The organism is Chitinophaga sp. 180180018-3, assembly GCF_037893185.1.
GTDB lineage: Bacteria > Bacteroidota > Bacteroidia > Chitinophagales > Chitinophagaceae > Chitinophaga.
Window position 1 is genome coordinate 3,228,662 of sequence record NZ_CP140772.1, and the last position, 922,746, is coordinate 4,151,407.

The window sequence follows — 922,746 nt, forward strand, 5'->3', positions numbered from 1 at the left end:
TGCTAATGCCAGTGGAAAGAAGAAAGGTGGCGCATCTGTTACTTTTCCCATTACTGCTGATGTAAATACCGGTGCTTCCGATGTTCCGGAAGCATCCAGGGCATTGATTGCCGGTGAACTGAAAAAACAGGCGCTGGCTAATCTGAAAGAGATTAAAGTGGACGGGTTTGAGGGAGTACCGGATGGCAATATTCCAGTGCACAATTCGTTTGGTATTCAAACGGCAGCTTCTTTTGAATCGGGTGGAAACCTGGTATGCGAACTGGCGATCCCGCTGAAATTGTTAGGAATTCCGGCAGGAAGTACACAACCCGTTGCTTACCGGTTTAAGGTAAACGCTGTGAAGCGGGAAGACAAAAAAGAGCTGGAGGCCAAACGGGCAAAAGGGGAGCAGCCACCTAAGCCGGGAGAGTACCAGGATAATTTTGCCTTGTACTATTCTTCTGACTTCTGGACCAGGCAAACACTGGCTACTCATAAGCCGGAGTAATACATGTCTTAATCATTTTTATGTATAATAACTTGTTTTCTGCAGGAACTAAAGCCATGGTGGCCGGAGCATTCTGTGTGGGTATATTTATCTCTTGTAAGAAAGATAAAGGCAACAGCCCCAATCCCCCAACATCCGGTTATGATACCTCTGCTACCGTTAAGGAAGATTCCCTCAAATACCTGATGTACCAGATCATGCAGGTAACTTATGGCGATGGAGGGCGGACTGCCTCAAGAGGACTGCCCACTTATTACTGGTACTCGCAGGTGCCCCAGCTGAATCTCAAGGATCCGAATTTCGGAACCGCAGATAATCTGCTTACAGCCATGAAAGGGTATGCTATCAACCCTACCACGAATGCGCCTTACGACAGATACAGTTTCCTCGACCGGACCGGAGCCGTTACCAACCAGCTGATGAATGGTGTTTCCGCACAAAACTATGTGGAGGGCACCGGTAAGCTCGGTCTCGATTACGCTCCCGTACTGGATCAAAGCGGTAAGTTACATCTCTTCGTGCTGTATGCAGATAAGAACAGTCCTGCCGGACTGGCCGGGCTGCAACGAGGCTGCGAGATCACTTCCGTAAATGGAAACAGCAGTTTCTCCAATACCCAGTCGTCTCTTCAGAGCATTTATAACGCTATTTCCGTGTCCACCAGTGTAACCCTGGGCGTAGTGAAAACGCCGGGCGCTGCGCAGCAAACCGTTACACTGAATGCAGTCAGCTACAATGTCAACCCCGTAGTATTTGATACCGTATTCACCGTTACCAATAACACCACAAAATTGCAGGAGAAAGTGGGCTACTTCGTGATGTACACTTTCACCAGCGTAAATAACTCGAAAGGCCAGCCAACTGCTGCTAAAGCGGCACTGGATCAGACTTTTGGTAAATTTACATCGCAGGGTGTGAAACATGTGATCGTGGATTTAAGGTATAACGGTGGTGGATCTACGAATACTGCTGAATACCTGGATAGCGCGCTGGCGCCTTCTTCCGCTGCAGGCAAGGTAATGTATACGTACAAGTATAACGATAAGATCACGGCCAACCTGAATACCGTTGGACTGGATGTACAGGTGAATTTCCCGTCCAATACCGGGGGAGCAGTGCTGAAGGACGTTTTCTTTATTGTATCCAGGTCAACAGCATCGGCCAGTGAGCTGACGCTTAACAACCTGAAACCTTACATGCCTGTACACCTGATAGGAGATACTACTTTCGGTAAGCCGGTAGGGTTTATTGACTTTAATATCACCATGTACGACGCTAATCATAAGCCGTCTATCTACCTCGCAGATCTTTATGCCATCAACTTTGAAACAAGAAATGCAAATGGTGAAGGGGGGTATTATACAGGTATTCCAATTGATAATGGTGCTAAGGCCCTTGATTATGTAAACGTCCCCTGGGGAAATACCGCTTTGGATCAGAACCTGGAACAAGCACTGAACTATATTTCTAATGGTTCTTACATTTCCAATCTCGGCGCCAGAATGGCTGTTACAGAACTCGCTCAGAGCCCGTATGGCCAGCTGAGAACCGCTATCCCGAATGCTAAACCAATGAATGGTTTCAACGGTATGGTGGATTTCAGATTAAGTCGTGCTGCATCGCGCTTAAAATAGCATAACATGCCATAGTGATCAACTTCCATAGACAAGAGAGTGTATCAACTTTGATACACTCTCTTTTTTATTTAAAAGACAAACGACCCCATCAATTCCCAGAATCCGCCGTACGTCTGCATTAGAAAATAATATAAATTGCAACCATACATCTGTCAGGTTACCTGGTGTAACCATCTTCGTTTTCAGAAACTCCTTTATTGATTTTTATTAACACCCAATCGACTTACTATGAAAAGAATGACCTCCATCTTGCTGCTGTCAGGTGCTCTTTTGACCGGAAGTATAGCCGGCTATGCACAGAACGCTGCCCCACAGCAGACCATTGAAAAAGCGTCTAAAGCAGAAAAGAAGAAAAAGAAACAGGCTGAAGACAAAGCAGCCGCCACACAGGATCAAGCTGCCACCGCGGTTAAAAAGACCAGAGCCAGGGCTGCTAAAGAGGAGGCAAACGCTACCAACGCTGCCACCGAAACAACGAAAAAGGCGAAAACCCAGGCAGCTAAAGAAGAAGTAAATGCCACTAACGCCACCACTGAAACAACGAAGAAAGCGAGAACCAAAGCAGCCAGGGTGATTACCGCTCCGGTATCTGCCCCAACAGCCCCTGCACCTGCAGCGGCGGCACCTGAAAGACCTGTTCCTGCTGCGCCGGGAGTAACTACCGCTAAGAAAACGGCTCCAGCCAGTAGCGGTGACCAGGTAGTGGGTACCGATGCAAAAGGCCGCACTATCTATCAGGGGCCCCGTGGCGGACAGTACTACATCAATAAAAACGGTAACAAAACTTATCTCAAAAAACAATAACAACGATTTGTAAAAAATACGAAGCTGACTCAATTAATTTGAGTCAGCTTTTTTATGATGACATCTACCTAAAACATAAGAGGACGTCTCATTTATTTTTGAAACGTCCTCTTACATTTATTTGATAGGAGAGACAGATGAACCAACCGGATAACTCTTCAAAAGGAGCGGAGCCTGGTGACCTCATCGGAATAATATCTCCCGTAATCTCCGCCCCTTAATACGCTACCGGATCACTGTTACTTCTCCTTTCAGTACATTGATCGGTCCTCCCGGTACTTTCTTGTAGCTGAGCCACCATACATAGGTGCCTACTTCCACCGGTACGCCCTTGTACTTACCATCCCATCCCTTGTGTGCATCTTCAGAGAGGAAGATCAATTCGCCCCAGCGGTTGAAGATCCTCAGCTGATAGTCGAACATCTGTCCTCTTACCACAGGTCTGAACACATCGTTACGGCCGTCGCCATTCGGTGAGAAGGCGTTGGGAACTACCGGTTTGGGTTCGCACTGTACAACTGATACGGTGATATTGTCGTTAGCAGTTCCGCAATCGTTGGATACGGTTACGATATAAGTGCCTGCTGAGCTTACGGTGCGGGTTGGGCCATAGGTGCCATCGTCCCAGCGGGCGCTCGTGATGCCGCCACCTTCCGCGCGGAGTGTGAGCGTTTCACCTACGCACAGTGTGGTGTCTCGGCCGAGGTTGATAACAGGCAGGCCGGTAGTATTTACATTTACGCTGGCGGTGTATACACGTTGACAGTATTTATCCATCACTGCCAGTTTATATTTACCTGATTGCGACACCTGTTTCACCGGGTTCGGGTCACCGTCGTTCCAGAGGTAGGAGATGGCATCCGGATTGGTACCATTGAGGGTGATAGTAGCACCCGGACAGATATTGCGATCAGGTCCGAGATCCAGTTTCAGCTCCGGTTTCAGACGAACATTCACGGTGTCTTTTACCACACAATTGTCTCTGCTCACCGCTACCCAGTACGCGCCAGGCTGATTCACCACAATGGAGTTGCCGGTTTCGCCGGTCTGCCATCTGATACGGCCGCCATTGGAGCTGACTGTCAGCATTACCGCCTGGTCGGGGCAAATAGCTGTATCGCGACTCAGGCTGATATCTGGTGGCGGGTTCACACTTACTTTCACGGTATCGATCGTAATACATCCTGCTTTCATCACCTTCACCCAGAATTGTTCCTGTGTGCTTACGAGGATGGATGACGCTGTAGAGCCGTTACTCCAGAGGTATTGAGCGCCGTTGACGTAAGCATCCAGTTTCACGGACTGGCCACGGCAGATGGTGGTATCCGGGATAGACACCAGCGGGGTCGGTATCAGCGCCACGTGGATGGAATCCGTAGTAGCACATTCGCCGTTGCTTACATTCACCCAGTAGGTGCCAGCCTGTTTCACCACGATTCTCTGTGTGGTTTCGCCGGTTGACCATTGGATCTTGTACGCAAAGTTAGCCGGGCCTGCATCCAGTACGAGGCTGTTGCCGCCGCAGATGGTGGTATCGTTACCGAGGTGTACTGCCGGTTTCCTGATGTAGGAAAGCTGATAGGTCACGGTATCTGAAGAGCATCCGGTTCTGCCATCAGTGATGATGAAGGAGGCCGAAGTAGCACCGTTCAGATTGAACACGTTGTTATTCTGTGATCTGGGCAGACCAGGTACAGCGTTGGCTGGTGTAACCGCTACCAGTGTATAGGTAGGCAGATATACCTTACCAACTTTGCGCAGGGCGATGCGGCCGTTGTCCGAGCAATTGGACGGCAGGGTAGCTTCCAGTTTCGGTTTATCGCAAGGGTTGATGATCACCCGCTGGATCACATCATCGGCCTTATTACCGCAGGCATCTGTAATACTCCATCTTCTTATAATCGTATATCCGTTACAGATATCTGCCACGTATGGATCTTCAGTATAGATGGCATTTTTCGGGAAACTGTTATCGCAGTTGTCCGTAGCCGTCAGTACCGGTGGTGCAGGGATCTTATCCTGACAGTAGAGTACCACATCGGCCGGAGCTGGCATGATCACCGGTCTGGTGGTGTCTTTTACCGTAAGCACCTGTTTCACAGTGTCGGCGTTGCCGCAGGCGTCTTTGGCGATCCACATCCTGATGATGCGATAGTTGGATGCACATGCGCCTGGTATGGACTCGGTGTAGATCCGGCGACTCAGCACAAGGCCGTTTCCAATAGTGCTGCAATTATCGGATATCTGCACGTTGGTGGCAGGTGCCGGGATATTGTCGCAGCTTACCATGGTATCGGCTGGCGGTCTTACAGTGAACACTGGTCGGGTTGTATCCTGAACAGTGATCACCTGTTTCATTTCTGATTTGTTACCACACTCGTCGGTGGCAGTCCAGGTGCGGATTTCCTGGTAGTTATTGGCACAGTTACCGGATTGTTTGATGGTTTTACTGTTTGTGAATACCTGTATGTTGCCGCTGCAGTTATCGGATGCGGTAATCACAGGCCATGCAGGAACTTTGTCGCAGTCTACCACAGTATCCTTAGGTGCAGGCATGCTGAACACCGGTCGGGTGGTATCCTGTACCTGGATCATCTGTTGTACTGCACGCGAGTTACCACATTCATCAAAGGCGGTCCATTTCCGGTAGATCACATAGTTGCTGTTACAGCTACCCGGATTGTGTACAGCGGAATCTTTAGGTATTACCGTGATGATACCTGGTGTACAGTTGTCAGTAGCGGTGAGGTTGATGCCTGCAGGTATTTTGTCGCAATCCACGGTGGTATCAGCAGGTGTCGGAACATTGAATACCGGAGCAGTCATGTCTTTCACGGTTACTACCTGCCTGAGGGTAACCCCGGTGTTGCAGGCGTCTTTTGAGGTCCACGTGCGGATCAGCAGGTAATTATTGGAGCAATTGCCCGGAAGATCCTGACGTACTTCTACGAATGGTATGATCACTTCTCCGGCACAGTCGTCCATTGCTTTCAGGGCAACGCCAGCCGGCACCTTGTCGCAGTCTACCGTTGTATCTGCCGGAGCAGGAGAGGTGAATACCGGCGCTTTGGTATCCCTGATGGTAATTGTCTGGGAGGTTGTTACCGAGAGATTACATCTGTCGGTGGCGGTCCATGTGCGCGTGATGGTGCTGAGGCAGGGCGAAGTCACTACCGTTACATCACTGTAGGTAACCGTCAGCGGTTCATTATCATAAGGCAGGTGGCTGAACACCGGCGTACCGAAGTACGTGGTATAGTCCTTACCTTTTTCACATTCCACGGTCATGGCCGGCGGAGTGAATGTCACTACCGGGTTGATGGTGATGATGGTGATCTTCACCACGTTGCTGATATTATCGATACATGCACCTGATGTCACGATCCTTCTGTACCAGGTATTAGCGCTGAGTACGCCCGGCTGGTACACATCAGCATTAGCACCCGCGATATTGGCAAACGGTCCGCCTGCGCCAGCGGTGCTTTGCTGCCACTGGTAGGAGTAAATACCGTTACCGCCCGACAACGCATTACTACGTATAGCCATTGGCGTTTCAGTGATACATACATTCTGATCGCGTTGAATGGTATTTCCGAGGATAGGCTTGCGGTTGATCAGCGTTACGCTGGAGCTGGTTGCGTTACATACGCCATTGCTTACCACCCAGGTGAGTTGGGCAGTTTCGCCAGCAGGTACAGTGATCACGGCTTTCCGGTCGTTGATATTGCTGATACCGATCAGTGACGCGTTGTTGCTGGTAACAATCCAGGTACCTTTAGCGCCCGGTACGCCCGGATCGCTGGCATTCATTGTGAACGAGGAGTCGTTACAATGTTCCTGGTTAGTACCGGCATTGGCGGCAACGGGGAGCTGGTAGTTGATGAGTGTTACATCGCTCCAGGTAGCGCTGCAGACGCCGTTTGTTACGGTCCAGCGAAGTACTACGGTGTCGCCAACGTTGATGTTGACCGCGGTAGCAGGATTATTGATGGCTTTGATCACGGCATTGCCTTTTACGATCGACCAGAATCCTTTAGCGCTTGGAACAGACGGTGGATAGGCGGCCATGGTGAAATCACCGTTGTTGTTACACATGGAAATATCCGGGCCTGCATAAGCACTGTCAGCTTTTTTGTAGTTGATCAGCGTAACGGTGCTGCTGGTGCTGGAGCAGGTGCCATTGGCGACAGTCCATTTGAGTATAACGGTATCGCCTATAGGTACTGTCACAGCGGAGGCCGGATTGTTCTTATCCTTGATGTTAGCAAGACCGGGAACACGGCTGACGTCTGTCCAGGTGCCGGTGGCGCTGGCAACACCGGGTTGGCTCGCATTCATGATGAAGTCGGCATTGGTATTACATTTTTCCTGGTCCGGACCTGCATAAGCGGTGATGGCTTCCTTATAGTTGATAATGGTCACCCTGCTGAAAGTGGTATCGCATACGCCGTTGGCGATGGCCCACTGGAGAACGGCGGTATCGCCTACAGGCACGGTTACAGCGGTTGCCGGGTTGTTAGGTGATTTAATAATAGCCCTGCCCGGAACGCGGCTGATATCTGTCCAGATACCAATAGCCGTTGGTACACCCGGACTATTAGCAGTCATGATGAAGTCGCCGGTGTTATTACACAGCTGCTGATTGGCGCCCGCATTTGCTTTGCTGGCCACTGCATAATTGGTGAGATTCAATGTGGCGCTGGTTGAATCACAGAGCCCGTTGGTGATCCACCAGGTGAACGGGACTGTATTGCCGGCAGGCACCATTACAGTGGTATTGGCGAGGGTGCTGTCGGTGATACGGATAACACCGCGGAAAGTGGTGGGGTAACGCCATACACCGTGGGCACCATATTCAGTAGGCGTATTACCGCTAAGCGTGAACAGGGAATCGTTACAGTGTGCCTGATCCTTTCCTACAGTAGCCACAGCCGGCCGCTGGAAGTTGGTGATCTTCAGCGAGGCACTGGACGAATCGCAGTAGCCGTTGGTGATCCACCAGGTGAAGTTGGCCGTTTGTCCGGCTGGCACAATCACCCGCGAGTTGTACAGGGTACTGTCGGAGATGCTGATATTGGTACCAGTGAATCTCCACACGCCTTTAGCGCCGAGTGCCGTAGGCTTGTTACCGGTTAAAGTGAATACCGAGTCGTTACAGTGTGCGTTTATCGGCTGCACGGTTGACTGGTTTACTTTATCATAATTGGTGATGGTCACTTTGGCACTGGACGAGTCGCAGTAGCCGTTAGTGATCCACCAGATGAAGTTGGCCGTTTGTCCGGCTGGCACAATTACCTGTGAGTTATACAGGGTACTATCGGTGATTTTGATATTGGTACCAGTGAACCTCCACACACCTTTGGCACCGAGTGCGGTAGGCTTATTACCTGTTAAGATGTATACGGAATCGTTACACTTAGTTGCAATCGGCTGAGTAGTAGCGGTATTCACCTTGTCGTAGTTGGTGATAGATACTTTAGCACTGGACGAATCGCAATAGCCATTGGTGATCCACCAGGTGAAGTTGGCGGTTTGACCGGCAGGTACGATCACCTGTGAGTTGTACAGGGTACTGTCGGTGATTTTGATATTGGTACCAGTGAATCTCCACACGCCTTTGGCACCGAGTGCCGTAGGCTTATTACCTGTTAAGATGTATACGGAATCGTTACACTTAGCCACAATCGGCTGAGTGGTAGCGGTATTCACCTTGTCGTAGTTGGTGATAGACACTTTAGCACTGGACGAGTCGCAGTAGCCGTTGGTGATCCACCAGGTGAAGGTGGCGGTTTGACCAGCTGGTACAATCACCTGAGGATTATACAAGGTGCTGTCGGAGATCCTGATATTGGTACCAGTGAACCTCCACACGCCTTTGGCGCCGAATGCCGTAGGCTTGTTACCTGTTAAGACATATACGGAGTCGTTACACTTGGCCGTAACTGGCAAAACAGTAGCGGTGTTTACCTTGTCGTAATTGGTGATAGACACTTTGGCACTGGACGAATCGCAATAGCCGTTAGTGATCCACCAGGTGAAATTGGCTGTCTGTCCGGCAGGTACGATCACCTGTGAGTTATACAGGGTACTGTCGGTGATTTTGATATTGGTACCAGTGAATCTCCACACGCCTTTGGCGCCGAGCGCGGTAGGCTTATTACCCGTTAAGATGTACACGGAATCGTTACACTTAGCCGCAATCGGCTGAGTGGTAGCGGTATTCACCTTATCGTAGTTGGTGATAGACACTTTAGCGCTGGATGAATCGCAGTAGCCGTTAGTGATCCACCAGGTGAAGTTGGCTGTTTGACCGGCAGGTACGATCACCTGTGAGTTATACAGGGTGCTGTCGGTGATTTTGATATTGGTACCAGTGAACCTCCACACACCTTTAGCGCCGAGTGCTGTAGGCTTGTTACCTGTTAAAATGTATAAGGAATCATTACACTTAGCCACAATCGGCTGAGTGGTAGCGGTATTCACCTTATCGTAGTTAGTGATAGACACTTTAGCACTGGAGGAATCGCAATAACCGTTGGTGATCCACCAGGTGAAATTGGCGGTTTGTCCGGCAGGTACGATCACCTGTGAATTGTACAGGGTACTGTCGGTGATTTTAATATTGGTACCAGTGAATCTCCACACGCCTTTGGCGCCGAGCGTTGTAGGCTTGTTACCCGTTAAGATGTATACGGAGTCGTTACACTTAGCCACAATCGGCTGAGTAGTAGCGGTATTTACCTTATCGTAGTTGGTGATAGACACTTTAGCACTGGACGAATCGCAATATCCATTAGTGATCCACCAGGTGAAATTGGCGGTTTGTCCGGCAGGTACAATCACCTGTGAGTTATACAGGGTGCTGTCGGTGATTTTGATATTAGTACCAGTGAACCTCCACACGCCTTTAGCACCGAAAGCTGTAGGCTTGTTACCTGTTAAGATGTACACGGAATCGTTACACTTAGCCACAATCGGCTGAGTGGTAGCGGTATTCACCTTGTCGTAGTTGGTGATGCTTACTTTAGCACTGGACGAATCGCAATAACCATTGGTGATCCACCAGGTAAAGTTGGCGGTTTGACCGGCAGGTACGATCACCTGTGAATTATACAGGGTACTGTCGGTGATTTTGATATTGGTACCAGTGAACCTCCACACGCCTTTGGCGCCGAGCGCTGTAGGCTTGTTACCCGTTAAGATGTATACAGAGTCGTTACACTTAGCCGCAATCGGCTGAGTAGTAGCGGTATTCACCTTGTTGTAGTTGGTGATAGATACTTTAGCACTGGATGAATCGCAGTAGCCATTGGTGATCCACCAGGTGAAGTTGGCGGTTTGACCGGCAGGTACGATCACCTGTGAATTATACAGGGTACTATCGGAGATTTTGATGTTGGTGCCAGTGAATCTCCACACGCCTTTGGCGCCGAGTGCTGTAGGCTTGTTACCGGTTAAGATGTACACGGAGTCGTTACACTTAGCTGCAATCGGCTGAGTAGTAGCGGTATTCACCTTGTCGTAATTGCTGATGCTTACTTTGGCACTGGAGGAATCGCAATAACCGTTGGTGATCCACCAGGTGAAATTGGCGGTTTGTCCGGCAGGTACGATCACCTGTGAATTATACAGGGTACTGTCGGTGATTTTGATATTGGTACCAGTGAATCTCCACACACCTTTGGCGCCGAGCGTCGTCGGTTTATTACCTGTTAAGATGTATACGGAGTCGTTACACTTGGCTGCAATCGGCAGGGTAGTAGCGGTATTCACCTTATCGTAGTTGGTGATAGACACTTTGGTGCTGGATGAATCACAATAACCATTAGTGATCCACCAGGTAAAGTTGGCGGTTTGACCGGCAGGTACGATCACCTGTGAATTATACAGGGTACTATCGGTGATTTTGATATTGGTACCAGTGAATCTCCACACACCTTTGGCGCCGAGCGCCGTCGGTTTATTACCCGTTAAGATGTATACGGAGTCGTTACACTTAGCTGCAATCGGCTGAGTGGTAGCGGTATTCACCTTATCGTAGTTGGTGATAGACACTTTGGCACTGGATGAATCGCAATAACCGTTGGTGATCCACCAGGTGAAATTGGCGGTTTGACCGGCAGGTACAATCACCTGTGAATTATACAGGGTACTGTCGGTGATTTTGATATTGGTACCAGTGAATCTCCACACGCCTTTGGCACCGAAAGCGGTAGGCTTGTTACCTGTTAAGATGTATACAGAATCGTTACACTTAGCCACAATCGGCTGAGTAGTAGCGGTATTCACCTTGTCATAGTTGGTGATAGACACTTTGGCACTGGACGAATCGCAATAACCATTAGTGATCCACCAGGTGAAGTTGGCGGTTTGACCGGCAGGTACGATCACCTGCGAGTTATACAGGGTACTGTCGGTGATTTTGATATTAGTACCAGTGAACCTCCACACGCCTTTAGCGCCGAGTGCTGTAGGCTTGTTACCTGTTAAAATGTATAAGGAATCATTACACTTAGCCACAATCGGCTGAGTGGTAGCGGTATTCACCTTGTCGTAGTTGGTGATAGATACTTTAGCACTGGATGAATCGCAGTAGCCATTGGTGATCCACCAGGTGAAGTTGGCTGTTTGACCGGCAGGTACGATCACCTGTGAGTTGTACAGGGTACTGTCGGTGATTTTGATATTAGTACCAGTGAATCTCCACACGCCTTTAGCACCGAGTGCCGTAGGCTTGTTACCTGTTAAGATGTATACAGAATCGTTACACTTAGCCACAATCGGCTGAGTGGTAGCGGTATTCACCTTATCGTAGTTAGTGATAGACACTTTGGCACTGGACGAATCGCAATAACCGTTAGTGATCCACCAGGTGAAATTGGCAGCTTGTCCGGCAGGTACAATCACCTGTGAATTATACAGGGTACTGTCAGTGATTTTGATATTGGTACCGGTGAATCTCCACACGCCTTTGGCGCCGAGTGCTGTAGGCTTGTTACCTGTTAAGATGTACACAGAATCGTTACACTTAGCCGCAATCGGCTGAGTAGTAGCGGTATTCACCTTATCGTAGTTAGTGATAGACACTTTAGCGCTGGAGGAATCGCAATAACCGTTAGTAATCCACCAGGTGAAGTTGGCGGTTTGACCGGCAGGCACAATCACCTGTGAGTTATACAGGGTGCTGTCGGTGATTTTGATATTGGTACCAGTGAATCTCCACACACCTTTAGCGCCGAGTGCGGTAGGCTTGTTACCTGTTAAAATGTATAAGGAATCATTACACTTAGCCACAATCGGCTGAGTGGTAGCGGTATTCACCTTATCGTAGTTAGTGATAGACACTTTGGCACTGGACGAATCGCAATAACCGTTGGTGATCCACCAGGTGAAGGTGGCGGTTTGACCGGCAGGTACGATCACCTGTGAATTGTACAGGGTACTGTCGGTGATTTTAATATTGGTACCAGTGAATCTCCACACGCCTTTGGCGCCGAGCGCTGTAGGCTTGTTACCTGTTAAGATGTATACGGAGTCGTTACACTTAGCCACAATCGGCTGAGTGGTGGCGGTATTCACCTTATCGTAGTTGGTGATAGACACTTTAGCACTGGTTGAGTCGCAATAACCGTTGGTGATCCACCAGGTGAAATTGGCTGTTTGTCCGGCAGGTACGATCACCTGTGAGTTGTACAGGGTACTGTCGGTGATTTTGATATTGGTACCAGTGAATCTCCACACGCCTTTGGCGCCGAGTGCCGTAGGCTTGTTACCTGTTAAGATGTACACAGAATCGTTACACTTAGCTGCAATCGGCTGGGTAGTAGCGGTATTCACCTTATCGTAGTTAGTGATAGACACTTTAGCACTGGACGAATCGCAATAACCATTGGTGATCCACCAGGTGAAGTTGGCGGTCTGTCCGGCAGGTACGATCACCTGTGAGTTATACAGGGTGCTGTCGGTGATTTTGATATTGGTGCCGGTGAACCTCCATACACCTTTGGCACCGAAAGCGGTAGGCTTGTTGCCTGTTAAGATGTATACGGAATCGTTACACTTAGCCGTAATCGGCTGAGTAGTAGCGGTATTCACCTTATCGTAGTTGGTGATAGACACTTTAGCACTGGACGAATCGCAATAACCATTAGTGATCCACCAGGTGAAGTTGGCTGTTTGTCCGGCAGGTACGATCACTTGCGAATTGTACAGGGTGCTGTCGGTGATTTTGATATTGGTACCAGTGAATCTCCACACGCCTTTGGCGCCGAGCGCTGTAGGCTTGTTACCTGTTAAGATGTATACGGAGTCGTTACACTTAGCCGTAATCGGCTGGGTAGCAGCGGCATTCACCATGTCGTAGTTGGTGATAGATACTTTAGCACTGGACGAATCGCAATAACCATTGGTGATCCACCAGGTGAAGTTGGCGGTCTGTCCGGCAGGTACGATCACCTGTGAGTTATACAGGGTGCTGTCGGTGATTTTGATATTGGTGCCGGTGAACCTCCACACACCTTTGGCACCGAAAGCGGTAGGCTTGTTACCTGTTAAGATGTATACGGAATCGTTACACTTGGCCACAATCGGCTGAGTGGTAGCGGTATTCACCTTGTCGTAGTTGGTGATGCTTACTTTGGCACTGGACGAATCGCAATAACCATTAGTGATCCACCAGGTGAAATTGGCAGTTTGTCCGGCAGGTACAATCACCTGTGAATTATACAAGGTGCTGTCAGTGATTTTAATATTGGTGCCGGTGAATCTCCACACGCCTTTGGCGCCGAGCGCTGTAGGCTTGTTACCTGTTAAGATATACACGGAGTCGTTACACTTAGCCACAATGGGCTGAGTAGTAGCGGTATTTACCTTATCGTAATTGGTGATAGATACTTTAGCGCTGGAGGAATCGCAATAGCCATTGGTGATCCACCAGGTGAAGTTGGCGGTTTGTCCGGCAGGCACAATCACCTGTGAGTTATACAGGGTACTATCGGAGATTTTGATGTTGGTACCAGTGAATCTCCACACGCCTTTGGCGCCGAGTGCTGTAGGCTTGTTACCTGTTAAGATGTATACGGAATCGTTACACTTAGCCACAATCGGCTGAGTGGTAGCGGTGTTCACCTTATCGTAATTAGTAATGGTGACTTTCGCGTTGGTAGAATCACAGAAGCCATTGGTGATCCACCAGGTGAAAGTGGCCGTTTGTCCGGCAGGCACAATCACCTGTGAGTTGTACAGGGTGCTGTCGGTGATTTTAATATTGGTGCCGGTGAATCTCCACACGCCTTTGGCGCCGAGTGCTGTCGGTTTATTACCTGTTAAGATGTATACGGAGTCGTTACACTTAGCCACAATCGGCTGAGTAGTAGCGGTATTCACCTTATCGTAGTTGGTGACGGTCACTTTAGCACTGGTTGAGTCACAATAGCCGTTGGTGATCCACCAGGTGAAGGTGGCCGTTTGTCCGGCTGGTACAATTACCTGTGTGTTATATTTTGTGCTATCGGTGATGCTAATATTCTTATTGGTATATCTCCACACACCTTTAGCGCCAAACATGGTTGGGTTGTTACCAGTGAGGGTAAATACCGAATCATTACAATGTGCAGGAATAGCCGCGGCAGTAGCTGTGTTTGGTTTGTCGTAGTTAGAAATGACGGATTTAGCGCTGGACGAATCGCAGACACCATTGGTAATCCACCAGGTAAAGTTGACTGTTTGTCCGGCTGGTACAATTACTTTCGTAGTACCCAGGGTACTGTCAGTGATGGTGATGTTTTTGCCATTATATCTCCATACACCCCTTGCTCCTGTACCTACCGGGGTATTACCGGTCAGGTAGAATACAGAATCATTACAGTGTACCTGATCACCGGCGGTAGCAGCGAGATTAGGTTTCGGGAATACGGTTACTATAATGGAAGCACAACTGGTGTTAGCACAGGCGCCGGCGCCTTCAGCCCTTACATAGTAGGTAGTGGTGCTGGTAAGATCAAACACCACCTGTGAGCTGTCGGCGTTTGCCGATTTCGGTGTGGCCTTCACACTGCCCGGATTGCCGGGGCATGCTCCGGTATACCATCTCCATTTAACAGATTTGCCGGTAGAATCAACCCCCAGTGAGCCTCCCGTTACGGTCAGGGTAGTAGTACCGGAAACACAAAGACTGTCGACCGTAGCCGTGATCCCCGTTGGGGCAGTGGATGGTTTTTCCACACCTACCGAGAAGGGCACATCAATGGAACAGCCGTGCAGGGTATCTTCTTTCGCCGTTAATATAAAATCATAACTACCGGCAGGAGTACCGGCGGGCAGTTTTATTTTGAAGCTACCGGAAGTATTGGCATCTGGCCAGGTGCCTGTGATGGTACTGAAACCTGGCATTACGCGGGTAGTGGCAGGTTTAAGGATATAATCCTTGATAGTATCTGATACAGCGCTGTAGTTGACGGTAAAGGAATCGGTGGTATTACATACCGGCGAGGCGGTAATATTTACAGTTGGAACACTCTTTACCTTCAGCTTAATGGCGGCCGAAGTACTACCCGGACAAACACCGTTGGTAATACTCCAGATCAGTCCAACTGTTTTGGGTGTTGTGGTACCCAATATAGTAGCTATCGCGTTATAATTATTAGGATAATCGATAGATACATCCGCAGCGGTAGTACCTGTAGCCAGGCTCCAGGCACCGGTTTCGCCGGTACCTGGCCGTGTGCCATTCAGCTGAAAGGCTCTTTGTCCGCATTGTGTAACGTCGTTTCCTACCGTAACCGGCGTAAGTGCTTTGGTATTGATCAATGTAACGCGGTTGGTATCGGTACATGCCGCCATCGCATTATTGGTGATCACCCAGAACAGGCGAACGGTATCACCAGGCTGTACGCCTTTGACGGTGGTTTGTGCCGAATTCGGACTTACAATCACCGCTCCTTTATTGTTGCCGTTGAATATCCATACGCCGCTTTGGTCGGCAGGCGGCGTGCTTCTCCTGATATTGAAATCATTGAGGGTACATTGCCTGTATGTGGTATCCACATCTGCTTTTGGCATCGATCGTACCTTCACCCATAAAGTATCGTAGGCGTTACAGGTTTTGTTGTTCAGCACCACGTTGTAGGGAATGTTGCCGGTATCGGTAGGGGTGTGGGTAATTGTAATGATGCTGTCGATGAGAGTGGCGCCGTAATACCATTTCCAGGAAATACTGTCAACAGGTGCACCGGAATTGGTGACCTGCAAGGTGACAGATCCGCCCTTACAAAGTTGAGTTGGGCCACCGGAGATCTTTGTAACGGGTTTTGCATCTACAATTACCTGAGCCTGACCACTGTCCATACATTGCCGGGGCAGACCTGTTAAGGTATCCAGGCCATAATTCGCTATACCTACTGCCCGGTAGCTGGTGGTAACGTTAGGGAAAACTGTGATCGACGGCCCTACGACCTCGGGGGTTACCCTCCATTTATAGGTACTATATCCGCCTGCTGCGGTCACCGTTACCGGATTGCCCTGGCAGATCCTGCCCGAGGAAACGGTTACCTTAGGTTTGGGTAGTACCGTGATTTTAGTGTATTCGGAAGGAGCGGCACAGTTGCTGGCATTGCCCTGTTCCAGGATATTGACGCGGAAGTATATGTCCTTCGGAATAGTACTGGCGCCGGTAAGTGCGCCGGTTTTGAAAACCAGTACAGAGTCACTGGAGCCTGTGATGAGATTTAAAGAGTCAGTTCTTTTCTGCCAGTTAACCGCATCATAGCTGTATTCCCATTGGAACACGGGGTTCTGGAAATAGTTCGTTGGGCTATAGATCGCTTTGATGGTAACAGGAGCGCCTTCACACAACGAAGCCACCCTCAGGGGTGGTTTACTTTGGCCATCGATAAAAGAATAAATATATGGGCTACAATACGTGAACGAGATATCATCTATCGCAATATCGTTACCGCAGCCTCCGGGCCTGTCGTTACCGATCACCAAATCTACCTGCGTGACGCCCCCGGGCGTTTTAAAACCGCCGCCGTACATCTGCCACTGAGGCCCGTCGAGGTTCATGGATACATCATAAGTTTTGAACCGGGCGATGGTATCTTTAGTTGCCGAATTTACTATATAGAAAGTAACGCCGGCATAGTGATAACCATCGGAGTTGCCGGCTGCACAGGTGGCGTTGAATACCTGCAGGCTGTTCAGGTTCATGAACCAGGCACTGAAGTTATACAGAGAACCAGGACAAACCGGTACTTTAGGTTTTACAAAGAAAAATTTAGGATCGTAGGAAGCATTGGCAATAAGCATACCGCCAACAGAGTCGGGACTGTTGCTGCCGGTATGGTCGAGGGAATATACCCATTCAGGTCTGATCTGTGATTGCCAATATACAGTGTAGCTGTTATCAGTGAAATTAGCTCCATTTAAGGGTATAGGTACATAGTTATATCCGTTTTGAGTAGTAGGAGGTACATTAGGATTGGAAACGCTGTTAGGGTCATTCACTTTGAAGTTGCCAAAGTTCTCTTTAAAATCTCCGACACCGGTGTTCTTACCCTGACAGGGAATAATGGAACAATCCTTCACATAAATGGATTTATATACCCGGTACTTTTTGGAGCCTACATATAGCACCGCAGTAATGGTATAAAGGCCTTTATCAAGAAATTTAATGGTCAGCGCATTTTTACCATAAGCCGGGTCAGGAGCTTGTCCTGTAAGAGAGCTGCTATTAGGATCGGAGGTATATAGTATTGTATAGTTTCCCCCGGTGATGGTCCAATCTGCTGAACTGGCGCCTGTGGAGTTCCACAGGAAAGCGTTCACACTGGCAAAGCTGTTCCAGCAGGTGGTGTCCGGCAGGTTGATAAAAGCGTTGCCGTTTGACGGATATTTAGGGGATGGGCCATTGGTAACATACTGGGCATCCACCTGAATGCTGTACAGTACTAGTCCCAGGACCAGGTATAATAAGGTTAGTAGTCGTTTCATAGGTGTAAACAGTTAAGAAAAAAAAGTATCAGGACAGAAACTGGATAAGTTCCTCAGATCCTACTGTACTTCAATTCTTTACATAGAAATTTGCCGCCATGGATTTCAGGTAGGCAAAGGGTTAAGGGAGTGTAAATTGATTTCATAGGCTTCAGGTGTTTATGCATAGTATGGTTAAAATATATGATTAAACTTAAATTAAAATTAGTGATAATATAGAACAATAAAAAAAGTGCAATTAATCATAATGTATTAAAATGTCCAGATAAGTTGGCGATAGGAAATGATGAAAATTGATTCTCAACAGCTTAATAGATGATAAAAAAATATTAGAAAGTTATCCACATTGAGGAGCGAGGGGTTTTTATTTGCACAAGTCTGTGCTTTATTGAATTATTTTCCTACCTTTGCAGACCAAATTTGATGTAAGATGCCCAAAGTAAAGACACATTCCCGTGCCAAGAAGACATTCAAGGTAGGTGGGAACGGACAGATTAAGCGGTTCAAGGCCTTCAAAAGCCACTTACTGACTAAGAAAGCTACCAAGAGAAAACGTAGCCTGAGAGGCAGTACGCTGGTTCACGAAGCCAATCTTAACCTGGTTAAGAGAATGCTCGGAATGCGCTAATTGCTGTCAGAAAATCGAATTTTATAACCTGAGAAAAAACAAAACAAATGCCTCGTTCAGTTAACGCCGTAGCGTCAAGAGCCCGGAGAAAAAGGATCTTAAAGCAAGCCAAAGGCTTCTACGGTAAGAGAAAAAATGTTTACACAGTAGCGAAGAACGTTCTTGAAAAAGGGCTTACTTACAGCTATGTTGGTCGTAAATTAAAGAAAAGAAACTACCGTCAGCTGTGGATCGCCCGTATCAATGCTGCCGTTAGAGCAGAAGGGTTGACCTACTCTGTGTTCATGAATAAATTAGCTTCCAAGAACATCGACCTGAACAGAAAAGTTCTGGCTGATCTGGCTATGAATGAACCAGAAACATTCAAAGCACTGGTAGCTTCCGTTAAGTAAGATTTACCTGATAGTAAATACCCGATAGCTGGCATCCCAACGGATGTCAGCTATTTTGTTTTTAGGGAAGATGCCCAGTATGGCCGAGCCGCTTCCGCTCATGGCCGCATATACCGCTCCTGCCGCATACAGTTGTTCCTTTATACCAGCCAGCACAGGATGTGCTTCGAATACAGGCGCCTCAAAATCATTTACGATTGTATTTTTCCAGGTTTCCACCGGGGTTTGGATCTTTTCCCGGAGGGAATAGTCGGGCTGTTTCGGGGTCAGCTGCCGAAACGCCCAGCCGGTATTTACATGGATCCCGGGATGCACGAGCAGAAACGAATACCCCGAGAGGTCCAGTTCCACTGGCTCCATGACCTCGCCACGACCAGTGGCGAAACAGGGCTTATTGAGAATAAAGAAGGGGCAATCACTGCCCAGTTGGGCTGCATACGCCACAAGGGCGTCGGTAGTTAGTCCTAATTGGAACTTCTGATTCAACAGTTGCAGCATAAAGGCGGCATCGGCGGAACCACCGCCCAGTCCTGCGCCGATCGGGATATGTTTATGCAGATGAATGTTGACGGGCTGTATGTGCGGAAAATCCTGCAGCAACAGATGAAATGCTTTCAGGCATAGATTATCCGCCTCGTTTCCCGGCACGGCAATACCGCTGCTGGCAAAGGTCAATGTAGCAGCCGGAAGCACTTCCAGCGCATCCGTAACCGGTAATGGATAGAATATAGTTTCCAGGTCGTGAAAGCCATCCGTTCGTTTGCGGAGGATATGCAGACCCAGATTTATCTTACAATTCGGAAATACGATCATGTAATTATTATTGCATGGCAAACCTACAGCAACGGCAGGAAATATGAATGCCGGCTGCACATAAATAATGCGGAAATATTATTTGCTTTTGCGGCTGTTTATTTCATCGCGGATAGCGATAGCGCGTATATAGTCTTCCTGCTCCAGTACTTCCTGTAACAGGGTAGTCAGTTCTTCTACATTCATGGACTTCAGATCATCTTCTGTTCCCTTTTCGTGCTCGGAGATGGTAGGGGTAACCGGTTTGCTGCTTTTCTTTCCGGCGGGATCGTCCAGCAGTATACCTGCACTGTTGAGAATATTCTCATATGTGTAGATCGGGCAACCAAAACGAACTGCCAGCGCCAGCGCATCGGAGGTACGGGAATCTATCTCAATGGTTTCATCATTATTGGAACAGATAAGCTTGGAGTAAAAGATGCCTTCCTGCAGGTTACTGATGACAACTTCCTGCAACTCCACATTGAACGCGTTCATGAAGTTCTTCATCAGGTCGTGTGTTAAAGGTCGGCTGGGTTGCATTTTTTCCAGAGCCACAGCAATTGCCTGCGCTTCAAAGCCCCCGATTACGATTGGTAAACGGCGTAGCCCGTTTACTTCCCCCAATACCACGGCATATGAATGTGTTTGCGTAATACTGTGCGATAAAGCAACTATTTCCAGTTCTATTTTTCTCATATCTGTCTTGCGTTGTCGCTGAATAGTTTGTAAGACCGTGAAGTTAGAAAAATATTCCTTATCTAAAAAAAATCTATAATGATAAATACAATATGAGAATTAAAAATTATAAATCAGGCATTACGAATAGTGACGTGCTGTTGATAAATGATCTACCCGTTGCCACCATTCGTAATGCCTGATACCTGACAGCTTTAATTCTTTAATTTTTTCACTGCTTCCGTCAGCTTGGGTACTACTTCAAAGGCATCACCTATTATGCCATAGTCAGCAGCTTTGAAAAAAGGCGCTTCAGGATCTTTATTGATCACTACTATCACCTTACTGCCGTTAACGCCTGCCAGGTGTTGGATAGCGCCGGAAATGCCTACCGCAATATAGAGGTTGGGGCGTACGGTCAGCCCTGTCTGGCCCACATGTTCGTGGTGAGGCCGCCAGCCTGCATCGGCTACCGGGCGGGAACTGGCAGTAGCTGCACCCAGTGCTTTGGCCAGGTCTTCCAGGATACCCCAGTTTTCCGGGCCTTTCATACCACGTCCGCCACTCACAATAATTTCCGCTTCAGTTAAAGGAACATCACCGCTCACGGTTTCTGTTTTCACCACTTTTACTTTGAAGTCTGCGTCATTGATAGCGGGAGAAAACGCTTCCACCTGCGCTGTTGCCGTATCCGGCGTCAGCGCGAAAGTATTCGGAATAACTGAGATGACTTTCTTATCGGAGGTGATATTGATATTCGCAAATGCCTTACCGGAGAAAACATTCTTTTTCACTACAAAACCATTTGCAGTATCAGGGTAGGAGATGGCGCCTGCTACCAGACCAGCTTTCAGCCTGGCAGATACTCTCGGCGCAATGGCTTTACCGTCGAAATTGTGAGGGAAAATAACCACTTTGCTGCCTTCTTTTTCCGCTGCTTCTGCAATTATTTTGGTGTATACGATGCTTTCCACTTCATGCAAACGGGCATCTGCGGCGTGTAATACCTTCTGAGCGCCGTAATTACCAAGCGCCGTCAACTCGGCAGAATCAACAGGGCCCAGCACCAGCGCGGTGGCCGTAGTGCCCAGCTGTTGTGCTACTTTGGCGCCGTATTGTATTGCTTCCAATGCCGCTTTCTTGATCTTTCCCTGTGCCTGATCTGCAAATATTAATATAGACATGAATAAGTTAATTAGTAGTTGAGAAATTTTGTACAGTAAACCTTAGATGACCTTTGCTTCTTCGTGGAGCAGTTTCACCAGCTCGTCCACGTTATCCGGACTAACCAGTTTCACCCCTGCCTTTGCCGGAGGCAGCTCAAAGCTAACCACCGCTGTAAGCGTATCGGCCGCAACAGGCTCTACTACTGTTAATGGCTTGGTTCTGGCAGCCATGATACCACGCATATTGGGGATACGCGCTTCGGCCATACCCTTCTGGCAGGATACCACCACCGGAAGCGACACTTCGCATATTTCTTCTCCTCCTTCAATCTCCCGGTTTATAGTAGCCACCGTGCCATTCAGATCAAATTTAGCTGCAATCGATACATAAGGCAATTCCAGTAATTCCGCTACCATTCCCCCGATGCCGGAGCCATTGTAGTCGATGGTTTCTTTACCGGTGAAAATAATATCGTATTGTTTGCTCTTTGCATGAGCTGCTATCTGTGAAGCGATATAAAAGCTGTCCGCGCTGTCGGCATTAATGCGGAAAGCTTCATCGCCTCCCAACGCCAGGGCTTTGCGGATAATAGGTTCGCAATCAGCACCGCCTACGGTCACAAGGTGTACATCAGCCCCGATCGTTTCTTTCAACTCCAGTGCCCTTACCAATGCATACCATTCGTCATACGGGTTAATAATAAACTGTACGCCAGCCTCATTGAATTTCGTGTTGTTGTCCGTGAAAGCTATTTTTGCAGTCGTGTCCGGAGTTTTGCTGATACATACTAAAATCTTCATGGCCATAAACTGTTTTGGTTTAAAATGCGGTATTAGCAAATATATTTAAATAATATACGCCAACCGCAGCCTGGAATATGATTTTAATCAGCATAACAATTGATACATATTGAACATTTAAATAATAAACCGGATGGACAGGATTGAACAGATAAAACAGTTCCTGAAAGCAACACCGAGCGACAGCTTTCTGAAACATGCACTGGCATTGGAGTATATCAAGATCAACGACGACGGGGCCGCAAGACAGCAGTTTGAAGAACTGCTCGCACATGAGCCAGGATATGTAGGTTCCTATTACCATCTCGGAAAGTTGCTTGAAAGGGCAGGAGATAATGTCGGCGCTATCAGTATTTATGAAAAGGGCATGGCAGTGGCGAAAGCAGCCAATGAAAGGCATGCTTATAATGAGCTGCAATCAGCATATGAAGACCTGGTATATTGATTTATTCACCCAACAAGAACGGAATGCCTCAGCAGTTATTAACGCATCTTTCAGCATTTATTAATCAACAACATTTATTTGATCCTACACAGAAAATACTGCTCGCAGTCAGCGGGGGAGTGGATTCTGTAGTCATGGCACACCTCTTTAAGGCAACTGGTTTTCAAACAGGCATTGCTCATTGCAACTTCCAGCTGCGGGGCGAAGAATCGGCGCGCGATGAAGCATTTGTGCGCGAGCTGGCTGCCAGTCTGGATTTGCCTTTCCATCATATACAATTCGACACCGTCGCATATGTGGAAGAAAATCGTGTAACCATTCAGGTAGCCGCGCGGGAACTGCGCTATCATTGGCTGGAGGAAGTGCGGGCCGCAGCAGGATACGCATTTATTGCCACTGCCCATCATTTGCAGGACAGTGTGGAAACTGCCCTGATGAACTTCGCGAAAGGCACTGGTATAGCAGGTTTACACGGTATCCTGCCGAAGCAGGACCGGCTTATCCGTCCGCTGTTGTTCGCGGAAAAGGAAGCACTGATTGCATACGCCGCACTGCATAACCTGAGTTATGTGGAAGATAGTTCAAATATAACGGATAAGTATACACGTAATTTCTTCCGGCACCAGATCATACCAAAGCTGCAGGAAGCATTTCCAGGTGCAGTGAAGAACATGGCGGCTACAACAGACCGGATGAAGGAAGCGGAAATGCTTTACCAGGAGGCAATGGCACGGCATCGGAAACGTTTGTTGTTCGCCGAAGGGAAAAACTGGAAAGTACCGGTACTGAAATTACAGAAGAGCGTACCCTTGCAAACAATTGCCTGGGAACTGTTTCGTGGATTCGGTTGTACGGCAGCTCAGACGCACCAGGTGCTGACGCTGCTCGAAAGTGAATCCGGCAGATACGTGGAAACAACTTCTCATCGCATCATCCGCAACCGTCAATGGCTGCTGATTACACCCCGTGAGCAGGATGATGCAACGCTGATTGTTATTGAAGACGGGCAACACCATGTCCGTTTCGGAAACCGACAGCTGCAGATAAAGACCCTGGAACGCGGCGCCGGAATTATCCCCGCTGCACCCGAAATAGCCTGGCTGGACGCTTCCCGGGTGAAATTTCCGCTGTTGCTGCGGAAATGGAAACAGGGCGATTACTTCTATCCACTGGGGATGACCCGTAAAAAGAAAGTGAGCCGCTTCCTCATAGATCAGAAAGTTTCCCTGCCCGAAAAAGAAAACACCTGGGTATTGGAATCAGATAAACGTATTCTCTGGATCGTGGGTATGAGGGTAGACGACAGGGTGAAGATCCTGGATAAGACGCAGCTCGTGCTCAGCCTGGAGCTGAGAAATGCCAGCGAAATATAACATCCCGGTATATTAAAAATGCCTTTATGAGCAAGGATTTACAAGCTACGAAGGAGTTGCTGGATCAGCTGAATCAACAGATACGCGGCGCCATTACAGCGGGTAAGCGCGATACGAATTATCCACAGCAGATACTGTTTGTATTGCTGGCCGCGTTCTTTTATCAGCATGTAACGAAGGGCGGGTTTGCCCAACTGCTATACAACGCAAAAGGTGCTTACCTGGACGATATGGAAGGTATGCGCATTGAAGCAGAAGCTTCGGTTGCGCATGAATATTATACACAGGCAATACAGGCATGCCGTGAAAGCCTGGCTGGATGAAGGTTCGCGGGGAAACTAAGTTGCCTGCCGGTCCGCACAAAATGAAAATGGACAAACCGGAAACCAGCTTGTCCATTTCTTTGTGACCCCGTCAGGATTCAAACCTGAAACCTTCTGATCCGTAGTCAGATGCTCTATTCAATTGAGCTACGGAGCCATATCGTTTGTGATTGGATGGCAAAGGTAGGAGTTTTTTTGAAACTACCAAACAGTTATTAAAAAAAAGTTCTCCAATCTTCTGATTTACACTTACTTTTACAGCCGTAGTTTAACATATTATAAGAAGTGAAAATTCAACTCTGGAGCATAGGAAAGGAACATGATCCATATATTCGTGATGGAATGGCGGTTTTTCAAAAGCGTCTGCAACATTATGTTGATTTTGAAGTGAAGCTGATCCCGACGGTGAAACAGGCTGCCAGCTTATCTGTACCGGAGCTGAAAAAACAGGAGGCGAAAGTGATATTGGATATGTTGCAGCCGACCGATTATCTGCTGGCGTTGGACGAATACGGGAAAATGATGACCACTGTGCAGTTCGCGGATTTTTTGCAGCAACGTACGAATGCAGGAACCAGGCAGCTCATCATCCTGATTGGCGGCGCCTATGGCATTGATCAGAGCCTGTTGCAACGTGCGCAACTGAAAATGTCGTTGTCGCAGCTGACCTTTCCTCACCAGCTGGTGCGCCTTATTTTCACCGAGCAGTTGTATCGCGCTTATACGGTGTTAAATCGTGAAAAGTATCATCATCAATAATTAAATTTACGAATCACATAACCCTTTTTGTATATGACGCTTTCTATTAGTCTGATCATTATCATTATCACCTGCCTTATATCTTATACCGCTTTATCGAACGAAAGCCAGCTGGATAAACTCAGTTTGCAGCCTTACATGGTAAGCCGCTACAATCAATACTACCGCTTTGTAACATCAGGTTTTGTGCATGCGGATTTTCAGCACCTGCTTTTTAATATGCTGACGCTTTACTTTTTTGGCAGCTTTATAGAAGAAGTTTTTGTCGGCCTCTTTGGGAATAAGCTGGTGTATGTTATTTACTATCTGCTGGGGATCGTTGTAGCTAACCTGCCTTCCTATTTTAAACACCGGAACGATTCCTATTATTCTTCGCTGGGAGCCTCCGGGGCTATATCTGCGATCGTGTTCACCAGCATCCTGATCAGTCCGTGGAGCTCTATTTATCTATTCTTTGCACTGCGTTTGCCTGCGGTTATTTATGGCCTGTTATTCCTGGCAATATCTGCGTACCTGTCGAGACGGGGAGGAGGAAATATCAATCACGATGCGCACCTGTGGGGAGCTTTGTATGGATTGGTTTTCCCATTGGTATTCCATCCTGAACTGGGAACCAGGTTTGTATACATGCTTACACACCGCGGGGGCATTTTGGGATAGGCGTTACCGTTATCAATTAAGAATATCGCATTTTCCCCGGCATACCTTGTGACCGGTAATCTGCTTAAACAATCTGACAGGATTACCGGTTAAGCAATTATAAAATTCAAACTTATATGGAAATTAAACGTATCGGCTCTCAACCTTCTGCGCAGGGCCCTGGAGAATATTTTACGGGAACAGTCAGGATCGATCCGTTAATCAGTCCGCCTGATCCGGCGCGGGTAGCGATGGCACTCGTTACATTTGAGCCGGGTGCACGCACCGCCTGGCATACTCACCCTTTAGGACAAACGCTGATCGTTACTGCAGGCTGTGGCTGGGCGCAACGCGAAGGTGGCCCCCGGGAAGAGATCCGGCCCGGTGATGTAGTGTGGTTTGCCCCGGGTGAGCGGCACTGGCACGGCGCTACTGCCACAACAGCCGTGAGCCACATTGCTATCCAGGAAAAAGAGAACGGCTCTCCGGTCGACTGGATGGAGCATGTATCGGATGATCAATACCAATCCCGCTAATAACATCTATTTAAAAACAATTGAAAATAAAAATGGACAAACTGATTACAGTTTGTCCATTTTTTTGTGACCCCGTCAGGATTCAAACCTGAAACCTTCTGATCCGTAGTCAGATGCTCTATTCAATTGAGCTACGGAGCCTTTTCCCGCTTGGGATGGCAAATGTAGAATAAAATTTTATTCTAACAAATTATTTTTCAATTTTTTATATCTGAATACTTTTTATCAGATAATTTTCTTTGATAGAAAATGCTGCAATACCATTGCAGCATTTTCTCTTTTGTGACCTCATCAGGATTCAAACCTGAAACCTTCTGATCCGTAGTCAGATGCTCTATTCAGTTGAGCTATGAAGCCATTTCCCGTTTTGGGATGGCAAATGTAGGAATAGTTTTAAATTAAACAAAAAAAGTGTAAAAAATATTTTACTACGGTAACGGATAAACGTAATTAACTGGTAAAGTGAGGATTGACCGGCATCGCCGGATTGTTGTATATTTAGCAGGTATCAACCGTTAAACATATGCCCGCAGGTTATTCCACCAACCCGCTTTATAAGAAGCTTGGTTTGAAAGAAGGACAAGTGATCCGGGTGATTAATGCGCCAAAGGATTACGATGTGCTTATCGGAGAGATAATTGGGAAGGTAACGATGATAAAGAAACCCGGCGCTGAGCCCGACTTTATCCATTTTTTTACCAATAGCGTAAAGGAGCTGGAAGCTACTTTGCCGTTACTGAAGAAGGAAATTAAGAAAGATGGAATGATATGGGTATCCTGGTATAAGAAAAGCGCGGGATTGAAAACTGAAATAACAGAAAACCTGGTCAGGGATACGGCATTAGCTATTGGCCTGGTAGATGTGAAGGTATGTGCCGTTGATGATCATTGGTCGGGGTTGAAGCTGGTATTCCGTCTGAAAGACCGATAGATTAATTAAGAATGGAGAGCGAATTAACAGAGATAGCCATGTTAATCCGTTCTCCATCCGGAATAGCAGCCGAAATTTATCGTTGCAGCAATGCCATTGCTCTTTCACAAATATGTTCTACGGTGAAACCAAATTCACGCATCATCACTGGTCCGGGGGCTGAAGCGCCGAACCTGTCTATCGAAATTATATCTCCCTTATCTCCTGTATAACGGTGCCAGCCCTGTGATACACCGGCTTCCACTGAAATCCTTGCCGTTATGGCCGGCGGTAACACCTGATCGCGGTAAGCCTGCGATTGTGCTTCAAAAAGTTCCCAGCTGGGCATGGATACTATACGCACCGCTATATGAAACGCCTGTAATTTTTCCCGGGCTTTTACAATCAGATCCACTTCGGCGCCTGTTGCCATCAGTATCAGCTCCGGTTTTGCATCCTGGGCATCCGCCAGTATATACCCGCCGTATCGCAGTCCATTGGCGGCGGCGTACTTGCTGCGATCCAGTGTCGGCACGCTCTGGCGGGAGAGGATCAATGCCACCGGCTTATCCGGCTGCAACACTGCCACCTGCCAGGCGCATAGTGTTTCATTGGCATCGCCGGGGCGTATCACCACCAGATTAGGTATGGCTCTTAGCGCCGCCAGCAATTCTACGGGTTGGTGCGTAGGGCCGTCTTCACCCATAGCAATACTATCGTGTGTGAATACATAAAAAACCTTCAGATCTGATAACGCCGCCAGCCTGATAGCCGGCCGCATATAATCTGAGAACGTAAGGAAAGTAGCACTGTAAGGCAAGATGCCACCATGCGCAGCCAGTCCGTTTGATATGGCGCCCATCGCGTGCTCCCGCACACCATACTGAATATTCCTGCCTTCATAACTCCATACACCACCGGCGGCCCCCTGCAGATCTCCCTTTTTCATCAGCGGACTTTCAAAATTGCCGGCATCCTTTAGTTCCGTATTGGTGGAGGTGTTCAGATCCGCCGATCCGCCAATGAAACCCGGCAGATGTTTGAAGAAGGCCTGTATCACTTTCCCTGAGGCTGCCCTGGTGGCAATTCCTTTAGGATCGGCTGCAAAAGGAGTGAGGTCTTTGTCCCAATCTTCCGGCAAAATTTCGTGTATCAGTGACCGTAGTTCCTTCGCCAGATCCGGATATTTCTGCGCATAAATGACCATTCGCTCATCCCATTTCAGACTATGCTGTTTACCTTCCTCCACTGCCTTGCGGAAATGTGCAAGGGCTTCATCCGGAATCAGGAAATCGGGCGACACGGGCCATCCCAGGTTCTCCTTTGTTTGCTTCACTGCCTCAACACCTAACGGCGAACCGTGGGCAGCACAGGTATCCTGCTTGGGCGAGCCATACCCCAGATGCGTACGCACGAGGATAATAGAAGGCCGGTCTATCTCCATCTGCGCTGCGCGGATCGCCTGGTCAATAGCTTCCAGGTCATTTCCATCTGCTACTTTCTGCGTATGCCATCCATACGATTCAAACCGCATAGCATGATCCTCTGTAAACGTCACCGGTGTGGCAGAGGCCAGTGTGATCCGGTTGTCGTCATACAGGTAGATAAGTTTGCCCAATCGCAGATGTCCGGCAAGGGAAGCTGCTTCCGCCGCTACTCCCTCCATGAGGTCGCCGTCGCTGACGATGGCGTAAGTATAGTGGTCCACTACCAGATCGCCCGGCCGGTTATATTTCGCCGCCAGATAGGCCTCCGCCATCGCTACGCCCACGCCATTCGCAAATCCCTGCCCCAATGGCCCAGTTGTTACTTCTACTCCCGGTACCAACCCACGCTCCGGATGCCCTGGTGTTTTGCTGCCCCATTGCCGGAATTGCTTTATTTCCTCCAGCGGCAGATCATATCCCGTCAGGTGCAATAAACTGTACAGCAACATCGACCCGTGACCGGCAGATAATATAAACCTGTCGCGATTAAACCACTCCGGATCCGTAGGATTATGCCGTAAAAATCTTGTCCATAAAACATATGCCATCGGCGCCGCACCCAACGGCAAACCCGGATGCCCGCTGTCGGCTTTTTGTACTGCGTCTATCGATAAAAAACGGATGGTATTGATACATAATTGATCCAGTGCCGTTGGATTAGGAATCACGGAGGTAATGGTGCTCATGGGATTTTCGTTTAGCGTGAAAAAATAAACACACTTAACTCAACAAACTTTATGCTCATAAGGTTGCCTGGTATTTTTTAATTAGTCTACCAAAGTTATAGACTTTTAAAAAAATATTGTATTATTGTAGTCTTGACAGCTTTCCGGTCCACATCGGACAATTTCATCCACCTGTTAACATTTACTCATCTTTTTCAAAAAAGCGGACATGGATACATCATTACACTTAGTGGGGAAATTCTGTTGTGTGAAATATGCTACAGATCGATGTTGGGAAATATAACTGTAGAATAAAAAAAGCCGGAACTGTTGGCGCAGCTCCGGCGGGTAAAACGTAAAACAAGGCGGCGGATCACTTTTCAATGATCGTATTGGCGTACGGTCACCGGCCTCATTTTTTCATACCAAAGTAAAGATAATGAAAATTGCTATTGCATGCAGCTGCGGGCTGCTGCTGGCGGCAACCTCATGGTCGCAGGAGCGACATGCCGACACTTCTCAACATGGCCACCGGGCCATTATCCAGAACAACATCTCTCTTTCCGGACGAATTATTGATGCCAGCACCCAGCAACCTATCGGGGGAGCGCTCGTTCACATCAAAGGCACTACCCATGAGGTGCAAACCAGCACCAACGGGGAGTTTGCCTTTCTCACCGGGCAAAAAGTACCTGTTATTTACCAGATATCTTCACTGGGTTACAAACTAAAGGAAGTGTACGCTGATAAATCAAATATGGGCAATATTCCATTGGAAGAGCTCAGCACGCAGCTGAATGATGTGGTGGTAGTAGGATATGGTACCCAGAAGAGAAAAGACCTCACCAGTGCTATCGCTTCCGTGAAAGGGAGTGAAGTGGCTATCGTGCCTGTAGCCAGTTTCGACGCCCAGTTGCAGGGAAAGGCCGCCGGGGTACAGATCAATTCCAACACCGGTGTGCCGGGAGATGGGGTGTTCGTAAGGGTACGCGGCACTACTTCCATTAATGCCGACAATAACCCCCTGTATATCATCGATGGGGTTTTTATGAACAATACCAGCCTGCAAACGGTGAACACCGGCGGCCGGGCTACTTCTCCACTGGCGGATATCAATCCGGCTGATATTGAAAATATTGAAGTATTGAAAGACGCCAGCGCAACGGCTATTTATGGTTCCCGGGGCGCCAACGGCGTGATTATCGTGACCACCCGCCGCGGCAACTATAACAGCAAGGCTAAAGTGAATGTAGATGTTTCCTCCGGTACCGCCTGGGCTCCGAAACTGTGGGATCTCACCACCGGTCCTCAACATGCGGAATTGATCAACGAATTCTACAAAAACTCCTACGCCGATGCCATAGCCGCCGGCGATGCGGCAGGCATACAGAAATACAAATACCTCCCTTTCCGTGCGCTGAACGATAATCCCAATGCGACTCCTGCACCGAGAGGTCTACCGCAGGATCAGCAAACTTACGATCGCCTGGGACGCATCTTCCGCAATGCCAGCCTGCAAAACTATAATCTTTCCCTCTCCGGCGGAAACAAGGAAACCAGGTATTATTTCGGTGGTGGATATGCTAAACAGGACGCCATCCTGAAACCCCTGTCTTTTGAACGGGCCAGCTTCAAGCTGAATATAGATCAGCGGGTGAACGACAAAATTACGGTGGGAGCCAGTAACAACTTTTCCCGCACTGCCCGCAGCCAGGGCAGGGCAGGCGACGGTCCGCAGGGAGGTTTGCTGCAGGCTGCCCTCCATACGCCTACCTACCTGCCGGAAACCAATCCGGATGGCACTCCCGCCCGCTGGGCCGGATTCGATAATGTACAGGTGCTCATCGATAACTACGACGTACACACGACCAGTGTTCGCTATATCGGTAATCTTTACCTTGATGCAGCCTTGCTGCCTGATCTGAAATTCCGCAGTACCATCAGTATCGATTACAACAACTACAACGAGTCAGAATACTGGAACAATTTCACCCAGTTGGGCGCCAGTCCTACCAATGGCCTTGCCACTTCTGCCATTACGCAGAACACTGCCTGGATCAACGAACAAACATTATCGTGGCGAAAACACATCGGCAGTAAACACTTCTTTGGGGTACTGGTGGGAAATACTTTACAGAGCAACACCCTGGCGCTTACCTCTGCTCAGGGAACGGGGTTTCCGAACAATGCTTATAAGGATATATCGTCAGCGGCTACACGAACTTCGGCACAAACCTGGACGAGGAATAATCTGTCGTCGTTCTTCTCCCGTATCGACTATAACTATGCTGGCAAATATTATATCGAAGCCAGTCTCCGTGCCGACGGCTCGTCCCGCTTTGGCAGCAACTACCGCTGGGGCTACTTCCCGGCAGTGAGTGCGTCGTGGCGGCTGAAGGAAGAAGGCTTCCTCAAAACAGTAAACACCATCAGCGACCTGAAACTGCGTGCCAGTTACGGTATTACGGGAAACCAGTCTGGCATCAGCGATTTCGCTGCACGAGGCCTCTGGTCCGGCGGATACGGCTACCCGGATAACAGTAGCGGCGATCAGCCTGGCACGGCTCCGTTACAGCTGCCCAATGCAGATCTGCACTGGGAAAAAACGAGTCAGCTGAATGGTGGTGTCGACCTGGGGTTATTCAACGGCCGCATCAATCTTACCGCTGATGTGTACTACAAATATACCAGCGACGTGTTGCTGCTGTTACCCAAAGCCGGCGCGACCGGCTTCAGCAATGCCTATAGCAATGCCGGAGAAATTAGTAACCGCGGATATGAGATCGGACTGAATACGACTAATATCACTTCCCGCAACTTTACCTGGGCCAGCAATTTTAATATCGCAGGAAATACCAACCGCATCGAGAAATTGCCGGTACCGGTATACCAGTATAACCGCGACTGGATCATCATGCAGCAGGGATCACCGATGTATTCGTTCTGGTTATACAAACAGCTGGGAGTGGATCCGCAGACGGGGAACGTGATCTTCGAAGGCGCGAAGGATGGGAAAATCCCGGTAGCCGCCCGCCAGGTAATGGGAAATGCAATGCCAAAGTTCTACGGCGGTTTTAGCAACACCTTTACCTATAAAGGTTTCGACCTGAGTATACTGTTATCCTTCCAATATGGCAATGACGTTTATAATCTCAATCGTTTCTTCGGAGAAGGAGGCGGTACCCGCGATGCCAACAGGGTATTGTTTGCTGATCAGCTGAATCGCTGGCAGAAGCCGGGCGATATCACTGATGTGCCCCGCCTCACTGCATACGGGCTGAATTATACAGTGGACCAGAATAGCCGTTTCCTGGAAGATGGTTCTTTCCTCCGGCTTAAAACGCTCACTTTCGGTTACACCATACCTAAATCTGCCAGCGAGCGATTACGCATACAGCAACTACGTGTATACTTCACCGGTACCAATCTCTGGTTGCTGACGAAATATACCGGTGCTGATCCTGAATCCAATGTAACGGGGATACAAACCGTACAGGGACTGGATCTCGGCACTCCGCCGCAGCCGCGTAGTGTACAATTTGGACTGAATGTAACTCTCTGATTTTTTCAACGATTCATTATGAAAGCTTATCTGAAATATATCATCGTAATACTGACACCGGCAACTATGTTGTCGTGCAGGAAGTTTCTGGACGTGACTCCCAGAGATGCTGTGTCAGATGAAACTACCATCATCGATAAAACCTCTGCCAGCACTGCGCTGCGGGGAGTATACCGGCGCCTCGGCGCCGATGGTTACTACGGCACGCTGTTCCAGACTTTCGGCTACCTGCCTGGCGATAATGTGCAATGGACCGGCTCACAGTCTATCATCCAGCAATTTATCACACACAGGATTGCTGCAGATAATGGCAACCTGCAAACAGTATGGTCGGCCATTTATGCCACCATCAATGGTGCCAACAACGTTATCGCCAAAGTGCCGGCGGTAAAGGATGCCTCTTTTACGGAGGCCGACCGGAAGCAGATCACCGGCGAAGCTTATTTTATCCGTGCACTATGCTATTTCGATCTGGCCCGCACGTGGGGAAATGTACAGATAACGCTAACGCCTACACTGAGTAAAGCAGATAAGACGGATATTGGCAATAGCACACAGGCGCAGGTTTATCAGCAGGTATTGAGTGACCTGAATGCCGCGGATTCACTGCTGCTGCCGCCATCAGTAGCCAATCCGGTACGGGCTAATCAGGAAACAGTGTGGGCATTGAAGGCCAGATATTACGGCTATCAATCGGGATGGGCGCAGGCAGAAGCCTATGCGACAAAAGTGCTTAGCGACGTGAAAAACTACAGCCTGCTAAAGCCTTACAGTGCATTCTTTACGCCAGCCAGTGCAGTTGCCACACGCGAATCGGTGTTTGAACTGTCGTACAGCGCTACTTATCTGAGCGGGCATCGTAGTAACTGGCAGCCGCCGGCTAATGGAGGTACACGGCAATGGGCACCGTCGGATGCTTTTGTAACGCTGGTAAATGATCCGCAGACAGGAGGGAACCGGAACGCACTGATTGCAAAAACAGCCGCTGGCCTGTGGTATGGAAATCTGTATTACCGGAGTCCGGCTACCGACCCTGCGTACGTCATCCGTATTGCGGAACTGTACCTGATACGCGCGGAAGCGCTGGCGGAACAGGGCAAACTGGCAGCAGCCAAACAGGATCTCGATCAGATCCGCGACAGGGCAGGGCTGGCGCCTTCAGCAGCTACTGGGAAAGAAGAACTGCTGCTGGCAATAGAGAACGAGCGGAGAGTGGAATTTGCCTTTGAACCGCACCGGTGGTTCGACCTCGTGCGTACCGGCAGGGCCGCGGCCGTACTGAATATCACCAACCCCCGCTTGTACCTGTTCCCAATACCAGCTAACGAAATCAGCTTGTCGAACGGACATCTCAAACAGAACGATGGTTACTGATTACATCACGCTATAACAATATTCAACCATGAGCTATACAATTACGGGAGAAACTCCCGCCTGGAAAAATTACTGGAAAACAGGGTTCAGGGTATGTTTTATCTGGTTCCTGCTACAGGCATTGCCGCTGGACTGGAAATTCTTTCAACACCTGTTTTCGTCCGGTATTTTTTACCTGCATTACGAAGATATTTTCACGCTGGCGAATTATACAACACGCTTTTCGGCAGGACCAGCCACATTCACAGACTGGACGATACTATTCCTGATCGCTGTTGTTGGTGCAGCATTATGGACCTACATAGATAATAACCTAACGCGTTCATATGATGCTGCCTGGTACTGGCTTCGCGTATTGCTGCGTTACCGGCTGGCGCTGGCTTTGCTGGCATACGGATTCCTGAAATTCTTTGCCCTGCAGGCGCCTTATCCTTCGCTCAGCAGCCTGAATACACCATACGGTGCTTTTACACGATGGAAGTTATTTTCTCTCAGCCTGGGCATCGTACCGTCTTATGAATTGTTTCTGGGCCTTGTGGAGATCATACTGGCGTTATTGCTGTTGTATAGGAAAACAGCGGCTATAGGCGCTTTTATCTTTCTCATCTTTTGCGGGAATATCTTTATTTCAAATCTGGCCTATGAAGGTGGTGATGTGGTATACAGCCTGTTACTGATCACCTATGCTATAGCCATATTGAGTTTTGATCTGCAAAGGATCATCCGGTTGCTGGTGTTGCAGCAACCAACGGCGGCTGCCACTTTCAGGCCGGTATTCGACGGCATAAAAAGATACGGAAGACTTTTGCTAAAGACGGCATTCCTGTTATTTTTCGTTGTTGTATACGGCATTAAAACCGGCGCCGGTGCAAAAAAAGATCCCTATCAATATCCCGCTGCCAAAGGATTGCCGGCGATCAGCGGATTGTATAATGTTGCTTTATTTGTATGGAACAATGATACATTGCCTTATTCGCAAACAGATACTATCCGTTGGAAAGATGTGGTGTTTGAAGAATGGAATACACTTAGTATCCACACCAATGTACCGGCTTTGATAGATTCTAACAACCAGCATCTTGTTTTGAAAGATAACGGAAACCGGTTGTACGAAATTGAAGGCAGTAACGGCCGGCATTATTATAGTTATGCAGCAGATACGGTACATCAGCTGCTGGGATTGCGTAACCGGCATCCCCGGCTGGAAGCCGAAACCCTTTCCCTGCGCTATTCACGGCCCGACAGTAATCGTGTGATTCTGACAGGAATTACTTCCAGGTATGACTCCGTTTATGTGGTACTGGAAAAAATACACAAGCGATACCTGTTGGAAGAAGTAGCAAATGGAGGCGGTAGAAACAGAAAACTGAAACTTTAAATTTTTTATCATGGAGCAGATTACATCACCACTGGCGCCGGCAGCAAAGCACCGTACATCCGGTACGCTGCCGGAAACACAGCTGCCTGCATGGAAAACATATCAGCTGATCCTTTTCAGGATAGCGTTTATTTTCTTCATTGCGATTGCTGTTCCTAACAGCATAGAATGGTATAAACAGTTGGCGCAGTTGAATTGGCTGCACCTGAACTACCGCGATCTGTACGATATTGCGCGCTTCGGATCAGGTATCAATTTCCTCGGCAGCACTATTTTTGGCAGCACCTTGCTGGGGTATGCCAACTGGATCACCACCTTGCTGATTGCCGTTGCAGGAGGTCTGCTGTGGACTGCCATCGTAAAGGTCCGCAGGCTGCCGCGTAAAGAGTATTACAACGCCTGGTATTGGCTGCGGGTAGTAGTGAGATATCGTGCTGGTATCGGCATCATCGGTTTTGGGTTCACAAAGCTATTGCCGCTGCAGATGCCTTATCCATCTTTCGGTATTCTTAATACCAACTTCGGAGATCTGACGGCACAGAAAATCTATTGGTTGTCGATCGGTATTGTGCCCTGGTACCAGGTATTTGCGGGAGTAGTAGAGGTAACTGCCGGTACACTTTTATTTTTCAGGAAGACAACCACGCTGGGGGCCGTGCTGTTGCTGGGAGCATTGGGAGATATTGTTTATGTGAACTTTGCCTATGATGGCGGCGTACATGTATACAGCAGCTATTTCGTACTGCTGGCGGCTTTATTGCTGGTGAACGATGTGCCTAAGATCTATCGTTTGTTAGTGCAGGAACAGTTTACCATACCAGTGAATTACTATCCGGCATTTCCGCAAAGGTGGCAACAGTATATTCGTATCGGTCTAAAATCCTTTACCCTGTTCCTTTTCCTGGGAGTGCTCTTTTATCTGCAGCTGATCAACTTTTTATATGATCCTTATAAACAGCCGTCTGTGGCGGGTGTAAAAGCACTGCGTGGTAACTACCAGATAACGGAATTCCGACTCAACGATCAGCTGATTCCTTATTCGCCGCTGGATACCCTGAGGTGGCAGGAAGCAACATTCGAGAACTGGTCAACATTCACTTACCGCGTAAATAAGCCGCAGCCGCTGGATTTGTCGAATGGTGGCGGTGATCCGCAACGTGATGTGAACCGGACTTTCGAAATCACCGGACTGGCTGGCGGACAGCGGGCATTTCATTATTATGCTGATGAGGTAGATAAAGTACTTTATCTGGAAGACAAATACAAACCGGTGCCCGATCGCCGCAATCGTACGGCAGGTGTAGGTGGGGATGGTGGTGCAGTTATCGATGAAGCAGCTGAAAAGGCAGCAGCATTGGAAGCTGCCCAGGAGAATGCCGATTGGATTCCCGCAGAAGCGAAGACGCATATTGGCAATGAAGCCCTGAAGATAGCACCCGTGGCTTTGTCAGCACGCAGGGCAAAGGATTATGCTACCACGCCTAAGAACGAAAGCAGAAAGCGATTTATCGTGCACTATGCCACTACCGATGGCGCGCGTGTAATATTGACCGGTACAGATGAAAACAGGCAGCGTATATATGTAGTGCTCGACCGGGTAAACAAACACTATGCCCTTGAACCGGCTAAACTGCAGGCAGGAAATTATTAAATGAAGATGTTAAAAAAGAGCGGTTACCTGGCTGCGATATTGGCAGGATCCATGCTGGCCTGCCATACCCGAAGCGGGCCTCCGGAATTGCCGGAACGCTTTGGTCTTGGCCGGCCGGCCACCCAAAGGGAAATAGATTCGTTGAATATTTCTATTGCTCCCGATGGGAAAGGGCTACCTCCCGGTAGTGGTAATGCTGGTGGTGGCGCAAAGATCTATGCCGCCAAATGCGCGGCCTGTCATGGCCCTACAGGTGCGGAACCCACACCTAACCGGCTGGTGGCACCGATGGGAGATACGGCCCGCGTTAAAACTATCGGTAACTACTGGCCTTACGCCACCACTGTATTCGATTACATAAGGCGCGCCATGCCGTTCAATGCTCCGGGTTCGCTCAGTAATGAGGAAGTTTACCACCTCACCGCATGGCTGCTGTACCGCAACCGGATCATCGACAGTACCCTGGAGCTGAATGCACAAAATCTGCCGGACATTGTAATGCCGGCAAAACAATACTACGTAAACGATGATCGTAAAGGCGGTGACGAAGTGAAGTAAAACACCGCCTTCTTCTTTCTTAATTCTTCATACGCTATGTCAGATAATTCGGGCAAAATGCCCAGGAGAACGATGTTAAAAGCGGCTGCTGTTTCAGCCGCAGCCGCGCTGATGGGGGCCGCGGGCGGGCAACGCATAGCTGAAAATGACGGGGCAGCGCCGTTGCCGGATCCGGTGAAAACGCCCGGTGCGCCTCCCGGTAAGCTGGGCACCCGTTCCCGGTTCGAACAGCCGCAAAAGCTGGCCTCCGATATTTCAGCCCGTACACCGTTGCAGGATCTGTACGGCATCATCACTCCTTCGGATCTGCATTTTGAACGGAGCCATGCCGGAGTGCCTGTCATTGATCCGGATAAATACGAACTGCTGATACACGGCATGGTGGACCGGCCTACAATCTTCACATTGCGCGATTTAAAGCGATTTCCGGCCGTTTCCCGGATCGCTTTTATCGAATGCTCAGGAAACTTTCGTTCGGGCCGGGAAACCATGTCGCCGCAGGAAATCTGCGGGCTGACCAGCCAGAGCGAATGGACTGGCGTGATGCTGTCGACCCTTTTCCGGGAGGCCGGGGTAAACCCCAAAGCCACCTGGTTCCTCGCGGAGGGCTCCGATGCAGCTGTGATGACAAGAAGCATTCCGGTGGAGAAGGGCTGGAAGGATGCCATGATCGCATACGGACAAAATGGTGAGGCCATACGCCCTGAACAGGGTTATCCGGCGCGACTGTTCCTGCCGGGATGGGAGGGGAACACCAATGTAAAATGGATACGCCGTATTGAGCTGTCGGACCAGCCTTTTATGACCAGAGAGGAAACCTCCAAATACACGGAAAACATCCGGGATCATAAGATTCGTCAATTCAGTTTTGATATGGACGCACGATCCATTATCACGTCTCCTGCCTATCCCGGGCACGTGGAGAAAGGCTGGATGGAAATCCGCGGCATTGCCTGGAGTGGCCGTGGAAAGATCAGTAGTGTGGAAATAAGTACCGACGCAGGTAAGCATTGGGTTAAAGCGGCTTTGCAGGAGCCGGTGCTGGATAAGGCGCATACCTGTTTTCGTTACCCCTGGTATTGGGATGGGCGTACCACAGAGATCATGAGCCTGGCGATAGATGATACCGGTTATCGTCAGCCTGCCATGAAACAGCTGATTGCTGCCCGGGGTACCGACATGGGTGGATACCATTTGAACCCGGTTACAGCATGGGTGCTGAAAAGTGACGGACAGGTTTTATTCAGACCGGAGAAATGGAAATAACATTTAATCGAACAGGGAAAGATCGTCGCGGGTAACAGCGTGGAAGAGATTCTGCAGCTGGTGTACATGAACAATCGGGCGTCCGTAGGGAATCAGTCCCCCCGGGGCATCTGTCAGCGGCTGGAATACGCCATTTTCCAATCTTACGTGAATACTGTTTAAACGGTTATATTTCAGCGAAAATACTGTCGGATCTTCTCCATAATCCGGGTCACCACAAAGAAATCCCATTCTTGTCAGCAGGTCCACGTCCAGCACCACCGGGTTTACTTTTGCAAACGGAAGCCGGTTGCGGGGAAGCCCGGAATTATACACATAGCCATCCAGTATGCCTTCTACTTCAAAAATCGTTTCTTCCATGTTATAGTCGAAGTAGGACACACAATTCCCGATCCTGATATCTGTGCCTTGTATCATGGCTGCAATTTAATAAGTACAGGGGAGATTTACACTGGTATAACATTGCTGATCGGAAAGTCCCGGTTAGCATAGCTTCTCCCATAGCCACGCAACTACTAACGCCAGTACAGTGCCTACTGCATAGCATACGCAGTCGCTCCACAGGAAACCATGCCCGAGCAGTATTCCCAGCGGGGTATTGCGGAGTTTTACTGCCCATTCAGCCTGGTACAGCTGCTGCAATTCTATGGCAAAACAAACCAGATAATTACTGATGCTGATTTTCCACAACGGGGTAACCGGATACAGGAAACGTATTCCGAAAAAAATACAGGTAGCGGAAAATACATCTCCGCCATATACTCTTATCAGTTCAGGGAAGTATTGGGGGGCCCACCTTGTGGCTAATCCCAGTGGGATGTTGAGGAGGATGAGGAACAAATAAAGCCAACGCCTTTTTCTTACCATGGGTTAAAAAAGCGGTAAATATAAAGCGTATCTGCAGAAAATCGCAAAAAAAAAAGCAATAACCCGTCTGGGTTATTGCTGATTATCGCTTTCTACGCTACTTTTCTTTTTTCCGCGGTTGGTGCCACCTTTACGGCCTATAGCCGCCATGTGTTCCCGGTTCCTGCTCACAGCTTCACCACCTTTTTTGCCCGCAGCACGGGCTTCATCAGAGGTAAACTTGTGGGCAACACCCTGCTGGTGTGCTGCTTTTCCACCTTCTCTGGAAATGGCACGCTGCTGTTCAGGGTCCATAGAAGCGAATCCACGTTTACTGTGCTTTGGTTTCTGTTCGGGAGATTTCTCCTGTACGTGTGTTACCTGCTCGGCATGTTGAAATCTAATGTCTTCCATAATCCTGAGGTTTTTTAAGTGATAGTAGTTAAACATTTACGCTATGGTGGATCAAGATATGTGCCATCGGTCGTTGACCCTACTGGTGGCTGTATGACTGGTGTAGTGAGTTGTAGACAGGGCAATACATTCCACAATCCATAGAATTTTTAACACACTTTTGAGTGATGTTCCCCAGTTTTTATGCCGGAACTCCTTCATTTTCCATGGCTTACAATTTGTTCTGCCAATATTGTTAATTCTTTTCTTAACCCATCTAAATTTTTTTGTTATGGCAAGGTATTCAAAAGAATCTCAGAGGAAAGTAAAGAAAAGTATGCATGAAATGCATGAAGGTAAGCTGAGAAGTGGCCGGAGTAACAGGAAAGTTACGAATCCTAAGCAGGCGATCGCCATCGGATTATCTGAAGCAAGAGAAGAAGGTGCAAAAGTTCCCCGGAAGAAAACTACCAGGAAGTCAACTGTAAAGAAAAGTATGGCTATGAAGTCTCCTGCCAAAAAAGCGACTGCTAAAAGAGCTGTCGCCAAAAAATCTCCGGCGAAGAAAACAACAGCCAAAAAAGTAATGGCTAAAAAGATGACTGCGAAAACAGCAGCAGGAAGAAAAATGACCGCCAAAAAGACAACTGCCAAAAGGGCAACTGTCAGAAAAACCACCCGTACTACTAAAATGGGTGCCCGCAGGAAATCCGCTGCAATGGCGTAATGCATAACACACTATCCCGGCTTTTAGCTTTTGACGGGCCTGGCGGGTTGCCAGAAGCTAAAAGCCAATACTGTACATAGTTCCGCAATACCCCTGTTTCAACAACGTTTTTTTAACATTACATCGCCCGATTTGGTCTTCCTCTTGCAGTTGTGTTAGTATGGAAATACACAGCATCACCGTGATCATAAGAGGTAAACCTTATGGACTCGTCATCACCATCGACGAAGGGGCGCTGGAAACCGCTTTCCAGGTAGTTCCCGATGTAGGGGAACATGTACTGGAAGATTACGAACCCCATACCGATACCTTTACCGCTGATCATAAAGACACACTGGAGGGAAGTCTGCGTACCGTAGAAACAGAGCAGATTGCCCGCATTATCTGGGAAGATATCCTCGATAAAATGAAATAACCGGCGGTTGCCCCACAAACCTTACCTTCGCAAAAAAAGCGGGCATTACATTGCTATGATAGTTACCGATAAAACGTATAAACGTACTAATCGACGGGAGAGGGTATTGTTCCTGGTAAAACTGCTGATTTATGCAGCCCTCGTGTTTTTCAACCTGGAACATCCCGATCAGTATAAGGATTTTGCATGGCTGTTCAAATTAACAGAAGCCCTTTCTTTTTTCCTCGGCGCTAACATTGTTATCTCCTTTGGCTGGCTGGTGGTGATGTCGTGGTACTCACGGCGCCAGCGTACAAAGCCCATGGAAAAAGACAATTTCATACTCGGGATCAATCGTATCACCTCCGTATTGAATACCGTTTTTCTGTTGCTGGCGGTGGCCATCTTCCTCGGCGTAAGGCTGAGGGAATTTGTTTCCAGTATCACGATCGTTGCCGCTGCAATTGCCCTGTTAACGAAAGACTATATCACCAACATGATCAATGGACTGATCATTATGTTCTCTGATCAGTTATCGCTCGGCGATCATGTACGCATCGGCGATACCAGAGGAAAGATCCTCGATATTACCCTCATCAATGTAGTACTGCAGAATGATGATGATGAGATCATGCTCATCCCCAATACGGTTATTTTCAGTACGGTGGTCCTGAACCAGTCGAAACAGAATATCCGCAAACTGGCGCTGGAATTTGAACTGGATCACAAGCATTCCTTTACTATCCAGGGATTGGAAGACAGGCTCCGGAAATCGGTAGCGCCCTTCTCCGACAGCTTTGTGCCGGACAGCTTCCTGCTGAAAACCATTGAAATCAGAAAAGACTTTGTACAATTTAAAGTGCAGCTGGTAATGCCCCGCACCAATCGGGAGGTAGAACGCCAGATCAGGCGCACCCTCAATACAGAAATTCTCGCGATAGCAGAAGGAAAAGAGTAGTGCCCGCTAACGCCTCAGTACCCGTACTCCGCCGACGGGATGATCCTGCACTACCATCGTGTAGGCGTTGGGGTTAATATCCGTTTCTTCAGACAACGGTATGGTGAACGTAAAGCTGCTGCCACTGCCGGGCATACTGTTGAACCATATTTTACCATGATTGCGTTCCACGAAATCTTTTGAAAGATGCAGCCCGAGGCCGCAACCCTTTTCATTTTGCGTACCACTGGTAGAGTAGTAGATATTGGAGAAAATACGGTGTTGATTCTCTACAGGAATACCGGTACCATTGTCTTTTACCGTAATTTCAGCAAAGTTAGCACGTTGTTCCGCAGTAATCAATACTTCACCACCAGAGGGCGTGAATTTGATGGCATTGTTGATGAGGTTGCGCAATACCAGTCGCATCATATCCGGATCTGCGTATACCAGAATGCTCTTATTCAGTTCCTGCGTAAGCTTTATTTCCTTCTGCCGGGCAAGCGTTTCCAACAGGTCAAATTCCCTGTTCATCAGCAGGGTAACATCAAAATCATCTGCTTTAACGCTGATGCCTTTCATCTGGTTACTGGCCCACTGCAACATGTTGTCCATCATGTAGGCAGTGTTCTTCACGTCGCGCCACAGTTCATCGGTATACATCCTGAACTGGCTGGCATCTATCTTTTCATCTTTCAATAAAAAAAGTAACCCCTCAAGAATAGCCAGCGGAGAGCGGAGATCGTGAGATATCACAGAGAAGATTTTATCCTTTACCTGGTTGAGGTTTTCCAGTGCTGCGTTCTGTTCAAGTATAATCTTATTCTGAAGCGATACTTCCCGGGTTTTGTTATTCAGTTCTGAATATAGTTCCTGTTGCCGTTTATATAGGCGGTATACCATGACGGTGATCAGCAAAAGGGCCAGGAACAGGGCGGCGGCGGACATTACCAATACACGCTGTTGCTGAATGGTTGCCAGGTGCATATGTTGCTCTTTCAGCAGCAGCGAATTTTCCCGCTGTTTCTTTTCCGCTTCATATTTTTCCTGGGAACGGGAGATCTGACGGCTTTTTTCGGCGTTGAAGAAATCCATATTGCGGCTGCTGTATTCCTTGAAACTGTTGAATGCTGCGGGATAGTCGCGGCGGGCGGAATCCAGTTCGTAACGGATTTTATAATAGATCATTTCGTTCTTAACGTTACCGAGACTGTCGTTCAGATGTTTGGCCTGATCGAGATTGACCTGCGCTCCATTAAGATCGCCCAGCAGCGTTTGTATTTCGGCCAGATTCAGGCTAGATTTAACAATGCCGGGCAGGTTGCCATCGTTCCGATAGGCAGCGGCCGACAACTGATGAAAGTGCAGGGCATCTTCATACCGGTGACGCAGCATCGATACGATGCCCATGTTTTCGTAAGTGTAGGCCAACCCGCGTTGGTCGTTCAGTTCCAGCTTGATCTTTTCCGCTTTCTCGAGGAAGAACATGGCGGAGTCGGGATACTTCATCGCAATGTATGCAGACCCTATATTGTTCAACGCTTTTCCGATTTCCAGTTTTTCGTGTCGCCGGATCCTCATATCGAGCGATTTCTTCAGGTATATCAGGGCATCGCCCGGACTGTTCATCTCGGTGAAAATATTTCCCACATCGTTATTCAGCACAGCCAGCGTGTAGTCATCTCCCAAAGTTTCCGCCAGATTAAGGGCATCAAGGGTTAGCTTCATTTGCTGGTCGAGGTGACCTTTAGTATTTTCCACGAGCGCCAGATTGCGCCAGGCCCAGATCTTTCCCTTGTTGAAATGCAGACTGTCGCTTAAATGCAGGGCTTCTTCGGCATACCCGGTAGCAGTTGCGGCATCCCGCGTGAAATAATTCCTGGCTATTTTGTTAAGCAGGTTCACTTTCACCGTATCGCTTTCGGGATGTTGACGAAGAGCAGCCAGCAAACTATCGGGAACAGCCTGCCCGGCTGACACCAAAGGTGACAGCAGCAATAAGCATAAGAACAGCAGCACGTATTTACTCAAGGGACCGGCCGGCAGCATAAGAATTAGATGTTGGCATTGATAAGAGTGGAGCGTCTGGGGCGGTCCACCTTACGATTATAGGTTAAAATTAAAGATAATGTGGCACGATTCAAAAAATGTAGCAATAAAAAGTGCAGATGTACACCTGTTTTCTTCAACTTATCGGGATAGAAATCAAATAGGGTTGTATCTTTCAGACAATAATTTTATTTTCCCGTTTCGGGATTATCAATAAAAATGTATACACCGATGAAACCAGAAATATCTATTGAATATTGTCCTAAATGTGGGTGGTTACTCAGGGCCGCTTATATGGCCCAGGAACTGCTGACAACTTTTACAGACGACCTGGGAGGAGTAACTTTACGTCCCAGTGAAACGGGCGGAACTTATATTATCCGGCTGAATGAGGAGGTGATCTTCGACCGGAAGGAAGCAGGGCATTTCCCGGAAATCAAAGTACTCAAGCAACATGTAAGAGACAGGGTAAACCCGGAAAAAAGCCTGGGACATTCGGACAGGTAAAGGAATGAAAGAGGAGCACTTTATCGTGTTGATGTGCTCCGCTTAAATTCTTTACATTTGCAGCCTATGCGTAAAAACTTCCATATCACGGCTTTATTGATTTTATTGGCAACCGGTGCAAAGGCTCAACAAGACAGTACTACCACTATCACTTCACGCAAAGGTGTAAACGATAGTTTATTACTCCGCAGGCGGAGTTTTTTCCCACTGCCGGTACTTGGCTATTCCCAGGAGAAGGGGTTGGAGATTGGGGCAGCCATGCTTTATTCTTTTTATACCGATAAGCGGAACCCCGATATAACTACCCGGAATTCCACGATCAACCTGATTCCGGCCTTTACTACCGAAAGTCAGTTTAAGGTGGATCTTAAAACTGATATATGGACCCGTGCCAATACCTGGCATTTTAAAGGAAACCTCCGGTACCAGAATTATCCGCTTTATTTTTATGGCATAGGCGATACCACTCATTACGACCAACGGTCGCTTGTGAATAATATCCGGTATAAAGTACAACTGGAAGGAGAAAGACGGGTAGGCGGTCATTTCTACGTAGGTGCTTCACTGTTATACCAGCATGATAGCTACAGCAGCCGCGACAACAAAGGCATTTATCCGGGTATGTCATTGGTAGATAAGGACGGCGGACATGTAACATTTATCGGGCTTACCGGAATTTTCGACAACCGCGATAACCAGAATTATACCCGCAAGGGCTGGTGGCTGCGGCTCAACACAGCATATGCGCCGGCTTTCCTCAGCTCTCAGCCGCTATTTAAACTGGAAGCGCAGGGCGTACATTTTATCGCTTTGTCTCCCAAGAGTACACTGGGCCTCAACGGTCTCTTTAACAGTCTGCAGGGTAAACAGCTGCCATTTTACCTGTTACCGGAAATGGGAAATGACCTGATAATGAGGGGATATTATACCGGAAGATATCGCAATCAGAACTACCTTGCCGGACAGGCTGAGTACCGTTACCTCGTAGATCCCAGGATGCATATTCATATCTGGTTCCTTGATTTCAAACCAAAATTTGCATTGGCGGCATTTGCAGGTACCGGCACTGTTTTCTCCAATCGCGATTTCAGGCTTGATGGGTTTAAGCCGAGTTATGGAGCCGGGATCCGTTATTTTTATGATGAGAGCGCAAGGCTTACAATTCGTATAGACTATGCCGTAGGAGAGAAGCGCCCGGGTGAAGCACGGCAGAAAGGGCTTTATCTGTCGCTGGCAGAAGCGTTTTAATTTAGCGGGGCCTTCGATGGTTATTTGGTAACATTTCGTTAACTTCCAACAGCTTAACGCACCAAAACCACAGTATATGAAAAAACTATTTGTGTTACCCGCAGCTGTCATGCTGATGACGGCAACCCTTGTTACCCAGGCCCAGGATAAATCAGGTTCAGCGCATTCGAGATTCTACCTTAAAGTTACCGGAGGCTATTTTTTCAGTGTCTCACCGGGGCAGTTTCCCAATGTGGGGCCCTATCCGCCGCAAGACCTGCATACCCAATATACACCCGGCCGGCCCAATCCGTTGGATACCATCAGCCGTAAGGTGCTGACAGGATCGTATGGTGAAGGTTTTCGTACAGGGGTATCCGTTGGGTACGACATCAACAAATACATGTCGGTTGAAGCCTCCTTTAATTACTTCCACAGCCAGAAGAACCTGATGACCCGCCAATCAACCACCCTGGCTGGTTCTTCAACAGAACTGGGGCATGTGGAATCCCATGGTTATGTAAACGCCGTGGATTTTGCCCCCAGCCTGGTGGTGAGCCCGGGTATGGAAAAGGTCAATCCTTATGTACGTTTCGGCGTAGTGGTACCGCTTTGGGGGCGCCTTTATATAGAAACCGACGCCATGCAGACTTCCAATCCGCCGGCCGGAGCACCGGTGCCGCCAGGTACCCAGGTTGTAACTACCATCAGCCGTAAGGAAGAAATAAAACCAAATGTAACTATCGGCTTCCAGGGCGCATTAGGCGTGTCGTTCAAGGTTGCTTCCCGCTTTGATATATTTGTAGAAGCGGAGTACCGGAATATCCCGGTTAAGAGTAAAGAAAAGGAGATCACACGCTATAACGAAACCAATACGCTCGTTGGTCCGGCAGTGCACACTATTGCAGGCACCCGTAACCTGCAAGACCTCAGCACGGCGGAAAAGAACACGGTATACGTGACTACACTGGATGTAAATTCCAATACGCCGGTGAACCAGCAGGGTACCAAGGTGATCTATAAGTACAACGATCGTCCATCGAATGATCTCAAGTCTTATATCAACATCGGAGGGCTCGGACTGAATGCCGGACTGAAGTTCAGATTGTAATATGCTATTGTTAATCTGCGTATATTCGTTCCCGTAGGTACAGCAAAGCTGTAGTTAATGGAAAGGAAACCGGACATATCATGGTATGAAGAAAACAAATTTTATCTGGATCAGCGGTGCTATTAATTCAGGAAAGTCTACAGTGGCGGGTGCACTATCAAAGGTGCTTCCGGCGGCTGTGAATATTGAGCTGGATGCGCTGGCTTCATTTGAGCAGTCGCTGGATATCGATCAGAAACTGGAATTCATTATACAGGATGCGTTGGATCTTGCGCGTAACTGGATATCGAGAAACTTTATTCCGGTACTGAACTGGCCGTTGTATGGAAAGGAGGTGATCTATATGCTGGAGTACGCGGAAAAGCTGGGGTTACAGCCCATATTGATCAACCTCACGCCACCTTATGACGTGGTGGCTGGCAACAGGAACGAACGAATACTGGAAGAATGGGAGTTGCAGCGTATCAGGTATATGTACGACGTATGCCGCATGCACGAGCCGGTGTATGGCCATCGTATCGACAATAGTGGATTGACAGTAGCGGAAACTGTAGAGAGGATTGTAGCGCTGCTGAATTAAGAATTGGGAATGTAGAATTAAGAATAAAGAGCGAAGATCTAAGCGGATGAGAATATACTACCTCATCCTATCCGCTTAGATCTTCGCTCTTTATTCTTAATTCTATATTCCCAGTTCTTAATTCAATCACGTACTCGCCTTATCCAGCACTTCCACTGCGCTCTTATCCAGCTTCAGCTGTACTCCATTGATGAGCTGCTGCAGTTGTTCCTTATTGGTAGCACTGGCGATGGGGGCTGCTATGGCGGGGCGGGTCAGCAGCCAGGCAAGCGCTACACCGGCAGGAGTAGCATGATATTGCGCCGCTACTTGGTCGAGTGCATCCAGTATACGGAAACCCCTGTCGTTCAGATAACCGGCAGCTTTTCCGCCACGCGCCGGGCTTTTCGAAGTATCCGCCGGCTGACGGTATTTCCCGGAAAGGAAACCGCTGGCCAGCGAGTAATAGTTGATCACACCCAGATCATGTTTTTCACAGATCGGAGCGTAGTTACGTTCGTAGGCAGCCCTGTCGTACAGGTTGTATTCCGGCTGTAGCGTTTCATACCTGGGATAGCCGTGCTTTTCGCTGGCATTCAGGCTTTCGAGCAGGCGGGCCGGACTCATGTTAGAGGCGCCAATAGCACGTACTTTTCCTGATTTTACCAGGGTGGCATAAGCTTCCAGCGTTTCTTCCACAGGCGTGTTTTCATTATCGTAATGTGTCTGGTACAGATCAATATAATCCGTTTGCAGGCGCCTGAGCGAATCTTCTGCAGCCTTTATCAGATAGGCTTTGGTGACATTCATACCGGCGCCCATATCTGCACCTCCTTTAGTAGCAATGATCACCTGGCTGCGATTGCTGCGTTGCTGTATCCACCTGCCAATGATGGATTCTGATTCACCACCTTTGTTGCCCGGCACCCAGCGCGAATACACATCTGCCGTGTCTACCAGGTTGAAACCGGCAGCCACGAATTCATCCAGTAAATTAAAAGAAGTGGCTTCATTGGCTGACCAGCCGAAAACATTACCACCAAATGCAAGAGGGGCCACCATGAGCCCGGATTTTCCCAGTTTCCGTTTTTCCATAATCATTTTTTTTATCGATTCATACAATGGGTACATCCCGTCCGTAAATTAATTACTTTTGTTTTGAAGCGGAATTAATTTATGCCGGATCATATGCCTGAAATTTCACGGGAAGATTTTAACTGGTTGACGCAAACCTATGGAAAAACAGATGGCTATTCCCACATCGATACCGAAGAAGAAGTGATACATGAGATTTTCCATGACAAAATACTGATAGGTTCAGGCTTCCTGAACTGTGCTTCTTATGAACTCAGTTACGATAAACACCGGCTGCTGGTGCGTAAGAACAGGTTGGATGATTATCGCCTGGAAGAAAAAGCGGTGATGATAGCCGATGACATGAGCAATGAAGATGAAAAGGAGCTGCTCTACCGCTGGCATTTGCTGATAGCGGAGCTCCGGGCGGTGGAAAAACTGAATGGGCTTGTCAATGCCAGAGAGCCGCTTGCGCAGCTATTGCTCGATATCCTCAATGAAGAAGAGGCAGAGGAAGAAATTGCGAAGTTGCCTGATCTGGTACCTGCTGATACAGAGATCATATGGGAGAAATTATACGTTGCCTTATTATCGAAGGGATATGTAGCCGCCTTTGACTGGGAAGAACTACCCAATGAAGGCATACAGCTGTTGAACGAACTGACTCCGTTGAGAAATAAACGCATCCTGTTGCATGCACCGGATCCCGGTACATGGAAAGATATGACCGCCGGTGATTTTGCCAGATCTGTGCTGGATTTTCTGAATCGTCAACTGGCGGATTACAAACTGAAGATTGTCGCGGCCGGCCCGGAGCTGGATGAATACCAATACTTTATATGCCTTAACGAGCAAGACTTCCGCCTCGCTAATGCCCGTAGCAAACTGGAAGAACTCTGCCTGATTTGCTTCTTTTAGATATTAAAATTTGGTTAAAATGCCTCCCGGCATTATACTAAAGAAGCAGGTATGCAATAACTTAGTACATCAATTGAATTGAATTATACCCAATGAAATTATTTCGGCAATTATTTTTTACGCTGATCGCGGTGATGCTCCTGCCTCAATTGCGGGAACATAGCACCCCGATTCAAAAGCGGATTGCTGAAAGTATTTTTGCCTCAAAAGTAGCGGCTTACAATGCTGCCATAAAAGCGCCGGCTTATCAAACCACTATCACAAAATTTAAGCGCCGGCCTGTAGGGATCAATGACGGTTATGGCCATGACAAAATTTGTCCTTCGTGCCTGGAGTTAGTTACCGATCAGTTTATTTATGTAGACAGGATCCTTAAAGGATACTATGCAAATCCCTACCTCAGTGTGGCAGTGCCGCTGAGAAGCTGGAGAGGGCCTCCCGTAGCCTGATACCCCGATTTTACATTCTTTTTTATTTCATTTTTTTTTTCAGCGATATATGAATTTAGATATGATCGCGAAGAAGTGGTGTTGGTGGTTGCTATGTGTTTTTCCCTTCACTTCTTCCTTCGCACAATCTGCAGCGGATAATTTTTCGCTGCATCGGGCAATTGCGCTTACACTGGATCATTATCCGGCCATTAAGGCCAAGGAAGCCCAGGTAAAAATGGGACAGGCGAATCTGACGGATGTGAAACACAACTGGTATCCGTCTCTGAAACTTCATGACCAGGTGGATGCCGGTACCGACAATGGTATTTACGGTTCTTACTTTACACTGGGAATGATCCCTTCCACTTCCGGCGGGATCCGCCCGGAGAACAACAGTACATTGATGAGCGGCAATATTGCTATGGCTGCCATGCAATGGGAGATCTACAATTTCGGTGCATATGCCAGTGAACAAAAAGAAGCAACCCAGGCATTGAATGTACAGAAAACAGACCTGAACAACACTTCTAACCAACTAACGGTAACGGTTATACAGGATTACCTGGAACTATTACGGCTGCAGGCGTTACAGAAAATCGAGCAGGATAATATAGCCCGGAATGCAGAGGTGGTGAAAGCGGTTACTGCTATTGTGTTGCATGGCCTGAAACCCGGCGTAGACAGTGCCGTAGCCGCCGCAGAGCTTTCCAGGGCGAGGCTGAACCTGCTGGATATCGATAACAGGTATAATCAGGTACGTATACAGATGGGTACATTAACTGGTTTGGATACAGCCCTGGTACGGCCTGATACGGTCAATAATAACAAGCTGCCGGGTTTACTCGGAGAACAGACGCCCGACAGCATTGCCGGGCATCCGATGCTGGAATACTATAACGCCGTCTATAACCAGGAACGGGCTGCAGAGCAGGTGATCCGGAAATCACATCTGCCGAAGTTAAACCTTATGGCTACAGGATGGATGCGCGGTTCCAGCGGCAGCTTCAATGATGTATATGATAAGAATCTTTGGAGTGGATTGGGATACAGCAGGTACAACTACCTGCTTGGACTGGGCATTACTTACAACCTGACCGATCTGAAACGTACCCGCGAAAAAGCAGCTGTACAACAGTACAGGTCGGAAGTAGCCAGGCAACAGCTGGAAACTACCCGTACCACGCTGAATGGTTTGTTGCAGGAAGCGGAAACGGATATCCGGACGTCGAGAGATAAACTGAAAGAACTGCCGGTGCAGCTGAGCGCTGCAAGGGCTGCCGCCCGCCAGAAAATGGCACTGTACAAGGGAGGGCTTACTAATATCATTGACGTGGTAACCGCTCTGTTTGTGCTGAACCGGGCGGAAACAGACCTGGTACAAACCCGTGATGCTGCATGGAAAGCATTGTTCCGGGCAGCGTATGCAGGCAATACGATATCTCAACTTTTACCTGATCTGAATTAAATATATAGGATTATGTCATTTGTGTCTTCGGCACTGAAGAAACCAATAGCCGTGGTAGTTATCACGGGCGGATTGCTGCTGTTTTCAGTGCTGGCTATCTTCAATATACCCATCGATATTTTCCCGAAGCTTAATCTGCCAACCATATACGTGATTGAGCCGTACGGAGGGATGTCGCCCCAGCAGATGGAAGGCTTCTTTGCCACGCGTATGCAGGACCAGTTCCTGTATGTGAACGGTGTAAAAAGTATTAGTACAAAAAATATACAGGGATTAACCTTACTGAAACTCACCTTCTACGAGAGCACCGATATGGCGGAAGCCTCCGCCCAGGTGGCGTTGCAGGTGAATCGTGTAATGAGTTTCTTTCCGCCCGGGGCTTTACCTCCGCAGGTAATGCGTTTCGATGCCTCGTCGCTTCCGGTGGGAGAGCTGGTGTTCAGTAGTCCCAAACGATCTCTGAAAGAAATATATGACCTGGCGGCAACCCGTATCAGGCCTATGTTTGCGACAGTACCAGGATTGTCGGCGCCGCCGCCATTCGGTTCCAATACGCGTTCAGTAATCCTGAACGTGGACCCGCAGAAACTGCGCAGCTTCAATCTTAGTCCCGATCAGGTGGTGGAAGCCGTGGCGAAAAACAACGTCATGACGCCTTCCGGTAACATACGCATCAACAATACGATGTTTGTGACCACCGTAAACTCTCTTGAAAAAGAAGTGAATGATTTCGGAGATATTCCTATCGTCACCAATGGCGGCAGTAATGTATTTATCCGCGATGTGGCCCGGGTGGCGGATGCAACGGATGTAACGGTCGACTATGCACTGGTGAACGGGCACCGCTCTGTTTACATTCCGGTGGTAAAAACCGCGGATGCATCTACCTGGGATGTTGTAAAACAACTGAAAGGAAAGCTGCCTGAAATGCAAAGCCTGTTGCCGGATGACGTGAAAATCTCCTATGAGTTCGACCAGTCGGTGTTTGTAATCAATGCCGTGAAAAGTCTTATTTCAGAAGGTATCATGGGTGCATTGCTCACCGGGCTGATGGTGCTGTTGTTCCTGCGCGATCTGCGCAGCTGCCTGGTGGTAGTGGTGACGATTCCTGTAGCAGTGCTTTGCGCGGTATTGGGCCTGAAGATGGCCGGACAAACCATCAACATCATGACGCTGAGCGGGCTCGCACTGGCTATCGGTATCCTGGTGGATCAGGCAACGGTGACCATTGAGAATATACACCAGCATTTGGAGATGGGAAAGCCCAAGCGGCAGGCGATCTACGAGGCCTGTGAGGAAATTGCTTTCCCGCTGCTGCTGATTTTGCTCTGTATTCTTGCGGTATTTGCGCCTTCCTTTATCATGACAGGCGTACCACGCGCTATGTTTCTGCCACTGTCGCTTTCCATCGGTTTTGCCATGGTGGCTTCTTATTTTGCGGCGCAAACACTGGTACCCGTGATTTCGAACTGGTGGCTGCAGGCACATAAATTTCAGCATGCACACGTTGGACTGACACTGGATGCGGAGGAAATAAAAGAAGCCAATGAACACCTAAAGTTTGAGCATGAACACCCTGAAAAGGCTGGTGGATTTGAGCGTTTCAAACTCCGGTTCATGGGCGTCCTGGAAGGAGGAATGAAAAGATCGCGTTTGATTGTGACGATATACGTAATAGGCGCGTTGATTTTAGCAGGAGGTTGTTATATGTGGATAGGAAAGGATTTGATGCCGCACATCAATGCGGGCCAGTTCCAGTTGCGACTGCGCATGCCGGATGGTACCCGCCTCGAACGTACGGAAGCAGCCCTGCATGATGTGCTGGGTGTGGTAGACAGTACCGTGAATGGCCACGTAGCTATCAGCTCCGCATATGTAGGCCTGATCCCCAGCAGCTTCGGAAGCAGCAACCTGTATATATTCAACAGCGGTACACATGAAGCTGTGTTACAGGTGAACCTCGACGAGGACTATAAAGTAAAGATTGATCAGTTGAAAGACGAACTACGAAAGAATATTACAGCTAAGATCCCGGAGATGCGCCTTTCGTTTGAGCCAATAGATCTTACGGAAAAAATCATGAGTCAGGGTGCAGCTACGCCCATCGAAGTAAGGGTAGCAGGGAAAGATATGAAGCAGATTTCAGACTATGCAGAAAAGCTGGTAGACAATCTGAAAGACGTGCCTTTCCTGCGGGATGTACAGATTGCGCAGCCGCTTCATTTCCCGGTGATCAATATTCATATCGACCGGCTGAAACTGGCACAGATGGGGCTGAATATCTACCAGGTGGCGCGTTCCGTAACAGCGTCTACCTCTTCGAGCCGATTTACTGAAAAGAACCAGTGGCTCGATGAAAAGGTAGCGTATACGTACCAGGTACAGGTACAGATACCGGAATACAGCATGACGGCTATCAACGACCTGAAAGAGATCCCACTGGTGAGAGGCCAGGCCAGGCCTGTGCTGGCAGACGTGGCTACTTTTACGACTACCGAAATGCCGGGAGAATATGACCGTGCCGGTCCTCGTAGGTTCGTTACCGTTAGTGCCAATATTTCCGGTAAAGATCTGGGTGCTGCTACTGCAGCCGTGCAGAAGGCAATCAAAGACGTAGGCACACCTCCGAAAGGATTGGTGGCTGAACTGAAAGGTGCCTCCAGCCTGCTGGTGGAAACACTGAGTAGTTTGCAGAATGGATTAACCATTGCCATCCTGGTCATCTTCCTGTTACTGGCAGCAAACTACCAATCGTTCAAATTATCTTTTGTGGTGTTGACTACCGTGCCTGCGGTAATTGCCGGCGCACTGATTGCGCTGCTGCTGACCGGGGCTACACTCAATCTGCAGTCGTATATGGGAATGATCATGTCTACCGGGGTATCGGTGGCTAATGCTATCCTGATTGTCACGAATGCTGAGAAATTAAGGCTGGAGTACAAGGATGTGCCGAGAGCTGCCGTAACAGCAGCCGGCTTGAGGTTGCGGCCTATTCTGATGACGAGCCTGGCGATGATAGCGGGTATGATCCCCATGGCCAGCGGTCTTGGTGAAGCCGGTGATCAGACAGCCCCGCTGGGGCGCGCGGTAATCGGTGGACTGATTGCGTCCACACTCGCTGCGCTGCTGATCCTGCCCCAGGTGTACGCGCTTGTGCAGAAGAAGTCGAGCTATGAGTCGCCATCCCTGATGCCGGACGAAGAATAGGGTTTAATAAACATCATATCATCTCGCTATAAAAAGCTAAAAGCTGCAGGCTAACCGCTAAAGGCGCTTAAAGAACATACAAAGAAATTATGAAACAACTAACATATTATTTATCAGCTCTCTCCATCATATCCGGACTGGCCGCCTGTAATTCAGCGGCCATGCCGGAGAAGAAAGCGGCTTCCGATCATGGGAAGCGTTATACGCTGTCGCAGGTTGTACAGCGGCCACTGGGAGGCACTATCCGCCTGCCGGGTACCCTGCAGGCCTTCCAGGAAGTTAGTATCTATCCAAGGATCAATGGCTTCGTGAAAAGCATCATGGTGGATCGCGGAAGCAAAGTGAAAAAGGGACAGGTGTTGCTGGTACTGGAAGCCCCAGAGGTAACTCAGCACTTCTACGCGGCACAATCGAAATACCTGCAGGCAGCGGCTATGTTTGCTTCCAGCAAAGACAACTACGAGCGTACTGTAGCCACCAGTGCAGAGCCTGGCACAATTTCCCCGCACGACCTGGAGTTGTCGAAAGCCAGGATGCTGGCCGATAGTGCCCTGATGAACAGCGAGCAGGCCAATTTTCGTGCGCAGGAAGTGAATAAAGGCTATCTCGTGGTAACGGCGCCGTTTGATGGTGTGATCACGGAGCGTAACATTCACCCCGGCGCATTGGTAGGGCCGGATACTAAAGTAGACGATAAGCCTATGCTGATGCTCGAACAGGAAGACAAGCTAAGGCTGGTCATGCAGGTACCTGAAATGTATAGTGCACAGCTGGCGGAACAATCCGTGGTGAACTTTGACGTGGATGCAATACCAGGGGAACATTTTCAGGGAAATATAGCCCGGCAGGCCGGAACACTGAACGATAAATATCGCTCCGAAGCCGTGGAAATAGATGTGCCTAATCCCAAACGCCAGCTGAAAGCCGGCATGTATACCGAAGTAGTGCTGCCGTTAAAAGGCTCGGCGCAGGCGATGCTGGTACCTTCCAGCGCAATTGTGATGTCGACCGAAAAGAAATACGTAGTAGCGGTAAAAGATCATCATACAAAATGGATTGATATAGAAGAAGGTAATCATCATAACGATTCAACAGAAGTATTCGGCCACTTACAGCCCAATGATCAGGTGATTGTAAATGCCACAGATGAGATCAAAGAAGGGATTACCATTCCATAGCAGTTCTTTCAACACACGTTACGGCAAGCAGAATGGTGTAGTTGAAAGTCGGCCGTCCCGATGAGTCGGGACGGCTTTTCTGCTAACTGTTCCGTCTATATTGATTTTTTTAGTGTTCTTATTAGAAAAAGAGAACAATAACATCCACCTAGTAATCAATAACGGATTTACCTGTTGTTCAACTAAAAAAGTTTATATAGCAGACAATAGTATATAACCGCGTTACACACGTCAAGTCCTCCGGGAGTAATAAATTCAGGATTAGTTATTAGTTACTGTCGACAACCATAGCGGGTTAACGCTATGGGGATATTGGCTGTTGCTAAACTATTGTGTTCAAAGGCTATCGGATCATCATATTAATAATAATAACAAGGAACGATTTAAAATTGTTTTGGTGATTTTTCTAAAAGTTGAAAAGCTCGCGTATGCCAAGTGCCAGCATCTGAACGCCGATCACCGCCAGTATCAGTCCCATCATTTTAGTAACCACCATCATTACATTGGTACCGATGATTTTCACAATACGTTCTCCGGCAATAAAAAGCAGGTAGGTAATAAAACAAATAGCCCCATAAATAATAATTACGATGGCCAGGTGGGTTAAGTCTTTAGCCGCGGAATAGCTCATGGAGGTGGTGATACTGCCTGGTCCGGCAAGGAGTGGCATTGCCAGGGGCGTGATCGCCACACTAATACCCTGGTCGGCCTTTACAGGCTGCGAGCCAAGCTTGGGGTTTTCCTGCCTGTTTTCCTTTTCGCCCCGCACCATCTCATAACCGATCATAAATACGAGTATACCACCGGTTACGCGCAACGCTGCCAGGGTGATCCCGAAAACATGAAAGATCAGTTTGCCGGCCACACTGAAAACAAGAATAATACAAAAGGCAATTAAGACAGATTTACTGGCAATATTTCTTTTTGCTTTTCTGTCCATATTGGAGGTCAGCTCCATAAACACAGGTATTGCAGAGATGGGGTTTACAATGGCCAGTAAGCCCATGAATACAGTGGTGGCAAACGGAATGTAGTTATCAAATAATGTCATCATATCAGCAATATAACGAATTTTACTTATCGTTTATGCCCGTAAACGGGGAAGTTGCCAGTTATGCCGAAGACTTACCAACCGGATGGTAACAATAACGGCAACGGCTATACTCTGCGCTACTTCTCCGGATATACCGGTGAAATGTCCGGCCGCAACATACAATATGCCACCTGAAATTGAGGCTACGGCATATATTTCCCGGGTGAAGAGAATAGGTTGTTCGCCGCAGATAACATCCCTGAGCAGTCCGCCGAAGGTGCCCGTAATGACGCCCAGAGCCACGCATACAGGCACTGGCAGATGTACAGCTATCCCTTTGTTGATGCCGGTGATGGTGAACATTCCGAGTCCTATTGCATCGAAAGTGCTGAGTAAGCGCGTGAGTTTTTTTACATAGGAGAAAAACACGGCGGCAATGATAGCGGCAACAATAATAGCGGTATTGGTCAGTTCGTCCGTCATCCAGGCAACCGGCGTGGCGCCGATAAGCAGGTCGCGTATGGTTCCGCCGCCAATGGCTGTTACAAATGCCAGGGCAAAAAGCCCGATCACATCGTATGATTTATTGATTGCTGCCGTTGCTCCCGAAACCGCAAATGCAAAAGTGCCCAAAAGTTCCAATACCTGTATGTAGGTAAGCTGCATGCGTTTGTTTGATTTGGGCCTAAGGTAACGATACTTTGCGTTAACGCAAGCTATTCCATATCGTAAGCGTATTCCCCTCTCAATGTACGCTCTATTTTAGTGCGCAGACTATGACTGAATCCCTGTACTTCTATTTTGGGATGAGAGTCGAGATAGATCAAAAAGCGGCCTGTTTCTTCCATGACAAGATCGTAAATGTCTTCCAGCAGGGCACAAAGCAGTCTTCTTGTTGTTTCAGCTATCTGGGCCAGGCGAGAGTCTTCAAAATGCCTGTATTCACGGTTTTTATAAGATAAGGTAATCTGAATCATAACTAATGGTTTTCCAGGATTGAGTTTGCTGTTTCGGCTAGTTAACGCCTAACCGATTGGTTTTCAAAATTTAATTTATTAAAAATGTTGTAAAAATAGGAAAAAAGTATTTTTTTTCTATCATAATCTTGGCTACAATTGCAAATTATTTATAGGTAATGAAACGAATCACATTAGTCATTGTTTTTACTGCATTGTACCTGATACAGGTGCAGGCCCAACCCGGAAAAGGCATCAGATGGAGCCGCGACGGGAAATCGTACTATAAGGCTACTGCAGCCGGTATTGAAACGGTTGCATTTGAAGGATCTTCTGCTGTGAAGGTACCGGCCAGTGCTTATAATGGAATGCCGCTCCGTGATTTTTATTTTTCGGCAGATGAAAAGAAACTGCTGCTATATACCAACAGCAAAAAAGTATGGCGCTATGAAACCCGCGGCGATTACTGGGTGCTGGATCTGGCCAGCGGAAAGCTGCAACAGCTGGGGAAAGATAAACCCGGTTCTTCGCTGATGTTTGCCAAGCTGTCGCCCGATGGAACGAAAGCCGCCTATGTAAGCGGGCATAATATTTTTGTGGAAGACCTGGCAACAGCGCAGGAAACAGCTATGACAACGGATGGTACGCGTCGCTTTATCAACGGTACTTTCGACTGGGCCTATGAAGAGGAATTTGGTTGCCGCGATGGTTTTCGCTGGAGCCCCGATAGCAAAAAAATTGCTTACTGGCAGATAGACGCTACAAAGATCAGAGATTTCCTGATGATCGATAATACAGATTCTATCTACTCCTTCACCGTACCGGTAGAATATCCGAAAGCAGGAGAGAGCCCTTCAGCATGCAGGGTAGGAGTAGTGGAGGTGGAAACTGCTAAAACAACCTGGATGCAGGTTCCCGGCGATCAGCAGCAGCATTATATTCCCCGTATGGAGTGGGTGCCCGGCAAAAATACACTCATCATACAACAGCTCAACAGGAAGCAGAACAATAGTAAGCTGATGCTCTGCGAAGCGGCTACCGGCAAAGCCCGCACTATTTATGAAGAAAGCGACAGCGCCTGGATAGATGTGAAATCCCGTTGGGACGATGATAATATCGCTGGTTGGGATTTTGTTGGTAATAATAAATCATTCATCTGGGTAAGCGAACAGGATGGATGGCGTCATCTGTATAATGTTAATACGGAAGATGGAAAAGCAACGTTACTCACTCCTGGCAATTATGACGTGATCAGCATCGCAAAAATTGATGAAGCTGCAAAGGCGATTTATTTCCTGGCATCTCCTGAAAATCCTCAGCAGCAGTATCTTTACAAGGTATCGTTGAACGGAGGGAAAGCAGAACGTATCACACCAGCCAACGAACCTGGTACACACGATTATAAGATTTCACCGTATAGCAACTGGGCTATTCATGATTTCAACAACGCAGTAACCTATCCGGTTAGTGAAAACCTTCAGGTGCCTGCTCATAAAAGTACCGGCGATGTGGTCATCTCTGCCATCAACAGATCGGCAAAGATGACGAACAAGCCGGAGTTCTTTACCATCACCACTACAGATGGCGTAACCCTGAACGGCTGGATGAGTAAGCCCCGGAACTTTGATCCCACAAAGAAATACCCGGTGGTGTTTTATGTATACGGTGAGCCGGCAGCAGCAACATCGCTGGATGCCGTAGGCGCCGGCCGCAATTTCCTTTATGATGGTGATATGGCCGCTGATGGTTATATCTATGTATCAATGGATAACCGCGGTACGCCTTTGCCTAAAGGCCGTACCTGGCGTAAATGTGTTTACCGGAAAGTGGGCCTCATCAATGCGCGCGACCAGGCAATGGGCGCTCAGGCATTGATGAAGAAGTATTCCTTTATAGATCCGGAACGCGTGGCAGTATGGGGCTGGAGCGGTGGAGGCTCGATGACGCTGAACCTGATGTTCCAGTATCCGCAGATCTACAAAACAGGCATCGCCATTGCTGCAGTAGGTAATCAGTTAACATACGACAATATTTACCAGGAACGCTATATGGGATTGCCGGAAGAAAACCGGGAAGATTTTGTAAAAGGATCTCCGATCACTTATGCAAAGAACCTGCAGGGCAACCTGTTGTATATTCATGGAACCGGCGATGATAACGTGCATTATCAGAATGCAGAAATGTTGCTGAATGAGTTGATCCGCTACAATAAGCAGTTCCAGTTCATGGCATATCCTAACCGTACGCATAGCATTTCGGAAGGACAGGGAACATTTGAACATCTGTCTACCCTGTACACAAATTATCTGCGTGCACATTGTGAACCGGGGGCAAAATAGTCTACCTTTGCCACCCAAAACAGAAAGTATGTCCAGAACAGCTATTATCGGAATATTGGCAGTGCTGCTTGTAATTGTATGTGCGTTTTTCCCCTGGTCCGCGGTGGAGAGCCGGCATCTGGTATTTACAGGATTGAATGGCACAGGATCGAACTATGGAGAGCCGGGGAAGTTGAGTATTATTCTGGCTGTATTGGCGATTGTATTCTTTCTGGTAAAACATAAATGGATATCCAGAATCAACCTTTTCATATGCGGGTTTCTGCTGGCATGGACATTCAGAAATATGCTGCTGTATTCGCGTTGCGAGCTGGGCGAATGCCCGCAGGCGCAGCCGGCATTGTACCTGTCGCTCGCCGGCGCCATAGTCGCTTTCGGAGCGGTTTTATTTACCCGCACGCCTGCTAATAAACAATCATAAAATCATTGATATGGATCTGACACAACCGGACCCGGAGCTGCTCAGGCAGCTGGTAGTGATGAAAATGCCCTTTGGAAAATATAAGGATGTTGTTTTGTGCGATCTGCCGGTAAGTTACCTGGAATGGTTTCAGCGTAACGGTTTTCCCAAAGGCAAGCTGGGGATGTTACTGGAAACCATGCTGGTCATAAAAATGAATGGGCTGAGCCAGTTGCTGGCGCCGCTTAGAAAGAAATAGCACTACCCGCAAAAAATGCAGCGAAGATGATGTGGTATTTAAACCAATATCATCTTCGCTGCATTTTTATTAGTAGTTGGTAACTAAAACCAGCTCGTATTCTGCTCTTCTTCAACATCCGCCTGAGTGGCTTCGGCAGCAACCGCAGTTTTCTCTTCTTCTGTTTCAGACACTGCTTCTGTTTTTTGCACCGGTTGTACATTTTTCCGGATGGCACCTTCTACCACTGCACCTTCTTCGATTTCGAGCACCATCGCATTTACGTCACCCTTTACCAGTGCTTTGTTGCTGATATGCGCTTTGTTGCTGATGTATACATCGCCATACACTTTTCCCTGTACAACCAGGTCTGTAGCATATATGTGGCCGCGTATGTTTGCTGTTTCACTCACCACCAGCTTGCCGGTGGTTTTTACATCCCCTCTAACGTTGCCGTCTATACGACCGGACACGGAGGCATCAATACTCCCATTCACGGATACTGTTTTAGGGATACGAAAAGCTCCGGGGACAATTATATTTCGGAAAAAATGTCTGACATTGATCACAATACAAAATTAGTGGGTGATGGGATTAGGAGTGGTTGCTGTTGTAGGTTGCGCATGGTCATCAAAAGTTGAAATAATCGAACTTGCATTACCTAGGTCGAGGCCTACACAGCGTTGAGGTTTATTGTCTGATATTCTTAATGAGTTATAGAGATAGCCAACGCTCATGAGTTTTTCGGGCTCCGGCGCTACTTCAACAGGTACGAAATCGCGAAACTCTTCCACGAAAGCGTCTGTCAGTTCCCGGTAATACGCGCCACCGCCCATCAGGTAAATCTTCTCACAGGTCTCAAAATCCAGGTCAGTGAAATAGCTGCGCATCAGGGGAGATACCACTTCTTTGTAATATTGTGTCAGCACGCTCTTGCGCATTTCCCTGAGGTCGATCCGCTTGCGGTTGGTAAAGATAGAACCTTTCATAAACGCATCGTCTACCTGGTGTTCGTTCTTCATTTCCAGGTAATGCTTCTGATTCAGTTCGCGGGTCAGGTTGTTGATGGCATAACGGATACCGTGAGAGCTGAAGCAGGTGCGGTGAATCAGTCCATCGCCGGTGGCCATGCCTCCTTCGATAGTACCGAATCCGAAGCTGACAGCAATAAAGTTATCCAGCTGAGGTTCGTTGATGGTCTTTTTCAGCCCGATGATGCCTCCTACAATTTCCGGGATCACCTCATATTTTTCAATATCAAACATGGCCTTTTTGAAAGAGCCTTTGGTATTGTAGGTTTGGGTGTCGTAATCGATCAGGAAATGACGTTTACTGAGAAACTGCTCCGCATTATTTTTGTAGATGTTGTAGGTAGAGAACGGGAAACCTACAGTAAGGGAGATAGGTTGTTGTACTTTGTCTATTGTATTTAACAAAGCAGCTTTAAAGAGTATTTCATAATCTTCTTCGGAAGGCGCTGCATTGGTGATCCTGTTAGGGTTGATGCCGCCTCTTTTGGCCAGATTACCCACGAGGTACCAGGTGTCATCTTTCTTAATTTTTAATCCACTGAGCAGATCCTTACTTGAGTTTTCTGTGTTTCCGAATGCGGTTTCAAATACGCTTGGGAAGCTGGTTGTAGATACTTTCATAGTGCTTTGTTGAATATAACGGATGTAACCCTGTGTTTCCCTGCGGAGGGTTTCCATCGGGATTGAAAATAGTGGTTTAAAGATATAAAATATTAAAAATTAAGGGGATGACAACCAGTGAATTTATGTTAAATTTAATACAGCGCTCTTAATTTTCAAAACCCGACTGAGATAATAAAAGGTTTGGAGCGGTCGTTTAAATCATAGTCCGTTCCCTTACCTGCACTCATTTCAACTTTCACATGAGATACCTCTTATTTGCCGCATTGATCTGGTTGCTGGCCTGTCATCCCTCCCAGAAAATATACCAGGCTCCCGCTGTGGGCGCGGAAGCCCAGTTCGACCGTGGATTACGGCCGGAAAAGCACCCAAAATACCTGTTTGATAAGAAAATGATGAATGATCTGAAAAAGCAGGGCGAGATTTCATCCTATACCCCGAAACGGCACCACACCGGCCCTACGGTCGCAGTGCCGGGAAAGGGTGGTAGTGGCAAAGACAGCACGGCCGCGGCCACGGATAGCCTGCATATGGGCGTTGACTCACTGAAAGCAGCTCAGCCGCTGACAGATACAGCCCGGAAATTACCGGCAGACACCACACATGTTCCCTGAGGTTTGATGTACGGAAGCGTATTATTAGCGCCACTCCTGTCGCAAAAACGCCTTTCATGTCCATCTTTCGGCCGGCCGTTTCCGCTTATTTCCCTACATTTGATACCATTGTTTTCAGATCAGCTTAGCTTATGGTGAGAATTAGTATTTTATGCTGTCTGCTGACTATAATGCAGCAGGCAATGGCCCAGACCCCGTTATATATGCCAACTAATATCAAAAAGGCTTACGACAGGCAGACCCGCAGCCATACGGGGGCACCTGGCGCACGATACTGGCAGAATAAAGCCGCCTACGATATCAGTGTAAGATTCGATACTGCCTCCAACCGGATTGCCGGATCGGAGCAGATCAGGTATACTAATAACAGTCCGGATACACTGCGGATGCTGAATTTCAAGTTATTCCCGAACCTGTTCCAGAAAGGAGCCGTCAGGAATATGCCGGTTTCGGCAGACGACCTGTTCGATGGGGTGGTGATCAGGAATATGAAGATAAATGGCATCGATAAACCAGTGCCGGTGCCACCCCGTGGCACCAATATGCCTGTTAGCGTGCCGGACCTGCTGCCGGGCCAATCGCTGCAGTGTCAGCTCGACTTCTCCTACACGCTCAATGAAAACACGCATATACGTACGGGCTCCGTGGATACCGGCGCTTATTTCATTGCTTATTTTTTTCCACGTATAGCCGTTTACGATGATATCAATGGCTGGGATATGATCCCGTATACAGGCGCGCAGGAATTCTACAACGACTTCTGCGATTTCCGCGTAGCGATAACGGTGCCTGGCCCTTATCAGGTATGGGCCACCGGCGACCTGAAGAATGCAGCAGAAGTATATAACGAAAAGTACATCAAACGCATCGCCCAGGCCGAAAAGAGCGATGATATCATTGCGGTGGTGGATAGCAGCGATATCCGCCAGGGCAGGATCACCCGGCCCGGCCGGACGAATACCTGGCGCTTCGAAGCTGAGAACGTTACAGACTTCGCTTTTGGTACCAGCGATCATTATTGCTGGAACTCCACCAGCGTGGTGGTCGACAGTACTACCAGGAGGCGCGCCCGGGTGGATGTAGCGTTTAACCCGCTCCATACAGATTTCGTGGAGGTGATCAGCTATGCCCGGACTACCGTCGACCGGATGAGCCACTATTTCCCGAAATGGTCGTTCCCGTATAATCATGAAACAGTATTCGATGGCCTGGATCAGATGGAGTATCCGATGATGGTGAACGACAACCCGTTGGCGAACAGGGCGCAGGCTATTGAACTGACCGATCATGAGATTTTCCATACCATGTTTCCGTTCTATATGGGTATCAACGAAACCCAATACGCCTGGATGGATGAAGGCTGGGCTACCATCGGGGAATGGACGATATCCCCCTGCATCGACAGCAGCATCGTGGACGACTATGGAATGGCCCCGTACAATAGCATCGCCGGCAAGATGCAGGATCTGCCCATTATGACGCCATCCAATCAAACTACAGAAGCATATGTAACTAATTCTTATCCGAAACCTGCGCTTGGGTATTTATATGTGAAAGATATGTTGGGCGATAGTCTCTTCCTGAAAGCGCTGCATTACTATATTTCACAATGGCATGGAAAGCATCCGCAACCATACGATTTCTTCAATTGTATGAATACCGGGGCCGGAAAAAATATGAACTGGTTCTGGAAAAGCTGGTATTTCGATAATGGCTATCCGGATCTTGGCATCACCCGTGTAACGCAAAAGGGCAAAAACGGCAGCGTGGAAATTACTTCCATTGGTACCAAGCCGGTACCAGTAGATGTTACCCTTTATTTTGATGACGGCAGCACGATGAAACTCCACAGAAGCATTGCCTGCTGGGAGAAAGGAAACCGGCAGGTAACGCTTGATTTTACATCCGGCCATAAGGTGAAAAAAGCCGTGTTGGGTAGCACCTGGGCTGCGGATGTAGATAAGAGCAATAATGTAATGGAGAATTAGGAATACTTTGCTATAGGCTATCGTAATAGAGATAATACACTTTCTCATAAACTCCGCCAACAACCCCGAGGCCATTCTGGGTATTGCTGCGTAGCTGAATAGCCTGAATCAGGCTGTTCAGGCCTGGATTTCTTTTTACCTTTTCGTAGGTCATGAGAAAATCATAATACTCTTTTGAAACGGATTTAACGTACACGAGTACACGCCCAACAGGCGCGATGGCCTCTGTTGGATTAGAGCTGAGTGCAATGGCGTTAATATAAAAATTGGTCTCCAGCGGGCGGCCGTATTGCGTGAACAGGATACTGTTATAGTTTTCGTTCAATCCGCCAATCTGGTTGTTATCCGCGTTTTCATCCTGTGTATAACAGGGAATGCGGAGATAATCATTCAGGTAGATGGTATCTTTTTTCGGGTTGGCACCGGGAAGATCTTTTACCTTGTTGTATAAAGAGTCGTTCTGGCTTTTGCGGTAACGACGCCCCTGGTAAGAGAAGGAAGTATCAACAGTAGCGCTTTGTTTCAGGGCTTCCATCACAATATACTGGCGGACGTTTGGTGCTGTAGTAATAGAGAAATGAAAGCGCAGTACCGGCCGGCCGTTGAGCAGTGAGCGCAGGGTATCGAGCAACTCTACTCTGAATGAAGTGGGAATAGTAGTGTTGCCGGTTACCGGTTTCATATCAGGAATCCTGGTTTGCAATTTGTACGTTCTTCCGGCGAGTAAAGTGGTCTGGCCGCGGTACACGCTCATTACATTGCTGGAGTCTTTCACATACTCGAGTGTTTCCAGTTCCTTGCCATTTTTATCCAGTAGTTTTACTTCTGCATTCGCCACCAACTCAAAATTATTGTTCATGCCGGGCATCACCGGTTTACTTTTTCCTACGCGCACCTCTGGCTTTTCATTCGCCACCAGTTCGCTGTACATCACCACCCGGGGAGAAACTTTGATGTAGGAGGGCAGCTCCAGTTGCCGTTGACAGCCAGTTATGATCCCCAGACACATCACCGGTAATATTATTAGAAACAGGTACTTCATAACTAAAATTTGAAAGTATAACTCAGATAAGGCAGCGTCCTGAATATACTGTATTGATATAACTGTAACGGATACACGTCGTCGTACGAAACATAAGAAAACTGGTCAAAGCTTACTATAAACGGATTGCTGCGGTTATATATATTATACAAGCCGCCGCTGATCACATGCTTGAAGCGCCGCTCGTTACCGAGATTAAGGGTGGCGCCGATATCCAGATGATGAACAGGAGGCAGGCGATAATTATTTAGATTATAAATATAGGGCAGATAATTCAGCTGGAAGCTGGTGAACGGCGAATAGCGTTCATCCAGGTAACCTTTGATATTACGGGCCCAGTCGTAATCCGGAAAGATCGCCAGCGGCAGCGTGAATGGGGCTCCGCTCGCGTATTTCCAGGTGGCGGAAATCTGCCATTTCGGATTAATGCGGTATTTCAATGCCAGCGATATATTATGCCTGCGGTCTTCCTTATAGGGGAACCGCTTGCCGCCATTCAGGCGATCGAACTGGCGCCACGACCAGGAGAGGGTATACGACAGCAGCCCGGTTAGTTTTCCGCGTGTTTTTTCGATCAGCACTTCACTGCCATAGTTATAACCGTTACCGGAGATTACTTTCTTTTCCCACAGATCCGAGTTATCGAATATATTAAGCACCGTATTGGTGGTCACCAGGTCTTTCAACTGTTTGTAGTAGAAGTTGGTGTTGAACCGCCATTGATTGTTCCACTGGCGCTGATAAGACAAGCTATAAGAATATGCGTGCTCCGGTTGAATATTATCGGTGCTGGGTACCCACAGATCGGTCGGGAGGTTGATCACCGGTGTAGTCAGCTGGTGCACAAACTGCGTCATTTTAGAGAAGGAAGCCTGTATAAACTGTGTCTGCGGCAGTTTCCAGCGGATCATAAACCTGGGCTGTGCGCTTAAATAAAAAGAGGATTTCTGTGCCAGCGCACCGATGTATAAACCAGGGCGTATAATGAGGCGGTCATTCGCTGCACTGATCTCGTCTTCCGCATAAACGTTTACTTCAGACATATAATAGATAGGCGCCTTTCGCTTGGTGGCTTCTCCTGCGGATATATTCGTCTGATAAGCCGTAGGTGCAAAGTTGTGATAAACATAACCGGCTCCGAGAGACACGTGGTGGTTGTTGCTTACCATATATTCTGTTTCATTCTTGATAGCGATATCCCGTACCCTTGAAACGCCTTTCCCTTTAACAAAAAGGGAATCGGAATAGGAGAGTGGGATAACGGAATTTTGAGTGAAGATGTTATTAAACCGGCTATAGGTAAGCGTAGTATTGGAGAAGACTTTAGGCGTTACCACCCTGGTCCATTTCACTGCTGCGCTGATATTGCTCCAGTCGAAATTGTAATCATCAAACAGCTGGATGATCGGATTGCTGCTTTGAATGAACATCCTGTCGTAACCGCGGTAGAAGCTTATATAGATGCGGTTCCTGTTATTGATGATCTGATTTAGTTTGAAGTTGACATCATAGAGATAATATTTACCATAGTCCTGTAGATAGATCCTGCCATACAGGAGATCTACCAGCGACCTGCGGAACGAGAGGGAAACAGAACTTTTGTCTTTTACGATAGGCCCTTCCAGCAATGCGCTGGCGGATACCGGGCTAAGCGTGGTGCTGCCGTGCCATTCTTTCATATTCCCATCTTTGGTACGGATATCCACCACAGAGGAAAGGCGGCCGCCAAAACGGGCAGGGAAAGCGTCTTTGAACAGGGACACATCTTTTACAGCATCTCCGTTAAAAATTGAAAACAGACCAAACAGGTGACCGGTATGGTACAGGGGAACGCCGTCGAGCAGGTAAAGGTTCTGGTCGGCGCCGCCACCTCTGATCAGCAGGTTGCTGCTGCTCTCCAGGCTGCTACTCGTTCCGGGGTACAGCTGCAGCGATTTTAATACATCTTTTTCGCCCAGCAGTGCCGGAAACTGCGACACATAACCAACCGGCATGTTCACATAACCGGGCTGAGAGTTCAGGGTATCATGCTCGCCATTTACCACTACCGTTTGCAGCATACCTCTGCTCTCCATATGAATATCGAGCTGGCCTTCGTCCGGGGGAGGCAGGCGCTGAAACACAGGTTTGTAGCTGATATGCGAAAACACAACACCCTGGCAGGTATCAGGTACCTGCAGGTTGTAGAACCCATAGGCATTGGTTTCTGTACCTCTCCGGGTTACCGGATCATACACCGATGCCCCGATGATAGCCTCATTACTATTGACCTCTTTTACAAAACCGCTGATGGTGTAATACTGTGTTTGCGATGTTTCCCGGAGGAGGAATATTTTACCATTCAATGCAGCGGCCTGTATGCCGGTACCCTGAAGAATAGTATTTAATACCGCGCCGGTTGTGCGTTCATTGCCGGTCAGCTGTACTTTCTTGTTGAGATGAAGAAAGCTGGAACTATAAGACACACTAATCCCGGTGGTTTTTTGTATGTCTTGTATGTAAAAGAGGATCGTTCCCTGCCGGGAGGGAGGTGCGTATCGTGTCTGAAGAATATTATCACGCCCCTTCTGGGCCAGTACAGGCTTTATAGACGCCAGTAACAGAAATGAAAAAATAACTAATGTGTTTCTGACTGATCTATTGGCTGATAACAATAGTGTCGCCTGTCTGTTTGTAGTTGAATCCCAGCAATAGTTGTAATTCATGCAAAACTTCGTCACAAGATTGATCCCGGAATGTGATCGTAGCTTTCTGCTGCGAAGCTGTTTCCCGGTACTTTTCATCAATCCTGATATCTTTTGCGTAAAAGTCGGCTAATTGTGGCAATATATCAACAAGTGGCAGGTCATTAAATTGCAAAATGCCAGTTTTTCAGGCTATATAGTTAGGATTATTATTATTCTGAGCATATAATTGTCCATTTCCCCAAACACCTCTTTGTCCACTGGCGAGTACGATAGCCGTGGTATCATTTTCCAGGCCCAGCTTTACGGATCCGGAGGCAACGGTTACTGCTGTACTATCAGCTCCTGTTTGAACAGTAAAGGAAGTACCCAGTACTTCGATAATAGATTTATTAGGTGTTCTCACCAGGAACGGGTGATCCGGATCATTGGCGATATCGAAGAAGGCTTCGCCTTCCAGTTCTACGATACGCTGATTGTGATGGTAGCCGTTTACGTAACGGATACGGGCACCCTGGCGAAGGGTAACAGTAGAATGATCGGGCAGTTCAAGGCTTTTTATCTTGCCATCGTTGGCGGCTAGTTCATGTTTTTTCAGGGAGGAGCGGGTTTCCAGCCACCATGCACCGGCTGTCAGTAGAATCAGCACTGCTGCCGCAGCTGCATATTTGGCGTAAAGGGATCGGATCCTGGAAGGTACAGCCGGACGCACCACCCGGTCGGTCTTTTCCCAGGCAGCTGCTACATCGTACGTTCTCGCCGGAACAGCGGCTAATGGACTGTCTTCCCATATCTTAGACAGTGCATCAAACTCCGTTTGGTTTTCGGGAGCAGCTTTCAGCCAGTCCTGTAAGGCGACTTCCTCTTCGGCCGTGGTCTGGCCTGAAAGATGCCTGGCTATAAGCTCATAAATGTAGGTATCAAATTGGTCCATAAAAAGTGTGCTCTACTTGGATAACGCGCTTTGATCAGATAACCCTCTATCAGGGCATTAAAATTTTCCATAATAATAATAGTGCCGGCAAACCATACTTCTGAAGGTATTTCCTTAGCAGTTTAAGTGCCCTTCCCATATAGTTCTCGACAGTCTTTGCAGAAAGCCCCAGCTTTACTGCTGTTTGCTGGTGGGTCATTCCTTCCAGTCTGCAACAAGTGAATACTTCCCTGCACTGCGGAGGGAGGTTGGCAATAGCTTCCCTGAGCAGTTGCTCATAGTGTGGCCGGGCATTCTCTATTTCCCTGTGTTCAGGATCGTCAGCATAGTCCGCCACCCATTCAAATCCTTTATTACCCGCCTCTTCCGTATTTTGCTTTCGAAGCACGGATATGGAATTGTTGCGTACAGCCCGGAATAGATAAGCTTTTATATTTGGTATTCCTATTAGTCCCTGGTGCTTTTCCCAAAGCCTGATAAAAGTTTCCTGTACCACATCTTCTGCCGCCGCATCGTCTTTAAGGAAACTGTAGGCGTAGTTACATAAATCGTTATACTGGGAATGGAATAGTTCCTTATACGCCTGATAAGAAGGTGATGTAATCATTTAACCTTCACTATGTTTTTACGAAAAGTGATTGATGCGAATGTAGGAAAGAAATTACGAATTAGAAACAGCTTTTAGCTTTTAACCATTAGCATTTTGATAAATACAGCAAAGATTAACAAAATATATACTTACCTGTTAATCTTTACTGCATTTGCTGAAAGCAAAAGCTAATGGTTAAAGACTAGGGGGTATTTCTCTTTTTGGCGTTACCATATAACAGCCATGCCTATATGTTTGTACAAGATCTCGTTTTTTTAGTTGTGTTTTTGAAACCAGGGTTGCATGCGGTTTTATGCAACCCTTTTTTATGACCCTGCCTTTTATTTTATTTCGGGAGATGGGATATTGCCCAGGTTCTTTACCCGGAAGAGATCGCCTGTAAGGACTATTTCATGTATTTTAGTGCAAAACCATGTAAGATGTCCGGAACCTTCTCTAAATTGAAAAATGCTTTTCATCTGCTCAAAAGTATTGATCTGAAAGCACTGGCCCGGCTTTCAGAAAAAGTAGACCTGCCCGCTGTAATGGAATCAGTAGCAAAGATGGACGACGCCCAGCTGAAAGGATTGATGACGATGCTGGGTAGCGGCCATGGTCCGAAAAAGGAACTTCCCCCGATAGACGGAGATTTTTATGACCTCGGAGGAAGGCTCAGCGCCGATGACCGGGAGCTGCAACTTAAAGTCCGGGCATTCATGGAAAAGGAAATTAAACCTATCGTAAATGAATACTGGCTGAAGGCCGAATTTCCATTTGAGATCATCCCGAAATTCCGGGAACTCAATATTTGCGGGGTAACCTATGAAGGATATGGTTGCCCGAACCGTTCATTTCTCATGGAAGGGATTATTGCTATGGAGATGGCAAGAATTGATGCTTCCATTGCTACGTTCTTCGGCGTACAAAGCGGACTGGCAATGGGATCCATTTATATGCTGGGCTCAGAAGAACAGAAGCAGGAATGGCTGCCGGGGATGCAGCAGTTGAATATCATCGGGGCATTCGGACTTACAGAACCGGAAGTAGGCTCCGGTGCCGCAGGCGGACTTACGACCACGGCTAAACGGGATGGAGATACCTGGATACTGAACGGGCAGAAAAAGTGGATCGGAAACGCCACTTTTGCCGATGTGATCGTGATATGGGCCCGTGATGTGGATGATAACCAGGTGAAAGGATTTCTGTTGAGAAAAGATACGCCCGGTTTCAGCGTAGAAAAGATTCATGATAAGATGGCGCTGCGCATCGTGCAGAATGGCCTCATTACTTTAAAGGATTGCCGCATCGCAGAATCGGATCGTTTGCAACGTGCCACCAGCTTCAAAGATACATCGCGCGTGCTGCGTATGACCCGCGCCGGCGTTGCCTGGGAAGCCGTAGGTTGCGCCCGTGGCGCCTATGAAAATGCACTCGACTATACCCGTAAGCGCCGGCAGTTTGGAAAACCTATCGCATCGTTTCAGCTGATTCAGGGCCACCTCGTGGAAATGCTCTCTAACCTGACGGCCATGCAAACAATGGTATATCGACTGTCGGAGATTCAGGATGCCGGCCGGCTGAAAGATGAACACGCCTCTCTGGCCAAAGTATTCTGTACCCTCCGTACGCGCGATGTGGTAAGCAGGGCGAGAGAGGTGATGGGCGGCAACGGTATCCTGCTGGAGTACAATGTGGCGCGCTTTGTGGCAGATGCGGAAGCTATTTATTCCTATGAAGGCACCAAAGAGATCAATTCCCTGATCGTAGGAAGGGCTATTACCGGGTCCAGTGCTTTTGTATAAAATCCGGGATCTTTTTTATAGTTTAAGCGCCCGGTTGCGGAATGTACCCGTAACCTGCTATAATTTTCTTCGTTATGAATACATCGAACCGTCGGAATTTTCTTAGGAACGTTTCTCTGGGAACCGTTGCTGCTATCAGTATCCCGGACATTGTTGCCGCCGCTGTGGCCACTGAGAAAACAAAAAAGATTGCCCTCAAACAAAACGCGGTAGTACTTTTTCAGGGTGATTCCATTACAGATGCAGGTCGTAAACGCGATAACGATCAGCCAAACACCAATGCCATGCTGGGAAACGGTTACGCATTAATGGCTGCTTCCGCGCTGCTGCTGAAGAACGCCGGAAAACAACTCCGCATCTTTAATAAAGGCATCAGTGGCAACAAAGTGTTTCAGCTGGCCGACCGCTGGGATACGGATTGCCTGGCTATCAAACCGGATGTGCTGAGCATCCTGGTAGGGGTAAACGACTATTGGCACACACTGAATAATAATTATAAAGGCACCGTTCAGACCTATCGCGAAGATTACGATAAGCTGCTGACCCGCACCAGGCAACAGCTTCCGGATGTGCAGCTGATTATCGGGGAACCGTTTGCGGTAAAAGGAGTGAGGGCCGTTGACGATAAGTGGTATCCCACTTTCAACGAATATCGCGTTGCTGCCAAAGAAATGGCGGCAAAGCACCAGGCAGTTTTTATTCCATATCAATCCATTTTCGATAAGGCTGTACAATCGGCACCAGGGGAATACTGGACGGGCGATGGTGTGCATCCCAGTGTAGCAGGCGCCCAGCTAATGGCTGAAGCCTGGCTGCAGAGCGTAAAATAAAAGCAGGCCAATAAGCCATTATCTGCCAGCCATTAGCCTTTAGTTACCGGCGGCTGTCAGCTAATGGCGATTTACTCGCTCTGATCACTAAAAGCTAACAGCTAAAACCTATTTATGAAACATTTATTTTTTCTGCTGATGCTCGGACTCAATACAACTGTGATAGCGCAACATCAGGTTATTCATCTGTGGCCCGGAACTGTTCCCGGAGAAACAGCCGCACGAAAGGAAGCGGTCGTTACACCGGATGGCAGTAACAACGTAACCCGTTTGACGGATGTCACAGATCCGGTACTGGAAGTGTTTCCTGCCAAAGGGAACAGCAATGGTATCGGCGTGGTGGTTTGCCCCGGGGGAGGATATAGCATTCTTGCTATCAATCTCGAAGGTTATGAAATAGCTAGCTGGCTGAACAAGCTGGGATATACGGCGTTTGTGCTGCAATACCGTGTTCCGAAAAAAGAAGCAGGTGCCCTGCAGGATGCGCAGCGTGCGATGCGCCTCGTTCGCAGTCGCGCGGCGGAGTGGAAACTCAGACCGGAGAAAACAGGTATCATGGGATTTTCTGCAGGCGGTAGCCTGAGTACCCGGACCACCACACTATACAATGAAGCCACTTATAAGCCGGTGGATAAGGCAGATGAACAGTCGGCCCGTCCTGCTTTCTGTGCGCTCATTTATCCGGCTTATCTTGATAAAGGTGAGAACAGGTCGCTGACACCGGAGTTAAAGGTAAACGGCAGCACCCCGCCGATGTTCCTCTTTGCTACGGCCGATGATCCTTACGGTAACAGCGCGCTCGTGATGGCTGGCGCCATGAGGGATGCCAAAGCGCCGGTAGAACTGCATTTCTACGACAAAGGTGGTCATGGTTACGGATTACGCAAAGGTAATCCTGCTGCTGATGTATGGCCGCAGCTGATGGAGAAATGGCTGGCTGTGGTAACAAAGTAATTATCTAAATTTGATGCAGTTTAAAACCTGTTATTATGGGAATATTTGATAAACTCAGAAATGAATTTATTGACATTATTGAATGGACGGACCCCTCCACAGATACCATTGTATGGAAGTTTCCCCGTTACCAGAATGAAATAAAAATGAATGCTAAACTCACCGTGCGTGAGTCGCAGGTAGCTGTTTTTATGAATGAAGGTAAGATTGCAGATGTATTTCAGCCTGGAATGTATACCCTTACCACGCAGAATATGCCTATACTAAGCACTTTGCAGGGATGGAAGTACGGGTTTAACAGTCCGTTTAAAGCAGATGTGTTTTTTGTAAGCATGCGGCAATTCACCAACCAGAAATGGGGAACAAAAAATCCGGTGATGTTGCGTGATGCGGAATTCGGACCATTGCGGCTCCGCGCATTTGGCAGCTATGCTTTCCGGGTAAAGGATGCCGGTCAGTTCCTGAAAGAAGTAGCAGCTACAAATCCGGAATTTACCGTGGAAGGTATCAACGAACAGTTGCGCAACCTGGCGGTATCCCGTGGCATGGAAGCTATTGCAGAAGCTAAAATCCCGGTGCTGGATCTGGCCGCCAATTATGAAGAGGTATCGAAGCTGATCACCGGAAAGATCGGTAACGAATTCAATGAACTGGGACTGGAATTAACCAAGTTCCTCATAGAAAATATCTCTCTGCCGCCTGAAGTGGAAGAAGCACTGGATAAGCGCAGCAGCATGGGCATCGTAGGGAACCTTGGTGCATATGCGCAGTTCCAGGCAGCGAATTCTATGGAGAAGGCAGCGGAAAATCCCTCTGGCGGCGGACTCGCAGCAGCAGGATTGGGTGCCGGCATGGGCGCAGCCATGATGGGACAGATGGGTAATGTCTTCCAAAACAATAATCAAAACACGCAACAGGCTGGTGGTAATACGCCTCCGCCATTACCCGGTGCCACACCTTTTTATGTAGCCATAGATGGCAAACAAAGCGGGCCTTACGAGATGGAACAGCTCCGTCAGCTGGCCGCTTCAGGCGCACTGAATGCGCAATCGCTGGTATGGAAAACAGGCATGGCCGCCTGGGCGGCTGCTTCCTCCGTGCCGGAACTGGCGCCGGTACTGGCTACCATTCCGCCACCTTTACCCTAGCCGCTTAATGTAAAAAGTAATTCGTTGCATGTCTTTTGAAGAAAAAACAAGTGAAACCGTCAATTCGTTAAAATGTCAGAATTGTGGGGCTGTACTGCATTATTCACCCGGCACCAACAGCCTGAAATGTGAATACTGCGGCACGGTGAATGAGATAGAGGATCATACCTCTCCTGATGATGTTCACCCCATAGATTACGATACATTCCTCAACAACGAACTGCATCATACACAGGCCACCCAGGAAGCAGTGGTCGTTAAATGTAACAATTGTGGCGCTGCTACTACCATGCTGCCAAATGTCACAGCGGATGCCTGTCCCTTCTGTGCATCGCCGCTGGTGGTAGCTGGCGGGCAAACCACTACTATTACGCAACCGCACTATGTATTGCCTTTCGTGGTGAACGATAATGAAGCCCTGCAGTATTTCAGACGCTGGATGGGGAAACTCTGGTTTGCCCCGTCAGACCTGGTAAAGAAGGTCAGGGACAGTTCTTCGCAACAACTGAAAGGTATATACATTCCGCACTGGAGTTACGATACGGATACTGCTACCGATTATACCGGTCAGCGGGGAGAATATTACTATACCACTGAAACGTATACTGAAGAAGTAAATGGCAGAACGGAAACACGTACCCGGGAGGTCAGGCATACCGCCTGGTATCCGGCTGCGGGCGCCGTCAGCAACAATTTTCGCGATGTACTGGTTTCTGCCAGTCCATCACTGCCATTGAAAATGGCGCAGATACTGGAACCCTGGAAACTGGAGCTGTTGAAGAAATATGACGGGCGTTACCTGAGCGGTTTCCGGGCAGAGTTGTATCAGACGGATGCCAGTCAGGGACTGGAGATAGCAAAAAAAAGAATGGACCCCATTATTCGTAATGAGATCTGTAGCGATATCGGAGGCGACGAGCAGGTAATCGATGATTACCAGGTTGCCTATAACCACCTCGGTCTGAAGTACCTGTTGTTGCCCGTATGGATCAGCGCCTACCGCTACAATGGTAAGCTCTATCATTTTGTGGTAAATGCCTGTACCGGCGAAGTAACGGGCGACAGGCCATACAGTGTGTGGAAGATTGTTGGGCTGATCGTAGCTATTATTGTGGTAATTTATGTTATCTATTCCGCCAGTCGGTAGAAGAATTACGAATTAAAAATTACGAATTAAAGCGAAGACCCAAGCGAATAATTACAACTATGATAGTTATTATTCGCTTGGGTCTTCGCTTTAATTCGTAATTTTTAATTCTATAGTGTCCGGGGAAAATTTAAGAGATCTTAGCCTAACGATTCGGGGCTTAACAAAATAGGGAATGAGTGCCCTGAGAATTGAATATTTGCCTAAATCGGCAATTATGTATTTCAAATATTCAATTCTCAGGGTGCCTCTAAAAAGTAAGCCCCTTTTCTAAGGAGAGAATAATTTCAGTTGTATAAAGTCTGCATCTTTATTATTACAAAGAAGTGCTTTCTCCGGTTCGGTTAGAAATTTAATTAGGAGAATGTATGTGGAGAGGTGGAGTCTTAGAAAACCTGCCAGGTTGCTAAACGACCACATTCTGCAGCCCAGTTGCTTTAATTGATCTTTCACAATCTTTATAAGCAGATCTTTTATTAAAGCGCACCATACCTGTATACTAATGGCATTCTCATTGTCTCCCAGAAAATTACTTAATTGAGAGGTCTGCTTAATTCTTTTGAATAGCAGTTCTATATCCCATCTCTGTTTGTACAATCTCCTAATGGTAGAACAAGCGTAGGTCTGATTGTTAGTGAGTAAGTGCACCTTCTTTTGGGTCTTTTTATCATAAATACTAATGACTCTGGCCTGCTGCACCGGACTTTTTTTACAGGTCTTTGGGTTGCCAAGTCGGATGATCCAGTCTTTTAAAATTCCATTCTTTTTATCAGCCGATGTTATTTTTTTGCGCTCAAGTACCTTTATTTTCATCCCTTTAGTAACCCTGGAGATCCAGGTAATATCATTTTGGGTCCAGTCTTTCATTACCGTGTAATTTACATAAGCTCGATCCATGGCAATTATGGAGCCTGGCTCCAGGGGCAGCTTCTGCATAAATTTCCTGTCACTACAAGCGGCCTCTGTCAGTACAGTAAAGCAGGGTAACTCATCTTTGGCTCGCATCAGCACATGAGCTTTAACACCTCCTTTTTTCCTGCCATTTAACCCTTTTACACCCGCACCCTTCATCACAGTTGAAAACAGACTAATTGTTGTTGAATCCACTATAAATAATCTATCATGCAACCTGTTTCTTGTTCGGCTGTCCGGGCAATGTTGTGGATAATGGTGTTGGTATAGTAAATGATAGAGTTGGCTGAAAAAATCTACAGGGCGGTTCCTGTTGGCATCTGAAATAGTACTACGGCGAGGTGTTTTTTTAAGGCCTAGATGATTAAGCCGATGCTCATTAGCCAATAGCCCGGTAACTAGCTCTCTAAGAGAACTACACTGATGAAAGCTGCTGAATAGCATGGTTACCAAATGGTCAAAGGCCTTAAATTGCTTGTAATAGCTGTCTGCATTAGTCTCCCTGGCCGCTTTATCGATTAAAGTGGCGGGCACAAAAGAAAGTAACTGATTAAAAATCGGCTGTCCGGAAAAAAATCTACTTTTGCTCATAATGGTAAGTTGTAGTGTGGTAACTTAAACTTACTAAAAAAGGAGGCCACATCGGCCTCCTTTTATTTATCCTTACCTGTATTTTCCCCGGACACTATAGATTTTTAATTCGTAATTTCTTTCATCGCGCCATATACCCAGGTACCGGCGATGGCACTTAATAAAGTGATGAAAACAACTGTAAATCCGCTTCCAATCTGGGCAAACAATGGGCCCGGACAAGCGCCGGTAATGGCCCAGCCTATGCCGAAGATCAATCCGCCGAATATCTGTCCTTTATTGAATGTTTTAGGGGGTACGCTGATAGGCATACCATCCATTGATTTAATATTAAAGCGTTTGATTAGTTGTAGGGAGATGATACCCGTCACTACAGCTGTACCAATTACCCCGTACATATGGAAGGAGGTGAGCTGAAACATTTCCTGTATCCTGAACCAGCTGATTACCTGGGCCTTTACCAGGATGATACCGAAGAAGATGCCTGCTATGAGATACCTGATATTTTTCATCGTCATATTAATTGAGCCATTTAAAAATCAACGGGATGATCACATTGGCGCTGAAGAAGCCTCCAGCCATAAAGCAGCAGGTAGCTACCAGCGAAGGCCACTGCAGATTGGATAATCCCATGATGGAATGCCCGGAAGTACATCCACCGGCATAGCGGGTACCAAATCCCACGAGGAAACCTCCGCATATAAAGAAGATAAGCCCCTTCCAGGTAAACAAATTGGACCAGCTGAATATTTCCGGCGGCAACAATGCCCGGTAGTCATGTACGCCGTAACCGGTCAGTCGTTGCTGTGTAGCAGCAGCCACCTGTATCTCGCTGCCATCCTGAAGGAAATGCGCTGCCAGGAAGCCTCCCAGAGCAATACCCGCTACAAAGAACAGGTTCCATGACTCTTTTTTCCAGTCGTATTTAAAGAAAGAAATCCCCGCCGGGAAACATGCTGCGCAGATATGCCGCAGCGACGAGGAGATGCCAAATGCCTTATTCCCCAGCAGTAAAAGCACAGGCACTATCAGGCCAATCAGTATCCCGGAAATGGACCAATGCCAGGGGGCGTTGATGATGTGCATGAGTTTTTTCTTTAAAATTACGAATTACGAATTAGGAATTACGAATTGGAGCGGAGACCTAAACGGATATATTATTGTTGTCTGTTTAGGTCTCCGCTCCAATTCGTAATTCCTAATTCGTAATTCGTAATTCTACAACAAGTCGTTGTACTCCGGATGCCTTTTCATGTATGCATTAATGTACGGACAATAAGGTTTCACCTTCAGGTGGTTGGTTCTGGCATAGTCGAGTACATATTTGGCGAGTTGAGAGGCGATGCCTTTTCCTTCCAGTTCTTTCGGTACTTCGGTATGCATGAAGGCGATGCCACCGGAGAAGAGTGTATAGGCAACGAGTGCGGTATGCCCGTCTACAACGGTTTCGAACTGGTGTTTGGTAGTATTATTCTGAATGTTAAGTTCCATAATTCAAAGTCAGGATTTGTCAGAAAAATTGATTTTAGTATGGGTGCCATCACAGTAAGGCTTGTTAGACGAACCTCCGCAGCGGCAGAAGGCGGTGACTTTATTTTTATGTGTTTCGTTGCCGTTTGCATCTCTTACAATGAGATTGCCATAAACCAGCAGCGGACCATTGGGCATAGGCTCAACGATGCTTTCCGCCGATATCTTCGGGGTCGCACCGGTATCGGGATCCACTTCAGCGTTCATAAAAAAGGAAAGCGCGCCTGAAGGACATTGCTTTATCTGTGTAATGATTTGCTCTGTAGTAGCACCCTCGGCATTGATCCACGGTTTCTCATGCGGATTGAATACCTTCGGTAAGCCGTGGAAGCACATTTCAGAATGTATGCATACATTTGGCTTCCATACAATAGTTACTTCGCCGTTGGTGTAATGCCTGGTGATGTCTTTCATTATCAAACTGCTTTAGTGTTTATCAGAATAGGATTGCTCAATACTTTGTGAACAGGGCAGGAGTGGGCGATCTCCATGAGCCGTGTCAATTGTTCGGGGCTCAGATCACCGGTAAAATGCACTTCCATGTCTATCACGGTTGTCAGCGGATCTGGTTTGGCGGCTGAATTGAACCTTAGTTCCACTTCTATGTTTTCAACCGGCCATTTCTTACGGTCGGCGTACATTTTCAGCGTGATGGCGGTACAAGCTCCCAAACTGCTCAGCAGTAGTTCTCCTGGCTGTGGGCCAGTATCTCCGCCTCCTACATCTTCCGGCTCATCAGCGAGCCAGCGATGATCTCTCGCGGAGATCGACGTCTGGTAGGGATGGCCGGATAAATTCACTTTTACTTCCTGATCCATATTGTTTATTTACTGAAATATTGCTGTATCCATTGTGCGGCAAGAATGATATCCTGCTGTACGAGGTTGTGTCCTGTGGCTATTTCGTGGGTGCTGACATTAAAGCCGTTGGCACTGAGAAGAGCGGCATAGGCGGTGGTGGCGGCAGGATCTACGGTACCATCGAGGGTGCCGGAGCTCATAAAAACCGGTTGCTGACGCTGCGTTTCAAATCCGTTTTCCAGGCCACTGAGTGGCTGCATAGGCCTGAACAGCGCTGCGCCCGCGAGTAGTTCGGGGTAGAGCATCAGCATGGCTCCTGCGATGTTGGCACCGTTCGAATAACCAACAGCCAATAGTTGGCTGATATCAAAGCCCTCGTTGGCCGACAGCTTTTTCAGGAAATGTACCATTTCATGTGTTCTGAAATGTACATCTTCCTCATCAAATACCCCCATGCCTAAACGCCGGAAGAACCTGGGCATGCCATGCTCCTGCACATTTCCCCGGAGGCTCAGCACATTAAAGCCCTGGCCCAGGGTACCTGCCAGTGGCAGCAGATCCCGTTCGTTGCCACCCGTACCGTGCAACAGCAATAACGTATAAGCATTCACGTTACCTACAGGCTGATAAATATATTGCAGTGGTTTAAAGTCCATAGTTGTCATCTCCTTTGATGGCCGGTCAGAGCACGACCAGTTTCTTTTCTATCTCTGCCCGTTGCGGCTCAAACTGCGCCGGCAACATCAGATGCGTACCCAGTTCAGCCAGGGGCTCATCTACCGTAAAGCCCGGATTGTCGGTAGCCAGTTCAAACAAAACCCCACCTGGTTCACGGAAGTAAACGGAACGGAAATATTTCCTGTCGAGCTGCGGGGTGGTATTCAGGCCCCGGTCTTCCAGCAGCTTTTGATAATGAAGCTGCATGGCCTCGTCTTTCATGCGGAAAGCAATATGATGTACCGAACCTCCTGCTACATGGCCTCTGGGCTCGCCTTTCGCTTCCACGAGGTCTATATAATTAGCGGTTTCTCCGGCCGGACTTACAAAACGGTAGCGGTTAGCATGATTTTTTTCCAGCTGGTAACCGAATACCGATACGAGCAGATCTGCTGTGCCCTGTATATCCTCCAGGGTGAGGGTAACATGATGAAAACCCCGTGTGGCGTTTGCTTCATCTACCTCGCTGGTTTCCCATGGAATGCGGGAATCAGGTTTTTCCGGGACAGTCAGTTCTACTTTCAGTCCATCAGGATCGAGGAAGGTAAGGTATATTTCCCCGAACTTGGAAGAGGGCTTATTGTAAATGATATTTTCCTTCTCTAATCTTTTTAACCAGAAGTCGATGCTGCCTTCCGGAATGGAATATCCTACCTCTGTCACCATATGTGTACCCCTGCGGCCTGCCGTAATATCTTCCCATGGGAAAAAAGTAAGGATGGTACCCGGTGTGCCATTTTCATCTCCATAATAAAAATGATAGGTATGCGGGTCATCAAAATTGACGGTCTTCTTCACAAATCTTAGTCCCATTACCCGGGTATAGAAATCATAATTCTTTTTTGCATTCCCGGATATCGCTGTAATATGATGTAATCCTGTTATCTCGTTCATATCCTGGTTTTTTATAACGCTGGCTGCAATCTGCAGCCAGCGCTTCTTTCAGTTATTGTTTTTTTATCAGCTGCACTTCACAGTTTATTTTTACGTCGTCGCCCACCAGCACGCCGCCTGTTTCGGTAGCTGCGTTCCAGTTAAGACCAAAATCTTTGCGGTTGATCTTGCCGTTAACAGTAAAACCAGCCTTTGTATTACCCCAGGGGTCTTTTACAACGCCCCCGAATTCTACCGCCAGTTTTACATTTTTGGTCACGCCGCGGATAGTAAGATCACCGTATAATTCATACGACCCGTCATTATCCACGCTTTCATATTTTGTAGCAGCAAAGGTGATGTTCCGGTGCTGGTTCACGTCGAAAAAATCGGGAGAGCGCAGGTGCTTGTCCCGGTCGTCGTTTCCGGTAGAAATAGAATCAACATCTACAGTTACTTTCACCTTTGCTGTGGTAAAGTCTTCACCTTCGGTTTCTGCTTCCACCTCGAAGTTGCCGAACTTACCGTTGATGTTCGTGATCATAAGGTGACGAATTTTGAATCCCAGCTCACTGTGATTGAGGTCGGATACCCATTGTTGTTTTGCCATAAGTAATTGTAGTTTTAAATAAATGAACTGATATTTTCAGGTAACGTGTAACCTGCTACCGGATTATATTTAACAAGCTTTAAAATTTATTGTTCAGCTTTCATAATACAAATATCGCCTGGTATTGTCAGAGGTAAAATGGATCAATTGCAGTAATTGGTGCACTTTTATAATGGTTATTAAAGATAACAATTTTGAGGCTAACCCTCTTATTATCAAATTATGTATATTTTATTTCAAATACTTCAAATATTATTCATGAGTACAAGTGTCACAATCCATATATTTGTAAAGGATGTATGCAATCGTAGATATTGAAACTACTGGCGGTCATGCCAGTGCCAATGGCATCACGGAGATCGCCATATTCCTGTATGACGGGAAGGAAATAACACATCACTACCAGACACTGGTAAACCCGGGTATTCCCATTCCATTATATATATCTTCCCTGACGGGTATTACCAATGAGATGGTGGCCGATGCACCACCTTTTGAAGCAGTGGCGCCGCTGGTGTTCGATCTGTTGAAAGACAAGATCTTTGTTGCGCACAACGTGAACTTCGATTACTCGTTTATCAAGCACCAGTTGGGTAACGCCGGGTTCAGCCTGCAGACGAAAAAGTTATGTACCGTAAGACTGGGAAGAAAGATATTCCCGGGATTGAGATCTTACAGCCTCGGAAATATCTGCAAGCATTTCGATATTGTTATCAACGGCAGGCACCGTGCAGGTGGAGATGCCGAAGCTACGGCCCATCTGTTCGGATTATTGCTGGCCAATGACAAGGAAAAAGCGATTGCGGCTGCCCTCAGGGCCGGATCAAAAGAACAGTTCCTGCCGCCTAACCTGCCACCGGAACAGGTAAAATCCCTGCCTTCGAACCCGGGAGTATACTACTTCCACGACCATAAGGATAAAGTGGTATATGTTGGTAAAGCGAAAGACCTGAGCAAACGGGTCAACAGTCATTTTACCGGACATAGTACGAGCCGGCAGCGTCAGAATTTCCTGCGTACCATACACCGCATCAGCTACCAGGAAACAGCTACGGAGCTGATGGCCTCCATACTGGAATCCATTGAGATAAAGCGTTTGTGGCCCATCTTCAATTACTCCCAGAAACGGATCGAATACCGTTACGGGTTTTATCTGTTCGAAGATCAGCATGGTTATATGCGCCTGGTGATCGAAAAGAAACGGAAGTATTCCCACCCCGTGCACAGCTTCAACCTGCTGATCGACGGGCACCGGCTTTTGCGCTCGCTGATACGGGAATTTGAGTTATGCCCCAAGCTCTGTTTCCTGCAGAAAGGAAACGGTACCTGTGCGGGTATCACCGCGGCCACTTGTAAAGGCGCCTGTGAACACACGGAAGAACCGGAACATTACAATGCCCGAATGAAAGCGGCTGTCGCCTTTCTCCAGGAACAACAACCCTCCGTGGTGATCGTGGATAAAGGACGCAACAGTAATGAAAAAAGCTGTATCCTCATGGAAAAGGGACGATTTTATGGCATGGGCTATATACCCACCAGCGTCAATACCGATGATGTGGAACAATTCCGGGAATATCTCACGCCCTACGCCGAAAACGAGGTGATCATCAGTTTGCTCCGCCCATACGCCGGCAATACCCGCCAGCTGGCAGGATCCCTTTGATAATTCCTGTCTGGAAAAAAATTCCGGGATTAAGAAGAAATGAATCGATTCCTGATTACTTTTGCACTTCGAAAAAAGCGATTTCATCTCTTAAATATTAATATTTTATAATTCATGTTAGAGTCAAGTTTCAAATTACCAGGTCAGACGGCCTTCTACAAAGGAAAAGTACGCGATGTTTACACCATTGAAGACAGGCTGATGGTTATGGTAGTAAGTGATCGTATCTCTGCATTCGACGTAGTATTGCCACGTCCGATCCCGTACAAGGGCCAGGTGCTGAACCAGGTAGCTGCTATTATGCTGGAAGCTACTAAGGATATCGTGCCTAACTGGGTGAAAGCAACACCGCTGCCTAATGTTACGATAGGTCTTAAATGTGAAACTTTCCCGGTGGAAATGGTAGTACGCGGTAATCTTACAGGTCACGCCTGGAGAACTTACAAGTCGGGCCAGCGCATATTGTGTGGTGTTACCATGCCGGAAGGGCTGAAAGAAAACGACTTTTTCCCTGCGCCGATTATTACACCAACCACCAAAGCGCATGAAGGACATGATGAGGATATTTCCCGTGAAGAGATCATTGCTCAGGGCCTGGTAAGCAAAGAAGACTACGAACAACTCGAAAAGTATACCCTGGCATTGTTTGAAAAAGGCCGTGAAATGGCTGCCAAACGTGGACTGATCCTGGTAGATACTAAATATGAATTTGGAAAGATAGGAGATCAGATTTATGTGATCGATGAAATCCATACGCCGGATTCTTCCCGTTATTTTTACGCAGAAGGTTATGAAGAAAACCAGAAAAATGGTGTTCAGCAGAAGCAGCTCAGCAAGGAGTTTGTGCGTGAATGGCTCATGGCAAACGGTTTCCAGGGAAAAGATGGCCAACAGGTGCCGGAAATGACCGATGAGTTTGTAAACAGCGTTACTGAGCGTTATATAGAGCTGTTTGAAAAAATTACGGGTCAGCAATTTGTGAAAGAAGAGGTGTCTGCTGCAGATGCAGAATCTACCATCAAAGCTGAATTGACAAAGCTGTAAATACTTTTGGCTGCCCCGGCATCTTGCCGGGGTAGTTTTATCCCTTATGTGTGCATGATGAAAGTACAAGTGATAGCTATAGTGATTTGTTTGTTAAGTGTTATTGCATGTAATAACACCGCTAAATCTCCTCAAAAAATTGATACCGCCGAAATCCTGGAAATGGCTGGTAAAGCGCCGGGAATGAATGCGGGCAAAGGAACCTTCACTGTAAAAACCCCGGATGGCTGGTCTACAAGAGATACCTTGATGAACCGTGTGGAGTACATGGTGATGAAAGCCGCTCCCAATGAAGACAGCTCCTTCCAGGCGAACGTAGTGATTGTTACGCAGGAAACCAAAAAAGGAGATGATGCTGCTAAGTTCATGGCGGCTACCCAGGAGCAGCTGGCCAACTTTTTCCCCGATTATAAAAAGATCGCTGAGGGAGAACGCACCGTGGCCGGTGTAACAGCGAAATGGGTGAAGAGCCGGTATTCGCTCCCTGATGAGGACGATATGGTGAACGCCGAGTCTGTCATACTGGTGAAAAATAATATCGCTTATGCGATTACATTAACCACTACGGAAGATGAACTGGATAAATACACACCCGACCTGGAAGTGATCCTGAACTCTTTCAACATAAAATAATTTTAAGCAGGAAGTTGTCCGCATAACTGATCGTTTGTCGCTTTATACTTTACCTGCTTCTTCGTACCTTAGGAGCCAAAAAATTGAACATTGGCTCATCTTGCTGCACTCAACAAATACTTTGTTACCTATAAATGGCGGCTGATCCTGGGATTGTTATTTACGGCCATCTCCATTGTATTCAGTGTGTTTCAGCCCATCATGGTACGGCAGATCTTCGATTTGCTTTCGCACAATATCGATGAATACCGCCTGCTCGATCATACTTCCCTGAAGATTGCATTCCGCGCTGATTTTACGCATGTGCTGGCATTTTATGGTGTCAGTATTCTGTTGTTCGCGCTGCTCAGCGGGTTTTTCCTTTTTCTTCAAAGGCAGACGCTGGTTGTGTTAAGCCGGCACATTGAATACGATTTGAAGAATGAGATTTATCAGCATTATCAAAAGCTGGATCTGAATTTTTTCAAAATGCATCGCACGGGTGATCTGATGAGTCGCATTACAGAAGATGTATCACGTGTGCGCATGTACGTAGGACCAGCTATCATGTATGCTTCGCGTACGCTTTTCCTGATTGTGATTATTGTATACCTGATGCTGCAGGTTAATCCGTTGCTGACGCTGTATACCTTATCGCCACTGCCTTTGCTGGCGCTGACAATTTACTACGTGAACCGTATTATACATCGTAAAAGCGAGAAGATACAGGCGCAACTATCTAACATCACTTCTATTGCGCAGGAGTCCTACTCAGGTATAAGGGTTATAAAATCTTATATACAGGAAGATGCCAGTGCGAAACATTTTGAAGAAGCAAGTGAGTCGTATAAAGAGAGTTCTATCAGTCTTGCCCGGACCGACGCCCTGTTTCAGCCGGCGATGGCGCTGCTGATCGGTCTGAGTGTGATACTGACCATCTTCGTTGGAGGCATCCAGGTAATACATGGCACCATCACTGTCGGGAACCTTGCAGAGTTCGTGATATATGTGAATATGCTGATGTTTCCGTTTGCATCCATTGGCCTGGTGGCCACTATGACGCAACGTGCGGCAGCCTCACAGCAACGGCTAAACGAATTTCTGCAGATACAGCCTGAAATTGTAGATGCTGCAGATGCCGGCGTTTCAGATTTGAAAGGAGAGGTAAAGTTGGAAAATGTCACCTTCACTTATCCGCATACCGGTATTACAGCCATCAGTAATTTCAATCTGAAGATAAAACCGGGTCAGAAAGTAGCGGTGATTGGCAGAACAGGTTCCGGGAAGAGTACGCTGGCACAGCTACTCATACGAATGTATGATCCGCAGCAGGGGCGTGTGCTGATGGACGGAATTGATATCCGGCAACTGCAGCTGTCCGGGTTACGGAATCAGATCAGCTACGTACCGCAGGACGTATTCCTGTTCTCAGACTCCATTGCCAATAACATCCGGTTTGGAGATCCTTCGGCCAGTTTGCAACAGGTGCAACTGGCAGCCAGACAGGCGTCCGTAGAAAAAGACATCCTGGGTTTCAATGAAGGATTCGATACGGAAATAGGGGAGCGGGGCGTAACACTCAGCGGAGGTCAGAAGCAGCGTATTTCCATTGCCCGGGCCCTGATCAAAGATCCGGGTATACTCATCTTCGACGACTGCCTGTCGGCCGTAGATGCCCGCACGGAGAAAGAAATCATCGGCAACCTTTATGCCTACCTGAAAAATAAAACAGCTATTATCATTACGCATCGCATTTTTGCGTTATTCGAATTCGATAGGATAATTGTACTGGATGAAGGGAAAATTGTGGAGACAGGAACGCATGAGGAATTATTATCATTGAATGGTTACTACGCAGAATTGTACGCTCGTCAGCAATCTGGCGATGAAGAAAGTGTAACTGAGTAACAATCACCTTCTTGTATAGACGCTACCGCAGCCGGTTACACGTAGTTTTTATCATTTTTTAAAATCATTTAAAAATATTTTGATATTTGTAAAACAATAGTATATTTGTCTCTTATTGTAACAGGATTTGATTCGTTAACACTTAAATCTATCAACTGTGGCGTACGAAAACAACAATCAACAGGAAAGAAACAATGATAGCATCTTTTCTAAACGATTGAAAGCGGGTAAAAGAAGAACGTACTTCTTTGATGTAAAGACCACTCGGGGAAACGATTACTTTCTGACTATAACAGAAAGTAAAAAACGTTTTAATGACAACGGTTATGACAGGCACAAGGTATTCCTGTACAAGGAGGACTTCAATAAGTTCCTGAACGCGCTAACCGAAACCATCAACTATGTTAAGACTGAGTTGATGCCCGATTTCGATTTTGATGCCTACAATCACGATTATGTGACAGAAGATCAGGATGATGCAGAAGCAGAAGGTGCTGAAGTACGCTCTTCAGCTGCTGTTCAGGCCGCGCCAGTTGAGGCCTCAGTTGCAGCAGCTCCTGCTTCACATAACTCTGAAGAGGTAGACAAATGGTAAGATTTTTACTTAGATTTACTTGATTGATTTACTTCGATCAATTGAGTATACATGGGTAAACAAGTTAACTTAAACTGATTTAATTCCTCCAGGATTTTTCCTGGGGGAATTTTTTTTTTAGTCTTTAGTAAAAATGCAACGGAGATTAACACACAATTATATGATGTTAATCTCCGTTGCATTTTTACTAAAGACTAATAACTAAAAGCTAAAGATTCTAACGGCTAAACGCTTTCCAGGCATTGATCAATCCGTTCGTAGAAGAATCGTGATTGAGAATGGTATCATTGTTTTGCAGTTCCGGCAGAATTTTGCTGGCCAGTTGCTTGCCCAGTTCAACACCCCATTGATCGAAGCTATAGATATTCCAGATCACACCTTGCACGAAGATCTTATGTTCGTATAGGGCTATCAGTGAGCCCAGTGAGCGGGGAGTGATTTGCTTCACCATGAAGGAGTTGGTAGGACGGTTACCACTGAATATTTTCGAAGGTAATATCTTGGCTATTTCTTCAGCAGGCGTACCGTCTTTTTCCAGCTTGGCACGTACTTCGGCTTCGGTTTGTCCGTTCATCAGCGCTTCAGTTTGTGCAAAGAAATTCGACAACAATTTCACGTGATGATCGCCGATCGGGTTGTGGCTGATAGCAGGTGCAATAAAATCGCATGGGATCAACCGGGTGCCCTGGTGTATCAGCTGATAAAACGCGTGTTGGCCGTTGGTACCTGGTTCTCCCCAAACAATCGGGCCGGTTTCGTAACTAACGGGATGGCCTGTACGATCTGCTGTCTTCCCGTTACTTTCCATATTTCCCTGTTGGAAATAAGCCGCAAAACGGTGCATGTACTGGTCGTACGGAAGTATGGCTTCGGTTGCACTACCAAAGAAATTACCATACCATAAACCGATCAGGGCCATGATTGCCGGGATGTTTTTGTCCAGCGGCGTGCTGGTGAAGTGGTTATCTACCGCGTGAGCGCCATCCAGTAATGCAGTGAAATTATCGTATCCGATGGTCAGTGCAATAGATAAGCCAATCGCGGACCAGAGCGAATAACGGCCTCCCACCCAATCCCAGAATTCGAACATGTTGTTGGGATCTATACCGAAAGCGGTTACTGCTTTTTCGTTGGTAGACAGCGCCGCGAAATGCCTGGCAACAAACTTCTCATCTTTGGCATGCTCCAGGAACCAGTTACGTGCAGTATGTGCATTGGTCATCGTTTCCTGGGTAGTGAATGTTTTGGATGCAATCAGGAACAGTGTTTCGTCCGGTGTGATTTTCTTCAGTGTTTCTGCAATATGGGTGCCGTCTACGTTAGATACGAAATAAGCCTGTATGTTCGGTTTCCAGTAAGGCTTTAAGGCTTCAGTGACCATCACAGGGCCCAGGTCGGACCCACCGATACCAATGTTCACAATATAACGTATAGGCTTACCCGTATAGCCCTTCCATTCGCCGGAATGTACCTGGCGGCAGATATGATCCATTTTATTCAGTACTGCTTTTACGTCGGGCATTACATCCCGGCCATCGAGCAATACAGGTTTATTGGAGGTATTGCGCAATGCTGTATGCAATACCGCGCGGTTTTCAGTGACGTTGATTTTTTCTGCATGGAACATTGCCTTGATCGCATCCGGCACACCGCATTCGGTAGCCAGGCTTAACAGCAGGTTCCGGGTATCCTCCGTAATGATATTCTTCGAATAATCAAAAAGGATGTCTTCAAACTGCAGGGAGAACTCGCTGAAGCGTTCTTTGTTCTCTAAAAATAAGGCACGCATGTGCACTTTTTTCATCTCCTCCGCATGCTTTTTCAGGGAGTCCCACGACTTGGTGGTTGTTGGATTAATAGATGGAAACATAGTAGTCGGTATATTAAATGCGTTTCAAAAATACTCTTTTAGATTTAAGATTTTTGTTTCCGGTATAATTGCCAGGAAATTGTAACGGCGATAAGGCCTATGGCGATGATACAGGTATGGATAATCGAATTTTCTTCCAACATGTCGGCATGCTTTCTTTTCAGCAGAATACCATACAAAGCCCATACGGTAACAAGTGCATAAACGATATTGTTGCGCAGTAGTATCATGCCCATACAAAGCAGGGTGCCGGCTCCGATCAGAATATCCGTCCATATTACCTGGGAATGCCGGTTGCCTTCCAGTCCGGCATATACCATCAGCGCCGAGATATTGGCAAGCGTTGCAACAGTGATCCAGCCCAGGTACATACTAAAAGGAAAATGCACCAGCAAGCGCTCTGCTGTGCTGACGGGTAATACACCTATGCCCAGGTTAATATGTATTATCAGCAGGGAACTTAATAATATCAGCATAATTACCACGCTCACCGGAATGAGGTGATAGTGCCAGGCAAACAGCCAGCAGGCGTTGGCTACAGAAGAAATCAGAAACCAGTCTTTCATTTTATGCATCAGCCGGTAAAGTATTTCCGGCTGCCTGCCTGAAAATGCCAGCCACAACTGATAGATCACAAATACCAGCAACCCCGCATATATAACACCCCAGATGGCATAAGTGAAACCTGCTGGTGCAAACAGGTTGGGATAATCTTCCGACACCTGCGCCGGTGTTTGCCCATTAATGGGAAGCAACGTTGCAAGGGCATTTACCGCAATCATCAGGATATAACCAAGGGTGTTGAAAATAGCTCTGTTCTTGAAATGTAGGGTTTCATGGAGCACCATAACAGATTGGTATATTTTATAATAAAATTGACATGATAACTGTGTTGCAACGCAAAAATTATGCTAAAACAGACAATAAAAAACAAACAAACGGGCATTAGAATATATCTGCATTTTTCCATACATTTGCCGGCTATGACATCTGAGCAACTTAAAGCTATGAGGGACCGTTTATATGTCCTGGGAGGTTTTCTTTAACGTACCTGACCGATTAGCAAAAATAGAAAATGACAAACAATTGAGCCTGGCGCCCGGATTCTGGGATGATAACGACAGAGCTACTTCGATTCTGAAGGAAATTAAGGTAAACAAATATTGGGTTGACCTTTACAACGACGTGAATGCCGCTATAGACGACAGCGCTGTTCTGAACGACTTTTTCAAGGAAGGAGAAGCTTCTGAAGAAGAGGTGGAACAGGCTTATCATGGTGCATTGAACGCATTGGACGACCTGGAATTTAAATCTACCCTTAATCAGCCGGAAGATGAAATGCCGGCGGTGCTGACCATCAACTCCGGTGCTGGCGGTACAGAAAGCCAGGATTGGGCAGAGATGCTGCTGCGTATGTACCGCATGTATGGCGAAAAGCAGGGCTGGAAAGTATCAGAGATCGATACCCAGTACGGCGATGGAGCCGGTATCAAATCAGCTACGCTGGAATTTGACGGTGATTTTGCCTATGGCCATCTTAAAGCTGAAAGCGGTGTACACCGGTTGGTCCGCATTTCTCCTTTTGACTCCAACGCACGTCGCCATACGTCTTTTGCCTCCGTATATGTGTATCCGTTAGTAGACAATACTATCGAGATAGCTGTGAACCCCGCCGACCTGGAATGGGAATTCTACCGTTCAGGAGGTAAGGGAGGGCAGAACGTAAACAAGGTGGAAACCGCCGTACGATTGAAACATATTCCCTCCGGTATTATCATCGAATGCCAGCAGGCCCGTACACAAGGTGAGAACCGTGAAAAAGCGCTCACTATGTTGAAATCACGCCTATACGAAGAAGAACTCCGTAAGCGTGAAGAGCTGAAAAATGCCGCCAACGCCAACAAACGAAAAATCGAATGGGGCTCCCAGATCAGATCGTACGTATTCCACCCGTACAAGATGATCAAAGATCACCGTACCGATTATGAAGTAGGTAACGTAGGTCCCGTAATGGACGGGGAACTGGATGGATTTATCAAGGCTTACCTGATGATGCAGAAAGAGGAGAATTCCTGACCTGATGAAGAATAGGGAATGAAGAATTAAGAAATAGGGCGAAAGTCTTGGCGGATAGTTATTAATTGCTAAGATTTTCGCCCTATTTCTTAATTCTTCATTCCCTATTCTTCATTATCCTGTTGGACAATAATCATTAAGTATCGACTAATAATTAATTAGTCCACAGTCTCTGTAACCCTTACTTTTGCTGCGGAAAACAAAATTTGTTAATAGCTTTTGCCTGCTGGTACTGACTTGAGTATTTTTACTGAAGCTAAGACTGGCAGACAGCGCTAAAAAACGGTTACAATGAATACAGGATACTTTGAGTATGCAGCGCCTGCTAATGAGCCTGTGCTGGCTTATGCTCCCGGTTCCCCGGAGAGGGCCGCTCTGAAAAAGCAACTGGCCGCCTATAAGGCAGAAGTGGCTGACATCCCCATGTATATTGGCGGAAAAGAGGTACGTACAGGTAACACAGTAGATCTGCGCCCGCCACATGAAATTGCGCACAAGCTGGGACACTTTCATATGGGAGATGCGTCTCATGTGAAATCAGCCATTGCTGCAGCGCTCGAAGCCCGCGAAAAATGGGCTAACATGGACTGGGAACAACGTGCTGGTATCTTCCTCCGTGCAGCTGATCTCCTTGCTACCAAATACCGCTATCATATCAACGCAGCAACCATGCTGGGCCAGAGTAAAAATGCCTATCAGGCAGAAATCGACAGCGCCTGCGAACTGATCGATTTCCTCCGGTACAACGTACACTTCCTCAGCGAAATCTACCGCCAGCAACCGGTATGCGCCCCCGGAATCCATAACAGGGTTGAGTATCGTCCGCTGGAAGGATTTGTACTGGCCGTTACGCCGTTCAACTTCTCAGCGATTGCCGGTAACCTGCCTACTTCTGCTGCGATGTGCGGTAACGTAGTGGTATGGAAACCCGCTAACACACAGGTATTCGCTGCACAGGTGTTTATGAAGGTGATGATAGAAGCTGGTCTGCCTGCTGGTGTGATCAACCTGGTATATGCCCAGGGCCCGCTCATTGGCGACATCTGCTTTGCTGATCCTCATTTCGCCGGCATCCACTTCACCGGCTCCACTGGCGTATTCCAGACAATGTGGAAAACCATCGGTGAAAATATACACAAATACAAAGCCTACCCGCGCATCGTTGGTGAAACCGGCGGTAAGGATTTCGTACTCATACATAAATCTGCTGATGTTGACATCGCTGCTACTGCATTAGCACGTGGCGCTTTCGAATATCAGGGCCAGAAATGCTCTGCCGCTTCCCGTGCATATTTACCAGACAATCTTGCTGACAATATAAAATCAAAATTACAGGCTGAACTGAAGACCATGAAAATGGGTACTACAGAAGATTTCAGCAACTTTATCAATGCAGTGATCGATGAGCGTTCTTTCGATAAGATCGCGAAGTATATCGACCATGCAAAGAAAGATCCTGCTGCAAAGATCATTGCCGGTGGTAACTATGATAAATCGAAAGGGTACTTCATTGAGCCTACTGTGATTGAGACCACTGATCCGGGCTATGTTACCATGCGCGAAGAAATATTCGGCCCTGTACTGACGATCTATGTGTATGAGGCAGATAAATTTGAAGAGATCATGCAGGTAGTAGACACTACTTCCGAATATGCGTTAACAGGTGCAGTGATTGCCCAGGACCGTTATGCTATTGAACTGGCAACACGTAAACTGGTGAACAGTGCGGGGAACTTCTACATCAACGACAAGCCTACCGGTGCTGTTGTAGGACAACAGCCATTTGGCGGAGCAAGGGCTTCCGGTACCAATGATAAAGCAGGTTCTATGCTGAACCTCTATCGCTGGTTAAGCGCAAGAAGTATCAAGGAAACTTTTGTGCCACCTGTTGATTACAGGTATTCGTTTTTGAAAGAAGCGTAGCCTTTAACTATTATCTATAATAAAAATACAGCGAAGATTACCAGATAATCTTCGCTGTATTTTTTTACCAAAGGCTAAAAGCTAAAGGCTAAAGACTTTTCGTACCTTGCGGGAATTATGCAAGCAGAGATTATACAGAATTATTTTGCCAGTCGCCCGAGCCAGTTAAGGGTGGCAGACCTTGAACAGTTGCTGCTGGCGGATGGATTGACAAAAGAAGAAGCCGGCAAAGCTGCGGCTGCGGGGTTTGAACAATACTTCCGCAAACAGCTGCGTACCAAAGGGCTTAAAGCATTACTGTTTTTTATAGTAGGATTGATTTTTCTGCTCCGGGTTATTACGCTTACCAATCGGGAGGAGGGTAGCTTCATGCAGGTATCACTTTCCCTTGCACTGGTGGCTTTTACAATAGTACTGGGGATTATCTGGGGAGTGCAGCTGTTTGCACTCAGGGAAGAGATCACTTCTTTCCGGGATATCAGAAAATTATAACCTTTCCCTGTCAAACAGCCGCCCAATCGGGATTATAGACGAATTTCGCTACGCCTACTGCATCTTCTGCAACGCAGCCAGTGACTCTGTCACATGCTTTTCTCCATCTTTCATGGAATTAAAAGTATGTACAACAACGCCTTTTTTATCTACCACATAAGTAACCCTGCCCGGAATAACAAATGTTTTGGGAACCCCAAACAGCTTACGGACCTCATTCTTAGGGTCACTTAATAAAGTAAAAGGAAGATGATGATGCGCTGCGAAGCTTTTATGAGACGCCACGTCGTCCGAGCTGATACCAATCACTTTAGCACCATATTTCTGAAAATCCTGGAAAGAGTCCCGGAATGAACAGGCTTCTTTAGTACATACACTGGTTTCATCTTTCGGGTAGAAATAGATCACCAGCGGCTGTTTACCCAGTACGGTATTAATATCGAATGTTTTACCATCCTGATCCTGCAAAGTGAAAGAAGGAACTTTATCTCCGGTCTTGATCTGGGCATTTACATCAGGGCTCCAGAATTGAAAAAAGGCTGCCATTGCTATAATTATCTTAAAGATTTTCATATCCGCTATATTGAGACTACTAAAGTACGAACATCCGGCATATGAAACGAAACAATCCCCGGTTATTCTATTAGGATTAATTTTAATACCCCGTCTTTTCTAATTTTCAACTTTTTATCTGTTGCATTTAATCATTATTTTTGGCTCCTAAAACATTGAGTTTTGAAAACCATACTTAATGGCAGGCAGATGGCTATTACGATAGACAGGCTTTGTCACCAGCTGATAGAAAATCATTTGCAGTTTGAGCAAACGGTGCTGATAGGATTGCAGCCAAGAGGAATATACCTCTCGGGCCGTATGCATGAAATACTGAAGAAATTAGTGCCTGGTGCGCGCATTGATTATGGTAAGCTGGATATCACGTTCTACCGCGACGATTTCAACAAAGGCAATACCCTGCATGTGCCTAGTGAAACCAGTATCGATTTTTCAATTGAAAATAAAAAGGTGGTGTTGATAGATGATGTGTTGTACACCGGACGTACCATACGTTCGGCACTGGATGCCATGCTGGATTTTGGCCGGCCTGCTTCCGTGGAGCTGCTGACGCTGATCGACAGGCGCTTCAGCAGGCAACTGCCTATTCAACCCGACTATACCGGTCGTACCATAGATGCCCTTATTTCCCAGAAAGTAAGGGTGTTGTGGAATGAAAGAGATGGTAAAGATGAAGTAATTCTGATCGACTAAACAAAGACGGATTTCAGAATTCAGATTTCACCCTTTATATTTGCACATTAATGTCACTTTCTGTAAAACACTTACTCGGAATTCGCGATCTGCAGCGTCAGGATATAGAGCTTATTTTTCAAACCGCCGACCAGTTTAAGGAGGTTTTACAAAGACCTATTAAAAAGGTTCCTACGCTCCGCGATACAACAATCGTCAATTTATTTTTTGAGAATTCTACCCGTACGCGCATCTCGTTTGAGCTGGCAGAAAAACGTCTGGGTGCGGATACTATCAACTTCTCCGCTTCCGGATCGTCTGTTTCAAAAGGCGAAACACTGATCGATACGGTGAATAACATCCTGTCTATGAAAGTAGACATGGTGGTGATGAGGCATTCCGCCAGCGGTGCTCCGCATTTCCTGGCAAAACATATAAACGTGCCTATTCTCAATGCAGGAGATGGAATCAATGAACACCCCACGCAGGCTCTGCTGGATGCGTTTTCCATCCGGGAAAAACTCGGCAGTGTTCAGGGAAAGAAGGTCGCTATCTGTGGCGACATCATGCATTCCAGGGTAGCGCTCTCTAATATCTATTGCTTACGCAAACTGGGCGCAGAGGTAACTGTAGTAGGTCCTCCGACACTGATCCCCAAGCACATGGCTGCTGCACTCGACGTTAACGTCAGCTACAATATCCGCGAAGCATTGGCATGGTGCGATGTAGCCAACGTATTACGCATTCAGCTGGAGCGCCAGAATACACCCTTATTCTCTTCGCTCCGCGAATATTCCCTGGCTTACGGCGTTACCCGCGAACTGCTCGACAGCCTCAACAAAGAAATTGTTATTATGCACCCCGGTCCAATTAACCGCGGTGTAGAAATAAACTCAGATGTTGCTGACTCCGGTCAGTCAATTATCCTGGATCAGGTAGAGAATGGAGTGGCTGTAAGAATGGCTGCTTTATACCTGCTCGCAGGAAAGAGAGAAATGGCAAATTAGGAATTACGAAATAGCTCGAAGACCTTAGCGATTGATAATGTAGTTATCCGCTAAGGTCTTCGAGCTATTTCGTAATTCCTAATTCTTCTCTAAAACCCTATCGCCGCCCCAACCGTGTACGACCTGAAAAACGGATATACGTTCCCGTTATATCCTCCGGCCTGCTCAGGGTCGTAGTATTTTATCTTCATCTTAGTACTTTCCCAAAGATCCTGTCCGGAGAAGTATACGCGGAAACTATTGATATGTATTTTCTTCAGCCACTTCGCTGGCAGTGTATAGCCCAGCTGCAGGTTTTTCAGCCGGATGTAGGAACCGTTCATTACCCAGTGCGACGAAGGCACCGTATTTTGCTGATCGTTCATATACAAACGCGGGAACATGGCATTGGGATGGTCAGGAGTCCAGTAGTCCTGATTGATGTCCCAGGGCTGTTGCCAGGTGTTCGTAAAAGGCACATTGTAACGTGGATCAGGCATTACTTTGCGGTTAGCTACTCCCTGGAAGAAGACGGAAAAATCGAATCCTTTCCAGGCAAAACCAGCGTCAATCCCATATGAGAAGCGGGGATCGGTGCTGCCCAGGTATACGAGGTCGGCATTGTCTATTTTGTGATCTCCGTTGATGTCTTTGTAACGAAGGTCTCCGGGGCCGGTATTGGGCCCCTGGTAAGCATGTTGCTGCACTTCTGCGGGCGACTGGAAGTAACCTTCCGCCTGATAGCCAAACAGGGAGGAATACGGGTATCCGGCAATGCCCTGGTTCCATCCGGCCTGAGGAAATACTCCGTCGTTCTTAAGTACTTCGTTCTTACTATCGTACAGGTTGGCGTTGACATACCAGGTGAATGGGCCACGGTCCTGGCGCCAGCCCACATTAAATTCCCAACCCCAGGTCTTCATTTCACCACGATGAAAGTCTATCGGCCACGCGCCCAGTGTCGACGCGGTCAGCACCGGAATCTGCATATCGCGGTTGTACTTGATGAAGTAATCCACCGCCAATGTGAGCCGGCCCCTGAACAGGGTGGCATCCCATCCGTAATTGGTGGTAGATATATTTTCCCAGCCCCGGGGTTGTAACACCGGATTTTTATAAACAAAAGGAGGGTAGTGGGGCAGCGGGTTGAACGTAAACGTCTGCAACCGCTCATCATTCGGGATCGTATTCCAGCTGTTCACGTTGCCCAACCGTCCCCAGGACCAGCGCAGTTTGAAATCGTTGAAGAATGGCAACGCGTGGTTGAACCATGTTTCATTATTCATGCGCCACCCCGCGGAGAACGACGGAAACACTTGCCACTGGCGTTCTTTGTCAAATGACGTGCTCGACTGCGACAATTGGGCGCCAATAAGATTGGCTTCAACCAGGTAGCGGTTATCGTAATTATAATTCAACTTGCCAAAGAGTGAAAGAAGGGAACCTCCTGCCGCCAGCATCTGCGTATATGCGGGAGCATTAGAGAACTGTTTGGCAGTGATTTCGGCCGGACTGATATTATACGAAGCGTCTGTATACTGTGTAGTATTGTAAGCCTCTTGTGTGGCGCCTCCCAGGAGGTGTATATAGTGTTTGTTATACTTAGTATCGTAATCTGCCAGCAGCTGCAGATTGCCGCCCTGGGCTACCAGCTTGCTTTTCTGCAGCATATTATCAGGCTGAATAAATCCGGCTGTATCTACGCGGTTCCATAGCGCAATGGACTGCCGGCCGAGGTTATCACGCAGGCTGTATTGGCGCGGGCTGTAAATCAGCCGCAGGGTAAGTCCTTTGGTCAGACTATCGGCCCGCAGTGTAAAAACGGCATCTATGTAATTGTTCTTCTCATCGCGCCGGCCTCCATCCTGAAGTGTAGCGTATACAGGGGCGCCGCCAAAGGCGTAGTTATGTGTATCCGGAACGTATACCGGAACGTTGCCCGGGCCGCGGAAAAGTCCTGCCAGTAAGCCATTGGGGCCTTCCACCGGTTGCGACGGGGAGAAGGTATTGGTTTGTGCATACGACAGGCGGGTTTCCAGGCTGAAATGTTTATTAAAACGATTATTGAGATTGATGCGCGCATTCATTCGCTGAGTTCTGTCGGGCCCTGTAGCGAAAAGTCCCTGTCGGCCAAAGTATCCGAGGGAAGCGGAGAACTGGTTAGAGCTGTCGCCACCTTTGACAGAAACATTGTAATTCTGAACACTGGTCCGGCTTTTAGTGAGCAGTCGCAGCGGATCGGTGTTATAGTAGTATTTGTAGAAATCAGGGTGATCGTAGTCGACCGCGTAGTGATTACCGGATTGCATGAGGGCTATTTCCATCGGGTTCCAGGGGGCAGACAGGCCGGCATTTTGTGCAGCGATGTTTTCCATAGTCGCAGCCTGTGCGGAAGAAACGCGGTTGGGCAGTCGTATCGGCGTTTCAAAGCCGCCGAGCGCATTCACATCTACCTTCAGTTTCCCCGGTTTCCCGGTACGGGTAGTAACAAGCACCACACCTCCGGCTCCGCGGGCGCCGTAAATAGAAGCCGCAGAGGCATCTTTCAGGATCGAAACAGATTCAATATCATCCGGATTCAGTACTGCCAGCGAACCGGGAACGCCATCTACTATCACGGGGGTATTACCGGAGGAAGAGCCAACGCCTCTTACCTGTATGTTGAAGCCCTCGCGTCCGGGTTGTCCATTGCTGCGGGTCACTACCAGGCCGGTGGCGGTTCCCTGAAGAGCCGCCATCACATTGGCTACCGGCCGGCTGCGAAGGCGTACGCCATCCACAAGGGCGATGGAACCGGTGATATTGGCGCGTTTCTGCAGGCCGTAACCAAGCACTACCAGCTCGTTCAGCTTGCGCAGGTCGGGCTCAAGCGTAACCGCAATATATTTTCTTTCACGTAAGTACACTTCTTTGGTCTCGAATCCAATCAGAGATATCTGCAGGGTAGCCTGTCCGTTTTGGAGATCCAGCCTGAAGGCGCCGTTTTCTGCCGTAGCAGTACCGTTGGTGCTGCCTTTCTCCCGGATCGATACGCCGCTGAGCGGCTGGAAGCCGTCGGTAACCAGGCCGGTGATGGTCCATTTGTTACTATCGGGACTTTTTACCCCGGGTTGGGGAGGTCCGGCGATGACCGCATTGAGTGGGATAACGATGATCTGACCGTCTTTAATCTCTACTTTATAACGTGAAGCAGGAAACAGTTGAGGGAGCACTTCTGCCAGTGTTGCATTATGTACGTGTAAGCTAACGCCCTTGCGGGTTTCCAGTTCATCAGAAGAAATAGCAAACGTATATCCGATCTGCCGCTCTATTTCGCGGATCACGGTTTTAAGGCTGGTGTTACTGAATTGCAGGGAAATTCGTTTCGGATGGGCAACAGGTTGCTGAGCGAAGGCCAAAGCCTTCACCAAAACCAGGATAACAATAAGAAAAACAGCAGGCACATACCCAAACCTGGTATTTGAGGAACGCGCCTGTTGCAAAAATTGCCGCATAAGCAAAAGTCAGGCGCGCATTAGTAGATTTCTACCAGGTCGTCTTTGTGTGTTATGTTAATTTGCAGGGTTTTCTTCATAATATACAGCACCTCGTCCAATGACATATTGGGAAAGGTTGCCAGCAGTTTCTTATCAGCCAGCTCAGGGTTGCTGATCTTAACCTGTACATTATAAAAATCTTCCAATGCCTCCGCTACTTCTTTCAGCGGAGTATCATCGAATGTAAGGGTCCGGGTTTTCCAGGCCAATACATTATTATTTTTCTTGTGAGTGCGTGTATCAATGGCGGTACCATTGTGTTGCAACGAAGCTTCTTCACCCGGGGTAAGAATCACTTTCTTTTCAGTGCCTTTATAAGCGGCACTGACTTTACCGGATTGCACGAATACCTTTACACCGTTGTTACCTGCTTTCACGTTGAATGATGTTCCCAGTACCTGTACTTCTACATCGGGTGCATTTACTATAAAGGGGAGTGCATCATTTTTGGTAACATCGAAGAATGCTTCTCCTTTGTCTATTTTGATCTGACGGCTGGCCTGGCCGAATCCGCGGGCATAACGTACCTGCGTATGTGCGTTCAGGTAGAGCATGGAACCATCGGGCAAGCGAAGACTGTCTTGCTGCTGAGCGGTGGCGAACGTTTTATATCCACCCGGACTTAACCACGTCCAGGTAACAGCAGCAGCCAGTACGGCGGCCGCTGCCCACCAGTATTTGCGGGGCATTTTAACAACCCTGGATTGGGTGGGAGCAGGAGTAGCAATTGCAGGAACCTTATCCAGTTTGGCATCCAGTGCCTGCCATTGTCCATGGGTATCGAAGGCGGAGGCAGCAGGAAGGGGATCGCCCTGCCACATAGCTTTCATGTCCAGGAAGATATCCAGGTTGCCGGTATCCTGTTGAATCCAGTTGTTGAGCTGCTGTCTGTTCAGCTCATTCTCCGGATCTTCCAGATAACGGATCACTACATCTATGTCAGTTTGATTATTCATGGCTACTTATTAGTAATACAACCAGAAAACATTTTACCATTAAGCGGGTTTTAAAAAAATCATAAATTTTTTATGAAGACAGCATAAAGCAATTATGATTTATTAATAAGATCTACGCGCAGCCGTTTTAAAGCGGTGGTAAGATGGGCGTATACAGTATTTATAGAGATGTTCAGTTGTTCAGCGATTTCGGCGGGTGACAATCCTTTCAGGCGGCTCATTTCAAAAACACGACGACATTGTTCCGGTAATTTTTCAAGGGCAGAGCGGTATTTGGCTTCCAGTTCCTTGTGTTCCAGCAGGGAGTGGGAGTTGTCGGCAGGAGTAGCAGTTTGCATTTGTTCCTTGGTATATACTTCCTGTCGCTGATCTTTCTTGATTCTGTTTAAACAGGTATTTACAGTTGCTCTTGCGAGATAATGATTGATAGGGGCACGCTCATCCAGGTTTTCCGCACCTTTCCACAGATTGAGGAAAACATCCTGTACCATATCGTTTGCATCTTCCTCACTCTTTACATACCTGACAGCAATATTATACATAGAAGGGGCGAACTGTTTAAAAACAGCCTCAAATACATCTTTATTCCTGTGCCGGATGCCTTTTACTATTTCTTCGTTACTCAGTTGCAACATGCGTTTATTCTTTTGTATTCGTTTCCGTAGTGCGAAGATAATTTTTAAAATTACTAATTGCGAATGCGAAGCTGTTTGAAGGTCCGTAAAACTTTTTTTCACTTTAACATTTCTTTGACTAATGGTAAGCCAATTGTCGGATGTATTCTTAGTATACGGCAGCCAACGATGAGGGCATATAACAAAAACCATGCACATTCATCATAGCCGGATGAATTTCATCATCATTATTCTAACCATACAAAAAATTGAAAGCCATGAAAAAGACAATTGTAGGAATGCTCGCGTTAGCAACAACGGTAATCGGAATGTCTGCCTTCAAAAGTGCAGATGCTACAACAGGAGTGAAGGCTGCCGACAGCATCGCTGTGATGGTAGATTCTATTGCAGGAGTAGATTCAATCGCAGCAGTAGATTCAGTGAAATTTTTGCGTGTTGATTCTTTACAGCGCTTCGATTCTTTACAACGTTTCGACTCTCTGCAGCGTGTAGATTCGTTACAGGGCCGGGATTCACTGGTGAGCCTTGATTCCGTAAAAACAATAGATACAGCGAAAGCTGTGGAAGCTGGTTCTATCACTGGTAAGATCAGTCCTGCTGATGGTGCTGCAGAAGTAGAAGCAATCAGCGCAGGTGAGAAGCTGAAAGGTGCAGTTGCACAAGGTGCTTTCACTATTCCGGCAGTAAAAGCTGGTACTTATACAGTAACCATCCTGGCTAAAAGTCCTTTCAAAAATGCTATACTGAAGGATGTGAAAGTGGAAGATGGTAAAGCTACCGACCTGGGTGAAATTAAACTCGAACAATAGTCTGAATTTAATGAAATAGCAACCAACAACAACACAGAATCATCCATAATGGAACCCATTTTGGTTTGATGCAGGGGGGCCCTTCTACGGCCCCCTTTTCTATTCTTAATTCTTATCTATTATCTTCGCCCCATGCGCACAATCATTTTGCTTACTGTTTCCAATACCTTCATGACATTCGCCTGGTATGGCCATCTCAAACATCAGGATGTAGCCCTCTGGAAAGTCATACTTATCAGCTGGGGCATCGCTTTCTTTGAATACTGTTTCATGGTGCCGGCTAACCGCTTCGGTATGCAGGACGGCTTCAACGGATTTCAACTGAAAACTATCCAGGAAGTGATTACGCTCACCGTATTCAGCATATTTGCGGTTACTTTTCTGAAAGAGCCACTCCGCTGGAACTACTTTGTATCCTTCCTTTTCCTGATAGGAGCCGTTTGGTTTATGTTCCGGAAATAGCCCCTGCGGTAGTTAGCAGTTAAGAGCTGGAAAAACATAAATAAATATTATCTTTATGGGTCTATTTTCAACCAAAAAAGGGTAATTATTGAGGGAGGAAGCTAATATACAGCTGTTGGTGGAGCGGGTGGCATCGCTGGGAGATGAACAGGCCTACAGGGCATTATTCCGTTTATTCTATAAGCCATTAAGCCAGTTTGCCTATTCCATCGTAAAATCATGGGAATCCGCCGAAGAAATAGCTTCAGATGTTTTTATGAACATCTGGAAGCACCGGGAGCGCCTGCTCCAGGTAGAAAACCTCAGGGTTTACCTCTATGTTTCCGCAAAAAATATTGCCCTCAATTACCTGAATAAACAGGCCCGTACCCAACATTTCAGTCTGGATGAACTGAGCGTCGACATTGGCGTAAGCCATGTTACTCCCGAGCAGATCTTTATATCCGGCGAAATGGTGAAAAGGATAGAAGCGGCAGTCAATGCCTTGCCCCCGAAAAGGAAAATGATTTTCAAGCTCATCCGTGAAGATGGGCTTAAATACAAAGAAGTAGCCCAGATTCTTGATATATCCGTGAACACCATTGATGTACATATGGCCCAGGCCTTAAAAAAGATCAGCGAGGCCATCCATCTCTCGTTTAAAAAATAATCCAAAAAAATTTTTTGAGGGGAGTAGTAGATTCCCCCAATTTCATTGTCCTTAGTTTAATCATGCTTTTGCAATCATAGAAATGGAACAGGAAAGAATATGGCTTTTGATGGGAAGAAAGGTATCGGGCGAAGCCACGATGGGAGAGTTGCGTGAGCTGGAAGAGATATTGCTGAAAGATCCTGACCTGCGGTATAAATATGCGGTGCTGAGCAACTGGCCGGCGACGGACAGTGCGGCATGGGAGGAGCGAACCAATTCCGCATTGGAGAAGCATATGGAGAGAATGAATGCGGCCCCCGCTGAAGAACTGCCTGTAAGAAAAGAACGACGGAATATCAGGAGAATAGTATCTGTACTGGCCATAATGATACTAGTGCTTGGTGGTTACTGCATATATCTGCTTATAAATAAAAACCCGCAGCAAAACAACAAAGCTGCATTGGCAGCCATCTTTACCCATGATGGCGTTCGTTCCAGGGCGCAGTTGCCCGATGGAACAGAGGTGTGGCTCAACAGCGGCAGCCATTTAACCTATCATCCTGATATGGGCAACCTGGATACCCGTGAGGTGACGCTCGATGGAGAAGCTTTTTTTGATGTAGCGAAGAATACCGGGAAACCCTTTACTATTCACACTTCCAGAATGAATATCCGGGTGTTGGGCACCTCCTTTAACGTGAAAGCCTATACGCAGGACAGGATCACTGAAGCTACGCTGATATCCGGCGCGGTGGAAGTGCAGCTCAACGATGGAGTGGAACGAACCATCCGGTTGCTGCCCAATCAGAAAATCATACTGCAACATGCCGGCGACGCGCCATCAACCCTGGTGGCTGGTTACAGTGTTGAAAATATACACCCCAACACGGCCGACAGTGTGGTAGCAGAAACTGCCTGGCGCAATAACTATCTCGTGTTTGATAATGACGATTTTGAAGAAGTGGCCCGGAAAATAGAAAGATGGTACGGTGTTAAGATACATCTCGAAGGAAAGAAGCTGAAGACATACCGTTTTACGGCAACATTTAAAAATGAAACGCTTCCCGAAGTAATGGAAGCGCTGAAGGTTACAACATCATTTCATTGCAGGATAGTGAGCAATGAAGTTTTTATCACCCAATAGGGGAAACATCGTTAAATCGGTACCTCTCTTATAAAGAGGGTAAATGCTGTGAACATTTACCCCTTGTTTGAGATCTGTAACGGCAGTCATCTGCACTTGGCAATGTAGTACTGTCGTAGTTTTATGACCTTTACAACCATAAATGTATGGAAAAAAATCCTACATTATGTAATCCTTTTGCTTCAAAAAACATTAGGAAAAGTTGTACTGACAATGAAACTGCTGTCCTTTATTATTCTTATAACCTGTTTGCATATAACAGGAGATGCCTTTGGTCAGCAAGACCGGAGGATCTCTATAAAAGCAGATTCGTTGCCGCTGACACGGCTGTTGAAGATGATCGAAAAAAAGAGCGGATACCGTTTTGTATACCGCAATGACCTGATCCCTGCCAACAGCAGAGTGTCTGTTGATGCCGATAATGCACTGACAGAAGATATTCTGAGAAAGATACTGAAGAATACCGGTCTTACTTTTAAGCAACTCTCCGCCGGCCTGGTGGCGATTGCTCCCGAAGAAAAAGAAATCAGGAATATCAGTGTCTCCGGAACGGTAACTGATGCTTTCGGGCATCCTTTACCAGGTGTGAGTTTACGTATTGCAGGCCAGAACAAGGGAACTGCCACCGACGAAAAAGGAGCATTCCGGCTGGATATGCCTTCTTCAGCTACGCTGATCTGTTCTTTCATCGGATATGAAGAACAACGTGTGCGGGTTACAAACAACACGCCGCTGACGATCATGCTGAAGGACGATGCCCGAGGGCTCAATGAAGTAGTGGTGGTAGCATATGGCATGCAAACCAAAAGTTCTTTGACAGGATCAGCTACTATGGTAAATGCATCCCTTTACGACAAAGCACCCCATAGCAGCTTCCAGGAAAGCTTACAAGGAAACGTACCCGGTTTACAATCAACGAATGGTTCCGGCCAGCCCGGCTCCATTCCAAGTATTCATATACGCGGTATCGGATCTATTACTGCCGGCAGCTCTCCGCTATATGTAGTGGATGGTGTGCCTGTAGTAACGGATAATCTGACGGATTATAACGTCAATTCCCTCGCGGGAATCAATAGCTCCGATATCGCGTCTATTTCTATCCTTAAAGACGCTGCGGCAGCCTCCATTTATGGATCCAGAGCGGCAAACGGTGTGATCCTCATCACCACCAAAAGCGGTAGCACCGGAAAAACAAGGATCAGCGCATCTGTACAAAAAGGTAACAACCAGCTTACCATCCCTAAAGCCGATTATCCGCTGAATACAAAAGAGATGATAGAACTGCTAAGGGAAGGCTGGGCAAACAGGGCCGATGGTACCGGCGAAGCAGGATTCCTGCGCGAGCTGCACGCCAGGGGAGTAGATACTACGGTTAATACCAACTGGATGCAGGCGCTCACCCGCCATGGGGCCTATACACAGGCTAACCTGTCGGCTGCAGGCGGAAGCAACAAAACAAAATTCTATGCTTCCGGCGGTTATTACGACTCTCAATCCGCCCTGCGGGGAGTGGACTATAAAAGGATGACCGGCAAACTGAATCTCAGCAATCAGGCTACCAAACGACTTTCGTTCGATGTTAACCTGTTGTTCTCCTACCAGCGGGCAAATGCTGTAGGCGATGTTGGACTCAATGCCAATCCGGTGCGATCTCTGGCCAGAATACAACCCTGGCTGAAGATCTATAATCCAGATGGTTCCTACGATCTTAGCTACAATAATACCTTCAACCCGGTGGCAGTGCTGAACGACAATTCCCGGACCGGCACTACTTACGGATTGCTGGGTGGCGTTGGTGCTAAATATGCGTTCACAGATTTCCTGTCGTTCGAAACAAAATTCAGCCTGGACTTCAACTACGCCCGCAGCAATATGTTTTTTGCACCAAGATTCGGAGATGGCAGAAACACCAATGGCTGGGTATACGTGAATAATAACTTATGGACCAATTGGGTATCTACCAATATCGTCCGGTTCAATAAACGCTGGGGATATCATGGTATCAATACTTTTATAGGGTATGAGGCACAGAAAACCACCAATTCCGGCAACGCTGCGGCAGCCTCCAATCTGCTGCCCGGTTTACATCTGCTGGCAGATGCTTCCAAACCGGAATCCGTGTCGTCTGTTTCCACTACGAATTCGCTGACAGGACTATTCCTGAACAACAGCTACGATTATCAGCAGAAATATTATCTCACCGCTTCCATCCGGAGGGATGCTTCCTCCAGGTTCGGTACATACAGGCGGAGCGCCATATTCTGGTCGCTCGGACTGGCATGGAACCTATACCGCGAAACTTTCTTCCAGAATGTCACCCCCATAAACGAATTAAAATTAAGAGCCAGCTACGGCAGCAACGGAAACCAGGCTATTGATAACTATGCCTCGCTATCGCTGTACAGCCCCGGAAATGATTATGATGGAAAACCGGGGTATGTGCTGACACAATATCCCAACCCTTATCTGACCTGGGAACAGAACAGACCATTCAATGTGGGGATTGATTTTGAAGTGCTGCAGCATCGCATTTCAGGAACCATAGAATATTATAACAGAACAACTTCCCGCTTATTGCTGAATGTACCGGTATCATCTACCAATGGTATTACTACTGTACTGAAGAATAACGGAGAGATGAAAAACAGCGGATTTGAAATGGCGCTGTCCTTCCGCAATATCTTAGCGAAAAATCCGGAAGGATTCTCATGGCGTACGGATATAAATTTCTCTACGCTGAAAAACAAGATCACCCGGCTCGATAATCCTATCACCAATACTGCTTATAGGAGACAGTTAGGAACGGACTTCTATCAGTTTTTTCTGGTAGGTTTTGCCGGTGCAGATCCGCAAACAGGAGAAGCGCTCTGGTATAAAGACGCATCGAAAACCGCTACTACAAAGGTTTATGGAGAAGCGCAGCGATTTAACCAGGGAAGCGCATTACCCGACTTCTACGGTGGAATTACTAACTACTTTAACTATAAAGGTTTTGAACTGAGTTTCCAGTTCTTTTATAACTGGGGCAACAAAGTATACGACAACTGGGGTACTTTCACCGAATCAGATGGCAGTGGAGGGTTTGGAAGCAGCGCAAAAATGTCGCGGCTTATTTATGAAAAACGGTGGCGCCATCCGGGCGATATTACCAACGTACCGAAAGTTGTTTTCGGAGGCACCCAGTCCGGGCTTAGCAACCAGGCTTCTTCCCGTTTCCTGTACGATGGTAGCTTCATCCGGCTGAGAGATATCATGTTATCCTACTCGCTGCCACAGCATTGGTTGAGAACGATCAATGTCAATGACGTGAAAGTATATGTACGTGGAAATAACCTGTGGACTTTTGTCAAAGATAAAGACCTGACCATGGACCCGGAAGTGCCTGTTACGGGCGACTACGACCAGCGTCCACCGGTATTTAAAACATTTCTGGTAGGGGTGGATGTAAACTTTTAGAAATTCATGCGGAAGAGATATACATACCTGTTAGTGCTGACAGCTGGTCTTTTCGGCAGCTGCGCCAAAGATTTTTTGAACCAGCGTCCGGATCAGTCAACAGAAACGAAGAATGCCATCAAAGACCTGCCGGGTCTTCGCGCAGCTATCAATGGGGTATACTCCCTCATGCAAAGCGAAAATTACTACGGACGTACGGTAACACTGCTCCCGGATCTGCGGTCGGATAATGCTTTCATCAGTATTATCAACAGTAACCGTTACCGGAATCACGATCAGTACATTCTGACAGCGAACGATCAGTATACTGCCGACTCCTGGAATACGCTCTATAGCGTGGTGGCAAATGCAAATATGGTCATTGCAAAAGGTCCTGGTGTATCCCTTTCGCCTTCCTCCACCGATTCGGTGGAAGCCCGGAAGATAGTGGCGGAAGCCTACGCTATCAGAGGACTGGCGCTTTTTGACATTGCCAGGATGTTTGCGCAACCTTTGAATTATACCGCTGGCGGCACTCATATGGGAATCCCCGTAGTGACTCAGGTGAACATAGATTCGGTGCAGTCGCCGTCGAGGAGCAATATAAAAGATACGTATGTGCAGATCGTCAATGACTTTAATACGGCTATCAGCAAATTTGCTCAAAGTGGCAGCACTGCCTTTACATCGGGGAGGATTAATATTTACGCTGCTATGGCGCTGTTATCGAGGGTGTTGCTTTACAGGGAAGATTGGGCAGGTGCGGCAGCAGAGGCAGGAGCAGTGATTAACGCGAACCAATATACGTTATTAGCCGGTAATAAACTCGTGAGCGATTTCAAAATAACCGGCAACAGCGAAACGGTTTTTGAAATTGTGAATACGCCGGTCGACAACAGGAATACGGACTTCATTAGTTATATGTTTAGTCAGGATGGTTATGGTGATGTGCTGGCGACCAATGATCTGTATAATAGTTATACCGCTCAGGATGTACGCAGAAATTTCCTGAAAATAGGTAAACGGGCAGTAAACGGAGGCGAGAATCCGGCAAACATTATTACAAAATACAGCGATGTAAGTACGTTTACGGAAAGCGTAAAAGTAATGCGGCTGGCGGAAGTATACCTGATCCGTGCAGAAGCGCTCGCACACCTTGAAAGAATTTCGGAAGCACAGGCTGACCTGGATATAGTTGCACAGCGTGCTGATCCTGCTGCCCCGCCGGCAACGGCTACAGGGCAGGCCCTCCTCGATGCTATTCTGCTGGAACGGCGGAAGGAGCTGGCTTTTGAAGGACACCGCTTATACGATCTTAACAGAACAAAAAGATCATTCACCAAATACCTGGCGAGTGACAAAACAATACAAGTGGTATGGCCCAGTACTAAAGTGATACTGCCCATTCCGCAACGAGAACTGGACGCTAACCCCAATATCCGCAACCAGCAGAATGAAGGTTACAATTGATCTGGACTGCCTTTGTTAATAATTGGTTTTTGCTTTAAGCTGGTTGGTTTTTGCTTATGAAGAAATAAAGTCCCGGTGGATTCACCGGGACTTTTTTAATTAGGAATAGGGAATGCGGAATTAAGCATGACTGAGAAGAGCTTAGGGGATAACAATCAATCGCTAAATTCTTCTCCTTCATGCTTAATTCCGCATTCCCTATTCTTCATTCATCATATTTCTCTTTCCCGCCAGCAATTAATTATTACTTTTGACGATCTGTAAACTCATGTGTCACCAAATGCTTAGAAGAAGTTACACTGCACTGGCGATCATCATATTGGCTGTAATAGGTTTACCTGCACTGGCGCAACCCTCACCAGTATGGAATGCAGCTGATATTAAGCTGCAAATGAAGAAACTTGATACGCTTGGAAGCGTGTTATATATTGCCGCTCATCCCGACGATGAAAATACCCGGTTATTGGGCTTCCTGGCCCGACAGGAGTTATACCGGACGGGGTATTTGTCGCTCACCCGCGGCGATGGCGGCCAGAACCTGGTTGGAAACGAACAATCGGAACTGCTGGGGCTCATCCGCACGCAGGAGTTGCTGGCGGCGAGGCGTATCGATGGCGCGGAACAGTTCTTTACCCGGGCCCAGGATTTCGGCTTTTCCAAAAACCCACAGGAAACCTTCACGATCTGGGATCGGGAACGCATCCTTGGGGATGTGGTATACATGATCCGCAAATTTCAGCCCGATGTCATTATCTGCCGCTTCCCGGCTGATAGCAGGGCCGGACATGGCCACCATACTGCCTCTGCGATGCTGGCAGCAGAAGCCTACACTGCAGCTGCCGATCCTCAGCGCTTCCCGGAGCAGCTGAAAATGGTGAAACCCTGGCAGGCTAAACGCATACTCTGGAATACTTTCAATTTTGGCAGCATCAATACCACTTCCGATGATCAGTTTAAACTGGATGTTGGTGTGTTTAATCCCCTGCTGGGTAAAGGTTTTGGGGAGATAGCCGCCGAAAGCCGGTCTCAGCACAAAAGTCAGGGTTTTGGTGTACCTGCTACGAGAGGAAGCTCCCAGGAATATTTTATTACCATCAAAGGCAGCGCGCCTAAGAACGGGTTGATGGATGGTGTGAATACCAGCTGGACGAGGATTCCCGGCGGGGAGCATATCGGCAAAATGGTAGACGCCATGCTGGCGGCTTATAATATAGAAGACCCGGCCGCATCGGTGCCCGCTCTGCTGCAGATACGGAGCAGTATTCAGGCACTTCCGGATGGGTACTGGCGTACGCAGAAGCTGAAAGAAACCGAGCAGCTTATTCTGGCCTGCGCCGGAATCTGGGCAGAAGCATACAGCGCATCCCCTACGGTAGTACCGGGTGCCTCTATGGAGGCTACAGTGCAACTTATTAATCGCGGAAATATAAATGCCAGCCTGCAACGGATAGACCTGCCCGGAAAATCGGACGCTACACCCAGGCAGGAGCTGGAATACAACAAGCTAACTACGGTTTCCCAGTCGCTCACCGTACCGGCCAACACACCGGAGTCGCAGCCGTACTGGCTCGACGGAACACATCCCGTAGGGATGTATGTGATAAAAGATCCGCTGCTGGTAGGCAATCCGGAGAATATTCCGCCGCTGCAGGCGAAGATCACGTTGCGTATCGGTGGGCAGGACTTTAACATCGACCGGCCGCTGCAATACAAGTACACCGATCCTGTGAAAGGAGAAATTTACCAGCCATTGGTAATTGCGCCGCCGGTAGTGGCCGATCTTAGCAACCAGGTATATATTTTTACGAATACAACTCCCCAGCAGGTACCCGTGAAACTCAGGGCCATGGCGGATCATGTACAGGGTACAGTGCAGCTTCGTTTGCCGCAGGGATTTGCTGCCGAAGGAGGCAGTCAGCAATTTACATTGAATGGAAAAGGCGACGAAACTGAATTGCGGTTTAATATTAAACCGGTAAAGGGAGTGTCTGAAAACCACGCCGATACATTGACTGTAGTGATGAATTGTAACGGGAAAGAATATACGCAAAGTATGCAGCAGATACGTTACGATCATATTCCGCTGATCACTTTATTTCCACAGGCGCAGGCCAGGCTGGTGTCCGTAAATCTGCAACATAACGGCAATCACCTGGGATATATTCCGGGCGCCGGCGATATGGTGGCGGCGGCTTTAAGGCAGGTGGGATATAATGTAACAGAGCTGGGAGAGAAGGAGATTATGAGCGGTCATCTCAGTCAATACGACGCCATTATCACCGGAGTGAGGGCGTATAACGTAAACGCACGTATGAAATACTGGCAGCCGAAGTTGATGGAGTATGTGAAGGATGGGGGTAAACTGATTATTCAATACAACGTAAATGGACCATTGGTAACCAGTGAGCTGGGCCCATATCCGTTTAGCCTTTCCCGTGACCGTGTAACAGACGAAAATGCGCCGGTGCATTTTATTGATTCAAAAGATCCGGTACTGCATTATCCGAATGAAATAACAGCGGACGACTTCAGGGGCTGGGTGCAGGAACGGGGATTGTATTATACTGTTAATGCCGACAAATCATACAATAAATTATTTACCATGAATGATAAGGGAGAAGCGCCACTGGATGGTTCTACCCTTGTTACACACTATGGTAAAGGATGTTATGTATACACCGGGTTATCATTTTTCAGGCAGTTGCCGGCAGGAGTACCGGGAGCTTACCGTTTATTTGTGAACCTGATCTCCGTTAAATAGCGACTGAAAGAAAAGAAAATGAGTAAAAAGCACGAACAACATCGCCCCCGGTTAAGAATTACAGCGGTGTTTTGTATCATATTAGGTTTGCTGATCGGGTTCAGCATTAAACGGGTACAGGTAGGATTGATTATAGGTATTGTCCTGGGCCTGTTAACGGGAGCCATGTGGAGTAAAAGCAGTTCAAACGATTAATTTTCTATGGCAGGCCACCAACTGCAGGATGAAAAGCCACCGGTATTTCCTTCATGGACTTACTGGTACGTGTTGGTAATAGCATGGCTGCTATTACTGATAGGGCTGTTTTACTTATTCACCAAAACGTTTTCATGAGTTTTTTAGATTGGCTTGTACTGGGATGTACGCTTACCGTTATTATATGTTACGGCATCTGGAAAAGCCGTGGCCAGCGGAATATGGAGAGTTATTTCCTGGACAACCAATCTATGCCCTGGTATATTATTCTGTTATCGATCATCGGTACACAGGCCAGCGCTATCACTTTCATATCCGCTCCGGGTCAGGCTTATACCGACGGGATGCGTTTTGTGCAATATTACTTCGGCCTTCCGCTGGCCATGGTAGTACTATGCGTCACCTTTGTGCCCATCTTCCATAAGCTCAAGGTATACACCGCCTACGAATACCTGGAGCAGCGTTTCGATCTGAAAACCCGTACCCTGGCATCGTCTCTCTTTCTCATACAACGTGGCCTTTCTACGGGCATCAGTATCTGTGCGCCATCTATTATATTATCGTCGTTGCTCGGATGGAACCTGTACTGGACGAATATGATCATGGGCGGGTTGCTCATTATTTACACGGTGGCAGGGGGAACCCGAGCGGTGGCCTATACACAAACATTTCAGCTGGTTATCATCTTCGGAGGAATGTTCCTCGCCGGCTGGATGGTAGTGCATTTGCTGCCTCCGGATATAGGATTCAAACAAGCCTTACAGGTATCCGGCAAAATGGATAAGCTGAATGTGATCGTCACCAAATTCGACTGGCAGGATAAATACAATATCTGGAGCGGGGTCATCGGCGGTTTCTTTCTGGCGTTATCTTACTTCGGAACAGATCAGTCGCAGGTAGGGCGTTATCTTACTGCCAAATCTATTAAGGAAAGCAGGCTGGGGTTGTTGATGAATGGCTTTGTGAAAGTACCCATGCAATTCCTGATACTGCTGATTGGCGCCCTGGTATTTGTATTCTACCTGTATTTCCGGGCGCCGGTGTTTTTCAATGAGGCGCAATTGGCGCGGGTACGGCAAACAGCGCAGGGGCCGGCGTTGACGGCATTGGAGCAACAATACAATCAGCTGGGAGCTGTGAAGCAACAGCAGGTCAGGCAGCTGGCAGCAGCATTGGAAACCGATAACCAGGCCCGGGTGGCAGCTGCTAAAAAAGATCTCAAGGCAACAGATGAGCAGGCGCAAAAGGTGCGCACGGAGGTGTTGTCGCTGATCAAAACTTCAGACCCCAATGCTGATACGAATGATACAAATTATATTTTCCTGCATTTCGTTGTGAATAGCCTGCCGAAAGGGTTGGTGGGGTTGTTGATCGCCATTATATTCCTGGCTGCCTGGGGTAGTATTGCCGCAGCCCTGAATTCCCTGGCTTCCACCACCGTAATTGATGTGTACAAGCGGTTGTATAATTCGAATGCTTCAGAAGATCATTACCTGTGGATCTCCAAATTATGGACGCTGATATGGGGGGTGTTTTGCATTGTGGTAGCACAGTTTGCAGGTAACCTTGGCAGCCTGATAGAAGTGGTGAACGTATTGGGTTCCTGGTTTTACGGAGTGATACTTGGTATTTTCCTAGTAGCTTTTTATCTCCGGAATGTAGGCGGTACAGCTACCTTCTGGTCTGCTATCATTTCAGAAATAGTAGTGCTCGTCATTCACTGGACCGGCACGGTATCTTTTCTATGGCTGAACGCGATCGGCTGTTTGCTGGTATTGTTGCTGGCGTGGTGTTTTCAGCTTTGCATGAGGAGAATTACGAATTAGGAATTACGAAATACGAAATAACTCGAAGACCTTAGCGATTGATAATACAATTATTCGCTAAGGTCTTCGAGTTATTTCGTATTTCGTAATTTTTTACTTAATCGTAGCCAGCAGTTTTTTATTCAGCGTCACATAATCGTCGTTCTTAGCGGCAGTGGCCAGTTCTATCGATTTTTGCGCAGCTTCTTTTGCTACGGCATTATTCTTTGCTTTAGCATTGATGCGGGCTTTTTGATACCATACCCAGAAAGCATCGGGGCTTTGAGCAGCTGCTTCGTTGATCCATTCAACGGCTTGTTTCAGGTCTTTGCCATTTTCAAAGTAGTAAACAGCTGCCTGGAAGTAAGGCTTTTTGTCGCCACTCTTCATCGCTTCATTGATCTGTGCAGTGATCTTATCATCAATGTTGGCAGTGATGCTCACGGGTACTTTGGTTTTATCCCAGGAAATGGCCAACTGCATTGAACTGGGCTTGATATCCTCAAAACCAATGGTAAAGCTTTCCTCGCTGGAGGGCAGGGAAACAGGTTTTACTTTTACCCGGGCTATATCGTTTTCCGGTTTATAGGCTGCAGGGCTGGTAACATCCAGGCTGCTGGTCAGTATCACGGTCCATGACCCGGCATCAGGGATGCTCAGCAGGCCGTATTTACCGGCTTTAACGGGTACGCCGCCGAAATTAACATCTTCTCCGAAAGTGATGGTGGTAGCACTGTTAGCGCCGGTTCTCCACACTTTACCATAAGGAACCAGATCGCCCATGATAATACGGCCATTTTTCAGTGGACGGGAATAGCTCAGCTCAATATCAGACAGGGCGAAGTCCTGTTTGATGGTCTGTTTAGGGCTCGGAGCGGGCATTTTGATTCCCTGAGCAAAGGTGGTACCCGCATACAGCAGCAGCATAGCGCCTGCCGTAGCGGCAAAGGTTTTGAAAGTTCTCATATCTGGTGGGTATTTTAATGGCTATTCAATAATTCCGTTCCGGAAAGCATACAGTACCAGCCCAACACTGTTCTTAACGTTGATCTTTTCCAGCAGCTTCTGGCGGATACCTTCCACTGTACGCGGACTGAGAAATATCTGTTCCGAAATCTCCTGTGTGGTCAACTCGCTGCAAATCAGCTTCAGCACCTCCTGCTCACGTTCATTCAGGTGAATTTCATTTTTAAGCGTTGGCTTGAATTGTTGTTTGTTTTTATGCAGTACTTTTTTGAGTAGTGCCAGGTTTACATTTTCGTTGAAATAAAAGCCTTTTTCAAAAGTAGTACAGATAGCTTCATATATTTCCTCTGGTTCCGCATTTTTTAAGAGATAAGCATTGGCGCCGTTTTCTACGAGATGTACAATGAAATTATCATCTTCATACATCGTCAGTATAATAATCTTTACATCCGGATATTTCTCCTTTACTTTAACAGTGGCCTCAATACCATCCATATTAGGCATTTTCAGGTCCATGAGAATTACATCCGGCACTTGCTTTTCCATGTGCTGCAACAGATGCAATCCATCATCAGCTTCAAAAACAAAGCTGATATTTTCGTAGGGGATCAGTGTATTAATTACTCCACTGCGGAAGATCTTATGATCGTCAGCAATGGCCACTTTAATGTGTGCCATAGGTGGACAGTTAGAAGATTTGCTTTTATTTTATTAAGAATAAATTACTATGAGTCATGCTGTTACAAGTGGGTTCAACACAACCGGATGGCAATTTAGTAATAAAACAAGATACCTCTCAACTATTCTAAGCCGGCAACTGATAATTCTCTACGTTAATGGTGGCGATTGTACCTTTCGTAATTGCAGGAGTGAAGTTAATACTTCCACCAATAATATTGAGGCGGCTCTCAATATTTTTAAGACCCAGGCTACCGGTTTTTTTCTGCGATTCGGGAAGTGAAGTCAGCAGCGCGCCATTGCCATTATCTTCCACGGCAATAGTCAGCAGGGAAGGAGTGGTCTGGTAGCTGATCTGCACTTCTGTTGCAGCAGCGTGTTTTAATATATTGTTGATCAGTTCTTGTACTACGCGGTATATATTCAGCGCCTTTTCTTTGTCGACAGTTTGCCCCCTGTCTGCAGTCCGGAAAGCAATATTCACCTGTTTATTTTTGTTCATCAGGTTGCAGAAAGAATCCAGGGCGTGGGCCAGTCCCAGGTTTTCGAGTGCCTGAGGATGCAGGCTCTGGGAGATAAATCGCAGTTGCTGAATAATAGTGTCAGTAAATTCCTTGGTTTCCTTCAGTCGCTCTACCTCGTTGTTGCCGGTTTTCAGCAGGGGTTGAAGGCCGCCCAGGTTCAGTTTGAGCACCGACAGCTGTGCGCCTACTTCATCGTGGAGATCTTCCGCTATGCGTTTTCGCTCCTGCTCCTGACCCTGCAATACTGCGATGAGGCGTTCCCGTTGTAACTGCAGATCCTTGTCGCGAATCTGTAATTTATGTTGAATTACCTGCTTCTGTTGCAACATTACCAGTATGATCACAATTACCCCCAACATTAACATTACTGTAGTCCCGATTACAATAATATCAACTGTTTGCATATCTCGTTTTTTTTAGTTTAGTAAGGCCAATATACAGAAGTATCATTGAAACCATACCAACAATATAATTGATACTGAGAATAGCCATGGTGGTCTTCATTTTCCCGGGTCCGGAGGTTTGCAGGCTTTGCAGGTAGTTATAACTGATGGAAAAAAAGAACTCGGTACAGGCGAACACAAATATTGCGGCGTTGTACCAGAATTCAGGGAGGGTATTAATATAGACTGCATTTTCGATCAGCTCCTTGTCTCTTAACATCTGCATAAATAAGTAAATACCATAGGTAATCAACACTACATGCTTGACGCCTGAAGAAATGGAATTATAGGCTCTGGGTCCTTCTATATAAAAGAGATCGAATATGAAAATGGCCAGTACAGCAATAGGAACAAATAGAATAATGTTTTTAACAACCGGATTTTTAATGCAATACCTGTAGAAAATAGAAAGTATCACAAACTGAATGAAATGCATCAGGCTGAAAAACCACATATTATTGAGCGACAGGTGTTGCAGGATTGCGGAGCCTCCGGCAAAAACCAGGCTGCTCAATATGTAGTAAAACAGGCATCTGGAGGGAATATCCAGGTTCTTGAACTGCAGGAGAAAGGGGATCAGAATAACAAATTCGACCCCCGTCATCCCGTAGTATATGCTGAATAGTAACGTTGTATTCACGTAGTTGTTTTATAATCAGGGCTCGATGGGTTTGGGTCTTGAGCAGAATTCCGGGCAGGGAATACCGGAATCCAGAATTTTAGCGGACATTGTTTTAGGCACAATACCAGCTGGGGCTGCAGCAGCTGCTGTGGCAGGCTCAGGAAGGATGTCGTTGCCATCTCCATCAACAGCAACAAGGATCATTTTTTTCTCTTTGATGTTATCTCCGTTGGTATCTATCTTAATACCATAATAAATTCTCAAAGCTACTGCTCCGGGTTGATCCAGTAACTCGAGTACTTTGTCTTTGCCAAAACACATGGCCTTTACATGTGTCCCAAACGACTTTTGTTGGGCATGGTCGTTATCATGGTTGTCGGTAAGTTCATTCATTTCTTCAAGAGAAATGAAGCCGCCCGCATCTGAAGGGATCGGCCTTTTAGGAAAGTTGCTCATAGTGGGTAAGTTTTAGTTTCGGGGTAAAATTATTATAAATAATTACATATCCAATCCGGGGATATCCACAGTACTTCTTTTGCAGGCAGTGGAACCGATTACGGAAACGCTGGCTGCTATTGGATTCTGGCAGTATTTAAATAGAGGTACGGACGGCGCTGAATCCGTACACTTCGCCCCAAAATGCGTATAAGTACGTGCTGCCGACCGGATGCCGGAAAGCAATAGCTGATTATCAGCTGTTCCGTATTTACCGGGTTATCATGCGTAGTTATACGCATTGCTTTTTTTCAGTTGTTTAACGCTTGACTGGTCGTATAAACTTCCCAATCTTTGTAACATGTATCGACCGGCTTTAGAAACTGTTCAGTCAGCGTTCATGTAAGCACAATGCCTTTCCGCCTTGTTTGTTTTTTGGGTTAGTATATGCAGAATCATTTTATCAGGTGATGCTAGTTCCCTTTTTTTCTTAAAAAGATTAATTTAGCATAAAGTGGCTAATAAAGAGTAGTTTACAAGAGTGGGAAACTCTATCGGTAACGATTTAGTAATGGTGCTTACTGCACTTGCTTTCATTTGATTACCTTGTAAATCATTAATGCAAATATAATAAATAAAGGGTAAAGTACATTAGTGCTTTACCCTTTATTTTTCCCTTTCCATTCTACGTGAAATATCAATAAAATCTCCCCATTGGGGGAAAACTGTGATATTGGTTTCAATATTATTTCCAAATTTTGGCATATCAACAATAGATGCAACTCCGAAACAATAGTGAGAACTTCTAAACGACTATGCTATGAAAATCGTGTTGAATAAAATATTAGCGCAAATTCATCATCAGGAAGAGAAATTTTCTTCTCAAATGATGCCAACGGCGGAAGAGGCTTATCAAATGACCCTGTTCCTAAAGGAAATGCTGTGTAACATAAAAGCAAAAGTTTTACAGGATGGATTTACATATGAGCAACAAGAAATTGATTTTTTCAAGAACATTAAACCACAAATCTTAGGAAAGCTCATTTATTACAACAAAGTCTTCCGCATTGAAACTACCTGCCCCGTTAGCAATGGCAAAATACATCAAAGTTATTATGAGAACCTGTTAAAAACCCTGAAATCAGAATACAAAGAAAGTATCTGCAACGAGGATTTTTATAGGTACTATCGGACTGGCAGGATAGACCGTGACCATAGTTATTTCAGGATCGGACAAGTCAATTACCACGATGGATTAAAGAGTGGCGTATTTGAAATTGACCTTAGTTTTTCTACATATTATGATAACAAAATAGCCCATATTATAGCGAACGAATTACTTTATACTTATATGCTTACTAAAATCAGTCCAGAAGAAAATCCAGATTTAATTTTATTAAATGGAGAAGCAAACAAGGATATTTCGTGGACAAATTCCCAAAACGCACTTATCGAACTGATATATGCTCTCTATGCTTCAAATTCTATCGCATTCGGAAAAATAGGCATCCGAAAATTAGCTTTGATTTTTCAGGTGCTATTCCAAACACCATTAAACGACATACATCACTCTTTCCATCGAATGAAAACAAGGGCAGGTTCCCGGACGGCTTTTTTAGACCAGCTCAAAATATCCCTCGAAGAATATATGGATAAAGACCTTTAGCTATATCAACACAATAAATTTAAAGCAGTACCTAAAACGTACTGCTTTTTTCTTTACCCATATCTGCCAATTGGCAAATGTTGGCAAAACTCTATTATAAAATATCCTCAATGCCCCAAAACCCTTACTAAACAAGAGGTTCCCCTGATTGTAAAAACTTTCAAAAAACTGCCAAACCAATTGGCAAGCATTGGCAGACAAACACTGCCACCCTTACCAATTTTGCATAGTGAACTTTAAAAACTGTGCAATGAAAATAATAACCATTGAAGAAGAAGCGTGGCAACAGCTAAACAGCCGTATCAATGCCATTGCCGACTACCTGAAAAGATTGGATGATACAAGCTATGATGACCTGTGGCTCAATAACCACGAGGTATGCCAATACCTGCACATCAGCGAAAAGACCTTATGGCGTATGCGCACCAAAGGAGAGATTGCTTATTCAAAAATCTATGGTCAATATTTCTACACCATAGGAGCAATTAAGGATATGCTCAATGCCAATGCCGTACAGAGCAGTGATGAATTTGTGCAGGAGCTTATGGCAAAAGGCAAAAGCTATATCGAAAAAGGCAGAAAGCTAAAGACAGATAAAAAATAGGTATGAACCCTTAAAAGTATATCCCTATGAATATTGACAGAATGGAATTTTTGGCGTGGATGGAACGCTTAATGGGTCGCTTGGATATGCTGGGCGACAATATAGATGAACTGCAAAAGAAACGCAACAGCATAGACGGCGAGGAATTGCTGGATAATCAGGATTTGCTTCAAATGCTTAAAATCAGCAACCGCTCCCTGCAACGGTATCGCTCCATTGGCAAACTACCCTATTATACCATAAGCGGAAAATTGTATTACAAGCTATCCGATGTACATCAGTTCATTAGAGAGAGTTTTAACCCACCCTCAAAATGAACGCCAATGAAAGACAAAGACTGCCTTTGAGTGCCACATTGGGCGATACAGCCAACGCTTCATTTACATTCGGCGGTAAACTTTAAATTTTTCAGATTATGAGCGAAGAAACAACAAATAAGCAGGAAATGCCCGAACAATTATCGGACATATTATTGGTGCTGGATAAAGAAAAAATGAAAATCCAAGCCGTAAAGAGTATTGACGAGAACGGAAAAATGGAAACCGTTGACCCCACTAAGAAAAACCAAAACCAGTTTATGCGTGTGGACAAAAGCGGTGATTTCTTTTCCAACTTCTTCTCTAATTTTTTCAGCCAGTTAAAGAACCCTACCAATTTTTCATTCTTCAAAGTGCCTGCACCTATTGCGGTTGAAAAAGCACAGGAAATGCAAAAGCAGGTGGATAAGCCCACTCCCGAAGGTGAAAAAGTGATGAAAGAACACGAAGTAAAAACAGAACCGCAACAGGATAAAAAACAAGAAAATCAAAATAATATGGCAACAACACAAACAACACCGGAAGCCAGCGAGTACCGCTACAAACCGGAACAGATTGATTGGGACACAATGAAAAATCTCGGATTGAGCAAAGAATATCTTGAAAAAAGAAACCTGCTTGACCCCTTATTAAGAGGTTACAAAACTAATGAGCTTTTACCGATTGGCATTAATCTCGGTAGTACAATTCTCCGCACGGATGCCCGTCTGTCTTTACAGCAAGGCGAAGACGGAAATGTTATCGTGGCAATACACGGTATCAAAAAAGAACCTAACCTGCACTTTGAGTTCTTCGGACACAAGTTTACAGATGAGGACAAGAAAAACCTGCTCGAAACAGGCAATATGGGGCGTGTGGTTAACCTGACCAATTCCAAAACGGGCGAACTAATGCCGTCCATTATCAGCATAGACAGGCTAACCAATGATGTGATAGCCTTACGGACGGATTTCATAAAAATTCCCGATGAAATTAAGGGTGTGAAGTTGAACGATGAGCAAAAGCAAACTTTAATGGAGGGCAAACCGCTAAAGTTAGACGGTATGATTTCTGCTAAAGGAACGGAGTTTTCGGCAACGGTACAGTTCAATGCTGACAAGCGTTATGTGGAGTTCCTGTTTGACCGCAATAATTCCAATAGGCAAACCCAAAACAACGGACAAAGTAATCAGCAAAGCCAGCCGCAGGAAGCTCCAAAAACATTCAGGGGCAAAGAACTTACCGATGAACAGCATAAGGATTTCAAAGCCGGGCAAACCGTTTACATTGATGGATTGATGGATAAAAAAGGGCAACCTTATCAGGGTTATATCACTTTCAATGCAGAAACGGGAAAAACAAACTTCCAATTTCCAAGCCAGGTTAAGGCACAGGCAAAACCTGCCGAAGCCCACAAAACGCAAACCGCCGTCAATTCAGAGGGCAAGACTAACGAAGCGACCAAAAATATCAACGAGCCTTTAAAATCGGGACAGCAAAGACCGAAAAACAAACAACAGCAGGAAAAACAAGAACAACAGGAAAAATCCGAAACACCTGCAAAATCAAAAGGTAGAAAAGTGAGTTAATTATGAAAACAATCATCGCAGAAAAACCAAGTGTAGCAAGGGAAATAGCGGGCTTGTTGGGAGCTTCCGATAAAAAGGACGGCTACCTGACGGGTAACGGCTATTTTGTTACGTGGGCATTCGGTCATTTAATAGGCTTGGGAATGCCCGAAGATTACGGCATTTCGGGGTTTGATAAGGCAGCTTTACCGATACTGCCCAAGCCATTTTTATTGACCGTCCGTAAGGTCAAAAAAGACAAAGGCTATACCGCCGATACAGGAACAATAAAGCAACTGAAAGTCATCGAACAGCTTTTTAACCGTAGTAACAGCATTATTGTAGCCACCGATGCAGGTCGTGAGGGGGAACTCATTTTCAGGTATATTTATGAATACCTGAAATGCAACAAGCCTTTTGAACGTCTTTGGATAAGCTCACTAACTGAAAAAGCTATAAAACAAGGCTTTGATAATCTAAAAGACGGGGCAACATTTGACGGATTGTATCAGGCGGCACAAGGCAGAAGCCGTGCCGATTGGCTTGTGGGCATCAATGCTACACAGGCATTGAGCATAGCCGCAGGGAATGGCATTTATTCGCTCGGAAGAGTACAAACGCCTACGCTGGCTTTGATATGCAAACGCTATCTGGAAAATAAAAATTTCTCGGTAAAGAAATATTGGCAGATACAGTTATCGCACAACAAAGAACTGATAGATTTTAAAAGCATTTCCAAAACCAAATGGGAAGACCAAAAACTTGCCGATGATACGCTGAAATCCATTCAGCGAAGCGAAACGGCAACAGTTACATCAGTAGAAACTAAAAGAGTTACAGAACAACCGCCTTTATTGTTCGACCTTACCGGATTGCAAAAGGAAGCCAATAAAAAATTGAACCTTTCTGCTGAAGAAACGCTGAATATTGCCCAAAGCCTCTACGAAAAGAAGTTTATCACATACCCACGTACCGGAAGCAAATACATTCCTGAAGATATGTGGGCAGAAATTCCCAACCTCGTAAGGGCTTTACAGGACAGGGAAACCTGTAAGCAAGCCGTAGCGAAATTGAGATGGGGACGGTTTAATAAGCGTATCGTTAATGATTTGCGTGTTACCGACCACCACGGATTATTGATTACTGACAAAATCCCGTCGGCACTGAATGCAAAGGAAAATGCCGTTTATGATATGATTGCCTTTCGATTGCTCGAAGCCCTTTCACAAGCCTGCATCAAAGAGATAACCGATGTAGGTTTACAAGCGTTGCATTATGATTTTATAGCAAAGGGTTGTAAGGTAATAGAAGCAGGCTGGCGTTCCATCAAAGGAAGTTTTTCTGATGATGATACCGAACCTGTACAGGATTTGCCCGAACTGAAAAAAGGCGATGAACTTAAAATCAAGGAAGCCTCCGTTTTGGAAAAGAAAACGAAACCACCTGTACTTTATACCGAAGCCGGGCTTTTGTCGGCTATGGAAAGTGCTGGCAAGGAAATCGAAAATGAGGACGAAAGGAAAGCCCTGCAAAATATCGGTATAGGTACTCCGGCTACAAGAGCCGCAATTATTGAAACCCTGTTTACCCGTAACTATATCCAAAGGGAAAAGAAATCCTTAATCCCCACTGAAAAGGGATTGCAAGTGTATGAATTGGTCAAAGACCGTAAAATTGCGGATGTGGCAATGACCGCCGAATGGGAACTCGCATTGCAGAAAATTGAGAACAACGAAGCAGATGCGGAGGCATTTCAAAAAGAAATGGAAACTTACGCCTCATCTATTACCAATGAATTGTTGCAAACTTCCATTGCCCAAAACAACCTGCCTAAATTGGTTTGCCCGAAATGCAAAAGCCACGGGCTCATTATCCGTGATAAAATAGTGAAGTGTCCTGATGAAGTTTGTAATTGGGTACAGTTCCGCAATGTGTGTGGCGTACAAATCGGCTTAACCGATATTGAAAACCTTGTCAATAAGGGCAAAACTTCCCTTATCAAAGGAATGACGAGTAAGGCGGGAAAGAAATTCGATGCCTATATCGTATTGGATGCGGATTGCAAAACCTCTTTTGAGTTTGAGAAGAAAAAGAAGAAATAGCTATATTAGCTTTTGGAAAACCTCTTTGTAATGTAATAATGACAGATAAACTTATAATAGCACAAAAGGAAATTGAAAACCTGATATACACCATAAGGGGCAAACAAGTGATGTTGGACAGTGACCTCGCAAGGATTTATCAAGTGGAAACCAAGGTTTTCAATCAGGCAGTAAAACGTAATGAAGAGCGTTTTCCCGAAAATTTCCGTTTTCAATTGACACAGGATGAATTTGATGCTATCAACTTGAGGTCACAATTTGTGACCTCAAGTTTGAATTATGGCGGAAGACGTTATTTACCCTATGTTTTCGCTGAAACAGGAATAGCGATGCTGGCTTCGGTACTCCGTTCAGAAATAGCCATAAAGGTAAGTATTGAGATAATGAATGCCTTTGTAGAAATGCGAAAAATGCTTATCAGCAACGCTTCTTTGTTCCATCGTTTGGATAAAATTGAGTTAAAGCAATTAGAAGCCGACCAAAAATTTGAAGAGATTTTTAAAGCTATGGAAAGCGACAAGCTCCACAGTGAAAAAGGTATTTTCTACAACGGGCAGGTTTTTGATGCCTACGCCTTTGTATCGGATATTATCCGAAATGCAAAAACCTCCATTATCCTGCTGGATAATTATGTGGATGATACCGTATTGACCTTATTGGGCAAGCGAAGCGACAATGTAACCGCAACAATTTATACCAAAAGCATCAGCAATCAGCTACGGTTGGATATGCAACGGTACAATAGCCAATATCCGCCTATTGAAATTGAGGCTTTTTCCGATGCACACGACCGCTTTTTGATTATTGACGATATGGAACTCTACCATATCGGAGCATCACTGAAAGACCTGGGCAAAAAATGGTTTGCCTTTTCGAGAATGGATATTGAGGTGGGCAGAATGCTCAAAATTTTAAACCAACAATAAACCCTCTAATTAAGAGGGTTTTCTTTTAGTTTTTTGATGCTTCAAAATGCTCTTGTACGTTCTTAAATTAACTTCAATAATATTTTTTCTTTAGCCATAAACTTGCCCTTACCAATAATATGAGTACCGGAACTTCCACCAGTGGGCCGATAACGCCCACAAATGCCTGTGGCGAATGAATACCGAAAACCGCTATTGCTACGGCTATTGCCAATTCAAAATTGTTTCCTGTGGCTGTAAATGCGATGGATGCGTTTTTATCGTAAGGAACTTTAAGGGATTTATTGATAAAGAAGCTCACAAAAAACATCAGTACAAAATAGATGATTAGCGGTATGGCTACTTTTATTACATCCATTGGCAACTCTAATATTTTATCGCCTTTCAGACTGAACATTAATACTATCGTAAACAGTAAAGCATATAATGTAATGGGCGATATTCGGGGTACAAATTTCCGGTTATACCATTCTATACCTTTTGATTTTACAAGGAAGTAACGGCTTAAAAAACCTGCCAAGAATGGAATGCCTAAATATATCAATACGCTTTCGGTAACATCTTTCATTGATACGCTTACATTGAAATTGGCTAATCCTAATTTTGCAGGTAATACATTGATGAATAACCAAACCAAGAAGCTATAAGAAAGTATCTGAAAGATGCTGTTTAATGCAACTAACATAGCTGTATATTCTCTGTTAGCTTTAGCTAAATCACTCCACACGATAACCATTGCAATACACCTTGCCAAACCGATAAGAATTAAGCCTGTCATATAATCGGGTTCGTTCCGTAAAAACAAAACTGCTAAACCGAACATCAGTACCGTGCCGATAACCCAATTCAGCAATAAGGATATACCGATTACTTTTTTATCCTTAAATGCCCTAGGTAACAATGAATAATCAACCTTTGCCAATGGCGGGTACATCATCAATATTAAACCTATTGCCAACGGAATGTTTGTAGTGCCTACGGATAGGGCATTTGTAATTTTTGAAATACCGGGAAAGATATATCCCAATCCTATACCTACTGCCATTGCAAGGAATATCCATAAGGTAAGGTATCTGTCTAAGAATTTTAGTTTTGGTTGCATTGCGTGGCTAATTTGTAAGTTCTTTATATTGGTTTGATGTCAATAATTTTTCTAATTCTGCAATATCTTTTATTTCAATTTTTATCAGCCAACCATTTCCAAAAGGTTCTGAATTGATTAGTGTTGGTTCTTTTAATAAGCGTTGGTTCGTTTCAATGATTTTACCCGATACAGGCATAAATAAATCACTGACCGTTTTAACCGCTTCAACAGAGCCGAATACTTCATCCTGCTGAAAACTATATCCAACATTGGGTAAATCTGCATATACGATTTCGCCCAATTCGATTTGTGCAAATTCTGTAATGCCTATTGTACCTGTGTTGTCGTGTACGCTTATCCACGTATGTTCTTTTGAATACTTTCTATCGGTTGGAAATTCCATTTTTATAAATTTTTAGATTAGTAACCTCTCCTTAAATTTTCCGCGTATTCGTTTGGTAAAATGCTTTCCTCTACTGCTTTTGCTGCTCTTTCAATATCATAATCAAAGCGTATAAATTCCACACTGATACTGTCTTTATCCAATACAGAACTTTGCTCGTTGATAGTAAGTATTACATAACCGCCTCTTACATCGCTGTCTTTCGGCTTTCCTACCGAACCTATATTGATGGCGTGTCTGAAATGGTTTTGTCCGTCAATTCCCGAATTTAAAATACGGTGGTATGGCTTATGCGTATGCCCGAAACACATAATGTCTGCGTCTGCCTGTTCCATAATTCTAAGCATACTTTTTTCTTCCCTTTCTTCAAATAAGTATTCGTTTATCTTTCTTGGGCTACCGTGTACCAATAGTAAATTGAGCTTGTCCTCGTTCAACTGAAATTCTACTTTGATATGTGCCGGAAGTGTACGCAAATAGGCTCTTTCTTCATCTTTCATAATAGAGTTGGTAAAGGAAATAGATACGCTGCCATTGCCTTTTTCACTATCGGTTTTATAAGCACATCCGCAATCATTGCTCATACGCCCGATGCCAAAATCATAATTCCCTGCAATGGTTGGTATTTTCCTTTTACGGATTTCGTTCACTACTTCATTTGCCCAAATGTTATAGCCTACCAAATCGCCTAAGCAATAAATACTGTCGGGATTTCTTTTTTCTACATCTTCAAAAAATGCCTCTAATGCAGGTAGATTGGCGTGAATGTCACTGAATAATGCAATTTTCATTTTATCTTATTTTTATGATTATACGATTAACAACATCCCGAATTTGGTGTACAACAAGCGGCACTGTTTAGCTCTGACAGCTTTACTTTTTGTTTCTCTGTTGGAATACCGCAAGCATCCTGAGCAAGACAAGCCGTTGTTTTACTTTTCAGTACGAATATTTTTCCGTTGAAATCCAAATCATATTTTCCGATAGTATCACTTTGATATTCTACTTCTATTTCGGCATCTTCAATCCCTAATTTTTCTTCAGATAGTTTGATGATGTTTAATAATTTGGTTGGCTTTAATCTGTGTTCAAAATCGTTAGCATTCCATAATTGGAAATTGACAACTTTTTCATTTCTGATTGTTCCGCCACAATCAATAAAATTCTTATTGATTTGTCCCACTTCGGTAACGTGGAAATGTTCGGGAACAAACGTTCCGTTCTCTAACTGAAATTCAACATTCTCTAATGTTGGCAAGATTTCTTTGATTTTTGATAGTTTCATATTAACTGAATTTTAAGTGGCACATTAAATGATATATTGCAATATAACGATATTGGATATTAAAAAAATGCTATGAACAGCACTTGGTTACTTTTACCTCCTGATTGAAAAACGCATTAAATTCCTGTTGAATTTCATTCCATACTTTTTCATCAATACAATAGCAAACAGATTTTCCCTCAATCGTACCCTGAACGATACCAATGTTTTTTAATTCCTTTAGATGTTGTGAAATGGTTGCCTGTGCCAACCCTAATTCCTCAACCAAATCGTTACAGATGCAGGCATCTTGATTGATGATATATTGAAGTATGGCAATCCTTGCAGGATGTGCCAAAACCTTAAACTGAGAAGCCAACTTATTCTGTTGGTCTGTAAATATTTCTGATTTAGTAAGTCCCATAGTTTACATTTTTACATCGCAATATTACGATAATAAATTTTAAGCACAAAATAGTTTGTGAAAATTTATGTTCCAATACCAATTCTTTACAAATCTTCATTTCGATTTTCAGCTACAAATAGTAAAACACTGCCTTTCAAAGCCAAACCCTGCCACTTCTTCAAAGGGGCTTATCTACTGCTATAATTTTAGGCTTCAAGCAAAATTCTAAACAAAAATTATAGTATGGATACACAGCAAAAAGACCTATCGTATTTCAGGTTACGATTACAAGAATTATTAAACACCAGCTTCCCCGAAAAAGCAAATGACCAAAAATTTATTGAGCAACGTTCTTCGTGGGCTACCAATGCCTACGAGGGGGCTTTTAGTTCGGGAAACGCTATTGAGCAATGCAACGAAATAGCCAATTACATACTTTTTGAGGGCTTGCATTTCTCCAAATTCGATACCGTGTTTCAGGTGGTATGCAATGAGTTTGATACCATAATGGCAGACGAGGAACTGCGACCGTTCGCCCTTAAAATGTTTTCTGTTTGCGAGCCTGTTTTCTCCGGCTATGAACTGACCTATGATTTCGCATACGGTTTTGAGTTTGACCTGCTCTATACCGAAATAACCGGAACCATCGCAATATGGATAGAGGAAAATGGGCTTCAGTAAAAAGCAACATCTCCAACAGAACATTGATGCCCTGCGAATTGCTTTTAAACTGGAAAAGGAGAAACGACAAGCCACCGTAGGCGAAAGACTGCTAATGATGCAATACAGCGGATTTGGCGGTCTTAAATTCGTGTTGAACCCCATAGCGAACGAAATAGACATCAATAATTGGAGAAAAACAGAACACGACCTTTTCCCGATTACGCAGGAACTCCACCAGCTGCTCAAAGAAAATTCAGAAGACGAAAAGCAATACCGCAGGTATGTGGATAGTATGAAAAGCTCTGTTCTGACGGCTTTTTATACACCGCCACAGGTCATAGATGCGATTTCCGCAACTTTGCGTGAAAGCGGTCTGAACATTGATAAATTCCTCGAACCCTCCGCAGGTATCGGGTCTTTCATACAATCCTTTTCAGAAAATAAAAAAGCCAGTGTTACTGCTTATGAAAAGGATTTGCTCACAGGCAAGATTTTAAAACAGCTTTATCCCGAAAGCATAATCCGTATAAGCGGTTTTGAGGAAATCCCCGAAAAGGGACAAAACAGCTTTGATGTAATCGCCAGTAATATACCGTTCGGCGATACTTCCGTCTTTGATTTATCCTATTCCCGAAGCAAGGACAGTGCAAAAGTACAGGCAGCCCGAAGCATACACAATTACTTCTTTTTGAAAGGTGCTGATATGCTCCGTGAGGGCGGTTTGCTGGCTTACATTACTTCACAGGGCATTCTGAATAGTCCGAAGAACGAGCCGATACGCAGGGCGTTGATGCAGGATAATAATTTGGTTTCGGCTGTCCGCTTACCCAACAACCTGTTTACGGAATATGCAGGAACGGAGGTTGGCAGTGATTTGATTATTCTGCAAAAGAACACAGCAAAACAAAGTCTGACCGAAAGGGAAGATCTGTTTTGCCAAAGCAGGCAAACAGAATACAATGCTCCGGGCAATGCACTCTTTCAGGACAGCACAAGAATTGTGCATACCGATAGAAAATTAGATACCGACCCTTACGGACAACCTGCACTCATCTATATTCATAAAGACGGCGTTAACGGAATTGCCAAAGACCTCAAACAAATGCTTTCCGAAGATTTTGGAAAACATCTGAATTTGAGTTTATATAGAGGCGAACGGAACGATGAGCCTGTAATACAAATTCCAGCTACTCCAAAGGTAACACCTCCAATTGTCGAACCTGTAACCATTCAGGCGGAAATACAACCTTTATCAATCAATCGGGAAAGCCCGCAGGAATTAAAACAATTAAGCATTTTCGACCTGTTTGAAAATGCGGACGAACCTGTAATGGTTGTTGCTCCGCCCAAAAGAACGACACAAGTTAAAAGGCAAAGCACCAATAAAAGAAGAGGTGCAATGGGTCGCCAACCTGACCTGTTCAGTAGTGCGATACAGCAACCTTATACACCTCCGATTACCAATAGAACTGCCAACGGAAGCCCATCTACCAATGGCAAAAAACAGGAAGCCATCGGCGACCTGTTTTCGGGTATCAACGGGAATGGCCAAGCTGATAAGCCAGCCGTTCCCGACACCATTCCCGAACCTGCTATGTATAGTGGCAAACTGCATCCGTTCCACCGTAACGATAGCCTTGTCGTGGATAATGGTTGGGTCGGTCATCTGCAAGATGTAGATACATCAGACGGTACGGCAGTTTTCCACCCTTTGCAATTACCGACCTTACAGAAAGCAAGAGCCGAAGCGTATATCGAGGTGCGTGATATTTACCAACAGCTTTACACTAACGAAGCAGAGCTTCAGACCGAACACAAAGAAGAAAGGGAAAACCTTAACCGTTTATACGATGCCTTTGTTAAAAGATACGGCAACCTCAACAGTGCCGATAATATCAAGCTCATTAAAACGGATAGTTCCGGTAAGGAAATTCCTTATTTGGAACGTGTTATTGGGGGTGTTGTACACAAAGCCGATATATTCAGCAGACCTGTTAGTTTTTCTACCATAACCATAGCAACGGATAATCCCGAAGAAGCATTAGCGGCTTCACTGAACAAATACGGAAGCGTGGATTTGGACTATATGTCCGAAATCAGCGGTATTACCGATGATGCTTTGAAAGAAGCCTTACACGGTCGTATTTACTACAATCCTCTGCAAAAGGAATACGAAATATCCGAACGGTGGATTGCAGGTAACGTAGTGGAGAAAGCCGAAGAGGTACGAACCTACCTCGAACGCAATCCCGATGACAGCGAAGCCAAAACAAGCCTTACGGTTTTGGAAGAAGCCCGCCCAAGACGAATTGAGTTTGAGGAACTCGATTTTAATTTGGGCGAACGCTGGATACCCACAGGCATTTACGCCCGATTTGCTTCACATCTTTTTGATACAGATGTACTCGTTCATTATTCTGAAAGCTCCGATGACTTTTCCGTAAAGTGTGACCGTAAGAATTTGCATATATGGGAGAAATACGCTGTCAAAGCAGAAAGCCGGACGTTTGACGGGGTTGCCCTGCTCAAACACGCCCTTGTCAATACTACGCCTGATATTACCAAAAAAATTACGGTTGGCGACCAAGAGGTCAAAGTACGGGATATGGAAGCCATACAAATGGCGAATACCAAGATTGACGAAATCCGTACCGCCTTTACCGATTGGCTGCACGCCCAAAACGATGAGTTTAAAAGTAGGCTGACCGACCAATACAACGATACCTTTAACTGCTTCGTCCGACCTAACTATGACGGAAGCCATCAGGACTTTCCGGGCTTAGACCGTAAGGCATTGGGCATTGAAGACCTGTATTCAAGCCAAAAGGACACGGTTTGGATGATTAAGCTAAACGGCGGTGCTATCTGCGACCACGAAGTAGGTGCAGGAAAAACGTTGGTAATGTGTACGGCAGCACAGGAAATGAAACGTTTGGGATTGGCACACAAACCGATGATTATCGGGCTGAAAAGCAATGTTCACGAAATTGCCGAAGCCTACCGCACTGCCTATCCACACGCTAAAATCCTGTTTCCGGGCAAAGAAGATTTTACGCCCCAAAAACGCCTGCGAATTTTCGGGGATATTAAAAATAACGATTGGGATTGTGTAATCCTCACACACGACCAATTCGGAATGATACCACAATCGCCCGAAATACAAAAGGAAATACTCGAAATAGAATTGGACAGCGTAGAGCGAAACCTCGATGCACTGGAATCGCAAGGCAAGGAAGTTACCAGAGGTATGCTTGCCGGAGTAATCAAGCGGAAAGAAAACCTCGAAGTCAAACTCAAAACCCTGCAACACGATATTGAAAATCGCAAAGATGATGTGGTGGATTTTAAGATGATGGGCATTGACCATTTGTTTGTGGACGAAAGCCACCAATTCAAAAACCTGATGTTCAACACAAGGCATACAAGGGTTGCCGGATTGGGCAATGTGGACGGCAGCCAAAAGGCATTGAACCTGCTCTTTGCTATCCGTACCATTCAGGAACGCATCAATGCGGATATGGGAGCAACTTTCCTTTCGGGAACGACCATAAGCAACTCACTAACGGAACTGTACCTACTTTTTAAGTACCTGCGACCAAGAGCATTGGAAAAACAAGGCATTCACTCTTTTGATGCGTGGGCTGCTATTTATGCAAGGAAAACGACCGATTATGAATTTTCTGTTGCTAACAACATTGTAGCAAAAGAACGTTTCCGATACTTTATCAAAGTGCCGGAGCTGGCACAATTCTACTCGGAAATCACAGATTACCGAACGGCAAAAGATATAGGAATTGACCGCCCCAACAAGAACGAGGTTCTTTATAACATATCGGCCACACCTGACCAGGAAGCGTTTATCCAAAGTCTGATGCAATTCGCCAAATCGGGAGATGCCACTTTGTTGGGAAGAGCACCTTTATCTCCATCGGAAGAAAAAGCAAAGATGCTTATCGCAACGGACTACGCCCGTAAGATGTCGCTCGATATGCGTATGGTAAGCGGTATGTACGAAGACCACCCCGATAATAAGGCTTCGCATTGTGCGGCAAACATTGCCAAGTATTACAACCAATACAATGCACAGAAAGGAACGCAATTCGTTTTCTCCGATTTGGGAACCTACAAGCCGGGCGAATGGAATGTGTACTCCGAAATCAAACGCAAGCTCGTGGAAGACCACGGCATACCTGCACACGAAGTCCGGTTTATACAGGAGGCTAAAAATGATAAGCAACGTAAGGAGCTTATCAAAGGTATGAACGAGGGAAAAATCAGGGTGTTGTTCGGTTCTACAAGTATGTTGGGTACAGGTGTGAATGCACAGAAAAGAGCCGTTGCGGTTCATCATCTGGATACGCCGTGGCGACCGAGTGACCTTGCCCAAAGGGACGGTCGGGCAGTCCGAAAAGGCAATGAGATTGCCAAGTTCTTTGCCGACAACAAAGTAGATGTGATTATTTATGCCGTAGAAAAATCATTGGATAGCTACAAGTTCAACCTGTTGTATAATAAACAGCTATTTATAGACCAATTAAAAAATAACAATCTCGGCAAACGGACTATTGACGAGGGCAGTATGGACGAAAAATCGGGAATGAACTTTTCGGAATATGTGGCTATCCTGTCGGGAAATACAGACCTGTTGGATAAAGCCAAGTTAGAAAAACAGATTGCAGGATTGGAAAGCGAAAAACAGGCGTTTAACCGTTCCAAGTTCAGTGCCAAATACAAGCTGCAAGACTTTACGGAATTGCTGGATAGTACGCAATCCCGATTAAACAGAATGAGCCTTGATTGGGGAAACTTACAGCAACGCATACAAAAGCGTTCGGATGGCACAATTGCAAATCCTGTACAGTTGGACGGTTTACCGCACAATGCGGATATTAAACAAATCGGTGCAAAGCTCAACCAGCTTTCGGACAAAGCCCGCACCGGAGGTCAGTATGAAGAAATCGGTAGTTTGTACGGATTTACGCTGTTGGTAAAAACCGAAATGTCCGAAAAGGAGGGCGTGGATATACGGGTAAACCGATTTTTGGTACAAGGCGAGGGCAATATCAAATATACCTACAACAACGGTTTAATCGCTAAAGATGAAAAGCTGGCTGCTGTAAATTTCCTTAATGCACTGGAGAAATTGCCCAGCTACATCGAGCAGGAACAAAAGAAAATTATAGAAATAAAAAAAGACTTACCTGTTCTCCAGGAAGTTGTCAATGGTACTTGGTCTAAGGAAAGCCGGTTGAGCGAACTCAAAACGGAACTGGCTGGCATTGAACGGAAGATACAGTTATCTATTACGCCGGAAACTAAAGAAGAACCTGCGGAACAAACCGAAAAACAAACTTCCAATATTTCGGAGAATATTGTACGGACTAAAGGTATTCATTTACCTCGTGGGGTATTGTAAGAATACTTATTGTATTTCGTCCTCTTCGTCCATTTTTTTAAGCAGGCTTTCTTTAAGGCTGTCAAGGAATTTGGTGCGGTTTATTTTTCGGGATTTAAGTTCCATAAACGTATGATAAAAGTCGCCTAAACTGATATTGAATGTGCTTTCAAATGTTTTGGCGATGGCTATTATATCTGCATTGCCAAATGCACCCTGCGAATGGAGTGAGTAAATTAACTCGGTTAATGCTGTTTTGCTTTCTATCCAATTTAAAGTAAAACTGTTAGACGGTTTCTTCTGATTGTTATTGTTTAGTTGGTCTTCGATATAAACTTGTATGAGGTCGTTGGCGATAATCTTTGCCGCTTTATAATCGTGGGAAGTAGAAAATCGATGGTCGGTTTCAAAAAACACAGTATCCAAGCTCAATTTTATATCGTGTTTGCCCCGTACAAATAGCTTATCATCAATAAATGAGTTATTCGTCCGGTAATATTTATAAAATTCAAGGTTGTTGTCAAAATACCTTTTAAGCTTTTTCAATTCTTCGTTTAGATATTTCCTGTTCGGTTTTGTACCGTATGGCTTCTTTGTTTCGATTTTATAAATAGCATTATAATAAATTAGTTTTGAAACGATAGCAGGTTTCTGATATTTGAAAAAATGTATTTCCTCATCAATATTTTTAAACCCTCTATTTAAAACATATTCCTTTATTTTAGACAAGCTTTTAAGGATGATATCTATAATCGCTTCTATCCGTTCAATAGAATAATCGGCTTCAATCTCTAATTCGTTGATTGATGTTTCCAGTTTCTTTATCGTTTCATTGTAATATTTATCCATTCAGTTTACTTCTTGATGTTTGAGTTATAAATGGAGAAGCCTAAATTTGTTATTATATTTAGGCATCATCCAGTTTATAGAAATAGAGAATGTTCAAGCATTTACTAATATCATACAAAGCATTCACGAACTGCACTTTTGGAATTACGATTACTCCAGTAAATTGTATTCTTGCTTTAAGTTGATATTGTTTCACTATAGTTTCTATTGAAAACAACCCACACATTTTACGCTGTCAGGGATAATGAGCATACGTTTATAAGGAATGGGGTGATGGCATTTAATACAGATACCAAAGCTCTCATCATTGATTTTTTGTAAAGCATTTTTTAATCTTATCAATTTGCTTTCAGCTTCACGTAAACTGGCTTCCAACACACTTTTATTGTTAATGGCATCCATTCTACTAATTCTTCCAATAGCAACATCGGGGGCTACAGGTTTGGTCATTTCCTTGTAGTCCGCAATGTCTTTTTTAGTTTTGGCTATTTTTTGCTCGATTGCAGTTTGCAATTCTGCTTTTTCTTCCTGTGTCATAAGAAATTATTTATCCAACATCACTTTGTAAGTGGGGTCTTCAATAATATTTATTTCGATAACACTTTCAGCATTTTTCAATAATTGTCTACAGTCCTGACTTAAATGACGCAAATGGATTTTTTTGTTTTGTTTAGCGTAGCGATGTGTCAGTACATTAAGTGCTTCAATAGCAGACATATCCACCACTTTACTTTCTTTGAAATCAATAATGACTTCTTCGGGGTCATTAAGGATATCGAATTTTTCAGTAAAGGCTGTTGTAGAACCAAAGAAAAGCGGTCCGAAAATTTCATAATGCTTTATTCCTGTTTCGTCAACATATTTTCTGGCACGAATACGTTTTGCACTTTCCCAAGCAAACACTAATGCGGAAATGATAACACCGATTAATACGGCTAATGCGAGATTATGTAAAACAACCGTAATCAGAGCGACCAGCATACCAACGAAAATATCGTGTCGTGGCATTTTATTGATGATGCGAATACTTGCCCATTCAAACGTACCGATAGCTACCATTATCATCAAACCTGTAAGAGCTGCCATAGGCACTTTTTCTATCAGACCACTGCCAAACATAATAAAAATTAACAAAGCCACAGAAGCGATAATTCCTGACAACCGTGCCCTTGCACCACTGGAAATATTGATTAAACTCTGACCAAGCATAGCACAACCGCCCATTCCTGAAAAGAAACCAGATAAAATATTAGCGGTTCCTTGTGCCACAGCTTCTCTATTACTATAGCCTCTTGTTTCAGTAATTTCATCTATGATATTTAACGTAAGCAAACTTTCAATCAGTCCCACACCCGCAACTATTGCGGCATAAGGAAAAATGATTTGAAGTGTTTCTAAATTAAAAGGAATAGAAGGAATATGAAACGGGGGAAAACCACCTTTTATTGACGCAATATCGCCAACGGTTTTAGTGTCTAATTTAAGAAAATACACCAGTCCAAATACAACCAAAATAGCAGTTAGAGATGCCGGAATAGCTTTGGTTAATTTTGGCAAACCCCAGATGATAAGCATTGTTAGAGCTACTAAGCCCAAAAGGATATACATATTCGAACCAGTAAGCCAATTGCCGGAAGCGTCTTTAAACTGGTCGAGCTGCGACATAAAAATGATAATCGCTAAACCGTTCACAAAACCAAAAATAACAGGATGTGGCACTAATCGAATGAGCTTTCCTAATTTTAGAAATCCCGCTAACATCTGAATAAGACCAGCAAGGATAACGGTGGCAAAGACGTACTCTACACCGTGGGTTTTTGCTAAAGCCACGATGACAACTGCGATTGCACCTGTTGCTCCTGAAATCATTCCGGGACGACCGCCTAATATAGAAGTAACCAGCCCCATCATAAAGGCGGCATATAAACCAACTAATGGAGAAAGTCCTGCAATTAAAGCAAATGCTACCGCTTCAGGAACCAATGCCAAGGCTACGGTAATACCTGATAACACTTCTGTTTTGTAATCTACCTTTTGTTTGAAATCAAACAAATTAATGATTTTTTGCATAATATATATAGAATTAAAATTGTTGAAAAGGCAATGAGCCGAAAGTGAAACTTTCGGATGCGACAAAGCGACCAATAAATTAAATTGGGAAAAAGAACTGCTAACCGCCTATCAAGGCGGAGTAACTTGAGAAGATATTTGTGTTGTTCTTTTCATTAAGTTTGCAAAACTACGGTTATTTTTTTACATCTACAATAACTATAAATGCTCTTTATCTAACCCTTTCTTCAAAAAAAAACGTAACCGTACTATTTTCTTTTCTTTCTGATAAATTAAAATTCAATCAGAATCCGAAAGAGAATACTTACGAAACAGCTCTTTTTTCATATTACCCTTGTTGCACCAAATGTTGCAAGTTTGGGTCATTTTTGATACGCTCCATTTCGCTTTCAATAATATTTACAATGTCTATTTTTATCTGACGGTAATTGCTTTCAATTTGCTGTTTCATTTTATCTTCTCCGTGTTCATTAACAAATGATAGGATTTCCGGTATCTTCTGATATACTTTAGTTTCTGCGGCAACTTTTTCATTGTCCACAACAATTTCAGCGTGAAATATTTTTTGCTCAATACGTTCATCAAAATTGTCCGAAACTGAACCCACAAACATTCCTTGTGTAAGTGTTGAGATTTTAGAAGCCGGAATAAGGCTGTCTAACTGTGTGGAGATAGAAGTAGATTTATCATTCCTGTTAATCGTCATACTTTGGCGTTTCTGCAATACTTTTCCGAAACGTTCCGAAAGGCTCTTTGCCGTTTCGCCAACCACCTGACCACTGAATATATTACCTACTGTATTTTGAATTACTTTGCTCTCTTTGTCGCCGTAATCCCTTGTTAATTGCGAAAAATCCTGAAAGCCCAAACACACAGCCACCTTATTACTTCTCGCAGTTGCGATGAGATTGTCCAGTCCTCTAAAATAAATTGTTGGCAACTCATCTATGATTACGGAACTCTTTAATTGCCCTTTTTTGTTGATGAGCTTAACAATTCTCGAATTGTACAAGCCCAAAGCTGCGGAGTAGATATTTTGACGGTCGGGATTATTACCAACGCACAAAATTTTAGGCTCTTTGGGGTTATTGATGTCGAGCGTAAAGTCATCGCCAGTCATAACCCAATACAACTGTGGGCTAATCATTCTTGACAAAGGAATTTTTGCCGATGCAATCTGTCCCTGCAATTGGTCTTGCGCTCCGGATTGCCACGCATCCATAAAAGGCGACAAATAATTTTCCAAATCGGGATAGGAAGTTAAAATCGTAAATACGTCCGAATACTTTTTGTTAAGCAATTCAATGGCGTGTGGGAAGGTACAATATTTACCGTCCTCATAGATTTTCAGATACCAAATAATGGCAGCTAATAGGATAATTGGGCTTTCCACGAAAAAATCCCCTTGCTTCTGTATCCAGCTTCGATTGAGGTTCAGCATTATGGTATAAGCCGCTTCATAAGCATCCGAAATGTCCGTCATAAAGTCTGGGTTCAAAGGATTACAACGGTGGCTCTTGCGTGGGTCATCGAAATTTATCACATAGAATTTTGGTTGAACTTTGTACTTATCTTGGTGCTTCAATAAATGATTGTAGGCAATGGTAGAAAGGTCGTCAAACTTGAAATCGTAGATGTACATTGCAAAGCCTTTCTCAATCTGTTGCTTTATATAGTTGTTTACAATTGCATAGCTCTTCCCCGAACCAGGCGTGCCCAGCACAATTGATGCCCTGAAAACATTGACTACGTTAATCCAGCCATTGTTCCATTTTCCTTTGTAATAAAACTTTGTGGGCAGGTTAACGGAATACTCGTTTTCCATCAGCTTGGTTTCTTGCTGAAAGCTCTCGTTTTCATTATTGAAAACATCGTCCATCAGGTTGGTACGAAGCAATCGGCTCATCCATACACCTGCCATCAGCAAAGCGATATAACCTAATGAGATAGTAAGAATATACAGAAATGTGCCTATTACCGGAGATAGTTTTAACAACAGTGTGTTCAGAAAGAAAAGCACAAAACCAACGCCCAAAGCCACGTAAATTTTAGACCAGGTTATCTTCTCATTCTTTACGCCTTTCGTTCCTAAACAACTTAAAGCAAGCAATACCAAAGCAAAGGCTTTAGTATATAAGGTATGTGAAAATAAACCTGCTGTTCTATCGAAGTTGCCTAATATTTTGTTGATTATTTCCAATGTCCAGCCACATTCCATAAAGAAACCGTAGCAGAACCAATAAAGGTGCATCAGTACCAAAAGAATACTTACTGCCCTCATAAAAGCCATTATTTTGGCTAAACCTCTTAAATCGTCTTCTCCCTGCATTATTTTTTAGTTTTAATGTTCGGGCGTGAATTTAAAGGCTCTACATAGTGGCTATAAGAATGTGGCAGTCAATGGCGGTGCGTGGCTGTGTTTGGCTGAATACTATTGCTGACCTATTTTGCGTTTACGTTTCTTCTTCATTTTGTTGGCAAAATCCTGTTCCTCGTAATCTTCGCCCTGTGCTTCGGGCAGTAAACCTCCCAATGCTTCAATCAAACCATCTTCGTGTTTGTCCGTAGTTAAGAAGTCGAACAAATGGTGTGGTTCTTCCGCAGGAAGATCCGCATTATTTGATGTGGATATTTTTGGTGGTTGTACGGCAGGTTCTTTAATATCGGGTTTGATGTTATTGTTCCAATAATCATTAAAGGTATTGGCAGAAAGTTCTGTTCCTAAACGTGAACCGTTCCAAACCGCTTTGGAATTATGGTCAATAAATGTGATACCATAAATACGCCCTGTATCATTCCTGCGTACCACTACATTAATGCCCTGTTCGCCTAACTGTTTTTTAAAAGCCTGCTCATCACTTGTGGTTTGCAGGGCAATAGTAACGGCAGCTTTAATGGTAGGTTTTGTCGGGTGGTCTTTTAAATTCTCTTTGCATTTTGCAAAATGCAATTCCAAAGCCGGAAGCCCTGCATTTTTACCAAACAACGAAGCCTTGAAAGGATGCCCGGCTCTTTCGCCTTTTTCATTTAAAGGAATGTACAGTAAACCCTGCCGTAGCTGTCCCTGCAATTCGCCCTCCACTTTTTCGGTGGTAACATTAAACAGGGAAAGCAAGGCATTGTATTCGCCCAAAGTCTGAAACTTATAATAATTCGGCAAGTGGCGGACTACTGAAGCAATTTGACTTTTTATATCGCCTGCTTTGTAATCTACCGGACGGAAAACCTTGTCGTTCTGCTTGTGTTCTTTATCGGTTGCGGGTATCAATTCGTGTTTCCTTTCGAGTTCACGGCACACATTCATCGACCGCATTTTTTCAAACTTGTCAGAGATTTTTTTACCATTCTCGTCCACACAAACCGATACGATATGAATATGCGAACGGTCAATATCGGTATGCTTAAAGACTACAAAAGGCTGTTCGCCGTAACCCATTTCCCGCATATATTCTTCCGCCATTTGCCGAAACCTGTCATCGCTAACCTTATCTTTCGGGTCGGGATTGAGCGAAATATGCAACGTATGCTTTTCCGTATTGCGGTTGGCAATCAGGTAAGGAGCAAAAGATTGTGCTAATTGTGCAACGGAATAATGACCGTTAGCGGTTTCAATCATCTTATGGGCAAACAAAATTTTTCCGTTTTCATTCTCCACTTTAAGCTGATTGTACGCCAATGCTCCGTATAAATTTCCGCTTCTGCCGATTTTCGCTATCATTTCTAAGGCTGTTTTTTCAGATGTTTTGCTTCAAATTCCTCACTTATCAGAATGATTTTTTGGCATAGCATTGCCATTTCAGCCGTTTGTTTTTCCAATTTGTAAAGGAACGCTGCGGCTTTTTTCTCGGAAAAATGTTTGTACAGCAGCTTTACAACCTGATTATAATTCACGCCTACGGAACGAAACTGGCTATGAAACGAGGTCAACCGCATATAAAAATCAACCGTTCCTTTGTCAATCTTAACCGATTTCATTTCCTTATTGAACAGTAGGGAAATGATAAACTTCGCTTTATTGGGCATTCCCGATGCTTCAAAAAGCGATAAAAGTTTGGCATTTTCTCCGTCTGTAAGACGGAAAACGTGGCGGTGGATGCTTGGGTCGGTTTTCGGTATCCGCCCGCCCTTATTCTGTTTTTTGTTACTGTTCTCGTTCATCACTAATCCATTTTTAATCCACACAAAACCTCGACTTCGGAGAGCGTTTTCTGCCCCCTGCTAAGGGCAAGTTGTTTTGAGGCACTAACTCGGTTTCGAGTGCCTCAAAACACAACTTGCCGTGTTCCGTTGAACACAAAAATCCGCCCTGCGGGACGGATTAAATGTAACAGGGAAAAACGGCTCGATGCCGTTCCCGTTACCCTCCGATTTGTCAAAAGAATTTTGCATAAATCCATTAATAAAAATCATTGTACAAAGTAAAGCCCTGTTTACGAAAGCATTGTATTGTATAGCAGTGCCAAACACTGCCTTTGAACGCCAAACACTGCCACACCGCAATCAGCGGGCAAATCAATCGCTTTATTTGCCGTATAATTTTAGTGCAGGTAGTAAAAAATGTATCTAAACAGAGAAGAAAATCAAGTTTGCAAACAAGCGGTTTGGAATAAAAGCATAGGGTTTTAAAAGCATAAAACAATAAAAGTGTAAAAGCATAAAAGCGGTAAAGCAATTTACCTGTTGCAAGGTTTGCCACTTACCAAAGAATGTACCTGACAAGGCAAAAATGAAAGCAGATACCTGTGCAGGAAAGTACCCAAAAGGGAATGCAGGAATATAGGAATGAGGTAATAATCAGATAAACCAATATTCAATCCTGCAAAACAAATAAAGTGTGTAACAATAAATTTTTAAATAATGGAAACAACAAAGAAAACTTTAAAAATCAGCTTCTCCACCCAAAAAGGCGGTGTGGGAAAATCTACAATGACCACTTTGCTGGCAAGTGTGCTTCACTACCGTTTAGGTTTTAATGTGCTGGTGATGGACTGCGACTTTCCGCAACACAGCCTGACCAATATGCGTGAACGGGATAAGAGAACCATAATGCAGAACGACTACCATAAAAAGGCGGCAATGAAGCAGTTTCAAGCCATCAACAAAAAAGCGTACCCGATTATTAAATGCAAAGCTGAAACAGCTTTGGAGAAAGCATCGGAATACAGAAGCCAGTCGGTGGTTGTACCGGATGTTATTTTCTTCGACCTGCCGGGAACAGCCAATACCAAAGGCGTACTGACTACCTTAAAAAAAATGGACTTCATCTTTTCGCCCATTACTGCCGACCGTTTGGTAGTGGAAAGTACATTGGGCTTTACCAAAGCCTTTCTCGGACTTCCCCAAACGGACGAGGGCAATCCCGAACAAGAGATGTGGCTATTTTGGAACCAAGTGGACGGCAGGGAAAAAACAGGTTTGTATGATGCGTATCAAAGTGTCATCAAAGAACTCAACCTGCCTATAATGGAAACAAGAATAATGGATAGCAAGCGTTTCCGAAAGGAAACAGACGATACAGGTAGTTATGTATTCCGGTCAAGTTTGCTGCCTGCCGAACCACAGTTAATGAAAGCAACTAAAATGGATTTGTTTGTCGAGGAATTTTTAAAAATCACTCATCTATAAAAATAGTAAAGTATGGCTTCAGATAACAAAAACAACGATTTTGAAAAGCCCAATGTTGATGAGGAATACCTTATGAACGTCATAAGCGGCGATGAGCCTGTTGCTCCACCGAGCAATAACAAAAAGCAGGATGTACCAAAGGAAACAAAGCCCAGGGAAAAAGTCCGTAACAGTTCATCAAAGAAAGCGGACTATGAGGAAACGTTTTTGGTCAATCGGTTTCCATCGGGGCGTAACGGCAAGGTGGTTTACATACGCCCTGAATACCACGAAAGATTGCTCCGCATCGTTCAACTGACAAGGGAAGAAAGAACAACGCTCTACTCTTACATTGACAATATTCTTGAACATCATTTCAGAGAGTACGGGGACGATATTACCGATTATTTCAATGAACATTTTAAACCCATTTTATAATGAAGAAAGATAAAAAGAACAGGAATACTGTTGCAGCCGGCAGCAACTCCGATACAGTTAGCAATACAGCTAAAACAACCTATGAAAATGCATTTATGCAAATGAATAAAATGCAGAAAAGAGGCAATAAAAGCATATACCTAAGTCCTGAACATCACGAGCGTTTAACCCGCATAGTCCAGATTATAGGCGATGATAAAATACCCTTGTTTGCCTATCTCAATAATATTCTTGAACATCATTTTAAAGTATTTGAAGATATGATTACAAAAGAGTTCAAGGAAAAGTACAAAGGCTTGTTTTAAAAAACCTACGTTATGGAAACAGTAATTGTGATATGCCTGCTCATAGTCATTGCCCTGCTGGTGCAGGACAAGATTGTCATTAAGAAAAGGTCGGAGCATAAGCCAATGCAGGAAAAGGTTAATCCGAACCTACCTGATATTATGGGCCAGCCCAAGCCTGTAAGAAACCTTTCAGTGCCAAACGCTGCCAATGAAAGCCAAATAGAGGAACAAGAGATAAACCCTGATAATTTAGACATTGAATACGACGAAAATGAAAGCGTGGGTATTCAAATTCCGCAGGAAGAGCTGGACGAAGTTTTCAGTAATATGCCTGATTTGGAGGAAGAGGAAGAAGAATGGAACAGGTACGGAATATCCGGTGGCGATGACGGTTTTGCCCAAGGGGTTACCTTTGAAGAACTAAGCTCCGTGGGGGTGTTGCTCCAAAAAGAAGAATTGGAACCAGCCCAAAAGGAAACAGCGATAGCGATAGTTCAAAAAATACAGGGAACCGAATTATTCAGCCTATTGGAAAATTCTATGGAAGATGCTTCCCGAAGAATAGCCGAGCTTTTGGATAGCACCCTTTCATCTGAAACGGAAGACAGTTCTTCAACTTTGCGGAAAAGTGATTTGAGTGATTTTGACATTGGGGAGTTTTTATAGACTTCCCAATGTTATTTTTAAGCACAAATAAATCACACTAAACTATGTTCTAACTTCTCTTTCCATTTCTTCCAGTCTGGCATCATTACCTCCTGTAAATCATAGAAAGCCTTTGTATGGTTGTGATGCACTAAATGGCACAATTCATGAACAACTACATACTCAATACTACCTTTAGGAGCTTTGATTAACTCTGGATTTAGAATAACCTTACCATTTGGCGTACAACTTCCCCAACGTTTTTCCATAGAGCGGATATGTAATTCTGGTTTATTGATTTTGTATTTCTTAAACATGGGATACACTTTACTCAATACCTCGTCAAAATGAACGAATGCCTTCTCTCGATACCACTTATCGAGAATATCTTTAACGTTATTTTCCTCTTTAGAAAGTACCGTAATATGCCCTCTGAAAAGCTTCACCTCATTTCTATTACCTATTTCTACACGTAGCTTATATTGTCTTCCCAAATACAGATGTGTTTCTCCATTGACATATATTCGTTCTGGTGTGTATGGATGGTAGGATAAAAATTCACGTTGTTGTTTGATGATCCATGGAGCTTTTTTTTTGATATGCTGTGTAATTTTTTCCACCGCTGTATCATACGGTGCTATTATTTTTACAATACAATCTGGATAGACTTTAATAGTCAAATTTTTTCTATCCTGAAATTCGAGTCTATATTCAATTGTAGCAGAACCAAATTGTATCTTATGGATATTTTCCACCATCATACAAACTTGATTTTAGCTACTTTTAATGCCTCTTCTACGGTCTGATCAATATCATCGAAAGACAAGTCAATGTCGTATTTGCTTTTCAAATCGAAGATGTAATCATCAATAGCGATGCGAATTTTACCTTCTATATCAGGTTTGTTCTGCCAATCTACCATCAATTGATCATTTTGATATACTACTGAACGGATTACTTGATCTATACCAAGAGCAAGCTCTGTAGCAACTTCGATTTTATCAGAAAGCACATCTTTAAAAATATCAGTTATAAGATTATAAATAGCAATACCTGTATCATTTCCTAGCAAAGCATTTGGAATATTCCCTCGTTCTCCTTTTAAAAATGCCTCCTCATACTCTTTAGCTTTTTTTAGGAATTCAGCTTCGTCAATTCTTTGCTGATGATATTCTTCAATCGCTTCACGAATGAGTTTAGACAGCTTTTTATAAAAGATGGGATCCTCATTCATTTTGATATTGATGGCTCGAATAGTTCTGCTGGCGATATGATCCGCTTTAGCAGATTTACTGCTTAATTTCTCAACTTCAGCTTCTCGTTGTTCTTTGTCAAAAATATCGACTAAATCCGTTATCCTAAGCACTTCGCCCTCTGTCGTGATATGCTTGTCAATTAATTTTTGTACCTGTGGCTCATATTCCTTGTAGTCAATATCATCAGAAAATCTCCTTTTGACAGAAACACGCAATGCCAAAAAGAATTTCAAATCAGACTTATACTTGTCAATTTGTTTTTCAGGGGTGTTGTTAGCAAAATCAATACTGGATAATGCCAGTTTTAGTAAACGTGCAAAAGCAGATACTTTCTCATAAAACTGATGCCGGATAGCTTCATCGCTAAGCAATTCTTCATAAGCCGGTTCATCATATTTGTTTTTAATAGTTTTGAAAATATCCCAAACCTCGGAATGTGCCTGAGGTAATTTTTTGATTTCTTCTACTATATTTGTCCAGCTTCCGGCTAAATCTTCTGCATCAAACATATTCTCACCGGAATATGTCTGAATGGCGTTGTCCAAGTTCTCCAAATTACCAAAATAGTCTATTATATAACCATAATCCTTTCCAGGATACACACGATTTACACGAGCAATAGCTTGTAACAAAGTATGTTCTTTTAATTGACGGGTCAAATACAACGCAATATTTCTTGGAGCATCAAAACCCGTCAGTAGTTTGTCCACCACTATGATAATTTCAGGAAAGTCTTGTTTTTTAAACGCACCGATTACAGACTTTTCATATTTATCCTGTGTGCCGTATTTATCCATTCGGACATTCCAGAATTTTTTCACTTTATCGTCCGATACATCAAAGGCGTCTTCTTCGCCTTCCCGAGTGTCGGGAGCAGACATGATTATTTCAGAGCTTACTTTGCCAATTTCGTCCAAATACTCTTTGTATTTAATTGCTGTGGCTTTATTGGGTGTTACCAGCTGCCCTTTAAAACCAGTGCCTTGAAAATTATCCACATAATGTTCAGTGATATCCCAGGCTCTGGCGTAAATAACCTGATCGGCTTTATTAAGGATATTTTTCGAACTGTATTTTCTCTTCAAAGCCGCTTTTCCGTAGGGTGTAAGTGGTTCCGAAACCTTGTCAAAATAATTATCCAACGGTTTTTCATTAACCTCAATAAGGTTATGCCTGCCTTCATATAACAAAGGGACAACGGCTCCGTCTTCTACAGCATCCGTAATCGAATACACATCGATAATGCCTCCAAACTTACTCGCTGTGCTTTTTTCTTTTTTCAACAATGGCGTCCCAGTAAATGCGATAAAACAGGCATTTGGAAATACTTTCTGCATTTTGACATTGAAAGAACCGTATTGTGAACGGTGTCCTTCGTCTATCAAAATGTAAATTTCTGAGCTATCAAATGATTGAGGGCTTGCATTAACAGCAGCTTCAAATTTATGAATTAGGGTGGTGATGACTGCATCGCCGGATTCTGTAATCAATTTTAAAAGGCTGGTATCCTTCTTTAATTTTTCCTGTTCGTTATCATCCAGTATTTCCCCTCTGAGTTTTTTAGCTATTTCCTTTGATGCTCCTTTATCAGCATTAACTACTGGCACATGACATTTTTTGAACGTTTCTGTTATCTGGTCATCCAGATCAATACGATCTGTTACCAAAAGTATCTTAGGATTTTTAATATTCGGATGTGAAGCAATTAATTGAGCTAGCATCACCATAGTCAAAGATTTTCCGCTTCCTTGTGTATGCCAAATCACACCACCTTCGTGATTACCTTTGGTATCGATTTTTAGGATTCTAGTCAACGTGTTTTTAATCGCAAAATACTGCTGGTATCGGGCTACTTTTTTGATACCGTCATCATACAAAGTGAAATCATATATAATTTCCAATAATCGTTTGGGATGGCAAAAACTAAAGAGTAGTTTATCCTGCGTAGTAATAACCTGTTCCTCTTGTTCTAAATTTTCAAAATATTGCCAGACCTTTCTAAATCGTTCTTTAAATAATACTGTACGCTCATTTTCTGGTAAAGCTTTGTGCTTTAAAATGTTGATTTTATTTTCCCAAAAACGTTCTTCTTCTTTAGTACGGAACATTTCTTTCCAAACTCCCCAAAATTCTTTGCTGGTAGCGGTTGTACCATATTTTGCTTCATTAGAGGCCAAAGCAAATGTAAGATTGGAGTACAAATACAAGCTTCGAATTCCGTCTTCTTGCTGGTTTCTTAAATGCTGTTCAATGGCTTTTTCTACAGGCTCTTTTATTTTAGGCGACTTACATTCAATAATGACCATCGGAATACCATTAATAAATAGTACAATATCTGGTCGGTAATGATCGGCTCTATCTGAACGTAGTACACTATATTCTTCAGTTATGTGATAGATGTTGTTTTCCGACTTTTCCCAGTCAATATAACGAAAAGAGAAACTTTTTTTATCACCTAAAACCGTTTGGTCAAAACTTTTCCCTAATGTGATGAGTTCGTAATAGGCCTTATTCGCTGCTATAAAACCATCTTGTACTGGTAAATCCCTGATTGCAAGTATTGCATTGTTGATGTTAGATTCGGAAAAAGCAAATTCCTTTTGCTTATAATCAATTTTATTAATCTTCTGTACTTGGCTTTTTAGAATATCTTCTAATAGCACATTCGAGCTTCTTCCTCCACGGGCTGCTAAAGCCTCCTCTGGCGATAGGTATTTCCAGCCCATATTCATCAGCAATTTTAACGCCGGAATTTGGGAAATATGGTCTTCTATGAATGAGGGTGTGTCCATGATACTTATATCTTCTTTGTAGAATTTATAATTAGTTCACTTGGATAGCCAAGCATTTTCATAATTAATTCTTGTGATTTGTTTTTAAAGGCAGGTATTAAATTGCCTATAAGACTAAGCCCCAACGCTCCAAAAATTGTAAAAGCGTAGTTGTATGTTTCAATAAATTGAATTGTTTCAGGACTGTACTTTGGAAGCTTAAGCAATAGATAAATTAACCCAGCAAATAAAACTGCTTGAATTATCCATGATAAGTATTTTATGCGTCTAATAAATTTGGTATTAAAGCTCCTAAACAAGTTTAATTCACTATTATCAGGTAATTCCTTTAGTAACAGTATTGAGTCATAAGCTTTTATAGAACACAAAATTTGAAAATCGCTACGACTTTCAAATAATTTAATATTCTCAGTCAACTTTTTATAGGTGAAGTTTACGAACTCGTTTGTAATTAGTGATTGATTGCTTATTTGAAGAAACACGAATACAATCTCTGGCAAATTACTTGTGCTATAATAATTTTCGTTTAAAATGTTTTCAAAAGTGATTGTTATTGCATTTCTGTTTCTGATAGAAACTATATAGTTTACCCAATCCTTGTTTATACTAAATATTGAAACACCCACAATAAACGAGAACATAAGAAAATCATCATTGACAAAAGGAGCTGGAGAGTCTTTACTCGGTTTACTTTTACATTTTTTTTCAAAATATTTTTCAAAATCTACTTTCTTGTTTTTCTGAATAGCATTTACAATTTCAAAATAATACTCCTCAGACTCATTCAAATCTTGACTTTCAGGTACAATAATAGTCTTACCTAACAACAAATTATTAAATGCTGTAAGTTTATGGCTTTCAGTGACTCTTGATAGATAACCTGTTTTTTCTTCTAAAGGAACCATTTCTTTCTTTTTAATCCATAGTTTAAGCTATCCGCATCCCAGCCAGGAACACTTCTCATTTTGCCGAGCAAGCGTGAAATAAGGTTGGAATACTTCATTGTTGCGGGTTCTTCTCCTGGTAAAAAACTACGCCAAGACAGGTAAGTGAATGAGAATATTTGCTGTGTGATATAACTCAAATCATGAAATATCAAATCATTCAATCCATTATTGTCATAATTGCCTTGTGGGGTGCGTATTTTAATTTGAATGGGCTTGCTCATCCCTTGCCTAGATGTTTTCAATTCATTCGGTCCCAACATTTGAACAATACAAGTTTCTGAATCCAAAAAAACATTACTTGCTCGGCTGGGGATAAACGCACCGATAACATTGCTGTTACCATACTTCTGTACACCCTGCTGAGTGGTGTCAAAAATCATATTTGGGTGCGATTGGCTAATTGTAACAAAAGCAAATTTTATCTTATACTGATTAATTTCTTTGACCAGTTGACTGATTACATCGAACTCTGTGTTTTTGATAGGTTTGAATATGTGAAAAATTAGACGTACAGTATCACCTTCTGCCCAACCATATTCTGATGATAGCCTTTCGATGGAATTTTTTAGGCTTTTAAGCAACTCCGAAAAGTAATTTTCAAAAGCTACATCTTTTACTTTATCTGATAATAGATACTGACCATCTCCCGAAAGAAAGGTTGTGATACCAACCACTCTGTTTTGTTCGGATCCTGCGTATTGATTTTTCCTGAGCCAACTATGCCCAATACCAATTACTATTTCTCTATCGACCGAACGCTGCGAAGGCAAAACCCAAGGAATACCGCCAAGCTTTGCATAAATTTGCAATGCAAGTGAATTTAAAATGTATTCATTATGGCTTTTTACTACCTCTGCAGTAACATATTGAACCGGAATTTCAAGAGCAAGTAATTTTGCTTTTATAGCATAATATGGATTATTTCGGTCATCATATCTTTTAAATGCTGCTGGGATTTCAATAATAGCTAAATCTGGTTTACTTTCATCATCACTTCTAATTGCATTTAGATATTCATTTATAGTATAATCCTGAATTTCCTTAATGTTAAATACTATATCTTGCAAATCGTATTTCTTTTGCAGTCCTTTTTGGAAATATCTGGATTGCGGAATACCATCTTTAAGACTATAAAGGAACTTTGTGAAATTGCCACGGGTATTCTTGTTACAGATAGAAAGGATGTTTGGTGATTTGATATCAAATGTATTGCTGTCATAAGGGCCATAATTAGACAGACCTGCATCTGGGTTATAATTATTGGTCTTTGTAACAGCATGGTCAAAAATAAACGTAGGATTTTTTAGTTCCATCGTATTTGAAACAGAGATCGGTTTGCTATCTACCGTAAAACAAAAACTTTCTTTATTCTGGAATAAAACCAGTTTTCCGTTTTCACTAAATAAGTGTTCTGCTATTTTACTAATTTCGGTATAGAGATTTTTGGGATTGTAGATATCAGATCGTTTACCCTCAATGATGTTCAATATTTCATCACTTTTATCTGGTGATGTGGCAAAACTCAGGTACTTCCCGATGTTGAATTTTGTTTTTCGAATTAGCAATTCACTTAATTCAAATTCTTTCAAACCTTCATTGGTTTCAACTTTTGCTTTGTTTCCTATTACTTCTTTTAGAACTCCAACAAATTCTTCATTGGGAGCGAGAATATTCGTTAATCCAGGCAAGGTTTCTGCATGCAATACATCAAGACCAATCAATTCAAATCCTTCTGAATGTAACTCAGCACAACTAATGTCAAAAATCCAGTTACGTTTGATATTGACCAAGAAACCGAAACGTTTTTTTCCATTGATCTCGGTCAAACGCAATTGCACTTCAATGAGCTTTTTATAACCTATCCTGTCTTTTAAACTATCTGGCAAGGCATTTTTAATGATATCGTCTTTACCCGAAAAGAAACGGAAAGGATAAAAATCTACGGGAGTGTATCTTAGGAAACGGTCTTTGAAAGTTCTGAAAAAGATATGCTTTATCAATGAGGCTGTGATCTGATGATCACTATATGTACTTCGTTCTGTTAATATACCAATTGGAGTGCTGTCATCACTGTCCTTGTTGGAAATGTATATAGAATCACCGTTTCTAAAAAAAGAATGCGTAGCATTGTACAAACCTCTTAATTCAGTAAGACGTTCATCGCTATATAATTCAGTATTGATTTGATATTTTTCAAACTCAATATTTATTGGAAAGTAATTAAGCTGCATATTCTTTTTAAAGTTTTATTGGTTAAGGGTTGATGTGCCTGATCTATTTCAATCAATTGATAAACTATAATTCTAATTCTTTCTCAAGCTTTCTGGTAAAAACTTATCGATTTCTGCATCTGAAAATGTAAACTCCTCATTTTGTTGAAGTGCTTTGGAAGCAATTTGATAAGCCTTATTAATTGTTTTAGGAGCACCTCGATATGTATTGATAAGTTCTTCGTTCAATTCGTCTCTGGTCTGCTGAAGATGTTCTATTGCTTTATTTCCAATCCTAATATCGACAAGTAATGAAAGTAGCTTTTCTCTTATTTCTAGAATATTTAAAGCTGCCTGTTTATGTTTTTCTGCTATCGCCAATAAATTGAAATCTTTGGAATAAAGTGTTATTCCAAGTAATATTGTTGAGCAAAGTGCAGCGATAAATTGAAATGCTTTCCCTTCACCGAGCACTACAACTAAAATACTGGTAGTAGTTGCTGCCGATAAGAAAATTTCAGCAAATTTTAAGCAATCACTTCTTTCCTTAAGAACATCGGCACATTTTTCATGGGTTTTGTGTGTATAAACAACTCTTCCATAAATTTCTCGAATTTGAGACTCTAATAAGTTTTTTTGCTCACTCATATCTATATTTTTAAACTATTCAGAAATAGGTACATCAATTAAATCTCTGGCAACTACTATATTATCTTTAATGATATAACATTCTACAAAATGACTACCTTTAAAACTTGTAGTTTCAGTCTTCTCACTAGAGTTTAAATCAATTATTTGTCCTCTAATGCAGTTTCTCTTGACTGCTTGTTCTCCGCGGTTAGTAACTTTCCATTTGATTACATAAGGAGCAGGCACATCTATTCTCTCAATATAAAACCTTAAAGATTTATTCGGCATCAATCTAATTTTCTTTAACAGAAATTCACGTAATAAACCATCTCTATAACCATTTTGCTTCACTTCACAATCTATTTTTAAATCGTATCTAATATCAATAGGGTATTTTGATTCAATAAATTCCTCGGTGTTTCTATAGCTGGAATTAAGTGATGCGGCTTCTTTTTCTTCGTTTACATATTTCGGGAAATCATTTCCAAAAATATCCCTCCATTTATTATGTTTCGTTTTATCAGAAGCAGCATCAATCGCTTCTTCAGCTAGATCATACGCCTTCTTTGCCTTCCTCTTAAAAGACTTTTTAACTTTCACTCGCTGCTTGCTTCCTAAAGCACCATATTCATTTTGATCCTTGGGCTGGTCATATAAATGTTTGAAAAAATCTCTACACATTTCATCATAATATGCAAAACTCTTTTCGTCATAACAAGTAGTTGATTTTAAAAAATTATAAGCAAGCGTGTCTATCAAAAGCCCACCCATACAAACCCCATGCTTATTTTTCCATGATCTGGCCATCTTACAGAGTCTTCTAAGGTTTCGATTTTTATTGGCTACAAACTCGACCATGGCATCCATTTCCTTTCTTGGCTTTGTAATTTTCCAAGTGCCATCAGCATAAGTATCTGGATATTTGTAGTCTTGATCGTCTAATTCAAAAACTGGCTGTACATCGATATGGGAATCTGTAAAATTTACCGTAACTACACATCTATCCACCTTAATATCAGAAGAAGAGTAGGTATTTGAAATTGCAGTTTTAGTATCTTGTAATAATTTACTTTGTCCTCCGGACTTGTTATAATCTGCCCATTTTGATGCAGGCATAATATATAGCATGTCTAAATCTGAAATCCCATTAATTCCCGTATACCTTCCATAAGAACCAACTTGCAAGCTATTTGCAGTTTTAGAATCTGTGTTGCGAAATTCTGTGTTCAAAGATTTTGTAATACGCCCATAGCGATAAGAAATTGTATCAGCCTTATCATCGCTTATTTTGATATTTGAGAGGAACTCCTTAAAGGTTTCAGATGTATTCATGCGTTAAATAGTATTTATTTTCAATCTCTTTTTCCCGGTTAATAATTGTTGCATCAAACCTTTTTTCTGTTGTTTAATCGCTTCTATTTTCTTCTTTTGTAGTTCGATTTCCTTATCTGCTGTATTTAGTAACCGAACAATTTCCTTCTGCTCCTCAATTGGAGGTACGGGTATTTTGAGTTTTAGGAATTCAGATTGCCCTAACGTCTTGTTTCGCCCTGCACCACCGGGAGAAGCCAACTCTAATAAGTTTTTCCCTTTTGCTGATTTAAAAAAGTACAACAGGTAATCCAGATCTAAAACCCCTTCTTTAGGTTTGTACATAGGAAAACGATGTGAAGCTATCATTCCTCTCTCTGCTTCCGTTGTCTTTGCTATTGCTTGCTCCCATGCAAAAACAATATTTACAACAAAGCAATCGGGTTCTATCCAAAACACGGATTTGTTACCTAAACTTTTTCCTGTTACTGGTTCTTTATGAAAAATGCCTTTAGCATGAGATCTTATACCAATTTCTTGATAAAAAATTTCTTTCTCAGGAATAAAACCTGTTTTAACTTTAATAACTCCTTTTGCAAGCGGTGTTAAAACTACGTTCATTCCGATGTCAGAAGTCAATTTTAAAACAAGAGCACGTCTGCGATTTATAAAATTTTCAAGTAATTGCTCATTATATCTAATTGACCTATCCCAAGTAAATGAAAGTTTTGCAATTTCATTTTGCTCGTTAATTGGCGGCAACGCTATAGCTATTTCTTGAAATTCTGAAATCCACCGTCTTTTATGATCTTCAGTATTAATCTTTACTAGCTGAAGTCTCTCATATAAGAACTTTGTGTCGTTACCCGCCTTTGCTATTAAAATTTTTATGGCTGAAGATTTAATTTTAAAGCGAAAGTCAATATACCTGCTAGCAGTAGTAAAATCGTCAAAAATTATTACAGGATTATCAGGGTTATATATACCATCCTGATCTTCGGTATAACCTAAAACAAAAGCTTTATTAGCTGTTAATACAGGCATGTTGTTCAAGTTGTTTACCTTGTTGATATTATTCGTTAAATATTTGCTCGGCTGTTCATATTCTAGAACCTCAAGTATTTCAACGATATTCCAATTAGAGGGAACTGTTCCTAATGGTGTTTTCTTATATCCAGTCTTTTTATCCATACTAGTATCCCAGATCTTTTAAATAGTTAGCCATTTCTGCTTCCACATCATCAATCTGTTGCTTTAGTGTATTAATCTCTGATTGTACCGCTTTAATATCCACCTCTTCCTCTTCTTCAAACGTATCCACATAGCGAGGGATATTCAGATTAAAATCGTTCTCTTTAATTTCGCTCAAGGGCGCTCGATAAGCATATTTGTCTTCAATTACACTACCTTTATCAGTAGCAAGAGGAACACTGATTTTAAAAGCTTTGTATGTTTCAACAATGTGTTTTATATCTATATCTCTCAGTTTGTTTTGATTTTTACCTGTTTCAAAACCTTTGCTCGCATCAATGAACAAAACATCTTTATTGGATTCCTTTGCTTTGTTGAAAATCAGAATAACAGCTGGAATACCAGTCCCGAAAAATAAGTTGGCAGGTAAACCAATGACAGCTTCTAATAAATTTTCTTCAATCAACTGCTGACGGATTTTACCTTCGCTGCTTCCCCTAAACAATACACCATGCGGCATAATCACACCAACACGACCAATATCTTCATAAGTGGTTTCAATCATATGACTAATAAAGGCGTAATCACCTTTGCTTTTTGGAGGAACACCTCGATGGAAACGATTGTATTGATCAGCGACCGCATTTTCCGCTCCCCATTTATCTAATGAAAAAGGTGGATTTGCAGCCACAATATGAAACTTCATTAATTGATCACCTTCCAAAAGGCGTGGGTTATTTATGGTGTCTCCCCATTCAATGGTAGCGTTATCAATCTCGTGCAGAAACATATTCATACGAGCTAAAGCCCAAGTGCTTCCGTTTACTTCCTGTCCATATAAAGAAAAGTTTCCGGATCCTACTTCTTTGGATAGCTTAATCAATAAGGAGCCCGAACCGCAGGTTGGGTCATTTAATCTATTACCCGCTTCAGGAGTAAGGAGCTTCGCTAATAGGGTAGAAACCTCACTTGGGGTATAAAATTCTCCTGATTTTTTTCCTTCATCACCCGCAAACATTGAAATCAGGTACTCATAAGAATCACCGATCACATCATTACCTTCCAAATGCGAAGGCTGTAAATCCATTTCAGAAAAATCGACAAGCAAATTTTTCAGTCTTCTGTTACGGTCTTTTGTTTGCCCAAGATTTGATTCTGAATTGAACGTAATATTTCTGAAAACACCTGCTAATTTCAAGCGGTTGGAATCTTCAATTTGTTCCAGAACACGGTCGATTAAATCACCTAATTGTACATCATTACGATTTTCAAATAAATAATCGAAAGTTGCATTTTCAGGAAGCTTAAATCGTTCATTTGCCAAAGCCCGTTCTATACGCACATTATCACCTTTGTACTTTTCGGTGTAAAATGCTTTCTTGTCTTTCCATACATCAGAAACATACTTTACAAAAAGCATCGTCAGCACATAATCTTTATACTGTCCGCTACTTAACACTCCTCTGAATGAATCACAGGCTTTCCATACTATATTGTTAATCTCTTTTTGAGTGAGCTTCTTTTCCATTTTATTTTAAAATATCATTTATTACTGCTTGAAATAATTTATTTTTTTCGTCTATCAACCTTCCTGTCAAAGCTAATTCTGCTCGATGCAAATCACTTAGCTTGGCTATCTTTTTTTGAACTTCTAATGGAGGAAGAGGGATTTCTACTGCTTCGAGTTCATTTTTACGAATAGAAGGAATAGAGCTACCTGCACCAAGGGACTGAAAAAATGATTGATACTTAGTCGAATTAAAAATCGTAACCAAATAGTCTGAATCAACAAGATCAGACTTCGGCTTGATAACAAAAAAGATAGAGGAAGCAATTGCTTTTCCTGTATCAACACTGTATTTCCAAGCAAAATTTCGCATCCCTTTCCCCACAAATAAAACATCTCCCTCTTCTAAAAGATGGCTTTTGGACTTTTCTGTTATTTCAACCCATCCATCTCCATTACCATCAAACAGCCCAAAATCATTAAAATTTTTAGCCTGAAGATAGATAACTGCACCTTTTTCTTTTGGCTTGTCATAAAAGCCAAATTGCAAATGGGATATATCTTTTAATTGCATTTTCAATTTTGTATTCCGTTTCAAATTTAAGCAAATATACAGGATAATATTTAAATACACAAATATATTTCTTTGTAGATAGTTTCAAATAATAAAATTATCTTCCCTATTTCATGAAGAAGATCCAGCAATTCAGCCACTCACTGCCAAATCATTCCTTTGACTGCCACTTTATTATAACGCCCTGATTTCTGAAACACCTTTGTCCCGAAAGTCCGCAAGGTGCGGGATAACAATAACAAATTAATGTGTTTCAATTATGGAAAAACAGAGAAAAAAAGTTTTGCTGGCAGCCGTGGCAATTCTGTCAGGAATTGGTGCGTTCGCACAGGGAAACGGTTCGGCTGGCATCAACGAGGCTACTCAAATGGTAACGTCTTATTTCGACCCCGCAACCCAATTAATCTACGCCATTGGTGCGGTCGTGGGCTTGATAGGGGGCGTTAAGGTTTATAACAAGTTCAGTTCGGGCGACCCCGACACATCGAAGACTGCAGCATCCTGGTTTGGTGCGTGTATCTTCTTAATTGTTGCAGCTACCATCCTGCGTTCATTCTTCCTTTAATCCGTTGCCTTATGAGTAATTATAACATCAACAAAGGCATTGGGAGAACGGTGGAATTTAAAGGGCTGAAAGCACAATACCTGTTCATTTTTGCAGGCGGACTGCTCGGAACCCTTATCCTGGTCATGATACTTTACATGGCCGGGGTTAATTCCTACATCTGCCTTTTTCTTGGGGCAGGCGGTGCTTCGCTCATTGTATGGCAGACCTTTTCGCTGAACAGGAAGTACGGCGAACACGGGCTGATGAAAATTGGAGCCAATAAAAGGCATCCCCGCTACATCATCTGCCGCAAGCCTGTACACCGCTATTTAAAATTCACACCTAAACAGAATGCCGTATGAGAAATGTAGCAAAGACCACCACACTGGAAAACAAGTTCCCTTTGTTGGCAGTGGAGAACAACTGCATCTTATCCAAAGATGCGGACATTACCGCCTGCTTTGAAGTACGCTTGCCGGAATTGTTCACGGTAGCTTCTGCGGAATACGAAGCTATTCACTCCGCCTGGCACAAGGCTATCAAAACCTTGCCTGATTTTACGGTCATTCACAAACAGGATTGGTACATCAAAGAAAGCTATGCGCCCGATTTGGCAGAGGATAACCAAAGTTTTTTGGCAAAATCCTATCAACGCCATTTCAATGAGCGACCGTTCTTAAATCACTACTGTTACTTGTTCCTGACCAAGACCACTAAGGAAAGAATGCGGATGCAAAGTAATTTTTCATCGCTATGTAAAGGTACGCTGATACCAAAGGAAATCAGGAACAAGGAAACGATACACCGCTTTATGGAGGCGGTCGCCCAGTTTGAGCGTATCGTGAACGATAGCGGTTTTGTAACCCTGAAACGTCTGACCGAAGATGAAATCATCGGAACAGAAGATACACATGGATTACTGGAACAGTACCTCACGTTATCAAGGGAATCTGGAACACCAATGCAGGACATCGCACTCGGAACGGAAGAAGTCCGTATCGGAAACAAAAGGTTGAGCCTGCACACCTTGTCCGATACAGACGATTTGCCCGGAACGGTATCGGCTGATACCCGTTTTGAAAAGCTATCCACCGACCGGAGCGACTGCCGTTTGTCGTTCGCTGCTCCCGTGGGATTACTCCTTAGCTGTAACCATATCTACAACCAATATTTGTTTTTGGATAACAGCGAAGACAACCTGCAAAAGTTTGAAAAGTCCGCCCGCAATATGCACTCTTTGGCAAGGTATAGCAGGGCAAACCAAATCAACAAAGAGTGGATAGAAAAATACCTGAACGAAGCCCACAGCTTCGGTCTGTCGTCTATCAGGGCACACTTCAACATTATGGCGTGGTCGGAAGACCCTGCGGAGCTGAAACAGTTAAAGAACGATTGCGGTAGTGCATTGGCACTAATGGAGTGTAAGCCTCGCCACAACACTACGGACGTAGCCACTTTGTTTTGGGCTGGAATGCCCGGCAATGCAGGCGATTTTCCGAGTGAGGAAAGTTTTTACACTTTTATCGAACCTGCCTTGTGCTTCTTCACAGAAGAAACCAACTATCACAATTCGCCCTCGCCGTTCGGTATCAAGATGGCTGACAGGCTTACAGGAAAACCTATCCATTTGGATATTTCCGACCTGCCTATGAAGCGTGGCATTATCACGAACCGCAACAAATTCATTTTGGGGCCATCGGGTTCGGGAAAATCGTTCTTCACAAATCATATGGTAAGGCAATACTACGAACAGGGTGCTCACGTCCTGTTGGTGGATACAGGGAATAGTTATCAGGGCTTATGCGAACTCATCAAAGGAAAGACCAAAGGCGAAGACGGCGTGTATTTTACATACACCGAAGACAATCCCATTGCCTTTAACCCTTTCTATACCGATGATGGCGTGTTCGACATTGAGAAGCGGGAAAGTGTCAAGACTTTGATACTGACACTCTGGAAACGTGATGATGAACCGCCAACCCGTTCTGAAGAGGTTGCTCTTTCCAATGCCGTAAGCGGCTATATCGAACGTATCAAAACGGACGATGTTTACCCATCATTTAACGGTTTCTACGAGTATGTCAAAGGCGATTACCGCAAGGTACTCGAAGAAAAACAGGTAAGGGAAAAAGACTTTGACATAACAAATTTTTTAAACGTTCTCGAACCCTACTATAAAGGCGGAGAGTACGATTATCTGTTGAACTCCGATAAGCAGTTAGACCTGCTTTCCAAACGCTTTATCGTGTTTGAAATTGATGCGATTAAAGACCACAAAATCCTCTTTCCCATAGTCACAATCATCATTATGGAAGTTTTTATCAACAAGATGCGGAGGCTGAAAGGTATCCGAAAACTCATCCTGATTGAAGAAGCGTGGAAAGCGATTGCCAAAGAAGGAATGGCGGAATATATAAAATATTTATTTAAAACCGTCCGCAAATTCTTCGGAGAGGCGATTGTCGTTACGCAAGAGGTAGATGATATTATCCAGTCGCCCATTGTAAAAGAAAGTATCATCAACAATTCCGACTGTAAAATCCTCTTAGACCAGCGTAAGTATATGAATAAATTCGATGACATACAGGCAATGTTGGGGCTTACAGATAAGGAAAAAGGTCAGGTACTTTCAATCAATATGAACAACGATGCAAGCCGACTGTACAAAGAGGTTTGGATTGGCTTAGGTGGTACGAACTCGGCAGTCTATGCCACCGAAGTTAGTTTGGAGGAATACCTCGCATACACGACAGAAGAAACCGAAAAAATGGAGGTAATGCAATTAGCTTCCGAATTGGACGGTAACGTAGAACTCGCCATTAAGCATATCGCAATGCAAAGGCGTGACAAAGCAAATCAATAGTCATTAACATTTTAAAATTCATAAAAATGAAAAAGTTCCTTTTTATGGTGTGTACGGCACTAATGCTCGCCGTAGCACCGTCCGCAAAAGCACAATGGGTAGTAACCGACCCCACAAATCTGGCATCGGGTATTCTCAACAGTGCGAATGAAATCGTACAGACTTCTTCCACGGTATCCAATGTAATTAAAAATTTCAAGGAAGTGGAAAAGGTGTATAAACAGGGTAAGGAGTATTACGACAAGCTACAAGCTGTAAATAATCTTGTAAAAGATGCACGTAAGGTACAGCAGACTGTATTGCTTGTCGGTGACGTATCCGAAATGTATGTTACCAACTTCGGTAAGATGATGAACGACCCGAATTTTTCTGCACAGGAATTGGCAGCTATCAGCAATGGTTATTCGGCATTGCTGAATGAAAGTACCGAACTGCTGAAAGAACTCAAACAGATTGTAACCTCATCAAGCCTTTCGCTGAACGACAAAGAGCGTATGGATATTATTGATAGAGTGTACAAAGAAGTAAAGGAATACCACAGCTTGGTACGCTACTATACCAATAAGAATATCTCTGTAAGTATTCTAAGAGCAAAAAAGCAGAACAATACCAAAAGAGTGCTTGACCTCTATGGAACTCCTAACCAAAAATACTGGTAGTTATGGAATTTCAAAATCTTCACGAAGTCCTACGCTCATTATATGATGAGATGCTCCCACTGTCCGCCGATATGGCGGCAGTGGCTAAAGGGATAGCCGGATTGGGGGCTTTGTTCTATGTTGCCATAAAAGTATGGCAGGCTTTGAGCAGGGCTGAACCCATTGATATGTACCCCTTGCTCCGTCCTTTCGCTTTGGGGCTTTGCATTATGTTTTTCCCAACTATCGTATTGGGAACAATCAATGCCGTGTTAAGTCCGGTGGTACAGGGTACTCACACAATCCTCGAAAATCAGGTGCTTGACCTCAACGATTTGCAGGCGAAAAAAGACCTGTTGGAACGGGAAGCTATGCTACGAAATCCTGAAACAGCCTATCTCGTATCAAATGAGGAATTTGATAAAAAGCTCGAAGAATTGGGCTGGTCGCCCGGCGATTTGATTACGATGTCGGGAATGTATATGGATAGGTTTGCCTACCAAACCGAACAAGCTATTAAGAATTGGTTTCGCAATCTGTTAGAGGTACTGTTTCAGGCGGCAGCTTTGGTTATTGATACCATAAGGACGTTCTTTCTCATCGTCCTGTCCATACTCGGGCCGATAGCCTTTGCGATAAGCGTGTGGGACGGTTTTCAGTCCACGCTCACGCAATGGCTGACCCGATACGTCAGCGTTTACCTGTGGTTGCCCGTGGCAGACCTGTTCAGCTCTATGCTTGCCAAAATACAATCCCTCATTATCGAAAAGGATATAGCAATGCTTGCCGACCCGACCTATATACCCGACACATCCAATACCGTGTACATCATCTTTATGATAATCGGTATCGTGGGTTACTTCACTATCCCAACGGTAACAGGCTGGATTATTCAGGCAGGCGGTGCAGGAAACTTTACCCGTAACGTAAACCAAGCGGCAATGAAAACCGGAAATATCGCCGGAGCAGGAACAGGTTCGGCTGTTGGAAATATCGGTGGCAGGTTAATGGGGAAATAAAAACAATCAAATCATTTAAAAATGGAATTTAAAACATTAAGAAATATCGAAAACAGTTTTAGGCAAATACGGCTGTATGCCATTGTATTTGCCGTTCTCTGCCTAAGCGTGGTAGGATTTTCACTTTGGAAATCTTACAGCTTTGCAGACGAACAACGCCAAAAAATCTATGTGCTGGATAATGGAAAATCGTTGATGCTTGCCTTATCGCAAGATGCAAGTATCAACCGACCTGTGGAAGCAAGGGAGCACGTCAGACGTTTTCACGAGCTCTTTTTTACGCTTGCTCCCGACAAGAACGCTATCGAAAGCAATATGAGCAGGGCATTCAACCTTGCCGATAAATCAGCTTTTGATTATTACAAAGACCTGTCGGAAAAGGGTTATTACAGCAGGATTATTTCGGGGAATGTACAGCAACGCATTGAGGTGGATAGTGTCGTGTGCAATTTCGACACCTATCCGTATGCGGTGCGTACTTACGCCAAACAATTCATTATCCGTTCGAGCAACGTGACCAGGCGTAACCTGATTACTTCCTGCTATCTCGTGAACTCTGTCCGTTCGGACAACAACCCGCAAGGCTTCAACATCGAAAAGTTTGCAGTGATAGAAAACAGGGATATAGAAGTTATCGAACGCTAAAAAAACAATCTTATGGAAGCATTATCAGATTTAAACACGTTTGCAAAAATCCTTACCGATAAAGGATATAACGGCTATTTCCATACGCAGGGAGCGTATGCCGGAAAGTTGAAGAAAAGTATCGGCGAATACCTCGAAAACTGCCAAAAAGGTACAGATAGTTTGCCTAAACAGGACTTGTTGCTGACGGGCTACCTGCAATGGTCGGGCGAAGACAAGCCAAGTGTAGAATGCAGTATGTGGGTAAAATACCTGAACGGCAAATTCTCGCTCAACAGAATGGAGGTTACAAGGAAAGACCAATTTGGGCAACTGCTGAAAAAATCGGAACTGACAAACCTGTCTGTAATATCCGCACCCAAAGCGGTTGAGGCAGTCGCTTTGGTCAATGAAGAACCGAAGCAAAAGGCAGGTCAAAGTCCTAAGCGTTTCAAGCTATAACAACAGAAACAGTAAGGTTATGAAAAAACTAAGAGCAAATATGGACAGGTACTTTGACAAGCTGGACGAACGCTGGCGGGCATTGCCCTTGCGGAAACAGCACCAATACACACTTTACTTTTTTGTGGGGTATCTACTGCTTACGGCAGGGGTCATTTGCAAAGTATGGTACGATACCTCAAAGTCGGGTAACGATATGGTCATTGAGCATATCGAAAACCCTGTCCTCAAAAAAAGTGAAAGCCCTGCAAGATTGCAGGACACATTATCAACAATTCTAAAAAACAAGATTTATGAAAGAAAATGAGAACAAAAAGTCGGTTGTTCGGGTAACGGAAGGGAACCAGGCAGCAACCGCTGATGTACCGCAAGACGGTACACAGAACAAAGCCGAAAAGCTCAAAAAGCCGCTCATCTTTGGCTTAATGGGAATTGTCTTCGTAGGTTGTATGTACCTCATATTTAAACCATCCGCAGACAAAAAGGAAATCGAGAACATTGGGCTGAACGATGCAGTACCAGAGGCTACCGGAGCAGGAATGCCTGCCGACAAAGGCAAGGCTTATGAGTTGGAAATGCTGGAACGCAAAGAGCAAGAAAAACGCAATGCACTTACCACGCTTTCTGACTATTGGAATACTGAAGACAAAAAAGAGCCTAATGATGAATTTCCCGAAGAAGACGAAAGCAACAGCTATGGCGGTGGCAGAGGTTCGGGCAGAAACGGCAATCCGGCATTGAGCAGTTACCGCAATGCACAAAGCACATTGGGTTCATTTTATCAGGATAACAACTCTGAAACAACAGAACTCCGCAGGCAATTGGACGAACTAAAAGAACAATTAGCCGAGAAAGATGTGCCTAAATCTGTAACCGTTGATGACCAGCTTGCCCTAATGGAGAAATCCTACCAGATGGCGGCAAAGTATCTGCCAACGGGTACAAATTCGACAGAAGTTCCACCTGCTAAGGATGCAGGTACGGCTACCGCAGGTTCAACTCAAAAGGAGCATTTTGTGGCATTCACACCTACAAGAAAGAACACCGTTTCCGCTTTGTATCGTGAGCCTACGGACAGTGCCTTTTTAGCCGATTGGAGCGAAACAAGAAACCGGGGCTTTTATACCGCAGGTTCTATTGAGCAAACGGCACAACCGAAAAACAGTATCAAAGCCTGTGTACACGATGCGCAAACGGTTATCGGCGAAACAGGGGTACGATTGCGATTGTTAGAGCCAGCCCAAACGCCTCAACGTACCATTCCGAAAGGAACGATTGTAACAGCTAATGCCAAATTTCAGGGAGGTCGATTACAGCTAAAGATTACCTCCGTAGAATTAGAGGGCAACATCATTCCGGTTGATATAACCATTTACGATTTGGACGGACAGCAAGGCTTGTACGTTCCGTATTCGCCGGAAATGAACGCCCTTACCGAAATGGCGGGCAATATGAGCCAGACTTCGGGAACAAGCATAATGCTCACGCAGAATGCAGGACAACAGGTTGCTGCTGATTTAAGCCGTGGCGTGGTACAGGGTGTTTCGGGCTATTTCACAAAAAAGGTGAGAACCCCAAAGGTTACGCTAAAAGCAGGGCATCAGGTCTTCCTTGTATCTAAAAAATAATGTTGAACTCAAATAAATAAAACAATGAAAAATCATTTAAAAATCTTTTGGGCATTTGCCCTGATACTCGGCTTTGCCGTACAGTCTTACGCACAGGATAGTGCAAGAACTAAACTTGCATTGGGCAAGATAGAACCGTATAAAATGGAAGTGACCTACGATAAAACTTCGCACCTGATTTTCCCGACTGCCATTCGTTACGTGGATTTGGGTAGCGAATACCTGATTGCAGGGAAAGCGGAAGATGCGGAAAACGTGTTGCGTGTAAAAGCATCGGTAAGGGATTTTGAACCCGAAACCAATTTTTCTGTCATTACCAATGACGGGCGTTTTTACAGCTTCAATGTGTATTACAGTTCCTATCCGGAGGCAATGAGCTATGACCTGCTCACGATGCAAAAGGCAGTAGATAAAGCCAATGGTAACGATGTGCTTTTTGAAGAATTGGGCAACAATTCTCCGTCATTGGCAGGCTTGCTGTTGGAAACGATTTACAAGAAAGACAAACGTATTGTAAAGCATATCGGGGCTAAGAGCTTCGGTATTCAGTTTATCCTCAAAGGCATTTACATACACAACGGCAAATACTATTTCCATACGGAATTGAGAAACCGTACCAATGTGCCATTTCAGATTGATTTTGTGAATTTCAAGGTAGTGGATAAAAAGGTAGCCAAACGTACCGTAGTACAGGAACGCCCGATGATACCGCTTAGGACTTACAAGCCACTGGACGACATTGCCGGAAAAACAATCGAACAAAACGTCTTCCTGTTAGACCAATTTACCATTGCCGATGACAAGGTACTGCTGATTGAGATTTTCGAGAAAAACGGAGGCAGGCATCAAACGCTCCAGATAGAAAATTCCGACTTAATCAAAGCCCGTTTGATTAACGATATGCACCTGAAATTTTAATAACCTTTTAAAGTAAATAATATGAAAAAGTATATCTATACCGTGATGCTCATCTTTATGGCCATCACGGTCACACAGGCACAAAGAATGTTACCTAAACAGAAAGGATTGGAAGTGAGTACGGGTGTGCTGTCCAATGATAAAATCGGTAACGATTATTATATCAATGTAGCAATGACCGTAAACGGCAAAAATGGTAACTATCAGCTTTGGGCGTTGGAATACACTCATCAATACCACGATTATAAAGCCCTCCGCATACCGCAGGAAACTTATACCGCAGAGGGCGGTTACAGCTTCTTCCTCTTGGGCGATGCCCGTAAGAACATCACGCTGAACTTCGGAATAACAGGTGTAGTCGGTTACGAAAGTATCAACCGTGGCGAAGCAATGTTGTATGACGGAGCAAAAATTTTGAGCGAGGATAATTTTATCTACGGAGCTGGTGGACGGCTCACATTTGAAACGTACCTGTCCGACCGTTTTGTGTTAGTCCTGCAAGGGCGTACAAAGGTTTTGTGGGGTACAGACTTGGAACAGTTCCGACCGTCCGCAGGCGTGGGATTAAGGTTTAATTTTTAAAACGTAAAAACAATGATAGCAATATTCAATAAATTCAGGATAGGATTAAGCTCAATATATGTACTCTTGGCAATCCTCACAGCTTCGGTTACGTTGGTATCTTGTAGCAAAGACGATGAACTCGAAATACAGAACGATTTCCCTTTTGAGGTCAAAGTAATGCCTGTACCCAAAGATGTTGCCAGTGGGCAGACCGTAGAGATACGGATTACCATACAGCGAACAGGCAATTACAGCAATACGCAATATTTTCTCCGCTACTTCCAATTTGACGGTCAAGGCACATTGCGGTATTATGACGAACCACCGTATTTGCCAAACGATTTGTATTCGTTGCCAACGGAGCAGTTCCGGTTGTATTACACTTCGTCATCTACCGTATCACAATCCTTTGAGGTTTGGATTTCGGATAACTTCGGTAACGAAAAGCAGTTGAGCTTTCAGTTCAACAGTAGTGATTAATGCTACTTATATAAAAGCAAAACCGACTGTTACAGGTCGGTTTTTTGCTTTTCAGCTTTCGGTGTACGTTGTTTTTTGTTTAAATTTACTTGAATTATAATCTTAACGGGTATGGATACAGTTACGGCTCAATTGGTGTTTGGTATTATTGTTATCGTTATTGCGATAGTGCTTATTTATTGGATAAACCGCAGGAAATTTTACAGGCGTAATGGTATGGGTGCAGAGGGATTTTCGAGTTTTGAAGCATCTGTATTTACCCGTTTTATAGAACGTATCGGCAAATGGATTGCCTATGCTTTAATTGTTGTCGGTATTGTCTGTATATGGACTTACAGCCAAATGAAAAAGGAAAAGGAACTGCAAAAAGTGGAGATACAAAACCCTCGATAATCAATCTGCTCATTCAAGTTGCCACTTAAGATATTTGTATAATTTTGTAGTATCTTAAACAGCTTTAGGCAAAATATAATTTGAATGAAACTACGAATTGAAAATTGGATTGATAATAATAATTTTTCAGAAGATGTAAATGTACTATTTACAGATGCCGTTACTTGCTATAAAGCTGGAGCGAATAGAGCCTCATTATTATTTTCATATTTGGCTTTTCTGACGATACTGAAGGAAAGAATAATTGGAGGAACTAAACCAAACTTATTTCCCCAAGGGGAATGGGACAAAATAATCTCAAAATTACAAAATGAAGACTTGTGGGAAGCAAGTGTATTTGATGCAACTCAACAACAAGAAAAAACTGACCAGACTACAAAAGAACGCACTAAAGACCCAATATTTAACCTTAATGACAATCTACGATTACAAATAAAATATTGGAAAGATAGAAGGAATGACTGCGCTCATTACAAGGATAATATTATAGACACTTTTCATATTGAGGCTTTTTGGGCATTTATAGAGAGTAATATGTCCAAAATAACAATAGAGGGTGGAATGCAATCTCTGATAAATAAAATTCATAAACATTTTGACCCAACTATTACTCCACCGGATAAAGACATTTCTCCATTAATTCAAGAGATTGAATTTTCAGTAGAAAGGTCAAAATTGAAACATTTTTGGGAAGCATTATTAAATAATGGAGAATGGGATTTCGACTTATCTATAAGGAAAGAGGAACTAATTAGTAAAAGTTTAGAGGTAAATAAAGGTTTTGTAAACGATAGTTTGATTGCTATTGTCAAAGCCAATAAGTATTATTTAAAAGACTTTCTGTCGAACCATCCTGATAAAATTTTGAGCTTTAATTTTAATGAGGAAGAAGTCCGAAAATTTTGGAAAACACAATTAACTTCTTGCAACAACATTTTAGGATTATATACTTCTTTTTTAAGAAATGGTTTAATCCCACAAAATGAAATAGCAGAAGCAAATAAAACTATATTAAATGCTATAAGAGAATATTCTCCAACCATCAATGAGCATCAGATATTATCAGGAAATGGCATCTTAGATACTTTTAAACAAGTGATTTTAAACAACATTAGTTTTATTGGGTATAAGTCATATTTATGGGTAAACGATAGAGCTGATATTATTTCCGGAATAATCAAAAATTGCCCGTCCGATAAGGATATAATTATGAGATTAGTTGAGCACTATAATCAACGAGATAATTCTGATTGGTTATTGGAAAGATTTAATAATATATTTATTGATGGTAGTACCATTACCATTGAATATAAAAATATTTTGCAAACTGATAATGTAGAGATACCAGAGAAATTAAAAAAATACTTTGCTTAAATATTGTGAATAAGCAATATCAAATCGGATAGCCAAAAGGTTATCCGATTTTTTGTTTACAGAGGTAGTAAACCGCCAAACACTACCTTTCAACGCCAATCAATACTACATTTTCCAACCCTGTAACACCCCTTAATATCTTCGACTTCCACAGAAAAAATGAGCAAAAAATGGAAGTTATCGCAATACAAAAATCCGCATTGGACGGAATGAAAAATGAGCTAAGGGAAATTTTGGAAATGACCGAAAATGCTGTACGGAAATACACGCCGATTTTCAAAGAAGAGCAATGGCTCGACAACCAGGAAGTGTGTTTGATGATGAACATTACCAAACGGACTTTGCAGACCTATAAGGACAAAGGCTTATTGCCATATTCCAAACTGAACCGCAAGAATTATTATAAACGCTCGGACGTACAGGCTTTACTCGAAGCCGGACAGCCGTACAATACCAACGACAATGGATTTACTGACGAATGAAACGGAAGAAATCATCGCCCATCAGGAAATGATAATGCAGTTGAGAAACCGTATTGAAGAAATATTGAAAAACTACCGTCCTGTAATGAACGGAGAAATATACTTGTCGGGCGAAGATGTATGCAAGCTGCTCCATATCAGCAAACGGACTTTACAGCAATACCGTGACGATAATATCCTGCCGTTTATACAAATTGGGGGCAAGATAATCTATAAGGAAAGTGATATTCTGACCGTCTTAGAACAGAACTATATAGCCAATGACAGACATTGCTTGTAATTAATTTTGTTCTGACTATGTTTCAACGGAAGGACTTTAGTATATTTGCTATGTAAAATATAACAATACTTAAAGTGTTTTTGCTTTAGGTCTTGGTACTGAAAACTGGTAATTTTTTGTATCCCCAAGACAATAAGTAAGAACGCTCACGTCATAGGCGTGGGCGCTCGCTTATTCGGGGATTAAGGCGTACCAGTGCCTCAGTATCGGTAAGTGTGGTTGCCTGCGCTTCTTTTTTTTGTGCAGGGCTACATCAACTCAAAAAAGTAATGATATGGAAACTGGTACAGCACAAAAAAAAATTACCCTCGCCTTTATCAATGATAAAAGCCCGATTTTGGATTTGACCTGCAACGACCTCGCTGCTTCAGGAATTGAAGTATCGTTCCGCTCTGAAAACATTGAAGACGGACTATCCCAATTATCAGCATTAAAAACACTCCCCAACGTTTGTATTATTGACCTTGATTTTTACAATAAGAATGTGCTGGCACAGCTTCAAGAATTGAGAACACAATATCCAACCATTAACCTGATTGCACATAATGATATTGATGCAGAAAAAGCCGTAAAACCTCTTTTGGAAATTGGTTTTACAGGTTATTTGCTCATTGGTAGCGATACGGACGATTTTAAAAAAGCTATTGATGTTGTTACCAATGGCGGTAGATATTTTAGTGTGGGAGTAGCGGAAATTGCACAGGAATATTTCAGTAATAAGTAACGTTCCGATTATAATAGTATAAAATATCTGTTCTAATCAAGCGGCGTTCTTTTGCTTCTTTTCTTTGGTCGCTTATGTGAAAAGAAAAGAAGTCATTGCATACCTAATCATTGGGATAATGAATATCCCACACAATAATGTCGCAACCTGTTTGGTAAAAGGTAGAGAAAGGAAATTGTGTAGCGGTGCATTTTGACAAAGGGGTTGCACCGATTTGATGCAAAAAGACTGTCCCGACCATCGGGAGGATCTGTCTTTTTGCCGCCCGACTTTTCGGGTCAGGCGACTTTTATCGGGTGGGTGCGGAAATCTTTCAGATTGTGAAAAAATCCTTTGTATTCAGTCATTCCCCTGCGAAATAAGTTCCACAGCAAAGAACAACCCATTTGGGTTAATGAGGAATTGATAAACAAGTCCTGGTGTTCCAACGCTTCGGCAAGTGAGCAACTTGGCGTGTTATCCTCTTGTTCGGATTGCTTCAGCAATTCGCCAAATTCATCGGTAACAAATGGCAGGCTTGCCACCGTTTGGTATTTCTCTGAATTGGGTTGCTTTATCTCTCCGATAGTAGATAGTAGCACTTGTCCTGTATCTTGGCTGTTGCCAAAATCCAACCAATATTTCGGCTCATCTTGGTAGTGTCTGCGGTAACTTATTTCTTTAAGAATTTCAGCAACGCCAAACCTCGCCTGTACATTGTCCACACAAGTAATAGTAATGATTGCCCTTGCTTTTTCGGGTATTCTGCCAAACTTGTCCTTTTCAAATTTTACCGTTTCGGCTTTCCAATTTGTACCGATGCAACGATTGATACGGTTTATCAATGCAACCGATTTGTACAATCCTGTTTCACTTTCAAAAAAACGCTGTCTGCCTAAATTGGCACTCGTGATAACATCATCATCCCAAAGGCGGACTTGCAACCCTGCGTGTCCCAACGCTATCAAGCTCTCGTTTATTTCCATTAAAGCGGTCAATACTTTTGAGCCTGTGCCACCTGCCCCGATAAGGTTTACCGAAATTGGGTTTGTCGGATTGAGCAGATAATTGTCCGTAAAATGGATTGCTGTTTTTGCTGTATTCATCACAATAGATTTTTAAGGGTTTTGTTATTCTTTTTTAATACTTCTTTCGGAAAAGGTTTATCAGTATTGATAAGGTCTTTCCAAAGGTTTACAATGTTTTTTTTCGTGAGGTTCTCGCATAATGAATGGCTGAAATAGGAATTGAAAAAATAATGTTCCCACGCCTGTATAAATTCCTCAACCGAAGTCGAATTTTTAATGTCAATACTAACAGTACCCATACATACATTGCCCTTTTCATAGATATTGAAGAAAGGAACGTAATGCAATGGCGTTTTCTCGGTGGGTCTTCTGTCGTTTGCCAAAGCAAATACAGTAAGACTGCTTTTGCTCGCTAACCAAAGCATTGGCGGTACTTGTGCCTTTCCGTTGGGTATGCCCAAACTATCTACAAAATACAGTTGCCTTTGCTTTGATTTGGTGTACCAAAGTACCGCACCATTTTCTGCACTCTGATTGATATGCAAAATGTTTGTCGGCAAAATTCCCTTTGGCTTTAAAAAGGCTTTATTCTTTTCTTCATCGGTCTGTAAAGCCATTGATAATACGTTGGCTTCTTTTACTGTCAATGGGTGGGCATTGGTAGGCGTTCCGTTGCTATCCATATCGAAATGCTCCACGTACATTGCTGTATCTGTTCCTTTGGTTTCATAGAAAACCAAAGCGGATTTTGGATAGTACAATGTGCCGAAATCTTTGGTTATGTTGTTTATGGTGTTCATTTTTCTGTTGTTTTATAGTCATACAATAGAGTGCATAGGTCGTCCAATAAGGTAAACAGGCGGTTTTCAAAATCAAGGTTGTTTGTCTTTATTTTGCTTCCGTCAAAGGCTTTGCAAATGGTCGGTTCTTCCAATACTCCGCACTCGTTAAACTCGTTGTTGATGCTTTCTTTAAGGCTTTCATATAACCAACCTTTGGTATCGGAAATAAAAGAGATATACTTTTCCATTCCGATTGCTTCATTTTCGTAATCATCATTATAGGGGTCTTCTTCGGGCAATGGTGCATTTCTGAAAATGGTTGCGTTCGGATATTCCGTATAAAGGACAAAAGCATTACAAGCTATCTGCCAACATTCCCTGTCGAATGTATCAAGGCTTTTAAATCGGCTCAAACGCTGTTCAAATACCTTTAGATTGATACGGTTAAATAGCTTTTGTTCTATATTGTCGCCAATATATTCGGCATTTCTCAACTCACTTTTATACGTTTCGGTTTCGTCTGTTTCATCATCCTGTTCTACCCAATCTTTATGCGTTTCATACAACCAATACAAATAGCTGTCTTCCTGCCTGTAATACGGTACATCGGCAATATGGTACAGATAACTGCATACCGATAAAAGTACCTGTGCGGTCTTTTTACGTTTCGGGTCTTTGAGCATTTTAAAGAGTGGTGCAATAGGAATATAATACAAGGTTGTACCTACATTATACCTTTCCTCGCTCACAAAAAAGGTTTTCTTACTATCCTGTACCAATTTGAAACTATCCCAATTTATGTTGGTACGTTTTACTTTGGTTTCCATATCCCACATAGACAATGTTATATTGTATGGAAAATCAAAATCTTTGGTCTGCATTGGCTCAATGCTGTAATGTTCAGCAAGTCGGGAAAGGGACTTGTAAAAATCCCTCTCCGTTTTCTGACAAGCCTGTACGGATTGTGCTATTTTCAGTTTAGGCAGAAACGTACACTTTAGAATACCATTGGTAGCATTGCTATTGGTACGGATTTCTGTTTGTCTTTCTGCACTTGGTTTGCGTCCTTTGGTCTTTGTAGCCAATTTGCGAACTCGCCCAACTGTCGGTGTAACTGCTGTTGTCGTTTCTGTTCGGGTATGCTGATTGTTCCCGATATGATATTGCGTTGCATAATTCATCGTTTTATAATTTTTGTTTAACCTTTCGTACCCATTACGCTTTCAAATTTGTACTCTACCGCATCATCTTTGATTTGCGGTGCGGATGCTTTTGCTGTTGTCAAAATCGGGTACATATTGGCGTAAAAATTCATTACGGCTTCCACGCTCCAACGTGGTTCTGGGTCGGTCAGTCTGATGTCCTGTCCTTTATCATTGAGGATAAATACTCGCTCTAATTGGGTTGCTAATAACATAATGGTCGTTTTTAAGTGTTAATACTGTTCTTCTTCGTCCGCTTCATCAATAGGATAATCGGCAGTAACTTCTTCCTCTTTTTGCGGTTCGGGTTTTGCTTCTTCCATTGCCCCGAAAAGGCTTGGTGTGGCAAACTTGTCGGACAATGATGTTTTACGCTTGCGTATCTCGTCCGCTTTTTCGGGGAACTCCGTTATATCGGGTACTTTCATCCACGCATCACGGAACTTGCCCTCTTTCTCCAACTCGTCAGCCTTTGCCATAGCATCTTTAAACTTCTTGTCTTTGGCTTCTTTTTCCTTTTTCTCCTTTTCGGCTTTTTCTTTCTCGATTGCCGATTGCTTTTTAACTTCTTCCAATTGCTTTAAGAATTTCTCCATATCCACCATTAAGCCCGATACCTTTTGTATAGGTGTGGTTATCTGCTCAAAAAATCCCTCGTCAAACTCTTGGGGCGTGGCGTTAAATGTCAATGGGGGAATACCGTTTTTGGCACTATCTCCGCATTGTTCGTTGTTGAGCAATACTGTTACGATTAAGTTGCTTTCTATTCCTTTTGAAATGTTCAGTTGTAAAACTCCTGTAAAGTCCAACTGCTGTATCTGATTGAAAAAATTTGTGTTCATTGTTCTAAAATTTTAAAGTTTCGTCTAATCGTTTTTTGATTGTTGTCAGTTTCTCAAACATATCCGTCCAATAGGCTTTTAGCTTTTTGTCGAACTCTGAAAAACTTTTGTCCTCGTGTCGGTACTCTTTATATTGCCTTGCCATTTTAATGGCTTCTTTAAGGTTCGTTATCTCAATGGGGCAACCGTTCAAATCTGTTACTTGCATAGCTTTATGAGTGTGGTTTTTCAGCGGTATAAACTCCATTTTCATAATAGCCAAATAGCTGTTCCCAAAGTCGTATTAGGCTATTGGTATCTACATAGAAATACTCGGTTCTACTGCAATAGATGATGTAAATAGCTTCGTCTTTGTATTGTGTTTCAAGGCTCTTGTCTTTAGCCATACTTTTTGCTTCCTCTATTGTTTTTGCTTTCATATCCGTTGTTTTATAAGGCTACCACCGATTAAGGCGGTAGCCTGTTGTTATTTAATTAAGGTTTAGGATTTCCGCACCATCTAAGGCAAAATCACTACACAATTCAAATGCTTTTTGTGATTTGAGTTGGGCAGTACCACCCAATACAATACTTTGCAACTTGGCTTCATCGTTCTTGTAATTTCTCACGTTCTGATAGTACCCTGTCACAGCATTATACGCTCCGAACAACGTGCCTTTGGTAGTGTCCATTTGCTGTGTATCGCTTATCATCGCATAAGCAAAAGCATCCTCAACGGTGTTTTTGAACACGGTGGAAATTTCATCATCCGCACCTTTTTTGATTAGGTCAAGCGTTTCTTTATTTGGGCAAAGTGCCAACTGTATTAGCTTTCTTACCTCTCGGTCTGTTACCTTTACTTTTGCCCATTCGTTGAAAATGCCCTCTAATTGGTTGCTCAATGTGTTGGCAAGTCCCATAATCTTGTGAGCATTCTCGATACGTTGTTTTGCCCCCGAAGTGTGCTTGATACGGACTACATTGGTCATACTGCGTAACGAAGCGTTTAAGGTGTTTTGACAAACAATTCTGATAGGCGTAAATGCGGCTGTAATACTTCCGCTACCATCGTGCGAAGTGGTTAGGAAAATGTACTTTTCTGTTACATCATCGCCATTACCTACACGGATATAGTCGGGCAATTTGGCTGTGATAAAAATGCGTTCTCCGTTGCCTAACGCTCCTGCGGTTTCGTATAAAATCCCCTCGCCACCACCTACAATAGCATCAAAGAAATTAAAGGCTTCACGGTTTTGTACTATGTGGTAATCCTTGCCGACTACGCCCAATACTGCGTTGTTATCGGTGCGTATGTTGGCGAAATAGTTAGGTACTTCCAATTCGCTACTGCCTATCTCTATGCCGTTGGCAGTTTCGATAATGCCCGAACCTTTTGTAAATAGTGGGGATTTTATGACTTCGTAATCTAACCCTGCGTATTTGATAGCTTCCTCGCTTGTCGGGTATTGCTCCACGATTTGCCCCAAGTTGTGCCACGCTTTTTTTTGAACGCTGAAAAATGAATAACGCCCTGTTCTCTCGTTGAAATTGATATTATGTGCCATAATGCTTAAAATTTTGATGTTAAAAAATGATTGAATACTCGTTGTTAAAATGGGAGGTCGTCATCTACTCCCTGTGTTGTAAATCCGTTGCTTTCAGATTGTGCAGTAGCCTGTATGGTTTCGGCTCTCCTGCCTCCTGCAAGCGGTTTGAAGTCAGAGGTATGAAAGTTCAAACCTGCCTTTGCTTCTCCGTCTTTGCCTACCCACGCTCTTGTGCTTACCCTGCCAGTCACTTCTACCAATAGACCTTTGGTGAGTATCTTCACTGCGTTCGGGGTTCTCCAATATGAGCAGTCGAAATAGGCGGTTTGCTCCACTCGTTCGCCCTGTTTGGTTTTGTAGCTGTCGTTTACCGCTACTGAAAAGTTTACTACTTGTTTTCCGTTTGACGTTGTGCGTACTTCCGCATCCCTTGTCAGTCTTCCTGTGATGTTCATAATCGTCCTGTTTTAAAAGTTGTACATTTTGTTACGTTCGCTTTTCTCGTTTCCTGCTTCCTGTTGTGGTTTGCTCCGCTTCGCTTCGCATAATTTTTTCCAAAAGAAAAACCGGAAAAAAGAAAGCAGATAATCCAAGCGGGCAACAGCGAAGACCAAGAAAAAAAATGATTTAATGGGGGTTCCTTTAGGGGGAAACCGTTCATTCATTTTTTTTATTGGTGGGTGGGTGCGGTGGCTGCCCGCTATAACTTAGCTGCCTTTTTACCGGTTGATTGTGGAAATATTCTGTTCTAATTTTTATGGAATAAATGACCAGGCTATGAGAGCCTGAAATAGAGGTTGGAATAATCGAAAAGTAAGGGCATAAAAAAAGCAGAACCGTTAAGTTCTGCTCTGTAGTGAAGTAATAAAAGTTAATCAGATTGCGGCTAAAAATGCTTCTTCCATAGCCTGAAATTTTGGGGCAACTAAATCCATATCCTTACTGATTTTTTGGCTTGTGATTTTGGCGTAAATCTGTGTGGTGGAAATATTTTTATGCCCCATCATTTTGCTAAGGCTTTCAAGCGGTACGCCCTCGGTCAAAAACATTGTGGCGAATGTGTGACGGGCGGTGTGGAATGTAACTTTCTGTTCTGTAACAATACTCGCTTCCTCAATAAGTTTACCTATATGCGTGTTGCAAGTCGCATTGGATGGCATTGGGAATACAAAATCATTTCTTGTAACTCCACGATATTTCTCAATGATGCGTTTGGGGATTTCCAAAAGACGGACGTTGGAGGCAACATCTGATTTCTTCCTCCTGCTGATTATCCATTGGTGTCCATCAAAGAAAGACTGGATATTGCTCCATTTCAGTTTCTTAATATCAATGTAAGAAAGCCCTGTAAAGCAACTGAAAATAAAAAGGTCTTTTACAAGTTCATATCGGGGCTTAGATGGTTTCAGGAGCATTAAAGTTTCCACATCCTCTTTTAAAAGGTAGCTGCGGTCGGTTTCTTCCATACTGATTTCATAATCTTCAAAAGGATTATCCCGTATCAAGCCTTTCTTGATAGCCAATTCTGCCAAAGCAATAACTGGCATTGTGTAAACCCAAACCGTATTATGGGTACATTCCTTATCAATGCGAAGAAAGAAATCAAACTCACGGATAAAATCAGAAGTGAGTTCTCGGAAAGCCATATCGTCACGATGGTAACGCTCCCTTATAAATTCGCTAAGGTGATTGTAAACAGTGTTGTACTTGCTATATGTGCTTTGAGAGCGTTTTCCCTTAGCGACCATTTTTTCAAAGTCTTCGTTTTGGTCTTTAAAGACTTTTAGTACGGCATCTTCCATTACACCAACACCTAAAAACGAGAGCTTTACTTTTTGGGCGGTTGCAAACCCCTCGTGCTTCAGCATATCTTCGTAAATCTTGTCGATACGTCCACGTATGTTATCCAATTTTTGGTTAACGCTCAAAGCGGTGGCACTCTTTCCCTCAACTCTTCCGTATTTTAAATCCCAATTATTAGGATTGATTTCTAACTTTGTTCCGAAAGTTTTAGGTGTTCCATCAATGGTAATACGTGCCATAATTGGTGCATTACCGTTCTTTTTCAGTTCGTTCTTTTTCAGGTAGAAAAGCAGTTTGAACGTGGACTTTTTTGTCTGTTCCATAACTCAAATGTTTAATGTTTAAAATTAAATTACATTGAGTTACAAGGGAATATAAAAATGGGTGCAAAAGACTGAAATATAATCAGTTAAGCTATATCATTACCGTTATCAATCGGTAACGAATTAGTAACCTAACCTTGTGTTTTCACGACCAAAACCTATCAGACACCGAGTTCCAAACTAAGACTACTGTTTTATAAAGCATTGTATAGCAACGGGTTTAATCGTTTTGCTTATTTTTGCTTTTTACTAATCTTTTTTTCTTAAAAAAATTAAAAAGTATGAGTTACCTATTAATCGGAAACATATCTGCACTTATCAGCAACGATTGTGTAGAACCACTGGTCAATGCACGGATCAGGGTTTACCTGCCAGCAGTACGCCGCAACGATCTGAATGGTATGGCGGGGATCTTCAACGATATGAGAGCTTTATCAGCCCGGGAGGTACTGATGAAGGCGGATCAACTGCTGGCAGAAGCGGTGCTGGATGAAAAAGGTAATTTCAGTTTACTATGGGATGAGGTACATCTGTTTACGGAAGAGCTGGAAGTAGATCTGTGCCTCGACCGGTTACCCGGGAGTAATGGGATACTGCAGGCGCGTAACTTTCACCTGAGCCGGCTGATGCTGCCGTGGAAACGTCATAGCAACGGATATGTGGGCGCTTATGCCTATGTAATTCCTGCGGCGATCTGGCGCAGTATATACGCCAGGGCCGGAGCCTGGGTGATTGCCGGAGTCGTGAAACACCGGTCGGATGTCGAAGGCCGGGCTCAGCTTAAAGTGGAAGCATATAATGCTGTCACCGGACATGTCATCGGTCACGCGCATACACGGGAAAAGGGCAGGTATATCATGCATTTCTCCCGGCGTCAGCTGGAGCGGAGCGCGGTTCAGTCATCTATCGTTTATGGCCCGGATGTGTATTTCAAGATTTATCGCGACGACCGGTTACTATGGGCCGAAAACAAGCGGGTGGCCACTACTCCCGAGCGGAAGAACCTGGGCCCCTGCAGTCAGCTTAATATTATATACCGGCCTTCCAGGGTCAGAAGAGCTTCTGAGCAGATTGGAAACTGGCTCAATGAAGTGATTGCCCGGAGCCGCAGAAAGAATAAGAAGAGTGAGAATTACCGTTTGTTGACCCCACACAGCCTGATATAAAAACGGCGTGTGAATCTCCTTATCATGGCACAAATACCATTCGTTTGTTCCCCGATTAACAGCAGAAGCAAGCAGCTGTCACTCCCCGAGGCGGCTGCTTTGCATTTTAGGTAGTTACTAGAAGCGCGGGTGAAAACGCGCCAGCGTATCGCGGAGATATTCCCGGTCGAGGTGCGTGTAGATCTCTGTGGTAGTAATGCTCTCATGCCCCAGCATCTCCTGAACAGCCCGGAGGTCGGCGCCTCCTTCCACCAGGTGGGTGGCAAAGGAATGCCGGAAAGTATGTGGCGAAACGTTTTTCTGTATACCCGCTTTTATCACAAGATCCTTGATAACCAGGAAAATCATCACCCTGCTCAGGGGGCCGCCCCGGCGGTTAAGGAACAGGATATCCTCCGCGCCATGTTTAACAGGTAGCGCTATACGAACATCATTAAGATAGATATCAATCTGGTGCATGGCATCTTTACCAATAGGAACCAGCCGCTCTTTATCGCCTTTCCCGATCACCCGGATGAACCCCACATCCATATGAAGCTGGGAGATCTGGAGGTTAATGACTTCGCTGACCCTCAGGCCGCAGCTGTACATGGTTTCCAGGATGGCTTTGTTGCGGTGCCCTTCGGCAGTATCCAGGCGGATCTGGGCGATGATCTTTTCTATCTCCTCAAACGTCAGTACATCCGGGAGCTTGCGTTGTATTTTAGGGGCTTCCAGTAATTGGGTAGGATCTTCTTTGGTCATGTCTTCCAACAGGAGGAACTTATAGAATGCCTTCAGCCCCGAGATGATCCGTGCCTGGGAGGTGGCGGTCATGCCCAGCTGGGCGATCCATTGAACGCAGCCCTGGAGATCCTGGAGGGCAACATCTTTCGGGCCCAGATCTTCTTTTCCCTGCGCCATCAGGTATTGCTCCAGTTTCTCGACATCCCGTAAGTAAGCTTCAATGGAGTTGTCCGACATAGAGCGTTCCAGCCGGAGATACCCTTTAAACAATTTCCTGTACGATTCCCACATACCCGGCAAGATAGCCGCTTTTTAGAAATTAACGGAAACGGCTACCCGAAAATGAGGCGAAAAAGTGATTTTAAAGGCCTGAAAATGGGAGAGGAGTGTAAAATGCGCTTTTGTTTACTGTCTTACTTTAATAATATTTAATTAATATACTGTAAATGAGTATCTTATTTCAATGAAATTTTATGCTTTTTTGTATCGAGAAGGCGTTTTTCAGGCCATTTTTTACCCTGATTTCGCTTATCATATTCTTATTAAGCATTATGTAATTATGACGGTTTGGCAGTCAAATCCATATTGTCTAATGTAATGATTTAGGTAATTTATATAAATAATTGATAATGAAATAATTAATAGAATAATATTTTATGAAGACATAAAAAAGCCGGCCTTTTCAAAAAGCCGGCTTCTGAAGCAGATAATTGCTTAGGACTAGAATTTTTCCAGACCGCTGAAGAAGAAGTTACCTTCGATAACAGCGTTCTCATCAGAGTCTGAACCGTGAACTGCGTTACGACCGATAGACTCTGCATATTTTTTACGGATGGTACCTTCTTCTGCGTTAGCAGGATTGGTGGCACCGATCAGCTTACGAAAATCTTCCACTGCGTTGTCTTTTTCGAGAATAGCCGCTACGATGTGCCCGCTGCTCATGAACTCAACCAGCTCACCATAGAAAGGTCTTTCTTTGTGTACTGCATAGAATTCACCTGCTTTAGCAGTAGATAGCTGCGTCATTTTCATGGCTACGATGCGGAAACCTGCAGCGTTGATCATGTTCAAAATGCCGCCAATGTGCCCGTTTGCCACTGCATCAGGCTTAATCATAGTAAATGTTCTGTTGCTCATATAGTGTTTATGTTCCGAATTACAGAATAGGCCGCAAAAGTAATTACATTTTCTTTAGTGGTAAAAAATTTTGAAATTCTGGCTCAAATAAAGATCTTCGCACTTCGTTTTCTGTTTCAACCACTTGTTGTGATTGGATATCAACTCTTAACATTACAGTTTTTTAATGAAGCCGATCGAGGAAATTAAGCCTTTGCTGGAAAGCCCGAAAAAAGTAGTGGTTACGATGCATCAGAAACCGGATGCCGACGCTATGGGTTCTTCACTGGCCATGTACTATTATTTAATACAGAAAGGGCATCAGGTAACTGTAATCTCGCCAACTAATTTTCCTGATTTTCTAAAATGGATGCCTGGCGCAGATGCGGTGATAGATTTTGAATCATCGACCGATCGGGCCCTACAGGCCCTTGAAGGGATAGAACTACTGTTTTGCTTGGATTTCAATGCTTTATACCGTACGAAGAATATGGCTCCGCACCTCGAAAAGCTGAACTGTACCAGGATCCTGGTGGACCATCACCTGGAGCCCCAGCCCGACTTCGACTATGGAGTAAGTGATACTTCTGCCAGCTCAACTGCCCAATTAGTTTACGAAACTATTTATAAATTGGGAGATGAGCAGTATATTAACCTCGATATTGCCCAGTGTATATATGCGGGTACTGTTACAGATACCGGTTCTTTCCGTTTTGCCTCCACCACTGCAGCAGTGCATCGTATGGTGGCCGATCTGATGGAAAGAGGATTGAAACATGAGGTAATACACCAGGCGATCTATGATAATTTCCTGGAAAATCGCCTGAGATTCCTGGGCCATAGCCTGTTGAACAGGATGGAAGTATTCTATGAATACAATACCGCCATGCTGGCCATTCCCAATTCAGACCTGAAAAGGTTTGATCTGCAAACGGGCGACACGGAAGGGTTGGTAAACTTCCTGCTGTCTATCCAGGGAATCAAAATGGCAGCCCTGATCATCGACCGCCACTCTGAAGTGAAGCTGTCGTTCCGGTCCAAGGGTGGCTTTGATGTCAACACCTTCGCCCGCAGATATTTCGAAGGCGGAGGGCACTTCAACGCTTCCGGTGGCCGTAGTAGCGACACGCTGGAAAAAACGGTGGAGCGCTTCATCAAAGCGATAGAAGAGAACGAAACGCTGTTACAATAAAAATGTCTTTCAACCTTACTAATACAATCAAATGAAAAAAAACAATCAGTTTTTATTTGCTACCGCAGCTTTAGGCTTGCTGGTAGCCAGCTGCGGCACCGGCGTTAAAAAAACGCCAAGCGGTATTGAATATATCGTGCACAAATCAGGCAGCGGAGCACAACTGAAAGTGGGCGATACTGCTCTCGTGAATGTAACCCAGCGTATCAACGACTCTCTCCTGGGTGATTCCCGCAAAATGGTGGGTGCCGCTATTCCTGTTCTGGTACAGAAACCTCAGAACAAATACGACCTGATGGAAGGTATCGCACTTCTCCATGAAGGCGATAGCGCAACTTTCGTTATTCCCTGGGATTCATTACCTGCACAGGAGCGTCCTCCTTTCGGTAAAAAAGGTGATAAACTGAAGATCACTTTCGCTGTGGAAAACAAATATTCTGCTGCTGCCCAGAAAGAGAAAGATGAAAAAGTAATCAAGGAATACCTTGAGAAAAATAAAATCAACGCCACTAAGAACGCTGAAGGTGTATACGTTTCCGTTACACAGGAAGGTACTGGTGGTACACCTAACCCGGGTGATACCGTTTACGTGCACTACACTGGTAAACTTACCAGCGGTAAGGTATTCGATTCCAGCCAGGATTCAACCCTGCGCCCAGGTATGCCCCTGGAACCAATCAAATTCCCTATCGGCCGTGGTTTCGTAATCAGAGGCTGGGATGCTGGTTTATCCGGACTGAAAAAAGGTTCCAAAGCAATCCTGGTGATTCCTTCTACACTCGGTTATGGCCTGCAGGGTAGCCCTCCGGTAATCCCTGGTAACTCCGTACTGGTATTCGACGTTCAACTCGTAGATATCAAAGCCGGAGCTCCAGCATCAGCGCCTGTTGCTGCACCTGTTGCACCAGCACCTGCTGCTAAGAAGTAATTAAGTATATTAAGAAATAAAGAAAAGACCCTGGCGATATTATTCGCCAGGGTCTTTTCTTTATTTCTTAATACGCTTAATTCCCTCAGGCATAGCCATCAATCAACACCTCGTACAACTTCACCTTCAGATCTTCCAGCGATACATCCTGGGTTAAAACGCCATCCATGGCATAGGAAACAGTTCCTCTTTCTTCTGATACAATAATAGCGAGATTGTCGCTATGCTCGGTAATACCCACAGCCGACCGGTGCCGCAATCCGATCCGGGTAGGCAGATTGGGATTCTCTGATACCGGCAGTATAACTTTTGCCGCAAGGATTTTATTACCCACAATAATCAGCGCGCCATCGTGCAGCGGGCTGTGTTTTTCGAAGATGCTCTCTATCAGCTTGGCGCTCACGTTGCCGTCTATCGGTAAACTGGAGGCTGAATCAAACTTCAGACGATAGGTGGTGGCAATCACAATCAGTGCGCCGGTATTGGTGCTTTGCATCCGGCTTACCGCCACTATAATCTCGTTAATAATATTTTCTTCTTCTTTATAACTTTTAAACTTATCGGGAAGAAAGAGTTTAGTGAGAAAACTATCCTTGCTCAGCGGTGTTTTTTTACCCAGCACCAGCAGAAATTTGCGGATTTCCGGCTGGAAGATGATAATGATGGCAATGATACCTACGTTAATGAAATTTTGCAGAATACTGGTCAGGATCGGCATCTGCAGCCATCTTACGAGGAAATAGACGGCATATACCATCAGCAGGCCCACAAATATATTAAACGCCAGGCTGCCTTTGAGTAGCCTGTATAGCTGTATAATCAGAAAAACAACGATTATCAGGTCCAGTATACTCAACCAGCGAAACTCTACTCCATAAAATTGTATTACATCCTTCATAATTCTTCAGTGATTCAAATAGTAAGATTAATTATCCGTTCAGCTTCATTATTATTTTTACTGCTTCCACCGCTGCTTTTACGTCGTGTACCCGCAATATATGAGTGCCTTGCTGCAGGGCTACGGTGTTTAGTACGGTGGTGCCATTCAATGCGCCTGCAGGCGTGTTGTTCAATAGTTTGTAGATCATCGATTTCCGGGAAATACCGGTTAACACAGGTACGCCCAGTATATCAGCAAACAGGTGCAGGTTTTTTAGCAGGGTATAGTTATGATCGATGGTTTTTCCGAAACCAAAGCCGGGATCGGCAATGAAATCCTTTATACCAGCGGCCCTGCATACAGCGAGTTTCTCTTTTAAATAATCAAGCACCTCGGTCACCACATCTTCATACTGCGGACGCTCCTGCATGGTGGCCGGTTTGCCCTGCATATGCATGGCAATATACGGTACTTGCAGCTTTCCAGCAACCGGGATCATCTCCGGATCAAGATCGCCTGCACTGATATCGTTGATGATAGCGGCTCCCGCGTGGATCGCTTTTTCTGCTACCGCCGCATACCAGGTATCCACAGATATAATAGCCTTAGGGAACTGGTTAAGAATAGCATGTATAGCCGGAATCAGCCGGTGTATCTCTTCTTCCGGACCCACTACTTCCGCCCCCGGGCGCGTACTCTGTGCTCCCAGATCAAGTATGGCGGCGCCCTCTTCTATATGTTGCCGGGCGGCAGCTACTACCATATGCAGGTCGTGCATGCGGTTACCTTCATAAAATGAATCCGGGGTAATATTGATAATGCCCATCACCGCAGGCACTGATAATGATAATAGCTGTCCCCTGCAATTGATAGCCGGAGAAGATGCTGTTGTATGGATATGGTTTGATGTCATTGAATAGTGTTAAGAATTAGCAAGACGTACACAATACACGGCTTATCACTTAGTTCCGGCCTTTTGCCTGATTTTCTTTATTTTGCCTGCAAATCTAAAGAAGGAAAATCAATCATAGTCGAATTTAGGAATTTAGATATTCAATTTCTGAAATAGATCTGCAGTCATTATTAACTTGTCGTACTATTACGTACGCTCATCATATTTTAATGAGCCGTAAACGCTGTTTGTTCTTATCTTCATGGATTACTTAACCATTAAACTGTTTTATGAAGATTATCCTTAACCTGCTACGTATCATCGTTGGGGTATTGTTTATTTTCTCAGGCCTGATCAAAGCGAACGATCCGCTGGGCCTCAGCTATAAAATGGAGGAGTTCTTCGAGGTACTGCACCTGACCTTCCTGTCGCCCTATTCCCTGGCATTTTCCATTGTCATGAATGCCTTCGAAATCATTGCCGGCGTTGCCGTGCTGCTCGGATACCGCATGCGTATCTTTTCTGTACTGCTGTTGCTCCTTATTATTTTCTTTACCTTCCTCACCGGATACGCCCTTTTCAGCGGTACTATCCGCGAATGTGGTTGCTTTGGCGATTGTATCAAGCTTACTGCTACGGAAACATTCTGGAAAGATGTAGCCCTGTTGTTAATGATCCTCGTAATCTTCGCTTACCGCAAACGTATACAACCGCTCTTTAAGGGTGCAGGTATTACGCTGCTGCTGTTGGCCATACTCTCGTTCGGTATACAATGGTATGTGCTCAGGCATCTGCCGTTTATCGACTGCCTGCCTTACAAAGTAGGTAATAACATACCTGAGAAAATGAAACTGCCACCCGGTGCTACGCCTGATGTATATGAAATGGTGTTTGTATACGAAAAAGACGGGCAGAAGAAAGAATTTACAGCCGATAACTATCCCTGGTCAGATAGTACCTGGAAGTTTGTGGACCGCAAAGACAAGCTCGTGAAGAAAGGCAATGCAGAACCGGCCATCAAAGACTTTATTCTCACTGATGTGGATGGTGTGAACCAGACGGAGGCCGTGCTGAATGAAACCAGGCCGGTATACCTGTTCCTGGTGCTGAATGTACAGAAAGCAGGCAGCGGCTGGGACGAGAAGATGAAAGCATTGCAGCAGAAATGGAAGAACCGGCAGGTAGTCATCTATGGGGTTACTGCTTCTACAAAAGAAGAAATAGCGGCCTTTAAACAAACACACGGACTGGAATTCCCGTTTGTGCAGATGGATGGCGTGGCCATTAAAACTGCCGGCAGAAGTAATCCCTGCCTGATTCTGCTGGACAAAGGCACCATTAAAGGGAAATGGCATTATAACGATATACCCTAAACGCTGATCATCGTGTTCCGTTTTCTGCTCCGTAAAATAACTTATGGTTTGCTGGTGCTCCTGGGCGTGGTAGTGCTGGTGTTTTGCCTGTTTAATGTGCTGCCGGGCGACCCGGCCAGGCTAACGCTGGGACAACGCGCCGATGTGGCCTCACTGGAAAACGTACGTAAGGAACTGCACCTCGACCGACCGGTTGGGGTACAGTTCCTGTATTATCTGAACGATCTGTTGCCCGTTAGTGTCCATACACGGGAAGAAGCGGCTGCCAATCTCCGCTATGTAACGGTGGCGCCTATATCAAAAGATAGAATCCTGGTTTTGAAAGCGCCCTATCTGCGCCGTTCTTATCAGGGCAAAAAGCCGGTGTGGGACATATTGCTGGAAGCTTTGCCTGGCACGTTGCTGCTGGCAGTAGCTGCCATGTTGTTCGCTACAGTGGTGGGTATAGGGCTTGGGGTGCTCTCCGCCGTTAAACAGAACACCTGGATGGATACCAGTGCAGTATTTGCCAGCGTGGCCGGCATCTCGGCCCCGTCTTTCTTTGCAGGCATCGTACTGGCGTACCTCTTCGGCTTCGTCTGGAGCGATTATACGGGGCTGCATATGACCGGCAGCCTCTTTGACGTGGATCCCTTCCGCGGCCGTGTGCTCAACCTGCGTAACCTGGTGCTGCCGGCGATTACACTGGGAATACGACCATTGGCGATTATCGTACAACTCACCCGAAGTGCCATGCTGGATGTATTGCACCAGGACTTTATCCGGACGGCCTACGCGAAGGGGCTTTCCCGCCGCCGGGTGATCTGGCATCATGCCCTGCCTAACGCATTGAACCCTGTTATTACCGCAATTACCGGCTGGTTCGCGGAATTGCTGGCCGGCGCATTCTTCGTAGAATATATTTTCGGCTGGAAAGGCATCGGAAAAGTAACCGTGGATGCCCTGGACAAATTCGACTTCCCCGTGGTAATGGGGGCCATACTGGTTACCGCCGGTATCTTCGTAATAGTTAACCTGCTGGCCGATCTGCTGTATACAATAGTGGATCCCAGGATCAAGCTCGACTAGCATTTTCCTCTCCGGAAAAAATATTTCAGGTATTTTGTAACATCTGAATTTTACAGTCGTCTTCTTTCAAAACGCATTATTCTGCATGTCATTAGATAGGTTCCTTTCTCAGGTAGTACCGGTCCGGCAAAAGCTCTATCGCTTTGCGTTCCGCCTGCTTGGCAATGAGGAAGATGCCCAGGACATCACCCAGGACGCTATGATGAAAGTCTGGGATATGCAGGAGAAAATGGCGGAGCTGCAGAATATGGAAGCCTGGTGCATGCGCATCACCCGCAACCTGGCCCTGGACAAAATCAAATCCAGGAAATACCGGATGGCGGACGAACTTGACCGGGCCGGAGAGTTGCCGGCACAGCAACAGAAAAGCCCCCATGCAGTGGCCGAACAGAACGACGTAATGCAGAAAGTACATACAGCCATTCATTCCCTGCCGGAAAAGTACCGTACTATCCTCCAATTGAGGGATATCGACGGGCATTCCTACCAGGAGATTGCTGAAATACTGGAACTGGACATGAACGACGTTAAAGTGAATTTACACCGCGCCCGTAAGGCGGTGCGGGAGAAACTTCAAAATCTGCAGGTATATGGATTATAAAAAGATCAGTGAATTGGTAGCGCTGTATTGGGAAGGGGAAACAACCCTGGAGCAGGAGGCGGTGTTGCGGGAGTTCTTCAGCATACCGAGGCCCGATTTGCCGGAAGAGTTGCAGGAGGCTGCTCCCTTGTTCGGCTACTTTCATGCAGAGGCGGCAAAGGAATGGGAAGTACCCGCTGCAAAGGTAGTGACGCTATCGCCCTGGCGGCATTGGATGAAGTACGCAGCCGTACTGCTGGTAGGTGTCGGGATAGGATATGCCCTGAAGCAAACCACCGTAAAACAACATCAGGCTGAAATAGTCATGAGAGAAAAGGAAATGAATGATCCGCAGAAAGCTTTTGAAGAAACAAAGAAGGCATTGCAACTGCTGGCTAAGAACCTTAACAAAGGTGCCACCCGGATGCAGAAGCTTTCCTACTTTAATCAGGCCACTTCAGTAGTGGAAGGAAAAGAAGAAAGCCAGCCATTCTAAAACCTCTATAATAAAGTAAGAAGATGAAACGATTGCTGTTAATGCTGATTGCGGTCTTTGCCAGCTATCACCTCTCTGCCCAGCAGGCTAGTGTGATAGACCGGTTCTTTAAAAAGTATGAGAACGACCGCAATTTCACTGTTATTACTATTACGCCGAGGATGTTCAGCATGTTCGCCAAAGCAGATCCCGGCGACCCGGACGCCAAAAATCTGATGCGGGTTATTCAGAAGCTGAAAGGACTGCGCATCCTCACCAAAGATGACACACGCGACGGACCAAAGCTCTACCGGGAGGCCGCTTCCTTTCTTGGTTCCGATTTCGAAGAGCTGATGACGGTACGTGATAAAGACAGCGACCTTAAATTCATGGTAAAGGAAGACGGAAAGGGTAACATCAACGAGCTGATCATGCTTGTGGGAAGTTCAGATCAGTTCCTCGCCATGAGCCTCGTAGGTACGCTCGATCTGAATGAGATCTCGCAGATCGCCGGCTCAGTGAACATTCAGGGAATGGATAAATTGAAAAAGGTGAAGAAAAAACAATAATCATAAAATGATAATCCCATGAAATCAATCATCATCACAGGTTGCCTGGTACTATCAGCTGTTGCACTGAAAGCACAGGACAGGTATCTGAAGGAATTCCGCAACAAATACAGGGATGGGGCTGAAACCCATACCGTTACCCTGGGATCATTTGCTATGCGGCTGGCAGGTTGCTGCGTGAAAGTAAAAACAGAAACCGGCGACGCCGGAAAGGCACGCCTGGCAAAAAATGCCCTGAAGAATATAGACCGCATGAAGATCTATACGATCTCAAATCCGCGCGGCAATACCATCGATCCGCGCGATGTCGACGATCTGAAGAGCAATCTGGAAAGAAATGAAAACTTCGAGCTGCTCCTGGAAGCACGCGACAAAAACAGCCATGTACAAATACTCAATAAAGGAAAGGGCGATGAGCTGGGCAATGTAGTAATGCTGGTACAGGACGACGGAGATTTTGTAATGATCAACCTGCATACCACGCTTAAAATATCTGAAGTCAGCAGCCTGGTTCATCAGTTTGCCTCCAACTGATGCGGATCTATCGAATAATCACATCTCTAACAATGCTTTCTCCAAGCATTTCATTGACAAGTTTGATAATCTTGTCTTTCGAATAAGTCAATTCCTGTTTTAGTGGGGCTACCGTAGTAGTAACGATTAATTTATGATCAATGAGCTGTATACTTTGTGTATAGCGTGCAATGGTTTTGCCCATCAGCGACTCCCAGTTTTCCTGGATACGCACCTCAGTAAGACGCGGCTTCATTCTGCTCTTGTTCATGAACTCACGGAGAGCGTCTCCTATCGTGGTGGTGCCGTGACGCATATGTAAATTGGAAATTGAAAATGAAGAATTAGGAATTACTGCGAAGATAGTGAAGAAGATAGAAATGACGAAGTTTATCTTCCGTAATTATTCGCTAAGACCTCCGCTGGTATTCTTTATTCTTCATTTTCAATTCTTAATTTCTATCATTTGAATCGTTCCCTGTTGAAACGCCCCTTGCAACCGCTCCGCATGCGTATCTGTAATAAACACCTGTCCGTAGCTATCGCCTGTGACAAGTTTGATGAGGCGGGAAACGCGGTCCTGGTCTAGCTTTTCAAATACGTCGTCGAGTAGCAGGAGGGGAGGGAATTGTTTATGTTGACGGATAATTTCGTATTGCGCCAGTTTAAGAGCAAATAAGAAGCTTTTTCGCTGACCCTGGGAGGCATTGCTTTTCATAGGGTGGTTGTTCAGCAGGAACAGGAGGTCGTCGCGATGAATACCGGTAGTGGTACGCTGCAGCTGCATGTCGCGATACCTGGCATTGTTCAGCTGGGCTGCATAATCTTCTTCCAGTAAAGTACAGAGGTATTGGATATTCACCACCTCGTGGGTACCGGCAATATAATCATACAGCTCCTGTACCATTGGAATGAAAGAAAGGAGGAAGGCGCGTCGTTTTTCATGAACAGGCACACCGTGCATCACCAGCTGGAGATCGAATACATCCAGGAGGCTGTCCTGGTTCTGGCCGGTAGCCGCCATGTTTTTCAGCAGGGAGTTTCGCTGCGTAAGTATCTTCTGATAAACGATAAGATGTTCGAGGTACTCGGGGTACAATTGCGACAGGAGGCTATCGAGCCATTTGCGTCGTTCCTCACTGCCGCCGAGGATGATTTCGGCATCGTCCGGAGCGATCATCACGGCCGGAAACTGCCCTATATGCCGGGAAAACCGGTCGTAGCGGTCGTCGTTCAGGCTGATCTCTTTTTTGCCATCTTTCACCGTACAAACAATCTTTTCAGGCTGTCCGTTTTTTTCCAGCAAGCCTTCGAGCCTGAATCCGTTGGTGTGGTATTGGGTATTCTGGCTTTCGCTGCTGGTAAAGTAGCTGCGGGTAAAGCAAAGGTAGTAGATGGCGTCGAGCAGGTTTGTTTTGCCGGCGCCGTTCCGTCCGGTAATGCCCACTATCCGGCCGTTGAAACGGAAAGCGGCCTGGCTGTAATTCCGGAACTGAACGAGTGATATATTGTTTATAGTGAGCAACTAGTTAAAGATTAGCTATTAGTAATATGCGATTTTTTAAAATTTATAAGATGGAAAAGACGCTGCTCTTACGAGATGTACGCAATTTCCCTGCAATTAAATACAAAAGTGTTTGAAATTGATCAATTTGCATAATTTAATGGGAATTAGAATTGATATTTATATTTTAGGATTTTCCTGTTATATTTGCGGACAAATTTAGATAGAGTGCAAACTAAAACAGACGTCAAGACGAAATTCACCAAAGAGACATATCTGTATTGGTATGAATTGATGCTTTTGCTGCGCCGCTTTGAAGAAAAGACGGGCCAGTTGTACGGGATGCAAAAAATTCGTGGTTTTTGTCACTTGTACATCGGACAGGAAGCAATAGCTGCTGGTGCGATCACTGCTACCAAGCCGGAAGATAAATTTATCACTGCCTACCGCGACCACGCGCTGGCAATTGCAAAAGGTATCTCTGCCAAGGCTTGTATGGCTGAACTGTATGGAAAAGCGACCGGATGTTCGAAAGGAAAGGGAGGCAGTATGCACTTTTTCTCGAAGGAGCATGGCTTCTTCGGCGGACATGGAATTGTAGGAGCGCAGATTGGTACCGGGGCCGGACTGGCACTGGCCGAGCAATACAAGGGAACAGATAATGTTGTATTGTGTTTCTTCGGTGATGGTGCTGCCCGTCAGGGTATCCTGCATGAAACCTTCAATATGGCGATGACCTGGAAGCTTCCTGTTATCTTCATTTGCGAAAACAACATGTATGCGATGGGGACTTCAGTAGAACGTACCTCTAACGTATTGGATATCTATAAATTGGCTGATGCATACGAAATGCCGGCTGATTCTATCGACGGTATGAGTTGCGAAACAGTACATGATGGTATCGAAAGAGCAGTAAAACGTGCCCGCGAAAAAGGCGGACCAACCCTGCTCGAAATCAAAACTTACCGCTATCGTGGCCACTCCATGAGCGATCCGGCGAAATACCGTACCAAGGAAGAGCTGGAAGAGTATAAAGAGAAAGATCCTATCAATGAAGTACTGCGTGTAATCCAGAAAAACAAATGGGCTACAGATGCTGAAATTGAGGCGATCAGCGAGCGCGTTAAAGCAGAAGTGGAAGAATGTGTGACCTTCGCGGAAGAATCACCCTGGCCTTCTGACGACGAGTTGCTGAAAGACGTTTATGTTCAGGAAGATTATCCCTTCATCGTAGACTAAAAATAAATGAAGCTAATAGCTACTAGCGGCCGGCCGCTGGTAGCTATTAGCTATTTTTCACCAAAAGCAAACAGCCAACAGCTAAAAGCTATTCAAATTATGGCAGCAACTAAAGATAAAACCACTGCGCCCCGACCTACAAATGACTTTGACCTGGAGGTATCCATGCACAAGGCAGAGGATTTCTTCAACAAAAACAAAAACGTTATCTCTATTGCAGTGTTGGCTGTAGTAGTTGTGGTAGGCGGTTTCTTCGCCTATAACCGTTTCGTGAAACAGCCCAATGAAAACAAAGCACAGGAAATGGTGTTCCATGCACAGAATTACTTTGCGGTGGATTCATTTAAACTGGCCCTGAACGGCGACGGTAATAACTACGGCTTCTTACAGGTGGCTGACAAGTATGGCAGCACTAAAGCTGGCAACCTTGCTAAATACAGCGCTGGCGTATGTTACATCCGCCTCGGTGAATACCAGAAAGGTATCGATATGCTGAAATCATTCAGCTCTGATGATCTGTTGCTGCAGCCTACTGCACTCGGACTGATCGGAGATGCCTATATGGAACTGAATAAAACTGATGATGGTATCGAATCTTACAAGAAAGCAGGTCATTATAACGATAATGAACTGACTGCCCCTGTATACCTGTTCCGTGCCGGCCAGGCCCTGGAGAAAGCTGGTAAACAACAGGAAGCAGCTGTTATCTATAAAGAGATCAAAGAAAAATTCCCGCTGACCAACGAAGGTCGCGAAATGGATAAATACCTGGCAAGACTGGGTGAAGTAAGAAATTAATGAATCCTGTTGTCAGTCGGATCGCCGGCTGACAACGGAATATAAAGCTATTTACATGTCTGAGCATAATAAAAGCTTACTCAATGACGCTGGCATTCTCAACCTGGAGGATGCCAGTGTTGTTATGGTGTATACCGAATGGAACGACGCCATCGTGAATGAACTGGTAGCAGGCAGCGAAAAGGCCCTGGCAGCATACAAAGTATCCAGGTCTGAAAAAATAATTGTACCCGGCGCATTCGAATTGCCTTACGCCTGCAGGCAATACTGGGAAGCCACCAAAGGCACCGGTAAACAGCCTGGCGCTATTATTGCTTTCGGATGCGTGATCCGTGGCGAGACACCGCATTTCGATTATGTTTGTAAAGCAGTAACAGAAGGGATCCTGCAACTGAACCTTCAACTGCCGGTTCCTGTTATATTTGGGATTCTTACAGTAGATAACGAGCAACAGGCATACGATCGGCTGGGTGGCGCGCACGGCCATAAAGGAGAAGAAGCAGCTATCACCGCCCTGAAGATGATCGCGCTGCAGCGAAACTTATCCAGGATTTAAGCGTAAATACCCAGAAAATGAATGTACAGTTATTTATACCGTGTTTTGTAGACCAGCTCTTCCCCGAAACCGCTTTTAATATGGTGAAAGTATTGGAGAAACTGGGCTGTAATGTGATGTATAACACGGAACAAACCTGCTGTGGCCAGCCTGCGTATAATGCCGGCTACCAGGACGAATGCCGGAGCGTTGCCACCAAGTTTATCAAAGACTTTAAAACCTTCGACTACATTGTGGCGCCCAGCGGTTCCTGTACAGGTTTTGTGCGCAATTACTATGGTAAACTCTTCGATAACTCTGCGGCACATAACGATGTGAAACTGCTGAAAAAGAACCTCTACGAGTTTACCGAATTTCTTACCGAAGTACTGAACGTCACAGATGTGGGCGCAACACTCAATGGAGTAGGCACTTATCACGATGCCTGTGGCGCGCTGAGGGAATGTGGTATTAAAGAAGCACCCCGTAAATTACTGGAGAAAGTACGTGGACTGGAACTGAAGGAAATGAATGATAGCGAGGTGTGTTGCGGTTTTGGGGGCACCTTCTCCGTAAAGTTTGAACCTATATCTGTAGGTATGGGGGAACAGAAAGTGAACAATGCGGTAGGCAGCGGTGCCGAATATCTCATCTCTACTGATCTTTCCTGCCTCATGCACCTGGATGGCTATATACGTAAGCACGGCACCAATATCAAAGTAATGCATATCGCCGATGTACTCGCAAGTGGCTGGTAAGTACTAATTTCACGATCAGAAAAACTATTTGGTATGAATTATTGGTTGGTAAAATCAGAACCATTCAAATATTCCTGGGATCAGTTTGTAAAAGATAAAGTAACTTTTTGGGATGGTGTGCGCAACTACGCCGCCAGAAACAATCTCCGGGCTATGAAAAAAGGCGACATCGTTTTCTTCTATCATAGCAACGAAGGCCTCGAAATCGTAGGACTGGCCACCGTAGCCAAAGAAGCTTACCAGGACCCTACCACTACCGATCCGAACTGGGTGGCAGTAGATCTGAAACCCCTCAGGGCAGTTAAGAAACCTGTAACCCTGGCTGCTATGAAAGCAGAAAAAAGACTGGCTAAACTCTCTCTGATCCGTTTGGGCCGCCTGTCGGTGAGTGACGTGAAACCGGAAGAATTCGAAGTGATTATGGAAATGGCGGAAACGAAGCTGGCCGCTAAATAACTTTCATGAAACCACGACTGGTAGTACTCACAGGAGCAGGCATCAGCGCCGAGAGCGGTCTGCGGACGTTCCGGGATTCCGATGGATTATGGGAAGGCTACGATGTATACGAAGTGGCTTCTCCGAAAGGATGGGCCGGTAACCCCGGGCTGGTGCAGGACTTTTACAACAGCCGCCGCCGCGATGTAATGGCTGCACAGCCTAATGCCGCGCATACCGGACTGGCAAAGCTCGAAGAAAAATTCGACGTAAGAATCATTACACAGAATATCGACGACCTGCATGAAAGAGGCGGGTCGAGCAGGGTATTGCATCTTCATGGCGAGATTTTTAAGATGCGAAGCGTTACGGATGAAACCCTGATCTATGACATCCGGGAGGATATCAAAATGGGCGACCTCGCAGCCGACGGCGGACAGTTACGCCCGCATATTGTGTGGTTCGGGGAGGCGGTACCTATGATAGAGCCTGCAGTAATGGAAGTGTATACAGCGGATATATTTGTAGTAGTAGGAACTTCATTGCAGGTATATCCTGCAGCCAACCTGCTGAGTTATGTACCAGCTAATACACCCATCTATATCATCGACAGAAAGATTCCGCAGGTGGATTTTACAGCACATATGCACAAAATAGAGAAGCCGGCAACGGAAGGAGTAGCGGAGCTGCTGAAATTATTGTTATAAAAAAACCTCCCCGTTTCAGGGGAGGTATCCACAAGTCCTTGTTGCCCGATAGAGTCCATCATAGGAATTAATCACTTAGCCTATTCAAAGCTCTCTTCAAACCTGATATCATATTCTTCTAATTCTTTCAGGACAGGGTTGTATATTTCGGGTGTTACGGGTATATGCAGCCCTTTTAACGTTATTTTTTCCTGGAGTAGTAGTTTGGCAATGATACCCAACGGCAGGCCTACTGTTTTAGCCATTGCTGTATGTATATTATCATCTCCCTGAACAATCATGTAACTATGCATTTTCGTTGCCATATTACGGCGTTCGAATTCGATTTCATGCATCATAACGATCATGTCCTTGTCCGCAGGTTCCATTTTCAACTTGTTTTCCGCGAGGAACTGGAGTATAGCCGCATTGGTTTGCTCCCCTAAATTTATGACATCTGGACTTAATAAACCGAGAAATTTTAGCTGGCGGATTACTTTCGACTTGGTACTGACACCGAGGAACTGTGCCAGGCTTTCTTCCGGGGTGCCTGCAGGTTCTTTAACGGCCTGTGTTGCCCAATTAGTATAAGAAAGATCCTGTGTGTCAATTTTATGGCTGTCGTTCGTGAGACCGAGCTTTATCAGGGCATTCCAGCCTTCGCAGAAGTCGGGGTACCGCAGCGTGGCCCGCATAAAAGTAGCCAGCTCCTCCAGCCTATATGCTTCCATATAGGTCAGTGAGTCGCGGTTGGGATAGTAAGCCAGCTTGCCTAAACCAGGTAACTGTATCGTTTTCGTATGGTCAAAAAGTTGTTCGTAGTTCAGCTCTTTTATCTTTCCCTTCTCTTTATAAGTAGCGCCAGAACTGCCTGCCATCACAATATTTCGGGCATTCCAGGATATCTTGTACTGCCATGGATTGTCATTACTTTCGGGAGATATGAGTCCGCCACAGTATGATTTAAAAGAAAATATCTGCCCGCCTTTCTTCTCTATGGAATGTATCAGCTTCATAGCCGACATATGGTCAATCCCCGGATCGAGCCCCATTTCATACAAAAAGAGGAGGCCGGCTTTTTCAATCTCATCTTTTAACGCATGTACTTCGGAATCAATATAAGATGCGGTAAGCAGGTCTTTCCTGCATTCAAGACAATCTTTTGCAATAACGATATGTAATTGTGCCGGCAGCAGTGAAATAACAAGATCCGTATCTCTGATGAGTTGTTGCCGGGCGGCAGTATCTTTTATATCCAGGGTAGCAGCAGTAGCGTAATATGACTTGCCCGTTTTAGACTTGATAAGAGACAGATCATGATCTGCCACAGTAATATGCCATTTTTGTTTCGGTGCATTTGCCAGCAGGTAGTCGATAAGACCAGTGGCCGATTTACCGGCGCCAAACAACAGTATATTCTTCATAATGTTCTTTACAAAGTGATTAAGAATCAGGGGAATAACAGCTTTTTTGTTACTAATGTTCGATATTCAACGCTAATTCGGATTTATTCTTATTATATATATGTTTTCTGTTGATTCGACTAGTTGATTATCAGGGTCTTAAAAACAAATACTCTGCCAATATTTATTCCCTGATATATTATATTAAGTCTACATATTATGTAATTAAGAATTAGGAGGAGCGATCAATCGGGAATAAAATGTGGGTAATTATCCCCTTGTTTTTTTGGATAATTATTCGCTGATAATTCATGATCCGGTATTCCGGATACTTAATTGTTTTTTTCTCTTTCAGAGGCAAAATAAGGCTTGAAATGGCTATATTTGCCTTTATCTGTTTTGAGCAGAAAAAATTGTAAATCAACACACAAAATGACAGAGCATACGGAAAATCACCAGGAAGGGAGAGTTGTCCAGATTAACATCGAGGAGCAGATGAAAACGGCTTACATAGATTATTCTATGTCCGTGATCGTCGGCCGCGCCTTGCCGGATGTGAGAGATGGTCTTAAGCCTGTACACCGCCGGGTTTTATTCGGAATGAACGAACTCGGTAACCACAGTAACAAACCTTACAAGAAATCTGCCCGTGTGGTGGGGGAAGTAATGGGTAAATATCACCCTCACGGTGATGCTTCTATTTACGACACCATTGTACGTTTGGCCCAGCCCTGGAGCATGCGTTATCCAATGGTAGACGGACAGGGTAACTTTGGTTCGGTGGATGGTGATATGCCAGCGGCCATGCGTTATACGGAGATCCGCCTTCAGAAGGTAGCAGAAGCTATGCTGGAAGACATCGAGAAAGAAACGGTTGATTTCAACAACAACTTCGACGATACCCTCGAGGAACCTACTGTACTTCCCACCCGTATTCCTAACCTGCTGGTAAACGGTGCTTCCGGTATTGCCGTAGGGATGGCCACCAACATCATGCCCCATAACCTCAGTGAAGTGGTAGATGGCGCCATTGCCTATGTGGAAAACAGGGAGATTACCGTGGAAGACCTGATCAAACATGTGAAGGCCCCCGATTTCCCGACCGGTGGTATTATTTACGGTTTTGAAGGCGTTAAACAGGGCTTTGAGACAGGAAGAGGCAGGGTAGTGGTAAGAGGTAAGATCACCTCTGAAACCACCAAAAACGGCCGCGAAAGGCTGATTATTTATGAGCTGCCTTACCAGATCAACAAAGCCGTATTACACCAGAAAATTGCACAGCTGGTAAATGATAAGATCATCGAAGGCATTTCCGATGTAAGGGACGAGAGCGACCGCGAAGGTATGCGGCTTGTGATAGACCTGAAGCGGGAGGCCATCTCCAGTGTGATCATCAACCAGTTGTTTAAATATTCAGAACTGCAAACTTCCTTTGGTATCAACAACGTGGCGCTGGTAAAAGGCCGTCCGCGTATCCTGAACCTGAAGGAAATGATTGCGGAATTCATCGATTTCAGGCATGAAGTAGTTGTCAGGAGAACCAAATTCGACCTGCGTAAGGCAGAGGAGAAGGCGCATATCCTGGCGGGTTACCTGATTGCACTGGATCACCTCGACCAGGTGATTGCCCTGATTCGCGCGGCGGCCACACCAGAGGTGGCAAAAGACGGCCTGATGAGTGAATTCGGCCTCAGCGAGATCCAGGCCAAAGCCATCCTGGAACTGCGTCTGCAACGTCTGACAGGCATGGAACGCGATAAGATCCGTGCTGAATACGACGATATCATGAAGCTGATCGCTTACCTGAAAGACGTACTCGGTGATGAGTCTTTACGTATGAAGATCATCAAGGAAGAGCTGGAAGATGTGAAGAAAAGATTCGGTGACGAACGTAAAACTGAAATACAATATCTGGCCAGTGAAATGAGAATCGAAGATATTATCGCGGAAGAAGACGTGGTAATTACGATCTCTCACCTGGGCTATATCAAACGTACTTCTGCCTACGACTACCGTCAGCAGAAACGTGGCGGACGTGGCGCCATCGGCGGCCGTACCCGCGATGAAGATTACATCGAACACCTGTTCGTGGCTTCCACCCACCACACCATGCTGTTCTTTACCGAAAAAGGCCGCTGCTACTGGTTGAAAGTATACGAAATACCAGACGGCGAGAAGAGTGGTAAAGGCCGCGCTATCCAGAATATGATACAGTTGCCGCAGGACGATAAGATCCGCGCTATTATCGATATTAAGGATCTGGGTGATAAGGATTACATCAACAGTCACTACATCGTACTCTGCACCAAGAAAGGTATCATCAAGAAAACATTGCTGGAAGAATTCTCCCGTCCGCGTCAGAACGGGGTGAACGCTATTACCGTCAATGAAGGCGACCAGCTGCTGGAAGCCAAGCTGACTACCGGCGACAGCCAGATCATGATGGCTATCCAGAGTGGACGCGCTATCCGCTTCCCTGAAGCAACGGTTCGAGATACCGGTCGTGGTGCCATCGGAGTAAGAGGAATCGAGGTCGACAGCGAGAATGATGAGGTGGTTGGTATGGTTTGTGTGGAAAAAGATGACGATCAGAAAACCATCCTGGTGGTTTCTGAAAAAGGGTTCGGAAAGCGTACCAATATCGAGGAATATCGTATCACCAACCGCGGTGGTAAAGGGGTTAAAACCATCAATATCACTGAAAAAACAGGTAGCCTGATTGCGATCCTCGATGTAACCGAGAAACAGGATCTGATGATCACCTGTAAGTCTGGTATCACCATCCGTATGGCGGTATCCGACATCCGGGAAGCCGGAAGGGCCACTCAGGGTGTGCGCCTGATCCGTCTTGACGACAGTGATGAAATTGCAGCTGTAGCCCGACTGGATGAGCAGGAAGAAGAAACTGTACAGGAAGAGGGCGTAGAAGGTAGCGAAACGCCTGCAGCAGATAACAGTGAAACACCGGATACCGCCCAGGATAATGCCGGGGAAACCGCTGGTGAGCCTGAAGATATCAACGAATAACACATTGAAAAACAGGCAGCAGACCCATCCCGGGATCTGCTGCCCGTTTCTGGTAAAAAAAATGCAGCCGGCGCATAGTGGTAACAGCTGAGCTGGTTGTATTATAGTTTATCAGAGCACCATACTCTTATTGTAATCAGCAACTAAAAAACACTAAAGCATGAAAAAATTAATGGTATCTCTTCTCTTTTGCACGGCCGGCGTATCGGTAATGGCACAACGGGCAAAAGTTAGCAGTGCGGATGAGAACCTGAAGAAGCAAGACCTGGAAAAAGCCAAGGCAGACATTGACGCAGCATTACAGAACGATAAGACCAAGAATGATGCTAAGACATGGCTGGTAGACGGTAAGATCCTGGAAGCCATGGGTACTAAGGCTAAGAATGCAGCGCTGGCGCAGGAAGCGTTTGGTGCTTTCAAAAAAGCCCTGGAAATAGATCCTAAAATGAAAGAAGCGGTACTGGAAATGAACCAGCCGCTGTTCAATGTTTATGCTACCATCGCTAATGCCGGTTATGCTAACCTGAACGAACAGAAATGGGATTCTTCCGTGAGTCACTTCAAGAATGCATTTGAAGTAGCCGAATTCTACAACAGCAAAAACCTGGGTGGATCTATTCCTACTGATACTGCGCTTACTTTCTACACCGGTTACGCTGCTAACCAGGCTGGAAAGAAAGATGATGCTTTCACTTATCTGAAAAAAGCTGCTGAACTGCAATACAAAGGAGAGCCTGCGCTGTACGTAATCCTGGGTCAGCTGTATGAAGAAAAAGGTGACCAGGCTAACTGGCTGAAAACCATTGAACAGGGTAAAGCAACCTTCCCTAAGGATAAACGTTTCAACGATATGGAAATGGCGTTCTATAGCAAAACCGGTAAGACAAACGAATTACTGGGTATGCTGGAAAAGAAGATCGCTGAGAATCCTAATGATGAAGCAGCTGTGCTGGACTACGCTATCCGTGTAGATAATCTCGCTAATCCGCGTGATGAAAAAGGTGGTGATGCGCCTAAACCAGCTAACTATGAAGAGCTGATGGGTAAAGCTGAAGGTGCATATAAAAAGGCACTGGGACTGAATCCTGCTGATGCTACCGCTAACTTCCAGCTGGGTGCGCTGTTCTTCAATAAAGCAGTAGTGTTTAATAAAGAACTGAACGCACTGGATAGCAAACAACAAACTTCTCCTAAAGCAAAAGAACTGCAGGGTAAAGTAGAAGGCCTGATGGGCCAGGCACTGCCTTTCTTCGAGAAAGCTGATGCCAGCTTTAGCGCTAAAGCCAGCAGCCTCGAAGCAAGCGACAAGCAGACTTACGAAAGCTGCCTGTATGCACTGCAAAAAATCTATGCTATCAAAAACAACACTGCTAAAGTAGAAGAAACCAAGAAAAAACTGGATGCACTTCACTAAGCATTCAATAAATATAATGAACAAAGAAAGGAGGCTTATGGGCCTCCTTTCTTTGTTAGCACTGCTACCAGCTGGCAGCAAAAAAAGAACGGGTTCCTCTTTTGAAGGAACCCGTTCCAATTAACTCAAACGCTGTATAGTGCCGAATTATGCTTTCTTAGCAGCTGGTTTTTCTGCTTTCTTAGCATGTTCGTGTTTAGCGGCTTTCTTAGTAGTATCTGCAGCAGGTTTTGCTTCAGCTTTAGCTTCAGTTTTAGCTTTTTCTTTCTTTGCAGGTTTAGCAGCAGGTGCTTGTGCGAAAGATGCAGCAGAAATACTCATTACTACTACAGCGGCGATCAGGCTTTTTTTCATGATGATTGTCTTTTTAAATGATTAGATTAAGAATGTTTGTGTTCTAATTGATGGTGTAAAAATACATCGCTGCAGCAGGCAACTTCTTTATGTTTCGGTGAACAGGGAATTACTGTCGTTGAACAGGGAAAAATGTACGGTAGTGTATTGTATACCGTTAGAAAAAATGTTATAACAAAATGTTAATGGCCTCTTGTACAGCCTGTATACACAGCTGTTTCAGCGTATTGAACTGATTGGCAACCTGATTGGGATGATAGTTATTTTCCTGCAGTTTTTCAAGTGGTTCCAGGATAGGATAGAGGTTGTTTTCAAGACCAATGAAAGATACGGTTGTTTTGAGATTATGTGCTGATGCCCGTATAGCTGCGATATCTTCTGCTACCACTGCCTGTTTTAAAACAGACAGTTCTTCCGGAAGCTGTGCTATGAATTGCTCCAGCATGGTTTTCTCAAAACTGCTATTGCCATTCGATAAACCATGCAGATAGTTCATATTGAGTAAATGGAAGTGTCCATTTTCGCTGGGATGATGATGGTTTACAGATGACAGGTCTTTCGGAGGAAGTTTGCCTATATAAAGCTGAATGAGCCTGTACAGTTCGTCTTCATTGATCGGTTTTGAGATATATTCATTCATGCCCATCTGCAGGCATTTCTCCCGCTCGCCGGTCATCGCATGTGCGGTCATCGCAATCACCGGGATAGTGGAATGTAACTCGTTGCGAATGCCTTGCACTGCCATATAGCCATCCATTTCCGGCATCTGGATATCCATTAATACAAGGTCGAAGTGCTGCTTTTCCAGTGCCTGCAGCACTTCACGACCGTTGGTGACAATTTTATATTGCAATTGCCAGGTACCGAGCAGGTGTCGCAGCAGGTTTTGGTTCATCCGGTTATCTTCTGCCACCAGCAGCCGTACATCAGGGTGCATAGACAGTTGCTCGGTTTCCGTAAAATAGCTGTTCCCTTCTTCTGCGAGTGAATCGCTCAGCGTGTAGGGGAGTTCCACTTTAAATGAGGTACCTTCACCCGGTTTACTTTCTACGGAAATGAAACCATTCTGTAGTTCTATCAGTTGCTTCACAATCGTCAGCCCAAGGCCGGTACCGCCGAATTTACGGGTGGTAGAAGCTTCGCCCTGATTGAACCGGTCGAATATACTATCCAGTTTGGAAGCGTCTATACCAATTCCTGTATCACTAACGGTAAACAATATACGAACTGAGTTGTCTTCGGCCCAGATCTTTGTAACGCGGATTTTTACAGCGCCTTCATTCGTGAATTTTACTGCGTTGCTGGTCAGGTTAACCAATACCTGGGTAAGGCGCATCACGTCGCCGTACAGGATGTCCGGCACATCATCGTCGACGCTGACAGACAGCTGCAGTTGTTTTTCTTCTGCCTTAGGTCTGAACATGGTATTAACGCTGTGCAGCACACTGCGAAGGCTGAAGGAGGTAGGTTCAATACGCATCATACCGGATTCTATTTTGGAGATATCCAGTATATCGTTGATGATTTCCAGCAGGTTCTGGCCGGCGTTTTCGATGGCAGCCACGTATTCCCGCGATTTTTCATTCATCGGCTGGGTTTTCAGGAGATGGGTGAAACCCAGTACGGAATTCATCGGGGTACGTATTTCGTGGCTCATATTAGCCAGGAACTGATCTTTAACAGCGGTGAGTTTTTGCTCCTGTTGCCGCGATTGATCCAGCGCTTCAATCAGTTGTTCCTGCCGGTGTATGCGGCTGGTGATATAAAGAAAAGCAAGTAAGCTGGAAAGACAGGCGAATATCACCAGTACAGTGCCCCAGCTTTGTGCTTTCTGGCCACTGGTGTCGATCAGGTTGGTAGTACGGTTTACTTCCGATTGTCGCGTGGTATCCAGCTGGCGCAGGATGCTGGTAATAGCTTCACTGAGGCGTTTCCCTTTCTGGCTGTTAATCATTCGTTCGGCCGCCCATTTCCCTTTGCTATAGAAAGTATCCAGCACCAGCAGATTGAAATTATTTTTCTCATCTACGAGGTAGTTGAGTTGGGTCAACAGTTTTTCGGTGCTGTCATTTTTAATGATCTTATTAATTTCTTTGAGGTCGGATTTGATGATAGCGATTTCCGCTTCTATACCGGTGATGTGAACAGTATCCTGAGAAATCACCGCACCGCGTACTTTACTGTCAGTTTTGGCCATGTTGGTCTGCAGTTTCTGTAGCTCATTTTTTACATTGAGTTCCTGCAGCAGCTGTTCATTGCCTTTGATCAGCTTACGTATGTTATTAGAGGAATTGAATTGCAGCACTACGAATAATATCATCCCGGTGACGAACAGGCCAAGCAAGTAGTATTTAATCCGTTTAGGCTGCATGACAGTGAAGATACATAGTTAGAGATGGAAGCTGTTAAAAGTCCTTAGCTTTCAGTCTTTAGCCTTTAGCAAAAAGCAGCGAAGATGATCATATAAAACTATCTTCGCTGCATTTTACTAAAGGCTAAAAACTAAAAGCTAAAAGCTATCCGGCTATTTCGCTTTTGGTGCGGCAGCAGTTGCCGGTTTTGCTGCGTGATGATGATGATGTTTTTTGTGCATTTTAGCAGGAGCTTTTTCGCCTGCTTCTTTCTTTTCAGCAGCTTCTTTCTTCACTTCTTTCTTAGCTGGTGCGCTGGTTTGTGCAAATACTGATGCACTCATAAATAACATGGCTGCAGCGATAAGAATACCTAACTTTTTCATGGTCATATGTTTTAGATAGTGATCAATTTGTTTGACAACCTAAAGATACATTCCTCCTCAGCGTCAATTGATTACTAATGGCCCAATAGGCGGCAGCTGTCGGTCAAAACGGCGAAAGTGTCGTTGAACTATAGCAGATTGAGCTTGTTATTCAGGGCCGATCTGTAAGCATCGGCAATAGGTATTGTGTTCTTGTTAATAATGATGGTACCGTCTTCGATGGATTCGATTTTGTCGAGCGCAACGATATAGGAACGGTGTACCCGCATGAATTTAGCCGCCGGTAGTTTTTCTTCCAGTGCCTTCAGTGTCGTGTGAATGGCGTGAAACTTCTGAGGCGTATTCAGTTTTACATAATCGCCCATTGCTTCCAGGAAAAGAATATCTTCTGTGCGGATACGTTTAAGGATACCGTTATCGCGGATAAACACGAATTCTGAATCAACCACCTGTAGCTCGCGGCTGCCGCTGTCGAAGATCTCCCTGGCTTTGTCTATCGCCTGAATGAAGCGGGCTGGCTGCACTGGTTTTATCAGGTAGTCGGCTACATTCAACTCAAAAGCTTCTACTGCATACTCCTTTTTTACGGTGGTGAAAATGATTACCGGCCGTTTCTTTCCCAGGTTCCGGGTCAGCTCCAGCCCACTCATACCCGGCATTTCAATGTCGAGCAGGAGGAGGTCTATCTTCTCTTTCTGCAAAAGGTTATAAGCCTCCATCGCGCTGCTGCATTCAGCCACTACATTCAATTGTTCAACATGACTGGTCAGCTGCCTCATGGCGGTACGTGCCAGCTTGTTGTCGTCTACTATCAGGCAATTCATGGAGCTAATTTAACTACAATTCATAATATAAAATCATCTCTGCCGCAACATAGATGCAGTTTTTTCCGGCCGGTTTTTGGTTTTAATGGCTACATTTGTAATAATGAGGTGGCTATTTTACATATTAAGTTGTTATATGTTGCTGCTGTCCTGGCTTCCCTGCAATGATCATAGTTCGGAAGCAGGCGGGCAGGTGGTAATGGCCACTTCGCACGAACATGAATCCGGATTCGTTGATTTCTGTTCCCCGCTTTGCATCTGCAGCTGCTGTAATGTACAGGTTACCCCTTCTTCGTCTATTATCGTTTATTTCCATATAAAACAGGCTTTGATAGATTATCCTGTATTACCCGTTAATCCGCTTCCTTCTTTACCAGACAATATCTGGCAACCTCCACAGCTGGTTTAATACCCGATAACAATTGTTTCTGCTATGAGCATATCTGTTCCGGTATCAGGCTGGGCGCAGGATATGAAGCAATCCCTCTTTTTATTATTTATTGAATCAATCATGCTGGATAAGATTATTCGTTTCTCCGTGAGAAACAAATTGGTCGTAGGGATACTTACGCTCATACTGGCTGGTGCAGGTATATATTCCCTGCTGCGTTTACCGGTAGACGCCGTTCCCGATATCACCAACAACCAGGTACAGATCATTACGCAATCACCGTCGCTGGCCGCCCAGGAGGTAGAGCGGTTGATCACCTTCCCGATAGAACAAACCATGGCAGTGATTCCCGAATTGTCTGAAGTGCGGTCTGTTTCCCGCTTTGGACTGTCGGTGGTCACCGTGGTATTTCACGACGATGTAGATATATACTGGGCGCGGCAACAGGTGAACGAGAAACTGGGAGAAGCTAAAACCAGTATCCCGGGAGGCATTGGAAACCCGGAAATGGCGCCTATTTCGAGTGGATTGGGAGAGGTATACCAATACGTACTGCATCCTAAAAAAGGATACGAAAATAAATTTGATGCGCGGGAACTGCGTACTGTTCAGGATTGGTACGTACGCCGGCAATTGCTGGGAACACCTGGTGTGGCGGAAGTGAACAGCTTCGGTGGCCTGCTGAAGCAGTACCAGGTAACGCTGAATCCCGATAAATTGCGCAGCTATCAACTGAGTATTGCAGATGTATTTAATGCCCTTGAAAAGAATAACCAGAATACCGGGGGCGCTTATATAGATAAGAAACCCAACGCCTGGTTTATCCGGAGCGAAGGACTGATCGGGAGTCTTGCCGATATTGAAAAGATCGTTGTTAAAAACATCCCTAACGGATTGCCGGTATTGGTGCGCGATATTGCTTCGGTACAGATCGGCGATGCGGTAAGGTACGGCGCTCTTACCCGCAATGGAAAGGGCGAGGCTGTGGGTGGCATTGTGATGATGCTGAAAGGAAAGAATTCCAACGAGGTGGTGAAAACCGTTAAAACACGGATAGCTGCCATACAAAAAACGTTGCCGGAAGGCGTAGTAATAGAGCCCTTCCTGGACCGTAGTGCATTTGTAGGCAGGGCGGTAGGCACTGTACAGAAGAACCTTATAGAAGGGGCACTGATCGTAATTTTTGTGCTGGTATTATTTCTCGGAAACCTGAGAGCAGGGCTGATCGTGGCATCAGTAATACCACTGTCGATGTTGTTTGCAATATCGATGATGTACCTGTTTGGCGTTTCGGGCAACCTGATGAGCCTTGGTGCTATTGATTTCGGACTGATCGTGGATGGCGCGGTGATCATCGTGGAAGCCACGCTGCATAATCTGGCAGGGCGGAACAAAACAGGCGGATTAATGAAACTTACACAGGCAGAGATGGATGATGAAGTATTCGACTCTGCCAGCAAAATACGCAGCACCGCTGCTTTTGGCGAAATTATTATCCTGATTGTATACCTGCCGATACTGGCACTGACGGGTATAGAAGGAAAGATGTTCCGTCCGATGGCGCAGACAGTTTCCTTTGCGATCCTGGGAGCGTTTATATTATCGCTTACTTATGTGCCGATGATGTCGGCACTGGTGCTCAACAAAAAGCTTTCGTCCAAAGTAACGATCGCCGACCGTATCATGCAATTCTTCCAGCGTATATACGATCCCGTTATAAAGGGCGCATTGAAGCAGAAAGCGTTGGTCACAGGTAGTGCTATCGCATTGTTTGTGATGTCGCTTTTTATATTCAGCAGAATGGGCGGGGAGTTTATTCCAACGCTGGAGGAAGGTGATTTCGCAGTGGAAACCCGCTTGCTTACAGGAAGTTCGCTGTCGGAAACCATTGATAAAGTGAACCAGGCCTCGGCTATACTGATGAAACGTTTCCCTGAAGTGAAAGAGGTGATTGGGAAGATAGGAGCCGCTGAGATACCCACTGATCCAATGCCTATGGAAGCATGTGATCTGACCATACTACTTAAACCCAAAAGTGAGTGGACGAGCGCAAAGACGAGGGAAGACCTGGCCAATAAGATGCAGGAGGCCCTGGAAGCTATACCTGGTGTGAATTTTGGCTTTTCCCAGCCGATACAGCTGCGGTTTAACGAACTGATATCAGGGGTGCGTCAGGATGTAGGAATCAAGATATTCGGAGAAGATCTGCAGGTGCTGGCGGGGCTGGCAGAAAAGATCGGGCGTATTGTTAATCGCGTTCCGGGCGCTAAAGATCTGTATGTGGAGCAAACAGGCGGATTACCACAGATAGTGGTAACACTGAACCGCGACCGGATTGCCCGCTACGGCCTGGATATCTCTACCGTGAACCAGGCACTGAATACGGCATTCGCCGGACAGAGTGCCGGCCTGGTATATGAAGGAGAAAAACGTTTCGACCTGGTATTACGTCTCGATCAGCAAAGCCGCAGCAGTCTTGCGGATGTACAGAATCTTTATATAGCTACTCCTTCCGGCAACCAGGTACCGTTGCAGGATCTGGCGGAAGTGAAAATGGCGGTTGGCCCTAACCAGATACAGCGGGAAGATGCGAAACGCCGCACCATCGTAGGATTTAACGTGCGTGGCCGCGATATCTCCAGCGTGGTGAAGGAGATACAAAACGTTATCGATCAGGAAATCAGGCTACCATCGGGTTATTTTATCCGCTATGGCGGACAGTTTGAGAATCTGAAAGAAGCGAATAAGCGTTTATCCATTGCCGTGCCCGTGGCATTACTACTCATTTTCGGATTACTGTACTTTACTTTCCGCTCGGTAAAACAATCGATGCTGATATTTACAGCTATCCCCATGTCGGCCATAGGCGGCGTTTTCGCGTTGCTGATCCGTGGATTACCTTTTAGTATTTCAGCGGGAGTAGGATTCATCGCACTCTTTGGAGTGGCGGTGTTGAACGGCATCGTATTGATCGGAGAATTTAACCGGCTGAAACAATCAGGGCTGAGTGATATTAACAGCGTGGTACTAAATGGAACGGCTACACGCTTACGGCCGGTATTGATGACCGCCTTCGTGGCGTCGCTGGGCTTTTTGCCCATGGCCCTTGCCACCAGCGCGGGCGCAGAGGTGCAACGGCCGCTGGCAACGGTAGTAATAGGCGGGTTGATTACCTCTACTTTACTCACATTGCTGGTATTGCCCTGCCTCTATATTTATTTCGAGAAAGGACTTACAAAACAAAAGATATGAATATCAGGATATTGATTTTAATGCTGTTTCCGGTACAGGTATGGGCGCAGTTGCAGCCTCTTACGATGGAAACAGCCGTGCAGCTGGCGTTGCAGCAGAATAAAGGATTACAGTCCGCCGCTACGTCGGTGGATTATTACCGCAAACTGGCTGGCACCAGTGGCGACATTGGCAAAACTAACCTGAACCTGCAATACGGACAATATAACAGCTATGTTTCCAGCGATAATAACTATTCCGTTTCCCAGACCATTCCGTTTCCGACAGTATTTGGAGCGAAGAGGCAGTTGGGAAATGCACAGGTGGAAAGAGCAACCTGGTTGAAGGCTGCTACGCAGAACGACCTGGTGTACCAGGTGAAGCAGGTGTATGTACAGCTGCTGTATCTGCGGGAGGTCAGGACCTTGATCAATCACCAGGACAGCCTCTTCGCGGCCTTCGTAAAGAGTGCGGACCTGCGTTACCGTACCGGAGAAAGCCGTATGCTGGAGAAAACGGCTGCTGAAGGCAGGCTGAATGAAGTCAGGAATCAGCTGCGGCAGAATGAAGCCGACGGGAAGATATATACAGCCCGGTTACGGGCCCTGATGGGAACTACGGCCCCGGTGACCCTGGCCGAAACAACCATTCCTGAAGCGGTGCTGAAACTGGATAGCGATTCAGGCGCCATAGCCGGTAATCCGCAGCTGCAGTACCTGAAACAGGAAATCAGCATTGCCGAAAAGCAAAAGAAGGTACTGAAGGCTGGTATCCTGCCGGATATAACGGTGGGGTACTTTAACCAGTCGCTCATCGGCACAGCCTTGAATGGCACCGGCAAGCCATTGGCCACCGGCAGCAATCGCTTTCAGGGATTCCAGCTGGGGCTTGCCCTGCCGTTGTGGATGGGTCCACTCAAAGCAAGGGTTAGAGCAGAAGAAAAGCTGCAGCAGGCTGCCAGTTTGCAATTCGATAATAGCTCCATACAGCTTCGTTCGCAATATGAACAAGCCGTTCAGCAGTTTGTCAAGAGCCGCAACAGCCTTGAGTTCTATGAACGTACTTCGCTGCCCAATGCAGCATTGCTGCTGAAGCAGTCAGAAAAATCGTACAGCAGCGGGGATATCGGCTATGCGGAATATTTCCTCAACCTGGAACAGGTACTGGCTGCGCGTCAGGGATACCTGCAGGCAAGAAATGATGTAAAACAGGCGGAGTTGTATATGTCGTACCTCACCGGACGGCAGTAACCTGGCGCCGCCAGGGGCATGGCCGCAACAGCGCGTATGTGTCTATCTAAAAATAAAAGCAAACAGCAAAAAATTATATTATGTTTTCTCCATTAATAAAACGTATAATCTTCACCGTTATATTGCCCGGGTTGTTACTGGGTCTGGCTTCCTGCGGTAGTAAGTCCGGTACAGAAGCGCCGGCCGGCAAGCGTGGTCATGACGATGAACCCGGAGTAGTAGAACTCACCGCAGCGCAATTCAAAACAGCCGGTATCGCCTACGGCAAACCGGAGAACCGGCAGATCAGCGAAGCAGTGAAAGTGAACGGACTGCTGGATGTGCCTCCTCAGCAGCAGGTGAGCGTATCGGTGCCTATGGGCGGGTTTATCAGGCAAACGAACCTGTTACAGGGGATGCCGGTCAAAAAAGGACAGGTGATTGCGGTGTTGGAAAACCTGGATTACATCCAGCTGCAGCAGGATTACCTGGAAGTAAAAAGCCAGCTGGAATACGCCGCTAAAGAGCATATGCGGCAACAGGAGCTCGCCGCAGAAAATGTGAACGCGCTGAAAACGCTGCAACAGGCGAAAGCCACCTGGCAGGGGCTTGTTGCCCGGGAAAAAGGCCTGAGTCAGAAACTCGCGATGCTGAACATCAACATCGCTTCACTGGAGAAGGGAAATATACAGCGTACCATCAATGTATATGCGCCCATCAGTGGTTATGTTACCCAGGTGAATGTGAACCTGGGGCAGTCGGTAACCCCCGCCGATATACTGTTTCGCATTGTCAATACCGAGCATTTACACGCGGAGCTGACCGTTTTCGAGAAGGATATTCCCAAGTTGAAGATCGGACAGCTGGTGCGGTTCACGCTTGCTAACGAAAGTACGCCTCGTACCGCTACCGTACACCTGATAGGCCGGGAAATCAGCCCGGAGCGTACCGTGAGGGTGCATTGTCATCTCGAAAAGGAAGACACCCAATTGCTGCCAGGCACCTATTTGCAGGCCATTATCGAAACCGGTGCTGCTTCGGTTAAAGCGCTGCCGGATGCCGCAGTGGTGAATTTCGAAAACAAATCCTATGTGTTTGTGAAGCAACCGGGCACCGACAGCACCTTCCATTTCAATATGCTGGAAGTACAGAAAGGAAACAGCGAATTGGGCTATACAGAGGTTACATTCCCGACAGGAGTGCCGGATGATGGTTTTGTAATCAACGGAGCTTATGACCTGCTGGCGAAGCTGAAGAACAGCGGAGAAGAGGATTGAGCATAAGAAAAGAAGAAAAAGGGCGGAGATAGTAAACGCGAAGACCAAATTCGTTACTATTTCCGCCCTTTTTCTTCATTCTACCTCCTTTATTCTTAATTAATATTTTATATATTTGAAAATATTAATTCGTTTTTTATGCGTTTCTTTTTCTTAATAGCTGCGTTATTGATGGGTACCAGGGTATCGGCGCAGGTGCCAGTGGTGGCACTGGGGCCGGATATGGCTGTACCGGGCGATGGCTGGGATAAATTGTTGCAGCTGACAAACGGGAATACCGTGTATTTGCATTTTGGCCGGAAAGCCGGACTGGAAGTGAGTATTTACAATGAGAAGCGGGAGCTGGTGGCGGCTGATACGGTACATGCTACTATGTGGGATGCTGCTGATATGGAATCTACTGAAATAGATGGCATCTATGAGATAAACGGGCAACCGGTGATTTTTCTGCAACAGCTTGTAAAATATCATCCCGTGTTGTACCGCCTGATATTGGATGGGCAAACCGGCAAACTGGTCAGAGAAGATAAGCTGGGAGAGTTGTCGACCGTTGAACATCGCAGTGTATTCGTAGGCGATAATCTGGCCTCGCACGATATCTACGTTGAAAAAGACCCGCACAGCGATTACTATGCGGTAGCTATGTTCACCGGGGCTTTAATCCAGAAAAACGACAGTATCCGGGAGCGCATCCGGGTAATTCATTTTTCACCGACTCATGAAATAATTAACAGTGGCTGGTTCTATATGCAGGATACTACGTATAGCTATTTCAGTTATATCCATATGGCAGTATCCGGGAAACGGAATGTATACCTTGCCACTGTTGGATTCAATGCCAGAAAGAAAGACGGTGATGCGGGGGCTGGCGTGATATTTTCCTGCCTGTCGCCAGATTCCGCCACCTTCGCACACCAGGTACTGAAGCACACCACCGGCTTGGCTAACGTGAGCGGCTATATGCAGTTAGCAGGTATGCCTGCGCAGGTGCGCCTGTTGTTATATGTGCCGGGGCAGCAAAAGGAGGGGGCGTCCGGTATTTTCCTGAATACATTCAGCGAAACAGGCAAACAGCTGAAAGTTCATGTACCACTGTCGTTTCCGGAATTGTCGCGCAATGTACAAACCAACCTGGGATATAAAGAAGACTTTTCAGGAACGCCACAACTGTTACGGGTAAACGAAGATGGCAGCAGTGTACTTTTATTGGAGAACCTCTCGTTCTTTAAGCAGGGTAATTCTCAGGTGAATAAGCAGCATACTAATCTCGGTGATATCGGCATAGCGCTGCTGGATACAGCTGGCAGGGAAAGTACTACCCTGGCTGTTTCCAAGTATCAGACCATAACGGGCATCTGTGAACCATTTCAATTGCAGCGGCGAACAAAGAGTGAATGGGTATTCCGCAATAAAATTGCCGCATTGAATACCAATACCTGGTTGTCGTATTGCTTTATTCAGATTCCCGATGCTGATTTTGTATTATTCAACGACTATCTGCAATATCTTGAAACGGGCGGGCAGGATCGGGTCCGTAAGCCTTTGAAATACGCCACAGACGCTAATTTCGTTTGTTACCGTTTTTATAAAGGAAAGATGGAACGCCTGTTTCTTTTTGGTATGCCGGAGGTAACGAAAGGCTATGCCTGTATGATGGGGGCCGCAGATTATAATCCGCGTACCCGTGTTTACAGTACCCTGTTGGTTTCCCGGAGTAATGAAACGAGGAACGCGAAGATAGCGTGGATAACCTTCTAGTGAGCTTTTCTGAATTCGTTCACCTTATTATGCGCCAGCCGCGTTGGTTCGGGAAGCCTGTATCCTTTCAGGCATTGGCTGATTAGTTGCAGGCTGTCGGCGAAGCTGGTCAGGTGGCCAGGGGATATGAAGATGGGTTTTACTTTTTGTTTGCTTCTCAGTACGTAGCCCAGCTGCTGACCTTCCTTGTCGGTGAGCAGCGTATGATTGCCCTGGGCGATGCCAGGTTCTTCGTATTGGCCGAATAGTTTTTTCTTGGCGCTGCCGATGGTGGCCTGGCCTGTGAGCACGCCGAAGTGGCTGGCTATTCCAAGGCGCCGTGGGTGGGCAATACCGTGCCCGTCTACCACGAGAATATCGGGTTTTTGAGATAATTGGTTCCAGGCGTCGAGCAGGGCTGGCACTTCTCTGAAGGCAAGGTATCCGGGAACGTATGGAAAGAGTACTTCTTTTTTCACGAGGCTGGCATCCACCAGTTTGAGGGAGGGGAATTCCAGGAGTACGATACCGGCATATACGGTAGTACTGAATTTGTTGAAGGAGATATCAGCGCCGCCTACGTAACGGATCGGACCTTTCCAGGGAGTGAGCTTTACTTCATCGCGAAGTGTTCGTTGCAGTTCGGTTGCTTCAGGTATGCTCAGGTGGTTGTAGTTGATCATAATGTTCCGGTTATCAGAAGAGGCTTAATTGGTCGCCGGTTTTTGGCGGCGTTGGTTTGACGGCTTTCCCGAAAACAGTTCTGCCGCCGTATTTCCACGAATCCTGCCTTTCCTGTTCGATTACTTTATCGAAGTTAGCATTGGGTTCGAAATCTTTTTCTATTTCCTGTGCCAGCACATTCAGTTTCCGGATAGCTTCCTTTTTATCGGATTCGCCGATCTTAGCCTTCAGCAGCGCGTCTTTCAGTGTGTGAATGGTTTCGTCGTAGATCCGTGTGGGAACAGGGAACGGATGGCCATCTTTTCCGCCGTGGGCGAAAGAAAAGCGGGCCGGATCCTCAAAGCGGGAGGGAGTTCCATGAATCACCTCACTTACCAGGGTGAGAGATTGAAGCGTACGCGGGCCAACGCCTTCCAGCATCAGCAGCGATTCGAAGTTAGCCGGTTTCGTATCATGTGCAAGGGCGAGCACACTGCCAAGCCTCTTCAGGTTTACGTTTTCCGTTCTTACATCATGATGCGAAGGCATCACAATATTCCGGATCTCGGGCAGCAGATGTACGGGCTTTTCCTTTGTCAGTTCCAGGATGCCTGATTTGGTACTGTCGGCCGCCAGATCCGTCAGGTTGAGAATGAGTCCCTGGTTACGCCCGTAGATAAAGGTATGCGGTGCTTCAGTAAAGGACCGGAAAGCCGAGGAATGCCAATGGTATCTCCGTGCCATACTACTGGCATCGTTCATGCCCTGCTGTACAACCGCCCACTCGCCTTCGTCCGACAGGATGAAGGAATGCAGGTAGAGCTGGAAGCCATCCTGTATAGCGGTGTTATCGACTTTAGCAGTGAGCTTGCTGCTATATATCAGCTGATCGCCGGGGAGCCCTGTTTTATCGGCAATGATCCGCAGCTCGTCGGGCGTTTGTTTGCTGTAACGTCCTTTGCCTCCGCAGATGTAGATGCCCAGTTCTGCGGAACGGGGATTGATCGCTTTTTTCAACGCTCCCATTACACTCGTGGTAATACCGGATGAATGCCAGTCCATACCCAGCACACAGCCTAACGCCTGAAACCAGCAGGGATCGCTGAGTCGCCTGATTACTTCCCCTTTGCCATAATCCATCAGGATACTCTCCACTATAGCGCCGCCCAGCAGGCTCATTCGCCTGGCCAGCCAGGGTGGTACCTGACCGTAATGTAATGGCATGTCGGCATGTGATGGCATATCCTGTTATATTGGACTACAGGGGATTGGCCTGTACCTCGTATTGAAAAATATCCTTGTTACCCAACAAATACTCGTCCAGTTGCTGCATCTTGTTGCGCGGACCGCGGACGGTGTAATTTACTTCTATGATATCATCTTTCCTGACTATCATCATTTTTCGATACTTCAGCTGAAATCCCTGTAGGATATTTTCGACATCAGTATGTGGAAATTTTTCTTCATGAAAGTAAATAGTGTACTGGCGTTTATCATTAAAAGAAGAAATCCATTTCTCGGTATATTCCATCAGGATCAATATCACCAACGCGCTTGCCAATGCAGCAGCTGCCAGCCAGTACTGGCTCATACCTATAGCCATCCCGAGGGCAGCGGCGATCCAGATGGAAGCGGCTGTTGTGATCCCATCGATAGTGAAATCTCCTTTGAAAATAACGCCGGCGCCAATGAACCCCACGCCTGTAAGTATATTGGAGGCGATACGATCCGGGGAGCCGGGGAATCCCATTTCAGCGGAGAGTATGGTAAATACCGTGCTGCTTACACATATTAGGGTCATAGTACGCATACCGGCGGGCTTGCGTTTGTATTCACGCTCTACCCCAAGTATGGCGCCTGCTACCAGCGAAATAAGTATTTTGAGCAGCTGGTCTTCCTGTATAATCTGCAGTATATGCTTCATATATCGAAAATATCTTCCTACAAATGTAAGTGTTGGCATAATTCTTTCCTCAGGTAAAAAATAACCCAGGTATTTTTTACATAAAGATTATTTGTGATGCAACCCATTATTTACAAAAGCTGTATCGTGTTATGTGTGACAGGGATTCTTTGTTTGTTCCTGTTTGCCTGTAATAGTTCCAGGGAAGCCAGCCGGAAAGCCGATTCTGCTGCCGTGGCCATGCCTAAGGTCGACAGTGTGAGTGTGGTACCGGTAGACAGTCCCAGGACCCGGAGAGATACCCTGCACCCATAATTTTGAAAATGAACAGAAAACACCCCAAAATGAACAGCCTAAAGAGGCGGTGTGGTATGTTTTATCCCTGTTTTTTACAATATATTTGGAGTTGTTACGTCTACCTCAGTAATACAGACTATTAAAGACTATATCCGAATGCAAAACGACACTACAGCCCCGGCGCAGAAACAACCCATTACCAGGGCGTCATTGAAGAAAACATTCCGCCTGTTCCGTTATGTAAAACCTTACTGGCCGCAATTTTCGCTTGGACTTTTATTCCTGTTGATCTCGAGTCTTGCGGGTCTTGCATTTCCGCAATTATTAGGTGACCTGGTAAATCCACAGAGCAACAGCAGTTTATTCAAAGGAATGAATAAAGCAGGTGTGTTGCTGGTGGCGGTATTGATAGGTCAGGCTATCTTTTCATTTTTCCGTACTGTATTATTTGTTAATGTAACAGAGAAGACACTGGCCACCTTACGGCAAACGATCTATAATCACCTGATCAAATTGCCGATGAAATTTTTCCTGGAAAGGAGAGTAGGAGAGTTAAGCAGCCGTATTTCATCGGATATTTCGCTGCTGCAGGAAACGTTTACCACCACGCTGGCGGAGTTCATCCGGCAGATGATCATTATTGTAGGAGGAGTCGTAATTCTGCTGATCACATCGCCCGGGCTTACTGCTTTTATGCTGGCTATTTTGCCGGTGATGATGGTAGCAGCGGTGGTCTTCGGCAAGTTTATCCGGCGTTTTTCGAAGGAAGTACAGGAGCAGGTAGCTGCATCGAATACGGTGGTGGAAGAAACACTGCAGGGCATCCTCAATGTGAAGGCCTTTGCCAATGAGTTTTTTGAAATAGCACGCTACCGGCAACGCACCAACGAAGCAGCCCGTATTGGAATGAAGAGTGGCAAATACCGGGGTGCTTTTTCATCTTTCGTTATCATGGGTATTTTCGGGGCGCTGGTAGCGGTGATCTGGAGAGGAGTGGCGATGGGAATGCCCACTTCTTCGTTGTTATCTTTCGTACTTTATTCTCTCTTCATAGGCGGCTCCATTGCCGGGCTGGCGGAGGTATACACGAACCTGCAGAAAAGTATAGGGGCTACTGAGCACCTGTTGGAAATACTGGATGAACCTGCGGAAGATATTAATCCCGTTACGGCAATATCTCCGGAAAATCATCTCGAAGGACAGATCAGTTTCCGCGATGTATCTTTCCATTATCCGTCGAGGCCCGACCTGACCATTATGAACAATATATCATTCGATGTATATGCAGATCAGAAAGTAGCATTGGTGGGGCCGAGCGGCGCCGGGAAAAGTACAGTGGTATCATTACTGTTACGCCTATACGATCCGGTAGCAGGGCATATCTTTTTTGATGGAAAAGATAGTGCTGCATTTCCATTGTCGGAGCTACGCTCGCAGATGGCCGTAGTGCCGCAGGATGTATTTCTGTTTGGTGGAACGATTGCTGAAAATATTGCCTATGGCAAGCCGGGAGCAACTGCGGAAGAAATGGAAGCCGCAGCAAGGCAGGCCAACGCCTGGGAATTTATCCAGCGTTTTCCGGCAGGTATGGACACCGTGGTTGGAGAAAGGGGGATACAGCTGTCGGGCGGCCAGCGTCAGCGCATCGCCATTGCCAGGGCGGTATTGAAAAATCCACGTATCCTGATATTGGATGAAGCTACATCGGCGCTGGATTCTGAATCAGAGAAACTGGTACAGGATGCACTCGACAAACTGATGGAAGGCCGGACCTCTATTGTAATAGCGCATCGCCTTTCTACTATCAGGGAAGCTGATAAAATAATTGTGCTCGACAAAGGTCATATCATAGAAGAAGGTACGCATGGCGAATTGATAGAGCAGGATGGATTGTACCGTACACTTAGTGAAATGCAGTTTAGCAGCTAGTGGCTACATATACGGCTTCATTTCTTCGTCGATATCCTTTCTAAGGTCCATTAGTTTTTTTGCATATAGCTCCATATTAATCTCTTCATCGGTGTGAGGCGTCCATTTGGGTACTGGTATCGTTTTGCCGGTATCATCAACCGCAGCAAATACCATTACGCAGTGGGTGGTTTTATTTTTTTGCTGTTGTCGCGGACTGCCTGCAAATACATCTATAGAGATGTGCATGCTGGTGTTCCCCGTGTAAATGATCTTTGCATTGATTTCCACGAGGTCGCCGATAGCGATGGGCTTAAAAAAGCGAATGCCCCCCACATAAACTGTTACAGCATATTGCCCGCTCCAGTTGGCGGCGCAGGTATATCCGGCCTGATCGATCCATTTCATTACGGAGCCACCGTGAACTTTTCCTCCGAAATTCACATCGGAGGGCTCGGCGAGAAAGCGAAGGGTGATGGTGTGGTAGATAGAGTCCATGAGATAAAATTACGAATTACGAATTAGGAATTACGAATTATAAGCGGAGATCTTGGCGAATAATATCAATTAAATATATTCACTCGCTAAGATCTCCGCTTATAATTCGTAATTCCTAATTCTATAGTGTCCGGGGAAAATTTAAGAGATCTTAGCCTAACGATTCGGGGCTTAACAAAATAGGGAATGAGTGCCCTGAGAATTGAATATTTGCCTAAATCGGCAATTATGTATTTCAAATATTCAATTCTCAGGGTGCCTCTAAAAAGTAAGCCCCTTTTCTAAGGAGAGAATAATTTCAGTTGTATAAAGTCTGCATCTTTATTATTACAAAGAAGTGCTTTCTCCGGTTCGGTTAGAAATTTAATTAGGAGAATGTATGTGGAGAGGTGGAGTCTTAGAAAACCTGCCAGGTTGCTAAACGACCACATTCTGCAGCCCAGTTGCTTTAATTGATCTTTCACAATCTTTATAAGCAGATCTTTTATTAAAGCGCACCATACCTGTATACTAATGGCATTCTCATTGTCTCCCAGAAAATTACTTAATTGAGAGGTCTGCTTAATTCTTTTGAATAGCAGTTCTATATCCCATCTCTGTTTGTACAATCTCCTAATGGTAGAACAAGCGTAGGTCTGATTGTTAGTGAGTAAGTGCACCTTCTTTTGGGTCTTTTTATCATAAATACTAATGACTCTGGCCTGCTGCACCGGACTTTTTTTACAGGTCTTTGGGTTGCCAAGTCGGATGATCCAGTCTTTTAAAATTCCATTCTTTTTATCAGCCGATGTTATTTTTTTGCGCTCAAGTACCTTTATTTTCATCCCTTTAGTAACCCTGGAGATCCAGGTAATATCATTTTGGGTCCAGTCTTTCATTACCGTGTAATTTACATAAGCTCGATCCATGGCAATTATGGAGCCTGGCTCCAGGGGCAGCTTCTGCATAAATTTCCTGTCACTACAAGCGGCCTCTGTCAGTACAGTAAAGCAGGGTAACTCATCTTTGGCTCGCATCAGCACATGAGCTTTAACACCTCCTTTTTTCCTGCCATTTAACCCTTTTACACCCGCACCCTTCATCACAGTTGAAAACAGACTAATTGTTGTTGAATCCACTATAAATAATCTATCATGCAACCTGTTTCTTGTTCGGCTGTCCGGGCAATGTTGTGGATAATGGTGTTGGTATAGTAAATGATAGAGTTGGCTGAAAAAATCTACAGGGCGGTTCCTGTTGGCATCTGAAATAGTACTACGGCGAGGTGTTTTTTTAAGGCCTAGATGATTAAGCCGATGCTCATTAGCCAATAGCCCGGTAACTAGCTCTCTAAGAGAACTACACTGATGAAAGCTGCTGAATAGCATGGTTACCAAATGGTCAAAGGCCTTAAATTGCTTGTAATAGCTGTCTGCATTAGTCTCCCTGGCCGCTTTATCGATTAAAGTGGCGGGCACAAAAGAAAGTAACTGATTAAAAATCGGCTGTCCGGAAAAAAATCTACTTTTGCTCATAATGGTAAGTTGTAGTGTGGTAACTTAAACTTACTAAAAAAGGAGGCCACATCGGCCTCCTTTTATTTATCCTTACCTGTATTTTCCCCGGACACTATAGATTCCTAATTCGTAATTCTTTTTAATAGCTATCTCCGTTCATATCTCCTCCACCATTATCCTTCGACTTGTTGCTCTTACGTTTGAAGAGGTTCGAATCCAGCTTTCCGAAGCGCCAGGTGGCGTTTAACCGAAGTTCGCGGGTCAGGCGTTTGCGGTAAAATTCCTGTTCGGAATAGGTGGTATTGGTATAGCTAAGGTTACGATCGGTGTTGAAGATATCGTTAATGCCGAGGGAAATGGAGAGGGCTTTATTTTTGAGCATATCTTTTTTGATAGCTGCATCGGCCGACCATTTAGGCTCCCGTACTCCCTGCGGGAGGATTTGTTTTGATTCATATTCGGCGCTCACCTGGAAGGTAAGATTCCAGGGAAGTTTGGTGTTGCTGTTCAATTTTCCGAACCAGGTAAAGCCCTGGTTAGAGAGACTGCTGCCATTGCTGGAAGCGTCGATCTTTGTTTGTGCGAAATTGGCGTTGGCAGTGATATCCCAGATCTTAGTCAGCTGACCTCTGACGGTGACTTCCGCACCGTAGGAGTTGCGGGTGCTCGCATTGATAGGATAAGTGAGTACCACTTTCTGTGGCTGCCCGTTCAGCACGAGGGTGGTGTCGGCATAGAAATCCGTAATAGCGTTGTCGGTATTACGGTAATATAAAGATACCAGCACATTGTATTTATGAGCAATGTCTTTCAGATATGATAACTCAAAGGAGTTGGTGAATTCGGGCTTCAGGCCGGGATTACCGGTGTTGGCGCTTTGACCGCTGTAATCGATAGTAGGCAGCAGGTCGCGGAACCAGGGCCGGCGTATACGGCGACTGTAGTTCAGCTGCAGTTCATGATCGCCTTTGAATTTTTGGGAGAGAAAAACACTGGGAAAGAAGTTCACCGGGTAGTTGACTTTGTACGATGCCTTCTGACCCAAGCGGGTTTCTCCATCGTAGTTCGATTGCTCTGCCCTTAAACCTACCTGGTAGCCGAAGTTATTGATGCCGCCGGTATAGCTGGCATAAGCGGCGTTGATCTGCTCACTGTAGTGGTAACTGTTAGATAGTGATGAGTCCAGGATAAAATCGCCGGACGGGTAGCTCTGGCCGAATGTATTGGTGTAGCTGTCGAATTTGCGGGTATTGCTGCGCAGTCCCATTTCGAGCTTGGATTTTTCATTGAACGGTTTTACATAGTCTACCTGGGCAGTCAGGTAAGTAGTGGTTCCTTTTCCGCTACCATTACGCAGCTGTGGCTTTTTCGGATCATAGATCGGTTTGCCGGAGGGATCAAAGTATTGCAGGGAAAAGTCGGAGCCATTGTCGCCGGTGGCATAGTTATAGGTGAAGTCGGCAGTCAGCTCTTCACCTTCTGTGGCAAAAGTATGCTTATAGCCCAGCTGCGTGGTATAGTTGCGGAAACCATTGAGTGTATTATCGATGCCGGTGCCGTAGCGAACTTTCTGCTGATGTGCATCCAGTTCATTTACCACCTGCGTATTGTATTTATTGAAATTACCGCCGGTCAGGTTTTCCGAGAGGCTAATGGTATTGCGGTTGTCCATGAACCAGTCGAACCCAATGCGACCAGTTTGGAATTTACGATAGAAGTCGCCGTCTTCCAGTTGTTCCGTATAATTAGTGGTATCGGCGCCCAGGTTTTTCCGGAACAGCCTGCTCGTCATCGGCGACTTGCGGTTACGCATGTTATAGTTGATGAAGAAATTGAATTTCTCTTGTCGCAGGTTAAAATCGATACCAGCGTTGGTACTTCCTAGAGAAGAGGCGCCGGCATTGATCACGCCGTTGATACCTGCTTTCTTGTTTTTCTTCAGCACAATATTCAGGATCCCGCTCATACCTTCTGCATCATATTTAGCGGAAGGGTTGGTGATGACTTCGATATTCTGGATGGCATCCGCAGGGATCTGATCCAGGGTGAGGGTAGAAGGACGGCCATCTATAAAAATGGTAGGAGTCCCGTTACGCACAGTTACATTGCCGTCGATGTCCACATTCACGGAAGGAACCTGTTTCAGCACATCAGTAGCAGTACCACCAATACTGGAAAGGTTTTTTTCTACATTAAACACTCTCTTGTCGATGGCCATGGTAAAGGCTGGTTTTTCGCCAACTACATTCACGGCGCTGAGCGACTTCACATTAGGTTTAAGCTTCACGTTCCCGATATCGATACTACCGGATTTGCCCGACAGTGCTGCATTCCGGTATACGGTTTCGTACCCGATAAAGTTGATCCGGAGTATATACTTATTAAGAGGAATGTTTTCGAAACTGAAATCGCCGTTTGGTTTAGAGAGCATCCCGGTTTGCACAGATGAATCCGGTCGCAGCAGCGCCACAGATGCATACTCAATAGGTTTATTGCTTTGCGCGTCCAGCAGTTTCCCATATATAGTGCCGGCGGCGGCGCCCGGAGCTTTGCCGCCTCCCGGTTGTTGTGCCACAGCAGCGATACAAAATAATAAGAGCCAGCCTGTAATTAGCGATACAATTCTTCTCATAATAGCTTCCAACAATTTATTTATAGCGCCGTAAAATTAGTTTTTATGAATGAGGAATGGCCATTTTTTGGGATGAAAGGACTGTGTAAAAACCTCTACAGTACAGCGTTTTAACTACAGAATTGCGCAGGATTCTTTGTGGTAGCCGGTTGTAGGAACGCAAGCCGGCCCGGGCCACGACTGTTAAATAGTGTTAAAGGTGTTAGCAGAGTTTTTGGCCTTTAGTTTTTAGTCTTCAGAAAATGCAGTGGAGATGATGTTGTGATCTCCGCCACATTTTCTGAAGACTAAGAGCTATAGGCTCTTTTCCTTACATCAAATTTTGCGTATAAAAAAGTGGTCTTCATAAGTTTATCTTTTCCATTGTAACGGAGAGCTACGTATCTTTACAGCCCGCTGATGCGTTATTTTAATTTTTTTATATGCATAAGGATTACCGACCGGACTGGGATATTTATACGTGCCATATTGAAGAAAGTCCAGCTGTAATAGGCCTTGACCTTGATCTGAGACGATTTGCGCCATTGAAGGAAAAGCCTAATGCCATATATATAAGTGTGTATCTCAACCATCCACGTGAAGACGGATTCCCGCAGAATGATGAATTTGCCATGATGGGAGAAATCGAAGATAGCCTTGTGGAACAGTTACAGTCGAAGCTGGATGCTCACTTTGTGGGGCGGACTTTTTCCAATGGTGTACGTGATTTTTATTTTTATGCAGGCACTACGTTACTGCATGATAAATACATTACAGATGCGATGGTAAAGTTTCCTGAATACCGTTATGATTATGGTGTGAAGGAAGACAATAACTGGGAACTGTATTTTGATTTTCTGTTCCCGGACGTATATGAATTTCAGCGAATACAAAACCGGAAAGTGCTGCGTATGCTGCGGCAGCATGGCGATATTTCTGAAAAGGAGCGCCCGATAGAGCATTGGATACATTTCAGATCGGAGGAAGACAAGACAGCTTATTGGGAACATATTAAAGAAAATGGTTTTGCGCTTACCCGCGATGAGAAAACCGATAATCCGGAATTCCCGTTCAAGTTATGTATTTCCCGTAGCGACAGAGCGGATGAAGCAGCCATCGACAATGTGGTGATGAGCTTGTGGGAATTGGCCCAGCAGGTCAATGCGGAATATGATGGATGGGAAACCTCTATTATGAAATAGAAAGCATTCTCTTTTTATAACACAAACGCAAAGGGCGAAGGCAATATCACTTTACCCTTTGCGTTTGTACATTTGAGGGATGCCTGCTGTACTGTAGTGATAACGGCAACCTGATCATTGTTGTAACACTTTGCCCGTTAATCCGTTTCACCTTACAATATTGCCGCTGCGGTAAATGCAAAATTGCATTTGTTGCAATTTCATTTTTTTTCGATATACTTGTTACTGCTGCTAGAATTGATGAATTATCGCAAAATATGGCCTACAATAACTGTCCTGTGCTGGTTGATCTGCCTGCACATGGAAGTGTTTGCGCAGGTGCCTTTAGCAGCAGATACTGTTCCCACCCATCCGCACAGGAGCGGCTTGTTTAAGATGATCGGTGAATACCGGGATTCTATCCGTAACAAAGAATACCGCCAGTCGCTTATCAGGCGCATTACCCGGCAGAATGAGACCGTGGAATCGAATGACAACGACAGCACCATTATTAAGAGTGAAGCCTATTTTACCCCCTTTGCCGGAAAGGTGATCAGAAATATCAATTACCGGAAAGTAAAAGTGTTTGGTCCCAGCAATATCAACGATACCACTTTTACCACCAGTATGAAGATGATTCACCTGGCGAACCGCCTGCATTACGATTCGCGGGAATGGGTGATCCGGCAATCGCTTTTTTTCCGGGAGAACGATCGTTTGAATCCGTTTGAGATGGCCGACAATGAACGTTATCTGCGTAACCGCCCTTTTATCCAGGATGCCCGTTTGTATATAAAGAATGAGGTGGGCGACTCGATAGATGTGGAAGTGGTAACAAAAGACCTGTTTGAGTATGGGGCGGATCTGAGCCAGTTCAGCGCGAAGGATATCCGGGCCAGCGTGTCTAACAACGATCTCTTTGGGGCAGGGGAAGGGCTGAGATTTGGATTCCAGTGGCGTTCGGATTTTTCCCCGACATGGAATACAGAAGTGCGCTATACCAAATACAACCTCCTGGGATCGTTCGTGGACGTAGCATTGGGATATACCACGCTGAATAACTATGCCCAGCTGGACACTAACTCCTATGAAGGGGCCGTATACATTAACTTCACCCGGCCTTTGTACCGCAACTCCGCTAAATGGGTGGGGGGCCTGGCGTTATCGCAGAACTGGTCTATCAATATCCGGGGCGCCGTGCCACAACCGGATGATAGCACCTATCGAGATTATAAATACCGCATCATCGATGGCTGGATAGGTTATAACTTCATCAATCACTATAACAGTAATGGTACCACCGGACGTAAGCCCAACCTGGCATTGCTGGCCCGGCACTACAACCTGTATTTCCAGCGAAAGCCGGATCAGCTAAGGTACAAGGATGATCCCATCTACAATAACCACCGGCTATATCTGCTTCAGCTGCAGGCATACCAGGTCGACTATTTTAAAGCACACTACTTCTTCGGATTCGGGCGAACAGAGGATATTCCGCTGGGATATAATGTCAGCGCCACCGGGGGATGGGAAAGCTGGAAAGGCCGCCGGAGAATGTATTCGGGGCTGGAGGCACAGAAATACTGGACCACAAAGAACCAGGGACTTTTTAGTACAAGCGTTGGCGTTAGTACCTACTGGCTGCATAATGCAACAGAAGATGCCGTGATGCACGCCCGGGTTGAATATTACAGCCGCCTGCTTACCTTCCGTAAATCCAGGTTCAGGCAGTTCATTAACCTGGATTACCTGAACAGTCCTAATCCGTTTTTCAACAAGCCGCTGAACATAAACATGGAATATGGCATCTGGGGATACAGGAATACTTTACTGAACGGGTTTCAGCGGCTGAATATGTCGTCCGAAACTGTTTACTACAGCCCGCTGAAAATCATGGGCTTTAAATTCAACTTCTTCACCTCCCTGCAGGCATCTATGCTTAACTACAAGCACGACGACCTGTTACAGAATCCTATCAAACTGGGACTGGGCGGAGGTTTCCGGGTAAGGAATGAAAACCTTGCATTAAACACGATCAAAGTATCCGGATATTACTACCCCGATGCGCCCCCGCCCATGAAGGGTTTCCTGCTGGAGATCACCACCATAGTAGATTTCCGTTTCGATGTATCTCCGCTGAAAATGCCATCAGTGATCCTTTTCCGCTAACAAGGCTGGTGGGGTATAAAAATCCCTACATTTATAGTACTAAATCTCTCAGTCATGGAATGGAAGAATGAGCTGACCCGCCTGCTGGGTATCAATTATCCCCTGATACAAGCGCCGATGTTGGGAATTACAACACCTGCCATGGTCGCAGCTGTAAGTAACAGTGGTGGGCTGGGCTCACTGCCGGTAGGTGGTTTATCGCCGGAGAGAGTAACAGCCCTGATCCGGGAAGTGAAGGCACTCACCCCGCAACCCTTTGCCGTTAATCTGTTTACCTATGAACCGGCCGTATCTTACGAACGCAAAACTTTCGACGATATGCAGGACTTCCTGCAGTCGCTTTATAAGGCCCATCATATCACGGCGGCCAGGATCAGCTTTGATGAAGTGCCTTATCATTCCTGGCGGGATCAGCTGCCCGCGGTGCTGGCAGCGGGTATTAAGCATATCAGTTTCACGTTCGGAATGCCTGATGCTGAAGGATTCCGGATGCTGAAAGAACACGGCGTTATACTAATGGGAACGGCCACCTCTGTAGCTGAGGCGGTGGCGTTGAAAGAAGCGGGGAGTAACGTTATTGTGGCACAGGGAATTGAAGCAGGTGGTCACCGGGGAAGTTTTCTGCCCGGAGAACTTCCCCGGATCGGGACGATGGCATTGGTACCCCAGGTGGCAGATCGGGTAAGGGTACCCGTTGTAGCCACAGGCGGTATCATGGACGGCAGGGGAGTGCTCGCAGCCAGGGCATTGGGTGCTGCCGGTGTTCAGATGGGCAGCGTTTTTCTGCGTTCGCATGAAAGCCTCGCCACACCTGCACATAAAGCCGCACTCGCCGGTATAACGGATACGGATACACTATTAACCCGCGCTTTTTCCGGACGCTGGGCAAGAGGCGTACGCAATGCATTTATTACAGCCGTAGATGCTTCCGGGCTGGAGATCAGTGGTTATCCGTATCAGGACGTGCTTACTCAGGCAGGTCGTAAAGCTGCCAGGGAACAGGATAATCCTGAACTTTTCAATATGTGGGCCGGACAGGCAGCCGGCAAAGCCCGGGCCTGGAGTACTGCAGATATTTTCGCGGAGATAGTGAGAGAAGCTGGTAGCTCGCCGGCCATTGTATAGCCTCCCGGATTATAGGTTGCCTATATTAATTTTTTATGTTTGACGGTTTTATTTTGATGATCACCAGTTTAGAAGTGGGCGTATTACTTTTATCTGCAACACTGTCGACCGGCACCAATACATTCGTTTCCGGAAAATAGGTAGCGGTGCATCTTTCCGGAATGCTGTAGGCTACCACAATGAATCCCTGCGCCACGCGTTCGGAATGATTATGATAGTTAAACAGGTCCACGATGTCGCCTGCGTGGAAGCCGCCGGCTGCAATATCGGCGGGATTCATGAGGATCACCCTTCTTTCGTGGTAGATGCCCCGGTAACGATCATCGAGACCGTAGATGGTGGTGTTAAACTGATCGTGGCTGCGGATGGTCATCATCATATATTCGTCGGCCGCCAGCGGAGTAATGCTAACCGGTGCGATATTGAAAAGTGCTTTACCGGAAGAAGTGTTGAAACGTCCTTCCCTGGCGTTGTTCGGAAGATAGAACCCTCCGGGGTGCCGTACTCTTTTATTATAATCGTCGAATCCGGGAATAACTTTTTCAATATCATCGCGGATACGATCATAGTGTTGTGCATATTCTGCCCAGGGTACAGTGGAGCTGCTACCTAACAGGCTGGCAGCCAGTTCGCAGACAATCACCGGCTCACTTTTCAGTTCATCAGAGATGGGATGCAGATTACCTTTCGACATCTGAATGACGCCCATAGAGTTTTCGCAGGTAACGAATTGTTGTTCGCCCTGTACAATATCTTTATCGCTACGGCCCAGGCAGGGCAGGATCAGTGCTTCCCGACCATGTACGAGGTGACTGCGGTTTAACTTCGTAGATACGTGTACGGTAAGCCGGCAGTTGCGCAGCGCCGTGGCGGTGTATAGCGTGTCGGGAGTAGCGGAAAGGAAATTTCCACCCATGCCAATGAAAACTTTTGCATGGCCCCGATGCATGGCATGGATGGCAGCTACTACGTCGTAGCCATGTTGGCGTGGTGGAGCAAAACCGTATACTTCGTGTAGTTTGTCGAGGAATGCTGCGGAGGGTTGCTCGTAGATGCCCATGGTGCGGTCGCCCTGAACGTTGCTATGCCCCCTGACAGGGCAGGTGCCGGCGCCGGGCTTGCCCACGCTGCCTTTGAGCAATAGCAGGTTCACTACTTCACGGATCGTGTCTACTGCATTCTTGTGCTGGGTAAGTCCCATGGCCCAGCAGGCGATAATCCTGCGTTTATGAAGCAGCGCTTGTGCGGCCTGTTCTACCAGTACGTGATCAACGCCGCTGGCAGCAATCAATTCGTGGATATTAAGTGTTCTAAGATGATCGAGGTAGGCAGCGGCGCCTTCCGTCTGAGCTGCCATAAATTCGTGGTCAAATACGGACCCTGGCGCTTTTTCATCTTCCTGTAACAACAGCAGTGCAATGGCTTTCAGCAGTGCCATGTCGCCATTGATTTTTACCTGCAGAAAAATATCAGTAAGATGTGTGCGTATATTCAGCACGCCTTTTACCGTTTGAGGATTCAGGAAATTCAGTAAACCGGTTTCGGGAAGTGGATTTACCGCGATGATTACGGCGCCGTTTTCCTTGGCTTTCTGAAGGGCCGTCAACATGCGGGGATGGTTGGTACCCGGATTTTGCCCGAGAATGATGATCACTTCCGCATGATGGATATCATCGAGCGTCACAGAGCCCTTACCGATGCCCAGCGCGTCGGTAAGGGCCACCCCGCTGGATTCGTGGCACATATTGGAGCAGTCGGGCAGGTTGTTGGTACCAAATTCCCTGACCATTAGCTGATAGAGAAAAGCAGCTTCGTTGCTGGTACGCCCGGAAGTATAGAATACTGCTTCATCGGGAACAGTTAGCTGCCGGAGATGACCAGTAATAATTCCGTACGCTTTTTCCCAGGAGACAGGTGTATAGTGAGTAGCGCCGGCTGCCAGGTACATAGGCTGGGCTATGCGGCCTTTTTTACCTATTTCGTAATCGGTGAGTGCGCCCAATTCGGCTATGCTATGTTGTGCAAAGAAATCGGGCGTCAGCTTTTTGGTAGTAGCCTCTTCAGCAACAGCTTTGGCGCCGTTCTCGCAATATTCGGCGATGCCGGAGCGTTCGTTGTCGGGATCGGGCCAGGCGCAGCCGGGGCAGTCGAAACCATCTTTCTGATTGAGTTCCAGCAATGCTTTCATCCCGCGGAAGGCATTCATTTCCTCCAGGATATGTTTCATGCCGGAGATCACGGCGGGGATCCCCGCTGCAGTGGTCTTGGGGTGTGAAAGCCGGATACCGGTAAACCGTATGGGATTCTCTGCATTATCCATGTGGATGAGGATTTGAGGTGAAACTGATTCTTTCAGCAGCACTGTAGATGTTGAAGTGCTGATCTTTCAGGAAGCCGGCTAAAGTGATGTTCCATTGTTGCGCCATTTTCACGGCCATGCCGGAAGGCGCGCCTATGGCAGCAATCACGGGAATACCCGCCATGGCCGCTTTTTGTATGAGCTCAAAACCAGCGCGTCCGCTTAGCAGCAGCACGCATTGCTTAAGCGGAAGCAGTTGTTGTACAAGGGCTGTTCCAACGAGTTTATCGACAGCATTGTGTCTGCCTATATCTTCCCGGAGCAGCAGTAGCTCGCCGTTCGGGTTAAACAGGGCCGCAGCATGCAATCCACCGGTGCGCTCGAATAACGCCTGTTCGCCACGTAATATGCCGGGTAGGCCGAATAGTTTTTCTGCCGGAAAAGTAAAGTCAGATGCTATAACGTTAACGCCTGTATGAATATCATCGATCGCAGTTTTACCGCATACGCCGCAGGCGGCAGTAGCGGTAAAGTTCCGTTGTGTCCCCCCAAGCCTGGGCTGGGTACCGGGCGCCAGATGAACTGTTGCGGTGTTATCTCCCGTAATAATTATTTCGCTGATATCATTACTGTTGGTAATAATGCCTTCAGTATACAAAAAGCCGGCGGCCAGTTCCTGATCCTGTCCGGGTGTACGCATAGTAACAGCAATGTGTTGCAACCGGCGATTATGCGAAGGTCCGTGAACCAGTCTTATTTCCAGTGGCTCTTCGGCAGCCAACAGGTCACTGGCTTCGGTAATGCCAGCGCCGGCTACTTTTTTTACAAGGGTATAAACAACAGCATTTGTCATATCCAAAATTACACTTTCACCACCATCTTACCGCTGTTTTTGCCCGAAAATAATCCCAGCAGGGCGTCGGGCAGATGATCAAAACCTTCGACGATAGTTTCCGTGTATTTTATTTTGCCAGCCTTCACCCATTCCGACAGTTGTTTGATACCTTCCCCGAAACGGGAGGCGTAGTTGCCGATAATGAATCCCTGCATGAGCACACTACGAGTGACGAGGATGTGGAGCAGGCGGGGGCCCATAGACTCTTCCGTGGTGTTATACTGGGAGATCTGCCCGCAGAGCGGAATACGGGCAAAGAAATTCAGATGGTACATCACAGCATCCGTAATTTCACCGCCTACATTGTCGAAGTAAATATCGACACCATTCGGGCAGGCGGCGCCAATGGCCGCACGGATGTCGGGATTGCCTTTGTAATCGATGGCGGCATCGAAGTTAAAGTTATCGGTCAGCAGCTTTATTTTTTCTGTACCTCCTGCGATGCCCACTACGCGGCAGCCCATGATTTTAGCGATTTGTCCGGCTGCAATGCCTACGGCTCCGGCTGCACCGGATATCACTACTGTTTCACCCGGTTTAGGCTTACCTATATCAATGATACCAAAATACGCAGTGAGACCCGGCACGCCCAGTACTCCGAGGTAATAGGTAGGAGGCACGGCGGGATCTGTTTTCCGCAGCTGTTCCGCGGTGAAAATGGCAGCAGTAGCCCAGGGCAGAAATGGCCGTGCGCCGGTAGTCAGCACACGATCGCCTGGTTTGAACTGTTCAGCGCGACTCTCCACCACTTCGCCCACACCGGCACTTTCTATAGGTGCACCAACTACAAAAGGAGGAATGTATGATTTACCATCATTCATACGGCCACGCATATACGGATCAACAGAGAGATAGATTGGTTTTATCAGTACTTCACCTTCATTGAGGGCTGGCAGACTGGTTTCCGTAGTTTTAAAATTGCTGGCGGTGGGTAGTCCGTTGGGGCGGGAAGCCAGCAGGATCTGTTTTACCTTCATACAATGGGATTTTACAATAGTTAACAGGAAAATAATGCTTTTGTTTAGCAGGTGGAATGTCGGTAAATACATTTGAAAAATGTACATTCGGGTTGTAAATTTTTATCATTTAAACTGAATTCTACTATGCGTCTTGATGATGAAGAAATGAGCGACAACGTCGAGAAACGATCCGGTGGTGGTATGCGAACCGTTGGGATCGGCGGCGGTATTGGCGGCATTATCATTCTATTGCTGGCTTTGTTCTTTAAGCAGGACCCTAATCAGGTCATGCAGGCAGTTCAGCAGGCCCAGGGCTCTGGCCAGGGGCAAGGCGAAACGTCAGAGAAACTGACGAAGGCAAATGCGAGCCCTTTTGAAATCATGTCGGCCAAAGTGCTGCGGAGCACGGAGCGGGTATGGACAAAAGAGTTCCAGGACCACGGCAAGAACTATCAGGTGCCGGGAATGGCTTTATTTCAGCAGGGAACCACCTCTGGCTGCGGCCTTGCAGAATCTGCGATGGGCCCGTTCTACTGTCCGGCCGACCGAAAAGTGTACCTTGATGTATCGTTCTTTAATGAACTGGAGCAACAGTTCGGCGTAAAAGGCGATTTTGCCAAGGCTTATGTTATTGCACACGAAGTGGGGCACCATGTACAAAACCTGCTGGGGATCAGCGGTAAGATGCAGGCGATGCGCTCGCGGCTGAGTGAAAAAGAGTACAACAAATTATCGGTTATGCTGGAACTGCAGGCCGATTTCCTGGCGGGTGTCTGGGCTAATCAGGCGAATAAAATCAAGCCATTTCTGGATCCGGGCGATATTGAATCCGGTTTGAATGCCGCCAGCGCAGTAGGGGACGATCGCCTGCAAAAGGCAGCCACCGGCCAGGTAGTACCGGATGCCTTTACACATGGTACTTCCGCACAGCGTATGTTCTGGTTTAAGAAAGGTTTTGAATCAGGAGATGTGGCACAGGGAGATACCGGGATAGGGCTGGGAGCGTGGTGAGAATTACGAATTAGGAATTACGAAAAGCGTAGGAGATATAAGCGAGTTATCACTTTGTTCGCTTATATCTCCTACGCTTTTCGTAATTCGTAATTCAACTAAAGGCTCAGCAGCTGTTTCGCCAGTTCAATCATTTTTTCATCCCCGGTATATTTACCACTGATATCAGAAAGCTTCACTACTGGTGTCCAGCGGACATCATCATCGGGAAGTGCTTCGTACATTTTGATTACAATATTAAGAGCTGTCAGCCCTACGTCGTTCGTGAAATTGGTACCTATGCCGAACGACATTCCCACTTTTCCCCGGCAATAAGTGGCGATGTTGGCTACTTTTTCGTAGTCCAGTCCATCCGAGAAAATAATGGTTTTACTGAGCGGGTTAATGCCTTTCCCTTTATAGTGCATGATGGTACGGTCGGCAAACAGGATAGGGTCGCCACTGTCGTGCCGCACGCCGTCGAATAATTTCGCGAATTTCTTATCGAACTGTTCGAAGAATACAGGGGTGGTGTAGGTATCAGAAAGCGCAATGCCAAGGTCGCCCCGGTACACCTGTACCCAGTTTTCAAGGCCGAGCATATTCGCCATTTTAAAGCCGTATTTGGCAGCATGAAACATAAACCATTCATGGGCATGTGTGCCCACTGGCTTAATGCCGTTGCGCATGGCCAGGTGTACATTGCTGCTGCCTATAAAGCAGCCTTCGCCGTATTTGTGCAGCGTTTTCACTACCAGGCGGTGTACCTCCAGCGAATGCCTGCGCCGGGTGCCGAAATCCGCGATGGTGATGCCCATCTCTTTATACTTTTCTATCTTCTCTTTTGTAATGCGAATCACTTCGTCATCAGGTACGCGCTGTTGGCCGGTAAGCCGGTAATACAGTTCACAAATCAGCGACATCATCGGCACTTCCCAGAGAATGGAACGATACCAATAACCATCTACATGCACCTCCAGCGCTTCACCATGTTGGGCTATATGTACTTCATCAGGATTATAACGATAGCCCTGCAGAAAATCGAGGTAAGTAGGATCCAGATAAGGACAGGTGACAGCCAGGAAATTCTTTTCCTCGTCGGTCAGCTGTAACTGCGACATACTGTTCACTTCTTCTCTCAATGCTTCAGCAAAGCCCTGCGGAAAAGAATGCTGGCCACGATTGATAAAAGTGTAGCGGGCGCGGGCTTTTGGGAACAACTTCACAACACCATGCTGCATGGTGAATTTGTAGAAATCATTGTCGAGAATAGATGTCAGGATCATTATTGCTATTTTAAATTTAAGATAGTTTTATCTTTGAGTCTTATCATTTTCACAATTATGCAGAAGACTATTAAAGTTAAATGGCCGCTTAACCCAAAAGAAACCATACTATTGAAATTAAACGGAGTTTACCTCAAAAGTAAAATACAGGCCAAACAGGGAACGTTTTACCTGACCAGCGAAAGAATTGTTTTTGAAGCCAAACCCATGATGGCTATTTTTTTATTCGGCGTTATTGGCTGGCTGTTATCGAGAGGAAAAAAATTTCGCGAATTCCAGCTCGCCGATATTACAAACTTCCGCAGAGGTAAACATGGATTTAATAGTAAGATAGCAGAATTTGATTTAATCGATGGTACCAAACATCGTATAGGCATCAGCGGTAAATGGGAAGATTTTGAAACAGCTTACCAAAAGGCAATGCTGGATGTGCAACCACTTTTTAGTGTGAACTAGCCAGAAGTCGTAGCAGTAGCGTATTTACAGGGAATATTGTTATCCAGCGAATAACAAATGGTAAGGAGATTTGTTGATGTACGAATTTTTTCGTATATTGAATTAGTTTATTCAATTACTAAATCCTTACTATGCGTTACCTGTCATTGACGATTGTTATATGCTTTTATTGTATTGCATCAACGGCACAGGAGGTCCGGGAAAAGCTGGATAGTCTTTTTGAATCTATATATAAAGATCATGCCTTTAACGGCAATGTACTGGTAGTGGAGAAAGGGAAGGAGATATACAGGCGTGAGTTTGGTTATGCCAATGTGGAGGACCATCAGCTCAACAAGGCGGACACCAGGTTTCAGCTGGCGTCGGTATCAAAAACATTCACGGCAACGGCTATACTCCAGTTGAAGGAAAAGAACAAGCTGAAACTGGATGACCCGGTACAGCAGTATCTGCCTGATTTCCCGCTTACAGGGGTTACTATACGGCAGCTGTTGCAGCATACTTCCGGTTTGCAGGACTACCAGATATTCGAAAAGCCTCACCGGGAAGATACCGGCAGGATTTTTACGAACGCGGATATCATTCCTGCATTGAAACGGTATGAAATGGTGTTGCCGCCTCCAGGTGAGCGCTGGAGCTATTCTAATATCGGATATGGATTGCTGGTGCTTATCATTGAAGAATGTAGTGGCATGTCGTATCCGGCATATATGGAGCGTTACATTTTCCGGGCAGCAGGAATGACGCATACCTATCTGGCATCGGCCTTGTTGCGGCATCCTGATCCGGAGCGCAGTGTTAATTACGATTTTTATGGGTATGCGCCGGCCGATCTGTTGCGGGTTGATAGTTTGCCCCGGTACCGGATTCCCAATACCATACTGGGAGGAATATTAGGCCCTGGTTATGTGGTGAGTACAACAGATGATTTGCTGCGTTTTGATGAAGCACTTTATGGTAACCGTTTGCTCCGGCAGGAAACACTGGAAGAAGCCTGGACGCCGGGGACCCTGAATAATGGCCAGAAAGCAGCGATGGGATGGGGCTCCGGACAGTCGTATTACGGGCTTGGCTGGAATATATTGCGGGATACCAGTATCGGCAAAGTGGTCTGGCATTCAGGTGGCGCGCCGGGGATTGTAACCGTGTTCCTCCGCAACATTTCCCGTCGTCAGACAGTGATAGTATTGGATAACGTTACGCATCGCAATGTGCATGGCAACGGCATCAATGCCATGTACCTGCTGAACCATCGGCCTCCATTCCCGGAGAAGCGGTCGCTGGCTTCCGTTTATGCGCAAACCCTGGTCAGTGGTGGACCGGATCTGGCAACCGCGCAGTTCAATACGTTGAAAAGAGATACTGCCCACTACTACCTCGATGAAAGGGAACTGAATACGCAGGGGCTCGAATTGCTTTGGAATGGCTATCCCGCGTTAGGGCTGGAAGCTTTGAAACTGAATACCTTGTTGTTCCCGGGCAGCTGGAACGTGTACGACAGCTATGCAGCGGCACTGGTTATCAATAACCGGAAAGATGCTGCCATAGCGATGTACCGGCTTTCTGTTACAATGAATCCCGGTAATAATGAGGGAAGGACTGCATTGCAAAAATTGCTGGAACAAATGCCCCAAAATAAAAGCAGATAACATAGCTTTTGCTATCTTTATTGCATGCTTACCGGAATATTGATTAATCTATTTGAGCGGGACCTCAGTAAACTGGAGGAAGAAATAGCCGCTTATGGCACTGAAGAAGGGATATGGCGGGTACCACCCGGTATTAATAACAGTGCAGGGAATCTGTGTTTACATATCTGCGGAAACCTGCAACACTTTATCGGTGCTGTGTTGGGGAAAACAGGGTATATCCGTAACCGTGAGTTGGAGTTCAACGCAAGTCATGTTCCCACGGAGGAGTTGCTGGTGTTGATTGGCTCTACCCGAAGAATTATACTTCGTGTTATTGCGGGGCTTTCGCCGGAAGACATGGATAGCACGTATCCTGAGAAAGTTTTTTCGGGATCTATGTCTACCGGGCATTTCCTGGTGCACCTGAGTACTCACCTGAATTATCATCTGGGTCAGATCAATTACCATCGTCGTTTAACCCAATAGTATCTTTTTTATGAAACAGTTCGTTGATGTTTGCCAGCGGCTGAAGGTTTTTCTTATTGTATTTCTGGCAATAGTGATTTGTATATTAATTGCCCGGATCTTTTTTGTAAGCAGAACCACCGCATTTTTCTTCATCAACGGGTTGCATACACCGGCGGGAGACAAGGTATTCCCGTATATCACAGATTTGGGAAGTGTATCAGCGGCCGTGCTGATCTCTCTCTTATTGCTGGCGATCCGCCGGCGTGCCGGTCTGGTGATGGCTACGGCATATATATTCACGTCGATCATTAGTTTCAGTTTGAAAACCCTGGTAGGGTTTCCGCGCCCGCACCGGTATTTTGCAGATCGTTTATTGCAGATCTATTTTGTACCGGGGGTTACTGTATTGGATAATTTCCGGAGTTTCCCTTCCGGTCACAGTGTGTGCGCATTTACGGCGGCTACGGTGTTGGCGTATTACGCAAAAAATAAATACCTCTCGCTGGTATACCTCTTGCTGGCCATGCTGGTGGCTTATTCACGGATGTATATGAGCCAGCATTTCCTGGAAGATGTTACAGCGGGCGCACTGCTCGGTGTATTCGCAACCATGGTCTGGATCAGTCTGATGAACAGATGGTTTGCGAGGCCGTCACGTTAACAGGTCGCTTTTATCTTCCATTTCCCGGATCAGTGAATGCTGGTGCTGCCTTAGTAATTCGGTGGAAACCTGCTTACTCACAGACATACCGCTATATCCTTCCGGAGCCGGCACATACCGCGCCCAAAGAATCTCATAGCCGATAAAGATCTGGTATTTCCCTTCACGCACATGGTCGCTATGTCCGAGGCGCCGTTCTTCTCCCGGAGCGAGGTTTTCCATCAACTTCGAATGATGTGTGGTGCCCATTGCAGTGGTGATGACCTGGTCTACTGCGAGGGTGATAAATCTGCTGTCGGAAGTATTTCTGACACTACGCAGGTATTTTGAAACAGCAAACGTACTGTTCGAAACCCCCACAATTCTGACAGCTCTGATGGCATCTTCTCCCTTAACAGGGCCAGGCTTCCTGCCGCCGGAGGGCACAAAAAGAGCGCCCCTGACTCTGAAACGGGCATACCAAAGCAGGAAGAGAATCAAAATGATTACAGGTACATACATACTAATGGGTATTGAGGTATGGCTTTAACTAACAGGATCATTTTAAATAGATTGATGGGATAACATCGTCTCGTGTGTCTTTTTGAAAGCATAAAATTACCCCATCCATTGGATGCAATTGTAAATGCGATGTTAACGGCAGGGAAAAAGTTTTGGTAAGCGGTCTGGTGGCTATTATGCTACTGAAAGGGGGATTTTTTTCTTACGTTAACAAAATAATTGCGGATATATTCAGGAGAAACCTGCAACTTTGCTCAACTGTAAAATAACGGGTGTTCATAGTCTGGTCAGCTTTAGGGGTTAACCCCCACATAATTCCCTCTTAATATCTTCTTTATTTTTATAATATAAGTCAACGTAATATCCGTTGGTGGTATTGCTATGTTTTTAAATGCAATTAGCGTGGGAAGAAAATGAAGCTAAGCCCGGCGCTGTGAAATTCAGGATTATAATAGGGGAGTATAACCTTGCTGGATGCAGCGGTACTCTTATCTTTTTCCTTAAAGATCCACCGTTGTATGGTCGGATAAACCCAATACGCTGCTTTGGTGCTGAGGATACCGAATCCGGCGCCTGCAATTACATCGCTTACCCAATGTTTATTGTTGTAAACCCGGAGTGCACCAGTAGCGGTAGCTACGGCATATCCGGCAACGCCGATCCAGGGTGAAACATCTTTATATTCCTGCCGGAGGAATTCGGCAGAAGCAAAAGCAGTAGCAGTATGGCCTGAGGGAAACGAATAGAAATCGGATCCATCAGGACGTTCTTCATGGGTCACGTGTTTTATTCCTTCCACAGAACCTGCGGTGAACAATGCAGAAATTCCCAGAATGATGGTCCTGTCGCGGAAATTGTGTTTACCATGTACGCCGGCGGCATTGAGTACATACACGGCAACAGCCGGCGTAAATTGAAGAAAGTTGTCTATGCCCGTATTGAACCTGGGATGATCCTCTTTCAACTCGTCTTTGGTGCTGTTATTAAGATCTCTCAGGGTAGGATTGTTCAACGCAAGAAAACCATAGCCCATCAAGGCTGCAGGAACTGCGATCCCGGCTATAGTAGTATGGAAACGTCCTTCCGGCCTGGATTGCATTTTCGCAACCGCCTGGGTGGCGTTGAGATGAACCGTATCTGGTGTTGATGGAAGAGTATCTGTTTGTTGTGCTGATGCTGAAGTGCAGGTAAATGCGCTGATGGCCAGTCCTGCTGAAAAAATCATTTTCCTCATGTAACGCTCTATATCCCTCAAAAATAGCGCTAAATTCTGAAGAAATTCTGTTTTTTGTCATTCGCCGCCCCTGTCTTGCCCCGGAAGTATCATTTCAGCTGTTTGTCTTGCGTATTTATTATGGAAAACAAAGGTGATGAGCAATCCCAGTAAACACCCCGCCAACACTGATAAAACCCTTGCCACGGCGGTATCCCACACATGTTGCCCGGCTTCATGGGTCATTACAATAATGGTGGCGGCCAGCGCCGTTCTTGTAGCGGCCTCTACCTGCAACAGGTTGCAGGCAATGACGGTAATCACCACCGCGATGCTCATCATGACTATCAGGTTGGGATGTACAAGTATCAGCATGAATCCGGAGGATGCACCAATCAGATTGGCCTTAATTCGTGTAACCGCCAGCGTTACTGCATCTGATCCGTCGGGGGATAACACGAGCATAACGGAGATTAATACCCAGATGATATCGTTGTAGTTAATGGCCCAGGAGATCCCCATCACCAGCAGTACGCCAGTAACGCATTTGGCGGCGTATATCAGTATGCGTTTAATTCGTTGTTTATCGAGCATACTGCAATTTAAATTAAGAATCGGGAATTCTAATACCGCGCTGCTTCTCCCGGTTTCGGCAACGCTGCTTTAATGAATGCTCGTATATCGTCGTTGCCTGTTTTCAGGTCGTCTTTGCGAAGATACATCATATGGCCGCTGCGGTAGCCATGCCAGGAGAGGCGGTCTTTCAGTTTACCGCCGGGGTCCATTTGCCACATGCTGTATTTGGCGTTGAAGTAGTCGCAGGCACCGTCGTAGTAGCCCGATTGTATCATGACATGCAGCCAGGGATTGGCAGCCATGGCGCCACGGAGGTTTTCGCCGGTATTATCGCCCTTATTGTCCCAGGGATGTACCGGGCCAAACATCAGGTATTTCAGGTCTGTTTTGAATTTGAGCTCTTCCCGGAGGTAGATGTTGATAGCAGGAGTGAAGGCGTGTAACCAGGAGGTCAGTTCGGCGTTGTAATCAGGGCCGTTACCTGCATCTTCCCGGTCGAGGCCACGGTAGCGGGAGTCGAGCCTGCCTACAGTGAAACCTTTATCACGTAACAGCTCCTTCCAGAAAAAAGAAGTGGGAACATCCAGGTTGTGCTGCAGGATGGTTTTCTGCGGAAGACCGGAATAGCGGGCGATCCTGGCCGCCATGTTCTGCCGTTGTTGTTCGTCGAGGAAGCCGCCCTGGCTAATGGCCGGAATGAGTTCGTGGATGGTAAAGGATTCTACTTCAGGCAGCACCTCGGTGAGATCTTTCTGTTGCAGATCGGCCGGTAGCATTTTGTGGTACCAGGCGGTAGCTGCGAAATAAGGTAGCCTCAGTGCTGCATCTACCGGGCCGTTGCGGGAAATTCCCAGGTCAGTCGGAGATACGAGTATCACCCCGTTCAGGTACATCCATTGAGCATTTTGCAGCTCCAGTGCAAGGCCCGATACCCGGGTGGTGCCGTAGCTTTCGCCGATCAGGAACTTAGGCGATGCCCAGCGGTTTTGTCTCGATACAAAGGTGTTGATCCATTCAGCGAGGTACTTGATATCTGCATTAACCCCAAAAAACTTTTCCCGGGGTGCGTCTTTAGCAATGATCCTCGAAAAACCGGTGTTGGCCGGATCTATATAGAGTATATCAGCTATGTCGAGCACAGATTCCTGATTTTCGTGTATACCGTACGGTTGTACGGGGTAGCCTTCTACATCAATGTTCAGCAAACGGGGCCCGGTGTAGGCTATCTGCATCCATACAGAAGGAGTGCCCGGCCCGCCATTAAAGGAAATCAGCAGAGGACGGGTGCTACGGTCTTTTATATCGGTTCTTTCATAATAGGTATAAAATAATCCCGCCATCACTTTGCCGTCCTGGTCCCATACAGGCTGCGTTCCGGCAATGGCCTTATAGGGGATACGTTGTCCTTTTACGGTTACATCATGATAACTGACAACAGTTGTATCCGGGTTCAGGTTGACCGACCAGCGGGGCATAGGTTCTTCTTTTTCCTTTGCGGGTGCGGTGTCGCCGGACTTTTTTTGCTGGGCCTGAACAGGCTGATGGAGAACTGCCAGCAGGCAAGGCAGTAACAGTGGTTTTCTCATTAAGTTCATGAAGCAGATCTTGATTGAACTTAAAGATTATGTAAAACCGGGATAAATTCAAATACTTTCTATGAACGGCCGGTCATTGCTGAAAATCGCTGGGCCGTTTTCCCACCAGTTTAAAGAAGGTATTACTAAACGCGGAAACGCTGTTGTATCCTGTGTCCCAGGCTATTTCACTGATGGTTTTCTGTGTTTCCAGCAGGTAGCCCATAGCTTTGATCATCCGGGCCAGCTTCAGATATTGAAAAAAGGAGATATCCATGGCCGATCTGAACAACCTGGTCAGCGTGCGCTCACTGTAGTTGAACTGGTGTCCGACAGATTCGAGGGTAAGTGGTTCGCCCAGGTTTTCCTGTATATATTTCAGGACAGGCTGCAACCTCGGATTGTCGGTAGTGGGAAGCGTGATGGGAAGCGGCACCTGGCTGATCTTTGGCAACATATATTTGATCGCCTTGATGAAAACATAGCGTCTGTCATCCGGCATTATATCTCCATCCCATTTGGCCGTATAAAGAATCATTTCCAGCAGCAGGTTGCCGACCGGATAAATCCCTGTTCTGGTATAAAAGGGATCGTCTTTATCCTCCGGCTCGTTGAAAAAGTAGATCGTCCGCACGAAGTTCGAGGGGTACCGGTGTTGAAAATAATGTTCTACTCCTGCAGGTACCCACATATAATGCCGTGCAGGCAGAAAGTAAGTTTTATCCCGGGTGTATAAAAAAGCGGCACCGCCTTCAACATAGGTGAGTTGTCCTTTGTTATTATGTTTATGAAAGGGGAAGTGATGTTCAGTTTTCCAATGCCATACATAAGCAGATTCCGGTATGGCATCTACGTTTTCTAAAATCAGAGCTGGATTATTATTCATTTGGCCGGATCTAACAATTTTATGGCAATTTATAGAAAATAAAATAATTACGTTGATAAGAACTTTGCATTCTCATCACCATAAGTATGTTTATAATTAGTAATAAGTGGTTGACGGGAACAGTGTTCATGACACTTTTCTGCGCCAGTGCCGCTATGAGCCAGAACCCCGAAAAAAGTACCCTAACGTTAACGGATGTATGGAAGAAGGCGGAAGTTTACAGCAAGCAGCTGCAGATGCAGGAGCTGCGGGTAAAGAGTATGAACGAACGCACCCAGGCCGCCAGGGATGAACGTTTGCCCGAAGTAAAAGCAGAAGGGCTGTATGCCCGTGTATCTAATCTGGCTATCTATGAAGATGGTCTTTTTCATGCCCCTTCGCAGTTTCCGGTCGTGCATGGTTTTTATAAAGTTGGGGCAGATGCCTACCTGAATGTATATAATGGAGGAAAAACTACCAGGGAGATTAAGGTTCGGGAGACAGAAACCGCATTGGCGGAGGAGCAGAAGAAGCTCACTGCAGAAGATGTGCGCTATCGTGCTGCAGCCTTGTACCTCGACGTATACCGTGGACGTATATACGAAAAAGTAATGTTGCAGGATATTGCCGAACGAACAAAAGAGCTGGAGGAAATCTGCGCCCTTCATCGCAACGGCGTAGTGCTGAAGAGTGATTTGTTGCGCGCCGAGTTGAAGTTATCCAAACAAAAAATGACCTTACTGGAAATCAGGAATGGCATTCAGATCGCCAACCAGCGACTGAATATCCTTATTGGGCAACCTGATAGTACCGATAACCAGGTAGTCGTTGACACTCTTGACATTGGTAGCTCACAGGCACGCACCTACGAAGATTATCTGGCAGATGCGTATGAACATTCGTATGAGTTTAAAATTTCAGAGAAAGAAACTGCGTTGAGCGCGTTGAAACTGAAAGAAGTAAAGAGTAATATTCTCCCGAAAGCAGGCTTCTTTGCTGAATATGCTTATACCTATCCGCAGATCATGTTCTATCCTTATTCTATTGCCATGTATGGCCTTGGCCAGGTAGGCGTAAAAGCAGCCATGCCCATTTCGGCCTTATATCAGAACAGGCATAAAAAGCAGGAAGCAAAACTAAACCTGGAACGGCAGGAGATAGAGCATGCCGATATCAACGACAAAGTGCGTGAACAGGTGAAGGAAGCGTATCTGCGTTACACAGAAGCCCTTACAAGAATACACGTGGCGGAAGATAATATCGCTCAGGCAAAAGAGAATTTCCGGATCGTCAATAATACCTACTTCAATCAGTTGTCGCTGTTAACGGATCTGCTGGATGCAGAAACACAACTGCTGCAATCCCGCTTTGATCTGACTACCGCCCAGGTAACTGCACAATTACAATACTATCAATTATTGAAAGCAACAGGCAACCTTTAATATATGAGCAAAACGAACACTAACACATCTACGAATAAAACCGACAGGATCATCTCCAGAGTAACTACCATCATTGCCTCAGTGGTAGTAGTAGGCCTGGCGATATGGGGAATAAGAACGATGTTGTATCAATGGCAATTTGAAGATACCAACGATGCACAGGTCGATGAATATATCAATCCGGTTGTAGCCAAAGTAACAGGTTATATACAAGAAATACGTTACGAAGAAAACCAGGCAGTAAAGAAAGGAGATACCCTGGTAATCATTGATAACAGCGAGTATGCGGCTCAACAGCAGGAAGCAGCAGCATCTTTATTGAATGCCAAAGCCCAGCAGACAATCGTTGCCAGCAATGTGAATACATCGACGCAAACTGCGAAAGTGTATCAGTCGCAGATAGCCGCTGCAAAGGCAAAGCTGGTACACCAGGAACAGGAATACGATCGGTATAAGAAATTATTCGACGAAGAATCGGCCACCAGGCAACAGTTAGAGCGTGTAGAAGCAGCGCTGGCGGTAGCCCGCTCAGATTACAATGCGGCGGTGGACGCCTATCAGGCTTCCCTGGCAAAGATCAATGATGCAAAAGTACAGCAGAGCGCATTAGATGCAGAGATCAAACGAAGAGCAGCGGTGGTAACAAAGAACGATCTGAATGTTTCCTATACTATTATCACTGCTCCGTACGACGGCAAGATGGGGCGCCGTACTATACAGCCAGGGCAGCTGGTTCAGGCCGGACAGGTAATGGCCTATATTGTTGACTGGGAAGCAGGCAAATGGGTGGTTGCGAATTTTAAAGAAACGCAGATACGTCATATGCATGTTGGCGAAACCGCCAGCATTATAGTGGATGCCTTTCCGGGAAAGAAACTGAAAGGCAAAATAGAATCGCTGTCCGGTGCCACCGGAAGCCGTTTTTCGTTACTGCCGCCGGATAACGCTACTGGTAACTTCGTAAAAATAGCCCAACGGATACCGGTACGTATCCGCCTGGAAGGCAGTCCGACAGAGCTCCGGGACTTGTCTGCCGGTATGAATGTAAATGTATCCGTTGCAAAAGAGCGTCAATAATTATGGGACATAGCAAACAGGTGTTCAGGTCGTGGGTACCTGAGTGGTTGATAAGATTAACGATCATCCTGGTACTGTTTCCAACAGTGATGCTGTTCGCCTTGTCGACGGCTAACGTTAACGCAGCTACGGGATTTTATGGAGCCGAACCCCAGGACATACAATTTTCCATGTTGGTGTATTACGCTGCCCTCGTGGCTTTCACGCCATTGGAAAAAAGATTCTTCAGCCGCGTGGCTACGAAGGAGTATTTTCTTATCTGCCTGGTCAGCCAGGTATTTGTGACGTACTGGTGTTATCATACACGTGAGCTACCGGTGCTTTTCATTTGCAGATTTCTGCAGGGAATGATCAATTGCGGGGTGACGAGTATTTGTCTGACATTGCTTTTTAGCCGCTTGAAATCTGAGCACGCTAGGGAAGTGGGCTACGCTATTTTTTATGGAATGATCCTGTGTTCCGGGTCTCTGACATCTTTGGTCACTGCGCAGCTGGTAGACGATAATGAGTACAACGTATTATACAAGATGAACATATACGCATTTGTACCCGGGGCTATTTTGTTGCTGCTGTTGATGAACCGTGTGCACCTGGTAAGGAAAGTACCCCTTTATCAGCTCGACTGGACCAGCTTCCTGCTTTATTCGCCGATGCTGATTCTGCTGGGCTACATTTTTATATACGGACAGCAGTATTACTGGTTGGAAGATGCCCGCATTGTGTGGAGCATCGTTGGAATCATTTTCCTGGCGATGGTATTTGTAATCCGCCAGCAGCATCAGAAGCGACCATTTATCAATGTTAGTGTATTTAAGTCCAAAACGTTTCTGTTCGGCATCATGCTATTGGGAGGTCTTTATCTGATCAGGGGCGCATTTAATATAACAACCGGTTATTTTTCAACGGTATTGGGTATGGATCCGATTCACACGTATGAGTTGCTGGGCTATAATCTCGCGGGAATTGTGGCTGGAGTGAGTATTTCAGCGAGACTGATGGTAAAGAAACGGCCATTGCAGTTTATCTGGCTGGTTGGATTCTTCCTGCTGCTGGTCTTTCATGGAGGCATGTATTTCCTGTTCGCGTCAGAAGCGGATCAATCGACTTTTATACTGCCGCTTATCATTCAGGGCCTTGGCGCGGGGATGCTACTGACGCCAATTGTGTTGTTCATCATTTCATCGGTGCCGGATGCTCTCAGCGTGTCGGCATCTACCTCCGGTGTTTTTATCCGCTTTGCCTTTTTTGCATTGAGCACGGCGTTGATCAATTATTTCTCTTTGTACTACAGTAAAATTCATGGCATGCGGCTCAGCGACGGGATTTCCAGGATCGATAATGGTTTGCCGGAGAGGCTGCATACATATCAGGTGGCGTTGCAGTCGCGCGGGCTGATGGCAGATCAGGCGTCAAAGTTGGCGCCAGGGTTGCTGGATAGAGCTATCCAGAAGCAGGCGTTTTTGAAGTATGCGATGGATTATTATGAAGTGACGGCGGTATTTATTCTGTTGCTGATGTTGTTGATTGTGATGACGCCGTATATTAACAGGACGATTATTAATGTGAAGGCGAAGCAACCGGCGGCGGCAACGGTGTAAGGGGGATGTAGATTAATCTGGCTTCATGCTTTGGCAATGGGGTATAGGTTAAATAGCCAGAGTTTTCTATTAATTCTAAAGAATTGGACGTATGTAAAAGGGAAGTAATTGATAATCTTCTCTATTTTAGTTGAATATTGTATTTAACATAATATAAATTATAGGAATTTTAAAACACCGTTCAACTGATCTAATTATTTATAAGCACACTGCCTGTTCGCCGCCTTGTTCGGCTCCAACCTGCACATCGACATCTATATTTACCCATAACTCGTTATATTTATGATAATCAAAATTTCTTTCTGAAATTCGCCAGCAGAAATTAAAACTTTCATTACCCATTGACAGAAAAAGACAAAACTGATTTTAGGTATTAAGATGTGATTATTAATCCCTCATTTTTATTCCCCTATTATCAGTAATTATCGTTGCAAGACAAGAAATTTTACTAAACCTCGCTAGTGATGACTAGACCCATTATATTTGGAGAAATTGATAACATTAAAGAAGGCCATCATTTTAAAGACCGAAAAGAAATGATGCCGACGAGTTTTCACAGAAGCTGGGGCTCTGGGATTGACGGAAATGTACGGGATGGTGCTGCGGCAATTGTTTTATCCGGTGGTTATGAAGATGACTTTGATTATGGTGATGAAATTATATATACTGGAGCTGGCGGGAATGATCCCAACACCGGGAAACAAATAGAGGATCAAACCTGGGATAATAGAGGGAATGCAGCTTTACGTCGAAGCTGCGATCAAGGATTACCTGTTAGGGTCATCCGTGGTTATACTCATAAATCCGATTTTTCTCCCAAAAAAGGATATCAATACGCTGGATTATATAGTGTAGTTGATGCCTGGGAAGAAATAGGCCAAAGCGGATTTACAATTTGTAGATTTCGTCTGTTGTATAGTGGAGATAGTGAATCAAGGTCTACTCCAGAACAAAATGAATTAGATTATAGCCAACGGGTCAGTCGGCGAAAACAAGGAACTATCTTGCGCATTATGCGGGACACGAGTATCACTCGCGATATCAAAAAATTATATGATTGTAAATGCCAAGTATGTGGGTTCGCCATCGTCACTCCATCGGGACGATATGCTGAAGGCGCCCATATACGACCACTCGGCCGCCCTCATAATGGGGATGATAATCCTAATAACGTCATCTGCCTTTGTCCTAATCACCACGTAATGCTCGACAAGGGATTATTTTCAATTAATGATCAACTACAATTAATCGGCGTTTTATCAGGAGAATTAGCGATTCGTAAGGGTCATAGCATCAATAAATCTAACTTAAAATATCATCGAGATCATCATGGCTATAATTGAGGTTGTATGCGGTATTATCTTCAAGAGTAATAAAATTCTTCTTTGTAGAAGGAAACCTAATAAATTCCTGGGGGGCTATTGGGAATTTCCTGGGGGCAAAGTAGAAATTGGTGAACAGGAAGAAGATTCTCTACGTCGTGAGCTACAGGAAGAACTTGGCATGAAAGTCACAGTGGATCGACATTTTAAAACAATTACTCACCACTATGATGCTTTTACCATCAGGCTTATTTCGTATATCTGTACATTTGAAGAAGCTACTTACAGGTTAACTGATCATGATCAATACGAATGGGTAAACCAACGTTCCCTGAATACCTGGAACTTGGCTCCTGCCGATATACCTATTGCTAATGAACTTGTAGCATCTTCTAATGTTACTCCTTAATTACCACATACTCATTCCTCGCCAACGCCTGTACCAACTCCAACACAATTCCCTCCACATCCGCTCTTTTCGGCACAGGATTTTTCTGCAGATAAAATATCTGCGACTTATCAAAAAAATCTACCACATCATTAACCGTCGTAGGATCATTCTTTTTTGCATTGGAATAAATGAAAAAAAGTATCAACGAGTTAATCCAGTTGTAGTCAGATATTCTCACGATATCTCCTGAGGATTGCTTATATAAAACACCATATGGTTCTTCAAAAAATACGCGATCCTGGTTTAATATAATTGTTCCCTTCATGTCCATTATAGATTAATTTCCTGTTGATCGCCGACTCCGATTTTAACATCCGGATTTTTCGCGGTGTATCGGACAGCATTGTAATGCATATACAAAAATTCATATCCCAGCAGTTCATGCAACCGTTCCTTATGCGTGATCAATCTGTTCAGCATCATGTGCACCAGGCTCGACATCAGGCTGAATGGATCAACTGTCAGCTGTTGTTTTTCTTTCAGTGCCAGAATTGCCTGCAGTGCCTCTTTTAACGCCGCTTTACGCTGTTTAAATAATGGGATGATTTCTCTGAACTTCCCGGTATGATCATTTTCTCTATTCAGCAAGTCTGCTATGTCTTTTTTATGCAAGGCGTATTTTTCGTTGATTTTCTTCATGGAAGGCTCAAACTCTTTCTGGTATTCCTTCCTTACGGCATCTACAAAATTAATTTTTTCCTGTAGCGTTAATCCGAGATCTGCCAGCAGATCATCTGTGAGCCTCAACCCGATTAGAAATGCCAGGTTGGGATTATTCTTGCGCTGTAAGTAGCCAATAACAGGCAACGCGAACAAACTATCGATAAAAAATATGGTTTCACATATTTCCATAGATGTTGATCCATACCGTTCAATTTCCCTGGAGTAAGTATCGGGTTGTATTTTCCAGATCAGGTTGCCGTATTCTGATTCAGAGATGTCTGCATTTATGAGGCGCGACAGCTCACTTGCCTTATCCGGGCTTGTTAGCAGGAAACGAAGCCTGATATGATAATCCGGATCCTGGTATTTTATAAAGAACCATTTGGAAGCAAGCCCTGATTGGGCAATCTTGTTCATCATCGGATGAATGACTTCACTGAGAATCAGATCGGCTGAACTAATGCCACAATAAAGTTTTACATAAAGCCATTCACTGCCTAACCCAAAATTTCTTTGTGGCAAATCCGCGATGTCAAAAGGAACGTCTGCTACCCTGATCTTTGTAGTATTTAATATCGTGGCTACATATTGATGATTATACCGAGGCACTGCTCGTTCTTCATTTTTCCAAAGCACCTCTTTCAATACAACGGCAGTTTTATTCCTGATGACCTTTAACCAGTTATTAACGGATCTCAGATCAGAAAAGTCGACGTACAGCTCATTGTCACGGTCGATGTATAAAACCCGCTCTGCGATATTATATTGCGCTCTAAGCTTCGCCACTTTTTCAGCCAGCTTTTCCTTTTTCTCATTTTCCAACTCACTGATAGCCTGCATAGGTAGATTCCAGGTTGCGAGCGACAGAATTGTTTCTTTGTAACAGATCCGGGGCACAAAATTCAGCAGTGATGAAATCGTGTTGATGGAGAACCCGATCAGCCTGTTGCTGTATTCCTGTTGCAAGTCGCCCCAGAAATGATACAGCGGCAGACTGTTCAGGGAGCTATGCGTATGCATATGTGTTTTGCAGGGAATGATTCTTTTGTTCAGCGATTTAGAAAAAAGAATGATCTGATTGAACGCCACCTTTACATAAATATCATTGATTGGAATGACGTTCTTTTGATCAGTGGAGGCTATGGCCAGATAAGGCAGTTCATATCGTCTGAAACCGGGATACATAAGAATATTCGAAATCCGGTCATCCGGTAAATGTACTATTTCAACGTATATAGCATTCTCTATTACACTTTCTTCATGTTCAACAATCTTTTCCGCAACATCCCTGATCTCCTTATTTCCATAAGTAAATCTTGCCAGTAGTTGTGCAGCAGACGGACCGCCAAAGAATTCTGCAAAAACGGTTTGACGTTCATCATCCTGTAACCTGAAGATGGCCGATATTGACCTCGGCAACTGACTCCAGTCAACATTCCCAGGCTTATATCCTTGTGGCGGACTACATTTATCCAGGTGTATACTTTGCCTGTGTTGATTACCGGGCTGCTTCAGGATTTCCAGCAACCAGTTTTCTACCCGAGACAGCTCTACCTGTCTGCCTCCCCCCTCTCCCCCATTGCCCAGCGGAATATCATCTACTAATGGAGAGCTCTTCTTTTGTTTGTTTACCGGATAACCTATGCCCAGGTCCGTATCCAATACTTCTACCAATGGCACAAACGCCGTATCATACCTGCTTGTAAATTTCGATTTAAACTTCTCGATATTGTTATTAAACATCACACTCCCTCCATTCAGCTCAAGCATAAATTGAAGCGCCTCAGTCAATTCTTTCTTTATAGATTCCCGAATAGGTACTGTTGTTGTATCATAGCGCCTGTAGGCATCTACGTGAAAGGTTTTGTCTTCCACAATAACTGGCTGCAGCATCCTGATTTTATCGATGATGCGCTGGTATTCTTCCACTCTGTTGGCTGGTTGTTCATCCAACTTTTTTAGATCTGCAACTGTGCTATTGAGAATATCCAGTATACTCAAAGCATACCAGTTCTCTGATCTTTCATAAATATTTGTCAAATGCCTGATTACCTGTAAAATGTAATCCTCCTCGTTGGTTGTTGCCACTTCAAACTCAGATATCAATACCTGCGATGCGATCAGCTCTTCTACAAATTGCGTTGCAGCAGTTTCATCAACGTTTTCAGCGATGATAACTTTTGTCAGTTCATCTTTGGTAATCCCGTTTCGGCTGCACGCCAATACTTTCGTGATATACTGGTTTTGAACAATCGCAGATATTTTCGATTGACGGAATTCCCGGAGATAAGTGTATTCAATATACCGGATCTCTTTATTGGCAGGATAGATACTGTTGTTCGGAAAAAATAAGATGTATTTGGCCAGATATGGCATTTGTAAAAAAAGGCCGGTCATCCGTTGCAGGAAATACATATCGAGGCGTGTATGCCGGTACAGCGTTGCTTTTTTTGCCGTTTCCGGAACGTCGCTGTCATTGATCTTATTGAAACGCGCGACACCCACGGTTGAAAATAACCCGAAAGGCGTACAACGTGTGCTCATCCTGGAATAATACCGCAGCAAACCATTGATGATCTTTTGCTTGTCTTTTTCCTCTTTGATTAACCCTTGTTTATAAAGCAGGCATTCCTTGTACAGTACAGGTGATGCGATATAAATAGCTTCTAAAAAGAAATCATCATTCAACAGCCGGTCGATGTCTTCTTCTCTGAAAGCCGGCCTGAGTGGCAGGATCGGCGACCGCACGATAACTTCATCCAAAAACTTAATAGGAGATTTTGCCATGTCGATTTATCTGTTTTGAGATGATACCTTTATTGATTCCACAACTGCGAATAATAGCCATTCATTGTTACCAGATCATCATGAACACCCTGCTCCTCAACGGTGCCGTCTTTAATGACAATAATCTTATCTGCATTCATGATGGAGCGTAACCGGTGGGTAACTATGATGATTGTTTTATTATTTTTTTTCAGGTCGATGATGACATTTTGAACAACCCTGTCGCTGATACTGTCCAGGGAAGAAGTTGCTTCGTCCATGACCAGGATATCGAAATCACGGTACAATGCCCGGGCTATACTCAATCGCTGTTTTTGTCCCCCCGAAAGATTGGTGCCATTTTCGCCGATATAGGTGAGAAAACCACCAGGGAGCGTTTCAATAAATTCCAGCAATTCCAGTTGTCTGCAGATACCCACTACTTTTTCAATATCCGGGGAGGGATCGCCTACAGCGATGTTTTCAATGATGTTACCGGCAAACAGTGTAACGGTTTGTGGTATAACGCTAATGGCACTACGTAAGGATTCGGTAGCTACGTATTTCAGATCAAACTCCCCGATGAATATTTTGCCGTTATCGATGTTATATAATTTCAGCAACAGGGAAATGACGGTACTTTTGCCGGAGCCGCTAACACCTACGAGGGCTGTGATTGTTCCGGGCTCAATGCTGAAAGACAAATCATTCAACACTTTAGCGCGGGAACCGTACCTGAAATGAACATTTTCGAAACGGATCTTTTGTACGCCCGACTTCAAACTGATCTTGTCATCATCCGATTCCTTTTCAAGATCCATTATCTCAAACAAACGGTCGGCCGCAATCAATGCTTCCTGTATAGACCGGTTAGATGTTACAATAGATGCAATAGGGCCGGTAAAATATCCGATTAACGAATAAAGTGAGAACAGCTCTCCCGGGGTCAGGTTGTTTTTAAAAATATAGTAAGTACCTACCCAGAACAATACAATAGTCATCAACTTAGAGAAGACGTCTCCTGCAAAAAAGATCCTGAGATTATTAACGGAAACTTTGTAAATGCCTTTCAGCAGATCAACAAAACTTTCTTCTGTTTTTAGATTAGAGAATTGTTGGAGATTGAACACCTTGATGGTTTCCATCGCATTCACACTTTCCACCAGCTGGCTTTCCAGGTGGGCAGATCGTTCCATCACGGTTCGCGCTGTTTTCTTATTCAGCCGGTTCGATATAAAATAGAGCAGGGCGTAGAATGGAAGGCTAACTGATAAGATCAACGCCATTTTCACATTGTAGGTGAACATCAGGATAAATGAAAACACAACAATACATATGTTCACCAGGAAAGTCACCGCTACATCATTGATAAAAGTGCGAATCTTGATAGCATCATTGATGCGGCTGATGATTTCACCGGTCCGCATATTATTGAAAAACGACTGCGGCAATTCTGTCAATTGCTTGTAGTAGCCTAATATCAGTTTCACATCGATGATCTGTCCGACCTTGATATTGAGTACTCCCCTGAGGATACCTATCACCAGCTGGATGCCTGTAATAAGTATAAGAGCGATACTCAACAGGTTCATCAGGTTCCCGTTATAATTCGGCAGTACATAGTCGGTGATCTTTTCTATATAGATAGAAGTAGCAAGCCCAAGTACTGTATAAAGAAGTGCGCCGAGGCCAAGCTGAAACAGGTTGCCTTTATTAGGGCTTACGATTTGCCAGAATTTACTCCAGTGCGACTCTCCTATTTTTTTCTTTTCGAAGTTTTCGCCGGGCCTCAACAATACCATGAATCCCGTCCACTCTTCATAGAACTTTTGCAAGGTGATCGTCTTCAGGTCTCCCTTTTCGGGATCCATTATCCGGATCTTGTCTCTAGCCGCCTTATATACGACGATATAGTGTGGATATTTCCCCTGAGCAAGCACATGCGCAATAGCTGGCAGGGCAATTTCCGGAAACTTCCCGTCCTTTTCAATTTTTACACCCTTTCCCTCAAACCCCAGGCGCCTGGCACCTTCTACAAGCCCCAACAAAGTAGTACCTCTTCTGTCGGTATTTACGTATTGCCTTACTCTCGCAATCGGTATCTGTAACTTGTAGTAGGCACTGATACTAGCCAAAGCCGCCGCTCCACAATCCATGGGATCATGCTGTTGTATTTTTACTCCTCGCATATAATTATCTCAATGCACTAAGTTTAAATATTCTTTTTATGCGGTTTAATTCTGTTCGGGGCTAAACCAATCATTTACTTTCGTAAAGGCCAGCTGCCACAAGCTTTTGCGCCCGACATAGAAAAAGGTTTTGCCTGTCATGCCTTTGATCAGGCTTCCCTTATAACCGTTTTTCAGTTGCAGATAATTTTTATCCAGTTTGCATCTCACCATATAATACGGCTGATTATTGACAACAGTCACATCTTTGAAGATCTCAAAAACAGCGCCTTTCAAAGTGCCCCAGTCGTAATAGTTGTAGGCATCAATTTGTATTTTCACGGGCTGCCCCGTTTTGATATAGCCGATATCCTTTGGCTGTACCAGGCAGGCTGCTATCAAACCAGTATCAGGTACTATTTCAGCGAGTTGTTGTCCTGGTTGTACAAAAGAACCCTGTTGTATTCCCTCTGCTTTAAAACCAATCCCCATTGTATTAGCGATGACAATACTATTGGTGATTGGCTCTACCAGCTGGTTTTCCTTGATATTCAGGTTGCTTTTTTCTGTTGTATACTGATACCTGTCGGTTTCCATCTGTGACTTGAATTTGCTGGCCAGTAAATCCATATCCGACCGTGCCTGGTTATATTGTAACTGCGACTCTTCAAACTCGTTAGAAGAGATTACCTTCTCGCCAAAAAGCCATTTGTTACGCTCATAGCTTTTAGTGATTCTGTCCAGTTTGAAGACCAGTTGCTTCTTCTGATCCAGGTAATTTTGATAGGCCACCTGGTATTGGCTGGTGTGTAAGTTCAACAGTGAATCATGAGATAATGAGCGAAGTATTAAAGAGATATCGTACAGGGATTCTTCAATGATCGACTTCCTGCCCTGCGTCAGCATTAATTCAGTTCTGACAGCCGTATTATTAATTACCAGCAGGGTGTCACCTCTACTTACGTTTACGTTATCAGTAATATTCAATTTAACGATCTTGCCTGCCACCGGCGCAATCACCTTCTCCTTAAGCTTGATGGATTGTACAGTAGCAGCAGACGATGTGGTCACATCAACACGGATCACCGGAAGCAGCACTACTATTGCGATCACAACAAACAGCAGGAAATTATAGAGAAAATTAGAGCGCGAAGAAAGTGTACTCAGGTAAGAAAAACTGTCTTTTTCTGCATTTAGTAACAATACCTTTTTTTCTGCCGCTGGATGATTATTCATATTATACTCTTATAGTAACCCTGCATAGATTTAAGAAAAAGCCGGATAATTTATCCGGCCTTTTCTATTTCACGAAAAGCTGCTTAGTTAATGCATTACATACCAGAGGAATTTCCCCATCATGTAGCCAATGTAACTAACTGATATCAAAATAACGACTACACAAATAATCTGTGCAAAATCACTATTATTATCAAACGATATTCTTTTAAGAAAATCCATATAAGAGTAGTTTAACTTTGATTAATTGGTTTGTCGTGGTTTGAAGAAGCAGTTGCTAACTATTTCGCATTAGCCTCAGCTTCTTTATAACCCACATAAACGCTTACACAAAAAAGTGAAGTAGCAACGAGGGTGATTGTCCAGCTTCCGCCGCTGTCAACCATTTCCATCTGGTCGTCAGATAACTCGGTTACTGTTCTTTTTTCAAACATGGGTTGTGACATATTGGGTTTGTTGAATACCAATTCTTTTTCCATAAATCAAAGTTTTTGAATAAACGTGTAATTAAACAGAAACCTGTGGGGCTTAGTGAGTCGCGTAATAAAGCGCCTTACCACAGTAGTAGCCAATAGCAGCTGCACCTGCAGCAATGCCAACGCCGGCAGCGACAGCGCAAAGAACGGTAGTGCCGCCGTCAACTTCGAGCATTTCTTTTTCAGAAAGTTCGGAAACTGTGCGTTTTTGCATTAAAGCTTGTTTAGAAGGTACTGCTACAAAAGGTACGCTCTGGAGTTCCAATGTGGGATTGTACATTTTTTTTGATTTTTTTGGTTAAGAAATAACAATGTGTAAGCTTACAGACTTTATTATCGGACAGATAAATTACGCGTTTATAGTTAACATATACGTGCTCAGGTTTTTGTTTTTGGGTTCAGGGTTATTAGTTGCCGCTATATTTATGCAGCAGATCTAAAATAGTATATCCTGTCAATAAAAAACAAATTTTTTTTCATAAATATTTTCAGCGCGCTAAAAATATGATTACATAAATATCCGGAGAACCTGATCTGTCTTGTGTTTTTTTATTTATTATTGTGGTTAACAACCTTGTTATATTTTTTAACTCATGAGAAGTTTAGTTATTTGTCCCAACGATTTCCATTTATCATATGATTCATGTATTGCTTCCGGCTCCACTGAACTCCACGGGCAACCGATACATTTCGCACTGATCGAACGTCCGGAACCTGCATTCGACCCACACAAACAGACAGATCATGTTTTGGTGCAGAAGAAAGCTTTTTCCTGCAATTACCGTGATATAGCATATATGATCCTTGCGCAACAGAAGATCAATGAAGCCGGAAAGGAAATAAAATTTCGACCTATTGGGTCAGAATTCTGCGGCGTCGTTGTGGAAACAGGGAATGATGTTACACATCTAAAGAAGGGCGACCGGGTTATTCCGAATGCTTTCTATCCATCACCTCACCCGAAGGTTGCCGCCGGAGTGGCCACTAATTGTGCTTCTAATGAATACGAGATATTTCATGCAGAGAAACTAGTGAGCATACCAAACGTGATGCAGGATGAGATCGGCGCTGCTTTTACGATCGGCGCACAAACTGCATATGCCATGATCGACCGGCTTCAGATCAATGAGAACGGAAGAATATTAATTACAGGCGTTAATAGCAGTACCTCTTTATTCGTACTGAATATGTTGCATGGACTTGGCTTCAGAAATATTTCCGGTATTTGCAGAAATGATCAATTTATACCCCGGCTCAGAGCTTTGGGGCTAAATAACATTTTCCTGATACCTGCGCAGTCAAAAGATAGTTTAATTGATATACCAGCAATCAGGGAAGATATTATCCGTCATGGCAGGTTTGATTATGTGATAGATCCATTTGCCGATTCAAACCTGCTGAAATGTTTGAGCGTTATGGCGATGAACGGAAAGTATATATATTGCGGTATTTCCGATCAGGTGAAATTCTCCGAACAGATCATCAACTCGAGCCATTTCCAGCATATTCTGACTGCTAATATTTCAATTATCGGGAATTGCCTGGGTAGTTCAGAACACCTTGAAAAATCAATCAAGCTGTTTGAGCAACAGAAATTACCTGTATTGCTGGATGAAGTGATAGAAAATGATATAGCCCGTTTTTTTGAGAGATCGTTTGTTGCGCGTGATAAGTTCGGGAAAGTTGTTTTCAAATATAGATAGTGCTTAGCCTTTAGAAAAATGCAGCGAAGATGATCTTGTATTAGAAGTACTATACTTTGCTGCATTTTTCTAAAGACTAAAGGCTAAAGACGTTCACAAATTCAATCACCTCGCCATCCACTCCATACACCAGTGCGTTGTGCACTTCCAGCGGGGGATCTCCCAACAACAACACTGATGGCGCTATACAACTCGTTGCACCGGCTGCCAGTGCATCCTCATAAGCTTTCACTACATCCACAACATTTAGTGCCAGATGCAGCAATGCTCCAGCCACCGGCTCTTCGCCAGGTTGTCTTCTCCGGCCCTGTGCAGCAACGTTTGCATGTTGGTCAAAAATTTCGATGAAACTGTTGGTGCCCGGAATCCTCAGCAAAGCTGCATATTCGATATTGAACTCCGGCAAAGTCCAGTGATGATAAGGCTCCAGGCCAAGCGCCTCATAAAATCTGATAGTAGCTTTGTAATCTTTTGCCTGTATAGCTACATGATGTATTCCTGTTATATTTGTCATGATGCAAATGTAACAGGACGATCATTCTTAAAAAGGTACTGAGAAAATTGTTAGTGCCTTGTTAATGAAGTTTCCTTACCTCAAGGCGCTGGGCACTGTAGATCCCCGAATGTCCGCTGAAATAATAAGCCGTAAAACAGGCCACCGCGAAATACAACACGTGTGTGGTGCCAAATAATTCAATACCCATCAGTGTGCAGGCAATCGGAGTATTGGTAGCTCCGGCAAAAACGGCAATGAAACCAAGACCGGCAAAGAGATCTACCGGTGCGCCCAGTAACAACGCCAGTGTATGGCCCAGGGTGGCGCCAATAAAAAACAGTGGGGTCACCTCTCCCCCTTTGAAACCCATGCCCAGGGTAACTGCCGTGAAAACCAGTTTCCAGAGCCAGCTCCAGTTATTTATGTGACCGTTAGGGTCAAACGCAGCGAGGATACTAATGCCATCTGCTGACTTGCTACTGACGCCGAGTCCCAGGTAATCGGAGGTACCTGCCAGGTAGTTTAGTGCAATAATCATAACGCCCCCCACTACAGGAACCAGCCAGGGAATTTTAATATAGTCGTTTGCGTTAGCTTTGATGCTGTGTATCAATTTGGAGAAAAGAAAACTACTCAGGCCGAAAGCCACTCCGCCAACAATCACCTTGCCCAGTAACCAGCCGTCTATATGAATGAATGGTACCGCCTCCATCAACGCTTTCCCGGTATAAGTGATCTGGTAATGGGTGTGATGTATGCCCCAGGCACTGCAAACAATATCTGCAAACACGGCTGCTATCAGGCAGGGAATCAGGGCATCATAGCGCATTACTCCAATGGCCAATACTTCCAGTGCAAACACCGCTCCTGTCAGCGGTGTACCGAACACAGCTCCAAAACCCGCGGCGATACCGGTTGTCAGCAATATTCGTATATCCAACACCGATAGGCCCAGTTTCTTTCCTATCAAACCGGCCATGCTACCTCCGATCTGAACGGCTGTTCCTTCACGGCCCGCAGAGCCACCAAATAAATGAGTAATAATGGTGGTGAGTAACACCAGCGGCGCCATACGTGCAGGGACCCCGCCACCGGGCTGGTGTATCTCCTCCATAATAAGATTATTACCTCTCTCCGCCTGCTTCCCTGCCAGCCGGTATAACCAGTAAATCAGCACACCCGCCACCGGCAACAGGTACAACAACCATTCATGCTCCCAGCGGATATGCGTTACCTGGTCGAGCAGCCATAGAAACAATGCTACCAGCGAACCTACAACAATCGCAACTGGAATTACCAATACAGTCCATTTCAGCAACTGATAAGCAACCGTTAATTGTTCCGGAAAAGTTTTCGTTTTTTTCATATCCTACAAATAGCAGTAAAGAATGGTATCCTGTACCATCAAATATTTGTAGGCGCCATCAGACAGCGGGAGCTGCCGGTTTGGGTCAGGAAGACACCATTTCCTGTTGTCAAACAAAAATACATTTATTCTTTTAATAATCCAGCATAAAATGCTGCTCCCCATAAAGCCGTCTTATCATTATTGACGATATGTACAGGCGTGCTGGCTAATAATTCCGCCATCCGGTCGCCCTGCAGATAGTGATGATAGAACTCCCCGGTTTCCAGCATAACAGCGATCTTCGGAGGAATCCCTCCTCCCAGGAACAGTCCACCGGTTGATTTCATTTTCAACACCAGGTTGCATGATTCTCTCGCCAGATACCGTACAAATAACTCCATTGTTTTCATACATACCGGTACCTTTCCTTCCAGCGCAGCCTTACTGATCTCCGCAGAAGGATCGCCGGCATCCATCGCAGCTTTCAGTGCTGAAGGCTCTTCCATCCCTTTGATATCTCTCAGAAACTGGTAAATATCGTGTATACCCGGACCACTGATGAGGCGCTCCCAGCTTACGATTTCATATTTTTCCTGTAAATACCTGAGTAAAAGAATATCAAGGTCCGTTCTGGGAGCAAAATCCGTATGCCCTCCTTCTGTCGGGAACGGGTGATGGTATGTTCCATCCCAGTACAAGCCGGCCATTCCCAGCCCGGTTCCCGGAGCTATAATCGCCATATTACCGGCATGGTCTCCTGCTCCTCTGTGCAAGGTGGTCAGCTGCTGCGACGATAAAGTAGCCAGTCCGTATGCGGTGGCCTCGAGGTCATTGATCAGCGCTACTGCCTGTATTCCCGTCCCCTGGCGAATCTCCTCTTCACTTAACTCTCTGCTCAGATTAGTCAGCTCTACTTTTCCCCTGACCACAGGACCCGCAACGCCAATGCATATACGTTGAGGCGGCGTATCCTGGCATTCACCAAGAAACTGCCTAATCATGTCAGAAAAGTTCTTATACTCACGGGAGGCATATTTTTCCTCCCTGATCAGGTTTAATTCACCATTCTGAATACTGAATAACGCCAGGTTGGTCTTTGTTCCCCCCAAATCGCCAGCCAGCAAATAGCTTTTCCGGTCGCCATCGTGCGCCGGTTCAACAAAACGTGGAAGATATGACTGCTTTTTCAGTGTTTGCATCGCCGAGGAAGTTTGTTTAAAAATAAGGTTTATCTGAAGAAATTACGAACAGTCTTTAGTTTTTAGCTGTTAGCCGTTAGTAAAAATGCGGCGAATAGGATGTTATATTAAAAATAATTTGATATCCGAGACATTTTACTAACGGTTAAAGCCTTGGAACACCTTTTGCGTCGGGGAAACCGTACCATTCAAACAAAATGCGATATGGAAAGACACACGTATCAGACGGGAATTATCGGCAACTGCGCCTTCCTGGCGCATATCAACAAGAATACGAATATCGACTGGCTTTGCTGGCCCCGCATGGATAGCAGCTTTATCTTCGGCGGGTTGCTGGATCAGAAACGCGGCGGCACTTTCTCCATTTTGCCTGAGGAAAGTTATTCGTCCCACCAGTTCTACATGGAAAATACCAATATCCTGTGTACTGAAATTACCACTACGGCCGGGAGCTATCGCATCACCGATTTCGCGCCCCGCTTTATGCAATACGAGCGCTTCTTCAAGCCACTGATGCTGATCCGCAAAATAGAACCCATGGAGGGGTCGCCCAGGATTAAAGTGAAATGCGAACCTGTATACGACTACGGCGCCCGTAAACTCAGGCCCAGAAGAGGCAGCAGCCATGTGGAATATGTTGGAGGCGATGAAAGCATCCGGCTGACCACCAACATCGCAGTGAGTTATATCATCGACGAGGAATATTTTGTGCTGAACGACACCAAGTACCTGATACTTACTTATGGGCATCCGCTGGAAGCCCCACTGGCTAGTACCGCCGAACGGTTTCTCCGGGAAACAGTCCAGTATTGGCGTACCTGGATCAAGCATTCCTCTATCGCCAATTATTTTCAACCCTACGTGATCCGGTCGGCCCTGGCGCTTAAAATACACCAGTTCGAAGATACCGGCGCTGTCATTGCCGCCAGCACCACCAGCTTACCCGAATTTCCCGGCAGTGGCCGCAATTGGGACTACCGCTACTGCTGGATGAGAGACTCCTATTATATTATTACCGCGCTTAATCACATCGGGCATTTTGAAGAAATGGAGCGCTACTTCGGCTATATCACGGATATATCCTTTTCCGACGACCTCCGTTATCAGCCGCTTTATGGAATTACCGGCGAGCGGATACTGACGGAAACCATACTGCCTCACCTCGACGGCTATATGAATAATACACCCGTTCGTATTGGAAACCAGGCCTATGAGCACATTCAAAACGATATATACGGACAGGTACTGATTTCCATGCTACCATTATATACTGATCACCGCTTCGTATTTTCAGAGCGGAAAGATTCCGGCAGGTGGCTGGATTTATTATTAAAGAAGATAGAAAGAACGATTGATGAGAAAGATGCGGGCATATGGGAATTCCGCAATATGGCTAACATCCATTGCTATACGAATCTGTTCCAATGGGCAGGCTGTTCTGCTGCTGAGAAAATGGCACGCACTATTGGCAACGAAACGCTGCTGCAAAAGGCAATTGCGCTGAAAGAAAAAGCAGCCGCCCACATCGAAAGCTGTTACGATCCTGTACGGAGAGTATATACCAATGCAGCAGGTAGTCAACATCTCGATGCCAGTACCCTGCAGCTCATCATGATGAACTACCTGGACCCGACTTCTGAAAAAGCGCGCGACCATCTCGCCGCCTTGGAAAGAGAGCTCAAAACTCCGGAGGGGCTCTTCTACCGCTATCTTCATTCCGATGACTTCGGTAAGCCCAAGACCACTTTCCTGGTTTGCGCTTTTTGGTACGTAGAAGCACTTGCCTGTGTAGGCCGGCTGGACGAAGCCCAACAGGAATTCAACCGCCTGCTCCAATATTCCAATCACCTCCTCCTTTTCAGCGAAGACGTCGACGCTGAAAGCGGCGGCCAATGGGGCAACTTCCCCCAGGCGTACAGCCATGTAGGATTAATGAACGCTGCATATAGGATTGCGATGAAGCTGGATATGCCGATATTTTTGTAATTACGAATTAAAAATTACGAATTACGAATTATGAGCGAAGACCTAAGCGAGTAATATCATTTATTATTATTTGCTTAGGTCTTCGCTCATAATTCCTAATTCGTAATTTTTAATTCGTAATTCTATTCAGGGTTCTCAGCAAATGCCGCACTTCATGATAACTCCTCAGATAATACTGTGCGGCCGACACCTGACTGCCCACCTTAACTGTAATGGCTTTGTGCGGGAGCGCTTTAAAAATGTCTTCGTCGGTAACGTCATCTCCCATAGCCATTATAAAATCATATCTTTTGTGATTCATCCAGCTGAGGGCTGCTTTGCCTTTGTTAATCTCTATATTCTTTACCTCTATTACTTTATCACCGGGTAATGCCTGCAGACCTTTATCAACAGTATAATAACGGAGGGTGGTCATCAATTCATTGGCGCGTTGTTCTCCGAGGCCTGATTCTACGTTACGGTAATGCCACACGAGGGAGAAACTCTTTTCTTCGATAAAAGAACCTGGGGTACGGTCGGCGACCTGCTCTATGATGGGCTGGATTTCCTGTTTCCATTTATCGTTAAGTCCGGGTAACTGATACCACTCTCCTTCCCTGGTTTTCTGCCAGGCACCATGTTCCGCAATAAGATCCAGCTTCATATGGCCAAACCACTCCCCCAATGTTTCATGCTTCCTGCCACTAATGATCACCAGGTCATTCCCCGGGATAGCGGCCAGTTCCCGCAGCAGCTGATAGAGATCCGGATCAGGTGAGGCCATGTCTATATCCGGCTGAAAACCAACCAGGGTGCCGTCGTAATCGAGAAATATAATGCGCTTCTTAGCATGGGAATATTGCTGCCGGATCAATACGGCGGTTTCCTGGTTCACGCGCCGGGCAAGCATGTTCTGTTGCATTTCATTCACTTCCTGCAACCGGGTCGTAAATAACTTCACCCAGTGATGGATATTGAATTTAGCGACGATGGAACGCATTTGTTTCATCCGTCGCTGTTGCTCTTTGAGCGGCATGTTCAGCGCATCCACAATGGCTCTTGTAATAGCTCCTATATTGTTGGGATTTACGATGATCGCATCAATCAACTCTTTAGATGCACCAGCCATTTCACTGAGGATCAGTACGCCATCATTATTATTGCGGCTGGCTACATACTCTTTGCTGACGAGATTCATGCCGTCGCGCATAGGCGTAACAAGGCAAATATCGGCGAAGTTGTAGAGCGCAGACAGTGTTTCCAATGGAAATGAACGATAGAAATATTGAATCGGATGCCAGGTCAGCGTGCGGAAACGAGCGTTGATATTACCTACCTGTTTATCTATCTCATCTCTCAATTCCTTATACTGCGGCACGGTATCGCGGGATGGTACTACAATCATATATAATACCACCTTGCCTGCATATTCAGGATGCAGTTGCAGCAGCAGCTCAAACGCCTGCAGGCGTTGCAGTATGCCCTTGCTGTAGTCCAGCCGGTCGATCGACAGTACCATACGCTCCTGCTGGAAATTCTCTTTCAATGTTTGCATCTGGTGCAATACCCCCGAATCCTGGCCCATTGCGGCATACTTGTCGAAGTCGATGCCCATGGGGAATGTTTCCGCTACAATGGCGCGGTCGTTGTACGAAACTACATTCGCTGACGTGTTTGCCGGCAGCAGGCGGCTAACGGCGTCCAGGAAATGCCGGGTGTCATCGAACGTATGAAAACCCATCAGATCGGCGCCGAGCATGCCTTCCAGTATTTCTGTCCGCCACGGCAGAAGCCTGAATAACTCATAAGATGGAAATGGAATATGCAGGAAAAAACCGATGGAGATCTCCGGCATTTCTGCACGGATCATCCCCGGTAACACGAGTAGCTGATAGTCGTGTATCCAGATTGTATCGCCGGGCTCCGCTACTTTCATAATAATATCCCGGAATTTTTTATTTACCTGATAATAGGCGTCCCAATACACCTGGTCATAGTGGGCATAAACGGCCATATAGTGGAAAACAGGCCACAGTGTTTCGTTGGAAAAGCCCTCATAAAAATTGTTGATCTCCTCCTGAGTCAGGAAAACCGGCATCAGGTTCATTTTACGCAGTACCTTAGCCACTTTCTCCTGTTCTTTCTGCTCTGTGACTTCTTGTCCCGGCCAGCCTATCCATATATTATTACCTTCCTTATAGATAGATCCGAGGCCGGTTGCCAGCCCTCCTTCACTGGGTATCAGTGTGTAATCTCCGTCGGTTTCCGTCATCTTAACCGGTAGTCTGTTCGATACAATAATGGTCTTTCGCATAGTCAGTTTATATAATCTATTATCTAAATACATTCATCCGGACTGATGCTATGGAACAAAAAATGAACCCAAACGAAAGAATTAAGAATAGAGGATACAGAATCATAGTGTCGGAGGAACTACAGCACTAAGTTTTCCAACAGTCGGCATCATTGTTTTGGGTGAAGGCGTGGTTGTTACATTACAGATTTTCATCCCCCAAATAAAGCAGCATGCTGCCACCCAGGCAACATGCTGCTTCGGTATACTATCTCATTAGTAGGTATTAGTGACGATAATAGAATTAGTCATGTCATTAAAAGTACCAACCAGGCAAGGTGTACTTGCAGACACTGTATAATTCTTTCCCCCTGCAGTTGAATCAGCAAAATTACTGTTATACAAAATTGCGAGGCGCCCGGCAGGTGTCTTAACACTGGATAGATCATTCGGTTTTATACCTATTGTTGGGAATACCCCGGTGGGATATCCGCCGATAGCCAATGCAACCATATAACCACCGTATTGGCAATTCTGGTAAACCTGGACCCTTAAGGTGTCTGGCGTCGTTACGGTATTTGGAGTATTCAGCAAACTCACATACCGGGTAAAATTCTTAAAACGGCCAGCGTTGGAAGCATCCAACATTTTTATGTAAGGGTACAATTGATTCGGATATGGTTTAAGCCATACGTCCAGTGCATACACACCTCCGGTAGGGTTATAGCGCGCCAGCCTTGTGGTACGCTCACTTGTAAACATAGAGTTCGCAAAGTCCATATGATAAAGCCCGCAGAGAAACGTTTCCCAAAAGCTAATGGCATTTCCCAACTTTAAGCCGATCTTGTTGGTTTTATCCCTGAGCGTATTTCCGGCAGTGTTCCCTTCCATGGAATATACCGCTCTCAAAGTAAATGCAACATATTGCAGCCCATATTGCAGGTAAATTACTGCATCGCGATCTACAAAATCGGTGGTCTTACCACCGGACAGGAGATAGTTGTCTAAAAAAGTGCTATAAGACGACTTTGCTGTTGAGAGCAACGAATTGTCGCTCAGAATATAAGCGGAATAGAACAGAAAACAAATACGAATTGCTTCCCAGTTATTTACCTGATTAACGGTATTTCCATCCTGTAATGTCATATTATAGGCGCCCACCGTAGCCCTCCTCAGTATCCAGCCGTCAACGGTATCCCGGTCCGTTTGCCTGAAAGAGCTACGTACTACTGAATAAGCTTCATAGAATGGTAGAAACCCTGTTTCTGTTGGTCTGTGCCACGATTGTACATTCACTTTAGCCCAGGCTTTTAGTATTTGCGCTGCCTTGTCCAGGTATGGTTGCCTGGCTACTGAATCATCAGTTGCTTCTGACTTAAATGCCAGGGCCATCAGCCTGTTACCATCGGCCCCTGCAGCTGCGGCAGCTCCGGAAACACTGTAGATCGATGAGTATCCGGTAGGCGTATACGACAAAGCGGCATTTGAAGCTGTATCATACAAGTTCTGTACACCATTATTGGCAGCCACATCTGCCTTGAACTGGCTATGTCCCTGCTGGTCGAACAACAGGTTCGTCGAAAATGGTAAAGGAGCTGTAACAGTGCTGGCAAGTGACAGATCTCCACGTTTGCTAATTTTCTCCAATTCATTTTGGCGGCAGGAAATGGCCAGCAGCATTACACCAGCGACCCAGGATAGCCTTGTTGTAGATTTCAAAACGGACATCATATTAGTAGTGTTTAGTTAACAAATCATTCTAAATAAAAACAGCTGCAATACAAGGTCTTCTTCACCTTCCGGCAATTGCTACCAGGTGCTTGTCCTTCAATTGCGGAACTTTCCGGTGCTAACATAACAGATAGTATTGCTTATACTATATAAGACACCAAATAAAGCTAACAGGTGCAGTGCCTGGGGATTTTTTTTCAACGCCTTATTTCAGCCAGCAATCAGATGGCCGGCAAAGCGCAATATTCAGCTGGCGAGGCTATTTGTGTGGGGCTTATTTGTCACCAGGGGCATCGCGTTGTTGCTTAATTTCATATTTTCTATTCCTGACTCTCCTCGTCACTTTATCCACATCTCCGCAGGTGCTCATACTGCACCATTTGCGGGAACCATTGCGGCTATTATCCAGGAAAAGCCAGCCACAGGACGGACATTCCTTAATGGCCGCCTGCCTGCCGGAGGTATAAAGCTCCACGGCCGATTTCACCAGCCACCAATACACCTGTTCCAAAGCGGGTGCATTGAAAATGAGTTTACCATTCCCTTCCTGCCAGGTCATTTCCAGGTTCGCGAATGCTTCGCTGAGGTAGTTGTTAAATTGCAGCAGATCTGTTGCCGCCGGTTTCCTGCCGCCTGCCATCGCCACAAATAGCTGATGCAACAATTCCCTTAAACGGATACTTTTCTCAAAAACCATGGCCGCTTTCTGCGGATAATCTTTTCCCAGTCTTTCGAGCGTATGGAGAATTTTGGGAGATAGCGTCCCGGCATGTTGATACCATTTCAACAAGCCTGCATAGCTATCAAGATAATCAACGGACTCTTTTTTCTTCCGGTTGTCGATGGTGTTGATAAAATCAAGACACAATACTCCGCCGTCCAAACGGAGCTGATCAATGGATTTCCGGGTAGCCATTTCAGGATGATTTTATTGGATAAAACAAAGGTAGCAGAAATTATTAACCAGTAAAATTAGTTTTACTGGTTAATAATTTCTGCTACCTTTCAGGGCCAATTACCTTATTAAGGAAATACTTTAATAATATTAATATAGGAAGATGTAAATCAATTTATTACCACCATAAAAAGAGCGTCAAAAAAGCTGTTTCCAAAGTAATTCTGATACAATTTTACCATTGATCTTTTCATCAGCTCTCCCAATTTACCAGCTATCTGCCTACAAATACATTATTTACTTAACATATACTTCTATAATACCATTTGTGGGTCTTCTGGGAGCCAGGAAACTATCGATCTTATGATAATTTTCTTCCAGATCTTTTCTTAAAGCAAACGGGAAAAAGTTATTCAGGGTTGGGACATACTCATACAATACCAGGTCATAATGATGGTCCTTTACTTTCGATTTGAAGGTAGTCAGCTGGCGGTTAAACATGCCCACACCGAAGTGATACCACAAAGGGTAATCGGGCCCGGTTTCTTCTTTATAGGGCATCGCTGCTGCAAGCGGTGTCAGCTCTGTCATATTCAGTACTTTGATATCTCCCTTCTTCTCTTTTACCACCGGCAAAGCCATGATGCGTTCCATTCCTTTTACAGTAGATTCGGGCATGTATATTTTGCGGAAAGGTTTCAGGTCGGAAAATACCCACGACGACATAGGCACATCTGTAGTGTCGAGGTTGAGCATATAGTTGCGCCGGTTTACCACATTCTCACGCTCCCCGCTTTGCGTAGCTGCCATTTCCTGCGCAGGGAACAACCGGTCTGCAAACCTGCCTACATATTTCCACCAGGTGCCCGACCACCAGAAAAGGATCAGCAAAGTGCCTCCCAGCAGGGTACTGAATTGTTCTGTTTTAATTTGAAGAGATGCACACAAGCTACTGGCAATGAATGCAAATGCAAAACTGTGGAAGAAGATGTTGTTATCGGGCGGTGTATAACTGGTTACCTGGAAAATAGCAGCCTCTCCCAAAATGCCCAGTGTCAGCATTACGAACAGCACCTGCCTGCGGTTCTGCAACCAGGCCCCCCATTGTTTGATCTGAGTGGCCATGCAGAGTATCACCAGCACCACGTATCCTTTAATCCAGTTTGAACTGCCCAGTATTTCATCTGTAAAATCGTTTATGGCTAACCGTGAGCTATGCGGCGGCTGACCATGATTGAACCAATACGCAAATCCTGGCATCAGTGGCACAATGAATATCACAGCAATGATAAAAAACAGACCTATGAAAGCCAGGAGATCCAGCCAGCGCCGGGTTTGCCAGCAATTGTAGGCAGTAAAGGCCAGGCAAAGCATCAGCGCCATACCACCTCCATCCTGTTTTGTAAAAACAGACAGGAAGATGAAAAGTGCAGACGCAGCCATCCAGGCGTACTTACGTACACGGCTATCTGAAAAAAATGATTTCAGCAGGAAAGCGATACCCACCAGCTCGTATACAATCACCGTTTGGTTATACCAGGGCCAGAAGTTGAAGAAGGAATATGAGAGTACAAATACTAACACCGACAGCATCCGCACGCCTGGCGTTACATCCAGGCTACGCAGAATAGAGCGGAAAGCCAAACCACCTATAATATTAATGAATGCCTGTGCCTTCACCAACGTAATCAGCGCGGGACCAAACAGCTTAAAGAAAATGGCCGGTACAATCCAGAAGCCATATCCCAGCGGCGAACCGAAATCTTTAAAGGGTACTTGTCCGGATGAAATCCTGTATGCACCTTCCCATGAAAGAAAAATATTTACACGATAAGGGTATGTCACGAATAAAGGCACCAGGGCAAGAGCAACAATAATCAGTATTTCGATGGCGGCCAGACTGCGGCCTTTGGTAGTATTTACCGGCATATAGATTGGGATTCGCTATAATTTAGTAATGATTGTGTTACACGAGTGGCAGCAAATGTATAGAATTAATTGTAATTTGGCACCGTTAAACATCATCTTTAGATCCCCATGAAGTATATCGCGCTGCTGAGACCCGGCCAATGGTTAAAGAATGCTTTCCTTTTTATCCCGCTTTTTTTTGCCGGAGAAATCTTCGATATCGCAAAACTGAGCAGTATGGCGGTGGCGTTTTTGTCCTTTAGTCTTGTAGCCAGCAGCATCTATATCATCAACGACTTCCGGGATATAGAAGCCGACAGGCAACATCCGGTGAAATGTAAGCGTCCCCTGGCTTCCGGGGCGGTGTCGAAACAGGTAGCCATTGTGCTATTTGTTATCTGTCTGCTGGCGGGGTTCGCCACGGCTTTTCTGATAAGAGAGAAATTTGCGTTTGTACTGGGCATTTATTTCCTGCTGAACCTGCTCTACTGTTTCGGACTGAAAAACATTTCCATACTGGACATCATGATTATAGCCACCGGCTTTGTGCTGCGGGTGAAATGCGGCGGTGTGGCCGCCGGCGTAGCTATTTCGGAATGGCTGGTGATCATGATATTCCTACTGGCATTGTTTATGGCGATTGCGAAACGCAGAGATGATATACTCATTAAACTGGCTTCAGGAAAAGAAATGCGTAAGGCGGCAAAGGGATATAACCTCGATTTCCTGAACATCATGCTGGCCCTCGTATCGGCAGTGATCATTGTTTGCTACCTGATGTATACCATCGCGCCGGAAACACAGGCCCGCATGCATACCTACCGGTTGTATTATACAACACTTTTTGTAATTGGCGGATTATTACGATATTTGCAAATAACCTATGTGGAGAACAACACAGGTTCGCCCACTAAAATCCTATATAAAGACCGTTTTATTCAATTAACCATCCTCCTGTGGATCCTGAGTTTTTATGTGTTAATTTATTTACCGACAGATAAAACATTTTTTGAATAATGCAAAAACGGTTGGCCAACTGGGGAAACTTCCCGGTTGTTGCAAGTGACGAGAATTCCTTTACGCAGGAAGATCAGCTTCGTCAGTATGTGATGTCTCATACACACATTATTGCCCGGGGAAACGGGCGCTGTTATGGCGATGCTTCTCTTGGCAGGCATAGTATATCGATGCTGAAATACGACAAGATGCTGGATCTTGACATCGCAGCAGGTGTCATTGATGTGCAGGCGGGTGTAACGCTCGACCAGATCCTGGATATTATTGTGCCTAAAGGATGGTTTCTCCCGGTAACCCCAGGCACCAAATACATTACGGTAGGTGGTGCAGTAGCTTCAGATGTACATGGCAAAAACCATCATGTGGAAGGTGCCTTTTCCGGGCATATTGAGCATATGGATGTACTGACAGCTTCCGGGGAGAAGATCACCTGCTCGGCTACTCTTCACCCCGATCTGTTCTGGGCCACCTGTGGCGGAATGGGCCTTACCGGGGTCATCACCCGGGTGAAGTTCCGGCTGAAGAAGATATCCACTGCCTATATCCGGCAAACGCAGCTGAAGGCGCGTAACCTCGAGGAAGTGCTCCGGCTGTTCGATGAATACAAGCACTATACCTATTCCATGGCGTGGATCGATTGCCTCCAGAAGGGCGAATCATTCGGTCGCAGTATCCTCATTGTAGGTGAGCATGCCACTCCGGAAGAACTGGATGAACATCAGAAAAAGGCGCCGCTTACGTTGCCGGCTAAACGAAAACTCAGCGTGCCGTTCAATCTGCCGTCATTTATACTGAATACCTTTACGGTTAAAGCATTCAACTGGCTATACTACGCAAAGAACTATAAAAGGGAGATGCATAAGGTTATTCCCTATGAACCATTCTTCTATCCCCTGGACGCCATTCTTCACTGGAACCGTGGCTACGGGAAGGAAGGATTTGTGCAGTATCAATTCGTAGTTTCGCTGGAACAAAAAGACGGGTTGATCGCTATACTCCGCAGGATCAGTGAAAAGGGCTGGGGATCATTCCTGGCAGTGCTGAAAGTTTTCGGTAAGCAGGACAGCCTTATCTCATTCCCAATGGAAGGCTATACCCTGGCGCTGGATTTCCCTATCCGGAAAGGGCTATTTGAATTCCTGGATGAACTGGATGAAATTGTGCTGCAATATGGAGGACGTTTGTACCTCTCCAAAGACGCCCGGATGAAGCAGCATATTTTCTGGAAGAGTTATCCGAATGCCGGCAGGTTTGCCGACATCGTTAAACAATACAATAAAGACGCCCGGTTTGAATCCCTCCAATCCGAGCGCTTATTATTGACTAAATAAAAAATACCGGGAGTTACAAACACCTCACATGTCCACTGTACTACTATTAGGCGCAGGATCAGACATGGCAATAGCCATGGCCAGAAAGTTTGCGTCAGAAAAATACCAGCTCCAGCTGGCAGGCCGCCAGGTATCAGCGCTTATGCCGCTGCAAAAAGACCTGCAGGTACGCTACGGCGTATCTGCTACCGTACATGCCTTTGATGCAACGGATTTCAGCTCGCATGCCGCTTTTTACGCCAGTCTTCCCACTCCCCCCGATATTACCATTTGTGTATTCGGCTATCTTGGCGATCAGCAGAAAGGCCAGGAGCATTGGGAGGAGGCTGCTGCCATTATCAATAGCAACTATACCGGCGCTGTGTCTGTTCTGAATATCGTGGCAGCTGATTATGATAAACGAAAGCAGGGAATAATTATAGGAATTAGTTCAGTAGCTGGTGAAAGAGGTCGACAAAGTAATTATCTTTACGGAAGTGCAAAAGCTGGTTTTACAGCTTACCTAAGCGGACTAAGAAACAGACTTTTTCGTAGTGGCGTACACGTGATGAGCGTGCAGCCGGGCTTCGTGAATACAAGAATGACGCAGCACCTTTCCCTCCCGCCGTTGCTGACCGCGCAACCGGAGGAAGTGGCCAGCGCTGTATTCCGGGCTATGCTAAAGAAAAAGAATGTGCTTTATGTGAAGTGGCAATGGAAATATATAATGCTCATTATCAAATCCATACCTGAGGGTATTTTCAAAAAGCTTTCACTGTGACTATTGCTTTTTTTGATTTTGATGGTACTATCACTAAGAAAGACACCCTGTGGGAAATTATTCGCTACCAAAGAGGCGGTGCGTCTATGTATGCCGGCATAGTACAGCTGCTCCCCTCTTTCCTGTTATTTAAGCTGCGGTTGCTGCCCGCTCAGCAACTGAAAGAAACCGTGCTGGGGTATTTCTTTGAAGGGATGTCGGTGGCTGATTTCACCGCCGGCTGCGAGCGTTTTTGTCGCGAGAAACTCCCGGATATGCTGCGCCCCCAGGCATTGGAAACCATCCGCAGGCACCAGCAAAACGGACATCATGTGGTGGTGGTATCCGCCTCCGCACAAGATTGGGTGGCCCCCTGGTGCCGGGCCAATAATATCGTTTGCCTTGCTACCCGGCTCGAAGTAAAACATCGTTTTATCACCGGCAAAATAGACGGCGTCAATTGCAATGGCGAAGAGAAAGTGAACAGGATACGGCAGGCATACCGGTTGGAAAACTTCGAAGAAATCTATGCTTATGGCGATAGCAAGGGAGATCTGCCCATGCTGGCGTTGGCACAACATGCTTTCTTCAAACCATTCCGTGGACAAGCGCCGGACATGAACTAATTAAAAATGCCCCACCATAAAGGCGAGGCATTTTTATTATTGTAACAGATTGATTGTACGATGTTATGCTAATCAGGCTGCTTTAGCCTTCTTCAACTGAGCCGGAGTTATCATGGCTGGCTTCAGCTTAATAATCCCTACGAAGTTCAGTAATTTCATTACCTGATAGCTGGGATCCAGCTCATACCATTTTTTGGCAAAGTTCGGACTGTCTTTGAATTTGTGGTGGTTATTCTGAAACAATTCTCCCAACAGCACAATACCCCAGGGTGAAGTATTTCTTGAATGGTCGCCATTGTCGAAGTTCTGATAACCGTATTTATGTCCACACCAGTTAACCACAGCACCCTGTACTGGTCCCATCAGGAAGTGGATAGGTAACAGTAAATACAGATACCACATACCTGCCGGAACAAATATCACATAAAATGTAACATAAGCTGCTATCCAAAGCAAGCGGATAATGTTGTTGTCGCCGATTTTATCCATTGCATCCCACTTGGGTAAAGGCTCCTGCAGAAACTGCGGATCCACTGTACTGGTATCGGTTACGAAACCGTTGTATATTTTACGGGTATGCACCATCATGGTCCATACATCCTTAAAGAAATGCGGAGAATGCGGATCTTTCTCAGTATCGCTATATTCATGGTGCATGCGGTGCATTACACCATAGGCCCGGGGAATCAGATAAGATGAGCCCTGGAAAAGCCATGTGCAGAAATAAAAGAAACGCTCCCAGAACTTACTGGTAGTATACATCTGGTGGGATGCGTATCTGTGTAAATAAAATGTGTGGAAGAACAGTGAAAAGAACCAATGCACACAAAAGAATATCAGGATCGCCGTCATTTCGATACTTTAAATTGACAATAATCGTCAAAGTTACATTAATCGCACCGATATTTCGTCATCAAAAAGACCTTGTTAGTGAATGAAATGTTAAAATAATATCAAATTCACTTTTTCTTCGCCCATCGCAGCTCCAAAAGGTTCATACCATTGCCGGAGAAACCACTGATACCGGGTTGTACGAGGTGTATCGCCTCATCATAAAAGAGTGGCACTACAGCGGCATCTTCCATGATCATATTATCCATATCCTGATACATGGCATAGCGCAGGCTGTCATTACTTTCTTCCAGGGCCCGTTCATAAAGCTTATCGAAGGCCGGGTTGCTATAACGCGTGTAGTTAGGCGGCGCCGGGTTCCTGCTGTAAAACATGGCAAGATAGCTCTCTGCATCCGGGTAGTCGGCGATCCAGCTGGCCCTGAAAAACAGCGCCTGTGATTTGGCGGTCTGTTCCAGCAGCAGGCTTTTCTGCACTACCTCTACCTGTATGCGTATCCCGGCGTCCTGGAGCTGGTTGGCCACATAATTTGCCAGGTCGGCGTAAATAGGGATGGTGAGCAGCCGCAACACGGGCATTCCTTTGCCCTCCGGGAAGCCGGCTTCTTTCAGCAGCTGCCTCGTTTTTGCCGGATCAAATGTATAGCCTTTCACTTTGGTGGTGCTGAACGATGGCAGACCAGCAGGCACAAAACCCGCTGTGGCGGCCGTGCCGATGCCATTACGCAGATAGGTCATCATTTTCGTACGGTCGAAACCGTAGTTTACTGCCTGACGTACTTTCTTTAAACGCAGCGGAGATGATTTTACCAACGTATTGTTGCTGTCAGTCAGGAAACCCAGGTATTCTGTATTCAGATAAGGGTGCTTGTCGAGTACGATCTTACCCTCCCACTCTTTGCGCAAACGCCCTTGTTTGGTGAGTACTTCATCTTTAAATGAGGCGTCGATGTCGTTCATAAAATCGAGCTGCCCCTGACGGAACAACAGGAACTCTGCTGCCTTGCTGTCGAGGAAGCTCACCTGTACGGCGTCCAGGTAAGGTAAACGGCGCCCGGTGCTGTCTTTTTCAAAATATCCGGGGTTCCGGTGAAGCACCAGTGCCTGTCCTTCATCCCAGTAGAAAAACCTGAAAGGCCCTGTGCCACAGGGATGATTCCGGAAATCCTTCCCGTATTTTTCAATAGCCTCATGTGGTACAATGGAGCAGTATTGCATACTGAGTATTCCCATTACCGGGTGAAAGGGCCTGTAAAGATGCAGCTGGAAAGTAGAATCATTAAGGGCCCGGAATCCGCTGTCGATGCTCAGTTTATCGTTGAATATCCACGCTCCCGGCGAAGCCGTAGCCGGATCCATGATCCGCCGCAGGCTGTATACCACGTCCTGCGCGGTCATGCGCCGCCCTTTGCCCCCGGGAAAGATATCGCTGTTATGGAAGTACACATCCGTACGCAGATCGAAGGTATAGGTCAGGTGGTCGTCGGAAATATGCCATTGCTTTGCCAGCGAAGGGCGGATTTCGAGATTGCTGTCCGGCTCTACCAGCGTGTTATAGAGCTGTTTTACCGCCCATATCACTTCCTGGCTTTTGGCGAAAGCCGGATCGAGGGTAGCAAGACTATTCGTACTATTGTACCTGAATACCTGTGCATGTTGCCGTTCGGGGCCGGTGCAGGAGCAAAAGATGCCGATGGCAAGCAGCAACAGGGGCAGTTTTAACATAAACGACTGGCAATAACTACTTTTCATTTGGCAGTAAATTAATATCTTTCCGGTTAAAATATAAGAATAAATATGCGTGGCATAGCAATGCTTTGTATGGGCCTTATGGCCAGCCTTACAGCAGGAGCACAACATTTCAGCAGGGCCGATACCCTGAGGGGCAGTATTACCCCGCAGCGGGCCTGGTGGGATGTAACCACTTACGACCTGCATGTAAAAGTTAACCCGGAAGACAGCACCTTCAGCGGCTTTAATACCATTACCTATAAGGTGCTGCAGCCTGATTCCCTGCTGCAGATCGACCTGCAGGTACCGATGGTGATCGATAGCGTGATCCAGGACAAAAAAGCGCTTGAATTTACCCGCGACGGAAACGCCTGGTTCATCAGGTTGAAGTCGCCCCAGCAGAAGGACAAATCAAAGCAGCTGACCGTCTTTTACAGCGGCAAGCCCCGTCGCGCCAGGAACGCGCCCTGGGATGGCGGTGTAGTATGGGCGCGGGATGAGAAAGACAGGCCCTGGATAGCCACTGCCTGCCAGGGGCTGGGCGCCAGTATCTGGTGGCCGAATAAAGACACACAAAGCGATGAGCCGGATGATATGACGATCAGCGTCACTGTACCTGCGGAGCTGACGGACGTGTCTAACGGCAGACTGAAGAAAATAAAGGAGAACCCGGATGGAACGCGGACCTTCATCTGGCAGGTAGATAATCCTATCAACAACTACGATGTGGCCGTAAACGTGGGTTATTATAAAGAAATAAAAGACAGCTATTCCGGCGAAGGTGGGAAACTGGACCTGGGCTACTGGGTATTGGATTATAATGAAGACAAAGCCCGCGAACATTTCAAAGTGGTGAAACCTATGCTGAAGTGCTTCGAGTATTGGTTTGGCAAATATCCATTTTACAAAGACAGCTACAAGCTGGTAGAAGCGCCTTACCTGGGAATGGAGCACCAGAGTGCGGTGGCATATGGTAATAACTATCGGATGGGCTACAAAGGTAACGACCTGTCTGGTAGCGGCTGGGGCTTAAAATGGGATTTTATCATTATCCATGAAAGCGGCCACGAATGGTTTGGCAATAACATTACGGCTAAGGATATCGCAGATATGTGGATTCATGAATCCTTTACGAACTACTCCGAGACCTTGTTTACAGAGTGCCAGTATGGCCGGAAAGCGGCCGACGAATATCTGCAGGGCCTTAGAAAGATCATCAAAAACGATATCCCTATCATCGCGCCTTATGGTGTAAATGCCGAAGGCAGTGGCGATATGTATCCCAAAGGAGCAAACATGATCCACAACATCAGGCAGATCATGGAGAACGATGAGGCTTTCCGCAGTATGCTGAGAGGGCTTAATAAAACCTTCTATCATCAGACAGTTACCACCAAACAAATAGAAAATTATATCAGCAATGCTGTAGGTATGGATTTGAGCAAAGTATTTGACCAATACCTGCGTGATACTACCATCCCTACACTGGAATATCGCTTTAAGGGCCGGCAGCTGCAATACCGCTGGGTTTCCGATGTAAAGGATTTCAATATGCCGATAAAAGTAAAGCTGAGTGACGAAGGTTATAAGCTGATATATCCCGGTACGCTGTGGCGTACGTCCAATACAACCCTGACTGATCTTAGCAAGTTTGAAGTGGATAAGAATTTTTATGTGAAAGTGAGGGAAGTGAAGTAGGAAGAATTCTTAATTCTTAATTCTTTACTTCACTCCTTCAACAGCCGAAATGCATGCTTGCTGCTGTTATTCAGGAATCCGTATGCTGCCCATAAAATGGAAAGGGGTTCTATGCTGCGGCTCATTTCAATCCGGCCCATGTCGGCGATGTCGTACCAGCCAATTTGATGGAGGAGGTCTATTACTTCCTGTTTGGCATCGCCACTGTTTCCGGCGATGAACATGGTAGGAAAGCCTTCTTTGAATTCGGGAAGGAGCATTTTTTCATGACCGATACAGCTGAGAGCCTTGACAACGTTAGCGTCGGGAGGCAGCCAGGCCTGGATTTGTTCGCCGGCGGAATTGTTATGTCCGATCGTGAAGGTGAGGCGCCCGAATTCATCGGGGCCTTTTCCATCGAGCGGATTAGTGACATCCACTACGGTTTTGGATTTGAAGTTCCAAATACCGGCGGCTTCGATAGCCTTCTTGGTACCTATCCAGCTGGTACAGATGAGCAATAACTCCCCAAATTCAGCAGCCTGCCTGAAAGTACCGGCATTGGCTGGTTTTCCCTGCTTCTTTACCCATTGCTGTAGCGATTCTCTGGATGGATTACGTGTACCAATCATAACGTGGTGCCCTATCTGGATCAGCCCTTTACCCAGGGTTAATCCTACGGGTCCACTACCAAGGATACCGATTTTCATAAGAGAAGATTAAATTAAGCAGATCATCGTGTGAAACATGAAGATACTTAAAAAAACCTTTCTCTTTGTCAGCGTCAGACAGTTTGTTCCGCCATCAGGTATCCCAGGAATTTCTGCATACCCTGACGTTTTGCGGGAGTAAGCGGATAGCTGATATTATGCACGTAATAGGTAGTGAGATCATATACGCTGTACGGGTTCTCCGCCACTACCGCCGGGATATTCCTTACTCCCAGGCCGGTAGCATCATTGAACTGACGGGTGAATTCGTCGGGCAGCTTTTTGTTGCTGATCCAGGCAGCCATTACAAAAGGCAGGCTGGTAAAGCGCATCCAGTGTTCTGAAAGGTCATATATATAAGGAGACACCTTACGTTGTTCGAGGGCTCTGTCGCCAATCACTAATCCGGCATCTGTACCTTTGATTTTATCCTGGTACGGCCCGCTGGTATTCACATATTCTACATCCAGTTTCCAGAATTCCCGTACCAGCACCTTCAGGAGGGCCACAGAGGTACGGCTCTGATAATCGAGATAAATGCGTTTAATTTCGTTTAAAGGTACATCGCTGAACAAACAAACTGATGCTACGGGTCCTTCCGCGCCAATGCAATAGTCTGCAATAATGTGATATTCCTTCATCTTAGGGATGATCGCTACTGGTACCAGCGCTACATCCACTTCCCCGTCTATCAGCTGCTGGGCTATCTTTGAGGGATAGTCCATCGATAATTCCATCAGCTCCATCACCGGATGATTCCTGAATCCATACAATAAAGGCTTCGTATTCAAATAACTTACAGCCGCAACTTTTACTTTCCGTTCCAATTTCAGTAATTTTGAAGCTGCAAAAGTAATTAAATCCCGGTTAACAAGTTCCAAATGAATAATTCCCTTCTGGAAACAGGAGGCAAACCGAACCTGTTACCGGTATCACCTGTTAATTGTAATACGGAATATAAACATTATGCAACTACAACCATTAACTGCCATTTCTCCGCTGGACGGGCGCTATCGCAATCAACTGGAAGAGCTGGCCCATTATTTTTCTGAATTTGCGTTGATCCGTTACCGTGTGATGGTAGAGGTGGAATATTTTATTGCACTCTCAGAACAGAAGCTGTTTACACTGCCCAAGGCAAAACATGCAGCACTTCGTAAGATCTACCAGGACTTCTCCGTAGAGAATGCGCAGCTGATCAAGGACACGGAGAAAATTACCAACCACGATGTAAAAGCAGTGGAGTATTTTCTGAAAAACGAGCTGAAGAATCTCGGGCTGGAAGACAAGCTGGAATGGGTTCATTTCGGGCTGACTTCACAAGACGTGAACAACACCGCCACCCCGCTCCTGTGGAAAGATGCGGTTGAACACGTATACATGCCTGCCATGGCTAACCTGATCCTTGAGCTGAAGAAGCTGGGGCAGTCGTGGATGAAGGTGCCTATGCTGGCCCGCACCCATGGTCAGCCTGCATCCCCCACTATCCTCGGAAAGGAAATACTGGTGTTCGTAGAGCGCCTGGAAGGACAGGTAAATCTTCTAAGCCAGGTACCGTTTGCCGCTAAGTTTGGAGGTGCTACCGGTAACTTCAACGCGCACCATGTGGCGTTTCCTAAAATCAACTGGGAGAAGTTCGGTGAGAAATTCGTCAATAATACGCTGGGATTACAGCGCATGAAATACACCACACAGATAGAGCACTACGATAATATAGCCGCCCAGTTTGATGCGCTGAAGCGTATTAATACAGTGTTGCTGGATCTGTGCCGCGACGTGTGGACCTATATCTCCATGGATTATTTCAAACAGAAGATCAAAAAGAACGAAGTAGGGTCTTCTGCCATGCCGCATAAAGTAAACCCGATTGATTTTGAAAACGCAGAAGGCAACCTGGGATTGGCTAACGCCGTGTTTGAGCATTTGAGTGCGAAGCTGCCGGTATCACGCCTGCAGCGCGATCTGACTGATTCTACCGTGTTGCGTAACCTGGGCGTTCCATTCGGGCATACCCTGCTCGCCACTAAATCTATTCAGAAAGGCCTCGGTAAACTGATCCTCAATGAAGCCAAACTGAAACAGGACCTGGATAACAACTGGGCGGTTGTAGCAGAAGCTATACAGACAGTACTGCGCAGGGAAAACTATCCGCAACCATATGAAGCGTTGAAAGAGCTTACCCGTGGCGGCGAACAGATTACCCAGAAAACCATACATAAATTCGTAGACGGCCTGAGTATCAGCGCTGCGCTGAAGAAAGAGTTAAAGGCGATAACGCCGCATAACTATACAGGGCTGTGGTAATTAAGAATGTGGAATGTGGAATTAAGAAAATGCAGCGGAGATAGTAAACGCGAATACCAAATTCGCTGCTATCTTCGCTGCATTTTCTTAATTCCACATTCTATATTCTTAATTCTCTCCTGACTCCCGAAAGCAATTCATTCTGCGATTAATGCGTTTTGCGGCCCTTAGGCGCTGGTTTAACAAACGCTGATGTATTAATTTTTATCATCTATATACAAATTCCTACTCCTGCTATCAGCTGGTGGTATCGGCAATTTCAATTGTCTGTGGGATAAATTGTTTAGGTAACATCAGGGCGAAGGCCCATACAATTGTTGATATTGATATAATTTTATAAAGACAAAATTGCTTGAAATCTACCGGAATACCGGTGTATAAAACAGCTATGGGGTAGGTTTTAAAAGCAATACAAATATATGAAATAAGCTAGTATTATAGAATAATCACAAGCATTTTTTTGTTAATAAGTAGTTAAGAGAGCATTCAGAAGACATCTCTGAAATGCACCAGTTCATACTCTTTTTCCTGGAATGTGATAGCGATGATATCGAATCGGATTGTTGCGGGCGACAGGTTGAAATGATGCAGGTAATCGGTGGCTACACTACGGATATGTTCCTGTTTACGGCCGTTTACGGCTTCCTCCGGCCAGCCAAAGCGGTTAGTGTTACGGGTTTTTACTTCGATGAAAAACAGGTGTCCGTTTTTTTCGGCAATAATATCTATTTCCCGTTTCCCTGACTTCCAGTTTACATGCAGGATCTTGCAGTATTGGGCAACATAGGCCCTGGCAATTATTTCGCCTTGTTTACCAAGGCTTATATGGTTTTCCATAAAATATCAGTACGGGTTTTACAAACAATTATATACAGGTCTGAAATTGTTCAGCTTAACGCTTATTTTTGCAGGCATATAAATTTATTAAATCTCTGTTATTTAACAAGTTAAACAGATTACTATATATGAACTTATTTAGACTGGAAGGGAAAGTACAACACTATGCCTGGGGCGGATACAGGTATATTCCCGAATTGTTGGGAATAACGCCTGGCGACAAGCCCAGCGCTGAATACTGGATGGGGGCTCATGCCAGCGCACCTTCCACCATTACCACTGCTGAAGGTGCTGTAGCATTGAACCAGCTTATACAGCAGGATCCGGTACATATTACCGGCCCTGCAGTGTGGGAGCGTTTTAAAGAATTGCCTTTTTTGTTTAAGATACTGGATGTAAAGGATATGCTGTCTATACAGGTGCACCCCACTAAAACCGAAGCTGAGAAAGGTTTTGCGAGGGAAAACGCCGAAGGCATTCCATTGAATGCGCCACATCGCAACTACAAAGATGATAACCACAAACCGGAGATCATGGTGGCGCTGAGTGAGTTTTACCTGTTGCATGGCTTCCTGCCGCATGAGCAGTTACGCCAGGTGCTCACTACCGTACCTGAGTTCACCTCACTGGTAAGTATATACGAAAAAGAGGGATACTATGGACTTTATAAGAGCGTGATGGAGATGCCACAGTCGCTGGTAAATATTATCCTTCGCCCGCTTACAGACCGTATGATCCCTGCTTATAAAGCCAATCAGCTTCCTAAAACAGATCCGGGTTTCTGGGCGGCAAGAGCAGTTTTAAACGACCCTGGCAGCAAAGAAAAACTCGATAGAGGTATCTTCTCTATATACTTCTTCAATATCATGAAAGTGCAGCCAGGCGAAGCGGTGTTTCAGGATGCAGGCATTCCGCACGCCTACCTCGAAGGCCAGAATGTAGAGTTGATGGCTAACTCCGACAATGTGCTACGTGGAGGGCTTACTCCGAAACATGTGGATGTACCCGAGCTGTTGAAACACACCCGGTTTGAAGGCGTACATCCTGTTGTGCTCAAAGGTGATCTGAGCAGTGATGGTCTGGAAAGAATCTACAAAACTCCGGCTCCGGATTTTGAAGTAAGTAAAATAAATCTTCATGCCGGTCAGGTATATAAACACACTGCTAAAGCTGCAGAGATATTGATTGTCATCAGCGGAACTGCCACCATTAAAGGCGACGCCACATTGGATCTTCGCAAGGGACAATCTGTATTTACTGTTTACGGCGCGTCTTATGAGATAAGTACAGATGGAGAGGTTGAAATATATAAGGCAAGTAATTAATTAGGAATATAGAAAGAAGAATTAAGAAAATGCGGCGGAGATAGTAAACGCGAATATTGAATTCGCTACTATCTCCGCCGCATTTTCTTAATTCTTCTTTCTATATGCTTAAATTATTTTTATCACCGTTTTCCCCTTCCCTTTTCCCTGCCGGCTCAGTGCGATGGCGGCGGGAGCATCTTCCAGGCGGATTGTATTTTCCAGGGGAACGATCAGGTCTCCGCGGTCGATGATAAGAGATATGGTATCCAGAGAAGCAGCACTGCCGCGTGTTTCAAAGTTACCCCCCCGGATGTTTTTGGATTGGAGATCCTCATCTTTCGCTACAAATTGGGTAGTGAATGCCGCACCGCCGATTTGAACGAGTGTAAGATTGGCGGCGAAGGTATCGGCGTTGCCGACCAGGTCCATCAGGGCATCTATACCACCGGGATATTTAGCGCTGACCTGATCAATCAGCGGCGCTTCCTTGTAGTTAATGGTAACTGTGGCACCCAGCTTTTTCATTCTCTCTGCGGCAGCAGCATCGGATACCGTGGCAATTACTTCCAGCCCCTGCGCAGCGGCCAGTTGCACGGCAAAAGAGCCCACACCGCCAGTGGCGCCGTTGATCAGCAGGGTGTCGCCCTTGTCCAGGTCCAATTTATCCAGTAATTGCTGGGCGGTCATGCCAGCTGTAGGAACAGCGGCTGCTTCTACAGCCGACAGTGACACCGGCGCTTTTGTAATTCCTGACTTTTCTGGTACAATAGCATATTCTGCATAAGACCCTTCACCGATGGGAGAATGAATGAATTGCCCGTATACCCTGTCGCCTGCTTTAAAGCGGGTAACGCCCTCTCCTACTTCTTCTACGGTACCAGCACCATCCACTCCCATTATCAGCGGGAACTGGTGCGCTGTTTTTCCATCGTTCATAATCCCATCGATCATTTTCCAATCGAACGGATTCATTCCGGCTGCTGCTACTTTAATCAATACAGTGCCTGGTCTTACTACCGGTTTGGGCAGATCCATCAATACCGGAGTGTCTTTGAATTGCGATACGGCAACGGCTTTCATAATATTTGTTTTTATATCAGGATATATTACAACCTCGGATCAACCGGCTCACTTTCCAGTGCTAAAATACCGAATACGTATTGATGTACCGCCTGAAGTGGCTCTTTATTTACGAATCGTTCCAGCGCTTCCAATCCCAGCGCGAATTCTCTCAATGCCAGGGAACGCTTGCCTGATAATTTACGACTGCGCAGTCTGACCAGATTTCCTGGGGTATCATATTCCGGGCCATAAATAATGCGCAGGTATTCTTTACCACGGATCTTTATGGCTGGCTGGATCAATCCTTTTGCATCTTTTGTCAGAAAAGTCCACGGCTTGATTACCATCCCTTCTCCACCGGTAGCCGTAAGGCTTTCCCACCAGTGGATGGCTGTTTGTTCACTGGCTGCATTACCAATTTCCACGATCCGGAAAGGCGTAGCCATCAGGAATTGTTCGTCGCCTGCGCAGATCTTTGCGATAGTATTCATGTGCCACTCGTGATCCTGATGGAACCAGGTTTTACCTTCGGTGGCCAGGATATGAAATGGCGCCAGCTTATAATCGTCCAGCGATTGTACCGGCCAGCAGTATTCCTGGTAGGCCTTTATGTAGCTGTTGGTTTGTTCCAGGCGACGGGTATATTGTTCCAGCAGCGCCTGTGCAGGTACATTGCCGGTTACGGCCTGTTCCAGCGCAGTCACCACATCGGGCAGGGCGTGGCTTGCCGCACTGCCCACGGCAGCGTACTGCTGCTGCAGCAAAGCCTGGGCTTTGGCGCTCCAGGGCATCAGCTCCGCATCGAGGCATACCCAGTCGGTTTCAAAGGTATCGTAGAAACCCGTGTTGATCAGGGCCGCATTGACGCGGGCAATAAAGGCCTGTTCCATTGCTTTGTCAGTGAAAAAGCTACGGCCTGTTCTCGTATATACGACACCGTTACCTTCGTTCGTAACGCCGAAATGCTTTGTGGCGGCCTGTTCATCTTTACAAACAATTACTACGGCGCGGGAGCCCATATGCTTTTCTTCACAAACAACCTTCGTTACTCCTGCTTCCCGATAATACTGAATGCCTTCGGCGGGATGTTCCAGCATGTTTTCTTCCTGGCTTGTTTCAGCCGGCGACATCGTGGGAGGCAGATAGATCAGCCACCTCGGGTTGATGGCAAACCGGCTCATGGCTTCGAGCGCCGCCGCACTGTTTTCTTCCCTTATTGTAACGCTGTGGCTATAGCGGGTTTGCAGGATCTGGCGCCCTGTAAAGTTTGCTATATCCAGTACGTCATCGTACTGTTGTTGTGCACTGAGCGGACTTGACGCGTTATAGCCGATTGGCCGGGCCGGCGCTGCATATTGCTCCAGCGCAGGCACCGATACCAGCACCCGCTCTGGATATTGTAAAGCCGTCAGCGAAGCGCCGAATACGCAACCGGTATCAATGTCTATCGTATTGTTTAGCCATTGCGCTTCTGGTACCGGCGTATGGCCGTAAACCACCATTGCGCGGCCGTTGTATTCCAATGCCCAGTTGTAGCGGACGGGCAGGCCAAATTCATCTGTTTCTCCGGTAGTTTCTCCATATAAACAGAACTCTCTGACAGCACCGGAGCCGCGGCCGTGCATGCTCTCTTTCAAGCCGGCATGGGCTACTACCAGCTTGCCATCGTCCAACACGTAGTGGCTGACCAGCCCATCTATGAATTTCTTCACTGTTTCCAGGAACTCCGGGGGTTCACTCATCAGCTGCGTGACCGTTTGTTCGAGGCCATGCCTGAGCTGCACATTTTTGCCGTTCAGGTACCGAAGCAATTTGATATCGTGATTGCCTGGAACGCAGAAGCCCTGCCCCTTCCCTACTATATCCATCACGAGGCGCAATACCTGTGGCGATTTTGGTCCGCGATCTACCAGGTCGCCCAGGAAGAGAGGTTTGCGGAAAATCGTTTGTCCGTTATCGTTAGTCACCGCCGGAGCGCTGAGCAGGGTGTAATGCTGCCTGTCTACTTCATACTCTAATTTCTCCAACAGGTTACATAGCTCATCGTAGCAGCCATGTACATCTCCGATGATATCGAATGGCCCGTGCTCGTCTTTCTTATTGTTATATAAGGCAGTGCGTTTAATACTTTCCAGCTGATCCACTTCTTCCTGTGAGCGCAGTTCAAAGATGTGGCGGAAGCCTTCGTCCTTCAGCCCCCGCAGGCCACGTTTGAGCTGACTGAGCTGCTGCGGTATTACATGTCTTCCAAAATTACGATCACTACGCTGGTCATTTCTGTCCTGGCAGAGCCGCTCCGGCAGATTCAGCACAATGGCCACCGGCAGCACATGATATTCCCTTGCCAGGCGGATCCAGTCCCTACGCGCTTCTTCCTGCACATTGGTAGCATCTATCACCGTGAGTTTGCCCAGCTTCAACCGCTTGGCGGCGATAAAGCGAACCAGCTCAAAGGCATCCGGCGACACTAATTGATTATTGTCGTCGTCGCTGATCAAACCACGACAGGTATCTGATGAAATAATTTCTGTGGGTTTAAAAAACTTCCTGGCAAATGTTGATTTGCCTGCACCGGACGGGCCGATCAAAACGACCAGCGACAGCTCCGGTATAGTGATATTTGATAGTTTAGTATTTCTGCGAGCCATAAAACTCTTCTCGTATTCTTATCAGCAGTGATGCAGTCAGTTCAGCATCCGGTTGTTCCGGAAGATCTGATGCAGCATACAGCTGTTCCATGTTATATAATTTTTCTGCGGCCATTTCCAGCAGCGTATCATATGCAAATTCGCCGTTCCTGATGCGCAACAGGAAATCACGGTCCGTGCGGAATACCCGTACTTCCTTGTATTTAGCGATTTCCTCCGCCATAGTGAGCAGGCGGAAAGTATGCATCATGTGTTTACTGTCGTAATCGGCACCCAGAGCTTTGTTATGCTCATAACGGGCTTCATTCCGGTTCTCCCGCCACTCCTGATAAGCTGCAAACTCCTTGCAGTAAACGGAGTAGCCGTCTTTGTTGAAATGCATCACCGTGAGCGGTGTCAGGCCTTTCGGCACGGCGCTCAATTGTACATCGTTGGCATCATGTCCGGAAAAGATTCCTTTGAACTTTACCCCGCTGTCTTCGTGCGTATGATAGAGCGCGTAGGTATCCCTGAAATGATCGATCTTTACCAGACCACAATCTTCCTGCCTGTATGCATTTTCGTGTAGCCATTCACGTAATGGTGTGCTTTGACCATTAGTCAGCACATAACAAAACTCAAATACATCTTTCCTGGTATCAGGAAACTGCTGATTGATCTTTTTGTTGAGCCCCTTCGCCTTTTTTATCTGTGCTTTGGCGTATCCGGCAAAGGTTTCCAGACAAAGGCGCGACAGGAAGTCCTGCGGCCTGATGAGCTCCATCAGCGGGTGACGGTACAACTGGTTCTCCACCGGCGTACTCAACAGTTCCAGTATATTCGGATTGTTCTTTTCGAGCAGTTCCAGGAAGCGTTTGATTTCAAAATATACCTCATCATGACTTTCATTTTCCACCTGGGGGGTATAATGCATACCATACAGTTCTGTACGGGGTAAAATAAAGATGCCTTTTATATCTGTATCGGAAGTGGGCAGCTGCAGGTTATACGCCCTGCTGCCGCTGATACATTCCAGCAGGATATATTCTCTTTGTTGCCGCAATGCTTCAATTGTCATATGCGATATATTTCCTGAAAATGCCGTCGAGTTCCGCGATATCATTTTTCACAGGCTCCAGGTCGGCCGATTGTGCCCGGCATTCCTCCAGTGTGGCGGCCATCCATTGATGCAGCGGTTCTATGGGAGGAATAACGGTTTGCTCGTCGGACCGGGCTTTCAGTTCCAGGAGCTGATCTATTGCAGCCTGTATATCCGCGTTGGTGATCAGGGTACGCAGATGTGCAAACTCCATTGGCGGCACGCCTTTCCCGGCTTGTATCCAAAGGCAGGCCAGCAAAGGCCTGAGCACATAGAAATATTTCTTCAGTTTAATGGAACTACCCGATAGTTCATTCGTAAATACATTATGGGCCATCGACAAATAGTGATGACCTCCGGCACGGGGCGAAAAATACGCAGGCATCAGGCCGGTTAATGTCTCCCTGAAATCAGTATGTTCTATATAAACAATGGGCGATTGAAGCCATTCGTAAAGAGGGGCATTGGACTTCATGAAAAGCTGCAGGGCTTTCCGGATATCCCAGCCGCTGATATCGAGCACTTCATCCACCGGTAATTCAAGTACATCCCGCTGATCGACGATACTCAGGTAGCTATCCCGTTCCCGGGCATAGATATAACGAACATCGTAGTCGCTATCCGGCGATGCAAAGCCCCAGGCGCGGCTGCCCGACTCGCAGGCATATAATACCTTCACCTGATTTTCTTCTTCCAGTTCTTTTATTTTCTCGAGAATTATGTCTTTCATACATTCAATTTAAAAAGGGCCAGCTGGCTGGGTCCACCTAATTTTTCATCCACATCACCCAGGGGTCTGTAGGATACAAGATAACCAAATTGTTCGGCAACGCGGTTGCCCCAGGCTTCAAATTCTGCCCTTGTCCATTCGAAACGATGATCACTATGACGGAAGGCACCGGCGCTCAGTTGCTCATACATCACATTGTATTCCGCGTTAACGGTTGTCACCACTACATATTCCGGGCGGGCATATTCAAGCACCACCTTCTCCAGCGTAGCCAGCCGGTGTTCATCGAGATGTTCAATTACTTCCACCAGCACGCCGGCATCGAATCCTGCGAGGCGTTTATCACGATAAGTTAGTGAGCCTTGTATGAGATGGATACGTTCCCGTTGTTTTTCGGGCAGGCGGTCGAGTTTCAGTTTATCCTCGGCAATCCCCAGGGCATAGGGACTTACATCCATACCGAGTAGTTTTTTGAATACAGATTTTTCCATGAGGAGCCGCAGCAGCTTTCCTTCTCCGCATCCCATATCAGCAACAGATGTCACATTCAATTCCAGTAGCAGGTCTCTTACTGCCTGCAAACGAACATCATGCAGCCGTAGTTTATCTTTTGGCAGTTTGGTTTCTTCCGGCAGTCCTTCATCGCGGGTGATCATGGCGAGTGCCTGCCGGGTAAGCGGTGCAATATGACGCAGATAACGGCGGGTGATCAGTTCCTTTGCAGGGTGTGTATCCAACCATCCTTCGCCTTTTTCCATGAGTTTTTCCACTTCATGCCCGCTAACGAAATAGTGTTTATCGTTGTCGCATACGGGGATCAGCACATAAAGCTGGCGGAGCAACATTTTCAACGGCAGCGTATGGCAGAGTGTTACATTGAAGTAGCGGCTCCGGCCCCATTCGGGGTGCTTTTCATCCAGCAGATGCGACTGCACGGACAGCTCGTAGCCAAGCGGCTCAAAGAATTCGCGCAACAGCTGCTCTCCTCCTTTCACGGGTAGCACGGAGAGTGTTATTTCAAACGGAATCGCCTCATCTACCAGATGGGGCTTGTCTTTACACCGGCCATTCATTGCAGTGGCAAATGCCTGTGCAATAGCGGCGCTCATGAAAGATGATGCTACGTAAGGTCTGTCATTCACATACTGTTCCAGCGCAAAATCCTGTTGCCCGGCTTCCCGGCGTACAAGTCGTACCGGATCTATATCCAGCAACAATGCGGCGGTGCAATGCTCATCAGTAGCCTGCGGATAAAAAATATGTGCACTGCCGGCAGTCAGTTCTACCGTTTGTACTTTTGCGGGATGTTTATGCAGCAGATAGCCTAGGTCTGTAGCGGGGTAACGTTTAGTCGTAATAGTTAATAACATCGGTCAAATATGTTGCCCTTTGGCAACACCTCTTTTAAAATTACAATACCGAAGATATTATTTTATTTCTACATCACAAATTCCCCGGCCAATGGGCATATTATTTTCCGGAGGTATTTTATTATTCAAATTAGTCTACTATATTTGTAGACTTTCATTATACACCTTTTAAATTTTTTGCGGTTATGTCCGATAAGCCATTGCATTTCGATACCCTGCAGGTGCATGCAGGGTACCAGCCAGAATCTTCTACCCATGCGGCCGCGGTGCCTATTTACCAGACCACTTCGTATACATTCGACAATGCGGAGCATGCAGCTGATCTTTTTCAACTGAAGCAATTCGGGAATATTTACACCCGTATTATGAATCCGACAACAGATGTATTTGAGAAAAGAGTGGCAGCGCTGGAGGGTGGCGTAGGTGCGTTGGCGGTAGCCTCCGGGCAGGCGGCGCAGTTTATTGCGCTGCATAATATCCTGTTGCCGGGCGATAACTTCATCACTTCTTCTTACCTGTATGGAGGTACCTTTAATCAGTTCAAGGTATCCTTTAAAAGGATTGGAGTGGAAGCTCGTTTTGCGGATCTTGATAAGCCGGAGAGTTTTGAAGCGCTGATAGATGAGCACACCAGGGCTATTTATGTAGAAACCATTGGTAATCCAGGGTTTGCCATTCCTGACTTTGAGAAGATCAGTGCTATTGCGCGTAAGCATGATCTGCCATTAGTGGTAGACAATACATTTGGTGCGGGTGGTTACCTGGCCCGTCCGCTGGAGCTTGGCGCCAATGTGGTAGTAGAAGCAGCTACCAAGTGGATTGGTGGTCATGGTAACAGCATCGGTGGTATTATTGTAGATGGAGGTAACTATAACTGGGGCAATGGTAAATTCAAACAGTTCAGCGAACCGGACGAAGCATACCATGGCATGAAGTTCTGGGAAGTATTCGGCTCACATAGTCCTTTCGGCAATATTGCCTATATCATACGGGCGCGTGTTGCGGGGCTGCGCAGCTGGGGCCCTGCCCTTTCGCCGCAGAATGCGTTTTATTTCATACAGGGGCTGGAAACCCTTTCCCTGCGGGTACAGCGTACGGTAGATAATGCCCTGGAGCTGGCGAAATGGCTGCAATCCAGGCCGGAAGTGGAGTCAGTTAACTATCCTGGCCTGCCTGGAAACCAGTATCACGAGCTGGCTGTAAAATACCTGCATAACGGTTTTGGTGGTGTGCTGAGCTTCAAAATAAGAGGCGGCAAAGAAGCGGCTGATAAATTCGTACAGTCGTTGAAGTTAATATACCATCTTGCTAACGTTGGAGATGCCAGAACACTGATCATCCACCCTGCCACTACTACGCACCAGCAGCTGAGTGAAGAAGAACAACGCAAGGCCGGCGTAGCGCCGGGCGTGCTGCGTGTTTCGCTGGGACTGGAGCATATCGGGGATATCAAGGGAGATATGGAGCAGGCGTTTGCTACAATTTAATCCTGACCTTTCCATCGCTGCCCGAGACGGCGCGTAAGTGAAGAATAATTCCGCGGCGACTGCGGCGGAGTTTTTCTTCCGGGTCGGTGATATCGGCATCTTTGGCGGGATTACGAAGCGGAACATCCAGTGCAATATCGGTGCCGCCACTGAGGCCGTATACCCCTTTCATATCGATATTAATGGCACTGGAGGCAATGCGCATGGGGGGAATAATTATTTTGTTGCCCTGTACCTGGAAGGTATTTGAAAGATTTTCGAAGGTGATACTATCGAGGCGGCGTTTCCGAAAAGCATAGTTGCTGATTTCTACCAGCGGCTCGAAATTCACGAGGGCGCCATTTTTCAGGCTGAAGTTGATATTACCAAAGAGCGCATGTCTGGCGAGTGTGCCATTATCCAGTACGTTGCCTTTGAGATTTATTTTAGCAGACAAAGTACCTTTAACGTTGCCCGACTTCAGGGAGGTAAATCCGAAATTATCAAAGCCGTAGAACATCTGGCTGATATTCACATTGCTGATACTGCTGTTGATATTGAAGAAATTGTTATTGCCGCTTTGATGCAGGTTACCCGTCAATTGCATAGTTCCGCCTGCGTGCTGATAGCCGATCTGTTTCAGGAGTATATCCGACGACGTTAGTTCCACCATTGCTTTCACATTCTGAGCAATAAAGCGCTGATAGATCACCTTATCCAGCTGTACCTGCATATTTACATTACCGGAAGCCAGCACCTGATCGAGCTGTTCGGAGACGCGGCTGATCTTCACCTTCTGCTTGCTTTTACCGGACGCGGATTTCTGCCGGGGCGCCAGAAAGGCTTTGAATTCATTCAGGTCCACTAACGGGCTTCGTATATTCCAGTTGATAGTGATTTTTTCAGGCGTAGTAAAATACAGATTCAGCAGGTTCTTTATGCTGCCGTCCATCTGCAGGCTACTCTTCTGTGATTGGATACGGATATTTTCCAGCAGGAGATCCTGACCTGTAAAGCGCAGTGTAGCGTTACAGTCGTGGAAAGAAAGATTGCGCGGAGTATAGGTAAATCCTCCTTGTTTCACCTGCACTACGCCCTGCAATGAAGAGGGCGTATTATCGTCCTTGAGCACGGGACCTGTGTAAAAGAGATCTGCGCTGGCGTTACCATTGTTGAATGAGATGGGAGATCCGCCGGTGGTTTCATTAAGATCCGCCAGGGCGAAGTCGGACCGAAAATGCCCGCGCAACAGCGGTTGTTTCAGATTCACTACCCTGATCGTATCTGCGTGGATACCCACGCCCGCAAGGGTTGCCTTTAAGCCGAAAATGTTGACTGCCGAATTCTGGTCGTTATGTCCGTTACCGGAAAGTACTTCATTATTAAATCTTCCTGTAAAACTACAATTGCTCCACTCCCCCATGGAAGTAACCAGCACATTCTCCGTTGTTTTCCAGTGCACCACTACCCGTGGAGTATCCCGGTATTTCATGTGGCCTTCCAGATCAGCTTCTACATCGAGGGGTTTTGTCAGGCTAATACTATTCAGTTTGGTGCTGATATTGGGCGACAACCAGGACGCGGCATTTCCCAGTAAAACCTGTTTGGCATTCAGTTTCAACTGAAATACAGGTGGTTTTTCGTTAAATCCGAATTGTCCGGAGATCTGCACAGGCTGCTTATCGATACGTATTTCCTGTTGAGGTATTGAGAGTATGCGGGTTTGTTTATTGAAGCTCAATGCCAGGTTTAGCTCCAGCGTTTTATCTTTCAGATAGCTGCCTTTAGCTGTGTTGAAAGCAAAGCTTTTCGATAATACATCAGATTGCATCATAAACTTAACCGTGCTGTCTGTTGCGCTCAGCCGGCCATCCAGCTTCCGGATGCTGAGGTCGAACAGCTTTGCTTTCTGTCGGTTGTCGATTACGAAACTGACATCTCGTAACATCAGTTCTTTGATATCAAGATCTTTGGAGTCGTTACTTTTCTTCGCGGATTCCTTTCTCTGCAGCACATAAGTATTGGAATAGCCGGAGGTATCGGTAAAAAGATATATGGTACCCTGCTGAAGGGTAACCTCTTTCATTTTTACGTGTTTGCGTAACAGTGATAACGTATTCACCTGTACGAAAATATAATCTACATCCAGCAGAGCATGCTGATGTTGCTGCCACAGGCTATCTTTCAGCACTACCTTTTTCAGGCCGATGGATACATCCGGAAAGCTTTTCAGCAAGGAAGGCTCCATATCAGCGATGGTGATAGTGCCATTCAGCCGTTCATTCAGTTGCCCGGTGATCTGCTTCAGGAAATTGGCTTTATTGGCATGGATGTACCATGTCATGCCGAGGAATAACAAGATCAGGAGCGCCAGACAGATGCCACCGGCGAAAAGAAGTATCCGGAGCCATTTTCTCATTTAGTAAGGTTTAATTGCAATAACAATTAAAAGGTTAAACAGTTCACGGGGTGAAAATACGAATTAAGTGTCAGGAATAAAGAGGTAGTATAACTATTTCCCGTTACCTGCGATTCTTTTATACAACTGTAGTGGTTCCTCCAGATCATACCCCTGATAGTATTGCTGCAGATATTGTATCCATTGCGGAATACCGGATTTTTCCAATTCCCAGCCACCTTTTATCAGCGCACCGGACATCATACGCTCCTGAGCGTCGCGTCGGCTCATTGTTACCAACTGTATGCAGTCATCGTTACTCCCGGGGTAACGATTCAGCTGTCCGAAAAAAACTATTTCTCTCGACCTCAGACATTTCTCCCTATAAAAATTCTCTTCTAATCCAAACCAGGTGTTATAGGGATTACTACGATATGTATAACGTATAAGCACGCACTGTGATCCATAGCGTTGATGAATATACTGGCAGATATTTTTTCTGCCATTCCCGGCAGCTTTCATCGTTGTGGCTCCCATTGCCAGAGCATTCACGAACAAAAAGGGCATAGCGAGGCCTATTCTTAAAAATCGCGGTAGCTTTTGAATGCCTCCCTGCAATATATCATAGGACAGCATTAAAACCGAAGGCACGAAGTATATTAACGGGAAAAGAAATCGTCCTTCCTTGTGAGGTACAATAAAATGTACCAGTAGAAAGGGCAATAACATCCAGGTGAAGATGCTCTTTGGCCGCCTGATAATAACCAGCAGCAGACACGCCAACACCAGCGTACCACATAACGGATACATGGAATAGTAAATATATTGCAGGTAATAATACCAGGGAGATACTCCAAACTTAGAAGCAACATCATGCAGGATATTCACTTCAAAATAATTAACGTATGGGAATACTATATTTCCGTAAAAAAAATAGTCTGATATACCGCCCAGTAGCAATGCGATAATGTTACCCAGTGACAAGAAAAGAAAAAGAGACAGGCTGATTCTTCTCACTATCAACAGCCATAGTATAAGCCCGCCAATCATAAAAGCCATCTGGTATCTGAATAGAAATGCCAGTCCCATGCAAAAACCCGCGATTATATAATTCCTGTTAGCATGGTTGTTTCTTTTCACTAAAGCTACCGCCAGCAGGAAACTCAGCCCTGCCCATATTTCAGAAGAAAACCGGGTGCTTAGATAAGGCATATACCATAAAAAAAAGGACAGCAATATAAAAACTACCTGCTTATTCCGATGTTGTGCCGGCATATAGGTATGTACAAAAAATGAAACAATTAATACCGCTACAATCGCTGTCAGCATTCGGAGTGCAAACGCGCATTGATAAGGATCTGCGACATTCACCAGGGCCAGCGAACGAAAAACGAACAGGCACAGATAAGGCTGCAGCGACGGCCTCACCTGTGCTGCATATTCCCAGGGCAATTGCAGTCCACTGTTGGTACCGGTTTTAAGGCCCGCAAACTCTATTATCTGGTAGTGTTCATCCGGATGATAATAACCTTGACAATTATACGCAGCTATTCCAAAGATTATCAATGCTACAAGGGCTGTATAAAAAAGAAAACGACGGGCAAACATAAGGATAGGAATTATTAGCGAAATAAGATACAGCATTTTCTTAAACATCAGCTATCCTAATTAGTTTTAAATTCTATTAACAATTATTTCAGAAAATTCTTTTTATATTGTTTCAGCATTGACAGAACCCGTATTTGTGAAGCATCATCTCACTATATATTATTGCGCCTATGTAAACATGCAGTAGCCACAAAACCACGTTAACACATTAATATACCCTATTATGAAGCAACTCTTAACCACAACCCGGTTAGCTGCGGATCGTCATGGCCATATGGCTGAACCCAAATGGCATCAGTGGCTGTTTACCCTACCTTCTTCATGGAGCATATTTTTACTGGTAATGGTATCTGTGCTCACGTATTTTCCTGTATTCTCACATAGATTTCTGCAAACATGGGACGATCAGTGGGTGGTGCAAAACTACTATACCACAGCAGGTTTGAGCTTTTCCAATTGGTGGGCGGTAATCACAGAATATTACAATGGACAATATGCCCCGGTTAATGAAACCTGGTACCTGCTGTTGCATGAAGCTTTTGGCTACGATGCTTTCTGGTTCCACGCCGGCAGTATGCTAATCCACATTATAAATGTGATCGTGGTTTATTCTTTCGTCAGGCAATTGCTGAAGATGGCTGGAACATTTTCTCCTTTATCAGTGAATCGTATTGCGCTTGTCAGCGCGTTGCTTATTGCCATTCATCCCTTCCTTGTAGAATCTGTGGCATGGTTATCGGCTTCGAAAATCATTCTTTATGTATTGTTTTATCTGCTGGCGCTGAAAGGATATCTCCGGTACATCGATACAAAAAAATGGGGTTGGTATCTCTATACTATAGTCGCGTTTATTCTGTCATTTGGCGCAAAAGAACAGGCTGTTACGTTACCGCTTTGCCTACTGTTGCTAGATTATACACTGGGTCGCAACCTTAAAGATAAACGGGTATGGTTAGAAAAAATACCCTTCATACTGCTTACCTTATTTTTTGGTATAGTCACTATATTGTCGCAGGCCGACAATGGCCAGGGCGCGCTGGCAGCAGGTAAAGGCTATCCGTTTTATCAGAAAGTTATCTTTGCCTTTTATTGCCTGAGTGAGTATTTTGTTAAATCCGTGCTGCCTGTAAATCTGATGTACGTGTATCCTTTTCCCAACCAGATTGGCGATCCGGTACCTTTTCGATTCTGGCTTTATCCTTTTGCCATTATAGCTATCGCTATTCTATTTTATTCTTTCTGGAAACAACGATGGATATTTTTCGGCATTTGTTTCTTCACTATTCATCTGACTACGGTATTGCATATCATTCCTATGTCGCGTTACACCATTATAGCAGATCGTTATGTATACCTGAGTGCCATAGGCGTTGTATTTATGATGGCTTATTTATATGACAAATATATAACGGAAAAGCCGATCTATGCGGCTCCTATCCATGCTACATTGTTATGTTACCTGATTTACTTTGGTGTCTATACACACCTGCGTTGCCAGGTCTGGCATAGTCCTGAAACCCTGAAAAAAGAGGTGCAGGATATCATTAAACAGCGAAAAGATTATCAGCCACCGGGTGCACGGAGAAAACAGACAAAGGTTAAGAAGAGCTACCAGACAGCAGAGTAGTCATCTGATTTTCCTCATTTCAATATATAGTGTATGATTAAACCATTCCTCTTACAACGCTTGTAGCTCCCCATGGGGGAGCTACAAGATTCACTGGTACAAAACGGTTCGAAACATTTTACTACCAATTACTTAATCACAAAGTTATGAAAAAAAGAATCATCAAGATCAGCGGTATCGCTGTAGTGGCCTTCACGCTCTGCGCGAACCTGCAGTATGCTGTATTCAACTATGGTTTGAAAGATGCCAAGCTAAGTATGGCAATCATGGGTCAGTCTACCAGTTCCGACGGCACTGGTGGAAGCAGTGGTACCGGCGATGAAACCGGTACTGAAGCAGGCCTGCTTCAGAAAAAATCGCAAACCCAAACACCCTGTGAAACCACCAAAACGACTACCGTTAAAGTGGGCATTCCTCCCTTCGAAGTAACCCGTACCGTTACAATCAAATACAGTGGCAAACTGGGTGATTGTATCAAAGGCGGAATATTCTGCACTCAATCCTGTGATGGAGGTACTGCAGTTTCAACCTCTACTTCTGATTCAAGTTCCGGCTCCGGTACCGGTACTAACTAACAGGTAAAATTTCCGTGTGGTTATAAGCAGCTTTGCTGTTTATAACCACCTATCATATCTATTCTCAATTTTCTCAACTATGCAAATGCGTATCCCGCTCTTTCTTCTTGCCCTGTTCATTATAGCCTGCCAACACAGGAAAATTGGTGTGCCACCGGAATACAAAAATGCTGCCGAACAACTGGCCGATTCAGTTACTGATATTGCTGTTACCAGTGATCATTTCACGACGATCAGGATTCCCCAGCGATTTTCCGCCGACAACGAGATTCGCCTCAGTGAAGTAATAGACAGCGTATGGTATCTTCCACTGGAAACAAACGATTCTTCTATCATCAGCTATGTAGACCAGGTGAATGAGTATAAAGGCAATTATATTATCCTGGATATCCTTTCCAATAAGGTCTTAGCGTTTGATAAGAAGGGAAAATTCATCCGGCAGATCGGTCATAAGGGAAAAGGGCCCGGCGAATACCTGCATCCTACCTCATTCGTAGTTGATACTGCCAGAGATGAGATTATCGTACATGACGATCACACCAGTAAAATCATACACTATGATGGCCAGGGGAATCTTAAAAGAGAAGAAATTGCAAAATATCGCTTTGTTCAATTTGTTAAATCAGGGGATCAATATATTATCAACAGCGACCGCTCTGATAATGTCCATCTCGACAGAATACTAAACTCTAAACTACTCTTTGCCTCAGGGGCATGGAAAGTAAATCACACTGCATTTGGCTATGATTGGGAGACACAACAGGATCTTGCCACAAACAGGAGAGCATTGATTGAAACAGATGGCCATATCAATTATAATCCATCCTATAGTTACAATATATACCGTATTACAGATACCAGCATCAGGAAAACCTATTTCATTGATGCCGGTAACTATGCGCTACCGGAAGGATTCGATAAAAACCTTTCTATTGAAGACTTCAACCGGAAATATGAGAAAGACAACGGAAATAAATTATACATCAGTTCCGCGCCATTAGAAAGTAATAACCATATCGTGCTTACACTCAACATGAATAGACAATACATCTTTGCTTACTATTCCAAAAAAACAAATAAACTATTCTGTAACAGCTATTTCAATAATGATATTCCCTGGTGTATGGGCCCGGCTAATGTTGTGGATGTTATAGGCAACACCTTTGTAGGCTACCTGAATGCGGTTGAAGTAGGTGAGCATAGGCGTGATATGGAAAAATACGGGCTTACTAAATTACTTCCTCCTTCATTTATAGCTATGACTGATGCGGTAAAGGATATCGACAATCCTGTGCTTGCATTTTTTAAGTTAAAAGATTTCTGACATGACAGGCAATTACATGATTATATTGATTGTAACAGTACTGTGTTGCAGCTGTTCAGGCAAGAAGAGCGTAAAGCAGCGTATGGCAGAGAGCAGGAAAGAGATTGAAAATAGCCCGGAACAGCTACATCTGAATAATTGCAAATTGACCGGTCTGGATACAACTCATCCTAAAACGTTACAGGAAGCCATAGGAGGAAAGCCCAGGCTTATGATGAGGTTTTCTGATCAAAGCTGCGATGTTTGCGTAAACGATCTCCTGGATAAATTAACGGCAGCCAGCGACAAGATTGGCAACGAGAATATCATCATCCTTTCTTCGTTTAGGGTATACCGTAGTTTTTACCTTTTCTATAAAAAGTATAGCAACCGGTTTACCATCTATAACATGAAGGACAGCAAAATGGGCTTCAAAGCTGAATACTATGATGCTCCGTTTCTTTTTAAAGTAAATAGCCAATTGATCGGGAGCGATCTTTTTGTGCCATTTAAAGAAAATCCGTTACCCACCGTTGAATACCTCTATAATGCGGAATCTTTCTTTAATGTACCATCCTGATTACATCACAATTATTACGACATGGGCAGGTATTTTCTAACAATCTACTTAATATCGACCTCTTTATTGGCGGTAGCGCAGCATCAGCCTGTATTCAAAGCAGACTCGTTTCGTCTCGGAGGTAACATCCGGAACTATCACCCGGCCAGCAGTACTTTTCAGCTATTGAAAGTAGTGTATAATACGCCCTACGGTCAACAGGAGCAAGTGATTGCGCAGCTGGACAGTTCGGGACATTTCAATGCATCAGTGCCATTATTCAACCCCCAGGAAATAATGCTCGACTTCGATCATACCCTTATTTATTTGTATGCCGTTCCGGGCAAGGACCTTCAGATATCCCTGGATACAGCGGATATCCGGCACGTGCATACTGTGGAGGAGCTGGCAGAATTCCATAACAACAGGCAGGTGATTTTATTTAAAGGGAGCGCTGCAGCCATCAATACTAACCTGAACGACTATATGTACCGGCTAAACCGTATCATAAATCCTCTGAGCAACGAGCAGGCACAAAATATGACGGCAGATCAATACCTCAGCTGGCGTCTGCAGAAAATGCAGCTTCAGCAGGATACGCTCCATGCGTGGCAGCAGGCAGGCGTGGTATCCGCTTTGTGTTACCTGCGTACCACGAATTACATCCGCTATAGTGCCGGCGCCGATGTGCTGGCCTACTGGTATAACACCACAGGGAATCAGTCTTTTCCGCCGGTAGCTTATCAAAACTTTCTCTCTACCCTGCCGGTTAACAACAATGATGCGGTATTAACTGATGTCTATTACGACTTCATCAATAATTATCTTATATACCTGCAATTAAAGGAGCATAACAATCCCAAAGTACAGGAGCTAGCCTATATCGCCGGCCAGGTAAGCAAGGGAACAGGTCAGGACCTGCTGCTCGCCAATATGGCCGCAGATAGCCTGCACCGCAGCCTTCCCCTGCATCCGGCAACTATACAATACCTCCGGCAACATATCGGCAATACTGCTATCAGCAGACGTATTGCCTTTCTTAATCAACAGCTCCAGCAGAGCATCAATAATAATCTACCCGACAAAACACATCTATTGAACAACATGGCCGATACTATCCCTGACATATTACAGGTATTGGGTGCTAAATACAAAGGAAATGTAGTTTATGTAGACTATTGGGCGCCCTGGTGTGTGCCTTGTATAGAGGAAATGCGGCAGACCCCTATGTTAAAAAAGAAGTTTATCAATAAGCCGGTAGTCTTCCTCTATCTCGCCATTCACTGCGACCAGAGCTCCTGGGAAAAAGCCATCAAAAGAGAGCAGATACAGGGTGAACATTATCGTTTGAGTGACCAGGAGTTTGATCTTCTTAATAAAAGGATCCCCATTATAGGTATACCGCGCTATATGTTGATAGATAAAAACGGAACAATTACACAGCGGATAGCGCCAAGGCCGGGTGATCTCGAAACTATCAGTACAGCCATTACCCAACTGTTAAATCAATAAATATGAAAACCAGTTCTTCCTTCCAGCAAATATTAATACCCGGCATAACCGCCATTGTGCTGCAGGCATGCAGTACAGGACAGGCTACACTTCCGCCGGAAAAAACGGTAAATATCTTCAACGATACCACCAGCATCAGCTATTTTAAACTTACCCGCAAAAACTTTCACAAAGAACTGGTATGTAATGGTAAATTAAGCGCCCGTCGTAAAGCCCAGTTGCGCTTCCGGCAGGCGGGGCAGATTACTGCTGTAAACCTGCAAAATGGCATGCATGTGGAACAGGGACAGGTCATTGCGTCGCTGGATCGTAACCGGTTGGCGAACGCACTGGAAGCAAGAAAAATACATCTTGCGCAGTCGCGGTTGGATTATGAAGACCGTCTGCTGACAATGGGGTATAACGCGAAGGATTCCGCCTCGTTGCCTCCCGGCATCAACCAGGCCGCGCTGATCCGCAGTGGGTACAAACAAAACATGATCGAGCTTTCCGAAGCTGCTATGGACTATGACCAGGCCGAGATCCGTGCTCCCTTCGCCGGCATTATTGCCGGTCTTGATATACAGCCTTACAACATGAGCGACACCTATAGCAAAGGCTGCCTGCTGATAGACGATAGTGAATTCATTGTTGATTTCAACGTCATGGAATCGGAGCTGCCATTCATAAAAGCAAGTCAGGAAGTTAGTGTCAGCCCCTTTAACGATCCGATACTGGCACTTCCCGGGAGAATAGTGGCAATTAATCCGGTCGTAGAGGAAACAGGACTGATCAGTGTCAGGGCATTGGTACCCAATAAAGGCAGGCAATTGCTCGATGGTATGAATGTTCGGATTAAAGCACAACAGCAGCTCAAAAGGCAGCTGGTTGTCCCTAAAACAGCTATCGTAGAAAGACAGGGAAGGAAAGTTGTATTTACTTATGAGGGGGGATATGCTATATGGCATTATGTAGAAACAGGAACAGAAAACAGCGAATTCAGTACCATTTTATCTGGTCTTCAGGAAAATGATAACATTATATCCAAAGGCAGCTTCAATCTTGCTCACCATAAACCAGTGAAAGCAATGCCTGTTGCACAACCTTAATAACACCGCTGATACTTATGCCACAAGCATTACATCCACAAAGGATATCTCCTTTTAGCACCGTTATTATTTTTACAGTACTGACGGCTATCGGGGTATTTATAACGCCTTTGCTGGCTGTTAAGCTGATGCCGGAACATGACCTCAACAGCCTGGTAGTTCATTGTAATCTTCCCGGGAGTAGCCCTGAAGCCACAGAATTACAGGTCACCTCTCACCTGGAGGATGCTGTGGCCGGGCTAAATGGTGTGAAGAGCATCCGATCAATTTCGGGTGCCGGTACCGCCACCGTATATATCACCTTAGACAAATGGACCGATCCGGCGGTGTTCAGGCTGGAAGCCTCCTCCCTCCTACGTCAGCTCTATCCGCAATTGCCTTTGGGTGCAAGCTATCCCAATATCACAGTAAACAGATCAGGTATAGATAATGCCTATGAGGGATTCTTAGTATATGAGCTTCATGGCGCATCAGATGCGCAGACGCTCACTCAATATGCACAGGAACAACTGCAACCCCTGCTGGCCGGAATCAGGCATATCAAACAAATCAGCATAGCTGGCGCGCCTCCGCAATATTGGGAGCTCACCTGCATTGACACACTAATGCAGCAAATTCATATCAATACCAATGATATCATCAAAGTGCTCCATTCCCTGCTTACACGTGGTGATGCCGGCATCACCATACAATCCACCCGTCAGCTGCATCTGATTAAAAATGATAACACACAGGATCCTGTTCAGATACTGGACCTCCCGGTTAAACGGGTCAATAACCGTCTTATCAGGCTGGGCGATATCGCGAGGCTGCAACTGGCTGAAGCTCCACCTTCCAGTTATCAGCGTATCAACGGCCGGCCGGTGGTTACACTTAGTATCTCGGCTGATCCACAGGCAAACACCCTGCTACTGAAAAAGCAAATCAGCCAGGCAATGCAACAGCAGCTCCCTCCCGGATACTATTTACAGCTGGCCTACGATTCCACAGAATACCTGGAGGCTGAATTGAGTAGTCTCTATATACGCACTGGCCTGTCTGTGGCAATACTGCTGCTATTCGTATGGCTGGTTACCCGGAAACTCACCCACCTCCTGGTGGTGGTTGTCAGTATGATCGTGAATATCTTCCTTTCTTTTATCGGCTATTACATCTGCAGGCTTGATATTCACCTCTATTCACTTGCCGGCATTACTATTTCGCTGGGACTCACCATAGATAACAGTATCATCATCATTGAAGACCTGGAGCAACAGAAAAAGGGCCGGGTATTTTTTGCTATCCTCGCTTCCACACTTACTTCGGTGATAGCATTATCCGTCATATTTTTCCTCGACGAGCGGCAACAGCTAAACCTTGTTGATTTTGCCATTGCTATTCTTATTAATCTTATTGTATCGTTACCGGTTGTATTTTTCTTTACGCCTGCTTTATATCAATTAATGCATGTGTCGTTGAGGCAACAGTCTCAGCATAGTCGTCATATCGGCCGCCTGAGCATCAGGCTGCAGCGGGGTTATGATATCGTTATACTGTGGTTACTAAGGCATCGGAAAAAAATGATCATAGGATTTATTCTGCTCTTTGGATTGCCTGTTTTTCTGATCCCCGACGAGATACCTACGAGGGGGAAATGGTCGCACTGGTATAACAATATCGCTGAAAGCCGTGCTTACCGCCAGATTCGCCCCATATGTGATAAACTATTGGGAGGTACCTTACGACTCTTTGTTAATACCGTAGCATACAAACATCCTCCGGTAGAACACAGCAACGAGCGTCCCAGTTTACGGGTGGAGGTATTAATGCCACCAGGGGCTACCCTTACTCAGATCGATGAAATAGTACTTGAATTCGAAAAATATCTTTCTCAGTTTCATGAAATAGCACTATTTAAAACCGTTGTAAGTGATGCACAGAACGCCGGTATCACTATCTTTTATAAACCCGGTATTTTGAGGCATTTCCCAGGCCAGCTGAAGCAAAGACTTGAAGATAAAGCTATGACTTCCGGCGCTGCCGATTTTAAGATATACGGGGTTGGGGATGCTTTCGACAATACTGTTGGCAATACACAGATGGAAAGCAGTTTTGTAGTAAAAGGATATAACTATGCACAGCTTTATCACTTTGCAACCCGGCTAAAGCAGGTGCTGCAACGTATTCCCCGGGTAGATGATATCTTCCTGTCGCCCTTTACTGCTGTAAATCAGTCTTCGACCTATGCCTATCACCTACGCATATACGACAAACAGCTGATGCAGTTGCTGCAAACCACAGCCGGCAACCTCGCAGGGTCTTTAAACAGCCGGAATGAGCGTTCTGTTCCTGTCAATGATATGCTGTACGAAGACACCTATCTGCCGCTAAAAGTGCATAGCCATGCCTCAGGCGCCATAGCTCTCTGGGAGCTGATGCAGGCCCCCACCCCATTGAGCGACAGTCAGCACATCCGGATCAGTAACCTTGCGACTGTTGAAAAAGAAAAAACAAACCAGGCGGTTGTCAAAGAAAATCATGCCTTTGTATTAAACATACTGTACAAGTTTACAGGCACTTTTGAGCAGAATAAATTAATGCAGAAAGATATCATAAAAAGTATCCGGAAAGACCTGCCCTATGGATACCATATTGATACCGGGAGCAATTACTATTCCTCTTCCGATAGCGGTTATCATCGGTACATTTTGCTTATAGCAGCATTTGTTCTTGCTATTTACCTTGTATGCGCCATCTTACTGGAATCGCTGTTACTGCCACTGGCTGTGATCCTGATGATTCCTGTTTCTTTCATTGGAGTGTTTCTTACTTTCTACTACCTGGATATTGCCTTTGGAGACGGAGGCTATGCTTCCCTGCTTATGTTGTGTGGTATTGTCACCAATGGTGCGCTATATGTGGTTAACGACATGCAGCACCTGAAAAAACAACGTCCGGGCCTGGATAGAAGGCGAACCTTCCTCAAGGCATTTATGCACAAAGGAGTGCCTATTTTTATTACCACTCTTTCCGCTGTGCTAAGCATGCTACCCTTTATGCTGAACGGCAGTGAACAGGGATTCTGGTATACCTTGTCTGTTGGCACTACCGGAGGATTACTGTTTTCGTTTATTGGTACCTGTTTGTTATTACCACTATGCTTGCGATTAAATAAAGCTGTATGATGAAATTCTTAGTTGACCGGCCTGTGGGTGTACTGCTATCCTATCTTTCCCTGGTACTGCTGGGCATTGCAGCCTATCTTTATCTGCCGGTATCTCTCATGCCCAATCTCGACATTCCTACCATTACTGTACGGATAAAACAGGCAGAAGCATCTGCCAACGATATTGAGCAACATATTACCAGTCCACTCCGGGAGCGACTGCGTCAGTTAAGCGGACTGGAAGATATCAATAGCGTTACACAGGAAGGTAGCGCACAACTGCAGCTGCAATTCACACATGGTACCAATATTCACCTCTCATTTATTGAGGTGAATGAGCAAATAGACTTATCGATGAATGACCTCCCACGGGATGCCGCCAGGCCGCAGGTAATAAAAGCCAGCAGTACAGACATTCCCGCCTTTTTTTGTAATATCCGGCTGGCTGCGGAAAGCGACCCGACTGCATTTGGCCGCCTGTGTGATCTTGCAGAAAAAGTGATAAAAAAAAGGATTGAGCAGCTTCCTGAAGTGGCCATGACTGATATCACCGGGCTTAACAAACAACGTATCCTGATCGTTCCCGACGAGAATAAGTTACGCACCCTTAACATTCAACCCGGTAATATCCAGCAGTTGCTGCAGGAAAATAATCTGCAACTGGGGAATATTATGGTAAAGGACGGCCAATATCAATATTATCTGCATTTCAGCAGCAACCTGTATAGTTCTGATGATGCAGCCAATATACCTGTTAATATCAAAGGAAGATTGATACAACTGAAGGACCTGGGCGACATCCGGATCCAGGATATTCCACCTACCGGCGGCTTTTATGCCGGTAGTCAGCAGGCTGTTAATCTCGCTGTTATCAAACAACCGGGAGCCCGGATGGCAGATCTTCAGCATGATTTCCGGATACTGATAAATGTGATGCGTAAAGACTATCCGGATCTCAGGTTTGAAATTGCCCAGGACCAGTCGACGCTGCTGGATTACGCCATCAGCAATCTTCAGCAGGATCTTCTGCTGGGAGGCACCCTCGCCATAGTGCTCGTATTGTTGTTTATCAGAAAAGTCAGGCTGGCTCTACTGATCGGCCTGGTGATTCCGGTGTCGCTGGTACTCTGTCAGTTACTTTTCTATTGCTTCCATGTTTCCCTGAACATTATTTCGCTCAATGGCCTGATACTGGGACTGGGCATGATTATCGACAACTCGATTGTGGTGATTGATAATATTACCCAGTATATCGACGAAGGGATGCCTTTGCGTAATGCCTGTGTTATTGGTACTTCGGAAGTAGCCAAACCACTATTCACCTCGTTGCTGACCAACTGTTCTATTTTTCTGCCGCTTATATTCCTCAGCGGAATGGCTGGCGCATTGTTCTATGAACAAGCTATATCTATGACCACCGGCATTTTTGTTTCCATGATAGTGTCGCTGACATTGTTGCCTGTATTGTACCGGCTGGTAAAACGGACGCCTGTTATTCCGTCCGGACGTAGTGCGGTAGATCGTGACGGCTATCTGGACCGCCTATACGAAAAAGGATTACATCTGGCAATGAAATTGCCTCGTACGATGCTCATAGGTAATCTGCTAATGGTAATAGCAGCTGTTATAGCTTTTAACAAGATGTCATGGGAACGGTTTCCAGACCTTGATGCACACAATGTAGAGCTGCGTGTAAACTGGAATGAACCACTTTCATACGAGGAAAATAATGCGCGGATAAAAGCTATGATGGACCAACTAAGTAAAAACATCTCCCTATACAACTGTTGGATAGGCCAGCAACAATATATGATCAACCGGAACTATGACATGGATGCAACCCAGGCGCTGGTTTATATAGAAACTACAGAGGCCCGCCAGCTAAAAGAAATAAAACGGGAAGTAAGTAATTACTTTCATGAACATTATATATCTGCAGACTTCCGTTTTACCCCGGCAGCAACACCGCTGGAACAATTGTTTGGGCAACAACAGGCGCCACTGGTATTACAACTATATCATAATGGCAACCGGCAGATGCCTGATATTGCATCTTCCACAACAATGGTCGGAGAAATCAATCGCCTGGCTCCTACTGTTAAAATTCCTCCTCCGGCATTGCGTAAAAATCTAAAAGTACATATCAATTATGAACTACTGGCGTTATATAATATCCAGCCTGCTGCAATAATGAATACCCTGTCCTCAAAATTAAAGGCGAAACAAATTGATGAAATACAGGGTAGTGCTGCAATGATACCGGTAGTAATCGGCACTGATTCGGCGATAACACCCGATGAATTGCTAAGTGACCTGTTTGTTTACAATGGTTCGGGAAAATCCTTTCCCGTAAAGTCATTCGTCAGCATCACTGATGAATACGACTATAAATACATTACCGGCGGTGCACAGGGTTTGTATTATCCTATTGATGTCAGTACGCCTGATCCCGGAAAGGAATTAAGATTACTAAGGCCGCTCATAAAAAAGTATCCACCTCCGACCCTGGAAGTAAAAGGCAGCTATTTTTACAATCAGCAGCTGGTCCGCGAATTAGGGTTTATTCTCCTTATCTCTGTTCTGTTACTCTATTTCATTCTGGCGGCCCAGTTCGAGTCACTGCTACAACCAGTGATCATTTTGGTGGAACTCCCGTTGGATATGGCCGGAGCAGTACTACTGCTTTATGTTACCGGCTCCAGTATTAACCTGATGTCGATGATAGGACTGATAGTAATGTGCGGGATCATTATCAATGATTCTATCCTGAAAATCGATGCTATTAACCAGCTGGTTAATAGCGGAGTTGCGCTTGACAGTGCTATTCATACCGCCGGGAAGAAAAGATTGCATTCAATTGTAATGATCACCTTAACCACCACGGGCACCTTATTACCCACACTTTTTATGCGTGATCCGGGTAGTCTGTTGCAGCAACCATTGGTAATTGCCTTAATCGGCGGAATGATCCCCGGTATGTTTGTGAGCCTGCTGGTGATCCCTATGTTATACCGTTTCTTTTATCTCCGGAAAAACCGGCATCACATCACTCTTAAAAAAATCAATATACCAGATGAAGTGGCTTCACTATAGAAATTGGCTATTCTTTTTTTTCGGTATCCTCAGCCTGCAGCTGAATGCCCAGCAGGGTATTGCCACCATGGATCTGAAAGACGCCATTAATACTGCCCGGCAATACTCCCTGGATTACCAGGCAGCAAGACAGGCCTATGAATATAGCTATGTAGATTATAAAAGTTTTATTAGCAGCCGGTATCCCAATCTCAGTATGAGCGGCACCTTTCCTAACTATACCCGCGCTATAGGGCTGATTACACTTCCAAACGGAGAGCCTTATTTCGTGGGACAGGATCAGGCAGTCAGTAATCTGTCTTTAAACCTGTCGCAACCGGTGTTACCAACCGGCGGTACATTTACGCTCTCCTCTTCACTGAACAGAGCAGATGTATTTGGTAAAAACCGCAGCACTACTTATTCATCCGTGCCTGTTACCATTTCCTACATGCAAAATATGGTGGGCTACAATGCTTATAAATGGCAGCAGAAAACGGCACTGGCCAGGGTTGAAACTGCTGAGAAGAGTTTGTTGGAACAGGGAGAAGATATCAGCCTTAAAACGGTAGGCTACTATTTTGAAATGCTTCAGATACAATCTGCATTACACCTGGCTATACAAAACTACGCTAATGCCGATACACTCTATAAAATCTCCCAGCAACGATTTACACTGGGCACCGTCAGTAAGAGTGAGCTGCTGCAGTTACAACTCAATCTGTTAAATGTAAAAAACGAGTTATTGCAGGATAGCATTAACTATACGATGACTACAAAACGTTTCCTGGAATACCTTGTGTTACCGCCAGGCACTCCCGTGCAACTACGTATGCCTGATGATGTTCACTTTTTCCAGATAGATGTACAAACTGCGCTGCAACAAAGCCATAACAACAACAGATCTGTTTTTGATGCCCGTCAGATGGAGCTGGAGGCAGCCCAGCAGCTGGCGCAGGCAAGAGCTCAAAACAGCGTATACTTCAATATTAATGCGAACTTAGGGTTTACCCGTACAGCCAACGCTTTCAAGAGTTTGTATAGCGATCTGGAGCAACAACGCAACCTGGGTGTTTCATTCAACATCCCAATTATTAACTGGGGATACAATCGTCTGCAAAAACAAAAATTTATTACCAATCTGGCAATGGTAAAAACGCGCAATCGACAAACCCAGATCGCTATGGAACAGGAAGTATTCAACAGCGTTTCCCGATGGAACTTTCAGCAGCAGCTACTCTCTGCAGCTATCGTTGCCCGTGAAATTGCTGTTCAGCGATATGAGCTGGAGAAAACAAGATATCTCTCCGGCAACATCTCTCTGAACGACTTTAATATCGCGCAGCAGCAAAAGGATGAAGCGAGCAGCCGTTATGTACAGGTATTAAAAATCTATTGGGAACTATATTATTCCCTGAGAAAACTGACCCTGTATGATTTCGCCGCGAACAACCAGTTAAAACTAAGCATCCGCGATTAAGCAAATATGCTTAATGCGTTGTCGCAATCTTACTGAACCGTTCCCGGATAGCATCCAGCTCTGAGCGTTTCATGCGGGACGTTTTTTCGAGGATCCCTAAGAAATAGTCCACTTCCTCTTTTTGAGCCGGGCAGCCTACATTCTGTAATTTTCCCGTAGGACTTTTCATGCGGCTATCGGCCAGCAATGCCCCTTTGCTGTCTAATACCAGCCAGAACGGAATACCTTCCTGATCGCCATGATATTTGGCTAACAAATCGCCACCACCGGGGTTTTCGAGTGATTTTTTCGCACCGTTCTCCAATACCGTAATGTGGCGGATCTCATAATTGTTGTTAAACGCTTTTTTACAGGCAGCGTCATTCATGGCAGTGTCCATCCGATGGCACCAGCCACACCAGGAAGCATGGAAAATCACGAATACTTTTTTGTTGTTACCGGCAGCCTTTGTGCAGGCGTCCTGTACGATCTGTTCAGCAGCAGGCGGCGCATCCTGGGCTTTTAATGCGGTAAATGTACATGCTGACAATAAAAACGATAAGGTTACTACTAATGGGCGCATAATGATTGGTTTTATCAAATGTAATGATCATTTCCCTATAAATTACCCGGACACTGATGAGTGGAGATATCCGGGGATAAAAAAAGGAAGAGCATTTGCTCTTCCTTTTACTGTATGGTATTGAAAAAACTTAATCATCGAGTTTGAGTACTGCGAGGAAGGCTTCCTGTGGTACTTCCACGTTACCGATCTGGCGCATACGTTTTTTACCTTCTTTCTGTTTCTCGAGGAGTTTACGTTTACGGGAGATATCACCGCCATAACATTTAGCAGTTACATCTTTACGCATAGCACTGATGTTTTCGCGGGCGAGGATCTTAGCACCAACAGCGGCCTGAATAGCGATCAGGAATTGCTGGCGTGGCAGCAGTTCTTTGAGTTTCTCGCAGAGTTTGCGGCCAAAATCCTGTGCGCGACTGCGGTGGATCAGGGCACTGAGTGCATCCACTTTATCGCCGTTCAGGAGGATATCCATTTTAACAATGTCGCTATCACGGAAGCCAATTGGCGTATAGTCGAACGACGCATAACCGCGGGTCTGGCTCTTCAGCTTGTCATAGAAGTCAAACACAATCTCTGTCAGCGGCATTTCAAACATCAGTTCCACGCGGGTAGTAGTCAGATAGCTCTGGTTAAGGAGTATCCCGCGTTTACCGAGGCAAAGAGTCATGATGTTGCCGATATATTCCGGCTTGGTAATGATTTGTGCCCGGATAAATGGTTCCTCGATCCTGTCTAATGTAGTAGGATCGGGCATTTCGCTCGGGTTGTTCACATTAATCACTCCTTCGCGGGTAGTATGTGCGATAAAACCTACGTTTGGTACAGTAGTGATCACAGTTTGATTGAACTCCCTTTCCAGGCGCTCCTGGATGATTTCCATGTGCAACATGCCGAGGAAGCCGCAACGGAAGCCGAAGCCCAGTGCCTGGGAGGTTTCCAGTTCGTAGGTAAGTGAAGCATCGTTCAGCTGGAGTTTGTCCATACAATCTCTCAGCTCTTCAAAGTCCTCTGTTACCACGGGGAATATACCTGCGAACACCATTGGTTTTACTTCCTGGAAACCGTTGATTCCTTCTTCACAGGGGTTATTAGCCAGGGTGATTGTATCCCCTACTTTTACTTCTTTGGCGCTTTTGATACCAGTGATAATATATCCTACGTCGCCGGTAGTCACTTCCTTGCGGGGTTCCAGTCCCAGCTTCAGGATGCCTACCTCATCTGCCTCGTATTCGTCGCCGGTGTTCACAAATTTGATCTTATCACCCTTTTTGAGCGTACCGTTAAATACGCGGAAATAGGCGATAATACCACGGAAAGAATTGAAAACGCTGTCAAATATCAATGCCTGAAGCGGAGCCTCATTGCTGCCTTGCGGAGCGGGGATGCGGCTTACGATAGCTTCGAGGATTTCTTCGATACCGATCCCGGTTTTTCCGGATGCCAGCAGGATCTCTTCTTCCTTCACCCCTATCAGGTCAATGATCTGGTCTTTTACTTCTTCGATCATGGCGCCCGGCATATCAATTTTATTGATAACGGGGATGATCTCGAGGTCATTTTCCAGGGCCAGGTAAAGGTTGGAAATGGTTTGCGCCTGGATCCCCTGGGCGGCATCCACCAGCAACAGGGCGCCTTCGCAGGCAGCCAGGGCGCGGGAAACTTCGTAGGAAAAGTCAACGTGACCGGGAGTATCGATCAGGTTAAATTTATATTTCTCACCATTCTTAGCGTTATAATCCATCTGGATGGCATGGCTCTTAATGGTGATACCTTTTTCACGTTCGAGGTCCATGTCGTCCAGTACCTGGGCCTGCATATCCCGGTCCGAAATAGTCTTGGTAAATTCCAGCAAACGGTCAGCCAGGGTACTTTTACCATGGTCAATATGGGCAATGATACAAAAATTGCGAATATTCTTCATATGATGTTTTACAAATCCCAGGTGGCATGTATATCCAACCTTTTCAGCCGGCAAAGGTACTGAAATTAGTTTGTTCTTTGATATATTGCTTCCAAAGAATTAAGAATTGGGAATATAGAATTAAGAAATAAGGAGAAGATATTAGCGAATGATAGTGAAGGGCTTAGTTAATAAGCATAAAATTGATATAAGCCTGATTATTGATATAAGGTACATTTGTAAATCAGGGGGCACACCAGCCCTTTTTGTTAACTAAAAAATAACCGGACATGGAATTAAAAGATCAGTTTGAACAGGCGGTAGCAGCCAGTAAGACATTAGCCGAAAAGCCATCCAATGAGGTACTGTTGCAGTTGTATTCTTTGTACAAACAAGGTACTACGGGAGATGTTGACAGTGATCCTCCTGCCAATCCATTCGATTTTGTGGCAAAGGCGAAGCATGAAGCCTGGGCGGGTTTGAAAGGAAAAACGAAAGAAGCTGCGATGCAGGAGTACATTGCATTGGTGGAAAGATTGAAGAATTGAGCATTAAGAATGAAAGCAAAAATGTTATCGATTGAATACTTAAAGATGTAATAACCGCTAAGATCTTCGCTTTCATTCTTAATTCTTCATTCCTTATTCTTAACTTTGATTCATGGTACCTTCATATACAATTAGCGAAAAGACACAACATTACCTGGCACTGGAAGAGCAGTTTGGAGCCCACAACTATCACCCGTTACCAGTGGTGCTGGATCGCGGAGAGGGTGTTTATTTATGGGATGTAGACGGTAAGCGTTATTATGATTTTTTATCAGGATATTCTGCTGTTAATCAGGGGCATTGCCATCCGAGGATCATTGAAACGCTGATAGCACAGGCGCAGCGGCTGACACTTACTTCCAGGGCTTTTTATAATGATATCCTGGGAGAATATGCACAATATATTACTTCCTATTTCGGATACGATAAAGTATTACCGATGAACACCGGTGTGGAAGCGGTGGAAACAGCGTTGAAACTATGCCGGCACTGGGCTTATATTGTCAAGGGTATTCCGGAAAACAAAGCAAAGATTATTGTTTGCGCCAATAACTTCCACGGACGTACGCTGAATGTTATTTCCTTCAGTAACGATCCGCAGGCCCGTAATAATTTCGGTCCTTATATGCCGGGGTATGAAATCATCCCTTATAACAGTTTGACTGCGCTGGAACAGGCGTTGCAGGACAAGAATGTGGCGGGTTTCCTGGTAGAACCTATTCAGGGGGAAGCGGGTGTGATGGTACCGGACGAAGGTTACCTGTCGAAAGCCCGTCAGTATTGCCTCGACGCTAACGTGTTGTTCATCGCCGACGAGATACAGACTGGCCTGGCGCGTACGGGAAAAATGCTGGCATGTGATCATGAACAGGTGCGCCCTGATATCCTGATCCTTGGAAAAGCCTTATCCGGCGGTACATTGCCGGTAAGTGCCGTGCTGGCCGATGATGAAATTATGCTGACCATTAAACCAGGTGAGCATGGTTCTACTTACGGGGGTAATCCACTTGCATGTAAGGTAGCTATTACTTCCCTGCAGATATTGAAAGATGAAAAGATGGCAGAAAATGCCGCTGCTATGGGCCAGCTACTGCGCAGAGGACTGGAGGAACTTCATTCTCCTTATATCACCACAGTTCGGGGCAAAGGCTTGCTGAATGCCATTGTTATCAAACATAAAGATCCTGAAGCAGCATGGGATCTTTGCCTCACGCTGAAAGAAAACGGTTTGCTTGCCAAGCCAACTCACGGAGATAAGATCAGGTTTGCGCCTCCCTTATCTATCAATGAGGTGCAGATCAACGAATGTGTGCAGATCATTAAAAAAAGCCTGGAACAGGCATTCAGTTACTGAATCAGTGTATGATCACCTCCCATAAAGCCATTCGCAGTTCCGGCTGGAAAACCGACTTTATCATCGGCTTCCCCGATGGATTATTCCTTGTGTTTTTTACGACACAGGTATTACAGACATTTCCCATGGAAGTGCAAACCTTCTATAATATACACCTTGCGTTGCTCGGCCTGGGCTCTCTGTTGGTTATGTACAGCGCCTTCCAGGCTAATAAGGGAGATATGCAACACGACAGTCCCCTCTTATCTGATAAGGAAAGAGGGAAGCTGCAGCAGTTGGATATTAATGCTCCTACCATTGCACATATTGAAGAAGAGATGAAAAAAGATGCTGCCACCTGGGAGCAAACGCTGGAGACAGAACAGGTAAGGGAAACAAATTTCAGCTTAGTGAAGGCGATACGAAGCGGATTGTTTACCGGTATTTTCTTTCTCGTTGGCGGCGCCATATCACTCGGTCCCTACCTGGCCAATGAAAATTTCGGCGCTGCTTCGCAAACCAGTATACTATTGGTATTCCTTAGTTTAACGGCATTCAGCTTTATTAAATCCCGGATCACGGCGCAACGCCCGCTGCCTGTCGTACTCCGGTATTGGGCCATGGGAGCAGCTATACTGGTTGTTGCATGGATACTTCACCGTACCATACATCCTGCATAGATTTTCCAACAGCAACAAGGGCACCCTACTAACGTCGACGGGCACACGCTACCCGGTAAAATTCATATCCTTTTTCAGAACGTTCCGGCAGATACCTGTTGCGGTATTCATCTGCCCCCAGATCTTCTGTTAACATAAACTCATATTGCTGCAGATAAGCCGGCAGTTCGGCCGGGTCAAAACCAAAGGTCCATTTTTCTTCCAGGCCGGCTACATCCTGCAATAATTTTTCTCCACCGAAAAATACGCCCGGATTATCCAGCACCTGTTGGTGTACATACGTAAAGATCACCGTGGATCCGGCGGCAAAGCGCTGCAGAAATGCAAAGGTGTTATCTATGGCGGCGGCATCAAGATAATTTGTTACACCTTCCCAGATAATAGCTGCCGGTAAGGAGAAATCGAAATGATGGAGTGTACTGAGCTGATCCAGGCTTTGTTTATTGAAATCGATCTGATAATACAGTAAGCGTGGTGGAATTTTCAGGTCGCTTAACTTTTCAAGTTTATAGGCAGCTGTATTCGGATGGTCTATTTCTATCACCCTGATATTTTCCAGAAATGGCAGTCGCAGGCCACGCGTATCAAAGCCTGCCCCCAGGATAAATACCTGCCTGGCGCCGTTCTTAACAGCCTTTTCCAGGAGTTCGTCGATGTAACGGGTGCGGGCAATACCGGATGATAAAGCACCTGGGATTTTTTTCCGGATAATATTCTCTGCAATACCTTTCCAACCGGGCACCCTGCACAACCATACTCCCAGTTTCAGACCGGTGTCGAGAAAGCGGGCTGCAAAGGGATCAGTGAAAAGGCGGCTGTTGGCGGAACGGGTTGTTTCCAATGCTCTGAAAAGGGCCATATATTGAGCAGTTCTGCTGGTGGTGTTAGCCTTCATAGAGATATATTGATCACTAAATTTAACCAAAAAAAGTCTACTATTGGTACGGGATTACGTATGTACATCACCGTAGTCGCAACTGCGATGTTTTTTCCGCGTGACAACTCCGGATTTCTGGAAAGTACATTTTTTGCGATTATTTCAAAAAAATACCTAATTTTAGAAAATATTCTAAATCAACCAAGAAAAATGAGTCACTCATTAAATATTGACAAATTAGACTTACAGATTATATCAGAGATGTCCAATGATGCGAGTATCTCTTATGCAGAACTAGGTAAGAAGCTGTTTGTATCAGGCGGAACTATTCATGTACGTATCAAGAAATTACATGAAATGGGAGTAATCAAGGGAACCCGGTTGCAGGTTAATCTCCGGGCCATTGGCTATGATGTGCTGGCATTCATCGGCATATACCTGGAAAAAAGCTCCCTGTATGAAAACGTGGCGAAGCAGCTGCTAAAGATCCCGCAGATTGTGCGATTGAATTATACCACTGGTTCGTACAGTATGTTCGCGGAAATCATTTGCCGCGACAGTAGTGAGTTACGTAAGATATTGCAGGATGATCTGCAGCATATTAAAGGGATAGAAAGAACTGAAACTATTATATCGCTGGAAGAATCTTTTTCAAGACCGATAAATGTGAGTGAAGCTATTAGCCTTTAGTCTTTAGCAAAATGCAGCGAAGATTAGCAGGTATGTATTTGCTAATCTTCGCTGCATTTTATTATTAAAGATTATTCTTCGCCCTCGATCCAGCATAGAGTTCATATTCGAGGAGTCGGCAGTCGATGGTACTATTGTAAAATTCAATTCTTCGTTTGGCTTTGAGGCCTATCTTTTTAGCCAGTTCCAGATTACCGGTAAATATATAGCCGAAATATCCTTTGCATTGCTGTTTCATGAAATCACCAATACGGCCATAAGTTTCTTCCAGCTCCTGTATTTCCCCGAGGCGTAGTCCGTATTCGGGGTTCATATATACAACGCCATCTCCATTTTCGGGTACTTCGGTACGTGCAAAGTCGCATACACGAAACTCTATGATATCTGCTACACCGGCAGCTCTTGCATTCTTTTTCGCATTGTTTACAGCAGCGTCGCTGAGGTCGGTGGCAATGATCCGGAGCCCGGGTACTTCTTTGATTTGCTTCTCCAGCAGCCCTCTTTCTGTGAGGTATACCTCTTCGTTATAGCCCTGCAAATGCATAAAGGCGTAGTTATCCCGGAAAAGGCCTGGCCGGCTGTTAGTGGCGATGAGAGCTGCTTCAATGGCTACGGTTCCTGAACCGCACATCGGGTTGATGAAAGGCGCTTTCCGGTCCCAACGCGTGGCGAGGATGGTAGCCGCAGCGAGTGCTTCCAGCATAGGTGCGCGGCCTGGTATTTTCCTGTAGCCGTGGCGCGCCAGTGAATCGCCACTGGTATCTACGAAAACCTCGGCCTGTTCATTTTTCCAGAAGAGATGGATTACTGCGCCGGTCAGCTCAGCGCCCGTAGATGGCCGTTTGCCGGTTTTATCGCGGAGCCGGTCTACAATCGCATCTTTCACGCGCAGGTTGGCGAACATGCTGTTGTTAATCGTTTCGTTCTGCACGTTGCTCGTAATAGAGAAATAACCATTCTCTTCAAGAATGGTTTCCCAGGGATAATTCCGTAGATGCTGGTAAACGGCATCGCCATCGGCAGCTTCAAACTGTTTCAGGCTGTATAGTACCTGGCTGGCGCAGCGCAGGTTCAGATTAAGGCGGATACATTCGTTGATGGAAGCGTTCAGGCGCACCCCTGTTATAAACGTTTCTTCTATTACAAATCCAAGCTCTTTCACCTCCTCTTCCAAAAAAGGTGTGAGGCGTTTATTGCAGGTGATGGTTACGTTTCCTTTTGTTGTATATAGCGACATAAGGCCGCAAAGTTACCAATCATTTATGAGAATCGCTGGCGATTCCTTATTTTAACGGCTCACTTACCCTTGTATTTATGAAAGCATATACGATCCTGTTAGTACTGGCCAGTTTGGGAGTGCAGGCACAGCACAGTGCAAAACTGATACACAGCGAACTGGTGATGCCCGTAGCCGTCACCCGCTCCAGTCATGCTTCCACCATTGTTGCCTTACCCGGTGGACGGATGATGAGTGCCTGGTTTGGCGGCGACGAAGAAGGCGCCAGTAATGTGGAGATATGGGCCTCCCTGTACAGCGGTAAATGGCAGCAGCCGGTAAAGCTGGCGGATGGCGTGGTGAGCGACACAAAGCGCTATCCCTGCTGGAACCCGGTACTGTTCCGTACGCGGGCCGGATTGCTATGCCTGTTTTATAAAGTAGGCCCTAATCCACGGGAGTGGTGGGGCATGGCCCGCTATTCCAAGGATGACGGTCTGACCTGGTCATCTCCCGAAAAATTACCTGATGGCTTTTTAGGCCCCATTAAAAACAAATGTATTCAACTACCCGATGGGCGGTTGTTACATCCTTCCAGCACAGAAAGTGTGAAAGGCAATGAATGGGTATCCCATATAGAGATCAGCGACAGTACTGGTCATCAGTGGCAGCGTGTTGCTATCAACTCCGACAGCTTCAGCGTTATACAGCCTACTATACTCACACATAAAAACGGAAAGTTGCAGCTGTTGTTCCGCAGCAAACAACATGTGATTGCACAAAGCTGGTCGGACGATAACGGCGCCAGCTGGACGAAAGTAAGCCCTACTTCCCTGCCTAATCCTAACTCCGGCATTGATGCGGTGACCACTCCTCAGGGCAGGATGGTGCTGGTATATAATCCTACTAAGGGAGGTAACCAATGGTGGGATGGAAGAAATGAATTAAGGGTAGCAGTGTCCGACGACGGAGAGCATTGGAAGGATGTTTATCAGCTGGAAAAAAGAAAAGGTGGCGAATTCAGCTATCCTGCTATTATCGCCACCGAAAATGGGTTAGTGCATATTACGTATACCCATGACCGTAAGAACATCCGGGCAGTCACTTTACAACTGCCCTAAGGTTCAGTTCCATATTTCATTTGCAGCCGTTAGTATCACAGGCGCTCCGTCGGTTACAACGATGGTATGCTCGTGTTGTGCTACAAAGCCGCCGCTGTTGCCTATGAGCGTCCATCCATCCTTGCTTTCGGAAGCAAAGGAAGAGCTGGTGGAGATAAAAGTTTCCACTGCCACCACCGCATTTTTTTTGAAACGGTTACGGTTGTAGCGTACATAGCAGTTCAGGATATCATCGGGGGCTTCATGTAAGCTGCGGCCCACGCCATGTCCTGCGAGGTTACGGATCACAGTGAATCCGGATTTGTTTGCCTCTGCTTCAATCAGGCGGCCGATATCTGCGATGCGAGTACCGGTTTGGATGTTGTGAATAGCTTTGTGCAGGATTGCTTTTGAGGCATTCACGAGCTTTTGGTGGCCGTGAATATCTTCTCCTAATACGAAGGAACCTCCGTTATCGGCCCAGAAGCCATCGAGTTCTGCAGAAACATCTACATTCACCAGATCACCTTCCTGTAATATTTTTCCGGCAGATGGGATACCATGAGCTATCTCACTGTTCACACTGATACAGGTCCATCCGGGGAAGCCATAGGTAAGCCGCGGCGCTGATTTTGCACCCAGTTTGTTCAATATCTTCCCACCAAATTCATCCAGTTCTTTAGCTGTCATACCAGGACGGGCATGGTTCCTCATCTCTTTCAGTGTAAGCGCAACAGCTTCGCTGACCTTCTTCATGCCTGTCATTTCGGATTCTGTAGTAATAGACATGTTTATAATTTTCTATAAAAGTAGTGTAAAATCAGCTAGAAAGTGCAGGATGGATTATTGGATGTAAACCGAAGGCACATGATCAGTTAACCACACGCCGTTTTCAGACAAGAAGAAATGCATTCCGTTGCGGTGCATCTCTCCACTGCGTACGGTGAGTATCACCGGCACTCCCCTCCTGCTTCCTACTTTCTCTGCCGTTTTCCGGTTATCTGTCAGATGTACATGCTGACGGCTCATTTTGAGCAATCCGTTTTCCCTGATCAGGGATACGAACTTTCCGACGGTGCCATGATAGAGGAATTCCGGCGGAGCAACGGGCAGCAGATCCAGTTCTACCGTAATAGAATGTCCCTGGTTGGCCCTGATCCGGGTTTTGTCGTCACTGAAAGCGAAACGCTGTTTATCGCTTTCTGCCACCACTGTTTCCAGCTGCTCCAGCGTAAAACGTTTCCCATGTTGCTGTGCCTGTTTCAGCAACTCATTTACATTAGCCCAGCCATGGGCATCCAGCTGTAATTGTATAGATGCCGGATCATGCCGGAGAACATAACTTAAAAATTTACTGATCGATTTATTCTTATCCATTTTGATTCAATTGATCCCGTGCCTCCATCAGGGCATAACCTAAGAGGTTTTGTCCCCGCCAGAGCAAAGGGTTTTCGGCGTGCTCGTTCTTCTCGCCCAGTCCGATTCCCCAGATACGATCGAGCGGACTGGCTTCTACCAAAACGCGGTCGCCGGTGTTTAATAAAAAAGTTTTCAATTCGGGGTGCTGGCCAAATTTGTGAATGTTTCCATCTCTTACGAGGCTGAATTTATTAGCATCCCATACCGCAGCATCGAATCCTTTCACCTGGCGGCCGAGTTTCTTTACTTCCGCAGGCGTAGCTGCTCCCAGTATTTTAGCGAGTACGGCATTGTCGTTAAACATACTGGCTTTCCCAGCCATCATCCAGTGTTCGGCCGTTTTGTAGCTAACCCCGTTGACCGTAAAATTGGTGTAAGCCCATTGACTGAAACAACTTTTAGTGACACTGCCATCAGTGGATGGCTGGTGCCCCCAGAAGAAGACAAATTTTATTTTCTCGCCGGCTCTGTACTTTGCCATGAGCCATTCGTTATTATACTTCATGATATTCAAATTTATGCTGAAATGCTTTTTTGTTCACCTGTTTTTCTGAGCTGTCGTGTACTGCGAACACCACCTGGCGGAAGGCTTGTTTGAAAAGCGGATGTTCCAGCAGATAGCTGGCAAACCAGGCGGCGATAAGCTATCACGGTTCTCTTACTCTTGTTCATAATTTTAGTTTTTGACCTGTCCGTGAAATGCAGCTGGGATTAACAAATTCATGAAACAGGTAAAGGGTTATTAATTTGATTACGTCATTATGACGCAAAGTAAAGACATATTTATTGATCTACCAAGTTTTTCAGAAAAGGATGATGAGGGAGACAGGAAAGGCGGCCATTTGACAGAGTCTGCAAATGAATGGCAGTGCCTTTCCTGCTGATTGGTATAACCATACCCTTCATCTTCCTAAAAAAATTTGGTTTTAAATTGTACACAATTTAATTTTACACTATTAAAATAAATAACATGGAGCAATTAACAGTTTTATACACCGCCCATGCAACGGCCACAGGCGGTAGAAATGGCCACATCACTTCATCCGACAACGTATTAGACCTCGATGTACGCATGCCCCGGGAACTGGGCGGCAGCGGCGGCGCCTACACCAATCCTGAACAATTGTTTGCAGCAGGTTACGCTGCTTGTTTCGACAGCGCACTTAATCATATCATCAGATTAGAACGAGCTCAGACGGGCAATACCAGTGTTACAGCCAGCGTCAGCATTAACAAAAACGATGAAGGCGGGTTTGCGCTGGCAGTTAAACTGCAGGTAGCTATTCCGGACACGGACCTGTCGCTGGCGCAATCGCTGATGGAGAAAGCACATCAGGTTTGCCCTTATTCCAACGCCACTCGTGGAAATATTGATGTGATACTCGAATTGCTGTAGGAATCAGTAATGTGGGTATTCATTGAAACATAGCGTAATTTTATGCGGCTAAATCAATTACCTTGAAACCACTGAAATTATCTGATCAGCTCTGCTTTTCTGTTTATGCGGTGTCGCGGCTCATCACGTCGCAATACCAGCCTATACTGGCTGCGCTGGACCTTACCTATCCGCAGTACCTGGTGATGTTGCTATTGTGGGAACATCAGAAGCAATCGGTAAAAGAGCTGGGCCAACAGTTACTGCTTGATTCCGGTACCCTCACTCCCCTGCTGAAAAGACTGGAAGCCAAGCATCTCATCAGGCGGCAGAGGAGTAAGGAAGATGAACGTATTGTCAATATCGTTCTGACAACAGCCGGGCAGCAGCTGCAGCAACAGGCCGCAGATGTTCCCGAGCAAATAGCCTGCAGCATGGGCTTTTCGGAGAAAGAATACAAGACGTTGAAACCGATGATGGATCGGATTATAGAGAGAGTTACGAAAGAAGAATAGGAAATCAGCATTATATGCGAATAATCATATAGTGCTGATTTCTTCATTCATAATTCGTAACTTGTATCTACTCATTATTCCACGTATGGACAACTTTTCCATCAACCGCCGCCGGTTCCTGAAGGGAGCTACGACTACATTGGCACTTTCTGCGCTGGGCGCAAGTGCGCTCGACTTCATCAATCCTCCTAAACCCTTTCGGGTGGGGCTTATCGGTACCGGCTGGTATGGTAAGAGCGATCTATTCCGGCTCATGCAGGTGGCACCAATTACAGTGGTGTCTCTTTGTGATGTAGATAAACATCAGCTGGAAGAGGCTGCGGAAATGGTCAGGAAACGGCAATCGACCGGTGCTAAGCCCAGGTTGTACACCGACTACCGTAAAATGCTACACGAAAATGAGCTGGATATTGTACTGGTAGGTACACCTGATCACTGGCATGCGTTAACAGCCATAGAAGCCCTTAAAACCGGTGCTAATGTATATGTACAGAAACCTATCAGCGTGGATGTACTGGAAGGAGAAGCCATGGTGGCCGCTGCCCGGAAGTATAACCGGGTGGTGCAAGTGGGCACACAAAGAAAAAGCACGCCTCATTTGATAGATGCCAGGAAGAATATTGTGGATGCCGGATTACTCGGTAAGATTTCACATGTTGAAATGTGTTGCTACTATCATATGCGTAACAACGGTAACCCACCAGTGCAGGCTGTGCCTGACTATTTCGATTACGAAATGTGGACTGGCCCCGCACCGATGCGGCCCTACGATGGTATTCCGCATATACGCTGGTGGCGTACTTTCATGGAATATGGCAACGGGATCATGGGCGATATGTGTATCCACATGTTCGACACGGTGCGCTGGATGCTTCAGCTGGGCTGGCCTAAACGTATCAGCTCTACCGGCGGTATTTATGTACAGAAAGAAGGAAAGTCGAATATCGCCGATACACAAACAGCAGTTTTTGAGTATGATGAGCTCAATTGCGTGTGGCAGCACCGGACCTGGGGCGCACCGGCTGATCCGAAATATCCGTGGGCATTTAAATTATACGGGGAAAAAGGTACGCTGGTCGCAAGTACGATGTCGTACGACTTCATCCCCGAAGGCAACGGCACGCCGATTCATAAAGATGTAGTGTATGAAAGGGAAAAGTACCCCGAGGATCTGACGGAACCAGCCATAGAGCTCAATGCAGCTCCCGCTACCCGCCTGCATATGATCAATTTCCTGGGCGCCATTAAAAATGGCGGCAAACCGGTAGCGGATATTGAAGAGGGGCATATCTCTACTGCCAGCTGTATACTGGCAAATATTTCCATGCAACTTGGCCGGCCACTGATTTATGATCCTGTAAAGAAAATTATTCCGGGTGACCCCGCAGCCACAGCGCTTTTGAAACGTCCGTACCGGGGGCCATGGGAACATCCCTGGATGTAATTAAGAATATAGAATGAAGAATGAAGAAAATGCAGCGGAGATAGTAGCGAATTCGCGTTTACTATCTCCGCTGCATTTTCTTCATTCTTCATTCTTCATTCTTCATTCTATATTCTTAATTATCTTCACTTCCTTCGGCGCCTTTATCTCCGATTGTATTTTTCCGTTAGGAAGACGGGTATGCTTAATTTTCACCACTCCATAAGGCGTAGGGAAAGTACCTTCTGCAAATTTCAAATCGCCCAGGTGGGGTGTTACCCTGATCACTTTACAACCGGGTGCTACTACCGACACTCCCAGTACATGCTCAGTAAGCCAGGGCGTGGGGCCTGAAGCCCAGCCATGGCAGAGGCTATGACGATATCCTTTGTAGCAGTATGCACCATAATCGGCATGAATATCTTTCTGGCCGGGCTGAACCAGCGCATCTATCCTGGAAGCACCTGAGAGCCAGTCCATATTGAAGTCTTCCCAGAATGTAGTGGCTCCCAAGCCAAGCATCGCTCCCCAATAAGTGCGAATATCGTTTAGCCCTCCCTGATAGTCGCCCGCTTTGGCTTTAGCCTGCAACATATAATAACCATAGAAGGTAGAATAGTCTTTTACGCCTCCTACTGAAATCACTTCCTCATTGATCTTCTTTGCCGGCACCAGTTCCGACAATGCCAGCAATGCTGCCGCTTGTTTAGAGCCTCCCGCATCGGGTACATTTTTCTTCAACCGCGCAATGGCTTCTTCACATTTCTTCGCGGTATTTTCATCTTTTAATATCCTGCACAATTCTGCGCCGGCATTCAGTGTCATCACCATCATTGCCTGCAACCCTGCGTGGATAGCGGGCTTATTTTCGCTGGATGGCCAATCCAGGAAACGGGTGCCATCATTCAGTGCTTCGCTGTTATCAGCATCTATTTTTTCCACGAAATGCTCCAGCAGACCACGAAGATAGGTTCCCTGCTGCTGCAGATATCCGAGGTTACCGGTATGCATGTACCAGTCGCGCTGTATCAACACCCACCACATAGAATACGATACCATGCCATTCATATATTGCGGCAATGGCGTGATATCCTTCGACAAATCCAGGCTTTTGGGCACTACTTCATTATAGCCGAAAACAGCGCTGATAGTAGACGTTTCCGGATGCATGTCGCCAATCCATACGAGACGATCGCGCTTGATTCCATCCCAGAGATAATCCTGCATGTTGAGCTGTACGGTATAAGCGCCGGTCAGCCAGATTTTATTCAGGAGCTCATCGCTGCAATGAAAAGAGCCGAGGTATGGCATATCTCTGTAAACGAAGATGGCGCGCACTTCTTTAAGTTGCAGTTCTTTATCGTCGTCTAACAGATCTACCCTTACAAAGCGAAAACCGGTATTTCCTACCTCGAGCTTTCCCAGCCAGGGCACCTCTACGATCATATCTCTGATGGCATGGTCGTTGGTGGCGTTTTTTGAAGGCTCTATGTCACTCATTGCTTCACTTACGGATTCACCGAAGCGAATCCTTAGTTTCACCGGTTTGCCGCTTTTATACATGCCGGTTACAAGTTGCAGTCCACCGTGCAGCTCTTTACCGAAGTCGAACAGGATGGCGGGATGTTCTGATGCCGTACTTTTCAATACACACATATTCTGATTAGCCAGATCGGCCTGTCCGTTTCCTGGTAACAGGAAACGAACTGCGTTATTGATATTGCCTGTTTGCCATATTATTTTTTCGGGAGACAGGTAACGCCGCACTGTTGGCGTTGACTGGACCGAAGCCATGCGACTGCTGTCGAACACAGGTGGCAGCTGCGCAAAAGCGGATGTACCTGCGAGTAATAATGCACCTAAACAGAATAGCTTCATATGAATCATTTAATACTTAATGCTAATAATTTGTACAGGGCCCAGTAATCCGGCGGGCTGATATTCACTTTTCGGCGTATATGGGTTCACGTTACTCCACACCTTACGCTCACCGGCAGGTAGTTTGCTGTCGCCGATCATGCGGTTTACCCAGGTGTTCACCACCTCTACTTTTAGTATGTTCTTTCCTTTCTTCAACGCGTCTTTTACATTCACTCTCCAGGGAGCAGTCCACACAGTGCCCAGGTCTTTACCATTCAGATTTACGCTGGCAATGGCACTTACGTTGCCCAGATCCAGGTATGATGTTTCGTCGCCGCCCGGCAGTGCTGTCATTTCAAAGGATGTGGTATATACGGCGGTGCCTGAATAATCGCGGATCTGTTCGTTGCTATGGTGGCTCCAGTCGGTGAGCTGTTCAAACACTACCGGTTGTGCGGGGCCACGCTGGGCTGCGTCGAACTGAACGTTCCAGGGAGCGCTGAGCTGTTGTTTGATAGCTGGTTGCGGGAAATTTTTCTTTGTTCCTGCTACACCGGTGATTGTTTTTCCGAATACCACAAAGCCACTCTGATAAGGAGCTAACGTTAACGGCACTACGGTTTTATTGTCCTGCATATTGAATTCTGGTAATTCGCGCGTATCCCCGGTTACCGCATCCCACCATTCAGGCTGCCGTCCGGCTACCCGGAAGGCCGGTGAAAGGGAAACAGTTTCAGCGGATTGATTAGTGATGAAGTACAATTCACCGGTTGGGGTGCTGCGATGCGTATACAGTATATGCTCCGGCAGCTGCGCTACATCAGGCTGCAGTTCAATCTGATCGAGGGCCTGTTGCATGGCCATACCACTAAGCACCATACCTGCGCCGTATTTATGCGTTTGTTCGTTTCCGTTACCCCAGAGCTGGGCGGCCAGCTGCTGCACTTTTGTATCTGCCTGCGGATAATGCTGTAAGCTGGGAGAGCGTTTGGGCGCGGGTCCGAGTATGATAGCGCCCTGGTGTACCAGCGATGAAATTTTTTCCAGCAGCTCCGGACGTATGGTTTGCAGCTGCGGCAGCACCATCATACGATAGCTCATACCATCCGGCAGTACGAGGCGGCCGTTTGCCACCTGTAACCTTTCCAGGATCACTTCTGCATTGATATAATCGTAAGAATAACCTTTCGGTAACTCCGGATCTCTTACACCCGTCATTTTCGGCGCATCCTCACCTATAAAGTAAGCAACGTCATTCACCGGTTTCCCTTGCTGCAGCAGGAAGTTACAGCGTCTGATATAGTCTACAAATGATTTGCCTTTATAAAACCAGGTATTCTTCCGGTTGAACTCTGTTCCAAATCCGGCATTCACACCAGGGTTCCTGTCGTCGTAGGGCTGCTCTATGAATACATGTAACAAGGTATGATTGATCCCTTCTGTGAACGACCAGTCGCCCCTACGCTTGAGCAGCGCCGGATATCTCACATAAGCCAGGCCCCCGGCGGTAAATGATTCTGCCGCCACGCGGGTTTTGCCATAAATATGTGCGGCAGAAGAAGCCGCTCTGCATTCGATATTTCCCAGTGTTCCCTCATTCCAGAACTCGCCGGCTATTTCATCTGACTGACCGCCATACTTCAGGAACTCAGACGGGAAGCCCCAGTGGCCATAGTTTTCCAGCCATAGCCGGAGGCCGTCTTTATGACTGGCTTTGCGCAGACCGGCTACATACTTATATGCCACGCGATCTGCAATGAGGCGGCGGAGATCCCATAGGAAGCGGTCCGACTGATCAGGTGAACCTACTACCCTGCCGGTAAGTACCGGCAGCCAGGGCAAAGGGTCGTAACCATACTGACGCTGGAAATCGGTGGCCATATCGTCGGTCCAGTTTTGCGATCCTGTTTCGTAGCTATCAGCCACCACCCATTTAAGCGCAGTACGTTCTGCTTCGGGAATGCTTTTCCGGATGCGGCCTACAAAGGAATCGTAGTGGTATTGCGACCAGGCATCATTCAGTTTATCTATTTCCAGCCCCATACCTTCCGGAGAAGCCGGGGCATTGGTTACGCCGGTAGGCAGCATGCCGAAACATACCACTATCCATTTACCGGAGGGTACGTTCCAGGTTAGTTTGCCGTCGGCGGAAACATTTTTTGTGAGGTTGACAGCTTTGGCAGGATCTATTATCATCCCGGAGCCCTTTACCTCCACCTGTTGCGGCCATTGATACTCATTCCACAAAGGTAGTGGTGTCTGGAACATCTTGGCCAGCTGTTTTTCTTCAAATCGCTCCATGCGCGGAGCTGTCAGCAACCGGATCTCTGCCAGTGCAGGCTGCCCTTCGCTGATCAGTATGCGGAAAGCTTTTCCGGTTGCGGCGTTAAAGGAAACCGCTACCGGCGCAAAAGGTTTGAAACCCACATTGGGCTGAGGATTACTGCGATCCACTTCAAAGGTTTTCACCGGTTGCCAGTTATCGCCCTGCTTTACCTGTAGTTCGAACCGGGCTTTGAAAGGCCTGGCAGCCGGGTAAATGATCAGGCTTCTGGCGGTGAAGTTTTCTTTTACGGTGAAGTTGATATCGACGGCTGCCTGTTTATCGGCTGGTGCAGACAGGGTTGCTTCCTTCTCCGTATTTCCGTCCACCAGTGCGTGGATATCGGTAAATGCTGCGCCGGAAGTTATCTCCGGTTGATGTTTACCTATATCATCTCCATCAGCAACAGGCTCCGGGAAGGCAATTACCGCCACACGCTGGAAATCCGCTGGTGGCGCAGGTAACGCCTGATTATATTTTACGGGGCCTTTCACCACAAATTCCTGCCCGGCGAGATAGCGCATAGATTGTGACGGTTTAATCCATGGGCCGCCACTCTGGCTCCAGCCGGGGCTGTTGAATAAACCTATGTCAACTCCCTTTTCCGAGGCCTTGCTGATGGCTGCACGGGTAACGCGCCACCATTCGTCGGAAAATAGTTTCACGTTTCCATAAGGCACTTCTTCTTTCGGGTACCCGATATTCCCTATGAAAGCGCGGCCAATGCCAATTTCAGCCATCGCTTCAATATCTTTCTTCACTCCTTCCTGCGATATATTATCGCTCATCCAATACCAGTAAACACTTGGCTTTACGCTATCGGGCGGTATAACGAAACCGTTTCTGAATGGCTGTTCCTGGGCGCGGGCTATCATAGCCGCTGCCAGCAGGCATGTTACGCCAACGACTTTCTTTGTGATCAGATAACTCATGTGGAATGTATTGTATATTCAGCGGCAAGGGCGCGTGAAAAATTCGTTGGTACGTATCAGTTATACAGGTTGCCGCTTACAGCGTAGCGCTGTGAGTGGCAGCATAATATTTCAGTGCTATAAGATCATTGGGCATGGGCTTGCTGTTCCATACGTGATGTACTGCCAGCGCCGCTCCCATGGCGGTTGCCTGCGCCATGGAGGCAGCAAATATTTCTATATCCGGGAACATAGCGGCCAGCAGATTCATATAGATGGCATTTTTGCTGAATCCACCGTCAACGAATATACGTTTAACCGCAGCTCCTTTCAATACCCGGCTGGTAGCAATATATTGCTGCGTGGCAATATCCAGCATCAGCTGGTGATAGGCTTCGGTATCGTTGGCGAAAGAGGCCAGATCCCGCTGTCCGAACGGCGAGCTTTGCAGCTGCTTCTCCTGCTGTTGCCATGCAACCTCCTTTTTATTCCGCTCCTGGAGCTGTCTGATCAGCGCTTCATCATATTCAATGTTACGGTATTTACCGGTGTGCTGATGAAAATGATCGGCTATTCTTTTTACCTGCTGTTCATGTTCGTAGCCGGCAAATAAGCGGGAAGCTTTTACCGGTTTACCATGAAACGACAAATAGCAAAGGCAGTCGGCTTCCAGCTCTTCATTCGACAGCGGCGTGTCATTGAATGGATTCAGGCTGATGCACCAGGTACCGGTGGAGATCAATACAAATGGTTCGTGGAAATTAACCAGGTATGGAATCAGCGCGGCGGAGCTGTCGTGCAGCCCGGTGCCAACAGAGTAGTTATTCCCGGGGAATGCCGCTGGTACTACTTCCGCTGCAGAAGAAAGAGGCGCCAGCTTTTCCAGCACCCCTTCCCTTATTACCCACGTATGATAACTGTTTTTTTGAAAGTCCCATAAATTAGTATGACAGCCAATGCTCGTGATGTCCGAGCATGCCACGCCCGACAGCAGGTAGCTCATATACTGCGGCAGATGTAGTGAATACCTGATCTGTTCAAATATATCCGGGCGTTCATACTTCAGCCGATAGAGCTGCATACCGGAGTTAAGGCTACCCAGTACAGGTGATGCTGTTTGTACGGAGAAAGCTGTTTTCCCTCCGTAGGTATTATAGAATTGCTCGCTGAGCGTTTCCGGATATTCCTTGAGATAATTGTAAAGCGGTGTCAGTGGCCGTCCATCTTCATCAATATGTACCAGGCTGGCGCCATAGGCGGAGAAGTTGATTGCTTTTACAGCAACATCTTTCCGTCTGAATACTTCTCTTAATGAGTCGAACACCGATAGCCGGAGGCTTTCCAGGTTCTCACAGGTATCTCCATCTTCATCTATTGTTTCTGTGAAGCGGGCAGTTCGTTCAAAAATAATCCGGTACTGTTCATCAAACAGGAACAGTTTCTTGTTGGTTTTACCAACATCAAAAACAGCTATAACGGGAATTTCACTCATGATGTTCTTTTAATTACAAACCGGTAGCGAAGGTTTTCATACCTCGTTCCCGGATAAGGTGCTCCCGTACTTTTTCGGAGCGGTAAACAGCCAGTGGGTTCAATGCACCACCTGCCTGTATTCTTGCAGCGGCTACAAGTGGCCGTACATCGGTGCGGAATGCCTGTTGCAGCACTTCCTGTGCAGTCACAACATCGTTCTGCTGCTGTGCGGCGTATAGTTTTTTACGATCTACCAGCAGGGCCTGCGCATATGCGATCATGATAGCTTCAACAGATTGTAGCAGGTCTTCCAGCGGATCTTTCACATTATGCGACGCATCGATCATCCAGCCGAGGCCGGTAGCGTGGTTTAAGCCCCGTGCATCCATGCCATCTATCAGTTCGTTGAAGATGAGGAACAATTGATAGGGCTTGACGCTGCCTACCGTCAGATCGTCGTCACCGTACTTGGAATCATTGAAATGGAAACCTCCCAGCTTACCTTCCATCAGCAGCAATGCAACGATCTGTTCGATGTTGGCATTGGGCAGGTGATGTCCCAGATCTACCAGGGTATAGGCTTTGGGCCCAAGTTTGGAGGTAAAGAGGAGTGATTGTCCCCAATCGCCTACGGTAGTAGAATAAAAGTTAGGTTCTGCTGCTTTGTATTCCACGAACATTTTCCAGTGTTCGGGTAAGGCCGCATATATTTCTTCCAGGCTTTCCAGCGTATGCTGGAAGGCCTGGCGGAAATTGAGCTGGCCCGGGAAACAGGAGCCATCTGCCAGCCATACGGTCAGGGCATCAGAGCCGAGTGCAATACCATGACGGATGACTTCTATATTATGTTCGATCGCCTGCTGCCGTATCTCTTTTTTCACATGCTGCAGCGAGCCGAACTTATAGCTGAGTGGTTGTCCGGGTTGATCCTGGAATGTATTGGAGTTCATCGCATCGAAGCGGAGTCCGTGTTGGGCGGCTACTGCTTTGATATGAGCGGGGCTCGACGGAATATCCCAGGGGATATGCAGTGAGATGGCGCCGCTCGACTGGTTCAGTTGATGCAGCAGGCCTATGTCCTCGATTTTTTCTTCGAGGCTGCGGGGCTCACCACCGCCGGGAAAACGGCCGAAGCGGGTACCGCCGGTTCCCAGTGCCCAGCTGGGAATGCCCACCTGGAATGCGATCAGCTTTTCCAGTATTTCGGGTACATGCTTTATTTCTCCGGAAAGGAATTCAAAAGCATGTTGGTGTGCGGCCAGCCCGGCGTTATTATGTTCATCTATTTTATACTTCTCTATACGCATAGTGGTTGTTTTAGCAAGACATAAAATACGGTATTTATCTCACAAAAGCCATTGCCACACCTCCATCTACATTCAGCACATTTCCGGTAGCCTTGTTCAGGAGCCCGCCTACAAAGGCGTAACAGGCATTGGCGATATCTTCCGGAACAATCACCTCATTCAGCAAGGTGCGTTTGGCGTAGAAGGCAGGCAGTTCTTCCACGGTTACGCCATATGCTTTGGCGCGGCCTTCAGCCCAGGCTCCGGCCCAGATCTTACTGTCGGAGATCACTGCATCCGGGTTTACAACGTTAACGCGTATACGATCTTTTCCCAGCTCGGCGGCATTGAGTCTGCTCAGATGCAACTGAGCTGCTTTAGCTGAGCCATAGGCGGCGTTATTAGGCCCGGATACCAATGCGTTCTTGCTGACGATATTCAGTATATCACCGCCTGAATCCTGTTTGCGCATGATATCCACACCAATCTGCGTTACCAGGAACTGTCCTTTCACGAGTACATCGTATAACAGGTCCCAGTCTTTTTCCGTATGATCTTCCAGGGGTTTGGAGATAGAAAGGCCGGCGCAGTTTACTACAATATCTACTCCTCCGAAGGCCAGTATGGCGGCCTCGTAGGTTTTGCGGATAGAAGCGGCGTCTGTTACATCCAGCACCTCAGCAGCGAATCCGTCTTTGCCGAATGATTTACCGAATTCTTCCTTCGCAGATGCCAGTCGTTGTGCATCGTTATCATTAATCATTACCACAGCGCCTTCTTCTGCAAATTTCCTGGCGATAGCTTTGCCAATACCGCCGGCACTACCGGTTACCAGCGCCACACGACCGGTGAGGGCCTTAGGCTTAGGCATACGCTGGAGTTTTGCTTCTTCCAGTAACCAGTATTCAATATTGAACGCCTCCTGCCGGGGCAGTGCAGTGTATTCCGACACAGCTTCCGCACCGCGCATTACGTTGATCGCGTTGATATAAAATTCAGCGGCCACACGTGCAGTTTGTTTATCTTTTGCAAAGGTGAACATACCTACTCCCGGGTAAAGGATCACCACAGGGTTAGGATCACGCATAGCCGGACTATTCGGATGTTTGCAGCTGTTGTAGTATTCTTCATACATCGCACGGTAGCTGGTAAACAGTGGCGCCAGGGATGCTTTAACAGCGGCGGTATCTTTCAGGTCCGCATCCGGTGCCAGGTTCAGCACCAGCGGACTGATCTTGGTACGCAGGAAGTGATCAGGACAGCTGGTACCCAATGGCGCCAGGCGATCGAGGTCATTGGAGTTGATGAAATCTAATACACGCTGATCATCGGTGAAATGTCCTATCATTCTCTGGCGGGAGGAGCAGCAACCACGTAAAACAGGCGCCAGTGCAGCAGCCTGTTTAAGGCGTTGATCAGCGGGCAGTGCATTGAGTTTAACGCCGCCAAAAACCGGTTTACTTTTACCTGTATGCTCTTCAAGGTAAGCAGCACAACGTTCAATCACTTCCAGGGTATTGATATAGCTTTCATATGCAGTATCGCCCCAGGTGAAAAGGCCGTGCGAACCCAGCATAATACCGCGGATACCGGGGTTCTCGTCCAGGCATTGTTTCAATTGTAATCCCAGATCAAAACCGGGCTTTTGCCAGGGTACCCATCCTATTGTGCCGTTGAACAGTTCCTGTGTGATCTTCTTCCCATCTTTCGCAGCAGCGATGGCAATGGCTGCATCCGGATGCAGGTGATCGATATGTTTAAAAGGCAGAAAACCATGCAGGGGCGTATCAATGGACGGCGCTTTGGAACTGAGGTCATAAATACAGTGATTAAACAGCTCCACCATCTCATCTTCATGCTCAATTCCTCTGTATATATTCTTCAGGCTACGCAGCCGGTCCACATAAAGAGCGGCCAGTCCGCTTTTTTTGAGTGTGCCCAGATCGCCACCTGATCCTTTTACCCACATCACTTCCACCGGTTCGCCTGTCAACGGATCTTTTGCCATGGCCTTGCAGGATGTATTACCTCCACCGTAGTTAGTAAGACGGAGATCAGCGCCCAACAAATTGGAACGATATATGAGCAGGGCTACTTCATCACCAGCCATACCGGCTGCCGTTGCTTCATCCCATAAATAACTGACATGCCTGAATTGTGCAGTAGTTCCATCTAAAGACATACTCTATAATTTTAACGTTTTAAATTGCGATAATGCAGTGGGTTAATTTTCTAATGAATTGCCATAGCCCACCAGGATAACAGACAGAATAATTGTAAATATACCCAGGGAGATAGTGGCGAATGTTTTCTTACTGGCATTTTTCCATTCCTTCAACACAAAACCCCACATACCCGAAATCAGAATGATGAAAGCCATATGAAGGATCCAGGAACTGGCATCATTGCCGAGTTTACTTTCTCCCATACCATAGAAAAAGAATTGAAGGAACCAGGTAGTTCCTGCGATAGCAGCGAACAGGTAATTCTTCACCAGTGGGGTTTGCTTATTCGTATAATCGTTAAACGACCGGTTCCTGGTATTCAGGATCATGCACCAGATAAAATTGGTGGTTAAACCACCGAGCATGATCACTACAAAAATAACATTGTTTCTGAACAAAGGGTTCGCGTTATTGGCTTCAGCAGCCTTTCCCATACTGTTGCCAGCCGAGATGGCAAAGCTCATGCAGGCACTCAGTATGCCGGAAATAATGGCAACCACCAGGCCTTTACGCAGATTGAACTCCTGTATGCTTTCTGTTTTCTGTTCCTCACTCAGCTCCTTTTCCTTCATCATACCAGCTTTTCCGCAAATGGCGATCCCGGCAAGACAAACACCCACTCCCAACAGCACATATAAGCCTCTGGGACTGTGCAGCATAGCAGTAAAGTTATTGGGATCCGTACTGAAAAACTCCCGGTATATGGGTGGAATCAGCGCTCCGAAAGCAGAGCAGAATCCAAGCGCCACCGCCATTCCGAGCGACATGCCCAGGTAGCGCATCGATAATCCGAAAGTTAATCCGCCGATGCCCCACAGTACGCCGAGGAACCAGGTCCAGAAAAGCACCTGACCGTTGGTAGTGCTGATAATATCCATAAAGCCGGGCACTGTAAGCCAGGCTGCCACCAATGGAACCACCAGCCAGGAAAATATTCCTCCTACGATCCAGTAACTTTCCCAACTCCATCCTCTTACTTTCTTGTAGGGAATATAAAAACTACCGGAGGCAAAACCGCCTAAAAAATGAAACAAAACGCCTAGTAAAGCCTGCATAATGAATCTCTAGTTGTAACGTGGAAAATGAATGTTACATAAAAGTAAAACATGTATATTTTTCAACTGTCATGCACTGTCATGGTTAGTATTCATCTGGCTATATTGACTAAAAATTATTATCATTGCTGCTCCGATATATCTATTCCACGGGCGACCAAACAACCAGATCATGAAGCTACATCCGATATTTAAGTACCTTTTCATCGATGATTTCTCTGCCACGCCTAAGTATTACCAGCTGGCCAATTCCATTATCAAAGCCATTGTTGACAAGAAAGTACAGCAAGACGATATTCTGCCTTCTATCAACGAAGTAAGCTATGCGTTTGAAATATCGCGCGATACCGCAGAAAAAGCCTATAAATACCTGAAAAGCCTGGGCATACTGGGCTCTGTACCGGGTAAAGGTTATTATGTACAGCAAGTGAACCTCGACCGTCAGTTTAAGATCCTGCTACTGTTCAACAAATTGAGCGAGCATAAAAAGATCATCTATGATTCTTTTGCCGATACGCTGGGAGAACAGGCCAGCATCGATTTCTATATATACAACAGTGATTTCAGTTTGTTCAAAAAACTGTTGTCCCAGAATCTTAATGAATACACACATGTGGTGATCCTGCCGCATTTCAGGGAGCGCTGGGAACATGTGGATGAAGTCATTAATACCATTCCGAAAGAAAAACTGGTATTGCTGGATAAGAAGCTGAAAGGAGTTACGGGAGAATATGGCGCAGTGTATGAGAACTTCCAGGAGGATATTTACGGCGCACTCGAGCAGGCCAAAAACAAACTGCAGCAATATCACACTCTGAAAATCATCTATCCCGAAAATACCTACTATCCTGAAGAAATCTATGAAGGCTTTGCCCAGTTCTGCCAGAACTATGCCTTCAACAGTAAAAAAGTGAATGAGATTACGGAAGAAGACATACGCCCCGGAGATGTATACATCAATCTGCGCGAAAACGACCTCGTGTCGCTGATAGAAAGGATCATATCGCTGGATTTGAAGATAGGTAAAGATGTAGGGGTTATTTCGTACAATGAAACCCCGCTCAAGAAGTACATCCTGAACGGTATTACCACTATTTCTACCGACTTCCGGTCGATGGGAGAAATGGCGGCGCGCCTGATACTGGACCAGTCTACCGCACAGATCGAAGTCCCTTTTCATGTGACCATGCGGGCATCTTTGTAAAACTGTCCGCATGCGGACAATCATGCTATAAAAGCGGACAATTCCGTTGAATTATCAATTTATTATAAATTGATAATCATATATTTAGTTTATGGTCTCTCGTTAGTGGTAGCAGGCTGCACTTGTAATTGCTCATTCATGATCAGTAGCTATATCAAAACCGCCTCCAGAAACCTTTTACGGAACATTGGTTATTCTATCCTCAATATATCCGGCCTGACTATCAGCATTGCCGCCTGCCTGCTGATATTCCTCATTGTGAAAAATGAACTGAACTACGATAGCTGGCATAAAAAAGCCGACCGTATTTACCGGGTTACTATGAACGGGCTGGATTTTAATCCCAGTGTTTCGATGGCGGTAACGGAAGCGTTGAAGAATGATTTTCCTGAGCTGGAAAACGTATCACAGTACTGGTACCAGACCAACGGGCTGATAACTATCGGCGATACCAGGTACAATGAAGGGGGATATGCTTATGCAGATGAATACTTTCCCCGGGTCTTTGATCACCGGTGGCTGGCCGGGGATCCCCGTACGGCGCTGAGTGAGCCAGACGAAGTGGTACTCACGGAAAGTATTGCCAGAAAGTACTTCGGCTCTAAAGACCCACTCGGGGAAATGATCAACCTCAACAATCAGTTGAACCTGAAAGTAACCGGCGTGGTGGCCGATCCGCCACAGAACAGCAGCCAGCCTTTTATCTTCCTGGTTTCCTTTGCTACTGTAAAGAAAGATATACTGGCACATGTACAGTTCTTTAGCATCAATGGGGGTCATACCTATATTGTGCTTCCGGAACATTACAATCCGGCGCGACTGACAGCCCGCCTGCCTGATTTCATTTCCCGTAACTGGGGGGCCGATGTGGCCAAAGAAACCAAACTGCTGCTACAGCCTTTAAAAGAGATACACTTTGATCAGCGCTATCTCGGTAATCCTGTTCATACTACTACCAGTCGTGAAACATACTGGGGGCTTTCTGCGATTGCGCTCCTGATCATCATCACTGCCAGTATCAATTTCATCAATATGGCCACGGCGCAGGCTATACGCCGGGCCAAAGAAGTGGGCGTACGCAAGGTACTGGGTGCTTACAAAGGGCAGCTGATCGGGCAGTTTCTCATCGAAACCACGGTATTGGTAGTAATAGCAGTAATGCTGGGTACATTGCTGGCCGCCACTACCCTGCCGCTGATCAACACCTGGATGGGTATGAAGATCAGCGCTGCGCAATTCTGGCAACCGGCTATAATGGGCTTACTGGGAGGCATTACCGTTGTTGTTATATTGCTGGCGGGGTTGTATCCTGCTTTTGTTCAATCTGCTTTCCAGCCCGCCCTTTCTTTAAAAGCCAATACAGGAATAAAGATCAAAGGACTGGGTATCCGCAAGATACTGGTATCATCGCAGTTTGGTATTTCGCAGGTGCTGATCGCCTGTACCCTGATTGTTGGCTACCAGATGGATTTCCTGCAGAACAAAGACCTGGGCTTTGATAAAAATGCCGTGCTTTCCTTCAACATACCCAATGATAATAAAAGAGAGCTGCTGCGGGAGCAGTTATCGTTACTCCCGGGCGTACGCCAGGTGAGCATCGCTAATGGCGCTCCTGTAGGCCCAAGTGGCTTTGCAGCATTCAATTGCCCGGAGGCAGGTCTTGTAAAAAATGATGTAACAGAAATAAAAGCAGTAGATGAGCATTATATGGACATGTTCTCACTCAGGTTGCTGGCCGGAGAGCCTATCCGGAAACGTGGTGCCAACGACACATTACGGCGTGTAGTCGTGAACGAAATTATGCTGCACAAGCTGGGTATCCGGGATCCTGACCAGGCGCCGGGAAAGCGTTTCTACATCAACAATGCCCCGGTAACCATTATGGGCGTGGTAAAAGATTATCAGAGTGAATCCAGGCATAAGAAAAGAAGACCCTGTGTATTGGAATATGACCCGAATCACTTTGGCATGGCGGCGGTGAGGCTGGCTGCCACCGATATGCCTAACACCATTGCCCGTATAGATAAGCTGTGGTCTGGTATGTTCCCGGATTACCGGTTTGAGTATGAATTCCTGGACGATCGCATCGCCGGCATGTATAAGCAGGAGCAGAAAGTATATACGGCGTTTAAATTGTTTTCTTCGCTCGCCATCCTGATTGGTTGTCTGGGACTATATGGCCTTGTTGCATTTGCTGCTGCACAGCGAACCCGGGAAATTGGTATCCGCAAGATACTTGGTGCAGGACTTCCCCAGATTGTAAGTTTGTTCGCCCGGGAATTCATCCTGTTGATCTTTATTGCTTTTTGCATAGCGGGCCCGCTGGCCTGGTATACCATGCATCGATGGCTCGGTCATTTTGCTTATCAAACCAGCATTGGTGGTGGTACTTTCCTGATTGCCATCGGCATATCACTGCTGATAGCAGGGATTACTATCAGCTATCAGGCGGTTAAAGCTGGTCTTGCCGATCCGGTGAGGAGCTTGAGGAATTAGTTATCAGCTATAAAAAACATCCCGGAATACTCCGGGATGCTTTAACGCGCCTGCGTTAACGAACGTCTCATGGAGCCGACCGGGTTAAATCAGTGCTTAACCTCAGGTGTCCATGCATATGTCGTAGATAACATGAATACCTCCTTTTTTTTGGTGAACCATGAATTTACGGCAAAAAAAATATTCCCGCGTGAAAATTACATATTGCAGCAGCTGTACTATATAATTACCTGTTATTATTTTTGTTTTATATAGCAAGATGCCGTATCAGCAGTTGTTTCAGCAAAAAGATCAGGCCCCATTACTTCTTCTTCAAAGCAGCTGCAATGGCTTTCTCCGCCAATGGCCCCATTACCAGGTAACCTGCCTTGTTAGGATGTACGCCATCGTAAGTAAAATCAGCTTTAAGGCCTTTCCGTTCATCCACCATAGCGGTATAATAATCGAGATATACGCAACCGCTGGCAACAGCATATTTTTTGAGCCGCTGATTAAGGTCAGCTATTTTCTCTATCGGCTGCAGTCCTTTTCTCCAGGGGTAATCATATACCGGCAATACAGAGCTGATTACCACCCTGATACCGTTGGCTTTAGCCAGTTCCGCCATGGAAACCAGATTGCCGAAAATAGTTTCCACTGATGTATATCCGGTGTTACCGGCAATATCATTAGTACCTGCCAGCATCACTACTACCTTAGGTTTGAGATTGATTACATCCGGGCGGAAACGGATCAGCATCTGCGGTGTAGTTTGCCCGCTGATACCACGATTAATATAAGGCTTACCTTCAAAAAATTCCGGATTAAGATTCCCCCATCCTATCGTAATCGAATTACCCATGAACACAACGCGCTGTTCACCAGCCTTGGGAGGTGCCACCTGTGTATTTGCCTCCTGGAAACATTTCAAACAGGCCCAGTCCTGTTTCATCAGTTCTTCCTGTTGCTTCTTTTGCTTAGCTGCTTCATCGGTATCATTCGTTTGCGCGAAGGTTGTTGTTCCTGCGAGGGAAAGCATCACCAGTAATGTAAATCGGAGCATTGAGTAGTTCATTGGATTAATTATTAAAGATCAGAAAGTTAATATTTTTTTCTGCAGCGTTTTTAGAAAAATATATACAGGTTGTTTGCTGTAACAGGAATTGATGTTCCGTAACAGGACAGTACAGGACAGTACAGGACGCAACAGGATAGGAATGTATGATTCTTCTATTAAATTTAAAACCACAAAGAATCGCCGTTTTATCACCTCTAAAATTCCACTTGTTATGATTAAAGTTTTCCATCTTTATCATAAGGCACGTACCTGTATTGTAACGTACGGATTTACACTAGCACTTTTATTATTGTCGAAGAGTACTGTAGCACAAAAGGCCAACATTAGCGGACAGGTAACCGATGCCGCAACCGGCGGTGGACTTCTCAGTGTAACCGTTGGCGTTAAAGGGAGCAGCACAGGTACATTTTCCGATGCCAATGGCCGCTACACTATTTCAGCAGCGCCATCCGATTCACTGGTATTCAGTATGATCGGCTATCTTACGCGCACTGTTCATGTAGGCAGCCGGAACAAAATCAGTATTACACTGGAATCCAGCAACAAACAGCTGAACCAGGTAGTAGTGGTGGGTTATGGTACCCAGCAAAAGAAAGATGTAACCGGTTCCGTAGGACTGGTTACGATGAAGAACATCAAGGATATGCCTATTGCAGGTCCGGACCAGGCCTTAGCCGGTCAGATTGCGGGTATACAGGTAAGCACTTCCAACGGTATCCCCGGTGGCGGACCACAGGTACAGGTGCGCGGCATCGGTGCTGTGGGCGCCGGTAGTCAGCCATTATATGTGGTGGACGGGTTTCCGCTGGGTTCCACCTCCGACCAGGTGAACGACCCGATGAACGCGATTAATCCGCAGGACATTGAATCAATGGCAGTACTGAAAGACGCGTCTGCAACTGCCATCTACGGTTCCAGAGGCGCTAATGGCGTAGTGTTGATCACTACCAAAAGAGGTAGTTCCGGTATACCGAAAATACAATTGTCTGCCAACTACGGTATTCAGTCCATTCCACAGAAAGGCCGCCCGAACCTTATGAACGGACAGGAGTTTGCTCAGTTCAGAAAAGAGGCCATAGAAGATAATATCCGCTTTACACAGCATCGCGAGCCAACACTCGATGATATTCCCGAGATATACCGTTATCCTGAAAAAATAGGAAAAGGTACCAACTGGTTCGATGCCGTTACAAGAGTAGCACCCATGCAGGATATCAACCTTTCGCTGAGCGGAGGTACCGAAAAACTGCGCACTTATATTTCCGCAGGATATTTCAACCAGGACGGTGTAATGATCAACACCGGCTATCAGCGCTTCAGCGTTAGAGCCAATGTAGACGCTACCCTGACCGATCGCTTCAAGGTAGGTTTCAACATCGCTCCCTCCTACACCCTTCGTAAAGGTGGTTTTCTTGGAGAAGGAAGAGGGGAAAATTTTGGTATTGCCAGCCCTATAGAACCTATCTATAAGCCAGACGGTTCCTATAACGCTTACATACAAAGCCCTGGAACATTCGGTTTGCCTAACCCGGTGATGGTGATGAAAGAAACCACCAACAAGAGCAAAAGCAGCCGTATCCTCTTCAATGTGTACGGTGAATGGGAAATTATCAAAAACCTGAAATTCAAGTCTACCTTTAACGTAGATTATCAACAAGGCAGCAATGAGTATTTCCGGCCCTCTACGCTGGCTAACGTAAACGCTGCGCCACCAAGCATTCCGTCGGGCAGCTACAACTCAGGAGAGTACCTGAACTGGCTGAATGAAAATACTTTGACGTATCAGTACAACACCAGCAACGGACATTCCTTCACTGGTCTGCTCGGTTACACCGTGCAATCACAACGCGAAAACTACGCTTCGTTCAATGGCGCGAACTACCCTGATGATGATATCAAAACACTCAATGCTGCTGCTACCATTACCGGTGGTACAGATATTACCGACTGGGCGCTGTTGTCGTATCTGGCCAGGATCAACTATGGTTATAAAGACAAATACCTCGTTACCGCTACAGTGAGAAGTGATGGTTCATCCAGGTTTGGTCCCAAGAACCGGTGGGGAACCTTCCCTTCTGTTGCTTTGGGCTGGAGGATTTCACAGGAAGAATTCATGAAAAATTCTGCGCTGATAAGCGATCTTAAACTGAGGGTATCTTATGGTTTCACCGGTAACTTCAACATTGGTAACTATTCGTATATGAGCAATATCGGAACCAGCAATTATGTGTTCAATGGAAGCCTTGTTGGAGGCCGTGTGATGAACACCCTCGGTAACCCGGTACTGGGATGGGAAAAAATGCGCGAGTTGAATATTGGTCTTGACCTGGGATTATGGAAAGACAGGGTTTACCTCACTGCCGATCTCTATAAACGTAATACGCAGGATTTGTTGCTGAATGTAGAGATCCCGCAGTCCAGCGGCTTCGGCAACGTTACTGAAAACCGCGGTGATATGGAAAACAGGGGACTTGAAATCGGTATATCCTCCCGTAACATAGAAACTAAACAGTTTAGCTGGACCACCAGTTTCAACATCGCCTTCAACCGCAATAAAGTGTTGAAACTGGGTACTGACAATGCACCTATCTACTCCGGTAACAGTAGCGAGGGTAACCCCACCAATATCACTATGGTAGGCAAGCCGCTGGCCATGCTGTTCGGGTATGTATTCGACGGGATCTATCAGAACCAGGCAGAAGTGGATAAGGGCCCTGCATTCCCCGGTGCTATCCCCGGTAATATCCGCTACAAGGATATCAACGGAAATGGTGTAATCAACCCGGTGGAAGACTTTGCCATCATCGGCAATCCTTATCCGAAATTCAACTGGGGCATGACCAACACCCTCACTTATAAGAACCTGGATCTGCGCGTGCTGGTAGTGGGTTCTATGGGAGCCGACAGGATACATGCTACCAACGACTATAACGGAAATATAGATGGTGTATTCAACGTACGTAAAGATGTAGCCTACAGGTGGAGGTCTGAATCTAATCCGGGTAACGGAAAGGTGCCTACCACTAATGGTTCCGGACGAGGTAGAGTAATGTACAGAGATGTAAGCTCACTGACTGTTCAGAAAAACGATTACGCCTGGGTAAAGAATATCACATTGGGTTATACTTTCCCAAGCAAGAGTAAAGGATTCCTGCAAAGCGCCAGGGTATACGCCAGCATTCAGAACGCTATCCTGTTCACTAAATATGATGGCAACCCTGAAGTGACTAACTACATTGGCAAAGGCGGTAGTGGCGCACTGGTTCCGGGAGTTGATTATTCTAACTACCCTGTACCGAGAATCTTCTCACTGGGCACCAATCTTACATTTTAATTCAGCACCAAAAAAACTGAGACATGAAAAAAATCTTTTCTTCTATCATATTCGCGGGATTGACACTGAGCAGCTGCAACCATATGCTTGATGTAAAACCCAATTCGTTCTCCAGCGGTAACAACTATTATAACACGGAAGCTCAGATACTGCGGGCGGTAAATGGCTGCTATGGCGTGTTAAAGAATCTTTATACAAGCGACTACTGGGCCATGTCCGAAATGCGGGCAGACAACACCAATTACCAGTACGATGAAAGTGACCGTGGTGCACAGCAACGCGAAGAAATCGATGAATTCCTGATCACTACTACCAACAACTACGTTAATGCTGTATGGAGTCAGCTGTACAGAAACATACAGCAGTCGAATGTAATTGTAAGTCGTATTGACGGTGTAAAATTCTCCAATGACGCAACTAAAAAACAATACCTCGGTGAAGCCAAATTCCTCCGTGCGCTCTATTATTTTCATCTCGTTCGCCTTTTCGGTGGTGTGCCACTGATCGTGAAAGAAGTGACAGGCCCGGAGGAGGCTATCACCCCCAAGAAAGCTACTCCGGAAGAAGTATATGCGCAGATCATTGCAGATGCTTCTGAAGCGGCAGCTAATCTGCCGGCCACCTACGCTGCATCGGAAACAGGCAGGGCTACCAAAGGCGCCGCCCTCACGCTGCTCGGTGATGTATACATGACTATGAAAGATTTCCCGAAAGCAGTCAGCACATTGCAACAGGTTGTCGGGCTTAACTATGCCCTGGTAGGGAACTATGCCGATAACTTCGATCCGGCAAAGAAAAATAATTCAGAATCTGTTTTCGCTGTACAATTCGACGCCGGGCTGGAAGGACAATTCAGCAATTATATTTTCGTATTCGGACCAAGAAACGGGAAGAAAGATCTGACAGGTTTCAATGGCAACCTCGGTGGATGTAATATTCCTACACCCAGCATTGTAAATGCCTACGAAGCAAACGACAAAAGAAAAGATGCATCCATCGCTATGTACGACAGCCCCACCAATGCAGCTTTCCAGGAATCAGTAGCATTCGGTGGCAAGATGCCATTCATCAGGAAATTTTATCACCCGCCATACGCGCTGGACGGACGCGCCAACGAAAACTGGCCGGTGTACCGCTATTCACAGGTACTATTAATGCTAGCTGAAGCGATCAATGAAACCGGCAATGGAGACCCGCTGCAGTATATCAATCCTGTGCGCCAACGTGCCGGTCTTTCTCCACTGGGCGCCTTAAGCCAGGCAGCATTCAGAGATACAGTTTTTCATGAACAACGGGTAGAACTGGCCTTCGAAGATCAACGCTGGTATCAGCTGTTGCGTACCGGAAAAGCCGTATCCGTAATGACAGCACATGGCATTGAAGAAAAGAAAAGGCTATCAAGACTAAGTGCTGCGTCTTATAACATACAACCATATATGCTGCTGTATCCTATTCCTGAAAGGGAAGTACGGTTGAATAAATTTGGTCAGAATCCCGGTTGGTAAAAAAAATGCAGAAAACGGGAAAACGTTTGCTATATTACTACTGCTATAGTGACCGCGACCCTTACCAACTGTATCATCCAGCAAATATTCAAGTATATATATTATGACCACGTTAAAAAAGAAACCATTCAGGCTACTATTGCTCTTTTCCGCTGTTATCGCTGCGGGAGTTGCATGCAATAACGGAAACGAATCAACGTCGAAGAAAACGACCGGAAACCCGAAAATAGATGCCCTCAAACTGCCGGAAGGTTTCCATGCTGAACGGCTGTATAGTCCGGGCGACAATAAACAGGGCTCCTGGGTATCCATGACCTTCGATGATAAAGGCCGGATGATCGTATCCGATCAGTACGGATACCTTTACCGCTTAACGCTGCCCGCTGTCGGAGAAGACTCTGCCAAACTTAAAATCGAGCAGCTGATTATTGGCAGGGATACTTCCACCCAGCATGTATCGATGGGATATGCGCAAGGCCTGCTGTATGCCTTCAACAGCCTGTATGTGATGGTGAATCACAACAGCGATGACCGCTTTAACAAAGGCAGCGGCCTGTATCGCCTGCAGGACACAGATGGCGATGATCAATTCGATAAGATCACGCTGATCAAGGCGCTGGAAGGTGAAGGCGAGCATGGCCCCCACAGTATCGTACTGGCGCCGGATAAGAAATCCATCTATGTGATCGCGGGAAACTTTACCAAAATCCCGGAGATGAACAGTTATCGCGTACCTCCATCCTGGAACAACGACAACGTTTTTCCATTTATCAAGGATCCTAACGGTCACGATAATACGGTGAATACACATGGCGGCTGGATTGCGCACCTGGACTCTCTGGGCACCAACTGGGAGCTGATCAGCTCCGGTTATCGCAATCCTTTCGATATGGCGTTCAATGATGAGGGTGATCTCTTCACGTACGATTCAGACATGGAATGGGACATAGGCACGCCCTGGTATCGTCCGACCCGCATTTGTCAGGTAACAAGCGGCAGCGAATATGGCTGGCGCCCCGGAACAGAGAAATGGTCGCCCGCATATCCGGATAACCTCCCTCCGTTGCTGAATATCGGACAAGGCTCTCCTACCAACGTGATCTATGGCGGCAAAGCACGCTTCCCCGAAAAATACCGCAAAGCACTGTTTGCATTCGACTGGAGCTTCGGTATTATTTATGCGGTATCGTTGCAACCAGAAGGTGCTTCGTATAAAGCCTCCGCAGAGGAATTCCTTTCCGGCTCTCCCCTGCCGCTCACCGATGGCGCCATTGGTCCGGATGGTGCGCTGTACTTCCTTACAGGCGGACGCAGGCTGGAATCAGATCTTTACCGTGTGTACTATAAAGACAACAACGAAAGCAACGAACCACTGGCTGTTGCTGCGCCAACTGAAGAAGCAAAGCTGCGGAAACAACTGGAAGAATATCATGGTGGTGCCAAAGCGGGTGCAGTGGATTTTGCATGGCCTAAGCTGAATCACGCCGATCGCTTCATTCGTTTCGCTGCCAGGGTGGCGATAGAAAATCAACCCGTAAATCAGTGGCAGAGCAAAGTGCTACAGGAGAAAGATCCGGTAACACTGATTCAGGGCGCTATTGCGCTGGCGCGTCAGGGTAAGGAAGATGTAAAGAAACAACTGCTGCCGCAGCTCATGACGATCGACTATACGAAGTTATCTGCTGATCAGCAGATCGATCTGTTGCGCGCCATTGAACTGGTGCTGGTACGCATGGGTAAACCCGACGCTGCACTCAATGCACAACTGGCGGCTTACCTCGATGCACATTACCCGGCGCCTACCAATGATCTCAACCGCTCCCTGAGCAAACTGCTGGTATACCTCGACGCACCTAAGTCAGTGGAAAAAACCATGGCATTGCTCGCCAGCGCAAAAGACGACACTGCCGCCAACAAAACGGCCATGCAATCGGCCGACCTGATACTCCGCAATCCTCAATACGGGCTGGATATCGCCGGCATGCTGGCTAAGATGCCTCCGCTGCAGCAAACCTGGTACGCCACCGTGTTAAGCCAGGCAAAGAATGGCTGGACCCCGGCATTGCAGGATGAGTACTTCAAATGGTTCTATCATGCATTCACTTTCAAAGGCGGACATAGTTTCATAGGTTTCATCAACAGTGCGAGAAAGAATGCATTGGCCAATGTACCTAAAAATGAATTCGCTCACTTTAACCAGATCTCCGGTGACTCACTTGCCAACAACGGCGGTAACCTTGCCCAGGGCTTCGCTCAGCCTAAAGGCCCGGGACGCAACTGGAAAGTGGAGGAAGCGCTGAAAGTGGTAGACAGCGGGTTAACCAACCGCAACTTCGAACAGGGCCGCGCGATGTTTGCTACTTCGCTGTGCAGCTCCTGCCATGGTATGCGTGGGGAAGGCGGCGTAGCCGGACCAGATCTAACGCAGCTGGGTACACGTTTTTCCAACAAAGACATCCTGGAATCTATTATAGATCCGAGCAAAACCATCTCCGACCAATATGCTGCTACCGTTTTCACATTGAAGAATGGCAGCTCCGTACTGGGCCGGCTGGTAAGCCAGGATAAAGACAAGTATGTCATCTCCCAGAATCCTTTTGCACCGCAGGAACACCGTGAACTGCCCAAGAAAGACGTTGCGGCTACAAAAGTATCTACTGTGTCCGTAATGTTGCCCGGGCTCATTAACCGGTTAAATCCTGAAGAGTTGAAAGACCTGATGGCTTACCTGAAATCCGGTGGTAACAAACAGGATTCCATGTTTATCGCATCCAAACAACTTAGCGCTAAATAATTTTCCGGTACAACAAACGAACAGGGATGACTTGGGAAAATAAAATAGGCACGCATACACAACTAGGCGGTATTGAAACGGCTATACTGGATAATGGTCCCGGCAGGGGCACCCGTATAGCCTGGATCAATACCGGTACTGGTCTGAGATATAAAGTGGTCATCGACCGGGCTATGGACATCGTGGATGCTTTTTATCAGCAGCATAGTCTGGCCTGGCTGAGTCACACCGGGATTACGTTCCCCAATCACCACGCTGATAGAGGTCTGGAGTGGCTCCGGACCTTTGGCGGTGGTTTGATGACCACCTGTGGTCTGATGCATGTGGGCGGCCCGGAAACAGATGAATTCGGAGAGCGCGGCCTGCATGGACCCATCAGTAACACATCTGCCGAAATAATATCCATTATTCAGCCAGATCCGCTGGCAGGCAGCATGGAAATGAGTATTACCGGCATCATGCAGCAGGTAAGTGTACTGGGGCCAAAACTCGTGCTTAAACGTACGATATCCGGCCGCCTCGGTGAAGCGGTCATAAAGGTGCACGACGAAGTGATCAACCGCGGCAACACCACTGCACCGCACATGTTGTTGTATCATTTCAACTTTGGCTGGCCGCTGGTGGATGAAGGAGCAGACATCTGCTGGAAAGGCAGCTGGGTTTCCCGCGAAGGCAATCCGGATCACCTTTTCAGAGAAGGACATCCTTACAAAAAATGCATGGCGCCGATGGACAGCCACGCCGGCGGCGGAGAAGAAGCGGCCATCATTGATCCGGTAGCAGATACCGATGGATGGTGTGCCTGCGGCGTACACAATGCAGCATTGTCAATTGCTGTGTCGCTCCGCTTCCGTAAAGACCAGCTGCCGGTATTAACCAACTGGCAACACTGGGGCAAACAGGAATACGTGATGGGCCTGGAACCGGGCACCCATCCGCCTACCGGGCAGGCCAAAGCCCGCCGGGAAGGCACGCTGCTTTTCCTGCAACCAGGCGAAAGCAGGCAGTATGAGCTGGAAATAGCCGTGCTGCACACGAGTGAAAAAATCAAACAATTTATTACTGATCTTTTATAACCCACATTATTCAAGCCCATGGAAAAACAAAGTTTAGCAGCAAAAGCATTTGAGCAGGGACAAGGGATACTCCGACTGGCGCCTAACTGGGTGCCCAGATCTTTCTGCGTGCCGGGAAGACGGATCAAACTGCATCCTGATGATTATTATGTCCTGGGAGGTGAACGTGGCGGCATCGATGAACGTTGGCTGTCGTCGACCACACCTGCAAAGAATGGTCCGCTGACCGGCGAAAATGAAGGGATGAGCATGGTAGTAGCAGACGACAATGGCCAAACCCGGCAGCTACTGCTGAAAGACGCCATCAGCGAATTAAAAGATAAACTAATCGGGAAACGGCTGTGGGACGCTTACGGCGCATGGCCCATGTATTCCAAATTCTTTGATAACATGGGGCCACTCCCCCATCATATTCATCATAACGATGAAAAGGCAGCACTGATCGGGCAGGCCGGCAAACCGGAAGCCTATTACTTTCCGCCACAGCTGAATAACCATGGCGGCGATTTCCCGTATACTTTTATGGGCATCGCACCTGGCACTACCCGTGAGCAGATCAAAGAATGTCTGATGAATTTTACCAAAGGTGATAACAAGATCACCAACTATTCACAGGCCTTCCGCCTGGAACCCGGCACAGGATGGGATGTTCCGCCGGGCTTACTCCACGCGCCCGGAAGTATGTGCACTTATGAACCTCAGAAAGCCTCTGATGTGTTTGCAATGTATCAGTCGCTCGTAAACGAGGCCATCATACCTGAAGAACTGCTCTGGAAAGGCACTCCGCAGGAAAGCATTGGCGACTATGATGCCCTGATGGATGTGATCGACTGGGACCTGAATGTAGATCCGCTTTTATTTCAGCACCGGTACATGCCTCCTATACCGGCAGCTAACGGAGAAGGATATACGGAAACATGGGTATGTTATAAATCTGATGCCTTCAGTGCAAAAGAGCTTACGATAGCACCCGGAGCTACTGTAATTATCAAAGATGCCGCTGCTTACGGAATGATTATGATGCAGGGCCATGGCAAGATGGGAGTATGGGATGTGGAAACTCCGGCGCTCATCCGTTACGGGCAGCTGACTCATGACGAATATTTCGTCAGCGAACAGGCTGCAGTAGCCGGCGTGAAGATAGTAAACACTTCAGCAACAGATCCTATTGTGATGCTGAAACATTTTGGTCCGGGTAACCCCGACCTCGTGCTCTAATCCATTTCTGACCTAAAACCCGCGTTATGACAGAAAATAATTATCCAAAGCTACACAATGCCACCTGGCCGGGAATCGTAGGCAAGGGCGGCGATGCAGAGCCAATCATTTCTTTCGATACGCTGTTGCAGATGACTGCAGCAGCAGAAGTTGATGGCATGAAGTTCGACGGCATTGATATCGGACTATTCGATCCGCATGTACCGGTAGGCAGCAGTGATGACGACCTGAAAGAGCTGGCGGATAAAGTAGCGGCTCATCAGCTGGAAATTGGCAGCCTGGTTGCGCCTATCTGGCCTCCGGAAGGCGGCTCAGCGATGGGCAGCAAAGAAGAGCGCGCCCGTTTTGTAGAGCAGGTACGCAAGGCCTGCCATGTAGGTAAGCGGCTGCGTGAAATAGGCATACGGCCCAATGGGGTGATCCGCATCGACTCAGCCACTAATCCCGAAAGCTGGGCGAAAGATCCGGCGGGCAATACTAAACTCATTGCACAAACCTTCCGTGAAGCCTGCGACGTAGCAGCAGACTACGGCGAGAAACTGGCGGCCGAAGGGGAAATCTGCTGGGGAGGCATGCACAGCTGGAAAACCATGCTGGATACATTAGAAGCAGTAGACCGTTCCAATATCGGGTTCCAGGCCGATATGTCGCATACTTTCCTTTATCTGCTGGGATACAATCGTCCGGAAGACCGGATACTGCCGGCCAACTTCGAATGGAGCGACCGCGAAGCACTGGTGAATGGCCTGAAGCAACTCACCCATGCACTCCGTCCATGGACGATGGATTTCCATGTGGCGCAGAACGATGGCACCGTGCATGGCAGTGGGTCTCACGATAAAACCGGACGTCACTGCCTGGCTACCGATCCCAATGGCAAGCTGAACATCGCTACCGATGCGGGATTCTGGCTGCGCGACGATAAAGGAGCGTTGACGAAAGCATTCCGCCATATCTGTTGGGATGGATGTATGTTTCCCAACGAAGTGATGACCAAAGCACAAACCTGGAATGATATACTGGCGGCCATGATAGCAGTAAGAAGGCAACATGGATGGCGGGAATAGTATACTCATCCACAAATACCAAGAACTATGACTAATAAGAAAGCTTTAAGAATAGGATTGATAGGATGTGGCTTTATGGGCAGAACACATTCCAACGGCTACCTGCGGGTTAAGAATTTTTTTCCTGAACTGGCTTACCAGCCTGTATTGAAAGCAGTTTGTTCCCGCACAGAAAGCAAGGCCAGGGCCTTTGCAGAACAATGGGGCTATGAATCCGTTGAAACCGACTGGAAAGCGCTGATCGCCAGAGAGGATATAGATGCTGTTGACATTTGTACACCCAATGATAAGCATGCAGAGATTGCCATTGCAGCAGCAGCTGCCGGTAAAATGATCCTTTGTGAGAAACCGCTGGCACGCACACTGGCAGAGTCGGAAGGAATGGTAACCGCCATTGAAAAAGCGGGCGTGCCGAATACCGTCTGGTATAACTACCGGCGCTTGCCGGCAGTGACCCTTGCGAAACAAATTATCGACTCGGGGAAACTGGGCCGGATATTTCACTACCGTGCTAACTTCCTGCAAGACTGGACCATCAACGCCAACCTTCCGCAGGGTGGCGAAGGCCTGTGGCGGATGGATGCAGATGTGGCTGGTTCCGGCGTACTGGGCGACCTGCTCTCCCATTGCATTGATACCGCTTTATGGCTGAATGGCAGCATCGCCACCGTATCGGCGATGACAGAAACGTTTGTAAAAGAACGTATGCATCAGCTTACCGGTAAAGTCGAGAAGGTAAATATCGACGATGCCTGTTCCTTTATGTGCCGCTTCAGCAATGGGTCATTGGGGCTTTTTGAATCAACACGTTATGCCCGTGGACATAAAGCATTATATACATTTGAAATCAACGGTGAAAATGCCTCCATACGCTGGGATCTGCACGATCTGAACCGCCTGGAATACTTTGATAACGCCGACGCCTCTACGGTAAAAGGATGGCGCTCCATACATGTTACAGACGGTGATCAGCCATATATGAATAAATGGTGGGTACCGGGCCTGGGCATCGGCTACGAGCATTCATTTGTGCACCAGGTAGCGGATTTCCTGAAAAGCCTGGAAACCGGCGGTGTCTGCTCTCCTTCGTTCAGAGAAGCGCTGGAAACACAGAAAGTGTGTCAGGCTGTACAGGACTCCGCCAATACGGGTACCTGGAAGGAAACACATGCATCCTAACGGTGAAGGTCACACGAAGATTGTTTACCAGCACAGGTAAAACGGTGACGTCTAAACGAAAAAACAACAAAACATTATTTATGCTGAAAAGATCCGGCGCTCTTTCTTTATCTCTTGTAGCGGCTTCGCTGCTGTTTACAGGAACCAGTTGCCAGACAGGTAACGGAATGAGTAACAACAATGGCTTCATTAAAATCTTTGATGGCAAAACCCTCCAGGGCTGGGAAGGCGACTCCGTTCACTGGCGGGCAGAAAATGGTATACTGATCGGAGAAGTAACACCTTCTACCCTGCTGAAAACCAATAATTTTCTGATCTGGAAAGGCGGTCAGCCTGCCAACTTTGAGCTGACCTGCGAATTCAGGATCACTGAAGGAGGTAATAGCGGCATCAACTACCGCAGCGTGCGGGTAGAAAACGTACCTCATGCACTCAAGGGTTACCAGGCAGATATCGATGGCGCGAATCACTACACCGGTCAGAACTACGAAGAACGCGGCCGTACCACTCTTGCTTACCGTGGTCAGAAAACCACCATCCCTCCTACTAAATTAAGTTTGCAGGAAGGCGTGAAAAATAATGCATGGAGCGCGGCAGTTGTTACGGGTTCTCTCGGAAGTTCCGACTCGTTGCAAACGCTTATCAAAAAAGAAGACTGGAACAAATGCCGCCTCGTTATCCGTGGCAATCGTCTTCAACACTACATCAACGGTATTCTGATGAGCGACGTAACCGACAACGACAAAGTAAACGGCAAAGCCCTGGGCCTGCTCGGATTGCAGTGCCATGTAGGCCCGCCGATGAAGGTCGAATACCGGAATATGCTGCTGAGGAAATTATAAGTTGACAATTGGTTGTTAGGGATCAGAGGGAAGATAATTGCGAAGAAATTCTTCGTGTTTATTATCTTCGCTTTGATCCTTAATTGTTAATTGTCAACTCATAATTTTTTCTATGTTATCTATAGCCATCGACATGGACGAAACCATTGCAGATCCTATCAGGAAAGCCCGGGAATGGTATTACAGGGACTACGGAAAAACATTCACCACAGAAGACCTTCATGGAAAAACCTTATCTGACGTACTTCCACCCGAACATAAGGATAAAGTAAAAGAATACCTCAACACACCGGGATTTTTCCGCGACCTGGAAATCTTTCCTCATGCGCAGGAAGTGCTGAAAGCGCTGAATAAAAAGTATCAATTGTATATTGTATCCGCAGCAACGGAATTCCCTGCTTCACTAAAAGATAAATACGATTGGCTGCAGGAGTTTTTCCCTTTTCTGAATTGGCGTCAGTATTGTTTTTGCGGCGATAAATCCATTGTACAGGCGGATATTATGATAGATGATCTGGCTCGCAATTTCACCAATTTCAAAGGTAAGCCATACCTGTATCATGGGCATCACAATGTACATGTAGAAGGTTATGAGCGGATATTGAACTGGGAAGATGCGGCTGTAAAGCTCCTGTAAGGTTAATGCCGGATAATATGTCCGTCTTCCATTTCAATAATACGTTGGGTATGTTCTGCAAACTCCAGGTCGTGCGTAACAATAAGGAGAGTTTGCTGATATTGTGTTGCCAGCTCCTGGAAGATGTCAAAAACGATCTGTCCGTTCTTTTTATCGAGATTACCGGTAGGCTCATCTCCCATAATGATAGCCGGGTCGTTGATCAGCGCGCGGGCAATGGCAACACGCTGTTTCTGGCCACCGGAAAGCTGATTGGCGCTCTTTAATGCAAGTTCATCGATATGCAGCGTTTTCAGTCTTTCCATTGCACGGTGTTCTACTTCCTGTTCCGAATATTTATTCAGCTTTAACCCCGGCAGCATTACATTCCGTAATACGCTGAATTCGTTTAGCAGATAATGGAACTGGAATACAAAGCCGATCTTTTCATTGCGGATGCGCGCCAGTTGCTTTTCTTTTTTATTGGTTACAAGCTCCTGCTCTATCCACAGCTCCCCATCGTAATCCGTATCCATAGTGGAAAGTATGTACAGCAAAGTGGATTTGCCACAACCCGATTTCCCTACCACCGCTACGAATTCTCCTTTATTGACAGACAGGCTCAGATCGTTCAGTACCGGTACTGTTACCGGATCATGAAACGATTTAGAGATATGTTTTGCCTCCAGTATAATGTTGCTCATATTATTTTCCTCTGATAATAACGACCGGGTCTACCCGGCTTGCTTTTCTGGCCGGGAAATAGCCGGCGAAATAAGTGGTAACCAGTGAAAATACTGCTCCGATCAGATAGAAGACCGGATTATAATTCACCGGAAATGTGCTGATAGTAGGCAGGGCTGCTGTTTTGAAAGGGATGTGATTGATCACCACCGACAATCCGAATCCAAGCACCAGTCCTACCAGTCCGCCGAACCAGCCGATGCTCAATGCAATCACAATAAAAATGCGGTTTACATCTGTACCCGCGAAGCCGGTTGCTTTCATGATGGCGATGGCATCCATTTTCTCATAGATCATCATGTTCAGGATGTTATAGATCCCGAATCCGGCCACGATCAGCAGGGTAATGCCTACCGAATACGAGATCAGCGTACGGATAAAGCTCCCTGTTTCAAATTGGGAATTGGCGGTTTGTATATCCTCTGTATCCGCCTGGAACAGGTTTGCGTATTCCCGGGCTACTGCGGGCGCCGTGTTAAGATCTTTCAGTTTGATCTGAATATCAGTGATGTAATTATTAGGCTTGCCCAGCAACTTCTGTGCGGTATTGATAGAAGCATAGCATTGCACCTTGTCGAAGTCCTGTAAGCCCGACTGGAAATAGCCTACTACTTTGAGAGGCATAATATCGCCTCTGGACGTGGTGACCTGCACTACATCACCCGGGTCCGCCATTAGTTTCTCTGCGACGCCTTTTCCGAGGATAATGCTGTTAGGTATATTCTGCAGGTCGATGGAATTGCCGGTAACAATGTAGTCATTAAAATGAAACAGGCGGCTCTCTTGCTGCACATCGATACCATTTACCACGCCAGTGATATCCACCGTGCCGGCATTGAAGAAAACGGGAGCGATGATCTTCGGGGCAATCCCCAGCACCCGGTCATCATGTTTCAGGTAGTCGATGATAGCCGTGCTGTTATAGATTTCCTCACGACCGGTAGCCGACTTAATGGACCTGATAAAATTATGCCCGGAATCTCCTTCCTTGGCAGCGAGGTTTACTGGCTGATGTTTGCTGGGTTTAATATCGTTGTAGATGCGAACATGTGGTGTTCTGTTTAGTATAAGACCATCCAGCAGGCCATTCAAACCACTCATGAAACTCAGTAATGCAATGAACATCGTTATGCTGAAGGTAACGCCAATAGCAGCCACCAGTGTTTGTCTCCAGCGGGCCCTCATCAGGGAAAGCGATATGCTGAAAATCAGTTTGTAGTTCATGGCGCTGGTTTAATGATCACATCGGCGGCGGTTAAACCATCAACAATCTCCACCTGTTGATAATCTTTCAGCCCGGTAGTTACTTTCCTTTTTTGTTTGTTTTCCAACATTACATAGTCGCCTTCCTGCAGATAACTGCGGGGGATAGTCAATGCTTTTTCTTTTGTTTGAATAACAATATTGGCTTCCAGCGTGAGGTTAGGGTATATTACCGGAGGTTGCTTCACAAATCCTGCATCAATGGTAAATGAGCGGGATTTTTCATTCATGATCGGATAGATCTTTTCAACAACCGCTTCAAATGCCCGCCCGCGGTAGCTGTCGAGCGTAACGAATACCGGCTGCCCGACACGGATACGCGCAATATCGTATTCATCGGCCTGCAGCTCCAGGTAAAAATGGTGAGCATCACCAATTACAGCCAACGGAGTTTGTGTATTCGCCATTTCCCCGGTCTTTTTAGCGATACTGTATACCTTTCCATCGATGTCGCTGCGTATCACATAATCGTTTCGTTGGGTAGTGCTGATCTGCAGGCTTTTACCGGATTGCTTTTCGGCAAAGCGCAGTTGCTTTTGCAGATCTCTGTACTTATAGATGGTGGTGTTATAAGCGGTTTGCGAGTTTTCAAATGCCAGTCGCGCCTGTTCCAACTGTTGCTCGCTTCCGATACGCTGCTCCCATAGCCTGCGTTGCCGGGCCAGTAACAGGGAATCATTGCTAAGTTTAAGCTGTGCCATATTAACGCTTACCCTCCCTTCATCCAGTTTCTCAGCGTTGGCGTTCACCGCATTATAGGAAGCTGCCAGCGCAGCATTTTCCGCACTAAGCCGGGCCGTTTCATTGAGTATATAAATAATGGGATCGTTCGCCCGGACTGTATCGCCTTCCTTAACCGGTATGCTGACGATAACACCATTCACTTTGGGGAACACCTGGTATTGATGTCGGCTTTTTACAATGCCGGAAGCATAAACAGATTCGGTAATTTTGCCGACTGCCGGATGTGTCTTTTCTGATCTACTCTTGCAGGAAGATAATAATGAGAGTAGCAATAAGAATTTAATGGCCTTCATGCGATCTTTTTTCCGCCTGCATTAGCCGGCAGTGCTTCATGATTTTGTTAAATTTACGCCATCATTCATAAACAATCAATGATACTAATCATTCTTTTCGAAGATGAAATCAATATCTTCGGGGCCAAATATGCAGGAATATATGGAAACAACATTAGCACCGGAGATAGAACAAAGAGTCAGAGAGAGTTTTAGCAGACAACGGTTAATGGCTTTGTATGAAGCAACGATAACCGGTATGGGGAAAGGATATTTTGAGATCAGTATGCCCCCTTCGGAGCTGTTACTGCGGCCCTCGGGCATTTTCCAGGGAGGTGTTATTGCGGGTGTGGCAGATACGGTGGCAGGTTATTGCGCCAGCACGATTCCGGTGGAAGATCCTTATTTTGTGACGGTAGAATTCAAGATCAATTTTCTGCATCAGGCAAAAGGTGAGCTGTTGATTGGCCGTGGTAAAGCAATTAAAGCCGGATCTACACTAACAATAGTACAAACTGATATATACACCCGGACCGCCGGAGAAGAAACGCATGTGGCTACGGCGCTGGTAACGATGATGAGGGTCAGGAAGCGGTAAGGCCCGTACGATATTGCCGGATCATGAGGAATGGGCAACATTGCAGACATTGTTTCCGGATACGCTGCCGGCTATACGACAGATTATTGTGGCTGATGCTATTATACCGGCACCCGCCGCACAGCACGCTGTTTGACAACCTGCCGGTGTTGTTGTCCCCATCTTCTTAAAGCCTCTATTACTTCGTACAACGTTTCGCTGTAGGTTGTTAGCCGGTATTCCACTGTTGCAGGTGTGGTGTTTAATACGCGGCGTTCCGCAAAACCGTTCAGCTCCAGTTCTTTCAGTTCATGCGATAATACCCTGGCTGAAATCCCATTCAGCTTACGTTGCAGCTCATTAAAACGCATCGGGCCATCGATCAGGGCGGCAATAATTCGCAATTTCCATTTCCCACCAATGGCATACAAAGCGTCATCTACCGAGTGGATCCTGGAGGAACACTCTTTCTCAGTAAGTTTATTGCTGTTCTCAGCTGTTGTGTATTGCATAAGCAGATGCTAACTTTTTGATAGCAAAGATAGCCCGTTTCCGCAGGCGGTTATAGCAGATGCGATTACCTGCAAGTAAGCAGTAACCTGGAGGTAAGCGCTATTACAGGACTTTTTTCTTGTTAAATCAAAGGTCATGATCTGCTACGCAATAGATATGCGCAGTAAAAAAAACAAAATAAATTTTTATTTATGTAGTCAACTACGTAGTTTTATACAATAAATGTATATAGATGAGTGTAAATGTAGATTTAAAAAGAATTTATAATGATCAGTGCAAAGCTGTAGTAGACCTGATACTGCCTATACAGCAGCAGGAATTCAATGTACCTGTTACGCTGGCCGACCAGCCCGATCTGCTGGACATAGAGAAAAACTATCATCAGACGGGTGGCGGCTTCTGGGGAGCTTTCGTAGACGGACAGCTGGCGGGTACCATCGCGCTTATCCATATCGCGTCGCATAGTGGTGCTATCCGCAAAATGTTTGTCAGGAAAGAGTTCCGGGGCAAAGAGCTGAGCCTGGCACAACGGCTGCTGGATCATCTTGTGGCGCATTCCAGGCAAACAGGAATAACGGATATCTACCTGGGAACGGTTGACAGTATGGCGGCTGCTCATCGGTTCTATGAAAGGAATCAGTTCAGGAAAATCAAAAAAACAGATCTACCTTCCTATTTTCCACTTATGCATGTAGATACTGTTTTCTATCATCTGCACCTGAAAAATGAATAGTGATATGACCAATGTAATCGAAGCATCCGGTATACTGGCTATTGCCACGCGGCTACAGCGTTTGAGTGACCAGCTACGGAAAGACGGGCTGCTGATTTATAAGGCTAATGGTATTGACTTTGAGCCAAAGTGGTTTCCGGTGATTTATACGCTTCATCATAAACCCCTACTCAGTGTGGTGGAAATAGCAGCCGAGATTGGTTACGCTCACCCTTCTACCATCAGTCTGCTGAAGGAGCTGGAAAAGCAAAAGCTCATCCGTTCCAGGAAAGACAAGCTGGATGAGCGGAAACGTTTGATAGTATTGACGGAGAAAGGAAAAGACCTGGTATTGCAAATGCAACCGGTGTGGAAGAAAATGGAAGCAGCGCTGAGCGCGTTAACAGATACGAAGCACAACCTGATGAAAGCTATAGAACAGGCAGAGGCCGGGTTGCGCGTACAGAGTTTTTATGAACGGGCACTGCAATTGTGATCATTCAGACAATAAGCCTTTTACCAATGCCTTCCATTGCAAATTGGCGATACTGGAAACACCAGATGCTGCTGCATTCCGGACCTTATCACCAGCATGGGTGGCCTGCGTATTGGGTAATTCATTGCGCCCGAAAACGGCTGCAGTTACCCATACCCCGTTCCTGACCAACGCAAAGGTACTGCTGGCTTCTTTACGCAGAAAATGTGCGATGCCTGCGCTCTTCTGTATCGGATGTTCTGATGGCCGTGCCCGGATAAAAAACACTTCCTGATGTGGATTCAGCATCACATGTTCCTTCTGTTCTATCTTCACCCAGTCGAACCCCAGGCCAGCCTTTGTACCGGGCCCGGCAATGTCGATCCTGATATACATACCGGTTTCTGCAAGTCCCGTTGCGGGCTTGCCTGCCAGGTCGGTCAGCTGAAAAGCAGCGGGTAACAAACCATCACTCATAGTTGCCCAGCTATTCACATTCACCAGCCGTTCCATGACAACTTTAAAAAACACAGCTGCCTCTTCTTCCTGTGTTAATTCCCTGCTTTCCAAAATGTTAGTTGCTTCCCCTGTGTATTGCGCCGGAATGAACGGCGATGCAATATTCTCGGCCATGACGATTCTTTTTACTGGTGATAAAATACCGTTGAACATCAAAAAAGCTTGCTGCAAGGCTATATTGCGCTACCTTTGAGTAAAATAAACCGGACTACGCATGCTGATTCGGACCAGGTAACCATCGGGGATATAACATTCCTGCAATAATAAAATCCGGATCGATTTACTGTAAAGATACACGATATGAGCCACCTATACGCATTCGTACTTGCATTCATAATTAACCTTGGCTGTACCAACCTGCCCTCAGAGCAGAACAACGGTAATATCGCCGGCAAATGGATGCCGGTAAGGTCGGTTATGAGCGCGACAGAAAACGGCGAAAAATCGTACGAGAAAACGGATACCTCATTTAGCTCCATTGATCTGATGCACTTTAAACCAAACGGAGAACTGGAAGACGGAGGCCAACGATATGAAGGTTATACTTATAACAGACAAACCAAAGAGTTGACGCTTCATGAATCTAATGGTGATGGTATCACCTTTCTGGTGCGTACCCTTACTTCCCAACAGATGATAATTGTCCGGGAAGATGAGGAACAATATAACAATAAACGCCGCCACATGAAACTCGAAATCTATTTCAAAAAGAGATAGCTATTTCAATACCGGGAACATGGTAAATGTTCCCGGTATTTTGTTACTATCATGGATTCTGCGGGAAATTAACCGGATCATTATGAATATCAATTTCGCTCTGCGGAATGGGAAACAGCAACCGGGCAGGTGTTAGTACCGGTGAAGCCAGGTTGTACTCATTCTTCAGATGCGCCTGCATGATCGCCAATCCTTTGGTATAACGGATCAGATCAAACCAGCGGTTGTTCTCAAATGCCAGCTCTACTCTCCTTTCAGCAAACACCGCGTCGCGGAACGACGACTGATCAGGAAGATCCACCGGTCGTTTATCCGCCAGTCCTGCCCTTTGCCTTACCTGATTCAGAAAATAAAATGCGGTGCCCGAGCCGGTAGCAGCGCTGTAGCCTTGTTCATTGAGCGCTTCGGCCTGCAGTAAAAGGATATCGGCATAACGCAGTACGGGAAAGCTGCTGCCTCCATCGCCGGTAGCCCCGGGTGGATCCAGGTATTTTTTCACATAATTGCCCGGCTGCTTCGTAGCTGCATCGCGGTACGATACCGTATCCATAGAGGCAGGCAGGCGCTTGTCGCCCCCTTCATAGGCAGCCACCATATCATGTGTGGGCCGGTTGTTATTGGATCCCCCATAGGCGACACCGTTATAGTAGAAAGAAAACGGCACCATATCAGTGAAATAAGTATTGCCTTCAGAAGGACTTAACCCTTTCTTAAATCGTACTGTAAACAGGATTTCGCTGTTGACGGCGTTTGCCGGATTAAACAACGCGGCATAATCTGTCAGCAACGTATATCCGTTCACGTTTTTGAGTGAGGCACTGGCCTCCGCCCATTTCTTTTCTGTAACATATACTTTACCCAGCAAACCATTGGCGGAGCCGGCAGTCACCCTTCCGTAATCATTAGCATTCGTATATACTGCAGGCAGCAAGCCTGCTGCGGCCTGCAGGTCTTTTTCGATCTGGGCATATATTTCCGTCACGTCATTGCGCTTGTCTTTCAACGCTTCTGTAGTGGTTTCTGTTTTGATTACCAGCGGTACTTTGCCGTACAACCGCACCAGGTCGAAATACGTAAATGCTCTCAGGAAAAGGGCCTCTCCTTTGAATTGTTTTTTTGACGAATCGGGTATGGCGGCAGCATCTATCTGGTCCAGTACGGCATTGGCCCTGGAGATGGTTACATACCCTCCCGCATATACGTCGGTCAGGAACGGATTGGTGGTGGTTTCCGTGAAAAGGTCTATCTGAGAAGCAACTCCGCCCAATGCGCCTCTATCCAGTATATCTGTGTTATCGCTTCTTACTTCCATCAGGTAATAGGCAGATTTACCATAGCTACGGGCATTCTGTAATCCGTCGTAAATAGCATTTACACCCTGCTGGAAATCGCTGGTGGTTTTAAAGAACGTGGCAGTGGTTTGATTGGATACCGGAGCCAGGTTAATGAAATCCTTGCTGCAGGAAGATATTACTGTTACCAGCCACAAGCCTGCTATTGCTTTTGTGATATGTGTAGTCATCAGTTCCTGGTTTTAAAATGAAAGATTGATACCGGCTGTAAACGTTCTCGGAAGCGGGTAAGTACCATAGTCTTCTCCCTGTGATAAAGGAGCATCCGGCCTGGCATTTACTTCGGGATTATAACCGGTATAACGGGTCCATGTATAGATATTCTGACCGGAGAGATATATCCTCAGGCCTTGTATTTTATTGTGCAGCATGCGCTGATTGAATGTATATCCCAACGTGATATTACGTAAACGCACATACGAACCATCTTCCACAAAGAAAGAGCTGGGCTGGGTGCTGTTGCCGGTGGTTACCCTGTTAGGACGCATGGTGTTGCCATCTCCGGGATCTGTGGGCGATTTCCAGTACCCCATTTCTTCTATCATCTGATTAGCATTTCCTTCGCTATTATACAGGAAGCGACGTTGCAGGTTCATGATCTTGTTTCCATGTGATGCCTGTAGTGCTACAGTGAGGTCAAATCCCTTGTAACGGAATTCATTACTGAGCCCCCAGATGAACTTTGGAAAGTAACTGCCAATGTCGGTTCTGTCGTTCGCATCGATCTTTTTGTCTCCATTCACATCAATGAATTTCCGGTCGCCCGGCTTAGTGCTTGCATAGTGAGGATAAGCATCTATCTCCGCCTGATTCCTGAAAACGCCTCCATTTACATAGCCATAGTAGCTACCGATGGGCGCTCCTACTTTGGTGATGTACAACTGGGAAATGGTACCGTTTCCTCCGTCGGAAATAATCGGTGCATTGTTGGCGCCCAATTGCAGTACTTCGTTCTTATTGGATGAAATATTAAAGGCAGTGTTCCACACAAATGGTCCGGTAAGGTTGCGGGTATTTAGCGCAAATTCCACCCCGGAGTTCCTCACTTTGCCAATATTCTTTAATGCCACACCGAAGCCGGAACTCCAGGGCACGGGCACATTCAGCAGCAGGTCCGACGTGGTAGCCCGGTAGTAGTCGGCGCTGAGGTAAATCCGGTTGGAGAACAAACCCAGGTCAATACCGGCGTTCAGCTGTACAGTTTTCTCCCAGGTAAGATCAGGGTTAGCCGGCTGTGATATGCCTACGCCATTCACGGCTGTTCCTGTTCCGGGGCCCAGTACATATCCGTTGGAAGACAGCAGATCATAGGAAGCATAATTGGCGATCTGGAAATTACCGGAGGTACCGTAGCTCACTCTTGCTTTCAGTTCCGAAACAGGTTTTACCTTAAAGAAGGATTCGTTGCTCACCAGCCAGGCGCCTGATACAGCGGGGAAATATCCCCATTTATTGTTGGCCCCAAAGCGGGAAGATCCGTCTGCACGAATGCTGGCCGAGAGGAAATACCTGTCGGCATAATTGTAGTTTGCCCGGCCCAGGTAAGAAATCAGCGACCATTGCGATTCCGTAGAGGTACCACTGGTAATAGTAGCAGCATTCAGCGTTTGTACGGCATCGTTAGGGAAGCCGGTGCCATATGTTTCAGTAGCCCTGGTGGTATTCTTCTGGGATGTATACCCGGCGAGTACATCGAAATGATGTTTGCTGCCAAGTGCGAACTGGTAGTTCAGGGTGTTTTCCCAAAGCCAGTTCAGTGACAATGCCGTTTGTGCAGCACCTTTCGGTATGGTGGGAGCCGCCTGCTGTACCGGCTTGTAGGAGCCTAACACAGAGGGTCTGAAATAATTGCGGCTGAAATGATTGATATCTGTTCCGAAAAAAGTTTTGAACTTCAGTCCCTTTATGATCTCATATTCCCCCCAAACACTTCCCAGGGTACGGATATGATCCAGCTTATCTTTTATTTTCAGCGCCAGTGCTACAGGATTTTCTCCGCCTGAGTATCCGTAAGCCCAAACGTTTTGCCGGTTTGTAGCAAGAGAGCCATCCGCATTATACACCGGGAATACCGGGGCTGCTTTCAGCGCATTGCTGAGCACCCCGTCGAAGGTCCACGGTCCTTCACTGTTGATCAGATCGTAATGATCAAACGTTGGATTTACGGTAACGCCTATATGAAATTTTGGAGCCAGTTCAGCGTTCAGGTTGGCCCTTACGCCATAGCGCTTATATCCGGAATTGATAATGATCCCTTGTTGATCAAGATAATTACCCGAGATATAGTATTGAAATTTCTCGCTGCCGCCGGAAGCGTATACCGTATGACTCTGTACAGGCGCTGTTCTGAACAGGGCATCCTGCCAGTCGGTGTTGGTCAGACCGGATTGTCCGGCCAGGTAAGGCAATATTTCCGGAGCAATCTGAAAGTTTGGATTTCCACGCGTAGCGTTGTCGTCTGTAATACTACCATTGGGTTTAGCATCAAGATAGGCGTTATTCTTTGCATCAAAGCTATACTTGGCCCACTGGTATGCGTCCATCAGTTTTATCTTTTTGCTCACCTGCTGGAAACCTGCGTACATACTGTAACCGAATGAAGGCGGGCCGGCAGACTTTCCTTTTTTAGTAGTGATCATCACCACGCCGTTAGACGCGCGTGAGCCGTAAATGGCTGCAGAGGACGCATCTTTCAGGATATCGATGGAGGCAATGTCGTCGCTGTTCAGGGTACTGAGCGGATCAGGTGATTTCTGGAAGGACGCCTGTCCGGCTATATTGACCATATCCGTAGCTCCCTGTAAATTTTTCAGATCGTTGGAAAGCGGGATGCCGTCTACCACATAAAGCGGCTCTGTGCCTGCCGAAATGGAGTTCAGTCCGCGGATACGTACACTGATGCTCCCTCCCGGGGCGCCGGTATTCTGTAGCACCTGTACGCCGGGTACCTTACCCGCCATCGCCTGTTCGAAACTGCTGACCGGCTGATCTTTCAGATCGGCAGCACGGATAGAAGCCACCGCACCGGTTATTTCCTTGCGGCGCTGTACGCCGTATCCCACTACCACTACCTGGTTCAGCGAAGAGGTGGATTCTTTCAGCACAGCATTCACCTGACGCGGCTGACCAGCTTCCAGGATAATGTTAATTACCTGAGCCGGTTCAAACCCGATAGAAGTGAACTGAAAGCTATAAGGACCGCCAACAGGCAGATTACTGAAACGAAAGCCTCCGCCGGACCCCGTTTGTGCAGCTGCAGTAGCGCCTGTAGTCTCGTTCCTGGCAACTACCGATACTCCCGGCACTCCTTCGTGCCGTTCGTTCTGAACTATACCGGTAACGGCTGTACGTTTTTCCTGCGCCTGCAGGAACAATGGAAAAAGCAATGCAAGACATAGCATTACGCTCCTCCACTTTTTGCTGAGAGAGTAAAAAGTATCCATAGGTGATTTTTGAGGCCCGCCAGGCTTTGCCATGCCTGGATAAGTGACAACCTGTCCGCTGTCCGACATTATTCCGGGGCCAGTTTAAAAAACTATTAGCAACTGATTCAGGTCAATAAAAGCGATCTTAGATTTTAATTATAGCGTCAAAAGTAATAACTAGTTTTTAGTCCACCAAACCAATAGACTAATATAAATACTGGTAGATAAATTTACCGGTTGCATTTTAGGTGGAAGCGGGAAATTATTTGTACGGTAAATTACACTGTCCGGAACCGGACACACGATAACAAAAGCGGACAAACAGATACCAGATTACTCTTTAAAAATCAATTATTTATAAATTGGCATCTGGTTAGTCGATCTGCTTACACATCAATGCCATATGATTAGAAATCTATTAATAGTTTCCTGGCGGAATTTCCGCAAGCATACGGGGCATAGTCTGTTGAACCTTGCGGGGCTTATCATGGGGCTTACCTGTTGTTTCTTCATTGCGATATACATAAATGACGAAAACAGTTACGACCGCTGGGTACCGGAACACGAAAGGGTTTTCAGGATATCTGCATCAATAAAAACACAGGACAATGACCGGATCAATTTTGCGCTGACGCCGGGTACGCTGTTTCAGGCGTTCAAAGCATTTCCGGAGGTAGCTTCGTGTGTGCGCATTTTCGACTATGGCAGCAGTGCAGTGATCAGCACCGGCGATCAGAAAAAGATTGCTGAAAAGGCAGTTTACTATACCGACAGCACGCTGCTAACCGTACTCTCCTACCCGCTGGCCGCCGGAGATCCTCATACAGCAATGAACAGCGCGGATGGTATCATGCTGACAGAAGAAAAGGCGCAAAAGTATTTCGGTAAACAAAGCAATTCAGCAGACTACCTGAACAGATTGTTAGATATAAATGGCACAAAATACCGTGTTACCGGTGTGCTGAAAAATATTCCATTCAACACTTATTTCCGGCCGGATTTCGTTGTTTCTACGGTGGGTATTCTGAACAAAGATTGGTTTAAGGATATAGCCGGCAACTGGCATGGTACAGCAGTACATACTTTTGTAAAGCTGGGTTCCGGCGTATCCGGAGAAACCTTTGGCAGCAAAATACGTTTCCTGGCCTACCAGTATGTAGGCGATGAAATAAAGGCTAACGGTCAGGAATATACGTATGTTACGCAGCCACTGGCGGATATACATCTGCATTCCAATTTCCGTTATGAGCTCAGTAAGAACACTGATATCATGTACGTGCGTACACTTTCCTTCATTGCAATTTTCATTCTGATTATCGCGGGGATCAACTTTGTGAATCTTACTACTGCCAAAGCTGCCGGCAGGGCAAAGGAAGTGAGTGTCAGGAAAGTGATCGGTGCACGACGTGGACAGCTGATGCTGCAATTCCTGACAGAGGCCCTGATCATGTCGGGACTGGCATTTTTGGGTACCGTCGTATTGATTGCAGCGTTTCTGCCATTGTTCAATAACCTGGCGGACAAACACTTCGCGGTGGCACAACTGCTGGCGCCCCGTACGGTCATGAGCGGGATAGGGATTAGTCTTGCTATCGGCCTGCTCTCAGGCATTTATCCGGCTGTTGTTCTATCCGACTTCCATGTTTCCCGTATTGTTCAGCGTCATCACCTGCGGAAGCAGGGTACCTCACTCCGGAATGTATTGGTGGTTACACAGTTCTCTATTTCCATCCTGCTAATTATTGCTACAATAGTGGTATATAATCAACTCCGGTTTATGCAGCAGCATGATCTCGGCTTTGATCAGTCGCAGGTATTGGTGCTCCCTGTTAACGGAAAAGATGCAGCAGGTAGCGTACCAGCTTTGCTGGAGCGCTTCAAAACAACAGCAGGCGTTATGTCGGTTACCGCCTCCAGCTCCGTTCCTGGCGGGGAATTCGGCAACAACCTGATACCGTTGAAAGGCGATCATAGTAAGCAAACCGATACACGATTATTATCCGCCGATGATCAGTTTCTGCGCACCTATAATATTCAACTGCTGGCAGGCAGGCAATACAGTATGAAGCTCGACACAGGCCGGTGGATAAGTGATGTCATGATTAATGAAGCTGCATTACCTTTTTTCGGATGGAAAACACCGGAAGAAGCCATTGGCAAGGAGTTCGACTGGGGCTGGGGAAGGGTTTGCGGGGTATACCGAAATTTTAATTTTACTTCCCTGCAGCGTGGTGTAACTCCGCTGGCTATATTCTACAAACCAGGCTGGATAAATTATATCAGCGTTAAAATGAATACGCGCAATGCGTCCGGAATATTAACCCAACTGGAGAAAACCTGGCAACAAACAGTTCCTTCCATGTCGTTCAATTACTTTTTCCTGGACGATGAATTCAATCAGCAATACCGCGCGGAACAGCGGCTGGGTAAGCTATTCATACTATTCTCCATATTTGCCATTGCTATCGCCTGTCTCGGATTATTCGGACTTGCGTCCTTTACAACCGAGCAACGCACCAAAGAAATTGGTATCCGCAAAGTACTCGGGGCCAGTGTTACGGGCATTACCTGGTTGTTGTCGGGTGATTTCCTGAAGCTGGTATTATGGTCATTCGCCATAGCATTTCCGGTGTCCTGGTGGGCCATGAGCCGGTGGTTGCAGGATTTTGCATACCGGGTATCATTGAGTGCGTGGATATTTATTGTTGCCGGAGCCGGCGCCATCGTAATAGCGCTGCTTACAGTGAGTGTACAGGCAATTAAGGCTGCACTGGCTAATCCGGTTAATAGTTTGAGATCGGAGTAAAAAAGAATAGCCGCCAGCGTTTAATTAAAAACTGGCGGCTATTCTTCATTTGTAATACCTATTTCATAAAAATCACCACATCATCTCCTTCCGGCTCTGCATCAGCAAGAGATTCTTCCCAACCGTTGTGCAGCTTGAAGAATTGTGGCAATCCGCCGAGTAGTTCAAGCCACCCGCTCATTTCATCGGAAACCTCCAGCACATCTCCCTCACTGGTTTGAAATACGAGGAAAATCACTTCACCGGGATACGCATAAACTTTATATCCTGAAATACGAGTCACCTTTTCCCAGTAAAGGGTATCGTCGATGTCTTCATCATATTTAACAGAAAGCTCCTGTTCGTCAAATTGTATATCCATATCCCAAAGGTATGAGTTTTATGACCATGAAACGCCAGCAGCTATTTCAGCCGGCTGAGCACATCTTTGATGGCTTTGGCCCAGTCGTTTCCCAGTGCTGTGGCTCCTTCCACGTTCGGATGCAGCTGGAAAATGCCTGACTTACCATGCTCCTGTGCAAATAGTTCAGGATGCTTTTTAAAATAACGGAATCCGCCGGTATAACCAGTGAACACCTGTCCCGGGTGGCTGCGATGGTAGGCGGCTACGATATTGTTGAGCACCGGGTAATAAGTCTGCAATCTCGCAAGGCCTTCCGCCAGATAGCGGGCGCCGTTATGCGTGTTGGGGCTATACCAGATCGGGTGATGCAGTATTACAATACAGCCCGGATAGGCAGCCAGCAATTTGTCTACGATCGTAGTAACATTTGTTCTGTAATTTTCAGGCGATACAGGTGCACCATTAGGCCCTTCGATGGCGCTGTCGTTGGTGCCCAGCACCATAGAAAATACCAGGGTAGCATCTTTCGTCTGCTTAAATACATCAGCGGCCTTTATAACGTTATTGAATAAACGATTAGTAGCCGGCAGGAAATCTACCGTAGTGGAGCCACTCACTCCCTGATTGCTGAAGTCGAATGTTACGGCGGGCATTGCCTGTTTCAGCCATTCCGCAGCCCTCACAGGCGGAGCTTCCTGCAACGGGTGAGGCAATCCGGCTCCCTGGGTAATACTGTTCCCGATAAAAATGATGTTCGCCTTTCTGAGCTGAGCGTTGGTTAGTCCGGGTAACAACAACGCCAAACAAACCACGATAAAGTTGTTTTTCATTGCAACGTGTAATTGAGGAACGTAAAATAATATCTTCAACATTATTTTTCTCCGGAAAAATTTTTACAAAACCATTTGGTTATATATATTTGTAGCCGAATGGTAGCCAGCCATTCCATCTTCATCATTAAAAACAAATTACCATGAGCAACAAACCACTGGTCATTGAACGTACGCTTGATGCACCTGTAAAGGCGGTATGGGAAGCTATTACCGACAAAAACAAGATGAAGCAATGGTACTTTGATCTTGCTGCCTTTCAACCTGTAGTGGGGTTTGAATTCAGCTTCTTAGCCGGTTCGCCGGAAAAACAATATCTGCATCTCTGCAGGATCACGGCAGTTATACCTGAAGAAAAGCTCAGTTATACCTGGCGTTATGACGGGTATCCGGGCAGTTCAGATGTAACGTGGGAGCTGTTTCCGGAAGGTGACCGGACAAGACTGGTACTTACCCATACAGGTCTGGAAAGCTTTCCTTCCGGGGAAGATGCAGCATTTGGCGTGGAAAGCTTTACCAAAGGCTGGACTTATATCATCGGTACGAGCCTGATGGAATACCTGACCGCCAAAAGCTAAAGACTGTCTACAGTTACCAGTGCCGGAGATTCGAACATACTAATCGGGGAAATAATTTTTTCAGATAGCGGAATATTGTTTCCGTAGATCTTTTTCATTTGTGCTTTTACTTCGGGGCTTTTCAGGTCGAAATCCCGCAGTTCCTGCAGTTTCCCTATTTCCAGTCCGGTGGCGGATTTATATATTTTCCAGACAAGTTCTGAACAATAGACACGCTCATCCGACCAGCCAAAGTAGAAATCGTAGTCTTTCCCTTTAAATTGTTCCCCTGTTTTTTTCATGCGGCTAATGACATCCGGTGTTAATACTGCAGTAGCATTGCGTAATCTTTTGATCACATAATGTCCGTTCTTTCCCCGGGCAATCCATTGCTGCAAGGGAGTATAGCATACCGGCTGGATAGCTTCATAGACATACCATTCATTATCCCGTTTAAAAATTATTCCGCAATGACTATATTTGGAGTGTGTTGCGAGCTGAATAGCCTTACTCAAATCAGAAGTGGATATCTGGAAAATAATATCGCCTTCCTGAACGTCAGGAATCAGGCGTAGTGGTTGTTTAATAGTCTGTATATGTGGCAGCAACCTTTTTCCGGCCAGTATTCCACCAGAAGTAAGTATAACTGCAGTAATAGTAATGAGTATCCTTTTCGCCAACGACATAACCCTGTTTTTGAGTAAAAGTATCAAAATATATATAACCCGTAAAAAATGAATGAAGTTCTAATTGTACCCGCCATTGTTGCGGAGGCAGAAATGTTACAACAAATAGCCCGGCAGACGTTCCTGGAGAGTTTTGCGGAAAGCAACACCGAGGAAAATATGAAAATGTACATACAGGAAAGCTTTGCTATCCCTAAGCTGGCTGCGGAGCTGAACAACCCGGATTCCGAGTTTTACTTTGCAATGCTGAAAAATCAGCCAATCGGTTATATGAAAGTTAACCTGCGCGGAGCGCAAACAGAACTTTATAACAGCCGGGCGGTAGAACTGGAACGCATATACGTATTAAAATCACATCAGGGTCAGAAGATTGGTCAGCAGCTGTTTTCCAAAGCGTTGGATATTGCGCGGGAAGCCAAGGCGCCTTTCCTCTGGCTTGGCGTATGGGAACATAATACCAATGCTATCGGCTTTTACAAACGACAAGGGTTCACTGAATTCGACTCACACCAGTTCAAACTCGGTGGCGATATACAAACCGATATCATCATGCGACTGGATTTGCCGGCATAGTGAATCAGCGATAGATCGACAATAATACGGGTCGTTCTGCCTTATCGATATATGGTTGTATTGTAGCGAAATAATCAGGATTCAGGGTGGGGCAACCATCGCTGCGGCATATCCCCACCTCCTGCGCTGCAGCGGGAACGCAGGCATTACTGGATCATTCTCCGCCTTTCACTTTCATCTGCAGCGTATATATCGCTTTTTTGGCGGTGATAAAAAGAATATCATTGTTCTTACCCCCAAAACACGCGTTGGCTGTCCATTCTTCGGGAACAGGTATAAAGCCAATCTGGCGGCCTTTCGGGCTTACGACGGTAATTCCGTTACCACACAAATAAATATTTCCTTTCTCATCGAGCGCAAGGCCATCCACTGTTTTTTCCGCCATCAGTCGTTTCGCGGATAAGGTACCATCTTTGTTTACCCGGTAGGCATATACCTTATTATCGCCTATATCGGCAACGTATACACGCTTTCCGTCGCGTGTGCCGATAATGCCATTCGGTTTTTTGATGTCATCTGCAGCGATGACAGGTTCTTTGGCGCCCGGAGCCAGGTAATAGACTCTCTGCTCTTTGATATCGGGCTGCGTGCGGGTCCAATAGTCGCGCTGGTAATACGGGTCCGTGAAATAGATCCCTCCATTCGGAGCTATCCATACATCATTGGGGCCGTTCAGCAATTGCCCCTTGAAATTATTAACCAGTACATTTACTTCTCCTTTGGGAGATATGAGCCACAGCTGGTCTTTCTCATCTGCGCATGCTACCAGGTTTCCCTTACGGTCCATATACAGCCCGTTAGCGCGACCGGCTTTATCCATAAAAACGGATAAACGGCCTTCCGTATCATATTTCCATATTTTGTTTTCGGGCTGGTCAGTAAAATAAACATTCCCTTCTTTATCGGCAGCAGGACCTTCTGTAAAAGAGAATTGTTTTGAAACCAGCTCCACCCGTGCACTATCGGCCACAGTCGGAGGCAGGCCCTCCTGCGCTATTATAGGCGTGCAATACGAGTATAGCATCACTAACATGGAATAGATCCTGAATCGCATATTGTACCATTATTTTCACAATGGTACACAATCCGGCGGTAAATTTTTTCTAAAATAAGTAAAAGGGCAAACGCCGCGCAGCGTTTACCCTTCCGGTTATTGGTTTCTTCCATACAAAAAACCAAGATATGTCGGTCATGAAAATAACCGGCCCCATTAGCTATGCTTATGTCTTGGGGATAAACAGAATCGAGAATAAATTTTAGATATTGGTTGATGACAAATGGTAAAGAGTGTATAATACAGTGTGACAGTTGTGTAACTGCATAAGGTTGATAGTTTTCGTTGTGCTTAGTACATGTTAAAGCCCCGCGACAGATTGGCTGTCGACAGGACATTGGTTCGTAATATTTTGGGGTAACCAACGCTGGACGATATCTACCCGATTTTAGAATGGCGTCCTTTATCAGGCATAGTAAACTTCAGAGTAACAATTTTCTGCGCCCTGGAGTGCAGAACATAGGTAGTGCAATTATTATCATTTCTTTCAAATGAGGATCTTTACTTGCATGGTTTATCCACCGGGCATAGCCGCTACCCGTTGGATGCTACCTCATGGAGAAAGGTCGAGTACTGATTACGGGGGCAAAATTATCGTGATTAACGACCCTCTCATAGTACAAAAGCGACAACTTTTCTGTTTATTCCATTATTTTATGTAATCTGATTGTATTTTTCAGTTCGTCTTCATGAATAAAAGAGGGAGTGATTCCGGCAAATTTCTTGAAGTCCCGTATAAAATGCATCTGATCGTAATACCCGCTGTTATAGGCTATTTCCGTCCATGTTTTCTGCGGGAATAATTCTTTCAGCTGGTAGGCTTTGCAAAACCGGATAAGGCGGGCATATTGTTTAGGCGGCATTCCGAGCCGTTCGGTACACCTGCGTTCAAACTGCCGGAGACTGAGGCAGGCCAGGGAAGCCAACTCTTCCATCGTAACATTGCCGGCACTGTTTACCATTACTGCCATGGCTTTATCGACTGGCAGAACAGGCTTGAGTTTGGATATTTTTTTCAATAGATAAAACTCCGTTATGCTTATCATGTGATCCCAGTCTGTTGCTTCTTTCAGTCGCTCCGTAATCTCATCGATCTCATTGCCGAGCAGCAGGCGGGTATCAAAATCCTGTTCATAGATCTCGGAAATGGGAATCTTCAGGAGGCGGTGCAACCCGCTGGGTTGAAAGGCAATACACAGTGCCAGGTGGCGGCTGCCCATATCAAGGGTTACCGCCTGCTCCTGCGGGCCTATGGTCACGCATACAGGCTTAGTGATAAAACCGTCGTTGCCCGGCTTTAACACCTTGATGGGATCTTCCAGATAAAAAATAATATAACGTTGGTAGGCAGGCACAAACCTGTAAATATTCGTTAACCCCTGGCTTTGGGTAAAGTCAACCTGGTAGATACTTATACAGTTCACCAGATCCTGCAGCGCAGGATGCGGCTTATAAATTTTTGCTTTCATTATAGGTTTCGGCTATAGATACTCAGTACTTCATCTGCGAACAAATATAAATAAAAAGACAACTAAGCTCCCAAATTAACTTATCTTATGGCATCTAACTACAATTATCCAGATGAGAATTGCTATTACGGGTGCCTCAGGTTACATAGGAAGTGTACTGGTGCCTGTATTACTATCCGAAGGGCATCAATTACAACTGCTTACCCGCAAACCGGCGGCAGCAGCTACTGCTGCCGGGGTTACCTATATAACCGGAGATTTGCTGGACGAAAACAATTTGCGTACCCTGGTAACCGGCGCCGAGGCGGTGATACACCTTGCAGCAATGATTTCCGTGGATGACCGGCCTGATGAAACCGTTTTCAGGGTAAATACCGAAGGTACCCGGTTGCTGGCCGGGGCGGCCCGCGCTGCAGGTGTCGGGCGATTTATACATCTCAGTTCTGTAACAGCATACAACCAGGCTCCCTATGACGAGCGCATGGATGAAAAACGGGGTGCCACAACGGAAACCCGCTACGGGTACGACTACTCGAAGGCAGTATCTCAGGCCATTGCACTGGCACACAACGGGCCGGATATGGCAGTGGTGGTGCTGGCGCCTACAGCGGTAATGGGACCATTCGACCAGCAGCCATCGCTGATCGGCAAGGCTGTTGTTAAAATTTATCAGCGAAAGATCCCGGCATTATTTCCCGGCGGGGTCGACTTTGTAGATGTGCGGGATGTGGCCGGCGCGATAGCAGCGGCACTGCACCGTGGCACAGCGGGGAGTGCCTATTTGCTAAGCGGTACCTGGGCCTCGCTGGTAACGCTGAGCAGGGAAATAGGCAGGGTCAGCGGGCGGCGTATAGCCCTTCCCGTTGTACCGCTATGGCTGGTATTTGGGATGCTGCCACTGGTAAGGTTCTGGGCTCGTATTACAGGCGGGCCGCCATTCTATACCCGGCAATCGGTGTATAATCTTATATTGAGCAATAAAAAAATAGATCATGCGGCTGCTACAGCGGAGTTGGGATTCGAGCCGCGGGCATTTACAGCAACCGTTGAGGACACCATCAACTGGTTCAGACAAACAGGCGTTATCAGATGACACATCATTTACCGTTCGGGGAATACGTGGTTTTTATTTATTGCTGGGTGGCACTGGGTATCGCCGCCGGTATTTACCTGCTGTGGCGCGAAGCGCCCTACGGCCGTTACAGCAACAACCGCTGGGGACCAATGATCAGCAACAAAATGGGCTGGTTCATGATGGAAACCACTGTATTGGTATCGTTCCTCATATGGATCCCCTTTCGTACCTTTCAATGGCAATCCCCCGCGGGATTCATGATGCTTTTATTCATCATGCATTATCTGCACCGCAGTTTCGTATATCCGTTCATGATACGTACCCGGGGCAAGAAGATGCCGCTGGTGATTATGGCATCCGCCATATTGTTCAATACGGTGAATGGTTCATTACTGGGGATCTGGTTCGGCAGTTTTGCGCACTACCCTGATAACTGGTGGAGCAGTTTTCCTTTTATTGCCGGCACTATACTTTTCCTGCTGGGCATGGGAATCAACTGGCGCTCGGATTATCACCTGATCCGGCTCAGAAGCATTCATGAAACCGGCTACAGGATACCTGTAGCGGGATTATTCAGGTACGTTTCCTCTCCCAACCTGGCAGGTGAGCTCCTGGAATGGAGTGGTTACGCACTGCTGACCTGGAGCCTCCCTGCATTGGCCTTTTTAATATGGACCTGTGCAAACCTGGTACCACGTGCACTGGCTAATCATCAATGGTACCGGCAGCAATTCCCTGAATATCCGGGCGAACGAAAAGCACTCATACCTTTTATCTGGTAACTTTAACTGCTTATGTCGAAGAAATACAGTCAGCTGAAAGCATCGTTTGTAATAGCCAGGGCCAGTTTGCAGGCCACCCTGCGCAGTCCTGTTTCTATCGTGTTTGCCCTGTTGTTCCCTATCATCTTTGTAACTGTATTCGGTGCGATGGTCGACAGCACCGCTGTGAAGGTCAACATCAAATTATCGCCACACAGTGATACCAGTAATCCGATGTATCCTGCCATTAAAGCAGTGAGCATTTTCAACCTCACTACAGGTGATGATTCAGCAACGATGATTGCTGACCTGAAGAAAGGAAGGATTGCGGGGATCATCTGTCTGCGTTCACCGGTGATAGTGAATGGCATCCCCCACTTCAATACAGATCTGCTGGGCAGCAGTGCGGTAGCGGATAAGACGCCGCTGATACAGGCAGCCCTGCAAACAGCCGCCCACCAGGTAAACCAGCAAATACTGCCCGACGCGCCGGTAGCAGCTACTGTTCATAGTGTACAGGTACCGGGTAGAACTTATCGCCAGATAGATTTTATTCTACCGGGGCAGCTTGGTTTTTCGCTGTTGATGGCCGGCGTATTTGGCTCTGCCTTCCTGTTGTTCAATCTCCGTCATACACTGGTGCTGAAAAGGATATACGTTACTCCTGTTAGCCGTACTGCGCTGCTTTTCGGCGAAATGCTGAGCCGCCTGTTGTTCCAGATCATCTGCTTTATTATCATCACCGCACTCGGATATTTTGCATTTAAATTTACCCTCATCAATGGTTTACTTACATTCCTTGAAATGTTGCTGTTATCCGTTTTCGGCCTTGTTGTGTTCATGGGCATCGGCTTTATCATCAGCGGGTTAATCCGCCATGAGAGCTCCATTGCGCCGGTAGCCAACACCATCACGGTACCACAAATACTCCTGTGCGGATTGTTTTTCCCGGTGGAAAATTATCCCGTATGGCTACGCAGTTTCTGTGAGATGTTACCACTCACTTTCTTTGTAGATGGACTTAGAAAAATAGCTTTCGAGGGATTACATATCTGGGAGATTCCCACGCAGCTGGGTGGTCTCATGGTATGGGGCGCCGCCATAGCACTACTATCGGTAAAGCTTTTTAAATGGGAGTAAATATTGCATCCGCAGCTACATTCTCCACAGGCCGGCTCTTGTAACCCTCCGGCCTTTGTGTCTTCTTAAACAACCTGTCAGCAACACTTTCCGGATATTTAACAAAAGATACGGCCTTTGCTGTTAAACTTTCCGTATGCGCATTTGTTTAATCAACTTCAGTTTTGCAACAGAAACCAGTTGGAGCTTTGAATCAACTGGAAGTCAAATTTTTTCTTATGAGCAGATCTGTTATCGTTGTTTTTTTCCTGTTTACGCTGGGGGCGTGTAGCAACAACAAGGGCGCAGGAAAACAGGCTACTATTACGTCGTATCCTGTAATTGAGCTGAAGCCCCGGAACGCCGTAATTAACGCTGACTATCCGGCTACGATACAAGGGATTCAAAATATTGAGATCCGGCCTAAAATCGACGGGTATGTGGAAGCCATCTATGTTGACGAGGGGGCTGCGGTAAAGAAAGGGCAGCTCTTATTCAGGATCAATGCACCTCAATATGAACAGAATGTAAATACTGCTGAGGCGAACATCAAAATAGCTGTTGCCGACGTAAACTCAGCACAGATGCAGGTTAACAAGGTGAAGCCGTTGGTAGAAAAAGACATTGTAAGTGCCTATGAGCTGGAAGCTGCGGCGTATACCCTTCAATCTAAAAAAGCAGCCCTGGCGCAGGCCGAGGCAGCACTTAAAAATGCCCAAACCAATCTTAGCTATACAGTGATCACCAGTCCTGCTGACGGAGTGATCGGAATACTGCCCTATAAAATAGGCAGCCTCGTAAACAGTACCACTCCAAGCGCACTGACTACGGTGTCCAACATCTCCCAGATCTATGCTTATTTCTCCATCAACGAACGGCAGGGACTTAATTTCTTTCTCTCGTCCAAAGGGGTTACCATGCAGGAAAAGCTGGCAACGCTTCCACCGGTGACATTAGTGCTGGCGAACGGTGTGTTATTGCCGAAAAAAGGAAAAGTGGAAACGGCCAGCGGGCTGATCAATCCGCAAACCGGCGCTATCAACATGAGAGCTACTTTCGATAATCCCGATGGACTGGTCAGGAGTGGCAGCAGCGCGGTGGTGCGTATTCCCACTAATATCGACACTGCCCTGCTGGTGCCGCAGAAGGCTACTTTTCAGATACAGGGTAAACTATTTGTTTATGTATTGGACGCCAATAACAAAGTTAGATCTGTTGACATAGGATCCAATGCCAGTGAGGCAGGACAATCATTCGTAGTACAGCATGGCGTAAAAGCGGGAGATAAAATAGTGGTAGATGGCATCAGCAATCTGCGGGAAGACCTGGAGATCAAGCCTCGCATAGTCAGTGCCGACAGTGTTTATAGCAGTCTGTAACCATCAACCGATCCTTTTAAAAGTATATCATGTTAAAGAGATTTATAGAGCGGCCGGTGTTATCTACAGTAGTGTCGATCATTATTGTAACCCTGGGTATACTCGGACTGGTTTCATTGCCGATTTCCCAATATCCCGATATAGCGCCACCCACCATACAGGTACAGGCATCCTATGCGGGTGCAAATGCAGACGTAGTATTGAAAAGCGTGATCGTACCGCTTGAGCAGCAGATCAATGGTGTGGAGAATATGGATTACATCACCTCTACGGCTGGAAATGATGGTTCCGCCAACATCACGGTAAGTTTCAAGATCGGCAGTGATCCGAACATGGCAGCGGTGAATGTACAGAATGCGGTGGCAAGGGCCACTCCGCTCCTGCCGCAGGAAGTAACACGTTCAGGCGTTACCGTGCAAAAGAAGCAAACCAGCAATCTGTTGATCTTCTCTGTATACAGTACTAATCCTTCTTTTGATCAGACTTTTCTGCAGAATTATGTAGACATCAATATTATCCCGGTGATCAAGCGTATACAGGGAGTAGGCGATGCATCGGCGCCCGGACAAATGGACTACTCCATGCGCATCTGGCTGAATACACAGGCCATGGCCTCTTACGGACTGGTGCCGGCGGATATCACAGCAGCGCTGGCAGAGCAGAATATACAGGCAGCGCCCGGACAGTTCGGAGAGCGGGGCGGACAAGCCTTTCAATACGTTATACGTTATCCGGGTACGCTTACAGATACTACGCAATTCGGGAACATCGTGATCAGGTCCAGTTTGCGCAGCCGGTTGCTACGTCTGAAAGATGTGGCGCGCATAGAACTGGGAGCACTCAGTTACTTTAACAGTACACGCACCAATGGTTACCCGGCGGTATCAGTAGATGTGGCGCAGGTAGCGGGTTCCAACGCCCGCGATGTGATCACGCAAACGCTGAAAGTAATGGAAGATGCTTCCAAATCATTTCCAAAAGGAGTTAAATATGTGGTACTACAGAATGTAGATGATTTTCTGATGGCCTCCATCGATAAAGTATTGCATACCCTGTTTGAAGCCTTTATACTGGTATTTGTGGTAGTGTTCCTCTTTCTTCAGGATTTCCGGTCTACCCTGATCCCGGCTATATCCGTTCCGGTGGCCATCATCGGCACATTCTTTTTCCTGAAAGTTTTTGGTTTCACCATTAACCTCCTGACGTTATTTGCGTTGATTCTGGCGATCGGTATCGTAGTAGACGATGCCATCGTAATAGTAGAAGCCGTGCATGCCAGGCTGGACACGGGTTACCGGTCGGCCCGCAAGGCGAGTATTGATGCGTTGGGAGATATATCTGCTGCTATTATTTCCATTACGCTGGTGATGTCGGCCGTATTTGTACCAGTGAGTTTTATCGGCGGATCATCCGGTGTTTTCTACAAACAGTTCGGATTAACGCTGGCTATTGCCATCATCCTTTCTGCTATCAATGCGCTGACACTTAGTCCTGCCCTATGCGCTATTTTTCTCCGCCCACACGGCAACGGACATACGAAAAAAGGTTTCCTTCAGCGGTTTTACAGTGCATTTAATGCAGGGTTCGAAGGTATAACAAGGCGCTATACCACTACCCTGCACTTCTTTAGCAGACGCATTTGGATACCGATGTTGATCCTGTTATGCTTTTGTGCAGGGCTGGCAATAATTGCCAGGATAACCTCCACGGGGTTTGTACCGGAAGAAGATCTGGGCACCGTTAATTGTAACATCAGTCTGCCGCCGGATGCATCACTACAGCGAACAGATGTTGTTGCCAGGAAGATAGAAAAGATAGCCACCACCATTCCTGAAATCAACAATGTACTGGCGGTGACGGGCCGGGGCCAGTTGTCTGGTAATGGCAGCAACTATGCCATGGTGGTCATGCGCCTGATACCCTGGAGCAGCCGGCAGCGGACCATACAGCAGATCATTGCAGAGCTGAACAAAAAGGCCGCAAATATTACTGAGGCGGAGATCAAGTTTTTTGCGCCACCTACCATACAGGGTTTTGGCGCATCAAATGGCTTTGCCTTCCAGCTGCAGGATAAAACCGGTGGTGATATAGCCCGCTTTTACAAAGTGAGCAGAGATTTTCTCAGCGCGCTGACTGAACGGCCGGAGATCCAGTTTGCCACTACTTCTTTCAATCCTAACTTCCCACAATACCTGATGAATGTGAATGTACCGAAAGCGAAAGATGCCGGCCTGACAGTGACCGACATTACGAGTGCCATGCAGGGATATTTCGGGGGAATATACGCCTCCAACTTCAACCAGTTCGGGCAACAATACCGCGTGATGGTACAGGCTTCTCCCGAATACAGGATGACGCCGGAGAGTCTGAACGCCGTATTTGTTCGTACAGGCGCCGGCGTGATGGTGCCCATCACCGAGTTTGTAGACCTGACGCAAACCTATGGCCCACAAGCCATCACCAGGTTTAACCTGTTCAACTCTATTAGTGTAAATGGTACACCCAATCCATCTTACAGCTCCGGACAGGCCATAGCAGCTATCCAGCAGTCGGCCGCAGAAACGCTGCCTCCGGGGTTTGGGTTTGAGTTTTCAGGTATCACAAGAGAAGAGCTGGCAGGTAACAGCCAGACCATCTTCATCTTCCTGTTATGTCTCATTTTTGTGTACTTACTTCTGAGTGCACAGTACGAAAGCTATATATTGCCGCTGGCCATTCTGCTGGCCATACCGGTAGGAATATTTGGTGCATTCCTCTTTGCATGGCTATTTGGTATCAGTAATAACATCTATGTACAAATCACCCTTATTATGCTCATTGGGTTGCTGGCAAAAAACGCTATCCTGATTGTTGAATATGCAGTAGAAAGACGAAGAGCAGGTATGGATATTGCGGAAGCCGCCGTGAGTGGTGCACAGGCAAGACTAAGACCTATTCTGATGACGTCGTTTGCATTTATCCTTGGGCTGATACCGCTGATGATCGCTACCGGCGCGGGCGCCAACGGTAACCGGTCTATCGGTACAGGCGCTGTGGGAGGCATGCTCATAGGCACCCTGTTCGGCATTTTCATCACACCAGCATTGTTCATTATCTTCCAGACACTACAGGAAAAAATAAGAAAATCCCCATCAAGGGAAGATGAAGATGAAGGTACTACCATGCCCGCTTTGGCGGAATAATTTGGAGCAGCAGAGCGCATTATAACAAAAGAATAAAACATGAAGCAACCTATCAGATTACATATGGCCGTAGCCGTTATTATCGCAGGAATGCTGGGTGCATGCCGGGTTACGAAACCATATCACGCCCCCCGCATCACTGATAATAACCTGTACAGAGATGTAAGCAGCACAGATACCACCAACATTGCCGTTCTTCACTGGAAAGAAATATTTACCGATACGCTGTTACAGCAGCTGATAGATGAGGGCATCCGTAACAACCTGGATTTGCAGGTAGCCTGGTCGCGTATGCGGCAGGCAGCGGCGGTATACTCACAGAGCAGGCAGGCGCTTTACCCAACGATCAATGCCAATGCGGGCGCAACCCTGGCGGGCGCCTCCAATCAGGTGAATACGGGCAGAACAGTGATAGATCAGCAGTTTAGCGTGGGACTGGCAGCTTCGTGGGAGGCCGACATCTGGGGCAAACTGCGGAGTGCCAGGCGCGCCGGCCTGGCATCCATGCTACAGGCCACCGCCAATGCACAGGCTGTGCAAACCGCTCTGGTAGCGAATATTGCCGATGCCTATTACAACTTGCTGGCATTGGATCAACAACTGCATATCACCCAGCAGACAGTCATCAACTGGCAGGCAACCGTAGAAGTCATGAAAGAGCTGAAAAAAGCCGATGTGGTGACCGGAGCCGCAGTGGTGCAGAGTGAAGCCAGCAGGTATGCTGCGGAAGTAACGATTCCTGACCTCAGACAATCCATACGGCAAACGGAAAATCAGCTGAACCTTTTACTTGGCAGGACGCCAGGGCCGGTGGGTCGCGACAGTCTTGATGCGCAGCAGCCGATTATGCTGCTGCAAACAGGCGTACCGGCGCAATTGCTGGCTAACCGGCCCGATGTACGCGCAGCCGAAAACAACCTCCGTTATTATTTCGAGCAAACAAATGTAGCAAAGGCCTATCTCTACCCAACCCTGAGCATATCGGCCTCCGGAGGTTACACCAGCTATTATTCACTGACTGGTCCGGGGTCGTGGATCAGCAACCTGACAGCCGGCTTGCTGCAACCTTTATTCAATCAGGGCGTGAACAGAACAAGACTGAAGGTAGCGCAGGAACAACAGCAGCAGGCTGCCCTCGGCTTCCGCAGTGCGGTGCTGAATGCCGGCGGAGAAGTATCAAATGCGTTGTATACTTACCAATCGGCAATCGATAAAGCTAATACACGCAAATTGCAGTTGCAGAATCTGCAGCTGTCAGTAGATTATACACAGGAGCTGGTAAGATATGGCTTTGCCAATTATACGGAAGTACTGAACGCGCAGCAAAGCCTGCTCGCCGCGCAACTGGGCAAAATCAATGACCACCTGCAGCAACTACAGGCAATTGTGTTTCTATATCGTGCATTAGGCGGGGGATGGAGATAATATGGTTCACTGTACCATTACCAGCACGAGGCGAAAGCCATCAGGATCCAGCAGGTTTACAGCATTCTCGTTCCAGAAAGGATTTCTGGCTTTTACTTCCGTTGTTCCCGCTTTTCTGGCTTTGCTCAGCATGCGGGCAAATACTTCTTTCGATTCCGGATACAGTACAAGAAAGTCGTCTTCATCAGTCTCGTGTACAGGCGGGTCGGCCGATACCGTATAGGCCAGGTGCCAGTTCTCACCCGGGATGCCCAGGAATACACCATCGTAACCATGACGATCTTTGAAAGATCCAAGTTGCCGGAATCCAAGTACATCCTGGTAAAATTCGATGATCTTTTCTAAGGAGGCAGTATGTCGTGCTACTCTTAATCTCATATCTCTAATATACATATCCTGCCGAATAAAATAACCATCCCTTCCGTACCACTTAAATAGGATAAGGGAGATCACCGGATTTGTTATCTTAGTTTAGAATTTTCCGCTATGCACTATGCCATCTTTATCGTTGCTGTCACCCTTGCGGCTCCCTCCTGCAAGAATAGCCACCTACAGGGTTTCAGCAGGCCCACATCAGGAAATACTGCTGCAGTGGCTGCTGTACCGGATACTGTTGCCCCCGAACTATTGAGGGGCAAGCCAATGGAAGAAGCTATTGCCATAGCCGGGCCAGCAGATGATGCAACTGATTTTAATATGTCGGCCGCCCTGCCGGAGTTCAGAATAGTGTTATATAATTTTTTTGTTAAGGAAGACTACCGGCATAAACGCATCCCTGTAAAAGAGCTGACCTGGTATAACGGAGAAAGGAATATTACCATCTGGTACCGGGAGCAAAACTACACCTGGGTATATATCACCATGACGGTCTGGGATAAGCATACGGAGTTCTGATCAGTTCCCTATCAGCCAGGGTTGGCGAAAAGGCAGTGGTGGCAAGGCTTCCGTGCTGTTCAGTACTTCATCTACCAGGCCGAATGCTTTTGCTTCTTCAGCCGACAGGAAGTGGTCGTTCCTGAACGCAGCTGTTACCTCATCCAGGCTGCGACCTGCATTACGGGCAATGATCTGGAAAGTCTTATGCTGCAGCCGCTCCTGTTCGTTAAAAGCAATGCGTACATCTTCGGTATACCCCTTGGCGCCTCCGCTGGATGGATGCATATGAATAGTTGCATTAGGCAGGGCATAACGTTGCCCTGTAGCACCGGCTGTAAGCACCACCGTACCCATGCTGCCGGTGAAACCCACAGCCATCGTAGATACCCGCGATTTGAGCATTTTCATGGTATCATAGATGGCCAGGCCAGCATAAATCACCCCACCCGGACTGTTGATGTACATGCTGATAGGACGATGGCTTTCACTGTCGAGATAAAGTAATTGCGCCACTATGAGATTAGCTATCTGATCATCGATGGCCGTACCCAGGAAAACAATGCGCTCCTTCAGAAGCAGGCTGTAAATATCAAATGCACCGCGGCTGTCGCCGTCGATAACGGTTGGAACAAGGAAAGCCATGATTGGGAGAATTACAGAATTAAGAATTGGCGAAGACTGCCTTTATTCAAATATGGAAGTGACAGACCGATAGAACGCAGGTTCATTCATGAGTTGCTGATAGATGGTTTGCAGCTCCTCACGTTTTTTCTCTCTGCCCAGCCAGTGGACAATTTGCAGGACTTGTTGCTGTTGCCGTACCTTTTCCCGCAGCAATGGAGATACGAGCATACGAGCCTGAAAGATCAGGCGCGCTGCTGCCGGCATTTCCTGCAGCAGGTATTGATCTATTTCCTGTATGTCAGCTAGCTGTTTCCGCATAGTCCGTATGTTTTACCTGTTCCCGGATCTTTTCCAGGCATTTGTATTTCTGTACGCTGGCAGAATGCAGCGTCCTGAACCGGAAGCTGTTGGCTATTTCCTGCAGGGACTGGTGTTCGTAATAAAAAGCCTGTAACAGCTCCATACAACGACTGCCAGCGGATTTCAGATATCCGAGCAGGGATTTTTCCGCGGGAGGCGGATCGAAATAATTTTCCGGAACAGCATATTGTTCTGCCGCTTCCAATGGGAGTTCATGGCCTTGCCGTTTCAGTTTCCTGATACAAAGTATTCTGGCAATACCGGTGATATAAGCGCCCGCTGCAACGCCTTCCGGGATAGTGTTTTGTTGTTGTTTTTCGAGATAGATAATAACAGCATCCTGAAACACATCACGGGCCAGCTCCAGGTCGCCTCCCATCCGGCGCACCATCCTCGCCACTCTGGGGAGGGTACTGATGTACAGTTCCTTCAGCTGTTGCTCGTTGTCATGAAACATAACTCCTGTTTTTATATAAGTGTCAGGAACAAGGTAAATATCACCCAAAATTCAGGAAAAAATTTAAAATACAGGCCGGAGCCGGCTCTGGCTTGTATTTTCCGGTTATTTTCTTGTACAAATGCCTCAATACTATGACCGTCTGTTATTTTTTTTTACCTTTAACACGTGAAAAAAGCTGCTATAGTATTATTGGCGCTCTATTTTTTGGGCACTACTGAAGCAGGGCAGATCCTCAAGCTGCCGCTGCTGGTGGAGCATTATGTGAAACATAAAGCAGATGATCCCAATATCACTATCTTTTCTTTTTTGAAGATGCACTATACAGGGCCCGTGGTATATGATGCGGACTATGCGCAGGACATGCAATTACCATTTAAAACCTGTCTGAACTTTTTCACGATCACTCCTCCCAGTATTTTACCTGTCACGCCACAATATACATTCAAGGTTCCTGTTGTCAGGGCGCCGCGGCGAAAGATCATAAATGACGAAGTACCCCCTTATTTATATCAACCTGATATATTTCAACCTCCCCAGGCTTAATACAGCATCCGTTATATTTTATTATTTCAACAACAACCGCGCTGGCATTAGCTGCCGGCAGTATTGTTGCTGATCTGTCATCATTAACAATGACAAACATTTGCAGGCATCGCCGAAGCGGGCGTATATCCTGAACCGTTAGTGCTATAACATTCCGGGCATTCAGTTGTTGGGAATAAAGCAGTAGCTGTTCAAGTATACCTCCCTGATGCGCCATTTGTTTATTCCAATAAATAATCATGCTAAATAAGATCATTCATTTTTCTGTCAGGAATAAGCTGATCATTATACTTTTTATGATAGGGCTGATCAGCTGGGGCAGTTATTCTGTCACGCAGCTGCCGATCGATGCTGTTCCGGACATCACCAATAACCAGGTACTGGTGATCACTACGGCGCCTAGTCTGGGCGCGCCCGATGTGGAACGTTTCATTACCGTGCCAATAGAACAGGCTACCCGTAACATACCCGGGATTATTGAACAGAGAAGCTTTTCCCGCTTTGGCCTTAGCCTTGTGACGATTGTATTCAATGATAAAACAGATGTATACTGGGCCAGGCAGCAGGTCAGCGAACGGCTTGGTCCGGTGCGCGCACAGATTCCGCCGGGAATGGGAGATCCGCAGCTGGGGCCTGTGACAACGGGCCTCGGTGAAATATACCAATACATGGTAAAGCCCAAGCCTGGTTATGAAGGCAGATACGATCTGATGAAGCTGAGGGATATACAGGACTGGACCGTCAGGCGGCAACTGCTGGGCGTGGAAGGAGTGGCCGATGTGAGCAGCTTCGGCGGCGAAGTAAAACAATATGAAGTAGCCGTAGACCCGGAAAAACTGAGGGCGCTGGGACTAACGGTAACGGACGTATTTAACAGCCTGCAGAATAATAACCAGAATACCGGAGGTGCTTATATAGAGAAGGGACCCAACGTGGTGTTCATCCGCAGTGAAGGTCTTGCCAAAAGCATTGCCGATATCAACAACATCGTCGTAAAACGCATAAATAACGGCGTGCCGCTGCTGATAAGGGATGTAGCCAAAGTGCAGTTCGGACATGCAGTAAAGTATGGGGCGATGCTCTACAACGACCAGGGCGAGGTAGCCGGTGCAGTAGTAATGATGTTGAAAGGAGAAAACAGCGCGAAAGTAATTGCCGGTATAAAAGATAAAGTAAAAGAGATAGAAAAGACGCTCCCTGAAGGTGTGATGATCGAGGAATTCCTGGATCGCACCAAAATGGTAGATAACGCCATTTCAACCGTAGAGCGTAACCTGATAGAAGGCGCATTGATCGTGATCCTGGTGCTGGTGATATTCATGGGAAATATCCGGGCGGGGTTGATTGTAGCCTCGGTGATCCCACTGGCCATGCTGTTTGCCATCATCATGATGAACCTGTTCGGCGTGAGTGGCAACCTGATGAGCCTGGGTGCGCTCGACTTTGGCTTGCTGGTCGACGGTGCCGTGATTATCATCGAAGCCGTCATGCATAAGCTGACCAAAGGCGCTGCGCTGAGTGGCGCCACTACCCTCACGCAGGAACAAATGGACAATGAAGTGGAAACCTCCGCACGCACGATGATGAACAGCGCCGCATTCGGTCAGATCATCATCCTGATCGTGTATCTGCCCATCCTTTCCCTACAGGGCATTGAAGGAAAAATGTTCAGGCCTATGGCGGAAACAGTATCCTTTGCCATTATAGGCGCCTTCATATTATCGCTTACCTATGTGCCGATGATGGGCGCCCTGGTGCTGAATAAAAAACTCAATCATAAAGACAGTATCGCCGACCGGATGATGCGCAGGATACAACGCCTGTATGATCCCATTCTGAAGCGTACACTACGTGTGCCCGTTCCCGTTGTAGCCACTGCCTTTGTATTATTCGCCGGGGCAATACTGGTGTTGAGCTCACTGGGCGGGGAATTCATCCCTCAGCTGGAAGAAGGGGATTTTGCGGTAGATACCCGTTTACTGACAGGTTCATCGCTGACCAATACCATCAATACAACTCAGAAATCGGCGCGGGTGTTGCTGGATAAGTTTCCGGAGGTGCAGAAGGTGGTCACCAAGATAGGTTCCGGAGAGATCCCTACAGATCCCATGCCGATGGAAGCAGCAGATATGATGGTGATATTAAAGCCAAAGAAAGAATGGACCAGTGCTAAGTCTTTTCCGGAGCTGGCCGGTAAAATGAGCAGTGCGCTGGAAGAAATACCCGGCATTGCCACCGGATTCCAGTTCCCGGTACAGATGCGTTTCAACGAGCTGATGACCGGCGCCAGGCAGGATGTAGTGTGCAAGATCTTTGGGGACGACCTGGATACGCTCTCCCACTTTGCTGATAAACTGGGGAAGGTGATACAAACCATCAATGGGGCTACTGATCTGTATACAGAAACAGTAACCGGGATTCCACAGCTGGTGGTGACGTATAACCGGGAAGCGATTGCAAAATTCGGCGCCTCAGTGAATGATATCAATAACACCCTGCAATCGGCCTATGCAGGGGCGACCGCCGGATTGATATTTGAGGGCGACCGCCGCTATGACCTGGTCATCCGTATGAACGACCGGCAGCGGCGGGATGCAGGTGAAATCGGTAATCTGCCGGTGGGACTGCCCGGCGGGCAGCAGGTGCCGTTGAATATGCTGGCGCATATTGAATTGCAGGATGGCCCCTATCAGATCCAGCGCGAAGATGCGCGCCGCCGTATTACTGTGGGCTTCAATGTGAGGGGGCGCGACGTGCAGAGCATCGTGGAAGAGTTGCAGCAGAAAACCGCCGGGATCAGGCTGCCGGTGGGTTATTATATTACTTACGGAGGACAATATGAAAATCTGCAGCATGCTACGCGCCGACTGAGTATAGCCTTGCCCGTAGCCTTGTTGCTCATCTTCCTGTTATTATTTTTTGCATTCCGCAAATTAAAATACTGTGTACTCATCTTCTCTGCAATTCCTTTATCGGCCATTGGAGGCGTGCTGGCGTTATGGTTAAGAGGCATGCCTTTCAGCATTTCGGCAGGCATAGGTTTCATCGCACTTTTCGGGGTGGCGGTGTTGAATGGGATAGTATTGATCGGAGAAATGAACCAGTTGAAAAAAGAGGGTATGACAGATATTATGCAAATCATTATTCAGGCAACGCACGACAGGCTGCGGCCAGTGTTGATGACGGCCACCGTGGCCTCATTGGGCTTCCTGCCGATGGCACTGAGCAACGGCGCCGGTGCCGAGGTACAACGCCCGCTGGCCACCGTTGTCATAGGCGGACTTATCACCGCTACTATGCTGACGCTGATAGTACTCCCCTGCCTTTACTATCTGGCAGAAAGAAAATCGAAAAAACCGGGAGTTGGCGCAGCCGTTGCATTAGTGGTGCTGCTACTGGCTATTCCTTCCGTGGGCCGGAGCCAGGAAGTTAAATCCATCAGCTTAGACCAGGCCATACAAATGGCTACCGGACAAAACCGGCAGATTGCATTGGGGAAGCTACAGGAATCGTATTACGATGCCTTACGGCACTCCTCGCTGGATCCGGCGAAAACCAGTATCGTTGGCGAATTGGGCAGCATCAACAGTACTGCCTTCGACAACAAATTCACAGTAACGCAGATATTTTCCCTGCCCGTATTATACCAAAGGCAGAAGAATGTATTTGAGCAGGAATGGCTGGGTGCGAGACTGCAAACACAGTTGCAGAAAGCGGAAATCATCCGGATGGTAAAGCAGGCCTATCTCCAGCTGCAATATATTAATGGCCGCCGGGTACTATTGACGAAGATGGATAGCATCTACGCCCGTTATACCAAAGTGGCGGTGCTGCGGTACGAAAAAGGAGAAACTAATCTGCTTGAAAAAACGTCGCTCGACAACCAGGCACGCCAGATAAAAATGTTGTTACAGCTGACAGATGCCGATGAAGAAGTAGCCAGCATTCAATTGGGCACACTGTTGAATGATAAGGGCCGCTTCCGTGCTGCCGACAGTATGAACACCAACACAGCGCTATATGACACCACGTTGCTGGCCGGGCATCCGGAGCTGCAGCTGTATCAGCAACAGGAACGGATTGCTGCCGGCAACACCCGGCTGGAACGGGCTAAATTGCTGCCCGACTGGAGCCTGGGTTATTCCAATCAGTCGATCATTGGCTGGCAGATGGATAGAAACCAGGCAGATCACTACTACGGAGGCGGTTACCGTTTTTCTACCGCGCAGATAGGCATAGAAGTGCCCATTTTCACCCGGGCACAACGGGCGAAAGTAAAAGCAGCTTCGCGTATGCAGGATGTGGCAGCCATGACATCGGAAATTGCAGATATCAGGCTGCGGGCGCGACTGAAACAGAACCAGAGCGAGTACCTGAAATACCAGCAGGCCGTGAATTACTATCTCAATAGCGCATTACCTCAGGCTGATATTATGATAAGGACTGCTAACCTTACCTACAAAAACGGAGAGATCGGGTATATTGAGTGGGGAACGCTCATCAACAATGCCGTGACCTTACAGGGTCAATACCTGGATGCAGTCCGGGAGTTGAACCTGCGAAAAATTGAACTGGATTATTTATTGTCTTCCTATCAAAACTAACCGCATGAAAAAAATAATGATATATGGCCTGCTATTGATTGTTGCATGTAAAAACAAGGCAGCAACAACGGAAGTGGCAGAGAAGAAATCTGAAACAAGCGCCCAGAACAGTGTTACACTGGATAGTGTACAGAAACGAAATGCAGGTATTGTTATAGCTACTGCGCAGGAAGGCACTACCCATGTGACCATTCGCGCAACCGGCACAGTGGATGTTCCGCCTCAAAGCCTGATATCTGTAAGTTTTCCGTTGGGCGGGTACCTGAAAAGCACTTCCCTCCTGCCCGGTTCTCCCGTAGCAAAGGGGCAGGTGATTGCTGTAATGGAGGATCCTGCCTATGTACAGCTGCAACAAGACTACCTGACAGCCAAGGCCAAAATGCAGTACCTCTCCACTGATATGCAGCGCCAGAAAGAGCTCAGCGAAGCAGATGCCACCAGTAAGAAAAGCTATCAGCTGTCTCTCAGTGAATACAATACACAATATGTACTTATACAATCACTCGCAGCCAAACTTCGTATCATTCACATCAATCCCGATAACCTGGGTGCTAACAATATTTCAAGTACAGTTCCCATCTATGCGCCTATCAACGGGTATGTGAGCAAGGTGAATGTCAATATCGGGAAATATGTAAACCCGGCAGATGTACTGTTTGAGCTGGTGAATCCGGATGATATACATGCTGCCATTACTGTTTTTGAGAAAGACATCAGTGCATTCAGAAAAGGAATGCATGGGAAAGTGAGCCTGGTGGATAAACCAGATGAGTGGTATGATGTGGAAACGATACTGGTAACACGTAATGTAGATGAAAACCGGAGTGGCCTTTTACACTGTCATTTTGAAAAGCCTATGCTCCATTTGTTGCCGGGCATGTTTTTGAATGCAGTCTTTGAAATGGACAATGCCCGGGCAGCAGTGGTACCGGAAGACGCTGTAGTGCGCTACAATGGAAAAGAATATGTTTTCATCACCACTGATGAAAATCAGTTTCGTCTGGTAGCTGTAGCTGTTGGTAACAAAGAAAACGGAAAAGTAGCATTGCTTTCCGGCAGCAACGATTGGCTGCAAACCAAAATAGTTACCCAGGGAGCCTACGCGTTATTGGGGAAGATGAAAAACAAAATGGAAGACTAGCGGCTGGTAGTTACCGGCAGTTGCTTCATAATGGCTTCGTAAATTTCTCTCTCGCGGAAAGGTTTTAACAGCCAGCCATTGAAGCCGGCCTTTCTTAACCGTTCTTCATCGGAAGCCGTGATATTGGCTGTTAGTGCCAGCACAATGGTGGCGGCTTTTTCGGGGTCTTTATCTTTCCGGATATTTTCCGCCACCTCGAGGCCGCCCATTTCGGGCATATGTATATCCAGCAGCACCAGGTCGTAGTGATACTGGTGAAAGAGCTCCAGTGCGGCGGTGCCGCTGGTAGCCATATCGAAGCGGCATTTCCATCGGGTAAGAATCATTTTCAACAGCAGCAGGTTCATTTCCTGATCGTCCGCAACAAGCACATACCGCCCTTCCATGGATGCGCCCACCGCTTCATGGAGCTCGCTGGTATTTTTGGTCACCATCAGCGGTACTTCTACTTTTTCGTAGGGGATATGGCAGGTAAACACGGAGCCTTTATTCAGTTCGCTGCTAACGCTGATATCCCCTCCCTGCATCGTGATCAGCCGTTTGGTGATGGCCAGGCCCAATCCTGTACCCTTTGAGCTGCTCCTGGAATTGCCCGCCTGGAAAAAGCGTTCGAACAAATGCTCCTGGGCATCCTTACTAATGCCCTCTCCTGTATCGGATACCACAAGGCCAAACAGCCACCGGTCCGTTGGCTGCAATTCCAGTATAGCCGTTACCGTTACACTTCCCTTATCGGTATATTTAATGGCGTTACTGATCAGGTTCAGTAATACCTGTTTCAGCCGGAATACATCGCCGTTTGCCTGCCCGTGCTTGTCTCCTTCGAAACTGACATTTAATTCCAGGTTCTTTTTCGCAGCCTGCACCCTCATGATACTGATCACATCGTTGTAAACCTGATACAGTACAAAAGGCTGTGGTACCAGCGAAATATAATCCTGTTCGAGCTTGGAAAAATCAAGCACATCATTCACTACCTGAATGAGCATATCCGTAGCTGTTTCGATGGACTGTACCATTTGCTGCTGCTCTGTATTCATGCGGGTATACGACAGCTGCTCCGTAAAACCGGCCACCGAATTCAAAGGCGTACGCATTTCGTGACTCATATTATTCAGGAAATCGGTCCGCACCCGGGTTTGTTCCTCTGCCAGCATCTTACCTTTCTTTAGCAACCGGTTGTTTTCCCATACTTTCCACGCTGTAAAGGCAATCACAACAAGGCATATCAGCAGTGCCACCAAACCAGCCAGCACTATTTTCCTCATCTCCTGTGCACTGTCTGTTACAATAACGTGGGCGGCTACCTTCTTTTGCCTTCCCTGGCTGGCGGCATATTCCCTGAGCGACACCAACAGTTCTTTCATTTCCTCCATCATGGCGATGTTGGTACCTGCGAGCGTCGATTCCTCTTCGTTCAGCTTCATCCGGTTAGCCAGCTGCCGCCGTAAAACATCTTTGTAATAATCATTTACATTCGTCACCACTTTGCGTAACTGCTGGGCATCATACTTCTCTTTATCAATCACTTTACCATCGCGGGTCCGGACCAGGATACGTACCTGAGCTTTTACGGTATCGCCCGCTTTCTTATTGGCGAAAGCATTTCCAAGCCGCCTGAACAGCCCCTTTTTAGCGGTCGGCTGGTCCTGCGTCATGCTGATAGTATCTACCTTTACTTTATCCTTCTTTATCTGACGAACATTATAAGACCTGATACTATTCAGCAAATTATCCAGCATTTCATTTTTAATGGTGCGGGTGAGCATAGAATCGGTCGCTGATTTAAGTTTGGCAATCCGGCCCGACACCTGTTCTTTCTGCTGAATAAGCGTATCAAAATGTTTGTCTTTCCCGGACGCCCGGAACGAATGGCTGACCGTGTCGATCATTCCCAACACATTTCCCAGTTCATCGGAAAATGTTTGTAAATAATCCCTTTTGTAAAACACGGTATACAGGCGGAAATTGCTCTCGGCATCATTCAGAACAAATAGTGCCGAATCCATTAAATGAATCGACGGGTTTTCCATCATCAGCGTATCGGTGGCAGTAAGCATTCGCTGGGCACTGTTCCGGTGTATTCTGTATCCGGAGAAAAACAATACTACCAGCAACAGAAAGATCGGCACTAACGACAGCGCGAACAAATAGAGTGATTTTCGCATACTTCTGAGCGATTATTAGGGTAACTGAACTGGTTCCATTCATATATATGGCTAACGGGGTAAAATGGTACTAGGATACTTATCTGATGAAGATACGGAAATTAGATAAAAAACAGTATTAAGTCTATAGCTTTTAGTCCCTGGTAAGCGCTTATCAGGGACTAAAAGCTATAGGTTAAGGGCGCTACAGCTCGGGAGCGCCCCATGTCCCTTCTTCTTCAAAGGGGATTGTTTCCGACATCTTCAGCGGAAGCAGCCCGCCATCGGCGGTTAAATATTGACAGGTATTTCCAATACGGCACAGGAGCGGGAAATTATATTTAATACCAACGACGCCGAAACCGGCCCGTTCTCCCAACAGTATATCATCGAATTTAAGCGGGGATATAGGTTTGCCGGCAGGGCTGAGTACGGAGAATTTGCTGTTGTTCATTACCAGGTAACCATGGCCGGAAACTTCGGGCAATACCCGATCATGTACGGGTGGCGTAAGGATAACACCCTGCAGGGAGGCCAGCCCTATTTTGAGTATCTGTTCCTGCGGATCTGTTTTTGTCAGCAACAACACATCGTTCAGATCATATGAGATGTCGCCGGAAACGTCGTAATCGTATATCAATGGCACTATTTCTTTCCCTGTACTATCGGCATAGCCGTATTTTTCTCCCTTCACCAATTGGTATATCCCGTGTGGCAGCGCCTTCACCCGCTCGTAAATACAGGGTATTACCGCTTCGCCCTTTTCATTGACCACCCCTGCCTGGTTGTTTTTCTCCACGACCACCTGGCCTTCTACGCCAGGCATACCAAGATAAGAATAAGGCAACGGCGCCAATTTGCCGGTGCGGGCGTTAAACAAAGCATAGGTAGTGGCGTTCTTCTTTTCATCGCTCACCAGGTAAGTGCCTTTTCCTATCAATGATATTCCCCCGTATTTCACCGGAACAATTACTTCTCCCTTCCCGTTGTAAACGCCATAAACATAGCTGCCTTCCGGGGTTTTCTTTGTTACCCGAATCAGGCTGCTATCGCCGGCGAGCAGGTCTGCTTCCTCGAATACCATTGGAAGCACCAGCCGTTTGGCCCTGATGTCATAGACACCTTTGAGGCGCCCGTCTCTCACCATATACAACGATGGTGTTAATGCCGCGTATTCTCTATATGCAACCGGTAGCAACTGTTCACCTTCCACATTGTACAATCCCTTCCTGCCCTGATACTCCATCTCCAGCAATCCACCGGAATCATGAACGGATATGCCGAAGAAGGCCGGCGCTACCGTTTTTTTATTGACCGGGTTATAAAAGCCATACAAGGCCTGTTGTTTCAGGATGAATACCGGCGCGGCATCCGTTTCTCTACCCGCGCTAACGCCGGAAATATTATTGTATTCCCTGTCGAGCAGCTTTTTACCAGCGGAATCCACGAGGATATATTTTCCATTCACGGGTACTATAAAACAGTTGGCAAAACCGCCGATTTCTCCGTCGTATGAGAGCGGTATAATCACTTTGCCATCTTCCCCTATAATTCCGGTTTTTTTATGCTGAGTGACCGACAAATACGGACCATAAGTTCCTTCCGCATAGGGATCGTTGATATCGTCGTATATATAATCCGCCACCTGGCTGCCGTTTTCATTCACCAGTCCAAAATGCCCGTTGTGCTTCAACTTCAGCATACCGTTTCCGATAACATCCATCTGTGTATACTCCGGTTCCGCATATTCTTTCCGGGTGGCAATGTTTATAACAACCGGCTGATCATTCTTTTTAAAACAGCGTACCCAGTTATCACTACGCATGGCAAAATGCTCATGTTCATAGGTGAAAGGAACCAGCTCTTTATTTTCAAAACTGACTACTCCCCATTTTCCATCTTTCTGTGCAAATACATAATCTCCTTTAGCGCCACAACCACCACAATAATCGATATCTTCATACACAGCAGGCACCTGCAGACGTTTTTCACGGATGTTATATACGCCCCACTTATTGTTGCTTTTTACCATGAAGTAATCATCCTTCAGCAATTCCACTTCTTCAAATTCAAGTGGCAGTAATAATTTGCCCCAGCTATCGGCATAGGTGGCTTTACCATGCTGGCGAAGATAAAGATGAGATTTCCATCTGAACTCGATAGAGTCGTATACCGGCTGCAGCAGCCATCTCCCCGAATCGTTCACCACTCCCATTTTATCCTGCGTGCTTACCAGCATCATCTTCTGATCTTCTTTGATATCAATTTCAGCATCCGACAGCCGGATGGCCGGATGATAGGTACCGAAGATGGTATCAAACATTTTTTCGCCGGCTGCATTAATATACCAGCTATGGCCGTTGTTCTCCACGCGGGCAACACCATCTTTGAATGCAGAACCTTTCTGAGCGCTGCCCGTTATGCTGCATAACAATAACCCGAATGTTGTTATCAGGGAGAGATATTTAATCGTCATAACCTTTTCTTTTAGTTGATCTGTAGGGCAGCTGTTTCCCTTGTGCATCAAGGTAGAAATACCACTTATTTTCTTTTACCAGTACAGGGAAAATGTTTTTTTCATACCCGCGGCTGATTTGTAACTCATCGTACTTCACGGGGATCACCGGTTTGCCGTCCAGCGCCAGCAGCCCGGATTTGCCATCTTTTACAACTTCAAACAAGCGGCCATCTTCCAGGTAGTTAATAGTGTTATACACTACCGGTATTACCAGTTTGCCGCCGGTATCTATCACACCGTATCTTTCCCCGCTCTGCACTTTGTAATAAGGCAATTGGTAGAAGCGGTCGATCTGTTCATATTTCAGCGGAATGAAAATGCTGCCATCCATCCTGATCAGGCCCTGTAATTTGTCTTTTACCACTGTTATCAGGTTGTCTTCGAAGGCAGACATATCATCAGCAGTAATCGGGTATACCACGTCGCCCTTACGATTAATAATACCATAGTATTCTTTACTGTTGATTGCTTTAGTGGCCACTGCCAGGCCATGCCAGAAGTCGCCAACAAACGCATAGTCTTTAAATACTACCTCTTTTCCGTTGGTATCCAGGAAGACATTAGCGCGTGGTTCCCCCCAAAGTTTGAGCAGGCCGTCGCTGTAGCTGATATGGGCGCGTCTTTCCTTTTCAGGTACCAGCAGGCGGGAGTACCTGTCCGACTTAAACTGCCAGTGGGTGCCTGTATACAGCAGGTTGCCGGCCAGATCTGATAAAGTAGTTTGAGGGTTACCATCATTGAGATAGTTGAGCTCCACGATGCGGTTGGTATCTACGGCGGTATAAAACCCATCCTGTTTCATTTTTCTGATCATCCGTCCGGTGGCATCAGCCATACCGGTGCTATCTTCTCCCTGGCTCACCAGTAGCAGAGAACTGTTTTGCCATTCAATCCGGTTGTATGCTGTAGGAAGAATTTCTTTGCCTGTTGTGGTATTATACAAGCCGAATTTACCATTCCGGGAGAGGGCCAGGTAGTTTGCTTTCACAGGCCCGGCATTGGTGCTATCATAAGGATAACCGGGGCCATACTCATCCAGCAAATCGCCCTCGATAAAAGGCAGTACAAGGGCTCCGGCAATCTGTGGGAGTGCTGTTTCGCCGTCAGCCAGCTGAATTTCAATGACCGGCTTACTATTCGATACAATATGGATATTGCTGCAGGCCTGCGATAGTAGCGGTTTTCCATTGGCATCGAACAAATTCCAGCGATTATTTTTGCGGGCTGTAAACCAGCCGGGCATTTTAAAGATATGTTGGTTGCCCGATATAATAGTCGTTTGCGCAGCTTCTCCATTGGTATTATTGTAAGCATGTATTTCGTTGTATTCCACTGGCACAATGAGTTTGCCGGCTTCATTGATGATCCCCTCTTTCCCGTTTCTGCTCACAATGGCGGCGCTGCCGTAAGCTTTTATGGCCTCGTATTCCGGCGGCAGCAGCTCTTTGCCGGTGCTATCTGCCAGGCCCCATTGATCTTTTACGGCCACCATGAAAGTACCAGTGCTCAGGCCCCGCTCACATTTGTCGTAGATAGCTTTGGTAATCGCTTTTCCGTTGCTGTCCATGATCCCCAGTTTCCCGTTATCCTCCTCATAAACAAAGAAGGACGCGTTTTCGAAGCGGAGTGCTTCAAAGTTTTTGTAAGATGGCGGAACGAGCACGGTACCATCTTCGCGGGCAAGCCCTTTATGTGTTCCTTTTGTGATCTCCACCACATTATCCATTACATACGACCGATCCACGTCATCGTAAACGGGGGCCTGCAGGATCCTGCCGGTTTTTATTTCTCCCCAGCCCCAGCGGCCGGCCTTTCTGATTTTGAACAGATGGGGATGGAGGGATGTTACGTCGTCATATTCTATCGGGCAGATGATATTACCAAGCGTATCTATCGCGCCGCATTTGCCGTTGAGTTTTACAGTAACAAAGCAATAGCTCTGAGCAGGATACATATCATCCTTATTATTTTCTACCGTAACCTCATCAAATTTAAAAGGGGCGATCACCTTACCGGTAGTGCTGATGGCGCCATAGGCATTGTGTTTTACGCCCACTACCACGCCATAAAGACTGATATTCTCGAGTTTGTCGATCAGCACTGTACCGGCGCTATGGAGGAATTGTTCCTGGCCATGAATCTTAACTGGTGCTAACGTGCCATCGAATTCTCCCAGGTAGTCGGCTTCCGTGACCTGTTGGCCCCGGGCCAGGGCACAGGTGAGTAATAAGGGAGCAATGAGTTTCAGGTGCTTCATAAAAACAATCCGGATATGGAATAATATTTAATATATAATCATTGGGTTATTCTGCAAAGATGCTGTGTTTGTTATGAATGCCCAACTTTTGTACTGCTACACTATTACTACAGGCAGCTCTACAAAACATCTACATAGCAGATAGACTATTGCTGGTGGCTACTTTACAGGATTTCAGGAAAAACAGGCCGAAAAACAGGATCAGCGTATTCGTTTATACATCCGTTCAACCATAAAGATGCAGTCGTTTGTTAATTTTTTGTTACGTTTGCCGCTTCCCGAGGTGGGAGTTGTGAACTACAAAAAATGGAAAAAACTGTATTATGAATGGAATGACAAAAACAATGGTCGCCGCAGTACTGGGCGCGTTTAGCGCGTTACATGGACTTACAGCAGCGGCCCAGCAGCCAGAACATCCCAGGCTGGTAGTAGGAATAGTAGTAGATCAGATGCGCTGGGATTACCTGTACCGTTACTATGACCGCTATGAAGCAGGTGGTTTCAGGCGTTTGCTTGGAGAGGGCTTTTCCTGTGAGAATACTTATATCAGTCATCTTCCATCATTTACGGCTGTAGGCCACTCCACAATCTATACCGGCAGTGTGCCAGCCATCCATGGGATCACGGGCAACGACTGGCCCGACCAGCTCACTGGCAGGAAATGGTATTGTACAGAAGATACGATTGTGCAGCCCGTAGGCAGCAGCAGCAACGCCGGCCGCATGTCGCCCCGTAACCTGCTGGCCTCCACCATCACCGACGAGCTGCGGCTGGCCACCAACTTCCGTTCTAAAGTGGTAGGCGTTTCATTGAAAGACAGAGCCTCTATCCTGCCTGCAGGCCATACGCCCAGCGGCGCCTTCTGGTTCGACGACAACAATGGCAACTTCATTACCAGCACCTGGTATATGCAGGAACTTCCTGAATGGGTGAAACGCTTCAATGCTAAAAAGGAGCCCGAAGCACTGATGGCGAAGCCCTGGGAAACCTTGTACCCGATGAATACTTATATACAGAGTACTGCGGACGATGTGAGCTGGGAAGGCACCTTCCCCAATGAAAAGGCCGCCGTGTTTCCACATCACCTGAAAGAAGCCTATAAAAAAGATCCAGACAACCTGCGCTCCACACCGGGCGGTAATACACTCACGCTCGATTTCGCGAAAGCAGCAGTGGAAGGCTATGATCTTGGCAACAACACCGTTACCGACTTCCTGACAATCAACTGTGCCTCCACCGACTATGTAGGCCATAAATACGGTCCCAACTCCATAGAAGTGGAAGATACCTATCTGCGCCTGGATAAAGACCTCTCTGCTTTTTTCCAGTTCCTCGATGGCCGCGTGGGCAAAGGTAATTACCTGGTATTCCTGACAGCGGATCATGGCGCTGCTCATGCCATCAAATTCATGCAGGAACATCAACTGCCTGCCGGTCAGGTAGAAACCAGGAAGCAGCTGGAAGGCCTGAACAAAATACTGAGTGATCGTTTCGGTGTGGCGGGTTTAGCCACATCCTTCATGAACTACCATATCAGCTTTGATAAAGCTAAAATTGCAGCCTCGAAACTGGATTACGATGCCGTGAAGAAAGCTAGCATCAATTACTTTGAAGCGCTGCCTGGCATCCAGTTCGCTGCCGACCTCGATAATATTGGTACCAACCCATTGCCCGAACCCATCAATACCATGGCCATTAATGGCTACAATCGTAAACGTACCGGTGCAGTTATTGTAATACCTGAACCCGGATGGTTCGAAGGTTCGCTGAAAGGCACTACGCATGGCAACTGGAATCCGTTCGATATTCACATTCCGCTTGTGTTCATGGGCTGGCATGTAAAACATGGCGCCAGCAACGAAACCGTGCACATGACGGATATTGCGGCAACGCTTGCAGCGATGCTACATATACAGATGCCGAATGGATGTGTGGGGAAACCGGTGAAAGAAATTACGAATTAGGAATTAGGAATTACGAAATGCATAGGAGATATAAGCGAATTATTATGTTATTCGCTTATATCTCCTATGCATTTCGTAATTCCTAATTCCTAATTCGTAATTCTCAGACAGCAGCTCCCATAAATGGATCCGTTCTCCCCTCTTCTCCTGTTTCTACCCGGCCGGCATAGCGTTGGCTAAAAGTGTCAACTGCGGCGGTTTTAACGGTGAAGTCGTACCAATGCAGGCTTTTCTGCAACGGCAATATCAGATCGAGGGTGGCGCCTGCAGCAATGCTCCGGCGAATGTCTTTTCCGTTATATGCATTGTCGCTGATGATCAGGTCGTGGGCAGTGCTATCGTGATTGGCTATACGTAGCAGGATGTTTCCGGTGGCTTTCTTTTTGGCAACATCATAACTAAGCTGTATATCGAGCCGGGGATGCGAAGCGGCGCCTTTGAATTCGCGGTAGAAACCATTCGGGCCGCATAGATGCAGGTGATATTGCCTGCCCGGAAACGCGCTGACAGGCCATTCGTAGCTGATAGTATCGCCTGCAGCTACTGCAAAGGCCCAGCTACGGGCATTATCTGTTTCACCGGAGTGAGGATCTTTAAATGGAAGATGTGTGTATACCGTAAACGGAGCACCGGCCGACTGGTTGCCGAACAGTTGCGTACCCGCCTGCATACTTATCTGCAACTGGTCCTGATCGGGCTGCCAACGTGCATCGGCAAGCAGTTCATATGGCAGCGCACAGGATAAGCGGGTACCTTTTTCCTGTTGCAGGATGGGTAGCTTTTTCCCATTAAGATGAGCGGAGATATCGCTGGCCGATACTTTCTTAAAATCGCCCGGGGCGGGTTTGAAGCGCGCATTATTGATGCCTTCTACCATCTTCCGCTGATCCAGGTAGATCTGTTTATCCGGAGTGGTAGCTGTAAACGGACTAAACACCGAAGTAAGATCACCGCAGATCGTGCGCCGCCATTTGCTGATATTATCGATATGCACCTGTTTGTTTAGTTTCCTGCTGAAAAATGTTTCCAGGAATTGAAGCGTGGAAGTATGATCAAATACTTCAGAACAAACCTTGCCACCGCGGCTCCAGGGAGAGGCAATGATCATGGGCACCCGGAATCCCAGTCCTACCGGGGCTTCCCTGGCCTGTTTTTCACTGACCCCCTGTTTTAATTCGTGTGCCAGTCGAACGTGCTCTATTTCCGTATCCATACCAGCTGAACATTTTCCTGTGCCGGGTTTGTTATTATCGCAGATGGAGAACGGTACCACATGATCAAAATAGCCATCGTTCTCATCGTAGGTAACTATAAAAATGGTTTTCTTCCAGACCTCCGGGTTCTCTGTTAATATATCCAGTATTTCTGAAACGTACCAGGCGCCATACCAGGGAGCGCTGGGATGATCTGAAAAATTCTGTGGTCCGGCCAGCCAGCTTACCTGGGGTAATTTTCCACTGTTTACATCTGTCCTGAACTGGTGTAATACATCTCCCGCAGGCATGGTAATTTCTCTTTCAGTATTGCCATCCTTATAACTCACCGAGGTGATGCTCCGGTATTGCGGATCGTTGCTGTTAGTCACAAATGCCCGTTGATACAGGGCTTTCTGCGCAGGTGTCAGTTGCTCAAAACTTTCTTTATTCCATCGTTGTAACTCACGGGTTGTATTGTCGAGCACTTCCTGTTTTTTAGAGATGCTGGTCCGGATCTTTTCCGCCGCATCATCGGACGAAGGACTGGCTTCCTGAAGTTTATTGATCTCATCGGGTAGCGTTTCCACCTGACGCAGGAGGCCATTGATATAACGTTCAGAAAACTTCACATTAAAGGCCGCAAAAAACTCGAGCAGGTTACAGCCAAAATTCGCCAGCCAGGCTCTTTCTTCTCCCTTAAATCCGCCTCCACAGCTAATCTCGTTCTGATAGAATTTCCACGAGATGCTATTATCTTCCAGTACTTCAGGAAATGTTTTCCAGGGTAGTTTGGCGTAACTGTAGTCATCGTTACGGATATGTGCCTTGGGCAAACCATCCACGGGCTCCACAATTTTGCCGGTCCAGAAAAACGACCGGTTAGGTGTGGTGCTCGTCATTGCAGAACAGAAGTTCTGGTCGCATACCGTGAAAGCATCTGCCATGGCGTAATTGAAAGGAATATCTTCGCGGGTGTAATAGCCCATGGTAAGCGGCATACCTGCATATTCTTTATTACCTGGTCTTTTGGCGATCAGCCACTTGTCGTATTTACCCTTATTGTAAGCATCTACCTGGCTGGGCCGGGAATGCGGCAGGTCGCCCATCCAGGTGGCTTTTGTATCTTTTATATTGAGCCTGAACGGCGCAAACGTATCTCCGTTTCCGTTAGTCTGGAACCATACCGGTGTTGCACCAGGCTGCCAGGCTGCGCGGGGATCATTGAAACCACGCACTCCCTGCAGCGTACCAAAACAGTGATCAAAGGATCTGTTTTCCTGCATAAGGATCACGATATGTTCAGCATCAAGGAACGTACTGCCGGGACGCGGATCAATAGCGAGTGCGCGTTGCACAGAGGCAGGCAGCATGGTTGACAGGCCGGCAGCGCCGGAAAGCAATACGGATTTCTTTAAAAATTCTCTGCGGGAATCCATGGAGCGGTTTGAATAATTTAGTTCGTTCGAACAAAATAGGAAATATTCTTATTAATTCGTAATTCTTCGGAAAGCTTCCGGCGATGTTCCTGTATGCTTTTTGAAGAATGTGGTAAAATAAGAAATACTCTCAAATCCCAGCTCGGCAGCTATTTCTGTTACTGATAACGCCGTATGATATAACAAACGCTGCGCTTCTATCACTACTCTTTTCCTGATCAGCTCTCCACTGGACGTGTTCCTGCATAGCTGACATAATTTATTGAGATAATTGGTGGTGATATGTAACCTGGCCGCGTAGAATGATGGTATCCGCACGGTTTTGTAATGCTCTTCCAACAGCCATTCGAACTGGCGGATTCTTTCTTCCTTGTTGTCTGCGTGGGTGATGTTGTTGCCCCTGTCACTATGCTGATCCAGCATGCAAAGCAATATGTTTAAGTAAGAGCGCAGTACTCTTCTTGCCCCGCGCGATTGCGCCAGGAATTCTTCTTCCATCAGCTGGCATAATTGTATCCATTTATTCAGCTGATGCCCGTTGAGTGCTACAAAGTTGCTGCTGTCTTTAGCCAGAAAGGAAAACTGGTAGAGCACATTACTATTGTAGCGCAGCGAGAAAAAATCTTCCGTAAAACATACTACCTGCCCTGTGCCTTTTGGCAGGCTGCAGATGCTGTTTGGTTTCAGACATACTACACCGGTTCCTTCAATGGGGATGATTTCATTGTCTACCGTCAATGTGCCCGTTGCTGCAAACAGGCACAGTAACAGGTAGCAGCCAAGCCTGTGTGGCTCCCCGGCCCGGGGAATTCTTCCGTACAGTGCGTCCAGGCTACCTGTCCAGAAGGTATTCCCCTCAATGGTGATCAGCTCAATTCCGTCTGCTTTCATGCTAAAATAAATAGGTTACATGTACCATGGCGCGGTTGCCGGCTCTTACTTTCATGTCGGCCAGTTGTTGTGAGATGACCGGCTGGAAATTAGCACCTGCAGAGATGTTGCCCATGGTAGCTTCCAACCCTGCTGTGGCCATCAGGGAATATCCGCCGGAAACATCGACATTGATTTTCTTCGCTTCCCGGTCTTTTGCAGCTGTTTCGTAAAGCACGCCGGCATTGGGCGACAGCGTTACTTTCTCTGCTACTCTTATTTTATAATAGGCGAGCACATTGGCAGTGAATTTATTTCCGTACTGATAATCGTACCGGTTGTTGCTATTGATTTTGTAACTGACATTGGCATTGAGTCCCAGGTCCATCAACCGGATATCATAGGCTGCATTCAGCGTAAAGTCAACGCTCCCCGTTCCCAGCTGGAAATTATTGGGGGTGTCTTCACTCTCCTTTCGTTCCGCCGGTTCATATTTTCCGGTAGGCACTTTCATGCCCCCGCCTATCCACAGCGATTGTACCAGCAACTTGTTATGCCGCGTAGTATGCTGATTGCTCAGTAGCTGGTAGTAGCCTACCACCGCAATATCGCCGAGGCCGGATCTGCGGGTGGTAAGGCCCTGGTTTTCGCGGCTGTTGAAATTGACGGGTGCAAATCCCAGCACCCGAAACCTGCGGCCAATATTCCAGCCACCCCACAATTCAGCCGTCTGGTAAGTTTCGTCGGTAGTGAGGTAAGAGGTGGTACCACCCGGGCCCAGATGGGAACGCAGGGTTTTGTACTGATATCTGAGCCCTATAAACTTCTTCTTAAAATCAGGCAGTAGTCCGATGTAATAGCTGCCCACACCGCATCCACAGATATCGCAGGCTTTTGTAACAACTGCTGCGGAGAACAAAAATATCGTCAGTAATATTGCTTTTCTCATCTTGTTATATTTATTGTGCTTCCTCTGAAAATCTTTTATCATCGATAAAATGGCGGTCATTCAGCGTTTGAAGGAAAGCCAGCAACTGATCCTGCTCTTTGTCGGTCAGCGAAATGCCTGGTTTACCATTTTTCTTCAACAGCGGATCCAGTGTAGGCATATCCGTTATTTCAGACACATAATGCGTGAGCACGCCTTTCAATGAATAGAAGCGGCCATCGTGCATATAAGGAGCCGTATAGGCCAGGTTACGCAGACTCGGCACTTTGAATGCATATTTATCTTCCTCCCGGAGTGTAACGGCATAGCGGCCTACATCGTTGTTAGGCCCTACGCCGATACCATTGTTGCGGAAAGAATGATCCGTAAACAATGGCTCACGGTGACAACTATTGCAGTGCTGCTGAAACAGGGCGTAGCCTTGCTTTTCATCGGCCGTAAAAGCAGCATTCTGTCCGCGCATGACGCTGTCGTATTTCGACTGGTCACTGACCAGCATCACCATAAACTGCGACAATGCTTTCATCATCCTCGCACTCGTGATCTCCGGGCTACCAAAGGCTTTCCGGAACAATTCGGGATATGCGGAAGTGTTGCGCAGCTTCTTCAGAACGTTATCGATCGATTCATCCATTTCCACGGGGTTAGTGATCGGCGCCACTGGTTGCAGATCCAGGTCAAACACACCGCCATCCCACATGAACGAAGGGTTCCAGGCAAGGTTCATGATCGGTGGGGAGTTGCGGCTCCCCAACCGGTCGTCGATACCATGACTTACATCATGCCCGTGATGAGTGAACGCAGAAGATTGCATATGACAGAACCCGCAGGAGATCGTATTATTGCGCGATAACCGGGGTTCATAAAACAACTTCCTTCCCAGCTCAAACCCTTCCTTCGTCACCTGATTATTAGCAAACTTGTAGGCCGGTTCCGGGAATCCGGCCGGCGACCTGAATCCAATGAAAGCGATAATCTGTTCACTTTTACTACAGGCAAACAGGAATAATGCCAGGCTTGCCAGCAGACACCATTGCAGCTTACTCATATGGCTTAATTTTCTGTATGATCGTGATGGAACATCTGCGTATAGTTGTTAGCCACGATGGTGCTGAACTCGCTGAACATCACCGTTGGGTTGGCGGCAATGCTGATGTTCTTACTACCGTTGAACATCTTCAGAATATCCACCATCAGATGTATATTGGCTTCGCGGCCCTGACGTACTTTGGCAATACCACCCGCATTGAGATCGATGGTGATGGTTTTGATATTATTGAAAGTAACGGCATTGTATCCGCCAAATCCACCGATATGATAGCGGAACTTGTGCTGCCCGGAAGGATCGGCTGGCGCTGCATCAGAAATGCCTTCCATCTTGAAAAAGATATAGCCGCTGTTCCAGGTCCAGTACATACCTTCCATTCCACCGGAAGGATCCAGTACACCTGTTCTGCGGCTGATATCCATCGTGCTGCGCAGACTATCGACTCCCAACGTAAACGTCAGTGTACGATAATCGCCTTCAGGTACTTTCACCTTCACGAATTGAGATGAAGCGCTGGCTTCAGACACGAGAAAATAGCTGCTGTCCTGTGGCACTGCAAACTCCTCCCCGCTCGCATTCCGCACTTTAATATTGCTGATATAATATTGAAGCAGGGATACCTTAAATGATTCGCCTGCTGCGTTCACATAGGCGCCGGTATTGAGTTGCAGGTTCTTGTCGCCCGCAATATTATCGAACTGCACAGACAGCGTAGCTTTGACACCCGTATTTTCGGATGGTTTCACATCATCTTTTTTACAGGAGGCGAAAAATACTAACCCAAAGAAAGCGCTGAATATAGTTTGTTTAAAATGTTGCATGTAAAGAGTTTTGATAAAAGACAATAAGATGCCCCTGCCTCCAAAAGAGGCAGTTATGAAAAGGCAATAAACAGACTGCGGTACACGATGTATACCGAAAAAAGACGATAATAATGAGAGAACGGCGCTATGCGGCGGGAGGATGGAATACGGTGTCGGGACGGTCAACGGGAACGCCTATACTGTACGGATAGTAGTAGTCGCCAGTAGTTGCTGTAGCTATTGGTTTTATAACCTCCTGCTGAAACCAGGCAGCATAGAATATTTCGCTGTGATGATCTTTACGCTCAGGATTATCCTGATCTTTCTTTTCTTCTTCCTTCAGCTTTTTGTTAAGGTGGCATTTACCGTTACAGTGCATGGCAGGCTTATCGCGGTTAACGCAGAGGTTTTTTGCGATATACTCCTGGTTCATGTAAAATCCAAGCATCACCATGTAGCGTCCTGAGAGCTGGCTAAGCCAGATCAGCATTAAAAAGACCGCTACAATTTGTTTCCGCATGCTACCAGTTTGTTTTGTGGGTTTGCGCAAAGGTATGCTTTGCTGCGCAAAATTAGCAAGAAATGACAGCGCAGCCTTACGAAAAACGGGAATTTTATTTCACTTTTCACGCCATTAAGTAGGAGGTTAAAATGGATGTTACAACTGATATTTTAATTTTGAACAATTGTTTTGAAAAGTTGTTCAATTTCGTATTTTTGCATCAGAACCAGATTTCAATATCGTATGCCAGCACGTGAAAAGAAAGAAAAAATAGATGCTTCTACCGAGGAAAGGATCAAGGCGGCGGCCCGTATTGTATTTACCAGGAAAGGATATGCGGCTACCAAGGTGAGGGATATTGCTGCGGAGGCAGATATCAATCTCTCCCTGGTCAACTATTATTTCCGCAGCAAGGAAAAGCTGTTTCAGCTGGTTATGTCGGAAGTAGTGGAAAAGCTGATGAATGGCATCACCGTTGTGCTGAATAATGAGCAGCTGTCGTTACCCGAGAAGCTAACGCAGGTGGTAGACCAGTACATTACGCTACTGCTGAATAACCCCGACTTCCCGTTGTTCATGGTAAATGAGATCTTCGCGGGCAGTAATGAATTATTCAGCGGCAACCGCAGGAATGCCGTTTTCCAGTCGCACCTTTTTAAGCAATTGGCGGAGTTACAGGAAGAAGGCAAACTGAAATTTCATCCTTTGCAACTGATGATGAACATGATCGGTTTTGTGGTAATGCCGTTCCTCGCGAGACCGTTGCTGGAGCGGAACAAGGTATTGAAGCACACAGAATTTGTGGCGTTGATGGAAGAACGGAAAAAGCTCATACCGTTGTGGTTGAAAGGGATGATCGGTAAGTAATTTTTTTTGCGCTGAAATTGAACAACTTTTCAAAACAAGTATTCAAACACATCCAGCATCATGAATGTAGTTAAAACAGTCTGTTGCCTGTTATTGCTCGGGCTGTGCCGCAACACGGTTTCAGGGCAGCATGCGCCGCTCACCCTGGAAACCTGCTACACCCTGGCCCGGCAAAACTATCCCCTGATCAGGCAGTACGACCTGATACGTCGCAGCAGCGGGTATTCCGTTGAAAATGCCGGGAAGGCATACCTCCCGCAATTGAACATCAGCGGACAGGCCACGTATCAGTCGCAGACCATCAACTTCGGCGACGTGATCCCTCCCCTGCCCGGTGTGAAATTGCCTGAGTTCAGCAAAGACCAGTACCGGATACAGGCAGAGCTTACGCAGCAATTATACGATGGTGGTGTCACCAAACTACAGAAAGAAAGCGCCCGGGCTAATGAGGCCATGCAGCAGGAACAACTTGAAGTAAATCTCTATACTTTACGCGACCGTATTACCCAACTGTATTTCGGCGTATTGCTCATGGACGCACAGTTGCAACAAAATAATCTCCGCCGCGCCGATCTCCAAAGTGGTGCCGATAAAGCGCAGGCCTCATTGAATAATGGCGTAGCCTTCCGGAGCAATGTGGATGAATTCAAAGCAGAAATCGTCAATGCCGATATGACTGCCATTGAGCTGCGCACTAACCGGAAAGCCTATATGAAAATGCTGGGTACTTTCATCAACCAGCCGCTGGACGATAGTACCCGGCTTGCCTACCCTGCAGAGATGCTACCGGCAACGGATATACGCCGGCCGGAGCTGGCGTATTACGACTCGCAACAAAAAGCGCTGGATGTGCAGGAGAAGCAGCTGTCGACCGGATACCTTCCTAAACTAAGTGCCTTTTTACAGGGCGCCTACGGCCGCCCGACACTGAATATCGTCAACAACGATTTCGGCGCCTGGTGGATGGGCGGGCTGCGGCTTAGCTGGTCGCTCGGCAGCCTTTATTCCCTGCGCAACAACCGGCAGCTGATCGATATCAACCGACGTAATGTAGACATCAGCCGCGAAACATTTCTGTTCAATACAGGCCTGAGTATACAACAGCAACACGAGGATATGGACAAATACCACGCCTTGATACAACAGGACGATGACGCCATCGGCCTGCGCGCTGCCGTGTTACATTCCGCACGCGCGCAGCTCGACAATGGTGTGATTACCGTACATGAATATATCTCCAAGCTGAACGCAGAGAACCTGGCAAAGCAGTCACGTATTCTGCATAATATCCAGCTGCTGCAGGCCCAGTACAATTATAAAAACACTTCCGGTAACTGATCAATTCTTGTATATGAAATACAACCGCATATTAGGTGCTTCGATTGTGCTGATACTAAACGCCTGCGGATCAGGCCAGCCCTCCTATGACGCTTCGGGGAATTTCGAGGCAGATGAAGTGATAGTGTCGGCAGAACAGAACGGGCGTATCCTCGACTTCACTATAAACGAAGGCGACAAGCTGCAGGCAGGCCAGGTGGTGGGCCAGATAGATGTAACCATCCCTACCCTGCAACGCGAGCAGGTGGCGGCTTCCATCAACGCATTACACGAGAAAACGCAGAATCCACAACCGCAGACCGAGCTGGTACAACGTCAGCTGGCCGTGCAAACAGCGCAGCTGCAGCAGCAATACAGGGAAAGAACGAGAACGGAAAACCTGGTAAAAAGTGATGCAGCCACACAGAAACAGCTCGACGATATCAACGCACTGATAGATCAGCTGGAGAAACAGGTGAAAGTAACCCGGCAGCAGCTGGCCCTGAATAACTCCAACACAGCCACACAAAACCGCAGTATACTCAGTGAAAAAGCGCCGCTGGAGAAATCGCTGGCACAATACGGCGAACAGATACGACGTGGCCAGATCATCAATCCGGTAAGTGGCACCATACTCACCCGCTATGCGCTGAAAGGAGAAATGGCGGCCACCGGCAAGCCTTTATATAAGGTAGCTAATACGGATACCCTTTATTTGAAAGCCTATGTAACGGGAGTAACACTCCCGGAAATAAAACTGGGACAAACCGTCCAGACCCGTATAGACCAGGGAGAAAAAAATTATAAGACCTATCCGGGCATCATCACCTGGATCTCCGATAAATCTGAATTTACACCGAAAACGATACAAACGAAAAACGAAAGAGCCAACCTGGTGTATGCGATTAAAGTACGGGTAAAAAATGACGGGTATCTTAAAATAGGTATGTACGGAGAAATGCTGATCAATACATCCGCAAAATGAGCACAGTAGTACTGGAACATATTACTAAAACTTACGAATCCGGTAAGATCACAGCAGCGGATGATGTATCGCTACAGATCAGCGCTGGTGAGCTTTTCGGCCTGATAGGCCCCGACGGGGCAGGCAAAACCACGCTGTTCCGCATCCTGGCCACCCTCCTGTTGCCTGATAAAGGCAACGCACAGGTGAAAGGCTACGACTGCATCAAAGACTACAAAGCCATCCGCAATATCATAGGCTACATGCCGGGCAGGTTTTCTCTTTACCAGGATCTGACGGTGAAAGAAAACCTGGAGTTCTTCGCTACCTTATTCGGCAGCACCATCCAGGAAAACTATGCACTCATCAAAGATATCTACGAACAGATCAGGCCATTCAACGACCGGCGGGCCGGAAAGCTCAGCGGCGGTATGAAACAGAAGCTGGCATTATGCTGTGCCCTGATCCATAAACCGGAAGTATTACTGCTCGATGAGCCCACTACAGGCGTGGATGTAGTATCACGCAAGGAGTTCTGGGAAATGCTGAAACAGCTGAAGCAGCAAGGGATTACAATCATCGTATCCACCCCTTATATGGACGAGGCCATGCTTTGTGAAAGGATAGCCCTCATGCAGGGCGGTAAAATACTTTCCACCAACACACCCGGTAATATTATCGCACAATACCCCGTAAAGCTGTTTGCCTGCCGGGCCAATGACATTTACCGGTTGCTGATGGAGCTGCGAAATATGCCGGAAATAAGCAGCTGCTACGCATTTGGGGAATACCTGCATGTAACGCTGAGAGATGATACTACGGACACGCATACACTCCGGCAGGCATTGGAGCAGAAAGGACATGTTGGTATCGATATCAGGCCGGTTACGCCGGGTATTGAAGACAGTTTCATCCGGTTGATGAATCCCGCTTAAACGTATACGTATGAACGAAAAGGTAATTGTATGTAAAGAGCTCACGAAACGGTTCGGCGACTTCTACGCCGTTAACCGGATCTCTTTCGACGTGCATAAGGGTGAAATATTTGGCTTCCTGGGAGCTAACGGAGCGGGCAAAACTACTGCCATGCGTATTCTTTGCGGCCTCTCTCATCCCAGCTCAGGAGAAGCCATGGTGGCCGGGTACGACGTTTACCGGCAGCCGGAACAGATCAAGAAGAACATCGGGTATATGAGCCAGAAATTTTCGCTGTACGAAAACCTGACCGTGGCCGAAAACATTACCTTCTTCGGTGGTGTATACGGTGTTCCGGCCGCACAGATCCGGCAGCGCAGTGAGCAGCTTATACAAAAACTGGGACTGGAAGCAGAAGCTAATAAACTCGTTGGTACGTTACCGTTAGGATGGAAGCAAAAGCTCGCATTTTCTGTTGCTATCTTCCATCAGCCGCAGATTGTTTTTCTCGATGAGCCCACCGGCGGAGTGGACCCGGTAACCCGGCGGCAGTTCTGGGATATGATCTACGAAGCGGCGGCAGCGGGCATTACCATCTTTGTAACTACGCACTATATGGATGAGGCAGAATATTGTAACCGGATCACCGTTATGGTGGACGGAAAAATAGCCGCGTTGGATACACCCACGCGGCTGAAAGCGCAATACGGCTCCGATAATATGGATGAAGTCTTTTACCAGCTTGCCAGAGGCGCCAAACGTTCAGCTGATTAAAACCAGTTTATGAAACAGTTTCTTGTTTTCATTAGAAAGGAGTTCTACCATGTATTCCGCGACCGGCGGACATTATTGATTATGTTCGGCCTGCCGGTTGTGCAAATCGTATTATTCGGATTTGCACTCACCAGTGAAGTAAAAAATATAGCCCTTACCGTTATTGATCATTCGGGAGATATAAATACGCAGCAGCTGACCAGTAAAATAAAATCGTCCGATTATTTCATTGTCAGTGAAGCATTGAATGACCACGATATTGAAAAAAGATTCCGGAATGGCAGTACCCAGTGTGCATTGATATTTCCGCCTAAGTTCGGCGATGACCTGCAACACAGCAATGAAGCGCATGTACAGATCATCACGGATGGCTCGGATCCCAATACCGCCAAAACCGTTGTCAATTATCTTACTGCCATACTCACCACTTATCAGCAACAGGTAAGTCCTTCGCCTCAGCTGCCTTACAACATTATACCGGAGCAGCGTATGTTATATAACGAAGAAGGCAACGGCTCCCTGAATTTCATTCCCGGTGTGATGGCACTGGTACTGATGCTGGTATGTACCGCGCTGACTTCCGTTTCAGTAGTCAGGGAAAAAGAACTGGGTACCATGGAAATATTGCTGGTATCCCCATTCCGGCCCCTCTTGGTGCTCCTGGCAAAAGCGGTTCCCTACCTGTTGTTATCTCTCGCTAACTTCATCCTCATACTGGTGATGGCAGTATTTGTGCTGAACGTAGCCATCAAGGGAAGTATACTGTTACTGTTCCTTGAAAGCACACTGTTTATTATTACCTGTTTATCGGTTGGTTTGATGATCTCCAATACCACCAATTCGCAACAAACCGCGCTACTCATTTCCATGATGGGCATGATGATCCCTACGCTGATCTTCACCGGCTTCATGTTTCCGCTGGAAAATATGCCGGGCGTATTTCGTGTCATTTCCAACTTTATTCCATCGCGCTGGTATTTTCTGATCATCAAAGCTGTGATGCTGAAAGGGCTTGGCTTTAAATATATATGGAAAGAAACGTTGGTGTTGCTGGGTATGACCGTGTTATCGCTGGGCATTGCGCTTAAAAACTTTAAAACAAGGCTATCATGAGCGTGCTGAAATATTTACTGAAGAAGGAATTCAGGCAGATATTCCGGGATAAAACCATCCTGGCAATGATGTTCGCGATGCCTACTATTCAGCTGATCATCCTGCCACTGGCAATGAACTTCGATGTTAAGAATGTTAACCTGGCAGTGGTAGATAATGACCACAGCTCTTACTCCAGGCAGATGCTGGAGAAGATAGGCGCTTCCGGATACTTCAGGATCGTTGCCACAACGCCCTCTTACCAGGCGGCCCTGGAATATATTGAGCGGGAGCAGGCCGACCTGGTGCTGGAAATACCGCCGGGATTTGAGCGTAATCTTATCAGGGAAGGCCGTCAGTCCACCGGCGTTTCCATAGACGCTATCAATGGCACCAAAGCGGCTATTGGCGGGAGTTACCTGTTGGATGTACTGGCAGATTTTAATAAAACGCTGCCAGTGAATAATGGGCTGGCCACCACCGCCACTGGTAGCAACATCGATATTACTTTTTCCAACTGGTTCAACCCGTTGGCAGAATATAAATACTATATAGTACCAGCGGTACTGGTATTGCTGCTGACACTGGTTGGCGGATTTATGTCGGCCCTGAACATTGTACGGGAAAAAGAAGTAGGTACAATCGAGCAAATAAATGTAACGCCTATACGTAAATGGGAGTTCATCCTTGGTAAGCTGATTCCTTTCTGGCTGATGGGGCTCGTCGTATTTACGCTGGGATTGCTGGTAGCCTGGCTGGTATACGGCATCGTGCCGGCGGGCAGCCTGCTGACGCTTTATCTTTTTGCGGCCGTGTACCTCATTGCCCTGCTGGGTTTCGGGCTATTGATATCCACTTATACAAACAGCCAGCTGCAGGCGATGTTTGTTGCCTTTTTCTTCGTGATGATTTTTATGCTGATGAGCGGGCTATTCACCGCCGTGGCAAGTATGCCGCGCTGGGCACAGATAATCGCCAACCTCACCCCGGTAACACATTTCATCAGGGTGATACGGATGCTTGTGTTGAAAGGCAGCGGGTTTGCAGATGTACAGCGGGAATTCGTGTACCTGTTGTTGTTTGCGGGAGTGCTGAATGGCTGGGCAATATTGAATTACCGGAAAACAACGTAAGGACTTATTCCGCTCTCAGACTTTTCGCAGGATTCGTGAGCACAGCTTTGCCAGCCTGGTAGCCGATCGTCAGCAGTGCGGCTAACAACGTAAGCCCGCCAGCCAGCAGATATATCCACCAGGAAATGCTGATCCTGTAGGCATAGTTCTGCAACCAGATGCCCATCAGCCAGGATGCCAGCGGCGCTGCAATGGCCATCGCCAGCAGCACCAGTGCCACTGATTCTTTCGCCAGCAGGGCAAACAATTGCGCTGCTGAAGCTCCTAATACTTTGCGGATGCCTATTTCCTTAGCACGCTGTTCTGCCGAAAAGAGCGACAGTCCCAACAGGCCTATGCAGGAGATAAACACCGCCATCACTGCAAAGCAATCGCTCAGCTTTTCCACTATTTTCTCGTGCTGATACAGGCGCTGATAATCTTCATCCGCAAAGACGTATGAGAATGGGTATTTGGGATTCAGTTGTCTGCACAGGCGTTCCAGGGTATGCATACCTTCACTCGTTTTGCCGGTTTGCAGTTTTACCAGTATACTGCCCCATCCTTTTTCCCCGTAAGCTATTATCAACGGGTCGAGCGCAGCGTGCAATGATTTCAGGTGGAAATCCTTTACCATACCGATGATTGGGCCATGACGCCCGTCTTCCAGCGTTACCCATTTCCCGAGCGGCGCTTTGAAACCCATTTTGAACGCAGCCGATTCATTGATAACAAAGCCATTGGTATCAGTAGGAAAAGCGGTGGAAAAATCGCGGCCCTGCAATACCGTTACACCCATTGTTTGCCCGAAATCATACCCGGTATTAACCACCGCAAAGGTTGGCCGGGCGCCTGTTTCCATGCCTTCCCACTGAACGGCATCCTGGTAGTTGCCAATGGCCACCTGGGAACCTGTCATGATAGTGACCGATTTTATGGCCGGATCTGCAGCGGCCATTTGCCTGAATACCTTATAGTTCCGGGCCAGCTCCCCTTCTACCGGTATGCGTACCAGGTTCTCTCTGTTATATCCCAGGTTCTTCTTTTGTATATACCTTACCTGCCGGGAAACAATGATGGCTCCGATGATCAGCAGAATAGACAGGGAAAACTGGAATACCACCAGTCCCTTCCTGAATCCGGCCACACCTTTGCCGGAGCGGAAAACGCCCTTCAATACTTTCACCGGCTGGAGGGCCGACAGGAAAAGCGCCGGATAGCTGCCGGCAACAAGGCCGGTGAGGCATGTGAGCGCCATTAGCCTGCCCCAGAACGCCGGCGAGGCAAATGCTAATAGTATATGCTTCTCCGTTAGTTTATTGAACAACGGCAGTAACAGATACACTATTCCCAATGCCAGCACCATCGCCAGAATGGCCATCAGCAAGGCTTCCAGCATAAACTGCGAGATCAGTGCTCCCCGCCCGGCACCGATTACTTTACGAACACCGATCTCCTTCGCCCGTTTAGCGGCGCGGGCGGTCGTAAGGTTCATGAAATTGATACAGGCTATCAGCAATATGAAAACCGCCACAACACTGAAAAGGTGTACGTACTCCATACGTCCGCCTGCGAAGTGCCCGTTTCTGAAATTGCCGTTCAGGTATTTCTCATCATAACGTTGAAGGCCCAGCTCCACGCGAAGGCCGGGCCCCTGGTTAGTATAGTAGATATCGAGGAACCGGCGGATCCTGGCGCCGACAATGGCTGCATCTACATTGTCTTTTAACAGGAGGGCCGACTGGCAAACAGCACCATCCCATTTCATGCCGCCTGCATTGATGCGCCGGAACAGCTCCCAGTTGATGATATAATCGAATTGCAGGGAAGATTTCTCCGGAAAGTTGTCGAAAACCGCTGTCACGGACAAAGCCGGGAGCCCATCGCTGCGCAGCGTTTTGCCCATGGCTGCTTCCGGACTTCCGTAACAGGCCACTGCCATCTTGCGGGAAATTGCGATAGCCGTTGGGCCGGAGAGTGCATCGGCTGCATCGCCCAGCAGCAAAGGGAAAGGGAATATCCGGAAGAAATCGCTGCCAGCAAAAGCCCCTTCCATTCTCAGATTGTTGCTGCCCACCTGAAACAGCCGTTCATTATTGGCATAACCAGCCGCATAGCGGACCCCGGGAATTACCCGTTTCAGTTCATCGGCCAGCAATCCGGAAGTATAATAGCTGCCGCCCGTTTCACCTGCTGAATGCTCCAGCTGGTACACTACATACCGACGATCGGCGCTGGCCAGCAATCCATCCATGCTTCGCTCGTCCTGTACCCATAACAGGATAAAAAGACTGCAGGCCAGGCCCGCTGCCAGGCCAATTATATTAATCAGAGAAAATACTTTGTTCCGTTTGATGGTCCGCCAGGCGACGCGATAATTAATGAGCATAATGAAGGAAATTAACAACAGGCCGAAGAGAGAAAAAACAGCACCAGATTTCTATCTACCTAAATTCAATTTATTTAAATATAAAATTCAAAACAATATGTCCATTTCCAGGCGGATGATTGTCCACATACGGACATCCATCCTTATTACCCTGTTTTCCAAATCTCCAACTCATTTCCTGAAAATTTACAATCCATTGACTATCAGTCAAATATTTCTTTAAAAACCCTCAAACCCACACCTGTACGGCTATTTCCGCAGTTTTTTACCGTCATCTTTAGAAAAAATATTGAAATAAAATGGATTTTATGAATAAATTTGAACAATCAAGTAGCTACTTTTAAAATTTTAAAAAATGAGCAATAGACCTGCTACCTTATTTGACAAAGTATGGGATTCACATGTTGTGAGGAAAATTAACGACGGGCCGGATGTATTTTTTATCGACCGCCATTTTATTCACGAAGTAACCAGCCCTGTGGCTTTTCTGGGAATGGAAAACAGGGGTTTGAAGGTGATGTTTCCGGAGAAGACATTCGCCACAGCGGATCACAATACGCCGACCATCAACCAGCATTTACCTGTACAGGATCCGCTTTCTGCCAATCAGCTGAAAGCGCTGGAAACCAACTCCGGCAAATATGGTATCTCTCACTGGGGCCTGGGAAATCCTAAAAACGGGATTGTGCACGTAGTAGGTCCGGAAAATGGTATTACCCTACCGGGAATGACGATTGTGTGTGGCGACTCGCACACCTCTACCCACGGTGCATTTGGGGCTATTGCATTTGGCATCGGTACGTCCGAAGTTGAAATGGTACTCAGCTCTCAGTGCATTATGCAGCCTAAGCCAAAGAAAATGCGTATCAATGTAAATGGTATCCTTGGCAAAGGTATTACACCGAAAGATGTTGTTCTTTATATTATCTCTCAGCTCACCGCTGCCGGCGCTACCGGTTATTTCGTGGAATTTGCGGGAGATGTGTTCCGGAATATGACCATGGAAGGCCGTATGACCGTTTGTAACATGAGCATCGAAATGGGTGCACGCGGCGGTATGATAGCGCCCGACGAAACCACCTTTGCTTATATCAAAGGCCGTGAGAAAGCTCCGCAGGGAGCCGCATGGGACGAGGCCCTCGCCTACTGGAAAACACTGGCCACTGAAGAAGGGGCTGTATTCGATAAGGAGTATAATTTTGCGGCGGCCGACATTGAACCGATGATCACTTATGGTACCAATCCGGGTATGGGTATGGGTATCACCAAACAGATCCCCGGTGTTCAGGCAGGCGACAGCAAAACCAGCTATGAAAAATCACTGCAGTACATGGGCTTCCATGAAGCAGAACCTATGCTGGGTAAGAAAATAGACTATGTATTCATTGGCAGCTGCACCAACGGCCGTATTGAAGATTTCCGCGCCTTTGCCTCTATTGTAAAAGGAAGGAAAAAAGCAGATCATGTAACTGCCTGGATCGTGCCTGGCTCTCACATTGTGGAGCAGCAAATTAAAGATGAAGGTATTCTCGATATCCTTACTGCAGCAGGATTTGAGTTGCGTCAGCCCGGATGCTCTGCCTGCCTGGCGATGAACGACGATAAGATCCCTGCTGGTAAGTATGCAGTGAGCACCAGCAACCGTAACTTCGAAGGCCGCCAGGGACCCGGTTCCCGTACTATGCTCGCCAGCCCGCTGGTAGCTGCTGCAGCCGCCGTAACCGGTGTGGTAACTGATCCGAGAGAGCTCATTGCCTGATATCATCTTCCAATACAATTATTAAAAACGATCAACAACAAATGGCTTACGATAAATTCACCATATTAAAGAGTACCGCAGTTCCCATGCCTATTGAGAACGTGGATACCGATCAGATTATTCCTGCACGCTTTCTGAAAGCTACTGAGCGCAAGGGTTTCGGCGACAACCTGTTCCGCGACTGGCGTTTTGAAGCAGATGGTACTCCCAAAAAAGATTTTGTGCTGAACAATCCTATCTACACCGGTAAGATACTGGTAGGTGGAAAGAATTTCGGCAGTGGTTCCAGCCGCGAGCATGCTGCCTGGGCTATCTACGACTACGGCTTCCGTTGTGTAGTGTCCAGCTTCTTTGCGGATATCTTCAAAAACAACTCCCTGAACATCGGTATACTGCCTGTACAGGTGAGTCCTGAATTCCTGGATAAAATTTTCACAGCTATCGAAAAAGATCCGAAAGCAGCACTGGAAGTGAATCTGGAATCACAAACGATTACCATCGTGGCAACAAACGAAAGTGAGTCTTTTGCTATCAACAGCTATAAGAAACACAACCTGATGAACGGCTATGATGATATTGATTACCTCCAGGCTATGAAAGAAGATATCGGGCAGTTCGCCGAAAAGAGCCTGTACTAAACATTCTCTAACTATTATGCCAGTGACCCAGCGCCACGTTGAAATAATGGACACAACACTCCGCGACGGTGAACAAACCAGCGGAGTGTCTTTTTCACCATCTGAAAAATTAACTATCGCACAGCTTTTACTCACAGAAGTAAAAGTAGACAGGATTGAAATTGCCTCTGCACGTGTGTCCGAAGGCGAATTTGCTGCTGTAAAATCCATCACCAAATGGGCGAAAGCCAACGGCCTGCTGAACCGCGTGGAAGTACTTACTTTCGTTGACGGAGAAGTATCTGTTGAATGGATGTTACAGGCAGGCGCCAAAGTAATGAACCTGCTTACCAAAGGTTCATTGAATCACCTCACCCATCAGCTAAAAAAGAAGCCGGAAGAGCATTTCGCGGACGTTGCCGCAGTAGTGGCTCTTGCCAAAAAGAAAGGGCTGGAGTGTAATGTATACCTGGAAGACTGGAGCAATGGTATGCGCCATTCTCCGGATTACGTATTTCAGTACCTCGATTTCCTGCAGCAGCAACCGGTGAAAAGGATCATGCTGCCCGATACGCTCGGAGTGCTCACTCCCGATGAAGTAAAGGAATTCATCAGCACTATCGTTGCCCGCTATCCGAAAAGTCATTTCGATTTTCATGCACACAACGATTACGATCTCGGAACCGCCAATGTACTGGAAGGTGTAAAGGCGGGCGCACACGGTGTTCACCTGACCATCAATGGTATGGGCGAACGAGCCGGTAACGCTTCACTGGCCAGCGCTATTGCTGTGCTGAACGATTTCCTGCCTTCGGTGAAAACATCTGTTGCAGAAACATCTTTGTATACCGTCAGCAAACTGGTGGAAACCTTTTCCGGTTTCCGCATCCCCGCCAACAAACCGATTGTGGGTGAAAACGTGTTTACACAAACTGCCGGTATTCATGCAGATGGCGATAAAAAGAACAAACTTTATTTCAGCGACCTGATGCCGGAACGCTTTGGCCGTCAGCGTAAATATGCGTTGGGAAAAACCAGTGGCAAAGCGAACATCGAAAACAATCTGGCGCAACTGGGTATTAAATTATCCGACCCCGATCTGAAAAAAGTAACGCAACGGATCATTGAACTGGGCGACCGGAAAGAAGTACTCACACAGGCGGATCTTCCTTATATTATCTCCGATGTGCTGGACAGTAACAGGATTGATGAGAAAGTGAAGATAGAAAATTATGTGCTCACGCATTCCAAGAACCTGAACCCGGCGGTAGCGCTGAAGATATCTATAGAGGGAGAAATATACGAAGAGCATTCGCAGGGCGACGGACAATACGATGCCTTCATGAATGCGCTGAAGAAACTCTATAAAAAGCTGAAGCGGGAACTGCCGGCACTAACGGACTACGCCGTACGAATTCCGCCTGGTGGTAAGAGTGATGCGTTATGTGAAACTATTATCACCTGGAGCCACCATAATAAGGAGTTCAAGACCAGGGGCCTCGACAGCGATCAGACGGTATCCGCTATCAAGGCTACCCAGAAAATGCTTAACCTGATTTAAACTATCAATAACAACAGCATGGCAACCAAACATATTTTAGTCGTTCCGGGAGACGGAATCGGCCAGGAAGTAACAGCAGTAGGCAAACAAGTACTGGACGTGATTGCAGAAAAGTTCGGACATACATTTACTTATGACGAAGCGCTGATCGGACACGTGGCGATTGAAGCAACCGGCAATCCTTTGCCGGATGAGTCGCTCGAAAAAATGCGTAAATCAGACGCCGTATTATTCGGAGCTGTAGGTCATCCTAAATACGACAACGATCCCTCTGCGAAAGTAAGACCAGAGCAAGGCCTGCTGAAAATGCGCAAGGAGCTTGGCTTATATGCAAACCTCCGCCCTATCAAACTGTTTGATGAATTGCTCGGTGCGTCCAGCATCAAGCCAGAGATCCTTAAGGGAGCGGATATCCTGTTTTTCCGTGAGCTTACCGGGGATATTTATTTTGGAGAGAAAGGAAGAAAGAATGGTGGCGACACCGCTTTCGACATCGCGGAATACAGTCGTTATGAAGTAGAACGTATCGCGCGTAAAGCATTTGAAGCCGCGAGAACACGTAGAAAGAAACTCTGCTCCGTAGATAAAGCCAACGTAATTGAAACCTCCAGATTGTGGAGGGAAGTCATCCAGAAGATTGCGCCGGAGTATCCGGACGTTGAGGTGGAACATCAGTTTGTAGATGCCACTGCGATGTTGCTGATCAAGGATCCGCGCCGTTTTGATGTAGTAGTGACCGCCAACCTGTTCGGCGATATCCTGACGGATGAAGCTTCTCAGATTGCAGGTTCTATGGGTATGCTGGCATCCGCTTCTGTTGGCGATGGTACCGGCGTTTATGAGCCTATACACGGCTCTGCCCACGATATCACCGGTAAAGGCGTAGCAAATCCGCTGGCCTCTATTTTATCGGCTGCCCTGCTGCTCGATATCTCCTTTGGGATGAAAGCCGAATCAGCAGCAGTGATCAATGCAGTAGACCAGGTACTGAAAGCAGGTTTCCGTACCCGCGATATCGCTGATGCACAGACTCCTGCTGAGAAGATCCTGGGCACAGAAGCGATTGGAGCGGAAGTAGTGAAGAGAATTACGAAGTAAGAATTACGAAATAACGCGAAGACCTTAGCAGATAATGATAATCGCTAAGGTCTTTTTTATTTACTTTTATTCAGAAAGATGATAATAACGTAGTACTGCGTAATAATCATTATAATCAACAGGCTGGCTGCTGCTCATTCTGGCGCCTGGAATAATGGCTGCTGCGGGTGCAATAATGACCCTGATTTTTCTGAATGTCAACGGAAATCCGTAATCGCTTCCAGCTGCTTGAAATGCCCTGATACTCAACCGGTAATTGCTGGGGTCTATTGAGACCTGATACGTAAAAAAACGGGTCTGATACATAGTACCAGGACCGGCGCCCGGTACCGGATACCAGGCGGTAGCAGCTTCGCGAACAGGATTGTAATAAACGAGCACCAGGCTGGAATCCATTTTACCGGTTGAAATATTATTCAGGGTCAGGTCTAGTTGTACTGTGAAAGTTTGTGAGCCAAAAGTATAAATAGTAACATTCGCATTGCCCTGAGGCCCTTGTGGGCCTATATCTCCCTTTTTACAACCCATGAAGGCCAGCAGGATGCAGGCAAAAAGATATTTTTTCATTTTAAGCAACATTGTGGCCCAAAAATCCGACTTGAAACGCCGTAAAAAAAGCGCTGATGAGCCATTTACAGAAATGAGTGAGCCAATGGCAGGGCTGTCGGAATCTCCCCTCCATTTGTCATTTTCTCCCCTTTGTTGAATACGGTTTAGATAGTATGTTTGCTATGTAATCTTAATATAACAGTCAAATTACTCTCAAAACCTTAAACATACTGATATGAGAAAAGTCATTTCCTTTATGCATATCTCCCTTGATGGTTTTACTGCAACTACAAAAAATGAGATGAACTGGATACATGTAGATGATGAAATATTCGACTACGCCGGTGACAGGACCAATGTGGCGGATACCGCCGTGTATGGCCGGGTAACCTGGGAGATGATGGATGCTTACTGGCCTACCGCTGCAGACCAGCCAGGCGCGGGCAAACATGAAAGGGAACATTCCGCCTGGTATAAGAGGGTTGAAAAAATAGTGTTGTCTGATACCTTAAAAGACGCAAAGAAAGATAAAACCAGGTTCTTCGGAAGCGGGGATGTGGTGGAAAATATAAAAGCCCTGAAACAACAGCCTGGTGGTGAAATTGTACTATTCGGAAGTCCTGGCGCAGTACATTCGTTGATGGAGCACCAGCTGATAGATGAATTCTGGCTGTTTGTAAATCCTATATTATTGGGCGACGGTAATCCGATGTTCAAGGGTATTACGGAAAAAGTAAAGCTGAAATTAATCACCAGCAAAGCGTTCAGTTCAGGAGTGGTTTGTTTGCACTACGAAAGAATTACGAATTAATTAAGAATATAGAATTAAGAAATAGAGCGAAGAACGTAGCGATTAATGAGATGAATAATCCATTAGCCGCTACGTTCTTCGCTCTATTTCTTAATTCTATATTCTTAATTCTTATTTGATTCCCAGGTGTTCCAGTACGTGGTTCACTATCCTGTCGCAACGTACCAGGTGGAATGGGAATACCAGGTCGTTTTTGTAGTAGTCTGAGATTTTTCCTCTGAGTGCAAGGCGGGCGCGTATATGCCGTACTTTCACATTTACGGAGGAGATATCCAGCATACGAGCGGTTTCACCAACAGTCAGTCCTTCCATATCGCGCAGCATGAACACCAGCCGGTATTTTTCCGGCAGATTCAGCAGCGCTGTTTCCAGCGCTTTCCCAAGCTCCTTGTCGATTACTCTTGCCTCCGGAGTTTCCCTTCCCGCGGACTGCCCCGACGGGTGATGGCCCTCCAGCACGGTAACGTCTTCCTGTGCCATACGTTTACGTTTTTTCAGATGCTGGCTGCATTCATTGATCATAATCCTTTGCAGCCAGGTACCAAATGCCGCCTCCTGCCTGAACTTATCCAAATGCTGGTAGGCATTGATGTAAGTGGTTTGCATCATGTCTTCCACATCAGCATCATTATCCAGGATAGCCATCCCCAATCTGAATAACCTGGCGTTGTGCCGCCGCATCAGTGGCTCGAATTGCCGCTTATCACCGGCTAATACCTGGTTTACTAAATCATTGTCTATCTCACGTTCTGATAATACAGTTGAATTCATGTGTATGTGTATTGGATGAATAGTTGAAAAAAAAGTTACAAATTTTTTCATCTTTTTTGTAACCCCGGGTTCAGTATTTACTCTAATCATTATAGGAGACATTTTCCTTCTTAAACGAAACCCGTCATGAACACGAGAAAAATAACTGATATCCAAGGAATTAAGATGCCCGAATTAACCCCGGGAAAGATACAGGAGCTGAAAAGAACGCCTAAAGGCAGACATATTACCAGCATGCATCTTGATGCCTTCCCTGACCTGCTGAAAATGATGGAATCCGGTTTACATGAGCAGCTTGCCAGGTATGAGCACATTAAAAGCGCCGGCCGTGATGCTGCTACGAGCAAAATGCTGTTGCTGGAAATGCTTGAAAATCATTTGTACTGGGAGTTTGCGTATCATATTATGTTTGTTAAGTGGAGGGAACAACGTTTGAGTAAGGCTTCCTGATGCCAGTTATACGGGCAAAAAAAGCAAGGATAGGTATAGACAGGTCGTAATTTCATAGCAGTAGGTCTTCCATAAAGATATACATTTGTATGTAAATCTATATATGGAGAACTATAGCATCATTATTTTTATCCTGGCCATTATGATTATTTTGTCGGCTCTGGCCGATAAAATACGGCTCCCCTACCCGGTGCTGCTGATTTCCGCCGGTATAGGAATAGGTTTCATTCCCAATCTGCCTGTGATCTCCTTAAATCCGGAAGTAATATTTCTCCTGTTTCTGCCACCATTATTATTTGATGCCGCTTTTAATATCTCCCCTAAAGAATTCAGAACCAACTTCAATACTATCGGCACACTGGCGATAGGCCTTGTGTTTATCACCGCAGCAGCCATTGCTATCGTAGCTCATTACCTGATTCCGGGCATGACCTGGCCCCTGGCCTTTGTGCTGGGCGCAATCCTGTCGGCCACAGATGCTGTTGCCGCCATGAGCATCACCAAAGGCCTGGGATTATCGCACAAAACCATTACCATACTGGAAGGCGAAAGCCTTATCAACGATGCCTCCGCCCTGGTTACCTACCGCTTTGCCATTGCGGCTGCAACAGGTACAGCCTTCGTTTTCTGGAAGGCCAGTTTTGAGTTCATCGTACTCATGGCAGGCGGCGTTTTCATAGGCGCTTTAGCCAGCAAGGTGCTTTCAGCCATCCTGCTAAAGGTGCTCAGGAATGATATGGTTACCATTAGTTTTGTATTGCTGATGCCTTTTGTCACCTACCTGCTGGCAGAGGAGCTGCATGTTTCCGGTGTGATTGCAGTGGTGGTATTGGGGATTATGACAGCCAGACTGAGCAACAAAGTGTTCCCGGAGAAACTGAAAATGCAGTCCAGGTCCATCTGGGATATTATCATCTTTCTGCTGAACGGACTTATTTTCATTCTCATCGGGCTGGAATTTCCTTTTGTCATAAAAAGCATCGACCATAACATGATACTGCCGTATATCGGCTATGGCCTGCTGATCACCGTGGTAGCACTGGTGTTGCGTATGGGCAGGATCTTTCTGCAACAGATCAACCTGGAACAGGCCTTCCGGAAAGGCAGAGGCAGGATCACGGAAAACGCACTGCTCGATTTCAAGAACAGTCTTATCATCGGCTGGTCGGGTATGCGCGGCATTGTGTCGTTGGCTATTGCCATAGGCATGCCGCTGACGCTCGACAATGATCACCCGTTTCAGGAGCGTAATGCCATCATTTTTATTGCGGTCGTGGTCGTGTTATTCACGTTAATTGGACAAGGGATTAGTTTACCCTGGATCGTGAAAGCAGTAAAGCTGCCGGAGACGGAGAAAGCCCACCGGCAGCATGCATAATTACATAGCGCTGATATGATAATTTCCTGCGGGAAGTTTAAACACGGCAAAGCCGTTGCGCTCACTTTTCCGCTTCATATACCCACTTGATTCTGTGACCCTCCCAGCAGCCGCTGACGGCAATTCCAGCTCGGCCGTACAGTTAGGAGGCACCGTCACTTCCAGCGACAGTTTTCCATTTTCCCTTTTCCAGGCAGAACGGATGGTACCTGCAGAAGATTCAAAAGAAGCTTTTGCCCAGGTCAGCTCCGGCGAGTTCAACACGGGCGGGCGAACAATGAAATTCCGGAACCCCTTGTCAGAGCGGGGATCGCGACGTATACCCGAAAGCCCGTTGATATACCAGGCGCCGGGATAAAGAAAGGAGCTATGTAACAGGGAATGCCCTGGCAGGTCTTTCTCCCACATCTCCCATATGGTGGTAGCATCGTTGGCTTTCATGTAACCCCAGCCCGGATAAGTAGTTTGAGACGTCATGCTGTAGATCAGGTCATCGCGACCTTCATCCCTTAGCAGCCGGAATAACAGTGCGCCACCGGTGATGCCTACATGAATGTGCCCTTTTCTCACCACGAGTATTTCATGCTCCAGCCGTTTCATCACCGCTTCGCGCTGATCGCCACGGGGAACTTCGGCCAGCAATGCCGCTGCCATATTAGCCATAGAGCTGTCGGAATAGCTGTGATCGCCGGGATTATAGAACCGTGCGTTGATAGCATCGCTGGCTTCGGCTGCCTGTTCTTCCCATTTCCGGGCCTCTTTGTTTTTACCCAGCGCATGCGCAATTTTCGCGGCAGTACGGAGGTTAAATACACGATAGCAGCTGTTCAGGCAAAGCGTTTGTACTTTATCGTTATTCATACCTTCGGCGGTAGCTCCCGGCCAGAGCCAGTCGCCCAGGAAATCCCAATGACCGCCGAAACGCTGCAGCAGTCCATCTTTGGTTGCTGTATCCAGGAAGGCCAGCCAGTTGCTGATCATCTCAAAATTCGTTTCAAGTATACGCGTATCTCCTTCCTGTTGGTAAAGGAACCAGGGCAGCGACACGCAAATACCGCCCCAGGCGGGGCCTCCGCCGCCCATATAAGTAGGGGCAGTATGTGGTAATATGCCTTTATGAAGATGACGACCGCTCATGATTCCCTTATGGGCCCAGGTGGTGTCGTACATATTTCCTACCACCGACTCTGTTCCCTGCACATCCCGCCAGTCCTGCATCCATTTGGTATAGAAAGCACCCATATGGTAATTGAACATGCCGGTTTCGCAGGTAGCGTGTGCATCGCCACCGTAGCCCAGGCGTTCCCGTTGCGGACAGTCGACCACGTAGCCTCCCAGTGACAGGTTTTCGTAAGTCCAGCGTACCCGGTCGTAGATCCAGTTCTGCAGCGGATCCTGGCAGGTAAACGTAGCTGCCGGCTCATAAGCAGTACGTACCTGCCATCCGCGTATATCCGTTAACGTTGGTTTGTATTTCAGTCCGTGTATCGTAACCCATCTGCCGGAGCTGTAGTTGAAACGGTTCCTGAACGTGCCTTTGCCGGAAGCGCCGATAATATAGGTGCTATGCAGTCCGAAGGTCATATCCATCTGCCGGCGTTCCGAATACTGAAACCCGATGGTGTCGCCCGGTTGGCCATGTAGTTCCACGCTGGTCCAGCCGGCGAAATTAACGCCCATGTCTACACGATAACTGCCATCCGGACGGGCTTCGATCGCCACCGGCTTGATTTCAGTGAACAGGCGGTTTCTTTCCGTCATCTGGGCAGAGAGTTTCAGGGGAGGATGATATACGGTAACGGGCCGCCAGGTGCTTTCATCGCAGCTGCCGGTGTTCCAGTTGCTGATTTCCTTTGTAGCGTCCCACAATTCGCCACCCATGCGGTTGGAATCCCATACACCCAACAGCTTGCCGGGGCTTGGATGTGTGATCCAGGATGCATCCGTTTTCAGCAGCATGGCCGGCGTGGCAGCACCTTTGTTATAAATGGCTGCCTGCGCCGTTACGATAGGCGTTTGTGGTTTGCCCGGTGTGATATAAGGTCCGAATATCGACCAGGAGGTGCCCAGCCAGATCACGATCACATTTTTGCCGGGTTGTAAAGCCCCTGCAATATCATACGCCACATATCGCGCACGTTTGGTATAGTCTGTTACCGCAGGCGCCATCACATCATCTCCTATCTTCCTGCCATTTACATATAATTCGTGAAAACCTACAGAAGCAATAAAGATATTTGCCTTCGACGGCTTCGATGTTAATACAAAAGTTTTTCTCAGCCAGGGATCTGAGATATTACAGTCGCGCTGATGCGGATCAAATATTTCATCCGTACCTATCCAGTCTGCTTTCCACTCAGCAGGTTCCAGCATTCCCATGCTCCAGGATGCAATCGGGCTCCAGTCGGACACCCTTCCCTGTTCATCTTTCACCGCCACCTTCCAGTAACAAACCTGGTCAGATTGCAATGGCTGCCCGTCGTATACTATCTGCTGCATCTCATCAGCATTCATCCAGCCTGAATTCCACAGCGTACCTTTATTTTGCGCCAGCTCCTCTTTGGTAGCGGCTACCAGCACACGCCAGGCCGTTTGCTGCTGGGCAAAAGCTTTCTGATCAGTAGCATCCAGCACCCAGCTCAGGCGGGGATGTACTTCATCAATACCGGTAGGGTTCACCAGGTATTCGCAACGTAAATGGGCAGGCCGCACAGAACACATCTGCTGCGGCCTCTTTTCGCCATGCGCCAGTATAACCACCAGGCATAGCAATAAAATTGAAATCGACTTTTTAAGCATGATTCGACGATACGTTTACTACTAAGATAATCTTTAGCCTTTAGCTTTTTAGCCTTTAGTTTACTATTGCGTAATAGTAAACTAAAGGCTAAAAAGCTAAAGGCTAAAGACTGTTTTTAATCTCCCCAGCCCGGGTTCTGCCAGCTTTTGCCGGTGAACTGGAATATTTTATTGATCTCTGTCTGGTCAATCGGATACATCAGGTACTTGTCAGCAGCGGAAGCACGATCAGTAAATTTAAAACGTGTATACGTTAACGTTGTTCCGTTTTTAGTGATGCGCATACCGGTTACAAATTTATCTGTCTGGCTTAATATTTTCCAGCGGCGTACGTCAAAGAAGCGATGTTCTTCAAAGGCCAGTTCCACGGCGCGTTCGTTGCGGTATTTCTTTTCGAAATCAGCTTTCGGCATACCGGCGGGGAATGCCGGCATACCTGCCCGGGCACGTACGGCACTAACAGCATCGCGGGCACTCATGGAGAAGCTGCCAACAGTAACTGCCACATCCGGGCCCACTGACTGGTACGCTGCCTCTGCAAAATTCAGATATAGTTCTGCGAGGCGGAACAGGCGGATGGCGCCGTCGGCGTCGTTGTTCTGGCCCGACTGGAAGTTGTTGAATTTCCGGAGATAATAACCGGTACGGGTATTTTTACGGTTAGTAGCGGAAATTCCATCTGCGCCATTTACGAAGGTTTGTACCTTCTGCCCATTGGGTTGATCGAGGAAACGTAATGCATCATTATAGTAGATAGAAGCATAGAAACGGGGATCACGGCCAACATACGGACTATCGGGGTTATAGCCCGAAGCAGGGTTGATGATGGGCGACAGGTGAGCTGCATCATTGTATCCGAGCACAGCTGGCAGACCATTTGCCATTTCATACTTATCTACCATATCCTGTGTAGGATTGGGTCCTGCGTGATCTACGCCCGGCGTGCTGGGGAGACCTGCATTTTTCCAGACCTGCATCTGGTTTCCTACCTGCAGGATGGTTTCCTTATCGCGGCTACGTTGATCGTTGGAAGTAATGAAATGATACAGCGCGTAGCCGTTCTGTGCAACCGTGGGCGCAGGCTGTTCATCGAACAGTTTGTAGTCGTTTGCCAGGCATTGCGACAGCGCCTCCGCAGTGATGGCTTTTGCTTTATCCCAATCGTAGGTACCATCCGTCCACAACGGGCTGGCAGCATAGGTTACCGCTTCCGACCTGATCGCATATGCTACTGCACGCGACATGATGCCGTACTGGTTATCGTAGATATTCCAGGGAAAGCCCGGCTTCACCGCAGGCACCATCAATGCAGAGTCGCAGTCTTTGAGAATGAAAGTAACGATAGCACTGAAGCTGGCCCGGCTGTCTTTCGAATAATCATGCTTCAGCTCCAGTGGCTTGTCGAATAACGGCACGCCGCCATAGCGTTTGATCAGCTGCAGGTAATACAAAGCGCGTAACACATGTGCCTGCGCAATCCAGGAGTTTTTTTCCGCATCAGAGGCGAGTGTTTTGGAAGCACCGATATTCGCGAGGAAATAGTTGCATTTGCGGATCCCTTCATACAGGCTGCCCCAGGGGCTGCCATCCATCGATATGCTGCTGTAGTTTTGCGGAGAAACACCGCCGCTGTACCAGCTGCTCGATTTTGAGTTCGACGTGTTGTCGTCCGCATCCTGTGCCTCATCCGTATAATAAGCGCGATCCATATAAGGAGCCGGGCAATAGCCATAGCACGAGTTGAGATATCCTCTTACCCGGTCGTAATCATTGAATACATCGTTGAGCGTGATACGGCCATCGCTGGGCAGATCCAGTTGCTTCTGACAGGCAAACAGTCCAACGGCAGCCAGTAATATGATAATATATCTTTTCATACCAAAAAGTTAATTGAGTTAAAAACCAACACTGATACCGATATTATAGACTTTATAAACAGGGAAGCCTGTAAAGCCGCTACCTTCCGGACCAAAGTCGTGCGATTTCATATGATCCCAGGTGATGAGATTCTGGCCGCTGGCGATTATTTTAATATAATCTGCCGTGATACGTTTTGCTATGAATGACGGTAACGTATATACGATTTCTACATTCTTCAACCGGAGATACGAGCGGTTATAGCTAAAGAAATCGTTGCTTTCCTGATTAACGGTTTTTGCGAGCGACAGTGCAGGGTAGCTGATTGGCAGGTGCTGGCTGTATCTTTCGGGCGTCCAGGCATTTGCGTGCAGTGCGCCGAATACGCCATCATAGTCAGTTTCAGTTACACCGGGACCACTATAAATGGAAGAGAAACTTCCAATACCCTGGAACAGGAAGTTGAGGTTGAAAGCCTTATAGCGCACGCCTCCACTGATAGCGTACACGCTGCGCGGCAGCATTCCGTTACCGACAGGGGCCTTATCCCGGTCGTCGATAACATGGTCGCCGTTCAGATCCTTATATCTCAGATCCCCTGCCCTTACTGCAGCCATACCCTTGTAGGTAAGTCCGCTCTGGGTAATTTCATCGGCGGAGTTGAAGAATCCGTTGCCTTTACTGTAATCTACCAGGTAACCAAATTCCTGCCCTACAGAAAAGCCCTCTTTACGTTTACGATAAGCGTAATCTGCGGATCTGATAGCTTCGTTGGCGCTGATCACCATATTCTTCTGGTAGCTCAGCTGGCCACCCAGGGAAATATCTACATCGCGGTTAAGGCTCTTTGCAAAGTTCAGCGCCACTTCGAATCCTTTGTTTTCGAACACCCCGGAATTGGTACCCGGGAATGTGGTGGCGGGTATTCCCACATAAGAAGGTATCGCATCGCCGGAAGCTACCACCATGTTAGTCATACGTTCTTTGAAGAGATCCGCCGAAATGGTGATAGCGTTAAAGAGTCCGATATCGATACCAGCGTTTTGTTTGGTAGAAATTTCCGCGCGGATATCGGGGTTACCGAGTTTATTTTCGTGTATAACATATTGCAGGTAGCCTATTGGCCCGCCGCCGTTAACGCTCACATTATCGAGGTAGGCATAGCGATCGAGGCCGGTTTGGTCGTTGCCGGTCTGGCCCCAGGAAGCCCGTAATTTCAGCAGACTTAACCAATGCAGGTTTTCCATGAAGTGCTCGTTCGTGATGTTCCATCCTGCTGATACTGCCGGCGTAGCTACATAACGGTTAGCACGGGGATACTGTTCGGATCCGGAATAGCCTGCATCCAGTTTCAGGAAATAGCGGTTATCATAGTTGTAAGCCACTTCTGCACCGGAGTTCACCCTGTTGTAGGGCAAGAGGCCGGGAGGCGTAACATCTGCGGTACTCAGGTTCTGATAGAACATATAGCCCAGGGCGCTGATGTTATGACGGTTGAACTCACGCTTATAATTAAGCATGGCGTTGTAAGTGAGATGGTAATAATAAAGGGCGCTTTTGCTATAACCCAGGGGTATATTATTGTTTGAACCTTTCTTTACGAACTGTAATGCGCCATCAGTGCCTGTATTCACATATCGCTCATAATCCTGCGTGGTACCGAGGCTACCTACAGAATTGGTTTGATAAGCAAATGTACCCAGCAGGCTAAGTCCTTTTGTCAAGAAGCTGAGATCTACGTTTAGCCCTACCTGTGAGTAGATATTAGTAACAGTATGACGATAATACCCGGTGCGGTTCAACATACCGAAAGTGGGATCGCTTACTTTATCGGTAGTAATCACCTGACCACCCGGATCGGTAATTTTTCCTGACGACGGATCGGTTACCGGGGGAGTCAGCGGGCCATACATAGTAGGCGGCAGCAGGAACATGCTGCCATATACCGCGGCATTACCCGGACCTGGCGTGCGTTCTCTTTTAACGTTACCGCCTAAACGAAGGAATCCTTTGATGTATTTATTAAGAGTGATATCGAGATTACTACGGTAATTTACCCAGATGTTGTTGGCATTGGGGTTATACTTTGGCTGGTCTGTATTGAACTGACCTCCCTGATGCATGACGTTGATGTTGGAAAAGAACAGTACCCGGTCACTTCCGGCCGACAGGTTAACTGCTACCCTTTGCATGGAAGCCATCTCATTAAAATAGCGATCGTACCAGTTGTTGTTGGGATATGCGTTTCTGTCGCTGCCGGATTTAAAGCCATCGATTTGTTTTTGGGAGAAGAGATAATGATCTCCCAGCCCATCGTTAACAGCGGCCTGGTTGCGCATCATCGCATAATCGGCGGAACTGTACATGGTAGGTTTGGTACTCACCTGCTGGAATGATTGATCCATCCTGACATTTACTCTCAGCTTCCCTTTGGTACCTTTTTTTGTAGTTATTACCATCACGCCGCTGGCGCCCTGTATACCATACAAGGCTTCCGTAGAGGCATCTTTCAGTATAGAAATGGATTCAATTTCGCTGGCAGAAATGTATTCCAGTGTTTCATTGCTGTGATAAGGTGTAGGAATACCATCTATAACAACGAGCGGGCCGTTGTTGCGGCCGGATGATAATCCTCTTATATACAGGTTAGTAGTAGATCGGGAGAGTTCTGAAGATACCTCGAGGGTAGTTAGTCCGGGTAGCCTTCCGGGCAATGTTTGCGTCAGGTTAGCTACTGGTGAGCGTTCCAGCACCTCGCCACTTACGGTGGCAACAGCGCCGGTCACTTCTTTTCTCAGCTGGCTGCTATAGCCCAGCTGCACCACTTCTTCCTGCTGATGTACATCCGGCTGTAATACTACCACAGGAAGCTCTTCTCCTGCAATTTTAACGGATTGCCTGACATAGCCCCGGGCCTGGAAAGTAAGCCGTTCGCTGTTGTCATCTACCAGTAACGTATACTCTCCTTTATCATTCGTGGAAGTACCGTTCCTGCCACTTTGGGAATTGACGGCAATTCCAGGCAGGGGCTTATTATACTGATCCACTACCCTGCCTCTCAGAACGGCAGATGCATGCTGAGCTTGCAGGCACACAGGCAGGATGCTCAGTACCAGCAGGGCGCATGTAAATATTATGTTGACAGATAGTCTGTATTTCATGTTGTTGATATTACAAGCGTTTACAAAAGAGATCATTACCAACCGGGGTTCTGCCAGTTAGCGCCGGTGATAGACAACAAACGGTTCGCCTCTGCCAGTGGAATGGGCATAACGAGGAATTTATTGGTGTAGTTCCTCCGTTCATTGTCTCTCACAACACGGCGTTTATACGCATACGTGCCATCAGCGTTGCGGGTAATTTCCATAGCGGTTACCCACTTGTCCGTCTGGGAAAGGTCGCCGGAAGGCGAAGACCAGCGTCTTACATCAAAGAAGCGGTGTTCTTCCATCGCCAGTTCCACTCGACGTTCGCTGTGGATACGCTTTATCAGGTTCTCCTTTGAAAGTGGCGGCAGCGGCGGCATTCCAACTCTGGCGCGGATTTCATTCACAGCGGCAGCAGCTTCATCCAGTTTTCCATCTTCAGCAGCGGCTTCTGCGAAATTGAGTATCACCTCACCGAGGCGGAAGTATTTGTAATTAGCACCGCCTATGGGATTGTCGTTGCCGGAATTGGGATGCAGGAATTTTCGTTCGAAATAACCGGTGCGGGTGGCCTTTCTCACAGAGCCGGAAATACCTGTCTGTGGCTCTCCTACATAGGTGGCTATCACACGTGCGCGGTTGCCTGCAGGAGCCGGATAGTTTTCGTACGACTCTTTCACCTCTGAAAATCCCCACCAGGCCTTTCTTCTGGACCCATTGTAATAAATGGACGCATAAAAACGGGGGTCACGATTATCGTATGGCTTGTTAGGGTCATAAAGCGTATTTGCTTTGTTATAATTGGGCTGTGTATGCTTTTCATCGAGGTAAGGTTTATCCATGTCCAGTACCGGCTGTCCATCTGCGGTTTCATAAGCATCCACCAGCTCCTGCGTCGGGCAGGTACCGGCTTTATAGCCATCCTGTGCGCCAATGCCATCGATATCCCATATATTCCCTTGTCCGTCGCGGCTCTGATAAAGCGTTTCCTTATCTATGGGATTGGCAGAATACGCCATTGTTTGCGTGAAATACTCGTTATAGAGGGCGGTGTGTACCTCTTTATTTGGCCCCAGATAAGCATCGTCCGACAAATAAGTTTGCGGAAGATTTACTTTGTTATAGAGCGCAAAGCCTTGTGCTCTCAGGTTGGCCAGCGATGTTTTATTGATGGTATATGCTTCATCCCAGTGATTCTGTCCGTCGTTATAAAGCGGACTGGCAGCGAAAAGGATCATTCTCGATTTGAGCGCTTCAGCCAGGGCTTTGTTCACCCGGCCACCTTCAGCATTGGTGGTAATACGCCAGGGCAGTTCATCCGTTGCCAGGGCAGCGTCGCAGTCTTCCATAATGAACTTTACCACGTTGTAGTAGCTTTCTTTTTTCAGCTTGGAGAAGTCGTCCGTGAAATTATACACCGTTCTTTCAATAGGGAGCGACGCCCCAAACCACTTGAGCAGTTCTGCATAATAGAATGCTCTCAGGAGGCGGGCCTCTGCTTTCCAGCGTTTGCGGGTTCTGTCCGAGCCTACCTTAGCAGTATCGATGCGGCTAATGAATAATGCGCAGTTGCGTATAGAGTTCCAGTAGCGGCCCCAGTAATCGCCGTTGCCCATGTCGCTGCTGATATCGTTAATAGGATTGCTTCCTGCAGAAGCATCGCCATTGTACATACGGCCTGACATGATCCAGGGTTCCGCTTCCGCATCGGTGTCCCATGCCTCATCGCTCCACTCCACGGGACCTCGGCTCCAGAAAAAGTAGCGTACACCTTTTGCAGGCAGGTTATTATAACAGGTATTTAAGAAATCACCTACTTTAACACTGTCTGCAAAAACATCGTTAATCGAGATCTTGCCATCGGGAGCACTATCCAGGGCCTTTTTACAGGCGCCAGTAGCCAGCAGCAGTACCAGTATACAATATATGTAGATCGTTTTCATATCGTCAATTGTTAGAAGATCAGAAAGTAGCGTTTAGTCCGAAGCTGAACATCTTGGTTACCGTATAGCCGATAGAGTTATTGGTTTCCGGATCAAGGTGCCCCATCTTCAACTTATCCCAGGTGAAAAGGTTCTGGCCTCCTACGTATACCCGAATGCCCTTTATAGCAGCCTGTTTCAGCAATGAGGGCGGAATATTATATGCCAGCTCCAGGTTTTTCAGGCGTACAAACGACCGGTCCATGATAAAGAAATCATTGGCCTGGTGGTTGGTAGTGGTACCGGTGCTCAGCGCAGGATAAGTGATCTTCTCTCCTTTTGCATACCGCTCTGCCGTCCACGCATGCTCGTGATAGTCGAAGTACGTTCCCTGCTTGATATTCTCGTATACTCCCTGGTTCGCATAGTTCGATGAATACTGACCTACGCCCTGGAAGAAGATGCTGAATTCGAAAGCCTTGTAGCCGAGGTTCAGGCCCGCGCCATAAATAATACCTGGTATGCTACTGTATTTGATTGGCGCCAGGTCTTTGTCGTCTATCACGCCGTCGCCGTTCAGGTCTTTATAAATAAAATCGCCTACTCTAGGTGTTCCGAAACCATAAGTTGTATGTGAGAGGAACTTGTCGAGCTCTTCTTTTGAATTAAAGTAACCGTTACCGTTACTATAGTCTATTTTATATCCCCATGACTGTCCGATCGAGTAACCAGTATTGCGGTAGCGATAGGCGTATTTATCGCTGTTGATGGGTTCGTCGAGGAATTTCACGACATTATGATTATATCCGAAGTTGCCCTTGAACATTACCTGGAAATCTTTGGTGATATTCTTATGATAATTCAGTTCTATTTCAAATCCCTTATTATCAACCACACCGAGGTTTAGCTTAGGAATATTATTAAGCGGCACCCCCTGTAGCTGAGGTACGGTTCCACGACTGTACAGGATATCGGAGCGGTTTTCCAGGAAATAATCGAAAGTAATTCCCAGGTCGCCGAATAGCTCCAGGTCGATACCATAGTTTTGTTTTTTAGCAGTTTCCCAGGTAATCCTGGGGTTAGCCAGCAAACCCTGATTGATACCACCACCCAGGCTTGGCAACGGGCCGCCGCCTACGGTGATGTCACTTAAATAAAGGAAACGGTCTGAGGTGCCCAGTTTATCGTTACCTACTTTACCGTAAGAGGCACGCAGTTTCAGATTGGTGATCACGTTGTTACCTTTCAGGAAGGCTTCATTGCTGGCAACCCAGCCTGCGGACACCGCGGGGAAAAAGCCAAATCGTTTAGTGGGAGCAAATTGTTCAGAGCCATTATAACCGAAATTGAATTCCACCAAATAACGGTTATCATACGCATAGGTGGCCCTGCCGGAAAGACCGATTACATTGAACGGAATGTCGCCTCCCGTGGTTTCCCAGTAATCGCGTTGCGCCAGTATCAGGCCGCCTACAGCGTGTTTGCCGCCAAACGTCCGGTTGTAGAGGATGCTTCCCTGCATATTGATATTGTAGCGTGAGTCCGCTCCTTTAACCAGGGATATGCGGCCATCGTTGGCACGTTTCAGCGTGTAACTTAGCTCGTCGGTAGCATAATTAATAAGTGCGGTGTACAATTGTTCTGTTTTATATCCCTGCATGGCGGTAGTAGCCCTGGAATCGTAGGAGATCATTCCCTTCAGGCTCAGGCCGCGGGTAACAAGGCTGCTAAGATCCCATTGTAACCCAAGCGTGCTGTTAAGGTTGGAACGTACTTCCTTACGGTATCCCTGGCGGTTTATGACTTCGAACGCCGACCGGTCCAGATAACCCGGATCTACGACCTTTCCTTCCGGTACACCGAATCCTGCGATGGTAGTAGGACCTGGGGTAATAGGCAAAATGGTCTGGGCCTGATAAATGATGTCGGACATCATCCAGTCGGTGGACGATCCGGGGTAAGTACCAGCGGAAGGCATATTCACTTTTTCGATATAGGAACCGATGTTCAGGAATGCTTTCAGTGAAGAAGTAATCCTGTAATCGAGATTGGTGCGGAAGCTGTACCGGTCCATTTTAAAGGTGGGATTGTATCCCAGCTGTGAAGGTGACTCTGTTTTGATATTACCACCCTGGTGCAGGAAACCAGCATTGGCAAAATAAGATACCTTATCGGTTCCGCCGGAGAGGTTCATGTTCACCCTGGTCTGCGGCGCGAATCTTTTGGCGAATTCACGGTAGTAGTCGTGATCAGGGTACATATATTCTCTCACCTTTGCTTTCTGTGCGTAATCAGGATCTTTAGGATCCAGTCCGGCCAACGGGTTGGCGTATTTATCCATTATCTCCTTAGGAAAAGGCAGGGGCATATTATCGTTAGCGGAAGCTTCATTACGCAGAGCCATGTACTCGAGGGAGTGCAGGCGTTCGGGTTCCCGGGTAAATGCGGAGAAGCTCTGATCGGCAGTAACATTGAGTTCAGCGCGGCCTGGTTGTCCCCGGCGGGTGGTGATCAGGATAACGCCGTTGGCGCCTCTTACCCCGTAAACGGCGGTAGCAGAGGCATCTTTAAGAATGGAGATAGAAGCCACTTCGTTTGGATCGATGGTACGCAGGTTATCGCGGGGCACATCGTCGATAAGGATCAGCGGGCTTTTCCCATTAACAGTACCGGCGCCACGCAGGTACATGGTAGCATCATCGCGACCAGGCTGGCCGCCGGCCGACTGGATGGAGGTAAGACCTGGCAAACGCCCGGCCAGCGCGTTGGCGATATTGGCGGAGGAGCTTTGTTTCAGCTCCTTCGGGCCAACAGCAGCAACGGCGCCGGTAACGGATACTTTCTTCTGTTGTCCGTAACCTACCACCACTACTTCATTCAGTTTCTCGTTGGTGGCTGACAGTGGTACATAAAGATTGGTTCGGCCACCTACCGCTACTACCTTGCGGTTGTAGCCGATGTAGGTGAATACAAGAATGGCATCCGGCGAAGCATTAAGAGAGAACTTACCTTTTGCATCGGTTTGGGAGCCGGTGGCAGCGCCGTCTACTTTAACGGTTACCCCTGGCAGGGGTATGGTACCGGTGGAATCTACCACAGTTCCTGTAACATTGATCCTGACTTGTGCCAGTGATGGCCAGGAACAACAGACTGCTGCCAGGAACAAGCATAGCATTGCCCAGTGTTGTTTACACATGTTTCTCATGTCGTGGTCTTTTTTAGACTGTCGAAAGATGATTTTGGTCTGATAAACTTTTACTTAATAAAAACGTGGATATTTACTCTTCTTCTTTGTACAGGTAGTTAAAACGGCCGGAAGGCGCTGCATCTCCATTTACCAGGAAGTCCATGACATCTCCTTCCTGTTGCATATTATCCGACCATTTGAATTCAAAATTGAGGTGACTCTCTTTTCCTTCCAGCAACTTTCTTGGGATACGTAGTTCCAGCTGGTTACCTGTGTATTGATAATCTATCTCTGCCACTTTCTTCCAATTCCATCCCCTTATTGATTTTTCCAATATGGCTTTTTTACCCGGCGTGACCCTGTTAATGACATAGTCGTATCCTTCCCAACCTGATTTTTTGTTACGGTCGGTATCGATGAACAGCCGCATCCAGCGCGGGCTGTTGGCAGGCGTCAGGTTTTCCGCGGTTTCCACGTAGAAGTATACATATTTTTTATCCCGCGCTACCCTGGCAGCTATGATATCATTGCGGCCGGTATTATTAATATAATGAGTGCCTGCATAACCATCTGCGTCGCGGTGGAGAGTGCTGCCTTTGTGGGCGGTATAACGGGGTAATACGTCCTGCCAGTCGCTGAACTGTCCGTCGATCTGCAGGCTTTTTTCCGGTGAAACTTTCTCCGGTGCCGGCATTCCCTTAAAGCGGCGGATATTGGATACCAGCTGGTAATAATAATTATCGAGATGACCACCTTTCATTGGTTCAATATCCCTGCTGCGTTCGGTGTCAAATTCGTCGGGGAACGCATTGGGCTGTCCCTGCCAGGTATCATATCTTCCGGCCACCCATTCGTTCCAGCCGGTAACAAAAATCAGTTGCACAGGCTGTGTAAGGGCGTGATCCCACTGTTCCTGGAAGTTGAGCCCGTAGTTATGTGCATCGGGCCTGGGATCCTGGCCATGTTTGTCGGTATAGCTCCGGCCAAACGATCCCGGTGCATTCATTGCACTCAGTCCGTTGGCTTTGGTCCAGTTCTGGGAAACGCCCACCGTCATTTGTTCGAAGGTACCGTTGGCATCCTTCGCAAACCCGTGCTGAGGGTAGATTTCCAGCCATCCCCAATGGTCGTTTCGCTGTGGACCTTTATTATACACCGGCTGTCCGGGGCGGAAGGTGAAGAAATTTTTGATGTCGGGATTGTCGATGTTTTCTTCATAGGCCATGATCAGGGGCTTACCCTTCCACATAAACCACAGGTCTTTATACAAACCGGGTTTATACAAATCGTTATACAACTGATTGATGGCACTTTTAGAACCCTCTGTTGCGCCAAAAGGCAGCATAAACGCGATCTGCGGGGTTCTGATACCATTTTTCCTCGCGTCGCTGAACACCTCACAGAGACGCACATACGCAGATTTCCAGACCAGGTCGCCATTGGTACAATCGAACATGATCATATCCACACCTGCATCTGCCAGCATTTCCGCATGTTTCCAAACCACCCATTTATCGAGGTTGGAATAGAATCCGAATAAAGGCTCATTCCAGAAAAACTGTACATCCTTTTTCGGCCAGGCGGGATCATTGAAATTAGCCAAAGCACCGGGATGTTGCTGCAGGAAAGCAGTGGTATTGACCGGTTTCAGTTTCCTGGCCATTTCGGCATGCCAGGTCCAGTAGAACATACCTACGAAACGATCAGATTTAAGTGGACCGGCTTCTTCATAAGTTGGTAATTTCCTGCCCAGTGCGTCCGTAGCAGGCAATGAGGCGGAGTAATTTTCAAGAGGCTGCTGACCCAGCACACTTGCGCCAGTAGACATGAGTATAAGGGAGCAACAGCAATACTTTAGTAGCGCTTTTTTCATATAGTGGAATCTGAAGTGCCGATTGTTACCTGCTGCTGCGGCGAAAGTGCTCATTCCAAAATAGTGTGTACAAGAATTCCCAGACGGCAGATAAAGTACCCAATATTACCAGCAAAAAACCGCTTCAGCAACCTGCTCTGTCATGGACCATCCTGCACTATCCTGTAAAAAAGCAAAGGTCACGGGATAAGTGTACCCGCGACCTTTATTTATAGATTATATCAATCGAACGTCAATTAAACCTGTTCATCAGATCATCGAAGCGTATATGCTCTGTTGACATATGCGCCGGGCTTCCGTACCTTTTCAGGTATTTCCATTTGAGCCCTGGTTCGATGAATTGCGGAGCTATTGTTCCACCCAGCCGGTGAACAGTTCTGTTGGTTAGCCGATGGTAATCATTCTTATAGATTTCGAAAGTCTGGCAGGGAAAACCTTTTCTCAGGCGGAAATCAGCATCCCACAGATACAGGATATTGTCTTCTTCAAATTCCACCATATAAAGATCGCCTTCATCTTCATACTCTGGGGCAACAGCTACCTGCAAAGCTTTGACCAGGGTCACTTCCAGTTCATTATCCATCAGCAGCTGATTAACTTTCATCAGTCGTTTCTGACGCAGCCGGCGCTCTTTGAAAATTTCATAGGGCGCCATGATCACAAATATGAAGCACAGCACGGCCAGTGTTCCCATGACGAATAACCCCAGCCCTTTGCCTATCCACAGGGCAGCATCAGCAAACGCAATTCCTGTCAGCAATATGAACAGGAAGTGGTAAGCCCGGTACCTGGATTTTTTTCTCTTCGACAATAATCTTTTCAATTTATTCAAGGCACGTATTTCATCAGCATAGAGCGATCTCCGGATAAGTTTCATAAAAATTGTACAGGAATTTGCGTGGTTATCTCCGATGGATGCGTAACATAAAATTTGCGCCGAAAAGATAGTGAATTTTGCGGAGGAATCTGATATTCTGCGATGAAAATACAGTGGCTTACGATTTTTGCCGGATATATTTTTTCAGATAGATGCCTGTTTGTGAGTGTTCACAGTTGAGTATTCCGGCAGGAGTGCCTGCAAACACCACCTTGCCGCCATCGCGGCCGGCGCCCGGCCCCATGTCGATGATCCAGTCGGCCACACTGATCACATCCAGGTTATGCTCAATAGCGATGACCGTACTGCCGCCATCCACCAGTTTGTTCAGCAGGCCAATCAGGCGGTCGACGTCCGAGAGGTGAAGTCCGGTGGTAGGTTCGTCGAGCACATAAATGCTGCCGCTATTCCCCAGCTCTGTTGCCAGTTTGATACGTTGACGTTCTCCGCCGGAAAGTGAATCCAGTGGTTGCCCGAGGGTGAGGTAATCCAGCCCGGTTTCGTGTAGCCGTTGCAGTGTATTATTGATGTCTGTTTCCTCAAAAAAGCTCAGGGCTTCTTCTACATTCAGTTTGAATACTTCGTCGATGTTCTTTCCTCTGAGTCTATATTGCAGTACCTCTTCTGTAAAACGTTTGCCATGGCATACTTCGCAGGTACTTGCCATAGCATCCATAAATGCCAGATCGGTGTAGGTGACGCCCAGTCCTTTACAGGCGGGGCATGCGCCGGCGCCGTTAAAGGTAAACATGCCCGCGTTTACTTTATTGCTGCGGGCAAACAGCTGGCGGATCGCATCAGCCATTCCGGTATAGGTGGCGGGGTTAGACCGTACCGAACCCGGGATAGCATTCTGGTTGATGCAAACCGTTTCGGGGTACAGGCGAGGCAAAACGCCGTTAATCAGGCTGCTCTTTCCGGAGCCGGCTACACCGGTTACCACCGTCAGCACGCCGGTGGGGATATCGATATCCACGTCACGGAGGTTGTGCAGAACGGCGCCCCTGATTTCGAGGAAGCCGGAAGCCTTTCTGACAGGGCGGTTGACCGGTAGTTGCTTGCGTAAGCAGGCGCCAGTAAGGGTGGCTGATTGTATCAGTCCTTTTACTGAGCCCTGGAATACTATTTCGCCGCCGTGTTTACCTGCTCCCGGCCCCATGTCGATAATATGGTCTGCGATGGTAATCACATCCGGGTCGTGTTCTACAACGAGTACTGTATTTCCTTTGTCCCGGAGTTGTTGCATGAGCTCATTGAGTTGGTGAACATCGCGGGCATGCAGACCGGTGCTTGGTTCGTCGAAAATATAGAGCATATCGGAGAGGCTGCTACCGAGGTGGCGCACCATTTTCACGCGTTGCGATTCTCCGCCGGAGAGTGTAGCAGTTTCCCTGCTGAGGCTGAGGTATCCGAGGCCGATATTAATCATGTGGGTCAGCCTTTCCCTGATGGCCGCTACCATGGTTACTGCCAGAGGATCAGTGATGCTTTCTATTTCGTGAATAAGATCGCTGATTTGCAAGATGGCATAATCGGCGATATTTCGTTCGTTGATGCGACAACTCCTCACTTTTTCATTTAGCCGGGTGCCGCTGCATGTAGCACATTCACCTCTGGTCACCACCTGTTTCAGGGCTGCCTGCAGTGTTTTCTTATCTTCTTCCGGCTCCTTATCCAGGAAGCGTTTAGTAAAACGCGGAATAACACCTTCGTATTTAGCAGAAGGCCACCATCCGGGCGCCGGATTAGCGGGTTTGATCTCCTCCGAATAAAGTAACAGCTGCCACTCATTGTAAGAATACTGTTTCAGTGGTTTATTGTTATCGAAATAGCCCGACATGACGTACCGTTTCCACAATGCGGTACCGGGACCGAAAGCGGGGAAACGGATGGCGCCTTCATTCAGCGATTTATTCCGGTCGAACAATTTGTTGATATCGACGGTAGTTACTGAGCCTATGCCATTACAAACAGGACACATACCTTCCGGATGATTAAAGGAGAATACATGTGAGTATCCGACAAAAGGCCTGCCTATACGGGAAAACAGCAGTCGCAGCAACGATGCAATATCGGTAGTGGTACCTACCGTAGAGCGGGCATTTCCACGTATCTGTTTCTGATCAACAATAATAGCAGGGCTCAGGTTTTCCAGCAGGTCTGCCTCGGGCTGCCCGTAATGAGGCAATCTGTGACGGATGAAGCTACTGAAAGTTTCGTTCAGCTGGCGTTGTGCCTCCGCGGCAATCGTATCAAACACGAGCGATGATTTCCCCGATCCGGACACGCCCGTTAACACGGTGATCTGCCTCTTTGGTATGCTGACATCAATATTTTTAAGGTTATTCTCTCTGGCGCCTTTAACAATGATCATATCTCGTTTTCCCATCTCTCTAAAAAATTTAAATAGTTAACAAAGTTAATCATTAACTTTGTTAACAAATAAAAATATGCCGAAGCCACCAGTAGCAGATCAGTTCGAACAGGCTTATACAGATCTGCAATGTTTAATTATAGCGCAGGTCAATAAATTCAGTTCGGAGAAACTGAGTGCCACGCAATACCTGATTCTGGATGCGATCATCCGGAACGGGCACACCAGTACAGGCGATCTGGCGAGGCAGTTCCGGATCTCCCCTCCTGCTGTATCGCGTCATATAAAGAAGTTAATGGAGGATGGTCTTATTGTTCAGAAACGCGACGAAACCGACAGGCGTATTTATTACAACGCTGTGACGGCCAAAGCTGTAAAGCTGGTAAGCCAGGCTAAGAAGATGCGAAAAACGATGTCGTTGCAGATACAGCAGGTGCTATCGGAAAAAGATTGCAGGGAGTTTGTGAGGATTTGCAGGTTGATTACAGAGAAAATAGAGATAACCTAATCAATATGAAATCTTTTGACCTTTCCATCCAGTGGTACGTAAAAATTGTTCCCAATTGAGGGTATTTTGATTTATCCTTCTGCTCCACAGCAGGTCACGGTCTTCCCTGAAATATCCATATTCTACTGCATATTCTACCATCCCTGTAATTTCCTGTACCAGCATCTCATTTGAACTGAATTGCGGAAAATGATGCAACAATTCCTCCCGCGTAAATGCAGCACTATATACAGCTTTCCTGCCAGTTACGCTGATAAAAGTATCGACCATTTCCCGGGGAGAAATAAAATCCCCGATAACAGGGAGAGATTTGCCAGCATACAGATCCGGATTCGATATAATTTCCAAAACAGCGGGGCCAGTGGCAGTAAGAGGGTCAACAAAGGGTGCACGGAAGTCTTCAGGTAAATAAACAGGAAATACAAGCGTATCTCCTTTCATGACTGGTGTATAGAATTCAATCAGATTCGTGTAGAAGAACGCCATGTAAATAAAAGAACTACTGACTGGCAGTGTACGGATATATGCTTCGATGTTAGCCTTATCGGTAAAATGCGGGGCAAATTTTTTCCCGTTGGTAATTTTATCTACGTTCTCTAAACTGCTAAAAACAATATGTGGAACACCGGCTTCAACAGCAGCATCAGCCAGTTGTTTGCCCAACTCCAGCTCGTAAGTTGCCGGTGGCGCAATGTTAGGCGTCATTAAGAAAACGCTATCCGATCCCTGAAATGCTTCTGCAAACTCTTTTTCATGCCCAGGTTCAAGAGGTAAATTTATAAGCTCGGCTCCCAGTCCGGCCAATCTGAGTGCCTCCGGCGCATCCACCCGGCGCGTAATACCGCGTACCCGATAACGCCCACTCTGTAACAGCGTACGCGCGGTGCTAAGGCCTTGCTTGCCCAAAATACCGGTAACCGTGATTAACGGTTTATCTTTTTGTATCATTCGTCGTACTTTTTTATTCTTACTATAATTATTTTAGTCACAAAACTATTTTTAGTTAAATACATTTGCAATAACTATCGAAATGGATAGGTTAAAAAAGAAGCAAATGAAAACAGAATGTATTGGTGATTATGTGAAACTGAAAGGGAAGATTTACCCTTGTACAGTAAGCCTTACAATGGATTTGGTGGGTGGGAAATGGAAGGTGGTTATTCTTTATCATTTAAAAGATGAGGCAAAAAGATATAGCGAACTCCGTAAAGAAATGCCGTCAGTTACAGAAATGACATTGAGTCTGCAATTGAAGCAATTGGAGAAGGATGGGTTAGTGTCGAGAAAAGTCTATGGCAAAAAACCTCCCGTAAAGGTTATTTATAGCTTAACTGATTTTGGAAAGACATTTGTTCCCGTTCTGGAAGCCATTACAGCATGGGGTAATAAGATCGCCAGGGAGCATGGTGAATTTGTAAACGCTTCCTGATATCGGGTATCCTTCGAACTTTTTATTTTATCAGGCGTTAAAATACTATCAGAATTGTCTGACTTTTGGTAATATAACACTTTTTTCATATACGCGCAACTGTATGATGTACAAGTCATTGTAAGGTTCTCAATCTGGTATCTCTTACCTATCTCTTACCTATCTCTTACCTATCCTTTACCCCTCGATGTGGCAACCTTGTCTTTGCTCCATCCTGAAATCAGTACTTTTTTCTCTATTGAAAAATTCTCATTTGCTGCACATTTTTTCTCATTTGGTGTGGATTGTTTGATAAAAAAATTCATCAACTTTGAATTGTTAAGCGTTGGATGTTACAGGAGTATACGGTCAATCATTATTTCCCATTAAAGAGGAAGCCAACGTAAACAAGAGGAGAAAAAGCGTTGGACCAGGACCATTAGAGGAATACTTCAACTTCAGGTATACACCCAAAGAATAATTCGATTTTCAGCATTTACGATGCGGATAAACCAGCGCTTACTTACAACTTCCATAAGAGAAGTCATATACATTCGGACTACCACCTTTACCAGTAGACATCGCCACTGCTGCTACCCTTCCGGCTTTATCATAAGTATAAGATAAACTACGGGTAGTAATAATTTTCCGGTCGTCCATTTTCGGGACGTGGAATGTTTGCGTCATCACATAACTGGTTAACAAATGCGTATTGGTCATAGGAATAAACTGCCAGGGCATCCGCGCAAAAGCGGTCATGGGTCCTCCGCCTGATAGTACTTCCAACTTGCTGACATCAAAGCTGGGGATCAGTGTCGCTTCCGCGGTTACACCGTTTTCTTCTAAACTTTTGGATGTCCATTTTATAAGAGTCAGGTCGCCGCTGTTGTTATAGATGTAATCACAAAGCTGGATACTGTTGGGGGCATAGTTGTCGTACCTGACGATTTTCCCTTCCTTATTAATCGTTACTTTATGTGTTGTTCCTGTTTCGAAATCTTTAGTATCATTCATCGTAATAATAAAACCGCCAGTCCCGTTCCCGGAGACATTTACCTGCAACAGGCCACCAACGGGCAACTGCAGACCATTTAAAGTGCTCAACGGTACTGAACCGGCCATATCTTTCTGGCTGCTGATACCAGTTATAGCGTTTAACTTCGCTGTTTTATCGTAGTCGAGAACAACAGTGGCGCCGCTTCTTCCGGCTTTGTGAGAGGAAATCGTTACCTGGCAAACCTGGCTGTATACGGCATCTGATAGCAGGATATTAAAAAAGAACAGCCAGCCGTAATATTTTGTACAATTCTTCACTATTGATGAGATGATTATCATCCCACAATAATGGCGAATACCTGTGGCATGGAATAGTAAAAAAACGCAATTCTCCGCAACAAAGGTTAAAGATCGGGGGCTCCCAGCACGGTAATATCTTCCCGGAGCGTTGGCATTTGTTTGAGGAAAGTATTGGGCGTTTCGCCGGCAAAAGCTTTAAAATCTTTAATAAAATGCATTTGGTCGTAATACCCGCAGGCATGGGCGATGGATGTCCATCGTTCCGCAGGCATGGCCATCTTCAGGGCCAGGGCGTGGTTAAAACGGATAATACGGGAATACAGTTTGGGCGAAAGTCCCACCTGCCGGGAAAATTTATTTTCAAAGCTCCGAAAGCTCATATTCGCCTGGTTGGCAAGCCATTCCATGTTGACAAGTCCTTTTCCGCCAATAATATGGTTCACTACTTTATCAATGCGGCAGTCGCCGATGCCGGGATTCTTCCACAGGCAGGACAACAGGAACCGATCTGTAAACTCCTTTAATTCATGCAAGGTTCCTGCTTCCTGGAGCTGTTCCTGCAGCAATGCCAGCGGTGAGCCCAGCACGGCATCTCCTTCAAGCAATTCGTTTGTCATTGCCTGTACTTCCGTACCGAATATCCTATGAAATCCTCCGGCCTTAAATTCGATCCCGAATAGCTGATACCCGCCGCTAAAGGACAAGTGCCCTGCATAGCCGGTTTGCATACCCAATAGCTGTCTTTCCCGTGTATTCACTGCCGTTACCCGTCCTCCTGCAACAAAATAAACCGGGTCAGCACTCAGCCAAAAAGAAAGGAATATGCCCGGGGCAGCGGGAAGTGCTTTACACATTTCCTCACCATTTGTATCAAATTGCCGAAGGTTGTAACAGCGGATATGGTTCCGTAAAGCGGCAGCGGGGATTAGTTCAGTGGTTTGTACCATAGTTTTTTATGAGCACCACTTTAAATATACATATTTTACCTGCAAGTCTGATCCGGCATATCATTTTACCTGCAATGAGTATCTGTCATAATGCTGCATTTGAAAGTGGGGCATATGCCAGTTAAGCTATACGCCTGCTCTCAGACCTTCGCCCAATATTAAATTTAACGCCATTTTAAAACCTAATTTTGTTTTTTATGCTAAAACGTTTAACTTAATATTCAAATCGAGAGCATAGTTTCATTCCGAAGATTAATAACTCGTTAGCCTGATAGTATTTCAATAGCATTGTTTGTGTTTTCAACATCGGAATGACTCACCGGAAGAAGCGACTGGCAGCGCTTCCTGGAAGGAGCTTACCACAATTATTGTCAACTGATCAGCAATGAGTACCCGTTATCACGACTAACGGGGACGTTATACCCTTGTCATCACTTATCATTATTACTATACTTTAAAACTATCCACTTATGATTTACAGAAAACAGTTAACCTGGTTGGGAGTTATCATGACGGTGACTACCCTGCTGACCAGCTGCACAAAAACATTGCAAAACGCAGGTCCCGATCAGATTACCGGGACTAAGAGTATGGCCGCCCAGTTGACCGCTGGTTCCAGCAGTCTTATTACTTACAAGAACAGCCCTCACCACATATTTGTAGGCTTCCTGGTGGGCGATGGTGCTGATAGTCCGGATGCCTATAATCCTGCAAATTCGCCTGACAGTGTTGACTTCCTCGAATTTTTTGCCGGCAATGATCCCAACAGGGCCGACTGGCGCGCGGCACAGGCGAAAGGAACAAGGATTGTAGTCTGCCACTTTTTATCCGATGCCTGGTTCGATGGTTCTTCCAAAGATCCCGCAACGCCCAATTCAACAGCAACAATTCCTAATTCCGGCAGCACCTACGATCACTGGGCGCAGGCTATGTACAACAAACATATTGTAGCCGACTCGCTGGATGGAATAGATCTGGATATAGAATCTGGGACCATCGGAGGTCAGGTATCCGCTGCCAGTGTTCCTAACCTGTTAGCATCGGTAGCGAAATACTTCGGGCCTAATTCTACCTCCGCTCCTACCCTGAGCATGGGAAAAAAGCCGGTGTTCTTTTATGATACCGACGGATCCGCTGACAACAACACTTATATAGGCACGAAAAGTAATTATGACTATGTGTTATTCCAGGCATATGTGAATGGTAATCATTACTGGAGTGGCAGCGGTACGCAGGATTTTGGTCCATTGATAAGCGGGTATGGAGCCGACAAACTCATTTACCTGGTGAATGGCGACGACTTTAGCACAAGTATGACGGATGCCCCCACTGTATCTTTATTAAGTTACGCCCAGTGGGTAGTCCAGAACAATGGCATCGGCGTAGGTGCATACCGGATGAGCCGCGATTATCTTCATACGCCTCATTTTGCCGCATCAAGACAGGCGATACAAATCATGAATCCCGCCAATGCCGGCGGTGGTATTGTTTCCGGCGGCACCTACAAGATTATCTCAGCTGTGAACAATAGCAGTTTGCTCGATGTAACCGGGGGTGGTACAACAGATGGTACGCTTGTGGAACTATGGAGCAATAACACTCCTACCTCCACTAATCAGGAATGGGTGCTAACAAGCCTGGGCAGTGGATATTATAAACTACAACCTGCCAACGCCGCCGCTATGGCTATGGATGTCAGTAACTCAGGTACCGCTGATGGAACACAGGTACAGATTTATACCAGCAACAATACCAACGCGCAGAAATGGCTGATCTCTCCGGTAGCAAACGGATATTACACGCTCAGTCCTGCATGTGCTCCGGGTTCCAGACTGGATGTAAATGCGCAGGGAACTGCTAATGGCACCAAGATACAAATCTGGACAGCAAACAATACGGTAGCACAGAACTGGAAATTAGTACAACAATAAAAAAATTACGGACCAAAGCGAGTGATTTTAATGAAGATATATCACTCGCCTGGTCCGTAATTCGTCATTGTATTCCTGATGCTTAATTCTCCAGATTCAGAATTTCTATTTTCCTGAAGTCCACCGGCTGGCCTTCGCTTTGCAGGGCTATATAACCTTTCGATAACAATTTGCCATCTATTTTAATGGCGGGATCATAGTTATTTACAACACCACCGCCAATCTGAGGCTTGGAGTACTGCAGAACAGTATCGCCATTGATGATATGAGTGACGAGGGAATCGCCGAGTACGATGAGCTCACCTTTTACCCATTGATCGCCGTCGTAAGTTTTTGAGCTGGATTGAATACAATGATCGGGTTCCAGCCGGCCTTTGTAAACAACGTTTGTACCAGGGGAACACATGTTTCCGGTAGGACGGGGTTTGCCATCGCCGAGGCCACCGAGCAGCTGCATCTCCACGGAAATGGGCCAGTCCTGCTCTTTAGGCATGGTATGTGGATCCTGGGAATGAAACATCACGCCACTGTTCAGCAGCGTGTATTCGGGAGCGGTAGGCTCCCATTTGCCCACGAAGCGGTATTCGAACTTCAGGTGATAGTGGGAATAAGGTTGTTTGTAATAGAGATGTCCGAACTGCTCATTGAATTTGCCGCCGTATTGGTCGTACCGCACTTTGATGATGCTGTCTTCCACCCGGAAAGTATTCCCGAAATTATCGCCCACATCATGATGATGAATCTTCACGATCCAGTCGTTGATATCCTTGCCATTAAACAGCGATACCCATTGCTGCTGGTGCCGGGGTGCCTCCCCGCAAGCTGAGAAAAGAACCGCAGCAAGTACAGTCTTGAAAAGTTTGTTCACTTTGAAATAGTTTTTCATAACGCAGAGAATTAACCGGCTACAAAATAGGTTTTTAAGATTAAGATCAAAAGGATTTATATCAGAACCATCACCTATTATCCCTGATATTTTTCGAGCCAGGAAAATTACACTACGCCTGAGCCGGCTCCTTTTCCGTAAAGGATTTCTTATTTTAGATGCTGACCATTAACTGATACAGTATAACCATATCAACACCTGATAAGCACACCTATATGTTTTAACACCATATCCATTATTAACTTAAACCACATCAAAATGAAAAACCTATCTATTGTAGTTTTGCTGACCCTCGTGTCGCTAACCGCATGCGTAAAGGATCCTTCCTCCAACAATCCTCCGGGTGGCAATGAAAAAAAATATCCGGTAAGCCTGTCGGTAAATGCATGGGCACAGTCGCACGGCGACATGTACGCCCGCAAGCTTTCAACGGAGTCTGTTTTCGCCAGAGAAATCGACAGTTTACGCGGAAAGATCGGCTACCTGTTGTATCGTGTATGGGACGCCAACACGCAGAAAGGCATCAGGAGCATTTACCAGGATATCCGGCGTGATACCGGTTTCGGTCATATCCTCGATACATTGCCGGCAGGAAGATATATTATTACCCTGCTTGCCTCGAGAGATTCCGTATTCCCGGCAACCGCTACGCTGGCGTTCCGTGATCAGAACGGAGCCACGGATATATTTTACAAAAAAATGGAACTCAGTGTAACCGGTCCCGTTAGTCAGGCGGCCAACCTCGACAGAGTTATTTCTAAAGTGCACGTTACTATAAAAGACAGAATTCCTTACGATGCATCTAAATTCAGCTTCAGTTATGGTTATGAAACAATGTCAGCACATTTTGATATATTAATGGGCCAGGCAACCAATGGCAGCATGATGCCCTGGTACGATACCAAAACAATCCCCATCCCGGATTCACTGAAGGGGACCAGTAATTTTCAATTTGATGTCTACCAATTGAATAACGGTACTGTTACCACAACTATTGATATTGGATGTTTAGACTCAACTGGCAAAGGAATAGCCGCAAAGGGCATACAAAGTGTAATACTTAACCGGAACCAGGTTACTTACCTGAGTGGTAATCTGTTCACTAATTATCCCGGAGGAAGCGATGGCGTCTCCGTAGGTGTAAACGACCAATGGATAAAGGATAGCGTAAAAGTAAATTTCTGACGGTCAACTCAGTGATTGAAAATACCAGCAGGGCTTCCGGTTGGTGTTCCGGAAGCCGCTGGTATAAATATTACTTTACAGGTATTTCCCGAAGTATATGCAACAGATAATTATAGAAGCGCTCTACAGATGATATCTGCACGGTTTCATCAGGTGAATGGGCGCCATGAATAGTGGGGCCAAATGAGATCATATCCAGTTTGCCATTGAAGTGTGCACCCAGTATACCACATTCCAATCCGGCATGTACCGCACCTACTTTAGGTGTATGCGGGAAATGATCCTTGTAAAGCGCCAGCATTTGTTTCAGGATAGCGGAATCCGCGTCGGGCTTCCAGCCGGGGTATTCACCGCTTTGTTCTACCTCACAGCCCATATTTTCGAATGCCGCACTCACTGCATTGGCTACATCTTCTTTGGTAGAATCAACACTGCTGCGCTGCAGGGATTGCGTAATAAAGGATCCCTCTTTTACCACTACCTTCGCCAGATTAGTAGATGCTTCCACGAGTCCGGGTATATCCGGGCTCATTCTGAAAACGCCATTGGGCGCGGCATAAACAGCCCTCAGCATTTTCCGGAAGAACGAAGCTTCCATCACCAGCGCAGGATTTGCGGCGGGCTTGCATTCCATTTTGAATCCGGGTTCAATACTTTTGTACTCCTCTCTCATCACTTCTCCAAACGATTTTACGAAAGCCGTAAACGCAGGTGCTTCCGACGCGGAAACCGCCAGCAATGCGGTGGATTCGCGGGGAATGGCGTTGCGCAAACTTCCACCTTCAAGACTTGCAAGCTGAATACCAAATGCGTCGCTGGCCTTAAACAGAAAGCGGTTCATCAGTTTATTTGCATTTGCCCTGCCCTTATTAATATCCATACCAGAATGGCCTCCCATCAATCCTCTGACAGTTATAGCAAACGAAACAATATCAGCCGCAGGAGCTACCTGATTGTAAGTAGCGCTGGTATTGGTATCCAGACCGCCGGCGCATCCTATGGTCAGCTCCTCTTCTTCCTCGGTATCGAGGTTCAACAGTATGGTACCGGTAAATTGAGAGGCATCCAGCTGCTTGGCGCCGGTCATCCCGGTTTCTTCGTCGATGGTGAACATGGCTTCCAGTTGTGGATGCACAGCTGCTTTATCGGCCAGTATCGACATAATTGTGGCCACCCCGATACCATTGTCGGCGCCCAGCGTAGTGCCGCGGGCTTTTACCCAATCGCCATCTACATACATATCAATACCCTGTGTATCGAAATCGAAAACGGAATCGCTGTTTTTCTGATGAACCATGTCGAGATGCGATTGCAGGATCACCGTTTGCCGGTTTTCCATACCGGGAGAAGCGGGTTTGCGTATCATCACATTTCCTACGGCGTCCCTATGGGTTTCCAGGCCCAGGCTTTTACCGAAATCTTCTATGAAGGCAATTACCCTCGCTTCCTTTTTAGACGCCCTGGGAATGGCATTCAGTCGCGAGAAATTCTCCCATAAGTGTTTTGGTCGTAGATCTTTTAGTTCCATTCGTTTTACAAGTTATAGGCCGAAGGTAATTTTTTTAATGTATTTTGAACTGTAATAATCCAACCCTATGTCTTTTTTTAAGAAAATATTCGGAAGAAAAAAAACACCGGTAGCTACCGGTCAAGAGCCTGTGCCTGAGCCAATATGGATTCAGGCCGACAGTAATCCATGGAAAGTTCAGGTGCTGGATATACGCCCGGTCACTGATGGAATGCTATCGTTCTCAAAGGAAAAGGAGCACGCGGAAAATGCCATGTCTTACAGTGATGAAGATGGCTCTTCTTTCGAAGGCATACTTCCGGCTGAAGCCAGAAGCTTTGATATCAATATCCGTTTCAACACAGCCGGTATATTACCTGACGGCGTGATGTTTCTACCTACTGCCATGGAAGATAAGTGGGCGATTTTTTTGCACCGCGATAAGATCATTTTTGTACGCAGCTGGCTCCGGGATGTTTTCGCGATAGCAGATGTGGTGAAAGAACCCGATAATTTATACATCACTCGTATCACTGGTAGTTTCCCGGAAGATATGCAGCTGGATGATGTCACGGCTATGCTGCGTTTTCTGCTTATTTCCCATGTGATCGGCGAAACCTGTCCGGCTCCTGTGTCCCGGGAAATGGCGGAACATCCTATCCAGGCGGCCAATACAGCATTCTCTCTTTATGGCCGGCATGCCACTATAGCTGTTTTCAGCGCTTACCAGGCACAAACCAATACACCGTTGCGCACAAATACGCTCCTGCATATAGCAACAGCCCGGGGAGATATTGATGGTATCCGCCAACAACTGGCTGCAGGAATTCCTGTGGATTGCCCGGGTACTGATGGTATGGCGCCGATGTACTGGGCGCTGGTGCAGAACAATACCGACGTATTCCGGGAATTGCTGCTAAATGGGGCCGATATAGACACGAGGACCGGCGAAGGCAGCACTCCCCTGATGCATGCAGTACAACGCAAAAATGCCGGGCATGTAGCGTACCTGATAGCGTCAGGCGCGAATATAAATGCCATGGATAACCGGGGCTTTACCGCACTGCATAGGGCAGCCGAAATGGGATTGGTAAACATCGTCAGGCTACTGTTGGAAAAAGGAGCTGATAAAAATATTGTGGCACAGGGTGAAACAGCCATGTCACTCGCTGCTAAACGTAACGAAGAAGAAGTACAGCAACTTTTAAATTAATTTCGGAAGATATATAACGCAGCCGTTTACACGCTGATTACGTTCTATTTAGCGTATATTCTATACCTTTACCGGTATAAAGCATATCCGTATGCAATTGCAGGAAGCTATTTCACTGATAACATATGAGCAGCCGGCCAATGCAGCGCCACAGACCTGGGCGGACCTTGGTTGCGGCAGCGGACTGTTTACATACGCGCTGGCCCACCAGTTGCCGGTACACAGTACCGTATATGCCATTGATAAAACCAAATCGGTACTGGAGGCACATCCTAATCCCCGGCATGTAACCATACACCAGCAGCACCTGGATTTTGCAAAAAATGAGTTACACCTGCAGGACCTGGATGGTATCTTAATGGCTAATTCCCTGCACTATGTGGATCATAAAGTAAGACTAATCAACCGGCTTAAAGCAGCACTCAAAGAAAACGGTATCTTCCTGATTGTGGAATATGAAAGCCGCGCTGCCAATCCCTGGGTGCCCTACCCGGTTACAGAAGCCGCACTTAAAGATATGTTCAGGGAAGCCGGGTTTAACGATTTCCTGCACCTGGGTCAGCGGCCGTCTGTTTTTGGCGCCGGTGACATGTATGCAATGATTGCCCGGCAAAAATGACGCTGATAACTACTTCTTCCCTATTCTCATTAGCCAGCGCGCAAATGCACCTATTTTCCTCACACGACAGTTATGAAAAGAAGTCATTAACCAACGGCCGTCTGGTTGCTTTTCCCACACTGTAGTATTGATCGACTGGCGGCTTTGCGGAGCCTGTTTCTGCCAGCGGAAACGAATGGCGCCATGTGCAATTACTATAGCCACGTTGTTGTCCAGGAACCTGATGTCGTCGATGGAGCCTTCCAGATGGGCGCCCCGGAACATAAAATTATCCATCAGCTCTTCATGCACCTGTATATATTCATTTCTTCCTCTCAATAACATACCATTAAAGGTAACGTACGTGCAGTCGGGAGTCAGGTAATCAGCGGCAGCCCTGAAGTCCAGTGTTTCAAAAGCGCTGCAGACAGCGTTGTTTGCCTCGCGGATAGCGTTGGATGCAAGTTGTGTATTCATATTTGAATAATATGTACACAAAGCTAAAAAGCCCCGAAGCGGCGAGGAATATCAGTTAGGCTTATCGCCCGTTTTTATCGGTAAATGCCTTGCCTGCGCCGGTGAATATCATTTGTATAAATGCTGATCCTGTATGTAATCGATCCCGTGTTTTTTCAGATAGTCGATTCCCCAGCTACTAACAAATTCGTAAAGGGGCCCAAGCGATTTTCCATCTTCCGACAAAAAATATTCTACTCTGTAAGGTTTTTCTGACAACACCTCTTTTGCAACCAGGGAGTCATTTTCTCTATTGATTTTATTAACTTAGAAAAATGACAACAGGCAAAAACATTCCATCATTGTATGAATGGGCCGGCGGAATGCCGGTATTTGAAAAACTTACAGACGAGTTCTACAAGAAAGTGGTTCCCGATGAGCTGCTGGGCCCGGTATTCAAACATATGAGCAAGGAACATCAGCTGCATGTGGCACATTTTATTGCAGAAGTTTTTGGAGGTCCGAAGACCTACAGCAGTAGCGAAGGCTCTCATTTCGCGATGATTCAGAAGCACCTGGGCAAACATCTGACAGAGCAGCATAGGAAAAGATGGGTGGAATTGCTGCTGGAAACAGCGGATGAACTACAGCTACCGGATGATCCTGAATTCCGTTCCGCTTTTGTGGCGTATATTGAATGGGGTACCAGAATTGCAGTGATCAATTCGCAGGATGGCGTAGTGAATGCTGATCCGGAACAACCAATGCCCAAATGGGGCTGGGGAGAACCGGGAGGACCGTATGTTCCGTAGAGAATTCCTAATTCGGAATTTCTTTTCGGAACACCAATATTTCATCCAATGGTACATCAAATGTTTGCTTCGATGGACCTTTGATCAGCCGGCCTTTGTACCTCCATTTCCCTTTTGGGAAAACCACGCTGCGTTTATTGTCCGGTGTTACTACAGGAGCTACCATCAGCTCATCACCCAACAGGAACTGATCTTTTACTGTATCATAACCCTGACCGGGATAATCGAACTCCAATGGTTTTACAGCAGGCATACCAGTGCGTGCAGCGTCGCTTACTGCTTTCAGGATATAGGGCAGATACTCCTCCCTGATGGTAACTGCTTTCCTGACTGCCTGCTGGTCGGCATCATCGAGCACTCTCCAGGGAGCAGCAGAAAACTGCATCATAGGCATCAGGGCATGGCATTGCGCCGAGCGTACAAACAGCCGCTGATCTACTTTCGTTTTCTCGTTGAAAGAACCGGACTGTCCTCCGCCGATCATATCCGGACAGGTGAAGGTATATCCCAGCAGCTGTTGTGCAATGGTACCCGGAATCAACCGTTGCAGATCACTCCAGGTATGTTCCTTGTCTGAAAGGCGCTGTACCAGCGGCTGTCCGCCCATCTTCCACATGGCCCTGTATTCGTTGAGGGCGTATTTTAATCCAACGGTTGCCCAAAGGCGGCAATGCTCGGTTGGCAATACATTTTTATATGCCGTCAGGCCGGGATGATCGTAGAAATAAGGATCCCCAGCGTCGAATTTGAAACCATCCACCTGATATTCCTGTTGCAGTAAATCGTAACGCTGCCGGAGCCACTGCATGGCATCAGGATTCGTCAGATCGAGGCAGGCACTGAACCCATCCCACCATTGAATGATGTATGGTTTGGAAAGATGTTCCCATGCCTGCTGATTTTTACCTTCATTATCGAGCAGCAGGTATTTATTTCCCAGCAGTACCTGGTACATTTTGCTATCGGGAGCGATGAAAGGGCAGGTCCACAACATTACTTTGAAGCCCATAGCATGTAAGCTATCCATCATCCGTCGGGGCTCGGGGAAAGTGTTGCGGTCGAAGTCAAAGGCACCATGATAGGCTTCCCATCGGTTATCGATCATCAATACTCCGGGGGGATAATGATGTGCGAGCAGTTTCCGGGCATAGGCCATGACCTTGTCCTGCGTAGGATTATCGAGCAGCTCTATCCAAAGGTTGTATTGCGGGGCTTTCAGCAGGAGGCTGTCCGGCCATTTTCCGGAAGAAGGAAAGAAAGCAGTTGAGCTGTGCCGGTATGCCGATGCCAGGGAATTGCCGGCTGCTCCGGATTTCACCTCTCCCGAGGCGTGGGTGATTACCACACTGTCATTCCTGAAATGATAGGCAAAAGGCTGTTCGCTCCATATCCATCTTCCACGGTTGGAAATCAGCAGGCCGGCGCTTTGATTGTTAGAGACATCTCCATTGAGATCGAAACTAAATGAGTCGTGGCCATAAGGCGCCTTAGCGGCGTATTCAACGGCTCCACCCCACCAGGATTCACCGGGCAAACACTTCCAGGCCGATTGTGCATCTGCTGAAAAACTGCTGGCAAGGAGCGTACCCGCCAGAACACCTATACTGATTCTCATCTTGCTATAATTTTCAATGTTCACTTAAACGCTAAAGTAATCAAGAAAAAAGAGAATCAGCGGGTTATTTTTCCGGCAGATTTACCGGAGAAACAGATGCGCCAGGCAAATGATTGGCTTCAATGCTCATTGCGACTGGTTTCTCCGGTAAACAGGTGTGCTAACGGCAACGATTATACGATATTACCTTGCAGGAACTACTTTATACAAACCTGCGCCGTGAGGCCCGATGGCAGGTGCAAATTCACCGGAGAACCGGCCTACCGTTTTGTTTGTCCAGAGATCGATGATCCGGCACTGGCCGCTGATCCCCAGTTCTGATAGTGTAACCGCCACCGGGCTGGCTTGTTCCTGCAGATTAAACAATGCCAGGTAATGTGCTGTAGTGCCAGGCTCATCTGCGGTCCATGCGGCTTTATCCGGCTTGTTGAAAAGCGGCCGGTTGTTTGTACTGTAGTTCAGTACTTTCAAGACTTCTTTGTTGGTAAGCAACTGTAATGTAAATGAATCGTTATCCGGCAGGTTTCCTCCGAACATCAGCGGCGATCTGAAAATCGCCCAGAGGGTCATGAGTGTATATTGTTCGTTGCGTGTAAAGCGGGTCATCCTGGGATCGCCTCTTTCTGCCCGGATACCAATACGCCCGAGTGGCAGCATGTCGCCATCGGGATATGCCCCGAAGGCTCTCCACTTATTCCATCTTTCAAATACATCAAAATGCGCTTTCAAAGGCTCCCAGCTATCCCAGAAATCATCGACGGTACGCCACATATTCGCATGCTGCTGAACATGACCGGCATGCGCCAGGGGCGTTTCTCCGGGGGAAGTACTCAGCACGATCTTTCTGCCACACCCATCAATAGCCCGGCGGATCATTTCAATTTCCTGATCGAAATAAATAGGCGCCGACAAATCATCCACCTTAACAAAATCCAGTCCCCAGGATGCATACAACTCAAACAACGAATTATAATATTCCTGAGCGCCTGGTTTGCCGGGTACAATAGTATACATATCGTGCAGCCATTTACATTGATCAGCGGGAGAATAAATATCCGCTGCCTTTACATCTGTTCCTTTAACCGGCGTATTCTTTTTTACAGCAGCAACGGGGATCCCACGCATGATGTGGATACCAAATTTCAATCCTTTAGCATGCAGATAGTCGGCCAATGGCTTGAACCCCTTGCCGCCGGCCGCAGAAGGGAAGCGGTTCTCCGCAGGTAAAAATCTCCCGTAATCATCCATGTTACAGGCAGGATTATCTTCATTATAACCATGCGCTTTATCGTTGGCCACATACCAACGGATATCTACTACAATATAATTCCATCCATAAGGCTTCATGTAACGGGCCATGTAATCGGCGTTGGCTTTTACTTCCGCTTCTGTTACCGTAGGGCCGAAACAATCCCAGCTGTTCCATCCCATGGGAGGTGTGGGGGCCCAGCTGTGAAAATCATTCTTCTGCCCAAATGCGGTGCCGGATAGCAGGAAAAAAGGCAGTAGCAATAAGAGGATACCTGTTCGTTGTTTAAAATCTTTCATATTTCAACGTGGATTGATAATTAATTGTCAAATATACAATTAAAAAATTAAGAAATAGGAATGAAGAATTAAGAATGAGAGCGAAGATTGTAAACGCGGATTTGTTTTTTGCGTTTACAATCTTCGCTCTCATTCTTAATTCTTCATTCCTATTTCTTAATTAATCCCGGGTACACCACGCCATCCGCCTGTTTTAACGTTATGCCTAATAGCTTTGCTACTAACGGCGCAACGTCTTCCAGGCCAAGCTGTGGTACCGTGATGTTCTTCTCCAGACCAGCACCGCAAGCGATAAAACCGGTTTGTATTTCTCTGAAATCAGGATAGTACCCATGTGCGCCTCCATTGGACTTTTTAACCGCGTCGCCCTCCTTTGCAGCTGAGAACGCGATGCCCTGCACAGCAGCAAGCGCCAGCACTGCATCCGGGTCCGCGCCCGTTTTTGAAAGGGCAGGCTGCTCTATGATCCTGAACTGTTTGCGGATTCCTTCCGGTAACTCATTGAGCATGGCTTTAACCTGTTGCAGGGTTTGTTGATCATTCCTGTCTTTCAGTTTCAGGAAAGTGGATCCGCCGCCGCTGTGGAACAGGGCTTTCCAGCTGCCCGGATTATCTTTTGTTCCAGCAAGGCCTTTTTGTGCCAGCCAAACATTGGGCGCAAGAGAGGTGTGAATGTCCACAAAACCATGATCGCCGGTTACAATTACGGCGGTACTATCGCTGATACCAGCTTTTTCTATGGCTTCCAGTATAGTGCCGATGCCATGGTCTGCTGCTGCCACCGCGGTAGCTACTTCCAGTCCCTCCCGCCCTACTCTGTGCTGTACTTCATCTGTACAAGGCAGGTGCACGGTTAACAGGTTAGGCTTGTAACGTCCAATCAGGTAAGCAGCCATTCTGCTCAGCGTTTCGTTCATACCCAGGTAGCGAAGATTCATATCGGTGGATTGTAACTCTCCTGTGGCATAGCGTTGTACTTCTTCAAACAATCCTTTCGGGGTAGACTGCTCGCTGGTAGGCGCGCGGCGGTCGGCCGGATTGCTAAGCGAAAACGTTTCCGGTATATTGTAATTGACCGGAGCACCCACAGATACGGGCCAGGAAACAGATGCAGATATCATTCCGGCTTTACCCACCGCATCCCATAATGTTTCGGCTTTGATCAATTTCGATTCAGAGTTCCAGCGGCCGCTCGCTCCTGCAGGTTCAAAAGGAGTATTATAGCAGATGCCATGCCTGGCAGGCATCACACCGGTGATCAGGGTAGTATGGGATGGATACGTAATCGTAGGAAAAATACCTCTCACGCCCGTGGCATGTACACCATTCTCTTTCAGGTGCTGCATGTTAGGCGCCGGCCATGATTTATCGAGATAGAAATCGGGCCGGAAGCCATCTATGCTGATCAGTATTACATATTTCGCGTGTTGTGCCATGATGTGCGTTACTGATAACAGTAACGCACATACGAATAAAACAATTCTTTTCATTGCTCTTTTTTAATTAATGAAGGGGAAGATTTCCTTTGCGTGCTTATTCTTCACCAGCACGGCGTTCATGTCGTACTTCATCGTTACCACACCAGCGGCCTTATCGTACGTAAAGTCGTCCATGCCCCTGTTCAGCGGAATGAAGGCTGGTATCTGCGCTTTCAGGTGCTCCGGTTTTACATTCGGGTTATTCAGCTGCTCCGTCTGCGACACGGGGAACTTAATGCCCAGATCTGTCATTCGGCGCCCTTCTGCCATGAATATCTCCTGGCGCAGGCGATACAGTATATACAACAGCTGATCTTCCGTTACGGCCGCATCCAGGTCATTGTCGGTAACCATCGTGCCCGAAATCGTATAGGCTTTGATGTTACCTGCCTGACGGTTCAGCACATAGTTGCTGCGAAGAGAGTCTGCAGCATCAAATTTTACTTTTACGGCTGTTAAGGGATAGTCTTTCCTGTTACCACCGTTACGCGTTTCGTTCTTATCATCCAGCATTACCACAGGGCGGTTGGCAACAATCTTCAGCAGTTGCTTCAGCGTATTCCTGGCTGTATTCAGGTCGGCACCGGCAATCTGGGTTTCCGCGAGGATCAGCCACGCTTCTTCTGCTTTCACGATGGTAACAGGTTTCTGATCGCTTTCCGCCAGCCCTACGTGAAAGTATTTAGGATCCAGAAAATCCAGTCGCGGTAAGGGTGCGAACTCATTGTTGACAGAGGAGAAGAGATAGGTTTGCATATCATTCGATACGCCGTTTAATCCGTCGTATTTCACCTGACGCAGCAATGTGTTATTCGCCGTGGCAGCAGTAGCCAGCTTTGCGGCATTCGCCACATCACCGAGGGAGTAATACGCCCTGGCTTTCAGCAATGTATAAGCCGCAGTTTCCTCCGGCTTCGTACTGAGTGCAATGGCTTTGTTGAGCTGACCAATGGCGATCTGCAAATGTTCCGCAGGCGCCAGTACCGGGCCATTACCGCTGCCCGGCAGCCCTACAAACAGTTCCCCGCTGAGGAGGTGTGCAAAGGCACAGCTGAAATATACTTCCGCTGAATCCATAGCCGTAGCAGACGGATCGGCAGGCAATACTTTTGCCAGTCCGTATTCCGACATCTCACGCAGCCGCTGCACCTGCACCTGCATGTTGTTCACATCGAGATCGAAATAATCGATTTGCGGAATATCAAATACCTTACTGCTCAGCGTACGGTTATTATAATAATTATCTGATACCAGCTCTGATGATACCACCACCTGGTTCATGGTAAGCGCCAGCTGCCGGCGCAGGCCCACAATCCAGCTGGCGGCTGCATTGGGCCGGGCAAGGAAATCCGGTTCTGTAACATTCGGATTCAATACGGAGCAGCTGTCCAGCGCCATAACGGCCAATAGCAACACTGCGGATATATATCTTTTCATGACTATCATATTTAGAAATTTAAACGTAAGGTGCCTAAGAACTGCCGGGGTGCAGAATAAGTAGCATAGGAAATGCCGCCTGTGGTAGCGCCGCCCTGGCCCTGGGCACTGCCGCTGATGGTGGCTTCCGGATCAAAGGAAGAAGATGCGAAGTTGAGCGGATTCACGGCAGAGAATCCAACAGTGGCCGACTTGATCACTTTGTTGAACATTCCTGGTTTCCAGTTATAGCTGCATCCGATCAGGCGGATCTTGATATAATCTGTTTTTTCCGTGAACATATTGGTAAAGTTCAACCAGTTGCTGCGTTTGTTCTTATCGATTTCTCCCTGAGGAACACCTTCGTTATCCACGCCATAGTAGAAGCGGAACTGACGATCGAATGAGTTGGCATAAGCGCCTTTCTGATAGTCGCCGTTAGCGAAGAAGGTGAACTGTTTGTAACGGATATTCAGTCCCAGGCTACCGAACAGATTGGGGATAGTAGTACCCAGGTTCTGTTGTGCCGTGGAAGTTTTCAACACGCCATCCGGACCGAATACACCGTAGTATCCGCGCAGGAACCCAACAGGATTACCTTCCTGCACCACCGTCTGGATTGTTCTGGCGCTGAAACCATTGAGATTGAAAGGCGCCACACCTCCTGCACTTTCAACGTTATTAAAGAGTGTATTCAGGGAAGCATTCAATCGCAATGAGAAATTTTTTGTTTCCACCGGAATGGCCGTGATACTGAATTCCCAGCCCCGGTTAAGGATCTTGCCAACGTTGTACAATTGTGATACCGATTGACCGGTAGAGGGTGTCGGCGGCACATAAAAGAGTGCATCGGTAGTGACGGCGTTATAATACCCGGCAGAGAGCAACAGGTGGTCTTTAATAAACCCTAAGTCCAGTGCGGCTTCCAGCGTACGTGTTTTTTCCGGCTTTAGGTTATCATTTCCCGGTTGTCCGAAAAATGCGGCCAGGTCGTTGTTATAGCCCAACGATGCAATCGTTCTTTCATTAGAAAAAGCGGGAGGCAAATTACCGGCAATACCAAATCCGCCGCGCAGTTTAGCGGACGACACCACATGCGACACACCTTCGAACCAGGGCTCTGCGCTGGGGATATAAGAAAAGCCAACTTTCGGGTAGTACTGAATACCAATGTTGCGGCCAAATGCCGGATTACCATCACCACGTATACCCAGATCCAGGAACAGTTTATTTTTAAACCCGATATTTTCCTGGAGGTATATGCCATAATTGACTACTTCGAGATAGAACTCATCACTTGTTTTGGTAGCAGCTTCTTTAATATTGCGGGCGCCATCGCGGATATTGTTTCCGGTGTAGGCGATCTGCTGATCTTCATTGCGGAAGAACTGCGTACCTGCCGTGGTCACAAATGAGAACTGGCCTGTTTTCCACTCATGCTGTCCGTTTAATTCGAGCGTAATGCCCAGGTATTTACGGTCGTTGTTTGCGATGCTACCCTGGTTCCTGATCTGGTTGCCGCTGGTAGCAGTCAGGTACTGATTGGTAGTGATCACCTGGTTTTTCTGCACGCGATAGTCGATCCCTCCGGTGGCTTTGAATACCAGGTTTTTCAACGGGCGGTATTTGAACGACTGTGAGGTCTGGAACCTGTTAACTGTAATATCGTTATCCTGCAGGCGTTCTGCCTCACGTACATAAGCTTTCATTTTCTGAAAATCGGCGTCGGACAGGTTATCGATATCAGGATTGAATCTTGGTCCGGTGATGGAAGAAGCGCCGCTTTCTGTAAACCATAACCCCGTATAGCCGCCCTGGTTACCATTGCGGTTACGTTTGTATTTATTGTTGACGTAGGTGAAAGAGCTTTCGTAAGTTACCTTTGTGCCAAGCCCTGCCCGGAAACCCGTGCTGAAATCGATTTTGCGGTTCCTGTTCTGATTAAATATCTCTGTACCCTGTGCATTAAGATAATTACCGGAGAAACTATATCCGAAATTATCCTGACCACCGTTAACACCTATATGATGTTTCTGATAGAGCCCATTCTGCATCAACAGTTCTTTGGTACGCTTGAAGTGAAGGAAATCGGTAGTGGGTACTTCCACTCCCATTTGAGTTTCCGCGTTAACAGCAGTAGTACCGGCTCCGTTTTTCTTTGTAAAAATCTGGATCACCCCATTGGCAGCATCCGAACCGTAGAGCGTAGTAGCAGCACCACCGTTGATGTATTCTATCTTATCGATATTATCCATCGGGATATCGGCAATAGCGCTGACAGCCGCGCCCTGTGCACTTCCGCCGCCTAATGCAGAAACGGTGTTGAGGTTATCCATCCTTACCCCGTCTACGTAAATGATCGGCGTAGAGTTTATAAACGCAGAGTTAACACCCCGCGCACGGATGAGAGAAGTGGCACCCGCCTGGCCACCCGTGAGCTTGATCTGCGCATTGGGTAAGCGCGATTGCAGCAGCTGATCGAGTCGTGCTGCAGGGGCATCTTCAATATCCCGGGCGCCGATGCTCACGATATTGGACGACAGGCGGCGACGGGAGATATCGGCGCCCTGCCCTGTCACCACCACTTCATCGAGCCCAAGCCTGTCTTCATCGAGTTGTATAGCGATGTCGCTACTGTTACCTTTTTTCAACAGCTGCTCTGTTTTTTTAAATCCCAGGAAATATACTACCAACGTCACTTCTTCCTTATTAGCGGGAAATCCCAGCGAAAACCGGCCATCCACATCTGTTTGGGTGCCGGCGGAAGTACCCTTGATGCTGATACTCACGCCCGGCAAAGGTTCTTTGGTTCTGTTATCGGTTACCCGGCCGGAGATCCTGATGTTCTGCTGCTGCCCATTGGGCTGTATCAGCAGGTATTTGTCGCTCACCTGTACAATATCAACAGGGAAAGAACTTAACAGGTCTTTCAGTACCATAGCTACTGTTTTTCCGGAAGCCGTATAGCTGATCTTACTATCGGCCGGAATAGCGCTGAGATCGTACCCGATGCTGAAATCAGATTGCTTCTCGATCATCTGCAATACCTTTTTCATGGGTAATTCCCTGGCATTAATATCCACTCTGACTTTGTTCATCGACTGCCCGTCGATATGAGCCGCCGAAGCCATAGAGGTGGAAAGGAATGCGAAAAAGAGTGCTAGTCTCATTTTTAAAGAAAAAAGAGTTTTGACTGGTCTGATACAACCAGCGTAAAATTTTCTCATTTTTGTGATGTTTTTAATGTTACACAAGCCGTTAAAAATGCTGCCCCCTTCATTGGGCGCAGGTACAAGCCGGAGGTGTTGGTAGCACTTCCGGTTTTCTTTTTTTGATTACATATTACTTTGCATAGGTTTTACTGTAAATGATGATCTTATCTTTTGTTTGTTTATAGGTCATGCTGGTAAGACTGGTCAGCACCCGGAGGATATCGTCGATTTTTTCCCGATGGAAAACGATACTGTAATGTGAAGTATCTGCGGGAGTAGTATATAGTTGCAGGTTGACAGGATATTGACGTTGCAGCTCGGCTACCATACCCGACAGGGTATACCCGTTAAAATCCAGCACCTGCTTTTGCCACAGCCCTATTCTGGCGGTATCTTCCCGGCCTTTATGCGCATCGCCGCCGGAAATGTTGTATTGAAGTGTTTCGTGGTGTTCCAGCAGAAAGCGCCTGGTGGCTGCTCCTGCTATATCTACCTGTACCCGGCCGCTGGCCACAGCTACTTTTACATTTTCATCGCCGGGATAGGCCCGTATATCGAAAGTAGTTCCGAGAACGGTAGTAGTGAGGTTACCATGATGTATGGTAAAGGGATGAACAGGATCGCGCCTGACGTCAAAAAAAGCTTCTCCGCTCAGCGTGAGCGTCCTCTCCTTCCGGCCGAAGCCGGCGGGGATTTGCAGGGTACTGCCGGCGTTCAGCATCACCCGGCTGCTGTCGGGTAGTATTATACTTCGTGTGCTTCCGTTGGCTGCGGAGATGAGTGTGGGTGCAGTCATGCGACTGTAATAGGTATACATGACGCTACCAGCGCCTACGAGCAACAGTACAGCAGCGGCATATCGGATCCATTTCCGGTGTGCTGCCCGTACCGGTGTTGTTTTTTGTAATATGCCGGAGATGACGGACTGCCTGAGTACTTCTCTTTCCTCAGGCGATAGCCGGACTGGTGGCTGATCGCTGAGTGTACTATACCAATATTCCACCCGCTTCTTTTCCTCGGCGGTGGCAGTGCCCTGCAGATATCGCTGCAGCAGCACCTTTATATTATTATCAGATTCCTGTTGATGACCCATACAACGATATAATCTCCGCTGATGGATACAGGTACTTCAAAACTATGTTATGGAATTATTAACTCATTGTAAGACGGTATAGCCAGCAACAGCATCAATACTCCCAGATAATGTTCATTTTCGTGCAGGCGCGTCCGTAAGATATGAAGGGCGAGGGTAATATTGTTTTTTACAGTCTGTTCGGAAAGCGACATTTTCCTCGCTATATCTTTCATGCTGAGATTCGCTTCCCTGCTAAGTAAATAAGGAATCTTCAATCGTTCCGGCAGCTGCTCTACCTCCTGGCGCAAGTGTTGTTCCAGCTCTTTCAGGTATATCCTCGCTTCGGAATTATTCTCCATCTGCCTGCTTTCTGCTGCTTCCAGCAAAATATCATTGTAAACAGTAATACCAGGTTTCGAAAAGTAATCTATAATTGCATAGCGGGCCGCCTGATAAAGATAAGCAGTAAACCGGCCGTTTTCGGCGGCGTATAGCCGTTCCCGGTTGTTCCAGCAACTAATAAAAATATCCTGTACAATATCCTGCGCATCCACTCCCTGCTTTATCCGGCCCCTGACATAAGTATACATCTCTTCCCAATACCTGTTTACCAGTACAGTGAAAGCAGCATGATTTCCCTTCCGAATCAGTAGCAACAACCCGTGGTCCGATAGCTTTTCCATATCCGGAGGCAAACTTAAGGAGGAGATATGAACTGAATATTAAGTGAGAAATAAGAATAGGGAATGTGGAATTAAGAATGAAGAGCGAAGACCTAAGCGGATAATAATAATCGCTTAGGTCTTCGCTCTTCATTCTTAATTCCACATTCCCTATTCTTATTTCTTAAAACCCTATCTTTACACCGTAATCACTCATTTCATCAGGTATAATTTTTTCTCCTAATACATAGGTCTGTAAGGGCTATGCAGGTGGAGGATAACCATCAAATGCGCTAGTTTTCATGCGTAGTGTAACTATCAAGAAAATTGCCTTAAAGGCATTAAAGATTTTTTCCATATCCGTTGCTACTATTATCTTATTGTTGTTTTTGTTGCCTATTCTTTTCCCTACAACGGTATCAAATAAGATCAAGACCTGGACGAATAACAGTATTACCGGCGATCTTAATTTTTCGCGGGCAAGGCTATCGTTTTTCAATCATTTTCCCGCGCTCACACTCACTTTGTACGACTTCAGCCTGAAAGGCGCCGCGCCTTTTGAGAAAGATACGCTGATAGCTGCCAAAGAAGTAGCCCTCGGTATTAATCTCTCCAGCGTATTTTCGAATTCCATTAATATCGATGAAATATACCTGACTAAAGGCAATATTCATGTGTTGGTCGATACAGCAGGGCATCCTAACTACAACGTTTATAAATCCGGTCCGCCTTCTGCCACGCCGCAAAAAAAAGATAGTGGCAGCGCTACAATGAAGATAGAACGTATACAGCTGGATCACTGCAACATCGTTTATGACGATCAGTCGGTACCCATGTATATCCAGGCCATGGACGTCAACTACCTCGGTAAAGGAGACCTTGCGAAAGCACAGTTTGATCTTTATTCTAAGATCAGCATTGGTTCATTTGATCTGAGTTATGCCAGGACTCCGTATATCCTGAAGAAAAAGCTGAAAGGAGAGCTGATCACGAAGATCAATACCAACTCGCTAGATTTCGTTTTTGAACGAAACGATCTGAAAATAAATGAACTGCCAGTACGGCTAAACGGCTCTTTCGGGTTCCTGAAAAACGGCTACCGGATGGACTTCCGGCTCAGCTCCCGGGAATCGGAGCTGCATGCCATTTTTGGCGCCCTCCCACCGGAATATGCCGGATGGGCAGAGCACATGAACATCAGCGGTAAGGCCGATGTAAACGCCTCCCTCATCGGGGAATACCTGGCCGCCAGCAATACCATGCCGGATCTGACGTTCAATATGAAGGTACGGGATGGTGTGATCACCAATGATAAAGCGCCGGCGCCGGTGAAAAACCTGTTCCTGAACTTCCAGTCGAAACTCGCACAACTGAACACCGACAGCCTCTATGTAAATGTGGATTCCATCTTCTTCAACATCGATAAAGATTATTTCAGCTCCGTCATCCGCATCCGGGGCCTTAATACACCGGAAATTCATATGAAGATGAATACCGATATAGACCTGGATAAATGGAATAAAGCGGTTGGCTTAAAAACAATAGACCTGAAAGGAAGATTCAAAGCGCATTTGCAGGCTGATGGTAAATATGCCAAAGGAGTTGTTTATAAAGGGAATCTGCACAAACACGCAGATACCGTGATTACCAGTATTCCGGTATTTAATTTTGACGCCACCCTGCGCGACGGATATTTCAAATTGGGCGCCATGCCTGGTAGCGTCAATAACATTGGTTTCAACGTTCATGCGTCGTGCCCGGATGGCAACTACACCCACACGTATTTCAATATAGAGGATATCAACGCCAATATGCTGAGCAACTATATCAAAGGATATCTGCGGGTCAGCAATGCGCAGGCGCCGCTCATAGACGGCAAACTGGCGTCGGTGTTGCATCTGAGCGATCTCAGGAAAGTGTACCCGATGGACAGCATCGATGTCAATGGCGATCTGACGATGAACATTGATACCAAAGGCACCTATCTTCCCTCTAAACGGCTGTTTCCTGTTACCACCGCCACTTTGAAGATGAATAACGGTACCGTACAAACGAAATACTATCCCAAACCAATTGAAAAAATTAATATAGACGCAGCTGTTACCAATACCACCGGTACTATGCAATCCACGCGGATCAACCTCAAACCGGTTTCTTTCGAATTTGAGGGGCAACCGTTTGTATTAAAGGCCGATCTCAGCAACTTTGATAACCTCCAATATAATATTGCATCCAATGGTATCATAGACCTGGGACGTATCTATAAAGTGTTCGCAGTAAAAGGCTACGACGTGAAAGGCTTTATAAAAACAGACCTTCAGCTCCGCGGCTCTCAGGCCGATGCTATGGCCGGCCGGTACGGTAAGCTTCAGAACAGCGGTACACTTACTATCAAAGACATCACCCTCCTATCGGACCTGTTCCCACTTCCGTTCCTTATCAGCAATGGCGTTTTCCGTTTCGATCAGGACAAAATGTGGTTCGACCAATTCAACGCCAGCTACGGCAAATCGCAAATTACCCTCAATGGGTATCTTAGCAATGTAATCGGCTATGCTACCCAAAAAGACCAGCCGCTGCACGGCACCTTTGACCTGAAAAGCAGTTTCATACTCGTGGATGAATGGATGGTAAACGGCGCCGGCAAAAGCTCCGGCTCAGCCCCCAGCGCTCCATCAGCCACAGGTTCAGCCTCCCCTGGTGTGGTGATGGTGCCCGGCAACCTGGATCTTACTTTAAATGCAGCGGCTGCAAAGGTGCGCTTTAAGGGCATGGACATCAACGATTTCAAAGGACAACTGGTGATCGACAGCAGCAAGCTTAAACTAAATAAAACCGGGTTTAACATCATCGGCGCACCGGTGGAAATGGATGCCACCTATGTAAGCCTGCAGCCCAAACGGGCCAGCTTCGACTATCACATCACTGCAAAAGAATTTGATATCAAAAGAGCTTACAATGAAATAAAAATATTTCATGACATGGCCTCTTCCGCTTCCTCTGCCAGTGGTATAGTAGGACTGGATTATACGCTTAGCGGCAAGCTCGATGAGAACATGAGCCCTATATATCCTTCCCTGAAAGGAGGTGGCGTGTTATCTGTCAAAAAAATAAAACTGAAAGGATTCAAACTGCTCAATGCAGTAGGCAGCAGCACCGGTAAAGATGATGTAAAAGATCCGGACCTTTCCCAGGTAGATATCAAAAGCAGTATCAACAATAATATCATTACCATTAACAGGACGAAGCTGCGCATTGCCGGATTCCGGCCGCGTTTCGAAGGACAGGTAAGCCTCGATGGAAAGCTTAATCTGAAAGGGCGCCTCGGACTTCCTCCATTCGGAATATTTGGTATACCCTTCACCGTTAGTGGTACACAAAGCGCTCCTAAAGTGAACCTGCGCAGAGGCAGCGACAATAAACTGGAAGAAACAAAAGACACTGACGAAGAAGATAAATAATAAAACCGCCGGAGAAATGAAAGTTCTCCGGCGTCACTTTTTTACTGCACCTTCTTTCCGTGTGCATCAAACTTACCGTACTCCATGCTATATTCCCGGGTTTCGCCCTCTCCTGATTCATTGGAGAAGGTACTTGGTTTAAATGGTACGATTGCTTCATGATGGGTATTGATCAACCCCACTTCATTATGATCTCCAACTGCTTTGGTAACCATTGCAATACCCAGGTTAAATGAGTTGGCCTGCTTGTATATACAGGGAATTACCAGCTTACCGGTCACGTCAACAAAGCCATAGTCGCCGTTTTTGTTTCTCACGCTGGCCAATCCGTCAGCGAAAGGTTCTACCTTATCATACCCCGGGAGGTTGATTACTTTTCTGCCTTTGTTGTCAATGAAAGAGAAGTTTTGAGCTTTATCTTTCACCAGCAACAATCCGTTGTTGTAACCGCCATAAACAAACAATGGTGTTGGCAACAGGGGATGTCCGTTTTCATCGCATATCGTGGTGATGCCCATCAATGGCCCGTCTTCAGTGATTTTATTAGCCAGTATTACCTTGCCTGCTTCATCATAACTGATATCGGTGTACTCAGGCGGCAGTACTATTTGTCCGGCTGCATTCATGGCGCCTGCCTTGCCATCGTTGGCTGTTTTGTTGATCACTGCCAGCTGCTGTCCGAGTGCATTGGCTGTATAGTCGATCTTCACCAGTTTTTTTTCTGCCGTATCAAGCCGGTAGTAATAATGTCCATTGTAATCTTCATTGTGGAAAAAGAAAGAGTTCAGCTGGTCCATCTTCTTAAAAGTGGGCGGAATAACAAACTTACCGGAAACATCCGCAAAGCCTGTATTACCGCTTTTATCGTCCTTTGCCATCACGAGGTTTGCCAGTGCAGGTTCCAGGTTTATCAGTGTAAGATGCGTTGAAACCTCTTTCTCTTCATCCTTCATGTAAAGATTGACAGCAGCGATTTTACCCTTAAAGTACCCCTCTGCATAACCTCCGTTACGGGCATTTCCGAAAGGCAGTTCATCCGGCATGTTCGCCATGATATCGGCCTGCAGCGCTTTAACATCTTTATAACCGTTCTTATCCAGCCTGGCAATAAAACTGCTCAGTACTTTACTCATTTTTTTCAATGCACCAGAGGGATCACTATCATCGCCGGTACCGGAGCTCCAGCTACTATTATCGAGCGGCTTTCCATCCTTATTCAACGCTTCTGCGTGCAGGTAGCGATGATACAGGCTGTCACTGAAAGTTATCTTCACAAAATTATCTTTCAATTGCTTAAGCCTTATTTGTCCTCCCTGATAAGCTATCTTATCGTGTTCCTTATCGAGTTTCAGTGTGACTACTTTCACCGGGTATTTATAAGCGGCAACAGCTGCTATGCTGTCGATGACTTTGAGAGATGGGATCCGCGACGTACCATCCACTGCCCTGGACGTTGTATCGGTACTGCCGTCGTGGAAGTAAATCTTCGACGTACTGACTGTGGGTTCATCAAGTCCGTTCAGCACAGGCTTCGCCTCCAGCTCCAGCACAGCACCCGGAAACCTGAATTGCTGGCGGATTCCGGCGTGTTGCAGCCAGGTAGTATATTGCGCGGCTACATCAGCAGCAACGGGAATCTGGAATGCGGTAGTCACTTCTTCTTCACCTGCTTTGTACGACTTAGGCGTTGCCTTATCGAATTTCCCTATAAACGACAGGAAGTTGTCGACCTGTTCTTTTTGCTCCTCCAGCAGTGTTTTAGCTTCTGCCAGATTTTTACCATCAAATTGTTTTACGAATTCCAGCAATTCCGGAGATGGTTTTCGTTCTTTGCAAGCGTAAGAACAGCATACGGTCAACGCCAATATGGCAATGGGTTTAACGAATTTCATCATGACTGTTAGTTAAGCGCAAATTTCATTTGCCCGTTTTTGTCGATAAGAATATAATAATCCAATGGTGTCATGCTGTCTGCTTTTTCTGTATGAAGCACGGACATGGCGTTGTTGCCATTGGTTACAAGTCGCGCAAAACGCTTATCCGGCGTAATATACAGCGTGGAATTATCTTCCATTTTAAATTCCACTCCGTTGGCGGCCAGCCCCAGTATACTCATCCATTCTGCCGCTCCATCTCCGGGTTTGAACAAGTGATAGGCACGGAAATAATTTTGCTCCATCGGATACAACAATGCCTCCAGTTGTTTCGTATCATGCTGCTGATAAGCATCCAGCAATCGCTTGTAATGCGCTTTCACTTTGGCTTCCAGGTCCGTTACATTACTTAGATCAGTAGCCTCGCTGTAACAGGGCAGCTCATCAGCCACCGGAGGAATTTCAATGTCTTTTTCGATTATAGCGGATGATTGCCCCGCATAGGCCGACAGGTGAATAGCCCTGGAGCTATGTGGCGATAATCTTTCAAGGGTATCGGTAACGGGCGTACGAAATTGAAATATTTTCTTTCGCATGCATGACTGCTCACTCCATTTTTCTACGCTGATCCGGGCCTCCGCTTCCTTATGAAGACGGGCACGCGGCTTACCATCAAAGTCGTTACCGGGAATCAGTTCCACTTTGATATGTTGTTTGGCACCTTTTACGAGGTATTGATTGATATCGGTGGAAAGACCCGATACGTTTGCGCGGTTGTTCACCAATGCCAGAAAACCATTTACATATACCCGGCATCCCGACTCTCCGGTGCTCAGCTCCAGGCGATAATTATCGGCATTTGCTGTAGATGTTTTCTGCTTACTCAGGGCTGTAATACTGTTCCCTGGCGGATTGAAAGCGATATTCATAAACACTTTTTCCTTATTGCCCAGGTTGAGAAGATTACTTCCTGATGTAGCAGCATTGAAGATAATGTTCTGGTCGTCTGTTTTCCAGCTGAGATTATTTTGGGAATATTCTTTCCAGCCAATACCATTCGTGCTCTCAAGTGTTTTCAAAATATCCGCCGCTCCTTTTTCCGTTTCGAAATGTATCAGTGTCAGCAACTCGTTTTGGGCTTCGGCATAGAGCGTTTTCACGGGCGCACCGTAGTAGTTAAAATCTCCCTGTATACGAATATTAAGTATTCTCACCGGCAACGAATCCACCTTTACCTGCGATTTTGGCAACCGGGCGATCACGGAATCCAGTTGTTGCAGGTTATGTATATTTTCTATCCTGATGCCGGAACTGCCACAACCCGCTACCAGTGCGGTGCACAAGAGTCCCAGTATTGCATTTAACTTACTCATTCGGAACATTTTCTTCGGGTGTGATAAAACTGATATAAAGGTTTGGGGAAGCGCTCATTTTTCCTTCCGGGGTACTGTCTTTCGTCACCCGCAGTCCAATCAGGCGGTCCTTTCCTTTCCAGACCTGTATATCGCCATCGGATGGAAACTCGTGGGTAGAATCCTCTCCTGGTTGCCCATAAGCAGCTGTGAGTACCTTTTTCATACGGTCAACATCCTCCTTAACCGGAAAAAGATCCAGATGAATACTCTTGATATGCCCGTAGGAATCGTCCATGCTGAAAGCCATGCGCTCTAAGGGAATATCCGCATATCTCATAAAGCGCTCGTCGTTGAATTCATATTCATCGCTATACTTGCTGCTAAAATGCAACTGGGGATAAAGCGCCGGCACGTCTGCATCGCGGTTCAGTGCTTCAACACGTATCACGGAAACGCCGGACGAAGGCCCTGGGCCGTCTTTGCAGGCCAGTAACAGACTGGTCAACAGCGCCGTCAGAACGAGGTTTTTCTTCATATCATCTATCGGGTTAATAAAGGCTGAAATTATAAAAAAAAAAACGGATACAGGAGATTGGCCGATATCCGTTGGGTTTTCCCCTAAATCCGTATCGGGGATTTTTTGATTCGTTATTTTCTATACCTGTTCACCTTATCCAACAGAGAAGAAATCAGGTTCACACAATCTTCGAGGCGCTGATAGCACATACTGGCATCGAGGGCCATATCCTTTTTTGTGACGTCAAAGCCGTCCAGAAAGGCTTCCAGGTTAGAGGGGTAACGCCCCTCTTCTTCATACAGGATATGGTAGATTTTATCATTCAGCTTATCTCCTTCTGTGCGCAGCTCATCGTTTGTCAGATCGGTGACATCTCTCATGCGCTGCATAACGGTACTCATCTTTTCCTTCAGCATTTGCAGACTGGCGGGGTCTTTTTTGCCCGGAGCGATGTTGTTCCTGAACAGGCTGTCAGAGAGCCTCTTGCGTGCTTTCATATAGCTGGTCAGATCCTGCCGGAGCAATTCGAGATGCTGCCCAAGTTCTTCTGCTTTTTCTTTCGTCACATATTTATCGGCTGCACTGTTGAGGTGTTTTGTCCAGTCAAGCAAAGCGGGTGTTACATCTGTTACTGAGGCATGTTGTACCTGAGCGGATATGTTGTTAAAAGCGCACAATAACATCAATGCAGTAACTATAGCCAGGCATGGTTTTCTGAACATTTTTCTTATTATTTAGGAAGACATAAATATACTACTGTTTTTCTGATCTCCACGCCGGGAGAAGTTACACTACTGTTTTCATACTTTTTCTCTTATCGCAGATCAGGCATAAAGTCCACCGCTACAGGCCGGTTCAGCAGATTCTTTGGCGAACGTTAATTTTTGTTAACTATCTTCGGCAGATCTTATTGATCAATCATTCATGGCCAAATGGATGTAGTGCTGCAGTAATCAATGCTCCCCACTCAGTCGGTCAAATTCCTCCCGGGATATGGTCAGTACAGTGCCATGCCGGATGCCTTTCGGCATGGAAAGCTTATCCGAAATATCCTCCCATTGTTTGAGATCTGTTGACGTTACTGCGCCATAGCGATGTTCCATATACCTGTCGAAATACACGATCCGCCGGTTGCCAATTCTCAACACTGTAGGGCCTTCTGCCCAGTAAGCACCGGTAATGGGCGCCGATGCACTGCTGTAACTGCCCGTCAACCGGCGACTTTGGGCTATGCGTATATTTTTTGCAGGTGGTGTGCGGGTTTCATCTTTCAAAAACATAATAAAACGCCGGTTATCAGGAACGATGGTAGCATCAATTACATTAAACCCCGGGTCATAAAGCAGTTTAGCCCCGGAAAACTGTTGAAAATCTTTTGTGGTCATATAGTAAAGCCGGTGATTATAATGATCATCACCGGTAGTTTCACCGGCGGCAAACCTTCCGGGAATGGTAGTTGCCCAATAAATCATATACTCCTTATGCCGCGGGTCGTAGGTGATTTCAGGCGCCCAGCAATTGCGGGCCCCCGACTCATGCGCCATAACAGCTATTCCCCGCTGAGCAGACCAGTGCAACAGGTCGGGCGAAGAGGCATACCCAATTCCTTTTTCTTTCCAGCTGACCGTCCATACCATATGAAAAAGCCCGTCGGCCCCACGGATAATACAGGGATCCCGCATCAGTTTATCGTCTCCCACGGTTGGCGCCAGAAAAGAGCTATCGCCTTTCAATGCCTTCCAGTTATATCCGTCATGGCTATACGCCAGGTGTAAACCATCCTGGCCATTGTTTTTGAAATAGGCAAAGATATATACGGAATCCTGCGCCTGCAGCCGGATTCCGGCTGTCATCAGTAACCAGCATAAGGATAAGGCTCTGAGCATATAGTTGTTAATTTGACACTAAAATAGCAGTAAACCGGCCAAAATAATTAAATAATCTCCGGGTAATATATCCGGAGATTACTTACCTTCTTCTTTTTTGATCTCCTCCAATATCCTCCGCACAGTTACGCTCCATACTACAATGGAAGATACCAGCATCAATATTGTTGGTGGTTGCATGATGGCCCCGGAAGCACTTTTCCCTTCATGAATAAAATAAACCAGGTAGATGTATACCAATGGAATGATCCATGTTAGCAATGCAAACATAACACCGGTTTTGACGTATTGGTCTGGTTGCGCCAGTATCCTGACTGCAGCCAGTCGCCCGAAGAAATAGGCCTGGCCCAAGAGCAGGGCAAAAAGTAAAAGAAAATAAATATTTGCCTGCGCCGACAAAAAAAAGATCAGGTTATTGGCAAGGTCACCTCCCGCTGAAATCAACAGTACAAAAAACTCCACTACAATGATTGCTATCAGCTGTATGACGAAGCCTATCCGGCCTCCGATGGTACGGGCAGTATTGGGATGCATAGTACAGATTATTCGCATAAATATAATGAATCTAAACAGTTAGTGGTTACCGGCTATTTAAAACAATGACGTAATATTGTCTGAAACACACCCGATAATGAGAAAAAGGAATACAGACTCTTTGGCGGGCTGCATAGGGATACTCCTATGCTTTATCATAGTCAATACAACCCGGGCGCAGGAAGCATACAGGCGTACAACAGGCCTTGTTAACTGCGGCCCGGCTGTTAACTCAAAAGCCGGACTGCCAGTTTATTCCGACAGTGCCTGCAGGCATTTGATGCGATATATCAACATTGAAGCCACCAACTGCCCTACCTGCGACATGTGCGCAGAGCCTACCTCCTTTTATAAGGGGGATGCCCAACCTTTCGAGTGCTTTGCCGGCAACGTATGGTTCCCGGTGCAAAAGGTGCTACCCAACGGCTACCGGATAGCACTAAACGAAAAAGAGCAATCAGGATACATCCGGGCACAATCGGGTGTATACAAAACCTGGCGCGAATACATTGTTGCGCGAAGTAAAGCCGGCGATTTCCTCAACCTCTATCCGGAGGATAGTGTAATATGCTACCAGCAACCGGATCAGCATGCGCCACGGGCATTACATACCTACCTTGAAGGCCGGTTCCATCCCATAGATATAAAAGGCACCTGGATGAAGCTGGGATTTAGGAATAATAAGGGTAAAACAGTTTACGGCTGGATTGTGTGGTGTACTACGGAAAAGCTGGTGAGATGGTTTGCGTTTAATCCGTTCTAGGGTTTACCAAAGAGTTAGGAATTATAAAATAACGGGGAGATAGCAGCGAAGCAGATCTTCGCGTTTGCTATCTCCCCGTTATTTTATAATTCCTAATTCTCTATTTCGCTACGGTTATCGTTATATTCCGGAACTCGATCGGACCATGATCTCCCTGGAAATAGATCGGACCTGGTTCAGCTTCATTAGCATCCAGTGCACCGCCGGTGATACCGGGGATTTCCTGATTGCTGATGATAGTTTTACCATTAGCTACCACTGTTACCATCCGGCCTACCAGCGTGATATCGTAGGTTTGCCAGGTATTGGGTCCCAGGGCCGCCATTTCGCTGGGCACGAGGAATCCGTATATACCGCCAAACAGATGGCTGTTAGGATGATCTGTTTTAGGATTATCGATGATCTGTGTTTCGTAACGGCCTCTCAGGTATACGCCACTGTTGCTGCCTTCTTTATAGCGGAATTCCACATGCAGTTTAAAGTCCTGGAATTTCTGCTCGGAGATCAGGTTAGAACCGGAATGCGGACTGGTAAGGATACCGTCTTTTACAATCCATTGGTTCTCTCCCATTGCTTTCCAACCGCTCAGGTCTTTTCCGTTGAAGAGCCTGACGGGTTTTCCCCATACCGGTGCTGATTTCCTGACAAGGTCGGGCGCCCTCACTCCTTTGAAGGAGTAGCTATGCCCGTCGCTGGTCTGAATAGTGCCGCTGATGCCCGCATCTGTCAGGTTGCCTTCCAGTACCAGGTCGCGGTCTTCGTTTTCCCATTGTGGTGGAATGGCGAAGCTGAATTTATTATCATTGAACGTTACTTTGGAAATAGGCCGGGCACTTCCACCGGTGCTGACAAAGCGGCCTACCAGCGTTCTGAAACCGGAGAGCTCCACTTCCAGCCAGGAGGGCCTGTCTACCCCGTTTTCATTTACCGTGATGTCCCAGCGGCCGATCAGGGTTCCTCCCTTCACTGTGCTGTTCTTAATGGCTGATACCTGCGCAGTTACATGGGAAGGATTCGCTAAACCCAGGCCGGCAAAGCATACCAGGCCGGCGATAATACATTTTCTATTCATGTTCATGCTCATAATTGTTGAAGAAGAACATAAAGATATATATTTGATTTTTGTTCTAATAGAACTTTCACAACAAAATTGGGTGGTTTCTGTCAACAAAAAAATTTAATCCCCAATATTAAGATGATGATCTCCCAAACTAAAGGCTTAGTTGTTTGTGTCCTGGCTCTGATGGTTCTTGGGCTAATACACTATCTCAATTTCCGGAAAGTGACTTCCGGATCTAGTGATATGACCGGCCAGCTGGCGTTTGTTAAAAAAGTGCATCCCGCAGGCTCGTCCTTCCTTTCCGGGGGTAATAACTATCATTATTTCCGGATCAGTGGTGTATCAAAGTTGTTATATATATTGACAGGAACCAACGGACTTCCCTATGTTTACGATCATCGGATTGATCAACTTCCGCCGGGCGCAACACTGACTATTTTCGCGGACAACGCAGCGTTAAACCAGCCTGCTACCGTGGCTGATACCGCTGTTATTAACAGGAATCAATATCAGGCGGCCGTTAGGGTTTATGGGCTGACGGCCGACAATATCGAAATTCTTGGCAATAACTGGGGTGTCTGGAATGCCATTAACAGCACTTCCCTTGCATATGTGCTGAATATACTTGGAATTTATGCAGCGATAAACATCCTCTTTTACCTGATCAGGGGCAAATGGCGCCGGTAAAGGTTTCAGTTGCCAGCCACCTTTGCCGGGGCCGGCACGCTTTCCGGACCAAACCTTCTCAACTGTATCTTGTCGTATTCCTTTACATAATCAGGGTGCTCGGTGCCCATAACCCTGTCCCATATACGAAAATATAAGCCATAGTTCCCCTTGAATTTGCTGTGATGCAGGTTGTGGTATACCGATGAATTCAGCACGCCGAACAGCCAGCTATGGCGGAAGTTCCGTGGCATCAGTTCATATCCGAGATGCCCGTATACATTGATGCCAAAGGCCGCAATGGTAAACAGCAGCACTCCCAGCGGATGCATCGGCATTACACACACCAGTATCACCAGTACCAGGCCTTCTGCAACGGCTTCCAGCAAATGGAAACTGTAGGATGTCCAGGGAGATGGATTAGTGCTGCGATGATGCACCAGGTGGGTGAGCTTGAAAAGTTTATCGTGATGCAACAGCCGGTGCATCCAGTAGAAATAAGTATCATGTATAATCAGTCCGATTAACACGGTGGCGCCGAGGTACCACAGCGGAAAATCGTTGATGTTAGTATATACTTGTGTAAAACGTCTTAATGGGGTCAGCAATATGGCTACTGAGATCAGGGTAAATACCAGCGTACTCTGCATGGAATACCATATTTCCCGGAGGAAGTCTTTCTTTGTAGCCAGCCGCTGCTGTATTTTCAACCGGTTTACCTTCGAGGGCAGCGCTATATAAAATATGGCAAAGGGCACCCCTGCAATTAAAAAATATCTTACCGCCGAAAGGCCGAAAATATGGGCGATAGCTTCAGGAATAGTGTTCATGCACTGTTTGGTTTTTGATGACTCAAAAATAGCAACAGCGCCTGTCTTCCGTGGTTAACAATAGATAAGAAATGTAATTAACAAAAGATAATTTCCGTGCTACTTCCGGCCCTTGCTGTGAATGCGCTTCCTGATTCTGCTGAGGGATACCGGGGTAACACCCAGCATGGAAGCGATGTATTTATCGGATACGCGGTTAACAATATCCTGGCGTTTTTCCACGAGCTGCAGATAACGTTCTTCGGGCGACAGCAACACGAAATCTTCCACTACTTTAAGTGCCTCTCCTATCATCCGCTGCAGCACCTGTACACGAAGCGGTTCAAACTGCGGATGTTCCCGGAGTATATTATCCAGTTTATCATAATCTACTTCCAGCAGCGTAACGGGCTCCAAAGCGCGGTAGATAAAGCGGGCAGGCTGTTGATGCACAATCGTGTCGTGCGAGGCAATGAATTGCCCTTCCCACCGGAGAAACAGCGTCGCATCGTCACCATTCTCTTTGACGGCATAAGCCCGCATAATACCCTGCTCTATAAATGCAAGTTTACGGGAGGTATCACCTTCGCGGATATACACTTCCCCTTCTTCAAGGCTCAGGCGCCTGGTGAGTGCAAATAATGGCTGGGTATCGCCTGGTAATATGCCATTCAGGCTTTGTAAAATATTTTCCAACAGATCTATCGAAGCAGGTATCATGATATTATTCGTCCGGTTCTTGCATGCAAACCAGCTGCAAAATATAGAAAAACTGTTTTATTACATGGCTAAAAGAGGCTCATCTGGGTTTGCTGATGTGCCGTTAATCCAAAAAGATGCTGAACTTCCTGATAAAAACCGGCTTCATATTTACCATCATGAACATGCAGGAACAGGTATATATCTTCCAATCCCTTACCCTTCCATTCTTCTATACGTGCTTTCCACGTGATCAGGCGCGTCATATCGAGGGAATGGCCGCCCGGGGTTACAAAGCGCAGGAACAGGTGGGGTATTGTTAACCCGGCATGCAAACAATCCCTGCGGCCGGGCGTATCGGTGATCACCGCGCCTATACCCAGCTCATGCAGGGTGGCGAAAAATTCGCGGCGTTCGCTTTCATTGCTGAACCAGTCGGGATGTCTTACTTCTACATAAAATCTTATATCATCCGGTAATTGTTCCAGATAGCGGTACAGGTTCTGTTTACGCACTGGCGAAAAATATTCGCTTAGCTGCAGGAATACCGGTCCGAGTTGGCTTCCGAAGGCCCGGATGCCTTCAATAAAAGCGGTTGTTTCTGTGGCAGCGTTGAGTAAAGTGCTCTGGTGGCTGATCAGCTGGGGAACCTTTGGGCAAAACATAAAATCGCGTCCCCTGGTTTTCTCCACCCATTTACGGATATCGCCGGGGCTGTATATTTTATAGTGTGTGGCATTCAGTTCCACGCAGTTGAACAAACGGCTGTATTCCGTCAGCTGGTCCGCTTCACGGAGCCCTTTGGGATATAATGTACCTGCATATTCCTTCCTGCTCCAGCCCGATGTACCAATCCGCAATGTGCTGCCGGCTGCTCCGGTTAATACGTTTCCCGTCACCCATTCGTCGGCCGGGAGGGAAAGATCCAGTTGGTCATATATTTTCCAGTTAGCGCCAAAATCCATGCGCCAAAGATAGTTCAAAAAAAGGGCGCCTTGTGAGACGCCCTTTTTAATTACTGAATATTTCCGGAGACTTTAAAATGATACGTTCCCGATCCAATATTGTACAGTGCAAAGCGTCCCTCTTTTCCTGCAAAGCGAACATCTTTTATCTGACCAATGGGTTTTCCATCAACCGTTGGTGTACCGGCGGGCAGGTACACCGTAGCGGTAGTGTTTGCGGGTATTTCCACGGTCAGCGCTAACCCGTTGCCGTCTTTAGTCCATTCACTGCTGATAAGGCCGTATATGGATTCATAACGGGCACGGGCAAACGTAATATCCCCTACTGGTTGCGGATGTATCACAATGTGTTTGAATGCGGTACTGCCTTCCGCCTGACCTATCCCTGCCAGCCCGTTATAAAACCACTCCATCAAATGCCCGAGCATGAGGTGGTTGTTGGATACATAGCGGTAAGCCTGCCAGGATTCTGTCAGTGCAGTGGCGCCGTGCGCCACCTGGTAACCGTAGCCAGGCACATCGGAGCGGGCATTCATTTGCCAGATCAGATCCGACCTGCCTGCGGCCTGCAGTACACGAAGGAGATAGCTGTAACATACTTCTCCGGTAGTAAGACTATTATTCCTGTTTTGTATATCAGAGACGATATTGGCCACCACTGCCTCTTTGTAGGGTGGCTCTACCAGGTTCATATATACTGCCAGCGCGTTACCGGCCTGGCTTCCGGTACCGTATTGCTTACTGGCTTTATCGAAGAACCCTTTATTGAAGGCTGCTCTTACCTTTGTCATCTGCTCCTGATACTGACGGGCATCAGCAGGGTATCCCAATACCTGCGCTACTTTGGCAAGGATGCTAAGATCGTAGTAGTAGAATGCAGTGGCAGTGATGCCCTTTGGTGTGTTTTGCGACTCTCCTACTCCATTCGGCCCTATGTCGAACCAGTCGCCCAATCCGAAGCTGAGCGTGTCATTCAATGTTTTACTTTTGAGGTAGGCAGCATATCTGCGCATCATGTCGTAGTTGTCTTGCAGAATCTTTTTGTCGCCGTACCACAACCATGTATTCCACGGTACGATTATCGAAGCGCTGCCCCATTCCGGCGAATCGCGGAAGCCACCTGAAAACACCACGTATTCGGGTGCAATATCGGGCACCATACCGTTGCTTAGCTGGGCTTCTCTCATATCGGCGCTTACTTTATGCAGCAGCCGGGGTACATCAAAATTAAACTGGATACTATTCCCCATCAGGTGTGCTTCTTCGAGCCAGCCCAGTTTTTCCCGATGCGGACAATCAGTAAACACGCTGGCCATGTTGCTTTTTATTGACCAGTTGATCAGTTGGTAGATGCTGTTGAACAAGTTGTTCGAACAGGTAAACTCACCGGCAGCAGCAGCGGCGTTGCGGGTATGCCATCCCTGCACCAGCTGCAGTACAGGCAGGTGTTGCGGGTTGCTTTCAGATGCGGGCACGGCACCTTCTACCTGGAGGTAACGGAAACCATAGTACGAAAATGCCGGATGCCATTTTTCAACACCTTCGCCTTTCAATGTATAGTTATACAGGCACGGGCTTCCGGAGGCTTGCTGTGTTACTGTTCCGTCGTCTGCCACCAGCTCTCCCGGAGTGATCTTTACGGTGCTGCCTTTGCTGCCGGTCACTGCTATGCCGGGGATACCGGATGCATTCTGGCCCAGGTCATATATCCATACTCCCGGGCGAGGCTGGGTAACCTTTACAGGCAACAGCGTGTCCATTACCTTCAGCGGATCGGCCAACTGGCTTTGCAGGTTATCCGGACCGTTTACCGTTAAAGCCGCTTTCCATTGGTGTTCATCAAAATGCGGACTGTCCCAGCCTGGCTGTTCCAGATTAGCGTTATAGTCTTCCCCGCCATAGATGCTGGAGAACGCAACCGGCCCGGGGGCAGTCTTCCAGGAGTCGTTGCTGACAAGGTTTTCGCTGCTGCCATCTGCATACTCCAGATATAAACGGCATATCATTTTAGGATAGCCGAAAGTACCTTCCAGTTTATGGTATCGTTCCCGGGGAATGTGATAGAAACCATTTCCCAGCATCACGCCAACGGCATTATCGCCATGGGCGAGTTGCTTCGTAACATCGAAAGTAACGTACAGTGTTTTCTTGTCGTATTGCGTCCATCCCGGATCCAGGAAATGGTCGCCCACCTTCCTGCCGTTGAGACTCAATTCAAACTGGCCAAGGCCGGAAATGAACATGGTAGCCTGTTTCACGGGCTTGTTCACGGTAAATCCCTTCCGCAGCAATGGCAATACATTCCTGTCCTTTCCGCGGGCGGAATTGCCTTTCACACCAGGCAGATCTTCGTATGCAATCCAGCGGGCCTGTTGCCAGTCCTGCTGCTCCGGCAGTCCCATTTTCCAGGCGGCCGGTTCGCTCCACTCGGATACGTTGCCCTTGTTATCCCACACCTGCACCGTCCAGTAATAGGTTTTAGCTGCTTCCAGCTTCTTTCCGCTGAAAGGCACCTGCACCGATTGTGAACCGGGCATGCGTTTCGAATCCCAGATATTGGCGGTATGACGTTCCAGCAATACCGGATCGTCTGCCACCAGGATCCGGTAAGCGGTTTGTACAACGCCCCGCTCACCGGACAATAGCTGCCACGATAAACGGGGGCTCATCTCGTCGATCCCGATGGGGTTTTCCTGGTATTCGCATTTCAGTTTCGTAACACGTATCTTATCATGGCCTGTTGCATGAATTTCATTAAAAGCAAACAGGCATATAGCAGCCAACAGATATTTCAACATAGTTTCAGTTCACGGTTATTACTTATTTTCCAGTACTATTTTGCTCACAGCGCTTTGCTTTCCTGAAGGCGTTATTACAATTGCCTGGAACGTTCTTTTCTCCTTAGGTGGTACAATAAACACCATGGCGCTATTGAATTCACGATCGGTGATATCAGGCGTTTTTCCATCGAGGGTGAAATAGATCTTTGAGCCTGGCACAGCGGGTTTCAGCTTAAATGAAAAACGTTCTCCTATCATTGTGGTATCCGCAGGAAGAGAGGCCACCGGCACCCGGTAGTTATAACCCAGCTTGTCGAATTTTGCCAGATGCTGAGGTATCCTGTTTTCAGAAAAGCTCTTATAGTCCTTGGCTTCCAGCGGTGTCCAGCCCAGCTCTGCCAACGCCAGCATGCGGGGCAGTATCATGTAATGTATTCTTGGAACCGTTTTTATGAACTCGGTCCAGATGTTACCCTGCACGCCAAGTACGTAGGGTTTTTCTTCTGCACTCAGACTGTGCGGCACAGGATCATATTCGTAGAGTCCGGAGTAGCCACCGTCGCTCACCGGTAACATATCCGCAGCCGGTTCTCCATAGTCGAAATACAGTCCGTTGGTGTTGGGCGACATGATCACTTCATGTTTCAGTTTAGCGGCTGCAATGCCTCCCTTTTCGCCTCTCCAGCTCATCACTGCTGCATCTTTTGCCAGGCCACCTTCGAGGATTTCATCCCAGCCGATGAGTTTCTTTCCTTTCTTTTTCAGGATCTGGGTAAGACGGGAGGTGAAATAACTCTGTACTTCTTCGCCATCTTTGAGTTGTTTTGCTTTCATCATGGCCTGCACACCGGGGTCTTTGTCCCAATAGCCCTTATAGCACTCATCTCCGCCGATGTGGATGTATTCATAAGGAAACAAGGCGGCTATTTCTGTGAAAACATCATCGAGGAACTGATATACTTTTTCATCAGATGGATTCAGGGTATTATCGATCAGCATTTCATATTTGCCATCCCCAAACCAGTGCGAAAAATTACTGCCCGGGTTTACCCTGGTGCTGGTATCTTTTGAGCACGACAGGTAAGGGTAAGCGGCGATAGCGGCCATGCTGTGGCCCGGCACATCTACTTCCGGCAGGATCTGGATATAGCGATCGGCTGCATATTTAACCACCGCCCTGATCTCGTCCTGGGTATAGAAACCACCATCAGTAGCGGGTTCGCCAGGGATTGGCGCTTCATTGGCGCCATAGTGCAGGTAGCGTGGTACGCGCCATGCGCCGACAGACGTGAGTTTCGGATACTTCTTTATTTCAACACGCCAGCCATTGTCATCTGTCAGGTGCCAGTGGAAACGGTTAAGCTTATACGCACCCATCAGGTCGATCAGGTCTTTCACTTCCTGAATGGTGAAAAAATGCCGGGATACATCCAGCATCAGTCCGCGGTAACCAAAGCGGGGAGCGTCTTCTACGGTCATACAAGGTAACTTTACCGTTCCGCTCATATCCTGCGGGAAAAGCTGTATGAGCGACTGAATCCCATAAAAGAGTCCGGCGCCTTTACCGGTAACGGTTATACGTTCCGGCGTAATTGCCAGTTTGTAACCTTCGGCCGGCAGTCCTTCGGCGCCTTTGCTGGTTAATTCAATGACATTAGGTTTTCCGGATGCTGTTGGGCCGTTGCCTGTTTTACGCAAATAAGCATTCAGGAAAGCAACTGCTTTGTCGGCCGGGTTATCAGCTTTAACAACGGTTTGGCGGCTGAGGGTAAACGTACCACTGCTGTACTGCAGCCGGGCCGGGGCCGGAATGATTCCGGCATAACGATCCTGTGCCTGTAGGTTTGCGCAGGCCAGGAAGAAACAAAACAGTGACGCATACACGGTGTTTCTTTTCAAGTAATCATAACGGTTCATAATTAATCTGAGTTTGTTCATGATAAATGTTTTGCCCGTATTGGTATACGGGCAATTGCTAACATTACAATGATGGTTGTTACAGTAAAATAATAATCTGCGGTTTTTATTCATAAAAAAATTGATGAATGCAATCAGAATCCGTAAGCACTGATATCGCCCAGCACGATGTAACTCAGCGGGCCGGTCAATCCGATGAACTTAAAGTACCTCGCCCTGGGATGAGTTGGTATATCATAAGATTGTCCATCGTCGATATGCCGGTTAAAATTGAACGTGCCGAGGTCCGTCCAGTTCGTGTTATCGTTACTGACCAACAGTTTGAAGGTATCACAGGCCCTGTCATCCCCGGTTTTCCTGTAGAGCATGAATGAGGTAATCATCCGCTGCATCCCCATATCTACCGTAAAAAAATGCGGATAACTGGAGTGATCTACCCAGGCATGCCAGCGGGTAGCAGGATTACCGTCGATCACATTCGTCACCAGATTTTCATCGCCAGGATGCTGGCTGGAGAAATCTATGATGCGCCAGCTTTTCGGACTGAACAGGAAAGGTTTGCTGGTGACATAATCGGTATAGAAAGTATCTATGCTCGATGAGTCTGGCAGAAACACAGTTCTGTACTGATAAGTAGTTCCTGCTTTCATATCGGCAATTGCTGTAGTAACAAGGCTTACCGGGAAACTCTTCACCTGCGTGGCGCCCACGGTATCCGTATATTTTACCTGGGTGGCATAGGCACCATTTGAAATATCGGCGCCGCCCCATTTGATGGATACTGAATCAGGGTAAAGAACTCCGGCAATTACCGGCCGGCTGAGCAGGCTGGCCTGGTATACATCTCCATAACTCGCCCCAAACAATTCCACCGGCACTGATACATTACCTTTTGAGTCGTAGGTTTTGATGATGAATGAATAAATTTTTTCGGGAAGATTATTGATCATACAGCTGATAGTATCGCCGGCAGGCGGAATAGTGACACTGGCGGAATCGCCGTAATTATTCCAGAAGATCCTGGCGGATGTTACATTGGGGTCTGTTCCTCTGAGCCAGGTAATCTTCACCCTGTTATGACCAGCGTGCACCATTGGATTATTCGCCTTACCGGCATAAACGATACCATCAGGAACAACAAATTTTCTGTAGGTGCTATCCATTTTCTTACAGGCCGCCAAAGTAGCCAGCATCAGGATGAGCGCCATGATATAACCAGTTATATTTTTCATCTTGCTGATTTTAAAAATTCATAAACTCAGGGTACTATTTGTCCCCACAGATCAATTTCCGCAATCACTACCTGCCCGGACATACTATATGTTTCCAGTGTTTTGAACCGGATATAACGTACGGCAGGCAACAAATGATCGAATGGAAAGTCCTCACCTTTAAGCCAGGCGTAATTCAGATCTTCCGCAGAAGTTTGCCCCATCGGCAACCCCGAAGGCTTGAAGGAATTGAACGTGCCCAATAGCTGCCAGTTATCCCAGCTTCCATCCGGGCTCGGATTATTGGAGCCCCACAGTTCAAATTTCTTCACTGCGGAACCAGCATAGAAATGGTCTGATTGCATCTGATGTTCTACAATCCGGCTGAGCACCACTTTTTTACCGATATCGATAGTGAACCATTGCGGCAGCACGGAAGCGTTGGTGCTGGCAAAGATGCCGCTGTAACCCTGGATATTGTTATCCCACAGGTGATCGATAGTGAACCACTCCGCATTCTGCCAGGTATCGGTGGGCAGCTTCAAAGCGCTCCAGGTATTTTTAGGTATCGAAATTTCGTATATGGGTTTCAGTGACTTTATCAGCGTATCGGATTTATTATTCCAGCGGTCGCGCACGAACACAGCAAATTTCTTCACCGTAGTATCGAATCCTCTGACGGAGTAACTCCCCGAAGGCGCGCCAGTGTAGAAGGTATTGACGGTAGACCAGGTATTTTTTCCCGTTGAGTCCTGCAGCAGTGTGATGGCCAGGTTATCTTTTGCATCATTCTGGAACGAGACCTGTATGCCTCCGAAAGTAGGGTCTATCTTCAGCGAGGCGAATGTATTGAGAAATGGCGCGCGCCTGGGCTGTATCTGTAATTCAATCGGAGCAGAAGCTTTCTCATTTTTTCCTACGCTGAATAATTTCACTTTATGTACCAGCGTGTCACCGAATCCTACGAGGTGCAGGGTGTCTGTAAAATAAGAGGCTTTCGCTTCGCTGATGTTCCCCGGCTGAGGTTCGTACACTGCTTTTACATATGACAGGTGCGGATCAGCCGGAATTCTGTAAGTCAATATGGCGCCCCCTGGAGTTGCCGTCACGCTAACATCCGTTACTGGCACAGGGGCCGGGGCGTTGGCATCTGTATAATCAATTCTGCCATCCTTCTTACAGGAAAAGCTGAAGATCAGTAAAGCAGCTGCTATATAATGTAGTTGTTTCATGTTTGTAATTTTAATAGTTATTACCAACCCAGGTTCTGCACCAGACTCCTGTCTGTTGAAAGTGTAGTTTCACTGATGGGCCAGAAATAGTTCTTCAACCCAAACGACTGATTGAAAATGGTTTTGGGCCGGTAATAGGCATCCGCTGTTTCCTGTATCAGATCCCAGCCTTTCACTGGCCTGTTGTACACTGTTTGTGCTTCCTTCCACCTGCGCAGGTCCCAGAAGCGTTGTCCTTCGAACGCCAGCTCAATGAGTGTTTCCTGGTGAATGATATCTCTCATACCGCGTTGGGTAGCGTATTTCGTAGGGTTGCTGGAGTAGTTACCCCAGGAAGATGCCACCGACTGCAACCCTGCATTGCTGCGAACCATGTCTACATACTGCAAAGCCTCATTCGTAGGGCCCGTTGATTCATTCAACGCCTCGGCGTACATCAGGTATAATGCCGACAGGCGCATGATAGGCCAGGGATAATAAGTTACAGAGTAGTCGTTACCGTTACCTATCACATTCTGGAAATGTATCGGCTTTTTCAGGTAATAGCCGGTGATAGTGTTGAAGCCTGGCTTTCCGAAACCGTTCCGCTGCCGGTATTTAGCTTCCAGGTAAAACAAGTCGTTGGGATGGCTGTCGTCGTACTGACCCTGACCGTACCATACGCCGCCATCGAATCCGAGATCCGCGTAGAAACGGGGCTCCCGGTGGAAGTTCAGATAAACCGTCGTATAGCCGTTACGTATATACAGCGCGTCGCTGTCGCCGGCTACCCTCAGTGCATACCGGTTGCCATAGTCGAAAGTTCTGTCTTCAGAAATAGGTACTCCATGATCGGAATAAAACAACTCGGCCATGTGAAGCGGAGGCGACAGCAATCCGTGAATGGCGGTGATATCGCGGTGTACCGGATCCCAGAAGGTGGTAATCATTCTTTGCAGATCAGAGGAATTCGTTTGCGTATTGGCCCAGATAATGCCACTGTTCCATCTTTCGTCAAAACTGTTCCTGATGCCCATCTGAATGGTGATCGTATCAGTAAGATGATACTGCTGAAAATCGGGATGGTAGCTGTATAATTTAAGCCCCGCCTGCTGACAGGCATCTATAGCCTTTTTACATGCATCGGCAGCAGCGCTCCATTTCTCTTTGTTGAATACCTGATTGAAGAGCTGGGTACCATCCTGGTTTTTAAGCCCTGCTTCGTCGGTGTTACCGTTGAACAGCGGGCTGGCAGCGTATACCATTACCTTCGCTTTTATGGCGAGTGCAATAGGCTGGGTAATGCGGCCCAGTTCATTGGTAGGATCGGTGATTGACGAAGGCAGATTATCCACCGCACCGTTGATGAGCTGTATGATGTAACCGAAGCAGGAATCAACAGGAGCGCGGGCAATGCTGACATCTTTGCCATCGGCACTAACCGGCAGATTCGTTTTCATCAACGGCACCGGGCCATACATCATCACCAGATTAAAATTGTAATACGCTTTCAGGAACTGTACCTCCGCTATCCAGCGTCGTCTCTCCGGCTCCTCCAGATCGGGCACCTTTCCGATGTTTTCCAGGAAGATATTACAATCGCGGATGGCGCGAAAGAAGCTTCCCCATCTGTCGCCCAGCGGTGATACTACGTTCTGGTAGCCTTGCGCCATGCTGAAATAGCCCGCATCCGTAGCAAACCGCCACAACTCATCACCACCCACCATTGCAGGATCATCGCCGAGGTCGCCGTTCTTTGGCATATAGGAATAACAGGTAAACAGGTATTTCTTAGCCTGTATACGCGTTGTAAAGGCATTATCGAGGGTAGCCACATTATCCGGCACCACATCCAGGAATTTAGAACAGGCATTACATGCGCACAGGATAAACAACATGTACAGCCTTATCATTTTACGCTCTTTCATGTTAATATAATTTTATTCACGGAGCCGTGTGCTATTAATTGAAATTGATATTCAGTCCGATGTTCACCACCCGCTGTACCGGGTATCCCAGGCCATTTCCGCCCATTTCCACATCCCACAGTTTGAATTTGCTGAAGTTGAGCAGATTCGTAGCATTGAGATAGATGCGGCACAACGACGTATGCATCTTCTTCTGCCATGACTTCGGTAACGTATATCCCAGCTCTATTTGCTTGAGGCGCAGGAAAGCGCCATCGCGCATGAACCAGGTGCTGGTTTGTATATCGTTCTGATTGGCCTGCGGGCTTAAACGCGGCCACAGTGCGTGAACATTCTGATGCTGCTCCGACCAGTGATCATCTGCATAAGCCTTCAGCAGCTGATTCTGCAGTTTAGCAGAGATCTGTTCGTTAGGGTATGTATAAGATGCAAAAGGAGACGTAGCTGCCGGATCTATCCAGAAAGATTCGTTAGACAGTCCCTGGAAGAATGCAGAGAAATCCAGGCTTTTATACCCCAGGGAGAACCCGAATCCATATACGATTTCAGGCACTGTAGGATGACCTATGGGCACCATATCCGCCTGGGTAATCTGACCATCATGGTTCACATCCAGGTATTTGATATCGCCGCCGCCGTACTGGCCGAAGTTCTGCTTAGGAGAATTGGCGGCTTCGGCATCGTCCACGAAAAGTTTTTCTGCGATATAGCCGAATACCTGGTTGATGGAGTAACCGGTGTGATAGCGGTATGATTCCTTGTATTTCGGTTCTTCGTAGTTCTTATACTTGCTGGTAGCGTAGGTGAAGTTGCCCATCACGGAAGCCCAGAAATCATTCTTAAAAAATTGCTTGTAGTTCAGGGAAAGATCTACCCCTTCCGCAGTAGCTACTCCCACGTTCGCCATAATAGGCGCTGCAAAGCCCGCTGCTTCAGGGATGGCGGCACGTGTCATCAGGATGTGATCACGGTATTGGGAAAAATATTCCGCTGTAAAGTTCAGCTTATTGAACAGGCCCAGATCCAGCGCTATGTTTTTCTGTTTGGATGTTTCCCAGGTGATATCAGGATTTGAATACCGGGAGATGGAAATACCGTTAAGGCTGTACAGTGTGCCCGGATCACGGCCAAAGGTAGCCAATTTGTCTTTGTCGTTCATATTCACGTTCGACAGATAGAAGAATCTGTCCTGCGGCAAACCAATGGCATCGTTACCGATGATACCATAAGTGGCCCGCAACCGCAGGTTAGATACGATCTCATTCATTGGTTTCATGAATGGTTCGTTGGAAACGGTCCACGCCACGCCAAAGGATGGGAAGAAGCCAAAGCGATGGTGTTTATCGAACCGCTCGGACCCGTTATAGCCAAAGTTAAATTCCGCATAGTAGCGCTTATCGTAGTCGTAGGTGAGCCTGCCGGATACGCCCAGGTTGCGGAATGGCAACGATTGTTGCAGATCGCCGGCATTCGCATTCAGGCGACTTTGCGCCATGAACACCATCATCCCGCTTACGCCGCTTTTATTGAATACCCGGTCGTAGTTGAGGCGCGATTCCAGGTAAAAGGAAGTACTGATGAGTTTAGCACCTTCGCTGTAGCCCAGGTATTCGGTACCGTCGTTGGGATTGATATTCGTAATGAAGTAGCTGTTTGTTTGCTTATCGTAGGCATCCTGTTTATACCAGAACGGGTTGTAGTAGCGGCTTACATCGAAGTAAGAGGTCCGGTTGGTGTTCATCATCGCACTGGCTACCAGTCCGGGTGTGATGGCCTTCAGATTTTGTTTCAGCTCCAGCTGTGCCAGCATCAGGGAACGGGAGTAGTTCTTGTATCCTTTTACCATTTCAGCGTAAGGATTGATGTACTGTCCTTCTTCGTAGTTGCCGAACATAATATGCTTTACATATTTATGGGCGTCGTCGGCCGGGAAATAGGCCGGGAACAATACCGGGTTAGAACGCATTACTTTCTGGTACATGCTGCCGCCGCCGTCGAGCGGACCGGTATAATCGTCGAAGCTTCCGCTAAGTCGTACCGTCATTTCCGTTGTATTGGTGAGGTTCACGTTTACATTCGAGCGGAGGCTGTAACTGTTCAAACGTATATTGCTGTTGAAGTTGTTTCGGTGATCTACTTTCATGAGGCCATTATCGCGGTTATAGGCGCCTGACACATAGTATCTGGCAACACCGCCACCACCGCTCACACTGAGGTTGGCACGCTGGTTCATAGTATAGTCCTTGAACATCGTTTTCCTCCAGTCGTTGGCGGGATAGGCCACCGGGTTTGTGCCGGCGATGGTGTTATCGATTTTTTCGTCTGAGTATGGCAGCGCGCCCAGCGGATCCCGTGTCAGCACAGCTTCATTGGCCAGCTTCATGTAGGTGACCGGATCGGCGAGTTCAATATTTTTCGTAGGTGCGGACACGGAGTTTTCCACGCGGAAAGCCAGGTGCGCTTTACCTACGGCGCCTTCTTTGGTAGTGACGAGAATCACGCCGTTGGCGGCCCTGGAACCGTATAATGCCGTGGCGCTGGCATCTTTCAATATTGAAAAACTGGCAATATCATCTACCTGTAAACGGGCGAGGTCGGTGGTAGTCAGCTCAATACCATCAATCAGAATCAACGGATCTTTCTTGTATCCGAAAGTGGTGACACCACGGATAAAAAACTGCGCATTGTCCTGCCCTGGCTCTCCGCTACGCTGAAAGGCAATCACGCCGGCAGCACGACCGGCGAGGGCGGTGGTCAGGTTACTGGAAGGCACCTTCAGATCAGCCGGCCGGATGGTGGTCACAGACCCTACCACGTCGTTCCTTTTCTTTGTACCGAAGGCCACTACTACTACATCTTTCAGCTGACTGGAAACCGACTGCATCGTGATGTTAATAGTAGTTTGCACTCCTACCCTTACATGTTTTTCAACATACCCGATATAGCGAAAGATAAGGGAGTCGCCGGTTTTTGCTTCAATGAAATATTTCCCCTGTTCGTTGGTAGTAGTGCCCCGTGAGGTACCCATGACCTGTACCGTTACACCAGGGATAAACGAATTATCGTCCGAGGATGCTACAATCCCGGAAACGATACTATGTTGCTGTGCCAGCAAATCCAGGCAGGGCTGGAGAAGCAGTAACATAACAAATAAGGCGCTGTTCAGCAGCTTATTTTTTGATAAGAATAGAAGATCACGTGTTAATAATAACGTAGAATTTTCCATAGCACTGCGCTATTTACAATTTGATGTAAGTAAAAAGATGAATTGGTAATTTGTACCTGTTTTCCCCAATAATTCCCGGCTATTCTCTCATTCGGATTTGATTGATATATGACACGGGTTTCCCGGCGCCCTGTACAGGGTACGGCGATGGCAGCAGCTTACGCGCGATTGATCAATAGGCATGCAGCCTGTAGCCGAACCGGCAACAAGACGTAAAAACCCCAAATGGTTAATGGAGAGACCGCATTAATTACAGGTCATGTTCACCACATGCGGCGAACTGTAATTCCATTTTGCACGATGGCTACTTTTGGTTGTTCCGAAAAAACTAAACTAACATATCCAGGGAATGACACGCATCAGGCATCCGGGGCGACGGGGAAATCGGGGGGAGAGTCTGCAACTACTAATCCCACGTCTGCTTCAGACACATTAGTTCACTGTTTCTCTTAAATTTTTCCGATAGATTCTTCTCTCAAAGTGGTGGCAAATTAAACAACAAAATCGTTTCAGGCATCCTGTACCATCCTGTATGGGGTGTCATCTCAACATTTAAGCATATATACGGCTGATTTCTCAAACGACTGGCTACCCGCCGGCATGCAGGGTTTGCATGATCTTGGCATATAACTCAAGCGGATTGAAAGGTTTGATCACATAGTCGTTCATCCCTGCATCCAGTACTCTCTGTGGGATTTCTGCGAGCGCGGAGGCAGTAAGGGCAATGATCGGCAACTGGCTGAACTGTCCGTTATTCATCTCCCTGATCATTCTGCTGGCAGTATAACCATCCATAAGCGGCATCTGCAGATCCATCAATATGAGATCATACTGATGCTGTTGTACCTTCTCCACCGCTTCAATACCGGTTTTGGCATAGTCGACATCCATCCCCCATTTCTTCATAAACTTCCCGGCTACAATGATGTTCACCTCATTATCTTCCGCCAGCAGAATCTTATATCCGTTCAGTCGTCCGAAGTCGTCTGCTGTACCATCGTAAATATACACGGGAGTTCTCGCACTCTTTTTAAAGCGGAGATTGAAGCTAAAGGCTGATCCTTTCCCTACGGTACTTTGCACCGAAATCGTGCTTCCCTGCAGCTCTACAAGGCGCCTGGTAATAGCCAGGCCCAACCCGGTACCACCGTACTTCCTGGTAGTGTCGGCACTTGCCTGGGTGAAGATCTCAAAAATATGATCCTGTAGCTCAGTGGCAATACCGATACCGGTATCTGTAACCACAAAATTTATGTCCACGGATTCAGCTCTATTTTTCAGGAGAGAAAGATCAAGGATCACTGAACCTGCATTGGTAAATTTCAACGCATTGCTGACAAGGTTATTGAGGATCTGCGCCAGCCTCACCGGATCACCGATGACCACTTCCGGCAAATCAGGATCTATCCTTACTTTGAAGCCGATTCCTTTTTCTTCTGCGTATGGCAGATGCCCTCGTTTGATATTACTGACCAGTTCTTTGAGACTAAAATCAATTTCCTCGAATACCACTTTGCCGGATTCAATTTTGCTGTAATCCAGAATGTCGTTGATCAGGCTTAACAGGTTTTCGCTGGAGAATTTAAGTATTTTAAGATTTTCTTCCTGCTCGGGCAGATACGCTTCCTGGAGCAACAGATGAGTCATGCCGATAACGGCATTCATGGGAGTGCGTATCTCGTGGCTCATATTCGACAGGAACTGTTGCTTGGCAGTAGCCGCCTCTTCTGCTGCCTTCTTGGCTTTCAGCAGCTCTTCTTCCGCCAGTTTCCTGTCGGTAATATCCATGAGGGTACCTCTGATCTTCACCACTTTTCCGTCTCTGACAATGGGAACGCCAATCGTCCGGATCCAACGGTCTGTTCCTTTAGGACGCACTTCCAGGTCGAATGGCTTCTGGTGAAACATGGCTTCCTGGACATGCGTTTTAACCTTTTCTTCATCTTCATAAAAGGAGGCTCCGTCCAACAGGGATGTAGGTAACCTGCTACCGGCCCGTATAACATAAAAATATTTGGTAAAATAGAACGATTGGTTTTCCATATCGAACTCCCAGCCGCCGGTTTTGGTAAGCTCCTCGCCTGAATCAAGCAGGTCTATGTTTTTCTCCAGCTCCCTTTGCGCGGCGGTCAGCTCCTCTTCCGCCAGTTTCTGTTTGGTGATATCAAGGGCAAAAGCTATTACCCCGCCCGGATGATCCGGGTCGGGGAATATCGTGCTATGTAACCATGTTTTCTTCCCATTTATCTCCAGTGGTGTGGTAAATTCGCCGGTTTGGTCTGTCAGGGCCATATCCACCTGCTCCTTAGCACTGGGGAATACGTCTACGACTTTCTGGCCAGCGATTTCATTATCACTTAACCCGAGTGCCTTCAGCCCGGCTCCAATAGATAAACGGATTACTCCCTTTTTGTCTATCCGATAAATAATAACCGGCAGATTATAAAGTACTCCATTCAACAATCGGCTTATTTCTTCATTATTTGAGGGCGCATATTCCATTTTGGCTTGTTTAAACAGTAGGTGATCCACTAATTTAACAAAAAAGCCGCTGAATGGTTCTGTTAGCCTCCCAGGCTGAAGTTTTGAGGGTTATCCAGCGCCACGTCCGTCTTCTTTTCCTATCTTCCAGATCATATTTGTTTGTGCCAGCACAGATAAGATACAGCATTGAAAGAGGAAATAAAAAACTGATTTTTTCTTCATATAGAACAAGATACAAAAAAGCCTGGCTGATACACAAAGAAGGGAGCAAAAGCCCCCTTCTTTTTTGCATCCATCTTTACCGGGAATTATTACACCAGCTGGTGTAACAATCAGTTACTGCAACGGATCAAATGTACCGCCCCAATTATTATTCTGCAACAGTTTCGGATTCCTGCTGATATAAGTAAGCGGAATACCGTAAATGTAATAGTCGTCTTTGATGGCGATATCAGCAATATCGGTTTTCACTACGGTAGTAGAGAAACGGGTCCATACCTGGTTGATATCATCCATTGGTTTTACATCGGACTGTCCCTGTTTCAGCAGGATGGCTACACCATGCCGCTGCGGCAGACTTCTCAGGTAGCCAAACATTTTCCAGCGGCGCAGATCGTCGAGACGTTTGCCTTCAAATGCAAACTCCACGAATCGTTCCTTTTGGTAAGCAGCGCGGATATCAGCGGTACTGGTGGCACTAAGACCATAATTCCCTCCTGCTCCCGGCGTAATACCAGCCCGGCCGCGAATACTGTAGAGTACATTCAGCGCATCGGCTGTTTTTCCTGCTTCATTGGCAGCTTCTCCGTAATTCATCAGTACTTCTGCATACCTGATCTCCGGCCAGTCTACCCCGGAATTGTAAACAGAGGTAGCCATGTTGGCGGTTTTATCGATAGCTTTGATCCGGTAGAAACTGGAGTTAGACCACAGCGGATCTGTAGTGATGGAGTTATGTGTGCCGATGATTCCTGTGCCGGAATAATAATCAGTGATAGCGTCGAAATACGTCCACAGGTAGGTGTTCATGTTCTTCATCTTCGCCAGGTACTGGTACGGAGAACCGTTGTAGTAAATGGTTTCATAGAAGCGGTCATCACGACTTCTGAACAGCGTATCATACGACATCGTAGCCGGATTCCAGCTGGATCCGTCTTTCCGCGGGAATGCATTTACCAGTTCGAGCGAAGGACGGTCCTGGCCAGCCAGATCCTGGGAGAAATTAAGTGGAATCAATCCTCCCTGGAAATAAGTAGCCTGCGGATAATTATATCTTCTGACCATGATCACTTCTTTATTCAGCTCATCATCCCATATTTTATTATAGGGAGCATACAATCCCTTACCCTTTGCATCGCACTGATTTTTTGCGGCCAGGCAGGCATCGTAGGCCTGTTGCCATTTTGCGGTACTATTGGCTGGATTAAAGAGCGGGCTTGCGAAAAACAGGAGTACACGTCCTTTAAAGGCCATAGCAGCGCACTTATCAATCCGGCCCACATCTTCCCCTGCCCATACATCCGGCAGCATGCTGATGGCATCATCCAGGTCTTTTACAATCTGCGCAATGCACTCCGATGTTTTATTACGGGGCAATTGCAAAGCATTCAGATCTGTTGTAGCCGCCTGGGGTGCAGTGATAATAGGCACCCCGCCATAGCTTTTTGTAAGCGCGTAATAGGCCCAGGCGCGCCAGAACAATGCCTGGCCTTTCATTTGCTTCTTTGCCGCATCATCGAAGCTGGCATTATCCAGGCCGGAGAGAAAGATATTGATGGTGCGGATATTTTTAAACTGATCATTGTAGATATCATACGAATCGTAAGTAGCTCCGCCACGCATCCAGATATTGGTTTGCAGCTGATAAGACACTCCCTCGTCGGTATCGTTGCCGCTACCAGCCGGGTTACCCGGCATCATGTTCGCATATACATCATCCAGATAGGCTTTGGCAATCGCAGCATTCGTCCATACCTGCGAAGGATTCACCGCGGTTAAATTCGTTTTATCCAATACTTTGCTGCAACTACTCAGCAGCATGGCCGCACCGATCAGGGTGGATATAGTAAGATTCTTTTTCATTGTTTGATTTTTCCCGGTTTGAAAATTTACAGGTTTACGTTAATGCCAAGCGAGTAAGACTTCATCATCGGATAGCTCATGAACTGGCTTAATTCCGGATCATAGAACTTGAAGGCAGACAGGAGGAAAAGGTTGGTTCCTGATACGAAAACGGAAGCCGACTGTACGCCTACTCTCTTTGTCCATACGCTGGGAACGGTGTAGCCGAGCGACAAATACTTCAGTCTTACAAAGCTGCCATCATGTACATTGTAGGAAGAATTCATGTTAGCATACGTGGCATACTGGCTTCCCCAGGGGAACGGCTTAGGCCCTGAAGCGTTGGTATTTGTTTCTGTCCAGTAATCTTTCCAATAGTTGGTATATACCCAGTAGCTACCAACATTCCTGGAGAAAGCATCGTTGTAAGTAGTTTTAAACCCTGCCAATCCTGCAAACTGTGCATCGAGCGTGAAGCCTTTATAGCTGAGGGTGAGGCCGAGGCCATATGAAATGGGCGCCTGTGCGAGTTGGTAGTCGGCCAGCTTTACACGGTCCCAGGTATCTACTTTGCCATCCGGTTTTCCATCAGGACCGCTGATATCTGCGAAGCTCAGCATGCCCAGCACCGGCTTAACCCCATCAATGGTAAAGCCCTGAGGGAGCTTATCCAGATCCGCCTGGGTACGATAAATACCAGTAGCGAGATAACCGGAAATATAATTGAGAGTTTTCCCGTTGGGATCGTCTACCGGTACAGCACCTGCAGCTACATCCTTTGTAATCACTTTATTGGTAGCCAGTCCCACATTACCCCGTACTTTGAAAGAAAAGTCTCTTCCTATCTGTTTGCCATATCCCAGTTCCAGTTCAAACCCTTTGGCGTTTACCACGCCGTAGTTCACCGCCGGCAGGGAGGTACCAAATTCGGCAGGGATAGCCAGTATCCTTGATCCGAGGATATCATAGGTATGACGGCGCCAGATTTCGGCTGTCAGCGTCAGGTTGCGAAGAATACTAACGTCTACACCAAAGTTGGTGGAATTTGATTTCTCCCAGGTCAGGTTAGGATTGGGTATGCCACCATACGACAAGCGCGGATCGGTGGTACCGTTGGTGCCCAGGTAATAGCTGGAAGACTGGATATTGTACTGATCCTGCCATTTCCAGCCACCGATGGCGTCGTTTCCGGTAGCAGCAACAGAAAACCTTAGCTTCAGGAGATCGATGAACGAAAGTGATGTAATGTTTTTGAAGAATGGTTCATCAGAAATTTTCCATCCCACTGCTACTGAAGGAAACCAGCCCCATCTTTTGGAAGGTGCAAATTTAACAGAACCATCTCCCCTTACAGAGGCCGAAAACAGGTATTTCCCGGCGTAATCATAATTAATCCTGCCTATATAAGATAGTCTTCCATCCTGTGTTTCAGAAGCATTATTGCTCCAGTTTTTACTATCACCACTGGCGGCAAAGAACTGATCTGTCGGGAAGAGCGGGAAATTATACCTGTAGGTAGAAAAGTAATTGTAATTGTATTCGTACTGTTCATATACGGCCAGGGCATCTACATGATGTTCCCCAAAATGCCTGTCGTAATTCAATTGAGCATTCAGCTGGTAGGAATTGGATTTATCATAACGGTAACCAATATACTCCGTACTCGGATCTCCGCTCAGTTGTGTGCCCAGTGGCTTAGTAACATCTACTACACCGTTCGGCGACATCGCATAGTTATACAGTAATTGTTTCTTCGCAAAATCTTTAATGCCACTGTTATTAATGTTACGGCTATACACAAGCCGTGCGGATAACCCCGGTACCACAGGTACCTTGTACTCAGCGCTTATCAGGGCATCTATCTGTTGATTCCCATTTCTCCAGTAACCACCATTTCTCATCATCTCTGCCATATTACCCAGCCAGCCAGGGTTTACCGGCTTACCATCTACATACGGGCGGGTACCAAACGCGTTATAAAACAGCTTGCCCCAGAGATTATTCAGGTCAACTGAACCATAGTCATAAGTGAAATTAAAGCGCTGACGGGTGCCATTGCTGGTACTTAAATTCAGTCCTACAGTGAGGTCTTTCGTTACCTTTGCTGATACATTTCCACGAAGATTGTATTTATTGTACGAGACATTGGGCAGAAAGCCGTTCTCATTATAATAAGAACCGCCGATGTAGTAAGTTACACGCTCGCCGCCGCCGGCAATACTGAGAGCATGGCGCTGGTTGGTAGGATTCCGGTATACTTCATTATACCAGGCCCGCCCGTCGGCATTCCATGATCTGACATCTGCTTCTTCTGCCGCGGAAATATTGTTATCTCCGAAAACATAACGGTTCAGTTTTAACGATGTAGTCAGGTCGAGGTAGCCCGGTACTTTACCTGTTCTTTCCATACCAAACGTTGAACTGTAGCTCACAGTAGGCCTGCCGGAGTGGCCTGTTTTAGTAGTTACCAGTATTACACCGTTTGAAGAACGGCTACCGTAGATGGCCGCAGATGAAGCGTCTTTAAGCACTGAGATCTCATACACCTCATTAGGATCAAGCGCATCGAAACTGGTTTTGTCTCTTACCACTCCATCGATTACGTACACCGGATCTGTATTTGAAGAACTGAAAGTTGAAAGCGCCCTGATACGTATACCAGATCCTATTCCCGGAGTTCCTGTATTACTTTGTACATAAACACCCGACAGTCGTCCGGCGAGTACGTTCGATAAATTCGACGTAGGTATCAATGCTACCTCGCTTGCTTTCATGGTAGTTACCGCGGAAGTAATATTAGCACGTTTCTGGGTACCATAACCCACCACTACTACCTCATCCATTTTGCGTGTGGAAGGTTTCAATACTATTTTCAAATCAGTATTGCTGCCGGGTTTCATCTCCTGATCTTCGTATCCAACGAAGGAAATCACCAACACATCCGTTGGTTCAGCAGCCAGTTTGAATACACCCTGGTTGTTGGTTACCGCGTTGCGTTTGCCTCCTTTAATTCGTATAGTCGCCCCCGGTAGTGGCGTACCTTTATCGTCCGTTACGGTTCCGGATATCTCCACTGGTGGCGGAGGTACAACCGCCGCCGGTTGTTCTTTTTTCTGTATGACAACCGTTTTGTTCAGTATGACATAGCTCAATGATTCATCGCTTAAACAGGCATTCAATGTTTCGGTAAGACTGGCCTGACTCAGATCCAGTGTAATTTTTTTTACATTTTTCAGCAGACGGTCATTAATAAAGATCTGGTAATTGCTTTGTCTGCTGATTTCTCTAAAGACTTTTGGCAACGTAGCGTTTTTCACGTGCAGTGTGATGTTCTGGCCATTCCCCTTTGCAGCCACCTGCAAGCATACCGTCGTCAAAAGCAGGCCGGTCATTCTCATAATCGATGACATTTTGGTTGAGAGCGTGCCTCCATATCGCGGGCAGGCATCATTCTTTTGCATGAGGGCTTGCTCATGAAAGTTTAATTTCATAACTTCATTTTGTTTAGGTTGATAAAAACACTCTTAGCGGAATGTATATAGCATACCTGGACACTCTTCCGGCAGTGCACCACCACTGCCGGTTTTCATGCCAGCGTACTTTCTCTCTTATTTTGAATTCAAGGATTAATGAATACTTTCTTTCCGTCTATTTTAGCTGAAACCCCGCTATAACTTAGTATTTTCAAAAATTCCGAAAGGCTTACGTCGCGCGATATTGAGCCGGTAAAATGTTCTGCGGGTATCCCGTGAGGGTACTGCGTGGTAATCCCGTACCAACGCTCAGCTTCCCGCATCAGGGTTTGAATATCTGTGCTTTCGAAAATAAAGAGATTGTTTTTCCAGGCAACAACGGCATCCAGGTCCGGATCATTGTCGAGCACGAATCGTTCGCCGGCGCTGAGTTGCTGGCCGGCAGCCAGGCGGGCCTGGAGCCCCGAGCTTTTGCGGGATACGGCTACCGCTCCCTGCAATAAGGTGATCCGGGCGTCTTGTGCACCGGGATAGGCATTTATGTTGAATTGAGTTCCGAGTACCTGTATGGTCAGATCGCTCCCCTGACGTGCCACCACAAAGGGTTTGGTGGCATCAGCTGCTACATCGAAATAAGCCTCTCCGTTGATGGTTACTCTTCTTTCCTTCCCGGCAAAGGCGGCAGGATAAGTCAGCGATGACGCGGCATTCAGCCATACGCTGGTACCATCGGCCAGTACTACTGATATAGGCCGGCTGCCAACCGGTACTTTAATGGTATTGTATACAATTTCTTCTGAATTTCCTGCTCCCGAGTAAATGATCTGCCCCGCGGCATTTTTTGTGATTTTGGTGTTGGTTTGCAGTGCCAGTACGCCTTTTCCGGCACTGTCCAATTCTATTTGTTCACCGTTTGCTAATGTGAGTACGGCCTTTGTTCCGGCAGGGGACTGTACATCTGCCAGTGGCGGATGTATGACTGCCGGCTGCTGCGTATGCTGTATATAATAGATCCCGGTGGCAACAGCCACCACTACCGCCGCAGCAACAGCCCATTTCATACCAGCGTTCAGCAGGGTGCGGCGGGGCTTTTCAGCAGCTATTTTCTGCTTTAATGCCACCCAGCTATGCTCCCTGAATTCATCTTCCCGCTCATCAGTCAGGATCAGCTCCTTTTCTCCTGCGTTGACGGCATCGTACCATTGGTGCAGCAGAAGTATCTCCTCCCTGGTAGCGCTCCCATCCAGGTATTTCCCGGCAAGGCGACGTACTTCATCGGCGCTTAAATTCATTGTTCCTGTTTTTAACGTGGCAATAAGTGCTATATAATAAGTAGAGACATGAAAGAAGAAAGTGTACGCAGCAAAACGCCACTTTTTTTAAACTTTTTTTTGGAAGACTTACCAAAGGCTGCGCAAATGCCCTAATTGCTTGCGGATAAGAGACATTACCTGCGTTACATAACGTTCCGCAGTACGGGGCGAAACTCCCAGCCGGGCGGCTACTTCGGGGAGTGGTTTATCCTGTAGTTTATGTTGAATGAAAACAAGACTGTATTTTTCGGGCAAACTGTCTCCGGCATATCGGATAAGAATATCCAGCAGGTGTTTATTATCTATATCCGGACTTTCCGTTCTCTCCTGTCCGGCGGACATTTCGGCCATGCTATATACGTCAGTCCGCCTGTCTTCGTTGGCAAGATAACGGTATACCGCATACCTGGTCATGGCTGCGAGGTATTGCGACAAAAACTGAATGGAAATATTATCACGTTTTTTCCAGAGGTTTAAAAAGACATTCTGTACCACTTCCCTTGCATCTTCGGTATTACGCATGCGTTTGTGCGCTAAATACAACAGCCATTTCCAATACCTGTCATAGATTTCCCGGAACGCTCCTTCATCGCTCCTGTTCAGCAATTGCGCTAATTGTTCATCTGTATAATCAGTATACATGAATATGGAAAGACGTGATAAAAAAACGTGAAACAGTGCTTATATAAATGTATATATTAAAGATTGTAAAAAATAGAATAATCAAAATAATATTATCAATTGGCAATTTTTGATAACTACAACACGGTTACCATCGTTGAGGCGCTCCCTAACCCCGGGCTGGATGCCCTGACGATGATCTTCCCTTTACTGCCTTTTACAGCTTTTACAATGACCTGGGCCATCCCGTTATAAGCGGGGCGTTCACGTTCCGGGAATGCCACCAGGCAGGTAGCATCGCCGTTATCGGTAGCCACAATGTTACCCGGGCCTTCGATGGAGAATTTTACCGGGGGATGGGAACGCGGTACGGTATTCCCTGCTTTGTCTTCCACCCGGAGCGTGATGTAGCAAAGCGTTTCCCCATCACCCGGTATCACTTTTACCTCCGGCTGCAAGTGCAGTTGCGATGCCTCGCCGGTTGTTCGCACTACATCTGTTGCCCAGATTTTGCCCTGTTTATATGCCACTACTTTCAATTCTCCGGGAGTATACCTGATGCTGTCCCAGATCAGTCTGAACTCTTCACCGGGGCCTTTTGTTCTGATACCCATGCTTACTCCATTCAGGAAAAGCGCTGCCTTATCGCCCGAGGTATATACCTGTACAGGCACTATTGAATCCTTTCTTTCCGGCCAGTTCCAGTGTGGTAATATATGCGCCATCGGGTAATCCGGCCGCCAATGCGCCTGATAGCTGTAATAGCGGTCTTTCGGGAATCCGCAAAGATCCACTATACCGAAGTAGCTGCTTCTTGAAGGAGGGTTTTTCTTCTTTATTTCCTCCAGCGCCTGCTGCAACCTGGCCCTGCTGGCGGTATCAGTGCGAAAATTAAGCAGGTTGGTTTCATCAGAATTATAGGGTGTTGGTTCTCCGAGATAGTCAAAACCGGTCCATACAAATTCTCCGAGCAAATGCGGGTACCGTTGAAGGGTCCGGAACTGCTCATCCGGCGAGCATCCCCAACCGGGCCAGGCATTGTCGTAGGAAGAAACCTGCCAATGTTCATATTTATCATGGAAGAAGTACTCTCCCCTGGAGCTTACACAGGAAGATGTTTCACTTCCTATCGTTGGCTTTCCGGCATAGCGGGGATCCTTATCCCAACGGGCCTGCTGCCCAAAGAAATAGTTCACGCCCATGAGATCGAGCGCTTCAGCAGCGCCTGAGTTACGCCCTCCATCGGGGTCGTTATAAGCATTAGAAACCGGTCGCGTGGTATCCTCCCGGTGAACGATGGCGGCCAGTTCTTTCGTTATATCTACGTTCTGCTGATCCATTACTTCATTGCCTATTGACCATATCATCACCGAGGGGTGGTTACGATCGCGGTGTATCATGGCCTGCAGATCTCTTTCGTGCCATTGCGGAAACAGTTTATTATAATCGTTCTTCCGCTTACCGGTTTTCCAGGCATCAAAGGCCTCATCCCAGACCAGCATTCCCATTTGATCTGCCAGCTCCAGCAGCTCCGGTGCAGGCGGATTATGCGAGGTACGAATAGCATTGCAGCCCATTGCTTTCAATATGGTGAGCTGTCGCGCTATCGCACCACGGTTTACGGCCCCGCCCAATGCGCCAAGGTCATGGTGGTTACAGACTCCTTTTATCTCTACTCTCCTGCCATTTAACAGAAACCCGTCGCGGGCGCTGAAAACGATAGACCGGATGCCAAAGGGCGTATAGTAAGTATCTGTTATCTTTCCGGCTACTGTCACCGTGGTTTGCGCCAGGTAGAGGTTGGGCTTTTCAATGCTCCACAGACGGGGCTTCGGAACCGATAACAACATACCGGATGGCACACTGCCACCAGCCGGAATATGTAACACCGCACTGGCCTTCTCTGTAATCCGTTTGCCTTGTTTTCGTCCATCCGGCGATTCATAAATGACGGTGCGTACTACTGCATCAACGGGAGTTGTTCCGTCGTTGTTCACCTTTACCTGTATATCAGTTGATGCTGCTTCAGCCGTGATCTTTGGCGTAGTAATAAAAGTACCCCATCCGGCAACGTGTACATTGTTTGTTTTCACGAGCCATACATGCCGGTAAATACCAGCCCCAGGGTACCAGCGCGAATCCCAGCTTTCAGTATCCAGTCGTACGGCTATTACATTATCGCCGCCTGGTTTTATGAATGGGGTGATATCAAAGCGAAAAGAATTATAGCCATAAGGCCATTCTCCCGCAAATTGGCCGTTCACCCATACTTTCGCGTAGGCCATTGCTCCGTCGAAGTCGATGAAGATACGCCCGGCGGCATCTGTTTTTGAAATAGTGAATTGTTTACGGTACCATCCAATGCCCTTCCAGGGCAGCTTTCCGGTGTTACCTGCGAGCTCGATTCTGAAAGGTCCGCTGATAGCCCAATCGTGAGGAAGATCCAACTGCTGCCAGGCCTGATCATCAAAAGCCGGCATCTCCGGATGTAATGGTTCTGCTTTAATGCTGCCATCGGCCTGTGTGCCATAACGCGCAAAATGCCAGTCTTCATCAAATAATGTTGTGCCGGCAGCGCCACTTCTGTTAACAGTAATCTGCCCCCACGCAGTTCGAACGCAAAGGCAGATCACTGCCAGTAATAATATCTTCTTTAACATCTTCTATTTAAAAAAGTAAAGATAAATCACCCCCTACTCCTCCATTTCTGCTATATTGATATATGCCAATACTTTTTTGCTTTTCAAAGACATCAGAACATAATATGTGCCCTCAGGCCAAAAACATGCACAGGGCCTCTGTCTTTATTATACCCCGGATGATTCACGAACTGATAATCGAATGTCACCTGGAAAAACTTCGTCAACAGTGCATTATAATAGGCCTCTAATATATTCTCATGGCCGTAGTTAAGTGCACCGTCGCCAATGATGAAACCATATCCTCCGGCGGCCAGGAAATCGCGGTGCTCCCGGGAAATTCCATTCACTACATCAGCAACGCCGAATACATCGCCCGGCCGTTTCCATTTTGTGCCTTTTATGGCGATACCTCCGCTGACTGTTCTGTCGATTTCTGTAAAAGCCCAGGTAGCATACTTACCATCGTTCCAGCCTACGCGGCAAAAAGCGCCTATATCGTCTGTGAGCTGCTGATCAATGCTTAGCCCCAGGCCGTATTTGTGGCCGCCATAAGAGCCGCCCTTTGAGTTACCACGGATAACGCTGAGCACAGACGTATCTTTGCCATTCAGCAGCGCCTCCATCCCCTGCGCGTATGAAGGCGCCCTGGAATAGGTGGTGCTGCCAATTACTCTCACGGCTCCGGTACGCTTGCCGAATTTCAGCTTGTGCTCATACTCAAGGGTTTCAGAATGAGCGTCGATGTTATATTCCATCGTGTGATAATTGGCAATACTTGGTACTGCCACAGTAGATACTCTTACTGCATAGGTAGGTTTAATGAGCTCCACTACCAGGCCCTCCGTATAGCCGCGGGTGTTAGCCGGGTAATCCCAGGCGCCATTAGCCCAGAGAGCCCAGTTTAAGAACTGTGTTCTCGGATCTTTTGAATAACTATTATCATCATAGAAATCGGCGATGGCAAATTTACCTGCACTGATGGTGATCCTGCTCGTAGGGATCCTGTCGGCTACCTGGTTCACATCGTCGCTCACGTCTTCATAACCGGTATTTCCCAACGGGATATGTTGTTGCAGATAAGCCCGGGCAATAAACACCTGTGGCTGTACGGCTCCCACACGATAGGTTTCTCCATTCAATGCACCAGCCACACCGGATGCCGAACTAAGCCCCTTACCGCCAGACACTTCCGGGTTGAAATAGAAAGTGGCATTCTTCCATAATCTGCGCCCTATGAACAAGGTGGCTGTCAGGCTCTGCGCGGTAGGCTCTACGGTATCGGCCAGGGAATTGTCGCCTCTGTAAGGTGATTTGAAACCGGAGTGTCTTTGCCCGATGATAGTTGTCTGGAAATGGATACTCCATTTGGATTTAGGGGCAGTACTATCCGCGTTACTCTGCGCGGAAGCAGCTTGTGTAAAACTGAACAATGCTACAATAGCAGTAATTACCTGTAATTTGATAGCCATAAAAAAGCGACGTTTAGAAATTTGAATGCTTCAGTTTTAATACGGTTTTACAACCATTGATTGAATTTTCTGATATACCAATTCTTGATCAGTTGGGTTAATACGCAATAGCTGAAAAGGATGCCGAACAACCACGGGAAATATGCCATTGGCAAGGGTTGCATCTTTAGATCCGCTGCAAAAGGCGTAAAGGGTATGGTAATACCGATCAGCATAATGAGCGTAGTCAATGCCAATACCGGAGCAGTAGCCCAGCTTTGAATGAAAGGAATTTTCCTCGTACGTATCATGTGCACTATCAACGTCTGGGAAAGTAATCCTTCAATGAACCAGCCACTCTGGAACAGGCTCTGATGTGCATCGCTGTTGGCTTTGAAGAAGAAGTACATCAGTGCAAAAGTAGCATAGTCGAAAATGGAGCTGATCGGGCCGATGAAAATCATGAACCTGGCGATACCGGAAGCGTCCCATTTCTTGGGCTTCTGCAGGAACTCTTCATCCATCCTGTCCCACGGAATAGAGATCTGTGATATATCATACAACAGATTCTGGATCAGGATTTGTACCGGCAGCATAGGCAGGAACGGCAGAAATGCACTGGCGCCCAGCATACTGAACATGTTACCGAAGTTGCTGCTGGCAGTCATCTTGATGTACTTGATGATGTTCCCGAAGGTTCTTCTGCCATAGATTACACCTTTGCGCAGCACCATCAGGTCTTTCTCCAGCAGAATAATATCCGCACTCTCCTTCGCAATATCCACGGCAGTATCTACGCTGATGCCCACGTCTGCATCGCGGAGGGCGGCTGCATCGTTAATACCATCTCCCATAAAACCAACGGTATGCCCCTTCGCCTGCAGCAGCTTTACTACCCTGGCTTTTTGTATAGGACTGAGTTTAGCGAGGATAGCTACATCTTCTACCTGCTCCTGCAATTCCTCGTCGGTCATGCTTTCCACGGCAGAACCCAACAGGATCTTGTTATAGTCGATCCCAACATCGCGGCATATTTTCTTCGCCACGATTTCATTATCGCCGGTAAGCACTTTCACGCTCACACCCAGTTTCTGCAATGCTTCAATAGAGCTTTTGGCAGAAGGTTTCGCCGGGTCGAGGAAGCCGATAAAGCCAGTCAGTACCATGTCTTTCTCATCTTCTACTGAATAGGTAAGCGCACGATCATCAAACTCTTTGATTGCTACCAGCAATACCCTCAACCCTTCTTCATTCATCTTCCTGGAAGTGTTGAGTACAATTTTTCTCATGGTCTCATCCATGGGAATGATGGTATCGCTTTCGATATGCAGCTGCTTATCTTCACCTGGATCGAAAGCACGATTGCATAGTCCCAGCATTTCCTCCACAGCGCCTTTACAGATAAGCAAATGCCGGCCATTGCGCTGTTTCAGGATCACCGACATACGACGCCGGTGAAAGTCGAACGGAATCTCATCCACTTTCAGGAAGTACTCTTCTACTTTCAGATAATCATGCAACTCTACGTGCTCTAATACGGCATGATCCAACAGATTCTTCAAACCAGTCTGATGGTAACTGTTGAGGTACGCCCACTTCAGCACTTCATCATCTTCTGCGCCGAAAACATTCAGGTGCTTTTCCAGTACAATCTTGTCCATGGTCAGCGTACCTGTTTTATCAGTACACAGGATGTCCATCGCACCGATGTTCTGAATAGCATTCAGACGTTTTACAATCACTTTGCGCTTGCTCATGTTCACGGCGCCTTTAGCCAGATTAGCGGTAACGATCATCGGCAACATTTCCGGCGTCAGGCCCACTGCCACGGCAATCGCGAAAAGAAAGGCTTCCATCCAGTCGTGTTTGGTGAGCCCGTTGATCAGGAATACCAGCGGCACCATCACCAGCATGAAACGAATGAGCAGGTAACTCACTTTGTTCACGCCTTTATCGAAACTGGTTTCAGCCCGCTTGCCAACAATGGCGTTGCTGAGAGAACCAAAGTAGGTTTGATTGCCGGTGGTAACTACAATGGCGGTGGCAGATCCGCTTACCACGTTAGTGCCCATGAAGCAGATGTTGTCCAGTTCCAGTGGTGATTTAGTGTCGGTATCGCGGATAGGAAGATTGCGTTTCTCCACGGGCAAACTTTCCCCCGTTAGCATCGCCTGGCTGACGAAAAGGTCTTTCGACTGAACAATGCGACAATCGGCGGGTATCATATCGCCGGCAGAAAGGAAAATAGTATCTCCGGGAACGATTTCTTTGATGTCGATTTCTCTTTTGAAGCTTCCTTTATCGTCGGTATTACGCAATACAGTAGCAGTTGTTTTCACCATGCTTTTCAGCTGTTCTGCGGCCTTGTTGCTTCTGAATTCCTGAATGAACCGGAGCAGCACGCTGAACAATACCATGATCGATACTACGATGATCGTTTTAAAATCACGGTCTGCTGCCGGTGGAAGTACTACATCGGTGATGATAGATATGGCGGCGATCGTCAGCAGAATAAATATAAAGGGGTTAACAAAAGCCTTTAGCAGCTGTTTATACCAGGCTGGGGCTTTTTCATGCATGACTTCATTCAATCCATATTTCTTCAGCTTCTCTGAAACCTGCCACTCTGATAGGCCTTCGGCTCTGCTGTCGAGCATGGCATAGAAAAGGCCATCCTCGCCTCTGGCAACATTCCTCAGCTTTACAACCGCTTCATCATTCATTCCATTTGTGCTGGTGGAAAAAGAAAAACGGCTCTTGATATTGCTTGTTACTGTAGCTAACATCGGGTTTTATTTTATTTATTTCTCTTCTTATTTAATACCATAGGCGCCAGAACAACAACAATGACGCAAAGGCCGATAACATTATATTGAAACAAAGGCAGCGTGCTCTGCGGATTAAGATGATAGCCCAGGTTCATATCTGCCAGTATCACAACTATCGTCAATACTATTAGTGCAACTGCCCAGCGGGCTTCTTTCCTGGTTCTCATTTTAAATTTATTTGCTTACCTGGTGGTACACAGGATGCCAGCATAGTGAAAGCTGCTATGCAAACCGGTACCACAAAAATGGCGGATCACCTTCCCGTTATCTTCGTGCAGAACAGGATGCCTGCAGCCAGTCGTCCGGAATGAAGGGAAACAACATATTCAGGTGCTAAAAAAGAAATGCAAGGTTTGATCCCGGTTGCCGGCAGTTCATTGAAGCCGGTATGGTTCACGGGTTTCTTAAAGGCTCTGATATTAAACATGACTTTGATTTTTTTCCCATCAACGAGATAACCAAAGTCATCTGTACAATGGGAGGTTAATAATTAAGGTGGCTACTCGGAGGTTGCGAATCCATTGTATTTTTCAGTTTTTAATCGTTAATAATTTCTTTAACTGATTGCGCTGCAAAGCTAGCTAACCCATTGAAAATTGACATTAGAGCAGGGACAAAATTTTATTAGAAATTTATTAGAAGAAGATGGAGGGCCAGATTGGCCGGCCGATGCGGGCATCGCATTAGTAAACAAACTTAATTAATATATCTTTTTACTTATATTATATTATTGGGGTAGGAAGACAGCTGCCTCAGCAGCATTACTGTCATGGATTAAAAATGAATGTCCGCAAAGATAGGCGGAAATTATTATTAACAGGCTCAGCTTACCGGAAGTTTGCTGAGCCTGCATTCTATAGTGATGGGTCAGTTTTTTACGGGCAGCCATACCTTATACGCCGAAGGGTGCTCCCTATTGGCCAGTGTGAAGAAGGGCACTGCTATGAAAGCATCAGGGCCGGTGATCACATTCACTCCTCCCAGCATTCCCGGTTTGAATGTCATCTGCAGGGCAGCATTGTTGCTGATCGTGATGTTGTTCAACGCAGCATTGTCTGCCGCTTCCAGGCCATAAACGACAGGACCCGCTGCGATAGCTGCTTTTCCACGAATGGTTGCTATCGCCTGATTCGGGAAAACGAGTCGCGGCTGCACCGGTAAATGCAGCGTTATACGGTCGTTCTTCTTCCAGCGCCGCGTTATTACTGCATATCCGTTGACCGGATTTACCGGTATAGGTTCCCCATTTATTTGCATGGTAACGGTATCGGCTATACGTGAATAATATAAATCCTGGTTATTTTCCTTTCCCTGTGCCCAGCCTGGTATCCGGACCTTTATCGTAAATTCACCTGCTTTTTCTGGCAGCACCTGGATTTGTGTTTCGCCTTTCCAGGGATACTGCGTTACCTGTCTCAATACTACCTTACCTGCTTTATTCAGCTTGCTTTTGAACTCACTGCCAACAAAAAGATTCACATAGAGGCCGGCGCTATCGGATGCGTAAATAAATTCCGGCAGTGCCGACACCAGTTTGAGTATCATGGGCGGGCAACAGGGACAGCTATGCCAGGCCCAGCGCCGGTGGTCGGTGGCAGTCAGCGGGTTCTCGTAAAAATAGTGATCACCCGACAGTGAGATGCCTGAGAGCAGGTTGTTATAGATCACCCTTTCAAATTCGTCCATGTACTTTCCATCTGCCAGGAGCTGGTTCATACGTTGACTGAAGAACGCAGATCCAATGGCAGCACAGGTTTCGAGGTAGGCTGATTCGGGAAGAAAATAGTCGGGGCCAAACTTTTCCTGATCGGCAATGGCTCCTTCCCCGCCGGTAATGAACATACGTTTCCCGGTCATATTGTTCCAGTAGCGTACCGCAGTAGCCAGGTACCCAGGCTTATTATCTTCCAGTGCCATGGCTGCAATGCCTGTAGCCAGCAGTGTAGCACGCACGGCATGCCCCTCTATGGTTTGCTGTTCAGGAACTGGCGCCTGATCCTGATTATAAGCGCCATCACTTTTACGTGCATGGCTACCGTCACTGTTGCCATAGTTTCCGCGGTTGCTGATCCAGAAACGGGCAAGGCTGTCGTATTGCGCCGCGTGAACCGGCGCGCTCAGCCTGTTTTTCAGGGCCGGCGTATTTTGAAACAGCCAGCTGAGTTTCAGCAACGCTTCCTCCGGGCCGCCATGGCCCGGGATAATGTTCTGTTTTGGCAATGGGCCCATCTGTGTGCACATATAATTACTCAGTTTCACGGCTACGTTTAACAAAGCTGTTTTGCCTGTTGCCTGGTAGTAATGCACGGCTGCCTCCACGAGCATTCCGGCATTGTAAACATCGTGCTGCCATTTATCGTCGCCGTTGTTGGTACCCCAGCGCTGATCCGGTCGATTAAGGGTAGTATAGGTATTTAGATAGCCGTCGGGATCCACTGCCTGTGCAGCTGCGATCCGGCTGATATATGCGTCTATTTTACTTTCCAGCCGCTTATCGGGGTACTGGCGCAGCAGGTCGGCAGCGCCTCTGATGGTTTCATACACCAGCCCGTCGTACCAGGGCGGGCCATCGAAAACCTTTGTATTCTTATCTCCCCTGGCCACCCGGTCGAAATTCAGAAAAGCATTACGGGTTTTGCCTGTTGTTTGTTTTTCTGCTATCAGGTCGGGCCTGTCCGGCTCATAGTTTCCTTCGAGTTTATCGAAAACATCGTATACCGTTTTGGTGGTCCACACCCTGAATTTAGGCGACCAGAAGGGATCCTGTATGTGTACCTCCTGCAGGCTGGCCGGACGGATGATTCGCCGCTCCGGGGGCGTCAGCTGCGCGCGTGCCGGGATCGATATTAAAAATGGAACAAGTGGCAGTACAAAGGCCTTTAATCTGAAACATACAATCATGTCTATTGCTTTATCCTGGTGAAACGTAGAATGGTATAAGCGTGTGCGGGGAACGTATAATTCAGCTTGCCGGCAGTTAAGCTGGTGGCGCCTTGTACAGGCGCTATATCAGCTATACCGGGCCCGTTCTCCGCCTGAGGAGCACCGGCCAATGTTAAGCTGTATACTTCACTTTGCAAAGATTCAAAATTTTCCAGTTCCACTACGGTGGGTGCTGGTTGTGCATTGGTATTCACTACGTGTAATATCAGCGTATCTGCGTTCCCGTTAGTAGTAGCCGTAACATCGAGGTCACCTGTTACAGCTTCTTTTACCCGTAACGGCGAATGCTGGCCGGCAGCCATTTGTTGCGCATAGTAGGGAGGCATTCCCCAGACTTTATCGGCTGTAAAGAAGATCTGGCCCTGATCCCAGCCATTATCATTCTGCAGCCAGGGTTGTAACGCGTTAGCCGGACAGGAAGCAAATACGAAATCGCCGTGCCGGCGCACGGCATTCAGCGTAGTGGCATGCCCTAACGCCCGCTGCATATTATGCAGGTTGCCGTTTTCTTCAAAGATCACACATTTCATAGTAGTAGCCGGATCCCATTCATGAAAAAGTGTCCGCATCTTCGAAAGCTCCTTATCTGTATCTGTTCCGGCGTTTGCATTATCTGCGCCGGGATGAAAATCCCAATAAGCAGCTTTTCCGTTCACCCCACGAAACACTTTCGCCATGTTGGGAGATCCTGGCCGCCACCAGGCGGCGCAGATCAGTTTCACTGCTGTATCTTTCGATCTGATGGCATGGTGAAGTAAGTTAAACCGTTCGGTATAATGCGTGTAATCGTTTGCGTTATCGCCCCTGAAAATCCCCTCTTCATTTCCTATCTCTATATACTTTATACCATAAGGCCGGGGATGGCCGTTAGCAGCACGTTGCTGCCCCCAGGGTGTGGTTACCGCGCCATTCAGGTATTCCATCATATCGGCTACATCTGCTGGCGTTTCTTCGATGTTAATGGCAAAGGCAGGCGTTATGCCGGCGGCTTCACAGAATTGCAGAAATTCTTCAATGCCAAAGCCATTCGTGGAAAATTTGTTCCAGTGGCCTGTGTACGGAGGTCGCTGTTCCCGCGGGCCTATCATGTTCTTAAAACGATACCCTTCAGCATTTACCATAGAACCACCGTAACGCATAAACGTTATTTTTTCATTCCGGATAGCATGAGCAATATCGGCCCGTAACGGAAGACTATTAAACAGCCTGCCTCCTTCCGGCATCAGCGATACGGCATCTACATATATTTTCCCTTTCCTTTCTATATAAAGGGCCCATCTTGCCTGAGCATCAGTGCTGCCGGGCGTAAGCCGGAATGAGTATTTCCGCCATGAAGGATCTTTGATACTGATGACCTGCCGCGCATAGGTAACTGTTCCAGCACTATTCTCCAATGCAACTATTACCTGTGCCGGTACGTCGCTGCCGCGCAGCCAGAGGGATCCGTTTAGCTGCTCCCCTGCGGTTACAGCTATTCCCCAGCGGTTCAGACCCCGGTTAGCCACTCCTGCCCTGCCTTTGTTCTGTGCCTGCTCTATCACCTGCGCGGTAACACCATGCCATGCACTATCCTGTGTAAGCGTAAGCTTTGCTCCCGGATGCCCGTCTGAAACGGGATCCCAGCAATCGCTTACCTGCTGGCTGGCTGTATAAAGGAGTGGCAGTTGAGTGGTGTCGCTGCCGCTTATGAAAACGGTATTGCGGAATGCAGCAGGGCTTCGGCTGGTGATAAGACCGAGTTTACCGGCCGGTAAGGGATTGTTGGTATCTTCATAAACAATCACCGGTTCTTTATCATTGTTCAACCAGACTTTTATTAACTGGTCCTGCATGGATACCCTGATGCGGTTCCACCGGGTAGTATTCAACGCTATGGCAGCTTCTTTCAACAGCTGATAGCCACGCACGTGCCGGCTCAGCTGTAACTGCCGGCCATCACGACTCACACCAATTCTATATCCGGTAAATGCATGTTCGCCTATACCGGTGCCGGATACACGAAAAATAGCGCCGGCCATATCTCCTTTGGATTCCGGAAACCGGATATCGAACATATAGGTGCCATTCTTAACTATCAACGGGTCGTACACCAGCCTGGCGTGATCGTCGGGCTCTACTCCTATTTCTATACCACCAATGGAGCGCAGGGTATTTCTGCCCGGTACTATCGATACACTACCTGCACCATATTCCCTGTCAGCTGCCCAGTAACCGGAATTGCGCTGCCAGTCTTTGTAATTCACGCCTGACGCCGGTTCTTCAAAACTTTCTCCAAAAATCATCTGACTATAGAATCCTCCGTATATCTCGTGATTGACGTCTTCGATGCAGGAGCCGTAGATGGTGGATGGTATCTGATTCATTACCTGCCCGGCATTGATCCTGATCCGGTTCTCCTGTGCTGCAGTATCATGAAATAACAACAACAATGAGGCCTGACAAATCCATAGTGGCAACGCTGAAAACCTGACTGGAAGCATGTATGCTAATGTTTACAATAAAAAATCAACTATTTCCGCGGAGCAAATTTGCATTTTATATCAAATCCACGATAGCACTATCTTAGCCTGAAATTGAACCAGATTGACGAATATACATAGTAGTCCCCGGCAACCAACCTGCCATTATTTTTCCTATCTTATCCTTCCTATATTGTGCTCATGAAATTGTACAGGGAAAATATCATTCATTCACCCAATATACTCGTTGTTAAGGAAGAACGTTTTACGGTAAACGAGTTTCCGCTTCACTATCACCCGGAATATGAGCTGATACTGATTTTGAGCGGGTCGGGCAAGCGGTTTGTGGGAGATAATATATCAGAATTTTCCTCCGGCGATCTGTGTTTTTTTGGGCCTAACCTCCCGCATACCTATAGCAACAAACATCTCACCGGCAACCGGAATATCCACCAGATTGTTATCCAGTTCAACGAAGAGTTCCTCGGTAAGGGATTCTTCGACCGGCCTCCATTCAAACAAATCAGGATGCTGCTCGACCAGTCTGTACGCGGATACCGGTTCTCGGGTCATACACTGAAAACGGTCAGCGGCATGATACAGTTGTTGTTACAGCTCGACGAAGCCGCCACTATTATTCAGTTGCTTTCTATACTGTATACACTTTCATTATCAACAGAATTTAAACTTCTTTCCAGCAGGGGTTTTAGCAGCAAACTGGATCATGCTGAATCTGAACGCATGGGAGCAGTGCTGGATTATATCCTGAAAAATTTCAGGGAAGATATTACGTTGAACAAAATTGCTTCCATTGCTTGTATGTCGCCCGAAGCATTCTGCCGGTACTTTAAGAAATATACACGTAAAACATTTTCGGCCTTTCTGACGGAGGTGCGTATTGGTCATGCCTGCAAACTGCTGCAACAGCAAAATATAGTAGTAAACCAGGTTAGCCTGCAATCGGGCTTTAATAGTATTTCCTACTTCAACCGGAAATTCAAATCTATGATGAAGAAAACTCCTTTGGAATATCAAAAAGAACAAAAATCACTAGCGACCAATGATTAGTCATTCCTGTTGTGTTCCCGACCCCATGCTCTCATGGCATCAATGATTGGCAATAGTGTACTGCCGAGTGGCGTTATCCGGTATTCTACCCTGGGAGGTACTTCTGCAAAAACAATTCTCTCTATCACTCCATCTGTTTCCAGCTCGCGAAGCTGATTGGTAAGTGTTTGTTTGCTCGCCTCTGGCATACCTTTCTGCATCAGGCTATATCTGTTCACATTATTGCGGATAAGGTGTATGATCACCGGCTTCCATTTACCCCCAATTATATTCATGCAATAGGTTACCGCACAATTGGTGGGGTTAAAATTTTTTGTCTTCCTGACACCTGTATTTCCCATTAGTCTAAAATTATAGTCCAGGCCAATAATTCTGGTCTTAGACTGCAAGTCTAGCCAGAAAAGAGAAATTTGCCAACAAAATTTACCAGGAATAAAATTCAGGAAGATGACAAACCAACAGCCCCCTTCAGCTATACGAAGCTTTACAGCAGTTGCCAATGATCATATTAAAATCCTCGTAGTCACCGACGGAGATGTACGTTACAGCAGTGATTGTTTTGCCCCGGGAATAAAACGGCCGGCGCTGAACGGCATTCGGGCAGATGCCAGCGATTATATTAGTCTTGCTAATAATATTCTTGTACTCATTTCACCGCCACATGTAGTGCTGATAGACACCGGTAACGGCTATACGTCTGCTCCGGAAGCGGGTTACCTGCCCACAAACCTGCAGGCGACGGGAATTGATCCTGCTGATGTTACCGACATCGTACTTACTCACGCTCACCCGGATCATATCAACGGCCTGGTAAGCGGAACCGGGCAGCTGGTATTTCCCAATGCTGCTATACATCTGCCGGAAGCGGAATATGAGTTCTGGCAATCAGCAGCACCGGATTTTTCCAAAAGTAAAAACTCATTGGCAACGCTGCAGCAACTGCAACAGGGCATCCGGAAAGTACTGGCCGCCACCGGCAGCAAGCTCCGGTTGTTTAATACTTCGGCGCCGCTATTCCCTTTCCTGCGGCCGATTCCCGCGCCGGGGCATACACCGGGGCATAGTATGTTTGAAGTAACTGCCGGCACAACAACATTTATTCATATGGCAGACATCTGTCATGATGCCGAAATACTATTTGCGCGGCCGGAATGGGGAACCATCTTTGATATCGATTTTGAGCTGGCTGCGCAAACGCGCCGGCGGACGCTCGGGGAGCTGGCTGATTCCCGGCAACTGGTATTTGCTTATCATTTACAGTGGCCGGGGTTTGGGCGGATAGTGCGTGTTGATGATGGATTCAGATGGGAAGCGGGTTATTAAGGCTTTATTTTAGCCTCCAGCTCTTCAATGTGTTTCTTCTGTGCATCGGATGGCCCGATGCTACTTTCATTAATACTGGATAAAAAAGTTCGGTCTAATCGTCATCATCATCTCCCTCCTGTATCTTCACAAATGCGGCTCTACAGGGGGCAGGCATAGTACTATGCTCTCCTTTAACCGACTTCCAGATCACCTCATTCAACGGGCGATCAGGCACGCCATCAGCCTTTGAAAAATCGAATTGGGCGGAACGGATAGCGCTCTCATTCCAGGCTGTATTGCGTATGTTAATGTCGATCTGAGCAGGACGGGCGGTAAAGGCCGTGGTATCGGGCGTTGCCTGGAAGCAGCTCCACATCGGCATTGCAGCGGCATCGTACTGGCTCATCGGAGGCAGGCCGAGTATCAGCTCCATGGTGCGAAGCATGGCAGCGGTTGAATACATGGTATGGTTAACCTGCTTACGCCTGATATACGGGCTGATCACGTAGGCTACGGAGCGGTGGGCATCCACGTGATCAGGACCATCCTGGGCATCATCCTCCAATACGAAAATGGCAGACTCCTTCCAGATCGGGCTGTGCGAGATATGCTCCACAAGGCGGCCCAGTGCAAGGTCGTTGTCTGCTACATGCGCCATAGGTGTATAGCTGCCTTTAGATAAACCGGAAGTATGGTCGTTAGGCAGGTATACCGTGTTGAAACGGGGTACAGCGTTGATGCTCACCAGTGAATCGAAATCATGTTCGAATATCTGTTCACGGGCCACATCCTGTATCGATAAATTCCAGCCCGGATACCCGTGGCAATAGTTGCGCGGATCTTTCAGTACCGGCAGGGTTGGTACGCCGTTGTCCATGAATTCGCCATAGTTCCGGAAAGAAATACCTGCCCTGTGGCAATAATCCCAGATAAAACCCCTGGTAGGATTGGCGGCCGGCCGGCTTCCATCGAAGTCGTAGTTGCCACCACGACCGCTGTAATTAGCGGGCCAGTTCTTTTCTACAAAATCGGTAGCATAACCTGCCATCGACCAGTTATGACCATCAGCGCTGACTTCTGCATCCACATAAAAATTATCCAGCAACACAAAATCTTCCGCAAGGGCATGCGCATTGGGCGTAACTTTTCTTCCAAAAATACAGCGGCTGCTATCGCCATTCCCGCCGGGCATATCGCCGAGTATCTGGTCGTATGTGCGGTTTTCCTTCAACACATAAAATACGTATTTAATGGGCGACGCTTCTCCCTGACGGGTAGGTACCGGATTTCCGGACTCGCCCTGAGCAACAATTTCCTTTGCCTTATTATAAGGCGTATTCAGGTACACCTGCCGTGCATAGCGCTTCAGCAATGCTTCTCCCGGAACAGGGATCATTGACAGCGTGCCATGAAACATGCTACCAATGTATTGCATCGGTTTAGTAGTATCACTTCTTTTGTAAAAGGCTTCCTGTTTACCACCATAAGGATCTTCACCATCAGGATTGGGTAACGACGACATCCCTTTTCCATTGGTTACCAGTATCTGCTTACCCGATACCTTCACACAGGTAGGGTACCACCCGGTGGGGATGTATCCTTTGGCTTTACCCTGACCGGGCGCCGACACATCGAACACTGCCAGGCAGTTATTATCAGCATTGGCAACATACAAAGTTTTATTGTCCGGCGACAACGCCACACTGTTTGTAGTAGCGCCTATCGGCGCATCAGGGTACAATGCAGCGTTAAGCGTTTCCACCACTTTACGGCTGCTGCAGCTAATCACAGACACTGAGTTGGAGTTGGCATTGGCAACGTATAACCACTTCCCGTTATGGCTTACGGCCATATCATTGGGATGGTCTTCTACTGCAACGGAATCTGTTAATTGACCGAGTTTGGTATTATAAGTCCATATTTTTCGTCCGCCCCAGGCAGATATGTACAACTCTGGCAGCACCGGGTTGAGTATGCAGGTGTATGCTTCCGCAGAAAGCGGCACTCTTTTCAGCACCTTCATTGCCTGCGCATCGCAAATGTAGAGGGAATTGTCTTCCTTCGTAACAACGTACAGGCGTTGCTGTTGGTTTGCTATCGTCATCCCCGCAGGACCGATCTTATCTTTAGGCCAGGGATTTCCCAGCGCCAGTGTATCCGTCACCGTGAGTTTGCCGTTACGCAGTATGAACCGGGTGATTTTATTGTTGTTTCCGCCGGAAACGTAGAGGTACGGCGTGGTTTTAGCGAAGCAAAGTCCAAGCCAGGCAGAGCCAACGTCTACCCTTTGCACCAGCTTTCTTTCCTTTAATTGAATAAGATCAATGGTATGCTTGCCGTTGCCGTTATTGGTAACCGCCACATAATTTCCATCAGGCGAGAACGCCATATTCAGTGGAAGATCGCTGCTGAGTGGTACAGATGTACCTGCGGGCGTAAGCGACCAGCCATTAGGTAACTCAACTCTTACAGTGCTTTTGCCGGGAGCCTTTTGCGTGCTTAGTTTCGGCTGCTGCTGAAAATCCACACGCTCCGGATCATTGAAAACATCAGGCAGCCACCATCTTGCTTTATAAATCTTCAATCCCGGCTGCTCAAAAATTGTATGACCGTTGCTATCAATGATGGCGTCTGTCCACCATTGTTCCTTAGGTTTGGTAAGGATCACCGGAAAGCCTGCAGGGCCGGAAGATACGCTCTTGATATCAGGCTGATTGAAAGTTGCCGGAGTAATGCTTTTAGTAGCCGGATCAAAGACATACGCCCCGGCGGTGTTAGTAAACCAAAGCTGATCTTTGCCGTATACGGGGAAGAGATCATGGCCTTCCCTGCCTGATACCGGGATAGAATCGATCAGCACAAGATCCGGATGTTGACAATCGCTGTTATATCGAAACGATTTGATAGTAGTCATATCGGCCGACCATAGTACCTTTCTATGATTATCCCATACCACATTATGCCCGCTGGCAATAAATACCCGTTTGCGCCATACCTGTTCTGCTGCCACGGTGGTATCTACATGAAAAAGCGTGAGGTAGTTACCCGTACTGGAAGCAGTGACAATATTGCCATCGGGCAGCAGTGCTGCGGAATGTGTATTGCCACCGGCATAAGCATGGAATACTGTTTTCCGGTCGGCCACACGAATCAACGCTACCCCGCCACCGGAGGCAGTTACCAGCACATATCTGCGCCCATATACAGGCTTGGCTTCGTCTACATTACTGAACCACTTTACATGAGCTGACGGCAGATCCGATGCAGCCGGGCGCCATTCCCAGATTATCTGCCGGGTATCAGGATTAATGATGGCGATACGGGGCGCTTGTTGTTCCGTGATCACTATGCATTTTTTGCAGTCCTGTACTGTATCTTGTGCATAAATGCTGCTGGCGGAAAACAGGATCACCAGGGCATTTAGCAGATAAAATTTTTTCATCTCACTGTTTTTATAATTACTTTTTTACGCTGCGTTACGTGGCCAACACCAGGCATGCCATATGATAAGGGCAGTCAGGATGCTTTCCACTATGGCTAAAAATACATAAAATGCAAGCCATGCTTCCAGAGAAGTTACGGCTATCAGTAACATAATCAGCGTAAAAAATGAACCGAAAATAATATTCAGCCACCTGAGTATGGAGGGCCGCAGCAAAACATTCAAACAAACCATTCCTGCGGGGATAGCCAGCAATATACCAGCCGCCAGCAGCTTCACGGGGCTGTCCAGCATATTATAACCCTTTATGAGTCCATCTACTTTTCCCGGGACGTATAGTTCAAAATAGTCGCCATACAAATAGCATAAGGTTACAGAGGCCCAGAGTACTGATAGTTTAATTTTGGGATTTACAGGATAGTCCTGAAGCCTGTTTTCTTTTGGCATTGATTTTTTTCTCAATTTAAGATTTATATGTTTAATATGCCAGGCATCCAAAAATACATACAAAAAAATGGTTAGAAATAACAAAATGGCCACAAACCCGGTACCAACAGGTCAGCCGCTCCTTTCGGGGCGGCTGACCAATACAAATCGCGTCCTCTTGCGTTTATTACTACTCTTCGCTAGCCTTTTCATTTATATATTCCTCTGCAATACTTGTTAACATTGTGTCTGTAGCTTTTTCATTTTCCAATGTTCTATCCAGCAGTTTCGCCACTTTGGCGTGTCCCATTTGTTCAGCAAAGGTTTTCAGCGTACCGTAGGTCGCGATTTCATAATGTTCTACTTTCTGCGCAGCGAGAATAAGTGCGGCGTCTCTCACCATAGATCCTTCTTCCGTCTGTCCCATAATAACATTGACTTCTTCCAATAACCCAGCCATAGCATCGCATTTCTGAGCAACAGCTTTTTCATTCAATTCTTCAAATACCTGCTCTAACGTATTAATGTGTTCATTGGTTTCCTCTGTATGTCTTTCAAATGCGTCTTTTAACTCTTCACTTGTAGCCGCCTTTGTAAGTTTCGGTAATGCTTTGGCAAGTTGCTTTTCAGCCCAGTAAATGTCTTTAAGCGCGTCAAGGAAAAAGGTGTGGAATTCTGAGCCGGACATTTTCGCACGCGCGTTTTTTTCTTCTGAAGTTGCATGAGAATGCTTCATGTGCGTAGCCATAATCAGACAATTTTAAAGGTTCTCAATTGAAGAAAATGGCCTCAAAGGTCATGCCCTTCCCACAAGCAGATTGTGGCATAAAATTGTATGGTTGAATATACAAATCACTTTTTATGAAAACGTTTAGAAACGCTCTGACCAATATATTTGAAAAACTGGCAACGAAAGCGGTCAATGTAACCGGAAGTCCGGGTGCCTTTATTGTTGCAGTACTGATTATTATCGTATGGGCATTAACCGGCCCCATTTTCAAGTATTCAGATGCCTGGCAGTTAGTGATAAATACCGGCACAACTATTATCACCTTTCTGATGGTGTTCCTTATCCAGAAGGCGCAAAATAAAGATTCAAAATCCATTCAATTGAAGCTCAACGAGCTTATTGCCGTTAACAAGCTGGCAAGTAATCGCTTAATAGATGCAGAAGATCTGACAGAAGAAGAACTCAATGCTTTACATAAATATTACAGTAAAATGGTAGAGGTTACCAGAGAAAAAATAATCAGGGAAACTTATTCTACGGAAAAAAAAGAGTCTGGTGGGGAGAAAAACAAAAAGAAAAACGAAGAATGACAGCCCTGTGCCGGTTAAAGGCGAAATGTAGCGTTAGTACTACAACTGCCGATTTCATTCCACGTGTATAGCTGACTCAGACGGGATTGCAGCCTCTTCGGGCCTGCAGAATTATTATCTAACGGTACCGTATATACTTAGTGAGCAACCCCTGAACCAAGCTTGCTCACTAAGTCCTATACCCACTACTTCAGCGCTATTTCTTCGGCGGCTTCGCAGCGGATGTGTCTTTCATCATGGCAGTATCTTTAGTAAGAGCGGTGTCTTTACTGGCGTTGTTGTCGCCCTGCGGGGTATATTTACCTTCATTGATACTGCTGGAATCACTGACCTCTTTTTTGGAACCTCCTGTTCCGCATGCCTGTCCTACAACAATAGCGACAGCCGTTAAAACCAATAATGCTTTCTTTTTCATGATAGTCATTTTTAACCGTGTCACAAAAGTGGTACCAGTAAGGCTGGTACAGGGTCTGCCATAATCACAAATATTTGTACTTTAGCGGAACAGAACCATTGTGATCCGCATGAATAAAGAGGAATTAATAGCAGAAATCAGCGCAGCCTTTAAAGACACCAGGCTGGACGATGGCGTCGGGCTTTGGGAAGGACAGGGACTGGATGATTATGCTGACGCCAAAACTTTAATGGAGCTGAAAAGAAAGGATGAAAGAAAAGATTGGGATAAAATATCTATCCCCGATCTATCCCGGTGTGCCAGCTCACTACATTTTTTTGATGCCAAAGGAATGCTGTTCCATTTGCCTAAATTCCTTATTGCTGATATATCAGGCCACGAAATATACGCTTCGCTAAACATACAGCCACCAGATGTGCTTTTCACACTAACTTCAGATTTAAATGGCGATTATCAGCGGCAACGGTTTTCGTTATTAAATAACGCGCAGCTACATTGTATCATTCACTACCTCGAGTATAGAATAGATCAGATGATTCAATTATATAATGGTTATGCTGTTACTTATGGTTCGGATATTCATTCACTGGAGTATAATCCGGATTATAGGGAGTTGAAAAAAGCGCTGAGTATATGGGAGGAAAGGTTGAATTAGCAGGACGATATTGTATATTTATCTTTTATTATCATGTAACCGAATTAACCCATGGAAAAGATCACTCCCGGCGATATACGCTACCCTGATCTCGTAGAAAAAAGATTCAACAAACGTTTTAAAGGAAAGCCTGACTATATCCGTTTGCCTGCATCCACAAAGGAAGTGGTGGAAGCCCTTCAGGATGCTGTAGACACGAAACGACGGCCGGTGGTGCGCAGTGGCGGACACTGTCTGGAGGGTTTTGTAACAGATCCTGCGGTGCAGGTACTTATTGATATATCATTAATGAGCAATGTTTATTATGATACGGAGAAGCGAGCCTTTGCCGTGGAGGCAGGTACAACAGTAGGTGAAACCTATCGCAGGCTGTTCCTGGGCTGGGGCGTAGTGTTGCCTGCAGGCGAGCACCCCGGAATAGGCATGGGCGGTCATGTGCTGGGTGGTGCATTCGGTTTTCTTTGCCGCGAGCACGGACTGGCGGCGGACTATCTTTACGGCATCGAGCTGGTAACAGTGGATGCTTCGGGGAAAGCTCATGCTGTGGTGGCTACACGGGAAGCCACAGATCCTAACCGGGAGCTTTGGTGGGCCCATACCGGCGGTGGCGGCGGCAACTTCGGCATTATTACCCGCTACTGGCTGAGATCTCCCGACGCAACAGGAACAGATCCTTTTTCAGCATTGCCCAAAGCACCTGCATCCGTCACCACTTTCCGGGTAGCATGGAACTGGCAACAGTTTAACGAATCATCGTTTTCCAGTCTGGTACAGGATTTTGGAGCGTGGAGCCTGCAGCATAGCAGTCCGGATTCGCCTTACACATCATTATTCAGTATCCTGTTTTTGAATCATCGCAACATCGGCAAGATCGAAATAAAAGGACTTTGTATTAGTGAAAACGCACGCACACTTATCGATGCATACCTGAAGGCCATTGCTGATCCTGTTGAGCTCCCTTATTCATTGCAGCTCGAAGAAACGCCATGGCTACGCTTTGCACTCAATCCTTTTCCGGAATTATTTCAACCCGGCTTCGATAATGTGCAGGCAAAAGTAAAAGATGCTTTCTTCCGCAGGCCCTTTACAGACAGTCAGATCGCAACCGCCTACAGATATCTGACAGTAGAAGCCGGTATTGGCGGCGGCCTCGGCATGGCCACTTATGGAGGGAAAGTAAATACAATTGCACCCGATGCTACGGCCTCGGCTCAACGAAATTGTATGATGGATGTAGCCTGCAATACAGGCTGGATGGATCCCGCAGGCGAAGCGCCAAGTCTGAACTGGGTGCGCAATTTTTACAGGGATCTCTTTCCTGACTCGGGAGGAGTGCCTGTACCTAACGAACAAACGGATGGTAGCATGATCAACCATCCTGATACGGATCTCGCCGATCCGGAATGGAATCAATCCGGCGTTCCATGGCATACACTTTATTATAAAGAAAACTATCCCCGCTTACAGCGTGTAAAAGCCCAATGGGATCCACTGAATATATTTCATCATGCGCTATCTATACAGGCTGTTGATTGATCAATGATTTTAGAGAGACAGATATGGACAGGAATTCTGAGTACGAAAAAATGCCAAAGAGCCTGAAAGGCCTTCACCTTACTGAGAAAGAACAACATGAATTAAATAAATTGAAGTGGGTGGTAACCGAGAAGATACACGGCGCGAATTTCAGCTTTATATACGAACGCCAGCAATTGCTATACGCGAAACGAAAAGACTACCTCAAATGGGATGATGATTTCTTTGGCTTTCAAATCGTGGCGGCACGAATGGAAGACAACGTAATCAGCCTGTTTGAACAATTAAAACAGGATATTTCTGCCGATAGGTATATCATCTACGGAGAACTATTCGGAGGCGGGTACCCTCATCCGGAAGTCGCGCCGGATCAGCAGGTGCAGGCAATTCAAACCGGCGTGTATTATTCCCCCGCGATACAATTCTGCGCTTTCGACATTGCAGTGGAAAATGATACGGCAGGATCCAAAAAGTACCTGGATTACGATGTTTCAATGGCGTATTTCGAACGTTTCGGCATCCTATATGCCCAGGTGCTGTTTGCCGGAAAACTGAGCGAAGCCCTGAATTTTGATATCAATATAAACTCCGGTATTCCTGCACAGTTGCAGCTTCCTTCCATTACGCCCAACCTGATAGAAGGCGTTGTGATCAAACCTCTAAGCCATTCGGGGCTTACCGACTTTGAGACACGCCCCATTATCAAGATTAAAAATCCGCAATTCGATGAAGAAAAGAAATTTCACGAAGCTATAAAATGGTCGTTTATACCGGATGTTACATCGCGCGCGGAGGAACTCACTTTCCTGGTTGATGAAATGGATCGTTACATAACGAAGAACCGGCTGGATAGCGCGTTATCGAAAACCGGGCGACTGGACTTCAGCAACGAAAAGAGAATGCAGGAGATAAAACAGGAATTCCAGGAAGATATATTTACCGATTTCAACGACGATAATGGCAATATTCTCGCTTACCTCGACGACGCCAAAACCAAGTGGATAAAGGACCGGATAAACGCCCGCATTGCGGCTTTTATTGCTGACAAAGGAGATTAGCTGGTTCGGTGTCAGGTATAACAGGAGAAGTGTGTCTGTTGTCACTTTCCGGATGAGGAAGATAAGAAAAAAAATACCGCAAAGCATTTCGCGGATCAAATCTTACCAGCCTCCGAAGGCGACTGCCCGAACTGTTTTTTGAAGGCAAATGAAAAATGTGATAAGTCCTCGAACCCTAAATCAAGATAAATATCGTTAGGCCGCTGTCGTTTTTGCGTGATCAGGAAATAAGCTTCCTGCAGGCGCCGCTGCTGCAGCCAGCTGCGCGGCGACGTCTGAAATGCCTTTTGAAAATCCCGCTTAAACGTAGCCAGGCTCCGGCCGGTAAGGTAGGCGAAACGTTCCAGCTTAACATTGAAATGGTAGTTCTTCTGCATGAATTCTTCGAGATCAATTTTATGCGGCTCTGAAAAATCGAACAATACCTTCTTCAGATTTTTGTTGTACGCAAACAGCAACATCAGTACTTCTTTCTGTTTTAGCTTTAGCAATTCCGGTGCTTTATTTTCCAGCAGCTCCCGGTACTGCAGCAGGGATTCCATGAAATAACGCAGATGCTGCGCATCAGACAAATTAATAAAGGCAGGTGTTTTCAGTTTATCTTCCAGGTGGAATGCTTCCTGATCACAGACTTCTTTGAGCGTTGCTTCATCCAGCCATATAGACAGGGATTTGAATTCTTCCTTCTCTGTTGGCGTCTTCTCAAACTTCAACAAATTATTTTTCCGGGCCAGATAGAGGTCGCCTTTCCTGAATACCGTTCTTTGAGTGCCATCATTCAGTTCCATTTCTCCCGAAATAATCATCGACAAAGTATGATGTACCACAAACTGTTCCCCTTCCCGAAACGCGGCGAAATGGCAGGAGTAATTGATGTATTTATTATTATCAGACATATGATTTACCGGACTGCGTAAAGAACATCACCCAGGTAAAAACCCGGGCGATGCTCATAAATATAGAACTTTTTCGGCTGCTGGTTATACCAGTATTGATTTAGGTTCCAGGTAGGCATCCAGTCCGTAAGCGCCAAACTCCCTTCCTATTCCTGATTGCTTGAACCCGCCGAACGGCGCCAACGGATCATGTTTGAATCCATTGATGCAAACCCTTCCGGCATCAATCCGCGAAGCTACGCGCAGGGCACGGTTTTCGTCGGAAGAAGTAATATATGCTGCCAGTCCGTAGGTAGTATCGTTGGCGATAGCGATGGCGTCTTCCTCATTTTCGTAGGGAATAATAGAAAGTACCGGGCCAAAAATTTCCTCCTGCGCGATGCGCATGTTATTACGGACATTGGTAAAGATGGTAGCTTTTACAAAATTCCCGTTTTCAAGTCCTTCAGGCTTGCCGGTTCCGCCAGTCAGCAGGGTGGCTCCTTCATCCAGGCCAATTTGGATATACTGCTGTACACGTTCGAACTGTTTTTCGGATACCATTGGCCCTACGTTAGTGTTGTTGCTGGCGGGGTCCCCTACTACTATCTGTCCGGCGGCAGCCCTGGCCAGCTGATTCACCTCCGTTAGCTTCGTTTTGGGCACCAGTAAACGTGTAGGCGCAATGCACGCCTGTCCGCTATTCATATACGCTCCAAATACCGCCTGCGGGATGGCCTGTTCAAAATTTGCATCGTCCAGGATGATATTCGGTGATTTTCCACCCAACTCCAATGTTACGCGTTTTATCGTGTCCACGGCAGATTTAGCAATTAGTTTTCCGGTAACGGTAGAGCCGGTGAAAGATACCTTGGCAACGTCCGGATGGTTTGTAATGGCGTTGCCCACTACATTTCCCAATCCGTTTATCATATTGTAAAGTCCTTTCGGCAAGCCCGCTTCGTGGAAACACTCCGTAAGTACCTGCGTTTGCAATGCGCTCATTTCACTTGGTTTCACCACTACCGTGCAACCCGCAGCGATAGCCGTTGCCAGCTTGTTGCAAACAAAGCTGTTGCTGGAATTCCAGGGAGTGATGATGCCCACCACGCCTACCGGGGTCATCTGCACCACCGTGTTTCCTGCCTTTCGCTGAAACTCAAAATGACGAAGCGTTTCGATCATATTATCGAAAGAAGCGATAGCGTTTTGTGTGCTCATAGCGCTGAACTGCTGTGTACCGCCATATTCCAGGATCATTACGGAGGTCAATTCTTTTTCTCTCTTACTAACGGCATCCCGTAAGTTTTCCAGCAGCTTAATACGTTCTTCCACACTCGTTTTGGAAAACGATTTAAAAGCTGCTTTAGCTGCGGCAATTGCCCGCTGAGTATCTGTCTCATCGCCTAATGTTACTTCACCAATCTTTTGATGATTAGCTGGATTGATCAGATCAAAAACCGCTGTACCGTTGAGTGCTACAAACTCACCATTGATGTAGCCTTTGCTGATAGTTTTCATATCCTGTAGATTTTACAGGACAAAGTTCCGGGGATTTGGGAAGAAGTACTTTGTTGAATGGCTCAAATATGGTTTGTTGGACAGCTCATCAGATCACAATGAGAAAAATTTGGAGCAAACGGGTAATCAACCAATTAAACCCATGCCGGGAAGACTCCCGGCATGGGGGGGGTTATATTGCTTATGAGAAATACATCAAGCCATTCTTAATGGTTTAGCGTGCCAATCATTTGGACAATACTTTCTGCAAAGTTTCCTCCAATGTAGCGCCACGCAGGTATTTGGCAATGATTTTCCCATTAGGGTCAATAAGGAAATTCATAGGTATAGCATTTACTTCATATAGTTTTGCTGCTTCATTTTCCCAGGCTTTGAGGTCAGTAACCTGTGTCCAGGGCAGACCATCTTTTTCGATAGCAGCCAGCCATTTATCCCTGTCGCCGGCTTTATCCAAAGACACGCCCAATACGGTGAAGCCTTTATCTTTATACGCATTGTAAGCTTTTACCACATTGGGATTTTCTCTCCTGCAAGGCGCACACCAGGATGCCCAGAAATCCAGCAGTACGTATTTACCTCTGAAATCAGAAAGCTTCACCGGTTTGCCGTTGGTGTCAGTCTGAGTGAAATCAGGAGCCTCTGCTCCTTCCTGCGTTTTCTTCACTTTGGCAATTCTTGCCGCCAACTCCAGCCCCAGATCTGACTTTCTGATGGCGGGGTCCAGCTCATTAAATGTCTTTTCAGCTGCCACTGCATCAAACTCCGGCGGCAGCGTGGAATTAAAAGCCATTAATGCCATATAGCGCGACAGATTGGCTTTTACATATTTCATTTTAACGGCGATGATTTCTCCCTGTATCTCATTTGCCCTGCGATCGAGGCTTGCGATATACGCGGTATCCCGCTGCTTTTCGAGGGATTGCCCCTTGAACTCATCATTCAGCACGCCATACTTATCATAATAAGGCTTCAACAACGCGGTAATCTTTACATTGTCGTCATTAACAGGACTGCCTGTAATAGCCGCTTTTTTGATAGAATCACCGGCGGCTATCGTAATAGTTCTGTCTTCAATAAGAAATGGCAGAATATCTTCCACCGGGCGCGTAGTGGGGTCTGGTGGCAGATCACTGTGCTTTACCAGCAGGTGCGCTTCTTTAGGAGCGCCAACACTCCCACGAAAAACAAACTTTCCGTTTTTCATGATAGTAGAATCAATCTGCCGCTCTCCTTTTACCTTATAGGTAAGAAATACTTTCGCCGGAGTTTTTATATTACTTACGCTGCCTTTGATAGTATACCCCTGCTGTGCCATGGCGAGAGCCGGCATGCTCAACACCGCCAGAAAAAACATGCTGTTCAGATTCATATCTCTTTAGTTTTTCAATGTTGCTTACTTTTTTTTGTCGCTGTCTTCTTCAATATAACAGCATAATGTCCGGGCTGCTCCAGTAGCTGTAAAGCCTCCTGGAAGCTGGTATTATCAGTGTTGATAACCTGCTGATAATAATCATTGCCGGCAAAAAGCTGACTGGCTACCTGGCCTTTTATTTCCAGCGACAACAAGCTGATGATCCTGTCTTTACTGGAAGGATGTAAGGGCAATCCGGCCTTTTCCGCAGCGCCAATCACCTGCTGTACGAGATAATCGGGCACGTTGTAATGCCGGTTGAAGGCGTTGAAATCAGGGTAGCTGGATAAGAGGGCCGCACGATTAGTATCCAGGTAATCGAAAGTAAACCTGCCAGCGAGATTATGGTCAGATACATCCTGCAGCCAGCCGTTGTATTCCACGGTATCAATCGGGATGAATTTATCCGGCATGATGCCCCCACCGCCAAAGACAGTGCGCTTATTTACCAGCGTAGTATATTTCAGCGAATCGGGAAATTGAATAACATTGGCATGCATCAGTTCACCACTGGCTAATCGCGTTTGTACGTTATCGTTATACTCAGCTCCCTTATAAGGTTTCTGAATGGATCTGCCGGAAGGGGTATAATAACGGGCGCCTGTCAGCTCCAGTACTGCCCCGTCGAATACCGGCACCGGACGTTGCATCAGGCCTTTACCGAAACTTCTTCTTCCTACAACTACTGCCCTGTCCCAATCTTGCAGTGCACCAGTCAGAATTTCACTGGCGGAGGCGGTGTACTGATCAATCAATACCACCAGGTTGCCTTCCATAAAATTGCCGAATCCGCCAGTGTAGTAGTAATCTTTCCCCTTATCTCTACCCATACTATAAAAGACCAGCTTATCCTTAGGTAAAAATTCATCAGCAACACCTATTGCCGCCTGTACATAGCCTCCTCCGTTACCCTGTAAATCCAGGATCAGGCTTTTCATACCCTGTGCTTTCAGCTGTGTAAGCGCCTTATCTATTTCTGTGCGGGTAGTTTCACTGAAGATGCGTAACGATATATATCCTACTGTATCATTGATCATATAAGCAGATCTTACTGACCTGTCGGCCACCACATCCCGGATAATGTCCGTTGTAAACGTGGCTTCGTTTCCTTTACGGAGCACTTCCAGGGCCACAGGCGTTCCCTTCTTACCCCTGATTTTCTTCATGATATCGAAGTTGGTGGCTCCTTTTACAGATGCCTTATCAATGGTGGTAATCCTGTCGCCCGTCTTCAGGCCTGCCCTTTCTGCGGGGCCTCCGGAAATAACCTGCGTGATATAAAGACTATCATGCTGCATCATATACTGTATGCCGATACCAGCAAAATTGCCTTTCATGGCCGCCTGCATCTGCGCAGCCTCCTCACTGGAAAAGTATTTCGAATGTGGATCGAGTTCGCGCATCATGCCTGTAATCGCAGCATTTATCAACGTTTCTTCATTCAGTGAGTCTACGTAGTTTTCCTGGATGGTTTTCAGGGTCTGCCACAACTTTTCTTTAGGATTTACCTGCGCATGTGTGGATAATGAAAGTCCAGCCAGGCCTAATGTTACAATAACATATTTCTTCAGCAACATAACCTATTTTTCGTTTTTTAAAAGTTCAATGGCATAGCTCAGCTCATCTACCAGCTTACTCGGGCTTCCGGAGTAGCCTTCAGAAGTATAACGCATTATGCCATCTTTAAGAATCACCTTCCTCGGAATTGCGGACGACTGGAAGAAAGGCACGAACGATTTAAACACCAGATCCTGCTCACCTGTTTTTTTATTGACTGCATCATGAAGCAAATGAAAACGGAAACCTTCCTGCTTTACATATCCAACAGATTTTTCCTTGTAGTTGCCGGTTTGCATAGTACCGACCATATAAACAGCTACCTGTGGATCTGATGCGTATTTATCGACCAGCATTTGCATGCCCGGAAAGGCGCTGATACAGGGTTTACACCAGGTAGCCCAGAAATCCAGCACTACAATTTTATCTCCCCATTCACTGGATCTGACCATCTTGCCGTCGGCATCTTCCAACGCAAACGGCACATACTCCTGGTTAGTCAGTTGGGCACGTACCGCCGCCTTCAATTCTTCCTGTTCATTACCTGATTTCAACTGCAGCAGATATTTATCATATGCACCGGCGGTTTTATTTTTGGCAGTGAATATGGCCTTTAAAGCGTCAAACATCCCGGCGGTCATGGCATTGGCCCTCACACAATTTTCAAGGAAAGCCTGTATCGATGACTGGTCACCGGTTTGCCGAAGTATATCCAGCCGAACGTTGTTTAGATCGGCGGAGGCATAAGCTCCTTTGGCAGACAGGTATTTGAAGTATCCTTTAGCGGTGGTATATTGTTTCAGATTATGCAGGAGGGAAATATGTGTACTCAGTTCGTTATCCAGTTGTTCGCTGGCATTGGCGGCCGCCTGTTCCGGATTAAAAACACCGTTTTCCTCATAAGATCTGTCAGTTACTTTTTTTACCAGCTCATCAATCAGTGAGGTGGATATACGAACAAGTGTATCATAGCCTACGGTCTTGAAAACATAGGCCCGCATAACATTCCATCTGTACAGTTCATTCTCTGTTTTAAAATTAAGCGGCGTGCAGAAAGCCATAAATTTTTCAAACTTACGGTTATCCATATACGAAGCTCCCAGGCTCCGGTGAATGGTATAATAGATAAACTCCTGGCCGTTCGGATTGACCTTCCATTCTGCATAAGGAAAAGTTTTCAGAAAATCTTCTGAAGCCGTAGTCATTTCCGCCGCGGTTTTCAATGAAGATACCTGGTGGAAGGCGGCAAGCCTGGCCAATGCCCCTTTAGGATACTTGTTCACCAAAAGCTGTTGTAGCTCCTGCCCTCTTTTGGTATCCTTTAGTTCAAACTGGTAATATCGTTGTATATCCGACAATTGCTGCTCTGTCAGATCTGTTCTCTTTACCAGTTCTTTGGGATCAGCATTGCGGTACTGCTCCGCTTTCTGGGCAAGTGCAGCGCTTCCCGACAGAAGGCAGCATCCTAACGCGATGATTCTATTTCTCATATCTTGCAAGGTTGTTAACGTTGATTTTGCGTCAATTCAGGATTCAATTCAATATTCTTTGGAGGGATAGGATAAACGTAACGGTCTCCTGGCTTCAGTGTATAGGTAACGCCTTTGAATACACGCGTTACGGTTTCCATCAAAGCAGGTTCCATACTGAGCCGGCGTTGATCAAACCAACGTAGCCCGGTGCCAAACAGTTCTCTCCTTCTCTCGTCAATGACTATACGTAATGCCTCATCATTGGATGCCGCTGTTAATACCGCGTATTGTGCAGGCCGGAATCGTTTTTGTCTGAGTTTATTCACCAGGGCCATCGCATCGTCTTTTCTGCCGGCTCTGGCCAATCCTTCCGCCTGAGTCAGCATCATTTCCGGTACAGAGATCCCTACAGATACATTGTCGCCCATAAAGATTTTATCGCGGTAAGAACCACGTCCGGTGAAGGATGGCAGAAAAGTGCTACCGGCACGGGTAAAGAGCTGATAACGCAGGTCTTCGGGTGTGAGCCTATTCAGCAGCTCCGTACTCAACGGCAGGTCAAGGTATCCGGGCTTGCCTGCCTTCTTACCTAAAATAACTTCCGCGTTATCCAGTCTCCGCGGATAGGCATTTTTTCCATCGGCATAATCATTCAGATCCAGCAGCGTACTTTGTACACCCAGGGCTTTGGCGGCGTTGTCGGCGGCTTCGCTGTAGCGTTGCATGTACAGGTAAGTTCTGGCCAGCAGGCCGTAACCCGCTGCCTTACCGGGATGAAAGTTATAAGAAGGGTGGTCCGGCAGCTGCGGCAGGGCTTCCGTCAGATCTTTGATAATCTGATCGTACACCTGTTTCACAGAGGCCCGGTTAAGCGGTACCTGCAGATCGGGAGAGAGTAATAACGGCAACCCCGGATCCGCAGCGGCATTAGATGCATTGTATACCCTTGCGTACAGGTTGATCAATGTCAGATACGTGGCTGCCCGCTGCGTTTGTGCTTCTGCGTAGACATGGCGTTTTTGCTCCATGGAGCCGTCGGTACTGGCCATTACATTTGCTGTTACCTGGTTACAAACGTATATCTGATTATATAGCTGGTCCCAGCCTGCATCGTTTTGATCGGAGGTATAGTAGTCCGCGGCCCAGGTATAGATATTCCCTAATTCGTTGGTCAGCTGATTCTGCAGGCTGGTATTGGATTCCAGGTTGATATCATCACTGGATAACATCGGCAGCGCAGCAGAAGATTCGAACAGGCTCATATTGTTGAGCAGGCGCTGGAAATCGGCGGTATATTTAAATTGCCGCTGGTTGGGTTGTTCCACCTCCACGAACTTGCGGCAGGAAATAGTTCCTACAGCAAACACCAACAGCGAAAGATATATATGTTTCATTGTCATATCGTTCATTTTTCCGGTATTAGAAAGAAGCATTCAGGCTCATGAAATAACTGGGAGCAGGCGGCAGATTGGTATAGTTGGTGCTCATCGCGTAACTGGGATCTATGCCGGCTTTATTTTGTTTCCAGATGATACCAGGATTTCTTACCGCGAGGTTTAGCCCTACTGATTTTACCATCATTCGCGATAATGCTGCTGCAGGCACCTGGTAGCCCAGGGAGATCTGTTGTAATCTTATATGACTGGCGCTTTCGACCAGTATATCTGCCATCTTGTAACGGTTGCTGCTATTGGTGGATACATTGGGTAGCCCGGGTACATTGGTGAACTGTTCATCTCCCGGTTTACGCCAGCGGTCGGCCAGGTCGCGCTGCGTACCAATCAGACCGTAATAGTTATTGGTAGCGTAATCTGGGTAGTTCTCTATAGATAAGCGGCGAAACACGTGTCCTATTTCGTAGGTCATGCGAACACCCAGTGAAAAAGATTTATACCTGAAGTCATTGAAAAGTCCTCCGAAATAAGGTGGCGTTGTGCGGCCCATATATACCATGTCATTGGCGGTGATCTGGTTATTGGCCATGTCGGCGGTGATGATTTTTCCATCTGCCGTATATATCTGGGAGCGGCCTTTGTTATCCAACCCGGCCCAACGATAAGCATACATATAATCTTTGGGCATCCCCACTATGGGCGTACTGCCGGATACAGCCATGCTACTGGTAGGGCGTGTAAACCGTGCATCTGTTACTTCATTGGTATTATAGGCAAAACTGAAAGTGGCCGACCAGCCGAATTGGTTGTTGCGGATAATGTCTCCCCTTATACCCAAATCATAACCATGTCCTTTCATGCTGGCAGCATTATATAAAAGGGTAGACCAGCCATAGGTGGTATTAACCGGGAACCACCATAAAATATCGGTAGTTTTCTTCGTATAGGCGTCAACGCTAAAATGCAGCCGGTTGTTAAACAGATCCGCATCTATTCCCAGGTTCAGGGTCCTTGTCAGTTCCCAGCTGATTTTATTATTGGCGGGAGATAATACATTTCCGTATGGCTCCCTGGTTAAAGGATCCAGCCCTTTCAGATCGAGAATAGCGGTATTGCTGGCACTCATGGGTACGGAGCCACCGGTACCATAGGTAAGTCGCAGGTTAAGGCTGTTCAGCCAGCTCAATGACTTCATAAACTGCTCTCCGGTCACATCCCATTTCAGGCCTGTACTCCATAGCGGCCTGGCACGTTGTCCGCGGGATGCCCCTGCAAGCGTAAAGTCGTCGAAACGCAGGCTGCCGGACACGATATAACGATTATTCAGTATGGAGAGAGCACCGTTACCGTAGTACGACAAAAACCTGTTGATAGAACGATTTATAGCGCCATCAGAGAAACCCAGAGAAGTGCTCCAGCCCATTACCGTCATATAAGATGTAGTAGGATTCCAGGAAGCCGATGAATAGGTATCTCCATCAAAACCATAGCGGGTTTGCTGATAACCGGTCGACTGATCTTCCCTTATTTCTGTACCAGCCAGGGCATTGAGGGCGAGGATGTTTCCCCAGGATTTATTGACGTTTACCTGTCCGCGTAAAGCATAGTTAAAGGAATTACCGTTAGTATTGGTCATTTTACCGCCATAAGGCACACCATATACCAACCGGCCGTTGGCGCCGATAGTTGTACCGGTATTGACCAGCACCCTTGAATTATAGCTGTTCAGTTCATCCAGGATGGTAGTTTCTGTCAGGTTACGCTGGAGAGATCCGGCCACACTTACATTGATCCAGTCTGTGATTTTGGTATTAATATCCGTTGTAAAGCGAAAGCGGTTTTCTTTCGTTGTTGAATTCCCGTAATTCAGCTCCTGTAAAGGGCTATAGGTCCATGGAAGATAGCCCTTATTCAGGAAGTCGGCGGCTACTTCATCACGAAAATCGATGGAGCGTGCAATTGGATTGCCGCTGGCATCTGCCAGCATTTCATAAGGGCGCAGGCCCAATCTGCCATTCCCCATGGCATTCAGCGCAGCGGTATTGGCAACGCTTACCGAATAGTTGTAATTGAGGCCCGTATTCACAGTTACCCGGTTATTAAACAATTCGTTACTCAGGTTGGCAGTAACGAAATAACTTTCTCCTTTATTTTTTTTGAATACCGGTACATCTTTGGTATAGTTGGTAGAGAGATAATAAGTGCTATGTTGCCCCCCGCCGGAAAAGGAAAGATTATACTGCTGGGAAACGGCCCGCTGCAACAATAAGTCGCGGATCTGACTACGGTTATCCATTTTGCTTAATGCTGATAGTGCGGAATCGCGCTGACCTGCTGTTGCAGTACCTCTGTCTGCCTTAAACATCCACTCCAGGGCGTCACTTACCGGCCTGTTCTGATTAAAAGTCATCCAGCTGTTATCCCATTTAATGGGATCAGTGAAAAAGCCCAGATCTTTCATTTCTTTTTCCAGGTCAATATATTGTGCCGTGTTCATCCTGTTCAGATTTTTCATATTAGCAGGATTGGAAACACTGAGGTTTGTACTGAAATTGAGCTGGGAAGAATTCTTCTTTCCTTTTTTTGTAGTGATAACGATTACGCCATTTGCTGCTTTTGCGCCCCAGATGGAAGTGGCAGCGGCATCTTTCAGGATAGAGATAGATTCGATGTCTTCGGGGTTATACCTGCTTAAAACAGATCCACCGCTGGCAATTTCATTTGTTTTTCTTGTCAGATCCTGATCTATGGCGGGAAATCCATCAATCACAATCAGTGGCGTACTTCCGGTACCACTTCCCAATGTGTTCACGCCGCGGATTGAAATCTTGTTATTTCTAACATCAAAACGTACACCAGGAGCTACGCCTTCCATACGTTCCATGAGGTTGACGGCCGGCACCTTTTTAAGATCCTTGCTGGTAATCTGCTCGAAAGCGCCGGTGGCCCGCTCTTTAGGCAAGGTCTGGTACCCGGTGGACACCACATTTACTTCCTGTAACTGCCGTACGTCTTCTTCCAGCTGCGCATTAATAACAGATTTGTCGCCCACCTCCGCCTTTAGTGGAGTCATGCCTATATAAGTAAAAACGATAGCATTTGTTTTTTCTTTCAGGCGCAAGGTATATCTGCCATCACTGCTTGTCAGCGATCCAAACCGGATAGCATAACCTTCCGGAATTACGGTAACTCCTACCAGCGGGCGACCATTTTTATCCGTTACAATACCTGTTATCGTCTGTACATAATCTTCGGTTGCTCCAACAGCCGGAACCTGCTCCGGTAGTGCCTCCTGGTCTTTCGGAGGCCGGGTATCCTTAATGATGGTGTAATAATTTTCCTGTACATAAAGGAAAATGAATCCTTTATTGTACAGTAATTCTTTCAGGAGCGCTTCTACGGGTTCCTTTTTAGTAAGCGGTTTTTTCAGATTCACGTAAATGTTATCCAGCAGATGTTCTTCGTAAGAGAACCTGGTACCATAAACTGCTTTTACCTCGTCCAGTGCGGCTTTTAGTTTTATCTGCTGCTGAGCAAATAGCTTCCCCGGCAGTGCTGCCCAAAGGCAACACATGACAAATAACAATCTTCTGTACATGCAACTAATTTTGGCTGATAATTAAATGATTTGCGTTTTTGCTGATTTTAAGATTAAATACATTCCTGATAACAAAAAGGATGTCGTCGGCATTGGTGGCGGGTACGGTACCGGAAAGCCTTTTCTGTGCAAGCGCCGGAGCTTCCAGGGTGATCTCGTAACCATAATTGTCCTCCAGTACATCCAGTATTTCCCGAAGGGTGTAACCATCCAGGTCCATTTCGTTGGTGGTCCAGGCTTTGTTGGCCTGTGGTTTTCTTTCCATGGCAGTAAGCAGTTGCCTGCTGCTGTCATACACAAAAGCCTCGCCCGGCTTGAGTATTCTGACAAATGCTCCTGATCCGTTTTTTTCAATTCTGAGACTTCCTTCCAGCAGAGATATCTCAATGAGGCTACGGCGGCTTCTTACATTAAATCGTGTGCCCATTACCGTTAGTGACAGGTCACTGACATGCACATGAAACGAATCCGATTGCCGTAGCCTGTTCCTGATAGCTACGTGTTTTACTTCAAAATAGGCCTCTCCTCTCAGCCAGATTTCCCTGGGCTTATCAGATTCCCAGGAGCGGGAATAGTGAATAGCAGAATTCCCGTTTAACGTAACCACCGATTCATCAGGCAGTACTACCTGTTGATGACCTCCAAATGCAGTGCTGAAAGTCTTTTCCCCGTGAGAGGAAAGTTCCCTGATAAGCATCATAGACAACACCACTGCTGCAGCAGCGGCCGTCCATTTGGCAACGCGTTTCAATGGTTGGTAAATCCGTTGCTGCTGATGTTCATGCACTGTTATTTCGCTGGCAATTTTACTCCAAAGTTGGCTGCTATCAGTTGCAGGAGTATATACTGGTTGCTTATTCAGCAGCAGGATCCAGATCCGGGCTTCTTCCATGGCAGCCTGCTTATCCGGATACTGGCTGATTAGCTGCTGCCAGTATGCTACCGCCGCGTCATCCCGCTTCAAAACATGATGAATAAACGCTTCGTCTTCGAAAAAAGAAGTAGCAGTATACTGCGTATAATTCCTGTGCTGATCGTCCATAGCTGATTATATATACACCGTTGGCTGAAATTTTATCCCTTCACCGGGTTAAAAAATCAATAATTTTATTTTCAGGGGCAGAAAATGAATATTTTCTAAAAACAATCTGAAAAAACGATACCGCCTTAAATTTTTTTCAAAGAAATAAGGGCAGACAAAATAAGGAGATCAGATTTGGACAGATATTGCCGGAGGGTTTCTATTGCTTTATACACCAGCTTATAGGTACTGGATACGGAAAGCTGCATGAGTGCGGCGATCTCGTCGTATTCCATTTCTTCATAATAACGGAGGTGTATAATTTCCCTTTGCCTGGGAGTCATTTTTGTTAATGCTGCCACCAGGTTTCCGCGTATTTTTTCCAGTCGTTCCCGGCTGATCATTGTTTGATCATATGCTAGTTCCTGGCCCCATTCAGGCCATTCGTCCAGTACAGAAAAGGTATGATTCCGCTGTTGTACTTCCAGCATACGTAATAACACCCGGCGAAACGACTTGTACAGATAATTCTTCACTGAATCAGTTTCCCTGATACTTTCCCTGTTTTTCCAGAGCTTTACAAACAGCTCCTGTAGTGCATCTTCTATTAAATGATCATCAGCTGAAAACCGGTGTCCGTAGTTAAAGAGAGGGGAATAATATTTATCAAAAATAGCTTGCAGGGAAGACGCATCTCCTGAACGAAAAGCATTCCATATATCTTTTTCATCCTGCATGATTTCTGGTTGATTCAACTCGCGAAGATGCGAAGTTGCTGAAAATGTTTCACATTTCAAATACAGCCCGACGGCTACAATTGCACAAATTTCGGCGTATGACCGGTAGAGGTAATGAATTCGTTCATCACCCATTCAGTACTAAGCTTGAGATAACTGGTGGTAGTGCCATCGCTGCAGCCATACCATTCTTCCAGGAGCACATCATAGTCGATCACCAATTGCACATGTTTCGTCACGTCTAACAGCAGGCCTAATACAGTGGCCGCGCCTACAGGCGTTCCGAGTATGGAATGCAGCAATTCAACTGATGCAAAAGATAAACGGGAAATTCCCAGGGCAGCACTCAGATCTTTAGTCTTAAAAGGCTTTACGGCAGTAGTAACCACCAGGTAGAAGTTTGTCTGCTGCCGATTACAGAGAAAAAGTGTCTTTACTGTTTTCATCTCCAGTCGTTCATCTATCCTGATACAATCTTCCATAGTAATAGCAGGATCAGTATCTACCCTTTCATACTTCACTCCTTTTTCGCTGAACATTTCATATACCATTTGTTGTAATGGTGTTTGGTAGGTAGATGGTCCTGTTATTTTTGCCTCACTGACGAAAAACATATCGATAATTGTTTACTAAACACTCTTTTTTCTTTATCAATAAATACAGATATCAGCCAAAGATAACCGATAAGCGCAAAAAAACAAAAAGACCTGCTTCCGTAGCAGGTCTTCGTGTAAATCATATGATCCGTCTTACGCCTGTACCGGCCATTCGGTGGGCGTCTTGCCGAATTTCTTTTTAAAAGAATGGGAGAAATGAGAAAGGCTTTCAAAACCCAGGTCCAGATAAAACTCAGATGGCTTTTTGTTCTTTTTTTCTATAAGATGCCGGGCTTCAGCCAGTCTTCTTTCCTGTAACCATTGACGGGGAGCCATTCCGAATATCTTTTGGAAGTCGCGCTTAAATCCGGCAAGACTCCTTCCGCTGAGCCGTGCAAATTTTTCGACGGGAATATTGTAATGAAAATTGCTGATCATGAATTTCTCCAGGTCCATTTTATAAGGCTCCGAAAAGTCGAATAAGAAATTTCTGAGCTCAGGCATAATATTCAGGAGAAGATATACGGCCTCTTTAACTTTTAGTATACTCACCATTTGGGTGATCTTTTCATCCGGATGACGAACATATGGAAGCATGGATTGAAAGAAAGCATGCAAAAAATCATTTACCGGTATACGTACGTTGGAGGGCCCTGTGTATTTTTGTTCCACCTCTATCTGCTCTTCAAGGGCAATCTGCCGGAGCATGTCTTCTTTCAAGCGGATAACAATGGTTTGATACTCCTCCCCATCTAATGGGTTCTTGATGATTTGCCCGAGTTGATTTTTATGGATCAGCAACATTTCGCCCTTTCCCATTGAAATTTTCTGGCTGGCTGTTTCCAGCGTAAAACGGCCTGAAATCTGCATCACCAAAGTGCTATGCTCCATAAACGCTACCTTCTCTTTTCTCATTGTTGAGTGAAAGGAGAAAAAAATAACTCCGGGGATTATTTCAGTTGGATTGGTCATGATGCAAAGATATAAAACTGGCAGTGCTTATATGCTATCTCTGCAGGTAAGTTCCTCCCAGCATTGCGCCCGGCGCAAAATGTGTGTTAAGTGTATGGAGCTCATCCGTAGTAAACTCAATCTTCATGGCCTGCATATTTTCCGGCAGCCTGGATCTCCGGCTCATACTTACCAAAGGCATGATATGATCTCCCTGCGCATTCACCCAGGCAATTGCCAGCTGAGTGGGCGTATATCCTTTCTTCTTTGCCATCTCCTTTAATACTTCCACTTTCTCCAGGTTCTTTACCAGGTTATCTCCCTGGAAACGTGAAAAATGATGCTGGTAGGCATTGTCGGGAAGTGGTGCCTTCATGTTGCCCGTAAGCAACCCTTCGGCGGTATTGGCAAATGCAACCACTCCTATCCCCAGTTCTTTGGCAGCAGGGAGCAGGTTACTTTCGATCTGACGGTCAGCCAATGAATAGCCTATTTCCAGCGCCGATACCGGGTAAACGCTATTTGCTTTACGCAGTTGATCGGCGGTTATTTCAGACACACCGAGGTAGCGTACCTTTCCTTCTTTGATCAGGTCGGCCACTGTTCCGATTACATCTTCAACAGGAACACTGTCATCAAGCCGGCACGGTTGATAGAGATCTATCGTATCAATGCCCAGACGTACCAGGGAATAATTGATGAAGTTCCTGATGGAACTGGGACGCAGATCCAGTCCCAGTAAGCGGCCTCCATAGAAGACAGCGCCAAATTTAACACTAATAAAAGCCTCGTCTCTCCTGCCTTTGAGGGCTTTGCCCACCAACAGTTCATTATGGCCGGCGCCGTAGAAGTCGCCCGTGTTCAGAAAGTTAATACCATTGTCCAGCGCTTCATGGATGGTAGCGATGCATTCATTTTCATCCTGCGCCTGCCCTCCCCAAACCGGCGACATGCGCATACAGCCTAAGCCAAGTTTGGAAACGAGAGGTCCGTTTTTGCCTAAAGTTATTTTCTCGATCATTGGTGTTGTTTTATTGATTAACGACACAAAGATCGGGTTTGGAGGAGTGCGGGGTGTTTTCTGAATGGCTCAAATTAGTTGTCTGGGTGGCTCAGGGAAGGGATTGTTATCTACTTACGTATGAACCTGAAAAATAAAGTCCAGCATATAGCCATTAACACTATTCCGGAAATGATCATCCACTTACCCTGATTTCGTGCCTTCGGTGAGAAGGCGGCTACGCGCGAGCCATCTGGCAGCGTTTTCTTTGTCAGGCGAACAAATCCGCCTATAAAAATTCCAATAAAGGAGGTCATCCCCGGCAAAGGAATAGGCGCAAAAATCAGGAAGGGAGAAAGGTATCCTATAAACAGCCAGATAGCAGGCAGTTCCTGTGGCTGAGAAAGTGTTGCTAACCGGCTGTTCCCAAGCTGCTGTAATTGTTCCCGGGAATATGAAATACCTTGTTTTTCCAGCAGTTTCAATGCAAGTGCATAATCAAAATCGCCCCATTCGTCTTTCTTGCTGATGACCTCCTTCAATTCTTCAGTGGAAAAAGACAGCAGATAATAATCCGGTTCTACATCTTCAGAAGAGACTTTGATCCGGCTTCTCAACAATGCATCTGCCTGAGCGAAACAATCTGCGGGAATTTTCACCAGGTGTAGCTGGTCGAAGTTCTGGCCCGCATACATCTTATCCAGAAGTACCACTTCTTCTTCATATTGTACAGGAATATTATGTTGCTGAAGTAGGGAGACAATGTCGGCAGCTTCTTCTGCAGTATTAAATCTTTTAAAGGTGAGTAGTTGTTTCATGGGCGTTTTATAGGGTTATGAAGATACAGTTTCATCTTCATAATCCCATAAAACCGATTCAAAATTGTACGAAAGTCTATTCGCTTCTAAGGCTTTTAACAGGATTCGCCAATGCAGCTTTTACAGCCTGGAAGCTGACAGTGCACACGGCAATGAGCAACACCAGCATTCCGGCCCAGCCAAATAAGGTCCAGCCCATAGTGATCCTGTAAGGATAATTCTCCAGCCATTTTGCACCCGCCAGCCATGCCAGCGGGATGGCTATTATCAGTGCAACGATCACAAGCTTCACAAATTCTAAAGACAGCACTGTTGCGATGTGCCGGACAGATGCACCCAATACTTTTCGAATACCTATCTCTTTCGTACGCTTTTCAGCTGACAGCACAGAAAGACCAAACAATCCTATGCAGCTTATAAAAATGGTAAGAATAGCGCCAAATAAAATAATTTGTTTCCATCTGGCTTCTGACTCATAATTCCGCTGATTCACTTCATTCTTGAATACATAGGTATACGGGCTGAAAGGAAAAAATCCTCTGAACTTTGTTTCTATATATTTAAGGCTGCGGGTAGCTGTGTTGGGACGTATTTTAATATAAAAAGTTCCATACGCATTGGAATTGGCCATGGTAAACAACTGGGGCCTTATTCGTTCATTAAGGGTAGTAAAATGATGATCTTTTACTACACCAATTACTTCATATGTTTTATTATTCTGAAAGTTAAAAACCACTGCTTTACCAATAGGATTTTTCCATCCGGCCGTTTTTACAAAAGTTTCATTGACCAGAACAGCATGGGTGGAATCGCCTGGATGATCAACTGAAAAATTTCTGCCTTTTACCAAAGGGATCTTTAACGTTTGCAAATAAGATTCGTCTATCGTTTCCCATGCAAAGCTGACAGATGAATCGTTATCCACTCTGGCGGCAGTTCCCCAGGAACCTCCATTTTTAGGAGCCACATATGCAATATCAGGATTGTTAAGCAGCTCGTGTTTAAAGGCTGCCGCCTCCTGATGCGACATATTATCTTTACTAACCACTACGATGTTACGATCATCATATCCTAAGTCGGCCTTAGTAAGATAATTAAACTGCGAATAGATCGTAAACGTTGCGATAATTAAAAAGGTAGCAAGTGTGAATTGTAAAACCACCAGCGACTTCTGCAATCCTCCGTTGCCTTTCAGCGTAAACCTGCTATAGAGAATATCAATAGGTTTATATCCTGATAATATCATGGCCGGATAGAACCCGGCGAGTAAACCAGTAAGCAGGAAGAGGGCGCAATAACCTGCCACCAGTTTAAAATCGAGCAGATAACTAATTGCCAGCTTTTTATTTGCCAATTCGTTAAACAGTGGCAGTATCAGTTGTGCCAGACCAATGGCCAAAACAAAAGCTATAGCGGACAATACAAACGATTCTCCCAGAAATTGTATGATAAGTTGCTTCCTGTCACTTCCTATAGCTTTACGTATCCCAATTTCTTTAGCACGTCTTACAGAACGCGCAACAGTAAGATTTACGAAATTGATACTTGCAATGAGGAGCACAAAAAGTGCTATGCCGGAAAGAATATAAGCATAAATAGGATTGCCGGCCTTTTGCAGACCATTCTGCGCTGATAGTTCTTTACTCAGATGTATGTTGAGAAATGGCTGAAGGAAATAGGTTTCCAAATGGGAATTATCATAAATTCCAAAACGGGTATCCATAGCTTTCCGCGTCGCGCTTGCATCTTTCACATAAAATCGTTGCATTTGCTGAGCAACCGCATCCGGATTAGCGTTATCCTCCAGTTCAACAAAGGTATTAAGATAATAGGCAAACCAGTTTTCGTTATTATTCAACTCCGCTTCTGTTTCTCTGAAAGGCAGGAGGATCTTGAATTGAATGGAGGAGTTTTGCGGGCAATTCTCTGTAACAGCAGTTACCTGGTACGGCACAAATTTATCATTCTCCTTTAGCATAAGCATCTTGCCGACTGCATTTTCGGTACCAAATTGTTTTTTTGCTTCTTCCTTTGTAAGTACAACGGAATGTGGGTCTTTTAAACAAGATTGCGCATCCCCGTCAATTAAAGGAAAGGTAAATACCGACAGGAAGTTTCGATCTACAAAAAGGAGATCTCTGCTTTCTACGTCAGTACCCTTTTTTAAATCTACCCGACCGTCCTGAACGCGTACAAATGATTTGATGCCACTTACATTCTGCGAAAACCTGGGCCCCTGTAATAAGCCTGTGCTGGGGGAACGATGGTCCGTACCATTGATAACTATGCTGGAAACTATTCTGTAAATGCCGGCACTGTTTTTATGAAAACGGTCAAAGCTCACTTCATCTTTTACATAGAGTAGTATCAGCATCGCGCAGGTGAGACCAATAGCAAGTCCTGCAATATTGATGAAAGAATAGATTTTATTTTGGACAAGATTGCGGATAGCGATTTTCAGGTAGTTTTTAAACATGGGAGCAATATAAGTACTCGAAACTTTTCAACGCTTATGCCAAAAGATAAATATTTTATTAATATAATTTTATATGAATTAAAATTAAGCAATATGTTCAATTAAGGACATATGGTGTACGTCAACGGTCAGCAAAAAATACACGGTGCATTGTATTCTTTTCATATTGCTTCTCTAAATGTTATAGTGCACCAGCCAGATCTCTAAAATATGATTGGCGCGCCCAAAGTTCCTTATTCCCTATTACATAAATCCGTCTTTGGGCCCTGGTTAGTGCAACATTCAGGAGATTAGGTTTTTGAGCGGCCCAGGCCCTTGCCCCTTCTGAATCAGGGGCGCTCCCCAGCATCAAAAAAACAACTTCTGCTTCCTTTCCCTGGAAAGTATGAATAGTACCTGCAGAAACATTTTTAAGATTTCGTAATCTGTTTTTACATTCATTTGCTACTGCAACAAAGGGAGAAATAACATATATTTTTTTGTTCCTGTCAAAACCGGTTTTCAGCAACGCATCGATTTTCTCCTGTAACAGCAGCAGCTCCTCTTCGATTACATGCCGGATGCCAGAAGCCTGGCCCTTTACATGAAACCAACAGGAAGGGCCTATATAATTTTCTTCCTTGCGTTGTATATGTACTTTAACCATTTGCCCATTGTAGGCAATCTGATTGGCTATATGGAACATTGGATCATCACATCGCCTGTGTGCTCTTAATGGGAAGCCAGTCCAAATGCCTTCAGCATTACTTGTTTGTATATAGGTTCCAGGCTTTGATATTCTGTCTGCAAGTATTTGCGCTGAACTGCTTATTGGATTCCAGATATCATCTACCTCATATTGTTGGTTTAGTTTGTACACCAGGTTCGGTGGAATAGTCTGCACTGGCTCTATCTGAAGAGGGTCTCCAACGATAGCGCATCTTTGCGCGCGCCAGATTACGCCCGCTGCCGACTGAGGTGTTGCTTGCCCGGCTTCATCCAGTAATAACCAGCCAATGCTATCTTTGTCTATCGAAGAAAAAAGCCTGCTTACGGAGGCCAGGGTTGTAGACACTACCGGCACACAGAAGAAAAAAGTATCCCATAAGTTGCGGGCTATCGAATCCTTCATGGTCCCCCGACCGCTAAGTAATTCAAAAAATACTCTTAGATTATTTCTAAACTTCTTTGCGTTCGCAAGAATTGCATACTTATGTAACTCCAGACTTTTTAGAAATATTTCGCTTCGTAATTTATTAATCTGTTCTGAAGAATAAGGAGTACGTAAGTGTATATCAGCTATTGGCGCATGATAAAAAATTTCGTCGACCAGGTTATTAGTCAAAATACCATATTCCTCGCTAAGCTGCAATTTAGACTGCTGGTATTCTTCGATTTCTATATTTAATTCTTTCAATTTCTCTTCAGTGTCATGCTGCCTTTTCTTATTTTCAGCGATAGCAGATCTTATTGCTGCTTTTTCCTTTTCAAGCGTTCTCTTTTTATTGATAGCAGTCACCTGCTCCTGGAGATATTTATCGTTAATGGCTTTCCACTGTCTATATTGTAATGTCGCAAATAGTTTCTTCCACCAGAAAAAAGACGGCTTTTGCTGATGGGAAAGTTTTATCAGTCGTTCAATATCTTCCATATCATCTTCTAAAGTTTTTTGCTGCAGGCTTATCTCCATAAGCTGATCATCCGGTAATTTACTTTCAACCCGTAATTGCTGCTGCTCCTCTCTATGCTGATTAAAATCTGCAACTGCCTGAAGATATGGCTGTAATCGTTCATGAAAAGCCCCTGACTTCTTCTGAAAGTCTTCAAAGGTATTTAGCAGCTCACTAAGTCCGGTGCGGCATGCTGTATACAATCCATGATAAACAGGCGTTTGATCCTGATCTTTATAAACCGACCAAAGTATATCTTCAAATCCAACGATGTCTTCTGCGGATATCCAGAAGCTCTGTCTGAATTTATACCTGTTCTCACTATTGCCTAATGCAGCGCTCAATATTCCCCACGCTTCAGTATTAACGAGCCTTTGGGCTACAGAAGAGAAATAGTCTGCCTCAGGGAATAGTGTTCGGTCGATGGCAGTTACAGCTGGCAGTTCTTTGGTTATATTTTCGATGGCAGCATTGTTATTGCTGGCAACAACAATACCTGTCCCTGCTGATATTTCCTGATTGATAGTATAAGTATGCCAGTCAAATCCATCTTCCCTTGTAATTCTATTATAGGCCCCAAACAAAGAAGAAGAATCGTAAGAAAGCATTTTCTTAGCTCTTGAAACAATGATGTCCGCTACTACGTCCTTTAGCAATGTAGTCTTGCCTGTACCAGGAGGACCGTTTACAGCCTGAATGCCTTCTTTGTTTTTAAGCGCAAGGATACTGTTAACAGCTCCAAGTTGAGCCGTGTACATTCCATATTGAACAGGAGATGGCCATCGACCAGGGGACATCAATTTTGGATGAACCCAATTCATCAAATAAGCTCTTTCCTGAATTAGATCCTGACGATTAGCCAGGTGAATATCAGCTTGCAGATATTGAGTAAGAGAATTATTTAGACAGCCTGATTTGTCTGAAAGTGTATCCAGATCTTCCAGGTAAAAGCTATTCAGAAAGTTGGTATCAGGTTGCGTGTCTTTATGTATCTCTTGCGAAAATAGGAGTATCCTTATTGGCTCGTGCAACCAATCACATAGTTCTTCGAGATACTTTATTTCTTTTTTGAGCTGAGGCCATTTTACCTGAGGGCCTTTTCGCTTCTTTTGTTTTCCCTGCAGATCTTCATCCCCCTCTTCGGGTAGTGGTGGCAGATTATATCGCCGTTCAAACCCGATAGCAGCAGTACCAAGCAATTCCTTCACATTTGCCAGGCCTTCCTTTTCCCTGAGGCATTGTATGCCGAAGATATATGCTGCCGGGATATAGCTTTGTTGGTCCGGACAACCGTTTTCATCTAAAGAGAGGGCCGCAAGACAAGTATAGCCAGTAACTGGTTGTTCGTAATCTGCGTCTGGAGCAATGGTGTTTAGCCTTTTATAAATGCAGTCTATTACTTGTTTTTTGGGGATATATCCGAAAATCAGGGTGTGTTGCCATATATAATTTCGACGGGCAGGAGGCATACTACCGCACCATGGTAAAGCATCTTCTTCCTCCAGGAATTTGAAATCTTTTTTAACATCAGGCAAATTGAAGATTTCGATGTCACGCCAGAATTTAAGGATATTTTGTTGTTTCAATAGGGTTAATTAGTTTAAGACACGAATAATATATTATTCCATCGAACGCTTTCCACCAATTCATGGGCAATAGCTTTCAGCGCGCTATTTGCCAAAATGGTTTCAGCAGTGGGATTCTCTGCCAATGCATCATGAAATGCAAACAAATTGGGATAAAGTACGGGATTTTTTATAATATTCCCCAAAGGTTTATTAGAAATGGTGGGGACAGTAAAAACATCCGTCCTATGAGTACCCGAGCACTCTTTACATATTTAAAACATTGACACAGAATAACATGCACCAAATTTCATTACTTCTCCCTAAAACTTCTTACCTTAGAATCTGTTACCAGCCCCCTATTCTCTCTGTCTTTTCTACCGTTGTTATTGGCTTTATTTATTATTTAAAATTAGAAAACAATTTTTATGAGAAAGATTCACCTTTTCGTAGCTATTGCTTTTTTAGAAGCCTGCACTTCCGGTCCCAACAAATCAACAACCGAAGCTGTAAAAACGTCTGATTCCATTCCGCCTAAACAGGAAATGCTGATGTATCCCTACAAAGCAGCGTATTCTTCGGATTTTGAAATCGGTGATCCTAAAAACGCGCAAATAGTGCTCGAACTGTACAAAAACTGGGACGCCAACACCATTGACAATACAAAGAGTTCTTTCGCAGAAACTGACACCATGTATTTTTCCGATGGCAATATGTTTGCCGGCAACAGGGATAGTCTTTTCGTTGTTGCGAATAAGATGAGAGCACAGATGGGTACCGTTGTCGATTCTATCCATGCCTGGATACCGCTCAGAAGCAAGGATAGACAAGAAAATTGGGTGGTAATATGGACCAGGGAGATTTCAACAGATGCCAAAGGAAAAACGACAGCAAAGGAACTACAGGAAACATGGCGGTTGGATAAAAATGGGAAAGTCAACCTCCTGTATCAATACATGCAGCTTCCGCCTAAAATGATGCCGCCACCGCCGCCGTCAAAAAAGAAATAGTATTTGTTTTTTTATAAGATTCTTTCAACGCTCGCCCAGGGGATGATGATTTCATCCTGTGATATTTTATTGTAACATTGTTAAGCATAAACTTATCAATATACTTTAACCCTTTATTCGCATGAATTACAACAGCTACTTAAAGCGTCATTTTAGAAATAGCATAGTATATGTATTTTTTATCCTGTTAATGCCCAAAAGCCTGGTTGCCCAAACCGACCCGGTATTTAAACCCATATCGGCAGATGTCATCAAACTTTCGTCTAAGGTGTTGGGTGAAGACCGTAAAGTTTATATTTATGTACCGCCTGCAGATACCTTGCGGCCCGATAAGCGTTATCCGGTATTATACGTACTCGACGGGGATAATCATTTTAGCCTGGTTGCAGAATATTGCCGGTATCTTAGTCGCCGGGACGTAAATGTTGTGCCCGAAATGATTATAGTCGGCATCCCAAATACAAACCGTACAAGGGATCTTACCCCAACCAATAGTATTACTGATTATGAAGGAAAGCCTGATACCAGTTCAAACCCCCGATATAAGTCAAGCGGTGGTGGCAATAATTTTTTGCAGTTCATTGGTACTGAACTGATCCCTTATATTGACGCGCATTATAAAACACAGCCCTTTAAAATTTTTGCAGGACATTCATTCGGTGGTATCACCACGATCAATTGCCTGTTAACGCAGCCGGATATGTTTGAAGCTTATATAGCGATAAGCCCATCCTTTTGGTGGGATAAACGCTATTTACTCAGACTCGCTGATGAAAAGCTAAAAAATGACCGGGTTGTAAACAAATTGATCTTTTACAGTGATGCGAACGAAGGAATGTCAGATGGTAAATCTGCCTTCCATAACGATCTTGTAAAATTCGATTCTATTATAACCCAAAGAAAGATTGCGGGTTTAGACCATAAGTATGTTTGCTATCCCGAAGACACGCATATGACAGAACCTATAAAAGCTTATTACGATGCTTTGCGGTTTGTTTTCAGGCGATGGGATCGGCATTGACAAAACTTTTACTGATAATAGCTTCAGACAAAGAAATACACTGTTAACCCCCTACATTCCCCCACCAAACCTGAATAGGAAAAACAGTTCCCCATTTTCGTATCTTTTTTTAACCGTTTAATATCATTTACAGATAGCCTTTCTTTTTTTAAAGTAACCTTGTAAAAAGAAGCGCATGAAATATCAGGTTCCCATTCCAACCACGGACTTCCAGGAAAGCAGGTTAAAAATCAGATGGCGAAAGCACGAAATGATATGGGTCAGCCTGATTACTGTCATCGCAATCATCCGTTGTTGCTGGAACTGGGCCACCCTAACGCCTAAGCAACTGGAATCAGTTTACCTCATAGTTTATAACAGTAATAAAACGCCCTTTACTAATTACTATACAAATGTATGGCTGCCTCAGATTGTCTCTATCCTTATATTTTATGTATCCTACATGATTATTAACAGGCTGATCATTCCTTCGGTGAAAAGTTTATTCCTAAAAGAGATGACCGGTAAGATTATCAAGAAGATCTGCAGGTTGGCTGGAGTGCTTGTCCTGTTGGTTTTCCTGATCTTGTTCGGCACGAACTTATCTGCTTATTTGGCTAATCCTATTTTATTTGGTGGCGGCTTCCATCTTTCAACTTTATTTGGATACACAGCACATCCGCTAACTTATGCATTTGACGGGTTTTCGAGGACGATAAGCCTGCTGATTTTCATTTTTCTCCTGGGATTTTTACGTGAAATCATTGTAAGTTATTTTGAAAAACCAATCCTGAGCAGGGCCTATTGGGTCTCATTCATCAACCAATTTACAACCTTCGCCGCAATTTATTTTTCGATCCTTTATCTTTTTTCTGCACTGAATTTTGAAAAAGAACATTTCCTTTTTATAGCTTACTTTTTGGTTGTTCCTTCCACGTTTTTGGTATTTATGAGTAATATCTATTGGTTATTTCCCTGGAAGGGTGAGACGCCTGTTTTTTCATACAGGGTTCTGCTGCGTTTGTTTTTATCCACTTTTATATGCACGTTCCCTTTTATTGCATACAAAGATCCAAATCTTCCACAGGATCAATTTATTCTTTTTCTGCTTTGCTGGATGGGCCAGTTGCTTGTTACAACTCCAGTCTCCTGGTTGGTTTACTGCCGACGGAAAGACAGCATATTGCGTTTGAAAAGCATGGAAAAGGAATTGATAGAGACCCAGGCAGATCTGCAATTGCTGCGATCACAAATCAACCCACATTTTTTGTTCAACACTTTAAATACGCTATACGGCATTGCCCTGCGGGAGAAATCCCCCGACACTGCAAAGGGCATACAAATGCTGGGAGACATGATGCGCTTTATGCTGCACGAGAACCCTGCCGATTTAATTCCGATGCTTAAGGAGGTTGAATATTTGGAAAATTACATTGCCCTACAAAAACTGCGTATGCAAATATCTCCCGGTATCTCCATTGAGGTGATGATCGAAGAGCAGTATTGTAACCACCAGATCGCTCCGATGCTTCTTATCCCCTTTGTGGAAAACGCTTTTAAGCATGGGATCAACCCTGAAGCATCGTCATGGATCAAAATATCGCTTGACTGCAATGAAACTGATATTCGCTTCGAGGTTCGGAACAGCCTGCATCCAAAAACAAATAATGATCCTGAAAAAAACCGTTCCGGAATTGGTGTAAAGAATGTTTTAGAAAGATTGAATATCATCTATCCCAATCGGCATCAGGTCAATATTTGCGATGACGGCCGGGAATTCCTGGTTCGTCTGGTCATTCAACCCTGATCGAAAAATTAAAATAATAAAATGTATGAAAAAAATACTTTCAGTTTTGCTAATGACTGTTACAATACAGACTGTTTATTCGCAAAAAACAACAACGGAAAAGATGGATGAATTATTAAGAGCCAGCACCAATGCGTACCGATTTAATGGATCGGCACTCGTGTCTAAACAAGGAAAAATTCTTTTAGAGAAAGGATACGGGTGGAAAAATATCCAGGACAGTTTATTGAATGACAATGCTACAATCTACCAGATAGCTTCAGTTACCAAACAATTTACTTCCGCCATCATATTCAAGATGATCGATCTGAAAAAGATTTCTCTGAATGATAGGATCAGCAGGTTTTACCCGGATTTCCTCAAGGGAGACAGCATCAGTATAGAAAATCTATTAACGCATACTTCCGGAATAAATGATCAACTATGTGGAAGTCCCACTGCGCCTCTTCAAGGCGAGCGGGCATTATTGGATTCCATTCAGAAGAGTAGCCTTGCATTTTCACCGGGAACACAGTTTATGTACAGCAATAAAGGTTATCAGCTCCTTGGTTATATCATTCAGCGCGTTTCGGGGATGACATACTACGAAACGGTAAGAAAATACATTTTCACTCCTTTAAACATGACAAGCAGTGGCTTTGATTTTGTACATCTGGCAAATAACAATAAGGCAACCGGGTATTACTATTTGTCGGATACAGCCAAACATCCCGCATCAATCATTGATTCTTCTGCCTCTTTCTCAGCGGGATCGATTTATTCGACGGCGGGAGATCTGTACAAATGGTTAGACGGTATTGGCACATACAAGATTATCACAAAAACATCCCTGGAGAAGGCTTGCACGCCCTTTGTCAATCCTCATTACGGATATGGGTGGACGATAGATACATTGTTTAACAAACGTGTGATTTCTCACGGAGGAGATATATGGGGATTTAATTCCCTCGTAGCCAGTATTCCTGAAGATGACATCCATATAGTATTGCTTGAAAATGCGGAAGATATTGACGATACACATCACATCTTAAAAAAAATAGTCGCAATTTTATATAACCAGCCTTATCATTTGCCTGCAAAAAACGAAGTTAGATTAAGTCGGGAAATACTGAACAAATACATTGGCTCCTATGAAATGCAACCAGGTATGGCCATAAAGGTAGAATTGGAGAACGGGCATCTTACGGCAACAGGCGGCAGAAAGCAAGAATTGTATTCCTTAAAAGAAAATGTTTTTAATTTGGATGACGGATACAATCAAACGGAAATACAATTCGGAGTTGATGAGAGCGGGATAATAAGTGATTTGTCGTTTTACAAGAACGGGAAGAAAATTATTTGCAAGAAAATCCGACAATGAATCTTCTAATAAAATACTAATAAATAATGCTCAAAGCTATTGCCATCGACGACGAACCAATTGCCCTGGAGGTGATTGAAAACATGGCAGGTAATGTTGGTTTTCTAGACCTGACAGCTGTTTTTTTGAATCCTGTTAAGGCCGTTGATTTCCTGACAAAGAATAATGTTGATCTGATATTCCTGGATATCAAAATGCCCAATATCTCCGGCATTGAGTTGATAAGATCTCTTTCAACACCTCCAATGGTTATATTTACAACAGCCTATAGTGAGCATGCTGTCCAGAGTTTCGAACTGAATGCGATTGACTACTTATTGAAACCTTTTTCCCTGTCCCGGTTTCTACAAGCTTGCAATAAAGCATTTGAACAAAATATATTCAGGAAAAGTAATTTTTTATCCGCTCCTTCCGTTAGCTCTGTTTTTATAAAAAGTGGCTATGAACAGATTCGCGTGGTACTGGGAGAGATATTATATGCAGAAAGTAACGGCATTTATATTAATTTTATTTTAGAGCAGGGAAAGGTCATTTCCCGTATGACTATGGCCGAAGTAGTAGCACTCTTACCAGCTTCAGATTTTGCCCGGATACATCGGTCCTATATTGTCGCCATCAGAAAAGTTACCCGTATTGACAGAAACAATGTATGGATACAGCAGGTAGAACTTCCCATAGGATCAAACTATGTGGCGGCCATTGAAAAAATCATAACGGGATAATCTGTTGTGGTTTCAGGCCCCTTGTTGGTGCCCGAACTCATTATGAGTTCTATATGGCGCATCCAGCATGCATAGTGATACTGCTACCAAAGGCATGTTCATTTGAGATTGGGAACCAACAATGGTTAAGCGACCCCAATACTCCAGAGTGGTTGCATAACAATACCAATAAGCAAAAATTATTTCAGCATTATGATAGCTATTAATCAAAATAGCAGACAAAATTTATCATCATTTGTAATTACAAGAATAAATTTAAACATTGTATGCATTTCAAAATAATTTAAGTACTTTTTAGCCTAAATTTAACCAGTCATGAAGTTCACACTTATCCTGTCATTTTTGTGCTTAACCGTATGTATTGTTGCATTTAGTCAAGAAAAGCGATCTGGAAAATCCGCAAAACACAACATTGCTGTTACTGAAAAAGGCTTAATTAAGATATCCGTCATGTATCCTTATGCCGAAGGAAAAACTTTCAATATGGAATACTATGAAACTAAGCACATGCCTATGGTCGCGGGTTATTTAGGGTCAAATTTGGTTAAATATACGATTGAGAAAGGGCTTTCCAGTGGTGGTAGTGATCCTAACCAACCTTTACCTTTTATGGCTATTGGTACATTTTATGTAAAAAGCTTAAGTGAATATAAAGCTGCCGTTACTCCAAATAGCAATGCGATTCGAGCAGATTTTGTAAACTATACCAATGTCATTCCTATAATTCTGGTAAGTGAAGTCATAAGATAGTTTACCATTCTACTTTTCGAAATCTTCTAATACCCGTGTAAGCAGTACTGAACAATTCCCTCTTCCGGGGTACCTTCCGTTGAATATACGCTAACGCCCTGGCCAGACACATTTAATAATTGCTAAAGAAATCACGGAAGCTGATCCCCCGGTTGTCATAACTTTAAGAAAAATGTAGGTAACATGGCAACGCAAACAGGCCCATTCTTCTTTACCGGCAAGTTGGATAACGTGATTGGCTACGAACGCAATGGAGTTCACTTCCTGCGTAGTATGCCTGCCCGGGTAAAACAAACAACGGCCACCCGGCAGGCTGCCCGCAATTTTGGTATTGCCAGTCGTAAAGGTAGCCTCATACGTAAAGCATTCGCCCCTCACCTGAATCTTCGTTGCGACGGCGCTTTCGTAAACCGGCTGAACAAAGTGTTGATACAATCCGGCGTACAGGGCATAAAAGGATACCGGTTCAACCGGCATACTGGCCTGGAAAAATTCTTCTCTCACTCGCCCATATTCACATCCGATGGCATCCTGCGGATTCCTGCACAGGAATTATCACGATTGTCCGGATTCACCCATTTTGAGATAAAAGCCATCGCTGTGCGGGCTCATTTTGCCCACCGGCGGACTACCCCCGCAGTCTCCATCACAAAGAGGATTGACCTCAGTAAACCGTTCGAAGGCATGGAACTGAACATGACCGTTCCGGGAAAAGGAACAGGGATCGTCGTATTACAGGTACGGGCTTTCCAGGGGAGCCTGGTTATGGACAACAACAAATACATGGCTGCAGAGGTGATTGCTGTAACTATAGCAGCATCTCCAATCCCACAAACCGGTAAAAAACACAGCAAGCCACTATCGAAACGGTGGCCATTGTACCACGACCTGCTGCTACTTAAGGGTCCTGCAATTGACCACTCTTCATTAGCCTTACAACAGGAACGAACAGCTATAACTTTCTCCTGACCGGATATTGTTATCAGCTGCTCTTATATTGCTTCCAGTATTTCCTGGGAAATGGTTCATGGATACCTATGTCCGGATGTATGAATACCGGCCTTTTTTTCAGGTATATGCCTGATTGTTGTTTAAAAAAATACCCGATACCTCACTGCATTCCTGCCCTGCACTGTTATACCCCAGGTAAAACTATCATCCACTATATCATCCATCCATCTTCAGATCAACTCCACCTTACCTGCATCATTCTCCCATTAATCTCCCGCTTTCTCCCATCACGTCCTTATACTGCTGCACCGGCTTGTCCAATCTTGCAGCTATTTTGGGTGTATTCAGCAAGAGAAGAAATTATTACCGATATTGCCAAAGCAACCAGGAACTATTAGGCAACAGTATAACCTTCCTTTGCATAAAAACAGCACCTCTATGAATCCTATTTCCAGCTTTTTTGCTGATAAGCCTGTTTCAAAATTTATCATTTTATTCTTTCTGACTGGCGTGCTTTCTTTTAGCTCCAGTGCCCAATCTATCCGGGATTCACTTACGCAGTTAATAAGTGATCAATATAACCAGTCAGCATTTCCCGGCTTTAGTGTAGCCATAGTAAACAAGGATAGCATTTTGTATGAACACGCCTTTGGGTATGCAGATCTTGAAAAGAAGATTCCGTATAGCACCTCCACTCTGCAACCTATAGCTTCCGTCAGTAAATTATTCATAGGTATGGCAGTGATGAAGGCAATAGAACAAGGATTGTTTACGCCTGGCACGAATATCAATGATATTTTACCATTCAGGGTATTATCTCCCTATACACCGGAAACGCCCATCAGTATAAAGCAATTGGTTACACATACATCCGGCATCATAGATAATCAGGATATTTATAAGAAGACCTACATTTATTCCCCTCCCGTAAACGAAAACAACGCGCTTTATAAGCAACTGTTATCTAAAGGTTATGGCGCATCAGGGGTAGATACCAGCCTGGCCCTCTTTCTTAAGAACTATCTGGCGGTGGATGGCCATTTCTATAATAAAAGGAACTTTAACAAGGCCGCACCAGGAAAACGATATGAATATTCTAATCTTGCTTCCGATCTTGTTGCCTACCTGATAGAAGTAAAATCAGGGCTCTCTTTTGCGGCCTATACGGAAAAATACGTACTAAATCCCCTCCAAATGAATCATTCAGGATGGTTCAGGACAGCGGACAGTGAGCGCAGCGCAGCTACTTTATACACCGGTTTAAAAGCTCCCTATCCCTGCTACAGCGCTATTTGCTATCCTGATGGAGGCCTGATTACCTCTTGTCATGAATTAAGCCTCTTTCTAAAAGAGAATATTGCCGGGTATCAAGGGAAAGGCACACTCCTTACGCCGTCGTCATATTCAATGATGATGCAGCCAGCCTTCTCGGCAGCATATACACCGAAGGGCATAGATCCTGACGAACCCAATATCGGTGTACTTTATACCATAAAAAAGAATGGCATTATCGGTCATAGCGGCAGTGATGGCGGGGTAACATCGTTTCTTTTCTTTAATCCGGAAAAAGGATTTGGGATGCTTTTTATTGCCAATACAGAACTTGAAGGGCTAAATGGCGTCAACGAAAATCTGCTTTCAGATTTTCAAAAAATATGGAGTATCATGGGTAAGTATGGGGGAAAGATGAATTTGACAACATCTCCTCTTTAGCAAATTCAGTTTGAGTGGCTACATTGCGTGTTTCTATCTCTTAACATGAATGGCAGGAGTCTGACCATACCTTCATCGGCAGGCCGATCGCCGGAGGGCAGCGTGTATACTTTCAGGTAAGTATACTTGGCTGCCTGCAAGGAAAAACATTTTCATCAGACAAGCCCGGACTGACACCGTTTACATATATTCGAGCCTTACTCTCATTACGCCGTTTTTTCGGTAACAGTCAAGCTTCTTTTTCAAGTCAATCAAATCATTTACTATCCACTACGCGGGTGAACTCCGGCAGATTATGCCAGTGTATCCTGACCTCCTGCTCATCTTTATAGTTGTATTCCACATCCTGGAATATAGAGAGGTCAATTTGCAGCACCTTGCTTACCTGCGCCACTTCGGCCTTTTCATCAAAGCCGCCGATTTGCTCGAAGAAACAGGAAAGCCCATCCGGAAAATCGTCGCTACAAGCGCTCTTTTTATCCGGCACAAGAAAATAGGCCATACTTCTATGGATGGGCGTAAGTGTCGCGGACGGTTTTGCGGAAAGGATTCCCAGGATAAGGAATATAGAAACTATTTTCATAGTATTCATTTCATACAATATTCGGCTTTTTTTATTCTATTCTATCCTTTCCCGACCACCCTATTTTAATGTTTGTTCTCTACCTGATGAGATATAAAGTGTTCGCTTAAGTCTGGTCTATCTATTATCTTTTGGTACCGGCATACAATCTATCCTGGATTCGCTTGCACAGTTTATAAATGACCAATATAACCAGTCGCGATTTGCGGCCTCAGTAAAATATTATCCCATAACCTGATGTCTGATTAGTATCTTGGTGATATGATACTTTTACAAGCAGCTATAGGAGCTGGATTTCTCATATTCATTGTCGGCGGTATTATTCTCTTTTTGGGAACCGCCGGACTCGCCAGCCTTTTAACAAAGATGCTGCTTCCGCGACAACACTCCGCCGGATTACGTCTTCTATGCATTATTATTTCTCTGGCAATAATGCTTTCAGTTATTTATGAATTACTTATATGGTTAGGCTTTACCAGTGCGGAATGGGGCCGTTATACCTGATAGCGTTTATTTGACCGATCCCGTCTGGCGCTGGGCAATTAATATATTTCGGCTAACATCCAACCGATTTCGCAAACAAATTCAACTATGTAATTCATTGATATTTGCTTCCCAGATAACCGTTGCCGCTGAAAAAAAGGTATCCACTCCTGCTATACGAAATATGATTAACGACAATTTCTGTCGTCAATAAAGGCAAAATTGTCGTTAAACGGAAATGCCGTAAAGAAATCGGGGTTATACAAAAGGAGCTCAACTAAACGCTCGACTAAAAAAGAAAACCCCGCGACTAGCGCGAGGTTTGTAACTTCTCTATGATCCCTATGGTACAAAATTCGAACTCTTTTATCCTTGAATTGCGAAAATTGGCAGACATTGCATAACCTTTGTCAGGGGTCGCAGTTTCGGCAATGTTTATGAAATTGAATTTAAAAGTAGCTCTTCCCTCATATAGGATCCAGCCCCAAATCTTTTAAAAATTCATTATGCTTTTCTGTATTCACTTTTATACTCTCGTTTATTGAAGTAAGCTTTTTATTTACTTCTTTCAGATCAATTTCCACTTCCTGTACTGATGTACTTACATACCGTGAAATATTAAGATTATAGCCGTGCTGTTCAATTTCCTCCATTGAAACCCGTCGTGCATATCTTTCAATGTGCTCTGGTCTAAACTGATAAGTTTCAACTATCTTTTTTATATGCTCTTCCTCCAGCAAGTTTTGTCTTTTCCCTGGCTTGTAATGTTCACTGGCGTTGATAAACAAGACATCATCCTGTTTTTTACATTTTTTTAAAACCAGAATACAAACCGGAATACCAGTGGAATAGAACAAATTGGAAGGCAAACCAATGACAGTATCTATGTGATTATCCTTTAAAAGCTTCGTACGTATTCTTTCTTCAGCACCACCACGAAATAATACACCATGGGGCAAAATAATTGCCATTGTGCCTTCCTTGGCTAAATAGTGGAAACCATGCAATAAGAAAGCAAAGTCGGCCGCTGATTTTGGCACCAAACCATAATTTTTAAACCGGAAGTCTTGCGCCAAAGTCTCAGTAGGATCCCATCTCAAGCTAAAGGGTGGATTCGCTACGATAGCATCGAACTCCATTTTCTTACTCGGATTCATTTCATTGAGCAGGGGCCAATGATTCTCCAAAGTATCTCCATGAAATATATCAAACTCACCATCTTTCATGCCATGCAAAAGCATATTCATCCGGGCGAGATTGTAGGTGGTGATATTTTTTTCCTGTCCGTATATCTTTCCTATACTCCCGCCATTATCTTTCATTTTCTTCCTTACGTTCAGCAACAGGGAACCTGATCCACATGCGAAATCCAACACTTTATCCAGTTTGCCCCTTTTTCCACTCGTGGGATCCTGACCATCTAAGGTCACAATTTCAGAAAGTACAGTTGAAATTGGTTGTGGGGTATAAAACTCGCCTGCTTTTTTTCCCGATCCAGCAGCAAACTGCCCGATAAGGTATTCATAAGCATCTCCCAGCGTGTCAGAATCTGTAGAAAAATTTGCAATACCTTCCGCAATTTTCTGAATGATCGTGCAGAGCTTTTTGTTTCTGTCAGTATTGGTTTTTCCAAGCTTTTCAGAATTTAAATTGATTTCCGAAAATAATCCCTGAAAAGCACTTTCAAAGGATTCATTTTCTATATAGTGGAAACCTTCATCCAGAGTCTTTAGCAAATCCAAATGCTGAGTACGTGCCATTTCGCTGATACTGCTCCAAAGGTGCTCAGGCTTTATATTATAATGTACCTTTCGCCTCATCTGTTTCTCAAAATCCGGTACTTCGACTTTATTCTCCGCATACCAAACAGATAGTGGAATGCGATCATCACCTTCTGCTAACCTGGGATAGTCTTTTCCCAACTCCCTTCTTGCAGCTTCTTCGTAATTGGACGATAAATACCTTAGGAATAAAAAAGATAGCATGTAATCACGAAAGTCATCCGCATTCATTGCACCACGCAAATCATCTGCTATAGCCCAAAGGGTTTTACCTAGTTGTTGTTGTGTCATTTATCATTTTTTTGGTTTCTTCCTCAAATATTTCTGGAAAATGAAACTCATATTTGGTGAGAAATCCATTTAAAATTCGTTTAAAAAGTTCTTTGTTGTCGTCACCCATTTCCACCGGATCAAAAACTGAGTATTTGCCATGGCTAAATAGTTGTAATGCTCTTTCAAAAAGCACTTCATCTTCTGCCTTCAGACTTCCTATACATTTATCAATACTATCATACCCAAAGAAAGTTGCAGTTTTTTCCAATATACTTCTTAGAGAATTAAAATGATAAGTATAAATCCTATTTAATTCAACGACTTGCTTTAGTTCACTTAATATTGCAATATGGTGAAAAAACGGCGTATCGCTAGTATCCTGTAAAGCATATCCAGTAGATCGCTTGCCATGCAGAAAATAACGTTTATTCTTTCCACTTCTGCCGAACTCATTGAATATTACATTAAAGAACAAACTATGATGTGTAGAAATTACTGTTTTAATATGATTATCTTCCCTGGTCAATAAATTCGATAGATCACAGGCTACGGCAATAACATTATTTTCGTCGAGGGACGATATCGGATCATCAATGTAAATGTACTTTACCCAACTATATGCGGGGTCTTTATCGATTGCCAATTGGCAAATAGCTAGAAAAAAACACCAGATAAAGAGATTCTCCTCTCCTCTCGAAATCTTTATATTTTCTATACGTTGCTCATGACCATCAACAATTATACTTCTTGAAAATGTAACGGTAGATATTTCGTAATTAATATCAAACTTTAAATCAACATAATTATTAAAGAATGCTTCTATTTTGACATCTAAATCTAATTCGCGTAGTCCCTCAAAAAATACAGATTCCGAATTAAGTTTCAGAAATCGATTTGTATCGTTCTCTAAATCATTATTCCATGAAAACAAATCTTCTGTAAACGCATTAAAATACAATGTGTCTCTTGCAATTACATTACCACTAGCATCAAACTCCTTCCCCGCCTGTTTAAACTCCATCGAAAGCCTGGTTTTACCAGTACCATTATGCGCAAATAGCAGAATAAACTCTTTCAGTTTCCGATGATCACCGGTTAAGTCCTTTCGTAAATGCTGAGCGACTTCGGTCAGGTTATTGAATTTTATTACTGGCTTCATTTCTAATCATTCATTTTGGGAAACAGACCTTGCATTAATCCTTTTTTATGTAGCTTTAATTGCTCTAGTTTTTGGGCTTGGGTGGTGATTAGTTTGTCTAAGGAAGAAAGGCATGAGGCGATTTTTTGCTGTTCTTTTGCATTCTTTGGTAATGGAATAGGAATAATATCAAGCTTCGCTCTATTAAGTTTGGGTTGGGCCATCCCTGTAAGGAAATCTTCGACATTGATAGAGTTAATGTAAGCCTCAACTACTAATTGAGTATCAATATTATTGAACTTTAACACGTGTGAGTGATTATTTACCCAAGTTTTGCCTGATATGTTAAAGGCAATAGGGTAGTTTCTATCAATCAAATTCGCACCATCCTCCGAAATACAGAGAAGTGTTTCATCAAAGAGATAATCCTTTACATAATCGATTATTCCTGAAGCCCCATAATAAGGAACATCTCCTTTATCTCTGTGAGTCGAAGTAACAGGAATTCTCCTTGAATCTAGATTCTCAGCAATGTCGCCGAGCTTCCTCGTTTCCCACTCTCCATCCTTCACAAACTCAGGAAATCGATACTTCGGCCCCTTCCTTCCCTCTTGCGGAAAAATATTTTGCATTAGGCCCTTTTTATGCTCCTTGAGCAATTCCAGCTTTTGGTTATGGGCAGCAATTGTTTCATCTAAGAAAGAAAGGCAAGAAGCGATTTTATCTTGTTCACCTAATTCTGGTAGCAATACCCTGGTCTCCCTTAGTTCATTCATATTTATCTTACACGGAACTGCGTTTAACAAAGATTTACTAAGAATCTCATATTGATAAGTATTGGATTGAAAATAGGAATGTAAATAATAGGAATTAAAATACTTTGATTTTTTGATACACGCAAGAGTTACATAAATGCTAAATTCGTAATCCCAGTTCACGACTGAAGAGAATCCAATTTTTCCAATTCTTGTAATTAAGACATCACCCTTTTCAGGTTTATTTTTGCTTGTGGCTATTTGGTAATCCTCTCTTGAAATGAACTTATTCTTGTTTCTGCTTACGATATTCTCTACACTGAAAAACGGTATTCCATCTCCAGTGTATTTCGGCGTTTGGTGTGTTCCATCAAAAATAGCATCAGTGATTTTTGACAAGACCTTAACCTCCCACTCTCCATCCTTCTCAAACTCAGGAAACCTCAATTTCGGTATCAATTTTTTTTTCTTACTCATAAGCTACTAATCCAGAAATTTCACGCCCTTGGGCTAATTTTTTTAATTGCGGTACCAAGTCTTCCATTAAAGCCAACTCTTTTACTCTTCGTTCCCTCCAACTTAACTCCAATGGCTCTAATAAACCTGTTAATTTTTCACCGTCAAAAAACATCCGGCTTATAATCTCGTCTACAAAGGTCTTGATTGCCACTGTTTGCAAACCATGTTTCTCCGCAATGGCCGCAAGCTCCTTGTTGTTTTTATCTTCTTTGAATTTCTCGTAGCCCTTGCGCAAGCTTTCTACACTTTGTCCGCTTTCCCAATCCAGACTTTTGATATACTCCGTTAAATCCTCTTCTTCGTCTATGAAATTAGAATTGGATCTTAACAGGCTAATTATTTGTCCCTTGGTCATTTTTTGCTTAGCCGGCTTCTTTTGGGTATTCGCGGCAATTAGATTCATAATATAATCATAATCAATCACTGCAGAGGCAAACAATACAAATTCAAAATCCAATTGCTGTATTTCCGAAGGTGCGTTATCCCCTTCCTTCTGTTGTATTTCTCTAAATTGTTTTGCAGTTTCGAGATAGGAGCTTCTAAAATTTTGCAACCTCTCTTGTGGCAAAATAGACTCGATGGCAGTCTTTTGCTCTTCATCCAAATCTGTGTATTGGTCCAGCTGCGTCTTAAGCCGTTGTACCTCCTTAAAATTTTTCATAAAGGCCAATCGTGCTGCATCTCCTCTCAGGTTGTATACTTCTGATGGCTCGCTTACCAGGTCATGCTCCTGCATAAACACTCCCAGCTTTTCTACTGCCTCCTTAAATTTATCAATTACTACAGGTGCAGGATCTACCAACCAAATCTTCCTGGCTTTTCCATTGTCCTCACCCGAAAATAATTCAATTGCCTTGTTTACTGCTGCTTCCTGCGAACGAAAATCCAGGATATTACCATATGGTTTAGTATCGTTGAGTACACGATTTGTTCTGGAAAATGCCTGGATCAATCCATGGTATCTAAGGTTTTTGTCAACATACAAGGTGTTCAGGTATTTAGAATCAAACCCTGTAAGCAGCATATCCACGACTATAGTAATGTCAATCTTGTTTTTATGAGGATAATCTTCATTGCTATATTGCTGGTCTTTGATCCGCTTTTGCACATCCTGGTAATACAAATCAAATTCGTTGATAGAATGATTGGTGCCAAATTGCTTATTATAATCGTCAATGATTTCTATTAACGCCTTTTTCTTCTCTTCAGGGTTCTCTTTGTTATCTTCCTTTTCCTGGCTCAGATCTTCCTGCAATTGCTTAATATCAGCCGCATTTTTCTGGCTTTGCTGATCACCGTCTTTGCCCATCAATTGAGCTGGTGGAGAAAACACACACGCAATGTTCAATGGAGTGTAATCCGGATTTTCTACAAGTTTTGCCTTTTGTGCCATATTGAAAAGCTGATAATATTCTATGGCATTATTAATAGAGGCTGTCGCCAATAGTCCATTAAAACGCCTCGAATTAGTGGCGGCATTGTGCTTGTCTAAAATTGCATCAACCACAGCCTTTTGTGCAATAGCTTCGCCCGGCTTGGGATTGATGTTGCCGCTGCCTTTGAAATAATCGATATGAAAACGCAATACATTCTTATCGTCTATCGCATGTGTAATGGTATAGGCGTGTAATCTTTTTTCAAAAATATCCTGTGTCGTTTTGTAAGAACCTTCTTCTCCTTCCCTAATGTTATAAGTAGCATTTTCATCAAAGATAGGCGTACCCGTAAAACCGAATAGTTGAGCATTCGGGAAAAACTCTTTAATCGCTTTGTGATTGTCTCCGAACTGCGAACGATGACACTCATCAAAAATGAAAACCATACGTTTTTGTCTTAACAGCTCCAGGCGTTCTTTATAGTTTTTCTTATAGGTTCCATCAAGTGCCAAACCCAGCTTTTGTATAGTAGTAACAATTACTTTGTCAGCATAATCGGTAGAAAGCAAACGCCTTACAAGAGTTTCCGTATTGGTATTTTCTTCTACGCTGCCTTCCTGAAATTTATTAAACTCTTCCCTGGTTTGACGGTCAAGGTCCTTTCTGTCTACAACAAACAGGCATTTTTCTATATCGGGGTTATCCTTTAGTAAAGTAGATGCCTTGAATGAGGTCAGCGTTTTACCACTTCCGGTGGTGTGCCAGATATACCCATTTCCTCTGTTGTCTTTAATACAATCCACAATGGCTTTTACAGCATAGATCTGGTATGGTCGCATAACAAGCAATTTCTGCTCTGTTTCAACAAGTACCATATATTTACTGACCATTTCTGCCAACGTACATTTGGATAGAAACTTATCAGTAAAAGCATAGAGATTATTTATCTTTTGATTATCAATGTCTGCCAACTCATAAACTGGCAAAAATTGTTCATCTGCATTAAAAGCAAAGTGTTGATTTTTGTTATTTGCAAAATAAATAGTACGATTTACATTGCTTACAATAAACAGCTGCATAAAGCAGAGCAATGAATTTCCATAACCATTGCCAGGTTCATTTTTATAATCCACAAGCTGCTGCATCGCCTTGCGATGTGATATATCTCCTCTTTTCAATTCGATTTGCACCATAGGCAAACCATTAATCAGCAAGATAATATCATAGCGCTGATGACTGTTCTCTGTGTTAATACGCAACTGACTAATGACTTCAAAATCATTCTTGCACCATTCTTTATGGTTCACCAAAGTGTAATATAAGGGTGTTCCATCGTCGCGTTGGAAATACTGCTTCTCTCTTAATAATTTAGATGCAAAAAAAACGTCCGGGTGAATAATTTCCTCTCTTAGCCTTAAAAATTCATTGTCAGTAAGTCGCACACGATGAAGCGCCTCAAATTTATTTTTAAAGTTCTGCTCAAGTGTTCTTCGATCGACTATATCAGGCCGATGAATATACTTAAGACCGGTGAGTTGCTTGATAAGGTTATTCTCTATTTCCTTTTCTTTGCTCATAAAAGTCTTTTCTATAAGTCTTTGATATTAATTCTGAATTTTACCCTAAACATCAATCAGTAATACTCTTTGGTCTCAGAATTGGAGCTTACAAATGATTATTGTAAAAGGTTTACAACTATCCACAAGTCCCGCCAGTGAAACACTTCTGGAAATTCAGGTTAATGGTCCCAATATAGTAAAAAACATCGATTAACCTTCAAATACACACGGCATCTCGTGAAAGGAAACGCAAAGTTTTTTGTTATTCTTTCCAGAGTGTTCAATGTCTTTTTGCAAACCCATTTTAAAGGTTAATAAATTAGCTCATTCAGCACATCCATTAAACTCTTTTTGATGAAAATTATCAAATAAGTAAGTAACGAGCAGAAGCGAATAATGGACAAATAATAATGTGAATTGACATCATACGGAACAACAATCCCATTCAAACCAAAAAAGGCTTCAGAAAATATTCTGAAGCCTTTTCATTTCTCTGTGAACCCTATGGTACAAAACTCGAACCTTTTTATTTTTGACCTACGCAAATTAGCAGAAATATGCTGACATACTGATAAATACGTTAAAATAACATTATTAAATATTATTACTTTTGCAAACACTACAGTTATTATCTTTTTTCTTTATAAAAGCTATCCCCAAAAAGGGGCCACCGCAAATGGCCCCTTTCCTTATAATGGCTTTTCGGGCCAAAATTCTTTAGGGGAACATTCCAGAGCCTTAGCCAACTCATTAAGTATTTTTGTATTATAATGCTTTCCTCTTTTGGGACTTTCAACGTTCCCAATATATCCCTCAGCCTTCCCGATCAACCCAGATAAATGCTCTTGACTGTAACCTTTGGCCGTTCTCAACTCTTTCACTTTGTCTATTATATACCTATCAATAGCTGATAATTCTACCATTATCTCTTTTGACATGGAAAGTGCCAAACCTCGAACTAATAAACACATGACTATAGGCATGTACTTATTAGGTATATTTATATACACAACAAACTATTCTTATCATGCTATAGCATATAGAAGTGATTATAAATTAAAACTTTTTATCATCTATTTTCGTTTATCTATACATATCCGGCTATCACCCCTCAAAAGCCGGTTTTATGTTCATTGCTTTACCAAAACAATATCCTAATGAAGCAAACCATTGAAGTTCCACATTCAGACTGCTCAGAAGAAGAAACCCTTCGCGTAGAATTACAAAACCTTAAAGTAGAGAATCACCATCTCCAGGTCGAGTTACAACAAATGAAAGATTTCATGATTGCAGTCGGGCATGATCTCGGCGCTCCGCTCAATGGCTTAGAGCATCTATTGAGTGACTTTAACATACCATCTTTCACAGCTAACTTTGCAATATATTATGAAATATACCATCTTGCTTGCAGAGGCATACGCGACCTGATGGAAAATACCAAAGCCTATTTAAGTGCAGGCAATGATGATCCTGTAATAACTTCCGTTGATACCATCAACCTAATAGATTCAATAAGCCAGTTATCTAAAATTATAGCCTCAGCTAATGATATTGATCTTAAACTAAAAATCGCACCTGAAACACCAGAAACAATACAAACTGATCGAGCGAAACTAACACGAATAACCTTTAACCTTCTTTCAAATGCTATTAAATTCAGTCCAAAAAATTCCACTATCAATTTATCTACTGGCGGCAATGATACAACTTTTATACTCGAAGTGAAAGATCAGGGTATCGGGATAGCCCCTGAAAAGATCCATTCGATATTTCAGCCAGGTGTTAGACTAGACAAATCTAAAGAAGGCTTAGGAGTTGGGCTGCATATATCAAAAAGATATGCAACACAACTTAATGGCTCATTACAAGTAGTCAGCCAGTTAAAACAAGGCAGCAGGTTTACATTAACGTTACCTTTAGCACAGCAACCAAAAACCATAATTATAGGAGCTTCTGAAATTGACTAGAAAAAATAAATCATGTGATGTTCAATATATAAAATGGAGCAGGTTATGCCTGCTCCATTTCCTTATTCCTTTTTCCCAATTTCACGCAAGGTAATTAGACTTGCTACATCAGGCTTAAAAGAGGGATTGATCTTTATATACCCCCACTGCTTCAAATCTTTCATACAGTAATAGTAGATTCTTTCAGATCGGATTTTCGCTTGATCCCGTAGTTGCATTGAAAAAACCCGAACTGGATTGATACCACCTTGCTTACGGAAAAAATAAAGAATAGCCAACATCAAGCTAATATGCTTAGGGCTAAACTTTGCATCTTCACCTACCATATCCATAAAATCATCTATATAGCTATCAAAGCAAATCATCCTGTAGTCTGTTTACGCTGCTTTCTTGGAGGCTTTGCCTCACCATCCTTCTGTTTCTGACCTTTCTTTGCAGACTGCTGCTGCTTCTCCTTTTGGTTATCAGATTGTCTATTCGTCTGTTTATTATCCTGCGGTTCCTTCTTTTGTTCCTTTTGCTGCTGTTCAAGCTGTCGCTGTTTTAATTTTTCTCCTAACTCCTGACTGATAAACCCTTTCTCAATCTGCTGATCCAAAGGAATCAGCTTTTTATCCAGGTCATAAAGAATTAAACTACCAGACCGGATAGCAGGAGTAGTGTACAATTCTTCCTGCTTCCCATCTTTATTTAAAAACTTCTCCTTTTGAAAATTGCCACGTTCCAGCGATTCTTTCAATGAAGATTTGTATACTACAGAATATTCGTCAATTACCTTTCCTACATCGTAGCCATAGGCTTTATCAAATCTTTCCGAATTGTAATTGCCATTTTGTAGTTTCTCCTTTGGCTTTATCCTTTCCCAAGAATCACTTTTAGCATGGTGAACAGGTCTACCTTGCAGGAAGTTATATGCCATTTTATAAGTAAAATTATCCTTCACTTTCTGGCCTTCTTCCTCCTTTCTATGGTTCAGGTAAAAGGTTTGTGTCCGAGTTTCTCCGTTCTCACCTTTCTGAGCAGTCATGTCGAACTTATGAAGAAAATAATCTCCAGTTGTAGCTGACTTCCTCAAGTGAAATACAGTGTCACTATTTCCTTCATCATATTTTTTAGAATACGGATGCTCAATAGAGGGAAGCCCTTCCTGCATTTTCTTTATAAGAGCATCGTTATATGCTTCCTTCATGCCAATCAGCATAAAGTGTTTTTGCGTTATATTAACTTCATTTCCATCCATAGAATAAACTTTTTACTGGTGACATTCATAGGCTGAATATTGCCTAACACCTATTATCAAATCTTTCTAAGTAACTTTTTAATTGGCGCGATCTTCTCAATTATTGCCTGCTTAATAGACTTCTTTTTTCCAATATCAGCACGTTGTTCAACGTTCAATTTTAGATTTTTGCCTGCCTGCCTTTGAATTTTTTCGCCCAGTTTCCTACTAACTAATTTTTGCTCAATTTGTTCCTTTATCGGCACCAGTTTCCTATTCTCATCAAATAAATCTAGGCTATCTGAAGTAATCGCTGGGGTAATGAAATAATCACGTTGTGAACCATCTCTAGTAGTGAATTTTTGCTTTTCCAAATTCCCAGCTTGCAAGGATTCCAGAATGGATAGCTTATCATGTGGATTGAAAAAAGAATACTGGTCAAGCACCTTCCCCAAATCATAACCATAGCTTTGATCGAAAGCCTCGAAAAAGAAACCATGTTTATAGGATGGGCTTGGCACTTCCTGTTCCCAAATTTTATTATTAGGGAAGAATACCGGCCTACATTGGAGAAAGTTATATGCTTGTAAAAAGGTGGCATTATCTGGTTGATCACCGCGTTCGTAATTCCGATGATTGAAATAAAATGTATTCTGATGCTTGATGTTTGTCCCTGCTATAATCGTTGACATATCCATCTCGGATAAGAAGTAATTTTCCATATTAGCAGACCTTTTGACATGAAAAACAGCATGAGCATCGCCATCAGGATATGCCTTTATGTACTCATGTTTGATTAAAGGCTCATACGCTTTCAATTTTTCAACCAAATCCGCCGTGAATGCCTCCTTTGCCCCAATATGAATAAATTGATTTTTAACAAATTCCAACTGCCTATCTTCCATATGTTATATTTAACCACTACAGTAATCAGCCACCACCAGGTTAAAAAGTAAACTATTGAATGCCGGTGCCAGAGGTACGTAAAAACGGAAAGTCTGATATGAGGGTTCTTGCCCGAAGCAGATACCGATGCCTGAGTTTCAGCAAAAGTGTCCTTCCACCATTCATTTCTCCAACCTGAATAAGCAAATCCTGATTACGAGGAATAGTAAATGCCGGAAATACTATAACAACACTACCAGAGCTATCACCATCTATACTAGGCTGTTCAGTAGAGAACAATGGATTCAGCACTTTTTCCTGAATGGCTGTTTTCTTTGCCTTCTTTCTATCCTTAACAATAAACTTTATGTAGTCAGGCGTATAACTGATTTGAGAATTGTTGCGAACCGTAAGTTTAAAAAACATAATATTTTCCCGCATGTAAATACTACCTAGTGAGAGGCTCACCTTTTGTTCAGAAGTCCGCTTACGCAAAAATCCCCGATGTTCCATTACCTGTAGGCTCGAATTTTCGTAGAACTCTTTATCATGCTCAAACCCTTTCAGCATTACTCCTTTGCCATCTTCTTCACCTTTATAGAATCGCAAATTCAATACGGATGGTTCGTTAGCATACTTTAGCAGGAAAGAATACAAACGTCCATCTGCTGTAATTACAGACAGATTTGTTTCAGGGAAATTTACTGCCGCAGCTTTCACCTGCAATACATTTTCTGCCCCCTTTGCCTTCTGAGCGAGGATGGCACTGCTGCCTCGGTCAACACTTTTAATTTCGTATGGGAAAATGAGATTGCTGGTCTGATTAAGGCTCACCCATAAATAATAGGGATCAATTTTCTTTGCCTTCATTTCAGGATAACCTGTTACTTGCCCGAAAGCCGTAACGAAAAGAATACAACTCACAATCCATGTAGCACAAAACCTTTTCATATTCTCTTTTTTAATTGATTATTACCGATTTTTCACGTTGTTATCCACAAGAAGCACATCGTAACCACTGCGGATATTAACTTTCACCACTTTTAATTTCCTGCCGACTAAAGACTTCGCGGCCTGAATGCCTGCACTGGCCGCCTGCGCACCAATACTGGGATCAAGACTGGCAATACTTAAACTTTGTATAGCCTGATCCGTTGTCTGCTTAGTAACCTCCGTTGCCATGTTTGCATTAACATCTACGCCCAGGATTCCATCCATGTCAAATACACTCAAATCAACAGGGAGAATATTGTTACCATATTGTATTGAGGTTACGTTTATTACAAATCTGCCATCAGCTAACTTTCCTTTACCCCAAACAAAGGTGTTTCGTGGTATAGGCACACCAGCAACAAAAATTTCCTCCAACAACCGCAGCTGAACTTTTGAGCCATCCATCACCTCTTTAGATTCCGCGATTACCGCCCGGACAGTGTTCTGTTTTACCTCACCGGCTTCATCGTCCGATGAATAAAACTTATTAGAAGTCCCCAATCGCGCCGCCCTTAACGAATCCAAAAAGGTGTTTCTCCTTCCGGTATCTGCTTCCATAAGCGATACCACATCATTTCCCCGTGAAGATTTGACACTAAAAACCTGACTTCGATTCGATTCGGACATTTCCTGCAAACGATCCTTAACACGTCCCGGATGCTGTATGTCTAAAATTTTTTCAAGCACACCAGAAATCTGTTCCATTTGTTTATCGGGTTTATCTTCACTCATTTCCTTCATCATAGCTTCCAATCTGTCTACACCTTGCAAATCCGCTTTTTCCCTCGGAATTTCTAAGGTTGACGTAGCTGTTTGTTCCTTAGTCGTACTCCTTTCAAGTTCGCTGTTGATTGCGGCAATCTTACGGTACACTTTTTCCTCGTTCTCATCTTTACTTGAAATTCCATAAGGGCTTTTCATCTGCGGATCACCTTTTACATATCCAATTCCTGACGTGTCGGCCCTAAAAATATTCTCATACACCGATGGAGTAGAGTAATACGGATCTTTCTCTTTCAGTGTGCGCATCTTAGCTGAATCCTTATCCGCCATTTCATAGTACATCAATTTATTCCAGCTACTATCACCGGATGCCTTAGCCCACGGCAAATCCATGTTGATACCATCTTTTTTAACAACTGTAACAATACCTTTGCTTCCATTGCCAATAACACCAAAAGACGATAACAGGATAGTCAAAAATGGAATCACCAAAACAGGCATTACCATCAGAAACTGTCGTTGTTTTCGCAGCTTTTCATTAACTACACTTTCATCACTTTTCATAAACTATTTTTTATTGTTATCTAATGCTTCCATTTGATAAAGGCTGTCTATAAGACCGGGCCTAGCAACCAGCAGACTATCATAAACACCCTTTCCGATCTTATCATTTCTCAGACTATCTAGGTATTTCCGAAATAGTTTCATTTTTTCTGTCACATATAGCGATGCTGGTGTGTTACTGTGATTGTCTGACGGCAAAACATTCTTGGGTATCAATATTGGCTGGATGCGAACATGGCTACCTGCGGATTTTCCAGCGTTTATCAGCACCAAAGCGGTAACAGTTACATAGCTGAAAATAAATACCACCAATATAACCTTTACCTTAAATGATGACCAGTTAGCCACCTTTGCATTCAGCCTATCAGCCCATCTTCTTTGCAAATGTTCCGCCTTCCCGGAGAAACGTTGTGAAAGAGCATCAACAACAGTAATACGACCTGCCTTCCGTCTAAATAATTTCCACATATAAAACAGTTTAACGTTCCGTAGTATTTATATCCCGATTTTCCAGCGTAGACCACCTCTCTATTAAAAAACCGTGTGAATTGTTGTCACTACGACTGATATTTCGTATATACCCTTCTGTAGTAAGGCTTCTTATCAATATACTTGTTGCTCTTATAATTCGCTGGTGGGCATAACACCTGAAATAATACGGATACTGATCCACATTCACGGAAACACTGTCTACTTCAATTTTCTGTGAAATATTTCCTGAGATCACATTGTTATAATACCCGCTTTCCTTTAGATTTTCATACTGCCTTTTCGCAGAAGCATCCGCCATGTATAAGGCACGGACGATATTGTTCTTAATGACAGTTTCATCGGGGTCTAGTGTGAAGAAATAGTAGTGAAACATTTTCACGTGATCCCGTGCTTCTACGGGAATATTGTCTTTCTTTTCGCTGGCAAATGCTTCCAGAACTTTTCCATTAGCCAGGACATAAATTCTATCCTGTGTTTTTGATGCCAGCAACATAGATTTGTAAATGGTAAACGCTGACAAAAAAAAAGACAACAGCACTATAAGAAGGGTGAATATCCGCACATGCGCAAAGGCACCCTGAATACTTTTCATTTTTTGAAACATACACTTTCACTTTTCATTCAACACATTGTTTCATTTCAATAATCCGCCAATCCTATACTCACGAGGTATCACCCCCCTTTAACTTATTAGCCATATGCCCATAAGCACGACCTGCATCCGCAGCCAATCCTTTACCTGTACTTCCAGAATCATATCCATCTTTGATATTATCCGGAGCATTATATAGGTTCCTCAAACCTGCTTCTACAGAATTGTTATCGGCAAACATGAGATCACCGAAACCGTCAGCAGCAGCACCGGCAGCCCTACCAGCCATTCCCGCAGCACCTTTGGCAGCACCAGCAGCAGCACCAGCTACTCCACCCACCGCAGCTGTCATTTTACCAGTAAGCGCGTCCCCGCCAACAAACATGATATGGTTAGCGATACTAGGAATAGTGGTATATCCGTAAATTCCTATTATCAAAAAAACCATATACCCCAAATCTGTTCTGCTAAAAAACGTATCACCGGTCTGACCGATTTGTGTAAGGTCAATTTTCAGCATCTCAGCTTGAATAGTCGCTATTACGGCACCGAATATCTGCGCAATCGGCAACCAAAGAAATACATTTATATACCTTGCCAACCAGTGTTTAAGCGTATGCTGAAATCCGTCAAATACAGAAAGCCCAAAAACCAATGGCCCCAATATTGCCAAGATGATCAAATTGAAAGTTCGCATGGTATTAATACACAGAGAAACAGCTGCAAATAAAAGCTGTAGTACTTCCGCAATCACCTCCTTTATCGCATTTCTGAAATTGTATGATGCCTTTGCAAAAGCGAATCGTATATCGTTGCCCACACTAGCAAAAAAACCTTCATCGGTACTGGGCTTTCCATCATGCGTGTATTTATACCATTGTTCCCTGCCGCCTTCACCAGTTGGGCCAACGTACATCTGCCATACATCTGTTTTCTTGATCGCTTCTTCTTTTTGTTTTAGCAGTGCAGCCACAGATACATCAGCCTTATCAACCATCTTTGCCGTCCCTGTAACAGTGGGTTGCATTACTCCATTAATCATGGTAATAACAGACGGAAATATGAGAATAGCAAAACCAATAATGAATGGCCTAAACAGCGGATAAAAATCAATAGGTTCCGCCCGTGATAAATGCCCCCATACCCGTGCGGCTATATACCATAGAGCAGCAAAACCAGCGATACCGCGCCCAACACCAATCAGTTCAGCACATAGTGGCATCAACTTGTTATATAGTTCAGCCAACACTACATGCAAACTTTTTATATCATCCGCTGCGCCTCCCGATTGTGCAAAGAGAAAACAAGGGAAAAAGAGAAATAAAGAACCAGCTAAAACAGCTTTCAACCACACATTCATACCCCACGATTTTAAAATGATAATTATTTCAACCCCTCCATACTTCTCATGCGCTCCACTTCCTTCTGTTCTTTCATACGCTGAATAGCCATAACAGTATTGGAAGAATTGAAGTGCCTTAAAAATGTCAACTTATCCAACACCTCAGCGTGTATCTTATCAATTGCATTCAACCGTTCCTCATCTGACATTCTAAGATTACTCGCTGTGATAACAGTTACCAAGTCATCCAGATTTTGAAGTGAAGCATCGAATAGCCGTCCATACACTCTCCCCATATACTCAATTTCTTCTATTGTAAAACTGCCTGATTCCTTCGCATACTGGAAAGCCCTTTTATACTCCTTCACCAACAAAACCTGATTGTTAACTATATCTGCCACACGGCTGTATTTCTTAATCGCCGGGTTCACCTCCATTAATCCATCCAAAAAAACTTTGTGTAATTGAAAATTACCCTGACTGATATTTTTGATTGTATTATAGCCGCCAGATAGAATTTCGTAACCCTTTTTGAGATCAGAAAGAATTTGTTTGAATTGCGCCAATTTTTCGATATTGAGAGCGAGTTGCGCCAGTTCTTTTGCCTGCGCATTGCTTTGCCCAGGTGCGGCCAACAACAAAAGAAACAAACTACATAAATAACAATAGAACCACTTCCTGCACTTTTTCATAGACACTAGTTTTATTCTGTTACTTTTCGCATTGTCTTTACGTCCCGCATTTCCTGCTGTCGCTGTAGCACCTGCACTTTTGTAGATGAACAAAAGGATTTTGTGAACAGATAACAATCTTGCATATCAGCATAGATGGCATCTATTCGTTTGATGCGCTCATCATCACTCAGTTCCATCTTCCCGGACGTGATCAACGGCACGAGGTCAGATAACATATTCTCGCAGCTTGTGAGCAATCTGATCCTAATGTCCGCTACGTAAGAAACCTCAGATCCAGCGAATAGATTACTCTCTCGCATGTCTTTTAATACTCCGGTAAAGTCCCTTGATATTTCAAGACTACTGCTGATAACCTCAGCAATGCGTGTATAATTGCGGATTTTCGAGTTTATAGTTTCTAGCGAAAGAAAAAAGTTTTTATCAAGGCTGAAGTGTCCGTCCTTTACATTGCCTATAAACGTTAAACCTTGACGGGCGATCTTATAACCTTTCTGTAGGTATTCTAAATAAACCTTGTTAGCTGCTATCTGCTGGAGATATACCTTTATCTGGTTACTCTGAGAAAAAACAGGCAGGTGCAGAAACAGAACCGAGCAAAAAATTATCAGAAGTTTCATAACACACTATTTAATTCCGTACATCATTTTTATCTGCTTAACGTCCTTTTGATCCCTCGCTCGTTGCAGCACCAACTTCTTATTTTCGTTATTGAACGAGCGCAGGTCGTTTAGGTTTATATCAATACTTTCAGCAACGCCATTAAGGATTTCGATTCTTTTACCATCAGTCATTTTGGTACTGAAAGAATTAATGACCAGGAACAGATTATCTACGTTCTTCAAACTTTCGTCAATAATGCCGGTATAAACTTTGGTCATGTAATCAATCTCCTGCGAGTTGAAATGCTTGTCCTTTTTGAAAAGTTTGAACGCAGCATTATATTCGTCCACAATAGCCACTTGTTTATTGATAATCTCTTTTACTCGTTTATATCCGCTGATAGCCTGCTTTACTTTACTCAGTTCATCAAAATATTGCTGGTATTGTTCTTTGTGCTTTTTCGCCCAGTCCGAAATTTCATCGAGTTTCAATTTTGTTAGAATATTCTCTACCTCCTTTTGAGCATTTTGCAACCATATGGTTTTGTTTTGCAAACGTTGTACAGCAAGATCGGCGGCTTTAATTGCAGCAATGAGCGCCTGCCTTGCAACTTCCCAGATAATCGCGTGGCTTTTCTTTGTCGGTGCAAGCACCAAGCAAAAACAAAGCATCACCGTCACAAAAACCTTGTTCATACACTTTGAGATTATGGGTTACACAATTTTTTTTCTATCTGCCACCATTTGCTCAATCGCTTTTTCCATGCTACCCAAACTTTCCGCGTACTCCAATACCTTTACCCTTTCCTTCCCCTCCGTAGTAAAAGCGTAGTACTCATGCGGGCATAAGTCATTTTTATATACCTTAGCAACCTGACCGCCTATCTCCATGAATATTTCCCGGTTGTCTTTATTCACACTAAGCAGGATGGATTTAGCTTTTTCTGATAGGCCCAGTGCAGCTTGCAGATGATCGAACTTGTTCATGAACTTTCGCATATCCATGAGAATCTTTACATCTGCGTTTGCTATTATTGCATCCTTGATGATGGGGGAAGAAATCAAGTCGTCTAACTCTTGCGTGATGACGATGGGAACGCCATTGAACTTTCTGAATGTTTTAAATCCGTACTTAGTAAACTCCGCCATAGATGGCTTTGCGATGGCTTTCCAAGCCTCATCAATTACAAAAACTTTTCTGATGCCTGCCAGCTTCCGAACTTTAGAAATGAACAGCTCCATGCAGATCAGCGTCACTACACTAAAGAGGACTGGATGCTCTTTGATATTGTCCATTTCTATCACCGTGAATCGCTGATTCAACAAGTCCTGCTTACCTTCTGCATTCAACAGGTAATCAAACTCGCCTCCGCGATAAAATGGTCTTAGCACATACAGGAAGTTGTCAATATCGAAATCCCGGTCTTTGAGCCGATGTAGTTTCAGTTCATCAATGAAAAAGTTCTGTAGGTATTCGTAGAAAGTATTGAAGCAAGGGAATGCTGTGGGATTCTCAGAAAGGTATTTATAGTATCCAGTGAGTGCATTGGAGAGGGCAACATATTCAGAGCGGTTAAAGGATTCACTTTCCTGCTTCCACAGCGCAACGAGCAGAGATTTCAGGCTTTCCTTCTTTTCGGTATCAAGTACCTGGCCTTCCGGGATATAAAAGGGATTAAAACGGATAGGGTTCTGTTCCGTATAGGTAAAATAATAACCGCCTACAAGATCACAAAGCCCACGATAACTACCACCAATGTCGAGGATCACACAATGCGCACCCTGTTCGTACATGGAATTTAGCATGTGATTTACGGTCATGCTTTTGCCTCCGCCCGATGTACCGCAAACTAGTGTACCCATATTCGAGCTAATCCCCTTCATACGCGGTGCTGTGTACGGATCTACGAATACAGGTTTACCGGTCAATCTGTCACAGAAGCGAATACTTTCCTGTGGGTTATCCGAACGATAATTACTTTCAAGGTTCAGAAAACAACATGCCTGTTCAGCAAAAGTATCAAAGGTGTCATTTGCTGGGAAATCAGCAGCGTTACCGGGAATACCACTCCAAAATATTTGGGCTGCACCTATCGTTTCTTGTTTTGCAATGGCGTCCATCTGCGCTAACGCAGACGTAACCAAATTGCGAATATCCTTTGCTTCTTCCGCCGATTCCGACCATGCCAAAACATTGAAGTGGGCCTTGACGGGAAGGCGCTGCTGGCTGATACTTTCATTCAGAAAGTCATTGACAGCATCGCGGCTGATCGCGTTCTCTCTGCTGTATGCAGCCAGTGATTGCAAGCGCAATCTCTTACTCTCGAATTTCTTTAGCGTCTGTTGGGCATCATCGATGATGATGTACTGATTGTAAATATGATTGCAAGGCAACAATAATCCCAGGTGCGAAGCAAAACCAATGGAAAACTTTGTCCGGTCGGTACTATACTTGTCATAGTTGATTCGTGATCCGCAAACACTCGGTAAACTATCATTGCCAGATAATGTAAATAACTGGCAATCTTTATTACCAACTCTCAGCTGATCTCGTAACTCAATATCCTGTACCAATAACTCATCTTCCTTATCCAGCAGGTAAAGGTATTTTTCAACCAGTCCGGCGCGTCTATCATGACTGAGCAATTCATCATTACCCATTCGATGCAGGATGATTCCAACATCTGACAAAACTTTTTGAAACTGACCTGCTACATCTTCAAATTCCTGTAATGCTACTGCGCTTAATGTTTGCTCAGGTACAATATTGGGCCTGATAAGGTTTGACATTAAGGACGTAGATCCTTTGCGGGCCAACGACCTTTTTGTTAGCATGATGTAACACTGATGGTCAAGAAACGGCCTGTTATTAAAGTACTCCTGACTACGTTTTTTCAGAAAGCTATCTGCATCTGAAAACTCGCCTTTATAGCGGTTTTTCACAAACCAATCTTGTTTATGAAACACGGTATTTTTGGGCAACAGTTTAATAGCTTTTATAAGCCCCTGATGCCATCCCTCAAAATCCTCTGCATGTCCGGTGAAAATCTCCGGCAAATCAACCCGGTAGGCGATTGTTATATCACCTTGTTTACTTAATATGCAGTTATGCTCTATATCTGCAATCGGGAAAATATTCTTTAGCCACTTTTCCATCTTCACAAATCTTTAAATGCTTCAAAATCATAAACCCTTTCTCAATGTTTACCGGTGTTCCTTTTTGAAGATGTGCCGGTCATTACTCTTTACAACCTTCGGAATACCTCTGCTGGCGATCTTCTTCATCATTCCATGCTCTCCATATTTGTTACTTAGTTTATACACCTTCGTAAATAGAAAAATGGTAAGACCTGCCACCAGGACAATGCAGAAGTAAGAATTGACCCCAACGAGATAGAGTATGGCAAATAGTAATAGCGCGATTACTAAACCTCCACCTAAGTACCAGATGTATTGCGCCTTCAAGCCTTTAAACTCTATGGCGTTGTTCACCCCTTTGTTAATCCTGTATACACTATTTGCCATACATCACATAATTTATAATCCAAAGAAGGAGCGCAGCACAGTGGCTACGATTACGAGGAAAACACAACTGCCGAACCATGCTGCCGCAGTCGAACCCGTGTCCGGATGGCCTGATGACCATTTCTGATAAACCCGTACTGCACCGATCAAGCCGAGAATTGCGCCTACAGCATACATTAAATCACACCCCACATCGAAATATCCACGCACTTTGGTATTCGCCTCCTGAATCCCCGCTTTACCGTCCTGCGCATATGCACAGACAGTAACCATTAATGAAACCACTGTCAGCATGGAGGCTTGCAGTGAACGCACTTTTAAGCGATTTAGCAACAACTTCATTTTCATACACACTTCGCTTTTATTGTTATCAAAAAAGTAAGGACAATAAAAGGCCCTACGCGCTACCTGACCCGATTTCACTAACCATCCAACACTATCAGGTAACGGCAGGGCCGAATACACTACAACAACAACTATTTAAAAAGAAACACTCCGCACCGTTCCCTACGCACTTGGTTTTCCTGCACACCGGTGCTGACGAGTGTTTCCTTTACGGTACTCATTCATCCCACATAGCACTTAATTCCTCCGCACTGAAATGAATACCGCATTGATCTTCCGCGATTACTTCGATTAGGTTGGTAATACCATTCTGATAGATACTACCTTTTGTTCCGGGATATTTGTTCAGCAGCGTTTTTAGGCGATCCGACAACTCATCTTTCTCCATCTTTTCTTTTCCCGCCTGATTAACCAACGCTTGTAACTCGTCAACCAGTGAATGCACAGGAGCCATCGTAGACACATCGGTGCTTTCCTGTGCAGTTGGCTTACCTTTGAACAAAACATCATCCACTGCTTTCTTTTCGACAGCTTTTCTTTTAACCCGTAAAATCGAACTGCCTTTTGCTTTGAAAAAGAAAACCACAACGGCATAATAAATTACCAGACCTAAGCCAAGCCACATCGCGTAAGTAGTCCATGAGATCATAATTGCATTGTTTGATTTACTACACAAAAATGAATCACTTTGAAAACTGGTTTTCACACTATGATCAGACGCAGGAGAAATATTTATTTACAGGAAGGAATATTCAAACAAAAGCGTTGGTGCGTGCATATATGTATATATAGGGGTACGTCCACGCATACATATATTTCCTGAATGCTACCTACAAAAGTTAAGCGGGTATATGTCTACCACCAAACAGATGTGTGCATTAGAATCTGACCTTATATATATCCATACACGCATACATTCAATTTTGAGGAAAAAAAAATCCCACTTCTGACAGAAGTGGGATTTCTCGCATTGTGCGACAATTATTACTGACTTTAGTTTAGAGACACAGGCTGGCTGGAATACCGTTGCCACTATTGCAACGCTTTCTACTGCTTCGGGTTTTCATCCCAGTAGTTCATCCTATCTTCCAGCCGGTCGATAAGTTGATTCATGAAAGAAAACCGATCTTTCTTTCTCAGACGGATTTCCTGAAATGTCCGATAGAAATTACCAATATCAATGTTAAACAATTGGGAAAGCTCGGCTGCAATATCCTTTACTTCCGCGTTACCATCATTGATAACGCCAGCTGAAAAGAGGGCATAGATAAGTTCGGTAAGAGCGGTCTTTGAGCCAGTCCAACGCAAACCCTTATTTCCTTCTCGTTGCACAAGTCTGACCTGTTGCTGCGATGCGTCTACCAGTGCCAATTGCTCGTACAGGTACTCGCAGTAAAGTTCATTGGCAATAAATTCGGCAATGGTGCTATCGTGCTGTGTTTGAAACTGGCTATCTACTATCATGTAAGTACCATCTGCATACATCAGATCATTCACCTTCCTGATAAAATAAACTTTATCTAAAAATGTCTGCCCTGATTTATAGTAATAATGCAGATCGGCATTTTTCTTAACGTGTTTCTTTATCCTGCGGATCTCACGTTTGAAGTATTTAACAGAGTTTAGTTTATCTGCCGGTATCGGTCGGTTAACCTCCAGGTCATAGAGCTTCCGAAAGAAAATAAGTCGGCTCATAAATTGGGGCTTCATTTCCTTGAAAAAGGAAATTTCACTTTCTTCATCAGCAAAGCCATTTTTTATTACCTGCTGTCTTAAACGCTCTATAGCTAACTTTACCACTTCAATTCCACGCCGTGCGTATTCAATTCCGCTAAGGTTTTCTATTTCTAATCCATCTAACTCATTTACCATTTCGCTATGGAGCGATACGTATATGGAATATCGCTGCTTCTGCATAGGGAATAGTTTTATAACTTTATATTACCCACACAATCAGCACAAAAGCCGTGCAAATCAGACTTTCACGATAGGTCAAAAAGGAAGTTTAAAACAGCAAATCGGAAATATTTCAACTGCGTTGATTCTGGCCTTCATTTCCCTATATTTCGGCCTAGAAAATAGACACTCAGGGTTTTAAAGAGGATGAAAAAACGTGGATAAAATTATGGGGAATAGAGGCCCGCAAGCATAGTTTTTGTATTGCAGGTAGTATGTACTTTCTAAACAAAAAGATCATGAACTATATGAGCATTCCTGATGGAGCATTGCGGTGGAGCGGCAGTAGGGAAGAATTTATTGAATTTGTAATGATAGTGGCAGACTTTTGCATCTGTAGTCATGAAAAATACTCAGCAATAAATAAACAGGATTTTTTCAGTCTATGTGATGCGCTGGGTAACGACTTATCAGTGTTCTTTAAAGTTGACATTTCCCCACATACTTGTTTTACAGACTTCCGAAAAAATACCACAATAGATAACCGCTTCACTAAACGTATAATTAGTTTAATGAAGCGGTTAAGGGATGATGAACAGTTTTTATTGTTTCTTTACGAACAAAAGATTATGCCATCAATAGAGTATATAAGTGATGAAACAATTAAATGGAACAACGCAGAAAAGATAGCCACCCTTCTCTGGCTTTACATTAGTCAGCGATAACTAAAAATCAAACTCACTAAACTATTAACGCATTGAAAAAACGTCAATGCGGAAAAAAAGCGCTCCCTGTCAGTATCATCATCGCATATAATCACCGATTCGAGCATACACAATAATTATGCCCGGACATACCGTTTCTTATAGGATTTTGCGAACTCGGTCAATACGGGAGCCGTGTTCTCCCTTTCTTCCTTTGATAGCGCAACGCATTTATTTAACTTTTTAAATAACTTTCTTGCCTCGCCTTTGAGCATTTGCAAACCCTTTTCCCGTGCCTTACTTTCAATATAGAAGGCTTCAATAACCCGCTCCAAATCATCACAAAACGCCATCAGCTTTTTCCGATCTTCACCGGTATCATAACCTCCATAATCATTTGTCAGGCAAATATGCAACCACGCCTGTAATCGCTCTCTCATGCTATCAAGGTCAAAATTGGAAAACACTATAGAAAGTATCTCCTGCCGAGATCCCCTTAATTGATAGTGCAAAGTATACTCCATTTTTTTGTCCTGATATTTCTTCATACGACTACAAATTTAGAGATTATTCAAGATGCTTTCACATCTAATAATCCAGACTTGCCCGCATCTACCAGTATATCCAGTACCAAATTGGCCTTTCCTCTTAACTTCAAAACATTGGGCATTGTCGGAGAAAAATCATAAGCATATCGAGCGCCAACGTAGGATTTCTGTAGCAGTTCCAGCAGTTTTTTGCGATCAACCTGGTCAGCAGGGAAAACCTCCAGCAATTTATAAGTTACAAGACCGGCATATCTCAGGAGCCTATCGACACTATGAGTATCAACAACAAAGCCACTACCAATCAAAATGAGTGTTTTCAATGACTGTTCAAAACACTGATGAATCATAAATGCAGCTAACTCCGCTTCATCCCGTGCAATGTATAAATCTGCACCCGCAAGAAACTCTGTGGCACGATGTACGGTTTTTTCATACTCTTTTTGCCACTCTCTCGGCTGCTTTACTTCTATTTCGTTGAGAGCAGGAAGATCAATACAACCAGCGTCATAAAGAACAGCGCCAGCCTTTTGCGCAGACGTTGCAAATATGTTCCCTTCCTTGTACTTTTCAGTAAAGCGGCCCTTCTCCATAACTATAATCGTTGTCCTCATTACTGGGGCGCATTTCTGCTCCAAAACATCTTCCCATTCGCTCATCGGCCTACCTTCCAAATCCGGTATTATTACTAACAGAAAATAATCGCCCATATAGTTTGATGCAGGAGAGGTACAATTGAAAATCGTTTCAGTACGGCGCTGGTAAAGTGACGACCCCAACAGATAAATCATTTCCGCAGGTATTGCCTCTCTAATTATTCGGACAATTTCAGGTTGTGCATTGTGAAAAAGACTGCTATGGGAATTGAACAAATTAAAGGTTCGCATCGGTTGTAGTTTTGTATTATTAAAATTATCGGCTATAGTTTATTACCATTTTTTGAACAACTAGCCAGTTCGATCATTTCAGTTGTAAGTATGGAAAAGTTCTTTGTTGTTACACGACCTATCATTTCAGCGTCAGCATTGGATAAAGCCATGTTGTACTTTCTATGGTATGTTGAAGTAGACCAATTGCATTGTTCCATGATGTCTGTTCTATTTCTTACCATAAAATTCTGGATGACATTATTAACATCTGCCAAAATATTTCCGCTCATATGCTGCGCTGCCGCTTCGATCTCGCTGCCAATAAACTGCGACTTTTGATTGCTATAAACAGTACTGGATGATGATGTAAATTCGGGCGCATTTGTATAACTCATATTTGGTGAATGCCGGTCTTTTTTATCCCTATTCTTGCTTCCAATAGGCCGTCCTGCTTTCCGTTTACTTTTATTGGGTTCGTCATCACTATTTTGCACAGGCAACACTGAATACCGAACCGCTCTACTATTTTCCCAGGCGAATGCCGTTGTCGGTTCAAGCGTATTAGGATCAATCTTTGGCCTTACACCTAAAGATTTCCAATTTCCGGGCTTACCGGGAAGCCCCTGATTAGATTTCTTCCCGGAGCCTGCACGAGTGACAGCTTCCGGCCTTGCATTCAGTAACTTTTTGTTTTCATTCGTATAATCATTCATTTCAAATTCCTGTAGACTGTTCATTATAGAATAAGCGTTTAATTGGTTATTTTTTAATTTTCTTTTGCCACATCAACCACGTAGCCTCTAAAAGCATTTCCATTTCAGTATAAAAAAACAACGACTGATGTGCTTTGTCGTGATGGATACTTTCACGGCAATAATACCCTACGCAACAGCTGTAGAAATCCCACAAGAGTGTTCTCGCATCCTGCAAAGTGAAATTGTTATAGAAACATTCAATTGCGTCCAATGATGAATGGATATTATTTTCCTCCATTCTGGATTGCCTGAAGCATAGTTCAGCTGCATACTTTTTTTCCATATCGCGTAATTTTTATGCGATGGTATATTTTTCTGAAAGGGGAGTTAAAATGGCTTCGCTAAAATCCTTCTTATGCTCTTTAAAAAATGAGATATGACCTATTCTATTGTACCATTGGGCAATGGCTGCATCCTGATAGGTTGAAAACATATACAAACGGCCTTGATGTATAACAAAGAAAGGATAGTTGATATTGAACCCTGAGATGGGTTTGCCTTTGATCTTTATTCCTAAATCCATTTGGAATCGCTCTTTTGTATAGATTACCTTGAAATAGATAACTGGTGTATCTCCACAAACAGCTATCCGATTAGCATTTGTTTTATTAGGGCGTGGCCTTCTACGGAATATCCGCGACCCAAAGTAATGATAAGTATATATGAATACTTCATTTTGTAATATTGGCAACAACTTTTTCCATTCGTTAAAAATTACCTGCGTATGCTTATCCCAGTTAGGTTCCCTGCAATAATCACGTTGCTCTCCTAATGCGTCTGACTTCTCCCTGAGCTGATCGGCTTTAATAGCCAGGTCAAGCTGGTATACGTTCATTAGCTTTTCATGTTCACTTTCCACCATAGGCAGAAATTTCACCCACGACAACACTTTATCATTCCCTATGGTCAACCTGCCGAGGGCTGGTATCAAAAAAGGCAATTGCCTGCCACTGTGGGGCAACATAACGAAAAATGCAAGTGATTCACGTTTCGCAGGGAATCCTACTTCCGGTGGAACTTTCAATTTCAGCATTTCTTCTAACGGCAGCGGGAAAGCTGATTTCTCAAATGGGAACAACTGCATGACCTCCTTTCTTTTTTTAACTGAGATCCCGCGCTCATTTTCTTCTTTGTCAAAAGATGCCGGATAACTAAAGGCAAGATCAAACACATCATTTCTCAACAGCTGAGAAAAGTAGCCCCTGCCGTATTTACCGGTTATCGCCTCTATTGTTTTGTAGGCATGTAGACAGGTGCCGGGTCTTTTCTCTTTACAGCTGCAAACAACCTGTAATGAATTGTCAACGATTTTAAATTTCACTACATAGTCGTTGGAAGGGAAGAAACTATTGAGCGTAAGTTGATGACTTTTGTACTCCATGAATTTAATGGTAGGTGCGCCTATTCCTGTGAGCAAATCTGCATCCAGACAATTTTCTTTGAGAATTTCAAGGGAGATACCGTAGTCTTTGGTCAATGGTAGGATCGCAGTCCCCGCTGCTGATCTTGGAAATGATTTAGCTGTAACCATGATTGTTTTGTTTCTCGCAAATCACGGAGTTATCAAAACGAAAACCACATTTTCAAATCTGTATTTTACCATTCCTTAGTTGACTTTTACAAATACTGAAAGACATATACTTGTATTGATTATTATGCTTATGACAAATTGTTCAATACACGAAGGGAAAAATGTTAGAAAGCTAAGGCTGATCTTAGGACTAAAGCAGAATCGGATGGCATTTATACTGGGAAAGAATTGGAACCAACAGAAAATATCTTACTGGGAAGGAAGGCATAAAATAGAGATTTCCACGTTAAATGAAATTTCCCATGTCTTACAGGTTCCTGTTTGGATTTTTCAGATTCCTGAAAATATATTTAATGGAATTGTATTACAGATTCTGAAGCCGATAATACTTGATGATTATTTCTATATGCAAAAAATTGTAGAACTTTACGAACGGTTATTACAAAGCGAAAGAGAGAGGTATGCCCTTTTAGAAGCAGTAGAGCGGGTTAAATGTGCAATGAGCAGCAGCGAATCAAAAGAAAGCACTAATCAATCTTTTGATTTTTAGCGTTCAAAGATTTTAATATCAATTCGAGTGTTTCTGAAATTTTATCGTATTGATTTGAATTGTTTGTCTGATGAAAGTTATTAGCAATTGTTGAAGTTTGAACTCCGCAATTTTCATAAAAATTCAATGTATTATATTGTACCTTTTCGTCACTAAAATCGATTAGCCCTTGTTCTGTTACTCCTAAAGCAACAGCGATTTCTTTTAGCCTTGAAATTTCAATTTCGCTTAACTGTTCAAGTTGCGATACCTCTTGCGCAGATATGCCCAAGGCGTTGCCCAAATCAATTTCGGTAAAACCCCGTAATTGACGTACAGCACTAATTTTTCGGCCTAGATGTTTACTATAATTATTTTCAATCACTGTCATTCAACTATTGTTTATCTTTTCTCAATTTTTCAGCTTTCAATCGTTCTCCTGCAATCAATTTTTCATACAAAGACATAGCCTGATGAATATCGAAAGTATTAAGATTCTCGATGTTATTGCAACAGATCCCGGAAGCAGATACACCACTTGAATCATAGAAATTAATAGTATTATATAATACCTGATCCTCATGGTATTTTTTTAGTCCCTCTACGGTGACTTCCAGAGCTTCTGCAACTCTCTCTATTTTTTCATCATCTAATTTCTCACTTTGTTCTAATTTTGAAACGGCTTGTTTCGACATTCCACCCAGTCTTTCGCCTAACTGAGTTTGTGAAAACCCACGCAAACGTCTTATCCTTTCAATCTTTCTGCCCATGTGTGCAGAGTTATTGCTATTTATAGACTTTTCCATTTGATTTTATATTTATACTTTGGTAGAAATTTTCTTTAACATTTCAACTTTCTCTTTTTCACTGGTTAAAAGCCTTTCGTAAAGTTCTACAATTTTCTCAACGGGATTAAATGTACCTGCAACTGAATTTATTGAATTATCAGAGAACGTGCAATCTCTAACGTTATTTATATTATTGATAACATTTCTTTCATCAAACTCTTTGATTACCTCAGCCGATACTCCTAATGCCTCCGCTACTTTTACCAACATAGCATCATCGATATTTTCCTGCTTTTCAAGTGCAGAAATGTCCTGCTGAGTTAATCCTAAATCTGTAGCTAAGGCATTTTGCTTAACATTCATATAGACCCTGATCTTTTGAATGTTCTTTCCATGATGCTTAGTCGTTTGTATTTCGGGAGAACCTGTAACCATAAACGAATTTTAAGCACAATATAGTAAAAGTCAACCAAATTCCAGTTAAAGTCAACCAAAAATCCCATGAAAGTAGGACAACTACGACTAATTTGCTAGTAAAGTTAATTTCCCTTGCCGTTGGCGATAATATAAACATGGATACGAGTGGCATTTTACCCGGCACCAGTCAATATTTCTAATACAATCTAAATCACGCATGAAGTTTTTCCTTTTCATTGCGCTGGCCGTTATTTGGCCGGCACGATCCCCCTTTGCGCAGGATCTCCAACCTGCAAAACCTCATCGCCTCTCCGTGGGTGATACTGTACCGGATATTTCCTTCTTTCTGTGGCCTGAATCCAAGCCCACACAGCTAAGTGACTTTTCCGGCCAACTGGTTATTCTGGACTTCTGGGCTACATGGTGTAATAGCTGCATACGGATGTTCCCTAAAACCGATTCCCTGCAAAAGCAGTTTTCCGGGCAGGTGCAGTTCTTACTAGTAAATAGTTGCCGGTCTACACAGGACAGCACCCCGCAGCTACAAAAGTTTTTCCGGCGCTGGCAGGACACGAAAGGACAGCCCTTTACCCTTGCTACAGCCACCAACGACACTACCGCATTCAAACTGTTCCCGCACATCTACATACCACACTACGTATGGATTTCAGCAGATCGAAGGGTATTAGGCATCACCAGCGCGGAAGCAGTTACTACCAGCAATATACAGAAAGCATTGAACGGACACATTCTACAGGAGCCTATTAAGGGCGACAGATACGACAAGGATTATTGACACAACCAAAACAGCATTTTTCACCAAAACACCTTTTATCAATGAGATTTATTTTTGTAGGATTTCTCTTTTTCTTAACCGCAGCAGCATCGGCGCAGCCGATTGCCCGTGTAAAGGTCAGTGGGCGGATATTTTCCAATGAACAACTGCCGCTGGCTGGTATTTCCATATCAGCTTCCCAAAGCAGTGTAAAAACTACGTCAGGCGCAGATGGGACTTTTAGTATCACGTTATCAAATATTCCCGACACCCTTCAATTTACCCATATAGGATACCAACCGCTGCGGATACCGGTTACCAGCGTGGCAAAGCCGCTGGAAATCATTATGAACATCGTTGCTACCGAACTTTCACAGGTTACCGTCAGTACAGGTTACCAGCGGATGAAACCTAACCAGGTCAACGGCTCATTTTCTGTGGTTGATAATAAACTGCTTAACCAGCAGACAGGAACCAATATCCTGAACCGTCTGGAAAGCGTCACACCGGGCCTGAGCTTCAATAAGGGTTACGGAAATGCCACCCGCAACCGTAATAGTACTGGCATTAATATTCGTGGCCTTAGTACAATCAATGGATCGTTAGAGCCACTGATCGTACTGGATAATTTTGTGTTTCAGGGGGACATTTCCAATATCAACCCCAATGATATTGAAAGTATTACTGTTCTCAAAGATGCAGCGGCAGCTTCCATTTGGGGGGCGCGGGCCGGAAATGGGGTCATTGTTATCACCACTAAGAAAGGGCGCTTTAATCAGAAACCAACCATTTCCCTTTCTTCCGGTGTGATAGTGCAGGAAAAACCCGATCTCTCCACCCTGCGGGATATGAGCGTAGCCGATTACATGGGCCTTGAAACCTTTCTTTTCGGAAGGAATTACTTCAACTCCGCCCTGAATCGCAGATACGTACCTGTTCCACCGTTGATTGAAGTATTACAGAAACGTAAAATAGGATTGATCTCGGCAGCAGACAGTGCGGCGCAGGTAAAGGCATTGCAGGGACAGGATAGCAAAGCCCAATACGAAGAACACTTCTATCGTCCGGCAGTAACGCAGCAATATGCTTTGAGTGTAAGCGGTGGTAATAACAACATGATGTGGCTATTGGCCGGAGCCATCGACCGCAACACGGACAATCTCAGTGCCACCTACGACAAGGCAAACCTGCATCTTTCCAACACCTTTAAACTTTCAGATAAACTACAGGTAGAAGTAAACGCCTACTATACCAATAGCAAAGCCAGTACCGGTAAGGAAAGTTTCGGCACCGTGGCAAGTGTGAATGGCAGGTATGCACCGTATCTTTCCTTTGCAGATGCGGATGGCAATCCATTATCCGTACCCAAATACTACAGGAATAACTATGTTGATACGGCGGGGGCAGGTCACCTGCTGGATTGGAAGTACTACCCACTGGCTGAATATAAGCAGCGCAGGGGTACGACCCGAACAGATGAATTACTAGCCAATATCAGAATGAGTTATAAAGTACTTCCATTCCTGCAGGCGAGTGTCCTCTATCAATATCAGCAACAGCGTACCGACCAGCAGAACCTTTCCGGGGCCGAAAGTTTTGATGCACGTAATACGATCAACCTCCTTAGCCAGGTCAACCGAACCACCGGGGAAGTGACCCGCGTAGTACCTGTTGGCGATATACTGAATACTACTTTTACCAATCTCAGAAGCCAGAACCTCCGGGGCCAGCTGGATTTTAACCGCAACTGGAAAGACCACAGCATAATCGCAATAGCCGGTGGCGAAATTCAGGATATTAATACCGACAGTTACAAGAATATCTATTACGGATATTCTGCAAAGCCGCTTACCGCTGCAAAAATGGACTACATTAATCCGTACCCTACTTTTATAAATGGCGTGGAGCAGATCATACCTGACGCCGGGCCACCGTCCAGCACCACGAGCCGCTTTGTATCGCTTTTCGCTAACCTGAATTACACCTACAAAGACAAATACAGCGTATCACTCAGTACACGGCGTGATGGCAGTAACGTCTTTGGAGTAAAAACCAATGATAAGTGGAAACCATTGTGGTCGGCTGGTATTGGGTGGGATATAAGTCAGGAGGGCTTTTACAGGCTGCAATGTCTGCCGCAGCTGAAAATCCGCGCGACTTATGGAACATCAGGCAACGTTGATCTATCACGCACCGCTCTGCCGGTTGCAGTGTATTCGGTAGATCCTCTGACCAACCTGCCTATAGCCGCTATTACCACCCTGAACAACCCGCGTTTACGATGGGAAACGGTTAAGCAATTCAACGTAGGCGTTCAATTTTCCAATAACTTCTTATCCGGCAGTGTTGATTACTATACTAAGCACGGCGCTGATCTATATGGGCCTATGGCATATGACTATACAGCATGGGGAGCGTCCAATTTTATTACTGCTAATGTTGCAGACATGCGTGGTAGTGGCATTGACGCTATCATAAATACCCAAAACTTAAAAGGAAAATTCAAATGGAATACTACTTTCATTTACAATTATGTCAACAATAAAACCACAAAATATTTTGAGGATCAGGCCCAAACAATAAATACCCTGTTAAGTGGAGGCAAGAGCATTACACCGGTGATCGGCAAACCGCTGTATTCAATCGCAGCTTTCAATTGGGCGGGCCTCGATGCAACAGGAAATCCGCAAGGCTACTTAAATGGATCGATAAGCACCGACTATTCGGCAATGCTGACCTCTACCCTCGGTAAAGACGGGCAACCCAGTATCGTTTACATCGGTTCTTCCATTCCCACTTCCACAGGAAGCGTGACGAATACTTTCAGCATTTCAAATTTCGAGGTATCGGTAAATATTGCCTATAAGTTTGGTTATTGGTTCCGTAAACCGGCAATTTCTTATTCCGGCATCGTTGCAGGCGCAATGGGAGATAAAGAATATACAGACAGGTGGCAGCAACCCGGCGATGAACTCCGTACCAATGTACCTTCATTCGCTTACCCGAATAATGCCAGCCGGGATATGTTCTATGCCTACAGTACAATCAATGCGCTTAAAGGCGATCATATAAGGTTGCAGTACATAAACCTGACCTACACGCCGGTTAAGCCGTTTGGCATTACCTCTTTGAAATTACTACAGTTCTATTTCAATGTAGCGAATCTCGGCATTATTTGGCGGGCAAATGACTATCGTTTAGACCCGGATTATCCAAAGGGCATACCTGCACCGAAAACATTTTCCGCAGGCATTAGAGCCTCCTTCTAATCAAAATATACAAATCATGAAACACACCATAACTATCATTCTCATTGCACTTTTAGGCGGTTTACCCGCTTGCAAAAAATACTTAGATGTACAACAGGATAAGAGCATTTCCAGTCCTAAAACTTTGCCTGAACTGCAAGGCTTGCTGGATAACACCGATAAAATGAACCTGCAAAGGACACCCAATTTATCCGAAGCATCAGCGGATGATTATTTTCTGCCTGCCGACCAGTACGATAACATCGAGGTAGAACAGCAGCGTATCTATACATGGAAACTGAAAGACTACCTATTTCAGAATGATTGGTCGATTGGGTACGAACCCATTTACATAGCCAACTTTTGTTTGGAGCAATTGCAGGAACAACCTGCCTCCGTTACTCAGTCAGCACGTAACCAAGTGAGAGGTGCAGCCTTGTTTTTCCGCAGTTATTATTACCAGCAGTTACTATGGACATATGCACCTGCTTACGATGCAGCTACCGCCGGGTCAGATTATGGAATAGTGCTACGCAACACTTCCGATTTTAACGAGCCTAGCAAGCGGGCCAGCGTTCAGCAGTCCTACATCCAGGTCTTACAAGATGCAAAAGAAGCAGCTGCGCTACTGCCGAATCTGCCATCATTACCCACAAAGCCATCGCGGGCAGCTGCATACGGTTTGTTGGCGCGTACCTACCTTTCCATGCGCAACTACGATAGCGCGTATCATTACGCGGATGCTGCATTGCAATTAAAAGGCAACCTGATGAACTTTAACGGCGATGATGATATTAACGGCAGCATTACCGAGCAAACCCCGTTCCGCAGGTTCAATAAAGAAATCATTTTCTATTCCGAAATGAACACCAATAATCCGCTGCTTAATTCTACTCGGATAGCTATTGATTCCGGTATCATGCAATCTTATGATCCGGACGATCTCCGGTTTACAGCATTCTATTACAAGGTGGATAACTTTTATCGGTTTAAGGGAAGTTATACAGGTAACGAGTGGCAGTATTTTACCGGCATTGCGACCGATGAACTCTACCTGATGCGTGCTGAATGTGCTGCACGTACCGGGAAAATGCAACAGGCAACATCTGACTACCAGCAATTGCTTTCTACCAGATGGCAACAGTTAGGCAACCCTCCGCCACTTGATCCCGCAAAAGCTGTCAACAATATATTAGTGGAACGTAGGAAAGAATTGTACATGCGCGGGCTTCGATGGATGGACATAAAAAGGTTGAATAAAGAAGGCTATAACATATCCCTGCAAAGAAGCGTAGCAGGAACAAAATTCCGATTGAATGCAAACGATCCATATTTCGCACTGCCACTACCTAAAGACATAGTGAGCAGTTCTGTACCTCAAAACCCGTAACGCCACATCGATGAAAAACCAAGCGGGCTGCCAACTGGCAGCCCGCTTTTCTATTTTATGGAAGCTATTTCCCACCCTTTATCAGATAGCACCAGAAGTGCTTTTTCTTTTTCTACCCCTTCCAGTTTGTAGTGGGTGAGTTCTGCAAACGGTGTATTATTCTTATGCTCAATCGTATATTCTACAATTGCCTCCTGACCTTTTCCTTTCCCTTTGCCTTTTCCATCCATTTGAATGCTGGTGATTTCTTTGAAATGCAATTCACCAATTTTTACCTTCTGAATACTGTACTCTTTATCTTTCTCAGTATTCGTTATCAGGTAGGGTTGTGCCTTTTCCGTAAATGTAATAAATGGTTGCCCTGCCTCCGCCAATGATTGTGTTTTCTGCACCTTGATATAACCCTCCGTTTCTAGTTTTGATCCAAGAGCGCGGGCGGCGTGACTGGGATCAGCCCGGAATATATCCCAATCAAGGGTTTTCGGATATTTCTTTGCAATAATTTCTGCGGCCTTTTCTCTGGACAATTCCTCAGATCCGCAGGACATAAGTACCATTGCTGTCAGTACATAGAAAAATGTTCGCATAGTAGTATTTTGTTTATCTGCAATTTACTAAAATAATCCGTTGAAATACCGCACCATAGCTACTTTAGTTACCGACCACAAATAGCGAAAGACCGCCTCCCGCGAAGGAGGCAGTCTTTTATGTATGCTACTAAAAATTACTCAGTCCGGCTGATTGGAATACAGGTTACCGCTACCAGAAATACCGCTTACATGGGCAGTTGTTCCGCTTTGTACTGCGGTAATAGTTAATCCTGACAGCTCAGAAGGACTAGACGGATTATCAACATAAGCCGCACCTACCAACACCCTGCAGGCTTTCTGATTAAGACTTGCGCAGCCTGCTAGGTTCTTTCCTTTGTATTCCCAATAGGTATTAGAAATATCCTGAACGTTCGCCTGCGAGTAAGGCTGCGTGCTGCGGAACTCGAAAACATACATATCAGCGCGTTTTGCACTTTTCGCTTCCTTAAAAGCAAAGCCAGTAAAGGCTACCACTACGGCACATATGCCGATTAAATACTTTTTCATAAAATGAGAATTTGAATGTTATAGATGAATGTTTACAATAAACCGGACAGTTAACCCTGATTGGAAGGTGGTGCGCGTGTACCATCGTTGCTTCGTTTACCACAGGCGATTAAGCCTAGTATGGCTATTACAATCAGTACCGCATTCAATGCAAGGTGCATCCTCCAGGACAGAGATTCCAGCAACCCCGCGCACATGCACGGTAATTTCCGAGCAAACACCATCATATAAGTGAGGTACAGCGTGAATGCTGACAGTAGCACCACAGACGCTTTAAAGCCATACTTGCGCGTCTGTGGTATAAATAGCAGCAATGCAATAAAGAGTTCTGACGTAGGAAGTGACCAAGCCAATAAGGTTGCATACCCTGATAAGACAGGTGATTTTTGAAGGGCATCCTTAAACTGCGATTGATGGTAATATTTATCAATGCCAGTATATAGGAACAGGCATATCAACAAACCCGCTGTGCTATCGGCCAGCAACCTCCACCGTCTATTGAAGGCAAATTCTGTGTCGTATGTTTTATTGAGGTTCATGTTACAGTATGGGCAAAGCAATTCCAGATAAGGACTAACCTTATTGTCTATACGCTTCCATCTTTTGTTGGTAATTAAATGTTCCTCTGCAATTGTCTTAAAGCTGCTGGCTACAGGATTACTATTTTCTCCGTTGATTCTATACTAAAGTTAGTAACCTGTTTATTTGCTAACAATACGCTACAGTTGAAATTTCCTTTTTGATGCAAAAAATTTCCTTTTTGACATACCAGAAACTCAGAGCATTTCACTTAACAATAATTCGATCAGGAGTTGAAAAGCCATTCCTAAATTCTTATCACGCCATAATGATAGCTTGGTTTTATCCGATGAATAAAAAGCCCGGCGTAGATTATTATACGTACCAAATCCGCATCGCCGCGCCACTTCACTGAGCGGCAATTGCGGGTCTGCAAGCATTATCTCTTTTGCTGCGTTGATCCTTTGGAACGTGAGGTATTTATAAGCAGGTAAGCCGAACACCTGACGGAATTTGTATTTAAAATCCGTAGTGTTCATCCTTGATTCCTTAGCCCATTGCTGCAAGGTCATTGCTTCAGGGAATCTACGCTGGATCATTTCTCTTATAAGAAAAATATTTTCTACCTGCTCATAGGTAATCTTCTTATCATGCCCTTTATTTTTGATGAGCGTGGTGACTACCTGCTGCACAATCTCTACCGCAATTTTATCTTGTGTTGGATCTTGCAATAGAATTTCCATATTATCCAATACAGTATAACTGCTCCATGCTGGCTTATCAGAAATCCAAGCAGGCTTATCTGATCCTATCATAGCGGCAAAGGCTTCAAATGTACGTCCACGTTGTTTTAGCTGATAAAATAAGGATGGCGATACCTGCATATCCACTACTTCATATATTTCATTTCCTTTCAGCATCAGCTCTGCATCTGTAAGTGGAGAATATGCGAAGTGCATCTGGCCCTGCATAATGGCGATAGGTCGGCCCAGGAACAGATGTGATATGTGTTTCTTTAGCATCATTCTGAACCCTAGCCATTTTACATCTCTTTTTACCCGCAGTGAAACATCCTCATACGGTCGGTACGTACTTCTCCATATTGTAAAATTTTCCTGCTGAACTTCCTGATAATAAAAATCGCCAAAATTGTTGGTGGACTGATAAGCGAGGCTTCCGGGAATGTAGGACTGTGGCAGTTCTTTGGGATCATTTGGAACAAAGCTAACTATCCCCTTGTGCCTTTCGGATAAGGTAAACATATAGGGTGGGTTTAAATGTGATTAATGGGTTTGCTGCTTATAGCATTGCTGGCATTTTTTCCGTGTTTTAAATGGTTACTGAATAACAGGGAATTGTCCGGTCATTTTGTCCCTATATAAATTTACTAAACTCCACCGATTATTGGTTACACAACTTTGCTGGCATCATTTACATATTTATCTAGTGAGGTATTGAATCCTAATTATTTCGACGAAATCGGGGTAAACATTTATGTTGACACGAGGCTACCGTCTATAGTTAGGGTATTTGGGTAGTCGGCGTAGGAACATCAATAAGACTGCCGTTGCGTCGCACTCTTGTACGCATATATCGCTATTCTCCACCACTATCTGCACAGTATATGATGTAAGGTTTCCTTTCCACTTCACAATAACGTCCACGTACACACGATAACCACTCCATTCCTTCAATATTCAATAAGGCTGTATTGTTTTTCTACGAGCATACGAACAGCCCTGGAAAAAATTTTCACCTCGCCATTTCAGGTAAAATTTTTTTCTGGCGGGCAGTTCTCCTGCCTCCGAAAAACAATGAACAGCGTTGCTGGCGAAAAAGAAGAAAGCGGCACACAGATAAGCCGCAGTTATAAACTCAAAACTTTTCGTTATGCAAACAATTCCTAACAACTTATCAGAGATCGCAAAGATCATCCGCGCAGACTGGCAGAAAGTACACTACACCGCCGCCCCTTATTTATCTGCAATGGAAACATTAGACAGCATCAACGATTCTTTCTATGAAGACAGCGCACGCAGTATCGTTGTTTACTTCCTCAGCAATGCGCACTCATGGCATGGTGATACAGCAAAAGCAGTCAAGCAGAAATTAAATGAACTGCTGAAAGAACCCAAACAATAAGCCTACCGCCGGGGGCTTTGTCCCCGGCCTTTTTTCTCACTAATAAACTTTATCAAAATGAATAATCAAACACTTTCCCGCCTGATGCGCATGTCATGGCAAATACAGCGCCGCCGTCATACAACAAGATCAAACGCCCTGTTTTCCGCGTGGGTGATCCTGAAAAATGATGATATAACGGTGAACTACTTACGTGCGAAACATAGCACCCGCACAAGCAAACCCGTAACGTCTACCAACTTTTCCCTCTTTCACTTCTAAAAATTACGGTCATGAAATATTTCAATAATTGCAAAAATGTAGAAGAAGTAAAAACACTTTACCGCGAACTGGCAAAAATACATCACCCCGACAAAGGCGGCGACACTGCCACAATGCAGGAGATCAACGGTGAATATGCCTTCGCCCTCGCCTTCATCGGTAAAGCCTCCGGCATGACGGATGAACAGATAGACTATGAAATTAAACTATCCGAAGAATACACGGCAGTCATTGAAAAAATACAGCACTTACCCGGTATCAACATTGAAGTAGTACGCAATTGGATTTGGGTAACTGGCAACACTAAGCCGGTAAAAGAAATCCTTAAAGCTGCCGGGTTCTTTTTCGCCTCCAAAAAGGTTGCATGGTACTACCGGAATGAAGCCTTTAAAGTTCGTGGCAACGGCGCACCGCTGGAAAAAATACGCGCCAAATACGGCTCTCAAACCGTAGCGGGAAAATACAAAAAAGAATTGCAGGATTAATAACAACTAACGGGGCGGAATATACGCCGCTCCGCTTATCCCCTCATTTATTCACCTCAAATTTTACAGTCATGAAAAAGATTAATCAACAGGCAACGCAAATTTTTAGTCAGATCATTGATAAAATGGGCAACCGTTCCCATATGAAGTTGGAATCTTCCGGTTATATGCCCCTTACGGTGGAATTATTAAGCCAATTCATTACAACAGCAGCAGGACAAGGCAGGCTGTATAGCCTGTGTCATTACTATAAGCTAAACGGGGATTTAATGCGAGATCCTGAAATGTGCTTTTTAGTGGTGGACAACAGAACAGAACCTAACGACTTTAAGCAACTGCATATATGCCCGCAAATGTATCAGGACGATAATTTCGGCAAGTACGAAGAAAGCATCGAACTAGAGAATAACGCTGTAATGGTTTTTTGGCCCGCCATTCAACATAAGCACTGCGTTTTTGCAAACTACTGGTTAAATAATCTCCAAAAACAAGGTTTTATCAGCTAACAAAAATAGCGCGGAGCAATCCGCGCTCCTTCTCTCACTATAAAATTTACATCATATGTCAGCACTTCATGAAATGAACAACGTTCAAAAGGCAAAATTAATCTGTCAACTCTTACCGGCAGATATTCCCGGCTTCCTCGACTTCGCAAAGGCTCTTTCAAATTCTATAACTGCCGATCCTGATGGCTTGCGTAAGCAATGGAAAGATAACCCAATCATCGGGCCGCAGCATTGGATTGCTTACGCTGCTGAAACTATCCGCGTTATTGATGAATGCGGCAACAAGTTAGCCAGGTCACCGAAAATATTTTCAGATCAACTTTTCGATGGCATGTTAGCATTGTACACTGTTCACTGCCTACAACAATACGCCAAACAAGAAACAACAAGCGCCAATTTCAAACTCGCCTGCGACCTCATTTTTTAATCACACAGCTAAATACAACACAAATGAAACCGACAATTTTTGTAGGGCCTGATATGGCCTTGCCAGATAATGACCAATGGCAAAACCGATTCAACATTAAGAGCGAAAGCTCTAACCGCTTATATGTAATCTCCCAAAACAAGAAGGGCCGACACTGGGGCTGTTCCTGCCCAGGTTGGAGAGTTCACCGCACCTGCAAACATCTTTCCGCCCTCGGACTGCCCGGCAACTGCACACCGCATGAAGTAAACCTAATAAATGAGTAAAAAATGGCTAAAAAGAGTTTCCTCGATGGTTACAAAACCTACGATACAACCAGCGGTTACGGCAATGCTGAAAACTGGCGGGATGACTTTAAACAACGCATGAGTAATGAAGATGCAACCCGGATTATCACCGATGCGGTACGAACACCGCATGAGGTACTAGCATTAAAACCGGGAGCATCGGCTACCGAAATTAAAACCGCATTCCGCAACCTTATTCGCCAGTGGCATCCAGACGTAAACCAGCATAGGCTTGCAGAGGCCGAGGCCATGAGCAAGAAGATTATTGCAGCATACACACTTCTTTCCTAAAAAATATTTTTTAACCGGCTTGCCTTCCGTCAATATGGAAGGCAGGCCACAAATTCAGTAGTATGAAACACAATTATGAAGAACGCAAACAAAATCGCATCGATCATGCTAACGACCAGGTAGCTAAACTGCAAAAGGAATCTGATCGCCTGCATAATCAAGCAAAAAAAATGGCCTCCGTTATTCCTATGGGCCAGCCAATACTTGTAGGGCATCACTCCGAAAAAAAAGATCGCAACTACAGGGAGAAAATACATGATACTTACGGTAAAGCATTCGCCGCAAGTAATAAGGCAGAATATTATGAGAACAAGGCTGCCACGATAGAGGCCAACGATGCCATATCCTCTGATGATCCGCAAGCACTCCCCAAACTAAAGGACAAAATTGCATCATTGGAGAGTGCGCATGCCTTCATGAAAGCCGCTAACAAATAATACGTCAAATCCGGTAATAAAGAGGCATTTATGGAACTCCCACATGCTACTGAAAGAATCTGGCAGGAGATCACAACGCCTGATTATTTAAGACGTACTGGCTTTGCGGACTACACACTAAAGAACAATAACGCCAATATCCGCAGGGTAAAACAACGTATTGCCCAACTGGAGAAGCTAGAGAAGCTCAAAACATTTGAAAAAACGATCAACAACGTGCGCGTGGTAGTAAATGCGGAGGCAAACCGGGTACAGTTATTCTTTCCCAAAAAACCCGGCGAGGATATTATCGAACGTTTGCGTAGCAGGGGGTTTCGATTCTCCCGGTCAGAAGGAAATGCCTGGCACAATTTATCAGTAACAGCGCGGTCAGCTATGCTTACATGGTAGCTAGTCTTTACCAACCTGACAAAAGCGCAGAATAAGAACTACACAGCGGTGCCCCTACTGGCGCCGCCATTTCTTCACCTTCCCAAAATCCCATATGCCCATAGAAAAAAAGTAAAGCCTATGATTTTTTCTGCCTGAATGCCTTCAAAGCATGAATCCGATGAACTTGCAGTGTTTTAGGGTTTCTCAGTTTTCCCACGTATTAGCCAATGCACCACAACCATCCACATCCACAGCATCCAAGCACCTATTTAGTGCTAAACTCTCTGTCTTTTTTCGACAACAATTTGCCAAGAAGGAACTCGCATAATCATGTGTACTTGTTTCTCGATAATGATAAAACTGGTGACAAATTCACCAAGCAGGCGCTAGCCACTGACTGCGAAAAATTCAGTGATTAGCGCAAGCTATATACCCCATACAATGACGGCAATGAATGGGTGCTGAACATTCCCATGCTGCATTTCCCAGAGAGTTTAAAGACCTTTGATATAATAAAGTTAACCAATTTATTTTGCTGAACCAGTCTACACCAGTGTAATTAAGGACAATGGTACTATTTCAGAAATACGTCGAAAACCCAAACTGAAAACCCACTAGCTTAGAGGGTGGATTTCCCAAAATATCCCGTTGCCAGTTATGCCGGTAATTAAAACGGATAACTGTTTGAGCAGTAGGTCGCCAACTGATAGCAGGAACAATGGAGAATACATCATCTGCAATATTTCCGCCTGTTGATTTGAAGGTACCTTTATTCCAATCCACATATTCTAACCTTACAGCCGCGTTTAATACAGCACTTTCAAAACCGAACATTGGCTTTCTTAAAACCGGTTGCACAAAATCTATAAAGCCACCTTGTTGTCTGCGGCCAAACTGTTCAGTATAGCTATCTGGCACATCAACATTCACCCAGGTCCATTCACCATTGATATAGGTATTGGTTTTTGAAATGGTAGTATTAAAATCTATTGCATATACATTTACACCTCTTTTCTTATCCAGTATTAAACCATCTTCTTTATATTTATTGTAAACACCCACCATATAGGATAAACCCAACTCGCCGATTTTCCTGTTGCGTACCGCAACCTTTCCAGTAAATAAAGGACTGCCATTAAAACTTTCTTCAAAACGATTAGGGTTTTCTTTGCTGGCGGGCAAAAAGGTCTTATTCTCTGAATTAGCGATGATTTTATCATCAAAGCCATTGGTTAAATAGGCTTCATAAGCATATACCCAGTTATCAGTATATTTTTTGCCGTATAATCCAAAGCCCACATTGCTCCAGGTGGCGGGTAACATCTGTGTTGCTGAAATGGGCCTGTCCACAAACTCCCATTTAGGGCCATCATGATTTTGATTGAATGCGCCTATTGGGTTCATTACTACACCACCCCGTACATTTAACAGCGGTGCTAGTTCAATATCAACGGAAGCAAATTCAATATTGATCTCCTTAGTGCCATCCTCAAATTCTATTTCAGATAAAAATTTTATCCGTTTATTAATGGTGGATGCCACAAATAGTGTTAACCGCCTCATCTGGAACTGATGGCCTTCGCTATCACCATCTTCGCTCAAATACTGATAATTGGCTTCTACATAGCCACCCAATGCTACCGGTAGTTTGCCTATCTGCAAAAAAGGACGGTTGTACACTGCATCCATATTCATTTGCGGTTTGACAGTATCTTTAGGTGCGCGCCGTAATAAAGATGGATCAACCTGCGCTGTGATGCCAGTTGTAAGTATAAGCGGCAGTATTAAAATGAGTATAAGTTTTTTCATTTTGCTTTCAGGTCAATAAAAAGTTGATTTTTGTCAATTGTTACAGGAAAAGTACGTAGGTCTTTATCGGCGGGGCCATTTGTAACCCGGCCATGATTATTAAACTCGCTGCCATGAGCAGGGCATTGCAAGTAGTTGCCGGCTGCCTGTAACTCTGTTCCCTGGTGGGTGCAGCGCATCCATAAAGCGGTATAATTGTCTTCTCCAAAGCGGTATACGCAAATGGGATATTGCAAGGCTTCGTTACGGACAATAATAAATGAATGATAGGCCGCTTTGTTTTTTGTCCTGAACGCCTCTTTATCTATAGTTATACCATCCTTTCCTAATGTGCCTGTTAAATAATGTGTAGCATTGCAGGATGAAAATGCGGCTGAAAGGCCGGTTATAGCAAGGCAAGTACCACAAGTATCTGCAAGAAATTTCCTCCGGTTCATTGGTAAAGTATAAACATTTTAATTATTTACAATGATTCAAGAAAGCTGATCAGCGTATTCTTTTCATCGGCTGTTAATTGCTGAAAGTTGTTTTTGCTTTGCTGGCCTTCACCACCATGTAGCAAAACAGCTTCCTCAATACTTTTGGCTCTGCCATCATGCAATAAAAAATACTGTCCTCCCTGTGATCTTTTTGAAAGCCCCAACCCCCAAAGTGCCGGTGTTCGCCACTCTGGCGTTGTTGCAGAACCTTCCGTATAACCATCATCCAGACCGCGACCCATATCATGCAGCAACAGATCTGTATAGGGGTGAAATGTTTTGTTGGCTAATGCTACAATAGAAGATGGCCCAGTTGTAAGCGTTGGCGTATGGCATTTGCCACAGCCCATTTTAATAAAAAGCTGTTTGCCATTATTTACTTTTATATCACTCTGACTACGCTGAACAGGCGCTTTGAGCGTTCTTAAATAAAATACCACATTCAGCACTGTTTGATTGGAGATTTCCGGGTCAATTGCTTCACCGGAATAAGTATCATAGGGTTCATACGTTGAAGTGATCCCTATATCCTGGTTGTAGGCCGTTGCCGTTTGTTGCATCAGGTCATAGGCTGCTGCTTTTTTCCCAAACCTGCCTATGTATTTGCCGTTTCGTTCTAAAGTGCCGGGCCTGAGTGTGATATAAGCTGGGTGCGATATCCAGTTGGGATGGCCTGAAATGCCATCGCCGTTAGCATCGTTTTCATCTGCTAATGCAAGTAATGTTGTATCGGGTACCGCATCCAAGAAGCCAAGCCCGGTATTGGCAGGCGGTGTAAAATTGGAAAACGTGGCCCCTGCAGGGATTTGTTCAGGCCGGAAGCCTGGTATTGCCCGTTGTTGTAATTGCGGCCCACCCAGGTGGAGGAAATGGTTGCCGGCACTGTCTGTCTGTCCAAATCTTGTTAATGTAGTAAAGGGATGGCCTTTCCCATCGCCGGCGTGGCAGGTACCGCAGGAAGTAGCGACAAATAAAGGCCCCAATCCTGTTTTTGTTGTAAATATATCAGAATTAAAAGCGACATCTCCCCTCAGGAATAGTTGATGTTGTTCGGGCGTTAAGCCCTCTACAGGGCCATCGAGTATTTCATCATCGGCAGGAGCTTTGGGAAAGACTTTCTCACAGGCAATGCCCCCGGCTATAAAAAGGAGAACACCTCCTAAAACTAATATTTTTGTTCGCATAAAAGTATAAGTAGATAAGCAAAATTATATAATTAAACATACAAAACAAATATATTTAGGCTCATCTAAATAAAAAATTATGCCTTTTCCCTTATATTGCGCTAAAATCACTAACTACTGTGCAGTCATTTACAGAAGAAAATTATCTGAAGGCGATCTATAAGTTGCAGGAAGCAAATGGCGAAATGGTTGCCACTTCGGAAGTGGCAAGGGCATTAGCCATTAACGCCGCCTCTGTTACGGATATGGTGAAGAAGATGGCTAAAAAGAAACTCATCCTTTACCAGAAAATGAAAGGGGTTAAACTTTCTGAAAAAGGGAAGCAGATAGCTGTGGGTATTATCCGTAACCACCGGATCTGGGAGGTTTTCCTGGTTGATAAATTAGGCTTCCGGTGGGATGAGGTACACGAGCTGGCGGAACAGTTGGAACATATTCAAAGCGAAGCACTGATCAATAAATTAGATGCTTACCTGGGCAATCCGAAAGCAGACCCACATGGTGATCCCATACCGGATACCAATGGGGTATTTGCAAAATCAAAATCTGTTTTGCTGACTACTATAAATGCCGGGAAGCATGGCAAATTCACCGGCGTTACTGATCATTCCCCTGCCTTTTTAAAACATCTTGATAAAATTGGTGTTTCTTTAGGCGATACCATTAAATTAATACAGGTAGAGGAATTTGATAAAAGTTATACCCTGCAATTGAAAACAAAGAAGGAAATAACCGTCAGCTTTAAGGTGGCGAATAGTCTGCTTGTTACCACGTAGCTGTTGTTCAGCTCAAATATATGAGCAAATAAACCGGGCAACCTTACCTTGCCCGGTTTATTATAAAAATGAATTTTTTTTTTACTCCTACTGTATGAAATCCTTTTTTGTCATCTTTCTTTTTCTGTTCTACCAGTTTCATTCCGCATTTTGGGTATTTACCAGGCTTATCACTTCCGCATGTGACGGGCAGGTATATATTTTAGTGACTTCTCTTTTCATCTGCTACTTTTTTGAAAGCGTTAAATCCATATTGCATTTTGGGCATTTTCCCGGCTTATCGCTCATTACATGCGGGTGCATAGGACAGGTGTATAATTCTACATGCTTAGTCGTGTCCTTTCTCCCGGCTTTTTCCTGGGCAAATGTTTCAAAGGAAGTAGTTACGGCGATCAGTAGGGTGATTAATTTTTCCTTTGTGCTTTGTTTTATGTCATTTGAAAACTGGTTGTCGGATTATATGGATTAATTATGGGCAACTGTAGCAACAGTGGCTTCCAGCAGCCGGTTTACTTTGAATTTCCTTGCAAAGCCATCATATAACGATAGCTCGGCATCGCTCCTGAACAGTGCATCCAGAAAATTCTGGAATAAATACTTATCAGGAAACGAATGTTTTAGGTTGTTGATGGTTAATGGAATGATTTCGCTATTGCCGAACATCGAATAGAAATATTTCCTTTGCCTTTGTATGCCTTTCCCCTGTGAAACATTCACATCCCAGTAGTAAATCCAGTTATTACCCTGTTCACTAAAGGTGTACGGTATCCTATTCCAGGTACGGATGACCTGGCCGTTGTTCCTCTGGTAAGCATAGATTTCATCTTTAAACAGCTTTTTCTTTTCGCCATTGTGATTTACTGTAATGAAATCCTTTCTTAAAAACTCATGAAGCCTGATCTTTGTTTTTCTCAGATGCAGTATTGCCGGCATAAGAAAGTTTGTTATTATTAAAATCGGTATAGTTCAGATAAATACCGCTTTGATTGCGTTGCGCATCAGCATACATGCCAAAATAAGCCTGTCAATGACAATGACATGAATATCTTTTCATACACTAAATTTTTAACTGTTTTCTCTTGAAAATGAGAAGTTCCAAAGCGTTAATCCAATAAGGCAGCTTAAATGTCTATAACCCGCTCATGGAATTAAGTTCGAGTAGGTTGTTGAGTAGGAAATCAAATGCGGAAAACACAATTACAAACAAACAGGGCAACTTTTCTTGTAGACGGGGGCGCCTGTGTTGTTGGATAAGCTAGTTTAAACAAAAGAGGCAACGAAGCTAAAAGGTAAATAAGTGGCTACTGCTAAAGCTGATTTTACCAGCTTAAAACTTTAATCTACCGCCTTCTGATCTTTATCAATTTCAATATGCTGAAGCTCATCATGGTAGCAACCCCTTACCCAGCTATTACAATGCCCGGCGTTATCGGTTTGGGCCAATGCGGGAACAAGGGCAGGCATCCTGTCCATCCCTCTTTCGCCTAACTCCCAAGGCTATGAGCCTGTCAATGCAGTAATGGCGATAAATAGTAGCGCCTACCGACGAGGAAAGATAAATTAAGGCCAATATGGTAACCAGCTCCCTTTTCATTACCTGTTTAAAAACTGTACCGTAAAATTACTACAATAAAAGCCAGGAATTGTTATACAATTCCTGGCGGGATCTATAAAATTTTGTCGCGGTAAAAGATTGATTATTGGAAAAATTAAAATTTCATCCTTTGTATCCTTACGGCATTCAGAATTGCCAGCAGCGCCACACCCACATCCGCAATTACCGCCTCCCATAACGTCGCAACTCCACCAGCACCTAAAATCAGTACAAATACCTTAACTGTCATTGCCAAAATAATGTTCTGCCAAACGATACTCCGGGTGATCTTACCTATCCTGATTGCTGAGACTATTTTATGTGGCTGGTCGTTTTGAATTACGACGTCTGCTGTTTCAATCGTGGCATCGCTCCCTAACCCGCCCATAGCAATTCCGGCATCTGCTAGAGCAACAACAGGAGCGTCATTAACTCCATCCCCAACAAAAGCAATGTGTCGCCCTGCGTCTTTCAGTTTTTGCACTTTTTCAACTTTGCCTTCCGGCAACAAATCACCGTAAGCTTCATCTATACCAATTTTCTTTGCTACTTCGTCAACAACAGACTGCTTATCACCAGAGAGCATCACTGTTTTTATATTAAGATCATGCATATCTTTAACGGCCTGCACAGCATCTTCTTTTATTTCATCAGCAATAGTTATATATCCTGCATACTGATTGTTTATTGCTACAACTACAATTGTGTCAACAATGTTTACTATTTCGCGGGGGTAGGATACATTGTATTTCTTCAAGAGTTTTACATTACCTGCAAGCAAGTCCTTTCCATCCACTTTTCCTAATAGTCCATAGCCGCCAATTTCTTCTACGGCATCTGCTTTGATTCCATTTACCCCTTCACCGGCATATTCTGCTATAGCTTTGGCTATTGGATGAGTAGAGTTTTTCTCCAACGCAGCTGTAAGCCTTATTAGTTCCTTTTCATCCATGTTGGCCGGAACGACTTGTTGCACTCTAAATACCCCCTTTGTCAGCGTTCCGGTTTTATCCATTACTACTGCATTAACCTTTGTCATTACATCGAGAAAATTCCCTCCCTTAAATAAAATGCCATTGCGGGAGGCAAGACCTATACCACCAAAATATCCCAATGGGATTGATACCACTAATGCGCAGGGACAACTGATCACCAGGAAAACCAGTGCTCTGTAAAACCAGGTTTGAAAATTATAATCCTCCACAAAAGAGTATGGAACAACACATACAGCAACAGCAAGAAAAAAAACGATTGGTGTGTAGATTTTAGCAAATCTGGAAATGAATAGTTGCGTTTGTGATTTTCTTGCAGTTGCATCCTGTACCATTTCTAGGATCTTGCTCAATTTGCTATCCTTGAACAAAGCCTTCACTCTAATTTCAGCAACGGTATTCAGATTAATCATGCCTGCTAATATCGTTTCACCTTTATATTTTGTATCTGGTTTACTTTCTCCGGTTAAAGCTGCGGTATTGAATGACGCATTCTCTGAAATCAATTCGCCGTCCAATGCCACTTTTTCACCCGGTTTCACCTGAATGGTTTCGTCTAATTCAATGACCGAAGGGTCAGCAACAAGTGGCGAACCGTTTCTTATTACAGTTACTTCGTCGGGTCTCACATCGAGCAAGGCTTTGATGCTTCTCTTTGCATTATTGACAGCTACATCCTGGAACCATTCACCAATCTGGTAAAAAACCATGACAGCCACACCTTCTTCATATTCTCCAATAACGAAAGCCCCGATTGTTGCGACGCTCATCAAAACAAATTCATTGAAAACGTCGCCCCGCTTTGACTTTCTGAATGCGAGGTCTAACACTTTGCGCCCCGCCAATAAATAAGCAACCAGATTGATTATCAAAGAAGGGATTTTGGGCAGCTCAATTTTGAATCCATATTCTAAAACAAGTAGTACAATTAATATGAACAGTGCTAACAATAAATCCCAATGCGTTTTCCATCCTGCTTCATCTTTATCCTCTCTTCCGTGGTCATGCCCATCACTCCCTGAATGCTGCGTAGCGCCTTTGGTATCATTCAACTTTTCATCGAGATTGCAACAGGTATCCCGTTCTATAATTTTTGTTTCATCATGTTTATGTGCCATAAGACCTTATTTAGTGTAAGAAGAATGTAACAATGCCAACTATAATTAATACCATGCCGGTAATTCGTTTTTCGTTGTGCTCAATAAATTGTGACTTCATCATTTGAACTCCTTTAAATGCTAGCAATACAAGAGTGATAATTCCGGTGACACTGATTGCTGCGTATACCAGGGCCAGCATTAAAATATTGTTCCATCCATAGGCGCCTGACGCAAGAAAAAGACTTTCCACTTCCAGACAAGGAGATAAAAACATAGTAGTTGCAAAAATCAATATCCATTTGGTTTTTGATCTTTTATATTGCTGCACGTCTTTATTTGCGGTATGGTGATGATGGGGCAGATTAACAGTAAAATATATCAATCCGAATATTATCAACAATACCGGGGCAAATACATGTACATATCCTTCATATTGATGCGCCAATTTTGCCCCTACTATTCCCAGTGCAATGCCAAGAAAAACAGTGCCAAGCACATGCGCAGATGCAGTGATCGAAGCCACCAGCATCAATTCATACTTTTCCCATTTCTCCGACCTTGCAATTGCTACCAACGGCAACCAATGGTTAGGAATGAGTGCATGAGTAATGCCTAAAAATATTGTGCCAGTTATGATGCTGTACATATCTTTGCCAGGGGTTAAACGATATTCTGTTTATACTTGTCATCTTGTAGGTGAACTTCGATTGTTGAATGGCCAATTTTAAATTCCGATTCAAGACTTTCTTTAATATTCTGAACAAACTCACTTATCTGTGAAAGTTGAATTTCACCTTGCATGATTACATGAACGCTTAATGCGGTAACGCCGGATGTAATAGTCCAGATATGTAGGTCATGTAAAGATACCACGCCTTGCCGTTCACTAATACATTTTTCTACAGCACCATAGTCAATGTGGGCTGGAACAGCTTCAAGAAGGATATCCACAGATTCTTTAAGCAGGCGGAAAGTACGGGGCAGAATGAATAGTCCGATCAAGGCGCTTATAATAGGATCTATATATAACCATCCAGTAGCAAGAATAACTATACCTGCTATGATAACTCCTATTGAACTGAGCATGTCGCTTACCACTTCCAGAAAGGCCCCTTTAATATTAATGCTTTCTTTGGAACCGGCACTTAATATCTTCATCCCTATAAGGTTGATTATTAATCCACAGAAGGCCACAATAAGCATAGATATACCGGCCACAGAAGGCGGGTTCTGAAACCGTTGCCATGCTTCATATAGAATAAATCCTGAAATAAATAACAGCACGATGGCATTGGTAAGAGCCGAAAGAATTTCAACCCGATAGTAGCCGTAAGTTTTACGGTTGTTACGAGGCTTCGATGTCATCCAGATAGCAAACAAGGCCAGAGCCTGTCCGCCTACGTCAGTAAGCATGTGAGCTGCATCAGAAAGCAAAGCGAGGCTATTAGAAATAAATCCTACTACCACTTCTATTACCAAATAAGTGGCCGTGATGGCCAATACAATTTTGAGGGACTTATTGTGCTTTGCTCCTGCTGATGTTGAGTTTAATAATGACATAAACTTATCGATGTATTCTTAATAAAAACTTAATCCGTGTTGCCATTTCCGTTATGCTTGCTTGTTATTTTATTTTTCCATTTTATATACCAATGCTGATGATGTAATGAGAGCAGGAAATATAGAGCAATCGCCCCGACTATACCTATAATAAACATATTGAGACCTACTGCTACACCAACAGCGGCAGTACACCAAACAGTGGCTGCTGTTGTGAGACCATGCGATGTTCCGGCACTGTTGTTTCGATAAATAATACCAGCTCCGAGAAATCCCACACCTGTGACAATATTCGCTATCACCCGTGAAGCAGCGGCTACGTCACTTATAAGATGTGCTGCTACTGCGGTAAATAAAGTGGCACCAATACACACAGCAGCATAGGTTCTTAATCCCGCGTCCCGGCTGTGTTTCTCTCTGTCAAAGCCAATAAATGCTCCTAACAGGAAAGAAACAAGAAGCTTCACAACTATTATCAACTCAAATTTAACATCCATTCTCTTTTATTTACATAATGTAATACGTAGTTGAAGGATTTACTACAGGTAGCTTTTTATCTCCAATCATCTGCCTCAAATTAATTTCCAATCTATATGTCTTTCTATGTCTCTCGAATAAATAAAATTCATTTTCCCATAGTTCAATTCGATTAACACGTCTTCTAAAAAAACAACTATCTATAAAATATTCCCAACATAATTTTTCAGTTTTATCTTCAGTTCCATTACTCCGCCTTCAGGATTTATTCCGATCAGAAATAATATCTTTTGCCTATAGAAAAGGTTTTATTGATTCACTTGGCGGGTTCGGAAACCCTGCTCCCGAAACGGGGCTATTCTCAGATAGCATAGCAGGGGTCCGACCCATATTCATCTATTCTTCTTCACTGTTCTTCAATTTTGACAAAAGATCATAAGTCCCTTTTGTCACTATTTTTGCTGTAGCTCTGTCAATATTGTTTGGTAACTGTACCTCAATATATCCTTCTTCACTGATGCCGGTAGAAACCTCAACGATTTCAAAGAGATAAGATTCGCCCATTTCCTCCTTCATAACATTTTTCTCATTTGCATCGTGCGGATGTTCCTTTTGTGAATGCCCTTCTTTAAGAATGAATACATATTTCTTCCCTTCAAAGTCTACTACTGCCGCAGCAGGCAAGGCATCCACTTCAACGGTATTTGTTTCTATGACAGCGCTGAAATAAGTACCGGGAATAAAGTTGACACCCATTCCATCGACTGTAACAGAATGCACCCTGATTGTCTTATCAGGATTAATTTCTTTGCCAATCAGGGATATTGTAGCTATCCTTTCTGTATTGTCATTTGCCAGTTTAAAGCGCACTTTTTGGTTTACTTTTATTTTAGGAATATCTTTTTCAAATACATTCAGCTCTACATGAAGATTGGCGCCATTTACAATTTCAAACATTACATCATTTGAATTAACAAATTTACCAACATTCACATTTACTTTGGTTACATAACCATCCACTGGAGAATAAACATTGATGCTGCCTGATATATTGTCGGCTGTAAGCCGCTCAGGGTTTACTTTCAATATTAACAACTTTTGCTTTATTCCACTCAACTTAGCCTGTAAACTATAAAATTGAGATTTTGCCTGCTGCAAAGTTTTCTTGGCATTTACATTTTCCCTGGCAAGTTCCTGTTGCCTGTCATACTCCGCAGATGCAAAATCCAATTGGCTTTTGGTATCCAGGTAATCCTGTTGTAGCTGTACGTAGTCTTGATTTTGCATAACGGCTATTACTTGTCCTTTCTTAACAGCACTGCCTTGCAAAAGTGGTGTTGATTGTATTATACCTCCCATTTGTGCAGTTATACTTACCAGATTCTGGGGCGGAACCTCCAGGTATCCGTTAACTTTTAGTGTGCCGCTTAATGAACGTTTTTCTAATGTTCGGGTCTCAATACCGACCATTTTATATTGTTCTTCTGTAAATTTGATCTCTGTTTCACTTTTTCCTTCTGTAGAATCACCTTTCGCTTCCGTTGCTTCTTTCTGTGGCTCCTGCTTTTTGTTCCCACCACAAGATCCCATGACCATTGCGCTGAATATCAAGCCAGTCAAAATAATATGTTTATACTGGTTCATATAAATTTTATTACAGTTAAATTGAATTATTTTCCGATCAGGTATTGAATTGTTACTATAGATTGATTGTATAAGTTGATTGCTTGCAGGTAGTTGGTTTGAATATCTGTATATGTCTTCGTAGCCTGTAAAAATTCAACATAACCAATCTCACCATTAATTAATGCAGTCTGTGCCTGCTTTAATATCAAATCAGCATTCGGTTTAGCACTTTTCTCATAGTAATCAATACTTGTTTTATTCTTCATATACTCCTGTACAGCCTGTTCATATTGTCCTTTAAGGTTCAGGCTATATAAATCATAATTGCTTTCAACAATCTTTTTCTCTGTTTGCGCCGCCTTGATACGATAGGAGTATGCTTTGTAAAATATTGGGACCAGTATACCAGCCTGGAAACCATTGAAACGAAATCCGCTGCCGTAATATTTTTCTAATCCATTGATAGTTTGCGTGCCAATAATAGACTGATTAAAATAGCCGACTGTAAAATCAGGTTTTGCTTTAGCCTTCTCCAGACCAATACTTCGGTCTGCAATTTCTATTTGTTGACGCAGATAGGCTGCAAGAGGGTTCCTCAGGGAATCCTTATATAATGTTTCCGGGCTAAATGTTATCATTGACAATGAGTCAATGTCAATCGAAACTGGTTCAGTTGCATTCAAGAGTGTTTGTAATTGACGCTGATATATCTTAATATCTGCGTCGTTTTTGCGCAGCGTGTTTCTGACCTCTATTAGCTGTGTTTCGGCAGTCTTTTGTTCTAGCAGATTAGTTTCACCACTTTTATAACGGGCTGCTGCTGCTTTCAAAAAATTACCATAAATGGTATCCTGACTTAGCAGTAAGTGTTTCAACTCCACAAAGAATGCCAGTTGATACCAGGTAGTCTTGACCTGGTAAATAAGTTCACTCTGATTTGCCCGTACATTTAGTTCACTCCCCTTTATTTGGGCATCACTCAGTAATTTTCCATTTCTGAATAAGGATGGATTCGGTATGGCTTGGGTAATACTGCCATAATTATCCCATTTAATGCTATTGGCCTGACCATATTGCAGCTGTACAGCAGTTTTACCGAAATCGACAACCGTCTTTCTTAATTGTCGTTGTTGCTCTACTTGCAGGTTAGCCGAACGAATACCCGGATTGTTTTGTAATGCAATCTTAGCAGCCTCTTCCACACTCAATTTTTTATTTTGAGATTGCTGGGCTTTCCCCAGGAAAGGAGAGCCAAGCAGTAATAACAGGATAACTGTTGCTGGTGGTATTTTCCCTTTTTTCAATTTTATCTTTTCAAAATATGTGTACAATACTGGCAATACTACCAGCGTGAGAATGGTGGCTGTAATAAGTCCTCCTATAACTACTGTGGCAAGCGGTTTCTGAACTTCGGCTCCACTGCCATTCGATAAAGCCATTGGCAAAAAGCCCAATGAAGCCACTGTTGCAGTCATTAAAACAGGGCGCAACCTGACATTAGTACCACGCAAAACGATCTCATACAGGTTATGAAGTCCGCCCTGCTTCAGCCTGTTAAATTCACTGATAAGCACAATGCCATTCAACACAGCTACACCAAACAATGCGATAAAACCAACACCTGCGGATATACTGAAAGGCATCCCTCTTAATAATAAGGCGAATACACCTCCAATGGCAGACATGGGAATAGCTGTGAAGATGAGAATTGATTGTTTCAGCGAACCGAATGTAAAGAAAAGGAGCAGCAGAATTAACACCAATGCCAATGGCACAGCAATCGACAGTCTTCCCTTTGCCTCTTCCAGGTTTTTAAATTGTCCACCATAAGTTATATAGTAACCAGGAGGCATTTTTACTTGTTGTTCTATCTTCTGTTCGATGTCGCGTACAACACTTTCAATATCCCGGCCACGTACGTTGAATCCAACAATAATCCTCCGCTTGGTATCTTCTCGTTGTACCTGGTTCGGACCAACCTCAAATTCAATATTTGCCAATTGAGATAGCGGTACCTGGTTTCCACTTGGAGTAGTTATATAGATGTTTCTCACATCATCAATATTCTGGCGGTTTTCTTCTGACAACCGTACCACTAAATCATACCTTTTTTCACCTTCATATACCAAACCTGCTGATTGGCCGGCGAAGGCGGCACTAATGGCCTGGTTGATAGTTTCAACACTCAAACCATACTGGGCCACTCTGGCTCTATTGATGTTTATGACAATCTGCGGCAATCCGCTTACCTTTTCCAGGTAAAGGTCTTTTGCTCCGGGAACGGTGGTTACTATTTTGCCAATTTTTTCTGAGAGCGCTGTTAGCTGGGTAAGATCTTCACCAAAAATTTTGATGCCTACATCCTGTCGCACCCCTGCAATTAGTTCATTCATCCTCAGTTGAACCGGCTGCGAAAAACCAAACGAGATACCGGGCATTGCTGCTTCCAGCTTTTCTGCCATTTTATTGGCAAGATCTTCTCTATTGTTTGCGCTAACCCATTCTTTTTTATCTTTTAATAAGATCGTAAGATCGCATGCTTCCATTGGCATGGGATCAGTAGGTATTTCCGCTGCTCCTATTTTACCAATTACTTCCTTTACTTCTGGAAACTCTTTCATTAGTAATTTGGACGCTTGGTCCACTTTATCTATGGTCTGCGATAAGGAACTACCGGTCAATAACCTTGTTTCAACTGCAAAATCCCCTTCTTCAAGAGTAGGAATAAATTCACCGCCCATCCTAAGGAATACCACAATACTTATAACAAGTAACAGTATTGCGCTAACAACTACAAGCAAACGCTTTTTTAATGCTGCATTGATTATAGGAGTATAGATCCGATGAAAAAAATTCATCATCCTATCCGAAAAGGTTTCTTTGGTAGTAATTTTCTTACTAAGTAAAACTGCAGACATCATGGGAACATAAGTAAGCGAAAGTATGAAAGCTCCCAAAATCGCAAAGGAAACGGTTTGCGCCATCGGGCGAAACATTTTCCCCTCAATTCCTACCAAAGCTAAAATAGGTAGATATACAATTAATATGATAATTTCTCCAAATGCAGCTGAATTCCTAATTCGAGAAGATGCTTCATATACTTTTACATCCATTTCATCCTGAGTTAACACCTGTTGACCTGCTTTCCTATTTGTTATATGATGAAGAGTGGCCTCCACAATAATTACAGCGCCATCCACTATCAGACCAAAATCTATTGCGCCAAGGCTCATGAGGTTACCGCTTACGCCAAACAGGTTCATCATACTGATGGCAAACAGCATAGCTAGGGGAATAACAGATGCTACCACGAAACCTGCTCTAAAATTACCAAGAAAAAGCACCAATACAAAGATTACGATCAATGCGCCTTCTATTAGGTTTTTGGTGACGGTATGTACCGCTCTGTCAACCAATGCACTTCTATCCAGAAAAGGTTCGACTGTAACACCTTCAGGCAGGGATTTATTGATCTGTATCATCTTTTCCTTTACGCGGTCTACCACGGCACTGGAGTTCTCTCCTTTTAGCATCATTACAATACCTCCTACAGCTTCTCCTTCTCCGTTTCTTGTTAATGCTCCATAACGGATAGCCTCCCCGATATTCACTGTAGCAATATCCCTTATCAATACAGGGATACCATTTGAAGTATTTTTTACAACTATCTGCTCTATATCGGGAATACTTCCTATGAGCCCTTCACTCCGTATAAAGTAAGCGTTAGGCTTTTTGTCTATATAGGCACCGCCGGTATTCTGATTGTTTTGTTCCAAAGCCTTGAAGACATCCGTAATACTTAGATCATAGCTTCGCAGTTTATCAGGGTTCAGGGAAATTACGTATTGTTTGAGCAGCCCCCCAAAACTGTTCACCTCTGCTATACCTGCAGTACCAAGTAGCTGACGCCGAACGATCCAGTCCTGTATGGAACGTAATTCACGGGCATCATATTTTTTCTCGTAACCCTTCTTCGGATGCACTACGTATTGATAAATTTCCCCCAGCCCCGTAGAAATAGGCGCCATCTCCGGGTTACCAATGCCTGCAGGAATATTGTTCTTTGCCTCACCCAATTTTTCATTTACCTGCTGCCTTGCCCAATAAACATCCACATCATCATGAAAAATGACGGTAACTACGGATAACCCAAATCTTGACATGGAACGTATTTCCTGTATTTTTGGGATCGTTGACATGGTTTGCTCAACAGGAAATGAGATGAGCCTTTCGATTTCCTGTGCTGCAAGCGAAGGCGACAACGTGATCACTTGCACCTGGTTATTGGTAATATCCGGGACCGCATCAATGGGCAATCTCTTTATAGAGTAAACGCCCCAGAGCACCAGCCCCAGTACCATTATCCCTATAATCAATTTATTTTTTATCGAGAATTCAATGATTTTGTTGAGCATTATCTATATCCTTTAGTCGCTGATTGTATTGTTTTAAAATTTGCCACTCCCAGTAAGCAAGAAAAATGCTTATTAGAATAAGGAACACTGCAAACATTTTTTCTTTAAATCCCCATTTCCGGTATCTTCTTTTCATAAACACTTATCGAGTAACTAGCCTGTAATACTGGATAATTCTGGCAATAATTGCCAGAATCATCAATATGCTTAACATCACAAGTGTAATGCGGAAAGCAATTGACCTTTGGGGATACTTTTTTTTCTTTTTGCGTTTAACAGTCATTAATATAATGTATATAATCAATAACCAATACAATTAGCAACATGTAGCTAATTGCGATATCCGAAAAGAATTAAAAAGAGAAGAAACTACAATTGAGGAGGTTGCCAAATGGCAGAAGGAACTTCAACAATAAAAGATCGCAGGAAAGCTGCGTATGTAGGTTTAGACATGATGTCTATAGAACTATATTGAACATACGTATGATTAACATAAAATCCCGCACAACAGGAACAAATGCAAAATGGGGAACATTGATCACTTTTATTGTTCGAGTGATTTTGTGCTTTAGAAATTTCCAGCTTTGCCTTAGTCGGAAATACAGGCGCATCAGTACATGGCATACAGCTAAGTGCAATTATAATAAACACTAATATGATGGCCCCAATACGCATGATCCAAAAATAGACGTTTTTTTGGAAAATTCACATGATCATTATAAAAAAAAATGAATACACGTTGCAAATAGTATCTTATTTTAGGCTGTAAGTGCCATTTCAATATTATTATTACAGAGATATTTCTGCAAATTTCAACATGGGCAGGATCATCAATAGAAAGACTAAAGTTGTGTGGATTGATCCACGTTGTACCTATTCTTTGCAAATCTATAAACAGGCTCTTTAACTCTCCTAGGTTAACATCGTCGATAGCTGCAAAGAACGATTGCAATTTATTTATAGCTAAAGATTCCTTTTATAAATTCTGTTCAATAAGCTGCCGCCATGGGTAGCTGCATATGAATACAGCATCGCAAGCGGCAGCCAAATATTCTAATAAATAATCAAAAACAATCTATACTTCTAAACATCGCATAGATTCAAAAAACGGCTTACTTTTTTTTATTCCTATCTTCAACTCATATCTGCTATCCACCGGGCAAAAGGAAAAATCAATCGTCTCTTTATTTAGCTGGTAATTCCGTAATTGCTTATTGAGAAAAACGGTTAACTGAAACCTTAATCCCCCTTCCTGCGAGAAATACCCATTAATCCCCATTACATTCTTTGCCCATATTTTGAAATCCAACCGAGCAACCACTATGCCTGTAGGTATCAGCTTCAATTCAAATGGATAATCTTTCGGTCGAAGCCCCATCTGTAGGGCTTTACCCCATGCCAGCACATTACCTTTCATACTTCATCATTTCTGTGTTAACAAAGAAATTTTTTCATTCAGTTCAGTAAGACCTGCTTTTTTCAGCAGTTCTTCTGCAATGCTCTTAATTGCATCTACAGTGGCATCATTCATTCCATTCAGTAAACTGTCCTCCTTGTTTTTCAGTCCAGCATCGATTACCTTCGCCAAAAGCAGAATTAGTTTGCGGGGTTGAACAATGCTAACCTTTACAGAATCTCCCATTCCAGGACTTGCAAGCAATGTTTCAAAAATTACTGTTACATCTTTAGCACTTAACATACACTTGAATTTTGTTTTGAACAATATTTTTCAATTACAAAATTATCTACATTCAGATCCTTTACAGGATTTTACCTACTTCCTTATTTGCAGAGGTATATTCTCCGCTGTGTGACATAACTACTTTTGTATGAGCAATATTGATTTGTGGATTCTGAAAACTGTGAGTTATGACAATAGAGCAAGCAAAGGCGCTGGACATGGTGGATTACTTAGCCAAACTGGGCTTCCAGCCGGAAAAAATTAATGAGCCTCATTACTGGTATATCTCCCCACTTCGTCCTGACGAAAAAACGCCATCGTTTAAGATTAATCGGCGGATGAATAAATGGAAGGATTGGGGTAGTGGGGAAAGCGGCAACATCATCGATTTTGGTATTCAATACCACCAATGTTCCGTAAAAGAACTCCTGCAAAAACTGGATGTAAATGCGCCGCTATTCAAACCTGCTCCACAACATTCACCCACTTATAAACCTGATAGCGATATTACCATCCAACAGGTGAAGCCTATTACCTCAATACCGTTAATTCAATATGTGCGACAACGCGGCATTCCTTTGGATACTGCCGAAAAGTTTTTAAAAGAGGTACACTATAGTCTTAAAGGCAAAAATTACTATGCGCTAGGCTTCAAAAATGATGCTGGCGGCTATGAACTCCGTAATCAATATATCAAAGCCAGCAGCTCCCCCAAGACCTCCACTTTCATAGACAACAAGACCAACGAACTTGCGGTATTTGAAGGATTTTTCAACTTCCTCACTCACCAGTCAATGCACCGCGACAAGATGCCTCAAACCAACTACCTCGTATTAAATTCTCTTTCCTTCTTCGACAACAATTTATCACGAATGACTGCCCAAAACCGCGTCTATTTGTTCCTTGACAACGATAAGTCCGGCGATAAATTCACGCAGAAAGCACTAGCACTTGACTGCCAAAAATTCAGCGATGAACGCAAGCTGTATAGCTCACATAAAGACCTCAACGAGTGGGTGCTAAGTATAGGGCCACAACAACATAAGAGCCCATCACACCAACAACAACACCGAAGCCAGTAGAAATACCCGGCAACTGGTCACAGATCAGCCAGGGCTTCGGCCATTTTCCGCAATAGACCATTGCTGCCTCCATTCCTACATTCCATTTTGGTCACCATGCCAAAATCTGAGATCATCTGCTGCGCCATGATCGGCCAGATGTACGGTTGTGCCACAAGGCTCAACCGAATCTGGCCGGCCTTCCTCCGAAGTCGGGGCCGGGAACCGCCACAGGCGGCAAAAGAACCATTTCAAACCATCTAAAAATTATCAAATGAAAGGACAAAAGATCAATCGTGACAAGCACCTCCACGTCCGGCTTACGCCGGAAGAATACCAAAAGCTATTCAACCAGTTCTCCGGTTCGTCCAGCCAAAAGTTCAGTGAGCATATCCGAAAAATCCTGCTGGACAAACCTATCAAAATGTATCACAGAAACCAATCGCTCGATGACGCAATGGCAGTGCTAATTCTGCTTAAAGACGAATTAAACGCCATCGCCAATAACTACAACCAGGTCGTTAAAAGGCTTCATATGCTCAACGGTAAATCCGACCTCTCAGGCTGGCTTTCACTCAATGAAGCAGGGCGTAAAACCTTGCACGAAAAGGTCAGTGAAATAAAAGAAAGAATCGCCCAAATCAGTGAAAAATGGTTGCAAGAATAAATGCAGGTAAGTCATTGCGGAATGCGTTGCACTATAATGAAAACAAAGTGCGACAGTCAGCTGCTGCGCTTATTCATTCCAAGAATTTTGCGAAAGATACAAGCGAACTAAAACTTACCGATAAACTCGGAACCCTACAGCACTTTGCAGCACAAAATGAACGCACAAAAGTTAACAGCGTACACATATCACTCAACTTCGACCCGTCAGAAAAATTGGACAAAGAAACTCTACAGAGTATTGCTGATTCTTACATGCAGAAAATTGGTTTTGGTGACCAGCCTTACCTTGTTTATAACCACTCCGATGCCAGTCACCCGCATATCCATATTGTCACTACCAACATCAAAAGAAACGGGAAAAGAATCGAACTCCATAATATCGGAAAGAACCAATCTGAAAAGGCTCGTAAGCAGATAGAGAAAGACTTTAATTTGGTACGTGCAGATTCTAAACAACGCCAACAGGTTTACGACATAAAACCAGTCAACGCGGAGAAAGTCATCTACGGCAAAAACGCTGCATCAGGCACCAAACGCGCTATCACAAACGTGCTGGATAGCGTACTTCAAAAATATAAATACACTTCATTGCCGGAGCTGAATGCGGTTCTTCGCCAATACAACATTATCGCAGATCAGGGCAGTAAAGAATCCCGCATTTACAAGTCCGGGGGGCTAGTCTACAGGGTACTCAATACTGCTGGCGACAAGGTTGGTGTTCCGATTCCAGCCAGTCATATCTATAATAAACCAACCTTAAAACATTTAGAACAAAACTTCCAAAAAAATCAGGTTGCACGCCGCCCTCATATGCAGCGTGTACGAAATGCCATCGACTATACTCTTGCAACAAAAGGACGTATCACAATAGACCAATTACAGAACTACCTACAGAAAGAAAGAATCTCCCTTGTTATCCGCCAGAATGCGCAGGGAATCGTCTATGGTTTGACCTACGTGGATCACAAGACCCAATCCGTTTTTAATGGTTCTGATCTTGGGAAGCCATATAGTGCAAATCAACTGCAACAACGTATTCAGCAGATTCCGATCATCCAACAGCAGAAGCCACAGCTTACAAATAAAAACAACATTTCCAGCACCAACGATACAGCAATTTCCAATACCCTCAAAGGTGCTATAGACTTAGTTTTCGAGGTGGAGAAAGAAACATCTCCATTAGCGGAATTTGACGAAAGAAAGAAAAAGAAGCGTAAAAGATTATTCCACTAAAACGAGTTTACCATGAAAAGAAAACTAATAGTTTCCTTCAGCGGAGGTGAAACCTCAGCTTATATGTCACAGTGGTTATGGCAACACAAATCACAGGAATATGAAATGCAGTTTGTATTCGCCAATACTGGCGAAGAAAGAGAAGAAACGTTAGAGTTTATTCAGCAGTGTAGTGACTATTTCGGCTTCCCCGTCACGTGGATAGAATGTGAACCGGAAAGTAAAACAAAATACACAATAGTAGATTTTTTTTCGGCTTCTCGCCGGGGAGAACCTTTTGAAAAGGTTATACGAAAATATGGTATTCCAAATATTGCACTACCTCACTGTTCCCGTGAACTTAAAGAAGTGCCTATAACGGCCTTCTCAAAAAAAATCTTCCGCAAGCATTACTCTACAGCAATCGGCATCCGGTCAGATGAAGTTGATCGGATCTCACCCTATGCACAAAAAAAGAAGCTGTTATATCCGCTAATATCGGGCGGCTTCCATCCAGGTGTAAATAAGGTAGGAATTAATTTATTCTGGTCTAAAATGCCTTTTAGACTTCGCTTAAAAGGGTACGAAGGTAATTGCAAGTGGTGCTGGAAAAAATCACTCAAAAAACTATTGAGGATCGCAAAAGATGATCCTGCTACATTCAATTTTCCACTACAAATGGAGGAACAGTTTGGTAACTACATACCTCCCAATAGGGTTTTACTGCTACAGCAAAAGGGAAAGTCAATTGCTTTACCAATTACATTCTTCCGAAACCATATTTCCGCAGAGGAAATTCTGTTATCGGCACGATCCGCGAATCCAATAATCCGGGACGACAACAGGATATACACCCAACAAACCACCATACCATTTATAGATTTTGGCGACATCGATTTTGTCGGTGGGGATAGCTGCGAAATATTCTCCGACTGCCGGTAGATAATATTCATTTCAAAATTGTGCGATATGACAATGAGGACTGGGGAAAACGAAATGGGTCTTAAAAAAATTATTGACCTCACGCGAATGATTGCAATTGTAGTGCTACTTATTCATTGTTATTACAATTGTTACTACGCATTCAAATTGATAGGTTGGACAAGCAATATATCCGACCAGCTTCTTAAAAACATTCTCAAAACCGGGTTATTATCTGGTTACTTCAAATCTAAAATTATTGCGCTCATCTTTCTTTTCATTTCCTTACTCGGTGTGCGCGGGAGAAAAGATGAAAAGTCTGATGCAAAGGCCGGTATTGCGCTGTTGTTTTCCGGACTGATCATCTACTTCCTCAGCGGTATAATCCTCTTGATAACAGGACTACCACTACAAGCCGCTGCAACAGCATATATTCTCTTAAATGCCCTTGCATTCATTCTGCTAATTACGGGCGGCAGTGTAATAGCCAGGTCTTTAAAAAAAAGATTGAGCGGGGATATTTTTAATAAAGAAAATGAAACATTTCCGCAACAGGAAAAAAAACTAGAAAATGAATTTTCAATAAATCTTCCTGCTCATTATTACTATAAAAATCAGCGCCGTAATTCAAACATTTCCTTTGTTTCACCAGCAAGGGGGCTTTTATGTGTTGCAAGTCCCGGAGCGGGCAAGTCAAGGTATCTAATAGAACCTGCTATCCGGCAATTGCTTGCCAAAAATCATGCAATGGTACTCTATGATTTCAAGTACCCCGATTTAAGCATAATCGCCTACAATCACTATCTGAAAAACAGAAACAATTATCGTACTAAGCCTTCATTCTATGTTATAAACTTTGACGACTTATCTCACAGTCACCGCTGTAATCCGCTGTTTCCAGAAATGATGCACGACATATCCGATGCGGTAGAAGCTGCGCGTATTTTAATGCTTGGCACCAACCCCAGCTGGTTAAAAAAACAAGGTGATTTCTTTGTGGAAAGTGCCATCAATTTCACTATTTCAATCATTTGGTTTTTGCGAAAATATGAGGATGGTCGCTATTGCACTTTACCGCACCTCATAGAACTGATGCAAGTAAAGATGGATAAACTCTTTACTGTACTACAAACGGAGCCTGAAATTTCTGCCTACATTTCACCGTTCGTTTCTGCATTCGTTGAAAATACGATGGAGCAATTGGAAGGACAAGTAGATGCCGCAAAGATCGGCTTGGCTCGTCTTTCCTCTCCAACAATTTACTATGTGCTAAGTGGAAACCACTTTACTCTGGATGTTAACAACCCTGAAGCACCAAAAATTCTTTGCCTAGCCAACAATCCACAAAAGCAACAAGTATTTGGCCCTATTCTCAGTCTTTTCATGACTAGGATCAGTAAGATCATGAATCAGCCAGGTAAGCTAAAATCTGCTGTTGTACTCGATGAATTTCCAACCCTGACTTTCTTGGAACTCTCCACCCAAATTGCCAGTGCGAGAAGCCACTTAATTTCTACCATTCTCGCCATGCAATCAGATCACCAGCTGCGCTTACAATACGGCAAAGAGTGGGCAGATGTAGTCCTCAATATTTGCGGTAACATCATGATCGGTCAAACAAGCGGGGAACTTGCCAAACAGATTTCAGAACGGCTAGGTAAAACGATGCAGGATCGGGAAAGCATTTCTATTAATAGCGGGGACACTTCTATTTCCCGAAGCAAGCAATTGGAAATGGCCGTACCGGTAAGTACCATCTCTAATCTTTCGTCAGGTGAATTTGTCGGCATCACTGCTGATACGCCTGATCAGCCTATCGACTTAAAAAGATTTCATGCTCACGTCAAGGTGGATAGCGAACAATTAAAAATTGAAAAGGATTCTTATCTACCCATTCCGATAGTCAAGCAGGTAACCCGCAAAGACATTATGGACAATTTTGCTATTATTAAACAGGATGCACAGGATATTGTAGATGCAGTATTACAATCGGTACTAAACGACCCGTCACAAGAAGGGTTTATTGTAAAAAAATAGTTTTCAATACTACTTTATTTCGCCACTGCTAAATCCTTCTCTGATTCATTTTCAGGGGTTGGCAGGAAGACGTAGAATGTTTCTCGGCTACGTTTTTCTGCCACAAATTTTCCGCCACCATGTATATTCAAAATGAACTGATCTTCGCGGCTAAGATCCGCTAATTTCCTAGCAATCGTATTCTCATTTAATTCTCCATTCAGTTTCTTCGCAACAAAGGAAGCCAACGCACCACGGGAATATTCCCTTTGCAAAGTAAAGGCTTCTGCAAGCGCCGCGTGAAGTTCATTACTAATGCCAGTTCGTTCTCTTTCTTCTTTCTCGTCCTCTTTAAAATCTACTTTCACCAATGTTCCCAATTCTTCATCATATTTAATGTAAATAGGGGTGTTTCGTCTTTTGAACCTCATTTTTTTAAAGACAATCTGAAATATATCGATTTCCTCTTTATCACTTCCTTTATCCTGTTTCTCGCTTACCTTCCTTATTTGTAACTGCGTGGAAGCCTTAAACGTTAGTTCGGTTCCAACATGCCCCCTTGCCTTATCGTTGCCTCCCGGATTTTCATGTATCAGCAGCAGAAAAGTCATATCGAAGTCAGTTCTCATAACATTCATCCAGTCATGAATCCTATTTGCACTGGACGCCGAATTGAAATCATCAATGCAATCTGTAGAAACATCCAGGACAATAAGCATGTGTTCTTTCACTTTTTTTCGCAGCTTCTCTACGTAATGCTGCAATACGTCCAGCCTGTTAATACGCGATATATTCAGGAGGGGAACAGGGGTAAAGCGAGAAGAAATTGAACGTTCCTTATGACCTGCATTTCTATTTAATGATTGTATCGAGGTAGGAAATTCATCCTGCATATTTCTTTCTGTGTCTACGTATAAAACATGGCAAGGAATATCGGAATTAGCCTCAATTTCAAGATGATTACCGCCCGGCTTACCTACCACATTTTTACCAGCGATTGCAGCGGTACAAATTATCTCTGCCAACCTGCTTTTATGACTTCCTTCCTTTCCTTGAATTGCGTTAATTGTAAAAGGCCGGAAAAGTGGTTTCCCTCCAATAGTCAGTAATGCTGGTGGTTGTGCGATAGTGTTTCGTGATGCTTTTTTTACCTGCTCAATATTACTTTCGAGCTTTTTCAGTTCCCCTGAAATTACTGGATCAATGTTATTCATAAAGATTAAAGATGAATGTTGTAAAATACATTCCTTTTAAATCCCAAATCTTAATTGGGTGTTAACGAAAAAAAATTAACGGTATCGCAAACTTATTTGTGTAACATATGCGTGGGTGTGTATCTGCATATATACGGGATCATTCGCACACGCATTAATCCTTTGACAGAAGATAATTTGGTTGGAGCAGGTGAAGGTATGTTATCTCCTGCAATTGTACAACAATGCGAATATAACAATGTTGATGGTAAAAGTCAACAGCTGCTCGGTAAAAGTCAACAGCTGCTATTTTTTTATTCATATTATTTTTCTTAGCTTCCTATTATCATTTTTTGTTATGCTCTTGTTATGATACTGTTCCCTCAATTGATTCCCACCCGGATATTAAAAAATATATCCGCTACAAGATTACAGCTTCAATTGAAATCAATTGAAGCCCGACTTTATCAACTCGGTCAGTCTATTTCCCTAATTACCAAAAGCGAACATCAGACGCCCTTCCTGAAAGGTCGTTTGTACTTCTATAACTGCCAGCTAGGTTACAATTTTAGCGTATACGAAAAGCTATATGAAATATGGTTGGAAGTGTCTAAAAATGAACTTATTGCCAAGCATCCGGGGATGAAAGCCCTTTTCGACAATGGTACAATTAAAGATGTTCAACATCTAATAGAGTTAGCAAAGAATGCTAAACAGAAACGCGATTCTACTGAAAGCGCATCACCCCCAAATACATAAAGAAATACCTAAAATGTTTCCCCTTATACAGCACTAACTTCTTATTTTCTAAAAACCCCTTACTTTACCTACTTTTCCCTTTTGACCGCATCAGCAATTACACTCATTTTTTTTCTTTAAATGAACATACGGTAAAAGTCAACTCTTTTTGGTAAAAATCAACACTGGCCCCAACCGGATTTTTTCTACTATTCCATATTTTGCAAGTAGCTTTTTGAGTGTTTGAAAAACATTCAAATTGGTAGCTGATTTTTGTTTTTTATCTAAATTTTAAAACCTTGTGACACAATAGTACATCTTGCTGTTCTATGGCTCATTTTTCACCTGCTTTACACCATATACAACCATCAAATTCTATCCATTTCGTTTGTAATTTCGTATTATCCCGCATAGCACTTGGATTTGTGAATTTTGAATATGGGTGTGTTATGGAGCAGAAAATGAAACCTGAAACAGCTATGAAGCTGTTAAATGAACATGGTATTACCGTAAGCCTTGATGAAGCAGTGGCGATTCTCGAAATCATCTACCAATTCGCAGAAATAACAATTACTGAAATTTTAAGCCATGAAAGCTGATTTGTATATACGCGCCCGGTGTGACAACCGGGCAAGTCAGTTTATATTTGAGCGCCGACAAGAGGACGCACTTATAAACTATTGCCAATTCAATAAGATCACCATCAGGGAAAAAGTATTTGATAACTGCTCTGCTGGTAATTTCCAAAGGCCCGGCTGGTTAAAATACTTTGACAGCCTCAAATCGTCATCTACAAAATCGGCTTTACTTCTATTTACTTCGTGGGATCGTTGGTCAAGAAACATTCCAGAAATGATTGAAGCCAGGTCAATCCTTCGGCAAATGGAGATTACCGTCATGCCTATAGATACACACGATAGTTTTACGGAAGCCTTGAAGTTCTATTCTCATGAGAGTGAGCAGTGTTCTAATATAGATGTTCTTCAATTCTATATGCTTTTCATGAATGAAATGAAATTGTGAAAATGATAAAATTTACCTTATGCAAGTAGCAGACTTATATATACGAGTTAGTACAGATGACCAGCGGGATAAAGGTTTCTCGCAGCGGAGCCAAGAAGAGGTTTTGCGAAAATACTGTGATCGAAATTTCATTCAAATACGGCACGTAATTTTTGAGGACCACAGTGCAAAAACATTCAACAGACCACAGTGGAACAAGCTACTAATGGACTGGCGAAAGAAAAAGCATCAGGTAGACCTGTTGCTTTTTACTAAATGGGATAGATTCAGCCGAAATGCAGGGGATGCTTATAATATGATAAGCATTATTCGCAAACTAGGGATAGAACCGCAAGCAATTGAGCAACCCCTCGATATGACCGTCCCCGAAAGTAAGATAATGATGGCTGTCTACTTAGCCGTACCAGAGGCCGAGAATGACCGCCGGGCTTTGAATATTTTTTATGGTATGCGCCGTGCGCGGAAAGAGGGTCGATGGATGGGAACAGCCCCAATAGGCTATCAAAATAAAACAGATGAAACCGGGAAAATTAAATATATCGCACCCTTTCCGCCGGAAGCCGACATTATGAAATGGGTTTTTGAAGAAATTGCCCTGAGTAGATTTAATACAGAACAGATCCTACAACTGGCCCGCAAACGCGGTTTAAATTGCAGTAAGAATAACTTTTGGGTTGCCATTAGAAACCCTGTTTATTGCGGTAAAATACACGTTCCAAAATTCCGTGATGAAGAAAGTTTATTCGTGCAAGGGAAACACGAGGGTATTATCACTTCAACACTTTTTTATCAGGTGCAGGAAGTCCTCGATGGAAGGAAGAAGAAGCAACGTACCAAAATTGTTGTTGATAAAGACTTGCCTTTGCGTGGTTTTCTTCTATGCCCACGGTGCAACAGAGTGCTAACAGGCAGTGCTTCCAAAGGCCGCAATCGACATTATCACTACTACCATTGTGTTACTTCCTGCGGCTGCCGATTCCCCGCAGAACACGCAAATCAGTTGTTTTCAAAAGAACTACGGAAATATGTGCCACAATCTCCCTTTCGTCAGCTTTTCCGTCCGGCATTGGAGTACTATTTTAAAGCCCAAACCAAACACACTAATGATGAAAGAAACAGTTTGCTTTCACAAATTGAAGCATATACGGACTTGATAAGAGAGGCTCGAAAGTGTTTGTTTCAGCAAAAAATAACACCCGAAGACTTTAACGAAAGTAAAAAGGAGTATGAAATATCTATTTCTAAATTAGAAGAGCGATTGGTAGAAGTACCTCAAAGGAATTTCAGTATAGAGAATATTCTTGAAAAAGGAATGGAAAATATGTCCAGAATGGATCTTCTTTATGAGAGTGGAGAGGTAGAAACGCAGCGAAAGATCATTGGTTCGATATTCCCTGAAAAACTAATTTTTACAGGATTTGCATATCGAACCACAAGAGTTAATTATGCGGTTCAGCTAATATACAATATGGATAAGGCTTTCATGGAAAAAGAAAATGGGACAAGTGTAGATATTTCTAACTTGTCCCATCAGGTGATCCCGCTGGGACTCGAACCCAGGGCCCATACATTAAAAGTGTATTGCTCTACCAACTGAGCTACGGAATCAAACACCCCGTTTTTGTTTAACGGAGTGCAAAGATAATCATTCAATTATAACTAACAAATTTTATTTTACTTTAAACCTACCCTCCAACATTTTCATAAAATACCCACCCACTACACTCCTCGCCTGAAACCCTACCATCTTCCCATCTGTCGTCTCATGCCAGTCACTCAGCGGTACCCGTGTAGGCGTTTCCGTTGCATACCTGTACAATGGCTCCACTAATGCCCTGAAATCTGCCGGATCTGAGGCCAGCACCGCTGTCCACATAATCCAGTCCGACTTGGTATACGTTTTCCGGCTATCCAGTGGTAACCCATACCGCTGCTGATGTTGCAGGTAAAAAGCGGTTTCTTTTTTATACACTGCCTCCGGGAATAAATGAAAATCCAGCACCTTGTCCCATACCAGGTTGTATTTCTGGCTCCAGGTGTTGTTGCTGCCGAAAGCAAGACTGTAATGATCTCCATCATCTGCTACGGTTGTCCATTTCGCGGCCATCTCTTTGGCTGCCTGCTCGTATTTGTCTGCTACGTCGTGCTGGCCCTGCATTTTCGCCATCATTGCATAGGCACGGATACCCATGATGGCTTTCAGCGAAAGGTTGGCGTTGCGTGCCAGATGTCCCGCAAAGTCATCTGTACATAACTGATTGGCCGGATCAAAACCTTCTTTCATCAGGTACGCTGCCCAGGTGGTCAGCGTTTTCCAGTGCTTCGCGGCATAGCCGGCATTTCCTTCTGCCCGTGCTATAGCGCCGGCCAGTACCAGCATGTTGCCGGATTCTTCTACCGGCATGCCCTCTCCGTATACCTGGCCGTTGGCTAGCGGATACGTGCCTAGGTCGTGCGCTGCATAAGGTTGCGTGTATTTACCACTTTCGGAGAAATAGAAGATCCCGTTCATCATTCCCTTGAGCAGATCCGGATTGTATATCAGGAATAATGGGGCAGATGGATAGGTGACGTCTACGGTATTGATGCAGCCGTTGCTGAAGTTCTCTTTAGAGAGGAATAATATTTCTCCCTGCGGACTTTCCACCAGTTTATGCGCTGATATTGCCTGACGATACGCCAGCTCACAGAGCCGGGCATAGGTCTCTCCCCCTGCGGCTACGGCTTCTTTATACAACTGATCATTAAATGTGGTGCATTGCTGCAACACAGCAGGATAATCTTTATACGCTTCATTCAGCGCGTCTTCAATTGTTTTGTTGCCATCTTTCTTCCACCATGCTTTCAGGTTGGTGTTGAAATACTGGATGGCATACAGATCGTCGTAGCCCAGCAGGAACAACTGTTCTTTAGGTGTGCTGTTCACACTGCCCAGGTCTACGGCGGTGTTTAATACAATATCCTTGTCCTGCTTAGTGTCAGCTGTTTTCCCTTTAACAAATGCTGCTGCTCCTTCGCTGCTGGTACTGATGTATTGCACAGGGTGAGCTGCCGATGGCGCCGCAACGTACATATAACCCCAGTCGATCCGCAGGTCGTCTCCTTTCTTCTTCAACACAGGCTGCTCTTTTGTTCCTGCTTTCAACAGATCCAGCTCTCCGGAAGTGTATTTAGCGGTGATGACAGGCTGCGCTGGTGTGTTGGCAGCGATATTGCCGGATGCGCCAAAATAAACGCTCACCTGATGTGCGGCGTTGTCGTTGGATGCTGCCCGGTAAGTGATATACGATACCGGTCTTGATAACAGGTTCAGATCATTCATCAGCAGCGGCGATGTGAACGTGAGCGCCACATCCACCTTGCCACAGGTGAAGTTATAAATCGTCTGCGTGGCATGGATGGTAACGCCTGTTTGCTCCGCCTGCTGAATATCCTTACCTCCTGGCACCGGAGCAACACGGGCAATGCCTGCATCCAGGTAAGCGCCGCCCGCTGTGTTCAGGATATGAATAGCCAGTACGTTGCCTTTCTTCTTTAATTTACTTTTCGCTGCGTCCGGAACAGGTACGTAAATGAATTTGTGCAGCCAGCCATCGTGCCGGTAAATCTGCTCACCGTTCAGATACACGGTGATGTTATCGTCGTGAGAGATCTTCAGGAAAAGCTCTGCTGCCGACAAGTCCCCTGGCGCATCAAAGGTTCTCCGGGTCCAGAGGTCGTGGCTCTTCCAGGAGGTGCCGCCATTTTCCGGCTGATCGCTGAACGGCGCCGCTCCCGATTTCCAGGCCTTGTCATTGAATCCGGGCTGCATCCAGCCTTCGGCCGGCTCCTGCTCGGTGTACTTCACCTGGTAGCCTTTTTCGTCGCTCGTGGGAACAATACCCTCGTAGCTGGGCTCGTCCTGCCCTAATACCCGGTAGGTAACTCCATCTACTTTTACCAAACCGGTAAGCGATTGGCCCGCGCCCGTCCAATGCTTCGTGGTGCTCCCATTCAGCTGATCCGTGGCCGACCAGATACTGAAGTAAGGATCATGCGTGACCAATGGATAAGCCGGCGCCTTTTGCTGTGCCATTGCGCTGCTGCCTAAGCCCAGCAACGCCCAAAACATAAATTTTCTTGCCATAACGTGATTTAGACTAATTAAGCGTACAAAATACCATTAATAAAAATATTACATTTTTGGCGGTATTAATAACCACTCATAAAAAATGTAATATAACCAGATATATGGGTAGAGAGGGTTCAGTACCAGTCAGGGGTAAATAAAAAAACGCAGACCCTGAGTTCGCCTTGGAGGCCCTGAGAAGCCTTTTCAGTACGGGTTCGGATCTGCGCGTATCTTAAATAAGTTAAATGCGAGCGCAAAAATACACTTTTACCTCAAATTATGTACTATTTTTCCAAAGCAGGAAACAGTGCAAACCATTCGGGCCGGGAGCGGATCAGCAGCGCTATTGCCCATATAAGCAATGCCATACCCAATGCGCCCCATGCTTTTTTATTCCGCCATTTCCATCCAAATAATGTAGGTATCTCCCAATATTTTATCAACACAAAAGCAAGTAATCCGCCAAAGCCGGTCCATGCTACCAGCTGCATACCCATTTGTGAACCCGTCAACACCAGTACTATGGCAAAGCCCAGGGTAATCAGCTGCATCCAGATAAAATTTTTGATGCCGCAGCCGGTCACGTCTTCGATGGAGAGTACCAGCAACATCGCCATCAGCCAGATACTCAGTACCAGCAATGCTTCGGGCAATATCACCGGCAACAACAGCAGCACGCCCCATGCAATTGCGGTGATCACTACGTAAGCGCCTATACGCTCATCTTTACTCCTCATATTACTTCCCGGAAACGGGAATAAAACGCGCACCAGCACGTCTTCCATTCTCCGCAATGGTGGCAATGTGAAGATGCCGATCATGAAAGGCACCATCACTTCATAACGATACCAGTTGTCGGGAGTTTTTGTGGTGATCCGGATGATTACGAGAGATGTGAAAAGCGCGGGTACCGACACCTGTACAAATACCTTCCAGGGCGATTCCCGGTAATCCCTGAAACTATCTTTTATCACCTGCGCATACTCGTTAATCAGGTATCTTCGTGTAAGGATAGCCGTTAGTTGTGTCCAGATAAAGCATATTCCCAAATGCAGCACAACAGTTCGTATCACCTGCTCTCCTATCAGCGGCCCCCAATAAATCCCTGCTGCGCCGAGGCATAGCATCTCCCAGGTGAGCGCCCGCGGCGAAAACAGCCACCGCACATACCGCACCAGCCACCTGAACAGATCAGGCAGGTATTTGCCCAGCAGCTGTACAATAGCATAAGCCGCTACCAGTCCGGCCAGTCCCAGCAGCAGCCTGGAGGCCGTAAATACGCCCCTCAGCGCCTGCAGGCGCGATGGCTGCTGTACCGAATACACCAGCTCTGTGCTGTGCAGCAACTCCTTCGCCATCAGCCAGCCCCGCTCTTTACCTATTGCCCCCAGCGCGGCGGCATGGCTTACCCAGAAACTATCTGCTGTAGCATCGCCCGCCCAGGTTTTCAGGGTACCGTATTGATACAATAATGTTTTCTGTTGGGAAGAAAGGGAATCAAGGGCCCGGGCCAGCGATGCGTCCGAATCTGCGGCGGAGACACCCTTCCCGAGGATTAACATAAACAATAAAACAGCAAGTGTACGCATAACCTGCCAAAAATAAGATATCCCGGCCAGTTGCCGGGATATCAGTAAGCATTTTTTATTTTTAGTGACCGGCGCCCAGCCAGCTGTCCGGCACCGGCTGCAGCATTCCGCCGTCTACGCTATATTCCAGCTTCAGGGTATATCCACCGCCGCCTTCTACAAACGCCAGCCGCACGGGATGCCAGCCTTTCTCCAGCGCCACCTGTCCGCTTTTCTGCACCGGCGCGTGCCAGCCATCATTATTCACTACTTCCTGATCATCTATATATAAGATACCTCCATCATCTACGGTCATATAAAAACTATAGATACCGGTAGCAGGTACGTTAATATACCCGTACAGCTGCGCCCCGAAAGCATTTCCACCTTTACCCATTCCTTCCGGTATGATGAAGTTATTCACCCGTAAGGAGCTGTCGGGCGTCTGTTTTATTTTCGCTGCACTTCTGTAGGATCCTGCAAAATAATCCAGCTTCAGCCCTGGTCTTGCATCCTTTACCACGGTTGGCTGATGATAGTTTTCCTTGCGGTAACGCAGGGAGTAAATATCGCCCCTGTTTCCGGCCGGACTAAACGCCGCCAGCTTAATGGTTTGCGGTGTGCTGATCGTATAGGTGTCAGGCAACAACGCGGAGTGCTGATCCGGGATACTGCCGTCGGTCGTATATCGTATGGTCATGCCCGTTAGTGGCTTCCTCACGGAAAGCACGCCTTTATCAGTGAATACGTTATCTTCTGTAAAGCCCACCAGATCAGGCAGCCGGTAATGTACACCCAACCTATCCAGCCTGGCGTAATGTTCGTTTAGCCGTTGCAGGTAGCTATCGTAATCACTGCGGTTCAACCATAATACTTCTGCCAGTGCGGTCATCCGGGGCATGAACATATAATCGGCCCGTTTTTCGGAAGGAATCCATTCTGTCCAGATATTAGCCTGCGCACCCATGATGTGTTTGGCTTCTTCTGCGGTTAACCCTTTAGGTATGGGTTGAAAATGATAAACGTTATAAATGGAATTACGGTCCGGGATACCATCGAAATAGAGTGGATTACCCGGCGTCATGATTACCTGGTTACCATGATGGGCGGCCTTCACCGGGGCATCGGGTACCCAGGAGCGCCAGTACATTAACACGGCGGTAGAACTGATTCCTCCCTCCAGGATTTCATCCCAGCCAATCAGTTCCTTCCCTTTAGAGTGAAAGAATTTTTCCATGCGCTTCACAAAATAACTCTGCAGCTCTTCCACACTATTCAGCTGGTTGGCTTTCATCACTTCTTTGCAGGCATCGGATGCTGCCCAGGATGTTTTCTCTACTTCATCCGCACCGAGGTGAATGTATTTGGAGGGAAACAATGCGGCGATTTCTGAAAACACATCTTCCGCGAAAGTAAAAGTGGATTCGTTACAAGGGCAAATCGGTGTTGAAAACGTTTTCCCCCAACCGTTTTTACCACTGCATGTCAGGAAAGGATAAGCCCTGATAGCAGCCATCATATGGCCTGGCATATCTATCTCCGGAATAATTTCCACATGACGGGCAGCGGCATACCGGATCAGGTCTTTCATTTGTGCCTGTGTATAGAAACCTCCGTACAGCTCTTTGCCATCTTTCTTAATAATATGTTTGGTATCAATCGCCATATCAGGATTCTCCGCAGCTTTCTTCATACATATCGAGTCCTGGTCGTTGAATGTTCTCCAGGCTCCCTGTGCAGTCAGCAGCGGATACTTTTTGATTTCTATACGCCAGCCCTGATCGTCGGTCAGGTGAAGATGAAGCTTGTTCATCTTGTATAGCGCCAGCAGATCGATGAATTTTTTGAGATAGTCCAGCGAAAAGAAATGCCGCGCTACATCGAGGTGCATACCGCGCCAGCTGTACACGGGATGATCCTGTATGCTAACAGCTGGTACTGCTACCCGCTGATGCTTACTTCCCTGCGCCTGCTCTATATCCGCCGGCATCAGCTGCCGCAGGGTTTCTATTGCCCGGAAAAAACCTGTTGCTGTTCTGGCTGTCATGATGAGCTGCTGCTCACTGATGTCCAGCGTATAGTCTTCTTCTCCGGCAAGTGCCGGATCCTGCTTCATCACAATAGTGCCTTTTACCGGTTTGGCCGCTGTTTTCAACTGTTTCCCCAGCGCTTCCCTCATCAGGGCCTGTAGTTGTGTGGTCTCGGTAATGTAGGCAGATGGATTTGCAGGCAGTACCAATCCGGTAGCGGGTGTGATGACAAATTCCCCCGTCCGGGCCAGTAGCTGCTGTGGATAAGGGATCAGCGGGTATCTTGGCGACTGTGCCAATGTTCCCTGCAGCAGCAGGCATAGTACGCCTGCCAACCAGAAATGTTTCGTCATAAGTTGTATCTGTTAAAGCATGATTCCAGAGAGCAAACGTAATAAGATTTGCTGCTGAAACCTGATGTGATCTTCGCTAATACTGCGGCTAAATTGTGCTAATCCCTGTATTCATCTATCTTCAGTAACCTGAAAAACGTTTCTTCCGATAATTCAGTTACCTGCCCGGGCCCGAGTGTTCCCAGTTGCAGATCTTCAATAGCGGTACGTATCAATCGCTGGCAGCGGTGCTTCACCGCTCCTGTCATTTTCCGCACCTGGTGATATTTCCCTTCCGTAAGCGTAATCTCCAGCCAGGTATGCGGCGCCCGCTCGGGCCAGATCCGCGGATCGTCGGGCTCCATATCCACCGCAGGCGCTGGTACAATCGCCACCCGTTGCGGTATCGCCAGATGATCGGTGGTAGCGGTTACCGGTATAGTCACGCCTGTTCTCAGGCGTTCGAGCGTGGCATCAGTCACCGCTCCTTTTACTCTCACGTGATAGCTCCGCTCATGTGGCTTTACTCCCTGAAATAAAAGCCGTGTTACTTTTTTATTCGTAGTGAGTATCAGCAGGCCTTCGGAATGACTGTCCAGCCGCCCCACCGCATGCGTCCCCTCCGGAAAATCGAAGTCCAGATCACCCAACAACCTTACCCTTACATCGCTCACAAATTGTGATACCATGTTATACGGCTTGTTAATAATGAAATACCTGTGCATGCCTGTCTATATAAGTAATATATCAATTCTGTAAGCCTGTACCAGCTGTTGCCGGTGTGACCAGGAAAACACGGTAAAATAGCCATCCTGTGAGGCTACGAGTGCATATGAATCGGGTTGGTCGTGTACAAACTGGGCGGCAGACAGGTGCCGGGTACCTCCCAGCGCAGAAGGATGCAGCAACATGGGCTCTCCGCCTTCCACGGGCTCTGTCAGCAATACTTTATCGATCGGACGGGCATCCCGGGCGCGTGTAATCTTCGCACCAAAGGCCAGCAGTTCCTGCCGGTCGTTCACAATGGTAGCACCGTCAACCGCGGTAAGACCGGTTATATTCTCCACTTCCCTTCTCAGGGCATTCTGCCAGAAGATCTCCGTAACGCTTTTACCGTCATATTGCAGCAAATCTGCTACCCCTGAAAAGGCCGGCGATATAGGATATTGCAGCGGATGTATGATCGATTCCCGCCAGGCATCGCTGCCGGAGGGCGTTACCAACAGTATCCCACCCCGTTTATGTGCCCTCATGGATACCGCAATCTGGATCAGTACATTCACATTGTTATTCCATAAACAGGTAGGAGTAAGTCCCAGCAGGGATTTGAGGATAGGCGGGCTATCCGGCAGCAGTCCGCTGTTTTCATTGACTACTTTCACCTGGTCTCCTCTCAGCATGGCCACATTGGTGAATTTGCCGAGGCCTGCGGCCCTGCGGTGTTTCACCACCAGCAATCCGGGTTCTGATACATCCAGTACAAAACACAAGTTAGGCAGCTTAATGGTGGTACCCCATACATAGAGGTGATCGTCCTCTGCACCGGGCCACACGCCTACATGAATCCCTGCCCGTTCCACGCCGGGTCCCAGTTTGGTAAGCAGCTGCGGCGTGAGTAATATGGGTTCCTCAAACAGCAAAGGCTTGCCTGCATGCGATGGCGGCAGAAAAGCCAGCGATATGCGGATCGGGTTGCCTTCTTCTTTACGCAAACTGGCCCAGAATGCCACGTCTATCATCTTTTCCACCTGACGCGCAGTGGGTACCACGGCCAGATCATCTTCGCCATTCTCCTGCGCAGCCGAAAGATGCTTCCGGAAATGCGCTTCTATTCTGTCAGACACCTTGGCGGCTGCCTGATATGTTGCTTCATTAACTATTTCCATAACCAGTCAAAAATAAGAAAAAAGGAGCTAGTGATTAGCGGCTGATAACCGGTACGCTACCATCAGCTGCTAAAATACCACCATGTCTGGTGAATTTAGCGCTAAACTGGTGTTACATAATACTTTAACTTGCTGTTGTTGCAACCACGTATGGAAACAAGTGCCTACAATGAAAGAATACTTTTATTGCGCCTCGCCGAAGGCAATGACGACGTATTCGCTGACCTCTTCCACCATTACCGCCATCGTATATACAGCATAGCACTCCGCCTGCTGGGTGAACCCGCTCAGGCAGAGGATGTTGTACAGGATGTATTTATGAAGATGTGGCAGAAACGTGATGCCCTTCATGAAATCAGTCATTTTAAAGCATATCTCTTTACTGTTACACGGAATCATATTTTCGCCTCCCTGAAACTACTGGCCCGGGAACAACTGATGGAATCCGAGCTTTCTGTAGCCATGGCTGCCCCGCAGCGGGAAACACCCATGATCAACAAGGAATATGAACAGATATTGGAACACGCTATCGCCCAACTGCCGCCGCAACAAGGCCTGATATACCGGCTCAGTAAGGAGGAAGGGCTGAAAAGAAATGAAATCGCGGAGCGGTTGCAATTATCGCCCGAAACAATTAAGGCCCACCTGGCCCATGCTATGCGCTCTATCCGCGCTTTCTGCCTGGCCCGGATGGACCTTAACACCTTCCTTATATTAATATGGATCTATTGCTAAAATTTTTTTCCGGGTGCATTAACCCTTTTTTGAGTTTTTTCTCTCTCTTATATTAAGCAACCAATATCAAATTATCTGACCATGGCAGTATCCCGTTTCAGGTACTTGTTTAATCGCTATTACACCGGGCTGTGCACCCCGGAAGAAAAACAGGAATTTCTGCTCATGGTGGAACAACCGGCATACGATGAGGAGCTCAAACTGCTGCTCGATGATTTGTTGCTGAATGCCGACAACAACGACCGCATGCCCGATGATACAGCGGATGCCATGCTGCAGCAGATCATGCAGTCTGCTGCTCCGGACCTACGCGTACGGCGGCTTTTCCCATGGAAGAAGGCAGTCATTGCAGCATGCGTATTAGTGGTAGCTGGTATCGCAGGTTACAAACTGCTGACTCGTCAGCAGCGCCACGCCGCCACGATAGCTGCTCAGCACATGCCGCGGCATAAAGATGAACATGCCCGGCTGGTACTGGACAACGGCGATGTAATAGATCTGGAGCAGGATACGCTTGCCACAGTGAACGTGCAAAGCGGTGTATCCGCCAGCAGAAACGGGAATCAGCTCGTTTACAGCAACCAGGCGGTTACGCCTACTATGAATACCGTTTACACCACAAAAGGAGGCACCTACCGCGTGATACTCCCCGATGGTAGCATTGCGTGGCTGAACGCCGCCTCGTCGATCCGCTTTCCTACTGCTTTTACAGACAGTATCCGGGAAGTGAATATCCAGGGAGAAGTATACTTCGATGTAGCCGCTAAAGCCGGCCAGCCGTTTTATGTAAAAGCCGCCGCCATGAAAGTGGCGGTGCTCGGAACGCGCTTTAATATTATGGCCTACGAAGAAGAAAACAACATCTGTACCTCTCTGCTGGAAGGAGCTGTAAATATTATCAGCGGCTACGCTGTAAAACATATGCAGCCAGGGCAACAGGCGCTGGTAAACCGGCAGCACGATGGTATCAGCATCAGCAACGCAGACGTGGAATCGGCCGTAGCCTGGAAGGATGGCCGGTTCGAATTCAACGGCAATATTAAAAGCATTATGCGGGAACTCGCCCGCTGGTATGATGTACAGGTGGTATTCGAAGGAGAGATTACCAATAAATCGTTCGGTGGTTCATTTTCCCGGCAAGACAAACTAGCAGATATCTTAGAAAAACTCGAATTAACAGGAAGTATTCATTTCAAACTAACAAACAACATCATTACCGTAAGTCCATAGTCAACCGTAATCTTTTGTTATGAAAAAACGTATAGTCAACCAAAATCGATTTAGTAGCTAAAAGCTGGCTACTGGCTGTTTAGCGGCTTCTTAAATCCGGTCTGTGAATGATATGCTTATGGCGACAGGTACGTCCTGGCCATGCTATGTCATCGCTTTCCGCATCCATCAAAATTCAAACATTCCTCTACAATGATGCAAACTATCCACAATCCACGCCCCGGTGGGTGTCGTGTTCTTTCCGATCCGAAACTGATACGCTGTATGAAATTCATTTTCGTACTGCTGTTGTCGACCGTTCTGCAGGCATCGGCAGCCAGCTATGCGCAACAGGTGACGTTACATGTTAAATCTGTATCGCTGCTGGAAGTGTTTAAAAGCATCCGCCAGCAAACCGGATACGTGTTCGTATTCGATGTACAGATGATAGACAATGCACGGCCTGTTAGCTGTTCAATGGATGCTGTTCCTATAGAAAAGGCCCTGGAAGAGGTTTTTAGAGATCAACCCCTGGCCTGGTCCATCGTCAGTAAAACAATTATTATTAAAAAGAAGTCGGGCAGTCCTGTCAGGACTGAAGCGGCGCCGGAACGCGTTAAGATCAAAGGGCAGGTAACGGAAAGCAACGGCAATCCGATGGTGGGCGTGACGGTAGTCAATAAGAACCGCTCCGCCAATGCGCAAACAGACGACCTCGGCATTTTCACGATCGAGGCTAATATCGGCGACAGCCTGCTCTTCACCATGATAGGCATGCTGCCGCAAACCGTTGCCGTAAAGAGTGAAAAGCTGATTAAAATAGTGATGCAACCGAAAGTATCTGATGTGGGAGAAGTAGTGGTGGTAGCCTATGGTACACAGAAGAAAACCAGCATGGTGAGTGCAGTAACCAGCATTAATCCCAAAGAGCTGAAAGGCCCTACCAGCAACCTCACCACCATGCTTGCAGGCCGCCTGTCGGGCGTTATCTCCTACCAGCGCAGCGGAGAGCCCGGTCAGGATAACGCCAGTTTCTTTATCCGCGGTATCACTACTTTCGGCACCGGGAAAGTGGATCCGCTGATACTCATCGATGGGATGGAATCCAGTACGAACGACCTGGCCCGTTTGCAACCCGATGATATTGCCGGTTTCTCCATCCTGAAAGATGCCACTGCGTCCTCGCTGTATGGCGCCAGAGGTGCTAACGGCGTGGTGTTGGTGAGCACCAAATCAGGCGTTGAAGCCAAAACATCGTTGAATGTACGCTACGAAAACTCCCTCTCCAGCAATACCCGCAACTTCAAATTCGCGGATAATATCACCTACATGAAACTGGCGAATGAAGCCATCCTTACCCGTCACCCGCTGACGGATGTGCAATATTCCCAGTCGAAGATCGATCACACTGCCGCCGGCGACGACCCGCTACTGTATCCCAACAACAACTGGATCAAGCAGCTGATCAAAGATTATACAGTGAACCGGAGAACGAACTTTAATCTCAAAGGAGGCGGAAAAGTAGCACAGTTCTACATTTCCGGCACTTACAATATAGATAACGGTGTGCTGAACGTAGATCACCGCAATAACTTCAACAGCAACATCAAACTAAAAAATTACAACCTGCGGTCTAATGTCAATATCAATCTAACTCCTACCACACAGGTTGTTGTACGCACTTACGGCCAGTTCGATGATTATAATGGTCCGGTTGGCGGCGGTGCTGCCCTGTTCAACCAGTCTGTGTGGGCCAACCCGGTGATGTTCCCGGCAGTATATCCTGCCAGCTACGCTCCGGAACTCAAGCATCCATTGTTTGGTAACGCCGTAAAGCCCGGCTCCCCCAGCGATCCCGGCAATGGCTCCAATCTTTACAACAACCCATATGCGAACTCCGTTTCCGGCTACCAGCAGTACAATACCTCTACCCTGCTGGTACAACTGGAATTGAAACAGGATCTGAAATTCCTGCTGCCCGGCCTCAGCGCCCGGGCCATGGGTTATACCGACCGTTACGCCTACTTCGATGTAACGAGGCAGTATACGCCCTATTTCTACACCATGAAATACGATCAGTACACCAAAACACCTGCGCTCACCTCGCTCAACACCAATGGAACGGAGTATCTGAACTACTCGCCGGGCGACAAGCGCCTGAATACTACCGCTTATATGGAAGCAGCAGTTAACTACAACCAGCAATTCAATAAGGTACACAACGTATCCGGTATGCTCATCGGCCTGGTGCGCAACTATCTTACTGCCAACGCCGGTACGTTGCAAACGTCGCTGCCCCACCGTAACATGGGCGTGTCGGGCAGGTTCACGTACGACTACGATAACCGCTACCTCGCTGAACTGAACTTCGGCTATAACGGGTCCGAACGTTTTGCCAGCAGTCACCGCTTTGGTTTCTTTCCTTCCGCCGGAATCGCCTGGAACCTGCAGAATGAAAAGTTCTTTAAACCGCTCACACGTACGATCGACAAACTCAAGCTGCGCGCCACTTATGGCCTCGTAGGGAACGATCAGATCGGAAATGAGAACGACCGCTTTTTCTACCTCTCCGATGTGAATATGAACGACGCCGGCAAAGGAGCTACTTTCGGAGAAAGGAAAAGCTACTCCAGACCAGGCGTATCCGTAAACCGCTACGAAAACCGTGAAATCACCTGGGAAAAATCCTACAAGACCAACCTCGGTATGGAGCTGGGTTTATTCCACGCCATGAACATCCAGCTGGATCTTTACCGGGAACACCGCACTAACATCCTGATGACGCGCAGTACGATCCCTGCTACGATGGGCCTCAACTCTCCTATCCAGGCTAACGTGGGCGAGGCATCCGGACAAGGGGTGGATCTCGCTGTCGACTATACGAAAAGTTTCCGCAACAGTGCATTCGTACAATTCCGCGGCAACTTCACCTATGCCACCAGCAAGCTGCTGGTGAATGAAGAACCGAAATACCCCGAGCCCTACCGCTCCAGGGTAGGCCAGCCACTGTCGCAGGTATTCGGCTACATCGCTGAACGGCTTTTCGTGGACGATCAGGAAGTAGCTAACTCCGCTTACCAGAACTGGGGCCAGCCGGTATTGGGCGGCGATATCAAATATCACGATGTGAACGGCGACGGTAAGATCTCCGAGGCCGACATGGTGCCGATTGGATTGCCCACCACGCCTGAAATTACCTATGGCTTTGGTTTTTCCTTCGGTTACAAACAACTGGATCTGAGCTTCTTTTTCCAGGGCTCCGCACGTTCTTCTTTCTGGATAGAGCCCTACCTGGTTTCCCCGTTTGTATTGAATGGAGGCGGCCAGCACGGCCTGTTACAGGCGATCGCCAACGATCACTGGAGCGAAAGCAACCGGAATTTATATGCCTTCTGGCCCCGGTTGAGCGATCAGTTCAACTGGAACAATCTTCAGAAATCCACGTGGTGGATGCGCAGCGGCGACTTCCTCCGGCTGAAATCTGTGGAGCTGGGGTATACCTTCCCGAAAAGCCTGCTGAACAGGGCGCACATCACCAACGCCCGCATCTATGCCAATACGCTCAACCTCTTTGTGCTGAGCAAATTCAAGACCTGGGATCCTGAAATGGGAGGTAACGGTCTCGGCTACCCGGTGCAACGCGTCATCAACCTCGGTCTGAATATCGGCCTTTAATTCACGTATAATAATGTCAGATATGAAAATACAATACGCCATCACTTATAGCACCGTTGCCCGGTGGGCCTTTTGTCTGCTGCTGCTTTTACCGGCGCCCGCCTGTAAAAAGTTCCTGGATGTGATCCCGGATAACGTGGCTACCATCGATAATGCTTTCACCATGCGTGCGGAAGCGGAGAAATATCTTTTCACCTGCTATTCCTATTTGCCCACCAGCAGCGATCTATCTACCAATCCGGCACTGCTGGCCGGCGACGAGTTCTGGATGGTAGAGCCCTACAGCACCAATGACGCGCCCTGGCAGATCGCCCGGGGATTTCAGAATGCCAATACGGTGCAGCTGTCGAAATGGACCGATTATTTTAAAGCACTGCGCGATTGTAACATCTTCCTGGATAATATAAATAAAGTAGTAGACCTCCGGCAGGCAGAAAGAAGCCGCTGGATCGCGGAAGTAAAATTCCTCAAAGCTTATTACCACTGGCTGCTGGTTCGTATGTACGGGCCTGTTCCTATCATCGACCACAACCTGCCCATCGCCAGTTCCGCTGAAGCCACCAAGGTAACCAGGCTGCCGGTAGATACTGTTTTCAGTTATATCTCCAACCTGATAGACACCGCTGTGGTGGACCTTCCGGATATCATCGCCGACCGCTCTACGGAACTCGGGCGTATGACCAAATCCATTGCATTGTCTATCAAGGCAAGGGTGCTCGTTACTGCCGCCAGCCCGCTGTTCAACGGCAATACGGATTATATGGGTTTCAATAGTCCGGATGGTAAACCTTTCTTCAACAACGCCTATGATGCCGGGAAATGGACAAAAGCCGCAGACGCCTGCAAGGCTGCCGTTACTTCCTGCGAAAGAGTGGGCATGGTATTGTATAGCTTCAATCAGCTGGGGGTAACGTTGTCGGATACACTGACCCGGCAAATGTCGATCCGCAACGCCACCTGTGAAGAATGGAATCCGGAAATCATCTGGGACAATCCCAACAGCACCACGCACGAAATACAGCGCCAAGCCCTGCCCCGCCTGGATCCGTCGAGGATCAGCAACGAATCGGTGCTGGGCAGCCTGGCGCCCACCATGAAAATCGCCGAATTGTTTTATACCGACAAAGGCATACCTATCACCGAAGACCTTACCTGGGACTATAACAACCGCTTCAGGCTGAGAACCGCTACCCATGACGAAGGCGAGTTGATACAGGAAGGCTACACTACCGCTTCGCTGCATTTTAACAGGGAGCCCCGCTTCTACGCGGATCTGGCATTCGACGGTGCGGTGTGGATGATGCAGAAAAAAACTTTCCATATCGAATCCAAAGCCGGTCAATGGCAAACCAGGAAAAACATCTACGATAACAATGTCACCGGTTACTTCGCGAAGAAGCTGGTGAACTGGAAAGATGAGATCCTCGAAGGACAGGGTGTGTACATAGAAGCGCACTCCTGGCCGGAAATGCGCCTGGCCGATTTGTACCTGCTCTATGCAGAAGCGCTCAACGAACAGGGCGGACCGCAGCCGGATGCTTTCAAATATATCGATAAAGTAAGGGCCAGAGCAGGCTTGCAGGGCGTACAGGCATCCTGGGGCAGCTACTCCCGCCAACCTACCAAATTCGCTACCAAAGAAGGTTTCCGCCAGATCATACAACAGGAACGACTCATTGAACTGGCCATGGAAGGTTCCCGCTTCTGGGATCTCCGCCGCTGGAAAAGGTGTATGGAAGAACTGAACAAACCCGTTACCGGATGGGATGTGGATCAGTCGGATCCGACCTTCTATTATCGTATCAGAACATTATACCGCCAAAGCTTCCAGACGCGCAATTACTTCTGGCCGCTGGATAGCTGGGAACTGCTCAACAATCCTAAGCTGCTCCAGAACTTCGGCTGGTAACCATCTTCCTGACATTTAATTATCATACGTATGAAAATTCATCATCTTCTTATAGGTTTACTACTGGCTGCCGGCTGTACCAAAGAAACACATCAACCCGTTGACGGCGCAGGCAATAAACCGGGGGTAGTGTCCAATGTAGCCGTCACCAATATGGCCGGTTCTGCAAAGATTACCTACAGTCTTCCCGATAATAAAGACATCCTTTACGTAAAAGCCATGTATAAGCTCAATACAGGCGAACAACGGGAGATCAGGTCATCTTACTACAACAATTTCCTCATCGTGGATGGCTTTGGCGACACCACCACACACGAGATCAACCTCTATGTGGTTAGTCGCGGTGAAGTAGCATCCGATCCTGTTGAGACCAGCGTTAAACCGCTGTCGCCACCGATGATAAAAGTGCGGCAGTCGCTGACGCTGAAGCCCGATTTTGGCGGTATCAACATCTCCTTCCTCAATGAAGATAAAGCCGATGTAGCCATTGTAATGCTGGCGGCCGATTCCACCGGCGCCCTTAACCAGGCAGATGTGCATTATACCAAGCTGGCTTCAGGCAACTATTCTGTGAGGGGATTCTCTGCGCAGAAAAGAAAGTTTGCGCTGTATGTACGGGATCGCTGGGGCAACCAGTCGGATACCATTCAACAGGATATGACACCTTATTTTGAAAAGTTGCTCGACAAGAACAAATTTAAGGAGGTGAAATTACCGGGAGATGTGGACTATGGCTGGGGCCTGCCCATTCCCAATCTGTGGAATGGCACCCTCTGGCACTCGGCAGATAAGCTCGACGGCATGCCGATGTGGATCACATTCGACCTCGGCGTAACGGCGAGGCTCAGTCGTATTGCACTCTGGCAGCGCCCGAACGAATGGATATACCTGCAGAACAACCTACGGCAGTTTGAAATCTGGGGATCCGTTAACCCCGCTTCAGACGGTAGCTGGGGTAGCTGGACGAAGCTGCTGGAACACACCGTGATCAAGCCTTCCGGCCTGCCGGTAGGACAAACCACCCAGGACGATAAAGATGCGGCGGCCGCAGGCGAGCAGATGACCGTACCACTGGATGCACCTAAAGTACGGTACATCCGGGTGAAGGTTATCCGTACCTGGACCGATGGTGGCTATGCTGCCAATATCCAGGAAATGAAATTCTGGGGAAACGATCAGTAATCATCATCTAAAAAAATCTTATGCGCATTACCAGCCTGATACTATACGCTCTCCTGCTCGTTGCTGTGATCAGCAGTTGCCGCCGGCAGGACGATTATAAAAAATACATAAAAAACGGCGAGGTGCTCTACACCGGCAAGGCCGATTCCCTGCAGGTGCATTCCGGCCGCAACCGGGTACAACTCACCTGGCTGCTGATTGCCGATCCTAAAGTGAGCCGCTCCATGATTTATTGGAATAACCACCGGGATTCCGCTGCCATCAATATCAAACGGACCTCCGGTGTAGACACGATCCGTTTCTTCGTCAACAACCTGGAGGAACGCGCTTATACTTTTGAGGTATATAATTTTGATAAAGATGGTAACATATCCGTTAAATCAGAAGCCAATGGATTTGTGTATGGTAGTTTTTATGAAGATGCCCTGCTGTCGAGAGCTTTCAGTAAAGCAGAAATGAAAAACGGGAATGCTGAAATCTCCTGGGTAAATATCGATACTACGGGCGGAATGATTGGTATGGAATTGCAGTATACCTCCTCCGACAATGTATTGCACGACACCATCGTTCCTGCTCATCCGAAAGACCAGGTAACGGTACTGGCCAATTACCTTTCGATGAGCACCTTCAGCTACCGCTCCCTGTATATGCCCGATCCTGCTGCTGTGGACACTTTTTACACCAAATTTGAAACAAAGAATGTAAAGGAAGATATTACGGCGAAGTATATACTAAATCCCGGTGCGCCTTTCGACCTGGACAGCCAGCAACCGTTTGGTGGCAGGTTTGGCCAGGTAAAAAGCTGGAATTATAACAGTGAAGCACAACGCAACGGCACCTACGACAACATCGGCGGCCAGGGCCGGCTTACCCTGTGGATCTGGGATAATGGCACCATCACCAATGGTAAGATCTATCAGACCTTTACGCTCCCTGCCGGCGAGTATCGCTTCGAAGCCGACATTTCCAACATCGACAATACGCTGGAGAATACCTACCTCGTTGTGGCAGCCGGCAACAATCTGCCCGATGTAGACCAGGTAGGCACGGCCCTCGGATCAGCACGGCTTCGCGACAATAATACCAAATACGTATCGGCAGGTTTCAGTCTTACTGCGCCCACTACGGTTACCGTAGGCTTGTTAGGAACGTATACCTCGCCTGCCGAGCAAACCGTAAGGGTGAATAAGGTGGTATTGATCAGAGATAAGTAGCAAACCTTTTCTCCTGCCATTTGTTCTTTTGATAAAAACGCTCATGAAGCCCGACATCAAAGTTAAAGTAACACCTGATGGCCCTTATGAAGTAAGTGGCGAAGTGCCGGTACGGATGGAAACAATCGGCACCAACGCAGATAAGGAGTCGGTGGAATGGATAAGCGGCAAAACCTTCACGCCGGAGGGAAATCCCTTTTACCTCTGCAGGTGCGGGCATTCCCGGCACAAGCCATTCTGCGACAACACTCACCGGCAGATCCGGTTCGACGGTACTGAAACGGCCGGACATGCGGAATATGTATCGGAGGCCGATCTTCTGGAGGGTCCCACCATGTTACTGACGGATGTACAGCACCTTTGTGCGTTTGCCCGGTTCTGCGACCCTAACGGGCAGGTATGGAGTACGGTAAACGACACCGACGATCCGGCTGCAAGGGAACAATTTGTTAAACAGGTAGGGCAATGCCCCTCGGGCCGGTTGGTGGCCTGGAATAAAGCCACCCAAACGCCGGTGGAACCCCACATGAAGCCCGCCATCGGTATTATAGAAGACCCGGCCAAAAAGGTGAGCGGCCCGATCTGGCTACAGGGTGGCATCGAAGTAACTGATGCCAATGGTGTAACCTATGAAATACGTAACCGGGTTACATTATGTCGCTGCGGCGCATCTGCCAATAAGCCTTTCTGCGATGGATCCCATGCGGCGATAAAGTTCAGGGACGAGATTGAGTAGAAGAGAACAATGGAGAATTGGGAATGAAGAATGAAGATAATGCAGCAGAGATAGTAAACGCGAAATTTAAATTCGCGTTTACTATCTTCGCTTTTATTCATAATTCCACATTCTTAACGCTTAATTCATATGAGGCTCCTCTTATCCTTTTTTACACTCCTCCTTGTCAACGCTTTACACGCACAAACCCGCAGCCTGTTTAATTTCCGCAACCTCGACGGATGGCATATTGATGTGCCGGACATGGACAAGGATCCCAAAGTTAAAACTCCGTTTATTCTCCGGGATGGCGTATTTGTGAGCCTGGCTAATCCGCAGGGCCATATTATAACTGACGCCAGCTATGAGAATTTCCGGCTGGAAGTACAGTACCGTTTCCCGGGTAAGCCTGGTAACTGCGGCGTACTGGTGTTTGCCTCCACCCCGAGGGTATTATATGGCATGTTTCCGAAATCGATAGAAGTACAGATGCAAAGCGGCGATGCCGGCGATTTCTGGTGTATTGGTGAAGACATTACCGTACCTGATATGGAAAAACGCCGCGGCCCCAAAAGCGAATGGGGCAGCGTAGATGGTAAAAAACGCCGCATCCTGAACCTCACCGACGGATCAGAAAAACCGCTGGGGCAATGGAACACCATGATTATCGAATGCGTTGGCAATGCCATCAAGGTATGGGTGAATGGAGACCTGGTGAATTACGGTACCCACGCCACTGCGCACAAAGGACAGATTGCCCTGCAGGCGGAAGGTGCTGAAGTGGAATTCCGGAAAGTGGATCTCACACCCATTAAGGCTTTTCATTAATGCTCTTCTCGGCTTTGGCCTTCTCCTGCTGCGCTTTTTTCTCCCGTTTAGCCTGTTTTTTGAAATAGCCGCGGAAAAGGAAATTGTGCCGTACGGCCATCATATTAGTATCCAGCTTGCCGGTGCTGGCTTCGAGGTTGTAAATCGTTTCTTTAAAGGCATCGGCCAGCAGGGTATCCTGGAGTAACATGCCAATCGGCGACTGGGCATCGTTCAGCCTGTTCTTAACTTCGGTGCTGGCATGCTTCAGTTCTTCCACTGTATGATTGGCGTTGGTAGCTACTGCCTGCATCTCGGTAACGGCTGCACGAAGTTTAGAAAATACAAGCGTGTCTGTCACCAGTTCGTTGGAAAGCACGCCTTTGTTTTGCAGCTTCGAAGCATAGGCCGATAAAGCGCCGGTTAGCTTACGGGTGTTATTCACTGCATCATCTAAACCGGCAATAGTGGTGTTCAGATTATTGTACATGGTATCGTTCGTCAGCAGCTTACCCAGGGTGCCCTTGCCTTCCACCAGGCCTTTGGTAAGCACTTTGAGGTTACTGGTAATCTCTACCAGGCTTTTATTATTGACCTGCAGGGTGTTCATAATTTCTTCGGTACTCAACCCGCTTCCTACTGTCAGCTGATCGCCATTCTCTATCACCGGCAGTTCCGGTGATCCGCCGGAGAGCATGATAAGCTTGTTGCCCATCAGTCCATCCGAACTAATACGGGCTGTTACATCCTTATGAAGGTATTGCTGTGCATCCTGGTCTATGCTCATCAACACCAGTATCTGGTTGGTACTCAGAAAACTGATCTTCTTTACAGTACCTATCTTTACGCCGGAATACAGGATATTGCGGCCAGCCGACAACCCATTCACATCCTTGAATACCGCTTTCACGGTAATTGACTTGTTAAACAGCTTCTGTTGCTTTCCCAATGTCATTACTGCTACTATGAAAATGGCGAGTCCGACTACCACAAAGATGCCAACAATAACAGCGCTTTTTTTATCTGATGCCATAAGCTATTGTATAAAGTTATAATCATAAAAACTCTTTACCAGCCCCTCTTTTTCTCTGAACACTTCTTCAAATGTACCCTGCCGGATAAACTTCCCTTCATCCATGACCATTATCCGGTCGCCCACTTCTTTGGCGCAGGTAAGGTCGTGGGTAATAATGATGGAACTGGTATTAAACCGCTCCTTCACCGCATTGATCAGCTTATTCAGCTCCATGCTGGTAATGGGGTCCAGTCCGGCTGTAGGCTCGTCATACAGCATGATTTCCGGCTGTAGTATGAGCGTACGGCCAATGCCGATACGTTTTTTCTGTCCACCGGAAAGTTCGGCGGGCAACTGGTTGATCGTTTCCGGCAACCCGATGGCATCCAGCACAATATCTACTGTTTTCCTGATCTGCGTTCTGGTAAGTTTGCGGTTGTTTCTTTTCAGCGGAAAGGCCAGGTTCTCACCTACCGTCATGCTGTCGTACAACGCGCTGCTCTGAAAAGAAAAGCCCACTTTCAGGCGTAATTCCCTCAGCGCCGCATCCCTCAGCTGATCCACCTCTTCGCCCAGCACATTCACCATCCCCGAATCAGGTTTCAGTAACCCGATGATAATTTTGATCAGCACCGACTTACCCGTTCCCGACCGGCCCAGTACCACGATATTCTCTCCCTTGAACAGCTCCAGGTCTATCCCCTGCAATACATGCTTCTCTCCGAAAGATTTATACAGATCTTTTATCCTGATCACCGCATTGTTCCTGTCTATCTCATGGCCATTTTTCATATTACCGCAGGGTGTTGAATACGTGAACAATCATAACTTCTTCAATAAATATCAGGAACATGGAAACGATCACCGAAACGTTGGCTGCTTTACCTACTCCCATCGTACCCTGACTGGCATGATATCCCTGGTAGCAGCTGACGATCCCAATCGTGAAACCATATATAATGGACTTGGTTAATGCGGTAGCGTAATCCAGGAAAGTGATCTGGGTAAAGGCACTATCGAAGAACGCGATGAAGCTGGTTTGTTCATGCGCATGTACATCTACATAGGAACCGAGGCAACCGATCAGTCCATTGTAAAACATCAGCAGCGGTAAACATATAGTCATGGCCGTTACCCTGGTTACTACCAGATAACGGAAAGGGTTAATCGCAGATACCTCCATAGCATCGATCTGTTCTGTCACCTTCATGGAGCCCAGCTCTGCTCCTATGCTGGAGCCTACTTTACCGGCGCAGATAAGCGCGGCAATGAGCGGAGCCAGCGCCCTGACAACGGCAATAGCCACGAGGGAGGGCAGCCAGGCAGTAACGCCAAATTCAGATAAGGTAGGCCGCGATTGTTCAGTAAACACCACGCCGGTAATAAATCCCGTTACCGTTACCAGGGCGAGTGATTTGTATCCCACCTGGTAACACTGGCGCACAAATTCGCCCCATTCAATGGGCGGCCGGAATGTTTCCCGGAAGAAGCGGGCAACAAAAACAGCAATCTCATAGAACCGGAGAAAGAAACCATCAATCCTGGCAGTGATGACCGGCTTGTCCTTTTCGTTGGTAGAATTCATCTTGGTGCAATGCTTACACTAAATTACAATTCTATGCCGCTTTTGTTAAATAACCAACTATTAAATATCAGATCCGTTTACAGCGGCGTTGGAAAAATAACCAGACACCTGCCACGGTTGCTATATACAGGAATATTAATCCGGTAAATATCTTCCTGCATAAATATCCTGTTATAGTTGTACAGTGATCCCACCAAAATAATTCCGGCCGGGAGCAGGATTATAATAACGGTTACCGAAAGCATTCAGGTCATTTCCCAAACTGTATTTTGTATTTAACAGGTTATCTGCTCCCAGTTTCAGCAGGAGGCTCCAACGGGTATGTAAAGGTACCTTCCAGCTAACGCTGGCCTGTAAAAGATGATAACTTCCTGCATAAGCACTGTTGGCATCGTTCAGCGGAATACGGTCTGTAAAATTGTGCCGGGTAAATAAAGTAATATTTGAAGGAAAGCGCCATAACAGGCTACTTATCAATACATGTTGAGGTACGCCTGTAAGCCTGTTCCCGGAGTAATCCTTGCCGGCGCTAATATATTCAACGAAATTGAAATCGCTGAAGGTATACGCTTCCTGCCATTGAATGCCCTGCAGGGCGCCCTGCTTACGGGGTTTCATCAGCCACCACATTCCCTGCAATTCAATCCCTTTCTGATGCACACCGCCTGCATTTGCAAAATACTCCTGGTCGCTGGCGTTGCTGCGCTTCACAATGGCATGTTCCATCTGGTAGTAAAACAAGCCCACATCCACCGTTGCCCGGCCACTGGCTGCGGCCGCCCGCAGTCCTGCTTCATAGTTCCAGCCGGTTTCCGGCTGGAGTGCCGTATTGATGATATTATCAGAGGCCAGCACCTCTGCGGTGGCAGGCGGCGAATAGCCCCTGCTTACGGTCAGCCGGCCGGTAAGACCGGGCGTGAACAGGTAAGAAAGCGATAACCGCGGCATCAGCTGCGGTGTGAAATTAACTTTCGTATGTCCATTCCTGTTATAACCATATCCGTAGTAGTTGATACTGGCGGCAGCTTCAAATGTAAAATAACCCAGGTTCCCCTGAAAGCGGGTAAAGAAGAAATACTGGCTGGCATCCAGCTTGTTGGCTGCCTGAACGGTATCCCGTTTTCCCTGCCGGTTGCCATAGTTCATCACGTCGGTGGTAGTACGCTGCCACTCCACACCATTCAGCCACTTCCACTGGAAATGCTGCTCCGGCCGGTTGATCCATTGCAGGTACGTCCGGAAGCCGGCGCTGTTTTCATCCCTTACTTCGTAGTTGGTGATAAAGGGATTCTCGAAATGGGTATTGGAACCGAATACGGTCAGCACATGTTGCAAACGCGGGCTGAACTGTGCTTCGTGTACCAGTCCGCCAAAGAAAGTACGGTTGTAGATCCCGGCCTTTTGAGCGATGGCATCCGGCCTCGCAGCACGGGGATTGGCATCGAACTGAGCCTGGGTAAGACCGCCTGGTGTGCGATATGCCAGGTCCGAATAAAATGCGAGCAACTTCAATGAATAACCTGGCCGGTATTCCCAGCGTTGCACAGTTTGGGTATACGAGCGTCTCATGGCGGTATTCTGGCGGTACCCGTCGGCGCGCTGGTATCCCTGAAATACCTGGAGCTGATAATTACGCCACTGCTGCTGATAAGATACATCGCCATGAAACAGGCCATAGCTGCCTCCCTGCAGGTTCAGGCGCAGCAGCTGCGTATCAGCCGCGGCCGGCGCCAGATCCAGTCTTATCACACCGCCCGAGTTAGCGCCAAACATACTTCCATCCGGCCCTCTCAACACCTCGGCTCCTGATATGGCGTCCGGGTCTACGAGGTTCAGGTAGGTATTACCACCGGCATCGGTCAGCGGAATTTCGTTGGCGTATATTTTAATATTGCGGATGCCAAATGGAGAACGGAGCAAACTACCTCTGATGGATAAACGATAACTTCCCGGCGAACGTTCCTCCATCCTTAATCCTGGCACCGCATTAAACGCAGGCAACAGTGAAGAGCCCTGTTGTATCCGGATATCTGCCGGCGAAAGCACACTCACAGCAGTGGGTATACGTTGCAGGCTGGCATGTGAATAATACGATTGTACTTCTACCTCCGGTAGCTGCCGGAGCGTGTCTTGCTGTTGCGCCTGTGCACATACAGCAAAGGATAGCATGGTTATTAAAATGCCTGCTGGCAGAATACGCATTTTGATAGCTGTTCTTTTCTTTTGGTAGTCACGGTCATTCAGCGGGTTAAGTTATAACTATTTCTGTTTATTGCCGGGTTATTTGTGAAGAAGACCCGCCGGCTGCTTTATATTTCAATATATTTACCCGCCAATTCGCTATCATGAAAAGATCTATCCTTTTTCTGGCGGGCATGATTGCCGCCTGCCACACCGCTACTACGCCTGCCAGTCAACCGCCGGCAGCTGATACTGTTAACACTCCCAAAGCGCCGGAGAAACCTATTCCGGCGACAGCCGGCAACGAGGTTGTATACAGAGACTCCGTGCCAGGCGACTTTAACGGTGACGGCCATACGGAAACAGCCACACTTGTACTCGTAAAAAAAGGACAAGGCAACCCGATGGAAGACGGGACACCGGATGAATACGCGGTGCAGTTTTCCGACAGCACACTGCCTGTGTTAAATATCGGCTGTTGCGAAGGAAAACTGTTTAACAAAAAAGATCTGAATAAAAATGGTACCGACGAGATCTGTACCATTCAGGCGCCGCCCAACGGTAACACCTATGAACTAACCGTATGGACCCTGGATAAAGGCAAATGGAAACCTATGGCCACCCCGTTGCTGCTCCCTACCGGCGGTGATCCTTTCTCTTTTGAAGACTTTGCCAAACGTGTTTTCGTTCAGAACGATACCCTTTATTACCTGGAAACAGACCTGAATGATGAAAACTTACGCCTGGTGAAAAAACCAGCTAAACTGAATCAAGTAATACCTGAACAATAACCTGAATAAATATTGATAACCAATTAGATAATGAAAAACAACTGGTTTAAAGCTTTAAGTCCTCACATAGGGGCATTATTGATATTTATAGTGCTTTCCTTCGCTTTTTTCAGCCCGGTGCTGGAAGGAAAAGAGTTATTGCAATCGGATATGATGCATTACAAAGGGATGCAGAAAGAGGCAGCTGATTACTATGAAAAAACCGGCGACATTCCGTTATGGACCAACAGTATGTTTGGTGGGATGCCCACCTATGTGATCTACACCGGACCATCCTCGAACAAGATCGGGATGCTCAACAAATTACTCACCCTTTACCTGCCCAACCCGGTGAACATGCTTTTTGTACTGATGATGGGCATGTACGTATTCCTTTGCGTACTGGACATCCGTTACTGGATCAGGATACTGGGCGCCGTAGCTTATGGTTTTGCCACCTTTACCATTGTAAGTATAGATGCAGGGCATATCACCAAGGTAATGGCGATGGCCTATATAGCACCGGTACTGGGTGGTATGATACTTACCTACCGCGGAAAATACCTCGCTGGTGCTGCGCTGACGGCCCTCGCTGCGGCTGTTCAGATCTACAACAACCACCCGCAGATTACTTATTATACCCTCATCATCGCGATATGCCTTGCCGCAGCAGCCGGCGTGAAAGCATTCAGGGAAAAACAACTGCCGGCTTTCTGGAAGGCGTCCGCCGCGATCGCCATCGCCGGTATACTGGCGGTGCTTCCGGCGATGGACAACCTGCTGATTATGCAGGAATATACCCGCTACTCTATGCGGGGCAGCCAGTCGGAGCTTACCCTGAACCAGAAAGACAAGGAAATAAAAAAATCAGGCGGCCTTGATATCGACTATGCTTTCCAGTGGAGCTATGGCAAAGGAGAAACGTTTACCCTGTTGCTGCCTCACCTGGTAGGCGGTTCTACCTCGGAGAAGTTATCCGTCAATTCAAATACCTATAAGGCATTGACCGATATCGGTGTTCCTGCAGAGCAGGCGGCACAGGCGGTCAATCAGCCATCGTGGCAGTTGTACTGGGGCGCACAGCCGTTTACGGCCGGCCCCGTGTATGTAGGCGCCATCATTTGTTGTTTGTTCGTATTGGCGTTGTTTATTATAAAGAGCTGGCATAAATGGTGGTTACTGGCGGCCACGATCATTGGTATCGTACTTAGCTGGGGCGCTAATTTCCCGGAGGTGAACGATTTCCTTTTCTACCATCTTCCCTTGTACAGCAAGTTCAGGGCGCCTACCATGGCGCTCGTGATCCCCCAGGTGACCATGGTGATCCTGGCCTGTATGGCGCTACAGGAGCTGCTATACGGGCAACAAACCAAAGAGTTCCTGATGCAGCATCTCCGGATGACGTTATATGTAACCGGCGGCCTGGTATTGTTGCTGGCGATTGGTGGCAGTATGCTTTATCCTTTCAGCGGTCCGGGCGACAGTAGTTTCCTTGCCCGCTATTCGCAAATGCTGGGGGGCGATGCACCGGCCGCGAGGCTCCTCGGCGCGTTGAAACAAGACAGAAGCAGCGTGCTCCGTGCCGACGGTATCCGCGCGCTGGCGCTGATACTTGTTGCTTTCGGCACTATGTGGTACTTCCTCAAAGGCAGGCTGAAAGCCAATTACACGGTGATGATACTCACCGCAGCCATCTTGTTCGATCTCTTCCAGACCGATAAAAGTTATCTGAATGAAAGTAATTTCTCCGAGCCCTCGCAGCTGGAAAGTTATATTGCTCCTTCTCCGGCCGACGAACAGATATTGCAGGACAAGGATCCTTACTACCGGGTGCTGAATGCTACCGTAAATCCATTCCTGGATGCCAACTGCTCCTACTTCCATAAGTCTGTGGGCGGTCAGAGCCCTGCCAAGCTATGGCTATACGAAGACCTGATTGAGCACCAGCTCTCCAAAAACAACATGGCAGTGTTCAATATGCTGAACACCCGCTATTTCATTGTGCCGGATCCGAAAACGGGTCAGCCGGTGGCCCAGCGCAACCCTGGCGCACTCGGGAATGCATGGTTTGTGAAAGCGATACAGCTGGTGCCGGACGCGAACTCGGAGATGAAAGCGCTCGACCATTTCAATCCGCGAGACACGGTTATCATCGACCAGCGCTTCACCAGAGCAGTAGCCGGGCATGAACCCGGAGCCGATAGTGCGGCGCACATTACCTTAACATCATACGGGCTTAACCAGCTGAAGTACAGCGCTGAAAACAGCCAGGCCGGTTTCGGTGTTTTCTCGGACATCTATTATCCTGCCGGTTGGAAGGCATACATAGATGGAAAGGAAGAACAGATCATTCGGGTAAATTATGCCTTAAGAGGACTTACCATCCCTTCGGGCAAACACGAAATCATATTTAAATTTGAACCTGCTACCTTTTTTACAGGAAGAAAAATATCCGGCGTGTCCTCCATTCTCCTGCTGATCGGTGTTGCCGCTTCGTTTATATGGAGCTTCCTGAAAAGCGTTAAGGCTAAAGAAAACTAATCAGGGTATATTCACTCCATCTAAAAGCCGTTCTGTCGGCAATGCGGCAGAACGGCTAAAATACTATCAGAAATCCTTTACCACGCATCATATAATACATTTTCACATACTTACAACTATTTGATCTGCAAATCATTGCAGGGGTATCCTTCGGTTCTCATTCGGTTCTCAGTTAAGTATCCTATACTCCATGATGTGGTAAGGCAGTCTCAGCTCCATGCCGAAACCAGTACTTTTTTCCCCATTGGAAAACTCCCGTTTGCTGCACATTTTTTTCTCCATCCGTACATAACAGGATTATTTTTTTCGAAACTCTCATTCACGATTCAGCCGACCCTGTAGTTTAAATGCTTTCTACTGCTCCTGGACACGTTTTTGCAGCGCCCGGATAATTTCAGACATAACGCCCTGCTGAAAAATGTCGACCAGGAACCCTTCGTTAAACCGGTCGCCCCGGATGGCGACGGTGAACAATTTGCATAAAGTAACGGCATCCTGTTTCGAATAATCGTAATTTTCATCATTCAGCATCTGAATTCCTTCCGCCCACTTCATCCAGTCAAAAACCGGCATAATGTCCAGGCTGGTAATAGCCTTTACAGTTTTGTTTACTATCTCCGCCTGAACCTGGTATGGGAAAGTGACGGTGCCGTCTTCCCGTTTTTCGCCACCTTTAAACCAGCCAAATTCCTTCGTTGCTGCAATTTCCGGCAACAGGCTGAACAGCTTTTCCCAGTCTGTCGGGCTTAATGTATTCAGATGCGCAGGAAGTGTTTCTATTGTTGCCATTGTTTTAAGAATTGAGATCCGGGAGCTTATACTATTGATTATTGCAAAGAAACGTAAAAGGAATCATTTCGTGTAGTCACTGATCCATCACAAAAGAAAAGTGCCCCTATACAGCCAGACAATCATCATATGACCAGTTGGAAAAATTATCTTACATTCATTTAAAGAGGAAATATCATGTACCGGAAACAAAATGTACCATGAAAACGCTGATCAATAACAAAGATTACGAAGGGATCAAAAAAGCGTTGACTGAAAACCCCTCGCTGGCCAATGAAGGCATCCCTTTTGACGAAGAGAATACTACCAAAGCCCATCCCCTGCATCGGATTTGTGATGCGGTATTTGCCCATACCATTACGGATAAGGAAGGGGTTGAAATTGCCCGGATATTTTTAGCATACGGAGCTAACGTTAATGGTTATGAATTAACCGAAGGGCATGATACGCCTCTTACTGCGGCAGCCAGCTTACATGCAGAAGAGGTGGGTATCTTATATATAGAGAATGGCGCTGCCATTCACCACCCGGGATGCCATGGAGGCACTGCTTTACACTGGGCCGCCTGGGTAGGCAGAGATAAGCTGGTAGAAAGGCTGATCCGGGAAAAAGCAGCCATCAACAAACGATGTACTGATTTTAAAGGCACGCCACTCTTATGGGCCATCCATGGATTCAAACACGGAGGTTCCGGCAACAGACATCACCAGCTTGAATGTGCGCGGCTGCTAATTAATGCCGGGGCCGACAAAACTATTCCTAATATCGACGGAACCATACCGTTGGAATTTCTTGAAGAAGAAGATACGGCATTCATCCATCTATTGAAATAAAGAAAACTAATCCTACCATATTCACCCCATCAAAAAGCCGTTCTGTCACATTTCCAACAGAGCGGCTTTTTAATTATATAAGTTTGAACTATCGCTACGAAAATTCTTAATTCCACATTCTCAATTCCTAATTCTACAGGCTATGTTTCGTAACTATTTCCGGCATGGTTGGAGAAATCTCCTGAATAACAAAATGTCTACCCTGATCAATACCGGCGGGCTGGCCATCGGTTTAACCATCAGCATCATTATCATGATGTGGATCATGGATGAATTCAGTTACGATATGTTTCATAAAAACGGGTCCTATACCTATCTTATGATGAACAACCGGAAGGTAGAAGGCGGCTGGCATACGGGCGATAATACCCAGGCGCCGCTGGCGGTGAAGCTGAAGCAGGACTTTCCTGATGTGAAATATGCCACCCGCCGTGCTTTTGGGGGCGATCAGCTTTTCAACACCGGGAGCAAGAGTATCTATCAGGAGAGCATCTACGTAGATCCCGACTTCTTCAACATCTTTACCTTTCCGGCTATCAGCGGCGATCCTGTAACAGCCTTGAAAGAGCCGGATGCGGCGGTGCTCACGGAAAGTGCCGCTGAACGGCTGTTTGGCAAGGCCAATCCCATGGGCAGGATCATCCGGCAAAACAGTCAGCATAGCTTACGTGTAGCCGCGGTGATACGCGATGCTCCTGCCAGTAGCACCATCCGTTTTGATATCGTACTCCCCTTCCGCCTTTACGAAATAGAGAATGCTTCCTGGATCGACCGCTGGGATAACTACCGGCTCAGTAGTATCGTAATGTTACAGCCGGGTGCCAGTGTAGAACATTTCAACCAAAAGCTGCTGCCGGTGATGAAATCGTACGGGGGCGACAGTACCAATTATGTGTTCGCCTATAGGTTCAAGGATCTGCATATGTATGGTTCCTTTAAGAATGGCAAGCCTAATGGCGGACGTATAGAGATGATGTGGTTATTGGGGCTGACCGCTTTCTTTATTCTGCTGATTGCCTGTATCAATTTCATGAACCTTACCACTGCCCAGTCTGAGCGGCGGGCCAGGGAAGTAGGTGTGCGCAAGGTAATGGGTGCATCGCGGCGCATCATCATTATTCAATTCCTGGCTGAAGCCCTGCTTATCACCATGCTGGCCATGCTGCTGGGGATACTCCTGGCCTGGCTCTGCATTCCTGGTCTGAACCGCATTTCTGGCAGAAGTATTTCCTTCGGACTGCTCAACTGGAAAATGTGGTGCGGACTGTTATCACTGTTAGTAGCCACCGGACTGATTGCGGGCAGTTATCCTGCTTTCTTCCTCAGCGGTTTCCAGCCGGCAAAAGTGCTGAAGGGCGGGCTGATCAGCGGCGGAAAGGGCCGCGGCAGGTTTCGCAAAGCGCTGGTGACCCTGCAGTTTGTCATCTCCATATTCCTTATTCTTACCACCATTGTTATATACCGGCAAATAAAGCATGTAGAAACCCGGCCAATTGGTTACGAACAAAACAACCTGCTCGAAATTCCTGCCCGGGGTGAAATGGCGCAACACTATCCTCTGTTGCGGGACGCCCTGGTGCAGGTGTCGGGAGTAGAAAGCGTTTCAGCCGGAACAGACGACCTGCTGCGTTTTGGTGGCAGCACCGACGATGTGGTATGGCCGGGAAAAACACGGGATCAGAATTTCCCCGTCACGATTACCTGGGTACAATACGACTGGGCTCATACTGCCGGCATGCAGCTGTTGGCAGGTCGCGATTTCAGCAGTAGCTATGGCAGTGATTCCATTGGTTGCATCGTCAACGAAGCAGCGGTCAGGCGAATGGGGTTGAAGGAGCCTGTGGTGGGAACATTGCTGGGAAGTAATCCCATCATCGGGGTGGTCAGGGACTTTGTTATGAATGATCCTTTCAATGCTGCCCGGCCAATGGTGCTGTATTTCGGAAACGGATCAATGGACCATATTTTTATACGGCTGCGGTCAACTGCCGATCAGGTGAAAACGCTGAGCAGCATTGCAGCTGTGCTGAAAGATAAACATCCCGAGTTCCCTTTTGAATATCATTTTTTGAAAGACAGCTATCAGCAGCAATTCAACGGGGCCAAATCAGTCAGGTTTGTGCTGAACTGGACCAGCAGCCTGGCCATCATCATATCCTGCCTGGGACTGTTCGGCTTGTCGGCCTTCCTCACAGAAAGGCGCAGCAAGGAGATCAGCATCCGCAAGATAATGGGCGCCACCACGGGCAGCATCTGGCTGATGCTGGCCAGGGAATTCCTTCAGCCTGTTTTCATAGCGTTTGTGGTAACGATTCCGCTGGTGATACTGGTAATGCGGCAAGCATTGCATAACATCGATTACCGTATCGAGCTGCATTGGTGGATCTTTGCGACGGGTGGGTTAATCACAGCTGTTATAGCCTTGGCAACAATCAGCTACCAGGGCGCTAAAGCGGCCCGGGCTAATCCTGTTAAAGCATTGCAATCGGAATAAACAATCATGGATGTGCGAGCGCCGCTTCGGGGGCATCCAGCAACGACTGTGTCTGTAACAGCAGCTCTTTCATTTTCATCCTGAATCTTACCGCTGCAGAAGTTTCGTCGGCCGGTACTTCGTGATTGTGGAGATCCATCTGGAAAAGCGCATGTAGGTTGGCTTTGAGGTCGAGCAGATCTGCCTGCCTGGTTAATCCCGCTGCAAAACCCGCTTCCTGGATCGCTTCCAGCTGGTTTTCATTAAAGGACGCTGAATACCAGATCACCGGCACTTGTTTCAATCGTTTGATGGTCCTGACTTCTTTCAGGAAACTGGTGGTTTCATCTGTAGGCAGCAGGCTGTCCAGGAAGATGTAATCCGGAGTAAACCCGGATTGTTTCCGGAAATAATCCAAAGCCTTACCGGAGTTGTCCTGCGCGATGCAAGCCTTACTGATGTTCAGAAGGTCCAGTGCAAGATAGAACTGGTTGCGCCGGTCGCGGTCCGGATCGATTAATACGCTGGTGATTTTTTCTTTCATTGCAGGATAGTTTAATGGCAGGAAAAAATTAAAACTATGGCCTTATAGTTAACAAGCGCCACAAAAAAATGTTCTTGGTGCAGCAAAATTACAGCAGAGAAATTTCCTGAAAAAATGCTGCGGCAGCTTTTAGATCAATTTCCCAACAATTAACAAAACCGCAACATTAGGCATACGGCAACACTACTTTGAACATAGCTCCTTTATCAGGCACACCGGTAGCCCGGATATGTCCTTTGTGATTTAGTACTATTTTGCTGCACAATGCCAGCCCAATACCAGAGCCTTCAAACGAGGATCTGTCGTTCAACCGCTGGAATATCTGAAAGATGCGACCTGCATATATCTGGTCGAAACCAATTCCATTATCCGCTACGATGATCGCGCAATACTCCCTGCTTTTATCCAGTTCCGGCAGTTCCGATACTTCTGCAGATGTAAGCGGATCTGCGTATATGCGTATATGCGGCTTCCTGTTGGGCGCAGAAAATTTCAGGGCATTTCCGATGAGGTTATGAAAGAGCTGGTTCATCTGCAGCGGGCTGACCTTCATTACGGGCAACGTGCCTATTTCAATATGCACGTTCTGGCGACTGATCAGCACTTCAAAGTCGCTCATTACATTGTGCACTACTTCGTTCAGGTCTGTTTCCGTGAACGGATCGCGGACATGCACGAGGCGGGAGTATTCCAGCAGTTCGTTGATCAGCTGCGACATGCGTTTAGCACTCAGCCTCACCTTTTCAATGTAGGTCTTCGACGTTTCAGAGAGCACATCCTGGGTATTGTTGACCAGCATATCTGCAAAGGTTTGTATCTTCCTTAGCGGTTCCTGCAGGTCGTGGCTGGTGACGTAGGCAAACTGTTCCAGTTCCTTATTCGATTTTTCCAGATAGAAATTACTTTCCATGAGTTCCCTGGTACGTTGTTCTACCGTAGCTTCCAGGTCAACGGCGAGTTGCATGTACTTTGCCTCGCTTTCCTGCAGCCGCGCCACCAGCAGCCGGTGTTGCGTGATATCGCAGGATGCGGCATTATACTCTATCAACTTCTGCCTCGTGATAGCGATCCCGGTCTCCAGCGCGACAATCTTATCCTGGTAATCCCGTGCGGTGACAGGGGAATTATCGATTCGCGATACCGGCAGATGCCGGATACCGGTAGGAATCGTGATGGAGAAGGTACTGCCATTTTCCGGTTCACTGCTGATCCGGAGCTCACCACCATGAACAGTTACGAGTTCCTGTACCAGCCCCAGTCCATGCCGGGGAGTGTCCTGTACCGGGATACGCTGTTCCACAGCAGTCAGCAGCTCATGTGTCATGCCGATACCCGTATCGGTTATACTTAATTTTATAGCCTGTTCCTGTTGGCTGAGCCTTACTGCTACTCCGCCGCGGATCGTATACCTGAGCGCGTTAGAAAGCAATGTGAATACGATCGTGGCCCACTTGTCACGGTCTATGTATACATCTTCCGTTATCGTTTCAAAATTCACGACCAGGGTTAATCCTGTTTTCCGGAAAATAGGATCAAGGTATACCAGCAATTCCTTTGTAAAGCTGCGTATATCTGTTTTAGCAAACCAGGCACTCCCCTGTTGTGCTGTTGTCAGGCCTATATACATCAGGCCCGACGCATCAGCTTCTGCGGGAATGGCGCTACCGGTAAACTCATATACAGCGCCGTTTTCCGCCTGCCATCTGATCACAGGCATGCTGGCCGCATCAAATGGTTTGTGATCACAGGCGGGAAAGCCCGTCCACACAGCAGCTGCCGGTTGCCCAATGTAATGCGTCTGCTTATCCAGCAATGCTGCACAGGCGTCGTTATAAAACAGTGTATCTTCTTTGCCCCAGCAAACAAACATGGGGTGGGGCGAATGAAGGATGATGCGCAAACAGGTCTTTAGGGTTAAGGGCCACTGTTCTGACGGCCCCAACGGGGAAGCCGCCCAATTGTAAGAACGGATCAGTTCTCCTGTTAGTCCCCCACCGGAAAGCAGTCCATCCGATGCCGATGCTGCTGTCAATCCCCCTAAAGTTGCTGTTAATGGGGTAGTTATCATTGTCGAAAATATAAGCTTTGCGTATTTATTGGTTGCTCAGCTCAGTACTGCCGCTTTAAAATTCCACAATCAAGATTTAAAACCGTGTAAAAAAATGCACAATCTATAGCTATTATCTTATCGGGTGCTACTATAAAACTTATTCTTACGGTGCTCCCGTGCGTGCTTTTCCATGCGTCAGTCTGCGCTTGTTTCAGGGCCGGGGCTGTAGCAGCGGGCATTTCCAGCCAAACGTAAACGCCCCTACGACAGTTTCTCCTGATACTCTGTCTATAGTAATTGCAAGAATCGTGTCGGATGCGGGGCTTTCCTTATTTATCCAGGAATTTTATCTGTTCATAGGCGGGTGCAGCTTCCATATAACCGGCTGGGGTAAATGTTTTTCCGTCGTGGGCATGGTAAGAAATAAAGAAGTTTTCTATCTCCCGGATCATCTGAGACGACACGGCATCAATGCCTTTGAACGCCTTCGACAAAACAGGGACCGCTATATAACGGTTGTTGCGGATCACGGTGCCGTCTTTTTCGGTCTGCTCCGCTTTAATAGCGCCCAGCAGCCGGCATTTGATCAGGCAGCCGGAGAAGGTTTTAAATTCTGATATCACCAATACTTCAATAGGGCTGCCATCTGTGCCGCTACTACCCAGGATAAAGCCGGTATCATGCGGAAATACCATTCCCGCAGGCAGCGTTTTGCTAAGTACAAAAAAACGGGATACGGGGTCAAAATCATATTTCTCGCTACTCCCCTTAGGAGTTTCAATGACAACTGGTAACTCTTTGATGATCATACGCACGTTTTTTAGCTGCTGGCTGTTAGTTGCAAGCCTCCGGCCCAATGCAGCGGGGAACAAATTATGTAATAATTAGTAACAATAAAAATAAAGGTGTGATTCCCAACATTTGAATGACAAGTGATACGTGACCACTTTCCTGGCCCCAAGCTTGTACCCGGTATAGGAAAAACCCATATGAGCACCTTTAACATCTTGCTGAATGATTACGAAATCGGGATTACCCGTCAGGATGAGAACGTGTTTATAGTTCGTCTTCCTGAGAAAATAATACGCCTCCAGCGGAGAGAAGATAATGAGGGCGCAGATTACTGGTTTGAAGAAGGAGCCGATAATACCACGAAACTGACGGAAGCCATCGGGGAAGTGATAGAGCGATGGCTGGCTGCTACCAGCCGCTAGTCCAAAGCTAGCGGCTGTAGTAGATTTCCAGCCCGTCCTTTCCTGCTACGATGATATCTTTTTTACCGGAGCCGGTGAGGTCGTGTACTACAAAGTAGAGGCCTGCGCCTTTTTCGCCGTAGCTGATGACCTGCTTGGAGAAGGACTCACCATTCCATTTAAAGTAGTAGATACCGCAGGGATCGTCTGAACCGGGGTCGTGTTCATTATGGGCCCGGTAACGCTTGCCTGTTACCAGTTCCTCCTGCCCGTCACCGTCGAGGTCTACCCAGAGCATGGTGTGATATTGTGAATTGAAAGGATCGATGGGGTGCTTTATCCAGGTACGGCGGCCATTCCGGTCTTTCTTTTGCTCGTACCAATCCAGGCCATAGTCGTGACCCTGGCCAACGATCAGATCAACGAGGCCGTCTTTATTAACGTCGGCTACGATGACGGGAACGCTGACGGTGCCCAGGTTAAACTCCGGATGGAAGATCCATTTATCGCTGAAAGGCGCTGCAGGGGCTTCCAGCCAGCCCTCCGGCACAACCAGGTCGGGGCGGCCGTCGCCGTTGATATCGCCGCAGCCCAGGCCATGCCCGGATTTGCGGTCCATTATTTTATGTGCCTCGAAACCGCCGTTTACGAGGCGGTAAATCGTCAGCGGATCATTAGGCGTATTGGGGATGATCTCCGGCACGCCGTCGCCATCGAGGTCCCAGGCCCGCGTAGTTTCTATATTTCCGGGCGTAGCAATAACATGTTCCTTCCATTCACCGTCTTTGCCCGGGTTTTCTTTCCATACAAGCGTTTTGCCGAACCAGCCACCAGTGACAAAATCGATGCGGCCATCGCCGTTCACATCGATGGGTATGGTGGAAAAATCGTCCCAGTATTCGCCGAATTGCTTTACGGGCCCTATATAGTGCCGTTTGAAATAGCCGGGGCCCTCGTACCAGAAGGCGCCTGATATCAGATCGGGGATCTTATCGTTGTTGACATCTGCAACGGCTACTGTTTCATAGCTTTCCGCAGCAATCCGCTTTTTCTCGAATTTCAGCGGCGCCGGGCCTTTTGACTGGCCTGCAGCTGCGGTGGATGACAACAATACAATCAGGGCAGTGATGGATCTTTTCATACGCTGTGGTTATACGTGGAATAACAGATGCCGGTTAAGATACTCAAAGCATTTTAATAAACTGTCCTGTTGTATCCTGCGCAAACTTTTCGTGTTGAGGATTGCTGATACCTGCGGCCATGCTAAGCCTTATATTTACTCAAAAAACGAATCCATGCCTTCTGCATCCACTGCAATAGAACAACTGATCCCGCACCGGGCGCCATTCCTTTTCGCCGACGAAATTTCTTCCGCCACGCCAGAGGAGATTATCGGGCTCAAAACCTTCAGTGATGAAGCCGACAGCATGTTAAAGGGGAGTTTTCCCGAGTTCGGTTTTGTTCCGGGCGTTATCCTGATAGAGTCTATGGCCCAATGCGGAGGCGCCGGCATAAAGGTGCTCGGCCTGGCCGACGGCCTGTTTGCGCTTGCCAGCATAGAAACAGCTACTTTCCTTGCCGGTACGCCTTACAATGAAGAAGTGAAATATGTAATAAAGAATATCCGTGTAACAGATAAAATGATTAAGCAGTCCGGTGTTGCCTACGTACAAGATAAACCGGTACTGGAGGCCAGGTGGCTTTGTGTGAAGATAGAATAACGCAGTGATTATGATCTTTGTAACCTATCATCAACCGGGGTATTCTTACATGCCCCGGTTGACGCATATGGTTGTTCTTATTATTATTTCAAATCCCAGATACCTGCAGCGCGTTCCAGTTCCACCAATGCAGCGGCATAGTTGTACAACGATTTATAATACTCCTGTTGCAGATCATTATTAGTGCGCTGGGCATTCAGTACCTCCAGCAGCGGGCTCTCGCCACGCCTGTAAGCGTATATTTTCCCGTCCAGTACCTTCCGCGCTGTTTGCAGTAATCCCTTCTCGAACTGCTGTACCTGCAAACGGGCGGCGTGATAGTTTACCCACGACTGATTTACAGCCGCCTGTACTTCCACTCTCAGCTGATCGTATACCGCTGCCGCCTGTTTAATGGAGTATTTTGCAGCATGCAGTTCTCCCTTATAGCGATTGGAGAATTTCAGGGGGATGGAAATACCTGCCGTGGTAGCATAGTACTGGGGCGTAGGCGCAATTTCGCTGGTGGCTTCTGCATTGTATCCGCCTCCAACGTTAACGCCTATATCAATTTTGCGGTTGGCTTTTGCCAATACAAGACTTTTATCAGCAGCATCTTTTGCAGCTACTGCGGCTACCACATCCGAGCGGTGTTCCAGGGCATCACTGATTAATACTGCGGTATTAAAATGACGTTCCAAAGCATCGAAATCACCGGCAGGCATTATCAGAGCATCTGCCGGAGAACGGCCGGTGTGAATGTTCAACTGTACGAGCGCCGCTTTCCAGTCGGCCAGGTTCTGGTACATATCATTCTGCAGGTGATCGGCCTCCAGCCGGGATTGCAGCGCATCGTTCTCTGTAATCACGCCTTTACTGAAACGGATGGAGTCGCCATCGGCCAGCTGTTTCATGATATCGCACGACTGCCGCTGCACCTGCAGCAGGTGATACTGCTGCAGTGCGTTGAACCACGCCAGGGTAGCGTCTGCCCGGAGGTTCCGATAAAAATCTGCGACCTCAGCCCGGCTCTGGGTGGTATTGGAGCGGGCCAGCCCTATCCGCGCGCGGCGCTTCCCTCCCAGCTCCAGCGTGGTTCCCAGCCCTGCGTTGGCCCCGTAGGCCAGCTTCAGTTTGCGGTGCTGATTATCGAAACCATCCAGCGACAACTGGGGATCAGGAAATATTTTCGCGGTTTCGATTCCCGCTTCTGCAATGTTGATGTTGTATTGTTGTGCTGCATACCCACGGTTCCTGTTGGTTACCATATCGAGGTATTCGTTCAACGACAGGGGTATCCGGTGAAAACCGGTATCAGTCTGGGCCACCGCCAACGTGCCTTCCATCAGCAGTATGCCTGTTATCAAAATATATCTGAATAAAAACTTCATATGCCTTACTTTATTGCTGGTGAAGAATTCCATTTGCGTTCCATGAGATAATACAAGGCCGGTAATACAAACAGCGTGATAGCAGTAGCTAACAGTAACCCATATACGATAACTGTAGCCAGGGGCCGTTGCACGTCCGATCCGATACCCGTGGCGAAGGAAGCCGGCAACAGCCCCAGTACCGCCACAGATGCTGTCATCAACACCGGCCGGAACCTGTTGCAGGCGCCTTCAATTACAGCCGGCAGCAATGCGGTGCCTTGTTTTCTCAGTTCGTTGATCCGGGATATGAGTATCACCCCGTTCTGTATCGCCACGCCAAAGAGCGCAATGAATCCCACTGCCGAAGAAACATTCAGCGTCATTCCCCTCACATTCAGCGCCAGCATGCCGCCGAATAATGCCAATGGCACCGTGCACAGGATCAGTCCTGCCTGCTGAAAACGTCCGAATGCCCCATAGAGCAACATGAACATGATCGCCAGCGCCAGCGGTACTATCACGGCCAGCCGGGCATACGCCCTGTGTTGATTTTCGAACTGTCCGCCCCATTTAACACTGATCCGGTTGTGATCATAGCGAACATTTTGCGCTATTGCCGCCTGTGCTTCCTTCAGGAATGAGGTCAGATCGGCGCCGCGCAAATTCAGCTTCACTGTCAGGTGACGTTTATTCAACTCCCGTGTGATGGTGCTTTCCCCGGTGGAAGTTTTTACGCCGGCTACCTGCGACAGGGGGATTTTTGCGCCGGTGGAGGAAGTCAGCATAAGCCCGGCGATCTTTTCGGGCGTATCCCTTGCTTCATCTGTATATCGACAGGTAACATCATATACTTTATTGCCGGAGAAGATCTGCGAGATGGCTTTACCTCCTATTGCTACTTCAATCAATTCGGTTACATCACCAACATTGAGCCCGTAACGGGCAATGGCGTCGCGGTCTACATTGATCTGCAACTGCGGCAGCGGCGGTTCCTGATCGATGGCCACATCGGCCGCGCCGCGCACCTGTTTCAGCGTTCCGGCAATTTCATTGGCAATACGGCGCGTTTCCTTCATATCGTCTCCGTATACCTTTACTACCAGTTCGCTATGTGCTCCGGCAATCTTATCCATGACGCCGTCGATCATCGGCTGACTGAACCCTACGCTATAACCGGGCATGGCAGCGTATTCCGCGCTAAGGTCATTGATAAGATCCGCCTTTGTACGGCCCTGTTTCCATTCGCCATAGGGCTTCAGACCAATAGAGCACTCGAAGTGAGAGGCGGTCCACGGATCAGTACCATCGTCGTTACGGCCTGCCTGTACCATCACATAAGTCACTTCGCCGTATTTCATTGTGCGTTGCCGCAGGGAGTCGCTCATCTCTTTGGAACGCTGCAGGGAAATACCTGGCGGCAGTTGCACCTGTAACCAAATGGAGCCTTCATCCAGCGGCGGCAGGAAATCCTTTCCTACGGTGACAGACAGGATGATAGCGCCGGTCAGTACAAATGCCAGCGGAATAAAAACGCTTTTGGGCCGGGTCATGATTCTCTCCAGGCGCTGTTTGTATTTCGTGGTGAGCCGTTCCAGCCATTTGTTATGATACAACTTACGCGGCTTCCGGTAGGTGGCAAAAGCCAAACCGGGTATCAGCAGCAACGCTACTACCAAAGCTCCTGCCAGTGCATATCCTACGGTAAAGGCCATCGGTGTGAAAAGCTTGCGTTCTACTCTTTCAAAGGAAAACAGGGGTAAGTAGGCAGTGATAATAATGATGGTCGCAAACAACACGGGGCGCGCCACAGCGGCAGCCATCTGTGCGATAGTGGTTTCGGAAAGTTCTTCCAGCGGCTTGTCTTCCCGGTTCTTCAGGATAGCTTCCATCATCACAATAGCGCCGTCTACTATAATACCAAAATCAATGGCGCCCAACGACAGCAGGTTAGCGGGAACGTGCGTGAAGTGCATCAAAATAAATGCAATCAGCAACGACAATGGGATCGTGATGGCTACCAGCAATGCGCCTCTCCAGTTGCCAAGGAAAACGATCAGCACCAGTATCACCAGTACAATTCCTTCCACCAGCGTATGGGATACGGTATTCAGCGTACTGTCGATCAGGTTGGTGCGATCGAGGTAAGGACGAATCGTTACGCCTGCCGGCAGGATGTGCTGATTCAGATCATCGACGGCTGCATGGATACCGTCGAGCACAGAGGAAGGGTTTTGCCCCTTCAGGAGCAATACGATGCCTTCTATGCCTTCGCCGTAATTCACGGAACGATCAGAATATCCCAGGATGCCTTTACGTTCGAGGTTGCCGAGTTTCAGGCTGCCCAGGTCTTTCACAAACACAGGTACTCCGTTCACTGATTTCACGACAACATCACCCAGGCTTTCCAGATTTTTCACGAGGCCAATGCCACGTACTACATAGCCCAGGTCGCCGATATTCAGGACGCTGCCACCTGCATTCGCGTTGTTGTTACCGATAGCCGTTTGTACGTCGGCCAGCGATACATGGTATTGTTCCAGCTTTGCGGGATCAATTTCTACCTGGTACTGTACGGTGATGCCGCCGAAGTTGGTGACGTCCGCTACGCCGGGCACCTGTTTGATCCGCGGAATAATAGTCCATTGCTGCAGATCAGTGAGTGTTTTCAGGTCATGGTCTTTACTTTCGATGATGTACCGGTAGATCTCCCCTATGGGAGATGTTAACGGGTCCAGTCCGGGCTTTGCGCCGTACGGGAGGTCCACGTCGTTCAGGCGTTCGGTAATACGTTGCCGGGCCCAGTAATCGTCCATGCCATCCTGGAACACAATGGTGACCACCGATAAGCCGAACGTACTTTTGCTGCGCATCACGTGCATACCGGGCATACCGTTCAGCGCTCTTTCAATGGGGATGGTGATCTGTTGTTCCATTTCTTCGGCGGCCAGTCCGGGTACCTGTGTCACCACCTGCGAGGTAACATCTGCGATATCCGGATAGGCTTCAACGGCCAGTTGTTGCCAGGAATAATAGCCCATCAGTGCGATGAGACTAAACAGCACAGCAAGGAGCCAACGCTTATGAATAGCGGTGGAGATTAATTTCTTCATAAAAAACTTTTGTCTATTTTAAATCGGCCAGGTAAAAGGCGCCTTGTGTTACGATCTTTTCATGTTGTTCCAGTCCCCCGGAAACGATCACCTGCTGACCATTGGTTGGGCCGGTGGTAATGCGGCGTTTTACGAGCCGGCCATCTGCGAGCGCTACAAAAACGCAGGGGTTTTCACTGGCCTGTAGCAGGGCCGTAGCGGGCACCTGCACAGCCGGAGCCGGCTGATCGGAGAACCTAACGGTAACGTACATACCGGGTTTCAGGGCATGGCTGGTATTAGGTACAGTGATCAGCACCTGGATGCTGCGGGAATCTTCGTCGACCATCGCATTCACATGACTTACTTTCCCTTTGATATCGGTTCCCGGCAGTGCTACTACATCCACGGTGCATTCATCGCCCGTATGCAGGAAGCGGATATCTTTTTCCTTCACCTGGGCGGCGATCCATACTTCAGCAAGGTTGGCCAGGGTGGCCACACTGGCGGCATCGTCCCTGATGAATTGGCCGAGCACCACTTTATTTTCCGTGATCTCGCCTGCAATAGGCGCGTGCACTACCAGCGGTTGTCCCAGTACAATGTGCTCCGGGTCGGCCTTGAATACACGCAACCCCATCACGGCATTTTCATATTCTTTTTTCTCTACCTCATAGGCTGTTTGTGCTTCTTCGAGATCTTTCTGTGTACCTACTCCATGTGCTACGAGATCCTGCTGGCGTTTCCACGCTCTTTCTGCCTGTTGCAACTGTGTTTTTTCCTGGAAATAGGCTTTCTGTGCAGCAATAAAATCCGGTGAAGTGATTTCAAACAAAGGCGTGCCCTGGCTCGTTTTCATTCCCAGTTGCAACATTACCTTTGTGATCCTCCCGGGGAAAGGCGGAGCTATCTCGGCATACTGTGTAGGAATGGCTTTTATCACACCTGCAGCGGCGATCTGCCGGCTCCAGGAAGTACTTTCAACTGCCGCAATATTAATCTTGCTTTTCAGGGCATCAGGTACGCGGAGTGTATCGCTTTGTTGTACCGCTGCAGCGGGTGATTTGTCGCTTACAGAATGACAGGCTGCCACCGCCAGCATGCCGGCGGCAATAAAATTTTTCTTCATGATGTAGCTGATTAGAATGATTCGTGCAGCATTACAACCAGTGGTTGAACCTGCGGATATTTCGCTGTTTTATAAGTTGAGCAAGTAATCGTTTCGCACAAAGTTGAGATTATATTGATCCCGCTGATGGTACAGCGGTGGCTGCAGTCAGACAGGAGATTTAAAAATGATGCTACAATGCGGACCAGCGTCCATATGCTTTTTGCTTTAATGCGCTGCAAAAGTAGCCTGCTCCTGCTAAAGAGTGAGTTAGAGGAGGAACAGAATTTTATTAAAAATTTATTAGAGACTCAAACGTGCGGCATTTCAATAGTGAAAGTACTGCCTTCCCGGGGCCGGGATTGCACGCTGATAGTACCGTTGTGCATATGAACGATCTTGCTGGTCAGCGACAGGCCTATACCGTTTCCGGCAGCAAACTCCTTGTTGGCGCCACGATAAAAGGCGGAGAAAATATTCGGCAGGTCTTCTTCATTGATGCCAATGCCCGTATCGGTAAACCGCAGTATCAGGTTCTTTTCGCGATAGTTGATAGACACGGTACACTGATGATCACCGGAGAACTTACAGGCATTTTCCATCAGGTTAATAAAGGCCACTTTTAGCAGGTATTCATTACCATTTACAGAGATGAAATCATCGTCTTCTATTTCCTGCTCAAATCGTATGTCGACTTTATATCCATCGGCAGATTTGATGACGGTGTTACGGGCATCCATCAGCAGTTCATCTATGCGGAGCTCCCGGCGGGCGATCCCGGTTTCGTCGTAGCTGGCTTTGGCAAAGTCTAACAGGTCGTTCGACAGCTTCACCATCCGCTGAGCATCGGTCAGTGCGAGGCGGATCACTTCCTTGTATTCCTGCGGAGTGCGTTCTTTGGTAAGCGCGATCTGCAGCTCTCCGACTACCGTGGATAGCGGGGTACGCAGTTCATGAGAGATATTGCTGACGAAATATTTCTGGGCATCGAAAGAATTTTCCAGCCGGTCCAGCATCTTATTAAAAGTGGTGGCCAGCTCTCCTATCTCATCTTTCTCATTCAATACGGGTACGCGGAGATCGAGATTGGTAGCCGTGATTTCCTCTACTTTATCGATCATTTCCTCTACGGGTTTAAGGGCGCGGCTGGCAAAAAAATACCCTGCCAGCACGGTGAGCACAATGATACCGATATACGACAACAGCAGGCTGTATTTAAGCCGTTCGAGCCGTTCCAGGCCATACTTGTCTATCGCCGCAGCGGTAATCACATAAGGGGTTCCCTGATGCTCATACAACAGTCCTACTACCTGCAGCGCGCCGGATTCGAACCGGATCTCATGTTCGCTGACTATGCGGCGGATCATCTGCGGTGTTTCCTTTACCTTGTCGATCTGCACTGCGTCGTGATAGCGCAGGTTAAAAGCGGTATCGTAGATGGCTACTTCTTCTTCAAACAGTTCATTGTCGGCATTCTTATAGATCAGCTGCAACACGGATGACGGTACATTGGCATCCAGCAGCATATTGGCTTTGGTCAGCGCTTCCCTTTTCAGGTGCTCGTAGTAATCGTCTTTACGGGCTTTGGCAGAAGAAATGTAGATGAACACGGCAAATGCCAGCAACAGTACTCCGAAGAGCACCAGGAACAATAATATGAGCCGGGTTCTTATTTTCACTCTTCGTTTTTAAATATAAAGCCCATGCCAGGGCGGGTATGAATCAGTTTAACGGTAAAGCTTTTGTCGATCTTCTTCCTGAGATAGTTAATATATACATCAATGAAATTAGTGCCGGAGTCGAACGTATCCCATACCTTTTCCGCTATCTCTGTCCGTGACAGTACCCGTTCGGGGTTTTTCATCATGTATTCCAGCAGGCGGAATTCCTTGGGAGTGAGGTCGATCACCAGGTCGTTCCGCTTCACGATTTTGGTTTCCAGGTTCATTTCCATATCGGCGTACCGCAGCACGAAGCCCTGGCTGAACGACTGGCTGCCCGCCTGGTTACGTTTGATCAGCGCGCGTATCCGCGCATGCAGCTCTCTGAAATCGAAAGGCTTTACGAGGTAGTCGTTAGCCCCGGCATCGAACCCTTCTACTTTATCATCGGTGGTGCCTAATGCCGTCAACATAATAATGGGGCAATCCGGCAGCACACTCCGTATTTGTTTACATAAGTCCAGCCCGTTGATCTTGGGGAGGATGACATCCATGATGATGAGATCAAAATTACCTGATAACGCCAGTTTCTTTCCCATCTCGCCATCATAAGCCAGGGAGATCCGGAAGCCTTGTTCCTCCAGTCCTTTTTTGATCATTTCCGCCACCCGTTGTTCGTCTTCTATTACCAGGATTTGCATAAAGCCGTGTTTAAAAGGCAAATATAATATAAAAAGCCTCCCATGCTAACAGCGGGGTCTTCCGGCAGGACGTGGAAAATATGCAGAATATTTGTTCTTCATCACATTATAATTCATTAAAATTGTGATCAGAAAACTGACTATATACGAACAAAAATACCCGGAAACCAGCAAACTGGCATCAATAGCACTTTTACAGCCAACACAATTGCCGGCTGTTGCGGTAAACGGGGAACCGGGACTATGTATCGGTGGCCATACGTAATTGTAGCAAAAGGGGAAGCTACACCAGTAGTTCAACTAAAATCAACAAGAGCCGGAGGAGGTTTGCAGATTTAGCAATAATTTTTCCTGCTTCTGATCCAAAAAAAGATTATTTATCAAAACTTTGCAGTGCCTGATCAACTGCCTCAATTGGTTTAAAATGCTGTTTCCATACGGCTGTCGTTACTTATGAATAAATTTTACTTACGCCAACCAGCTGGATGGTTGCATGTGATTGTTTTGCTGGTGCTATTATCCGGGGTTGCCAACGGGCAGCAGAAAACTGCCGGTATACAGGGCACTGTTAAAGATGCCGGCGGCCAGCCTGCGCCGGCGGTTACCGTTATGGTCAAGGGTACCAGAAAGGGCGCTGTTACAGATGGTAGCGGGATGTATCACATCAATAATATTTCTCCCGGGAATTATCATCTGCTGGTGAAATGTGTAGGATTCCTGCCCCAGGAACGTGTGATCAACATCGCATCCGGCGAACAGCTGACTGCCGATTTCACGATAGAAAAGGACCTGCGGGTGCTACAGGAAATCCAGGTCAATTCCGGCTACAACAAATTCGCAAAAAAAGAAACTTATAATGTGGCAAAGCTGCCACTGAAGAACCTGGAGAATCCCCAGGTATACAATGTGGTGCCCAGGGAATTACTGCAAGACCAGGTTATCATGAGCTATAACGACGTATTGAAAAACGTCACCGGCGTAAGCCAGTCGATGGTGAATGGCATCAATTCCTTTAACCTGCGCGGCTTTGCCACCACCAGCTTTCTGAGAGACGGCATGCAGCAGGCCATCGTGAACAGTATGGAAGTTGCCAATATTGAACGGATTGAAGTACTGAAGGGGCCTTCGGCCACCTTGTTTGGTTCGATGTACACTTCCTATGGCGGTATGCTGAACCGGGTGACCAAGAAGCCTTTCGAAACCTTTAAAGGAGAGGTTTCCTATACTGCCGGCGGCTATGGGCTGGGCCGGTTTACGCTGGATATAAATACACCACTGAACAAAGAAAAAGGTCTTTTCCTGCGTACCAATGCGGCTTATCATACGGAGAACAGTTTCCAGGATGCCGGATTTACCCGGCGGTTGTTCCTGTCTCCTTCCCTGCTGTATAAAGTAAACGACCGGCTGTCGTTTTTGGTAGATGCAGACATCTATTTTCAGAAATCCAATGATTACAGGTACTTTGTTCCGGAGGCTTCATTCACAAGAAAAACTCCCCGCGACCTGGGCATTGACTACCGGAAGTCTTACACCAACGACGACCTGTATGAAACCAAGCCTTCCGCCAGCTTCTTCGCAGAAGCCAGGTATAAAATATCCAATCAATGGACTTCCCGCACCACCATGTCGCATACCAATGGTTCAGATGAGGGCTACCAGGTCAGAAATGAAATCATCAGGGATTCTGTGATGAAACGCACGCCCAGTAACCTGAGGGTAAATGATACCTACATGGCCTTACAACAGAACTTCAACGGCGATTTTAAAATAGGCGGTTTGCGCAATCGCATCGTGCTGGGGTTGGATTACTTCTCTTACAGATCTAACAGCTCGGCCTTTTATCTGTATGGATTCGACTCGGTACTGATCCGGGGCAAGGATCCGAGGTACAACGAACTGACGGTGCCAGTGCTTAGTGCCGCCCTGGCGACCAAAAAATTTGTGCGGGCCAGGTCGGGCGAAAACACCTACAGCGCCTATGTTTCGGATGTGTTGAATATTACAGACAACCTGAATGTAATGGCCAGTGTACGGTTGCATCACTACGTTAATGACGGCATTTATAACCTCACTACGGATACTATTGCCCAAAGCGCTTATCATCAGACTTCCCTGTCGCCTAAGTTCGGCGCCGTTTATGAAATCGTGAAAGACAAGCTCTCTGTTTTTGGTAACTATATGAATGGCTTCAGCAATAATACTCCATACATGCAGCCCGATGGTACCCTGAGCAGCTTTACGCCCAGCTATGCGAACCAGTGGGAAACGGGGATCAAAGCGGAGCTGTTCGACGGAAAACTGAGCAGCACCCTGAGCTATTATCATATCCGGGTAGATGATGTGGTTCACTACGATAATACTCCCGGCCGCACACTGTATAAAGTGCAGAATGGCGGACAGCTCAGCAAGGGAATAGAGGCAGAAGTAATTGCCAATCCCTTCAAAGGATTTAATCTGATTGCCGGTTATGCCTACAATGACATCTATACCATCAACAACAATCCGGATGTAGACGGGCTCCGTCAGTGGTCCGGACCAGCCAATACGGCTAATCTCTGGCTTAGCTACCATTTTACCAATACCGCGGTCAAAGGCCTGGGTTTTGGTATCGGGGGCAACTATAACGGTAAAGCCTATATTAAACAGAGCCGGAGCCAGGGTGAGTTTTATTTACCGGAATATACCGTGCTGAATGCGGTATTGAGCTATGAGCAGCGCGCTTACAGGATTAGCCTGAAAATGGATAACCTGACCAATGAGGTATACTGGGGCAGTTATTTCATCCAGATGATGCCGCGCCGCTTCAGCGCTGGTGTTGCGCTCAGGTTTGAGTAGTTAATTGGGAATAATGGCGTCTCCGGCCGGAGCGTCGCCTTTGGGCAGGTATATGGTAAAGCAGGTTCCCATATCCGGACTGCTTTCCACCTCGATGGCGCCATTATTCTGCTTTATAAAATCCCTGCATAATAACAGTCCGAGGCCTGTTCCTCTTTCCCCGCCGGTGCCAAAAGCAGGGAGCTGCTGGGTTGTAAAAAGTGATTTCAACCGCTGATTGTCCATACCTACACCACAGTCCGTGATACGGATCACTACCTGGTTACCATCGTTCACTGCCGTCAGCTCCACCCGGCCTCCTGTACGGCTGAACTTTAAGGCATTACTGACGAGGTTGCGCAATATGACAGATACCTGGTCACGGTCTGCATACAGGGCAGCAGCCACCGAAAGTTGTACATCTACCGTAATCTCCTTCTGCGCTATAATCAGTTTAAAAAACTGCAGGACTTCCGTCAGCACCGGCGCCAGCAGAAAATGCCTGGGCTTTGTCTGGATCCCGCGCATACTGCGGGCACTCCATCTCAACACATTATCCAGTGTTCCTCCCAGCTGCGACACCCGTTCGTGCAACATCTCAGCAGCTTCTCCCATATTTTCCCGGTCGTACAATCCTCTGCGAAACATATCCAGCAGGCTTTCCAGGGTGGCCAGCGGGCTGCGTATATCATGGGCCACAATGGAAAACAGTTTTTCCTTGTCTTTATTCATCGCCAGCAAGTCCTCCCGGTGCTGCTCTACCTCCCGCTGATAGTCGGATTGTATGTATTTGAAGAAACTAAGTGCCAGCACCAGAAAGAACAGCGAAACCCCTACATTGGCCCATACCCGCTGCTGGGGTACCACCGGGCCCAGGTAAGCCGGCTGCGGCAACAGTACAATTGCTACAAAAGCAGCAATGATAATAATACTTACCCCGATCACAATCCGCCGGTTATCATAAATCAGCACCGTGATGACCAGTATATTCAGCAAAAAATATTCTGCCCCGTTGCGAAAACACAAACCCGTGATCGTGTAAACCACTATACTGCAGTAAATCAGGACCAGTCTTGCAGTAAGGTATTTCCCGTATTTATGAAATACCAGTATCATGATGGAGATCAACGCGTCTAAAAAATTGAACAGAGAGAGTACGTAACGTCCCTGGACAGTATTCACTATTGAAAAAACCAACATGAAGGGAATAGACGGAAGCGCCAGTAAATTCAATAGTTTCGTGCGCCTTGATTCAATAAAAGGCATGGCCGGGTGCACCCCAACATTCACGATGCTGTTCCAGCAATGTATTACACGGTCAATGAGAAACTGCTTTATTCCCCTAGGCATAGTTAATGGCAGCAAAGATAATGTTCTGTAGCAGCCAATTCAGATTATTTTTATAAATTGCAGTTACTCTCACACCCTACTTCACTTATAGATTACAGTTTTCATCACATTATTTATTTATAACATGAAAGAGATAATAAGGAACGAGTGTTCCATTATTACCGGAGGCCCCGGCATGGGGAAAACCACCCTTATAGCAGCCTTACAGGATCAGGGCTATATGACCGTTCCGGAAAGCGGGCGGGAAATTATCCGGGAGCAGGTAGCTGCTGGCGGAGATGCCCTTCCCTGGGCCAACCGGCAGGAATTTGCCTGGGAGATGTTCCGTCGCGATCTGACCCGTTTTCTGCAGCTGCCCGTGCAAACAGGCAGGGTATTTTTTGATCGTGGTTTCCCCGATACCATCGGATACCTGGAGCTGTGCGGTCTTGATGTGCCAGCCGAAATGCCGGAAGCAGCCATGCGATACCGCTATCATTCCCAGGTATTTCTCACGCCGCCCTGGGAGGAGATCTACAGGCAGGATGCAGAACGTAAGCAGTCCTTTGAAGAAGCCGTGGCTACCTGTAATAAAATACAGGAAGTATATGAACGCCTGGGATACAAGGTGGTGGTGCTTCCTAAGGCTTCCGTGGCGGAGCGGGTAAAAATAGCAACTAACAGCTAAACGCTATTTTTCTATCTTTATTCCGGTGAACAATAATAAATAATGATAACAGGAAGAACTTTATTAAGCGCGCTTAGCAGCGGCTTGCTATGCGGTTTACTATCGCTGACAGTGGTTGCCCAACAACCGCGTAAACCCAACATCGTGATCATTTATGCAGACGACCTGGGCTACGGTGATGTCGGCTGTTACGGTATGAAACGGATAAAAACGCCGAACATCGACCGGCTGGCGCAGCAGGGCGTGCGCTTTACCAACGCATATGCTACCTCCGCCACCTGTACTCCTTCCCGCTTCGGGCTGCTGACAGGGAAGTATCCCTGGCGGCAGCGGAATACCGGTATTGCCCCGGGAGATGCGTCCCTTATTATTCCTACCGGGCACCGCACCCTGCCAGGCATGCTCAAGGATGCGGGCTATCGTACCGCGGCCATCGGCAAATGGCACCTGGGACTGGGTACCAGCGAAGGTATCGACTGGAACAAAGATATTACGCCCGGGCCGCTGGAAGTAGGATTCACGTATTCTTTTATTATGCCCGCTACGCTCGACAGAGTACCCTGTGTATTCCTGGAGAACCATCACGTGGTGAATGGAGATCCCAACGATCCTATTACTGTAAACTATCATCATAAAATCGGCAATGATCCTACCGGCCTGGAAAACCCGGAAAAGCTGCGCATACATCCGGATCCGCACCAGGGACATAACCAAACCATCGTAGACAGTATCAGCCGCATCGGCTGGATGAGTGGCGGTTACAAGGCACGCTGGAAAGACGAAGACATTGCGGGTACCCTTGTGGATAAATCGATCCGGTTCATAAGCGATAATAAAACGCAGCCTTTCTTTCTGTATTTGGCCACCGGCGATATACATGTGCCCCGCTACCCTCACAGTGAATTCAGAGGAAAGAGTGGCATGGGACTGAGAGGCGATGCCATACTGCAGCTCGACTGGACCGTAGGCTGTATCGTAAACGCGCTGGACAGTCTGGAGTTGTCGAGCAACACCCTAATTGTATTTTCGAGTGATAACGGCCCGGTGCTGAACGACGGCTACCTGGATCAAGCGGCGGAGCTGGTGGGCGATCACCGGCCAGGCGGCCCGCTGCGGGGAGGCAAATACAGCGCCTTTGAAGCAGGCGCCCGTGTACCATTCATCGTGACATGGCCGGCAGGCATGAAAAGCAATTACGTGTCCCATGCGCTGATCGGGCAGATAGATCTTTTTGCGTCTTTCGCGCAACTAACCGGGCAGAAAGTACAGCCGGCTGAAGCGCCCGACAGCTACGATATGCTGTCGCAACTCCTGGGGCAATCGCAGGCCAACCGGCCTTACCTGGTGACCGATGCAGGCACATTATCGATCATAGAAGGCGACTGGAAATATATTGCACCCTCGAAGGGAGCACGTGTAGCCAAAGACGTTAATATTGAACTGGGTAACGACACAGCCCCACAACTGTATCATATCTCCGTTGATGAACATGAGCAAACAAATGTGGCGGATAAGTATCCGGAAAGAGTGAAGGCAATGGCAGCCAGACTGGAAGAAGTAAAGCAACTGCCGGTTACCCGTTAGTGGCTACCAGCCTGGTGTTCCTGCCGGTAATGATCCAATAACATATCGCCACCGAAATCATTCTTCAGGTCTCTTATGATGGTATGAATATGATTGGCGTTGTTCTGGATATTATCGTATTCGATGATCAGGCCGGGGCCCTGGATGCGGTAGTAGCAGGAATTTCCGGGAGCATGTACCGTACTGCCCGCCCACATGAAATACAAGTTCTCCAGGCCATCTTCCTGAATTTCTTTCAACATCCTGTCGGCAAATAACTTAGTATAACGGTGTATATACACGCTGATGAGCGCCAGCAGCAACTGCTGGTGCTCAGGGCTCAGGCTGTCATAGTGTATACCTTCCGGATGCGCTATCATGGCCTTTCTGGCAGGTCCTGTTATAATTTCTGCAGGTGCTTTATCTGATACCAGTGTTTGTTGTAATTCTCCGGGAGATAAGGCCTGCAGCAGTTCAAACGCCTTCGTTGTTTCTTCTTTCAGTGTTTCTCTGCCTTGCAGCGGCCCCTCTTTCACCACAGCCGGATTGGCACCCAGAAAAGAGGGCGTACCAGACACCAGCGTGCGCTTGCTGGCGGAGAAATTGAATGCCACATGATGCCCTTCGAAGCGCCAGCCCCATATATTATTCGTAGCCGGCACCCCAAATATGGTCAGGTAATACTTCTGCGGATCGCGATAGTGATCGCTCTCCCCGCGATGTTCCAGGTCTTTCAATACCTTCTCCAGTTCCATAATACTATTGATTTTACGAACCGTTGTTTCACTGAGGGTGGTGCTGAGCAGCTCCATCAACGCCTGCTGCTGCGCCGTATTCAGCTCTTTCACAGCAATTCCCTTACGGTCGTCGCGCGGTACATAAGCAAAGTGATAACGCTCTGCGGTATCGAACGGGAAAATTGCTTTTGACTGCTGTTCTTTGTTAAGCAGGCGGATAAAGGCATTCGCCTTTTCTGCCATATTTTGCGTATAGGCGGTAACGGTAGTAACGGTAAGGCATAGTGCCAGTAGAAAACGGAACATAAACGTGGAATATGATATAAATATAATTGTCTGCCGCCGTTTATGCAAGCAAAACATTTTCACCGGAAGAAGGTAAAATTTTCTTACTTTAGAATACCTAAGCCTTTAGCTTTTTGTAAGAAGATGATATTTTAATTTAGACAGACCCCAAAAAAAATGTAACCATGATGCCCTCTGAACAACCAGGAACCGCACCTGGCGCAAAATTATGCATAACTGACTTCACGAACGACGACCGTGTAAAAACTGCTTTGGCACAGCTGAAAGCTCATTTCCAGGCAGGCCCGGATGATGGCGGCCAGCTGGTAGTTTCCGACGTACTCGATGATCACGGGCACCAGTATGTGAACCTTGTACAGAAAGGAGGCGGTGTATTGGGCATTGCGCTTGTTGGCTATACGTATATACTGGAAGAAATGGGCATACGGTTCCTGCGGCTGGCAGGTACCAGCGCAGGCGCTATCAATACAGCACTGATCACAGTAGTAAAAAATAAGGAAGATAGAAAATCGGCAGAAGTACTGCAGGCTATATGTGACCTGGACTTTTTCTCACTGGTAGATGGTCACCCGGCAGCCCGGTATCTTATTAAAAGATTCATCACCAACAAAAAATTTATCAGCCGGCTTAGAAACGGGCTGTTGGGATTACTCGGTGTATTCCTGTTGTTCATAGCGGGCGATGTAGTGCTGACAGGGCTGAGCAACAAATACGAATCGCTGTATCTGTTGACGGGGCTTTGTTTTATTGCATCCGGATTTACGTCGCTGATCATTGCAGTGATCGTTTATTACATCAGCAATCTGCTGAAACGGCTGAAGAACTCAGGTTTCGGGATCAACCCCGGGGATGTGTTTTATGACTGGATCAAGCGATTGCTGCTGGCTAACGGCGTGGTGACCGTCAGTGATCTGAAGGCGAAAGCAGCAGGCGCGCCATCGCTGCATTTGCGGGTACCCAACGACTCCGGCCTGAAAGATCTTACCGGCGATGTTACTTTTATTACTTCAGAATTAGTCACGCAAAACAAGATACAGTTCCCGGCCATGTGCAGCCTTTTCCGCACAGATATCGACGCACTGCAGCCTGCAGGATTTATACGCGCGTCTATGTCGATTCCCGTATTTTTTGAGTCTTATATGATCAATAATATACCGGCAGATGATAAACGCATCAAGGCCGCCTGGGAGCAGTTCTTTGGCTATGCTCCTCCCCCTTCCAGCGCGCGCTTTGTGGATGGTGGCATCCTCTCTAACTTCCCGATCAGTATTTTCTACAACAACAGTGTAGCCACACCAAGACTCCCCACTTTCGGGATCGACCTGGACGACCGGCAGCCTGCGGATAAAGAAGAAAATCCTTTCGGCTGGTCGCTTACCGGGTATATGGGGCGCATGTTCAATACCATTCGGAATTACTACGACAAAGATTTTTTATTGAAGAATAAAGTATATCAGCGGGGCATCGGGAAAGTGGATTTGTCGTCCGATAAGTACAACTGGCTGAACTTCTTCCTTCCCAACCAGGATAAGATAGACATGTTTGCGCTGGGCGCTCAGGCAGCATGCGAGTTCCTGATCAACTTCAACTGGGACGAGTACAAGAACGAAAGAAAAACTTTGCAAATCCAACTCAACAAATAATCATGGAAACAATCATAACATGGGGCTGGACCTGGTTGTGTATACTCACAGCAGTGATGCTGCTGACATCCTGGATTATGCATTTGCAAAGCCGGGAGTTTTATATGCTGGATGTAGTGATGCGGAAATTCAGCATACTGGATATGCAGTTCCCGGCCACTCCGGGAGAGTTACCGGCATTGATAAAACATATTTATGCGCTGCCGGAAGCAGCGAGGCAAAGAACGTTATCGGCACTTCGCGGACAACTTTGGGTAGATTTCCTCTTCATGCCGGCGGCCTATGGCAGTATATTCCTGTTATGCCTGGAGGTAGCAGCGAAAATGCCACCTTTGTCGGTGTGCGCGTCGCTTTTCAGCTGCCTGGGCTGGTTGCAGCTCCTGGCGTGGATCTGCGACATCATCGAGAATATATACCTGTTGCAAAAGATACGGCCTGATCCGGTTCCGTCTACGCAGGCAGCACATCGCACCTATCAGTGGATCGAATTCATCAAATGGGGCGTATCGCTTACCGGCATGGTGAGCGCATTATCTGCCCTGCTGTTCTTCTGGGTATCCGGACAATACGTTACCGCCTCCCTCATTTATCTGCTGGTATTGGCAGCTGAAGCGGGAGTATTTATCTTTTTGGTGCTGCTGGTTAAACCAGGCAAACGCGCTACTTGAGAATCATTACCGGTATGGAAGCTGCACGGGTAATAGCGGTTGAAATACTTTTATGTGTGAGCGTATACAGGAAGCTATGTTTACCCGGCAATGCTACAATAAGGTTAGCATGATGCCCGGCCGCGAAACCCGTAACGCCTTCAATAACATCCGCATCGCTGGTATAATACAGCTCATGCTTAAAATTCTGCAGATAATGGTGCAGGTGCTGTTCATCTTCCTTCATCTGTTCATCCGGCTGCAGATGGCGTTGTTCAGGATCAACATTTAATACCATCAGGTTAGTGGCAGCCCAGCGGGGAGAGATCTTCAGGCGGTTCAGTTTATCAACGGCGTGCAGGGCATTGAAATCGACCGGCACCAGTACATTATCTACTTCCGTATATTCGTAACCGTTAGGTATCACCATAACACGTACCGGGCTGGCTTTGGCAATGGCGATGATATTACGTGCTATCAGTCCTTCGCCCTGCTCATCGCCGCTCAGCAGCACCATTTCAGGCTCTTCGTGTTGAATAAGCCCCATTACCGCCCGGAGTAAAGGTTCATCGCTCAGGGCAACGGTTACCTTCATTTGCGGCCCGGCAATTTCTATTAACTCCTGTGCTAATTGTTTCAGTTGCTGCTCTGCTTCCTCCCGGTGATCATCGATACTACCCGAGCTCACGGTCCCGTACCCTCCTGTAAGAAGAATATTGCTGAAAACATTGTCGTAGAAAGTTTTCAGTAATATCACGCGCTCATAATCATAGTGAACACTCCATGCTGCCGCATAACGGACAACTGCTGCTGATGCATTGCTTAAATCGATGGGAACCAATAATGTTTTCATAACTATTTCCTTGAATTTTCGTTCATGGCCTTATCCGGTGCTTGTGCGGATATATCAATACCAAATATATCGTTTTCATGACAAAGGTAAATTGTTTAGCAAGATAAGATAAGCAACATCCGTATCACGGATAAAATCCTGTAAAATATCACCGGAATTTGCTAAAATTATATACTGAAAAATGTTTCCCACGAAAATCTATCCAAATGCAAACCGGAAGAAGACAATTTCTGAAAACTGCCGGCATTGGTCTTGCCGGCGCCGGACTGGCTCCCATATGGCATCCTGCGGCCCGTTTACTGAACTTTGATGACACCCGGTATTTTCCGCGCGTCACACCGGAATCGCAGGGTATCAGTTCCAATGGCATCCTTAAATTTGTAGAAGCTGCCAATGCTTCCGGCGCCAGCTGGCATAGCTTCATGCTGTTGCGTCGCGGACAGGTAGTAGCAGAGGGCTGGTGGAATCCTTATGCTGCGGAATTTGTGCATTCGTTTTATTCCTTATCGAAAAGCTTTACCAGTACAGCTATTGGCATGTTAGTGAAGGATGGAAAACTGGATATCAGCCAACCGGTGATCTCCTTTTTCCCTAAGGAAACTCCTGCGGATCCATCTCCCTACCTCCGGCAAATGACGGTAAAACACCTGCTTACGATGAATACCGGTCATGGGGAAGATACCCTGCCACCGATGAAGCGGTCGTCCGGCAAAACCTGGGTCAGCACCTTCCTGGAGCAACCGGTGACATATGAGCCGGGCAGTCATTTCCTGTACAATACCGGCGCTACCTATATGCTCGGCGCCATATTGCATGCCATTACCGGGCAAACCCTGGTGCAATACCTGGGCCCCCGCCTGTTTCAGCCATTGGGAATCACCGGATACGATTGGGAAACATCGCCCCAGGGCCTGAACACAGCGGGATACGGACTACGGGCCAAAACTGAAGATATCGCCAAACTGGGACAGCTTTACCTGCAGAAAGGCCAGTGGAAAGGACAAGCCCTGCTCACCGAAAGCTGGGTGAAAGATGCCACCAGCTACCAGACCTCATCGCAGGTGAATAACGGCGACTGGTCGGAAGGCTATGGTTACCAGTTCTGGCGCTGCCGCCATAATGCCTTCCGCGGCGATGGCGCTATGGGACAATACTGCATCGTGATCCCGGACAAGGAAGTAGTAATCGCCATCACCAGCCAGACGAACGACATGCAGCAATCGCTCAACATCGTATGGGATAACCTGCTGCCTGCCATCGAGCCGGCGCCCTTGCCGGAGGCGCCACAAGCGCACAAGGCATTACGGGAGCAACTGGAAAAGTTATCGCTGCCTGTGACTGCCAACAGCGCTGTTCCTGCTGCATCTCTCAAAAAGAAAAAACTACAGCTTCAAACTGAACCGAATGATTACGGCGCCACCACTATGGAGCTTTCATTTACACCATCCGGCTGCACCTGGAACACCCAAACCGCCAAAGGCACTACCACTATACAATGCGGCTGGGGAAAATGGCTGCTCAATAAAGACCGGCAACTATATACCTTCCCCGAGCAAACCATGAATGCTGCTCCTACCCGGGTAGCGGCCACCGCTGCATGGATAAGCCCCACCATCCTCCAGATTGATCTTCGCTTCGTGGAAACACTGCATGGCGACCGCATACAATTCGACTTCGGTGCACCGAAGATGAACATCAGTTTCCTGAACACCGTTACGGCGATGAATCCGAAAAATACGGATAACAGGAAAGCGATAAGAATTAAGAATATAGAATGAAGAATTAAGAATAAAAAGCGAAGACCTAAGCGGATATCACAATACTCGCTTAGGTCTTCGCTTTTTATTCTTAATTCTTCATTCTATATTCTTAATTCTTTCAGGACAGTGCAGGTTGCCGATCTGTTACTACAATCTTATTTTAGGTCACCATTCTGAGATTGTTGTTTAAACGCTATATATCATGTGCACTGCTTCTATTCCACGTAATGTGCTACTCAGCGCTATTTTCACTGCTGCCGGTCTCCTTGCTGGTGAGACCGTACGCGGCCAGGAGACCGGCCAATACCGCGACATTTATCCTGATACCTGGGTGGCTTCAGATGCGCTCGGACGCACGATGCCTGACTTTCAGACGGTGGGCGCCGTAAAAAAAGATCAGCGCCGCGTTGTAGGCATGTTCTATATCACCTGGCACAGTGATAACAATGCTAATCCTAACAAAGCATATCACGGCGACGTTAGTAAGATACTGGCAAAGGATCCGGATGCACGGCTGGATGCCAAACACCCGCTGTGGACGGAAGGTTCCTATCATTGGGGCGAGCCGGAAACGGGGTATTTTCTCAGCAGAGACGAATTTGTTATCCGACGCGATATATCTATGCTGGCAGATGCGGGAGTAGATGTGCTGGTGATGGACGTAACCAATGCCGTGAGATATTGGGATGAATGGGAAACGTTGTTCACCACCATGCAGAAAATGAAAGCAGCAGGCAACAAAGTGCCACAGTTCTGCTTCTGGGCTTTCAACGGCGCGGTGATCACGGTAGTGCAGGATCTGTACGACAAGATATACAAGCCTAACCGCTTCTCAGACCTATGGTTCTATTGGGATGGCAAGCCGTTGTTGTTATACAACGGCGCTCCAAAGTACGATGCAAATGGTCAGGATGCCAAACAACCAAATCCGCATTACGACCCGGCAGCCAAAACGGACGTTAATAACCCGCACTATAATGATCCGGATTATACCAGCGAAAACTATAAAGACTATACGAAAGAAGTAAAGCAATTCTTTACCCTGCGTACGATGTGGTGGGGATATTACGAATGGGCAGGAAAACGGTTTATAGGTACGGAAGATAACTGGAGCTTTGGTTACGACCTCGACAACGCCAAAGTGAAGGCTTTACCAACCGACAGCCTCTTATCGCTGCACAACGGAAAAAAAGAAGAAGCGGCTGTGACCCCGGCGCAACACCCGGCCAGCCTGGTTGGTAAATCGTGGTCGAGGGAAAAAGGCGAACCTGTGTTGAACCAGCTCGACCTTCCCGAAACCGCTTACGTGCCCTGGCTGAAGCAAACCGTCAGCCATCCGCAGGGTTACGGCATTTATTTCCAGGATCGCTGGGAAGAAGCGCTGAAAGCCGACCCGCAGTTCCTGTACATCAACGACTGGAACGAGTGGACGGCCGGCAAGTATCAACCCGAAGGCGGCAAAACAACCGGATTTATGCGGCGGCAGAATCCCTATTTTTTTGTGGATCAGTATAATGCAGAATTCAACCGCAGCATACAGCCTATGAAAGGCGGATATACCGATAACTACTATATGCAGATGGCGCAGAATATCAGGCGCTATAAAGGTATCCGGCCAATCCCTGAGTTGAAAGGGTTTTCCACCGCCCGTATAGATGGAACATTCTCCGACTGGGACGACATGCACACGGAATACCGGGATACCCGCGGCGATGTATTCCATCGTAACTATAACGGGTACGGCAACACGCACTACGTTAATAATTCAGGTAGAAATGATATTGTAACGGCAAAGGTGAAAGTAGATCCGCAGACCATCAGCTTCTATGCCGCCACAGATGCACCGCTTACCCCATCGGATGGCGACAACTGGATGTTGCTGCTGATTGATGCAGATAACAATCCGAACACCGGATGGTACGGCTACGACTATCTCATTAATAAAAAAGTGAACAGCAACGGCACCAGCACCCTCATGCAGTTCGATCGTTCAAAGGATAACTGGATCCCTGTAGCGGATATCCCTATGCGTTATGCTGGCAACCAGCTGGAGCTGTCGGTTCCCAGGAAGCTGCTGGGGTTGCAGGGCAATCACTTTACATTTGATTTCAAATGGAGCGATAACGCCGCAGATCTGAAAGATCCGATTTCATTATGCACAGATGGCGACACTGCGCCCAACAGGCGTTTCAACTATCGTTGCATCTGGAAAAAATGAGCCTGTAATAAAAAGCCGCACCATCATCATGATGGATGCGGCTCTGATCGGTAACAGGATAACTACGGGTTCGGTGGTGTTAAAAAATCAATCAAGTACTTTAAGATAACGGGCAAGCCAGTACGGCAGCAGAAACTCATCTCCCGCGAGTTCTTCTTTACCGTCTCCACCTCCGTCGAGGGAAAATGCGTTGGCGTTATGCCTGTGTACTGGCTGCTCATCCAGTGGCAATGGTTCCGCGGTAGATTGATTGCGGAAATTTGGTGGCAGCAGTGTAATATCTTTCCGGATAGAATTTTTAATATTCCAGTTGACCAGGTTCATGGGGAATGTTTGCAGCCACCAGGTAGTGGCAGTAGCATCGAAATCGCCTGTGGTGGCAAGTGTTATAAGATTCCATACGGCGTTTTTCTCTGGCCGCTCTATTTCCCAATGATTGCGGATGGCCTTTGCATAGTGCGTTTTAAGCGTATCATTCAGGGCATATTTGTACAGCACCCAATAAGTCAGGAAAGCCATTTCATCATCGGAATGGTTCCAGTTGCCGTTGCCCATATCTATCCCTTCATGCAGATAGCCGGGCGTAGGTTTTATGTTGTGATAGTCGATGCCTATATTCTGCAGATAGCCATATTTATTCAACAATGTAAACGCCTGGGTTTTGTACTTCTCTTTTCCAGTAAGCTTGTACGCCAGCTGTAATCCGGCGGTGATAGTGGTGCTTCCGAGACGCCTGTCGCCAATGGTTACCGGGTACCAGTTGATATACTCCGGATTCCAGCGGCCCCACAGTGTGGGCTTATTGTCGATATCTACTAACGTGTAATGATGATCGAGGATATGCGACATGATCTTATCGATAAACGCTGCGACGCGTTGTTTTTCGGTGGGTGTTTCTGCCACCATTTCGTTCAGCAGCGCTGCCACCCAGATGTAGCCTACAAATTCATCGCTGCTGGTATGTCCTTTCCATTCCCATTCCGGATCGGGGGAATCCCGCCATCTTTCGGGGTCGGAGTTCTTGAATCCCTTTCTTTCAAAAGAGCGGGCAGGGAATCCTTTCAGCTGGTTAACCGACAGTATCCTTTCAAAGGCTTCAAATGCTTCCCAGGCGTAGCGTTTGGCCTGCGGATCGTGAGTTACTGCATAGCGGAAAGCCTCGCTGCTCAAATAAAAGCTGGTCCACAGGCCGTCGTTGTCGGTATCCGCCATCTGGGCGGCGCTGGTATCGCCGGGTGGATTCAGATGCAGGTTAGCAATGAACCCATAACGGATATGCCTATCCCGGATCTTGCGTTCGAAGAAAGCAGCTTTTTGTGCCAGTGTTTGTTGTATGAAGGAAATTTTATTGAGACCTGAAGGCGTTAGCATATATACGTCACCGTTAGTAGTGGCGGCCATGCTGATGACCTGGTCCTGATCCAGCCAGCGGCGGGAGGCGAAGTAACGGCAGGAGCCTGTGCCTTCGCGCATGAATGCACCTGCGGGAGTGCCGGCCCAGAGCCTGTTGCCGCTGACCAACAGTTCGTTCACGGAAGGTACCGGCACCCTTGTTTGCAGCGACAGGCTGGTATCGCCCGTATTGGCGTTGATGGCGTAATAACCTCCGGGGGTACCCAGCAGCACATCATTACCCTTGAATGCCATGGCGGTAGCGCCTTTCACCGTATGTATCCTTACCAGCTTATTGGTTTCGAGGCGGTATAATGCATCCGGGTATAAGAGGAAGAAGGAGCCGTTGCTGACAGCCATTCGCTGCAGGTTGCCGGCCGGGGGCGCCAGCTCCTGCAGCTGGCCGTTGCCGGCCAACACCAGCGCCCCGTTGCCGGCAAGCAGCATCCGGCCTGCGGCGTCCACAGCCACGCGGTTGTATTTGCCAGCTGGCAGATTGATATAGGGTATGCCGGCATAACCGTTTGTGAGGCACTTATCATCGTAGAGATAGTACAGATGCCCGCTGCCTTCCTGCGTGGTAACGTCTGTTGGTATACGTTGTGCCAGTGGACGGAAGCGCATATCCCGTACCAGGTTGTTACCACTGAGGCGGTAAAATCCCTGCTTTGTCAGTACCTGTACATTGTCGTTGTAATCGGTGATCACTTTCAGCAGCTGCAATCCTTCCGGCACATGATACTGTACGGACACTGCCTGTAGAAAAGGTTGATCGGGCGTGGCATAAGCGGAGCAAGATAAAAAGACGCCCGTAGCCAGGTAAACTAGTTTCTTCATTCCCGTGGGTTTTATAATTTAATCAGCCACACTTCAGTGACTCTTGAATGTTGTCGCCAGTTGAGGTGTTCTTCATTGATATCATCCCAGGTGATCAGCAAGGTGCCTGTTTGGGTAAGTGCAGGAGGTACCACAAATTCTTTCAGCTCTCCTATTCCTTTGTTATACAGGGATGGCTGCAGCCGTTCTCCGTTGGCTCTCAGCAGGCAGTCGCCATAGCCGGTTACACGGATCACATAGCGGGCAGTTGGATCGAGATGGTCGTAGCGCATAGCGGAGGGCCATCTCAGGCTTACCATCCACGACAACCGTTTCCGGCTGTAGCCGCTCTCCCACCAGTCGAATCCCGGCGTATCGCTGCGGCTCATCAGGGGATCGGTGTGAAGGTCTTCCTTACGCAGTACATGCGGCGACCGGGATATGTTGGCTACCGCATCGTAGTAGCTTCCGGGGCCTGGATCTTCCCAGCGTGCCAGGGTATCGAGCGCTTTACGTTGTGCCGCTTCGGGCAGCGTGCGGATGATCCGGAATTTATCTTCCAGCCACCAGCGGTTATTCAGTGGCCGGTCCAGGAAATCGAGTACGGCTCCCCGCTCTGAGCCGGCGGCCTTGTATTTGGCAACGCTTGTTTGCAGGGCTACAGATTTGTATAAGTCGTCGCAGAGCTGTGTGATGCTGTCTTTCCAGGCCGGCATTACGCTAACATCCGCCTGGCGGAGTACTTCCAGGGCGCGATCCATCGCTACGCCGGGGGCCAGGGAAGCCGTATCCGCGGCAGCCTGTTTCAGCAAGCCGTTGGCGGCAGCTTCCAGCGCGGCCTCCCGGATAGCGCGTTTTCGCGTATAGGCGTCATAGTAAGCTCTCAATAAACACATCTGCCAGCGCCAGTTACCGGCCAGCTCCGGGTGGTCTTTCTCCAGCCCCTGCCATAAAGCCAAACTGGCGGCAATGCTTCCGTTCTCCGCCACAGGGCCTTCCCAGTTATGCTCCAGCGCGAGGATGCCATCGGCGGCCTCCTCCTGTAATGCGGTACCAAAAAAGAAACCAGCGTATTGTTTCAGGACTGTTTTCACATCTATATGGCTATCCCAGCCCATCATGCTCCATAACACCTTATTCAGGTCGTCGTGCGCACCATCTGAATAGCTGACAAAGCCATCCATTACGGGCGCCACAAAACGGTATATATTGGCATAATAAACCGGCTGCGGATTAACCGGTTCCCGGCCCAGCGTAAATGCAAAGGCCGGATCCCACCATACCACCGGGTAATCGCAGCGCACGGTATGGGTGATATCAGGATAGTGTCTGATTTTATAAGCAGCGGGTAAAGCGGCCCTGGTAGATTCCAGCGAGGGGCTGGAAGGTCCTACCACTATGCCCCCCAGCCAGCGCGGTTGGTGCTGCCGGATATAGGCATAAACAACATTGCAGGCAGCGGAATCGTATCCCTGAAGCGATAACCAGATATCTGCCCGTGGGTGATATGGTTTCAGTTTCACTGCCAGTTCTTCCAGAAACGGCAGCACCAGCGCCGGAGGATTATTTCCCGGATCTCCGCCGGGGAAAAACACGGCATCCAGCCGGGAGGCTTCACGGAAAAGTGTATCGAATTGCAGGAGGAACTGTTGTTTCTTAGCCTGATCATTCAGGTCGAATGTAGCGGGCGTCCATACGGAGAAATCCAGGTCGTACTTTTTGCAGTAGCTGCTGATACGGCGCGTCATCTCACGGGATGAAAGCGTAAAGTGCGGCGATGCGGGCATGAAAGGAATAGCCTCTATGCTGTTGGTGCCAAAGATGGCCAGCTCGCGGATGTATTGCTCATATTGTTCCGGTGTCCAGCCGTCGTAGGAGTTGGCGAGGTTCCGGTAGCCGAGCTGATGCCCTCTGATGGCTTTTTCCGGCGAGGTTTCGACATCTATTGTATCGGGAAGATCTGCTCGTCCGGGTGCATACTGCATGGAGCGAAGCAGATATCCGGCGCCGTATAGCCATCCCCGTATGCCGGCTGCTTTTACGTATATCCGTGTACGGTGGCTGGCAGTTTGCCTGCGAACCTGGTACGATTCCGGACCGGATTTTATACGTTCAAATATAATCGCGTCTCCCTCTGTGGGCAGCTTCTCCGAGATTGGCCACAGGAGGCCGGTGCGGCGTTGTACTTCTTCCTGTAACACCCGGGCAGCCACCATATCTTTCGCGGCCACAATGGTCAGCCGATCCATGCGGGCCGCGAAAGAAAAGAATGGAGCAAAGAAAATGAGGGAGAGTAATATTCTCATTACTTACATCTGGATAAAAAATAGTTGGGACAAAAAAGCAATTACTTCAGATACCACATCAGGGTAGTTTGTTTATCAGGCCCGAACTGAATCAGCGCTTGTGCATACTGATCGGCATTTGTAGCTGTTTCACCGGTCGGATACATATAGCGTTTAGGCAGTATTGGTGAAACAGCCAGCGGGCCGAGTACGAATTTCGGGTAGCCGGTACGGCGGTTATCAAACCAGGCTTCCGCTCCTTTCAGGAAACCCGCTATCCACTTCTGCCCTATCAGCTGTTCCAATGTGCCATTGTATTTCACCAGCGCCTGATCATAGTAATGATTGTCGCGGGCTGTTTTATCCACGCCGTAGTACTTCATGCTGGCATCGATACCTGCATAGTACATATCTTCCGCCGTTTTACCTGTCATGGTTACTTTTCCGGCCTGCATCGCTTCGGCAATGATGAAGCATACTTCCGCGTAGGTAAGCATGGTGGCGTTCACCATGCTGCTTGAATCTTTCCTAAAAATAGCAGGCAAACGGGAAATATGTGCAGCACCTCCATTGTAGTCATATGGAGCGGCAATGGCGTTAGGCACGCCCACATATAGCTTAGTATCTACACTTCCTCCGTTCACTGAATCCACGGGTGCTATCCATACCTGTAACCGTGGATCATTACGCTGGAACAATGCATCTACGATCTCTTTGCTGGGCTTGCGCTTATCGAACTCGCTAAAAGAGGTAGCTGTAGCGCTACCCGGCCAGCTGTTTGCCGCTACATTTCCAAGATAACTGACTTCTGCATTGTCGGCATTGCTTTCAAAAATGGGATACTTAGATTTATCACTCAGGATCGCCTGCATTTCGGTGAATGCCGGTGCATAATTCTTTGAAATACGCAATAGCATGCGCAGACGCAGCGAGTTGGCAAATTTCCGCCACTTCATGGCGTCTCCATTATACATAGCATCGGCTTTCTTGTCTATTGGCTGGACTATAGCAGCCAGTTCGTCGTTAGCCTCTTTCAGTGATTGCAACAGGGCCGGATAGATCACCTCCTGCTTATCGTACTTAGGATGAGTAACCCTGTCACTCTTCAGCCGCAAGGCCTCTGAATAAGGGACATCTCCGAAAAGATCCGTTACGTAAGCAAAATTGAATGCGCTCATTATCTTCCCCAATGATATATACTGGGGCGCATTTTGCTTTTTCGCCAATCCCATCATTTCATTATTAAGGGAAAGCTTGGAATAATTGCCATCCCAGCTTTGAGGGCCCCAGTCGAATTTATCTGGTCCTTCATTGCGGACCATTGTGATATAACGCCCTGCTGAAGCGGGCTTGTCCATATAGGCATCCTGCTGATAATCGTAGGCTGTATTGATCACGACCGACGATAACAGGAACTCCGGATTGATCACTTCTGATTCATTGGGGTTCACGTTGATATCCTGTAATCCTTTTTTACAGGAGGATACCGCCATCCCCAGGAACAATATGAAAAATATGACAGGCATGCGTTGCATAACCGTATAGTTAATTAGTTTAGAAATTGAATCCGATCTTCGCGCCATAGGAACGGGTATATGGCAATCCCCAGCTGGTAACACCCGGCGACAGGCTACCATTTGAAATACTCATCGCAGTTTCAGGATCATAACCTTGTTCTGCAGCCGTCCATGTAAACAGGTTGCGTGCAATCAGCGACAGCGACAGGTTGTAAATCGGCAACCGTCCTAATACTTTCTTCGGGAAAGCATAGGTCAGGGATGCTTCTCTCAGCTTCACATAGCTGGCATCGAAAGTGGATCTGCCGTTAAAGCCCCAGTAATATTCGCCGTAATAATTTTCCGGATCAGTGACGTTGTCGTTGAGTTTATATTTCCCCTGACCATCCTGGATGTAGCCAAACAAGATCATACCATCTGTACGTTTACGGCCAGCGTCATCTGTCCAGCTCAGGCCACCGGTTTTCGGATCGCGGCCCGGAACAGTGGTTTGCGTACGGCCATCGCTCAGCAGGTTTTTAGCTACATAGGAGAAGAACTGTCCGCCCTGGCGCCAGTCCAGCAGCAGGTTCAGCGTAAAGCCCTTGTATGAGAATGTATTGGTAAAGCCAACCATAAAATCAGGATTGTAGTTCCCGATTTTGATATATTCGTTCACTTTCTGATAGGTACCATCGCTGTTCAGCAGCGGCTGTCCCTTGTATTCGCCATCCGGCACGGTAGCCCATCCCTGCGCGTACATATCGCCCATTTCGGCGCCTTCTTTAAGATTAAATTGTATGCCCTCTGCCGAGCCTGTAAAATAGCTGCTGAGTCCGGGCATCAGCTCAATTACTTTATTCCGGTTACGGCTGTAGTTCACCTGCATATCCCAGCGGAACGGGCCTGCTACCGGCGTTGCATTCAGCGAGATTTCTATACCCTTGTTACCGATCTTACCAGCGTTGATGACCATATTATTGTAGCCCGTAGCATAAGTTACAGGTACTTTGATGATCTGGTTGCGGTTTACGGTACTGTAATAGGTAAAATCGATTCCCAGCCGTCCTTTCAGGAAACGAACATCAGCTCCGAACTCATGCGATGTAGCGATGAGTGGTTTCAGGTGATTGTTCTTCAATATGGAACCTATGTTGGCCCGTTTCACACTGCCCCAGTCCTGCCCGAAATTAAATGTATTATACAGGTTGTATGGATCAGTATCTCCACCTACCTGTGCCCAGTTGGCCCGCAGTTTTGCGAAGGATAGCACGTCTGATTTAATACCCAGCATATCTGATACAATGAGGCTCAGCGATGCGGAAGGATAGAAATAGGAGTTATTATCCGGCGGCAGTGTGCTGGTCCAGTCGTTACGTGCTGTCAGATCCAGGTAAGCAAAGTTGCGATAGCTCAGCTGCCCCATACCATATACACTATTGATCCTCCGCTGGAACCTGCTGGAATTGTTAGAAACAGAACCGGCCTTGGCATTGGCAATATTGTAAAGCTGCGGAATCACCAGGCTTTCTGTTTTCTGAGAGGTACTTTTTCCCATTTGGTCCATCCGGTTAGCTCCGGCGGAAACAGAGAAGAAGAAGTCGCTGTTCAATTGTTTTTTATAGCTCAACAGGAAGTCGGTGTTCTGCTCCTTGAAATATTCCGTTTCAATAGCGTATCCGCCGTTAGGGTTACGCACGGCGCTAAACGGCCGCTTGCTTTCCCTGGTTTCTGAATAAAGGTCCATACCGGTGCGTCCCATCAGCGACAGGTCTTTAGTAAGCTGAATATTCAACTCCACGTTACCGGTGATGCGATCGCGATCGTAGCTGTTGATAAATTCATATGCCACCAGGTAGGGATTGTCTGTAGAACCAGGCACATGCGAGAACTGTGCCAGTCCTTCTTTCCCCGGCAACCAGTAATTGCGCAGTTTTCGTATATCCACATTCGGTGTAGTGGTGTAAACAATAGCGCTCACACTGCCACGGTTAAACGTAGGCCTGTTGCCGCTGCCATTTTTCGTATAGCCGATATTGGTACTCACCTTTATTTTTGGATTCAGATTATAACCGGCGGCAACATTCACGGTATTTCTTGAAAGATCTGTATTCGGAATGATGCCTTCGTTCTTCAGATTGGTATAGGAAAGCCGGAAATCGCCGTCTTTGTTATTACCGGTAATGGCGATATTGTTGGTCAATGTTTTACCTGTACGGAAGAAGTCCTTTGCACGGTTGGGGTACGCAATCCAATCGGTAGGAATAGGATTGCCATTAGCATCGAGCGGGCTATCCCATTGTACGCGTTTGGTACCTACATTCAAACGTGGCCCCCAGGAGGCATCTGCAATTGTTTCATCGGTGCCTTCGCGGTCGCCGGAGCCGAAGTCGTTCTGGAATTTCGGGAACAGCCAGGCGCGGTCGAACATAGCGCTGGAGTTAACGGAAACGCCTAAACCCTTTTTTCCTCCCGAACCGGTTTTAGTAGTGATGAGGATCACGCCGTTGATGGCTCTGGAGCCATATAATGCGGAAGCGCTGGCGCCTTTCAGTACGGAGATGCTGGCAATATCATCCGGGTTGATGTCAGACAGGGTGCTACCGTAGTCCACCACTACCTGTCCTACTGTTTGCCGTGGTGCACGGAGGCCGCCTGCAATAGGAATACCATCCACCACATACAGCGGCTGATTGTCGGAACTAAGGCTGCTTTGCCCACGGATATACACAATAGCGCTGGCGCCCGGATCGGAGCTGGCCGACCGTATATTCACCCCGGCAACTTTTCCGGACAGGGCATTGGCGATATTCACTTCTTTTACAGTGCTCACCTGATCACCCTTTACAGTAGCAATGGAGTAACCAAGTGCCTTTTCCTGCCGTTTAATACCGAGTGCGGTTACCACCACATCATCCAAACTGCGAACAGTTGGTTGTAACTGCACAGTTACCGGTCCATTACCTGCCACTTTTTCAATAGTCTGGAATCCTACTGATCTGAACACCAATACGGAGTGGGCGCCGGCAACCTTCAACACGAAGTTACCATCGCCATCGGTAGCAGTGCCATTGGACGTACCTTTTTCGTTCACGCTTACTCCTGGCAGCGGTGTGCCCTTATCATCCGTCACGGTGCCGCGAACCTGCAATGTGGCTTGCCTCGTGGAGGCTACTGTTTCCCTGGCAGCATTCCGGAGTGCATAATCATGCGCCCCGATTTTCACTGCCTGCAAACCGAGTGGAGTGAGTACTTTGTTGAGTTGTGCTTCCAGGTTATCGTCTGTTATGCGTGCGGATTTGATGCTAACAGATTTGCCTGATATCTGGGCCGGAGAATAGCTGAAGCTGACATTCAGTCTGCTTTCCAGATCGCTTAGCATTTGTTGTAAAGAAGTAGCGTCAGGGTCTGGCGGTGCATCTTTACTTCTTACCATTAGTTGCTGCGGGAATGCGCTGGCCGACATCAATAGCAGCAATAGCAACATGGTGCCCCATGGAGCATGAAGCTTCGTAAAGCTCATTTGCATAATTGTAATTTTTTAAAAGACTTTATTCAAAAATGATCTCTGAACCGTGTTGTTCCATTTTCAGCTGATGCACTGTAGTCATGGCCTTCAGGAGTACTGAAGGATCTTCAGCAGGACCGGAGCCGGTAAATAACAGGTCTTGTGCTTGTTTGTTCCTGAACCGTATCTTATATCCGTATATATCTGATAACTGTTGTGTAATATCGAGCAGGGTTTCATTCCTGAAGAGCAGCCTGCCGTGTTTCCAGGCAATAAGCCTGGCCGGATCGACATGCAGCATATGATGTTCGCCCGGACTGAATTGCATCATATCGCCAGGCTTCATTTGCAGGCTGTCGTTCACTACAATCTTTCCTTCTTCAAGTAATACCTTTACCTGTTGATGGCGGTGGTATACGTTGAAAGAAGTTCCTTTCACTTCAATGGTAACACCGGGCATGAGTACACGAAATTTGGGGTGCAGACCTGCAGGTGATTTGGATACGTTAAAGTAGGCTTCGCCGTTCAGTGCTACGGCGCGTACGTGTTCTTTGTCCCATTTACGGGGATAAGAAACGGAGGAATTGGCATTCAGCTGTACCACAGAACCATCGGGCAGCTGCAGGGTTTTGGTTTCTCCAAAACCGGTTTGTACAAGTACCATCTCCGGGGCCGGACGGCTGCGGAAATACCAGGCGGCTATTACCAGTAGCAGGCAGGCTGCAGCAGCGGAAGCATACAGCATATACCTTCTCAACCCGTTGTTATTTTTTTTAACGGGCTGTTCGTTCAGCAGCAGGTCTATACGTTGTTTAACGGCATCTATCTCTGTTGCATTCACTTCATCCACCCTGAACCTCAGTGCCAGCACCAATGCTTTTGCTTCTTCCAACACAGCTTCCCTGTCCGGGTGTGTGGCCACCCAGCTTTCCCAGAACAACGCTCCTTCCCCGCTCAACACCCAGGCACGGAATGAAGCATCAGCTGCAAGATCAGCTGCATTGAATTCACCATAGTTCATAAAAAGTACCTTGTACAATAAGAAGAGCAGAAAATCGAAAAAATGCCCTCAGGGTTTTGGGATTTTTTTTAAACTTTTTTTTAGTGTAGCATTAACGCGGCTTCGCCTGGTGTGAGTAGTTCTTTTAAAGTGTCTATAGCCCTATATATTAAGGTACGGGCGTACTTCACTTCTTTTAATAACATAATGTCGGCAATCTCCTCATAGGAGAGGTTTTCGTAGAAACGAAGATAAATAGCTTCTTTCTGCCGTTGCGTAAGGGCATTCAGCTTCTGTTGCAATAAACGACTGGTCAGCTCCGAATGTTGCCGGTGAATCAGCATACTTTCGGGCGATAATTCGAGTGCAAATTCCTGTACAGCGTTGTCGTCAAGACTCGGCTGTACCGGTTGTTCCAGGCAGCGGAACAGCTTACGCCTGGCGGCTACCATCAGGTAGCTTTTCACGTTCACGTTGCGGGCGAGGCCTGTGCGTTGCAGGAACAGTTGTGAAAACAGATCCTGCAATGCGTCCATTACCAGCGCACGATCCGCTGTAAACCTGGCACAATACCGGAATAACAGCGGAAAATAACGCCGGTATATCTCCCCGAAGGCATCCCGGCTGCCCTCACAAAGCCCCGCCCACAGGTCGTTCTCGTCGTGCTGAGGATTATAAAGGCTGGTAGACATCTGTTATGTGAATTAGGAATAAGGATTACTCTAAACTACACAAAGGTCGAATGCCGTCATAACGTCCAGTCAAAAAATAACAACTAATTAATGTGCCGACAGTGCACCGGCGGTTACTGCTTTTATCTGCAGACGCTCGCACCAGCCCATAAAATCGTGGTGGATCTGCTGCAATACCTCCTTCTGCGCAGGTGTCAGTTCCAGCGCCTGTGCTCTGCTGATAGTACGTACCGGTATTCCTCTTTGTTGCAGAAAATATTTCGCACTCAACGGATAGGCGATGTGAATCAACGGATCTACCCGCTGCAGCTCTGACTGTATCCACTGAACATCTTCCTGCCTGCTTTCGTCTTCCACATGCTGGCACAGCCACACGAGTATTTCAGGGTAGAAATTACCGGAGATCGACGACATTCCCGCAGCTCCCATCTGCATGGAGGCAACGGCATTGGGTGTATGTGCATCGTAAAATTCCAGCCGGCTTCCCGCTGTTACAGCGAGTTTCGCCCGTACGTTTTCAACATCACAGGAAGTATCCTTATGATAGATCAGCCGGTTAGTGCTAAGTAAAGTACGGAGGATTTCCGGTGTGATAATCCGCTTATAAGGAGCGGGACATTCATATAACCCCAGCGGGATGTTGTCTGTCAGTGAGAATAATTCATCAAAACGCTGCAACAGCACGTTGTCGGATTCATCCACATTGGCAAAGTGGCCGGTGATCATGATCACCGAATCTACACCGGTATCGTATATACGTTTTGTGAACTGTGCTTTATCAGCGATGGTCAGGCCGAAGGAACCAGTGGCTACTACCGGTACGCGGCCATTTACATACCGGACAACATGCCGGGTAAGCTCCAGGCGTTCGTCTTCGCTGATGCTATACATCTCGGAAGATAAACAATTGGCAAAAAAGCCTTTGACGCCGGCTTCAAGGTAAAAGTCGATCAGCTGTTCTACCATTTCCAAATCGATCTTAGCTTTCAGATTGAAAGGCGTGATCATCACAGGTACGAATTTCTTTTGCATAAACATAAGCGGGTTTTATAGTCAGGAAGGTTTCAATCGCTGCAAACGTGTCAGCAATGTGCCTGCCAGGAAAATAGACAACGTGCCTACCACAATGATCATATTGGCGTGCAGCGGGCTGCGCAGGTACGGCGGCAGATATTTCGACAGCGACATCCAAAGTATAACGATCAGTCCTGTTACAGTAGCGGTTACCGCCGCAGCATTCTTCGTGCGGGATATCATGCCCAGCAGGAACAGTCCCAGCATACCACCGGCGAATATGCCCGATAACTCCCACCACATATCCAGTATGCTTTTAACGCCGATCATGGCAATGCCGAAAACGATTGCCAGCAGTCCGGTTAGCGCTGTGGTGATATGCAATACTTTCATTTCTCCGGCAGCAGTAGTATCCTTACGGATATAACGCTGATATATATCTTTCAGGAATACGGTGGCGGTACTGTTCATCCCGCTGCTGACCGTGCTCATGGCGGCCGACAGGATAGCGGCCACTATCAGTCCCATTAATCCCTTAGGTACTTTCTGTACCATGAACCAGGGCAATACTTTATCGGCATAGTCTGCCGGCAGCAGCTGTTGTAGTGGTATATTCCTTTCAGCAGCCACCTGTTGTTTCAGTGGCAGCAACAATTCCGGATGTTGCTGTGCATAGGCGTACAGCGAGGTGCCGATAAAGAAAAACACCATACTCACCGGCACATACCAGTATACACAAAGCCAGATGCTGCGTACCGCTTCCTTTTCAGAGCGGGCGGTATGATAACGCTGTACATAGTTCTGATCCATACCGAAATTATTCAGGTTAATAAAGAACCCGTACAGGAATACCACCCAGAAGGTAGCATGACTGAAATCGGCCGGATCGAAACTACCCAGCGAAAATTTATGTTCCGCAGTACCGATGCGTAAAATATCTCCCAAACCATTATTCATACCCGATACCACCAGCCACAGGATGAGTAAGGCGCCGGCTGTTTTCACAATTCCCTGCAATACCTCCGTCCAGATCACCGCTTCCATTCCTCCCAACACCGTGTATATAATAATGCAGACGCCGGTGACGATCATGATGGTACTCATGCCCAATCCTGTAAGCGCCTGCAAAGCCAGCGCCACGCCGAAAAATACGGCGCCCATGCGCGCGAGCTGCATCAATATAAAACATACCATTGCGTAAGTGCGTGCCCAGGGACCAAACCTGTGTTCGAGATGAGTATAGGCACTTACTTCGCCGCTCTTGCGGTAAAATGGCACAAAATATTTTGCGGCGATAAAGGCCGCCAGCGGCATCGACAAACTGAAAACAAACGAATTCCAGTTGCTGCCAAAAGACTTACCCGGTACACCGAGGAATGTATTACTGCTCAGAAAGGTGGCATACAACGATAGTCCCAATGCCCATCCCGGGATAGTACCTGACGCAGTGGTAAACTGTGCTGCGTTTTTATTCTTACGCGAAAACCAAACTCCCGCCAATACCATACCCGCTAAATAAATTACGATGATAGCCAGATCAATCAGAGGCAATTGGTTCATAGCCTTTCTTATTGGTTGATAACTTTAAAATTCAAAACGTGGATACTACATCACGGTGTGCCGGTCTTTTACAAATGTTGGATTTTTTTATGGATCATACAATGTTTCCTTTTATGAAAAGAATGGCTTAAATTACTATCGCCATGAATCAACTTTCCACGCACACACCTGTCACCTGGATATTACCGGATCAGCTAAAACGCAAGCTGGAAAAGCATTCCCTTGGCAGCAACCTGTTTATCACCAGCATAGGAATATACCCCGAACAAAGTAAACGCGAATGGAATGAATCAACAGGATCATCCGTTTATACCTTAATATATATAACACATGGAAAAGGAAAATTGATATCAGGAAAAAAACAATACCCCATTCAACCGAATCAATACCTGGTGATGCCGCCTGACATTCCTTTCAATTGCAGGCCCGACGAAGCTGATCCCTGGTGCATGTATACGGCGCAGTTTTCCGGCAGGCTGGCAGGCGATATAACAGGCTACCTGGGCAATAATATCAGGCCCCGCAGCATTCCGCCACTGGTGGGAAGGATTGCTCAGTTCGATGACATCCTGCATCATCTGGATCTGATGAATAACATCGAAAATCTGCTATACGCCAATTTCCGTTTCTATAGTTTTCTCGGCACTTTCCGTCTTAGTGTTTTTAATTATATGAAAAAGGGTACCGAGAACATTATTGAACAGTGTATCCAGATCATGAAACAGCGGCTGGATCAGCCATTGACACTAGCCGATCTTTCGGCTGCCACAAGGCTGTCGGCCTCGTATCTGTCGGCCTTATTCAAAGCCCAGACGCGCTACTCTCCTATACAGCTGTTTACTTCATTGCGGATGCAGAAAGCCAGTCAGCTGTTAAAGGAAAGTAAGTTGACGATTAAAGAGATTGCCGCTGAAATGGGATACCCCGATCCGTATACGTTTTCGCGCTCTTTCAAACTGATGATGGGGGTTTCACCCAAACAGTTCAGGGGGAGCCACTAGCGAAATATTATCGTAATGTTAAGCAGTGAGGGATCGGTACTTTTAAAACGAATAGATATAAACAGCTGTTAGTAGTTAAAATCTGACACTCTATGCGTTTCATTATCCCTTTGAAGTTGTTCACAGGTCTGTTTGCCGGTCTGTTGCTGACAGGCAGCTGCAAAAAGAGCCACACCGACAACGCCCAACCATCCATTCGTAATAGCCTTATTGCCGGACAATGGACCCAGCAGGACATTGTACTGGCCGTTGGCGTAAAAATGGGCGGGCAGAATATCCCTGCGGGTACCAGTATTATTACACTGGCGCCATTGCTGGGTGCTGGCGGCGCCGGGTTTACCTGTACGAAAAACAATACCTACAAATTTAACACAGATGGTTCTTACAGCATAACAGGGTGTACAGACCTCATCCTCCCCAAATCAGGGGGCGGTGGTAACTGGAACCTGGATGTGCACGATGCAGTACTAAAGCTCACCAGCCAGAAGGGCGACAACGATCCGCACTGGATCGAAAACATCAGCAGTACCAATCTTGATGTTTCCCTGACGGTAACAATTCCGGGTGTAGCCACCGTACCGCTGGTATTGAAATTAAAGAAATAAACGGTACAACTGCCATGTCCGTTATGTTTGAAATAACAATAACATAACCGGCATTGCCTTGTATCTTGTCCGGGTCTATCTGATATTTGCTCGCCACTATGGAAAATATCGTACAGGATATTATCAATGGGAATATTGAAAGTTTCAAAGTGGTATATCATACCTACCACTCCAAACTTTATTTCTATGTACTGAAATGTACGCATTCCGCCTACATTGCAGAAGAAACTGTACAACTTACCTTTATTCTTCTCTGGGAAAAAAGAGCCAGGCTATCTACTTCCTACAGTATCTCTACGCAAATATTCCGTATAGGCAAAAGCGTTATGACAGATCAGCTGAGGAAGCAGGAAGTCAGAACCCGGCACACTCAAATGCTGATCAGAGATACTGCAGGCAGGCATGCTGAAACAGATATTACAATAAAGGAGGAACTGCAGCGGGTGTATCATCATATAGAACAGTTATCGCCCACCCGGCGGAATATCTTTAAGCTGAGCCGCTTTGAAGGGTTGCCGCACAAGGAGATAGCGCGGCAATTATCTATTTCTCCGAAGACTGTAGAAAATCATATTGTCAGAGCTATCCGGAAGTTGAAAGAGCAACTTTAAATATTCCCTTGTCTGAGTGAGGGGATCGTTTTTCTGAAACGAATTAATACATATCCGGTCATGCGACCATCTCTTTTTAATTTATACAGATCCTGAAAATGGCTTCTTCACTTATAGAAAAGTTTCTGCGGGGCGAATGCAACGATGAGGAGCAGGCCCTGGTAAAAGAGTACCTCTCTCTTCATCCGGAGGCATTGCAGCCTTACCTGACGGAAGAAAGCTGGCAGTCGTTCTGCACTACGCAACAGTTGCCCGCCGAAACTTCCGGCAAAATGCTCTCTGTAATAGCGCAGCAAACTTATCAGCGTCCTTCTTCCGGACGGCGGTTCATTGCCTGGGCGGCGGCCCTGCTCCTGCTTGTCAGCGGCGGAGCATGGTGGATTGTTGCCCATCGTAGGCCCGTTACCGTTATTGCGTCGAAAGTACCTGCCCCCGTAGCTGCTCACGATAGTGTAAGCATGAAAGAGATCGTAAACCAGGGGCATGCGGTGCTGCAAATCACCTTAAAAGATGGTAGCAAAGCTGAGCTAACACCGGGTAGCCGTATCCGTTATTCCGAACCATTCAGCCCTACCAACAGGGATATTTACCTGAATGGAGAAGCGTTATTCCGCGTTGCCCCCGATAAAGCCAGACCATTCACCGTATATGCAGGTACGTTAGGTACCACTGCGCTCGGCACCGTATTCAGGGTAATCGCCTGGGATGATAAGAAAACAGCCCGCGTGCAATTACTCAGCGGTAAAGTAGTGGTAAAATCAGTCAATAGCCGTACCAGGGAAATATACCTGCTACCAGGGCAAACACTGGATTACGATCGTCGTAAAATGACAGCCCACGTGAATACCATCTCACGGACACCTGTACCAGCAGCGGTTCCTATGGCTACCCTCTCCTTCCGGAATGAGCCACTGACAAATATTTTCAGGCAGCTTGGTGAGCAATATCATGTAAAAATACAATACCCTGAAAAAGCCCTGGAAGGTATGAATTTCACCGGCGCTTTCGATGGCAACAAAGAATCGCTCAACGATTTTCTGAATACAATCGGCATTTTAAACGGTCTTACTATCAAACAAAAAGATCATGTTATTTACATAGCACCCTGACACCTCCGTTATACTATTTATCTGTAACCGATGATGCTCTGAAAAGAGATCCTGGTTCCTTTTGCCTGAAAAAATGAAATACTATGCGCAAGAAATTTAAACGATCATTTATATCAGCCGGATTATTGCTGGCCGGATTGTGCTGCAGTCATAGCTTGCAGGCACAGCATCCCCGGCCTGCAGCCATCGGCATTATCAAAAACGAACAAAATGAAATCCTTCCGGGAGTAATGGTGAAAATGGAGAATGCGACCAACAAGGTACTCGCCAACACCACCACCAATGAAAAGGGTATCTTCACCTTCAGCAAACTGCCTGCCGGTGGGCCTTATCGTTTTGTTTTTACCCAGATGGGTTATGCGCCGGATACACTGGGCGGCTATCTGATCAATGACTCCAGCAAGCTGTCGCTGTCGGTTGTGCTGAAAAAAAAAGTGGAAGAGCTCAGCCAGGTACTCGTTACCGCCTTGGGCATTAAGCGCGAAAAGAAAGCGCTGGGTTATTCCGTAGAAGAACTGGGCGGCAAAGAATTCAGCCGGGTTAACCAGGAGAACCTCCTCAATTCCATCTCCGGTAAAGTGGCCGGCGTTACTATCAACTCCACAGGAGGTACCGGTTCTTCCGTAAGCATGATCATCCGCGGTGCCACTTCCCTCAGCAGCGATAACCAGCCGTTGTTTGTAGTAGATGGCGTTCCTCTTGCCAATACTGTCAACAATATCAGTCAGATCGGGAAAGACAATATGGTAGATTATGGCAACGCCATTTCCGATATCAACATGGATAACATTGAAAGCGTTACCATCCTGAAAGGCCCCAGTGCTGCTGCATTGTATGGATCAAGGGCAGGCAACGGTGTGGTATTGATCACTACCAAAAGCGGGAAAAAAGTGAATAAGGTAACAGTAGATGCTTATGTAAGTTCCGTTTTCGATATCCCCTACAAATACCTGAAATGGCAGCACAAGTTCGGCGCAGGCCAGTTTTCAGGCATCCCTGTTTCCCGTAGCGGCAACATGCTTACAAATCCTTTCGGCTCCATCATACAGGAAAACGTAGATGCTACTTTCGGCGCAGAACTGGATATGGGTTATGACGAAGTACAATGGAACAGCCCGAAAGATCAGAATGGTAAACCTATTCCAACGCCGCTGGTATCGCATAAAGATAACGTGAAGAATTTTGTCAATACCGGCATCACCACTGTTGCGGGCGCCTCTATTGCGAATAACAACGATAAGGTCGCCTACCGGTTGTCTTATACCAACATGTCTAACAAAGGCATTATTCCCAACACCAACCTTTATAAAAATTCGCTGAACCTGAATACCAGTTTACAGGTAAATTCAAAGTTCAGTATCAGCACCAATATAGATTTCAGCCGCAATAATTCCTCCAACCGTCCTGCGGGCGACCGGGGCGCCAACCCGCTACAGGCCGTATACAGCATTTCTCCGCATATTGATGTACGCGACCTGAGAGATTACTGGATGCCAGGCCAGGAAGGAATACAACAGCGCACACAGTACAACGGCGTTTTCAATAATCCCTATTTCCTCGCGTATGAAGTAAAGAATGGTTTTGTAAGAGACCGCGTGTTCGGGAATATACGGGCCGATTGGAAAATACTTCCTTCCCTCAGCCTGATGGTAAGATATGCCCTGGATACCTATGATGAGAAACGGGAGACGAAAATATCCAACAGTTATCTCAATAATCCGGGTGGCGCATACGGCATCATCAACCTGGCTAACTATGAGCGGAATATGGATATGTTGCTTACTTATAAAAAAGACATTCATAATTTTGACTTTACACTCTCAGCCGGCGGTAATATGCGCTATCAGAATGGTAAGAACATCACTACTTCTACCAAAGACGGTACCGGGCTGAATACGCCGGGAGTGTTCACCATACAGAACATCTCTCCTGCCAACCTGAACTACCTGAGCAGCAGATACGAAAAAGGTGTCAACAGCGTATACGGCATGCTGAACGTGGGTTATAAAGGAATGGTTTATCTGGATGTAACCGGCCGCAACGACTGGTCGAGCACCCTTCCCAATGCAGTTTCTTACTTCTATCCATCCACCTCACTAAGCATATTGCTGAATGAAATTGCCGGCATTACTTCCGACAACATCAATATGATCAAACTCAGGGGTGGCGCCGCACAGGTAGGTAACGATGCCAGTCCTTATCAGCTGGTAGCCACTTTGAGCAGCATCGGTTCCTGGGGCGATATAGCGCGCCTCTCCACTTCCGGTACTTTACTGAATCCTTATCTGAAGCCCGAAATCGCCACTTCCTACGAAGGCGGCGTGGATATAAATCTCTTTCGCAACCGGCTACGCTTTGCCGGCACCTGGTATATCGTAGAAAACAAAAACCAGATCTTCAATCCTAAAACACCTCCGTCGTCCGGTTATTCTTCCCGGAGTATTAACGCAGGGCTGTTAAGGAGCCGTGGTATAGAGCTAACACTGGGCGGTACGCCGGTAGCAACATCGCGCTGGAGATGGGATGTGAATGTGAATTTTACCCGGAACAGAACGAGGATTATTTCTCTTCCTAATGATCTTCCTTATTATACTTTATGGGAAGAAGGGAAAGGCGGCGCATGGACTTATGTAGGTGAAGACATTGGCGACATCTATGATGCACAGGTAGTAACGGTAACGGATAAGTCATCTCCCTACTATGGTTATCCATTACTCGACAATAACGGCAAGTGGCAAAGTATCGATGCTATCAATACACGTAATAAAATAGGAAACTTCAATCCTGATTTCATCATGGGATTACAGACATCTGTTTCCTACAAGAATTTCACGCTTAATATGACCTTCGACTGGAGGAACGGGGGCGACTTCGTCTCCCAAACATACCGTTATGGCGAGGAGCATGGCAATTCCCAGCTGTTCCTCGACAAGCTGACGAACCCTGGCAATATGAAGGGCCAGGAGCTGCGGGATTATCTCGTGGCACATCAGGATCAGCTGATCATTCCATCGGGCAACAAGTTTCCGCTGGTAGGTGGTCCTACACCGGAATACAACGGTTACCCTTTTGCCTACGGACCCTATGTACTGCCATATGGCGGTGTATTCATTCCGGGAGTACGGGCTTCGGGGTATGATGCCAATGGTAACCCTACCGGCTATACGGAGAACCTGGGCAACACCGGAACGCTGACCCTGCCTTATGCCGCCAGCACTACCTGGGCCTTTACCCGGGCTTTCCTGTTCCCGGCATCGTACCTGAAATTGAGGGAAGTGTCGCTGTCGTACGAACTGCCCCAACGATTGATCAGCCGCGCAAAGCTGCAGCGGGCAAGCGTATCAGTATACAGTAGAAATATCATCCTCTGGACAGCCGCCAAAATCGGCATCGATCCGGAGAACGCCTATCAGCCATCGACCACCATTCAGGGCTCCGGTATGCAGTTCAAACAGGGAATAGAACGGTATAACGTAACGCCCTGGGCGATTCCGGTTGGCGCAAAACTGAATGTAACTTTTTAAGCGCTCTCAACTCTGAAATATGAAAACAGTCAGCAAATCCATTATACTCAGTATCGGGCTGCTTTGCTTCACCGTCACTTCGTGCCGGAAAGACCTGATCAGCATGAACGACAATCCCAACGGCGCCAATCCCGCCACTATCAATCCCAACCTCGTATTATCGACCGTGCTCACCACCGCAGGGATGCAGATCGTGACGTTAGGCTACCAGGACATGGCGGGCGTGATGCAGCATACGCAGAAAGACGGATGGACCTCCACGCACAACGAGTACGACTGGTCCGGCTCTAACAGCTGGACGGAATACTATGATATTCTCCGTAACAATCAGCTGGTTTACAACCGGGCCATCGCCACCGGCAGTGAGTTGCATCAGGGAGTATCACTGGTGATGAAATCCCTCCTCTTTGGCCTGATCACCGACCTCTGGGGCGACGCGCCCTATACCAATGCGCTGAAGGGCCAGGAAGGTGGTACAGACAATACTTTGCCGGCTTTTGATCCGCAGCAGACTATTTACACCGGTATATTGGCGGATCTGGAAAAAGCCAACACCCTGTTATCGAAACCCAAAAGCGCGTATACTAACCCCATAGACGCCGTTGACGTCTATTACCAGGGAGACCCCACCAAATGGCGTAAGATGGCAAATTCGCTGGCTCTACGCTATTATATGCGGCTTTCTGAGAAGCTTCCGGATGTGGCAAAGGCGGGTATCGAAAAAATAGTAGCCAATCCAACACAGTATCCGCTTATACTCGACGTAAACGGAGGTGAAGACGCTACCATGTCGTTCCCCGGAAACAGCAATGCGGATTCATGGCCGGCCAACGCGGCCTACGACACCGACAGCAGTAATTACCGTCGCCTTAAGATGTGTGCTACACTGGTAAACTCGCTGCAGGCAAAGAATGATCCGAGGCTGGGCGTATGGGCCAATAAAGTACAGTGTTTTTTACTGGTAGATGATACCAAGCCGGCTGGTACCGGAAATGTATACAAGCCCACGGATACTATTGTAAACGGGGAGCAGCGGAAAGTGAGGTATATATCGCCTGATGTACTGGCATCGAAGGGACTGACACTGAAAGACATCAATCAGGATGTAAACTATGTAGGATTGCCGCCGGCCATTGCCGGGCCTGCAGTGTATAATCTCAGTCCGGATGCGAATCAGGCATCCCGCAACCCGCATGTATCGTGGCTGAACGATATTTACCGACAGGCCAAAGGTCCGTTGCTGAAGGCGCGTATTATTTCCGCAGCAGAAGTGCATTTCATATTGGCCGAAGCGGCTGCCATCAAGGGATGGGCTGCCGGCGATGCCGCCACTCATTACAACGCAGGCGTACAGGCTTCGTTCAGCGTATGGGGCCTGAGCGGCAGCGCAAAGGCTTACCTGGCACAGACAGCGGTGAAATTCAATAATACGCAGGAGCAAATCATCGAGCAGAAATGGATTGCCAGCTGGACGGCCGCCGCAGAAGCCTGGTTCGATTACAAACGGACGGGGTATCCCAAACTCAAAGCCGGGCCGTTTGCCAAAGGCCCTGTGATGCCGGTGCGGCTGTACTATATGCTGGACGAGCGCAATCTGAATAAAACCAACGTAGCCACGGCGCTCGACCGCCTGGAAGTGACCACTTATTCATCTTACGGCGCCAACGGTACAAAAAATAGTCCATGGTCCAAGCCCTGGGTTATACAAGGAACCGGAAAACCGTGGTAAATTTATACTCATTAAACTCATAAAAAGACCCTTTTCCCAATGAAGTATTTTCTGACACACACTGCATGGCTGCTACTCTTTTGCTGCTGCGCTGCCAGCGCCCAGCAAACCGCCACACCCGCTACTGCTATGCAAAACTATCTGAACAACGGCGATAAATCCTTCCAGTGGGAAGTGAAAGACTCTTTCAACGTCGGCAACGTAAAAGCCTACGATATACTGCTGACATCTCAGCACTGGCGTGAGTATACCTGGAAACATCAGCTGACTGTTTTCCTGCCGCCATCCCTTCAGCACGACGGCGCCTTATTATTCATCACCGGCGGTTCGCTGAAAGACAGCGTGCCCAACTGGAATGGCCCGGAAGATGAGCTATTTCAGCAGCTGGGAAAAATGGCCGGCGAAAACAATGCGGTGACCGCAGTGTTGCGTCAGACGCCTAATCAGCCACTGTACGGGAAGTTGACGGAAGATGCCCTCATTTCCTATACCCTGCATCACTTCAAACAGGACGGCGATTATACGTGGCCATTATTATTCCCGATGGTAAAAAGTGCCGTGCGTGCGATGGATGTAATCCAGGATTTCGCAGCTAAAAGCACCGGCCATGCGGTTAAAGGATTCGTGGTTTCCGGGGCTTCCAAACGTGGCTGGACTACCTGGCTTACCGGTGCTAACGACGACCGTGTGATTGCGATCGCACCGATGGTGATAGATGTGCTGAATATGCCGGTTAGCCTCGACTATCAGATCAAAACCTGGAAAGGGTACAGTGCACAAATAGAAGATTATGTAAAACTGGGCATTCCCCAAACCGCCAATACTTCTCAGGGCCAGGCGATCAATACCATGATCGACCCTTACTCCTACCGCCAGCATCTGCGGATGCCTAAAATGATATTCATGGGTACCAATGATGAATATTGGGTAGTAGATAATATTAAAAATTATATAGACAGCATACCGGGCAAGAACCTCATTAACTACGTTCCCAACGCAGGCCATGGGCTGGGCGATAAGAGGCAGGCCTTCCAGAGCCTGAACGCTTTCTTTGGCATGACGGTAAATAAACAGGCCTATCCTGAATGTAAATGGAATACCGTAGTAAAAAAAGGTAAAGTACAATTAACAGCCGATGCTTCTTCCGATCGCCTGTTAGATGTAATATTGTGGTCGGCTCATTCAGACGACCTCGATTTCCGGAATGATAAGTGGTCGTCCGAAAGCCTGGGTATCAACCATACTTCAAAGGTGAAAGTAAGCACACCGCTCCCGGAAAAAGGGTACCGTGCCTTTTACGTAGACCTGAAGTATCAGGATGCCTCAGGAGGCACCTATACCGTTAGTACCCGTGTATTCGTTACCGATAGTAAAGCTATTTTATAAAGATGAAAAATATCCTGACCCTTTCTATTTCACTGTTTATCTCTATGACTGTTAGGGCGCAGCAGGCGGTACCCACACTGCCTGCCAGTCGCCACCAGCTGGTGATCATTGCCCATCGTGGCAATCATGTTGATGTGCCCGAAAACAGCGTTGCTGCCATCGAAGAAACGATCCGCTGCGGAGCAGACTATGCCGAACTTGATCTGCGCACTACCAAAGACGGACAATTCGTGCTGATGCACGACGCTTCAGTAGACCGGATGACCAATGGCAAGGGCAAAGTGGCCGATCTTACCCTGGCGGAAATAAAGCAGCTAAAGCTCAACAGCAAGGATGGAAAGGAATACCATGTGCCTACCTTTAAAGAGGCGTTACTCGCATGCAAAGGGCGGCTGAACATCTATCTCGATTTCAAAGACGCAGATGTGGAAACCACCTGGAAGCTGCTGAAAGAAACCGGTACGGATCAACAGGTGGTGGTATACCTGAATGCAAAGGAACAATATAAAGCGTGGCGTAAAACCGCACCCGAGATGCCGCTGATGGCCAGTTTACCGGATGAAGTAACTACACCGGAGCAGATGGACAACTTCCTGCAACATGTAAAAATAGCGGTGTTGGATAACATTAGCGATAAAGCGATGCTGGAAGTAGCGCGCAAACATAATACGGCCATCTGGCTGGATGTGCAGAAAGCAACGGAAGGGCCGGACGACTGGAGTGCTGCGCTTAACAAAGGCGTGCAGGGGTTGCAGAGCGATCATCCCGGGGCGCTGGTGAATTATCTGAATGAGCATCATCTCCGGGGGGGGATGGAGGCGAAGGCGGAGCATAAGTAAGACAGCTATATCTTTATTAACCCCAAAAAATACCAGGCTAAGGCCTGGTTTTTTTTTGCGAGCCGTTCGGGCGAATGCCAGCCGGGCAGTGTGCTGCCCGTCGCTACATATCCGGCTATCTGCGTGGCTACAACCAGCGCGATTCCCCCCTTACGTAACTCCGGCAGCGACACTGTACCCTTGCCACGATCCGGTTTATCGGTAGTTTCCCCCTCCCGTCCCCGAATCGCAGCTACCGGCATTTTTAAGCTCCTGTTCCATTCCAGCGCATTCATCGCCAAATCGAGATGCGCATCTATCATCAACATGATATCCTTCGTTTAAATATGATGAGTACGGTCCGCTACTTTCTTCGCTACCACATCCGCGGGGTATTTCAATGCCAGCCGGCGAATCTCATAACTGAAAGCAGCAAAGGTTTCTTCCCACAGCTTTGCTTCTTCCGGTGTATATTCATAAAATCCCTTCGCATTGGCTACTCCTCTTGCACCGGATTTCACGAGGTCATCGATCAACGATGGTACCTCTGTACTATTATTAAGTGTAGGAAAAAGATCTTTCATTACCGTATGATAAGCTTGTACACCGGTGAGGTCCATCCAACGGAAAACGCCTGCCAATGTCATCCAGTAGCCTGCGTTGTTGCGGCAGGCACGGTCCACATCTTCCACGGTAGCATATCCATTCTCTACCAGATAAAAGGCCTCGCGGTACAGGGCGTACATTAACCTGTTGGTGATGAAACCACGGATATCCCTGCGTACCAGCGTAGGCTCTTTGCCCCAGTAATGAGATACTGCATAGAGGTATTCTCCTTTCTTTATGTCGCTCTTTCCACCACATATCACTTCCAGGAAACGGGTGGTATGAGAAGGCTCCGCCCAATGCAGGCCGAAGAAACGTTCCGGCCATTGCACCTGTTCCTGCAACAAGCTGATGGGGATAGCAGAGGTATTGCTGGTCAGTATAGCATCGGCACTAATCACTGCTTCGATTTTTCCGTATACCGTTTTCTTGATGGTAAGATCCTCCAGTGTACATTCTATCACCAGTTCGCAGGGCGTCAGTTTCGTATAGTCTTCAGTGATAGTAAGCCGTTCCAGGCAGGCAACGGGAGAAAGTACAGTTATTCCTTCGTTCTTCGACCGGTGCAGGTGTTCCGTAATCCGTTTGACCGCAAATTCCAGATCTGCCGATACAGGCGCCACCGCTACTACGGGGTGGCCAGCCATGAGCAGGCATGTCGTGATACTGCACCCCATTAGCCCCAGCCCTACTATTCCTACCGGCATGGTTGCGGTAACAATGCCCGCCTGGTTGTTAAAGTCGGTATACATACAATCGTTGATTAAGGATGACAGCACCAAAGTACATCATCATCCGAACGGAAACCCGGTCAAACGATTGACTAAAATTGAGTAAAATGATTACCGGGCCTCGTGAATGACCAGCTCCGGTGGCAGGAGTATCTTGTGAATGGTAGTACTTTTTTTATCGTCTTCCAGCAGCTGCAGCAGTATTTCCGTTGCTTTCTCCCCCTGCTTGTAAGGGAACTGCTCCACGGATGCCAGCGGCGGATTATCCATATAATTTGTGATCGGCTCATTGGCGAAGCTAACGAAGCAAATATCTTCATTGATCCGGATGCCGGCTTTTTTTGCATACCTGATGGCATCCATGGCTACATAATCGTTGAATGTGATAATGGCCGTGGGCCTTCTTTTCAGATCCAGTATTTCCTGTATGGCCTGTTGATTGCCCTCCCTGGATAAATTGGAAGACACTACCGCAGTGAGGTCTATCTTAATCCTCAGTTTTTGCAATGCATTCATATATCCATCCAGTCTTTCTTTGCTGGCCAGCAGGTTGTCAGGGCCGTTGATCATGGCGATATTGCGGTGCTTCTTCTGTGCAAGAAACTTCACTGCCGCTTCCATGCCCGATTCCAGCTCGCTTGCGATATAGTGTATATCGGGCATGCGTGGTATCCGGTCGAAAAACACAACGGGAATATTTGCTTTTTTTAATAAGTCGAAGTGTGCGTAGTTGGAAGTATTTTTAGCGATCGATACCAGCACACCATCTACGCGTTGGCTCTTCATCGACTCCACCAGCCGCTTTTCCCTGTCTTCCTCATCTCTCGATTGTCCCAGCAGCAGGGTATAATTTTTCCGATAGGCTACATCTTCTATGGCACTCACAATGGCTGCAAAGAAGTCCTGGTTCAGGTTAGGGAGTATGACACCTATCATGCAGGTTTTGTTTCTTTTGAAAGACAACGCCACCTGGTTTGGCTCATAGTGAAGTGCTGCTGCCAGTTCCTTCACCCTGGTACGGGTTCTCAGGCCAATACTCGGATGATTATGTAAAGCTCTGGAAACGGCGGATACGGAGATATTCAGGCGTTTCGCAATTTCCTTAAGCGTGGGGACTTGCGTACTCATAATGTCAGGTTTTAGTCTGTTGGCTACGTAATGGGAAATTAATATAAATTACTGTTGCTGACGGATCAAAGTTAACAACCAGCCTTTTCTAATTAACATATTCATAATATGTTTTTCTTTCCCGGATCTGGTACATCCGCTAATTTGTCTCTTTATTAACCATCATCAAGCCCTGTTTTTATGCAACGATTTACCCATTGTCTGCAACGCCTGCTTCTGTGCTTTATACTGTTCTTGTATTGTAATCTACATGCCCGCGCACAGAGCACTGCAACTGTAAGTGGTTTTGTGAATGACGCCAGTAACAAACCAATCCCCGGCGCTACGGTAACGGTAAAAAATGAGTCTACCGGCTTTATCGATGGCACTGTCAGTAATGAAAAGGGATATTTCCTCTTCCGCAACCTCACGCTGGGCGGCCCTTACACGGTTACGGCCACCATTATAGGTTACAACACGGAAAAGCAAACCGGCTATACGCTTACCATTGGCGAAAACCTGAAACTGCAATTCCGGCTCAATGATAAATCGTCTGAATTGCAGGAGGTGATCATACGTCCGCAGGACGATATCTTCGCTAAAATATCGCCCTTAGGCACGGCCAAAAAACTCGGTGTACAGGAGCTGAAGGCGCTCCCCTCCTACGGCCGCAACTTCCAGGATCTGGCCAGCTTATCGCCTATGACCGGCGTATCGCCTTCGGGCAATCCTAACCTGGTGATAGGCGGCGCCCGCGAAAGCTCTACCGGCGTAACGCTGGATGGTATGAGCCAGCGCTATATGATGAACGGAGGCCTGCTGCCTATCTTTACCGTGTCTATCGAAGCAGTAAAAGAATACGAGGTGGCTACGAATAACTATGATGTACTGCAAGGCCGACAGGGTGGCGGATCTGTGAACGTGATCACTAAATCAGGTACCAACGATTTTACCGGCTCTGCTTTCTTTTACAACCGCAGCAACAGGCTTACTTCCAAAAACGATTACCTGGGCCGGCCGCAGAAGAATTTCAACATCAATCAGTACGGTGCTTCTCTCGGTGGGCCTATCATCAAAAACAAACTGCACTTCTTTGCAGCGTTCGACTTTGAAGATCGTAGCACACCGGTATCTGTACTGGATGTACGTGACCTGACGACAGAAAAGGTGGAGAAAATTTCCAAAGCAAACCTGGACCGCTTCCTGAATATCCTCAGTACCAAATACGGCCTCAGCGATCCGGCATCTCAAACCGGCCTGTTTTCGCTCCGGCCTATCAGCCGTACTTTCTTCGGGCGGCTCGACTGGCAGCTGAACAGCCGCAACAAGCTTACCTTCCGGGGCAACTATTCATCGCAGAAGAGCGAATTCTCTCCTTATGCTTTTCCGGACAACAGCGGCGTGAAAGAGTCGTATGCCAAACATGAAATTGAACTGATGTCGTTTATGCTGAACCTGAAAACCAGTTTCAGCGCCAAACTGAATAACGATCTGAAAGTGCAATACCTGAAGGCGGAACGTGACTTTCTGCCTTATTCCAACCTGCCCCGCGGCTTTGTGAACATCGCTTCTGTGCTGGAAGACGGCACCAAGGTAAGCAGGAACTTCCAGTTTGGCGGCAACCGCATTGCACCTGAAAAACAAGGCGAGAAGCAATTGCAGCTCGTGGAAAACCTCTACCTGCAAACCGGTAAATTCAACTTCACTTTCGGTACCGACAATATTATCACGTTCACGCATACACTGAATTCCAATGAACAGGGCGGGCTGTTTCAGTTCGATAACCTCGATGCACTGGACAACCTGAAAGCCAGCTCCTATAGCCGGCTGGTGCCACTCAACCCCGTTAACGGCTATACGGATTATCTGAACATGACCACCTTTGACGTATCCGCTCACGCACAGGCCGAATACGCTATTAATCCTAAGATGAATATACGGGGAGGTCTGCGCTGGGATGCTACGGTATTTGCCACCAAGCCAGGTTACAATCCACTGGTAGACCAGGTATTAGGTCAGCGCACTGATAAAACCGCTGCCGATTACCGCAACATACAGCCCCGTCTGCAATTCACTTATGATATCAACGGCGATCAGAGCTCGATGTTTCAGGTAGGCGCTGGCGCTTTCTCTGCCAATATTGTGCACTGGGCGCAGCTGAGTAATATCCTGCAAACCGGGCTGAATCTCTCCAACGTAGTGTATCCGAAAAATGGAATCCCTACACCGGATTACATCAGCTATCGTAAAAATATTTCCAATGTACCCGGCGTACCGCCCAACAGTGGCGCTATTCCGCCCTACGTGAACCTGATAGGCAAAGATTTCCGCGCACCCATGACCTGGAAAGCAAATGCATCTTTCCGGCAATTCTTTCATAAAACAGTATTCGCCGGTGTAAATATCTATTACGCCTATACGAATCATAACTTCCGGTATGTAGATCAGAATATGCGTGACCAGCCCGATTTCCGGCTGGATAACGAAGGCGGCAGAGGCGTATTTGCACCAGCCAATACGATTAAAGTGGCCGACAAAAATCCGGATGCTGCCGGCGTAGTTACTTACCCGGTGCCATACAACGCCGTTACTGCACATCCTGAGCTTAGCCGCGTGCTGGCACTCAATGGCGATGCGCATCTCTGGCAAATAGGGAGTACCGTGGAAGCCGGTATTGTGCTGCCTAAGAATGGCTTGATATCCGCTTCTTATACTTATAATAAAACGGAAGATGACAACTCCTACAACTGTTGCATTGCACGTACTTCCGCCTCAGGTATCATCGCTGATGATCCGCGTGTGCTGGATGCCAACAGGGGCAGCGCCAATGGCGATTTCCGTCATAAAGTTATCGTCTATGGTATCAGTCCGAAATTCTATGGCCTGCAACTGGGCGTCAAATATGTAGGCATCTCCGGTAATCCCTGGACACCGGTTGTATTTGGCGACATTACCGGCGATGGTAGCAGTCTTACTATCAATAATAACAAACGGGCTTTCCTCTTTGATCCCGCCACTATCTCCGCTAATCCCAATGCCACGCCCTTCGAAAAGCGCATGGCCGACGATCTCGTAAAAGTGATGGCTAACAGCAATAATACCGCTGCCGCCTATATGAAATCGCATCTGGGGCAAATGGCCGGCCGCAACGTGATTTATAATAAGTTCTGGAGTAACATCGACATCAGTCTTACTTATTCCATCGATAAAGACCTGATCAAAAGTCTGAAAAAGAACCGGCTAATCCTGGAAGCACAGGTGTTCAACTTTGGTAATCTGATCAACAAAAGTGCAGGCAAACAAATGGTTGTACCGGGCGACAACCAGCAGCTGCTGAAAACCGTGGGACTTGACCCATATGCTAAAGACCTGGGCAAAAACCAATACGCATATATCGTGAATCCGTTATTTGGTCAGGCAGTACCGGCCAATGCGCCTTACCAGGTGCAGTTGGGATTGAGATATGAGTTTCAGTAATATAACTGAATCAATCTATAAAAGGTAGGCGCTTTTTAGCGCCTATCTTTTTTTACTTCATTAAAACAGGCGCTGAGGCACTCCTTCCAGGCCCGAAAGGCTTCCTCAGCACCAGTATCATCACCTAATTTGCTGTACTTGTATCAATGGCAGCATATCTGGATGTAATAGCAATCCATTTCATCGTTCCTCCCATCCACAACATGAAAGTATCTATATACTCCTGAACAGATGTCAGATAATGAGCCTCCATTCCCTGCGATAACATGAGCTGGTCAAGATCTTCTCTGAACTGACGGAAGCAACGCGCCTTTTTATTCCACGTACCAATAAATGCCTCCTGTGCTTCCCTGGTAGAATAATCAAACGTATGTTGATGCGCGGATACGATATTCTGCATGGATCCCAGCACTTTTTCCCTTTCATACGAACGGATATCGGCAGCCAGATGTAACAGGTCGGCTCCCGTATGAAGGAATTTTGCGCAGAGAAAACTATCCAGGAAAGCATCCGATGCAGGAGTGTTGACGAATAACTCAACAAAACTGGCGCCGAGCAAGGAACCCGTACCAGACCGTTTCATTTCAACGTACGTCTGCAAATCCCAAACCCTGTTAAACCTCCGGTTATGAATTTCCCATAACAGCGCCTGTTGATAATCGTAAAATTTGCTGGCCAGGCGGCGCTCCCATCCCGGGTTATGATAGATGATCCGGGATTCGTTCCAGAGTTCCACCAAAGCCTGGGCGTATGGGCAGGTTAATGTTTCTTCGTCCGGCGTATAGGCGGGGCCGGTAGTCACAATCCTGTCCATTGATTTAAGGAATGCCAGCGTACCCGGAGAAATTGCCTCCACAGGCTGCTCATCCAGGTGATTATCGAACAGAAAGAACCAGGTCATCCACTTAGTGGCCAAAACCAGCTCACTGTAGGATGCCGTGGGATATATGTAGGCGGTATGCCCATCATAATCCAGCGTTTTGTAGGCAGCAATGGCAGCTTCGTCACCAAGATTGTTTTTTAGTACCCAATCCAGTACCGGAATACGAATGTCGTCGAGATGCGGGTTTGTTGCCGTAGGAAAAATGCATTGCTCCTGTCCTTCGGCCCATATCCGGGCCCAAATGGTCATCATTGAGGTAGTCATAGGATTCAATTTATGGTTAAACGGCTCAAACTAGTAAATTCAGCTGTAATTTTCGACTTTAACTTGGAATCCTACCTCCTGTTAACCATTCTATTCTTTCGGAAAATCCTCCATTTGTTTCAAAAATTGTTTGGATTGTTTCCCTCCGTTACTCACCGCCCATTCCGCCATGGCATACAGCACCGGTCTTAGTGCCTTTCCCTTTGCAGAGAGTTCATAAGTTACATAAGGCGGAATAACCGGCTTAGACTTTCTTTTCACCAATCCATCTGCTTCCAGTTGTTTTAAATGTTGTATCAGCATTTTCTCCGTAATTGCCGGAATAGATTTTTTTAGCTCATGGTATCGTTTTGTTCCTGTTAGTAAGTTGAACAAAATAATCGGCTTCCAGTATCCGCCGATTCTTTCCATTACAAAGGTTACCGGGCAGGCTGCAAAGGCGTTACTTTTATTCTCCTGTATTACTGAAGTTGCTTTTATGACTGTCATCTTTATACTTACTATAGGGTAAGTTCTTGTATAAAAGTATGCTCAATTTTAGTTTTGTGCAAGAATTTTAAACTCAAAAAGATGAAAATAACAGTAACAGGTTCATTGGGAAATATCAGCCGCATTCTCATCGAAAAATTAGTATCAGGCGGCCATGAAGTAAAGGTAATCACTTCCAATACGGACAGATCAAAAGAGATTGAACAGCTGAAAGCGTTTCCGCTGGTTGGTTCGATAGAAGATGTTGAGTTTGTAAAAAAATCATTTGCAGGAAGCGATGCGGTTTATTTAATGATCCCACCAAATTTCGGCGCTACCGACCTGAAACAATATATCAAAACAGTGGGCGAACAATACGCCCATGCGTTAAAGGAAACAGGCGTTAAGTATGCTGTGAATTTAAGCAGCATCGGTGCTCATCTTGAAAACGGTTTGGGGCCAACCGGGTCGAACTTTTATGTTGAACAAAAGTTGAATGAGCTGCCAGATGTGAATGTGTTGCATCTGCGGCCGGGAATGTTTCTGACTAATTTCTATGGCGCCGTTCCGATGATCAGGCATCAACATATGCTGGGCAACAACTTCGACGGAACTATCAGTTTACCGCTCACACACCCGAAAGATATTGCGGCAGCAGCGTTCAGCGTATTGAACGATTTGTCGGTTTCCGGAAAGCAGGTTCAGTACATTGTCAGCGATGAAAAGAATGGTGTTGAAATTGCCCGGATACTGGGAGCTGCAGTTGGTAAGCCGGATGTAAATTGGGTGGAGTTCTCTGATGAACAACTGTTGGGAGCGCTGGTACAAAGTGGCTTTTCGGAACAAATGGCGAAGGTTTATATGATTGAAATTGGCGTGGCGTTAAGGGATGGTAGTTTTATGGAAGACTATAATAAAAACAGGTCGCAATCAGTTGGTGGAACTACATTGCAGGATTTTTCAAAGGAGTTTGCAATGGTTTATAAATAGCATTTAACCATTTAATTTCTCCAGGGATTTTTGGTGTAACATATTTTCACAAGGAGCAGCTGGCGCCGTAGGGTATCAGCTGCTTTTCTTTTAATAAAACATCCATGCCTCTTCAGAAAACTTTCTGCTTATTTTGCTATTCTTTGGAGGAACAATTAATTTTCATTATCTTGTTATAACATAATACCCAACCCTCAAAATTCACGAAATGAAAACCATATCACAAAAGCTAAAACAGCTAAAGGCTTGTCTGTTTTTAATACTTCAAAATAATTACATTCCATCACCTCTTGTCTGTTCAAATTACCTTTGTTAGTTGAACACCCGCTGTAGTAGCTGTTTCTAAGCCCGGGAATAAAGTAACTGCAATGCTACTGTTATGCTATAACAGGTAGCACAACTATCTATTGGCCCTCATCATGGAATGTTCTTTTTTCACTCATAAATAGTCATGTACAATGAAAAACTATTCGACCATCCTCTCAAAGAGCCGGATTGAAATGATTCATTTCCTCCGGGAAGAAATGCCGGTACCCACTGCTGTAAACCCGTACTATGAGCAAACCAAACAAATTGTAGACACCTGGGCTTCTGAGTTTAACAACAAGGAATTAAATGAATTGGTTCTCTGGGACGTTGCCCTGTGTACATCGACGCTTCATCCCCAGGCTAAACCCAAAGTTCAAAAAAACATCGCCTGGGTGTATTATATTTTCTCCGCGGTAGATGAGTTGTTAGAAGACCTTAGTAATAATGGCAGATACGAGGAGGCCCGTGAAATAGTAAAAAAAATATATCAGTGGGACTACCCCTTTTGGAATTTAGCCCAATCTGCCATTGAAGATATGCGGCCAGGCACCAGGAAAAGATTCTTTGATTATTACTTTGATACCATAGCCGCCGTTGTCACTTTACGGGAAAAGCTAAACGAGGGCAGCATAACTGTGGAAGAATTCTATAAGCTAAGATCTGATGATCTTCACACGTTTTCCTGCCTGACATTATTTGAATATGAACATGATTTGGATATTACAGATGAAGAACTGGATCATCAGCTGGTGAAAGACATCCTTTACCACACAGTAGTGTTATCCTGGCTTCATAACGATATTGTATCCTTTGATAGGGACATTGCCCATAACAACAGGGCTAACCTGCTTTATGTGTTGACAAATGGCAACTATGGTGATCAGCTTCCTGAAGCGAAAGCCGATATACTTCAACGTTTCTTTGACGAAAGGGATTTACTGTTAAAACTTGCCCAAGAGGCAGCTGATAGCAAAGAGTTATCTGACAATGCTAAAACTATGTGCCGCCTGGCGCCAACATGGGCAGCCGGGTATTTTGAATGGAGCAAATTCAGTAAGCGTTATGTAGTATAGGAATTGGGCCGGCGCGCTTACAAAGCGGGCTGGTTTCCTTTGGTTTTATTCTCAGAGAAGAGACAATGCTTCCTCATTTGGGCGCATTGTCTCTTTCGGCAGGGCGACAGGAATCGATTAATTTCCTTACTTTTAACAGGAAGATCTCATACATGAAAACTTTTCTCTTCCTCGCCATTTTTATCAGTTTCACCTTTTGCGCAACAGCCCAATCTCCCGGATACTACAAACTCCCCGCTCCTGCCGACCCGCAAACCGCTCAACAACGTAAAGCCGCCATCAACAGCATCAGCGCCGATGTATTTACGGCCGGCTATTTCAAGGGTATTCCTTACCGCCTGCTTTCACCGGCTGTAACGGTGAAGGGTAAACGTTATCCGCTGGTACTGATACTCCACAGCTCCGGAGGAATTGGAACGGATAATAAGCAACAGCTGAATGTACTGGTAAAATATTGGGCGCAGCCGCAGATACAGGCTGCTTTTCCGGCTTATGTAGTGGCGCCGCAATTCCCCGATCGCACGTCTAACTATAAGCAGAGCCCGGGCGGCGTGCAGGCATCTGTGCCTTCGGCCGCATTACCGGAGGCGATGCTGCTGGTGGATTCTCTCAAAAAAACATTGCCGGTAGATGAAAACAGTATTTATGTAATTGGCTTTTCCATGGGTGGTTCCAGCGTGATCAACTGCATCGGGCGCAGGCCTGGCTTGTTTGCAGCAGCAGTGGCCATATCCGGTATCCCCGACTTCGGGCATACGGCTGCATTGAGCAAAGTGCCGCTGTGGGTGATACATGGCAATGCCGATACCGAAAATCCTTTTGCCAGCGATTCGCTGTTATACCATCAATTGAATAAAAAGCAACTGACCTTTTGGGAGATAGATAAGTTACAACACGAAATATTCAGCGATCTGTATACGACTAACATCCTGCCCGAATGGCTGTTCCGTCATCACCTGCACAAGCAATAAACTTTTACATTGCTGTAAAAAAAGCATACATACTATTATCTTTTTGCTATTTTAAGGTATTAAATTGACCTGAAAGTATTTTGCGACCGCGCCCGGCAAAGTAAGTTACAACACACTGCCGGTTCGCAAAAACGCTATCACTGGCCCGATTCAACCTGCATTATCAACGCTTATACCGCCGATCTGCAGTAGTTAACTGAGCATTACTCAACCAAAAATTTTTGGCGTATAGAACAGACCCGATTTTAGCTAGATAATTATTTCAACCAAAAAAAACAACAAAATGAGAAAACCGCTATGGTTATTAGTGATCTGTGCACTAATAACGCTATTGCTTCCGGATGTCATGTATGCACAGCAAACAAACACCGTGGATGGTACCGTTGTTGCAGAAGATGGTAGCCCCTTACCCGGCGTTACCGTCAGAATCAGGGGGAGCAACCGGAACGCCCTGACAAATGCTGATGGCCACTTTCACATCTCCATAAACCCCGGAGAAGCGCTGGAATTTTCGTTTATAGGTTACGAAAGCCAGCGTATACAGCCCGATGGCCAGCCCCGCGTAAAAGTGGTCATGCACAGCACTACCAGCGCCCTTGAACAGGTAGTGGTAACAGCCATGGGTATTAAGAAAGAAAGGAAAGCGCTGGGCTATTCGGTGCAGGATATCAAATCGGCGGAACTGCTGAAAAACAAAGATCCTAACCTGATCAATTCCCTGAACGGCAAAATTGCCGGGTTGAATATTACCAACTCCGGTGGCGCCCCTGGCTCGTCTGCTTCTATTATCATCCGCGGCGGTACTTCTCTCGAAAGAGACAACCAACCGTTGTTTGTGATTGATGGTATGCCGATGGATAACTCCACCGGCCAGGGCGATAACAGCGCGTTCGATGGTTCCATTGCCCAGTCGACCACCAACAATAACCGTGCGATGGACATCAACCCGGAAGATATTGAATCCATCTCCGTGCTGAAAGGCCCTGCTGCTGCAGCGCTTTACGGTCTTCGTGCAGCCGCCGGCGCCATTATCATCACCACTAAAAAAGGATCCGAAGGCCTGGTAACCGGTTCCGTTACCAGCAGGTTCATCACCAACTGGGTGAACAGGCTGCCCAAACAGCAGGGTATCTATAAACAGGGCTCTTATTATACCGGTACATTTACGGACCAGACTTCCCTCTCCTGGGGCGATAAATTCAAACCCGGTGAAAAAGTATACAACAACCTGGGCGATTTCTATAAGACCGCCAACGCCTTCGATAACAGCTTCGCCATTTCCGGTGGCTCCAAAACCGGTAACTTTTATCTCTCCGGTTCCAACCTGAACCAGTCGGGCGTTGTACCTACTACGGACTATCTTCGCAGCACGGTTCGTTTTAACGGGGAACAGAAAATAGGCATCTTTACATTTGGCGTAAATGCCTCCTACTCCCATAGCGAAACGCAGAAAACGCTGACGGGTAGCGGCCTTTGGGCAGCCCAGGGCGCCGGATACATGGAAGGCATCGCGGCCTGGCCCCGAAACGATAACATGAAAATGTGGCTGAACCCTGATGGCACGAAACACCGCCTGCTGCCCGACCTGCCGCTGGACCCTACGGTGAATACCGACAACCCGTACTGGATTCTTTATAAAGAACCACAAACAGAGAAAACCAATCGCTTTATCGGAACTGCATATGTGAATGTAAAGTTCACCAGCTGGCTGGATGCTACCTACCGGCTTGGGCTGGATAACTATACCACCGGATTCAGGAATCTGATCAGTCCTGGTTCCAGTGTACAGCAAGCCTGGCAGAATGGGATGCTTTCAGAAACAGACAGGAGTTATAACTATGTCAACTCCAACCTGATGCTGAACTTTCATAAAACATTCCATAAAGACTGGGACGTGAACCTGATTCTGGGAACCACTACAGAGGATACCTATCTGAAATCCAACTCTGCGCGGGCAGAGAATTTTTCGATTCCCAATTTCATCAGTATTAACAACGCAGATAAAGCCAACATCTATTTCAATCAGGCGATCACCCGCAAGCGGCTGGCGGCCTTCTACGGCGATCTGCGGCTGGCTTACAAAAACATCATTTACCTGAGTGCTACCGGCCGGAATGATATTTCCTCTACCCTGCCGGTACAGAACCAGTCGTTCTTCTATCCTTCTTTCAGCGGCGCCTTTGTATTCACCGAGCTGCTGCCGAAGAACAATATCCTGAGCTTCGGTAAACTCCGCGCTTCCTGGGCCCAGGTAGGTAAAGACGCTACTCCCTACCAGACAGCCACTTACCTGTTTGGTCCCGAACCCACCATTGGTGGCGGATTCCGCAATTATTGGTCGAGGGGCAACGATCAGCTGAAACCGGAAACCACCACCTCTACGGAGCTTGGCACCGAGCTGCGTTTCCTGGGCGGCCGGCTGGGCGTAGACTTCACCTGGTATAAGAACAACAGCCGCGATCAGATCCTTACACCGCGCGTAAGTAACGCTACCGGCTATATCCTCAGCTCCGTCAATACCGGCGAAATCGACAATAAAGGAATTGAAATAAGCATCACGGCTAACCCGGTAAAAACGAAAAACTTCAGCTGGGATGTTACGCTTAATGCCTCCAGGAATAAAGGCGTGGTGAAAGCATTGCCAGCTTCACTCCCTATTCTCTATATCACCGATGTGCACCTCGTGAATGCCAAAGCAGCCTCGTTTGATAAAGGCGTATTCATGGGCATCAGCGGCTCCAAATGGCAAACCGATGCTAATGGCAACCTGTTGCTCGACTGGAATAGCGGCTATCCGCTGACCACCGTTTCTACCACGGATTATATTGGCAACCGCGAGCCGGACTTCATCGGAGGTTTGAACAACAGCCTGACCTATAAAAATTTCAATCTCTCCTTCCTTTGGGATTTCCGGGCAGGCGGCGACGTATATAACGGTACCGACTATCTGCTCACGCTCAACGGCCTGAGTACCCGCACAGAAAACCGTGGCAGCAACATTACGTTCACCGGTATGTCTAAAAATCCGACGAGTGGCAAAATGGAGCAGGTGACCCGCACCGTGGTGGCTTCCGAACAATACTACCGGGATATTTACCTGAAGAATGCACCTTTCTTTGTAGAGAAAGTAAACTGGATGCGCCTCCGTTCCGTATCCCTTGCCTGGTCCGCTCCGAAGGCATGGTTAACGCATGTGCAATGGCTGAAGGGCGCTACCCTCACGGCTACCGGCACCAACCTGCTGCTGTTCACCAATTACTCCGGTATGGATCCTGAAACCAGCACCGCAGGTGCAGGGGTAGTTGGCTCCGGTTCTGTAGGTATTGATTATTGTGGTGTTCCTGCCACCTCCGGCTTTGCGATTGGTTTAAACCTGAAATTCTAAACTACTGGAAGATGAAAAAATTATTGCTACTTATAAGTATACCGTTAGTAATCAGCTCCTGTAAAAAATGGGTTGATATCAATGATAATCCTAACAGCGCCAACTCTTCCGTGCCTGCAGCAGATCAGCGCCTTCCGCCGCTGCTGGCGCAGTTTACTGACGCATATGAAAGTACAGGTACCCGTACCGCCTTTCTTTCCCAGCAACTGGCCACCATTTATTCCAGCGGCGGCAGTAACTATAACCTGACCGGCTGGGTATCCAATGCCAGCAATATCGGCTGGCCCTGGCAGGCATGGTATGTAAACACCGTTATCAACGTAACTCCGCTGATTGCTGCCGCAGAAAAGGCGCAGGCCTGGCATTACGTGGGCGTAGCCAAGATCATCAAAGCCTGGGGGTTTGGTACCCTGGCGGATGTGTACGGCATGATGCCCTACGATCAGTTCGACCAGGCAGGCATCCTCACCCCTAAATTCGACGATGCACAGTACATACAAGGCAAAGTACTGGGCCTGCTCGATGAAGCCATCGCAGACCTTCAGAAAACGCAGGGCTCTGCAGCACCGCCACTGGCCAAAGGGGATATCCTCAACAACGGCAAAACCGATAACTGGATCCGGCTGGCTTACGGCCTGAAGGCGCGCTTTATGAATCATACCTCCAACCTGCCGGGTTTCAATGCTCAAACAGTACTGGATGCAACGGCTAAAGGCCCGCAAACAGCGATGCAGTCGAGCGTTATGCAGTATATTGATCAGGGGCCCAATGTTGCCGCTACCGACCAGGATGCGCTGCAATACGGCAATACGGCGCTTACAGCAAGGATCTCGCAGCTGTATATCAACTACCTGACCAATAACTATACAGGCGCCCCAACCGGCGCCAACAACATGGAAGATCCGCGCATTGATTCGCTGATCCCCAGCTCGGCGGATCAGAAGGGAGTGATGCACCGCACCAAAGGGGTGGATATGACCTCTGGTATCACTAAATCGGGGCCCAGGTCGTATACTTACAATCCCAACACCAATATGTTCTCCAATCCGGACTCCATATATGTGATCCTGCGTAAAACGCCTTATGCGCCCAACGCGACCGATCGCATTCAATCGACCGGCACCTGGTACACGAAGCGAGGCGCAAAAGGCCTGCTGTTCACCGATGCCGAGATGCGATTCATCGAAGCAGAGATCTATCTGAAGCAGCAGAAAAACAGCGATGCACTAACGGCATACAAAGCCGGCATCCGCTCGCATATGGAGCTGATTGGTATCCCTGACGCCACCATCGCGAAATTCCTGGCCAGCACCTCCGTGGAGCAGAATGCCGCCAACCTGACGCTCAGCAATATCATGATCCAGAAATACCTCGCACTTTCCTATTCGCCGGAGATGTGGGCGGATCTTCGCAGAATGAATTATTGTGCAGATGCAGCAGGGAATTACAATGAAGCTACGGGAGTGTATAAGGGATTCAAACGTCCGGTGCATGTGAATGCCATCAATTACCCGAACCAAACAGATTGGCCGCGCAGATTTGCAGTGGCCAGTTATGAAATTAACTACAACGTGGCAGAAGTGTTGAAAGCAGATCCGAATGCGAACACACCAACATATCTGACGGAAAGAGTGTGGTGGAATAAGTAAATTCAAAGAGGGGACTCTAATGATGAGTCCCCTCTTATACTATTCATTGAATGAGTTCAAATTACCCTATATTTAGGATACTAAAAGTAAACCACTATGAAACACTATATCTTTCTGCTGGCCACATTTGCATGGTCTCATGCTGCTTCAGCACAAAACAAAGACAGTGAATTATTGAAGAAATTAAACGAAGAATGGATAGGCTCTTACCCCACCAAAGATACATTGAAGATGAACAGCATTTTTGCAGATGATTTTGTACTCGTCAATCCTGCCGGCGTTAAAATGACTAAACGGGATATTTTCAGTAACCTTGCTCATTCCACCAATCCCGTTCTTACCGCCAAAGTAGATTCAGTTGAAATCAGGCTGTTTCACAATATAGGAATTGTCAATGCAAAAGCGAGCTTCACTTTCAAATCAGGAGAAGCAGGCAAAACCTGTTACATGGATGTTTATGAGAAGAGAGCCGGTAAATGGGTAGCTGTGGCAGCTCACGTCACCTCCCTTCAATGAACGTAATGTTATTTATACTTTCCCTTCTTTCCATCTTCCTTTTCTAAAATAATAGAAGGCTACCACAGCAATTAAAGCCTCTGCCACCGGTATGGCAATAAAGGCGCCTGTAGAACTCATATGCAGGCCGAGTGCCAGGAAATAAGCCAAAGGGCAATTACGACATTAAAATGCTCCTGGGAGCAACTATCATTCAACCTTTCTTGATATTATTTTTCCTGCCAGCTGAAGTAACAATAAAAAATTTTTCTCTAAATTACAGGGCATATACTGCTTACAGTATTTTTAAATTGTAGCTGGAATGCATACGCACTATTTGCTAACCTAATTCTGTTCAATAAGTAAAAACCTTAACCCATTGGTGCCTTCAGGCAATGTCAATATCCAATAGTATTTTAAAAAGTTAATCTATCTACAAAAATCAATACAGATATCTGTAGCTGTCTGGCATTTGCTAAACTATCTGCTGCAGGAATCATCGATTCTATTATACAAACCTAACTAAACTCTTTATTTCTTTAATCTTCTATAAAACTTCAAAAATGAAAAACACGAAACGGCATGTATACTGGTCAATTGGCCTTATAACATCGGCGATTGCATTTAGTTGCAAAAAAAATGAAACGCCTCTATTGCAAAAAAGTAATGCCGAAGCCAGTGCTTCAATAGATTCAATCCGGGCATTTATTGCGAATAAGAATGAAGTCAGACAAGGAGATGTAGGGTATGACTATCGAAATAATTATTTTTCGATATACCAGATAAATACTATTTCCTATAAAGACGCCCTTGCCGACTTCTTAAAAAACAAAACCACTACAAATGAAAAGCATTAAATCTACTTTCCTGCTATTGTTTTGTCTTCTTGCCACATTGACATCGAACGCTACTTTTAGCATTCTGGGTTTCGATATAGACAAGAAAAATTCAGAAGGAAATTTGAATCATGGGGGACTCGAAAAAACATCGTTCAGAGCAAGTTATACGCTAAGTAAAAATCCGGATGGCCAATTCAATTCAATCGTTGTAGATGTTATCTATGTATCAAACGACCAGTCCAAAATCATTAGCCTGGGACCAGCAAAAACATACTACGACGCAAGTACGCCAAGCGGCTCATTTTCAGACTATATAGATGCTGTCCTGGGGCCTGAACTATCAACGGGTAGAATATATCTGAGAATCAGATCTGCCACCACGCAACCAATGGAAATCAGGAGCAACAACAGCTTTGGTATTTCAACGACTACCAATCCGGATGGGGCGACAGAAGAGCAACTGGCAGCCAGAAAGACCATCAGGCCGGAAGGAGACAAACTCATATGGCTTACACCAGCCGGAGGTTATAGTACACCTGATCTGGTCACATTTTACTTAGTAGGCTACAGCACAAAGAAGGACGGAGTTATAGATCAATACTTATTCTCAGCAATCGATCCTCTACCTGGCGGTATTCAGATAAGAAAAGAATTTTATGCTTTTCTTAGACCAGCACCCAATACCATTCCGGTTTATCAATTTACAAAAAAATCTAATCGTAGCATTGTAATGTATAGCGCTATCATGCAACAAGACGACAGTATATGGGAGCTTGATGGCCGGGTATTTTATGCTTATCCCGGGCATGTCCGGTTTGAAACTAATACAATACCGGAACTTAATTACACCATCAATCTTTCTCTGAATAGAAGTACGGATGCACCGGAAAGATTATTTTATGCTACAGTAGCTCCCGAAACAACTAACAAACAGTGGAACTACGAATACATAGATGGCAAACAGGTATACTCAAGACCCTCGGTCTATGCAACAGGATTTAGTGTATTTCCCGCGTATAGGATGACTGCCTACCCTCGTCCTCCCCGTTAATTTGCTTAAAAAATTAAGCAGACATTGCACCAGGAAATGATGCGATGTCTGCTTCTTTTTTACTACAAGCATCGTTATGCGGCACTACCAAATAAACTCACATACCAGCTCATGCCTTTCATGCTCCGGAATCTTCCTACAATCCACTCTTCAACACCTGATACAACAGCTTATTCACTTTAGCCCCGCTACTAATCGTTATATCCGTATAATTCTTCTTCGGGAAAAAGATACTCGTCATCACCGTCAATCCCTGATCAGCAAACAACTCCACCGACGCATCATCTATCACCAATTCCAGATTCATCGCATCACCAGTCGCAAACCCCGGCGCAATATGCCTGCCAGCGAATCCCTTTTCAAAAGTTGTTTCTCCCGATTTTGTCCTGTCTATAAAATATTCATGTTTAGTATCATCATACCCTATTACCGTCTGTTCACCCAAATCATTGGAAAGTGTTACGGTAAATGATGATGCTTTCGCAAATGATAAACTCAATTTCGCCGGACCAGCCAGTTTCCCTGCTTTGGCGGTAAGCCGGTAGTTATCAGCGCTGACATTTTTCTCCGTAAACACCTTACCCCCTAAGCGGCTAAGCTCCTTCACTGGTTCAGAAGCCACCAGGAATCCCTCCTTTGTTGCCACCGGCCTTAATTCTCTGGCGACGGTGGTTGCGCTACGCCAGTTGCCGGTGGGAACAACGTTGGCATATTGCCAGTTGCTCATCCAGCCTAAAAATATCTTGCGGTTACCGGTATTAGACCAGGTGATACCTGCATATTCATCCGGACCATAGTCCAGCCATCTGACATCTTTATGATCTGCAGTAAACGTATGCCCGTCGAAAGTTCCGGTAAAATATTGCGTAGCAGAACCGCCGTTGGGCCCGCCGGGATTAACGTTCACGATCAATACCCACACCAGTTGTCCTTTATAATGCAAAGGAAAAAGATCCGGGCATTCCCAAACACCGCCATGAGATCCGAGGTCTTTTCCAAACTGACTTTCCTCTTTCCAGTGCTTCAGATCAGTGGAGGAATAAAATGTAATATGATCTTTGGTAGCAAGTGTCATGATCCATTTGTTGCCGGCATCATACCAGGATACTTTAGGATCGCGGAAATCGCGGATACCCGGATTTGATAACACGGGGTTACCCTCGTATTTCGTCCAGGTTTTTCCTTCATCCAAACTATACGCAATGCTTTGATTCTGGAACTTATCAGAGCCTGCCTGCTCCTGAGCATGGTTATGGTTAGTATAAATTGCCACCATGGCATTCTTGCCAAATCCTGCTGTATTATAGGCATCTATTACGGCACTGCCGGAAAAAATAGTTCCGAGTGAATCAGGATATAATGCGATGGGCAGTTCTTCCCAATGCACCAGATCCTTACTCACCGCATGCCCCCAATGCATAGGGCCCCATACGGTACTATTCGGATTGTGCTGAAAGAACAAATGATAGGTTCCATTAAAATACACCATCCCATTGGGATCGTTCATCCATCCCTTTTTGGGCGTAAAATGTATCTGCGGACGATGCGCCTCCCCTGTCTTTTCCTGTGCCCAGGCCGTTACCGGCAGTAGCATTGCTATTAAAACGTGTTTCAAATATCCCATAATATGATGATTAGTTTATCTGATACAATTTCAGGTTTTTAATCTGTATGTTGCCATTCGCCGCGTAAAATCCCCAAAAGCTATTAGCCAACGAATATATCCTCGAGGTCAGTGCCGCCTTATCATCTATATACATCGTGCACACCGAACCATCTGTCACCACCTTCAATTGATACTCCTTTCCGGCGCCTAAGGTATAATTTATAGCAGCATTGGTGCGCGGCATTCCACCATTCATATAGGTGCTGGAAATACTGTGTTGTGCCTGATTAAAGTCGAGAAGATAGTAATTACCTTTCTGAAATGATTTATCCATTCCGAAAACAAAACCAAACTGTGCATTCACATCAACACCTGATATAGTAGCCGTTATCATTTTTTTCCCGCTGATCTGATCGAAAACGATGTACGATGGAGTGGCAGCAGTTTGGAATGCAATACGCTGCTGATCCTGCTGAATAGTGGCATCTTTGAATACCGCATCCGGCGTCACAGGATTTGTAAACCTGGCTTCCGTTCCCGCTGGCAACTTTACATTTAACGTACCATCGCTGTTCTGAGATAACTGGTGCGAAACCAGGTTACCACCCCAAAGCCTGCTGCCATTATCATTATTATCAGCGTTACGAGGCACCCATCCACTCAGATAACGTGTTGTTTCATTTCCTGCTGTTTTACCTGCATAAAAATAGCTACCGTCCAGCAAGTCATTGGCAGGCTTTGTCCAGGGCCCGTTAACAGAACTGCTATAGCGGTAATGCACCATAGGGTGATCACCATTTTCAGAGAATACCAGGTACCAGTAATTGCCGAATTTAAATACATCAGGACATTCCATCATCACATAATTATCTACATCTGCTGTATAAAACAATCCTTTGTAGGCCCAGTTATCCGCAGCAGGATCTGTGGTGGTATATTTGGTAATAACAGCTTTGTCATTCAATCTCGAAGCCACCAGCATCATATACTCGTTCGCTTCTTTGTTGTAAATAACTTCTGCATCTCTGAAATTATACCGGTCCGTAAATCCATCAGGAGAATAAATCGTGTATCCGTAATGTTTAGTCCACGTTTTCAGATCGGTACTGGTGGCGTACATGATGCACTCTCTTGATTTCCCGAAAGACCAGTTTCCCTCATCCGAATAGGTGTAATACATGTAATATTTGTCTCCCGCCTTGATAACAGACCCCGTTCCTATCCTGGTATCCGGCTGATTGGCATTTCCAAAAGGCATTACCCTTCCGTCATACTGATAACCTGAGAAATCGTTTGTTTCAAAAGCATGAATGGGATGAAATCCATAAGAGGCCCAATCTCCATCATGCAGATAAAAGATATGATAAGCGCCGTTATCGTAAAATGGCATAGGGTCGCCTACAAACCCGGAAGAATAATATGGCTGGGCGCCTGCCGGCTGCATCCACATAGATGGTGGCACAGGGTATACCGGCTTGCCGGATATTGCATCCGGCGTTAGTGCCGTGGCGGTGTCGTTTTTCTTACAGGCAAACAAAGTAAGTATAAGGCACACACACCAAAGATGCTTATAAGTGATATACATATTGCGTTTCATGTCTCTCTATAATCTAAAAATATTTTTAAGGATGTGTTACCGTGATATTGCTAAAAGTGGCATCGCTGTGATCCACAAAGATTCCCCAGCTGGTACCGGGTGCCCGGTAAATGCGATTGGTAAAAGCAATCTGATCGTTGATATATACGACTACCACAGAATGTTCCACTACAATCTGCACCTTATAGTTTGTATTCGGCGTTAATGTTACCGGAACATCATTTACAGGAATGCTATCGAGCTGACTCCTGGGTTTTGTTTCAAATTTGAATTTATTGAGAGATGGTACAAACCGCAGCTGGTACGTATTTTCATACCCATCGCAGGCACCTATAAAAAATCCAAAATCCTTCGATGAACTGGCATAGGATACGGTAGTAGTAATCATATACTGATCCCTGTTAACCGGGTTATATAATACGTTGGCCACATCAAGATCCGCATTGCTGACAAGCCGGTAAGATTCTGTACCAGGCGTTGTATTGGTTACATTTCCCCACTGACTGTTTTTTGTAAATGCTTCAGGAGTGGTTTCCAGCCAGGCTTTCACCGTATGTGGGATAGGTGTGGCAAGATCGCCGTTGGGCAGGGCAAATATCTTATGTGCAACCAGGTTCCCGCCCCATTCTGCCGTGCCACTATCTGTATTACCGGATAATGTATGGCACCAGCCAAATATATAGGCATCGCCCCAAACATCGGGAAGTGCCTTGGCTGCATAGAACGCGTTTCCATCAATACGGTCGGAACCCGCCGGCATATTCCAGGGACCATTAACAGACGTGCTTTTCCTGTAGTGCACATACCGCTGGTTGGCAGCATTAATGCTCTGGTCTGAAAACATCAGGTAGTAATAGTTGCCGTACTTAAAAATCGACGGGCATTCCATGTTAAAATAGTTGTAGGCGCCACCATCATAAAAAACATCCTGGTAAGTCCAGTTAATCAAATCAGGCGAAGTGTACCTGGCAATCACACCACGCCAGGTACCGCTTTGATTTTTCCGGGCTGCAATGAGCATCATCCAGTTATTATTCATATTGTCCCAGATCACAAATGGATCACGCCAGTTATCATTCTCATCATAACCAATACCTACAGGCGAATAGATGGTAGTAAAGCTGGTGTTTTTCACAAATCCGGATACAGGATCAGTGGAAGTAGCCAGCATAACGCCTTCTCTCTTTACACCATTTGTACATGCGGTAATATCCGGATTATGGCCTGTATAAAACGCATAGTAAGTACTGCCGGATTTAACCACGCTACCCGCGCCAATGGAATTATCCTGGGCACAGGCATCACTGGCAGATGCGATAATTGAACCGGTTTCTGTATAATTATGAAAATCGGACGACACAAAGCCAAACCACGGATGCTTCTGTCCTGCAGTACTCCAGATATTCTTTAAAAAGTACAACTTATAGTTACTGGCAGCAGAGTCGTAGTATGGTGTTATATCTCCCACACGTACATTGTCTGAGCACATGCGGTATATCGAATAATTAATGCTCTCCGGTAGCGCCGTACACTGCAATGCAGTAGTAGCGGCGCCTGTTGTCATGCTTTTAGCGGACTTGATCGTATCATAAGGGAGTTTGCTACAGGCGCTCGACGCAACTGTAATCATCAATGCAAAATGAAAAAGTTGTTTATTCATGCCGGTAAGTTTTATTATTTACTCAGATACTTTAAAACATTTGCTGTCATCTTTTTAATATTAGGCAGATAACTGTTTGCAGGCTGATTGGCTGAGTTGGAAGGATCTGCTTCTGAATACCAGTCATAACTACCTGTACTGATGGTAATAGTTTTACCATGAGTTGCAGTACGCGGGAATTCCGCCATCGTAACTACGGTATTATGATCTCCATCCCATTCTGTACTACCCAGGTCGATACCGCCCGTTTGCGTACGCCAGTTAGCGATAGTGCCATAGCCTCCCCAATCAGGTATATACCACTGGGCGGTATGATTGAGCCGGTAGGTACCACTGGCAAGCATATACGCAGTTGCATAGGGTTTATCGGGTGTTAATGTAAGACCGGCAAAAGCAGGATGATTTTCATGTCCTTTAAAAGATATACCCCAGGCCCAGTTAGGTTCCACCCATTGTTTGCCAATCGGATCTCCAAATGAGTTATTAGGCGCCTTGCCTGCCGGCACTATGCCTAACCCTTCTACATATCTTGCCCCATAAGCCGTAAGCAGGAAAGAACCTCCATTACTATAGTATGTTTTCAATGCTGCCAGTATATCCGCATCAAAAGCTACCGCAGGCAGATCCTGTGCATTATCTTCATGCCACCAGATGGCCGCAAAAACACTCAGGTCAATGCTGTGATTTTTGATGCTATTGAAAGACAGGAATTGCGCCTCGGGGTTATCATTGATCAACCATGCCCAGGCTGCTTTTTCATCGGGATTGGTCATATCATTTGCAGTGGCGGCAGTGCTCAGGAACGCTACTTTTACCGGCGTAGTAACGGTTACGGTATAGTCGATAGTCACCTGGCCTTTCGTGATCTTATACGTCACCGGGTTGGTAAAGTCTACCGCCTGTCCACTGGCGGGAATCGCCGTTGCTCCGGCGGCCAGCTTTATATCAGGCGTGAGTGCGGTAAGATTTGTACCTGATGGCACTGCTGCTTTAATAGTACGTGCGTTATTATCGATGTCGGCGGTGACGCCTTTTACAACGAACGACTGAATCACCTGTTCTTCTGAAGCAGTAACCGTGTAGTCCTTATAAATATTGCCGTTAACCACCCGGAACCGAACGGCATTTTTCATATTCACCGTAGTGCCTGAAGCAGGTGTTACGGTGGCGTTCTTCGGCAAATCTATAGCAGGCGCCACTTTGGTAAAGTCGGTACCAAAGGGCAAAGTGATGTCAATAGTTCCTTTTGCCGTATCAATAGTACCCTTTGCTCCATTTACAGAAAACGAAGCGATAGCTACATTGCCGGTAAGATCCAATGCAATTCCTCCGTCGTTCTTCTCACAGGAAAATAGCAGCACTGGCAGGCAAACGGCTATCATATAAGACAGCATTCTTTTCATAACGTAGCGATTTGTCGGTTTACTTAATAGTTGATATTCTGTTTATACACGCCCCTGCTGAAATTGAGCTGATTCTGTGGAATGGGCAGATACTCATGCTTGTTTTTGGTGAAATTTCCGCTGTTCAGGAAAGCATGCCTCGTTCTTTCTACACTGAAATATTTATTCAATGTTTCAGCGGCTATCCCCCAACGCACCAGGTCGAAGAAGCGTTGATTTTCCTGACCCAGCTCCAGGCGGCGTTCAAATCGCAGCGCTTTCCGTGCTGTGGCCTGATCCCAGGTAATATTTACGCCGGGCGTATATAAGCCTACCTTGTAATGCGCTTCGTAGCTGCCATCGGCTTTTTTCAAACGCCCGGTACTATTGGCAGCACGCTGGCGCACCGCATTGATTAACGGCAGCGCATCTCCCTGGCGTCCCATTTCAATCAGCGCCTCTGCTTTCATTAACAACACTTCGGCAAAACGCATCAGGATTTTGTTCTTTGAATTCGGGAAGAAAGGAGGCCTGGCTACAAAGTATTCACCGTCCGGCGACACATTTTCCTTCATGGAAGCATAGCTGCCATACACCGCAGGATTACGGTTCCAGGCGTCTTTATACACATGCGCCGGCTCATACTTCCAGTTGAATTCCGGAATACCCACAGTATGGTTTAACCGGGGATCTATGTTATCCGTGTATGGGTTTACGTTAGTATCATTAAAGGCATCCAGCAGGGGAATTCCGTTAGCATCTGTTCTGAATGCATTCACAAAATTCTGACTGGGTTTGTGAAAATCGCAGCATCCCAGTCCCTGTGGTACGCTCAGCGCTTCGCCAAAGTTGAGGTGACCAACATCTGTACCATCGTTTTGTGAAAACTGTATCGCAAACATGCTCTCTGGACCGTTTTCATATTTGCCAGGTAAAAAATTGCTGGCATAATCATCTTCGAGATGATAGGCAGAATTGATAGCCTGATCGCAGGCATCTGCCACCTGCTGCATTTTTGGCATATCTACGCTGGTAACATTATATTGTTCATCCTGCCTGAATCCCTGGTAGAGCCTTGTTTTGGCCAGAAAGGCGTAAGCCGCTGCCCTGGTCACACGGCCTTTATCCGCCTGTATAGCTGGCAAATGATCCGCGGCGTATTGAAAATCTGCCGCAATCTTTTCCCAAAGACTGTCGCTGCTAAGCGCTGTATTCGATACTTTGCCGTAGTCATCCAGCGGTACATTTTCATCCAGATAAGGTATCCGGTTAAACAATTCTTTCAACATGAAATAATAAACACCTCTCAGAAACCGTACTTCTCCTATACGTTGTTCTTTCAGCGGAAATATTGATTTATCGATCCTGTTAAGATATCCTAACGCTGTATTCGCCCTGCCTACACCTAAATAAATCCGGAACCACTGCCCGTCGAACGGCCAGAAATCTGCACGGGTGTTGGCAAATGTTTCCATAAAATGGAACTCCTGCCCATCCCCTTCGTCACGCCCACCTTTATACGCATCGTCGGAGCGCACATCACCGTATTCCCACAAGCTATAGGATACATTAATGTCTCCACTGGTTAAGATCGCGTATGATGCAGTAACAAACTTGTCTACGTTCTCGGGCGTTGCTACCTGTTCCGGGCTCAATACGCCCTGTGGTACTATGTTCAACTGTTTGTTACAACTTATCATTAAGAAGCCTGCAATAACAAGACTATATAATATTCGTTTCATGGTAAAGCAATTCGTGGTAAAGAATTAAAAGGTTACGTTCACACCTCCGGTAAATACAGCAGGATTGGGGTATCCGAATCCTGGATTCTCAGGATCAAGACCGGTAAATGATTTGTTCTTATGCAGGAGCCATACATTATCGCCTCCTACATACACCCTTAATTTTTGAATACTGAGTCTGTTGAGCAACTGTTTGGAGAAGTTGTAGCCCAGCTGAATATTTCTAAGCTTCAGGTAATCGCCCCGTTCTACAAAATAAGTGGAGAACCGGGATTCGAAATTATCGTCGGTGGCTGATAATGCAGGGATGGACGAATTCGGATTTTGTGGCGACCATGCATTCAGCAGGCGGCTTCCTTTATTGGAACCTGTTTCCCGTACACTCCAGAAATCGGTATTGTATTTTACATCATTGATAACGTAGTTACCCTGTACGCCCTGAAAGAAAGCGGAAAAATCGAAGTTTCTCCATTGCAGCGCCAGGTTAAGTCCGTATATAAAATCAGGATGTGGCGTGCCTATCCAGGTACGGTCTCTGTCGTCGATAACACCGTCGCTGTTCAGATCTTTATAACGGATCCTGCCTAATCCTTTACCCAGCTGCCTGGCGGATTCATCTACCTCTTTCTGTGTTCTGAACAAGCCATCTGTAACATATCCATAGTAGGAATTCACCGGGCGGCCGAGAATGTTATCATTCAATCCGTTTCCTCCATAATTATTCACAACGGATTCCGGCAGTTTAGTGATTTTATTTTTATACCCCGATATATTTCCGGATACCTGGAATTCAACTTCGCTCACCTGTCCGTTGTAGGTCAATGCCAGCTCCCAGCCTTTATTTTCCATAGAGGCGCCATTTACCCATTGGTTGCCCGCTTCCCCCATCACAGCGATATAAGGCGGCAACACCAATATGTCGCTTGTTTTCTTCATAAAATATTCAAAGCTTCCAGTCAGTTTCTGCTCCCAAAAACCAAAGTCCACTCCATAGTTGCTCATCGTGGTGGCTTCCCATTTGAGGTGATCGTTTCCCCGTTGTGTGATATGATATCCTGAAGGCAATGTACCCGTATTGGCGCCGGCGATATCGTAGGAAGTGCCATTATAATCTGTTACATAAATAGAATATGCACCCACATTGCTGATTTCCTGGTTACCCGTCTGGCCCCAGCCATAGCGGAGTTTCAGATCGCTAACGAAAGAAGGAATATTTTTCTTAAAGAATTCTTCCTGACTCAAACGCCAGCCCAGCGAAAATGCAGGGAATGTACCATACTGGTTATGGATACCGAACCTGGAAGAACCATCACGGCGTATGGTAAACGAAGCCAGGTATCTGGAATCATACGTATAATTCACTTTTCCGAAGAACGACATCAACGCATTGATAGCACCACCGCCGCCATTGTTTTTCTCTCCGGTACCGGCATCGAGATAAGTATAATTAGGATCTTCTATCGCATAATTTTTCCGGCTGGCCCAGAACGACACATCAGTTTGTTTATAGAATTCAGTTCCTGCCACCGCATTTACCAGGTGCCTGCCAAAGGTGCGGTTGTAATTCAGGGTGTTGGTCCATGTAACGCGGGAACTGTTGGAATAATTCATTGTTAACTGGTTCTCAGTACCTGTCAGGTACCCCGACTGATACTTTTTCTGAAAATTATCCGACAGGTAATTACCGTAATCAATACCCGCACTGGTACGCAGGTTCAGACCGTTTATAATAGACAGATCCGCGTATACATTTCCGAATATCCTCAGGTACTTGTACCCATTTTGCTGATTATCCATTAACAGCCTGACAGGGTTCTGGCGATCGTTCATGCCGCCCCAGGGGCCTCCCCAGCCTATGCCATCTACCGTATGCACCGGTACAATAGGTAAGGCTTGTAAAGAGAGATTTAATACGCCCGGATCCTGCACTTCCTTAGTACGATTGATGGTGAAATTCTCGCCAACCTGTAAACGTCCTTTGAGCAATTTGTAATTAGCGTTCATGCGTGCCGACAAGCGATTGAAACCGGTGGTTTTGATGACGCCTTTATTATCGAAATATCCGAGCGAGAAAAGGTAACTGCCTTTCTCTGTTCCGTTTGTAACAGACAAATCATAAGATTGTACAATGCCCGTCTGTGAGATAGCGTCGAACCAGTTTGTATTGGCAGTACGCATGGTTCGTCTGTCTCCATCTATATACTCAGGTAATAAAATCTTATCCAGCACTGGTGTTCCGTTATTATCCGCATGCCACTGGAAATTGTACCCAATACTATTGGCATTGGGATCCCGGCCGGTGTTGACGGCGGCCTGCCAATAAGCTTGTCCATAGCCGCCTGCATTCAGCATTTTAGGCTTTGTAGTGTAGGTTTGTACCGCAGTATAAGCATTCGCATTTACCTGCATTCTGCCGGAGCGGCCTTGTTTGGTAGTGATGATGATGACGCCATTAGCTGCGCGTGCTCCATAAATACTGGCTGCCGACGCATCTTTCAGTACCTGCATGGTTTCTATATCATTGGAGTTTAGCTCATGCATGCCTGCTTTCGTAGGCACACCGTCGATGATATATAAAGGATCGTTGTCGTTCAGCGTACCAACTCCTCTTATGCGTACGGTTACCGGCGCGCTGGGAGAGCCGCTGGAAGTAATGAAAACACCAGGTACCTGTCCCTGCAATGCTTTAACAGGACTTGCCACAGCCTGTTTCTTTAAATCGCCTACATTTACCACACTCACCGCTCCGGTAAGATCTGCTTTGCGTTGTGTTTGATAACCGGTGACAACCACCTGGTTCAGGTCTGAAATATTGGCTGATAATTCCGCAGCAATTTTCCCGGATGCGGGTACCGGTATGGTGATGGTATTCATACCAAGACACGAAATAGTGATCAGTTCCTTTGCGTCGGCTTTTAGTGAAAAGTGCCCGGTGCTGTCTGTGATGGCGGTCTGTTTCTGCGAGATGACAGTAGCACCAATAACCGGGGTGTGATTACTCTTGTCTGTTACGGTACCTTCGACCTTCATTTGCTGTGCAAAGCCATGAATGGTGATGCACAAAAAGATAATTGTTAAAAATTTTTTCATAGTCGTGGATCGTTTTGCAATGAAATAGTTCTTTAATTAATCGTGGATAGAGCAGATGATGTTGGTCCTGTCTATATCACTGACATTATAATCAGGGCAGCCACCCTCCTTTGTGGCCACAAATGCCCCTACCTTGCAGGCAAATGTCAGTGCTGCTTCTACATCTTTATTTTCCATAAATTTTGAAAGAAATGCTGCCAGGAAACTATCGCCGCTACCAATGGTATCGGCTACCTGTACTTTAAAACCATCATGCAGATAGCATTCGTTGTGATAGTTGATAGCTGCTCCTTTTGCGCCACGGGTAACAATGAGTGTTTCCATGTTGAACTTATCCTGCAGCAGGCGCATCTTGTCTTCGATACCGATATAGTTGCCATACCAACCCGCTACGAGCCCCAGTTCTTCTTCATTCATCTTAACTACTTCCGCTTTCCCCAGCTGATAAGTGATATGCTCCCTGTTAATAAAAGGCGCTCTCAGGTTAATGTCCAGCACTTTCCTGCAAGGCAGGTCCATTAAAGCGAGTAAAGTATCCCTTGATATTTTGCTGCGCATAGCCAGGCTGCCAAAAACAAAATAACGTGCCTGGGAGATGAGGGCTTCATGATCGGGCTGCAGCTGTATATAATCCCAGGCAACATCTTCCACTATATCGTATTTCATGTCGCCTGCTTCATTGGGCGTAGCCAGCACGATGCTGGTGTTGTGGCTGGCATCTGTTTGTACGAAGCTGGTATCAATACCTTTGCCTTCAAAAATCTTTTTTAAAGCAATGCCTCTTTCATCCTCTCCTACTCTGGAAATGAGGGTCGCTTTCCGCCCAAGTTTCGACAGGTGGTAGGTAACATTCATTGGTGCACCTCCGGGCAGTTCCCGGCCGGGCAATACATCCCACAGGATTTCACCAAAACAGACAACCTCGTTGTTTTTATTCATCTTTATAATCGTTTCTTAATAATAAAATTTTACACCGGCCGGGTAACGCTTTCTGCGTTTTTAACGCCTAACTTTTCTTCCATCTCTTCCAGCGAAACGCCTTTGGTTTCCGGCATTCTGAACAATACCCAGAGCAATTGTCCGGTCATCATCACCATGAAGAACAGGAAGATCTTGGCGGGGCCGATGGCGGGATTATTGGCAAAAAATGGAAATACGCTGGTGATAAGCGCCGCCATGATCCAGTGAACGGAACTGCCCAGCGACTGACCGTAAGAGCGTACCTGGTTGGGGAAAATCTCGGAGATAAATACCCATATCACAGCACCCTGACCAATGGCATGAGAAGCAATGAAAAGAAATACCAATACCGGCACTACCATCCCGCCGAGGTATTGGAAGTAAAATGCGGCGGCGATGGCGCCTAAAGAAATGATGTATCCGACAGATCCGATCAGCATCAGGCTTCTGCGCCCCAGCTGATCTATCAGCCAAAGCCCCAGCATGGTAAAGATCATGTTTACAAGTCCTACTCCGGCGCTTTGCAGGAAGGCAGCACTTTTACCCATACCCGCCAGTTCAAAAACCCGCGGGGCGAAATAGATGATGGCATTGATACCCGAGAGCTGGTTAAACATGGCTACCAGCACAGCCATGATAATAGGTTTGGCATAACGTTTTGAAAAGAAAACCGACAAACTGGCTCTTTCCCTGTCGGCGCTCACCTCCTGTTGAATCGCCCGGATAGCATCATCTACCCCCTCCGGATCCGATACCTCCAGGATTTTCCGGGCAGCGGCATAGTCATTCCGGTGCACCATTAACCAACGCGGACTTTCCGGTACAAACCAGAGCAACGCTACAAACAGGGCTGCCGGTATGGCCAGTACTCCCAGCATCCAGCGCCAGGCTTCAGCCCCCTGAGCCGTTAGCAGGAAGTTGGAAAAATAGGCGAGCAAAATCCCAAATACGATATTAAACTGGAAGGTGGCCACCAGTTTTCCGCGGCTTTTGGCAGGTGCAATTTCTGAAATAAACATCGGAGCCACTACAGAAGAAGCTCCCACTCCCAAACCGCCGATAAAGCGGAAAATCATAAAAGTAATAACATCATGCGCCAACGCAGAACCCAGGGAAGATATAAAGAAGATAATACCAATCCAGAGCAATACTTTTTTGCGGCCGTACTTTTCCGCCGGGATGCCTCCCAGCAATGCGCCGATAATGGTGCCATATAATGCTGCAGCCAATGCCTGGCCGTGAACTACATCACTTAAATTCCAAACCTGTTGTATTTGTTGTTCGGCCCCGGAGATGACCGCTACGTCCATTCCAAAGAGCAAACCGCCGAGAGCGATCACAATGCTCCAAAATAAGAGTCTGTTTTTCATAACGTTGAATCCATCATTTTTTTGACAGCCTGAAAATAAACCCAGGCAACACTTCACTTGTTTCAATTTTGTTGCTATTACTTCTAAACTTTTAAAAACAATCTAATAAGATGATTATCAACATTGTAAAAATATAAACTTCACAGCATTTTTAATTTTTGTATCAGCTTATTTTAAAATTGTATCTCTTTATTATATTTTTGGTTGTAATGATGTCAAAAACTGCTTTTGGTTGTCTGGTATGGCTTTCCCTGCTTACTGTATTGCTGCTCCCTGCCTGTCAGGAAAAGCAGGATAAGACCTTTATAATTGGGGTTTCCCAGTTAGGTGATGCAGATGCCTGGCGCAGGGAAATGAAAGAGGAGATCGACCGGGAACTGGTATTTAATCCTGATCTGAAAATTTTATACCGGCAGGCCGACTATAACAGCCAGGAACAAGTGCAGCAGATCAGGGAGCTGGCAGCTCATAAAATTGACCTGCTGATTGTTTCGCCCAATGAAGCAGCGCCGCTCACACCTGTTATTGACAGTTTGTATAAACAAGGGATTCCTGTGGTGGTGGTAGACAGGAACATTTCGTCCGACTCCTATAACTCATTTATAGGAGCGGATAATATTGAAGTAGGCAGACTGGCCGGCCAATATGCTGCGAGCTATTTAAACAAAGCCGGTAACATTATTGAAATTACCGGTCTCCCTTCCTCTACGCCTGCCCTGCAGAGAGAAAAAGGTTTCGGCGACGAAATTGCTCATTATCCGCATATAAATATTACCGTCATAAAAGGCGACTGGCTGGAAGGCAGTGTACAACAGCAGCTGCCACAAATGAAAAAGGCGCTGCAAAATACCCGGCTCATTTTTGCACACAACGACGTGATGGCCAATACTGCCGCTACCATTTGCAGGCAACTGGGCTTCCCCGATATCAGGGTGATTGGAGTAGACGCACAACCCCGCACCGGTCTGGCTTTCGTGGAAAATAAATCATTGCTGGCATCCGTACTCTATCCTACCGGCGGAGGCGAGGCCATCAGGGCTGCCGCCAGGATCCTTCACGGCCGGGAAGCACCCAAACGGGATTTCCTGAGAACCATCATCGTAGACAGCACCAATGTGGTGATGCTGCAACAACAGTTCAACAGGGTCATTGCGCAGCAAAAGGACATTGTACGCCAGGATGGCCTGTTAAAAGAACAGGCAAGGACTTTTAAGACCCAGAAAAACCTGATCCTTATTTTGATCGGGAACCTGGCCTTGCTGTTGATGCTTTCCGGGCTATTGATTTATTTGAGAAGAAAAAATATCAGGGCCTATAAGCTGCTCCAGTCGCAGAACAATGAAATCCGCTCCCAGAGTGAGCAGATCCAGGAAATGGCGCAGCAGGTGCAATTGGCCAGCGAACAAAAGAGTAACTTTTTTACTAATATCTCGCACGAGCTGAAAACGCCGCTCACCCTCATTCTTGCCCCTACGGAAGAATGTCTGCAAAATCCTAAAACGCCCCCGCATATCCGCTCGCAGTTTACATTGATTAAGAAAAGCGCCTCCCGCCTGTCGTTGCTGGTCAATCAACTGATGGATTTTCGCAAGCTGGAGTTAAACAAAATGCGGCTGAAAATACAGGAAGTGGACATGCTTCCATTTATCAACGATATTCTCGATGCCTTTAAAGGATTGGCCAAACAACATCATATTGATTGCAGGATGATCACCCCGGAAGCATCGGTTAAACTCTGGATTGATCCGGAAAAAATAGAGAAAGTATTCTTTAATATACTTTCCAATGCTTTTAAGTTTACTGCAGATGCCGGCCATATTTATGTGATCATCGAAAAAAACGAAGCCGCTGATCATGTCACGATAAAAGTAGCAGATTCGGGATTAGGGCTCAGTGCGCAGGATAAGGAACGTATTTTTGATTTCTTTTACTACGGGGATGTACACAATCAAAATGGCAGCGGGATTGGCCTCGCATTGTCGAAAGAACTGGTAGAACTGCATCACGGAACCATTGTGGTAGACAGTGAAAAAGACAAGGGCTCCGCATTTACAATTACCCTCCCAATGGGTAACACTCACTACAGCGAGGAGCAAATCGTACCCGTCAAAGACTGGGGCTACAACAGCGAAATGGATACCTGGATTGCGGATTACAATATTGGCGCTACTCCGGCAGCTGTTCTTCCTTCACTCGCTGAATCAGTACCAGCTTCCGGTAACACGATTCTTGTTGTGGAAGATAACGATGACCTGAGGGCATTTTTGGCCAACCGCCTGAGTATACACTTTGCTGTTATCACCGCAAAAAATGGTACGGAAGGTATCCGCATGACCTTTGAGGAAATGCCGGACCTCATTATATCAGACATTATGATGCCGCAAACTGATGGCCTGCAGATGGCGCAGATACTCAAATCTGATATCCGTACCTCACATATCCCCATCATTCTGTTGACGGCAAAAACCACCGACGAGCATAAAGTTGTAGGGTTGAAAACTAACGTAGACGCCTATATTACCAAACCATTCAACAGTGAAGTGCTGGAAGAAACCATTAAGAACCTGCTGGAAAACCGCCAGCGCATGAAAACACATATTGCCGCCGACATTCCCAAAGAAGCCCTGCCACAGGCCAACAAGAGCGAAAAAGCATTCCTGGCAAATTTCAATGCGATCATAGAAAAGCATTTGTCTAACGAGAATTTTTCCATCCAGGATTTATGCGATGAAATGGGCTTGTCGAAGATTCAGCTGTACCGGAAAACAAAGCCGTTACTGGATGTAAGTATTACCGAATACATTCTCCTGCAACGGGTGCAGAAAGCGAAGTATTTAATACAGCATCAGGATTTGTCGTTCGCAGAAATAGCGTATGAGACAGGGTTTTCCACGCCGTCTTATTTTTCTACTTCGTTTAAAAAAATTACAGGGATGACGCCTAAGGCGTATAAGGAGAAGTATGGTGCGAAGGCCAGTTGAGAAATTGCGCTAATTTACAATCCCGAGCTTTGGTAGGGTAATTGAAACACCAGGGATGCGATTTTATCTGCCCGCTCAACAAGGTCGCCTTCCGACATATTACTTAGTAAAACAATGCAAAGATCAATATCAGGATAAAATTGCAGGTTGGAAAGAAAGCCCGGAACCCCTCCGGCATGCGAAATACATTTACGTCCATATAAAGAATAGCTAAACCATCCATAGCCATAAAGCCATTGATGAGGAGTGAATGCAAGTGCCCTTCTTGGGCTATCGATGAGCTGGTTTGCACAAAGTCCACGATAGAATTTATAGAGATCCATTGCGGTTGTAAAAGCAGACCCGCAGCCCGGCGCATATGTCGAATCAAAATCTATTACAGGAGAGGGCTGTTTGTTGTCCAGGGTATAGCCCGTTGACTTATCCCTGTCTGCCAGGTGCAGGAAATCAAAACCGGAATGATCCATCTGCAAAGGTGTGAATATCATTTCTCTCACTACTTGTTCGAATTTTTTGCCCGTTACTTTCTCCGCAATGGCCGCCAATAGTATATAATTGGAGTTCGAATAAGCAAACTTTTTCCCTGGCTTGTCTCCCAACGGCTCATCTTTGAAATAAGATATCAGTCTATCCATTGATACCGGTGGTGCTGAATCCGGAAGCTGTTGAACAGATTTCACTTCCAGGTAATCTTTGATGCCCGAACTATGGGTAAGTAAATTTTCGATTGTAATTGAATCTCCTTTCGGATAACCTGGAAGATAGGTCGACAAATTGTCACGAAGCCTCAGTTTGCCATCCTGGGACAGCCTCATGATGACGGTTGACGTAAACGGCTTAGACAACGAACCGATTCGATAAATGGTAGATGTATCTGCCGGTTTCCGGTTATCAATTTTCATATAGCCATATCCTTTATAGAGCAGAATATTGCCTTTATAAGCAACTAATGCCGTTCCATTAAAAGGATGTCCTTTAGGGTCGACATGTAAATAGTTGTCGATTCTGGTGGATAGGGATTGGGCATGTGCAGATACAGATAATATGGTTCCGGCAAAAATAAAATAGATCAGCTTCATGGTTTGTAATGCTATTACACCATAAGCTATTATTTTTATATATCTGAACAAAAAAAAGGATATTATTTATATTTTATTTAACAGCCTGCAATTTTCTGTTCATCCCGTACATTATAGCAAGCATTCGCTTTAATGTACTGTGCAAAGGAGGCATGGCTGGTGTACTACCGTCATTCTAAAGCACCGGCATCACATAACTGTACACCGCATACCTTAGCTCGCTCCAGGCCTGCGTGCCCGGGAAAGGCTTACCGGGATACAACTCCTGTTGCACAGGCACAAATACGATCTTTACCCTGACGGCTGCATGCCCCCGTGTAAGCTTTTCCGGCAATAAAAATTCATCATCGCGAAAACGGCGGTTGGAAGTTTGTACTTTGTATAAACGCTTATCCAGCTCACCTTTGGGATCAGAATACACACAGGTGTTGGCTCCTGCCAGGTACCAGATGCCGGCATAATGCCATGTCACATTGCCGTGCTGTTTTTCTTTCCCGGCGTCTGCCACATAAACGACTGCTTTCTGATTCGGACAGCTGTAATCCAGGGTACGACGCAGTAAAGCGCCTCTGTTGCGGGCATCCAGCCTGACGGTAAACTCGGAAACACCGGTTGTATAGCGGCCGTCTTCTACCTGCTCCGGGTATATTTCCTGTCCGGGAACATATCCGGGTATCTTAGCCGGATTCATCCCCCAGGGATGCAGGGGCAGAGAATCTATTCCCCATTCGTAGCGGGAGTGGATCACGCTGACCGGGGAGGCTTTGGGAGACAGGTACTGGTGCGCTTTTTCGTCTGCCACATTGCCGATATCGAGGCTGTCTGTTAACAGGAGTGTTGCAGCCGGCAGGCCGTACCAATAAGCCACTGTTTCATAATGTTCCGTAGAAAGGTTTTCCCCGCCGTGTTCCAGCCGGATAACAGCGCGGCGGCCAAACGGCATGCAATCTGCCAGCAGAAAACGATAGGCAGAATGAATAAGATCCTTCTCCTGCTTAGCCTCTTCTTTTTTCCGCACACCGCAGGGATGACCGGCAAAAGGCAAACTCATGTTTTCTCCGCCCCAGTAGTCGCCGCCACCACCCCATTCCTCGGTGCCTGTGCCATAGGCCTGCGGCGTTTGACTGTCGTCGAAAAAGAAGCGGGGATCTCCTTCCAGCGTACCCAGGAAACCATCATGCGAAAAAATAAAAGAGGTACCTGCAAAATTACCTGACCAGGTTTCATGGTCTTCTATTCCTCGTGTATCCAATAACGTGAGATCCTTTCCCAATTCAGGATGTGCAATATCCCGATAGGTAGCATGGAAATAACTGCTTTGCTCAGGCAACTGCCTGCTATGCTCAAAACGGATCTGGTAGCCAATTTCGGTATCATCCGGTGTTATTCCGGCCAGCTCAAACCTGGCCGAACGGAAGAAAGGCATCGGGTAATAACAGGCTAATTCCACGCGGTTATTCGGATAATCGTAGCGGATGCTGAGGGGAAATCCTTTCACCAGGTATTCGTGCTGCTCCCGGTTATACAAAGTGCCCGCACCAAAAAACAGGCAAAGTGGTGCATCAATGGAAGGCGTGGTACGATCATCCCAGGTGACCAGTAACCGCAGCCGCTCCAGTTTTTCGGCCCGCTGTAACGGCAGCGTCAACCGGAAGGCACGTACCACAGCGGATGCCCTGATATCTGCCAGCAGCAGTCTTTCTTTATCCAGTTTGATGCTCCCTTCCTTCTTCGGAATATGCTGAGGCGCAATATCCGTACCAGCGCGACTGAGCAAGTGCACCACATCCGCAGGTGGCTGCTGGTTGCTGTTCCAGGATCGAATGGGTTGCGACAGGTATTGTTCATTTGCATACAGCTGGTAGATGTAATACCCGGTGCCATAACGGGTACGGGAGTACGCCAGCTGCATGGAATCACGGAAACCTATCGGTGTCCACACCAGGTCGGCGCCTTTGGTAGTGCTCCACGTATAAGCCAGCGGCTCAGGAAAAGCAGCTGCCGGAAGAAAGGTAGTTTTGCTGAATTTCTTTACCGCATTTACCGGATCTGCCGTGGCGGTTTCCTGTATGATATGATCTTTGCCATCTACTGTATAATGCCAGGGACTGCCATGCCAGTGATTGGTACGCACGAAATAAAGAACGCCTTTTCCTGCTACATCCAGCGTAATATTCCGGTCTTCGTCCTGCATGAACAGAAAATGACTGGCATCAGCAGATTCATTTCCCCCGCTGCGGTCGTATGTGCTACGCATATAGGCCCTGGCCCCAATCCGCTGATTGGGCCATAAATGCCACAAACGATAAGCATCTGTTCCAACAGGTATTACCGGCGGCTTTACAGATGATTGTGCGATAACAGTTTGTATGGTAAACGGTGCAGCAAAAAGCAACAGGAGCATACGTGTCTTCATAACATGGAATACTTCCAATAAACCTAATAAAAATCTGTTGCTTATGCAATCCCCTTTTGCCCCGATGAGCATGTTATACCCCTTTTTGTCGCAATTCATCCCTCAACTTGTCGTTTTCATACCGTGTCAAACTCAAAAAGGAATTCCACCTTTGTATGGTCAATAAAATCCAAACTAAAAGTAAACAGCCTTATGAAAAATATACTCAGGCTTAAATCGATACTATTACTAATTGCAATTATACTTACTGCATCACCATCAAACGCACAACAAATGAAACCTTCCGGCAGCGGCTATGCGCCTGTTAATGGCACCAAAGTTTACTATGAAGTATATGGCGAGGGCAGGCCTATCGTATTACTGCACGGCGCTTTTATGACCATTAATTCAAATTGGGGGGAATTGATCCCTGAGCTGTCAAAAACAAGGAAGGTGATTGCCATTGAATTACAAGGACATGGACATACACCGTTTTCAGAAAGAAAATTATCACATGCTACCTTAGCGAGCGATGTGGAAGGAGTAATGGACTACCTGAAAATTGACAGTGCTGATGTTGCAGGATATAGTTTTGGCGGCGCTATAGCTTATAAATTCGCTATACAAAGCCCTAAGCGGTTAAGAAAACTGGTAATCATTTCTGCTACTTATAAAAATACCGGCTGGCTACCTGCAGTAGGTAATGCGTTTAAAGCCATGAAACCCGAACTCTTTGCGAATAGCCCTATGCAAGTCGCATACGATGCTGTAGCACCTGATAAAACCAAATGGACAAAGTTCCTCGAGCAGATGATTGCTTACGCTAAGGAGCCATTCAACTTCGGTGACGCTAATATTTCAAAAATTTCTGCGCCTGTATTAATCATATCCGGCGACAACGATGGGCTGGATAAAATTGAGCTGATAAAAACATATCAATTATTGGGAGGTGCTGTTGCTGCCGGTCTGGAGCCAATGCCAGCATCCCAGCTGGCCATTGTTCCTTCACAGGGGCATGTTACCCTGATGATGCAAACAGCAACGATTTTGGGTTATCTGGATGGCTTTTTGAAGTAACCGGTCGCGCTATTGGCGGTTGTCGTTACCCCATCATCCCCTGATGATGGCTCCACAACTTCGCATATACGCTATCTTTCTTCATCAGCTGAAAATGTGTCCCTTCTTCCGCCAATAGCCCATTTTCCAATACCATAATCTTATCTGCATTCACCACAGTACTCAGCCGATGCGCAATCACAATCACTGTTTTTCCGGCATCACGCAGTTGCTGCATCACTTCCTGTACCATATGATCAGAGATAGGATCCAGCGATGACGTAGCTTCATCCATGATCAGCACCTGCGGATCGCGGTAAAGCGCCCGGGCTATGGCCAGTCGCTGGCGCTGTCCCCCGGAAAGATTAGCGCCGTGCTCACCGAGCAGGGTATTGAAACCATCCGGCAGTTGTTCGATGAATCCCGTAATATCCAGCCACCTGGCTACTTCGAGCACACGTTGCATGTCAGGCTCAAATTCACCGACTGCAATATTGGAGGCCACGCTTCCATGAAAGAGATCGATGTGTTGCGGTACCACACCTACCCAGCGGCGCAGACTTTCGGGATGTATATACCGGATGTCCGTTTGCCCGATAGAGATATTCCCTTCCTTCAATGGATAAATATTCTGCAACAGCGCCATCAGCGTTGATTTTCCGGATCCGCTCTCTCCTACTATGGCCGTAATGCTTCCCTTTTGAATATGCATGCTGAACTTCCGGAACACTTCTTTCCGGGTACCATAGCTGAAAGAAACATTGTTAAAAGTAATATCTCCGCTATGTTCCGGAGAGAGATCCATTTTATTGACAGTATCTTCCTGTTGCAAATCCATGATCTCAAAAAGCCGGTCAGCCGCAATGAGCGCATCCTGCACGCTTCTGTTGGCGCCGATAAGACTGGCAGCGGGCCCTGTAAAGTAATTGATCAAAGCATAGAACGATAATAACGCACCTGCGCTCAGCTGTTGATCCAGCACATAAGTGGAGCCCGTCCACAGGATGATGATCACAAAAAAGTTAGTGATAATACCCGCAAAGCTGCCGATATACAGGTTCGCCATAGATGAATGGTAGGTAGTTTGCAACACCTGCACGAAGCGGCTTTCCGTTCTCATATTGGCGTATTCTTCAAGTGCAAAGCGTTTGATCGTGGCTACGCTGTTCAGCGATTCTACGAGCTGACTGCCCAGTTCCGCGTTTTCTTCCATCAGCCGGCGCTGGTACTTCTTGTTTATCCTGTTACTTACCGCATAAATAATGAGGAACAACGGAATGATGAGCAACATGATCAACGATAATTTCCAGTTATAACTGAACATCAGCCCGAAAGAAAATACTACGATAAAACTATTCACCACCAGGGATATAGATACATCGTTGATGAAAGCCCGGATCTTGATGGCATCATTAATACGGGAAGTTATCTCCCCTACCCGCATCGTATCGAAAAACTGCTGAGGCAGCAGGAGCAGATGCTTATAATAGCCGAGTATCAGCCGGGCATCCAGCTGCTGACCGGTTTTGAAGATGAAAATACTTTTCAGGTTACCGATGAACAGTTGTAATACGAGGATGATCAGCATAGCTACGCTAAGCATATTCAACAGATTCCTGTTTCCATCTACCAAAACATTATCTACAATTTTTTGTACATAGATAGATGTAGACAGCCCCAGTACAGTATAGATCATCGCTCCGAAGATAGCCTGTATCACTACTGACCGGTGCGGGCGCATCAGGTACCAGAAACGTTGCAGGTGCGATACTTTCCTGTTACCGGCCTGGAACTCATCGCCGGGGAGCAGCAGCACCAGCACGTTGGTCCACATGGCTTTGAATGCCTCATGGGTAAGCTTATGATACTGGCCATCGCCCGGATCCATCACCACTACATGTTTGGCGGTTACCTGGTAGATGACCACAAAATGTTGCAGCATTCCGTTCATCACCACATGAGCCACGGCAGGTTTAGGAATGCCGGCCAATGCCTCAAACGGGCCTTTCACTCCTTTAGCCTGGAATCCCAGCTGCTGGGCGGCGGTGATCACCCCCAGCACATTGGTGCCCTTTTTATCAGTGCCGGCATATTGCCGGATCACCGCAATGGGAATCCGGAGTTTATGCCAGGCGGCTACGGAAGCCAGACAGGCAGCACCGCAGTCGGTAATATCGTGTTGTTTGATCTTCGCCCCGCGTTTAAGCCGGGCAGAATGATTAGCGCTCATGTTTCAGTGATAAAAGATCAGTTCTTGTTTTCCGCTACACCAGCAACCACAGGGCTCTTCCGGTTATTCGGGTTGATCCAGTCGTCGGTTTTATCGTACAATAACTGGAACAGGCTGCGCTTCGTGAGGATGAACCTGGCCTGCAATGTCATGCCCTTTTTTAACGATGCGCTCACCCCATGGGTGGTGCTAAGTGTGGTACTGGCAAAGCGGCATCGTACCTTAAATGCCGGCTGATTGTTGATGAGTACAAAGTCGTTATCGATAGATAGTATTTCGCCTTTCACCATCCCCCATTCGTTATAATTAAAAGCATCTACCTGGAACCTGACAGGCATTCCTTTTTTTAAGTAGCCAATATCCCTGGGAGAAACATAGCATTCAGCGATCATATTGGAGTCTGGTGAAATCACTCCCAGCAGGTCGCCTGTTTGCACGTAGCCTCCGGCATACTTCCCGGTAAATTGTTGCAGGGTACCACTCACGGGTGCTTTGATAAGGTTCCATTCTTTTTCTTTGGTGAGCTGCCGGTTATCCGCGCGCAGGCGATTATCGTCCAGTCGCAGCTGGTTGAGGTCAGTAGCCCAGGTACTGCGCTGTTGTTGTACGGCAGATGTATAAGCCGCTTTACTTTTTTCGTAGTCATATTTCCGGTCGAGGTATTCCTTTTTTGCGATTACTTTTTCTTTGAAGAGCTTCTCGTACATCTCCAGGTCGAGTTTCAGCTTTTCTACGGTGGCGGCCTGTTCCTGCAGGGAGGCGTTGAAGCGGGCATATTGCTGCTGATACAATGAGGATTGCAGCCTGCTGCCACCGGCTACCAGTGTTTCGAGGTCCTTTATCTGGGTTTCCCGCTGCGATAGCTCGAAATTATTCTGCGTCAGTTTGCTGTTGCTGATATCTTCCTGTAAACGCAGGAGTACCTGTCCTTTTTGAACGCTGGCACCATCGGTTACCAGTATCTGTTCTATGGTACCTGCAACCAGGCTCCGCAACTCCGTTTTTTCGGTGATGGGCCGTACTATTCCGCTGGCGGCGATAGAAACATCTACCCTGATGAACGGCAAAGCTGCCAATATACACAGGATAGCTAACAGTACGGTGATGTAAATGATCTGGGTATGAACACGTACCCTGGGCAGCCAGTTAAATACGGAACGCTGCATGATGGCAGCAGGAAAGAGCGCGGGCTTCATGAACGGGATCAAATGGTCTGATCTAATATAGCCAATTAGTGTTCAGGAGAGGCAGGGCGGTAGAACAAAGGATAAACTGAACAACATAATTTAAAATGAATGAAAATGAACACCCTATCTGAGCGGAGTTAATCCTGAAGGGTTTAATTTAGAAATAGTAATAATGTTCAGAGAGTCGTGAACTGATAGTAGAGTTAATCGTCATTTATGCCTTCCTTCAATCTATAGCGGATTTATACGGTTGCCTCGTCATCGGAGGGCAAGTTTTTCACCGTATTCCATCACTTAAAAATAAATTATATGAACAACTTCGAACAACTGACACAGTTAACAGAATTGAATGCTGAAGAGGCTATGGATATCAATGGAGGTGGCCTTGTGAGCGGCCTCCTATATGAACTGAATTCGGTTCTTCCTCAAGCGTATACACAAGCGTTGTCGAGAATCGTTGATGAGTTGCATAATGATCTCATGAAAGGATCGGAAGTCGTAGAGCATGATCTTTTGCTTGTGCTATCTGCTATCAAAAAAATAACACTTTAATCAAAAAAATACGACAATACAGGGATCCCTTTGGGAAATGCGGAAGGCTTTTAATTCCAGAAACCGGGCTCTTATTTCATCACCCAAAATAAATCATATGAAAAACATTGAACTCCCCGAGCAATTTACAGCATTGAATGCCAGTGAAACCATGGATATCAATGGTGGCAGCCTGGGCTCTCTTGTGAGCACCCTTGGGAACGGGCTGGGCACTACGTCCGGCACCTTACAGAGCGGTACCAATAAACTGCTTGGTACAGCAACTGGTGGTATAGGCCAAACCCTCTCAACCCTGTGGTCTGCGTTGCATGTCCAGGTAACCGTAGGGTAATGGACTGAAGAGGCTGTTCCGGGTAAAGGGCAGCCTCTTTAGATTCTGGCGATATTGCCTTCCGGTAAAATGCGGCGAAGATTATATAGCATTTCGAATACTGTATAATTTTCGCTACATTACTTCTCTATGAAAAAACGCATTGCTTCTCTGGATATACTGCGAGGCATGATAATGGTAGTCATGGCGCTAGACCATGTCAGAGATTTCACTACCAACACCCGGTTCAGCCCTACCGACCTGGCGCAAACCACCCCTGCCCTGTTTTTCACCCGGTGGATCACGCATTTCTGTGCTCCCGTATTTATATTCCTCGCCGGTACCGGCGCTTTCTTTTATGGTGTAAAGCAGCATAACCCTGCGCAACTCTCCCGTTTTCTGTGGACCCGCGGCCTGATGCTGGTTATCTTTGAATTCACCATTATGAATTTTGCGAATACCTTTAATTTCAATTACAATCTTATTATACTGCTGGTACTCTGGGTGATTGGTATGTGCATGATCATTATGGCTGCACTGGTACGTCTCCCGGTTAAATGGATAGCTGCCATAGGCCTGCTGCTCATACTGGGACATAATGCGCTGGATGGCATTAAGGCAGAGCGCTTTGGCTCCCTGCGTGCAGTATGGATGATATTGCATGTGCCAGGGGTGTTAACCATCTTCGGAAAAACAACAGTGGTATTCGCGTATCCCATCATACCCTGGATAGGCGTAATGGCCGTTGGTTATAGCTTCGGCCCTGTATTTCAGATGGAAGTGCGTCGAAGAAGAAAGATACTATGGCAGCTGGGTATTGCCACCATATTGGCATTTGTACTGATCAGGGGTATAAATATTTATGGAGATCCTGTACCGTGGTCTTCTCAAAAAAACACGTTGTTTACCTTTCTCTCTTTTCTCAATACCAACAAATACCCGCCTTCTCTCTGTTTCCTGCTGATGACATTAGGGCCTGCATTTGTATTATTGGCTGTTATAGAGACAGGAACAGGCAAGGTGGGCGAATTTTTCATCGTGTATGGCAGGGTGCCGCTCTTTTATTATATCGTACATTTTTACCTGATCCATATTTTTTCACTGGTACTGGGCGTCATACAAGGCTTTCCTGCAACAAACTTCCTGCAATTCGTTGATGGCTTTCCGGCTGGTTACGGATTAAACCTGTGGGGGGTATATGGTGTGTGGATTTTAACGGTGCTGGTAATGTATCCGCTCTGCAAATGGTATGGTGGTTTGAAAAGCAGGAGTAGTAGTGTGTTGTTGAGTTATGTTTGATGTCGTGGTATCCCCCTCCCCGCTCATCCCAATTTAACTTTAAGGTAATATTCGCACAATACCTTAGCACCCAATATGGACCATCTGCATGATCAAGAGTTACTTGCATTGCTGAAAGAAGGCAACCACCATGCTTATGAGCAATTATTTGTCCGTTACTGGAAGCTGGTCTTTACAATAGCGCACCATAAATGCGGCGATGAACATGCCGCCCTCGACATTGTCCAGGATATATTTTTTCACCTATGGGAAAACAGGCAGCAGCTCCTTATTACCGGTAATTTTACTGCCTGGCTAACTGCCGTGGTCAAACATAAGGTGATCGACTGGTACCGGGCAACAAAATCACGGGATCAACAGAAAGCAATGCTGCTGTTGCAATTACAGTCACAATCGGCCGGAGAAGAAAAAGCAGTTAACCACGCCGCTATCCGTCAGCTGCAGACCGATTTCCATAATGCTGTTGAACAGCTCCCCGAACGCATGAAAGCCGTCTACCTGATGAGCCATCATGCCAACCTGCCTATTGCAGAAATAGCGCGTAAGCTGTCGCTAAAACCTCAAAGCGTAAAGAATCATTTGCAAAAAGCAAAGGAGAAACTCCGTAAAATGCTGGAGCATCACTTATCATTGTTCTGGTAACAATTTCGTAACATACCTGATAGGGTACTCTCAGCTATTCCCTCCGAGATAACAGGGTATGGAACAATCACCGCAACCCATTAACGACCTGTTGCAAAAGTATCTGCAGGGAGCATGCACGCCAGCCGAGGAAAAAATGGTGGATGAATGGTACGATCAACTGGCCATCACATCCGGCACGTTTACCGACGAGCAAAGCAGGCTTAAAGAGGCTTACCTCCGCGAACGCCTGCCTGCCCTGCCTGCCCGATTGCGCGTTTCCCGCAAACGCATATTAGCACGGGTGAGCATAGCGGCAGCCCTTACCGGCATACTGGTCACCACCTCCATATACGGCTATCGCTACCTTCGCAGCCGCACTGAAAAAAACTATACCTGGCAACTGGCATCCACCAATAATCAACAGAAAAAGATCCTGCTGCCCGATGGTACGGAGGTATGGCTCAACAGGTTCTCTCAGCTGGAGTGGCAGGAACCATCAACTGATAGCATCCGGCTCGTAAAGTTGCAGGGGGAAGCGCTATTCCGCGTTTCCACTCATCCAACACGGCCGTTTGTAGTGCAGGCTGCCGGCACGCGTACCATTGTGCTGGGTACAGCGTTTAACGTAGAAGCCTATACGGATGAAAAACAGGTGAAGGTAGCGCTGCTGAGTGGGAAAGTCCGCTTCCACCCTGCGGATACTGTTGCTGATGCCCTGCTCCAACCGGGTAAAATGGCGATCTGGTCAAAAGAACTTAACAGTATGCAGGTAACAAATGTGAGTGATAATGTAAGTGCCTGGACAACCGGCTTCACCGTATTTAATGAAGTACCGCTGTCAGAAGCTATTGAAAGGCTGGCAAAACGCAATAACTGGCAAGTGATCTGGAAGAATAAAAACCGCCCGCAAACGCCTGTATCCGCCACTTTTGCAAGGGAAACACCCGCTCAGATGCTGGCAGGCATTACTTTCATACATCAACTGAAATACCGCTTACAGGGAAATACATTAGTCATCTATTAATCACATACTAACAGAAAAAAGGGAGCTGCTACGAACAGCCCCCGGAGAAAATTAAAAAAAATGATAAGCAAATGTAACATGATTTTGGGGCAATCCCAAAAACGGATGTGTCGTGCCTGTTGGCGTCCATGGTGGGGATATATCCTTTTATGCCTGTTGTACTGCCCCGTTGCCGCGGTGGCGCAAACCTATCAGCTGTCTGAAAAGATCTCGCTGTCTCTTACCGGCACTAATGCAGCGGCGGTACTGGAAGCGGTAGACAAACAAACCAATTTCAGTTTCACTTATTCAAAAGCAGATTGCCGGGCCATCTCCATTGAAAAGATCAACTGGCACATGGTACCGCTGCAACAGGTATTAACGGAGCTGAAAGACAGGTACCACCTGCAATATCTTGTGGTAGGAGGCACTATTTCTTTTAGCCTGTCCGCTAACACAGGTACTGATCAAAAAAAGCATGCTGTCAGCTCCTCCGTCCTGAAAGGAAGAGTGGTAGATATGGAAACTGCGCAACCCCTGCCCGGCGCCACCGTACAGCTGGAAGGTACCAGCAAAGGCGCGGCTGCAGATACCCGCGGTTATTATGAGTTGAAAGATGTTCCTGCAGGTAAGTATACTTTACTGGTATCTTTTATCGGTTATCAGCATAACCAGGTACCTGATATCAGGGTGGATTCTGGCCGTACCACTGTATACAATGTGCGGCTAACTGCCGGTAAATCGTTAGATGCCGTAGTGGTAACCGCCGGCCCACACAGGCTCAAAGCGGTATCCTATTCCACTGAACGTGAAATCATCAGCGAGATACGGGGCGCCAATGCAGTGGTATCAGGTATATCCAATGAACTTATCAATAAACTGGCCGACCGTAATGCAGCGGAAATTGTAAAGCGAATGCCCGGTATAACGGTAACGGATGAACGTTTTATTGTGGTACGCGGCATGAATGCCCGCTATAACCAAACTTACCTGAATGGCAGTCTTGCTCCAGGTACAGAGCTTTATACACACGCCTTTGCGCTGGATCTGCTGCCCTCTCCCATTATCGACCGCATCCTGGTTTATAAATCTCCTACCCCCGATCTGTTTGGTGATGTAACGGGTGGTTCAGTGAAAATCTTCACCAAAAACGCCAGGCCGGTACGCCACTTCGATGTAGGCGTACAAGTGGCAGGAAGAAGCACTACCACTTTTAAAAACGGCGCAACCTACGACGGCGGAAAGCTGGATTGGCTGGGCTTCGACGACGGCATCCGCACGCATGCCACTGGTATACGGCCGGCTTCCGGTCAAAAAGACTTCTCCCAACAACCACTGTTGCAGGCTTTTTCTCCGGATCTGCAAACCGGCAACAAACGCATGGGGCCCGATATCCAGGCCTTTGCCAACTACTTCGACAACTTCAGACTGGGTACTGCCCGTCTTTATAATTTCACGATGGTGAATTATACACGGGAATACCGGATACAACAGGTATATCGTCAAACCGGTAACCTGTATTCACTCAGCTTTGGCGACTACGGACTTACTACCGATGAAAACAAGATCAGCCGCGCTAATCAGTCGATCGAGAAAGGCCGGATCAACATCATGGAAAACCTGCTGCTGAAATTAAATAGCCGCCACTCCATTGAATGGAAGAATTTCATACTGAATGAAGGCAATAAGAATACGTCCATTGCGCTGTCGCAGCCTAATATGCTGCCGGTGCAGGATAGCTCGCAGCGGCTCCGCAATAAAGAAATACTGGAATCGTTTGAGCAGCGAACCCTTTATTCAGGCAGTCTTACGGGAACGCATACACTGGATAAAAGAGCACAACATTCTTTGCAATGGGGCGCGGGCTATAACTACTATAAGCAACAGGTACCCGATCAAAGAAACATCCGGTTCTTCGGACAGCAGGGGCTGCTGGCAGCAGCCGGCAGCAATGGCTCCAGCTATCGCGATGTATACCTCGGGATGATGAACCGGAGCTTTATCACCAACAACGAAGAAAACTACTATGCTTCGCTGGATTATACATTCACCCCGTTTTCACTGCTGCAGCTCAGGGCAGGGACCTATCAGCTGTTCAAGAATCGCCGGGTAGACCGCCGCTTCTTCCGGGTGAACAGAGCCGGACTGGAAGGCATAGATCCCGCAGGATTCGGGAACCTTGATCCCGGTATCCACGACAATTTTGGCAAGAGTGATCCGAACCTGCTGAATTTCCGCGAAGAAGATCTGGGCCGGGTATGGACGAATACCTACTTCCGGCAGGATGGTACAGGGCTCGCCATCTACGACGCTACACAACCTACCGATAGCTATGTGGCGGATGAAAAGTGCAGTGCATTTTATCTGATGGGAGATGCACAGTTATTGAACCGGCGCCTGAATCTGGTAGGCGGGTTGCGCGTGGAAAACGATCATCAACGTTTATCCGCTGCCGTTATTGACAACGGCGCCTTCGTACCCTTGTTGATCAAAAAGCCGCTTATAGTATGGCTTCCATCCCTGAATGCCACCTATACCTTTGCTGACTCAGCGCTGGTAATCCGCGCAGGGTACGGCAAAACCATCAACAGGCCCGAGTTCCGGGAGCTTTCTCCATTTTCCGACTACGACTTTATGAATGACGTAACGATCACCGGAAATCCTACCCTGGTAACGGCGAAAATAGACAACTATGATCTGCGCTTCGAATGGTACCCACGCCAACAACAGGAAATGATCAGTGCAGGCGTGTTTTACAAGCGGCTGAAAAACCCAATAGAACAGATACGCAATGATAAATCTGGCGCGGTTTCTTTTATGCCCACCAATATCAGCTACTGGAATGCCGACGAAGCATCTGTATTGGGCGTGGAAGCAGAAATACGCAAGAGTCTTTCATTCCTGCCCGGAAGTTTCTTCAGGCAGCTGTCTGTCATGATAAATGGTGCATGGATACGTAGCAGAGCCAATAAAAGCATGAAGGGCGACAGTACCGGATATACGGCGCTTTACAGCACCTTCAAAGACCGGCAGCTGCAGGGCCAGGCTCCCTATGTGCTGAATGCCGGCCTGTTCTACGACAACCCCGGCTGGGGACTGAAGGCATCCGCCACCTATAACGTTTCCGGACCTACGATATATGCAGTATCCATGGTATCAACGAAGGAAGCACACGGTAGCAGCGACAAAGATCCCAATGGCAATCCAACGGATCAATCCTTCATACGTCCTAATTTGCTGGAACTGCCGCGACAGCAACTCGATATTGCTGTTACACAAAGACTTTACCGCTCGCTTAATATGAAGGTCAGCATTCAGAACCTGCTGGATCAGGCAGTGCGTATTGCGGAAGATCATGATTACGACAATAAATATACGCCTGAGAAAAATACAGGCATCGCCAAAGGCAGCGGGGGCACTTTTGAAGGACCACTATACAAAGGAGATAACATTTTCAGAAGTTACAAGCCCGGGCGTTACCTGTTGTTTTCGTTTATATACTCCTTTTAAAAATAGCTTATGTATCATACAACATCTTACAAAATAAATAATATCATTTGCTGGGGACTATTGCTGTTCCTGGGATTGGGATGCAAAAAGGTTGATAAAAATGATGCCCTGCTGCATAAGATTTATTCAGTACTTAGAGAAGGTAATCTCTATCGTGCAGATGGCTCTTTCTTTTATTATCAATACGGCAATACTGCCAACACAATAGTGCCTGGTGATACACTTACCATAGGAGGAATATTGGGCGGTGCAGACGCTCACCGGGTGGTTAGCATCGGCGACAGTACACTGGATATTATTTACCAGACCCAATTCAGAAGACCCAATAAAAGTATCGGGGACACTGCGTGGATCACAATAGACTATCTGAAATGTATCGTTAAAAAAGGTTTACTCACCGGCAACAATGTACCCGTGACTATCACGGTTAATGGCACTACTGTAGATGCGCCATCCATCAAACTCCAGCAGTTCACCAGTATTCCGGGGGCTACCGATACCACGCTGGTAGTTGAAAAAGTGGCTGCCTGGATGCCTGATAACCCGGATACCTATGCAGGGCTTTCACTCTGGCGTAGCGGCGTTGTAACCAGTGCCGGTAATATCTGGTTCTACAATCAACCTGGCGGTATCTTTAAAATAAGTAATGGAGCCACTTCATCTGTATTACGTACAGGCACTCACGTTACTCCTTCTACCGGAACTGCGTTTGACGTGGTAAGTATTATAGGTTTTACGGTAGACATGGATGAAACAGCTGTCTATTTTTCAGCGTCTACCAAAGAAGCGACTGCTGATACGGCACTATACTACATCACCCGCTTTTGCAGGATGGATCCGGCTTCGGGGGCTGTAACAGTACTGAACCGTTCTTTATTCATGAAACCGGCGGCCTCCTATCAGCGTTCCAGTGATCTGGTTACGCTGCAATATGATCCGTCGAAAAATTACCTGCCTGCTGAAGGGAATCTGGCTGATGCAAAACTGGCGCTGGGCAATCTGCAGGTGGCATTGGATGGTACGTTACTGGCTTCAAATTTTGCCTATAACACCGTTGTCACACCTAAAAGTCCACTCGCAGGTAATCCTAAATTCCCGCAATTCAGCGACCCGGCCTGGTATGCCTCCCGCGATTCTTTTGCTGCACGTACCTGGTATGGATATGGAACTGGCAATATCACAAGCGGTGTGAATAATTTTGTTCGTATACGGGGCGGACAAGTAAAATCGCTGGCGAAACCTTATGCCAGTGCACCCGTTCCCGGAAACGCTATTTTCTTTTATAGTGGTCAGCAAATGAGTCCGGATGGCCGGTTTATTTATCAGGTGTACTCTCCTGCTGCTCAATTGCATATTATTTCAACGGAAGATATGGAAGAAGAAGTGGTTGGTCAGCCTGGTTATGAATTTTCCTTTTCATCTGTCGACGCCACTGCTACCGGGTATCATCACCCTACCGTCATGCTCCAGAGTGCCAATTTTGTGAACTATTACATACTGTCTAACGGCGACGGTGTTTTCTTTCCGGGTGGATACGGCTATCCCGGCAAATCTTTGCTGAGCGTCAATTTCAGCAAACATAACGCTTACGCCTATGCGGGAACGGAAATAGGTATTAACAGGGATGATGTACCCGGGCAGGATCAAACAACCGGCAAAACTAAATGGGTCAATTTCTCACCGCTCAGGCGTGGACTGGAAGGCGCCAACTTCTTCATCGGTTTCGATCGCCATAATAACCTTTATTTCAGATCTATGAACACTACAGGTTTTGGGGCAAAAGTTCAGCCCATGGAGATTTACAGGATTAAAAAACATTAAGCTTATTTCATGAATACACGATTTATTTTCTTACTTGTTCCGGGCATTATTGCGCTGTCGGCCTGCAGCAAGGTTTCATATGAAAAAGATGCGGCTTATGCGGAACTGGCTTTTTTTAATGCCTCTTATACATTGGATGCTTTTCTGCCCGCTAACCCTGGCAGCAACGAAAGGGTATTCCTGCCAGTTACAAATGCCGGAAAACAGTCGGCTTTACTCACGGGGAAGATGCCTTATTTTACACCCGATGAACGGGGCGCCCGCCAGGATTTTCCGGCTATTAATCCTCAGAACACTATCCCCTGGTCGGTATTTGATCATTGCATGCCGGGTAACTATAATATGGATATTCGTCTGCATACTCCGGATGCCACCAGTAGTTTTACTTTTCCAATTGCAATACAGCAGCAACAGCGCTATACCTGCCTGTTATCTGACAGTCTTGGGAATTATGCAGCTACCCTCCTGTTACAAGAGTCAGCCACTCCCATTGCCGGGGTTAGGTTACGGCTCGTACAGCTCTGTCCGGATGCGGATTCGGTGAATGTACGCGTCGGGAATAACCTGGTAAACGGTCTGCGGAATATGCGTTACGGCAGTACGTCTTCTTATATCAACTATCCTTTGGCGGCAGACAGTGTACTAAAGATCCGGATTTTCAATGCCCGTGATACTTCAACCGTCATCGCCAGAAATGATCTTGCAGCAAGCCCCGGGCAGTCTTATCTACTCATTCTTAAGTACTACAGAAACCCGCATCAGTACGTAACCTCTACTGGTAAAACGGTGAATATTATACCAAATGCACAGCTGGATATACGAAAAACAGAATAGTATCAAATGCCGTCGCCGGCTTTCACTTTTTAAGTGAGAGCCGGCCAGCCGGTGAATTATCAGTTAAGACCTCGCTGGGCTTGGGTAGTAGCCAATTGTCCATTTAACGCCGAACTTGTCGCGAAGCACACCCATCCTCCCTGCAAAAAAATCGTGCAGGGGAAATATGACACTACCGCCACCTGAAAGATTGGAGAAATAGTTTTTCAGCTCCTCTTCAGAACCGCAACTGAGCGACAGGGAGAAGGCGTTATCCGCAGGGTTTACGGCCTCTTCAAGGCCTCGCCCGTCGGATGCTAAGAGCACCATTTCGCCCTTCGTAAGACTGGAATGCAGGATACTGTCTGCCGTATTGGCCGGGAACTGGTTCCCCATGGGTGACTCGCCTACTGTTATAATATCAAGCGTTGCGCCAAGCGCATCCTTATAAAATGTCATGGCTTCGCGGCAGTTGCCGTTGAATGTGATGTGAGGATTAATCTGTGACATGTTAGTTTATTTTTGGTTATCTATCGTCTCTACAAATTTATTAAGAGCAAAAAAATTGTAGGGGGTTGGACACGACAAAAAAGGGGAGTTTTGCGATATTCTGCAGAAACTGCAACGCCCGGTAGCTAAAAGCCACCGGGCGTTATTTATATCAAAATAAAATCCTTACTACACCTCAATAAGAGTAACGGCCTCACTTCATCTTCTTCTCAAAAATCTCCTTAATACACTCCGGCTCATTCGCAGTTTCAGCCTCCCCCTGCAATCATCTGCCAGATTTACTATTCATTCCTGGGCATATCCGGATTAAAATACAAAACGCTCATAGGTATCTGTAATGTATACCGGGCGCTTTTCGGTGGCAAAGTAGCACGTACTTCATTATTAGCACCATATCGTACCACGGCCGGCATCTTTCCCTCCGCGTCCAGACGGCGCATATCAATCCATCTGAATCCACGGAAGGCCAGTTCAAATCCGCGTTCCCGCATCACCCAATCGAGTACTTCGTTCTTATCTGCTGACGTAAGTGGTTTCCAGGCAGATTTCCGGATCCTGTTTTTGCGGATATCGTTCAACTGTCCGAGTGCGGCATCCATATCGCCTTTGCGTGCTGCCACTTCTGCAATGATCAGTTTCATTTCTTCCACCGATGTACCGAAGTTGGGTACCGGTGTTCCGTTTACCGCAAAGTAAGATACTCCCCTTTTTTGAAAACTCAGGTCGCCCAATGACGTGTAAAAGAGGCGCAGGCGGAGATCGCTGGTATCAAAGCGTTTCAGGAAGTTGAGTGTAGGATACTCCCAGGACGAGGGATAGGTAGAATACCGTGCATACAGCTCAGTAGGGCGGTCGACCATTTTAGGCAACTGTGATGATTTCGTCACCGTATTATAATCAATCAATGCCGGCGGATTATCACCCATAGCCATCTTTGCATATTTCGCTGCATCATCGTAACGTCCGCAATACAGGCTGGCCCTTGCCAGTATACTGTACGCCGCCGGTACCGATCCGCGGAAACGGTTAGCTGCATTGCTGGCTGATAGGCCGGGAATAGCTTCATTGATATCAGCAAAGATATGATTATAGATCTCTTCCACAGTGCTCCGGGTCGGTGTTTTCTCCGACACATCTACGGACACCATAAATGGCACCGCCAGATCTTTATCGGCCGTTGTACTATTATATGGTTTTGCATAGAGATTTACCAGATACAGGTATTCAAATGCACGCCCCAACAAAGCTTCCGACCGGATACGCTTTTTATCCGCGTCCGTACCGTTGCGGGCAGCATTAATGCCCAGCAACACCGCATTATACTTGTATATATTGCCATAATGTTTTCCCCAGATAACCGGAACATCCTTCGTATCGGTATTGTACTGCTCAGCCCAAAGGTATACCAGGTCTTCCGGTCGGGTGGGCACCAACGGAATGGCAGGTACATCAGCCTCATCAGAAAGCAGGTTAAGTTCCCGTGCACCACTGGCTGTCAGCGATGAACTATTCAGGAACAGGTCGAAATCATTGACGGTACTTAGAATTACTTTTCCTTTCGGTTCCACATCCAGGTACTTCCGGCAGGAAGTCGCAGCGAACATCAGTCCTGCCATTCCGAATATTGCAATAATATGTTTCATCTTTTTACCTGCTGTTAAAAGTTGGTGAATAAACCTATCGTATAAGAAGGAACAAGATGCCTTCTCGCAAAACTGCCTGTAGCAAGGCTGTAATCATATTTGTTCAGGCCTATGGTAGTCAGATTGCTGGCCTGCAGCTTCAGTTCGAAGCTGGAGAAACCAAGCCTTTTGATTTGTTCCACATTTCTGAAATCGTAAGAGAGGGTTATATCGCGCAGTACGAAGTAAGCGCCATTCACCACATTTCTGTCTGCATTATTGTAAACATAAAAATGATAATTATTATACAACCAATAAGGATAAAGCCCCATAACATCTGTCTTCTTCTCATCGCCGGGATGACGGAAGTAATTTTCGCTTCCCTCCAGTGGCCTGGTATTATATATCGATGGCGCAGGTACTCTTGTTTTAAATCCTCCGTAATAATCAATCATACAGTACACGTAAAAGTTACCAATGTCTACCCGGTTGCTCAGCCCGGCACTCATGGAAGGGATACTGTTTCCATTATACACCAGATCCCTGAACCCTTCATTGAGTGCGCCGTAACCAGGTTGTTTGATTTTCCCGTTCACATCGTACATCAACGGAAGACCAGTAGTATCGAGGCCTGCATAACGGTAGCTAAACATAGCGCCTACCGGGTACCCTACTACGTAGTTATTAGAGATAAATGAATAAGAATCTGCCTGGTTGTTTACATACAGGCTCAGCACCTTATTGGTGTTAACAGAAAGTGCAATACCGGTATTCCAGTTAAAACGCTTATGGGAGATCCAGTCGGCATGCAGGTTTAGCTCTACTCCGTTATTCCGGATAGACGCTGCATTCAACACCGCACTGCTGGATCCTTTAGTAGGATCAATCTGCGACGCAGCGAGCAGGTCTTTACTTTTCTTCAGGTAATAATCGAGGCTGCCGTAAATCCTTCCAATAAACCGGAAATCCAGCCCAACGTTCAGATTCTGGGTCTGCTCCCATCGCAGTGCCGCATTCTGCATAGATGCCAGGTCCAGCGCAGTGGAAGGCGGGTTGGTTCTCAGGTTGGTGGCATAAGCCGCCACTATCTGCGGAATACTGGCTTTGGAGGTATTCCCGTTAAATCCATATGCTGCACGCAGCTTCAAAGCATCCAGCCATTTTGCGCCCTGCATAAAACGTTCCTGGTCTATATTCCATCCCGCTCCCAGCGACCAGAGCGGCTTGTAGCGATACTTCGGATCTGTTCCGAATAAATTCGACTGGTCGATGCGTACACTACCCGACAAAGAATATTTTCCGCGGTAAGCATACACCCCGTTAAAATAGCCCGATACAAAGCGATCGTCAGAATATCCCTTGCCAAATAAATCGCTGTAGTTCAGCCGCGGGTTTCCGCCGGCAAATGTAGATACCCAGTATCCTGTAAAAATCTTATTGTAGTCAACCGGCAGCTGCAATAATGTTTGATCATTATAACCAAAAACAGCGCTCTTGCTTGATTCATTGGTCACCTTTCTGTTTTCCGCGCCCAGAATCAGGTTAAACGAATGCTGGTCGTTCAGTATTTTATTATAGTCCAGCTGCGCTCTCAGCGTATAACTCAGGGTGTTATTGGTTGCCTGCCTGATGTACCCGCCTCTCGGTATATTATAGATGATCCCGTTGGTTCCCTGCTCCGCATATTCGTTCACATACTGACGGGCCTCGGACGATTTTTCACTGGCATAGTGTTTCAGATCTGCCCGTGAGTTTTCGTAGATACCACCGAAACGCAAACTGAATCCGTGTCCCAACTGATAAGTAAAGTTGGCAATGATCTTATTATTGACGGTTTTCGTAAGATCACTGATCTCGTTAACATCCACGAGCGGATAAGCCAGGTTATCATAAAGTCCCAGCTTACGGATAGAATCATTGAATACAGGATTCATTCTCGAACCTGCGAAAACAGGCAGCGGATTCCCGTTCTTATCCTGGAAACGCTCGTACCCATAAACATTCATAAAATCAGGTACCGGCGCTGTCCTGTTTTGTGTTTCAAGGTAATCCGTAGTCAACTCCAATGCGAAACGCCTGTTGAACTTATAGTTTGCCCTGCCTGACAATAAAAAGCGGCTGTCGTTGTTATTGATCTGCGATAAACGATCTCCTTTATAGTTCGCGGAAACATAATAAGTAGCCCTTTCACTGCCGCCGGAAAAATTCAGATCGTATTGTTGCGTAACGGCTGTACGCAGAAACAGCCGGCTATAATCCGCCGCATTATTGTACCCCCCCAACTCAGCAAACCTTTTCTCCAACCCACTTTGATTAATAAGCCCGGCATTTCTGTCGAGCAGAATTTCGTATCCGGGTTGATAGTTATAATACCGTGTCTTATAGTAACTCCAGTCGACCGGCATATCTGTTCCGTCTTTGTAATTATCCCGCAAATAGTCCAGCACCGCTGTGTTAGGCCCGAGCCGGTAGGTGTTATACTTTTCTTTGCCGGTAAATCCCAGCGTAGTGCGGAAAGCAAACTTCGTGCGGCCAATCTCTGCCTGTTTCCGTTCTATGATCACCACACCGTTGGAAGCGCGTACACCATAAATAGTAGCAGCCGCTGCATCCTTCAGCACTGTCACTGATTTGATTTCATTGGGATTGATAGCATCGAGCGACAATTCAGTAGGGTATCCATCCACCACTATCAGTGGTTGTTTGTTAGCGGAGATAGTAGATAATCCACGGATCTGGAACAATGAGTTCCCTTCAAATTTCATGTCGTTATTGATCAGTACTCCCGGTAATTTATTCTGGATGCCCGACAAAAAGTCCGTACTGATCCGCGACTCGTATTCCTTTGTGGTGATAGACGCGATAGCACCTGTACTTTGTTCCGGGCGTATGCGCTGATAAGCCGTAGTCACTTCCACCGTTCCCAAATTATGCCGGCCGAACTTCATGACTACGTCTTTCATATCCGCCAGCTCCTGAGCTTTCAGGGTAATAGTTTCGTAGCCCATGCAGGAAATGCGAACTACTGCACCGGCTGGCACATTGCGTAGCATATAAGCACCGGTACTGTTGGTGATTACGCCGCCGGTGCTTACCTGTACGGTTACATAGGCCAATGGTGCTCCCTGTTCATTTCTTACTATACCCGCCAGATTTACTGCCGGCTCCTGAGGTAACAATGGTCCTGTTTTTACATAAACGACAACAGTGCCGGAAACACTCTTGAAATCAAGAGCTGTTCCTTCCAGCATCTGTTGCAGGGCCTCCCCCAGTGGCTTATTAACACAATGGACACTAACGTCGTTCTTTCCGGCAACTTCTTCGGCCGGAAATGAAATTTTACATCCTGCCTGTTTGGCTGCTTCTGTAAGCAGGGTGGCCAGGGGTTGATGTTGCTTCGATAAACTGATGTTCTTTTGCAGGATCTGGGCATGACTGTACAGGCCATAGACGGCCAGCATCAGCAGCAGACATACTTTCCTCATGTTAAAGGCGGTTTGGTTGATTTTTGATATGCTATAAGCGACGACTATTAAACTGTAATAGTGACAATGCTATCTGTGACTGTATATGTATATCCTAAAGTTGTACAAACGATATCCAGGATTTCGGTTAGCGGTTCTGTTCCATTAAATGCATCCGTAATAGTTACCCGTTTGCTCTTATCTATTGGTTCATTGAATTTGAATGTAACCTGGTAGCGGTCCGACAGCCGGCTACATACCTCATTCAGTGTCATATTATTAAACAACAATCCCTTTGCCAGCCAATCCGGCTGCCGGCCTGTATTAACCGGTACAGCTGTTTCAACAGGCATATTTTCTTTCAATACCACTTCCTGTCTTTTAGTAAGGATAGCTAACTTTTTACTATCTTTTTCCACCCTTACCTTTCCACTGGAAACAGTGACAGTAACTCTACCTGAGGCGACATCCGATTTGATATTAAATGCAGTACCTAACACATAGGTATAGATGCCAGCTGCCTTCACAATAAAAGGCTTCCGGGCATCTGTACGAATATCGAAGTAAGCCTCCCCCTGTAATGTCAGCCGCCTTTCTTTTGTATTGAAATCCGGCGCCGGTGAAATTGTACTTCCCGCGCGTAGTACCACTACCGAACTGTCGGGTAGCACCAGGTGCCGGTCATATCCCGTAGCTTCCTGCATTCCGGGAACCCTGGCCGATTTTAAATCAGCTACTGCATTTGCAGGTGCAGTAACAGCTGATGGCGCCACGGCATTAAAATGCCTGACCATCCATAAGACGCCAGCCAGCACAGCTGCCGCAGCGATGCCGCCATACAGCCGGCGATACCTGGTTCGCTGTTCAGGTATGCGCTGCCGGAACTCCTTATATCTTGTATCAAGGTAGGCCGTATCATACACATCCCAACCGGGAAGTGCAGTTCCTTCTTCCAGGGAATCATACCAACTGCGAAGCTGCTCCAGCTCCTCATCCGTACACCGCCCTGCTTTGTATTTTTCCAGCAACAACCTTAGTTCTTCCTCTTGCATGTATAATCGATATAGATATTGACGAAGCAAAAATGCGCCACCGTTACTCTCTTTTTAAATATTTTTTATCTTAATACAACATAAGGAGACTGATTTGTTTTACACATATTTTATTCTATCTTTAACCCGAACAGAACAGGGGAATCACGTTGAGGTGCAACCAATCAAATACGACAGACCAGTCATTATTATCGCTTTGGGAAAAGGGCGATGAAACAGCATTCGAACAAATCTACCGCAGATATTTCCCGCAGCTGGTTACCATTGCTTACCATAAAACCAAAGATCGCTTTCTTGCCGAAGAGCTTGCACAGGAGAGCCTGCTGGCATTTTATTGCAAGAGAGATTACCACGTCAGTAACATTCCCGCCTATCTCCAGGTGATCCTGCGTCATAAAACATATGATCATTTCAGGAAGATGTTGATCGACAAACAACATGCGGAACAGGCAATCCTTGCGAAGCCAGCTTCAATAGAAGACACTCCTCACCAGCTATACCACTCGGATCTGCTAAAATCTCTGCACCGCCAGGTATTGGAACTTCCTCTGCAATGCCGTACTGTTTTCCTGCTGAGCCGCGAGAAACATATGTCTAATCATGAAATTGCAGCCACTCTCGGCATTTCAGTTAATACTGTGGAACAGCATATGCGCAAAGCGCTGAAAAGGCTGCGGGAAGGAATGCTGATGGCATTCCTGATGTGGGTAATCTCATAGAAAATCAGAGATTAACAGCTATCCCATCCAAGAATTAGCGGCAGTATAAATAATCAGGTCAACTATTATCAGTCAACTATTCAAACAATATTTCTATTTTTTTTTATTTTAAAAAAAAACTCCTACTTTAGTCTCATTAAACCCAACTCCACATGAAATCAGCCCAATTTTGTTTGTCGGCCTATTGCCTGCTTGCAATAATCGCAGATTTACACTACAAAAAGGATGAGCTATCTGACGTACGGAGAACGATTCAACCTCTTATTAAACATTAATAAACCCTTACTAAAACCTGTAGAAATCCAAAAAAAGACAATAATCCCGTGTTAATAAAATTCGCGAGCAACCCAAAGCGCTTCAGTACACAATTTTAGAAAGATATAGGTTCCCTGTAGTTTTAAAAAGCCCTTTTGGATAAAGTTCGTTAGTCATTGGGAGACACGCCATTCAGTATACTGGTAGCTAATCTGCCGCGAATTCTATTTCCCCTTTTTACATAAGACGACGCCCTTGTACTATCCAAAGAAAAGAAGAACGTTAGACCTGTCTTAGCACAATATCAAATCACCAATGGTATCTCCATATAAGGAAAAATATTGAAAGGAAAAGTTCAGGAGAAGTTACAAACCCAGATTCCCGCTTATGCTGATAATTTGATCGCTACATCAGCCTTCGAATTGAAGGATTCGCATGCCGATACTTATGTTATACCCAGAATCTATCGACTTGCTATAGAAGTAGTTATCTCTGTATAATAGCATCAGTAAATAATAAAAAAAATTGCCGCACACATCTGCAGCATCTTCGCTAAAGCAGCGGAAAGGACATTATTTGCCAATCAATTTCCATAGCATCAAAGAAAAATAAAATGAATAAACTGATAACAATGGTAGCAGCAGGCATAGTCATTATGTACAGTGGAGATTCATTTGGTCAATTTAAAGTTACCGGTAAAGTAACGGATACTACTTTTCATGCGCTTACATTTGCTACTATTGAATTGTACAAAGATAGCCTCCGTCTCAAATCATCTGTGACAGATAGCGCCGGCGGGTATACCCTCGAAAATATTCAGTCAGGCATCTATAGCCTGCGATGCAGCTACCTGGGCAACAAACCATGGACGAAAGAAATAAATGTAACAAATGATATTGTAGTCAATATAACATATAGAACGAGCAGTAAAAACCTTGCTGGCATTACCGTTACAGGAAGAACTATTGAGCAGGTAGGCGACAAACTTTATTTCAATGTCGAAAACAGCATGCTGTCCAGGGGGTATAATGGAATAGAGGTTCTTCAACGTAGTCCCAAGTTGAATATTGGCCCGGATGGCGAAATCCTGTTGTCAAATAAAGCAGCTATCGTATTAATCAATGGCAGGAAGATGCCTCTACAGGGGGCAGCATTAAACACTTATTTATCCGGCTTAAATGCAGAGGAGATCAGGCGGATTGAAATACAGGATGTAGCCTCTTCTGAACAGGATGCAACGTCTGGGGGCGGCGTCATTAACATTATTACAAAAAAGAATCCACATGGATTCAAAGTGATTGCAAAAGCATCTTACCTCTTTAGAAAGAACAGCTATAGCACGGAAAACGGCGCTTTAAATCTGAACTATGGCACAGAAAAATGGGCGGTATATGGCGCTGTTAATTATAATAAAGATAAAGATTTGGGAAAATCCACCGGGGCTTTCAATTATAAATCCGGAGTTAAAAATAACAATGCAGAGGTATTTGATCAAAATGAAAAGAGCACGGATTATAGAGCAGGGATTATCTACTACCCTGATAAAAAACAAGAGACAGGTATTGAAGGCTATTACAATCAATACCACTCCAACTTTGATGGATATGGTACCCAGCAACTCGATCAGGTGGGATTACCTGCCATCAACAGTGAGATACACTCAATATCGGGGTCGAACGATTGCCTTTGGTACCTGACATTTAATTACGTCTATAAGACAGACGAAAAAGGCAGTAATTTTAAATTCATCGGCGATGTAGGCAACAATAAAAACCTACCCTATAATGACGTTCAAACAAATTACAGAAATGACGCGGCAAAAGACAGCCATGATCAATATAATACTACGGCTCTTTCCAATTATTATACGCTGCAGATTGACTGGACAAAAAAGTTAGCAGGTAATTTCGACTTCCAATCCGGAATTAAATACGGAAGGGTGAAGAGAAATAATGAATTAATCTCCCAATATCTCGAAAATGGAAGTTGGATATACAATAAAAATCAGTATCAAAAATTTGACAATCAGGAAGGCATTCTTGCCTGGTATGCCAGTGCAAGTAAACAATGGCAAAAACAGTATTTGAAGATTGGTTTGCGGATTGAGAATACTGATATCAAAGGGTTAAATAAGATCAATGATAAAAACGTTAAACAGAACTACACGAGGCTCTTCCCAAGTCTCTATTACAATTACAGCCTGAAAAACGATATGGGTTTCTCCATCAGCTACAAAAGGAGTATCACAAGGCCATTCTTCTCGGACCTAAATCCATATACGATTAAACAGAATGACTATCTGTACTTCATCGGCAATCCATATCTACAGCCTTTATATATGGATGCAATAAGGATAGCTTTCGATTTCCCCCAACAATCCATTTCAATTTTTGCCAGAAAAACGACAAACACGATTCAGGGTGCCTATTATACTGATAGTAATCTGGTAAACTATTTCCAACCACAGAATTTCGGAAAATTTTGTGAAACCGGCATTGATTATACCTATGCCGGTAATATTTCAAAATGGTGGTATGCCAGTATAAATACGGGGGTTTTCTACAATTCTTTTGATGCCATTGATGGAGTAAACACAGCCGGATTGTCATTCTATAATAATATTTATTGCCAGTTCAAAATTAGCAAGGCATGGTCGGTAGATCTATCTAACTTCTATCAGCATCGTTACAAAAATAAAAACCTTCTGGGAGAGCCCAAATACAAAACAGATCTATCCATAAGAAATACTTCCATAAAAAACATCATTCTCACACTAAGATCAAGTGACATTTTTAATACCCGCATCGATGAGAACACTTCTTACTACAAAAACTTCGACTCCTATTTCCGGTTAAAAAAACTGACGCGGTCATTTATGTTTTCTATCCAATACACATTCGACAACAAGAAAAAACTGAACACAAAAACTGTGAAATCAGACAATGAAAGCCGGCAAAGGCTCTGACACGCAGTATAAAATAGTTGCAACGAAGGAGATTGCTGAAAATCCTAAAAAGAGTAAGCGTAGTTCAAAACTGAAAAAAAATGAAAAACTTAAAATCCCTTGACAAAAAAGTGACCCCACTGAAACAAACAGAGTTACGTAAACTCAAAGGAGGTTTCTCTGCATTCGGCGGCTCTGTAAACGTAGTTAAAGAACCCGTAAATGTGAACGTGGATGTAGCTGCAGGACACCAATGCGCCTGTGCATGTAGCCCAGGATCAAATTAACCCAGAGGCCGGTCTTAAGACTATAAGACCGGCCCTTATACCTTGACCTATAAACCTAATATTATGAAATTAAGTAGATTTAATACTGCTGTTCCATATGACGGTGCAGTTGTATATCACAACTCATACTCAAACAGATTCCTCTTACTGGACCAGATGCTATACGACATGATTGCCATTATAAGGACACCCTCAGATTTAGAAGACTTAAGGGAAATCCACGAAGAGTTCTACAATGCACTAACTGAATATGGATTTATAGTAGAAGAAGATACAGATGAAATAGCAAAAGCCAGGACGCTGATAGAATCTATCGATAATCAGGACTCATATTTCCATTTAATTGTCAATCCAACGATGAATTGTAATTTCAGCTGTTGGTATTGTTACGAAAATCATGAAAAAAAATCAAGAATAACCGACGAGGTTATAGACAAGATAGAAGCACTAATCGAAAATATATTTGTAAGCAAGCCTGGTATCCAAATATTCAGTCTATCATTTTTTGGAGGAGAACCGTTGCTATTTTATGACAAAATGAGTATTCTCATGAAGAAAGCAAAGATACTGTCGGATAAGTATGGAAAGGAATTACAGATCTCCATTACCTCTAACGGCCTGCTCATTGATGAGAAAATAATTGAGGAATTAAAAGGTTATACTGTAGCGGGATTTCAGATAACACTGGATGGAAATAAAGACAAACATGACCTGGTACGATTCGTCTCAAAATCAAGAGGATCCTATGAGAAAATCATGGACAATATCAGGGCCCTCGTCCGCAATGGCTTTTTTATAACTATGAGAGTAAATTTCACAAAAGAAAACCTGATTGGATTGGAAGATATAATTGATGATCTGAGAGACTTAACTGAAGAAGAAAAGAAACTCATATCGCTATCCATGCAAAAGGTATTTCAGGAACCAAGCACACAGGAATTAATTGACGACGTGGGCAAATTCAAGGAATATGCCCGCAAAAATGGCATATCCCATCGGAGTGCAATTCTTGCAGATACTGTCAGAAGCTCCTGCTATGCAGATAAGCAGAATGAAGCCGTAATTAACTACAATGGTGATGTATATAAATGTAATGCCAGAGATTTCAACCAAAAAAATAAAGAAGGTATATTAAATGAAAAAGGAGAGATTATCTGGAACGAACAGCACAATAAAAGGTTAATACCTAAATTGACCAATAAGCCATGCCTGGAATGCTCCATTATGCCGATTTGTGGTGGAGGTTGCAGCCAGATGATAGTGGAGAATATTGGCAGAGACTATTGCGTGCATGATTTTGACGAAAAAAGCAAGAAACGACTAGTACTCGAAATGTTTTTAGATCAGGAAACAATAAAAATTTAAAATGATCTTCTTTCCACAACATGATCAGATGGATTGCGGGCCGGCCTGCCTCGCAATGGTGGCTTCCAGCTACGGTAAGATCTACGGCCTGAATTATTTACGGGAACAATCATTTCTCTCCCGGGAGGGAGTATCCCTATTGGGAATAAGTGATGCTGCCCAGCAAATCGGCATGGAAACACTGCCAGCAAAGGTTTCTCCCGACATGCTTGCGGAAAAAGAAACGCCGCTTCCCGCCATCCTTCATTGGAATCAAAACCATTTTGTTGTACTTGAAAAGATACAGCGAAATCCTTTCACAAAAGAATTACGATATAAGATAGCTGACCCGGCACATGGATTCATCACATTATCCAGAAAACGCTTTGAAAAACACTGGCTTTCAGCAGATGAAGAAGGAGTAGCATTGTTTCTGCATCCCACTGAACATTTCTACAAACAGGATCCATCAAAAGAGGAAAAGGCATCTATCCGGTTTTTATTAAGTTATCTTATCCCTTACAAACGTTCTCTGATCTGGATGCTGGTATTATTACTGATAGGGTCAATAATTTCACTGGCCTTTCCGCTTCTTAATCAAGTGCTGATAGACAAAGGCGTTAATGGAAAAAATCTCAATTTCATTACGTTGATACTATCGGCGCAACTCAGTCTTTATCTGGGCAGCCTGGTGATGGAATTATTCCGTAACTGGATTACACTTGTAGTAGGCACCAAGGTGAATATCCAGATCATTTCGGACTTCTTAAGAAAACTAATGAAACTACCCATTAAGTTTTTCGACACAAAATTAATGGGTGATTTTAATCAACGGATTACGGATCACGATCGTATAGAGAATTTCCTTACCTCTCAAAGCCTGCTCACTTTCTTCTCTATGATCACCTTTATAGTTTTCTTTGGGGTGCTCTGGTACTACAATCCGCAACTATTGTTAGTTTATCTGGGACTTAGTATTGTCGCCGTATTATGGTCATTATACTGGCTGAAACGGAGAAAGATACTAGATTATTTCCGCTTTCAGTTGCGCAGCGAAAATCAGCAATCCATTTATGAAATAATGAATGGTGTAACAGAAATGAAACTAAACCAATTTGAAGAATATAAACGCAAAGAATGGGAAACAATTCAGCAGAAAATATTTAAAACGAATATCCGCACGCTAAGACTTAACCAAATACAATTAACGGGATTTGAGTTTTTCAACCAATGTAAAAATATATTCGTCACATTTCTTGCAGCATCATTTGTCGTTCACGGACAAATGACACTAGGAGCATTATTGAGCGTATCATACATCATCGGCCAGATGAACTCCCCCATCAATCAACTGGTAAATTTTTTCCGATCATTGCAAGATGCCAAACTGAGCCTGGCCCGGCTCAATGAAGTGCAGCAGCATCCGGAAGAAGACGCCCAGGCTGAACATACTTCGGGAACTATGCCACCTCATAGGAACGATAACATGAATGCCTTCAACGGAAAAGATTTTAAGTTATCCTGCATAGATTTCCAATATGAAGGGCCGAGGTCTCCCTTTGTTCTGAAGGATATATCCCTTCATATCCCTCAGGGAAAAATAACCGCTATCGTAGGTGCCAGCGGAAGCGGAAAAACTACGCTAATGAAGCTGTTGCTGAAATTTTATGATCCTGTGAATGGTAGTATCCATCTTGGCGATCATCCTTTAAACGAGGTACCTCATCTATGGTTGCGTAAACACAGCGGAGTAGTATTGCAAGATGGCTTTATTTTTGGAGACACCATTGAACGTAACATTGTATGCGGTGATGAACATATCAACAAAGAAAGATTACATCAAGCACTTCATATCGCTAACATTGACTCATTTATTGATGGTCTTCCACTGGGCTTGAATACAAAGATCGGTTCTTCGGGCAATGGCCTTTCCGGAGGACAGCGTCAACGTATATTGATAGCTCGTGCCGTATACAAAAATCCCCTCTTCCTGTTTCTGGACGAGGCAACATCCGCCCTGGATGCAGAAAATGAAAAGGTCATTCATGATAACCTACAATCTTTCTTTACGGGAAAAACCGTAGTAATTATTGCCCACAGACTTTCTACCGTTAAAAATGCAGATCAGATCGTTGTACTAAAAGAAGGACAGATTGTAGAAAGCGGCACTCATCATCAACTTGTAGGAAAGAAGATGAACTACTACAACCTGGTGAAGAATCAACTGGAACTGGGAAGCTAACAGTTGAAACTAAACCCTATATTAACTATCTTTAGCGCCACAAAACACAACACCGTGGCTAAAATCAACGCTTCATTCTACCAGCGGGAAGATGTACTGCTGATTGCGCAACAATTATTGGGAAGTACACTGGTGACAAACATCAACGGAGTGAGAACGGCTGGTATTATCGTGGAAACCGAAGCCTATGCCGGCGTCACAGACAGGGCATCACATGCCTGGAACAACCGCCGTACTAACCGTACCGCCGTTATGTATGAACCAGGCGGCGTTGCTTATGTTTATCTCTGCTATGGTATACATTACCTGTTCAACATCGTTACCAATGTCCGCGATACGCCGCAGGCTGTATTGGTAAGAGCGCTGGAGCCGGTAGATGGGCTGGAGATCATGAAAGAAAGAACCGGAAACAAAAATCCCCTGCTTACCGCTGGTCCGGGTGCACTCAGCAAAGCAATGGGCATAGATCTCCACCTCAACGGTTCCCGTCTCTCCGGTAATAAAATTTGGGTAGAGCAACACTCCCCGGTCAGCCATATCGATATGGCCGCTGATACCCGTGTGGGCGTTCAATACGCCGGTGCCGATGCATTTCTTCCTTATCGTTTCTATATAAAAAACAATAAATGGGTCAGCAAAGGAAAAGGATTAACACTGCCGTTGTCAACATAAATACATCTTTTTTGTTACTGTTTATAACGAATATATTTCTACTTTTAACTTTCATTTTGAATGTTGGGTCCCTTATGAAATAAGACAGTAACATGCCCTCATGTTGCGGGTTTAAATAATCGAATATGTCAGGAGTGTATGCGACTACTGCTATGCCACGCAAATGGGCCATAGCAGCATTATTGATATTTATTCTTGCCGGTTGCACTTCTTCATCCACCTCTACTCACCAGCGTAAAGTGTATATCGGCAAGCTGAACGGAAAATATACCATCTACCGCAACGATCAACCTTTCCTGGTGAAAGGGGCTGCGGGAACAGACGACTTGCTTAAACTCCGCGATGCCGGAGGCAATACAATTCGCACATGGGATACCACGCACCTGGGCCAGCTGCTCGATAGCGCCTACGCTAACAATATAGCGGTTATTGCCGGCCTCTCCATCCCTCCCAGTATTTATAAGGAATTTTATGAAGATACGGCTAAAGTAGCGGCACAATATAACGGGGTCAGGGATATAGTAACCCGTTACAAATCGCATCCTGCATTACTGATGTGGTGCCTGGGCAATGAAGTCGATTTCCCCTACCGGCCGCAATACGCCAACTTCTACAGGGCATACAACCGCCTGCTGAAAACGATACACGAACAGGACCCCGATCATCCGGTCACTACAGCGCTCGTTAACTTCAACAAGCGCTGCCTTTTTAACATCCGGCTCAAAGTATCCGGCCTGGATCTTATTTCCATGAACATCTTCGGCGATCTCCGGAACCTCCATAAAAACCTGGACGATTTTTCCTGGTGGTGGAATGGCCCTTTCCTCATCACCGAATGGGGTATCAACGGGCCCTGGGAATCTGAGTTTACTGCCTGGGGAGCTCCTATTGAAAATACCACTACCAAAAAAGCGGCGCAATACCAGGAGCTCTATGAGCAGCATATGCCGGTAAATAATCCCCGCTTCCTCGGCGCCTGTATTTTCTACTGGGGCAATAAACAGGAGGTTACGCATACGTGGTACAGCCTGTTCAGTGCGGATGGCGCCGCCTCAGCAACCGCTGGTGTCATGCAATACCTGTGGACCGGCAACTGGCCTGCCCATAAGGCACCGGAATTGAAGTATATGCTGCTGGGCGGCAAAGGTGCAAGGGATAATATCATTTGCCTTCCCGATACCCTGCAAACGGCGGAAGTCTTTTTTCAAAATACGCCCGACAGCAGCTTGCGTATCGAATGGGAATTGCTGGCGGAAGACTGGTATTCAAAGGATCGCTTCGTTCCTAATACCGCAAAACCGGCGTCATTTAATACACATTTTACCAGCATCAACGGGAACAAGGCAACCTTCCGGACGCCATCGAAAGAAGGACCATACCGGATATTTGCCACTGTCTATAATAAATACGGGCAGTTTGCTGCTACCAATACACCTTTTTACGTAATCGGCCGATGATCCAAAAAACCGAAATGATTTCTCCTCCTTCCAGGAGAGAAAGATTTACCCTGAGACTCATGATAATCCTGGGCGTCTGCAGCCTGGGCTACATGATGTATTATCTATTGGATAAAAAACAGATTAACTATGCTCCTTTCTATTGGGTGCTGATAATAGGGATTGCTTTCAACTGCCTGCGTGTGCTGCATGAATGGTATCACTATTTTTCAATTACTGTTCCCGCTCCTGCCGAAAAGAAACAGGATTTTACAGTAGATATACTCACTACCTTCTGCTCCGGGGAACCTTATCCCATGATAGTGAAAACGCTTACCGCAATCAAAGCCGTTCAATATCCGCATACCACGTGGCTTTGCGATGAAGCAAATGATCCTTACCTCATCGAAATATGCCAGCAGCTGGGCGTGCGTCATGTTACCCGCACCACCCACGAAAATGCCAAGGCCGGCAACATTAACAACGCGCTAAAACAGGCCACCGGAGAGCTTTGTGTGGTGATGGACCCGGATCATGTACCCGCTCCCGGTTTCCTGGATCCGATTGTAGATCACTTCAACGATCCGGCAGTAGGGTTTGTTCAGGTCGTGCAGGCATACAGCAACCTGGGCGACAGCCTCGTGGCTAAAGGTGCTGCGCAGCAAACCTTCCAGTTCTATGGGCCGATAATGGCCACCATGAACAGTTACGGCACCGTGCTGGCCATCGGCGCCAACTGCACGTTCCGCAGGAAAGCACTGGATTCTATCGGCGGCCACGCAGCAGGGTTATCGGAAGACATGCACACCGCCATGCAGCTGCATGCAAAAGGCTGGAAATCCATTTACGTGCCTGCTGTACTTACACGCGGACTGGTACCATCTACCATGTCGGCCTACTACGCACAACAGCTCAAATGGGCCAGAGGCACCGCAGAACTACTGGTTACCTCCTACGTTAAACTGTTCCCGAATTTTACCTGGCGCCAGCAATTGCACTACGGTACTATTCCTTTTCATTATTTGTCGGGGTTCATATTCCTGATCAATTTTCTCATCCCCATCCTATCGCTCATTACCGGCCGCATTCCGTTTCATGTAGACATGGTAGATTTTGCCGTGATATGCCTCCCTGCTATTGCATCCATTTTCCTCGTCCGCCATTTTGTACAAAGGTGGGTAATGGAAGAAGAGGAACGGGGGTTTCATGTGGTAGGCGGACTATTGCTGATTGGCACCTGGTGGATATATATCCTGGGTATCGTATATACAATTATCCGGAAAAAGGTACCGTATATACCTACCCCTAAAGACGACAGCGGGGCGGATAACTGGTGGCTGAATATTCCCAATATGATGGTACTGCTGGCTAGTCTGGGCGCCATCATCTACGGGCTGGGGTATGACTGGAATCCCTATTCCATTGCGATGGCAACGTTCGCAGGCGTCAATTGTTTTATCATGGCGTTTAATATCATTGCCAGTTTTCGCCTGCACCGGTTACTGGCACAATGGCCCCTTGCAGGTACTATTTTACGCTACCCCCTGCCGCTGAAAAAACAGCTCTGGCTTTTCCGTCATCTTCACCTGTATACACTTGTACGAAAGCTGGGCTTACCGCTGCTGCTGGCGGTGGTGTTCGCAACCTGGTATACCATGCAACGTAATCCGGAACCAAAGGCCGGGAGCATGCCCACTCATATGGAAACCGGTGATAAAGTAAGGTGGTCCGACCTCGTAGCGGCCGACGACCCGCCAGTTTCCGTCCGTAGCCATTTTCATGCGCTTCCGGATACGATCCGCGGATTGAGTTACAACAAAGGCGTTCCCTGGTTCAAGAACCGCTATGCACTCACCCGGTATGAGGTAAACAGGGATTTTACCGCCATGAAAGCCCTGGGCGTAAATACCATCCGTTTTTTTGGTCCGGGTATATACGATCGTAACGTACTCCGTGTGGCCGCAGAGCAGGGCATACACCTGCATTACGGTTTCTGGATCCCTGATATCAGGGATATGAAGGAAGACAGGAGCATGCTGAATGACCTGCACTCCACGATCCTTGACGCGGTTACTTCCCTGAAGAACAATCCGCAGATCACCGCGTGGAATATAGGTAATAGCGCCTTACAACGTCTCTCCCAACAATACTATACACCTGATCAGCCATACCAGCAAAAAGCCTGGCTCAACTGGCTTCAAACGCTAACAGCAGCCATCAAAACCACCGATAGCAGCAGGCCGCTTACCCTGGAAGTGGAACTGACAAATCATATCAATACCGACCTGCAGCAACTGCAACAGCTATTACCTGCCGTTGATGCCTTTGGTATCGTAGCGGGCGCCGACAGTAGCGGTAGCTACCAGCTTGCCACCAGCAGTGTGCCTCACTATATCAGCGAGGCGCCGGTGCCGTGGTATACCCGCCTCACACCCGCTGCCAGAAACGGTTTTGTTGCCCCCTGGCAGGATCTGGAAACGAGGGACTATGTTACATTCAACGGGTTAACGGATCACAGCGGCCGTTTCAAACCGGCTTATTATCAGCTGGGCCGCGTGTGGGGCCAACTACCCGCAGCAGCTGCGCTGTTGCCGGAGCTCCACATCCTGCGTCCCGCACGGGCTACGTATCCCGGCAGTCGGCTCACCTACTATGCGCTGGTGAAACACGATGGGCAATGGACATTTCCCGGCGACCCCGAAAAAGGTATTTCGTTTGAATGGTATCTTGTAAAATCAGATCTCTATGGTAATAATATCTTCAGGAAAAAAATGGGAACCGGCACGTCAGTTACCTTCCCAATTCCGGAGAAACCTGACCAACACTGGCTGTATCTGGAAGCAGTAAAAAACGGACAGGTAATTACTACGTCGTCGCCCCTGAATACACCGGTATGGCCCGTTTCAGGGCGCCAACAACTATCAGCGAAACCACTGCGGGAATAACGGTATAGCCATCCCGTTTTTTTCAGTTAACTTCATACGCAAAGTTTTATATCCATGAAGATAGCTACTTACAATATCAACGGAGTTAACGGCCACTTACCGGTGCTGCTCCGCTGGCTGGAAGAAAGCGCACCCGATATTGCGTGTTTGCAGGAACTGAAAGCCCCGCAGGAAAAATTCCCGGAACAGGCCATACAGGAAGCAGGCTACACGGCCATCTGGCATGGACAAAAAAGCTGGAACGGTGTTGCCATACTTTCGCGCATCGGGCAACCGGAGGAGCTGCGGCGCGCACTGCCCGGCGATCCGGACGATGTAAACAGCAGATATATCGAAGCCGCTATCAACGGAATCGTTATCGGATGCCTCTACCTGCCTAACGGTAATCCCGCTCCCGGCCCGAAGTTCGATTATAAACTCAACTGGTTCCAACGGCTTACCGGTCATGCACAATCACTGCTCGATCAGCAAACACCTGTCATACTCACCGGCGATTTCAATGTAATGCCTACCGAACAGGATGTATACAAACCCGAAAAATGGGTGGATGATGCACTGTTCCGGCCGGAAACCAGGGCTGCTTTTCATAACCTCGCCGGGCAGGGCTGGACGGACGCCATCCGTACATTATACCCCAACGAAAAGATCTATACCTTCTGGGACTATTTCCGCAATGCGTACGGACGCGATGCAGGCCTGCGGATAGACCACTTCCTGCTTAGTCCGCAGCTGGGGCCACGCCTCCGCGCCGGCGGTGTAGACCGTAATGTGCGGGGCTGGGAAAAAAGCAGTGACCACGCTCCCGTTTGGATTGAACTCGCTGATGTACCTGGAAAATAAGTTTGTTTTCTTTTTGAAGAACCAACTTTTTATCTACCTTTGTTAAGGCATTTTTTAAAGCAAGGAATTGGAACAATACAGAGATAAGATAGAAGAACATGCTGCTGCTATGGAGCGAATGGGGCTCACCCCTGTGGCTGCCCGCGTGTTTGTTTACCTGTTACTCAGTGAGGAGCATCAGGCTACCTTCGAACAAATGGTCACCTATTTCCGGGTAAGCAAAAGCGCGGTATCCAACGCACTGAAAATGCTGGAGTCGACTAAGATGGTAGGCTCCAAAACCGTTGGGGGCCAGCGTAAACGCTACTTCTATGCCAGTCTGCGAAGCCTCTTCGGAGAAGATTATATGACCGCCAGGATGAAACAATTCATTACCCTGCTCGATGATATCCGGATAGTACGCAACACTAAAGACGACTTCAGCCAGGAGCTTTCCGACGTAGGTACATTCTACAAAATGATGCTGTTTGAAATTCCGTTGATATTAGAGCGATGGAGAAGAACAGTTGAAATGAATAGAGAAAGATAATATTTCTCTTTTTTTTGCTCAGTTAGTTCTTAAAGTTCAGAACTAAAAGAAATATAATGACATAAGATGAAAACGGGTATGCTTTTACCGCTGCTGGCCATCTGTATCCGGGTGGGCGCGGTTATTCCTTTGCCCCAGGCCGACACCTCCGCTCCTGCTTCCGGCCCCTGGCCACTCGATAAATGCCTGGAATATGCCGGTAGTCATAATCATGAACTATTGGCCGGCGCTGCATCCGGCGCGGCCGATAATACCGGTACCAAAGCAGCTTTGGCTCAGCTGGCGCCCTCCCTTTCTGTTAAAGGAGGCCTCGACAACTACTGGAAAATACCCGTACAGGTATTTCCCGGGGAACTGGTAGGAAAGCCTCCCGGCACTTTCGTGCCTGTGAGAATGGGAACACCCTGGATGGGTAATTACAGTGTGGAAGCCAATGTACCTCTGGTTGATCCGAAAATATGGCAGGATATACGCATGGCCCGCCTCCGGCAACAGGCCGGCACCGCGGAGTATAGCGCGTTACAGCAACATCTCATTGAAAATGTAAGCATGGCCTGGTACATGGTACAACTCCAGGAGGCATACCTCGCGGTCATGTCTTCTTCCTACCAAAACTACCAGGAAATACATACACTCATCGGCCAGCAGTTGCAAAAAGGATTGACGGATAAGATCACCTTTAACCAGTCGGCCGTACTGCTGAAAACCCGGGAAGACGCCCTCCTGAAAGCCGGCGCTGCGCTGCAGGAAGCCAGCACCGACCTGAAATTCCGGATGGGTTATCCTATGTACGACAGCCTTGCAGTACCTCCTCTCGCCGAACTGCCTACTCCCGTTGTTGCCGGTTTCAATAGTGCATTGCTGCCCGATTATGCGGCAGAAACGCTGAAGGTGAAACTGGCGGAACACCGCTACCGGTCAGCACGCACCTCGTGGTATCCGTCGCTCCGCTTCACCGGCTCGTTGCAGCAACTGGGCTTTGGCAATCAGCTGAACTTCATCACGAAATCACCCTGGTATACGGTAGGTTTTGCGGGCATACAGCTGCAGGTACCTTTATCTGTGGCTGATATATGGCATAAGCCACATCAGCAGAAACAGCTGTGGCAGCAGGCCGTCGAAACATTTAAACAATATGAATCAACACAGCAAAAAGCGTGTATCCGTGAAAAGCTGCAGCTGGAGCAGGCGATGAGCAGTGTACGGTTGCAAGAGGAAAAAGTAACACTGGCCGAAGAAAACGAAGCATTAAGCACACAAAAGATCCGCAAAGGCATTATTGATATGATACAGTTGCGGGAAGTCCAGAAAGATCTTTACGAAGCACAAGCCCGGCTGAACGAAGCCCGGCAAGACTTCTTCCGGCATTATACCACACTTAACTACCTACAAAATAAATAAGCCCTGCATGAAAAAGTATATAATGATGGCAGGTATTGCAATGATGGCCATAGCCTGTAAAAAGAAAACGCAACATTATACGGTACAAACACGGATGATCAGTGATGCCGTATATGCTTCCGGAGAGATCATGCCGGAATCGTATCATTTCCTGAAATCCAATTCAGCGGACCTGTTACTAAAAATGCTGGTAACGGAGGGCGACAGTATCCGCAGTAACCAGGAAGTGGCCATACTGGGCACTCCCAGCCAGTTAACACAACTAAACCTCCTGAGCAAACAGGCCACGCTGGCAGAACGCAATACCAGCAGCAACGCGGCTGCTTTGGTGGAGCTGCAGGAAAACATAGCACTGGCGAAAACAAAACATGAACAGGATCTCATCAATGCCACCCGGTATACAGAGCTGGCCAGCACCCAGGCGGTGTCTGCAAAAGATGCTGAACAGGCACGGCTTCAGGCCAGCCAGAGCGCTACCAGCTACCAGGCTTTGCAACAACAATACCGCACTAAAAAGAATGAGCTGGATGAAAAATCGCTCCAGGTGCAACAACAATTAGCAGCTATTGCACAAAGCCGGGAAGGAAAAGTATTGAAAAGCCCCGTCGATGGCCGTGTTTTCAAGGTATACCTCAAGGAAGGCGACCTTGCTCCACTGAATGAGCCGGTAGCCATGATCGGCACACCCGGCCACTTCAAACTGGAATTGCTCGTCGACGAGCGCGATATCAGCCGCATTGCCGCCGGCCAAACCGTTTATTTCGAAACAGAGGTATACAACAATCAGCAGTTCAGCGCAACGATCAGTAAAATCATTCCCCTGCTGCAAAAAGAAAGTCGCAGTTTCCAGGTGGAGGCAACGGTAACGGATAAACGAACATTCTATCCGCAATCGTCTGTAGAAGCCAATATCATTGTGAGGGACAGTGCGCGCGCATTGGTGATTCCGGCGGCTTACCTGCTGAAGGGCGACAGTGTATACCTGCAACAGCCTGGCGGACTGCGGAAAACAGCCGTTACTACCGGCGTAAAAAACGACAACTGGATAGAGATTAAGCAGGGCCTGAAAGCAGGAGACGTCATCGCACAAAACGAGTAATGTATGAAACTATTCACCAACATTTCGCTGGCTGCTTCGATTGCGTTCACCCATATGCGTACCCGGTTGAAACAGACAGTAATCGCCACTGTGGGCGTTACCTTCGGTATTACGGTTTTTATTTTTATGGTGAGTTTCATTCAGGGTAGTAACGAATACCTGAAGAATATTGCGTTCGAACAATCGCCGCACCTGCGCCTGTACAACGAGGTACATACCTCCGAAGAAAGTGTGCTGGACAGGGCAAGGCCGCAGGCATTGAATTTCGTGAGCCATGTGAAGCCGAAAGATCTGCTGCCCAACCTGAAAGACGGCGGGCATATCCTGCAGCAACTCCGGCAGGATCCCAGAGTAGCAGCCATTTCCGGCGTTATCAATACGCAGGTATTTTACCGGCTGGGCTCCAGTAGCGTCAATGGGATGATAAATGGTATACATTGGGAAGATGAGAACGCGTTGTTCAACCTGCAATCGAAGCTGCTTTCAGGCAGCCTCCGTGAGCTGGCCGTACGTCCGAACAGCATTGTAATGGGCACCGGGCTGGCCAAACGGCTGAATGTCAAAACCGGCGACCGCCTCATGATCACTACTGAAAAAGGGAACAACTACTATGTAACGGTAACGGGTATATTTAAAACCGGCATGTCTGATATTGATAAGCTGCATAGCTATGCCAGTCTGGCTACGGTACAACGTTTCCTGGAAGTACCCGCCTCCTATATCACCGATATCAGGATAAAGCTGCACGACATGGAGCTGGCTCCGGCCATGGCGAAGGAACTGCAGGCCAGGTATGGCTTCCAGGGGAGCGACTGGCAGCAGGATAATGCCGTTATCCTGGAAGGTGATGTTATCAGGAACATGATCGTATATGGTGTAGCCGTTACCATATTGCTCGTCGCGGGTTTCGGCATTTTCAACATACTAACGATGATGATATACGAAAAGATGAAAGACATCGCGATACTGAAAGCCATGGGATTCTCGGACACGGATATACGTAGTATTTTTCTCGTACAGGCGTTGGTGATAGGTGTAGCCGGATCTTTGCTGGGATTGCTGTTCGGGCTGTTATCGGCCTATGGTATTTCTAAAGTACCTTACAAGAGCGATGTGATGGTCACCCTGGATCATCTTCCGGTAAGCTTCAGTATTGTTTATTACATCACAGGGTTTTCTTTCGGCATTCTTACCACTACGCTGGCAGGTTATCTGCCCTCCCGTAAGGCCGCGCATGTAGATCCTATCACTATTTTAAGAGGATAGATTATGAACCTGATTGAAGTACGTCATATCAATAAATATTTCTACCAGCCCGCGGAGATGCAGGTATTGAAAGATATCAGTTTTGATATAGAGAAGGGGAAATTTGTTTCCATCACCGGTAAATCCGGCAGTGGTAAATCTACCCTATTATATCTGCTGTCTACCATGGACACCACTTTTGATGGTAGTATCCGGATCAATAACGAAGAAATGCGGGGCAAGAGCAATCGCTGGCTGGCCGATTTCAGGAATCATCATATCGGCTTTGTGTTCCAGTTTCACTACCTGCTGCCGGAATTTACCGCGCTGCGGAATGTGATGTTACCGGCGCTGAAGCAGGGGAAATACCGTAGTGATGAAATTGAGCAACAGGCCTTGGACCTGCTGCAGCTGCTCGGTGTCGGCGACCAGGCCGGCAAGCGGGCGTCGCTGCTCTCCGGCGGCCAGCAGCAGCGCGTAGCTATTGCCCGCGCACTGATCAATGAACCGCTGATCATCATGGGCGATGAACCCACCGGCAACCTCGACAGCCACAACGCTGCGCTGGTATTTGACCTTTTTAAAAAGCTCTCTGCAGAAAAGGGACAAACGATACTAACGGTCACGCATGATGAAGATTTTGCGCGGCGTTCGGATCATATTATCCATATGGTGGATGGAGAGATTATTGCGTAGGATCACCGGTATACCATCTTGTTCAACCGCCTCATTTCCTGAGAAGATTTTTTATGCCCGGCGGCAGCAGCGCGGCTGAAGTAATGCCGCTCCCAACGGGTAGACCTGGAAACACCTGTTCCATTTTTATAACAGAGGCCAAGGTTGTAGCAGGCCAGTTCCTCGCCCTGCCTGGCAGCTCTTCTGTACCAGTATATCGCCCGGTGCTCATCTGTTTTCACTCCTTCGCCATAGAAATATGCATAACCGAGGCTAACCTGTGCTGCTCTAATACCCTGAGCTGCCGCCAGCTTATACCACTTCACCATTTCCTTTTTATTCATGGGTACCACTTCTCCCTCACTGTAAAAAGTTCCGATATTGAACTGGGCATCCGGGTGCCCTTGCTTCGCCGCTTTCATATACCAGCGGAAGGCTTTTTTCTTATCTTCCTTTACTCCCTTCCCAAAATCATAACAGGTCCCGATATAAAACTGCGCCCGCCGGTGCCCATTCGATGCCGCATCATGCCAACATGCGTATATCAGCCGCCAGTTGCGCTTGTCAGCCTCCGCCTCAAATGCCAGGTAGTAAGCATAGCGAAAGAAATGATTTTGTTCTCTTTTTGATGATTTATTTGCCATCGCTTCTTCATTAAAAGCCGCGCAAATATAATATACAACACGCTCCCGGCCGTTCCCTTCCGGCAGCCCGGCAACGTTACCTTTTATACGCCAGCAATCGCAGTGCGTTAAAAACCACTACCAGCGTGGATCCTTCATGCGCCATTACTGCCGGCCCTATGGAAGCAATGCCCAGGATGGTAAGCGGTATGAGAATAGCCACCATACCTAAACTTATCCAGAGGTTTTGTTTGATGATCCGGCTGGCTTTGCGGGAAAGTCCGATCGCAAAGGGTAAGAGCTCCAGCTTATCGCCCATCAGGGCGATATCTGCTGTTTCCAGTGCTACGTCGGAGCCAGCGGCACCCATGGCAATACCTACGGTGCTGTTGGCCATGGCCGGGGCATCGTTTACGCCATCGCCCACCATTGCTACCTTGTTTTCCTGCTCCCGCAGCTTTTTAATAGCTGCTACTTTCTGTTCCGGCAGCAAGCCTCCCCAGGCGTCTGTGATACCGATTTCTTTTGCAACGGCATCTGCTACCTGCTGGTTATCGCCGGTGAGCATGATCATACGGCGAACACCTACGCTCTTCAGCTGTTCCAGTGCACGGCGGGCTTCTTCCCGTGGCGTATCCATCACTGCAATGATGCCCAGGTACACCTTACCTTTGCGGATCACCATGGTAGTGTTACCGGTTGCTTCCAGTTCCTGCACCCGGCGTTTCAGCTCCGGCGAGGGTTTATCGCTATCCAGTTCATCGAACAGGGCGAGGTTGCCGATAAAAACAGATTCGTTATTCAGCGTGGCTTTGATTCCTTTTCCCAATAGCGCTTCCAGCTGCTCTGCCTGCGGAATGATGGCGCCGTTGAGTTTCGCCCGACCGTCTCTTACAATGGCCTTCGCCAGCGGGTGATCGCTTAATGCTTCCACGGCAACGGCAAGCTCCAGCAGACTGTTTTCGCTGGCGCCATTTACCGGTATCACCTGTGTTAACCGGGGCTTTCCTTCTGTAAGGGTGCCGGTTTTATCAAACGCTACGGCTGTTAAATTGCCCAGGTCTTCCAGCGGACGGCCACCTTTCACCAGCACGCCCATGCGGGCTGCCCTTGCTACCCCGCTCAATACAGCACTGGGAGTAGAAATGGCCAGGGCACAGGGGCTGGCAGCTACCAATACGGCCATGGCCCGGTAGAAACTCTGGCTGAAGGTCTCATCTCTCACTAAAAAAACAAAACAAAGGAGGAATACCAGGATCAAAACGGCCGGAACAAAGAATTTTTCAAATCTGTCCGTAAACTGCTGGGTAGGCGATTTCTGCGTCTGCGCTTCATTCACCATTTTCACCAGTCGCGATATGGTGGAATCCGCGGCTGTTCTGGTCACTTTTACTTCGAGGGAGCCATTGCCATTGATGGTTCCGGAAAATACCCTGTACTTCGCATCCAGCGTTTCTGCCTGTTGCAGGTTAATATTGCTGTCGGCCACCGCTGTTTTATCAACCGGCACGCTTTCCCCTGTGATAGGGGCCTGATTCACGCTGCTGCTACCGCTTACGACTACCCCATCTGCAGATATTTTCGTATTGGGTCTTACTACAATTATATCACCTGCTTTGAGCTGCTCTATTTTCACTTCCGTTACATTATCGCCCTGCTTCAGAAACGCCGTTTTAGGCGCCAGATCCGTCAGTGCCGCTATAGATTTACGCGCTTTCTCCATCGCATAATGTTCGAGTGAATGCCCGAGGCTGAACAGGAACAGCAACAGCGCGCCTTCTTCCCACTGGCCTAAAATAGCTGCGCCGATGGCCGCTACCAGCATGAGAAAATCTATTTCAAAGCCGCCTTTGGCAATGGTTTCAATGGCTTCTTTCGCAGTGAAGAATCCTCCGAAGAAATAGGCGCCGATAATTAATATCAGCGGAACCAGGGAAGGCACTGCGCCCGAAAGCGACAGCAGGTAACCGATACCCAGCAAAGCCCCGCAGATCAGGCTGAAGAAGAGTTCTGTATTCTTTCCAAATATGCCACCATGACTATGCCCGTGCGCTCCGCCCTCACCATGTGCATGATCATGTTTGGACTCCTTATGGTCATGCCCTTCATGCGAATGATCATGATGTGCATGATCATGCGGCGCTTCCGGTTCCCGTTTGCGGATATGCTCTTTTTCCAGGAAATCCAGCACCGCCTGCCGGGTGGTCAGGTTATTGTCGAATTCCACATGAATGGCGCCGGTGCCAGCCACATAAGCGTCTATAATACCTTTTCTGCGCCTAAGTAACTCCTCAATAAAACGAGCACGGCGAGGTTCTCTGATTCCTTCCATTTCCAGATTCAGGTGGCCGTAACGCCTGGTAATTTCGGCTCCTGCCGCAATGGCCATCGCCTCTACCCTGCTCAGTGTGATCTTGTCGGGGTCGTAATGAAAACAAAGCTTCTCTTTTGATTCCCCATCTGCCGGTACAAAATGTACTTTTTCTATCCCGTCCCGTCCTTCCAGCATACTGCTGATGAGGCGTATACACTGATCTCTTTCATCTGCCACTTCCGGCAGGATAAGGTTAAGATCTATTTTGAGTTTCTTCATAAATTAATAGCTTTTCGTCCCTGGATGTCAGCCAGGGAAAATATCATTTAATCATTGTGCTGATGTTAGTTGGTAAGTTACGCTAACCCGGGGGCTGCCAGCAGGTTACAAAGAGACTAAGATTCAATATGACATTGAATAACCTCATGTATACAAAGCTAAGTATTCCGGTGTTTAAAGAGTATAAAAATTTTTAAACTATAGTTGCAAAAAAGACGTAGATATAGTAGGTCACTGCCCATATCCGGGGGTAAACAGCAGACATTAAAAAAAATATGTTATCCGGCTAAACAGAGGACTGTCCGGTTATCCGAAAATGGAAAAGAAAGCTTAATATTGATATGTGAGAAGGAGGTCTTTGTAATTGAATCAACCGTATCCTGCATATACTGTCATGTTAATCTTCCGGGATTAGCCATGTTCAGCTATAGTTTTTACAGTTACAGCAGACGATATACAGATGAGGTATGGCTAAACCTATCTTACGAATGAAGAACACACTACTGCCCCATAGTAATCACGAGCAATTTTTCAAGGACGCATTGCAACATGCACCAATGGGTGCTTTTCTGTCCGGACTGGACGGGAATTGTTATTTTGTTAACCAGGAATGGGAAGATATCTCCGGGCTTTCTGCAGCTGAATCAGCTGGGACGGGTTGGCTGAAGGCCATAGTGGAAGAAGACATTCCCGTGGTGAACGAAGTGATACAGAATGCACTCGCTAACCGGCAGTCGACCTTCAATTTTTCCTACCGTGTCTGTCATCCGGAAAAGGGTGTTCGCCACTGTAAAATATATGCCCGCATTTTTTCCGAGGATTCCGAAGAGCGCCAATATTTTATTGGTTATGTAGAGGATATAACGGAGGATGTGCAGCATGAGAAATACCGGCAACAGACCAGCCAGCAGCTGGAGCAGGCTAAAAGTCTGCTGGATTACAGCCAACAACTGAGTAAAACAGGAGGCTGGGAATACAACCTCCGTACAGGAGAAGTTTTCTGGTCCAGGCAATCCTATCGCATATATGGCGTTCCCGACGATTTTGTGCCGGATTTTAAAAAGGTAATAAATCTTTATGAACCTGAATCAGGCCTTATACTGGCAGAACTGGTACGCCGGGCAGTGGAAGAAAAAATACCGTATGATATTGAGTTGAGAAGACAAACACCTGCAGGGGTGCAATGGGTCAGGAGTCTTTGCGACGTTGTTGTTGAAGATGAAAAGGTAGTGATGTTGAGAGGTGCGGTAATGGATGTTACCGAGAAAAAAGAAAATGAACTGGCTCTTCAACAGGCAGAATTAACGCTGAAACAACGAAATTTTCTACTGGATATCAGCCAGGAGCTGAGTAAAACCGGTGGTTGGGAAATGAACCTGGAAACGGGCCAGAATTTCTGGACCAAACAAACATACACGATTCATGATGTGGATGATAGTTTTGATCCCACTATGCAAAATATCCTGGAATTGTATGACGAAGAAGAACGGGAGAATATTACCAAATCACTGAATGAAAACCTACAAAGCGGAGAAACCTTTACCAGCGATATCCGTTTCAAAGAACGGAAATGGCTGAGATTTGTCGGAGCGCCAGTATTCAGGGACGGGAAAATCGTTATGCTGAGGGGCGCCGTTATGGATATCACACAACGCAGGAAAGATGAGCAGACATTGGTGGACGCCAAGAACGCTGCAGAAGATGCGGCTAAAGCAAAATCAGATTTCCTGTCGATCATGAGCCATGAAATACGTACTCCTTTAAATGGCATCATCGGCATTGCTAATCTTTTAAAATTAAGCTATACGCCGGATCAGGAGGAATATATCACCAATCTTGCCTTCTCCTCAGATCACCTGCTTCAGCTGATCAATGACATACTTGATCTGAACAAGATGGAAAGCGACAATCTGGAGCTGGTACAGGCAGAAGTGGATCTTCCGGAATTGGTGAAGCATATAAAAAACCAGTTCCGTTCCCTTGCTGAACACAAGGGGATCCGGCTGCAGACAGAGTTGGATAAAGAGATTCCGAAAAAGATCCTCGCCGATCCCATCCGGCTCAGCCAGATACTCAATAATCTTGTCAGTAATGCGCTGAAGTATACAGATGAAGGCAGCGTAACAATATCTATCAACCTGAAATCAATAGAGAAAGATAAAGTGACCCTGCATTTTGAGGTTAAAGATACCGGAATTGGTATCCCTGAAGCCCTGCACCAGACGATATTTGAGAGCTTCCGGCAGGTGCCGCAGTCGCCCGGACGGGAACAATCCGGCACGGGTCTGGGTCTCACCATTACCCAGAAACTCATTCGGCTGCACAACAGCGAAATCTTCCTGGAAAGCAGTCCTGGTAAAGGCACTACGTTCCATTTCGATCTCATCTTTGTAAAAGCTACCCGGAAGAATACACCTGCGAAAAGCTCCACGCCGTCCGACATTTCTGCCTACGCCAATAAATTCGCGGGAATGTCCGTACTGTTTGTGGAAGACAATCCGGTGAACATCATGGTAGCCCAAAAGCAGCTGCGGTATTTTGGTATTGTTCCTCATGGCGTACAAAGCGGCAGAGAGGCCCTGGCGCTACTGGAAGATACCTCTTTCGATGTGGCGTTCATCGACCTGCACATGCCGGAAATGGACGGTTATGAGCTGACCGCCGCGATCCGGCAGCAATACCCGGATATGCATATCGTAATTTTCACGGCAGATATTCTGGCCACTGTTCGACGCAGATTTGCCAAAATGGGGATCTTCGATATTCTGAATAAACCATTTTTCCCCCGTGAGATGTTGTCAACCCTGCTTAAAATTGCCCAGATAAAAAAAATGAAGATCTGACCCAAATCTAATTGCTAATTTTTCACGCTAAACTTAACCCGGGAATGACAAAAACAAAATGGCTTGTTGAGCCCAACCGTATCATTATTTATCCTTCCTTTATACTGCGCCTGATTGCGCTCATCAGCGGCGGCATATTGACCGGCATCTGGCTTTTTTTCATTATTTCCACGATGCAATACGGCGTTAACCCTGGAATATTCCTCGGGCTTATTTTCATACTGATCATGGTGCTGATAATGATCGCAGCCGGTAATACTACGCTGACTTTCGATGCAGCCACCCGCAGGATGTATAAAAGGCCATTTGGCATATTAAGCGCGCAAACGCTCGACTTCGACCAGATTGCCGCCATACAGAGCGTTGGCGGCACCACAGGAATGACCTACCGGGCTTATCTCAAAAGCGACCGCCATGGCAAAGGCATCATCATATCTCCCGGTTTTAGAGATGCACAGGATAAGAATGCTATCCGCTTCCGGCAGGAAGTGCTGCCCCAGCTGGAAGCAATGGTAGCAGGCGGACAGCCAACCGCTGCCAACACAGCGCCTCTGCCAATTACCACCTTTGAATATTATGATGAGAAAGACAATGTATATACCCTGAAACAATCGAAGACAGGGAACATTGTGCTGGTTATTATCCTGCTGGCAGTATGGGGCTGGATGTGGTATATGCCCGGCATTAGCAAAACAAACAGTCAAAAAATGTGGCCGCTGGTACTATTGGCCATTCCTATCTTGTTAATCATCTATGGCCTGTTCACCACCATATCACTGGATAAAAATAACCGGAAAATTGTTCGTGCTTCTTTTGGCAGTCTTTTCAGAAAGGAATATTCCTTTGATGATTTCGTTCGTTTCCTCATCGTACGGAAAACAACTAATCTGGTGTACGCAGGAACAGATGTACGCATGCAGCTGAACGTCCGTAACCAGTCCAGGGAACTCAATCTCCGCTCCTTCCAAAAAACAAATAAAATAGAACGTTTCCTTGAGGAAACGGGCAGTATACTTGAACGATAAACGCTCACCTGTATGACCAGATATCTATGGCTATGCCTGCTCGCGATGGCATGCAAACAAAAGCCTGCACCGCATTCCGGTGGTACTGAAACCGCGGATGTAATAAAAGAGATTGAATTCAGTCAGGCTGGAGGCGACCTCGGTTTCGCACAATCCCTGTCAATATCCCGGGATTCAGTGCACTATCATTATTTGCTTGGCGCCAAAAATGAGACCTGGAGCCTGGATACGCTTAGTTCCCCGGAGTTGTGGAATGAATTAATCAGCAAGGCGGATACGGTGAAATTTGCAGCGTTAAAGAGTGGCGGGAGCAATCAGCCGGCGGATGGGATTGATACGAAGGTTACAATAAGCATGCAATCGGGGAAACGTTTGGAAGTAACGAATGCGCAGGAGCCTGGGAATCGGGAGTTGATGCCTTTTTTTGATCAGTTGTCGCGGATAGCGGGCGGATATGTGAGGAGAGCGATGAAGTTATAAAGGAGTGGTGGCGGCTATGATGCAATCCGGCACTTATAAAATTATACTTCCGCACATCGCCCGACAACGAGCTTCAGCATTCATATAAGAGCAACAGCGAAAATTCCAGCGTATTATTATTACCCGCTAAAATCTTCGCTGTTGCTCTTGATTCTTTATTTCCGGCGCTCCATTAATGCACCTGCACATCCTTCATCTCCGGCGACCCCTCAATCACATTCACCAACTCAGGATGCTCCTTCTTTTCACGGCTCAGTATCCTTCTGATAAGCAAAAGGCTCAGCAACATACATAAGGCACCAATCAGGAAGTGTATACCCGGGAAATAGAAAGGCGCCCGGTCACTCGTGAAATAACTAAATGTACCATTCATGATAAGCGGACCAATGATCGTAGTCAGACTCATCAGGCTGGTTAGCGCTCCCTGCAGCTCTCCCTGCTGATTACCCGGCACATGACCGGAAATAACGGATTGCAGAGAGGGACCACAGATCCCGCCAAGACAGTAAGGTACCAGGAAAGCGAACATCATCCAACCTTCTGTGGCAAAGGCAAATAATACCAGCCCCAGGGTATAGAGAGACAGCCCCATATAGATGCTTTTCTCATTCCCGAATTTTGGCACCACTACTCTTGTCAGACCAGCCTGTACAGCTCCCACGAGCACGCCTACTACTGCCAGCGACATTCCTACCATGCCTTCTGTCCAGTGAAAACGATAGATCGTGAAGAAGTTCCAGTTACCCTGAATAGCCTGTGCGCCAAGGTAAATGAGGAAAAAGCTGAGCGACAGTGCACTGATCTCCGGATGTCGTGTCAGGAATTTCAGCGATCCAAAAGGATTGGCTCGTTTCCAGTCGAACGGACGGCGGTTCTCTTTACTCAATGATTCAGGCAGGAAGAAAAACCCATACAAACAGTTGAGCAGGCAAAGCACAGCCGCTGCATAAAAAGGCGCTCTCAGGCCCCAGTGTGCCAGCAGGCCACCAAGTGCAGGGCCCAATACGAAACCCAGTCCGAATGCAGCTCCGATCAATCCGAAGTTCTTAGCCTTCGTGGTTTCATCAACGCTCACATCAGCAATATAGGCGGTAGCTGTAGTGAAGCTGGCGCCTGTGATACCTGCTACTACCCTTCCGATGAACAACCAGCCATAAGCCGGGGCCAGCGCAAGGATGATGTAATCGATACCAAACCCCAGCAGGGAAACCAGCAATACCGGCCGGCGGCCAAACCGGTCGCTCAGGTTACCTACCACCGGGGCAAACATAAATTGTGTAATGGCAAAAACGGATAATAACATCGCACCGTAGGTACTGGCCTGATTCACCGGAATGCCTTTCAGCTGGGCAATCAGATCCGCCATTACCGGGATGATTAATCCCCATCCCATTACGTCGATCAATAATGTGATAAAAATAAAGCCCATTGCAGACTTCCTGGATGTTTGCATAGTATGAGTGGTTTAGAAAATTTGAATGTAAGGCGATCTGCTTATTACAACGGGCATTGATCCGGAAGTACTGCGGCAATAGCTATCGCAGGAACTCACTGATCATCGCCATCGTGAGTGCAACGACCGCTTTGTTATTTTGTGGTGTACAAACCTCTGCCAGGCATTCACCATGCCCGCCTGGCAATATGGCGAGTTTTGCATGTGGTAATGTTTGTGCCAGTTGCAGGGTGTGTCGCGGCTGTATGACATCTGCATCACCTCCTATCACGAATGCAGGCGCCTGAATAGATTTTATGTCAGCATCGCTGATATCTTTAAATGCCATCATTCTCGCCACATCCCTGTGGAACATGGCTTCCAGCCCTTTCTGATCCGGATTCGCCTTCAGATAAGCCGCCTGTAAAGGTTTAGGCATCGTGTTCAGCGTAGCCCCGCTAAATCCTTCAAAGAAACCCGCCGGTACGCCATCTCTTTTGTAGAGCGCAGCCACCAGTACCAGCCGGTTCACCAGCTCCGGATGACGGATTCCCATCTGTAAGGCCGTAGTAGCACCATTGCTGAAGCCCATGATATCTGCCTTCTCTATCTTCAATTGCTTCAACAGCGCTGCTACATCATCTGCATCCTGCTCGAAACTAAGTGGGCGGTCGATATCTTTGGTATGTCCATGCGCCTGCAATTCTATGGCTATTACCTGATGTTCTTTCGCAAGCATGGGTAACACCCCGCCATAATTAGATTCAATGGTGGATCCACCGCCATGCAGCAATACCAATGGATAGCCACTGCCATGTACTTCGTAATATAGCTGTAACCCGTTTACCGGTGCATAATGGCCTGTTTGCTGCTGGGCATTCATATAAACAGATGTCATCATCAACAGAAAAATAATAAATACAGATCTCAATTGCATATGTCAGATTTTATGCAACAAACCTACATCGAAATACATCAACATCTCGGGGCGAATACGCCAATTAACGGGGCGATCGCGTCATTGGAACTGACGTCGGGCATGGTTAAAAAAACACCATTGACATCTACATTCAGCTGCTATAGTTGTATAAGTTTTTCTTTTGTCACGGCGAAGATTTTTTTGTGAGGGGCAGCAAATATACTGGTTTCATTCAAAATAACAACAAAAAAATATTCCGTGTTATCACGGCTATTTATTTAACTGGTGCTGCAAATATGATATTCGCAAGATGTACAATAATTGAACTCATTCACCGTTTGGATCATAACCAGGATCTTTATTCAGACCACTGAGAGCCGGTGGTCAAAATCATACAACCATATGGATATCTTTGAAAAGATAACCAGACTGGGAGGAGTAAAACAATCCGGCAAACGCCCGGTAACCTCCGACCTGCCTGCGTTTCGAAAAACCATCGCCAATATCATGGGAAACCTGCCGGAAGAAGATGTACTCTCTTTCGCCAGCACCTTCGGATTTACAAGCTTCAATAAAAATGTGGTCAGTTCTGTTATTGAACACTCCTCATTCCTGAAAAGCGGCACAGTTGATATAGGCATGCTCTTCGGTATCGGCCAGCAACGGAACAGTGTGCTGAGCATCATTGATACCTATTTTTTTCCGGAACAGATCAGGCACCACTTCTTCCCTATCTGCGCCGGTTATCCGGGCGATATTATTTTTTATTCGCTGGAAAAAGAAACCTTTGGCAAAATATATTACTGGCATCATGAATCGCCCGCCAGCGCAGCCCCCGGGCTTGTTGCACATTCGTTTGACAGCTTCCTGGCCGGACTGATGGTGAATGATACGAAAGAAACAAACGAAGTATTAACCCCTGAAGAACTGATAAAGATTAATGAGAGAAGGAAAAAAGTAGGGCTTCCGCTGATAGATCAGTTCAGGAACAATGGGAACTAACAAACCATCTCGGTTATTGCTGAGAGCGGGTAAATTCACTTATCTTCTTTTGCACAAACTCCCGATCGATCTGCGACCGGGCCGCTGCCAGCGCTTCTTTATAACATCCCGGCACCAGTGACATTTCACCTTCCTGCTGATAAAGATGCGCTTTCGTTAGCCAGTACAATAGCCCGTATCCTGCTGTGAACAAGGGCTCCAGCCCGCTTAACTCTTCTGCCAGCCCCACTACGGTACCGGTGTAACTCTCCGCGATGATCCTGTTGAGTGTAATTACCGGATCACCCGGCAGCATCTTCTCCAGCTGTCCGTACAATGCTGCAATCTTTGTCCAGTCAGTGTCTTCAAATCTTTCTGTAGTGCAGTGAATGGATGAAATCAGCGCTTCTATATAAAACTGACCGGGAAAATTTTCCATTCCTGCTTTATCAAGATAAAACAAACCCGTTCCTATGAGTGCCCGGTTCCATAAGCGCCTGTCCTGCTGCGCAAGCGTCAGCCACTCATCCCGCGCTGAAATACGTGCCGGAAATCGCGAAACATTCAGGAACATTAGCGATAACAGCGCATGTGCGTCGTGACAGGGATCTTCCATAGCTATCAACTGCAACAGCCGGGTGGCTTCATAGCAAAGGTCTATATTGATTCCTCCCTGTCTGCGGGTTGTTTTGTATCCTTCGTTGAACAACAGATACAGGATGGTATGAATAACATGCCGGTGTTGCACCAGCTGCTTTTTCAATACGCCCGGCATCGTCAGCCCGGAGGCACGCAGCGTAGCCTTTATCCGGGTGATGGCCTTCTTCACGGCCTCTTCTTTCATAAAAAGCGCATTCGCAATCTCCGGAACGCCAAAGCCGGATACCAAATGCAGCGTAATGATGATCTTATAGCGTACCGACAAGCCAGGCTGACAACAAAGCAGCAACAAATGCATCCTGTACGGCATCCGTAATCTGATCCAGGTATCCTATTCCGTACAAACGCACAAGGATTCCCGTCATCTTCCCGGAACTTTCCCGGAAGAGGTGGGCTGTCAGCAGATGCACATTACGGGTATCATCAGTTTTCCTGGTCATTCAGATTGGTCATTTCCCTAACTTCCAATGTACACCCCATCGCCAGGTCAGGGCATCCCTTTGCAATTGTAATCGCCTCTTCCAGTGAACCCGCCAGCAGAATATAGTACCCGCTTACACATTCCTTGCTTTCGATATACGGCCCGTCTGTTACCATATTGCCCCTGATCACTGCGCCAACAGTTTCCAGCGGATTCGCATCCTTGTACTGCCCTTTTTGAGTAAGACTGTTAACCCACTCAACATGTTTGGCAACACAGGCCTGCATTTCCTCGGGCGACATCTGGTCGTACGCTGCTCCTTCGCGGATAAGCATTAAAAACTCTTTCATAGTTTTTTCATTTTGAGATGATATTTTTGATTGTCTGCAGTAAGACAAACAGGCTCCCGAAAAAGGGACAAATTAAATTACGAATTACGAATTATGAATTACGAAATGCATAAGAGATATAAGCGAATTATTACTCCATTCGCTTATATCTCTTATGCATTTCGTAATTCTTAATTCTTAATTCGTAATTACTACGGGGCCATGCAGGCCGGAAGGCAACAGCGGGGAGTCTTTCGTATAAAATTTCCAGGTCGAAAATGTAAACCGGCCACTGTTACGCGGCTCATTTTTCAGTAGCCAGTCCGGCCACTGGCCGTTCCGGATACCATCATCAGGCCGTTGCTCATCTCCAATCAGCCTGTTAGGCCAGCGATTGGCAACCGTGATCTCGAGCTGATTATTTTTTTCCTTCAGCGCCGGCGTGATATCTATCTGCCAGGGCGCCGCCCACAAGGTTCCCAGCGTTTTTCCATTCAGCGTTACGCTGGCCAGGTTATCAACGCTGCCGAGTTGCAACAGGTACGTTGCATGGCTGTTGAGCGCTTTCAGATCAAAGGTTTTGCGATAAACGGCCATGCCCGAATAGTACCTGATACCGGGTTCGGGCCGGTTAATCCAGTCCTGAAGTGTATCGAATGCTACCTCTCCCGGCCCACCCCATTTGGGGTCAAATGTAACTTTCCAGGGCCCTTGCAGGGTAAGTATTTCGCGGCTTGCCGGGAAGTTTTCGGGAGATGAGAACCGCGGTGCAGCTTCCCTGTCAAAGACGATGAAATAGCTTTCTCCGGCGTTAAACTGCAACGGTATTGCCGTACGAACGTTATCCGGGGTAGTATATTCAGGCAATGCCCGCATGTTTCCGGTCATAGGATCCCATAACTGAGGTTTTCCGCCGTGACTGCGGAAAACAGCGGTGGTGCGGATAGTGGTGCTGGTTTTGTTGGAAAGAAAATAAACATCGGTGTTCCCTACACGGCGATGTGCGTAGCGGATATCCGTTCCTGCTTCCAGGTCAGGCGCTACTTTCATCGCCTGCAGGATAGCAGCGGTACTGTCGTAATACGGATACAGCGCTCCCTCCGGTACAGTGCTGCGGATGATACGCCTGCCAATAGCGGATGATGGCTCCCATAACTGCCGGGCAATGGCCCGTACCATTACGTCACAGGCCGGGTAGCCGGTGAGGCCGGGCGAATACCGGGGTGGCACACCGGTAACAACTGCCCCGGCATTCACCAGCGATTGTATTTTTTTCAACAGCTGTGGTGTCATGGCTGCCACGGCAGGTAACACCAGTATACGATAACTGGCGCCGCCGGGAAATACGATACGTCCGTTCTGCACGGTGGCTTTGTATAACTGCCCGGGCGAACATCCGTCGAAGTTGTAGCCTTTACGGTCGGGCAATACAGGATCGCCCGATAAAGCGGAAGCCGGAGGCTGAAATACATGCGGGGCACCTTCAGGCGTCAGGTAGAGGATGTCGGCCACGGAAGTTCCCTGCTGGAGTACAAACTGGCAACGCGACAAATAATCATGATACCCTCCTACCAGCGGCCACCAGGTCTGATGACGGTCCCAGTGCACACCGTAGGGGCCCATGGTCATTCCGGGGCGCAGGGCTTCGTTCAGCATCTGACTTTGAAAGGTGTGAAATACAAACTGATTAATACCAGCAGCAAAGGCCCAGTCACCCTGATTCTTCATGGAGCCGGGATACTGCTTCCACCCTTCATTTTGTTCTGCGGTAAAAGCCTCTGCCGGCACCTGTTGTTGTCCGTTCACATGTGCAATGGATACGGCCTCTATACAGCTGAAAGCTGAATTAAAGCCCATGCCTTTGCTCCAGAATTCGCACATCGGAACATCCGCGATAGCGCCCAGTTCCAGGTCGGCCGTAGGATTCATGTCATAGGGTTCTATGGATAATTTCAAACCCTGGCGGTGGGCGTATTGCTTTACATAACCGGCATGATTCTCCAGCACCAGTTCCTGGGCCGTTTGCCGCAGATCCCACAGGAATCGCTCGCTGATTTGCGGATTGTCTATAATACGACCGGCATATACCGGGTAAAAAGGCAGGGGATCGTACCCGCGTCTTTTCCTGAAAAACTCCCGGAAGTTGGCGGTCCAGTTTTGCGCCCCCATCTCCCAGCTGTCCATATGCAGCCGTTTCAGTCCACCTTCGGCTGCCGGGTTGCGTTTGCCGAGCTTCCTCAGCAACGCCCCGATATAATGATCGAGGTGGGCTTTAATAGCGGTGGTATCGAACTTATCAGCTTCAAAGCCAAGTCCCGGAGTTGGTGCGGGGCGTGTGATAGCGCCGTTGTTCCGCAGGCCGAACCGCATGATGGTCCATTTGCCCGGCGGCACTTTCCAGTTGAGCGTACCATCGGGTTGCAGCCAGGCGGATACATCTTTCACCTTCTCCCGGGGGATGCCGGCCACAGCCGGAAAAACGTCCGGCATTGGCAGAAAGGGCTTCACTCCTCTCTGGGAGGTGAACGGAGCCCGGTAGTACAGCGCCTTTTCGTCAATATCGGTAAGCGTTGTACTATCGGCCGGAGTGGGAAATGCCAATACGGCTATATCTTCATAATAATCGGTCCATTGTTTTCTCAGTCCGCCCGTGAAAACACCTTCGCCAAAAAACGGTGTACGCGGGGCTGGTACGGGCAAATGGAGTACGGCAGATTCGTTTCCCGAAACATTGATGCGGGATGCCACGAGGTGGCGCATAGACTGAGCAGGTTTCACCCAGGGACCGCCACTCCCCGACCATCCGGGGCCGATTCCCAGCGTGATGGCTATCCCCAGCCGCTCGCTTTCCCTGACGGCATGAACGAATATCCGCTGCCAGGTTTCACTGAGGAAATCTACTTTGCCCCGGGGAATACCAACGTTTACTTCCAGGAAAAGTACATTGCTGATGCCTGCGGCCTTCATTGCTTCCAGGTCGGCCGTAATCCCTGCTTCCGACAAGTTGCCATCCATGAAATACCAGTACACACCCGGTTTGGCAGAAGCCGGCGGGTGCAGGAATCCATGCTTCAGGGCTACCGCCTGCGCATTTACAACGCCTGATGCAAGCAGCTGGCACAGCGCCAACAACAGAAAAAGACAGCCATAAATATATCTCTGTAAAAAAATAAAGGGATGATAACGTGGAAGTGTATACGAAACTATCATGTACAGGTAGTTTTAGCTATCATAAAGCTAATCCTGCTTTTGTATACTATTTGACACTGTTCCTGCGAATTTTGATACTTGTAAAGATTGGCGGGATGCTACAGGAATGATTAAAAGTAAGCCGCTCAGGCGTTTGCATATTTCCTTCTCACACCCTTTATTTTCTTTATCAGCATACCAATATTCATGATTATTTCCAGTAACTGTAACATAGTATTGTGTTTGAGTTATACCTAAGATAACTTTTTCGAGGGAGATGGCCAAAGAATATAGTTTAAGGTAGTGTCTCAGTTTGAAATTTGATGCCTGACCGGATAAGGATGGCGTTTTGTATCTTTGTCTCATGGCAAAGAAAAAACTTCCCGCAGATCCGAACAAACGAGCAAAGTCGATTTTAGATATCGTTACCGGGGATGCTCCTGCATCTGACGAAGGTAAGAACCCTGCTGGCGTAGCGTTAGGGAGGCAAGGCAAGGGCTGAATCCCTCACGCCAAAGAAGAGAACGGAAATAGCTAAGAAGGCTTCTAAAAGTAGATGGAATAAGAAAGACTAATCTATTCATTTTGAGTTTCTTCCACTTCTCGTAAAAAATCTCTACAATGAAATACATTTTCATGGCAGTTCTCGTCACAACGGCTTCAAGTATCTCGTGCTCGCAAAGCAATTCGAAAAGATCATTAAACGCAACTGCTCCTGACTCTGTGAAGACGACTGGCACAACTGGATTTATCATTGAGCAAGAAATGGTAACCGTGCAGGGCGGCACGTTTGCCATGGGCGGAAATGAAGAAAATAACAAGCCCATTCATAATGTTACGTTAAGCAGTTTCAAGATAGCCAAGTACGAAACTACGCAAGCACAATGGGAAAAGGTCATGGGTAAAAATCCTGCCAGTAATCCAGGTTGTGCGGATTGCCCGATAGAAAGTATTAGCTGGGAAATGGTACAAACATTTATTACAAAGTTGAATAGGCTCACCGGTAAACACTATCGGTTGCCCACAGAAGCAGAATGGGAATATGCTGCAAGAGGCGGCAGAAAGAGTAAGGGTTTTGAATTTGCAGGTAGTAATGATATCAAGGCGGTAGCCTGGACTTCCCTCGATAGCGGATTAAATCCTCATCCTGTTGGACAAAAAAAGCCCAATGAATTAGGATTGTATGATATGTCAGGCAATGTATGGGAATGGTGCAACGATTGGTATGATGAAAATTATTATCGAAAAAGTCCGAAAAATAATCCGACTGGGCCTGCGACGAAGCCGCCCGACAAGAAGAACGACGATGGTCTTATTTCTCCGCTTCGTGTTGTCCGTGGTGGTAACTCAGGCAATGGGGCTGCTTATAGCCGCGTAGCATCTCGTCCCAAATACAGGTTAGGCTATCACTCAATCGGATTTCGCCTCGCTTCTTCAAATTAGTTTTACTGACGTATGTCTTATCCTGTCAAGCGTCAAATTTCAAACTGAGACACTACCTGGTTTAACGGCGCTGCAAAAATAAAACGGGTTACCCTGGCGGGCAACCCGTTCATTCGTATATACGGTTCCGTTACTTCTTCCGTTCCACTACATCAAAATCCACACTACCACCAACACCCTTGGCTACCGGCGCCCCTTTATAAGTGATTTTATAAGGAGATGACGACGCAGGATCAAAGGCAAAGAAATCTTTGGTTTCCAGAAACCTGGGATAACTAATTTTGTATTCCTTCGAATCAAAAGCGCTATTATCGCTGGAAAGAGTTTCCCATTCTTTTGCGCTGTAGCTGTTGGTGATAGAAGCTTTGCTGAGTACCACAAACATGGTGTCGCCACTAACTCTGTTGAATTTCACCAGCAGGCTGCGGCTTTGAGACGACTCTGTATCGCTCCAGCTGGATTTATAAATATCCCCTGGCTGTGGATGGGCCAACAGCTCTCTGGTTGTAGCCATCCGTTGTTTGGCTCCCTGACCAAAGATAAATGCAACTATTATCAGCAGCAGAAACAACCAGCACATGGAAAACGGATAAAGCTGCTGCCATAAAGTTCGTTTATACGTTTCCTTTATATCCTTAATAGCGGTCGCAATTGTTGGCGAATATTGCTGTTTGGTGAAAAGCGGGGCATCCGGATTCTTAATCTCGTGCGAACAAAGACTGCAATGCACCCCGGTTCTGCTGCCCAAACCAAATACGGGAAGCAACGCTGAAATATATCTCATGTAAAGCGTTACCTGTACGCCGCCTTTTTGTCCGCATACCGGGCAGGTTTCATCCGGAAGGTTTTTCGCTGTTAATGGTTTAGTAACGATCTGGTAAAAAACAATCATAAGGAGGTTTTGAAGATTAGGTTACAATCAAATGGTGTCCGTTATAAACAGGCACAAAGATATATCATCTGTAATAAAAAATCAGCAGGTAATTGCTTTCAGCGCAGCCATATCAATATCGCTCCTGCCGGGCAACACCAGCGCGCAGGCCATATCGCCCGCGATCCAGCAGATCGCCTTATACTGCATAAAATGCCTGAAAGTAATGGTGAGGAAGCCATTCCCGGCTGTTACGGTGTCGGTAGCCAGTATATCCAGCTCCGTAGTGAGGCCGGTTTTGAGCACTTTGGAAAGCGCTTCTCTGGCGGTCCACAACAGCATACGCAGCACACCATCCTGGTAGGGCAGCCCCACCGGTAATGGTGCATTTTCATCGGGAAGATGTTTGATGCTGTCTAAAGATTCGATGTCCACTGCCATCGGATGCTGCTCAGGGAACACGATCGCAATGGCGCGCTCGTTGCTGTGGGAGATACTCACCTGCAGGTTACAATGCCCGGCGCAGCTCAGCACAGGCTGCCCGAAAACGCCTGAGCTGATACGTATTTCCCCGGGCGGGGCATTGGTGAAATGCTGTGCGGCCATCTTGGCGGCATGGCGGCCCAGCAGGTAATGATGAGCGGCTATACCATTCATGGTAGTATGCTCTGAGGGATGCAGCGTATGGTAGAACGACGACAACAGCCAGTCCATCGAGCGGGCGGAAACGGCCACAGATACCGGGAACCGGTCGTTGTTGCGGGAAATCATCGCAGCACCGCAGCGACTGTCATTCGTCCATCCCGTCATGGCCATCGTTTTTTTCTGTTTTGCTGCTGTTAGCTACCAGCGCATTGATCGCATTCACTTCATCTTTTGTGAAGTAACGCCATTTCCCCGGTGCCAGGTCTTTCAGCGTCATGTTCATAATGCGTACCCGTTTGAGGGTGGTTACTTCATATCCCAATGCCTCACACATACGCCGGATCTGGCGGTTCAACCCCTGGGTTAAGATGATCCGGAAGCGGTTAGATCCTTCCTGTTGCACAAAACATTTCTGTGTAACGGTACCGAGTATACGTACTCCGTTACGCATCGCCTTTATGAATTCCAGGTCTACAGGCTTATCTACGGTTACGATATATTCTTTCTCGTGCTGATTGCCCGCGCGCAGAATCTTATTCACGATATCACCATCATTTGTAAGAAAGATCAATCCTTCAGAACGCTTATCCAGTCGGCCTATCGGAAATATCCGCGAAGAGAAATTTACGTAGTCGATGATATTGGTTTTATCTTTAAGATCGGTGGTACAGGTAATCCCCTTGTGTTTATTCAGTGCGATATACACCGTGGATTTCTTCTTTTTCAGCGGTTCCCCATCCACCTCTACTACGTCGCCGTCTTTCACCCGGTTGCCTTTCGATGCAATATCATCGTTGATGGTAACCCTGCCCTGCTCAATATATTTATCTGCTTCCCGCCGGCTGCAGAAGCCGGTGTCGCTGATGTATTTGTTAATGCTGATGTCCATATGTACGTTGAAGTCAGCCGCAATTTACTTAAATCCGGGAAAAGGAGGTGTTTAATAAAAAGCAGCCCGTTGTATGCAGGCTGCTTTTTATTTTTTATTATTTCGGGAGACAACAAATGCCTCAGTTCATACTCAGCTGCGATAAAATCGTAGGGTCCTGGATTTCCTGGTCTCTGGCCAGCAGCAGTACTTTAGATATCAGTTCTGCTGATTTTGGATCATCGTCCAGGAAAGGCAGGAATATCCGGCCACGATGCTGGGAATGTACCGGCAATATGGAAAGATACTTCCCGGGCAGCTGGTGTACGATGGCGCTTCCCAGGTGTACGCTATATTCGCCATGCTGTCCTTTGATACGGGCGTGGCTGCCGCTGACAGTCACATTATTCAGCTTAAACAGCCTGAGCGTTTCGGTCAGCAATACACTGCGCATTTCGATGGACGAATGGCTGGCTTCCGGATCTACACCGCCCACATGTGCCACGCTTACCACCAGGTCGATATCGCGCATCACTTCACTGAATATCAGCGGTGATATCTTTTCAAAAGGTACTGCCATACCTGTTTTCAGATCGAGGAATTCCAGTGTTTCCAACGTAGGGCTTTCCACTTCTCCCGGAGAGAACCAGTTTGCCAGGGCGTATATCTTGGCTGCAAAACCTTCTTTATGAAAGACCTTCTGCAGGCCTTCTTCATAATCCACCTTCCAGTGCCTGTTCTTCAGCAGGGCTACGGTTTGGCTGGGCTGCACCTGGTGGCCGGCATAGCGGCGCGAGATCGTTTTCTCTGCCAATTCATCGGCCAGTGGTACATATAATTCGCGGAATATCTGCTTAAACGGCTGCTGCAGCTGTTTGTCGAACGCATAGCGCTGATAATCGCTCCAGACCTTCAGCTGGTAAAAATCCGTGCAATGTGCGATCCGTATATGATCCGCTTCGGTCAGCTCAAACTGCTGTCCGGTGGCTGATACCAGCGCGCCGTTATGATAGCAACCATGCTTATCGCCGGCTACAAACACGAGTTTTTCCAGATGCCGCGATATGACCGGATGCCCGAACAGCTCCTGTAATTCGGCGTAGAGAAAACCATCTCCCCTGACCATTGCATCTTCCAGCGATTTCCGCGACCGGCTGAACTGTTCGCGCAGTATCTTCCTGAATGCCGTCAGCTCCTCTACTTTCTTATCCTTCTTGTATTTGGGCGGAATGGATTTCAGTTCTTTGTCGCCTTTAAACGCCACCAGATCGGCCATCCCGGTTTCATCGATGATGAGCCCAATGGTTACATCATCGTATTGCACCTGTGTTTCCTTCGACAGGATCTGCTGTACCTGCCTGGTTTCCATGGCCCATGTCAGACGCAGCGGATCAGCATAACCGGCGTTGCGGGCCAGGTTCTCCATGGCAATACGCATAGCCAGCGCCTCGCTGCTCTGGCGCTGCGCGCCGAACTGACGGCTTTCCTTCTTAAACTGCTGCAGGTAATTGTAGCGCTCCAGCAGATCTTTCTCCTGCCGGGTTTTGCTCAATGGCACCAGACCATACATTCTCAGGTAATCCTGATCACGCTTTTCTTTGATCTTTTGTGTAATTTCCTTAATCTTCAGTTCCCCGGTAATAACGTCGGCGTATAAACGTGCACGGCGGTGTTCATTGCCATCGCTGATATATTTGGCAGCGTCGTAAACAATCTGCCAGCGTGCTTTTCCTATCTCCTTATAGGCTTTCAGAAACCATTCTTTATCCACAGCACCAGCTTTAAAATCCGCCAGGTCTACCGCAGAGTAACGTGCGATCTCGCTTTCTGCTTCCGCATTCTGCTCTGATCCTCCGGAGGCTTTGGTATGCGCGTGCATCCACCAGATGGCGGAATCCAATCCTTTCCAGTTCAGGTAATTGCTGACAAAACGCTGCCACTGGGGCGCATACACCGCCGCTTCTATCAACTGCGTTTCTCCTGCTTTAATCCGTTTCATGGCAGCATCAAACGCTTCCTGTGTATCCGTTGGCGTTAGCAAACAGCGTTTCAATAGCATGCTGAATACTATTTGCCGGCTCAGTTCTTTATCTCCGTAAGTATATACATACCCTCTGTGAAGCGACGTTTTCCCAAGACCGGAAAGTAATTCCGACAGCCGGTCGATGCCGTAAATGCGATCCAGCACCTGCACAAATTTTGTCACTGGTGTAGCTGAGTCGCCGCGTTTCAGTTCTATATCCAGGAAGTGTTCCCGGACCCTGGTGTACATCTCCTTCAGGAAAGGGAAATGTTTAAAATAATCGAACCATTGGCGCCAGCGGGTGTTGGGCGCCTGCGACAACATCCGGATGTTATCCACGCTGATCAGTCCGCGATACAATTCGCTTTCGCTGATAACACCTGCTTCAAAAGCCTTGCAGAAGATCGCCAGCGGAGGCCGGTGTGTGGCCTGAAATTCAGGCCGGCCTGTAAACTGCATCCAATGGAACAGTTGCCAGGCGGGGGTTACCATCGCGTTAGTCAACGCAGGAATATCTATCGCGTTGATCATCTTGTTAAACAACGGTATCGATTGCCATCCGCCCTGGTAATACGGCCAGCCGGTAGCTTCATAATTTTTCTGCAGCACTTCTTCCGGCAGTGACGCAAAAAGCCTGGTGGTAGCGCCTATCAGGAATTCATTCTTTTCCGGGAATGGATGTATCAGGCTAAGTGCTATTAAAATTGCTGTTATCGGGCTGGCGGTACGGTGACCATATTTTTTTACGATCGTTTGCGGCGCCAGCTGTTCATAAGAAGGATAAAAATTATCAGTAAAGTCCTTCCATTTCTTGGGCAGCTCGAAAGCGTCGCCCATCAATGTATTCAGGATAAACAGATCCGCAGGAGTCAGTTGCTGCGCCTGATACCAGTTATCCCAGACTTCCGGTAAAGGATAAGACGCGTACTCCGCCTCCGGTGTTTCAAATGTATAATTGTAAGGTTTGTTCCGGTTAAATGCATTGCCGAGCAATATCTTTGAACGGCTGCCATCGTAGTATTCTACTTCATATTCATGATCGCCATGCTGCTGCATCAGTTCTGCCAGCGCTGCCAAAGCTGCTTTCATATCTGCTACCGGCCTCGAAAAGCCATAGGAATGCAGGCGGATTCTCCGGCCATATTCGTCGTCTTCCTTTATGGCAGGCAATGCAGCAGGTAATGTCAGCGCAGGATCAAACAATCCATAGCCATTGGTTTCATCAAAGGCAAGTGTACCTTCTTCTTCGCTTAATTGTTGTAACAACACTTCTTCCCGTGGTGCGATGCTTTTACGCTCCCGGAAAACGGTCCGCCATTGCCTGATATCTTCTGCGAGGCGACCTTGTTTTTTCAATTGCACAGCAATGTCCAATCCGGCCACGCGCTGTTCTCCATCTCCCTGCAGCAGCATACTGGTGGCGGATTGCAGCAGTTCACCGCGCTGGCGTAATATCAATGCAATGGCCTTGCTTCTTGCGGAAGCGCCTTTGCGTTTCAGCAATTCAACAAAGGGTTCCATTTCAGCCACATCGAACGGTTCATCATCCAGTGCATTGAACGCTATGTTGATCAGGTATTCACCTCTGTCTTTCAGCAGCCGGAAAGCAAACTTCCGCTGGAACGGCGTCAATGGCGCTGTCGCATCCTTCTTCTTCTCCCAATGGTATACGCCATGATCAGGGAATACCAAACGGGCCAGTTGTTCTTTCAGCGACAGCTCCATGGTATCGTACCAGGTCATGATCACATCCAGCCTTTCCTGCTTTTCCAGCACCAATGGCAGCATGGCCGCCAGCGCATCACTCCTGTGAATCCAGGTCGTGCGGCCGGAAAAGATGGTACCGGAAAATGTTTTCTGTTTCTCCGGTGCGCGTTGTGCGGCCTTTTGCAGGCGGTCGAACAGTTCGGGGAAATACTTATCATAGTGTGCTCCCTGGCCATGCATCAGGTTTTTGATGCCCAGCAATGCCGTTCCCAGCACCGCTTCATCTTTATCGTCCAGGGCCTCGTAAAACAGCGGCATATCCACATTGTAGTACCTCGTTTCTGCGGCGAACATCAGCGCCAGGCAACGTTTATCCGCGTTCCCTGTTCGCAGCAGCTCCACCAGCAATGGCCTGGTTTCAGCAATATCAAATACGCCCTGCGCCCAGAGCGCCATGTATACGTCTATATTGTTCGGGCTCTTCATGGCGTCGGGGATCAGCCCGGGAGACGTGAGATAGCTATGCGCTTTTTCCAGGAACTGGTTGACGGCACTTTCTTTCTCCGCTTCCCAGTTCAGTCCTGTCCAGGTATCCAGCGCGCGTACTACGGAAGAAAAGCGCGACATTTTATGATCGATCAGCACCCTGATGATATATTTAAGGGCACCAAGACTGCATTCATCCAATGCTTCGAGGATGGTTTGCCGTAATCCTTCCTGGCGCTGGGCCGCCAGTAGCAGTTGTTCCACCAGTTTCCATGCTTTCTCTGAATGGCTTGCCAGCAGTGATTTAATGATCCCGCGCGTTACTTTGCCAATGCTCTCTTTGTTATAAACTATGTCTTCTGTCAGCTGAAACACGGCGGTATTACTCAAGTCTATTGCAGCGGCCCAGATCTTGTACATCACTTCTGCCTGCAACGCCTGATCGTATCTGATCTGCTCTTCCAGGTTCAGTTGATAAGCGCTGATGGTATACCCGCCAACATAGCTGATTTTAAAGGATGACAGGCAGGTGAGCACAATAAAATTCACCTGGTTGGTGAAATATATTTCCGGATCATTCGGCGCTGTAAAGGAACGGCGGTATGAACCCCGCTGGTACATTTCATGAGGGATCCTGTTCCAGGCCAGCTTTGCAGCCGGCGCCATTTCTTCACCGTAGATGTATACCAGCAGATTCCCGGCAGTGGGGTCCTCCCAGCCAGCTGCGGGCATCAGCTCTTTGATCCTGTTATACCGGGTGGACTGATAGGTAACCATCCGGCGGAAACCATAATATACATTTTCTTTGGCTGCCTCTCTGTCGCACATCAGCAACAAGCCCAGTTCAGCGGTGGTAGCGGTCAGTAATGGATGTTGGGCTTTTCCGTTTTGCACGGCATCCAGTTCCGTGATCATTTTCTCATAATGAGCCGGCATTTCCCTGCTTGCCAGGAATTGATCTGCGTTCATAAATAAAAGGTCTTTGCTATTAATATCGGGTTAAAATTACATCTCACCAGAAGCTGCCGGCAAGAAAGGTTAACCTTATAAAGGTAATAACTGTTTCCTGGTTCAACGGAATTTTATCTGTCAGCTGCCGGATCTCCTCTTCATCTGCAAACACAGCGAATAAGCCATCTTTAAACGCCAGCAAAGCGGTTTCCTGAGCTTTACGAACGTCGGCCCTGTTCTCGTTATAAATACTGCCAAAACCGGCCTTACCGGTAGCAGCCTGACTTTCCACCTGTTCGGCAGTCAGGAATGGTAAAAGGTTTTTCTCCAATGGTTTGCTGTTGTATTCATCTACCTGCTGGCTAACAACAGCCAGTATGAATTCCTGCAGTGTTGGGTTAACTCCCAGGTCAGTAATTTCAATCACCCGTTTATCAATGAGCGCATGTTTCCTGCCTGGTTGTTTTACACTAATCGTTATTTGCATGTCAACATCACTTTGGGTCCGGGCAAAGCTAAGGTAAAATCTGCGGTATCCAAATAATAATGCTTTGATGTTTAATAGCGGCACCGTAACTTGTTCACCGCAAAAACTGCCAGCCCCTTTTCCGATATGAAAAAGCTGCTATACCTGACCTCCGGCCTGTTGCTGCTGTATTGCCAACTGACAGGCCAGACACTTCTTCCGTATATACTCAATGGCGCCGCAACCCAGCGCACGTGCAACTGCTATGTACTAACACCGGACCAGCTCAATACCAGCGGAACTGTCTGGAACAAGAATAAAATAAATCTGGATCAATCGTTCAACTATGTGTTTGATGTTAACCTCGGCAGTAAACATAAGGATGGCGCAGATGGCATTGGTTTCATCCTGCAAACACAAGGCACCAACCTGGGTGCTTCCGGCGGTGGACTTGGCTTCAAGGGCATTTCTCCCTCACTGGGGGTGCTGATTGACACTCATCAGAACCGTGAATACAATGACCCCGCCTATGATCACCTGGCCATACAAATAAACGGAGACCTGGATCACAACAGCCCGAATAATGTGGCCGGCCCGGTGACAGCGCTTAAGGACAATGATATCATTACAGATGGGCAATGGCATCTGCTCCGGATCAGCTGGGATGCCAACAGGAAGCATATGGAAGTGTACATGGATAAGGCGCTGCGATTATCGCTCGATAAAGATATTGTCAAAGATATCTTCAATGGTAACCCGGAAGTATTCTGGGGTTTTGCCGGATCCACCGGGGCTTTATCCAATCTGCAGCAGTTCTGTGCAGCCTTGCGCCCGGCCTTCGGCTTTAACGACGGGCAGGTATTCTGTGATGGTGTGCCTGTACAATTTCAGGATAATTCAAGTTCTTTCGGCACCATTACCCGCTGGTGGTGGGATCTGGGCGATGGCACCACCACCAGCGTTCCTCAGCCCCCTGCACATACTTACCCCGGCGCCGGCCATTATACCGTGCGGCTGGTCATAGAAGACAACAGTGGTTGCCGCTCCGATACACTCAATGCCCCCTTCACCGTAGGCTCCATACCTGTAGCGGACTTCGGGCCCAATCCGTTTTGCCTGGGTACCCATACGCAGATGAGCGATAAATCTACCGTTCAGGTAGGCACGCTGCAACAGTGGAAATGGGACTGGGATGATGGCAGCAGTAGTAATCAGCAGAATCCAGCTCCTCCTTTTAAAACTACCGGTACCAGAAAAGTAAAGCTTAGTGTAATCACGCAGGAAGGTTGCAGCAACGCAACCGGGAAAAATATACTGGTAGCCAATACGCCGCAGGTAAGCGCAACCAGTACGGATGTATGCCTGGGCAATACCACCGACTTCAACGCATCCAATCTTACGCCGGGCACGCCCATTGCCGGCTGGTACTGGAACCTGGGCAACAACAGTACCGCGGAAGGCCAGCAGGTGAGTTATAAATACGCAGATACCGGCTACTACCGGGCACAGCTATACGCAGTTAGTACAGAAGGATGTCAATCTGCCATAGCAGCAGCACCAGCCAGGGTAACAGCAGTGTACGCACGCCCGGGCAGCGATACTATCGTAGCGACGGGGCAACCCCTGCAACTACGTGCCCAATGGACCGATCCACGGATTAGCTACCAGTGGTCGCCGGCCACAGGGCTGAACGATCCATACATCGCTGATCCTGTAGCCGTACTGCAAAAAGATCAGCAGTACCGGCTTACGCTTACGTCGCCGGAAGGTTGTACCGATCAGGCATCTGTTAATGTTAAAGTTTATAAGGGACCGGAATTCTATGTTCCGAATGCATTTACGCCGAACGGCGATGGGCGCAACGATTTGTTCCGCGTCATAGCAGCCGGTGTGCCCACGCTTGATTTCTTCTGCATTTGGGACAGATGGGGACAGGAAGTTTACCGCAGCAATACCCTGCCTGGCGGCTGGGATGGCCGCTGGCAGGGGCAACCAGCTCCCACAGGCACCTATGTATGGATGGTGCAGGGAGTTGATTATACCGGCCGCCGTTTCAGCAGAAAGGGCACGGTAACGCTTATACGATAATTATGTCAGCTGATCGGCCACACCTTTGAGGAGTTCATAAGAATACAGGCGGCAATCCTGATCGTAGATATGTGCCGTAGCCATCAGCTCATCAACCTGCGTATCGTCTGCAAAGCGCTGTAGTCCCGCCTGCACGGTAGCAGGGCTGCCTATGAAAGAGTAAGTCATCATATGACGGGCCTGTGCTTCTTCATATTCGTTCCATATCCCCTCCATACTATCAACCGGCGGTCCCATTTTACGCAGCTTTCCACGAATAATATTGAGGAATAGCTGATAGAAGGAAGTAGCCAGTCTGTTGGCAACAGCATCGGTATCAGCAGCAACCACGTTCACACAGGCCATGGTATAAGGCGCCTGCAGAAATTCGGAGGGTCTGAAATGTTGCCGGTAGATTTTCAGGGCAGCATGCAGGTGTGCCGGTGCAAAATGACTGGCAAAAGCATAAGGCAGGCCCATAGCAGCCGCCAGATAAGCGCTGTCGGTGCTGGAACCTAATATCCAGATGGGAATATCAAGCCCTTCACCCGGAATAGCCCTTACAGCGCCTGTATGATTATCGAAAGACAGGTAATGCTGCAGTTCCTGTATTTGTTCGGGGAAATTGTTGGCAGCGCCGAGGTGGTCGCGTCGTAATGCCCTTGCAGTAACCTGATCGGTGCCGGGCGCTCTTCCCAGTCCCAGGTCTATTCTGCCGGGATACAACGATTCCAGCGTACCAAATTGCTCCGCCACTATCAGCGGCGCATGGTTGGGCAACATAATACCACCGGAACCTACCCTGATGGTGTTGGTACCTCCGGCTATATATCCCAGTAAAACTACCGTGGCAGAGCTGGCCACGCTGATCATATTATGGTGTTCCGCCATCCAGAAGCGTTTGTAGCCCAGTTTCTCAACATGTTGCGCCAGCCTCATACTGTTCTTAAATGAATCTGCGGGTGTCTGTTCTTCCAATACCGGCGCCAGGTCTAATACCGACACGGGTAGCTTTGATTCTTGCTTACTCATACTTCAAAAATGTTTTGGGAGTGAGAGCTGCAAATTTACGATAATGCATCTCACGGGAACGACCTGATATACTTCAGGTAAGCACGTTCGTTTATTGCTTATTTTTGGGACAATTATATACGGTATGTTGCGCGAAATTGATGCCTGGTTTGAATCACAGCAGGAGCCTGCCAAAAGTTGCCTGCTGGCACTAAGAGATCACCTGAGAAATTATGATCCTCATATCACCGAAGCATGGAAATATAAAATGCCTTTTTTCTGTTACAACGGGAAAATGTGTTGCTATCTGTGGATACATAAACAATTACATCTCCCTTACATCGGAATAGTGGAAGGCAAACATATTTCCCATCCGCAGTTGCAGCAGGAAAAGCGGGCACGGATGAAGATACTGCTCATAGATCCTGCTGAAGACATTCCAATGGATATCGTAAACGACGTACTGGATAAAATGCTGTATTTCTATGCGTCAAAAAAACAATAATACTATGCTCGAAAATTTGAATTGATTATCCGAAATAAAAATCCTACATTCATAACTGCACTAAAAACATTTTCTTATGTCATGGTTATGGTCCATAATTATTGGCGGCATCGCCGGTTGGCTTGCCGGTAAAGTAATGCGTGGTGAAGGATTTGGTGTGATTGTCGATATTATCGTAGGTATCGTCGGCGGATGGCTCGGCGGATGGATCTTCGGACTGCTGGGCTTACATGCTGGCGGCAAAATTGGTGCATTGGTTGTTGCTTTTATTGGAGCAGTTTTGTTAATCTGGATTATCCGTCTGGTTAAGCGGGGGTAATAGTACCCGGAGCCCCGGTTTTCACAACTTTTTATTTTGTCAGGCGCCCCACTCGGGGTGAAAGAGCATTGTTCTCTTAAGGGTGAACGATGCTCTTTTGAGGTTTTGTTGTTTGCCTGCTATAAGAGCGTGTTTACGGGAATTTGAATGTTTTCTTTCTGGCATTGATCATATTGATTGACTTAATACTCTCACTACGTGTTAGCTTATTGCCCAGATCCTGGCCATTTTGCAGAAATGGTATTTCTTCTTTTGTCGCATATTTCCGGAAAACCCTAAACCAGCTTTCACAGCTACAATATTTGTCAAATATCCGTTTGAGAAAATCCAACAGTTCCTCCCTTGTTCCGAATCCTCCTTTCGCCGGCAATCCCGCTATCAGCAAAGCGCTCTCAAATCTATATACCTCCAGCCGCTTCCTCAGCCATGTGGAAATATCCCAGGTACTTGCATATGCAAGGGTTACTGCCGGGCCACATTTAACAGAATCATTGAGATCTTCACGGTCCAACAACGCAATGACCACAGCAGGATCAAAAGCCTCCTTTGCAGCTATCAGCGAACGAACCAATATATCACCGGTACCAATATGTTCTGTATAAATATCCGGCAGCCATTTCAGTATAATGGTTACTTCTTCGGGTTGCAATTCTTTTTTCCGGAAAATATAATTAACATCATAATATGAAAAGCCTGCGGCTTCAAGCTCTCCTATCATTCTTCTTTGTATCTGTCCCATAGGTTCCTAAAGATATCACTCCATCTCCAATATAATAAAAAAAGGGGTGGCAAGACTACCTCCCCTTTCATATTTTAACCATATCCTATGAAAAACCTGATATAAAGGTATACATAGGATTATTTCTTTTCCAGTCAACTTCGTGAACGCATGATTATTCTCCGCGAATGCGTGAAATCAGCGCCTGTTAACCGTTCATTAACAACCATGCAAGCGTCTGCGTCCCAAGGTTTTAATTACCCAACGTCTTCAACGCGAGGTACGACATCAGTCCGGCGCCGGTTTCCAGCGCAGTTTCATCCGCATCAAAGGTAGCCGTATGAAGCCCTGAAGTAATACCCCGGGGTTCATTACGCACGCCCAACCGGTAAAAGCAGGCATCCGCCACCTGGGAATAGGAAGCAAAATCTTCTGCTGCCATCCAGATATCCAGATCCACTACCTGTTCATCGCCCAGGTACTCGCGGGCATAATCCCTGCTGGCGGCGGTGATCCTGTCTTCGTTAATCAGCACCGGGTACCCACGTACAATTTGAATATCGCAGGAGCCTTCCATGCTTTCCGCCAGGGAGACAGCCATTTTGCGGATCTTCTCATGCGCAGCCGTACGCCAGGTTTCATCCAGTGAACGGAAGGTTCCTTCCAGTTTCACTTCATCTGGAATCACGTTGCTGGCGCCACTCGCGATCATTTTGCCGAACGACAATACGGAAGGCGACAATGGATTGGCACGGCGGCTAACGATCTGCTGGAGCGCAATAACCATATGGCAGGCTATTACCACCGGATCTATACCCAGGTTGGGCATTGCCCCATGTCCTCCTTTTCCTTTTACAGTGATATAGATCTCATCGTTGCTGGCCATGTAACAACCAGAACGGAATCCGACCTTGCCTGCCGGTAGTTCAGGCATCACATGCTGGCCAAGGATCTGCTGCGGTCGGGGGTTCTCCAGTACACCGGCTTTGATCATCAGACTGGCTCCACCCGGAATCACTTCTTCCGCTGGCTGAAAAATAAATTTTACGGTACCTGAAAATTCATTTTTCATCCTGCTCAGTATACCGGCAACACCCAGCAATGAAGCAGTATGTACATCATGTCCGCAGGCATGCATCACCCCATTATTCTGTGAGCGATACGGTACCTCATTTAATTCCTGAATGGGCAGGGCATCGATATCGGCCCGAAGGGCCACTATCCTGTCCGATGAACCAGCACCACCCTGCAATAAAGCAACAATACCGGTATCGGCCATCCTCTCGAAGGGAATACCCAATGCCTGCAGCTTTTCTTCCACAAAAGCCGCTGTCTGGTACTCACGGTACGAAAGTTCTGGATGGGAATGAAGATGACGCCTGTTGGCAGTGGCTTCTCCCGCTATTCCGCTGGCTAATTGCCGGATTCTTTCTTTAAGCATGTAATAACAATTTTTTTATGCTGTCCTGTGATAAAAATTCCTTTACAAAATTATCATCGGTCAGGTGAGGATATGCCGCTGTTACCCGATCTATTTCCGCTGCCTGCCCCGGAGAAAGCACTTCGTGATCTTCCAGGCACCAGGTTCCTTCCATCAGTCCCTGCCTGCGCAACACTTCATGGATACCGGCTATAGATCCGCGGAAAGCGTGGGAAGGATCAAAGATGGCAGCATTCATATCTGTTACCGCAATCCCCTCCTTCAGCAACTCACCCGCCCCTTTATAATCTTCAAGTATACAATTTTTTATCCGGGCAAACAGGGTTGTTACCTGTTTAGTCCATACAGACCAATGTCCGAGCAGCCCTCCGGCGAATCCTTTTTCTACGATACGCCCGTTGACATTAAACCGATAGGTAGTGAGCAGATCCGCCACAATATTGTCGTCGTTCCCCGTATACAACGCTATCTGTTCCGGCCGGGACGAGCAGGCCACTGCCCTGACCACGTCGAGTGTCTGATAGCGGTTAAACGGCGCTGTTTTAATTGCTTTCACATTTGGGATCTCCACCAGCTGCTCCCAGAAGGAATAGCTGAAAATACGGCCCCCTACTGATGGCTGCAGATAAAAACCAAATACAGGTATCAGCACCGCCACTGCCCGGACGTGTGCCAGCAATTCTTCTTCCGTTTTATCCTGTAAACCGCCCAGGCTCAGCAAGCCGATATGATAACCATATTTCAGTGCCAGCCGGGCTTCCTCAAGCGCCTGCGGAGTGGGACCGCAGATGCCCGCCACCTTGATAAATGGCCGTTGCAGGCCTGCCGCTTCAATTTCTTCCGCAGCGATGCGTAATACCGCTTCCAGCAGGTTGATATCGGGGCGCCTAATGGCAAACTGTGTGGTATGCACGCCCACGGCTACTCCACCCACACCACTGGCGATGTAATAACGGGTTAGCAGGCGCTGCCTGTTCTCGTTGAGCTGCCGTTGCTCATTCAGCGCCAGCGGATGCGCAGGAATAATAGTGCCGCCGTATAATAACTGTGCTATGTCTTTTTCCATCATCATTGTTTTAAAATTGTCCTTCTCTTTCCTGGAAATGCGTGGCTTTACCTGTAGTGCGTCCGCCTTCATCCAGCCATGCCGCGGTGAGTCCGATCATTTGTTTCAGGGATACCTGCGGATAACCGAACAGGCGGAAACTCTCTGCGGCGTTGCTGAGCAGGGCGGTAGACTGCTCTTCATTTTCAAACAGCGGCTGCCTGCCGAAGATTTTTCCGAATTCCTTAGCAATCCATCGCACCGGCGCTGTTTCAGGCCCGGTGATGTTCAGCAGCTTCGAAGGCACGCTGCAATGCAACAGGCTACGCAATGCCATCTCATTGGCATCTCCCTGCCAGATCACGTTCACATGCCCCATCCGGATATCAATCGGCCGGCCTTCTTTGACCGCCTTTGCGATTTCCAGCAGCACACCATATTGCAGATCGTTCGCATAATTGAGCCGGTAAATAAGCACCGGGGTATCGTATTTTCCTGAGAAATGCTGAAAAATGCGTTCCCGGCCCAGGCAGGATTGCCCGTATTCGCCTACCGGCGCCGGTGCCATGCTTTCATCCGCCCCGCCCGAAGCCACTGGCGTAAAGGGATACACATTACCGGTAGAGTATACCACTATGCGGGAATGTTTATATTTTTCCGCTACACGCCCGGGCAGATAAGTATTCATGGCCCAGGTGAATGCTTCCTTGCCGGTAGTACCAAACTTGGTACCCGCGAGGTATAGCACATTTTTCACGTCGGGCAGGGCCTGCAAATCAGCGTCGTTCATCAGGTCGGCCGCGATAGTTTCCACACCATAGGATGCCAGCTGTTCTTTCAGACCAGGCTCGGTTAAACGGGATACCCCGATCACACGTTTTGAAATGCCTGCTTTGTCAATGGCCTGCTTCGCCAGTTTCGCCAAACTGGGTCCTATTTTTCCTCCTACGCCGAGGATGAGGATATCGCCGTCAATGGCTGCCATATCCGATACTAATGCTGCCGAAGGTTGCAGCAGCTTGTCCACCAGTTTTTCCAGTTCTTTCATATGTTGTTATTTTTTTTCGGGAGATGAGTACGCACGCAGATTCCCTGGCGGCAACCTATGCCCCGCCTCCGGTTATCAAACCAGCGTGTCTGTTGTTTATTTTATTGAATAGCGCAGCGAAGCTGCATACCTGTTACATTTTTTCGATGACTTTTTTTTCCGTAGATAATACTGTAGCAACGCTATGCTGTTGACCCCAGCTTCTGAGTTTATAACCATAAAATGCGTAAAACATCAGGTAGAGATAACAGGGAAACAATACCCAGTAAGCCAGGCGAACATTATACACATCCGCCACCAGGCCATATATCACCGGCAACACAGCGTTGCCGCATAACCCCATGATCATGACAGAGGCGCCCAGCTTCGTAAAGCGCCCCAGTCCATCCAGCGCCAGTGGCCATATACCGGCCCATACCAATGAATTGGCGAAACCCAGCATCACCACAAACCAGATAGAAATATCTGTTGTATGCCCCAGCAATGTCACTTCTCCATGCAGGTAAATAATTCCCAACGTAAACATCGCTCCTAATACAGTACATATCCGCAATGCAACGGCCTGGCTGATTACCCGCGGAATCAACACAATGCCCAGCAGGTAACCGCAGATGGTCACAAACAGCGTATATGAAGGAAATGTTTTCGCCTCCAGCAACGGAATATGCATCGATCCTGCATAACCGATGATGGTATCTATTGCCACTACCTGTGTACCCACATGCAGGAAAATGGCCAGCGCTCCCAGTATCAGATGAGGGAACCCGAAAATGCTGGTCTTGCCGGCATTAGCAGAAGCTACAGCTTTATCTTCATGCTCGGTATCTATTTCCGGCAACGGCGAAAATCTTACCAGGCAACCCAATCCGAACAATACCGCCGACACTACCGCATAAGGCGCTATCACCCGGCGGATCAATGCGTCCAGTACCGCGGCGCGCGCCTCACCTTTCATCGTTGCCAGTTCTTTGAACAGATTGCCATCCGTTGCCTTCAGGATCACCGCAGCGAAGATCAGCGGCGCAATGATGCCAGCGCCCTTGTTACAGATCCCCATGATGCTGATGCGCGCAGCTGCACTCTCCTTCGGGCCCAGTATCGTGATGTATGGATTGGCGGCCGTTTGTAACACGGCCAGTCCAAGGCCGATGATAAACAATCCGGCCAGAAATATTTCGTAAGTACGTGTATACGCTGCCGGTAGAAAAATCAGCGCACCCACCGACATTACCCAGAAGCCGATCATCATGCCTTTCTTGAAACCTACTGCTTTCAGCAGATAGGAAGCCGGTACCGACATAAAAAAATAGGAGATATAGAATGCAAAAGCCACCAGGTAGGATTGGAAATTGCTCAACTCACAGGCTATCTTGAAATATGGTATCAGGATAGCATTTACCCAGGTCACGAAACCAAAAACAAAAAAGAGTAATCCCACCATCAATATGGAAATAACCGTATCTCTTTTGCTGAGCGAGCCTGCTGTTACCGTGGCAGTGCGTTGTTTCATCGTCCGTTTTTTTAAGCTATAGTGTAGGTTCCCATCCCGGCTGGTATTCCCTTTGCCAGAATTTTTGTGCAGCTTTATCGTTCAGGATATGCCCGTTTGTAGCATCTATGTGCAGGGCATTCCCCGAGCGCAACGCAATGTTCCCCAGCTGACATAACAAAGTGCTTTGATGGCCTCCTGTTATGTCAGCATTTAACGCAGTGCCTTTGCGTATGCCATCGAAGAAATTGCGGATATGCAGCGCATCCAGGCTTTCCGCCGGATTGGTCAGGTTGCGCGGATCTATGATATCTTCGTTCTTCACTGTTTTCACTACTTTATTATCCAGGTCAAAAACCGTATAGGCGTTACCGTCAATTACCAGCGATCCTTTTTCTCCGTAGAAAATCACGCCTACAGAAGTACCTTCTTCTGTGCGGCCGTTGCAGCTGCGTCCTTCCCATACCATGCTGGTATTATTCGGAAATTCCAGGGTGATCACCTGCGTATCGGGCGTTTCCCAATCGTCTTTATAACGGTAACGGCCCCCCGCAGAAGTAACCCTGACAGGATACTCCACTCCCAGCCCCCAGCGCATGAGGTCTACCATATGCGTGCCGTTGTTCAGCGCTTCGCCGGTGCCCCAGTTCCAGAACCAGTGCCAGTTGTAATGCAACAGGTTATCTTTGAAGGCGCGGCGTGGCGCCGGTCCCTGCCAGAGATCGTAGTTAAGCCATTCCGGTACCGGCGCTTCCTTTCCGAAGCCGATCGATAGACGGTTGTTGGTATACCAGCCTTTCGCGAAATACGCACGACCGATCGTACCTTCTTTTACTTCGCGGATTGCGGCCACCACATTGGGCCACGACCGGCGCTGATTCCCCATCTGGATCACTCGTTTGTATTTACCGGCTACCTGTACCAACAGTTCTCCTTCATGCGGATTATGACTGCAGGGTTTCTCCAGGTATACATGTTTTCCGGCCTTCGCTGCAAGAATCGCAGCAGGAGCATGCCAGTGATCAGGCGCTGCGATCACCAGTGCGTCCAGGTCTTTATTCTCCAATGCCTTCCTGAAATCAGGCACGGCTTTAGGCTGCGAGTGCTGCAGCTTATTAACGGCGTCGATACATTTAGCAGCAGCACGAACATCTACATCCGATACTGAAATGATTTCACAGTCCTGTTGCTTTGCATAATTGCTCGCCAATGCAAAACCCCGGGAATTCACCCCCATCATACCAACCCTGATCCGGTCGTTTGCTCCTAATATGCGTGCATAGCTTTTAGCGCTCATACCTGGTATCAGTCCGCCTATGGCGATAGCGGCCGTTCCCTGCGCCGTCTTCCTGATAAAATCTCTGCGGGAGGATGTCATATGGTCAATTATTTTTTAAGTTGTTCTTTTGCGTTTCGGAACATCTCTTCGAGCTTCACCGGTTCACCATTTCGTTTCCTGCTTTCGGCAGCTGCTTCCATGAATGCCAGTATCTCCAGTGTTTCTTCGGGTTTCACTGGTGGCACGCCTGTTCTGAAGAAAGCGGCGATCTGTTGTACGAGGCCGTCATAGCCTTTGAAAGGCCCTAACGGCATTCCTCCTTTTTCACCGAATACATGGCCGCCGTAATCGTCGGGCCCCGAGCGCGTGCCGCGGAAAGTACCGATACGGTCGGCGTCCCACGTGCCTACCACCACATCTGCACCCGGTGTATAGAAACGAGTAACCGTAGTACAACCTGTGCCCATCACCGTATACAGGGTTTCCACGCCGTGAATACCATACCAGAACAGATCGGAATGCGTTTTTTCCATAGGTGCCGGGCTATAGGTATCGGCGCCGAGCACCCTGCCTATTGCGCCTTCTTTCGCTACCTTCTGCGCACTCTCCATGAAACGCAAAGAAGATGCTGAAAATACCGGTGCCTGATGTTGCTGCGCCAGCTCAAAGATCTTCATGGCATCCACCAGGGAGGCAGCCATTGGCTTATCGATAAATACTTTTTTGCCTGCTTTCAGCGCCGGTGCCGCCTGCGCCAGGTGAGGCCGGCCATCATTGGATTCCACCAGCACCGCATCTACCTGTGCCAGTAGCGCATCCATGGAGTCGACAATGGTTACTCCCATCTTCCTGATCTCCTCTGTAAACCCCGGAAGGCGTTGCTGATTATGGGCTATATCCGGACTGGTCTGCGGAAACGCCGCCACTATCTTCATTCCTTCCAATCCGGGTACTGGCACCGGGTTGTTGAATGCCTTCGTAAATGCAACAGCATGGCTGGTATCCAGCCCGATGATGCCAATCCGCAGATCTGCGGCCGGCTGCGATGCAGCAAGGCTGCTGAGTGGTCCCAGGCTTCCCAGTAAACCAGCTCCTACGCCGGTAATGGCGGTATTACGGATAAAACTGCGCCTGTTGATGTTTGCTTTCATGATATGGATATTTGATAGCAGTTATTCCAATCGTTTTGCTATTGACAATGCATGTGTAGTGGTATAATATTTTGCCAGCATTCCCGGCACTTCCCAGGCTGGCATACTGCCTGTTTTTACATACTCCAGGAACTGTGTCATCACCTTGCTGAACAGCGCTTCATGCTTTTTAATATAGTGCCCGGGTATCACTACCTCCCAGCTCTTCCCCGCCGGCTTCAGCGCGATGCCTGGGTAGCTGCTTTCCAGTTTTGCAAAAGCTGCCTGTAACTGACTCGTATAGCCGGCACCGGTAGTCGCCGGTTCTATATACAATACCGGCTGGTATTGCTGCTCCTTATCCTGGCGTATTACCAACGCTGCTTTACTGCCCTTCAACAAAGAGTAATGTGTGTCTCCTCCTCCTGCCGGAGCTTCGTAATCCCATTGCACCGAAATGCGCGCATGCACACCCCGGATCGTATAATCGAATGCTCCATTGGCATATACTTTCAACAGACTGTCTTTGCCCGTTACTTCTTTCAGTGCAGGTGAAAACTGTGATTCACCGGTTATTTCACTGTATTGATGCAGGTTCAGCACCGTGGGCCACGTGGTAGCGGAATCTACGTGAATATCTTTCCGGTAATCGAGTACCTGCCCGGGGAAACAGGTCCACTGCACCAGGTCTGCCAGGTGCGTGGTCACATCTGTAATCCCTTCTCCCTGCTGCCTTACATCCATATACCAGGATGGACGCACGAGGTTACGGCCGGCGACTGTTTTTTTGAAATGGTGTACACTTTTTTTGATGACAGCGGGATCAGCCTGGCTGCCTTGCTGCAGGGTACCGAATAGCTCCGGCAAAAGCGACAACTCTCTTTGTAATACATTATGGATCTCATAACGCTCGGTCATGATATCATACAATTGCGTCTTATGCGCTGCGGCCTCCCTGAATGCCGTCTGCAGGGAATCGAACCCCGCTGCGTCAATTGCCATTGGCTTATCCGCCAGTACATGCATGCCTGCATGTACAGAACGGCCGATATACATCGGCTTCAACCGGTTATTGCCGGCGAGTATAACAATATTTCCGAGAGGACATTGCAACATCTGCTGCAGATAATCTCCGCCGGTGTATACTTTCGTTCCCCAATGTACTGCCGGACTATCCTGCCGGTTATAGGCTGCCACCCGCTGCAAATACTGATCCAGTTCGGGACCACCCGGGGCATATACCTGTATGACGGTATCGATCCCCGGATACATCTGTTGCTGTACCAGCGATGCGTGGAAATGGCCAGGATCCAGTGCGATCAACTGCATGGTAGCTTTTTTTTCTGGTTGATGTGTACAGGACAACCACAATGTGGCAATACCTATAAAAGTAATGTTTTGTCTCATCCGGTTATTTTTTTTACCGAGAACGTTACCGGTCTTTTTTTCCCTTTACCTCGCTGATGGTGCGTGCCGGTATACTGTCGGCATGATTGCTCCAACTCTGACGAATATACGAAACAACTGCGGCCAGATCACTATCCGGCAGGAAGCCGAAGGCAGGCATCTGTTCGCCATATGGACTGTTCTTTGCTTTTGCGGATCCCGTACGCCCAAACACCACCGTGCTGATCAGCGGCGCCGGCGCACCTGTAACAAAAGCGTTGTTACTGAGCGCCGGGAATGAACCAGGCACGCCCTTTCCATCCGGTTTATGGCAGGCCTCGCAATAGTTTTTATACAACATGGCCCCTTTAGACGCCGCCACCGCCGGTGTTTCTGATGCCTTTAGTACCGGAATACCTGCGGGGATCTTTGCTGTTCGCTTCAGGGCTGCCAGCCGGATAATGCGATCATCATGCGGCAATGGAAATCCTTTTCCGGGATTCCAGTCGCGGTTACTGGTAGCCACATACACATCCCCTTCAGGAGAAATGCAGATATCACGTAAACGGCCGTACGTACCGGCGAAATAAATCCGTTCTCCGGAAATAGCATCCTGTGCTGTATTTAGCGTGAGTACTCTCAGACTGGCGGCTTTCAATGTGCCCAGCAATATACAATTATGCCATTCGGGTATTTTGTTTGAATAATAATAATCCACTCCGGCGGGCGCGATAGTAGGTGTCCAGGCTTTCAGCGGCGGCGTGAAAGGAAATGAATCTGCATAAGCTTTTTCATCCTGCCGATCGGCATATCCTTCCACTCCGGGCCAGCCATAGAAGGCCTTTTTCCGTATAAGATTTACTTCATCGTCTGTTGCATCACCATGCTCTGATGCAAACAAATTGCCCTGTGGCGTAAATACGAGGCCCTGAATATTACGATGTCCGCGCGACCATACCGGGCTGCCTGCATAAGGATTATCAGCAGGAATGCTGCCATCGAAATTCAGGCGCAGTGTTTTACCATTCAGGGAAGCTGTATCCGGCGCGTTATTGCCATTAGCCGCATCTCCGGTGGAAAGAAATACTTTGCCATCGGAAGAAACGGCAACCCTTGATCCATTATGTCCGGTATTCCCGGGCAACTCCAGCAATACCTTTGGGTCTTTCAGCGTATCGGCGGTGTAAGTGTAGCGAACGAGTCGCGATACAATGGAGGAATCCGGGTTCATATGTGTGTAGTCAACAAAAACAAAAGGCTGGGATTTATCCGGTGAGATGGCCATGCCCAGCAACCCCAGGGTACGCTGCCGGTAGACCTCCGGAATATGCAGCAATTGTTTTTTTATACCTGTGTGTGGATCTACTTTACTAACAGTGCCGCTTTGTTCTGTAAACCAGATCTGGTTATCCGGCCCCCACGCAATTTCCCAGGGCACATTCAGATCTGAAATCACGGTGCTGATGCCCACGCGGGTACTATCCAGTTCCAGTACGGCTTCCAGGGGTTGTTCAAATGCAGGTGACTGTCTGCAGCTGTGTGCAAAGCAAAAGATACCTGCCGACAAAAGCAGCCCTGTAGTTGTTCTTTTCATGAGATCAGGTATTGATAAAATGTCTTCCTAAAAAAATAAAGTAATGGCATTACTAACAGCCAGCCCCAACATGATCAGCAAACCTATTATACCAGCAATATTGGCGAACAGGCTGTTTTTCAGCGGGCCCATGATACGCGCATCATTAGCCACCAGGAACAAAGCCACACCGATGAAGGGCACAATAAAAATAGTTACCGCCTGGGCCAGCACAATCAACTGCAGGGGCAGTTTTCCGAATATAATAGCCACACTGGCGCCAATGAGCATAATAACGGCAATGAATACACGTACCATTTTAGAACTTAGCTGTCCACCGAAGCCAAGGGCATCTCCCAGCAATGTTCCTCCTAATGCAGCGTTGCCAAGCAGTGACGAAAAAGAGGCACCGAACAGGCCTACCAGGAATAGCCCCGAAGCGGCATTTCCGAATACAGGTTCCAATGCCTTCGCCATATCGGTAGCAGTATTGATCTTTATACCTGCCGGATGCAGTACCGTAGCTGCGCAGATCATCACTGTAGCGCTCATGAAGCCAAGGATGAGCATGCCGGGCAGGGTTTCCTTACCGGTTTGTACAACATCGGGGCGCAGCCGCTTGCGTTCCTGCACCAGATATGACTGATAGATAGCCCCTACGATAGAAAAACAGGAAGCCATAAAAGCGATGATCAGTTGCTGGGATCCCGCGGGCACCGTTGGTGTAAAACCTGCTGCAATATCAGTTACAGCAGGCTTTGTCAGCGCCATGGTAACAATGAAAGCAAACAACATCATGATGATGAGCGCGATCATGATCTTTTCCAGTTTCTTATAAAATCCGCGGAAGAAGAGGATACCGATGCCGAGTAGGTTACACACCACAATCCAGATGGTTTTGGAAGTATGGGTGGCTTCCGCCAGTGTAATACCGGCGCCGATAGAATTACCTGCCTGAAAAGATGCCGTTACCAGGAACACTCCAACGCCAATGCCTATACGAGCAGGCATCCCCCACTTGCTGCTGATGGTACTGAGCAGCGACTGATTGGTGGCGATGCCCACCCTTGCTGCCATTGTAGTGAAGATGATCATAAAGAAGATGGCCACCGCCACCATCCACAAGAGGGAAAAACCATAGCGGGCGCCCATGATAGAAGCGATGGTTACCTTGCTGGGGCCAAACACCAGGGCAGCCGTGATCAGGCCGGGTCCGAGTGATTGCAGCCATGCGCGCGACCGGCGCGCTGCCGTTGGCTTTGATATCATTTCTGCTGTTGACATATCCTGTATTTAAGCAAATCTTATGTAGAAGAATAATACAATGGCGGTGATGATGGCCCACCAGATGGTGGGATTGCGCCAGCCCCGTTGCATTGCCAGCTGATCCGGCGGCAGCGAAAGACTGGCCCTGCTCCATATCAGCCCTTTCAACTCAGCTTCCGGCTTAGGTTTTGTCACGAAACTCACCAGTATACATAACACTACACAACTCCAGAACACGATGCCTGTTCTGTTGAAAAAAGGTATGGATGGATACATGATTTCCAATGCCACCGATAATGGAATAGTAAGTATCCCCGCGGCCAGTGCACCTGCATGGGTAGCTCTTTTCCAGAGAATGCCGATCAGGAACATAGCCGCAATACCCGGTGTAAAAAGTCCGTAGGCATTCATCAGGTAGAGAAACACCGGTTTGTTGGAATGTGTGAGGAATAAACCTGTGCACAGAATACCTATTACGATAATAACGGCGCCGGCTATACGTCCGAAACGTACCGCTTCTGCTTCCGTTGCCTGTTTGCGGATATATGGCAGGAAGATGTCGACCGTCAGGATGGTAGTGCAGGAGTTAATAGCTCCGGAGAGATGCGACATGACCGCCGCAATCAGTCCTGCCATCACGAGTCCCACCAATCCTGAAGGCAGTAGTTTTTCTACCAGCGTCGGGAACAGCAGATCTGGTTTCTCCAGATGCGGGAACAGTTTGGGCGCCACCAATGCCGGTACCGTGATGATGATGGGCACCAGGAATTTCAGGTAATCGCCGAACACCACGCCCATGCGTGCATGCCACTCGTTCTTTGCCGCCATCACCCGTTGTACGATGAACTGGTTGGTAGCACAATAAAAAACACTGATGCAGAGTACGCCCCCGAGGTACATCGTCCACGGGAAATCCGGATCATTGGCCGGCAGGATCAGGTCCCAGTCTTTCATGGTATCAGTGATCGCCGATACCCCGCCTGCAGCGCGCACGGTGGCAATCGTCAATGCCAGGCCCCCCAGCACCAGCACAATCAGCTGCAACATTTCCGTCCATATAACGGCCCGTAAACCGCCGGCTATCGTATAGATCCCGGTAATAACGGCCAGTATCACCACGCTGGTCATGACGGAAATTCCCAACAGGGAATGCAGCGATAAGGCACCCAGGTATAGTACAGCGCTGATTTCCACCAGCACGTAAGTCAACAGGATCAATCCCGCATAGGTAGCCCGCGCTGCCGTACCATAGCGTCGTTCCAGGAATTCAGGTACTGTATAAAAACCATTCCTGATATAGAAAGGCAGGAACATCCATAGCAGCGCATTAAATCCCATCAGGATAGCGCCCCACTCCATGGCGATGGCTACAAATCCGCGGCTGTAAGCCACGCCCATAGCACCTACCAGGTGATGACTACTGATATTGGCAGCGATAATACTGCCCCCTATCATCCACCAGGGTAGCTTATCTCCTGCAAGGAAATAATCGCGCTTGGTCTGCTTTCCCTTGCGGGAAGCGTATAAGCCCAGGCCTATGACACCCAGGATGTATAGGCCAAAGATAACAGCATCTAAAACGGTCAGGTTCAGGTTCATGTCGATTGGATCATTCGTTTGGAAATAGCTGCTGTTGTTGTTGTCAATAATTCCAGTGCGCCGGATGCGAAAGGTGTCTGCCATACGGCATAACTCTGCCGGCTATACGCAGTTTCCGGCGGCAGGTATCCTGCATATCCGTTGACGATATTCATTACTACCACCACCGCAGGTTTCAGTTGTTCGCGGAGTTGTTGTTGAAAGAAAGAATAAGCTTCGTTCGGTTGCCCGGCCAGGATGGTATCGCCTATCCGCCATATCCAAAGCGGCATTTCTGCTACCTCTCCTTCGCCGATTGTTTTGCGGATGCCCCGCTGCCGCCATAGTCTCTCTTTAATAACATGATCGGTACAAGCAGCCCAGGCTTCTTCTATTTCAGCAAGCGATGGTAACGCCTTCAGTGGCAGCGGCACCATGATCATCTCTGCGGCGATGGCAGCAGATGGCTGATAACGGGCCTGCTCCCACATCGCCAGGGACGCCCCGGATTCTACCACCCCGGTAAACTGTAATTCTTTTCCGGGCGGCAGCATGGCTTCGAGTGCCGATAGCACGGCAAATCCAAGCTGACGGCCATACAGCTCCGCCAATGCGGTGTTGCCGCTATATTGTTCTGCGGGCGCCAATTCCCCGGATGCTCCCTGCAGGAACATACAGGGCGCGCCGGTATTGTTTTCTACGTGTATGCGCATCGCGCCGGGAAAATCGGGCGATAACAGTTCATTGGCTGCACCCAGCGTAGTAGGATGACAGGCATAGTTAACGATCGTGCCGAGTAATGCACCTTGTTCATTACAGATACGTCCTACCAGCAAGGTGTTATCAGCAGGCGCTTCCGGATTCATACCGGTGATAATGCGTGTGGTTCCGGGTTCAGGCAGTTCCCGGTTCCGGGCCAGATCGCACTGGCCGTAATGCCAGGTAAGCACCGCCGGTACGGCCTGTTGCAGAGCATCGCCGGCAGCTTTTATGGCGGCCAGCTTCACTTTTTCCAGGTAGGGCGCAATCAGCTCTCCGCCTGGTTTTCCGGCATCCTCTGTAAAGGTACTGGGGCCGGCGTGCGTATGTGTAAGGCAACACATCAGCTGATAAGGCTGCAGCTGCAGGGCTGTTAATATGCCGTTTCTTAGCTGACGTTCATCGGCTGCACTCTTCCACCAGCCCAGATCAGCGGAGATCAGTACCAATGGCGGTTCCGTTATACTGCTGCGAAAAGCCATTGCCGTGAGCGTAAAAGGCAGATGCACCCCGGCAGCTGTTTCATGCCGGGCGGCACCCCAGTTACGCGCGTATATGCCCGAAGGTGGTGTTATATCCTGTCTTCCTACCCCTATCATACCTTTAAAGGAAGGATCTCTCAAAGGCCCGTGTGTTGCTTGTTTCATACCGGTTGGTTTTATAACTATCTCACTAACGACAACCCTCCATCCATCAGCAGGATGCTGCCGGTAATATGTTTGTTGGCCGGATCACAAAGCCGGGTTACCTCCAGGGCTACCTCTGCTGCGGTGATCAGTTCACGCACCGGCACCTTATTGCGGGCCTCATCGCGCAGTGCGGGCGATTGTTCCCACACCTGCCGGCTCAGGCCTGCATCCACATAACCGGGCGCAATTTCGTTGACCATGATACCGTGAGGCGCCAGCTCCAATGCCATACACTGGCAAAGCATACGCATACCTGCCTTCGATACGGCATACGCAGGGATATGATGATGTACTGCTTCAGCAGCCCAGCTACCCACAAACACCACGCTGCCTTTCATCTGCAATTCAAGCAGGCGGCGGGTTACAGCCGTGGCTACGTAAAATGCACCATCGAGGTTCACCCTGAGTTCTTTCGACCACTGTTCCGGTGTAATCTTATACAAACCGGCAATCGTTACTGTAGCGGCGTTTGCCACCACCATATGAACAATACCCAGCTCCTTTTCTGCTTCCCTTATCCAATCATCTACCGCAGCTGCATCCGACACATCTACACGGGCATAATGGCATTGCACATTCAGCTGATGCAGTGCTGCCAACAACGATCGGGCCTGCGTTTCAGGCTGCACATCACCAATAGCTACATTGGCGCCCTGCTCTGCAAAGGCAATGGCAACAGCTCTGCCGATGTCGCCAAGACCACCACTGATGAGTACTGTTTTTTGTTCAAATAATTTTTTCATGCCGGTCAGTTTTTTATAATTACCAATCTCCTACGCTGCCGTCTTTGTAAAACGTACGCTGTAATACTTCCTGCTGAAACGGATACTTCTTTACTTCCGCTTCGTTGATCTCAATACCCAGTCCTGGTTTATGATTGGGGCGCACAATGCGTCCTTTTGTTTCTACGGTAAATCCTTCGCTCACTACCTCCTGTCGCCATGGCACATCATTATGCACGCTTTCGCAGATGGCGTAAGAAGGCGTGGCAAATCCCAGTTCAATAGAAGCCGCCGTACTTACCGGTCCCTGTGGGTTGTGAGGTGCCACGGCCACGCGATATGCTTCTGCAAGGGTAGCAATACGCCGTGCCTCACTCAGTCCCCCGCAATGGGTGATATCCGGCTGTATAACGCTCACGGCGCGTTTCTCCAGCAAATCGCGGAAGGCATGTATGCCTGTCAGCCGTTCGCCACTGGCAATGGGCGTTTTCACCGCACGTTGTATCAGGGCAATGTCTTCCATCGTCTCCGGCCAGCAGGGTTCTTCAAAGAAATACAATCCATATGGCTCGAGCGCTTTGGCGAATTGCATGCCCATCAGCGGACTAGGGCGCGCGTGGCAGTCGACCATGATATCGATGTCTTCTCCCACTGCGTCGCGCATAGCCTTTACACAGGCCTCTGCGTAACGGATCGGCTTCAGTCCTTCGAGGGGCATGGTTTCCGGCACGGCCATAGACTTAAATGCCGTAAAACCATCTTCCACAGCGCGTTGGGCCAGTTCACCAAAACGGGCTGCATCGTCCGGACGGGTTTCGTAGAAATCTTCCATCTTACCGCCGCCGAGGTGGCAATACAGGCGGATGTAATCTCTCACCCGGCCGCCCCACAGCTCATGACAAGGCACGTTATGTATCTTTCCCAAAATATCCCAGAGTGCGATATCAATACCACTGATGGCAGTACCTCTTACAATACCGTTGCCATGCCAGAAATGCTGGCGGTACATCATCTGCCATAGATATTCGATCCGGCGGGGATCTTCACCGATCAGCAGCTGGGCAATATCTTCCACGGCTCCTACTACGGCACGGGTATGCCACTCCAATGTGGCTTCTCCCCAACCCCACAGCCCTGGCTGATCTGTAACGATCTTGATGAAGATCCAGTTACGCATACGGGCATGACATACCTGTGTTTCTATTGCAGTAATTTTCATAACTGTGCTAATACGATTTTGGTTTTCTCTAATGTTTCTGTTATATCGTTCACTGTATGGGCGAAAGATATGCTTCCTTGTTTAATTGGCAATGGAAAATTAAAGATGCCCTGTTCTATCAGCTTCAGACGGTATGCTTTGTCGAACGCAAAATCGTGATGCTTCACAATATCATGAAAATCGACTGGTGCATGATCCATAAAATACACACAGAAGGCAGATCCCTGGCGTGCCACATGGAAGGGCCTTCCGGTGGTTTTCAGGATATCGTTCAGGCCATCTTCCAGCATCTGGCCCAGTTTATATACGTGCTCATACACGCCGCCGCCTGCCAGTTTGTGTAAAGTGGCAATAGCAGCTGCGGTAGTCAGCGGGTGTGCATTGAAGGTACCGGCTATCAATACACGTTTTTCTTTATCGGGATGTATAAAATAATCCATGTATTTCTTTTTGCCCGCAATCATGCCCATCGGAAAGCCGTTGGCCACTGCTTTACCGAAGGTGCTCAGATCCGGCTGCACACCGCACAGCTGCTGATAACCGCCCAGTGCATGGCGGAAACCGGTTTTCACTTCGTCGAAGATCAGCAGGAAACCGTGTTCATCGGCCAGCTTGCGCAGCGACTCGAGGTAACCCGGCAGGGGCTTTACGATGCCTACGTTCTGCAGGATGGGCTCCAGCAGGATAGCCGCTACAGGATAGCGTTTCAGGATATACTCCACGGAAGCGGTATCGTTGAAGTTGACGATGTGTACGAGTGAACGGTGCTGCGATGGGATACCGGCGGAAAGGGAATCGAACGGATATTCACCCGGACTTACCCGCTCGCCCACATCTTCGAGGCGACTGATAACGTTGCAGGCAACATCGTTATGCCAGCCATTGTAGCCGCCCTGCATAACGATGATATGATCTTTACCGGTAACGGCCCTGGCTATACGAAGTGCATGATAAGTGGCCTCCGAGCCGGTGGTAGTGATTTGTATGCTATCTGCCGAAGTCACACATTCGCAAAATAAACGGGCCAGTTTGCCTTCCAGGTTAGTAGGGCCTGCACTCATGAGGAGCGTATTATTATGCAATGTTTGCTCCACCGCCTTATTTACATCGGGATCGTTATGCCCGAGGAAAGTAGCGGCAAACCCTGCCTGATAGTCGATATACTCGTTCCCTTCCAGGTCTTTAACACGGCTGCCAAGCCCTTTTTCAAAACAAATATTGGGTTCTGATTTCCGGTTGAGCGATACCACACCTCCGGGTATCCACTGTTCATTGCTCTTCAATAGCGCAGATGATTTAGGCCATGCATTCATATGAGATACTGTTAACATTTTAGACGAATCAGCGCGGGCGCTGCTGGTTTAGTTTGTTTATAATGATATCTGTAATCCGGCTGTTCCTGATCAATGCGTCTTTTACGCTCAGGAAAAGATTACCGCTGATATTTTTATGGAAGATGTTCACGCGTTGGATCATCAGTGTATCGATCACCGTATGTTCATCAAAAGAAAATAACGGGTTGCTGTAACGGGTTTCCGTACGTTCTATGTCGGAGAAAATGATCCGGTCTACCACTGAATTTTTCACATTGATAACACTGTATAAGGTGGCGTAGCCGGGATGAGTGGATCGCGAGTACGCGTTGGTGCCGCTGATATGAGCGACCTTTACATCTGAAAAGTACCCGGTTTTATTGAACAGGCTGTAGAACAGGACTGATGCCGACGCCGTGTTACCTTTCACGTTATCGATGGTGATGCCGCTAACTTTTCTGCCCTCGAACGTGTAGAAGGAAACACCTCTCAATGCAGGAATGGAATCAAACGCCGGTTGCGGAAATATGTTCCTCACCGTTACATCGCGGTAGTCGTATGCCGGAAAAGGAGCCATCTTACCCTGGAAACAGGCGCCGCCTGCGGCGAACGCCACCAGGTCGTCGTTCGTAAAGCCGGAAATATTCTCTATCAGCACATGATTGCCGCCACCGGTAACACCGTCGCCATTGTTCATCAGCGCACTGGTACCGGCTGCATCCCGGAAGGGGTTCTGCTGAAAGTGAATATCATGAATATGCACGCTGTCGCATTCCATATAGGCAATGCCCCAGCTGCGCGTACTATCAATTTGCAGCGCAGCTACTTCCAGTTGTTGTACTTTATAAAAGAAGAAACCAAAGCAGAAATCAGATGCCGCCACGGTGTTACGCAATGTTCTTGTTTGCGTGTATCCGTTTCCGTTCCACTTACCTCCTGTTACTTTAATATATGCGTTACCGTTATCCATATCTTCATTACGCAGGAGATAATCGTTGGAAGAAGGCTTCAGGCATATATAAGCATCGGGGCTTGCTGTAAGCGTGAAGTTTGAAGGCAGGCGGATAGCCCGGGAAATGAGGTAATGCCCTGCCGGTATAAACGTTTGACGGCTGCCCTGCTTTTTTGCTTTGTCGATGGCAGCCTGGATCGCTTTGATGTCGTCTGTTTTTCCATCTGCTTTTGCGCCGAATGATCTGACATTGGTGCCATGTGTTAATTGGGCCTGGGATACAATACCCGCGCACATCAGCGCCAGGAAGCATCCCAGCCACTTGTATATTATCCCTGACCTTTTTAACATATGCGTTGCGTGTTTTGAATAAAAGAAATCAATAGCCATCGTTTTGTTTCAATACTCCTGGCGTGTACAGGTCGATCTGCCGTTTGGGGATCGGAAACAACGCCATGTATTGCTTTGGCAACAGCGTAACAGTCATAGGTGTTTGGGTGACATTATTATACAGCCGTTCTTCTTTCGTCATCACTGCCATGAATTTGCCGGTACGCACCAGGTCCATCCAGCGTTCATTTTCGTAAGCAAATTCCAGCTGTCTTTCCAGCAGGAGCTTGTTCAGGAAGTCGTCGGCATTGGCGATATCAGCAGCTGTATAGTCGTGGGATGTATTGCCAAATGCCCGCTCTCTCACCAGGTTTTGCTGTTTGAGGGCCCCGGCTTTATCGCCCAGGTTGTAGAGCGATTCAGCATACAGCAACACTACATCTGCATAACGTAATACCGGCAGGTCGAGTCCGGATGAGTTGATCTGGTGCTTTACAGCGTATTTGTTCACGTACGGATACCAGATCGGGCTACCACCGGTAGCCGGCACATACCAGTCGGAGATGGTATTGGCCTTGCGCGTGTCGCCGGTAACATATAACTTATCCAGGCTCCACGAAGGCAGTGCAATTTCATTTCCCCTGTCTACGATCCCGAATATACCTCCATTAGGTGTGTAGGTGGTCGATAGTGTTTGCCCGCTGGTTCCTTCCACATACTTCATCGTGAAGATCACTTCGTTGTTGTCTTTCGTGGCGAGGCTCCAGAGCGTGGAGAAGTTAGGTTCGAGTTTGTAGCTGAAGTCGGTGTTCAGGCGTTCGAAGCAGCTTTTGGCATTTGTATAGTCTTTGCGGTATACATATACCTTGCCCAGTATACCCAGTGCAGCAGCGCGGGAAGCGCGGCCTTTAGCGATACCGGCAGGAACAGGTAATTTATCCACTGCATCTTTCAGATCGCTGATGATCAGGTCATAGATCTCGTCAGCAGTAGCCCGGGGCATATTTTTCGCATCATTGATGGTCAGCGTGGTAGTAACCTTTGGCACACCGCCGAAAAGCCGTACCAGATCGAAATAAAATAATGCCCGCATGAATTTGGCTTCGCCGGTGAACTGTTCTTTCATGTTGGGGGCATAGTCTTTCGGCACATCAATATTTTGCAGAAGCGCGTTAGCGCGACCGATACCGGCGTAGGTGGCTTCCCAGAAATCGCCGACGATGTTATTATCCTGATTAACGGTGAGATAATCCATATCATTTGCACCGGATACAGAAGTATTGTTAGACATATACAGGTTATCCGAAGGCACTTCCATGATCAGGTAATCATTCTGTTTTCTCTGTTGCAGGCTGTTATAGACGCCCAACGCCGCCTGATTCATGTCGTTGGAAGTTTTATAGAAATTCCCCGTGGTAAGGGTATCATCCGGTTTCAGGTTGAGCAGCTTGTTGGTACAGCCGGAAACACCCAGCAAAAGCAGCATCTGAACGGCTATGAATGTCTTTTTCATCTCTGTTTCTTTTGCGGATTAGAAGTTAAAATTGAAGCCCAATGCATAAGTACGGTTCAGTGGTTCCGACCCTGTATTATAACCGGGTTTACTATTGATACCGCTGATCTCTCCATTCGTATATCCTTCCGGGTTATAACCATGGAATTCTTTTTTCGTCAGCATCAGCAGATTGCTGACAGAGAAATAAACGCGGCAATTGTTCATGTGCAATCTATTGATGAGTGCCTCCGGCAGGCGGTAGCCGAGGTTGAGATTTCGCACCGCCAGGAAAGAAGCATCTTCGATATACACATCCGATCCTGCCTGATAGTTGAGCGTACTCAACGCACTGGCGGGCATTTTACCATCGCCCGGATCAGTGGGTGACCACCACTGGTTTTTCACCAGCGAGCGGCGCATAGCCCCTACCAGGGCGCCCTGGTAGTATTCATTCTCGAAGTTGTAAATCTTCGCGCCTACGGAAGCCTGCATAGCGATGCTCAGGTCGAAATTCTTCCAGGAAAAATTGTTCACCATTCCAAATATGGCCTTAGGCTGAAAGTTGCCCAGGATCATTTTATCGTTAGCGTTGATCACGCCATTGGAATCACGGTCGAGGTACTTGGGATTACCAGGCCTGGAACCGGCCAGCACCGGGGAGTTGGCTACATCAGCTGCATCTTTCAGCACACCAATGGTTTTGTATCCGTAATAAGAGAACATCGGCTCTCCTACTCTCAGTATCCAACTCATGCCAAACTGATCGTTGGTAATTCTTTCTTTTACACCACCGAGATCCTCCACCCTGTTTGTATTCTTAGAGAAGTTGAACGCGGTATTCCAGCTGAATGCGCCCACAATATTCCTGGTGGTGATTTCCAGCTCTATCCCTTTATTGCTTACCTGGCCTATATTAGCGAGGCCGCTCGTAAATCCGGTAGTAACGGGAACGGATACTTCATACAGCAGATTATTGGTACGTTTATTATAGTAATCGAATACGAAGTTGATGCGGTTATCTAACAGTCCCAGATCGATACCCAGATCAATACCCGCGGTTTTTTCCCAGCCCAGGTCGGCGTTACCATAGTTACCCTGTGCCTGTCCTTTGGCAATGGTATTATTGGGCGGATAGATGGCGTCCTTCATTTTACCGAGGTAGGCGAAATCACCGATATTGAAATTACCTGTAACACCATAAGCAGCGCGCAGCTTCAGATCGCTCACCGCGCGGATATGCTGCATAAAATCTTCCTGCTTCACTCTCCACGCCACAGAGGCGGAAGGGAAGTATCCCCATTTGCTGTTGGGCCCAAAGCGCGAACTTCCGTCTGTACGGATAGACGCCGAGAGCAGATACTTATCCTTGTAGGCATAATTTACCCTGCTGAAATAAGACACCAGGCCCCAGCTGGATTTGCTGACAACCGTAGCTGCGGGGTTGATGATCGCATTATTGAGGGTATGGATAATGTCGTTGTTATAGGAGCCGTTCATAGCCGAATAGCTGGATGATTCGCCATCATTACGCTGAAACGACATCCCCGCGATAGCCGCCAGGTCGTGCCCTCCGGCGAAGGTTTTATTGTAGCTCAGTACGTTTTCGTTGATAATATTGATGGTGGAAGATTTATCCTGTCCACCAGAGCTAAGGCCACCGCCGTTGGCCCATGATGCCTGGAAACGGTCGGTTTGATTGAAGGCGATGTTGGTACCAACAGAAGAGCGGAACGACAGTCCCTTCGCCAGGTTCAGCTTCAGATAAAGATCGCTGAGGTTGCCGAAAGTGGAGCCATAGTACTCAGTGCCATTCAGTGTAGCCATTGGGTTTAGCTGGCCGCTTACCACGGCGCCCCAGTAGTCGCGTGCTTTGGGATAAGTACCATCGGCGCGTTGCACCTGTACAAAGCTGGGGTACTTGGAGAAGTTGGCGATATCCACGGAATTGAAGCGGCGTTTGGAATAAGAAGGGTTGAGCATGAATCCTACGCTCACCACCCTGCTGGCCTTTACGTCCACGTTGGCGCGGATGCCATAGGTTTTGAACCAGGTATTATGCAGGGTGCCTTTTTCATCTTTATACGTTCCGGAAACATAGTAGGAAACTTTATCGGTACCGCCGCTGGCAGATATATTGTAACTCTGTATCGGCGCGGTTTCCAGCACGGCATCCTGCCAGATAACCGGGGAGCCTTTGCGGATAGTATCGCTGACCTGGAAAGTAGCCGGCCGGCGCGGATCGCCCCAAACGGGGATGGACACATCGCCGCCTGCCCAGGCAAATTCGCGGTTCTGGTATTTCACCGCATAATCGTAGTACTCCTGCCCGGTGAGCCAGTCGTGGTGTACAATGGCCTTCGACAAACCTGCATATCCGTTGAAATTGAATTTCGCTTTACCGGCCACGCCTTTCTTCATGGTCACCAGTATTACACCACCGGCGGCCCGGGAGCCGTATATGGCAGCGGAGGAAGCATCTTTCAGCACTTCGATGGATTGCACATCGTTCATATTGATACTACCGAGGTTGCCTCCGGGAATTCCGTCTATCACCACCAGCGGATCGTTACCGGCACTGATGGAACCTGCACCACGAATACGGATCAGCGGCGCGGCGCCGGCCTGACCCCGTGTCTGTGAAATGTTCACACCCGCCAGGCGTCCTACCAGTGCGGCTTCCGGCCTGCCGGCCGGCATCTGATCGAGATTAGTATTTTCTACTTTGGCAACAGAAGCCGTTACAGAGCTCTTTTTCACCGCGCCATATCCGATGACAACGGTTTCATTCAAAGTCGTTTTGGTTGGCTGTAAAGAAATGATAATGCGGTTGTTGTTGCCGACAGTTTGTTCTGTTTTATCGTAGCCGATAAACGAAAAACTAAGTATATCCGTTGCCGTAGCCCGGATGATGAATTGACCTTTGGCGTCGGTAGATACGCCGGTTTTACTTCCTTTGATCATTACTGTTACACCCGGAAGTGATGCCTGATTTTGAGCATCCAGTACAGTTCCCCTGATCTCCCTGGCATCCTGTGCGTGCAGGAGCTGCGGCCTGCAGAGGAGAACGGCTGTTGCCAGCAGCCACGTGAATAGGTAGAGGTATTTCCCTTTCATAAAACGTTGGTTAGATAAAATGTTAGATAATCCAGGTTTCGCGTCTAACGGCCAATCAGCATGAGCCGGATTGCCGGTGTAAGTCTTTCATCTTTCTCTACGTGTTATTCCCTGTTTGTTGACAAGGTGCATTCTCTTGTTGATTCTTTAGCCTGCAGGCGCGGAGCCGGCAGGTAGTTCTTCTTACGTGACGACATGCACCTACTGCATGCCGTATATTTTGTTTACATTCAATACGGAGGGTGTAATGGCAACAGTGTTGTTCCGGGAAAATAAAGGCATACGCTGCTCGCCCGGCGGTAAACCGCCGGCAGGTACCGGATTTTCCGGGAAGACAATATTCAGCTGGCCGGCACTTGCGGTGCAGATCTGTTTACCCGCTGAACTTGTTCTATTACTGTCTGCTTAATTATGTTTACAAATATAGTTTTATTTTGTAAACAAAAAAATGTTTTAAGAAAATAAGAGAGGAAAGTTCTTGTTTGGATGGGGGCTATTTTATTATTCTACTTCCAGCTCGAGGGTGGTTACTTCACCGCGTACCAGGTGCTTCACCAGGGCTTCTTCTGCTTTTTTGAGGTCTTTCTTTTTAAGGGCGGCCAGTATCTGGCGGTGTTCAGTATCCGTTTGTGCGTAGTCGTCCATTTGCTGCAGGGCCTTACCCAGCTTCATATGAAAGAGGGGAATATTGCTGTGCTGGTACAGCTCCATGAGTTTCGGGTTACAGGCACTGGCAATCAGCGTTTCGTGGAATTTCATATCGGCCTCACAGGCACCACCGAGGTAACCGTTCTGCACCATGGAAGTAAAATCGTCGCATATCTTTTCCAGGGCTGGAATATAGTCCGCTTCCTTCCGCTGCATCACCAGGCGCAGGGCGCCCAACTCCAGCACTTCCCGCAGCTGACGGATCTGACGGATATCATCCGCATTCATCGATTTCACAAAATATCCGCCTTTCTCGCCGAAGATCACCAGATTCTCCCCCAGCAGTCGTGTCAGTGCTTCCCGTACCGCCATACGGCTTACCTCCATCTTCTTTGCCCATACATCCTCCTTCAACCGCATACCGGGTACCAACTGGTTGGAAAGGATCTTACGACGTAATTCCACATATACCTTATTCGCTAAAGAGTCTGATTTCATAGTAAATTATGTAAACGAATTATTTTTACAAAAGTAAACATTTTTCATGGATACCTGCAAATCCCGTTTAAATATATAAGTTATTATTAAAAGAGGAACAAATCAGGGGGATATTAAAAATAGTCAGTAACTTAATGTACCTCATTCAATCCAATGTTATGAAAGCTCTTATCGTTATTCCGTTCCTGCTGCTGACCGCTGTAGTATCAGCTCAAAAAAACACCCGCGACATCCTGCTGGACCAGTTAAAATCCACTCACAACAAAGCCGTCTGGTTTGTACCTGTAAACACCGCTATTGAAGGTCTGACGCCGGAACAGGCCAACTGGAAAGACAAGAGCGGGAATCACTCCATTGCCCAACTGGTGACCCATCTTATTTTCTGGGACCTGGACCAGCTGCAAAAGTTCAACGGCCGGAAAAAACCCGAAACCAATATCAACAACGACGAAACATTTTCCCCTGCAACGCAGGCGCAATGGGACGCTTCGGTAAAAAGAATCGACAGCGTACTTACTGCCTGGGAACAGGCTGTTGCGCAGGCCGATGAAAAGAAACTGGCTTCCTGGTATGAAACCATCGCCAATATCAATACACATAATGCCTATCACACCGGGCAGATACTCTACGTCCGAAAACTACAGGGCAACTGGAATCCTGAAAAGGGAGTGAAGTAATATACCTATGCTATAAATAGTTGCAATAAACAACGGATTCACTATATTTATTCCTTGTTTCAGGGCAAAAACCGCCGCAACAACACGTTTTGCCGGACGATCAATGCAGCGTAATTCCCGTTTTATTACACAAAAAACCGCGCAATGACAGTGGATAGAAGAACTGTTATCAGGCAATTGCTGTTTGTTTCGGCCGGTGTGGCTATACTGCCCGCCTGTCTGCAAAAGACCAGCAGAGCTTCGTTGACATTAAAACACATTTCCGTAGACGGAGAGCAGGAAAAGATGCTCGCCGAGCTGGTGGAAACTATTATTCCTGCTACCAGTACACCCGGTGCTAAAGAACTTTCGGCGCATTCATTTACGCTCATTATGATGGATGACTGTTACAGTAAAGCCGATCAAACGAGGTGGCTCAATGGAATGAAAGATTTTGAAGCAGCCTGCAGGAAGATGAACGGGCAATCGTTCCGGAAAAGCACCGTACCTCAGCGGGAAGCGCTGCTGACAGCTATGGAAGCAAAGAAAGATGATAAGGAAGATATGGTATTCTTCTACAGAACTGTCAAACGGCTTACGATACATGCCTACACGAGTTCCAAATATTTTCTGACCAACGTAAACATCTACGAACTGGTGCCTGCCCGCTTTAAAGGATGCGTACCAGTTAAACCAGTTACCCACAGGCTTGCATAATCATGAGTAAAGATACAACCACCCTGCAGAACCGTACGTTCGATGCCATCGTAATCGGTTCCGGCATCAGCGGCGGATGGGCCGCCAAAGAGTTCACGGAAAAAGGCTTGAAAACACTGGTGCTCGAAAGAGGCCGCGATGTAAAGCATCTGAAAGATTATCCTACTACCAGTATGTTTCCGTGGGAATTCACGCACCGCGGACAAATTCCACAGGAAATAAAAGACGCCAATCCTTCTGTTAGCCGTTGCTATGCTTTCAAAGAAGATGCGATGCATTTCTTTGTGAAAGATACCGAGCATCCATATGGGCAACCTAAGCCGTTCGACTGGATACGCGGCTACCAGGTGGGCGGCAAGTCGCTGCTCTGGGCGCGGCAAACGCAACGCTGGAGCGATTTTGACTTTGAAGGCCCGGCGCGCGACGGGTTTGCGGTAGACTGGCCTATCCGTTACCAGGACATTGCTCCCTGGTACAGCTACGTAGAAAAGTTTGTAGGTATTTCCGGCAACAAAGACGGGCTGGCACATCTTCCGGATGGCGAATTCCTGCCTCCTATGGAGCTGACCTGCGTGGAGAATTATTTCAAAGATTTTGTTGGAAAGAATTATAAAGACCGCCAGGTGATATACGCCCGTTGTGCGCATCTGACGCAGCCGCAGCAGGTACATCTGGATCAGGGCCGTGGCCAGTGCCAGAAGAGGGATCTGTGCCAGCGTGGCTGCCCTTTCGGCGGCTATTTCAGCAGCAACTCTTCTACCCTTCCCTGGGCGGAGAAAACCGGCAACCTCACCCTGCGGCCATTCTCCGTGGTACATTCCATTATCTACGATGAGAAAAAAGGCAAAGCCACCGGCGTACGTGTGGTAGACACCAATACCAAAGAAATGATGGAGTATTATGCCAACGTTATTTTCGTGAATGCGGCGGCTGTTAATACGAACCTGATCCTGCTCAACTCTACTTCCAACCGCTTTCCGAACGGACTGGGCAACGACAGCGGCGTACTGGGCAGGTATTTCGCATTTCACAACTACCGCGGGCATATCTCTGCACAATATGAAGGCTTCCGGGACAGTGCCACCGACGGGCGTCGTCCTACCAGTGCGTACATTCCAAGATTCCGGAACGTACACAAACAGGAAACCGACTTCCTCAGAGGGTATGCCGCCGGATTTTATTCGGATCGCGGCACCCATACAAACACAGAAGGCTTCGGCAAACAACTGAAAGATCAGCTGTTCAACAGCGAGCCAGGGCCCTGGTTTGTAGGCTCTCATATGATGGGTGAAACTATTCCGAAAGAAAAGAGCACCGTTACACTGGACCCTAATAAGAAAGATACCTGGGGCATCCCGCAGCTCAACATCAATGTAGATTATGATGATAATGATGAAAAGATGCTGAAAGATTTTTTTGAGCAGATGACGGAGATGTACACCAAAGCGGGATTCACCAATATACAAACCGGCGACTCCAAACAGGCGCCCGGACTGGATATCCACGAAATGGGCGGGGTACGTATGGGCAATGATCCGAAAACTTCCATGCTGAATAAATGGAACCAGCTGCATGCTTGTAAGAATGTATTTGTGACTGATGGCGCATGTATGACCTCTACTTCTACGCAGAATCCATCGCTGACGTATATGGCGCTTACGGCCAGGGCCGTGGATTATGCGGTCACGCAGTTGAAGAAAAATGAGTTGTAAACAGAAGCCGGCGAAATATCGCCGGCTTTTTTTATAACTACAGAAAATACTATCTTCACCCTGATAATTGTTTTACAACCCGAAAACCTATATTTATGAAATCAATCCTCAAGCCCTGGTTCCTGTTGCCTTTCCTTGCAATATTGATAAGTTTGAGTAGCAACGCGCAGGTAGACGCAACTTTTAAAGTAAATGGCGATAGCGCTAAATTTTACCCGGTTGTTTTTACTGACTCTGCATTTGATCACCACGTAGCTTCCGAACTGGAAGTTGGCCGTGCATGGGTTCATACAGACGGTCCCTGGCATGGATCCCTTATTGCGAAGTTCCGCTATCATACTACCAACTGGGGTAACGGTAGTAATTTTATCGACGCAGATATCCGCCAATATACCTATACGCAAGTATATAAATACGACAAATTCGTGGCCGGCTGGCGGGACGCCACACCCGGAAACGGCGACAGGCGGATCATCATCTGGTTACGCGGTGGTGGCATCACCTATTTTTACAAGAGCCGCTTTAACGATAAGGTTTTCGTATTCGATGACACGCCCGGTGGTCTATTGCCATACAATGAAAAAAACGGTGATGGCGTCATCGCTCACACCTATAAAACAGACATCGACTCGTATGTTAATACATACGGCATGTCTTATAACAACAATACCAATTTCAACGGTTCTACCAACTATTTTGCCGGCAGAGTGGGCGTTGGGACACCCGTTAACGCCAGGTTTCCTGCCCAACTTGAGATCAATAACGCTCCCGCCTGGACTCCTGCCGGCTGGGGCAAAGCTATCAGACTCGCTAAGGCGCAATCAATCGCCTTCGATGCAGGCTCCAGGAAATTCGGCATAGGTGCCAGCTCCGACTCTATACTATACTTATTTTCTACAGATTCCGATACATCAAATACCGATATCAGATATGACCTGGTGCTGACCAAAGGAGGCAATTTCGGTATCGGCACTGTTAAACCTGGCTCCTACAAACTCGCCGTAGAAGGCCTTCTGGGCGCCCGCAAAATACGGGTAACCCAGCAAAGCACCTGGGCCGATTTTGTTTTCCATCCCAACTATCAGCTTCCTGCACTGGCTGAAGTAGAGAATTATATCCGGCAAAATGGTCATCTTCCGGAAATCCCTTCTGCAGCTGAAGTAAAAGAAAATGGCGTAGACGTAGGAGAAATGAACAAGCTGCTACTTCAGAAAGTAGAGGAGCTAACACTCTACCTTATCCGGCAACAAAAAGAAATTAACGAATTGAAAAGCCGGCTGAAATAACAACACTTTTCAATTTTTGGTACCTTGCAGATATGAAAACAGTGCAAGAACTGATTAATACAACTGAACCCGGATGGGATCTGGTACGTGAGTGGATCAATGCCGGAACGAATCATATAGAGATCCTGCCGAAAGACCAGTCCCGCGCGGAACAGGCTTTGTATCAGACACAGGTAACCACCCGCTCTCCGATGGGCGCCATCATTTATGAAACCGGTGGCCTGTTGGTAGATCACGGCTGGATACGCGTACTGGGCTCCGGCCATGCAAAACTGGATCGCAGTCTCCCTGGCTGGAATGATGGTAAATCGTATACCCATTCGGGTGAGACACCCACTTTTCTCCTGATTGCAGACGATGTGCTGGGCGGGTTCTATGCCCTCAACAACGGCGGACTTGCACAGAATGAAGGCATCGCGAGCGTATTCTATTTCGCACCAGATACATTGGAATGGGAAAACATGGAGATCAGCTACAGCGATTTTATCACTTTTTGTTGTTCCGGCGACATTGCCGGCTTCTATGGTGATTTCCGCTGGGATGGCTGGCAGGAAGATGTGGCACGCATAAGCGGTAACCAGGGTATGAGCTTTGTACCTTTTCTGTTTACCAAAGAAGGAAGCGATATAGAAAAAGTAAGTAAAAAACCTGTTCCTATAGAAGAGCTCTGGAGTTTACAGATGGAGCTGAAAAAACAATTCGGTCACTAGGCTATATCGCTATACTGCGGCTTCTGGCCGCAGTATAGCGATGATACAGTACCTGATATTTTGATTCTCAATTCGTAATTCCTAAAAAATAAACAATCCTGGTTGCATCGTCTGTTGTGATCCTGAGCAGGTGTTTTCCCGGCGCCAGGCCATCTCTCAAAATCAAATACCAGGGCAGATAAAGGCTCTTGCTCCATTGTGTTCGCAGGTCTTTGATTTGCGCAGGCCCGTTGTCGATGCTATAGCTGATCGTGCCTGCATCCGGTCCGGATACAATGGCAATGCCCACCGTAGGCCCTGTAAACGGCAGCTCCGTAGCGGCATGGGTGTTATCAGAAACGAGCATCGGTATGTTTACAAATCCCTCACGGGTGGGCGTCTGATCCGTTGGCTTCCACGCTTCTTCCACATGGAATCCCTTGCCGGTAAGTGCCCGGTGCACATCTGTATAAGCGCCTCGTTCATAGTTAAGTGCTTCCGCCGGGCGAGGTAGATTCACCGAAGTCAGACGCACGGGAACGGGCCTTTTGAATTCATCTTCCAATAATCTCTTAATGGCTTCAAAATAGAGCTGCTGGCCGAAGGGAGACGGGTGCAGGTCTTTAAAATCTTCTTTCCAGCTGAATTCGTGCGCATCTATGCGTGTCGTCACTTCTTTCGCCAGATTGATAAACGGCAGGTGATATTTCCGGGCTATATCTTCATGTACCTGTACTTCCACCGGTACTTTCCCGGCGCGATAGTCGGCCATTTTATCTTCATCTGCAAACGCCATCAGTACAATATTCATTTGCGGATTAGCTTTCAAAGCATGGCGAACAATACCTTCCATGGCTCTTCGTTGTGTAAGCTCGTTGGTACCATTCACCCGGTCGTTCACAGCTGCTTCCACAAACAGCAGATCTGTGCGGCCTTTATCCAATACATCCCTTTGCAGCCTGAAAGCATGTGGCAGGCTTCCCAGCGAAGGAATGCCGGCATTGATAAAATGGAAATTCACAGCAGGATAGGAAACAGTTAACCAATTGGTTACTTTGTCCCTCCAACCTGTCATGTTGGTAATAGAGCCGCCCAAAAATGTAACGGTTATTTTCCTGGCAGATTTAATCTGGTGGAGGGCATTATCCAGATGTCCATAACGTGAAATAAACGGCTCCTGCCCGCTCGCACTAACGGTAACGAGTATACTTAGCAGCAGCCAGGTAAACTTTCTGATCATATTGTTCCTGGTTAGGTACCGGTTGTTCATCTTTTCAAATTTACACCGGTGCAGGCAAGCAGGCTATTGGTAAATTAACTGAAAGCGACATTATTTTGACATGATTCATTTCTGCCGTGCGAGGGCTCTGATGGTAAGACTGGTGGGCATGGTGGCCAGGTAACCCTGATTCATGATAAAAGTAAACAATATGCCGGTTGTGTGTTTACTCCGATTGATCCAGGGATGGCTTCCGAACAGGCCAGGGCAGCTGTTTTCTATCAGCACATCACCGGAGGCGGTTACATCCCGCCAGTTTCCGATGGCATAGAAATTATTTGTTTTCAATAGTTGCAGCGGGTAAGGTGTGTAAGCAACTGTAGCTGCCGCTGTTTGCCCCTGCTCCATCGCCGCTACAGCAGCGGCACTGAGCACCCGGTTACCATTATTCGCTACACCGTTGTTCATCAGCATGTCGAGGAATGAGATATAATCATCGGGGGTACTGCGGGCGCCACCGGCGATCTGGGGGTTGGTAGTCAGCCCATAATCAGTAGCCTTCATGCCACAGGGCGTAAATATTTTTTCGGCGGCCAGCGTTTTCCAGTCCTTCCCCGATGCTACTTCACAGATCCGCCCTGCTATCTGCATGCTAACACCGCCATAGTAGAATGCCTTCCCGGGAGGATTGATCAGCGCAACATTCTTTGCAATCAGATCTGTTGCCTGCGACAGGCTAAGCAGCACATTGGACTCATAGCCCTGGCTGGAATTACCTGGGAAGCCGGAAGTATGGGAGAAGAGTTGTGCAATAGTGATTCCACCTTTACCATAAGCGGTGAAAATGGGCAGATAACGGCCGACCGTATCCGACAAACTCAGTTTTCCTTCATCCACAAGGCTCATCAGCACTGCCGCGGAAAGCCACTTTGAGCAGGAAGCCACCAGCTGGCGAGTAGCTCCGTTATATCCGCCGAAGCCGCGCGAATACACCGTTTTACCATCTACATGTATCACCACGTAACATTGTCCGCCAAAGGCAGGCACCGAGTCCATCAATATCTGGTCAATATCACCATACCCCTGAGCTACAATCGTCTGAGATTCAGTTTTGCTGCAGGCAGCAATCAGCAGCAATAAGGCAGTAATGCCGGGCAGGAGCCGGCTATGCAGGATGTTTTTCATGTAACAGTGTATGCAGGTGTAAGCTAATAAATAAAACGACGTCAATTTGGATTATATTGCAGCTCCAACCACAGCGTTAAAGCTTTTTCTATGCACTATCGTAATGTTCTGTTTGACCTTGATGGTACGTTAACCGACCCTGCTATGGGAATTACCCGGGCTGTACAATATGCGCTGGCGAAAACCGGTATCAACGAACCGGACCTCAGCAAACTACTGCCCTTCATTGGGCCGCCGCTGCAACATTCATTCATGGAAATATATCATTACCCGGAAGACCGCGCCTGGGAAGCGGTGAATGCCTACAGGGAGTATTTCGGGACCACCGGTATCTATGAAAACGAACGTTACCCGGGCATTCCGGAATTATTACAATCACTGCAACAGCAGGGCCGGCAACTGTTTGTAGCCACTTCCAAGCCCCAGGTGTTTGCCGATATCGTTGTGAAGCATTTCGACCTGGAAAGCTGGTTTACCGCAATATATGGCAGCGAGCTGGATGGAACACGCAGCGATAAGGGAGAACTGATTAGTTACGTGATGGCCACAGAAAACCTGCTGCCGGAAGATACCGTGATGATAGGCGATCGTAAACATGATATCATCGGTGCACAAAAAAATGGCATCGCAGCGATAGGCGTAGGCTACGGTTACGGGAGTACGAAAGAGCTGCAGGAAGCAGGAGCCGGCCGTATATTCAATACAGTAGCCGATTTACAGGCTGGCTTTGCCTGATCTCTCAGGAAGTATAAAATGCGGCGCCATGATACTATCCAGTTCGTTCATATAGCGCGTTATCCCGAATTGCGTTTTTACCTGCTCATGCAGGGCCTGCGGCGTTATTTGCCTGTTGAAATCATCGAGCAGGTTCCCGAAGTAATGCAGGATGGCAGGATCAGCAGCGCTGATATCGGGCAACAGGTAAACACCGGGAAAACCTTGTGCCAGCAACTCCCTGATGGCGCCTACATTGGTGCCTGTAACAGGTATCCCTACTGATAATGCCTCCAGCGTCACCAGCTCAAAACCTTCGAACAAAGAAGGCAGGATGAGCAGATCCGCTTCCGCATAAGCGGAAGCAGCAATGTTATCTACGTTCAGTCCTGTTTTTATGGTTGTTTTGGAGAACGCCGCAAAGCGGGCTGTTTCCGGCGCTTCATTACAGGCAATCAGCAATCGCCATCCGGCTGCTGCTTCAATAGTAGCGGCCAGTTGTTCCAGCACCGCCAGCCCTTTTTGAGGTATCAGCCGGCCTACAAAGAGAATTGTGCGATCGGAGCCGTGAGTTTTTTCGAAGGGATGGAACCGGGTAGTGTCTACGCAGTTGTAGTGTACTTTGATATTTTCGGCAGGCACCCCATAAACGGCGATGGCATCCTGTTTTACAGTGTTGGATACTGCGAGTACCGTTTTTGCCCTCAGGCAGGTTTGCTGCTGCAATAATGCTTCCCGGCTGAATCCCGGTATCGTACGGCCGTATGCTACTTCCATCAGGTGATAACAACCGTGCAATACATTGAAATCGGCGGAATAGACAGGAGCCGTTTCTCCCTGGGTGATGACAATATCTCCGCTACGTTTGTATAAACGGAGCCAGGCGTGAATGTAGCGCGCCATATATTTTGCCTTGCGCTTTCTGAAATGACGAAACCGGAACAGCTGGTTGAACAACCGGCCAAACAGGGTATGCCGTATCAGATAATCTTCGTCCACCAGTTTTGTTTTGATATTCCTGCTATGGAAATATTCATCCATATAGTATACCACCCTTTCCACGCCTCCTGCCTGAGATTTTCCATTCAGGGCAATAAGAATCGCTCTGCCGTTTTTCATGTGTCCGTTTTTCAGAAAACGGTTCAAAGCTAAGGTATTTTATTTGTACGTTCTCAGCTGTAAAAGCTGTAACTTCAATAAGTGATTTTAATGCTATGAGAGTATTATTTCTGCTAACACTGATCCTGGCCACGCAGATCGCCTGCCATAGTCAGAGTGAGAACAAACAACCAGCTATGAAGAATCCCTACTATTCCAGAACCGATAGGAAAAAACTGCATATTACCAATGCCGAATGGAAAAAGGTATTGCCGTCAGAATTATATGCCGTAGCCAGGGAGGCCGCCACAGAACGGCCGTTCACCGGGAAATACTGGGATGCCGACGTAAAGGGTACTTACTACTGTGCCGTATGCGGAAATCCGCTGTTCAGGTCTGATGCCAAATTTGCCAGCTCCTGCGGCTGGCCCAGCTTCTTTGAACCACTCAGGGCCAACAGCGTTATTTACCGGGAAGATAATTCGCTGGGGATGGAGAGAACAGAAGTGCTCTGTGAACGATGCGAATCGCACCTGGGGCATATTTTCGACGATGGCCCACCGCCCACGCATAAACGTTTTTGCATGAATTCGGTTTCAATGGATTTTGAACCGGATCCGGGCGCGCACTAAGAACGGGCCTCCGGTAAAGTTTTACGGAATTCGGAAGGCGACATTCCCGTCAGCTGTTTGAATACCCGCTGGAAAGTAGCCGGAGAGCTGAAACCGCAATCATTGGCCAGCCCGGCAAAAGTCAGCTGGCCGGCGTCATCTTTTGCTAACCTTTCCTTGAATAACTCCACCCTGTAGCTGTTCACAAACTCATTGAAATTTTTATGCAGATGCTGGTTCAGCACTGCTGAAATGGTTTTGGCCGGTAAACCTGTATGCGCTGCCAGCATATTCAGCGTAAGGGTGGTGTTCAGGTAAAGCCGGTCTTGTTCCATCGAACGTTTGAGAGATTCCAGCGCAGTATCCACTGTAGCCTCGGAGAGTTGCAGCTCCGCTTTTTTCTCCGCCGTTTGCAGTTGCCACGTAATGAGGTATCCCCTGATGCCCAGCCAGTAGATTAACACTGTAACGGGGATGTATACCGGGTACCAGTCCAGTTTACTGAGCATCCAGTTAGTATAACGGGGAATTACATAAGGCACCAGGTATATTACCCAAACAGCCGCAAAGATGGCGAAGGCCCCAATCAGCTGCTGGAGCCATTTGAGGCCGGGTGCATCCTTGTTCGTTTGTTTATACTTATTCAGATAGCGGAACGACAAGGTCACATACACCACCATAGATACCCAGCGTGGAATGTCTGTGTAAACATTATAATGATCTATGAAGATGCCCCAGGGCCGAGGGTCGTTCTTTACTACGCCCATCAGCACGCCTGTAACAAATATCAACGCAATGATTGTTTTTCCCAGATCAATAATCGCCGGAAAAAACTGCCAGCGCTCGCGCTTCCCCAGCTTAAATGAAGGATGAAGAAAGGATTGTATGTAGAAATATAATAACGGGCCTATCGGCATCGTAACGATCAGCGGGAGTATGGAAGCGAGGAAATTCAGCCATTTCGAATCCAGCCAGTTGATATATGATCCATAAAGACTGAAGCAGCACATCGACATGAGCAAAATAAGCCACGCAAGCAACCGGTTGGCGGTACGCAGGCGACGGGAGAAAAACAGCAATCCACTTACGATGAAGCCCTGTAATGCTCCTAACAATACAATAGTTTGCAGCAAACGTTCCATAATGCTAATTCGCTGCCGAAGATATGGTTTCTTATTATTATCTTCAATTCAGATAACCCGCTATTTATTTGCTGATGAAAAAGACAACAGATACCCCGGTTCTCACGGCATTGGGATGCAGTATTACGCTCATGTTGCTATCGTTTGTTCCCGGCCCGCCAACAATAGATTTTCACCTTTATGACACCATGTACGTAATTGACACTCCTACCCTGTGCAGGTTTGCCGCTATCGTGTTGCTGCTGTTCACGTTGTTCTACTATGCGTTCAAAAGGCTGCTGCTGTATCCATATCTTTCTTTGCTACATATTTTGGCCATCTGGATAGTGCCATTGTATCTCTTTACAGACAACCACCGGCCTGGCCCGGTGCATACACTTGGTTCCAATGTGGATGCGGCGGTGATATATCTGTTTGCACAACTAATCCCTGTCTTGCATCTCCTGATAAGTATAACATCATACTTCGGGAAACGCAAGCCATAAATAACAAAATAAAAAACAGATCTTTTTTCAGATATTAGTCGCCGGATCAAACCACATCGCAACTATGTCGTCAAGAAGAAACTTCCTCCTGCAGGCAGCCCTGGGTACCGCAGCCACCGCTATCGGGCCATTGGCTGCCTCTGCGAGCTATGCCCCTAAGGCCGCAGCCCCGGAACTGCCTGTTGGTGTGGCGGGGTATACCTTCGCCAAATTCAACCTGGATCAGGCTATTACCATGATGAACCGGGTAAATATCAGGAATATCTCCGTAAAGGATATTCAGCTGCCCCTTAACAGCAGCCCGGAGAAAATACAGGAAGTATTGGGTAAGTTCAGCGCCGCCGGAATAAAAGTGTATGCGGTAGGCGTTATATACATGAAAACCCGGCAGGCGGTAGATGACGCATTCGAATATGCCAAACATGTAGGCGTGCCAATGATAGTAGGCGTGCCCACACCGGACCTGCTGGACTACGCTGAAGAAAAAGTAAAAACCTATAATATCCGCCTTGCGGTACACAACCACGGACCGGAAGATGCGCTTTATCCCGGCCCGAAGAATGCCTGGGATCTTATCAAAAACCGCGATGCCCGCATTGGCCTCTGCCTGGATATAGGCCACGCCACCCGCGCAGGTGAAGAACCTTACAAAGCTGTACTGGCCTATAAAAACCGGATCTTTGATCTGCACCTGAAAGATGTAACCGTTGCCGCAAAAGACGGAAAAGCAACAGAGATTGGCCGGGGGGTGATCGACTTCAAAAAATTCGTGGAAGCCCTGAAAAAGATCAACTACCAGGGCGTATGTAGTATTGAATACGAAAAAGATATGGGCGACCCACTGCCGGGGATAGCGGAATCGATGGGGTTCTTTAAAGGAGTGGTGGCTACCGTATAGTCTGCTTGCCTTTAAAGAATTACGAATTAGGAATTACGAATTACTGGTGTCCGGTAAAACTTAGGCTTGATCAAAAAGCCTAGGTTTTACGGGCATAAAAGGTTCAAAAAAGGGATATTTAAAGTTCCAGGCCCCTATGTGGCAAATAGCAAAAGCGGAGAATCTTTAGCTTTATACTGATTGAACCTGTCTAAAAGGCTTTTTTCGGCCGCCGTGATAAAGGCTTTAAGGTTCATATAAGTCATCATATGTAGCCTGACCATACTAACCAGATTAGAAAAGGACCATTTGCATTTGTAGTTAGAGCTGATTACTTTAAGAATAAGATCAGCAATCATTACACACCAGATTTGTATTTTAATAGCATTGGGGCTATCTCCCAGAAAGTATCTAAGGGGATAATTTTGCTTTAGCCGCTTAAATAATAATTCAATCTGCCACCTTTTATGATAACAATCAGCTATAGTAGCAGGTTTGAGATGAAAATCATTAGTTATAAATTCAAAGATATGGCCGCTTTTTTTGTCCTTATAAGTAATAAGTCGGGCCTTTACCTTAGCATTTTTTTTATTATGATTATGTCCTAACTCAATTTCCCGGTCAGCTAAAACCCCCTTGTTTACCTGCGACTCACTGATGGGACGATCTTCGATAATTGTATGAATGGAACTATCGATGTTACGGGTTATCCATGTAATGGCTCCTTCATCCAAAGTGTTATAAGCACTATAGTCTCTGTATCCTTTATCAAATACCAGGATTGACCCGGCAGGTAACACCACTTTTTTAAGAAAGGAAACATCAGCTTTGGCAGCAGCGCTGAATCTAACCATACAGGGTACATCCTGATCGCTTCTCATTAAAGTGTGTACTTTAATACCGCCTTTGCGTCTTCCATCCATATCAGATTTACCTGCCCCTTTTAATATCTGCTGAAACAGGCTGATAGTGGTAGAATCAAACAGATAAAGTTTTGATGCCAGTTTTGCCGGCCGGCTGTCCGGTAAAAATTGTCCATACCGCTTTAATAGTTCCAGGTAGATGGCTTCAAAAACTTTTGTACCTCTACGTATACTGGCATCAGAAATAGTACTCCTTCTGGGCGGATGGGTGATGCCCAGATGGGCTAGTCGGTGCTCCCAGGCCAGCATGCCTGTAGTAACCTCCCGCAAGGAGCTACACTGATTAATTATACTGTAAAGTAGCGTCACCAGATGATCATAGGTCTTGAATCGCTTACAGCAACGATCTGCCTGATAGTGAATGGCTAATTTGTTCACCAGCGGTCTGGGAATAAAAGAAAGTAACTGACTAAATATCGGCTGTCCGGTAAAATATATACCTTTACTCATGGTACTTTTTTTAAGTGTGGTAACTTGAAAATACCAAAAAACGGGGACGATTGTCCCCGTTTTTATTCATTGACTTCTTTTTTTCCCCGGACACCAATGATTACGAATTCGTAATTCCCTAAAATCTGTACCCAATACTTCCCAAAAACCTCCTTCTCATCTGAGGTTCTATAGTACTCCAGCCTTTGTAATATTCTTTATCGGTAAGGTTATCCAGCTTCAATGCGATATTGAATTTGTTGACGGTGTAGAATACAGACGCATTCAGAATCGTATATGATGGTAACGTAAACGTACCGGCAAGGTTTCTGTTCATGATCATATTTTCTCCGAGGTAGTTGCCGCCAAAACCAATACCCAGGCCTTTTACAGCGCCCTGCTGAATTTTATAGGTCACCCACAGGTTGGCCATGTCTTTAGGACCTGCTTCTTCCGGGCGCTTGCCCAGGAAATCCTGGTCTGCTTTAACGAATTTACTTTCGTTGTGGCTATAACCGGCTATGATATTGAGCCCGGCTATAGGGTTAGCGGTGATTTCTGCTTCCACACCGCGACTGGTACGCTCGCCGCCCTGTTCATAGAAGCCTACTTTCAACGGTACCTGCATCACAATATCCTTTACTTTGATATCATAGTAGCTCACTGATCCTGTAATCATACCGCCCATCAGGTTTACTTTCACGCCTCCTTCCAGCTGATTGGCCTGTTCGGGATGGAAAGTTTTTACGGTACCGTCGTTCTGCACTTTGGGTGCGCTGTTCGCATTGGAGAAACCGTTCATATAATTAGCGAAGATCGACAGGGTATTCATAATAGGCTGATATACGATACCGAACTTAGGCGACAATGTAGTTTGTTCAAATCTGCTGTTTGGTTTTACAGTAGCACCTCCGTTTTTGAAGTGATCTACCCGTACACTGGCCATAGCAGACAGGTTAGGCAGGAAGTTGAACACATCAGACACATAAGCGCTGTACACTTCGTCGGTAAGATTAGAATTCGTTACTGCGGAAGCATTCAACAAAGAATCGGTATGCTGCTTCGAAAGTATACCATTGTCGAATCCTTTCATATTAATCGTACCTGCGCCTACATAACCGGTATTGTTACTTTGTGTATTACGGCTGAAATAATCCAGTCCGGCTACTACCCTGTTACGGAACTGCCCAATCTTGAAATCGCCCACAAAATTCTGCTGCAGATCCGTTGTACTGGTAGTTCCATTCTGGTAGCTGATGAACCGGTTAAATGTAGGGGAAATATCCGGAAAACCGGGCGTTGCAGCGGATGCTTCATACAGGTAGGAATAATATCCTTCTGAACGGGCTGTTCCTCTTGATACAATAGTCTGGGAAGTCCACTGATCGGAGATCTTGTACATTGCCTGTGCCTGAATGCTGGTGGTGGGCGTTTTGATGCTCAGGTTGTTGCTGCTGTAAGAACGCCTGTAGTCATATCCCAGCTGTTGCAGGTTCTTAGCAAACAGCGGATGAAAACGGTCCAGGAAAAGCATGGTTGGATTGGTGCTTTCAGCTGATAAGAACTCGGTATTCAGCATCAGCGACAGCCTGTCATTAACATGATAGGTCAGCGAAGGTGCAATAAACCGTTTCTTCACGAAGCCGGCATCCTGGTAGCTGTTTTCCTCATGCCAGGCTCCTGTTACACGGAACAATATTTTCTTGTCTTTATCGAGCGGTGTATTAAGGTCCGCGGTGATGCGGTTAAGTCCATAACTCCCGCCGGTGTAATTGATTTCGCCCCCGAAGCCGTCGTACGGCTTTTTAGTCACCGTGTTGATCAGCCCGCCGTAAGAGATCACGGAACTGCCAAACAGCGTTCCGGAAGGGCCTTTAACTACTTCAATACGATCTACGTTGGCCACATCTGATCCGCCATTGGTCAGTCCTGGTAAACCATTGATCAATGTTGGCTGTACGGCAAACCCTCTCAGGGAGTAATAACCGGCGCCATCACCAGCGCGGCCGGTGGAAGACCATAATTTGCTAACGCCCGGCGCATTGTTCAGCGCGTCTTCATAGCGGGTAGCCACCTGGTCTTTTATTACTTCGGAAGATATCACACTGTATACCTGCGGATTCTCAATATTTTTCAGCGGCAGTTTAGCCACATACTCACTGCTTCTTTTGGCATATTTGTTACGTATAGCCGTTACTTCTACTTCGTTCAGACTCTTTTCCGAGACATTCAACTCCAGGTCTATTGTCAGTGTTTTGTCTTTCTCCACAGTAACCTGCCGGCTCGTGGTTTCATAACCAATCAGCGATACCTGTATGGTATACTCACCTGGCGCTATATTACGTAGTAAGTAGGCGCCGTTATCGTCGGTCAGCGTGTGTTTCTTAGTGCCCTTGAGCACTACTATCACGCCCGGCGCGGGCTTATGATCCGACGTGAAGATCACACCTTTCACACTCCCCCCATTATCAATATCTTCTGCGAAAACTGTTGTTATCATGGAAAAGAGGAACAGCAAACATGCGGTTGTTCCCTTACTGATCAGATGCTTCATCCTTTATATCTTTGGTTATCCGTTGAAATTGCAGGCGCAAAGATCACTATCGGCTAACCAGGATCAGAGACGTAAAGGGAAATTCATTTACGCAATGCGGAAAAATCAATACAGCGCATACAATCTGCCTTCTCCCGGCAGAAAAGTATCTGTGAGCCTGTTTTTCCGATAGCTGCAACGTTCCTCGCTCCCGGAAATAGCCGAGATCCGTTTAACTGCCCTTATCGCCTGGCTCACCCGGAAAACAGGATGCACGCTGTCTTTCAGCGACCTGTTCACGATCATCACGTATTGTTTTCCATCTTCCGGTCTGACAAACAAACTTATCAGCAGGTCATTTTCCGGACCCTCCGGGGTAACCACAAATCCGGCAGGAATCCTTACCGTACTTTCCGGCACGCTGGCGCCTGTATGATACACCTCTTTTGCATCCAGCTGTATCAACGTCCGTCCGATGGCCTTGATAGCGCTGTTAAGCGCCTTAAAGGGCTCGTACAGGTCAGTCTTTTTGCCGCTGGTATCTACAACTGCATTGGTAAACTGTTCCGTACTTCCGCCCAACGGTGTCCAATAGGTAAACCATACCGGCAGTTTAATACCATAGGCCAGGTTGGTATAAACGTTGTAACGGAGGTCGTTAGCGCCGGGTCTTCTCAGGCCTGTCGAAGTACCGATCGACTGTAAGTAAGCAGACGTGCGCACGTGATACTTCAGCCCGATGCGCCGGATGATATCCAGGTTCCGGTAGTAAGGCCCTTCTCTCAACGTGCCGTCTGTCATGAACGGATAGTTATCGAACGACAAATAGCGGAGGCGATCCGCCCCCACCAGTTGTATCCATTTTTCAACATACTCCGACGCATAATCGATTCCCGGAAGAGCGCCGGTAGCGTATATCGGGAGCAGGTTTACATGCGGTACTTTAGTACTGTCGAGCTGCAGCAGGCGCTGATATTTTCTGGCCACCCCGGGCAAATCCTTCAGTACGGGTTCGTCTTGCACATAGTAGCCGGCGGTGGCCTTCAGCCGGCTATAATCGGCCACCATTGCCGCCGCTGCCGTATCGCTGCCATTCACACGTTCATCGGCCACAAACATTTCTATGCCGTGCCGGCCGGCCATTTCCAGCATATTGATTTTATCTTTCACCGGCAGCCACAGGGAAATATCCTGAATAAGATCGATATGTGCTTCCCGGATGGCAGTATAACATTCATCCGTTGTATGCTGCAGATCCGGAGCTACATAGATTCCTATTTTCATTTCGCCGGCTGCTGTGGTGTCTTTTGTCGGGTTACCGTTACCGGCAGTCAGCGACAGTGCCAGTATAAAGGATAAAAGCATATGTTGTTATAATTTTTTTTAGTGAGACAACTACTGCAAAGTTATTTTCCTGATCCGCTGGTTGTAGCGGTCCAGTACATATAGCACACCATTTCCGGCGGTAGCGATTCCGGTTGGCACGGTAAAGCGTGCTACGCCTCCTGCCCCATCCGCATATCCCTGCGCGCTGCCGGCAATGGTCACTACTTTATTGGTACCGGCTTCGATCCGCCTGATGCGGGAGGCCGAATCAGCGATCAGGGGTGCATCAAACTGGTGGCCACAGCCTGCTACATAGATGTTATCTGCTGCATCGAGGGTGATGCCCCAGGGATGCTCAAAACGCGCATTGCTGCCTACTCCGTCGGCCCAACCTGTTTGGCCTGATACACCTGCGATGGTAGTCACACTCCAGCTGGAAGTATTCACTTTGTAAATCACCGAAGCCAGGTTATCCGCTATCACCAGGTTACCCTGGCTGTCCATAGTGATGCCTCCGGAGTTGACCGGCACGCTCAGCGACCTGGTGGTCATAGCGCCTGCAGCCGATATCTCATACAGCTTGCCCTGACCGGCGGAAGTGAGCGCACTCACCGTATATACCTTCCCCGTGTTTTTATCTACGGTGATCCCATGAGGAAACGGTACAACCCAGCCCAACACAGTACTGACAACGCCCGCCGGCGTGATTTTCCTCACGGCCCAGTTCCACGAATCTGCTACATATACATTTCCACCAGCATCTGTAGCCACTCCCGCCGGATGATCGAACAAGGCGCCGGTACCGGTGCCATCGGTCTTGCCCTGTACACCGGGGCTGCCGGCAAAGGTAGTCACCGCGCCAGCGGGGGTGATTTTCCGGATGCAATGATTATTGATATCTGCTACATAAATATTACCCGCTGCATCTGTAGCCAAACCGGTGTTGGTGGTAAAATTAAATTGCGCCAGTACGCCCTGTCCATCTGCGAAGCCCGCTGTTCCGCTGCCTGCCAGCGTACTCACCATGGCAGCTACCGGCGCCTTCTGCAATGCATAAAGTTTTCCTTCTCCCGGCAGGAAGTTATCCGAAAGAACATGAGTGGCTGCTGAAAAATTTGTAGCATCTTCCAGCCCGGTGCTCCTGGAAACCTGTGTTACATTGGCAACATCTGCACCTGTATTGAAAGTAAAGGTATTACTGCTGACAAAAGATTTATTCACCACCATGATGTACTCCTTCCCTGTTACCGGGTTCACCAGATCACTGATGATCACGGCATTTGCAGCGCCCTGCACCTGCCACAGGAAATTGGCCGGTGGCCGGCTGGTACCGGTGGGAATAGAAGTACCGGTATGATATACAGCGATGGCATCTGTGCCCGACAACACCCTGCCCAGCTGCCTCATCTGAGCGTTGAGCGCGGCGAACGGATCATAGAGGTCCGTTTTATTGCCCGACATATCAATGATCCCATTCGTAAATGTTTCAAAATTATTGACAGGCGTAATGTAGGTAAACCAAACCGGTAACTTAACCCCATATGCCAGGGTGGAATACACGCTGTACCGGAGTTCGTCGGCGTTAGGCCTGCGCAGGCCGATGGAGCTGCCTATCGACTGCAGGTAAGCGGATGTTTTGATATGATACTTCAATCCTAACCGCCTGATAACGTCCAGGTCGTTGAAGTAAGGTACTTCCCTGAAAGTACCGTTCGAGAGGAACGGGTAATCATCCATCGACAAATACCGTAGATTCGAGGGACCTACCTTTTGTATCCAGGCATCTACATAATCTGTTTCATAGTTGATACTGCCCAGCGCACCGGTAGCGTAGCTGGGGAACAGGTTTACATGCGGGATTTTCGCGTTATCGACCGCCAGTATTTTATTGTACCTGGTGGCAGCATCCTGCAACTGGCTTACGGTTGGCTCGTCTTTGATATAGTATCCTGCGGTGGCCGGATGATTCATATAAGTATTGACCATCGCCGTGATATCCGCATCTGTTCCGTTTACCCGCTGGTCTGCCACAATCATCTTCAACCCGTGGTTGCTGGCCATGTTGAGCATCGTAAGCTTGTCTGTAGGTGTAGCCTGGTCGGATATATCGATGATGAGATCAACGTTGGCATCCCTGATCATCTGATACTGCACATCTGTAGTCATGCTGAAGTTGGGAGCAATGTAGATGGCCACAGGAATGGAGCTATCGCCAATGGGACCGGCCAGCTCCAGCTGCTGATTTTTTTTGCTGATGGAAGATAATTGGGCCTCCGGCTTTTTGCAACCGGCTCCCAGCAATACTAACAGCACACTCACGCAGGCCCCCATTTTTCGTATAAGCGATACATGTTTCATGATCAACGGAGTTTACAGGTAAATAAAAACTGTTTGACAGATAAGCGTGTAACTATTCAGTGATAATTTTTCTGATGCAGTAATTATCGCGGTCCAGCACGTACAGGGTTTTTCCATCCTTTGCACAGGCGATGCCGGAGGGGATAGAGAATTTTGCGGCGCCCCCCGGACCATCTGCAAAGCCCGGTGCATCGCCACCTGCGATGGTGCTCACCTTGCCGGTAGCAGGTACAATCATCCTGATATTGGAACCGCTGGTGCCGGGAACGGCATCGAACTGGTGCCCGCATCCTGCTACATAAATATTGCCCGCTGCATCGGTAGTAATGCCCCAGGGATGTTCAAACCGGGCCGTAGCACCTATCCCATCCATCCAACCGGTAGAATTGGCCAATCCGGCTACCACTGTCGATTCCCAGCTGGTGGTGTTGATCCTGTACACCACAGAGCTTCCGTTATCGGGCACCAGCAGATCGCCTTTACTGTCGATGCAAATGCCTCCCGCGATGAGATTGACGCCCACCTGGTGTTCCGTCATGGCTCCTGTTGGCGACACTTCAAACAACCTGCCCTTTGTAACTACCTGCAACGCGCCAACCACGTACATTTTGCCGGTGCTGTTATCAATAGCCACCGCGTGAGGAAATGGCAACACCCATCCCAGTATGGTGGATACATCGCCTGCAGGCGTAATCTTACGCAATGCCCAGTTCCAGGTGTCAGCCACCAGCACATTGTTGTCTTTATCGACAGCAACACCAGAAGGATGATCAAATAGAGCAGCAGCCCCCTTTCCGTTGACGTTGCCCGACACACCCGGTTTTCCGGCCAGCGTGCTCACGGTACCATCAGGCGTAATTTTCCGGATACAGTGATTATTGATATCGGCCACATAGATATTGCCATCCGGACCAACCGCCATACCTGCATTGGTGACGAAATTGAATTTGGCGGCAGCTCCCTGCCCGTCTGCAAAGCCGGACGTTTTCGCTCCGGCCATCGTACTTACTGTTCTGGCGGGCACATACAGGAAATCGGTAGCTGTTTCCATGTGCTGTCCGGCAATAGTGATGACGATCTTCCCGGTGCCCGCTCCCCTGGGAACGCGTACCAGTATACGTTTCCGGTTGGCGCCCAACACCTGTGCATCCATACCGTTCACTTTCACATTGATCGCTGCGGTATCTGTACTGTAGTTATCACCATAGATCATCACCTCTGCTGCCTCGCTGCCTTCTGTAGGAGCGAACCTGTCGATAGACATAGGGAGATGGACGTTATGAATATATCCCTGGTCTACCTGCCTGAAAACACTTTCCTTACAGGAAACAAAGACCAGTAATAGCAATCCTGTGAAAAAACTATATGCTGTTGTTCTCATATAAATATCTTTAGCTGCTTTCATCAATTATATCCGGGATTCTGGGTAAGCGCGGAGTTCTTATTCATTTCAGACTGTGGTATGGGGAACAGGTCGAATGCATCGTTGTATACCCTTTGTTCCACCAGGAAAGGCTGGTACGTGAATGTCTGATCACCGGTTTTGGTGATGCTCATCCCCATGGCATTTTTCATCGCGTCTTTGCCGATGCGCCACCTGCGGATGTCCCAGAAGCGATGTCCTTCAAAGGCAAGTTCCACGCGGCGTTCGCGCCTGATGCGCTCCCGCATCTGTGCCTGCGACAGGCCGGCAGGTAATGGCGGCATCCCTACTCCCGGGCGGCAACGCACATCGTTCACAGCTTTGTATACTACCTGGTCCGGCGCTGCCAGGGTTTCATTCAGGGCCTCTGCATAATCCAGCAGCGTTTCCTCGTATCTCATATAGATCCAATAATGATCGCCGGGGCGGTTATCGGGTGTTACGCTGCCGTTTTCATCCAGCAGCTTGCGCAGGTAGTAGCCGGTTTGGGTCAGACTTCCTTCAGCAGAAGTCAGTCCATCGAGGCCTCCGACGTAGGTCTGGATTGTAGCCTCCTTCCACTTGCTGCCGTTGAAGAGGATGGATGCCGCCAGCCGAGGATCCCTGTCGGCATACGGATTTGAAGGATCGTAGCCGGCACCTGCATCCGTGATCTTCAGCCCGTTTTTCATATCATAATCGTCGACCAGGTTCTGAGTAGGCTGTATCCATCCCAGGCCTCCCTGGCTGGGAATAAACATCTGCTTCAGCCAGGTGTTATTATTGATAGTCGACTGGAAGATGATATTGGCCGCATTTCTTTTGTGGAACAATGCGGTATAATCTCCATCTACCTGATAAACACCCAGGTCAATCACCTCTTTGGCGGCACCTGCAGCACGCTGCCATGCAGCGGCATCATTCGAGGGGTTATGTAACAGGCTGGCGGCATACAACAACGTTTTTGCTTTCAGCATCATGGCGGCGCCTTTGGTGGCCCTGCCGGTATTCGCGGAAGTATTGGCGAGCGGCAATAAGGCGGCAGCTTTATCACAATCGCCGGTGATGAATTGCACTACCTCTGCTTCTGTATTTCTTGGAAGATTTAAATTGTCGGAGATGTTCAGCACACGGTCTACGACAGGCACTGCGCCATAGCGCCTGAACAGTTCATTGTAAAACCATGCCCGCAGGAAATAGCTTTCGCCTTTCATCCGGCTGCGGCCAGTTACCTGCGAGGGATTCACTGCCGGTACTGCATCTATCTTTTCGATAAAACGGTTCACCTTTCTCAGCGAGGCATACAATCCGCCCCAGGCATCGATGGGGTTGTAGGTGGGCGACAGCAATCCTTTGGTAAACACCTGCGGCCCGTTAAAATACACGACGGGGCATTTGGCTTCATCCGAGGCTACTGCGTAGGTGAAGCTGTTTACCGGCATCCACTCGTTGGGAAGATCGGCGTAGATATTAGCCAGATAGCTTTCCGTCTGCACATAATCTCCAAATACTTCTCCTTCGGTTAGCCCTCCGGTTTCCGCCTTATTCAGATAATCGTTTACTTTTGAACAGCCTGTTGTGCAGATGACTGCGGCAACACAAATTATTAACCTGAGTTTCATTAATACAGTTGAATTAAAAGATTAGAAACTAACTGACGCGCCTATGTTCAATACCTTCTGGGCCGGATAAATGGTTCCGTTGGTATTGCTGGCCCAGTACTCCGGATCGAGAATAGGCTGCGCCCTTGTCCAGGTGATGAGGTTATTACAGTTAGCGTATATCCTGCAGTTATCAAAAGATGCTTTCTTAGTCAGTCGTACATTCCGGAAGGTGTAGCCGATCTCCATATTCTTCAGGCGGACGTAGCTGTTGTCTTCCAGGTAAAAGGAAGAAACGCGGTGGTTATTACTATTACCGCCATAGTGCAGGGCGGGCCAGGTAGCGGTAGCCGCGGTAGCGGGTGTCCAGCGGTTCAGATGCTCCTGCCGTACTTTTCCTCCTTCATAAAATTCCCAGGAAATGCCACCCACCATGGTACGGTTGCTGTTGGCGGCGCCCTGAAACAGGAAGCTGAGGTCGAAATTCTTCCAGCTCACCTGCCCTGCTATACCGAAAAATATTTCCGGTATGTTGCTACGTCCGATAGGCCCTACGTCGTTATCATCTATCACACCATCGCCATTCAGATCTTTATACTTGATATCGCCGGGAATCACTTTTCCAAACTGCGAAGGACTAAGGCGTATATCCATTTCATCTTTGAAGAAGCCAATGGCAGTGAGCCCCATGATCTGGCCAAGCGGATGCCCGGTCTGGTACATATAGTCATATGCCCGGTGCTGCTCATCAATAAAGATTACTTTATTCCTTGCATACGACATATTTCCACTGATGGAGTAAGTAACTTTGTTGATGGTATTGCGGTGTCCCAATTCCACTTCGAAGCCGCTGTTATTGACTTTTCCCATGTTGGCCGGAGGAAGATTTTTGTCAGACATGCCAATGATAGCGGGTACAGAAGAACGGGTAATGAGAATATTGTGTCTTTTTTCAGTGAAGTAATCAGCCGTGAGGGTGATCAGGTTTTTCAACAGCTTCAGTTCGAAGCCTACGTTAAATTTGCGGGCTGTTTCCCAGGTAACATCCGGGTTAGCCATAGCGCCTTCATAGATACCGGGGATACCATATACCTGGTCGCCATACAGATAACCGGAAGCAGGATCTCTCGTATACTCCGAAGAAAACAGCCAGCGGCGACCGCTGAGCTGATCGTTACCGGTGATACCATAAGAACCTCTCAGTTTCAGGAAATCAATCACGCGGTTCTGACGGAGAAAAGATTCTTCCGACAGTATCCATCCTGCAGAAACAGCCGGGAAAAAGCCGTAACGGTGCGCCTTTGAAAAGTTATCGGTTCCATTGTAGCCGGCGTTGAATTCTGCGAAATATTTGTATTTGTAATTGTAAGTCAGGCGGGTCACCAATCCCTGGGAAACAAAAGGAATCTGGTTGCCGATTACCTTTTGCGTACGATTGGCCAGCACGAGGCCAGATACTTCATGTGGACCGAAATTCCGCAGGTAGTTGAGCGACAGGTCCATCCAGATATCCCGGTTCTGCGCATAGGCCGATACCGGAGCCGACAACGGCACATCATTCCCGAGATAAGAGTAATTTGCCGGATCATCGTAGGCGCCCATGCCTTTATACACCGCGCTTTTCACCTGTTTATCACGTCTGAAACCATTCTGGAAATAACCGTCAAATGAGTAGTTGCCTTTCACTGACAATCCCTGCGTGATGAAATTCAGTTTCCTTGTAAGCGATAACATACCCGACAGCGAAGAGTTAAATGACTCTTTAAATCCGGTGGCATTCAGCAGTCGCGCGGGATTCAGGAACACCCCATTTTCACCGTAATAACCGGTTGGGTACTTCACCGGGAAAGCATTGGGTGGTACCTGGTTCAGTGTCCAGAAAAGATCGGCCACAGAAACGTTAGGATCTCTTTTATTTTCGATGGCGCCATAGAGATTCAGCGCCATGGAAAAATTCTCATCGAAATCGATATCTACATTCGAACGGAAATTATAGCGTTTGAAGTCTGATTTCGGATTATACTGTTTGTTCTTTTCTGTTTTATAAATGCCACCCTGATCAGTATACCCCACATTCACGAAATACCGGGCCTGCCTGCTACCGCCGCTGATATTGAAGTTCGCCTGTGTTTGCAGCGCAGGTTTCATCATCTCCCCCAGCCAGTCTACATCCGGATATTTCAACGGATCGGAGCCAGTGCGGTAAGCTTCCAGCGCAGTAGCATTATATGGTGGCGTACCACCGGGATGATCGTTGAGATAGGCTTCATTGGCCAATGTAGCATAACCGTAAGCGTTCAGGTACTTAGGCAAACGGGTACTTTGCTGCACGGCATGCTGAACGCTCATGGTAATAGCCGGCTTCCCTGTTTTGCCACGCCGGGTAGTAACGATGATCACGCCGTTGGCGCCCTTCACCCCGTACAAAGCCGTGGCGGAGGCATCTTTCAATACCGTTATATTCTCTATTTCATTGGCATCGAGCAGAGAAATAGCGCTGTAGTCTTTCTGAACGCCATCGATGGTGATCAGCGGATCTGCACCATTCAGCGTAGCGCGGCCGCGGATCAGGAGCTGCGACTTATCATTACCCGGCTCGCCACTGATCTGAATGGCTGTTAATCCCGGCAGGCGGCCTGCCAGCGCGTTGGTGATATTAGCCACCGGGCTTTGTTTCAGCTCCTTCGTTGTAATAGAGGCGGTGGCGCCGGTTTGCGCAATTTTCTTTTGCGTTTGTCCGAACCCCAGCACCACCACTTCGTTCAGGCCCTGCCCGTCGGATGTTTGCAATAATACGCTGAGCGAACGGCTGTTTTCTACAGCTACCACCTGGGTAACGTAACCCATATACGAAAAAGACAGGCTATCTCCTTTTTCTGCAAACACCCTGAACTTTCCATCTGCATCAGTAGTAGTGCCCCTGGAAGTGCCCACTACTTTTACAGATACACCAGGCAGTGCAATACCATCGGTTTTAGCTGTTACCTTACCCGAAACAGCGGTCGACGAATCTGCACGTACAGGCGCTGGTATGGCCTGTTTCCCGGGGACGATAAAAATTTTCTTTTCAGTTACCCTGTACCCGAATGGCTGATCTGCCAGCGCTGCTTTCAACAGTTTTTCGAGCTGCGCGTTTTTCATGTCGATACTGATTTTCCGGGCATTCCTGATAACGCTCTCGCTATAGATCACGTGGTAATCGCTTTGCCGCTCTACTGCCTGAAAGAATTCCTGTATAGGGGCGTTTCTGAGGTTCACGGAAATGCCGGCCGACTGCGCCCTCGCGGTGACTGCGGACAGGATAACCAGAATCATAAAGTGGAACCAACAGGCAATGAAATACCTGGCCTGTCGCCAGGTCGATGCAACTCTTTTCATAAGTGATGTTAAGATTATCGGCTGATAAAGTCCCTTTTCAGGGGATATTCGTTCTCGTTGTTATTTATATGGAAGTACAGTAATTACATTTCCTTCTACGTGAAATTTCGCCAGCCCGGTCATCTCCATCATCTTCAGCAATTCTCCTACCGGTATATTACGTTCTACCGTTCCCGTGAAATAATTGCTGTTGGGCTGCATACCGGCATCATACATTACTTTAATGTTATACCACCTGGCCAATACGGTAAAGATTTCTCCGAAGCTCGCATGGTGGAAAACAAAATTGCCATTTCTCCAGGCAGTTACTGCCTCCAGGTCAGCAGCCGATTCTTTCATATGTCCATCGCTGACAGTAGCCATGCGTCCGGGTTTCAGCAGTATCGCGTTATCGCCTTTTCCTACTTTTACGGCGCCGGTAACCAGGGTTGTTTCCCAGGCGGTTTCCTCCGGATAGGCTTTCACGTTAAACGAGGTTCCCAGTACCTGTATTTCCTCGCCTCTTACCTTTACGATAAACGGCTGCCCGGCACGTTGGGATACCTCCAGCCAGGCCTCTCCGCTGATTTCCACAACACGCTGCTTCCCTGTAAAAACTGCCGGGAAGTAAACAGACGATGCAGCGTTTAGCCGTACCCGTGTGCCGTCGCTCAGCGTCAGCGCATATTCGCCTCCCACCGGGGTCCGTAAGGTATTGTACTCGGCTTCACCTGTTGTATTGCCATTGCTTCCATATGATAAAACACCCTGCCGCTGGCGGATATTTATATTACTGGCTGATGCGAAAGTTGTATCAGCGGTAGCGCCCAGTGCTACCCTGCTGCCATTGCCCAGTATCAGTTCTGCTTTTCTGGTTCCGGGCAGTATCTCTTCCTGCCTGTGCTGCGGCTGTTTTACGGCCATTTGCTGCTGCGGATGCTTCCAGAGAAAAACAGATAATGTGCCTGCCACCAGTGCAGCCACCGTAGCGGCCACCGCATATACTTTCCTGCGCTGATGTTGCTGCCGGTGTACACCGGCTTTTTCCCTGAACCGTTCATATGCGGCGGTTACATTTACCGGTGGTGTGGTAATACCTGTCTGCTTCAGTTGTGTTGCTTTCGCAGCCAGCTCTTCTACCAGCTTACGATTCTCTGTATTGGCATCCATCCACTGCTCCAGCAATAAACGATCGGCTTCCGGCAACCTGTTTTCGAGGTATGCCGCAATCAAACCGGATATCTCCAGTGAATGCAACAATTTGTCCTTGATCATCCTGTTAATTTATTAGCCTGAAATGCCACGTTAATATAGAAACGACAAAATTTTCATTTCATCTCAGGGGTGGGCAATTTTTTTTTACTGATGCATACCAATGATCAGTAATAATGCTTCGAATGCGTGTACAGACAACAATTTACGTAGCAGGGCCAGGCCTCTCGACAGCTGGTTCCTGACGGTGCTGACCGGCATGCCGGTCATAGCGGCTATCTCCCCGGCTTTCATGCCTTCGTCGAAAGTCAGCCTGATAACTTTACCGTAGTGAACGGGTAATTGCTCGATGGCATGCGAAATTTCCCGGAGCACTTCCACGCGGATCATAGCGTGTAATACTTCTTCTTCGGGCGGCTCCGGATGCTGTTCCAGGTCGCGATAGCGTTTTTGCGCGCGTTTGGTTTTTCTGAAATGGTCCAGACAGCCATTGCGGACAGCGATATACAGAAATGCTTTAATGGACTGAAAGCTGCTAAAACGCGCTACGCGCTGCCAGAGCTTCAGGAATACATCTTCCACAATCTCTTCGGCTACGCAGGTATCTTCCACCATACTGCCGGCAAATGCAAGCAGGCCCGGGTAAAAATCGTGGAATACCATCCGGAACATACTTTCATCGCCCTCCTGTAGTGCCTCTATTGAGAACCCTCTTGGTGTATACATGACGAAAACTACTTCTAAGTAAGAGAACAGTTGTTAAGCTTCCAGCAGCTAGTGGCTAATAATTTTTTTTCAGGAAGACCAGGTGGTTTTAACAAAAATATAAAAATATTGTATTTCCGGGTTAGCAGTTTTTCTTTTTGAGAAATAAAAAAGGAGCTGCTCCTATAGGAACAGCCCCTTTGCATTCATCCTCTATCTAATCTATTTTATCTTAACATTAGCTGCTGTTGCGTCGTTTCTTATTTCTTCGCTGGCAGTAGACACCAGTACGTCGCCGGCATTCAGGTCGCCAAAGATTTCTGTTTTGCCGCTTTCGCTGCGACCGGCAGTCACCGGAATCCATTTGGTTTTCTTGTCTTCCACACGGATGACATATACTCCTTTGGTAGAGTTCAGTACCGCAGAAGCAGGCACTATGAAGTTGTTAGCGTTACCTACCAACGGAATAAGTACTTCCACTACCATTCCTGGTAACAGTGCCTTATCATTATTAGCTACATCGATTTCGATATGCTGGGAGCGCAGTTTGCGGTCTAATGCGCCTGCAAGGCGGATCACTTTACCTTTGAACTGCTTATCGGCGAGTGCTTTTACTTTGAAGCTTACTTCGCTCTGATTATTCAGATAACTGGTATATGCCTCCGGAATACTTACCACCAGTCTCAGTTTCTTCTGTTCCTGCAGTGTGAAGATAGGCAGTTCCGAGCCCTTGCCCGATGGGCCTACATAAGCGCCTGCACTTACATTACGTGCAGTGATGATACCGCTGAACGGCGCCCTGATCTCCAGGTAGTTACGGTTATCACTCACCTCGCGGTGTGCTGCTTTTGCTGCATCCAGCTGGGCCAGGTCCGATTTCTGGCGGGCGTAAGCCACGTCCAGATCGTTCTGGGAAACCGTTCCGGGTGTTTTGCTCGTTTCCAGCAGGCGGTCGTAGGTAGCTTTGCTGGATAAATAAATCGCTTCCTGCGATTTGAGCTTAGACTCCGCGCCTGAAAGCTGGGAGTTGATCTCCGGCGCTTCCATCGTAGCCAGCAACTGGCCTGCGTTCACTTCACTACCTACATCTACATTGAGTTTCTTAACAAAGCTGTTTACTTTGGCATAGAGGTCTACCTGCTGAAAAGCCACCAGTTCACCAGGTATTTGTATAGAAGATGAAAGCACGCCTTTCTCCAGGGTAAATGCCTGCAACGCAGGGGGCGCTTCTGATGCGGAAGCGGATTTTTCCTCTTTTGCACCGGCGGCTCCGGAGCAGCTATACAGCCCCACGGCCATCACCACGGCTGAAATAAAAGGAAAGGTTGTTCTAATACCGCTGTTCATAAAATATATTTTAATAGAATTAGAGGATTGTTCTGTTTTATTTTTCAGTCGGGATAAAGTGAATACTTTCTTCATCCCGTGGATGCAATGATACGCTCTGCGTAGACGCTTTACCCTGCCCCCATGCAAATACCAGTGGCAAGATAAACAATGCGGCAAAAGTAGAAGCAATCAGTCCGCCTATCACAGCTCTTCCCAAAGGTGACGACTGATCACCGGCTTCACCCATGCCACTTGCCATCGGGATCATACCTACCACCATCGCCATGGCCGTCATCACGATCGGACGCAAACGCAGCGCTGCCGCTTCTGTGGCCGCTACGAGGGCATTCCCATTATGCTTCCTCAGCTGCTCCGCATTAGTGATCAGTAGCACCGCATTGGAAATGGATACACCCACGGACATGATCATCCCCATGTAGGATTGCAGGTTCAGGGTAGACCGGCACATCATCAGCAATGCCAGGGAACCCAGCAATACAGCCGGTACGGTAGCCAGTACGATGGCCGATACTTTGAACGACTGGAAGTTAGCTGCCAGCATCAGGAAGATCACCACAATGGCAACGATCAACCCGCTCTGCAGACTATCCAGTGTATCATTCAGCGTATTACTCAACCCAATCATTTCTACGTTAAGCCCACGGGGCAGTTCACCCAGGTGTTTGATGGCCTGCTGCACACCGGCGGAAGCCTTACCCAGATCCGTGTTGTTCAGGTTAGCCGTAACCGTTAGTGTTGGCATGGCGCCCAGGTTGTCTACTTCACCATAAGTAGTATCTGAAGTCAGTGTGGCCACATCACTCAGCAACGGACGTGGTGAATTCTTTAACAACGGAATTTCACCCATCTCTTCTTTACTGTTCATCCTGCTTTCCGGTACCTGCACCTGCACACTATAGCTCAGATTGGCTTTCTCATCCACCCAGATATTCTTATCAGTATACCTCGATGAGGAAGTGGCTGCGGTTAAGGATCTTGATATATCACCTACATCCACACCCAGCTGTGAAGCCCTTACACGGTCGATGTCTACTTTAATGGCCGGATATTTAGTAGACTGCCCTATCTGCACATCACGGAGATAAGAAACATTCTTCAGTTCATCCACCAGCCGCTGTGCATATTTCTCACCCAGCTTTCTGTCGCGCCCTGAAAACCTTACCTCGATCGGTGTCGGCGAGCCCTGGCTCAGGATCTTATCCGTCAGTTCTATCGGCTCAAAGGAGAGCGCCATCTGCGGATCAATGGTTTTAGCTTTCTCCCTGATCTTATCTTTCAGCTGCTCCAGGTTTACATGGTAGTCTTCTTTCAATGCCACCTGTACCACTGCTTCATGCGGCCCCGCCATCCACAGGAAGATAGGAGCCGTGGAAAACAGCGCCGGGTGTTGACCGATGTAAGCAGAAGTGATGGAAATATTCTCCTTCCCTACTATATCATTGATGCCATTCAGCAGTTTGATCGTTTGTTCTTCGGTGCGCTCTGCACGTGTACCATCCGGTACCCGCATCCTTACCTGGAACTGTTTACCATTTACTTTAGGCAATACATCGCGGCCGATGCTGGAAAGCAGTAATACCACCAACGCACATACTGCCAGCAGGTAAGTAGCCACAATCGGCTTGCGGTAAGGCATCATCCGGCCAATGAAGCGCAGGTAGCGGTTCCGCAGCCGCTCGAAGCGACTGATCTTTCCGTCGCGGTTACTGTCTTCATGCTCCACCAGCATTTTCTTCTGATCCCAGGTATCTTTCTCTCCGCTCAGGCCTGCAGCCGCAAATTCCTCTGCATCAGTCATCTGTGTACCATCTGCTTTCCTGTGATGTTTTCCCTTCATGATCCAGTTGGCCATAATGGGCACAAATGTTTGTGCCAGGAAGTAGGAAACAACCATAGAGAACCCAATGGCCAGTGCCAGCGGCAGGAACAGTGATCCGGGGATACCGCCCATGGTAAATGCCGGAGCAAATACTGCGAGGATACAGAACAGGATCAGCAATTTCGGGAATGCGATCTCCTGACAGGCATCCCAGATAGCCAGGGCTTTGGGTTTGCCCATATCCAGGTGTTGGTGTATATTTTCTATCGTCACCGTACTTTCATCCACGAGGATACCGATGGCCAGCGCCAATCCGCTCAGGGTCATGATATTGATCGTTTGCCCGAAAAGGCTGAGGAAAAGTACTGCCGATATAATAGAAGTCGGAATGGTGAGGATAACGATCAGTGCCCCTCTTGGGTCGCCCAGGAACAACAATACCATCAAACCGGTGAGCACGGCGCCGATAGTGCCTTCGGAAAGGAGGCTCTTCACGGCATTGATCACGTAGGTCGACTGGTCGAACTCATAACTCAGCTTCACATCTTCGGGGAGTTGGGCCTGCATTTTGGGCAGCGATTTTTTCAGGCGCTGCACCACTTCCCAGGTAGAGGCATCCGCACTTTTAGCGATGCTCAGGTATACAGAGCGACGGCCGTTTACCAGGGCATAACCGGCGGTAACATCGGCACCATCTTCCACGGTGGCTACATCACGCAGGTAGAGGTTCTCTACACCGCCTTTGAACAGCGGGATGTTTTCAAAATCCTTTACCGTTTTGATGGTCGTGTTAGCAGGGGTGATATAGTTATGGTCGCCTATACGCACGTTACCGGAGGGAGATGTCTGGTTGTTTACACGCAATGCTTCCACCAGCTGATCCGGCGTCATATTATGCTGCCGGAGCAGTTCCGGATCGGCCTTGATCACTACGGTACGTATATTTCCACCGAAGGGAGTAGAACCAATCAACCCGGGAATAGAAGTAAAGGACGAGCGTACGTAAACGTTCGCCAGATCCAGCAGTTCGTTATTGCTTCGCTTGTCGCTTCGCAGTACGAGCTGCCCTACGGGCAAGGTCGACGCATCGAAGCGGACAATAAAAGGCGGGTTGGATCCAGGCGGGAAAATAGCCTGGATCCTGTTGGCGAAGGCGCTTACCTCCGCAGCTGCCTGGGCCATGTTGGTGCCGGGATAGAAATTGATCTTCATCAGCATCAGGCCCTGAATATTCTTCGTTTCTATACTCTTGACCCCATTTACGAACAGGAATATATTGATGTATTGTTTAGCGAAAAATGCTTCCATTTGTGTCGGTGTATAACCACCGAAAGGATGGGATACATAGATCACCGGCATATCCAGCTTGGGGAAGATGTCGACCTTAATCGTATTCACCGCCTTAATCCCAAAGAAGAACAGTCCGGCAACGAGCACCAGGATAGTAATAGGTTTTTTTAATGCAAAACTGATTAAGTTCATGGTTCTGTAATGTTTCTAAATAACGCCATAAGCGGCATCCGTTTAACGATCGTCTAATTCTGAAATATGCTGAAGTCGCCTTCCGCTGCGGCTTTTAACAACAGGGCCTGCCAAACATTGCTATAAGCGATATCCCTGTCGGTTTCCGCCCTGATCAGTGCGTACAGCGCCTGTGTAACATCTACCAGGTTGGTGAGGCCGTTTTTATATAGTACCGATTTCTGAAGATATGCATCCGACGCGGCTTTCACCTGCACCGGTACTTCGCGGTAGTTATCCAATGCATTTTTGATCTTCGTATCAGAGAGGCTCAGCTGAGCGCGAATCTGCTGATCAGCGAGGTTATACTCATCCTGCAATCCCTGGCTGATAAGGCGTTGCGACCGCACCTGCCGCGAGATCCTGAAGGGCTGGGTGATGTTCCAGGTTACCCCTACTCCAATCAGGTAGTTGGTACGTGTTGGTTTGATGCCATCCCAGTAACTATGCGTATAGTCATTCAGGTTAGTCGTGTAACCACTGTTGAAACCGGAGCCCCGTGTTTGCAGCACACCCACCAGCGTAAATGCCGGGAAATAAAAGGTTTTAGCATACTTTGCCTGTTCTTCGCTGTAAGCGATACGGCTTTTGTACCACTGCAGCACCGGGTGATTATCAGGAGAAAAGTTTACATCGGGTATCGCCGGGATACGATCTACATAAGAGGTATCCAGGGTGAAGTCTTGCGGTGCAATGCCCAGCAGCTGGGCCAGCTCATTGCTTTGCGCCTGTTCAAAATCCCTCGCGTTGGTGAGGGCGATCCTGGCGCTGGAGTACTCGGCATTGGCTTGTGAGGAGTCCACTCCGGCGATGAGACCATTCAATACCCGGGTGCGTACTACTTTCCGGATAGTATCGGCACGCTCCAGGTTTTTCTGGTAAGAGTGCGTTAGTTGCTGCGCTGCTACCAGGTTCAAATAAGTGGCCGCCACTTTTATCTTGTGTCTGAAAATTTCCTGTTGCCAGTCTTTATCGTTCTGAGCGGCGGCCGCTAATGCAGTTTTCACTTTTTCCTTTGCTCTTCCGAAAGCAAAGAAGTCCCAGTTAATATTAGTAAGGTATAATGCGCCGAAAGCGGCATTCCAGTTTTGACGATCGAGTGCAGCACCGGAGGATGCCGTGCTTAAACCTCCGAATCCGTACAGCGGTCCGTTTTGCCCGTTGATGGTTCCGTAGTCCTGTTGTGCAGCAATATTGAAGTTGGGCAGATAGTCGCGGCGGGCCTGCGATACCAGCTCATTTGCGGCCGCCTTGTAATGGGCTTTTGCCCTGATAGTACCGTAGTTGGCCACTGCGGTATCAATGGCTTGTTTAAGGGTAAATACCTGTTGCGCAAAGAGGTTGCCCGCTGAAAACAGCGTCGCAACCAACAACAGGGAATGTTTCTTACTCCACATGAATAGATAGATTTTTTACGGTTGAAATGATCCTGATGAATCATTCAACAGCAAAATGACTCTATCATTTTGAAGCAAACTTGAAGGAAGTGGAGATAAGGGAATTTTTACGGGAGATGTTAACCTACAGGGTATCGGACTCCGCTACCATCGCTGCCTGGCGGTCATTTACCGCTTGTGTATCTTTTTTGTAAAAACTAATTTGCAGATGATGCCAGCCGCCAGTATAGGTATATTCTATATCATACCCGTTCACTTCACAGATCTGTTTTACGATCGCCAGGCCCAGACCTATACTATCGGCGCTCTGGTTACTTTTCCTGAAGCGATGGAACAACTCGCACGTAGGCACCTGTGGCGGCAACCCGGTGTTGCTGATCCTGAATTCTTTTGAAGTGAGCAATACCCTGATCTGGCCACCTTCGTGGTTGTGCCGGATAGCATTGCTCATCAGGTTACTGATCAGCATTTCCGCCAGCGCCGGATGAATGCTGAGCGGAATATTCTTATCCAGATTAGTACTGAGCTTGATTTCCCGCATCGCAATCCAGTCTTCATAAGTGGCAATCACATCCTTGGTAACCCGGCAAAATTTGATGCTTTCAGTTGCCTTGAATTCCTGGTTTTCCAGTTTGGTGAGCAGGATCAGCGAACGGTTGATATGTGATAATTTCTCAATAGCGTTTTGCATATCGCCGATGAGGGCTGCCTGCACGCCATCAATATTGGTTTCCGACAACAACTCTATTTTACTGCGGATCACCGCCAGCGGAGTTTGCAGTTCATGAGAAGCATTTTCACTGAATTCCTTGACGGCTGCATAATCTTCCATGGCTTTATCGGTCATCTTGGTGAGGAACCTGTTCAGCTCCTTGAATTCTGTAGTACTGGTTTCCGGGAGCTTCAGCGGTTCTTTCTGTTTCAGGTCGAAGTTGTAGAGCGCTTTCCTGATGCAGTGAAGCGGATAGAAAATCTTCTTCGATAATAACCTCGCCGTCACTGCTACTGCCAGTACCATGAGCAACATCTTCCATACCACGGCGCTTAGCATTCCCCTGAAAATGCCGTCTGACTTAATCACATAATTATAGGAAGATATCTTATATACCTGCGCGTTTATTTCATACCAGGAGCTAACGGTGATGCGGCACTCTTTTTCGTCGAGGTCTTCTGCCACGTGGTTATTAGTGACAGCAGTAACTTTTTCGGCGGGCATAGGTCCCGGTACCTGGCTGATCTCAATCGGCCTGCCATGGGTGTAGCGGTCGGGCTGCTCTCCTGCCTTCAGCTGGGCTGCCACCCGGTCGTTCACGGCAGTCATCCTTGCTATCTCGGCTTCGTCCAGATGCTTTTTTATATTGTTACGGGAGATGAGCATAGTGACCGGAGTGATCAGAAATACAATCCCCATAAACCATAGTGTGACCTTATTGAGTAGTTTCATGTCTTGAAGTATTAAACTTATAGCCTAAGCCATACACCGTTTCTATATAATCAACCCCATCTGCTGCACTGATCTTCTTCCTCAGGTTTTTTACATGCTGGTAAACGAAGTCAAAATTAGCCAGGTTATCGGTATAATCCCCCCAGAGGTGGGCAGCGATCGACTGCCTTGAAAGTACACGGTTCTTATTAACCACAAAGTACAACAACAGATCGAATTCCTTACGGGTTACATCCAGTACCACATGATTCACAGTGGCCTCTACCGTATCAGTATTAAGTTCAATTTCATTAAACACCACTAAGTTATTGCCTTCCAGCTTTTTACGTCTGTAAACAGCTCTCAGGCGGGCATGCAGTTCGGGCAAATGGAAGGGCTTGGTAACATAATCGTCTGCTCCTCCTTCCAGTCCATTCACTTTGTCGTCCAGCGCATCTTTCGCAGAAATGATGAGGATACCACTGGTGATGTTCTCTTTCCGGATGAATTTCAGCAATTCCAGTCCGTTCCCGTCAGGCAGCATAATGTCGAGCAGAATGCAGTCGTACGTAAACAGGGAAAGCTTTTCCCTGGCCGTTTCAAAATTATACGCCAGTTCGCAGATATACTTCTCACCATTCAGGTAATCGGATATACCGCTGGCCAGCTCCTTATTATCTTCTACTATCAATACTTTCATAAAAACATACCTGCATGCAAAGTGCCCTGTAAATTTATAGAAAATTTGAAGTTCAGGGCTTTTCGGCGTCCGGAAGCCATGAATCCCTCCCAAAACGATGAATTTACCCCCTCTTTTTAACGATTTATCCCCCCGGGTCAGCGGAAGCCGACGTTTATCTTGCGGTTAAGATCCAGGTATTCTGTGTTAAGATACAATTACAAATATTGGAAAGCCCAAACCTGGATACCCCGTGAACAATGATTGCTTTTATTTTTTAGAACCACGTTTACCTTTAAAAATTTCACTATGAAAAGATTACTATTTTATCTTCCACTCATTGCGTTGTTTGCTGCATGTACCAAAACTCCCGTGGCGATCGAAAAGCTCTCCAACGGGAAGGCTGCGCTCAATGCCGCCCCTTCAACACTGTCAGGTACCTCCGGCTTCAGGGGATTAAACTGGGCTGATCCCGGCGATAACTTCCAGAACGGCGCAGTAGTACCCAGCGGCCTCGATTCCAACGACACCTACGCCACTACCCAGGCAAAGGCAGCGAACATCATCAGCGGTTTCCAGCAAAGAAATGCCAACACGATCCGCCTGCCCGTGAACATCCCCTCTGTGCTTCAATCGTGGTGGGGCAGCTATACCGGCGCCATAGATACTGCGCTGGGAGGCGGTATGACGGTGATTCTCTGCTACTGGGAAGCAGCCAGCCCCAAAAACGGACTGGTAAACAATTATACAGGATTCTGGAATATGTGGCAGACCATCGTCAACAAATATGGCAGCAATCCTAATGTCTACTTCGAGGTATTCAATGAACCTCATGGATACAGCGTGGCCGACCTGAACAACCTGTATGGTACCTGGCTCAATAACTATCCTTCTGTTCCCCGGAACCGGATCATACTGGATGGCGCCGGCTATTCCTCTGATGTAAATGATGTGGGCGCCGACAGCCGTTTCCCGAACTGCCTGTTGTCGTTCCACGACTATACCTGGTTTGAGCCGAACAACAATACCTCCGGTGATTGGGAAGCTTCGTTATCCCGCCTTAGTTATCCGGGTAGAACCATTGTTACCGAATTTGGTATCCCGATGACCAATGGTAAAAACTACCTGGGTGCAGCGGGAACAGATGGAGAAATTACCTATTTCCAGGGCATGACCAATCGTATTCAATCGCTTGGCATGGGTTGTGTTTACTGGCCCGGCCTGCGGAACGGCGATGGTTATAGCCTGCTCACGCTGAGTGGCACCAGCCTTATCACCAACAATGCTTCCGGCTTATCGCGCCTGCAGTTCGCCTGGGGCGTAGGCAGCATTACGCAGCCATACGGCAGCTTCGATCCCAATGCCAATTATAAGATTATATGCCGCAACAGCAATAAAGCGCTGGATGTATACAATTCATCCACTGCTAATGGCGGCAGCATTGATCAGTGGGATTACTGGGGCGGTACTAACCAGCAATGGAAATTCACCAGCCTGGGCAACGGTGTGTTTGCCATCACCAACGTCAACAGCGGAAAAGCGCTGGACGTAAACGGTATCTCCACCACCGCAGGCGCCAGTATCATTCAGTGGGATTATTGGGGTGGTGCTAACCAGCAATGGAGAATCGTAGACATGGGCTTTGGATACTTCCAGATTATAAATGTGAATAGTGGACAATCATTAGATGTGAACGGAGCATCTACCGCTAATGGAGCAGGGCTGATCCAGTGGTACTGGAGCGGCAACAGGAACCAGCAGTGGCAGATCGTGAAACTCTAGTCAGCTGTTAGTCTTTAGCTATTCACTTTTAGTGATCAGAACGAATAATCTTAATGTACGGGGGTACAGAAAGTTTGTGCTGACCACAAAAGTGAAAGCACTTAGCAATTAGTTTTTAGTGACCGGCATGAATAATCTTAATGTACGGGGGTACAGAAAGTTTGTGCTGATCACGAAAGCTAAAGGCTGTTAGCGATTAGTTTTTTTATGATCTGGGCGTATAGTCTTACCGTACGGGGGAGTACAGTGGCTTGTACTGATCATGAATGCTAAGCGCTAACAGCTAACAGTTGGGAGATGACGCCAACAGCTGATTGCGAACACCTGTTGTGCGCTACCGAACACATAAGTCAGAAATAAATATCGAATTACCTGAAAATAAAAAGAATAAAATTGGGCATACCCATTGAAAAGCAGTTTTGTTATTCAGCAATAACTGTAAGCTTATGCTCAGCAACTATCTAAAATCGGCCTGGCGCAATCTCTTACGTTCCAAAGGTTTCTCTTTAATCAATATCTCCGGACTTGCAATTGGTATGGCCGGAGCTATTTTTATATTGTTATGGATAACACATGAGATCAGCTTCGACAGGTTCCATCGCCATAGCGACCGGCTATATGAAATGTATGGACTTACGACGGTAGATCAGCGTCTTTCCGTTATTACCCTTACAGAGCAGGCGCTGGCCCCGGCGTTAAAAAAAGATTTTCCGGAAGTAGAGGGAGCCGCGAGGATAGCAAACATTGGCAATTTCCTGCTTACTGCCGGGAATAACCGCTTCACAGGTATTAAAGGTAATTTTGCAGATCCTGCCTTTCTTGAGCTTTTTGATTTCCCGGTACTAAAAGGGAAAGAGCTTTTTAAAGATCTGCATTCCATAATTATCACAGAAAAACTGGCGAAGCAGCTGTTTGGGAATGAAGAGGCATTGAATAAACTGGTGCGCGTTAATAACGAAGCATTCTTTACCGTTACCGGCATTCTTAAAGACCTGCCGGCCAACACGCGTTTCGACTTCCAGTATCTTCTGCCCTGGAAGTACCTGGAAAAGCTGGAAGGTGCAACTGACGGATGGATGACCAATAACATCTCCACATTCGTATTGCTAAAACCTCATTCCAATGTTCAGGCATTCAACGCCAAAGTGAAGGATATAGCGCGTGTATATACCGGCCGCCCGGATATCTGGACACATTTTGCTTTTCCGCTGAAGCAATGGCATCTTTATACCTCCTTTGAAAACGGACAGCCAACAGGCGGGCGTATTGAAACAGTGAAACTTTTCGGGATCATTGCAGCCCTGATTCTGCTGGTGGCGTGCATTAACTTTGTGAACCTCAGCACCGCGCACAGTGAGAAACGCGCCCGGGAAGTAGGTATAAGAAAAGTTGCAGGCGCCAGGAGAAGCTGGCTGATCATTCAATTCATGACGGAGGCGATCTTATCAACCATGATCGCAGGAGGTATTGCATTGCTGATCGTACAGGTAACACTTCCCTACTTTAATACACTGGTAAATGCCGATCTCACGATTCCTTATGATACCCCGGTATTCTGGATCAGTGCAGCAGGTTTTATATCACTCACTGCCCTGCTTTCCGGCGCCTATCCGGCATTCTACCTGTCTGCCTTCCGGCCTGCGGGCATCCTGAAAGGTACATTCCAGCAACAAGGGTCAGCGTTTTCTCCGCGCAAAACGCTGGTAACGATCCAATTCACATTTGCCACGGTTTTGATCATATCTACCATTATTATCAAAAACCAGATCAACTATACACAACACCGGATAACCGGGTACGCCGGCAACAATCTTATATATGTGAATTTCAACGGCGACATTGAAAAAAATTATGCGCTCATAAAAAAGGAACTACTCAATGAAGGCATTGCCACTGCGATCACTAAAACGATGGCGCCTGTAACAGAACGTGGCAGCAACACCTGGGCTTTGTCGTGGCAAGGCAAACCAGCAGATTTTGATGAAACGATCGCATTATTCAGTTCCGATGCCAACCTGGTAAAAACCGCCGGATTGCAACTGATCGCAGGCCGGGATATCAATATTGAGCAATACCCGGGCGACAGCCTCTCCGTGCTGCTGAATGAAACAGCAGTAAAAACGATGGGATTCAAAGATCCGGTAGGGCAACTCATTACAGAACCTTCCCAGGGCCGCAGCTGGCGGGTAGCCGGTGTGGTAAAAGACTATGTCATAGGCTCCCCTTATAATAAGATACCTCCTGTAGTGATACAAGGGCCTGCAAGCTGGTTCGGCACCATGCACATTAAATTCAACAACAGCGCATCCACCGCAGAAAACCTTAAAAAAACGGCGGCGATTTTTCAAAAATATAACCCGGCCTATCCATTTGACTATAGGTTTATCGACGAACAGTACGCTGCCAAATTCAGTGCGGAACAGCGTACCAAGGCCCTCGCCGGGTTGTTTGCATTCCTCGCAATATTGATCTCCTGCCTGGGACTACTCGGACTATCGGCACATATGGCGGAAAGCCGCATGAAAGAAATTGGGGTACGCAAGATACTGGGGGCTTCCATTACGGATATCGTAAAATTGCTGACGTTCCACTACCTGAAACTGGTAATTATTGCGGTGGTACTAGCTATCCCTATTGCCGGGTGGGTAATGAGCATATGGCTGAAAAACTTTGCCTATCATACAAACATCAGTTGGACCGTCTTTGCAATATCAGGTATGCTCTCGTTAGTGATTGCAATCCTTACCCTAAGCTTTGAAGTAGTGAAAGCTGCGAATAGATTGCCGGTAAAGAGTTTGCGAGAATGAAGAATTAAGCAACAGCGCGAAGGCCTAAGCGGATATAGTTATTGTTATTATATCCGCTTAGGCCTTCGCGCTGTTGCTTAATTCTTCATTCATTCAAAGGTTTCTCTCATTTTCTTATCCATTGCCTCATCATTCTCTCCTCCTCCGCCGTAGCGGCCAATGATTATGCCCTGCGGATCGATGAGTATCTTGGTGGGCAGCGAATGAATGCCGTAATAGTCGCTGATGTCTTCGGGGTTAGGAAGATTCTTTTGCCGTTTGCTCCAATCGAGGCCACGCAGCACATGTTTCCAGATGCCGATACCATCCTGGTTCACGGCTTTTTTCCAGGCGTCGTGGTTAGAGTCGTCGTCTGATACACCAATGATCTCGAGCCCTTTCGACTGGTATTTGCTGTACAATGCTTTCAGATGGGGATTGCCTTTCCGGCAGGGGCCACACCAGCTGGCCCAGAAATCCAGCAGTACGTATTTCCCCTTGAAATCAGCGAGATGAAGTGTTTGGCCGTTGATATCGGTTTTAGTGAATTCATGGGCCAGACTACCGGGAGAGCCTGCACGAAGGGCGTCCAGGGTTTTCTTTATGTCTTTACCATTCATGCTTTGTTGTAGTTTTTCGGACATGCGATGATAGCAGGCTTCTCCTTCCTGAAGAGGCATGCCACTCACGCGGTAGCGAAGTAGCTCAGCGGAAACATAGGAATCCGGATGTTGATCGATAAACGCTTTATCGACTTTTTCCATCTCATCGTAGTAAGGCTCCATTTGTTCCTTGAGCTTATCCAGTTTAACCTTCAGAGGATTTAACGCTGCATCTGTTTTCTTTGCCCGCATACCTGCGATGTATTCCTTATTCAATTTATTGAATGCATCAGACAGTGGTTTCAGTTTCTTTTGTACCGGCGCCCTGAGCCTGTCCAGTTCATCCTGCTCCTGTTGTACCGCCGATCCGCTCAGCTTTGCATCTTTTAGCCGGCCGGTAGCAGATGTCAGCTGCATAGTGGCTGGTTCCATGAAAAAGGAGCCCCAGTCTCCTTCTCCGTACATGGCTTTTTGCGGATCAGTATAGATACGTCCCGTCACAGGCTGCGTGAGTTCACCCGTAAAGGTAAATTTCCCGTGTTGCGATGTTGTGCTGTCAGTTTTGTAGCTATCGGCACCTGTGGCGTAAGAGAGATAGATGTAGTGGTCGGGCAGGCCTTTGATATCTCCCGAAAGTGTAAAACTCTTTTTCTCCTGGGCTATTCCCGGCAGCGTAAGCAGTGCTAACGGAAACGCAAGAACGTAGTATTTCATAATGATATTTTTTGTTGTTACTTTAATATTTCTTCGAGTTTGCTATGCAATGCTGCGCCCCGCAGCTCTTTAGCGATAATAGTTCCCTGCGGGTCTATCAGGAAAGAAAACGGGATGGCCTGTATGCCATATTGCTGCGCCACTTCATTGCGGAAACCTTTCAGATCCGACAACTGTATCCAGGGCATGGCATCTTTAGCAACGGCTTCTTTCCATTTATCGGCCTTATCGTCCAGCGACACACCCACAACGGTGAAGTTTTTGTCTTTAAAGCGGTTGTAGGCTTTCAGTACGTTGGGATTCTCAGCGCGACAGGGACCGCACCAGCTGGCCCAGAAATCCAGCAGTACATATTTCCCTTTAAAATCAGACAGGCGCACTGTTTTCCCATTGATGTCGGTCTGGGAAAAATCAATCATGGGTTGCCCTATGGCACTGCGTTTCAGCACATCGAGGCGGCGCCTGACACGCTGACCGGTTTCAGACTGTTGTGCCGCCGGTGCGAGCAGGCGGTACAGGCTGTCCAGCGGCGCATATTCGCCCAATACAGCCCGCTCAGCGATGAGGTTCACGCTTACCGGGCTTTCGGGATGCGCTGCGATGTAGGCATTACCCCGCTGATGCCGCTGTTCCCGCAGTGACTCTATCTTCGCTTCCATAGCGGCTTTCGCCGGATCATCGTCTTTCACATCATTGTAATGCTGGTACAGGGTATCTTCCTGGGCGCTGATATCAGCAAGTGACTTACTGTATGCTTCGTACGCATCCTGTGTGGGCGAACCGGTAATCCGGAGCCGGTCCAGCGAATCGATATTGCCCTGCAGATGTACTTCCTTGTTTTCCAGGAATACCTGCATGTATCGTTCAGCGGTGCCTATTGTAATCTGCTGAGGTTCCGGCAGCTGGCCCGTCCAGGTGAATTTTCCGTCTTTCACCGGTACAGTGTCCGTTTTACCGGAATCGGCTATGGGCCGGAAAATGTATATCATGGAATCTTTCAGGCCTTTTATTTCCCCTATCAGCGTAGCTTTAGGCGTTTCCGGCTGATGGCAGGCCATCGCGGCCAGGGCGAGGGTAAACGATGTTGCAATAATGGATTTCATATAACGGATTTAAGCGTGTACTAATTCTTCTGATAACCAGGATTCTGATCACCGAAAAGCGGATTGAAAACGAACTCGCTTTTCGGCACGGGCAGGATGTACCTGATCTTGTCGTTTAATGTTGGCCGCAGCTCCAGGATGGTTGCAGGTGACTGCCTCAGCAGGGCCATCCACTCCTGGCCATCCTCTCCTACCAGATTTCTGGCGGTTTCCAGGTAAATCTGCTTCAATACCTGCGTAGTGCCGGCGGCATTATCTACAGCACTGAAATCGGTCACGCCTCCATGTCCCATTACCATCTTCAGGATATCCCGGGCTCCCTGTAAATCGCCGGTTCCTTTTACCAGCGCTTCTGCTTTCAGCAGATATACTTCGGTAAGGCGGAAAGCATAGGCTGTTTCGGAGGTAACGGAAGGGCTGCTTCCCTGTTTGATGTATTTCAGGAAGTAGTAAGTTCCTGCAGCGTTTTTATTGGAATCGCCTACCATCCAGGTACTCCGCGGATCGTTCTTCAACAGATCTTTCAAGGCTGTTTTTGCTACATACAGGGAAGAGGCGCCGGGCCAGTACTGGTGGCTCAGGCAATAATAGTAATTCTCCTGGTTTTGCTGAGGCCTGATACCCAGGATCACTTCCTGGCTATTCAGTCCTTTGAGATAGAATATATCCTGCGTGCGGGTTTCCAGCGTATATTTTCCGCTGTTGATGATGGCATCTGCCAGGGCAGTAACTTTGGCGTAATCGTCCGGCTGACCGTGACTCATCAGCACCCGCATTTTCAGTGCCATAGCGGCCCAGCGGGTAGCGAACCAAACGGGATTGGTATCCGGCCCGTCGGCAACGGCAGCATCCAGGTCAGACAGGATGAAGTCGTAGCTGTCTTTTACCGAGCTGCGGGCTTTGGGCACATCTCCTACGGTGATGAACTGATCGCGAAGCAATGCGCCGTATTGGCTGTTCAGATCAAACCATTGTCCGAAAAAACTCAACAGTTTAAAATGCGCATATGCCCTCAGAAAGCGGGCTTCGGCCAGGATCTGTTTTTTGCGGTTGCCGCTGAAGCCTTTGTCTTCCAAATCATTTACTCCTTTAATAACCCCATTGGCAGCATTAATGATCTGGTAGGTATTTGTCCAGTAGATATTGGCGAAGGAAGAATTGGCATAGTCGTTCTGCTCTGCTCTGTCCGAACCATATCCATATCCCAGGAAGCCTGCGAACATACCAGGAGGTACTTCATGTTCAAACCAGCGGGTGGTGTTATCTGAGGTGACGTTTGCAAACTGGTAGTATACGCCGTTGAGCGCTATTTCGGAAGTCCGCTGATCGAGGATGGTATTGCCATCCACCTTTGCATTTTCCGGTAATTTTCCCAGCTCATTCCGGCATGCAGCAGCCGTGATCACTGCGGTTCCAAGAAGTATATAAACAATCTTTTTCATGATTACAGATTTAAAATCCAAAGCGGATACCCAGGTTGTATTGTTTTACGGTCGGGAAAGTGCTCACATCGCTGGCGCCATCGATCAGGCTATACGGATTATTGCTGACCTCCGGATCAGGCCCGGGATACTTCGTGATCGTGAACAGGTTAGTAGCCGATGCATAAACACTCGCCTCCCTGATATGAAGGTTGCCGGCCACCCTTGCCGGGAGCTGATATGTAAGCGTGATCGATTTCAGGCGGATGTAGGAGCCATCGTATACATCGGAACTGCTGGTTCCCGACGGGAAATTCCCCAGCAACAAACGGGGACGGTCAGATCCCGGATTTTGCGGCGTCCAGCGCTGTAAAATTCTCGCCCCCCGGTTCGTATAACTATCTGTGTACTTATTCTGAATATCCGCCAGGTAAAGTATCTGCCCTCCGTAGGAATACGTCAGCAGCGTGATCAGGTTAAAGTTTTTATACGTAAACGTATTGGTAAATCCACCATAGAATTTTGGTTGTGCATGCCCTACTACCGTTTTCTGGAAGAAGCCATCACTGCCCATTTCATACATCGGATCGCCTATGCCCAGGTAGGGATTGAAATACATATAGTAGGTAAATATTTTTTTATAATCGTCCAGTTGCTTTTGATTTTGAATGATGCCCGTTTGCTTGTAGCCGTAGAAAAGTCCTAATGATTCTCCTTTTTTCACGATGGTATTACTATTGAAATAAGCATCTCCCGTGTTATTCGGATCACCGAAATCGTTATTGATATCCGTTACTTTGGCTCTGTTACCGGAAATGTTCAGGGCGCCTGTCCACTGGAACTGCTTGTGTTTGATAAAATCGGCCCGCAGATCCAGTTCCAGCCCTTTATTGCTGATAGTAGCGATATTAGCGATTACGGTATTGTAAGATGAACTAGGCGCCAGTTGTGAAGAAAGCAGCAGGCCGGTAGTGATTTTCTCGTAATAGCCAATCACCCCTCTCACCCGGGAATTGAACAACTCGAAATCGAGGCCCAGGTCTTTTTGCAGGGTGGATTCCCATTTGATCTTATTGTTGCCCAGTTGTGTAGGTATCAGTGCATTCACGCCGCCGTAGGACCCTGGTGTATATAACGTATAATAGAGATAATCGCCGAAATTTTGCGTACCGGTGTATCCGGCGCTGGCCCTGAGTTTCAGTTCAGTAACCCATTTGGCATTTTTCATAAAAGGCTCTTCAGATATTCTCCAGGCAACACCACCGGAAGGGAAGTACCCTACGCGGTTATGTGCCGGAAATTTCGAAGAGGCGTCGGAACGGCCGGTGAAGGTGAGCAGGTATTTTTCCTTCAGCGCGTAGTTGGCTCTCATGTAAAAACTAAGCAACGTATTCTGGCCGGAAACGCCCGTAGGTGGCAGTGCAATGGCTGCAGACGAAAGGTTGTTGAGAAATTTATCGTCCGGAAAACCCTGACCGCTGGCGGAGAAGGAATTGAAGCGGTATTTCTGCCACGACGTGCCCGCAACCAGGTTCAGGCGATTGTTTTTATTGAATTGCTTATCCCAGGTGACTACATTTTCGAAGAAGAGGTTCACGTCTTCGCTCTGCGCCTGTGAGCCGGTACCTCCGTTAGAGTTGCCCACTCCTTCCGGCGATGTTACGACCGCACTGCTGGGCACATAGTTCAGCTGGTGATAGTTGTTATAGTTGACAGAGAGCGTACTTCTGAATTTCAGATCCTTCAGGATATCATAGTCGCCCGAAAGCGAACCTATCATAGAAGCCGTTTTCCCCTGGTTGATACCATCCAGCAGCACTAGCGGGCTCTGATATCCCCGGTAATCGTATCCGCCGATCTGCGAGCCCAGGAAGCGATAAGGCGTGCCATCGGCGTTATAGGCTGGCAATGTAGGCGGAGCAAACATAGCGGCCGGATAGATGCCGTTGGTGATATTGTTTTTAGTAAATCCGTAATCCAGGTTAGTGATAATGCGCAGCTTACTGGTGATCTCGTTATCCAGACTGATCTTACCGGAAATGCGGGAGAAATCGGTGCCTTTCACAGCGCCATCCTGTTTCGTATAGGCGAGAGAGGTATAGTAGCGGGAGCCGCTACCACCGCCTCTTACAGAGATATCGGCGTTATGTGAAATGGCATTGCGGAGCACCAGCTTAAGCCAGTCGGTATTGGCAGTGCCGAGGCTTTCCGGGTGTTCGATAATTTTTGTGGCTTTGGCATCCGGGTCTTCTCCGGCGGCTGCTTTAGCGGCATTGAGGTTACGGGCGGCCTCCTGTAATATGTTCACATATTGAGTGGCGTTCAGCAGCTTCTCTTTAATGGGCGCGCTCATGCCTGCGTAATAGTTCGCTTCCAGTATAGGTTTCTGGTTCAGCTTACCTTTTTTTGTGGTGATGATGATGACACCATTCGCAGCCTTTGACCCATAGATGGCCGTTGCGGAGGCATCTTTCAAAATATCTATACTTTCTATATCAGAAATATTGAGTCCGGCCAGGCTGTTCAGGCCGCGGGAAAAGGAGCCCCCCACCCCATTGTTAGGATCATCGTTCCCGCCGCGTTCGATGGGATTCACCACCTCTGCCTGGTTCTGGATGTACCTGTTCTGAATGGTGACCTGCACGCCATCGATAATGTAGAGCGGGTCGTTACCCCCCAACAGGGAAGTACCTCCGCGGATGCGTATTTTGGCTACACCTCCGGGCGAACCATCGGCCTGAACTACCTGAACGCCTGCGGCTTTCCCTGCCAGCGCCTGATCGATACTGGCGTAGGGTACATTTTTCACTTCCTCTACGTTCACTGAAACGACTGAACCGGTAAGATCTTTTCTTTTGGTACTGCCGTAACCTACCACCACATACTGATTCAGATCATCTATCCTGGGCAGCAGCTGTACCTCGATCTTCGCCTTGCCTTTGAGCGCAACGGTCTGGGCCTCATATCCCACGCAGGTAAGCTGCAACACGGCACGGCTATCTGCGCCGTGCAGGGTGAAATAACCACCCTGATCGGTGATAGCTGCGATATTGGTTCCCTGCACCCGTACCGTTACTCCCGGGAGCGGTTCGCCTTTTTTATTGACCACCTTCCCTGTTACGTCCTGGGAAGCGGGCAACGCTTCGGCTGGCGCCACCTCTGCGAGCGATGCGGTTTTGCGGGCAATCACGATAGTATTGCCCTCGATGCCAAAGCTTAGCGGCCGGTCTTTCAACAGCTTTTCCAGTGCTGTTTTCAGCGGTTGTTGCCGGATATCAGCCGTGATAGGCTGCACATCCGACAGATCGCTGCTTCTGTAAAAAAACACGAAACCAGTTTGCTGTTTGATGATGGAAAATGCCTGTTGCAGTGGCATGTTCCTGCAGGAAAGAGTGACAGTCTGCGATCTCACACTGGCGCAAACATGTAATGCCAGTACCGTTAAAAAAAGGGCGGTCAGTTTCATTGCTCTCCAGATTTTGGTGATGCGCGGTTGGTTCACCGAAGCCCTTATGCAGATGGATAAGGGACGATGCCCGCGTGTGTTGCGAACAACATTAATTTTCATACCTTAGATTGGTTTTTGGTTGACAAATGTTTCTCATCCTCCCTTTATAAGGGCGGTGAAAAGCTTACCTGTTAGGGTTAACCATTGATCCAACCTGGTGCGGACGCCAATCCTGTGCACCAGGTTTTTTCATGGATGAACATAAGGCTCCCGGGTCCGGTGGACCTTATCTTTTCATAACCTGATATTACCGGATAGCTGGCTGTCAGGCCGCTGTACCGCCTCCTGAATGGTTTGTAATGGCGGCTACTGTTTACAATTATGGTTGGTTAATGATACACGGTTACGGATATATTACCAGTTTTCTTCCCTCCTCCATCTTACACCTGATTCCGGCCTGGGCCAATACTTTCAGCAATTGTTCCTGTGTAAGCGACCTTCCTATTTCCCCTGTGAAATCTCCTTCCGGTATGGCACCTGCATAAGTTACATCGATATTGTACCACCGGGCCAATTGCCGCATCACAGAAGGTATATCGGCATTTTCAAAAGAAAAGTAGCCATTCTTCCAGGCGATCACATTGTTGACATCAATATGTTTATGCCATTCGATGTTATTGCTTCCGGCAGCCACAGACGCCTGCTGACCGGGCTCCAGATGCCCGTAGGCGGCCGATGTTCTTACCAACACGGCCCCTTCGAGCAGTGTGGTCCGGATAGCTTTCTCATCTTCATAGGCATTGACATTAAAATGTGTTCCTAATACCAGGATATCTACATTATTCACCTTTACTTCAAACGGCGATGACGCATCGCTGGCTACTTCAAAATATGCTTCTCCTGTTACGGTTACTTTCCTTCCGCTTTTAGCAAACGAAGTGGGGTAACTGACAGAAGAGGTAGCGTTCAGCCACACGTCTGTACCATCGGGCAACGTTACTTTAAACTGGCCGCCACGGGGCGTGCGCAGCACGTTGTAGCCGTTCGTTGTGGTGGTGTGGTCGTCTTTATAAACGATCTGGCCTTTGCTCGTTTTCAGCACATGCATGCCCTGCAATGCCAGCTGGCCGGTGCTCACACTGTCGAGGTTCAGCACGGAACCATCTGCCAGCGTCAGCGTGGCTTTATCTTCTCCCGGGGTGATCACCGCAGGCTTTGCTGCCATGGGCCGTGGTTTTGTGGTATGCGGCCACAAATACCAGGTACTGGTGCCAATTAATATTAATACCGCAGCAGCCGCTTTCCAGTGTCTGCGCCATAACGGTACCGTCTTTGTGGCCGCGGGCTGTGTAACAGCCGCTACACGCTGGTACATACGGGCTTTCAGCGTTTCTTCTGCTTCATCGCCGGCAGCTTCGATCTCAGCGGTCAGTTCCTGCTCATTATAAGCATTATACCACTCCAGCAAGAGGGCTTTTTCCTCTTCACTGGCCAGACCAGCAAGATATTTTTTCGACAATATGGCCAGTTTGTTCTTGTCCATGTACCATTAGAATTTACAGGTTGCTATTAGTATAGTCGGAATTTGACGCCTCCACCCTACCTCGAGGGAAAATTTTTTTTGCCCCTGTTTTGTTATAGTGAAAAGAAAGAATGGAAATAGTTACGGAACTGTATCCGTAATCGTTGCAAGGCTTTGGTGATATGCTTTTCCACCGCTTTCTCAGAGATCTGCAATTCGGTGGCTATTTCTTTGTTACTCAATCCCCGGTTACGGCTGTAGCTAAAAACAAGGCGGCATTTTTCGGGCAGGAGGTGCAGCTGTTCATTCATCGACTGTTCCAGGAATCTCAGCTGGGCGGTTTCATCGGTGATGGCGTGCAGGGATTCGGGCATAGCATCCATGTTCGTCACGGGAGCGAGGCGGGATAGCAGGTTAAATACTGCATAACGACTGGCAGTGGCCAGGTAAGCGGGTAGTGAGCGGATGATCGACTGCTGCCGGCGTTGCCATAAGCCGGTGAATACGTCCTGCACAACATCTTCTGCCTGTTCCCTGGAGCGTAAGCGGTCGTACGCCAATACATAAAGACGTTTCCAATACCGGTTGTAGATCTCGGTAAAGGCATGGTGGTCGTTCTCACTCATTAACTGAACCAGCTCATCATCGTCATGGCAGGCGTAATCTCTCATCATGTTGGTTTATATATCGTTGCTATAGGCGCCGGTTGGTTGATTGCATTCATAATCGCTTGCACAGTAAAGCTAAGGTTTAAGGGGAAGATAAACAAGCTGCGCGGGAAAATGCCTGCTGCGCATAAAAAAGCGCAGCGACTGGATGCCGCGGCGCTATACTTCTTTGTTAGTTGTTATTGTTTTATTTCTGTCAGCATTTCTTTTACGGCAGCTTCCAGCTGAGTATCCTTACCTGCCAGGAAATCTTCATATCTCAATGGTACACGAATATCCGGCTCCAGCTGCATATTTTCTGTTGGCCGGCCTTCCTTGCCGATAGTGCCTACCATCGGGATACCGAATACAATAGTGGGGTCGATCTGTGTTTCCCACCATACTGCAGTACCAGTACCCGGTACCGGCATACCGATTAGTTTTCCGATATTACCTTGTTTGTAAACATATGGGAAGATGAAAGCATCGCTGTAGTTTCCTTCGCTCATGAGCACACAACTGGGGCGCTGCCACTGACCTGTAGGTTCTCCGCCTTTTACCTTTTCGCCCTGCGGTGCAAAATCAAGATATTTCTTACCACTGAGGAAACTATACAGATCGTCGTGCAGCCATCCGCCTCCGTTGAAGCGGGTGTCGACGATAAGCGCTTTCTTATCCTTGTTGCGTCCCATCACTTCATCATAAACAGAGCGGTAGCTGGCATCGTTCATGCCCTGCACATGTACGTAGCCTACCTGGCCATTGCTCAGGCGATCTACCATATCGCGCATGGTGTTTACCCAGCGTTTGTACAGCAGGTTGTTTTCCTCTCCTGCGCTGATAGGTTTTACTGTTTCTTCCCAACGGGCTTTGGTACCAGGGTTGTACACATTTACCAGTACATTTTTCCCGGCTTTACGGTTCAGCAGTGTCGCCCAGTCTGCATCAGCAGTGATAGCTTCACCATCTATCTTCTCGATAACATCTCCCTTCTTTAATTTACATTCGGCCCTGTCGAATGGTCCGCCTGCAATGACTTCCGTTACTTTCAGTCCGTTGCCGGCTGTCGTCTCATCATAAAACAATCCCAGGGAAGCAGTCACATCACCACCCTCGGCCTGGTGGGCATAACGGCCGCCGGTGTGGGAACCATTCAGTTCACCCAGCAGTTCGCTCAGCAGTTCTTCAAAATCGTAGCCATTGCTGATATGCGGCAGGAAGCGGGCGTAGTTATCGCCATACATTTTCCAGTCGATGTTGCGGAGAGTAGGATCATAGAATTTCTCTTTCACCTGTTTCCAGGCATGCCAGAAAATATATTTACGTTCTTCATCTTCATTCAGTGCCTGTTCGGTACTGATAGCTACCGGCGTTATTTTTCCACTGCCGGTTTCCACTTTCACCACGCTGCCGCGGTTGCTGACAAAAAGTGTATTGCCATCCTTGCTGAGTGCGATATCGCCCGGAGTACCGCCCAGTTTAGCGAGGATTTTTGTTTCGCGGGTACGCGGTTCGGTTACCCACAGGTCGTATCCTTTTTCAAAGGCGGCCATGTAATACAGCTTGCTGGCGTCTTTATTCAGCACATAATCACCGATAGAAGCGCTGTTGATGGTCAGCCGCAGTTTCCGGTTCTCCAGGTCGTTGAAATCGGGCTGAAAGCCTTTTTTAGCAGCAGTGGAATCTTTGGTTTTAGCAGCAGAGTCCTTACCCGGCTTAGCATCTTTCTCCTTCAGGAGGTTGAATTCATCTTTCGACAATTTGAATTTATCGTAAGTATCCTGGTCGAAGAAAACCGCGTAGATATCTACTTCCCGGCTGCCTTGTTTGGCGAGAGATTTACGGCCGTCCCGGTTGCTGGTCCAGGTAAGCATCTTACCGTCGTCCGCCCATTTGCTGTTGTATTCACCGAACCCGCTCTTCACCGGATAGATGGCCTCACCTTTGCCGTCGGCCGGAATCAGGGCCACATTCGCCCGGTCGAAATATCCCTGCTGATCGTCTACCGCGATCCACTTTCCATCGGGGCTCCATTCGAAGCTCCAGTCGCCATCGGCATAGGAATGATTATGTCCGGCGGGAAGCAGGGTACGACTTTTACCGGAGGCGATGTTAAATACTTTGAGGATATTACGGTTCTCTATATACGCAATTTCTTTCCCGTCGGGGGAGAACACCGGCTGAAACTCTTCCGCAGCGGTAGCAATCAACGGTTCTTCCTTCAGCAGTGTGGCGGCAAAGAAGTAGGGTTCTTCCTTGCGTACTTTGGTGGTCTGGTAAATGTCCCAGTTGCCGTTGCGTTCAGCAGCATAGATCAGGCGTTTACCATCGGGCGACCAGCGCACCATTCTTTCCTGTTGCGGCGTATTGGTGATACGTTTGGTCATATTGCCTTCCACGCTGGTCACGTATACTTCGCCTCTGGCCACAAAGGCCATTTCCTTGCCATCGGGGCTCATCGCAAATTCGGTAGTGTTACCGCTGACAGGGATATTCCTGACAGTGGCCGCCCGGCCATCGTTGAAAATGCGGACATCCAGTTTACGGGGCTGTTCGCCCTCTTTCAGCGTATATATTTCCCCGTTATAGGTAAAACAAAGTGTATTATTATCTGATTTAGACAGGTTACGCACCGGGTGTTTGGAGAAGCTGGTCAGCTGCTGCATGCTGTTTTTATCCGACAGCGACGCCTTGAACAGGTTCTGGGAGATGCCACCCTTCTCGCTGAGATAGTAGATGGTGTTGCCACTGCCAAAAAGCGGTTCTCTGTCTTCTCCGGCGTATTCTGATACCTTTTCGTAGGTACCTTTGGCCACATCCATGACCCATATATCCCTTGTTACAGCAGAGATGTGGTGTTTACGCATGGGATCTTCATATCCCTTGCGGTCCTGGAAAATGATTTTGTTACCGGCAGCATTGTAGTGAGCAACATCGGTGCCGGCAGCGCTGATCAGTAGCGGCCTGCCGCCTGTTACCGGAACGGTATACATGTTCCTGAACAAACGATAAGGAAACCTTACACTTGTAGCGGGAGCATTCCGTATGCTTCCAAAAAGCACCTGCTTATTGTCGGGCGTAAAATCGTAGGGAAAGTCGCCGGCGCTGTTGGTGGTTAGTCTTACCGGCGTACCACCGGTAGCGGGCATTACAAACACATCGAAGTTGCCGTAACGGTCGCTCGCAAAAGCGATATACTTCCCATCGTGGCTCCAGACAGGCATCATATCATGTGCCTGATGGATGGTAAGCGGCACTGCTACGCCTCCTTTAGTATCAACCCGGTAAATATCTCCCTTATAACCGAAAGCAATTGTGCTACCATCCGGGGAAATAGCCGGATTTCGCAACCATAGGGCATTTTCCTGGGCATAGGTAGTGGCAGCCATCAGCATGGCTGCACATCCGAATAATAACTTCTTCATAAGCGATATCAGATCTGTTGTTAAACTCAGCAAAATGCTGACAGGGTAAAATAAGCAATGCCTGTATTTTTGTCAACCCTAATAATGATAAATGGCAGATGAAGATTAACAAAGGTACTATCTGAACATAGTGCGGAATATACGGTCCCACAGTGTGGAGCTTACCCCGAACCCCAGATCGTCGTTTTTGTAATGATGCAGGTGATGGTTTCGCCACAATGGTTTCAGCCATTTGAAAGGTGGCGCCCATGCGTGGATGGCATAATGCATGCTGCCATAAGCCAGGTAGCCTGATACGAATCCCGGGAAAAACACGAATGCGTTATCATCCATCAGGAGATAAAAGATGGTGAAGAGAAATGAAGAGATGAGCAGGCTTGGTACCGGCGGCATGAACAGGCGTTGCTTATCCCGTGGATATTCGTGATGGTTGCCATGCAGCGTGTAGGTAACTCTTTTTGCAATGGGATTTTCGCTTACCCAATGAAAAATAAACCGGTGCGCCAGGTACTCGAACAGCGTCCAGCAGAACAGGGCTCCTATATAAGTTAATACGATCCTCCATCCCGGGTACTGCAACGTGGTAGCACTGTAATAGAGCATATAACCGATGACAGGCAGGTAAATACCGAAAATGATGGCCGGATGGGTTTTCGTGAGCAACTCGAGATAGCGGTTGCTGAATAGTTGGGCCTGGCCTTTGTTATGTACTTTTTCGAATTTCATATAAGCGGTGATTGGGATGTAAGTTGGGGTGATTGCGGGTTTTATCCATTTATTGGCGGATGAGTTGGGGGATTTTTGGGTTGAGGTGGGGGAAAATGGGGTTGAGGTGGGATGACTTATTCCGTTGTTTTGTAATGCCGGGTAAACCCAATCATATTACGCGGTTCCTGTTGCGGGTTAAGTAATTCTTTAAGGTATTCAAAGATTAACTGTATATCCTTATCGTAGCCAGCAGTCTTCTTTTCCAGCTGTTCCAGCTTCAGTAAAATATCTCTGTGCGTTAGTATGATCTCCCGCATTCTCGTAAAAATCCTGATGATCTGAATATTGACGGCTATTGCCCTTTCACTGTTCAGGATACAGGACAACATGGTAACACCATGTTCTGTAAAACAAAATGGCGCATAACGGAGGCCCTGGCGATCTTGTTTGGAGGACGCAAATTGCGTCCTCCAATTTTCTAATTCCTTTGCGTTCATTTCAAACATAAAATCGCCAGGGAAGCGGGTTTTGTTTCTTCTAACGGCCTCTTTCAGGCGTTTGGTTTCTACACCGTATAGTACTGCAAGATCACGGTCCAGCATTATTTTCTGGCCTCTGACGAAATAGATCTTGCCTGTCACAATTTCATCTGGCACCAAAGGGTGTGCCTTGGGTTTTGTCATATAGTATATAATTTTATCGTTTTTGTAAAATATCTGGTAATCGATCACTCGCGGTAACCACCTGTGTTTCGTGAGTATACAGTTGGAAGGGAACGATAGGCAACAAACGAATTTATTTATAGGCGGTACAATAACTTTGGGAGAGAATTCTCTGTTAAAAATCGGATAGACAATTTTCAACAACTCTAAAAGTAAAGAAATTTATATTAAAACATACTCTCAATGTCTAAAAAATTCAAACCAGCTATATATTTGATTAATTCTCTAACACTCAAAAACTCTCCTTCTTCAATTTCATATACTCCCTCCGAAGCATATTAAGCACCTCTCTATACTTCGCCACTGAAACGAGGTTCGTTGTTTCATGCGGGTCATTTTTTATATCAAACAGCACTTCATCGCCATGCTCAATAAACTTCATGTACTTAAAGCTTTTAGTTACCACTCCCTCCATTTGAGGAATTTGATATCCTCCCAGGAAGTAATGCTGATAGAAGAAACTGTTCCGCTCAGGTATATCATTTTGCATGAGGCCGAGCAAATTCATGCCCTGCATCTGTGCGGGAACCGGTACACCTGCCATTGAAAGAATAGTTGGAGCTATATCAATATTCAGTGCGATTTTATCAGGGCGGGTTTGCCTTATTTTATCCGGAAAGCGAGGGTTGTAGATAAACAGTGGCACGCGGATGGATTCTTCATAACCATACCATTTACCTTCCATTCCATGTTCTCCAAGAAAAAAACCGTTGTCTCCCATTAAAATAATAATGGTGTTTTGATCGATATCAAGTGCTTTCAGTTTCCTCACAATATCACCCAATACGTCGTCTACACCGGTAATCAGCCGGTAGTAGTTTTTTACATTTTCCTGGTATAACTGATCTGTACCAAACAGCCCTTTCCACCTGATTCTGGCCAGATTGCTGTCGGTTTTGAGAAACGCGGGGAGCTTATTCCAATATTCAGGAGCTGCGGTAACAGGGTGCGGAATCACCACCTCTTTATAGTATTCTTTATACCGGGGCTGAATGATAAATTCAGGGGGTAACCCATCCTGTTCATGTGGTGCTTTGAAGCTTACTGACAAACAAAAAGGAACATTTGCATATTGATCCAAAAAACGGAGAATAGCATGATCGAGTGTATCCGTGTCATGGATCTCATGGTCATTTGCATCGCGGGTAATATAATCTGGCTGCCCTTTGCCGCCCGCTTCGGTATTCACCGAAAAATCAAATAACTGATCCGGGAAATCTTTTCCTACCCCAAACTTTCCTATAAATCCGGTTTTGTATCCGGCTTTTTTAAGCAGGGCCGGATAGGTTTGTGATAAAGCCCGGGCAGACAGATTGGTGGCAAAGTCGTGGATACCATGCCTGGATTCGTATTGGCCGGTGACGATACTGGCCCTGCTAACACAGCAGATAGAAGTGGTGACATAAGCATTCCGGAAATAAATTCCGGCGCTGGCCAGCTTATCCATGTTAGGTGTTTTGATAACAGGATTACCAGCCACTCCCATCGCATCCCAGCGTTGGTCATCTGTCAGCAGGAAAATAATGTTAGGTCGTGTACGAACAGGTTTCGCCTGCCATTTGTGTTGAAGCCTGTTTTCTGCCGAAGATAGCTCCGGCATATTTCCGCGGGATGCGGCTATTTGCCGGTGACGCATCCCTTCGCCACCGGCAGCCGCAGTAATGTGCGATATTTCCGATTTTATGTTTTTATTTTGACAGTGGGCCGCAGTAGCAATAAGCATTAACGTTCCCAGAAAAAAGCACATTAAAACTCTTTGTTTCATAGCATGGCTAAGGCACAAAATTTATTGGATGCCAGGCGGTATACCAGGCCCCCCAGTTCGGCCCGTAGGCGTATGACAGATATTGCCGTTTGGCAGGGTTGATATGTCCTAACTCATCGCCACTCCATCCGCAATTATGCAGATAAGGCTTGAGGTAATCATGAAATTCTGATATTTTGGTGAATGTGATCCCATCCGAAGATTCCCATAATACGAGGTAACTGGTTGGTGAGAGCCGGGATGCCGTGTGGATCGCCTGGAACTTCTGCAGATCGTCGCGGTACTTTACATCACAACGATCGGCGCCGGCGATGGAAGCCTTGTTGATAGCGGTTCCTCTGAAAGTCATGCTGGCAGGCCAGTTCGCATTGCTCGCACTGGCAGTGGCTACGCGGGTTTCATTGATGCCTACATCCGTCCAGGTATAATAGAAGTAAAGCGTATCGTTCTTTACTACCATGCGGGGTTCGCCGGCGCCCCAGGAATCTGCGTTGCCTGTGAAGGTCACTACTGGCTGCGGGTTGCCGCCCCATCCGCTGCCGTTCCATTTTTCCCAGGGACCCAAAGGCGATTGAGCGCGCGCCACATAAGCATGGTTGAATACACCGCGACTGTCTTCCGTAGAGGTATACCCAATATAGTAATATCCTCCAAACTTAATCACACCAGGGTCGCATACGGAGTAATGATCTCTGGATCCGGGAGTAGGCCGCAGAGACACCTGGTCGGCAGTCCAGGTGATTCCACCATTTGTAGACTGGCGATAGTCAATTTCATCCCATATGCCGGATATAGTTGGCGAGCTCGCAAACCAGGCATCGATAGAACCATCGGCATGTGTCATGATAGACGGGCCATAGCGGTAGCCTCCCGGCGCATAGATATCCCATCCTGTTTCTATTTTGAAGGCGCTGGTAAATGGAGGCGTAATGCCTGAATTATCCAGGCTCGCTCCCACTTCTGCCAGCTGAAATACGTAATTCCCCACATCGTCCAGGCCAAGCCTGGTGGCAACAATGTGAATACCATTGGCATGTACCGTTGCGGGAAGGTGCAGCAACAGTTCTCCTACCTGGGGAGTATAGTAAGAAGTATAGGTGGCTGCTAATACCCAGCTGGGGCCATTCGACCAGTATACTGAAAAATTCACCGGAAACCCCAAAGCTGTTCCGGCATTCATCCGGAGATTAAGTTTCACTGTATTGATATCATAAAAAGTGTCGAACCAGAATGCGACCCATTCCGTATTATTAGCGCTGGAACGCGGTGTAGAACTCCAGATCGTAGCAGTGTTTCCGTCGTTCAATGCCGACACAGGCCAGAGCGCCGTGGAAGCCTGCACAGAGGTAACAGGCACACTAGGAGCAGATAACAGCATTTTGGCAGATTGAGTACTGTGGGATGCTGCATCTGCCTTATTCAAATCGGTCATGGAGGCTTTATAACAACCGGATGTCAACACTGCCAATGGGAAAGCCAGGGATAGTAAAAGTTTGTACTTCATACTTTAAGTTTAAGGGGAAGAATTTAGAAATCGAAAGAAATGATATTCGAAAAGCCTGTATAGCGCTATCTGCCCGTTAACTGATATTCATAGCCAGAACAAAATCTTAGGTGCCAGCATTTCTTTTTGTTCGCATTAAACAATTGGCGATTATTAAATTTCCGAAAACCAGATCATATAACTATCCTGCACTAACCTGCCCTATCGTAAATGCTACAACATTCTTTGGCCGCCCCTATATTAAGGACATGGCTGACCGATTTTAAGCGTCTGTTATACAACTATACTTATCTGCATACCAGGATAAATAACAGCGCTATATACAATTGGGAAAATTGTCCACCAACAAACGTGGTATATCCATTTTCAGACGAGGAATGCTGTCGCAACTTTGCATAGTCAACAACAACATAAACAAATTAAAATCGTATAACCATGGCAGGTATAACATTCAACGTTCCCAAAAGAGAAGAAGTATCAGCAAACAATCAGGTGATTTTCGACAACCTGAAAAAGGCATTAGGCTTTGTTCCGAATACTTATGCAACAATGGCGTATAGTAACACCGCGCTGGAGAACTACCTCAATTTTTCCAACGGCCTGACTTCCCTGAACAAAAAAGAAAAGGAAGTAGTCAATCTCGTGGTAAGTGAGATCAATGCATGCGACTATTGTTTGGCGGCCCATACAACCATCAGTAAGCTGAACGGCTTTAGCGAAGAGCAAACTATTGAGCTTAGAAAAGGGACAGCTCCATTTGACAGCAAGCTGGACGCGCTGGTAAAATTCACCAAAGAGGCCACCATCAATAAAGGTCATGTAAGCGAAGCCACATTAGACAATTTACAAAAGGCAGGCTATACAAAAACAAACATTATCGATGTGATACTTGCAATTACTGAAATTTCGGCCACCAACTATCTTAATAACCTTACGCAGATCCCGATTGATTTTCCTTTGGGCAAGAAGTTAAACTAATTTATAACTATTCAGCCACGTAGGTGTATAGGACCACCTTGCATCTATGTGGTTTTCTAAAAAATCCATGATGAGTAAGCAAAAATTACCGTTACCGCCGTTTACATTAGAAACAGCATTGCAAAAAGTACAGTTGGCGGAAGATGCCTGGAATAGTCGAAGCCCCGAAATTGTTTGTCTGGCGTACACCGAAGACTCGGAATGGCGTAACCGGGTGGAATTTATAAACGGAAGAGAAGCGATAAAAGACTTTCTAAAACGTAAATGGGAAAAGGAGCTGGATTATAAATTGAAAAAACAATTGTGGGGATTTCGGGAAAATCGTATCGCCGTTATGTTTGAGTACGAATGGCATAATCACGAAGGGCAGTGGTTCAGAAGCTACGGAAATGAACTTTGGGAATTTGATGCGGACGGCTTGATGTGCAAGCGATTTGCAAGTATCAACGATATGGAAATTGAGCAATCAGACCGGAGATTATAATGATCAATTTCCCTACATTTGTAGCCTTGTTTAAGGGAGTAAAACAGTTCTGTCAGATGTTAGAGCACAGCAATTACACATTGATTAATTCGCAGACAGGGAACCTTGCTTTCAAGATTTTTGATTTTGAAAGTAACGACCGTTTCGATCATGTTCAGCGTAATAATTATTATTCTCTGATCTTTGTAAAACGGGGTTCGGGCGAAGTCAGGGCCGATTTTACAAGTTACGGATTACCCGAAAATTCAGTATTTTCATTTTCTCCATATCAGCCATTTATATTTGCAACAGCGCGGGATCTCAAAGGTTTTGCGGTGCAATTCCATCCGGATTTTTTCTGTATACACAAGCATCAAAGCGAAGTGGCTTGTAACGGTGTGTTATTTAACAATATCTACAAGCCACCTTTCATCACGCTTGACACAACACAGGAATCGCAACTTAACCTGATTGTTGAGCAAATGAAGAATGAAATGCAAAATACGGCGCTGGCACAATACGAGCTTTTGGTGGCGCATCTGAAAATCCTGTTGATTCATTTATCGCGGATTAAGGTAGAACAGCAGCCTGATATGGCAGATGTAGAAGAAAACGGACACCCTTTTATTTTACAAAATCTGAAAGACGCCATAGAAAGCAACTTCAGGGCCAGGCATTCAGCAAGCGACTATGCCGATTTACTACACATCTCCCCCAAAGCACTGGCACGGATAACAAAGACCCATTTCAACAAAACACTTACCGCATTAATATCGGAGCGTATCATCATTGAAGCCAAACGGGAATTGTATCTTACTTCAAAAACAGTCAAGGAAATTGCCTACGAATTAGGTTATGAAGACGAACATTATTTCAGCCGTTTTTTCAAAACGAATGCAGATGTTTCCCCACAAATATACCGGGAATCAGTTGGCTTTGCAGCGGCAGAAAAATGAACAATTACAGCCTTTGAATGGTTTATAAACATGCATTCTTCGCAAACATAACTATTTCTTAATTGTTTTCAGTTACATATGGCAGGGATTTTGGGAACAAGGGCATGGACCTATTCTGCACCAAATAACCACTATGCATATGAATACAATGCTTATCCTCACCGACTTTTCGGAAAATGCTTTCAGGGCTATGGAATATGCAGCATCGCTGACTCAGCCGCTGCAGACCAGCCGGATTATCCTGTACCATGCCTTTCAGAGCTTTATATTCGGCACTGAGCTTCCCATTACCAATACTCCGGATAATGAACGGCTTTATCTGGAGTGTATGGAAAATCTGGCATTGCAGCAAGACAGGCTAAGGGCCCTTATACATGCGGGTATCAGAATTGATATGAAGGCAGAAGATGCTTTGCTTGCCGATCATATTAACGATTTCTGTGCTGAAGAAAATGTAGATTTTATTGTTATGGGAGTGTCTGGTAAATCGGGGTTGGAAAAACTGCTGCTGGGCAGTACTACCTCTTTGATTATCTCTACCAGCAAGGTGCCTGTGCTGGTGGTTCCTAAAGATACTATTATCGGGAAACCGCTCACGTCTATCATATTCACTACCGATCTGAAACATCATGAAACCATCCCTGTTGAACGGTTGCATGAAATCCTGCGTGCATTTCCCGCCACTGTAAGGGTACTGAATGTAGAAAAAGGCGCTGGTACTGAAAAATATGTTATTGAAACCAAAGAATCGATAGCCAGCCTGCATGAAATATTTGAACCTTATCATGCTTCCTTCGATTATCTTAATGACAACAATACCGTGGATGGCATATTGGCGTATTCCAACCAACACCAGGCATCCCTTATCATTGTCATTCCCAGGAAACAGGGAGGACTGGCGGTTTTATTTCATAACAGCATATCTAAAAAACTGGCATACGATTCAAATATTCCCTTATTATGCCTGCCTCCGGCAGACAAATAAAAAAAGCTCCGGCATATGCCGGAGCTTTTTTTATATAAATACTGTAAGTATTATCACCGCTCAGGTACAAACAACACAGCATCTGCTACCACAACGCCATTAGCGCCACCAGTATTTATTTCCACGTAAGCTCCACTCCCGCTCTTCAGCTCCCAGCTTCCGAGTGATGCCCATTCTCCGGAGGTTTGCCCTTCAACCTTTACATCGGCAGGTTTAAGCGGTACCTCTTTGACCTGAGTACCATCGCTTATTTTCACCATAGTTGTTTCGGAATGATCCTGGATACGAGGTACGTACAGGTAAATGCGATACCGGCCGCTCTTTTTTACATCCGGATTGAAACGAACATATTTCTCGCCATCACCGCTTGCAGTGAGCATAGAGGGTCCATACCCTACTCCTTTGGATACCCGCTGCCAGTCGCCATGAATATTCACATGAGCACGGTCGTCGTCATCCACGAGTATTTCGTTCGTACTATTGTCCGCCAGCGGATGCGCCACCAATAACTGTTGTATCTTCTTAACATCAGCCTTCTGCACGGATGTTTGGGCATCTATCGCCACTGCCGCAGCTGTTGCTGCAGATTGAGCCAGCACCATAAATACCGGCTCCATCCTGATAGATCCGTAGGCGATGTGGGAGGCAGACAGGCAAACAGGCACCAGCAGGTTCCGGCATTCGGTTTCCTTAGGGATCAGAGAGCGGTACGATACCGGATATGGGCCAAAACCACCGATCTGCACATCACCTTCGTTTTTCACCATACTGTTAACGACTATACGCTGACAGTTGTGGGAGTCCATTGTATAAGCAGCCATACCCACCCCATCGGTTACATTTTCCTTCCCTTCGCAGTTTGCCTGGCTCATCACATATTCTCCTATCATGCGCCGTGCTTCGCGGATATATAATTGCGGCGTCCAGTGCCCGTTATCCTGGTATTCATCTTTCGGATAGCCCCAGGTTAACATCTCGTGGCGCAGGTGTTCCGGCATACGCTCATCATGACCAATGAAGTATAACAGTCCCTTCGTGTAAGTTTCATGCGCTTTGATGATTTTTTTGCGGGTAGCCGCATCTCCATTGGGATAGTCCCAGTTCACGCCTATCATATCCGTGGAGAACGCGCCGTTGTTATTGATGTCCGTTTTTCCGTTCTGAAGCCGGCTAATAATCATGATCCCATTCAGATCACGTACCGGATGCTTCTCCAGTAAACGCAGCAACAACTCATAACGGGCAGGATTGTAGTCTTCCGGCTTTGTAATCGGCACCTGATTCTCCGGCTGGTTCGACAGGCAGATCCTGAAATTATACGTCTGTACTTTTTTATCCCCGGCTCCCTGCTGATCCACGGTACCGTTGCTGATTCCCCATAACAGGCCGCTCTCCGGCTTTCCGGGTATTTTGTAGGGATCTATTCCATCCGGAAACTGGTGTTTTTCCCGGAGCTGTACACCATTATAAGTTTCCTTGTACTCGCTGTTGGCCTCACGCCCTACCATATACGAAACCCCGGCCTTAGCCATCAGGTCTCCTTCATAGGAACAGTCGATGAACATCCGGGCGCGGATAACGCTGGTGGCGGGCCCTGTGACAGTTATCTCTTTAATATCGCCGTTTTCTTTCCTGACGCTGCTCAGCTGGTATTCGTACAAGACATCCACATTGGCTTCCCGGATGTATTGCCGGAAGATTTCTTCCGCCACATGTGGTTCGAAGATCCACTGCTCCAGTTTTCCGTAATGGTCGCCAATACGGCGGTAAAAATTCCGGGCAAGTCCGGTAATGGCAGATTTATTGCCGATATCGGTAAAACCGAGACCGCCGGCACTCAGTCCGCCAAGATGCTTATCGGGCGAAACCAGCAATACACTTTTGTTCATTTTTTTTGCAGTATACGCGGCAATAACGCCGGCGGATGTTCCGCCGTAAATGCAGATGTCGACTTCCCTGGGCTTAGTAGCGAAGAGCATCTGGGCTGCCATCAGCAGGCAACCGGCAAGGATTAGTTTCTTTTTCATCAGATAGAATAATAACGTTTAACTGTCTGTTGTCAGGCACCCTGGTTTTCAATGGTCCCAGGCGATTACCAAAACCTGCAACAGCACAATCCGGTGATCATAACGTGACATGCCTTTGCGGCCGAAATTCCAAAATAAGAAAAAATATATCTAATTCAAACCGGAATGTACCTGTTTCAAGAAACACCGATGTCATCCAGCGCTGGCGATGCACTTTTACAGAAAAAAAATGAGATTATTTGCAATAATACTACTCCTGACAGCCTGGAACCTCCCTCTATTTTCACAGGGATATCGCATGGAGGGTACCATTAGCCCATCCATGAATGGAAAATTCATCCATTTGTTTGGAATTGACTATTCCAGTCTCAATCCTGTTATCCGCGATTCAGCACTGATCAGCAATGGCAAGTTCCAATTTAACGGAAAGATTAATACACCTGGATTGCTGGTTTCTATTTATATACCATCAGACCATCGCCTGTTCAGCCAATTTTTTATAGAGAACAGAAATATCAGCGTACATTTTCCGACTCCCGACAGCTCACAGCGCTACCAGGGACTCATTACCCGTAACAACCCCATCACCACTCAGTACCGGGAGTGGAAAAAAGCAACCGATTCCCTTTATATTGCTGTCTGGCGCTTTAATCACATGATCGACAGCCTTGAAAATAAACATGCGCCCGATACCGCTATTGCTGCTGTTAAAGCCAACCAAAAAATATACAGTGATGCCCTGCGGGAATCGAAGATGCGCTTTATCAGGCAGCATCCGGATTACTATATTTCGCTTTACTGGTTACGCTACGATCTGCTTTCCCGGTTGTCGTCCCAACCAGATGTAATCAACGCTTTATACAAGGGGCTTACTCCTGCGGTACAACAGTTACCGGAAGGTAAAGCGCTGGCAGAAACCATCACCATCATTACAAAGCTGCAACCGGGAAAAATGCTTCCTTCCTTCAGCGTGCCGGATACCAGTGGCAACATAGTGAAGCTGGATAACTTCAAAGGCCGGTACCTGTTGCTCGACTTCTGGGCATCCTGGTGCGGCCCCTGTATTGCATCCATCCCGGCCATGAAAGAATTGCATGAAGCCTGGAAATCGAAAGGCCTTGAAATTGTGAGCATTTCCCTGGACGATAACCGCGACAAATGGCTGCAGGCAGTGCGTACCCACCAAATGCCCTGGACACAGGTATCCCAGTTGCAAGGCTGGAAAAGCCCGGTTGCCAGGGAATATAATATTCAATTTATTCCACAGGTAATACTGGTCGACAAAACAGGAAAGATCCTTTCTGTAGCCTCCGATGATATATCCAGGGAATTGCCTGCTTTTATTAAATAAATTATCTTTTCATCATGAAAAAAGGAATACTCCTTATACTGCTAAAAATAATGGTGGAATGGATGCCGGTGCATGCACAGGTAAACCCTCCCAATAAATTATCTAAGCACTTTCATCTGTCCGATTTGCACCTGACACTTTCCAATAATTTCATCACCTCCCAATATCCTTACACCCCTACGTATATTTCCCTTCCATTCAGGGAAGAATACTTCACTGCTTATGGCGAACACCTGTTACTGACTGCTGTTCGGAGCGACAGCCTGGTATCCCTGGGGGATTATTCAGGCGAGTTTTTTATTGACAGCAGCAGGCAGGATCAGCAGGCCTTTCCACTGAACCGTTTGCAGGTAAGGGTATCACTGAACAATACGATCCTGAGGAACTGGCGTCTACTGGAGCAGTGCCCTTCATTCAGGGATACTGCAGTGCACTATAAGCCCGATCCTACCCGCATTATACTGTCTTATCACCTGCTGGATGACCGGCTGAATATTGGCGACAGTATACTCATTGAACTCAGGGAAGACACCACCGCCCCTTTCATGAAACTACATGTTAAGCGTAAAAACGGACGCACCCAGCCCTTTATGATGATGTTCAGGCAGGATACCAGTATGGCAACAACGACGGTGTCGTTCATCAGCAAAGAGCTGCTTTTCCGCGCTGACGAACAACGGTCGCACCTTTTTTATGCCGACTGGCCAGGGAGTGGGTTGCACCTGCAACATCAATTGATGCCACAGCAAGCGCGACTGGCTTTCTATTTCAGGAAAGAACACCGGAATAATACGGACTCGTCGCTCGCCTACCGCTTGTTGAGTAACCGGCATGCCGATACTACCTGGCAGCGCACTGACGGACAGGTGCTGATTTCCGCGTTGCAACCCGGCACCAGTTATCAGCTGGAGGTCAAATATGCCGATGGCAGCGGGCAAACCTCCGTATATACGTTCTACACACCAGCGCTATGGTACCAGACCACCTGGTTCAAAGTATTTACCGGCATTCTTGCCATTTGCCTCCTGTTATTGGTGCTGTTTATTTCCAGTACCAGAAAAAATAAACGGGCATTGAAACAGCGGCACCTGGAAATGCAGGCGCTTTATGCCCAGATGAATCCACACTTCCTTTTCAATGCCCTCGGTTCCATACAGGGGCTGATGAATGATATGCAAACCGCAAAGGCAAACAAGTACCTGACCGGTTTTGCAACACTCCTGCGCAGCACTATTTCCCTGGGCCGCCGGGAGTTGATTCCACTCAGCCTGGAGCTGAAAAATCTTGACAACTACATCGCACTGGAGAGGTTGCGTTTTGGCTTCGATTACCAGCTTCAGGTTGCACCGGGTATCCAGACCGATGAAATAGACGTTCCTCCTATGCTGGCTCAGCCTCTGATCGAAAATGCTGCCAAGCATGCTTTGTCGGGCCTCCGCGATCAGGGCCGGCTGACGCTGGAAGTGAAAAAAGAAGGAACTGATTTAGTACTTTTAATCCTTGATAATGGCAGCGGCTTCGATCCGGGCAAAGTACAACCCGGACACGGTATCAGCCTGACACAGGAACGAATAGCACTTTTCAACAGGATGTACCGGCACCGGAAAATTGCGCTGATATTCATGCCGGCCGGCATTGGTACCTGCTGTTGTCTGCGTTTTAAAAACTGGACAGACCGGGGCTGATCCTTTTCATCAGACCTCCCTTTCCGGTTAGCAGGCCACTGACTGCCCCACCTGCGCCAGTTAGAAAAATCCGGCAATGAGCCGCTTAAAATCCAACAGACAATGATCAATGCACTACTTATAGACGACGAACCTATTAATATCATCAACCTCCAGCGTCTGTTGGAACTACATTGCCCCACGGTGCGTGTGGCGGGCACCGCCGACAACGCAGATGAAGGTGCCACTGCTATCAGGCAGCTTCGCCCTGACCTGGTTTTCCTTGATATACAAATGCCTGGGAAAAACGGGTTTGATATGCTCCAGTCCATACCACATCCCGACTTCGCCCTGATATTTGTTACCGCGTTTGACCAGTATGGCATTCAGGCAGTAAAATTCGCAGCCATGGACTACCTGCTAAAACCAGTTGATGCGGATGAGCTCATCGCAGCTGTAGCAAAAGCCACAGCGGCCATTGTCCACAAAAAGCAACAACAACAACTTCAATACCTGGTGGAAATCCTTCGACAGGGACAGCAAAAAGACGAGCACCGGATTGCCCTTCCCTCACTAAAAGAAACCAGGTTTGTTTATACCCGCAATATCATACGCTGCGAAAGCAGTAACAGCTATACTCACTTCTATCTCAACGACGGTGAAAAAATCACCGTCGCCGTCTCCATTTATGAATACGAAGAACTACTCGATAGCTACGGCTTTGTGCGATGCCATCAATCTCATCTCGTAAACAAGAAGTTTGTAAAAAGTATCGTCAAAGAATCAGGCGGCTATCTGCTTATGCAGGATGGCACCCAGATACCAGTGTCGCGTACCAGAAAAGAGGAGCTGAAAAAGAAACTAATGTGATACAACACCTCCTACCAGGGTTAACCATCCACATCATCTGACAGATGCCTCCTCCAGGTATGCCGTTCGTCCTTCCTCTCCACCAGATAGAAGGCACTTCGCCATACCCCGGCCAACAAACAATACTAAGTATTTTAGCTTCTCCCTAAAATAAAAAAGCCCCGTTCACCTCTACAGCATGGATCCCGGGACTCTTTTACATTATTCAAAATTGCTTTCAGTTACAAATATACTAATTTTTTTAGCAAAACAAAAATTTCATCTAAAAATATTCAGACTGTCAACATCCTTTCCTGGAAATTCTCTAAAAACTGCCCTACATGGAGTCCATCCATCAGTGCATGGTGTACATGTACTGATACCGGCATCAGCAACCGCCCGTTCACTTCTTTCATCTTTCCGAAAGATATCTTCGGACAACTATCCTTAAAAGAAAAACTACGCGCATGAGAAATGGACGTAAAATTGATCCAGGGTAATGATGAATAGTGGATTACATTTTCTCCCGATATAGCAGGTACCAGCCCTATACTATGACTCACTCTTTCAATTTCCGCAGCGGCAGCAGCATCAAAGCGGGCGGCATCTTCATAAAAATCCATATAAGCAAAACCAAACGTTCCATCCGGCCTGTTAATGGTCGGCGATGCATGCACCTGATCATAGATCCATACCTCTCCTTCCGATATCCGGTAACGGAAAGGTGTTGTATCATTGGCTGCTGCCAGTGATTTATGAAGGTAACTCAGGAAAAAAGACCGGCCCGATGCCTTTGCCTTTTCATAAGCTGTCGTGCAATCTACTTCTGTTGTAATACCGAAAAAAGGTTCTTCAAACCTGCTGAAGAATTGAAAATGATCCTTTCTCGGCCATGTATTAAGATCCAGTAACTGTTTCATGATATTAAATGCGGCAGTACTTCTGCCATCGTGTTAAACTGATAAAAATTCGGGTGCTCAATATTGTGCTCCAGCTGTTCGTGCAACCAGGTGGTATGGTAAGGTATATGCACAGCTCTCCCTCCTAATGCCAGTACCGGCAGCACATCCGATTTCAACGAATTACCCAGCATCAGGAATTCCTCCGGCCGGCAGTCCAGGTGCTTTATTAACTTCTGATAGTCCTGCTCCTTTTTGTCGCTCATGATTTCGATATGGTGGAAATACCGTTCCAGGCCCGATTTTTTCAACTTCCGCTCCTGGTCCAGCAAATCGCCTTTGGTGGCCACTACCAGCCGGTATTTACCATACAACTGCTCCAGCACTGATTCCACGCCATCGAGCAGTTCTATCGGCTTATTCAGCATCTCCTGCCCATACTGTATCACCAGCCGTATAATTTCCGGATTCGCTGTATTCTCTGATACCCTCAACACTGTTTCTATCATACAAAGCATGAACGCCTTGATCCCATAACCATATAACGACAGGTTCGCCATTTCTGTTTTAAACAACTCCTGCGATACCGTGTGGTGGGGCAGGTAATCTTCCAGCAGACTGCAGAACTTCGCTTCTGTTTCCTGGAAGTAAGGCTCATTCACCCAAAGGGTATCATCAGCATCAAATGCTATTACGCTTATGTCTTTATTCATGTTATGCTTACATTTGTAGCAGGCAAAATTACAGATCAATATTATATTAAACGGGACATTTGTCTCACCCAACAATTTATGTTACGCACCAATCCTGCCTTCGTTAATTTTATTGAACACTACATTGCCAGCCAGCAGGAAGGCAAACACATCGCTCAAAAAACCTTTAAACCCGGTACCAGGATCATCCGGCAGGGGTCCACCATCCATCAGGTGTATATCATCACTGATGGTATTGTAAAGTGTTTTATTTCGGAAGATAACGGTAAAGACTATATTTTCGAATTCCTCGGTACGGGCGAAGTTACCGGCGACCTGGAAGCTATCAACAAAGCTACCTGCCTTTGCAACATCGACGCTATCACCACTGTTGCTGCATATGTGATTCCCCATTCCCTGTTCACTCATCTGCTGCAAAACAACCAGCAATTCAATACCCTGATGATGCAGGAACTGGCCACCCGTATACGTCAGACCTGCATACGGGCATCCTACCAACAGCTATACCCCGTTGAATATGCACTACAGCGTCTTTTGACGTTGGAAGCACAACAGGATATCAGGCTCTCCAAAAAAGATATGGCCGATTATCTGGGCATTTCTGTACGAAGTTTCAATCGGACATTGAAGGAGCTCAAGGAAAAGAATTACGAATTGGGAATGTAGAATGAAGAAATAAAGCTAAAACATTCTAATTCTGAAGTCACTGGCGACAGAGAGCTGGCGTTATTGAATAATAACTTTAGTGCCGTTAACTGCCTCTATTGCACTAAAAAAAAATGACACGGTCCGCGGACCATTTCCGAAAAGATCTGTTTTGATATGATGGTACTATTAGTGAATGAAAGTTTTCAGGAACTCGTCTTTCTTGCTGCGCGATACCATAACATATTTGCCATTTTGCATTTCGATCTGGCCTCCGTCTCCCCTAATATAACGTTTGACATAGTGCAGATTGATGATATAAGAATGATGAGGGCGGAAGAAAATATCTGTGGGTAGCAGTTCCTCAAAATCTTTTAGTGTACGGCTGGCGACAAGAGGCGGGCGGTTCGTGAAATGAATAAGGGTATAATTGCTTTGCGCCTCCATGTGAATGATATCTTCTGTATTGAAGAACAGCAGCCCATCGAGACTGGGAATAACAATTTTTCCCAGTGGCTGACGAGACAGCAGGTTATATTGCAGTATTTCCAGCTTTTGCGCTGTAAGATCCTGAGATTGTTTCTTCACCCGCTCGATAGCCCGTTTCAACTCTTCAATATCTACGGGTTTCAGCAGGTAATCAAAGGCTGCATACCGGATGGCTTTAATGGCATACTGGTCATAAGCCGTGGTGAAAATGAGATGAAAATCTTTATCCGGCACCTGGTGCATCATTTCAAAACCATCCATACGGGGCATTTCAATATCGAGAAAAACAATGCCGGGTTTCTGTTTTTTGATCAGTTTAAGCCCTTCAACGCCGTCTGCGGCTTCGCCAACCAGCTCTACATCGGGGCAATAGAGGTGCAGCTTTTCTCTTAAAGCCAGGCGCCCTTTCTGTTCATCATCTATGATAAGCGCTGTAAGCATTATTGTATTTTTAATAGTACTTGTATTTTTGTGCCTGCAGCCTGTCCATTCTGCTGCAGGTCGGTAACCACTACCGAAGCATGGGTTTCGTTATTAAAGAACCGCACCCGGTCGCTACTCATTTGCATTCCATAGGAAGGATTTTGTTGTCGAAAGCCGTTTTTCAAAGCTTCCCGACCTACACCATTGTCTTCAATCAGGTATTGAATATACTCCTGATTCCTGGAAACCGTAATAGTAAGCTGTCCATTATTGTCTGGTCGATTTTTAAGCCCATGCAGAATAGCGTTCTCCACGTAAGGCTGAACAATCAACGGTGGTACTTTATAGTCTTCCTGTGACAATAATTCATCTGTATTAATGGCTGCTGTAAATTTATTTTCATAGCGAAGTTGTTCCAGATCAATATACAGTTGCAATGTTTCAAGGTCTTTGGTCAGCGTCACAGTATTTTGTCTGGAGCTGTCGAGAATATTACGGAGCAGCATGGCAAATTTGTTCAGATATATTGTGGCAGCGTATTTGTCGTTGCTATGTATCAGGGCGTCAATGCTGTTGATGCAATTAAAAATAAAATGCGGGTTCATCTGTGCACGCAGCGCCATCATTTCTGTTTCGGCGATCTTTCTCTGTAAAACCGCTTCATAGCGGATGCCCGCAATTCTTTTGCGTACAACCATGAAAACAATCCCTCCTATAACGAGCAATGCTCCTGTACGAAACCACCACGACTGCCACCAGGGGGGATAGATACGGATATGCAGCGTAACCATATCCGAGCTCCACTTACCATCACTATTGGCAGAACGTAACTGGAACTTGTAATCACCCGGCGGCAGTCCGCTGTAACTGGCCGTGTTGTTGCCCGTTTGCACCCAGTTATCGTTAAGACCCTGTAGCCTGTAGCCAAACCTGTTTTTGTGGGAATTGGAAAAATTATTAACCGCAAATTGTATGGTGATGAAATTTTCCTGATGATGAAGGCACAATGCTTTTTCTGCAGACCTGGCAACGCCATTTACCTGTAAGGCGGTGAGTTGCGGGGCAGGACTGAACCCATTTTCTTTAAGTAAAGACGGATCAAATTTCGTAATTCCCCCTACACCGCCAAACAATAGTGTACCATCCGGCTCAGCCAGCGTACACGCAGTATTATATTCCAAAAAAGAAAGACCGCTGCCCAGGTCATAATTCTGCACGTTGTAATTATGCGGATCAATCTTATACAATCCGTTATTGGTGCTGGCCCAGAAAAAACCATTCCTATCTTTCTGTATCGCATAACAAACATCAGACGCATCGGAGGTATTGATCAGGATATGCTTTATTACACTGTCATTTTTAGCATCGTACACAACAATGCCATTGTCCGTGGCCAGCCAGAACAAAGGCCCGTCCTTTAACAGGTAACGTACATAGGTGGCATGCTTTTTTACAGCAGCAACGGTTGCGAACCGCCCACTGTGGTAATTGCAGGTAACCAACCCACCACCTTCTGTGCAAATCCACAAGAGGTGGGCGGCATCCTCATAACAATATCTTCCTGCATAGGCATTTACCTGCAGCAGGTTGTCTGCGCAAGTTTTCCACTGCCGGTCTTTCAGAGAAAAGAACACAGCGCCATTCTCACCGGCAATAAAAAGGCTGTCAGCATCCTGCAGTTTATACACGGTATACAGCTTGTTGGTGGGGAGCAGGTGTTTAGCCTTGTAAAAGGCTAATTTTTTGCTGGCCGTATTCAGCTGTATCAACCCATCCCAGCTTGCTATCCAGAGGTTATGCCGGTCGTCTTCCGTAATACTATATACTGTGTTGCCGGCAGCGCTGAAATGGGAGAATGCAGGATACGTGTGAAACTGGTTAGTGGCCGTATCCCAGGCCACCAGGCCTTTGTTCTGGGTGCCAACATAATAATGACCATCCTGGCTTTTATAAAGGGTAAATACCATATTGTCTGGCAGGGAGGCAGCATTTAACGGGTCGTTGCTGATGGTGGCAAACTGGTATTTCAGCGGATCGTATTTGGCAATACCACCGCCACTAAGGCCGCACCACATAATGCCCTGCCGGTCGCGAAACAGTGATAATACAAAATCCTTTTCAGGACTGCGATTGTCATAGCGGTTGTGCACTGCAGTTTGTATACTTTTCGTTTGCGCGTCAAACCGCATAATTCCTTTGCCCCTGGTTCCTATCCACAACCGGCCGGCAGCATCTGCGGCAAAACAGCCGATGCCATCCGTCGCAGCCTTAAAGGGATGTACGTGTATAGTATTGCCTGCGTCAATGGTATCTGCAGTATAAAAACAACCACCCGCCAGGGTGCCTATCCATAGCACATCATGCCAGGAGTACAAAGCTTTTATTTCCGGGAAAGCACGGGACAATCGGAGTGGCACTGCCCGGTAGCCGGTATCTGCAGCACTCAGATAAAACAGCTGTTGTGATACGGCAGTTATTATACGGCCCTGATGCAACGCGATACTGTTCACTTTTTCACGGTTATTCCCGTCGTCAAAAAAAGAACGGATTGTGCCTGCTCTTGTGTTCAGTTGCAGCAGGCCTTTGTTATAGGTGATAATCCAGTATTCATTTTCGCGGAAGCTGTTGATGCTCTTTACCGGTATGTTTTCCAGCAGGGCGGCATAAGGAAAGAGTTCGCTTATCTTCAGTAATGAATCTTTTCGGGGATGAAAAATGCAGGCTCCCAACAGCGTACCTACCCATAATATATTTTTATAAGAATCGAAGAACAAAGAAGAAATATAGTTAGACGGCAGTTTTTTTCCGGCAGTGTATTGCGGAAGGAATATCCTGAACTGTTTACCATCATAACGATTCAGACCATCCTGGGTACCGAACCACATGAAGCCGTTCGCATCCTGCGCAATGGCAAAACAGCTGTTTTGTGAAAGCCCGTCCTGGGATGTGTAGTTTTCAAAATACAACTCTTTTGATTGAGCCAGGGTTAGCTGACAATTCAATAACACTGTCAATAGCAGGCTATATCGGCGTATGGAAAACAAGTTGTTGCTTTTCTGTAAATTACTATTAATTCTGCTGAATGTAAAAGCTACAGGGCTTCATTAAGAAGGAGGCAGTTTGCAGATCCTGATCACTTTTTTATAAGAAAGAACAAGGCTTAAGTAAAAGTAATAAAGCGCGTTCTCATTTCAATAAATTTCATTGTTTGTTAACGTACCAGAGATAGTAAACGCTTGGTGGATCCAGATAAATACCGGTCATGGAAAAGCCGTCTTTTTCTATTACAGCGAAACTCTGACCAGATTTGATCGGGAACTGTATCCCCGCCCCTTCAACAGCATAGTGGGCCACCGCAGGGTCTATATGACATTTCAGTTGTGTTCCGGGTAAAAATGCAAGTCCAAAACTGATACCCCCTCTTAATTTCCCCAGCCATATAGAGCCTCTAAGTGAATCTGCATTCAGCATCCTGCTGCGATACAATTTATCAATTAGCCATCTTTTTTGTCCGGGATAAACAAAATTGTTCCAAACGTCTGCTTTGAAGTTTGCTTCCAGCAGTACATCTTCCTGGGGAAAACGAAGGGAGATAATACTATCCTTTACCCACCAGCGACCCGATTGATGCGGACCAAGCTGGTACCAGGTGAAGCTGCTGTCTGCATCCAGCTTAACAGAAAACGGCTGTTGTTCGGTATATCCGTGTAAATAATGAAACTGACCGGCCCATACGGTACCTTTTAATGACGCGGCCGGATCGTCGGGCACACTACTACTTTTGCTACAATACATAACAGGCAAGACGACTATGATGAGTAAAACGGCTGAAAAAAGGCGTTTCATAAAGTGATTTTTTTTATAGATTAATTATACAGGGGTTCTTTCAGCATATATTTAATTATTGTGAAGCATAAACAGGATGGTACACTCCACATGAATCAATCAACTAATCACTCACTTATTTGCTTAAGGTGAATACATCCACCGCTTTGGTATATCCCGTCATTTTCCCAATTCCTCCGCCAACCAATAGCTTCTCTCCCCAGGCTGCTGTAGCAGTATTAGTCCTGGCCTCGGTGAGTGTTAATCCCCTTCTGGTATCCACCGGAATATTGAATATCTCTACGGTATTCAATATGGTCCCTGTGACTGAAGTTCCACCTGCCAAAAGAAGCTGATTACCCAGCGCGGCAGCGGAGAGCCCTATTTTTCCCTCCTGAAGGTCCATCGTTGACCATGCACCGGTAGCAACATCATAAACATCTATTTTTCTGGAAAATTTGTTACTGGAGATCTCTCCGCCAGCAAAGAAAATTTTGCCTGCCACACCGGCAGCGGTAAGATCTGACCTGGCCTCACTGAGATGAGCGGTGGTCCACAACCCGGTAGAGACGTCGTATATATCAACAGCATCAGTTTTTCCGCTAATGGTTTTGCCTCCTGCAAATATGATTTTATTGCCATAAGCAGCGGCGCTTAGGTTGCATCTTGCCACACTGAGGTTTCCGGGACTTAGCCATTTGTTAGCATTGATATCATAAATATCCACCCTGTCCGAAAGGGCCGTATTGGTAGTTCCTCCGCCAATGAGCATCTTTCCCCCGGCAACAGCAGCCGCCAAACGAAATCTGGCCTGGCTCAGCAGGCCCGTTGACCAGGTGCCTGCCACAACATCGTATATGTCGAAAACAGCTGTTGCTCCTGCATCGGCGTACCCGCCGGCGATGATGATTTTATTTTCCCCCGCTGCTGCACAAAGATCGGCGCGGGCCTGGCTTAACCGGGTTGTAGCCCAGGTGTTTTGAGATACATCATAGATATCCACCATGCTTGAAAAACCTCTATAGAGTCTTCCGCCAGCAAAAAGAATCTTCCCGCCAGCAGCGGCCGCCACCATGTCTGACCTTGCTTCCGACAAAGTTGTGGTGCCGCTATATTCGATTTTTGCTGTACTGAGTGGAGGGGACTGCTGATCATTCCCTTTTTTGCAGGCTGATGCAAGCGCTATCAGCAATATACAAATGACTGCGGTCCATTTACCTGTTGGGGCTCTCATGGTGATAAAGTTTATATGATGTTATCATCGTAACTGGAAAAACTTTGATGATTTACTTTTTCGTTATAAGCTATTGGTGTGTAGCAAAATTGATACGACTGCAGCGGAGAAACAAGCCTGAGTTTGCGGTTCACAGAATCGGGTTAGCGGACAGCGGAAAAAATCGTTTACCAGGATGTAGAGCGTCTGTTTAACTCCGGTGGTGCCCTGTCAGCCTTTTTGCAAAAAATACAATATATAAAAAGGGTGCAGTGTGTAATGACTGCCGGGAATTAGCATTTATAAAATGGTTATCAACACTTTAAAACAAGTCAAATTCTGGCAGATTTCGAATCGCTTCCGTTTCAAAATCCGCCAGAACCGAATACAGACAATAATTTCAAAGAACTCACCTATTCAATATCGAAACAACACTGATATGTTCTTTATTCTCAATTATTCCTTACTCTCCACTCACTCAACTGAAAATCCACACTGCCATTGGTAGCCGTCACATATACCGCATAATATTTGTAACCGGTACTATTAGAGATCGCAAACTCCCGGGTTTGATTCCTTCCGCTGAATACCTGATTGGCTTGCGTATCCAGTACAACCCAGGTGTTACCGTCATTAGAACCTTTCAGCTGCCAGTTTTTGGGATCTCTGTCGGGCGCGTCATTGCCGGAGGTAAAGGAATAAGACTTCACCGTCTGAGCCGATGGAAACTGCAGTTGCATGCGGAAATCAGCGGGTACTATACTTACGAACAATTTGGTACTGTACACATCATCGGTCAGCTTCAGCGAACCTTCTGTGGCTGATGCACCACCGCCATTTTCCTTGCTCACAGTGATAGTTCCCTGTGCTGTTATATCGTTGCTGTTATAGGTAATTCCCGGAAAGTCTGTTCTGGCCTGCTTTAGCTGAGCCGTCCAGTCGCTCCCCTGCTCATCTTTATTACCGAAGGCATTCAACGCCAGCTGCTTCAAATCGTTGTTGGCAGCCCCGCTCCAGTAATGCACAAACTCTCCGAAATTCATTCCACGGCTGTATTCAGGATAAGTAGTAATGCCGTTGTTAAAGGTTTGCTTAGGGAAATACTGCGCGAGCAATTCAAAGAACCGGTTCAATGTCGCACCACCACCATAATTGCTGTAAATCGGATAGAACCAGTCGCGGAACCAGTAGGTACCTGCCCTTGGATAACTGTCTGTCTGTGTGATCTTCATATTGTACCACCTGCTCACATCACTACTTCTTCCTAATGCCAGATAAACATCATACTGATATATCTCCATCCATTTACTATCATGCCAGATGCCGAATGCCGGTGAATTATGTACGCCTTTCGAAGCACCTTCCACGATATGCCCTACTTCATGTGTAGTAAGATCTATATCGTTACCGGTGCCGCTGGTCCAGGCGTTGGGATCAGCAGAGCCTACATCGATTACATTCCGGTAATCATGACTGGCATCCATATACGTAGATGGGTGTCCGCCGGAATATTTCCCGCTGTGAAATATGGCGAACATGCGGGAATCGTCGCCGAAAGCGCCATACCTGCTTTTGGTATAATTCCATACCTGCCCGAGATAAGTAAAGGGCCAGCTGATACTACTGTTCACGTCGTTGTCGTAATACACGGCAACGCTCGTGTCATAAAAAACGCGGTTGAGCAACTGGTTATGCTCAAACCAATGCTCCTGCCAGGTAGCAGGCGGTGTAGCTAATACCTGCAACTGTTGCTTCTTTCCGGTGATAGGCTGCAGTGCAGTATCGGAATGGATTTTCTTAGTGCATCCATATAAAATGCCCAGGGCGGTAAAGGATGCGGCAAACAATGCTACTTTCATAATTTGTTTTTTTGTTTATGGAAGAAAGGGTTGTCCGGGTTTTCAGGTAATGCTTACAGGCACGGGTTCTCTGATCGTTTATCTACGGATTAAAAATTAATTCTTACTCACACAGAAACTTGTCAATAGATTTTAAATAATATTAAATAGAGTGTAAAACCCTTGCCGTCATTGTCTTTCAGGAAGATGTAACAAGAAAAGTTTTTTCCATCACTGCTATCTTTATATGATAGCAGGCCACTGCAGGCTGTTTACCACTTATCCATTTTTTGATACAGCCTATAGCAGAATTTTTATCTTCGGGCCTTCATTTATAAGATCCATAACTTTAAAACCTCGAGTAATTGAAATCGTTTTTTTCTTTACTCCTGTTTACGGTCTTTTACAGCAACACTTTTGCACAGGCTGTACTTACAGGAACAGTGAACAATCAGATCCACGAGCCCATCCCATTAGCCCTTATCCAACTGCAACGTAGCTCGCCTGCATGGCAACAGACTATGCAGACAGACAGTTCGGGGCGCTTTAGTTTCACAGGCCTTGCACCTGGTGAATACCAGCTAAGGGTGGCATTTACCGGTTATCAGACTATATCGCTGTCCACTCCGATTAGCCGCGATACAGTGATCCGGCTCATCATGCAACCGTTGAATGCCAAACTGAACGAAGTAACAGTAACTTCCGTCAAAGCGGCCATCAGCAATAACCCTGACAAGCTGGTGTACAATGTAGCCTCCAGCATCACCGCTACAGGAAGCGATGCGCTCACTGCGCTGAGCCAGGTACCCGGCATCAGGATAAGCGATAATGAGATCGGCATCGCAGGCAAAGGCGCAGTTAAAGTAATGGTCAACGGCCGCCTGCTGCAGCTTACCGGTATCGACCTCCTGCGCTACCTGAAATCCATGGCTGCGAATCAGGTAT

General features: G+C 46.4%; 734 protein-coding genes, 4 tRNA genes and 1 riboswitch (2 of these 739 only partly in view). Of the genes, 333 read left to right on the plus strand and 405 right to left on the minus strand.

Annotated elements, in window-relative coordinates; genetic code table 11:
- From UNH61_RS12630 to UNH61_RS12640, 3 genes are all read left to right on the plus strand, one after another.
- Positions 1-490, plus strand: partial view of a hypothetical protein gene (locus UNH61_RS12630; protein ID WP_326992354.1) — the 3' portion only. Its footprint begins 278 nt before the window's first position; 490 of the gene's 768 nt are visible here — the last part of the coding sequence; the start codon falls outside the window, past its left edge; it ends in the stop codon at positions 488-490.
- Positions 491-510: 20 nt separating this feature from the next.
- Positions 511-2,124 (plus strand): S41 family peptidase, encoded by a 1,614-nt coding sequence (locus UNH61_RS12635; RefSeq protein WP_326992355.1) that lies wholly within the window; start codon positions 511-513, stop codon positions 2,122-2,124.
- Positions 2,125-2,355: 231 nt separating this feature from the next.
- Positions 2,356-2,931, plus strand: a complete 576-nt coding sequence (locus tag UNH61_RS12640) for a hypothetical protein (protein WP_326992356.1) — start codon at positions 2,356-2,358, stop codon at positions 2,929-2,931.
- Between the two features lie 225 nt (positions 2,932-3,156).
- Here UNH61_RS12640 and UNH61_RS12645 read toward each other — a convergent pair whose 3' ends face one another.
- The gene (locus UNH61_RS12645; RefSeq protein ID WP_326992357.1) at positions 3,157-17,919 is read right to left on the minus strand and encodes a gliding motility-associated C-terminal domain-containing protein; all 14,763 of its coding nucleotides are present in this window, start codon (positions 17,917-17,919) and stop codon (positions 3,157-3,159) included.
- 430 nt (positions 17,920-18,349) lie between these two features.
- Between UNH61_RS12645 and rpmI the strand changes: the two genes are divergently transcribed.
- Together rpmI and rplT are read left to right on the plus strand one after the other, a co-directional pair.
- Positions 18,350-18,547: a 50S ribosomal protein L35 gene (gene rpmI / locus UNH61_RS12650; RefSeq protein WP_326992358.1), complete on the plus strand. Its 198-nt coding sequence runs from the start codon at positions 18,350-18,352 to the stop codon at positions 18,545-18,547.
- A 47-nt stretch (positions 18,548-18,594) separates the two neighbouring features.
- A complete protein-coding gene (gene rplT, locus UNH61_RS12655; RefSeq protein ID WP_089763860.1) occupies positions 18,595-18,939 on the plus strand; it encodes a 50S ribosomal protein L20 in 345 nt (114 codons plus the stop codon).
- A 3-nt stretch (positions 18,940-18,942) separates the two neighbouring features.
- On the opposite strand, the gene ispE is transcribed toward rplT, so the two are convergent.
- The 4 genes from ispE to UNH61_RS12675 form a co-directional block, all read right to left on the minus strand.
- Positions 18,943-19,752, minus strand: a complete 810-nt coding sequence (ispE, locus tag UNH61_RS12660; RefSeq protein ID WP_326992359.1) for a 4-(cytidine 5'-diphospho)-2-C-methyl-D-erythritol kinase — start codon at positions 19,750-19,752, stop codon at positions 18,943-18,945.
- A 78-nt stretch (positions 19,753-19,830) separates the two neighbouring features.
- The gene (locus tag UNH61_RS12665) at positions 19,831-20,430 is read right to left on the minus strand and encodes a bifunctional nuclease domain-containing protein (protein WP_326992360.1); all 600 of its coding nucleotides are present in this window, start codon (positions 20,428-20,430) and stop codon (positions 19,831-19,833) included.
- 194 nt (positions 20,431-20,624) lie between these two features.
- Positions 20,625-21,593: an electron transfer flavoprotein subunit alpha/FixB family protein gene (locus UNH61_RS12670; protein WP_326992361.1), complete on the minus strand. Its 969-nt coding sequence runs from the start codon at positions 21,591-21,593 to the stop codon at positions 20,625-20,627.
- A 42-nt stretch (positions 21,594-21,635) separates the two neighbouring features.
- Complete coding sequence (locus UNH61_RS12675) at positions 21,636-22,376, minus strand: electron transfer flavoprotein subunit beta/FixA family protein (protein WP_326992362.1); 741 nt, start codon at positions 22,374-22,376, stop codon at positions 21,636-21,638.
- A 133-nt stretch (positions 22,377-22,509) separates the two neighbouring features.
- Here UNH61_RS12675 and UNH61_RS12680 point away from each other — a divergent pair, with 133 nt between their 5' ends.
- Genes UNH61_RS12680 through UNH61_RS12690 form a run of 3 tightly spaced genes read left to right on the plus strand, consistent with a single transcriptional unit; the run spans position 22,510 to position 24,517 of the window.
- Positions 22,510-22,821, plus strand: a complete 312-nt coding sequence (locus UNH61_RS12680; RefSeq protein WP_326992363.1) for a hypothetical protein — start codon at positions 22,510-22,512, stop codon at positions 22,819-22,821.
- Positions 22,822-22,844: 23 nt separating this feature from the next.
- Entirely contained in the window at positions 22,845-24,194 is a 1,350-nt protein-coding gene (gene tilS, locus UNH61_RS12685) for a tRNA lysidine(34) synthetase TilS (protein ID WP_326992364.1), read from the plus strand.
- Between the two features lie 26 nt (positions 24,195-24,220).
- On the plus strand, positions 24,221-24,517 hold the full coding sequence (locus UNH61_RS12690) for a hypothetical protein (RefSeq protein WP_326992365.1): 297 nt from the start codon (positions 24,221-24,223) through the stop codon (positions 24,515-24,517).
- Between the two features lie 83 nt (positions 24,518-24,600).
- Here UNH61_RS12690 and UNH61_RS12695 read toward each other — a convergent pair.
- A tRNA-Arg gene (locus UNH61_RS12695) sits at positions 24,601-24,674 on the minus strand.
- Positions 24,675-24,802: 128 nt separating this feature from the next.
- Here UNH61_RS12695 and UNH61_RS12700 point away from each other — a divergent pair.
- The 3 genes from UNH61_RS12700 to UNH61_RS12710 all read left to right on the plus strand — a co-directional run bounded on the left by UNH61_RS12700 (position 24,803) and on the right by UNH61_RS12710 (position 26,451).
- Positions 24,803-25,276 carry a 23S rRNA (pseudouridine(1915)-N(3))-methyltransferase RlmH gene (locus UNH61_RS12700; RefSeq protein WP_326992366.1) on the plus strand — a complete coding sequence of 158 codons (474 nt, stop codon included), beginning with the start codon at positions 24,803-24,805 and terminating at the stop codon, positions 25,274-25,276.
- A 33-nt stretch (positions 25,277-25,309) separates the two neighbouring features.
- Positions 25,310-25,936 (plus strand): rhomboid family intramembrane serine protease, encoded by a 627-nt coding sequence (locus UNH61_RS12705; RefSeq protein WP_326992367.1) that lies wholly within the window; start codon positions 25,310-25,312, stop codon positions 25,934-25,936.
- 116 nt (positions 25,937-26,052) lie between these two features.
- On the plus strand, positions 26,053-26,451 hold the full coding sequence (locus UNH61_RS12710; RefSeq protein ID WP_326992368.1) for a cupin domain-containing protein: 399 nt from the start codon (positions 26,053-26,055) through the stop codon (positions 26,449-26,451).
- 67 nt (positions 26,452-26,518) lie between these two features.
- Here the strand turns inward: UNH61_RS12710 and UNH61_RS12715 are convergent.
- Both UNH61_RS12715 and UNH61_RS12720 read right to left on the minus strand, forming a co-directional pair.
- Positions 26,519-26,592, minus strand: a tRNA-Arg gene (locus tag UNH61_RS12715).
- A gap of 142 nt (positions 26,593-26,734) precedes the next feature.
- Positions 26,735-26,808, minus strand: a tRNA-Arg gene (locus UNH61_RS12720).
- A 166-nt stretch (positions 26,809-26,974) separates the two neighbouring features.
- Here UNH61_RS12720 and UNH61_RS12725 point away from each other — a divergent pair.
- The gene (locus UNH61_RS12725; protein WP_326992369.1) at positions 26,975-27,382 is read left to right on the plus strand and encodes a hypothetical protein; all 408 of its coding nucleotides are present in this window, start codon (positions 26,975-26,977) and stop codon (positions 27,380-27,382) included.
- 76 nt (positions 27,383-27,458) lie between these two features.
- Here UNH61_RS12725 and tkt read toward each other — a convergent pair whose 3' ends face one another.
- Positions 27,459-29,534 carry a transketolase gene (tkt, locus tag UNH61_RS12730; RefSeq protein WP_326992370.1) on the minus strand — a complete coding sequence of 692 codons (2,076 nt, stop codon included), beginning with the start codon at positions 29,532-29,534 and terminating at the stop codon, positions 27,459-27,461.
- Positions 29,535-29,952: 418 nt separating this feature from the next.
- Here tkt and UNH61_RS12735 point away from each other — a divergent pair, with 418 nt between their 5' ends.
- Genes UNH61_RS12735 through soxC form a run of 6 tightly spaced genes read left to right on the plus strand, consistent with a single transcriptional unit; the run spans position 29,953 to position 39,302 of the window.
- Positions 29,953-33,075, plus strand: coding sequence for a TonB-dependent receptor (locus UNH61_RS12735; RefSeq protein ID WP_326992371.1), 3,123 nt, complete (start codon positions 29,953-29,955; stop codon positions 33,073-33,075).
- An 18-nt stretch (positions 33,076-33,093) separates the two neighbouring features.
- Positions 33,094-34,449 carry a RagB/SusD family nutrient uptake outer membrane protein gene (locus UNH61_RS12740; protein WP_326992372.1) on the plus strand — a complete coding sequence of 452 codons (1,356 nt, stop codon included), beginning with the start codon at positions 33,094-33,096 and terminating at the stop codon, positions 34,447-34,449.
- A gap of 28 nt (positions 34,450-34,477) precedes the next feature.
- Positions 34,478-35,827, plus strand: a complete 1,350-nt coding sequence (locus UNH61_RS12745; RefSeq protein ID WP_326992373.1) for a DoxX family protein — start codon at positions 34,478-34,480, stop codon at positions 35,825-35,827.
- A gap of 10 nt (positions 35,828-35,837) precedes the next feature.
- Positions 35,838-37,478 carry a hypothetical protein gene (locus UNH61_RS12750; RefSeq protein WP_326992374.1) on the plus strand — a complete coding sequence of 547 codons (1,641 nt, stop codon included), beginning with the start codon at positions 35,838-35,840 and terminating at the stop codon, positions 37,476-37,478.
- A gap of 6 nt (positions 37,479-37,484) precedes the next feature.
- The gene (locus UNH61_RS12755) at positions 37,485-38,036 is read left to right on the plus strand and encodes a cytochrome c (protein WP_326992375.1); all 552 of its coding nucleotides are present in this window, start codon (positions 37,485-37,487) and stop codon (positions 38,034-38,036) included.
- A gap of 36 nt (positions 38,037-38,072) precedes the next feature.
- Positions 38,073-39,302 carry a sulfite dehydrogenase gene (gene soxC / locus UNH61_RS12760; RefSeq protein WP_326992376.1) on the plus strand — a complete coding sequence of 410 codons (1,230 nt, stop codon included), beginning with the start codon at positions 38,073-38,075 and terminating at the stop codon, positions 39,300-39,302.
- Positions 39,303-39,305: 3 nt separating this feature from the next.
- Here the strand turns inward: soxC and UNH61_RS12765 are convergent, their stop codons facing one another.
- From UNH61_RS12765 to UNH61_RS12775, 3 genes are all read right to left on the minus strand, one after another.
- A complete protein-coding gene (locus tag UNH61_RS12765; RefSeq protein ID WP_326992377.1) occupies positions 39,306-39,719 on the minus strand; it encodes a hypothetical protein in 414 nt (137 codons plus the stop codon).
- 66 nt (positions 39,720-39,785) lie between these two features.
- Positions 39,786-40,169: a DUF2809 domain-containing protein gene (locus UNH61_RS12770; RefSeq protein WP_339071109.1), complete on the minus strand. Its 384-nt coding sequence runs from the start codon at positions 40,167-40,169 to the stop codon at positions 39,786-39,788.
- 72 nt (positions 40,170-40,241) lie between these two features.
- Positions 40,242-40,562: a KGG domain-containing protein gene (locus UNH61_RS12775; protein ID WP_326992379.1), complete on the minus strand. Its 321-nt coding sequence runs from the start codon at positions 40,560-40,562 to the stop codon at positions 40,242-40,244.
- 271 nt (positions 40,563-40,833) lie between these two features.
- Here UNH61_RS12775 and UNH61_RS12780 point away from each other — a divergent pair, with 271 nt between their 5' ends.
- From UNH61_RS12780 to UNH61_RS12790, 3 genes are all read left to right on the plus strand, one after another.
- Entirely contained in the window at positions 40,834-41,268 is a 435-nt protein-coding gene (locus tag UNH61_RS12780) for a DUF6496 domain-containing protein (protein ID WP_326992380.1), read from the plus strand.
- Positions 41,269-41,428: 160 nt separating this feature from the next.
- Positions 41,429-41,683: a hypothetical protein gene (locus UNH61_RS12785; RefSeq protein ID WP_326992381.1), complete on the plus strand. Its 255-nt coding sequence runs from the start codon at positions 41,429-41,431 to the stop codon at positions 41,681-41,683.
- Positions 41,684-41,738: 55 nt separating this feature from the next.
- Positions 41,739-42,620, plus strand: a complete 882-nt coding sequence (locus tag UNH61_RS12790; RefSeq protein WP_326992383.1) for a mechanosensitive ion channel domain-containing protein — start codon at positions 41,739-41,741, stop codon at positions 42,618-42,620.
- A gap of 6 nt (positions 42,621-42,626) precedes the next feature.
- Here the strand turns inward: UNH61_RS12790 and UNH61_RS12795 are convergent, their stop codons facing one another.
- The gene (locus tag UNH61_RS12795) at positions 42,627-44,630 is read right to left on the minus strand and encodes a tetratricopeptide repeat-containing sensor histidine kinase (RefSeq protein ID WP_326992384.1); all 2,004 of its coding nucleotides are present in this window, start codon (positions 44,628-44,630) and stop codon (positions 42,627-42,629) included.
- A gap of 249 nt (positions 44,631-44,879) precedes the next feature.
- On the opposite strand from UNH61_RS12795, the gene UNH61_RS12800 reads away from it, so the two are divergent.
- The 4 genes from UNH61_RS12800 to UNH61_RS12815 all read left to right on the plus strand — a co-directional run bounded on the left by UNH61_RS12800 (position 44,880) and on the right by UNH61_RS12815 (position 48,073).
- Positions 44,880-45,155, plus strand: coding sequence for a SelT/SelW/SelH family protein (locus UNH61_RS12800; RefSeq protein ID WP_326992385.1), 276 nt, complete (start codon positions 44,880-44,882; stop codon positions 45,153-45,155).
- Positions 45,156-45,221: 66 nt separating this feature from the next.
- Complete coding sequence (locus UNH61_RS12805) at positions 45,222-46,403, plus strand: BamA/TamA family outer membrane protein (protein ID WP_326992386.1); 1,182 nt, start codon at positions 45,222-45,224, stop codon at positions 46,401-46,403.
- Positions 46,404-46,479: 76 nt separating this feature from the next.
- Positions 46,480-47,493 carry an outer membrane beta-barrel protein gene (locus UNH61_RS12810; RefSeq protein ID WP_326992387.1) on the plus strand — a complete coding sequence of 338 codons (1,014 nt, stop codon included), beginning with the start codon at positions 46,480-46,482 and terminating at the stop codon, positions 47,491-47,493.
- An 85-nt stretch (positions 47,494-47,578) separates the two neighbouring features.
- Positions 47,579-48,073 (plus strand): hypothetical protein, encoded by a 495-nt coding sequence (locus UNH61_RS12815; RefSeq protein ID WP_326992388.1) that lies wholly within the window; start codon positions 47,579-47,581, stop codon positions 48,071-48,073.
- A gap of 126 nt (positions 48,074-48,199) precedes the next feature.
- Here UNH61_RS12815 and UNH61_RS12820 read toward each other — a convergent pair whose 3' ends face one another.
- Positions 48,200-49,147 carry an aldo/keto reductase gene (locus tag UNH61_RS12820; protein WP_326992389.1) on the minus strand — a complete coding sequence of 316 codons (948 nt, stop codon included), beginning with the start codon at positions 49,145-49,147 and terminating at the stop codon, positions 48,200-48,202.
- A gap of 93 nt (positions 49,148-49,240) precedes the next feature.
- Between UNH61_RS12820 and UNH61_RS12825 the strand changes: the two genes are divergently transcribed.
- From UNH61_RS12825 to UNH61_RS12845, 5 genes are all read left to right on the plus strand, one after another.
- The gene (locus UNH61_RS12825) at positions 49,241-50,044 is read left to right on the plus strand and encodes a hypothetical protein (RefSeq protein ID WP_326992390.1); all 804 of its coding nucleotides are present in this window, start codon (positions 49,241-49,243) and stop codon (positions 50,042-50,044) included.
- A gap of 92 nt (positions 50,045-50,136) precedes the next feature.
- The gene (locus UNH61_RS12830; RefSeq protein ID WP_326992391.1) at positions 50,137-50,493 is read left to right on the plus strand and encodes a hypothetical protein; all 357 of its coding nucleotides are present in this window, start codon (positions 50,137-50,139) and stop codon (positions 50,491-50,493) included.
- 49 nt (positions 50,494-50,542) lie between these two features.
- Positions 50,543-51,940 carry a TolC family protein gene (locus UNH61_RS12835; protein WP_326992392.1) on the plus strand — a complete coding sequence of 466 codons (1,398 nt, stop codon included), beginning with the start codon at positions 50,543-50,545 and terminating at the stop codon, positions 51,938-51,940.
- Between the two features lie 12 nt (positions 51,941-51,952).
- On the plus strand, positions 51,953-55,147 hold the full coding sequence (locus UNH61_RS12840) for an efflux RND transporter permease subunit (protein WP_326992393.1): 3,195 nt from the start codon (positions 51,953-51,955) through the stop codon (positions 55,145-55,147).
- A gap of 89 nt (positions 55,148-55,236) precedes the next feature.
- On the plus strand, positions 55,237-56,325 hold the full coding sequence (locus tag UNH61_RS12845) for an efflux RND transporter periplasmic adaptor subunit (protein WP_326992394.1): 1,089 nt from the start codon (positions 55,237-55,239) through the stop codon (positions 56,323-56,325).
- Positions 56,326-56,731: 406 nt separating this feature from the next.
- Here the strand turns inward: UNH61_RS12845 and UNH61_RS12850 are convergent, their stop codons facing one another.
- The 3 genes from UNH61_RS12850 to UNH61_RS12860 are packed head-to-tail and all read right to left on the minus strand — an operon-like array spanning position 56,732 to position 58,335.
- Positions 56,732-57,379: a MarC family protein gene (locus UNH61_RS12850; protein ID WP_326992395.1), complete on the minus strand. Its 648-nt coding sequence runs from the start codon at positions 57,377-57,379 to the stop codon at positions 56,732-56,734.
- A gap of 30 nt (positions 57,380-57,409) precedes the next feature.
- On the minus strand, positions 57,410-58,024 hold the full coding sequence (locus UNH61_RS12855; RefSeq protein ID WP_326992396.1) for a trimeric intracellular cation channel family protein: 615 nt from the start codon (positions 58,022-58,024) through the stop codon (positions 57,410-57,412).
- A 50-nt stretch (positions 58,025-58,074) separates the two neighbouring features.
- A complete protein-coding gene (locus UNH61_RS12860; RefSeq protein ID WP_326992397.1) occupies positions 58,075-58,335 on the minus strand; it encodes a hypothetical protein in 261 nt (86 codons plus the stop codon).
- Between the two features lie 158 nt (positions 58,336-58,493).
- Here UNH61_RS12860 and UNH61_RS12865 point away from each other — a divergent pair, with 158 nt between their 5' ends.
- Genes UNH61_RS12865 through UNH61_RS12875 form a run of 3 tightly spaced genes read left to right on the plus strand, consistent with a single transcriptional unit; the run spans position 58,494 to position 61,312 of the window.
- On the plus strand, positions 58,494-60,653 hold the full coding sequence (locus UNH61_RS12865) for a S9 family peptidase (protein WP_326992398.1): 2,160 nt from the start codon (positions 58,494-58,496) through the stop codon (positions 60,651-60,653).
- 28 nt (positions 60,654-60,681) lie between these two features.
- Positions 60,682-61,074: a hypothetical protein gene (locus UNH61_RS12870; protein ID WP_326992399.1), complete on the plus strand. Its 393-nt coding sequence runs from the start codon at positions 60,682-60,684 to the stop codon at positions 61,072-61,074.
- A gap of 10 nt (positions 61,075-61,084) precedes the next feature.
- Positions 61,085-61,312, plus strand: a complete 228-nt coding sequence (locus tag UNH61_RS12875; protein ID WP_326992400.1) for a DUF3820 family protein — start codon at positions 61,085-61,087, stop codon at positions 61,310-61,312.
- Positions 61,313-61,395: 83 nt separating this feature from the next.
- Here the strand turns inward: UNH61_RS12875 and UNH61_RS12880 are convergent, their stop codons facing one another.
- Both UNH61_RS12880 and UNH61_RS12885 read right to left on the minus strand, forming a co-directional pair.
- Positions 61,396-61,860, minus strand: coding sequence for a polymer-forming cytoskeletal protein (locus UNH61_RS12880; protein WP_326992401.1), 465 nt, complete (start codon positions 61,858-61,860; stop codon positions 61,396-61,398).
- Between the two features lie 9 nt (positions 61,861-61,869).
- Positions 61,870-62,943: a ParM/StbA family protein gene (locus UNH61_RS12885; RefSeq protein WP_326992402.1), complete on the minus strand. Its 1,074-nt coding sequence runs from the start codon at positions 62,941-62,943 to the stop codon at positions 61,870-61,872.
- Between the two features lie 242 nt (positions 62,944-63,185).
- Here UNH61_RS12885 and UNH61_RS12890 point away from each other — a divergent pair, with 242 nt between their 5' ends.
- Both UNH61_RS12890 and UNH61_RS12895 read left to right on the plus strand, forming a co-directional pair.
- Positions 63,186-63,557, plus strand: a complete 372-nt coding sequence (locus tag UNH61_RS12890) for a hypothetical protein (protein WP_326992403.1) — start codon at positions 63,186-63,188, stop codon at positions 63,555-63,557.
- 203 nt (positions 63,558-63,760) lie between these two features.
- Positions 63,761-65,545 carry a M1 family metallopeptidase gene (locus UNH61_RS12895; RefSeq protein WP_326992404.1) on the plus strand — a complete coding sequence of 595 codons (1,785 nt, stop codon included), beginning with the start codon at positions 63,761-63,763 and terminating at the stop codon, positions 65,543-65,545.
- A 10-nt stretch (positions 65,546-65,555) separates the two neighbouring features.
- Here the strand turns inward: UNH61_RS12895 and UNH61_RS12900 are convergent, their stop codons facing one another.
- The 5 genes from UNH61_RS12900 to UNH61_RS12920 all read right to left on the minus strand — a co-directional run bounded on the left by UNH61_RS12900 (position 65,556) and on the right by UNH61_RS12920 (position 70,812).
- On the minus strand, positions 65,556-66,587 hold the full coding sequence (locus tag UNH61_RS12900; protein ID WP_326992405.1) for a DUF4249 family protein: 1,032 nt from the start codon (positions 66,585-66,587) through the stop codon (positions 65,556-65,558).
- A gap of 2 nt (positions 66,588-66,589) precedes the next feature.
- On the minus strand, positions 66,590-69,052 hold the full coding sequence (locus tag UNH61_RS12905) for a carboxypeptidase-like regulatory domain-containing protein (protein ID WP_326992406.1): 2,463 nt from the start codon (positions 69,050-69,052) through the stop codon (positions 66,590-66,592).
- A gap of 172 nt (positions 69,053-69,224) precedes the next feature.
- Positions 69,225-69,446, minus strand: a complete 222-nt coding sequence (locus UNH61_RS12910; RefSeq protein ID WP_339071664.1) for a DUF4974 domain-containing protein — start codon at positions 69,444-69,446, stop codon at positions 69,225-69,227.
- A gap of 12 nt (positions 69,447-69,458) precedes the next feature.
- Positions 69,459-70,205: a FecR domain-containing protein gene (locus UNH61_RS12915; protein ID WP_339071666.1), complete on the minus strand. Its 747-nt coding sequence runs from the start codon at positions 70,203-70,205 to the stop codon at positions 69,459-69,461.
- Positions 70,206-70,254: 49 nt separating this feature from the next.
- A complete protein-coding gene (locus UNH61_RS12920; protein WP_339071118.1) occupies positions 70,255-70,812 on the minus strand; it encodes an RNA polymerase sigma-70 factor in 558 nt (185 codons plus the stop codon).
- Positions 70,813-71,234: 422 nt separating this feature from the next.
- On the opposite strand from UNH61_RS12920, the gene UNH61_RS12925 reads away from it, so the two are divergent.
- The 5 genes from UNH61_RS12925 (at position 71,235) to UNH61_RS12945 (ending at position 76,675) form a co-directional block, all read left to right on the plus strand.
- Positions 71,235-72,596, plus strand: coding sequence for an acyl-CoA dehydrogenase family protein (locus UNH61_RS12925; RefSeq protein WP_326992409.1), 1,362 nt, complete (start codon positions 71,235-71,237; stop codon positions 72,594-72,596).
- A 74-nt stretch (positions 72,597-72,670) separates the two neighbouring features.
- Positions 72,671-73,426 carry an SGNH/GDSL hydrolase family protein gene (locus tag UNH61_RS12930; protein ID WP_326992410.1) on the plus strand — a complete coding sequence of 252 codons (756 nt, stop codon included), beginning with the start codon at positions 72,671-72,673 and terminating at the stop codon, positions 73,424-73,426.
- 114 nt (positions 73,427-73,540) lie between these two features.
- A complete protein-coding gene (locus tag UNH61_RS12935) occupies positions 73,541-74,380 on the plus strand; it encodes an alpha/beta hydrolase (protein ID WP_326992411.1) in 840 nt (279 codons plus the stop codon).
- Between the two features lie 35 nt (positions 74,381-74,415).
- Entirely contained in the window at positions 74,416-75,528 is a 1,113-nt protein-coding gene (locus UNH61_RS12940) for an SPFH domain-containing protein (RefSeq protein ID WP_326992412.1), read from the plus strand.
- 28 nt (positions 75,529-75,556) lie between these two features.
- Positions 75,557-76,675, plus strand: coding sequence for a hypothetical protein (locus UNH61_RS12945; protein WP_326992413.1), 1,119 nt, complete (start codon positions 75,557-75,559; stop codon positions 76,673-76,675).
- 270 nt (positions 76,676-76,945) lie between these two features.
- Here UNH61_RS12945 and UNH61_RS12950 read toward each other — a convergent pair whose 3' ends face one another.
- From UNH61_RS12950 to UNH61_RS12990, 9 genes are all read right to left on the minus strand, one after another.
- Positions 76,946-78,178 carry an IS4 family transposase gene (locus UNH61_RS12950; RefSeq protein WP_326992329.1) on the minus strand — a complete coding sequence of 411 codons (1,233 nt, stop codon included), beginning with the start codon at positions 78,176-78,178 and terminating at the stop codon, positions 76,946-76,948.
- A gap of 104 nt (positions 78,179-78,282) precedes the next feature.
- Positions 78,283-78,690, minus strand: a complete 408-nt coding sequence (locus UNH61_RS12955) for a DUF6691 family protein (RefSeq protein WP_326992414.1) — start codon at positions 78,688-78,690, stop codon at positions 78,283-78,285.
- 7 nt (positions 78,691-78,697) lie between these two features.
- Complete coding sequence (locus UNH61_RS12960) at positions 78,698-79,264, minus strand: YeeE/YedE thiosulfate transporter family protein (protein ID WP_326992415.1); 567 nt, start codon at positions 79,262-79,264, stop codon at positions 78,698-78,700.
- A 132-nt stretch (positions 79,265-79,396) separates the two neighbouring features.
- Positions 79,397-79,669 carry a GNAT family N-acetyltransferase gene (locus UNH61_RS12965; RefSeq protein WP_326992416.1) on the minus strand — a complete coding sequence of 91 codons (273 nt, stop codon included), beginning with the start codon at positions 79,667-79,669 and terminating at the stop codon, positions 79,397-79,399.
- Between the two features lie 9 nt (positions 79,670-79,678).
- Positions 79,679-80,122 (minus strand): (4Fe-4S)-binding protein, encoded by a 444-nt coding sequence (locus UNH61_RS12970; RefSeq protein ID WP_326992417.1) that lies wholly within the window; start codon positions 80,120-80,122, stop codon positions 79,679-79,681.
- Between the two features lie 2 nt (positions 80,123-80,124).
- Positions 80,125-80,526 carry an OsmC family protein gene (locus tag UNH61_RS12975; protein ID WP_326992418.1) on the minus strand — a complete coding sequence of 134 codons (402 nt, stop codon included), beginning with the start codon at positions 80,524-80,526 and terminating at the stop codon, positions 80,125-80,127.
- 5 nt (positions 80,527-80,531) lie between these two features.
- Entirely contained in the window at positions 80,532-81,164 is a 633-nt protein-coding gene (locus tag UNH61_RS12980) for an alpha/beta hydrolase (protein ID WP_326992419.1), read from the minus strand.
- A 25-nt stretch (positions 81,165-81,189) separates the two neighbouring features.
- On the minus strand, positions 81,190-82,119 hold the full coding sequence (locus UNH61_RS12985) for a ring-cleaving dioxygenase (protein ID WP_326992420.1): 930 nt from the start codon (positions 82,117-82,119) through the stop codon (positions 81,190-81,192).
- A 52-nt stretch (positions 82,120-82,171) separates the two neighbouring features.
- Positions 82,172-82,708: a YceI family protein gene (locus UNH61_RS12990; RefSeq protein WP_326992421.1), complete on the minus strand. Its 537-nt coding sequence runs from the start codon at positions 82,706-82,708 to the stop codon at positions 82,172-82,174.
- 295 nt (positions 82,709-83,003) lie between these two features.
- Here UNH61_RS12990 and UNH61_RS12995 point away from each other — a divergent pair, with 295 nt between their 5' ends.
- The 5 genes from UNH61_RS12995 (at position 83,004) to UNH61_RS13015 (ending at position 88,530) form a co-directional block, all read left to right on the plus strand.
- Positions 83,004-84,371: an exonuclease domain-containing protein gene (locus UNH61_RS12995; RefSeq protein ID WP_326992422.1), complete on the plus strand. Its 1,368-nt coding sequence runs from the start codon at positions 83,004-83,006 to the stop codon at positions 84,369-84,371.
- A gap of 114 nt (positions 84,372-84,485) precedes the next feature.
- Positions 84,486-85,415, plus strand: coding sequence for a phosphoribosylaminoimidazolesuccinocarboxamide synthase (locus UNH61_RS13000; RefSeq protein ID WP_326992423.1), 930 nt, complete (start codon positions 84,486-84,488; stop codon positions 85,413-85,415).
- 54 nt (positions 85,416-85,469) lie between these two features.
- The gene (locus UNH61_RS13005) at positions 85,470-86,048 is read left to right on the plus strand and encodes an LpqN/LpqT family lipoprotein (RefSeq protein WP_326992424.1); all 579 of its coding nucleotides are present in this window, start codon (positions 85,470-85,472) and stop codon (positions 86,046-86,048) included.
- Between the two features lie 90 nt (positions 86,049-86,138).
- A complete protein-coding gene (locus UNH61_RS13010) occupies positions 86,139-87,935 on the plus strand; it encodes an ABC transporter ATP-binding protein (RefSeq protein ID WP_326992425.1) in 1,797 nt (598 codons plus the stop codon).
- Between the two features lie 157 nt (positions 87,936-88,092).
- On the plus strand, positions 88,093-88,530 hold the full coding sequence (locus UNH61_RS13015; RefSeq protein WP_326992426.1) for a DUF3276 family protein: 438 nt from the start codon (positions 88,093-88,095) through the stop codon (positions 88,528-88,530).
- Positions 88,531-88,747: 217 nt separating this feature from the next.
- Here the strand turns inward: UNH61_RS13015 and pgi are convergent, their stop codons facing one another.
- Both pgi and UNH61_RS13025 read right to left on the minus strand, forming a co-directional pair.
- On the minus strand, positions 88,748-90,400 hold the full coding sequence (gene pgi / locus UNH61_RS13020) for a glucose-6-phosphate isomerase (protein WP_326992427.1): 1,653 nt from the start codon (positions 90,398-90,400) through the stop codon (positions 88,748-88,750).
- 44 nt (positions 90,401-90,444) lie between these two features.
- Positions 90,445-91,248 carry a hypothetical protein gene (locus tag UNH61_RS13025; protein WP_326992428.1) on the minus strand — a complete coding sequence of 268 codons (804 nt, stop codon included), beginning with the start codon at positions 91,246-91,248 and terminating at the stop codon, positions 90,445-90,447.
- A 135-nt stretch (positions 91,249-91,383) separates the two neighbouring features.
- On the opposite strand from UNH61_RS13025, the gene prfB reads away from it, so the two are divergent.
- The 3 genes from prfB to UNH61_RS13040 all read left to right on the plus strand — a co-directional run bounded on the left by prfB (position 91,384) and on the right by UNH61_RS13040 (position 94,891).
- Positions 91,384-92,476, plus strand: a protein-coding gene (gene prfB / locus UNH61_RS13030; protein WP_326992429.1) for a peptide chain release factor 2 whose coding sequence is annotated in 2 segments (ribosomal slippage) — positions 91,384-91,443 and positions 91,445-92,476 — 1,092 coding nt in all. Because the reading frame shifts where the segments join, the coding sequence is not laid out codon by codon here.
- A 291-nt stretch (positions 92,477-92,767) separates the two neighbouring features.
- On the plus strand, positions 92,768-94,399 hold the full coding sequence (pruA, locus tag UNH61_RS13035; protein ID WP_326992430.1) for an L-glutamate gamma-semialdehyde dehydrogenase: 1,632 nt from the start codon (positions 92,768-92,770) through the stop codon (positions 94,397-94,399).
- Positions 94,400-94,516: 117 nt separating this feature from the next.
- Complete coding sequence (locus UNH61_RS13040) at positions 94,517-94,891, plus strand: hypothetical protein (RefSeq protein WP_326992431.1); 375 nt, start codon at positions 94,517-94,519, stop codon at positions 94,889-94,891.
- A 54-nt stretch (positions 94,892-94,945) separates the two neighbouring features.
- On the opposite strand, the gene UNH61_RS13045 is transcribed toward UNH61_RS13040, so the two are convergent.
- Positions 94,946-95,464 (minus strand): peroxiredoxin, encoded by a 519-nt coding sequence (locus UNH61_RS13045; RefSeq protein ID WP_326992432.1) that lies wholly within the window; start codon positions 95,462-95,464, stop codon positions 94,946-94,948.
- A 162-nt stretch (positions 95,465-95,626) separates the two neighbouring features.
- On the opposite strand from UNH61_RS13045, the gene pyrR reads away from it, so the two are divergent.
- Together pyrR and UNH61_RS13055 are read left to right on the plus strand one after the other, a co-directional pair.
- Positions 95,627-96,157 carry a bifunctional pyr operon transcriptional regulator/uracil phosphoribosyltransferase PyrR gene (gene pyrR / locus UNH61_RS13050; RefSeq protein ID WP_326992433.1) on the plus strand — a complete coding sequence of 177 codons (531 nt, stop codon included), beginning with the start codon at positions 95,627-95,629 and terminating at the stop codon, positions 96,155-96,157.
- Positions 96,158-96,207: 50 nt separating this feature from the next.
- Positions 96,208-97,143, plus strand: a complete 936-nt coding sequence (locus UNH61_RS13055) for an aspartate carbamoyltransferase catalytic subunit (RefSeq protein ID WP_326992434.1) — start codon at positions 96,208-96,210, stop codon at positions 97,141-97,143.
- 89 nt (positions 97,144-97,232) lie between these two features.
- Here UNH61_RS13055 and UNH61_RS13060 read toward each other — a convergent pair whose 3' ends face one another.
- The 3 genes from UNH61_RS13060 to UNH61_RS13070 all read right to left on the minus strand — a co-directional run bounded on the left by UNH61_RS13060 (position 97,233) and on the right by UNH61_RS13070 (position 102,249).
- Complete coding sequence (locus UNH61_RS13060; RefSeq protein ID WP_326992435.1) at positions 97,233-100,616, minus strand: TonB-dependent receptor; 3,384 nt, start codon at positions 100,614-100,616, stop codon at positions 97,233-97,235.
- A gap of 20 nt (positions 100,617-100,636) precedes the next feature.
- Positions 100,637-101,614 carry a FecR domain-containing protein gene (locus UNH61_RS13065; protein ID WP_326992436.1) on the minus strand — a complete coding sequence of 326 codons (978 nt, stop codon included), beginning with the start codon at positions 101,612-101,614 and terminating at the stop codon, positions 100,637-100,639.
- A 92-nt stretch (positions 101,615-101,706) separates the two neighbouring features.
- Positions 101,707-102,249, minus strand: a complete 543-nt coding sequence (locus tag UNH61_RS13070) for an RNA polymerase sigma-70 factor (RefSeq protein ID WP_326992437.1) — start codon at positions 102,247-102,249, stop codon at positions 101,707-101,709.
- 257 nt (positions 102,250-102,506) lie between these two features.
- On the opposite strand from UNH61_RS13070, the gene UNH61_RS13075 reads away from it, so the two are divergent.
- The 9 genes from UNH61_RS13075 (at position 102,507) to UNH61_RS13115 (ending at position 114,982) form a co-directional block, all read left to right on the plus strand.
- Entirely contained in the window at positions 102,507-103,058 is a 552-nt protein-coding gene (locus UNH61_RS13075) for a hypothetical protein (RefSeq protein ID WP_326992438.1), read from the plus strand.
- A 132-nt stretch (positions 103,059-103,190) separates the two neighbouring features.
- Complete coding sequence (locus UNH61_RS13080) at positions 103,191-103,520, plus strand: DMT family protein (RefSeq protein ID WP_326992439.1); 330 nt, start codon at positions 103,191-103,193, stop codon at positions 103,518-103,520.
- A gap of 88 nt (positions 103,521-103,608) precedes the next feature.
- The gene (locus UNH61_RS13085) at positions 103,609-104,169 is read left to right on the plus strand and encodes an RNA polymerase sigma-70 factor (RefSeq protein ID WP_326992440.1); all 561 of its coding nucleotides are present in this window, start codon (positions 103,609-103,611) and stop codon (positions 104,167-104,169) included.
- Between the two features lie 109 nt (positions 104,170-104,278).
- Complete coding sequence (locus tag UNH61_RS13090) at positions 104,279-105,295, plus strand: FecR domain-containing protein (protein ID WP_326992441.1); 1,017 nt, start codon at positions 104,279-104,281, stop codon at positions 105,293-105,295.
- Between the two features lie 213 nt (positions 105,296-105,508).
- Positions 105,509-108,751 carry a SusC/RagA family TonB-linked outer membrane protein gene (locus tag UNH61_RS13095; RefSeq protein ID WP_326992442.1) on the plus strand — a complete coding sequence of 1,081 codons (3,243 nt, stop codon included), beginning with the start codon at positions 105,509-105,511 and terminating at the stop codon, positions 108,749-108,751.
- 6 nt (positions 108,752-108,757) lie between these two features.
- Positions 108,758-110,200 (plus strand): RagB/SusD family nutrient uptake outer membrane protein, encoded by a 1,443-nt coding sequence (locus UNH61_RS13100; protein WP_326992443.1) that lies wholly within the window; start codon positions 108,758-108,760, stop codon positions 110,198-110,200.
- Positions 110,201-110,480: 280 nt separating this feature from the next.
- Positions 110,481-112,961: a PIG-L family deacetylase gene (locus tag UNH61_RS13105; RefSeq protein ID WP_326992444.1), complete on the plus strand. Its 2,481-nt coding sequence runs from the start codon at positions 110,481-110,483 to the stop codon at positions 112,959-112,961.
- Between the two features lie 18 nt (positions 112,962-112,979).
- The gene (locus UNH61_RS13110; protein WP_326992445.1) at positions 112,980-113,156 is read left to right on the plus strand and encodes a hypothetical protein; all 177 of its coding nucleotides are present in this window, start codon (positions 112,980-112,982) and stop codon (positions 113,154-113,156) included.
- Positions 113,157-113,290: 134 nt separating this feature from the next.
- Positions 113,291-114,982, plus strand: coding sequence for a sodium:solute symporter (locus UNH61_RS13115; RefSeq protein ID WP_326992447.1), 1,692 nt, complete (start codon positions 113,291-113,293; stop codon positions 114,980-114,982).
- A gap of 93 nt (positions 114,983-115,075) precedes the next feature.
- On the opposite strand, the gene UNH61_RS13120 is transcribed toward UNH61_RS13115, so the two are convergent.
- The 5 genes from UNH61_RS13120 to UNH61_RS13140 form a co-directional block, all read right to left on the minus strand.
- Positions 115,076-115,927, minus strand: coding sequence for a DUF2911 domain-containing protein (locus tag UNH61_RS13120; protein WP_326992448.1), 852 nt, complete (start codon positions 115,925-115,927; stop codon positions 115,076-115,078).
- A gap of 21 nt (positions 115,928-115,948) precedes the next feature.
- On the minus strand, positions 115,949-116,605 hold the full coding sequence (locus tag UNH61_RS13125; protein ID WP_326992449.1) for a response regulator transcription factor: 657 nt from the start codon (positions 116,603-116,605) through the stop codon (positions 115,949-115,951).
- Between the two features lie 127 nt (positions 116,606-116,732).
- Positions 116,733-117,533, minus strand: a complete 801-nt coding sequence (locus UNH61_RS13130) for a sensor histidine kinase (RefSeq protein ID WP_326992450.1) — start codon at positions 117,531-117,533, stop codon at positions 116,733-116,735.
- A complete protein-coding gene (locus UNH61_RS13135) occupies positions 117,520-118,212 on the minus strand; it encodes a hypothetical protein (RefSeq protein ID WP_326992451.1) in 693 nt (230 codons plus the stop codon). Before UNH61_RS13135 ends, UNH61_RS13130 begins: the two co-directional genes overlap by 14 nt.
- A 15-nt stretch (positions 118,213-118,227) precedes the next feature.
- Complete coding sequence (locus UNH61_RS13140) at positions 118,228-118,650, minus strand: hypothetical protein (RefSeq protein WP_326992452.1); 423 nt, start codon at positions 118,648-118,650, stop codon at positions 118,228-118,230.
- Positions 118,651-119,449: 799 nt separating this feature from the next.
- Here UNH61_RS13140 and UNH61_RS13145 point away from each other — a divergent pair.
- The 6 genes from UNH61_RS13145 to UNH61_RS13170 all read left to right on the plus strand — a co-directional run bounded on the left by UNH61_RS13145 (position 119,450) and on the right by UNH61_RS13170 (position 125,791).
- Complete coding sequence (locus UNH61_RS13145; RefSeq protein WP_019975892.1) at positions 119,450-120,295, plus strand: RteC domain-containing protein; 846 nt, start codon at positions 119,450-119,452, stop codon at positions 120,293-120,295.
- A 250-nt stretch (positions 120,296-120,545) separates the two neighbouring features.
- On the plus strand, positions 120,546-120,899 hold the full coding sequence (locus UNH61_RS13150) for a helix-turn-helix domain-containing protein (protein ID WP_019975893.1): 354 nt from the start codon (positions 120,546-120,548) through the stop codon (positions 120,897-120,899).
- A gap of 86 nt (positions 120,900-120,985) precedes the next feature.
- The gene (locus tag UNH61_RS13155) at positions 120,986-121,216 is read left to right on the plus strand and encodes a helix-turn-helix domain-containing protein (protein ID WP_326996166.1); all 231 of its coding nucleotides are present in this window, start codon (positions 120,986-120,988) and stop codon (positions 121,214-121,216) included.
- 98 nt (positions 121,217-121,314) lie between these two features.
- The gene (locus UNH61_RS13160) at positions 121,315-122,784 is read left to right on the plus strand and encodes a DUF4099 domain-containing protein (protein WP_019975894.1); all 1,470 of its coding nucleotides are present in this window, start codon (positions 121,315-121,317) and stop codon (positions 122,782-122,784) included.
- A gap of 2 nt (positions 122,785-122,786) precedes the next feature.
- Positions 122,787-124,865, plus strand: a complete 2,079-nt coding sequence (locus tag UNH61_RS13165; RefSeq protein WP_019975895.1) for a type IA DNA topoisomerase — start codon at positions 122,787-122,789, stop codon at positions 124,863-124,865.
- Positions 124,866-124,903: 38 nt separating this feature from the next.
- Positions 124,904-125,791 (plus strand): ORF6N domain-containing protein, encoded by an 888-nt coding sequence (locus tag UNH61_RS13170; protein WP_019975896.1) that lies wholly within the window; start codon positions 124,904-124,906, stop codon positions 125,789-125,791.
- 73 nt (positions 125,792-125,864) lie between these two features.
- Here UNH61_RS13170 and arsB read toward each other — a convergent pair whose 3' ends face one another.
- The 5 genes from arsB to UNH61_RS13195 all read right to left on the minus strand — a co-directional run bounded on the left by arsB (position 125,865) and on the right by UNH61_RS13195 (position 128,966).
- Entirely contained in the window at positions 125,865-126,893 is a 1,029-nt protein-coding gene (gene arsB, locus UNH61_RS13175; RefSeq protein WP_275154827.1) for an ACR3 family arsenite efflux transporter, read from the minus strand.
- Between the two features lie 7 nt (positions 126,894-126,900).
- Positions 126,901-127,278 carry a glycine cleavage system protein GcvH gene (gene gcvH, locus UNH61_RS13180; protein ID WP_275154826.1) on the minus strand — a complete coding sequence of 126 codons (378 nt, stop codon included), beginning with the start codon at positions 127,276-127,278 and terminating at the stop codon, positions 126,901-126,903.
- 17 nt (positions 127,279-127,295) lie between these two features.
- Positions 127,296-128,069, minus strand: coding sequence for a metallophosphoesterase family protein (locus UNH61_RS13185; protein WP_275154825.1), 774 nt, complete (start codon positions 128,067-128,069; stop codon positions 127,296-127,298).
- A gap of 26 nt (positions 128,070-128,095) precedes the next feature.
- Positions 128,096-128,563, minus strand: a complete 468-nt coding sequence (locus UNH61_RS13190) for a DUF6428 family protein (RefSeq protein ID WP_275154824.1) — start codon at positions 128,561-128,563, stop codon at positions 128,096-128,098.
- 70 nt (positions 128,564-128,633) lie between these two features.
- Positions 128,634-128,966 (minus strand): metalloregulator ArsR/SmtB family transcription factor, encoded by a 333-nt coding sequence (locus UNH61_RS13195; RefSeq protein ID WP_019974880.1) that lies wholly within the window; start codon positions 128,964-128,966, stop codon positions 128,634-128,636.
- A 225-nt stretch (positions 128,967-129,191) separates the two neighbouring features.
- Between UNH61_RS13195 and UNH61_RS13200 the strand changes: the two genes are divergently transcribed.
- The gene (locus tag UNH61_RS13200) at positions 129,192-129,629 is read left to right on the plus strand and encodes a DUF1896 domain-containing protein (RefSeq protein WP_019974881.1); all 438 of its coding nucleotides are present in this window, start codon (positions 129,192-129,194) and stop codon (positions 129,627-129,629) included.
- A 274-nt stretch (positions 129,630-129,903) separates the two neighbouring features.
- Positions 129,904-135,027, plus strand: coding sequence for an N-6 DNA methylase (locus tag UNH61_RS13205; protein ID WP_339071677.1), 5,124 nt, complete (start codon positions 129,904-129,906; stop codon positions 135,025-135,027).
- A gap of 6 nt (positions 135,028-135,033) precedes the next feature.
- Here the strand turns inward: UNH61_RS13205 and UNH61_RS13210 are convergent, their stop codons facing one another.
- From UNH61_RS13210 to mobA, 6 genes are all read right to left on the minus strand, one after another.
- Positions 135,034-135,855 (minus strand): RteC domain-containing protein, encoded by an 822-nt coding sequence (locus UNH61_RS13210; protein WP_019974883.1) that lies wholly within the window; start codon positions 135,853-135,855, stop codon positions 135,034-135,036.
- A 204-nt stretch (positions 135,856-136,059) separates the two neighbouring features.
- Positions 136,060-136,392: a TraR/DksA C4-type zinc finger protein gene (locus UNH61_RS13215; RefSeq protein WP_019974884.1), complete on the minus strand. Its 333-nt coding sequence runs from the start codon at positions 136,390-136,392 to the stop codon at positions 136,060-136,062.
- Between the two features lie 6 nt (positions 136,393-136,398).
- The gene (locus UNH61_RS13220; RefSeq protein WP_275154823.1) at positions 136,399-137,925 is read right to left on the minus strand and encodes a SulP family inorganic anion transporter; all 1,527 of its coding nucleotides are present in this window, start codon (positions 137,923-137,925) and stop codon (positions 136,399-136,401) included.
- Between the two features lie 328 nt (positions 137,926-138,253).
- Positions 138,254-140,257 carry a conjugal transfer protein MobC gene (gene mobC, locus UNH61_RS13225; RefSeq protein WP_326996167.1) on the minus strand — a complete coding sequence of 668 codons (2,004 nt, stop codon included), beginning with the start codon at positions 140,255-140,257 and terminating at the stop codon, positions 138,254-138,256.
- Positions 140,258-140,356: 99 nt separating this feature from the next.
- Complete coding sequence (mobB, locus tag UNH61_RS13230) at positions 140,357-141,643, minus strand: conjugal transfer protein MobB (protein WP_019974887.1); 1,287 nt, start codon at positions 141,641-141,643, stop codon at positions 140,357-140,359.
- Between the two features lie 2 nt (positions 141,644-141,645).
- On the minus strand, positions 141,646-142,083 hold the full coding sequence (gene mobA / locus UNH61_RS13235; protein WP_019974888.1) for a conjugal transfer protein MobA: 438 nt from the start codon (positions 142,081-142,083) through the stop codon (positions 141,646-141,648).
- Positions 142,084-142,782: 699 nt separating this feature from the next.
- Between mobA and UNH61_RS13240 the strand changes: the two genes are divergently transcribed.
- Genes UNH61_RS13240 through UNH61_RS13255 form a run of 4 tightly spaced genes read left to right on the plus strand, consistent with a single transcriptional unit; the run spans position 142,783 to position 144,920 of the window.
- A complete protein-coding gene (locus tag UNH61_RS13240) occupies positions 142,783-143,550 on the plus strand; it encodes a ParA family protein (protein ID WP_055133802.1) in 768 nt (255 codons plus the stop codon).
- Positions 143,551-143,562: 12 nt separating this feature from the next.
- Entirely contained in the window at positions 143,563-143,967 is a 405-nt protein-coding gene (locus tag UNH61_RS13245; protein ID WP_055133801.1) for a DUF3408 domain-containing protein, read from the plus strand.
- Complete coding sequence (locus UNH61_RS13250) at positions 143,967-144,272, plus strand: DUF3408 domain-containing protein (RefSeq protein ID WP_055133800.1); 306 nt, start codon at positions 143,967-143,969, stop codon at positions 144,270-144,272. Before UNH61_RS13245 ends, UNH61_RS13250 begins: the two co-directional genes overlap by 1 nt.
- A gap of 12 nt (positions 144,273-144,284) precedes the next feature.
- Positions 144,285-144,920, plus strand: a complete 636-nt coding sequence (locus UNH61_RS13255; RefSeq protein ID WP_055133799.1) for a hypothetical protein — start codon at positions 144,285-144,287, stop codon at positions 144,918-144,920.
- A gap of 32 nt (positions 144,921-144,952) precedes the next feature.
- Here UNH61_RS13255 and UNH61_RS13260 read toward each other — a convergent pair whose 3' ends face one another.
- The 9 genes from UNH61_RS13260 to UNH61_RS13300 form a co-directional block, all read right to left on the minus strand.
- Complete coding sequence (locus UNH61_RS13260; protein WP_235524276.1) at positions 144,953-145,660, minus strand: SprT family zinc-dependent metalloprotease; 708 nt, start codon at positions 145,658-145,660, stop codon at positions 144,953-144,955.
- On the minus strand, positions 145,657-148,947 hold the full coding sequence (locus tag UNH61_RS13265; RefSeq protein ID WP_055133797.1) for an HsdR family type I site-specific deoxyribonuclease: 3,291 nt from the start codon (positions 148,945-148,947) through the stop codon (positions 145,657-145,659). Before UNH61_RS13265 ends, UNH61_RS13260 begins: the two co-directional genes overlap by 4 nt.
- Before the next feature lie 5 nt (positions 148,948-148,952).
- Positions 148,953-149,852, minus strand: coding sequence for a hypothetical protein (locus tag UNH61_RS13270; RefSeq protein WP_055133796.1), 900 nt, complete (start codon positions 149,850-149,852; stop codon positions 148,953-148,955).
- Positions 149,840-152,125: a Piwi domain-containing protein gene (locus tag UNH61_RS13275; RefSeq protein ID WP_326992453.1), complete on the minus strand. Its 2,286-nt coding sequence runs from the start codon at positions 152,123-152,125 to the stop codon at positions 149,840-149,842. Before UNH61_RS13275 ends, UNH61_RS13270 begins: the two co-directional genes overlap by 13 nt.
- A gap of 72 nt (positions 152,126-152,197) precedes the next feature.
- Positions 152,198-152,752 (minus strand): SLATT domain-containing protein, encoded by a 555-nt coding sequence (locus UNH61_RS13280; RefSeq protein WP_055133794.1) that lies wholly within the window; start codon positions 152,750-152,752, stop codon positions 152,198-152,200.
- 15 nt (positions 152,753-152,767) lie between these two features.
- On the minus strand, positions 152,768-154,066 hold the full coding sequence (locus UNH61_RS13285; protein WP_055133793.1) for a nucleotidyltransferase: 1,299 nt from the start codon (positions 154,064-154,066) through the stop codon (positions 152,768-152,770).
- Positions 154,067-154,069: 3 nt separating this feature from the next.
- The gene (locus UNH61_RS13290) at positions 154,070-155,236 is read right to left on the minus strand and encodes a restriction endonuclease subunit S (protein WP_326992454.1); all 1,167 of its coding nucleotides are present in this window, start codon (positions 155,234-155,236) and stop codon (positions 154,070-154,072) included.
- Position 155,237: 1 nt separating this feature from the next.
- Positions 155,238-156,764 (minus strand): type I restriction-modification system subunit M, encoded by a 1,527-nt coding sequence (locus tag UNH61_RS13295; RefSeq protein ID WP_055133791.1) that lies wholly within the window; start codon positions 156,762-156,764, stop codon positions 155,238-155,240.
- A 1-nt stretch (position 156,765) separates the two neighbouring features.
- Positions 156,766-157,317: a restriction endonuclease subunit S gene (locus tag UNH61_RS13300; protein ID WP_055133790.1), complete on the minus strand. Its 552-nt coding sequence runs from the start codon at positions 157,315-157,317 to the stop codon at positions 156,766-156,768.
- 259 nt (positions 157,318-157,576) lie between these two features.
- Between UNH61_RS13300 and UNH61_RS13305 the strand changes: the two genes are divergently transcribed.
- The 17 genes from UNH61_RS13305 to UNH61_RS13385 all read left to right on the plus strand — a co-directional run bounded on the left by UNH61_RS13305 (position 157,577) and on the right by UNH61_RS13385 (position 170,313).
- Positions 157,577-157,882, plus strand: coding sequence for a DUF4134 domain-containing protein (locus UNH61_RS13305; RefSeq protein WP_055133789.1), 306 nt, complete (start codon positions 157,577-157,579; stop codon positions 157,880-157,882).
- Positions 157,883-157,893: 11 nt separating this feature from the next.
- Positions 157,894-158,226 carry a DUF4133 domain-containing protein gene (locus tag UNH61_RS13310; RefSeq protein WP_055133788.1) on the plus strand — a complete coding sequence of 111 codons (333 nt, stop codon included), beginning with the start codon at positions 157,894-157,896 and terminating at the stop codon, positions 158,224-158,226.
- Positions 158,223-160,727, plus strand: coding sequence for a TraG family conjugative transposon ATPase (locus tag UNH61_RS13315; protein ID WP_326992455.1), 2,505 nt, complete (start codon positions 158,223-158,225; stop codon positions 160,725-160,727). The genes UNH61_RS13310 and UNH61_RS13315 overlap by 4 nt, the downstream gene beginning before the upstream one ends.
- Before the next feature lie 26 nt (positions 160,728-160,753).
- Positions 160,754-161,386 (plus strand): DUF4141 domain-containing protein, encoded by a 633-nt coding sequence (locus UNH61_RS13320; RefSeq protein ID WP_019974899.1) that lies wholly within the window; start codon positions 160,754-160,756, stop codon positions 161,384-161,386.
- Between the two features lie 2 nt (positions 161,387-161,388).
- Positions 161,389-162,384 (plus strand): conjugative transposon protein TraJ, encoded by a 996-nt coding sequence (gene traJ, locus UNH61_RS13325; RefSeq protein WP_055133012.1) that lies wholly within the window; start codon positions 161,389-161,391, stop codon positions 162,382-162,384.
- A gap of 21 nt (positions 162,385-162,405) precedes the next feature.
- Positions 162,406-163,029, plus strand: coding sequence for a conjugative transposon protein TraK (gene traK, locus UNH61_RS13330; RefSeq protein ID WP_026357463.1), 624 nt, complete (start codon positions 162,406-162,408; stop codon positions 163,027-163,029).
- 12 nt (positions 163,030-163,041) lie between these two features.
- The gene (locus UNH61_RS13335; RefSeq protein ID WP_055133013.1) at positions 163,042-163,470 is read left to right on the plus strand and encodes a hypothetical protein; all 429 of its coding nucleotides are present in this window, start codon (positions 163,042-163,044) and stop codon (positions 163,468-163,470) included.
- A 19-nt stretch (positions 163,471-163,489) separates the two neighbouring features.
- A complete protein-coding gene (locus tag UNH61_RS13340) occupies positions 163,490-163,777 on the plus strand; it encodes a hypothetical protein (protein ID WP_019974903.1) in 288 nt (95 codons plus the stop codon).
- The gene (gene traM / locus UNH61_RS13345) at positions 163,764-165,098 is read left to right on the plus strand and encodes a conjugative transposon protein TraM (RefSeq protein WP_055133014.1); all 1,335 of its coding nucleotides are present in this window, start codon (positions 163,764-163,766) and stop codon (positions 165,096-165,098) included. The genes UNH61_RS13340 and traM (UNH61_RS13345) overlap by 14 nt, the downstream gene beginning before the upstream one ends.
- A gap of 24 nt (positions 165,099-165,122) precedes the next feature.
- Entirely contained in the window at positions 165,123-166,016 is an 894-nt protein-coding gene (gene traN / locus UNH61_RS13350; protein ID WP_055133015.1) for a conjugative transposon protein TraN, read from the plus strand.
- Positions 166,017-166,037: 21 nt separating this feature from the next.
- Positions 166,038-166,598: a conjugal transfer protein TraO gene (locus UNH61_RS13355; protein ID WP_055133016.1), complete on the plus strand. Its 561-nt coding sequence runs from the start codon at positions 166,038-166,040 to the stop codon at positions 166,596-166,598.
- A 66-nt stretch (positions 166,599-166,664) separates the two neighbouring features.
- A complete protein-coding gene (locus UNH61_RS13360) occupies positions 166,665-167,060 on the plus strand; it encodes a DUF3872 domain-containing protein (RefSeq protein WP_326992456.1) in 396 nt (131 codons plus the stop codon).
- A 111-nt stretch (positions 167,061-167,171) separates the two neighbouring features.
- Positions 167,172-167,453, plus strand: a complete 282-nt coding sequence (locus UNH61_RS13365; RefSeq protein ID WP_019974907.1) for a hypothetical protein — start codon at positions 167,172-167,174, stop codon at positions 167,451-167,453.
- Positions 167,454-167,537: 84 nt separating this feature from the next.
- Complete coding sequence (locus UNH61_RS13370; RefSeq protein WP_326992457.1) at positions 167,538-168,827, plus strand: hypothetical protein; 1,290 nt, start codon at positions 167,538-167,540, stop codon at positions 168,825-168,827.
- Between the two features lie 170 nt (positions 168,828-168,997).
- On the plus strand, positions 168,998-169,309 hold the full coding sequence (locus tag UNH61_RS13375) for a helix-turn-helix domain-containing protein (protein WP_019974909.1): 312 nt from the start codon (positions 168,998-169,000) through the stop codon (positions 169,307-169,309).
- Positions 169,290-169,589 (plus strand): helix-turn-helix domain-containing protein, encoded by a 300-nt coding sequence (locus tag UNH61_RS13380; RefSeq protein WP_019974910.1) that lies wholly within the window; start codon positions 169,290-169,292, stop codon positions 169,587-169,589. The genes UNH61_RS13375 and UNH61_RS13380 overlap by 20 nt, the downstream gene beginning before the upstream one ends.
- Positions 169,590-169,863: 274 nt before the next feature.
- Entirely contained in the window at positions 169,864-170,313 is a 450-nt protein-coding gene (locus UNH61_RS13385; protein WP_055133018.1) for a response regulator transcription factor, read from the plus strand.
- Positions 170,314-170,591: 278 nt separating this feature from the next.
- Here UNH61_RS13385 and UNH61_RS13390 read toward each other — a convergent pair whose 3' ends face one another.
- From UNH61_RS13390 to UNH61_RS13435, 10 genes are all read right to left on the minus strand, one after another.
- Positions 170,592-171,398: a PRTRC system ThiF family protein gene (locus UNH61_RS13390; protein ID WP_055133019.1), complete on the minus strand. Its 807-nt coding sequence runs from the start codon at positions 171,396-171,398 to the stop codon at positions 170,592-170,594.
- Positions 171,398-172,120 carry a PRTRC system protein B gene (locus UNH61_RS13395; protein WP_055133020.1) on the minus strand — a complete coding sequence of 241 codons (723 nt, stop codon included), beginning with the start codon at positions 172,118-172,120 and terminating at the stop codon, positions 171,398-171,400. Before UNH61_RS13395 ends, UNH61_RS13390 begins: the two co-directional genes overlap by 1 nt.
- Positions 172,117-173,283: a hypothetical protein gene (locus UNH61_RS13400; RefSeq protein ID WP_055133021.1), complete on the minus strand. Its 1,167-nt coding sequence runs from the start codon at positions 173,281-173,283 to the stop codon at positions 172,117-172,119. The genes UNH61_RS13395 and UNH61_RS13400 overlap by 4 nt, the downstream gene beginning before the upstream one ends.
- A gap of 17 nt (positions 173,284-173,300) precedes the next feature.
- On the minus strand, positions 173,301-173,519 hold the full coding sequence (locus tag UNH61_RS13405; protein ID WP_055133022.1) for a PRTRC system protein C: 219 nt from the start codon (positions 173,517-173,519) through the stop codon (positions 173,301-173,303).
- Between the two features lie 18 nt (positions 173,520-173,537).
- Positions 173,538-174,146: a PRTRC system protein E gene (locus UNH61_RS13410; protein WP_055133023.1), complete on the minus strand. Its 609-nt coding sequence runs from the start codon at positions 174,144-174,146 to the stop codon at positions 173,538-173,540.
- Between the two features lie 4 nt (positions 174,147-174,150).
- Positions 174,151-174,354, minus strand: a complete 204-nt coding sequence (locus UNH61_RS13415) for a hypothetical protein (RefSeq protein WP_026357465.1) — start codon at positions 174,352-174,354, stop codon at positions 174,151-174,153.
- Positions 174,355-174,358: 4 nt separating this feature from the next.
- Entirely contained in the window at positions 174,359-174,565 is a 207-nt protein-coding gene (locus UNH61_RS13420) for a hypothetical protein (protein ID WP_055133024.1), read from the minus strand.
- Positions 174,566-174,616: 51 nt separating this feature from the next.
- Positions 174,617-175,690 carry a DUF932 domain-containing protein gene (locus UNH61_RS13425; RefSeq protein WP_132772562.1) on the minus strand — a complete coding sequence of 358 codons (1,074 nt, stop codon included), beginning with the start codon at positions 175,688-175,690 and terminating at the stop codon, positions 174,617-174,619.
- Positions 175,691-175,734: 44 nt separating this feature from the next.
- Entirely contained in the window at positions 175,735-176,127 is a 393-nt protein-coding gene (locus UNH61_RS13430; protein ID WP_055133026.1) for a single-stranded DNA-binding protein, read from the minus strand.
- 420 nt (positions 176,128-176,547) lie between these two features.
- Positions 176,548-177,798, minus strand: a complete 1,251-nt coding sequence (locus tag UNH61_RS13435) for a site-specific integrase (RefSeq protein ID WP_019974921.1) — start codon at positions 177,796-177,798, stop codon at positions 176,548-176,550.
- 281 nt (positions 177,799-178,079) lie between these two features.
- On the opposite strand from UNH61_RS13435, the gene UNH61_RS13440 reads away from it, so the two are divergent.
- A complete protein-coding gene (locus UNH61_RS13440) occupies positions 178,080-178,964 on the plus strand; it encodes a hypothetical protein (protein ID WP_326992458.1) in 885 nt (294 codons plus the stop codon).
- A gap of 117 nt (positions 178,965-179,081) precedes the next feature.
- On the opposite strand, the gene xerD is transcribed toward UNH61_RS13440, so the two are convergent.
- Together xerD and UNH61_RS13450 are read right to left on the minus strand one after the other, a co-directional pair.
- Positions 179,082-179,981, minus strand: a complete 900-nt coding sequence (gene xerD / locus UNH61_RS13445; protein ID WP_326992459.1) for a site-specific tyrosine recombinase XerD — start codon at positions 179,979-179,981, stop codon at positions 179,082-179,084.
- 429 nt (positions 179,982-180,410) lie between these two features.
- On the minus strand, positions 180,411-180,827 hold the full coding sequence (locus UNH61_RS13450) for a nucleoside-diphosphate kinase (RefSeq protein WP_145666522.1): 417 nt from the start codon (positions 180,825-180,827) through the stop codon (positions 180,411-180,413).
- 166 nt (positions 180,828-180,993) lie between these two features.
- Here UNH61_RS13450 and UNH61_RS13455 point away from each other — a divergent pair, with 166 nt between their 5' ends.
- Complete coding sequence (locus UNH61_RS13455) at positions 180,994-181,998, plus strand: DHH family phosphoesterase (RefSeq protein WP_326992460.1); 1,005 nt, start codon at positions 180,994-180,996, stop codon at positions 181,996-181,998.
- A gap of 31 nt (positions 181,999-182,029) precedes the next feature.
- Positions 182,030-182,926 (plus strand): FKBP-type peptidyl-prolyl cis-trans isomerase, encoded by an 897-nt coding sequence (locus UNH61_RS13460; protein ID WP_326992461.1) that lies wholly within the window; start codon positions 182,030-182,032, stop codon positions 182,924-182,926.
- 85 nt (positions 182,927-183,011) lie between these two features.
- Here UNH61_RS13460 and UNH61_RS13465 read toward each other — a convergent pair whose 3' ends face one another.
- On the minus strand, positions 183,012-183,824 hold the full coding sequence (locus UNH61_RS13465) for a diadenylate cyclase (protein WP_326992462.1): 813 nt from the start codon (positions 183,822-183,824) through the stop codon (positions 183,012-183,014).
- Positions 183,825-183,855: 31 nt separating this feature from the next.
- The gene (gene folP, locus UNH61_RS13470) at positions 183,856-184,719 is read right to left on the minus strand and encodes a dihydropteroate synthase (protein ID WP_326992463.1); all 864 of its coding nucleotides are present in this window, start codon (positions 184,717-184,719) and stop codon (positions 183,856-183,858) included.
- Between the two features lie 269 nt (positions 184,720-184,988).
- Here folP and UNH61_RS13475 point away from each other — a divergent pair, with 269 nt between their 5' ends.
- The 6 genes from UNH61_RS13475 to UNH61_RS13500 all read left to right on the plus strand — a co-directional run bounded on the left by UNH61_RS13475 (position 184,989) and on the right by UNH61_RS13500 (position 189,297).
- Positions 184,989-186,071 (plus strand): BT_3928 family protein, encoded by a 1,083-nt coding sequence (locus UNH61_RS13475; protein WP_326992464.1) that lies wholly within the window; start codon positions 184,989-184,991, stop codon positions 186,069-186,071.
- Positions 186,072-186,083: 12 nt separating this feature from the next.
- On the plus strand, positions 186,084-187,139 hold the full coding sequence (locus UNH61_RS13480; RefSeq protein WP_326992465.1) for an ABC transporter permease: 1,056 nt from the start codon (positions 186,084-186,086) through the stop codon (positions 187,137-187,139).
- 85 nt (positions 187,140-187,224) lie between these two features.
- Complete coding sequence (locus UNH61_RS13485; protein ID WP_326992466.1) at positions 187,225-187,740, plus strand: RNA polymerase sigma factor; 516 nt, start codon at positions 187,225-187,227, stop codon at positions 187,738-187,740.
- On the plus strand, positions 187,730-188,215 hold the full coding sequence (locus UNH61_RS13490) for a hypothetical protein (protein WP_326992467.1): 486 nt from the start codon (positions 187,730-187,732) through the stop codon (positions 188,213-188,215). The genes UNH61_RS13485 and UNH61_RS13490 overlap by 11 nt, the downstream gene beginning before the upstream one ends.
- A 23-nt stretch (positions 188,216-188,238) precedes the next feature.
- Positions 188,239-188,763 (plus strand): DUF4252 domain-containing protein, encoded by a 525-nt coding sequence (locus tag UNH61_RS13495; RefSeq protein ID WP_326992468.1) that lies wholly within the window; start codon positions 188,239-188,241, stop codon positions 188,761-188,763.
- An 18-nt stretch (positions 188,764-188,781) separates the two neighbouring features.
- On the plus strand, positions 188,782-189,297 hold the full coding sequence (locus UNH61_RS13500; RefSeq protein ID WP_326992469.1) for a DUF4252 domain-containing protein: 516 nt from the start codon (positions 188,782-188,784) through the stop codon (positions 189,295-189,297).
- Positions 189,298-189,304: 7 nt separating this feature from the next.
- On the opposite strand, the gene UNH61_RS13505 is transcribed toward UNH61_RS13500, so the two are convergent.
- Positions 189,305-189,592 carry a DUF721 domain-containing protein gene (locus tag UNH61_RS13505; RefSeq protein ID WP_326992470.1) on the minus strand — a complete coding sequence of 96 codons (288 nt, stop codon included), beginning with the start codon at positions 189,590-189,592 and terminating at the stop codon, positions 189,305-189,307.
- A gap of 129 nt (positions 189,593-189,721) precedes the next feature.
- Positions 189,722-190,801: a DNA replication and repair protein RecF gene (recF, locus tag UNH61_RS13510; protein ID WP_326992471.1), complete on the minus strand. Its 1,080-nt coding sequence runs from the start codon at positions 190,799-190,801 to the stop codon at positions 189,722-189,724.
- 207 nt (positions 190,802-191,008) lie between these two features.
- On the opposite strand from recF, the gene pdhA reads away from it, so the two are divergent.
- The 6 genes from pdhA to UNH61_RS13540 all read left to right on the plus strand — a co-directional run bounded on the left by pdhA (position 191,009) and on the right by UNH61_RS13540 (position 195,252).
- Positions 191,009-192,019: a pyruvate dehydrogenase (acetyl-transferring) E1 component subunit alpha gene (pdhA, locus tag UNH61_RS13515; protein WP_326992472.1), complete on the plus strand. Its 1,011-nt coding sequence runs from the start codon at positions 191,009-191,011 to the stop codon at positions 192,017-192,019.
- Between the two features lie 99 nt (positions 192,020-192,118).
- Entirely contained in the window at positions 192,119-192,817 is a 699-nt protein-coding gene (locus UNH61_RS13520; RefSeq protein WP_326992473.1) for a tetratricopeptide repeat protein, read from the plus strand.
- A 55-nt stretch (positions 192,818-192,872) separates the two neighbouring features.
- Positions 192,873-193,373 carry a 6,7-dimethyl-8-ribityllumazine synthase gene (ribH, locus tag UNH61_RS13525; RefSeq protein ID WP_326992474.1) on the plus strand — a complete coding sequence of 167 codons (501 nt, stop codon included), beginning with the start codon at positions 192,873-192,875 and terminating at the stop codon, positions 193,371-193,373.
- Positions 193,374-193,390: 17 nt separating this feature from the next.
- A complete protein-coding gene (locus tag UNH61_RS13530; protein WP_326992475.1) occupies positions 193,391-194,110 on the plus strand; it encodes a (Fe-S)-binding protein in 720 nt (239 codons plus the stop codon).
- A 33-nt stretch (positions 194,111-194,143) separates the two neighbouring features.
- The gene (locus UNH61_RS13535) at positions 194,144-194,566 is read left to right on the plus strand and encodes an EVE domain-containing protein (protein WP_326992476.1); all 423 of its coding nucleotides are present in this window, start codon (positions 194,144-194,146) and stop codon (positions 194,564-194,566) included.
- A 5-nt stretch (positions 194,567-194,571) separates the two neighbouring features.
- Complete coding sequence (locus tag UNH61_RS13540) at positions 194,572-195,252, plus strand: NAD-dependent deacylase (RefSeq protein WP_326992477.1); 681 nt, start codon at positions 194,572-194,574, stop codon at positions 195,250-195,252.
- Positions 195,253-195,332: 80 nt separating this feature from the next.
- Here UNH61_RS13540 and UNH61_RS13545 read toward each other — a convergent pair whose 3' ends face one another.
- On the minus strand, positions 195,333-196,655 hold the full coding sequence (locus UNH61_RS13545) for a saccharopine dehydrogenase C-terminal domain-containing protein (protein WP_326992478.1): 1,323 nt from the start codon (positions 196,653-196,655) through the stop codon (positions 195,333-195,335).
- 411 nt (positions 196,656-197,066) lie between these two features.
- Between UNH61_RS13545 and gyrA the strand changes: the two genes are divergently transcribed.
- The gene (gyrA, locus tag UNH61_RS13550; RefSeq protein WP_326992479.1) at positions 197,067-199,661 is read left to right on the plus strand and encodes a DNA gyrase subunit A; all 2,595 of its coding nucleotides are present in this window, start codon (positions 197,067-197,069) and stop codon (positions 199,659-199,661) included.
- A 160-nt stretch (positions 199,662-199,821) separates the two neighbouring features.
- The gene (locus tag UNH61_RS13555; protein ID WP_326992480.1) at positions 199,822-201,075 is read left to right on the plus strand and encodes a hypothetical protein; all 1,254 of its coding nucleotides are present in this window, start codon (positions 199,822-199,824) and stop codon (positions 201,073-201,075) included.
- Between the two features lie 147 nt (positions 201,076-201,222).
- Here the strand turns inward: UNH61_RS13555 and UNH61_RS13560 are convergent, their stop codons facing one another.
- The 4 genes from UNH61_RS13560 to UNH61_RS13575 form a co-directional block, all read right to left on the minus strand.
- On the minus strand, positions 201,223-201,429 hold the full coding sequence (locus UNH61_RS13560; RefSeq protein ID WP_326992481.1) for a hypothetical protein: 207 nt from the start codon (positions 201,427-201,429) through the stop codon (positions 201,223-201,225).
- 169 nt (positions 201,430-201,598) lie between these two features.
- Entirely contained in the window at positions 201,599-203,800 is a 2,202-nt protein-coding gene (locus tag UNH61_RS13565; RefSeq protein ID WP_326992482.1) for an ATP-binding protein, read from the minus strand.
- A 153-nt stretch (positions 203,801-203,953) separates the two neighbouring features.
- Positions 203,954-204,166 (minus strand): hypothetical protein, encoded by a 213-nt coding sequence (locus tag UNH61_RS13570; protein WP_326992483.1) that lies wholly within the window; start codon positions 204,164-204,166, stop codon positions 203,954-203,956.
- Positions 204,167-204,294: 128 nt separating this feature from the next.
- Complete coding sequence (locus tag UNH61_RS13575; protein ID WP_326992484.1) at positions 204,295-204,990, minus strand: LytTR family DNA-binding domain-containing protein; 696 nt, start codon at positions 204,988-204,990, stop codon at positions 204,295-204,297.
- Positions 204,991-205,093: 103 nt separating this feature from the next.
- Between UNH61_RS13575 and UNH61_RS13580 the strand changes: the two genes are divergently transcribed.
- The 5 genes from UNH61_RS13580 to UNH61_RS13600 all read left to right on the plus strand — a co-directional run bounded on the left by UNH61_RS13580 (position 205,094) and on the right by UNH61_RS13600 (position 212,876).
- Positions 205,094-205,399 (plus strand): DUF6660 family protein, encoded by a 306-nt coding sequence (locus tag UNH61_RS13580; protein ID WP_326992485.1) that lies wholly within the window; start codon positions 205,094-205,096, stop codon positions 205,397-205,399.
- A gap of 24 nt (positions 205,400-205,423) precedes the next feature.
- Positions 205,424-208,633, plus strand: coding sequence for a CusA/CzcA family heavy metal efflux RND transporter (locus UNH61_RS13585; protein WP_326992486.1), 3,210 nt, complete (start codon positions 205,424-205,426; stop codon positions 208,631-208,633).
- Positions 208,630-209,862, plus strand: a complete 1,233-nt coding sequence (locus tag UNH61_RS13590) for a TolC family protein (protein ID WP_326992487.1) — start codon at positions 208,630-208,632, stop codon at positions 209,860-209,862. Before UNH61_RS13585 ends, UNH61_RS13590 begins: the two co-directional genes overlap by 4 nt.
- Positions 209,863-209,942: 80 nt before the next feature.
- Positions 209,943-211,118 carry an efflux RND transporter periplasmic adaptor subunit gene (locus UNH61_RS13595; protein ID WP_326992488.1) on the plus strand — a complete coding sequence of 392 codons (1,176 nt, stop codon included), beginning with the start codon at positions 209,943-209,945 and terminating at the stop codon, positions 211,116-211,118.
- Positions 211,119-211,256: 138 nt separating this feature from the next.
- Positions 211,257-212,876 (plus strand): hypothetical protein, encoded by a 1,620-nt coding sequence (locus UNH61_RS13600; protein ID WP_326992489.1) that lies wholly within the window; start codon positions 211,257-211,259, stop codon positions 212,874-212,876.
- Here UNH61_RS13600 and nfi read toward each other — a convergent pair.
- Genes nfi through UNH61_RS13615 form a run of 3 tightly spaced genes read right to left on the minus strand, consistent with a single transcriptional unit; the run spans position 212,873 to position 215,442 of the window.
- Positions 212,873-213,538, minus strand: a complete 666-nt coding sequence (gene nfi / locus UNH61_RS13605) for a deoxyribonuclease V (RefSeq protein ID WP_326992490.1) — start codon at positions 213,536-213,538, stop codon at positions 212,873-212,875. The two genes, UNH61_RS13600 and nfi, sit on opposite strands and share 4 nt — an antisense overlap.
- Positions 213,539-213,551: 13 nt before the next feature.
- The gene (locus tag UNH61_RS13610; protein ID WP_326992491.1) at positions 213,552-214,760 is read right to left on the minus strand and encodes a DUF763 domain-containing protein; all 1,209 of its coding nucleotides are present in this window, start codon (positions 214,758-214,760) and stop codon (positions 213,552-213,554) included.
- Positions 214,761-214,776: 16 nt separating this feature from the next.
- Positions 214,777-215,442: an MgtC/SapB family protein gene (locus UNH61_RS13615; RefSeq protein ID WP_326992492.1), complete on the minus strand. Its 666-nt coding sequence runs from the start codon at positions 215,440-215,442 to the stop codon at positions 214,777-214,779.
- A gap of 96 nt (positions 215,443-215,538) precedes the next feature.
- Between UNH61_RS13615 and UNH61_RS13620 the strand changes: the two genes are divergently transcribed.
- On the plus strand, positions 215,539-215,736 hold the full coding sequence (locus UNH61_RS13620) for a hypothetical protein (protein WP_326992493.1): 198 nt from the start codon (positions 215,539-215,541) through the stop codon (positions 215,734-215,736).
- Between the two features lie 138 nt (positions 215,737-215,874).
- Entirely contained in the window at positions 215,875-217,647 is a 1,773-nt protein-coding gene (locus UNH61_RS13625; protein WP_326992494.1) for an ABC transporter transmembrane domain-containing protein, read from the plus strand.
- 3 nt (positions 217,648-217,650) lie between these two features.
- Here UNH61_RS13625 and UNH61_RS13630 read toward each other — a convergent pair whose 3' ends face one another.
- The 3 genes from UNH61_RS13630 to UNH61_RS13640 form a co-directional block, all read right to left on the minus strand.
- The gene (locus UNH61_RS13630; RefSeq protein ID WP_326992495.1) at positions 217,651-218,124 is read right to left on the minus strand and encodes an acyl-CoA thioesterase; all 474 of its coding nucleotides are present in this window, start codon (positions 218,122-218,124) and stop codon (positions 217,651-217,653) included.
- 281 nt (positions 218,125-218,405) lie between these two features.
- Positions 218,406-219,638, minus strand: coding sequence for an IS4 family transposase (locus UNH61_RS13635; RefSeq protein ID WP_326992329.1), 1,233 nt, complete (start codon positions 219,636-219,638; stop codon positions 218,406-218,408).
- 121 nt (positions 219,639-219,759) lie between these two features.
- Positions 219,760-222,252 carry an outer membrane beta-barrel family protein gene (locus UNH61_RS13640; RefSeq protein WP_326992496.1) on the minus strand — a complete coding sequence of 831 codons (2,493 nt, stop codon included), beginning with the start codon at positions 222,250-222,252 and terminating at the stop codon, positions 219,760-219,762.
- Positions 222,253-222,674: 422 nt separating this feature from the next.
- On the opposite strand from UNH61_RS13640, the gene UNH61_RS13645 reads away from it, so the two are divergent.
- From UNH61_RS13645 to UNH61_RS13655, 3 genes are all read left to right on the plus strand, one after another.
- Entirely contained in the window at positions 222,675-223,433 is a 759-nt protein-coding gene (locus tag UNH61_RS13645; RefSeq protein ID WP_326992497.1) for a DUF695 domain-containing protein, read from the plus strand.
- A 300-nt stretch (positions 223,434-223,733) separates the two neighbouring features.
- Positions 223,734-225,581 (plus strand): hypothetical protein, encoded by a 1,848-nt coding sequence (locus UNH61_RS13650; RefSeq protein ID WP_326992498.1) that lies wholly within the window; start codon positions 223,734-223,736, stop codon positions 225,579-225,581.
- Positions 225,582-225,635: 54 nt separating this feature from the next.
- The gene (locus UNH61_RS13655) at positions 225,636-226,706 is read left to right on the plus strand and encodes a nitronate monooxygenase (RefSeq protein WP_326992499.1); all 1,071 of its coding nucleotides are present in this window, start codon (positions 225,636-225,638) and stop codon (positions 226,704-226,706) included.
- Between the two features lie 25 nt (positions 226,707-226,731).
- Here the strand turns inward: UNH61_RS13655 and UNH61_RS13660 are convergent, their stop codons facing one another.
- The 3 genes from UNH61_RS13660 to UNH61_RS13670 are packed head-to-tail and all read right to left on the minus strand — an operon-like array spanning position 226,732 to position 230,877.
- On the minus strand, positions 226,732-229,026 hold the full coding sequence (locus UNH61_RS13660; protein ID WP_326992500.1) for an FdhF/YdeP family oxidoreductase: 2,295 nt from the start codon (positions 229,024-229,026) through the stop codon (positions 226,732-226,734).
- Positions 229,019-229,858, minus strand: coding sequence for a formate dehydrogenase accessory sulfurtransferase FdhD (gene fdhD, locus UNH61_RS13665; protein ID WP_326992501.1), 840 nt, complete (start codon positions 229,856-229,858; stop codon positions 229,019-229,021). Before fdhD ends, UNH61_RS13660 begins: the two co-directional genes overlap by 8 nt.
- Before the next feature lie 8 nt (positions 229,859-229,866).
- Entirely contained in the window at positions 229,867-230,877 is a 1,011-nt protein-coding gene (locus UNH61_RS13670) for an NADP-dependent oxidoreductase (RefSeq protein ID WP_326992502.1), read from the minus strand.
- A gap of 126 nt (positions 230,878-231,003) precedes the next feature.
- Here UNH61_RS13670 and UNH61_RS13675 point away from each other — a divergent pair, with 126 nt between their 5' ends.
- A complete protein-coding gene (locus UNH61_RS13675) occupies positions 231,004-231,870 on the plus strand; it encodes a neutral zinc metallopeptidase (RefSeq protein ID WP_326992503.1) in 867 nt (288 codons plus the stop codon).
- A gap of 98 nt (positions 231,871-231,968) precedes the next feature.
- On the opposite strand, the gene pncB is transcribed toward UNH61_RS13675, so the two are convergent.
- Positions 231,969-233,135: a nicotinate phosphoribosyltransferase gene (pncB, locus tag UNH61_RS13680; RefSeq protein ID WP_326992504.1), complete on the minus strand. Its 1,167-nt coding sequence runs from the start codon at positions 233,133-233,135 to the stop codon at positions 231,969-231,971.
- Between the two features lie 57 nt (positions 233,136-233,192).
- Between pncB and UNH61_RS13685 the strand changes: the two genes are divergently transcribed.
- From UNH61_RS13685 to UNH61_RS13700, 4 genes are all read left to right on the plus strand, one after another.
- Positions 233,193-233,591 carry a hypothetical protein gene (locus UNH61_RS13685; protein WP_326992505.1) on the plus strand — a complete coding sequence of 133 codons (399 nt, stop codon included), beginning with the start codon at positions 233,193-233,195 and terminating at the stop codon, positions 233,589-233,591.
- A gap of 131 nt (positions 233,592-233,722) precedes the next feature.
- Positions 233,723-235,240 carry a serine hydrolase domain-containing protein gene (locus tag UNH61_RS13690; RefSeq protein WP_326992506.1) on the plus strand — a complete coding sequence of 506 codons (1,518 nt, stop codon included), beginning with the start codon at positions 233,723-233,725 and terminating at the stop codon, positions 235,238-235,240.
- A 24-nt stretch (positions 235,241-235,264) separates the two neighbouring features.
- Positions 235,265-235,708: a DinB family protein gene (locus UNH61_RS13695; protein ID WP_326992507.1), complete on the plus strand. Its 444-nt coding sequence runs from the start codon at positions 235,265-235,267 to the stop codon at positions 235,706-235,708.
- Between the two features lie 10 nt (positions 235,709-235,718).
- Positions 235,719-236,351 (plus strand): phosphatase PAP2 family protein, encoded by a 633-nt coding sequence (locus UNH61_RS13700; RefSeq protein WP_326992508.1) that lies wholly within the window; start codon positions 235,719-235,721, stop codon positions 236,349-236,351.
- On the opposite strand, the gene UNH61_RS13705 is transcribed toward UNH61_RS13700, so the two are convergent.
- The 5 genes from UNH61_RS13705 to UNH61_RS13725 all read right to left on the minus strand — a co-directional run bounded on the left by UNH61_RS13705 (position 236,343) and on the right by UNH61_RS13725 (position 241,101).
- Positions 236,343-236,852, minus strand: a complete 510-nt coding sequence (locus UNH61_RS13705; protein WP_326992509.1) for a hypothetical protein — start codon at positions 236,850-236,852, stop codon at positions 236,343-236,345. The two genes, UNH61_RS13700 and UNH61_RS13705, sit on opposite strands and share 9 nt — an antisense overlap.
- A gap of 397 nt (positions 236,853-237,249) precedes the next feature.
- Complete coding sequence (locus UNH61_RS13710; RefSeq protein WP_326992510.1) at positions 237,250-238,086, minus strand: phosphatase PAP2 family protein; 837 nt, start codon at positions 238,084-238,086, stop codon at positions 237,250-237,252.
- A gap of 57 nt (positions 238,087-238,143) precedes the next feature.
- A complete protein-coding gene (locus UNH61_RS13715) occupies positions 238,144-238,659 on the minus strand; it encodes an FUSC family protein (RefSeq protein ID WP_326992511.1) in 516 nt (171 codons plus the stop codon).
- A 29-nt stretch (positions 238,660-238,688) separates the two neighbouring features.
- On the minus strand, positions 238,689-240,236 hold the full coding sequence (locus UNH61_RS13720) for a carboxypeptidase (protein ID WP_326992512.1): 1,548 nt from the start codon (positions 240,234-240,236) through the stop codon (positions 238,689-238,691).
- Between the two features lie 73 nt (positions 240,237-240,309).
- On the minus strand, positions 240,310-241,101 hold the full coding sequence (locus UNH61_RS13725) for an AraC family transcriptional regulator (RefSeq protein ID WP_326992513.1): 792 nt from the start codon (positions 241,099-241,101) through the stop codon (positions 240,310-240,312).
- Between the two features lie 86 nt (positions 241,102-241,187).
- On the opposite strand from UNH61_RS13725, the gene UNH61_RS13730 reads away from it, so the two are divergent.
- The 5 genes from UNH61_RS13730 to UNH61_RS13750 all read left to right on the plus strand — a co-directional run bounded on the left by UNH61_RS13730 (position 241,188) and on the right by UNH61_RS13750 (position 246,928).
- Entirely contained in the window at positions 241,188-242,522 is a 1,335-nt protein-coding gene (locus UNH61_RS13730) for a TolC family protein (RefSeq protein ID WP_326992514.1), read from the plus strand.
- Positions 242,523-242,525: 3 nt separating this feature from the next.
- Complete coding sequence (locus UNH61_RS13735) at positions 242,526-243,599, plus strand: HlyD family secretion protein (protein WP_326992515.1); 1,074 nt, start codon at positions 242,526-242,528, stop codon at positions 243,597-243,599.
- Between the two features lie 2 nt (positions 243,600-243,601).
- Positions 243,602-245,197, plus strand: a complete 1,596-nt coding sequence (locus UNH61_RS13740) for an MFS transporter (protein WP_326992516.1) — start codon at positions 243,602-243,604, stop codon at positions 245,195-245,197.
- 464 nt (positions 245,198-245,661) lie between these two features.
- Positions 245,662-246,540 (plus strand): YDG/SRA domain-containing protein, encoded by an 879-nt coding sequence (locus UNH61_RS13745; RefSeq protein WP_326992517.1) that lies wholly within the window; start codon positions 245,662-245,664, stop codon positions 246,538-246,540.
- Entirely contained in the window at positions 246,527-246,928 is a 402-nt protein-coding gene (locus tag UNH61_RS13750; RefSeq protein WP_326992518.1) for a (deoxy)nucleoside triphosphate pyrophosphohydrolase, read from the plus strand. Before UNH61_RS13745 ends, UNH61_RS13750 begins: the two co-directional genes overlap by 14 nt.
- Here UNH61_RS13750 and UNH61_RS13755 read toward each other — a convergent pair.
- From UNH61_RS13755 to UNH61_RS13780, 6 genes are all read right to left on the minus strand, one after another.
- A complete protein-coding gene (locus tag UNH61_RS13755; RefSeq protein ID WP_326992519.1) occupies positions 246,918-247,235 on the minus strand; it encodes a hypothetical protein in 318 nt (105 codons plus the stop codon). The genes UNH61_RS13750 and UNH61_RS13755 overlap by 11 nt on opposite strands.
- A 5-nt stretch (positions 247,236-247,240) precedes the next feature.
- The gene (locus UNH61_RS13760) at positions 247,241-250,420 is read right to left on the minus strand and encodes a lantibiotic dehydratase (RefSeq protein WP_326992520.1); all 3,180 of its coding nucleotides are present in this window, start codon (positions 250,418-250,420) and stop codon (positions 247,241-247,243) included.
- Between the two features lie 29 nt (positions 250,421-250,449).
- On the minus strand, positions 250,450-252,588 hold the full coding sequence (locus tag UNH61_RS13765) for a peptidase domain-containing ABC transporter (protein ID WP_326992521.1): 2,139 nt from the start codon (positions 252,586-252,588) through the stop codon (positions 250,450-250,452).
- 45 nt (positions 252,589-252,633) lie between these two features.
- A complete protein-coding gene (locus UNH61_RS13770; protein WP_326992522.1) occupies positions 252,634-253,803 on the minus strand; it encodes an HlyD family efflux transporter periplasmic adaptor subunit in 1,170 nt (389 codons plus the stop codon).
- A gap of 281 nt (positions 253,804-254,084) precedes the next feature.
- Positions 254,085-254,282, minus strand: coding sequence for a hypothetical protein (locus tag UNH61_RS13775; protein WP_326992523.1), 198 nt, complete (start codon positions 254,280-254,282; stop codon positions 254,085-254,087).
- A 49-nt stretch (positions 254,283-254,331) separates the two neighbouring features.
- On the minus strand, positions 254,332-254,559 hold the full coding sequence (locus UNH61_RS13780) for a class IIb bacteriocin, lactobin A/cerein 7B family (RefSeq protein WP_326992524.1): 228 nt from the start codon (positions 254,557-254,559) through the stop codon (positions 254,332-254,334).
- 313 nt (positions 254,560-254,872) lie between these two features.
- Between UNH61_RS13780 and UNH61_RS13785 the strand changes: the two genes are divergently transcribed.
- The gene (locus UNH61_RS13785; protein WP_326992525.1) at positions 254,873-255,982 is read left to right on the plus strand and encodes a zinc-binding alcohol dehydrogenase family protein; all 1,110 of its coding nucleotides are present in this window, start codon (positions 254,873-254,875) and stop codon (positions 255,980-255,982) included.
- A 76-nt stretch (positions 255,983-256,058) separates the two neighbouring features.
- Here the strand turns inward: UNH61_RS13785 and UNH61_RS13790 are convergent, their stop codons facing one another.
- The 3 genes from UNH61_RS13790 to glk all read right to left on the minus strand — a co-directional run bounded on the left by UNH61_RS13790 (position 256,059) and on the right by glk (position 259,025).
- Positions 256,059-256,496, minus strand: a complete 438-nt coding sequence (locus UNH61_RS13790) for a VOC family protein (protein WP_326992526.1) — start codon at positions 256,494-256,496, stop codon at positions 256,059-256,061.
- 61 nt (positions 256,497-256,557) lie between these two features.
- Complete coding sequence (locus UNH61_RS13795) at positions 256,558-257,844, minus strand: voltage-gated chloride channel family protein (protein ID WP_326992527.1); 1,287 nt, start codon at positions 257,842-257,844, stop codon at positions 256,558-256,560.
- 42 nt (positions 257,845-257,886) lie between these two features.
- Positions 257,887-257,957: riboswitch (Fluoride riboswitch) on the minus strand.
- A 12-nt stretch (positions 257,958-257,969) separates the two neighbouring features.
- Entirely contained in the window at positions 257,970-259,025 is a 1,056-nt protein-coding gene (gene glk / locus UNH61_RS13800; RefSeq protein ID WP_326992528.1) for a glucokinase, read from the minus strand.
- Between the two features lie 204 nt (positions 259,026-259,229).
- Here glk and UNH61_RS13805 point away from each other — a divergent pair, with 204 nt between their 5' ends.
- The gene (locus tag UNH61_RS13805; RefSeq protein WP_326992529.1) at positions 259,230-261,011 is read left to right on the plus strand and encodes a glycoside hydrolase family 15 protein; all 1,782 of its coding nucleotides are present in this window, start codon (positions 259,230-259,232) and stop codon (positions 261,009-261,011) included.
- Positions 261,012-261,120: 109 nt separating this feature from the next.
- Here UNH61_RS13805 and UNH61_RS13810 read toward each other — a convergent pair whose 3' ends face one another.
- The 4 genes from UNH61_RS13810 to UNH61_RS13825 form a co-directional block, all read right to left on the minus strand.
- Positions 261,121-263,304, minus strand: coding sequence for a bifunctional alpha,alpha-trehalose-phosphate synthase (UDP-forming)/trehalose-phosphatase (locus UNH61_RS13810; protein WP_326992530.1), 2,184 nt, complete (start codon positions 263,302-263,304; stop codon positions 261,121-261,123).
- A 255-nt stretch (positions 263,305-263,559) separates the two neighbouring features.
- The gene (locus tag UNH61_RS13815) at positions 263,560-265,014 is read right to left on the minus strand and encodes a hypothetical protein (protein WP_339071200.1); all 1,455 of its coding nucleotides are present in this window, start codon (positions 265,012-265,014) and stop codon (positions 263,560-263,562) included.
- Positions 265,015-265,288: 274 nt separating this feature from the next.
- Positions 265,289-265,930 (minus strand): ABATE domain-containing protein, encoded by a 642-nt coding sequence (locus UNH61_RS13820; protein ID WP_326992532.1) that lies wholly within the window; start codon positions 265,928-265,930, stop codon positions 265,289-265,291.
- A gap of 276 nt (positions 265,931-266,206) precedes the next feature.
- Complete coding sequence (locus UNH61_RS13825) at positions 266,207-267,838, minus strand: hypothetical protein (protein WP_326992533.1); 1,632 nt, start codon at positions 267,836-267,838, stop codon at positions 266,207-266,209.
- A gap of 108 nt (positions 267,839-267,946) precedes the next feature.
- Here UNH61_RS13825 and UNH61_RS13830 point away from each other — a divergent pair, with 108 nt between their 5' ends.
- From UNH61_RS13830 to UNH61_RS13845, 4 genes are read left to right on the plus strand one after another with little or no spacing between them, the layout of a single operon-like run.
- Entirely contained in the window at positions 267,947-268,834 is an 888-nt protein-coding gene (locus UNH61_RS13830) for a decaprenyl-phosphate phosphoribosyltransferase (protein WP_326992534.1), read from the plus strand.
- Positions 268,834-270,165, plus strand: coding sequence for an FAD-binding oxidoreductase (locus UNH61_RS13835; RefSeq protein ID WP_326992535.1), 1,332 nt, complete (start codon positions 268,834-268,836; stop codon positions 270,163-270,165). Before UNH61_RS13830 ends, UNH61_RS13835 begins: the two co-directional genes overlap by 1 nt.
- Positions 270,166-270,193: 28 nt before the next feature.
- Positions 270,194-270,925, plus strand: coding sequence for an SDR family oxidoreductase (locus UNH61_RS13840; protein WP_326992536.1), 732 nt, complete (start codon positions 270,194-270,196; stop codon positions 270,923-270,925).
- Complete coding sequence (locus tag UNH61_RS13845; RefSeq protein ID WP_326992537.1) at positions 270,922-271,530, plus strand: HAD family hydrolase; 609 nt, start codon at positions 270,922-270,924, stop codon at positions 271,528-271,530. Before UNH61_RS13840 ends, UNH61_RS13845 begins: the two co-directional genes overlap by 4 nt.
- A gap of 72 nt (positions 271,531-271,602) precedes the next feature.
- Here the strand turns inward: UNH61_RS13845 and UNH61_RS13850 are convergent, their stop codons facing one another.
- Together UNH61_RS13850 and UNH61_RS13855 are read right to left on the minus strand one after the other, a co-directional pair.
- Positions 271,603-272,382 carry an acyl-CoA desaturase gene (locus UNH61_RS13850; protein ID WP_326992538.1) on the minus strand — a complete coding sequence of 260 codons (780 nt, stop codon included), beginning with the start codon at positions 272,380-272,382 and terminating at the stop codon, positions 271,603-271,605.
- 107 nt (positions 272,383-272,489) lie between these two features.
- Positions 272,490-274,133: an ABC transporter substrate-binding protein gene (locus UNH61_RS13855; RefSeq protein WP_326992539.1), complete on the minus strand. Its 1,644-nt coding sequence runs from the start codon at positions 274,131-274,133 to the stop codon at positions 272,490-272,492.
- Between the two features lie 45 nt (positions 274,134-274,178).
- On the opposite strand from UNH61_RS13855, the gene UNH61_RS13860 reads away from it, so the two are divergent.
- Positions 274,179-275,810, plus strand: coding sequence for a M1 family metallopeptidase (locus tag UNH61_RS13860; protein WP_326992540.1), 1,632 nt, complete (start codon positions 274,179-274,181; stop codon positions 275,808-275,810).
- Between the two features lie 29 nt (positions 275,811-275,839).
- Here UNH61_RS13860 and UNH61_RS13865 read toward each other — a convergent pair whose 3' ends face one another.
- Together UNH61_RS13865 and UNH61_RS13870 are read right to left on the minus strand one after the other, a co-directional pair.
- Entirely contained in the window at positions 275,840-276,499 is a 660-nt protein-coding gene (locus UNH61_RS13865; RefSeq protein WP_326992541.1) for an NAD(P)-binding domain-containing protein, read from the minus strand.
- Positions 276,500-276,573: 74 nt separating this feature from the next.
- Positions 276,574-277,326, minus strand: coding sequence for a menaquinone biosynthesis protein (locus UNH61_RS13870; RefSeq protein ID WP_326992542.1), 753 nt, complete (start codon positions 277,324-277,326; stop codon positions 276,574-276,576).
- Between the two features lie 139 nt (positions 277,327-277,465).
- On the opposite strand from UNH61_RS13870, the gene purB reads away from it, so the two are divergent.
- Positions 277,466-278,803, plus strand: coding sequence for an adenylosuccinate lyase (gene purB / locus UNH61_RS13875; RefSeq protein WP_326992543.1), 1,338 nt, complete (start codon positions 277,466-277,468; stop codon positions 278,801-278,803).
- Between the two features lie 486 nt (positions 278,804-279,289).
- On the opposite strand, the gene UNH61_RS13880 is transcribed toward purB, so the two are convergent.
- Complete coding sequence (locus tag UNH61_RS13880) at positions 279,290-279,640, minus strand: YraN family protein (RefSeq protein ID WP_326992544.1); 351 nt, start codon at positions 279,638-279,640, stop codon at positions 279,290-279,292.
- A 128-nt stretch (positions 279,641-279,768) separates the two neighbouring features.
- Between UNH61_RS13880 and manA the strand changes: the two genes are divergently transcribed.
- Positions 279,769-280,965, plus strand: coding sequence for a mannose-6-phosphate isomerase, class I (manA, locus tag UNH61_RS13885; RefSeq protein WP_326992545.1), 1,197 nt, complete (start codon positions 279,769-279,771; stop codon positions 280,963-280,965).
- Positions 280,966-281,073: 108 nt separating this feature from the next.
- Here manA and UNH61_RS13890 read toward each other — a convergent pair whose 3' ends face one another.
- Genes UNH61_RS13890 through UNH61_RS13910 form a run of 5 tightly spaced genes read right to left on the minus strand, consistent with a single transcriptional unit; the run spans position 281,074 to position 287,835 of the window.
- Entirely contained in the window at positions 281,074-282,027 is a 954-nt protein-coding gene (locus UNH61_RS13890) for an NADP-dependent oxidoreductase (RefSeq protein ID WP_326992546.1), read from the minus strand.
- A gap of 26 nt (positions 282,028-282,053) precedes the next feature.
- Positions 282,054-284,657 carry a polynucleotide kinase-phosphatase gene (locus UNH61_RS13895; protein WP_326992547.1) on the minus strand — a complete coding sequence of 868 codons (2,604 nt, stop codon included), beginning with the start codon at positions 284,655-284,657 and terminating at the stop codon, positions 282,054-282,056.
- Positions 284,638-285,714: a nucleotidyltransferase domain-containing protein gene (locus UNH61_RS13900; RefSeq protein ID WP_326992548.1), complete on the minus strand. Its 1,077-nt coding sequence runs from the start codon at positions 285,712-285,714 to the stop codon at positions 284,638-284,640. Before UNH61_RS13900 ends, UNH61_RS13895 begins: the two co-directional genes overlap by 20 nt.
- Positions 285,704-286,465: a nucleotidyltransferase domain-containing protein gene (locus UNH61_RS13905; RefSeq protein WP_326992549.1), complete on the minus strand. Its 762-nt coding sequence runs from the start codon at positions 286,463-286,465 to the stop codon at positions 285,704-285,706. The genes UNH61_RS13900 and UNH61_RS13905 overlap by 11 nt, the downstream gene beginning before the upstream one ends.
- Positions 286,462-287,835 carry a 3' terminal RNA ribose 2'-O-methyltransferase Hen1 gene (locus UNH61_RS13910; protein WP_326992550.1) on the minus strand — a complete coding sequence of 458 codons (1,374 nt, stop codon included), beginning with the start codon at positions 287,833-287,835 and terminating at the stop codon, positions 286,462-286,464. The genes UNH61_RS13905 and UNH61_RS13910 overlap by 4 nt, the downstream gene beginning before the upstream one ends.
- A gap of 185 nt (positions 287,836-288,020) precedes the next feature.
- Here UNH61_RS13910 and UNH61_RS13915 point away from each other — a divergent pair, with 185 nt between their 5' ends.
- Positions 288,021-289,322: an O-acetylhomoserine aminocarboxypropyltransferase/cysteine synthase gene (locus tag UNH61_RS13915; protein ID WP_326992551.1), complete on the plus strand. Its 1,302-nt coding sequence runs from the start codon at positions 288,021-288,023 to the stop codon at positions 289,320-289,322.
- On the opposite strand, the gene UNH61_RS13920 is transcribed toward UNH61_RS13915, so the two are convergent.
- Both UNH61_RS13920 and UNH61_RS13925 read right to left on the minus strand, forming a co-directional pair.
- A complete protein-coding gene (locus UNH61_RS13920) occupies positions 289,312-291,720 on the minus strand; it encodes an AsmA family protein (RefSeq protein ID WP_326992552.1) in 2,409 nt (802 codons plus the stop codon). The genes UNH61_RS13915 and UNH61_RS13920 overlap by 11 nt on opposite strands.
- 93 nt (positions 291,721-291,813) lie before the next feature.
- Positions 291,814-293,307, minus strand: a complete 1,494-nt coding sequence (locus UNH61_RS13925) for a hypothetical protein (protein WP_326992553.1) — start codon at positions 293,305-293,307, stop codon at positions 291,814-291,816.
- A 223-nt stretch (positions 293,308-293,530) separates the two neighbouring features.
- On the opposite strand from UNH61_RS13925, the gene UNH61_RS13930 reads away from it, so the two are divergent.
- The 9 genes from UNH61_RS13930 to UNH61_RS13970 all read left to right on the plus strand — a co-directional run bounded on the left by UNH61_RS13930 (position 293,531) and on the right by UNH61_RS13970 (position 307,668).
- A complete protein-coding gene (locus UNH61_RS13930; protein ID WP_326992554.1) occupies positions 293,531-294,934 on the plus strand; it encodes a hypothetical protein in 1,404 nt (467 codons plus the stop codon).
- Between the two features lie 146 nt (positions 294,935-295,080).
- Positions 295,081-295,509: a hypothetical protein gene (locus UNH61_RS13935; RefSeq protein WP_326992555.1), complete on the plus strand. Its 429-nt coding sequence runs from the start codon at positions 295,081-295,083 to the stop codon at positions 295,507-295,509.
- A 79-nt stretch (positions 295,510-295,588) separates the two neighbouring features.
- A complete protein-coding gene (locus UNH61_RS13940) occupies positions 295,589-296,833 on the plus strand; it encodes a 6-bladed beta-propeller (RefSeq protein ID WP_326992557.1) in 1,245 nt (414 codons plus the stop codon).
- Between the two features lies 1 nt (position 296,834).
- Positions 296,835-297,392: a hypothetical protein gene (locus UNH61_RS13945; protein WP_326992558.1), complete on the plus strand. Its 558-nt coding sequence runs from the start codon at positions 296,835-296,837 to the stop codon at positions 297,390-297,392.
- A 21-nt stretch (positions 297,393-297,413) separates the two neighbouring features.
- Positions 297,414-298,883, plus strand: coding sequence for a TlpA disulfide reductase family protein (locus UNH61_RS13950; RefSeq protein ID WP_326992559.1), 1,470 nt, complete (start codon positions 297,414-297,416; stop codon positions 298,881-298,883).
- Between the two features lie 2 nt (positions 298,884-298,885).
- On the plus strand, positions 298,886-299,971 hold the full coding sequence (locus UNH61_RS13955; RefSeq protein WP_326992560.1) for an efflux RND transporter periplasmic adaptor subunit: 1,086 nt from the start codon (positions 298,886-298,888) through the stop codon (positions 299,969-299,971).
- A 17-nt stretch (positions 299,972-299,988) separates the two neighbouring features.
- On the plus strand, positions 299,989-303,135 hold the full coding sequence (locus UNH61_RS13960) for an efflux RND transporter permease subunit (RefSeq protein ID WP_326992561.1): 3,147 nt from the start codon (positions 299,989-299,991) through the stop codon (positions 303,133-303,135).
- Entirely contained in the window at positions 303,132-306,209 is a 3,078-nt protein-coding gene (locus UNH61_RS13965) for an efflux RND transporter permease subunit (protein WP_326992562.1), read from the plus strand. Before UNH61_RS13960 ends, UNH61_RS13965 begins: the two co-directional genes overlap by 4 nt.
- The gene (locus UNH61_RS13970) at positions 306,190-307,668 is read left to right on the plus strand and encodes a TolC family protein (protein WP_326992563.1); all 1,479 of its coding nucleotides are present in this window, start codon (positions 306,190-306,192) and stop codon (positions 307,666-307,668) included. The genes UNH61_RS13965 and UNH61_RS13970 overlap by 20 nt, the downstream gene beginning before the upstream one ends.
- Before the next feature lie 10 nt (positions 307,669-307,678).
- Here UNH61_RS13970 and UNH61_RS13975 read toward each other — a convergent pair whose 3' ends face one another.
- Positions 307,679-308,230 carry a thioredoxin family protein gene (locus UNH61_RS13975; RefSeq protein WP_326992564.1) on the minus strand — a complete coding sequence of 184 codons (552 nt, stop codon included), beginning with the start codon at positions 308,228-308,230 and terminating at the stop codon, positions 307,679-307,681.
- A gap of 130 nt (positions 308,231-308,360) precedes the next feature.
- Complete coding sequence (gene lepA, locus UNH61_RS13980) at positions 308,361-310,154, minus strand: translation elongation factor 4 (RefSeq protein ID WP_326992565.1); 1,794 nt, start codon at positions 310,152-310,154, stop codon at positions 308,361-308,363.
- 269 nt (positions 310,155-310,423) lie between these two features.
- On the opposite strand from lepA, the gene UNH61_RS13985 reads away from it, so the two are divergent.
- The 3 genes from UNH61_RS13985 (at position 310,424) to UNH61_RS13995 (ending at position 312,694) form a co-directional block, all read left to right on the plus strand.
- Positions 310,424-310,681: an acyl-CoA-binding protein gene (locus UNH61_RS13985; RefSeq protein ID WP_326992566.1), complete on the plus strand. Its 258-nt coding sequence runs from the start codon at positions 310,424-310,426 to the stop codon at positions 310,679-310,681.
- A 112-nt stretch (positions 310,682-310,793) separates the two neighbouring features.
- Positions 310,794-312,035 (plus strand): ornithine--oxo-acid transaminase, encoded by a 1,242-nt coding sequence (rocD, locus tag UNH61_RS13990; RefSeq protein WP_326992567.1) that lies wholly within the window; start codon positions 310,794-310,796, stop codon positions 312,033-312,035.
- Between the two features lie 8 nt (positions 312,036-312,043).
- Positions 312,044-312,694 carry a VIT1/CCC1 transporter family protein gene (locus tag UNH61_RS13995; protein ID WP_326992568.1) on the plus strand — a complete coding sequence of 217 codons (651 nt, stop codon included), beginning with the start codon at positions 312,044-312,046 and terminating at the stop codon, positions 312,692-312,694.
- Positions 312,695-312,722: 28 nt separating this feature from the next.
- On the opposite strand, the gene UNH61_RS14000 is transcribed toward UNH61_RS13995, so the two are convergent.
- Entirely contained in the window at positions 312,723-313,589 is an 867-nt protein-coding gene (locus UNH61_RS14000; protein ID WP_326992569.1) for an SAM-dependent methyltransferase, read from the minus strand.
- A gap of 192 nt (positions 313,590-313,781) precedes the next feature.
- Here UNH61_RS14000 and UNH61_RS14005 point away from each other — a divergent pair, with 192 nt between their 5' ends.
- Positions 313,782-314,261, plus strand: coding sequence for an Lrp/AsnC ligand binding domain-containing protein (locus UNH61_RS14005; protein ID WP_326992570.1), 480 nt, complete (start codon positions 313,782-313,784; stop codon positions 314,259-314,261).
- 64 nt (positions 314,262-314,325) lie between these two features.
- On the opposite strand, the gene UNH61_RS14010 is transcribed toward UNH61_RS14005, so the two are convergent.
- Positions 314,326-315,498, minus strand: coding sequence for a class I SAM-dependent RNA methyltransferase (locus UNH61_RS14010; protein WP_326992571.1), 1,173 nt, complete (start codon positions 315,496-315,498; stop codon positions 314,326-314,328).
- A 77-nt stretch (positions 315,499-315,575) separates the two neighbouring features.
- On the opposite strand from UNH61_RS14010, the gene UNH61_RS14015 reads away from it, so the two are divergent.
- On the plus strand, positions 315,576-316,598 hold the full coding sequence (locus UNH61_RS14015; RefSeq protein ID WP_326992572.1) for a sialidase family protein: 1,023 nt from the start codon (positions 315,576-315,578) through the stop codon (positions 316,596-316,598).
- A gap of 3 nt (positions 316,599-316,601) precedes the next feature.
- On the opposite strand, the gene map is transcribed toward UNH61_RS14015, so the two are convergent.
- Genes map through UNH61_RS14030 form a run of 3 tightly spaced genes read right to left on the minus strand, consistent with a single transcriptional unit; the run spans position 316,602 to position 318,501 of the window.
- Positions 316,602-317,366, minus strand: coding sequence for a type I methionyl aminopeptidase (gene map / locus UNH61_RS14020; RefSeq protein ID WP_326992573.1), 765 nt, complete (start codon positions 317,364-317,366; stop codon positions 316,602-316,604).
- Positions 317,367-317,420: 54 nt separating this feature from the next.
- Positions 317,421-317,954 carry an RNA 2'-phosphotransferase gene (locus tag UNH61_RS14025; protein WP_326992574.1) on the minus strand — a complete coding sequence of 178 codons (534 nt, stop codon included), beginning with the start codon at positions 317,952-317,954 and terminating at the stop codon, positions 317,421-317,423.
- On the minus strand, positions 317,947-318,501 hold the full coding sequence (locus UNH61_RS14030; protein WP_326992575.1) for an NADAR family protein: 555 nt from the start codon (positions 318,499-318,501) through the stop codon (positions 317,947-317,949). Before UNH61_RS14030 ends, UNH61_RS14025 begins: the two co-directional genes overlap by 8 nt.
- A 465-nt stretch (positions 318,502-318,966) precedes the next feature.
- Here UNH61_RS14030 and UNH61_RS14035 point away from each other — a divergent pair, with 465 nt between their 5' ends.
- The 3 genes from UNH61_RS14035 to UNH61_RS14045 all read left to right on the plus strand — a co-directional run bounded on the left by UNH61_RS14035 (position 318,967) and on the right by UNH61_RS14045 (position 321,330).
- Positions 318,967-319,392, plus strand: coding sequence for an organic hydroperoxide resistance protein (locus UNH61_RS14035; RefSeq protein ID WP_326992576.1), 426 nt, complete (start codon positions 318,967-318,969; stop codon positions 319,390-319,392).
- Between the two features lie 62 nt (positions 319,393-319,454).
- Positions 319,455-319,886: a MarR family transcriptional regulator gene (locus UNH61_RS14040; RefSeq protein ID WP_326992577.1), complete on the plus strand. Its 432-nt coding sequence runs from the start codon at positions 319,455-319,457 to the stop codon at positions 319,884-319,886.
- 85 nt (positions 319,887-319,971) lie between these two features.
- A complete protein-coding gene (locus UNH61_RS14045) occupies positions 319,972-321,330 on the plus strand; it encodes a Gfo/Idh/MocA family oxidoreductase (RefSeq protein WP_326992578.1) in 1,359 nt (452 codons plus the stop codon).
- A 102-nt stretch (positions 321,331-321,432) separates the two neighbouring features.
- Here UNH61_RS14045 and UNH61_RS14050 read toward each other — a convergent pair whose 3' ends face one another.
- The 6 genes from UNH61_RS14050 to rhaT all read right to left on the minus strand — a co-directional run bounded on the left by UNH61_RS14050 (position 321,433) and on the right by rhaT (position 332,442).
- Positions 321,433-323,187, minus strand: a complete 1,755-nt coding sequence (locus tag UNH61_RS14050) for an alpha-L-rhamnosidase C-terminal domain-containing protein (RefSeq protein WP_326992579.1) — start codon at positions 323,185-323,187, stop codon at positions 321,433-321,435.
- A gap of 9 nt (positions 323,188-323,196) precedes the next feature.
- Positions 323,197-326,424 carry a glycosyl hydrolase gene (locus UNH61_RS14055; RefSeq protein WP_326992580.1) on the minus strand — a complete coding sequence of 1,076 codons (3,228 nt, stop codon included), beginning with the start codon at positions 326,422-326,424 and terminating at the stop codon, positions 323,197-323,199.
- A 76-nt stretch (positions 326,425-326,500) separates the two neighbouring features.
- A complete protein-coding gene (locus UNH61_RS14060) occupies positions 326,501-327,895 on the minus strand; it encodes an FGGY family carbohydrate kinase (protein WP_326992581.1) in 1,395 nt (464 codons plus the stop codon).
- Positions 327,896-327,908: 13 nt separating this feature from the next.
- The gene (locus UNH61_RS14065; protein ID WP_326992582.1) at positions 327,909-329,183 is read right to left on the minus strand and encodes a sugar isomerase; all 1,275 of its coding nucleotides are present in this window, start codon (positions 329,181-329,183) and stop codon (positions 327,909-327,911) included.
- A 34-nt stretch (positions 329,184-329,217) separates the two neighbouring features.
- A complete protein-coding gene (locus UNH61_RS14070) occupies positions 329,218-331,344 on the minus strand; it encodes a bifunctional aldolase/short-chain dehydrogenase (protein ID WP_326992583.1) in 2,127 nt (708 codons plus the stop codon).
- Positions 331,345-331,386: 42 nt separating this feature from the next.
- On the minus strand, positions 331,387-332,442 hold the full coding sequence (gene rhaT / locus UNH61_RS14075) for an L-rhamnose/proton symporter RhaT (RefSeq protein ID WP_326992584.1): 1,056 nt from the start codon (positions 332,440-332,442) through the stop codon (positions 331,387-331,389).
- A 172-nt stretch (positions 332,443-332,614) separates the two neighbouring features.
- On the opposite strand from rhaT, the gene UNH61_RS14080 reads away from it, so the two are divergent.
- Together UNH61_RS14080 and UNH61_RS14085 are read left to right on the plus strand one after the other, a co-directional pair.
- Positions 332,615-333,646, plus strand: a complete 1,032-nt coding sequence (locus UNH61_RS14080) for a substrate-binding domain-containing protein (protein ID WP_326992585.1) — start codon at positions 332,615-332,617, stop codon at positions 333,644-333,646.
- Between the two features lie 138 nt (positions 333,647-333,784).
- Positions 333,785-336,142, plus strand: coding sequence for an ABC transporter permease (locus tag UNH61_RS14085; protein WP_326992586.1), 2,358 nt, complete (start codon positions 333,785-333,787; stop codon positions 336,140-336,142).
- Positions 336,143-336,443: 301 nt separating this feature from the next.
- On the opposite strand, the gene UNH61_RS14090 is transcribed toward UNH61_RS14085, so the two are convergent.
- Entirely contained in the window at positions 336,444-337,196 is a 753-nt protein-coding gene (locus UNH61_RS14090) for an SGNH/GDSL hydrolase family protein (protein WP_326992587.1), read from the minus strand.
- Positions 337,197-337,410: 214 nt separating this feature from the next.
- Between UNH61_RS14090 and UNH61_RS14095 the strand changes: the two genes are divergently transcribed.
- The 9 genes from UNH61_RS14095 to UNH61_RS14135 all read left to right on the plus strand — a co-directional run bounded on the left by UNH61_RS14095 (position 337,411) and on the right by UNH61_RS14135 (position 350,851).
- Positions 337,411-340,533, plus strand: coding sequence for a TonB-dependent receptor (locus UNH61_RS14095; RefSeq protein WP_326992588.1), 3,123 nt, complete (start codon positions 337,411-337,413; stop codon positions 340,531-340,533).
- 23 nt (positions 340,534-340,556) lie between these two features.
- Positions 340,557-342,038: a RagB/SusD family nutrient uptake outer membrane protein gene (locus tag UNH61_RS14100; RefSeq protein ID WP_326992589.1), complete on the plus strand. Its 1,482-nt coding sequence runs from the start codon at positions 340,557-340,559 to the stop codon at positions 342,036-342,038.
- Positions 342,039-342,141: 103 nt separating this feature from the next.
- Positions 342,142-344,832, plus strand: coding sequence for a c-type cytochrome (locus UNH61_RS14105; protein ID WP_326992590.1), 2,691 nt, complete (start codon positions 342,142-342,144; stop codon positions 344,830-344,832).
- 26 nt (positions 344,833-344,858) lie between these two features.
- Positions 344,859-345,908 carry an aldose 1-epimerase family protein gene (locus tag UNH61_RS14110; protein ID WP_326992591.1) on the plus strand — a complete coding sequence of 350 codons (1,050 nt, stop codon included), beginning with the start codon at positions 344,859-344,861 and terminating at the stop codon, positions 345,906-345,908.
- An 18-nt stretch (positions 345,909-345,926) separates the two neighbouring features.
- Complete coding sequence (locus UNH61_RS14115) at positions 345,927-347,126, plus strand: hypothetical protein (RefSeq protein WP_326992592.1); 1,200 nt, start codon at positions 345,927-345,929, stop codon at positions 347,124-347,126.
- 26 nt (positions 347,127-347,152) lie between these two features.
- Positions 347,153-348,193 carry a TIM barrel protein gene (locus tag UNH61_RS14120; RefSeq protein WP_326992593.1) on the plus strand — a complete coding sequence of 347 codons (1,041 nt, stop codon included), beginning with the start codon at positions 347,153-347,155 and terminating at the stop codon, positions 348,191-348,193.
- A 27-nt stretch (positions 348,194-348,220) separates the two neighbouring features.
- Positions 348,221-349,372, plus strand: coding sequence for a Gfo/Idh/MocA family oxidoreductase (locus tag UNH61_RS14125; RefSeq protein ID WP_326992594.1), 1,152 nt, complete (start codon positions 348,221-348,223; stop codon positions 349,370-349,372).
- A gap of 80 nt (positions 349,373-349,452) precedes the next feature.
- Positions 349,453-350,214 (plus strand): DUF1080 domain-containing protein, encoded by a 762-nt coding sequence (locus UNH61_RS14130; RefSeq protein WP_326992595.1) that lies wholly within the window; start codon positions 349,453-349,455, stop codon positions 350,212-350,214.
- A gap of 112 nt (positions 350,215-350,326) precedes the next feature.
- Positions 350,327-350,851, plus strand: a complete 525-nt coding sequence (locus UNH61_RS14135) for a 5'(3')-deoxyribonucleotidase (protein ID WP_326992596.1) — start codon at positions 350,327-350,329, stop codon at positions 350,849-350,851.
- 2 nt (positions 350,852-350,853) lie between these two features.
- Here UNH61_RS14135 and UNH61_RS14140 read toward each other — a convergent pair whose 3' ends face one another.
- Genes UNH61_RS14140 through UNH61_RS14150 form a run of 3 tightly spaced genes read right to left on the minus strand, consistent with a single transcriptional unit; the run spans position 350,854 to position 353,874 of the window.
- Positions 350,854-351,534: an ABC transporter ATP-binding protein gene (locus tag UNH61_RS14140; protein WP_326992597.1), complete on the minus strand. Its 681-nt coding sequence runs from the start codon at positions 351,532-351,534 to the stop codon at positions 350,854-350,856.
- Position 351,535: 1 nt separating this feature from the next.
- Positions 351,536-352,798 (minus strand): FtsX-like permease family protein, encoded by a 1,263-nt coding sequence (locus tag UNH61_RS14145; RefSeq protein ID WP_326992598.1) that lies wholly within the window; start codon positions 352,796-352,798, stop codon positions 351,536-351,538.
- Complete coding sequence (locus UNH61_RS14150) at positions 352,795-353,874, minus strand: efflux RND transporter periplasmic adaptor subunit (RefSeq protein ID WP_326992599.1); 1,080 nt, start codon at positions 353,872-353,874, stop codon at positions 352,795-352,797. The genes UNH61_RS14145 and UNH61_RS14150 overlap by 4 nt, the downstream gene beginning before the upstream one ends.
- Positions 353,875-354,016: 142 nt before the next feature.
- Here UNH61_RS14150 and UNH61_RS14155 point away from each other — a divergent pair, with 142 nt between their 5' ends.
- Complete coding sequence (locus tag UNH61_RS14155; protein ID WP_326992600.1) at positions 354,017-354,451, plus strand: PaaI family thioesterase; 435 nt, start codon at positions 354,017-354,019, stop codon at positions 354,449-354,451.
- Between the two features lie 101 nt (positions 354,452-354,552).
- Here UNH61_RS14155 and UNH61_RS14160 read toward each other — a convergent pair whose 3' ends face one another.
- Complete coding sequence (locus UNH61_RS14160; protein WP_326992601.1) at positions 354,553-354,942, minus strand: helix-turn-helix domain-containing protein; 390 nt, start codon at positions 354,940-354,942, stop codon at positions 354,553-354,555.
- A gap of 233 nt (positions 354,943-355,175) precedes the next feature.
- Here UNH61_RS14160 and UNH61_RS14165 point away from each other — a divergent pair, with 233 nt between their 5' ends.
- Both UNH61_RS14165 and UNH61_RS14170 read left to right on the plus strand, forming a co-directional pair.
- On the plus strand, positions 355,176-355,676 hold the full coding sequence (locus UNH61_RS14165) for a GNAT family N-acetyltransferase (protein WP_326992602.1): 501 nt from the start codon (positions 355,176-355,178) through the stop codon (positions 355,674-355,676).
- 4 nt (positions 355,677-355,680) lie between these two features.
- Positions 355,681-356,151, plus strand: a complete 471-nt coding sequence (locus tag UNH61_RS14170) for a MarR family transcriptional regulator (protein WP_326992603.1) — start codon at positions 355,681-355,683, stop codon at positions 356,149-356,151.
- On the opposite strand, the gene UNH61_RS14175 is transcribed toward UNH61_RS14170, so the two are convergent.
- Complete coding sequence (locus tag UNH61_RS14175) at positions 356,152-356,763, minus strand: hypothetical protein (protein WP_326992604.1); 612 nt, start codon at positions 356,761-356,763, stop codon at positions 356,152-356,154.
- Between the two features lie 186 nt (positions 356,764-356,949).
- Between UNH61_RS14175 and UNH61_RS14180 the strand changes: the two genes are divergently transcribed.
- Positions 356,950-357,366 (plus strand): hypothetical protein, encoded by a 417-nt coding sequence (locus tag UNH61_RS14180; protein ID WP_326992605.1) that lies wholly within the window; start codon positions 356,950-356,952, stop codon positions 357,364-357,366.
- Positions 357,367-357,415: 49 nt separating this feature from the next.
- Here UNH61_RS14180 and UNH61_RS14185 read toward each other — a convergent pair whose 3' ends face one another.
- Complete coding sequence (locus UNH61_RS14185; protein ID WP_326992606.1) at positions 357,416-358,888, minus strand: RagB/SusD family nutrient uptake outer membrane protein; 1,473 nt, start codon at positions 358,886-358,888, stop codon at positions 357,416-357,418.
- A gap of 12 nt (positions 358,889-358,900) precedes the next feature.
- Entirely contained in the window at positions 358,901-362,161 is a 3,261-nt protein-coding gene (locus UNH61_RS14190; RefSeq protein WP_326992607.1) for a TonB-dependent receptor, read from the minus strand.
- A 385-nt stretch (positions 362,162-362,546) separates the two neighbouring features.
- Here UNH61_RS14190 and UNH61_RS14195 point away from each other — a divergent pair, with 385 nt between their 5' ends.
- Complete coding sequence (locus UNH61_RS14195; protein ID WP_326992608.1) at positions 362,547-364,949, plus strand: FtsX-like permease family protein; 2,403 nt, start codon at positions 362,547-362,549, stop codon at positions 364,947-364,949.
- Between the two features lie 58 nt (positions 364,950-365,007).
- Here UNH61_RS14195 and UNH61_RS14200 read toward each other — a convergent pair whose 3' ends face one another.
- Together UNH61_RS14200 and UNH61_RS14205 are read right to left on the minus strand one after the other, a co-directional pair.
- On the minus strand, positions 365,008-365,310 hold the full coding sequence (locus UNH61_RS14200) for a hypothetical protein (protein WP_326992609.1): 303 nt from the start codon (positions 365,308-365,310) through the stop codon (positions 365,008-365,010).
- Positions 365,311-365,351: 41 nt separating this feature from the next.
- A complete protein-coding gene (locus UNH61_RS14205; RefSeq protein WP_326992610.1) occupies positions 365,352-366,122 on the minus strand; it encodes a GDSL-type esterase/lipase family protein in 771 nt (256 codons plus the stop codon).
- 143 nt (positions 366,123-366,265) lie between these two features.
- Here UNH61_RS14205 and UNH61_RS14210 point away from each other — a divergent pair, with 143 nt between their 5' ends.
- Positions 366,266-366,700, plus strand: a complete 435-nt coding sequence (locus tag UNH61_RS14210) for an SRPBCC domain-containing protein (protein WP_326992611.1) — start codon at positions 366,266-366,268, stop codon at positions 366,698-366,700.
- Here UNH61_RS14210 and UNH61_RS14215 read toward each other — a convergent pair.
- A complete protein-coding gene (locus UNH61_RS14215) occupies positions 366,697-367,365 on the minus strand; it encodes a YiiX family permuted papain-like enzyme (protein WP_326992612.1) in 669 nt (222 codons plus the stop codon). The two genes, UNH61_RS14210 and UNH61_RS14215, sit on opposite strands and share 4 nt — an antisense overlap.
- Before the next feature lie 48 nt (positions 367,366-367,413).
- On the opposite strand from UNH61_RS14215, the gene UNH61_RS14220 reads away from it, so the two are divergent.
- Positions 367,414-367,938, plus strand: a complete 525-nt coding sequence (locus tag UNH61_RS14220; RefSeq protein WP_326992613.1) for a GNAT family N-acetyltransferase — start codon at positions 367,414-367,416, stop codon at positions 367,936-367,938.
- Between the two features lie 154 nt (positions 367,939-368,092).
- Here UNH61_RS14220 and UNH61_RS14225 read toward each other — a convergent pair whose 3' ends face one another.
- A complete protein-coding gene (locus UNH61_RS14225; protein ID WP_326992614.1) occupies positions 368,093-368,992 on the minus strand; it encodes an SMP-30/gluconolactonase/LRE family protein in 900 nt (299 codons plus the stop codon).
- 641 nt (positions 368,993-369,633) lie between these two features.
- Entirely contained in the window at positions 369,634-370,461 is an 828-nt protein-coding gene (locus UNH61_RS14230; RefSeq protein WP_326992615.1) for a helix-turn-helix domain-containing protein, read from the minus strand.
- Between the two features lie 112 nt (positions 370,462-370,573).
- Here UNH61_RS14230 and UNH61_RS14235 point away from each other — a divergent pair, with 112 nt between their 5' ends.
- From UNH61_RS14235 to UNH61_RS14260, 6 genes are all read left to right on the plus strand, one after another.
- Positions 370,574-371,554 carry an NAD-dependent epimerase/dehydratase family protein gene (locus UNH61_RS14235; protein ID WP_326992616.1) on the plus strand — a complete coding sequence of 327 codons (981 nt, stop codon included), beginning with the start codon at positions 370,574-370,576 and terminating at the stop codon, positions 371,552-371,554.
- The gene (locus tag UNH61_RS14240) at positions 371,551-372,318 is read left to right on the plus strand and encodes a DUF1295 domain-containing protein (RefSeq protein ID WP_326992617.1); all 768 of its coding nucleotides are present in this window, start codon (positions 371,551-371,553) and stop codon (positions 372,316-372,318) included. Before UNH61_RS14235 ends, UNH61_RS14240 begins: the two co-directional genes overlap by 4 nt.
- A 12-nt stretch (positions 372,319-372,330) precedes the next feature.
- Entirely contained in the window at positions 372,331-373,437 is a 1,107-nt protein-coding gene (locus UNH61_RS14245; RefSeq protein WP_326992618.1) for an ABC transporter permease, read from the plus strand.
- A 218-nt stretch (positions 373,438-373,655) separates the two neighbouring features.
- Positions 373,656-374,795 carry an efflux RND transporter periplasmic adaptor subunit gene (locus tag UNH61_RS14250; protein ID WP_326992619.1) on the plus strand — a complete coding sequence of 380 codons (1,140 nt, stop codon included), beginning with the start codon at positions 373,656-373,658 and terminating at the stop codon, positions 374,793-374,795.
- A 29-nt stretch (positions 374,796-374,824) separates the two neighbouring features.
- On the plus strand, positions 374,825-377,977 hold the full coding sequence (locus UNH61_RS14255) for an efflux RND transporter permease subunit (protein ID WP_326992620.1): 3,153 nt from the start codon (positions 374,825-374,827) through the stop codon (positions 377,975-377,977).
- A 39-nt stretch (positions 377,978-378,016) separates the two neighbouring features.
- On the plus strand, positions 378,017-379,402 hold the full coding sequence (locus UNH61_RS14260; RefSeq protein ID WP_326992621.1) for an efflux transporter outer membrane subunit: 1,386 nt from the start codon (positions 378,017-378,019) through the stop codon (positions 379,400-379,402).
- 6 nt (positions 379,403-379,408) lie between these two features.
- On the opposite strand, the gene UNH61_RS14265 is transcribed toward UNH61_RS14260, so the two are convergent.
- Positions 379,409-379,780 carry a VOC family protein gene (locus UNH61_RS14265; protein ID WP_326992622.1) on the minus strand — a complete coding sequence of 124 codons (372 nt, stop codon included), beginning with the start codon at positions 379,778-379,780 and terminating at the stop codon, positions 379,409-379,411.
- 108 nt (positions 379,781-379,888) lie between these two features.
- Here UNH61_RS14265 and UNH61_RS14270 point away from each other — a divergent pair, with 108 nt between their 5' ends.
- On the plus strand, positions 379,889-380,296 hold the full coding sequence (locus tag UNH61_RS14270; RefSeq protein ID WP_326992623.1) for a hypothetical protein: 408 nt from the start codon (positions 379,889-379,891) through the stop codon (positions 380,294-380,296).
- Here UNH61_RS14270 and UNH61_RS14275 read toward each other — a convergent pair whose 3' ends face one another.
- The 3 genes from UNH61_RS14275 to UNH61_RS14285 are packed head-to-tail and all read right to left on the minus strand — an operon-like array spanning position 380,297 to position 381,719.
- The gene (locus UNH61_RS14275; RefSeq protein WP_326992624.1) at positions 380,297-380,920 is read right to left on the minus strand and encodes an ATP-dependent Clp protease proteolytic subunit; all 624 of its coding nucleotides are present in this window, start codon (positions 380,918-380,920) and stop codon (positions 380,297-380,299) included.
- 42 nt (positions 380,921-380,962) lie between these two features.
- Positions 380,963-381,220, minus strand: a complete 258-nt coding sequence (locus tag UNH61_RS14280) for a hypothetical protein (RefSeq protein WP_326992625.1) — start codon at positions 381,218-381,220, stop codon at positions 380,963-380,965.
- On the minus strand, positions 381,201-381,719 hold the full coding sequence (locus UNH61_RS14285) for a sigma-70 family RNA polymerase sigma factor (protein ID WP_326992626.1): 519 nt from the start codon (positions 381,717-381,719) through the stop codon (positions 381,201-381,203). The genes UNH61_RS14280 and UNH61_RS14285 overlap by 20 nt, the downstream gene beginning before the upstream one ends.
- A gap of 168 nt (positions 381,720-381,887) precedes the next feature.
- On the opposite strand from UNH61_RS14285, the gene UNH61_RS14290 reads away from it, so the two are divergent.
- The 3 genes from UNH61_RS14290 to UNH61_RS14300 all read left to right on the plus strand — a co-directional run bounded on the left by UNH61_RS14290 (position 381,888) and on the right by UNH61_RS14300 (position 388,010).
- Positions 381,888-382,265, plus strand: coding sequence for a hypothetical protein (locus tag UNH61_RS14290; protein WP_326992627.1), 378 nt, complete (start codon positions 381,888-381,890; stop codon positions 382,263-382,265).
- Between the two features lie 239 nt (positions 382,266-382,504).
- The gene (locus UNH61_RS14295) at positions 382,505-386,869 is read left to right on the plus strand and encodes a CusA/CzcA family heavy metal efflux RND transporter (protein WP_326992628.1); all 4,365 of its coding nucleotides are present in this window, start codon (positions 382,505-382,507) and stop codon (positions 386,867-386,869) included.
- A 4-nt stretch (positions 386,870-386,873) separates the two neighbouring features.
- Positions 386,874-388,010, plus strand: a complete 1,137-nt coding sequence (locus UNH61_RS14300; protein ID WP_326992629.1) for an efflux RND transporter periplasmic adaptor subunit — start codon at positions 386,874-386,876, stop codon at positions 388,008-388,010.
- Here UNH61_RS14300 and UNH61_RS14305 read toward each other — a convergent pair.
- From UNH61_RS14305 to UNH61_RS14315, 3 genes are all read right to left on the minus strand, one after another.
- A complete protein-coding gene (locus UNH61_RS14305) occupies positions 388,007-390,178 on the minus strand; it encodes an ATP-binding protein (RefSeq protein ID WP_326992630.1) in 2,172 nt (723 codons plus the stop codon). The genes UNH61_RS14300 and UNH61_RS14305 overlap by 4 nt on opposite strands.
- A gap of 184 nt (positions 390,179-390,362) precedes the next feature.
- A complete protein-coding gene (locus UNH61_RS14310; protein WP_326992631.1) occupies positions 390,363-392,633 on the minus strand; it encodes a WG repeat-containing protein in 2,271 nt (756 codons plus the stop codon).
- On the minus strand, positions 392,623-394,932 hold the full coding sequence (locus UNH61_RS14315; protein ID WP_326992632.1) for a WG repeat-containing protein: 2,310 nt from the start codon (positions 394,930-394,932) through the stop codon (positions 392,623-392,625). The genes UNH61_RS14310 and UNH61_RS14315 overlap by 11 nt, the downstream gene beginning before the upstream one ends.
- A 323-nt stretch (positions 394,933-395,255) precedes the next feature.
- Here UNH61_RS14315 and pafA point away from each other — a divergent pair, with 323 nt between their 5' ends.
- Complete coding sequence (gene pafA / locus UNH61_RS14320; protein WP_326992633.1) at positions 395,256-396,896, plus strand: alkaline phosphatase PafA; 1,641 nt, start codon at positions 395,256-395,258, stop codon at positions 396,894-396,896.
- A gap of 103 nt (positions 396,897-396,999) precedes the next feature.
- Here the strand turns inward: pafA and UNH61_RS14325 are convergent, their stop codons facing one another.
- From UNH61_RS14325 to UNH61_RS14350, 6 genes are all read right to left on the minus strand, one after another.
- Complete coding sequence (locus tag UNH61_RS14325) at positions 397,000-399,528, minus strand: phospholipase C, phosphocholine-specific (protein ID WP_326992634.1); 2,529 nt, start codon at positions 399,526-399,528, stop codon at positions 397,000-397,002.
- Positions 399,529-399,579: 51 nt separating this feature from the next.
- Positions 399,580-400,419 (minus strand): helix-turn-helix domain-containing protein, encoded by an 840-nt coding sequence (locus UNH61_RS14330; RefSeq protein WP_326992635.1) that lies wholly within the window; start codon positions 400,417-400,419, stop codon positions 399,580-399,582.
- Between the two features lies 1 nt (position 400,420).
- Positions 400,421-401,347, minus strand: a complete 927-nt coding sequence (locus UNH61_RS14335; protein WP_326992636.1) for a transporter — start codon at positions 401,345-401,347, stop codon at positions 400,421-400,423.
- Positions 401,348-401,357: 10 nt separating this feature from the next.
- Positions 401,358-402,395, minus strand: coding sequence for a cytochrome c peroxidase (locus UNH61_RS14340; protein ID WP_326992637.1), 1,038 nt, complete (start codon positions 402,393-402,395; stop codon positions 401,358-401,360).
- Between the two features lie 5 nt (positions 402,396-402,400).
- Positions 402,401-403,216, minus strand: a complete 816-nt coding sequence (locus UNH61_RS14345; protein ID WP_326992638.1) for an MbnP family protein — start codon at positions 403,214-403,216, stop codon at positions 402,401-402,403.
- A gap of 127 nt (positions 403,217-403,343) precedes the next feature.
- Complete coding sequence (locus tag UNH61_RS14350) at positions 403,344-403,718, minus strand: hypothetical protein (RefSeq protein ID WP_326992639.1); 375 nt, start codon at positions 403,716-403,718, stop codon at positions 403,344-403,346.
- A 225-nt stretch (positions 403,719-403,943) separates the two neighbouring features.
- On the opposite strand from UNH61_RS14350, the gene UNH61_RS14355 reads away from it, so the two are divergent.
- Genes UNH61_RS14355 through UNH61_RS14385 form a run of 7 tightly spaced genes read left to right on the plus strand, consistent with a single transcriptional unit; the run spans position 403,944 to position 410,762 of the window.
- Positions 403,944-404,567 (plus strand): TetR/AcrR family transcriptional regulator, encoded by a 624-nt coding sequence (locus tag UNH61_RS14355; protein ID WP_326992640.1) that lies wholly within the window; start codon positions 403,944-403,946, stop codon positions 404,565-404,567.
- Positions 404,568-404,627: 60 nt separating this feature from the next.
- A complete protein-coding gene (locus UNH61_RS14360) occupies positions 404,628-405,905 on the plus strand; it encodes a TolC family protein (RefSeq protein WP_326992641.1) in 1,278 nt (425 codons plus the stop codon).
- Positions 405,906-405,918: 13 nt separating this feature from the next.
- The gene (locus tag UNH61_RS14365) at positions 405,919-406,869 is read left to right on the plus strand and encodes an HlyD family efflux transporter periplasmic adaptor subunit (RefSeq protein WP_326992642.1); all 951 of its coding nucleotides are present in this window, start codon (positions 405,919-405,921) and stop codon (positions 406,867-406,869) included.
- A complete protein-coding gene (locus tag UNH61_RS14370) occupies positions 406,866-407,783 on the plus strand; it encodes an ABC transporter ATP-binding protein (RefSeq protein ID WP_326992643.1) in 918 nt (305 codons plus the stop codon). Before UNH61_RS14365 ends, UNH61_RS14370 begins: the two co-directional genes overlap by 4 nt.
- A 10-nt stretch (positions 407,784-407,793) precedes the next feature.
- Positions 407,794-408,537, plus strand: a complete 744-nt coding sequence (locus UNH61_RS14375) for an ABC transporter ATP-binding protein (protein ID WP_326992644.1) — start codon at positions 407,794-407,796, stop codon at positions 408,535-408,537.
- Between the two features lie 9 nt (positions 408,538-408,546).
- The gene (locus UNH61_RS14380; RefSeq protein ID WP_326992645.1) at positions 408,547-409,650 is read left to right on the plus strand and encodes an ABC transporter permease; all 1,104 of its coding nucleotides are present in this window, start codon (positions 408,547-408,549) and stop codon (positions 409,648-409,650) included.
- Entirely contained in the window at positions 409,647-410,762 is a 1,116-nt protein-coding gene (locus UNH61_RS14385; RefSeq protein ID WP_326992646.1) for an ABC transporter permease, read from the plus strand. Before UNH61_RS14380 ends, UNH61_RS14385 begins: the two co-directional genes overlap by 4 nt.
- Positions 410,763-410,766: 4 nt before the next feature.
- Here UNH61_RS14385 and UNH61_RS14390 read toward each other — a convergent pair whose 3' ends face one another.
- Entirely contained in the window at positions 410,767-413,130 is a 2,364-nt protein-coding gene (locus UNH61_RS14390; protein ID WP_326992647.1) for an FtsX-like permease family protein, read from the minus strand.
- A gap of 355 nt (positions 413,131-413,485) precedes the next feature.
- Between UNH61_RS14390 and leuC the strand changes: the two genes are divergently transcribed.
- Genes leuC through leuB form a run of 4 tightly spaced genes read left to right on the plus strand, consistent with a single transcriptional unit; the run spans position 413,486 to position 418,165 of the window.
- On the plus strand, positions 413,486-414,889 hold the full coding sequence (gene leuC, locus UNH61_RS14395; protein ID WP_326992648.1) for a 3-isopropylmalate dehydratase large subunit: 1,404 nt from the start codon (positions 413,486-413,488) through the stop codon (positions 414,887-414,889).
- 41 nt (positions 414,890-414,930) lie between these two features.
- On the plus strand, positions 414,931-415,527 hold the full coding sequence (gene leuD / locus UNH61_RS14400; protein WP_326992649.1) for a 3-isopropylmalate dehydratase small subunit: 597 nt from the start codon (positions 414,931-414,933) through the stop codon (positions 415,525-415,527).
- 16 nt (positions 415,528-415,543) lie between these two features.
- The gene (locus tag UNH61_RS14405) at positions 415,544-417,067 is read left to right on the plus strand and encodes an alpha-isopropylmalate synthase regulatory domain-containing protein (protein ID WP_326992650.1); all 1,524 of its coding nucleotides are present in this window, start codon (positions 415,544-415,546) and stop codon (positions 417,065-417,067) included.
- 18 nt (positions 417,068-417,085) lie between these two features.
- A complete protein-coding gene (gene leuB, locus UNH61_RS14410; RefSeq protein ID WP_326992651.1) occupies positions 417,086-418,165 on the plus strand; it encodes a 3-isopropylmalate dehydrogenase in 1,080 nt (359 codons plus the stop codon).
- A 66-nt stretch (positions 418,166-418,231) separates the two neighbouring features.
- Here the strand turns inward: leuB and UNH61_RS14415 are convergent, their stop codons facing one another.
- Positions 418,232-418,732, minus strand: a complete 501-nt coding sequence (locus tag UNH61_RS14415) for a hypothetical protein (RefSeq protein WP_326992652.1) — start codon at positions 418,730-418,732, stop codon at positions 418,232-418,234.
- Positions 418,733-418,949: 217 nt separating this feature from the next.
- Between UNH61_RS14415 and UNH61_RS14420 the strand changes: the two genes are divergently transcribed.
- Positions 418,950-419,525 (plus strand): dihydrofolate reductase family protein, encoded by a 576-nt coding sequence (locus tag UNH61_RS14420; protein WP_326992653.1) that lies wholly within the window; start codon positions 418,950-418,952, stop codon positions 419,523-419,525.
- 111 nt (positions 419,526-419,636) lie between these two features.
- On the opposite strand, the gene UNH61_RS14425 is transcribed toward UNH61_RS14420, so the two are convergent.
- Entirely contained in the window at positions 419,637-420,296 is a 660-nt protein-coding gene (locus UNH61_RS14425; protein ID WP_326992654.1) for an RNA polymerase sigma factor, read from the minus strand.
- Positions 420,297-420,422: 126 nt separating this feature from the next.
- Here UNH61_RS14425 and UNH61_RS14430 point away from each other — a divergent pair, with 126 nt between their 5' ends.
- Together UNH61_RS14430 and UNH61_RS14435 are read left to right on the plus strand one after the other, a co-directional pair.
- Positions 420,423-420,746: a hypothetical protein gene (locus UNH61_RS14430; protein WP_339071222.1), complete on the plus strand. Its 324-nt coding sequence runs from the start codon at positions 420,423-420,425 to the stop codon at positions 420,744-420,746.
- Between the two features lie 103 nt (positions 420,747-420,849).
- A complete protein-coding gene (locus UNH61_RS14435; protein ID WP_326992656.1) occupies positions 420,850-422,124 on the plus strand; it encodes a Na+/H+ antiporter in 1,275 nt (424 codons plus the stop codon).
- On the opposite strand, the gene UNH61_RS14440 is transcribed toward UNH61_RS14435, so the two are convergent.
- The 8 genes from UNH61_RS14440 to UNH61_RS14475 form a co-directional block, all read right to left on the minus strand.
- Positions 422,125-424,923, minus strand: coding sequence for a family 78 glycoside hydrolase catalytic domain (locus UNH61_RS14440; protein ID WP_326992657.1), 2,799 nt, complete (start codon positions 424,921-424,923; stop codon positions 422,125-422,127).
- Positions 424,924-425,039: 116 nt separating this feature from the next.
- Positions 425,040-426,800, minus strand: coding sequence for a RagB/SusD family nutrient uptake outer membrane protein (locus tag UNH61_RS14445; RefSeq protein ID WP_326992658.1), 1,761 nt, complete (start codon positions 426,798-426,800; stop codon positions 425,040-425,042).
- An 18-nt stretch (positions 426,801-426,818) separates the two neighbouring features.
- Positions 426,819-429,941, minus strand: a complete 3,123-nt coding sequence (locus UNH61_RS14450) for a SusC/RagA family TonB-linked outer membrane protein (protein WP_326992659.1) — start codon at positions 429,939-429,941, stop codon at positions 426,819-426,821.
- A 35-nt stretch (positions 429,942-429,976) separates the two neighbouring features.
- Positions 429,977-431,869 (minus strand): RagB/SusD family nutrient uptake outer membrane protein, encoded by a 1,893-nt coding sequence (locus tag UNH61_RS14455; RefSeq protein WP_326992660.1) that lies wholly within the window; start codon positions 431,867-431,869, stop codon positions 429,977-429,979.
- 19 nt (positions 431,870-431,888) lie between these two features.
- Positions 431,889-435,053, minus strand: a complete 3,165-nt coding sequence (locus tag UNH61_RS14460) for a TonB-dependent receptor (protein ID WP_326992661.1) — start codon at positions 435,051-435,053, stop codon at positions 431,889-431,891.
- A gap of 73 nt (positions 435,054-435,126) precedes the next feature.
- Positions 435,127-436,908, minus strand: a complete 1,782-nt coding sequence (locus tag UNH61_RS14465; RefSeq protein WP_339071672.1) for a hypothetical protein — start codon at positions 436,906-436,908, stop codon at positions 435,127-435,129.
- A gap of 232 nt (positions 436,909-437,140) precedes the next feature.
- Positions 437,141-437,785 carry a hypothetical protein gene (locus UNH61_RS14470; RefSeq protein ID WP_326992663.1) on the minus strand — a complete coding sequence of 215 codons (645 nt, stop codon included), beginning with the start codon at positions 437,783-437,785 and terminating at the stop codon, positions 437,141-437,143.
- Positions 437,786-437,903: 118 nt separating this feature from the next.
- Positions 437,904-440,174: an excinuclease ABC subunit UvrA gene (locus UNH61_RS14475; protein ID WP_326992664.1), complete on the minus strand. Its 2,271-nt coding sequence runs from the start codon at positions 440,172-440,174 to the stop codon at positions 437,904-437,906.
- 61 nt (positions 440,175-440,235) lie between these two features.
- Here UNH61_RS14475 and UNH61_RS14480 point away from each other — a divergent pair, with 61 nt between their 5' ends.
- The gene (locus tag UNH61_RS14480) at positions 440,236-440,667 is read left to right on the plus strand and encodes a MarR family transcriptional regulator (protein ID WP_326992665.1); all 432 of its coding nucleotides are present in this window, start codon (positions 440,236-440,238) and stop codon (positions 440,665-440,667) included.
- Here the strand turns inward: UNH61_RS14480 and UNH61_RS14485 are convergent, their stop codons facing one another.
- A complete protein-coding gene (locus UNH61_RS14485; RefSeq protein WP_326992666.1) occupies positions 440,668-441,615 on the minus strand; it encodes an NmrA/HSCARG family protein in 948 nt (315 codons plus the stop codon). It lies immediately after the preceding gene.
- A gap of 106 nt (positions 441,616-441,721) precedes the next feature.
- Between UNH61_RS14485 and UNH61_RS14490 the strand changes: the two genes are divergently transcribed.
- Positions 441,722-442,096: a helix-turn-helix domain-containing protein gene (locus UNH61_RS14490; RefSeq protein WP_326992667.1), complete on the plus strand. Its 375-nt coding sequence runs from the start codon at positions 441,722-441,724 to the stop codon at positions 442,094-442,096.
- A 498-nt stretch (positions 442,097-442,594) separates the two neighbouring features.
- Here UNH61_RS14490 and UNH61_RS14495 read toward each other — a convergent pair whose 3' ends face one another.
- Positions 442,595-443,389 carry a hypothetical protein gene (locus UNH61_RS14495; RefSeq protein ID WP_326992668.1) on the minus strand — a complete coding sequence of 265 codons (795 nt, stop codon included), beginning with the start codon at positions 443,387-443,389 and terminating at the stop codon, positions 442,595-442,597.
- 86 nt (positions 443,390-443,475) lie between these two features.
- Positions 443,476-444,318 carry a helix-turn-helix domain-containing protein gene (locus UNH61_RS14500; RefSeq protein WP_326992669.1) on the minus strand — a complete coding sequence of 281 codons (843 nt, stop codon included), beginning with the start codon at positions 444,316-444,318 and terminating at the stop codon, positions 443,476-443,478.
- 470 nt (positions 444,319-444,788) lie between these two features.
- Between UNH61_RS14500 and UNH61_RS14505 the strand changes: the two genes are divergently transcribed.
- Positions 444,789-446,249 (plus strand): RICIN domain-containing protein, encoded by a 1,461-nt coding sequence (locus UNH61_RS14505; protein ID WP_326992670.1) that lies wholly within the window; start codon positions 444,789-444,791, stop codon positions 446,247-446,249.
- Positions 446,250-446,331: 82 nt separating this feature from the next.
- Here the strand turns inward: UNH61_RS14505 and UNH61_RS14510 are convergent, their stop codons facing one another.
- Positions 446,332-447,135 carry a DUF1080 domain-containing protein gene (locus tag UNH61_RS14510; RefSeq protein WP_326992671.1) on the minus strand — a complete coding sequence of 268 codons (804 nt, stop codon included), beginning with the start codon at positions 447,133-447,135 and terminating at the stop codon, positions 446,332-446,334.
- Positions 447,136-447,393: 258 nt separating this feature from the next.
- Between UNH61_RS14510 and UNH61_RS14515 the strand changes: the two genes are divergently transcribed.
- Positions 447,394-448,320: a hypothetical protein gene (locus UNH61_RS14515; protein WP_326992672.1), complete on the plus strand. Its 927-nt coding sequence runs from the start codon at positions 447,394-447,396 to the stop codon at positions 448,318-448,320.
- 70 nt (positions 448,321-448,390) lie between these two features.
- Here UNH61_RS14515 and UNH61_RS14520 read toward each other — a convergent pair whose 3' ends face one another.
- Positions 448,391-449,848 carry an aminoacyl-histidine dipeptidase gene (locus UNH61_RS14520; protein WP_326992673.1) on the minus strand — a complete coding sequence of 486 codons (1,458 nt, stop codon included), beginning with the start codon at positions 449,846-449,848 and terminating at the stop codon, positions 448,391-448,393.
- A 67-nt stretch (positions 449,849-449,915) separates the two neighbouring features.
- On the opposite strand from UNH61_RS14520, the gene UNH61_RS14525 reads away from it, so the two are divergent.
- Entirely contained in the window at positions 449,916-451,040 is a 1,125-nt protein-coding gene (locus UNH61_RS14525) for an ankyrin repeat domain-containing protein (RefSeq protein ID WP_326992674.1), read from the plus strand.
- Positions 451,041-451,131: 91 nt separating this feature from the next.
- Positions 451,132-451,659 carry a class I SAM-dependent methyltransferase gene (locus UNH61_RS14530; protein ID WP_326992675.1) on the plus strand — a complete coding sequence of 176 codons (528 nt, stop codon included), beginning with the start codon at positions 451,132-451,134 and terminating at the stop codon, positions 451,657-451,659.
- 9 nt (positions 451,660-451,668) lie between these two features.
- Here UNH61_RS14530 and UNH61_RS14535 read toward each other — a convergent pair whose 3' ends face one another.
- Positions 451,669-452,115 carry an SgcJ/EcaC family oxidoreductase gene (locus UNH61_RS14535; RefSeq protein WP_326992676.1) on the minus strand — a complete coding sequence of 149 codons (447 nt, stop codon included), beginning with the start codon at positions 452,113-452,115 and terminating at the stop codon, positions 451,669-451,671.
- A 314-nt stretch (positions 452,116-452,429) separates the two neighbouring features.
- Between UNH61_RS14535 and UNH61_RS14540 the strand changes: the two genes are divergently transcribed.
- Positions 452,430-452,906: a group II truncated hemoglobin gene (locus UNH61_RS14540; protein WP_326992677.1), complete on the plus strand. Its 477-nt coding sequence runs from the start codon at positions 452,430-452,432 to the stop codon at positions 452,904-452,906.
- A 7-nt stretch (positions 452,907-452,913) separates the two neighbouring features.
- Here UNH61_RS14540 and UNH61_RS14545 read toward each other — a convergent pair whose 3' ends face one another.
- The 7 genes from UNH61_RS14545 to UNH61_RS14575 all read right to left on the minus strand — a co-directional run bounded on the left by UNH61_RS14545 (position 452,914) and on the right by UNH61_RS14575 (position 463,933).
- Positions 452,914-454,521, minus strand: a complete 1,608-nt coding sequence (locus tag UNH61_RS14545) for a glycoside hydrolase family 31 protein (protein WP_326992678.1) — start codon at positions 454,519-454,521, stop codon at positions 452,914-452,916.
- Positions 454,522-454,704: 183 nt separating this feature from the next.
- Entirely contained in the window at positions 454,705-456,069 is a 1,365-nt protein-coding gene (locus tag UNH61_RS14550) for a glycoside hydrolase family 27 protein (protein WP_326992679.1), read from the minus strand.
- A gap of 149 nt (positions 456,070-456,218) precedes the next feature.
- Positions 456,219-457,559 (minus strand): ectonucleotide pyrophosphatase/phosphodiesterase, encoded by a 1,341-nt coding sequence (locus UNH61_RS14555; RefSeq protein WP_326992680.1) that lies wholly within the window; start codon positions 457,557-457,559, stop codon positions 456,219-456,221.
- A 9-nt stretch (positions 457,560-457,568) separates the two neighbouring features.
- Positions 457,569-458,984, minus strand: a complete 1,416-nt coding sequence (locus UNH61_RS14560; protein ID WP_326992681.1) for a hypothetical protein — start codon at positions 458,982-458,984, stop codon at positions 457,569-457,571.
- 11 nt (positions 458,985-458,995) lie between these two features.
- Entirely contained in the window at positions 458,996-462,133 is a 3,138-nt protein-coding gene (locus tag UNH61_RS14565) for a TonB-dependent receptor (protein ID WP_326992682.1), read from the minus strand.
- Between the two features lie 172 nt (positions 462,134-462,305).
- Positions 462,306-463,268, minus strand: coding sequence for a FecR domain-containing protein (locus tag UNH61_RS14570; protein ID WP_326992683.1), 963 nt, complete (start codon positions 463,266-463,268; stop codon positions 462,306-462,308).
- A 47-nt stretch (positions 463,269-463,315) separates the two neighbouring features.
- Complete coding sequence (locus tag UNH61_RS14575; RefSeq protein WP_326992684.1) at positions 463,316-463,933, minus strand: sigma-70 family RNA polymerase sigma factor; 618 nt, start codon at positions 463,931-463,933, stop codon at positions 463,316-463,318.
- A 281-nt stretch (positions 463,934-464,214) separates the two neighbouring features.
- Here UNH61_RS14575 and UNH61_RS14580 point away from each other — a divergent pair, with 281 nt between their 5' ends.
- Positions 464,215-467,373 (plus strand): AsmA-like C-terminal region-containing protein, encoded by a 3,159-nt coding sequence (locus tag UNH61_RS14580; protein WP_326992685.1) that lies wholly within the window; start codon positions 464,215-464,217, stop codon positions 467,371-467,373.
- A 41-nt stretch (positions 467,374-467,414) separates the two neighbouring features.
- On the opposite strand, the gene UNH61_RS14585 is transcribed toward UNH61_RS14580, so the two are convergent.
- The 6 genes from UNH61_RS14585 to UNH61_RS14610 all read right to left on the minus strand — a co-directional run bounded on the left by UNH61_RS14585 (position 467,415) and on the right by UNH61_RS14610 (position 473,539).
- Positions 467,415-469,268 carry a WG repeat-containing protein gene (locus UNH61_RS14585; protein WP_326992686.1) on the minus strand — a complete coding sequence of 618 codons (1,854 nt, stop codon included), beginning with the start codon at positions 469,266-469,268 and terminating at the stop codon, positions 467,415-467,417.
- A 5-nt stretch (positions 469,269-469,273) separates the two neighbouring features.
- Positions 469,274-470,620, minus strand: a complete 1,347-nt coding sequence (locus UNH61_RS14590; protein WP_326992687.1) for a hypothetical protein — start codon at positions 470,618-470,620, stop codon at positions 469,274-469,276.
- A complete protein-coding gene (locus UNH61_RS14595; protein WP_326992688.1) occupies positions 470,613-471,137 on the minus strand; it encodes a hypothetical protein in 525 nt (174 codons plus the stop codon). The genes UNH61_RS14590 and UNH61_RS14595 overlap by 8 nt, the downstream gene beginning before the upstream one ends.
- A 113-nt stretch (positions 471,138-471,250) precedes the next feature.
- Positions 471,251-471,841 (minus strand): hypothetical protein, encoded by a 591-nt coding sequence (locus UNH61_RS14600; RefSeq protein WP_326992689.1) that lies wholly within the window; start codon positions 471,839-471,841, stop codon positions 471,251-471,253.
- Between the two features lie 231 nt (positions 471,842-472,072).
- Positions 472,073-473,005, minus strand: a complete 933-nt coding sequence (locus UNH61_RS14605; protein WP_326992690.1) for a glycoside hydrolase family 43 protein — start codon at positions 473,003-473,005, stop codon at positions 472,073-472,075.
- 78 nt (positions 473,006-473,083) lie between these two features.
- Positions 473,084-473,539, minus strand: a complete 456-nt coding sequence (locus UNH61_RS14610) for a hypothetical protein (RefSeq protein ID WP_326992691.1) — start codon at positions 473,537-473,539, stop codon at positions 473,084-473,086.
- 97 nt (positions 473,540-473,636) lie between these two features.
- Between UNH61_RS14610 and UNH61_RS14615 the strand changes: the two genes are divergently transcribed.
- A complete protein-coding gene (locus UNH61_RS14615; RefSeq protein WP_326992692.1) occupies positions 473,637-474,302 on the plus strand; it encodes a hypothetical protein in 666 nt (221 codons plus the stop codon).
- A gap of 100 nt (positions 474,303-474,402) precedes the next feature.
- Here UNH61_RS14615 and UNH61_RS14620 read toward each other — a convergent pair whose 3' ends face one another.
- Positions 474,403-475,380: a DUF1080 domain-containing protein gene (locus tag UNH61_RS14620; protein ID WP_326992693.1), complete on the minus strand. Its 978-nt coding sequence runs from the start codon at positions 475,378-475,380 to the stop codon at positions 474,403-474,405.
- Positions 475,381-475,584: 204 nt separating this feature from the next.
- On the opposite strand from UNH61_RS14620, the gene UNH61_RS14625 reads away from it, so the two are divergent.
- Positions 475,585-476,049 (plus strand): hypothetical protein, encoded by a 465-nt coding sequence (locus tag UNH61_RS14625; RefSeq protein WP_326992694.1) that lies wholly within the window; start codon positions 475,585-475,587, stop codon positions 476,047-476,049.
- Positions 476,050-476,054: 5 nt separating this feature from the next.
- Here the strand turns inward: UNH61_RS14625 and UNH61_RS14630 are convergent, their stop codons facing one another.
- The 21 genes from UNH61_RS14630 to UNH61_RS14730 all read right to left on the minus strand — a co-directional run bounded on the left by UNH61_RS14630 (position 476,055) and on the right by UNH61_RS14730 (position 513,067).
- Positions 476,055-476,858, minus strand: coding sequence for a sterol desaturase family protein (locus tag UNH61_RS14630; RefSeq protein ID WP_326992695.1), 804 nt, complete (start codon positions 476,856-476,858; stop codon positions 476,055-476,057).
- A 99-nt stretch (positions 476,859-476,957) separates the two neighbouring features.
- Positions 476,958-477,557: a Crp/Fnr family transcriptional regulator gene (locus tag UNH61_RS14635; protein ID WP_326992696.1), complete on the minus strand. Its 600-nt coding sequence runs from the start codon at positions 477,555-477,557 to the stop codon at positions 476,958-476,960.
- Between the two features lie 68 nt (positions 477,558-477,625).
- Positions 477,626-478,501, minus strand: coding sequence for a DUF72 domain-containing protein (locus UNH61_RS14640; RefSeq protein WP_326992697.1), 876 nt, complete (start codon positions 478,499-478,501; stop codon positions 477,626-477,628).
- 50 nt (positions 478,502-478,551) lie between these two features.
- Positions 478,552-481,299 carry a family 78 glycoside hydrolase catalytic domain gene (locus UNH61_RS14645; RefSeq protein ID WP_326992698.1) on the minus strand — a complete coding sequence of 916 codons (2,748 nt, stop codon included), beginning with the start codon at positions 481,297-481,299 and terminating at the stop codon, positions 478,552-478,554.
- 18 nt (positions 481,300-481,317) lie between these two features.
- Positions 481,318-483,219, minus strand: coding sequence for a family 20 glycosylhydrolase (locus UNH61_RS14650; protein ID WP_326992699.1), 1,902 nt, complete (start codon positions 483,217-483,219; stop codon positions 481,318-481,320).
- A 113-nt stretch (positions 483,220-483,332) separates the two neighbouring features.
- Positions 483,333-484,430 (minus strand): DUF4998 domain-containing protein, encoded by a 1,098-nt coding sequence (locus UNH61_RS14655; protein ID WP_326992700.1) that lies wholly within the window; start codon positions 484,428-484,430, stop codon positions 483,333-483,335.
- A 26-nt stretch (positions 484,431-484,456) separates the two neighbouring features.
- The gene (locus UNH61_RS14660) at positions 484,457-485,641 is read right to left on the minus strand and encodes a DUF5000 domain-containing lipoprotein (protein ID WP_326992701.1); all 1,185 of its coding nucleotides are present in this window, start codon (positions 485,639-485,641) and stop codon (positions 484,457-484,459) included.
- A gap of 20 nt (positions 485,642-485,661) precedes the next feature.
- Positions 485,662-487,548 carry a RagB/SusD family nutrient uptake outer membrane protein gene (locus UNH61_RS14665; RefSeq protein ID WP_326992702.1) on the minus strand — a complete coding sequence of 629 codons (1,887 nt, stop codon included), beginning with the start codon at positions 487,546-487,548 and terminating at the stop codon, positions 485,662-485,664.
- Between the two features lie 34 nt (positions 487,549-487,582).
- Positions 487,583-490,693, minus strand: coding sequence for a TonB-dependent receptor (locus UNH61_RS14670; RefSeq protein WP_326992703.1), 3,111 nt, complete (start codon positions 490,691-490,693; stop codon positions 487,583-487,585).
- A 669-nt stretch (positions 490,694-491,362) separates the two neighbouring features.
- Positions 491,363-493,276, minus strand: a complete 1,914-nt coding sequence (locus tag UNH61_RS14675) for an ATP-binding protein (RefSeq protein WP_326992704.1) — start codon at positions 493,274-493,276, stop codon at positions 491,363-491,365.
- A 318-nt stretch (positions 493,277-493,594) separates the two neighbouring features.
- Positions 493,595-495,340, minus strand: a complete 1,746-nt coding sequence (locus tag UNH61_RS14680) for a RagB/SusD family nutrient uptake outer membrane protein (RefSeq protein WP_326992705.1) — start codon at positions 495,338-495,340, stop codon at positions 493,595-493,597.
- Between the two features lie 26 nt (positions 495,341-495,366).
- Complete coding sequence (locus tag UNH61_RS14685) at positions 495,367-498,810, minus strand: TonB-dependent receptor (protein ID WP_326992706.1); 3,444 nt, start codon at positions 498,808-498,810, stop codon at positions 495,367-495,369.
- Between the two features lie 128 nt (positions 498,811-498,938).
- On the minus strand, positions 498,939-500,084 hold the full coding sequence (locus UNH61_RS14690) for a FecR domain-containing protein (protein ID WP_326992707.1): 1,146 nt from the start codon (positions 500,082-500,084) through the stop codon (positions 498,939-498,941).
- A gap of 108 nt (positions 500,085-500,192) precedes the next feature.
- Positions 500,193-500,747, minus strand: a complete 555-nt coding sequence (locus tag UNH61_RS14695; protein ID WP_326992708.1) for a sigma-70 family RNA polymerase sigma factor — start codon at positions 500,745-500,747, stop codon at positions 500,193-500,195.
- Positions 500,748-500,863: 116 nt separating this feature from the next.
- Positions 500,864-503,386: a beta-galactosidase GalB gene (galB, locus tag UNH61_RS14700; RefSeq protein ID WP_326992709.1), complete on the minus strand. Its 2,523-nt coding sequence runs from the start codon at positions 503,384-503,386 to the stop codon at positions 500,864-500,866.
- Between the two features lie 92 nt (positions 503,387-503,478).
- A complete protein-coding gene (locus UNH61_RS14705) occupies positions 503,479-504,837 on the minus strand; it encodes a carbohydrate porin (protein WP_326992710.1) in 1,359 nt (452 codons plus the stop codon).
- 47 nt (positions 504,838-504,884) lie between these two features.
- Positions 504,885-507,602, minus strand: a complete 2,718-nt coding sequence (gene mgtA / locus UNH61_RS14710) for a magnesium-translocating P-type ATPase (protein WP_326992711.1) — start codon at positions 507,600-507,602, stop codon at positions 504,885-504,887.
- Positions 507,603-507,613: 11 nt separating this feature from the next.
- A complete protein-coding gene (locus tag UNH61_RS14715) occupies positions 507,614-507,811 on the minus strand; it encodes a hypothetical protein (RefSeq protein ID WP_326992712.1) in 198 nt (65 codons plus the stop codon).
- Positions 507,812-507,897: 86 nt separating this feature from the next.
- The gene (locus UNH61_RS14720; RefSeq protein WP_326992713.1) at positions 507,898-508,071 is read right to left on the minus strand and encodes a hypothetical protein; all 174 of its coding nucleotides are present in this window, start codon (positions 508,069-508,071) and stop codon (positions 507,898-507,900) included.
- 440 nt (positions 508,072-508,511) lie between these two features.
- On the minus strand, positions 508,512-510,545 hold the full coding sequence (locus UNH61_RS14725; protein ID WP_326992714.1) for a beta-L-arabinofuranosidase domain-containing protein: 2,034 nt from the start codon (positions 510,543-510,545) through the stop codon (positions 508,512-508,514).
- Positions 510,546-510,547: 2 nt separating this feature from the next.
- Complete coding sequence (locus tag UNH61_RS14730) at positions 510,548-513,067, minus strand: alpha-L-arabinofuranosidase C-terminal domain-containing protein (protein WP_326992715.1); 2,520 nt, start codon at positions 513,065-513,067, stop codon at positions 510,548-510,550.
- A 180-nt stretch (positions 513,068-513,247) separates the two neighbouring features.
- Here UNH61_RS14730 and UNH61_RS14735 point away from each other — a divergent pair, with 180 nt between their 5' ends.
- Positions 513,248-514,114, plus strand: a complete 867-nt coding sequence (locus tag UNH61_RS14735; protein WP_326992716.1) for an AraC family transcriptional regulator — start codon at positions 513,248-513,250, stop codon at positions 514,112-514,114.
- On the opposite strand, the gene UNH61_RS14740 is transcribed toward UNH61_RS14735, so the two are convergent.
- Positions 514,111-514,389, minus strand: a complete 279-nt coding sequence (locus UNH61_RS14740) for a helix-turn-helix domain-containing protein (protein ID WP_326992717.1) — start codon at positions 514,387-514,389, stop codon at positions 514,111-514,113. The two genes, UNH61_RS14735 and UNH61_RS14740, sit on opposite strands and share 4 nt — an antisense overlap.
- Before the next feature lie 172 nt (positions 514,390-514,561).
- Between UNH61_RS14740 and UNH61_RS14745 the strand changes: the two genes are divergently transcribed.
- Positions 514,562-515,437 carry an MBL fold metallo-hydrolase gene (locus tag UNH61_RS14745; RefSeq protein ID WP_326992718.1) on the plus strand — a complete coding sequence of 292 codons (876 nt, stop codon included), beginning with the start codon at positions 514,562-514,564 and terminating at the stop codon, positions 515,435-515,437.
- Between the two features lie 94 nt (positions 515,438-515,531).
- Here UNH61_RS14745 and UNH61_RS14750 read toward each other — a convergent pair whose 3' ends face one another.
- From UNH61_RS14750 to UNH61_RS14760, 3 genes are all read right to left on the minus strand, one after another.
- A complete protein-coding gene (locus UNH61_RS14750; RefSeq protein ID WP_326992719.1) occupies positions 515,532-518,861 on the minus strand; it encodes a DUF6528 family protein in 3,330 nt (1,109 codons plus the stop codon).
- A gap of 24 nt (positions 518,862-518,885) precedes the next feature.
- Complete coding sequence (locus UNH61_RS14755; RefSeq protein ID WP_326992720.1) at positions 518,886-519,308, minus strand: DUF6326 family protein; 423 nt, start codon at positions 519,306-519,308, stop codon at positions 518,886-518,888.
- Between the two features lie 169 nt (positions 519,309-519,477).
- Positions 519,478-520,035 carry a ferritin-like domain-containing protein gene (locus UNH61_RS14760; protein WP_326992721.1) on the minus strand — a complete coding sequence of 186 codons (558 nt, stop codon included), beginning with the start codon at positions 520,033-520,035 and terminating at the stop codon, positions 519,478-519,480.
- Between the two features lie 113 nt (positions 520,036-520,148).
- Here UNH61_RS14760 and UNH61_RS14765 point away from each other — a divergent pair, with 113 nt between their 5' ends.
- Positions 520,149-520,607: a low affinity iron permease family protein gene (locus tag UNH61_RS14765; RefSeq protein ID WP_326992722.1), complete on the plus strand. Its 459-nt coding sequence runs from the start codon at positions 520,149-520,151 to the stop codon at positions 520,605-520,607.
- Positions 520,608-520,803: 196 nt separating this feature from the next.
- On the opposite strand, the gene UNH61_RS14770 is transcribed toward UNH61_RS14765, so the two are convergent.
- Positions 520,804-521,022: a hypothetical protein gene (locus tag UNH61_RS14770; protein ID WP_326992723.1), complete on the minus strand. Its 219-nt coding sequence runs from the start codon at positions 521,020-521,022 to the stop codon at positions 520,804-520,806.
- 109 nt (positions 521,023-521,131) lie between these two features.
- On the opposite strand from UNH61_RS14770, the gene UNH61_RS14775 reads away from it, so the two are divergent.
- Genes UNH61_RS14775 through UNH61_RS14785 form a run of 3 tightly spaced genes read left to right on the plus strand, consistent with a single transcriptional unit; the run spans position 521,132 to position 524,271 of the window.
- Positions 521,132-521,677, plus strand: coding sequence for a DUF6714 family protein (locus UNH61_RS14775; protein ID WP_326992724.1), 546 nt, complete (start codon positions 521,132-521,134; stop codon positions 521,675-521,677).
- A 51-nt stretch (positions 521,678-521,728) separates the two neighbouring features.
- Positions 521,729-523,213 carry an FAD-binding oxidoreductase gene (locus tag UNH61_RS14780; RefSeq protein WP_326992725.1) on the plus strand — a complete coding sequence of 495 codons (1,485 nt, stop codon included), beginning with the start codon at positions 521,729-521,731 and terminating at the stop codon, positions 523,211-523,213.
- A gap of 23 nt (positions 523,214-523,236) precedes the next feature.
- Positions 523,237-524,271: an RNA ligase family protein gene (locus tag UNH61_RS14785; RefSeq protein WP_326992726.1), complete on the plus strand. Its 1,035-nt coding sequence runs from the start codon at positions 523,237-523,239 to the stop codon at positions 524,269-524,271.
- A gap of 95 nt (positions 524,272-524,366) precedes the next feature.
- Here UNH61_RS14785 and UNH61_RS14790 read toward each other — a convergent pair whose 3' ends face one another.
- The 15 genes from UNH61_RS14790 to UNH61_RS14860 all read right to left on the minus strand — a co-directional run bounded on the left by UNH61_RS14790 (position 524,367) and on the right by UNH61_RS14860 (position 546,933).
- Positions 524,367-525,167, minus strand: a complete 801-nt coding sequence (locus UNH61_RS14790) for an AraC family transcriptional regulator (protein WP_326992727.1) — start codon at positions 525,165-525,167, stop codon at positions 524,367-524,369.
- A gap of 84 nt (positions 525,168-525,251) precedes the next feature.
- Positions 525,252-526,667, minus strand: a complete 1,416-nt coding sequence (locus UNH61_RS14795; protein ID WP_326992728.1) for an aldehyde dehydrogenase family protein — start codon at positions 526,665-526,667, stop codon at positions 525,252-525,254.
- A gap of 226 nt (positions 526,668-526,893) precedes the next feature.
- The gene (locus UNH61_RS14800) at positions 526,894-528,036 is read right to left on the minus strand and encodes a TlpA disulfide reductase family protein (protein ID WP_326992729.1); all 1,143 of its coding nucleotides are present in this window, start codon (positions 528,034-528,036) and stop codon (positions 526,894-526,896) included.
- Between the two features lie 14 nt (positions 528,037-528,050).
- Positions 528,051-529,655, minus strand: coding sequence for a S41 family peptidase (locus UNH61_RS14805; protein ID WP_326992730.1), 1,605 nt, complete (start codon positions 529,653-529,655; stop codon positions 528,051-528,053).
- A 3-nt stretch (positions 529,656-529,658) separates the two neighbouring features.
- Complete coding sequence (locus UNH61_RS14810; protein WP_326992731.1) at positions 529,659-531,125, minus strand: TlpA disulfide reductase family protein; 1,467 nt, start codon at positions 531,123-531,125, stop codon at positions 529,659-529,661.
- A 14-nt stretch (positions 531,126-531,139) separates the two neighbouring features.
- Complete coding sequence (locus UNH61_RS14815; RefSeq protein WP_326992732.1) at positions 531,140-532,507, minus strand: RagB/SusD family nutrient uptake outer membrane protein; 1,368 nt, start codon at positions 532,505-532,507, stop codon at positions 531,140-531,142.
- Positions 532,508-532,526: 19 nt separating this feature from the next.
- The gene (locus UNH61_RS14820) at positions 532,527-536,099 is read right to left on the minus strand and encodes a SusC/RagA family TonB-linked outer membrane protein (RefSeq protein ID WP_326992733.1); all 3,573 of its coding nucleotides are present in this window, start codon (positions 536,097-536,099) and stop codon (positions 532,527-532,529) included.
- 4 nt (positions 536,100-536,103) lie between these two features.
- Positions 536,104-537,141 (minus strand): FecR domain-containing protein, encoded by a 1,038-nt coding sequence (locus tag UNH61_RS14825; RefSeq protein ID WP_326992734.1) that lies wholly within the window; start codon positions 537,139-537,141, stop codon positions 536,104-536,106.
- A gap of 125 nt (positions 537,142-537,266) precedes the next feature.
- Entirely contained in the window at positions 537,267-537,857 is a 591-nt protein-coding gene (locus tag UNH61_RS14830; RefSeq protein ID WP_326992735.1) for a sigma-70 family RNA polymerase sigma factor, read from the minus strand.
- A 74-nt stretch (positions 537,858-537,931) separates the two neighbouring features.
- A complete protein-coding gene (locus tag UNH61_RS14835; protein ID WP_326992736.1) occupies positions 537,932-538,471 on the minus strand; it encodes a YbaK/EbsC family protein in 540 nt (179 codons plus the stop codon).
- A gap of 135 nt (positions 538,472-538,606) precedes the next feature.
- Complete coding sequence (locus UNH61_RS14840) at positions 538,607-539,368, minus strand: AraC family transcriptional regulator (protein WP_326992737.1); 762 nt, start codon at positions 539,366-539,368, stop codon at positions 538,607-538,609.
- 91 nt (positions 539,369-539,459) lie between these two features.
- Positions 539,460-540,425, minus strand: a complete 966-nt coding sequence (locus tag UNH61_RS14845) for an aldo/keto reductase (RefSeq protein WP_326992738.1) — start codon at positions 540,423-540,425, stop codon at positions 539,460-539,462.
- Between the two features lie 110 nt (positions 540,426-540,535).
- Positions 540,536-541,222, minus strand: a complete 687-nt coding sequence (locus UNH61_RS14850; RefSeq protein ID WP_326992739.1) for a hypothetical protein — start codon at positions 541,220-541,222, stop codon at positions 540,536-540,538.
- 76 nt (positions 541,223-541,298) lie between these two features.
- Positions 541,299-543,698, minus strand: coding sequence for an ABC transporter permease (locus UNH61_RS14855; protein ID WP_326992740.1), 2,400 nt, complete (start codon positions 543,696-543,698; stop codon positions 541,299-541,301).
- A gap of 181 nt (positions 543,699-543,879) precedes the next feature.
- Positions 543,880-546,933, minus strand: a complete 3,054-nt coding sequence (locus UNH61_RS14860; protein ID WP_326992741.1) for an ATP-binding protein — start codon at positions 546,931-546,933, stop codon at positions 543,880-543,882.
- A gap of 407 nt (positions 546,934-547,340) precedes the next feature.
- Between UNH61_RS14860 and UNH61_RS14865 the strand changes: the two genes are divergently transcribed.
- From UNH61_RS14865 to UNH61_RS14900, 8 genes are all read left to right on the plus strand, one after another.
- On the plus strand, positions 547,341-547,922 hold the full coding sequence (locus UNH61_RS14865; protein ID WP_326992742.1) for a hypothetical protein: 582 nt from the start codon (positions 547,341-547,343) through the stop codon (positions 547,920-547,922).
- A gap of 190 nt (positions 547,923-548,112) precedes the next feature.
- Positions 548,113-548,943: an alpha/beta hydrolase-fold protein gene (locus UNH61_RS14870; RefSeq protein ID WP_326992743.1), complete on the plus strand. Its 831-nt coding sequence runs from the start codon at positions 548,113-548,115 to the stop codon at positions 548,941-548,943.
- A 175-nt stretch (positions 548,944-549,118) separates the two neighbouring features.
- Positions 549,119-550,729 carry a histidine kinase gene (locus UNH61_RS14875; protein WP_326992744.1) on the plus strand — a complete coding sequence of 537 codons (1,611 nt, stop codon included), beginning with the start codon at positions 549,119-549,121 and terminating at the stop codon, positions 550,727-550,729.
- Between the two features lie 25 nt (positions 550,730-550,754).
- The gene (locus tag UNH61_RS14880) at positions 550,755-552,089 is read left to right on the plus strand and encodes a serine hydrolase (protein ID WP_326992745.1); all 1,335 of its coding nucleotides are present in this window, start codon (positions 550,755-550,757) and stop codon (positions 552,087-552,089) included.
- Between the two features lie 26 nt (positions 552,090-552,115).
- Complete coding sequence (locus UNH61_RS14885; RefSeq protein WP_326992746.1) at positions 552,116-552,811, plus strand: LytTR family DNA-binding domain-containing protein; 696 nt, start codon at positions 552,116-552,118, stop codon at positions 552,809-552,811.
- A 315-nt stretch (positions 552,812-553,126) separates the two neighbouring features.
- The gene (locus UNH61_RS14890) at positions 553,127-553,561 is read left to right on the plus strand and encodes an EthD family reductase (protein WP_326992747.1); all 435 of its coding nucleotides are present in this window, start codon (positions 553,127-553,129) and stop codon (positions 553,559-553,561) included.
- A 183-nt stretch (positions 553,562-553,744) separates the two neighbouring features.
- Complete coding sequence (locus UNH61_RS14895; protein ID WP_326992748.1) at positions 553,745-554,530, plus strand: hypothetical protein; 786 nt, start codon at positions 553,745-553,747, stop codon at positions 554,528-554,530.
- Between the two features lie 420 nt (positions 554,531-554,950).
- Entirely contained in the window at positions 554,951-556,225 is a 1,275-nt protein-coding gene (locus UNH61_RS14900) for a serine hydrolase domain-containing protein (RefSeq protein ID WP_326992749.1), read from the plus strand.
- A 256-nt stretch (positions 556,226-556,481) separates the two neighbouring features.
- On the opposite strand, the gene UNH61_RS14905 is transcribed toward UNH61_RS14900, so the two are convergent.
- The 6 genes from UNH61_RS14905 to UNH61_RS14930 all read right to left on the minus strand — a co-directional run bounded on the left by UNH61_RS14905 (position 556,482) and on the right by UNH61_RS14930 (position 565,675).
- The gene (locus tag UNH61_RS14905; protein WP_326992750.1) at positions 556,482-556,808 is read right to left on the minus strand and encodes a hypothetical protein; all 327 of its coding nucleotides are present in this window, start codon (positions 556,806-556,808) and stop codon (positions 556,482-556,484) included.
- A 950-nt stretch (positions 556,809-557,758) separates the two neighbouring features.
- A complete protein-coding gene (locus UNH61_RS14910; RefSeq protein ID WP_326992751.1) occupies positions 557,759-559,363 on the minus strand; it encodes a type I restriction-modification system subunit M in 1,605 nt (534 codons plus the stop codon).
- Positions 559,341-560,504 carry an AAA family ATPase gene (locus UNH61_RS14915; protein WP_326992752.1) on the minus strand — a complete coding sequence of 388 codons (1,164 nt, stop codon included), beginning with the start codon at positions 560,502-560,504 and terminating at the stop codon, positions 559,341-559,343. The genes UNH61_RS14910 and UNH61_RS14915 overlap by 23 nt, the downstream gene beginning before the upstream one ends.
- A 2-nt stretch (positions 560,505-560,506) precedes the next feature.
- Positions 560,507-561,715: a restriction endonuclease subunit S gene (locus tag UNH61_RS14920; RefSeq protein ID WP_326992753.1), complete on the minus strand. Its 1,209-nt coding sequence runs from the start codon at positions 561,713-561,715 to the stop codon at positions 560,507-560,509.
- Positions 561,708-564,710 carry a type I restriction endonuclease subunit R gene (locus tag UNH61_RS14925; protein ID WP_326992754.1) on the minus strand — a complete coding sequence of 1,001 codons (3,003 nt, stop codon included), beginning with the start codon at positions 564,708-564,710 and terminating at the stop codon, positions 561,708-561,710. Before UNH61_RS14925 ends, UNH61_RS14920 begins: the two co-directional genes overlap by 8 nt.
- Positions 564,711-565,381: 671 nt before the next feature.
- Positions 565,382-565,675, minus strand: a complete 294-nt coding sequence (locus UNH61_RS14930; protein ID WP_326992755.1) for a helix-turn-helix transcriptional regulator — start codon at positions 565,673-565,675, stop codon at positions 565,382-565,384.
- Between the two features lie 174 nt (positions 565,676-565,849).
- On the opposite strand from UNH61_RS14930, the gene UNH61_RS14935 reads away from it, so the two are divergent.
- On the plus strand, positions 565,850-566,659 hold the full coding sequence (locus UNH61_RS14935; RefSeq protein ID WP_326992756.1) for a HAMP domain-containing sensor histidine kinase: 810 nt from the start codon (positions 565,850-565,852) through the stop codon (positions 566,657-566,659).
- Between the two features lie 62 nt (positions 566,660-566,721).
- Here the strand turns inward: UNH61_RS14935 and UNH61_RS14940 are convergent, their stop codons facing one another.
- The 16 genes from UNH61_RS14940 to UNH61_RS15015 form a co-directional block, all read right to left on the minus strand.
- Entirely contained in the window at positions 566,722-567,024 is a 303-nt protein-coding gene (locus UNH61_RS14940; RefSeq protein WP_326992757.1) for a hypothetical protein, read from the minus strand.
- Positions 567,021-567,899, minus strand: coding sequence for a hypothetical protein (locus tag UNH61_RS14945; protein WP_326992758.1), 879 nt, complete (start codon positions 567,897-567,899; stop codon positions 567,021-567,023). The genes UNH61_RS14940 and UNH61_RS14945 overlap by 4 nt, the downstream gene beginning before the upstream one ends.
- A 56-nt stretch (positions 567,900-567,955) precedes the next feature.
- The gene (locus UNH61_RS14950) at positions 567,956-568,783 is read right to left on the minus strand and encodes a hypothetical protein (RefSeq protein WP_326992759.1); all 828 of its coding nucleotides are present in this window, start codon (positions 568,781-568,783) and stop codon (positions 567,956-567,958) included.
- 52 nt (positions 568,784-568,835) lie between these two features.
- Positions 568,836-569,714 (minus strand): conjugative transposon protein TraN, encoded by an 879-nt coding sequence (gene traN / locus UNH61_RS14955; RefSeq protein ID WP_326992760.1) that lies wholly within the window; start codon positions 569,712-569,714, stop codon positions 568,836-568,838.
- A gap of 21 nt (positions 569,715-569,735) precedes the next feature.
- Positions 569,736-571,043, minus strand: coding sequence for a conjugative transposon protein TraM (traM, locus tag UNH61_RS14960; RefSeq protein WP_326992761.1), 1,308 nt, complete (start codon positions 571,041-571,043; stop codon positions 569,736-569,738).
- Between the two features lie 3 nt (positions 571,044-571,046).
- Positions 571,047-571,511: a hypothetical protein gene (locus UNH61_RS14965; protein ID WP_326992762.1), complete on the minus strand. Its 465-nt coding sequence runs from the start codon at positions 571,509-571,511 to the stop codon at positions 571,047-571,049.
- A gap of 10 nt (positions 571,512-571,521) precedes the next feature.
- Complete coding sequence (gene traK, locus UNH61_RS14970) at positions 571,522-572,127, minus strand: conjugative transposon protein TraK (protein WP_326992763.1); 606 nt, start codon at positions 572,125-572,127, stop codon at positions 571,522-571,524.
- A 70-nt stretch (positions 572,128-572,197) separates the two neighbouring features.
- On the minus strand, positions 572,198-573,487 hold the full coding sequence (traJ, locus tag UNH61_RS14975; protein ID WP_326992764.1) for a conjugative transposon protein TraJ: 1,290 nt from the start codon (positions 573,485-573,487) through the stop codon (positions 572,198-572,200).
- A gap of 23 nt (positions 573,488-573,510) precedes the next feature.
- On the minus strand, positions 573,511-574,161 hold the full coding sequence (locus tag UNH61_RS14980; RefSeq protein ID WP_326992765.1) for a TerB family tellurite resistance protein: 651 nt from the start codon (positions 574,159-574,161) through the stop codon (positions 573,511-573,513).
- 11 nt (positions 574,162-574,172) lie between these two features.
- The gene (locus tag UNH61_RS14985) at positions 574,173-574,781 is read right to left on the minus strand and encodes a hypothetical protein (RefSeq protein ID WP_326992766.1); all 609 of its coding nucleotides are present in this window, start codon (positions 574,779-574,781) and stop codon (positions 574,173-574,175) included.
- Positions 574,782-574,787: 6 nt separating this feature from the next.
- Positions 574,788-575,459, minus strand: coding sequence for a conjugal transfer protein TraI (locus UNH61_RS14990; RefSeq protein ID WP_326992767.1), 672 nt, complete (start codon positions 575,457-575,459; stop codon positions 574,788-574,790).
- Positions 575,460-575,477: 18 nt separating this feature from the next.
- Entirely contained in the window at positions 575,478-577,919 is a 2,442-nt protein-coding gene (locus tag UNH61_RS14995) for a TraG family conjugative transposon ATPase (protein WP_326992768.1), read from the minus strand.
- A 48-nt stretch (positions 577,920-577,967) separates the two neighbouring features.
- On the minus strand, positions 577,968-578,288 hold the full coding sequence (locus UNH61_RS15000) for a DUF4133 domain-containing protein (RefSeq protein ID WP_326992769.1): 321 nt from the start codon (positions 578,286-578,288) through the stop codon (positions 577,968-577,970).
- A gap of 12 nt (positions 578,289-578,300) precedes the next feature.
- Complete coding sequence (locus UNH61_RS15005; protein ID WP_326996168.1) at positions 578,301-578,582, minus strand: DUF4134 domain-containing protein; 282 nt, start codon at positions 578,580-578,582, stop codon at positions 578,301-578,303.
- Between the two features lie 268 nt (positions 578,583-578,850).
- A complete protein-coding gene (locus tag UNH61_RS15010; RefSeq protein ID WP_326992770.1) occupies positions 578,851-579,282 on the minus strand; it encodes a hypothetical protein in 432 nt (143 codons plus the stop codon).
- A 398-nt stretch (positions 579,283-579,680) separates the two neighbouring features.
- Complete coding sequence (locus tag UNH61_RS15015) at positions 579,681-580,550, minus strand: RteC domain-containing protein (protein ID WP_326992771.1); 870 nt, start codon at positions 580,548-580,550, stop codon at positions 579,681-579,683.
- Positions 580,551-580,828: 278 nt separating this feature from the next.
- On the opposite strand from UNH61_RS15015, the gene UNH61_RS15020 reads away from it, so the two are divergent.
- On the plus strand, positions 580,829-581,254 hold the full coding sequence (locus tag UNH61_RS15020) for a hypothetical protein (RefSeq protein WP_326992772.1): 426 nt from the start codon (positions 580,829-580,831) through the stop codon (positions 581,252-581,254).
- A 116-nt stretch (positions 581,255-581,370) separates the two neighbouring features.
- Here the strand turns inward: UNH61_RS15020 and UNH61_RS15025 are convergent, their stop codons facing one another.
- The 5 genes from UNH61_RS15025 to UNH61_RS15045 are packed head-to-tail and all read right to left on the minus strand — an operon-like array spanning position 581,371 to position 584,933.
- Complete coding sequence (locus UNH61_RS15025) at positions 581,371-581,781, minus strand: hypothetical protein (protein ID WP_326992773.1); 411 nt, start codon at positions 581,779-581,781, stop codon at positions 581,371-581,373.
- 23 nt (positions 581,782-581,804) lie between these two features.
- Positions 581,805-582,665, minus strand: a complete 861-nt coding sequence (locus UNH61_RS15030; RefSeq protein WP_326992774.1) for a HEPN domain-containing protein — start codon at positions 582,663-582,665, stop codon at positions 581,805-581,807.
- Positions 582,666-582,697: 32 nt separating this feature from the next.
- Positions 582,698-583,384: a hypothetical protein gene (locus tag UNH61_RS15035; RefSeq protein WP_326992775.1), complete on the minus strand. Its 687-nt coding sequence runs from the start codon at positions 583,382-583,384 to the stop codon at positions 582,698-582,700.
- Between the two features lie 22 nt (positions 583,385-583,406).
- Positions 583,407-583,685, minus strand: a complete 279-nt coding sequence (locus UNH61_RS15040; RefSeq protein WP_326992776.1) for a hypothetical protein — start codon at positions 583,683-583,685, stop codon at positions 583,407-583,409.
- A gap of 12 nt (positions 583,686-583,697) precedes the next feature.
- On the minus strand, positions 583,698-584,933 hold the full coding sequence (locus UNH61_RS15045) for a hypothetical protein (RefSeq protein WP_326992777.1): 1,236 nt from the start codon (positions 584,931-584,933) through the stop codon (positions 583,698-583,700).
- A gap of 205 nt (positions 584,934-585,138) precedes the next feature.
- On the opposite strand from UNH61_RS15045, the gene UNH61_RS15050 reads away from it, so the two are divergent.
- On the plus strand, positions 585,139-585,483 hold the full coding sequence (locus UNH61_RS15050; RefSeq protein ID WP_326992778.1) for a hypothetical protein: 345 nt from the start codon (positions 585,139-585,141) through the stop codon (positions 585,481-585,483).
- On the opposite strand, the gene UNH61_RS15055 is transcribed toward UNH61_RS15050, so the two are convergent.
- From UNH61_RS15055 to UNH61_RS15065, 3 genes are read right to left on the minus strand one after another with little or no spacing between them, the layout of a single operon-like run.
- Positions 585,461-585,853: a helix-turn-helix transcriptional regulator gene (locus UNH61_RS15055; protein ID WP_073078655.1), complete on the minus strand. Its 393-nt coding sequence runs from the start codon at positions 585,851-585,853 to the stop codon at positions 585,461-585,463. The genes UNH61_RS15050 and UNH61_RS15055 overlap by 23 nt on opposite strands.
- A 4-nt stretch (positions 585,854-585,857) precedes the next feature.
- Positions 585,858-586,268 (minus strand): helix-turn-helix transcriptional regulator, encoded by a 411-nt coding sequence (locus UNH61_RS15060; protein ID WP_073078656.1) that lies wholly within the window; start codon positions 586,266-586,268, stop codon positions 585,858-585,860.
- A gap of 12 nt (positions 586,269-586,280) precedes the next feature.
- Positions 586,281-586,685 carry a helix-turn-helix transcriptional regulator gene (locus UNH61_RS15065; protein WP_326992779.1) on the minus strand — a complete coding sequence of 135 codons (405 nt, stop codon included), beginning with the start codon at positions 586,683-586,685 and terminating at the stop codon, positions 586,281-586,283.
- A 199-nt stretch (positions 586,686-586,884) separates the two neighbouring features.
- On the opposite strand from UNH61_RS15065, the gene UNH61_RS15070 reads away from it, so the two are divergent.
- The 3 genes from UNH61_RS15070 to UNH61_RS15080 are packed head-to-tail and all read left to right on the plus strand — an operon-like array spanning position 586,885 to position 592,080.
- The gene (locus UNH61_RS15070; RefSeq protein ID WP_326992780.1) at positions 586,885-587,463 is read left to right on the plus strand and encodes a TlpA family protein disulfide reductase; all 579 of its coding nucleotides are present in this window, start codon (positions 586,885-586,887) and stop codon (positions 587,461-587,463) included.
- 41 nt (positions 587,464-587,504) lie between these two features.
- Positions 587,505-590,711, plus strand: coding sequence for a SusC/RagA family TonB-linked outer membrane protein (locus UNH61_RS15075; protein ID WP_326992781.1), 3,207 nt, complete (start codon positions 587,505-587,507; stop codon positions 590,709-590,711).
- A 16-nt stretch (positions 590,712-590,727) separates the two neighbouring features.
- Entirely contained in the window at positions 590,728-592,080 is a 1,353-nt protein-coding gene (locus UNH61_RS15080; protein ID WP_326992782.1) for a RagB/SusD family nutrient uptake outer membrane protein, read from the plus strand.
- A 50-nt stretch (positions 592,081-592,130) separates the two neighbouring features.
- Here UNH61_RS15080 and UNH61_RS15085 read toward each other — a convergent pair whose 3' ends face one another.
- The 3 genes from UNH61_RS15085 to UNH61_RS15095 form a co-directional block, all read right to left on the minus strand.
- Entirely contained in the window at positions 592,131-592,667 is a 537-nt protein-coding gene (locus tag UNH61_RS15085) for a hypothetical protein (protein WP_326992783.1), read from the minus strand.
- Positions 592,668-592,808: 141 nt separating this feature from the next.
- On the minus strand, positions 592,809-593,177 hold the full coding sequence (locus UNH61_RS15090; RefSeq protein WP_326992784.1) for a hypothetical protein: 369 nt from the start codon (positions 593,175-593,177) through the stop codon (positions 592,809-592,811).
- A 776-nt stretch (positions 593,178-593,953) separates the two neighbouring features.
- A complete protein-coding gene (locus UNH61_RS15095) occupies positions 593,954-594,958 on the minus strand; it encodes an AraC family transcriptional regulator (protein ID WP_326992785.1) in 1,005 nt (334 codons plus the stop codon).
- A 628-nt stretch (positions 594,959-595,586) separates the two neighbouring features.
- Between UNH61_RS15095 and UNH61_RS15100 the strand changes: the two genes are divergently transcribed.
- The 8 genes from UNH61_RS15100 (at position 595,587) to UNH61_RS15135 (ending at position 598,922) form a co-directional block, all read left to right on the plus strand.
- Positions 595,587-595,838 carry a hypothetical protein gene (locus tag UNH61_RS15100; RefSeq protein ID WP_326992786.1) on the plus strand — a complete coding sequence of 84 codons (252 nt, stop codon included), beginning with the start codon at positions 595,587-595,589 and terminating at the stop codon, positions 595,836-595,838.
- Positions 595,839-595,895: 57 nt separating this feature from the next.
- The gene (locus tag UNH61_RS15105) at positions 595,896-596,099 is read left to right on the plus strand and encodes a hypothetical protein (RefSeq protein ID WP_326992787.1); all 204 of its coding nucleotides are present in this window, start codon (positions 595,896-595,898) and stop codon (positions 596,097-596,099) included.
- 11 nt (positions 596,100-596,110) lie between these two features.
- Entirely contained in the window at positions 596,111-596,584 is a 474-nt protein-coding gene (locus UNH61_RS15110; protein ID WP_326992788.1) for a hypothetical protein, read from the plus strand.
- Between the two features lie 71 nt (positions 596,585-596,655).
- The gene (locus UNH61_RS15115) at positions 596,656-597,090 is read left to right on the plus strand and encodes a hypothetical protein (RefSeq protein ID WP_326992789.1); all 435 of its coding nucleotides are present in this window, start codon (positions 596,656-596,658) and stop codon (positions 597,088-597,090) included.
- Positions 597,091-597,145: 55 nt separating this feature from the next.
- Positions 597,146-597,517 (plus strand): hypothetical protein, encoded by a 372-nt coding sequence (locus UNH61_RS15120; protein ID WP_326992790.1) that lies wholly within the window; start codon positions 597,146-597,148, stop codon positions 597,515-597,517.
- A 269-nt stretch (positions 597,518-597,786) separates the two neighbouring features.
- Positions 597,787-598,095, plus strand: a complete 309-nt coding sequence (locus UNH61_RS15125) for a J domain-containing protein (RefSeq protein ID WP_326992791.1) — start codon at positions 597,787-597,789, stop codon at positions 598,093-598,095.
- 62 nt (positions 598,096-598,157) lie between these two features.
- On the plus strand, positions 598,158-598,532 hold the full coding sequence (locus tag UNH61_RS15130; RefSeq protein WP_326992792.1) for a DUF3560 domain-containing protein: 375 nt from the start codon (positions 598,158-598,160) through the stop codon (positions 598,530-598,532).
- 30 nt (positions 598,533-598,562) lie between these two features.
- On the plus strand, positions 598,563-598,922 hold the full coding sequence (locus UNH61_RS15135; protein ID WP_326992793.1) for a hypothetical protein: 360 nt from the start codon (positions 598,563-598,565) through the stop codon (positions 598,920-598,922).
- A gap of 561 nt (positions 598,923-599,483) precedes the next feature.
- Here the strand turns inward: UNH61_RS15135 and UNH61_RS15140 are convergent.
- Genes UNH61_RS15140 through UNH61_RS15150 form a run of 3 tightly spaced genes read right to left on the minus strand, consistent with a single transcriptional unit; the run spans position 599,484 to position 602,376 of the window.
- The gene (locus UNH61_RS15140; RefSeq protein WP_326992794.1) at positions 599,484-600,713 is read right to left on the minus strand and encodes a hypothetical protein; all 1,230 of its coding nucleotides are present in this window, start codon (positions 600,711-600,713) and stop codon (positions 599,484-599,486) included.
- On the minus strand, positions 600,710-601,150 hold the full coding sequence (locus tag UNH61_RS15145) for a Rieske (2Fe-2S) protein (RefSeq protein WP_326992795.1): 441 nt from the start codon (positions 601,148-601,150) through the stop codon (positions 600,710-600,712). The genes UNH61_RS15140 and UNH61_RS15145 overlap by 4 nt, the downstream gene beginning before the upstream one ends.
- A gap of 26 nt (positions 601,151-601,176) precedes the next feature.
- Entirely contained in the window at positions 601,177-602,376 is a 1,200-nt protein-coding gene (locus UNH61_RS15150; RefSeq protein ID WP_326992796.1) for a di-heme oxidoredictase family protein, read from the minus strand.
- A gap of 119 nt (positions 602,377-602,495) precedes the next feature.
- Here UNH61_RS15150 and UNH61_RS15155 point away from each other — a divergent pair, with 119 nt between their 5' ends.
- Positions 602,496-603,152, plus strand: a complete 657-nt coding sequence (locus UNH61_RS15155) for a metal-dependent transcriptional regulator (protein ID WP_326992797.1) — start codon at positions 602,496-602,498, stop codon at positions 603,150-603,152.
- A 465-nt stretch (positions 603,153-603,617) separates the two neighbouring features.
- Here the strand turns inward: UNH61_RS15155 and UNH61_RS15160 are convergent, their stop codons facing one another.
- From UNH61_RS15160 to UNH61_RS15200, 9 genes are all read right to left on the minus strand, one after another.
- Positions 603,618-604,085, minus strand: coding sequence for a hypothetical protein (locus tag UNH61_RS15160; RefSeq protein ID WP_326992798.1), 468 nt, complete (start codon positions 604,083-604,085; stop codon positions 603,618-603,620).
- A 776-nt stretch (positions 604,086-604,861) separates the two neighbouring features.
- Positions 604,862-606,856, minus strand: a complete 1,995-nt coding sequence (locus UNH61_RS15165) for a heavy metal translocating P-type ATPase (RefSeq protein ID WP_326992799.1) — start codon at positions 606,854-606,856, stop codon at positions 604,862-604,864.
- A 10-nt stretch (positions 606,857-606,866) separates the two neighbouring features.
- A complete protein-coding gene (locus UNH61_RS15170) occupies positions 606,867-607,484 on the minus strand; it encodes a hypothetical protein (RefSeq protein ID WP_326992800.1) in 618 nt (205 codons plus the stop codon).
- Positions 607,485-607,498: 14 nt separating this feature from the next.
- Positions 607,499-608,398, minus strand: a complete 900-nt coding sequence (locus UNH61_RS15175; RefSeq protein ID WP_326992801.1) for a cation diffusion facilitator family transporter — start codon at positions 608,396-608,398, stop codon at positions 607,499-607,501.
- 29 nt (positions 608,399-608,427) lie between these two features.
- Complete coding sequence (locus UNH61_RS15180) at positions 608,428-608,895, minus strand: MgtC/SapB family protein (RefSeq protein WP_326992802.1); 468 nt, start codon at positions 608,893-608,895, stop codon at positions 608,428-608,430.
- A gap of 376 nt (positions 608,896-609,271) precedes the next feature.
- On the minus strand, positions 609,272-610,519 hold the full coding sequence (locus UNH61_RS15185; RefSeq protein WP_326992803.1) for an efflux RND transporter periplasmic adaptor subunit: 1,248 nt from the start codon (positions 610,517-610,519) through the stop codon (positions 609,272-609,274).
- Between the two features lie 26 nt (positions 610,520-610,545).
- Positions 610,546-614,916 carry a CusA/CzcA family heavy metal efflux RND transporter gene (locus tag UNH61_RS15190; protein ID WP_326992805.1) on the minus strand — a complete coding sequence of 1,457 codons (4,371 nt, stop codon included), beginning with the start codon at positions 614,914-614,916 and terminating at the stop codon, positions 610,546-610,548.
- A gap of 1,075 nt (positions 614,917-615,991) precedes the next feature.
- A complete protein-coding gene (locus tag UNH61_RS15195) occupies positions 615,992-616,333 on the minus strand; it encodes a hypothetical protein (RefSeq protein WP_326992806.1) in 342 nt (113 codons plus the stop codon).
- Between the two features lie 6 nt (positions 616,334-616,339).
- Positions 616,340-616,615 (minus strand): hypothetical protein, encoded by a 276-nt coding sequence (locus tag UNH61_RS15200; RefSeq protein WP_326992807.1) that lies wholly within the window; start codon positions 616,613-616,615, stop codon positions 616,340-616,342.
- 170 nt (positions 616,616-616,785) lie between these two features.
- Between UNH61_RS15200 and UNH61_RS15205 the strand changes: the two genes are divergently transcribed.
- From UNH61_RS15205 to mobC (UNH61_RS15225), 5 genes are all read left to right on the plus strand, one after another.
- On the plus strand, positions 616,786-617,679 hold the full coding sequence (locus tag UNH61_RS15205; RefSeq protein ID WP_326992808.1) for a toprim domain-containing protein: 894 nt from the start codon (positions 616,786-616,788) through the stop codon (positions 617,677-617,679).
- Between the two features lie 253 nt (positions 617,680-617,932).
- Positions 617,933-618,325 (plus strand): plasmid mobilization relaxosome protein MobC, encoded by a 393-nt coding sequence (locus tag UNH61_RS15210; RefSeq protein WP_326992809.1) that lies wholly within the window; start codon positions 617,933-617,935, stop codon positions 618,323-618,325.
- On the plus strand, positions 618,310-619,560 hold the full coding sequence (locus tag UNH61_RS15215) for a relaxase/mobilization nuclease domain-containing protein (protein ID WP_326992810.1): 1,251 nt from the start codon (positions 618,310-618,312) through the stop codon (positions 619,558-619,560). Before UNH61_RS15210 ends, UNH61_RS15215 begins: the two co-directional genes overlap by 16 nt.
- Positions 619,561-619,572: 12 nt before the next feature.
- Positions 619,573-620,481: a phosphoadenosine phosphosulfate reductase family protein gene (locus UNH61_RS15220; protein WP_326992811.1), complete on the plus strand. Its 909-nt coding sequence runs from the start codon at positions 619,573-619,575 to the stop codon at positions 620,479-620,481.
- 27 nt (positions 620,482-620,508) lie between these two features.
- Positions 620,509-622,497 (plus strand): conjugal transfer protein MobC, encoded by a 1,989-nt coding sequence (mobC, locus tag UNH61_RS15225; RefSeq protein ID WP_326992812.1) that lies wholly within the window; start codon positions 620,509-620,511, stop codon positions 622,495-622,497.
- A gap of 14 nt (positions 622,498-622,511) precedes the next feature.
- On the opposite strand, the gene UNH61_RS15230 is transcribed toward mobC (UNH61_RS15225), so the two are convergent.
- Positions 622,512-623,690, minus strand: coding sequence for an AAA family ATPase (locus tag UNH61_RS15230; RefSeq protein ID WP_326992813.1), 1,179 nt, complete (start codon positions 623,688-623,690; stop codon positions 622,512-622,514).
- Positions 623,691-624,038: 348 nt separating this feature from the next.
- Here UNH61_RS15230 and UNH61_RS15235 point away from each other — a divergent pair, with 348 nt between their 5' ends.
- The 3 genes from UNH61_RS15235 (at position 624,039) to UNH61_RS15245 (ending at position 625,430) form a co-directional block, all read left to right on the plus strand.
- A complete protein-coding gene (locus tag UNH61_RS15235; protein WP_326992814.1) occupies positions 624,039-624,428 on the plus strand; it encodes a hypothetical protein in 390 nt (129 codons plus the stop codon).
- Between the two features lie 428 nt (positions 624,429-624,856).
- On the plus strand, positions 624,857-625,006 hold the full coding sequence (locus tag UNH61_RS15240; RefSeq protein WP_326992815.1) for a hypothetical protein: 150 nt from the start codon (positions 624,857-624,859) through the stop codon (positions 625,004-625,006).
- The gene (locus tag UNH61_RS15245; protein ID WP_326992817.1) at positions 624,996-625,430 is read left to right on the plus strand and encodes a recombinase family protein; all 435 of its coding nucleotides are present in this window, start codon (positions 624,996-624,998) and stop codon (positions 625,428-625,430) included. Before UNH61_RS15240 ends, UNH61_RS15245 begins: the two co-directional genes overlap by 11 nt.
- Before the next feature lie 1,535 nt (positions 625,431-626,965).
- Here UNH61_RS15245 and UNH61_RS15250 read toward each other — a convergent pair.
- The 6 genes from UNH61_RS15250 to UNH61_RS15275 form a co-directional block, all read right to left on the minus strand.
- A tRNA-Lys gene (locus UNH61_RS15250) sits at positions 626,966-627,038 on the minus strand.
- Between the two features lie 61 nt (positions 627,039-627,099).
- Complete coding sequence (locus tag UNH61_RS15255) at positions 627,100-629,556, minus strand: DUF4965 domain-containing protein (RefSeq protein WP_326992818.1); 2,457 nt, start codon at positions 629,554-629,556, stop codon at positions 627,100-627,102.
- 269 nt (positions 629,557-629,825) lie between these two features.
- Entirely contained in the window at positions 629,826-631,130 is a 1,305-nt protein-coding gene (locus UNH61_RS15260) for a hypothetical protein (RefSeq protein WP_326992820.1), read from the minus strand.
- A 61-nt stretch (positions 631,131-631,191) separates the two neighbouring features.
- A complete protein-coding gene (locus tag UNH61_RS15265) occupies positions 631,192-633,492 on the minus strand; it encodes a family 20 glycosylhydrolase (RefSeq protein ID WP_326992821.1) in 2,301 nt (766 codons plus the stop codon).
- Between the two features lie 98 nt (positions 633,493-633,590).
- Positions 633,591-634,196 (minus strand): pseudouridine synthase, encoded by a 606-nt coding sequence (locus UNH61_RS15270; protein WP_326992822.1) that lies wholly within the window; start codon positions 634,194-634,196, stop codon positions 633,591-633,593.
- 6 nt (positions 634,197-634,202) lie between these two features.
- On the minus strand, positions 634,203-635,357 hold the full coding sequence (locus tag UNH61_RS15275) for a putative sensor domain DACNV-containing protein (protein WP_326992823.1): 1,155 nt from the start codon (positions 635,355-635,357) through the stop codon (positions 634,203-634,205).
- A gap of 138 nt (positions 635,358-635,495) precedes the next feature.
- Here UNH61_RS15275 and UNH61_RS15280 point away from each other — a divergent pair, with 138 nt between their 5' ends.
- The 8 genes from UNH61_RS15280 (at position 635,496) to UNH61_RS15315 (ending at position 646,824) form a co-directional block, all read left to right on the plus strand.
- A complete protein-coding gene (locus UNH61_RS15280; protein WP_326992824.1) occupies positions 635,496-636,092 on the plus strand; it encodes an RNA polymerase sigma-70 factor in 597 nt (198 codons plus the stop codon).
- A gap of 81 nt (positions 636,093-636,173) precedes the next feature.
- Entirely contained in the window at positions 636,174-637,322 is a 1,149-nt protein-coding gene (locus UNH61_RS15285) for a FecR domain-containing protein (protein WP_326992825.1), read from the plus strand.
- Positions 637,323-637,586: 264 nt separating this feature from the next.
- On the plus strand, positions 637,587-640,976 hold the full coding sequence (locus tag UNH61_RS15290) for a TonB-dependent receptor (RefSeq protein ID WP_326992826.1): 3,390 nt from the start codon (positions 637,587-637,589) through the stop codon (positions 640,974-640,976).
- Between the two features lie 22 nt (positions 640,977-640,998).
- Complete coding sequence (locus tag UNH61_RS15295) at positions 640,999-642,885, plus strand: RagB/SusD family nutrient uptake outer membrane protein (protein ID WP_326992827.1); 1,887 nt, start codon at positions 640,999-641,001, stop codon at positions 642,883-642,885.
- A 30-nt stretch (positions 642,886-642,915) separates the two neighbouring features.
- Positions 642,916-644,067: a DUF5000 domain-containing lipoprotein gene (locus UNH61_RS15300; RefSeq protein WP_326992828.1), complete on the plus strand. Its 1,152-nt coding sequence runs from the start codon at positions 642,916-642,918 to the stop codon at positions 644,065-644,067.
- A gap of 20 nt (positions 644,068-644,087) precedes the next feature.
- Positions 644,088-645,281 carry a DUF4998 domain-containing protein gene (locus tag UNH61_RS15305; protein ID WP_326992829.1) on the plus strand — a complete coding sequence of 398 codons (1,194 nt, stop codon included), beginning with the start codon at positions 644,088-644,090 and terminating at the stop codon, positions 645,279-645,281.
- Between the two features lie 43 nt (positions 645,282-645,324).
- Positions 645,325-646,017, plus strand: coding sequence for a CDGSH iron-sulfur domain-containing protein (locus UNH61_RS15310; protein WP_326992830.1), 693 nt, complete (start codon positions 645,325-645,327; stop codon positions 646,015-646,017).
- 129 nt (positions 646,018-646,146) lie between these two features.
- Positions 646,147-646,824, plus strand: a complete 678-nt coding sequence (locus tag UNH61_RS15315; protein ID WP_326992831.1) for a DUF1080 domain-containing protein — start codon at positions 646,147-646,149, stop codon at positions 646,822-646,824.
- Here the strand turns inward: UNH61_RS15315 and UNH61_RS15320 are convergent.
- From UNH61_RS15320 to UNH61_RS15335, 4 genes are all read right to left on the minus strand, one after another.
- A complete protein-coding gene (locus UNH61_RS15320; protein ID WP_326992832.1) occupies positions 646,808-647,836 on the minus strand; it encodes an MlaD family protein in 1,029 nt (342 codons plus the stop codon). The genes UNH61_RS15315 and UNH61_RS15320 overlap by 17 nt on opposite strands.
- A 3-nt stretch (positions 647,837-647,839) precedes the next feature.
- A complete protein-coding gene (locus UNH61_RS15325; protein WP_326992833.1) occupies positions 647,840-648,610 on the minus strand; it encodes an ATP-binding cassette domain-containing protein in 771 nt (256 codons plus the stop codon).
- A 1-nt stretch (position 648,611) separates the two neighbouring features.
- On the minus strand, positions 648,612-649,403 hold the full coding sequence (locus UNH61_RS15330) for an ABC transporter permease (protein WP_326992834.1): 792 nt from the start codon (positions 649,401-649,403) through the stop codon (positions 648,612-648,614).
- A gap of 171 nt (positions 649,404-649,574) precedes the next feature.
- Complete coding sequence (locus UNH61_RS15335; protein WP_326992835.1) at positions 649,575-651,572, minus strand: TonB-dependent receptor; 1,998 nt, start codon at positions 651,570-651,572, stop codon at positions 649,575-649,577.
- A 176-nt stretch (positions 651,573-651,748) separates the two neighbouring features.
- Between UNH61_RS15335 and UNH61_RS15340 the strand changes: the two genes are divergently transcribed.
- Positions 651,749-652,375 (plus strand): hypothetical protein, encoded by a 627-nt coding sequence (locus UNH61_RS15340; RefSeq protein WP_326992836.1) that lies wholly within the window; start codon positions 651,749-651,751, stop codon positions 652,373-652,375.
- 30 nt (positions 652,376-652,405) lie between these two features.
- Positions 652,406-654,895, plus strand: a complete 2,490-nt coding sequence (locus tag UNH61_RS15345) for a YfhO family protein (RefSeq protein ID WP_326992837.1) — start codon at positions 652,406-652,408, stop codon at positions 654,893-654,895.
- Between the two features lie 354 nt (positions 654,896-655,249).
- Here the strand turns inward: UNH61_RS15345 and UNH61_RS15350 are convergent, their stop codons facing one another.
- Positions 655,250-655,684, minus strand: a complete 435-nt coding sequence (locus UNH61_RS15350; RefSeq protein WP_326992838.1) for a DUF6508 domain-containing protein — start codon at positions 655,682-655,684, stop codon at positions 655,250-655,252.
- 200 nt (positions 655,685-655,884) lie between these two features.
- On the opposite strand from UNH61_RS15350, the gene UNH61_RS15355 reads away from it, so the two are divergent.
- Together UNH61_RS15355 and UNH61_RS15360 are read left to right on the plus strand one after the other, a co-directional pair.
- The gene (locus UNH61_RS15355; RefSeq protein WP_326992839.1) at positions 655,885-656,517 is read left to right on the plus strand and encodes an ankyrin repeat domain-containing protein; all 633 of its coding nucleotides are present in this window, start codon (positions 655,885-655,887) and stop codon (positions 656,515-656,517) included.
- Between the two features lie 142 nt (positions 656,518-656,659).
- A complete protein-coding gene (locus tag UNH61_RS15360) occupies positions 656,660-659,011 on the plus strand; it encodes an ABC transporter permease (RefSeq protein WP_326992840.1) in 2,352 nt (783 codons plus the stop codon).
- Between the two features lie 4 nt (positions 659,012-659,015).
- Here the strand turns inward: UNH61_RS15360 and UNH61_RS15365 are convergent, their stop codons facing one another.
- The 3 genes from UNH61_RS15365 to UNH61_RS15375 all read right to left on the minus strand — a co-directional run bounded on the left by UNH61_RS15365 (position 659,016) and on the right by UNH61_RS15375 (position 662,393).
- Positions 659,016-659,534, minus strand: a complete 519-nt coding sequence (locus tag UNH61_RS15365; protein WP_326992841.1) for a hypothetical protein — start codon at positions 659,532-659,534, stop codon at positions 659,016-659,018.
- A 166-nt stretch (positions 659,535-659,700) separates the two neighbouring features.
- The gene (locus tag UNH61_RS15370; RefSeq protein WP_339071287.1) at positions 659,701-661,602 is read right to left on the minus strand and encodes an ATP-binding protein; all 1,902 of its coding nucleotides are present in this window, start codon (positions 661,600-661,602) and stop codon (positions 659,701-659,703) included.
- 311 nt (positions 661,603-661,913) lie between these two features.
- On the minus strand, positions 661,914-662,393 hold the full coding sequence (locus UNH61_RS15375; RefSeq protein ID WP_326992843.1) for an inorganic diphosphatase: 480 nt from the start codon (positions 662,391-662,393) through the stop codon (positions 661,914-661,916).
- A gap of 180 nt (positions 662,394-662,573) precedes the next feature.
- Between UNH61_RS15375 and UNH61_RS15380 the strand changes: the two genes are divergently transcribed.
- Positions 662,574-662,798: a hypothetical protein gene (locus UNH61_RS15380; RefSeq protein WP_326992844.1), complete on the plus strand. Its 225-nt coding sequence runs from the start codon at positions 662,574-662,576 to the stop codon at positions 662,796-662,798.
- Between the two features lie 7 nt (positions 662,799-662,805).
- Here UNH61_RS15380 and UNH61_RS15385 read toward each other — a convergent pair whose 3' ends face one another.
- Positions 662,806-663,918, minus strand: coding sequence for a VCBS repeat-containing protein (locus tag UNH61_RS15385; RefSeq protein WP_326992845.1), 1,113 nt, complete (start codon positions 663,916-663,918; stop codon positions 662,806-662,808).
- 154 nt (positions 663,919-664,072) lie between these two features.
- Between UNH61_RS15385 and UNH61_RS15390 the strand changes: the two genes are divergently transcribed.
- On the plus strand, positions 664,073-664,498 hold the full coding sequence (locus tag UNH61_RS15390; RefSeq protein ID WP_326992846.1) for a hypothetical protein: 426 nt from the start codon (positions 664,073-664,075) through the stop codon (positions 664,496-664,498).
- A gap of 83 nt (positions 664,499-664,581) precedes the next feature.
- On the opposite strand, the gene UNH61_RS15395 is transcribed toward UNH61_RS15390, so the two are convergent.
- The 5 genes from UNH61_RS15395 to UNH61_RS15415 form a co-directional block, all read right to left on the minus strand.
- Positions 664,582-665,868: a TolC family protein gene (locus UNH61_RS15395; RefSeq protein WP_326992847.1), complete on the minus strand. Its 1,287-nt coding sequence runs from the start codon at positions 665,866-665,868 to the stop codon at positions 664,582-664,584.
- Between the two features lie 5 nt (positions 665,869-665,873).
- Positions 665,874-668,960 (minus strand): CusA/CzcA family heavy metal efflux RND transporter, encoded by a 3,087-nt coding sequence (locus UNH61_RS15400; protein ID WP_326992848.1) that lies wholly within the window; start codon positions 668,958-668,960, stop codon positions 665,874-665,876.
- A 13-nt stretch (positions 668,961-668,973) separates the two neighbouring features.
- Positions 668,974-670,068: an efflux RND transporter periplasmic adaptor subunit gene (locus UNH61_RS15405; RefSeq protein ID WP_326992849.1), complete on the minus strand. Its 1,095-nt coding sequence runs from the start codon at positions 670,066-670,068 to the stop codon at positions 668,974-668,976.
- A 290-nt stretch (positions 670,069-670,358) separates the two neighbouring features.
- Positions 670,359-671,726, minus strand: a complete 1,368-nt coding sequence (locus UNH61_RS15410; protein ID WP_326992850.1) for an ATP-binding protein — start codon at positions 671,724-671,726, stop codon at positions 670,359-670,361.
- Positions 671,723-672,409 (minus strand): response regulator transcription factor, encoded by a 687-nt coding sequence (locus tag UNH61_RS15415; RefSeq protein WP_326992851.1) that lies wholly within the window; start codon positions 672,407-672,409, stop codon positions 671,723-671,725. The genes UNH61_RS15410 and UNH61_RS15415 overlap by 4 nt, the downstream gene beginning before the upstream one ends.
- A 124-nt stretch (positions 672,410-672,533) precedes the next feature.
- Here UNH61_RS15415 and UNH61_RS15420 point away from each other — a divergent pair, with 124 nt between their 5' ends.
- Both UNH61_RS15420 and UNH61_RS15425 read left to right on the plus strand, forming a co-directional pair.
- Positions 672,534-672,674: a hypothetical protein gene (locus UNH61_RS15420; protein WP_326992852.1), complete on the plus strand. Its 141-nt coding sequence runs from the start codon at positions 672,534-672,536 to the stop codon at positions 672,672-672,674.
- A gap of 188 nt (positions 672,675-672,862) precedes the next feature.
- Positions 672,863-675,244 (plus strand): TonB-dependent receptor, encoded by a 2,382-nt coding sequence (locus UNH61_RS15425; protein WP_326992853.1) that lies wholly within the window; start codon positions 672,863-672,865, stop codon positions 675,242-675,244.
- On the opposite strand, the gene UNH61_RS15430 is transcribed toward UNH61_RS15425, so the two are convergent.
- Positions 675,245-676,573 carry a HAMP domain-containing sensor histidine kinase gene (locus UNH61_RS15430; RefSeq protein ID WP_326992854.1) on the minus strand — a complete coding sequence of 443 codons (1,329 nt, stop codon included), beginning with the start codon at positions 676,571-676,573 and terminating at the stop codon, positions 675,245-675,247. It abuts the gene before it with no gap.
- 124 nt (positions 676,574-676,697) lie between these two features.
- Here UNH61_RS15430 and UNH61_RS15435 point away from each other — a divergent pair, with 124 nt between their 5' ends.
- Together UNH61_RS15435 and UNH61_RS15440 are read left to right on the plus strand one after the other, a co-directional pair.
- Positions 676,698-677,240, plus strand: coding sequence for an AAA family ATPase (locus tag UNH61_RS15435; RefSeq protein WP_326992855.1), 543 nt, complete (start codon positions 676,698-676,700; stop codon positions 677,238-677,240).
- A 42-nt stretch (positions 677,241-677,282) separates the two neighbouring features.
- Positions 677,283-678,824, plus strand: a complete 1,542-nt coding sequence (locus tag UNH61_RS15440) for an arylsulfatase (protein WP_326992856.1) — start codon at positions 677,283-677,285, stop codon at positions 678,822-678,824.
- On the opposite strand, the gene UNH61_RS15445 is transcribed toward UNH61_RS15440, so the two are convergent.
- Positions 678,821-679,846 (minus strand): DUF3500 domain-containing protein, encoded by a 1,026-nt coding sequence (locus UNH61_RS15445; protein WP_326992857.1) that lies wholly within the window; start codon positions 679,844-679,846, stop codon positions 678,821-678,823. The two genes, UNH61_RS15440 and UNH61_RS15445, sit on opposite strands and share 4 nt — an antisense overlap.
- A gap of 164 nt (positions 679,847-680,010) precedes the next feature.
- On the opposite strand from UNH61_RS15445, the gene UNH61_RS15450 reads away from it, so the two are divergent.
- Both UNH61_RS15450 and UNH61_RS15455 read left to right on the plus strand, forming a co-directional pair.
- A complete protein-coding gene (locus tag UNH61_RS15450; RefSeq protein WP_326992858.1) occupies positions 680,011-681,489 on the plus strand; it encodes a patatin-like phospholipase family protein in 1,479 nt (492 codons plus the stop codon).
- Between the two features lie 2 nt (positions 681,490-681,491).
- Positions 681,492-682,157 (plus strand): hypothetical protein, encoded by a 666-nt coding sequence (locus UNH61_RS15455; protein WP_326992859.1) that lies wholly within the window; start codon positions 681,492-681,494, stop codon positions 682,155-682,157.
- On the opposite strand, the gene UNH61_RS15460 is transcribed toward UNH61_RS15455, so the two are convergent.
- Positions 682,150-682,989: a hypothetical protein gene (locus UNH61_RS15460; RefSeq protein WP_326992860.1), complete on the minus strand. Its 840-nt coding sequence runs from the start codon at positions 682,987-682,989 to the stop codon at positions 682,150-682,152. The two genes, UNH61_RS15455 and UNH61_RS15460, sit on opposite strands and share 8 nt — an antisense overlap.
- A 206-nt stretch (positions 682,990-683,195) precedes the next feature.
- Between UNH61_RS15460 and UNH61_RS15465 the strand changes: the two genes are divergently transcribed.
- Positions 683,196-684,767: a serine hydrolase gene (locus tag UNH61_RS15465; protein WP_326992861.1), complete on the plus strand. Its 1,572-nt coding sequence runs from the start codon at positions 683,196-683,198 to the stop codon at positions 684,765-684,767.
- Positions 684,768-684,951: 184 nt separating this feature from the next.
- A complete protein-coding gene (locus UNH61_RS15470) occupies positions 684,952-686,967 on the plus strand; it encodes a hypothetical protein (protein WP_326992862.1) in 2,016 nt (671 codons plus the stop codon).
- Between the two features lie 87 nt (positions 686,968-687,054).
- Here the strand turns inward: UNH61_RS15470 and UNH61_RS15475 are convergent, their stop codons facing one another.
- The 8 genes from UNH61_RS15475 to UNH61_RS15510 all read right to left on the minus strand — a co-directional run bounded on the left by UNH61_RS15475 (position 687,055) and on the right by UNH61_RS15510 (position 700,730).
- A complete protein-coding gene (locus UNH61_RS15475) occupies positions 687,055-689,196 on the minus strand; it encodes a hypothetical protein (protein ID WP_326992863.1) in 2,142 nt (713 codons plus the stop codon).
- A gap of 11 nt (positions 689,197-689,207) precedes the next feature.
- Positions 689,208-691,481, minus strand: a complete 2,274-nt coding sequence (locus UNH61_RS15480; RefSeq protein ID WP_326992864.1) for a hypothetical protein — start codon at positions 691,479-691,481, stop codon at positions 689,208-689,210.
- A gap of 41 nt (positions 691,482-691,522) precedes the next feature.
- The gene (locus tag UNH61_RS15485) at positions 691,523-692,995 is read right to left on the minus strand and encodes a SusD/RagB family nutrient-binding outer membrane lipoprotein (protein WP_326992866.1); all 1,473 of its coding nucleotides are present in this window, start codon (positions 692,993-692,995) and stop codon (positions 691,523-691,525) included.
- A 19-nt stretch (positions 692,996-693,014) separates the two neighbouring features.
- A complete protein-coding gene (locus UNH61_RS15490; protein ID WP_326992867.1) occupies positions 693,015-696,485 on the minus strand; it encodes a SusC/RagA family TonB-linked outer membrane protein in 3,471 nt (1,156 codons plus the stop codon).
- 22 nt (positions 696,486-696,507) lie between these two features.
- Positions 696,508-697,485, minus strand: a complete 978-nt coding sequence (locus UNH61_RS15495; protein WP_326992868.1) for a FecR domain-containing protein — start codon at positions 697,483-697,485, stop codon at positions 696,508-696,510.
- An 80-nt stretch (positions 697,486-697,565) separates the two neighbouring features.
- Positions 697,566-698,156 carry a sigma-70 family RNA polymerase sigma factor gene (locus UNH61_RS15500; protein ID WP_326992869.1) on the minus strand — a complete coding sequence of 197 codons (591 nt, stop codon included), beginning with the start codon at positions 698,154-698,156 and terminating at the stop codon, positions 697,566-697,568.
- Between the two features lie 87 nt (positions 698,157-698,243).
- Entirely contained in the window at positions 698,244-699,188 is a 945-nt protein-coding gene (locus UNH61_RS15505; RefSeq protein WP_326992870.1) for a dihydrodipicolinate synthase family protein, read from the minus strand.
- 21 nt (positions 699,189-699,209) lie between these two features.
- Positions 699,210-700,730 (minus strand): sodium:solute symporter, encoded by a 1,521-nt coding sequence (locus UNH61_RS15510; RefSeq protein WP_326992871.1) that lies wholly within the window; start codon positions 700,728-700,730, stop codon positions 699,210-699,212.
- Positions 700,731-700,873: 143 nt separating this feature from the next.
- Between UNH61_RS15510 and UNH61_RS15515 the strand changes: the two genes are divergently transcribed.
- The 8 genes from UNH61_RS15515 (at position 700,874) to UNH61_RS15550 (ending at position 711,534) form a co-directional block, all read left to right on the plus strand.
- Positions 700,874-701,731, plus strand: a complete 858-nt coding sequence (locus UNH61_RS15515; RefSeq protein ID WP_326992872.1) for an AraC family transcriptional regulator — start codon at positions 700,874-700,876, stop codon at positions 701,729-701,731.
- Between the two features lie 92 nt (positions 701,732-701,823).
- A complete protein-coding gene (locus tag UNH61_RS15520) occupies positions 701,824-702,336 on the plus strand; it encodes a hypothetical protein (protein ID WP_326992873.1) in 513 nt (170 codons plus the stop codon).
- A 98-nt stretch (positions 702,337-702,434) separates the two neighbouring features.
- Positions 702,435-702,947 (plus strand): RNA polymerase sigma-70 factor, encoded by a 513-nt coding sequence (locus tag UNH61_RS15525; protein ID WP_326992874.1) that lies wholly within the window; start codon positions 702,435-702,437, stop codon positions 702,945-702,947.
- Between the two features lie 98 nt (positions 702,948-703,045).
- Complete coding sequence (locus tag UNH61_RS15530) at positions 703,046-704,056, plus strand: FecR domain-containing protein (protein ID WP_326992875.1); 1,011 nt, start codon at positions 703,046-703,048, stop codon at positions 704,054-704,056.
- Positions 704,057-704,139: 83 nt separating this feature from the next.
- Complete coding sequence (locus UNH61_RS15535) at positions 704,140-707,580, plus strand: SusC/RagA family TonB-linked outer membrane protein (protein ID WP_326992876.1); 3,441 nt, start codon at positions 704,140-704,142, stop codon at positions 707,578-707,580.
- Positions 707,581-707,599: 19 nt separating this feature from the next.
- Positions 707,600-709,309 (plus strand): SusD/RagB family nutrient-binding outer membrane lipoprotein, encoded by a 1,710-nt coding sequence (locus UNH61_RS15540; protein ID WP_326992877.1) that lies wholly within the window; start codon positions 707,600-707,602, stop codon positions 709,307-709,309.
- 39 nt (positions 709,310-709,348) lie between these two features.
- Positions 709,349-710,695: a PhoPQ-activated protein PqaA family protein gene (locus tag UNH61_RS15545; RefSeq protein ID WP_326992878.1), complete on the plus strand. Its 1,347-nt coding sequence runs from the start codon at positions 709,349-709,351 to the stop codon at positions 710,693-710,695.
- A 2-nt stretch (positions 710,696-710,697) separates the two neighbouring features.
- On the plus strand, positions 710,698-711,534 hold the full coding sequence (locus UNH61_RS15550) for a glycerophosphodiester phosphodiesterase family protein (protein WP_326992879.1): 837 nt from the start codon (positions 710,698-710,700) through the stop codon (positions 711,532-711,534).
- A 5-nt stretch (positions 711,535-711,539) separates the two neighbouring features.
- On the opposite strand, the gene UNH61_RS15555 is transcribed toward UNH61_RS15550, so the two are convergent.
- The 3 genes from UNH61_RS15555 to UNH61_RS15565 form a co-directional block, all read right to left on the minus strand.
- On the minus strand, positions 711,540-711,842 hold the full coding sequence (locus tag UNH61_RS15555; RefSeq protein ID WP_326992880.1) for a hypothetical protein: 303 nt from the start codon (positions 711,840-711,842) through the stop codon (positions 711,540-711,542).
- A gap of 12 nt (positions 711,843-711,854) precedes the next feature.
- On the minus strand, positions 711,855-712,871 hold the full coding sequence (locus tag UNH61_RS15560; RefSeq protein ID WP_326992881.1) for a 3-hydroxyacyl-CoA dehydrogenase family protein: 1,017 nt from the start codon (positions 712,869-712,871) through the stop codon (positions 711,855-711,857).
- 90 nt (positions 712,872-712,961) lie between these two features.
- Complete coding sequence (locus UNH61_RS15565; RefSeq protein WP_326992882.1) at positions 712,962-713,978, minus strand: LacI family DNA-binding transcriptional regulator; 1,017 nt, start codon at positions 713,976-713,978, stop codon at positions 712,962-712,964.
- A 180-nt stretch (positions 713,979-714,158) separates the two neighbouring features.
- On the opposite strand from UNH61_RS15565, the gene UNH61_RS15570 reads away from it, so the two are divergent.
- Positions 714,159-717,434, plus strand: a complete 3,276-nt coding sequence (locus UNH61_RS15570) for a carboxypeptidase regulatory-like domain-containing protein (RefSeq protein WP_326992883.1) — start codon at positions 714,159-714,161, stop codon at positions 717,432-717,434.
- A 124-nt stretch (positions 717,435-717,558) separates the two neighbouring features.
- Here UNH61_RS15570 and UNH61_RS15575 read toward each other — a convergent pair whose 3' ends face one another.
- Together UNH61_RS15575 and UNH61_RS15580 are read right to left on the minus strand one after the other, a co-directional pair.
- A complete protein-coding gene (locus UNH61_RS15575; RefSeq protein ID WP_326992884.1) occupies positions 717,559-718,581 on the minus strand; it encodes a hypothetical protein in 1,023 nt (340 codons plus the stop codon).
- Positions 718,582-718,671: 90 nt separating this feature from the next.
- Positions 718,672-719,070: a helix-turn-helix domain-containing protein gene (locus tag UNH61_RS15580; RefSeq protein WP_326992885.1), complete on the minus strand. Its 399-nt coding sequence runs from the start codon at positions 719,068-719,070 to the stop codon at positions 718,672-718,674.
- An 81-nt stretch (positions 719,071-719,151) separates the two neighbouring features.
- Between UNH61_RS15580 and UNH61_RS15585 the strand changes: the two genes are divergently transcribed.
- From UNH61_RS15585 to UNH61_RS15620, 8 genes are all read left to right on the plus strand, one after another.
- Positions 719,152-720,039 carry an NAD(P)H-binding protein gene (locus UNH61_RS15585; RefSeq protein ID WP_326992886.1) on the plus strand — a complete coding sequence of 296 codons (888 nt, stop codon included), beginning with the start codon at positions 719,152-719,154 and terminating at the stop codon, positions 720,037-720,039.
- 458 nt (positions 720,040-720,497) lie between these two features.
- The gene (locus tag UNH61_RS15590; protein WP_326992887.1) at positions 720,498-721,421 is read left to right on the plus strand and encodes a terpene synthase family protein; all 924 of its coding nucleotides are present in this window, start codon (positions 720,498-720,500) and stop codon (positions 721,419-721,421) included.
- 152 nt (positions 721,422-721,573) lie between these two features.
- The gene (locus UNH61_RS15595) at positions 721,574-722,392 is read left to right on the plus strand and encodes a prolyl oligopeptidase family serine peptidase (RefSeq protein WP_326992888.1); all 819 of its coding nucleotides are present in this window, start codon (positions 721,574-721,576) and stop codon (positions 722,390-722,392) included.
- 283 nt (positions 722,393-722,675) lie between these two features.
- A complete protein-coding gene (locus UNH61_RS15600) occupies positions 722,676-725,777 on the plus strand; it encodes a SusC/RagA family TonB-linked outer membrane protein (protein ID WP_326992889.1) in 3,102 nt (1,033 codons plus the stop codon).
- A gap of 11 nt (positions 725,778-725,788) precedes the next feature.
- Positions 725,789-727,426 (plus strand): SusD/RagB family nutrient-binding outer membrane lipoprotein, encoded by a 1,638-nt coding sequence (locus tag UNH61_RS15605; protein ID WP_326992890.1) that lies wholly within the window; start codon positions 725,789-725,791, stop codon positions 727,424-727,426.
- A gap of 96 nt (positions 727,427-727,522) precedes the next feature.
- Positions 727,523-727,942, plus strand: coding sequence for a nuclear transport factor 2 family protein (locus UNH61_RS15610; RefSeq protein WP_326992891.1), 420 nt, complete (start codon positions 727,523-727,525; stop codon positions 727,940-727,942).
- Positions 727,943-728,484: 542 nt separating this feature from the next.
- The gene (locus UNH61_RS15615) at positions 728,485-728,778 is read left to right on the plus strand and encodes a hypothetical protein (protein ID WP_326992892.1); all 294 of its coding nucleotides are present in this window, start codon (positions 728,485-728,487) and stop codon (positions 728,776-728,778) included.
- Complete coding sequence (locus UNH61_RS15620) at positions 728,765-729,811, plus strand: hypothetical protein (protein ID WP_326992893.1); 1,047 nt, start codon at positions 728,765-728,767, stop codon at positions 729,809-729,811. Before UNH61_RS15615 ends, UNH61_RS15620 begins: the two co-directional genes overlap by 14 nt.
- A 136-nt stretch (positions 729,812-729,947) precedes the next feature.
- On the opposite strand, the gene UNH61_RS15625 is transcribed toward UNH61_RS15620, so the two are convergent.
- Genes UNH61_RS15625 through UNH61_RS15660 form a run of 8 tightly spaced genes read right to left on the minus strand, consistent with a single transcriptional unit; the run spans position 729,948 to position 743,218 of the window.
- On the minus strand, positions 729,948-731,435 hold the full coding sequence (locus tag UNH61_RS15625) for a glycoside hydrolase family 32 protein (RefSeq protein WP_326992894.1): 1,488 nt from the start codon (positions 731,433-731,435) through the stop codon (positions 729,948-729,950).
- Between the two features lie 10 nt (positions 731,436-731,445).
- Positions 731,446-733,014, minus strand: coding sequence for a glycoside hydrolase family 32 protein (locus tag UNH61_RS15630; protein WP_326992895.1), 1,569 nt, complete (start codon positions 733,012-733,014; stop codon positions 731,446-731,448).
- A 25-nt stretch (positions 733,015-733,039) separates the two neighbouring features.
- Positions 733,040-734,674, minus strand: a complete 1,635-nt coding sequence (locus UNH61_RS15635) for a glycoside hydrolase family 32 protein (protein WP_326992896.1) — start codon at positions 734,672-734,674, stop codon at positions 733,040-733,042.
- Positions 734,675-734,688: 14 nt separating this feature from the next.
- A complete protein-coding gene (locus UNH61_RS15640) occupies positions 734,689-736,077 on the minus strand; it encodes a DUF4960 domain-containing protein (protein WP_326992897.1) in 1,389 nt (462 codons plus the stop codon).
- 23 nt (positions 736,078-736,100) lie between these two features.
- The gene (locus UNH61_RS15645; RefSeq protein ID WP_326992898.1) at positions 736,101-737,798 is read right to left on the minus strand and encodes a RagB/SusD family nutrient uptake outer membrane protein; all 1,698 of its coding nucleotides are present in this window, start codon (positions 737,796-737,798) and stop codon (positions 736,101-736,103) included.
- A gap of 24 nt (positions 737,799-737,822) precedes the next feature.
- On the minus strand, positions 737,823-740,888 hold the full coding sequence (locus UNH61_RS15650; protein WP_326992899.1) for a TonB-dependent receptor: 3,066 nt from the start codon (positions 740,886-740,888) through the stop codon (positions 737,823-737,825).
- Positions 740,889-740,924: 36 nt separating this feature from the next.
- Positions 740,925-741,827, minus strand: coding sequence for a carbohydrate kinase (locus UNH61_RS15655; RefSeq protein ID WP_326992900.1), 903 nt, complete (start codon positions 741,825-741,827; stop codon positions 740,925-740,927).
- Between the two features lie 29 nt (positions 741,828-741,856).
- Positions 741,857-743,218, minus strand: a complete 1,362-nt coding sequence (locus tag UNH61_RS15660; protein ID WP_326992901.1) for a sugar porter family MFS transporter — start codon at positions 743,216-743,218, stop codon at positions 741,857-741,859.
- Between the two features lie 209 nt (positions 743,219-743,427).
- Here UNH61_RS15660 and UNH61_RS15665 point away from each other — a divergent pair, with 209 nt between their 5' ends.
- Positions 743,428-746,199, plus strand: coding sequence for a substrate-binding domain-containing protein (locus tag UNH61_RS15665; RefSeq protein WP_326992902.1), 2,772 nt, complete (start codon positions 743,428-743,430; stop codon positions 746,197-746,199).
- A 14-nt stretch (positions 746,200-746,213) separates the two neighbouring features.
- Here UNH61_RS15665 and UNH61_RS15670 read toward each other — a convergent pair whose 3' ends face one another.
- Positions 746,214-747,278: a serine hydrolase domain-containing protein gene (locus UNH61_RS15670; protein WP_326992903.1), complete on the minus strand. Its 1,065-nt coding sequence runs from the start codon at positions 747,276-747,278 to the stop codon at positions 746,214-746,216.
- Between the two features lie 175 nt (positions 747,279-747,453).
- Positions 747,454-749,694 (minus strand): DUF2961 domain-containing protein, encoded by a 2,241-nt coding sequence (locus tag UNH61_RS15675; protein ID WP_326992904.1) that lies wholly within the window; start codon positions 749,692-749,694, stop codon positions 747,454-747,456.
- A gap of 192 nt (positions 749,695-749,886) precedes the next feature.
- On the opposite strand from UNH61_RS15675, the gene UNH61_RS15680 reads away from it, so the two are divergent.
- Positions 749,887-750,750: an alpha/beta hydrolase gene (locus UNH61_RS15680; protein ID WP_326992905.1), complete on the plus strand. Its 864-nt coding sequence runs from the start codon at positions 749,887-749,889 to the stop codon at positions 750,748-750,750.
- A 25-nt stretch (positions 750,751-750,775) separates the two neighbouring features.
- On the opposite strand, the gene UNH61_RS15685 is transcribed toward UNH61_RS15680, so the two are convergent.
- Both UNH61_RS15685 and UNH61_RS15690 read right to left on the minus strand, forming a co-directional pair.
- Entirely contained in the window at positions 750,776-752,959 is a 2,184-nt protein-coding gene (locus UNH61_RS15685) for a peptidase domain-containing ABC transporter (RefSeq protein WP_326992906.1), read from the minus strand.
- Between the two features lie 17 nt (positions 752,960-752,976).
- Positions 752,977-754,155: an HlyD family efflux transporter periplasmic adaptor subunit gene (locus tag UNH61_RS15690; protein ID WP_326992907.1), complete on the minus strand. Its 1,179-nt coding sequence runs from the start codon at positions 754,153-754,155 to the stop codon at positions 752,977-752,979.
- Between the two features lie 300 nt (positions 754,156-754,455).
- Between UNH61_RS15690 and UNH61_RS15695 the strand changes: the two genes are divergently transcribed.
- The 8 genes from UNH61_RS15695 to UNH61_RS15730 all read left to right on the plus strand — a co-directional run bounded on the left by UNH61_RS15695 (position 754,456) and on the right by UNH61_RS15730 (position 764,099).
- On the plus strand, positions 754,456-754,698 hold the full coding sequence (locus UNH61_RS15695) for a hypothetical protein (RefSeq protein WP_326992908.1): 243 nt from the start codon (positions 754,456-754,458) through the stop codon (positions 754,696-754,698).
- 97 nt (positions 754,699-754,795) lie between these two features.
- Positions 754,796-755,029: a hypothetical protein gene (locus tag UNH61_RS15700; RefSeq protein WP_326992909.1), complete on the plus strand. Its 234-nt coding sequence runs from the start codon at positions 754,796-754,798 to the stop codon at positions 755,027-755,029.
- A gap of 129 nt (positions 755,030-755,158) precedes the next feature.
- Positions 755,159-756,307 carry a heparan-alpha-glucosaminide N-acetyltransferase domain-containing protein gene (locus UNH61_RS15705; RefSeq protein WP_326992910.1) on the plus strand — a complete coding sequence of 383 codons (1,149 nt, stop codon included), beginning with the start codon at positions 755,159-755,161 and terminating at the stop codon, positions 756,305-756,307.
- Between the two features lie 75 nt (positions 756,308-756,382).
- Positions 756,383-756,949, plus strand: coding sequence for a sigma-70 family RNA polymerase sigma factor (locus tag UNH61_RS15710; protein WP_326992911.1), 567 nt, complete (start codon positions 756,383-756,385; stop codon positions 756,947-756,949).
- Between the two features lie 58 nt (positions 756,950-757,007).
- Complete coding sequence (locus UNH61_RS15715) at positions 757,008-757,955, plus strand: FecR domain-containing protein (RefSeq protein WP_326992912.1); 948 nt, start codon at positions 757,008-757,010, stop codon at positions 757,953-757,955.
- Between the two features lie 105 nt (positions 757,956-758,060).
- Positions 758,061-761,444 (plus strand): carboxypeptidase-like regulatory domain-containing protein, encoded by a 3,384-nt coding sequence (locus UNH61_RS15720; RefSeq protein ID WP_326992913.1) that lies wholly within the window; start codon positions 758,061-758,063, stop codon positions 761,442-761,444.
- A gap of 9 nt (positions 761,445-761,453) precedes the next feature.
- Positions 761,454-763,265, plus strand: coding sequence for a hypothetical protein (locus UNH61_RS15725; protein ID WP_326992914.1), 1,812 nt, complete (start codon positions 761,454-761,456; stop codon positions 763,263-763,265).
- A 9-nt stretch (positions 763,266-763,274) separates the two neighbouring features.
- Positions 763,275-764,099, plus strand: coding sequence for a hypothetical protein (locus UNH61_RS15730; RefSeq protein ID WP_326992915.1), 825 nt, complete (start codon positions 763,275-763,277; stop codon positions 764,097-764,099).
- Between the two features lie 63 nt (positions 764,100-764,162).
- Here the strand turns inward: UNH61_RS15730 and UNH61_RS15735 are convergent, their stop codons facing one another.
- The 4 genes from UNH61_RS15735 to UNH61_RS15750 all read right to left on the minus strand — a co-directional run bounded on the left by UNH61_RS15735 (position 764,163) and on the right by UNH61_RS15750 (position 770,726).
- Positions 764,163-764,588 carry a VOC family protein gene (locus tag UNH61_RS15735; protein WP_326992916.1) on the minus strand — a complete coding sequence of 142 codons (426 nt, stop codon included), beginning with the start codon at positions 764,586-764,588 and terminating at the stop codon, positions 764,163-764,165.
- A gap of 281 nt (positions 764,589-764,869) precedes the next feature.
- Positions 764,870-766,231: a RagB/SusD family nutrient uptake outer membrane protein gene (locus UNH61_RS15740; protein ID WP_326992917.1), complete on the minus strand. Its 1,362-nt coding sequence runs from the start codon at positions 766,229-766,231 to the stop codon at positions 764,870-764,872.
- A gap of 14 nt (positions 766,232-766,245) precedes the next feature.
- A complete protein-coding gene (locus tag UNH61_RS15745) occupies positions 766,246-769,695 on the minus strand; it encodes a SusC/RagA family TonB-linked outer membrane protein (RefSeq protein WP_326992918.1) in 3,450 nt (1,149 codons plus the stop codon).
- A 47-nt stretch (positions 769,696-769,742) separates the two neighbouring features.
- A complete protein-coding gene (locus tag UNH61_RS15750) occupies positions 769,743-770,726 on the minus strand; it encodes a FecR domain-containing protein (protein ID WP_326992919.1) in 984 nt (327 codons plus the stop codon).
- 149 nt (positions 770,727-770,875) lie between these two features.
- Here UNH61_RS15750 and UNH61_RS15755 point away from each other — a divergent pair, with 149 nt between their 5' ends.
- The 14 genes from UNH61_RS15755 (at position 770,876) to UNH61_RS15820 (ending at position 789,380) form a co-directional block, all read left to right on the plus strand.
- The gene (locus UNH61_RS15755; protein ID WP_326992920.1) at positions 770,876-771,445 is read left to right on the plus strand and encodes an RNA polymerase sigma-70 factor; all 570 of its coding nucleotides are present in this window, start codon (positions 770,876-770,878) and stop codon (positions 771,443-771,445) included.
- 868 nt (positions 771,446-772,313) lie between these two features.
- Positions 772,314-774,665 carry an outer membrane beta-barrel protein gene (locus tag UNH61_RS15760; protein WP_326992921.1) on the plus strand — a complete coding sequence of 784 codons (2,352 nt, stop codon included), beginning with the start codon at positions 772,314-772,316 and terminating at the stop codon, positions 774,663-774,665.
- Positions 774,666-774,745: 80 nt separating this feature from the next.
- Positions 774,746-774,931 carry a hypothetical protein gene (locus UNH61_RS15765; protein WP_326992923.1) on the plus strand — a complete coding sequence of 62 codons (186 nt, stop codon included), beginning with the start codon at positions 774,746-774,748 and terminating at the stop codon, positions 774,929-774,931.
- A 63-nt stretch (positions 774,932-774,994) separates the two neighbouring features.
- Positions 774,995-776,296 (plus strand): radical SAM protein, encoded by a 1,302-nt coding sequence (locus UNH61_RS15770; RefSeq protein WP_326992924.1) that lies wholly within the window; start codon positions 774,995-774,997, stop codon positions 776,294-776,296.
- 1 nt (position 776,297) lies between these two features.
- Positions 776,298-778,517 (plus strand): peptidase domain-containing ABC transporter, encoded by a 2,220-nt coding sequence (locus UNH61_RS15775; protein WP_326992925.1) that lies wholly within the window; start codon positions 776,298-776,300, stop codon positions 778,515-778,517.
- A gap of 54 nt (positions 778,518-778,571) precedes the next feature.
- Positions 778,572-779,189, plus strand: coding sequence for a DNA-3-methyladenine glycosylase (locus tag UNH61_RS15780; protein WP_326992926.1), 618 nt, complete (start codon positions 778,572-778,574; stop codon positions 779,187-779,189).
- A 125-nt stretch (positions 779,190-779,314) separates the two neighbouring features.
- Positions 779,315-780,646, plus strand: a complete 1,332-nt coding sequence (locus UNH61_RS15785; RefSeq protein ID WP_326992927.1) for a glycoside hydrolase family 2 TIM barrel-domain containing protein — start codon at positions 779,315-779,317, stop codon at positions 780,644-780,646.
- On the plus strand, positions 780,643-783,570 hold the full coding sequence (locus UNH61_RS15790; RefSeq protein ID WP_326992928.1) for a glycosyltransferase family 2 protein: 2,928 nt from the start codon (positions 780,643-780,645) through the stop codon (positions 783,568-783,570). The genes UNH61_RS15785 and UNH61_RS15790 overlap by 4 nt, the downstream gene beginning before the upstream one ends.
- Before the next feature lie 54 nt (positions 783,571-783,624).
- Positions 783,625-784,410 (plus strand): exodeoxyribonuclease III, encoded by a 786-nt coding sequence (gene xth / locus UNH61_RS15795; RefSeq protein ID WP_326992929.1) that lies wholly within the window; start codon positions 783,625-783,627, stop codon positions 784,408-784,410.
- A gap of 67 nt (positions 784,411-784,477) precedes the next feature.
- Positions 784,478-784,939: a hypothetical protein gene (locus UNH61_RS15800; protein WP_326992930.1), complete on the plus strand. Its 462-nt coding sequence runs from the start codon at positions 784,478-784,480 to the stop codon at positions 784,937-784,939.
- 66 nt (positions 784,940-785,005) lie between these two features.
- Positions 785,006-786,340, plus strand: coding sequence for a TolC family protein (locus UNH61_RS15805; protein ID WP_326992931.1), 1,335 nt, complete (start codon positions 785,006-785,008; stop codon positions 786,338-786,340).
- 7 nt (positions 786,341-786,347) lie between these two features.
- Positions 786,348-787,439 carry an HlyD family efflux transporter periplasmic adaptor subunit gene (locus UNH61_RS15810; protein ID WP_326992932.1) on the plus strand — a complete coding sequence of 364 codons (1,092 nt, stop codon included), beginning with the start codon at positions 786,348-786,350 and terminating at the stop codon, positions 787,437-787,439.
- Positions 787,440-787,442: 3 nt separating this feature from the next.
- A complete protein-coding gene (locus UNH61_RS15815) occupies positions 787,443-788,705 on the plus strand; it encodes an FtsX-like permease family protein (RefSeq protein ID WP_326992933.1) in 1,263 nt (420 codons plus the stop codon).
- 3 nt (positions 788,706-788,708) lie between these two features.
- A complete protein-coding gene (locus UNH61_RS15820; RefSeq protein WP_326992934.1) occupies positions 788,709-789,380 on the plus strand; it encodes an ABC transporter ATP-binding protein in 672 nt (223 codons plus the stop codon).
- Positions 789,381-789,382: 2 nt separating this feature from the next.
- Here the strand turns inward: UNH61_RS15820 and UNH61_RS15825 are convergent, their stop codons facing one another.
- Both UNH61_RS15825 and UNH61_RS15830 read right to left on the minus strand, forming a co-directional pair.
- Positions 789,383-790,003: a tetratricopeptide repeat protein gene (locus tag UNH61_RS15825; RefSeq protein ID WP_326992935.1), complete on the minus strand. Its 621-nt coding sequence runs from the start codon at positions 790,001-790,003 to the stop codon at positions 789,383-789,385.
- Positions 790,004-790,079: 76 nt separating this feature from the next.
- A complete protein-coding gene (locus UNH61_RS15830; protein WP_326992936.1) occupies positions 790,080-792,575 on the minus strand; it encodes a heavy metal translocating P-type ATPase in 2,496 nt (831 codons plus the stop codon).
- Positions 792,576-793,063: 488 nt separating this feature from the next.
- On the opposite strand from UNH61_RS15830, the gene UNH61_RS15835 reads away from it, so the two are divergent.
- The 3 genes from UNH61_RS15835 to UNH61_RS15845 are packed head-to-tail and all read left to right on the plus strand — an operon-like array spanning position 793,064 to position 796,923.
- Positions 793,064-795,418: an ATP-binding protein gene (locus UNH61_RS15835; RefSeq protein ID WP_326992937.1), complete on the plus strand. Its 2,355-nt coding sequence runs from the start codon at positions 793,064-793,066 to the stop codon at positions 795,416-795,418.
- Positions 795,419-795,462: 44 nt separating this feature from the next.
- Positions 795,463-796,443 carry a hypothetical protein gene (locus UNH61_RS15840; RefSeq protein WP_326992938.1) on the plus strand — a complete coding sequence of 327 codons (981 nt, stop codon included), beginning with the start codon at positions 795,463-795,465 and terminating at the stop codon, positions 796,441-796,443.
- A gap of 12 nt (positions 796,444-796,455) precedes the next feature.
- The gene (locus UNH61_RS15845) at positions 796,456-796,923 is read left to right on the plus strand and encodes a hypothetical protein (RefSeq protein ID WP_326992939.1); all 468 of its coding nucleotides are present in this window, start codon (positions 796,456-796,458) and stop codon (positions 796,921-796,923) included.
- Between the two features lie 172 nt (positions 796,924-797,095).
- Here UNH61_RS15845 and UNH61_RS15850 read toward each other — a convergent pair whose 3' ends face one another.
- Both UNH61_RS15850 and UNH61_RS15855 read right to left on the minus strand, forming a co-directional pair.
- A complete protein-coding gene (locus UNH61_RS15850; protein ID WP_326992940.1) occupies positions 797,096-798,376 on the minus strand; it encodes a TCR/Tet family MFS transporter in 1,281 nt (426 codons plus the stop codon).
- An 82-nt stretch (positions 798,377-798,458) separates the two neighbouring features.
- Positions 798,459-799,292: an alpha/beta hydrolase gene (locus UNH61_RS15855; protein WP_326992941.1), complete on the minus strand. Its 834-nt coding sequence runs from the start codon at positions 799,290-799,292 to the stop codon at positions 798,459-798,461.
- Positions 799,293-799,676: 384 nt separating this feature from the next.
- On the opposite strand from UNH61_RS15855, the gene UNH61_RS15860 reads away from it, so the two are divergent.
- On the plus strand, positions 799,677-800,276 hold the full coding sequence (locus UNH61_RS15860; RefSeq protein ID WP_326992942.1) for an SMI1/KNR4 family protein: 600 nt from the start codon (positions 799,677-799,679) through the stop codon (positions 800,274-800,276).
- 13 nt (positions 800,277-800,289) lie between these two features.
- Here the strand turns inward: UNH61_RS15860 and UNH61_RS15865 are convergent, their stop codons facing one another.
- The 5 genes from UNH61_RS15865 to UNH61_RS15885 all read right to left on the minus strand — a co-directional run bounded on the left by UNH61_RS15865 (position 800,290) and on the right by UNH61_RS15885 (position 805,139).
- Entirely contained in the window at positions 800,290-801,180 is an 891-nt protein-coding gene (locus UNH61_RS15865; RefSeq protein WP_326992943.1) for a DUF6596 domain-containing protein, read from the minus strand.
- On the minus strand, positions 801,164-801,355 hold the full coding sequence (locus tag UNH61_RS15870) for a hypothetical protein (RefSeq protein ID WP_326992944.1): 192 nt from the start codon (positions 801,353-801,355) through the stop codon (positions 801,164-801,166). The genes UNH61_RS15865 and UNH61_RS15870 overlap by 17 nt, the downstream gene beginning before the upstream one ends.
- Positions 801,339-801,686 (minus strand): YciI family protein, encoded by a 348-nt coding sequence (locus UNH61_RS15875; protein ID WP_326992945.1) that lies wholly within the window; start codon positions 801,684-801,686, stop codon positions 801,339-801,341. Before UNH61_RS15875 ends, UNH61_RS15870 begins: the two co-directional genes overlap by 17 nt.
- A gap of 177 nt (positions 801,687-801,863) precedes the next feature.
- Positions 801,864-804,875: a glycosyl hydrolase gene (locus UNH61_RS15880; RefSeq protein WP_326992946.1), complete on the minus strand. Its 3,012-nt coding sequence runs from the start codon at positions 804,873-804,875 to the stop codon at positions 801,864-801,866.
- Between the two features lie 27 nt (positions 804,876-804,902).
- Positions 804,903-805,139: a hypothetical protein gene (locus tag UNH61_RS15885; protein ID WP_326992947.1), complete on the minus strand. Its 237-nt coding sequence runs from the start codon at positions 805,137-805,139 to the stop codon at positions 804,903-804,905.
- A gap of 336 nt (positions 805,140-805,475) precedes the next feature.
- Between UNH61_RS15885 and UNH61_RS15890 the strand changes: the two genes are divergently transcribed.
- Positions 805,476-806,297 (plus strand): formylglycine-generating enzyme family protein, encoded by an 822-nt coding sequence (locus UNH61_RS15890; protein ID WP_326992948.1) that lies wholly within the window; start codon positions 805,476-805,478, stop codon positions 806,295-806,297.
- 130 nt (positions 806,298-806,427) lie between these two features.
- On the opposite strand, the gene UNH61_RS15895 is transcribed toward UNH61_RS15890, so the two are convergent.
- The 5 genes from UNH61_RS15895 to UNH61_RS15915 all read right to left on the minus strand — a co-directional run bounded on the left by UNH61_RS15895 (position 806,428) and on the right by UNH61_RS15915 (position 814,335).
- A complete protein-coding gene (locus tag UNH61_RS15895; protein WP_326992949.1) occupies positions 806,428-807,189 on the minus strand; it encodes a hypothetical protein in 762 nt (253 codons plus the stop codon).
- Positions 807,190-807,270: 81 nt separating this feature from the next.
- Positions 807,271-807,978, minus strand: coding sequence for a hypothetical protein (locus tag UNH61_RS15900; protein WP_326992950.1), 708 nt, complete (start codon positions 807,976-807,978; stop codon positions 807,271-807,273).
- Positions 807,959-808,702 carry a 23S rRNA pseudouridine(2604) synthase RluF gene (gene rluF / locus UNH61_RS15905; protein WP_326992952.1) on the minus strand — a complete coding sequence of 248 codons (744 nt, stop codon included), beginning with the start codon at positions 808,700-808,702 and terminating at the stop codon, positions 807,959-807,961. The genes UNH61_RS15900 and rluF overlap by 20 nt, the downstream gene beginning before the upstream one ends.
- Before the next feature lie 121 nt (positions 808,703-808,823).
- Positions 808,824-813,866 carry a DUF4132 domain-containing protein gene (locus tag UNH61_RS15910; protein WP_326992953.1) on the minus strand — a complete coding sequence of 1,681 codons (5,043 nt, stop codon included), beginning with the start codon at positions 813,864-813,866 and terminating at the stop codon, positions 808,824-808,826.
- Positions 813,867-813,909: 43 nt separating this feature from the next.
- Positions 813,910-814,335, minus strand: a complete 426-nt coding sequence (locus tag UNH61_RS15915) for a hypothetical protein (protein ID WP_326992954.1) — start codon at positions 814,333-814,335, stop codon at positions 813,910-813,912.
- Positions 814,336-814,461: 126 nt separating this feature from the next.
- Between UNH61_RS15915 and UNH61_RS15920 the strand changes: the two genes are divergently transcribed.
- The gene (locus UNH61_RS15920; RefSeq protein ID WP_326992955.1) at positions 814,462-816,402 is read left to right on the plus strand and encodes a PKD domain-containing protein; all 1,941 of its coding nucleotides are present in this window, start codon (positions 814,462-814,464) and stop codon (positions 816,400-816,402) included.
- Here the strand turns inward: UNH61_RS15920 and UNH61_RS15925 are convergent, their stop codons facing one another.
- Positions 816,403-817,413, minus strand: coding sequence for an LLM class flavin-dependent oxidoreductase (locus UNH61_RS15925; RefSeq protein WP_326992956.1), 1,011 nt, complete (start codon positions 817,411-817,413; stop codon positions 816,403-816,405).
- Positions 817,414-817,537: 124 nt separating this feature from the next.
- Between UNH61_RS15925 and UNH61_RS15930 the strand changes: the two genes are divergently transcribed.
- The gene (locus UNH61_RS15930; protein ID WP_326992957.1) at positions 817,538-817,897 is read left to right on the plus strand and encodes a DUF1801 domain-containing protein; all 360 of its coding nucleotides are present in this window, start codon (positions 817,538-817,540) and stop codon (positions 817,895-817,897) included.
- Between the two features lie 76 nt (positions 817,898-817,973).
- A complete protein-coding gene (locus UNH61_RS15935; protein ID WP_326992958.1) occupies positions 817,974-818,216 on the plus strand; it encodes a GlsB/YeaQ/YmgE family stress response membrane protein in 243 nt (80 codons plus the stop codon).
- Positions 818,217-818,349: 133 nt separating this feature from the next.
- On the opposite strand, the gene UNH61_RS15940 is transcribed toward UNH61_RS15935, so the two are convergent.
- The 19 genes from UNH61_RS15940 to UNH61_RS16030 all read right to left on the minus strand — a co-directional run bounded on the left by UNH61_RS15940 (position 818,350) and on the right by UNH61_RS16030 (position 843,908).
- Entirely contained in the window at positions 818,350-818,955 is a 606-nt protein-coding gene (locus UNH61_RS15940) for a hypothetical protein (RefSeq protein WP_326992959.1), read from the minus strand.
- Positions 818,956-819,187: 232 nt separating this feature from the next.
- Positions 819,188-820,375, minus strand: a complete 1,188-nt coding sequence (locus UNH61_RS15945; protein ID WP_326992960.1) for a M20 family metallopeptidase — start codon at positions 820,373-820,375, stop codon at positions 819,188-819,190.
- A complete protein-coding gene (locus UNH61_RS15950) occupies positions 820,368-821,441 on the minus strand; it encodes a dihydrodipicolinate synthase family protein (RefSeq protein WP_326992961.1) in 1,074 nt (357 codons plus the stop codon). The genes UNH61_RS15945 and UNH61_RS15950 overlap by 8 nt, the downstream gene beginning before the upstream one ends.
- A gap of 10 nt (positions 821,442-821,451) precedes the next feature.
- On the minus strand, positions 821,452-822,468 hold the full coding sequence (locus UNH61_RS15955; RefSeq protein WP_326992962.1) for an NAD(P)-dependent oxidoreductase: 1,017 nt from the start codon (positions 822,466-822,468) through the stop codon (positions 821,452-821,454).
- Between the two features lie 133 nt (positions 822,469-822,601).
- Complete coding sequence (locus UNH61_RS15960; RefSeq protein ID WP_326992963.1) at positions 822,602-823,978, minus strand: sugar MFS transporter; 1,377 nt, start codon at positions 823,976-823,978, stop codon at positions 822,602-822,604.
- 16 nt (positions 823,979-823,994) lie between these two features.
- Entirely contained in the window at positions 823,995-825,335 is a 1,341-nt protein-coding gene (locus tag UNH61_RS15965) for a Gfo/Idh/MocA family oxidoreductase (RefSeq protein WP_326992964.1), read from the minus strand.
- A gap of 8 nt (positions 825,336-825,343) precedes the next feature.
- Positions 825,344-826,387, minus strand: a complete 1,044-nt coding sequence (locus UNH61_RS15970; RefSeq protein WP_326992965.1) for a Gfo/Idh/MocA family oxidoreductase — start codon at positions 826,385-826,387, stop codon at positions 825,344-825,346.
- Between the two features lie 21 nt (positions 826,388-826,408).
- On the minus strand, positions 826,409-827,773 hold the full coding sequence (locus UNH61_RS15975) for a putative oxidoreductase C-terminal domain-containing protein (RefSeq protein WP_326992966.1): 1,365 nt from the start codon (positions 827,771-827,773) through the stop codon (positions 826,409-826,411).
- 25 nt (positions 827,774-827,798) lie between these two features.
- Positions 827,799-829,346 (minus strand): PQQ-dependent sugar dehydrogenase, encoded by a 1,548-nt coding sequence (locus UNH61_RS15980; RefSeq protein WP_326992967.1) that lies wholly within the window; start codon positions 829,344-829,346, stop codon positions 827,799-827,801.
- A 27-nt stretch (positions 829,347-829,373) separates the two neighbouring features.
- On the minus strand, positions 829,374-830,609 hold the full coding sequence (locus tag UNH61_RS15985; protein WP_326992968.1) for an Nramp family divalent metal transporter: 1,236 nt from the start codon (positions 830,607-830,609) through the stop codon (positions 829,374-829,376).
- Positions 830,610-830,618: 9 nt separating this feature from the next.
- Complete coding sequence (locus tag UNH61_RS15990) at positions 830,619-832,274, minus strand: sodium/solute symporter (RefSeq protein ID WP_326992969.1); 1,656 nt, start codon at positions 832,272-832,274, stop codon at positions 830,619-830,621.
- Positions 832,187-833,575 carry a hypothetical protein gene (locus UNH61_RS15995; protein ID WP_326992970.1) on the minus strand — a complete coding sequence of 463 codons (1,389 nt, stop codon included), beginning with the start codon at positions 833,573-833,575 and terminating at the stop codon, positions 832,187-832,189. The genes UNH61_RS15990 and UNH61_RS15995 overlap by 88 nt, the downstream gene beginning before the upstream one ends.
- A 17-nt stretch (positions 833,576-833,592) precedes the next feature.
- Positions 833,593-834,360: an SDR family oxidoreductase gene (locus UNH61_RS16000; RefSeq protein WP_326992971.1), complete on the minus strand. Its 768-nt coding sequence runs from the start codon at positions 834,358-834,360 to the stop codon at positions 833,593-833,595.
- Positions 834,361-834,379: 19 nt separating this feature from the next.
- Positions 834,380-835,558 (minus strand): galactonate dehydratase, encoded by a 1,179-nt coding sequence (gene dgoD / locus UNH61_RS16005; RefSeq protein ID WP_326992972.1) that lies wholly within the window; start codon positions 835,556-835,558, stop codon positions 834,380-834,382.
- The gene (locus UNH61_RS16010) at positions 835,555-836,871 is read right to left on the minus strand and encodes an aspartate aminotransferase family protein (protein WP_326992973.1); all 1,317 of its coding nucleotides are present in this window, start codon (positions 836,869-836,871) and stop codon (positions 835,555-835,557) included. Before UNH61_RS16010 ends, dgoD begins: the two co-directional genes overlap by 4 nt.
- Positions 836,872-836,899: 28 nt before the next feature.
- Positions 836,900-838,174 carry a glycosyl hydrolase family 28-related protein gene (locus UNH61_RS16015; RefSeq protein WP_326992974.1) on the minus strand — a complete coding sequence of 425 codons (1,275 nt, stop codon included), beginning with the start codon at positions 838,172-838,174 and terminating at the stop codon, positions 836,900-836,902.
- Positions 838,175-838,202: 28 nt separating this feature from the next.
- Positions 838,203-839,666, minus strand: coding sequence for a RagB/SusD family nutrient uptake outer membrane protein (locus tag UNH61_RS16020; protein WP_326992975.1), 1,464 nt, complete (start codon positions 839,664-839,666; stop codon positions 838,203-838,205).
- A gap of 18 nt (positions 839,667-839,684) precedes the next feature.
- Positions 839,685-842,762 (minus strand): TonB-dependent receptor, encoded by a 3,078-nt coding sequence (locus UNH61_RS16025; protein ID WP_326992976.1) that lies wholly within the window; start codon positions 842,760-842,762, stop codon positions 839,685-839,687.
- A 501-nt stretch (positions 842,763-843,263) separates the two neighbouring features.
- Positions 843,264-843,908, minus strand: coding sequence for a GntR family transcriptional regulator (locus UNH61_RS16030; protein ID WP_326992977.1), 645 nt, complete (start codon positions 843,906-843,908; stop codon positions 843,264-843,266).
- A 158-nt stretch (positions 843,909-844,066) separates the two neighbouring features.
- Between UNH61_RS16030 and UNH61_RS16035 the strand changes: the two genes are divergently transcribed.
- The 5 genes from UNH61_RS16035 to UNH61_RS16055 all read left to right on the plus strand — a co-directional run bounded on the left by UNH61_RS16035 (position 844,067) and on the right by UNH61_RS16055 (position 848,989).
- Entirely contained in the window at positions 844,067-844,585 is a 519-nt protein-coding gene (locus tag UNH61_RS16035) for a DinB family protein (RefSeq protein WP_326992978.1), read from the plus strand.
- 144 nt (positions 844,586-844,729) lie between these two features.
- Complete coding sequence (locus UNH61_RS16040; protein ID WP_326992979.1) at positions 844,730-845,281, plus strand: gluconate 2-dehydrogenase subunit 3 family protein; 552 nt, start codon at positions 844,730-844,732, stop codon at positions 845,279-845,281.
- Between the two features lie 2 nt (positions 845,282-845,283).
- A complete protein-coding gene (locus UNH61_RS16045; RefSeq protein ID WP_326992980.1) occupies positions 845,284-846,993 on the plus strand; it encodes a GMC family oxidoreductase in 1,710 nt (569 codons plus the stop codon).
- A 95-nt stretch (positions 846,994-847,088) separates the two neighbouring features.
- The gene (locus tag UNH61_RS16050; protein ID WP_326992981.1) at positions 847,089-848,279 is read left to right on the plus strand and encodes a hypothetical protein; all 1,191 of its coding nucleotides are present in this window, start codon (positions 847,089-847,091) and stop codon (positions 848,277-848,279) included.
- 32 nt (positions 848,280-848,311) lie between these two features.
- Positions 848,312-848,989, plus strand: a complete 678-nt coding sequence (locus UNH61_RS16055; protein ID WP_326992982.1) for a DUF2625 domain-containing protein — start codon at positions 848,312-848,314, stop codon at positions 848,987-848,989.
- A gap of 67 nt (positions 848,990-849,056) precedes the next feature.
- Here UNH61_RS16055 and UNH61_RS16060 read toward each other — a convergent pair whose 3' ends face one another.
- Positions 849,057-850,208, minus strand: a complete 1,152-nt coding sequence (locus UNH61_RS16060) for a GDSL-type esterase/lipase family protein (RefSeq protein ID WP_326992983.1) — start codon at positions 850,206-850,208, stop codon at positions 849,057-849,059.
- A gap of 105 nt (positions 850,209-850,313) precedes the next feature.
- Entirely contained in the window at positions 850,314-851,372 is a 1,059-nt protein-coding gene (locus UNH61_RS16065; protein WP_326992984.1) for a serine hydrolase domain-containing protein, read from the minus strand.
- A 90-nt stretch (positions 851,373-851,462) separates the two neighbouring features.
- On the opposite strand from UNH61_RS16065, the gene UNH61_RS16070 reads away from it, so the two are divergent.
- Positions 851,463-852,107 carry an HAD family hydrolase gene (locus tag UNH61_RS16070; RefSeq protein WP_326992985.1) on the plus strand — a complete coding sequence of 215 codons (645 nt, stop codon included), beginning with the start codon at positions 851,463-851,465 and terminating at the stop codon, positions 852,105-852,107.
- Here the strand turns inward: UNH61_RS16070 and UNH61_RS16075 are convergent.
- Positions 852,087-853,205, minus strand: coding sequence for a glycosyltransferase family 4 protein (locus UNH61_RS16075; protein ID WP_326992986.1), 1,119 nt, complete (start codon positions 853,203-853,205; stop codon positions 852,087-852,089). The two genes, UNH61_RS16070 and UNH61_RS16075, sit on opposite strands and share 21 nt — an antisense overlap.
- Before the next feature lie 95 nt (positions 853,206-853,300).
- Here UNH61_RS16075 and msrB point away from each other — a divergent pair, with 95 nt between their 5' ends.
- A complete protein-coding gene (msrB, locus tag UNH61_RS16080; protein WP_326992987.1) occupies positions 853,301-853,816 on the plus strand; it encodes a peptide-methionine (R)-S-oxide reductase MsrB in 516 nt (171 codons plus the stop codon).
- On the opposite strand, the gene UNH61_RS16085 is transcribed toward msrB, so the two are convergent.
- Positions 853,813-854,937: a helix-turn-helix domain-containing protein gene (locus UNH61_RS16085; RefSeq protein WP_326992988.1), complete on the minus strand. Its 1,125-nt coding sequence runs from the start codon at positions 854,935-854,937 to the stop codon at positions 853,813-853,815. The genes msrB and UNH61_RS16085 overlap by 4 nt on opposite strands.
- 74 nt (positions 854,938-855,011) lie before the next feature.
- On the opposite strand from UNH61_RS16085, the gene UNH61_RS16090 reads away from it, so the two are divergent.
- Both UNH61_RS16090 and UNH61_RS16095 read left to right on the plus strand, forming a co-directional pair.
- Positions 855,012-855,422, plus strand: a complete 411-nt coding sequence (locus UNH61_RS16090) for a hypothetical protein (RefSeq protein ID WP_326992989.1) — start codon at positions 855,012-855,014, stop codon at positions 855,420-855,422.
- A 64-nt stretch (positions 855,423-855,486) separates the two neighbouring features.
- A complete protein-coding gene (locus tag UNH61_RS16095; RefSeq protein WP_326992990.1) occupies positions 855,487-856,320 on the plus strand; it encodes a TIM barrel protein in 834 nt (277 codons plus the stop codon).
- Positions 856,321-856,454: 134 nt separating this feature from the next.
- Here the strand turns inward: UNH61_RS16095 and UNH61_RS16100 are convergent, their stop codons facing one another.
- From UNH61_RS16100 to UNH61_RS16165, 14 genes are all read right to left on the minus strand, one after another.
- Entirely contained in the window at positions 856,455-857,672 is a 1,218-nt protein-coding gene (locus tag UNH61_RS16100) for an IS4 family transposase (RefSeq protein ID WP_326992991.1), read from the minus strand.
- Between the two features lie 118 nt (positions 857,673-857,790).
- Entirely contained in the window at positions 857,791-860,205 is a 2,415-nt protein-coding gene (locus tag UNH61_RS16105) for a TonB-dependent receptor (RefSeq protein WP_326992992.1), read from the minus strand.
- A 105-nt stretch (positions 860,206-860,310) separates the two neighbouring features.
- Entirely contained in the window at positions 860,311-861,549 is a 1,239-nt protein-coding gene (locus UNH61_RS16110) for a hypothetical protein (RefSeq protein ID WP_326992993.1), read from the minus strand.
- Positions 861,550-861,579: 30 nt separating this feature from the next.
- Positions 861,580-863,868 (minus strand): hypothetical protein, encoded by a 2,289-nt coding sequence (locus tag UNH61_RS16115; RefSeq protein ID WP_326992994.1) that lies wholly within the window; start codon positions 863,866-863,868, stop codon positions 861,580-861,582.
- Between the two features lie 52 nt (positions 863,869-863,920).
- The gene (locus tag UNH61_RS16120) at positions 863,921-865,249 is read right to left on the minus strand and encodes an IPT/TIG domain-containing protein (protein ID WP_326992995.1); all 1,329 of its coding nucleotides are present in this window, start codon (positions 865,247-865,249) and stop codon (positions 863,921-863,923) included.
- A 23-nt stretch (positions 865,250-865,272) separates the two neighbouring features.
- On the minus strand, positions 865,273-866,892 hold the full coding sequence (locus UNH61_RS16125) for a RagB/SusD family nutrient uptake outer membrane protein (protein ID WP_326992996.1): 1,620 nt from the start codon (positions 866,890-866,892) through the stop codon (positions 865,273-865,275).
- A gap of 21 nt (positions 866,893-866,913) precedes the next feature.
- Entirely contained in the window at positions 866,914-870,249 is a 3,336-nt protein-coding gene (locus UNH61_RS16130) for a TonB-dependent receptor (protein WP_326992997.1), read from the minus strand.
- A 60-nt stretch (positions 870,250-870,309) separates the two neighbouring features.
- Complete coding sequence (locus UNH61_RS16135; RefSeq protein ID WP_326992998.1) at positions 870,310-871,503, minus strand: FecR domain-containing protein; 1,194 nt, start codon at positions 871,501-871,503, stop codon at positions 870,310-870,312.
- An 84-nt stretch (positions 871,504-871,587) separates the two neighbouring features.
- Positions 871,588-872,166, minus strand: coding sequence for a sigma-70 family RNA polymerase sigma factor (locus UNH61_RS16140; RefSeq protein WP_326992999.1), 579 nt, complete (start codon positions 872,164-872,166; stop codon positions 871,588-871,590).
- A gap of 201 nt (positions 872,167-872,367) precedes the next feature.
- Entirely contained in the window at positions 872,368-873,492 is a 1,125-nt protein-coding gene (locus tag UNH61_RS16145) for an efflux RND transporter periplasmic adaptor subunit (protein WP_326993000.1), read from the minus strand.
- A gap of 37 nt (positions 873,493-873,529) precedes the next feature.
- On the minus strand, positions 873,530-876,796 hold the full coding sequence (locus UNH61_RS16150) for an efflux RND transporter permease subunit (RefSeq protein WP_326993001.1): 3,267 nt from the start codon (positions 876,794-876,796) through the stop codon (positions 873,530-873,532).
- A gap of 53 nt (positions 876,797-876,849) precedes the next feature.
- Complete coding sequence (locus UNH61_RS16155) at positions 876,850-878,232, minus strand: TolC family protein (RefSeq protein WP_326993002.1); 1,383 nt, start codon at positions 878,230-878,232, stop codon at positions 876,850-876,852.
- A 124-nt stretch (positions 878,233-878,356) separates the two neighbouring features.
- Positions 878,357-879,676, minus strand: coding sequence for a HAMP domain-containing sensor histidine kinase (locus UNH61_RS16160; protein WP_326993003.1), 1,320 nt, complete (start codon positions 879,674-879,676; stop codon positions 878,357-878,359).
- Positions 879,660-880,355 (minus strand): response regulator transcription factor, encoded by a 696-nt coding sequence (locus UNH61_RS16165; RefSeq protein ID WP_326993004.1) that lies wholly within the window; start codon positions 880,353-880,355, stop codon positions 879,660-879,662. Before UNH61_RS16165 ends, UNH61_RS16160 begins: the two co-directional genes overlap by 17 nt.
- 288 nt (positions 880,356-880,643) lie before the next feature.
- Here UNH61_RS16165 and UNH61_RS16170 point away from each other — a divergent pair, with 288 nt between their 5' ends.
- A complete protein-coding gene (locus UNH61_RS16170) occupies positions 880,644-882,116 on the plus strand; it encodes an RICIN domain-containing protein (protein WP_326993005.1) in 1,473 nt (490 codons plus the stop codon).
- Between the two features lie 446 nt (positions 882,117-882,562).
- Positions 882,563-884,923 carry an ABC transporter permease gene (locus UNH61_RS16175; protein ID WP_326993006.1) on the plus strand — a complete coding sequence of 787 codons (2,361 nt, stop codon included), beginning with the start codon at positions 882,563-882,565 and terminating at the stop codon, positions 884,921-884,923.
- Between the two features lie 89 nt (positions 884,924-885,012).
- Here UNH61_RS16175 and UNH61_RS16180 read toward each other — a convergent pair whose 3' ends face one another.
- The 11 genes from UNH61_RS16180 to UNH61_RS16230 form a co-directional block, all read right to left on the minus strand.
- Positions 885,013-886,218: a TlpA disulfide reductase family protein gene (locus UNH61_RS16180; protein ID WP_326993007.1), complete on the minus strand. Its 1,206-nt coding sequence runs from the start codon at positions 886,216-886,218 to the stop codon at positions 885,013-885,015.
- A 17-nt stretch (positions 886,219-886,235) separates the two neighbouring features.
- Entirely contained in the window at positions 886,236-887,321 is a 1,086-nt protein-coding gene (locus tag UNH61_RS16185; protein WP_326993008.1) for a TlpA disulfide reductase family protein, read from the minus strand.
- A gap of 20 nt (positions 887,322-887,341) precedes the next feature.
- The gene (locus tag UNH61_RS16190) at positions 887,342-888,763 is read right to left on the minus strand and encodes a RagB/SusD family nutrient uptake outer membrane protein (protein WP_326993009.1); all 1,422 of its coding nucleotides are present in this window, start codon (positions 888,761-888,763) and stop codon (positions 887,342-887,344) included.
- A 10-nt stretch (positions 888,764-888,773) separates the two neighbouring features.
- The gene (locus tag UNH61_RS16195; protein ID WP_326993010.1) at positions 888,774-892,310 is read right to left on the minus strand and encodes a TonB-dependent receptor; all 3,537 of its coding nucleotides are present in this window, start codon (positions 892,308-892,310) and stop codon (positions 888,774-888,776) included.
- A gap of 283 nt (positions 892,311-892,593) precedes the next feature.
- Positions 892,594-893,733 (minus strand): FecR domain-containing protein, encoded by a 1,140-nt coding sequence (locus tag UNH61_RS16200; RefSeq protein ID WP_326993011.1) that lies wholly within the window; start codon positions 893,731-893,733, stop codon positions 892,594-892,596.
- A 92-nt stretch (positions 893,734-893,825) separates the two neighbouring features.
- Positions 893,826-894,386, minus strand: coding sequence for an RNA polymerase sigma-70 factor (locus tag UNH61_RS16205; protein WP_326993012.1), 561 nt, complete (start codon positions 894,384-894,386; stop codon positions 893,826-893,828).
- A 173-nt stretch (positions 894,387-894,559) separates the two neighbouring features.
- Entirely contained in the window at positions 894,560-897,784 is a 3,225-nt protein-coding gene (locus UNH61_RS16210) for a S41 family peptidase (RefSeq protein ID WP_326993013.1), read from the minus strand.
- 117 nt (positions 897,785-897,901) lie between these two features.
- The gene (locus UNH61_RS16215; RefSeq protein ID WP_326993014.1) at positions 897,902-898,510 is read right to left on the minus strand and encodes a sterol desaturase family protein; all 609 of its coding nucleotides are present in this window, start codon (positions 898,508-898,510) and stop codon (positions 897,902-897,904) included.
- Between the two features lie 116 nt (positions 898,511-898,626).
- Positions 898,627-899,175 (minus strand): ORF6N domain-containing protein, encoded by a 549-nt coding sequence (locus UNH61_RS16220; RefSeq protein WP_326993015.1) that lies wholly within the window; start codon positions 899,173-899,175, stop codon positions 898,627-898,629.
- Positions 899,176-899,446: 271 nt separating this feature from the next.
- The gene (locus tag UNH61_RS16225) at positions 899,447-900,979 is read right to left on the minus strand and encodes a sulfatase (protein ID WP_326993016.1); all 1,533 of its coding nucleotides are present in this window, start codon (positions 900,977-900,979) and stop codon (positions 899,447-899,449) included.
- Positions 900,980-900,986: 7 nt separating this feature from the next.
- A complete protein-coding gene (locus UNH61_RS16230; protein WP_326993017.1) occupies positions 900,987-902,483 on the minus strand; it encodes a hypothetical protein in 1,497 nt (498 codons plus the stop codon).
- 435 nt (positions 902,484-902,918) lie between these two features.
- On the opposite strand from UNH61_RS16230, the gene UNH61_RS16235 reads away from it, so the two are divergent.
- The 4 genes from UNH61_RS16235 to UNH61_RS16250 all read left to right on the plus strand — a co-directional run bounded on the left by UNH61_RS16235 (position 902,919) and on the right by UNH61_RS16250 (position 905,865).
- Complete coding sequence (locus tag UNH61_RS16235; RefSeq protein ID WP_326993018.1) at positions 902,919-903,461, plus strand: carboxymuconolactone decarboxylase family protein; 543 nt, start codon at positions 902,919-902,921, stop codon at positions 903,459-903,461.
- 70 nt (positions 903,462-903,531) lie between these two features.
- Positions 903,532-903,945 carry a nuclear transport factor 2 family protein gene (locus UNH61_RS16240; protein WP_326993019.1) on the plus strand — a complete coding sequence of 138 codons (414 nt, stop codon included), beginning with the start codon at positions 903,532-903,534 and terminating at the stop codon, positions 903,943-903,945.
- A gap of 56 nt (positions 903,946-904,001) precedes the next feature.
- Positions 904,002-904,880, plus strand: a complete 879-nt coding sequence (locus UNH61_RS16245) for a helix-turn-helix domain-containing protein (RefSeq protein WP_326993020.1) — start codon at positions 904,002-904,004, stop codon at positions 904,878-904,880.
- A 139-nt stretch (positions 904,881-905,019) separates the two neighbouring features.
- On the plus strand, positions 905,020-905,865 hold the full coding sequence (locus tag UNH61_RS16250) for a universal stress protein (protein WP_326993021.1): 846 nt from the start codon (positions 905,020-905,022) through the stop codon (positions 905,863-905,865).
- A gap of 53 nt (positions 905,866-905,918) precedes the next feature.
- On the opposite strand, the gene UNH61_RS16255 is transcribed toward UNH61_RS16250, so the two are convergent.
- On the minus strand, positions 905,919-907,892 hold the full coding sequence (locus UNH61_RS16255) for an FAD-dependent oxidoreductase (RefSeq protein WP_326993022.1): 1,974 nt from the start codon (positions 907,890-907,892) through the stop codon (positions 905,919-905,921).
- 229 nt (positions 907,893-908,121) lie between these two features.
- Between UNH61_RS16255 and UNH61_RS16260 the strand changes: the two genes are divergently transcribed.
- The 3 genes from UNH61_RS16260 to UNH61_RS16270 all read left to right on the plus strand — a co-directional run bounded on the left by UNH61_RS16260 (position 908,122) and on the right by UNH61_RS16270 (position 911,777).
- Positions 908,122-909,243, plus strand: coding sequence for a TlpA disulfide reductase family protein (locus tag UNH61_RS16260; RefSeq protein ID WP_326993023.1), 1,122 nt, complete (start codon positions 908,122-908,124; stop codon positions 909,241-909,243).
- 14 nt (positions 909,244-909,257) lie between these two features.
- The gene (locus UNH61_RS16265; protein WP_326993024.1) at positions 909,258-910,928 is read left to right on the plus strand and encodes a histidine kinase; all 1,671 of its coding nucleotides are present in this window, start codon (positions 909,258-909,260) and stop codon (positions 910,926-910,928) included.
- A 102-nt stretch (positions 910,929-911,030) separates the two neighbouring features.
- The gene (locus UNH61_RS16270; protein WP_326993025.1) at positions 911,031-911,777 is read left to right on the plus strand and encodes a LytTR family DNA-binding domain-containing protein; all 747 of its coding nucleotides are present in this window, start codon (positions 911,031-911,033) and stop codon (positions 911,775-911,777) included.
- Between the two features lie 272 nt (positions 911,778-912,049).
- On the opposite strand, the gene UNH61_RS16275 is transcribed toward UNH61_RS16270, so the two are convergent.
- Positions 912,050-912,676, minus strand: a complete 627-nt coding sequence (locus UNH61_RS16275; RefSeq protein WP_326993026.1) for a chloramphenicol acetyltransferase — start codon at positions 912,674-912,676, stop codon at positions 912,050-912,052.
- A complete protein-coding gene (locus UNH61_RS16280) occupies positions 912,673-913,368 on the minus strand; it encodes an HAD family hydrolase (protein WP_326993027.1) in 696 nt (231 codons plus the stop codon). The genes UNH61_RS16275 and UNH61_RS16280 overlap by 4 nt, the downstream gene beginning before the upstream one ends.
- Positions 913,369-913,446: 78 nt before the next feature.
- Here UNH61_RS16280 and UNH61_RS16285 point away from each other — a divergent pair, with 78 nt between their 5' ends.
- Positions 913,447-914,034 (plus strand): Crp/Fnr family transcriptional regulator, encoded by a 588-nt coding sequence (locus tag UNH61_RS16285; protein WP_326993028.1) that lies wholly within the window; start codon positions 913,447-913,449, stop codon positions 914,032-914,034.
- Positions 914,035-914,202: 168 nt separating this feature from the next.
- Here UNH61_RS16285 and UNH61_RS16290 read toward each other — a convergent pair whose 3' ends face one another.
- The 5 genes from UNH61_RS16290 to UNH61_RS16310 form a co-directional block, all read right to left on the minus strand.
- The gene (locus tag UNH61_RS16290; protein WP_326993029.1) at positions 914,203-914,943 is read right to left on the minus strand and encodes a LytTR family DNA-binding domain-containing protein; all 741 of its coding nucleotides are present in this window, start codon (positions 914,941-914,943) and stop codon (positions 914,203-914,205) included.
- A complete protein-coding gene (locus UNH61_RS16295) occupies positions 914,943-917,969 on the minus strand; it encodes a two-component regulator propeller domain-containing protein (RefSeq protein WP_326993030.1) in 3,027 nt (1,008 codons plus the stop codon). Before UNH61_RS16295 ends, UNH61_RS16290 begins: the two co-directional genes overlap by 1 nt.
- 157 nt (positions 917,970-918,126) lie before the next feature.
- Entirely contained in the window at positions 918,127-918,771 is a 645-nt protein-coding gene (locus UNH61_RS16300; RefSeq protein ID WP_326993031.1) for a hypothetical protein, read from the minus strand.
- A gap of 115 nt (positions 918,772-918,886) precedes the next feature.
- Positions 918,887-919,984, minus strand: coding sequence for a kelch repeat-containing protein (locus tag UNH61_RS16305; RefSeq protein WP_326993032.1), 1,098 nt, complete (start codon positions 919,982-919,984; stop codon positions 918,887-918,889).
- 431 nt (positions 919,985-920,415) lie between these two features.
- Positions 920,416-921,822: a hypothetical protein gene (locus tag UNH61_RS16310; RefSeq protein WP_326993033.1), complete on the minus strand. Its 1,407-nt coding sequence runs from the start codon at positions 921,820-921,822 to the stop codon at positions 920,416-920,418.
- Positions 921,823-922,166: 344 nt separating this feature from the next.
- On the opposite strand from UNH61_RS16310, the gene UNH61_RS16315 reads away from it, so the two are divergent.
- Positions 922,167-922,746 carry the 5' end (the start) of a TonB-dependent receptor gene (locus UNH61_RS16315; protein WP_326993034.1) on the plus strand. 1,832 nt of this gene lie beyond the right edge of the window, so 580 of the gene's 2,412 nt are visible here — the first part of the coding sequence; it begins with the start codon at positions 922,167-922,169; its stop codon lies beyond the right edge, outside the window.

Excerpts from the sequence above, each read along its gene's own strand:
- UNH61_RS14520 (WP_326992673.1), bottom strand. The coding sequence starts at position 449,848 with ATGGAACTAAAAGATCTACGACCAAAACACTTATGGGAGAATTTCTCG.
- UNH61_RS13430 (WP_055133026.1), bottom strand. The coding sequence starts at position 176,127 with ATGAACATCACAGGAAGACTGACAAGGGATGCGGAAGTACGCACAACG.
- UNH61_RS15425 (WP_326992853.1), top strand. The coding sequence starts at position 672,863 with ATGAATAAATTTTACTTACGCCAACCAGCTGGATGGTTGCATGTGATT.
- UNH61_RS13950 (WP_326992559.1), top strand. The coding sequence starts at position 297,414 with ATGGGCAGGTATTTTCTAACAATCTACTTAATATCGACCTCTTTATTG.
- UNH61_RS13725 (WP_326992513.1), bottom strand. The coding sequence starts at position 241,101 with ATGAATAATAATCCAGCTCTGATTTTAGAAAACGTAGATGCCATACCG.
- UNH61_RS14160 (WP_326992601.1), bottom strand. The coding sequence starts at position 354,942 with ATGCAATACACAACAGCTGAGAACAGCAATAAACTTACTGAGAAAGAG.
- UNH61_RS14450 (WP_326992659.1), bottom strand. The coding sequence starts at position 429,941 with ATGAAATACAGACTATCTGTCAACATAATATTTACATGCGCCCTGCTG.
- UNH61_RS13890 (WP_326992546.1), bottom strand. The coding sequence starts at position 282,027 with ATGAAAGCCGTTGCCGTATCGCAATTCAAAGACACTCCGGTATTGATG.
- UNH61_RS15430 (WP_326992854.1), bottom strand. The coding sequence starts at position 676,573 with ATGCCTAGGGGAATAAAGCAGTTTCTCATTGACCGTGTAATACATTGC.
- UNH61_RS14530 (WP_326992675.1), top strand. The coding sequence starts at position 451,132 with ATGCAATTGCAGGAAGCTATTTCACTGATAACATATGAGCAGCCGGCC.
- UNH61_RS13900 (WP_326992548.1), bottom strand. The coding sequence starts at position 285,714 with ATGACAATTGAAGCATTGCGGCAACAAAGAGAATATATCCTGCTGGAA.
- UNH61_RS15475 (WP_326992863.1), bottom strand. The coding sequence starts at position 689,196 with ATGAAGAAACTAGTTTACCTGGCTACGGGCGTCTTTTTATCTTGCTCC.
- UNH61_RS13830 (WP_326992534.1), top strand. The coding sequence starts at position 267,947 with ATGAAGTATATCGCGCTGCTGAGACCCGGCCAATGGTTAAAGAATGCT.
- UNH61_RS16225 (WP_326993016.1), bottom strand. The coding sequence starts at position 900,979 with ATGAAACAAAGAGTTTTAATGTGCTTTTTTCTGGGAACGTTAATGCTT.
- UNH61_RS15650 (WP_326992899.1), bottom strand. The coding sequence starts at position 740,888 with ATGAAAAAATTTTTAACAATTATCTTTTTGTGCATCACCATTCATGGC.
- UNH61_RS13385 (WP_055133018.1), top strand. The coding sequence starts at position 169,864 with ATGGAAACTGGTACAGCACAAAAAAAAATTACCCTCGCCTTTATCAAT.
- UNH61_RS14840 (WP_326992737.1), bottom strand. The coding sequence starts at position 539,368 with ATGAGAAAAGAGAAGGTAGCGTTTATGGAGCATAGCACTTTGGTGATG.
- UNH61_RS13475 (WP_326992464.1), top strand. The coding sequence starts at position 184,989 with ATGAAGATTATCCTTAACCTGCTACGTATCATCGTTGGGGTATTGTTT.
- UNH61_RS13715 (WP_326992511.1), bottom strand. The coding sequence starts at position 238,659 with ATGCTCGATAAACAACGAATTAAACGCATACTGATATACGCCGCCAAA.
- UNH61_RS15950 (WP_326992961.1), bottom strand. The coding sequence starts at position 821,441 with ATGGAAAAAGACATAGCACAGTTATTATACGGCGGCACTATTATTCCT.
- UNH61_RS15135 (WP_326992793.1), top strand. The coding sequence starts at position 598,563 with ATGGAACTCCCACATGCTACTGAAAGAATCTGGCAGGAGATCACAACG.
- UNH61_RS14500 (WP_326992669.1), bottom strand. The coding sequence starts at position 444,318 with ATGGTACAAACCACTGAACTAATCCCCGCTGCCGCTTTACGGAACCAT.
- UNH61_RS15300 (WP_326992828.1), top strand. The coding sequence starts at position 642,916 with ATGAAAATTCATCATCTTCTTATAGGTTTACTACTGGCTGCCGGCTGT.
- UNH61_RS14360 (WP_326992641.1), top strand. The coding sequence starts at position 404,628 with ATGAATGTAGTTAAAACAGTCTGTTGCCTGTTATTGCTCGGGCTGTGC.
- UNH61_RS16280 (WP_326993027.1), bottom strand. The coding sequence starts at position 913,368 with ATGAATAAAGACATAAGCGTAATAGCATTTGATGCTGATGATACCCTT.
- UNH61_RS14100 (WP_326992589.1), top strand. The coding sequence starts at position 340,557 with ATGAAAAAAATCTTTTCTTCTATCATATTCGCGGGATTGACACTGAGC.
- UNH61_RS13195 (WP_019974880.1), bottom strand. The coding sequence starts at position 128,966 with ATGGGACTTACTAAATCAGAAATATTTACAGACCAACAGAATAAGTTG.
- UNH61_RS14765 (WP_326992722.1), top strand. The coding sequence starts at position 520,149 with ATGAAAACGTTTAGAAACGCTCTGACCAATATATTTGAAAAACTGGCA.
- UNH61_RS14655 (WP_326992700.1), bottom strand. The coding sequence starts at position 484,430 with ATGAAAAATATAACTGGTTATATCATGGCGCTCATCCTGATGCTGGCT.
- UNH61_RS15730 (WP_326992915.1), top strand. The coding sequence starts at position 763,275 with ATGAATACACGATTTATTTTCTTACTTGTTCCGGGCATTATTGCGCTG.
- UNH61_RS14405 (WP_326992650.1), top strand. The coding sequence starts at position 415,544 with ATGCCAGTGACCCAGCGCCACGTTGAAATAATGGACACAACACTCCGC.
- UNH61_RS15520 (WP_326992873.1), top strand. The coding sequence starts at position 701,824 with ATGCGTTTCATTATCCCTTTGAAGTTGTTCACAGGTCTGTTTGCCGGT.
- UNH61_RS13200 (WP_019974881.1), top strand. The coding sequence starts at position 129,192 with ATGGATACACAGCAAAAAGACCTATCGTATTTCAGGTTACGATTACAA.
- UNH61_RS16125 (WP_326992996.1), bottom strand. The coding sequence starts at position 866,892 with ATGAAACTCAGGTTAATAATTTGTGTTGCCGCAGTCATCTGCACAACA.
- UNH61_RS13100 (WP_326992443.1), top strand. The coding sequence starts at position 108,758 with ATGCGGAAGAGATATACATACCTGTTAGTGCTGACAGCTGGTCTTTTC.
- UNH61_RS15620 (WP_326992893.1), top strand. The coding sequence starts at position 728,765 with ATGAAAAGCATTAAATCTACTTTCCTGCTATTGTTTTGTCTTCTTGCC.
- UNH61_RS15825 (WP_326992935.1), bottom strand. The coding sequence starts at position 790,003 with ATGGCAAATAAATCATCAAAAAGAGAACAAAATCATTTCTTTCGCTAT.
- UNH61_RS15695 (WP_326992908.1), top strand. The coding sequence starts at position 754,456 with ATGAACAACTTCGAACAACTGACACAGTTAACAGAATTGAATGCTGAA.
- UNH61_RS16100 (WP_326992991.1), bottom strand. The coding sequence starts at position 857,672 with ATGAGTAAAGGTATATATTTTACCGGACAGCCGATATTTAGTCAGTTA.
- UNH61_RS13785 (WP_326992525.1), top strand. The coding sequence starts at position 254,873 with ATGAGAAGTTTAGTTATTTGTCCCAACGATTTCCATTTATCATATGAT.
- UNH61_RS14810 (WP_326992731.1), bottom strand. The coding sequence starts at position 531,125 with ATGAGAAATAGAATCATCGCGTTAGGATGCTGCCTTCTGTCGGGAAGC.
- rhaT (WP_326992584.1), bottom strand. The coding sequence starts at position 332,442 with ATGCAGGCTTTACTAGGCGTTTTGTTTCATTTTTTAGGCGGTTTTGCC.
- UNH61_RS14600 (WP_326992689.1), bottom strand. The coding sequence starts at position 471,841 with ATGTTCAGAAAACCATGCCTGGCTATAGTTACTGCATTGATGTTATTG.
- UNH61_RS13295 (WP_055133791.1), bottom strand. The coding sequence starts at position 156,764 with ATGGAAAAGAAGCTCACTCAAAAAGAGATTAACAATATAGTATGGAAA.
- UNH61_RS13165 (WP_019975895.1), top strand. The coding sequence starts at position 122,787 with ATGAAAACAATCATCGCAGAAAAACCAAGTGTAGCAAGGGAAATAGCG.
- UNH61_RS14210 (WP_326992611.1), top strand. The coding sequence starts at position 366,266 with ATGAGCAACAAACCACTGGTCATTGAACGTACGCTTGATGCACCTGTA.
- UNH61_RS13675 (WP_326992503.1), top strand. The coding sequence starts at position 231,004 with ATGCGTCTTGATGATGAAGAAATGAGCGACAACGTCGAGAAACGATCC.
- UNH61_RS15035 (WP_326992775.1), bottom strand. The coding sequence starts at position 583,384 with ATGAACAGTCTACAGGAATTTGAAATGAATGATTATACGAATGAAAAC.
- UNH61_RS15660 (WP_326992901.1), bottom strand. The coding sequence starts at position 743,218 with ATGAAAAACAGACTCTTATTTTGGAGCATTGTGATCGCTCTCGGCGGT.
- UNH61_RS16310 (WP_326993033.1), bottom strand. The coding sequence starts at position 921,822 with ATGAAAGTAGCATTGTTTGCCGCATCCTTTACCGCCCTGGGCATTTTA.
- UNH61_RS14150 (WP_326992599.1), bottom strand. The coding sequence starts at position 353,874 with ATGAAGGCCATTAAATTCTTATTGCTACTCTCATTATTATCTTCCTGC.
- UNH61_RS14225 (WP_326992614.1), bottom strand. The coding sequence starts at position 368,992 with ATGCGATTCAGGATCTATTCCATGTTAGTGATGCTATACTCGTATTGC.
- UNH61_RS15940 (WP_326992959.1), bottom strand. The coding sequence starts at position 818,955 with ATGGGACAGATACAAAGAAGAATGATAGGAGAGCTTGAAGCCGCAGGC.
- UNH61_RS15195 (WP_326992806.1), bottom strand. The coding sequence starts at position 616,333 with ATGAAAGGTAATGTGCTGGCATGGGGTAAAGCCCTACAGATGGGGCTT.
- UNH61_RS14220 (WP_326992613.1), top strand. The coding sequence starts at position 367,414 with ATGAATGAAGTTCTAATTGTACCCGCCATTGTTGCGGAGGCAGAAATG.
- UNH61_RS15385 (WP_326992845.1), bottom strand. The coding sequence starts at position 663,918 with ATGAAAAGATCCATCACTGCCCTGATTGTATTGTTGTCATCCACCGCA.
- UNH61_RS13630 (WP_326992495.1), bottom strand. The coding sequence starts at position 218,124 with ATGGACTCTATCTACCACACCATCACCCTTCGCTTTCTCGCCGAGCCC.
- UNH61_RS15040 (WP_326992776.1), bottom strand. The coding sequence starts at position 583,685 with ATGGAAAAAAAGTATGCAGCTGAACTATGCTTCAGGCAATCCAGAATG.
- UNH61_RS13220 (WP_275154823.1), bottom strand. The coding sequence starts at position 137,925 with ATGCAAAAAATCATTAATTTGTTTGATTTCAAACAAAAGGTAGATTAC.
- UNH61_RS15595 (WP_326992888.1), top strand. The coding sequence starts at position 721,574 with ATGAAAACTTTTCTCTTCCTCGCCATTTTTATCAGTTTCACCTTTTGC.
- UNH61_RS15575 (WP_326992884.1), bottom strand. The coding sequence starts at position 718,581 with ATGACTACCTCAATGATGACCATTTGGGCCCGGATATGGGCCGAAGGA.
- UNH61_RS13405 (WP_055133022.1), bottom strand. The coding sequence starts at position 173,519 with ATGTTATTAGCAACCCAATTAGAGCGAGTATTTATCCTCAATGATAAA.
- UNH61_RS15465 (WP_326992861.1), top strand. The coding sequence starts at position 683,196 with ATGCAAACCGGAAGAAGACAATTTCTGAAAACTGCCGGCATTGGTCTT.
- UNH61_RS15930 (WP_326992957.1), top strand. The coding sequence starts at position 817,538 with ATGTTGCGCGAAATTGATGCCTGGTTTGAATCACAGCAGGAGCCTGCC.
- UNH61_RS14255 (WP_326992620.1), top strand. The coding sequence starts at position 374,825 with ATGTTAAAGAGATTTATAGAGCGGCCGGTGTTATCTACAGTAGTGTCG.
- UNH61_RS13565 (WP_326992482.1), bottom strand. The coding sequence starts at position 203,800 with ATGCAGCCTAAACGGATTAAATACTACTTGCTTGGCCTGTTCGTCACC.
- UNH61_RS13140 (WP_326992452.1), bottom strand. The coding sequence starts at position 118,650 with ATGAGCAACTTTCCTAAAAGGCCGATCCCTTCAGATGCGGGCGGCTTC.
- UNH61_RS13590 (WP_326992487.1), top strand. The coding sequence starts at position 208,630 with ATGAATATCAGGATATTGATTTTAATGCTGTTTCCGGTACAGGTATGG.
- UNH61_RS12975 (WP_326992418.1), bottom strand. The coding sequence starts at position 80,526 with ATGGATCAGGAAGTAAAAGTGAATTTATCCGGCCATCCCTACCAGACG.
- UNH61_RS13380 (WP_019974910.1), top strand. The coding sequence starts at position 169,290 with ATGGATTTACTGACGAATGAAACGGAAGAAATCATCGCCCATCAGGAA.
- UNH61_RS13935 (WP_326992555.1), top strand. The coding sequence starts at position 295,081 with ATGAAAAAAAGAATCATCAAGATCAGCGGTATCGCTGTAGTGGCCTTC.
- UNH61_RS15605 (WP_326992890.1), top strand. The coding sequence starts at position 725,789 with ATGAAAAAATTATTGCTACTTATAAGTATACCGTTAGTAATCAGCTCC.
- UNH61_RS15200 (WP_326992807.1), bottom strand. The coding sequence starts at position 616,615 with ATGTTAAGTGCTAAAGATGTAACAGTAATTTTTGAAACATTGCTTGCA.
- UNH61_RS13495 (WP_326992468.1), top strand. The coding sequence starts at position 188,239 with ATGAAACGATTGCTGTTAATGCTGATTGCGGTCTTTGCCAGCTATCAC.
- UNH61_RS15815 (WP_326992933.1), top strand. The coding sequence starts at position 787,443 with ATGAAACTATTCACCAACATTTCGCTGGCTGCTTCGATTGCGTTCACC.
- UNH61_RS14015 (WP_326992572.1), top strand. The coding sequence starts at position 315,576 with ATGAAAGCATATACGATCCTGTTAGTACTGGCCAGTTTGGGAGTGCAG.
- UNH61_RS12770 (WP_339071109.1), bottom strand. The coding sequence starts at position 40,169 with ATGGTAAGAAAAAGGCGTTGGCTTTATTTGTTCCTCATCCTCCTCAAC.
- UNH61_RS15025 (WP_326992773.1), bottom strand. The coding sequence starts at position 581,781 with ATGAAGAAATATCAGGACAAAAAAATGGAGTATACTTTGCACTATCAA.
- UNH61_RS16265 (WP_326993024.1), top strand. The coding sequence starts at position 909,258 with ATGAAAAAAGGAATACTCCTTATACTGCTAAAAATAATGGTGGAATGG.
- UNH61_RS12775 (WP_326992379.1), bottom strand. The coding sequence starts at position 40,562 with ATGGAAGACATTAGATTTCAACATGCCGAGCAGGTAACACACGTACAG.
- UNH61_RS13540 (WP_326992477.1), top strand. The coding sequence starts at position 194,572 with ATGAAACCACGACTGGTAGTACTCACAGGAGCAGGCATCAGCGCCGAG.
- UNH61_RS15045 (WP_326992777.1), bottom strand. The coding sequence starts at position 584,933 with ATGGTTACAGCTAAATCATTTCCAAGATCAGCAGCGGGGACTGCGATC.
- UNH61_RS14880 (WP_326992745.1), top strand. The coding sequence starts at position 550,755 with ATGAAAAAAATACTTTCAGTTTTGCTAATGACTGTTACAATACAGACT.
- UNH61_RS12690 (WP_326992365.1), top strand. The coding sequence starts at position 24,221 with ATGAGCAAGGATTTACAAGCTACGAAGGAGTTGCTGGATCAGCTGAAT.
- UNH61_RS14280 (WP_326992625.1), bottom strand. The coding sequence starts at position 381,220 with ATGCGGAAACAGCTAGCTGACATACAGGAAATAGATCAATACCTGCTG.
- UNH61_RS15505 (WP_326992870.1), bottom strand. The coding sequence starts at position 699,188 with ATGCAAAAGAAATTCGTACCTGTGATGATCACGCCTTTCAATCTGAAA.
- UNH61_RS14755 (WP_326992720.1), bottom strand. The coding sequence starts at position 519,308 with ATGCCAAAAGAAAACAGGCTTCAGGACTATCCTGTAAATCCCAAAATT.
- UNH61_RS13810 (WP_326992530.1), bottom strand. The coding sequence starts at position 263,304 with ATGCGAAAGACCATTATTGTATCGAACAGACTACCGGTTAAGATGACG.
- UNH61_RS14725 (WP_326992714.1), bottom strand. The coding sequence starts at position 510,545 with ATGATTGTATGTTTCAGATTAAAGGCCTTTGTACTGCCACTTGTTCCA.
- UNH61_RS14515 (WP_326992672.1), top strand. The coding sequence starts at position 447,394 with ATGAAAAACCTATCTATTGTAGTTTTGCTGACCCTCGTGTCGCTAACC.
- UNH61_RS13970 (WP_326992563.1), top strand. The coding sequence starts at position 306,190 with ATGAAGTGGCTTCACTATAGAAATTGGCTATTCTTTTTTTTCGGTATC.
- UNH61_RS16275 (WP_326993026.1), bottom strand. The coding sequence starts at position 912,676 with ATGAAACAGTTACTGGATCTTAATACATGGCCGAGAAAGGATCATTTT.
- UNH61_RS14470 (WP_326992663.1), bottom strand. The coding sequence starts at position 437,785 with ATGAAACTTATCCGGAGATCGCTCTATGCTGATGAAATACGTGCCTTG.
- UNH61_RS13780 (WP_326992524.1), bottom strand. The coding sequence starts at position 254,559 with ATGTACAATCCCACATTGGAACTCCAGAGCGTACCTTTTGTAGCAGTA.
- UNH61_RS12820 (WP_326992389.1), bottom strand. The coding sequence starts at position 49,147 with ATGGAAAAACGGAAACTGGGAAAATCCGGGCTCATGGTGGCCCCTCTT.
- UNH61_RS16200 (WP_326993011.1), bottom strand. The coding sequence starts at position 893,733 with ATGGACAAGAACAAACTGGCCATATTGTCGAAAAAATATCTTGCTGGT.
- UNH61_RS15235 (WP_326992814.1), top strand. The coding sequence starts at position 624,039 with ATGATACTGTTCCCTCAATTGATTCCCACCCGGATATTAAAAAATATA.
- UNH61_RS13005 (WP_326992424.1), top strand. The coding sequence starts at position 85,470 with ATGATGAAAGTACAAGTGATAGCTATAGTGATTTGTTTGTTAAGTGTT.
- UNH61_RS15030 (WP_326992774.1), bottom strand. The coding sequence starts at position 582,665 with ATGCGAACCTTTAATTTGTTCAATTCCCATAGCAGTCTTTTTCACAAT.
- traM (WP_326992761.1), bottom strand. The coding sequence starts at position 571,043 with ATGAAAAGTGATGAAAGTGTAGTTAATGAAAAGCTGCGAAAACAACGA.
- UNH61_RS15175 (WP_326992801.1), bottom strand. The coding sequence starts at position 608,398 with ATGTCATTATTAAACTCAACATCAGCAGGAGCAAAGCACAATAAGTCC.
- UNH61_RS13740 (WP_326992516.1), top strand. The coding sequence starts at position 243,602 with ATGGGACATAGCAAACAGGTGTTCAGGTCGTGGGTACCTGAGTGGTTG.
- UNH61_RS12710 (WP_326992368.1), top strand. The coding sequence starts at position 26,053 with ATGGAAATTAAACGTATCGGCTCTCAACCTTCTGCGCAGGGCCCTGGA.
- UNH61_RS15450 (WP_326992858.1), top strand. The coding sequence starts at position 680,011 with ATGATGCCCTCTGAACAACCAGGAACCGCACCTGGCGCAAAATTATGC.
- UNH61_RS14035 (WP_326992576.1), top strand. The coding sequence starts at position 318,967 with ATGGAGCAATTAACAGTTTTATACACCGCCCATGCAACGGCCACAGGC.
- UNH61_RS13945 (WP_326992558.1), top strand. The coding sequence starts at position 296,835 with ATGACAGGCAATTACATGATTATATTGATTGTAACAGTACTGTGTTGC.
- UNH61_RS13315 (WP_326992455.1), top strand. The coding sequence starts at position 158,223 with ATGAGAAATGTAGCAAAGACCACCACACTGGAAAACAAGTTCCCTTTG.
- UNH61_RS13575 (WP_326992484.1), bottom strand. The coding sequence starts at position 204,990 with ATGAATTGCCTGATAGTAGACGACAACAAGCTGGCACGTACCGCCATG.
- UNH61_RS14590 (WP_326992687.1), bottom strand. The coding sequence starts at position 470,620 with ATGAGTAAGTTAAATGCAATACTGGGACTCTTGTGCACCGCACTGGTA.
- UNH61_RS14375 (WP_326992644.1), top strand. The coding sequence starts at position 407,794 with ATGAACGAAAAGGTAATTGTATGTAAAGAGCTCACGAAACGGTTCGGC.
- xth (WP_326992929.1), top strand. The coding sequence starts at position 783,625 with ATGAAGATAGCTACTTACAATATCAACGGAGTTAACGGCCACTTACCG.
- UNH61_RS15205 (WP_326992808.1), top strand. The coding sequence starts at position 616,786 with ATGACAATAGAGCAAGCAAAGGCGCTGGACATGGTGGATTACTTAGCC.
- UNH61_RS15115 (WP_326992789.1), top strand. The coding sequence starts at position 596,656 with ATGAAAAAGATTAATCAACAGGCAACGCAAATTTTTAGTCAGATCATT.
- UNH61_RS13570 (WP_326992483.1), bottom strand. The coding sequence starts at position 204,166 with ATGAAAAAGTTAGGTATTCTTATCGCTGCAGCCATGTTATTTATGAGT.
- UNH61_RS14465 (WP_339071672.1), bottom strand. The coding sequence starts at position 436,908 with ATGAAAAAAGCGCTACTAAAGTATTGCTGTTGCTCCCTTATACTCATG.
- UNH61_RS15275 (WP_326992823.1), bottom strand. The coding sequence starts at position 635,357 with ATGGAAATAGTTAATGAAGCAACATATCAGGCAGCCGCCAAGGTGTCT.
- manA (WP_326992545.1), top strand. The coding sequence starts at position 279,769 with ATGAACTTATTTAGACTGGAAGGGAAAGTACAACACTATGCCTGGGGC.
- UNH61_RS14260 (WP_326992621.1), top strand. The coding sequence starts at position 378,017 with ATGAAGCAACCTATCAGATTACATATGGCCGTAGCCGTTATTATCGCA.
- UNH61_RS14805 (WP_326992730.1), bottom strand. The coding sequence starts at position 529,655 with ATGTTGCTGAAGAAATATGTTATTGTAACATTAGGCCTGGCTGGACTT.
- UNH61_RS15970 (WP_326992965.1), bottom strand. The coding sequence starts at position 826,387 with ATGAAAGCAAACATCAACAGGCGCAGTTTTATCCGTAATACCGCCATT.
- UNH61_RS14275 (WP_326992624.1), bottom strand. The coding sequence starts at position 380,920 with ATGGCTTTCCTTGTTCCAACCGTTATCGACGGCGACAGCCGCGGTGCA.
- UNH61_RS13910 (WP_326992550.1), bottom strand. The coding sequence starts at position 287,835 with ATGTTATTAACTATTACGACTAAACGTTACCCCGCTACAGACCTAGGC.
- UNH61_RS12790 (WP_326992383.1), top strand. The coding sequence starts at position 41,739 with ATGATAGTTACCGATAAAACGTATAAACGTACTAATCGACGGGAGAGG.
- UNH61_RS16035 (WP_326992978.1), top strand. The coding sequence starts at position 844,067 with ATGAAAGCTCTTATCGTTATTCCGTTCCTGCTGCTGACCGCTGTAGTA.
- UNH61_RS12995 (WP_326992422.1), top strand. The coding sequence starts at position 83,004 with ATGTATGCAATCGTAGATATTGAAACTACTGGCGGTCATGCCAGTGCC.
- UNH61_RS14130 (WP_326992595.1), top strand. The coding sequence starts at position 349,453 with ATGCTGAAAAGATCCGGCGCTCTTTCTTTATCTCTTGTAGCGGCTTCG.
- UNH61_RS13215 (WP_019974884.1), bottom strand. The coding sequence starts at position 136,392 with ATGACACAGGAAGAAAAAGCAGAATTGCAAACTGCAATCGAGCAAAAA.
- UNH61_RS14640 (WP_326992697.1), bottom strand. The coding sequence starts at position 478,501 with ATGGATTTTGGCGCTAACTGGAAAATATATGACCAACTGGATCTTTCC.
- UNH61_RS15150 (WP_326992796.1), bottom strand. The coding sequence starts at position 602,376 with ATGCGAACAAAAATATTAGTTTTAGGAGGTGTTCTCCTTTTTATAGCC.
- UNH61_RS14370 (WP_326992643.1), top strand. The coding sequence starts at position 406,866 with ATGAGCACAGTAGTACTGGAACATATTACTAAAACTTACGAATCCGGT.
- UNH61_RS12965 (WP_326992416.1), bottom strand. The coding sequence starts at position 79,669 with ATGGAACTTAACATTCAGAATAATACTACCAAACACCAGTTCGAAACC.
- UNH61_RS13285 (WP_055133793.1), bottom strand. The coding sequence starts at position 154,066 with ATGAATACATCTGAAACCTTTAAGGAGTTCCTCTCAAATATCAAAATA.
- UNH61_RS15085 (WP_326992783.1), bottom strand. The coding sequence starts at position 592,667 with ATGCGAACATTTTTCTATGTACTGACAGCAATGGTACTTATGTCCTGC.
- UNH61_RS13985 (WP_326992566.1), top strand. The coding sequence starts at position 310,424 with ATGGAATTAAAAGATCAGTTTGAACAGGCGGTAGCAGCCAGTAAGACA.
- UNH61_RS16235 (WP_326993018.1), top strand. The coding sequence starts at position 902,919 with ATGGCAGGTATAACATTCAACGTTCCCAAAAGAGAAGAAGTATCAGCA.
- UNH61_RS15640 (WP_326992897.1), bottom strand. The coding sequence starts at position 736,077 with ATGAAAAGAATGCTGTCTTATATGATAGCCGTTTGCCTGCCAGTGCTG.
- UNH61_RS15635 (WP_326992896.1), bottom strand. The coding sequence starts at position 734,674 with ATGAATAAACAACTTTTTCATTTTGCATTGATGATTACAGTTGCGTCG.
- UNH61_RS12680 (WP_326992363.1), top strand. The coding sequence starts at position 22,510 with ATGGACAGGATTGAACAGATAAAACAGTTCCTGAAAGCAACACCGAGC.
- UNH61_RS15925 (WP_326992956.1), bottom strand. The coding sequence starts at position 817,413 with ATGAGTAAGCAAGAATCAAAGCTACCCGTGTCGGTATTAGACCTGGCG.
- UNH61_RS13465 (WP_326992462.1), bottom strand. The coding sequence starts at position 183,824 with ATGAAGGATGTAATACAATTTTATGGAGTAGAGTTTCGCTGGTTGAGT.
- UNH61_RS15955 (WP_326992962.1), bottom strand. The coding sequence starts at position 822,468 with ATGAAAGAACTGGAAAAACTGGTGGACAAGCTGCTGCAACCTTCGGCA.
- UNH61_RS13840 (WP_326992536.1), top strand. The coding sequence starts at position 270,194 with ATGTCCACTGTACTACTATTAGGCGCAGGATCAGACATGGCAATAGCC.
- UNH61_RS12665 (WP_326992360.1), bottom strand. The coding sequence starts at position 20,430 with ATGAGAAAAATAGAACTGGAAATAGTTGCTTTATCGCACAGTATTACG.
- UNH61_RS14115 (WP_326992592.1), top strand. The coding sequence starts at position 345,927 with ATGGAAAAACAAAGTTTAGCAGCAAAAGCATTTGAGCAGGGACAAGGG.
- UNH61_RS15625 (WP_326992894.1), bottom strand. The coding sequence starts at position 731,435 with ATGGGATATTTGAAACACGTTTTAATAGCAATGCTACTGCCGGTAACG.
- UNH61_RS15725 (WP_326992914.1), top strand. The coding sequence starts at position 761,454 with ATGTATCATACAACATCTTACAAAATAAATAATATCATTTGCTGGGGA.
- UNH61_RS14200 (WP_326992609.1), bottom strand. The coding sequence starts at position 365,310 with ATGGATATACAATTTGACGAACAGGAGCTTTCTGTTAAATATGATGAA.
- UNH61_RS16090 (WP_326992989.1), top strand. The coding sequence starts at position 855,012 with ATGAAAAAGACAACAGATACCCCGGTTCTCACGGCATTGGGATGCAGT.
- gyrA (WP_326992479.1), top strand. The coding sequence starts at position 197,067 with ATGACAGAGCATACGGAAAATCACCAGGAAGGGAGAGTTGTCCAGATT.
- UNH61_RS13070 (WP_326992437.1), bottom strand. The coding sequence starts at position 102,249 with ATGTTGCAACTGAGTAACGAAGAAATAGTAAAAGGCATCCGGCACAGG.
- UNH61_RS13490 (WP_326992467.1), top strand. The coding sequence starts at position 187,730 with ATGGATTATAAAAAGATCAGTGAATTGGTAGCGCTGTATTGGGAAGGG.
- UNH61_RS13115 (WP_326992447.1), top strand. The coding sequence starts at position 113,291 with ATGAGTTTTTTAGATTGGCTTGTACTGGGATGTACGCTTACCGTTATT.
- UNH61_RS16020 (WP_326992975.1), bottom strand. The coding sequence starts at position 839,666 with ATGAAAAAGACATTCATAGCCGTTCAGATGCTGCTTTTGCTGGGTGTT.
- UNH61_RS16175 (WP_326993006.1), top strand. The coding sequence starts at position 882,563 with ATGCTCAGCAACTATCTAAAATCGGCCTGGCGCAATCTCTTACGTTCC.
- traJ (WP_055133012.1), top strand. The coding sequence starts at position 161,389 with ATGGAATTTCAAAATCTTCACGAAGTCCTACGCTCATTATATGATGAG.
- UNH61_RS13905 (WP_326992549.1), bottom strand. The coding sequence starts at position 286,465 with ATGAAAGACATAATTCTCGAGAAAATAAAAGAACTGGAAGAAGAAAAT.
- UNH61_RS14605 (WP_326992690.1), bottom strand. The coding sequence starts at position 473,005 with ATGCTCAGAGCCTTATCCTTATGCTGGTTACTGATGACAGCCGGAATC.
- UNH61_RS15325 (WP_326992833.1), bottom strand. The coding sequence starts at position 648,610 with ATGAAAAATGGCCATGAGATAGACAGGAACAATGCGGTGATCAGGATA.
- UNH61_RS16075 (WP_326992986.1), bottom strand. The coding sequence starts at position 853,205 with ATGAAAAACGGCAGAGCGATTCTTATTGCCCTGAATGGAAAATCTCAG.
- UNH61_RS16255 (WP_326993022.1), bottom strand. The coding sequence starts at position 907,892 with ATGAAAAAGAAACTAATCCTTGCCGGTTGCCTGCTGATGGCAGCCCAG.
- UNH61_RS14665 (WP_326992702.1), bottom strand. The coding sequence starts at position 487,548 with ATGAAAGAGCGTAAAATGATAAGGCTGTACATGTTGTTTATCCTGTGC.
- UNH61_RS15495 (WP_326992868.1), bottom strand. The coding sequence starts at position 697,485 with ATGAACTATGGTGAATTCAATGCAGCTGATCTTGCAGCTGATGCTTCA.
- UNH61_RS13560 (WP_326992481.1), bottom strand. The coding sequence starts at position 201,429 with ATGAAAAAAAGCCTGATCGCCGCTGTAGTAGTAATGAGTATTTCTGCT.
- UNH61_RS13040 (WP_326992431.1), top strand. The coding sequence starts at position 94,517 with ATGCAAGCAGAGATTATACAGAATTATTTTGCCAGTCGCCCGAGCCAG.
- UNH61_RS16140 (WP_326992999.1), bottom strand. The coding sequence starts at position 872,166 with ATGTATACACCAAGAGGGTTCTCAATAGAGGCACTACAGGAGGGCGAT.
- folP (WP_326992463.1), bottom strand. The coding sequence starts at position 184,719 with ATGACATCAAACCATATCCATACAACAGCATCTTCTCCGGCTATCAAT.
- UNH61_RS15170 (WP_326992800.1), bottom strand. The coding sequence starts at position 607,484 with ATGTACAGCATCATAACTGGCACAATATTTTTAGGCATTACTCATGCA.
- UNH61_RS13520 (WP_326992473.1), top strand. The coding sequence starts at position 192,119 with ATGGCAGCAACTAAAGATAAAACCACTGCGCCCCGACCTACAAATGAC.
- UNH61_RS14070 (WP_326992583.1), bottom strand. The coding sequence starts at position 331,344 with ATGTCTTTAGATGGAACTACTGCACAATTCAGGCATGTCAGTTATTTA.
- UNH61_RS14630 (WP_326992695.1), bottom strand. The coding sequence starts at position 476,858 with ATGAACACTATTCCTGAAGCTATCGCCCATATTTTCGGCCTTTCGGCG.
- UNH61_RS14215 (WP_326992612.1), bottom strand. The coding sequence starts at position 367,365 with ATGTCGTTGGCGAAAAGGATACTCATTACTATTACTGCAGTTATACTT.
- UNH61_RS13265 (WP_055133797.1), bottom strand. The coding sequence starts at position 148,947 with ATGGACACACCCTCATTCATAGAAGACCATATTTCCCAAATTCCGGCG.
- UNH61_RS12925 (WP_326992409.1), top strand. The coding sequence starts at position 71,235 with ATGTCCGGAACCTTCTCTAAATTGAAAAATGCTTTTCATCTGCTCAAA.
- UNH61_RS15265 (WP_326992821.1), bottom strand. The coding sequence starts at position 633,492 with ATGACGAAACATTTCTGGTTGGCAGGCGTACTATGCCTGCTGCTGCAG.
- UNH61_RS14090 (WP_326992587.1), bottom strand. The coding sequence starts at position 337,196 with ATGAACTACTCAATGCTCCGATTTACATTACTGGTGATGCTTTCCCTC.
- UNH61_RS16150 (WP_326993001.1), bottom strand. The coding sequence starts at position 876,796 with ATGAACTTAATCAGTTTTGCATTAAAAAAACCTATTACTATCCTGGTG.
- UNH61_RS13805 (WP_326992529.1), top strand. The coding sequence starts at position 259,230 with ATGGAAAGACACACGTATCAGACGGGAATTATCGGCAACTGCGCCTTC.
- UNH61_RS16250 (WP_326993021.1), top strand. The coding sequence starts at position 905,020 with ATGAATACAATGCTTATCCTCACCGACTTTTCGGAAAATGCTTTCAGG.
- UNH61_RS15700 (WP_326992909.1), top strand. The coding sequence starts at position 754,796 with ATGAAAAACATTGAACTCCCCGAGCAATTTACAGCATTGAATGCCAGT.
- UNH61_RS15565 (WP_326992882.1), bottom strand. The coding sequence starts at position 713,978 with ATGAGTACGCAAGTCCCCACGCTTAAGGAAATTGCGAAACGCCTGAAT.
- UNH61_RS13965 (WP_326992562.1), top strand. The coding sequence starts at position 303,132 with ATGATGAAATTCTTAGTTGACCGGCCTGTGGGTGTACTGCTATCCTAT.
- UNH61_RS15130 (WP_326992792.1), top strand. The coding sequence starts at position 598,158 with ATGAAACACAATTATGAAGAACGCAAACAAAATCGCATCGATCATGCT.
- UNH61_RS14820 (WP_326992733.1), bottom strand. The coding sequence starts at position 536,099 with ATGTACAGAAGATTGTTATTTGTCATGTGTTGCCTTTGGGCAGCACTG.
- UNH61_RS14835 (WP_326992736.1), bottom strand. The coding sequence starts at position 538,471 with ATGTTTTTCGTCAGTGAGGCAAAAATAACAGGACCATCTACCTACCAA.
- UNH61_RS15290 (WP_326992826.1), top strand. The coding sequence starts at position 637,587 with ATGAAATTCATTTTCGTACTGCTGTTGTCGACCGTTCTGCAGGCATCG.
- UNH61_RS15975 (WP_326992966.1), bottom strand. The coding sequence starts at position 827,773 with ATGAGACAAAACATTACTTTTATAGGTATTGCCACATTGTGGTTGTCC.
- rpmI (WP_326992358.1), top strand. The coding sequence starts at position 18,350 with ATGCCCAAAGTAAAGACACATTCCCGTGCCAAGAAGACATTCAAGGTA.
- UNH61_RS15685 (WP_326992906.1), bottom strand. The coding sequence starts at position 752,959 with ATGAGCGCTAATCATTCTGCCCGGCTTAAACGCGGGGCGAAGATCAAA.
- UNH61_RS15545 (WP_326992878.1), top strand. The coding sequence starts at position 709,349 with ATGAAGTATTTTCTGACACACACTGCATGGCTGCTACTCTTTTGCTGC.
- UNH61_RS13250 (WP_055133800.1), top strand. The coding sequence starts at position 143,967 with ATGAAGAAAGATAAAAAGAACAGGAATACTGTTGCAGCCGGCAGCAAC.
- UNH61_RS14305 (WP_326992630.1), bottom strand. The coding sequence starts at position 390,178 with ATGCGAAAATCACTCTATTTGTTCGCGCTGTCGTTAGTGCCGATCTTT.
- UNH61_RS12850 (WP_326992395.1), bottom strand. The coding sequence starts at position 57,379 with ATGATGACATTATTTGATAACTACATTCCGTTTGCCACCACTGTATTC.
- msrB (WP_326992987.1), top strand. The coding sequence starts at position 853,301 with ATGAGAGTATTATTTCTGCTAACACTGATCCTGGCCACGCAGATCGCC.
- UNH61_RS13745 (WP_326992517.1), top strand. The coding sequence starts at position 245,662 with ATGACTAGACCCATTATATTTGGAGAAATTGATAACATTAAAGAAGGC.
- UNH61_RS15935 (WP_326992958.1), top strand. The coding sequence starts at position 817,974 with ATGTCATGGTTATGGTCCATAATTATTGGCGGCATCGCCGGTTGGCTT.
- UNH61_RS14295 (WP_326992628.1), top strand. The coding sequence starts at position 382,505 with ATGCTAAATAAGATCATTCATTTTTCTGTCAGGAATAAGCTGATCATT.
- UNH61_RS13730 (WP_326992514.1), top strand. The coding sequence starts at position 241,188 with ATGTTTATAATTAGTAATAAGTGGTTGACGGGAACAGTGTTCATGACA.
- UNH61_RS16120 (WP_326992995.1), bottom strand. The coding sequence starts at position 865,249 with ATGAGAACAACAGCATATAGTTTTTTCACAGGATTGCTATTACTGGTC.
- UNH61_RS13695 (WP_326992507.1), top strand. The coding sequence starts at position 235,265 with ATGCTTACCGGAATATTGATTAATCTATTTGAGCGGGACCTCAGTAAA.
- UNH61_RS15490 (WP_326992867.1), bottom strand. The coding sequence starts at position 696,485 with ATGCAAATGAGCTTTACGAAGCTTCATGCTCCATGGGGCACCATGTTG.
- UNH61_RS12950 (WP_326992329.1), bottom strand. The coding sequence starts at position 78,178 with ATGAGCAAAAGTAGATTTTTTTCCGGACAGCCGATTTTTAATCAGTTA.
- UNH61_RS15330 (WP_326992834.1), bottom strand. The coding sequence starts at position 649,403 with ATGAATTCTACCAACGAAAAGGACAAGCCGGTCATCACTGCCAGGATT.
- UNH61_RS13895 (WP_326992547.1), bottom strand. The coding sequence starts at position 284,657 with ATGGCTCGCAGAAATACTAAACTATCAAATATCACTATACCGGAGCTG.
- UNH61_RS15060 (WP_073078656.1), bottom strand. The coding sequence starts at position 586,268 with ATGGAAAAGTCTATAAATAGCAATAACTCTGCACACATGGGCAGAAAG.
- UNH61_RS12740 (WP_326992372.1), top strand. The coding sequence starts at position 33,094 with ATGAAAGCTTATCTGAAATATATCATCGTAATACTGACACCGGCAACT.
- UNH61_RS12825 (WP_326992390.1), top strand. The coding sequence starts at position 49,241 with ATGCCTGAAATTTCACGGGAAGATTTTAACTGGTTGACGCAAACCTAT.
- UNH61_RS14475 (WP_326992664.1), bottom strand. The coding sequence starts at position 440,174 with ATGGGAAAACGAGATATGATCATTGTTAAAGGCGCCAGAGAGAATAAC.
- UNH61_RS16245 (WP_326993020.1), top strand. The coding sequence starts at position 904,002 with ATGTTAGAGCACAGCAATTACACATTGATTAATTCGCAGACAGGGAAC.
- UNH61_RS12810 (WP_326992387.1), top strand. The coding sequence starts at position 46,480 with ATGAAAAAACTATTTGTGTTACCCGCAGCTGTCATGCTGATGACGGCA.
- UNH61_RS15485 (WP_326992866.1), bottom strand. The coding sequence starts at position 692,995 with ATGCAACGCATGCCTGTCATATTTTTCATATTGTTCCTGGGGATGGCG.
- UNH61_RS12785 (WP_326992381.1), top strand. The coding sequence starts at position 41,429 with ATGGAAATACACAGCATCACCGTGATCATAAGAGGTAAACCTTATGGA.
- UNH61_RS13850 (WP_326992538.1), bottom strand. The coding sequence starts at position 272,382 with ATGACGGCGATCCTGATATTCTTTTGTGTGCATTGGTTCTTTTCACTG.
- UNH61_RS13915 (WP_326992551.1), top strand. The coding sequence starts at position 288,021 with ATGTCCGATAAGCCATTGCATTTCGATACCCTGCAGGTGCATGCAGGG.
- UNH61_RS15240 (WP_326992815.1), top strand. The coding sequence starts at position 624,857 with ATGGAGCAGAAAATGAAACCTGAAACAGCTATGAAGCTGTTAAATGAA.
- UNH61_RS13700 (WP_326992508.1), top strand. The coding sequence starts at position 235,719 with ATGAAACAGTTCGTTGATGTTTGCCAGCGGCTGAAGGTTTTTCTTATT.
- UNH61_RS12805 (WP_326992386.1), top strand. The coding sequence starts at position 45,222 with ATGCGTAAAAACTTCCATATCACGGCTTTATTGATTTTATTGGCAACC.
- rluF (WP_326992952.1), bottom strand. The coding sequence starts at position 808,702 with ATGGACATCAGCATTAACAAATACATCAGCGACACCGGCTTCTGCAGC.
- UNH61_RS14445 (WP_326992658.1), bottom strand. The coding sequence starts at position 426,800 with ATGAAAAGATATATTATCATATTACTGGCTGCCGTTGGACTGTTTGCC.
- UNH61_RS13790 (WP_326992526.1), bottom strand. The coding sequence starts at position 256,496 with ATGACAAATATAACAGGAATACATCATGTAGCTATACAGGCAAAAGAT.
- UNH61_RS14480 (WP_326992665.1), top strand. The coding sequence starts at position 440,236 with ATGCCGAAGCCACCAGTAGCAGATCAGTTCGAACAGGCTTATACAGAT.
- UNH61_RS13025 (WP_326992428.1), bottom strand. The coding sequence starts at position 91,248 with ATGGTGCTCCATGAAACCCTACATTTCAAGAACAGAGCTATTTTCAAC.
- UNH61_RS14180 (WP_326992605.1), top strand. The coding sequence starts at position 356,950 with ATGAGCCACCTATACGCATTCGTACTTGCATTCATAATTAACCTTGGC.
- UNH61_RS14865 (WP_326992742.1), top strand. The coding sequence starts at position 547,341 with ATGAGAAAGATTCACCTTTTCGTAGCTATTGCTTTTTTAGAAGCCTGC.
- UNH61_RS15830 (WP_326992936.1), bottom strand. The coding sequence starts at position 792,575 with ATGAAGAAACTCAAAATAGATCTTAACCTTATCCTGCCGGAAGTGGCA.
- UNH61_RS15105 (WP_326992787.1), top strand. The coding sequence starts at position 595,896 with ATGAATAATCAAACACTTTCCCGCCTGATGCGCATGTCATGGCAAATA.
- UNH61_RS15100 (WP_326992786.1), top strand. The coding sequence starts at position 595,587 with ATGCAAACAATTCCTAACAACTTATCAGAGATCGCAAAGATCATCCGC.
- UNH61_RS13880 (WP_326992544.1), bottom strand. The coding sequence starts at position 279,640 with ATGGAAAACCATATAAGCCTTGGTAAACAAGGCGAAATAATTGCCAGG.
- UNH61_RS15900 (WP_326992950.1), bottom strand. The coding sequence starts at position 807,978 with ATGACGGGATGGACGAATGACAGTCGCTGCGGTGCTGCGATGATTTCC.
- UNH61_RS15775 (WP_326992925.1), top strand. The coding sequence starts at position 776,298 with ATGATCTTCTTTCCACAACATGATCAGATGGATTGCGGGCCGGCCTGC.
- UNH61_RS13615 (WP_326992492.1), bottom strand. The coding sequence starts at position 215,442 with ATGAAGCATATACTGCAGATTATACAGGAAGACCAGCTGCTCAAAATA.
- UNH61_RS15715 (WP_326992912.1), top strand. The coding sequence starts at position 757,008 with ATGGAACAATCACCGCAACCCATTAACGACCTGTTGCAAAAGTATCTG.
- UNH61_RS14265 (WP_326992622.1), bottom strand. The coding sequence starts at position 379,780 with ATGAGATTAAGAGTAGCACGACATACTGCCTCCTTAGAAAAGATCATC.
- UNH61_RS13185 (WP_275154825.1), bottom strand. The coding sequence starts at position 128,069 with ATGAAAATTGCATTATTCAGTGACATTCACGCCAATCTACCTGCATTA.
- UNH61_RS15435 (WP_326992855.1), top strand. The coding sequence starts at position 676,698 with ATGAAAGAGATAATAAGGAACGAGTGTTCCATTATTACCGGAGGCCCC.
- UNH61_RS14905 (WP_326992750.1), bottom strand. The coding sequence starts at position 556,808 with ATGAAAATAGTTTCTATATTCCTTATCCTGGGAATCCTTTCCGCAAAA.
- traJ (WP_326992764.1), bottom strand. The coding sequence starts at position 573,487 with ATGAATGTGTGGTTGAAAGCTGTTTTAGCTGGTTCTTTATTTCTCTTT.
- UNH61_RS14890 (WP_326992747.1), top strand. The coding sequence starts at position 553,127 with ATGAAGTTCACACTTATCCTGTCATTTTTGTGCTTAACCGTATGTATT.
- UNH61_RS16285 (WP_326993028.1), top strand. The coding sequence starts at position 913,447 with ATGTTACGCACCAATCCTGCCTTCGTTAATTTTATTGAACACTACATT.
- UNH61_RS13440 (WP_326992458.1), top strand. The coding sequence starts at position 178,080 with ATGAGTTACCTATTAATCGGAAACATATCTGCACTTATCAGCAACGAT.
- UNH61_RS12915 (WP_339071666.1), bottom strand. The coding sequence starts at position 70,205 with ATGGACCAATTTGATACCTACATTTATGAGCTTATAGCCAGGCATCTT.
- UNH61_RS15095 (WP_326992785.1), bottom strand. The coding sequence starts at position 594,958 with ATGTTTACCTTATCCGAAAGGCACAAGGGGATAGTTAGCTTTGTTCCA.
- UNH61_RS14965 (WP_326992762.1), bottom strand. The coding sequence starts at position 571,511 with ATGTGGAAATTATTTAGACGGAAGGCAGGTCGTATTACTGTTGTTGAT.
- UNH61_RS12745 (WP_326992373.1), top strand. The coding sequence starts at position 34,478 with ATGAGCTATACAATTACGGGAGAAACTCCCGCCTGGAAAAATTACTGG.
- UNH61_RS13815 (WP_339071200.1), bottom strand. The coding sequence starts at position 265,014 with ATGATGTCCGTTTTGAAATCTACAACAAGGCTATCCTGGGTCGCTGGT.
- UNH61_RS15335 (WP_326992835.1), bottom strand. The coding sequence starts at position 651,572 with ATGCTATCCTTTGCTGTATGTGCACAGGCGCAACAGCAAGACACGCTC.
- UNH61_RS14705 (WP_326992710.1), bottom strand. The coding sequence starts at position 504,837 with ATGGCTATCAAATTACAGGTAATTACTGCTATTGTAGCATTGTTCAGT.
- UNH61_RS15540 (WP_326992877.1), top strand. The coding sequence starts at position 707,600 with ATGAAAACAGTCAGCAAATCCATTATACTCAGTATCGGGCTGCTTTGC.
- UNH61_RS15735 (WP_326992916.1), bottom strand. The coding sequence starts at position 764,588 with ATGTCACAGATTAATCCTCACATCACATTCAACGGCAACTGCCGCGAA.
- UNH61_RS14065 (WP_326992582.1), bottom strand. The coding sequence starts at position 329,183 with ATGCGTATAGAGAAGTATAAAATAGATGAACATAATAACGCCGGGCTG.
- UNH61_RS16065 (WP_326992984.1), bottom strand. The coding sequence starts at position 851,372 with ATGAAAAACATCCTGCATAGCCGGCTCCTGCCCGGCATTACTGCCTTA.
- UNH61_RS14045 (WP_326992578.1), top strand. The coding sequence starts at position 319,972 with ATGGACAACTTTTCCATCAACCGCCGCCGGTTCCTGAAGGGAGCTACG.
- UNH61_RS13095 (WP_326992442.1), top strand. The coding sequence starts at position 105,509 with ATGAAACTGCTGTCCTTTATTATTCTTATAACCTGTTTGCATATAACA.
- UNH61_RS15120 (WP_326992790.1), top strand. The coding sequence starts at position 597,146 with ATGTCAGCACTTCATGAAATGAACAACGTTCAAAAGGCAAAATTAATC.
- UNH61_RS14915 (WP_326992752.1), bottom strand. The coding sequence starts at position 560,504 with ATGAAGCCAGTAATAAAATTCAATAACCTGACCGAAGTCGCTCAGCAT.
- UNH61_RS13505 (WP_326992470.1), bottom strand. The coding sequence starts at position 189,592 with ATGCGTCACGGCACCACCACGATAGGAGACGCTCTCCGTGAGTTCATG.
- UNH61_RS13710 (WP_326992510.1), bottom strand. The coding sequence starts at position 238,086 with ATGAGGAAAATGATTTTTTCAGCAGGACTGGCCATCAGCGCATTTACC.
- UNH61_RS15365 (WP_326992841.1), bottom strand. The coding sequence starts at position 659,534 with ATGAAAGAAAAAATCACCAGCGTATTAATCGATCCGGACCGCGACCGG.
- UNH61_RS15740 (WP_326992917.1), bottom strand. The coding sequence starts at position 766,231 with ATGAAACATATTATTGCAATATTCGGAATGGCAGGACTGATGTTCGCT.
- UNH61_RS15350 (WP_326992838.1), bottom strand. The coding sequence starts at position 655,684 with ATGGCAACAATAGAAACACTTCCTGCGCATCTGAATACATTAAGCCCG.
- UNH61_RS14540 (WP_326992677.1), top strand. The coding sequence starts at position 452,430 with ATGACAACAGGCAAAAACATTCCATCATTGTATGAATGGGCCGGCGGA.
- UNH61_RS14745 (WP_326992718.1), top strand. The coding sequence starts at position 514,562 with ATGACAAACCAACAGCCCCCTTCAGCTATACGAAGCTTTACAGCAGTT.
- UNH61_RS14930 (WP_326992755.1), bottom strand. The coding sequence starts at position 565,675 with ATGCCTATAGTCATGTGTTTATTAGTTCGAGGTTTGGCACTTTCCATG.
- UNH61_RS12705 (WP_326992367.1), top strand. The coding sequence starts at position 25,310 with ATGACGCTTTCTATTAGTCTGATCATTATCATTATCACCTGCCTTATA.
- UNH61_RS16010 (WP_326992973.1), bottom strand. The coding sequence starts at position 836,871 with ATGAATGCATGGCCTAAATCATCTGCGCTATTGAAGAGCAATGAACAG.
- nfi (WP_326992490.1), bottom strand. The coding sequence starts at position 213,538 with ATGATCAACTACAACCACCTGAGCATACCTGAAGCAACCGAACTGCAA.
- UNH61_RS15790 (WP_326992928.1), top strand. The coding sequence starts at position 780,643 with ATGATCCAAAAAACCGAAATGATTTCTCCTCCTTCCAGGAGAGAAAGA.
- UNH61_RS15535 (WP_326992876.1), top strand. The coding sequence starts at position 704,140 with ATGCGCAAGAAATTTAAACGATCATTTATATCAGCCGGATTATTGCTG.
- UNH61_RS14695 (WP_326992708.1), bottom strand. The coding sequence starts at position 500,747 with ATGTATACTGATTATACAGATGAACAATTAGCGCAATTGCTGAACAGG.
- UNH61_RS14330 (WP_326992635.1), bottom strand. The coding sequence starts at position 400,419 with ATGAAAGCAGACGGAATTGAGCTGATCACCATTGAGGGGAATACCTTC.
- UNH61_RS12985 (WP_326992420.1), bottom strand. The coding sequence starts at position 82,119 with ATGAACGAGATAACAGGATTACATCATATTACAGCGATATCCGGGAAT.
- UNH61_RS14385 (WP_326992646.1), top strand. The coding sequence starts at position 409,647 with ATGAGCGTGCTGAAATATTTACTGAAGAAGGAATTCAGGCAGATATTC.
- UNH61_RS12885 (WP_326992402.1), bottom strand. The coding sequence starts at position 62,943 with ATGAAAGTATCTACAACCAGCTTCCCAAGCGTATTTGAAACCGCATTC.
- fdhD (WP_326992501.1), bottom strand. The coding sequence starts at position 229,858 with ATGACAAATGCTGTTGTTTATACCCTTGTAAAAAAAGTAGCCGGCGCT.
- UNH61_RS14140 (WP_326992597.1), bottom strand. The coding sequence starts at position 351,534 with ATGAGCAACATTATACTGGAGGCAAAACATATCTCTAAATCGTTTCAT.
- UNH61_RS14510 (WP_326992671.1), bottom strand. The coding sequence starts at position 447,135 with ATGAAAAACTATTTCAAAGTGAACAAACTTTTCAAGACTGTACTTGCT.
- UNH61_RS14720 (WP_326992713.1), bottom strand. The coding sequence starts at position 508,071 with ATGTTTAATATCAGAGCCTTTAAGAAACCCGTGAACCATACCGGCTTC.
- UNH61_RS13155 (WP_326996166.1), top strand. The coding sequence starts at position 120,986 with ATGCTGGGCGACAATATAGATGAACTGCAAAAGAAACGCAACAGCATA.
- UNH61_RS12725 (WP_326992369.1), top strand. The coding sequence starts at position 26,975 with ATGCCCGCAGGTTATTCCACCAACCCGCTTTATAAGAAGCTTGGTTTG.
- traK (WP_026357463.1), top strand. The coding sequence starts at position 162,406 with ATGGAATTTAAAACATTAAGAAATATCGAAAACAGTTTTAGGCAAATA.
- UNH61_RS14595 (WP_326992688.1), bottom strand. The coding sequence starts at position 471,137 with ATGAAGAAAAACCTCGTTCTGACGGCGCTGTTGACCAGTCTGTTACTG.
- UNH61_RS14790 (WP_326992727.1), bottom strand. The coding sequence starts at position 525,167 with ATGTCTGATAATAATAAATACATCAATTACTCCTGCCATTTCGCCGCG.
- UNH61_RS14490 (WP_326992667.1), top strand. The coding sequence starts at position 441,722 with ATGAAAACAGAATGTATTGGTGATTATGTGAAACTGAAAGGGAAGATT.
- UNH61_RS12635 (WP_326992355.1), top strand. The coding sequence starts at position 511 with ATGTATAATAACTTGTTTTCTGCAGGAACTAAAGCCATGGTGGCCGGA.
- UNH61_RS16130 (WP_326992997.1), bottom strand. The coding sequence starts at position 870,249 with ATGAAAAGAGTTGCATCGACCTGGCGACAGGCCAGGTATTTCATTGCC.
- UNH61_RS15870 (WP_326992944.1), bottom strand. The coding sequence starts at position 801,355 with ATGACCAGGAAAACTGATGATACCCGTAATGTGCATCTGCTGACAGCC.
- UNH61_RS13635 (WP_326992329.1), bottom strand. The coding sequence starts at position 219,638 with ATGAGCAAAAGTAGATTTTTTTCCGGACAGCCGATTTTTAATCAGTTA.
- UNH61_RS13750 (WP_326992518.1), top strand. The coding sequence starts at position 246,527 with ATGGCTATAATTGAGGTTGTATGCGGTATTATCTTCAAGAGTAATAAA.
- UNH61_RS14750 (WP_326992719.1), bottom strand. The coding sequence starts at position 518,861 with ATGAAAAAATTTTATCTGCTAAATGCCCTGGTGATCCTGTTTTCCGCC.
- UNH61_RS14845 (WP_326992738.1), bottom strand. The coding sequence starts at position 540,425 with ATGATCGAGAAAATAACTTTAGGCAAAAACGGACCTCTCGTTTCCAAA.
- UNH61_RS13280 (WP_055133794.1), bottom strand. The coding sequence starts at position 152,752 with ATGAGTGAGCAAAAAAACTTATTAGAGTCTCAAATTCGAGAAATTTAT.
- leuD (WP_326992649.1), top strand. The coding sequence starts at position 414,931 with ATGGCTTACGATAAATTCACCATATTAAAGAGTACCGCAGTTCCCATG.
- UNH61_RS15690 (WP_326992907.1), bottom strand. The coding sequence starts at position 754,155 with ATGAAGCCCGCGCTCTTTCCTGCTGCCATCATGCAGCGTTCCGTATTT.
- UNH61_RS13160 (WP_019975894.1), top strand. The coding sequence starts at position 121,315 with ATGAGCGAAGAAACAACAAATAAGCAGGAAATGCCCGAACAATTATCG.
- UNH61_RS15220 (WP_326992811.1), top strand. The coding sequence starts at position 619,573 with ATGAAAAGAAAACTAATAGTTTCCTTCAGCGGAGGTGAAACCTCAGCT.
- UNH61_RS15770 (WP_326992924.1), top strand. The coding sequence starts at position 774,995 with ATGAAATTAAGTAGATTTAATACTGCTGTTCCATATGACGGTGCAGTT.
- UNH61_RS16115 (WP_326992994.1), bottom strand. The coding sequence starts at position 863,868 with ATGAAACATGTATCGCTTATACGAAAAATGGGGGCCTGCGTGAGTGTG.
- UNH61_RS13210 (WP_019974883.1), bottom strand. The coding sequence starts at position 135,855 with ATGGATAAATATTACAATGAAACGATAAAGAAACTGGAAACATCAATC.
- UNH61_RS14610 (WP_326992691.1), bottom strand. The coding sequence starts at position 473,539 with ATGCATCCCAATACTGCCCGTACCATCGGAGGCCGGATAGGCTTCGTC.
- UNH61_RS12980 (WP_326992419.1), bottom strand. The coding sequence starts at position 81,164 with ATGGACTTTAAACCACTGCAATATATTTATCAGCCTGTAGGTAACGTG.
- UNH61_RS15110 (WP_326992788.1), top strand. The coding sequence starts at position 596,111 with ATGAAATATTTCAATAATTGCAAAAATGTAGAAGAAGTAAAAACACTT.
- UNH61_RS14300 (WP_326992629.1), top strand. The coding sequence starts at position 386,874 with ATGAAAAAAATAATGATATATGGCCTGCTATTGATTGTTGCATGTAAA.
- UNH61_RS14985 (WP_326992766.1), bottom strand. The coding sequence starts at position 574,781 with ATGAAACTTCTGATAATTTTTTGCTCGGTTCTGTTTCTGCACCTGCCT.
- UNH61_RS12735 (WP_326992371.1), top strand. The coding sequence starts at position 29,953 with ATGAAAATTGCTATTGCATGCAGCTGCGGGCTGCTGCTGGCGGCAACC.
- UNH61_RS14730 (WP_326992715.1), bottom strand. The coding sequence starts at position 513,067 with ATGCTTCCAGTCAGGTTTTCAGCGTTGCCACTATGGATTTGTCAGGCC.
- UNH61_RS13425 (WP_132772562.1), bottom strand. The coding sequence starts at position 175,690 with ATGGCACATAATATCAATTTCAACGAGAGAACAGGGCGTTATTCATTT.
- UNH61_RS15390 (WP_326992846.1), top strand. The coding sequence starts at position 664,073 with ATGCCTTCTGCATCCACTGCAATAGAACAACTGATCCCGCACCGGGCG.
- UNH61_RS12815 (WP_326992388.1), top strand. The coding sequence starts at position 47,579 with ATGAAGAAAACAAATTTTATCTGGATCAGCGGTGCTATTAATTCAGGA.
- UNH61_RS15845 (WP_326992939.1), top strand. The coding sequence starts at position 796,456 with ATGACCAGATATCTATGGCTATGCCTGCTCGCGATGGCATGCAAACAA.
- UNH61_RS12895 (WP_326992404.1), top strand. The coding sequence starts at position 63,761 with ATGCCAACTAATATCAAAAAGGCTTACGACAGGCAGACCCGCAGCCAT.
- UNH61_RS14855 (WP_326992740.1), bottom strand. The coding sequence starts at position 543,698 with ATGTTTAAAAACTACCTGAAAATCGCTATCCGCAATCTTGTCCAAAAT.
- UNH61_RS15140 (WP_326992794.1), bottom strand. The coding sequence starts at position 600,713 with ATGAAAAAACTTATACTCATTTTAATACTGCCGCTTATACTTACAACT.
- UNH61_RS14800 (WP_326992729.1), bottom strand. The coding sequence starts at position 528,036 with ATGAATCTGAACAGCATGTTTTTTCTGGCGGTGTTGAGCATGCCGGCT.
- UNH61_RS14995 (WP_326992768.1), bottom strand. The coding sequence starts at position 577,919 with ATGGAAAAGTGGCTAAAGAATATTTTCCCGATTGCAGATATAGAGCAT.
- UNH61_RS16105 (WP_326992992.1), bottom strand. The coding sequence starts at position 860,205 with ATGAAGCATCTGATCAGTAAGGGAACAACCGCATGTTTGCTGTTCCTC.
- UNH61_RS13130 (WP_326992450.1), bottom strand. The coding sequence starts at position 117,533 with ATGCAAACAGTTGATATTATTGTAATCGGGACTACAGTAATGTTAATG.
- UNH61_RS14575 (WP_326992684.1), bottom strand. The coding sequence starts at position 463,933 with ATGGAAAAGCTATCGGACCACGGGTTGTTGCTACTGATTCGGAAGGGA.
- UNH61_RS13355 (WP_055133016.1), top strand. The coding sequence starts at position 166,038 with ATGAAAAAGTATATCTATACCGTGATGCTCATCTTTATGGCCATCACG.
- UNH61_RS16155 (WP_326993002.1), bottom strand. The coding sequence starts at position 878,232 with ATGTGGAGTAAGAAACATTCCCTGTTGTTGGTTGCGACGCTGTTTTCA.
- UNH61_RS14650 (WP_326992699.1), bottom strand. The coding sequence starts at position 483,219 with ATGAACAAACTCAGATTAATTATGAACCGTTATGATTACTTGAAAAGA.
- UNH61_RS15310 (WP_326992830.1), top strand. The coding sequence starts at position 645,325 with ATGAAGCCCGACATCAAAGTTAAAGTAACACCTGATGGCCCTTATGAA.
- UNH61_RS15470 (WP_326992862.1), top strand. The coding sequence starts at position 684,952 with ATGTGCACTGCTTCTATTCCACGTAATGTGCTACTCAGCGCTATTTTC.
- UNH61_RS15615 (WP_326992892.1), top strand. The coding sequence starts at position 728,485 with ATGAAAAACACGAAACGGCATGTATACTGGTCAATTGGCCTTATAACA.
- UNH61_RS15415 (WP_326992851.1), bottom strand. The coding sequence starts at position 672,409 with ATGCAAATCCTGGTAATAGAAGACGAACAACGGGTGGCGGAAATGATC.
- UNH61_RS14785 (WP_326992726.1), top strand. The coding sequence starts at position 523,237 with ATGGACAGGAATTCTGAGTACGAAAAAATGCCAAAGAGCCTGAAAGGC.
- UNH61_RS15915 (WP_326992954.1), bottom strand. The coding sequence starts at position 814,335 with ATGCAAATAACGATTAGTGTAAAACAACCAGGCAGGAAACATGCGCTC.
- UNH61_RS12780 (WP_326992380.1), top strand. The coding sequence starts at position 40,834 with ATGGCAAGGTATTCAAAAGAATCTCAGAGGAAAGTAAAGAAAAGTATG.
- UNH61_RS14830 (WP_326992735.1), bottom strand. The coding sequence starts at position 537,857 with ATGCAGGATGAAAAAGATATATGGAATGCTTTTCGTTCAGGAGATGCG.
- UNH61_RS16085 (WP_326992988.1), bottom strand. The coding sequence starts at position 854,937 with ATGGAACGTTTGCTGCAAACTATTGTATTGTTAGGAGCATTACAGGGC.
- UNH61_RS13395 (WP_055133020.1), bottom strand. The coding sequence starts at position 172,120 with ATGAACACCATAAACAACATAACCAAAGATTTCGGCACATTGTACTAT.
- UNH61_RS13820 (WP_326992532.1), bottom strand. The coding sequence starts at position 265,930 with ATGGCTACCCGGAAATCCATTGATCAGCTCCGTTTGGACGGCGGAGTA.
- UNH61_RS12755 (WP_326992375.1), top strand. The coding sequence starts at position 37,485 with ATGTTAAAAAAGAGCGGTTACCTGGCTGCGATATTGGCAGGATCCATG.
- UNH61_RS15405 (WP_326992849.1), bottom strand. The coding sequence starts at position 670,068 with ATGAAGAAAAATTTTATTGCCGCCGGCATGCTGGCGGTGGCAGCCTGT.
- UNH61_RS13580 (WP_326992485.1), top strand. The coding sequence starts at position 205,094 with ATGAGGTGGCTATTTTACATATTAAGTTGTTATATGTTGCTGCTGTCC.
- UNH61_RS15705 (WP_326992910.1), top strand. The coding sequence starts at position 755,159 with ATGAAAAAACGCATTGCTTCTCTGGATATACTGCGAGGCATGATAATG.
- UNH61_RS13500 (WP_326992469.1), top strand. The coding sequence starts at position 188,782 with ATGAAATCAATCATCATCACAGGTTGCCTGGTACTATCAGCTGTTGCA.
- UNH61_RS15445 (WP_326992857.1), bottom strand. The coding sequence starts at position 679,846 with ATGTTCCGTTTTCTACTGGCACTATGCCTTACCGTTACTACCGTTACC.
- UNH61_RS13390 (WP_055133019.1), bottom strand. The coding sequence starts at position 171,398 with ATGAATACAGCAAAAACAGCAATCCATTTTACGGACAATTATCTGCTC.
- UNH61_RS14155 (WP_326992600.1), top strand. The coding sequence starts at position 354,017 with ATGGAAACAACATTAGCACCGGAGATAGAACAAAGAGTCAGAGAGAGT.
- UNH61_RS14245 (WP_326992618.1), top strand. The coding sequence starts at position 372,331 with ATGTCGAAGAAATACAGTCAGCTGAAAGCATCGTTTGTAATAGCCAGG.
- UNH61_RS13755 (WP_326992519.1), bottom strand. The coding sequence starts at position 247,235 with ATGAAGGGAACAATTATATTAAACCAGGATCGCGTATTTTTTGAAGAA.
- UNH61_RS15215 (WP_326992810.1), top strand. The coding sequence starts at position 618,310 with ATGGTTGCAAGAATAAATGCAGGTAAGTCATTGCGGAATGCGTTGCAC.
- UNH61_RS14285 (WP_326992626.1), bottom strand. The coding sequence starts at position 381,719 with ATGTTTCATGACAACGAGCAACAGCTGAAGGAACTGTACATCAGTACC.
- UNH61_RS15070 (WP_326992780.1), top strand. The coding sequence starts at position 586,885 with ATGAAGTTTTTCCTTTTCATTGCGCTGGCCGTTATTTGGCCGGCACGA.
- UNH61_RS12930 (WP_326992410.1), top strand. The coding sequence starts at position 72,671 with ATGAATACATCGAACCGTCGGAATTTTCTTAGGAACGTTTCTCTGGGA.
- tkt (WP_326992370.1), bottom strand. The coding sequence starts at position 29,534 with ATGAGCACCATTACCTCCGTGATTCCTAATCCAACGGCACTGGATCAA.
- UNH61_RS13530 (WP_326992475.1), top strand. The coding sequence starts at position 193,391 with ATGAATGTACAGTTATTTATACCGTGTTTTGTAGACCAGCTCTTCCCC.
- UNH61_RS14365 (WP_326992642.1), top strand. The coding sequence starts at position 405,919 with ATGAAATACAACCGCATATTAGGTGCTTCGATTGTGCTGATACTAAAC.
- UNH61_RS13670 (WP_326992502.1), bottom strand. The coding sequence starts at position 230,877 with ATGAAGGTAAAACAGATCCTGCTGGCTTCCCGCCCCAACGGACTACCC.
- UNH61_RS13075 (WP_326992438.1), top strand. The coding sequence starts at position 102,507 with ATGAAAAAGACAATTGTAGGAATGCTCGCGTTAGCAACAACGGTAATC.
- UNH61_RS12940 (WP_326992412.1), top strand. The coding sequence starts at position 74,416 with ATGGGAATATTTGATAAACTCAGAAATGAATTTATTGACATTATTGAA.
- xerD (WP_326992459.1), bottom strand. The coding sequence starts at position 179,981 with ATGTGGGAATCGTACAGGAAATTGTTTAAAGGGTATCTCCGGCTGGAA.
- UNH61_RS14085 (WP_326992586.1), top strand. The coding sequence starts at position 333,785 with ATGATCAGTAGCTATATCAAAACCGCCTCCAGAAACCTTTTACGGAAC.
- UNH61_RS15805 (WP_326992931.1), top strand. The coding sequence starts at position 785,006 with ATGAAAACGGGTATGCTTTTACCGCTGCTGGCCATCTGTATCCGGGTG.
- ispE (WP_326992359.1), bottom strand. The coding sequence starts at position 19,752 with ATGATCGTATTTCCGAATTGTAAGATAAATCTGGGTCTGCATATCCTC.
- UNH61_RS13705 (WP_326992509.1), bottom strand. The coding sequence starts at position 236,852 with ATGTATGTACCTGTAATCATTTTGATTCTCTTCCTGCTTTGGTATGCC.
- UNH61_RS15245 (WP_326992817.1), top strand. The coding sequence starts at position 624,996 with ATGAAAGCTGATTTGTATATACGCGCCCGGTGTGACAACCGGGCAAGT.
- UNH61_RS13775 (WP_326992523.1), bottom strand. The coding sequence starts at position 254,282 with ATGGAAAAAGAATTGGTATTCAACAAACCCAATATGTCACAACCCATG.
- UNH61_RS13065 (WP_326992436.1), bottom strand. The coding sequence starts at position 101,614 with ATGAATAATCAAACTGACATAGATGTAGTGATCCGTTATCTGGAAGAT.
- pruA (WP_326992430.1), top strand. The coding sequence starts at position 92,768 with ATGAATACAGGATACTTTGAGTATGCAGCGCCTGCTAATGAGCCTGTG.
- UNH61_RS14900 (WP_326992749.1), top strand. The coding sequence starts at position 554,951 with ATGAATCCTATTTCCAGCTTTTTTGCTGATAAGCCTGTTTCAAAATTT.
- UNH61_RS13335 (WP_055133013.1), top strand. The coding sequence starts at position 163,042 with ATGGAAGCATTATCAGATTTAAACACGTTTGCAAAAATCCTTACCGAT.
- lepA (WP_326992565.1), bottom strand. The coding sequence starts at position 310,154 with ATGAAGAATATTCGCAATTTTTGTATCATTGCCCATATTGACCATGGT.
- UNH61_RS12945 (WP_326992413.1), top strand. The coding sequence starts at position 75,557 with ATGTCTTTTGAAGAAAAAACAAGTGAAACCGTCAATTCGTTAAAATGT.
- UNH61_RS15510 (WP_326992871.1), bottom strand. The coding sequence starts at position 700,730 with ATGAACCAATTGCCTCTGATTGATCTGGCTATCATCGTAATTTATTTA.
- UNH61_RS15995 (WP_326992970.1), bottom strand. The coding sequence starts at position 833,575 with ATGAAACAAGCAACACACGGGCCTTTGAGAGATCCTTCCTTTAAAGGT.
- UNH61_RS14350 (WP_326992639.1), bottom strand. The coding sequence starts at position 403,718 with ATGCGGAAACAAATTGTAGCGGTCTTTTTAATGCTGATCTGGCTTAGC.
- UNH61_RS14380 (WP_326992645.1), top strand. The coding sequence starts at position 408,547 with ATGAAACAGTTTCTTGTTTTCATTAGAAAGGAGTTCTACCATGTATTC.
- UNH61_RS12830 (WP_326992391.1), top strand. The coding sequence starts at position 50,137 with ATGAAATTATTTCGGCAATTATTTTTTACGCTGATCGCGGTGATGCTC.
- UNH61_RS15985 (WP_326992968.1), bottom strand. The coding sequence starts at position 830,609 with ATGTCAACAGCAGAAATGATATCAAAGCCAACGGCAGCGCGCCGGTCG.
- UNH61_RS14335 (WP_326992636.1), bottom strand. The coding sequence starts at position 401,347 with ATGAGAAAAGCAATATTACTGACGATATTTTTGTTCTCCGCAGCAGTT.
- UNH61_RS12935 (WP_326992411.1), top strand. The coding sequence starts at position 73,541 with ATGAAACATTTATTTTTTCTGCTGATGCTCGGACTCAATACAACTGTG.
- UNH61_RS16180 (WP_326993007.1), bottom strand. The coding sequence starts at position 886,218 with ATGAAATACTACGTTCTTGCGTTTCCGTTAGCACTGCTTACGCTGCCG.
- UNH61_RS14235 (WP_326992616.1), top strand. The coding sequence starts at position 370,574 with ATGAGAATTGCTATTACGGGTGCCTCAGGTTACATAGGAAGTGTACTG.
- UNH61_RS12835 (WP_326992392.1), top strand. The coding sequence starts at position 50,543 with ATGAATTTAGATATGATCGCGAAGAAGTGGTGTTGGTGGTTGCTATGT.
- UNH61_RS15645 (WP_326992898.1), bottom strand. The coding sequence starts at position 737,798 with ATGAAACGAATATTATATAGTCTTGTTATTGCAGGCTTCTTAATGATA.
- UNH61_RS12875 (WP_326992400.1), top strand. The coding sequence starts at position 61,085 with ATGGATCTGACACAACCGGACCCGGAGCTGCTCAGGCAGCTGGTAGTG.
- UNH61_RS12800 (WP_326992385.1), top strand. The coding sequence starts at position 44,880 with ATGAAACCAGAAATATCTATTGAATATTGTCCTAAATGTGGGTGGTTA.
- UNH61_RS14240 (WP_326992617.1), top strand. The coding sequence starts at position 371,551 with ATGACACATCATTTACCGTTCGGGGAATACGTGGTTTTTATTTATTGC.
- UNH61_RS12865 (WP_326992398.1), top strand. The coding sequence starts at position 58,494 with ATGAAACGAATCACATTAGTCATTGTTTTTACTGCATTGTACCTGATA.
- purB (WP_326992543.1), top strand. The coding sequence starts at position 277,466 with ATGCAACTACAACCATTAACTGCCATTTCTCCGCTGGACGGGCGCTAT.
- UNH61_RS13415 (WP_026357465.1), bottom strand. The coding sequence starts at position 174,354 with ATGCAAGTAACAGATTTGAACGGTTGCCCCATTGAGATAACGAACCTT.
- UNH61_RS16195 (WP_326993010.1), bottom strand. The coding sequence starts at position 892,310 with ATGAAAATTAATGTTGTTCGCAACACACGCGGGCATCGTCCCTTATCC.
- UNH61_RS15875 (WP_326992945.1), bottom strand. The coding sequence starts at position 801,686 with ATGAAAGAGTTTTTAATGCTTATCCGCGAAGGAGCAGCGTACGACCAG.
- UNH61_RS14005 (WP_326992570.1), top strand. The coding sequence starts at position 313,782 with ATGAGTCACTCATTAAATATTGACAAATTAGACTTACAGATTATATCA.
- UNH61_RS14620 (WP_326992693.1), bottom strand. The coding sequence starts at position 475,380 with ATGAACATGAATAGAAAATGTATTATCGCCGGCCTGGTATGCTTTGCC.
- UNH61_RS14120 (WP_326992593.1), top strand. The coding sequence starts at position 347,153 with ATGACAGAAAATAATTATCCAAAGCTACACAATGCCACCTGGCCGGGA.
- UNH61_RS13650 (WP_326992498.1), top strand. The coding sequence starts at position 223,734 with ATGGAAGTGTTTGCGCAGGTGCCTTTAGCAGCAGATACTGTTCCCACC.
- UNH61_RS13765 (WP_326992521.1), bottom strand. The coding sequence starts at position 252,588 with ATGCGAGGAGTAAAAATACAACAGCATGATCCCATGGATTGTGGAGCG.
- UNH61_RS14615 (WP_326992692.1), top strand. The coding sequence starts at position 473,637 with ATGAGAAAAAGGAATACAGACTCTTTGGCGGGCTGCATAGGGATACTC.
- UNH61_RS14440 (WP_326992657.1), bottom strand. The coding sequence starts at position 424,923 with ATGCTTAAAAAGTCGATTTCAATTTTATTGCTATGCCTGGTGGTTATA.
- UNH61_RS15680 (WP_326992905.1), top strand. The coding sequence starts at position 749,887 with ATGAAAAATATACTCAGGCTTAAATCGATACTATTACTAATTGCAATT.
- UNH61_RS13545 (WP_326992478.1), bottom strand. The coding sequence starts at position 196,655 with ATGAAGAATATACTGTTGTTTGGCGCCGGTAAATCGGCCACTGGTCTT.
- UNH61_RS14715 (WP_326992712.1), bottom strand. The coding sequence starts at position 507,811 with ATGAGAACCAGGAAAGAAGCCCGCTGGGCAGTTGCACTAATAGTATTG.
- UNH61_RS15765 (WP_326992923.1), top strand. The coding sequence starts at position 774,746 with ATGAAAAACTTAAAATCCCTTGACAAAAAAGTGACCCCACTGAAACAA.
- UNH61_RS15585 (WP_326992886.1), top strand. The coding sequence starts at position 719,152 with ATGAAAATAACAGTAACAGGTTCATTGGGAAATATCAGCCGCATTCTC.
- UNH61_RS15125 (WP_326992791.1), top strand. The coding sequence starts at position 597,787 with ATGGCTAAAAAGAGTTTCCTCGATGGTTACAAAACCTACGATACAACC.
- UNH61_RS14195 (WP_326992608.1), top strand. The coding sequence starts at position 362,547 with ATGATTAGAAATCTATTAATAGTTTCCTGGCGGAATTTCCGCAAGCAT.
- UNH61_RS14270 (WP_326992623.1), top strand. The coding sequence starts at position 379,889 with ATGCACTATGCCATCTTTATCGTTGCTGTCACCCTTGCGGCTCCCTCC.
- UNH61_RS15055 (WP_073078655.1), bottom strand. The coding sequence starts at position 585,853 with ATGACAGTGATTGAAAATAATTATAGTAAACATCTAGGCCGAAAAATT.
- UNH61_RS13940 (WP_326992557.1), top strand. The coding sequence starts at position 295,589 with ATGCAAATGCGTATCCCGCTCTTTCTTCTTGCCCTGTTCATTATAGCC.
- UNH61_RS15530 (WP_326992875.1), top strand. The coding sequence starts at position 703,046 with ATGGCTTCTTCACTTATAGAAAAGTTTCTGCGGGGCGAATGCAACGAT.
- UNH61_RS14795 (WP_326992728.1), bottom strand. The coding sequence starts at position 526,667 with ATGAAAACTATCAGCAAAGGCTACATCAATGGTGAGTTTGTAGCACTC.
- UNH61_RS12840 (WP_326992393.1), top strand. The coding sequence starts at position 51,953 with ATGTCATTTGTGTCTTCGGCACTGAAGAAACCAATAGCCGTGGTAGTT.
- UNH61_RS16220 (WP_326993015.1), bottom strand. The coding sequence starts at position 899,175 with ATGACAAAACCCAAGGCACACCCTTTGGTGCCAGATGAAATTGTGACA.
- UNH61_RS16040 (WP_326992979.1), top strand. The coding sequence starts at position 844,730 with ATGACAGTGGATAGAAGAACTGTTATCAGGCAATTGCTGTTTGTTTCG.
- UNH61_RS16135 (WP_326992998.1), bottom strand. The coding sequence starts at position 871,503 with ATGATCAAGGACAAATTGTTGCATTCACTGGAGATATCCGGTTTGATT.
- UNH61_RS16305 (WP_326993032.1), bottom strand. The coding sequence starts at position 919,984 with ATGAGAGCCCCAACAGGTAAATGGACCGCAGTCATTTGTATATTGCTG.
- UNH61_RS14680 (WP_326992705.1), bottom strand. The coding sequence starts at position 495,340 with ATGAAAAAGAATCTTACTATATCCACCCTGATCGGTGCGGCCATGCTG.
- UNH61_RS15810 (WP_326992932.1), top strand. The coding sequence starts at position 786,348 with ATGAAAAAGTATATAATGATGGCAGGTATTGCAATGATGGCCATAGCC.
- UNH61_RS13375 (WP_019974909.1), top strand. The coding sequence starts at position 168,998 with ATGGAAGTTATCGCAATACAAAAATCCGCATTGGACGGAATGAAAAAT.
- UNH61_RS12750 (WP_326992374.1), top strand. The coding sequence starts at position 35,838 with ATGGAGCAGATTACATCACCACTGGCGCCGGCAGCAAAGCACCGTACA.
- UNH61_RS14325 (WP_326992634.1), bottom strand. The coding sequence starts at position 399,528 with ATGGATTCCCGCAGAGAATTTTTAAAGAAATCCGTATTGCTTTCCGGC.
- UNH61_RS14080 (WP_326992585.1), top strand. The coding sequence starts at position 332,615 with ATGAAGCTACATCCGATATTTAAGTACCTTTTCATCGATGATTTCTCT.
- UNH61_RS15910 (WP_326992953.1), bottom strand. The coding sequence starts at position 813,866 with ATGAACGCAGATCAATTCCTGGCAAGCAGGGAAATGCCGGCTCATTAT.
- UNH61_RS15480 (WP_326992864.1), bottom strand. The coding sequence starts at position 691,481 with ATGAGAATATTACTCTCCCTCATTTTCTTTGCTCCATTCTTTTCTTTC.
- tilS (WP_326992364.1), top strand. The coding sequence starts at position 22,845 with ATGCCTCAGCAGTTATTAACGCATCTTTCAGCATTTATTAATCAACAA.
- UNH61_RS13310 (WP_055133788.1), top strand. The coding sequence starts at position 157,894 with ATGAGTAATTATAACATCAACAAAGGCATTGGGAGAACGGTGGAATTT.
- UNH61_RS12765 (WP_326992377.1), bottom strand. The coding sequence starts at position 39,719 with ATGATACAAGGCACAGATATCAGGATCGGGAATTGTGTGTCCTACTTC.
- UNH61_RS15835 (WP_326992937.1), top strand. The coding sequence starts at position 793,064 with ATGAAGAACACACTACTGCCCCATAGTAATCACGAGCAATTTTTCAAG.
- UNH61_RS15515 (WP_326992872.1), top strand. The coding sequence starts at position 700,874 with ATGAATCAACTTTCCACGCACACACCTGTCACCTGGATATTACCGGAT.
- UNH61_RS13920 (WP_326992552.1), bottom strand. The coding sequence starts at position 291,720 with ATGAGAAAATGGCTCCGGATACTTCTTTTCGCCGGTGGCATCTGTCTG.
- UNH61_RS13735 (WP_326992515.1), top strand. The coding sequence starts at position 242,526 with ATGAGCAAAACGAACACTAACACATCTACGAATAAAACCGACAGGATC.
- UNH61_RS14690 (WP_326992707.1), bottom strand. The coding sequence starts at position 500,084 with ATGAATTTAAGCGCCGATGAAGTACGTCGCCTTGCCGGGAAATACCTG.
- UNH61_RS14920 (WP_326992753.1), bottom strand. The coding sequence starts at position 561,715 with ATGAGTAAGAAAAAAAAATTGATACCGAAATTGAGGTTTCCTGAGTTT.
- UNH61_RS15745 (WP_326992918.1), bottom strand. The coding sequence starts at position 769,695 with ATGAGGAAAGTATGTCTGCTGCTGATGCTGGCCGTCTATGGCCTGTAC.
- traN (WP_055133015.1), top strand. The coding sequence starts at position 165,123 with ATGAAAAATCATTTAAAAATCTTTTGGGCATTTGCCCTGATACTCGGC.
- pncB (WP_326992504.1), bottom strand. The coding sequence starts at position 233,135 with ATGATCCTGACATCTATTCTCGACAATGATTTCTACAAATTCACCATG.
- UNH61_RS15880 (WP_326992946.1), bottom strand. The coding sequence starts at position 804,875 with ATGATAGTTTCGTATACACTTCCACGTTATCATCCCTTTATTTTTTTA.
- UNH61_RS14875 (WP_326992744.1), top strand. The coding sequence starts at position 549,119 with ATGAAATATCAGGTTCCCATTCCAACCACGGACTTCCAGGAAAGCAGG.
- UNH61_RS14945 (WP_326992758.1), bottom strand. The coding sequence starts at position 567,899 with ATGGATGGAAATGAAGTTAATATAACGCAAAAACACTTTATGCTGATT.
- UNH61_RS15160 (WP_326992798.1), bottom strand. The coding sequence starts at position 604,085 with ATGCCGGCAATACTGCATCTGAGAAAAACAAAGATCAGGCTTCATGAG.
- UNH61_RS13150 (WP_019975893.1), top strand. The coding sequence starts at position 120,546 with ATGAAAATAATAACCATTGAAGAAGAAGCGTGGCAACAGCTAAACAGC.
- UNH61_RS13485 (WP_326992466.1), top strand. The coding sequence starts at position 187,225 with ATGTCATTAGATAGGTTCCTTTCTCAGGTAGTACCGGTCCGGCAAAAG.
- UNH61_RS14345 (WP_326992638.1), bottom strand. The coding sequence starts at position 403,216 with ATGCAACATTTTAAACAAACTATATTCAGCGCTTTCTTTGGGTTAGTA.
- UNH61_RS15000 (WP_326992769.1), bottom strand. The coding sequence starts at position 578,288 with ATGGCAAATAGTGTATACAGGATTAACAAAGGGGTGAACAACGCCATA.
- UNH61_RS13655 (WP_326992499.1), top strand. The coding sequence starts at position 225,636 with ATGGAATGGAAGAATGAGCTGACCCGCCTGCTGGGTATCAATTATCCC.
- UNH61_RS16060 (WP_326992983.1), bottom strand. The coding sequence starts at position 850,208 with ATGATCAGAAAGTTTACCTGGCTGCTGCTAAGTATACTCGTTACCGTT.
- UNH61_RS15655 (WP_326992900.1), bottom strand. The coding sequence starts at position 741,827 with ATGAATAAAAACAACGAGGTTGTCTGTTTTGGTGAAATCCTGTGGGAT.
- UNH61_RS15230 (WP_326992813.1), bottom strand. The coding sequence starts at position 623,690 with ATGAATAACATTGATCCAGTAATTTCAGGGGAACTGAAAAAGCTCGAA.
- UNH61_RS15600 (WP_326992889.1), top strand. The coding sequence starts at position 722,676 with ATGAGAAAACCGCTATGGTTATTAGTGATCTGTGCACTAATAACGCTA.
- UNH61_RS15460 (WP_326992860.1), bottom strand. The coding sequence starts at position 682,989 with ATGAAAACATTATTGGTTCCCATCGATTTAAGCAATGCATCAGCAGCA.
- UNH61_RS14780 (WP_326992725.1), top strand. The coding sequence starts at position 521,729 with ATGGAAAAGATCACTCCCGGCGATATACGCTACCCTGATCTCGTAGAA.
- UNH61_RS15945 (WP_326992960.1), bottom strand. The coding sequence starts at position 820,375 with ATGCTTAAAGAAAGAATCCGGCAATTAGCCAGCGGAATAGCGGGAGAA.
- UNH61_RS16230 (WP_326993017.1), bottom strand. The coding sequence starts at position 902,483 with ATGAAGTACAAACTTTTACTATCCCTGGCTTTCCCATTGGCAGTGTTG.
- UNH61_RS16185 (WP_326993008.1), bottom strand. The coding sequence starts at position 887,321 with ATGAAATCCATTATTGCAACATCGTTTACCCTCGCCCTGGCCGCGATG.
- UNH61_RS15760 (WP_326992921.1), top strand. The coding sequence starts at position 772,314 with ATGAATAAACTGATAACAATGGTAGCAGCAGGCATAGTCATTATGTAC.
- UNH61_RS13255 (WP_055133799.1), top strand. The coding sequence starts at position 144,285 with ATGGAAACAGTAATTGTGATATGCCTGCTCATAGTCATTGCCCTGCTG.
- UNH61_RS16055 (WP_326992982.1), top strand. The coding sequence starts at position 848,312 with ATGAAAACAGTGCAAGAACTGATTAATACAACTGAACCCGGATGGGAT.
- UNH61_RS14030 (WP_326992575.1), bottom strand. The coding sequence starts at position 318,501 with ATGAAGTATAATAACGAATGGCTCATGGCAAAGTACAGAGCCGGCGAG.
- UNH61_RS12675 (WP_326992362.1), bottom strand. The coding sequence starts at position 22,376 with ATGAAGATTTTAGTATGTATCAGCAAAACTCCGGACACGACTGCAAAA.
- UNH61_RS15500 (WP_326992869.1), bottom strand. The coding sequence starts at position 698,156 with ATGTCTACCAGCCTTTATAATCCTCAGCACGACGAGAACGACCTGTGG.
- UNH61_RS13125 (WP_326992449.1), bottom strand. The coding sequence starts at position 116,605 with ATGGCACACATTAAAGTGGCCATTGCTGACGATCATAAGATCTTCCGC.
- UNH61_RS14770 (WP_326992723.1), bottom strand. The coding sequence starts at position 521,022 with ATGAAAAAGAAAGCATTATTGGTTTTAACGGCTGTCGCTATTGTTGTA.
- UNH61_RS14555 (WP_326992680.1), bottom strand. The coding sequence starts at position 457,559 with ATGAAAAGAATTGTTTTATTCGTATGTGCGTTACTGTTATCAGTAACG.
- UNH61_RS13555 (WP_326992480.1), top strand. The coding sequence starts at position 199,822 with ATGAAAAAATTAATGGTATCTCTTCTCTTTTGCACGGCCGGCGTATCG.
- UNH61_RS14460 (WP_326992661.1), bottom strand. The coding sequence starts at position 435,053 with ATGAGAAACATGTGTAAACAACACTGGGCAATGCTATGCTTGTTCCTG.
- UNH61_RS13105 (WP_326992444.1), top strand. The coding sequence starts at position 110,481 with ATGCTTAGAAGAAGTTACACTGCACTGGCGATCATCATATTGGCTGTA.
- UNH61_RS13205 (WP_339071677.1), top strand. The coding sequence starts at position 129,904 with ATGAAAAGCTCTGTTCTGACGGCTTTTTATACACCGCCACAGGTCATA.
- UNH61_RS15750 (WP_326992919.1), bottom strand. The coding sequence starts at position 770,726 with ATGCAAGAGGAAGAACTAAGGTTGTTGCTGGAAAAATACAAAGCAGGG.
- UNH61_RS14740 (WP_326992717.1), bottom strand. The coding sequence starts at position 514,389 with ATGAATATAATTGGGGGTAAATGGAAGCCGGTGATCATACACCTTATC.
- UNH61_RS13170 (WP_019975896.1), top strand. The coding sequence starts at position 124,904 with ATGACAGATAAACTTATAATAGCACAAAAGGAAATTGAAAACCTGATA.
- UNH61_RS16260 (WP_326993023.1), top strand. The coding sequence starts at position 908,122 with ATGAGATTATTTGCAATAATACTACTCCTGACAGCCTGGAACCTCCCT.
- UNH61_RS14545 (WP_326992678.1), bottom strand. The coding sequence starts at position 454,521 with ATGAGAATCAGTATAGGTGTTCTGGCGGGTACGCTCCTTGCCAGCAGT.
- UNH61_RS13660 (WP_326992500.1), bottom strand. The coding sequence starts at position 229,026 with ATGGATAATGCAGAGAATCCCATACGGTTTACCGGTATCCGGCTTTCA.
- UNH61_RS15285 (WP_326992825.1), top strand. The coding sequence starts at position 636,174 with ATGGCAGTATCCCGTTTCAGGTACTTGTTTAATCGCTATTACACCGGG.
- rplT (WP_089763860.1), top strand. The coding sequence starts at position 18,595 with ATGCCTCGTTCAGTTAACGCCGTAGCGTCAAGAGCCCGGAGAAAAAGG.
- UNH61_RS16215 (WP_326993014.1), bottom strand. The coding sequence starts at position 898,510 with ATGAAATTCGAAAAAGTACATAACAAAGGCCAGGCCCAACTATTCAGC.
- galB (WP_326992709.1), bottom strand. The coding sequence starts at position 503,386 with ATGTTAAAGAAGATATTATTACTGGCAGTGATCTGCCTTTGCGTTCGA.
- UNH61_RS13610 (WP_326992491.1), bottom strand. The coding sequence starts at position 214,760 with ATGCCATCACATGCCGACATGCCATTACATTACGGTCAGGTACCACCC.
- UNH61_RS16165 (WP_326993004.1), bottom strand. The coding sequence starts at position 880,355 with ATGAAAGTATTGATAGTAGAAGATAATAAGGAGCTGGCCAGCGGTATA.
- UNH61_RS15065 (WP_326992779.1), bottom strand. The coding sequence starts at position 586,685 with ATGGTTACAGGTTCTCCCGAAATACAAACGACTAAGCATCATGGAAAG.
- UNH61_RS14645 (WP_326992698.1), bottom strand. The coding sequence starts at position 481,299 with ATGTTGAAATATCTGTTGGCTGCTATATGCCTGTTTGCTTTTAATGAA.
- UNH61_RS13865 (WP_326992541.1), bottom strand. The coding sequence starts at position 276,499 with ATGAAAATCGGTATCCTTGGTAGTGGACCCGTAGGATTAACCCTGGGT.
- UNH61_RS14675 (WP_326992704.1), bottom strand. The coding sequence starts at position 493,276 with ATGGAATATGCGCCCTCAAATAATGAAGAAATAAGCCGATTGTTGAAT.
- UNH61_RS13600 (WP_326992489.1), top strand. The coding sequence starts at position 211,257 with ATGCGTTTCTTTTTCTTAATAGCTGCGTTATTGATGGGTACCAGGGTA.
- UNH61_RS14170 (WP_326992603.1), top strand. The coding sequence starts at position 355,681 with ATGACCAATGTAATCGAAGCATCCGGTATACTGGCTATTGCCACGCGG.
- UNH61_RS13685 (WP_326992505.1), top strand. The coding sequence starts at position 233,193 with ATGCAGAAGACTATTAAAGTTAAATGGCCGCTTAACCCAAAAGAAACC.
- UNH61_RS14105 (WP_326992590.1), top strand. The coding sequence starts at position 342,142 with ATGACCACGTTAAAAAAGAAACCATTCAGGCTACTATTGCTCTTTTCC.
- UNH61_RS14000 (WP_326992569.1), bottom strand. The coding sequence starts at position 313,589 with ATGAAGGCTAACACCACCAGCAGAACTGCTCAATATATGGCCCTTTTC.
- UNH61_RS14185 (WP_326992606.1), bottom strand. The coding sequence starts at position 358,888 with ATGACTACACATATCACAAAAGCAATAGCAGGCTTGTGGCTGGTAACA.
- UNH61_RS14060 (WP_326992581.1), bottom strand. The coding sequence starts at position 327,895 with ATGAGTGAAATTCCCGTTATAGCTGTTTTTGATGTTGGTAAAACCAAC.
- UNH61_RS13365 (WP_019974907.1), top strand. The coding sequence starts at position 167,172 with ATGGATACAGTTACGGCTCAATTGGTGTTTGGTATTATTGTTATCGTT.
- UNH61_RS13835 (WP_326992535.1), top strand. The coding sequence starts at position 268,834 with ATGCAAAAACGGTTGGCCAACTGGGGAAACTTCCCGGTTGTTGCAAGT.
- UNH61_RS12855 (WP_326992396.1), bottom strand. The coding sequence starts at position 58,024 with ATGCAGCTTACCTACATACAGGTATTGGAACTTTTGGGCACTTTTGCA.
- UNH61_RS14815 (WP_326992732.1), bottom strand. The coding sequence starts at position 532,507 with ATGACAATGAAACATATATATCTTTCGCTGTTGGTGTTTGCTGTAGGA.
- UNH61_RS15090 (WP_326992784.1), bottom strand. The coding sequence starts at position 593,177 with ATGAAAAAGTATTTAATCGGCATATGTGCCGTAGTGGTAGCCTTTACT.
- UNH61_RS16145 (WP_326993000.1), bottom strand. The coding sequence starts at position 873,492 with ATGAACAGCGGTATTAGAACAACCTTTCCTTTTATTTCAGCCGTGGTG.
- UNH61_RS13455 (WP_326992460.1), top strand. The coding sequence starts at position 180,994 with ATGAAGCCGATCGAGGAAATTAAGCCTTTGCTGGAAAGCCCGAAAAAA.
- UNH61_RS14425 (WP_326992654.1), bottom strand. The coding sequence starts at position 420,296 with ATGAATTCAACTGTATTATCAGAACGTGAGATAGACAATGATTTAGTA.
- UNH61_RS15355 (WP_326992839.1), top strand. The coding sequence starts at position 655,885 with ATGAAAACGCTGATCAATAACAAAGATTACGAAGGGATCAAAAAAGCG.
- UNH61_RS15080 (WP_326992782.1), top strand. The coding sequence starts at position 590,728 with ATGAAACACACCATAACTATCATTCTCATTGCACTTTTAGGCGGTTTA.
- UNH61_RS13760 (WP_326992520.1), bottom strand. The coding sequence starts at position 250,420 with ATGGCAAAATCTCCTATTAAGTTTTTGGATGAAGTTATCGTGCGGTCG.
- UNH61_RS13595 (WP_326992488.1), top strand. The coding sequence starts at position 209,943 with ATGTTTTCTCCATTAATAAAACGTATAATCTTCACCGTTATATTGCCC.
- UNH61_RS12960 (WP_326992415.1), bottom strand. The coding sequence starts at position 79,264 with ATGCACATCATCAACGCCCCCTGGCATTGGTCCATTTCCGGGATACTG.
- UNH61_RS14685 (WP_326992706.1), bottom strand. The coding sequence starts at position 498,810 with ATGAAATTAAACTTTCATGAGCAAGCCCTCATGCAAAAGAATGATGCC.
- UNH61_RS14095 (WP_326992588.1), top strand. The coding sequence starts at position 337,411 with ATGATTAAAGTTTTCCATCTTTATCATAAGGCACGTACCTGTATTGTA.
- UNH61_RS14935 (WP_326992756.1), top strand. The coding sequence starts at position 565,850 with ATGAAGCAAACCATTGAAGTTCCACATTCAGACTGCTCAGAAGAAGAA.
- UNH61_RS14825 (WP_326992734.1), bottom strand. The coding sequence starts at position 537,141 with ATGGACGATCAGCACAGGAATTATACGCAGTATACTGCTACTTCTTTT.
- UNH61_RS14735 (WP_326992716.1), top strand. The coding sequence starts at position 513,248 with ATGAAATTGTACAGGGAAAATATCATTCATTCACCCAATATACTCGTT.
- UNH61_RS15455 (WP_326992859.1), top strand. The coding sequence starts at position 681,492 with ATGGAAACAATCATAACATGGGGCTGGACCTGGTTGTGTATACTCACA.
- UNH61_RS14980 (WP_326992765.1), bottom strand. The coding sequence starts at position 574,161 with ATGAAAAAGTGCAGGAAGTGGTTCTATTGTTATTTATGTAGTTTGTTT.
- UNH61_RS13770 (WP_326992522.1), bottom strand. The coding sequence starts at position 253,803 with ATGAATAATCATCCAGCGGCAGAAAAAAAGGTATTGTTACTAAATGCA.
- UNH61_RS14885 (WP_326992746.1), top strand. The coding sequence starts at position 552,116 with ATGCTCAAAGCTATTGCCATCGACGACGAACCAATTGCCCTGGAGGTG.
- UNH61_RS14050 (WP_326992579.1), bottom strand. The coding sequence starts at position 323,187 with ATGAAGCTATTCTGTTTAGGTGCATTATTACTCGCAGGTACATCCGCT.
- UNH61_RS12955 (WP_326992414.1), bottom strand. The coding sequence starts at position 78,690 with ATGAAAAATATCAGGTATCTCATAGCAGGCATCTTCTTCGGTATCATC.
- gcvH (WP_275154826.1), bottom strand. The coding sequence starts at position 127,278 with ATGGAATTTCCAACCGATAGAAAGTATTCAAAAGAACATACGTGGATA.
- ribH (WP_326992474.1), top strand. The coding sequence starts at position 192,873 with ATGTCTGAGCATAATAAAAGCTTACTCAATGACGCTGGCATTCTCAAC.
- UNH61_RS13535 (WP_326992476.1), top strand. The coding sequence starts at position 194,144 with ATGAATTATTGGTTGGTAAAATCAGAACCATTCAAATATTCCTGGGAT.
- UNH61_RS16050 (WP_326992981.1), top strand. The coding sequence starts at position 847,089 with ATGAAATCAATCCTCAAGCCCTGGTTCCTGTTGCCTTTCCTTGCAATA.
- UNH61_RS13410 (WP_055133023.1), bottom strand. The coding sequence starts at position 174,146 with ATGAACACAAATTTTTTCAATCAGATACAGCAGTTGGACTTTACAGGA.
- UNH61_RS16210 (WP_326993013.1), bottom strand. The coding sequence starts at position 897,784 with ATGAAGAAGTTATTATTCGGATGTGCAGCCATGCTGATGGCTGCCACT.
- UNH61_RS13645 (WP_326992497.1), top strand. The coding sequence starts at position 222,675 with ATGCATAAGGATTACCGACCGGACTGGGATATTTATACGTGCCATATT.
- UNH61_RS14635 (WP_326992696.1), bottom strand. The coding sequence starts at position 477,557 with ATGATACCTGCTTCGATAGATCTGTTGGAAAATATTTTACAAAGCCTG.
- UNH61_RS14205 (WP_326992610.1), bottom strand. The coding sequence starts at position 366,122 with ATGAAAAACAACTTTATCGTGGTTTGTTTGGCGTTGTTGTTACCCGGA.
- rocD (WP_326992567.1), top strand. The coding sequence starts at position 310,794 with ATGGTACCTTCATATACAATTAGCGAAAAGACACAACATTACCTGGCA.
- UNH61_RS16015 (WP_326992974.1), bottom strand. The coding sequence starts at position 838,174 with ATGTTAAAAAGGTCAGGGATAATATACAAGTGGCTGGGATGCTTCCTG.
- UNH61_RS16190 (WP_326993009.1), bottom strand. The coding sequence starts at position 888,763 with ATGAAAAAGATTGTTTATATACTTCTTGGAACCGCAGTGATCACGGCT.
- UNH61_RS15960 (WP_326992963.1), bottom strand. The coding sequence starts at position 823,978 with ATGAAACAACGCACTGCCACGGTAACAGCAGGCTCGCTCAGCAAAAGA.
- UNH61_RS13370 (WP_326992457.1), top strand. The coding sequence starts at position 167,538 with ATGAAACTACGAATTGAAAATTGGATTGATAATAATAATTTTTCAGAA.
- UNH61_RS13975 (WP_326992564.1), bottom strand. The coding sequence starts at position 308,230 with ATGCGCCCATTAGTAGTAACCTTATCGTTTTTATTGTCAGCATGTACA.
- UNH61_RS14455 (WP_326992660.1), bottom strand. The coding sequence starts at position 431,869 with ATGAAAACGATCTACATATATTGTATACTGGTACTGCTGCTGGCTACT.
- UNH61_RS13245 (WP_055133801.1), top strand. The coding sequence starts at position 143,563 with ATGGCTTCAGATAACAAAAACAACGATTTTGAAAAGCCCAATGTTGAT.
- UNH61_RS12870 (WP_326992399.1), top strand. The coding sequence starts at position 60,682 with ATGTCCAGAACAGCTATTATCGGAATATTGGCAGTGCTGCTTGTAATT.
- UNH61_RS14435 (WP_326992656.1), top strand. The coding sequence starts at position 420,850 with ATGGAGAACTATAGCATCATTATTTTTATCCTGGCCATTATGATTATT.
- UNH61_RS12900 (WP_326992405.1), bottom strand. The coding sequence starts at position 66,587 with ATGAAGTACCTGTTTCTAATAATATTACCGGTGATGTGTCTGGGGATC.
- UNH61_RS14990 (WP_326992767.1), bottom strand. The coding sequence starts at position 575,459 with ATGAACAAGGTTTTTGTGACGGTGATGCTTTGTTTTTGCTTGGTGCTT.
- UNH61_RS16300 (WP_326993031.1), bottom strand. The coding sequence starts at position 918,771 with ATGAAACGCCTTTTTTCAGCCGTTTTACTCATCATAGTCGTCTTGCCT.
- UNH61_RS13690 (WP_326992506.1), top strand. The coding sequence starts at position 233,723 with ATGCGTTACCTGTCATTGACGATTGTTATATGCTTTTATTGTATTGCA.
- UNH61_RS16045 (WP_326992980.1), top strand. The coding sequence starts at position 845,284 with ATGAGTAAAGATACAACCACCCTGCAGAACCGTACGTTCGATGCCATC.
- UNH61_RS14125 (WP_326992594.1), top strand. The coding sequence starts at position 348,221 with ATGACTAATAAGAAAGCTTTAAGAATAGGATTGATAGGATGTGGCTTT.
- UNH61_RS14895 (WP_326992748.1), top strand. The coding sequence starts at position 553,745 with ATGGCAACGCAAACAGGCCCATTCTTCTTTACCGGCAAGTTGGATAAC.
- UNH61_RS15295 (WP_326992827.1), top strand. The coding sequence starts at position 640,999 with ATGAAAATACAATACGCCATCACTTATAGCACCGTTGCCCGGTGGGCC.
- UNH61_RS14565 (WP_326992682.1), bottom strand. The coding sequence starts at position 462,133 with ATGAGACTAGCACTCTTTTTCGCATTCCTTTCCACCTCTATGGCTTCG.
- UNH61_RS13260 (WP_235524276.1), bottom strand. The coding sequence starts at position 145,660 with ATGATGGTGGAAAATATCCATAAGATACAATTTGGTTCTGCTACAATT.
- UNH61_RS15785 (WP_326992927.1), top strand. The coding sequence starts at position 779,315 with ATGTCAGGAGTGTATGCGACTACTGCTATGCCACGCAAATGGGCCATA.
- UNH61_RS13620 (WP_326992493.1), top strand. The coding sequence starts at position 215,539 with ATGCAACCCATTATTTACAAAAGCTGTATCGTGTTATGTGTGACAGGG.
- UNH61_RS13435 (WP_019974921.1), bottom strand. The coding sequence starts at position 177,798 with ATGGAACAGACAAAAAAGTCCACGTTCAAACTGCTTTTCTACCTGAAA.
- UNH61_RS15580 (WP_326992885.1), bottom strand. The coding sequence starts at position 719,070 with ATGACAGTCATAAAAGCAACTTCAGTAATACAGGAGAATAAAAGTAAC.
- UNH61_RS13955 (WP_326992560.1), top strand. The coding sequence starts at position 298,886 with ATGAAAACCAGTTCTTCCTTCCAGCAAATATTAATACCCGGCATAACC.
- leuB (WP_326992651.1), top strand. The coding sequence starts at position 417,086 with ATGGCAACCAAACATATTTTAGTCGTTCCGGGAGACGGAATCGGCCAG.
- UNH61_RS16030 (WP_326992977.1), bottom strand. The coding sequence starts at position 843,908 with ATGAAATCAGACTCTTTAGCGAATAAGGTATATGTGGAATTACGTCGT.
- UNH61_RS16160 (WP_326993003.1), bottom strand. The coding sequence starts at position 879,676 with ATGAAACTACTCAATAAGGTCACACTATGGTTTATGGGGATTGTATTT.
- UNH61_RS14850 (WP_326992739.1), bottom strand. The coding sequence starts at position 541,222 with ATGAAACAACTACTCACCTTTAAAAGATTTAATACTGCAGAAGAAGCT.
- UNH61_RS13275 (WP_326992453.1), bottom strand. The coding sequence starts at position 152,125 with ATGCAGCTTAATTACTTTCCAATAAATATTGAGTTTGAAAAATATCAA.
- UNH61_RS16270 (WP_326993025.1), top strand. The coding sequence starts at position 911,031 with ATGATCAATGCACTACTTATAGACGACGAACCTATTAATATCATCAAC.
- UNH61_RS13925 (WP_326992553.1), bottom strand. The coding sequence starts at position 293,307 with ATGTTTGCCCGTCGTTTTCTTTTTTATACAGCCCTTGTAGCATTGATA.
- UNH61_RS14585 (WP_326992686.1), bottom strand. The coding sequence starts at position 469,268 with ATGATGAAATTCGTTAAACCCATTGCCATATTGGCGTTGACCGTATGC.
- UNH61_RS14430 (WP_339071222.1), top strand. The coding sequence starts at position 420,423 with ATGAACACGAGAAAAATAACTGATATCCAAGGAATTAAGATGCCCGAA.
- UNH61_RS15610 (WP_326992891.1), top strand. The coding sequence starts at position 727,523 with ATGAAACACTATATCTTTCTGCTGGCCACATTTGCATGGTCTCATGCT.
- UNH61_RS15710 (WP_326992911.1), top strand. The coding sequence starts at position 756,383 with ATGGACCATCTGCATGATCAAGAGTTACTTGCATTGCTGAAAGAAGGC.
- UNH61_RS12670 (WP_326992361.1), bottom strand. The coding sequence starts at position 21,593 with ATGTCTATATTAATATTTGCAGATCAGGCACAGGGAAAGATCAAGAAA.
- UNH61_RS12645 (WP_326992357.1), bottom strand. The coding sequence starts at position 17,919 with ATGAAACGACTACTAACCTTATTATACCTGGTCCTGGGACTAGTACTG.
- UNH61_RS13450 (WP_145666522.1), bottom strand. The coding sequence starts at position 180,827 with ATGAGCAACAGAACATTTACTATGATTAAGCCTGATGCAGTGGCAAAC.
- mobA (WP_019974888.1), bottom strand. The coding sequence starts at position 142,083 with ATGAACGAGAACAGTAACAAAAAACAGAATAAGGGCGGGCGGATACCG.
- UNH61_RS13585 (WP_326992486.1), top strand. The coding sequence starts at position 205,424 with ATGAGCATATCTGTTCCGGTATCAGGCTGGGCGCAGGATATGAAGCAA.
- UNH61_RS14355 (WP_326992640.1), top strand. The coding sequence starts at position 403,944 with ATGCCAGCACGTGAAAAGAAAGAAAAAATAGATGCTTCTACCGAGGAA.
- UNH61_RS16095 (WP_326992990.1), top strand. The coding sequence starts at position 855,487 with ATGTCGTCAAGAAGAAACTTCCTCCTGCAGGCAGCCCTGGGTACCGCA.
- UNH61_RS15860 (WP_326992942.1), top strand. The coding sequence starts at position 799,677 with ATGGATATCTTTGAAAAGATAACCAGACTGGGAGGAGTAAAACAATCC.
- traM (WP_055133014.1), top strand. The coding sequence starts at position 163,764 with ATGAAAGAAAATGAGAACAAAAAGTCGGTTGTTCGGGTAACGGAAGGG.
- UNH61_RS14950 (WP_326992759.1), bottom strand. The coding sequence starts at position 568,783 with ATGGAAGATAGGCAGTTGGAATTTGTTAAAAATCAATTTATTCATATT.
- UNH61_RS13930 (WP_326992554.1), top strand. The coding sequence starts at position 293,531 with ATGAAGCAACTCTTAACCACAACCCGGTTAGCTGCGGATCGTCATGGC.
- UNH61_RS15890 (WP_326992948.1), top strand. The coding sequence starts at position 805,476 with ATGAAATACATTTTCATGGCAGTTCTCGTCACAACGGCTTCAAGTATC.
- UNH61_RS14390 (WP_326992647.1), bottom strand. The coding sequence starts at position 413,130 with ATGCTCATTAATTATCGCGTCGCCTGGCGGACCATCAAACGGAACAAA.
- UNH61_RS12990 (WP_326992421.1), bottom strand. The coding sequence starts at position 82,708 with ATGGCAAAACAACAATGGGTATCCGACCTCAATCACAGTGAGCTGGGA.
- UNH61_RS15670 (WP_326992903.1), bottom strand. The coding sequence starts at position 747,278 with ATGAAGCTGATCTATTTTATTTTTGCCGGAACCATATTATCTGTATCT.
- UNH61_RS14110 (WP_326992591.1), top strand. The coding sequence starts at position 344,859 with ATGACTTGGGAAAATAAAATAGGCACGCATACACAACTAGGCGGTATT.
- UNH61_RS13795 (WP_326992527.1), bottom strand. The coding sequence starts at position 257,844 with ATGAAAAAAACGAAAACTTTTCCGGAACAATTAACGGTTGCTTATCAG.
- UNH61_RS15990 (WP_326992969.1), bottom strand. The coding sequence starts at position 832,274 with ATGGCAGACACCTTTCGCATCCGGCGCACTGGAATTATTGACAACAAC.
- UNH61_RS13420 (WP_055133024.1), bottom strand. The coding sequence starts at position 174,565 with ATGAAAGCAAAAACAATAGAGGAAGCAAAAAGTATGGCTAAAGACAAG.
- UNH61_RS15255 (WP_326992818.1), bottom strand. The coding sequence starts at position 629,556 with ATGGCAAGAAAATTTATGTTTTGGGCGTTGCTGGGCTTAGGCAGCAGC.
- UNH61_RS14910 (WP_326992751.1), bottom strand. The coding sequence starts at position 559,363 with ATGACACAACAACAACTAGGTAAAACCCTTTGGGCTATAGCAGATGAT.
- UNH61_RS15550 (WP_326992879.1), top strand. The coding sequence starts at position 710,698 with ATGAAAAATATCCTGACCCTTTCTATTTCACTGTTTATCTCTATGACT.
- UNH61_RS15555 (WP_326992880.1), bottom strand. The coding sequence starts at position 711,842 with ATGTTGATGATAGATGCGCATCTCGATTTGGCGATGAATGCGCTGGAA.
- UNH61_RS15675 (WP_326992904.1), bottom strand. The coding sequence starts at position 749,694 with ATGAAGACACGTATGCTCCTGTTGCTTTTTGCTGCACCGTTTACCATA.
- UNH61_RS15850 (WP_326992940.1), bottom strand. The coding sequence starts at position 798,376 with ATGCAAACATCCAGGAAGTCTGCAATGGGCTTTATTTTTATCACATTA.
- mobC (WP_326992812.1), top strand. The coding sequence starts at position 620,509 with ATGACAATGAGGACTGGGGAAAACGAAATGGGTCTTAAAAAAATTATT.
- UNH61_RS15165 (WP_326992799.1), bottom strand. The coding sequence starts at position 606,856 with ATGGCACATAAACATGATGAAACAAAAATTATAGAACGGGATACCTGT.
- UNH61_RS15895 (WP_326992949.1), bottom strand. The coding sequence starts at position 807,189 with ATGATTGTTTTTTACCAGATCGTTACTAAACCATTAACAGCGAAAAAC.
- UNH61_RS15180 (WP_326992802.1), bottom strand. The coding sequence starts at position 608,895 with ATGGATGTTAAATTTGAGTTGATAATAGTTGTGAAGCTTCTTGTTTCT.
- UNH61_RS12640 (WP_326992356.1), top strand. The coding sequence starts at position 2,356 with ATGAAAAGAATGACCTCCATCTTGCTGCTGTCAGGTGCTCTTTTGACC.
- leuC (WP_326992648.1), top strand. The coding sequence starts at position 413,486 with ATGAGCAATAGACCTGCTACCTTATTTGACAAAGTATGGGATTCACAT.
- UNH61_RS15145 (WP_326992795.1), bottom strand. The coding sequence starts at position 601,150 with ATGAACCGGAGGAAATTTCTTGCAGATACTTGTGGTACTTGCCTTGCT.
- UNH61_RS13290 (WP_326992454.1), bottom strand. The coding sequence starts at position 155,236 with ATGGATAAAAAGACTGGATATAAGAAAACACCATTAGGAACAGTTCCC.
- UNH61_RS14660 (WP_326992701.1), bottom strand. The coding sequence starts at position 485,641 with ATGAAACAACTACATTATATAGCAGCTGCTTTACTGATCTTCAGCTTT.
- soxC (WP_326992376.1), top strand. The coding sequence starts at position 38,073 with ATGTCAGATAATTCGGGCAAAATGCCCAGGAGAACGATGTTAAAAGCG.
- UNH61_RS14025 (WP_326992574.1), bottom strand. The coding sequence starts at position 317,954 with ATGGATAAGAATAAATCGATCAGTAAATTTTTAAGTTATGTTCTCCGG.
- UNH61_RS13240 (WP_055133802.1), top strand. The coding sequence starts at position 142,783 with ATGGAAACAACAAAGAAAACTTTAAAAATCAGCTTCTCCACCCAAAAA.
- UNH61_RS13305 (WP_055133789.1), top strand. The coding sequence starts at position 157,577 with ATGGAAAAACAGAGAAAAAAAGTTTTGCTGGCAGCCGTGGCAATTCTG.
- UNH61_RS15360 (WP_326992840.1), top strand. The coding sequence starts at position 656,660 with ATGTTTCGTAACTATTTCCGGCATGGTTGGAGAAATCTCCTGAATAAC.
- UNH61_RS16110 (WP_326992993.1), bottom strand. The coding sequence starts at position 861,549 with ATGCTTTTATCCTTTATACTGGCACTGTCGCTGACTGCCGGTAACGGT.
- pgi (WP_326992427.1), bottom strand. The coding sequence starts at position 90,400 with ATGTTTCCATCTATTAATCCAACAACCACCAAGTCGTGGGACTCCCTG.
- UNH61_RS15270 (WP_326992822.1), bottom strand. The coding sequence starts at position 634,196 with ATGCACAGGTATTTCATTATTAACAAGCCGTATAACATGGTATCACAA.
- UNH61_RS14010 (WP_326992571.1), bottom strand. The coding sequence starts at position 315,498 with ATGTCGCTATATACAACAAAAGGAAACGTAACCATCACCTGCAATAAA.
- UNH61_RS15525 (WP_326992874.1), top strand. The coding sequence starts at position 702,435 with ATGGAAAATATCGTACAGGATATTATCAATGGGAATATTGAAAGTTTC.
- UNH61_RS13995 (WP_326992568.1), top strand. The coding sequence starts at position 312,044 with ATGATCACCTCCCATAAAGCCATTCGCAGTTCCGGCTGGAAAACCGAC.
- UNH61_RS13055 (WP_326992434.1), top strand. The coding sequence starts at position 96,208 with ATGTCACTTTCTGTAAAACACTTACTCGGAATTCGCGATCTGCAGCGT.
- UNH61_RS13190 (WP_275154824.1), bottom strand. The coding sequence starts at position 128,563 with ATGAAACTATCAAAAATCAAAGAAATCTTGCCAACATTAGAGAATGTT.
- UNH61_RS12860 (WP_326992397.1), bottom strand. The coding sequence starts at position 58,335 with ATGATTCAGATTACCTTATCTTATAAAAACCGTGAATACAGGCATTTT.
- UNH61_RS14055 (WP_326992580.1), bottom strand. The coding sequence starts at position 326,424 with ATGAGTTATCTGATCACAAAGAAAGTCGTTGGCGTAACATGCCTGCTG.
- UNH61_RS12845 (WP_326992394.1), top strand. The coding sequence starts at position 55,237 with ATGAAACAACTAACATATTATTTATCAGCTCTCTCCATCATATCCGGA.
- dgoD (WP_326992972.1), bottom strand. The coding sequence starts at position 835,558 with ATGAAAATTACTGCAATAGAAACACAGGTATGTCATGCCCGTATGCGT.
- UNH61_RS15320 (WP_326992832.1), bottom strand. The coding sequence starts at position 647,836 with ATGGCATCAGATAAAAAAAGCGCTGTTATTGTTGGCATCTTTGTGGTA.
- UNH61_RS14560 (WP_326992681.1), bottom strand. The coding sequence starts at position 458,984 with ATGAAAAGATATATATCCGCAGTGTTGCTATTGGCCGTTATGGCGCTG.
- UNH61_RS15305 (WP_326992829.1), top strand. The coding sequence starts at position 644,088 with ATGCGCATTACCAGCCTGATACTATACGCTCTCCTGCTCGTTGCTGTG.
- UNH61_RS15190 (WP_326992805.1), bottom strand. The coding sequence starts at position 614,916 with ATGCTCAACAAAATCATTGAATTCTCGATAAAAAATAAATTGATTATA.
- UNH61_RS14550 (WP_326992679.1), bottom strand. The coding sequence starts at position 456,069 with ATGAAAGATTTTAAACAACGAACAGGTATCCTCTTATTGCTACTGCCT.
- UNH61_RS15185 (WP_326992803.1), bottom strand. The coding sequence starts at position 610,519 with ATGAACCAGTATAAACATATTATTTTGACTGGCTTGATATTCAGCGCA.
- UNH61_RS15210 (WP_326992809.1), top strand. The coding sequence starts at position 617,933 with ATGAAAGGACAAAAGATCAATCGTGACAAGCACCTCCACGTCCGGCTT.
- UNH61_RS14230 (WP_326992615.1), bottom strand. The coding sequence starts at position 370,461 with ATGAAAGCAAAAATTTATAAGCCGCATCCTGCGCTGCAGGATCTGGTG.
- UNH61_RS13855 (WP_326992539.1), bottom strand. The coding sequence starts at position 274,133 with ATGAAAAGTAGTTATTGCCAGTCGTTTATGTTAAAACTGCCCCTGTTG.
- UNH61_RS16170 (WP_326993005.1), top strand. The coding sequence starts at position 880,644 with ATGAAAAGATTACTATTTTATCTTCCACTCATTGCGTTGTTTGCTGCA.
- UNH61_RS13400 (WP_055133021.1), bottom strand. The coding sequence starts at position 173,283 with ATGAATTATGCAACGCAATATCATATCGGGAACAATCAGCATACCCGA.
- UNH61_RS16070 (WP_326992985.1), top strand. The coding sequence starts at position 851,463 with ATGCACTATCGTAATGTTCTGTTTGACCTTGATGGTACGTTAACCGAC.
- traN (WP_326992760.1), bottom strand. The coding sequence starts at position 569,714 with ATGAAAAGGTTTTGTGCTACATGGATTGTGAGTTGTATTCTTTTCGTT.
- UNH61_RS15590 (WP_326992887.1), top strand. The coding sequence starts at position 720,498 with ATGAAAAACTATTCGACCATCCTCTCAAAGAGCCGGATTGAAATGATT.
- UNH61_RS15855 (WP_326992941.1), bottom strand. The coding sequence starts at position 799,292 with ATGCAATTGAGATCTGTATTTATTATTTTTCTGTTGATGATGACATCT.
- UNH61_RS14505 (WP_326992670.1), top strand. The coding sequence starts at position 444,789 with ATGATTTACAGAAAACAGTTAACCTGGTTGGGAGTTATCATGACGGTG.
- UNH61_RS13625 (WP_326992494.1), top strand. The coding sequence starts at position 215,875 with ATGCAAAACGACACTACAGCCCCGGCGCAGAAACAACCCATTACCAGG.
- UNH61_RS15820 (WP_326992934.1), top strand. The coding sequence starts at position 788,709 with ATGAACCTGATTGAAGTACGTCATATCAATAAATATTTCTACCAGCCC.
- UNH61_RS14315 (WP_326992632.1), bottom strand. The coding sequence starts at position 394,932 with ATGAAGCACCTGAAACTCATTGCTCCCTTATTACTCACCTGTGCCCTG.
- UNH61_RS15375 (WP_326992843.1), bottom strand. The coding sequence starts at position 662,393 with ATGATCATCAAAGAGTTACCAGTTGTCATTGAAACTCCTAAGGGGAGT.
- UNH61_RS15260 (WP_326992820.1), bottom strand. The coding sequence starts at position 631,130 with ATGCGTACACTTGCTGTTTTATTGTTTATGTTAATCCTCGGGAAGGGT.
- UNH61_RS15920 (WP_326992955.1), top strand. The coding sequence starts at position 814,462 with ATGAAAAAGCTGCTATACCTGACCTCCGGCCTGTTGCTGCTGTATTGC.
- UNH61_RS13825 (WP_326992533.1), bottom strand. The coding sequence starts at position 267,838 with ATGCCGGTAAATACTACCAAAGGCCGCAGTCTGGCCGCCATCGAAATA.
- UNH61_RS13060 (WP_326992435.1), bottom strand. The coding sequence starts at position 100,616 with ATGCGGCAATTTTTGCAACAGGCGCGTTCCTCAAATACCAGGTTTGGG.
- UNH61_RS14535 (WP_326992676.1), bottom strand. The coding sequence starts at position 452,115 with ATGAATACACAACTTGCATCCAACGCTATCCGCGAGGCAAACAACGCT.
- UNH61_RS16290 (WP_326993029.1), bottom strand. The coding sequence starts at position 914,943 with ATGCTTACAGCGCTTATCATAGATGATGAACAGAAAGGGCGCCTGGCT.
- UNH61_RS13090 (WP_326992441.1), top strand. The coding sequence starts at position 104,279 with ATGGGAAGAAAGGTATCGGGCGAAGCCACGATGGGAGAGTTGCGTGAG.
- UNH61_RS15400 (WP_326992848.1), bottom strand. The coding sequence starts at position 668,960 with ATGAAGAAATTAATCTCCACCGCTATTCATAAGCGTTGGCTCCTTGCT.
- UNH61_RS15380 (WP_326992844.1), top strand. The coding sequence starts at position 662,574 with ATGAGCACCTTTAACATCTTGCTGAATGATTACGAAATCGGGATTACC.
- UNH61_RS15315 (WP_326992831.1), top strand. The coding sequence starts at position 646,147 with ATGAGGCTCCTCTTATCCTTTTTTACACTCCTCCTTGTCAACGCTTTA.
- UNH61_RS13270 (WP_055133796.1), bottom strand. The coding sequence starts at position 149,852 with ATGGTTCCTTTAGAAGAAAAAACAGGTTATCTATCAAGAGTCACTGAA.
- UNH61_RS13460 (WP_326992461.1), top strand. The coding sequence starts at position 182,030 with ATGAAAAAAAACAATCAGTTTTTATTTGCTACCGCAGCTTTAGGCTTG.
- UNH61_RS15570 (WP_326992883.1), top strand. The coding sequence starts at position 714,159 with ATGCAACGATTTACCCATTGTCTGCAACGCCTGCTTCTGTGCTTTATA.
- UNH61_RS15340 (WP_326992836.1), top strand. The coding sequence starts at position 651,749 with ATGAAAAGATCTATCCTTTTTCTGGCGGGCATGATTGCCGCCTGCCAC.
- UNH61_RS15965 (WP_326992964.1), bottom strand. The coding sequence starts at position 825,335 with ATGACATCCTCCCGCAGAGATTTTATCAGGAAGACGGCGCAGGGAACG.
- UNH61_RS13320 (WP_019974899.1), top strand. The coding sequence starts at position 160,754 with ATGAAAAAGTTCCTTTTTATGGTGTGTACGGCACTAATGCTCGCCGTA.
- UNH61_RS14340 (WP_326992637.1), bottom strand. The coding sequence starts at position 402,395 with ATGAGTAAGCTGCAATGGTGTCTGCTGGCAAGCCTGGCATTATTCCTG.
- UNH61_RS15720 (WP_326992913.1), top strand. The coding sequence starts at position 758,061 with ATGTGTCGTGCCTGTTGGCGTCCATGGTGGGGATATATCCTTTTATGC.
- UNH61_RS13145 (WP_019975892.1), top strand. The coding sequence starts at position 119,450 with ATGAAAATCGTGTTGAATAAAATATTAGCGCAAATTCATCATCAGGAA.
- UNH61_RS13860 (WP_326992540.1), top strand. The coding sequence starts at position 274,179 with ATGCGTGGCATAGCAATGCTTTGTATGGGCCTTATGGCCAGCCTTACA.
- UNH61_RS12920 (WP_339071118.1), bottom strand. The coding sequence starts at position 70,812 with ATGATTACATCACCTTCTTATCAGGCGTATAAGGAACTATTCCATTCC.
- mgtA (WP_326992711.1), bottom strand. The coding sequence starts at position 507,602 with ATGTTAGCTACAGTAACAAGCAATATCAAGAGCCGTTTTTCTTTTTCC.
- UNH61_RS15345 (WP_326992837.1), top strand. The coding sequence starts at position 652,406 with ATGAAAAACAACTGGTTTAAAGCTTTAAGTCCTCACATAGGGGCATTA.
- UNH61_RS15980 (WP_326992967.1), bottom strand. The coding sequence starts at position 829,346 with ATGAAAAGAACAACTACAGGGCTGCTTTTGTCGGCAGGTATCTTTTGC.
- UNH61_RS13110 (WP_326992445.1), top strand. The coding sequence starts at position 112,980 with ATGAGTAAAAAGCACGAACAACATCGCCCCCGGTTAAGAATTACAGCG.
- UNH61_RS14165 (WP_326992602.1), top strand. The coding sequence starts at position 355,176 with ATGAGTGTAAATGTAGATTTAAAAAGAATTTATAATGATCAGTGCAAA.
- UNH61_RS15395 (WP_326992847.1), bottom strand. The coding sequence starts at position 665,868 with ATGAAGTTTTTATTCAGATATATTTTGATAACAGGCATACTGCTGATG.
- mobB (WP_019974887.1), bottom strand. The coding sequence starts at position 141,643 with ATGATAGCGAAAATCGGCAGAAGCGGAAATTTATACGGAGCATTGGCG.
- UNH61_RS15370 (WP_339071287.1), bottom strand. The coding sequence starts at position 661,602 with ATGATAACTACCCCATTAACAGCAACTTTAGGGGGATTGACAGCAGCA.
- traK (WP_326992763.1), bottom strand. The coding sequence starts at position 572,127 with ATGAAAAGTATTCAGGGTGCCTTTGCGCATGTGCGGATATTCACCCTT.
- glk (WP_326992528.1), bottom strand. The coding sequence starts at position 259,025 with ATGCAAACACTGAAAAAGCAGTCATATCTTCCACGTTTTGTTGAACCG.
- UNH61_RS14250 (WP_326992619.1), top strand. The coding sequence starts at position 373,656 with ATGAGCAGATCTGTTATCGTTGTTTTTTTCCTGTTTACGCTGGGGGCG.
- map (WP_326992573.1), bottom strand. The coding sequence starts at position 317,366 with ATGTCTATTACTACAGAATCCGAAATGACAGGCATGAAGAAGGTCAGC.
- UNH61_RS13640 (WP_326992496.1), bottom strand. The coding sequence starts at position 222,252 with ATGAGAAGAATTGTATCGCTAATTACAGGCTGGCTCTTATTATTTTGT.
- UNH61_RS15010 (WP_326992770.1), bottom strand. The coding sequence starts at position 579,282 with ATGATCTCATGGACTACTTACGCGATGTGGCTTGGCTTAGGTCTGGTA.
- UNH61_RS14310 (WP_326992631.1), bottom strand. The coding sequence starts at position 392,633 with ATGACGATTAAATATCTCTCCCTGATAACAACATTCGGGTTATTGTTA.
- UNH61_RS13045 (WP_326992432.1), bottom strand. The coding sequence starts at position 95,464 with ATGAAAATCTTTAAGATAATTATAGCAATGGCAGCCTTTTTTCAATTC.
- UNH61_RS16025 (WP_326992976.1), bottom strand. The coding sequence starts at position 842,762 with ATGAAAGGGAAATACCTCTACCTATTCACGTGGCTGCTGGCAACAGCC.
- UNH61_RS15020 (WP_326992772.1), top strand. The coding sequence starts at position 580,829 with ATGAACTATATGAGCATTCCTGATGGAGCATTGCGGTGGAGCGGCAGT.
- UNH61_RS13340 (WP_019974903.1), top strand. The coding sequence starts at position 163,490 with ATGAAAAAACTAAGAGCAAATATGGACAGGTACTTTGACAAGCTGGAC.
- UNH61_RS15050 (WP_326992778.1), top strand. The coding sequence starts at position 585,139 with ATGGCATTTATACTGGGAAAGAATTGGAACCAACAGAAAATATCTTAC.
- UNH61_RS14670 (WP_326992703.1), bottom strand. The coding sequence starts at position 490,693 with ATGTTACTGCTTCTCCAGCCCTGCCTGGATTTGCTGGCACAGCAACAT.
- UNH61_RS14175 (WP_326992604.1), bottom strand. The coding sequence starts at position 356,763 with ATGGCCGAGAATATTGCATCGCCGTTCATTCCGGCGCAATACACAGGG.
- UNH61_RS14485 (WP_326992666.1), bottom strand. The coding sequence starts at position 441,615 with ATGATACAAAAAGATAAACCGTTAATCACGGTTACCGGTATTTTGGGC.
- UNH61_RS14135 (WP_326992596.1), top strand. The coding sequence starts at position 350,327 with ATGTTATCTATAGCCATCGACATGGACGAAACCATTGCAGATCCTATC.
- UNH61_RS14940 (WP_326992757.1), bottom strand. The coding sequence starts at position 567,024 with ATGATTTGCTTTGATAGCTATATAGATGATTTTATGGATATGGTAGGT.
- UNH61_RS12890 (WP_326992403.1), top strand. The coding sequence starts at position 63,186 with ATGAGATACCTCTTATTTGCCGCATTGATCTGGTTGCTGGCCTGTCAT.
- UNH61_RS14580 (WP_326992685.1), top strand. The coding sequence starts at position 464,215 with ATGCGTAGTGTAACTATCAAGAAAATTGCCTTAAAGGCATTAAAGATT.
- UNH61_RS14190 (WP_326992607.1), bottom strand. The coding sequence starts at position 362,161 with ATGGATACTTTTTACTCTCTCAGCAAAAAGTGGAGGAGCGTAATGCTA.
- UNH61_RS15015 (WP_326992771.1), bottom strand. The coding sequence starts at position 580,550 with ATGCAGAAGCAGCGATATTCCATATACGTATCGCTCCATAGCGAAATG.
- UNH61_RS13300 (WP_055133790.1), bottom strand. The coding sequence starts at position 157,317 with ATGCAATTAAAAGATATATCCCATTTGCAATTTGGCTTTTATGACAAG.
- UNH61_RS13120 (WP_326992448.1), bottom strand. The coding sequence starts at position 115,927 with ATGAGAACTTTCAAAACCTTTGCCGCTACGGCAGGCGCTATGCTGCTG.
- UNH61_RS14775 (WP_326992724.1), top strand. The coding sequence starts at position 521,132 with ATGAATAAAGAGGAATTAATAGCAGAAATCAGCGCAGCCTTTAAAGAC.
- UNH61_RS13000 (WP_326992423.1), top strand. The coding sequence starts at position 84,486 with ATGTTAGAGTCAAGTTTCAAATTACCAGGTCAGACGGCCTTCTACAAA.
- arsB (WP_275154827.1), bottom strand. The coding sequence starts at position 126,893 with ATGCAACCAAAACTAAAATTCTTAGACAGATACCTTACCTTATGGATA.
- UNH61_RS13080 (WP_326992439.1), top strand. The coding sequence starts at position 103,191 with ATGCGCACAATCATTTTGCTTACTGTTTCCAATACCTTCATGACATTC.
- UNH61_RS14145 (WP_326992598.1), bottom strand. The coding sequence starts at position 352,798 with ATGAACTACAAACTGATTTTCAGCATATCGCTTTCCCTGATGAGGGCC.
- UNH61_RS14570 (WP_326992683.1), bottom strand. The coding sequence starts at position 463,268 with ATGGGTCATCAACAGGAATCTGATAATAATATAAAGGTGCTGCTGCAG.
- UNH61_RS15075 (WP_326992781.1), top strand. The coding sequence starts at position 587,505 with ATGAGATTTATTTTTGTAGGATTTCTCTTTTTCTTAACCGCAGCAGCA.
- UNH61_RS14870 (WP_326992743.1), top strand. The coding sequence starts at position 548,113 with ATGCCCAAAAGCCTGGTTGCCCAAACCGACCCGGTATTTAAACCCATA.
- UNH61_RS13960 (WP_326992561.1), top strand. The coding sequence starts at position 299,989 with ATGCCACAAGCATTACATCCACAAAGGATATCTCCTTTTAGCACCGTT.
- UNH61_RS13720 (WP_326992512.1), bottom strand. The coding sequence starts at position 240,236 with ATGAACTTAATGAGAAAACCACTGTTACTGCCTTGCCTGCTGGCAGTT.
- UNH61_RS15005 (WP_326996168.1), bottom strand. The coding sequence starts at position 578,582 with ATGCTGACAGTGGTTTCATTAATGGTTACTGTCTGTGCATATGCGCAG.
- UNH61_RS16240 (WP_326993019.1), top strand. The coding sequence starts at position 903,532 with ATGAGTAAGCAAAAATTACCGTTACCGCCGTTTACATTAGAAACAGCA.
- UNH61_RS15665 (WP_326992902.1), top strand. The coding sequence starts at position 743,428 with ATGATGTCAAAAACTGCTTTTGGTTGTCTGGTATGGCTTTCCCTGCTT.
- pafA (WP_326992633.1), top strand. The coding sequence starts at position 395,256 with ATGAATGGAATGACAAAAACAATGGTCGCCGCAGTACTGGGCGCGTTT.
- UNH61_RS12970 (WP_326992417.1), bottom strand. The coding sequence starts at position 80,122 with ATGAAAGACATCACCAGGCATTACACCAACGGCGAAGTAACTATTGTA.
- UNH61_RS14415 (WP_326992652.1), bottom strand. The coding sequence starts at position 418,732 with ATGAAAAAATATCTTTTTGCCTGCATCCTGCTGGCCTTCATGGGTTGT.
- UNH61_RS15560 (WP_326992881.1), bottom strand. The coding sequence starts at position 712,871 with ATGTATACCGACTTTAACAACCAGGCGGGCATTGTTACCGCAACCATG.
- UNH61_RS15630 (WP_326992895.1), bottom strand. The coding sequence starts at position 733,014 with ATGAAACGCAATATGTATATCACTTATAAGCATCTTTGGTGTGTGTGC.
- UNH61_RS16205 (WP_326993012.1), bottom strand. The coding sequence starts at position 894,386 with ATGATGAGAGATTACGCCTGCCATGACGATGATGAGCTGGTTCAGTTA.
- UNH61_RS15440 (WP_326992856.1), top strand. The coding sequence starts at position 677,283 with ATGATAACAGGAAGAACTTTATTAAGCGCGCTTAGCAGCGGCTTGCTA.
- UNH61_RS15840 (WP_326992938.1), top strand. The coding sequence starts at position 795,463 with ATGACAAAAACAAAATGGCTTGTTGAGCCCAACCGTATCATTATTTAT.
- UNH61_RS14760 (WP_326992721.1), bottom strand. The coding sequence starts at position 520,035 with ATGGCTACGCACATGAAGCATTCTCATGCAACTTCAGAAGAAAAAAAC.
- UNH61_RS14420 (WP_326992653.1), top strand. The coding sequence starts at position 418,950 with ATGAGAAAAGTCATTTCCTTTATGCATATCTCCCTTGATGGTTTTACT.
- UNH61_RS16000 (WP_326992971.1), bottom strand. The coding sequence starts at position 834,360 with ATGAAAAAATTATTTGAACAAAAAACAGTACTCATCAGTGGTGGTCTT.
- UNH61_RS14525 (WP_326992674.1), top strand. The coding sequence starts at position 449,916 with ATGTCTTTTTTTAAGAAAATATTCGGAAGAAAAAAAACACCGGTAGCT.
- UNH61_RS14925 (WP_326992754.1), bottom strand. The coding sequence starts at position 564,710 with ATGAGCAAAGAAAAGGAAATAGAGAATAACCTTATCAAGCAACTCACC.